The following is a 922,746-nucleotide window of genomic DNA, read 5'->3' on the forward strand; positions in this document are numbered from 1 at the left end:
CCAGGTGATCGCGGGCCTGGCGCTGTTCCTGTCGCTGTTCGTGATGGCGCCGGTGCTCGGCCACATCAACGACGACGCGCTGCAGCCCTACCTCGCCGGCCACCTGGACTTCGACCAGGCCGTCGAGATCGGCACCAAGCCCCTGCGGACGTTCATGCTGCACCAGACCCGCGACGAGGATGTCGCCCTGATCACCCGCGCCGCCGGCCTGGACAACCCGAAGTCGATGGCGGACGTGCCGATGACGACGGTCATCCCGGCGTTCATCATCTCGGAGCTCCGCAGCGCCTTCATCATCGGGTTCGTCATCTTCATCCCGTTCCTGGTGATCGACCTCGTCGTCTCGGCGGCGCTCATGTCGATGGGCATGATGATGCTCCCGCCGGTCATGATCTCGCTGCCCTTCAAGATCCTGCTCTTCGTCCTGGTCGACGGCTGGGGCCTCATCATCACGTCGCTCATCGAGAGCTACCACGTTGTCTAGGGGTCGCGCATGAACCAGCAGGCGGTCATCGACCTGGTCCTCCAGGCACTCCTCGTGTCGGCGAAGCTCGCGGCGCCGGTGCTCATCACGTCGCTCGTCGTCGGCTTCGCGATCTCGCTGTTCCAGTCCGTGACCCAGATCCAGGAGGTCACGCTCTCGTTCGTGCCGAAGGCCGTCGCGGTCGCGATCGCCCTGGTGATCTGCGGCAACTGGATGATCTCGGAGATGGTGGCGTTCACCCACGTCGCCTTCGACATGATCCCGAAGCTGCTCGGGAGCGGTTGATGGAGCTCAGCGTCGACGCCGACCGTCTGGAGGCGACCATGCTCGCGGGCGTCCGGCTCGTCGCGTTCTTCGTCATCGCGCCGCCGTTCTCGTACCGGGCGTTCCCCGGCACCGTGAAGGTGATCCTCGGGCTCGGCCTGGCGATCGGGGTCGCCCCGCGCGTCGCCGTCGGGTACGAATCACTCGCCACCGGGCCGTTCCTGCTCGCGCTGCTCACCCAGCTCGTCGTCGGGTTGTCGCTCGGCTTCCTCGTGTTCCTGGTGTTCGCCGCGGTGCAGTCCGCCGGTGCGCTCATCGACCTGTTCGGCGGGTTCACGCTGGCACAGGCGTTCGACCCGCAGTCGCAGGTCAACGGGGCCCAGTTCACCCGGCTGTTCCAGATGGCGGCGCTCGCGCTCCTGTTCACCTCGGGCGGGTACCAGCTCATCGTCGGTGGGCTCGTGCGGTCCTTCGACGCCGTGCCGCTGACCGGAGCGTTCGCCGTCGACGGTCTGGCGCACGCCCTCGTGGCGGCGATGTCGCAGATGTTCCTCGCGACGTTGCAGATCGCCGGGCCCCTGGTGGTCGTGCTGTTCCTGGCGGACGTCGGCCTCGGTCTGCTCACCCGCGTCGCGCCGGCCCTCAACGCGTTCCAAATGGGCTTCCCGATCAAGATCGGGCTGACCGTCCTGTTCGCCGGCGCGCTCTTCATGGCCCTGCCCTCGGTGGTGTCGTCGTTGACCGGTGACGCCGTCCAGGCGATCACGGGACGGGGGTGAGGCGCCGTGTCCGACAGTGGTGAGAAGTCAGAGAAGGCCACCCAGAAGCGCATGCAGGAGGTCCACCGGAAGGGCCAGCTCGGCCGGTCCCAGGACCTCGGCGCGTGGATCGGCATCGCCGTCGTCGCGCTCATGGTGCCGTCGATGATCGGCAACGCTGCAGCCGCAGGCACCGCGCAGCTCGTCGCCGTGCAGTCCGTCATCGCGAACCCGACCATCGGCACCATGAACCACGTGTTCGGCGAGGCGATGGCGAGCGTCGGGGCGACCCTCGGACCGATGCTCGCGGTGGTCCTCGTCGCGGTCACCGCGGCCGCCGTCGCGCAGGGCGGGGTGCACATCCGCAAGCTCGCACCGGAGGCGTCGCACTTCGACCCCATCGCGGGCCTGAAGCGCGTGTTCGGCGTCCAGGCGCTCTGGAACGGGGCGAAGGCCCTGCTGAAGACCGCCGTCGTCGGGCTCGTGCTCTGGTTCGCCGTGCAGGGCCTGATGCCCGTGCTCATGACGAGCGGCTCGCTGCCGTTGTCCGCCGTGCTCGAGGCGGCAGCGGACGGCGCCGGCACCCTGCTCCGCGCCGCGATCGCCGCCGGGCTCGTCCTCGCGGCGATCGACGTGCTCGTCGTCATCCGCCGCAACCGCAAGCGCACCATGATGACCAAGCGCGAGGTCAAGGACGAGCACAAGAAGAGCGACGGTGACCCGCTCGTCAAGGGCCAGCGCCGCTCCCGTCAGCTCGCGATGAGCCGCAACCGGATGATCGCGTCCGTGGGCACCGCGGACGTCGTCATGACGAACCCGACCCACTACGCCGTCGCGCTCAAGTACGAGCCGGGCAAGGCGGCACCGCGGGTGGTCGCGAAGGGCGCCGGCCCGGTCGCCGACGTCATCCGTGCCCGTGCCGAGGAGGAACGCGTGCCGATCGTCCGCGACGTCCCGCTCACCCGTGCGCTGCACGCCGCGTGCGAGCTCGGGCACGAGATCCCCGTCGACCTGTACACGCCGGTGGCCCGGGTGCTGTCGTTCGTGATGGCGCTCAAGGCCCGCGGTGCAGCGGCCGGCACCCACGCACCACCGCGGCCGACCACGCCCGACGAGGTCGCGAGCGTCATCGACCCGGCGACGCTCACCGGCGACCTCCGCCCCCGCAGGCTCCGCACACCGCGCACCGCAGCGAACCAGACCGAAGGACTCCCCGCATGAACCGCAAGGACCTGCCGAAGCTCGTCGTCCCGGTGTTCATCGTCGGCATCATCCTGCTGCTGATCCTGCCGGTGCCGTCGTTCCTGCTCGACTTCCTGATCATCTGCAACATCCTGCTGGCGCTGGTGATCCTGCTCACGACGCTGTTCGTGAAGAAGCCGCTCGACTTCTCGGTGTTCCCGTCGCTGCTGCTCGTCGCGACGCTGTTCCGCCTCGGCCTGAACGTCGCGTCCACCCGCCTCGTGCTCGGCGAGGGCTTCGCCGGCGACGTCATCCAGGCGTTCGGCCACGTCGCCGTGTCCGGGTCGATCATCATCGGCGCGGTGATCTTCCTGATCCTCATCGTCATCCAGTTCGTCGTCGTCACGAAGGGCGCCGAGCGCGTCGCCGAGGTCGGCGCACGGTTCACCCTCGACGCCATGCCCGGCAAGCAGATGGCGATCGACGCCGACCTGAACGCCGGGCTCATCACCGACCAACAGGCGAAGGACCGCCGGGCCGCGGTCTCCGCCGAGGCCGACTTCTACGGCGCGATGGACGGCGCCTCGAAGTTCGTCAAGGGCGACGCGATCGCCGGCATCCTCATCATCATCATCAACCTGGTCGGCGGCATCGCGATCGGCATGCTGCAGAACGGGCTCTCCGCCACCGACGCCCTGTCGAAGTACGGCATCCTGACCATCGGCGACGGCCTCGTCACGCAGATCCCGGCGCTGCTCATGGCGGTGTCCACCGGCATGATCGTCACCCGCTCCGGCGCGGAGTCCGAGATGGGCGCCTCGGCCGCGACGCAGCTGTCGCAGTCACGCAACGCGCTGATGATCGCCGGTGTCGCCGCCATCGCGATGGGGTTCATCCCCGGCATGCCGATCCTGCCGTTCCTGCTCGTCGGCGCGACGCTGCTCTTCACGGCCTGGCGGATCGGCCGGAACGCCGCGAACGCCGAGTCGGCCGCCGCCGAGCAGCAGGCCCTCGAGGCCGCAGCGCCCACCGGCGACACCCCCGAGGACCTCATCGAGCAGATGCGCGTGCACGCCCTCGAGATCCTCCTCGCGCCCGACCTGGTCGACATGGTGTCCGGCGCCTCCGACGACCTGCTCGGCCGCGTCCGTGCGCTCCGCCGGAAGATCGCCGTCGACATGGGCATCGTCGTGCCACCGGTCCGCACCCGCGACAGCATCGACCTGCCACCGTCCACCTACGCCATCCGGATCGCCGGCGTCGAGGCCGGCCGCGGCACCGCCCCGGCCCGCAGCGTGCTCGCGCTCGGCGACCACCTGGACGGACTGCCGGGCGCCTCGACGGTCGAGCCGGTGTTCGGTCTGACCGGCAAGTGGGTACCCGCCGAACTCCGGCACGCCGCCGAGATGACCGGCGCCACCGTGATCGACCGCGTGTCCGTCCTCGTGACGCACCTGCAGGCCGTCATCGGCGACAACGCCGCCCGCCTGCTCACCCGCGAGGACGTCAAGGTCCTGACCGAGGGCGTCAAGCAGGTCAACCCCGCCGCGGTCGAAGAACTCGTGCCGGGCATGCTCTCGATGGCCGAACTCCAGCGCGTGCTGCAGGGCCTGCTCGCCGAGCGGGTGCCGATCAACGACCTCGGCCGGATCTGCGAGGCCCTCACCCTGCGGGCCAAGGCGTCCACCGACCCCGAGGGGCTCGTCGAGGCCGCACGCGCCGCGCTCGGTCCCGCCCTCGCCGCCCGCTACACCGACCAGGGCACGCTCCGCGTCATCATGATCGACCCGCTGCTCGAGCAGTCGATGCTCGAGGGCCTGCGCCCGTCCGAGCAGGGCAGCCAGATCGTCCTCGACGCCCACCGCATCGAGCAGGTCCTCGGGTCCGTCCGCGACGCCGTGCGCAGCGTCGAGGACCAGGGCCTGTCCGCCGTCCTGGTCTGCGCCCCGCAGCTCCGACCGGCCGTGCACCGCATGGTCGCCGCGCAGTCGAACGGGCTCCCGGTGCTGTCGTACCAGGAGGCCACCGCCGCGGGTTCCACCATCGAGACCGTGGGAGTGGTCCGTGCCGCCGACCCGATTGCAGCGTAGCGGCGCCACGCTCGACGAGGTCCGCGACGCCGTCCGGACCGAGTTCGGCGCGGGCGCACGGATCGTCGCCGCCGAGCGGGTCACCACGCCGGGCATCGGCGGGCTGTTCCGCAAGGCGCACGTCGAGGCCACCGTCGAGGTGCCGGAACCGGGGGAGACCCCGACCGCACGCGTGGTCATCGCCGACTCGCCCGTCCAGCGGATCGGGATCGCGGCCCTGCTCGCCGACGCCGAGGAGGCCGAGGCCCGCATCGCGGGTGGTGACGGCACCGCGACCACGCGCGCCGACTCGTTCGCGTCGGTGCTCGACGGATTCGTGGCGGACGGCATCACGGGGAGCGCCCCGCGCCCGACGCGCGTCCTGCCGGAGCCGGACGGGCCTGCGGACGTCGACCCGCGCCTCCAGGCCGTCACCGACACCCTGCCAGGAGGCCCGGCCACCGTCCCCGACGCCGCGCCCGCCGTGCGCGTGGCCCGGCCCACGGCCCCTGCCGCGCGATCTGCTGTCCCTGCCGCGCGATCTGCTGTCCCGGCAGTGCGGTCCGCTGTTCCGGCAGTGCGGTCCGCCGACGGCGACCTGGTGCTGTTGGTCGGACGACCGAACGACGTCGACGCCGCCGCCGGCCTGTTCGCCGTCCGGCACGCACTGCGCCCGACCGACGCCGCCGACCGGCGGTCCGCGATCCTCGCCCGTGCCGACGGCGTGCGCGACGGCCACGCCGTGCTCGCCGTGGCGGCCTGGGACGACCGCGCCACGGGCGACCGGATCGAGGCGGACCAGGTCTGGGTCGTGGTCGACGTCGGCCGGAAGCCGGAGGACTCGGCGGCCATGGTCTCCGCGGTGGCCGCACGGTTGCCGGTGGCCGGCGTCGTCGCGATCGGTGCCGGGGAGACCGCCACGCCGGAGTCCGTCGACCTGCTGGGCGTCCCCGTCCTGTCGCTAGGCTGAGCGGGTGCTGGTACTCACGCGGAAGGTCGGCGAGCGGATCCTCGTCGGTGACGACATCGTCATCACGGTCCTCGACGCCCGGGGGGACGGCGTGCGGATCGGCATCGACGCACCACGCGGGGTGAAGATCCAGCGCGAAGAGGTCGTGCGCGCGGTCGCCGAGGCGAACGCCGAGGCCGCTGCGGCTGCCGGGGCGTCCGGTGCCTCCGGAGACGACGCCGAGGCGCGGCTGCGCGCGGCCCTCGGTGGGTCCGTCCGGCCGACGGACCCGACCGACTAGTCGCTAGCGCCGGGGCTTCTTCTCCTGTTCGGGGAGCCGTCCGGCCGCCGCCTCGGCGGTGAACCACGCACGGGCCTCGTCCTGGCGCGCCTGCTCCTCGCCGAGCGCGATCGGCGCCCGCACGTGGCCGGGCTCGTAGCCGAAGGTCTCGAGGAGCTGCGGCACCACCGGACGGAGCCGAGCGACGAGCCGGTCGATCGACGCCGAGACCGCACGGGCTCGCTGTGCGCTCAGGCGGCCGTGCACCAGGTGCCAGTCGAGGTGCTGCTCGAGCAGTCCGAGCGCGAAGAGGTCGCGCAGCCACACGAGCACCCGGCGGGTGTCGCCCTCGGGGACCGCGTCGAGCGCCTCGGTGAAGGCGTCCCACTGCATGAGCTCGGCGTGGGCGCGCGCGGCCTCGATGAGCTCGTGCTGCGACCGGTTCAGGAGCACGGCCTGACGGGCGCGGTCCTTGCCGGCGGTGTTCAGCCGGAGCCCGATCTCGGTGACCATGGTGTCCACGCGGCCGGCGAGCAGCGCCCGCTGGGTGGCGGGGTCGTGCAGGTCGGTGACGCTCGCCGCGAGTGACCCGCGGTCGGCGACCGTCTGCCCGAGGCGGCGGATCCCCGAGGCGTCCGCGAGCTTCACGCCGACCTGGGCGGCGACGAACTTCGCGGTCGATGCGGCATCGCGCGGCGCCCGCTTCCGGAAGTCGGTGAGCAGCCGCTTGCCGACGAGCTGCAGCAGGACGGTGTTGTCGCCCTCGAACGTGACGTAGACGTCCAGGTCGGCACGCAGGCTCGTCAGGCGGTTCTCGGCGAGGAAGCCCGCGCCGCCGCAGGCCTCGCGGCACTCCTGCAGGGTGTCGAGGGCGGACCACGTCGACAGCGACTTGAACGCGGCGGCCTGGGTCTCCAGGTCTTCGCGGCGCTCCGGGGTGTCGGCACGCCCGCTGAACACGTCGTCGAAGGTGCGGAGCAGCTGTTCGTGCGCGAAGGACTGCGCGAACACCGTCGCCAGGCGGGGGATGAGCCGGCGCTGGTGCCGCCCGTAGTCGAGCAGGACGCCCTCGACACCGCCGGCCGTCGGGAACTGCCGACGCTGCATGCCGTAGGTGAGCGCGATCTGCAGCCCGATCTTCTGCGCGACGACCGCGGCGCCGTCGAGCGACACGCGGCCCTGCACCAGGGTGCCGAGCATCGTGAAGAAGCGGCGGCCGGGGGAGTCGATCGGCGAGCTGTAGGTGCCGTCCTCGGCGACGTCGCCGTACCGGTTCAGCAGGTTCGTGCGGGGGATCCGGACGTGGTCGAAGTGCAGCCGGCCGTTGTCGATGCCGTTCAGACCGCCCTTGACGCCGTCGTCCTCGCCGCCGACGCCGGGCAGGAACGCGCCGTCGTCGTCGCGGAGCGGCACGTAGAACGCGTGGACGCCGTGGTCGACGCCCTGGGTGACGAGCTTCGCGAAGACGACGGCCGCCTTGCCGTGCAGGGCCGCGTTGCCGATGTAGTCCTTCCACGCCCCACGGAACGGGGTGTGGACGACGAACTCCTGCGTCGCCGGGTCGTAGGTGGCCGACGTGGCGATGTTCTGCACGTCCGAACCGTGGCCGGTCTCGGTCATCGCGAAGCAGCCGGGCACGTCGAAGCCGATGATGCCGGGCAGGAACTCCTCGTGGTTCCGCGCGGTGCCGAGGTGGTGCACCGCGGAGCCGAACAGGCCCCACTGCACGCCGGCCTTGATCTGCAGCGACGGGTCGGCGGTGGTGATCTCCTCGAACGCCGCCAGGTTGCCGCCGTGGTTGTCCTGGCCGCCGAGCTCGCGCGGGTACGGGCGCTGGATCGCACCGGCGTCCACCAGGATCTGCAGCTGCTCGAACGCGCGGGCGCGGTGCTCGATGGTGCCGAGGCCCTCGGTCTTGTGCAGCGCGGGGTCGAGCACGAGGCGGCGCGAGATGCGGCGGTCCTCGGCCCAGCGGCCGAGCAGGAGGGTCTCGACCATGTCGACGTCGATGCGGACGTCGGTGGCGGTGTTCGCGCTCGTGCCCGGGCTGGTGTTCGTGCTCGTGCGCGCGCCGGCGTCCTGCTTCGCCTTCTGGGTGCCGGTGTGCTGCGCGGATGCGGTGTCGACCATGGTCGGAGTCCTCCTGAACTGCGGTGTCCGGTGTTGCACGACCCACGCTAGACACCGCGCCCGACAGCCGGCGGAACGCGGTGCGGGGCGTACAACCCTGGTCCGCGCGGACCAGTCGCGTTGGTGGGAACCCTCCAAGCGCCCCGACCGCCGGATTTGTTGAGCGCCCATCGACGATTGGGCGTGCCACCGGCCCGCGGGGCAGACTGGCCGGCATGTCAGGCTCCACCACGGGACACGATCCCAAGCCCCAACGCACCTTCTTCGGACAGCCGTTCGAGCTGTCGACCCCGTTCGCGGTGGAGCTCTGGGAGCGGTTCTCGTTCTACGGGATGCAGGGCATCGTCCTCATCTACATGTACTACACCGTCACGCAGGGCGGCCTCGGGATCGACAAGGGTGTCGCGAGCGGGATCATGGGCGCCTACGGCGGCGCCGTCTACCTGTTCACCATCATCGGCGCGTGGATCGCGGACCGGCTGCTCGGTGCCGACCGCACGCTGTTCGGCAGCGCGGTCGTCGTCATGCTCGGGCACATCGCCCTGGCGCTCATCCCCGGGGTCGCGGGCGTCGGCGTCGGGCTCGTGCTCATCGCGCTCGGGTCCGGCGGGCTCAAGGCGACCGCCACGACGATCGTCGGTGGGCTCTACAGCCGCGACGACCCCCGTCGTGACGCCGGCTTCTCGCTGTACTACCTGGGCGTCAACCTCGGAGCGTTCTTCGGGCCGCTCCTGACCGGCCTGCTGCAGAGCTCGCTCGGGTTCCACTACGGCTTCGGGCTCGCCGCCGTCGGCATGGCCGCGGGGCTGGTGCAGTACGCGATCCGGCGGAAGAACCTGCCCGACACCGTCCGCCACGTCACGAACCCGGTCGACCGCCGTCGCCTGCCGCTGATCGGTGTCGGCGTCGTCGTCGCCCTCGGTGTGGTCGTGGTCGCCGTGCTCACCGGGCTGCTGAACGTCGGCAACCTGCCCACCGTGGTCGTCGCGATCGTGATCCTCGCCACGATCGGCTACTTCGTCGTCATCCTGACGAGCGGCATCACCGCGCAGGAGCGCTCGCGGGTGTTCGCGTTCATCCCGCTCTTCATCGGCAGCGCGGTGTTCTGGTCGCTCTACCAGCAGCAGTTCACCGTCGTCACCGTCTACTCCGACGAGCGACTGGACCGCTCGCTGTTCGGGTGGGAGATGCCGGTGTCGTGGGTGCAGTCGATCAACCCGGTCTTCATCATCGTGTTGTCCGGGGTCTTCGCGGCGCTCTGGACCAAGCTCGGCGACCGCCAGCCGTCCACGCCGACGAAGTTCGCCCTCGGCACCGGGATCATGGGTGTCGCGTTCCTGCTGTTCCTGCCCTTCGTGAACTCGGGCCAGAACGGCACACCCCTGCTCGCCCTGGTCGCGATCCTGCTGGTCTTCACGCTGGCCGAGCTGCTGCTGTCACCCGTCGGGCAGTCCGTCGCCACGAAGCTCGCGCCGCCGAAGTTCCAGACGCAGATGGTCGCGCTCTTCTTCCTGTCGGTGTCGCTCGGCACCGCCGTCACCGGGGTGCTGTCGCGCTACTACGACCCGGCGGACGAGGCCCCGTACTTCACGATCCTCGGTCTCGTCGCCGTCGCGGTCGGTGTGGTCCTGCTCGTCCTGGCGAAGCCGGTGCTGCGGCTCATGCGCGGCATCCGGTAACCTGAGCGGAGCCACACGCCGAAGCAACCAAGGAGTCACCACCCATGCTCGAACTCATCGCAGGGATCATCATCGGCGTCGGCGTCCTCGGTGGCGTCGGGAGCTGCATGGCCGTCGCAGCCATGATGAAGAGCGGCTCCGAGGAGTACTGAGCCCGCTGGGCTACTCGCCGCTGCCGGTCGTGATCGGCACCAACTGACGACTCAGGACGGTCGCGCGCTCGAAGGGGCCGCGGCCGTCCTTCGTGTACACGGGCTCCTCGAACGCGACCGTCCACGACAGCGGCTCGCCGACGCCGGGGTAACCGACGATCTGGTTGCCGCCGGGAGCGACGATGACGCCGATCGGCTCGTCGGCCCACCGCTCACCGCCCTGCACGGAGTCGATGACCTGCACGAGCGCGCCGATGCCGAGGCCGGGGGCGTCGTCGGGGCGGGGCTTGGGGGAGCGTCGTCCGAACACGCCATCACCGTAGCGTGCTCGCCACTCAGTGAGCCCGGTTCGGTGCGCTCGGTTCTGTGCGCCCCGTTCTGTGCGCCGAGTTCTGCGCGCCCCGTTCTGCGCGCCCCGTTCTGCGCGCCGAGGTTCCACAACATGCCGCGTGCGGTCCGCCGAGGTTCCACGGATGCCCGCACTGGCACCCGAGATGCCAAGATTTCGGAACCTGGCGAGTCGGACTGGGCGGGGACGGCAGCGACCGCGGGGAGGCGCCGAGGTGCCACGACATGCCGCGTGCCGTTCGCCGAGGTTCCACGGACGCCGGTGCGGGCGCCCGAGATGCCAAGATTTCGGAACCTCGGGGACGGCACCTCCCGCCGCGCCGCGCCCGCGCCGCCCGGGTCAGGCGTCGGCGGGGACCCGCGCGATCTCGGTGATGGACGAGTGGCCCGTCTCGGGGTGCTTGCGCATCGAGAGCAGCCGCTCCATCGAGGGTTCGAGCGCCGTGACCTTGTCGAGCGGCGCACTCACGACCAGCTGGAACCCGAGCCGGAGCCACGCGGTGACCGCACGCCCGGCGAACTCCGAGTCCGCCTTGATGAACGCCTCGTCGAGGAACACCGGGGCGAACCGGGGCCGGGGACGGGTCTCGTCCCCGAGCTGGTAGCGGAGCGCCGCACCGACGATGAACGCCACGAGCTCCTGCGTCTCACCACCGGACTTGTCGCCGAGCGACGAGTACACCCCGAGGTCGACGCCCGACGTGTCGTAGCGCACGGCCGTGATCTCCATGTGCCGTCGGACGTCGAGCACGGCGTCGCGCTGCGTGGTGCGACCACGAGCGGCGTCGGGGTCGGGGCGGATGACGGCCATGAAGCGCCGGAGCCGGCGGAACCGGGTCTCGAGCACGTCGTCGGTCAGCTCGGAGTCGACCGAGGCGGACAGGGCGCGGAGCTCGCGGCGGAACGCGGTGACGTCCTCGCGCGTCACCCGGCGGATCTGGATCTTCAGGCGGTCGCGGTTCGCGCCGAACGGCAGGTCCCGCAGGATCTCGTTGACCGGCTCGAGACGCTCCTCGATCTCGACGACGGCACGGTCGAAGGCGCCCGCGAGCGGGACGAGGTCCTCACCGCTCCACTGCGACAGCCGCCGACGCCACTCGGTGCGGCGTGCGTGCAGTCCGGTCGCGACGATCTGGTCGAGGATGGCGTGGTAGTCCGGGTAGGACGCGACGCCGGTGCCGAGGTTCGGGTCCGGCCAGGCGTCTTGGTACCGCTGGAACGTGAGCGTCAGCGACGTCGAGGCCGCTGCGGCACCGTCGAGCGCCTGCGACAGCCGTTCCTCCAGCCGGCGTCGGAGCCGTCGTGTGGCGTCGTCGAAGCCGTCCACGCCGTCCGGGGCGCCGACCTCAGCGAACGTCTCGGCGAGCAGTCGCGACTGCTCGTCGTCGGGCAACGATTCGGGGGTGTCGTCGAAACGCGACAGGATCTCGGCTGCGGCGTCCTGACCGTCGACGAGCACGGCGTGCCGCTCCTCGAGCCGCTGCACGGAGAGCCGTGCTGCGGAGCGTCGGTCAGCGGTCTCGTCGAGCGACTTCCGTAGGCGGGCGACCGAGGCGCGCAGCGTCCGCAGGCCATCGTCGGCGGCGAGCAGCGCCTGGCGTTCCTCGTCGAGTCGAGCCAACGAGGTCTCGACCCCCTCGACGTCGATGGCGTCCCAGGTCACGTCGACGACGTGCTGGTGGGCGGCGCGCAGGACGTCGAGCGCGGTGAGGTCCTGTGCGACGTCGGTGCGACGGGCCTCGAGCGTGGCGAGGTCCTGCGCGATCGACGCGAGCTCCTGCTCGACGGCGGCGACGCGGGCCTCGTTCGTGAAGCCGATGACGTTGGCCTGGCGACGGTCGCCGTGCGCACCACGACGGCCGTCGCGGAGCTGGCCGGACTCGGTGACGCGCCGGCCACCGCCGCCGAGCTCGGAGGCGTCGGTCACGCAGCGGGCGTCGGTGCGCTCGGACTCGATCCGCTCGCGCACCCAGGTGCTGAACGGCGAGTGCTTGATCGCGAGCTTGCCGGACACCATCGCGGGGTCGCCGTCGAGGTCCAGGTGCGGACCGGTCGGCACGCCCTCGAACTGCACGCGGACGGGCAGGCGGAGCGCGTCGATCGCCTCGCTGAACGCGCCCAGCCGGTCCTGGTCGACCAGCAGGGTGCGGGCGACGGGAGCCAGCACGGACTCGATCGCCGTGCGCCAGCGCTCCTCGCCGGGCTGCACGTCGAGCAGTTCCGCGACGAAGGGCAGGTCTGCGGGGTCGATGCCGGCCGCCCGGGCCATCGCGAGCCGGGCCTCGTGCATCGGCAGCGGCATCGCGCCCTGGCGGTGCTCGAGCGACTGCCGCTCCTGCCGCAGTGAGCGCTCCCGGTCGAGGAGCGGGTACTCCTCGCGCGTCAGGGCGTCGCGGCGGTCGTCCAGGTCCGAGCGCGAAGCAGCGTACCCACCGAGGAACTCGTGCGCGGCGCGCTGGATCCCGGTGAAGTCCTGCTCGGAGGACACCGAGACCCCGAGGACGGCGGTCCGCTCGTCGAACGTCGCCCGGGTGCGGACGACGGCGTCGCGTTCGCGCGTGCGGCGGTCGATGCGGTCCTCGAGCTGGGCGAGCGCGTTGCCGCCCTGGTCGCGCAGCCGCGCCTCGGCGTCGCGCAGCTCGATCTCCACGGCGGCGTGCCGGGCCTCGGCAGCGGCGACCTCGGCGCGCGATGCCGTGCGCTCCCGTGCGTTCCGCGAGACCTCGGCGTCGAGCAGATCGCGCTTCCGCGAGGCCGTCCAGTGCGCGAACGGGGAGACCTCGGCACCGGTGGCGATGCCGTCCAGCGCCGCGGCCGCGGCCTTCGAGCGTTCGATCTCGTCGTGCAGGTCGGTGATGGGGGAGAGGATGCGGACCTTGCGTTCCTCGGTGTCCATCGCCTCGTACGCCTCGTCGAGCGCGGAGAAGTGCGCGAGGGCACGGTCGGCCGCCTCGTAGGTACCGGGGGTCTCGAGCACGAGCGACTTGTACAGCGCGTCGACCGTCGGCAGGTGCTGCCCGGCCTGGATGCGCGCGAGCAGGCGCATCGCCCGGTTGCCGCCACCGGAGTCGCCGATGCCGAGGCGCGTCTGCAGCGTGTACGCGAGCTCCTGGTAGGTGTCGCGGATGACGAGGCCGGGAACACGACCGGTCAGTTCGAGGTGGTGGAACCGCGTCGGCACGAACTCCTCGAGGCGACGCAGGTCGAAGGTGTCGTCGACCGTCGCCATGGTCATCTGGATGTCGCCGACGCCCCGCGCGCGCTTCGGCACGATGTACGCCCGCAACACCGTGAAGCGGCGCTCGTCGTCGTTCCGGAACGTGACCGCGGCCGCACCCCAGGTGGTCTGGTCGTCGCCGCGCAGGTTCACGTCGCGCAGGGCGCCGGACTCGGGGTCGCGGCGGGTGTCGACCTTGCCGCGCAGGTACGTGAGCAGGTTGCGCTGGTCGGCGCTGCGGGCACGCCCGGTCGTGGCGTCGTTCGAGGCGCCGTTGAACGGCACGTCGGACGGCATCATCACGGCCAGGTACGCGTCCATGAGCGTGGACTTGCCGGTGCCGGACGCGCCGGAGATGAGCGTCGCGGTGCCGGACAGCTCGACCTGGCGGTGACCGTGGAACCCGCCCCAGTTGACGACCTGCATCGACTCGGCGCGCCACTGCGCGACCGTGTCGAAGAGCGCCGGGATCTCGAACGTGTCGGTCACGCTTCCGTCTCGCCTTCGTCGTCGGTGTCGGTGTCGTCAGTCGGGAGGCCCGGGTCGGCTCCGTCGGTCGGCTCGCCGCCCGGGGCGGTCGCCACTTCCTGCGCGGTGGTGGTCCGCAACCAGGTGTCCAGTTCCAGCAGGCGCTCCAGGGGGAGCAGCACCTCGACGACGCTCGCCACCCGGAAGCGGTCCGGGTCGGACGTGCGGATGAGGATGCGCGCCGTGACGAGGCGCTCGACGGCCTTCGCCACACGGCCCTCGTCACGGGTGCGGTCGGTCGCGGTGGCCGGTCGGAACCCGGCGACGTGCCCGAGGATCTCAGAGCGGTCGACGACGACCTGGTCCGGACCCGGCCGGGCATCGGCGCGCAGGCGCATCCGCAGGTACACGAGGACGATCGTCTCCTCGCGGGTGTACGGCAGGTCGCGGAGCAGGGTCGGGAACGAGCGGCGCTGGCTCTCCGAGCGGGCCTGGCGCTTCCAGGCGACCTCGCGGTCGCGGTCGACGTGCAGCTCGAGGAACAGGTCGTTCAGGCGCGACCGCAGTTGGTACTCGCCGTCGAGCACCGCACGCCACTCGTCGGGGTGCGTGCGGGAACTGACGTACGAGTGGCGGAGCAGCGCCACCAGGGCGCGGCGCTGGTGCTCGTCGAGCCGACCCTCGTCGCCCTCGAAGAGGGCGAAGCTGGACTCGTCGCGTTCGTCGTCCTGCAGGACCGTCGCGGGGTCGTCGTAGGGGACCGTCTCGTCGACCGGTGCCGGCGTCGTGTCGCTCACCGTGCCTCCTGTGCGTTCTGTGTGTCGTCGTGGGGTTCGCCGGCCGGCGTGCGCTCCGCAGCGAGCGCCGCGGTGGGCATGTGGAAGGTGACCGGGCTGCCGTCCGGGCGCACCGTGCGGTGTTCGGCGAGGTGCGCGGCGGACTCGAAGTCGTCGCGCCCCGTCAGCAGGTGGGCGAGGCCGAACAACTCGACCGGTCGGCGCTGCTCGGGCGGCAGCCCGTGGAAGGCGTCGACGCTCGAATCGGCCTCGGCGAACCGGAGTGCGGCGCGCAGCTCGGTCAGGAGCGGACCGCCGTGCTTGCGGAGCATCTCGACGTCGAGGTCCTCGAAGACGGCGTCGTCGGGTTCCTCGATGGGCGGCGGCACCGACTCGGCGTCCGGGTCGTAGAAGCGTTCGCGCAGGGTGCCGACCTCGGCCGATGCCGGCAGCAGCGGGAGCGGGATGCGGTCGCGCGCGCCGCCCTGGTCCATCAGCGTCGCCAGGCCGCGGTTGATCGAACGGATGACGGCGTCGAGCTCGCGGTCGCGGACCACGTCGTGGGCGACGATCTGGTCGCGGAGCGTGGCGGTGAGCTGGCGGCGCTGGGCGAGGACGTCCTCGATGCCCTGGCGGAGGATCGTCACCGTGTTGCGGAATGCGCGACGCTCACCGGCGCCGAGGCCCTCGGCGAAGGGATGGGACAGGATCGTCGCGATGTCGTCCCGTAGGCGGAGCAGCAGCGCGTCGTCGCGCAGGAGCTCGAAGGCGCCCTCGAACGCGCGGCCCTCCGGTGTGGCCTGCATCAGGTTGTCGGTGCGTGCGAGGTAGTCGTCGAGGATCTCGCCGATCGGACGGACCTCTTGCCGGAAGTCCTCGACGATCGAGCGGTGCATCGTCGCGACGGCCTCTTCCACGCGCTTGAAGTCGCTCGGGAGCTGCCGGATGAGGTCCGAGATGTTCGTGTAGCCGTCGCGCATCCGGTCGTCCTCGACGGTGACGACGTCGTCGCCGTGCTCGAGGCGTTCGCGCTCGGCCTGCAGCTCGGCGATCTGGGCGTCGATGCGGCGGATCTGCACGTCGGGGTCCGGCTCGGCGCGGGCGGCCCAGCGGTGCACGGCGTCCACGATCATCGCCAGGCGGCTCTCGCTGATCAGGGCACGGTCGGCGGACAGGGCGTCGACGAGGCTCAGGGCCTCGAGCGCGTGGCTCGTCAGGGAGTACTGCTCGTCGCCGTCCGGGGAGTTGGAGCGCACGAGCCACTGGGCCGCCACCCACTCACGGCAGAGGGCGCGGCCGTTCGGTCGGGGGTCCTGCTCGGCCTGCTCGTGCTGGTCGCTCGCGGGCACGCGCGCGCCCGAGGCCTGCAGGCGGGCGACGTGCTCCTCGACCTGCAGGTGCATGCGGTCGGCGGGGACGTACTGGACGTCGCGGTCGAAGACCGTGCGGAACACGGCGAGGACCGTCGCGCTCGTCGGGCGGGACATGAGCCGCAGGGTCGGACGGTCGAGGACCGCTCGGACCCGGGCGAACTCGAGGTCGACGTCGGTCATGCGCCCCTTCGTCCGATCGTGCTGATGGTGCGTCCCGCGTGCTGCGGGCCGGTGAGATGACAAGAGCCCGACGCTGCTGCGTCGGGCTCTGTCTCAAGGGTGGGCGATACCAGACTCGAACTGATGACCTCTTCGGTGTGAACGAAGCGCGCTACCAACTGCGCCAATCGCCCCCTGCACTGTTCGTGCGAGTCGATAGTAGCGGATGTCTCGCGGTGCTCCGAACACGACGCGCTGCCCGGGTGTGGCGCGCTGCGCGTGTGCAGCGGCGGACCGTGCGGCGTTGGGGCGCGCTCGCACCGTGCGGCGGTGGGGCGCGTTCGCACGGTGCGGCCTTGGCGCCTCGGTGCGAGCTTGACCGCATGGTGCGGGGCTGAGAGCAGGCACGGAGCACACAACCGCGCACCACATGGCAAAGACTGCGCCGTGCGAGGGTGCTCGAACCGGCCGGATCCGCATGAACTCGGGGGACACGCCCGGTGAACGGGAAGGATTTTGGTGGAAGCGCCCGGGTTCGTATAGAGTTTACGTCGTCGCCGCGACAGCGGAAAGACAAGTGCGGATGTGGCGCAGTGGTAGCGCATCACCTTGCCAAGGTGAGGGTCGCGAGTTCGAATCTCGTCATCCGCTCGAGTGTGGGGCTTCTCGAAGCCCTTCGACTCACCAGAGGGTATCCCACCGTTCGGGTACTCACGGAGACGTGAACCTCGATGGTGGGGTGGCCGAGAGGCTAGGCAGCGGCCTGCAAAGCCGTCCACGCGGGTTCGAATCCCGTCCCCACCTCCAGCAACACCCTCCAGATCCTGTGCGAACCCCGGTTCAGACAGGGAATCTGGGCGATTGGCGCAGCGGTAGCGCGCTTCCCTGACACGGAAGAGGTCACTGGTTCGATCCCAGTATCGCCCACCACGACGAAGCCCCCGGCAGACCACCAGGTCCGGCCGGGGGCTTTCTGTATTCCGGGCGATCGCCGCGTCCCGCTGGCACGATGGCGAGGTGGATTCGATGCGTGGGTGGCCGCTGTGGGCCGTGATGATCGTCCTCGCGGTCGCGTTCGGCGGGTTCTGGTACCTGTCGACGTTCGTCACCATGCCCGCCGACGTCCCCGTCGGGATCCGAGTCGCCGCGAGTGTGGTCACGGGCGCCGCGTTCGGCGTGGTCTTCGGGCTCTGGTTCGGTCGGCAGCGCCGGAGCGTCGGCCCGGCAGCGCGTGATCGTGCACTCGGTCGAGCGGTGCGGCGCGGCGAACTGCCCGCTGATGCGGACCCGGCGCAGTGGCGCCAGGCGCTCACGCACTACCAGCAGCAGTACCGCCGGCAGCGGTGGTTCGGGCCCGTCGTGTTCGTGGTGCTGATGGCGCTCGAGGTGTCCCTCGCCGTCACCGGGCGTCCGGTCTTCTGGTTCGCGGCGGCGATGTTCCTCGTGTTCCTCGTCGTCACCCTCGTGCAGACACCGAAGGTGCTGCGGAACACCGTCGCGATGCTCGTCGAGCTCGACCGTCGTGAGGCAACCGAACCGCACCGAGCGACCTGACGCGGTGGACCGCCGGGCGGTACCTCGTCGAAGCCGACGCCCGCGTCGACGCCGAGGCGGCCGACGCCGGCGACGACTCAAGCGGAGACGGAGGCAGCCCGTCGCCGTCGGTCGATCGCGCAGATGGCGAGCGCCATCGCCGCCCCCAGCACCGCTCCGACGCTGTTCATGAACCAGTCGTTCGTGTCGCAGCGCCGGCCGAGCACCGGGGCGAGCGCCTGGACGACCTCGATGACAGCGGAGAGGGCGACCGCGCCGGCGAGGACGGAGAGCGGTCGGTTCGTCGCCGTGCCGAGGAAGAGTGCGAGCGGTAGCAGCATCGCGACGTTGGCGAGCGTGTCGAGGCCCTGGAACGGCACGGAGAACTGCACGGTGCACGCGACGCCGTCGGGCCGAGCGCCGTCGGGCAGCAGCGTGAGCACGACCACCGCGATGAACGACAACCCGGACAGGCCGAGCATCACACCACGGAGCCGCAGGCGGTGGAGCGCCCAGGCCAGGCCCGCGGCGACGGTGACGCCGACCCAGAAGGCGACGCGGACCAGGGGCGCGTGCTCGACGAGGAAGGTGGAGATCATCGGGATCCTCCGTGGCCGCGATCGTTCCGCGGATCGAGTCGGTCGAGCCACACTCGCATGAGTGCGGCTTCCTCGGGCAGCAGCGCGCTCGAGCCGCCGGCGTCGAGCTGCGCGCGGAGCTGCGCGCGGAGCTGCCGGAGGGGTGCTGCGTCGAGGTCGTCGTGACCCGGGCCGGGCGGCACCACCAGGACCGCGCTCAGGACTGCGTCGCGGAGCGCGTCGGCGGCGATGCCGGATTCGTGCCGCGCGGGTGTGCTCATCCGGTCGAGGGCGAGTCCGACGTTGGCAGCGAGCAACATCGTCGCCGCGACGGGTACGTCGACGCGGAGCAGGCCGGCGGCGGCACAGCGCGTCAGTGTCCTCTCGAGCAGGACGGTCAGTCCGTCGCGGGCAGCGCTGTTCGCCCACGGACGTGGAGCGAACATCAGCCGGTAGAGGGCGGCGTGCTCCCGAGCGAACGCGAGGTGGTCGTCCCACCCACGGCGCAGGTCCGCCGCCGGGTCGTCGGACACCTCGAGTTCGGCCTTCCGCTGCGTGTACCGCTGCAGACCCGTCTCGGCGAGGGCGTCCAGGAGACCGCGCTTGTCGCCGAAGATCCGGTAGAGCACGGGTTGGGTCACGCCGGCCGCTTCGCAGACCGCTCGGGTGGCGACGTCCCCGTCGGGGGCCGTGACCAGCTGGTCCTCCGCTGCGCGGAGCAGGGCGCTGCGGAGCGCTTCGTCAGATCGGGCCATGCACCGATCGTAGCGCAGGTCATACCGCTGCTCGTAACTGTGCTACGTTCTGCCGTAGCGCCGAAATGCTCAGCGCGTATCACTGAAAGGAAACCCTATGAGCACCACTCCTCGCCGCGTCGCCCTGGTCACCGGCGGCTCTCGCGGCATCGGCCGCGCCGTCTCGAGCCGGCTCGCCAAGGACGGCTTCACGGTCGTCGTCAACCACGCCAGCGGGACGGCCGCCGCCGACTACACCGTCGCGGAGATCGAGCGGACAGGCGGCCGTGCCGTCGCCGTGCAGGCCGACGTCGCCGACGAGCACGCTGTCGCCGCGATGTTCGACCGGGTCGAGGCCGAACACGGCGGCGTCGACGTCGTCGTGCACTCCGCCGGGCGCCTCGCACTGTCGACGATCGCCGACCAGGACCTGGAGGTCCTCGACGCGCTGCACCGGACGAACATCCGCGGCACCTTCGTCGTCGCGCAGCAGGCGGCTCGTCGCCTCCGCTCCGGTGGCGCGTTCGTCGGCATGTCGACCTCGGTGGTCGGGACGCAGTTCCCGACCTACGGTGCCTACGTCGCGAGCAAGAGCGCGGTCGAGGGCATGACGCTGATCCTCGCGAAGGAACTCCGCGGCCGGGACGTCACCGCGAACGTGGTGGCCCCGGGGCCGACGGCGACCGAGCTGTTCCTGGACGGCAAGACGCAGGAGCAGATCGACACCCTGGCGAAGGTCCCGCCCCTCGAACGGCTCGGCACGCCGGAGGACATCGCCGGTGTCGTCGCGTTCCTCGCCGGGCCCGACGGGCACTGGGTCAACGGCCAGACCATCCGCGCCAACGGCGGGATGGTCTGATGCCGACGCCGCGGGTCGTCCTCGTCACGGGCGCGTCGAGCGGCTTCGGCCGGCTGACGGCGGAGTCGCTCGCGCGGGCGGGGCACATCGTCGTCGCGGGGATGCGAGCGGTCGACGGCCGGAACGCGACCGCTCGCCGGGCGCTCGAGGACCTCGCTGACCGTGAGGCGCTGCAGCTCGGCGCCGTCGAGCTCGACGTCCAGTCGCTGCAGTCCGTCGAGGACGCGGTCGATACCGTCGTCCGTGCACACGGGCGCATCGACGTCCTCGTGCAGAACGCCGGACACATGGCCTACGGCCCGGCCGAGGCGTTCACGCCAGAGCAGTTCGCGGCGCTGTACGACGTCAACGTCGTCGGTGCCCAGCGCGTCGCCCGTGCCGTCCTGCCCCACATGCGTGACCGCCGGTCCGGACTGGTCGTCTGGGTGGGCAGTTCGTCGACCCGCGGCGGGCACCCGCCGTTCCTCGCGCCGTACTTCGCGGCGAAGGCCGGGTTGGACGCCCTGGCCGAGAGCTATGCCGCAGAACTCGTCCGCTTCGGCATCGACACCACCATCGTGGTCCCGGGCGCCTTCACCTCGGGCACGAACCACTTCACCAACGCCGCGGTGCCGGCGGACGCCGACCGCGTCGCTGCACACGACGAGGAGTACGGAGCGCTCCGGCGGGACCTGACCGGCCGCCTCGCCGAGACCGTGCCGACGGGCGCCGACGTGCAGGACGTTGCCGACGAGATCGTACGGGTCGTGGACCTGCCCGGCGGTGGTCGTCCGTACCGCGTCCACATCGATCCCTCGCACGACGGCAGCGAGGTCGTCTCGGCCGTCGCGGACCGCATCCGAGCCGAGTTCTACCGCCGCGTCGGCATCGAGGACCTCCTGTCCCCGAACGCCGCACCCTGACCCCCGGAACGTCCGGACCCCCACTGAGAGGAACACCATGCCCTTCGCCAACATCAAGGTCCCTGCTGACACCCTGACCCCCGAGTCCAAGAAGAAGCTGCAGGACGCCGTCACCGATGCCATCGTCGACGTCTACGGCGAGCGAGCCCGACCCACGACGCTCGTCATCCTCGACGAGGTCGCCGACGGTGGCTGGATGCTCGGCGGCACCATCCTCAACGAAGCGATGCTCGGCCGCGTCTGACCGTCCGCGCGCGGCGGGGGGCCGGCAACACGGTTCCCCGCCGCCTTCTCGGCGACGACGACTCCGACACCGCGCTCGTCACGACGTCCGGACTGAATCCCGGCGACTCGCTGACCGCGGCCGCCACGCGTCGATCAGGGGCCGGACTGGCTCGTCGAGACGTCGGAGGGCCGGCCGAGCTGCTGCTCGATCTGTGGGAGGAGCATCCGCACCGCCGCGACGACGACCTCGTCCACACGCTCCGGCGGGATCCGCCCGGCCGCCGCCAGTGCGCTGATGCCCTCGGTGGTCGCTGCGAGCAGGAACGGGACCGGACCCATCGATGCCGGGTCGCGCTCGCCGAGCAGTTCCGCACCCAGGGCGAAGAACCGTTCCGCCGAGGACCACGACCCGTGGTCGCGCTCGGGTTCCGGGCCGTCGTCGGTCGACGTGAACATCAGTTGGACGAGCGGGCCGTTCTCCTGGGCGAAGCGGACGTGCGCTCGGACGTACTCGGTGAGACGGGGCCCGAGGTCCCCGGGGCCGCGCGCGGCCTCCAGGTGGCCACGGAGTTCGTCGAAGCCGTCCGCGGCGATCGCGTCGAGGACGGCCTCCCGGTCGCGGAAGTGTCGTAGGGGTGCGCCGTGACTGACGCCGACGCGGCGCGCGAGCTCCCGCACGGTCACCGCCTGCTGCCCCTCCTCGACCAGGAGCGCACGGCCCTCCCGCACGAGCTCCTGCCGCAGTGAGCCGTGGTGGTACGGACGAGCTTGCGCACTCATGACGCCAGTGTAGACGTTGACAACAAAGTAGTCACTGTCTACATTGACGGCATGGACGACATCAGGACCGGTCGAGCTCCGACCGACGAGACCGTGATCATCACCGGCGGCACGAGCGGCATCGGCCGTGCGACGGCCGTCGCACTGGCGGGATCGGGAGCGCGGATCATCCTCGCGGTCCGCAACGAGGAGAAGGGCCGGGCGGTCGTCTCCGCCCTCCCCGGCATTCCGGGGACCCACCGTGTGCGCCGTCTCGACCTCGCCCGGCTCGACACGGTCGAGGCGTTCGCCGACGGCATCGACGAGCCGATCGCGATCCTGGTGAACAACGCCGGCGTCGAGTCGAAGGACCTGGAGCGGACGGCGGAGGGGCACGAACTCCAGTTCGGGACGAACCACCTCGGACACTTCCTGCTGGCGACGCTGCTCCTGCCGCACATCACCGACCGCGTCGTCACCGTCGCCTCCCAGGCGGAACGCATGGCCCGACTCGACCTCACCGACCTCGACTGGTACCGGCGCACCTACAACGCCGGCCGTGCGTACGCCGACTCCAAGCTCGCCAACCTGCTGTTCACGTCCGAACTCGACCGGCGCCTGCTGGCGTCGGGGTCCCGGGTGCGCGCGCTGGCAGCCCACCCGGGCCTGGTGAAGACGGCGATCTACGAGCGACCGGCCGGGCAGCGCCCCAACCTGTGGGACCGTCTCGTCCCGGTCCTCGGGCAGGAGCCAGAGGACGGTGCGCTGCCGTCCCTCATGGCCGCGAGCGCCGACCTGCCCGGTGGGACCTTCGTCGGACCGCGGCGCATGATGCACATGCGCGGTGGAGCCGAAGTCATCGGCCGGTCGAAGCAGGCACAGGACCCGGAGATCGCTGCTCGGCTGTGGTCGATCTCCGAGGAGCTGACTGCGGTGGACGCCCGCTCGTGAGCGTCGTCCTCGACGCGACCCGTGCCCTCCTGCTCAGTACCCGGGGATGGCACCGGCCGCTCGTGGCGTTCGCTGCGCTGATGGGCGTCTGGGCGGTGGTGTGCGTCGTCGGGTTGTTGGTCGATCCGCGCACGCTCGCAGCCGACCCGATCTGGGCGAAGCCGCTCAAGTTCTCCGTGTCGCTCGCGCTCTACGCCGTGACGCTGGCGTGGATGCTCTCCCTGGTGCAGCGGCCCGTCCTGCGACGGATCGGCTGGTGGGCCGGGACCGTCGGCGCGGCCGCATCGCTGCTCGAGATCGTCGTGATCTCGATCCAGGTCGTGCGCGGCGTGGGGAGCCACTTCAACGTGTCGACCCCGACGAACCAGTTGTTCTACCAGCTCATGGCCGGTGGGGTCACCCTGATGTACTGCGCCACGCTGCTCGTCGGCGCCGCAGTCGCGGTCTTCTCGAACCTGGACGACCGGGCGTCGGCCTGGGCGCTCCGGATCGGGCTCGTCGTCGCCCTGGCCGGCCTCTCCGTGGGGTTCCTCATGGTCATCCCCACTGCGGCGCAGCTGGCCGATCCGGGCTCGGGGACGTACGGCTCGCACTCCGTCGGGGGCGACGACCCTTCCGGCGGGATCCCCCTGCTCGGCTGGAACAGCCTCCACGGTGACCTCCGCGTGTCCCACTTCATCGGGATGCACGCCCTGCAGGTGCTGCCCCTCCTCGCGCTCGCCCTGCCGGCGACGATGCGGGAGCGGTCGCGCGTGCGCGTCGTGGTCGTCGCAGGGGCGGCGTACGCCGCGGCCACCTCGATCGCGCTGTGGCAGGCCCTGCGGGGCCAGTCGGTCCTCCGCCCGGACCTGCTGACGATCGGAGCGGTGGGAATCGTCGCCGTGCTCGTCGTGACCAGCGTCGTGGTCGTTTCCCCACCGGGGCGAGCCGTCCGAGCGTTCGTGGTTCGCAGAGGGAATCGAGGAGGCGGCGGATGAACGCGTCGGGCCGTGACCGGGACATCGGACCTCGGCGATCTCCACGGGCCCACGGTGACGGGCTCCTGCGCCGGCCCTCGAGGTGCACAGCAGTCGGCGTCGCGGGAGACAGGGCGGCGGTGGTCGTGACCACCGCCGTGGGCGCGGCGCGGGGCGGACGCACGCCGCGCCTCCCGGCCGGGTGCGTGTACGCAGGGCGGTACCTCGTCGACGCGGTGCACGGCGTCGGCCCCCTCAGGAAGGCGCCCACACCATGACCTCACCCTTCGACCTGACCGGCAGGACCGCCCTCGTCACCGGGGGCAACCAGGGACTCGGACGGGCGTTCGCGTTCGGCCTCGCCGAGGCCGGTGCCCGCGTCGCGATCGTCGGGCGGTCGGCCGAACGCAACGCCCGGGTCGCCGCCGAGGCCGCGGACGCCGGCCACGACTTCGTCACCATCACGGCGGACATCACCGACGGCGCGCAGGTGACGCGCATGACCGAGGAGGCGATGACGGCCCTCGGTCGGATCGACGTGCTCGTGAACAACGCCGGCACGTGCCACCACCGGGACGCGTTCGACGTCCCCGACAGTGAGTGGGACGACGTGTTCGACCTGAACGTCCGTGCGCTCTGGAAGACGTCGACCGCCGTCGGCGCGCACATGCGCGACGCCGGGTCGGGCTCGATCGTGAACATCGGCAGCATGTCGGGCCTCATCGTGAACCGGCCCCAGTGGCAGCCGGCGTACAACGCGTCGAAGGCCGCCGTGCACCACCTGACGAAGTCGCTCGCGGTCGAGTGGGCGCAGTACGGGATCCGCGTGAACGCCGTCGCCCCGGGGTACGTGAAGACCGAGATGGCCCCGGTGGACTCCCCGGAGTTCCGGCGGTACTGGATCGAGGACGCACCGCAGCAGCGATTCGCCCTGCCCGAGGAGATCGCGCCGAGCGTCGTGTTCCTGGCGAGCGACGCCGCGTCGTTCATCACCGGGTCGGTCCTCGTCGCGGACGGCGGCTACAGCGCCGTCTGAGCCGGTTCGGCCACCGGCGTGCCCGCGCGGGTCGTCGCGCGTGCCATGCCGAAGCCGACCAGCAGGGCGGCGACGACCGTCAGGACGGCGCCCGCGACGGTGATGCCGCCCTCGAAGGCGGCCAGCCGGGCCGGCGTCCACGACGTCGACGCGATGCTGCCGGGCACGAGCAGCGCCAGGACCGTGCCGGTCGCCGTGATGCCCACCGCGGTCGCGAGCTCGCTCGAGGTGTCGACGAGCGCCGCCCCGACCGACGTCCGGTTCGACGGCAGGCCCTGGAGCACGTTGTTGCCCGCGACGACCCCGACGACCCGCATCCCCGCGGCGACCAGGACGAGTGCCGCGGCGACCCAGCCGTACCCGGCGCGCCCGCCGACGGTGAAGAGCGCGAGTCCGGCCGCCACGGCACCGGCGCTCAGCCAGGCCGCGCGGCCGAGGCCCACCCGCTGCACGAAGGGGCCGACGAACCGTCCGGAGGCCAGGAGCACCACCACCTGCGGCAGCGTCGCCGCCGCGGCCAGTGCCGGCGACCAGCCCCAGGCGAACTGCAGCTGCAGCGTCACCAGGTACGACAGCCCGGATACCGCGAGTCCGGAGGCCGCCTTGTACGCCAGACCGCTCGCGACGAGCGGACGGGCGAGCAGGCGCAGGTCGAGCAGCGGCTGTGCCGCGGTGCGCTCCCGCTGCACGAAGGCCGCCACCGCAGCGACCGTCACGACGACCCCGGTCCACCCCGGCCAGGAGGCGCTGCCCGCCTCCGCGAAGAGGGTGGGCGTCCCGAGTGCACCGACCAGGGCCGTGGTGCCGAACAGCGCGCCGGTCACGTCGATCCGGTCGGGGTGCAGGTCCTCCGGTCGGTCAGCGGGGACGCCGGTCCGGATGCCGATGAACGCGAGCGCCGCGATCGGGACGTTCACGAGGAGCAGGGCCTGCCACGGCGCCACCGCGAGGGCGAAGCCGCCCGCCGTCGGTCCGACGGCGAGCCCGACGAGGCCCGCGGTGGAGATGACCGTCAAGGCGCGGACGCGCAACGCATCGGTGTCGAAGAGCCGGAAGGCCAGGGCCATCGACCCGGGCGTCGTCATGGCCGCGGCGAGCCCCATGAGCGCGCGGACCGCGACGAGTTCGCCGGTCGTGGTGACCAGGGTGGTCGCCAGGGCGGAGAGCGCGAGCAGCACCAGACCGACGAGCATGACCCGACGTCGGCCGAACCGGTCGGCGACCGCGCCGAACAGGAGCATGAGGGCGCCGAAGACGACCGAGTAGGCACCGGTGACCCACTGCAGGCCGGTCGTCGCCGCGTGGAGTTCGCGGCCGATGGTGGGCAGCGCGACGTTCAGCACCGAGTTGTCGAGCATCTCGAACAGGAAGACGGCGGACAGGCCGGTGAGGGCGATCCCGGCGTCGCGGAGCCGGGCGGGGGAACGGGTGGACACGGGCACTCCTTCGATGAAGAAGTGGCGACTCGTCCGAGACCGCGTGTGGGTGCCAGGCCGCCGGGGCGACGAGGCGTTTTGCCCTCTGCGAAGACCATACGTCCCGCCGGACGTCCGGTGCAAGCGCGCCGGAGGCTAGCCGGTGACGTCGTAGCGCTCCTGGTGCGCGGCCACCTCGTCGCGGTGGGCTTCCGACCAGCGCTTGAGCTGCCGCACGGTCCCGTGCAGCGAGAGCCCCAGATCCGTGAGTTCGTACGTCACCGTCACGGGCACCGTCGCCGTCGCCGTGCGGACGACGAGGCCGTCGCGTTCGAGCGACTTCAGCGTCTGCGACAGCATCTTCGGACTCACGCCCGCCAGGACGCGACCGAGTTCGGAGTACCGCATCGGCCTCGAGTCGCCGTCGCAGTCCGGGCCGCTCCCGAGTGCCGACAGCACGAGCGTCACCCACTTGCCGGAGACCCGTGCGAGCAGCTGCTGGCTCGGGCAGGCTGCCAGGTAGGCGTTGTACTGCGCCTTGGCGTCAGCTCGTTGCTCGGCGGCGGTCGTGGTCGGCACAGGGCTCCTCGGGTAGCAACGCACTTCTGGGTAACTCCTTCCGAACGGGAAGCAGTTCGTCAAGAGTGGAACACGAGCAACCGCTCCACAAGTCCTCGAAGGAGATCCGATGACCACCACCACCCCTCGCCTGCCGGGCGGCACCTGGACCCTCGGCGACCGGCCGGTGGCACGCTTCGGCTACGGCGCGATGCAGCTCAGCGGTCCGTGGGTCGTCGGGCCGCCGAAGGACCACGACGAGGCCGTCGCCGTGCTCCGGGACGCCGTCGCCGGCGGCATCACGCACATCGACACCGCCGAGACGTACGGCCCCCGTGTCGTCAACGAGCTGCTGCACGAGGCGCTGCACCCGTACGCCGACGGCCTCGTCATCGCGACCAAGGTCGGCGCGCGGCGGGACGCCCGAGGCGGTTGGCCGACTGCTCGGGAACCCGACCAACTGCGTGCGCAGGTCGACGACAACCTCGAGACGCTCGGCGTCGACGTGCTGGACCTCGTCAACCTGCGGCTGGGCGACGCGAACGGTCCGGTCGCGGGGCCGATCTCCTCGGCCTTCGAGACGCTGGTCGACCTGCAGCAGCAGGGCATCATCCGGCACTTCGGCGTGAGCAACGCCACGACGGACCAAGTGGCGGAAGCGCAGGGGATCGCACCGATCGTGTCGGTGCAGAACATGTACAACCTGGCCAACCGGCAGGACGATCCACTCATCGACCGTCTCGCCGACGAGGGAGTCGCCTACGTGCCGTTCTTCCCGCTCGGTGGCTTCTCTCCGCTGCAGTCCGAGGTGCTCTCGACTGTGGCGGCACGGCTCGGGTCGACGCCGATGTCCGTCGCTCTGGCATGGCTGCTGCGCCGGTCCCCGAACATCCTGCTGATCCCGGGCACGTCGTCGCGGGCGCACCTGCGCGAGAACATCGAGGGTGCCGCCGTCGTGCTGAGCGACGACGACCTGCTCGACCTCGAGGGCATCGGCGGCTGAGCCCGACCCGGACCCCGCCGCGTCCGCTACGGTGCTCGTGAGCGGCACCGGCGCCGCCCGGGAGGCAGGACCGATGACGGACCACGCGGCCACAGCGACCCAGGAGTTCCTCCGCACGCACGACGAACGGCTCCGCGCCCTGGTCGACCGGGTGGTGCCGGCGGACGAGTTCCCGTCGGCCTCCGAGGCCGGCGCGCTCGCCTTCCTGGCCGGGATCCTGGTCGACCGGCCGGACTGGCTGGACCGCCTCCGGGTCGTCCTCGAGCACGCGGACGACCACGACGGCGCCGACGAGCAGGATCCGGACTGGACCTGGTTCGCCGAGCTCGTCGCCGCGGGCTACTACGCCGACGCAGGCAACGGCGGCAACGCGGGGGAGCGGTCCTGGGAGATGGTGGGGTGGCAGCCGGGTCCGCCGGACGGCTGGAGCGTGCCGGTACCGGTGTCGACCGCCGTCCCCTCGGTCGTGCACCCGTCGCAGCTGGCCGAGAGGTACGACGCGGTCGTCGTCGGGTCGGGCGCCGGCGGGGGCGTCGCCGCGTGCGGGCTCGCCGAGTCCGGGCGGCGCGTGCTCGTGGTCGAGGCCGGTGGGTGGCCCGGCACCGCGGACCTCAGCCGAGACCACATCCGGAACCCGCGGTCGAGCTGGGGCGTGGCACCGCTGTCCGGGCCGCCGGACGTCGGGAACCCGCGCACGGTGGCGGACGGGCGGGAGCTGCTGGTGCTCCGGCCGTCGTCGCCGGGGTGGCACAACAACGCGGCCACGGCCGGGGGTGGCACCCGGGTCTACGGCGCACAGGCATGGCGGTTCGGACCGCGGGACTTCACGATGGCGTCGTCGTACGGGGTGCCGGGCGGCAGCAGCCTGGCGGACTGGCCGTTCGGCTACGACGAACTCGAGCCCTGGTACGAGCGCGCCGAGTGGGAGGTCGGGGTCAGCGGGGGCGACGTCGACGGTCCGTGGTCCGGGGAGCGCTCGCGCGCGCGACCGATGCCACCGCTGCCGTCCGGCGCCGCTCGGGCCCGGCTCGCCGGCGCCGCGAACGCGCTCGGCATCTCGACGGTGCACGTCCCGCTCCTCGTCAACTCGACGCCGTACCTGGGTCGCCGGGCCTGCGAGCAGTGCGGCATGTGCGTGGGGTTCGCGTGCCCCGTCGACGCCAAGAACGGCAGCCAGAACACGATGCTGAGCCGCGCGTTCACCACCGGGAACGCGTCGATCGTGCTCGAGGCCCGGGTCGCCCGGCTGCGGACGGACGGCGCGGGTCGTGTGGTCGGCGTCACGATCGTCGGCACGGTCGACGGCCACGACTGGCGGACCGACGTGGACGCGGCCGAGGTCGTGGTCGCGGCCGGGGCGGTGGAGTCGGCACGACTCCTGCTGAACAGCCGGAGCGACCACGAACCCGACGGCATCGGCAACGGCACGGACCAGGTCGGTCGGCATCTGCAGGGTCACGTCTACGGCGGCGCGATGGGGGTCTTCGACGACGTGGTGGACGACGGCCTCGGACCGGGACCGTCGATCGCCACCACCGACTACCGGCACGGCGTGCCCGGGCAGATCGGTGGCGGGATCCTGGCGAACGAGTTCATCGCGACGCCGTCGAACACCTACCAGTACCTCGTCGGTACGGGGCTCGTCCCACGCACCGGGCTCGACGGCAAGCACGCGATGCGGGACCTGGCGCGGCGCAGCATGCGGATCATGGGGCCGATCCAGGAGGTCACCACGGCCGACGCCCGCGTCCGGGTGGACCCGGCCGTGACGGACCGGTACGGCATCCCGGTGGCGTCGTTCAGCGGTGGTGTCCACCCCGAGGACGTCCGCGCACGCGACCACACCAGCGCCCGCAGCGGCGACTGGCTGCGAGCCGCCGGCGCCACCCGCGTCGCCGAGCTGCACGGCCCGGTCCACGGCACGAGCGGCGGACAGCACCAGGCCGGCACGCTCCGGATGGGGGCGGACCCGGCGACGTCGGTGGTCGATCCGTCCGGCCGGGTGTGGGGGCACGACAACCTGCGCGTCGCCGACGGCTCGGTGCACGTCACGAACGGCGGCGTCAACCCGGTCCTGACCATCCTGGCGACCGCGATGCGGACGGTCGACGCGATGGTCGCGGACCGTCCGTGACCACACGACCGTGCCCCCACCGATACGGTGGCGTCCGTGACCGACGACCCTGAAGCCGCCATCGCCCAGCACGTCCACGATGCCTGGGACGGTTCCCTGCGGCTCGTGCACATCACGATCTCCGACGAGGACGGCGACGCCTACCCCGGGCAGGACGTCGACCGGTGGGTGATCGACGTCCGGGTGCCGATCACCGACGACGAGGCCGAGGCGGTGTCGGTCGCCGAGGTCACCGCCTACACGAGCCGGTCGCCGGAGTCGGTCGAGGCGCTGGTGCTCGGCTACCAGGTGTCCGACGTCGACGGGGACTTCGCCGCCGCGATCGTCGTGCCCGACGCCACCGGCGAGACCTTCCTGTCGCTGCAGACGCACGCAGCCGAGATGCTCGGGAAGCCGGACCTGCTCGCGCTGGACCGGGTCACCGTGCGTCCGGCCTACCGCGCGCTGCCCGGGCTCGTCCCCGCCCTGGTCGACGCCGTGCGGCGTGGTCCCGCCGGTCGCTCGGCATCGTGGGTGCTCGCGGACCCCTCGGTCTGGAACGTGCCGTTCGGTGACCAGGACCGTGCGGCCGGCGAGTTCGTCCAGTGGGCGGACACGACCGTGCTCGCATCGATGAACGCGGACCACGAGGACCTGGAGCGATTGGCCGCCGTGCCCCCGGCCGGCGCCGTCGTCATGGGTTCCCGATCGGACGAGGTGCACCTCGGCGACGCGCTGGACGAGGCGTTGGCGCGCCCGGCGATCGCGGTGGCGTTCGACCTGCCGCCGAAGCTGCCGGCGAGCATCTGGGCAGCCGCCCCCGAGGACGTGCACGGCGTGCACCCCGACGAGACCACGGGCTCCATCACCGTCGAGACCCACGACGAGCAGCTCGAGGTCGTCGGCTCGCCGGGCACGGCGCCGCAGCTGGTCGGGACCTCCGCCTCGGCCGACGCCGCGACGCAGGACTGGCTCCGCGCCGTGCACCAGCGGTGGTGGCAGTACGAGCCCGGACTGCACGACCGCATCCACGAGGTCGTCGACGAGTACCTGACGTCCGGCGAGATCGAGTCCGTCACCGACGAACGCGCCCCACACCTGCACGCACCGGACCTGCCGGTGTTCCGCACCGAGTGGCCCGGCATCGGTGAGGTGCGCCTGGAGCCCCTCGGCGAGGACACCGAGCCCGTCGTGTACGACGCCGTGCTCGAGGTCGGCGACAGCCACGACCACATCGGCGCCGTCATCGTGCACGAGTCCGGACACGTCCGTGCGTCCCTGCACGACGAGTGGAACCCCGGCCTGACGGACGTGGGTGGCGCGCTCACCCACCTGATCAGCCTCGGGGCGGGGGAGTTCTTCGCGGACGCGCTGCACGACGAACTGTCGGCCGGCGCCGAGCACGCGATCCTGACGGGTGACGTGCGCGGACACTGACGTCAGCGGGTCTCGACGCCGCGCAGGTGATCCGCTCGTCGCCGCGCGTCGCTCAGACGGGCCGGTAGATCGCGATCGGCGGAGCCTGGTCGTCCCCGTCGTCGTGCGCGCCCCCGGTGGCGAGCCAGGTCCGCCCCTCGTGCTCGATCGTGGTCGGCAGGTCGCCGTGCACCAGGATGCGGATGGCGGGGGCGTCGCCGTCGATCAGGTCGACGCCGTGGGCTTCGGTCCCGCCCGGGTTGTCGTGCACGTAGCTCATGCACCGATCGAACTCCTCCCCGCCTGATGGCCGCCCTCGCCACCCAGCACGGCGCCTCGTGACGACCGGACACGCCCGGATCTGGCGAAGAACACGTCCCGGTGGCCGGGATCGGGTACAGTCGACTCCGCACGGCCGACACGGCGTGCGAATGCGGATGTGGCGCAGTGGTAGCGCATCACCTTGCCAAGGTGAGGGTCGCGAGTTCGAATCTCGTCATCCGCTCGGACAGGACACGACCCCCGGGGTTGCTCAACGGAGCAGCACCGGGGGTTTCGTCGTCGCCGGGTACCGCACGAGGTGCTTCCGGGGGCGCAGGCTTCGGGTACCCGCGCCCACCGGACGCAGAGGCCGCACTGCCCCGAGTGGAGACGCCGGGTGGGTGGCCCAGCGATGTCCCGAAGAGTGATCCGGAGCATCGCCGTCCACGGATTGGCCCCAGTTCGAGTCGTGCGGAAAGCCGCAAGAACTCCGCAGGACAGGCCGCTCCGGGTTGCCCTAGCCGAGTCGCTCGGGTAGAGAAGCCGCCGCGGCCCGGGTGCCCGGCAGCCCGACCCACCGGGTCGCCCCGGCATCGATGACCGTCACGAGCACGGTGTCGCAGTCGCGACAGCGGGCGACGGAGCCCATCGCCGTGCGGTGGACCGCGGTGCGCGCGACCGAGCCGAGCGAGCCGCAGCCCGCGCAGCAGAGCACCGTCACGGTCGGCTCCGGACCGAGCACCTCGGACAGGACACCCGCGAGCGCGTTGCCGTCGACGACCGTCATCAGCTCCCCCCGAAGCGTTCGGCACGGACGTCGGTGGTGTCGTGCCCGAGATCGGCGAGCCAGCGGAGCACCTGCTCGACGAAGGGCGTCGACCCGCACACGTAGACGAGGGCCCCGACGTCCGGCGGGAAGACCGCGGCGGCGAGGGCGTCGCGGGTCAGCCGCCCCGCGGGCACGTCGGACCCGGGGGGAGCGGTCCGGCTGTACACGGTGGTGACCTCGAGCGGGGCGTCGGAGCCGACGGCCCGGTCGAGTTCCGCACGGAAGAAGACGTCGTCGGGAGTCCGGACGGCGACGAGCAAGCGGAACGGGGCGGGGTCCCCGGCCTCGGCGTGCGCGGTGACCATGGCGACGAGCGGCACGATGCCCGATCCGCCGGCGATCAGCTGCACCGGTCGGGTGGACCCGCCGGGACGCCACACGAACCACCCGCCGAGGGGACCGTGCACCTCGAGCGCGTCGCCCACCTCGACCGCGTCGACCAGGAACGGGGACACCTCGCCGCCCTCGACGCGGTCGACGGCGAGGACGACGTCGGTGCCGTCGCCAGCCGAGGCGATCGAGTAGGACCGGGAGGCCTGGTAGCCGTCCTCCGCCGTGAGTCTGAGATCCAGGTGCTGGCCGGGGTCGTTCCCCGGCCACGTCGGCACGTCGAGGACGACCCGACGTGCGTTCGGGGTCTCACGCTCGACCGACGCGACCGTCGCGGGGTGCCAGGCCGGCCGCCTGCGCACCGCAGGGCGGACGGCGGGGCCGGGCCGGGCCTCCAGGTCGGTGTCGGGAACCGTCACCAGTACCGCTCTTCCTTCCACGGGTCGCCGTGCAGGTTGTACCCCGCGTTCTCCCAGAAGCCCGGCTCGTCGTCCGCCTGCATGACGATCCCGCTCACCCACTTCGCGCTCTTCCAGAAGTACAGGTGCGGCACGAGCAGGCGCGCCGGTCCGCCGTGTTCGGGTTCGAGCGGTTCGCCGTCGGCCCCGAACGCGATCCACGCCTTGCCGTCCAGCAGCTCGTCGAGCGGGACGTTGGTCGTGTACCCGCCGGTGCTGTGCACCATGCAGAAGTCCAGCGAGGTCTCGACGCCCTCGAACAGGCGGTCGAGGGGGACGCCGCGCCAGGGCATGTCGAGCTTGGTCCAGTGGGTGACGCAGTGGATGTCGACGGTGACGTCCTCGACACCGAGCGCGTGCACCTCGTCCCACGTCCAGGTGTGCAGCCCGTTCTCGGTGCGGATCGAGAAGGTCCACGACTCGGGCTCGATCTCGGGTGTGGCTCCGGCCGACAGCACCGGCCAGTCGCGCACCAGGGTCTGGCCGGGCGGGATGCGGGTGTCGTCGCGGTCGGCCCGGCGGCCACCGAACCCCCTGGTGAACGTCGCCATGATCCTCCTCGGACTGGATGCTCCGATCATGCACCGCACCGAGGGCGTCCGTGTAACGACTTCGTAAACACTCGGGCCGACGAGGGCCAGGACTTGGGGGATCGCCGGTCTCCCTCTATCGTTCACCGGAACGATTACAGGAGGGGTCACCCCGAATGCAGCCCATCGTCCCCGAACCCCGGAACGCCCGCGGCCCGAGCCGTCGAGCGCTCCTCACCGGTGCCGCCGGTCTCGCCGGCCTCGGCCTGCTCACGCTCACCGGGTGCAGCTCCGGAGCGAACACCGGCACCCCCACGATCCCCGAAGCGGCGGCCACCGGTGCGGCCCGACGCGGCGGTCGTCTGCGCATCGCGCGCCCGGCCGCCTCGGCCGCCGAGACCCTCGACTCCGCCAGCTCGCTGTCGGCCTACGAGTACCTCGGCGCGCTGTACAACCGGCTCGTCAAGCTCGACGAACAAGGCACCACGGTGCCCGACCTCGCCGAGGAGTGGTCCGCGAACGCCGACGGCACCGAGTGGACGTTCTCGCTCCGTCGCGGCGTGACCTTCCACGACGGCTCGCGCTTCACCGCGGACGACGCGATCGCGAGCATCCGGCACATCCTCGACGAGAAGACCGGCAGCCCGCAGGCCGGTGTCCTCGGCGAGGTGATGGACGCCGACTCGATGCGCGCGACCGACCCGCACACGCTGCGGTTCTCGCTGACCAAGCCGAACGCCGAGTTCCCGTCGCTGCTGACCGCCTACCAGTGCTACATCGTGCCGGCCGCCGCGATCACCGACATCGGCCGGACCGGGATCGGCACCGGGCCCTTCAGGCTCTCGTCGTTCACGCCCGCCGGTGCCGGCAGCGTCGAAGCGTTCGACGACCACTTCGCGGGCCGCCCCGCGCTGGACGGCATCGACTTCTACTCGATCCAGGACACCACGGCCCGGGTGAACGCGCTGCTCGCCGGGCAGATCGACCTGATCTCGCAGACGAACCTGGACTTCGCGACCGCGCGGGTGGTCTCGGCCTCCGACCGCGCCACCGTCGCCCGGTCGAAGAACGCCCAGTGGTACACGATCCCGATGCTCGCCACGAGCGACGAGTTCAGCGACCCGCGGGTGCGTCAGGCGATGAAACTCGCCTACGACCCGCAGCAGATCGTCGACACCGCCCTGCAGGGCACCGGCTCGCCCGGGTGGGACAACCCGGTGCCGCCGCAGCTCGCCGCCTTCGTCGACGACCACCGCGAGTACGACCCGGACAAGGCGAAGGCGCTGCTCAAGCAGGCCGGCCACGAGGGGTTCCGGACGTCGATCTACACATCCAGCTACGAGTCGGTGTTCACGCCGATGGCGGTCGCCTACCGCGACGCCGTCGCCGACGCGGGCATCCACCTGACGGTCCGCAACGCGAGCTCGGACTCGTACTACACGCAGATCTGGATGCAGAAGCCGCTCATGGTGAGCTACTGGTTCACCGGCCGGCCGATCGACCAGCTGCTCAACCAGATCTTCCGCACCGGGTCGTCCTACAACGAGAGCGCGTGGTCGAACGAGACCTTCGACGGGCTGCTCGACGACGCCCGCGCCGAGATGGACGACGCCAAGCGCCTCAGCCTCTACCAGGACGCCCAACGGCTCGTCGTCGAGGACGGGGCCGACATGACGACGATGTTCGGCGACCGGCTCGTGGGGCTCTCCCGCGACGTCGTGAACTACTCGGAGTACGGCTTCGAGTTCGACTACCTCCGGATCGGACTGCGCCGATGACGACCACGAACACGCCGTCGGACGTCCTCGTCCCCGTCCTCCGCCGGGTCGGCATCGCCGTGCTGACGGTGGTGCTCGCCTCGCTCTTCGTGTTCCTGGCAGTGCAGGCCCTGCCCGGCGACGTCGCGCAGCAGCTGCTCGGGCAGAACGCCACGCCGGACGCCGTCAAGCAGCTGCGCGAGACCCTCGGCCTCGACCAGAACGTGTGGCTCCGCTACCTGCAGTGGCTCGGTGGTGCGGCGCACGGTGACTTCGGCACCTCGCTCGTCAGCGGCGAGGCCGTCGCGCCGACGCTGTTCACGGCCTTCCGCAACAGCATGCTCATCGCCGTGCCCGCCATGCTCGTCGGCGTCACCGTGTCCCTCACGCTCGGCGTCATCGCCGGGGTCCGTCGCGGTCGCCCGTCCGACAAGGTCATCTCGATCGTCAGCCTCGTCGTGATGAGCGTTCCCGAGTTCATGGTCGCGACCGTGCTCGTGCTCCTCTTCGCGATCGGCCTGCCGGTCTTCCCCGCCGTCGTGCTGCGGGGGAGCGACGCCACCGTCGGCGAGCTGCTGCCGACGATCTGGTTGCCGATCATCGTGCTCACCCTCGCGATGGCCGCCTACATCGTCCGCACAGCGCGGTCCTCGACCATCGACGTGATGGCATCCGAGTTCGTCACCACGGCCGAGCTCAAGGGCCTGACGATGCGCCGCGTGGTCTGGAAGCACGCGGTGCCGAGCGCGCTGCTGCCGACGCTGAACGTCGTCGCGCTCAACGTCGCCTGGTTGCTCGGCGGGGTCGTCGTCGTCGAGAACGTCTTCAACTACCCGGGCATGGGCAAGCTCATGCTCGAGTCGGTCTTCAACCGCGACCTGCCGACGATCGAGGCGATCGCGCTCCTCAGCGCCGTCATCTACGTCGTCTGCAACCTCGCCGCCGACCTCGTCGCGCTCGCGCTCGACCCGAAGCTGCGGACCCGCCAGCGGCGACCCCGCACGCGCACCCGTCCGACGCGCAGCACCAGGAAGGCCGCCGCATGACCACCATCGCCCCTCGCCGCCCCGGACGCGCCGTCCTCGCCGGCGCGCTCGCGCCCCTGCGCGGCTCGACCGCGCTGAGCATCGGTCTCGGCCTCATCGCCCTGCACGTCGTGCTCGCACTCCTCGCCCCGGTCATCGCCGGGCACGACCCGGTGGCCACGAACGCCGGCGACGTCCTCGCCGGACCGACCTGGACGCACTGGCTCGGCACCGACCAGTACGGCCGTGACGTCCTGTCGCGGACGCTCAACGGCGGCCGGTACGCCCTGCTCGTCACGTTCCTGGCCACGACGATCGCCGTCGCCGTCGGCACCGTGCTCGGCTGCATCACGGCGTACGCGGACAACTGGTTCGACGAGGCCGTCATGCGCGTCGTCGACGCCCTGCTCAGCGTGCCGTCGATCCTCGCCCTGCTCGTCGTCGTCACCGTCTTCGACGCCGGGCTCTGGGTCATCGTCCTCGCCGTCACCGTCGTCTACGCGCCCGCCGTGACCCGCGTCGTCCGCGGTGCCGCCCGCACCGTCATCACGCAGGACTACGTGACGGCCGCCCGGGCCCGTGGTGAACGCGCGCTGTCGATCGTGTTCCGCGAGATCCTGCCGAACGTCCTCGACGTGGTGCTCGTCGAGTACGCCATGCGGGCCTCGTGGATCGTCCTGCTCGTCGCGTCGCTGTCCTTCCTCGGCTTCGGCGCGAACCCGCCGACCCCGGACTGGGGCCTGATGGTGCAGGAGAACCGCACCGCCCTGACCGTCGTCCCGCTCGGGACGCTCGCGCCGATCGTCGCCCTGGCGACCCTCGTGATCGGGCTCAACCTCGCCGCCGACGGCCTGAGCAAGTCGCTCGGCGTCGACCGCGCCAAGCAGGGAGTGAGCGCATGACCGTCACCGACACCAGCGCCGCGTCGGCCACGACGGCGACCGCACCGGACCCGATCGTCCGCGTCGACGACCTCGCGATCTCCTACGCGGCCGGCAAGCGCCTGGTCCCCGTGGTCCGGGGCGTGTCCTTCGCGATCGCCGCCGGCCGCACCCTGGGCCTGGTCGGGGAGTCCGGCAGCGGCAAGTCCACCGTCGCCCGGACGCTGCTGGCACACCTCCGTGCCGGCTCCACGATCGTCAGCGGCTCGGTCCGCGTCGGCGGTGACGACGTCTTCGCGCTGTCCCCGTCCGGCCGGCGCGAGCTCCGCGGCGGCGTCGCGTCCGTGGTGGCGCAGAACGCGGGCCAGGCCCTCACCCCGTCGATGCGCGTCGGCGAGCAGATCCGCGAGGCCCTCCGCGCGCACGGTGAGCCCGACGGCCCGGAACGGGTCCTCGAACTCGTCCGGTTGGTCCGGCTGCCCGACCCGGAGACGATCGTCCGCCGCTACCCGCACCAGCTCTCCGGCGGCCAGCAGCAGCGCATCGCGATCGCGATGGCCGTCGCCGCCCGCCCCCGGGTGCTCGTCCTCGACGAACCCACGACGGCGCTCGACGTCGTCACCCAGGCAGCCGTCCTCGACCTGATCGCGGACCTCGGCCGGCAGCTCGGCATGGCGGTCCTGCTCGTCAGCCACGACCTCGGGGTCGTGTCCGCGATGGCCGACGAGATCGCCGTCATGCGCGACGGCGAGATCGTCGAGCACGCCGCCACGGCGGCGCTCTTCGCCGCCCCGCAGCACGAGTACACGCGCGCCCTGCTGGCCGCGGTGCCGGACGGGCGGCGACCGGGAGGGACGGGGCGCGTGCCCGAGACGGCGACCGTCTCGTCGACGGTCGGCTCCACGGCCACCGGCACCGTGCCTCCCGACCGCTCCGCCCGTCTCGTGGTGACCGCGGACGACCTGGTGATCCGCTACGGCCGCGGCCTGCCGGCCGCCGTCGACGGTGTCTCGTTCACGATCGCCGAGCGCGAGACGCTCGCCGTCGTCGGCGAGTCCGGCAGCGGCAAGTCGACGCTCGCGACGGCGCTGGCCGGGCTGGTGCCCGCCGAGTCCGGCACCTTCACCTACGACGACGGCACCACGAGCGGCGACCTGCGCGAGCCGATCGCCGGACGGACGGCGGCACTGCGGCGCGCGGTGCAGCTCGTGTTCCAGAACGCCGACACCTCGCTCAACCCGCGGCGCACCGTGGGGGCGGCCATCGGGCGTCCGCTCAAGCTGTTCACGGGCGCCTCCTCACGACAGCGCGTCGGCGAGCTGCTCACCCAGGTCGGCCTCGGACCGGAGTTCGCCGACCGGCTGCCAGCGCAGCTGTCCGGTGGGCAGCGGCAGCGCGTCGGGATCGCGCGCGCCCTCGCCGCCGGGCCCTCGCTCGTGATCGCCGACGAGATCACCACCGCGCTCGACGTGCAGGTGCAGGCCGGGATCCTCGCGCTCCTCGCCGACCTGCAGCGCGAACGCGGGCTGAGCTGCCTGTTCATCAGCCACGACCTGGCCGTCGTCCGGGGCGTCGCCGACCGGGTCGCGGTGATGACCGGCGGCCGGATCGTCGAGATCGGACCGACCGAGCGGGTCTTCACCGGCCCGAACCACCCGTACACGTCGACGCTGCTCGCCGCGACGCTCGAACCGGGCAGCACCGTGCTGCCCGACGTCGGCGACGGTGTGCCGCGCTGGAAGCACGCCGAGGGCTGGACCGACCACGGCGACGGACACCGCACCCGCAACTGGGAGGACGCATGACCGACGGGGCCGCTCCCGCCACCTTCACCGCCATCGGCGACGCGGGTTCACTGCCCGAGGGCGTGACCGTCCGCGACGAGTGGATCCCGATGCCCGACGGCGTCCGGCTGCACACCCGGATCTGGTCGCCGGCGTCGCCCGACGGCCCGGTGCCCGTCCTGCTCGAGTACCTGCCGTACCGGCTCGACGACTGGACCGCGCCCCGCGACTCCGAGCGGCACCCCTGGTACGCCCAGCACGGGTACGCGTCGGTCCGGGTCGACATCCGGGGCAGCGGTTCGTCGGACGGGTTCTTCGACGACGAGTACAGCGAGCAGGAGCTCCGTGACGGCGAGGCCGTGATCGCCTGGCTCGCCGCGCAGGAGTGGTCGACGGGCGCCGTCGGCATGTTCGGCATCTCGTGGGGCGGGTTCAACGCCCTGCAGTTGGCAGCGCGGGCACCGGCATCCCTCAAGGCGATCGTCACGGTGTGCTCGACCGACGACCGGTACGACAACGACGTGCACTACGTCGGCGGTGCGGTGCTCGGCATCGACATGGCCGCGTGGGGCGCGACGATGTTCGCGTTCAACTCGCGACCACCGCGGCCCGAGGTCGTCGGCAGTGGCTGGGTCGACCGGTGGCGCGAGCGCCTCGAGGCGAACCGGCCGATGACGCCGGTGTGGTTGTCCCACCAGGAGCGCGACGACTACTGGCGGCACGGGAGCGCCGCCGAGGAGTACGGGAACATCGGCGCAGCCGTCCTGGCCGTCGGCGGCTGGGCGGACCCGTACCGCGACGCCGTGCTCCGACTGGTGTCGAACGTGCAGTCCCCGGTCAAGGGCATCGTGGGGCCGTGGTCGCACCAGTACCCGGACCGCGGTCTCGCACCCGGCCCGTCGATCGGGTTCCTGCAGGAGACGCTGCGCTGGTGGGACCGCTGGCTGCGGGACGAGGACACCGGGGTCGAGCAGGACCCCGCACTGCGGGCCTGGATCAACGACGGCGAAGCACCGGCGACGTACTACGAGTCCCGACGGGGTCGGTGGGTCGGCGCCGAGGCGTGGCCCTCCGCAGCGACCCACCGGCGCGTGCTGCCCCTCGCGACGCTGCGCGGCGGTGGCGACGGCCCGGTCGTCGTCCGCTCACCGCAGCACACCGGTGCCGACGCCGGCCGGTTCTTCCCGTTCGGCAACGCGACCGACCTGCCACCCGACCAGCGTGCCGAGGACGGCCGATCCGTCTGCTTCGACCTGCCCGTCGGCAAGGCGTTCGACCTGCTGGGCAACGTCGTCGTCACGCTGTCGGTCACGAGCGACGAGCCCCGCGCCACCCTGACCGTGCGGTTGTGCGACGTCGCGCCGGACGGCTCCTCGACGCTCGTCACCCGCGGGGTGCTCAACGCGGCGAAGCGGGACGGGATGGACCGCAACGATCCGCTCGTCCCGGGAGCGACCGCGTCGCTGCCGGTGCAGCTGGTCGCGACCGGTCACCGGTTCGCCGCCGGGCACCGCCTGCGGATCGCGGTCTCGTCGTCGTACTGGCCCTGGGTCTGGCCGCACGGCACCGAGGCCACCCTCACGGTCGACCCGGCGACGTCCGAGGTGTGCCTGCCGGTCTGGACGCGCGACACCGACGACGAGGTGCGGTTCGACGAGCCAGAGCGGTCGACGCCGCTGGCGATCGACCGCGTGGCACCGACCGAGCGGCTGCCGCAACGCACGGTCACGCACGACGTCGAGTCGGGGGAGTGGACCCTCGACGTCGACCCCGGCTACGGCGGCGGACGGGTGTACCCGGACGGACTCGTGTTCAGCGAGGACGCCCGCGAGACCTACCGCATCCGGTCGGACGACCCGAACTCGGCCGTGGCTGCGTCGCGTTGGTCGATCGGCCTGGCGAAGCCGGAGTGGACGGCACGGCTCGAGACGTCGTCCGAGGTCACCGCCGACGCCGACGCCTTCCACGTCGTGAACACCGTCCGTGCCTGGGCTCGCGACGGCGGCCCCGACGTGGACGAGGTCCTGGTCACCGAGCAGACGTTCGTCGACGACGTCCCGCGGACCTCGGCATGACCGGCGCGGCCGCGGAGGCGGCGGGCGCGGAGGCGGCCGGCGCGGCACCGCGGGTCCGGCAGCGTCCCGCTGTCCGGCGCGCCATGATCGTCGAGGCCGCCCGCGCCGTCATCGTCCGCAACGGCGTCGGGGCGACGGGCCTGCGGGACATCGCCGCCGAGGCCGGGGTATCCGTCGGTACCGTGACCTACCACTTCGGCAGCGTGGCGGAGATCCTCAACGAGGTCGTCGTGCTCGAGACCGAGCGCTTCTACAGTGCGATCGTCATCGCCGTGGACGCCGAACCCGACCCCGTCGAGGCGCTGCGGATGCTCGTCGCCCCGTTGTTCGGCGACACCGAGCAGGTCCGGCAGCACTGGCGGATCTGGTCCGACTACTGGACAGCGGTCGTCCGCCGGCCCGAGGTGGCCGCCGAGTACGCCGAACGGATCCGCGTCTGGGAGGCCTGCCTGGTCCGGGTGATCGGCCGCGGCGCCGATGCCGGGGTGTTCCGGGGTGGCGCCGAGCCCATCGACCCGGACACCGTCGCCCTGAAGCTCGCGGCGTACAGCGACGGCGTCGCGACCCAGATCGCCCAGGGCGTCCCGGGGCTCACGAACACCGTCGCGCTGTCGTGGATGTGGACGTTCCTGGCGCACGAACTCGGTGTGCCGGCTGTGGACATCGCCGGAACCGGCCAGCAGCCCTTGTGATGAGGTAAGGCTTGCCTTACCGTTGCAGCATGGCACGGACCCGGCGACAGCCCACCGAACGCATCCTCATCGCCGGCGGCGTCGAGGACCTGTCGGAGATCCGCCGCCAGCTCGAGGACCTGCCGGAGAACGCGTACGGCCAGGTCTTCGTCGAGGTTGCCCTCGACGAGCAGGTCCGCATCCTTCCCGCTCCGCCCCGCGTGACCGTGACGTGGCTGGTCCGCAGCGCCCGCACCTCCGCCGTGTCGCCGCTCGTGTTCGCCGACCACGGTGAGGCACTCGCGCACGCCTTGACGGGGTGGGCCGCCGAGTGGTGCGTCGCCGACTGCGAACCGCGCACGAGTGTCTGGATCGGGTGCACCGACAGCCCCTGGGTCGAGCGCGCGCGGTCCGTCGTGCAGATCGAGCTCAGCGACGCCGGTTTCGACACCCTCGTCGGCTGACCGCCGCCGGTAAGGGCAGCCTCTACTTCCTTGCGGCATACAAGGGAAGGGGGCATGGTTGTGACCATCGGCAGCACCGAACTGGTCAGGACAGGCCCAGCGATCCGGTGTGACCACGACGCAGGAGGTTCAGACATGACCACGACCACCACCAGCACCACGACCACCACGTCCCCGTTCTCGACGACGCCGGAGCTCGCCGCCGGAGTGGCACAGTTCCTCGCCCCCGTCGTGATCGACCTCGAGGCACTCGTCGTCAACGGCAAGCAGGCACACTGGCACGTCCGCGGCCGCAACTTCGTCGGCGTGCACGAGCTCCTCGACGACATCGTCGAGCACGCCCAGGCCTACGCCGACACCGCCGCGGAGCGCATCGTCGCCCTCGGCCTGCCGGTCGACTCGCGCATCGCGACCGTCGCCGCGAACACGACGCTGCCGCCGCTGTCGCAGGGCTTCCAGAACTCCGACGTCACGATCACCGAGGTCATCGCCCAGATCGACGCGGCCCTGCTCCAGGTCCGCCGCGCGGTCGAGGGCCTCGACGAGGTCGACCTCAACAGCCAGGACGTCGTCATCGAGATCGAGCGCGGTCTGACGAAGGACCGTTGGTTCCTGCAGGCGCACCTCGCCGCCTGAGTCGCGACCACCCACGGACGGGAGGCCCGGTGCCAGCTGGCACCGGGCCTCCCGTCCGTCTGCGGCCCCGTCTGCCCACCGCGACCCGCGTCGACCCGGTGCGACACCGACGAGCGCGCGACACGCCGCTGGCGCGACGCCGAGGTTCCACGGACCGACGTTTCGGCGCGCGAGATGTGCAGATTTCGGAACCTCGGGGGACGTGAGCGGCGAGGGGGACGGGGGCGGGGCCGGGGGACGTGAGCGGCGCGTCAGGCGGAGGGGCGGACCAGGCCGGCCTCGTACGCCAGCACCACGGCGTGCACCCGGTCGCGCAACTGCAACTTCGCCAGCACCCGCCCCACGTGGGTCTTGACGGTCTGCTCCGCGATGAACAGGTCGCCCGCGATCTCGCCGTTCGACCGCCCGCGCGCCATGAGCAGGAACACGTCGCGCTCCCGGTCGGTCAGGACGTCGAGCACCTCGGTGCGCGGAGCGGCGGTGACCGGTCCGGCGACGAACGCCTCGACCAGGTGCCGGGTCACGCGCGGAGCGAGCAGCGCCTCGCCCGCGGCCACCGTGCGCACCGCCGCGACGAGCTCGTCGGCGCTCGCGTCCTTGAGCAGGAAGCCGCTCGCCCCGGCCCGCAGGGCGTCGAACACGTAGTCGTCGATGTCGAACGTCGTCAGCATGACCACGCGGACCGGTCGGTCCGTCGGCGCCGCCGTGATCCGTCGCGTCGCCTCGATCCCGTCGAGTTCGGGCATCCGGACGTCCATCAGGATCACGTCCGGCTGCAGCCGGATCGCCGCGGCCACCGCTTCGGCACCGTTCGCAGCCTCGCCCACGACCTCGACGTCGTCCTGGGCCTGGAGGATCGCCCGCAGTCCCATGCGGAACATCTGCTGGTCGTCCACCACCATCACCCGCGTCATCGGCTTCCCCCGTCGGCTGCCGGCACACGGACGGGCAGGGTCACCACGACCGTGAAGCCGCCGTCCGCCACGGGGCCGTGGTCGAGCGTGCCGTCGAGCGCGGTCACCCGCTCGCGCATCCCGGCGAGGCCGAAGCCACCGTCGTCGGGTGGTGCGGCCGGCACGGTGCCAGCTGGTGGAGCGGTGTTGGCGACCTCGACCCGGAGACGCGTGTCGAGCCTCCTGACCGTCACGACGGTCGACGCGCCGGGCGCGTGCCGGGCGACGTTGCCGAGCGCCTCCTGCACGACCCGGTAGACCGTGAGCTGTGCGAGCCGGTCGACGTCGTCGGCGACGTCGATGTCGAGCTCCACCGGGATGCCCGCGGCGCGCGTGGCCTGCACGAGCGCGGGCAGGTCGGTGAGGTCCGGCTGCGGCGCGCGCTCGGCGGCGGTGTCCCCGCGCAGGGTGCCGAGCAGCTGGCGCATCTCGCGCAGTGCCGTGCGCGAGGTCTCGGCGATCGCGGCGAACTCGGCGCGGGCCTCCTGCGGCAGGTCGGCCACCCGGTACGGGGCCGACTCCGCCTGCATGTGCACGACGGACATGCTGTGCGCGACGACGTCGTGCAGCTCGCGGGCGATCCGGGAGCGCTCCTCGACCGTGCGGCGCCGGGCCTGCTCGAGCTCGGCGTCGCGGCGGGCGGCGACGAGCTCCTGGCGGATGCTGCGGCGCTGCCCGATGACGACGGCGGCTGCGGCGACCAGGAGCGTGTCGCCGGCCGACACGACGAAGCTCGTCGCCCAGACGGCCGGCTGATCCCAGCGGCCCGGCGTCACGGCGACGAGCAGCAGGGGGAGCACGGCGGCGACGGCCCACACGATCGCGGTCAGCCGCCAGGTCGAGCGGACCCCGAGCACGACGAGCAGGACGCTCAGGCCGATGATGCCGGTGACCGGGATCGGCCACGGGCTCGTCTCGACCGGGGCAGTGAGCAGGCCGAGCGCGACGAGTCCGACCAGGTGGACCGCGGCGGCGGTGCGGGGCACGAACGGGGCGATGCCGATGCTGACCGCGAGCACCGCCGACACGAGCAGGGAGAGCGGGACGGCGACGGCGTAGGAGACCGAGGTCACCGGGGCGGCGACGCTGAACAGGGACACCACCGAGACCACGAGTGCGATCCGGGTCGCCAGCGGCAGCCAGGTCGGTCGCGGGCGGAGCAGGGCGGTGGTCACGGTCGGACGATCTCTCCGGTGGGGACGATGCGGGGTGTGGCGGACGGGGCGTGCGCGACGGGTGCGGTGCTCGTGGTGGACACGTCGGACGCGGGCACCCCGGTCGTGGGCACGCCGGTCGTGGGGACGATCGCGGCGGACGATCGGGCGGCACGGGCGTCGCGCCTGCGGCTGATGCTACCGATGACCCGGTCGACCGCGATGCCGAGGCCGCCCGCGACCACCATCGACACCAGGGCAGCGACGAGCGGTTCGTGCAGCACCTGCGACGCGGCCAGGGCGATCCCGACCGAGGTCGCAGACCACGCCGTCCCGGCGATCGCACTGATGGCGAGGAAGCGACGGTAGGGCAGCCGGGTCGCCCCGGCGGTCGTGTTCACCGCGACCCGGCCGACGGGGATGTAGCGGCCGACCAGGATCAGGCTCGCGGACCGGCGCTGCATCTGCCGCTCGGCGAACGCGAACGCCGCAGCGATCCTCGGCCGCCGGGACTGCGCCAGGCGGTCGAGTCCGATCCGGCGGCCGATCCAGTACGCCACCGAGTCACCCGCGATCGCCCCCACCGCGGCGGCCACCAGGACCCCGGCCAGGACGGGCTGGCCGGACGTGGCGGCGATGGCGGCGACGGCGACCAGGGCCGACTCGCTCGGGACCGGCGGGAAGAAGCCGTCGACGAAGCACAGGGCGACGAGCACGACGTAGACGAGCGGACTCGCGGCCAACTCGACGACGAACGGGGTGATCTGGTCGAACACGGCGATGCTCCCTCCGCCGACGGACCTCGTCGACGGGTTCGACGCTACGGAGCGCCGCGGGCGTAGCCATCCCGCCGTGGTCTCGACGACCCCCTACTGCGGTATGACCTTTCCGTCGGTGGTCCCCTCGGGGTCGGTCGCGGCTGAGGGCGCGGGCGCGGTCGCGGTGGTCGCGGCGGCCGGCACCGCGGACCCGGCCGACGCCGCCGCGGCTTCGCGGATGCGTCGGACCACGGCCGTCGTGGAGTGCTCGGGGACGTAGTCGACCATGACGACCTCGCCGCCGTACCCGCGGACGACCGACGTCTCGCGGAGCATCTCCGGCGAGTAGTCCCCGCCCTTGACGTAGACCTCGGGTCGCAGCCGTTCGATGAGCGGGATCGGGGTGTCCGTCGCGAAGACCGTGACCAGGTCGACGCAGGCGAGGGCGGCGAGCACCCCGGCACGGTCCTCGGCCGGGTTGATCGGTCGCTCCGGGCCCTTCAGCCGGCGCACCGAGTCGTCGTCGTTCAGCGCCACGACGAGCAGGTCGCCGAGGTCACGGGCCTGGCGCAGGTACGTCGTGTGTCCACGGTGCACGACGTCGAAGCAGCCGTTCGTGAACACCACCCGGCGCCCGTCCTGGCGCGCTCGTTCGACCGCGACCGCGAGCTCGTCGTGGTCGACGACGGTGGCTGCCGGGGCCGTCACCGAGGCGAGCAGGGCGGCGGCGCTGCACACCGACGTGCCGGCTTCACGGACGACGACGTCGGCTGCGGCCTGCGCCACCGACACCGCGTCGCGGACGGACGCGTCGACGGCGAGTGCCACCGACGCGGCGGCGCAGAACGTGTCGCCGGCTCCGGAGGCCTGCTGTTCCGAGGCCGGGACCGCACGGGTGCGGTAGCCCTCGTCCGAGTCGCGTTCGAGCAGCACGGTACCGTCGCGGTCGAGCGTGACGACGGCTGCGCGGGCACCGGTGCGGGCGAGGACGTCGGCCCGGGCGTCCACGACCGCGGCCACCCGGTCGGCACCGGTCCCGAGGTCACGGCCGAGCAGCGCTGCGGCCTCACCGGCGTTGGGCGTGACGAGGTCGGGTCGCAACGACGCCCAGCGGGGGAGGTCGTGCGCGTCGACGACGATCGCGCCGGGGCGGTCGCGGTCCAGCACCGGCACGACGTCCTCGGCGCGGACGCCGAGCCCGTAGTCGCAGACGACCGCGGCGTCGGCGCACCGGATCGCGCGGGCGACGGCGCGCGCCAACCGTTCGTTGTGCTCTGCGGTCGGGGTGCCGGCCAGGTCGTCGACCCGGACCACGACCCGGTCGCCACCGACCACGCGGGACTTCGTGGTGGTGCGCGCCCCGGTGATCTCGACCAGGAACGAGGTGTCGACACCGGCGGTCTCGAGCCGTTCGCGCAGGACGTCGCCGGCCTCGTCGTCGCCGATGAGTCCGACCATCCGGACACGGGCACCGAGGGCGCGGGCGTTCACCGCGGTGTTCGCGGCGCCACCGGGCACCGCGATGGTCTCGGTGACCCGGACGACGGGTGCCGGTGCCTCGCGCGAGACCCGCTCGGCCTCGCCGACGGTCCACCGGTCGAGGATGCAGTCGCCGATCACGACGACGAGCGGTTCGCGGTCGTCGATCGTGGCGACCAGGTCGCGGACGAGCCGGACGTCGACGCTCACTTCGTGCCGCCGGTGGTGCGTGCGGGTGCCGGTTCGAGATGGACGACCGTGGTGGTGGTCAGCTCGTCGAGCAGGTGCGGGCCGTACCCGAAGCCCGCTCCGGACGCGCCGCGCGGCTGGGCGCTGCCGCCCGGTGCGCCGCCGAACACCGCGTTGACCTTCACGGTGCCGACCGGCAGCTCGGCTGCGGCGCGGAGGGCGTGGCCGGTGTCGTTCGTCAGGACGGTCGCGGCGAGGCCGTAGCGGTCGGCGGCGGCGAGCCGGAGTCCCTCGTCGAAGTCGTCGACGACGCGGACCGGCGCGATCGGGCCGAAGGTCTCCTCGGTCATCACGAGCATGTCGTCGGTGCACCCGGTGAGCACGGTCGCCGGGTAGAACGTCCCGACACCGTCCGGGGTGACCCCGCCGGTCCGAGCCGTCGCGCCGCGCTGCACGGCGTCGTCGACGTGGGACTGCACGGTGCTGCGGAGCCGCTCGTCGACGAGCGGACCGTAGGTGTCCGCGGGTGCGGCCGTGCGACGCTCCGCCTCGGCCACCAGCGCGGCGACGAAGGGCTCGGCGACGTCGCGGTGCACGTACACGCGCTCGACGCTGGTGCAGATCTGGCCGGTGTTCGCGAACGTGCCGAGCGCCACCTGGGCGGCGGCCCACTCCGGGTCGACGTCGGCGTCGACGACGACCGCGTCGTTCCCGCCGTTCTCGCGGACCACGTGGGCACGGGTCGCGACGGCGACCTCGGACAGTCGGTCCCCGGTCGCGGTGGACCCGACGTGCGCGTAGACGTCGATGCCGTCCTGGGCGAGCAGCAGTTCGCCCGTGGACCCGTCCCCGTCGACACCGACGAGCACGCCGTCGGGCAGGACCTCGGCGAGCAGGGCGTTCAGGCGGGCGATGGTCGCGGGGGAGCGCTCGCTGCCCTTGTGCACCACGGTGTTGCCCGTGACGATCGCTGCGCCCAGGATGCCGCAGGCCACGGCGACGGGGTCGTTCCACGGCGTCAGGGCGAGCACCACGCCTCGGGGGTGCGGGACTGCCCAGTCGGCGGCACCGAACTGGCCGCGCAGGGCCTCGCCGCGGTGCACCGGTCCGAGTTCGGCGTACTGCACCAGGGTGCCGACGCCCGCCTCGACCCCGCCGAGTGCGTCACCCGGCACCTTGCCGGTCTCGCGGGTGTTCAGGTCGGCGAGCTCCTGCGCGTGCGCACGCACGTGCTCGGCCGCCGCGCGCAGGAGCGCGCCGCGCTCGGCCGGTGCGGTGCGCGCCCACGGGCCGGCCGCGGCCCGGGCACGGGCGACGGCGTCGCGGACCTCCGGTTCGGAGGCACGGGGCACGGTCGACGCGACCGTCCCGTCGACGGGGTCGGTCACCACCAGATCCGTGGTGGCGTCGGCAGCAGCGGGTGCGATCGTCATGGTGTCCTTCCGGAGGGCGGGCGGGAGTCAGACGCTGCTCGGACTCCTCTGTGTGCGGTCTCGGCATCGCGCTTCGTGTCCATCGACGGCCCTCCGCAGCCCGGTGCTGGACGTGCCACCGGCGTCCGACCGGTAGACGGGAGTCGTGCAGCAGATCGGTGTGGGCGGAGAACGGTTCGACGGCGTGACGGAGATCGCGGTGCTCCGTGGTGGGGGTCTCGGTGACCTGATGTTCGCCGTGCCCGCACTCGAGGCACTCGCGGCGGCCTACCCGGACGCGCGCGTCACCCTGCTCGGCACACCCGCCGCTGAAACGGTCCTCCGTGGGCGGACCGACGCCGTCCACGCCTACGAGGAACTCCCGATCGCGCCGGGCGTCCGCGACTCCGGCGACAGGGCGCCCGACGCCGAGGACTTCGTCGCGCGCCTGCACGGCCGGTTCGACCTCGCGGTGCAGCTGCACGGTGGCGGCCGCAACTCGAACCCGTTCCTGCTCCGACTCGGGGCCCGGCACACCGTCGGCACCGCGACCGAGGACGCCGAGGTCCTCGAGCGCTGGGTCCGCTACGTCTACTACCAGCACGAGGTGCTCCGTGCCCTCGAGGTCGTGTCCCTCGCCGGGGCGGTCCCCGTGACGCTCGACCCCCGGGTGCGCGTCGCCGACGACGAGCGGGCAGCGGTCCGCGAGCGGTTGGGCGTCACCGGGGACGGCGCGCGACTCGTCGCGATCCACCCCGGGGCGACCGATCCACGTCGACGCTGGAGCCCGGATCGGTTCGCCGCCGTCGCCCGCGCCCGTCTCGAGGCCGGCGACGACGTCGTGCTCGTCGGCGACGCGTCCGACGTGCCGGCGGCGACGGCCATCGTCGACGCGCTGCCCGCTCACCTCACCGACCGGGTGCACGACCTGACCGGTACCGTGCCGCTCGGCGGGCTGCCGGCCGTGCTCGCCGCCGCCGACGTCATGGTCGGCGACGACTCGGGGCCGCGGCACCTGGCGGTCGCCGTCGGGACGCCCACCGTCGGCGTGTTCTGGTTCGGGAACGTCGTCAACGCCGGACCCTTCGACCGCGGGCGCCACCGCGTGCACCTGTCGTACGTCACCCGCTGCCCGGTCTGCGGGGTCGACGTCACGCAGGTGGGCTGGACCGCCGAGCGCTGCGCGCACGATCCGTCCTACGTCGACGAAGTCGACCCGCAGCTGGTCCTCGACGACGTGGCCGACCTGCTCCGCACCGTCTGATCGCACCGTGCGCACGTCGCCACCCGGTGCGCGGTTGGCCGCACCGTGCGGCGCTGCAGGCGCGCACCACGCCGTCGAGCCGGCACCAGACGGCGCAAGCCGCACCGTGCAGGCGACGTGACGGAACGGACGGCCGGGAGGCACAGCGTGGGACCGGCACCGCGCCTCCCGACCGCACCGTGCGGCGCCGCAAACGCGCACCACGCCGTCAACCCGGCACCAGACGGCGCAAGCCGCACCGTGCAAGCGACGTGACACAACGGACGGACGGGAGGCGCGGCGCACGACCGGCACCGCGCCTCCCGTCCGCGAAAGCGACAGATCCCTGCGAACGTTCCGCAGGGATCTGTCGCTTTCACGAGGTGGACGGGGCCGCCGGCCCTACGGCCAGCTGGGCTCCGTCGCGGGCATGATCGACAGCTCGCGGATCTCGCAGCCGGCCGGCTGCGACAACGCGAAGATGATCGAGTTCGCGACGTACTCCGGCTCGATCAGCTGCGCGTCCGGCCCCGGCTTGTACTGCTCGGTGCGGTCGGCGAAGAAGTTCGTCCGCATGCCGGCCGGGATCACGTTCGTGACGCCGATGCGGCCGGCGGTCTCGGCTGCCAGGGCCTGCGAGAACCCGCGGACGCCGAACTTCGACGCCGAGTACGCGGTGCCGTCGCCGACGCCGCGCAGGGCCAGCGACGACGAGATCGTCACGACCCGACCGTGGGTCGCCTCGAGCGCGGGGAGCGCTGCCCGGACCACCGAGGCGGTGCCGATCAGGTTGACGGCGACGATCTTCTCCCAGTTGCCCGACGAGATCGCGTCGATCGGTGCGGGCGTGTCGATCCCCGCGGCGGTGACGACGGCGTCGAGTCCGTCGTGGCGCTCGGCCGCCTGACGGACCGCCTGCTCGACCGCGTCGGTGTCCGACACGTCGACGGCCACGGCGTCGATGCCCTCGGGCACCGCGTCGACGCGCAGGTCGAGGACGATCGGGGTGCCGCCGGCCTCGGTGACCGCGGCGACGACCGCCGCTCCGAGACCGGAGGCACCGCCGGTGACGAGGACGCGGCCGATGGGGGTGGTGGGGACGGGCATGGACTTCCTTCCGTAGGGGCGTGGACCGTGTCGGCCTCAGCCGACGTGTTCGAGGGCCGCGGCGAGCCGGGTCGTCGAGCGGCCGGGGTGGAACGGGACGGTGACGACGCGTCCGCCCCACTCGGCGAGCGTCTCGGCCTCGGGCAGTTCGCTCGCGGTGTAGTCGCCGCCCTTCGCCCAGACGTCCGGCCGGAAGCGGCGCAGGGCTTCGTCGGGGGTGTGCTCGTCGAACACGACGACGGCGTCGACGCAGTCCAGAGCGAGCAGCAGTTCGACCCGGTCGTCCTGCGTCATGATCGGCCGGTCCGGACCCTTGAGCGCCCGGACGGAACTGTCCGAGTTGAGGCACACGACCAGGCAGTCGCCGAGCGCCCGAGCCGCGGACAACGTGCGGGCGTGGCCGGCGTGCAGCAGGTCGAAGCAGCCACCCGTCGCGACGACGGTGCCACCGGCACTGCGCACGTCGTGCACGGTGCGCAGGGCGTCGCGGTCGGCGCCGGGCACCGGGAGCGGAGCCGCGCCGACGTCGGCGAAGAGCGCCGCGACGCCGCCGGCCGCGAGGTACTCGGACGCGGCGACCACACCGGCGGAGACGGCATCGGGCACGTCCGCGCCACCGGCCAGCGCGACGGCGACCCCGGCGGCGAGTCGGTCGCCGGCACCGCAGGGGTCGCCGGCGCTGACGGAGGGCGCCGGGACGAATCGGCTGTCGCCCCCGGCATCGGCGAGGAGTGCCCCGCGGTCGCCCATCGTCACCGCGACCGCGCCGACCTGCCACTGCTCGACGAGCCGGGCTGCAGCGACCGTGGCGAAGGGCACGCCGTGCCCCTCGACGTCGGTGAAGCGTCGTGCCTCGGCGGCGTTCGGGGTGGCCACGGTGATCCCGGGGACCGGTGCGGCGCCCTTCGGGTGCGGGTCCCACACCACGGGAATGCGCTCGGCGACCCGTGCCAGGGCGTCCCGGAGGGCCGGGACGGCGGCGACCCCGCGGCCGTAGTCGGCGACGACGACCGCGTCGACGTCGTCGAGGGCGGCGGTCATGGCGTCGGTCGCCTCGGGGACGGGCGGGGTCGCGCAGCCCTCGTCGATCCGGACCAGGGCGTGGTCGACGACGCGCACCCGGGTCTTCACCGGTGTCGGTGCGCCGGACGGGCCGGCGACGACGGTGACGTCGGGAAGCAGGTCGCGGATCTCCTGCGCGCGGGCGTCGTCGCTCAGGACGGTGACCAGGGTGACGTCGTGCCCGTCGCGCGCGAGCATCGTGGCGACGAGCCCGGCACCACCCGCTCGGCGGTCGTCGGTGGTGACGTCGACGACGGGTACGGGCGCGTCCGGGCTGAGCCGTTCGCTCGTACCGGCCACGTCGACGTCGAGCAGCGTGTCGCCCACGACGGCGATCCGCAGGCGACGACCGGCGGTGCGGTGGGGTGCCGACGACTGCGGCTGCGGCTGTGTCGTCATCGTCGTCCTCCACGGTGCAGCGCGGGCTCCATCGCCCGGCAGAGGGCGTGCACGAGGACGAGCTGCGCCTCCTGCACGTTGGCGGACGGGCCCTCGATGCAGATCGCGTCGTCCACCGCGTCGGCCAGCGGGTTCGGTCGCGGTCCGGTCAGTGCGATCGCACGTGCACCGACGGCGCGGGCGGCCTCGGCGGCGCGGAGCAGGTTCGGGCTCTTGCCGCTGGTCGACAGCAGCACGACGACGTCGCCGACCCGTGCGTGCGCCGACACCTGGCGGGCGAACACCTGGTCGAATCCGTAGTCGTTGCCGATGGCCGTGACCGCCGAGGTCTCCGCGTGCAGCGAGATCGCCGAGTAGGCGGGGCGGTCGCCGTCGAACCGACCGGTGAGCTCCGAGGTCAGGTGCTGCGCCTCGGCGGCGGATCCGCCGTTGCCGGCGGCGAGCAGCCGTCGGCCCGCGACGAGCCGGCCGGCGATGTCGTCGGCCCAGGCGGCGATGTGGTCGTGGTGGTCGACGAGCGACGCGATCACGGGGACCGAGGCGGCGACGTGGTCGAGCACGATGCGTGCACTCGCGGTCGTGTGCTCGTCGATCCCGGGCTGCTGGTCGATGGTCATCGGGCGGTCCTCTCGGTCGGCTGTGCGGCACGGGTGACCCGTCCGGCGTGTGTGGCGGCGCGCTGCGGTGCGCCCGCGGGTGCGGCCGGTGCGGCCACGGCGACCGCACCGGCCAGGAGCCGCTCGTAGACACGCTCGCTGTCCGCGGCGACCTTCTGCCACGTGTACCGGGACTCGGCGCGTGCGCGGCCGGCCCGGCCGAGTGCCTCGCGGCGGTCGGGGTCGTCGAGCAGGGCGCCGACGGCGGCAGCGACCTCGGCCTCGTCGCGCGGCGGGACGTGCAGCCCCGTGCCGTCCTCGACGACGGTGTCGATGAGCCCGCCGACGCTCGACGCGACGACGGGTCGTCCGCAGGCCATCGCCTCGAGTGGCACGATGCCGAAGGGCTCGTACCAGGGTGCGCAGACCACGACGTCGGCACTCCGGTAGACGGCGGGCATCTCGTGCTGCCCCAGCTGTCCGCGGAAGGTCACGTGGTCACGGACCCCGAGCGTCCGGGCCAGGGCGTCGAGCCGCTGGTACTCGGGGTCGTCCACCAGGTCGGCCCCGGCGACGCCGGCACCGCCGACGACGACGAGTTCGACGTCGCGGCCCTGGGTGACCAGGGCGGCGAGCGCAGCGATCGTCGTGCCGACGCCCTTGCGCCGCACCAGGCGCGACGCGGTGAGGACCCGCTGTGCACGGCCGCGCTCCTCGACGGGTCCGTGCGGGCGGAACAGCGACACGTCGACGCCGCACGGCACGACGGAGATGCGCTGCAGGGGGACTCCGAGCGCCTTGAGTTCGAAGGCCTCGTCGGAGCACGTCGCGACCACCTGGTCGGCACTCCGCCCGACGGCCGGTTCGAGCCACTCGCGCTCCGCGGGACTCGTGTCGGCCGACCCCTGGTGTCGACGCTTCACGACGCCGAGCGCGTGGAACGTCTGCGCGACGGGGATGCGGGTGCCACCGGTGCGCGCCTGCACCTGCGCGACGGCGTCGAGCGCCGCGTGCCCGGACATCCAGAAGTGGGCGTGCACGACGTCGGGCCGGTCGACGAACCACTCCGCGGCGAGCACCGACGCGAACGTCCCCATGAACGGGAACAGCTCGTCCTTCGACACGTGCCGCGCGGGCCCGGCGTCGACGTGCACGACCTCGACACCGGGGCGCAGCGGGACCCGGACGGGCTGCGCCGCGTCGTCCCGCCGCGTGTAGACGGTCACCTGGTGCCCGCGGTCGGCGAGCGCTCCGGACAGTTCGGCCACGTGGACGTTCTGTCCACCGGCGTCGACACCGCCGAGCACGGCGAGTGGACTCGCGTGCTCGGACACCATCGCGATCTTCATCGGGGGCTCCCCTCGAGGGCGGCCGCGGCCACCCGGTTGCGTCCGGTACCACGGGTCACGGCGTCGTCGAGCAGCTCGTCCCAGTCGGCGGTGAAGCGGCCGAGCGCGTGTCGTGCGAGTACGGCCTCGCGGGCCACGGCGCCCCGTCGGCGTGCCTCGTCGGGGTCTTCGATGAGGATCCGGGAGGCGCGCACCAGCTCCTCGACGTCCGTCGCGATCGCACCGGCCTCGCCCGGCACCGTGCGGGGCGCGTCGGTCGAGGCCAGCACCAGGACGGGCATGGCCAGGTGCATCGCCTCGAGGAGCGAGAGCCCGAGCGAGGTCCACCGGTTCGGGTGGACGTAGGCCCGTCGTTCGGCGAGTGCGGCGTGCATCGGGTCGGCCTGGACGTCGCCCTGCGCGACCACGCGGTCGCCGAAGCCGAGTTCCGGCAGTCGTTCGGTGCCCATGCCCCAGACGTCGACGGGCGCCACGGCCGCGAACCGGGGGAGCAGGTCGGTGCCGACGACGCGGTTCCGGCGGACGGGCTCGTTGATGACGACGCCGAGGCGTTCGAGTGAGCCGGTGTACAGGGGCCCGGGGTCGACGACCCCGTGCTCGACGACGGTGGTGCGCGTGGTCCCGCAGTCCCACATCAGCGCGTTCCAGTGCGTGACGTGCGCGATGGTCAGGTCGTCGCAGTCGCGGAACGGGTGCAGGCTGTTCGGCACGTCCACCCGGGGGGCGTTGTGCTCGACGAAGACGATCGGCACGTCGCGACCGCCGAGCAGGCGCTTGGCCGCGTCGAGTTCCTCGGTGCGCTGCAGGACGACGACGTCCACGTCGGCGTCGGCGACGTCGGCGGGGTCGATCTCGATCGCGGACGCCGGCCAGGCCCGGCCACCGCGGCCGAGGCCCCAGGCGTCGCGCGCCGGCGTGGTCGGGATCAGGTACTCGTGCGGGCCGCGGACGAACGCGTCCATCCAGCCACCGTGCACGTGCCACACGAGGATGCGCATGCGGAGCCTTTCGGGTGGGTCGGGCAGGAGGAGAAGGAGAAGCAGTGGCGGACGCTACGCAGCGCCTTCTGGGGCGCTCCGCAGACTTCTCGGTTCCATCCGCGAAGCGCGGTCGAGCAGCCGTCCGTGGGCTGCGAGGACGTCCTCGGTGCGCACCGTGGACAGGCACGGGTGCCCGGCGACGGGGCACTCCCGCGCCCGGCTGAGACGGCACGGTGCGGCCTGGTCCCCGAGGAGTTCGACCAGCGGTGCGTACGGCGCCCACTTGACCGCGGGGACGACCGGCGAGAACAGGCTGACGATCGGAGCCCCGACCGCAGCGGCGAGGTGCGCCGGGCCGGTGTTGCCGACGACGACGACCTCGGCGCCGGCCAGGACGGCGGCGAGCTCGGCCGGCGTGGTCCGGCCGCCGAGGTCGACGGCGGTGTCGCCGGCGACGGCGGCGGTGAGGTCGCGTTCGCCGGGGGAGCCGGTCACGACGACGGGCACGCCGCGCTCGGCGTAGGCGGCGACGAGCTCCCGGTGGTGCGACTCCGGCCACGACCGGGCCGGCACGCTCGCACCGGGGTGGACGACCACGTACCGCTCCAGCCCGGCCACGGACGGTGGTGCGACGGCGTCGTGGCGGACCACGAGCCTCCCGTCGTCCTCCGGCGGCAGCCGGAACCCGGCCGCCGCGGCGATCCGCAGCGCACGCTCCGGCTCGGGGAGGTCCTCGGGCAGGTCCTCGCCGGGCCGGAGCCGCACGTCGAGCAGTGCGCCGGGGTGGTCGACCGACGCTCCGGACACCCGGGGGACGCCGGCGAGACGCAGGAGCAGCGCCAGCGGCAACGGCGACTGGTGGAACGAGGTGAGGACGACCGCTTCGTCGGGGCGTTCCTCGGCGACGAGCGCACGGAACTCGTCGAGCACGGTGTCGTCGATCGGCCGCGCGGTCTCGGTGACCCACGGCGCGGCCCACACCCGGACCCGGTCGACGCCGGGCAGCAGGTCGGCCGCCGGCGCGCCCTGCGGCCCGCACAACATCGTGACGTGCGACGCCCCGGCGGCGACGGCGCGGACGGCGGGGCCGGCGACCAGGACGTCGCCGAAGGAGTCGAGGCGCGCCACCAGGACGCGGGGGCGGCTCACGCCCGGTCCGTCTCGACGAGTGACGGCTCGGCCGCCGCGATCACGAGGTCGACGGCCTCGGCGAGGGTCCGCGCGACCGTGTCGGCGGCGTCGACCTCCTCGGGTCGCGTGCGCGGCGTCGGCACGAGCACGCCCTGCGCCCCGGCGGCCCGGGCGGCCAGGACGTCGGCGCCGATGTCGCCGACCACCACGAGCGCCTCCGGGGGGACGCCGAGTCGCTCGGCCGCGTCGAGCACCATGCCCGGGCGCGGCTTCCGGCAGGCGCAGTCGTCTGCGGCGTCGTGCGGGCAGACGCACCAGACGTCGAACGGTCCGACGAGCTCGTCGACCCGGTCGTTCGTCGCGTCCACCTGCGCACGCGTCGCGAGGCCCTTCGCGATCGCGGACTGGTTCGTGACCACGCCGAGCAGCAGCCCCGCCGCACGGGCCCGCTCCACGGCACGACGAGCGCCGGGGACGGGGACCACCAGGTGCGGGTCGGCGTTGTAGGGGACGTCCACGACGAGGGTGTCGTCGCGGTCGAAGAGCAGGCCGCGGATCACGCGGTCCGGTGCGAGGGACATGCACCCGGAGTACCGGGGAGCCGCCGGGCGCCGCCCCAGGAACAGCCGGGGAACGCGTTCGCTGCCGACGCGACCAGCGCACAGCGCCTACCGTCGCGGTCGTGACCGCCCTCGAGACACTCCCCGACGCCGACGGACGCCCCGAACTCGTCGTCCTCCGCGCCATCAAGCTCGGCGACCTCCTCGTCGCCGTCCCCGCGCTCCGTGCCCTGCGACGGGCCTTCCCCGACCACCGGATCACCCTCGCCACGACCGCGTGGCTGGCTCCGGTCGTCGAGCTCGTCCCGGCGGTGGACGTCCACCTGGCGCAGCACGGCCTCGACCACCCGATCGCCGTCCCCGCCGGCACGGTCGACATCGCGGTGAACCTGCACGGCGCCGGTCCGGAGTCGTCCGACCTGATCGCCGCCCTCCAGCCCCGCCGGGTCATCGGGCACGCGGACCCCACCCACGGCTACGAGGGCCCGGAGTGGCGGTCCGACGTGCACGAGCGCGACCGCTGGGCGGACCTGCTCACCTGGCACGGCGTGCCCGCCGACGCCGACGACGTGTCCCTCGCCCGTCCGGCGGCCCCACCCGTCGTCGCCGACGCCGCCGTCGTGCACGTGGGCGCCTTCCACGGGGCGCGGCACTGGCCGACGGACCGCTTCGCCGACGTGGTGCGTGGGCTGCGGGACCGCGGTGCCGACGCGGTCCTGACGGGAGGCACGGACGACGTCGTCCGGGCCCGTGCCGTCGCGGACGCGGCCGGCCTGGCGCCGGGGGCGGTGCTGGCCGGCTCGCTGGAGCTGCAGGACTTCGCGGGGGTGGTCGCCGCGGCACGCGTCGTCGTGACCGTCGACACCGGCGCCGCGCACCTCGCGACCGCCTACGGCGTGCCGTCCGTGGTGCTCTTCGGTCCGGCGCCGCCGGAGGCATGGGGACCCCCGGCATCGGGCCCGCACATCGTCCTCACGGACGCCTCGGTCCGGCGTGGCGACGTCTTCGCCGAGGACCCCGACCCAGCCATCCTCGCGGTCGGGGCGGACGACGTGCTCGCCGCGGTGGACCGACTCGGCGTCCTCGCGGTGACCGCACAGGCGACCGACCGGTAGCGTCGACCGAGAGCCACCCGGACCCACCGGGCACTCGGAAGGAGACCTTCGTGTTCGAAGCCGCCAACATCCGTGACTGGATCGGCCTGCCGGTCGTCGACGAGGCCGAGGACAAGGTCGGGACGCTCGAGAGCATCTACTACGACACCGCCACGTCCGAACCGACGTTCGGTGCGCTCACGACCGGGCTCGTCGGCTTCCACAAGCTCGTGTTCGTCCCGCTCGTCGGGGCGACCGTCGCGCCGAAGCACCTGCGCGTCGCCTTCCCGAAGAAGCTCGTGAAGGACGCACCCTCCATCGCGACCGACGGCGAGCTCGACGCCGCGACCGAGCCCGAGCTCTACCAGCACTACGGCATCGAGTACCGCACGGGCAGCGGCGGCGAGCGCCGCCTCGGACGCCGCTGAGGCCGCACCTGCTCCGCATCGTCCGCCGACCACTGCGCGCCGCCCTGGCGGTGGTCGGCGCCGCCTGTCTCGTGGCGGCGGGCCTCGGCGGGTCCGTCGGTGTGCCGTCGGCGTCGGCGGCGCCGATGTGGCCGGTGCCGGCGCCGTACCCCGTCACCGGCGACCCCGCCGAGTCGCTCGACGCGATCCCACCGGGCAGCGAGTACGTCGCGCTCGGCGACTCCTACTCGGCCGGGTACGGCCTGCGGGACCGCACCGGACTGCCCACAAGCGCCTGCGTGCAGTCGGCGCGCGACTACCCGCACCGGCTCGCGGCGCAGTTCGGGCTCGCCCTGACCGACGTCACCTGCGCCGGCGCCACGAGCGACGACGTCACCACGGGCCACCAGTTCAACGGGGTCCCACCCCAGATCGAGGCGCTGTCCGACCGCACCCGGCTGGTGACCCTGACGATCGGCGGCAACGACGCGGACCTGTTCGGCACGGCCGCGTCCTGCCTGGCGATCTCCGCGGACGGCCCGGTGTTCTCGGGCCGCGACGCCCCCTCGTGCGAGAGCACCCTGGTGCGGGACGGCGTCGACCAGCTCGCCGTGAAGATCCAGTCGCGGGTGGCGCTCGGCATCGCGGACACCCTGGGCGCGGTGCAGCGGGCCGCCCCGAACGCCGTCGTCGTGTTCCTCGGGTACCCGGCGATCTTCCCCGACGCGGAGGACACCCCCGCGAAGGGCTGCTTCCGATCCGCGCTCGACCTCGGCACCCTGGCGGGCTCGTTCCCCTCGGACACCTACCCGTTCACGGACACCGACGTCGAGTACCTGCACGGCGTCCAGGACGAGCTCAACGAGGTCTCCCGGTCGGCTGCCGACGCCGCCGGGGTGCGGTTCGTCGACGTCTTCGCGAGCACCCAGGACCACTCACCGTGCGCGCCCTCGAAGCGCTACGTCGCCGGGGTCACCCTGACCGGCTCCGGTGACCTGCGGAAGATCGACCTGAAGGCGGGCGCCCTGCACCCGAACGAGCGCGGCGTCACCTACCTGACCGCGCGGATGGCCGCCGCGATCCGTGCCCTCGCCGACTGAGCGCACCATCGGCCGCGTCCACCGACGCGGCCTGCGCGTCGGGGTGCGCCGCCGGTGGCACGACACAGACGGGGGCGGCCGTCTCGCGCACCACGTCGTGGAGCAACGAGCCCGACAGCGCACGCACGTGGCCGCGGCCCAGCACCACCAGCGACGCCCGGCGGGTGTGCGAGGCGATCGCGTGGCCCGGGTGCCCCTCGACCAGCAACGGGCGGAGGCGGAGTGACGGGTACCGCGCCGTCAGGACGGACGTCACCTGCTGCAACAGCTCGGCGTTGCGCGTCCGCCACCGGAGCGGGTCCTCGGCGAAGTCGGTGAGCCCCGTCCGGGTGAGCACGGGCATCTCCCACGCACGCAGCAGCGTCAGCCGGCGGTTCCGCCGGACGGCCTCGTCGACGGCGATGGACACCGCCCGCTCGTCGATCGGGTCCTCGACCGCCAGCACGACGTCGCCGTCGATCGGGTGCGGACCCTCCGGCACGACCACGGTGGGGACCGCCGCACGCTCGGCGACCCGCGCCGGGTCCCCGCCGGCCGTCGACCCGCGCCGGTGGCGGAAGCTCCCGATCACGAGCAGGTCGCCGCCGTCCGACTCCTCGACGAGCGCGGCCGCGAACGGGCCGGCGTGCCGGTGCACCTCGACCGCCACGCCGGGCAGCGCGGTCCGCGCCGCCTCGGCGAGCTGGTCGGCGACCGGGGTCCGGCCCTCCAGCGCGTGGTCGGCGCCGATGATCCTGAGCCGCTCGATGCCCGTGCCGACCCGTGCGGCGATCCACCGCAGGGCCTCGTCGTGGGGCATCGCCGCGTCGGCGGCCAACGTCACCGTCGTCCATCGCTCGTCCATCCCGATCGGCCTCCTTCGTCGCAGGTCCTCCGGGGGCGTCACCTGGCGCTCCGTGCGCCACACGGTACTCCGGTCGGGGGCCGTGGAACCGGCCGTGCGCGCTGGTGACCGGCGTGACGGACGCGGGCCGGGCCTCCCGTCCGACGCCGCGTAGTGTCGCAGGCGTGGTGGTGAGCGCCGGACTGTTGCTGCACCGGACCGGTCCGACCGGGCCGGAGGTGTTCGTCACGCACATGGGCGGGCCGTTCTGGCGGAACCGACCGCGAGCCTGGTCGATCCCGAAGGGGCTCGTCGAGCCAGGGGAGGACCCGCTCGCGACGGCGCTGCGCGAGTTCGGCGAGGAGATCGGCGTCCCCGCGCCGGTGACCGCCGACGCGGTCGCGGACCTGGGCGAGTTCCGGCAGGCGTCCGGCAAGCGCGTGCGGGTGTTCTCGGCCTCGGCGCCGGGGTTCGACGTCGCCGCGGTGCGGAGCAACACCGTCCGGCTCGAGCTGCCGCGCGGCTCGGGGCGGTTCGTCGACGTGCCGGAGGTGGACGACGGGCGGTGGGTGCCGGTCGACGAGGCACGGGAACTGCTCGTCGCGGGCCAGGTCGCCGCACTGGACGCGCTGCTCGTGCTGCTCGACCGACGAGCCTGAATCACGATGTGGTGTCGGTGTGGGCCGGGTCCTCGCCGTCTGGATAGCCTGCACGGACGTCGGGGCACGCCGACGTCATCACCAGGGGAGTACACATGCGGCGCTGGCGCGCGGTCACGGCGGGGCTCACCGCCCTCGCACTCGGAGCAGGACTCGCGATCGGCGGTGCGACGAGCGCCTCAGCGGAACCGGCGGGCAACTGGGGCACGTTCACGCTGAGCGGCGCGTCGAGGGCGTACACCGGCACGATGACGTTGCCCGGGTTCCCCGCCACGACGTTCACCTCGAACTCGCGGCAGTCGACCGTCATCAGCGGCGCGTCCACGTGGCAGTCGGCAGGGACGCCGTCGGGCGCGGTCTACGGCACGAGTCGGGCGCAGACGTACATGAACCAGCGGCCGTTCGCCGACTCGCCCACCACGTCCGGCGCGTCGACCACCACCTACACCTTCGACGGCGCGACGCCCGGCGCGCAGAGCTGGTCGTTCGTCCTGGGCGACATCGACGCCGACCAGGCCACGATCTCGGCCACGGTGGCCGGTGGTGGCGCGGCGACCGCGGAGCAGCTCGGCTACGAGGGGTCCTACAACTCGTGCTCGGCGGCACCGGCGCCGGGCGGCTGGTCCTGCACGCCCGACCCCGACGGCACGACCGGTCAGGACGAGCCGACCTGGGACGAAGCGACCCGCACCCTCACCGGCAACGCCGCCGCGTCGGACACCGCGGGTGCCTCCGCCTGGTTCACCCCGACCGTCTCGCTGACCAGCCTGACGATCACGTACCAGCAGCGCAGCGGGTTCCCCGTCTACCAGACCTGGTTCGCCAACCGCACGGCGGCGATCAGCGGCACCGCGACGCTCGACGGCGCGGCGATCCCCGGCGCCACCGTCACCGTGACCGCACCGCGCGGCACCGTCTACACGACGACCACCGATGCTGACGGCAACTACGTGTTCCCACAGTTGCCGGTGATCGCGAACTACCGGGTCGAGGTCACCCCGCCGGCGGGTGCGGATGGTCCCGAGCAGCCGCAGCGGGTGTCGCTCGCCGTCGCCGGCACCCCGGGCGGTGTGGACGGTACCGCCGACTTCGCGTTCACGTCGCCGCCGGAGACCGTCGCGGTCATCGGGACGGTGACCGACGAGGACGACCACCCCGCGGCCAACGTGCCCGTCGTCATCGACGTCCCCGGGGGCGACCCGATCGAGACCACGACGAACAGCGACGGTGTGTACACCGTGTCCGACCTGCCCGCGGACACCGCTGTGGAGGTCTCGGTGGCCGGCGAACCACCCGTGTCGATCACCACCGGTGACGCCGGTGCCGCACCGGCCGAGCCCGAGCCCGAGCCGATCGTCGCCCCGCCCGCCGTGATCGCCACCGTGACCGGCGTCGTGTCGCTCGACGGGACGCCCGTCCCGGCCGGCGTCGTCGTGGAACTCCTCGACGAGGACGGTGCCGTGGTCGGCTCGGACACCACCGACGCCGACGGCCGCTACGTCTTCGCCACGGTGACCGGCACCTACACGGTCCGCACGGTGGTCCCCGCCGCGGGTGCGACCGGCGACACCGCGAACACCGGCATCGAGGCGCTGGCCGGCACCAGCGTGACGTCGGACCTGCCGTTCACGTCGGCCGCCGAGCCCGAGGTCGTCACGACCGACCAGCCCGGCACCGTGGTCGACACGAACGGTGATCCGATCGCCGACGTCGAGGTCGTCGCCACCCCGACCGAGGACGACGCCGGCGACCCCGTCACCGTCTCGACCGACGAGGACGGCGCCTTCGACCTGATCGGCCTGCAGCCGACGACCGAGTACGTGATCACCGTCGACGTCGACGGCGCCACCCCGGCGACCGTCGTCACGCCCGAGGACGGTGCTGCGACGCCGCTCGCCTTCGTGGTCGAGGCCGCGGTCACCCCGGTGCCGTCGCCGTCGCCCAGTGCTCCGAGCACTTCGCCGACGGCGGTCCCGACCGTGCCCGCTGCCGGGGGCTCGGGCAACGCGCCGGCCGCTGGTTCGGGTGACGTCGGCGACGGTGGGCCCCTCGCCTACACGGGCGCCGACCTGAAGCCGGGGCTCATCGCGGCCGGCGTGCTCGTGCTGCTCGGTGCGGCGCTGTTGACCTACCGCGCGGTGCGCAACCGTCGCCGGAGCCACCTGCAGGACTGATCTGCGAAGGACGAAGGGCGGGTCCGGCGCGATGCCGGGCCCGCCCTTCATCGTCGGTGCGCGCCCCGAGGTTCCGAAATCTGCCCATCTCGGCGTCCCGAACGGCCGTTCGTGGAACCTCAACGCAACGCGAACGGCAGTTCGTGGAACCTCATCGCCGCGCGCACGGCATGTCGCCGCGGCCCCTCGCCACACGCCGCCGCCCTCCGCCGCGACGACGACACGCCCGGGCCTGGCCGCCGAGGTTCCACGACATGCCGCCGCCCCACCGCCGAGGTTCCACGGATCGCCGCCAAGGACCGTCGAGATGCCGAGATTTCGGAACCTCGGCGCCGCACGGGCACGGGCACGCTCCCGACGACGCCCCCGCGCCCGGGCTACTGCGTGCGGTGCGTGCGGTGCGACCCCGTGACCGTCGCCACCGAACCCGTCAGGGTCTGGATCGCCCGGCCGACGACGGGCACCGACGTGGTGACCACCGCGAGCGAGGACGTGATCGCCTCGATCGACGACGTCGACAGGTGCTCCTGCCCGACCGAGTGCACCGGGAAGCCCCGACGCGCCAGGACGACGACCCCGAGCGACCCGAGCAGCACGGCACCCCCGGCGAACGGCAGGTACTGCAGCCCGACGATCCCGAGCGCCTGCCCGCCGATGGCCGCGCCGCCGGCGATGCCGATGTTCGACGCACCGTTGATGAGCGCGCCGGCGATGTCGGGGGAGACGCCCCCGGAGCGGATCGCCGCCGCCATGAAGAGCGTGCCGGTCGTGCCGTTGGCGGCCATCCACACGCCGGCGACGACCATCGTGCCGATCAGGGAGCCGTGCACGAACGGCATCGCGGCGAACGCGGCGGCCATCACGGCGACGGCGGCGATGAGGGTCTGCCGGGGAGCCCGGTCGACGAACATGCCCGCGAGCCAGAGGCCGATCACCCCGGTGCCGCCGAGGACGAGCAGCGCACCACTCACCATCGAGGCGTCGAGTCCGGCGTCGATCGCGTACGGCCCGACGTAGGTGTAGACGACGTAGTGCCCGGCGAACAGGAGCAGGTCGGCGATCACGACGGACAGCAGGCCGGTGCGCGCCCAGGCCTTCGGGGACCCGATGTGCGGCGACGACGCACCGCTGACGGCGGGCAGGAACAGCAGTGCCACGGCGGCGAGCACGGCGGCGGCGACACCGATCGAGAACACGGCGGGACGCCAGCCGATGTGCTGCGCGACCCAGGTGGCGACGGGCACGCCGAGCACGAAGCCGAGCGAGCTGCCCGAGTACACGAACGCGATCGCCCGACCGGCCAGGCGCGGCGGCACGATCCGGGTGGCGTACGCCGAGGCGACCGAGAAGAACAACGCGTGCGCGACGCCGCCGACCACGCGGCCCGCGCAGACGACGGCGAACGACGGTGCGAACGCGATCATCAGGTTCGAGACCGTGTAGCCGACGAGCGTCGACACGAGCACGGCCTTGCGGGGGAGCTTCGCGGTGAAGGCGGTGAGCGGTAGCGCCAGGAGCGCCACGGCCCCCGCGTACACGGTGACGACGATGCCCATGGTGGCCTCGGAGACGCCGAGGTCGGCGCTCATCGTGCCGAGCAACCCGACGGGCATGAGCTCGGTGGTGATGGCGAAGAACGTCGCCAGCCCGAGCACGGCGATGCCGACGATCGACTGGGTGGTGACGGTGATCGGCCGCGTGTTCGTCGACACGGCCGAGGTGGTGGTGTTGGTGGACACGCTGCTGACCTCCTCCGGGGCACGGGCGAGCGCGCGACGGTGCCGTTCGGGGGAACGACGGTGACCGGGGGGTCTGCGGGGCGCGCTCGCTGTGGATGTGGGTGATGTGGGTACGACTCCACGGCGAGTGCGCTCATCCAGTGTTGCACGATGGACCGCAGCCCGCGAGGGGGTCGGACGAGATTCTCGGAGCGCTCCAACACTCGGACCGACGAGAAGCGGCGCCCGCTCAGTTCTCGTTCGTCACCCGCCCCTGCACCCCGCCGCCGCGCAGCGCGATCGTCAGCGTCCCGCTCATCGACTGCGCCGACATCGACACCGAGCCGTGCAGCGCCGCCTCGCGTGGGAAGCACGCCGTCGACGACTCGATCCGGTTCGCCGTCGCGACGAGGCAGATCGTCGACCGGTCGGTGCCGATCCCGGCCCACACGGCCCACGGCGTGTCGAACGAGCTGCCGTCGAGCGCCCGGTTCGTGAACACGAGCCGCGTGGAGTGCAGGCTCACCGGCGCCTCCACCGGCCCCGGCAGCTGGTCGGCGTAGGTCTGCGGCACGTCGAGCAGCTGCTCGAGCGTGACCGTGCCCGCCGTGGGCGTGACGCTCGGTGCCGCCGCCACGTCGCCACGCACGGGCCCGACGACGGTGCCGGCAGCGAACGCGACCCCGACCGCCGCCGCCGCGCCGAGCGCGATCCAGACGCGCGGTCGTTCCGTCCAGAGCAGCGTGCGCCACCCGGACCGTCGGGTCGGTTCGACCGGGAGGCCCGACTCGCCCCCGCCGTCACCTCTCGCGTCGTCGACACGCTCGGGTTCCCGGGCTTCGGTCGCCGCCCACGGTCCGGCCGACGTCCGCAGGGACGACTCCGGCTCGGCAGCAGCCGTCGGGCGCTCCGGAGCCGACCGCTCCGGCGAGGGCACGGGCGGTGCAGCCGACCGTTCGGGGGACGCGACCTGCGCGCTGGCGGGGGCCGTGCCTCCCGACCGCTCGCCCGACCCCGAGGCGGCGGCGACACCCGTGACCGCCCGCCGACCACCGGACCGCCGCCCGCTCGCCAGGTCCTGCAGCGCGATCCGGGCGCGCGCCGCGTCGGCGGGGCTCGCTCCCGCTCCCCAGGCGACGGCCTCGAGCCGTACCCGTTCCGCTGCCACGTCGTCGTGGGCCATGCGCACTCCCGATCTGCCGGTCGCGTGGACTCCCTTCATCGTGGCACTGCGCGGACGGCGGCGCGCACCCAGAACGAGGGGAGTAGGCGTGACCCATGAGCACCGAACCCGAACCGCGGCACGACGCCGACCCGGAGACCCTCGAGCCGCTGAGCCACGACACCCAGTCGGGCGAGGCCGACTACGTCGCGACGAGCCCCGGCGGGACCGGCACGGAGCGCCACGTACCGACCGCCGACGAGGAGCAGGGCCGCGGTACCGAGTACGACCCGGTCGACCAGGGACCGCAGCAGGAGGGCCAGGGCGGCTGACCGGATCCCGACCGCGCTACCGGATCACCCGGCGCAACACCGCGCGCTCGCCTGCCGTCCACGCGGCGCTCGTCACGACGTACAGCGCGGCGGCGAGCGGCGCGATCGCGGCGAACACGACCGTGATGAACGGTGCGAACCGCCCGATCGCCGCGGTGGCGGTGGCACCGGGCACCTGCGCGCCGGGCTCCGGCGTGGGCAGCGGGTTCCAGCGCAGGTTCGCCCGACGGCTGAGCTCCACCACGAGGGCGAGCACGGCGAGCAACAGCACCACGACCCAGGCGTGCACCCAGAGCGGCGACGTCAGCGTGACGACGAGCGAGTGCCCGAGCGGGATGCCGACCAGGGTGGCCTCGAGCAGGGCGTTGGCCGTGCCGCCGATCGACGCGTGCGTGAACAGGGCGTAGACGAGGGACAGCACCGGAGCCTGCGCGAGGACGGGCAGGCAGCCGGCGAGGGGTGAGACCTTCTCGTTCGTGTAGAGCTGCTGGACGGCGCGCTGCAGCTGCTCGGCGTTCTTCCCGTGGCGCTTCCGCAGCGCGGCGAGCTGCGGCGCGAGCCGACGCCGGTCGCGCTCCGCTCGCACCTGCAGGACGGACAACGGGACGAGCACGGCTCGGACGGCGAGGGTGAGCAGGACGACGGCGATCGCCGCGGCGAACGAGCCGGCGACGGGGGAGAGCGCCGCGGTCAGGGCGGCGACGAGGTCCGCGCCGCCGTGCAGCAGCGGGCCGACGAGGGGCAGGGTGGACAGGTCCATGACGGTTCCGATCGGTGGTGGTGCAGAGCAGGGGTCGCGACGGGCCCGGCCACCGATGGGTGGTCAGGCCGGGGCGACGACTCCCGGAGCACGCGATCGGACGTGCCCGTCGGCATCGGGGTGGCTCCACGCGATGCGCGTCACCAGGTCGGGGACCGCGTCGCGCTCGACGACCGTCGTGCCGAGTCCGAGCACCGCGGCGAGCACCGTGGCGAGCACCTGTGCGACGAGCACCGCCACGGCGACGGCCGTCAGACCGAGCGCGGCGACCGCCAGGAGCGGCAGGACACCGCCCGCGGGGTCGCCGACTGCCGGCGCACCGAGCACGAGCGCGGCGGCGGCGCGGAGGATCAGCAGGGCGACGGTCATGGTCGGTTCAGCGTAACGCCCGCGTGCCGCCACGGACAGGACGGGAGCACGGGAGAGGATCGGCGCATGACCGCAGGTTCGCCGAGCACCCCAGCGACCGTCGCGCTCGACCGAGCCGGGGTGTCGTACACGCCGCACGTGTACGACCACCACGAGAGCGCCACGAACTTCGGCGAGGAGGCCGCCGCCGCCCTGGGACTCCGCGAGGAGCAGGTCTTCAAGACCCTGGTGGTGTCGGTCGACGGCGCACTGGCGGTGGCGATCGTGCCGGTGGCGAACCGGCTCGACCTCAAGGCCATCGCCGCGGCCGTCGGCGGGAAGAAGGCGACGCTGGCCGACCCGGCCCTCGCCGAGAAGCGCACCGGGTACGTCGTCGGCGGGATCAGCCCGGTCGGTCAGAAGTCCCGGATCCGGACCGTCCTCGACGAGTCGGCGCTGGCGTACGACAGCATCTTCGTCTCCGGCGGTCGTCGCGGGTTCGACATCGAGGTCGCACCGGCCGACCTCGCGCGGGTCACCGACGCGGTCTCCGCTGCGATCGCGCGGACCTGAGTCGGGTCGCCGCAAGTTTCTCCCCTGACCGGGAATGACCCTGGTCCTCCTGCGTTGCATTGAGTCGAAGGCACTCAAGTTCCCAGGAGGTCCCTTTGCCAGAGACGTTCGGCCCGACCAGCGGCAGTGACTCGTTCGACGAGTTCCTCGCCCGACTCCTCGCGGCGCAGAACACCGGCGACCCGCAGCGCGTCCGTGCGTTCGGCCGACCGGTGGACATCACGCGGCTCCTCAGCCGCCGTACCCACGAGCTGCTCCAGCACACCGCCGAGTACGCGGTGTCGCAGGGACAGCGCGAGGTCGACGCACTGCACCTGCTGCACGTGCTCGTCCGCACCGAACCGTTCGACGCCGTCGTCCGTTCCGCCGGGGTCGACCCCGAGCGCCTCGCCGCCGAGATCGAGCAGCGCCTGCCGATGGCGCGCGAACCGCAGGCCGAGCAGACCGGCCGCCCGGCCCTCACCGGCACGGCGCAGCGCATCCTCGTCGAGGCCACCCAGGCCGCGCGGGGCTTCGGCAGTACCTACACCGATCCCGAGCACGTCTTCTTCGCGCTCGTGACCGACCAGGAGACCGTCACCGGGCAGCTGCTCGCCAGCGCCGGTGTCACCCCGCAGGCCATGCAGGACTACGCCCAGCAGGCCGCGGCAGCAGCACGAGAGGGGCGCCCCATGCCCGGAACCGACACAGCACCCGGCACGACCGGGACCGACAGCGACACCCCGACCCTCGACCAGTTCGGCACCGACCTCACCGCGCGGGCCCGTGACGGCCGCATCGACCCGGTGATCGGTCGTGCCGACGAGATCGAACAGGCGGTCGAGATCCTGCTCCGCCGCACCAAGAACAACCCCGTCCTGATCGGCGAGCCCGGCGTCGGCAAGACCGCCATCGTCGAGGGACTCGCGCAGCGCATCGTCGACGGCGACGTCCCGTCCCTGCTGCAGGGCAAGCGGGTCGTCGCACTCGACCTGCCCGGCATGCTCGCCGGCACCCGGTACCGCGGCGACTTCGAGGAGCGCCTGACGAAGGCCATGGACGAGATCGCGGCGCACGCCGACGAGCTCATCGTCTTCGTCGACGAGCTCCACACCGTCGTCGGCGCCGGCGGAGGCGGTGAGGGCGGCTCGATGGACGCCGGCAACATCCTCAAGCCCCGGCTCGCCCGCGGCGACCTGCACCTGGTCGGCGCGACCACCCTGAACGAGTACCGCCGGATCGAGAAGGACGCCGCACTCGAGCGTCGCTTCCAGCCGGTCACGGTCGGGGAGCCGAGTGTCGAGGACGCCGTCGCGATCCTGACCGGCCTCGCGCCCCGGTACGAGGAGCACCACGGCGTCGTCTACACGCCGGAGTCACTCCGCGCCGCCGTCGAGCTCTCACACCGCTACGTCACGGACCGGCACCTGCCGGACAAGGCCATCGACCTCATCGACCAGGCCGGCGCACGTCGCCGGCTCGCCCGCTCGGGTGACGTCGACGTCGAGGCCCTGCGCGACCAGGTCGCCGAGCTGCTCGCCGAGAAGGACCGCGCGGTCGCCGAGGAACGGTACGAAGAGGCGTCGCGCCTGCGCGACGAGACGGTCGGACTGGAGGCCCGGATCGCCGCCGCCACGTCGGCGGACGCTGGGCGAGCCTCCCGTCCGGAATCCGTGGGCACCTCGATCACGGAACGCGACATCGCGGGCGTGGTGTCGCGTGCCACCGGCATCCCGGCGACGCGTCTGACCCAGGGCGACCGTTCACGGCTCGCCGTGCTCGAGCAGGAGCTGCACGAGCGCGTCGTCGGCCAGGACGACGCCGTCGCGGCGATCGCGAAGGCCGTCCGGCGCAGCCGCACCGGCATGGGCGACCAGCGCCGACCGGTCGGCAGCTTCCTGTTCCTCGGCCCGACCGGCGTCGGCAAGACCGAGCTGGCGAAGGCCCTCGCATCGTCGCTGTTCGGTGACGAGTCCGCCATGCTCCGCTTCGACATGAGCGAATTCGGCGAACGCCACACGGTCTCGCGCCTGGTCGGTGCGCCTCCCGGGTACGTCGGGTACGACGAGGCCGGGCAGCTCACCGAGCGTGTGCGCCGCAACCCGTACTCGGTCATCCTGCTCGACGAGGTCGAGAAGGCCCACCCCGACGTGTTCAACCTGCTGCTGCAGGTGCTGGACGACGGTCGACTGACCGACGGCCAGGGACGCACGGTGGACTTCCGCAACACCGTCGTCATCATGACGTCGAACATCGGCTCGGAGTTCCTGGCCTCGCGGTCGGGCGCCCTCGGGTTCGCGCCGGTCGGCACGACCGACGGCTACGCCGAGGACGACCTCCGTGCCCGCGTGATGGGCAAGCTGCGCGAGGCGATGCGGCCGGAGTTCATCAACCGCATCGACGAGATCGTGCTCTTCCGCAAGCTCGACCGGTCGCAGATCGCGTCGATCGTGTCGCTGCTGCTGCAGGACACGGCGCTGCGGCTCGTCGCGCAGGACATGGTGCTCTCCGTGTCGGACGCCGCGGTCGACTGGCTCGCCGAGCACGGGTACGAACCCGAGTACGGCGCCCGTCCGCTCCGCCGGCTCATCCAGCGCGAGGTCGACGACCGCATCGCGACGCTCGTGGTCGACGGTGGCGCGACCGCAGGGGACACCGTGCGGATCGACGTCGTGGACGACGTGCTGACGGCGGCCGTGGTGGAACCCGCGACGCTGTAGCAGCCGTCCGACCACGAGGGCCCGGTACCGGTTCGGTACCGGGCCTTCGTCGCGCCCGGATGCGGCGCGGGTGCGGCGCGGGTGCGGCGCGGGTGCGGCGCCCTGCGCACGGTGCGTGCTCCACCACCCGGTGCGAGGTCGACCGCACCGGGCGCGCTTGCTGCCCCGCACCGAGCACGCAGACTGCCACCGGTCCGCCGACGTCGCACGGTGCAGCCTGGAGGCCCGGCGCCGGTGCACGACGGGAACTCCGCACGCAGCCGTCGAGTCGACACGAGACCACGAACCTCGCACCGTGCCGAACCTGTTCGGGAATGCAATTCCGGAGAAATCGAGAAAAGGGGTTGCGCTGCGAATTGCGGTGCCGATAGTGTTCACTCGTCGCGAACCGCTGCACGGCAGTGGCGGACGACTCCGACAGCTCGAGACCGAAAGGGGGCCGACCATGATGATCACCGCAACCACTCCGTTCCGCGGAATCCGTGGACGCGTCGGCACCCCGTTCCGCGTCCGCTGACCCGGAGCGTTCCGCCTTCCTCCGACATCTGTGTCCTTCGAAGGGCTCGTCACGTGACGAGCACTTCGCCTGACACCTCCCGCTGAGCCGATCAGGCTCGCGGCGAACCGGCTCCGATGATCGCCGATCGGTCCCGATCCGCGTGTTCCGTGCACGCGGTCGGACCGTCCCGATCGTCGCCGGAGAACGTCGGCGGTCGGTGTGACGCTCCCGGAATCGGAAGGCATTCCGCAACTCGTCGTCGGACATTCCTCCGGCGACTGCGGAATGCATTCTCGCGCATTCATTCCTCCTGTCCGTGTGCCGGGCAGTCCACTCCTGCCCGCGTGCCGGGCAATTCCGTCATGCCCTGAAAGGGATCACCGTGTCATCGAAGACCGCCACCCGTCCTCCCGATACCCGCGCGCCGCGCCGCGGGGTCTCCTTCACCGACCGCGTCGCGCTGCGCATCGGCATGTCGCTCATCATCTGGAGCCGCCGCACCCGCCGGGTCCGTCCGGTGATCGACCACGGAACGCTGCTGCGGCTCGAACGCGAGCGGCAGCAGCGCGAGAACGACCTGCTCCTGCAGGCCGCACTCATGCGTGCCTGGCGCTGAGCCGGCCGCCCGCTGCACGAACCGTGCGGGGTTCCGTACTCGGTGACCGCCCCTCCGGCAGACACCGAGTACGGAACCTCGCACCACCCCGGACATCCCTCGCACCGTGCGGGGCGTCCGGACGCACCCCGGGCCTCCCGTACCGTTGGTGGGTGACCGAAACCGCAGCTGCACTCGTCGAACGCCTGACCGCCGTCGTCCCGGACTTCCCGAAGCCGGGGGTGCTGTTCCGTGACGTGACGCCGGTGTTCTCGGATTCCGTGGCGTTCGGCCGCGTGTGCGAGGCACTCGCCGCGCCGTTCGCGGTCGGCGCCGGGTTCGACGCCGTCGCCGGCATCGAGGCCCGTGGCTTCGCCCTGGCCGGTGGCATCGCCGCCCAGCACCAGGTGGGCGTGCTCACCGTGCGCAAGGCCGGCAAGCTGCCGGGCGAGGTCCTCAGCGAGCAGTACGCGCTCGAGTACGGCGAGGCCGAGCTCGAGCTGCGCCCGGGCCAGCTGCCCGCGGGCACCCGGGTCCTCGTCGTCGACGACGTCCTGGCCACCGGCGGGACCGGAGCAGCGACCATCACGCTGCTCGAGCGTGCCGGGTACGAGGCCATCGGGTTCGCCGCGCTGCTCGAGCTCGACGGGCTGAACGGACGCGAGCGGCTCGAGCCCCGACTGCCCGTCACCACGCTCGGCGCCGTGCCCGCCTGACCGCCGCGCGCGCACTAGTCTTGACGCACCATTTCGATCGAGGAGTCCCATCATCGTGACCGAGTCAGTCGCACCCGCGCCCGCAGAGCTTCCCCAGGCACCCGAGCCCCGGACCGCGACGACCACCACGACGGGCACCGAGCTCTTCGACGGTGAGCGCGGCGTCGTCGCGATCCGTGTCGACGGTGTCCTGAAGGACCTCGCTGCCGACGTCCAGGCCGGCGAGACCGCCGAGGCCGTCACCCTGCAGGAGCAGGACGGACTCGACATCCTCCGTCACTCGGCCGCGCACGTGCTGGCGCAGGCCGTCCAGCAGATCAACCCCGACGCCAAGCTCGGCATCGGTCCGCCCGTCACCGACGGCTTCTACTACGACTTCGACGTCGCCGAGCCCTTCACCCCCGAGGACCTCAAGGCCATCGAGAAGGGCATGGACCGCATCGTCAAGCAGGCCCAGCGCTTCCGCCGCGTGGTCGTCACCGACGAGCAGGCGCGCGAACTGATGGCGGGGGAGCCGTACAAGCAGGAGCTCATCGTGCTCAAGGGCGCGGCGACGGACGGCGACTCCGGCGAGAGCGTCGAGGTCGGTGCCGGCGAGCTCACCGTGTACGAGAACGTCGACCCGAAGTCGGGCGAGGTCGTCTGGCAGGACCTCTGCCGCGGTCCGCACGTGCCGCACACCCGGTGGATCGGCAACGCCGCGAAGCTCATGCGCGTTGCCGCCGCGTACTGGCGCGGCTCGGAGAAGAACCCGCAGCTGCAGCGCATCTACGGCACCGCGTGGCCCGACAAGGACCAGCTCAAGGCGTACCTCGTCCGCCTCGAGGAAGCCGCGAAGCGCGACCACCGCAAGCTCGGTGCCGAGCTCGACCTGTTCTCGTTCCCCGACGAGATCGGTTCCGGCCTGGCGATCTTCCACCCCAAGGGCGGCATCATCCGCCGCGAGATGGAGGACTACTCGCGTCGCCGGCACGAGGAAAACGGCTACTCGTTCGTCTACACGCCGCACATCACCAAGGGCGACCTGTTCGAGACCTCCGGGCACCTCGGCTGGTACAAGGACGGCATGTTCCCGGCCATGCACATGGACGAGGCCAAGGACGAGGACGGCAACGTCACGCGGCAGGGTGCCGACTACTACCTCAAGCCGATGAACTGCCCGATGCACATCCTGGCGTACCGGTCGCAGCCGCGCTCCTACCGCGACCTGCCGCTGCGCATGTTCGAGTTCGGCACGGTCTACCGCAACGAGAAGTCCGGCGTCATCCACGGCCTCACCCGCGTGCGCGGCATGACCCAGGACGACGCCCACATCTTCACCACGCAGGAGAAGATGAAGGAGGAGCTGACCACGACCCTCGAGTTCGTGCTCTCGCTGCTGCGCGACTACGGCCTCGACGACTTCTACCTCGAGCTCTCGACGAAGGACCCGGAGAAGTACGTCGGCGACGACGAGGTCTGGGACGTCGCCACGAACACCCTGCGCGAGGTCGCCGAGGAATCCGGCCTGGAACTCGTGCCCGACCCCGCCGGCGCCGCGTTCTACGGCCCGAAGATCTCGGTGCAGGCGCGTGACGCCATCGGCCGCACGTGGCAGATGTCGACCGTGCAGCTGGACTTCAACCTGCCCGAGCGCTTCGGCATCGACTACACGGCGGCCGACGGCTCCCGTCAGCGCCCGGTGATGATCCACCGAGCGCTGTTCGGCTCGATCGAGCGGTTCTTCGGCGTGCTGACCGAGCACTACGCGGGCGCGTTCCCGGCCTGGCTGTCCCCGGTGCAGGTCGTCGGCATCCCCGTCGCGGCCGAGTACGGCGACTACCTCGACGAGGTCGTGGCGAAGCTCCGGTCGCACGGCGTCCGTGCCGAGGTCGACCACTCGGACGACCGCATGCAGAAGAAGATCCGCACGCACACCAAGGCGAAGGTGCCGTTCCAGCTCATCGCGGGCGGCGACGACCGCGACGCCGGCGCGGTGTCGTTCCGCTTCCGCGACGGACGGCAGGACAACGCCGTGCCCGTGGACGAGGCGGTCGACCGCATCCTGACGGCGATCCGCGAGCGCGCGCAGGTCTGATGACGGACGAGCAGGACCCGCTGGTCATCCGGGACGCCGCCACCGGAGCGGCCGTCGCGGATGCCTTCCAGCGCCTGTGGAACCCGCACCGGATGGCGTACATCGATGCCGGGCGCGAGGGCACGGGTCGCGGGCACGCCGACGACTGCCCGTTCTGCGAGGCACCGCGGAAGTCGGACGAGGACGCCCTCATCGTCGCGCGGGGCGAGCACGCCTACGTGCTGCTCAACCTGTTCCCCTACAACAACGGACACCTGCTCGTCTGCCCGTACCGCCACGTGCCGCTCTACGACGAGGCGACACCGGACGAGCTCCGCGAGATGGGCGAACTCACCCAGACCGCGATGCGGGTCCTGCGTGCCGTGTCGCACTGCGACGGCTTCAACATCGGCATGAACCAGGGCGAGGTCGCGGGGGCCGGCATCGCCGCGCACCTGCACCAGCACATCGTGCCGCGGTGGCAGTCCGACGCGAACTTCTTCCCGATCATCGCGCGGACGAAGTCGATGTCCCAGATGCTCGGGGACACCCGCCGGCTGGTCGCCGAGGGCTGGCCGGCAGCGGACTAGACTGATCGGCATCATGAGCGACAGCACCAGCACCTCCGGCACCCCTGGCACCTCGATCACCGGCTCCGACCGCGTCAAGCGCGGCCTCGCCGAGATGCTCAAGGGCGGCGTCATCATGGACGTCGTCGACGCCGAGCAGGCCCGCATCGCGGAAGAAGCCGGCGCGACCGCGGTCATGGCCCTCGAGCGCGTCCCCGCCGACATCCGCGCACAGGGCGGCGTCGCCCGCATGTCCGACCCGTCGATGATCGAGGAGATCATCGCCGCCGTGTCGATCCCCGTCATGGCGAAGGCCCGCATCGGCCACTTCGTCGAGGCGCAGGTGCTGCAGGAGCTCGGCGTCGACTACATCGACGAGTCCGAGGTGCTCTCGCCCGCCGACTACGTCAACCACATCGACAAGTGGAACTTCACCACGCCGTTCGTCTGCGGCGCCACCGAGCTGGGCGAGGCGCTCCGTCGCATCACCGAGGGCGCTGCGATGATCCGTTCCAAGGGCGAGGCCGGCACGGGTGACGTGTCCGAGGCCACGAAGCACATCCGCACGATCAACAAGGAGATCGCGGCACTGCGCCACCTGAAGGAGGACGAGCTCTACGTCGCCGCCAAGGAACTGCAGGCGCCGTTCGAGATCGTGCGCGAGGTCGCCCGCACCGGCAAGCTCCCCGTGGTGCTCTTCACCGCCGGTGGCGTCGCCACCCCGGCCGACGCCGCGATGATGATGCAGCTCGGCGCGGACGGCGTGTTCGTCGGCTCCGGCATCTTCAAGTCCGGCGACCCGGCGAAGCGTGCCGCGGCGATCGTCAAGGCCGTGACGTTCCACGACGACCCCAAGGTCATCGCCGAGGTCTCGCGTGGCCTGGGCGAGGCGATGGTCGGCATCAACGTCGCCGACGTCCCCGCACCGCACCGCCTCGCCGAGCGTGGCTGGTAGCACGACGGGCGGCGCTCGGCCCCGCATCGGGGTCCTGGCACTGCAGGGTGACTTCCGCGAACACATCGCCTCGTTGACGGAGCTCGGCGCCGACGTCGTGCCGCTCCGTCGACCGGAGGAGATCGCGGCCCTCGACGGCGTCGTGATCCCCGGCGGCGAATCGAGCGTGATGGACAAGCTGTCCCGGGCGTTCGGCGTCGCCGAGCCCCTCGCCGAGGCGATCCGAGGGGGCCTGCCGACGTACGGGACCTGCGCCGGCATGATCATGCTGTCGTCGCGGATCACCGACGGCATCAGCGGGCAGCAGACCCTCGACGTGCTCGACACCACGGTGCGACGGAACGCGTTCGGCAGCCAGAACGACTCGTTCGAGGTCGACGTCCCGATGCCCGAGCTCGGCGACGCCCCGGTGCACGCGGTCTTCATCCGTGCCCCCGTCGTCGAGCAGCACGGACCCGGCGTCCAGGTCCTCGGCGCGTTGGCGGACGGGCAGGTCGTCGCGGTGCAGCAGGGCAACGTGCTCGCGAGTGCGTTCCACCCCGAGGTCGCCGGCGAGGACCGCTTCCACCGCCGCTTCCTCGCCATGGTGCGCAGCGCCTGACGCGAGCCGCGCGCCCTGGACCCGGCCGCCTGCGCGCCCGCACCGGCGGGGCGGGGCGGCGCCGGGCCTCCCGGCTGGGTAAACTGACCCCGACTTTCCGCAAGACGCAAGGAGAACCGTGTCCGGGCATTCCAAGTGGGCGACGACCAAGCACAAGAAGGCCGTCATCGACGGCCGCCGTGCCAAGTCGTTCGCCAAGCTCATCAAGAACATCGAGGTCGCCGCGAAGATGGGTGGGGCCGACCTGTCGGGCAACCCGACGCTGGTCGACGCGATCCAGAAGGCCAAGAAGACCTCGGTCCCGAACGACAACATCGACCGTGCCGTCAAGCGCGGTGCCGGCCTGACCGGTGAGTCGATCGAGTACACGACGATCATGTACGAGGGCTACGCCCCGAACGGCGTCGCGATGCTGATCGAGTGCCTCACCGACAACAAGAACCGCGCAGCGGCCGAGGTCCGGACGGCGATGTCCCGCAACGGTGGCACCATGGCCGACCCGGGCAGCGTCGCCTACAACTTCTCGCGCAAGGGCGTCATCTCGGTCACGAAGGTCGACGGCCTCGACGAGGACACCGTCATGACCGCCGTGCTCGACGCCGGTGTCGAGGACGTCATCGACCAGGGTGGCGGCTTCGAGATCATCACCGAGGCGAGCGACCTCGTCGCGGCCCGCACCGCGCTGCAGGACGCCGGCATCGACTACGACTCGGCCGACGCCGAGTTCGTGCCCGGCCTCAAGGTGCCGGTCGACGCCGAGACCGCCCGCAAGGTCTTCCGCCTGATCGACGCGCTCGAGGACAGCGACGACGTGCAGAACGTCTACGCGAACTTCGAGGTGCCGGCGGACGTCCAGGCCGAGCTCGACGAGGACGAGGGCGAGTAACCGTGCTCCGTGTGCTCGGGGTGGACCCCGGGCTCACCCGGTGCGGCGTCGGCGTCGTCGAGGTCGCACCGAACCGGCGCGCACGGCTCGTCCACGTGACGGTCGTGCGCACCCCGGCGGACATGCCGCTCGAACAGCGGCTGCTCCGCATCGCCGACGGCATCGCCGCCGAGATCGACGAGCACCACCCGGATGCGGTCGCCGTGGAGCGCGTGTTCGCCCAGGCGAACGTCCGCACCGTGATGGGGACCGCCCAGGCGGCCGGTCTGGCCCTGCACGCCGCCGCGGCGCGCGGGCTGCCGGTCGGCCTGCACACGCCGTCCGAGGTCAAGGCGGCCGTCACCGGCTACGGCAACGCCGACAAGCGCCAGGTGCAGACCATGATCGCGCGCGTGCTCGGTCTGGACGAGGCCCCGAAGCCGGCCGACGCCGCCGACGCGCTCGCCCTTGCCGTGTGCCATGCCTGGAGGCTCGGATCACCTGACGTCGCCGGCGAGCGTGCCACGAACCTCACCCCGGCACAGCGCGCCTGGCGCGATGCACAGGGCGGCACCGTCGACTCCCCGCTCGCCCGTGCGGCCGCTGCCGCGGCACGACCGCGTGGCTCGTCGGCCGCGTCGGTGGGCAGCCGTAGGCTCGGGGCATGATCGCGAGTCTCCGGGGTACCTGCATCGACATCGCCGGTTCCGCCGTGGTGATCGAGGCCGGGGGAGTCGGGTACGCCGTCACCGTGACACCGGCCCACGCGCTGACGATGCGCCACGGGGCCGAGGTGTTCGTCCGCACGGCGATGATCGTGCGCGAGGACGAGCACCTGCTCTTCGGCTTCGAGTCGACCGACGCCCTCCAGGTCTTCGACCTGCTGCGCAGCGTCACGGGCGTCGGGCCGAAGTCCGCGATGGGCGTCCTCGCCCACATGGACCCGTCGCAGGTCGCCAACGCCGTCGCGAAGGATGACGACGGCGCCTTCCGCAAGGTCTCAGGCATCGGACCGAAGACCGCGAAGCTCATCATCCTCGCGCTCACCGGCAAGCTCGCCGCGTTCGAGCAGGCCGCCGTCGTCACCGCTGGTCGGGGCACCGCCGCGCACCCGGCAGCCACCGACGTCGTCTCCGCACTGATCGGCCTCGGCTGGCGCGAGGACGCCGCCCAGACCGCCGTCGACGAGACCGTCGCGAACGAGCCCGGGGCCGCGGCCATGGGCACGCAGGCACTGCTCCGCGCCGCGCTCGGTGCGCTCCGGCCCGCCGGTGCCGGTCGATGAGCGGCATCACGTCAGCCGGAGCCGAGTCGCAGGAGGAACTCGCCTTCGAGGGTGCCCTCCGTCCGCGGTCGCTCGACGAGTTCGTCGGGCAGCGCAAGGTGCGCGGGCAGCTCGACCTGCTGCTCAAGGCCGCCGGCATGCAGGACCGCACCCCGGACCACATCCTGATGGCGGGTCCTCCCGGCCTCGGCAAGACCACACTCGCGATGATCGTCGCGCACGAGACCGGTCGTCCCCTGCGGATGTCGAGCGGGCCCGCGATCCAGCACGCCGGCGACCTCGCGGCCGTGCTGTCCTCGCTCGTGCCGGGCGAGGTCCTGTTCATCGACGAGATCCACCGGATGGCGCGCTCGGCAGAGGAGATGCTCTACCTGGCGATGGAGGACTTCCGGATCGACGTCATGGTCGGCAAGGGCGCCGGCGCGACGAGCATCCCGCTCGACCTCGCACCGTTCACCCTGGTCGGAGCCACCACCCGCGCCGGCCTGCTGCCGAACCCGCTCCGTGACCGCTTCGGCTTCACGGCACACCTCGAGTTCTACGAGAAGGACGAGCTCGAGCAGGTCCTGATCCGCGCCGCCCACCTGCTCGAACTCGACATCGACCGGTCCGCGCTGCGCGAGATCGCCGGGCGCTCCCGCGGCACCCCGCGCATCGCGAACCGGCTGCTCCGCCGGGTCCGTGACTACGCCCTCGTGCACCGCACCACGGACGGCATGGCCGCCGTCCAGGGCGCGCTCGACCTCTACGACGTCGACGAGCTCGGACTCGACCGCCTCGACCGCGCCGTGGTCGAGATCATGCTGACCCGCTTCGACGGCGGACCGGTGGGACTGAACACCCTCGCGGTGTCGGTCGGCGAAGAGTCCGAGACCATCGAGTCGGTCGTCGAACCCTTCCTCGTCCGGGTCGGTCTGGTCACGCGCACCCCGCGCGGCCGCATCGCGACACCGGTCGCGTGGCGGCACCTCGGCCTCACCCCAGGGCAGGGCGTCGGACCGCTCCCGGGCCTGTTCGACGACACAGAGACCACCGACTAGCGGCCGATCGGTCGGGTGACATGCCACGCACAGTGGCGTGCCCTAGACTGCTACGGCCCGAAACCGAGCAACCAGAGAAGGCAACTGCATCATGGGTCAAGAAGTCATCCTCATCGTCATCGTCGTGGCGTTCGCGGCCTTCATGTTCTACAACAGCCGCAAGCGCAAGAAGCAGCAGGGCGAACTCGCCACCAAGATGGTGCCGGGTGCTCGCGTGATGCTGTCCTTCGGCCTGTACGGCACGCTCCTCTCGGTCGACGACGAGAAGGTCACCGCCGACGTCGAGATCGCACCGGGCACGGTCGTCACGGTGCACCGTCAGACCCTGTCGCGCGTCGTCGACGACAGCGCCTCGGACATCGAGACCACCGCGACGCCGGAGGACGAGGCCAAGCCCGTCGTCGAACTCAACGGGGAGCCGGTCTACGGCGAGCGGGTCGACAACGACCGCCTCGACGAGACCGACGCCACGAAGCGCAAGTCCGACGACTGACGCCCTCGGCCGCCGGGTCGTCTGACCCGGCGGCTTCCCTCTGCCGTCGCGCCTGAGTGCCGATGGTCCTGAACAGAAAGACGAGACGACCGGTGGCACGATCGACACCCGTCAAGAAGGCGCTGCGCTCGCTCACCTGGTTGGTGATCCTGATGGCGATCCTCGCCGGCCTGAACACCGCCGCGTCGATCCTCGCCGGCAGCTCGAAGGACGACACGGACAAGTGGTACCAGGGCGCGAGCTGGGTCCCCGAGCTCGCACTGGACCTGCAGGGCGGCACGCAGCTGACCCTGGCGGCGCAGAACACCGAGGGCGACTCGGTCACCTCGCAGCAGCTGCAGCAGGCGGTGGAGATCATCCGCCAGCGCATCAACGCCACCGGCGTCTCCGAGACCGAGATCAACACGCAGGGTGCGAACAACATCGTCGTGTCGATCCCCGGTCGGCCCGACAAGGCCACGATCGACCGCATCGAGGCAGCGGCGAAGCTGACGTTCCGCCCGGTGCTCTTCACCGAGGCCGCGACGAACTCCGCCGTCGGTGACGACGGGAAGTCCACCGCCTCGCCGACGCCGTACTCGCCGCCCGCCTCGCTCGCGGCGACGCCGAGCGCGAAGCCGACGAACGGCAGCGACGTCAACTGGGTGACCCCGGCGCTGCAGGACCTGTACACCAACTACAACTGCGCCGCCCCGGACGACGTCACCTCCGCTCCGGACGACGAACCCCTCGTCACCTGTGACGCCGACGGTGCCGCGAAGTACATCCTCGGACCGGTCGAGGTCTCCGGTGCGAACATCAGCAACGCCACCTCGGGTCTGGCCACCGACTCGCAGGGCACCTCGACGGGCCAGTGGGCCGTCAACCTGACCTTTGACGGACAGGGCACGAAGGACTTCCGCACCGTCACGAACCGTCTCGTCTCGCTGCAGGCACCGCAGAACCAGTTCGCGATCGTGCTGGACGGCTCGGTCATCACCGCCCCGTCCACGAACTCCGCCATCACCAACGGCAAGGCGCAGATCACCGGTTCGTTCACGGCCGAGTCGTCGAAGACCCTCGCCGACCAGCTCAAGTACGGTGCGCTACCGATCAACTTCCAGGTGCAGTCGAACGAGAACATCTCGGCGACGCTCGGCACCGCGCAGCTCATCGGTGGTCTCGTCGCGGGCCTGATCGGGCTCGTCCTGGTGATCATCTACTCCGTCATCCAGTACCGGGCGCTCGCGTTCGTCACGGTGCTGTCGCTCGGGGTCGCCGCGGTGCTGACCTACCTGGTCATCGCGATCATGTCCTGGCGCGTCGACTACCGCCTGTCGTTGGCGGGTGTGGCGGGTCTGATCGTCGCGATCGGCATCACCGCGGACTCGTTCATCGTGTACTTCGAGCGCATCCGTGACGAACTCCGCGACGGCCGTGCCCTCGAGAGCGCGGTCGAGTCCGGCTGGAAGCGCGCACTCCGCACGATCCTGGCGTCCGACGCGGTGAACTTCCTCGCAGCCGTCACCCTGTACGTGCTCGCCGTCGCCGACGTGAAGGGCTTCGCGTTCACGCTGCTCCTCACGACGCTGATCGACATCGTGGTGGTCGCGCTCTTCACCCACCCGATGATGCAGCTCATCTCCCGCAGCCGGTTCTTCGGCGAGGGGCACAGGTTCAGCGGGCTCGACCCGGCGGCGCTCGGTGCGGTCTACAAGGGGCGCGCGCAGTTCCGCGCTCCCGTGGTGGACGGCAAGCGCCAGCGCAGCGCCGGTGAGGCGCAGCGCCGACAGACGATCGCGGAACGGAAGGCCCAGCAGGCCTCCGGCGACAACGGCTCGACGCCGGACGGGAAGGACGACTGATGGCCAGCTTCAGCCAGTTCGGCAGCGACCTCTACACGGGCAAGCGGTCGTACGACATCATCGGACGACGCAAGACCTGGTACCTCATCGCGCTCATCATGATCGTGATCTCGCTCGCCACCCCGTGGCTGCGCGGCGGGTACCAGCTCGGCATCGAGTTCACCGGCGGCTCCGAGTTCACCCTGTCGGACGTCAAGAACACCGACCAGAGCATCGCGACCGACACCGTCGAGCGGGTCGTCTCGGACGAGATCCCGCGCGTCTCCCAGCTCGGGACGCACGGCATCCGCGTGCAGACCGGCCAGCTCACCGACCGCCAGACGACCGAGGTGCAGGACGCCCTGGCCGAGGCGTACGACGTGCCGGAGAGCCAGGTCGCCGCGACCTTCATCGGTGCCACGTGGGGTGCCGACGTGCTGGCCCAGGCCATCCGCGGTCTGGTGATCTTCCTCGCCCTGGCTGCCGTGTTCATGACGCTGTACTTCCGTACCTGGAAGATGTCGCTGTCCGCGATGGCGGCCCTGCTGCACGACCTGCTGATCACGGCGGGCGTCTACGGCATCGTCGGGCTCGAGGTCACACCCGCGGCCGTGATCGGATTCCTGACGATCCTCGGCTACTCGCTCTACGACACCGTGGTGGTGTTCGACAAGGTGCGCGAGAACACCGCGCAGGAGTCGATCCGGACCTTCAAGCAGTCGGTGAACCTCGCGGTGAACCAGACGCTCGTCCGCTCGATCAACACCTCGGTCGTGGCACTGCTGCCCGTCGCGGCGATCCTGTTCATCGGGTCGTACGTGCTCGGCGCGGGGACCCTCCGCGACATATCGCTCGCACTGTTCATCGGCATCATCGTCGGGACCTACTCGACGATCTTCATCGCGTCGCCGATGTACGCCCACCTGCGCGAGAACGAGCCGAAGATCAAGCAGGCCGACGCGAAGAAGACCGAAGCGGCGGCCAAGCGCCAGCGCGAGGTCGACGCCGCGGCCACGGCGGACGTCTGATGCCGATCGAGATCACCGAGGTCGACGTCGCCGAGGCGCGACGTCGACTGGAGTCCGGCGCACGACTGTTCGACGTCCGCGAGCAGGGGGAGTGGGACGAGGTCCACGCGCCGGAGGCCACGCTCGTGCCGATGTCCGAGCTGGTGAACCGGTGGCAGGAGATCGACGGCGGCGACGAGCCGGCGATCATCGTCTGCCACTCGGGCGCCCGTTCGTCACGCGTGGTCGCAGCCCTCGAGCAGTCCGGCGTCTCCGCGGTCAACCTGACCGGCGGCATGGTCGCCTGGGAGCAGTCCGGCGCCCCGGTGGTCCGCGACGCCCAGGGCGAACCGGGTCACGAGCACTGACCGGACGCGCGTAGTGTTGTCGGATCGAGCTCGGATCGAGCTCTCGGACCGAGTCCTGGGAGGCGCATCATGACGGACACCCGCGAAGAGCCGTCTGCGCCGAGTCGCCCCGGCTCCGCACAGCGCCCGACCAGCCCCCTCGGCCCGAACACGACGGGCAACCTCGGTTCCCTCCGCTCGCTGCTCCCGCGCCTGTTCTCGCGCGCCCAGCCGGCAGGTGCCGTGGACACCCTGATCCGCACCGTGCGGTCGCACCACCCGAAGGCCGACGTCACCCTCATCGAGCGCGCCTACTCGGTCGCCGAGCGCGCGCACGACGGTCAGAAGCGCAAGTCCGGCGAGCCGTACATCACGCACCCGGTCGCCGTCGCCCAGATCCTCGCCGACCTCGGCATCGGGCCGATCACGATCGCTGCGGCGCTGCTGCACGACACCGTCGAGGACACCGACTACCAGCTCGACCAGCTGCAGGTCGACTTCGGCGACGAGATCGCCATGCTCGTCGACGGCGTCACGAAGCTCGACAAGGTCAAGTACGGCGACAGCGCCCAGGCCGAGACCGTCCGCAAGATGGTCATCGCGATGTCGAAGGACATCCGCGTGCTCGTCATCAAGCTCGCCGACCGACTGCACAACGCCCGCACCTGGGGCTTCGTCGAGTCCACCTCCGCCACCCGCAAGGCGAAGGAGACGCTCGAGATCTACGCGCCCCTCGCGCACCGGCTCGGCATCCAGATGATCAAGCTCGAGCTCGAGGACCTGTCGTTCGCGGTCCTGCACCCGAAGCTCTACGTCGAGATCGACAGCCTGGTCAAGGAACGGCAGCCGAAGCGCGAGCAGTTCGTCCAGAACGTCATCGGCACCCTCAAGAAGGACCTGAAGGCCGCGAAGGTCCGCGGCGAGGTCATGGGGCGGCCGAAGCAGTACTACTCGATCTACCAGAAGATGATCGTGCGGGGTCGCGAGTTCGACGAGATCTACGACCTCGTCGGCATCCGGGTGCTCGTGCCGACGGTGCGCGACTGCTACGCGATGCTCGGGTCGGTCCACGCCCGGTGGACGCCACTGCCCGGCCGGTTCAAGGACTACATCGCGACGCCGAAGTTCAACCTGTATCAGTCGCTGCACACCAGCGTGCTCGGGCCGCAGGGGCGCCCCGTCGAGATCCAGATCCGCACGCACGAGATGCACCAGCGTGCCGAGTTCGGTGTCGCCGCGCACTGGAAGTACAAGCAGCGCGCTGCCGGTCGCGACGTCGGCACCTCGTCGACCACCGACGACCAGGACATGGCGTGGCTCGCCCACATCACCGACTGGCAGGCGGAGACGAGCGACCCGGGGGAGTTCCTCGACTCCCTCCGCTACGAGATCGGCGCGAAGGAGACCTACGTCTTCACGCCGCAGGGCAAGGTCATCGGACTCCCCGCCGGCGCCACCCCGGTCGACTTCGCGTACGCGGTCCACACCGAGGTCGGGCACCGCACCATGGGCGCCAAGGTCAACGGTCGACTGGTGCCGCTCGAGAGTTCGCTGTCGAGCGGTGACGTCGTCGAGATCTTCACGTCGAAGAACCCCGACTCCGGCCCGTCGCAGGACTGGCTGAAGTTCGTCAAGAGCCCGCGGGCCCGCAACAAGATCAAGCAGTGGTTCACGAAGGAGCGTCGCGAAGAGGCGGTCGAGCAGGGGCGCGACGCCATCGCCCGCGCCGTGCGCAAGCAGAACCTGCCGCTCCAGCGGATCATGAGCCAGGACACCATCGCCGAGGTCGCCTCGTCGATGCGGTACGACGACGTCTCGGCCCTGTACGCCGCGGTCGGCGAAGGGCACGTGTCGACCCAGTCCGTCATCGAGAAGGTCCTGGGCAGCGTCCAGAGCGACACCGAGACCGACGAGCCGGAGCTCACGTTCCCCCGCCAGGGCACGAGCCGCCAGCTCCGCACGAGTGACAGCGGTGTGCTGGTGCGCGGTGCGCCGGACATCCTGGTGAAGCTCGCGAAGTGCTGCACCCCGGTGCCGGGCGACCAGATCGTCGGGTTCATCACCCGCGGCCAGGGAGTCTCGGTCCACCAGTCGTCGTGCACGAACGTCAAGTCCCTGATGAACGAGCCGGACCGGATGATCGAGGTCGAGTGGGCGCCGTCGTCGAAGTCGGTGTTCCTCGTCCAGATCCAGATCGAGGCCCTCGATCGGTCGGGGCTGTTGAGTGACGTCACCCGGGTGCTGACCGACCACCACGTCAACATCCTGTCCGCGACGGTCTCGACCTCGTCCGACCGGCTCGCGCTCAGTCGCTTCGTGTTCGAGATGGGCGACACCATCCACCTCGACCGGGTGTTGAACGCCGTCCGGCGGATCGACGCGGTCTACGACGTCTACCGCGTCAGCGCCGGCTGACCGGACGGGCAGGCCCGTCAGCGCTGGCTGAGCGGACGGGCAGACCCGTCACCGCGGGCTGACCGGGCGGGCAAACCCGTCACCGCCGGCTGAGCCGACAGTCCGACCGGTCACCGCTCGCTGAGCAGCGTGCGCAGACGACGTTCGGCCTGGCGCACCATCGGGATGGTCCCGAGGGCGCTCAGGCGCTCCCGCAACTCGTCGCCTGTCACCGCTCCGATCGCGAGCAACCCGGCGACGGCGTCGATGCGCGACGGGTTCGTCGGTCCGGGCGTGCGCAACAGGTCGACCGCGGCCCGCGCCGGTGTCGTCACCGTGGTCCGCGCCGATCCCAGCCGGACCACGTCGACGGGCTCGAGCGCCACCTCGCGCAGGTGCAGGGCCGGCCCGGCGGCGATGCGCAGCTGCGGCGGGACGCACGCCTCGAACGGGTCCGGCGGACGGGACGTCGCGCCCCAGATCCACGCGGCGGTGCGGCCGGCGGCGACCAGCCGGGCATCGCCGAGGACCCAGGCGGCTGCGGTCGCTCGGAGCGCCGGGTCCTGCGGGGTCGCGGGTGAGGCCCAGCACGGTCCGACGGGGACCAGCTCGCCGGCCAGCACCGCTGCGCGCAGTTCCGCCTCGGGCCAGTCGTCCGTGGTCAGGAGACGGGAACCGGGCACCTCGTCATCCTGCCGGACACCGGCGCCCCGCCGACACCCCCTGTGGACAGCCCGGACAGCCCGGACGCCCCGCACGCCCAGCGCCCGGACGACCCGCACGCCCAGCGCCCAGCGCCCGGACGCCCGGACGCCCCAGACGCCTCAGACGCCCCAGACGCCCCAGACGCCCCGGCGTCAGCGTCAGCGCAGGACGTCGGCGCGGTGCACCAGCGCGGCGGCCCCGATGAGCGGGCCGTCCTGCGACAGCGCCGTCGGCACGATGCGCACCTTCGTCACGAACCCGAACTCGACGCGCTCCGCCACCGCTTCGCGTGCGTACTCGAACAGGTCCGGCGTGACGTGCGAGAACCCGCCGCCGATCGCCACGACCTCGAGGTCCACGAGGCTCGTCGCCGCGGCGATCGCCTGGCCGAGGGCCCGGCCGCTGCGCTTGACCGCCGCGACCGCGATCTCGTCGCCGGCTGCGTACGCCGCCGACAGCTCTTCGCCCGTGGACCCGGCGAACCCCTGCCGCTGCGCCCAGGCGACGGTCTTCGGGCCGCTGGCGATCGCTTCGAGGCAGCCGGTCCCCCCGCAGGCGCACGGGTCGTCGTAGCCGCCGCACTCCACGTGGCCGATGTGCCCGGCGTTGCCGGTCGGGCCGCTGACGGTGCGGCCGTGCAGGATGAGGCCGCCGCCGACGCCCGTCGAGACGATCATGCCCATGACGTGGTCGTACCCCTGGGCCGCCCCGACCCAGTGCTCGGCCAGCGTGATCGCCAGGCCGTCCATGCGCAACGTGACCGGCACGCCCTCGGGCACGAGTGCCGCGATGCGGTCCCGCAGCGGGTGGCCGCGCCACACCGGCATGTTGAGGGGGGAGACCAGGCCGTGCTCCTCGTCGACGGGGCCGGCCGAGCCGACGCCGACGCCGACCAGGGTCGCGTCCGCGGGGACCGTGCCGAGCGCGCTCGTCACGACCTCGTCGACGGCCGCCTGCAGCTCGTCGGACGTGCGCTGCGGCCCGGTGGGGCTGCGGAACCGCGTGCCCGGCAGGACGACGCCCTGGTCGGTGACGAGAGCGGCTTCGACCTTGGTGCCGCCGAGGTCGACGGCGAGGGCGAGGGCGGGGGACTGGGGTGCGGTGCTGGACATGCGCGCTCCGATGCGGCGGTCTGGAGGCCCGGCGCGGCTCCCGAACGCGTCGTCGCGTCCGGTGGGCCCCGGCCTGGCAGGTTGGTGGGTCGGTCGGGTCAGGTCGTCGTGCGGTGGATCAGGTCGTGTCGCAGTGGATCAGTAGGAGCTGGTGTCGTCGCCCTGCGACGACGCGACGCCGGTCTCGACGCGGTGCGCGACCTCGTCGAGGATGCGCGCGGAGGCGCTCGTGCCGATGCGGTTCGCTCCCGCGTCCACCATCTCGAGCAGGGTGTCGAGCCCACGGACGCCGCCCGAGGCCTTGACCCCGGTGTCGGCACCGACGGTGCGGCGCATCAGGGCGATGTGCTCGGCCGTCGCTCCGCCGCCGGCGAACCCGGTGGAGGTCTTCACGAACGCGGCACCCGCCGACTGCGCGGCACGCGACGCCGCGACGATCTCGTCGTCGGTCAGGAACGCGGTCTCGAGGATCACCTTGACGACGGTGGACCCGGCGGCGTCGACCACCGCGCGGACGTCCTGCTCGACCCGCTCCCAGTCGCCGGACTTCGCGGCACCGATGTTCTGCACCATGTCGAGCTCGAAGGCGCCGTCGGCCAACGCCTGCAGCGACTCGGCGACCTTGGCCGCGGTGGACGTGGTGCCGTGCGGGAAGCCGATGACCGTGCCGACGCCGACGCCGGTGCCCTGCAGGCGCTCGACGGCGTACGCCACGTCGCTCGGTCGGACGCACACGCTGAAGACCCGGTACGCGGCGGCCTCGTCGAGCTGGGCGTCGACGTCCGAGCGGGTGAGCTCGGGCTTCAGGATCGCGTGGTCGATGAGGCCGCGGACGGCATCGGCGGTGACGGGGAAGGCTGCGTTGTCCACCCGGCAAGCCTACCCGTCAGGCGTGCCGCGTAGCGTTCGGGGCATGCAGGTCCTCGTCACCGGCGCCACCGGGTACATCGGCGGTCGTCTCGTCCCCCGTCTCCTCGAAGCCGGACACTCCGTGCGCGTGTTCGTGCGCAACCCCCGCAAGCTCCAGGACGTCCCGTGGAGCAGCGACGTCGACATCGCCGAAGGGGACCTGCAGGACGCCGACGCGGTCCGTGCCGCGGTCGACGGCGTCGAGGCCGTGTACTACCTCGCCCACGCGATGGGCGCCGACGGCGACTTCGAGTCCGCCGAACGCCAGGCCGCCGAGACGATGGCGCACGAGGCGAAGCGCGCCGGTGTCAGCCGGTTCGTCTACCTGGGCGGGCTGCACCCCGACGGCGACTTGTCGAAGCACCTGCGCAGCCGCAAGGAGGTGGGGGAGATCCTGCTCGGATCGGGCGTGCCGACCGTCGCCTACCAGGCGGGTGTCGTCATCGGCTCCGGCAGCACCTCGTTCGAGATGATCCGGCACCTGACCGACGTCCTGCCCTGGATGCCGGCACCGCGGTGGGTGCGCAACCGCATCCAGCCGATCGCCGTGCGCGACGTCCTCTACTACCTGGTCGCGGCGCTCGACGTCCCCGCGGACGTCAACCGCACCTTCGACATCGGCGGTCCGGACGTGCTCCGCTACGGCCAGATGCTCAACGGCTACGCGGTCGAGGCGAAGCTCCGGCAGCGCCCCATCACGGTCCTGCCGGTGCTCACCCCGCGACTCGCGGCGCACTGGTTCAACGCCGTCACCCCGATCCCGCGCAAGCTCGCGACCCCGATCATCGAGTCGCTGCAGTTCGAGTGCGTCCAGCGCGAGCACGACATCGACGACGTCGTGCCGCAGCCCGAGGGCGGGCTCACCTCGTACCGCCGAGCCGTCCGCCTCGCCCTGAACAAGATGCGCTCGGGCCAGGTCGAGACGAGCTGGCGGAGCGCCACGCTGTCGAGTGCCTCGGCCGACCCGATGCCGAACGACCCGGACTGGGCCGGGCACACCGTCTACGTCGACGACCGGAAGCGGCACTCGAGCGCCTCGGCCGAGGACGTCTGGCGCGTCGTCGAGTCGATCGGCGGCGAGAACGGCTGGTACTCGTTCCCGCTGGCCTGGGTCGCGCGCGGCTGGATGGACAAGGTCGCCGGCGGTGTCGGGCTCAGCCGTGGGCGCCGTGACCAGGACCGGCTCGAGCAGGGCGACGCGCTCGACTGGTGGCGCGTCGAACGACTCGAACGCGGCCGGTACCTGCGGCTCCGCGCAGAGTTCAAGTCCCCGGGACGCGCCTGGCTCGAGATGACCGTCACCCCGAACCCCGAGGGCGGCAGCGACTACCACCAGCGGGCGATCTACTTCCCGCAGGGCCTCCCCGGACGCCTGTACTGGTACGGGATCCTGCCCTTCCACGGGATCATCTTCCCCGGCATGGTCGAACGCATCACCGCGGCCGCCGAGCGCGAGTCGGACAACACCGAGTCGACGCAGCGCAACCGGACCCAGCACAATGGGAGTCCGGAACCGGCGAACGAGGAGGCAGCATGACCGAGGAACGCAGTCCCGTCCTGTTCCTGGGCGACAGCATCACGGCCCAGGGGTCGTGGGACACCTGGCTCCCCGACGAGCACACGCTGAACCAGGGCGTCAGCGGCGACACGACCGACGGCGTGCTCGCGCGCCTCGAGGCCGTCGTCGCCGAACAGCCCGAGGTGATCGTGTTGCTCATCGGCACGAACGACTTCGGCAACCACCGGGCGAGCGCCGAACACGTCGTCCGCAACGTCGAGACCATCCTCGTCACCCTCCGGCGCGAGCTGCCGGGCGTGCGCCTGCTGCTCGTCTCCGTCCTGCCGCGCCAGGCCGAGTACACGACGAAGATCGAGGAGGCGAACCGGCACCTGCGCCAGTTCGTCGCGACCTGCCACGCGCAGTACCTCGACGCCTGGCCCGCGCTGGCCGACGGCGACCACCTCGACGACCGCTTCACCGACGACGGACTGCACCTCACCGACGAGGGCTACCGGGCGTACCTCGGCGAGCTGGTCCCCGCGCTCGAGCGTGTGCGGGGTCTCCCGCCCATGTCACGGTCCTTCACGGCCATCGACCTCGACGAGGCCCCCGCCTGATGGCTGCCCGCAAGGGGCGACCCCCGGTGGGGTCGTCGCAGCACGGCGTGCCCGCGGCCCCGGTCCGTCCGGCCGCGGGCGCGACGAGCACCCGTGCGACCCCCGGGTTCACCCGGCCGGCGCTCGCACCGTCGCTCATCGCCGCGATCGTCCTGCTCGCGTGCGTGGCGATCATCGACTCGTCCGGATTCGTCTTCGCCCGGTGGGGCGTCACGGTCCTGGCGCTCATCGTGCTGGTCTTCGCCGTCCGCGGCAAGACGTGGTGGGCTGCGCTGCTCATGGCCGCCGTGGCCGTCTGCTGGAACCCCCTGGTCACGGTGCCGATCCCCGGTCAGGTGTGGGCGGCCCTGCAGATCCTGGTCGCCGCGCTGTTCATCGTCGTGGGCATCGCCGTCAAGGTGCCGCGCGAGGCGGACGCTCCCCGGGCCTCCTGAACGGCTCGGGTGGCCGCCTGCGGAACCGAGCGGGCGGGCGGACGGTAGGATCGCAGGGTCGGGTACAGGACCCGGCAGCGCGATCCGAAGGGCATGGATGAACGACGAGACCGAGCCGGTGACCGAGAGTCCTCTGCTGAACCCTCGACCGTCCTCCGGCGGTCTCGACCGGCCCGACGTCGTCGTCCGCAAGGGGCGCCTGACGCTGCTCAACGGCCACCTGACGCCGCAGCAGTCGATGATCGAGGACCTGCTGTTCCTCGACGACGCGCTCACCGAGGCCGACGTCGACCACCTGCTCATCCGCGGCAACGACGAGCGTCCGGTCATCGCGATCGACGAGCGCGACCGGCAACGTGCGGAGAGCGCCGTGATGGCCGCCGCCGTCAACGAGCCCTTCTACGCGAAGCCGCCGGGTCAGCCTGCCGTCCTCGTGCAGGACGACGGGCTCGGACCCGTCGACGAACCGGTGCTGCGTGTGTTCCGTCCGCGCCTCGAGCCGCTCGGCCGTCTGCGCTACGGCGCCGAGACGAGCGTCCAACTCGAGTTCTGGCGACTCACCGACACCGAGGTGCTCGCACCCGTCGAGAACGCCCTGATGCGCCGCAGCCTGCCGGTCGAGGAGTTCGTGCTCGTCGACATCGAGCGCTACGGCCGCACCTGGCGCACCGTCGAGCACATGTTCGACGACCACGTCTCCGACATCCGGTTCCCGATCGACATCGTCTTCTCGTGGGTCGACGGCAACGCCATCGAGTACCAGCGCGCCCGCCAGGCAGCGCAGGCCACGGCCGTCCTGGGCGAGGGCGATGACGCCCCCGCCCGGTTCCGGCAGATCGACGAGCTGAAGTACGCGCTGCGTTCCGTGCACACGTTCGCACCGTGGATCCGTCAGATCTACATCGCCACCGACTCGCCCGCGCCGCACTGGCTCGCCGACCACCCCAAGGTCCGCATCGTGCGCAGCGAGGAGTTCTTCGCCGACCCGTCCGTGCTGCCGACGCACAACTCCCAGGCGGTCGAGTCGCAGCTGCACCACATCCCGGGCATCAGCGAGCACTTCATCTACTCGAACGACGACATGTTCTTCGGCCGCACCGTCGACCCGTCGGTGTTCTTCAGCCCGGGGTCGGTGACGAAGTTCATCCTCGCCACCACCCGCATTGGGCTCGGCGTGAACAACGCCGCGCGCAGCGGGTTCGAGAACTCGGCGCGCGTGAACCGCCGGTTGCTGCAGCAGCGGTTCGGTGCGGTCACCACGCGGCACCTCGAGCACGCGCCCACCCCGCTCCGAGCATCGATCATGACGGAGATGGAGCACGAGTTCGCCGACGAGTTCCGCGCCACGGCGGCGTCACGCTTCCGCGCTGCCGAGAACATCTCGGTGACGAACTCGCTGTACCACTACTACTCGTTGCTCACCGGCCGGGCGATCGTCCAGGAGAACGCGGACGTCCGCTACATCGACACCACGATGCAGTCCGGGCTGCGGTCCCTCGACGAGCTGCTGAAGAAGCGGAACGCGGACTTCTTCTGCCTGAACGACGGCAGCTTCCCCGAGGTCAGCGACGAGGAGCGCACGCAGCGCGTCACGGACTTCCTCGAGCGCTACTTCCCCTTCCCCGCGCCGTGGGAGCGCCCCGGCGATTAGGACGCGCCAGCGTCCTGCCGGGGCGCTCCGGGCGAGCCTGCGAGCCCGGCGCCGAGACTCGGCCACGCGCTCCGGGCGAGCCTGCGAGCCCGGCGCCGAGACCCGGCCACGCGCTCCGGGCGAGCACGCCGCCGCCCCTCGCCACGTGCCGTGGTCGCGACCACAGCCGGACGGGAGGCCCGGGTCGGCCCCGCCACGCGCCTCCCGTCCGCCTCGGGCGCACGCCTCTCGCACATGGTGAGCAGGAATGGTCGGGTACCCAGACGGGTACCCGACCATTCCTGTTCACGAAGTGTGGCGGCCTACCGGTGGACGGGGGAGACCGGCACCGAGTCGAGCGTGAAGACGGGGATGCTCGAGGTGACCGGAGCCGGTTCGACCGCGGGCGGGATCGTGACGCCGTGCGCTGCGAGGCGGGCCTCGGTCTCGACCGCCGACACGGGTTCACCGACCGTGGAGTAGTGCCCGATCGGGACGACCGAGTGCACGACGTTGCGACCGTAGACGTGCACCAGGTTGAACGACTGTGCGCCGTCGCGGCCGCGGGTGCCGCCCTGGAACTCGGTGAGGTCCTGCGTGTAGCAGGTGGCGCTGGCGACCGACACGGGGATGCCGGCGAAGACCGCACTCGTCGAGTAGTGCAGGTGCCCGGCGATGATGGCCAGGACGTCACTGCCCTCGACGACCTCGGCCAGGGCCTGCTGGTCGCGGAGCTCGACGAGGACGGTCAGGTCCTGCACGCTCGGGACGGGCGGGTGGTGCATCGCCAGGATGGTGCCGTGCGGCGCCGCCTCGGAGAGGACCTCGGCGAGCCAGTCGAGCTGCTCGGGGGAGACCTCGCCGTGGTGGCGGCCCGGGACACTCGTGTCGAGGGTGATGACCCGGAGACCGTTGACGTCGTAGACGAAGTCGACCGGGCGGTCGGTGGGCTGGAGGCCGAAGAGTTCCTGGCGGAAGGCGCCGCGCTCGTCGTGGTTGCCCATCGCCCAGATGACCTGCGCGCCGATCCGGCGGGCGGCCGGCTCGACGATCTCGCGGACGCGGGCGTAGGCGCCCGGTTCGCCCTTGTCGGCCACGTCGCCCGTGACGACGATCGCCTCGGGCCGGGTTCCGGATGCTTCGATGTCCGCGACGATCTCGGTGAGCCGTGCGGCGGAGTCGACTCCGCCGTACAGATCACCGTCGCCGGAGACGAGGTGGGTGTCGCTGAGGTGGAGGAGGAAGTGGTTCGGCCTGGGGTGTTCGGCCGTCCGGCTGTCCATCGGGGTCTCATTCCGTTGGCGGATGCGTGGTGCAACACGTTGCCACACCGTCCTGGACGAGTCCAGCACGTGTCGGTGAACCAGCCGTGAACTGGGGGCGGCGTGTTGCCCCACACACGAGGAAACCCCCGCCACATCGTGACGGGGGTTTCCTCGTGTGCCTCGGATCAGTGATCCCCGGGGCCGACCTGCGGAGCCTGGTGGCCTCCCGCGAGGTCCGGGCCGTGGTGGGCGGCGTGCGCTGCCTCGAGCTCGGCCTTCGACACCGGCTCGATGCGGTCCTCGAAGAAGAAGCGGGAGATGCTCGCACGGGCCTTCTGGACCACGGTGATCTGCCCCTTGGCGTTCGGGCGGATCATGAGCGGCTTGTACTCGTTGAACTGCAGGAGCTTCCAGCGCTCGTACTCGTCGAGCTGCTCGTGCACCTCGATGTACTCACCGTGGGGGAGTCGGACGATGCGACCGGACTCGTAGCCGTGCAGGACGATCTCGCGGTCCTTCTTCTGGAGGGCGAGGCACACGCGCTTCGTGATCCAGAAGGCGACGAACGGGCCGAGGACCGTCGTGGCCTGGATCACGTGGATCACGTGTTCGATCGACACCAGGAAGTGGGTCGCGATGATGTCCGACGACGCCGCAGCCCAGAGGCTGGCGTAGAGCGTGATGCCGGCGGCACCGATCGCCGTGCGGGTCGGGGCGTTGCGCGGGCGGTCCAGGATGTGGTGCTCGCGCTTGTCGCCGGTGATCCACGACTCGAGGAACGGGTACAGCAGGATCGCGAGGATGAGCAGCACCAGGACCGCGATCGGCGCCAGGATGTTGAACGACACCGTGTAGCCGAACCACACGACCTCCCAGTGCGGCGGCACCAGACGCAGTGCGCCGTCGGCGAAGCCGATGTACCAGTCGGGCTGGGTACCGGCGGAGACCGGCGAGGGGTCGTACGGACCGTAGTTCCAGATCGGGTTGATCGTGAACATCGAGGCGATGAGGGCGATGATGCCCGCGACGATGAAGAAGAACCCACCGGCCTTGGCTGCGAACGCCGGGAGGATCGGGACACCGACGACGTTGTCGTTGGTCTTGCCCGGGCCGGCGAACTGGGTGTGCTTGTTGATGACGACGAGCACGAGGTGGACACCGAGCACCGCGACGAGGATCGCCGGCAGCAGCAGGATGTGCAGCGTGTAGAGGCGGCCGACGATGTCGGTCCCCGGGAACTCGCCACCGAAGAGCAGGTAGGCGATCCAGACGCCGATCACCGGGACACCCTCGATCATGCCGACGATGATCCGCAGACCGTTGCCGGAGAGCAGGTCGTCGGGGAGCGAGTAGCCGGTGAAGCCCTCACCCATGGCGAGGACCCACAGCAGGAAGCCGAAGACCCAGTTGAGCTCACGCGGCTTGCGGAAGGCACCGGTGAAGAACACGCGGGCCATGTGCAGCATGATCGACGCCACGAACAGCAGGGCTGCCCAGTGGTGGACCTGGCGGACGAACAGCCCGCCGCGGATGTCGAACGAGATGTCCAGCGTGGACTGCAGGGCCGTCGACATCTCGACGCCCTTGAGCGGGACGTACGAGCCGTTGTAGACGACCTCGGCCATGGAGGCCTGGAAGAAGAACGTCAGGAACGTGCCGGAGAGCAGGACGACGACGAAGCTGTACAGCGCCACCTCGCCGAGCATGAAGCTCCAGTGGTCCGGGAAGATCTTCCGGCCGACTTCCTTGACGAGCCCCGAGATGCTGGTGCGCTCGTCGATGTAGTTGGCGACCCCGCCGATGATGCGGGATCCGCGCTCCGGAGCCGGCTTGTTCGCCGTGCTGCTCGGTGCCGTGGTGGTGGGGGTGCTGGTCATCAGCGTTCACGCTCCCAGAAGGACGGTCCGACCGGCTCGTGGAAGTCGCTCTGGGCAACCAGGTAGCCGTCGTCGTCGATCGCGATCGGAAGTTGGGGGAGGGGGCGTGCGGCCGGACCGAAGATGACCTCGCAGTTGTTCGAGACATCGAAGGTGGACTGGTGGCACGGGCACAGCAGGTGGTGCGTCTGCTGCTCGTAGAGCGCGACCGGGCATCCGACGTGGGTGCAGATCTTGGAGTACGCGACGATGCCGTCGTAGCCCCAGTTCTCGTGGCCCTTGGCGGGGTTGAGGTCCTTCGGGTCGAGACGCATGAGGAGGACGGAGGCCTTGGCCTTCTCTTCCAGCATGTGCTCGGAGTCGAGCATGCCGTCCGGGATGACGTGGAACACCGAACCGATGGTCACGTCGGAGGCCTTGATCGGCAGACCCGTCGGGTCCTTCGTCAGGCGCAGGCCCTGCTTCCAGAAGGTGTGGCGCAGGAGCTCGTTCGGGTCCTCGGCCGGAGCGAGGTCGCGGACCAGCACGATGCCCGGCAGCGGGAACGCGGCCAGCGCGCCGATCATCGAGTTGCGGATCAGCTTGCGTCGGCTGAAGCCGGACTCCTTGTCGGCCAGCTGGAAGGCCTCGACGGCCTTTGCGCGGGTCGCGTCGGTGCCGCGGGTGCCGTGGCGGAGCTCGGTGATCTCGCGGTCGACGACGAGCGACTTCGACCAGTAGACCGCACCGAGGCCCAGCGCGATGAGTGCGAGGGCGATCGACAGGCCGAGGAAGAGGTTCGCGGTGCGGACCGTCCCGAAGTCGTTCGAGTCGATCGGGAAGGCGACGTAGGCCGCGATCGAGAGGACGCTGCCGACGATCGAGAGGTAGAAGAAGGTCGCGACCTGGCGCTCGGCCAGACGCTGCTTCTTCGGGTCGACGTCGGTGCGGCGCGCGCGGTGCGGCGGCTCACCCGGGTTCTCGAACGGGTCGGTGGGCAGCACCGCGATCCCGGGGGAGGTGGTCGTGCCGTGCTTCTCGACAGCCGAGGACGAGTTCAGCGTCTCGTCGTCGTGCTCTGCCATGGTGTTCCCTTCAGTGTCGTTCGACACGGACGATCAGTTGGACTTCGCGGTCAGCCAGACGGTCATCGCAACGACCGCGCCGAGTCCGAAGATCCAGATGAACAGACCCTCGGCCACCGGGCCCAGGGAGCCGAGTGCGAACCCGCCGGGCGACTTGTTGTCCTGCACGTACTTGAGGTACGTGATGATGTCGGCCTTCTGCTCCGGCGTGAGGTTCAGGTCGTTGAAGACCGGCATGTTCTGCGGGCCGGTCTGCATGGCCTCGTAGATGTGCTTGCCGGAGACCGTCGACAGGTTCGGGGCGTACTTGCCCTCGGTCAGAGCACCACCGGCGCCGGCCACGTTGTGGCACATGGCGCAGTTGATGCGGAAGAGCTCTGCACCTTCGGCCGCGTCGCCGTCCTCACCGTTGGTGAGCTCGTTCGACGGGACGGCCGGGCCGGGGCCCAGCGAGGCGACGTACTCGGCGAGGGCGTCGACCTGCTCGTCCGTGAACTGCGCGGGCTTCTCTTCGGCCTGCGGGCCCTGTGCGGCCATCGGCATGCGGCCGGTGCCGACCTGGAAGTCGACCGAGGCGGCGCCGACACCGATGAGGGACGGACCCTCGCTCGTGCCCTGGGCGGAGAGGCCGTGGCAGGTCGCGCAGTTCGAGGCGAAGAGCTTCTGGCCCTCGTTCACCTTCGACTGGCTGGTCGCTGCGACGGTGGTCGTGCTGTCGTCCGCGTTCGCCGTGGAGCTGAACAGTGCGTACGCACCGCCGGTGGTCATGAGACCCACGACGATGAGCGAGACGGTCGCCATCGGAGAGCGGCGGCCCTTCTTGGACTTGGTTCTGTTGAACATGTGCTGGGGGGTGTCCAGTTCCTACTTGAGAAGGTAGATGACGGCGAAGAGGAAGATCCACACGACGTCGACGAAGTGCCAGTAGTACGACACGACGATGGCGGTGGTCGCTTCCTTGTGACCGAAGTTCTTCGCGGCGAAGCCGCGGCCGAGCGTCAGCAGGAAGGCGATGAGGCCACCCGTGACGTGGAGGCCGTGGAACCCGGTCGTCATGTAGAAGGCCGAGCCGTAGGCGCTCGAGGAGAGCGTGACGCCCTCGTGCCAGAGGTTGGCGTACTCGAAGATCTGGCCGCAGACGAAGATCGCGCCCATCGCGTAGGTGACGAAGAACCACTCCGTCATGCCCCAGTGGCGCGGGTTCCAGCTCGTGCGGTGCACCTGGAAGCGCTCCGCTGCGAACACCGCGAACTGGCACGCGAAGCTGGACAGCACCAGGATGATCGTGTTCACCGAGGCGAACGGCACCTCGAGCTTGGAGGTTTCGGCCGCCCAGAGCTCGGGGGACGTGCTGCGCAGCGTGAAGTAGATCGCGAACAGGCCGGCGAAGAACATGACCTCGCTGCCCAGCCACACGATCGTCCCCACGGCAACGGCGTTCGGCCTGTTCAGGGCCGGACCGCTGGCGGATCGGGAGAGAGAGGTGCTAGTCACGTCCTCCATTATGGCCGAAACCCCCGACAGTGTTTTCGCAGGAGACTGGCGGGTCTCTCGAATTCACTACGATCGAGCCATGCCTGACGCACTCTCTTGGCCCGCAGTGATCAGCGCGCTCATGGCGCGCGAGGACCTGACGATCAGGCAATCCACATGGGCCATGGAGGAGATCGTGCACGGGCGCGCCACCCAGGCGCAGATCGCTGCGTTCGCCGTGACCCTCCGAGCGAAGGGCGAGACCGTCGACGAGGTCGTCGGGTTCCGCGACGCGATCCTCGACGCCGCGGTTCCGCTGGACGTCGACCCGATGGCCCTCGACATCGTCGGCACCGGCGGTGACGTCGTCGGAACCGTGAACGTCTCGACGATGGCCGCGATCGTCATCGCCGCCGCCGGGGTGCCGGTCGTCAAGCACGGCAACAAGGCCAGCTCCTCGAAGTCCGGGTCGAGCGACGTGCTCGCCGCACTCGGCCTCGATCTCACGATGGACGCCGCGCGTGTCGCGGACACCTTCCGGCGTGTCGGACTGACCTTCGCGTTCGCCAACGCGTTCCACCCCGGCTTCGCCCACGCCGGGCCGGTCCGGCGCGAGATCGGCGTGCCGACGGTCTTCAACTTCCTCGGGCCGCTCGTCAACCCCGCACGGTGCGAGGCCAACGCCGTCGGAGTGGCCCAGCTCGAGCTCGTGCCGATCATCACGGGCGTGTTCCAGACCCGCGGCGCGACCGCCCTGGTGTTCCGCGGTGACGACGGTCTCGACGAGCTCACGACCACCGGGCACAGCCACATCTGGGAGGTCACCGGCGGGCGCATCACCGAGCACGACCTCGACCCGCGTGACCTCGGCATCGCCCGTGCCCGCACGGAAGACCTGCTCGGTGGCGACCCGGAGCACAACGCCGGCGTCGTGCACCGCGTCCTGGCGGGGGAGACCGGCCCGGTCCGCGACATCGTGCTCCTGAACGCCGCCGCCGGCCTGGTGTCCTTCCGGCTCGCGCAGGACCCGGCACAGTCCGACCGCCCGATCCTGCAGCGGTTCCGGGAGCAGCTCGCGGTGGCCGCCGAGGCGATCGACTCCGGCGCCGGCGCCCGCAAGCTGGCTGATTGGGTCGGCGAAGCTCCCGCCGCGTAGTCCACGCCGCCCCGGGCACCGTGCGCGGTGCGTCACCCGGTGCGAGCCCGGCGGCTCGGTGCAGCGCCACGAGCGCGCACCCAGCGGTCACCGCCGCACCCGGCGAACAAACCCGCACCGTGCCGTGCCAGCAACCCCGTGCCGGACGGGAGGCCCGCGGCGGGCCCGACCAGCGCCTCCAGTCCGCACCGTGCGCGGTCTGCGATCCCGTGCCGCTTCCGCGCGAGCCGCACCGTGCGCGATGCGTCACCCGGTGCGAGCTCGGCGGCTCGGTGCTGCGCCACGAGCGCGCACCCGGCGGTCACCGCCGCACCCGGCGAACAAACCCGCACCGTGCCGTGCCAGCAACCCCGTACCGGACTGGAGGCCCGCGGCGGGCCCGCCCCGCGCCTCCAGTCCGCACCGTGCGCGGTCCGCGATCCCGTGCCGCTTCCGCGCGAGCCGCACCGTGCGCGGTGCGTCACCCGGTGCGAGCCTGGCGGCTCGGTGCAGCGCCACGAACGCGCACCCGGCGGTCACCGCTGCACCCGGCGAACAAACCCGCACCGTGCCGTGCCGGCCACAACCGCACCACCCCAGCACCGCGACGGACGCGCAGGAGACACAACGCGACGGGAGGCCCGGTGCCGGTTCGAGGAACCGGCACCGGGCCTCCCGTCGGTGCGTTCAGTGCACGCGGTCAGCGTGCGCCCGCGTCGTTACTGGACGTCCTCGTCGACCCAGTCGAAGGTCTTCGTGACGGCCTTCTTCCAGAGGCGGAGCGTGCGCTCGCGCTCCGCGGCGTCGAGCTGCGGCTCCCAGCGCTTGTCCTCCTGCCAGTTGGCACGGAGCTCGTCGAGGTTGGCCCAGAAGCCGACCGCGAGACCGGCCGCGTAGGCCGCGCCGAGCGCCGTCGTCTCGGCGACGACCGGACGTACCACCGGCACGTTGAGGATGTCGGCCTGGAACTGCATGAGCTCGTTGTTGGCGGTCATGCCGCCGTCCACCTTGAGCTCCGTCAGGTCCACGCCCGAGTCGGCGTTGACGGCGTCGAGGACCTCGCGGGTCTGCAGCGCCGTCGCCTCGAGGGCCGCACGTGCGATGTGCCCCTTGTTGACGAACCGGGTGAGCCCGACGATGGCACCGCGGGCATCCGGACGCCAGTACGGCGCGAACAGCCCGGAGAAGGCCGGCACGAAGTACACGCCGCCGTTGTCCTCGACGGTCTTGGCCAGCGCCTCGACCTCCGGGGCACTGCCGATGAGACCGAGGTTGTCACGGAGCCACTGGATGAGGGAGCCGGTGACCGCGATCGAGCCCTCGAGTGCGTAGTGCGTCTCCTGGTCGCCGAGCTTGTAGCCGACGGTGGTGAGCAGGCCGTTCTCGGAACGGACGATCTCGGTACCGGTGTTGAAGATGAGGAAGTTGCCGGTGCCGTAGGTGTTCTTCGACTCGCCCTGGTCGAACGCCGCCTGGCCGAAGGTCGCGGCCTGCTGGTCGCCGAGGATGCCCGCGATCGGGACCTCGCGGAGCAGGTTCGACGACTCGACGTGGCCGTAGACCTCGGAGGAGCTGACGATCTCCGGGAGCATCGACTTCGGGACACCGAAGTCGGCGAGGATGTCGTCGCGCCACTGGAGCGTCTCGAGGTCCATGAACAGCGTGCGGGACGCGTTCGTGACGTCGGTCTTGTGGACGCCGCCGTCGACGCCACCGGTCAGGTTCCAGAGGACCCAGGTGTCGGTGGTGCCGAAGAGCAGGTCCCCGGCCTCGGCCTTCTCGCGCGCACCCTCGACGTTCTCGAGGATCCACATGATCTTGGTGCCGGCGAAGTACGTCGCGAGCGGGAGGCCGACGATCGCCTTGTAGCGGTCGGTGTCCCCGTCGGCGAGCTTGTCGACGATCGACTGCGTGCGGGTGTCCTGCCAGACGATCGCGTTGTAGATCGGCTTGCCGGTGGTCTTGTCCCAGACGACGGCGGTCTCGCGCTGGTTCGTGATGCCCACGGCGGCGACGTCGTGACGCGTGATGTCGGCACGCGACAGTGCCTGACCGATCACCTCGCGGGTGTTGTCCCAGATCTCGGCGGGGTCGTGCTCGACCCATCCGGCGCGCGGGAAGATCTGCTCGTGTTCCTTCTGCCCGGTCGAGATGATCGAGCCGGAGTGATCGAAGACGATCGCTCGGGTGGAGGTCGTGCCCTGGTCGATGGCGACGATGTAGTCGGCCATTGGTGCTCCTTACGGGTGTTCGGTGCGGTGAGCGGCCCGTGCGGACGGGCCGCTCACCCCGGGGTTGGGTTGGTTCAGCTGACGACGGGCAGCAGCGCGTAGGACAGGCCGGCGGCGATGGCGCCACCGAGCAGCGGTCCGACGACGGGCACCCAGGCGTAGGCCCAGTCGCTCGAGCCCTTGCCCTTGATGGGAAGGAGGGCGTGCGCGATGCGCGGGCCGAGGTCACGGGCGGGGTTGATGGCGTAGCCGGTCGGGCCACCGAGGCTGACACCGATCGCGATCACGAGGAAGGCGACGGGGATCGCGCCGAGCTGCGACGGGGTCTGGCCGTTGGTGAAGGCGATGACGACGAACACCAGCACGAAGGTGCCGATGATCTCGGTCACGAGGTTCCAGCCGTACGACCGGATCGCGGGGCCGGTGGAGAAGACGCCGAGCTTGGCGGCCGCGTCGGGCTCCTCGTCGAAGTGCTGCTTGTAGGCGAGCCAGACGATCACGGCACCGATGACCGCACCGATGAGCTGGGCGAGCCAGAACAGCAGCATCGCGCCGACGGTGATGTTGCCGAGGATGGCCTGGGCGAGGCTGACGGCCGGGTTGAGCTGTCCGCCCGACTTGTAGGACACGGTGACGCCCGCGAAGACCGCGAAGCCCCAGCCGATCGTGACCATGAGGAAGCCGGCCCCGAAGCCCTTCGACTTCGTGAGGGAGACGGCGGCGACGACACCGCCACCCAGGATGATGAGCATCGCCGTGCCGACGAGCTCGGACAGGAACTTGACGCCGATGTCGTCCATCGGTGACCTCCAGTGCGTGAGGTGGGGGTCCGGTGGTGCTGCGCCGCACTCCCCGTTGAGTGATTGAGGCCGAGCATAGTGACGCGGAGAACGACGGAGCGATGAATTCTCGAGGGAAGTCCGCGATCGTGCACGAACGTGCAAGCGCCGTGCGCTGCGGGGGATCGCGAGCCGGTGACGCGTCCCCGTCGCACTGCACGAACGTGCAGACCGGACGAACGAGCGCCCGGGCGTCGGATGTAGATTGGGCGCACTCCGGTCGACGACGGCGGTGTGCAGTTCGCCTCGGTTCGGCCCCGTACCCGTGGAGGCACGCGCATGAAGAAGCTCATCAACGACCCGCAGGCCGTGGTCGACGAGACCGTCCGGGGCTTCGCCCGGGCACACGCCGGGCACGTGGTCCTGGTCGAGGACCCGATCCACCTGCACCGCGCCGACGCTCCCGTCGCCGGCAAGGTCGGCATCGTCAGCGGCGGCGGCAGCGGACACGAGCCGCTGCACGCCGGCTTCGTCGGGTACGGCATGCTCGACGCCGCCGTCCCGGGCCCGGTGTTCACGAGTCCGACCCCGGACCCGATCGTCGCGGCCACCAAGGCCGTCGACGGCGGCGCGGGCGTCCTGCACATCGTGAAGAACTACACCGGCGACGTCCTGAACTTCGAGACCGCCGCCGAGCTCGCCGAGATGGACGACATCCGCGTCGAGGCGGTCGTGGTCGACGACGACGTCGCCGTGCAGGACTCGCTCTACACCGCCGGTCGCCGCGGCGTCGCCGGCACCGTCGTCGTGGAGAAGTGCGCCGGTGCCGCGGCCGAGCGCGGTGACGACCTCGACGCCGTCGCCGCGGTCGCCCGCCACGTCAACGACGTCACGCGGTCGATGGGCCTGGCCCTGGCGTCCGGCACCGTGCCGCACGCGGGGGAGCCGTCCTTCACGCTCGCCGACGACGAGGTCGAGCTCGGCATCGGCATCCACGGCGAGCCAGGTCGCGAGCGCATCCCGATGGCGCCGGCCGATCAGCTCGTCGACCGCGTGCTCGAACCGATCCTCACCGACCTCGACGCCCCGGCCGGCTCGAAGCTGCTCCTGCTCGTGAACGGCATGGGCGGCACCCCGCTCTCCGAGCTGTACATCGCCTACCGACGCGCCGCCGAGGTGCTGACGGACCGCGGGTACGACGTCACGCGTAGTTTGGTGGGCGACTACGTCACATCCCTCGAGATGCAGGGGTTCTCGCTCACCGTCACGGTGCTCGACGACGAACTCACCGCGCTCTGGGACGCACCGGTGGAGAGCCCGGCACTGCGCTGGGGACGCTGAGCGGCCGGATCCGACCGCTCGACCACCGACCACGACACCGAGCCCACCGGGCCGGACACACGAAGGGAACCGCATTGGCGCTCGACACCGCATGGGCCATCGACTGGGTCCGTCGCACCGCCGCGACGATCGACGAACACCGGGCCGAGCTCGTCACGCTCGACCGGGAGATCGGTGACGGCGACCACGGCGAGAACCTCGACCGCGGCTTCCGCGCCGTGCTCGAGGCCGTCGACGGCGGCTCGTTCGACACGCCCGGCGCCGTGCTGAAGACGGTCGCGACCAAGCTCATCTCGACCGTCGGCGGCGCCGCCGGTCCGCTGTTCGGCACCGCGTACCTGAAGGCAGCCCAGGCGGCCGGCGACGCGTCCGAGCTCGACGCCGACACGCTCGTCGTCGTGCTCGCCGCGGCCCGTGACGGCGTGGTCTCACGCGGCAAGGCCGCGGTCGGCGACAAGACGATGGTGGACGCATGGGGCCCGGCGGTCGACGCCGCCACCGCCGCAGCGGCAGCCGGTGCCGACCCGGCAGCCGTGCTCGCCGCCGCGGCCGACGCCGCCGCCTCGGGCGCCGAGGCCACCGAACCGCTCGTCGCCCACAAGGGTCGTGCGAGCTACCTCGGCGAACGCGCCGTCGGGCACCGTGATCCGGGTGCGCAGTCGACGGCGTACATCCTGCGTGCCGCGGTGGAGGCGACGACGGGCGCCGCCGCGTGACCGTCGGCATCCTGATCGTGTCGCACAGCGCCGCGATCGCCACCGGCACGGTCGAGCTCGCCCGCCAGATGGCGGCGGACGTACCGCTCGTCGCTGCCGGCGGGACCGACGACGGCGGCATCGGGACCTCGTTCGAGGCGATCACCGCCGGCATCGAGGAGCTCTCCGACGCCGACGCCGTCGTGGTCCTGTGCGACCTCGGTTCTGCCTACCTGACCACCGACACGGCGCTCGACTTCCTCGACGACGACGTCCGCGCACGCGTGCACGTCTCCCAGGCTCCCCTCGTCGAGGGCGCGGTCGCCGCGGCCGTCGCGGCCCAGACGGGTGGTGACGCCGAGGCGGTGCTCGCTGCTGCGGCATCCGCCGCAGGGTCCGCGGACGACGCGAGCAGCGCCTCCCGTCCGTCCGGTGACCAGCCGGGAGGCACGGGGCCGGGTGACGGGGCCGGCAGCGTCGACGACGTGGCCGCGTCCGAGAGCGTCGAACTGGTCAACGAGACCGGCCTGCACGCCCGCCCCGCGGCGGAGTTCGTCAAGACGGCGGCCAGGTACGACGCAGCGGTGCGCGTGAACGGCGTGGACGCGAAGAGCCTGCTGGCGATCATGGCGCTCGCGCTGCCGAAGGGTGCGACCGTGTCGATCGAGGCGACCGGTGCTGACGCGCAGGCCGCGGTGGACGCGCTCGCGGAACTGGTGCGGAGCGGCTTCGGCGAGTAGGCGTCGCCGCTCGTCTTCCCGCGTTCAGCGGATGGACACCGTCCCTGCGAGGTCGAGGTCCGAGGGCCCGCCGGTGACGCCCGCGTCGGCGAGGAGCGTGGCGCCGAAGACCGCGCTCCAGAACGTCCGGGCATCGCGGCCGACGCCGCTCGGACTCGTCCAGCCGTGCTCGGCGACGACGCGCTCGAGGTAGCGCTCCGACTGACGGAACAGGACCGCGAGCAGGAGACGCACGCGCTCGCGCTGGGCGTCGTCGTCTCCAGCGGCGGCCAGCGCGCGCACGACGAGCGGCGTCGACGGCATCGCGAGCGCCGTGCGCGCGAGCACCTGGCGGAACGCGTCGGCGGACCCGGCGCGCCGACCGGCGGCCTGCAGGCGTGTGGTGTCGCGGAGGAAGAGTGCGAAGGCGGCGTCGAGGACGAGGCGGTCCTTCGAGCCGTAGTGGTGCGTGATCTGGTTCGGGTAGACCCCGGCCGCACGGGCGATCTCGCTGACGGTGACGGCGTGGCGTGCGGTGCTCCCTCCGCCCGCGTCACCGGCTGCCCCTGCACTGAGGAGTCCGGCGGTCGCTGCGAGGATCCTCGCCCGGGTCGCTGCGCCGCGGGTCGTCCCGGCGCCGTCGGTGGTTGCCATCTCTGGATTGTACGTGGTACAACTCAACTTGTTCAACATACAAGAAGGAGCACTCGTGGACATCTCCATCACCGGCTACGGCGCGGTCACCCCGTTCGGCCACGGCGTCGCGCCGCTGTGGGACGCCCTGGTCGCCGGGCGCTCCGGTGTGCACGAGCTGCACCGCGACGGACAGTTCTGGGATCGGGTGCCGATCATGGTCGGTGCCGACGCGGCGCTCGACGCCGAGGCCGTACTCGGTCGCGTCCGGGCGAACCGACTCGACCGCAGTCAGCAGCTCGCCCTCGTCGCCGCCGCCGAGGCCTGGGCCGACGCCGGCGCTCCCGCCGTCGCGGGCGACCGCCTGGCCGTCGTCGTCGGGACCGGCATCGGGGGAGTGGAGACGCTGCTCGACGCGCACGACGTGCTCGGTGCCTCGGGTGCCCGCCGGGTGTCGCCCCGGACCGTCCCGATGCTCATGGCCAACGGGGCCGCGGCGCAGATCAGCATCGAGTACGGCGCCCGTGCCGGCGCCTACACGACCGTCTCGGCGTGCGCGTCCGGCGCCGAGGCGATCGCGATCGCAGCGCGCCTCGTCGTCACGGGGGAGGCCGACGTCGTCATCGCCGGCGGCACCGAAGCTGCGGTCACCCCGGTGACCTTGGCCTCGTTCGCGCAGTCCCAGGCCCTCGCGAAGCCCGACGGCGGCGACCCCGCCACGCTGTCACGACCGTTCGACGCCGACCGCCGCGGGTTCGTGCTCGGCGAGGGCGCCGGGTTCGTCGTCCTCGAGCGGGCCTCGCACGCCGCCGCCCGCGCACAGCGGTCGCACGGCACGCTCGCCGGGTGGGGAATCACGTCGGACGCCTTCCACATCACCGCCCCGCTCGGGGACGGCAGCGAGCAGGAGCGCGCGATGACGGCGGCGATCCGGATGGCCGGGCTCACCGGGACGGACATCGACCACGTCAACGCGCACGCCACCGGGACCCCGGTCGGCGACGTCGGTGAGGCTGCGGCCATCGCTCGTGCAGTGGGCAGCGGCGCGATCGTGACGGCGCCGAAGAGCGCGATCGGGCACATGTTCGGTGCGGCAGGAGCGGTCGAGGCGATCCTGACGATCCGGGCGCTCGAGACCGGGATCGTGCCGCCGACGCTGAACCTGGAACACCAGGACCCGGCGATCGACCTGGACGTGGTGGCGGGGGCAGCCCGGACGGCGACCGTGCGGGCCGCGCTGAACAACTCGTTCGGGTTCGGTGGACAGAACGCGTCGTTGGTGTTCACCGCGGTCTGAGGGGGCACGGGGACCGACGTATCCTGACTGCCATGAGCATGGAAGGCGTGGCCTGGAGCTCGCTGTACAAGATCTCCACCGCCAAGGACGGCAAGCACGGCATCTCACGCGAGTCCGTGCGGCGGATCATGACGTTCGCCGTGCCCTACCGGGCCAAGCTGGTGGTCTTCATCGCGCTCTCCGTCGTGGGCGCGGTCCTCGCGGTCGCGACACCGGTCCTCGCCGGCCGGGTGGTCGACGTCATCGTCGCTCGGGGCGCGCTCAGCACGATCGTCTGGCTCGCGGTCGTCATCGCCCTGGTCGCCGTGGGCGACGCGGCCGTGTCACTCGCGACGCGCTGGTTCTCGGCACGGATCGGCGAGGGCGTCATCCTCGACCTCCGCACCGCCGTCTTCAACCACGTGCAGAAGATGCCGATCGCCTTCTTCACGCGCACGCGGACCGGCGCACTCGTCAGCCGCCTCAACAACGACGTGATCGGCGCGCAGCAGGCCTTCAGCGGCACGCTGTCCGGCGTGGTCACGAACCTCGTGGCGCTGATCCTCACCCTGACCGTCATGCTCAGCACGTCCTGGCTCGTGACGGTCCTGGCGATCGTGATGCTCCCGGTCTTCCTCGTCCCCGCGCGCCGCATGGGCAGCCGCCTCGCCGCGCTGCGTCGCGAAGCCGCCGACCACAACGCTGCGATGAGCACGCAGATGACCGAGCGCTTCTCCGCGCCCGGCGCCACACTCGTGAAGCTGTTCGGCCGCCCCGAGGAGGAGGCCGAGGAGTTCCGGGTGCGCGCCGCCCGCGTCCGCGACATCGGGGTGCGGAGTGCCCTGCTGCAGTTCGTCTTCGTCACCGCCCTCACCCTGGTCTCCGCCCTCGCCCTCGCGCTCGTCTACGGGGTCGGCGGTGCCCTCGCACTCGGTGGCCAGCTGAACACCGGCGACGTGGTGACGCTGGCCCTCCTGCTCACCCGCCTGTACGCGCCGCTGACCAGCCTCGCGAACGCCCGGGTGGAGATCATGAGCGCCGTGGTCAGCTTCGAGCGCGTCTTCGAGGTCCTCGACCTCGAGCCGCTCATCCAGGAGAAGCCCGACGCCGCCACCGTCCCCGACGGCCCGGTGGCGGTCGAGTTCGACGACGTCCGCTTCGCCTACCCGTCCGCCGACAAGGTGTCCCTGGCTTCGCTCGAGGAGGTCTCCACACTGGACACCCGCGGTGGTGACGAGGTGCTGCACGGTGTCTCCTTCCGGATCGAGCCAGGGCAGACCGTCGCGCTCGTCGGGACCTCCGGTGCCGGCAAGTCCACGATCGCGCAGCTCCTCTCCCGTCTGTACGACGTCGACAGCGGCGCCGTCCGCCTGGCCGGGGCGGACGTCCGAGACGTCACGTTCGCGTCGATGCGGCACACCATGGGCATGGTCACCCAGGACGGCCACCTGTTCCACGAGACCATCCGGTCCAACCTGCGGCTCGCGCGGCCCGAAGCGACCGAGGACGAGGTCTGGGACGCCGTCCGCCGTGCGCGGCTCGAACCGCTCATCCGGTCCCTGCCGGACCAGCTGGACACCATGGTCGGGGAGCGTGGCTACCGGCTGTCCGGGGGCGAGCGTCAGCGGATGACCATCGCGAGACTGCTGCTCGCCCAGCCGCGCGTCGTCATCCTCGACGAGGCCACCGCGGCGCTGGACTCGACGTCCGAAGCCGCCGTGCAGGCAGCGCTCAGCGAGGCGCTCGAGGGGCGGACGGCGATGGTGATCGCGCACCGGCTCTCCACCATCCGGAGCGCGGACCTCATCCTCGTGGTCGAGGACGGCTCGATCGTGGAGCGCGGCACGCACGAGGAGCTGCTGGCCGTGGGCGGGCGGTACGAGGAGCTGCACCGGACCCAGTTCGCCGTGCAGAAGGACGTCGCGGCGGACGAGGAAGCGCTGAGCGGGAGCTAGTCCGCCGTCTGCGGTGCCGCCACCCGCAGCACGGGGCTCACGGGGCCCCTGGCCGATCGGCACGTTCCGTCATCCGAGGCCGAGGCAGAACGACATGACGGCCTGCTGCACCGGGAGGAGCGCGGCCTTGAAGTCGTGTCCGACGAACGCGGGGTGTTCCACCGCGTCGACGCTCACCTCACGGCCGCGCACGAACGGCGGACACGGGGCGAAGCGAGCTCCCGCGGGGGCGAGGTCGAGCAGCGCCGCCGTGATCCGGTACGGCTCGAGGGCCCCGGCGTGCGGACCGGGTCCGTCCGTGAGGATCACGTCCGCCGACCGTACAGCGGCCTCGAGGTCGTCGGTCCACCCGGCTCCCGGGGTCGCGAGTTCGGGCGGGCAGCACTGGACCAGGTCGAGCTGCAGGACGCGAGCGGCTTCCTGCCATGCCCTGGCGATGTTGCCGTCAGCCCCCACGAAGAGGAAGCGGAGCGACGTGATGTCCCCCCGCTGCTGCTGCAGGGCGTACAGGTCGGACAGCACCTCGCACGGGTGGTTGTCGTCCGTCATCGCGTTCACGACGGGTACCGCACGAGCCGCCGCCAGCGCCGCGACCACGGCGAGGTCCTGATGGCGCACCACCACGATGTCGACCCAGTTGTCGAGGTACCGGGCGACGTCTGCCAGCGCTTCCGGCTTGTCGAGCGTCGTGTCCGGGAACACGATCGGTTCGAGCCCCATCGACGAAGCGCCCCGCTCGAAGGTCACCCTGGTGCGCAGACTCGTCGGCGGGAAGAACATCGCCGCGGCCCCCTCCGTGGTGGGACCTCGACCCGCGACGAACGCGTCAGCCAGGTCGAAGACCGCACGGACGTCGGACGGGGACCAGTCATCGAGTTGCACGAGCGAACGCATCCCACCACCGTAGGGACTGTGCGGACCAGGGTCCGTCACCGGACGGTGGAGTAGGTCGGACCTCACACCTCCCAGTCCGATGTGAAGGTCCGGCCGCGGAGCAGACCGGCCAGCTCCGCGTGGACGTCGATGGTCTTGCCCAGTCGGGCGGCGCGATCGGCGTTGAGCGCCGTGCCCTGCCAGTCCCGCTCGGAGACGTAGGCCGTGTACGGGTTGACGACGCACTTGAAGTCGAGCATGAGCGACTGCGCCAGGGCGCCCGTCGCCATGTAGCTGTGGGGGAGGCCCGCAGCGCACACGAAGGTGACGACCTTGTCGAACCACGCTGCGCGACGGCCCTCACCGGTCGCACCGGTGGCTTCGACGAGCGACTTGACGGCGGACGACGGAGCCCAGTTGTAGACCGGGAACGCCAGCACCACGCCGTCCGACTCCTGGATCTCGCGGTGCAGCACCTCGAACGCTCCGCTGCTGAACACCTGGTCGTTGTCGAACGGCGGCAGTGCCACGTGGGCGAGGTCGATGACCGTCGATGCGTGCCCGCCGTCGGTGAGGAGCTGCGCTGACTGCTCGGCGAGGCGGCGGCTCGCACTGGTCGGATCGAGACTGCACGAGATGACCGGGAGGTTCAGCGGGACCATCCGAGAACCGTACCGATCGGCACCTGGGGCGACGAGGCGACCGGAGTCCGTTCCGTGCTCACGGTGCCGGCGTGAACTGCTGGAGGCCGGTGACGCGCAGCAGGTCGAGCTTGGCGGCGTCCTCGGTGCCGGGGACCGCGGTGTAGACGACGATCCGCAGGTCGCCGCCCGGCACGGTCAGCACGTCGCAGTCGATCTCGATCGGCCCGACGGGCGTGTGCACCTGCTTGCGGCTCGCCCGGTGCTCGGCGATGCGACCGGTGTCCCAGCGAAGTTCGAACTCGGGTGACTCCCGGCGGAGCCGCGCGACGAGCTCAGCCAGGTCGCGGTCGGCGGGGTAGCGGCCGGACGCCTGCCGGAGGTCCGCTGCGAGGTCGCTCGAGAACTCCTCCTGGTGCTCGTCGTCCCACTCGACGCCGTCGTGTGCGTGCATGAAGTGCCGCCACACCAGGTTCCGTTCCATCCCGACGTACCGCGAGGGGTCACCGTTCAACGCCGCCCACAGGTCGTTCCACAACACGATGTCATGCGTCGCCGTGAAGACCGCGATCGGGACGTCGCCGAGCCGGTCGACGAGCCGCTGCACTCCGGGTGTGATGTGCCGGGGGACGACCTGCCGCGACGGGGGAGCGACGCCGGCGACCCGGCACAGGTGGTCGCGCTCGGCCGCGGTGAGCCGGAGCGCCGTGGCGAGGGCGCCGAGCAGCTGGGGTGAGGGGTTCAGCGCGCGGCCCTGCTCGAGGCGGACGACGTAGTCGACGCTCACCCCCGCGAGCGCCGCGAGCTCCTCGCGTCGGAGACCCGGGGTCCGCCGGCCGGGCCCGGCTGGCAGGCCGACCTCTTCGGGACGGACCCGGTCGCGCCAGGAACGCAACACACTCGCGAACTCGCTCATGTCCACCATCCTCGCCCCGCGCCTCCTGTCCTTCCTGGTACTGGTGGTCCCACCGTCGCACGGTGCCTGGGGGAGTCAGCCGCAGGGGCGGAGAGTGGGGGCATGACAACGACACTCATCACCGGCGCCAACCGCAGCCTCGGGCTCGAGACCGTCCGCCGCCTGGTCGACGCGGGCCACACCGTGTACGCCGGCATGCGCGACCCCGCCTCGGGCGACGAAGCGCGGTCGCTCGGCGCCCACGTCGTCCAGTTCGACGTGACCGACCAGGACAGCATCGACGCCGCGATCGCCACCATCCCCGCCCTCGACGTGCTCGTGAACAACGCCGGCATCCTCGGGACGTCGTTCGGCGTCGACGACCTCGACGCCGCGGCCATGTCGGCGGTGCTCGACACCAACGTCACCGGCATCGTCCGGGTCACGCAGGCGGCGCTCCCGCTGCTGCGGGCATCTGACAACCCGGTGATCGTGAACGTCGCCTCGGGCGTCGGGTTCGCCCGGTGGCTGTCGACCCCCGGCCACGACGAGTACCCGGTGCCAGCTGTGCCCTACGCCGCGTCGAAGGCCGCGGTGATCGCGTTGACCGTGCAGTACGCGAAGAACCTGCCGGAGTTCCGGATCAACGTCAGCGACCCCGGGTACACCGCCACCGAGTTCAACGGCTTCGGCGGGCACCAGACGATCACCGAGGGCACCGACGCGACCGTCGCGCTCGCCACGGTCGGGCCGGACGGGCCCACGGGGGAGTTCCACAACCGGGACGGCCGCATCGAGTACTGACGCTCGCTGGGCGCGGACGGTCGCGGTGTCCGCTTCAGTCGTGCACATCGGCACCGAACCCCGGCCCGGGGCGCATCATCCAGCCCTCCGGGTCGGGGAGCGGACGGAACCCGAACCGTTCGTACAGGCCGTGGGCGTCGGCGGTGAAGAGCGCGAACCGCTTGAGGCCGAGCGGCTCGATCGCCTCGGTCACGCCCTGCACGAGGGCGACGCCGACACCGCGGCCACGAGCGTCGGGATCGACGAACACGTCGGCCAGCCAGCCGAACGTCACCCCGTCGGTGATCACCCGGGCGTACCCGAGCTGCGCACCCGTGGCGGTGTCGTACACGCCGAAGTTGCGGGACCCGGCGATGATCGCGTCCTGGGTGGCTCGACTGCGACCCCGTGCCCAGTAGGACTCCTCGCTGAGCCAGCGGTGCACGCGGTCGACGTCGAGGTCGGCGGGGTCGGCGGAGAAGTGCAGTGCGGTCGGTTCGTCCATCGCACCAGTGAACCGGCGGTCGCCCGCGGCGGGCAACGGCCAATCCGTCGTCTGTGGACAACACGACAGCACCGTCTGGGACGATGGCGGGATGCGCGCAGTCCAGTACGACCACTTCGGATCCGCCCCGTCGATCGTCGACCTGCCCGATCCCGTGGCGCCGGACCACGGGGTCGTCGTCCGGGTCGCCGCCACCGGGGTGTGCCGCAGTGACTGGCACGCCTGGAAGGGGCACGACGACTCCGTCTCGCTGCCGCACGTCCCCGGGCACGAGTTCGCCGGTGTCGTCACGGCCGTCGGGTCGTCGGTGACCCGCGTCTCGGTCGGTGACCGTGTGACCGCACCCTTCGTGTTCGCCTGCGGGACGTGCCCAGAGTGCGCCGACGGCGCCACCCAGGTGTGCACGCGTCAGCAGCAACCGGGGTTCACCCTGCCCGGGTCCTACGCCGAGTCGGTCGTCATCCCGCACGCGGACGTCAACGTGGTCGCACTGCCCGACGCCGTGGGGTTCGCGGAGGCCGCGGCACTCGGTTGCCGGTTCGGCACGGCGTACCACGCCCTGCACGCCCGAGGTCGGGTCACGGCAGGGGAGTGGGTGGTCGTGTTCGGCTGCGGAGGCGTCGGCCTGTCGACGATCATCGTCGCGGTCGCTGCGGGCGCCCGGGTGATCGCGGTGGACGTCTCACCGGCGGCGCTCGAACGTGCCGCGGCACTCGGCGCAGTCCCGCTGCCGATGGACGCGGAGGCCGTCGCAGCGATCCGCGCCCGGACCGACGGCGGAGCACACGTCTCGGTGGACGCGTTCGGCAGCCGCGCGACGTCCGTCGCAGCGGTGGCGTCCCTGCGCCCGCGGGGCCGTCACGTGCAGGTCGGCCTGCTGCTCGACGACGAAGCCGAACCGGCCATCCCGATGGGGCGTGTGATCGCCGACGAGCTCGAACTGCTCGGCAGCCACGGGATCTCGGTCGGGGAGTACGCCGCCATGCTCGCCGAGGTCGTCACGGGCACGCTGCGTCCGGACGAATCGATCGGCCGGACCATCGGCTTCGACGACCTGCCGGACGCCATCGTGGCGATGGACCGTCCAGCCACGTCGGCAGGGATGACGGTGGCGGTCTTCTGATCGACGTCGCACTCGTTCGACGTCACACCCGACGTGCGGAGAGCGTATGGAGGTCACTTCGCGACACCTGAGTTGACATAATATGCATTATCGGCGCGTACCGAACAAGCGGAGCGAGGACTCGTGAGCAGAAAAGGTCGGGTCCCCGTTCGGGATCCGACCTCTTCTGCTCACGGAACGACATCGTCCGGAGACGACCTCAGTCCGCCGACTCGTGCGGGACGTCGTCCTTGTCGATCTCGAGCGCGGCCGACTCGTCGCCCTGTTCGTGCAGGTCGGCCTGGTCGGTGTCCGGCTGCTCCGGCGTCTCGCTCTGGGTGGTCTCTTCGGCTGGGTCGGGCTGGCTGTAGCTCATGCGCCGGACGGTACGCCGACCGCGCTGAGGGCGCACGCGGAGACACGCGGATCACCCGTGGACAGACGGGAGGCGCGTGGCGATGCCGCCACGCGCCTCCCGTCCGCAGTCGACTGTGCTCAGTTCGTCACTGCCGGCACGACGATGGCCAGCGCGATGATGATGAAGACGATCGAGAGCACGAGGCCGATCACGCTCAGGATGATCGCGGCGAGCACCATGCCGCGGGTACCGACACCGCGACGACGCGCGACGATGCCGAGGATGAGGCCGATGATGCTGGCGATGAGGCCGATCCACACGAAGAGGAACGAGAAGACGACCCCGACGATGCCGAGGACGAGCGCGCCGATGGCGAGGCCGTTGCCACCGCTCGTGGCGGGCGCCGAACCGTTCTGAGCGGGCGGGTATCCGTTCGTGGACATTGGGGCTCCTTCTGGTCAGGACGCCGATCCAGGCCGGGCAGCCGATCGTGAGCGTCGATCAGACGCTATCCGAACGGCACCGGCAACGTTCAGGTTCCGTCGGCGAACCTGTCCCCTGCCTCAGGCACCGACGTAGGCGGCGAGGTGCTGTCCGGTCAGGGTCGAGCGGGCTGCGACGAGCTCGGCGGGTGTCCCCTCGAACACGATCCGACCGCCGTCGTGCCCCGCGCCGGGTCCGAGGTCGATGATCCAGTCCGCATGGGCCATCACCGCCTGGTGGTGCTCGATCACCACGACGGTCTTGCCCGAGTCGACGAGGCGGTCGAGCAGACCGAGGAGCTGGGCGACATCCGCCAGGTGCAGTCCGGTCGTCGGTTCGTCGAGGACCACGATGCCGCCCGGTTCACCGAGGTGCGTCGCGAGCTTGAGCCGCTGACGCTCCCCGCCGGACAGCGTCGTCAGCGGCTGCCCGATCGTCAGGTACCCGAGACCGACGTCGGCCAGACGCGACAGGATCGTGTGCGCCGCTGGGAGCTTCGCGGGGCCGTCGGAGAAGAACGCCACGGCATCGGTGACGGACATGCCCAGCACCTGGCTGATGTCCTTGCCGCCGAGGTGGTAGCCGAGCACCGACTGGTCGAACCGCTTGCCGTCGCACTCCATGCACGGGGTGGCGATGCCCGCCATCATCCCCAGGTCGGTGTAGACGACGCCGGCGCCGTTGCACGCGGGGCACGCGCCCTCGGAGTTCGCACTGAACAGCGCGGGCTTGACGCCGTTGGCCTTCGCGAACGCCTTGCGGATGGGCTCGAGCAGCCCGGTGTACGTGGCCGGGTTGCTGCGCCGGGATCCGCGGATGCCGCTCTGGTCGATGGCGACGACACCGTCGCGCTGCGCGAGCGACCCGTGGATGAGCGTGCTCTTGCCGGACCCGGCGACGCCCGTCACGACGGTGAGCACCCCGGTGGGGACGTCCACGTCGACGTCGTCCAGGTTGTGGGCCGAGGCACCGCGGATCGCGATCGCCCCGTCGGACCGGCGGACGTCGGCCTTCACCGAGACGCGGTCGTCGAGGTGCCGACCGGTGATGGTCCCGCTCCCCCGCAACCCGTCGACGGGTCCCTGGTAGCAGAGCGTCCCCCCGCCGGAGCCAGCGCCCGGGCCGAGGTCGACGACGTGGTCGGCGATCGCGATCACCTCGGGCTTGTGCTCGACCACCAGCACGGTGTTGCCCTTGTCGCGCAGCCGCAGCAGCAGGCCGTTCATCCGCTCGATGTCGTGCGGGTGCAGGCCGGTGCTCGGTTCGTCGAAGACGTAGGTCACGTCGCTGAGCGACGACCCGAGGTGCTTCACCATCTTGACCCGCTGCCCCTCTCCCCCGGACAGCGTGCCGGTGGGACGGTCGAGCGAGAGGTAGCCGAGACCGATCTCGACGAACGACTCGAGCAGGTCGCGGAGGCCGTCGAGCAGCGGCGCGACACCCGGATCGTCGATCGCCCGCAGCCACGGGACGACGTCGGTGATCTGCATCGAGCAGACGTCGGCGATGCTCTTGCCACCGATCTTCGAGGAGCGAGCGACGTCGTTCAGCCGGGTGCCTCCGCACGCCGGGCACGTCGTGAACGTCACCGCGCGGTCCACGAAGGCGCGGATGTGCGGCTGCATCGCCTCGCGGTCCTTCTGCAGGAACGAGCGCCGCACCCGGGGCACGAGCCCCTCGTACGTCATGTTGATGCCGGCGATCTTCTGCTTGGTGGGCTCGCGGTACAGGAAGTCGGCGCGCTCCTGCTCGGTGAAGTCGCGGATCGGGGTGTCCTTGTCGAAGTACCCGGACTCGGCGTACATGCGGACGTTCCACCCGTCGGTGCCGTAGCCGGGGATCGTGATCGCCCCGTCGCCGAGCGCCTTCGCGTCGTCGAACAGCTGCGTCAGGTCGATGTCGTCCACGAGCCCGCGGCCCTCGCAGTCGGCGCACATGCCGCCGAGTCGGGTGAACGAGACCTTCTCGGCCTTGGCGTCCTTGCCCTTCTGCACCGTGATCGCTCCCCCGGCGGTGACCGTCGCCAGGTTGAACGAGAACGCGTTCGGACCGCCGACGTGCGGGTCGCCCAGACGGCTGAACAGGACCCGCAACATCGCGTTCGCGTCGGTGGCGGTACCGACGGTCGACCGCGGATCGGCGCCGATGCGTTCCTGGTCGACGACGATCGCGGTGGTCAGGCCGTCGAGCAGGTCGACGTCCGGGCGCGCGAGCGACGGCATGAAGCCCTGCACGAAGGCGCTGTACGTCTCGTTGATCATCCGCTGCGACTCGGCGGCGACGGTGCCGAACACGAGCGAGCTCTTGCCGGAGCCGGACACCCCGGTGAACACCGTCAGCCGACGCTTGGGCAGGTCGACGTCGATGCCCCGCAGGTTGTTCGCCCGGGCGCCGCGCACGCGGATGCGGTCGTGGCCGTCGGCGGCGTGCACGCTCAGGCTGGGGACGGCGCCGTCACCGGAACTGATGTGCATGTCGATCAGCGTACCGACGGGTACCGACACCGACAAGGCGCCCCGGCACCCACCAGCAGACCCAGCACCGTGCGCACTTCCTCACCCCGTGCGCGGTTGCGCGCACCGTGCAGCGCCACAAGCGCGCACCGCGCCACCATCCCTGCACCGACCGACGGACGCGGCACCGTGCGGTGGACGCGGCCCACCACCGGACGGGAGGCACGGGTCGGGGCCACACCGCGCCTCCCGTCAGCACCGTGCGCACTTTCTCACCCCGTGCGCACTTTCTCACCCCGTGCACGGTTGCGCGCACCGTGCGGCGCCACAAGCGCGCACCACGCCACCAACCCTGCACCGACCGGCGGACGCGGCACCGTGCACCGCACGCGACCGGACACGGCAGCGGTGAACGGGTCAGGCGGAGGCGAAGCGGCGGACCAGGTCCGGCAGCTCGGCCGGTTCGAAGACCTCGTCGGTGGCGTCGAGCTCGTCGGCCGTCCACCACCGTGACGCCAGGATGTCGACCCGTTCGTCGTCCGTCCACTCGGCGTCCGACAGCTCGAAGCCCGGCGTACGCACGACGTAGAACTCGCTGTGGCCACGGTCGTGGTCGGCGAGGTCCCACTCGACGGTGAAGTCCCACGACCACACCGGCTCACCCGGGTCGTCGATGACGATGCCGGTCTCCTCGCGCAGCTCGCGGATCGCGGCGTCGCGGTGGTCCTCGCCGGGGTCGACCCCGCCACCCGGTGTGATCCACCGGTGCGCGCCGTCCGAGGACGGCGAGTTCGTGTCCATCAGGAACACGCGACCCTCGGGGTCGAGCAGGATGATGCGGGAGGTTCGGCGCAGGCCGGGCTTGGCGGTCACCCGCCCGACGCTAGCCGACGAAGCCGCTGACGTCGCCGACGAGCTTGGTGTGGTCCGCGGGGATCGGCTCGATCGCGGCGAGGGCGATCTCGGCGGCGAACTCCGACACGCTGTAGAGCTTGCCGACCTCTTGCCGGCGGCCCTCGATCGCGCCCGGGTTCAGGCGGTTCAGCAGGGTCGCGGTGATCGTGCCCTCGATCATGTCGCCCGAGACGACGACGAACTCGATGCCGGCGGCCTCGAGCTGCGGGATGAGCTCACGGAGGGCGAGTTCGCCGGCGCGCTTGCTCTTCGCGACGGGGACGTACTCGTCCATCGTCTCGGCGGTCTCGACGAAGTGGGCCTGATGGCTCGTGACGAACACGACGCGGGAGCCGGCGGGCATGTGCGGCACGGCGGTCTGGAGCATGTCGACCTGGGCGTCGCGGTTCAGGCGGAGCGCGTAGTCCTCGCCGAGGCCGGACTCCATGCCGCCCGAGGCGTTCAGGACCAGCAGGTCGATGCCGCCCCACTCCTGCACGACGGTGTCGACGAGTGCCTGCACGGACTCGTGGTCGGTCAGGTCCGCGCCGACGGCCAGGGCGGAGCCGCCGGCCGCGACGACCTTCTCGGCGATCTGCTCGGCGCGCTTGGCCTTGTTGCGGTAGTTCACGACGACCTTGGCGCCGGCCTCGGCCAGGTACCCGACGGTGTCGGCGCCGATGCCGCGCGACGAGCCGGTCACGACGGCGCGCGTGTCGGTGAGGGATCCGGGGGCGAGGGGGTTGCTCACAGTCGTGTGTTCTCCAGGTCGGGTTCCGGCCGGTCGGCCGCACCGAGCCTACCAATCGCCTGCACGGCCGTCAGACCCTCCTGATATGTTGAACGGAGTTGTACCGGCCGTCGCGACGCTGCGAGCCACGGCGCGCGACCGAGGGAGGGAGATCGCGTGAACGGAATCGATTGGATCCAGACCATCGTCTGGATCGGACTGGTGTTGCTGCTGGGAGTGGTCGAGATCTTCACCCTCGACTTCATCTTCATCATGCTCGCGGCCGGAGCCGCCGGCGGGTTGATCGCCGCACTGCTCGGCGCCCCGTGGTGGCTGTCGGCCATCATCTCGGCCGTGCTCGCGCTCGTGCTGCTCTCGCTCGTCCGACCGCGTCTGCTGCTGATGCTCGGCCGCGGCGCCGACCCGCACCGCACGAACATCGAGGGGCTCATCGGGCTCCCCGGCACCGTCGCCGTCGCGTTCACATCTTCTGCTCCCGGCCAGGTCCGCCTGGCCAACGGCGAGACCTGGAGCGCACGGTTCGCCGTGGGCGCCATCGACCGCACACCGCCACTCGGCACCCCCGTGGTCGTCGAGTCGATCGAGGGGTCGACCGCGGTCGTGCGCCTCGCAGAAAGGGCCACCTCGTGACCATCACACCCGGGACGATCGCACTGCTCGTCCTGATCCTCGTCGTCGTCATCTTCGTGATCGTCGTCCTGGCGAAGGCGATCCGCATCGTCCCGCAGGCCACCGCCGGCATCGTCGAACGCCTCGGCAAGTACCACAAGACGCTCTCGCCGGGCCTGAACCTGCTCGTGCCGTTCATCGACCGTCTGCGTCCCCTGCTCGACATGCGCGAGCAGGTCGTGTCCTTCCCGCCGCAGCCGGTGATCACCGAGGACAACCTCGTGGTCTCCATCGACACCGTGGTCTACTTCCAGGTCACCGACGCCCGTGCGGCGACCTACGAGATCGCGAACTACCTGGGCGCGGTCGAACAGCTCACCACCACCACGCTCCGCAACGTCGTCGGTGGCCTCAACCTCGAAGAGGCCCTGACCAGCCGCGACAACATCAACGGTCAGCTCCGTGTCGTCCTCGACGAGGCGACCGGCAAGTGGGGCATCCGCGTCGGCCGTGTCGAGCTCAAGGCGATCGAGCCGCCCGTGTCCATCCAGGACGCCATGGAGCAGCAGCTCCGTGCCGAGCGGAGCCGTCGTGCCGCGATCCTCCAGGCCGAGGGCACCAAGCAGTCCCAGATCCTCGAGGCCGAGGGGCAGCGGCAGGCCGCCATCCTCGCCGCAGAGGGTGACGCGAAGGCCCAGGTCCTCCGCGCCGAGGGTGAGGCGTCCGCGATCGCCACGGTGTTCGAGGCCATCCACACCGGCGACCCGGACGACAAGCTGCTGTCGTACCAGTACCTGCAGATGCTGCCCAAGATCGCCGAGGGCACCGCGAACAAGCTCTGGATGATCCCGAGCGAGTTCACCGAGGCACTGTCCGGCATCGCGAAGGGCTTCTCGGGCGGACGGAACGGCAGCGCTCCGGTCGCCGGCGCCGGCACGGGTGGGGACTTCCTCTCCCGCATCTCCAAGCTCGCGAACGAGAGCCTGGCGAACACCGCCGCCGCCGACTCGGCCGGCGCATCGATGCCGCGCGCTGACGCCACCGCGGCGGACATCGTCCCCGAGTCCGACCTCGACGCCCGGCTGGCCGAGTCGAACCGGAGCGTCGACGCGCACCTCGCAGCCGCCGACGACGCGACCGCACAGCAGGTCGACGATGCACCGGCGCCGGTCGTCGACACCGCGCAGCACCCGAATGACGAAGCGTCGGGGCACCGCACCAGCGACGGCTCCGGACGGCGCTGACCGGCGCCACGACGAACGACGATGCCCGCCCCGGGGAACCGGGGCGGGCATCGTCGTTCGTCAGGTGGTGGGGTCAGGCACCGCGTCGTGCACGGAGGACCTGCAGGCGCTCCTCGAGGAGCTCCTCGAGTTCCTCGCGCGAGCGACGCTCGAGCAGCATGTCCCAGTGGGTTCGGGGCGCCTTGACGTCCTCTGCTGCGACCTCGACGGGGATGCCGTCGTCACCGAGCAGCCGTCCTTCGCGGCCGGAGCGTGGCTCCGACCAGGTCTGGGGCACGTCTGCGTCAGCGGAGAAGACGATGTCGAAGGTCTCCCCCGAATCGGTCTGGTAGACCGCGCGCTTGCGGTCCGAGAGCTCGACGCCCTCTTCGCTCTGGAGGCTCTGACTCCCGAGCCGCATGCCGCGGAGACTCCGATCAGCCATGTGTGTGCTCCTCTCGCTCGTCTGCCCTCCACAACACTGTCCCACGCGCCGTCGTTCCCGACTGGGCGCATTCACAGTCCGTTCCCAGTGCGTGCCCCTGCTGCACCGGATCACGGCGTCGGGAACACCGGGACCCGGCCGCGGTTCAGGAGCGGTTCCGGCGTCCCCACGGCGCGCAGGCCAGCAGCACGAGGAGCCCACCGAGCGAGAGCACGAGGACGATCGATCCCGACGCCAGCGACGCCGGCGTGGTCGAGGTGCCGAGCGGCACGTCGGTCACCATCGAGGTCGCGGTGTACTCCGGGACCCGGTCGATCGTGCGGCCGGACGGGTCGATGACCTGGGAAGCGCCGACGGTCGAGATGTTGACGAGGGACCGGCCCGTCTCGATCGCCCGCATCCGTGCGATCTCGAGCTGCTGCAGGTTCTCGTCGGTGCCGGAGAAGTCCGCGTTGTTCGTCTGCGCGAGGATCACCTGCGCTCCCCCACGGACCATGTCGCGGGTCAGCCCGTCGTCGACGATGTCGAAGCAGATCGCGATGCCCGCCCGGATCCCCGCCACCGGCAGGACGTTCGGCTTCGTCCCCGGCGTGTAGTCGCGCTGCAGCAGGCCGATCAGCGACGGCGCGAGCTTCGAGAAGAACCAGCGGTCCGGCACGTACTCGCCGAAGGGCACCGGTCGCTTCTTGTCGTAGGACGACTGCCAGCCATCGGCCGTCCACACGAACGAGGTGTTGTGCAGCACCCCGGACGGGGTCTGCGTGATGGCTCCGGCGACCAGCGGCGCACCGACCGAGTCGACGACGGCGTCGAGGGACGAAGCGATCACGGGCTGCTGGCGCGGGTCGAACTCCGCCGAGGCCTCGGGCCAGACGACGAGGTCGACGTCCTTCGCGTCGACGTCCGTCGCCGCGACCTGTGCCGCCAGGACCTCACCCGGCGCAGCACGGTCGAAGTACCCGGCCGGCCCGTTGCCCTGCACGGACTCGACCCGGATGTTGCCGGAGGTCGCGGTCGGCCAGGCCGGCACCGCGAGCACCGCGGCGACGAGCAGACCGGCGGTCGCGACCCGGACCGGCAGCCGCAGGGTCGCGCCCGGTGCCCGCGGGGACACGAGGGCGAGCGACACGACGACCGCCACGCAGTAGACGACCACGAACGTCACGCCGAGCACACCCACGTACGCGGCGAGGTGCGTGAACGGCCCCTGCGACTGCGACAGGCCGACGCGCCCCCAGGCGAAGCCACCGTACGGCCAGCTCCCCGAGAACCACTCGCGTCCGGTCCACAGTGCGGCGACCACGGCCGGGAGGCCCCACACGCGTCCGGCAGTCGAGGGCACCACGCGCGCCACCCACCGGTACGCGAGGGCGATCGCGACGCTGCCGAGGGCGAAGAACGCCGCCTCCAACAACGCCAGTGCGAACCACGGGACGGGGCCCAGGTAGCGCCCGGCCCACGAGATGGCGGGGATCCAGAACGCGGCACCGGCCACGTACCCCACCCACGCGGCCCTGCGGGCGCGCTGGCCCATCACCGCGAGGAGCATGCACGCCAGCGCCGGGAACGCCAGGAACCACCACCCGGGCGACGGGAACGCGAGCGCGAACAGCACCCCGCCGACGACGGCAAGGGGCAGCGCGGTGCCCAGCGGGAGCGCCGCGAACGGGCCGTCCGCGACCGCACCGCGGCCCACGCGCGCGGGCACCCCACGCACACCGGTCTCCGGAACCCGCACCGTGCCTCCCGTCAGACCGCTGCGTAGGCGACGATGCCGCGGCGGACCGCGTCCGTCGCACGTCGGGCGGTCTGGGCGAGGTCGTCGTCGCCAGCGTTCCGGATCTGGTCGAGCAGGTCGATGACCTGCTTCGACCAGCGGACGAAGTCACCGGCGGGCAGGTCGAGCGTGCGGAGGACGTCGTCGAGTGCCGAGCCGGACGCCCAACGGAACATGCCGACCGCCATCGCCGGGGTGGGCGGCAGCGAACCGGCCAGGCGGGCGTCGCGCTCGATGTCGTCGAGGCGCGACCAGATCGTCAGGGTCTCGTCGAGGGCCGGGCGGAACGCACCGCGGGGCAGTGCGTGCTCGGTCCCGGGGGCGTCGTCGCGACGGGGCTGGTAGATGATCGTGGCGGCCATCGCAGCGAGCTGCGCCGGGGTGAGGTCCTTCCAGACCCCCGCCTCGAGACACTCGGCGACGAGCAGGTCGCGGTCGCCGTAGATGCGCTGCAGGCGACGACCCCCGGCGGCCACGGTGGCCTCGCCGTTGCCGGCATCGACCAGGTACCCGAGCTGCAGGAGCACGTCGGTGACCCGGTCGAACGTGGTCGCCACGGCACCGGTGCGGGACCGGATCTGCTGGACCAGCTTGTCGTTGACGCGCTTGAGCTTCCACCAGCGCTCCGCCCAGCGAGCGTGCGCCTCGCGATCGGGGCAGGCGTGGCAGGGGTGACGCTGCATCTGGCGACGGACCGCCGTGATCGCGGCCTGCCGTTCCTGCCGTGCGCCGTGCGAAGCCTCGCGTCCACCGGGCACGTTCGTGCGCTCCAGGTCGGAGAGCTCCCGGCGGAGCGCCGCGTACTCGGTGAAGTCGCCGAGGTGGCACTGCATCGCCTCGCGGTACCCCTCGAGCGATTCCTGCTGCGAGCGGACCTTGCGGGCCAGGTCGACCACGGACCGGTCGGCCTGGAACTGCGCGAACGACGTCTCGAGGACCTCGCGCGTGCGCTGCCGGCCGAACTGGTCGATCAGGTTGACGGCCATGTTGTACGTCGGCTTGAACGACGAGTTCAGCGGGTACGTGCGACGGCTGGCGAGTGAGGCGACGGCCTGCGGGTCGAGCCCGTCGGTCCACTGGATGACCGAGTGTCCCTCGACGTCGATGCCACGGCGCCCGGCTCGACCGGTGAGCTGGGTGTACTCCCCCGGGGTGATCGGGACACGGGCCTCGCCGTTGAACTTCTCGAGCTTCTCGAGCACCACCGTGCGGGCCGGCATGTTCACGCCGAGCGCCAGGGTCTCGGTGGCGAACACGACCTTGAGCAGCTTGCGCTGGAAGAGGTTCTCCACCACTTCCTTGAACGCGGGCAGCATGCCCGCGTGGTGCGCGGCGACCCCGCGCTCGAGCCCCTCGAGGAACTCCCAGTAGCCGAGGACGGCGAGGTCCTCGTCCGGCAGGGTGCGGCAGTGGTACTCCGCGGTCTCGCGGATCTCGTTGCGCTCCGGCACCGTGGTGAGCGACAGTCCGGAGCGCAGGACGTTCCGGACGCCCTGGTCGCACCCGGCGCGGCTGAACACGAAGAAGATCGCGGGCAGCAGCATCCGCTCGTCGAGCATGTGCGCGATGCGCTCGCGGTGCAGCTTCTCGGTGCGCGGCCCACGGCGGTCGTGGTACCCGCCGCGTCCGCGTCCGCCGCGGTGTCCGCCGCCGTGCCGTTCGCTGCGCGATGCACCGCCGACCATGCGGAGCAGCTCCGGGTTGACGCGGTTCGTCGCCGCCGCACCGCTGGAGTCGAACAGGTCGACCATCTTCGACCCGACCAGGACGTGCTGCTCGAGCGGGACCGGGCGGTCCTCGGACACGATGACGTCCGTGTCGCCGCGGACGGTCTGCAGCCAGTCGCCGAACTCCTCGGCGTTGGACACCGTGGCGCTCAGCGAGACGAGCCGGACCTCGGTCGGGAGGTGCAGGATCACTTCTTCCCACACGGCCCCGCGGAAGCGGTCGGCCAGGTAGTGGACCTCGTCGAGGACCACCCAGGCCAGGTCGTCGAGCAGGTCGGAGTCCGCGTAGATCATGTTCCGCAGGACCTCGGTCGTCATCACGACGACGCGGGCCCGCGGGTTCACGTTCGTGTCACCGGTGAGCAGGCCCACCTCGGACTCGCCGTAGACCTCGACCAGCTCGGCGTACTTCTGGTTGCTCAGCGCCTTCATCGGCGTCGTGTAGAACACCTTCGCCGTCGGCTGTCGCATCGCCAGCCAGATCGCGAACTCGGCGACGATCGTCTTGCCGGCACCGGTCGGCGCGGCGACGAGGACGCTGCGGCCCTGGTCGAGCGCGTCACAGGCGGCGAACTGGAACGGGTCGAGGTCGAAGCGCAGGTCGGAGCGGAACAGCTCCAGGTTGCGGGAGCGGTTCCGGACCTTGGCGGCGGCGAAGCGCTCGGCCGCGCTGAGGTCCGCGGTCACAGGCCGTACTCTTCGTCGAGCTTGGCCTGCTTCTTCGCCACCCTGCGGTCGTGCAGCCACGCGACGAAGCACGCTGCGATGTAGAGCACGACCATCGGGACCGCCAGCAGGAACATCGAGATGACGTCGGCGCTCGGGGTGACGATCGCGCAGAAGACCAGGATGCACAGGATCGCGATGCGCCACGACTTGATGATCGCCGACGCCGACAGGACCCCCACGAAGTTCAGCAGGACGATGAACACCGGCAGCACGAAGGCGATGCCGACCGCGACGATGAGCTTGATGACGAAGTCGTAGTAGGCCTTCGCGTCGACGATCGAGGTGTCCTGGCTCGACACGAAGCTGCCGAGGATGCCGACCACGTGGGGCAGGATGTACCACCCGAAGTAGCAGCCGGCGAAGAACAGCGGGATCGCGGTGCCGAGGAAGCCCCACACGTACTGCTTCTCGCGCCGCACCAGGGCGGGCACGATGAACGCCCAGATCTGGTAGAGCCAGACCGGGCTCGAGATGACGATGCCGATCGTGATCGCGATCTGCAGCTTGAGGTCGAACGCCCCCGTGATCATCGGGAAGTTCAGCTCGGCCGTGTGCCCGCCGACCTTGGCGAGCTCGGCCACCGGTTGCCGGAGCGAGTCGAGCACGAACGGGGTGAGGAACCATCCACCGACCGCGGCGATGACCACGGCGAGCACTGCGCGGAACAGGCGGTTGCGCAGCTCGATGAGGTGCTGCCCGAGCGACATGCGGCCTTCGGCGTCGTTGTCCTGGCGCCCTTGCCGCCTCGCTCGCCCGCGCGCGGTCGTCGAAGCCATGGGTCGATCCTACGGGGTGGGAACCGACAGTTCGGCGCGCTCCGTGCGAACGCACATGCAGGAGCGGTCAGACCGGACGGAGAGCCGCCCGGTCCGAGCCAGCGGCGGCGTCAGCCCGCGGCGAGGGCGGCGGCCTCAGCCCGCGGCGAGGGCGGCGGCTGCGAAGTCGCGCACCGCGTCCCGCGCCGCTGGCGGGTCGAGCACCACGGCACGGCCGGGCAGCCCGGCGACGAGCCGGACCACGCCGTCGAAACCGTTCGACGCCGCGAGCCGGATGCGCACGCGCGCCTCGGCGTCGGGGGCGTCGGCGGTGTCGGCGAGGAAGTCGGCCACGAGCGGCAGCGACGACGAGTCGAGCTCCACGGTGACGATGACGTCCTCTGCGGACTGCTGGAACAGCGTGTCCGGGATCACCACCTGGTCGGCCGACTTCTCCACCGCACGGTCGTCGACGCGTGCGCCGGACATCCGGTCGAGGCGGAAGGTCCGGAGCGCCTGCCGGTCGAGGTCCCAGGCGCGCAGGTACCAGTCCGTGTCGATCGACTCGACGCGCAGCGGGTCGACCCGGCGGGTGCCACCCTGGGTGCGCGGGCCGGCGTACTCGAACGACAGCCCACGACCGTCGGCCATCGCGCGACGGATCGTGGCGAGGGCGACGTCGTGCAGGTCCTGTCCGACGGCGACCGTCGAGGCGGCACCGCCGGCACCGCGCGACAGCTTCGCCATGAGCGCGCGGATGGCGTCGCGGTCGGCAGCCTCGGGCAGCGCGGAGAGGTACTGCAACCCCGCGATGAGCGCCGAGGCCTCACGCGCGGACAGCCGGGGCGAGTCGTCGATGGCGACGAGGTTCGTCAGGACGATCATCTCGTTCTGATCGAAGTCGTCCCAGGCGATGTCGAACAGGTCGCCGTGCTGGTACTGCATCGTCTCGCCGGGGACCCCCGACACCGCGATGAGTTCCACGGCGCGACGGATGCGGGCCTCGGGGACGCCGAAGTGGCGTGCGGCCTCGGCCACCGAGACGCGCTCGCGGTCGATCAGGTACGGCACCAGGGCGAGCAGGAACGCGAGTTTGTCCTGCGCCTGCAGGGGCTGGGCGTCAGCCACGGGCGGGCTCCTCTCCGTCGCTGTGGTCCCGCACGAGCGCCCGGAGCCGCTCGACGACCCGCAGCCGCAGGTCCTCCGGCTCGAGCACCCGGACCTCGGGTCCGAACGCGGCGAGCTCCTCGGCCAGGATCTGCGGGTCGACGTGGTGCAGCACGAGTGCGCCGTCGGCGTCGGTCTCGGTGTCTCGGCGCCGGGTGAGCCGTCGCTCGGCGTCCGAACCCGGGGTCACCGCGATGCGCGCCGTGCGGGCGGACCAGATCCGCTCGAGCTCGGCGAGCGTGCGCTCCCCCGCGCCCACCGGTGCGGTGTGCTGCCCGACCTCGTACTGCGTGACGGTCCCGACGATGCGGGACAGCAGGTAGTTCTTGTCCGAGTCCGTGGCGAACTCGTGGGCCGCGAGCATCCAGCGGCCGCCGTGCTGCACGAGGGCGAGCGGGGCGACCTCGCGACGACGGGCCTCGTGCTGCCCGGGGGTGATGTAGTCGAACCGGACGGCGGCACCGCGGTCGAGGGCGGAGCGGAGCGGCTCGAACGCCGCGTCACGTGCCCGGAGCCGCGGGGCGTACGCGTCGACGCCGAGCTGGAGTGCGCCGTCGTCGTCTTCCGAGCCCGCGGACCGGACCTTGAGCAGCCCTCGGCGCGAGTCGGCCGACAGGGCTCCTTCGCGCCAGGCCATGGCGGCCAGCGACAGCAGCGCCGATTCGTCCGGGGTGAAGCGGACGTCGACGGGGAGGTCGTACTCGCCCTTCGGGATCCGGTAGCGCAGCGTCTGGTTGTTGCCGGCGGCGCCAGGTGTCTCGATGGTCTCGAGCGGGATGCCGAGCTCGCGGACGTCGTCCTTGTCACGCTCGAACTGCCGCTCGAGCGAGGCGTTGTCCCCGCCCGGCGTGAACCGCTGACGGTAGCCCTGCACGTTGGTCAGGATCTCCGCCTTGGTCAGTCCGGACTCCGTCGAGAGCAGCGCGAGCACGAGGCTGAACAGCCGCTCCTCTGCGGGCACACGGGGCACACGGGTCGCTGGCACGAGCCGATCCTACGGCAGCGCGGGTGCACCGGAGTGCACCCGCGCCGCGGTCGGTGGACGGTGTGTGCGCGTCAGCTCGACATCGCTCCGAGCACGTCGATGACGTACGCGTATGCGGTGCCCTGCTGGTTCACGACGGCCAGGACCTGGTCGCCGACACGGTGCCCGACGATGGCGGTGCGGACGCCCTCGTCGACCTGGCCCTTGGCGAGCGGCACGGTCTGCGCACCCGAGCCGTCGGTCCAGCTGGAACCGGCCACGGACGGGTCCGCGCCCCACGTCACGGCGGTGTACTTGATGACCGCGGTGTCCTTCGCGGTGAGCACGCGACCGGACCCCTTGCGCAGCAGGTGCGTCTGGTTCGACTTCGGCGCGTTCCACGACGGGATCGTGATGCCGGGGGCGCCGGACGGTGCGAGCACGACGGCGGGCATCTTGTCGCCGGCGAGCTGCGGCGTGCCGGTCGCACGGGCGTCGAAGGCGCGCTTGACGTCGACGACGGCGATGACGGCGTCCTCGGTCTTCGTCGACGAGCCGCTGTCGGTGGTGGCGCTGGCGTCGGAGCTGCTGAGGGCGCTCTTCGGCAGCGCGACGGCCAGGCGGTCGCCGACCTGCGCGCACTCGAGCGATTCGCCGAGGGCACCGTAGTTGCTCGCGCCGGCGGTGATCGGGGCCGTCTGCCCGGAGTAGCCGCTCGTCTGCGCGACCTCGCCGGTGGCGCCGTCGACGAGCGTGTACTCGATCAGGACGGGGGTGCCGTCCTCGATGGTGCGGCCGTCGCCCTGCTTCAGGACGGAGACCTGCGTGCCCTTCGTCGTGAGCCCGCTCGGGATCGACACCTTCGGCTCCTTGCCGAACGCGCCGGTCGCGGTCACCGCCTCGGACGCCTTGCCGGGTGCGGCACAGCTCGAGGGGGTGGTGCCGGCGCCGTTCGAGGCGCACGCCGTGAGCGACGCCACGAGACCGATGGTGACCAGGAGTGCGGGGATGGTGCGCACGGACCCTCTTTCCGTTCGATGCAGGACGGGCACGACCGTCAGCCTACCGGTCGCCGTCGGCCGGCTCGGACGCGTCGCCGACGGGGTCGGACGGTGCCCCGGACCCCTCGGCGACGGCGGCTGCGGACCCGGCCTCGGCAGCGGCGACCTTGCGGGCCTGCGCCGCCGACTGCCGTGCGACCTTGCGCAGCTTCTTGTCGCTCGTCGCCCGTTCGCCGACGGCGCCCGGGGTCCAGGCCTCGATGTCCTCGTCGGAGAACTCGACCTTGCCCGCTCGGCGCTTCAGGTTCGGCAGGACCGTGCCGTCGGCCAGTCGACGGGCCGTGACGAGGAACCCGGTGTGCCCGACCATGCGGTGGTCCGGGCGGACGGCGAGGCCCTCGACGTGCCAGGTGCGCACCAGCGTCTCGCTCGGCATCGGGTCGGTGAAGCGGCCGGTGTCGCGCAGGGCCTCGGCCGTGCGGGACAGCTGGGTGACGGTGGCGACGTAGCAGACGATGAGCCCGCCGGGGACGAGGGCGTCGGCTGCGGCGTCGACGCACTCCCAGGGTGCGAGCATGTCGAGGACGACGCGATCGACGCTCTGCTCCTGGACGGCGCCGGGCAGCTCCTCGACCAGGTCTCCGACGGTCACGGACCAGTTGTCCGGGACGGCGCCGAGGAACGTGCCGACGTTGCCCTGCGCGATCGCGGCGAACTCCTCGCGACGTTCGAAGGACTGCAGCTGCCCGGTCGGGCCGATCGCCCGCAGCAGGAACAGCGAGAGGGCGCCGGAACCGACGCCGGCCTCGACCACCCGGGCGCCCGGGAAGACGTCCGCGAACGCCACGATCTGGGCGGCGTCCTTCGGGTAGACGATCGCGGCACCGCGCGGCATCGACATCACGTAGTCGTTGAGCAGCGGACGGAGCGCCAGGTACTCGTCACCCGTGCTGGCGCGGATCACCGAGCCGTCCGGCTGACCGATGACGTCGTCGTGCCGGAGTACCCCGCGGTGCGTGTGGTACTCGCCGGCGGTCTCGAGGGACAGCGTCGTGAGCTTGCCCTTCGGACCGGTCAGCTGCACGCGGTCGCCGGCCCGGAACGGGCCGCGCGGCGGCGTGTGCGGTGCGCCACCGGCGGTGTGCGGGAGCGCTGCGGTCGGGTCGTCGGTGTGGTTCATCGGGTGACCCCCTCGGTGTCCGCCGCGTGTGCCGGGTCCGGCACCGCGCCTCCCGTGTCGAGCGCGCGCGCAGCCAGTGCCGGCGTCGTCAACTCGACCAGGCGGTCGACGTCGACACCCGACAGGGTGGTCAGGTGCACGTCGCCGCCGGCGATCTCGGACAGCGGGACGATGTGCTCGACGGCGATCGTGACGGCGCCGGAGGCGACGGCCGACGCGACGCCGGTGGCGGAGTCCTCGATCGCGACGCACGCGGTGGGCTCGACGCCGAGCTGGGCGGCGGCGGACAGGTACGCGTCCGGGAACGGCTTCGGACGGTCGACGTCGTCACCGGCCACGACGACGCGGAACCCGCGCTCACCCAGTGCCTCGGCGGCGACGAGCGCCATCTTGCGGCGGGACATCGTGACCAGGGCGGTGGGGATGCCGCGGACGTGGAGCTCCTCGATGAGTTCGCGCGCACCCGGACGCCACGGCAGCTCGCCGGCGCGCAGGTGCTCCATCACGTAGTCGGTCATCCACTGGATGATCTCCTCGACCTCCATGTCGACGCCCTTGGCGCGCAGGAGCTCGCCGGAGCGCTCGAGACCGGAGCCGACCAGGGACAGGCCGTCCTCGTGGGTCCACTCGGCGCCGTAGCGGTTCGTCAGGTCGACCTGGGAGCGCTGCCAGATCGGCTCGGTGTCGATGATCGTGCCGTCCATGTCCCACAGCACGGCTGCGGGCGGGACGAGGGCAGGAGGATGCGCGGTCACGGGCGACGAGTCTACCGGGGGCGTTCCGCTGGGCGCGGACGCGCACGTGCGGGAGCGCTGCCGGGGCCTACAGTGGATGCCTGAATCGTGTCCGGCCGGGCGCCTCGTCGCACCCGCCCCGCTCCGCTCCACCACCAGGAGGTCCGCTCCGTGCCACAGCACTCCCCCTTCAGCGACGGCCGGTTGCTCGTCGTCGCCTTCGAGGGCTGGAACGACGCCGGCGAAGCCGCGAGCGGACTCGCCCGACGCATCGTCGAGTCGCTCGGGCTCGACGAGCTGCGTGAGCTCGACGGGGAGCGGTACGTCGACTACCAGTTCAACCGTCCGACCATGGGGTCCGACGAGACCGGCGCCCGCGGGGTGCAGTGGCCCCGCATCGTGCTGCACGGCCCCGGCGCCGAGGGCCGGCCCGTCATCGGCGCCACCGGCTCCCCGACCGACCGCGACGTGTTCGTGCTCGTCGGGCCGGAGCCCTCGCGCACCTGGCGCGGCTTCTGCGCGGAGATCATCGACCTCGCCGACGTGTACTCGATCGACGCCGTCGTCTTCGTGGGTGCGATGCTCGCCGACGTCCCGCACACCCGACCGATCTCGGTCTTCGTGTCGAGCGAGAACGCCGGCGTCCGCACCGCGTTCGACGTCGACAAGTCGTCGTACGAGGGTCCGACGGGCATCCTCGGCGTCCTGGCCGACGCGATGGACAAGGCCGGGCTGACCACGCTGTCGCTCTGGGCTTCGGTCCCGCACTACGTGCACAACTCGCCGTCGCCCAAGGCCACGCTCTCGCTGCTCGACAAGATCGAGGAGCTCACCGACGTCACCGTGCCCCGCGGCACGCTGCTCGACGACGCGACCGAGTGGGAGGACGGCATCGACGCCCTCGCCGCCGACGACGAGGACATGGCGTCCTACATCGGGCAGCTCGAGCAGGCCCGCGACACCGTCGACTCCCCCGAGGCCTCGGGCGACGCGATCGCGCAGGAGTTCGAGCAGTACCTGCGACGCCGCGAGCACAAGGACGGCAAGGACGGCGGCACGGCCGGTGGCGAGGGGCCCTGGCGTCCCCCGCAGCCGCCCCAGCAGTAGGGCGCGGGCGGGGCGGGCGGGGCGGGCGGGGCGGGCAGCCCCGGCGCGCCCGGACCCGTTCGCCGAGGTTCCGAAATCTCGGCATGTCGCCGCCGCACGCTGCCGTCTGTGGAACCTGCGCGCAACGCCCATGGCGTGTCGCGCGGCTCGCGCGCGTCGAGCGGTCGTCATCTGCCGGCCGCAGGCACCGACCCCGTCACGACCGGTCGGCGGACGGGAGGCACGGTGCCCGCCCGCCACGGGCCTCCCGTCCCCCGACGGTCGCGTCCAACGCGCCCGGCCGCGATCGCCGAGGTTCCGAGATCTCGGCATTTCGCGGCCGCACACGGCCGTTCGTGGAACCTCGGCGGCACGCGCGCGGCATGTCGTGGAACCTTGGCGAACCGAACCGAACCGAACCGAACCGAACCGAACCGGCCCGGGCGCGGCGACCGGGCGACCGGGGCCTGCGTCAGCCCAGGCGGATGCCGAGCAGGGCGTCGATCAGGTCGGCGAGCTCCGGCGTGCACGCCGTGCCGCCCGCGATGGCCGTGTCGACCGCGGCGACCGCACCCGGCGTGTCGAGGTCGTCGGACACCCGCGCCCGGATCCGCGACGCGACGTCAGCCGCGTCGTCGGCGTGCCCTGCAGATGCACCCGACGCCCATGCGTCCCAGGTCGCGAGCCGCGTCGTGGCACTCGTGAGCTCGGCGTCGAACCACTCCCAGTCGTCGGAGTACTTGTGCGACAGCAGTGCGAGCCGGATCGCACGGGGGTCTGCGCCGTCGTCGAGCAGCCCACGCACCGTGACGAGGTTGCCGAGCGACTTCGAGATCTTCGTGCCCTGGTAGGCGATCATCCCGGTGTGCACGAACGCGTGTGCCAGGGGCTGGTGCGCCAGCGCGGCTGCGTGTCCCGCGCTCATCTCGTGGTGCGGGAAGACGAGGTCACTGCCGCCGCCCTGCACGCTGATCGGCAGGCCGAGGCGGTCGCCGGCGATGACGCTGCACTCGATGTGCCAGCCGGGTCGGCCGGGGCCGATCTCGGAGTCCCAGCTCGGCTCACCGTCGCGGGCGGCACGCCAGAGCAGCGGGTCGAGGGGGTCGCGCTTGCCGGGGCGCTCCGGGTCGCCGCCACGCTCGGCGGCGAGCGTGAGCATGGTCTCGCGGTCCAGGCCGCTCTCGTCGCCGAGCGACCACGCGTCGGTGGGGTGGTTCACGTCGAAGTAGAGGTCGTCGCCCTCGGCGTCCGGGGTGGGGACCTCGTAGGCGGAGCCGGTCTCCTGCAGGAACGCGACGGCCTCGGCAACGCGGTCGACCTCGTCCGTGACGGCCACGAAGTCGTCGGGCGGAAGGATCCGGAGCGACTCCATGTCGCGGCGGAACAGGTCGATCTGCGAGGCGGCGAGCTCGCGCCAGTCGACGCCGTCGCGGGTGGCGCGCTCGAGCAGGGGGTCGTCGACGTCGGTGACGTTCTGCGCGTACTCGACGTCGAGGCCGGCGTCGCGCCAGGCGCGGCCCAGCGTGTCGAACGCCAGGTACGTCGCCGCGTGGCCGAGGTGCGTGGCGTCGTACGGGGTGATCCCGCACACGTACAGCGCGGCGCGCTCGTCGCCGTGCGTCGGGTCGACCGGCTTCCCGGTGGCGGTGTCGTGCACGACGGGCCGCGGCGCTGCGCCGGGGACGTCGGGGACGGGCGGGGCCTGCCAGGCCCTCACGGCTGGATCACTCCGAGCGACAACAACACGATGAGAACGATACCGAGTGCGATGCGGTAGACGACGAACGGCATGAAACTGCGCTTGCTGATGTAGTTCATGAACGCCGCGATCACCACGAACCCGACGATGAACGCCACCACCGTCGCGATGAGCGTGTCGGCGAGTCCGAACGGCGCCCCGTGGTCGCCGAGGCTCGTCGCGGCCTCGTACAGACCGGAGAGGAACACGGCCGGCACCGCCAGCAGGAACGCGAACCGCGCGGCAGCCGGTCGCGTGTAGCCGAGCGCGAGCCCCATCGACACGGTCGCGCCGGAGCGGGACACCCCGGGGACGAGCGCGAGCACCTGGGCGAGCCCGATCAGGATGCCGCCGCCGAAGGTCATGTGCTCGATCCGACGCTCCTTGCGGCCGACGACGTCGAGCACGCCGAGCACGATGCCGAAGACGATGAGCACGATCGCGACGATCCACAGCGAGCGGAACGTGGTCTCGATGGAGTCCTTCAACAGGAGCCCCGCGATGCCGATCGGGATCGTCCCGAGGATCACGAGCCACCCGAGCCGCACGTCGGGGTCGCCCTTCGGGACGTCGCGCCGGAACACCGAACGGAACCACCGTCCGATGATCCGGGTGATGTCCTTCCAGAAGTAGATGAGCACCGCGGTCTCGGTGCCGAGCTGCGTCACCGCGGTGAAGGCCGCGCCCGGGTCCTTCGCGTCGGGCAGGAACAGCCCGACGATGCGCAGGTGCGCGCTGGAGGACACCGGCAGGAACTCGGTGAGCCCCTGGACGAAGCCGAGGAAGATCGCCTCGAGGATGTGCACGCACGGGCCTTTCGGGGGAGGTCGGTCAGGACACCGCCACGGAGGCGACCATGAACAATATCAGTACGTGGCCAGGAGGTCCCCGAGGACGCGCCGACCGAAGGCCAGTGAGTCGAGCGGCACCCGCTCGTCCACGCCGTGGAACATCGCCGGGAAGTCCACCCCTGCGGGCAGCTGGAGCGGCACGAAGCCGTACCCCGCGATCCCGAGCGTCGACAGCGCCTTGTTGTCGGTGCCGCCGGACAGCAGGTAGGGCAGCACCGGGGCGCCCGGGTCGTGGCGACCGAGGACGTCGCGGACGGCGTCGACGAGCGGTCCGCCGAAGTCCTGCTCGAGACCGATGTCGCGGAAGGACATCACGACCTCGACCTCGTCGCCGGCGAGCTCCCGCACGCGAGCGAGGACCGACTCCTCGTCACCGGGCAGGCAACGGATGTCGACGAGCGCCTCGGCCGTGTCCGGGATCACGTTGTGCTTGTAGCCCGCGGTCAGGACCGTCGGGTTCGTCGTGGTGTGCAGGGCGGCGTGGATGAACCGCGAGGCCGACCCCGTCGCCAGCGCGACCTCGTCCGGGCCGGTCACCGTCGGGTCGACGCCGAGGAACCGAGCGACTTCGGCGACCATCGCGTCCGTCGTGGCCGACAGGCGCACCGGCCACTCCTCGCTGCCGATCCGGGCGACCGCCGCGGCGAGCTTCGTCACGGCGTTGTCGCGGATGACGTGGGAACCGTGTGCCGCCGTACCGCGCGCGACGAGCTTGATCCACATCAGCGCCTTCTCACCCGTCTGCAGCAGGTAGGCGCGGCGGTCGCCGAGGGTGATCGAGTACCCGCCCACCTCGCTGATGGCGGCGCTGGCCCCGGCGAAGACCTCGGGGTGGTGCTCGACGACGTGGTGCGAACCGAGGACTCCCCCGGCTTCCTCGTCGGCGAAGTACGCGATCACGAGATCGCGCTCGGGAGCCCCGTGCTGCTCGATGACGTCAGCCAGCGACGTGAGCATCATCGCGTCCATGTTCTTCATGTCGACGGCGCCCCGTCCCCACAGCGAACCGTCCTTGACCACGCCGCCGAACGGGTCGACCGACCAGTTCGCCGGGTCGGCCGGCACGACGTCCAGGTGTCCGTGCACCACCAGCGCCGGCTTGTCCCGGTTCCGACCAGGGACGCGTGCCACGACGCTCACGCGGTCCGGCTCGGACTCGAACAGCTGCGGCTCGAGGCCCAACCCGCGCAGCTTGTCCTCGACGTAGTGCGCCGCTTCGGTCTCACCGCGCGACTTCCCCTCGCCCCAGTTCGTCGTGTCGATGCGGATGAGGTCACGCGCGATCGCCGCGGTGGCCTCGAGCTCGGTCGCGGTCGACTCCGGGTTCGTCATGCCACCACGGTATCGGTCCGTACCGACGCGGCTCGGCCCGGAGACACCGCAGGCTGGACGCGCCCGGGATGCGCGGCCGTGTTCATCGGGCGTTCAGACCCGTGCTAGTGTTTTCTCTCGGCAGGGACGCCGGGGAAACCCGGGGAAATCGCCACACATCCAGTCCGGATGGCGGAATTGGTAGACGCGCTAGCTTGAGGTGCTAGTGCCCGTATTAGGGCGTGGGGGTTCAAGTCCCCCTTCGGACACAGAACATGCAATGCCCCCTGACCTTTCGGTCCGGGGGCATTTTCTGTTGTGCCTCCCGGCGAGTGCCGCCATCGCTGCGCTCAGGGCGTCACCGCCTCGGGGATGGCCAGTTCGCTGTGCTCACGGCCGCCGCGCGGCCAGGGCCAGTTCGCTGCGCTCGCGGCCGCCGCACGACGTCGATGGTGTCGTTCCGGGTCGGGCCGGAGCGCGGGTTGCAGCGCGCGCACAGACGGACGGGAGGCGCGGTGCCAGCTGGCACCGCGCCTCCCGTCCGTCAGGTGGTTGCGTCGAGGACTTCGACGCCTCGACGAAATTGCGGTCTGATGCCGCGTTCCGTCTCCTAGCTCTTCGACGCCTCGACGAAGTTGCGACGCGGGTCCGTCTCCTTGATGAGCGAGGTCGCGTCGCGGCCCGAGACGGCGCCGGTGACCCAGCCGATGACGATGCGCGCCTTGCGGTTCAGCGTCGGCATCGCGTACACGTGGTACGCACGGTGGGCGAGCCAGGCCAGCAGGTTCGTCATCTTGATGCCCTTGATGTTCGCGGCACCCTTGGCGACACCGTACGAGGCGACCGTGCCGATCGAGGGGTGGCGGTACTCCTCGAGGGGCTTGCCGGTGATCGTCGCGACGACGTTGTCCGCCGCCACGACGGCCTGGCGCACGGCGTTCTGCGCGTTCGGCGGGTAGAACGCCGGCTGCTTGTCGGCCGTCAGGTCGGGCACCTGTGCGACGTCGCCGAGGCCCCAGACGCCGGGGACGACCTCGTGCGTGTCCTCTGCCTCGACCTGGAGCTTCGCGTTGGCGGCGAGGTGCCCCTTCGGTCCGCGGGGCAGGTCGGAGGCGTCGAGCAGCGGGTTCGGCTTGACGCCGGCGGTCCACACGAGCAGCCCGGTCGGGATCTCGTCGCCGTCGGAGAGCTTGACGATGCCGTCCTCGGCGCTCGGCATGGTGGTCTTCAGACGCACGTCGATGCCACGGGCGCGGAGCGACTCGAGCGTCCACTTGGACAGCTCCGGGCCGACCTCGGGCGCGACACGGTCGAGTGCGTCGATGAGGATCCAGCGGGGCTGCTCCCCCGCGAGCGACGGGTACGTCTTGATGGCGGCCTGCGAGACGTCGAAGAGCTCGCCGATCGCCTCGACACCGGTGTAGCCACCGCCGACGAAGACGCTGGTGAGCAGGCGACGACGTTCGTCCTCGTCACGCGTGGCAGCGGCCTTCGCGATGTTGTCGAGGAGCTTGGCGCGCACGTAGGCGGCCTCTTCCACGCTCTTGAAGCCGACGCCGTACTCCTCGAGCCCGGGGGTCGGGAAGGTGCGGGTGACCGAGCCGAGCGCGACGACGAGCTGGTCGTAGCCGAGCGTGCGGTCGTCGCCACCGGCGGTCGCGATCGAGACGGTCTTGTCCGCCGACGAGATCCCGGTGACCTTGCCCTGGATGACGCGGGTCTTGCGCAGCGCACGGCGCAGTTCGACGGTGACGTCCTTCGGGGCGATGTGGCCGCCGGCGACCTCGGGCAGGAACGGCAGGTACGTGTAGTAGGTGTTCTGGTCCACGAGCGTGATGCGCATGGGCACGGTCGCTGCGTGCTTCTGCAGCTGCTTGACGGTGCTGTAGCCAGCGGAGCCGCCGCCGAGGACGAGGACGTGAGGGATCGAGTCTGCCATTCCTCCGGTCTACCGGACTTTGGCTTGGCGCGTCATGAGCTGCGCGGCCTGTCGCGCAGCCGCCACCAGGCCGTCTCTGCCAGGTCGACACCCGTGTAGACGCCGTGCGGGGTCCGTCGGGACTCGGTCAGCGAGAACCGTCGCAGCCGGTAGCCGCCCCCGAACCGGTCGATGATCGCCTCGGGAGAGGACTCTGCGTCGCGTTTGACGTACCAGGTGCGGTCGTCGACGGACTCGATCACGGGCGGACCGCCCGGACCGCACCCGTCACCGGCGCCCGCCGATGCGGGAGCGCAGGACGTCGATGCGCTTCTGGATCTGCTCGATGCTCGCCTGGGCCACCGCCGGACCACCGCTGATCCGCCGGAGTTCGGCGTGGATGGCGCCGTGCGGCTCGTTCGAGTGCCGCGACCAGATCGACACGAGCCGGGCGAGCTCGGTGCGCTGCTCCTTGATCGTCATGTACATCGGACGGTTCTCGGGCTCGGCGGCCTTCGGCAGGCCGTCCTTCACGGTGCGGCCCTTGGAGCGCTTCGCCTGGGTCGCCTGGCGCGCCCGGAGCAGGTCGCGCACCTGGTCGGGTTCGAGCAGCCCGGGGATGCCGATGAAGTCGAGTTCCTCGAGCGACCCGACCTCGCCGCCGGTGCCGAACTCGCCGCCGTCGTACAGGACGCGGTCGAACGACGCCTGCGAGTCGAGCGCCTCGAACGGCTGAACCTCGAGCAGGCTCTCGGACGCCCGGTCTTCCTTGTTGGCCTCGGCGACCATCGCGTCTTCGGGGTTGTACATGCCGTCGTCGGCGTCCTTGGGACGGTCGAGGGCGTGGTCGCGTTCGAGCTCGAGGGTCGCGGCCAGCGCCATCAGGCCGGGCACGCTGGGCAGGAACACCGATGCGGTCTCCCCGCGGCGGCGGGCACGCACGAAGCGGCCGATCACCTGGGCGAAGAACAGCGGGGTGCTGGCGCTCGTGGCGTAGACCCCGACGCAGAGCCGCGGGACGTCGACCCCCTCGGACACCATGCGGACGGCGACCATCCACCGCGAGGTGTCGTCGGCGAACGCACTGATCCGGCTGGACCCGGCGGCCTCGTCGGACAGGACGACGGTCGGCCGCTCCCCGGTGATCTGCTGCAGGATCCGGGCGTACGCGCGGGCCGTGGTGGTGTCCGTCGCGATCACCAGACCGCCGGCGTCGGGCACACCACGGCGCACCTCGGTGAGGCGCTTGTCGGCTGCGGACAGCACGGCCGGCATCCACTCGCCCTCGGGAGACAACGCGGTGCGCCACGCCTGCGCGGTGATGTCCTTCGTGACCTGTTCGCCGAGGGAGGCCGACATCTCGTCGCCCATCCGGGTCTTCCAGCGCATCTGGCCGGCGTAGGCCATGAACAGCACGGGTCGGACGACGCCGTCCTTCAGCGCACGGCCGTAGCCGTAGTTGTAGTCGGAGATCGAGGTGCGGATGCCCTGCTCGTCGGGTGCGTACTGGACGAACGGGATCGGCGCGGTGTCGGAGCGGAACGGCGTGCCGGACAACGAGAGTCGTCGGGTGGCGCCGGAGAACGCTTCTCTGATGCCGTCGCCCCAGGTGAGTGCGTCGCCGCCGTGGTGGACCTCGTCGAGGACGACCAGGGTGCGCCCGCCCTCGGTGATCTTCTTGTGCACCTCGGGGTTCATGCCGACCTGGGCGTACGTGATCGCGACGCCCTGGTAGTGCCGGCCGAACATGCCGTCGCCGTTCTTGAACATCGGGTCGATCCGGATGCCCACGCGATCGGCGGAGTCAGCCCACTGCCGCTTGAGGTGCTCGGTGGGGGCGACGACCACGATGCGGTCGACGGTGCCGCGCGCGAGCAGCTCGGTGGCCAGACGCAGCGCGAACGTCGTCTTGCCGGCGCCGGGCGTCGCTGCCGTGAGGAAGTCGCGCGGCTCGGATTCGAAGTACTTCGTGAGGGCTTCGACCTGCCAGGCGCGGAGCTTCGACGCGGTCCCCCACGCAGCGCGGTCCGGGAACGCCGGCGACAGGTGTTGGACGGCCGAGTTGCCGGCTGCCTCGGCCAGGGCGGCCGCGTCGGCTTCGTCGCGCGCCACCGCGTCGGCGTGCGCGGAGGACGATGCGCCCGACGACGTGTCGGTCGACCCCGCGGCGCCGTCTCCGGCCCGGTCGTCCCCCGACTCGGCCCACAGCGTGGCGGGCTGCTGCTGTTCGTACTCCGCTGCGCTCACTGGACCTGATTCTACCGCCACCGTCAGTCCTGCCTGGCGTGCGGGACGTGGCCGTCGGGGGTCCGGCGGACCAGGGATGCCGGTCGCAGCACGCCTGCGCCGAACCGCGCGGCGACCGCGTCCACCGTCGTCTCGGTCTCGCGCCACGGCGCGTCGTCGTCCCAGAGCGCGTTGCTCGCCGCGGCCGGCACGAGGTTCTCGCCGCGGACCCCGATGAGCCGGATCCGGTTGCCCGGCCGGTGCAGCACGTCGTACAGCTCGACGGCTTCACGGTGCAGCCGCTTGGCGACGTCGGTGGGCTCGGCGAGGGTCCGCGAGCGGGTCAGGGTGGTGAAGTCGGTGTAGCGGACCTTGAGTGCGACGGTGCGGGCCTGCACGTCCGCGTGGCGCAGGCGGACGGCGACCTTGTCGGCGAGGCGCAGGAGTTCACGCGCGACGTCGTCCCGTTCGGTCAGGTCGTGGCCGAACGTGACCTCGTGCCCGATGGACTTCTCGCCGACGCCGGTGTCGACGACGCGGGGATCGCGCCCCCACGACAGGTCGTGCAGGCGCTGGCCACCAGCGGGCCCGAGGGCGGACACGAGCGACCCGAGCGGCGTGTTCGCCAGGTCGCCGACGGTCCGGATGCCACGGCGCTCGAGGGTCTCCTGCGTCTTGCCGCCGACGCCCCAGAGCGCCGAGACCGGCTGCGGGTGCAGGAACGCGATGGTGTCGGCTCCGGGGACGACGAGCAGCCCGTCCGGCTTGGACCGGCTCGACGCGAGCTTCGCCACGAACTTGGTCGATGCGGCGCCGACCGAACAGTGCAGGCCCGTCTCGGCCTGGACCGTGCGTCGGATGGCCCGACCGATCTCCCACGGCGTGCCGTACAGCCGGAGCGCACCGGCGACGTCGAGGAACGCCTCGTCGATGCCGAGCCGCTCGACCCGCGGGGTGAACCGGTCGAAGATCGCCATCACCGCGGCGGACTTGTCGCGGTACTTCTCGAAGTGCGGCTCGACGATGATCGCGTTCGGGCAGCGGCGCTTCGCGATCGCCATCGGCATCGCGGAGTTCACCCCGTACTTGCGGGCCTCGTACGTCGCCGCGGTGACCACGGACCGGTCGGAGTCGTGGCCGACGATGACCGGCAGCCCCACCAGATCGGGCCGGTCGAGCAGTTCGACGGACGCGAAGAAGGCGTCCATGTCGACGTGCAGCACCGTCGCCGAGACGTCGTCCACCGGGGCGTCGGAGACGAGCCGGTTGCTACCGTCCTGCTTGCTCACACCGAGATGATGCCAGGCACCACCGACATCGCCGCCCGGCTCGGCGTGCGGAGGTCGCTATGTGCCGAGAGCACCGTGCGACCTTCGTCGATCCGTGCCGGGTTGATCGCTCGGTGCGGCGCTACAAGGCCGCACGGAGCGGGCAACCTCGCACCAGCCCACAAGTCCCGCACCGTGCTCGCGCGCCCGACGCCCGGCGCCCGGCGGGTGCCGCGTCAGGCGGGCGGGCCGAGCAACGACGTCGCGAGGGTGCGCGCCGCCGAGTCCCGCGACGACGGGTGGTACTGGCCGGCCCGCACGTCGCGCGCCAGGCGGGCGAGCTCGCTCGACGACCGGAACGCCGAGCCCCCGACGACCCGCATCGCCTCGTCCACCACGTGCTGTGCCGTGTCCACCGCCCGCGCCTTCGTGCCGACGAGCAGCGGGAACCACCGGGCGCCGAGCTCGTCGCGTTCGTCCACCGAGCGGGCGAGGGCGTCGACCTGCAGGGTGATCGCGTCGACGGCACCGCGCAGGTCCGCGAGGGCACGACGGACGTCGGGGTCGTGCGACCGGGGCGAGCCGTCGACCGCCACGCGTCGCCCGACGGCGTCGACCGCCAGCGCGATGGCCCGCTCGGCGACGCCGGCGTACACCGACGCGATGAGCAGCTCGAACGCCGCGAAGACCCCGAACACGAGCGGGTCCTGGTTCGGTCCGACGGGCAGCGACCGGACGATGCGGTCGGCGGGCACGTGCACGCCGTGCAGCTTCGTCGTGCGGCTCTGCGTCGCCCGCATGCCGAGGGTGTCCCAGTCGTCCAGGTGCTCGACGTCGCCGTCGGACCGGAGCACGAAGCCGTGCACGAGCCGCGGTTCCGGCCCCGTCTCGTCCTTGCCGAACACGCTCAGCACGTCCCACGCCGGCGCGAGGGACGTGAACACCTTGGTGCCGGTGAAGCGGTACCCGCCGTCGCCGTCCGGCTCCGCCGTCGTCGACGAGTCGAACAGGACGGCGTCGTTGCCGGGTTCGCTCACCCCGAACGCGAGGAGCTGGTCGTCCGCGGCGTGGTCGGTGACGGCCTGGAGGAACGACTCGCCTCGCGCACGCACGGCGCGCGCCGCCTGCACCCACACCTGGTGCATGCCGAGGCCGAGTGCCGTCGCCGGCGCGGCCTGGGCGAGGGTCCGCTGGACGGCGGCCGTGGCGCGGAGGCCGAGTCCGGAACCGCCCTGGGCAACCGGGACCCCGATGCGCAGGTAGCCGGCGGAGCGGAGCTCGTCGAGGTCCTCGGCGCAGAAGGCGTTCGCGGCGTCGTACCCGGGGGCACGGTCGGCGATGCGGGCGAGCAGGTCGTCCGGCACGGTCCAGGGTGCCGCGTCCGTGCCTGCGTCCGTGCCTGCGTCCGTGTTGGCCTTCGTCATGGCACGAGACTAGGGTCCGGAGCGTGTCAGATCGTCATCCTTGGTCCAGGTACGTCGCGATCGGTGACTCGTTCACCGAGGGGATCGGCGACCCCGACCCCACGGTCCCCGGGGGCAACCGCGGGTGGGCGGACCGTGTCGCCGAGGTGCTCGCGCACGGGTCCGACGACTTCGCGTACGCCAACCTGGCGGTCCGCGGGCGGCTGCTGCAGCAGATCATCGACGAGCAGGTCGAACCGGCGCTCGCGCTCCGCCCGGACCTGGTCACGGTGTCCGCCGGTGGCAACGACATCATCCGGCCGGGCTCCGATCCCGACGAACTCGCCGAACGGGTGGACGCCATGGTGTCGCGACTGCGGAGCGACGGCGCCACAGTGGTGCTCTTCACCGGCCCTGACGTCGGCATGACGCCGGTGCTCGGCATGGTGCGCGGCAAGACGGCGATCTACAACGAGAACCTGCACGCCATCGCCCTGAAGCACGGCGCGCTGGTGGCGAACATGTGGGCGCTCCGGGTGCTCCGCGACCCGCGCATGTGGGCGCCGGACCGGCTGCACCACTCCCCGATGGGCCACTCGACGATCGCCGCGGCGGTGCTCGACGCCCTCGGGGTGCCGCACGGGCTGGAGCCGTTCAACCCGGATCCGCTCGAGGCGCGGCCCTGGCGCGAAGCCCGTGCCGAGGACCTCGGCTGGGCGAAGGAGTACCTGGTGCCGTGGGTCGTCCGGCGCATCAAGCACACGTCGTCGGGCGACGGCGTCTCGGCCAAGCGCCCCGAGCTGCAGGACGTCGTCGAGCACCGGTCCGACACCCCGTAGCGGTCAGTCCGCCGGGCGCCGCAGCGTGAGCGGGCCGTCGTGCAGCGGCTCGGTCTCCCACGCGGTGGTGGCGGTGCCGGTCTGCCGGTCGATCCGGACGTGCGCCAGGTGCGGGGTCTCGACGAACCGCACGTCGACGAGCACGGTCCGGCCGTCGGCGGCGACGGCGCCGCTCGCCGCGAGCGGTCCCTCGACGAGCCACTCCCCCTCGCCGACCGGCACGGACAGCGTCCCCCCGTCGACGTCGAGCGTGAGCCGCCACCCCGCGTCGTCGTGGGCCAACGGGCCGACGTCGACGAGGCCCTGGAGCGAGCCGCCGCGCACCGCGGGCAGCGCCAGGGAGGCGAGTCGGGCCTCCAGGGCGGTGTCCGCGGCGGCGTCGGACGGACGGTCGACGGCGGGCAGCAGGTGCTGCCAGGCCGCATCGAGGACCGCCTGCATGTCGAGGCTCTGTCCCGTGATCGCGAGGACGACGTCCCGCTCGGGCAGGACGACGCAGAACTGGCCGTAGGCGCCGTCGCCGCGGAAGCCGTGGCGGGCCATCCAGAACTGGAAGCCGTAGCCCTGGGACCAGTCCGGGTTCTCCTCGCCCGGGTTCTCGACCTGGGTCGTCGTGGCAGCGGCGACCCAGTCCTCGTCGAGGATCCGCTCGCCGTCCCACACCCCGCGCTGCAGGTAGAGCTGGCCGAGCGCGGCGATCGCCGAGGTCGGGGCGTAGCACCCGCTGAACCCGAGTTCGGCGCCCGTCTCGTCGCGTCGCCAGGCGAGGTCGTCGATGCCGAGCGGGTCGAGCAGCCGCGGCCGCAGGTACTCGACGAGCGATCCGCCGCTGACCCGTCGCACGATGCTCGCGAGCGTGTACGTGCAGGGCTGGTTGTAGGCGAAGACGGAGCCGGGCTCCTCGTCCGGCGGGGTGAGCAGGAAACCCCGGACGGTGTTCGTCGGGTCGGCGGCGCGAGCGCGGTCGAGGGTCTCCTCGCGGTGGCCGCTCGCCATCGCGAGCAGGTGCCGGACCCGGATGCGGCGGCTGCGTTCGTCCGTGATCTCGGCGTCGAGCTCCGGGAAGTACGACAGGGCGGTGGCGTCGAGGTCGATGAGGCCCTCACGGACCGCGATGCCGACGGCCGCCGCGGTGAAGCTCTTGCTCAGCGAGTAGAGCAGGTGCACCCGGTCGGCCGCGTACGGCTGCCACCACCCCTGGGCGACGACCTGGCCGTGGCGGAGCAGCATCAGGCTGTGCGGCTCGACACCGGGGGTCGATTCGAGGGCGTCGACGAACGCGAGCACCCCGCGGGCGTCGATGTCGCGGGCGGAGGGGGTGGTCCGGGAGAACGTCGTCGTCGTCACCCGACCGACACTACGGACTCCGGACGGCGGGCGTCAGGGGACGGGGCCCGTCAGCCCTGGAACGGGTTCGTCCAGCGCCACCAGACGCCGGGGTCGTCGATCGTCCGCTCGAGCACGAGCGGCACCGTCACCGGGTCGTGGTCCGTGACCGTGAAGCGGACCGTCCCGACCCGCTCGCCCTTCGTCCCGAGGGTGACCTCGTCGAGGTGCGCCTTCGCCCGCACCTTCGTCTTCCCCCAGACCAGGACCTCGGCCGCCTTCGCGGTGACCGCGTCGGCCTCGTCCTGCCAGGGGGTGGAGAACGTGCCGAAGGTCTGCCCGGCGTGGGTGAGGGGCACGACCTGGAAGTTGTCGGCGACCGACCGGAGCAGCCGTTGCACGTCGACGTCGAGCGAGTCGTGGTCGACCCCGCCGAGCATCACGCCGATGACGGTGACGTCGCGTCCGCCGCGCTCGTAGGTCGCCGCGAACAGCAGGCAGGCGCCCGCTTCGTCGAGGGTGCCGGTCTTGATGCCCTCGATGCCGTCCAGACCGAGGAGCTTGTTCGAGTTCTCGATCTCACCGACCGTCGGGATCGTGACGTCCTTCGTGCCGACGATCTCCTTGACGACCGGATCCGCGAGCGCGAGCTGGCCGAGGTCGACCAGGTCGGTGGCGGTCGAGGTGTTCTGCGGGTCGAGACCGGTCGGCTCGTGGATCGTGGTGTCGTCGAGGTCGTACTCCTCGAGCCACTTCGTCGCCGCCTGCTCGTACTCGGCGATCGAGCCGAACGCCCAGATGGCGAGGGCGCCGGCGTAGTTGTTCGCAGACTTCATGAGCATCACCTGGAACGCCTGGTGCTCGGTGAGCTTCAGGCCCGCCGGCATCGGCGCGACCTCGCCGTTCATCGCCGCGTACTTGGCGTACAGCGACTCCATCTTCGGTGTGAAGGTGATCGCGGGACCGGACTCCCCCGCAGCCATCGGCTTCTCGTCGAGCACCACGAGCGCCGTGACGATCTTGGTGATGCTCGCGATCGAGCGGGGCTTCGCGTCGCCGCTGGTGCGCAGGCTCTCCGGGAAGTCGGTGGCCTCGACCGCGGTGGCGCCGTAGCCGGGGAAGCTCAGGGCCGGCACGCTCGACGTCGGGGCGGAGTACGTCGTGGTCGAGGCGCTCGCCGGGCCGAACGGCACGACGGCCGCGGCCACGAGGTACCCGGCGACGAGCACGAGGACCGCGATGGCGGAGATCGTCACGGGCCTCCGGACGGCGGAGCGGGGGCGGCGGACGACTCGTGACACGGGAACCGAGCGTACCGGTCGGTCCCTAGACCCGGGCTGCGACCGGCTGCTCGGCGGCGGGCGTGTCCGTCGTCGCCCCGGTCGTGGCGGGCCGCGCGAACGTCAGCCGTCGGGACAGGTACGCGAACACCGGGCCGAGCGCGTTCATCACGACGACCGAGACCCATGCCGCCCAGGCGTTGCCCGGATCGAAGCCGAAGCCGCCGAAGCACGTCGCGAAGAACGAGGCGAACCCGAGGAACATGCCGGGGACGAGCCCGAACAGCCGCGTCCGACCCGTGTACATCAGGGCGCAGTTGACGACCAGGATGAGCAGCGCGAGCACCGTGTTCCGCGCGGCCTGCCCCTCGCCGAGCACCGTGCCGAAGCGCTGGTCGAGCAGCACGATCACGAGGCCGAAGGCGGACCCGATCGGCATCGCCGCCCAGAGCCGGGTGGCGTTCCGGAGCGTCGGCTTCGCCCCGAGCAGGAACATCCCCGCCCAGCTGATGAAGATCGCCCAGGTGGGCAGGTGCAGCGCGTTGCCGCCGATGAACGCCGTGGTGCCGGCGAGGACCGAGGCGACGATCTCGTGCGGGATCCGTTCACGCATGGGTGAGCTCCTTCGATCGAGTGGTGGACCCGGTGGTGAGTCGGGTGGTCCTGGTGGTCTCCGCGACGACGCGGCCGCGCTTGAACACGAGGTTCCGGTCGGGGCGGTCGAGCAGGACCCCCTCCGGGTCGGTCGTTGACAGGACGACCAGGTCGGCGGCGGCTCCCGGCCGGATGCCGTGGGTGTCGGCGACGCCCACGACGCGGGCTGCGGACGACGTGGCCATCTCGAGCACGCGCCCGAGGTCGTCGGGGCCGGACAGGTGCCCCACCTGCGCGAGCAGCAACCCGATGTCGAGCAGGTCCGCGTTGCCGAACGGCGTGAACGCGTTGCGGACGTTGTTCGACGAGTAGGCGCTCGTGACGCCGGCGTCCCAGAGTTCGCGCACCGGGACGACCCCGCGGCGGACGTCCCGGTCGTCCGAGCGACCGCCGAGGTGCAGGTCCGTGGCGGGCAACGGCACCACCGCGACACCGGCCGCGGCGAGCTTCGCGAGCACGGCGCTGCGCGGGGCCGGCGGCAGGCTGGCGAGCGAGGTCACGTGTCCGAGGGCGACCCGGTCCTGCAGCCCGCGAGCGGCGACGCGGTCGGCGATGTGCCCGGCGAGGGCGAACCGCGGGTCGGACGTGTCGTCGGCGAAGTCGGCGTGCAGGTCGGCCGGCACGTCGAACTCCTCGGCGAGGTCGAGGACGGTCTCGACGTGCTCGTGGCACGCGGCCAGGGTCGCCTCGTTGTAGGTGCAGCCGCCGATCACGTCGGCGCCGGCGGCGAGCGCCCGGCGGAGCAGGGCGAGCGTGCCCGGCGCCTTCGCGATGCCCTCCTGCGGGAACGCGACGATCTGCAGGTCCAGGGCGTCGCGGTACTCGTCGCGCAGGGCGAGGAGCACCTCGACGCCGGTCAGTCCGACGACGGGGTCGACGTCGGGGTGTGCCCGGACGAGTGTCGTGCCGTTGCTGATCGCCTGGTCGAGCAGGGTCCGGGCGCGGTCACGGACGGTGTCGTGGGTGAAGCCGCGCTTGAGCTCCCCCGTCACCGCGATCGCGCCGGCGAGGGTGCCGTCGGGGTTCGGTCGTTCGCGGTCGAGCAGTGCCTTGTCGACGTGCAGGTGGGCCTCGATGAGCCCGGGGATCACGACGCGACCGGCACAGTCCACGACGTGCGCCGCGCCGGTCGACTCGTCCTCCGTGCCCGCCTCGGCGACCCGGACGATGGTGCCGTCGGCGACGTGGACGTCGACCAGGCGGCCGTCGGTCAGGCGGGCGGTGCGCAGGATCAGGTCCATGGTGGTTCTTCCTCGCATCGGGATGGATCGGACGTGACCCACCCTTCGCCCGCCGTGTTTCCGGCTCCGACCCGACGTGTGACGAGCGTGTAAACGTTGGTCGTACCAATGAACCAATCGGACCAACGGACCGTAGGCTCCTGCCCATGCAGAGAGGCCGCACACTGAGCGCCGCGACCGCCGCGCACCTGGCCCGCCTGGTGCTCGAGGACCTGGCACCCGGCGACAAGCTCCCGCCGGAGCGGACCCTGGCCGAGGACCTCGCCGTGTCACGCACCACGGTGCGTGAGGCCATGCAGGAGCTCGAGCGCCGTCGGCTCGTCTCCCGGACACCCGGCCGTGGCACCGTCGTGCTGCCGCGCTCCGAGGAGGCGACCGCCCTGCTCGAGCAGCAGACGGGCGCGGCCCACGGTGACGACCTGGCGCGACGAGCCGAGCACGTCGCCGAGTTCCGCACGGTGGTCGAGCCGAAGGTCGCCGGCCTCGCCGCGGTCCGTGCCGGCGAAGCGGACCTGCTCGCCCTCGAACGCGTCCTCGCCGCCACGCACGCGGGGCTCACCCCCGAGGAGTCACTGGCCCAGGACGTCGCCTTCCACGTGCAGGTCGCACGTGCCTCCGGCAACCCGCTGCTGGTGTCCCTGTGCGAGCTCAGCAGCGGGTGGGTGCAGGACGTCCGTGCCCGGTCGCACAGCACCAGCGAGGGTCGCCGCTCGTCGTTCGTCTGGCACGAACGGATCCTCGACTGCATCCGACGTCACGACGAGGACGGCGCCCGTGACGCGATGACCGACCACCTCGCCGACGTCGCCCACCTCGTCGAACGGAAGGCCGACCGATGACCACGATGACGACTCCCGCGATCCCGACCCTGCAGCCCGGTGCGGGCCCCGTCCGCTCGGCGCGCTACCTGCCCGTCGACCCCGACACGGTCCTCTGGGGTCGACTGCCGAACGGCGACGACCGGCCCGCGATCACGATCGCGCCCGGCGACGACGTGACGATCGACACCGTCAGCCACGAGGGCATCCTGCCCGACCAGGGCAGCGACCCGCGCACGTACTTCGGGTCGCACGGGGTCGCCCCCGAGCACGTGCTGGACGACGCCGTCGCGATCGCCAGGAGCGGCCACCGGGACCCAGCCACCGACGGCCCGCACGTGGTCTCCGGCCCGATCGCCGTCGAGGGTGCCGAACCGGGCGACGTCCTGACCATGACGGTGCTCGAGACGCTGCCGCGCGTGCACTACGGCGTCGTCTCGAACCGGCACGGCCGTGGTGCCCTGCACGGCGAGTACCCGGTCGACTGCACCACGGTCAGCGTCTTCGCCGACGTGGTCGACACGGCCGAGGGCCGGCGGGGCCGCATCCCCCTGACCGGGGCCCGCGACCGCTTCGCGCACTTCCCGCTGGCCCCCTTCCTCGGCATCATGGGCGTCGCGACGCCCGGCGAGCGGTTGCACTCGGTGCCACCGGGCCGGCACGGCGGCAACGTCGACGTGAACCTGCTGCAGGTCGGCGCGCAGCTGCACCTGCCGGTCCTGGTGCCCGGGGCGCTCGCCTACGTCGGCGACCCGCACTTCGCGCAGGGCGACGGTGAGGTCGCCCTGACCGCGATGGAGGCATCGCTCCGTGCGACCGTCCGGTTCGACGTCACGCCCGCCGCCGAGGCCGCGCAGCAGTTCGGTGACCTGGTCTGGCCGCTCGTCGAGACCCACGAGTTCCTCGTGCCGACCGGCATGGACCCGGACCTCGACGAGGCCGTCCGCGCCTGCGTCCGGCACGCCGTCGCGATCCTCGGTGCCCGCTGGGGCATGGAGCCGCACCTGGCGTACGCGTACCTGTCGGCGGCGACGGACTTCAACATCTCGCAGGTGGTCGACCTGGTCACCGGCGTACACGCCCGCATCCGCAAGGCCGACTTCGAGGAGCCCGCCCGATGACCACAGGAGCGCCGGAGGGCCTGCTCGACGCCCTCGACGCGTACGAGGCCGCCCTCGCCGCGAACGACCTCGACGCCCTCGACGCCGCGTTCGTCGACGCGCCCGGCACGATGCGCGGGGACGACCGCGGCCTGCTCGTCGGGCACGACGCGATCAGCGCGTTCCGCGGGGCACGGGGTGGGGTCCAGACCCGCTCGCTGACGCGCGTCGAGGTCCGCTCCCTGGCCGACGGACTCGCCCTGGTCGTGTCGGTGTCCGAGTTCGCGGCGGGTGGGCACGGCCTCCAGACCCAGCTGTGGCGCCGCGACGGCGACACGGGCACCCACACGGGGTCCGGCACCGGCACCCCACCGCGCTGGCGCATCGAGGCCGCGCACGTCACCGGCCGCCCCAAGGCGTTCGACACCACGCTCTGGCGGGCCGTCGGGGACCCACTCGTCGCCCCGACCGCGTCCGGACCGCTCGACGGACGCACCGTCGCGGTGAAGGACCTCTACGCCGTCCCCGGCCAGCCCGTCGGCGCCGGCAACCCCACGTACCTGCGCGAGTCCCCCGTCCAGGCCGCGCCGGCCGCCGCCGTCGCCGCGCTCCTCGACGCCGGCGCGTCGATCCGCGGCATCGCGCGCACCGACGAGTTCGCGTACAACCTGACGGGTCGCAACGAACACCACGGCACCCCGCCCAACGGGGCGGTCCCGACCCGACTGCCGGGAGGCTCGTCCAGCGGATCCGCATCGGCCGTCCGTCTCGGGATGGCCGAGATCGGGATCGGCACGGACACCGCGGGATCGGTGCGGGTCCCCGCCTCGTACCAGGGGCTGTGGGGCCTCCGGACGACCCACGGCGCGGTCTCCCGACAGGGCCTGCTCCCGCTGGCGCCGTCCTTCGACACGGTGGGGTGGCTCACCCGGAGCGCCGACGTCCTGCTCGCGGCGCTCGACGCCAGCATGCCGTCAGTGTCGGCGACCGCGTCGGACGAGCCGACCGAGCTGCTCGTGCCCGCTGAGCTGGTGGACCTCGTCGAGCCCGCCGTCGCTCAGGCCTTCGCCGCGTTCGTCGCCGGACAGGACGCACCGATCGGTCCTGTGCGGCTCGCCGACCTCGGGGTCCCGCCGCTCGAGGACCTGCGCGAACTCCTGCGCCTCGTGCAGGCCGCCGAGGCCGTCGCCGCCCACGGTGCCTGGATCGACGCCCACCCCGGCGCCCTGAGCGCCGTCGTCGGCGACCGGTTCGCCGCCGCTCGGGCGAACGACCGCGCCGCCACCGCCGACGCCGTCGCGCGACTCGACGACGTCCGGGCCACGATCCGCACGGCGCTCGCCGACCGGACCCTGCTCTTCCCGACCGTCCCGGGGCCCGCACCGCTCATCGCCGCCGACACCACGGCGCTCGAACGCACCCGGACCGCGACGACGGCGATGACGAGCCTCGCGAGCGTCGGCGGCCTGCCTGCGGTCAGCGCTCCCGCCCTCACCGTGGACGGCGCTCCTGTCGGCGTCTGCCTGGTCGGCGGACCGGGCACCGACCGTGCCCTGGTGATCCGCGCCGGACGGATGCTGCAGCACTGACGCGAGCCGCGCCTCCCGGTCCGCTCGTCGCGGCGCTAGGAGGCGAGCCGCTGGGCCTGGGTGACCGCCCACAGTCCGACGGCGCTCGCCGCGGCGATGTTGAGCGAGTCGACGCCGTGCGCCATCGGGATCCGCACCGTCGTGTCGGCCGACGCGATCGCCGCGGGCGTCAGCCCCTGCCCCTCGGTGCCCATGACGAGCGCCACCTTGCCGGGGACGTCACGGGCGAACTCGGCCAGGTCGACGGACTCGTCGGTGAGCGCCATCGCGGCGAGGTGGAAGCCCTGCGCGCGCAGTTCCTCGCCCGCCGCCGGCCACTCGCCGATCCGGGTCCACGGGATCTGCAGGACCGTGCCCATGCTCACCCGGACGCTCCGGCGGTACAGCGGGTCGGCGCAGCGCGGGCTGACCAGGACCGCGTCGGCGCCCAGACCGGCGACGCTGCGGAACACGGCTCCGACGTTCGTGTGGTCGACGATGTCCTCGAGCACGACGACGAGCTTCGCGTCCCGCACCACCTCGGCGACCGTCGGCAGCTCGGGGCGCTGCACCGCGGCGATCGCGCCACGGTGCATGCGGAAGCCGGTGAGTTCCTCGAGCAGGGCGTCGGGACCGACGAAGACCGGACCGTCGTGGTCGGCGACCAGCGGCAGGACGCTGTCGAGCCACTTCTCCTGCACCAGGATGCTCCGGGGGACGTGCCCGGCACGGACCGCGCGCTCGATGACCGTGTTCGACTCGGCGATGTACAGGCCGCCCTCCGGTTCGCTCACCCGGCGGAGCGCCACGTCGGTCAGACGGGCGAAGTCGTCGAGGCGGGTGTCGTCGAGGGAGTCGATGCGGACGGGGTGCACGGGGCTCGTTTCGGTGTGGTGCAGGTGGTGGGCCGGCCGGTGACGCGCTGGTGTGGCGGCTGGCGTCGCGGCCGGTGTGGCGGCTGGTGTCGCGGTTGCCGTCGCGGCTGGCGTGCCGGTCGGGAAGCGACCGGGACGGTCGGCTGTTGAGGGTACCGTGAACAGGGTGCTGGATGATGCTGCGTCGACGACCGGACCGCCCACCGGGGCGCCGACCGGTCCGCCGACCGCGGACGACCTCGACCGCGTGGTCGAGGTGCTCGCGGGCAAACGTTTCGCCGTGCTCTCCGGCGCCGGCCTGAGCACCGACTCCGGCATCCCCGACTACCGCGGCGCCGGACGCGTCGTGCGCAAGCCGATGACGTTCCAGGAGTTCCGATCGGACGCCGCCAAGCGGCAGCGGTACTGGGCCGGCTCGCACCTCGGCTGGCGGAGCTTCGCCGCAGCCCGGCCGAACGAGGGACACCGGGCACTCGCCGCGCTCGAGCAGGCGGGTGTCGTCACCGGGGTCATCACCCAGAACGTCGACGGTCTGCACCTCCGTGCCGGATCGCGCCGCGTCGTCGAGATCCACGGGTCGATGGACCGCGCCCTCTGCCTGACGTGCGGGCAGGTGTTCTCGCGCGCCGACCTCGCCACGACGATCGACCGCGCCAACCCGTGGATCGACGAGCCCGGCTCGGTGCAGCTGCAGCCCGACGGCGATGTCGAGATCACCGACGTCGAACGCTTCGTGGTGCCCGACTGCTCCGTGTGCGGCGGGATGCTCAAACCGGACGTCGTGTTCTTCGGCGAGTTCGTGCCGACCGAGAAGTTCCACGAGGCCGTGTCGATCGTCGCCGACGCCGAAGCGCTGCTCGTGGTGGGGTCATCGCTGACCGTGAACTCCGGCGTGCGGCTCGTCGACCACGCTGCCCGCCGCAAGAACCCCGTGGTCATCGTGAACCGCGGTGCCACCCGCAGCGACCGCCGCGCAGCCGTGAAGCTCGACGGTGGGACGACCGAGACGCTGGTGCACCTGGCCGAGCGGCTGGGGGCGGCGGGGTCCGCGCCCGCGGGGTCCGCTCAGCCGTCTGGGATGATCGACGGGTGACGACGCTCCTGTACCTGGTCCGGCACGGTGAGACCGACTGGAACGCGCAGCGCCGCATCCAGGGTTCCACCGACATCCCGCTCAACGACACCGGACGGCGACAGGCCGCCGACGCCGCCGAGCTCCTCGCCCGACGGCGGTTCGACGCCGTCGTCGCCTCACCGCTCTCCCGCGCCGCCGAGACCGGGGCGATCATCGCCGACCGCCTCGGACTGGCAGCGCCCACCACGTACCCCGGGTTGGCGGAACGCTCCTACGGCGAGGCCGAGGGACTCACCGACACCGAGGTCACGGCCCGGTACCCCCACGACGACATCCCCGGGCGCGAGTCCCGGTCGGCGCTGCTCGCCCGCATCACCGAGACGCTCGGCGAGATCGCGGTGCGCTTGGACGGCGGGGTCGTGGTCGTCGCCACCCACGGCGCGGTGATCCGGAGCGTGGTGAACGAGGCGGCGCCCGGCACCGCCGATCGGCACGCCACCCCGATCCGCAACGGCTCGATCCACTCGTTCCGCTGGGACCCCGAGCGCTTCCACGCGGAGCTCGTCCGGTTCGACGACCCGATCGACGACGTCTCGGACGGGCCCGGGCGGTACGCGTTCGACTACCAGAACCCGCTGGAACGCCGGGGCTGAGCGGACGGCAGGGCCGTCCTGCGACTAGGCTCCGACGCACCCGAACCAGGGGGCGACATGGTGACCGACGGAACCGACACGGGTGGCTGGCAAGCCGCCGACCGGCAGGACGACGACCTCGACCGTGCCTTCGGTCCCGAGACCGCCAGCGTGCAGACCCGCACGATGGGACAACGGGCCCGCACCTGGCTCGTCATCGGCGGCAGCACCGTCCTCGTCGCCGGGGTGATCGCCCTCGTGCTCGGCACCATCATCGGCAGCGTGCAGAACGGCATCGGCGGCGTGTTCCCCCGACCGGACATGGCCCTCGACCGGCTCGACGACCGGCTCGCCGACGTGCCGGGCGTCACCGAGGTCCGTCACCACCGGGCCGAGAAGACCGGCTTCGCGAGCTACGACGCCACCGCGACGATCACGGCCGACCCGTCGCTGGACGCCGCCGCCCGGACCGACCTCGTCGACGCGCTGAGCCGTGCGACCGACTCGGCTGGCGGCAACGGCGTCCGGGTCGTCGCGATCGCCGACCTCGGCACCCTCGAGGTGGGTGTCTCCGACTCCCGTGCGGTCACGGCGAAGCGCCTGGTGCTGGCGGACACGCTCGACCACATCGGCGGGGTCACGGCCGTCCGCTGCTCGTGGGAACGCGGTGGCACCCCGTCGGACCGCGCCGCCGACCAGGCGATCACCGTCGAGACCCCGGGACGAGGGGCTGCCGTCCCGCCGATCGTGGCGCGGGTGACCGAGGAGACGCACAAGGTGTTCCCCGGGGCGAGCGTCGAGGTGGTCGCGGCGAAGTAGCGGTCATCGTTCGTGTGGCCGACGCGGAACGACGGAACCGATGTCGTACGACGTCGACCATGTCGCATCGCGTCGCGCGTCCCCGCCCCGCCCCCGCCTACCGCGCGCGCCGGTCGGCCACGGCCCGCTCGACCGCCCGCACCACCTGCTCCGCCGAGTCCTGCCACCGGAACCGCGCCGCCCGCTCGACCGACTGCGCCGAGGCCTCGTCCCACCGTTCCTCGACCCGCCGCACCGCAGCAGCGACTGCCGACGGCGAGGCCGGGTCGAAGTACTCGGCCGCACCGCCGCCGATCTCGCGGAAGATCGGGATGTCGCTCACCACGACCGGGGTACCGACGCCCATCGCCTCGACGAGCGGGATGCCGAAGCCCTCGTCGAACGACGCGGTCGCCAGGGCGGTCGCCGACCGGAGCACGGACAGGTACTCCTCGTCGGTCGCACCGTCGTGGAACACGATCGCCCCGGCCGGCGCGAGCGCCTCGAGCCGTGCGCGGTCGGCGTCCGAGACCCGTGACATGCAGTGCAGGGTCCAGTCCGCCCCGAGCAGCGGCAGCGCGGCCGCCAGTGTCTCGACGTTCTTGTAGGGCATGAACGAACCCATGTAGACGAGCGAGCGGTCGCGCGGCGCGCCGCCCACTCGCGGTGTCGCCGGGTCGGCGGCGTTGTACGCCACCGTCACGGGACGCTTCGTCAGCCGGTGCTCGGCGATGAGCCCGGCGGTCGTCTCCGACACGGTGACGACCCCGTCGGCGCCGTTCAGCAGGAACCGCTGCGGCGCCCACGACAGGTGGAACGCGCGCCACCCGAGCCGGAGCGGCCACGAGAACTCCCGCGGCGGCGTGCGGTTCCGGTAGTAGATCAGGTCGTGCAGCGTCAGCACGAGCGTGTAGTCGCGCCCCCGCGAGCCCATCGTCTGCATCGGCGAGAACACCGCGTCGAGGCCGAGCCGGTTCACCCGTCGCGCGACGAGCGGCTCCCCCGCGTCGGTCGGTGCTGGCAGCAGCTCCCACGGCAGGTCGCGCGGCAGGGATTCGAGCTGGCGCTCGTCGTGGACGAGCAGCACGAAGTCGTGCCGGTCGGGCAGGTTCCAGGCGACCCCGGCGGTGAACCGGCTGATGCCGTCGTGGCGGCCGATGCGGACGTAGCGGCAGTCGATGCCGATGCGCAGGCGCGTCACGCGTCGGTCTCCTCGGTCGCGCTGGCCGTCGTCGCGGTCGCCCTGGAGGCCCGTCCCGCGCCCGCCGGTCGGCCCGCCTTGGCGGCGCGGCCGCGTCCAGGGCGCGCGGGTGTGTCCGCCATCCGGCGCAGCACGGCGGCGGCGGCCGGTGCCGGTGTCTCGTAGTGGACCAGGTGGCCGACCCCGGGGATGACCACGAGCTCGGCATCGTGCAGGCGTGCGGCCAGGGCGCGCTGCTCCGGCACCGCCGTGATGTCGTCGTGCTCGGCGGCGATCATCAGGACCGGCACGTCGATGCGGTCCGCGTACTCGGACACGTCGTGGGTGACCGAGGTGCGGAACGCCTCGAGCACGCTCGTGCGGTTCGCGAAGGCCGAGAAGTAGCGGTCGTGCTGGTCGTGCACCCAGCGGCGCATCCCGCGGTCGTGGGACTTGAGCATCGCGATGCTCATCACCCGCACGATGGCGGCGTTCCGCAGGATGCCGAGCCCGATCGGCTTCGGCAGCACCGCGCCGGCCCGGTAGTAGCCGATCGCGATCCCGGTGCCGACCGCCCGGGGTCCCTGCAGCGCGGGGGCGGCGATCGGGTTCACGAGGACGAGCAGCCGGGTGTCGAGCCCCGCTGCGACGGTGGCGGACACCACGATCGAGCCGAACGAGTGCCCGAGCACGACGGCGTCGCGCCCGAGTCCGAGCGCGGCGTGGAACGCGGTCAACCAGGCGACGTACGACTCGATGTCGGACACCGGCAGCGGGTCGGACACGCCGAAGCCGGGCAGGTCGGGCACGATCACGCGCACGCCCGCCAGGTGCGCGGCGATGGTCTCGAGGCCGTGGTGGTCGCCACGGAAGCCGTGCACCGCCAGGACGGTCTGCGTCGCGTCGGACGGCCCGTACTCCCAGTAGTGCGTGGTGCGGCCGTCGACCTGCACGGACCGGTGGACCACCGGCGTGGCGGCCATGAGCGACTGGTACGGGGAGAGCACGGGCGGTTGCATCGGCGCCAGTCTACGAAGACATCCGCACGAAACCCCGGACACCCGCAGCATCGCGCGCCTATCGTGTCCGGGGCGGGCTCTCGACGAGGCCCGTGGACCTTCGACGAGGAGCACGGTGACCTTCACAGCCCCGATCCAGCTGCCCGGCCTGACGCTCGACCCGCAGTGGTACAAGCGCTCGGTCTTCTACGAGTGCATGATCCGCTCGTTCGTCGATTCGAACGGCGACGGCATCGGTGACCTGCAGGGCGTGATCGGCAAGCTCGACTACCTGCAGTGGCTCGGCGTCGACGCGCTCTGGCTGCCGCCGTTCTTCCAGTCCCCGATGCGCGACGGCGGCTACGACATCGCCGACTACAAGGCGATCCTGCCGGAGTTCGGCACCCTCGACGACTTCCGCGAGCTCGTCACGAAGTCGCACGAGCGCAACATGCGCATCGTGATCGACATGGTGATCAACCACACGAGCGACCAGCACGAGTGGTTCCAGCAGTCGCGCGAAGACCCCGACGGCCCGTTCGGCGACTTCTACGTCTGGCGGGACACCGACGAGGAGTACCCGAACATCCGGATCATCTTCGTCGACACCGAGGAGTCGAACTGGACGTTCGACCCGGTCCGCCGTCAGTTCTTCTTCCACCGGTTCTTCTCGCACCAGCCCGACCTGAACTTCGAGAACCCCGCGGTCGTGGAGGCCGTGTACGACGTCGTCCGGCATTGGCTCGACCTGGGCGTCGACGGGCTGCGGCTCGACGCGATCCCGTACCTGTTCGAGTCCGAGGACGGCAACGGCGAGGGCGAGCCGGAGACCCACGAGTTCATCAAGAAGATGCGCGCGATGGTGGACGACGAGTACCCCGGCCGCGTCCTGCTCGCCGAGGCGAACCAGTGGCCGCGCGAGACCGCCGCCTTCTTCGGCACCGACGAGGAGCCCGAGTGCCACATGGCGTTCGACTTCCCGGTCATGCCACGCATCTTCTACTCGCTCCGGGCGCAGCACGCGAAGGAGCTCGCCGCGATCCTGTCCGAGACCCTCGACGTGCCCTCCGCGGCCGCCTGGGGCGTGTTCCTGCGCAACCACGACGAGCTCACGCTCGAGATGGTCAGCGAGGAGTACCGGCAGGCGATGTACGGGTGGTACGGCTACGACCCCCGGATGCGGTCCAACATCGGCATCCGGCGCCGCCTCGCTCCCCTGCTCGACAACTCGCGCGCCGAGCTCGAGCTCATCCACGCGCTGCTGTTCTCGCTGCCGGGGTCGCCCTTCCTGTACTACGGCGACGAGATCGGCATGGGCGACAACATCTGGCTGCCCGACCGCGACTCGTCCCGCACGCCGATGCAGTGGACCCCCGACCGCAACGCCGGGTTCTCGACCGCGGACCCGGGCAAGCTCTACCTGCCCGTCGTGCAGTCCCTCGTCTACAACTACGCGCAGGTCAACGTCGAGGCGCAGCTCGCGCAGTCGCGTTCCCTCCTGCACTGGGTCCGCAACGTCATCCACGTGCGGAAGGCCCATCCGGTGTTCGGACTGGGCACACTGCACGTGCAGGAGACCTCGAACGAATCGGTGCTCGCGTTCGTGCGCTCGTGGGAGGGCTCCGGGCAGCAGTTCGGACCGTCGGCGGAGGACGTCCTGTGCGTGTTCTCGTTCGCCACGAACCCGACGTCCGTCACGGTGTCGGCCCCGGAGTTCGCCGGTCGCCCGCTCTACGACCTGTTCGGCGGTGGCTCGTTCCCCGCGTTCGACGAGGACGGCACCGTCACCCTGACCCTCGGGACGCAGTCGTTCTACTGGCTGCACGTCGGCGCGCCGGTCGGGTAGCGCGGGTGGTGTCGGTGCGTCCCGTTAGCCTGACCGCGTGACGTTCCCCACAGCACAGCTCGAAACGCCCGCCCCGGCGCAGGACCTCTCCGGACGCCCCTGGTGGCACGCCCTCGGCGTCTTCGACCTCGAGACCACCGGTGTCGACGTCGAGACGGCGCGGATCGTCACGGCGCACGTCGGCCTCATCGACATGACCGGAGCCTCCATCGCCGAGGGCGCGTGGATCGCCGACCCGGGCATCGCGATCCCCGAGGGCGCCGCGGCCGTGCACGGCTACACGACGGAGCGCGCCCAGGCCGAGGGGCGTCCCGCCGCCGAGGTCGTCGCCGAGATCATCGCTGCGATCGAGGCCGTGTTCGCCCGCGGGATCCCGCTGGTGATCTACAACGCGCCGTACGACCTGACGGTCCTCGACCGCGAGGCAAAGCGGCACGGCTTCGCCTCCCCCGTCATCGGCAACGTCGTCGACCCGCTCGTCATCGACAAGGCCCTCGACACGTTCCGCAAGGGCAAGCGCACGCTCGAGGCGGCGTCCGAGCTGTACGGCGTCACCCTCGACGACGCGCACGACGCGGGTGCGGACGCGATCGCGGCGGGTCGGGTCGCCCAGGCCATCGCCGGCAAGTACCAGGACGAACTCGGAATCTCGGCCGAAGAGCTCCACCGCAAGCAGGTCGGGTGGTGCGCCGAGCAGGCCACCTCGTTCCAGGAGTACATGCGCAAGAAGCGCGATCCGTCCTTCACCGCCGACGGCCGGTGGCCGCACCGCAACGGCTGACGCAACGCGGAACGGGCGGCCCTCCCGAAGGAGGACCGCCCGTTCCGACGTGCTGTAGAGCTGCTTACTTGGAGAAGCCCTTGAAGCGCTGGTTGAACTTCTCGACGCGACCGGCCGAGTCGAGGATGCGCTGCTTGCCCGTGTAGAACGGGTGCGAAGCGGACGAGATCTCGACGTCGATCACCGGGTAGGTGGCACCGTCGAGCTCGATCGTCTTGTCGCTGTTCGCGGTCGAACGCGTCAGGAAGGTCTCACCGGAGGCCAGGTCACGGAAGACGATGGCGCGGTACTCGGGGTGGGTGTCGGTCTTCATGGAGTTTCCTCGATAGCGGTAGCGGTGGTGGGATTGCGCGAGATGCGCGGGAAGTCATCGGCTTGCGCCAGCCGTCAACGTTACCAGACGGACGGCACGATCGCAGCGCTACGACGCGCGCGCCGTGTAGCGGCCGGCGTCCTTCGTGACGGACAGCGCGATGCCGAACGCCTCGGTCAGGGTCGCGTCCGTCAACACCTCGTCGATCGGTCCGGCGGCCTGCACGTGGCCGTCGGCGAGCACCAGGGCGTGGGTGAACCCGGCGGGGATCTCCTCGACGTGGTGGGTGACGATCACGATGGCCGGTGAGTCGGCGCTCTGGGCGTAGCCGCCGAGGGTGCGGACGAGGCTCTCGCGGGCGCCGAGGTCGAGCGAGGCGGCCGGCTCGTCCAGGAACAGGATCTCGGGGTCGGTCATGACGGCGCGGGCGATCTGGACACGCTTCTGCTCGCCGTCGCTCAGCTCGCCGAAGGTGCGGTCGGTGAAGGAGCCCAGGCCCCACTCCTCGAGCACGCGCTGGGCACGACGGACGTCGAGTTCCTCGTACTCCTCGTTCCAGCGACCCGTGACCGAGTACGCGGCCGTCAGCACGACGTCGATGACCTTCTCGGTCACCGGGATGCGACGGGCCAGCGCGGTCGACGCGAAGCCGATGCGCGGGCGGAGCTCGAACAGGTCGGCGCCGCCCAGCTCGGTGCCGAGCACCTCGACGTCACCGGAGGTCGGGAACGTCTGCGCGCCGGCGACCTGCAGCAGCGTGGTCTTGCCGGCACCGTTCGCGCCGAGCACGACCCAGCGTTCGTCGTCCTGCACCTCCCACGAGATCGAGTCGAGGATGGTGGCCCCGTTGCGGACCACGGAGACGTCTGACAAGCGCACGACCGAGGGCATGCGACCAGCCTACGGGTTCCGGCCGAGCACCTCGTCGTAGACCTGCCGTGTCCTGGTGGCGATCGCGTCCCAGGTGAACTCCGACTCGACGCGCAGGCGTCCGGCGCGGCCCATGAGCTTCGCGAGCCCCTCGTCGGCCAGCACCTCGTTGAGGGTCGCCGCCAGGTCCGCCACGTACTTGTCGGGGTCGGTCGGGGTGCCCGTGCCGTCCTGCGCCTGGTCGATCGGGACGATGCGGCCGGTGAACCCGTCCGCGACGACCTCGGGGATGCCCCCGGTGCCGGTGCCCACGACGGGGATCCCGCAGGCCATGGCCTCGAGGTTCACGATGCCGAGCGGCTCGTAGATCGACGGGCACACGAACACGGTGCCCGAGGACAGCACGTTGACGATCTCCTCGTGCGCGAGCATCCGGTCGATCCAGACGACGCCCTCGCGCTGCTCACGGAGGCCCTCGACCAGCCCGGTGACCTCGGCGAGGATCTCGGGGGTGTCCGGCGCGCCGGCGCAGAGCACGATCTGGACGCCCTCGGGGAGCGCGGCCACGGCGCGGAGCAGGTAGGGCAGCCCCTTCTGACGGGTGATCCGGCCGACGAACACCACGCTGGGACGCGACGGGTCGATCCCGAGGGCGCGGACGGCGTCCTCGTCGACCTGCGGCTTCCAGGCGTCGATGTCGATGCCGTTGTAGACGACGTGCACCTTCGACGGGTCGATCGACGGGTACGAGCGCAGGATGTCGGCGCGCATGGCCTTCGACACCGCGATGACACCGTCGGCGTTCTCGAACGCCTCGCGTTCCATCCAGCTCGACAGGCGGTAGCCACCACCGAGCTGCTCGGCCTTCCACGGACGGAGCGGCTCGAGGCTGTGCGCGGTGACGACGTGGGGGATGCCGTACGTCAACTGCGCGATCCGGCCCGCCGAGTTCGCGTACCAGGTGTGCGAGTGCACGAGGTCGGCACCCTCGACGTCGGCAGCGATGGCCACGTCGGTGCCGAGCGCCTGCAGCGCGCCGTTCGCCTGCTCGAGCCCGGCCGGCGTCCGGTACCCCCAGACGTCGGCTTCGTCGCGGAAGGCCCCGAACGCCCGGACACGGACGTCGGTGTCCGTCCCCGACCGCAGCGCAGCGGTGAGTTCGGACACGTGGACACCCGCACCGCCGTAGACCTCCGGCGGATACTCCCTGGTCAGCAGATCGACTCGCACTGGATCAACGTAACCGGTTCCCAGTGCTGACGCCTACTGTGAGCGGCATGGCTCCAAAGAAGGTCTTCGGCATCGTGCTCGCTGGCGGCGAGGGGAAACGGCTCATGCCGCTCACGGCCGACCGGGCGAAGCCCGCAGTCCCGTTCGGCGGGAACTTCCGTCTCATCGACTTCGCGCTCTCGAACCTGGTGAACTCCGGTCTGCAGAAGATCGTCGTCCTGACCCAGTACAAGTCGCACAGTCTCGACCGGCACGTCGCCGAGACCTGGCGCATGGAGGGCCTGCTCGGGTCCTACGTGGCATCGGTCCCCGCGCAGCAGCGGCTCGGCAAGCGCTGGTTCGCCGGGTCGGCCGATGCGATCCTGCAGTCGCTCAACCTGCTCCGCGACGAGCGCCCCGACATCGTCGTGGTGGTCGGCGCCGACCACGTGTACCGGATGGACTTCCACCAGATGGTCGAGGCGCACATCGCCTCGGGCCGCAGCGCCACCGTCGCGGCGATCCGGCAGCCCATCGAATTGGCCGACCAGTTCGGCGTCATCCAGGTGGATCCCGACGACCCGACGAAGATCGACGCCTTCCTCGAGAAGCCGAAGGACCCGGTCGGACTCGCCGACTCCCTCGGCGAGGTCCTCGCGTCGATGGGCAACTACGTGTTCAACGCGGACGCCCTCGTCGACGCGGTCCTGCGCGACGGCCAGCTCGAGACCTCGGCGCACGACATGGGCGGCGACATCGTCCCCGACTTCGTGAACCGCGGCGACGCCGGCGTCTACGACCTGCAGCGGAACGAGGTCCCCGGTTCCACCGACCGTGACAAGTACTACTGGCGCGACGTGGGGACGATCGACTCGTTCTTCGACGCCCACATGGACCTCATCGCCCCGGTGCCGGTCTTCAACCTGTACAACCAGGACTGGCCGATCTTCAACCAGCAGACGAACCTGCCGCCGGCGAAGTTCGTGCGGGACGCGAACGGCAACACCGGCTCCACGGTCGACTCGCTCGTGTCGCTCGGCTGCCTCGTGTCGGGCGCGCAGGTCGAGCGCAGCATGATCGGCCCGTGGTGCGGGATCGACTCCGGTGCGAAGGTCCTCGACTCGATCGTGTTCGAGCGGGCGACGATCGGTGCGGGGTCGGTCGTGAACCGGGCGATCCTGGACAAGGACGTCGTCATCGCACCGGGCGCGCAGGTCGGCGTCGACCGTGAGGCCGACGAGGCCCGCGGCTTCACGGTGACCGAGTCGGGTATCACGGTGGTCGGCAAGGGCGTCCGCGTCGACGCGTAGCGTCGGCCGGTCACGTCCACACCGACGAACGGACGGTCAGGAGGCACGGCTCGCGTCACGGACGCGGGCCGTGCCTCCTCCTGTCGGTACCGTTGGTGCGTGCCCCGCTTCCTCGTCGTCCTCGATGCCGATTCCACCCTCCTCGAGGACGAGGTGATCGAACTCCTGGCGGACACCGCCGGGACCCGGCCACAGGTCGCGGCGATCACGGAGCGCGCCATGCGCGGGGAGATCGACTTCGCCGAGAGCCTCCGGGAGCGTGTCGCGACCCTGACGGGCCTCCCGGTCGACGTCTTCCGACGCGCACAGCAGGCGGTCCGCGTGACGCGGGGAGCCGACCAGCTCGTCCGCGGCGTGCACGCCGCCGGCGGGACCGTCGGTGTCGTGTCGGGCGGGTTCCACGAGGTCCTGGACCCGTTCGCCGAGCAGCTCGGTCTCGACCACTGCCGGGCGAACCGGCTCGAGGTGACCGACGGCGTGCTGACCGGACGCGTCCTCGGCGACGTCGTGGACGCGCACGCGAAGGCCGTCGCCCTGCGCGAGTGGGCGACCGCGGACGGCGTCGACGCGTCCCGCACCGTCGCGGTCGGCGACGGGGCGAACGACCTCGAGATGATGCGCGTCGCCGCCCTGGCGGTGGCGTTCGACGCGAAGCCGCGCGTGCGGGAGCAGGCGGACGTCGCGGTCGTCGACCGCGACCTGTCCGCCGTGCTCGCGACGCTCGGCCTGCGCGGCTGACCCGTCCGGGCGGCTAGTGGCCCATCCCGAGGCCGCCGTCGACCGGGATGATCGCACCGGAGACGTACCCGGCCCCGTCGCTCGCCAGGAACAGCGTGGCGTCGGCGACGTCGTCGACCGTGCCGTAGCGGGCGGCCGGGATCGCCTTCTTGAACTCGGCCTGCAGCTCGTCCGACAGCGCGGCCGTCATGTCGGTCTGGATGAACCCGGGTGCGACGACGTTGGCGGTGATGCCGCGCGAGCCGAGCTCGCGGGTGATCGAGCGGGCCATGCCGACCAGGGCGGCCTTCGACGACGCGTAGTTGACCTGGCCGATCTGGCCGTAGGCGCCGACGACGCTCGACATGAGCACGATGCGGCCGAACTTCGCCTTCATCATGCCCTTGGTGGCGCGCTTGACGACGCGGAACGTGCCGGTCAGGTTGGTGTCGACGACGCTCGTGAAGTCGTCCTCGGACATGCGGAGCAGCAGCTGGTCGTTCGTGATGCCGGCATTCGCGACGAGCACCTCGATCGGGCCGAGCTCGGCCTCGACCTGCGTGAAGGCGGCGTCCACCGACGCCGTGTCGGTGATGTCGGCCTGCACGGTGAGGGCACCCTCGGGTCCGCCCTGTCCGCTCCGCGACGTGACCGCGACGCGGTGCCCTGCGGCGACGAAGCGCTCGGCGAGGGCGTGGCCGATGCCGCGGTTGCCGCCGGTGATCAGGACGGTACGGGGGGTGCTCATGGTCGCTCCGTTCGGTGGTGGTGTGCGGTCGTGTCGTGCCGACGGGTCGGCGGACACGCCCGGACGAGCGTACCGGAGCCACCACGACAGCCCGTTCGCGCGCGGCGCACCCACGATCGGTCCCGGAGGCTTAGGCTTGACCACGGGTAGACGGAGACCATCTGTATGAAGAGCACGCACACCAGCATCACCACGCTCCCGGACTCGCCGGAGCTGGACCGGGCGCACCGCCTGTCCCGCTACGTGTGGCAGATGGCGATCCGCGTCGTCCTGTTCGTCGTGGCCGTGCTCGTCTACTCCATCTGGCACTCCTGGATCGCCGTCGTGCCGATCGTCCTCGCCGCCGTGATCCCCTGGGTCGCCGTCATCGTCGCGAACGCGGGCAGCCGCACCGAGAGCGACATGATCTCCCCCGCCGGTGCGATGCAGCTCTACGACGCGGTCGACCCCGGCCTCCGGGAGCAGCAGGAAGAGGACCGCGCCCAGGCCTACCGCGACGAGCAGGACCGCCTCCGGCAGCAGGCGCAGCACGCGCAGGACGAGTGGCAGCGCAACGGCGACCGCTCGAAGATGTGGGGGCACCGCTGATGGGGGCCACCTTCGACCTGCACACCGAGCCGGGCTCGACCCCCGTGTGCTCGCGCGCCGGCTGCTCGAACACCGCTGCGTGGCGGGTCAACTGGCGCAATCCCCGGATCCACTCCGCCGACCGCGTGAAGATCTGGGCGGCGTGCGAGGAGCACCGCGACTTCCTCGCCGACTACCTGCGGTCCCGTACCTTCCCGGTGCGCGTCACCGGCATGCACGAGGACGTCGACCGGCTCGACGACGAACGCGACCCGGCATCGTCGCCGAAGAACGACGTCGGGGTGCGCTCCACCGGCACCGGTCGATGACCGACGACTTCGACCCGCACTCCCGGTACGGCCGGAAGCACGCAGCCAAGCTGCAGCGCGCCGCCGACCACGCCCGTCGGTCCGTGCCGGCCGACGACCGTCCCGCCCAGGACCCGGACGAGCCCTTCGTCGGCTGGCACTTCGTCCGCAGTCGCCGCTGGCTCGGGTACTTCGCGATCGCCGTGGCGTTCGCGATCGTCTGCACGCTGTTCGGCATGTGGCAGTGGGACCGCCGGAACGAGGCCGTCCGCCAGAACGAGCAGGTCGCCCAGAACTACGACCACACCCCTGTGCCCCTCGACCAGGCGCTGCCGACGGCCTCGAGCTGGCAGGACGAGCAGGAGTGGCTCCGGGTCGCCGTGACCGGCCGGTACGACGTCGACGCGCAGCTGCTCGTCCGCAACCGCGTGCACAACGGCCAACCCGGCTTCGAGGTCCTCACCCCGCTGGTCACCGACGACGGCCGGGCGTTCATCGTGGACCGCGGCTGGGTCCCCACCGGCAACGCGCAGGACGCCCCCGACCACGTGCCCGCTCCCCCGTCGGGTGAGGTGACGGCGATCGTCCGCCTGCAGCAGAGCGAGCCCCGGATCCCCGGCCGCACCGACCCCGCGAACACCGACCAGGTGCAGTCGGTCACCCTGGCGGACGTCGCGAAGAAGGTCGACACCCCGATCTGGACCGGCGCGTACGGCGAACTCGCGTCCGAGTCCCCCGCCCCGACCGAGGCCCGCCCGCTCGGCTGGGAACGCCCCACCGCCGACACCGGCCTGCACCTGAGCTACTTCATCCAGTGGTTCCTGTTCGCGGCCGGCGGCTTCGGGTTCCTGGCGTACGTGATGGTGCAGGAGTACCGGAACCTCAACCAGGACGACCCCGAGGAACGCGAGCGCGCCCAGGAGCGGCAGCGCCGCAAGGACGCCAAGCCGAAGACCGACGCTGAGATCGAGGACGACCTGATCGCCTCCCGTCGCTGACGGCCGGCGCGCGTGTGCGTGTGCGTGTGCGTGCGCTGCCGCACCGTGCGCACCTCGCGACCCCGTGCGGGCTTCCGCGCACCGTGCCCCGCTACGTGCGCGCACCCAGCACGCAACGCCGCACCGGACTGCGGACCCGGCGCCGTGCGGACGGGAGGCGCGGTGCACGACCGGCACCGCGCCTCCAGGCCGCACCGTGCGCACCTCGCAACCCCGTGCGGGCTTCCGCGCACCGTGCCCCGCTACGAGCGCGCACCCAGCACGCAACGCCGCACCGGACCGCGAACCCGGCACGGTGCGGACGGGCTCCGCCCGCCCGGCTGGCCGGCGTCAGGCGAGCTCGATGAGCTCCGCGTAGTCCTTGTTCCAGTGGTCCTCGGTGCCGTCCGGCAGCAGCAGGACGCGCTCCGGGTTGAGCGCCTCGACCGCGCCGGCGTCGTGGGACACCAGGACGACCGCGCCCTCGAAGCCGGCCAACGCGTTCAGGATCTCCTCGCGCGAGGCCGGGTCCAGGTTGTTCGTCGGTTCGTCGAGCAGCAGGACGTTGGCCCCGGAGACGACGATCATCGCGAGCGACAGACGCGTCTTCTCACCGCCGGACAGGACCCCGGCCTTCTTGTAGCCGTCGTCGCCGGTGAACAGGAACGACCCGAGCACCCGACGGGCCTCGGTCTCGTTGAGGTCGGTCGACGCCGACACCATGTTCTCGATCACCGTGCGGTTGATGTCGATGTTCTCGTGCTCCTGCGCGTAGTAGCCGATGCGCAGACCGTGGCCGGGCTGGATCTCGCCCGTGTCGGGCAGGTCGGCACCCGCGAGGATCCGGAGCAGCGTCGTCTTGCCGGCACCGTTGAACCCGAGGATCACGACGCGCGAACCGCGGTCGATCGCGAGGTCGACGCCCGCGAAGATCTCCAGCGAGCCGTAGGACTTCGACAGCCCCTCCGCCATGAGCGGGGTGCGGCCGCACGGAGCCGGCGTGGGGAAGCGGATCTTGGCGACCCGGTCGGCGACGCGCTCGTCCTCGAGTCCGGCGAGCAGCTTGTCCGCCCGCGCGACCATCTGGTGCGCAGCCGCGGCCTTCGAGGCCTTCGCACCGAAGCGAGCGGCCTGGTCCTTGAGCGTCGCGGCCTTCTTCTCGGCGCCCGCGCGCTCCTTGCGGCGACGCTCCTCGTCGGCGACGCGCTGGCGCTGGTACAGCTTCCAGCCCATGTTGTAGATGTCGATGGTCTGGCGGTTCGCGTCGAGGTAGAACACGCGGTTGACGACCTCGTCGACGAGCTCCACGTCGTGGGAGATGATGATGACGCCGCCGGGGTAGGTCTTCAGGTGCTCGCGCAGCCACACGACGGAGTCGGCGTCGAGGTGGTTCGTGGGCTCGTCGAGGATCATCGTCTCGGCGTCCGAGAACAGGATCCGGGCGAGCTCGATGCGACGCCGCTGTCCACCGGACAGGGTCTTCAGCTGCTGGTCGAGGATGCGGTCCGGCAGCTTGAGGTTCGACGCGATCGAAGCGGCCTCGGCCTCGGCCGCGTAGCCGCCGAGCGCGTTGAACTGGTCGTCGAGCCGGCTGTACCGGCGCATCGCCTTCTCGGCGACGGCCTGGTCGTCACTCGCCATGTCGAGCGTGGCGAGGCGGATGCCCTCCACCAGCTCGCCGAGCCCGCGGGCGTCGAGGATGCGCTTCCGCGCTGTCTCCTCCGGGTCGCCCGAGCGTGGGTCCTGCGGCAGGTAGCCGATCTCCCCACCGCGGTCGATCTTGCCGCCGGTGGGCTGCGTCTCGCCCGCGAGGGCCTTGGTCATCGTCGTCTTCCCCGCGCCGTTGCGGCCGACGAGTCCGATCTTGTCACCCTTCTCGACACGGAAGGACACGTCCTCCATGAGGAGACGAGCTCCGACGCGGATCTCGAGTTCGTGCACGGCAAGCACAGTGGACGTCCAATCAGTTGGTGGGTTTGCACAACGACGTGTGCGTGAGGTGCACCGCTACGCTGACGGGACCGATGGTTCCGAACGGGACCAGCAGTCCATTCTAGGAGAATCCATGACGAACGCCACCGGGTTCGCTCCCCGCGCAGTCCTCGCCGACCGTCTGCGGACGCACGGGCTGGCCACGAACGCCGCCCTCGTCGCCGGCGGAGCCCTGTTCACCGCTGCGATGGCACAGCTCGAGGTCCCGATGTGGCCGGTCCCGATCACGGGTCAGACGCTCGCCGTCGTGCTCGTCGGCGCGACCTTGGGTGCCCGCCGCGGCATGCTCGCGCTGCTCGCCTACGCCGTCGCCGGCCTGGCGGGCGCACCGTTCTTCGCCGACATGACCGGTGGTCTGCAGGCCCTCGCCGTGCCGAGCTTCGGGTACGTCATCGGGTTCATCCCCGCCGCGGGTGTCGTCGGCTGGCTCGCGCGCCGCAACTGGGACCGTCACGTCGGACGCGCCGCGGTGGCGATGCTGCTCGCGAGCGCCATCCCGTTCGTGACCGGCCTGCCCTACCTGGCGATCGTGCTCGGTCAGCTCGGCGCCCCGAACGACCTGCAGTCGGTGCTCGCCGCCGGCCTGTACCCGTTCATCGTCGGCGGGATCGCGAAGGCGCTCATCGCCGCGGGCATCCTGCCGCTCGCGTGGAAGGTCGTCGGCCGCCGCTGACGCGCACCCTTCGGCTGCGGTCGACACGCCCGGCTCCTGCGGCCGGGGTTCCGAGATCTCGGAACCCCGGCCGCTTCTGCGTCCGTTCGTGGAACCTCGGCGAACGTGAGCGGCGTGTCGCGCCCCGCGCGCGGCGCGACCACAGACGGACGGGAGGCCCGGTGCCAGCTGGCACCGGGCCTCCCGTCCGTCAGGGGGTCGCGACTAGATCGCGAACCCGAGCGCGCGCATCATCTCGCGTCCGTCGTCGGTGATCCGTTCCGGACCCCACGGCGGCATCCAGACCCAGTTGATGCGGAAGGCGTCCACGATGCCGTCGAGGGCGTTCGCGGTGTCGCCCTCGATGACGTCGGTGAGCGGGCAGCCGGCGCTGGTCAGCGTCATGCTGATCACGAGCGCCGAGGCCTCGTCGTCCCAGGCGAGGTCGTAGATCAGGCCGAGGTCGACGATGTTGACGCCGAGCTCCGGGTCCTGGACCTCCTTCAGGCCCTCGACGACCTCGTCGAACTTGTCCGGGGCGAGTGCCGCGATCATCAGGCCTGCGCCTCGGCAGCAGACGCCGCGGCGGCCTGCACGTAGCGGTCGTAGCCCTCGTTCTCGAGGCGGTCGGCGAGCTCCGGGCCGCCCTGCTCGGCGACCTTGCCGGCGACGAACACGTGCACGAAGTCCGGCTTGATGTAGCGGAGGATGCGCGTGTAGTGCGTGATGAGGAGCACACCGAGACCGGTCGCGGCCTTGGCGCGGTTCACGCCCTCGGACACGATCTTCAGCGCGTCGACGTCGAGGCCGGAGTCGGTCTCGTCGAGGACTGCGAAGCGGGGCTTGAGGAGCTCGAGCTGCATGATCTCGTGGCGCTTCTTCTCGCCACCGGAGAAGCCCTCGTTGACGTTGCGCTCGGCGAACGACGAGTCCATCTTGAGGTCGGCCATCGACTGGCGGAGCTCCTTGATCCAGCCGCGCAGGGCCGGGGCCTCGCCGTCGATCGCCGTCTTGGCGGTGCGGAGGAAGTTCGACACCGTCACGCCGGGGATCTCGACCGGGTACTGCATCGCCAGGAACATGCCGGCACGGGCGCGCTCGTCGACGCTCATCGCGAGGACGTCCTCGCCGTCGAGGGTGATGGACCCGCCGACGACGTTGTACCGGGGGTGCCCGGCGATCGTGTACGCCAGCGTGGACTTGCCGGAGCCGTTCGGCCCCATGATCGCGTGGATCTCGCCCTCGTTGATCGTGAGGTCGACACCCTTGAGGATCTCCTTGGTGCCCTGATCGGTGTCGATCGAGACCTGGAGGTCGCGGATTTCCAGAGTGGACATTGCGTGGGTTCCTTCGGTTTTCTGTCGTGTCGCGGACGGGCCGCGGAAAGTGTGGGGGCCGGGAGGCGGTGTCAGTCGACCGGGACGGGATCGTGCACGTCGACGTAGACGTCGCCCTCGCGCACCTCGACCCGGAACACCGGGACGGGCTCGTACGCCGGGAAGTTCTGCGGCTTCCCCGTGGCGAGTGAGAAGCGGGAGCCGTGCGCCCAGCACTCGAGCGTGTCGCCCTCGATGAACCCCTCGGCCAGCGAGATGTCCCCGTGGGTGCAGGTGTCGCCGATGGCGTGCACGGTGCCGGACGAGTCCTTCACGATGGCCACCGCGGTGCCGTCGACGACGGCACGCATCGGGCTGTCGACCGCGATCTCGGACTCCGCGCAGACCTTCGTGGGCATCAGGCGTCGGCCTCCGCCGGGGCGACGATCGCCGAGCGACCCTCGGCGAGCTCCTGCTCGACCGCGGCGATGAGTCGTTCCTCGAGCTCGGGCGCACCGATCTTCTGGATGACCTCGACCAGGAAGCCGAGCACGACGAGACGACGCGCTTCCTCTTCGGGGATGCCGCGGGCCTGCAGGTAGAACAGCTGCTCGTCGTCGAAGCGACCGGTCGCACTCGCGTGGCCGGCACCCTCGATGTTGCCCGTCTCGATCTCGAGGTTCGGGATGCTGTCCGCGCGGGTGCCGTCGGTCAGCACGAGGTTGCGGTTCTGCTCGTACGAGTCGGTGCCGTCACCCGCGCGGCCGATGAGCACGTCACCGATCCACACGGTGTGCGCACCCTTGCCCTGCAGCGCACCCTTGTAGTTGACCCGACCGCGCGTGTTCGGCGCGTCGTGGTTCACGTAGACCTGCTGCTCGATGTACTGGCCGGCGTCGGCGAAGTACACGCCGTACATCTCGGTGTCGGCGCCCTGCGCACCGAGGTGCGTCGAGGGGTTGACCCGGATGACGTCGCCGCCGAGCGAGACCACGACGTGCTTCAGGAAGGCGTCGCGGCCGACCTCGGCGAAGTGCGTCGAGACGTGCACCGCGTCGTCGTCCCAGTCCTGCAGGCTGACGACCGTCAAGCGTGCGCCGTCCTGCACGACGATCTCGATGTTCTCGCTGAGCAGTGCGCTGCCACGGTTGTCGAGCACGACGATGCCTTGGGCGTGCGGCTCAGCGGTGATGACCGTGTGCGCCGCGCGGGGCTGCGTCCCGAAGTCGGAGCGCGTGATGGTGATGAACTCGTGCGCCTCGGTCGCCTTCACGGTGACGGCGAGGACCGCGTCACGCGCGGTCCAGGCCGCGGCTGCCGCGCGGTCCTCCGGCAGACCGGCGGTGCCGACGCGGGGGTCGTCGCTGCGACCCCACTCGACGTCGGCGCCGTCGGACTGCCGGGCGAGGAACCGGTAGGCGGATCCGTCGAGATCGCCGTCGAGCAGCGGCTGGAGCTTCGCCAGGGGCGCGAACTTCCAGTTCACCTCGCGCCCGGTGACGGTCGGGAACGCCCCGAGGTCGCCGGATTGGAACCGCTCGGAGCGGGTCTGGACCGGGATCTTCTTGTCGGGGGCGTCCCAGCCGCCGTCGGAGTGGGCTCCGGCGCCGTGCTGGTCGGCACCCTGGGCGGCTGCCGCGGGCTCGATCGGCTGGTCGATGTGGGGAGGGGTGGTGCTGGACATCTAGCCGACGGATCCTTCCATGCTCATCTCGATGAGCTTGTTGAGTTCGAGCGCGTACTCCATCGGGAGCTCGCGGGCGATCGGCTCGATGAAGCCACGGACGATCATCGCCATCGCTTCGTCCTCGGCCATGCCGCGGGACATCAGGTAGAAGAGCTGCTCCTCGCTCACGCGCGAGACCGTGGCCTCGTGCCCGAGCTGGACGTCGTCGACGCGGATGTCGATCGCCGGGTACGTGTCACTCCGGCTGATCGTGTCGACGAGCAACGCGTCGCAGCGGACGGTGTTGGCCGCGTGGTGCGCGGCCGGGTCGACCCGGACCTCGCCGCGGTAGCCCGCACGACCGCCACCGCGGGCGATCGACTTCGAGACGATCGACGACGTCGTGTACGGCGCCATGTGGATCATCTTCGCGCCGGCGTCCTGGTGCTGGCCGGGGCCCGCGAAGGCGACGGACAGCGTCTCGCCCTTGGCGTGCTCACCGGCGAGGTAGATCGACGGGTACTTCATCGTCACCTTGGAGCCGATGTTGCCGTCGATCCACTCCATCGTGGCGCCCTCGTGCGCGATCGCACGCTTGGTGACGAGGTTGTAGACGTTGTTCGACCAGTTCTGGATCGTCGTGTAGCGCACGCGGGCGTTCTTCTTCACGATGATCTCGACGACGGCCGAATGCAGCGAGTCCGACTTGTAGATCGGGGCGGTGCAGCCCTCGATGTAGTGGACGTAGGAGTCCTCGTCCGCGATGATCAGCGTCCGCTCGAACTGGCCCATGTTCTCGGTGTTGATCCGGAAGTAGGCCTGCAGCGGGATCTCGACGTGGACGCCCTTGGGGACGTAGACGAAGGAGCCGCCGGACCAGACGGCCGTGTTCAACGCGGCGAACTTGTTGTCGCCGGCCGGGATCACGGTGCCGAAGTACTCCTGGAAGAGCTCGGGGTGCTCGCGGAGCGCCGTGTCGGTGTCCATGAAGATGACGCCCTGCTGCTCCAGGTCCTCGCGGATCTGGTGGTACACGACCTCGGACTCGTACTGCGCGGCGACACCGGCGACGAGGCGCTGGCGCTCTGCCTCGGGGATGCCGAGCTTCTCGTAGGTCGCGCGGATGTCCTCGGGGAGGTCCTCCCACGACTGCGCCTGCTTCTCGGTGGAGCGCACGAAGTACTTGATGTTGTCGAAGTCGATGCCCGTCAGGTCGGCACCCCACGTCGGCATCGGCTTGCGGCCGAAGAGCTGCAGGCCCTTGAGCCGGTTCTTGAGCATCCACTCGGGCTCGTGCTTGAGGTTCGAGATGTCGGTGACGACCTCGTCCGAGACCCCACGGCGGGCCGAGGCCCCGGCCGAGTCGGAGTCGGACCAGCCGAACTCGTATTGCCCGAGCCCTTCGAGCTCGGGACGGTCGATGAGCACGTCGGACATGGTCTCCTCGTTTCCTTCTCGCGGGACAGCGTCTTCAGGTGTGAACCCGTGGCGTCTGGACGCCATTCCACCGCAGACCGCTGACAAGCGGTCACGGTGCTGCTCCCTCGCAACGACAATGGTTCCACGCAGTCCGTGGAGTGATCGGCGATCTCGGCCCATTCGGAGCCGGCGCCTGCCTAGACTTGACTGCTGCTGAACCCTCGAATCCTACAGGTTCGCTGCACGGAACAACAGGAAGGCACCACCCTCGTGACTCGCGTCGGACCCCCCGTCGACCAGGATCTCCGGACCGCACGGTGGTGGTCGCTCCCCCGGGTCGTCGACCGTCGGGTCATCGCGCTGGCGTGGGCCTCGTTCCTGGTCGAGGTCGTGTTGATCGGCACCGGCGGCCTCGTCCGGCTGACCGCGTCGGGCCTCGGATGCCCCACCTGGCCCAAGTGCACGGCGGATTCGCTCGTGTCGACGCCCGAGATGGGCGTGCACGGGATCATCGAGTTCGGCAACCGACTGCTCACCTTCGTGCTCGTCATCGTGGCGATCGCGATGTTCCTGGCGGTCGTCCGGATGCTCCGCACGCGCCCAGAACTGTTCTGGCTCGCGTTCGCTCAGGGCGTCGCGATCCCGGTGCAGGCCGTCATCGGCGGGCTCAGCGTGCTCACGAACCTCAACCCCTTCGTCGTCGGGCTGCACTTCGTCGTGTCCGCCGCCCTGACCTCGGTCACCGCGGCCCTGGTCTACCGGACGATGCACGGCCCCCGCACCAGCCGTCGCCTCGTGCCCGGCTGGTACACCGGTGTCGTCCGCGGCACGGTCGCCGCGGTCGTGGTCACCGTCCTGGTCGGCATCCTCACCACCGGCAGCGGCCCGCACGCCGGCGCCGACGAGGCCGTGGACGGCGGCATGCTGCACCGAACGGGCTTCGACCCCGCGGTCATGGAACACCTGCACGCCTGGCCCGCCTACACGCTGTTCGCGCTGACGCTCGTCCTCGTGGTCGGCGCCGTCCGCCTCCGGATCTCGAGCAGGTGGGCGCTCCTGCTGCTCGTCGTCGAGTTCCTGCAGATCGCCGTCGGCCTGACGCAGGCGCGCACCGGGTTGCCGGTCGGGCTGGTCGGCACGCACATGGTGCTCGCCGGGCTGCTCGTCGGTGCCACGACGGCGGTCGTGCTCTCGACCCGGGCCAGCGCCGGTCGCGCGGCCGTGCGCGAACCACTCGACGCCTGACGCCCGGGCGCGTCGCGCGCTCGGCGCCGGTCCGACACCCGGCCTGCGACACCCCACGAGTCGATCGACTCGTGGGGTGTCGTCCGTTGCACACGCGTCGGATGCGGGCGCATGGTCCGACAGTCCACGCGACGATCGACCGGTGGATCGTCGCAGAATGGCGTGCGCCCCGCGCCCACGGACGCACAGGGCGGCCGGGAGGCCCGTGGCGGCGCCGCCACGGGCCTCCCGGCCGCCTGGTGGGCACGTCCACAGCCGCGCCCGGTCGCGCGCCGACCCGGAACGACGTCCTCGACGTCGTGCGACGTCGTGAACGTCGCATCCCCGCGCGCGCAACCGTCGCGCACGCCCACCGACGACGAAGGCGACGTCGTACGACGTCGAGTTCGTCGTACGACGCCGCCCAGTGGCGGCGCGCAGCGCCTAGAAGGTGAAGACCTGCGGCAGCAGCGGGTCGATGCCCACGGCGATGAAGAGCAGCGTCAGGTACGTGATCGAGCTGTGGAAGACGCGCATCGGCTGCACGTGCTCGACGTGCTGGATCGCCCGCGAGTACAGCCGGTGCGACTCGACGACGAACCAGATTCCACCGGCCAGTGCGACCACGGTGTAGAGCGGCCCCATGTGCGCAACGGGGATGAGGAGGAGCGAGCAGACCAGGGTGGCCCACGCGTACAGCACGACCTGCAGGCCGACGACGGTGCGACCGCGGACCACGGCGAGCATCGGGACGTCGGCGGCGTCGTAGTCGTCGCGGTACTTCATCGACAGCGGCCAGTAGTGCGGCGGTGTCCAGAGGAAGATGACCATGAACAGGATGACCGGCGCCCAGGTGAGCGACCCGGTGACGCCCGCCCAGCCGATGAGCACGGGCATGCAGCCGGCCGAGCCGCCCCACACGATGTTCTGCGGGGTGCGGCGCTTGAGCCAGAGCGTGTAGACGAACACGTAGATGAGGATGGCGATGACGCTCAGGGCGGCCGCGAGCCAGTTCACCAGGAACCCGAGGACCGCCGTCGACAGGACGCCCAGGATCCACGAGAACACCAGGGCCTCGCGGTCGGAGAGTTCGCCGGTCACCAGCGGGCGCGTGCTCGTCCGCTTCATCAGGCGGTCGATGTCGCGGTCGATGTAGCAGTTGAACGCCGATGCCGAACCGGCGGACATCGCGCCGCCCAGCATCGTCCAGAAGACGAGCCACAGGTCCGGCACGCCGCGCTCGGCCAGGAACATGGTCGGCGCCGTGGTCACGAGCAGCAGCTCCATGACCCGCGGCTTGGTCAACGAGACGTACGCACGGACCTTGCGGGACAGCGGCGATCGGGGTCGATCGGTGTCGGGCCTGGTCACGGTGGCAGTCGGCAAGGGAACCTCAGTCTGTTCGCATCAGCTCGCACACTCGGTGGACGACTGCGGCGGCGTCCGGGCATGCGCTGACCCGGAATGTCCACGGGTCGCGATCAGTTTACGGGATGGAAGCGCCGCGACGACGCCCCGCTCGCCCATCCCGCGCGGAACGACGGGCCACGGAGCACGACACGCCCGGTAGACGGGGCCTCGACGACTCGAGTCATGAACATCGGGCGTCACCTGAACCCCTTCTGAGTGGCTGGTCACTATGCTGGAACTGCCCTCCCGCAGTGCGCGCCCCGATGACGTCGGCCGCGATGAGCCGGTCGGCCGCCGCTAGACGGCGACACGACTCGGCCCCGGGATGGCCACATGTCCGTGCGATGGCACGAGCCCTCGCACATGTCGCATCAAGAAGGGTCAACATCCAAGTGGCTGAATTCACCTGGGACGCCATCGACCGGAAGGCCGTCGACACGGCCCGCGTTCTCGCCGCCGACTCGGTCGAGGCCGCCGGCAACGGTCACCCCGGCACCGCGATGAGCCTCGCGCCGCTCGCACACCTGCTCTTCCAGAAGGTGATGCGTCGCGACCCGAGCGACTCCACCTGGATCGGCCGCGACCGCTTCATCCTGTCCGCCGGTCACGCCTCGATCCTGCAGTACGTGCAGTTCTACCTGCACGGCTACGGCCTCGAGCTCGAAGACCTCCAGCACCTGCGCAAGTGGGGCTCGAAGACCCCGGGTCACCCGGAGTACGGCCACACCGACGGTGTCGAGATCACCACCGGCCCGCTCGGCCAGGGCCTCGCGTCCTCGGTCGGCTTCGCCTACGCCCAGCGCTTCGAGCGCGGCCTGTTCGACCCGGAGACCCCGGCCGGCCAGTCGCCCTTCGACCACTTCACCTACGTGATCGCCGGTGACGGCGACATGCAGGAGGGCGTGACGAACGAGGCGGGCTCGCTCGCCGGTCGTCAGCAGCTCGGCAACTTGATCGCGTTCTACGACTCGAACCAGATCTCGATCGAGGACAACACCGACATCGCCTTCTCGGAGAGCGTCCCCGAGCGCTACGAGGCACTCGGCTGGCACGTCCAGATCGTCGACTGGAAGAAGACCGGCGAGTACTCCGAGGACGCCGTGGAGCTCCACGCCGCGATCGAGGCCGCCCAGCAGGTCACCGACAAGCCGTCGCTCATCGTCCTCAAGACGATCATCGGCTGGCCGTCGCCGACCAAGCAGAACTCCGGCAAGATCCACGGTTCGGCGCTCGGCGCCGACGAGATCAAGGGCCTCAAGGAGGTCCTCGGCTTCGACACCGCGAAGACCTTCGAGGTCGCCCCCGAGGTCCTCGAGTACACCCGCGGCGCCGTCGCCAAGGGCCAGGCGCAGCACGCCGAGTGGCAGAAGACCTTCGACGCGTGGGCCGCCGCCAACGCCGACAAGAAGGCGCTGTTCGACCGCGTCAACGCCAAGGAGCTCCCCGAGGGCCTCGAGGCAGCACTGCCGGTCTTCCCGACCGACAAGGCCGTCTCGACCCGTGCCGCCTCCGGCAAGGTCATCAACGCCATCGCGCCGCTGATGCCCGAGTTCTGGGGTGGTTCGGCCGACCTCGCCGAGTCGAACCTCACCACGATCGAGGGCGCCAAGTCCTTCGGTCCGGCCGAGGCCTCGACGTCGACGTGGAGCACCGACCCGTACGGCCGCGTGCTGCACTTCGGCATCCGCGAGCACGCGATGGGCTCGATCCTCAACGGCATCGTCCTGCACGGGAACACCCGCCCCTTCGGTGGCACGTTCCTGATCTTCAGCGACTACATGCGTCCGGCGGTCCGTCTCGCCGCGCTCATGGGCGCACCGGCGATCTACGTCTGGACCCACGACTCCATCGCCCTCGGCGAGGACGGCCCGACGCACCAGCCGATCGAGCAGGTCTCGTCGCTCCGTGCGATCCCGGGTCTCGACGTGGTCCGCCCCGCCGACGCCAACGAGGTCGCGTACGCGTGGCTCGAGATGCTCAAGCACACCGACCGTCCGGCCGGCATCGCACTGAGCCGTCAGAACCTGCCGGTCTTCGAGCGTGGCGAGGGCGACGCCTCGGGTGAGGTCTTCGCCTCGGCGAAGAACGTCGCCAAGGGCGCGTACATCCTGGCCGAGGCGCCGAACGGCACCCCGGACGTGATCCTCATCGCGACCGGTTCCGAGGTCCAGATCGCCGTCGAGGCCCGCGAGCAGCTCAAGGGCGAGGGCATCAACGCCCGCGTCGTGAGCGCCCCGTCCATCGAGTGGTTCCGCGCCCAGTCCGAGAACTACCAGGACCAGGTGCTCCCGAAGGACGTCACCGCTCGCGTGTCGGTCGAGGCCGGCATCGCCATGAGCTGGCGCGACATCGTCGGCGACAAGGGCCGCAGCGTCTCGATCGAGCACTTCGGTGCCTCGGCCGACTACCAGACGCTCTTCAAGGAGTTCGGCTTCACGACGGAGCACGTCGTGGCCGCCGCGAAGGAATCGATCGCGGCTTCCTGACCCGCAGGGGCCGGGTCCGGTTCGCCGGATCCGGCCCTTCTGCCGGGAGGCGCGGTTCGGCCCCGCCACGCGCCCCCGGTCCCCCAGACCCCGGCCACCAGGCCGATGAAGGAAAGAAGAGAAACACATGGCTGAGAACACCCCCACTGCCGCCCTCTCCGCGGTCGGCGTGAGCATCTGGCTCGACGACCTGTCCCGCGAGCTCCTCGAGACGGGCAAGCTCACCGAGCTCATCGAGCAGAAGAACGTCGTCGGCGTGACCACGAACCCGACCATCTTCGCCTCGGCCCTCGCCAAGGGCGAGCGCTACGACGCCCAGGTCAAGGAGCTGGCCGCTGCCGGCACCGAGCTCACCGACGCGATCTTCGAGATCACCACGCAGGACGTCGCCAACGCGTCCGACCTGTTCAAGCCGATCTACGACTCGACCAAGGGCTTCGACGGTCGCGTGTCGATCGAGGTCGAGCCGGGCCTGGCGCACGAGACCGCCAAGACCATCGAGCAGGCCAAGTTCCTGTTCGAGAAGGTCGGTCGCGAGAACGTCCTCATCAAGATCCCGGCGACGGTCGAGGGCCTCGAGGCCATCACCGAGGTCATCGGCGCCGGCATCTCGGTGAACGTCACCCTGATCTTCTCGCTCGAGCGCTACCGCGCCGTCATCGACGCCTACCTCGGTGGGCTCGAGAAGGCCAAGGCCGCCGGGCACGACCTGTCGAAGATCCACTCGGTCGCCTCGTTCTTCGTGTCGCGCGTCGACTCCGAGATCGACAAGCGCCTGGACGCCGTCGGCACCGACGAGGCCAAGGCCCTGAAGTCGAAGGCCGGCATCGCCAACGCGCAGCTCGCCTACCAGGTCTGGACCGAGGCGTTCGCCTCCGAGCGCGCCCTCGGCCTGCTCGAGGCCGGCGCGAACACGCAGCGTCCGCTCTGGGCCTCGACCGGCGTCAAGGACCCGTCGCTGCCGGACACGCTCTACGTGACCGAGCTCGCCGCCCCGAACACCGTCAACACGATGCCGGGCAAGACGCTCGACGCCACGTTCGACCACGGTGAGATAAACGGCGACGCGATCGCCGGCACCTTCGACGCCGCGCAGCAGGTCCTCGACCAGCTCGCAGCGCAGGGCATCGACTACGACGACGTCGTGGCGCTGCTCGAGAAGGAGGGCGTGGACAAGTTCAACGTCTCGTGGGGCGAGCTCGTCGACACCGTGAAGACCGCGCTCGAGGGCGCCAAGTAGTGACGGTTTCCATCGCTGCCAGCGGCGATGCCGCGCGGGCCATCGACTCGGTGGTCCCGCGGCTCGTCGCTGACCTGGTGGCCTCGGGCATCACCGCCCAGGACCCCGAGCTGTGGGGACCGGACGCCGAGGCCGAGGCGTCGAAGCGCCTCGGCTGGGTGGAGGCCGTCTCGGTCTCCCGCCCGCTCGTCGCCGAGATCACCGCGCTGCGCGAGTCGCTCCGTGCCGAAGGGGTCGACCACGTCGTCCTCGCCGGCATGGGCGGCTCGTCGCTCGCGCCGGAGGTCATCACGCGCACCGCCGGTGTGCCGCTGACGGTCCTCGACTCGACCGACCCCGCGCAGGTCCGCGCCGCCGTGTCGACCGACCTCGAGCGCACCGTGCTCGTCGTCTCGTCGAAGTCCGGTTCCACGCTCGAGACCGACTCACAGCGTCGGGTCTACGAGCAGGCGTTCCGCGACGCCGGCATCGACCCCGCCCGCCGCATCGTCGTGGTCACCGACCCGGGCTCCGCGCTCGAGGCCGCCGCGACCGACGCCGGCTACCGTGTCTTCACCGCCGACCCGACCGTCGGCGGCCGCTACTCGGCCCTCACCGCGTTCGGGCTCGTCCCCTCCGGTCTCGCCGGGGCGGACATCGCCGAACTGCTGGACGAGGCCGACGCCATCTCCGCGCTGCTGTCGGTCGACCTCGACGAGAACCCCGGGCTCGTGCTCGGCGCGGTGCTCGCGGGGACCGACCCGTTGCGCGACAAGATCGCGATCGTCCCGGACGGCACCCACATCGTCGGGTTCGGCGACTGGGTGGAGCAGCTGATCGCGGAGTCGACCGGCAAGAGCGGACGTGGCCTGCTGCCCGTCGTGCTGCACGCCGACTCCCCCGAGGTCTCCGCCGCGCTGCCCGACGTCCAGGTCATCCGCCTGGTCGGTTCGCGCGAGGACGAGCGCCACGTCGCCGAGGGCGAGGTCGAGATCACCGGGACGCTCGGTGGCCAGATCCTCGTCTGGGAGTACGCCGTCGCGGTCGCCGGGCGCCTGCTCGGCATCGACCCGTTCGACCAGCCCGACGTCGAGGCCGCCAAGGTCGCGACCCGTGCGCTGCTCGACGACCGTCCCACGGCTGCCGAGCCCGCGTTCACCGAGGACGGCATCGCCGTCTCCGCGACGCCGGGACTGCCGGTCGGGACGACGCTCGCAGAAGCCGTGACGGGCCTCCTGTCCGAACTGGGCGCCACCGGCTACGTGGCGGTGCAGGCGTACGTCGACCGCACCACGAACCGTGACCTCGAGACGCTCCGCGACGCCCTTGCGGCGCGCACGCGCCGTCCGGTCACCTTCGGGTACGGCCCGCGGTTCCTGCACTCGACCGGGCAGTACCACAAGGGCGGCCCCGCCACCGGAGTGTTCCTCCAGATCGTGGCCGACGAACCGGACGACCTGGCGATCCCGGGCCGGCCGTTCACGTTCGGGCAGCTCCTCCGGGCCCAGGCAGCCGGTGACGCGAGTGTCCTCGCGCAGCACGGCCGCCCGGTCCTCACCCTCACGACGTCGGACGTGCGCGCCGCCACAGCGGCCATCGCCTCCGCCGTCTCCCACTGACTCGTAAGGAGTTCACCGACTCATGTCACCGGTGGCAATCACCCCGGAGCACAACCCGCTCCGGCTGCCGACGGATCGTCGACTGAACCGGATCGCGGGACCGAGCACGCTCATCATCTTCGGTGTGACGGGCGACCTGTCACGCAAGAAGCTGATGCCGGCGGTCTACGACCTGGCCAACCGGGGGCTGCTGCCCCCGGGGTTCGCGCTCGTCGGCTTCGCCCGGCGCGACTGGGAGGACCAAGACTTCTCCCAGCTCGTGCACGACGCCGTCAAGGAACACTCCCGCACCCCGTTCGACGAGGACGTCTGGCGTCAGCTCGAACAGGGCATCCGCTTCGTCCAGGGCTCGTTCGACGACCCCGAGGCGTTCCTGCAGCTCAAGCAGACCGTCGACGAGCTGGACGCCGAGCGCGGGACGCTCGGCAACCACGCGTTCTACCTGTCCATCCCGCCGAAGATGTTCCCGGTGGTGACCGAGCAGCTCAAGCTGTCCGGGCTCACCGAGAAGCGCGAGGGCTCGTGGAGCCGCGTGGTCGTCGAGAAGCCGTTCGGTTCCGACCTCCGCACGGCACGCGAGCTGAACGCGATCGTCGAGAGCGTCTTCGCGCCCGACGACGTGTTCCGCATCGACCACTACCTCGGCAAGGAGACCGTCCAGAACCTGCTGACGCTCCGGTTCGCGAACCAGATGTACGAACCCATCTGGAACTCGAACTACGTCGACCACGTGCAGATCACGATGGCCGAGGACATCGGCGTCGCCGGACGTGCCGCGTACTACGACGGCATCGGCGCGGCGCGCGACGTCATCCAGAACCACCTGCTGCAGCTCCTCGCGCTCACCGCGATGGAGGAACCCGTCTCGTTCAAGGCCGCCGACCTGCGTGCCGAGAAGGAGAAGGTGCTCTCCGCCGTGCGCCTGCCCGAGGACCTGTCGACCGCCACCGCGCGCGGACAGTACGCCGGCGGCTGGCAGGGCGGCGAGAAGGTGCTCGGGTTCCTCGACGAGGCCGGGATGAACCCCGAGTCCGGCACCGAGACGTACGCGGCGATCAAGCTCGACATCGCGACCCGTCGCTGGCAGGGCGTCCCGTTCTACCTGCGTGCCGGCAAGCGGCTCGGCCGTCGCGTCACCGAGATCGCGATCGTCTTCAAGCGTGTCCCCGAGGACGTCTACGGCAACTCGCAGTCGCCCCTCGGCCAGAACGCGCTCGTCATCCGTGTGCAGCCGGACGAGGGCGTCACGCTCCGGTTCGGCTCGAAGGTCCCCGGCGTCGGCACCCAGGTGCGCGACGTGACGATGGACTTCGGCTACGGCCACGCCTTCACCGAGGCGTCCCCCGAGGCGTACGAGCGACTCATCCTCGACGTGCTCCTCGGTGACCCGCCGCTGTTCCCGCGGCACCAGGAGGTCGAGCTGTCCTGGAAGATCCTCGACCCGATCGAGGAGTTCTGGGCCACGCAGGGCCAGCCCGAGCAGTACCGTCCCGGCACGTGGGGTCCGGCGTCCGCCGATGCCCTGCTCGCCCGCGACGGCCGGACCTGGAGGCGTCCATGAAGATCGACATGCCGAACACCACGGTCTCGAAGATCCAGAAGAAGCTCGTCCACATCCGAGAAGAGGGCGGCGCCGTCGCCCTCGGACGCGTCCTGACGCTGATCATCTCGACGGCCCTCGGCCACGAGGAAGAAGCGATCGAGGCGGCGAACGAGGCGTCCCGCGAGCACCCGATGCGCGTGATCATCGTGTCGAAGAACGACGGTGACACGAAGTCGCCGGGTCGTCTCGACGCGCAGATCCGCGTGGGCAGCGACGCGGGCGCCAGCGAGGTCATCGTGCTCCGCGCCTACGGCGAGACCGCGACCGACGAGGAGAGCCTGGTCACGGGCCTCCTCCTGCCGGACGCCCCCGTCGTGGCCTGGTGGCCGCAGACCGCGCCGTCGCAGCCGTCGGCCTCGGCACTGGGCCGCATCGCCCAGCGCCGGATCACCGACGCCGCCGCGCAGAAGGACCCGAACGGCGCGATCGAGGCCCTCGGTGCCTCGTACGTTCCGGGTGACACCGACTTCGCGTGGACGCGCCTGACCCTGTGGCGGAACCAGCTCGCCGCGGCACTCGACCAGCCGCCGTACGAGCCCATCACCAGCGTCGAGGTGACGGGCGCGTCGGACAGCCCGTCGACGATCCTGCTCGCCGCCTGGCTGCAGCTCCAGCTCGAGGTGCCGGTCACGGTCACCACGTCGCCGCGTGCGACCGGGTCGAGCGGCATCCACGGCGTCAAGCTCGTGCGCGAGTCGGGCACCATCGACCTCGAGCGTTCCCTGGTGGACGTCGCGACCCTCTCGATGCCCGGTCAGCCCACGCACGACCTGTCGCTGCCACGCCGCAACCTGCGTGACTGCCTGGCCGAGGAACTCCGTAGACTCGACCCGGACGTCCTCTTCGGAGACGTCGTCAAGCACGGGGTACCCCAGCTGCGCGAGACCATCGCCCGCTGAGCACCCCACAACGGTCGGGCCGCCTGTCTGGTGCAGGCGGCCCGACCGGACCGAAGGCGGTCGTACGACCGGTCGGCCGCCACGAACACGGGAGTCACGTGACCAACGAACGGCGGGTGCTCGTGCACCCGGACAAGCAGGCCCTCGGCGCTTCGGTCGCCGCACGCTTCATCACGAAGATCATCGACGTGCTCGACGAGCAGGAGCGTGCCGACATCGCGATCAGCGGTGGCTCGGTGTCGTCCCTCGTCCTCGCCGCGATCGGCCAGTCCCCGGCGCGCGAGAGCGTCGACTGGTCGAAGGTCCACGTCTGGTGGGTCGACGAGCGTTGGGTGCCGGCCGGTGACGCCGACCGCAACACCACGGGGACGCAGACCGACTTCTTCGACCACGTCGACATCCCGGAGTCGAACATCCACCCGATGCCCGCATCCGACGCCGGCATCGACATCGAGGAAGCCGCGCTGCAGTACGAGCGCGAGCTGCAGGACGCCGCGTACGAAGGCGCCGTCGCTCCCCGCTTCGACATCACGCTGCTCGGTGTCGGCCCCGACGGGCACACTGCTTCGCTCTTCCCGGAGTTCCCGCAGCTCACGGTCACCGACCGCGCCGTCGTGTCGGTCGACGACTCCCCCAAGCCGCCGCCGCAGCGTCTGACGGTCACCTACCCGGTGATCAACGCCTCGCAGCGCGTGTGGGTCATCCTGTCGGGTGCGGAGAAGGCGTCGGTCCTCGGGCTCGCCCTGGCCGGCGCCTCCGTCGAGGACGTCCCGGTCGGTGGCGTGCAGGGCCGCAAGCGCACCGTGTTCTTCGTGGACCAGGACGCCGCGCGCGACGTCCCCGAGAACCTCATCGCGTCGACGTACTAGACGCGCGTCCTGACGGGAGGCCCGGTGCCGGTTGGTACCGGGCCTCCCGTCTGTCCTCCCCCTCGCCCACCGCCCCGCCCCGCCCCGCCCCGCCCCAGGTTCCGAGATCTCGGCATCTGGGCGCGCGCGTCGGCCGACCGTGGAACCTCGGCGAACCGCACGCGGCGTGTCGTGTAACCTCGGCGAACCGCACGTGGCGTGTCGAGGAACCTCGGCGGGACGCACGTCCTCCGCGACACACGAAGGCCCCCACACCATCTCGGTGCGGGGGCCTTCGTCAGCGTGCGTGCGTCACGCCTTCTTGGCGGCGGTTCCGCGACGCTCGCGAAGCTGCTGGAGCGCGTCCTCGAGGAGCTGCGCTGCCTCTTCCTCGGTGCGACGTTCCTTCACGTACGCGAGGTGCGTCTTGTAGGGCTCCGTCTTGGAGACCACGGGCGGGTTCTCCTTGTCGCGCCCGGCGGGGAGACCGCTCGACGGCGAATCGACCGTCTCGGGGATCTCTTCGTCCGGGAGGTTCGCGGCGAAGTACCGCACGACCTCGTTGCCGAGGGCGTCCCAGTAGGAGATCGCCACACGCTCGGCCTGGACCCCACGGTCCTGTTCGCCCATCGGTCCCGCGCCGACGCGAGACCCTCGGATTGCACTGCCTCCGCTAGCCATGGATCAGACCCCCGCCGTGAACTTGTTGATGAGACCGAGCACGATGATGGAGACGATCCAGACCAGACCGAGGATCACCGTGATGCGGTTGAGGTTGCGCTCGGCGACGCCGGACGCCCCGAGGTTGCTCGTCACGCCGCCACCGAACATGTCGGAGAGGCCGCCACCGCGGCCCTTGTGCAGGAGGATGAGGAGCGTGAGCAGGAGGCTCGTGATTGCGAGCAGGACCTGCAGCACGACGGAGAGTATCGCCACGACGTACCTTTCGTGTCAGTCAGCCGTACCAGTGTACCGGCCGCGCGGAGCACGGCCGGTACCTGGACGGGAGTGGTGCGGACGAGAGCCCGCGTCGACGGCAGTCTGTGACGACTACAGCCCGACGTGCTGGCGGAACCGGGCGATCGCCGCGAACTCCTGCACGTCGAGGGATGCGCCGCCCACGAGGGCGCCGTCGATGTCGGGCTCGCGGAGGAACCCGGCGATGTTGCCGGACTTGACCGAGCCGCCGTACAGGACACGGGTGTCGGCAGCGGCCTGGTCGCCCCAGGCTGCGGCGATGCCACGTCGGATGGCCGCGCACTCGTCCTGTGCCTGCTCGGCGGTGGCTGCCTGGCCGGAGCCGATGGCCCAGACGGGCTCGTACGCCACGACGATGTCGGCGGGCTTGACCGCGTCGAGCACGACGCGGAGCTGCTCGACCGGCACGACGCCGGCACCGCGCTCCTCGCGCTGCTCCCCGGTCTCGCCGACGCAGACCACGGGAACGAGACCGTGCTTGACGGCCGCTGCGGTCTTCGCGGCGACGACCTCGTCGGTCTCACCGTGCAGCGTGCGCCGCTCGGAGTGGCCGACGATGACGTACTGCGCGTCGAGCGCGGACAAGAACGCGCCGGAGACGTCGCCGGTGTAGGCACCGGAGTCGTACTGCGACAGGTCCTGCGCGCCGAAGTGGATCGGCAGCTTGTCGGCCGAGATGAGCGTCTGCACGCTCCGCAGGTCGGTGAAGGGCGGGAACACCGCGACCTCGACGTCGTCGAAGTCGTGGCGGGCGTCCTTCAGGGTCCACGCGAGCTTCTGCACGGTGGCGATGGCCTGGAGATGATCGAGATTCATCTTCCAGTTGCCGGCGATCAACGGCGTGCGGGTCATGCGGACCACCCCAGTGCTTCGAGACCGGGGAGCGACTTGCCCTCGAGGAACTCGAGGCTCGCACCACCGCCGGTCGAGATGTGCCCGAACTGGTCGTCCGAGAACCCGAGCGACCGGACCGCAGCGGCGGAGTCGCCACCGCCGACCACACCGAGGCCGTCGACCTCGGTCAGGGCCTTCGCAACGGTCTTCGTGCCGGCGGCGAACGCCGGGAACTCGAACACGCCCATCGGACCGTTCCAGAACACCGTCTTCGAGCCGGACACCGCCGACGCGAACCGCGCAGCCGTCTCCGGGCCGATGTCGAGGCCGATGCCGTCCGTGCCGAACGACGACGACTCGATCGCGTCGGCCGCGACCGTCTCGTGCGCAGCGTCGGCGGAGAACCCGGAGGCCACCACGACGTCGGTCGGCAGGTCGATCGTCACGCCGAGCTCCTTCGCCCGCGAGAGGTACTCGCGGACGACGTCGAGCTGGTCGGCTTCGAGCAGGGACTTCGCGACCCCGTGGCCCTGGGCCGCGAGGAACGTGAAGAGCATGCCGCCACCGATGCAGAGGGTGTCGACCTTCGGCAGGATGTGGTCGATGACGCCGAGCTTGTCGCTGACCTTGGAACCACCGAGCACGACCGTGTACGGCCGTTCCGGTGAGGTGGTCAGACGCTCGAGCACACGCAGCTCGGTCTCGATCAGCGAACCGGCTGCACTGGGCAGCGCGGACGCGAGTTCGTAGACCGAGGCCTGCTTGCGGTGCACGACACCGAAGCCGTCGGAGACGAAGGCGTCGCCGAGTGCCGCGATGCGGTCCGCGAACGCGCTGCGCGAGGCGGCGTCCTTCGAGGTCTCCTCCGGGTTGAACCGGAGGTTCTCGAGCAGCAGGACGTCGCCGTCCTCGAGGGCCTCAGCGGCTGCGGTCGCCTCGTCGCCGACGGTCTCGCCGACGAACGTGACCTCCTTGCCGAGCAGCTCGGAGAGCCGCTGGCCGACCGGCGCGAGCGAGAACTCCGGCTTGGGTTCCCCGTCGGGGCGGCCCAGGTGGGAGATCACGATGACGCGCGCGCCGGCGGTGATGAGGGTGTTCAGGGTCGTCAGCGACGCCCGCACGCGGCCGTCGTCCGTGATCGTGCCGTCCTTGAGCGGGACGTTCAGGTCACAACGGACGATGACGCGCTTGCCGGCGAGGTCGCCGAGGTCCTCGAGGGTGCGGAGAGCCATGTGCTACAGACGCTCGCCGACGTACTCGGTCAGGTCGACCAGACGGTTCGAGTAGCCCCACTCGTTGTCGTACCACGAGGTGATCTTCACGAGACCGCCGATGACCTTGGTCAGGCCGGAGTCGTAGATCGAGGAGTGCGGGTCCGTCGTGATGTCGGTCGACACCAGCGGGTCCTCGCTGTAGAGCAGGATGCCCTTGAGCGGGCCCTCTGCGGCCTCCTTGTACGCGGCGTTGATCTCGTCGACGGTGACCTCGGACTTGGTCTCGAGGGTGAGGTCGGTGATCGAGCCGGTCGGGACCGGGACGCGGAGCGCGAAGCCGTCGAGCTTGCCGGCGAGCTCCGGCATGACCTGGCCGATGGCCTTGGCTGCACCGGTCGAGGTCGGGACGATGTTCAGCGCGGCCGCGCGGGCACGACGGGGGTCCTTGTGCGGGCCGTCCTGCAGGTTCTGGTCGGCGGTGTAGGCGTGGACCGTTGTCATGAGGCCACGCTCGATGCCGAACTTGTCGTGGAAGACCTTGGCGAGCGGCGCGAGGCTGTTCGTGGTGCACGACGCGTTCGAGATGATGTTGTGGTTCGCCGGGTCGTACTGGTCCTCGTTCACGCCGAGCACGATGGTGACGTCGTCGCCGGTGGCCGGGGCGGAGATGATGACCTTCTTGGCGCCCGCGTCGATGTGCTTCTGCGCGTCGGCGGCCTTGGTGAAGAACCCGGTCGACTCGATGACGATGTCGACGCCCAGCTCGCCCCAGGGGAGGTTGGCGGGGTCGCGCTCCGCCAGGACCTTGATCGCCTTGCCGTCGACGACGATGTTGTCACCGTCGAGCTCGACGGAGACGCCGAGGCGACCCGTGATGGAGTCGAACTTCAGCAGGTTCGCCAGTGCGGCGTTGTCGGTGAGGTCGTTCACCGCCACGATCTCGAGGTCCGAGCCCTTCGCGAGGGCGGCCCGGAAGAAGTTGCGGCCGATACGGCCGAAGCCGTTGATACCGATCTTGACGGTCAATGGATCTCCTGGTGAGTGTGGAGCGCCCAGGGGGCGCTGCTTTCGGGAGTCGCGCACCCTGGCGGGCCCGCGTGTGGTGGACGATACGCCCCGTAACGTCGCCGTAACGACCCTAGCAGTCGGACACTGCCAGACCGCGCGGGATGACGGTCCGTCCGGACGGTCACCGACCAGGCCGGGGACGGGTCCGAGAACGGGTCCGGAAACGGACGGGAGGCGCAGTGCCAGCTGGCACCGCGCCTCCCGTCAGGCAGGTCGGACGACCCGTCTCAGACGCCCTCGAGCTCCTCGGGGACACTCGCTTCCGTCCCGGGGATCCCGAGGTCCGACGCCCGCTTGTCGGCCATCGCGAGCAGCCGGCGGATGCGACCGGCGATGGCGTCCTTCGTCATGGGCGGGTCCGCGTGCTGGCCGAGCTCGTCGAGGGACGCGTCGCGGTGCTGCAGGCGCAGCGCGCCGGCGTACTGCAGGTGGTCGGGGACCTCGTCACCGAGGATCTCGAGCGCGCGCTCGACGCGGGCGCAGGCGGCGACGGCGGCCTGCGCCGAACGGCGGAGGTTGGCGTCGTCGAAGTTGACGAGGCGGTTCGCGGTCGCACGGACCTCGCGACGCTGCCGCATCTCCTCCCAGTCGGCGGTGGTGCGGGCGGCACCCATCACCGTGAGCATCTGGCCGATGGCCTCGCCGTCGCGGATGACGACGCGGTGCACGCCACGGACCTCGCGGCCCTTCGCGGCGACACCGAGGCGGGACGCGGCACCGACGAGCGCCATGGCGGCCTCGTTGCCGGGGCAGGTGACCTCGAGCGCGGCGGCCCGGCCCGGGTCGGTCAGGGTGCCGGAGGCGAGGAACGCACCGCGCCAGATCGCGGCGAGGTCCTCGCGGTTGCCCGTGGTGAGCCGGTTCGGCAGGCCGCGGACGGGGCGACGACGGGCGTCCATCAGACCGGTCTGGCGTGCGAGGGTCTCCCCCGCCTCGAGCACGCGGACCAGGTACCGGGTGCCACGACGGGACGACGCGGACGACCCCACCGACGCCTCGCTGCGGACGCCGTACAGCTCGGCGAGGTCCTTGCGGACCCGGTGCACGATGATCCGGGTGTCGAGCTCCACCTCGACCGCGATGCGGCCCGAGATGACGTGCAGGCCACCAGCGAACCGGAGGATCGTGGCCAGTTCGGCGGCGCGGACCGTGTTGCGGTTCACGGCGACCCTGGCCAGTTCGTCCTTGACCTCGGCAGTCAACGGCACAGCATCATTCCTAACGTTCATCTGGTGGTCCCGCGATTCCGGCGGCACGTGCGTGGGGAGCGGCCGGAGGGACGGTCACTCCCGGCCGAGATCTCGGTTCTTCACACGCACGGCGACGCCAGGCATCCCGCGGAGGAGGTTCGCCAACTCGGCGACGATGGCGACCGAGCGGTGCTTCCCGCCGGTACAGCCGATGGCGATCGTAGCGTGTCTTTTGTTCTCGCGCTGGTACCCCTCGAGCACCGGCTCCAGCACGGAGACGTACCGGTCGACGAACGGACGGGCTCCGGCCTGGGCCAGGACGTAGTCCGAGACGGGCTGGTCGAGGCCCGTGTGGGCCCGGAGTTCCGGGACCCAGTAGGGGTTCGGGAGGAACCGGACGTCGGCGACCATGTCGGCGTCGGCGGGCAGTCCGTACTTGAACCCGAAGCTCATGAGCGTCACCTGAACACCCACGAAGTGATCGTCGGCGAACTGTTCGGTGACGGTGTTGGCGAGCTGGTGGATGTTGAGGTCCGAGGTGTCGATGACCATGTCGGACGCCTCGCGCAGTCCGGCCAGCCGCGTCCGCTCGCGCGCGATGCCGTCGAGCAGGGTGTCCTCGCCCTGCAGCGGGTGGGGTCGGCGGACCTGCTCGAAGCGCCGGACCAGGACGGCGTCGGTGGCCTCGAGGAACAGCACCCGGACCCGCGCGGACGTGGTCGACCGCACCTGTTCGACCGCGTGCTCCGGGTCGGTGAAGAACCGTCCGCCGCGGACGTCGACGACCGTGGCGATCTTCGGGATCTTCTCGCCGGCGCGGTCGGCCAGCTCGGTGAGCGGGGCCAGCATCTGCGTCGGCAGGTTGTCGACGACGTACCAGCCGAGGTCCTCGAGGGCCTTGCCGACCGTCGAGCGCCCGGCCCCGGACATGCCGGTGACGATGAGGATGTCGTGCTGCGACCCGTGCGGGGTCGCCGTGGCGCTGTCGGTCATCTGGGAGTGGGCTCCGTCGTGGCGGCCCGGGCGCGTCGCCCGGGGAGGTCTCGGCTGCGGGTCCAGGGTATCGCCCGACACGTGTCGGGAGGCACGGGATGCGTCACGACGGCAGCTGCGGACCGTCGTGGGTCACTTCCGGGACCCGCACCGGGCCGCCTGGGACCGGCTCGGCGTCCGCAGCGTCCGTCTCGGCGTCCGGCGCGCTGGACGGGGTCTGCTGGAGCTTCGTGACGACCGCCGCAGCGGTCGCCGGCCCGACGCCGTTGACCTCGCTGATCTCCTCGGCGGTGGCCTCACGCAGACGCGCGACGGAACCGAAGTGCTTCAGCAGCGCGTTCACACGGCTCGGCCCGAGCCCGGGGATCTCGGACAGCCGGGACCGCACGTCGCGCTTGCGCCGCGTGCGCTGGTGCGTGATCGCGAAGCGGTGTGCCTCGTCGCGGATCCGCTGGATCAGGAAGAGCGCCTCGGAGTTGCGCGGCATGATCACCGGGAAGTCGTCGTCGGGCAGCCAGAGCTCCTCGAGCCGCTTCGCGATGCCGACCAACGCGATGTCCCGCACGCCGGCTTCGTCCAACGCGCGCTTCGCCGCCTGCACCTGCGGCTGTCCACCGTCGACGATGAGCAGCTGCGGGCGGTACGCGAACCGCTTCGAGGGTTTCGAGCCCTCGACCACCTCGTCGCTCGTGACGTCGGGGACGTCCGGCAGGTCGGCGTCCTCGTCGAGACGCGCCAGACGCCGGGTGAGGACCTGGTACATGCTGTCGGTGTCGTCCGTGGTCTCGGCGATCGTGTAGCGGCGGTACTGGTCCTTGCGGGGCAGACCGTCCTCGAACACCACCATCGACGCCACGACGTTCGTGCCCTGCAGGTGCGAGATGTCGTAGCACTCCATGCGGAGCGGGGCCTCGGTCATGCCGAGGGCGTCCTGGATGTCGGCGAGGGCTGCCGAGCGCGTCGTGTAGTCGGCGGAGCGCTTCGTCTTGTAGAGCATCAGCGCCTGGGCCGCGTTCTGCGCCGCCGTCCGGGCCAGACCGGCCCGGTCGCCGCGCTGCGCGGTGCTGAGCTTCGTGCCGCGGCCACCCCGCCGCTCGCTGAGCCACTGCTGCAGCGCCTCGGCGTCCTCGGGCAGGGTCGGCACGACGACCTCGCGCGGGGGCTCCTCGGCGACGGCGGCCGGGGTGAGCTCGTTGTCGGCGTACACGCCCTGCACGATCTGCTCGACCAGGTCACCCGTCGAGATGTCGAGCTCCTTGTCGACCACCCACCCGCGGACACCGCGGATGCGTCCGCCACGCACCGAGAACAGCTGCACGGCGGCGGCGAGCTCGTCCTCGGCGATGCCGAACAGGTCGAGGTCCACCGAGTCGCGGAGCACCACGGCGGACTTCTCGAGCACGGCCTCGAGCGCCTCGACCTGGTCGCGGAACTTCGCGGCCTGCTCGTACTGCATGGCGTCGGCCGAGGCCCCCATGCGCTGGCGCAGCTCGGTGATCACCCGGCGGTCGTAGCTGTTCATGAACCGCACGAACTCCTCGACGAGCGCCCGGTGCTCCTCGATGGTGACGCGCTGCGAGCACGGCCCGCCGCACTTCCCGATCTGCCCGGGGAAGCAGGGCTTGCCCGTCTGCATCGCGCGTTTGTACGACGAGTCCGAACAGGTGCGGATCGGGAACACCTTGATCATCAGGTCGATGGTGTCGTGCACGGCCCAGATCTTCGGGTACGGCCCGAAGTACTTCGCGCCCTTGATCTTCCGGTTCCGCGTGACCATCACCCGAGGCGCTTCGTCGGCCATGGTGATCGCCATGTACGGGTACGACTTGTCGTCGCGGAACTTGACGTTGAACGGCGGGTCGAACTCCTTGATCCAGGTGTACTCGAGCTGCAGTGCCTCGATCTCGGAGCCGACCGTCGTCCACTCGACGCTGCGGGCCGTCAGCACCATCCGTCGGGTGCGTTCGTGCAGCGTCGGCAGCGGCGCGAAGTAGTTGCTCAGCCGGGCGCGGAGGTTCTTCGCCTTGCCGACGTAGAGCACCCGCCCGGATTCGTCACGCCATCGGTAGACGCCCGGGTCGGTCGGGATCTCCCCCGCCTTCGGACGCCACGGAACGGTGTCCGCCACCTACCGTGCACCCGCCTTCTGCTTGGTCGACTTCTTCGGCTGGCTCGCCGTGCGGGCCTCCACCGCCTGCTGCTTGCCGACGCGGGCGTCCTGGGCGTCGAAGATCTCGCGCAGGAAGACACCGGTGTGGCTCTCCGGGACGTCGGCGACGTGCTCCGGGGTGCCGGTGGCGAGGACCGTCCCGCCGCCGGCGCCGCCCTCTGGCCCCATGTCGATGACCCAGTCGGCCGACTTGATCACGTCGAGGTTGTGCTCGATCGTGATGACGGTGTTGCCCTTGTCGACCAGGCTCTGCAGCACCAGGAGCAGCTTGCGGACGTCCTCGAAGTGCAGACCCGTCGTCGGCTCGTCGAGCACGTACACGGTCCGGCCGTTCGAGCGTCGCTGCAGCTCGGTCGCGAGCTTGACGCGCTGCGCTTCGCCGCCGGAGAGCGTGGTCGCGCTCTGGCCGAGACGGACGTAGCCGAGGCCCACGTCGACGAGCGTCGCCATGTAGCGGTGGATCGCGGAGATCGGCTCGAAGAACTCGGCCGCCTCGCTGATCGGCATGTCCAGGACCTCGGAGATGCTCTTGCCCTTGTAGTGGACCTGCAGGGTCTCGCGGTTGTATCGCGCACCGCCGCAGACCTCGCACGCGACGTAGACGTCGGGCAGGAAGTTCATCTCGATCTTGATCGTGCCGTCGCCGGAGCAGTTCTCGCACCGACCGCCCTTGACGTTGAAGCTGAACCGACCGGGCTGGTAGCCGCGGGTCTTCGCCTCGGGCGTCTCGGCGAACAGCTGACGGATCCGGTCGAACACGCCCGTGTAGGTCGCCGGGTTGGACCGCGGCGTGCGGCCGATCGGCGCCTGGTCGACGTGCACGACCTTGTCCAGCTGGTCGAGGCCCTTGACGCGCGTGTGCTTGCCGGCGATGTGCCGGGCACCGTTGAGCTGGTTGGCGAGCACCTTGTACAGGATGTCGTTGACCAGGGTCGACTTGCCCGACCCGCTCACGCCCGTGACCGCGGTGAACACCCCGAGCGGGAAGTCGGCGTCGATCGTCTTGAGGTTGTTCGCCCGAGCGCCCTGCACGGTGATGGCGCGCTTCAGGTTCACCTTGCGTCGCTCGGCGGGGACCTCGATCGCACGACGGCCGGCGAGGTAGTCCCCCGTCACCGACTCGCGGTTCGCGATGATGCCCTCGTACGAACCCGAGTGCACGACGTTGCCGCCGTTCACGCCGGCTCCGGGGCCGATGTCGACGACCCAGTCGGCGGTGCGGATGGTGTCCTCGTCGTGCTCCACGACGATCAGCGTGTTGCCGAGGTCCTTGAGCTTGACCAGGGTGTCGATGAGGCGGCGGTTGTCCCGCTGGTGCAGACCGATGCTCGGCTCGTCCAGCACGTACAGCACGCCGGTCAGGCCGGAGCCGATCTGGGTCGCCAGACGGATGCGCTGTGCCTCGCCGCCGGAGAGCCCGCCGGCACCGCGCGCGAGCGTGAGGTAGTTCAGGCCGACCTCGAGCAGGAACTCGAGGCGCGCCCGGATCTCACGCAGGACCGCTGCGGCGATGTGCGCTTCGCGGTCGGTGAGCGTCAGGGTGTCCATGAACGAGTACGCGTTGTCGAGCGACATGTCGGTGACGTCGGCGATGCTGCGGCCGTCGACGGTGACCGCCAGGACCTCGGGCTTGAGGCGCGTGCCCTCGCACACCGGGCACGGGACCTCGCGCAGGTAGCCCTGGAACCGCTGGCGCTGCGAGTCCGACTCGGCCTCGGCGAACTTCCGCTCGATGTACGGCATGACGCCCTCGAACCCGCTGGTGTAGCGCATCTCGCGGCCGAACCGGTTGCGCCAGGACACCGACACCTGGAAGTCCTTGCCCGTCAGGATCGCGGCCTGCACCGAGGCGTCGAGCTGGCTCCACGGGGTGTCGAGCGTGAACCCCAGGTCCTTGCCGAGTCCGGCGAGGAGCTTCTCGAAGTACGAGTACAGTCCGCTCGCTCCGGTCCAGGGCAGCAGGACGCCGTCGCGCAGCGAGGCATCGGGGTCGCCGAGCACGAGGTCCGGGTCGACCGACATGCGCGTGCCGAGCCCGGAGCACTCCGGGCAGGCGCCGAACGGTGCGTTGAACGAGAACGTGCGGGGCTCGATCTCGGTCAGCGCCAGCGGGTGGTTGTTCGGGCACGACAGGTTCTCGGAGTAGGTGCGGACGGCGCCGGGGCCGTCGTGGTCGACCAGGTCGATGCCGACGGTGCCACCGGTCAGGCGCAGCGCCGTCTCGAGCGAGTCGGTGAGTCGACCGAGGATGTCGTCGTTCGACACCAGACGGTCGACGATCACCGAGATGTCGTGCTTGACCTGCTTCTTGAGCTTCGGCGGGTCGCTGAGCTGGATCCGCTCCCCGTCGACGATCGCGCGGGCGTAGCCGGACGCCGCGAGTTCCTGGAAGAGGTCGACGAACTCGCCCTTCTTCTTGGAGATGACGGGGGCGAGCACCTGGAAGCGCGTGCCGGACTCGAACTCCATGAGCTGGTCGGCGATCTGCTGCACGGTCTGCTTGCTGATGACCTCGCCGCACGTCGGGCAGTGCGGCACCCCGATGCGCGCCCAGAGCAGACGCATGTAGTCGTAGACCTCGGTGATCGTGCCCACCGTCGACCGCGGGTTGCGGTTGGTCGACTTCTGGTCGATCGACACCGCGGGCGACAGCCCCTCGATGAAGTCGACGTCGGGGCGGTCGACCTGGCCGAGGAACTGTCGCGCGTACGCGGAGAGGGACTCGACGTAGCGTCGTTGCCCCTCGGCGAAGATCGTGTCGAAGGCCAGCGACGACTTGCCGGATCCGGACAGGCCGGTGAACACCACGAGGGAGTCACGGGGGATCTCGAGGTCGACGTTCCGGAGGTTGTGCACCCTGGCCCCGCGGACGCTGAGCGTCGAGGAGCCGGTCGGGACGGTCACGCCGGGGAGGTTGGGGTCGGTCGGCTCGCCGAAGGCGTTCCGGCCCGAGGTCGCGGTGCCGCGGTCAGAGGTGATTGTCATCGCCGTCGATTGTACGAAAGGGGTCCGACATCCGCCCGCGAGTCGGTGGTCAGACGAGTGCGTCGAGAGCGAACGCGACCCCGGAACGACGCTCGCTGGCCGTCCAGAGCCGCGCTGCAGCGGTCCGGTCGTGCGCGCGCGGCTCGGCACGGACCACGGCTGCGGATCCGCGCAGCTGCATCCACCCGGCCGGGCCCCAGTACTCCCCCGAGCGCACGCCCGCGGCGACCGCGGCGTGCACGAGGGGCTCGGCGCCGGAGTCCTTCCCCTGCGCGTACAGCCGCTGTGCCGGCCGGGTCCACGCGGGTTCCGGACGGGACGGCGCGATGTCCGGTCGCTCCGGTGAGAGCGCGTCGAGCGACAGCCCGGGGTGTGCCACGACGCTGGCGACGGACGAGCCGGCGTCCGCCAGCCGCTGGGCGAGTTCGAAGCCGAACAGCATCACGGCGAGCTTGCTGCGGCCGTACTGCCGGTAGCTGGAGTACCAGCCGACGCGGAACGGGTCGGCCGGGTCGAGCCGGGCCCACCGGTGCGCGATGGACCCGAGGTGCACGACGCGGCCGGCACGCCGTTCGAGCAGCGGCATCGTCAGCGCCGTCCAGGCGAAGTGCCCGAGGTGGTTCGTGCCGATCTGCAGCTCGGTGCCCTGTGCGGTCGTGCTCGCGGTCGAGGCACCCACGACCCCGGCGTTGTTCACGACCGCGTCGACGCCGTCCGGTTCGAGGGCCGCGAGCTCGGCGGCGGCGACACGGACGGAGTCGAGGTCGGCGAGGTCGAGGTGCACGTGCGCCAACGACGCACCGTCCACGTGGCGGCGGATGCTCTGCTCCGCCGCTGCCGCCCGAGCACGGTCGCGGGTGGCGAGCACGACCCGGTGCCCGGACGCGGCGAGCTGCTCGGCCGCGTGGTACCCGAGGCCCGCGCTCGCGCCCGTGACGACGACCGTGCGGCGACCGTCAGCTGACATGCCCGGCCGACTCCATCTGCCGCAGCGCCTTCTTGAGGTCCTGCACCTCGTCACGGAGGCGCGCGGCGAGCTCGAACTTCAGCTCGGCCGCGGCCTGCAGCATCTGGTCGTTGAGGTCGCCGATCGTCGCCTCGAGCTGGGTCGCGCCCTCGCCCGCGATGCCGCCGCGCTTCAGGTTCGGCGTGGGCGAACGGCGACCGTCGGCACCGGGACGGCCCTGCAGCAGCGCCTTGGTGTCGTCGTTCTCGCGCTGCAGCACCTCGGTGATGTCGGCGATCTTCTTGCGGAGCGGCTGCGGGTCGATACCGCGCTCCAGGTTGTACGCGACCTGCTTCTCGCGACGACGATCGGTCTCCTCGATCGCGGTCTTCATCGAGTCGGTCATCTTGTCGGCGTACATGAGGACCTGGCCCGACACGTTGCGGGCCGCGCGGCCGATCGTCTGGATGAGCGACGTCGAGGACCGCAGGAAGCCCTCCTTGTCGGCGTCGAGGATGGCCACGAGGGACACCTCGGGCAGGTCGAGGCCCTCTCGCAGCAGGTTGATGCCGACGAGCACGTCGTAGACGCCCTGTCGCAGTTCGGTCAGCAGCTCGACGCGCTTCAGGGTGTCGACGTCGGAGTGCAGGTAGCGCACCCGTACGCCGGCGTTGCCGAGGAAGTCGGTCAGCTCTTCCGCCATGCGCTTCGTCAGGGTGGTGACGAGCACACGCTCGTCCTTGTCGACGCGCTGCTTGATCTCCTCGAGCAGGTCGTCGATCTGGCCGTCACTCGGCTTCACCACGATCTCGGGGTCGACCAGGCCGGTCGGCCGGATGATCTGCTCGACGACGCTGTCCGTGATGCCGAGCTCGTACCGACCGGGCGTCGCCGACAGGAAGACCTTCTGCCCGACGCGGTCGAGGAACTCCTCCCACCGCAACGGACGGTTGTCGAGCGCGCTCGGCAGCCGGAACCCGTGGTCGACCAGGGTGCGCTTGCGCGAGGCGTCGCCTTCGTACATCGCGCCGATCTGCGGCACGGTGACGTGCGACTCGTCGATGACGATCAGGAAGTCGTCGGGGAAGTAGTCGATGAGGCAGTGCGGGGCCTCGCCCGCGACGCGGCCGTCCATGTGGCGCGAGTAGTTCTCGATGCCCGAGCAGAAGCCGATCTGCTCCATCATCTCGATGTCGAACGTGGTGCGCATGCGGAGCCGCTGGGCCTCGAGCAGCTTGCCCTGTCCCTCGAGCTCGGCCAGGCGCTCGGCGAGTTCGACCTTGATGTCGGCGATCGCGCGGTGCATGACGTCGGTGTCCGCGACGTAGTGCGACGCCGGGAAGATCGACACGGCCGGCAGGTCGTCGATCACGTTGCCGGTCAGGGGGTGCAGCGAGGAGAGCGCTTCGATCTCGTCGCCGAACATCTCGATCCGGATGGCGTGCTCTTCGTACATCGGGATGATCTCGATGGTGTCGCCGCGCACGCGGAAGGTACCGCGGGCGAAGTCGACGTCGTTGCGCTGGTACTGCATCGAGACGAACTTGCGCACGAGCTGGTCGCGCGAGATCGTCTGCCCCACGTGCAGCGCCACCGAGGCGTTCATGTACTGCTCGGGCGTGCCGAGGCCGTAGATGCAGGACACGGTCGACACCACGACGACGTCGCGCCGGCTGAGCAGCGAGTTGGTCGTCGAGTGCCGGAGCCGCTCCACCTCGGCGTTGACCGAGGAGTCCTTCTCGATGAAGGTGTCCGTCTGCGGGACGTACGCCTCGGGCTGGTAGTAGTCGTAGTACGACACGAAGTACTCGACCGCGTTGTTCGGCATCAGACTGCGGAACTCGTTCGCCAACTGCGCGGCGAGGGTCTTGTTGTGCGCGAGCACGAGCGTCGGCCGCTGCACCTGCTCGATGAGCCACGCGGTCGTCGCCGACTTGCCCGTACCGGTCGCACCGAGCAGCACGACGTCGGTCTCACCGGCGTTGATCCGCCCGGCGAGTTCCGCGATGGCCGCGGGCTGGTCGCCACTCGGCGTGTACTCGCTGATGACCTCGAACGGACGTACCGCTCGGGTCGGTTCGATCGCAACACCCATGTCGTCAACGGTAGTCGGCACCCCTGACACCGGCGCCCCTGCTCGCCCTCGGCGTATCGTCCTCGCCAAGCAGCCTCCAAGTCCGCTGATAACCAGCGGGCATAGCGTCCGGTCCGTTCAGCAACCCGATCGCTCCGCACGTCCCCGACGAGCCAGCACGAGCCACACCCGAAGAGGCCCCATGACGACGGCGACCCCCGCCGCACCGACGAAGGGCACCCCGTTCCGCGGTCGCATCCGCGGACGAGTGCTCATCCTGCTCTGCTGCATGTACGCGATCTCGTACATCGACCGCACGAACATCTCGACCGCGCTGCCGCACATCACCGAGGAGTTCGGCTTCAACGAGGCCACCGCCGGCCTGATCGTGTCCGCGTTCTCGCTGCCCTACGCCCTGTTGCAGGTCTTCGGCGGCACGATCAGCGAGAAGTTCGGGCCGCGCAAGGCCCTCTTCGTCATCACCGTGGTCTGGGGCGTCGCGACGCTGTGGACCGGCTTCGCCGTCGGCTTCTGGACGCTGTTCGCCGCCCGTGCGCTCCTCGGGCTCAGCGAGGCCGCGGCGTTCCCGACCGCGACGCAGGCCATGACCCGCTGGATCCCCCGCGACCGCAACGGCTTCGCACAGGGCGTCGTGCACTCCGCGGCCCGGCTCGGCAACGCACTGGCTCCGTTGCTCGTCGCCTGGGTCATCGGCTCGACGGGCAGCTGGCGGTGGGCGTTCTTCGCCACGGCGGTCCTGTCCTTCGCCTGGGGCATCGTCTGGTTCTTCTGGTTCCGCGACCGGCCCGAGTCGACGAAGGGCATCACGCAGGTCGAGATCGACGAGCTCCCGCCCGTCGAGACCCGTGCCACCCGCCCGCCGGTGCCGTGGCGCCAGATGGCGCGGCAGATCCTGCCGGTGACGTTCGTCGACTTCGGCTACGGCTGGACCCTCTGGGTGTTCCTCACCTGGCTGCCGACCTTCCTCAGCTCGACGTACGGGCTCGAGATCGGCGACTTCGCACTGTTCACCACCCTCATCCTGCTCGCCGGCGTGGTCGGGGACACGGTCGGCGGCATGCTGAGCGACCGGATCATCCACCGTGGCGGCAACACCCGGAACGCCCGCCGGACCGTCCTGGTGATCGGACTCGGCGGCTCGCTGGTCTGCCTCATCCCCCTCGTGATCGGGCAGGGCCTGCTCGTCGCGACGATCTCGCTGGCGCTGTCGTTCTTCTTCCTGGAGCTCTGCAACGCGAACCTCTGGGCGATCCCGATGGACGTCGCCCCCCAGTGGTCCGGCACCGCGTCCGGCTTCATGAACACCGGCTTCGGCATCGCCGGCGTGGTCTCCCCGATCGTCTTCGGCCTGCTCATCGACGCGTCGGGGTGGCAGCTGCCCTTCGCCCTGTCCTGCGTGCTGCTCGGCGCCGCGGCGGTCGTCGCGTGGTGCATGAAGCCGCAGCGGCTCACCTCCACGAACGGCGTCCTCGAGGTCGGCACCCCCGCCGCGGAGCAGCGCGCCGCCTGACGCACGCGGTCCGGACCCACCGGACGCGCGCGGTCCGGACCCCCGACGCGCGCGGGGCCCCGGTGGTCCCCACCCACCGGACGGGAGGCCCGGGTCCAGCCCGCCCCGCGCCTCCCGTCCGCCGCGCCACGCGTCCACCGCAGCGCACCGCAAGCAGGAACGGGCGTACCTGGTCGGAAGCAGCGACCAGGTACGCCCGGAACGCACGGGTCAGCGCTGCGGGCTGCGCGCCTGACGTCTCGCGCGCGACGCGAGCGACGGCCGGCCCGTGAGCGGCACGCTCAGCGGGGTCCACCGGAAGGCCTCGGTCACCGCCACGGACAGCACCACCACGAGCAGGTACGTCACGAGCGTCAGCCACGGCCGCGGCACCACGGCCTCGAGCCAGCTGTCGCCGTACAGCAGGATCCAGATCAGGAGCGGGTGGCTCAGGAAGATCCCGAACGACCGGTCCGAGGCGTAGTCGACGAACCGTGCGACCGGGCTGCCGGGTCGCCGTCGGTCGGCCCAGCGCGCACCGACCGCCAGGAAGCCGACGAACACCGCGGTGCTCCACACGGCCTCGATCGGCTGCAGCGGCGTCCCCGCGGCGTAGAGCGACTGGCCGAGGGCGACCTGCAGCGCCCAGACGCCGAGCGTGAGCCCGCCGACACCGGCGAAGGCCCAGAGCACGGCGCGGCGGTGCACGCGGATGAACCGGAGGAACGCGTCGGCGTGGTCGGCGGCGATCGCCCCGGAGACGATGAAGAACACGTACGAGAAGAAGAACTGCTTCTGGTAGCCGTGCAACCAGGCGTCGCTCGCCGGGAAGTACTTGTACCCGGCGAACACCACGAGCTGCACCACCAGCGCCACGACGAGCGTCGTCACGTGGTGCCCACGGGTCTTCCGGACGAGCCACACGATGACGGGCAGCAGCAGGTACACCTGCATGGTCACGAGCAGGAAGTACAGGTGGTACCAGGACGTGCCGGTGACGATGCCCTCCGCGAGGGTGCGCACCAGGTCGGGCACGTCACCCCGACGGGTACTGCTGAGGAGCCAGCTGGACCCGACGTACACGAACGACCACGCCAGGTACGGCACCCCGACGAGCAGGAACCGCTTGGGCCAGAACTGCGCCATCGGCCGCGGACGCACCGTGTAGCTGTAGACGAGCACGAAGGCGGTCAACGAGAAGAAGACGAGCCGGGTGAAGTGCAGCAGGGCGAGGAGCGCGTTCAGGCCGACGTCGTCGGACGCGGCCGTGTGGCTCGTGGTGTGCACGCCGATGACGCAGGCGAAGGTCAGGATGCGGAGGACGTCGACCTCGTACAGGTGGCGCGGCTTGCCAGCAGCCGTGCGGGTCGGGGTCTGGGCCTGCGGCTGCGGCTGCGTGGGTGCCTGCGGCTGCGGCAGCGCGGGTGCCTGCGCCTGCGCCTGCGCGGGTGCGGGTGCGGGTGTCTGTGGGTCCGTCACGACGGCTGCGCCATCGTCCGGACCTTCGCCCGCTGCACCTTGCCGGTGGGAGCCCGCGGCAGGTCGGGGACGACGATGATCTCGACGGGTCGGCGGAAGCGGGTCAGGTGGGCCTCGGCGCGCGCGGCGAGGTCAGCGACGAGCGCGGCGGCGTCGACCGGCGCTGCTGCGTCCTGCTGCAGGATCACGTACGCCACCGGGACGGCCCCGAGCACGTCGTCCGGCCGCCCCACGACCACGGCTTCGAGCACCCGGGGGTCACCGAGCAGGACGTCCTCGACCTCGGCGGGGTAGACCTTCTCGCCGCCCCGGTTGATGACGTCGTCGGAGCGTCCGGCGAGCGAGACCCACCCGTCCGCCGCGACGGACCCCACGTCGCCGGTGCTGAGCCACCCGTCGGCGTCGAAGCGGTCCGCCGCACGCCCGAACAGGTAGCGCCCGACGATCCCCGGCCCGCGCACCCACAGCGCACCGATCTCGTCGGCGGGCAACGGGGTGCCGTCCTCGTCGCGCACCTGCACCTCGGACCCGACCGGCACGCCGACCGTCCCGGGGCGGGCAGGCGCGTCCAACGGCGTCGCGGTGATCTGGGACGCCCCCTCGGTCATCCCCCAGCTCACGACGAGTGGGACGTCCCCGAGCGCCGCGCGTACCGGGTCCGGCAGCGGCGCCGAGGCGCTCCGGACGAACCGGAGGCCCTCCGGGAAGTCCGGTGGGCCGGTCTTCGCGAGCACGGCCAGGATCGCCGGCACGGCGTTCAGCCAGGTGATGCGCCGTTCGGCGAGCAGATCCCAGAACCCGGTCCGCCGGAAGCGCGGGTCGAGCACGAGCGTCGCCCCGGCGACGAGCGTCGCCAGCAGGCCGACGACCTCGGCGTTGACGTGGAACAGCGGCAGTGAGTTGAAGCCGCGGTCGCGGTCGGTCAACCCGTTGTGCCGTGCGACGGCACGCGCGACGAACAGCAGCTGCGACTCCGGCAGTTCGACGCCCTTCGGCGCGCCGGTCGACCCGGACGTGAACAGCACCACGGATCCCTCGCCCGGTGCGTCCGGGCTCTGCGTGGGCACGTCACCGTCGCGGACGGCGGCCGGGAGGAACGTGGCCGCGTCGATCCCGCTCGCGGGCGCCCTGGGGACGGCCCGGTCCACTGCACGGTCCGACACCACGATCGACGCCCCGCCGATCAGGTCCGCGAGCCGGGCCGGCTCGGTCGCCGGCTGACCGGTGTCCACCGGGACCGCCCGCCGCCCGGTCGCCACGGCGGTCAGGTGCACCACGGCGAAGCAGAGGGGGTCGCCCACGTCGACGAGGACGGCTCCGGAAGCCGGGACGCCGATCGCGTCGAACGTTGCGGACCAGGCGGTCACCGCGTCCTCGAGGGCGCGGTAGCTCAGGACGCGCGCGGAGCGGGCGTCCTCCAGGTACGGGCGCTCGGGGCTCTCCGCCGCACGATCGCGGATGAGTGAGCGCAGGTCGGGTTCTCCGTCGACGGGCTGCACCAGCAGAGGCTATTGCGGGAGCCTATGAGCCGTCAGAGGGGAACCGGTGCAGCATCCACTGCCAGAGCGCGGTCATCCGGGGTTCCCCGTCCGGTCCGAGCGGCGTGGAGTCCTTGATGATGAACGAGTGCGCCTTCCCCCGGCCCCGGACGTCGGTCAGGATCGCGTGCGGGTCCGCGCCGGCGAGCGGCGGATCGGTGTCCGTCCGGGAGGGGCCGTCGACACCGTCGAGCCCGAGCACCCGCCACGACCCGGTGATCCGCGGCCCGAAGGCGTCGCGGACGTCGTCGACGGCGTACATCCGGGCGACGGGGGTCTTGCCGGGGCGGTCCATCCACGCCGCGTGCGACGGCCCCCGCGACTCGACCGGCGACGAGAACATCAGCGCCCCTCGGACGGACCGGATGTGCGCGATGTACGCCGCTTCGCCGCCGCCCTGGGAGTGTCCGGCCACGACGATGTCCTGCCAGGCGATGTCGTCGTCGCCCTGCACGAAGCGGCCCCATCCGCCGTCGGGGTCGTGGTCGTCGAGGTACGCGACGGCGTCGCGGAAGCGCGACACGATCGACCCGGCGGGCGTCACGGAGCTGAACTCGGACGGACGGGTGCCGTCGAACCGGTTGCGCTGCACCATGCCGTAGCAGCGGGCGTCGGCCTCGCAGGTACCGGACAGTGTGCGACCGAGGTTCCAGTAGTCGAGCCCGAGCACGTGGTAGCCGTCCGCGAGAGCTTGTCCGAGGAACCGCTGGTACTCGGCCGGGCGGGACCGCGTCGCGGGCAGGAACAGCAGCAGGGGGCCGTCGACCGAGGTGCGGGCGGCGAAGTCGTCGCGGTTGGGGGTGAGCCGCTCGCCGTTCACGGTGCCGAGTCGGAACCGGTGGAACTCCCCCTCGGGGCCGCGTTGGTCGCCCGACGGGGCCTCGTCGGCGTGCGGACGGTCGATCGTCGGTGCCCGCCCCTCGTCCTCGATGCGCTGCGCACCGAGCAGGTTGGCCGCGACCAGTGCGACGCCGCTGATCGCGACGAGAGCGATCGCGGCGAGGACGAGCAGCAGACGGTGCTTCACGAGGTGATCCGCGACCACACCTCGTCGGCCGATCGAACGGTCTGGTCGAGCGAACCCGTCGCGTCGACGACGTGGTCGGCGAGGGCCAGCCGGTCGGCGTCGCTCGCCTGTGCGGCCACGCGGCGCTCGGCTTCGTCCCGGGGCATGTTCCGGTGGGCCACGAGCCGCTCGATGCGCTGTGCGGCCGGGGCGTCGACCACCACGACGGCGTCGAACCGGAGCGGGCGGGATCCGCGGGCCTCGGCGAGGAGCGGCACGTCGTACACGACGACAGCGTCCGGATCGGCGGCCTCGGCCGCGTCGAAGGCACGCTGGGCGAGCCGCCAGACCTCGGGGTGGGTGATCGCCTCGAGGTCCTTCCGCGCCACCGGGTCCGAGAACACGATCGCCCCGAGCGCCGGACGGTCGAGCGAACCGTCCGCTGCGATCACCGTCGGGCCGAACCGCTCGGCGACCTGCGCGAGACCGGGACTGCCCGGCGCGACGGCGTCCCGCGCGAGCCGGTCGGCGTCGACGACGATCCCGCCGTGTTCCGCCCAACGCCTGGAGACCGTCGACTTGCCCGCGGCGATGCCGCCCGTGAGACCGATGATGCGCACGCGGACAGGCTAACGACCCGCGGCGTGGAAACGCCGGAAGCCCGGCACCCCCTGGGGGATGCCGGGCTTCCGGTCAGTGCGACTCGCTCGATCAGTTGGTCGAGCTGAGCTTCTCGCGGAGCGCCGCCAGCGAAGCGTCGTCGGCGAGGGGGCTCGCGCCACCGGTCTCGCTCGAGAACGACGACGAAGAGGAAGCGGACGACGACGATGCGCCGGCCGGGAGGTCGAAGCCGCCCTTTTCCTCGTCGGCGATGGTCTTCGCGACCTGCGCCTTGTGGGCTTCCCAACGACCCTGGGCGGCCGCGTACTGGCCCTCCCACTCGGTGCGCTGGGTGTCGTAGCCCTCGAGCCACTCGTTCGTCTCCGGGTCGAAGCCGTCCGGGTACTTGTAGTCACCCTTGTCGTCGTACTCGGTCGGCATGCCGTAGAGCGCCGGGTCGAACTCGGTGCCCTCGGGGTCCACGCCCTCGTTCGCCTGCTTGAGGCTGAGCGAGATGCGGCGACGGTCGAGGTCGATGTCGATGATCTTGACGAAGACCTCGTCGTTGACCGAGACGACCTGCTCGGCGAGCTCGACGTGCTTGTTCGAGAGCTCCGAGATGTGCACCAGGCCCTCGATGCCGTCGGCAACGCGGACGAAGGCACCGAACGGGACGAGCTTCGTGACCTTGCCCGGTGCGATCTGGCCGATCGCGTGGGTGCGGGCGAAGACCTGCCACGGGTCCTCCTGCGTCGCCTTGAGCGAGAGCGACACGCGCTCGCGGTCCAGGTCGACCTCGAGGATCTCGACGGTGACTTCCTGACCGACCTCGACGACCTCGCTGGCGTGCTCGATGTGCTTCCAGCTGAGTTCGGAGACGTGGACGAGACCGTCGACGCCACCGAGGTCCACGAACGCACCGAAGTTGACGATCGAGGAGACGATGCCCTTGCGGACCTGGCCCTTGTGCAGGTTGTTGAGGAACGTGGTCCGGGACTCGGACTGCGTCTGCTCGAGGAGCGCACGGCGCGACAGGACCACGTTGTTGCGGTTCTTGTCGAGCTCGAGGATCTTCGCCTCGATCTCCTGGCCGAGGTACGGCGTGAGGTCGCGGACGCGACGGAGCTCGATGAGCGACGCGGGGAGGAAGCCACGGAGACCGATGTCGACGATCAGGCCGCCCTTGACGACCTCGATGACCGTGCCGGTCACGACGCCGTCGGACTCCTTGATCTTCTCGACGTCGCCCCATGCGCGCTCGTACTGCGCACGCTTCTTCGACAGGATGAGGCGGCCTTCCTTGTCCTCCTTCTGGAGAACCAGGGCCTCGACCTCGTCGCCGACCTTGACGACCTCGTTGGGGTCGACGTCGTGCTTGATCGAGAGCTCGCGCGAGGGGATGACGCCCTCGGTCTTGTAACCGACGTCGAGGAGGACCTCGTCGCGGTCGATCTTCACGACGGTGCCGGAGATGAGATCACCGTCGTTGAAGAACTTCAGGGTCTTCTCGACCTCGGCCAGGAAGTCATCAGCCGAACCGATGTCGTTGATGGCGACCTGCTTAGGAGCCTTGGTCGTAGTGGTTGTCATGTAGAGATTGCTCCGAACGGACATGAGTCGGGCCGTGGCGTGCGGGGAGTCGAGACCCCCGTGGTGCTCCGCCGTGGCGATTGATTGAGTGGCGCGGATTGCGCCGCACAAGTCTAACCGCACCGGCCGAGCCCCCACAACCGGGCGTGTCGGCGGCGCGTCAGCGGAGCAGGGCGCTGCGCAGGGTGTCGAGACCGATGCTGCCGAGCGCGAGCGCACGACGGTGGAACGCCTTCAGGTCGAAGTCGGCGCCTTCGCGGGCGGCGACCTCGTCGCGGATCGACTCCCACACGCGCTGGCCCACCTTGTAGGACGGCGCCTGGCCGGGCCACCCGAAGTACCGCGCGACCTCGAACTGCACGAACGCGTCGTCCATGTTCACGTTCTCGCGCATGAAGTCGAGGGCGTACTCCCACGTCCAGCCGCCGCCGTCCGGGTTGGTCTTCTGCAGGTGCACACCGATGTCGAGCACCACGCGGGCGGCACGCATGCGCTGCCCGTCGAGCATGCCGAGCCGGTCGCCGTCGTCGTCGAGGAACCCGAGCTGCTCCATCAGGCGCTCGGCGTAGAGCGCCCAGCCCTCGACGTGGCCCGACGAGCCGGACAGCTGGCGGCGCCACGTGTTGAGCTCGCCGCGGTTGTAGACGCCCTGGCTGATCTGCAGGTGGTGACCGGGGACGCCCTCGTGGTACACCGTCGTCTTCTCACGCCAGGTGCCGAACTCGGTGACGCCCTCGGGCACCGACCACCACATCCGGCCGGCGCGCGAGAAGTCGTCCGACGGACCGCTGTAGTAGATCCCGCCCTCCTGCGTGGGGGCGATCCGGCACTCGAGGCGGCGGATCGGTTCCGGGATGTCGAAGTAGGTGCCGGCCATCGCCGCGATCGAAGCGTCGCTCGTCTCCTGCATCCACCGCTGCAGGGCGTCCGTGCCGTGCAGGATCCGGGAGGGATCGGTGTCCAGCACCTCGATCGCCCGGGCCACGCTCGCGCCCGACTCGATCCGGTCGGCAATGCGTTCCTGCTCGTCGCGCATGCGGGCGAGTTCCTCGAGGCCCCACTCGTACGTCTCGTCGAGGTCGACGACGGCGCCGAGGAACCGGCGGGAGTGCAGCTCGTACGCCTCGCGTCCGACGGCGTCGACCGGAGTGGCGAGCGGCAGCAGTTCGTGCTCGAGGAACTGCCCGAGGCTCCGGTACGCGGCCGACGCGACCTCGGCGCCGCGGGTCAGCTCGGCGCGGAGCGAGTCCGGCACGGCGGAGCCGTCGTCGAACGCCGCGCCCTCGGCCAGGCGGCGGAAGAAGCCGTCCTCCGCGCCGTTGCGGGCGGCCTGCTCCGCCACCAGGGCGACCTGCCGCTTCGCCGGGGTGACGTCCTCGCGCGTGCCCTCGAGCAGGGTCTCGCGGATGCCCTCGAGCGCGTCCGGCAGCGCGTGCAGCCGGCTGGCGACGTCCTGCCAGTCCGCCTCCGTCGCCGTCGGCATCAGGTCGATGATCTCGCGGACGGACTGCGCCGGGCTCGCGATCACGTTGAGGTCGCGCAGGTGGAGCTTCCGCTCGTACGACTCCTGCACGAGGTCGAGTTCGGCGCCGAGGTCGGCCTTCGTGACCTCGTCGACCGGGTCGACCGCCGCGGCGGCGTCGAGGGCACGCTTCGTCGCCCGCGCCGCGTCGGCCAGGGCGGCTGCTCCGGCGGGCGAGGTGTCGCCGTACTCCCCCGTCCGACCCGGCACACCGATGTACGTCGCCGTCGTCGGGTCGAGGTCGACGAGGGTGGCGACCCATCCCTCGGCCACGTGGTCGACGGCGGTCTGCTGACGGACGGGACGCGCTTCGCTCATGCTCCGACCCTATCCACCAGCGCCGTCCGGCACGCGGTCAGTGCGCCGCGCTCTCCCAGTTCGCGCCGACACCGACCGAGACGTCGAGCGGCACGGTGAGCTCGGCGGCGTTGCCCATCCGGGTGCGCAGGATCTGCTCGACGCGCTCCTGCTCGCCGGGCGCGACCTCGAGGATGAGCTCGTCGTGCACCTGCAGCAGCAGGTGCGACTCGAGGCCGCCGTCGCGCAGGTCCTCGTCGACGCCGAGCATCGCGATCTTCATGATGTCGGCAGCCGAGCCCTGGATCGGCGCGTTCAGCGCCGCGCGCTCGGCGTTCTCGCGCAGGACGCGGTTCGGGCTCTTCAGGTCCGGGAACGGGCGGCGACGGCCGAAGATCGTCTCGGTGTAGCCGTCCTCGCGCGCCTGCTCGACGACGTTGCGCAGGTAGTCGCGCACCGCGCCGAACCGGGCGAAGTACTCGGTCATGAGCGTCCGGGCCTCGGACTGCTCGATCCGCAGCTGCTTCGACAACCCGAACGCGCTCAGCCCGTAGGCCAGGCCGTACGACATCGCCTTGACCTTGGTGCGCATCTCGGCGGACACCTCGGCCGGCTCGACGCCGAACACCCGGGCGCCGACGAACCGGTGCAGGTCCTCACCCTCGTTGAACGCCTGGATGAGCCCGGGGTCGCCCGACAGGTGCGCCATGATGCGCATCTCGATCTGCGAGTAGTCGGCCGTGATGAGCGTCGTGTAGGGCTCGGCGACGGCGAACGCCGACCGGACCCGGCGCCCCACGGCGGTCTTCACCGGGATGTTCTGCAGGTTCGGGTCGGTCGACGAGATGCGGCCGGTGCTGCTGCCCGTCTGCTCGTACCGGGTGTGGATGCGCCCGTCGACGATCGCCGCGTCGAGCGTGTCGACGATCTGGCGGAGCTTGGTGGCGTCGCGGTGCTGCAGCAGCAACCCGAGGAACGGGTGCGGGTGCTGCTCCTGCAGGTCCGCCAGGCTGGCGGCGTCGGTCGAGAACCCGGTCTTCGTCTTGCGGGTCTTCGGCATCGCGAGCTCGGTGAACAGGACTTCCTGCAGCTGCTTCGGGGAACCGAGGTTCACCTCGTGTCCGATCTCGGCGAACGCCTGCTGCGCCAGTTCGGCAGCACGCTCCCCCAGTTCCTTCGACAGCCCCGTGAGCACCGGACGGTCGATCCCGACGCCGATGGTCTCCATGCTCGCGAGCACCGACACCAGCGGGAGCTCGATGTCGTCGAGGACCGTGAGCGACGACTCGTCGAGCCGGGCACGGAGCGCCGTGGTGACCCGCAGGACGAACCACGCGTGCACCCCGACGTTCACCGGGTCGGTCTCCGGCACGAGCTGGTTCGGGTCGGCGGTGGGGAGCTCTTCGCCGAGCTCCTGGTAGACGAGGTCGGCCAGCGGCTGCCCCTGCTTGCCGGGCTGGGCGAGCCACCCCGTGATGCGAGCGTCACCGGCGACGCCGTTCACCACGAAGCCGGCGGTCCCGAGCGCCTTGATCGCCGCCTTGGCGTCGTGGAAGTGCTTCGGGGCGTCGGAGGCGAACCACGCCGACAGCTGCTCGTAGTCCTTCGCGCCGCTGCCGCCCGGGACCTGGACGGCGTCGTCGTGGGTCGCGATGCCGATGGTGCTGAGCCGGCCGTCGATGACCTCGACGGCGACGCCGTAGCCGTTCGCCGCCTCGGACGCGTTGCGCCGCTCGAGCCAGTAGCCGAGTTCCTCGTCGATCAGGGTCTTGACCGACGGCGGGGTCGCGGCCCCGTCCGTCACCCCGCCCTCGGCCGGCTGCTCGGACGGCTCGCCCGAGCCGGCGACCTTGAAGACACGGTCGAGCAGCGTGCGGAACTGCAGCTTGGCGAACAGCTCACGCACGGCGGTCTCGTCGAGGGGCCGGAGCGCGACGTCGGCCGGGCCCACCGGCAGTTCGACGTCCGTGACCAGACGGTTCAGCCGGCGGTTCCGGACGGCCCGGTCCTGCTGCTCGCGCAGGTTGTTGCCGACGACGCCCTTGATCTCGTCGGCGTGCTCGAGGACGCCCTCGAGCGAGCCGTACTGGGTGACCCACTTGACCGCGGTCTTCTCGCCGACCTTGTCGATGCCGATCAGGTTGTCGCTGGTCTCGCCCACGAGGGCCGCGATGTCCGGGTACTGGTGCGGCTCGATGCCGTAGCGCTCGTACACCTTGTCGCGGTCGTACCGGGTCAGTTCGGACACGCCGCGGACCGACGGGTAGAGCAGCGTGACGTCGTCGTTGACGAGCTGGATCGCGTCGCGGTCGCCGGAGACCACGTAGACCTGGTACCCCTGCGCAGCACCCTGGGACGAGAGGGTCGCGAGGATGTCGTCGGCCTCGTAGTCCTCCTTCGTCACCGTGGTGATGCCCATCGCCTCGAGCGCCTGCTGCAGCAGCGGGATCTGGCCCTTGAACTCGGCCGGGGTCTCGGAACGGGTGCCCTTGTACGCCTCGTACTCACGGGTGCGGAACGAGAACCGGGAGATGTCGAACGCGACCGCCAGGTGGGTCGGCTTCTCGCGCTGCAGGAGCATGAGCAGCATCGAGATGAAGCCGTGGATGGCGTTCGTGTGCTGCCCGTCGCGGTTCACGAAACTGTCGACCGGCAGTGCGTAGAAGGCCCGGAAGGCGAGCGAGTGGCCGTCGATGACCATGAGGGTAGGCTTTGCGGAGTCCGACACCCGGACAGCCTACCGACGCCATCCGACACGGGAGTTCGAGCGCGTGACCGACGAAGCCACCATCACCGGGAACGTCGACGAGCGCCTCGCGGCCCGCGGGATGGGTGAGCTCGCCGACAAGATGGGCATGGTCATCACCGAGATGACGGCTGACCGTGCCGTCGGCAGCATCCCGGTCGAGGGCAACCGCCAGCCGGTCGGCCTGCTGCACGGGGGCGCCTACGTCGTCCTCGCCGAGAGCCTCGGTTCGATGGCCGCGAACGTGCACGCCGGCGAGGGCCGCTACGCCGTCGGCATCGAGCTGAACGCTTCGCACACCCGCAGCGCCACGTCCGGCACCGTCACCGGCGTCTGCACCGCGATCCACCTCGGCAGCACGCTCACCACGCACGAGATCGTCATCACGGACGACCAGGGGCGGCGCTGCTCCACCGTCCGCATCACCAACCTCATCCGCGAAGCACGCTGAACCGTCGTCAGTCCTCGGGCGGACGCTGCAGCAACAGGCGCGCATCGCCGAAGCCGAGCCGCCGGTAGAGCCGCTCGCCGTCGACGCTCGAGTGCACCGAGGTCCGCTCCACACCGAGGTCGTCGGCGATGTCGAGCAGTGCCGTGACGAGTCGTCCGGCGACGCCGAGCCCGCGCAGGTCGGGGTGCACGTAGACGGTCTGCACGTCGGCGGTCAGGCGTCGCCCCGGCCGGTCCGGGGTCGGCGGCCGGGCGACGAGTCCGAGCCACGCCATGCCGAGCACCGCGCCGTCGCGCTCCGCGACCACGCACCGGTGCGTGTCCGGGTGTTCCAGGGCGAAGGCCGCCATCGCCGCGCGGTAGTCGTCCGGCGTCGCGGCCGGCTCGGCGCCGCCTTCGCCGACACTCCACCGCCACCGCAGGTCGGCCACCGCCGGCATGTCGTCAGGCCGGGAGGCCCGGATCACCACGTCGTCCACAGCTCCAGCCTGCCAGGTGGTCGCCTCCACCGCCTCACGCTTCGTCCTCACGAGCGCATGCGTCCGCACACTCCGACAGAACACGCGTCGATCAACCGGAGGCTTGTCGGAACATGCACACGCAGACGATGCGTCCGCATACTCCGACAGAACACGCGTCGATCGACCGGTGTCGTGTCGGAACGTGCACACGCACCGCGTGCCGCACTCGCCGGGGAACGCAGCAGCGCCGCCGGACCGGGGTCCGGCGGCGCTGGTGTGAGCGACGGGTGGTGCTACTTCTTGGCGCTGAGCTGCTCGATGATCGCCTTGGCGACGTCGTGCATGGTCAGGCGGCGGTCCATCGAGGCCTTCTGTATCCAGCGGAACGCCTCGGGCTCGGTGAGGCCCATCTTCTCGTTGAGCAGGCCCTTGGCGCGGTCGACGAGCTTGCGCGTCTCGAAGCGCTCGACCAGGTCGGCGACCTCGGCCTCGAGCGTGATGATCTGCTGGTGCCGCGAGAGGGCGATCTCGATCGCGGGGAGCAGGTCGTTCGGCGTGAACGGCTTGACCACGTAGGCCAGCGCGCCGGCCTCGGTGGCACGCTCGACGAGGTCCTTCTGGCTGAACGCCGTGAGGAGGACCACCGGAGCGATGTGGTTCTTGGACAGCTTCTCGGCTGCGGAGATGCCGTCGAGCTGGGGCATCTTGACGTCCATCACGACGAGGTCGGGACGGAGGTCGGTGGCGAGCTGCACGGCGGTCTCGCCGTCGCCGGCCTCACCGACCACGTCGAACCCGTTGTCGCGGAGGATCTCGACGATGTCGAGGCGGATGAGCGACTCGTCCTCGGCGACGACGACGCGACGGGGTGCTGTTGCAGTTGCTTCTGTGTCACTCACAGCCGCAAGCCTACTAGACGCCGGATGTTGCGTTGTACGAGTGGCGGGACGCGGTACCGGAACAGCCCCGCACGCCGTGAGCCTGCGTTGTACGAGTGGCGGGACTTGAACCCGCACGCCGTGAGGCAGAGCATTTTGAGTGCCCCGTGTCTGCCGATTCCACCACACTCGCGAGGCCTCCAGGCTAGCAGGACCCCCGCCCCTCGACCGCCGCCGGCAGCCGCAGCTCGAACACCGCACCGCCGAGCAGGCCGACCTCGTGGCCTTCGCCGTCCTCGGCGTGCTGCAGGGACCCGCCGTGCGCCTCGGCGATGCCCCGTGCGATCGGCAGTCCCAGTCCAGCTCCGCCGGAACGGGCGTCGCGAGCGGCCTCGAGCCGGACGAGTCGGTCGAAGACCCGCACGCGGTCCTGCACCGGGATGCCCGGACCGTCGTCCTCCACCCGGACCACGGGGCCCGCTCCCCGGTCGTCGAGCGAGACGACGATCCTGCCCGCGGGTCCGGCAGCGCGGGCGGCGTTGTCGACGAGGTTGGCGACGACCTGGGCGAGCCGCTCGGCGTCGACGTCGGCGCACACGGGCCGCTCCGGCACCACGACCTCGAGCGCGACGGACGGCAGCCGCAACCGCAGCCGGTCGCCCTCCGCCACGAGGAAGGCGCCGAGGTCCACCGTTCGTCGGTCGAGTTCGATCCCCCGATCGAGCCGGGCCATCGTGAGCATGTCCTCGACGAGCCGCGCGGCGCGGTCTGCCTGGCGGACGACGTGCACGGCGAGCACCTCGCGCGTGGCGACGTCGCCGCCGCCGCGCACGAGCGTGTCGGCCGCCGCACGGACCCCGGCGACCGGCGTGCGCAGCTCGTGCGCGGCGTCGGAGAGGAACGAGCGGACCCGTGCCTCCGCGGCGACGGCCTCGCGCTCCGCGCCCTCGACGGCGTCGAGCATCTCGTCCATGGCGACGGCGACGCGACCGATCTCGGTGTCCTGCCGCGAGGGTCGGAGTCGCCGGCCGCGGTCGCCGCCCGCGATCGACCGCGCGGTCGTCGCCATCTCGTCGAGCGGCCGCAGGGACCGACGGACGACGAGCACCACACCGAGGACGGCGACCCCGAGGAACGCCGCGGAGGCACCGCCCATCACCCAGCCGAGCTGCACCAGGGTGTCCTGCACGTCGCGGGTGCCGACGGTCAGCGTGATGCGGGTGCCGTCGTCGAGCCGGCTCACGAGGGTGAGCACCCCGTCGCCCTCGCGCACGGTCGACGACGAGATCGTGGCGCCGTCCGCGGTGGTCGTCGGCGTGGCCGCGGCCGTGGGCGCGGTCCCACCGACGAGTCCGCTGCCGCGCGGTACGGTCGCCGGCAGGCCGCCTGGATCCGGCGGGGCCCGTCCGCAGCTGGTCCGGCGTCGGACCGGCCTCGACGGCCCCGCCGTCCGGCCCGACGATGCGCACCGACAGCCCCTGCGCGGAGAGCCGGTCGGCGAGGTCCTCGGCGTCGACGGTCCCGACGAGTGCGGCGGCGGCCGATGCCCGGTCGCGGAGCCGGTCCTCGGCCTGGGCGCGCAGCCGGATGCCGAGCAGCACCTCGACGGCGACCGCCAGTCCGGCCAGCAGGACCGCGAGCAGGACCACGATCGCGACGACCGTGCGCAGCCGCAACGAGGTCGTCCGGAGCGGGCCGCTCTCGCCCGTCACGCCGCCGTCCGCTCGTCGCTCAGCCGGTACCCGATGCCGCGGACGGTGTGCACGAGCCGCGGCCCGTGCGCCTCCATCTTCCGTCGGAGGGCGCTGAGGTGGACCTCGACGACGTTCGCCGCGACGTCGTCGTAGCCCCACACCTGCGTCGTGATCTGCCCCTTCGACACGGTGCGACCCCGGCTCTCGGCGAGGAACCGCAGCAGTCGGAACTCCGTCGCGGTGAGGTCGAGCAGGACCCCGGCACGCCGAGCGGTGGCGGCGTCCGGGTCGAGGACGAGGTCGCCGACCTCGACGACCGACGGGATCCGCCCGCGCCGCCGGAGCACCGCCGTCACCCGCGCCACCAGCTCGGCCATCGCGAACGGCTTCACCACGTAGTCGTCGGCGCCCTCGGCGAAGCCGCGCAACCGCTCGTCGAGCTCGTCCCGCGCGGTCATCATCACGACGGCGGCGTCCGAGGTGGAGCGCACCCGCCCGGCGAGCACGATGCCGCTCGGCCCGGGCAGCATCCAGTCCAGCAGGACGAGGTCGGGTGCGGCGCGGCGGAGGTCCTCGACGAGGTCGCGTCCGTCGGACGCCTCGGCGACGGTGAAGCCCTCGGCACGCAGGGTCGTCGCGACGGAGGTCCGGATGGAGTCGTCGTCGTCGACGACCAGGATTCGAGCGGGAACAGGCACGGCGGACACCGTAGGGCGCTCCGGCAGCCACCGAGCATGGAGGACGCTGGAGAACCCCTGTGCTTCAGGCATGCTTCAGATTCGGACTCGAGCGTCGTCTCCAGCGGCGGATCACCCGGATCTGCCCGGTCACGGAACGGAACCACCATGTTCGACGAACGAGACGACTCGACCACCACCACCCCGCGACGCCGCGCACTCCTGCGACGGGTCGGGATCGGCACGGCCGCGGCCGCGGTGCTGGTGCTCGGCGGGTTCGGCATCGCCACGGCGAACGCCGCGACGCCCGCCCCGGCGCCGAGCGCCCCGACTGGTGCGCCGACCAGCGCGACCACACCGGCCCCGGTTCCGTCGGACGGCGACACCGCGACGGTGCCCGCACCGCCCGCGGGCGGCCCCGCGACGGCGCCCGGCTGCACGGCACCGCCGACGGCCGGCGAGCACGCGACCGTGCCGGCGCCGCCGAAGGGCCACGCGGGGAAGGCCCCGACCCCGCCGGAGGACGGTGCGAAGGCCACGGCGCCCACCCCGCCGCAGGACGGTGCGAAGGGCACGGGCACGATGCCCACCCCACCGGCTCCCGACGCGACCAGCGCGCCGGCGCCGACCTCCGGTTCCTGATCACCAGGCCGGGAGGCGCGCGCCGTCGGCGATCTCGACCGCGCGGGGCGCGCCTCCAGGCCGGGTCGTCGCGACCGACTCAGGGACCCTCGAGCGCCTCGATCGCCGCCACGAGACCGGCCCGTCGCGGCGACCGCCGCGGCAGGACCGCGAGCAGCGCGCGGAGCACGCGGCCGTCCGCTGCGCCGTCGGGCGTCCGTGCCCACGCGAGCAGCGCCTCGACACTGCCGTCCGCGACGACCGACTCGCGGAACCGACCGCGCACCAGGTCGCGCACGGCGTCCACCCCCGGCGCAGCCGACCCCGGCAGGACCGGCCCGGTGTACCGGTCGACGGCCTGGAGGCGCGCCCCGCGGTCGAGCGCGGACAGCACGGTGTCGACGTCGGTCGCCATCCCGGTCACCCGGTACGGACGCGACGTCACGGTCACGCCCGACGCGTGCTCCGCGAGGACCCGACGGAGCCGCACCACCTCGGCGCGCAGTGTCACGACGGCACCGGCGTCGCCGTACACCGCGTGCGCGAGGTCGGCTGCCGCCAACCCGTCGGGGTGGGCGGCGAGGACGACGAGGAGCTCGGAGTGCCGCGCGGACAGCTGCACACGGCGGTCGCGGATGCGCAGGACGGCGGTGTCGGTGCCGAGGACCGTCAGCTCCGCGCCGGGCGCGGCCGGCGTCGACACGGCGGGTCCGGGGAACCGGCTCGCGGCGAGGGCGAGCCGTGCCTCGGCGGCGGCGACCGTGGCCGCGAGGAGCGAGAGGGTGTGCCGTTCGACCGCCCGGTCGTCGCCCGTCAGGTCGAGCACACCGACGGTGGACCCGTGGGCGTCGTGCACGGGGACGGCGGTGCACGACCACGGCTTCACGGCGTTGGCGTAGTGCTCGTCGGAGCGGATCTGCACCGGCCGGTCGAGACGCAGGGCGGTGCCGGGTGCGCTCGTGCCGACGCGGTCCTCGGCCCAGTCGGCCCCGGGGACGAAGCCCATGTCCTCTGCCGCTCGTCGGGCCGTCCGCGCTCCGTCGACCCACACGAGCCGGCCGGAGGCGTCACCGACCGCCAGGACGCACCCGGCGGAGCGGGTGTCGTCGAGCAGGAGGTGCCGGACGACGGGCAGCAGGGTGGCCAGCGGGCCGTCACGGCGGGCGGCGTCGAGCTCGTCGTCGCCGAGGGCGAGTGCGGGGACCGCGTCCGGGTCGACCGCCGCGGACCGCCGCCAGGACGCGGCGACGAGTGGGCGGAGCCGGTCGGGTGCGCGCATGCGTCCTCCGATCGACCCCACCCGCCGCACCGTCGCGACGAGTACGGCCAGCCTACGTCCGGCGTGCGACCGGGACCAGGCCGAGATCCGCCAGCTCGGCGTCGTCGAGCATCCGCGACCGGGTCAGGAACCGCTTGCCCTCGGGGCTCTCCACCGAGAACCCGCCGCCGCGCCCGTCGACGACGTCGATGGTGAGGTGCGTGTACTTCCAGTACTCGAACTGCGACACCGACATGTAGACCTCGACGGGGTCGATGTCGTCCACCTGGAGCGCCCCCAACAACACGTCGCCGGAACCGGTCCGGAACATGCCGACCGGGTAGCACATCGGGCTCGATCCGTCGCAGCAGCCGCCCGACTGGTGGAACATCAGGGGGCCGTGCCGGGCGGCGAGGGTGCGCAGCAGCTCCCCCGCCGCCGGCGTGACCGCCACGCGTGCGGTGTCGGGCATCAGAAGAAGCCCATCGGACCGTCCGCGTAGGACACGAGCAGGTTCTTCGTCTGCTGGTAGTGGTCGAGCATCATCTTGTGGTTCTCCCGCCCGATGCCGGACTGCTTGTACCCGCCGAACGCCGCACCCGCGGGGTACTGGTGGTACGTGTTCGACCACACCCGTCCGGCCTGGATGTCCCGACCGGCGCGGTACAGGGTCGTCGCCTCGCGGCTCCACACCCCGGCGCCGAGTCCGTACAGGGTGTCGTTGGCCGTGGCGATCGCGTCGTCGTAGCCGCTGAAGGAGGTCAGCGCGAGGACCGGACCGAAGATCTCCTCCTGGAAGATCCGCATCGAGTTGACCCCCTCGAACACCGTCGGCGTGACGTAGTACCCGCCGGACAGCTCGCCACCGAGGTCCGCGCGTTCCCCGCCGGTGAGCAGCTTCGCGCCCTCCTGCTTGCCGATGTCGATGTAGCTGAGGATCTTCTCGAGCTGGTCGTTCGACGCCTGCGCGCCGATCATCGTGGAGAGGTCGAGCGGGTGCCCCTGCTTGACGGCGCGCACCCGGTCGAGGCCGTCGGCGACGAACCCGTCGTAGATCTCCTTCGCGACGAGCGCCCGGGACGGGCAGGTGCAGACCTCGCCCTGGTTGAGGTTGAAGAAGGTGAAGCCCTCGAGCGCCTTGTCGTAGAACGAGTCCTTCTCGGCCGCGACGTCGGGGAAGAACACGTTCGGGCTCTTGCCGCCGAGCTCGAGCGTCACCGGGATGAGGCTCTGCGAGGCGTACTGCATGATCAACCGGCCGGTGGTGGTCTCGCCGGTGAACGCGATCTTCCGGATGTCCGGGTGCTGGGCGAGCGGCGCACCGACCTCGATGCCGAACCCGTTGACGACGTTGAGGACGCCGGCGGGCAGCAGATCGTGGATGAGCTCGACGAGGACGTGGATCGAGGCCGGAGTCTGCTCGGCGGGCTTCAGCACGACGCAGTTGCCCGCGGCCAGGGCGGGTGCGAGCTTCCACACGGCCATCAGGATCGGGAAGTTCCAGGGGATGATCTGCCCGACCACGCCGAGGGGTTCGTGGAAGTGGTACGCCACGGTGTCGTGGTCGATCTCGCCGGCCGAGCCCTCCTGCGCCCGGATCGCTCCAGCGAAGTAGCGGAAGTGGTCGATCGCGAGCGGGATGTCGGCACCGAGGGTCTCGCGGATCGGCTTGCCGTTCTCCCACGTCTCGGCGACGGCGAGCATCTCGAGGTGCTCCTCCATCCGGTCGGCGATCTTGTTGAGGACGACCGCGCGCTCGGCGGCGCTCGTCCTCCCCCAGCTCGGGAACGCCTTCCAGCCCGCTGCCACCGCACGGTCCACGTCGGTGGAGTCCCCGCGGGCGACCTCGGTGAAGACCTTGCCGGTGACGGGGGTCGGGTTCTCGAAGTACTGCCCACTCGCCGAGGGGACGTACTCGCCGCCGATGAAGTGGTCGTACCGCGACCGGTACTGGACGAGGGAGCCCGGTTCACCGGGTGCCGCGTAGGTGGTGGGCGATGGTGCGATGGTCATGGTGGTGGCCTTTCGACGACGCTGTCGGGGCACGTTCGGATCGCGTGCCTGCTCGCACGGTACGTCGGCGGGGGTTGCATCCGGTTGCACCGGCTCGCCGACGGCCGGGTAGCGTTCGGGACTCCAGCGGTCCGATCAGGAGGAGTGTCCGTGGATTCTCGTGCCGTCCGCACGTTCCGGGTGTTCGTCGTCGTCACCGCGGTCGTCGCGATCGCCCTGGGGATCGTCGCCATCGCGTGGCCGCGGCCGTCGCTCGTCGTCGTCGCACTGCTGTTCGGCGTCTACCTCGTCGTCGCCGGCGCCCTGCGGGTCGTGGCGTCGGTGCGGGGACACGGGACGCCGACGGTCTGGCGGTGGACGTCCGGCGTGGTGGGTGCGCTCGTCGCGGTCGCCGGTCTGGTGGCGCTGCTCGATCCGGCGATCCCCCTGGTCGTCTACGCCGTGCTCGCCGGGGTCGGCTTCGTCGTCGAGGGCATCGTCTCGATCGTCGGCGGCTTCGTCGGCCACCCGGGTTCGTCCCGCGTGCCGACCCTGGTGAGCGGAGTGCTCTCGATCCTCGGCGGCGTCGTCGTGCTCGTCGCGCCGGGCCTCGCGCTCACCGTGTTCATGGTCTTCGCGGGCATCGCGCTCATCGTCGTCGGCGCCGCGGCCCTGCTGCTGCTGCCACCACGCGCCGCCCTCCGCCGCTGACGGGCGCCGCCTCGACCGCCGAGGACTCCTCCGGCACGGATCGGCCACCGAACAACTGCGCGAGCTCCGCGCGCTGGTGGCTGTTCATGAACGGCCGCTCCACCGTCACCGCGAACAGGACGCAGACCGCGACAGCAGCTGGTGCGACGACGAGGAGCATCACCGCGAACTGCACCGGTGTCGGCAGGTCGAGCGGCAGGAGGAGCAGGTTCCCGAGTGCCAGGAGCGGACTGTGCACGAGGAACACGCTGTACGACATGAGTCCGAACTGCACGAGACGACGTGCGCCGAGGATCCTGCGGACCCGGTGCGTCCCTGCCTGCCCGGTGCGCTGACCGTCGGCGAGCACCATGAGCAGCAGTGTCGTCCCGACTCCGGCGACGACCCCGGTCACCTCGGCCGGCAGCTTCCCGGGCACGACGGCCACCGATCCGAATGCGGCCGCGAGCGCGACGAGTGCGAGCGCCAGGACGGACCGGTGGTGACGCATCGCCACGGCGACGAGCCGAGGCCGACGTCGAGCCAACTCGTCCGACGGCCCGACCACGAGGTACGCCCCGTACATCCCGATGCCGAAGACCGCCAGGAAGTGGGGCGCCGACCACGCTCCGACTCCGGTGGCGATCGACGCCACGGCCAGCGCGCACGAGAGCGCGATGACCACGACGGGGTGGGTGCGGCGCCACAGGAACAGGAGGACCGGCATGAGGAGCATCAGCTGCAGCTCGATCGGCAGGCTCCAGAGCGTGCCGTTGATCGTCGTGATCCAGTCGGGCGAGGCGTTGTGGACGAGGAACACGTGGGCGACGATGCTCTGCAGGGTGACCGGGATCTTGTCGTCCCACACCGTCCCCTGCGGCTCGTTCATCGCCGGGATGAACGCGATGAGTGCGAGCGCCAGGACCAGCGCTGCGAGGTACGGCGGAACGAGGCGGCGGACACGACGCTTCGCGTACTCGCCGTACCGGCTCCCGAGCCGGAGGTCACGGCGCTGGGAGACGGCGATCATCAGCGTGAACCCCGAGATCGCGACGAAGGCCGGCACGCGGAGGTCGCCGGCGTTGAGCAGCCGCCAGACGACCGGCATCGATGCCTGCAGCGCGCCGGTCTCGCCGGTGTAGCGCGACATGTGCGCCAGGACCACGAAGGCAGCGAGGATCCCGCGCATCCCGTCGATGTGGGCGAGGTCGAGACGGGGTGAGCGAGCAAGCGACATCACAACAGCATGTCACATTTCGGATATGAACACCAGGTCAGGCTGCACCCGTGCCGAACAGCAGTCCGAGCGCGTAGGTCACCACCGCGGCAGCGAACCCGATCGCGAGCTGCCGGAACGCCCGCTTGCCCGGCGACGCCCCGCTGAGGACGCCGACGACCGCTCCCGTGCCGAGCAGCGCGAGCCCGACGAGCGTGCCGGCCACCGCGATGGCCGCCCACCCCTGCATGCCGAACAGGAACGGCAGCACCGGGATGATCGCGCCCGAGGCGAAGAACAGGAAGCTCGACACCGCGGCGCTCAGGCCGTTCCCGACCGCCTCGTGGTGGTCGGCGACGGGCACCGGGCCGGTCGCCGGACGACGCTCGCCGATGCCGGACAGCACGTGGGCGGCGTGCTCGGTCGCCTCGGCCTCGGTCATGCCGCGGGCCCGGTACACCAGGGCCAGCTCGTTCGCGTCGACGTCGAGGTCCGCCACGGCACGTCCGGCCTCGGGGTGCGGTGCGGACGCCTCGAGCAGTTCACGCTGCGACCGGACCGAGACGTACTCCCCCGCGCCCATCGAGAGGGCGCCGGCGAGCAGGCCGGCGATGCCGCTCAGCAGGACGAAGTGCCGGTCCGCGCCCGAGGCGCTGATGCCGATGATGAGCGCCAGGTTCGACACGAGTCCGTCGTTGGCGCCGAAGACCGCCGCGCGGAACGTGCCGGACAGCCGCATGCGGCCGCGGTTCGCCAGCCCGCGGACGACCTCGCCGTGGATGCGCTCGTCGGCCGCCATGCTCGCGGTCGCGTCGTCGTCGTCGGCGTACGGCGAGCGGTCCTCGGCGCGCTGCATCAACGCGAGGACGAAGACCGATCCGAACCGCTTGGCCAGCGTCGCGAGGACGCGGGTGCGCAGGCTGCCGCGCTGCGGACGTCCGACGTCGTCGCCGAGCAGGTCGAGCCAGTGCTGCTCGTGCCGTCCCTCGGCCTCGGCCAGCGCCGCGAGGATCTCGCGTTCCTCGCCGGACCGCCGCGCGGCGAGGTTGCGGTAGACCGCCGCCTCCGCACGCTCGTCGGCCAGGTAGCGGCGCCAGCGGCGGACGTCGGCGCGCGGCGCCGTGGATGCGGACGGGAGGCTCACAGCAGCCATCCTGCCGCCTCCGGCCGACAGGCGGTCACCACCACGGCCCGGGGAACGCGGCAGGGCGCGGACCGGAGGCGACGCGTGTTCGTGCGCCGGGCCTCCCGTCCGCGCCCTGTCGGCGTCGGGATCCTTCGGATCAGTCCCGCACGTAGGCCGGAGCGGCCTCGGCGTGGGCGTCGCCCACCCGGTGCACGCGCAGGTCGTTCGTCGAGCCCTCGATCCCGGGAGGGGAACCGGCCGTCACGATGACGCGGTCGCCCGGGGCGGCCAGGCCGTTCTCGAGCAGGACGTCGTCCACCTGCGAGAAGAGCTCATCGGTGTGGGTCTTGCGCTCGACGAGGAACGACCGGACACCCCAGGTGAGCGCCATGCGGCGACGTGTGGCCTCGTTCGGGGTGAAGGCGATGATCGGCAGGCCGTGGCGCAGACGCGACATGCGTCGCGCGGAGTCGCCGGACTCGGTGAACACGCAGAGGTACGAGGCCTCGGTGAACTCCGCGATCTCGACCGCGGCGAGCGTGATCGCACCGCCGAGGGTGCGCGGCTTGGTGCCGAGCGGCGCGATGCGCTCGAGGCCGTGGTCCTCGGTCGACTCGACGATACGGGCCATCGTGCGGACCGTCTGCACCGGGTACTCACCGACGCTCGTCTCGCCCGAGAGCATGACGGCGTCCGCGCCGTCGAGCACGGCGTTCGCGACGTCGGAGGTCTCCGCACGCGTCGGGATCGGCGACGAGATCATCGACTCGAGCATCTGCGTCGCGACGATGACCGGCTTCGCCATGCGGCGGGACAGCTCCACGGCGCGCTTCTGCACGATCGGGACGGCCTCGAGCGGCAGCTCGACGCCGAGGTCACCGCGGGCGACCATGATGCTGTCGAAGGCGTCGATGATCTCCTCGAGCGCGTCGACGGCCTGCGGCTTCTCGACCTTGGCGATGACGGGCAGGCGCTTGCCCTCCTCGTCCATGATCTCGTGGGCACGGTCGACGTCGGCGGCGTTGCGCACGAACGACAGCGCGATGAGGTCGGCGCCCTGACGGATCGCCCACCGGAGGTCGGCCTCGTCCTTCTCGCTCAGTGCGGGGACGTTGACGGCGACGCCGGGCAGGTTGATGCCCTTGTTGTTCGACACCGTGCCGCCGACGACGACCTCGGTGCGGACGCGGACGCCGTCGGTGTCGAGCACGCGCAGGCGGACGCGACCGTCGTCGATGAGCAGCGGGTCGCCGGGCTTGACGTCCTGGGGCAGGCCCTTGAACGTCGTGCCGCAGATCTCCTTGGAGCCGGGGACGTCCTCCGTCGTGATGGTGAACACGTCGCCGACCGCGAGGTCGTGCGGGCCGTCGGCGAACTTGGCCAGACGGATCTTCGGACCCTGCAGGTCGACGAGGATCGCGACGGGCTTGCCGAGTTCCTCGGCCGCGCGACGGACGTTCACGTAGTTGGCCTCGTGGACGCTGTAGTCACCGTGGCTGAGGTTGAGTCGGGCGACGTCGACGCCCGCTTCGATGATCTCCTTGACGGTCTCGTAGTCCGACGTTGCCGGTCCGAGCGTCGAAACGATCTTTGCGCGTCTCAATGGATTCCTTCGTGGTGGTGGATGGTGCTTGGGTTTCCGCGCTGTGGGGCCGCGCGGAACGAAGCGAGGCCACCAGCACCTTATCGAGTGCGGGTGGCCCCTCGGTCACGAGATCGAGATCGCGCGGTCCGTCGCCTTCACCGGCGCGGGCAGGATCGTCGAGCCCTCGAGGTACTCGTCCACCTTCGCCGCCGCGGCTCGCCCCTCGGCGATCGCCCAGACGATCAGGGACTGCCCGCGGCCGGCGTCGCCGGCGACGAACACGCCCGCCTCGTTCGTCGTGTAGTCGGCGCGGCGGTCGAGCGCACCGGACACCGTGGTCGGCAGCCCGAGCTGCGGTTCGATCGTGTCCGCCTCGGGACCGGTGAAGCCCATCGCGACGAGGACGAGGTCTGCGGGGATCTCGCGCTCGGAGCCGGCCTTCGGCACGCGACGGCCGTCGAGGTACTCGGTCTCGGCGACACGGAGAGCACGGACCTCGCCGGCCTCGTTCGCCAGGAACTCGACCGTCGAGGCGAGGAAGTGCCGCTCGCCGCCCTCCTCGTGGGCGCTCGTGACCTCGAACACGGTCGGGAACATCGGCCACGGCTGCTCGGACGGACGCTCCAGCGGCGGCTGCTTGCCGATCGCCAGGTTCGTCACGCTCAGCGCGCCCTGCCGGTGTGCGGTGCCGATGCAGTCCGCCCCGGTGTCGCCGCCGCCGATGACGACGACGTGCTTGCCCTCGGCGGTCAGCTGGTTGTCGACCCGGGTGCCGGCGTTCGCCTTGTTCTGCTGGACGAGGTAGTCCATCGCGAAGTGCACGCCCTCGAGGTCGCGCCCCGGGATCGGCAGGTCACGCGGCACCGTGGCGCCGGTGGCGACCACCACCGCGTCGTAACGCGACTTCAGGTCGTCCCAGGTGATGTCGCGGCCGATCTCGACGCCCGCACGGAAGCGGGTGCCCTCGGCCTGCATCTGGGAGAGGCGCGCGTCGATCTGGCGCTTCTCCATCTTGAAGTCGGGGATCCCGTAGCGGAGCAGCCCGCCGATGCGGTCGTCGCGCTCGTAGACGGCGACGGTGTGCCCGGCGCGCGTGAGCTGCTGCGCGGCGGCGAGCCCGGCGGGGCCGGACCCCACGACGGCGACGGTCTTGCCCGTCAGACGCTCCGGCGGGTGGGGGGTGACCCAACCGTTCTGGAACGCGTCGTCGATGATCGAGACCTCGACTTGCTTGATCGTCACCGGCGGCTGGTTGATGCCGAGCACGCACGAGGACTCGCACGGGGCGGGGCACAGCCGGCCCGTGAACTCCGGGAAGTTGTTCGTCGCGTGCAGCCGCTCGATGGCCTGCCGGCCCTCACCGCGCCAGGTGAGGTCGTTCCACTCCGGGATCAGGTTGCCGAGGGGGCAGCCCTGGTGGCAGAACGGCACGCCGCAGTCCATGCAGCGGCCGGCCTGGCGCTTGAGGGCGCCGGACTCCTGCTGCTCGTAGACCTCTTTCCAGTCCATGAGCCGGACGGGCACGGGTCGCCGTGCCGGGAGCTCGCGTTCCTGGACCTTGAGGAATCCCTTGGGGTCAGCCACCGGTCACCTCCATGATTCTGTTCCACACGATGTCGCCGTCGGGGTCGAGCCCCTCGTCGACGGCGCGTTGGCGGGTCTCGAGCACCGCTGCGTAGTCCCGCGGCAGCACCTTGACGAAGTCGCTCAGGTCGCCGGACGCGAGCAGGTCGGATGCCAGCGTCGAACCGGTCTCCTCGGCGTGCCGGGTGAGCAGGTCGGTGACGATCTCGACGTCGGCGCTGTCCAGTGCCTCGAGTCGCAGCTCCCCGGTCGCGAGCGCGTCGGTGTTGACGTGCTCCTCGCGCAGACCGCGGACGTACGCGGTGCCGCCGGACATGCCGGCGCCGAGGTTGCGGCCGGTCTCGCCCAGGATGAGCGCGAGGCCACCGGTCATGTACTCGAGCGCGTGGTCGCCGACGCCCTCGACCACCGCGGTCGCACCCGAGTTGCGCACCAGGAACCGCTCGCCCACGATGCCGCGGATGAACATGCTCCCCTGGGTCGCGCCGTAGCCGATCACGTTGCCGGCGATGACGTTCTGCGCCGGGTCGAAGCCGGAGCCGGCGTCGGGGCGCACGATGATCTCGCCGCCGGACAGGCCCTTGCCGACGTAGTCGTTGCTGTCACCGATGAGTCGCAGCGTGATGCCGGCCGGCACGAACGCGCCGAGCGACTGTCCGGCCGAACCACGCAGCGTGACGTCGATCGAGCCGCTGGGCAGCCCGTGCTCGCCGTACCGCTTCGTGACCTCGTGGCCGAGCATCGTGCCGACCGCGCGTTCGGTGTTGCGGATGGGCAGGTCGAGGGCGATCGAGCCGCCGTGGTCGAGCACGTCGGCGGTCTGCTGGATCAGGCCCACGTCGAAGTGGTGCTCGAGCTCGTGGTCCTGCTCCCGCTGGTGGCGACGCGGCTCGGCGGCCTCGAAGTGCGGGCCCGCGAGCACCGGGGCGAGGTCCAGCCCTGACGCCTTCCAGTGCTCGAGGGCACGGTCGACGTCGAGCGCGTCGGACTGGCCGATCGCCTCGTCGAGCGTACGGAACCCGAGCTCGGCGAGGAGCTCCCGCACTTCCTGCGCGATGAACTCGAAGAAGTTCACGACGAACTCGGGCTTGCCGGAGAAACGCTTGCGGAGCTCGGGGTTCTGCGTCGCGACGCCCACCGGGCAGGTGTCGAGGTGGCACACCCGCATCAGGATGCAGCCCTCGACGACGAGCGGGGCCGTGGCGAAGCCGTACTCCTCGGCGCCGAGGAGCGCCGCCACGACGACGTCGCGCCCGGTCTTCATCTGACCGTCGACCTGCACGACGACGCGGTCGCGCATGCCGTTGAGCATGAGCGTCTGCTGCGTCTCGGCGAGACCGATCTCCCACGGGGTACCGGCGTGCTTGAGCGAGTTGAGCGGGGACGCGCCCGTGCCACCGTCGTGGCCGGACACGAGCACGACGTCGGCCAGCGCCTTCGTCACGCCGGCCGCGACCGCACCGATGCCGGACTGGCTTACGAGCTTGACGTGCACGCGAGCGTCCGGGTTGGCGCGCTTCACGTCGAAGATCAGCTGCTTGAGGTCCTCGATCGAGTAGATGTCGTGGTGCGGCGGCGGCGAGATGAGGCCGACGCCGGCCGTGGCGTGCCGGGTGCGGGCGACCCACGGGTACACCTTCTGCGGGGGCAGCTGGCCGCCCTCGCCCGGCTTCGCACCCTGCGCCATCTTCAGCTGGATGTCGGTGGCGTGGGTGAGGTACATGCTCGTCACGCCGAAGCGTCCGGAGGCGACCTGCTTGATCGCGCTGCGGCGCTCGGGGTCGAGCAGCCGGTCGACGTCCTCGCCGCCCTCGCCCGTGTTCGAGCGACCACCGAGACGGTTCATCGCGATGGCGAGGGTCTCGTGGGCTTCCTTCGAGATGGAACCGTACGACATCGCGCCGGTGTTGAAGCGCTTGACGATGGACTCGATCGACTCGACCTCGTCGAGCGCGACGGGCTTGCGGAGACCGTGCTTGAACCGGAACAGCCCACGGAGCGTCATGAGCTCCTCGGACTGGTCGTCCACGGCGCTCGAGTACTCGCGGAAGATGTCGTAGCGGCGCGCACGGGTGGCGTGCTGCAGCCGGAAGACGGTGTCCGGGTTGAACAGGTGCGGGGGTCCCTCGCGACGCCACTGGTACTCGCCACCGGTCTGCAGCCGCTCGTGCGAGAGCACCGCGCCGTCCTGCGGGTACGCCTGGGCGTGCCGCTCGGCGTTCTCCTTCGCGATGACGTCGATGTCGACGCCGCCGAGGATCGACGACGTGCCGGTGAAGTACTTGTCGACGAACTCCTGGCTGAGCCCGACTGCTTCGAACGCCTGCGCACCGGCGTAGCTCGAGACGGTCGAGATGCCCATCTTCGACATGATCTTGAGGACGCCCTTGCCGAGCGCCTTGATCACGTTCTTGACGGCCTGCTCCGGGGTGATCCCCGTGATCATGCCGGCCCGGACCAGGTTCTCGCAGGTCTCCATCGCGAGGTACGGGTTGATCGCCGAGGCGCCGTACCCGATGAGCGTGGCCACGTGGTGGACCTCGCGCACGTCGCCGGCCTCGACGATCAGACCGACCTTCATGCGCTGCTCGGTGCGGATCAGGTGGTGGTGGACGGCCGCGAGGAGCAACAGGCTCGGCACGGGTGCCTGCTCGGCGTTGCCGTCGCGGTCGGACAGCACGATGAACTGCTTGCCCGACTCGATCGCGGCGTCGACCTCGTCGCACACCGCGGCGATGCGCTTCTGCATCGCCTTCTTGCCGGCGTCGACGCGGTACAGGCCCTTGATCGTGACGGTCAGGTGCCGACCCGACTCGGTCTCGAAGTGCTGCACCTTCGCGAGCTGGTCGTTGTCGATCACCGGGAAGTCGAGCGTGATCTGCTTCGCGTGCTCTGGCCCGGCCGACAGGAGGTTTCGCTCCGGACCCAGGCCCATGCCCATCGAGGTGATGACCTGCTCGCGGATCGAGTCGAGCGGCGGGTTCGTCACCTGCGCGAACTGCTGCGTGAAGTAGTCGAACAGCAGCCGCGGCCGCTGGGAGAGCACGGCGATCGGGGTGTCGGAGCCCATCGCGCCGAGCGGTTCCGCGCCGACCTGCGCCATCGGGCGGAGCAGGATGCGGACCTCTTCTTCGGTGTACCCGAACGCACGCTGCCGACGGGTGACCGATGCCGGGGTGTGCACGATGTGCTCACGGTCGGGCAGGTCGTTCAGGTTGATGCGGCCCTGGTCGAGCCACTCGCCCCACGGTCCGGACGACGCCAGACCCTGCTTGACCTCGTCGTCCTCGATGATGCGGCCGGCCTCGGTGTCCACGAGGAACATCCGGCCGGGGCGCAGACGCCCCTTGCGGACGACCTTCGCAGCGGGCACGTCGATGACACCGGTCTCGGACCCCATGACGATGAGGCCGTCGTCGGTGACGAGGAAGCGTCCGGGGCGCAGCCCGTTGCGGTCGAGCGTCGCGCCGACGAGCGAACCGTCGGTGAACGTGATGGCGGCCGGACCGTCCCACGGCTCCATGAGCATCGAGTGGTACTCGTAGAACGCTCGGAGCTGCGGGTCCATCCCGACCTGGTTCTCCCAGGCCTCCGGCACCATCATCGACACCGCGTGCGGCAACGTCCGGCCGGTCAGGGTGAGGAGCTCGAGGACCTCGTCGAACGACGCCGAGTCGCTCGCACCGGGGCTCACGATCGGCAGCAGCGGAGCCATGTCGCCGAGCAGTTCGCTCTCGAGCTGGGACTGCCGTGCGCGCATCCAGTTGCGGTTCCCGCGCACCGTGTTGATCTCGCCGTTGTGCGCGATCGTCCGGAACGGCTGGGCGAGCGGCCACGACGGGAAGGTGTTGGTGGAGTAGCGCGAGTGCACGATCGCGAGCTTCGACGCGAAGCGCTCGTCACTGAGGTCCGGGTAGAACGGCTCGAGCTGCAGCGTCGTGACCATGCCCTTGTAGACCATGGTGCGGCTCGACAGCGACATGAAGTACAGGTCGTTCGCGTGCTCGGCGCGCTTGCGGAGACGGAAGGTCTGGCGGTCCAGGGCGATGCCGCTCCACGACGCGCCGTGCACGTCGTGCCGCACCGAGGCGACGAACAGCTGCTCGAACGCGGGCATTGCCGCACGGGCCAGGGTGCCGAGCACGTCGGGGCGCACCGGGACCTCGCGCCAGCCGAGGACCTTCAGGCCCTCTTCGCGGGCGAGCCGCTCGACGGCGCCCTTCGCCGCGTGCCGGTCGCCCTCGTCCTTCGGCAGGTAGGCGGTGCCGACCGCGTACTCCCCCGCCGCCGGCAGGTCGAACGGCACCACGGCGCGCAGGAACTCGTCCGGCACCTGGCACAGGATGCCCGCGCCGTCGCCGGTGCCCGCGTCCGAACCGACGGCCCCGCGGTGCTCGAGGTTGCGGAGGGCGCCGAGCGCGGCGTCGACGATGTCGTGGCCGGGCGTCCCGCGCAGTGTCGCGACCATCGCGAGACCGCAGGCGTCCTTCTCGTTCGCCGGGTCGTACATGCCGGTGGCGTCGGGGATCGCCGAGAACCGACGGTGCGCCGGCACGAGGTTCTTCGGTGCCGAGGGCTGGAGTGGCTGGAGCGCCATGGGGGAACCGTCCTCACGAGGAAGTGGAACAGGGACAGCGGTGGCCCGGTGGTGCGTTCCGCCCGGACGGGGCGGGACTGGTGCCCGTGCCCCGCTTGTGGCGGGGAGGGTGCTCCTAGGCGCGATCAGTGGGAGTCGTGACCGCTCCGGAGCCCTGGACCACGAGGTCGTCGTCGTCGCCCTCGTGCTCCGAGAAGGTGTCGTCGGAGTCTACATCGGACTTCGGACGCGGCTCGCGACCGGGCAGGTACGGGCTCGGCTCCTTGCCGGTGTGCCGACGGGTCTGCACGATGAAGATGACGATGCCGAGCAGGATGGCGGCGAACGACATCCAGACGTTCGTGCGGATGCCCGCGAACGTCTCGCTGGTGTCGACGCGGATCGACTCGAGGAACGACCGGCCGACCCCGTACCAGATCAGGTACAGGGCGAGGACCTTGCCCCACTGCAGCGTGAACTTGCGGTCGAGCAGCAGGATGACGACGACGCCCAGGACGTTCCAGATGATCTCGTACAGGAACGTCGGGTGGAACAGCGTGCCCTCGGGCAGGCCCTTCGGGAACGCGGCGTTCGTCGACTCGATCTGCAGGCCCCAGGGCAGGCTGGTCGGCATGCCGAAGAGCTCGTGGTTGAAGTAGTTGCCGAGCCGGCCGAACGCCTGCGCCAGCAGCACCCCGGGCACGACCGCGTCGATGAAGGACGTGAACCGCAGACCGACCTGTCGGCAGCCGATCCACGCACCGACGGAACCGAGGATCAGGGCACCGAAGATGGCGAGCCCGCCCTCCCAGATGTACAGGAAGGACAGCGGGTCGATGCCGGGGCCGAAGTAGTCGGACACGTGCGTGAACACGTGGAAGAGCCGTCCGCCGATGATCCCGGCGGGCACCGCCCAGATCGCGATGTCGATGATGATCCAGCGCTCCACCCCGCGTGCGTTGAGGCGGCGGTTGGCGAGCAGCACCGCGGCGACGATCCCGAGCAGGATGCAGATCGCGTAGGCGTGGATGCGGAAGTCGAGCGGCAGCGACCAACCGAACGCGTCGCGCAGCCAGGCGGTCAGGTCGAAGTACTGCCAGGCGGTGCTCGGGCTCGGGATGCTCAGGAGGGGCATGGAGGAACGGTCGCCTTTCGGAACTGACGGGGCGCGGTGTCGACGTGTCGTCGGCCCCGCTCACTGTAGCGCGGGTCGTGGGCCCGCCAGGAACTGGACTAGGAGCGGCGGGCGCCGGTGGTGAGGTCGGCGGCGCGGTCGGCGACCCCCTGCACGCCGAGGTCGGCCAGGGCCCGGACGAACGCCGAGCCGACGATCGCACCGTCCGCGTACTCGAGCACCTCGGCGACCTGCTCGGCGGTCGAGATGCCGAGCCCGACGCAGGTGCGTGCGACGCCGGCGTCGCGGAGCCGGGAGACCACGGTGCGCGCAGCGATGTCGACGCCGGCACGCGCTCCGGTGACGCCCATCGTCGACACGGCGTAGACGAAGCCGCGGCTCGCGGCCACCGCCTGCTGCATCCGCGCGTCGGAGGAGGACGGTGCCGCGAGGAACACACGGTCGAGTCCGGTCCGCTCCGACGACGACATCCACTCGGTGGCTTCGTCGGGGATCAGGTCGGGCGTGATGAGGCCGGCGGCACCCGCGGCGACGAGGTCGTCGGCGAACCGGTCCACGCCGTAGCGGAGCACCGGGTTCCAGTACGTCATCACGAGCACCGGCACGTCCGCGCGCTCGGTGATCTGGTGCACGGCGTCGAAGACCTGCGCGACCCGGAAGCCGTTCGCCAGGCTCTCCTCCGCCGCACGCTGGATGACGGGGCCATCCATGACGGGGTCGGAGTACGGCAGGCCGAGCTCGATGACGTCCACGCCGTTCTCGGCGAGGGCGACGGCGGCGTCGACACTGGTCTGCACGTCGGGGTAGCCGGCGGGCAGGTAGCCGACGACGGCACCGGCACGCTCGGCGTTGGCGGTGTCGATCGTCGTGGCGACGGTCTGGTTCGTGGTCACAGCTGCACCGCGTTCTCGTCGAGGATGCCGAAGTAGCGGCTGGCGGACGCGACGTCCTTGTCACCTCGGCCGGACAGGTTCACGAGCACGACGCCCTCGGGGCCGAGCTCCTTGCCGAGCTTGATCGCACCCGCCAGGGCGTGCGACGACTCGATCGCGGGGATGATGCCCTCGGTCTGGCTGAGCAGACGGAACGCCTCCATGGCCTCGGTGTCGGTGATCGGCGCGTACTTGGCACGACCGATCGACGCCAGGTAGGCGTGCTCCGGCCCGACGCTCGGGTAGTCGAGCCCGGCGGAGATGCTGTGGCTCTCGATGGTCTGGCCGTCCTCGTCCTGCATGAGGTACGACTTCGCACCCTGCAGGACGCCTTCGCGTCCGAGGGTGATGCTCGCGGCGTGCCGACCGGTCTCGACGCCGTCGCCGCCGGCCTCGAAGCCGTGCAGCGCGACGGACTCGTCGTCGAGGAACGCCTCGAAGATGCCCATCGCGTTCGAGCCGCCACCGACGCACGCGGCGACGGCGTCCGGCAGACGGCCGACGCGGTCGAGGACCTGCTGGCGCGCCTCTTCGCCGATCACCTTGTGGAACTCGCGCACCATCTCCGGGAACGGGTGCGGGCCGGCGACCGTGCCGAGCAGGTAGTGGGTCGAGTCGACGTTCGCCACCCAGTCGCGGAGTGCCTCGTTGATGGCGTCCTTCAGGGTGCGCGATCCGGTCTCGACCGGGATCACCTCGGCACCGAGCAACCGCATCCTGGCGACGTTGAGCGCCTGGCGCTCGGTGTCCACGGCGCCCATGTACACGACGCAGTCCATGCCGAACAGCGCCGCGGCGGTCGCGGTGGCCACGCCGTGCTGGCCGGCACCGGTCTCCGCGATGAGGCGGGTCTTGCCGAGCCGTCGGGCCACGAGCGCCTGGCCGAGCACGTTGTTGATCTTGTGCGAACCGGTGTGGTTGAGGTCCTCGCGCTTGAGGATCACCCGGGCACCGCCGGCGTGCTTCGCGAACCGCGGCACCTCGGTGATGATCGACGGACGCCCGGTGTAGTCGCGCTGGAGCTCGTCGAGTTCCGCACGGAACGCCGGGTCGGCCCAGGCCGTGCGGAAGGCTGCCTCGAGCTCGTCGAGCGCGAGGACGAGCGACTCGGGGACGAAGCGTCCCCCGAAGTCACCGAAGTAGGGGCCGTGCAGGTCGCGGAGTGAGGTCACGATGGGTCTTCCCGGGACGAGTCCGATGCACCGGGGTGGGCCGGCGGTCGGACGGGTGGAACGTTCAGCCGCGGTCGGCGGCCTCGATGAACGACGCGAGGGTGGTGGCGGGGTCGGCACCGGTGACGAGCGCTTCCCCGACCAGGACGACGTCGGCACCCGCGGCGCGGTAGTGGGCGACGTCGTCGGGACCCGCCACGGCGGACTCCGCGACGCGCACGACCCCGTCGGGGATGCGGTCGGCGAGGGACCCGAACAGGTCGCGGTCGAGCGAGAAGTCGGTGAGGTCGCGCGCGTTGACGCCGAGGATCCGCGCGCCGGCGTCGAGGCCACGGGAGACCTCGTCGGCGGAGTGCGCCTCGACGAGCACACGCATGCCGAGCTCTTCGGCCAGCGTGTGAAGCTCGACCAGCTGCTGCTGCTCGAGTGCTGCCACGATGAGCAGCACAACGTCGGCGCCGGCAGCCCGTGCCTCGACGACCTGGTACGGGTCGGCGATGAAGTCCTTGCGCAGGACGGGGACGCCGACACGGGCCTTGACGGCTTCGAGGTCGGCGAGGCTGCCGAGGAACTTGCGCCCCTCGGTCAGGACGCTGATGGTCGACGCGCCGCCGCGCTCGTAGTCGGCAGCGAGTGCGGCCGGGTCCTCGATGGGGGCCATCGAGCCGCGCGACGGACTGGCGCGTTTGACCTCCGCGAGGATCTTCACCCGGTCGCCCGGGGCGAGGAACGCGAGGGCGTCGAGCGGCGACGCCACCCGGTCGAGGTCGCGTTCGACGTCCGAGTAGGGACGGTCGACACGACGGGCGGCGGCGTCCTCGAGCGCGCCCGCGACGAGGGTCTCGAGCACGTTCGGCATGCGAGTCCTACTCGGCGTGGTGCTTGGCGACGTACTTCGGACCGTTGACGCCGTAGCCCGCCTTCGCCATGACCGCGCCGATGACCAGCCCGATGACGACGACCGCAGCAGAGGCCCAGACGCCCCACGCCTGGTCGAACCAGAAGAACAGCGTGCCTGCCGCGAATCCGATCAGCATGATCACGACGGCGGTCCAGGCGGCCGGCGAGTGGCCTTCGCCGAGTTCTGCGGGCTCAGTGTTGCTCACGGTGCTCCTCGTTCTGCTCCGGCGCCGTCGGTCGACCGACGCCCATCCGATCCTACCGTGCCGTCGGTCGGGTCGACCCCAGCACTGAGGTCGTCCCAGTCCACGACGGCGTCACGCTCGACCGGTGCCTTCGCGCGGGCGTCGGCCGCAGCGCCGGCCGTGGCCGCGCCGTACTTCCGGCTCGGGCCGGGCCAGGCACGCTGCACCACGATGACGACGATGCCGAGCAGCACGGCGAGCACGCCACCCACGATCCCGACGGCCGGCCAGAGCGACACGTCCACTCCGGACACGACACGGCGCACGGCGGCCAGGTCGCTGACCCCGGCCACCTCGCCGACCGCACCCTTCGCGGCGGCGATCGGGTCGCCGAGGGCGGTGACGCCGCTGACCACCACGCCGACGCCGAGCAGGATCTCGACGCACGCGAGCACGACGCGCAGGACCCGGCCCGCGATCGTCATCGCGAGGAACAGCGCCAGGCTCGCGATCGCCAGGGCGGTGTACTGCGGCACCACCGCGGCTCCGTCGGCGTCGACCGTCGAGGTGACCGCAGCACCTGCGTGCAGGTCCACCGTGAACCAGGTCTGCGTCCACGAGAGCATGATGACGCCGGCGACGAGCAGCCCGGCGACGACGACGATCGGGCGCGAGCGCTTCACGAGCGCACCTCGCGCATCCGGTTCGCCGTGGCCACGGCCCGCAGCGGTGCGGCCGCCTTGTTGATGGTCTCCTCGTGCTCGGTCGCGGGGTCGGAGTCGGCCACCAGGCCGGCGCCCGCCTGCACGCGGGCCACGCCGTCCTTGATGAGGGCGGTCCGGATCGCGATCGCGATGTCCGCGTCGCCGGCGAAGTCGAAGTACCCGACGACCCCGGCGTAGGCACCGCGCTTCGCCGGTTCGAGCTCGTCGATGATCTCCAGCGCGCGGGGCTTCGGCGCGCCCGACAGCGTGCCCGCCGGGAACGTCGCCCGGAACACGTCGATGGCGGACATCCCCGGGCGCACCGCACCCTCGACGCTCGACACCAGGTGCATGATGTGGCTGAACCGCTCGACCGTCATGAACTCGGTGACCGCGACGCTGCCGGGCTCGCAGACCTTCTGCAGGTCGTTGCGGGCCAGGTCGACGAGCATCAGGTGCTCGGCGCGCTCCTTCGGGTCGTCGAGCAGGTCGTCGCCGAACCGGACGTCCTCTTCCGGGGTCGCACCGCGCGGGCGCGACCCGGCGATCGGGTGCGTGATGGCGCGGCCGGACTGCACCTTCACCAGCGCCTCGGGCGAGGCGCCGACGATCCAGTAGCGCTCGTCGGCGGTGTCCGCCAGGGCGAGGAAGTACATGTAGGGACTCGGGTTCAGGGTCCGGAGCACGCGGTACACGTCGAGCGGGTCGGCCGTCACCTCGTGGTCGAACCGTTGCGAGACGACGACCTGGAACACGTCGCCGTCGCGGATGAACTCCTTGGAGCGCTCGACCGCGGCCATGTACTCGTCCGGCGTGGAGCGGTGCGTCGGCGTCGGCTCGGCGATCTCGAAGGCCTCTGCGACGGTCGCGACGCTCGGCTGCACCAGGTCGGCCTGCAGGCGGTCGAGGCGGCGCTGCGCATCGGCCCACAGGGTGTCGGCGTCGTCGGTGCCGTCGTTGAGCACGCTCGCGACGAGCAGGACGAGCCCCGTGCGGTGGTCGAGCGCGACGAGCTCTGAGACGAACGACAGCGCCTGTCCGGGCACGTCGAAGTCGGCCGGCGGCACGTTCGGCAGGTGCTCCAGCTGGCGGACGGCCTCCCAGCCGATGAACCCGACGGTCCCGCCGACGAGCGGCGGCGAGCCGGGCACCCGCGGAGTGGCCCAGCGCTCGTGCAGGCGCGCGAGGACCTCGAGCGGTTCGCCGTCGAGCGATCCGACGGCGCGCTCGGCGTCGATGCCGGTGTCGATCCAGGCGGCGCGGTCGCCGTCCTGCGTCAGGACACCGAAGCTCCGCACGCCGACGAACGACCAGCGCGACCAGAGGCCGCCCTGGCCGGCGGACTCGAGCAGGAACGACCCGGGACGGCCGTCGGCGAGCTTGCGGTAGACGCCGACCGGCGTCTCGCTGTCGGCGTACAGCGCGCGCACCACCGGGACGACACGGTGGTCGCCCAGCAGGGCCTCGAACTCCGGCCGGGAGGTCGTGTGCGGCGCGTCGGAGATCGTCGCGGTCGTCATCGGGTCGCCTCCACTGCCGTCTCGGCCGGGGCAGACGCGGTCACGTCCGTCGGCGCAGATGCGGTCACGGGCGTCAGCGGGTCGACGTCGAAGCACCGGTGCGCACCGGTGTGGCACGCCGCCCCGACCTGCTGCACCGTGACGAGGAGCGTGTCGTCGTCGCAGTCCAGCGCGGCACCGCGCACGAACTGGGCGTGCCCCGAGGTGTCGCCCTTCCGCCAGTACTCGTTCCGCGACCGCGACCAGAAGGTCACGCGCCCCTCGGTGAGGGTGCGGCGGAGCGCTTCCCGGTCCATGTACCCGAGCATGAGGACGTCCTTCGACGACTCCTCTTGCACGATGGCGGGGAGCAGCCCGTCCGCACCGAAACGTGCGCGGTCGAGGACCGCCTCGGTGTCGGTGCTGGTGCTGTCGGTCATGAGACTCCTAGCCTACGGCGGCGGATCGGCGGAAGGCGGCGGTTCGGCGCTTCAGCGGACGGCGTGGCCGGTCGCGCGCAGCGCGGCCTTGACGTCGCCCACCGTCATCTCGCCACGGTGGAAGACGGACGCGGCGAGGAGGGCATCCGCACCCGCGTCGACGGCGGGGGCGAAGTGCTCGACCCGACCCGCGCCTCCCGAGGCGATCACCGGCACGCGCGCGACCGAGCGCACCGCGGTCACGAGTTCGAGGTCGAACCCGTTCTTCGTGCCGTCCGCGTCGATGGAGTTGACGAGCAGCTCCCCCGCGCCGCGCTCGACGGCGTCACGCGCCCAGGCGATCGCGTCGATGTCCGTCTCGGTGCGGCCGCCGTGCGTGGTGACCACGAAGCCGGACGCGGTCCGGTCGGAGCGCTTGACGTCGAGCGACAGCACGACGGCCTGCGCGCCGAAGCGGTCGGCGATCTCGCCGACCAGGTCGGGCCGGGCGATCGCGGCACTGTTCACGCCGATCTTGTCCGCGCCGCACTGCTGCAGGCGGGAGACGTCGTCGACGGAGCGGACGCCGCCGCCCACCGTGAGCGGGATGAAGACCTGCTCGGCGGTGCGGGTGACCGTGTCGTACATCGTGGCGCGGTTCTCGACCGTGGCGCCCACGTCGAGGAAGGTCAGCTCGTCGGCACCCTGCTCGTAGTAGCGGGCGGCGAGCTCGACCGGGTCACCGGCGTCTTGCAGGTCGAGGAAGTTGACGCCCTTCACGACCCGGCCGCCCTTGACGTCGAGGCACGGGATGACCCGGACGGCCACGCCGCCGAGCGCCGTGGCTGCCGCGGTCACAGTCGGGCCGCGTGGATCGGGCTGACGAGGATCGCACGGGCGCCGAGGTCGTACAGGGCGTCCATGATCAGGTTCGCGTCGTCGCGCGGGATCATCACGCGCACCGCGGACCAGTCGCGGCCGTGCAGCGGCGACACCGTCGGCGACTCGATGCCGGAGGCGACCGCCGTCGCCTGCTCGAGCAGGGCGGTCGGGATGTCGTAGTCGAGCATGACGTAGCCGCGGGCGACGAGCACGCCCTGCAGCCGACGACGGAGCACGTCGATGCCCGGGATCGTCTCGTCGGTCGACACCAGCAGTGCCGTCGACTCGAGGATGACCGGGCCGAAGATCTCGAGGCCGGCCTGTCGCAGCGTGCTGCCCGTCGACACGACGTCGGCCACGGCGTCGGCGACCCCGAGGCGCACGGCGCTCTCGACCGCGCCGTCGAGCTTGACGAGCGTGGCGGTCACGCCGTGGCGGGTGAGGAAGTCCCCCACCAGGCCCGGGTAGCTCGTCGCGACGCGGACCCCGTCGAGGTCCTGCAGGGTGCTGAAGCGGCCCGGCGTGCCGGCGAACCGGAAGGTGGAGTCCGCGAAGCCGAGCGCGTCGACCTCGTGCGCCTCGGATCCGGAGTCGAGCAGCAGGTCGCGCCCGGTGATGCCGACGTCGAGCGCGCCGGAACCGACGTAGGTCGCGATGTCGCGCGGGCGGAGGAAGAAGAACTCGACACCGTTGCGCTCGTCGAGCAGGTGCAGTGCCTTCGGGTCACGCCGACCGGCGTACCCGGCTTCGCGCAGCATGTCGGACGCGGTCTCGGACAGGGAACCCTTGTTGGGCACGGCGATGCGGAGCATCAGGAGGTCTGCTTTCTGGGAGGGGTGTCGGCGGCTGATCAGCGGATCAGAGATGTCGCCAGACGTCCGCCGGGGTGAGCCCCTTGGCGACCATGAGCACCTGGAGGTGGTAGATCAGCTGGGAGATCTCCTCCGAGGTGCGCTCGTCGCCCTCGTACTCGGCCGCCATCCAGACCTCGGCGGCCTCTTCCACGATCTTCTTACCGATCTGGTGCACACCGGCATCCAGTTCGGCGACGGTGCCGGAGCCGTCCGGGCGCGTGCGCGCCTTCTCGGTCAGCTCCTGGAACAGGTCGTCGAACGTCTTCACGCGGTCCAGGCTACCGGTCTCCGCTGACGCTTCCGACGTACCGTCCGGACGGGGCGCGCTCATGCCCGCGCCCGGGCGGCCGCTTCGCGCAGGTCGGTGATGCGCTGGGCGGGTTCACCGCCGTAGACGGCTGACCCGGCGACGAGCGTGTCGGCGCCGCTGCGCACGGCCTCGGGCACGGTGTCCACCGAGATGCCGCCGTCGACCTCGAGCCACACGTCGAGCCCGGAGGCGTCGACGGCCGCGCGGGCATCGGCGAGCTTCGGCATGACGGACGGCATGAACGACTGGCCGCCGAACCCGGGCTCGACGGTCATGAGCAGGATCATGTCGTAGGCGTCGAGGTGGTGCAGCACCTGCGTGATCGGGGTGCCGGGCTTCACGGCGACGGCCGCGCGGGCGCCGTTCGACCGGATCGCGGCGGCGGTCGCCACCGGGTCGTCGGCTGCCTCGAAGTGGAACGTGACGCTCGACGCACCGGTCTCGGCGTACTTCGGCGCGTTGACGTCGGCGTCGGTCACCATGAGGTGCACGTCGAGCGGCACCGGGGACACCTGCTGCAGGCGCTCGACGATCGGCAGGCCGAGCGTGAGGTTCGGTACGAAGTGGTTGTCCATCACGTCGACGTGCACCAGGTCGGCGGTCTCGATGCGGTGGAGTTCACGCTCGAGGTTCGCGAAGTCGGCGGACAGGATGCTCGGCGAGATGCGGATCGTCACCCGACGATCCTACCGGCGCGTGGCCGACACCCGGCCCGACGCGACGCTCAGCCCACGCGGCGGAACAAGGCGATGAACATCGCGTCCGTCCCGACCCGGTGCGGCCAGAGCTGCGCCGTGTTCCCGTCCGCGATCTCCGGGTCGCGAGCGGCGACCCCGCGGACGATCGACGCGGTCTCGAGCTGCTCGAGCACGTCCCCGTGCCGTCCCATCAGCGCGTCGACCTGCCCGCGCGTCTCGGCCAGGTGCGGCGAGCACGTCACGTACGCGAGCGTCCCACCCGGTGCGAGCACTCGGACCGCGGCGTCGAGCAGCTCGGTCTGCAGCGCCGCGAGCTCCTGGACGTCCTCGGGGGTCTTCCGCCAGCGCGCCTCCGGCCGACGACGCAGGGCGCCGAGGCCCGTGCACGGCGCGTCGAGCAGGATGCGGTCGAACGTCATGCCGGTGCCGTCACGGCCGTAGCGCCTCGCGTCGCCCTCGACGACGCGGACGTGGTCGCCGAACACGCCGAGCGCGTTCCGCACGAGTCCGGCGCGCGCCGGCACGAGCTCGTTCGCGACGAGGGTCGCGCCGCCCTGCTGCGCCTCGGCGGCGAGCAGCGCGGCCTTGCCGCCGGGGCCGGCGCACATGTCGAGCCAGCGCTCGCCCGCGCGGACTTCGGACGACCGGCTCAGCGCGAGGGCGGCGAGCTGCGAACCCTCGTCCTGCACGCGCAGGCGACCGGCGGCGACGCCCGGCACGCGCGCGGGGTCACCGGAGATGCCCCGGATCCCGACGGGCGAGACCGGCAGGGCGTCGGCGTCCGGCACGGGGTCGGCGGTCCGGACGGGAGGCACGGTGCCGGTCGCGCCGTCGGCCTCCGGTTCGTCGTCGGCCGGCACCAGGGCCGCGGGGACGTCGTCCGTACCGGTCGCGTCGACGAACGCGGCATCGGCGTCATCGTCTGCGTCGGGCACCGTGCGCGCGGTCGCGGTGGCGATGTCCTCGTCGGTGGCGAGCCCGGGCAGCGCGGCGAGCTGCACCCGGGGCGCGGCGTTGTCGGCGGCGAGCAGGGCGGCGAGCTCGTCGCGGGAGCGTTCGGCGGCCAGGGCGTCGCGCAGTGCCGAGACGACCCAGACCGGGTGCGACCACCGGGTGGCGAGCAGCGCGTCGCCGCCACGGCCCGCGGTGATCTGCGCGTCCCACTCCGCGTCGGTGCGCGCCGCGATCTTGCGCATCACGGCGTTCACGAAGCCGGTTGCGCGGCGGGCACCGACCTCGCGCGCGAGCTCGACCGTGGCGTCGACCGCGGCGTGCGTCGGGGTGCGCATCGCGAGCAGCTGGTGGGCGCCGAGCCGCATGACGTCGAGGACGTCGGCCTCGATGTTCTCGGGCCGACGACCGGAGGCCAGCGCGATGATGACGTCGTAACGGCCGAGCATCCGGATCGAGCCGTAGGTGAGCTCGGTCGCGAACGCGGCGTCGCGGGCGGTGAGGCCGGCACGGCGGATGCGGGTCGGCAGCAGCAGGTTCGCGTAGGCGTCGTCGACCTGGACGGCACGGAGCACGTCGAACGCGACACGTCGGGCGTTCGCGGGGCGCGGGCCGCGGCGGGCGCCGCGGGTGTTCGTCGGCTGGCTCATGCGAGGACCTTCCCGTCCAGTTCACCCAGGCCGCGGGCCCAGGCTGCGGCGTCCATCGCCTTCTTGCCGGCCGGCTGCACCTCGAGCAGCGCCAGCGGGGTGTCGGCGGTCCCGACCAGCAGCCGGCCGCCGTGGAGTGCCAGCGCGCCGGGCGCGAGCTGCGGGGCGGGGTCCCCCGTGCCTCCCGTCAGCCGGTTGCTGCGGAGCAGCTTCACCCGGGTCTCGCCGAGGTGGGCGTACGCGCCGGGCTCGGGGGTGACCCCGCGCAGACGGGCGTGCACGACGGTCGCCGGAGCACCGAAGTCGATGCGCCCGTCGTCGATCGTGAGCTTCGGCGCGAGCGTCGGCGCACCGACCTGCTCGGTCGCGACGGCCGCGCCGGCGGCGATGTCGTCGACCACCCGGGCGACGGTCTCGGCGCCGGACTCGGCCATGGCGGCGAGGACCTCGCCGGAGGTCGCCTCCGGGTCGATGTCGAACGGGTCGGCGGCGTACACCGGACCGGCGTCGAGCGCCTCGACCAGCTGGAAGACGGACGCGGCGGTGCGGGTGTCCCCCGCCATCACGGCCCGCTGGACCGGCGCGGCGCCGCGGTACGCCGGCAGGTCGGAGAAGTGCAGGTTGACCCAGCCGAGGCGCGGGGCGTCGAGCGCGGGGCGTCGGAGCAACGCGCCGTACGCGACGATGACGCCGAGGTCGACGTCGAGGTCGGCGATGCGCGCGGTCACCGCGTCGTCGACGCGGCTGGCCTCGATGACGGGCAGTCCGAGCTCCGCGGCGACCTGCGCGACCGGTGTCGGCGTGAGCACGCGCTTCCGACCCTGCGGTGTCGGCGGACGCGTGAGGACCGCGGCGATCTCGTGGTCGGACGCCGCCAGGCGACGGAGGGTGGGGACGGCCGCAGCGGGGCTGCCGGCGACGACGAGACGCATGGGTTCGATCCTCCCACGAGCGCGCTCGCCGGACTGACCCGAACCGGGCCTCGGCCGGGTGGGTACGGTCTGCGGCACAGAACGAGAGGGGTTCCCATGTCCGACGTCACCACGTCCACCAACCGCTTCGCAGGGTCCAGCATCCAGAAGGTCGCGCTGCTCGTCGGCGTCGTGTTCCTGCTCGTCGGGATCGCCGGCTTCGTGCCGGGGCTGACCACGGGCGACCTCGGGGGTGCCGGCCACGGCTCGATGGCGATGCTGCTCGGGCTCTTCCAGGTGTCGGTGCTGCACAACATCGTGCACCTGCTGTTCGGGGTCGTCGGCGTGCTCGCCGCCGGGTACGCCACCGGTTCGAGGATGTACCTGGTGCTCGGCGGGGTCGTCTACTTCGTGCTCTGGGTCTACGGGCTCTTCACGGCCGGGCACTCCTCTGGCGCGAACTTCGTGCCGCTGAACTGGGCGGACAACTGGCTGCACCTCGTGCTCGCGGTCGGCATGGTCGCGCTCGGCGTGGTGTTCCCGCGCGAGCGTCGTCGCCCGGTCGGCGCCTGACCCGGGGTCGGGTCAGACCTCGCTGAACGGTTCGGCGTCGTCGAGCCGGACCCGCAGCGTCGGTGCCGCCCGACGCCGGTTGCCGCCCTTGAGCACCCGGCGGGTCGACGAGCGCCGGATCACCTCGGCCTTCAGGGTCGCCGCGACCTCTGCGCCGTGGGCGTACGGGAACCGCACGATCGCCCGGACCGTGCCGGGCAGGGCGTCGTCCTCCACCGGGACCGGACCGAGGACCGGACCGGCGGTCGCCCCCTCGAGGGCCTCGACCGCGGCGGTCACGGCCTCGTCGGTGCCGGTCATCGTCGCGACGCGGACCGCCGGCGGGAAGTGCAGCTCGCGGCGGTCGGTGAGTTCGTCGTGCGCCGGGCCGTCGAGCCGCCACAGGGCCATCGCGGTCGCGAGCTTGCCGCCGATGCCGACCAGGTAGGCCTCGGCCCCGGGAGCGCCCTTCGCGGCGGCGTTGGTCCAGAACCGGAGCACGTCCTCCTGTACGCGGAGCCCTTCGCGCGCGAGCATCTTCTCGCCGTCGAGCAGCAGTACGCACGCGTACCCACCGGGCACGCTCGGCTCGGCACCACGGGTCGCGACGACGACGGACGGTCTCGCGGGGACCTCGTCGAGCGGGCGTGAGCCGTCGGCCACCACGATCCGGGTACCGGGGAACGCCCGCCCGAGTTCGTCCGCGGTGCGTTGGGCGCCCTGCCCCACGGGCTTCACGGTGCCGTTGCCGCACGTCGGGCAGCGGAAGCCGACCGCGAGTGCACCGCAGAAGCGGCACTGCGGGGTGGCACCGCGGTGCGGACTGCCGAGCGGGCCGCCGCAGATCCGGCAGTGCGCCCGTTCGCCGCACTCGGCGCAGACGAGTCCGGTGCCGAACCCGGGGCTCGCGACCTGCACGAGCACCGGGCCGTGCAGGCTGGCCTCGCGCGCCGCACGCCACGCGGAGCTCGGGATGCGTGCCTGTGCGGCGTACCCCTCTGCCGAGGTCTGCTGCACGGTCGGGATGACCTTCGGGGTCTTCACCCGGAACGGCGTGACGTCCTGCAGCCAGTGGAGTTCGACGAGCCGCTGCACGTCGGTGCTGCGGGCGTGCGAGACGAACAGCAGGGCGGCACCGGACTGCGCAGCACGCACCAGCGCGACGTCGCGCGTGTGCACGTACGGCGCACGCTGCTCGATGAACGAGGCGTCGCCGTCGTCCCACATCGCGATGAGCCCGAGGTCGGTGGCCGGCGCGTACACCGCCGTGCGGTTGCCGATGGCGACGACGGGGTGCGTGCGCGCCTGCAGCAGCGCCTTCGCCCGTTGCCCGTTCGTCTGCTTGGCGTCGAAGCGCACGACGCGTTCCGGTGGCAGCACCGCGAGCAGGGCACGCTCGAGGTCGATGACGTCGCGGAAGTCCGGGACGGCGATGACGGCGGACTGCTCGGCCGCGAGGGTGTGGGCGGCCGCCTGGGCGAGCGTCGCGGCCCACCCGGGGACCCACACGGGCGCCGCGTCGGCGTCGTCCGGCGACCCGGCCAGCGCCACCGGGTGCGGCACGGCGGCCACCGCAGCGCGGTCGTGCTCCGCGATCACCCCTTCGAGCATGCCCTCGGCGTAGCCGGTCACCGGCGGGGCGATCACCGGCGGCGGCGACCACGACGGGTCGCGCGCGAGCCAGGCCTTCTCGGCCCGGACCTGCCGCGTCGGCACGGCCAGGCGGAGGACGTCGGACGCCACACCGGCGGCGCGGTCGGCCACGGCGCGGGCGAGCTTCCAGATCTCCGGCGCGAGGACCGGGACGGGTGACACCAGGGTCTCGATCGCGCTGAGCTCGCCCGGGTAGTCGCCCTCGTCGACGATCTCGACGACGTATCCGTCGGACATCCGGGCCCCGGTCCGGAGCGGGACCTTCACGCGGACCCCCGGCACGCAGTCGTCCTCGAGCTCGGCCGGCACCCGGTAGTCGAACAGACGGTCCAACTGCGGGAGCGGCGAGTCGAGGACGACGCGCGCGACGGTGGTCACGCGGTGCCTCAGACGGCGGCGGTCAGGAGCCCTGCGGCGGCGCGGAGCTCCTCGACGCGGTCGAGCTGCTCCCAGGTGAACCCGGGCAGTTCGCGGCCGAAGTGCCCGTAGGTCGCGGTCTGCGCGTAGATCGGACGGAGCAGGTCGAGGTCGCGGATGATCGCGGCCGGACGCAGGTCGAAGACCTGGCGGATCGCGGCTTCGATCGTGGCGTCGTCGACGTGCCCGGTGCCGAACGTCTCGACGTAGAGCCCGACGGGCTTGGCGCGGCCGATCGCGTAGGCGACCTGCACCTCGAGCCGGTCGGCGAGCCCCGCGGCGACCGCGTTCTTCGCGACCCAGCGGAGGGCGTACGCCGCAGAACGGTCGACCTTCGACGGGTCCTTGCCGCTGAACGCGCCGCCGCCGTGACGGGATGCCCCGCCGTAGGTGTCGACGATGACCTTGCGGCCGGTGAGTCCGGCATCGCCCTGCGGGCCGCCGATCTCGAAGCGACCGGTCGGGTTCACGATGACGTCGACGTGCGACGAGTCGAGGTCGACGAGGTCGAGCACCGGACGGATCACGTGCTCGGTGATCGCCGCTGTGAGCTCGTCGAGCGTGACGCTCGGCGAGTGCTGCGTGGAGAGCACGACGGTCTCGACGGTCTTCGGCACGACGCCGTCGTAGCCGACGGTGACCTGCGTCTTGCCGTCCGGGCGCAGGAACGACAGCTCGCCGGACTTGCGGACGGCGGCCAGCCGCTCGGCCAGGCGGTGTGCCAGCCAGATCGCGACCGGCATGTACTCGGGGGTCTCGTTCGTCGCGAAGCCGAACATGATGCCCTGGTCCCCGGCACCCTGACGGTCGAGCGGGTCGACGGCGCCGGTGCGGGAGTCGAGCGACTCGTCGACGCCCTGCGCGATGTCCGGCGACTGCGCGCCGATCGACACCTCGACGCCGCACGTGGCACCGTCGAAGGAGACGTCCGACGAGTTGTAGCCGATGCCCGTGATGACGTCACGGACGAGCTTGGGGATCTCGACGTAGCCTGAGGTCGTGACCTCGCCCGCGACGTGCACGAGGCCGGTCGTCACCATCGTCTCGACGGCGACCCGAGCGTTCGGGTCCACCGTGAGCAGCGCGTCGAGGATGCTGTCCGAGATCTGGTCGCAGATCTTGTCGGGGTGCCCCTCGGTCACCGACTCGGACGTGAAGAGGCGCAGAGCAGCTGCAGTCACCGGGATCAGTCGGAGGGCTGCTGCTGCTTGGTGACGGTGAGCTTGTCCTCGTTGATCTCGTGCAGAGCCACGGACAGCGGCTTGTCGTCGATCGTCGAGTCGACGAGCGGGCCGACGTTGTCGAAGAGCGAGCCCTCGTGCAGGTCGGCGTAGTAGTCGTTGATCTGGCGCGCGCGCTTGGAAGCGAAGATGACGAGCGCGTACTTCGACTCGACCTTGCTGAGCAGGTCGTCGATGGGCGGGTCGATGATGCCCTGGGGGTTGGCCATGGAGTCTCCTCGTCGTCGGTGCACCCGTCAGGGCGCAGAGAACAAGTCTACGACCTGTCGTGCCGCGGTGCCGACATCGGAGTTCACGATGCGGACGTCGAACTCGTCCTGGGCGGCCAGTTCGACCTTCGCGGTGTCGAGTCGACGCGCCTGTTCCTCGGGCGACTCGGTACCGCGGCCGATCAGCCGGCGCACCAGTTCTTCCCACGTCGGGGGCAGCAGGAACACGAGGACGGCCTCGGGCATGGCGTCACGGACCTGACGAGCACCCTGCAGGTCGATCTCGAGCATGACCCGCTCGCCGGCGTCGAGCGCGCGGTCGATCGGCGGCCGCGGGGTGCCGTACCGGTACGAGTTGTGCACCGTGGCCCACTCGAGCAGCTCGCGTTCGCGGATCATCCGGTCGAACTCGGCGTCGTCGACGAAGTAGTAGTGCACGCCGTCGACCTCGCCCGGACGGGGCTTGCGGGTCGTGGCGGAGACACTGAGGTTGACGTCGGGGTACTGCTCGCGGATGTACGCGCTCACCGTGCCCTTGCCGACGGCCGTCGGTCCGGCGAGCACCACGAGCTTCGACGCACCGCGCTTGCGACCGCGGGCGGCGAGCCAGTCGGCCAGGGCCGTGCGCTGCCTGCTGCCGAGTCCCCCGAGACGCTTCGAGGGCGCGATGCGCAGCGTGCCCATGATCGACTCGGCGCGTGCCGGGCCGATGCCGGGCAGGCTGACGAGCAGGTCGCGGACCCGGAGCGAGCGTTCCGCCGAGGTCGTCTCGACCAGGGCGTCGTCCCACGCCGAGCGTGCGACCTCGAGCGCCGACCGCTCCTCCGACGCGATCGCGGCCTTCACAGCGGCTCGGGCGCGTCGCGCGGCGACCGCGGCCTGGGCGGCCGCGACACGGTCGACCTCCGGTGGGGTGCGGTGGGCCGGCTGGTGGTCGCCACGGTCCGCGCCGTCAGCGGTCATGCCGCTGCTCCGAGTGCGGCGACGATGCGGTCGGCGCGGTCGGCGACGAGCGCTGCGACCCCGTCCGGACCGTCGGTCAGCAGCCCCCGCGACTCGCTCACGAGCACCTGCTCGGCTCGCGAGCCGTACAGCGCGCGGAGGTCCTCGATCCGGGCCCCCTGGGCACCGAATCCCGGGGCGAGCACCGGCGCGGTACCGATCGCGTCCGCGTCGATGCCGAAGTCGTCGAGGTGAAGGGTCGCGCCGAGCACGAGCCCGACGTCGCCCAGGGCCTGGTCGCCCACGGACCGGTTGTCGTCTGCCACGTCCAAGACGATACCGGCCGCGACCGTCCGGCCGGTACGCGGTCCCTCCGCCAGCACCGCGGTCTGCAGCACCCGGGCCTCGGGGTTGCTCGTCGCGGCGAGCACGAAGACCCCGGCACCGTTCCGGCGCGCGACGTCGATCGTGCCCCGGAGCGAGCCGTACCCCAGGTACGGCGAGACCGTCATGGCGTCGGCCGCGAACGGCCCGTCACGGTCCAGCCACGCCAGCGCGTAGTCGTCACCGGTGGTCCCGATGTCGCCCCGCTTCACGTCGGCGACGACCAGGAGGCCCGCATCGCGTGCCCGACGGATCGTCGCGTCGAGCGCACGGTAGCCCGCCACCCCGGCCGCCTCGAAGAAGGCGATCTGCGGCTTCACGATCGCCGCGCGGCCGGCGGCCGCGTCGACCAGGGCCGCGCCGAAGGCGGTCAGCCCCTGCTCGTCGCGGCCGAGCCCCCACGCCGCCAGGGTGGTGGCGTGGGGGTCGATGCCGACGCAGAGCGGTGAACGCTCGCCCATGGCGGACGCGAGCCGATCGCCGAAGGAGGCCGGGCCTCCCGACCGTCCGTCGCTCACCAGGTCGCGCGCTCCCGCGCGTAGTCCTGCAGACTGCGGACGTTGAGCGGCGTGCCGATCGTCTCGATCGCCGCCACCGCCGCACCGATCTGCGCGATCGTCGTGAACAGCGGCTTGTCCGCGGCGACCGTGGCCGCGCGGATCTCGTACCCGTCCGCACGACCGGCGGCACCCGACGGCGTGTTGATGACGATGTCGACCTCGTTGCGCGTCAGCAGGTCGACGACGCTCTCGCCGCCCTGGCTGTACTTGCCGACGATGCCGACCTCGATGCCGTTGCGACGGAGGATCTCCGCCGTGCCCTCGGTCGCGATGATCGTGAAGCCGAGCTGCTGCAGACGGTGCACCGGCAGCACGATGGCGCGCTTGTCGGTGTCCGCGACGCTCACGAAGACCGTGCCGCTGGTCGGCAGCCCGCCGTACGCGGCGTCCTGCGACTTGAGGAACGCCCGCGGGAAGTCACGGTCGATGCCCATGACCTCGCCGGTGGAGCGCATCTCGGGGCTGAGCACCGAGTCGACGACCTGCCCCTCGCGGGTGCGGAAGCGGCGGAAGGGCAGCACGGCCTCCTTCACAGCGACCGGGGCCTCCATCGGGACGAACGCCCCGTCGCGGGCCGGCAGCATGCCCTCGGCGACGAGCTCGTCGACGCTGGTGCCGGTCATGATGCGGGACGCGGCCTTCGCCAGCGGGATGCCGAGCGCCTTCGAGACGAACGGGACCGTGCGGCTGGCGCGCGGGTTCGCCTCGAGGACGTAGAGCACACCGGCACCGATGGCGAACTGGACGTTGAGCAGCCCCTGCACGCCGATGCCGCGGGCGATCTTCTCGGTCGCGTCGACGACGCCCTGGATCTCGGCGCGGCCGAGGCCGACCGGGGGCAGGGTGCACGCGGAGTCGCCGGAGTGGATGCCCGCTTCTTCCAGGTGCTCCATGATGCCGCCGATGTAGAGCCGCTCGCCGTCGAAGAGCGCGTCGACGTCGATCTCCACCGCGTCGTCCAGGAACCGGTCGACGAGGAGCGGGAGCTCCGGGCCGATGATCGCCTGGTCTGCCATGCGGTCGAAGTAGTCGGCGAGCGACGGGGAGTCGTACAGGATCTCCATGCCGCGGCCGCCGAGCACGAAGGACGGGCGGACGAGGACCGGGTAGCCGATCTCCTCGGCCACCGCGGTTGCGCTCGCCAGGTCGTGGGCGGTGCCGTTGCGCGGTGCGAGCAGCCCCGCGGCGTCGAGGATGGCGGAGAACTGCCCGCGCTCCTCGGCCGAGTCGATCGCCGTCGGGCTGGTCCCGAGGATCGGGATCCCCGCGGCCTCGAGCGGCTTCGCCAGGCCCAGGGCGGTCTGGCCGCCGAGCTGCACGACGACGCCGACCAGCTCACCCGATGCTGCCTCGGCCTCGATGACCTCGAGGACGTCCTCGGCCGTGAGCGGCTCGAAGTACAGGCGGTCCGAGGTGTCGTAGTCGGTGGAGACCGTCTCGGGGTTGCAGTTGATCATGATCGTCTCGAACCCGGCGTCGCTCAGTGCGAAGGACGCGTGCACGCACGAGTAGTCGAACTCGACGCCCTGGCCGATGCGGTTCGGGCCGGACCCCAGGATGACGACCTTCTTGCGGTTGCTCGCGGCCACCTCGGTCTCGGCGTCGTACGACGAGTAGTGGTACGGCGTCAGGGCCGGGAACTCGCCGGCACAGGTGTCGACGGTCTTGAAGACGGGGCGGATGCCGAGGGCGTGCCGCTCGTCGCGGACCTGCTGCTCGCTGACGGGGTGCTCGGGGGTGCTGCGGAGCGCCGCGATCTGGGTGTCGCTGAAACCGTGCTCCTTGGCCCAGCGGACGGTGTCCGCGTCGAGCTCCTCGGCGGCAGCGACCTCGGCCGCGACCTCGTTGATGAGCACGATCTGGTCGATGAACCACGGGTCGATCTTCGTGGCCTCGAAGACCTCGTCCGCGGTGGCGCCGGCGACCAGGGCCTGCTGCACCGTGACGATCCGGCCGTCGGTGGGGACGGAGGACTTCGCGAGCAGGGCGTCCTTGTCGAGTTCCGCCGCCGGGGTGTCCCAGTGGAAGCTCGACCCGCGCTTCTCGAGCGAGCGCAGCGACTTCTGCAGTGCCGTCGCGTAGTTGCGGCCGATGGCCATCGCCTCGCCGACGCTCTTCATCGTCGTGGTGAGCGTGGCGTCCGCCGCGGGGAACTTCTCGAACGCGAAGCGCGGGGTCTTCACGACGACGTAGTCGAGCGTCGGCTCGAAGCTGGCCGGCGTGACCTTCGTGATGTCGTTCTGGATCTCGTCCAGGCGATACCCGATGGCGAGCTTCGCGGCGATCTTCGCGATCGGGAAGCCCGTGGCCTTCGACGCCAGGGCCGACGAGCGGGAGACACGCGGGTTCATCTCGATGACGATCAGGCGGCCGTTCGACGGGTCGACGGCGAACTGGATGTTGCAGCCACCGGTGTCGACGCCGACGCGACGGATGATGTCGATGCCGATGTTGCGCATGTTCTGGTACTCGCGGTCGGTGAGCGTGAGCGCCGGGGCGACGGTGATCGAGTCGCCGGTGTGGACCCCGACCGGGTCGACGTTCTCGATCGAGCAGATGACGACGGTGTTGTCGTAGTTGTCGCGCATCAGCTCGAGCTCGTACTCCTTCCAGCCGAGGATCGACTCCTCGAGCAGGACCTCGGTCGTCGGGCTGGACTGCAGCCCGTCACCGACGAAGCGGACGAGTTCGGCCTCGTCGTACGCGAAGCCCGAACCGAGACCGCCCATGGTGAACGAGGGGCGGACGACCAGCGGGTAGCCGAGTTCCTTCGCGAACTCCTTCGCCTCTTCCAGCGTGTGGGCGATGTGGCTGCGGGCCACGTCGGCGCCGGACTCGAGCACGAGCTCCTTGAAGAGCTGGCGGTCCTCACCGCGCTGGATCGCCTCGACCTTGGCGCCGATGAGCTCGACGCCGTGCTTCGCGAGGATGCCGGCCTCGTCGAGCGCGATCGCCGCGTTCAGGGCGGTCTGCCCGCCCAGCGTCGGCAGGACGGCATCCGGCTTCTCGATGCGGATGATCTCCTCGAGGCACGCGTTCGTGATCGGCTCGATGTAGGTCGCGTCGGCGAAGTCGGGGTCGGTCATGATCGTCGCCGGGTTCGGGTTGACGAGGATGACCCGGACGCCCTCGGCACGGAGGACGCGGCACGCTTGGGTGCCGGAGTAGTCGAACTCGGCGGCCTGACCGATGACGATCGGGCCGGACCCGATGACGAGGACGGAGTTGATGTCTGCGCGCTTGGGCATCAGTTCGCTTCCTTGGTGATGTCTGCTGCGGGAGTGGTCGCGTCGGCGGTGGCCGCGTCGAGCGGCTCCCCGTCACGTCGCGCGCGCACCAGGTCCGCGAACCGGTCGAAGAGGTACATGCTGTCGTGCGGACCAGCGGCGGCCTCGGGGTGGTACTGCACGCTGAACGCGGGGACGTCGAGCGCACGCAGGCCCTCGACCACGTCGTCGTTCAGCGAGTAGTGCGAGACCTCGACGCGGCCGAACCCGGCCGGCGACTCGAGGACCTGCCCCAGGGGCGCGTCGACCGCGAAGCCGTGGTTCTGGCTCGTGATCTCGACCTTGCCCGTGGTGGTGTCGAGCACCGGCTGGTTGATGCCGCGGTGACCGAAGGGCAGCTTGTAGGTGCCGAAGCCGAGCGCGCGGCCGAGCAGCTGGTTGCCGAAGCAGATGCCGAAGAACGGGCGCCCGGTCCGCAGGCTCTCCTGCAGCAGTTCGACCTGGGCGTCCGACGCGGCCGGGTCCCCTGGGCCGTTCGAGTAGAAGAGCGCGTCCGGAGCCAGGGCTTCCAGGTCGGCGGCGCTGATGTCCTGCGGCACCACGTGCACCTCGAACCCGCGCTGGGCGAGGTAGCGGGTGGTCGACGCCTTCACGCCCAGGTCGAGCACGGCCAGCCGGCCGATCTGCTCACCCTCGGCCGGCACCACGTACGTCTCGGGGGTGGACACGATCGCCGAGAAGCTCGCACCCGCCATCGTGGCCTGCGACCGGACGGCGTCCACCTGCTCCGACTCCGGCAGCGCCGCGTCGGCACCGCTGAAGACGCCGCCCTTCATGGCCCCGGCGTCGCGGATCCGGCGCGTCAGGGCGCGGGTGTCGATCCCGGAGATGCCGACGATGCCGTCGCGCACCAGGTGGTCGTCGAGCGACGCGTTCGCGCGGTGGTTCGACACCACGCGGCTGGGGTCGCGCACCACGTACCCGGCGACCCAGATGCGACGGGACTCGGGGTCCTCGTCGTTCACACCGGTGTTGCCGATGTGCGGCGCGGTCTGCACCACGATCTGGCCGGCGTAGGAGGGGTCGGTCAGCGTCTCCTGGTACCCGGTCATGCCGGTCGCGAAGACCACCTCGCCGAGCGTGCGCCCACGGGCGCCGTATGCCCAGCCGTCGTACCGGGTGCCGTCTTCGAGGACCAGGACGGCCCGTTCGCGTGTCATGCTTTCTTCCCTTCGCCCGCGGTTCGCGGGGCATCGGCCGCAGTCGCCTGCGGCCCGGTCTCGGTCAGTCCCTGCAGGGCGAGCAGCGCGGCTGCGTCGCCCTCCGGGAACCGGAAGTACGTGTCGAGGTCCGTCGCACCTGCGGCGCCGGTCGCCGTCCATCGCAGACGGACCAGTCCCCCGGGCTCGACGACCCGGTCGATCGCCCACGTCGAGCGGTCGGCACCGCGGACCGCAGCACGTGCGATCCACCGGTCGTCCGCCCCGGCGAGGCGCAGGACCACACCGGTCTCGTGGACGGTCACGCCACCGCGGCCCCGGAACCCGAGTCCGCCGGCGGTGATGCGTTCCAGCGGCTGGTCGGCGCGGGTCGTCGCGACGGAGAAGCCGTCCCAGGACCCGGCCGCCGGTCCGACCGTGGTCGGGACGGGGACGGGAGGCACGGCTTCCGCCTGCTTCCTGGTCCGCGTCCGCCAGGTGCGCGCCATGGCGACGAACAGCGCGGCGACCGCGAGCAGGATCACCCCGCCGAGCAGCCAGCGCGCGGCGTCGCCGCTCATGCGCGCGCCCCCGTCCGGAGCGCCGCGGCGTGCGCGGCCACGGTGTCGGCGTCCACCAGGCGGCCGTCGAGCACCGTCGGCGCGCCCAGGTGGAACGTCGCGACGACCCGGCCGGGCAGGGTCATGCCGAGGTACGGCGAGTTCTGCGACTGTCCGGCGAGGTCGGCGACCGCGAACTCGCGGCTGGCCGACGGGTCGTAGAGCGTGACCTCGGCGGGTGCGCCCTCGGCGAGTCGCTGGCCGTGGCCCTCCACCTGGCCGATGCGGGCGGGCGCCTCGGACAGGACCCGTGCGACGTCGGCCCAGTCGAGCTGGCCCGACGCGACGACCGCGGACTGCACGACGCTGAGCGCCGACTCGAGGCCGACCATGCCGTTCGCCGCCGCCGGCCACTCGCAGCACTTCGCCTCGGCGGTGTGCGGTGCGTGGTCGGTCGCGACGATGTCGATGGTGCCGTCGGCCAGGGCCGCGCGCAGGGCGTCGACGTCCTCGCGTGCCCGGAGCGGCGGGTTCACCTTGTAGCGGGCGTCGTACCCGGGGGCGCCGTCGTGCCCGGCGATGAGGTCCTCGGTGAGCACGAGGTGGTGCGGCGTGACCTCGGCGGTGACGTCGATGCCGCGGGACTTGGCCCAGCGGATCACCTCGACGCTGCCGGCGGTCGACACGTGGCAGACGTGCAGTCGTGCGCCCACGTGGTCGGCGAGCAGGACGTCACGGGCGATGATCGCCTCCTCCGCCACGGCCGGCCAGCCCGCGAGCCCGAGCTCCGACGACAGCCGGCCCTCGTTCATCTGCGCGCCGATGGTCAGGCGGGGTTCCTGCGCGTGCTGCGCGAGCACACCGCCGAAGCCCTTGATGTACTCGAGCGCGCGACGCATGAGCAGCGGGTCGGCGACGCAGGAACCGTCGTCCGAGAACACCCGGACCTTCGCCCGCGAGGTCGCCATCGCACCGATCTCGGACAGGTGCGTGCCCTGCAGCCCCTGCGACACCGCGCCGATCGGGCGGACGGTGACGTAGCCGGCGTCGTCGCCGAGCGCCTGGACCTGCTCGACGACACCGGCGGTGTCGGCGACCGGGCTCGAGTTCGCCATCGCGTTCACGGCGGTGAAGCCACCGGCCGCGGCGGCGCGCGAACCCGTCAGGACCGTCTCGGACTCCTCGTGCCCGGGCTCGCGCAGGTGGGTGTGCAGGTCGACGAGGCCGGGCAGGGCGATGAGCCCGTCGGCGTCGACCACCGTCGCGCCGCCCGCGTCCACACCGGACCCGACCGCCGTGATGCGGCCGTCCTGCAGACGGATGTCGGCGCGCGAGCCGTCGACCAGCTGCGCGCCGCGGATCAGGTGAGCGGTCATGCGGCTGACTCCTTCGCTTCGGTGGTGGTCGCGTCACTGCCGGTCAGGGCCAGGTAGAGGACCGCCATGCGGACCGAGACGCCGTTCTCGACCTGCTCGACCACCGTCGAGCGCGGGTCGTCGGCCGCGATGCCCGCGATCTCCAGTCCGCGGTTCATCGGACCGGGGTGCATGATCAGCGTGCGCTCCGACAGTCGCGCGAACCGCGCAGCCGTCAGGCCCCAGTGCCGCGTGTACTCGCGCGGGTTCGGGAAGAACGCGTCGTTCATCCGCTCCTGCTGGATGCGGAGCGTCATCACGACGTCCGGGTCCTCGGCCAGTGCGGCGTCGAGGTCGTGGTGCACGGCCGCCCCGAACGGCGTCGTCGTCGCGGGCAGCAGCGTCGGCGGCGCAGCGAAGGTCACGCTCGCACCGAGGGTCCGCAGCAGCCACGCGTTCGACCGGGCGACGCGGCTGTGCAGCACGTCGCCGACGATCAGGACCCGGACGCCGTCGAGGCCCTGTCCGCGCGACCCCGCACCGTGCAGGCGGCGGCGCATGGTGAAGGCGTCGAGCAGCGCCTGCGTCGGGTGCTCGTGCGTCCCGTCGCCGGCGTTCACCACGGGGACGTCGATCCAGTCGGCGTCGGCGAGCACGCGCGGGGCACCGGACGAGCCGTGCCGCATCACGATCCCGTCGATGCCCATGGCGCCGAGGGTCTGCACGGTGTCCTTCAGGGACTCGCCCTTGGAGACGCTCGAGCCCTTGGCCGCGAAGTTGATCACGTCGGCCGACAGGCGCTTCGCCGCGGCCTCGAACGAGATGCGCGTGCGCGTCGAGTCCTCGAAGAACAGGTTCACGACGGTCTTGCCGCGCAGCGCCGGGAGCTTCCGGACCTCGCGCGTGTTGACCTCGGCCATCTCCTCGGCGACGTCGAGGATGTGCACGGCCTGGTCGCGCGACAGGTCGGCGGTGGAGAGCAGGTGCCGCATCACGCCACCCCCTGCTCGATGAACACGGTGTCGTCGCCGTCGGTCTCGGACAGGTGCAGGGTGACCCGCTCGTCGGACGCGGTCGGCAGGTTCTTGCCGACGTGGTCGGCGCGGATCGGCAGCTCGCGGTGGCCACGGTCGACGAGCACGGCGAGCCGGACGGCGCGCGGGCGGCCGATCCCCTGCAGGGCGTCGAGCGCTGCCCGGACCGTGCGGCCCGAGTACAGGACGTCGTCGACGAGCACGACGACCTTGCCGTCGATGCCGCCGGCGGGGATGACGGTGCGGTGCGGTGCGCGGCCGATGCCGTGGCCGAGGTCGTCGCGGTGCATCGTGACGTCGAGCGTGCCGACACGCTCGGTCCAGATGCCGCCGGCGGCCGAGGCCCACTCCGGCTCGATGTCGGCCAGGATCCGGCCGAGCCGTTCCGCCAGGACCGCGCCGCGGGTCGGGATCCCCAGGAGCACGAGGTCCGAGCCGCCGTGGTTGGCCTCGAGGATCTCGTGTGCGATGCGCGTCAGAGCGCGCGTGATGTCGGGTTGCTGCAGGACCGTTCTGGTACCCACGTCGACCCCCTTCCCCGCCTCACTGGACGGCATTAAAGGATGCTGACGGGGACAAGCCTAGCGGGACTCCTGGTCCCCTGCGACCGTCCGACCGGACGGTGCACGGCCCCCGGCGACTGCTCCGAGGACACCGTTCACGAAGCCCGCGGAGTCCTCGGTCGAGAGCGACTGGGCGAGCTCGACGGCCTCGGCGATCGCGACCGCGTCGGGCACCTCCGGGTTGAACCGGAGCTCCCAGACGGCCATCCGCAGGATGCAGCGGTCGAGGACCGGCATCCGGGCGATCGACCACCCCTGGGCGTGGTCGACGATGACGGAGTCGATCTCGTGACGGGCGTCGTCGACGCCCGTCACGATCTGCCGCGCGTAGTCCCAGCTCGAGGCGCGCTCGGGCTGGTCCAGGTGGCGGACCGTCTCGGTGGCCAGCACGTCCGCGATCGGGAGCTCACGCACCTCGGCCACGTACAGCATGTCGAGGGCGCGCTTGCGGGCCTTCGAACGAGCACTCATACGGACGTCGCCTAGGAGTTGACGCGGCCGAGGAAGCTGCCGTCGCGCGTGTCGATCTTCACCGTGGTACCGCTCTCGAGGTAGAGCGGAACCTGGATGCGGTGGCCGGTCGCGATGATGGTCGCGTCCTTGGTGCCACCGGAGGAACGGTCGCCCTGCAGGCCCGGCTCGGTCTCGACCTCGGTCACGATCGACGTCGGGAGCTCGACGTAGAGCGGGTTCCCCTCGTTCATCGCGATGGTGACCATCGCGGACTCGAGCAGGTAGTTCTTCGCGTCGCCGACGACCGTCGCCGAGACCGGGATCTGGTCGTAGGTGTCGGTGTCCATGAACACGTACGAGTCGCCGTCCTCGTAGAGGAACTGGTAGTCACGGCGGTCGACCACGGCAGTGTCGATCTTCGCGCCGGCGTTGAAGGTGCGGTCGACGACCTTGCCGGAGACGACGTTCTTCAGCTTGGTGCGGACGAACGCGCCACCCTTGCCGGGCTTGACGTGCTGGAACTCCACGACCGACCACAGCTGGCCGTCGATGATGAGAACGGCGCCGTTCTTGATGTCAGTGGTACTGGCCATGAGTCTTCGGTGTCCCGTTCGGTCGTGTTGTGAAAGGTCTTCGGGCCGCGCTCGGCCCCGGACGAGTGTAGCGGACGCCCGCCCGTCGCCATCAGCGTCGCCGTCGGGCGCGCCAGGCGTCGATCGCCGCCCAGCCGAGCAGCACCACGGCCGCTCCCCCGAGCAGGGCTCCGGCGACCCCGGTCGAGATCGCCGCGTCGGGTCGGGCGGGCAGCGCCAGGTACACGATCGCCAGGATGCCGGCACCGGCTCCGAGCAGCACGAGCAGGATGCGCCGGACCATGCCGGACACGAGCTCCCGGTCGCGGCGGTCCGCGAACAGCCGGATGTTCACGGTGAACTTGCCGGTCTCGATCGCCTCGCCGATCCGGTCGACCCGGCGCGGCAGCCGTCGTGCCGCGGAGACGACACCGATGAGTTCCTTGGCTGCCAGGCCGCGGAGCTTGCCGGGGCGCAACTGGTCGGTGATCTGCTCACGGGCGAGCCCGCGGGACTCCTCGAGCAGGTCGAACGACGGTGCGAGCGTCCGGAGGGTGCCCTCGAAGATCGCCAGTGCCCGCGCGGCGGCGACGAAGTCCGGCGGCGGCTTGAGCCGGTAGCGCCCGAAGACCTCGACCGCGTCGTCCACGGTCTCGACCCCGATGCGGGCGCCCGGTCCGAGCTCGTCGGCGACGAAGCGCGCGATGTCCCGACGGAAGTCGGGCTCGTCGTGCGCGTCGCGCACCGGTGCCATCCGCAGGACCGCATCGGCGATCCGCGACGTGTCGTCCTGCAGGTAGGCGACCAGCAGGTCCTGGACCGTGTCCCTGAGGGTCGGGTCGAGCCTCCCGACCGATCCGAAGTCGATCAACGCGGGCCGCCCGTCGGGCAGCACCAGGACGTTCCCCGGGTGCAGGTCGGCGTGGTACAGGCCGTCGAAGACGACCTGGCGCAGGAACGCGCGCAGGATCGCGCGCATCGGGCCGTCCAGGTCGCGGTCCGCGCGCTCGGCGCGGATCGCGCTGAGCGTGTCGCCCTCCAGGAACTCCATCACGAGCACGCGGCGTCCGGACAGCTCGGGGTACGGGTCCGGGAACCGGACCTCGTCGGGACGGGCGCTGCGTGCCTGCGCCGCACGCAGCGCGGTGAGGTTCCGCAGCTCGGAGACGAAGTCGACCTGGCGGACCAGGTCGTCGGCGTACTGCGCGGCCACGTCCTGCACGCCGACCTGCCGGGCCTCGGTCGACCACCGCGCCAGGAAGCGGACGACGCGGAGCGCGATGTCGACGTCACGGCGCACCGCGGCGTCGATCCCGGGCCGCTGCACCTTGACCGCGACCGCGGTGCCGTCGGGCAGGCGGGCGCGGTGGACCTGGGCGATCGAGGCCGCCGCGACGGGCACCGGGTCGAAGGAGGCGAACACCTGGTCGACCGGGGCGCCGAGCTCCCGTTCGAGCAGGGCGAGCACCTGGTCGGCGGGAGCGGCGGTGACGTTGCGCTGCAGGTGCGCGAGTCCCTCGGTCCACTCCTCGGGGAGCAGGTCGTCGCGCGTGGACAGCAGTTGGCCCATCTTCACGAACCCGCCGCCGGCCTCCTCGAGCGCACGCCGCAGGTGCTCGGCCTGGCTGCGGCGCAGGTCGGAGGTGGCGGGGTCGTGCGAGAAGTCGAGGCGGCGGAACGGCACGAGGCGGTGGCGCCGGGCGATCGACAGGAGTTCGGTGAACCGGCGGCCGCGGGACCGGAGGGTGCCGGTGTCGGCCTCCTGCGAGCCGGACAGGTCGCTCAGGCGGGGTGGGTTGGGCACGTCGTCAGTCTGCTCCCCGCTGCTGGGTCCGCCGGGTGGACGCGTCCTCCTGCACAGGCCGGGAGGCGCGGTCCGGCATCCACAGATCGGCTCGCGTGTCGCGTCGGGTCGCGCCCACTGCCGCAGGCTCTCCCCGTGGAGACAGCACTGGTCGCGGCGTGCATCGCCGCCGGCGCGGCGATCGTGGCGGCGGTCGTCAGCTGGTTCGGGGCGTTCCAGAGCCGACGGACGACCGATCGAGAGCATGCCTGGAAGCGGTTCACGTGGTCGATCGCCCAGCCACGAGGGGGCTGTGCATACGACATTTCGAGGACTGTGCTCCGGGAACTCGAAACCGTACGGTGGTGGTCGAAGGCGGACCGACGGCTCGCCGCTCGTGCACGCCGGAGGCGAACCGTCGCCGATCACGTCCCCCCTGAGGAAGAGGAGCCCACCCGATGCCGATCTTGCGACCCTTGCCGGATGCGCCCGACTTGGACGCCGACGACGACGTGCTCTTCGCGTGGGACAACGGTGCCACGATCGCGGAGTTCCGGGAATGGCAGCGGACCGGCGTCCTCACCGTGTCGATGCAGGTCAAGTGGTGGTGGCGACGGACGCGGCGGGTGTTGCGCTGACGCCGGGCGGTTGGGTGGTCACGACCAGCACGCGCCGCTGCCCGACGTGGGCGTGCGCGTCGCGGAGCCAGTCAGGGACGCCGATGCACATCCCGGCCGAGGTCGAGGACTTCACCCAGCAGATCGCGCCGGAGCTGCAGCGCCGTGGGCTGCACCGGACCGACCACACCGGGCAGCACCTGCTCGACCACCTGGGGGTGCGGAAGTGCTAGACGCCGACCTCTTGGTACGCGGTGAAGAGCAGGTGGTCCTCCGGCCCCTCGAGGACCACCGGCTTGCCGACCCCGTCGAGGATGATGAACCGCAGCATGCCGGCACGGGCCTTCTTGTCGCGGCGCATCGCGGCGAGGAGGCCCTGCCACCGGCCGATCCCGTACGACGTCGGCAGGTCCAGGGAGTCCAGGATCGCCCGGTGCCGGTCCACGGTCGCGTCGTCGAGGTGCCCCGTCAGACGTGCGAGCTCCGCGGCGAAGACCATGCCGACCGACACCGCAGCACCGTGGCGCCACTGGTACCGCTCCGCGTGCTCGATGGCGTGTCCGAGCGTGTGGCCGTAGTTCAGGATCTCGCGACGACCCTGCTCGGTGAAGTCGTCCGACACGACCTCGGCCTTCAGGGCGATGGCGAGTTCGACCACCCGGCGGAACTCCGGCGTCGTCGGGTCCGTGACGCGGTCGACGTCCGCCTCGACGATGTCGAGGATCTCCGGCACGGCGATGAACCCGGCCTTCACGATCTCGGCGAAACCGGTCAGGATCTCGTTGCGCGGCAGGGTCCGGACGAGGTCGAGGTCGGCCACGACCGCGCGGGGGGCGGAGAAGGCGCCGACCAGGTTCTTGCCCTCGTTCGTGTTGATGCCGGTCTTCCCGCCCACACTGGCGTCCACCATGCCGAGCACGCTCGTCGGCACCGCCACGTACGGCACGCCGCGCAGCCAGGTCGCGGCGACGAAGCCGGCCAGGTCGGTCACGGCGCCGCCGCCGAGGCCGATGACCGCGTCGGTGCGGGTGAAGTCGGACTGGCCCATGATCTGCCAGCAGAACGACGCGACCTCGATGCGCTTGGCGCCCTCGGCGTCGGGGACCTCGGCGATGAGGGCTTCGAGGCCGGCGTCGACGAGCAGGTCGCGCAGGTCGTTCGCCCGCGCACCGAGGGTCGGGGCGTGCACGATCAAGACCTTGGCGACGCGAGGGCCGAGGATCGCGGGGAGCGAGCCGAGCAGGCCCGAGCCGACCGCCACCACGTAGCCGTCGTCACCGCCGACGCGGATCTCGGTGGTCCCTGCAGGCAGGATCGGGTCGGTCACGGTGCTCCTTCGGTGGTGGTGCTGGTGTCGTCGCTGCTGTCGCTGCTGTGGCTGCGCAGCCAGGTGACGACCTCGTCGACGACCCGGGACATCGGACGACGCGAGGTGTCGACCACGACGTGCGCGAGTTCGGCGTAGGTCGCCGCGCGCTCGTCCATGATCGTCTGCCAGGCGTCGATCCCGCCGCTGGCGAGCAGCGGCCGGTCCGAGCCGGCGATCCGCTCGGCGACGGCCTCGGGCGAGACGGTGAGCAGGACGATGCGGGCACCGGACAGTGCCTCGCGGGTGGCGGCGTGCGTCACGGCGCCCCCGCCGACGGCGATGACGCCCCCGGTGCCGAGTGCGGTGCGGACCGCATCGGCCTCGAGGGCGCGGAAGGCGGGTTCACCGCGGTCCGCGAAGATGCCGGGGATGGGCCCGTGCTCGCGGACGATCACCCGGTCGGTGTCGGTGAACGGCACCCCCAGCGCCTTGGCGACGCGCTTGCCGACGCTGGACTTGCCGGCTCCCATCGGGCCGATCACGACGACGGGCGCAGCTGGACCCCGCGCCGCGCCGCCGGTTGCAGCGTCGCGGGGTGCTGGGCCGCCGGTCGCAGCACCGCCGCCGCGCGCGGTCACGACGCGTCGGCCGGTGCCGACGGCTCCGTCCGACGGGTGCGGAGCGTCTCCGGGATCGACGCGAGGTAGGCGTCGAGGTTGCGCTTGGTCTCGACGACGTTGTCGCCGCCGAACTTCTCGAGCACGGCATCGGCGAGCACGAGGGCCACCATCGCCTCGGCCACGACGCCGGCGGCCGGGACCGCGCAGACGTCGGAACGCTGGTGGTGCGCCGAGGCGTCTTCGCCCGACACGACGTCGACGGTGTGCAGCGCGTGCGGCACGGTCGCGATCGGCTTCATGCCGGCACGGACCCGCAGGACGGTCCCCGTGGACATGCCGCCCTCGGTGCCACCGGCCCGGTCACTCGTGCGGTAGATCTCGCCGTCTTCACGGTAGAGCTCGTCGTGGGCGGCGGAGCCGCGACGACCGGCGGTCGCGAAGCCGTCACCGACCTCGACGCCCTTGATCGCCTGGATGCCCATGATGGCGGCGGCCAGACGCGCGTCGAGCCGTCGGTCCCACTGCACGTGCGAGCCGAGCCCGGGCGGGACGCCGTAGAACAGCACCTCGACGACGCCACCCAGGGTGTCGCCGTCCTTCTTCGCGGCCTCGACCTCGGTCACCATGCGGGCCGAGGTGTCCGCGTCGAAGCACCGCAACTGGTCGTCGTCGAGACGGTCGACGTCGTCGGGCAGCGGCAGGTCGGTGCCGTCGGGCACGCGGACCGTGCCGACCTGCAGGGTGTGCGCCACCGACCGCATGCCGAGTTCGGCGAGGAAGGACTTGGCGACCGCCCCGAGTGCGACGCGGGCCGCGGTCTCACGGGCGCTCGCGCGCTCGAGGATCGGGCGGGCTTCGTCGAAGCCGTACTTCTGCATGCCGACCAGGTCCGCGTGGCCCGGGCGGGGGCGCGTCAGCGGGGCGCTGCGGCCGCGCGACATCTCGGTGGACTCGACCGGCTCGGGGTTCATGACCTCGACCCACTTCGGCCACTCGGTGTTGCCGATCCGGATCGCGATCGGGCTGCCGAGCGAGTACCCGTGCCGGACTCCGCCGGACACGTGCAGCTCGTCCTGTTCGAACTTCATGCGCGAGCCACGTCCGTAGCCGAGCTTGCGGCGCGCGAGATCGGTACGGATGGACTCGAACGACACCGGGACACCCGCGGGCAGGCCCTCGAGCATCGCGATCAGTTCGGGTCCGTGGGACTCACCAGCAGTCAACCAACGAAGCATGCTGCAATCCTCCCACAGCGCACCGGCGTGCGACGTCGCCGGTCTACTGGTAGTCGGGGTGCGCCCGGAGCCACGCCTGGAACTGGTCCACGGCGACGAGGTGCTGGTCGTAGGTGTCCGAGAACACCGTCTCACCGGTCTCCAGGTTCACCGTCACGAAGTAGAGCCACTTGCCCGGCGCCTCGTTCGTGACGGCCTTGATCGCGATGTCACCGGGGTTCGAGATCGGTGCCGGCGGCAGTCCCTCGTGCACGTAGGTGTTGTACGGGTTCGACTCGTCGGCGCGCTCGGCGTCCGTCGTCGTCACGGTGTGCGTGTTGCCCGTGCCGTAGGCGACCGTGGCGTCGGACTGCAGGCGCATGCCCTGGTCGAGCCGGTTCTGGAACACCCGTGCCACCTTCGGGTAGTCGGCGGCGAGGCCGGCTTCCTTCTGCACGAGCGACGCGAACACGATGACGCGCTCCTGGTCGGCCTCCTTGACGCCGGCGGCCGCCAGGTGCTCCTTCATGGTGTCGACCATCGACCCGAAGTACTGCTCCGCGCTCCAGCCCGGGTTGATCGGGTACGTCGCGGGGAACAGCCAGCCCTCGAGCGTCGTCACGCCGGACGGCAGGTCGTACGCGGACAGGTCCTTCGCGGCCTTCGCGACCTCGGTCTTCGTCAGGCCGGCCTTCGAGACCATGCCGGCCTCGATGTCCGCCAGCGCGGTGCCCTCGGGGATCACGATCGAGGCCTGCACGCGGTTGTCCTCGTCCTGCAGCGCCGCCAGCGCCGACTTCGAACTCATCTGCTTCTTCAGCGAGTACGAGCCCGGCTGGAACTGGACGTCGGGTGAGGCCAGCAGCAGCTTGTAGAAGACCTTCGAGTCCTTCACGACGCCGCTGCGCTGCAGCGTCGCGGCGACGTTCTCGCCGATGTCGCCCTGCTTGATCGTGATGGTGACCTTCGCCTTGCCGGTCCCGGTGTAGTCGTCCGGTTCGCTCGACCCGCTGACCGCGGCGACGATCTGCTGGATCTTCGGCGCGGCGAACGCGTACGCGCTCACCCCGCCGGCCACGACCACCGCGACGATCACGATGCCGGCGATGAGCGGCCCGCGTCGGCGCTTCGGGCGCGGTTCGCGCGGCGGCCTGGAGGCTCCACCGCGTCCGCCACGTCCGCCCCGGCCGCCGCCTCCCGCGGCTCCACCGCCGCCGGTGCGCCCGGCGTCGTCGGTACGGTCGGGCCCGTCGGACCCGGCTCCGCCGGCCGTGGCCGCTGACGGCACCTCGCCGGTCAGGAGCGCGGCGACCTCAGGATGGAGTCCGGGGGCCGCCTGCTGCGGTGACGCGGGCTCCGGTGACGCGGGCTCCGGCGCCGGCTGCTCGACCCCCGCGGCGACGGCGTCGCGACGAGCACGTTCCGCCTCGAGTGCACGGGCCTCGCGGCGGGACTTCGGACGGTCCGGCTGCGGGGCCACCCGCACGGAGTCGTCACGGTCATCGGTACCTGCTGCGCGGTCGGAAGTCGTCTTCCGCCGCTCGGCTTCGTTGCCGGGCGCGATGATCGCGTTCCAGTCCAGATCGTCTGCCAACGGTTCTCGGTCTCTCGGTCGGGAACTCCGCCTGGGCACCGTCGTCCTCGGGTGACGGAAGGGCAGCCGGGTCGCGGCGGGTCGCCCTGTCAGGGAAGCGTGGTGCCCGGAGGGGCACCGGCACTGCGTTCGTGGTCGAGCGCGTGTTGCAGAATGATAACAGCGGCCGCTTGGTCGATCACGGAGCGCGACTTCTTCGTGTTCTTGCCAGCCTGGTGCAGACCACGCTGGGCGGTCACGGTGGACAACCGTTCGTCGACCAGCCGGACCGGACGGTGCTCGGCGATCCGGGCCGCGAACGCCCGAGCGTCGTCCGTGGACGGGGTGTCGCCGCCGGACATCGACAAGGGCAGTCCGACGACGAGCTCGAGGGCGTCGTACTCGTCGGCGATCTCGAGGATCCGCCGCAGGTCGGACGAGTCGTCACGACGCACGGTCTCGACCGGCGTCGCCAGCAACCCGTCGCGGTCGCACACGGCGATCCCGATCCGGGCGCGGCCGACGTCCACGCCGAGCCGCCGCCCGGACCGGATCGCCACGCTCAGCCCGCGATCCGGGCGGTCACGGCACGGAGCGCGGCCGGGAGCGCGGCCGGGTCGGTCCCGCCACCCTGCGCCAGGTCCGGCTTGCCGCCGCCGCCACCACCGAGCACGCCGGCGGCCTCCTTGGCGAGCGGACCCGCCTGGACACCGGCGGAGCGCGCCGCGTCGTTGGTCGCCACGATGACGATCGGCTTCCCGCTCACCACGGCGCCGAGCACGACGACGGCAGCGCCGTCACCGAGCTGCGCGCGCACACCGGTCGCCAGGGAGCGCAGGTCGTCGCCGGACTGCAGGCCGTCGACGGTCTCGGCCACGACCGTGGTCGACCCGACGGTCGTCGCGGTGCGCGCGATCGACGGGACCCGCTGCTGCAGGTTCGCCGACTCGTACTCGGCGATCTTCTTCTGCGCGGTCCGGAGGTCCTCCATGAGCGACTGCACGCGCGTGGGCAGGTCGGCACGGGGCGCCTTCAACGCGCTGGAGAGCTGCGACACGATGGTCCGCTCGACCGCGAGGTCGCGGAAGCCCTCGAGCCCGACGAGCGCCTCGACACGGCGGTTGGTCGAGCCGACGCTCGACTCCCCCACCAGGTTGACGAGCCCGATCTGGGCGCTCGACGCGACGTGCGTGCCACCGCAGAGCTCGCGGGACCACGGTCCGCCGATGTCGACCATGCGGACCTCGGCGCCGTACTTCTCGCCGAAGAGCGCCTGTGCGCCGAGTGCCTTCGCCTCGTCGATCGGCATGATGCGGGTCGAGACCTCGAGGTCGGTGCGGATCGCGGTGTTGACGACCTCCTCGATCTCCGAACGGGTCGCGAGCGAGATCGGCTGCGACCACGAGAAGTCGAGGCGCATGTACCCGGACTTGTTGTACGACCCCGCCTGCAGAGCCTCGGGGCCGAGGATGTCGCGGAGCGCGGCGTTCACCAGGTGCGTCGCGGAGTGCGCCTGCGTGGCGCCACGGCGGTACTCGGCGTCGACGACGGTGCTCGCCGCGTCGCCCACGCCGACCTCACCGGAGCGCACCTGGACGGTGTGGCTCCAGAGGCCGGCGACGGGACGCTGGACGTCGAGGACCTCGAGGTCGAAGCCGTTGCCGACGATCGATCCCTGGTCGGCGTCCTGCCCGCCGGACTCGGCGTACAGCGACGTCTCGCCGAGGATGACCTCGGCGATGTCGCCCGCCACGGCACGGTCCACGCTGACGCCCCCGACGATGATCCCGAGCACGTTCGTCTCGGCCTCGAGCGCGTCGTAGCCGAGGAAGACCGTCTCGCCCTTCGCCCGGAACGCGCTGTACACGCTCAGGTCGGCGATCGCGGTCTTCTTGCTCTTCGCGTCGGCCTTCGCCCGGGCACGCTGCTCGGACATCAGGGTCTCGAACGCGGTCCGGTCGACGTGGACCCCGGCCTCCTCGGCCATCTCCATCGTCAGGTCGATCGGGAACCCGAAGGTGTCGTGCAGCAGGAACGCGGTGTCCCCGCCGATGGACGGTGCACCGTCCTGCTTCGCGCGCTCGACGGCGACGTCGAGGATCGTGGTGCCCTGCGCGAGCGTGCGGAGGAACGTCTCCTCTTCCGCGTAGGCGATCCGCGCGATGCGGTCGAAGTCGGAGGCGACCTCGGGGTAGGCGTCGCGCATCGCGTCGCGGGACGCCGGGAACAGCTCCGGGAAGGTCGCGGTCTCGACGCCGAGCAGGCGCATCGCACGGACCGTGCGGCGCAGCAGGCGACGCAGGATGTACCCGCGGCCCTCGTTCGACGGGCTCACGCCGTCGGCGATGAGCATGAGCGCGGACCGCACGTGGTCCGCGATGACACGCATGCGGACGTCGTCCTCGTGCACGGCGCCGTAGCGGCGGCCGGAGATCTCGGACGCGCGGTCGAGGACCGGGCGGACCTGGTCGATCTCGTACATGTTGTCGACGCCCTGCTTGATGAAGGCGACGCGCTCGAGCCCCATCCCGGTGTCGATGTTCTTGTTCGGCAGCTCGCCGGTGATCTCGAAGTCGTACTTCGAGCGGACGTCCGCGATCTGGTACTGCATGAACACGAGGTTCCAGATCTCGACGTACCGGTCGTCGTCGGTGGCCGGGCCGCCGTCGATGCCGTACTCGGGCCCGCGGTCGAAGAAGATCTCCGAGCAGGGTCCGGCGGGTCCGGGCTGGCCGGTGGACCAGTAGTTCGTGTCCTTGCCGAGGCGCTGGATGCGCTCTTCGGGCAGGGAGGAGTGCTGCTTCCAGAAGGCGATCGCCTCGTCGTCGTCCTCGTAGACCGTGACCCAGAGGTCGTCGGGCGAGAAGCCGAGTCCGCCGTCGGACTCGGGGTTCGTCAGGAACTCCCAGGCGAACTGGATCGCCTGCTCCTTGAAGTAGTCGCCGAACGAGAAGTTGCCGTTCATCTGGAAGAACGTGCCGTGGCGAGGCGTCTTGCCGACCTCTTCGATGTCGTTCGTGCGGATGCACTTCTGGACGCTCGTGGCACGGGGGTACGGCGCGGGGACGAGCCCGGTCAGGTACGGGATGAACGGCACCATACCGGCGACCGTGAAGAGGAGCGACGGGTCGTCGGAGACGAGGGACGCGGACGGGACGACGGTGTGGCCGCGGTCACCGAAGTACTGGAGCCAACGGCGGCGGATCTCTGCGGTCTGCATGGTGCTTCCTGGGTTCAGCTCGGAGGTGGGAGGTGGAGGCGGGACGACGGTGCGGCCGGACCGCGGTGGAGCTCGACGACTCAGACGTCGGTGCGGAGCTCGGCCCCGCGGGACCGGTACCCGTCGGCGACCGCGCCCGTGAAGGCCCTCGTGCTCGCGTCGACGACGGCGAAGAGCCGTGCGCCTCCGGGGGTCCTGGCGACCTGGTGCGCCACGGCGAACCCGATGACGACGCCGACCGCGACGAAGAACAGCTGCTTCACGGTGCCTCTCCCTCTGTGCACCCTGGCGGTGCATGCCCGGACAAGCTTAGTCGCCGGGCACTTCGGGGCCGGAACGCCGAACGGCGGGCCGTCCTCGAGAGGACGACCCGCCGTTCGGGTGTGATCAGTGGATCAGCGAGCTGCGTAGTACTCGACGACGAGCTGCACTTCACAGGTCACGGGGACCTCGGCGCGCTTCGGGCGACGCACGAGGCGGGCCTGGAGCTTGTCGATCTCGACCTCGAGGTAACCCGGGACCTTCGGCAGGACTTCCTGGTGGCCACCGGCAGCGGCGACCTGGAAGGGCTCCATCGACTCGGACTTCGGCTTGACGTGGATCAGCTGGCCCTCCTTGACGCGGAAGGAGGGGCGGTCCACGAGCTTGCCGTCGACCAGCAGGTGACGGTGCACGATCAGCTGACGGGCCTGCGCGGTGGTGCGGGCGAAGCCGGCACGGACCACGAGGGCGTCGAGGCGCTGCTCGAGGAGCTCGACCAGGTTCTCACCGGTCAGGCCCTTCGTCTTGCGGGCCTCTTCGAAGACGATGCGGAGCTGCTTCTCGCGGATGCCGTACTGGGCGCGCAGACGCTGCTTCTCTCGGAGGCGGACGGCGTAGTCGCTGTCCGCACGACGGCGCGTACGGCCGTGCTCACCGGGGCCGTAGGGGCGCTTCTCGAGGTAACGGGCCGCCTTCGGCGTCAGCGGGATGCCGAGTGCGCGCGAGAGGCGGGTCTTGCTGCGGGTACGTGACTTGGTAGACACAGGGTCCTTTTCTCTGTTCGAACTGAATACTCACCGGAGGCCGGGCACGCGAGTGCTGGTGGCCCCGACGACGGGATCCAGAGGGATGAGCCTGTGGGATCGGACGGCTACAGTCCGAACCTCTGCCCCCGTACCACCGGAGTGGCACTCTGTCCTCGACGCAGCCGTGCTCGAGGACCAGGACGTAGGCCTGGCAATGCTAGCAGGAACTCGACGTTGCTCCTACTGACCGCGTGTGATCTTCCGGAGTCGTTCGAGCCGCGGACCGACCTCGCGTTCGTACCCGTTCGTGGTCGGGGTGTAGTACTCGGTGCCCTCGAGCGCATCGGGCAGGTACTGCTGCTCGGCGACCCCGTGCTCGGCGTCGTGCGAGTAGACGTACCCCTTGCCGTGGCCGAGTCGCTTGGCCCCGGCGTAGTGCGCGTCGCGCAGGTGCATCGGCACGGTGCCCATCCGGCCGGCCTTGACGTCCGCCATCGCTGCGTTCACGCCGTTGTAGGCGGCGTTCGACTTCGGCGCGGTCGCCAGGTACACCACTGCCTCGGCCAGGGGGATGCGCCCCTCGGGCATGCCGATGAGCTGCACGGCCTGCGCCGCCGCGACGGCGATGGGGAGCGCCTGCGGGTCGGCCATGCCGATGTCCTCGGACGCCGAGATGATGATCCGGCGCGCGATGAACCGCGAGTCCTCGCCCGCCTCGATCATCCGCGCGAGGTAGTGCAGTGCGGCGTCGACGTCGCTCCCCCGCACCGACTTGATGAAGGCACTGATGACGTCGTAGTGCTCGTCGCCCTGTCGGTCGTACCGCAGCAGCGCACGGTCGACAGCCGCGGCGACGGTGTCCGCGTCGACGACCGGCACGGTGTCGTCCTCGTCGTCCTGGGCCGCGGTGGCCGACGCCGCAGCGGCCTCGAGCGCGGTCAGGGCGCGTCGGGCGTCACCGGAGGCCAACCGGACGATGGCCCCGCGTGCTTCGTCACCGAGGACGACCGCACCACCGAGACCGCGTGGGTCCTCCACCGCACGGTCGACGAGCATGCCGAGGTCGGCGTCGGTGAGCGGTTTGAGCGTCAGGAGCAGGGACCGGGACAGGAGCGGGGAGATGACCGAGAACGACGGGTTCTCGGTGGTGGCCGCGATGAGGATCACCCACCCGTTCTCGACACCGGGCAGCAGGGCGTCCTGCTGGGCCTTGCTGAACCGGTGGATCTCGTCGAGGAACAGCACCGTCGTGGAGCCGTAGAGGTCGCGGTGGGTGAGGGCCTTCTCCATGACCTCGCGCACGTCCTTGACGCCGGCGGTCACCGCGGAGAGCTCGACGAACTCGCGCCCCGACTGGCGGGCGATGGCCTGCGCCAACGTCGTCTTGCCGGTGCCGGGAGGACCCCAGAGGATGACCGAGACGCCACCCGGGTTGTCGCGGGTGCCGGTGGCGAGCTGCACGAGCGGTGAACCGCGACCGAGCAGGTGCTGCTGGCCCGCGACCTCGTCGAGACTGGTGGGGCGCATCCGGACCGCGAGCGGGACGGAACCCTGCGCGAGCCCGGCGCGACCGCCCGTCGTGGGCGCACGCATGCTCGAACGGTCCGCTGCCATGCAGCAATCGTAGGCCGACCCGCTGACAGCCCCGCGCCTCCCGGGCCGTTGACGGTGACGACTCGGATACGCTCGTCGCACACTGCGACGAGAGGGCAGAACAGCACCGTGGCACCGAAGAACCCAGCGCGCGACAACCGCGAGGCGCGCGAGCGCCTCCGCCTCTACCAGGCCCGCCGAGGACTCCACGACCGGCAGCGCCGCCGGCGGGTGCGCGACAACCTGGTCGGCGCCGGTGCGCTCGTGCTGGTCGCCGCGCTGGCCACCGGGTCGCAGCTCGCCTTCGCGGGCTCGCAGGGGAACGGGTCCGCTGACGCCAGTGCGAGCGCCACGGCCACACCGACGCCCTCGGCGAGTGCCACGGCGGCGAACACGGGCGACGTGCCGAGCAAGGCGATCGCGAAGGGCGCGACCTGGACGGGGTCGCTGACGCTGAACGGGTCGATCGACCTCGGCATCGAGCTCGACGGCGCGAAGGCCCCGCAGGCGGCGAGCGTCGAGATCTCGTTGATCAAGGAGCAGTTCTACAACGGCACCACCTGCCACCGGCTCGCCGACAGTGACGGACTGAAGTTCCTGCAGTGCGGTTCGGCGAACGGTGACGGCACGGGCGACGCCGGGTTCGAGTACGGCCCGCTCGAGAACGTGCCGGAGGACGGCGTCTACGACGAGGGGACCATCGCGATCGCGCGGTCGAGCTCGCCGTACTCACAGTCGACGCAGTTCTTCATCGTCTACGGCGACACCACGCTCGACGGCTCCACCGGCGGCTACACGGTCGTCGGGAAGGTCACGAGCGGCCTGTCCGAACTCGAGTCGAAGATCGCGGACAAGGGCATCGCGTCGCCCGGTGACGACGGCACCGGCGAGCCGAAGGTGGCGACGAAGATCACCGACGCGACCATCGCGCAGGAGAAGTAGTCCACAAGCCGACCCGCACAGCGGGCCGCGGAGCCCGTCCGTGCAATAGGCTGACGACCTGACCGTGCCGACGGTGACGTCGGCGATGCACGACCACGATCGAGGCGAGACCTGTGGGATCTGACGAAGCAACGACCTGGGGGCGGGTCGACGAGAACGGGACCGTGTACGTCCGGTACGAAGAGACCGAACGTGCTGTCGGTGAGTACCCGGACGCCACCCCCGAAGAAGCCCTCGCCTACTTCGCGCGGAAGTACGCCGACCTCGAGGGGCAGGTGAAGATCGCCGAGCAGCGCGTCCAGCGCGGTGCGTCGGCGAACGACGTCGCCCGGACGGTCGAGCACCTGACGACCCTGGTCGCCGAAGCCCGCGTGGTCGGCGACATCAAGTCGCTCGAGACCCGTGTCGGCGCGCTCACCGAGCAGCTCGGCTCGCTCACGAAGGAGCAGGCGGAGCAGGCGCAGCAGGCGTTGAACGACGCCCTGGCACACCGCGCCGCCCTGGTCGAAGAGGCCGAGGCGCTCGCGGCGGTCGACCCCGCCCGCGCGCAGTGGAAGCAGATCACGGCGCAGCTCGACGACGTGTTCGCCCGGTGGCAGCAGCACCAGCACGACGGCCCGCGCATCCCCAAGAACGAGGCGAACGAACTCTGGAAGCGGTTCCGCGCAGCGCGGTCCACCGTCGACCAGCACCGCCGCGCGTTCTACTCCGAGCTCGACGCGCAGCACCGCGACGCCCGCACCCGCAAGCAGGAACTCGTGTCGCAGGCCGAGGCACTCGCGTCACGCGGGTCCGACGCGATCCCGGACTACCGTCAGCTCCTCGACGACTGGAAGAACGCCGGGCGCGCCGGCAAGCGCCACGACGACGCCCTCTGGGCGCGGTTCAAGGCCGCCGGCGACGTGCTGTTCGAGCAGCGCCACGCCGAGAGCGCAGCCGAGGACGAAGAGTTCTCCGGCAACCTCGAGGCGAAGCAGGCCCTGCTCACCGAGGCCGAGCCGCTGCTCACGGCGACCGACCGCGTCGCCGCCCGCAAGACCCTGACCGGCATCCAGCGGCGCTGGGACGAGATCGGCAAGGTCCCCCGCGGGGACGTCCGCCGCATCGAGGACCGCCTGCGGGCGATCGAGGACCACGTGCGTGGGCTCGAGGACGCGCACTGGAAGGAGTCCAACCCGGAGCGCAAGGCCCGGCAGACCGGACTCGCGAGCCAGCTCGAGGACGCCATCGGCAAGCTCGAGTCCGAGCTCGCCGACGCGCAGGCCTCCGGTGACGCGCGCAAGATCAAGGACGCGCAGGAAGCACTCGACGCCCGCAAGATCTGGCTCGACGCCCTCGGCAGCTGATCGACGGACGACGACGCCCCCGTGACCGATCGGTCACGGGGGCGTCGTCGCGTGGCGGCGCGAGGTGTGGAGTCGCGGCGCGTGGCGTCGCAGGTCAGACCGGCGTGGGCAGGCCCAGCAGCAACCGGATGTCGAGGTCGTCCTGGCGCATCTGCGTGGCGAGCTCGTCCATCGAGTCGAACTTCACCATGCCGCGCACGTAGGACACGAACAGCACGGAGATGCGGTCCCCGTACAGGTCGAGGTCGACGTCGAGCAGGTGCGCCTCGATCTGCTTGGCCGGCACGCCCTCGAACGTCGGGTTGTTGCCGACCGAGACGGCCGCCGGGTACACCGTGCCGTCGTGCAGCACCCGGGCGGCGTAGACGCCGTCGGCCGGCGCGAAGCCCTCGAAGGCCGGGTCGAGGTTCGCCGTCGGGTACCCCATCGCCCGCCCCCGCTGGTTGCCGTGCACCACGGTGCTGCGGACCGCGTGCTCACGACCGAGCAGCCGAGCGGCCTCGGCCACCCGCCCGTCGCCGAGGAGCTCGCGGATCCACGTCGACGAGACGCGTCGCTCGCCGTCGGGTCGGACGTCGTCCACCAGGTCGACGTCGTCGATGAGCTCGACCGTGAAGCCGTGCTGCTCCCCCAGGGCGCGCAACAGGGTGACGTCGCCGGCGCCCTTGGCCCCGAAGCGGAAGTCGCTGCCGACGAAGACGAGCCGGGCGTGCAGGGTGTCGACGAGGATCTCGGACACGAACGCCTCGGGCGACTTCGACTGCAGTTGCTCGTCGAAGCGGAGCAGCAGGGTGGCGTCGACACCGGCGTCGTCGAGGAGCTCGCGCCGCTGCGCCGTGCTCGTGAGCGCCGGCGGGACGTGCTGCGGGTCGATGACGTTGAGCGGGTGCCGGTCGAACGTCACCACGGTGGCGACCAGGCCCTGCTCGTGGGCGGCGCGCTCGAGGTGCGCGATCACCGCGCGGTGCCCGACGTGCACACCGTCGAACTTGCCGATCGTGACGGCGCTCGGGCCGAAGCCCTCTGCCACGTCGGCGATGTCGTCGTAGAACTGCACGGCTGCTCCTACTCGCCCACGGGGGCGGTGGTCGATGCGCCCACCGGCTCGGCCGACGCGGTGCGGTGGTGCTTGCGGAGCCACCAGAGACCGGCGATCGGCAGTACCAGCGGCGCGAAGGCGTAGCCCATGCCGTAGTACGACCAGATCGTGTCGTCGGGGAAGAGCTGCCGGTCGAACAGCGAGAGCGTGCCGATGACGAGCACACCGGTCATCTCGAACACGATCGTGACGCACGCGACGCGGTACCAGAAGCGTCCGGGCACGATCAGGGCGATCATCGCCACGATGTACACGACGGCGGCGATGGCGCTCACCGTGTACGCGAACGGTGCGAACGAGAACTTCTCGATGATCTGGACGACGCTCCGGCCCGTCGCCGCCAGGGCGAGGATGCCGTACACGGCGATGAGGACGCGGCCGATGCCGGTCGCGAGTGAGGATCTGGTCGCCATTGCACCGATTCTACCGACGTGCGGGGACCACCATGACGCTCGGGGTCAGTTCAGGGCGAACCAGATCTGGTACATCCGGTAGACCATGACCGCGACGGTGAACGCACCGGCGCCGAGGACGACGGTGCTCCACTTCGTGCGGTCCACGAGCGCCCAGACGATGGCAGCCGGCGGCACCAGGAGCACCGACACCGCGTACACCCCGAACTCGAGGGCGTTGCCGTCCGGCGGGCTGCCCGTCGCGGGGAGCACGATCGAGATGACCCCCTGCGCCAGGAGCAGGACCTCGATGAGCGCGAGGGACCCGACGGTGTAGTCATTGGGCTTCCAGCCGATGAACCCGACCACGACGGCGAACAGCCCGGCCAGGACGGCGACGACGAGCTGGACCCACATGAACCACTCGATCACGCGTGCGCCCCGTTCTGCGGTGCCGGCGCGGGAGCGGCAGCCGGCGCCGGGAAGTTCGTGATGACCCGGAGCAGTCCGCGCCGGACCGAGACCAGTCCGACGAGGCGGTCGTCGGCGGCGGCCACCGCGGCCACCGGATCGTCCGAGTCCGGGTGGTCGGCCGCGACGCGCTTGCCGTCGGTCAGGTCCTTCGCCGCGGCCGCGTCGAGCGACACCGAGGAGAACAGGCGACGCGCCACGTCGGCCGGACGCGCGAGCGCAGCGCGGACGTCGACCGCGTCGTCCTCGAGGTCGATCGCGTCGGCCACGTCGAACGGACCGACCTGGGTGCGGCGGAGCGCCGTGAGGTGGGCACCGGTGCCGAGGGTCGCGCCGACGTCGCGCGCGAGGGCCCGGACGTACGTGCCGGACGAGCAGGTCACGACGACGTCGAGGTCGACGACCGGCACCTCGGCGCCGTCGACCGTGACGGTGCGGTCGTTCCGGCCGGTGACGTCGAACCGCGAGACGGTCACCGTGCGGGACTGCAGCTCGACGGTCTCCCCCTTCCGCGCGAGGTCGTACGCACGGCGCCCGTCGACCTTGATCGCGCTGACGGTGGAGGGGACCTGGTCGATCTGGCCGCGCTGCTGGGCGACGGCACGTTCGACGGCTTCGTCCGTGACGTCCGCGGTCGCGACGCCGGTCGCGGCGGTCGGGGTGCCGTCGGCATCGTCGGAGTCCGTGGACACGCCGAGCCGGATGGTGGCGGTGTAGGTCTTGCCGAGGCCGACCAGGTGCGTGAGCAGCCGCGTGGAGTGCCCGATGCCCAGGAGCAGCAGCCCGGTCGCCATCGGGTCGAGGGTCCCCGCGTGCCCGACCTTCTTCAGACCGAGGCGGCGACGGGCGATCGACACGACGCGGTGGCTGGAGATCCCCTGCGGTTTGTCGACGAGGAGGATGCCGTCCGGCACGGTTTCGAGCACCAGAGGAGATTACCAGCGCCGGTCAGCAGGCGTCGTTCCACTCGCGACGGGGGTGCTCGGGATCGGTGATGTCGAGGACGGCGGAGGCGGCGATCTTGACGTCCGCCCGGCGTTCCAGCCGACCCGCTTCCTGCTCGACCCACAGCGACCAGCGCCAGAGCCCGCGGACACCGGGAGCCAACAGGCCGTGCCCGTGCACGACCAGCACGCCGTCCCCGGCACCGGTGGTGCGGAACGGGGTGACCACTTCGGCGCGCAGCGTGTCGGGGTCGGTGGACGGCGCGGCGGCGGCCATCGCGGACACCCCGTGCTGCTGGAAACCGGCCACCAGCGCGGCGGCGACGTGTTCGAGATCGGTGCCGTCCTGACCGTCGACGCCGATCACGGTTCGGTTCGTGCCGACCTGCCCGATCGCCTCAGCAGCGATCGCGGCCATCGTGTCGGTCTCTTCGGGTGCCCAGCGTGCCATGCGTCCACCGTAGGCTGTCGTGGTGAACGCGAGTCGGGCTTCCAGACAGAATGTGGACAACCCGGCGACGCGAGACGGCCTGCGGGACCGACCCGACATCGCGACCCCGTTGATCAGCTGGTTCCGACAGGAGGCCCGCGACCTGCCGTGGCGTCGCCCTGGCTTCCCCGCCTGGGGCACCCTGGTCAGCGAGATCATGCTGCAGCAGACGCAGGTGGCGCGCGTCGTCCCCCGACTGGAGGCGTGGCTCACCCGGTGGCCGACGCCTGCGGACCTCGCGGCGTCACCCCCGGCGGATGCGGTGCGCGCCTGGGACCGGCTCGGCTACCCGAGACGCGCGCTCGCGCTGCACGCCGCCGCGACCGTGATCGCGAACGAGCACGACAACGTCGTGCCGCGGGACGTCGATGCGCTGCTCGCACTCCCCGGCATCGGCGACTACACGGCACGGGCCGTGGCGGTGTTCGCGTACGGCGACCGGCACCCGGTCGTGGACGTCAACGTGCGGCGGGTGCTCAAGCGCGCGCTCCTCGGCCAGGGCGAACCCGGGCCGGCGAAGGCGAAGGACGACCTGCCGCTGATGGAGTCCGTGCTGCCCGCCGACCGCGACGACGCCGCTGCGACGAACGCTGCGGTGATGGAACTCGGTGCGCTCGTGTGCGTCTCCCGCTCCCCCGCGTGTGACTCCTGCCCGATCGCCGACCGCTGCGCCTGGCGAGCCGCCGGCTACCCCGACCACGACGGGCCGCGTGCGCCGAAGCAGGCGAAGTTCGCCGGCAGCGACCGGCAGGTGCGCGGCCTCGTCATGGCCGAGCTGCGGGCGAGCGACGTGCCGGTCGCCCGGTCCGAGATCGAACTGGTCTGGCCGGACGCCGAGCAGCGGGACCGGGCGCTCGCGTCGCTGCTGCGCGACGGGCTGGCGGTCGGCGACGACACGACCGGGTACCGGCTGCCGGACGCCTGACGCACGACCGCCCGGGGCGCGACCGCCGGACGCACGAACGCCCCGCTGCACACGCTGCAGCGGGGCGTTCGGACACACACCGACTAGGCCCGCTCGGCGTCCTGCTCGTCGCCGGACTCGTCGTCGTCCTCGTCGCGCTTGTACGGGTCGGCGTCGCCGGCGTACGTCGCGCCGACCGAGGCGGCACGCACCTGCTCGTCACGCACCTGGGCCTGCACGAGCAGGTCCTCCATGTGCGCGGAGGTCTCCGGCAGCGCATCGGCGATGAACTCGAGCGACGGGGTGAGCCGCGCCGTGATGTTCTTGCCGACCTCGGAGCGGAGCATGCCGGTCGCCGCCTTGAGCGCGGCAGCGGAGTCGGCGCGTTCCTCGTCGGTGCCGTACACGGTGTAGAAGACCGATGCGTGCTGCAGGTCTCCGGTCACGCGGACGTCGGTGATCGTCACGAACCCGAGACGCGGGTCGCGCAGACCCTTGTCGAGACGGCGTGCGACGACTTCCTTGATGCGGTCCGCCATCTTGCGTGCGCGCTGCGGATCGGCCATGGGTGCCTCCTGAGGCAGTGGCGGGACGGTTCCCGCCGGTGGTTCTGCGTGGAAAGGGGTCGGGCCCCGACCTCCCGGAACGGGAGGCCGGGGCCCATCTGGACCCGCACCTCCCGCACGGGGAGGCCGGGGCCCAGGGTGGTCACACGATCAGTCGCGCGGCTTCTCGACGAGCTCGGTGGTCTCGATCTCGTCACCGATCTGGATGTCGTTGAACTTGCCCAGACCGATACCGGCCTCGAAGTCCGTGCGGACCTCGGTGACGTCGTCCTTGAAGCGACGGAGCGACTCGATCGCCAGTCCGTCGGCCAGGACCACACCGTCACGGATGACGCGCGCCTTGGCGTTGCGCGTGATCGTGCCGGAGCGGACGATGACACCCGCGATGTTGCCGAACTTCGAGGAGCGGAAGACCTCTCGGATCTCGGCGACACCGGACTGGACCTCTTCGTACTCGGGCTTGAGCATGCCCTTGAGGGACTGCTCGATGTCGTCGAGTGCGTTGTAGATGACCGAGTAGAAGCGCACGTCGATGCCTTCGCGCGCCGCACGCTCACGGGCCTTGACGTCCGGACGGACGTTGAAGCCGACCACGATGGCGTTGTCGATCGTGGCGAGGTCGATGTCCGACTCCGTGATCGCACCGACACCGCGGTGGAGGATGCGGAGCTGGACGCTGTCGTCGACCTCGATGTCCAGGAGCGACTGCTCGAGTGCCTCGACGGCACCGGAGACGTCACCCTTGATGATGAGGTTGAGCGAGTCGACCTTGCCCTCTTCGAGTGCACGGGTGAAGTCCTCGAGCGAGATGCGCTTGCGGGCCTTGGCCAGCTGGGCGTTGCGCTCGGCGGCCTCACGCTTCTCGGCGATCTGACGTGCCGTGCGGTCCTCTTCGGTGACCAGGAACGTGTCACCGGCGCGGGGCACCGAGGACAGACCCTGCACCTGGACCGGGCGGCTCGGCGTGGCGGCCTTGACCGCGACACCGTTCTCGTCGGTCATCGCACGGACGCGGCCGTACGCCGTGCCCGCCACGATGGCGTCGCCGACGTGCAGCGTTCCGGACTGGATGAGGACGGTCGCCACCGCACCGCGGCCCTTGTCGAGCCGTGCTTCGATCGCGACGCCGCGGGCGTCCTTGTCGGGGTTCGCACGCAGGTCGAGCCCGGCGTCAGCGGTGAGCAGCACGGCGTCCAGGAGCTCCTGGATGCCGATGTTCTGCCGAGCCGAGACGTCGACGAACATGACGTCTCCGCCGTACTCCTCGGCCACCAGGTTGTACTCGGTGAGCTGCTGGCGGACCTTGGCCGGGTTCGCGCCTTCCTTGTCGATCTTGTTCACCGCGACCACGATCGGCACGTTGGCCGACTGCGCGTGGTTCAGCGCCTCGATCGTCTGGGGCATGATGCCGTCGTCCGCCGCGACCACGAGGATCGCGATGTCGGTGACCTGCGCACCACGAGCACGCATGGCCGTGAAGGCCTCGTGACCCGGGGTGTCGATGAACGTGATCGGACGCTCGATGCCCTCGTGCTCGGTGACGATCTGGTACGCACCGATGTGCTGGGTGATGCCACCGGCTTCACCCTCGACGACCTTCGAGTTCCGGATCGCGTCGAGCAGTCGCGTCTTACCGTGGTCGACGTGACCCATGACGGTCACGACGGGGGGACGGACCTGCAGGACGGAGTCGTCCTCGTCGGCGTACTCGGCATCGATGTCGATGTCGAAGCCCTCGAGGAGCTCCTTGTCCTCGTCCTCGGGCGAGACGATCTGGATCTTGTAGCCCAGCTCGTCACCGAGGACCTCGAACGTGGCCTCGTCGAGCGACTCGGTCGCGGTCGCCATCTCACCGAGGTGGAACAGCACCGTGACCAGGTTGCCGGGCATGGCGTCGATCTTGTCCGCGAAGTCCGAGATGCTCGCACCGCGACGGAGTCGGACGACCGTGTTGCCGTCACCACGAGGGACCTGCACACCGCCGAGCGACGGGGCCTGACGCATCTCGTACTCGGCGCGCTTCGTCCGCTTCGACTTGCGGGCACGGCTCTTGCCGCCTCCGCGACCGAACGCACCAGCGGTACCGCCACCGGGGCCACGACCACGGCCACCGCCACCGGTGGGACGCGGGCCGCTGAAGGCCGGACGCGGGAAGCCGCCACCGGCACCGCCGCCGGCACCCGGACGGGCGCCACCGGGGCCGCCGCGACCGCCACCCTGGCCCGGGCGCTGCCCGAAGCCGTTGGGACGGTTCGCCTGACCGGGTCCACCCGGACGCGGTGCACCCGGACGCGGGACGCCGGGACGCGGGGGCTGCGGACGCGGGATGCCCGCTCCGCCGGCACCAGCGGCGGGGCGCTGGCCCATGCCCTGGTTCGAGGCGAACGGGTTGTTGCCGGGGCGCGGCGGGCGCGAGCCCATGCCCTGGTTCGACGCGTAGGGGTTGTTGCCCGGACGTGCTCCGGGCTTGGGGCCACCGGGCTTCGGACCGGCAGCGGCGGGCTTGGCACTCGAGCCGGGCTTCACCGCGTCGGTCTTCGGCTCGTCACCGGCGGACTCGGCCGGCTGCGTGGCGGCCTGCTGCTCGGCGGCGGCCTTCTCGGCACGGGCCTTCTGTGCGGCCTCGGCCTCTGCCTGTCGCTGGGCGACGGACTTCGGTGCTGCCGGGGTCGGGACGTCCTCGGCAGCAGGTGCTGCCTGGACCTCGGGCTCGGGAGCAGGTGCCGGACGGACCGGGCCGGGGCGCGGGCCACCGGGCTTCGGCGCGCCGGACTTGGGCGTGCTGCTCTTCGCCGGCGTGCTCGGCGCGGGGGCCGAGGCTGCGGGCTTGGACGCCGGGACGCCGTCCGCCTGCAGGGCGGCACGGAGCTTCCGGGCGACGGGGGGCTCGATGCTCGAGCTGGCACCCCTGACGAACTCTCCGAGCTCCTTGAGCTTCTCGAGTGCGGTCTTGCTGTCGACGCCGAGTTCGCTTGCGATCTCGTGTACGCGTGGTTTAGCCACTGTTCTCCTTCACGGGTCCCACCCCGTAAAGGGCAGGACTCAATGGATGACGGGTCTCATTTCGAGCCGCTCATCAGTTGTCCATAAGCCGTTCAGCCTGTTCTGTCATGTCCGGGCGCTCGGTCGACTCCTGTGGGAGACCGACGATGTGGTCGAGCACCGCGGACGTGTCGGGATCGCGATCCAACCGGAGCGCACGGCGGAAAGCCCTGCGCTTGACGGCCAGATCGTAGGCATCGACGGTCGGTGTGAGCCATGCTCCCCGGCCCGGCATGACTGCCTTCGGATCCGCCACGACGCGGCCATCGCTCAGGGCGACGACTCGGAGGAGTGAGGATCGGGAAGCGCGACGACGACTGCCGATGCACGTTCTGACGGGAACCACTCTACTCCTTGCCTCGGACGTGCGCGATCCGGCGCGCCCTTCTGGACACGCCGGCGGCGAAATCGCCCTAGTCGTCGCCGTCCAGGATGGAGTCCGGCTGGATGTCGATCCGGGCCCCGGTGAGCTTGGCGGCGAGGCGGGCGTTCTGCCCTTCCTTGCCGATCGCGAGCGACAGCTGGTAGTCGGGCACGAGCGCGCGGACGGCCTTGGTCGATGCATCGAGCACGAAGGCGCTCGTCACCTTGGCCGGCGACAGGGCACTCGCGACGAACGCCGACAGGTCCGGGGACCAGTCCACGATGTCGACCTTCTCGGCGCCGAGCTCGTTCGTGACGGCGCGGACGCGCGCGCCGAGCTCGCCGATGCAGGCGCCCTTCGCGTTCACGCCGGGTTCGTTCGCCTTGACCGCGATCTTCGTGCGGTGACCGGCTTCACGCGCGAGCGACGTGATCTCCACGACGCCCGAGGCGATCTCCGGGACCTCGAGGGCGAAGAGCTTCCGGACCAGGCCCGGGTGCGTGCGCGACACCGTGATCTGCGGACCCTTGTTGCCACGGGCGACGCTCGTCACGTACACGCGGATGCGGGAACCGTGTGCGTAGGACTCCCCGGGGACCTGTTCCTCCGGCGGCAGGATCGCCTCAACCGTGCCGAGGTCGACCATCACCATGCGCGGGTTCGGTCCCTGCTGGACCACACCGGCGACGATGTCGCCTTCCTTGCCGCGGAACTCGCCGAGGATCTTGTCGTCGCCGATGTCGCGCAGGCGCTGGTTGATGACCTGCTTCGCCGCGAACGCCGCGATGCGGCCGAAGTCGCTGGGCTGGTCGACGGCTTCACCGATGACGGTGCCCTCGTCGTCGAGCTCGGGGACGTAGACGCTGACCTCGCCGGACTTGCGGTCGAGCTCGACACGCGACTGCGCGTGGGCCGGCTCGCCGTTCTCCTCGGCGTGCTTCTGGTAGGCGGTCAGGATGGCAGATTCGATGATCTGGACCAGTTCGTCGAACGGGATCTCCCGCTCGCGCTCCATGAGTCGCAGGACTGCGAGATCGATCTTCACCGAGGTGCCTCCGTATTCAGATGAGTCGCTCCTGCGGATGGAACCGTCGCAGAAGTCGGCCACAAGCGTACCGCACTGCGGCTCGCGGACCCGAGCACGGATGCACGGGAGGCCCGTGGCGGCGTCGCCACGGGCCTCCCGTCCGTCAGGTGCGCACGTCCAGGACGCGACCCGCTAGATCGCGCGGACCGCGTCGAGCAGCTCGGCGACCGGCACGTCGCGGCGTTCGCCGCTGGCCCGGTTCCACAGCTCGACGACGCCGTCGGCGGCGCCGCGGCCGGCGACGACCACGATCGGCATGCCGAGCAGCTCCGCGTCGCGCAGCTTCACGCCCGGCGACACCTTCGGACGGTCGTCGTAGAGCACGTCGAACCGCTCGCCCTCGAGCTCGGCGACGATCGACGTCGCCAGGTCGTAGGCGACCTGGTCACGGCCGGTCGCGACGATGTGCACGTCGAACGGCGCGACGTTCTTCGGCCAGGCCAGGCCCTTCTCGTCGTTGTGGGCCTCGGCCAGGATCGCCAGGATGCGCGTCACGCCGATGCCGTACGAGCCCATCGTGACCGTCGCGAGCTTGCCGTTCTCGTCCTGCACCTTGAGCCCGAGGGCCTCGGCGTACTTGCGGCCGAGCTGGAAGACGTGCCCGATCTCCATGCCGCGGGCGGTCTCGAGCGGACCGGAGCCGTCGGGCGACGGGTCCCCTGCACGGACGTCGGAGACCTCGGCGACACCGTCGGCCACGAAGTCACGGCCGGCGACGAGGCCGGAGACGTGCACGCCGCGCTCGTTGGCGCCGGTGACCCAGGCGGTGCCGTCGACCACGCGCGGGTCGACGAAGTACCGGATGCCCGTGGCGCTGTCGGCACCGAGGACCTGCGGACCGATGTACCCCTTGACCAGGCCCTTGTGCTTCTTGAAGTCGTCGTCGCCTGCGGCCTCGACCTCGGCCGGGGCGAACGCGACCTCGGCACGCTTCAGGTCGACGTCGCGGTCACCGGGCAGCCCGACGACCACGACCTCGCGCGTGCCGTCCAGGTGGGTGAGCGCGAGGACGACGTTCTTGAGCGTGTCCGCCGCGGTCCACGGCGCGCCGTCACGCGGCGCGACCTCGTTCGCGTGGGCGACGAGCGTGTCGATCGTCGGGGTGTCGGACGCGGGCAGGAGCACCGCCTCGGGCTGGCCCTCGATCGGCAGCGACGCGGGCACGGGCGTGACGTAGGCCTCGACGTTCGCCGCGTAGCCGTTCGCGCTGCGGACGAAGGTGTCCTCGCCGACGGCGATCGGGTGCAGGAACTCCTCCGACTTGGAGCCGCCCATCGCGCCGGCGTCCGCCTTGACGATGACGTACTCGAGGCCGAGGCGCGCGAAGATCTTCTCGTACGCGTCGCGCATCACCTGGTAGCTGCGCTCGAGGCCCTCGTCGGTGAGGTCGAACGAGTACGCGTCCTTCATGGTGAACTCGCGACCGCGCAGCAGGCCGGCGCGGGGCCGGGCCTCGTCGCGGTACTTGTCCTGGATCTGGAACAGCGTGACGGGCAGGTCCTTGTACGACGAGTACAGGTCCTTCACCAGCAGCGCGAACATCTCTTCGTGCGTCGGGGCGAGCAGGTAGTCGGAACCCTTGCGGTCCTGCAGGCGGAACATGCCGTCGCCGTACTCGGTCCAGCGGTTCGTCGCCTCGTACGGCTCGCGCGGCAGCAGCGCCGGCAGCAGGACCTCCTGCGCACCGGCGGCGACCATCTCGTCGCGGATGATCCCCTCGATCTTGGCGCGCACCCGGAGACCGAGCGGCAGCCAGGCGAAGATCCCCGGGGACTGGCGACGGACGTACCCGGCGCGGACGAGCAGCTTGTGGCTCGTCACCTCGGCGTCGGAGGGGTCGTCGCGGAGCGTACGGAGGAACAGATGCGAAAGCCGTGTGACCACGGGGCCAGCCTAGCGGCGTGCGCGCGCCGTGCGGGGCGGGCGGACGCGCACCGTGCGAGGTTCGCCGCACGGCGCGAGGCACGGGCGGGCACGCACCGTGCGAGGTTCGCCGCACGGTGCGGCGCCTGCCGCATCGTGCGGGGTCACAAGCGCGCACCGGACTGCTGACCCGTCACGGGTTCGCGAAGTCCGCACGGTGCGGACGGGGCGCCCGGTGCCACGCCGCCACGGGCCTCCCGTCCGGGACGCCCGTCCGGGACGCCCGCAACGCTCGTCGCGGCCGGACGCGCACCGTGCGAGGTTCACCGACCAGTGCGGCCTCAGCCGCACCGTGCCGCCCTCTGACGCCGCACCGAGCCGTCAACCCGGCACACGGTGGCGGAATCCGCACCGTGCCGGAGCGCGCTACGGGGTGGTGATGACCTCAGGGCTGCCGAGCGCGGCCTCGGGGCCCATCTCGTCGGCGATGCGGTTCGCCTCGGCGATGAGCGTCTGCACGATCTCGTGCTCCGGCACCGTCTTGACGACCTTGCCCTTGACGAAGATCTGGCCCTTGCCGTTGCCCGACGCCACGCCGAGGTCGGCCTCGCGGGCTTCGCCCGGGCCGTTCACGACGCAGCCCATGACGGCGACGCGCAGGGGGACGGACATGCCCTCGAGCCCCTTGGTGACGTCGTTCGCCAGCTGGTAGACGTCGACCTGGGCCCGGCCGCAGCTCGGGCAGGAGACGATCTCGAGCTTGCGCTCGCGCAGGTTGAGGGACTGCAGGATCTGCAGCCCGACCTTGACCTCTTGCGCGGGCGGCGCGGACAGGGACACGCGGATGGTGTCGCCGATGCCCTCGGCCAGCAGGATGCCGAACGCGGTGGCGCTCTTGATGGTGCCCTGGAACTCCGGGCCGGCCTCGGTCACGCCGAGGTGCAGCGGCCAGTCACCGGCGGCGGCGAGCTGTCGGTAGGCCTTGACCATGACGATCGGGTCGTTGTGCTTGACCGAGATCTTGAAGTCGTGGAAGTCGTGCTCCTCGAACAGGCTGGCTTCCCACACGGCGGACTCGACGAGTGCCTCGGGCGTGGCCTTGCCGTACTTCTGCAGCAGGCTCGGCTCGAGCGACCCGGCGTTGACGCCGATGCGCAGGCTCACCCCGGCGGCCTTCGCTGCGGCGGCGATCGCGCCGACCTGGTCGTCGAACTTGCGGATGTTGCCCGGGTTCACGCGGACCGCGGCGCAGCCGGCGTCGATCGCCTGGAACACGTACTTCGGCTGGAAGTGGATGTCTGCGATGACGGGGATCTGCGACTTCTTCGCGATGATCGGCAGCGCGTCGGCGTCTTCCTGCGTCGGCACGGCGACCCGGACGATGTCGCAGCCGGAGGCCGTGAGCTCGGCGATCTGCTGCAGCGTCGCGTTGATGTTCGTCGTCGGGGTCGTGGTCATCGACTGGACGGACACCGGAGCGTCGCCGCCCACGAGCACCTTGCCGACCCGGATCTGGCGCGACTTGCGTCGGGGGGCGAGGGTTTCGGGCGACTTGGGCATACCGAGGTTCACAGCGGGCACGTGAGCACTCTACGCGCTCGCTCTGATCGACCCGGCCCGGTCACACCGGACGTTCAGAGCCGCGCGGCGCTGTCCACCACGGTGATGAGCGGCGCGTACAGCCGCATTGCGTCGAGGGCGCGCTCGTGGTCCGCGTCGCTCGCCCCGGCGCAGGCGTCCGCCACGACCGTCACGGTCGCTCCGGCGTCCGCCGCCGCCAGGGCTGTGGACAGGACGCAGCAGTCGGTCGACACGCCCGTGAGCACCAGGTGCGGGTGGTCGCCGACGACGGCCTGGAGGCCCGTCCCCCACTTGCCGAACGTCGGCTCGGTCACGACGGGGTCGTTCCGGTCCCCTGCCGCACTCGCGAAGGGCTCGGTCAGCGCGTACAGCGGATCGGCGTCCGGCACGAGGGCGAAGGGCCACTCGCGGTAGTACGGCACCCAGGCGCCCTGCGGGCGCTGGGGCGCGACGAACCGGGTGAACACCGTACGTCCGGTGAACCGGGGCAGCAGGCGTTCGATGCCTACCCCGGCGTGGTCGTACCGCGGCGCCGCCCACGGGGACTCCCCCGTGAAGACCTGCTGCATGTCGATGACGACGAGCCAGGCGTCGTCGGGGACGCTCGTGCTCCCCGACGTGCTCACCGCTCCGCTCACCGCTGTGCTTCCTGGCGCCGGACGGAGCCCCGGGCGAACAGCAGGGTGCCGAGGAACCCGACGACCAGGGCGACCAGCACACCGAGGTTCGCGTAGGCCCAGGCGCCCTTCCGTCCGCCGAGGCCGAGCGGCTCGAGCAGGTACCCCTGCCACGACAACCAGGCCGGCGACGCCAGCGTGACGAGGCCCCACCCGAGCGCCGTGCCGACCGCGACCAGGGCGATCGCACCCCACCGGACGTCGCCGTACCGGCCGCGTCGGTCGTCGAGCTCGCCCTCTGCGTACGCCGCGCGACGCAGCAGGACGTCGGCGACGAAGATGCCGGCCCACACTGCGATCGGCACGCCGAGGGTGATGAGGAACGCCTGGAACGGACCGACGAAGTCCTTCGCGAAGAACGCGATGTAGATCGCACCCGCCACCATGAACACACCGTCGACCCCGGCGGCCACCGGCCGCGGGATCTTCACGCCGACGCTCAGCAGCGCGAGGCCCGACGAGTAGATGTCGAGCACCGCGCCGCCGACGAGCCCGAGGATCGCGACGAGGGCGAAGGGGATCAGGAACCACACCGGCAGGATCGTGGTGAGCGCGCCGATCGGGTCGGCACCGATCGCCACGTTCAGGTCCGGCGAGGACCCGGCGAGCAGGACACCGAAGACCACGAGGATCGCCGGTGCGAGGGCACCGCCGAAGGTCGTCCACCCGACGACTCCCCCGGTGGACGACGACCGAGGCAGGTACCGCGAGTAGTCGGCCGCGGCGTTCACCCAGCCCAGCCCGAAGCCGGTCATCACGAGCACGAGCGCACCGATGAACTGCTGGCTGCTGCCCGTCGGCATCGCGGCGACCGCGGCGAAGTCGATGGACGGCACGGCGAGCACGACGTAGACGACGGTGAGCACCCCCGTGATGACCGTGATCCAGGTCTGCAGGCGCATGATCACGTCGAAGCCCGCGACGCCGGCCCCGACCACGAGCGCGGCGACCACGACGAGGGCGACGACCTTCGTCAGCACCCCGCCGTCCCAGCCGAGCTCGGTGAAGACCGTCGAGGTCGCGAGGACCGCCAGTGCGGCCAGCGAAGTCTCCCACCCGACGGTGAGGATCCAGCTGAGGAACGAGGGCACCCGGTTGCCGCGGACCCCGAAGGCCGCGCGGCTCAGCACCATCGTCGGCGCCGACCCCCGCTTGCCGGCGATCGCGACGATGCCGCACAGCAGGAACGAGAACACCACCCCGATGACCGAGACGACGGTGGCCTGCCAGAACGAGATGCCGAAGCTGACGACGAAGGACCCGTAGGCGATGCCGAGGACGGAGATGTTCGCCGCGAACCACGGCCAGAACAGTCCCCGCGGGGTGCCCTTGCGGTCGGACTCGGCGATGACGTCGAGACCCTGCCGTTCGACGGTGCGGACCTCGGGCGCGGCGGTGGTGGGCCCGGAGTTCGTGGGCGCTGTGCTCATCCGCTGAGCGTAGCGCCGCAGCGACTACCCGAACAGGTTCACGGGCCGCACGATGTCGGCGTAGATCAGCAGCGCGCTCATCCCCGCCAGCAGCACCACGACGACCATCGTGAGCGGCATCGTCTTCGCCAGGTCGATGGGGCCCGGGTCCGACTTGCCGACGAGCGCGAAGGACCGTCGCTTGATCGCCTCCCACAGGGCGCCGGCGATGTGCCCGCCGTCGAGCGGCAGCAGCGGCACCATGTTCAGCACGAACAGGCCGATGTTCAACGAGGCCAGCAGCCCGAGGATCGTGTACGCCTTGTCGACCACCGGCACGCCGCTCATCGATGAGACCTCGCCGATCGCGCGGCCGACACCGACGACCGACACGGGGCTGTCCTGCGACCGCTCCTGTGCGCCGAACGCCGCGTTCCAGACGGCCACCAGACGCTGTGGCAGGTCGATGATGAGGTGCGCCGACGCGGCGATCTGCGCACCCGTCGCGGGCAGGACCTCGGCCGGCGACTGCCGCACGAGCGACTGCCCGATGCTGACGCCGACGACACCGACCTGCTGGGTCTTCGTGGTGCCGTCGTCGTTCGTGACGACCTTGCCCTCGGCGTCGTAGACGTCACGGGTGGCGGTTGTCGGGGTGATCTCGAGCGTCTTTCGAGCACCGTCGCGCTCGACGACGACCGTGACCTGCTCGCCGGCCGACTCCTGGAAGACCTCGGAGACGCGCGCGATGGTCGGGTCCTGCTCACCGTTCACCGAGAGCACGACGTCGCCGGACGCGATGCCGGCCTGTTTCGCGGGCGACTCCGCGTCGCCCGAGGTGCACTCGGTCGCCTGGCTGGTCGGCAGGACGCAGTCGACGCTCGACGTGAAGGTCGTGGTCGGTGATCCGAAGCCGCACAGCAGCACGCCGAACAGCACGATGCCGATCACCAGGTTCATCGCGGGGCCCGCGACCATCACGATGATGCGCTTCCAGGGGGTCAGTCGGTAGAAGGCGCGGGAGTCGTCGCCGCCCGAGTCCGCGATCTGCTCGGCGCTTGCCTGGCGGGCGTCCTGCACGAACGCCCCGTACATGCCGGTGTTCGTGATCGCGCTCGGACGGCCGGAGGCACGCGGCTTGAGCATGCCGACCATCGAGATGTACCCGCCGAGCAGGATCGGGCGGATGCCGTACTCGGTCTCACCCCGCTTGAACGACCACATGGCCTTGCCGAACCCCAGCGAGTACTGCGTCACCTTGACGTTGAACAGCTTCGCGAAGGACAGGTGCCCCAGCTCGTGGAGTCCGATCGAGACCAGCAGGCCGATGATGAAGACGACCACGCCGAGGACGAAGAGCAGGACGGATTCGACGGTCACCGGGAAAGGGTACGGGACGGTTGCCATGACGGAGCCGAGCGCCGTCTGAGAGGTGGGACGGGCCTCTCCCCATCGGCACGGCCGTCCCGCCGCTGGCGCGTCGCGCCGGGACCGGCGGTGTGGGCCCAGTCCGTCACGTGGTGACCAGGCGACCGACGGGAGGCGCGGATCGCGTCAGCGGGTCAGCGCGCGGTCCGCCGCGGCGCGGGCCCAGTGCTCGGCAGCCAGCACGCCGTCGAGTGACGGCTCCCCCACCACGTGCTCGTCGACGACGCGCTCGACGGTGTCGACGATGTCGAGGAACCCGATGGCGCCCGCGTGGAACGCGGCCACTGCCTGCTCGTTCGCCGCGTTGAACACGGCGGGGAAGGTCCCGCCGAGTTCGCCGACGCGCTTCGCGAGGGCGACGGCACCGAACGCGTCGGTGTCGAGCGGCTCGAAGGTCCAGGTGCTCGCCGTGGTCCAGTCGAGCGGCACGCCGACGCCGGGCACCCGGTCCGGCCAGGCGAGACCGAGCGCGATGGGCAGGCGCATGTCCGGCGGCGAGGCCTGGGCGATGGTGGAACCGTCGACGAACTCGACCATCGAGTGCACGATCGACTGCGCGTGCACCGTGACGTCGATGCGGTCGTACGGCACACCGAAGAGCAGGTGCGCCTCGATGACCTCGAGCCCCTTGTTGACGAGCGTGGCGGAGTTCGTCGTGACGACGAGGCCCATGTCCCACGTCGGGTGCGCCAGCGCCTGCGCGGGCGTGACGTCGCGGAGGTCCGCACGCGTGCGACCACGGAACGGTCCGCCGCTCGCGGTCAGGACGAGGCGCTGCACCTCGGTGTCGGCACCGGAGCGGAGCGCTTGCGCGATCGCCGAGTGCTCGCTGTCCACGGGGACGATCTGGCCCGGCGCTGCAGCCTGCTGCACCAGGGAACCGCCCACGATGAGGCTCTCCTTGTTCGCGAGCGCCAGCGTCGCGCCGGTCTCGAGTGCCGCGAGCGTCGGCCCGAGGCCGACCGACCCCGTGATGCCGTTCAGGACGACGTCGGCCGCGACGCTGCGGACGAGCTGCTCGGAGTCGTGCGCCCCGAACGCCGTGTCGCGCACGCCGAACCGTCCGGCCTGCTCGGCGACCAGGTCGCGGTTGCTGCCGGCGGTCAGGCCGACGACCTCGAACCGCTCGGGGTTGCGGGCGACGACGTCGAGCGCCTGCGTGCCGATCGAGCCGGTGCTGCCGAGGACGACGATGCGGCGCCGCGCCACGGTCAGCCCTTCGCGAGGATGTCGACCACGAAGACCAGGGTGGCGTTCTTCGGGATGCCCGAGCCCTCCTGCGGGTTCGCACCGTAGGCGTCCTCCGGCGTGGCGACGATCAGCACCTGGGAACCGACCTTCTGGCCGACGAGCCCGGTGACGAAGCCCTTGATGAGCGCGCTCTCGGAGACCGTGAAGGTCGTCGGGGCACCCTTCGACCACGAGGAGTCGAACTCCTTGCCGGTGCTGTAGACGACGCCCTTGTACTGCACGAGGGCGGTGTCGCCGTCGGCGATGGACGCGCCGTCGCCCTGCTTGAGGACCTCGACGGTCGTCTTGGTCGGGGCCTTCACGCCGTCGGGGATCGTGATCTCCGGCTCGCCGGACGCCTTGTCCTTCACCGTCGGCAGGCCGGGATCCTGGTCCTGCGGGGTGCCGTTCGCCTTGGTGGGGGTCTGTGCGACGACGTCCGCGACCACGACGATCTCGCCGCCGGTGTTGAACCCGAGCGCCGACGACTGGCCGACCGCGGCGACGCGGTCGCCGACCTTCGAGCAGGCGAGCAGGGCTCCGAAGCCCGAGCCGCCGACGGACAGGACCTGCGGGTTGCCCTCGTCGAAGCCGACGGTGCCGAGCTTCTTGGCGTCGGACGCCTCGTAGACCGTGTACGACACCTGGGCGTAGTCGCCCTCGTCGAGCGACGCGCCCTTGCCCGTCACGAGCTTGGTGGCCTGCGGGGTCTTCGCCGACAGGCCGGCCTCGAACTTGACCGTCGGGGCCTTCGCGCCGCCGAACGAGCCGGTCGCACGGATCGCGTCGGACGACTTGCCCGGGTCCGGGCAGGACGTGATCGCCGAGGCGGTGGCACTGGCGGTCGGGGTCGGTGACGCCGTGGACCCGTCCGAACCGGAGCCGGAGCATGCGGCGAGTCCCAGCACGACGGCGGGGACGAGGGCGATCGGGAGCAGGCGCAGACGCTTCACGGGACCCTAGTCTGCCCCACGTGCCGAAGAGTCCCCTGCCAATGTCGCGGCACGGACGACCGTCTCGGCCTCGTGGTGCACCGGGAAGGCGACGGAACGCGCGATGAAGCAGAGCTGGTTGGCGGTGGCGTGCGCGGCTTCGGCATCGGCGACGCGGTCGGCCTCGAGGATCGTCACGACCGGGTGCAGGGTCGCCCCGGTGAGCTCGCCCGAGCCGTCGCGGTTCAGGTTCAGCGACGCCGTGGCCGTGTCACGGTAGTCGACGACGGTGAAGCCCTGGGTGACCGCGACGTGCAGGTAGCTGAGCATGTGGCACTGGGCCAACGCCGCGACGACGAGTTCCTCCGGGTTCCAGCGGTCGCGGTCACCGCGGAACGTGGGGTCGGCGGAGCCGGGCACGTCGGGCTTGCCGACTGCCGACACGACGTGGTCGCGGCCGTAGTCGCGGTAGCCGGAGGTACCGGTGCCCCGGTCCCCCGTCCAGCTGACGGAGACCTCGTAGGTGTGGTCCTGCACGCGGGTGCCCCTTCGTCGGCGTCGCTGGCGGTCGTCCGCCCTGGCTAGCATGGCGGCATGACGGTGAGCCACGAAGTCCGCACTGATCGCCATCCTCTCACCGCCGACGGGTCGGTCGAACTCGCGGTCCTCGACCGGTCCGGGTTCGACGAGAGCCGGCACATCGGCGCCGGGGTCGTGGTCGACTCCGCGGGAGCCGTGGTCGACTCGGTCGGCGACGCCACCGCCAGCATCTACCCGCGCTCGACGATGAAGCCGTTCCAGGCCCTCGCCGTCCGCCGCGCCGGTGCCCTGTTCTCCGACGAGGAACTCGTCCTCACCACCGCGAGCCATGCCGGCACCGCCGCGCACCAAGCCCTCGCCCTGCACATGCTCGAGTCGTTCGACCACGTCGAGGCTGACCTCGGGTGCCCGCCGGACATGCCCTTCGACCGCGCGACCGGCCGGACGATGGACGGTCCCCGACGCCTGGCGATGAACTGCTCGGGCAAGCACGCGGGCATGCTCGCCGCCTGCCGCGTCAACGGCTGGGACGAGGCGACGTACCTGGACATCGAGCACCCCGTGCAGCAGCGTGTCCGCTCGGTGGTCGAGGAGTACACGCACGAGACGGTGGACCTGGTGGGCACCGACGGCTGCGGCGCCCCCGTGTTCCCGCTCACGCTGACCGGACTCGCACGCGGCTTCGCCGGTGTCGTCGCCCGTGCCGACGACGACTCCGCGGCGCTGACCGACGCCGTCCTGGCGCACCCGTGGGCGATCGACGGCGTCGGGCGGGCGAACACCGTCACGATCGAGCGACTGCAGGTCCTGGCGAAGCTCGGTGCCGAGGGCGTCATGGTCATGGGGCTCCCCGGCGGTGCCGCGGTCGCGGTGAAGGTGCTGGACGGATCGCAGCGCGCGGGCACCCTCGCAGCACTGACCCTGCTGCAGCGGAACGGGTTGGTGGGTGCCGACGGCGTGGCCGAGGTGCTCGCGGCGACCGGAGAGCAGGTGCTCGGCGGTGGTGTGCCGGTCGGCGCGGTCCGGGTCGGCTCCGGCCTGCGCTGAGGCCGTCACCCGACGAGCTCCGGCAGTGGCGGGAGCACCGAGAGCACCGGGAGCACCGGGAGCACCGGTGTGAGCGTGACTCCGCGTCGGTCGGGTGGGCGACGGACGGTGCAGCCGTAGCGGGTGACCTCGACCGCGGCGTCCCAGAGCCGTGGCATCGTGCCGAGGCCCGGCACGAGCACGACCGTGCCGCTCGGACGTCCGGACCGGTCGAGCCGCGCGAGCACCGCCGTGCCGTCGGGTACCGCCGCGCCGGCGGGCAGCGCCGCGGTCTCGCCAGCGGGGGTTTCGAGTCGGCCGGCCGTGCGGAGGTCGTCGCACGGGTCGGCGGTGGCACGGAGCTGTTTGGCGATCGCCTGGAACACCGCGGCGGCCAGCGCGCCCGCACCGACGACCACGACGTGACCGGTCGTGTCGGTCTCCCACGGGACACCGTCCGGGCCGTGGCCGAGCAGGAGCCGTCCGGGTGCGCTCGGACAGAGGGGCTCGACCGTCGCTGCGGAGTCGTCGCCGGACAGCGACCCCGGTTCGTGGTGTCCGTCCGCACTGTACCGGTCCAGCAGGACGTCCAGCACCGCGCAGCACCCGGCGGCTGCGAACACCACCGGACGGGAGGCGCCGTCGAGCGGCGCGAACACCCCGGCGAGCACGAGCACGATGGCGGTCCCGACCAGGACGCACCGAGCAGCGAACGGGGTCATGCCTCCATCGCACCAGAAGCGCGACGGTGCCGGGGCGGCCTCGACCGATCTGTGGAGAAGGTCGGGACCGCTACTGCACGAGGAAGAACTGCTCGCCGATGTCCACGCGTGCACCGCGCTCCACGCGGTAGCGGCGCCCCGGCTCGCACCGGCGGATCGAGCCGTCGATGTGCCGGACGACGGTGCCGTTGCCGGAGAACCGATCGGACACCCACAGGTCGTCGCCGTCACGCCCGAGTTCGAGGTGGGTCTTGGAGACCGACTTGCCCGGGTCGTGGACGGTCAGCAGGTCGTCGTAGCGCTCCCCCGGCTGGGGACGCGGCAGCCGGCCGAGCAGTCCGGTGCCGTGCACGCCGAAGCGCTCGCCCGTGCTGAAGTGCAGCAGGAACGGCGCACGCGTCGGGGTCTTCGAGACGATGCGGGTCTCGTCGACGTCCTCGTCGAGTTCGTCGTCGTCAGCACGGGCCTCGGGACGCTCCGACGGCGGGAGCGGGACCTCGGGCGACATCGCCCCGGGGACCGGTGGCAGCGGCGCGGCGAGCGGGGTCTGCGCCGTCGGAGCCCAGGACCGTTCGGCGCCCTGCGACTCGCCGGACTCTGCCGCACCACCGGGCTCGGACGGCTCGGTGACCGGTGCCGCGTGTGCGCCGCGGGGACGCCCACCCGGCCGGGATGCCTCGCTGTCCGGCAGGGCCGACTCGTCGTCGGCAGCGCCGTCGTCGGAGGCGCCGTCGTCGGAGGCGCCGTCGTCGGTCGCGGCCTCGTCGAGCGTCATCTCGTCGGCAGCGGTCTCGCCGGCAGCGGTCTCGTCGACCGGGATCTCGTCGTCCGGCACGGCGGCCGACGACGATCCGCCCGCTCCGGCCGACTCCTCGCCGGAGTGCTCGGTCGCCCAGTCCGGACGCGCCATGGGCAGCGGCACGACCGGCCCGGTGAAGGCGGCGGTCACGGCAGGCCGGACGGCACCGCACTCGCCGCAGAAGATGTCGTCCGGCTCGAGGCGGTTGCCGCAGACGTGGCAGATGGTCGTGGCGTGCATGCCCGGCGTCACGAGGGGTGCGGGCCGCGGCGGTCGGCGGTCGATCAGCGGCTCGACCACGGCGGTGTCCCCCGGCTGTGGCGGGGACACGACGGGCACAGCGGCGGACTGTTCGCCGGCGCCGTCCGGTCCGGGCGCATCCGCGTCGGACCCCGCGGGGGCAGACGCGTCCTGCGTGGCCTCAGCCGAGGAGGTGTCGGTGTCGCGACCAGACGTGGTCGGGATCGGCGGCACGACGGGTACGTCGGGTTCCGACGGCGCCCCCGGTTCCGCTGCAGCGTCCGACTCGACTGCGGCGCCTCGGCCGACCCACCACGAGGGGCCGCTCGGAGCGACGGTCGGGGCGGGAGCGACGGGCGGCGCCCACACCGGGGCCGGGGCCTCGTCGGCGGGCGCCGGGGATGCGGGGCGCTCGTCGACGGGGGCCAAGCGCGTGCGCTCGGGGTCGTCGGCCAGGGCGTCGGCGGGCTCGGACCGGTAGGCGTCCGGGTCGAGCGGCTGTTCGTCCTGAGCAGGTGCGGCGCCGGGCTGCGCGGCCGCGTTCGACCAGTCGCCGAGGCCCGAACCCGAACCGTGCACGTGCGACGGGGCCTCGCGCGGAGCGAGGTCGTCAGGGCGCTGGACCGGCACGGCAGCAGGGGGCTCGGTGTCGCGGCGGTCGGCACCGGTCAGCCAGGCGCGGGTGGCGGGGTCGAGGGTCGACTCGGGCAACCACGCGTCGGCGGCCGGATCGGAGCGACGTCCGTGGGCGTCGGGCTGCTGCAGGGGCGGTGGCGGGGCCTGCTCGACGGGGGTCGGAGCGACCGGCCGGCGGCTCGCCCCGGCGGTCACCGCGCGTCCGCACTCACCGCAGAAGATCGCCCCGTCCGGGAGCATCGATCCACAGTGTTCGCATCTGATCACGGTCTGCCTCTGTCCTCACTCGGCCGTCCACGACGCTCGTCAGGCCTCCGGCCATCGTAGTCACCGCGTCTCGCCGAGCCCTGACCGGTCGTCCCGCGCGGTCGATCGGGTCCGCGCAGGGACCGGAGCGACACGGCAGTGCGGAACCGCTCACGCCGCGTCCGACCGGCACGCAGGGTCCCGACGGCATCGTCCGTCGCCGACCACATCCGGTCGGCAGCGACCTGGTCGACGTCGCTCGGTCCGAACACCGCCCGGTCCGCGAGCGCGGCCAGTCCGGTCCCGCCCTCACCCGGGGCGCCGGCGACGGTCTCGCGCCGGGTGGCCGATCCGGCGACGTCGTGCCCGCGGTCGAGGAGCGCGTCGCGGTACTCGTCCCACGCGCCGACGATGCGGCCGCGTGGCGTCGGTGCGCGACGACGCCGACGACGACGGATCCGCTTCAGCAGGACGATTACGCCGAACGGCAGGAGGACGAGCGCGATCAACCCGAGCGCACCGAGCACCCAGGGCAGTGCCGCGAGCAGGATCTGCAGCCACAGCGGCTGCACGGGCGGCGTGTTCCGGTCGCTCTGCGGCGGCGCCTGCTGGTCCTGGTCCTGCTGGTCGACCGGGGGTGGCGGCACGACGGTCTCGGGGCGGGTCACCGGCTGCGGCGTCTGCTGCTGCTCGTTCGGGATCTCGCGGACGCTCGGGTTCGGGTTGAGCATCACCCATCCCCACTGCGCGGTGTCGACCTCGATACGGGCGGTGACGTCCGAGCCGAGGAACGTGGTGGTGCCCCCACTCGCCGACGCCCCGGCGGACCCGGAGTCGCCGCCGGCGGTGAAGCCCATGACGACCCGGGCCGGGAACCCGAGCTCGTCGGCCATCAGCGCTGCGGCGGCCGCGTACTGCTCCTGGTCGCCGATCATCAGCGGCGACGTCAAGAGCTCCTGGATGCGGTCGGCACCGTGCCCGGAACGGCTCATCCGGTCGTCACCGACGCCGTGGCTGACGTAGCCGTTGCGCTTGAGGGCCTGGATCACCGCGACCAGCTTCGCGCCCGACGACGCGTCGGCGTCGGTCGTGGCCTCGACCGTCTCGCGGACGGCGTCCGGCACGTCGCGCACCGTCGGGACCGCTGTGCTCCCGGGGCGGGCCGCCGCGAGCTGCTCGTCGGTCGGCTGGTCCGGCACCACGGCGGTGAGGTCGTACGAAGTGCCGTCACGGACACCGCCGACCACGGCGCCGGTCTGCGTCGAGCCGTTGTAGAAGAAGGACCCGCGCTCGTCACCGGCGTCGGCTCCGGTGAACTCGACGCGCTCCAGGTCGCCCACCGTCGGCAGCCAGACCCCGCTGTAGCCGTCGACGGTCACCCCGACGCGCACCCTCGTGCCGTCCACGCCGCGGACGTCGACCGACGTCGGCACGCGCTCGAACGTGCCCGACGCCGAGGAGCCGTCCGACCCGCCGACGCGGTAGACCACGCCGTCGTAGGTGTCGAGCGTCGCGATGCGCACGAACCCGTTCTCCGGCAGTCCGGTGACCCGGAGCTGTGCCGTGTCCGCGGCGCTCCGCTCCTCGTACGCCCGGAACCCGCTCAGCGGGCTGACGTAGTCGCGCGGGTCGAAGGGCTTGACGACGTCGGTCCGGGCGACGGTGCGCTCGTTCCCGGGCGGCGCGACCAAACCGAGCCCGGTGGCGACGACGGCCGCCGCCACGATCGTGCCCGTGCCGACGAGCGCAGGGCGCACGACGGACCGTGCGATCGGCACCGCCGACCCGATCGTGGTCGCGACGGCGACCGCGCGACGCGCGTGCCGCACCGTCAGCGCCCAGACGAGCGCGACGGCGACGAGCACGACGGCCGTCACGATCGACGTGTCCAGCCGACTCGGCCCGACGACCACCCCGACCGCGAACAGCACCAGTGCCGGGATGCTCGCGAGTTCCTGCCTGGAGGCCCGGGTCGCCACGCTCACGGCCGTCACCGTGGAGACGAGGAGCGTCACGAAGTACGGCACGAGGAGCGCCTCGTACGACCCGACCGGCAGGCTGATGGTCACCAGCTGCTTCCACCCGAGCGCGACGCCGGCGAACAGCGCGAGCAAGCCCGGCCCCGTGGGCAGGACCCCGTTGGCCTGCCCGGGCACGGCCGCGGGCACACCGGCGAGCGTGAACGCGGCCACCGTCGCGATCGCCACGACGACGAATGGCAGACGCAGGACCGCGCCGACGAGGGCGACGAGCGTGCCGAAGACGATCGCGGTCACCGCCGCGACGATCATCGAGTCGTCGCGGTAGACCGGCCACCAGGACACGCTCGCGACCGCGAGCAGGAGCCACACGACGAGGGTCCCGCCGGCGAGACGGAACGGCGCGAGCCGTCGGGCATCGCGGCGATGGGAACGGCGGGTCGACCGGCGAGCACGCTCTGCCGGCGGCGTCGGAGTGGTCACCGGAGCGGCGCTCACGCGGCGGCCGATCGGTGGAGGGCGTGCCGGAGGTCGTCCAGGTACCCGATGGTCATCACGGTCAGCCCTGCGACGCGCAGGAACCGCGGCTGCGCTTCGGGCTCGCAGATCACCGCGACGACCTCGACCCCGACCGGGAAGCGCGTCGCCGCGAGCCGGAGTGCCGGCAACCCGATCGTCGAACCGACGACCAGGAACGCCACCGAGATGCCCTCGGTGTCGCTGCCGACGATCCGCGAGACCTCGGCGATGGGCAGGCAGGCATCGGCGAGTCCGACCGAGGCGAAGTCGTCGAGGAGGCGTGTGGGGGTGACGGTCGGCAGGGTCCGCACCGCGTAGACCGCGCGCTTCGCGAACTCCGGGGTGCGTTCGGACACGACGACCGAGACCTCCCGGCCGTCACGGATCGCACGAGCGCCGAGCGAGGCCGCCGCGCTCACCGCGAGCTCGAACTCCTCGTCGTCCCCGAACTCCGACCGGGCGATGCCGAGCGCCACGACCAGGTGCGAGCGGCGCGTGTCCTCGAACTGGCGTACCATCAGGGCGCCCGACTTCGCCGTCGACTTCCAGTGGATGGTCCGGGGGTCGTCACCGGGCATGTACTCGCGGATGGCGTGGAAGGCGATGTCGGCCGGCGACAGGTCGGTGGTCGCCTGCCCCTCGAGGTCGCGCACCAGCCCCGTGCTCGTCGACGGGATCGCGATCGTGCGCGGGTGCACGATGACCTGTTCGCGCGCGGTCCACACGACCTCGCGACGGACGAGACCGACCGGGTCGGCACGGACACCGGTGACCGGCCCCACGTCGAGCACGCCGCGGCGCACGGTCGGCACCGGCACCAGCTGCTCGAACGTGCCGTGCGCGCCGATCGCCGGGATCGCGACGTCGACCAGACCCGGACCGACCGGCACCTCGACCGTCGTCGGCACCGAGGGCAGGCGCGTCGGGTTCTCCGCCGTCACCACCACACCGGCCTCGTCGCCGACCGCCACCCGGTGCTGCGGCAGGCGCATCCGGATCACCAGACGAGTCCGGCCGATGAGCGCGATCGCCGCCACGACGACCAGCACCGCCCCCGCGAACCCGACGACGACGATCTCGCGCAGGCCGAACCGGTAGCCGGCGACGAACGCGACGAGCGTGAGCGCGGCGACCGTCCAACCGAGCCCGGTGACGACGGACGAGACCTCGCCCCAGGAACGCTTGACGAGCCTCCAGGCCGTCGCCCAGATCCGGACGATCCCGACGACCGCATCCGCGGCGACGCCTTCGCGGTCACCGACGATCCGCGAGCGGACGTTGGTCAGGCCGGCGACCGTCCCCGTGCGCTCGTACGCCGTCGTCCCGCGACGCGACCGCGTCGAGGACGGACGGCGCGAGCGCGTGGAGACGGGCCGGCGGTCCGTCACGTCGTGACTCGGTCGGCCGGCGGCGGCGTCTCCACCAGCAGCTGCGCGATGACGCTCGGCGCGCTGACACCGTCGAACTCCGCTTCGGCGTCGAGCACCAGGCGGTGCGCCAGCACCGGTACGGCGAGGGCCTTGACGTCGTCCGGGGTGACGTAGTGGCGGCCGCTCAGCGCAGCGAGCACACGTGCCGACCGGATGAGGCCCATGGCGCCACGGACGCTGACGCCGAGGCGGACCTCGCTGGCCGAACGCGTCGCGTCGACCAGCCGTGCGACGTAGTCGGCGATGACGGCGTCGACGTGCACCGTGCGCGCCAGCGCGGCCATCTCGGTGATCGTCGCCGCGGGCACGACGCTCGCGAGCGGCACCGACGCCGAGGGCGCCGACGAGGTCTCGAGGATCTTCACCGTGGCGGCGTGGTCCGGGTAGCCGATCGAGGTCTTCATGAGGAAGCGGTCGAGCTGCGCCTCAGGCAGGCGGTACGTGCCGGCCTGCTCGATCGGGTTCTGCGTCGCGATGACCATGAACGGGGCCGCCAGGCGGTGGTTCACGCCGTCGACGGTGATCGCCGACTCCTCCATCGCCTCGAGCAGGGCCGACTGCGTCTTCGGGCTCGCACGGTTGATCTCGTCGGCGAGGACGATGTTGGCGAAGACCGGGCCGCGGTGGAAGTCGAACTCCTGGGTGCGCTGGTCGTAGACGCTGATGCCGGTGATGTCGCCGGGCAGCAGGTCGGGGGTGAACTGGATGCGGTTCGTGGTCCCCTGCACGCTCTGCGCCATCGCACGCGCCAGGCTCGTCTTGCCCGTGCCGGGGACGTCCTCGAGCAGCAGGTGCCCCTCGCTGAGCATCGCCGTCACCGCGAGGCGGATCACGAACGTCTTCCCGAGGAGCACCTGCTCGACGTTGGTCACGATGCGGCCTGCGACGTCGGCGAACCAGGTGGCCTGCTCCGGGGTCATGCTCATGCGTGGTCGTTCCTCGTTCTCGGGGATGGCGGTGTGTGCAGCGTACGGTCAGCGAGCCGCGGAACCGGGTCAGCCGGGCGCGGGTTCCGGATCGGGCTCACCCGGAACGGGCTGCGACGGCTCCGGGTCGGGTGCCGGCGCCGCTGCGATCGGGAACGCATCGGTCGTGGCGTCGGACCTCTCCGAGCTCGAACCGTCGGTCGCGGTGACGGTCGCACGGACCTTGACGGAGCTCGCGCCGAGCGGCGGGGTCGGCGCGGTCTCCCCGGCGTCCCAGCTGTCGGTCCCGCGGAAGACGTTGCCGCTCTCGTCGAAGTACCAGTAGGCCGTGTAACGAACCGAGATTCCGGACCCGGTCGGCCCCGTCACCGCGATCGGCTGCCCCTGCTGTGCAGCGGTCACCGAGAGGTTCGAGTCGAGGGCCGTGGCGTTACCCGTCCACGACTGGCCGTCGGTCGTGCAGAACGTGCTGCCCGGTCCGCCGCAGGCACGCAGCAGCATCTGTGCGGACACGTTGCGCGCCCCGGACCCCGGGACACCCGTCCACGTCTGGCCAGGCTGCAGCGTGATCGGCTGCCCGCCGGTCTCGAGCTGGTAGTGGTGCGCGCTCCGCGAGGGAGCCGTGACGCTGACGTTCCAGAGGTTCGTCCCGACCTGCACGACGTCGACGGACGGTCGTGCGGTCCCCGTCGGACGTTCGTACGTCATCGCGTCCGTGTACTCGACGTTGCAGAAGTAGCCGTTCGACACCGTCACGGCGTACCGCGTCGAGCCGCCGCCGACACCGTCGTCGCGCGTCGGGCTCGACGAACCGATCGACCCGGACGGGTTCGCAGAGCAGTCGACGCTGCCCGAACGGAACACGCCGTACCGCAGGCCGGAGCCACCCGCGGCGTCGGGAGCGCCCCAGGTCACCGTCACGGTCGACCTGCCCGACGAGTCCGCCTGGTCACCGGCGACGGCGCGGACGTCCGTCGGCTTGCCGGGCGTGCCGACGGCCGTCCCCGTGGCCGACCCCGAGTTCCACTGCACGACGGTGCCGTTGCGGTCGGCGTCGTTCCGGGCCGAGATCGTCACCTTGTACTGCGCGGCGCTCTGGGCTCCGGTGAACGAGGTGCTCGTCGCCGTGCCGGTGTGCCGGGTGCCGGACAGACCCGGCCCCTCGATGGTCACGATGTAGTCGTCGACCGCGCTCCCCCGGTTCGGAGCAGCCACGGCGTTCCACTTGACGTCGAGCTGGTTCGGCGTCGACTTGCTCGGCGTGACGGTGATGCCCTTCGGCGGTGCCGGCACGAAGTCCGCGCTGATCGGGGCGGAGCGGCCCGACGGCTTCGAGTCGCCGATGGCGTTGGTGGCGATGACCTGGAACCGGTAGGACGCCTTCGGGTCGAGCCCGGTCAGGGTGCAGACCGTCGCGGTACCGCAGTTCTTCGACACGCCGTTGGTGCCGGTGACGCGGTACCCGGTGATCGGCGAGTTGTTGCCCTGCGGGGTGGACCAGGTCAGCGTGGCCTGCCCGCCGTCGTAGGTCCCGGTTCGGGTCGGTGTCCCAGGAGCGTCGGGTACGTCCTGCACCGAGATCGTCACGTCGCCCCACACGTAGCGGTCCGGGTCGTTCGTCGCGTCAGCGACCTGGTACTGCAGGTGGGCGTCGACGGGCTTGGCACCGTCGGACACGCGGACCTGCAGTCGGGTGCGGTCGGCGCTCGGCGTGACGGAGACGCCGCTCGGCAGCCCGCCGGACAGACCGCGGATGTTCACGACGCGCAGCCGCTGCCCGGGGAACGGGTTCGTCGGCTGGTCGTTGGTCAGGACGTCGATGGTGGTCGTCGCGCCGCGCTTGGTGATCGAGCGGTCGGCGCCGGGTTGCACGAGCGGCCGTGTCGAGGCCACCACCCCGACGGTGACGGTGCCGGCGCGACCGGCGTTCGCGTCGTCCTGCACGCCGATGCCGATCGACGCCGTGGTGTTCTTCTTCGCGGTGTCGGCGACCGTGATGGTCAGCTGCTGCTTGGAGATCGTCGCGGTGGTGCCGGCCGTGGGACGACCGACGACGGAGTAGCGCAGCTCCGGCAGGTCCTTCGGGTACGGGTAGTCGGTGAGCTTCGTCAGGTCGACGGTGCGGGTCTCGCCCGGCTGCATCTCGACCGCCGAGCCGGTGAACGCCGGCGGCTGGTTCGACCGTGGCGTCACGGTGACCGGCAGCACGAGGGTCGCCACGCGGCCCTTCCCGCCGTTGGCGGCGGACCCGTCCGTGACCTCGAACGAGATGGACGCGTTGCCGTAGTAGAGCTTCGACGACGTGAACTGCAGCGTCGACGAGTCCACGACCAGGCTCTGGCCGTTCGCGTGCGTCGCCTTCACCGTGCCGCGGTCCGTGATCGTCGCCGTCTCGCCGTTCGCGGTGACGACGTAGTCCTCGAGCGGGATCCGGACGGTGGCTTCGCTCTTCACGGTGACGGCGCCGGCCGAGCGGTTGATCTGCGGCAGGGCGTCGTCGAACCCGGGCACGTTGATGAAGCCGTAGGACACGATGTCGGGGTGGTCGACCCGTGCGACCGAGAACGGGATCACCTGGGACTCGTCGGTGAGCCGGACCGTGATCCGTCCGTCGTCCGTGAGCCGTGCGGTGTCGCCGTAGCCGTCGACGACCCCGACCTGCAGATCGGCGGCGGTGCCCTCGGCGAAGAAGACGTTGTCGAGCACGTCGACGGTCACGCTCTCACGCCGCAGGATGTCCTGCAGGTCCAGGGTGGTGTCGTCCACCTCGGGACGGAGGGGCTGCGCGTCCGGGTCGACGGTGACGGTGAGGAACGCGGTGCTCGACCCCCCGCTGGCGTTCGCGACCGTGTAAAGCACGGCGTAGTCGCCCGACCTCGCGGCCTTCGGGGGAGTCACCCGGATCTGCTGCTTCCGCAGGATCTTCGCCGACACGTCGTCGGCGGTGGGCTCGGCCGCCGACACGGTGAGCTGGCCGCCCTCGGGGTCGGAGTCGTTCTGCAGCACCCGCACGGTCACTGAGCCGCCGGGTCGGATCGTCACGTGGTCGGCCTCGGCGACGGGGTTCGACGCCTGCTCGGCCCGTGGCGCGATGCCCACGCGAACGGTGCCGGTGGCGCGTGCGCCGAGGGCGTCGACCACCGTGTAGGTGAACTCGTCGGTGCCGGCCGAGTAGTCGCCCGCCTCGTAGGTCAGCGCGTCGGAGGCCACGTCGGTGACCGAGCCCTTGTCGGGGTTGGATCCGACGCCGACGAGCTGCACGGAGTCGCCGTCCGGGTCGATCCCGTTCAGCGGCACCGTGATCCGCACCGACGAGCCGGCCACGACCCGGGCGGTGACCGTCTGCGGCACCGGCGGGTTGTTCGTCGCTGCGTCCCGCTCGCGCACCGAGATCGAGACGGCCGCGTCGGCGTACTGGCCGTCCGGACCCGCGACGCGGTAGACGGCCGTGTAGTTGCCGGGGGTCTTCGGCGCGAGGTAGCGCAGGTGGTCGCCCGAGGCGAACAGCAGACCGCCGTCGCCGGGCACGTTCTGCACGAGTTCGGGCTCGAGGGTCAGGGGTTCGCCCTCGGGCTGGGTGTCGTTGTCCAGCACGTCGATGTTCGCGACGTCACCGACCCGGACGGTGGCGCTGTCGGGCTGGGCCACGGGCGGCTGGATCCGGTCGGGCTTGGGGATCTCGACGACGGTGATCGTGCCGGTGGACGACGCCAGGCCGTTCGTCTCGGTGTAGCCGAACGACACCGGCCCGTCGAGCGGTGCGGTCAGCGTGACGCGCACGGTGTGCTGGTCGAGGATGCTCGCCTGCACGCCGCTCCCCCGGACGGGCCCGTCGAGGGCGGTGACGAGCAGCACGCCGCCCGCGGGGTCGATGTCGGTCGCGGTGACGTCGGTGTCCTTGGTCGACAGCGTGTTGACGAAGACCGTCTTCGGGGTCGTGATGGGGGCGGTCGAGGCGTCCGGGGGCGCGAGCACCGTGACGCGGACGATGCCGCTCGACGTCTTCACGCCGTCGGTCACGGTGTACTCGAGCTGGTGGTCGCCGGCACTCGCGCCCTGCACCCGGAAGGTGCCCGCGTCGTAGCTCGGGGTGACCGTCAGGCCCGACGACGACGACACGCTCGTCAGGGTCACGGTGCCGTTGCCGCCGCGGACGTGGTCGAGCGGTTCCACGGTGAAGGCCTTGCCGGCGTACCCCTGCACCGGGAACGGGTCGGCACGCAGCGGCACGCTGCCCTGCTTCGCGACGTGGACGGTCACCGAGCCGCGGCCGTCGGCACGTCCGTCGCTCACGACGAGCTGCACGGCGCGGTCGCCGGTCCGTCCGCTGTCCGCCCGGAAGTCCAGCAGGCCGTCCGGTGTGGTGGACACCCGGTCGCCGTCGGAGGCGGTCGCGGACTTCAGGTACACCGGGTCGCCGTCGGGGTCGACCCAGTCGCCGAGCACGCTGCTGACGACGTGTCCGTTCTGCACCACGTCCGCCGAGGTGTCGCGCACCTGCCGCGGGGCTTCGTTCTGCGACTCCGGCCGGACGCTCACCCGGACGGTCGCGGTGTCCGATCCGCCGTTGCCGTCGGTGATCGTGTACGGGAAGGTCACCGTGCCGCTCGCCCGCGACGACAGCGTGACCTGCAGCCGTTGGCCGTCCCCGACGATCGCCACGCGGCCCGCGGACTCCGGGAAGGACCCGACCTCGCTCACGATGATCGGGTCGCCGTTCGGGTCGTAGTCGTTCAGCAGGACCGGGAGGCTCGTGGTGCGTCCCGGACGAGCGCCCAGGTCGTCGTCGACCGCCACCGGCGGCTTCTGGTCCTTGTCGACCTCGGGGTCGTCGTCGGAGACCTGCTCCTGCTGCTGCTCGTCGTCCTGCTTGATGAGGTCGGCCCAGTTGTCGATGAGCTGGCCGCTGCGGTCGATCGCCCAGGACCGGCCGCTCGCGGGGTCGTTCGCGACGATCGTCTGCCCGTTGTGCAGGATCTGCAGCGTGCTGGTCCCGCCGGTGCTCGCGAGCCGCTGGAGCGCGTTGCCGTCGCAGGTGTCGATCGCCTGACCACCGGCCCACGCCGCGTAGGTGCAGCTCCCGTCGACGTACGGTCGCGCCGCGCGGCCGGACACCTGGAGGGCCGTGGCGTCGACGGAACCCGAGGCGCTCACGCGCACGAGCCCGGCGGTCCCGGCGACGGTGACGTCGGACGAGGTGTCGGACGATCGCTGGAGCGCGGGCGACGCCCCCACCCGGTCGCCGAGCTCGACCGTGCGGCCGTCGATCGACAGGGCACCGCTGGTGCGGTCGAGCACGGCCAGGTGCCCGTCGAAGGTCGCCACCTGGAAGTCGTGGGTGCGGTCCATGTCGACCTTCCACCGCTGGTCGACGGACAGCGTCGACCCGACGTCGACGAGCGACGCCGTGCCGGTCTTCGCCGAGTACACGGCGACGTGTCCGTCCGAGGCGTCGAACACGGTGTCCGCCCCGAGCGTCAGGTCGGCCTTGGTCGAGGCGTCGAACTCGGTCAGGTCCGCCGCGGGCGTCGCCCAGAGCTCGCCGGTGTCCTGGTTGCCGATCACCGCCGTGTCGCCCGCGAAGAAGACCTGGGGTGTCCCGGCGGGCAGCGTCACGGCATCGCCGACGGTGGCGTCGGCGACGTCGACCTTCGCGACGGTCCCCTTGGTCTGGTCGACGCTGTAGACCATGGACCCGCGCTGCAGCACGGACAGGTCGTCGCTCGCGGTCTCGACGGCGGTGTTCAGCTGGAGGACCCCGGTGTTGGCCCGGCCGACCGCTCCGTACTCCGCAGAGGGCACCCAGACGGTGCCGTCCCCGAGGTCGACGCGCTGCGTGTGGTACCCGGTCGAGACGATCGCCGTGGTCGCGACGACCGCGGCGACCAGGACGGAGACCCCGGTGGTGACGGCGGCGGAACGGTGCTTCGCGACGAGCGCGCGGATCACCCGGCGCTCCCGACGGTCGCGCACTTCTGCGCGCTCGCGGCGCCGGTCTTGCCGTCACGGTTCACCGCGACCGCGATGCACTCCTCGTCACCGCGTTGGCCGGAGACGACGAACGTGGTGCCGGTCTGCTGGCTGGACGACCCGTTCGACGAGATGACGTACGTGTCGCCGCTCCGCAGCCCGGGGTCCGCCCACGAGAAGGACACCGACTCCGGCGAGGTCTGCGCGCGGACGTCGGCGACCACGGGGATGGCCCCGGCGCCGAGCCGCCCGACGACGACCACGGTGGCGATGGCCAGGGCCGCGACCACGACGACGGTCAGGGACGTCGCCCAGACGAGCGTCGAACGGGTGCGGCGACGCGCACGCGTGACCGACCCGGTGCGGTGGACCGTCCCGACGCTCTGCGAGCCGCCGGCGACCACCCCGCCCTGGACCGCACGACGCGTTCGGCGCCGGGCACCGACCCGTGACGGCGGCTGGAGCTCGCGGATCATGGTCCGGTCGCCCTCCGGCGCCGGGGTCGCGATGGCCCAGGCCTCGACCGCGACGTCGGCGGCGGTCTGCGGGATCCCGAGCTCGGCCTCGACCTGCTGGAACCCGCGCACGAGTTCGAGCACGGTCGTCGGCCGCGACGGCACCTTGCGGGACAGTGCCGTGGCGAGCAGTCGTTCGAGCGACGGCGGCACGTCGGTGCGACCGGTCGGCTTGACACCGCCCTTGTCGATCCGGGCCATCAGGTCGCTCGCACCGTTCTTGCCGCCGCGGACCTCGAAGGGGCTGCGGCCGGCGAGCAGCGAGTACACGGTGGCGGCGAGGGAGTAGACCTCGGACTGGATCGTGCCGCGGGACTCGTCGATCAGCACCTCGGGCGCCGACCACGGGATCGACATGCCGACGGGCTCGTCCGGGTCGGTCCCGCCGATGGTGGCCGCGATCCCGAAGTCGGACAGGACGGGGTTGCCGTACGCCGTGAGCAGGATGTTCGACGGTTTGATGTCGCGGTGGAGCACGCCTTCGCGGTGCGCGGTCTCGAGGGCGGACCCGATCCGGACACCGATCGAGAGCACCTCGGACACCGGGATCGGCTCACGCCGGTAGCGCTCGCTGAGCGACGAGGAGCAGAGTTCCATCACCAGGTACGGACGACCGTCCGCCGCGACGCTCGCCTGGAACACGGTCAGGATCGACGGGTGGGTGCTGAGCCGGGCCATCAGGTTGGCCTCGGCCTGGAACATCTGCCGGACGCGGTCGTCGACGACCTCGTCGAGCAGGACCTTCACCGCGACCTGACGGCGAGGCATGTCCTGCTCGTACAGGAAGACGTCGGCGAAGCCACCGGAGCCGAGGACGTGCACGGGGCTGAACCCGCCGATCACCGGCGGGTTGGACGGCAGGCGTCGAGCCAACGTCGTCTCCTCCCCGGCCGAGCGGCCAACTCTCTCGTCGTGGCACAGTCATTGTACGAAGCGCCGGTGACCGTCGATCCGCCCACCGACCACCTGTGCACGGGTGCACTCCCCCAGTTCGGGGGGTCCTGACATCGGTCAGTGCCGCGGGAGCGTGTCCTCGAGGTCACCGTCGTCGGGCGCGGCATCGACCTGGAGCACGACGACGGTGACGTTGTCCCGACCGCCGGCGACGACCGCGTCACCGACCAGGCGTTCGGCGAGCTCCTGCGCGCCGGCTTCCCGCGCGGCGATGCGTGCGATGCCGGCGTCGCCGAGTTCCTTCGTCAGTCCGTCGGAGCAGACGATGTAGCGGTCACCCGCGCGGAGCGGCAGCGTCCACCAGTCCGGTGCCGGTGGCTCGCCGAACCCGACCGCGCGGGTGATGACGTTGCTGTCCGGGTGCTGCTCGGCGTCCTCGGCGCGCAGCAGGCCGGCGTCCACCATCTCCTGCACCACGGAGTGGTCCACGGTGACGCGTCGCAGGACACCGTCCTCGATGCGGTAGGTCCGGGAGTCGCCGACGTTGAAGACGAGTGCGGCCGGCTGGCCGAGCGACGCGACCAGTGCGATGCCGGTGACGGTCGTCCCGGCGCCGATCGCGTTGCCACCGGCTGCGCGTTCGATGTCGGCGGTCGCGAGCAGCAGCGCCCGCTGGATGCCCTGCCGCGAGGTGAACGACTCCTGCGTCACCTGCTCGAGCCGACGCACGACGGCGTCGCTCGCGCGGTCACCGGCGAGGTGACCGCCCATGCCGTCGGCGACGACGAAGAAGGGCGCCCCGACGATGTAGCTGTCCTCGTTGTGGTCACGCCGACGACCGACGTCGGTCGCGGCTCCCCACGAGAGCGTCAGGGTGGCACCGTCGGCACCGGGGACGTCGATGGCGTGCGCAGTCGCTGCTCGGCCGAGTTCGGTCACGTTTCAGGATCGCTCTCTGGGGGGTCGGGGCGTGCCGGGTGCTGTCTGGTCGGTGGGCCACGGGGGAACCGGTGTGGACCCGTCCGCCGTCGGTGCGACCCGGAGGTACGGCGACAGGACCTCGATGGCGTTGCCGTCACCGACCTCGACTACCGTACCCGTCAGTGCGACGATCGACGCACCCGATGCCATGCGGTACACCGGCGCGCCGGCCGGCCGGATGACGGTGCCGTTCGTGGACCGCAGGTCCTGCACGACCACGGCTTCGCCCTCGGCGTGGATGCGGACGTGCGACGACGACACCTGGCCGTTGACGGACCGCACCGTCACGAGTTCCGGTTCCGGGCCGCTGGTGATCCGCGGCAGCGACGGGCGCCGGCCGATGATCACCGGGTGGTCCAGTCGGAAGGTGCGGTCGCCGATGCGGACGGACGGCACACGCGCCGCGGGCGCGGCAGGGACGGACGGGAGGCCCGGCACGGCTCCGACGGGCTCGCTCGGTCCGGCGGTGCTCCGGACACGGGCGCGAACGATCGTGTCCTCCGGGTCGGCTCCGTCGACGGCCGGCTCGCCGTCGGGCGCCGACGGCTCCGTGCGCGGTCGGATGACGGTGTCGCCGAACAGGTCGTCGACACGGTCGCCGCCGCCCGTACCGTGGGGTCGACGGATGACGGTGTCCTCGATGTCGTCGTCGCGCAACCGGAGCCCTTCGGATGTGGTCCCACCAACCGTAGACGATCCGGTCGACCCGTCACACCGTGTCGTCCGTCGTGCGGGTGACCGGGGCCTGGGCCGGTCACGATCGGCGCCGGTCGCGATCGGCGCCGGTCACGGGGCGGTCACTCCACGTCGGGGAACTACCGGCCAGCACGGAGCGCAGGACCAGGCCGGCGAGCGGGTCGTCTGCGCGGGTCTCGAGGGCGTAACGCGCCCGGGTCTCCGCTCGGGCCGACGACCCGAGCGCCCACGCGCACCAGGCTCCGAGCGCGAGCGCACCGGCGGCCCCGACCGCGCTGTCCCCCAGCCGGTCCTCGGCGCGCCAGACCCGCCACGCCTCGGCACACCGGTCGCCAGCCGTCCGCACACGGTCGCGGTCGGGTTCGGGCCCGAGGCCCAGCAGCGCTGGCGGCACGGGGCCGTCGGACGGGTCGAACCCGCGGACCGACCGTGGATCCGGCAGATCGCGTGCCACCAGGAACGGCACGAGGGCCAGACGTGTCGCGAGGGCACCACACGCCGTGACGATCGCGATCGCCCCGGTCCTGGTGCAGGTGCCAGCGCCGGGCGCGACCAGTGATGCCGCGGCCGCGGGCAGTGTGACCGCCGCCGCGATCTCGCGAGGGAAACGGACTGCGGTCTGGTCGGGGGAACGTGCCGTCGAGGGGATCATGCACGCCATCGAAGCGTGATCCGGGCCTCCCGGCAGGCACGAGCCGACCACCTGTGGACAGCACCGCCCCGGCCCGACCTGTGGAGGACGGACCGGGGCGATGGTCAGACAGTGACGGGTTCGAGGCTCTCGGCGACCAGGTCCCACCCGGAGTCGCTGCGCTCGACGACGACACCGTTGGCCGCGGCCCAGTCGACCAGCTCGTCCATGGTCGCGACGACCGCTCCGGTACGCGCGAGCAGCGCGACCAACCGCCCCTTCGCGGTCTTGTTCCAGTGGTTCAACGCTCGCCGTCGACCGGAGCCGTCGACGCTCACGACGCGCGGGGCGACGGAGCCCGGGACGGGACCGAGCTGGCGGTAGCCCTCCGACCGGAGGTCGAGGACCAGGCCGTCTGCCCGCTCGTCCAGGACCCGGGACGAGACCGACGGCCAGTGTGACGCGAGCCGGAGGTTCCCGAGCCGGGAGTCGTGCGACAGCCGGTACGCCGGGATCGGGTCGCCCGCGCCGATCGGACCGAACATCGCCGACTGCACGACCACGTGGCCGAACCACCACGACCGCGTCGAGTCGTCGGCCGTCTGCGCACCGAGCGGGTCGTAGAGCACCCCCGTGTAGCGCTCGATCGCGGGCATCGTGCCCGACGTGTCGAGCTCGAGGTTCCGGAACCGTTCGGCGATCGACTTCGGTCCGAGCTTGAGAGCCGTCCTGGCCGAGGACTCCTCGGAACTGACAGAGCGGGCCGCGGTGATCACCGCGGCCCGCTCATCGGCCAGTTCCGGGAACGAGAGTGCACGCAGATCGAGCGTGCGGCTCGTGTCCCCACCCTCCCGCTTCGTCTCCGAAGGCGGGAGGAGGACGGTCAGTCCGGTCAGGACGCCAGCGCGGCCTGCCGCGCGACGATCGTCACCGTGTCGTGCTCCACCGACAGGAAGCCGTCTTCGGCGTCGACCGCGACGGTCGACCCGTCGGCCCGCGTGATGCGGACCTGACCCTGCGCAAGGATCGCGAGCATCGGCTCGTGCCCCGCGAGGATGCCGATCTGGCCCTCTGTCGTGCGTGCCACGACCATGGTGGTGTCGCCCGACCAGACCTCACGGTCGGCCGAGACGACGCTCACGCTGAGACCCGCCATGTCAGCGGTTCTCCTTCTGGATCTGTGCCCACTTCTCTTCCACGTCGTTGATGCCACCGACGTTGAAGAACGCCTGCGTCGCAACGTGGTCGAACTCGCCGTCGGCGATGGCGCGGAAGGACTCGATGGTGTCCTTGAGCGGCACCGTGGAGCCCTCGACGCCCGTGAACTTCTTCGCCATGTAGGTGTTCTGCGAGAGGAACTGCTGGATACGACGAGCGCGCTCGACCGTGATCTTGTCCTCTTCGGAGAGCTCGTCGACACCGAGGATGGCGATGATCTCCTGCAGTTCCTTGTTCTTCTGGAGGATCTGCTTGACGCGCGTGGCCGTCTCGTAGTGGTCGGCGCCCAGGTACCGCGGGTCCATGATCCGCGACGTCGAGGTCAGCGGGTCGATCGCGGGGTACAGACCCTGCGACGCGATCTCACGCGAGAGCTCGGTGGTCGCGTCGAGGTGCGCGAACGTGGTGGCCGGAGCCGGGTCGGTGTAGTCGTCAGCCGGCACGTAGATCGCCTGCAGCGAGGTGATCGAGTGACCACGCGTCGAGGTGATGCGCTCCTGGAGCACACCCATCTCGTCGGCGAGGTTGGGCTGGTAGCCCACGGCGGACGGCATGCGACCGAGCAGCGTCGAGACCTCGGAGCCGGCCTGCGTGAAGCGGAAGATGTTGTCGATGAAGAGGAGCACGTCCTGCTTCTGGACATCGCGGAAGTACTCCGCCATCGTCAGCGCCGACAGGGCCACGCGAAGACGCGTTCCCGGCGGCTCGTCCATCTGGCCGAACACGAGAGCCGTCTTGTCGAAGACCCCCGCCTCTTCCATCTCACCGATGAGGTCGTTGCCCTCACGGGTGCGCTCACCGACACCGGCGAACACCGACACACCGCCGTGGTCCTGCGCGACGCGCTGGATCATCTCCTGGATGAGGACGGTCTTGCCGACGCCCGCACCACCGAAGAGGCCGATCTTGCCACCCTGCACGTACGGGGTGAGGAGGTCGATGGACTTGATGCCGGTCTCGAACATCGAGGTCTTCGACTCGAGCTGGTCGAAGGCCGGGGCCTTGCGGTGGATCGGCCAGCGCTCGGTGATCTCGAGCTTCTCGTCCGTGTTGAGCACGTTCCCGAGGACGTCGAACACCTTGCCCTTGGTGACGTCGCCGACGGGGACCGAGATCGGAGCGCCCGAGTCACGGACCTCCTGGCCACGGACCAGGCCGTCGGTCGGCTTCAGGGAGATGGCACGGACCAGGTCGTCGCCCAGGTGCTGGGCGACCTCGAGGCCGATCTCCTGCGACGAGTCACCGATGGTGATGGTCGTGAACAGGAGGTTGTACATCTCCGGGATTGCGTCGTGGGGGAACTCGATGTCGACGACGGGACCCGTGACACGGGCGATCCGGCCGACACCGGGCGCCGACGACGTCTCGACCGCGGTGGTTGCGGTGTCGGTCATGGCTGGTGCCTTCCTGAGGGTGGGTATCTGTCCGCGAACGACGCGGACTACTTCTTCTTCGACGAGAGGGCGTCGGCGCCGCCGACGATCTCGGAGATCTGCTGGGTGATCTCCGCCTGACGCGCGTTGTTCGCGAGTCGGGTGAAGTCACGGATCAGCGAGTCCGCGTTGTCGCTGGCCGCCTTCATCGCCTTCTGACGGGCGGCGTGCTCGGAAGCAGCCGACTGCAGCATGGCGTTGAAGATGCGGCTCTCGATGTAGACCGGGAGCAGCGAGTCGAGCACCGCATCGGCGTCCGGCTCGAACTCGTAGAGCGGCAGGGGCTCGTTGCCCTCGGGCTCCTCGACCCCTTCGACGACCTCGAGGGGCAGCAGGCGAACGACCTGCGGCTCCTGCGTCGCCAGGCTGAGGAACCGGTTGAACACGATGTGGATCTCGTCCACGCCGCCCTCTGCGGTGTCCTGGAGGAACTTCGCCACGACGGCGTCGCCGATCTCCTTGGCCGTCGAGAACTCCGGCTGGTCGGTGTTGCCGACCCACTGCTGCTCCGACGCGCGCTCACGGAACGCGAAGTACCCGACGGACTTGCGACCGACCAGGTAGTAGACGACGTCCTTGCCCTCGCTGCGGAGCAGGGAGGCGAGCTCCTCGCCCTGCTTGAGGACGTTCGTGCTGAACGCACCGTTCAGGCCGCGGTCCGAGGTGAAGAGCACCACGGCCGCACGGGTCGAGGACTCCGGCTCGGTGGTCAGCACGTGGTCGACGTTCGAGAACGTCGCCACGGCCGACACCGCACGCGTCACGGCTCGCGAGTACGGGCCGGACGCAGCCATGCGGGCCTGCGCCTTCTGGATCCGCGACGCCGAGATCAGTTCCATCGCGCGAGTGACCTTCTTCGTGGTCTTCGCGGACTTGATTCGCTGTCGGTAGACCCGGACCTGCGCTGCCATCTAGCGACGACCCTTGACGATCTGCTCCTGGTCGACGTCCTCGGCGTCTGCCGCGTCGAACTGCTCGGAGCCGAGGGTCTTGCCGTCGCTCGTCTGGAAGCTCTTCGAGAACTCGTCGATCTGCTTCGACATCTCGGCGACGGTCTCGTCGCTGAGCTGGTTCGTCTCGCGCAGGGTCGTGAGGACCTCGGAGTTGCGACGCAGGTGGTCGAGCAGTTCGGACTCGAAGCGCAGCACGTCCGGCACCGGAACGGTGTCGAGCTTGCCGTTGGTGCCGGCCCAGATGGACACGACCTGCTCCTCGACCGGGTACGGCGAGTACTGCGGCTGCTTGAGGAGCTCGGTCAGGCGGGCACCACGATCCAGCTGACGACGCGACGCCTGGTCGAGGTCGGACGCGAACATCGCGAACGCCTCGAGGGAGCGGTACTGCGCCAGCTCGAGCTTCAGCGTGCCGGAGACCTTCTTGATCGACTTCACCTGGGCGTCACCTCCGACGCGGGACACCGAGATGCCCACGTCGACGGCCGGACGCTGGTTCGCGTTGAAGAGGTCCGACTGCAGGAAGATCTGGCCGTCGGTGATCGAGATGACGTTGGTCGGGATGTACGCCGAGACGTCGTTCGCCTTGGTCTCGATGATCGGGAGACCCGTCATCGAACCGGCGCCGAGCTCGTCGGACAGCTTCGCACAACGCTCCAGCAGACGGGAGTGCAGGTAGAAGACGTCACCCGGGTACGCCTCGCGCCCCGGCGGACGACGCAGGAGGAGCGACACGGCACGGTAGGCCTCGGCCTGCTTCGACAGGTCGTCGAAGATGATGAGGACGTGCTTGCCGGAGTACATCCAGTGCTGGCCGATGGCCGAACCGGTGTACGGAGCGAGGTACTTGAAGCCGGCCGGGTCGGACGCGGGAGCGGCGACGATGGTGGTGTACTCCATCGCACCGGCGTCCTCGAGCGCGCCCTTGACGGAGGCGATCGTGGAGCCCTTCTGACCGATGGCGACGTAGATGCAGCGGACCTGCTTGTCCTCGTCGCCGGACTCCCAGTTGGCCTTCTGGTTGATGATCGTGTCGATCGCGATGGCCGTCTTGCCGGTCTGGCGGTCGCCGATGATCAGCTGACGCTGACCACGGCCGACGGGGATCATCGCGTCGATGGCCTTGATGCCGGTCTGCAGCGGCTCGTGCACCGACTTGCGGGACATGACGCCGGGAGCCTGGAGCTCGAGGGCACGACGCCCTTCGGCTGCGATCTCGCCGAGGCCGTCGATCGGAGCGCCGAGGGGGTCGACGACGCGGCCGAGGAAGCCGTCACCGACGGGGGCCGAGAGGACCTCACCGGTACGCGTGACTTCCATGCCTTCTTCGATGCCGGCGAACTCGCCGAGCACGATCGCGCCGATCTCGTCTTCGTCGAGGTTCTGGGCCAGGCCGAGCGTGCCGTCCGCGAAGCGGATGAGCTCGTTGGCCATGACGCCGGGGAGGCCCTCGACGTGCGCGATGCCGTCACCGGCGTCGGTGACGTGCCCGACCTCGGCCGTGGAGGCCTTCGTCGGCTCGTAGTTCGAGACGAAGTCCTTCAGGGCATCACGGATCTCATCGGGGCTGATGGTGATGTCTGCCATGGGATTTTCCTTGTGGTTTTCCGGGGCCCTTCGGCTCCGAGAGGGTGACGCTGCCGGACTCGGCAGTTCCCGTTGTGGACTTGGGAGGAGCGGCTTCGACCGTACGCCTAGCCGGCGAGCTGGAGCCGGAGCTCCGAGAGCCGCGTGGACACGGTGCCGTCGATGACGTCGCCGCCGATCTGCACCCGGACCCCGCCGACGACCGTGGGGTCGACGACCTGGTTGATGCTGATGTCCTTGCCGTAGCGCTCGGCCAGACCGCGTGCAACGCGTGCCGACTGGGCGGTCGTGAGTGCCGTGGCGGTGACCACGGTCGCGACGAGCTTGCCGTCCTGCTCGGCCACGATGCGCGAGGCATCGCGGACGAGTTCACCGATGCGGCGGCCGCGAGGCTGCTGCACGAGCGCGGAGACGATGGTCACGGTCTGCTGCGACGCCTTCGGGCCGAGGAGCCGCTCGACGAGCGCGCCCTTCTGTGCCGGGCTACCGAGCTTCGTGCCGAGTGCCAGCTCGAGGCCGGCGTCCGAACGGACGGCGGTCTCGAAGGCGAACAACTCGGACTCGATCGGCGAGCCCGGACCCGCGGTGGCGGCGACGGCGCGGATGCCCGCGTCCTCGATGCCTGCGAGCAGGTCCTGCTGCGAGGACCAGCGCGAGCCGGCCACCGCGGTCAGGACCGCACGAGTCGCGTTCGACTGGCCGGCGAAGACGCGGTCGATGAGGACCTTCTTGCCGGCCGGGTCGGCCGTCGGGTCGGACAGCAGCCCGAGCAGCTGCGGCGCACCGGCGATCGCACGCCCGGAGGCGAGGATCTCGGCACCCGCGGCCAGGTCGGCGCTCGAACCGAGGTCCGAGAGCACCGCCCTGGTGGACGCGAGTGCTTCTCTGGTAGCGCTGCGCATGCTCAGTGCTCCCCCGTCTTCGTGGCCTGCGAGGCCTCGAGGTCGGCGAGGAAGCGGTCGACGACTGCCGACGACTTGGCGTCGTCCTTGAGCGATTCGCCGATCACGCCGGACGCGAGGTCGAGGGCAAGGGTGCCCACCTCGGACCGGAGGGACTGGACGGCGCTCTGGCGCTCGGCTTCGATCTGCGCCTGGGCGTTGGCCGTGATGCGTGCTGCATCGGCCGCTGCCTGCTCGCGGACCTCGTTGCCGATCGCCGTGGCGTCTGCGCGGGCCTGCTCGCGGATGCGGGACGCCTCGGAGCGGGCGTCGGCGAGCTGCTTGTTGTACTCGTCGAGCGCAGCAGCGGCCTGCTCCTGAGCAGCCTCTGCCTTCTTGATGCCACCCTCGATGGCCTCGGTGCGCTCATCGAGCATCTTCGTGATGCGCGGCGTGACGACACGCCACATCACCAAGAAGATGATGACGAAGGCAACCAACGACCACACGATGTCGTACACCGGCGGAATGAGGGGGTTGTGCGTCTCCTCCGCCGCGATGATGAGTGCGTTGTGCATCGAGGAACCTTAGTTGGTGAAGATGAAGTACGTGGCGATGCCGATGAAGGCCAGGGCCTCGGTGAAGGCGATACCGATGTACATGAGGGTCGTCAGGCGGCCCTGGAGCTCGGGCTGGCGGGCGACGGACTCGATCGTCTTGCCGACGACGATGCCGACACCGATGGCCGGGCCGATCGCAGCGAGGCCGTAGCCAACCGTCGCGATGTTGCCGTTGATCTCCGCGAGAACGGTCGTTGCGTCCACGTGTTTTCCTTTCGAGGTGCGGGTCCGACGGTTGCCGGTCCCGTAGGGGGTCAGTGAGGAATCAGTGCTCGTCAGCCAGCGCCAGCTGGATGTAGACGGCGGTGAGGAGCATGAAGACGTAGGCCTGCAGCAGCGCGACGAGGATCTCGAAGAAGCTGAACGCGATGCCGAACGCGAGCGTCCCGACGCCGAAGGCCTTGAAGCCGAGCGAAGCGTCGAAAAAGAAGAACTGCGTGGCCGAGAAGAACAGGACGAGCAGCAGGTGCCCGACGACCATGTTCATCAGGAGTCGCAGCGTCAGCGTGACCGGACGGAGCACGAACGTCGAGACGAGCTCGATCGGCGTCACGATGATGTAGAGGAACCACGGCACCCCGGGCGGGAAGAGCGAGTTCCGGAGGAACGTGCCCGGGTGCTTGCGGAGACCCGCGTAGATGAACGCGACGTAGGCGACGATCGCGAGGATCATCGGCATCGCGATGCGACTGGTGCCGGCGAGGTTCATGCCGGGGATCAGACCGGTCAGGTTCATGAACAGCACGCCGAAGAAGATCGTCGCCAGGAGCGGCAGGAATCGCTTGCCGTCCTTCTCTCCGAGGTTGTCGAAGGTGTTGCGACGAACGACGTCGAACGCGTACTCGATGAACGCCTGACCGCGGTTCGGGACGAGCTTCAGCGCGCGGGTTCCCACGAAGGCGAACACCAGGAGCACGGCGACGGCGAAGAAGCGGATGAGGACGACCCGATCGATCTCGAACGGCGTCCCGGCGAAGAAGATCGCATCCGGGAAGAACTCGTTGATCGACGGACCATGGAACTCGGCGGCCTTGCTGCTCCCCGCCGCAACGGTGTCAACCGCAGCAGAGAGGGACAGGGGAAGAGCGTGGGATAGCAGCGCTGTCTCCTGTGTCGGCGCGCGCACATCATGGCACGCGATGGTGGACGTTGTGGAGGCTTGCCCGCTCCGAGCGAAAGGCTCCGGTGGCGGACTCCGAGAAGCCTATCAGGTGCGAGAGGCTTCCCGGCTTCTCAGTTGCGGGGGGTCGGGTTCTCAGCGTCCGCGGAGCCATCGGCCCCGTCGCCGGGCAGCTGCACGCCGATCGGGATGCGGGCCTTCGCCACCGCGACGACGTCGATGACCAGGGACCCGACGACACCCGCGATGATCACGATCGCGAGCACCGGGAAGTCCACCCAGGTGCGGTCCTTCAGCGCCACGAGCAGCACGATGAAGACGATGAACTTGAGCAGCCAGGTGCCCATCACGATGCCGAAGAAGGCACCCGAGATCATCTGTCCCTTGGAGACGCGCAGCGCGACGAGGACACTGACGGCGGTCAGCCCGAGGAACACGACGCTGAGCACGGCACCGAGCAGGCCGCCGACGAGCCCGGGAGTGTCGGCGACGAGCAGTCCCACGACTCCCCCGACGATCGCCAGGGCGACGGCGAGGACCGCTCCCCAGGTGATGATGCGGCGGAACACCGGCCGGACGTGGTCGAGCGCGTTCGGTGCGGTCACGTGATGTCTCCTGGGATGGTGCGGTCGTTGGCGGCCCGGTCGAGCGGGTCGAGGCTGGCGTCCACCACGGCGGCGGAGCGGTTGGCGGTCTGGGCGGCGATCTCGGTCCGCTTCCGGCCGAGCGGCGCGAACGTGGCAACCGCGCACACGGTGAAGCCGACCGCGACGAAGGTGACCACCCAGTACCAGTCGACGAACAGGAACAGCAGGCACCCGACCGCGACGGTGGCGGTCCACGCGTAGAAGATCAGCACGGCGTGGAAGTGCGAGTGCCCCATGTCGAGCAGGCGGTGGTGCAGGTGCTTGCGGTCGGCCGAGAACGGGGACTTCCCGGCACTGAGCCGCCTGGTGACCGCCAGGCCGAAGTCGAGGATCGGCACGATCAGGATCGCGAAGGGCAGCAGGATCGGGATGAAGGCCGGCAGCAGTGCCTGGCGTGTCTGCACCGCTGCCGGATCGATGTTGCCCGTGACCGACACCGCGCTCGTGGCCATCAGGAAGCCGACGAGCAGGGCTCCGGCGTCACCCATGAAGAGCTTCGCGGGGTGCCAGTTGAGGATGAGGAACCCGAAGCAGGACCCGACGAGCACCGCCGTCAGCAGGGACGGCAGGTTGAAGAAGAACTCGGTCTGCACGACCACGCGGTTGATGAAGAACGTGTAGAGGAAGAACACCCCGCCGGCGATGATCGCGACCCCCGCGACCAAGCCGTCGAGTCCGTCGATGAAGTTCACCGCGTTCATCACGAGCACCACCGCCAGCACCGTGAAGATCAGGCTCATGTACGACGAGCCGACCCCCAGGGTGTTCCCGATCGGCAGCGACACGATGGCCACGCCCTGCCAGGCGAGGATGCCCGCGGCGATGATCTGCCCCGCGAGCTTCGTCATCCAGTCGAGGTCCCAGATGTCGTCCGCGACACCGAGGACCACGATGATCGTCGCTCCCCCGAGCACGGCCAACACGCGGCCCGGCTCGGAGAACACCAGCCGGAAGTAGTCGGTCCCCGCGATCGAGGGGAACAGGAACCACGCCGCCAGCAGCGACACGATGACGCCGATGTACATCGCGATCCCGCCGAGGCGCGGCGTGGGCGTGCGGTGCACGTCCCGCTCGCGGACCTGGGGGTACCACTTGTACTTCAGCCCGAGCTTCCAGACGAGCACGCTGACCAGGAAGCTCACGACCGCGGCGATCGCCCCCGCCAGCAGGTAGTACTTCATCCGACGAGGTCGGCTCCGACGACCCGGGTGATCTCGTCGTCGGAGATCACCCCGTGCCGGACGATGCGGAGCTTCCCGCCGTCCGACAGCCCCGTCGCGTCGACGATCGTCGACCCGGTCGAGGCCTCGAAGCCCTCGTGCGCGCCGATGGCGCCACCGTCCAGGTACACGGCGACGCTGTCCCCGAGCATCCGCTCGGCGGCATCGACGTCCATCGCGGCCGGGTCCCCGGTCGAGTTCGCTGACGAGACCGCGAGCGGACCCACCTCTTGCAGGAGCTCGAGCGCGATCCGCGAGTCCGGCATCCGCAGGGCGACCGTGCCCCGCGTCTCGCCGAGGTCCCAGTCGAGCGACGGCTGTGCCCGCAGGATCACGGTCAGCCCGCCGGGCCAGAACTCGGCGACGAGGTCGCGCACCTGCTGCGGCACGTCGCTCGCGAGCGCGTCGAGCGTCGGCGGGCCGGGGATGAGCACCGGCGGCGGCGACTGCCGCGTCCGGCCCTTCGCGTCGAGCAGCCGCTGGACGGCGGCCGCGTTGAAGGCGTCCGCGGCGAGGCCGTAGACGGTGTCGGTGGGGACGACGACGAGGTCTCCGCGCCCGAGGGCGGCACGTGCGAGCCGCATCCCGGTCAGGAGCCCGTCGGAGTCGGTGCAGTCGTATCGGGATGCCATGACTCGACGATGATAGTGCGACACAATGGAGGACATCGTGAACGAGACCCCTGCGCCCCACCTCCTGTTCCTCTTCGACATGGACGACGTCCTGGTCCGGTACGACTGGCAGGTGCGGATGGCCGCACTCTCCGAGTTCACCGGACACGAGTTCGCGGAGCTCCGCCGGCGCTGGTGGGACTGCGGCCACGAGATGCGTGCCGAGGCCGGTGGCTTCGCCGACGGTGACGAGTACCTCGCCGCGTTCGAGCGGGCCATGGAGTGCGACGTCCCCGAGTCCGAGTGGGCGCGGATCCGCGGTGCTGCCATGACCGAGCTGCCCGAGCGCATCGAGGCCGTCCGCATCGCGAGCGAGCACGGGCGTGTCGGCCTGCTCACGAACAACGGGCCGCTCGCCGGTCGGTGGATCCACCGGTGGGCACCCTCGCTGCCCGGGCTGTTCGGCGAGCACCTGGACACGTCGAGCAACTTCGGCGCCCGCAAGCCCGAGCCCGAGGTCTTCCTCCGCGCGGTCGAGCACCACGGCGTGCCCGCCGAGCGCACGTTCTTCGCCGACGACATGCCCGAGAACATCGCGGGCGCCCGGAGCGTCGGCATCCACGCCGTCCTGGTCGAGCGCGACACCGACCTGCGCGAGCACGTCCGCGCCTTCGTCGCGCAGCAGCGCGAGGCCTCCGCCGTCGCCTGACCGACACACCGACCGGGAGGCCCGTGGTGCGTCCGGCTACCGCGTCGCGGTGGTCGTGCGGTCGCGTCCCGTCAGGTCGACGTGCGTCTCCGGGGTCCGGAACCCCCGGCGCGCGAGCACGTCGCGGACGCCGGCGCCCTGCGGCTCGGCGTGCTCGATGACGAGCACCCCGCCGGGAACGAGCAGCCGCCACGCCGTCTCGGCCAGGGCACGCACGGCGTCGAGGCCGTCCGGTCCGCCGTACAGCGCCATCGCGGGGTCGTGGTCGCGCACCTCGGGATCGATCGGGACCGCGTCGTCCGGCACGTACGGCGGGTTCGACACCACGACGGACACCGTGCCGTCCAGTTCGGGCAGCGCGTCGGCCAGGTCACCCTCGACGAGTCGCACCGTGCCGCCGTGGGCGTCGACGTTCCGACGGGTCCAGGGCAGTGCCTCGGGCGAGGCCTCGACCGCGTAGACCACGGCGTTCGGCACCTCGGTGTCCATCGCGATGGCGATCGCACCACTGCCCGAACCGAGGTCGACTGCGATCGGCGCCGGCACCGCGACCGTCCGGAGCGCGTCGATGCCGAACTGCACGACGCCCTCGGTCTCGGGCCGCGGCACGAAGACCCCGGGCCCGACCGCCAGGGTCAGCGCGCGGAAGTACGCCTGCCCGGTGATGTGCTGCAGGGGTTCGCGGGTGCTCCGACGCGCGATCGCGTGCCGGAAGCGCTCGACGTGGTCCGCCGCGATGGCGCCACCGGTCATCGCCCGGGCCTGCACGGCGCCGCGCGACGTGTCGGTCGCCCACGCGAGCAGCAGCTCCGCGTCGACCTGGGGTGTCGGGACGCCGGACGCGACGAGCGCCGCGGCCGCCTGCTCGAGCAGGCGATCCGCGGCGTACGTGACGGGCGTGTCGGCGGTGATCGGTGCCTCCAGGGCTACGCGTCCTGGTCGCCGATGGCGGCCAGACGTGCCTCTTCGTCCGCCTGGATGGCGGACTGGACGACGGGCTCGAGCGCACCGTTCATGACGCGGTCGAGGTCGTACGCCTTGTAGCCGGTGCGGTGGTCCGCGATCCGGTTCTCCGGGAAGTTGTACGTCCGGATGCGCTCCGAACGGTCCATCCCGCGGATCTGCGACTTGCGCGCGTCCGAGGCGATCGCGTCGAGCTCCTCCTGCTGCCGCGCGAGGATGCGTGCACGGAGCACGCGCATGCCGGCCTCACGGTTCTGCAGCTGCGACTTCTCGTTCTGCATCGCCACCGTGATGCCCGTGGGCAGGTGGGTGATGCGGACCGCGGAGTCCGTCGTGTTGACGGACTGGCCGCCGGGACCGGACGACCGGTAGACGTCGATCTTGAGGTCGTTCTGGTTGATCGCGACCTCCTCCGGCTCGTCGACCTCGGGGAACACCAGCACGCCGGTCGTCGAGGTGTGGATGCGCCCCTGCGACTCGGTCTGCGGCACGCGCTGCACGCGGTGCACGCCGCCCTCGTACTTCAGGTGCGCCCAGACGCCCTGCGACGGGTCGGTGGTGTTCGACTTGATCGCGACCTGGACGTCCTTGTAGCCGCCCAGGTCGGACTCGGTGCGCTCGAGGAGCTCGACCTTCCAGCCCTTGGTCTCGGCGTAGTGCGAGTACATGCGCAGGAGGTCGGCCGCGAACAGCGCCGACTCCTCGCCGCCCTCGCCGCCCTTGATCTCCATGATCACGTCGCGTCCGTCGTCGGGGTCGCGCGGGATGAGCAGCCGGCGGAGACGCTCCTGACGCTCCGCCAACTGCTCCTCGAGCCCGGGGACCTCGTCCGCGAACGCCGAGTCCTCACGCGCGAGTTCCTGGGCGGCGGCGAGGTCGTCCCCCGCCGCCTGCCAGGACTCGTACGCGGACTTGATCTGGTTGAGCTCGGCGTAGCGCCGGTTCACCTTCTTCGCCCGGGCCGCATCGGCGTGGAGCGCGGGGTCCGACAGCTGCTGCGTCAGGTCCTCGTGTTCCGCCAGCAGCCCTGCCACCGACTCGAACACGCGTTACTCCTGGTGACCGTTGTGGTGGGCGCCGCCGGTCGTCGGGACCGACTTCTGCACCTGCACCAGGAACTCGACGTTCGACTGCGTCTCCTTGAGATTCCGCAGCACGATCTCGAGGGCCTGCTGCGGGTCGAGCCCGGCGAGGGCCCGACGCAGACGCCAGGTGATCTTGACCTCGTCGGCGGAGAGCAGCTGCTCCTCGCGACGGGTGCCGGAGGCGTTGACGTCGACGGCCGGGAAGATCCGCTTGTCCGCCAGGTGACGGTTGAGGCGGAGCTCCATGTTGCCGGTGCCCTTGAACTCCTCGAAGATGACCTCGTCCATCTTGGAACCGGTCTCGACGAGCGCGGTGGCGAGGATGGTCAGCGAGCCGCCGTCCTCGATGTTGCGCGCCGCACCGAAGAAGCGCTTCGGCGGGTAGAGCGCCGCCGAGTCGACGCCGCCGGAGAGCACGCGGCCCGACGCCGGGGTCGACAGGTTGTACGCACGGCCCAGACGGGTGATCGAGTCGAGCAGGAGCACGACGTCGTGGCCGAGCTCCACCAGGCGCTTCGCGCGCTCGATGGCGAGCTCGGCGACCGTGGTGTGGTCCTCGGCCGGACGGTCGAAGGTCGAGGCGATGACCTCGCCCTTCACCGTGCGCTGCATGTCGGTGACCTCTTCGGGCCGCTCGTCGACCAGGACGACCATGAGGTGCGCCTCGGGGTTGTTCTTCGCGACCGCGTTGGCGATGGCCTGCAGCACGACGGTCTTGCCGGCCTTGGGCGGCGAGACGATCAGGCCGCGCTGGCCCTTGCCGATCGGCGACACGAGGTCGATGATGCGGGTGCTCAGCTTGCCGGGCTCCGTCTCGAGGCGCAGGCGCTCGTTCGGGTACAGCGGGGTGAGGTCGGAGAAGTCGACGCGGGCCGCTGCCTCTTCGGCGGTCTGGCCGTTGACCGAGTCGACGGTCACGAGCGCGTTGTACTTCTGACGGCTCTGCTGCTCGTTGTCACGGGGCTGCTTGATCGAGCCGACGACGGCGTCGCCCTTGCGCAGGTGGTACTTCTTCACCTGGCCGAGCGAGACGTAGACGTCGTTCGGTCCGGGCAGGTAGCCCGTGGTGCGGACGAACGCGTAGTTGTCGAGGACGTCGAGGATGCCCGCGATCGGGATCAGGACGTCGTCCTCGGTGACCTCGGGCTCGAAGTCGTCGTTCTGGCCGCCACGGCCGCGCTTGCGGTCCCGCTGGCGACGGCTGCGGCCGCCCTCGGAGTCGTCGGCGTTCTGCTGGGCCTGCTGGCCCTGCTTCTGCTGACCGTTCTGCTTCTGCTGGTTGGCCGCCTGCTGCTTCTGCTCGGCGCGGTCGTCCTGCTTCTGGTCGCGCTGCTTGGCGTCGTTCTGCTTGGCGTCGGCCTGCTTGGCGTCGCCCTGCTTCTGCTGGTCGCCGCCGTTCTGCTTCTGCTGGCCGCCCTGCTGGTGCTGCTGGCCGTCCTGCTGCGGCTGGTCACCGTTCTGCTCGCCGTTCTCGGCGTTCTGCCCACGGCCACGACCACGACCACGGCTGCGACGGCCGCGACGCGAACCGCCCTCGCCCTGCTGGTCGTTCTGGTCGTTCTGCTCGCCGGAGTCGGCGGCACCGGACTGCTCCTGCGACGCACCCTCGGTGCTCTGCTGGTCGTTCCGGGCCTGCTGGTCGTCCTGCGCAGGTGCCGAGGTCGGCGTCTGCTGGTCGGCCGACTCGTTCGGCTGCTGGGCCTGCTGGTCGGAACCGCGCTGGCCGCGGCCGCGACGCTGTCCACCGGTCTGCGTCTGGGCGGCTTCCTGGGCGTCCTTCTCGGCACGCACCTGGTCGAGGCCCGCGAGCAGGTCCTCGGTGCCGGTGTGGCCGGCATTGGTGTGCTCGGCGGCCGAGGTCGGGCCGGCGTTCACGGTGCCACCGGACGACGCACGACGCGAACGGCGGGCACGCGACGGCGCGGCCGGCTCGGACTCGACGGCGGGGGCCTCGGGGTCGGCGACCGGAGCGGTCGGTGCCTCGGCTGCCGGCTCCGGCAGCGTCGGCTGCTCGGTCACCGGGGCCGTGACGGGGGTCGCGGCGGGCGCTGCCGCGGCGGGGGCGTCGTCCGTCACGGGGCGCTTGTCCTCGATCGAGGCGATGAGGTCGCCCTTGCGGAGCTTGGAGAGCCCGGTGATGCCGAGCGACGAGGCGATGCGCTGGAGTTCCGGCAGTCGGAGGGCGCGCAGGTCGCTGGGGATCTCCACCTGGGCGGAGTTGTTGTCGGTCAAGGTCGGTGTTTCCTTTCGAACCGCAGAACGCGGAGAGTTTCCACCGTCCCGGATGCACGGGTATGCATCGACCGCCGTTCAGACGACGGACCGGGATTCGGTGATCAGAAAGAGAGTGCCCCCGCGCACCGGACCCTGCGCTGCGTCGGAGCTGGCCACGGGATGGACCCCATGGCACGAGCAGTCCGAGCGACTACGCGGGTTCGGCTTCGAGCGCCGAGTGCGCCACCACTGTAGCACCACCGAGATCGACGGCCAGCATGAGCGCCCGCCAGTCGGATTCCCCGTGCCGGGCGACGAGATCCGCGGCGGTGAGCCGTTGCGCCGGGTCGCTGCCGAGCACGAGCAGGCTCGGTCCCGCCCCGGACACGACGGCCGCGAGCCCGTGCTGACGGAGCAGTCCGATCAGTGCGTCGGTCTCCGGCATCGCGCTGGCCCGGTAGGCCTGGTGCAGACGGTCCTCGGTCGCGGCGAGCAGGAGCTCGGGGCTCTGGATGAGCGCGGCGACGAGCAGTGCCGAGCGGGAGACGTTGAACGCGGCGTCGGCGTGCGGGACGTTCTCGGGCTGCAGGGAGCGGGCCAGTTTCGTCGACAGCGTGGACGTCGGCACGAACACGACCGGTGCGACACCGCGGTGCACCAGGAGCCGCTTGTAGGCGGGTCCTTCGGCCGTCATCCACGCGATGGTGAGCCCACCGAACAGTGCGGGGGCGACGTTGTCCGGGTGCCCCTCCATCTCCGTGGCCAGGCTGAGCAGCGTCGAGGCGTCCAGGTCGACGACGCCCTCGAGCAGCCCGCGGGCCGCCATCAGGCCGGCGACGATCGCGGCCGCCGAGGAACCGAGCCCACGGCCGTGCGGGATCGCGTTCGTGGCGTGCAGTTCGAGGCCGGGCTGGTCGACGCCGGCGTGCTCGAGGCCGCGGCGGACGGCGCGAACGACCAGGTTCGTGTCGTCGGTGGCGACCTCGCCTGCGCCGACGCCCTGCACCGTGACGGTGGCGCCGGGTTCCGGGCGGACCCGGACGACGACCTCGTCGTACAGCGAGAGCGCGAGGCCGAGCGAGTCGAACCCCGGGCCGAGGTTCGCGGACGTCGCCGGCACGCGGACGCGCACGGCCCGTCCGGCGGGCACAGCGTGGACCGCCCGTCCGGCCGGTACAGCACTGTGGGCGGTGACGCCCTCCCCCGGTCCGGACGAGCGGTCGAGGCTCACTGCGCCGAGACCAGTCCGAGCACGTCCGCGATCGACTTGGTGTCGACCGGCACGCTCGTCGGGGTGACCTCGCTGCCGTCCTCGGTGCGCAGGGCCCACTGCGGGTCCTTCAGGCCGTGGCCGGTGACGGTGATGACGACCTTCGCGCCCTTCGGCACGATGCCGGCGTCGGCGCGCTCGAGCAGTCCGGCGACGCCGATCGCCGACGCGGGCTCGACGAAGACGCCGACCTCGGCCGACAGGATGTGGTGCGCGGCGAGGATGGCTTCGTCCGAGATGGCCCCGAAGTAGCCGTCGGTCTCGTCGCGGGCCTCGAGGGCGAACTGCCACGAGGCCGGGTTGCCGATGCGGATCGCCGACGCGATGGTGTCCGGGTTCTTGACGACCTCGCCGCGGACGATCGGCGCGGAGCCGGCCGCCTGGAAGCCGAACATGCGCGGGAGCTTCGTCGTGCGGCCGGCGGCCACGTCCTCGCGGTAGCCGCGCGAGTACGCGGTGTAGTTGCCCGCGTTGCCGACCGGCAGGAAGTGGAAGTCCGGGGCGTCACCGAGCACGTCGACGACCTCGAACGCGGCGGTCTTCTGCCCCTCGATGCGGTCGTTGTTGACCGAGTTGACGAGGTGCACCGGGTAGTTCGCGGCCAGGTCGCGGGCGATGTCGAGGCAGTCGTCGAAGTTGCCCTGGACCTGCAGCAGCTGCGCGTCGTGCGCGACGGCCTGGCTGAGCTTGCCCATGGCGATCTTGCCCTCGGGCACGAGCACCGCAGCGGTGATGCCGGCGTGCGTGGCGTACGCGGCGGCCGAGGCGCTGGTGTTGCCGGTCGAGGCGCAGATGACGGCCTTCGCACCGTGCTCGACGGCCTTCGAGATCGCCATCGTCATGCCGCGGTCCTTGAAGGACCCGGTCGGGTTCATGCCCTCGAACTTGACGTAGACCTCGGCGCCGGTGCGCTCGGAGAGCCGACGAGCCGGGATGAGGGGCGTGCCGCCCTCACCGAGCGTGACGATCGGCGTCGCCTCGGTCACGTCGAGTCGGTCGGCGTACTCGCGCAGGACTCCCTGCCACTGGTGGGCCATCAGGCTTCTCTCTCTGTCCGGTGGGTCGGTCTGGTTTTCGGTTCGGGGTCGGCCTGGAGGCCCGTGGTGCGTCAGGCGCCGACGAAGCGCAGGACGCTGGTCACGTCCAGGACCACGTCCTCGCCGCGGAGCGTGCGGACGGTGTCCGCCAGGTCGGCTTCGCGCGCCAGGTGCGTGCCGATGACGAGCGCGGCCGTCCCCTCGGAGGCACCCGCGGTGGTCTGCTCGACGGTCTCGACGCTCACGCCGTGCTTCGCGAGCACGCCGGCGACCGTCGACAGCACGCCGGGGGCGTCCGTGACGTGCAAGGTGATCTGGTAGCGCGTGCGGACGGTGCCGATCGGGAAGACGGGCAGGTCCGACTGGGTCGACTCCGCGACGCCCGGGCCGCCGATGACGTGCCGACGTGCGGCGGACACCAGGTCGCCGAGGACGGCGGACGCGGTCTCGACGCCACCGGCGCCGGCACCGTAGAACATGAGGTCGCCGGCTGCTTCGGCCTCGACGAACACCGCGTTCTTCGCACCGTGCACGCTCGCCAGGGGGTGCGACTCCGGAACGAGGGCCGGGTAGACGCGGGCGCTGACGCCCTCGCGGCCGTCCTCGTCGGTCAGTCGCTCGGCGGTCGCCAGGATCTTCACGACGTAGCCGGCCTTGCGCGCGGCGCGGACCTGCTCAATGGTGACCGACGTGATGCCCTCGCGGTGCACGGCAGCCAGTGGCACCGAGGTGTGGAACGCCAGCGAGGCCAGGATCGCGGCCTTCTGCGCGGCGTCGTAGCCCTCGATGTCGGCGGTCGGGTCGGCCTCGGCGTACCCGAGCTCGGTCGCCGTGGCCAGGGCGTCCTCGAACGTGCTCCCCTGCCGGTCCATCAGGTCGAGGATGAAGTTCGTGGTGCCGTTGACGATGCCCATGATCCGCTCGATGCGGTCACCGGCGAGCGAGTCGTGCAGCGGTCGGATGATCGGGATCGCACCGGCGACGGCGGCCTCGTAGTACAGCTGCGCGCCGACCTGCTCGGCCACCGCGAAGAGCTCCGGACCGTGGGTGGCCAGGAGCGCCTTGTTGCCCGTGACGACGTCCGCGCCGGACTGCAACGCCTGCAGCACGAGCGTGCGCGCGGGCTCGATGCCGCCGATCAGCTCGACGACGATGTCGGCACCGAGGATGAGCGACTCCGCGTCGGTCGTGTAGAGGTCCTTCGGCAGGTCGACGTCGCGCGGGGCGTCGACGTCGCGCACGGCGATCCCGACGAGTTCGAGGCCGGCACCCGCGCGGGAGGCGAGTTCGTCGGCGTGCTCGAGCAGGAGCCGAGCGACCTGGGACCCGACCGAGCCGGCCCCGAGCAGCGCGACGCGGACGTTGCGGTATTCGATCATCTGGTGTGGTTCCTGTCGGTGGGGGTGAGCCCTGTTCATCGGGTCAGCGGCCGGTGCCGGCGTGGGGTACGGGCACGACCCCGGTGTCGCGGGCGAGGAGGTCGTCGATCGACTCGCCCCGCACGAGGATACGGGCTGCGCCGTCCGCCACGGCGACGACCGGCGGGCGGCCCACGTGGTTGTAGTTGCTCGACAGCGCCCAGCAGTACGCGCCGGTGGCCGCGACGGCGAGCAGGTCACCGCGCTGGACGTCTCCGGGCAGGTACTCGTCGTTCACCACGATGTCCCCGCTCTCGCAGTGCTTCCCGACGACGCGGGTGAGCACGGCCGGCGACTCGGACGTCCGGGCGAGCCGAGCGGTGTAGTCCGCGCCGTACAGGGCCGGGCGGGCGTTGTCGCTCATGCCGCCGTCGACGGACACGTACGTGCGCGTCGCGTGGCCCGCGTCGTCGCCGGTCTCGAGGGTGACGGGCTTGATCGTCCCGACGCGGTAGAGCGTGATGCCCGCCGGGCCGACGATGTAGCGACCGGGCTCGACCGCGACCTCGGGCACGGGGATGTCCCGCTCGGCGCAGGCCTCGGCGATGATCGCGGCGAGGGCGTCGGCGACGTCCTCGGGCGCGAAGGCGGAGTCGGCCTCGGTGTAGTCGATGCCCCAGCCGCCGCCGAGGTTCAGTTCGGGTACCGGACCGGTCTCGACGAGGGTCGCGTGCACGTCCATCAGGCGTCGAGCGGCCTCACGGAACCCGGACTCGTCGAAGATCTGCGAACCGATGTGCGAGTGCAGTCCGACGAACACCAGCGATGACTCGGCGCGCACCGCCTCGGCCGCGGCCACGGCCTCGGTGAGCGGGATGCCGAACTTCTGGTCCTCGCGCGCGGTGGCCAGGTACTCGTGGGTGGACGCGTGCACGCCGCTGTTGATCCGGATGCGCACGCGCTGCACGACCCCGGCGTCCGCGGCGGCACGGGCGACACGGTGGACCTCTTCGTGGCTGTCGAGCACGATCGTGCCCACGCCGACCTCGACCGCGCGGGCGATCTCGGCGTCGGACTTGTCGTTGCCGTGGAAGCCGAGCATCGCCGGGTCGATGCCGGCGGCCAGGGCGACCGCGAGCTCCCCGCCGGTGCAGACGTCGACGCGCAGGTCGGCCTCGGCCATCCACGCCACGACCTGGGTCGTCAGGAACGCCTTGCCGGCGTAGTAGACGTGGGCGCGGGTGCCGATGCCCTCGAACGCCTCGGTGAACGCGTTGCGCACCCGGACCGCACGGGACTGCACGTCGCGCTCGTCGACGACGTAGAGCGGGGTGCCGTACTGCCGGACCAGGTCCGTCGCGGTGACACCGCCGATGGCCAGGTCGCCGTCGTCGGTCCGCGTCGCGGACGCGGGCCAGATCCGGTCCACCAACTCGGAGGCGTCCGTCGGGAACCGCAGTCGCGGCGGTGCAAGGGGGTTCTCGCTCACGGGACCCGATCCTACCGACGCTGGACGGGCCTCCCGGCCGCGTTACGCAACCACGGGATCAGCCGCAGCTGCCGACCGTCTGCAGACCCTCCTCGTTGAGCGGCAGCGCGTCCGCGGTGACGCGGACCGTCGCGTCGGCCTTCGAGACGTCGAGCGAGCGCACGCGGAGCGATTCGGGCAGGAACTGCGCCGTGCAGACCTGCACCGGCACGTTCGTGACGCCGGGGATCGAGTCCACCTTGAGGCCGAGGTCCGAGTTGGTGATCCGCACGCTCTTCGGGGTGATCGTGATGCCGCGGCCGTCGTCCTGCGCGACCACGTCGCCCTTCGCCGCGTAGGTGATGTCGTAGCCGAGCACCGCGGTGGAGCCGGACAGCTCGACGCCGCCGTCCACCAGGGAGAGCCGGTCGAACAGCGGGCTGTACTTCGACAGGTCCTTCACGCTCGACGACGCGAGCGTGACGGTACCGTCGACGTCGCGCACGTCGCCCTTGCCGTCCACCGGGACGTCCCGCGCGGTGACGTCGGCGGCGAGCGGGATGCCGTCGACGGTGAGCTTCGACGAGGAGATCTCGACCCGGTCGAGCGTGCCGCCGATGAGCTGCGGGATGACGATCCCGTCGGCGTGCGCCTCGACCTGGCCCGTGGTGCCGTCGGGCAGCGACTGCTCGACCTGCTGCGCGATGATGCGGTCGACGACCCCGCGGAGCACGAACTCGGCGATCACGACGAGGGCGGCGAGCACGACGACGACCACGATCAGGATGACGGGCCAGCGGCGGCGCTTGCGGGGGCGTTCGGTGGCGGCGGACATGCCTCCCACCCTGCCAGGTGGTCCCGTCAGCCTGCTTGGAGGCGCGGTGCCGCGGGGTGCGGGGCGGGCCCGCTCGATCGCGCCCCGCCACGGTCATCGCGCCCCCGCACACCGGGGCGCGATGACCGTCAGGGGGCGCGTCACGACAACGGCTCGGCCGTCTGCTCGTGACGGGCGCTCCGCTACATGCGGGACGGAGCGCTCACACCGAGCAGGCCGAGGCCGTTGCGGACGACCTGGCCGGTGGCGTCGTTCAGCCACAGGCGCGTGCGGTGCAGGTCGGTGACGGGCTCGTCGCCGAGCGGGGTCACGCGGCAGGCGTCGTACCAGCGGTGGTACAGGCCCGCGAGCTGCTCGATGTACCGGGCGATGCGGTGCGGCTCACGGAGCTCCGCGGCGTGGCGCACCACGCGCGGGTACTCGGCCAGGGCACCGAGCAGGGCGCCCTCGGAGTCGTGCGTCAACAGCGAGGCGTCGAACGCGGACCGGTCGACTCCGGCCGCCTCGGCGTTGCGGGCCACCGACTGGGTGCGCGCGTGGGCGTACTGCACGTAGAAGACGGGGTTGTCGTTCGTCCGCTTCGTGAGCAGGTCGAGGTCGATGTCGATCGCGGTGTCGCTGGCGAACCGGACGAGCGAGTACCGGCCGGCGTCGACCCCCACGGCGTCGACGAGGTCCTCCATCGTGACGATGGTGCCGTTGCGCTTCGACATGCGCATCGGCTCGCCGTCCTTGAGCAGGTTGACCATCTGCCCGATCAGGATCTCGAGGTTCGTGCCGGGCTCGTCACCGAACGCGGCGCACATCGCCATCATCCGACCGACGTAGCCGTGGTGGTCCGCGCCGAGCATGATCAGGTTGCGCTCGAACCCGCGCTCGCGCTTGTCGAGGTAGTACGCCAGGTCGCCGGCGATGTACGCGGGTTCACCGTCGGACTTGATGACCACGCGGTCGCGGTCGTCGCCGAAGTCGGTCGTGCGGAGCCACTCGGCGCCCTCGGCCTCGTACATCACGCCGGCCGAACGCAGACGGGCGATGGCGCGCTCGACGGCCTTCGACTCGTGCAGGGCGTTCTCGTGGAAGTAGACGTCGAAGTCCACACCGAAGTCGTGCAGCGACGACTTGATGTCCGCGAACATGAAGTCCACGCCCTCACGCCGGAAGACCTCCTGCGCCTCGTCGCGCGGCAGGTCCTTGACGTCGGTCGACGGGTCGAGCGTCGCGATCACACGCGCCGCGATCTCGGAGATGTACGCGCCGCCGTAGCCGTCCTCCGGCGTGGGCTCACCGAGCGCCGACGCGACGAGCGAGCGGGCGAAGCGGTCGATCTGCGCACCGTGGTCGTTGAAGTAGTACTCACGGGTGACCAGGCCGCCCTGCGCCTGGAACACGCGGGCCAGGCTGTCGCCCACCGCCGCCCAGCGCACGCCGCCCATGTGGATCGGGCCGGTCGGGTTCGCCGACACGAACTCCAGGTTGATCCGGACGCCGTCGTACAGGTCGCCGCGCCCGAAGGACTCGCCGCCCTCGACGATCGTGCGGGCGATCTCACCGGCCGCCGCCGCCTCGAGCGTGATGTTGATGAACCCCGGGCCGGCGACGTCGACCGAGGCCACGCCGTCGAGCTCGGTCAGCTCACCGGCGATCTCCGTCGCGAGCTCACGCGGGTTCGTGCCGATGCGCTTCGCGAGCTGCATGGCGGCGTTCGAGGCCCAGTCGCCGTGCGCGCGGTTCTTCGGCCGCTCGAGCACCACGTGGGAGTCCCCGATCGTCACGGTCTCGGACGCGCCTCGTCGCTCGACGATCCCGGTCAGGATCGACAGGTACGCGGCGGAGAGTTCGGCAGGAGTCACGGCGGACGAGTCTACCGGGACACCCAGGTGCACGCCGGACGATGGGCCATCATGTCGGCATGACCACCCGAAGCCGTGCCCGGGCGTGCTCCGTCGCCGTCGTCACCGCCGCAGCAGCACTCGCCCTGTCGGCCTGCTCGAGCGGCGGCGACAGCGACCCGACGCCCAGTGCGACCCCGGTCGGCACGGCGGTGGCCCAGACGTGCGCCGAGCTCCTGCCGACCGAGGCCCTGTCGGTGTACGGCACGACCTTCGCACTCGACGACTCCTTCACCCCGGCGAAGGGCTCCCCCGCCGCCACCATCGCGAAGCAGCGGGGCCGCGTCTGCCAGTTCGTCGCCACCGACGACGACACCGAGACGATCACCCTCGCCGTCGCCGACCTGCCTGAGAAGTCGCTCACCAACCTGAAGGACGCCCTGTACGACCGGGGCGGCTCGGTCCCCACCTACCGCGTCGAGGGCTACTTCGCGCTGAACGACGACGTCGGCCGCGCGGACGCCTTCGCGGACCCGTACTGGATCACCACGCAGTCGACGCTGTTCACCGAGCCCGGCGGTGCACAGCCCGTCGTCGACGCGGTCCGCGCCGCGCTGCAGCCGACGGCGTCGGCGACGCCGGCGGGCTGACGCGGCCGCGGGCTGACGCGACCACGCACGGCGCCGGGTCCGCCATCCGGTGCGAAGTTGCACGCGTGGTGCGCGTCTACAGCGCCGCACGGAACACGGAACCTCGCACGGGCCCGCAACGCGCGCACCGTGCAGACGGGAGGCCCGAGGCGCGCCCGCACCGCGCCTCCCGTGCAGCGACGACCGCGCACGGTGCCGGGTCCGCCATCCGGTGCGAAGTTGCACGCACGGTGCGCGTCTACAGCGCCGCACGGAACACGGAACCTCGCACGGGCCCCGCGACGTGCGCACCGTGCGGACGGGAGGCCCGTGGCGGGCCCGCACCGCGCCTCCCGTCCGCCCTGCAGTCGCGTCCCCTGCGCGACACGCGCTGTCCGGGACCGCGCGCCGGACCTGCTACGGTTGTTCCACCCCTTGGCCCCCATAGCTCAGGGGATAGAGCACTGCCCTCCGGAGGCAGGGGCGGAGGTTCGAATCCTCCTGGGGGCACCAGAACAACACCGCAGGGCCGCGCGGGTCGGATCCGGGGCGCCACGCCGCGCGACGACTGTCGGGTCCGCCCGGTAGCGTGCCGGCATGACGATGACGTTCCCCGAGCCCGAGGTCCACGCACTCCGAGGCGGGCCGGCGCTCGGGTGGGGCGTGATCGGCCCCGGGGAGATCGCGAACGACTTCACCGCCACGATGCACGCGAACTCCGACCAGCGCGTCGTCGCCGTGGGGTCCCGCTCCCCCGAGCGTGCCGCCGCCTTCGCCGCCCGCCACGGCGTCCCCGGGGTGCACGGCTCGTACGAGGCCCTCGTCGCGGACCCCACCGTCGACGTCGTCTACGTCGCCTCCCCGCACCCGCAGCACCTCGGGCACGCGCTGCTCGCGATCGCCGCGGGCAAGCACGTCCTCGTCGAGAAGCCGATGACGACCTCGGCCGCGGACACCCGCACCCTCGCCGACGCCGCACGGGCCGAGGGCGTCCTGGCGATGGAGGCCATGTGGACCCGGTACCTGCCCGGCTCCACGGTGATCGCCCGTCTGCTCGCGGACGGCGCCCTCGGCGACGTCCGGCTCGCGACCGTGGACGTCGGGTGGCCGCACGACCCGGACCCGGCCGACCGCATGTTCGACCCCGCCGCCGGCGGCGGCGCACTCCTCGATGCCGGTGTCTACGGGCACTGGTTCGCACGGTTCGCCACCGGCGCCCCGGTGACCAGCAGCACGACGGGAGCGGTCTCGGATCGCGGGGTCGACCTCCAGTCCGTCACCGTGTCGACGGCGGACGGTGGCGCACAGGCCGTGGTGGCCACGTCGATGACGGCGTGGACGCCGGGGCTGGCGGCCATCGCGGGCAGCCGGGCCACCGTGCGGTACACCGACCACTTCGTGTTCCCGGCGTCGTTCGCGGTGCACCACCGGGGTGGGGAGGACCGCTGGTCGGAGCCGACCGGGCTGCGGGGTCGGCAGGGGCTCGTCTGGCAGGCGGCGGCGCTCGCCCGGTACGTGGCGGACGGCCGGACGGAGTCGCCGGTGCACTCGCTCGACGACTCGATCGGGATCGCGCGGGCGCTCGACGCGGCGCGTGCGGACCTCGGCACCGGGGCCGGGGCGTCTGTTTCCGAGCGCGACACCTCGACCCCCTAGGATCACGGGCCGGTCGTCCTGCACGCGGCCGGGAAGAGGGAACCGATGACCACCGGCACCGGGAACGCGCAGCTCGAACTCGCCCGCGGCGGGGACGCCCCCGCGCCACGGACGCTGTTCGACGTCCTCGCGGCGACCGCGGCCACCCACCCGACCGCCACCGCGCTCGAGGACCCCGCCGGCACCGTCGACTACGCCGCCCTGCTCGACCTGGTGCGCGCACAGGCCGACGACCTCGCCCGGCGCGGTGTCCGACGGGGCGACCGGGTCGGCGTGCGGATCCCCTCCGGCGGACGCGACCTGTACCTGTCGATCCTCGCCGTCCTCGCCGCCGGAGCCGCGTACGTGCCCGTCGACGCCGACGACCCCGAGGAACGCGCGACCCTGGTGTTCGGCGAGGCCGGCGTCGTGGGCGTCATCGGAGCCGGCGGCGTCCTGCGCGACCGCGTTGGCGGCGAACTGCCCGTGACGGACCCTGCGGCGAGCGCCGCACTCCCCCACGAGGACGACGATGCGTGGATCATCTTCACGTCCGGGTCCACGGGCGTGCCGAAGGGCGTGGCGGTCACCCACCGCAGTGCTGCGGCGTTCGTGGACGCCGAGGCGCGGATGTTCCTGCAGTCGGCGCCGATCGGTCCGGGCGACCGGGTACTGGCGGGGCTGAGTGTGGCGTTCGACGCGTCGTGCGAGGAGATGTGGTTGGCGTGGGGGCACGGTGCCGCGTTGGTGCCGGCGCCGCGGTCGTTGGTGCGGACGGGGGTGGACCTGGGGCCGTGGCTCATCGCGCACACGATCACGGTGGTGTCGACGGTGCCGACGCTCGCGGCGCTGTGGCCGGACGACGCGTTGGAGCAGGTGCGGCTGGTGGTCTTCGGTGGTGAGGCGTGCCCGCCGGAGCTGGCGGCGCGCATCGCGAGTCGTGACCGTGAGGTGTGGAACACGTACGGGCCGACCGAGGCGACGGTGGTGGCGTGCGGGTCCCTGCTCGACGGGAGCCAACCGATCCGGATCGGGCTGCCGCTGGACGGGTGGGACCTGGCGGTGGTGGACGCTGCCGGGCAGCGGGTGGAGCCGGGTGGGGTCGGGGAGCTCGTGATCGGTGGTGTCGGGTTGGGTCGGTACCTGGACCCGGCGAAGGACGCTGAGAAGTACGCGCCGTTCCCGGAGCTCGGGTGGGCGCGGGCGTACCGGAGCGGCGACCTGGTGCGGTACGACCCCGAGGGACTCGTGTTCCAGGGACGCGCGGACGATCAGGTGAAGCTCGGGGGCCGGCGGATCGAGCTCGGTGAGATCGACGCGGCCCTGCAGGCGCTCGACGACGTGGCGGGTGGTGCGGCGGTGGTGCAGCGGACCCCTGCGGGGAACCAGGTGCTGGTCGGGTACGTGGCTCCGGTCGCGGGTGCCACGGTCGACGTCGCGCTCGCGAACGCCCGGTTGCGGCAGGAGCTGCCCGCTGCCCTCGTGCCGCTCGTCGCGGTGGTGGACTCGTTGCCGACGCGGACGTCGGGCAAGGTCGACCGTGCCGCCCTGCCGTGGCCGTTGCCCGGAGCGACCGACGCCGCGATGCTGCCGGACACCGTCGCCTGGATCGCGGAGCGGTGGGCGGCGATCCTCGGGGTGCCGGTGTCGAGCGTCGACGACGACTTCTTCGCGCACGGCGGCGGTTCGTTGACGGCGGCGCAGCTCGTCTCGGCGATCCGCGAGCGGTTCCCGACGACGACGGTGGCGGACGTGTACGACCACCCGCGCATCGGTGCGCTGGCGGCCGCGCTGGACGAGTCCGGTCCGGTCGCGGCGGCGTCGCGCGACGTGGCCCCGGTCCCGCCGGCGACGGGGCTCGCGATGACGGTGCTCGGGCTGCCGGTGCAGGTGTTGCGGGGGCTGCGGGTCCTGACGTGGACGGCGTTGGTCGCGGCGGTGCTGCACGCGACCACGCTGCCGTTCCTGCCGGTGCTCCCCTGGCCGGCACTCGTGGTCGCGCTGCTGGTGTTCGTGACGCCGATCGGCAAGATGGCGGTGACGGTCGTGCTCGCCCGGCTGCTGCTCGTCGGGGTGCGGCCGGGCGACCACCCCCGTGGCGGTTCGGTGCACCTGCGGGTCTGGCTGGCGGAGCGGATCGCCGAGGCGGTCGACGGCCCCTCGACCGCCGGGGCGCCGTGGATCAGCTACTACGCCCGTGCGCTGGGGGCGCGGATCGGCACCGACGTCGACCTGCACACGCTCCCGCCGGTGACCGGGATGCTCACGATCGGCAAGCGTGCGTCGATCGAGCCGGAGGTCGACCTCGCGGGGCACTGGGTGGACGGCGACGTGTTCCGACTGGGTCGGGTCCGCGTCGAGGACGACGCGGTCGTGCACAGCCGCACCACGCTGCTGCCCGGTGCGCACGTGGGCGCGGGCGCCGAGGTCGAGGCCGGTTCGGCCGTCGCCGGCCGGGTGCCCGCCGGGGAACGCTGGGCGGGTTCGCCCGCCGAACGCGTCGGCTCGGCCAGGCACGGCCGGGAGGCCCGTCCCCCGTCGCGTCGACGCTGGCTGCTGGCGTACGGGGCCGGCTCCGTGGCCGTGGCCGGGTTGCCGGTGATCGGTGTCGCGGTCGGGCTGCTGGTCGCCGCCGCCCTGGTCGGGCGCGCGCCGACGCTCGGTGACGCCGTCCTGCGCGCCCTCGCGACGGTGCCGCTCGCGACCGTGGTCGCCGGGGCCGTGTACGCCCTGCTCGTGGTGGGGTCGGTGCGGCTGCTCGGCATCGGGTTGCACGAGGGACGCCACCCCGTGCGCTCGCGCATCGGCTGGCAGGCGTGGTCGACGGAGCGGGTGCTCGACGCGGCCCGGACGCTGCTGTTCCCGCTGTACGCCTCGCTCGTGACGCCGGTGTGGCTGCGGCTGCTCGGAGCGAAGGTCGGCCGGGACACGGAGATCTCCACGGTCCTGCTCATCCCCGCGCTGACGCAGATCGCGTCCGGGGCGTTCCTGGCCGACGACACCATGGTCGCGACGTACGAGCTCGGCGGGGGCCGGGTGCGGATCGGCCGGTCGAAGGTGGGCCGGCGGGCCTTCCTCGGCAACAGCGGGATGACGGGCGCCGGACGCTCGGTACCGCGCGAAGCCCTGGTGGCGGTCCTGTCCGCCGTGCCGAAGAAGGCCAAGCGCGGGTCGTCGTGGCTCGGCTCGCCCCCGGTGCGGCTCCGCCGTGCGGCGACGCAGTTCGACGAGGAGCGCACCTTCCGTCCGCCGGTGCGACTCAAGGTCGCCCGCGGCTGCTGGGAGCTGCTGCGGCTCGTGGCGCCGATGGTGTCCGCGGGCGTCGCCCTCGGCGTGGCCGGCACGCTGCTCGCCCTGTGGTCCGCGGTCGGTGTCGGGTGGACGGTGCTGCTCGCCGGGCCGGTGCTGATCGTCGCCGGCGCCGTCGCCGCGGTGGTGTCGACGATCGCGAAGTGGGTCTTCGTCGGCCGGATCACCGCCCGCGAGCACCCGCTGTGGTCGTCGTTCGTGTGGCGCAACGAGGTGCAGGACACCTTCGTCGAGACGGTCGCCCGGCCGTGGTTCGCCGAGCAGGCCACCGGCACCCCGGCCCTGGCGGCGTGGCTGCGGAGCCTCGGTGCGACGATCGGCCGCGGCACCTGGCTCGAGACCTACTGGCTCCCCGAGGCCGACCTCGTGACGATCGGCGCCGGCGCCTCGGTGGCGCGCGGGACCGTCGTGCAGACCCACCTGTTCCACGACCGCGTGATGCAGCTCGACACGGTCCGGCTCGACGCCGGGGCGACCCTCGGCCCGCACAGCGTCGTCCTGCCCGCCGCGGGCATCGGCACGGGCGCGACGGTGGGTCCGGCCTCGCTCGTGATGCGCGGCGAGCAGGTGCCGACCGGGTCGCGGTGGTCCGGCAACCCCATCGCTCCGTGGACAGCCGAGCCGGGCACCGTGGCGGACTGACCGGCGCCATGGGGTTGACTGAGACCGTGCCGAACACCTCCGCTGCCGACCCGTACACCCCGCACAGCGGCGACCGACGCTGGAGCGCCGAGCACTACGACCTCCGCCTCGACTACCGCGTCGCCACGAACCGCCTCGACGGCACCGCGACGATCACCGCGCGCGCCCTCGAGCCGCTCGACAGGATCGTGGTCGACCTGCACGGCCTGAGCGTCGAGCGCGCCGACGTCGACGGTGCCCGCGCGAAGAAGGTGTCGAACGCCGTGCACAAGGTCACCGTCACCCCGGCTTCCCCGATCGCGGCCGACACGACGTTCACCGTGCACCTGAAGTACCGCGGCAACCCGCGCCCGGTGCGCAGCGCCTGGGGTCAGGTCGGGTGGGAGGAGCTCACCGACGGCGTCATCGTCGCGGCCCAGCCGACCGGGGCACCCTCGTGGTTCCCGTGCAACGACCGACCGGACGACAAGGCGACCTACCGGTTCGAGATCGCCGCCGAGGCCGCGTACGACGTCCTGGCGAACGGCGACCTGCTCGGCAAGGAACGCGACCGGATCGGCACCCGCTGGACCTACGCCACCACCGAGCCGATGGCGACGTACCTGGCGACGGTGCAGATCGGCCGGTACCGCACGACGAGGCTCCGCGGCGCCGTCGTCCCCGTCACCCTGCACCACCCCGCCGACCTGGCGACCGCCGCGAAGACCGACTTCGGTCAGGTGCCGGAGATGCTCGCGCTGTTCTCCGACCGCTTCGGCCCGTACCCGTTCGCGGCGTACGGCGTCGTGGTCACCGACGACGAGCTCGAGATCCCGCTCGAAGCCCACGGGCTGGCGGTGTTCGGCCGCAACCACGTCGACGGCGAGCACGGCACCGACCGGCTCATCGCGCACGAGCTCGCACACCAGTGGTTCGGCAACTCGGTGACGGTCGCGCGCTGGCAGGACATCTGGCTGCACGAGGGGTTCGCCTGCTACGCCGAGTGGCTCTGGTCCGAGGAACGCGGTGGCGACACCGCCGACACGCTCGCGGCGGAGTACCGGCAAGGCCTGCTCGACCAGCCCGAGGACCTCGTCGTCGGGGACCCCGGCGCGAAGGACATGTTCGACGACCGCGTCTACAAGCGCGGCGCCCTCGCCCTGCACGCCGTCCGCCGCACGTTCGGCGACGACGCCTTCTTCGCCGGGCTCCGGAGCATCACCGAACGGCACCGGCACGGTTCGGTGACGGTGCCCGACGTGCTCGGCGCGTTCGCGGACGCCGCCGGCCGTCCCGTCGCGGACGTCCGTGCGGTCACCGGCCGGTGGATCGACCAGGCGTCGGTTCCGGCGCTGCCCGCGCCGCACGTCGACTAGCGGGCTCCGCCGACCGGTTGACCAGCGGGCTCCGCTGCCCGGTCGGCTAGCCCGCCAGTTCGCCGTCGGCCGGGTCGCAGCTGACCTCGGACCACACGGCGTCGAGCGACAGTCCGACCACGCCGGCGACGGATGCGATGGTCGAGAACGCCGGCGTCGCGATGCGCCCGGTCTCGATCTTGCGGAGCGTCTCGGGCGAGATCCCGGCAGTGACGGCGGTGTCGACGATCGACCGTGGACCACGGGCACGACGGAGCAGCGCACCGAGGCGGCGGCCGCGCGCGACCTCGTCGGGGCTGAGCGGGAGACGGACCATTCCCACATAGTAATACCGGTATGATCATCCGCGTGATCGAGATCCTGACGCCCACCGAGGTCGACAAGGCCCGCGCCACCGGTGCCCTCGTGGGCACCATCCTGCAGACCCTGCGCGAACGGACCCGCGTCGGCACGAACCTGCTCGAGATCGACCGGTGGGCGAAGCAGATGATCGAGGACGCCGGTGCCGACTCCTGCTACGTCGACTACGCACCCTCGTTCGGCCGCGGTCCGTTCGGCCACCACATCTGCACCGCCGTGAACGACGCCGTGCTGCACGGGCTGCCGCACGACCGGGCCCTCGCCGACGGCGACCTGCTGACCCTCGACCTCGCGGTGTCCCTGGACGGCATCGCCGCCGACGCCGCGGTGAGCTTCGTCGTCGGCACCCCGCGCGACGAGGACCTCGCCCTCATCGACGCCACCGAGCGCGCCCTCGCCGCCGGGATCGCCGCTGCCGGACCCGGTGCGCGCACCGGCGACCTGTCGCACGCCATCGGCACCGTGCTCGAGGCCGCGGGCTACCCCGTCAACGTCGAGTTCGGCGGCCACGGCATCGGTTCGACCATGCACCAGGACCCGCACGTGTCGAACACCGGCCGCGCGGGTCGCGGCTACACGCTCCGGCCGGGGCTCCTGCTCGCGCTCGAGCCGTGGGTGATGGCCGACACCGACGTGCTCGTCACCGACCCCGACGGCTGGACGCTCCGCAGCGCCACAGGAGCCCGGACGGCCCACACCGAGCACACCATCGCGATCACCGAGGACGGCGCAGCGGTGCTCACGCTCCCCCGCTGACCGTCCCCGCGACCACGACGGGCAGTCCGCCGGCCGCGACGACGAGCACCAGGTCGGCTGCCGGTCGGAGGACCGTGACGGCGTGGTCGACCCCCTCGAAGCGCGCGGACCCGGCCGCGACGTCGACGTCCACCGCCATCGGGTCGACGCGCAGGCCCCGGCCGTCGCGTTTCAGCACGGCCTCCTTCGCCGCCCAGCAGGCCGCGAGCAGGCCGACGTCACCCGCCGAACGACCGCGTTCACCGGACGTGAAGGCGTCGAGCGGCGCTGCGGCGACGCGGGACACGCGCTCGACGTCGACGCCGACCATGCCGGGAGCGACGGCGATGGCGAGTGCTCCGGTCGTGCGCGACAAGCTGACGCCGTAGCCGGTGCCGTTCACCGTGGCCCACGGACGACCGTGGTCGGTCCCGCGGCAGTGCGGGCAGACGCGCCCCGCGCGCACCTCGGCCGTCTCGGAACCGGACGCCGACGCGACGGCGGCGACTAGGGCCTCCCGGTCGGCAGCGCGGTCCGAGCCGGGCGCGCACAGCGTCACGACGACGGTCTGGAGGCCCGACTCACCCACGCACGCAGCCTACGGTGCGCGGATGGCCGGTCCAGAGCCGTGTCGCTACGCGTGCGTGAGCGCGATGAGTGCGACGTTCATGGTGCTGTAGAGACCCTCGGATCGGGTCGCCTGCCGGACGCGTCCGCGCAGCACCTCGTAGCGGCCGTCGTGCTCGCGCACGAAGCCGATCACGCCGGTCGCCGGCGTCGACACGCGGTGGTAGCCGTCCTCGAGCGGGACGACCTCGGTACTCGTGGTTCGCTCCATTGCTGTTCCCTTCCGTTCGTCGTCGAACAGTGCCGTCAGCATACCCCGGCTCGGGGGACAAGACTCCCATGGATCGGCTTGTCCACAGGGTTCACCGGGAGTCTGTCCGTGCGCTCCGGGGCGTCGATAGACTCCGGGCGACGGCGCACACAGGGCGCGGTTCGGTGCGGTGTCGACGGCGCCGACCGGTGACGGACGGAGGACGGATGCGAACGGTCCAGCACGGATCGGGCACAGGCGGGTCGAGCACGGAACGGGGGACAGCGCGGCTCTGGGGTCGCGTCACGGCAGCGGTCGTGGCGATGCTGATCGTCCTGGCTCCGGCAGCGACCGCGCAGGCCACGGCACCCGTCGACCTGGGTGGGGCGTACGTCCTAGACGAAGCCGACGCCCTCAGTTCGTCGCAGCAGGCGCAGGTCGAACAGGCGGTGCAGGACCTGTACGCCGAGACCCAGACGCAGCTGTACGTGGTGTTCGTGCCGACGTTCACCGATCCGACGGACCACACCGCATGGGGCTCCGCGGTCATGGACCGGAACCAGATCGACACGGACGGCATCCTGCTGTCCGTCGCGGTCGACGAGCGCAACTACGACGTCCAGCAGACCAACGAGACCGCCATCTCCGAGTCCGACGTGCAGAGCGCCGTGAACGACGCACTGCTCCCCGAGCTCAAGCAGGGCGACTGGTCCGGCGCGGCCGTGGCGTTCGCCAACGGCCTGACCGACACCCAGGCGCCGCCGGACCTGACCTGGCTCTGGGTCCTGCTGCTCATCATCGTCGTCGGCCTGGTGGTCGTCGTGCTCGTCATCCGCACCCGCAACAAACGCAGGACCGCAGCCGCCACCAAGGCGCAGCAGGAGTCCCTGGCCGACCTCGAACGCACCGCGGGCGGAGCGCTCGTCACCATCGACGACGAACTCCGCACCGCCGAGCAAGAGGTCGGGTTCGCCACGGCGCAGTTCGGTCCCGACGCCGCGAAGCCCTTCGCCGACGCCGTCGCCGCCGCGCAGCAGGCCGTGCGCAAGGCCTTCACGTTCCGGCAGCAGCTCGACGACGAGATCCCCGACTCCCCCCAGCAGCGTGCCGACTGGGCGAACCAGATCATCGCGATCTGCCAGCAGGCGCACGCCTCGATCGAGGAGCAGACCGAGGCCTTCGACCAACTCCGGTCGCTCGAGGACGGCGTCGACGACGCTGCGGTCGCACTGGCCCAGGCGGTGGCGGCCGCCCCGGCCTCGGTCGGCGCGGCAGCAGCAGCCCTCGACCGCGTCCGGTCGAGGTACACCGGGCGCACCCTCGCCACCGTGTCCGACAACGTCGACCAGGCCCACCAGGTCCTCGCCTACGCCACCGAGCGCTCGAACGCGGCCACCGCGGCGATCGCCGCGGGCGACAAGGGCGAGGCCGTGGTCGCCGTGCGTGACGCCCAGCACGCACTGGCGCAGGTGCAACAACTCACGAACAGCGCCATCGCCGCCGAGGGGTCGTTCGCCGAGGCCACGGCGCGCGCCGAGGCGATGCGCATCGACATCGAGGGCGACGTCGCGGCGGCCCGGACGCTCACCGTCGGCGGTCCCGACCTCGCCGCCGCCGTCACACGGGCGCAGACCGTTCTCCGACAGGGCCTCGACCCGAAGGACCCGGTCGCCGCGGTCGACGCCCTCACCAAGGCGAACACCGAGATCGACCAGGCCATCGCCGCAGCCCGCGGTGCCGAGGAGCAGCAGCGCCGGGCGTCCCGAGCGCTCGACGACGCCCTGCGCGACGCCCGGAACCGGATCAGCCAGGCGCGGGAGTACATCTCGCTGCACCGCGGCGGCATCGGACCGACCGCCCGCACCCGGTTGTCCGAGGCCGAGCGCGCCCTCGACGACGCCGTGCAGCTCGCCACGACCGATCCCGGACAGGCCCTGCAGGCCGCACGCGCCGCAGAGCAGTACGCGGCCGCCGCGATGGACGCCGCGAACGGCGACATGGGCGGCTGGGGCGGCGGCGGCGGCGGCTTCGGCGGTGGCGGCGGCAACGGGGCACAGCTCGGCGGCCTCGTCACCGGCATCGTGCTCGGCGGCCTGCTCGGCGGCCGCGGCGGCAGCTTCGGCGGCGGTTCCTTCGGGGGCGGCGGCGGGGGCTTCGGCGGGGGCGGCGGCTTCGGTGGTGGGGGCGGCGGAGGCGGCGGAGGCGGGTTCTCCGGCGGCGGCCGCTTCTGACCCCGCCCCAGCCGACGAGCAGACCACACACCCGACAGACCAGACACACCACGTCAGACCTTCCAGGAAAGGGAACAGCAATGGCAAAGCAGACGATCTTCGGCCGCATCTCCACCCTCGTGCGGGCGAACATCAACCAGCTCATCGACGACGCCGAGGACCCGCAGAAGATGCTGGACCAGCTCGTGCGCGACTACACGAACAACATCGCCGACGCGAAGACGGCGATCGCGCAGACCATCGGCAACGTGCGCCTGCTCGAGCAGGACCACGAAGAGGACAAGCGCGCCTCGACCGAGTGGGGCCAGAAGGCGGCCAACGCGTCCTCCGCCGCGGACAAGTACCGCGCCGAGGGCAAGACGGCCGAGGCGGACAAGTTCGACAACCTCGCCAAGATCGCGATCGGCAAGCAGATCGCCGCCGAGCAGGAGGTCAAGGACGCCGAGCCGAACCTCGCCTCGCAGAACGAAGCGGTGGAGAAGCTCAAGACCGGGCTCGCCGGCATGGAGCAGAAGCTCGAGGAACTCCGGGCGAAGCGCGACAACCTCGTCGCCCGCTCCAAGACGGCCGAAGCGCAGTCCAAGGTCAACGACGCGCTCGGCAACATCGACGTGCTCGACCCGACGAGCGACCTCGGTCGCTTCGAGGAGAAGGTCCGTCGTGAAGAAGCGAAGGTCCTCGGGCAGCAGGAGCTGCAGTCGTCGAGCCTCGACGCCCAGTTCGAGAGCCTCGAGGACGTGGGCAAGGACGCCGAGGTCGAAGCACGACTCGCCGCGCTGAAGTCCGGCGGCTCGTCGAGCCTCTGACCTTCCCGGACGACGCCGGACCCCACCTGACAGACTGAGACGATGCAGTTCCTCGTGGTCGGTCAGTGGCAGGGTTCGGCGTCGTCGCGCGCGATGCGCCTCGGGGACGGAGCGACCGCGATCGCGGCCGACCTCCCCCGAGCGTCCACCACCGTGGTCGACGTCCCCACCGGAGCCGGCGACCGCCTCGAGACGGCCGTCGCCCGCTACACCTCCGTGCTCGCTGTTGCCGACCGCGTGGCAGCGGAGACCGGCGTCGCCAGCGAACCGGTCCTCGTCGTCGGCGGGGACGGCGCGAGCGTCCTCGGCGCGACCGTGGGCCTCGGCCCCGACACCGCGTTCGTGCGGATCGCCGGGTCCAGCGGGTACCGCCCGCTCAACCGCGCGCAACCCGTCGCCGCCGAGACCGCAGCCCTGCGGATCCTCGTCGACCGCGTCGACGAGCTGTTCCCCGCACTGCCCGTGCTCCCCGCCTCGTCGGTCGTGGTCGCGGGGGTCCGGGGCCTCGACGACGCCGAGGAAGCGGCGCTGGACCGAGCCGGGATCACCCGGCTCGACGTCGACGCCGCCACCCCGGACGCTCTCGCCGCCGCCGTCGACGCCACCGGAGCCACGTCCGTGTTCGTGCACGTCGACCTCGACGTCCTCGACCCGTCCGAGGTCGACGGCCTGCTCGAGCCAGTGCCGTTCGGACTCGACGGCGCCGGTCTGGTCGAGCGGATCCAGGCCGCGACCCGCGGCCGCCGCCTGGCCGGCGCCGCGCTCACCGGATTCGCTCCCGTCGACCCGGACCGTGCAGTGGACGACCTCGGCGTGATCCTGCGCGTCGTCGGGGCGTTGACCAGCGCCTCCCGGGTGGCCTGAGAACCGACCCGGCGCGCCGGGCGCGCCCCATGCCGGTCCGCGTACGCTCGGCCCCATGACGGACTACGACCTCATCGTGATCGGCGCCGGCGCAGTCGGCGAGAACGTGGCGGACTACGCCCACAAGCGCGGCCTGGCGGTCGCGATCGTGGAGTCCGAACTGGTCGGCGGCGAGTGCTCCTACTGGGCGTGCATGCCGTCGAAGGCACTGTTGCGCAGCGGCCACGCCCTGGCCGCGGCGAAGCGCCTGGACGGTGCAAAGCAGGCCGTCACCGGCGAACTCGACGCGGCCCACGTGCTCGCGCGCCGCAACTCGTTCACCTCGGACTGGAAGGACGACGGCCAGGTGTCCTGGCTCGAGTCCGCCGACATCGCCCTGATCCGCGGCCACGCCCGCATCACCGGCGAGAAGACGATCGAGGTCGGCGGCGAGACGCACACGGCCCGCGCCGCCGTCGCGGTCGTGACCGGGTCGCTGCACGCGCTCCCGGACGTGCCGGGACTCGCCGACGCGAAGCCGTGGGGCACGCGCGAGGGCACCAGCGCCCAGCAGGTGCCGGAGAGCCTGCTCGTGATCGGCGGCGGCGTCGCCGGCTCGGAGCTCGCCACCGCGTGGGCATCGCTCGGTGCGAAGGTCACCCTCGTCGCCCGCCACGGGCTGCTCGGCGGAATGGAGCCGTTCGCCGGCGAGCTCGTCACCGAAGCGCTCCGCGAACTCGGCGTCGACGTCCGCACCGGTGTGAGCCCCGTGCGGGTCGACCGCGACGAGCACGGGCTCGTCACCACCACACTCGACGACGACACCACCGTCATCACGAGCGAGGTCCTGGCCGCCACCGGCCGCACCCCGCACACCGCCGACCTGGGGCTCGAGTCCGTCGGGCTCACCGCCGGTGACTGGCTCGAGGTCGACGACACCATGCTCGTGCACGGCACCGACTGGCTGTACGCCGTCGGCGACGCCAACCACCGAGCACTCCTCACCCACCAGGGCAAGTACCAGGCCCGGGCAGCCGGCGAGGCCATCGCGGCCCGGTACCAGGGTACGCCGCTGCACACCGAGCCGTGGGGCGCCCACGTCGCGACGGCAGACCACGCCGCGGTCCCCCAGGTCACCTTCACCGACCCCGAGGTCGCGAGCGTCGGCCTGACCGAGCAGGCCGCCCGCGAGCAGGGGCTGAACGTCCGTGCCGTGGAGTACGACCTCGGCGGGGTCGCGGGGTCCGCACTGCAGGCCGACGGGTACACCGGGCGGGCCAAGATGGTCGTCGACGAGGACCGAGGGGTCGTCGTCGGGGTCACCTTCGTCGGCCAGGACGTCGCCGAGATGCTGCACGCGGCGACGATCGCGGTCGTCGGCGAGGTCCCGATCGACCGCCTCTGGCACGCGGTGCCGGCCTACCCGACGATGAACGAGATCTGGCTCCGCCTGCTCGAGACCTACGGTCGCCCGGAGTAGGGGTGCGCAACCCGCTCCTGGACTCCCCGGTGTCCCACGCGGGCTGGCTGTTCGCGACCGCGGTCGGCCTCGCGGTGGGCCTGCCGCTGTCGACCGGGCCCGTCCGGGTCGTCGACGGGTTGATCGTCTGCACGGGGCTGCCGCGGTGGGTGTTCCGCCGCGGTGGCACCTGCGTGGGCTCGGTCTACCTGACCCGTGACAACGACGGGCTGAGGGTGCTCCGGCACGAGCGGGTGCACGTCGCGCAGTGGCGGCGGTACGGCATGCTCATGCCCGTGCTGTACGCCGCCGCCGGCCGTGATCCGCTCAGCAACCGCTTCGAGGTCGAGGCCGGCCTGGAGGACGGCGGCTACCGCTGAGCCCCTGCGTCGGCGAGGACGATGGCTCCCCCGCCGCCGAGGTTCCACGACATGCCGCGTGCGTCCCGCCGAGGTTCCACGGGCGGCCCGTGGGCGCGGTGAGATGCCGAGATTTCGGAACCTCGGGAACCGGCCCGGGCGCGGCGGGACCGGCCGCGGCGGGGCGGGGCGTCGTCAGGCTGCGGCGGGGCGACGCGGGACGATGAGGGGCGTGCCGCTCTCGGGGTCGGGGACGACCACGCACGGCAGACCGAAGACGTCCTCCACCAGGTCGGCGGTGAGCACGGACGACGGCGGCCCCGCGGCCACGATCGACCCCTGGCGCATCGCGATGACGTGGGTGGCGTAGCGCGCCGCCTGGTTCAGGTCGTGCAGCACCGCGACGACCGTCCGCCCCGCGGCGTGCAGCGCGGAGGCCAGTTCGAGCACGTCGTACTGGTGGGCGATGTCGAGGAACGTCGTGGGCTCGTCGAGCAGCACGATGTCGGTCTCCTGCGCCAGGACCATCGCGATCCACACTCGTTGCCGCTGCCCGCCGGAGAGCTCGTCGACGCTGCGGTCGGCCAGGTCGAGGGTCTCGGTCTGCTCGAGGGCGGCCTGCACGGCCCGCCGGTCGGACCCGGAGGACGGGTGCAGCAGGTCCTGGTGCGGGAAGCGCCCGCGGGACACCAGGTCGCGGACGGTGATGCCGTCGGGGGCGATCGGCGTCTGCGGGAGCATGCCGACCCGTCGGGCCACGGCCTTCGGACGGTACGAGTCGATCGGCGCCCCGTCGAGGTACACGGTGCCGGCGCGCGGTTTCAGCGTCCGCGCGAACGACTTCAGCAGCGTCGACTTGCCGCACGCGTTCGGGCCGACGATGACGGTCAGTTCGCCGTCGGGGACGTCCACGTCGAGCGCGTCCACCACGATGCGGTCGTCGTACGCGAGCGTCAGCCCACGCACGCCCAACGCGGTCGTGGGGAGCCCGGCTGCGGCGTTCAGTTCTCGGCCTTGCCGTGCCGCCAGTACCCCATGAACGCGACCTGCTTCCGGTCGATCCCGACGCCGCGCACCAGGTGGCGGCGGAGCTCCTTGACGCAGCCGGCCTCCCCCGCGATCCACGCGTACACCGGACGCTCGTCCACCGGCGCGGGGACTTCCCACAGGACCTGCTCGTCGACGTCGACGTCGGTGAGTTCCGCGGTCTCACCGCAGGCGGACCCGACGGCCACCGTCGACGCCCAGGCGTGCACCTGGTCGGTCATGCGGACGCCGTGGGTCGCACCGTTCCGGGCGATCCAGCGGACCTCGACCCCGGCGGGCGCGGTCACGGGCAGCCGGTCGGCGTCGGTCGGCACCTCGATGAAGACGTGGCCGACGGTCGAGACGTCGAGCGCCTCGAGGATGGCGCAGATCGCCGGGGCGGCGGTCTCGTCCCCGGCGAGCAGGATGCGGTTCGCGTGCCCGGGTGCGAACTCGGCGGCACCGGTCGGCAGGTCCTCGGGCGATTCCGGCACGCGGGGTCCGACGATCCGGAGTTCGTCGCCGACGCGGCAGGACGACACCCACCGCGATGCGGGTCCGGCGTCGCCGTGCGCGACGAAGTCGATGTCGAGCTCACGGGCGTCGGGCCGGAACGAGCGGACCGTGTACGTGCGCAGCGGGTTCCGTTCCGCGTCCGGCAGGGCACGCCAGGCGGCGTACCAGTCCTCGTCCTCGGGCAGTTCGGAGAAGCCCACGCCGTCCAGCGGCAGGACGACCTTGATCCGTTGGTCGAGCCCGACCGAGGAGAAGTCCGCCAGGGCATCGCCCGTCAGCGTCACCCGGACGAAGTGCGGGGTGAGGGACGTGACCGCTGCCACACGGACGGAGAAGACGCGGTACCGGGTTGCCACGGATCCGAGTATGGCATGCCTTACCTAACGTCTCCAGACCCCGCCGACGGTGCGAAGATCGCTTCCGTGCCCGATGCCCCCGACGACGAATTCGCAGACCTGGCCGCCCTCGCCCGCGCGAGCGGCGTGACGGAGCCGCTCCGCGCCTCCAGGCAGGTGGTCCGCACCCACGACGGACAGGAGACGTCCGCCATCCGGTGGGGAGACCGGGAGGCCCGGATCACCTACCTGCACGGCCTCGGCATCGACGCCCACAGCTTCGACCAGACCGCGCTCGCCGTCGGCGAGCCGGCGGTCGCCCTCGACCTGCCCGGACACGGCCGGTCGTCGTGGCGGGACGACGCGGACTACGGGGCGTCCGTGACGGCGCCGACCGTGCTCGCGGCGCTCGACGCCATGGACGTGCCGCCGGGGATCGTCGTCGGGCACTCCCTCGGTGCGATCCTGTCGGCACGGCTCGCGGCCACGGCACCGGAGCGGGTCACCGGGCTCGTGCTCGTCGACATGTCGCCGGACTTCGCGCAGCGGGCGGTCGACCGGATCGCCCGGGCACTCGAGGCCGAGGAGCCCTTCGCGACGCTGGACCAGGTCGTCGACCGGGCGATCGAGGCACGCGTCGGCGACGACCGGCACGTGCTGCTGCGCGAGGCGCGCCACACCACGCGGCTCGGCGACGACGGCGCGCTCGTCCGGCGGCACCACTTCCCGCACCTGCCCGCCGGTCGCACGTCGTCGGTGGGGCGCTTCGCCGACGCCTGGCCCGACCTCGAGGCCCTGCGGGTGCCGATCCTGCTCGTCCGCGGCGACCGCGGGTACGTCTCACCGAAGCTGCACGCCGCGTTCGCCGAGCGGCTGCCGGACGCCGAGATCGTGACGGTCACCGCACGGCACGCGGTGCAGAACCAGGCGCCCCTCGAACTCGCTGCGGCGATCCGGGCATGGGCGGGACGTCACGGTTTGTTGCACCGGATCGATGAACCGTCGCGGGACCGTACCGGCCCCCGGTAACCTCGTGCGAGCGCGAGCTGTGACCATCGCCTCGCGTCCGGAAGGAACCCACACCCCATGAGTCCGCTCCACCGCCGTACCGCCCGGGCTGCACGCACCACGCGCATCGGACGTGCCGCCCTCGCCGCCACCGCGGTCGCCGTCGTCTCCGCCCTCGCGCTGACCGGCTGCTCCGGCTCGTCGAACGAGAACGGCGGCGCCGACGCCACCGTGCGCGTCGGCCTGGTGCTCGAACCGACCAGCCTCGACATCCGCACGCAGTCCGGTGCAGCGCTCGACCAGGTGCTCATCGACAACGTGTACCAGGGGCTCGTCGGCCGGACCGCCGACGGCGACATCCGCGACGTGCTGGCCTCCGAGCACGAGGTCTCCGACGACGGGCTGACGTACACGTTCACGCTGCGCGACGGCATCACCTTCCAGGACGGCAAGGACGTCACCGCGGCCGACGTCGTCTGGTCGCTCGAGCAGGTCAAGTCGAACGAGACCTACGTCGACTCCGCCAAGCTCGCCGGCGTCACCTCGATCACGTCCCCGTCGACCGGTGTGGTCGAGCTCAAGCTGGCGAAGCCCGACTCGGACCTGCTCTGGAACCTGACCGGCCGCTCCGGCCTGGTGCTCGAGAAGGCCGCGACGAACGACCTGTCGGACACCGCGAACGGCACCGGACCGTACGAGGTCGCGAGCTGGAAGCAGGGCGACTCGCTCACCTTCGACCGCAACGACGACTACTGGGGCACGAAGGCGAAGGTCGCGAAGATCGTCTTCCGGTACATCACCGACCCGTCGACGGCCGTCAACGCGATGGCCAACGGGGACCTCGACGTCCTCAACCCGGTCGACGGCACGCTGAAGAGCCAGCTCCAGGGGAACGCCGACATCGCGCTGCACAGCGGCAAGACGACGGACAAGTACACGCTGGCGTTCAACGACCGCAAGGAACCGTTCACCGACAAGCGGGTGCGCCAGGCGATCCGGCAGGCGATCGACCCGAAGGCGCTCATCAAGGCCATCGGCGGCACGGGTGTCGAGCAGGGCGGTCCGATCCCGGAGCTCGACCCCGGGTACGAGGACCTGACCGACATCGACGCGTACGACCCCGACAACGCGAAGCGGCTCCTCGCCGCCGCCGGACAACGGGACCTGAAGCTCACGCTGACGTACGCGAACGTCTACCCGGCGACCATCGGCGACGTGCTGAAGTCACAGCTCGCCGACGTCGGGATCACCCTGACCGTCAAGCGCGTCGACTTCGCCACCTGGCTGTCCTCGGTGTTCCAGGCACCGAAGTCGGGCGAGCGTGACTTCGACCTGTCGATGGTCGACCACGTCGAGGCCCGCGACTTCGGCAACTGGGCGAACCCCGACTACTACTTCGGCTACGACAACGCCGAGGTGCAGTCGCTCTACGCCGAGTCGATCGCGGCGACCGACGAGGCCACCAAGACCGAGGCCCTGCGCAAGGCCGCGAAGATCGTGAGCGAGGACGCCGCCGGCGAGTGGCTCTACACGGCCACCGAGATCACCGCGGTGCGGACCGGCGTCACGGGCTTCCCCGTCGACGGCGGCAACTCGAGGCTCGACCTGTCGAAGCTCGCCGTCAAGTGAGCCGAACCGCTGCCGGAGCTCCGAGCACGTGACCCGGTTCCTGGTCGGCAGGCTGCTGCTGCTCGTCGTCGGGCTGCTCGTCGCGAGCGTCATCATCTTCGCGACCCTGCGGGTGCTGCCCGGCGACGTCGCACAGGTCGTCGCCGGCACCCAGTCGACCCCGGCGCAGGTCGAGCAGCTCCGGCAGCAGCTCGGCCTCGACCGGCCCGTCGTGGTGCAGTACCTCGACTGGATCGGCGGGGTGTTCCGCGGCGACCTCGGTCGGTCCCTCGTGACGAACGGGCAGGTCGCGCCGGAGATCGCGCAGAAACTGGCGATCACCCTGCCGCTCGCGGGCATGTCGCTCGCGACCGCGCTCGTGATCGGCGTCCCCCTCGGGGTCGTCGCCGCGGTGCTCCGCCGTCGGCCGGGCGGCGCCGTCATCGGGTTCGTCGCGCAGGCCGTCGCCGCCGTCCCGGTCGTCTGGGCCGGCATGCTGCTCGTCGCACTGTTCGCCGTCACGCTGCACTGGCTGCCGACGCAGGGCTTCCCGCTCGACGGCTGGTCCGAGCCGGGCCGGGCGTTCGCCTCGCTCGTGCTCCCCGCCCTGACCATCGGTGCGGTCGAGGGTGCCGTCATCCTGCGCTTCACCCGGTCGGCGACCCTGTCGGTGCTCGACGCGGACCACGTCCGCACCGCGGCCGCGATCGGCCTCACCCGCACGCAGGCACTGCTCCGGCACGGGCTGCCGTCGGTCGCCCTCACGGTGCTCGCCGTGCTCGGGGTGCAGATCGCCGGGCTGCTGGTCGGGGCCGTCGTCGTCGAGCAGCTGTTCTCGCTGCCCGGGGTCGGGCGCATGCTCGTGACCGACGTCGGCCGCCGCGACATCACCAAGGTGCAGTCCGAGCTCCTCGTGCTCACCGGACTGGTGCTGCTGGTCGGGTTCGCCGTCGACGTCGTGCACCGCACCCTCGACCCGCGCCAACGCGAGGTGTCCGGGTGATCCGCCGCCTGCTGTCCCGCCCCACCGGGGTCTTCGCCGTCGTCGTGCTCGGTCTGCTCGTGGTCCTCGCTGCGGTGTCGCTCGTGTGGACGCCGCAGGACCCGTTCCGCGCCGACCCGTTCCGCCAGTGGGAGGGTCCGAGCGCCGCGCACTGGTTCGGCACCGACGCCGCCGGCCGCGACATCGCGAGCTACCTGCTCGCCGGCACCCGCACCACCGTCCTCGTCGCCGTCGGGGCCGGGGTGATCGCCAGCGTCGTCGGCATCGTCCTGACCGCGATCGGCTCGCTCACCGCCCGCTGGGTGCGCGAGGGCACGGCCGTCCTGCTCGACATCCTGGTGGCGTTCCCGACCCTGCTGACCGCGATGCTCCTGACCGCGGTGTTCGGCGGCTCGCTCGGGGTCGTCATCGTGAGCGTCGGACTGTCCTTCGGGGTCACGATCGCCCGGGTCGCCCGCGGCGAGATCCGGCGCATCGCCCGCAGCGACTACGTCACCGCCGCCCGGGCCTCTGGCGTCGGTGGTGTCGGAGTGCTGTTCCGCCACCTGGTGCCGAACGCCGCGCCGCTGTTCACCGTGCAGCTCTCGCTCGCGATGGCCACCGCGGTCCTCGCCGAGGCCGGTCTGTCGTACCTGGGCTACGGCGCCGGTTCGGACACGGCGTCGTGGGGCAACCTGCTCTCCGACCTCCAGACCTACATCGGCGTGCACCCGTGGAGCGCCACCTGGCCCGGAGCCGCGATCGCGCTGGTCGTCGCCGCGCTCTCACTGCTCGGTGACGCGATCCGCGACGCCACCGATCCGCGTCTGACGACGAACGACCGCGCAGCGGGCGGCGACCGCCGCCCGGACGCGGCCACGACCACCCCCGGGGTGACCGCATGACCGACCGCAGCCACAGCCGCAGCGACACCGGCACCGGCGGGCTCGAGGTGGTGGGGCTCTCCGTCCGCATCACGGGGCGGACGATCCTGGACGACGTGACGTTCACCGTGCCTCCCGGCGAACGCGTGGGCGTGATCGGCGCGTCCGGATCCGGCAAGTCGATGACCTCGCTCGCCCTGATGGGGCTGGAGCCCACCGGGGCGACCGTCACCGGCAGCATCCGCCTGGACGGCACCGAACTCGTCGGCCTGCCCGACCGACAGCGCGCACGGCACCGCGGGTCCGGCATCGGCATGGTCTTCCAGGAGCCCGGCACCGCCCTCGACCCGCTGCGCCGCGTCGGCGCGCAGATCGCCGAGCCCCTGCGGCTGCACCGGGGACTCGACCGGCGGGCGGCGCGTGCCGCGGCGACCGCGCTGGCGGCGGACGTCGGGCTGCCGGACCCGGAGTCGCTGCTGCGCCAGTACCCGCACCAGCTGTCCGGCGGGCAGCGCCAGCGGATCTGCATCGCGATGGCGATGGCAGGGCAGCCCGCGTACCTGGTCGCCGACGAGCCGACGACGGCGCTCGACGTCACGACCGAGGCGCGGATCCTCGACCTCTTCGAAGGGCTGTCGGCCGGCATGGTCTTCGTCACGCACGACCTGGCGGTGCTCGCCCGGATCGCCGACACCGCCGTCGTGCTCGACGCCGGCCGGGTCGTCGAGCAGGGCTCGGTCGCGTCGCTGCTCGCCGCGCCGCAGCACCCCGCGACCGTCGCGCTCGTCGATGCCGCGCGCGCCACCGCCCGTCGTACCCGTCCGTCCGGAGGCTCCGCATGACCGCCGTCCTCGACGGAGTCGGGCTGCACCGCACCTACCGACTCCCCCGCCGCGGGCCCTTCGAGCCCGGTCCGGTGCGCACCGCCGTCGACGGCGTCGACCTGACGGTCGCCCCCGGCCAGCGGCTCGGGATCGTCGGCGAGTCGGGATCCGGCAAGTCGACCCTGGTGCGGCTGCTCGCCGGCCTGGAGGCACCTTCCGCGGGTGCCGTGACCGCCTCCGGTCGTCCGGTGGTGGCGTCCGGGTCCGCGGGTGCGATGCGCTGGTTCCGTCGCGAGACCGGGGTGGTGTTCCAGGACCCGTACGCGTCGCTCGACCCGCGGATGCGCGTCGGCGCGATCATCCGCGAACCGTTGCGGGCGCTCCGGGTGGAGGGTTCGCACGCCGCGCTCGTCCGGGACGTCCTCGAACGGGTCGACCTGCCGGCGGACGCCGTCGACCGCTACCCGCACGAGTTCTCCGGCGGCCAGCGGCAGCGCATCGCCATCGCCCGGGCGGTGGTGCACGGTCCGCGGATCCTGTTCGGGGACGAACCGATGAGCGCGCTCGACGTGGTCGTGCGGGCACGGGTGATCGACCTGTTCCGCTCGCTCGCCGACGACCTCGGGCTGACGCTGGTGCTGGTGTCGCACGACATCGGCGTGGTGCAGCGGCTGTGCGACACCGTCGCGGTGATGTCGGCGGGGCGCATCGTGGAGCACGGGCCGGTCGGGCTGCTCGACGCGCCGGTGCACCCGGTGACGCGGGCGCTGGTCGAGGCCGCGCCGACCCTGCCGTAGCGCGGGCGGGCTCTGACTCGGAACGACAACATCGACGTCGTACGACATCGGGAGTGTCGTTCCAGGTCGCCGCGCGAGTTGCACCCGCGTCAGGCGGTCCAGGCCGCCGGGTGCCGCCGCTGCCACCGCAGCCGACGCTCGAGCTGGGCCCCGATCGCGAGCAGGACCCGCTCGCCCCCCGGACGCCCGATCAACTGGACGCCCATCGGCAGGCCGCCACCGTCCGGGTGGTCGTCGGCGGTGACCCCGACGGGCAGGGTGATCGCCGGCAGCCCCGCCACGTTCGCCATCGAGGTCCACGGCGAGTAGGCGCACTGGCGGCGGAAGTCCTCGTCCGGGTCGTCGCCGTACCAGCCGAGCGGCCTCGGGGTCAGCGCGAGCGTCGGTGACAGCACGGCGTCGAACCGGTCGAACGCGCCGATCAGCGTCGCCGAGAACGTGTCGAGCGTGGTCATCGCGTCGAGCACCTGGGTGCCGGTGAGCCGCCGTCCCCGGTCCACGAGCCACGCCACCAGGGGCGTCAGCGCGGTCAGGTCGATGCCCGGGACCGTCGGCAGCCGCGCCGCGGAGCTCTCCCAGGCCACCCGGAACGCGTCGGCGTACGGCGCCCGGGGCATCTGCACGTCCTCCACGCCGTGCCCCACCTCGCCGAGCACCCGCACCGCGGTCTCGACGGCAGCGCGCGCCGCGGGGTCGACCACCACGTCGACGGTGTCGTCCCAGGGTGAGCCGTCGAGCAGTCCGACGACGAAGCGCCCCTCGCCGCGGACGGCCGCGGCGGTGAACGGGCCGTCACCCACGTCCGGAGTGACCAGGGCGTACGGTGCCGGCTCCCCCAGCCCGGTGGGCGCCACGAGCGCGTCGAGCAGCATCCCGGCGTCCGCGACCGATCGGGTCAGCGGCCCGGCGACGGACAGTCCGCCGACACCGGATCGACCGGGCATCGACGGCACCCGCCCACGGCTCGGCTTGAGGCCGACGAGTCCGGTCGCGGCGGCCGGGATCCGGACCGATCCCCCACCGTCGGACCCGACGGCCGCCGGCAGCAGTCCGGCCGCGACGGCGACCGCCGCGCCGCTCGACGACCCGCCGGGCGCACGGCTCGTCTCGTACGGGTTCCGCGTCACCCCGAAGCGCGTCTCCGACGACGAGGACATCCCGAACTCGGGCGACGTCGTCTTGCCGAGGCTCACCGTGCCGGCCGCGTCGAGCGCGGCGACCAGCGGGTGGTCGGCCCCGGCCGGGCGCTCCGGCAGGCTCGCGGTGCCGCTGCGCGTGGGGACCCCGGCGCGGTCGTACAGGTCCTTGTCGGCGGACGGGAGGCCCCACAACGGTCTGGACGTCGGCACCAGGTGGCCGAGACGGTCGGCTCTCGTGCGCGCTGCGTCCGCCGTGACCGTCACGAACGCGCCGAGGGCGGGGTCGAGGCGCTCGATGCGGGCGAGGTAGTGCTCGGTCACCTCGAGCGCGGTCGCCTCCCCCCGGCGGATCCAGTCCCAGAGTTCCTGCGCGGCGAGGTGGTGGAGTTCGAACACGGTTCCCGAGCCTAGGCGGCGCCGGTGTTGGTCGTCCGTCAGTGCTGGTCGTACCGGTAGAAGCCGCGCCCGGTCTTCACGCCCAGGTCGCCGGCCTCGACGTACTGACGGAGCAGCTGCCGCGGGCCCTCGGGCAGGTGCGGGTCCTCCGCCGCGTAGTGCTCCTCGATGTCCAGGACGACGTCGAGCCCCACCTGGTCCATCATCCGGAACGGACCGGCGGGCGACCCGGTGTTCACCGCGAACATGGCGTCGACGTCCTCGGGCGTGGAGACCCCGTCGGCGACGACGGCCAGCGACTCGCGTTTGACGGCCGCCCAGATGCGGTTGAAGATGAACCCGGTCGACTCCCTGCGTGCGACGAACGGGCGGACGCCGTAGGTCGGCAGGACCTCGAGCAGCAGGTCGACGACCGCGGGGTCGGTCTCGCCGTCGCTCATCAGGTCGACGGCGTTCTGCGCCGGCGGCATGTAGAAGTGCATGTTCAGCACACGCTCCGGGTGCTCGACCTCGTCGATCATCAGTCGGCTCGCGTACGACGACGAGTTGCTCGCCAGGATCGTGTCCGCCCCGACGGCGCGGTCGAGCTGGCCGAACACCGTGGTCTTGAGGTCGATGCGCTCCGGGATCGCCTCGACGACGAGCCACGCACCGGCGACGGCCTCGTCTAGGTCGTCGAACGCGCGGACGGTGCCGACCGCGCCGCCGTCCCGCGCAGCGGCGAGCGCCGGGAGCTCGCGTTCGACGTACTCGACGGCGGCCGTCCGGACCGGTTCGGCGAGGTCGTACACGTGGGACTCGCCGCCGGCACTGGCGAACATGAGCGCGATGCGCCGGCCGAGGGTCCCACCGCCGATCACGGTGACGGGTCGGTTGCGGATGTCGGTCGGCAGGGGGAAGCCCATGGTGTCCTTCGTTCTCGGGTGTACGTTCGATACACAACGTACTCAGTACGGATCGTATCGCAATCGACAAGGAGCTCCCATGCAGGCCTCGGACGTCCTCCGCCACGCCACCACGCCCCTCACCGCGCCGGTGTACCCGCTGCGACCGACGCGCTTCACCGACCGCGAGTACTTCAACGTCGTGTACCGGACCGACCCCGACGCCCTCCGCGCCGTCGTGCCGGAGCCGCTGCGGGTCGACGCCCCGCTGGTCCGGTTCGAGGTCATGAAGATGGGCGACGTCGACGGGTACGGCCCGTACGTCGAGTCCGGTCAGGCGATCCAGGTCACCCTCGACGGCGAGGTCGGCGAGTACCTGCACGCCATGTACCTCGACAACTCCGCCGCGACGCTCGCCGGTCGCGAACTGAGCGCCTACCCGAAGGTGCTCGGGACGCCGGGCTTGCGGGTCGACCAGGGCGCCCTCGTGGGCACGCTCGACCGCGGTGCCGAACGGGTGGCGACGGCGACCATGGCGTACCAGTGGGAGCCGATGGACCCGGTCGAGGCCGCGGCGCAGATCACGGTGCCGACCTGGATGGTGAAGCTCGTCCCCGACGTGACGACGCTGGGGCTGCGGGCCGCCGACCTCGTGCGGACCGAGATCACCGACATCGTCGTGAAGGGGGCCTGGACCGGGCCCGCCCGACTGCAGCTGTTCGAGCACGCCCTCGCGCCGATGGCGGACCTGCCGGTGCTCGAGGTCGTCAGCGCCTCACACGTCCTGACCGACCTGACGCTCGCGCCGGTACGGTCCGTGCACGACTACCTGGCGGACCCGCGCCGGTCGGACGACGCCTCCTAGGATGAACCGGTGTCCCCACGAGTGAGCGACGACCCCGCCGCACGCGCCCGACCCGTCCGGCGACGCAGCAGCACCCGTGCGGAGCTCGTCCGCGCCGCCGAGGCGCTGTTCGACGAGACCGGCTCGGCCTCGGCCAGCGTCGAGGCGATCGTCGCGCGTGCGGGCTTCACGCGCGGGGCCTTCTACTCGAACTTCGCGACGACCGACGAGCTCTTCTTCGCGGTGTACGAAGCGCAGGAGGCCGTGGTCGTCGAGCGGCTCGAGGACGGCTTCCGGGCCGCGCTCGGCACGACCGACCAGCAGTCCGTCGACGCGATCGTGTCCGGGGTCCTCGGCGGCCTGCCCCCCGAGGGCAAGTGGTACGCGATCCGCTCGGTCCTGCTCTCCCGGGCGCGACACGAACCCGAGCTCCGGGCACTGCTCCGAGCGCACACCGACGCCTTCCACGCGGCACTCGAACCGCTGCTCGTCGAGTCGGTCACGGCACAGGGCCGGCGCCTCACCGTCGCACCGGACGTCTTCACCCGTGCGGTCGTCGCCGCGCACGTCGGCGCGGTCAGCCAGACGGTGCTCTACGACGACGCGGCGACCATCCGCGTCGCCGCGGTGCGGGGCGCGCTCCTCGGGCTCAGCGAGACGGTGCAGTGAACCCGGGCACGAGTCCGACCGGCAGCCGACCCGCGCGACGCGGGGCGGGCCTCCCGGTCGGACACTGACGGCGGACGGTCAGACGCCCAGGTGAGCGGCGAGCACGTCGCGGACGCTCGTCCACCCGTGCGGACCGTAGCGGTCGTCGTCGACGTGGTGCAGTTCGGCCTCGCCGCTGAACATGCTCACGAAGTACTGCATGCCCTGCCATGCCGGGAACGGTTCGGCGTCGTCCTTCGACAGCCGCCGGCCGACCCGGGCCATCGCCGACAGCGTGCCGGTCGTACCCGCCCACTGCAGCCGGAACGGCGTGCCGGTCAGCCGTGACATCGTGTCGGCGATCGACCGTGCCGTGACGCGGTCCCCCGCGACCTCGACCACACGGGGTGCGTCCGCGTCGAGTGCGACGAGCGCCGTCACGCGCGCGACGTCGTCCTTCGTGGTGAAGTCGAGGACCTGGTCGGCCGACGACCAGTAGAGGACCCGCCGGCGGTCGAACAGGATCATCGGCGCCTGACCGGTGAGCATGTCCGTGAACGCCCCGTTCAGCACGGACGTCGCACGGATCGGCGCGGCGTCGAGGGCGGCGGCGAACTCGCGGCGGAGCTCGAAGTTGCGGTTCGAGCCGGGGGTTATCGACCGGTAGTCGGCTGCGTAGTCCGAGGGGATGAACCGCGGGACGCCGGCCTCGACCGCGGCGTCGAGCAGGGCGCGCTGCGCGTCGACGATCACGGCGCGGGTGCCGCTGACCGCGGAGACGACCACGTCGACCCCGGCGAGTGCGGCCACCAGGGCCGGTCGGTCCGTGTAGGCGGCGGTGACCACGTCGATGCGGTCGTCGTCGGCGAAACGGCGCTGTGCTGCGTCGCTGCTCGGGCGGGTCAGGACGCGGACGCGGGTGTCGTGCTGCAGGAGCTCGTGCACGATGCGTCCGCCGAGGTCCCCGGTGGCGCCGGCGACGAGGACGGTGGTGGTCATGGCGGCCACGCTACGGGTGCGCGGGTGGGGCGGGCACAAGTGCGCCGGCGGCGGGCGCGCTCGCCCTATCCTGCGGAGGTGGACACGACTCTCCCCTCCGGCACGACGAAGCGCCGGATCGAGCTCCGGCTCGCGCGCCCCCTGCTCACCTGGTTCGCCCGCCCCACCGTCACGATCGACGGGGTCGGGCACCCGGCGCAGTGGGGCACCGGCACGTGGGCGGTCGCGGACGACGGCCGCACCGTGATCGGCGTGTACCTGTTCAACCGGGCGTGGCGCTTCGGTGGAGCGACGCTGTCCGTCGGCGACGCGGCCGTACTCGAGTACCACGCCGGCCCGTTCCCGCTCGGCGCGGGCAGGCTGACGCCGGTGCCGAGCCGAGACCCGCGCTGAGCGACACTCCTCGCGGTCCGGGACCCGATTACTGTCGCTGAGCCCGAGACCCGGGCCTGGCCGTCGGTGCTACTCGTGCTCGATGTCGGAGAACAGGCCGGTGAACGTGGCGCCCGTCCCGCCGAGCCGCTCGAAGAACGCGCCGGCCTCGGCGGTCGCCACCGCGTCGGACGCGTCCCCGTACGAGGCGAAGTACAGGTCGAGGGTGCGGTGGGCCGGGGTCGGGGTGCCGTCCTCCTTCGGCCAGACCTTCGCCGCCTCGAGGCGCTGCAGGCCCGGCAGCTTCGCGGCGAGGGACTCGAGCTCCACGTAGGACTGCTCGAACGCGGACGGGTCGGCCGGGTTGTCGATGATCAGGGTGATCTTCGTGGTCATGGTGTGCTCCTGATGGTGAGTCGGTGGGACGGCGAGACGGTGCAGCGCCCACTCCACTCCGTTGCGCACCCCACTGCCCGGAGTCGCCTACTCGAACATCTCGGCGAGGAGCGCGTGCGGGTCGCCGTCGACGACGTGCGCCGATGGCGGCTCCGGCCAGTGCGTCGTGCCGTCGTCCGGCCAGCACGGCACGACGTGGAAGTGCAGGTGCCGTACGCTCTGCCCGGCGTCGCTACCGGAAGCCTGCAACACCACGGTCCCGGTGGCGTCGAGCGCACCCCGCATCGCCCGTGCGACCCGCTGCACGAGCGCGGTGGTCGCAGCCAGCGCGACCGGTGCGGCGCCGAGCAGGTCGTCGGCGTGCTCGACCGGCGCGACCAGGGTGTGCCCGGGTGCGAGCGCGGACCCGGGCAGCGGCGCGAACGCCACGGCGTGCTCCTCGCGCTCGACCCAGACGGCCGGTTCGTCGCCGGCGATGATCGCGCAGAAGACGCAGGGTTCCATCCGACCAGTGTGCTGCACCCGGAGCCCCGGGCACTCTGAGCACGGTGCCGTGCGGACGCCGCCACGTGGGACGATTGGCGCATGACCGCCACGCTCGTCGCCAAGGGCCTGTCCGGCGGGTACGCCGCACGCACGCTGTTCGACTCCCTCGACCTCACGGTGGCGCCGGGCGACGTGATCGGTGTCGTCGGCGTGAACGGCGCCGGCAAGTCCACACTGCTCCGGCTGCTGGCCGGCGTCGACGAGCCCCTGGCCGGCACGGTGTCGCTCGCACCCACCGACGCGTTCGTCGGCTGGCTCCCCCAGGAGCACGAGCGGATCGCCGGTGAGACCGTCGCCGGGTACATCGCCCGCCGGACCGGCTCGGCCGAGGCGACCGAGGCCATGGACGCCGCGGCGGCCGCGCTCGGCGACCCGGACGCCGGTGACGCCGCCGCGGACCGCTACTCGACGGCGCTCGACCGCTGGCTCGCCGCGGGCGCCGCGGACCTGGAGGACCGCATCCCCGCCGTCCTGGCCGACCTCGGGCTCGAGACCGGCGCCGACGACGACGGTGTCGGACCGGACTCGCTCATGACCGCGCTGTCCGGTGGGCAGGTCGCCCGGGTCGGACTGGCGGCGCTGCTGCTGTCGCGCTTCGACATCGTCCTGCTCGACGAGCCAACGAACGACCTCGACCTCGACGGGCTGGACCGGCTCGAGGGGTTCGTGCGGGGCCTGCGCGGCGGTGTCGTGCTCGTCAGCCACGACCGGGAGTTCCTGGCGCGCTCGGTGACGAGCGTGCTCGAACTCGACCTGGCGCAGTCGTCCAACCGGCTGTTCGGCGGCGGGTACGACTCGTTCCTCGAAGAGCGCGAGATCGCCCGGCAGCACAAGCGCGACGCCTACGAGGACTACGCCGCGACCAAGGCCGACCTGGTCTCCCGTGCCCGGACGCAGCGCGAGTGGTCGAGCCAGGGCGTGCGCAACGCGATGAAGAAGGCCCCGGACAACGACAAGATCCGCCGCAGGGCCGCCTCGGAGTCGAGCGAGAAGCAGGCGCAGAAGGTGCGGCAGATGGAGTCCCGCATCGCGCGGCTCGACGAGGTCGAGGAACCACGCAAGGAGTGGCAGCTCGAGTTCACGATCGGCAGCGCACCGCGGTCGTCCGCGGTCGTGGCAACGCTGTCCGACGCGACCTTCACGCAGGGCGACTTCACCCTCGGTCCGGTGTCGCTGCAGGTCGACGGCGGCGACCGCATCGGGATCACCGGACCGAACGGCGCCGGCAAGTCCACGCTGCTGCGTGCGCTGCTCGGCAAGCAGGTGCCGACGACCGGCACGGCCTCGCTCGGATCGAGCGTCGCCGTCGGCGAGGTCGACCAGGCCCGCGCGGCCTTCACCGGCGACCAGTCCCTCGCCGCCGCGTTCGAGGCGATCGTCCCCGAGTACACGACCGCCGACGTCCGGACGCTGCTGGCGAAGTTCGGGTTGAAGGCGGAGCACGTCGGGCGTCCCGCGTCGGCGCTCTCCCCCGGCGAACGGACCCGCGCCGGACTCGCGCTGCTCCAGGCCCGCGGGGTGAACGTGCTCGTGCTGGACGAGCCGACCAACCACCTCGACCTGGTGGCGATCGAGCAGCTCGAGCAGGCGCTGGAGTCCTACGACGGCACCCTGCTGCTCGTCACGCACGACCGGCGCATGCTGGAGACCGTCCGCCTCGACCGGCAGTGGCACGTCGACGCCGGCCGGGTCACCGAACGCTGACCGACACCAGGAGCACAGGGGGATGCCGATGCGACGCAGGAGCTGGATCGCCGTGGCCGCGGGCGCCGCTGCGGTCGCCGTCGCGGCCGTCGTCGTCGTCGGGGTGACCGCCGACCGGCCGGACGCCGACCCGAGCCGCGCCGCACGGTCCGCGCCGACCGCGACGCCGACGCCGACGCCCACCCCGACGCTCGCGGCCGTCCCCCGAGCGCCGTCGGCCGCCACCCTCGCCGCCCTGCCGTTGGCGTTCCACGACGGCGTCGTCCCCGAACTCCTCGACGGCGGGGACGTCCGCCCCGCGGACACCTGGCAGATCGCCACCCCGCGGCACGACCTCGTGGCCCTGTACGCCAGCCCGTCGAGCCGCGCGCGTCCGGTGGCGACGCTCTCGCACCGGGTCTCGACGATCGACCTGCCCGCCGCCACCGCCGTCTGGGGCCGGTCTCCGGGTGTCGACGGCGGCATGCTCCTCGTCTCGACCCCCGCCCGGAACCGCACCCCGGGCGACGGCGGCACCCCGGACGCGCCGAGTGCCACGTTCGCCTGGGCGCGGGCCGCCGACTTCACCATCGCCGACACCGACTGGATGATCCGCGTCGACGTCGCCCGGAGCACGGTCTCGGTCGTCACCCGGAGCGGCGACGTCACCGCGACCGAGGCGGCCCGGCTCGGCACCCCCGAGGACCCCACGCCGACCGACACCGCCACCTACGTCGAAGCGGCGTACGTCGACACCCGCGTGACCTACACGCAGGGCAACCCGATCATCCTGACCGGGGCGCACTCGTCACGGATCCCGTCGTACGGCGGCAACGCGGCCCTGACGGCGCTGCACTACTACCCCGACCCGACCGGCAGCTCGCACGGGTGCGTGCGGATCTCAGCGGAGATGACCCGCACCCTCGCCGCACTGCCGGTCGGCACCCCGATCCGGTTCAGCTAGCGGCCGCCGCCGAGCCCGAGCCGCTCGACGACCTCGGCGCTCTCCTCCTCCGGAGTGCGGTCGGCGGCGATCGTCAGGTGCGCCTCGTCGTCCTGCGGCGGCTCGAGCGTCGCGAGCTGGGACTGCAGCAGCGACGTCGGCATGAAGTGGCCGGACCGCTGCGACATGCGCTGTTCGATCAACGCGCCGTCACCGGCCACGTGCACGAACACCACGCCGGGCGCCCGCAGCACGTCGCGGTACGACCGCTTCAGCGCCGAGCACGTGACGACACCGTGCGTCCCGGCGTCGAGGTGCCCGCGGATCCAGCCGGCGACGACGTCGAGCCACGGCCAGCGGTCCTCGTCGGTGAGCGGTGTGCCGGCGTGCATCTTGTCGACGTTCGCCTGCGGGTGCATCGCATCGCCCTCGGCGAAGTCCCACCCGAGTTGCTCGGCGACCATCGCCGCGACCGTCGACTTGCCGGAACCGGAGACCCCCATGACGACCAGGACGCGCGCATCCAGAGCGGAGTCGCGGCTCATCGGATGAACACCCCGGCCAGCAGCACCCCGAGCAGACCGAGCACCGAGATGAGGCACTCGAGCACCGTCCACGTCTTGAAGGTCTGCCCCACGGTGGTGTTGAGGTAGCCCTTGACGAGCCAGAACCCGGCGTCGTTCACGTGCGACAGGAACACCGACCCGGCACCGATCGCCAGCACGAGCAGCGAGGTCATCGGCGAGGACAGGTCGGCCGCGATCGGCGCCATGATGCCCGCCGCGGTGACGGTGGCGACCGTGGCCGACCCGGTCGCGACGCGCACCAGGGCCGACACGACCCAGGCGACGAGGAGCACCGAGATGCCGGAGTCCTTCACGGCGTCCGCGATCACCCCGCCGATGCCCGTGTCGATGAGCACCTGCTTGAAGCCACCGCCGGCACCGACGATGAGCAGCACCCCGGCGACCGGTGGCAGCGCGCTCTCGAGCGACTTCGCCACGGCGGACCGGTCCATGCCGCCGCCGATCGCGAAGAAGACCATCGCGTAGATCGCGGCGATGCCGATCGCGATCATCGGCGACCCGAGGAAGTCGAGCAGGCTCACCCACGAGCCGGCGGCGTCGGGCATGGTGGCCTCGCGGATGGCCTGGGCGAGCATGAGGACGACGGGCAGCAGGATGCCGACGAGCGCGACGGTGAAGGACGGGCTGCGCGGCTCGCTGATGACGCGCGTGAAGTCGCTCTTGCCGTTGGGCAGGGACGCGGTGTCCTGCGTGGCGGGGCCGCGCCGAGCCTCCCGTCCGCCCGAAGCGGGGTCCTGCGGACCGGACGCCGTCCCGGAGTCCGAGCCACGCGACCCGAACAGGTCGGGGGCCGGGATGTCGACCCAGCGTGCCGCGAACTGCGCGAAGACCGGACCGGCGAGCACGATCACCGGGATCGCCAGCACGATGCCGAAGGCGAGCGTGGTGCCGAGGTTCGCGCCGACGGTCGAGATGGCGACGAGCGGGCCGGGGTGCGGCGGGACGAACGCGTGCATCGTCGACAGGCCGACCAGGGCGGGCACGGCGATCTTCATGATCGGCACGGAACTGCGCTTCGCGACCAGCACGATGATCGGGATGAGGAGCACGAGGCCGACCTCGAAGAACATCGGCAGGCCGATCAGCGCACCGATCAGGGCCATCGTCCACGGCAGCGCGGCCTTCGACGACCTGCGGACGAGGGTGTCGACGACGCGGTCGGCAGCACCGGAGTCGACGAGCATCTTGCCGAACATCGACCCGAGGCCGACCAGGATGCCGACGCTCGTCATCGTCGCGCCGAAGCCGTTGCCGAAGCTCGTGACCGCCTTGTCGGGCGCGAGCCCCGCGCCGATGCCGACGCCCAGGGCACCGATCACGAGCGCGATGAACGGGTGCACCTTGAGCCAGGTGATGAGCGCGATGATCACGACGATGCCGACGAGGGCCGCGATGATCAGCTGCGGGATCGGACCGGACGGGTCGACCGTCTCGGTGCCGCCACCCTCGGCGGCGAGGACCGCGCCGACGGGGTGCGCGAGCGCGTGGACTGGAGGGTGAGGCATCGGTGCCCCTTCCTGGAGCCGCTGCCGCGCGGCTCCGTCGCCTTCGTGTCGAGGGCGGCTGGCGCTGCACGAGCCGACCCTCAATAATCTGATTAATCAGACTATACGACGATCCGCCGCGCGCCATCCGCCCTCGGACGCAGTCTGCCGTTTCGATGGGACCGACGTCACGCCGACCGCGCGACACGTACTGCATGGAGGAACGATGCCCCCCGCACGCGGACTGCACGCCCACGTGCTCGACACCCTCGGGCAGCGCATCGTCGACGGCGCGCTCGAGCCCGGCACGGTGGTCCGCCCCGAACTCGTGGCGGACGAGTTCGGCGTGTCCCGGTCGGTCGTCCGCGAGGCGCTCCGCGTCCTGCAGTCGCTCGGCCTCGTCGAACCCCGGCAGCGCGTCGGCACGCAGGTGCTCGGCATCGGTTCGTGGGAACTGCTCGCTCCGACGGTCATCCGGTGGCGCGGCGCCTCGCCGGCCTACTTCGCGCAGCAGCGGGAACTGCTCGAGCTGCGGCTGGGCGTCGAACCCGTCGCGGCGTCGCTCACCGCCGGCGGCTCCGGGTCGTCCGCCGTCCTCGACGCCGCGCAGGACATGCTCGCCGCCTGCGCGCGCGAGGACAGCCGCGCGTACCTCGAGGCCGACGTCCGCTTCCACCGCGCCCTGCTCACCGGATCCGGCAACGCCGTCTTCGCGCACTTCGCCGGCACCGTCGAGGCACTGCTGCGCACCCGCACCTCGGAGTCGCGCGACACCATCACGCGCTGGACGCGCGAGGCCGCCCTCCGGCACGAGGCCGTCGGACACGCGCTCGTCGCGGGCGACGGTGCCGCTGCCGCAGCCGCGACGACGGCGCTCGTCGGTGTCACGCGCGACGAGTTCATCGCCGAGGCCCCGCGGCCCTGACGGGTGTGCGAGGTCGGGCGAGGGGCGGCACGAGGCGGCACGCCGTGCGCTGGTCGCCGAGGTTCCACAACACGCCGTGCGCTGGTCGTCGAGGTTCCACAACACACGCAATCGCACGCCGAGATGCGCAGATCTCGGAACCTCGGCGCGGCCCGAGACGCGACCGGACGACGGACGACGGACGACGACGGCCCGACTACTACCTGCGCGCGAAGAGGCGCGGGCCGCGCAACCGCAGGCGCATGGTCACCGTGCCGAGCCATCGGTCGTACTTGTAGCCGACCTTGCCCATCCGACCGACCTCCTCGAAGCCGAGCCGCTCGTGCAGGCGGATCGAGGCCTCGGCCTGCCGGTCGGCGATCACCGCGACGACCTCGCGGACCCCGGCGGACCGGCACTCGTCGAGCAGCGCCTCCATGAGTGCACGCCCGAGTCCCTTGCCGCCGGACGCCGCTCCGAGGTAGATCGAGTCCTCGACCACGCGGTTCGACCGGTCGCGCGGGTTCCAAGCGTCGACCAGCGCGTAGCCGAGGATCTGCCCGGCGGGGTTCTCCGCGACCAGGAACGGGAGCTTGCGCTTCCGGATGTCGTCGTAGCGCTGCTTCCAGCGGGCGAAGGTGAACGCCGACGGGTCGAAGGTCACCGACGAGTTGCGGACGTAGTGCGTGTGGATCTCACGCACGTCGGGCAGGTCGCTCACCTCGGCGGCACGGATCCGGTACTCGAACGCGGTCTCGCTCGCCGGACGGGCACGCAGGTGTCGCGGCAGGACCCGCCGTCGCTGGTATTCCTCCTCGAGCACGGACCCGAGCCTAGTGAGCGCGGCGCGCCGGCGCTCGGGGCGAGCGCGGCGCGTCAGCGTCCGGGGAGCGACCAGTCGACCGGCGTCGCGCCCTGCTCCTCGAGCAGCGCGTTGACCTGCGAGAACGGACGGCTGCCGAAGAAGCCCCGCGAGGCGCTCAACGGGCTCGGGTGGGCCGACGCGACCACCGGGGTGTCACCGAGCAGCGGCCGGACGGACGCGGCCTGCGCACCCCAGAGCACGGCGACGAGCGGGGTCCCCCGGCCGACCAGTGCGCGGACGGCCTGGTCGGTGACGGCCTCCCAGCCCTTGCCGCGGTGGCTGCCGGCATCGCCCGCGCGGACCGTGAGCACTCGGTTGAGCAACAGGACGCCCTGGTCCGACCACGCGCGCAGGTCACCGTGCGCGGGTGGGGTCACGCCGACGTCGGCGCTGAGCTCCTTGTAGATGTTCGCCAGACTGCGCGGCACCGGGCGGACCGCGGGGTCGACGGCGAACGACAGTCCGATCGGGTGGCCGGGCGTCGGGTAGGGGTCCTGCCCCACCACGAGCACCTTCACGGCGTCGAACGGCGTGGTGAAGGCTCGGAGCACGTCGGCGCCGGCCGGCAGGTAGGTACGACCAGCCGCTGTTTCGTCGCGGAGCCACGCACCCATGCGGTGCACGTCGTCCTCGACCGGAGCGAGCGCCGACGCCCAGCCGGGATCGACCAGGTCGGCGAGCGGTCGTGGTTCCACGACGGCTACGCGCCCATCGTGGCGACGGCCACGGACTCCTCGCCGGCCATGACGCGCCAGACGCTGCCGGTGCCCCGGACCTCGAGCGCGCCCTCGCCGACGACGAGTGCGGTGTCCTCGTCGATCGCCAGGCCGGCGGTGACGAACTCGGCTTCGGCGCTGGCGATGAGGCGGGCGAGCGTGCCGGCCTGCACCGCGTGGACGTCGATGGTCAGGTCGACCAGGCCGAGGCCCTCGCGGAGCTCGACCTCGTCGAGGCCCTCGGAGGCTTCCTCGGGGCAGATCTCGACGCCGCCGATGCGCCAGCCGCCGACGAGCGCGCGGTCGGCGGCGATCATCGCGCCGGCGGAGTAGCCCAGGTAGGGCAGACCGTCGGCGACGAGCAACCGGAGCTGGTCGACGAGCGGGGCGATCGCGCCGAGGTAATCGGGCGTGACGCCGCCACCGACGACGAGCGCGTCGACGTCGCTCAGCACGGTCGTGTCGAACACCTGGCCGGCCGCGACCTCGGTCACGACGACCTCGGCCACGCGGGCACCTCCGAGCACCTCGGCGATGTCGGCGGTCGACGACGGGCTGCCGCCGTCGGGGCCGGCGACGGAGAGCAGGGCGATGCGCGGGACCGTCCGGCCGACGGCAGCCGACCGTGCGGTGGCCTCGGCGAGGAAGGGCGCTGCTGCGTCCGAGGCGGCGAAGCGTCCGCCGCCGACGAGGTGGATGCTCACGACTCGGCCGTCACCGGTGCGAGGGCGCTCCACGGGAACGTGATCCAGCCGTCGACCCGGCGCCAGACGTGGTCGGGCTCGAGGACGGTGCCGGGCTTCGAGTACAGGCACGCGCTGCGGACGTCGGCACCGGCGTTCCGGATGATGTCGACCACCAGGCGCAGGGTCCGACCGGAGTCCGACACGTCGTCGACGACGAGCACGCGCTTGCCGGCCAGGCTCGGGGCGTCGAGCGCGGGTGCGAGCACGACGGGCTCGTCCAGGCGCTGCTCGACGTCGGTGTAGAACTCGACGTTGATCGAGCCGCACTCCTTGGTGCCGAGCGCGTACGCCACGGCACCGGCGATGATCAGCCCGCCACGGGCGACGGCGACGACGACCTCGGGCTCGAAGCCGGAGGACAGCACGTCCTTCGCGAGCAGGCGTGCGGCGTCACCGAACTCCAGCCATCCGAGCACCTCGGGCCCGCTCGTCACGGTCACGGTCGACTGAGCCGGCGCCGTGGGCTCGGGTTCGCTGCTGATCGGCATCCGACCACGGTACCGGCAGGGACCCCGCGCCCGCGACCCGTGGTCGCCGCCCGGGCGCTGCGCAGCGGATCAGCGTGGGCGCTGCGCAGGGGATCAGCGCGGCGGCTCAGCGCGGCGTGAGCGTTCCGCGCGCGAGCTTGTGCTGCGCCGACTGCGCGACCGGCCGGATCGTGACCAGGTCGAGGTTCACGTGCGCCGGCAGCTCCACCGCGTGCACGATCGCCTCGGCGACGTCGTCGGCCACGAGCGGGCCCGGCACGTCGTCGTAGACCGCTGCGGCCTTCTGCTCGTCGCCGCGGAACCGGGTGAGCGCGAACTCGTCGGTCTTCACCAGTCCGGGGGCGATCTCGACGACGCGGATCGGTTCGCCGTTCAGCTCGAGCCGGAGCGCGCCGACCAGGGCGTGCTCGGCGAACTTCGCGGCGTTGTAGCCGCCACCGTTCTCGTACGCCACGAACCCGGCCGTGCTCGTCACCGTGACGATGTCGGCTCCACCGGTCGCACGGGCACGGTCCCGCAGGTGCGGCAGCAGCGCGGCGACGACACGCTTCGTGCCGATCACGTTGACCTCGAACATGGCACGCCAGTCGTCGACGTCCGACTCCTCGACGCTGGCCGAGCCGAACGCGCCACCGGCGTTGTTCACCAGGACGTCGGCGCCGCCGAGCTCGGCGACGCGGGCGGCGAGCGCCTCGACGTCGGCAGCGCTCGTGATGTCCGCCACCAGGACCTCGGCACCGGTCTCCGCGGCGAGCGCCTCGAGCTTCGCCGCTCGGCGGGCGACGGCCAGCACGTCCCAGCCCCGCGACCGGAACAGCCGGACGGTGGCCGCCCCGATGCCCGAGCTCGCTCCGGTGACGACTGCGCGCCGTGCTGCCATGTGATCTGCCTCCTGGGTCGGTGACCGGGCGACTGATCGCCCCGGTTCCTGGACGACTGCTCGCCCAGGACCCCCACCGTACCGACCCTCCCAGGTCACGATCCGGTAACGTGACCGACGATGACGACGGATGCCGCCCCTCCCGCACCCTCGGCCCCGGCGACGCAGCTCGAACCCGGCCGGGCACCGCGCCGTATCCCCATGTGGGACACCGCGCGGTTCGTCGCCGTGACGCTCGTGGTGATCGGTCACGCGATCCAGCGCCAGACAACGGCGAGCGAGCACGCCCTGGCGCTCTACACGTTCATCTACGCGTTCCACATGCCCGCGTTCGGTGTGATCAGCGGGTACTTCTCGTCGGCGGACACCCCGACGGCGAAGCGCATGCGCCGCACGATCACCGACATCGTCGTGCCGTACATCATCATGCAGACGATCTGGACCGTGGTGCAGGGCATCGTCGAGGGCGGCAAGGACTTCAACCCGACCCAGCCGACCTGGACCCTCTGGTTCCTGCTGGCCCTCGGCATCTTCAAGCTGATCCTGCCGTACCTCGCACAGTTGCGGTGGCCGTTGTTCTGGGCCGTCGTGTTCAGCATCGGCGTCGGCTACTTCGACAACGTGGACTCGACGCTCTCGCTGTCCCGCGCCATCAGCCTGCTGCCGTTCTTCCTGCTCGGGTGGCAGGTCAAGCAGTGGGGGCTCTTCGACCGCTGGTACGAGGCCTCGCGTCGCGTGGTGGTCCGGGTCCGCGTCGCCGCCGCCGTGGTGTTCGCCGCCTGGGCGGTGTCGTGTGCGGTGTGGATCCCGCAGTTCAAGGAGTTCGACCTGCACCACTGGTTCTTCTACGACGACTCGTACTCGGGTCTCGGCGAGGACGCCTGGTGGGCCGGAGCCGTCCGTTTCGGCCTGATGCTGCTCGCGTCGCTGCTGACCGCGTCGTTCCTGGTGCTCATCCCCCGCCGGAACATCTGGCTCACGCAGTTCGGCGCGGCGACCATGTACGTCTACCTGCTGCACACCTTCGTGCTCTACCCGATCCGCGAGTCCGGTGTGCTCGCCGGCCCGCACTCCGCGTGGCCGTTCGTGCTGCTGATGGTCGCGATCGCCTGCGCGGTCAGTCTCTTCCTCGCCCAGCCCTTCGTGCGGCGCGGGATGCGCTGGCTGCTGGAACCGAACGTCGGCTGGCTGTTCCGCCGCGATCGGTGACGTCCCCGCTCGGTCGCCGTCGTCAGACGAGCGCGCAGGCTCGGACGGGAGGCCCGTGGCGCGCCGGGCGTGCGCGTTACGTCCCGAGGCGGGTGCGCTGGTACCAGCGCGACCACCTGCGTACCGTGAGTGCCGACGCGAAGCAGCGCCGCGCCTCCAGGCCGAGCGCAAGGCGACCCGACGACCAGCCGCACCGGACAGGAGCACCAAGATGACCGAGCACGACGCCGCGCAGTGGCGGTTCGAGACCACCCAGGTCCACGCCGGCGCACAGCCGGACCCGACCACGGGCGCCCGCGCCACCCCGATCTACAAGACGACCTCGTACGTCTTCGCGAACTCGGACGAGGCTCGCGACCTGTTCGCCCTCGCCAAGCCGGGCAACATCTACTCCCGGATCATGAACCCGACGAACGACGTCGTGGAGCAGCGCATCGCGGCACTCGAGGGCGGCAGCGGCGCACTCCTCGTGGCGTCCGGTCAGGCGGCGGAGACGTACGCCGTGCTGAACATCGCGGGGGCGGGCGACCACATCGTGTCGTCGTCGTCGATCTACGGCGGCACGTACAACCTGTTCAAGTACACGCTGGCGAAGCTCGGCATCGAGACCACGTTCGTCGAGGACCAGGACGACCTCGAGGAGTGGCGCCGCGCCGTCCGCCCGAACACGAAGCTGTTCTTCGCCGAGACCATCGGCAATCCGAAGATCAACGTCCTCGACATCACCGGCGTCAGCGACGTCGCACACGAGTCCGGCGTCCCGCTGATCGTCGACAACACGATCGCGACGCCGTACCTGATCCGTCCGTTCGAGCACGGGGCCGACATCGTCGTGCACTCGGCCACGAAGTTCCTCGGTGGCCACGGCACCGTCATCGGCGGCATCATCGTCGACGGCGGGAAGTTCGCCTGGTCGCAGCACCCGGACAAGTTCCCGGAGTTCAACACGCCCGACCCGTCGTACCACGGTGCGGTCTTCGCGGAGGCGGTCGGCAACGAGCTCGCCTACATCGTGAAGGCGCGCGTGCAGCTGCTGCGCGACCTCGGGGCGTCGAACTCGGCGGACACGGCGTTCGCGCTGCTGCAGGGCATCGAGACCCTGTCGCTCCGCATCGAGCGCCACGTGTCGAACGCGCAGGAGATCGCCGAGTGGCTCGACCGCCACCCGGACGTCGCCACCGTCGCCTACGCCGGCCTGCCGACGTCGCCCTGGTACGCCGCGGCGAACCGGTACGCGCCGAAGGGCGTCGGCGCCGTGCTGTCGTTCGAGCTCAAGGGCGGCGTGCCGGCGGGCAAGGCGTTCGTCGACAACCTGCAGCTGTTCTCGCACCTGGCGAACATCGGCGACGTGCGCTCGCTCGTGATCCACCCGGCGTCGACCACCCACTCGCAGCTCACGCCCGAGCAGCAGCTCACCACCGGGGTCACGCCGGGCCTGGTGCGGCTGTCCGTCGGCATCGAGAACATCGAGGACCTGAAGGCCGACCTCGAGGCCGGACTCGCCGCGGCCCGTGCGGTCTCGCAGGAGGGGCAGCGCGCGTAGCGTTCGCCGCCCCGGGGCACCGAGGCACGGCGCGCTCGATGCGTGTGCATGTTGCGACGTCCCACGAGTCGATCGACTCGTGGGACGTCGCTGGTTGTGCACGCATCCGGTGCGTGTGCATGGTGCGACGATCCACGAGTCGAACAACGCGCACGATGTCGGAACATGCGCACGCACGCGAACGGCGAGCGCGGCCGGAGACCCGGCCACGGGGCGGACGTGACGTAACACGGCGGCGGCGAGCCGCGCCTCCCGGCAGACTGGACCCACCATGGACTGGCAGACGACCCCCGAGGACTCCGTGCCGTCCACCCTGGTGCCCGGCGCCGAACTCGGCACCCTCGGCAAGCCGCCCGTCACGGGCGCATGGCGCCCCGGCGACCACCCGGGTGCGCGGCACTTCGTGTCCCTCGGCGAGCAGTGGGTGCGCGGCGGGCGCCTGCCGGCCGTGCGCGTCGCCTACGAGACGTGGGGCACGCTCAACGCGGCACGCGACAACGCCGTCCTGCTCTTCCACGCCCTGACCGGCGACTCCCACGTCGCCGGCGCTCCCGGTCCGGGACACCGCACCGCCGGCTGGTGGAGCGACGTCGTCGGTCCCGGCTTGGCGATCGACACCGACGAGTGGTTCGTGATCGCTCCGAACATGCTCGGTGGCTGCCAGGGCACGACCGGGCCGTCGTCGGTGTCCCCCACCGGGGTCGAGTGGGGCTCGCGGTTCCCGTTCGTCACCGTCCGCGACCAGGTCGAGGTGCAGCGCCAGCTCGCAGACCGGCTCGGCATCGACGTGTTCGCGGCCGTCGTCGGCGGGTCGATGGGCGGGATGCACGCCCTCGAGTTCGCGGTGTCGCACCCCGCGCGCGTCCAGCGGTTGGCGGTGCTGGCGTCGACGGCGCAGACCACGGCGGACCAGATCGCGGCGAACTCGCTACAGCGCTCGGCGATCCAGATGGACCCGGCGTTCGCCGGCGGCGACTACTACGAGGCCCACGCCGGCGAGGGACCGCACCGCGGGCTGGCGCTCGCGCGGCGGATGGCGCTGATGACCTACCGGGCGTCCGACGAGCTGAACGGCCGGTTCGCCCGGTCCTGGCAGAGCGACGTCTCACCGCTCGGCGACGACGGGCGGTTCTCGGTGGAGAGCTACCTCGACTTCCACGGCAACAAGTTCACCCGGCGTTTCGACGCATCGTCGTACATCACGCTCACGCACGCGATGGACTCGCACGACGTCGGCGCGGGGCGGGGCGGTGTCGCGGCGGCGCTCGAACTCGTGACGGCGCGCACGCTCGTCGTGGGGATCTCGAGCGACCGGCTGTTCCCGATCGAGGACCAGCACCGGATCGCCGCCGGGGTCCCGGACACGGTCGACGGGGACACGGCCGCCGTGATCGAGAGCGAGTTCGGGCACGACGGGTTCCTCATCGAGCACGAGCAGGTCGGCGCGCACCTGCGGCGATTGCTCGACGACTGAGCGCGGCGCGCGCGGTACGCACCACGGCATGCCCGGCACGCGCGGCACGCGCGGCACGGCGCGCCGAACACCCCCCAACGGGTGTCGCCCGTGGTTGGATGGCTGCGAGCCCGGACTGAACGAGGCTCGGTTTCCCCGCACGACCCGTCACACCAGCTCGTCACCAACCAGGACATCGATGGACTTCATCGCACAGGAACGCGACCGCTTGCTGCGGGCGACGACCCGTGTCGTGGGCATCGTCTGCGCGCTCGTCAGCGTCGTCGGCGTGGTCTCCGCCGCCGCGGTCCCCGCTCTGCCGCTCGTGGGCGCCCTGCTCTGCATCGCCGCGATGGTGACGTCGTTCGTGTTCTTCGGGCGCAGCGGCACCGTGTGGTGGACCGCCGCGATCCTCGTGACGGGGCTCGCGTCCCTCGCGATCCTGTTCTCCGGGGCGGACGAGTCGGTCCGCCCGCTCGTCGCCAGTGCCGTCATGACGCTCGCCGGCGGTTCGCTGTCCGCACCGTTGATGGCGCAGCGCGGGCAGCCGGTCGGCCTCGGGCTCACGATCGCCGCCGGTGGTGTCGTCGTGGTCGTGATGGTCTGGGCGACCGGCGGGTTCCTGTCGACGCCCGTCAGCGGCGCCCTGCTCGGCTGGGTGCTCATCGCGGTGGTGGCCGTCTGGATCTCGCGCAGCATCCCCCGCGTCGCGCGACGGATCTACAGCATCGGCACCGCGCACCGCGCCGAACGCCAGGCGAGCGAGACCGAGGCACAGCGGCGGCAGGGCGCTCGGCTGCTGCACGACACGGTCCTCGCGACGCTCACGCTCCTCGCCCACTCGGGCGTCGGGGTCTCCGAGCAGGCGATGCGCGAGCAGGCCGCCGAGGACGCCCGACTCCTGCGCCACCTGCGTCTCGGCGCGACCCCGCAGCCGTCGCAGTCGGGCGACTACTCACTCACCCGCGAAGAGGAGTCGCCGCTCGGCCAGACCCTCGAGTCGGTGAAGCAGCGCTTCGGCCGGATGGGCCTCGAGGTCAGTTGGCACGGCACCGGCCAGGTGCTGCTGCCGTCGCACGTGCTCGACGCCTTCCTGCTGGCCCTCGGCGAGTGCCTCGAGAACGTCCGCCGGCACGCCGGTGTCGGCGAGGCGCACGTCACGATCGTCCACGACAACGACATGGTGCGTGCCATGGTCACGGACTCCGGTGTCGGGTTCGACCTGACCACCGTCAGCGCCGAACGACTCGGCTTCAAGGAGAGCGTCGTGAGCCGTCTGCGCGAGGTCGGCGGCGACGCCAAGCTCTTCTCCGCGCCGGGTTCCGGCACCACCGTCGTCCTGGAGGCACCGCGATGACCCGGGTCCCCGAGGACACCATCAGCCGCGGCCTGCCCGGTGAGTCCAGCGGCCAGCAGCCGCCCCGCACCCGCCGCGAGGCGCGCGAGCGCTACCGCACCAGCGAACGCCGGCAGGCCCGCGGACTCCCCTCGACCTCGACGGGCGCACGGTCGCTCCGCCAAGCCGCCAAGCCCGGCGCCTCGCTCGGTGCCGGCTACCTCGGCCTCGGCGCCGCGGTGCTCACCGCGATCGAGGCCGTGTCCGGCATCGTGTACTTCCTGGTCCGCTGGTCCGACTTCTCCGACCCGTGGTTGCCCGCCGCGGCGTGGGCGCTCTACCTCGTCGCCGCGGTCGGTGTCGGCCTGAGCGTGCTGACCTACGGCGAGCGGTTGACCGGACTGGCGTTCGTGCTGATCTGCGTCGTGCTCGCGTGCGTGGTGACCCTCGACTTCATCGGGATCTGGCCCGAGCACGACATCGCGCACACGGCGTCGGCGTCGATCGCCGCGGGCTTCGCGCTGCTGCCGATCGCCACGCTCCGGCCCGCCCGTGAAGTCGCCGCCGCCATCGCGGTGCTCGGCCTGGCGTTCATCGGCATGAGCATCGCATCGACCCCGATCACGAACGACACGCTGCCCGGCATCGTGTCCCTGCTCGCCCTGGTCGTCGTGCCGCCGTCGATCGCCCTGTACGTCGTGCAGCGGTTCCGGCAGCTCGTGCAGCGAGAGCTCGACCGCGTGCTCGTGCAGAGCAACGTGCAGGCGCCGCAGTTCGCCGTCGGCATGCTCGCCTCGGACGAGCTCGCACGACTCGACCTGGCCGCCGAGAAGCTGCTCGACGCCGTCGCGAACGGCACCGATCCCCTGCCGCTGTCGGACGCCTCGAGTTCCGTCGCGGCCTCGCTCGCGACCGAGCTCCGCCTGCACCTCATCGAGGGCCGACGCGAGACCTGGCTCTACCACGCGATCACGGAGTCCGACCACCTCGGGCGTTCGGTGAGCGTCGCCGATCCGGGCGCCCTCGCCGGACACCTCACCCCCGCCCAGCGCGACGGACTGCTGCAGGCCCTGTGGCAGATGGTCGGCGACGGCCGCACCGCCACCCCCGGCCTGCCGGTCGTCTCGGTCACGCTCGGCCCGGTCGGGTCTGACGGCCACCCCGTCACCGACGAGCGGATGGACGTGCCGGTCGTGATCGAGTCCCGCGGCGTCCAGCGCCGCAGGCTCGGCCCGACCGCGTGGAGCGCCCTGCAGCGCATCGGCCCGTACACCGAGACGGTCCGCGACGGCGCACTCCACATCGTCGCGCACTGTGTCGTGGACCGACATCCGTCGATGTAGCTGCCGGACACCCGGACAGCCTGCCCGAGCCACGTGCCCCGCCCTCCTAGGATCGGGCACGACCTGCCCCCGAGAAAGGACGCCCGCATGGCGACTCCAGAGGAACCCATCCGACTCGCACTCGTCGACGACCACAGGATGCTCCTCGGCGCGCTCACGGAGTGGATCCGGAACGCCGCCGACGACATCACCCTGGTCGCCGCGGTCACGACCTGGCCCGAGCTCCTGACGAGCCCGGCGTTCCCGGTGGACGTGGTGCTGCTCGACCTGGACCTCAAGGACTCCATCCCGGTGTCGCTGAAGATCTCGACGCTCAAGACCGCCGGGGTGAAGACGGTCGTGATGAGCACGTACTCGGAGCCGAACGTCGTGCGCGAGGCCCTGGGGGCCGGAGCCCTCGGCTACCTGGTGAAGAGCGAGGACGCCGACATGATCGTCGAGGCGATCCGCTCCGCCCAGCGCGGCGAGCAGTACGTCTCCGCCGAGCTCGACCTGGCCATCAACAGCGGTGACGTCGGCGGCGTGCCGAAGCTCAGCGCCCAGGAGCGTCGCGTCATGGCGCTGTACGGCGGTGGCGAGCCCGTCAAGAGCGTCGCGTACCAGCTCGGCATCTCCGAGGAGACCGCGAAGAGCTACCTCAAGCGGATCCGCGAGAAGTACCGCGTCGCCGGGTTCGACGTCGGCACGAAGGTCGCGCTCCGGAAGCGCGCGATCACCGACGGCATCATCGTGCAGGACGGCGGCCCGCTGGGCCTGTAGCGCGCGGCGCACGTGCGGCGGTCTGCCGCACCCCACATCGGACGGGAGGCCCGTGGCGGCGTCGCCACGGGCCTCCCGTCCGATGGGCGGGCACGCCCACCGCGCGTGTCCGGCGGTCGGCGCCGACCTGCGGTCTGTCCCGCCACAGCGACACTGTGCCGCCGATGTCGGCGGTCCGTTCCGCGAAAGCGACAGTCTGCCGTGAACAGTTCGCGGCAGACTGTCGCTTTCGCGAACCGCCCTGGCGTCGCCCGCGTGCGGTCAGTGGATCGGAACGGGCGCCGTGATCGGACCGGTGCTCGGCGACGACGAACGGAGTGCAGCACGGCGCGTGGTGCGACGCTCGACCGAGTAGCTGACCATCGTGACGAGGACGCCGAGCAGCGCGAGGACGATGCCGAGCCAGCCCGGTGCGACGAACCCGAAGCCGGCCGCGATGACCGCGCCGCCGAGTGCCGCGCCGAGCGAGTTGCCGATGTTGAACGCCGAGTGGTTGAGCGCCGCGGCGATCGTCCGGGCGTCGCCAGCGACGTCCATCAACCGGGACTGCACCGCCGGCGGGATCGCCGACGAGGTCGCCCCGAGCAGGAAGGCGCCGAGGAGCATGCCCCAGAGCCACTGCGCGGTCAGCACCGTGAGCAGGAGGGCGCCGATGAGCGAGAACATGCCGAAGTAGATCGTGCGCTTCACGCTGTGGTCGGCGAGGTGTCCGCCCAGCACACCACCGACGACCATGCCGATGCCGACGACCACCAGGACGATCGGCACGAACGACTCCGGCATGCCGGTGACGTGCTGCACGAGCGGCGAGATGTACGAGTAGACGGCGAAGAACCCACCGAACCCGACGGCGCCGAGGCCCATCACGATCCAGACCTGCGGCACACGGAAGGCGCGGAGCTCCCGGCCGATCGTCGCGTGCTCGTCACGGGCGCTCTTCGGCACGAACGCCGCGACGGCGAGGAAGGTCAGCGCGAAGAGCGCGGCGACCACGCCGTACGCGATCCGCCAGCCGGCGAGCTGGCCGACCCAGGTCATCGCGGGGACACCGACGACGTTCGCGACCGACAGGCCGAGCAGCACCATCGCGATGCCCTTGCCGCGCTTGCCCGGGCCCATCATGTCGCCGGCGACGATCGATGCGATGCCGAAGTAGGCGCCGTGCGGCAGGCCGGCCACGAAGCGGGCGACGAGCACCAGGCCGAACGACGGCAGCAGTGCGCTCGCGATCGTCGCGAGGACGAACCCGACGAGCAGCACGAGGATCAGACCCTTGCGCGGGAACTTCGCGGACATCGCCGCGATGGTGGGAGCACCGACCACGACGCCGAGAGCGTAAGCGCTGACGAGCCAGCCCGCGTGCGCGATGCCGGCGTCCGGGTCGACGCCGTACTGCTGCGGCAGCAGCGCCTGCGCAATGTTCGGCAGCAGGCCCATCGCGACGAACTCGGTCGACCCGATGGCGAAGCCGCCGAGGGCGAGCGAGATGAGCGCGGCGGTGCGACGCGCAGGCGTGAGCTGTGACATGGGGCCTGTTCTCGGACGACGTCCTGCACGGGCGGCATCGGATCGGGGTGTCGGCTGGACGGGGTCGGCGGGGGCGATCCGCGATCGTCGCGGTCCACGTGCTGATCGACAGCGCGGCCACGCCCGAACGGGGTGCCGGTCCGGGTTCAGCAGCGAACGGGACGGTCCGGGTGGCGACGACCATCCGGTCCGAGCAGTGTAGACCGCTCCAAAGGCCGAACGGAAGTCGCCGTGCGCGGACCGCCGAGGTGGCTCAGGCCGCCTGACGCTCCGTGTGGGCGGGACGCGTCGACGCGGGAGCGAGTTCGGGCAGCTCGTCGCGGTGCGTCCAGCCGACGCCGCACTCGACGCACGTTGCCCAGGCGTTCTCGCCCTGTTCGTCCGTGTCGATGACGACCGTTTGCAGGTCGCAGTCAGGGCACCAGCCGTCGTGGGTCATCACGCGCTCCTCGTCGTCTCGGGGCCACCGGATGTGGCTCGACACGGGCAATGAGACACCCGACCACCGACATCCCCGGGAGGGCGACGGCGTGTCGCGCGGGCCCTCGTTGTTCAATGAGCACATGTCCCTCGCCGCCACCGTGCTCGCCTCGTGCCCCGCCGGCGCGCCCGTGAACTGCGAGGACGCCACCGATCCGATGGGCATGGTGATCGTGCTCATCGCCGTGCTCGCCGGGATCGCGCTGCTCACCGTGCTCGTGGTGCTCGGGCCGGACCCCCGCCGACGGACCCGGGCACGGCGGCGCGACAAGCGCTGAGCGCGAGCGCCGAGCAAGAGCGAGGGCGCTACTCGCCGAGCGCCGCTTCGAGCCGCTCGAGCTTGCCGTCGATCTCCCCGGTGTGCCCCGGTCGGATGTCGGCCTTGAGCACGAGCGACACCCGCGAGCCGTAGGCGCCCACGGCCTCGGTGGCGCGCTTGACGACGTCCATGACCTCGTCCCACTCCCCCTCGAGCTCCGTGAACATCGACGACGTCCGGTTCGGCAGGCCGCTCTCGCGGACCACTCGCACGGCCGCGGCGACGGCATCGTGCACGGAGCCGTCCGCCTGTTCGGAGGGACCACCGGACGGAGCAACGGAGAAGGCGACGATCATGCGTCCATCCTGCCCGCGCCCCGGCCCATCCGCACCAGCTCGACCACGGTCCACGCCAGGATCGCCACCTCGAGCACGTTCCGCAGCGTCAGGACCACGAGCATCCACGGCTGCAGCGTGAGCACCTGGTCGTAGTAGGCCGGGTAGATCAGCTGGGTCAGCACGGCGGTGGGCAGCGCGGCGATCGCGATCGGCACGAACCGGCGCACACTCGGCGTCCCGGCGGCCAGTCCCCACACGATCGGCACGGCGAGCCAGCCGATGTACTGCGGCGATCCAACTTTGTTGGTGGCGATGAGCGCGGCGACGAACAGCAGCGCGAGGACCGGCGCGAGCTCGGCCCGACGGGCTCCGCGGCGTGCGGCCCACAGCGCGAGGACGACACCGGCGACGACCACGAGGGCCATCAGCGGCGTCGAGACCGCGGCCGCCGCGTGCGTGCCGGCACCGGAGACCTCGAACGTCAGGATCTGCTGGTCGTAGAACACGGCCGCACCAGGAGCCCCGAACGCCGCCGCCCACATGAACGGCGTCGCGAGGGGCGACTCGATCTGCAGCGCACGCCCGGTCTGCTCACCGATGAACGACAGGAGGTACGGCGCGCCGCCCCAGAGCACGTCGACGAGCACGATGAGCGCGCTGAGCACGAGCGCCCCCGACAGCACGCCGCGGCGGTGTCCCCTCCGCAGGAGCAGCAGCACGCCGACGAGGGCGGCCGGCCAGACCTTCGTCCAGGCACCGGCGGCGAAGAGCGCCGAGGCGACCGCCGGCCGCGAGGCGACGAACGCCACCCCGACCAGTGCGAACACGGTCGCCACGGTGTCGATGCGCCCGAGGGCGATCGGACCGAGCGCGAGCAGGAAGACGAGCCACCACCACACGACGCGCACACCGCCCGCCGACGAGCCGCCCGCACGCACCGACGAACCGAGCGCGGCCCGCGCCCGGAACCGCCACAGGAACGCGCACGCCACGGCATCGAGCAGGACCATCAGCAGCAGCCACCCGGAGCCGATCGACGCGATGCCGCCGAGCGCCGCGGCGGCCATCGGCACGATCGCCAGGATCGGGTAGACCCACTCGCCGTCGATGCCGACCCAGAAGTCCGCGCTCCGCCCGGTCTCGATCCACCGGCTGTACGTGATGGTGACGTCGCCGAGCGGCAGGTTCGCCGAGACGGCCGTCAGCCACCACAGCGCCGCGTGCACGGCGGCGAACGCCAACACGAACCCGACGCGTTCGGTCCACGGGTTCCCGGTCCTCAGCACCGGACGAGCGTACCGGCAGCGGGCGTACCGGCAGCGAGCACACGGACAGCGAGCACACCGCAACCTGCTGAGAATCCCAGGCTCCCCCAACCATGACGTGTCACCGTCTTGCTCGTGACCACCGAACCCCCGCGCAAGCGCCGCAAGGCCGTCATCTGGATCTCCGTCATCGCCGCCGTCGTCGTGCTCGGCGTCATCGGGGCGATCGTCGCGACGAACGTCTACACGAGCAACGAGAACGCGAAGGCGTCCGCGGCACCGTCCGTGGCCGCCAGCCGCGAGGCCTCCACCCTCGACGACTCCGATCTGTCCGGCGACTGGACGGTCGGCGGCGACTCCGAGGCCGGCTACCGCCTGCACGAGGTCCTGAACGGCTCCGACGTCACCGTCACGGGCCGCACCGACAGCGTCTCCGGCAGCGCCACCGTCGACGGCACGAGCATCACGAAGGCGACGATCACCGTGCAGGTCGCCGACATCGCCACCGACTCCGACCAGCGCGACTCGTACTTCCGCGACTCCGCGATGGACACCTCCGCCTTCCCCGAGGCCACGTTCGAACTCACCGAGCCGATCGCCGACGCGGTTCCCAGCGGCTCGGACACGACGACGGTCACCGCGACCGGCAAGCTCACGCTGCACGGCGTCACGAAGGACGTCACCGCCGACCTGCAGGTCGGCCTGAACGGCGACGGCGTCGACATCTCCGGCTCGATCCCGGTCACGTTCTCGGACTACGACGTGCAGGCACCGAGCCTCGGCTTCGTGAAGGTCGACGACTCCGGCACGGTCGAGTTCCTGGTGCACGCGACACCCGCGAGCTGACGTCCGCGACGCGCGTCACGCCCGTGACGTGCGCGATGGGCGGACGGGAGGCCCGGTGCCAGCTGGCACCGGGCCTCCCGTCCGTCCCCGCTCGCGTCTCGGGCCGCGCCCCCTCGCGCATGCGTGCGCACGTTGCGACCTTCCACCCGTCGATCCGGTGGTGTTTCGTCGCAACATGCGCACGAACCCGTTGCGTGCGCATCTTTCGACGGAACACGCGTCGATCACCTCGTGCATCGTCGGAAGGTGCGCCCGCACCGACCGCTACCCGCGCGCGTCGCCGCCCCCGACCAGGTCCCGCACGACCCCCGGCAGCTCGGCGATGAGCGCCGTCATCGGGAACGGGCCGCCGCCGGACGCCCGCCGCGCCGCCAACCCGTGCACGACCGCAGCCGACGCGGCCAGGTGCGCGAGGTCCGACGGCGTCAGCGACGACCCCGCAGCCTCGACGGAACCCTGCCGCGCGGCGACGAGCGCCCCGAGCACCCCGCCGAGCACGTCCCCGGCACCGGCCGCCGCGAGCCACGGCGTCGCCGACGACGCCACGAGCCGCACCGACCCGTCCGGGGTGACCACGTGCGTGCGCTCGCCCTTGAGCAGCACGATGCTGCCGGTCTGCTCGGCGGCACGGAGGGCAGCGGCCGCCGGGCCCTGCTCGACCGAATCGCGAGAGACGCCGAGCAACGACGCGAGCTCCCCCGCGTGCGGGGTGAGGACGGCGAGCGGGCCGAGGTCGACGAGCGGGATCGCGCCCGCGTCGACGACGACCGGCACGCCGTCGTCGGAAGCGTGCCGGAAGCCTGAGGCGGTCCTGTCGTCCAGGTCACCGAGCGACGACGCCGAGATGCCCGAGCCGACGAGCCAGGCCTGCACGCGTCCCACGCCGGACACGGCCTCGGGGCGGCGGGTGAGCACGTGGTCGGTGGCGCGCGACGGTCCGACGTAGCGGACCATGCCGACGCCGGTGTGCACCGCGGCGTCGACGCCCAGCACCGCGGCGCCCGGGTACTGGTCGGACCCGGTCGCGATGCCGAGCACCCCGCGGCGGTACTTGGTGGACTCCCCCGTCGGCGCGGTGACCCACGCGGCGGCATCGGACGGCTGGACGGGCACGAAGTCGTTCACCGGCCCCACGTTACGGTGGAGCGCATGAGCCTGTTCCTGCCTGGTCGCGTGGTGGTCTTCGACTACGGCGAGGTGATCAGTCGGACGCCGCACGCGTCCCGTGACGCACTCGTCGAGCTGACGGGGGTGCCGGCCGACGAACTGTTCCCCGTCTACCAGGAGCTCCGCCACGACCTGGACCGTGGGGACCTCTCCGTCGTGGCGTACTGGCGGGCGATCGGCGAGCGCGTCGGACGCAGCTGGAGCATCACTGACATCCACCGGTTCTGGGCCGTCGACTTCACCGGGTGGTTCGAGGTCGAACCGGAGACCCTGGCGATCGTCGAGGAGCTGCACGACGCCGGCACCCGGGTGGCGCTGCTGTCGAACGCCGGCTTCGACTTCGGTGACCCGTACCGACGCTCCCCGATGGGCTCGCTGTTCGAGACCGTCGTCGTGAGCGCCGAGGAGCACGTCCTGAAGCCCGCCGCATCCATCTACCGCGACACCTGCGCGCGTCTGGGAATCGAGCCGCAGCAGATGGTGTTCGTGGACAACAGGGCCGAGAACGCCACCGGCGCGGAAGCGATCGGGGCGGTCGGCCACCACTACACGTCGTCGGCGTCACTGCGGTCGTTCCTGACGGAACTCGCGGCCGAGCCGGCGCCCGTCCCCTGAGGAGTCCCGCGTGACGCACGCCCTGTTCGAGCCGATCACCATCCGTGACCTGACGGTCCGCAACCGCATCTGGGTCTCCCCGATGTGCCAGTACTCGGCCGAGGAGCAGGACGGCATGCCGACCCCGTGGCACCTCGTCCACCTGGGCGGCTTCGCCAAGGGCGGGGCCGGCGCGGTCGTCGTCGAGGCCACCGGCGTGGTGCCGGAGGGGCGGATCAGCCCGCAGGACCTCGGGCTCTGGAACGACCAGCAGCGCGACGCCTTCAAGCCGATCGTCGACTTCCTGCACGCGCAGGGTGCCGCCGCCGGTGTCCAGCTCGCACACGCCGGCCGCAAGGCGTCGACGTTCCGCCCGTGGGAGTCCGAGCACGGCTCGGTCCCCGCAGACCAGGGCGGCTGGTCGACCGTCGGCCCGTCCGCCGTGGCCTTCGACGGGTACGCCGTGCCGCGCGAGCTGGAGACCGAGGACATCCGGGTCGTCGCCCTGGCGTTCGCGCAGTCCGCTCGCCGTGCCGTCGAGGCCGGGTTCGACCTGGTCGAGATCCACGCGGCCCACGGGTACCTGCTGCACCAGTTCCTCTCGCCGCTCAGCAACCACCGCACCGACCAGTACGGCGGATCGCTCGAGAACCGTGCCCGGGCGCTGCTCGAGGTCGTCGACGCCGTCCGTGCCGAGGTCGGCGAGGGCTTCCCGATCGTCGTCCGGTTCTCGGCGACCGACTGGGTGGACGGTGGGGTCACGCTCGACGAGACCACGCAGGTCGCCCGGTGGGCTGCGGAGCACGGCGCGGACCTGGCCGACGTCTCGACCGGCGGCAACGTCGCGAGCGCACCGATCCCGGTCGGCCCCGGCTACCAGGTGCCGCACGCCGCGGCGATCAAGCGCGACGCCGGCATCGGCACCATCGCGGTCGGCATGATCTCCGAGGGCTTCCAGGCCGAGCAGATCGTCGCGACCGGGCAGGCCGACGTCGTGATGGTCGGCCGCGAGTTCCTGCGCGACCCGGGCTTCCCGCTGCGTGTGGCCGTCGAACTCGGCGTGACCGTCGACTACGAGCCGCAGCAGTACCACCGCGCCCGCGTCACGGCGTAGGGACCGGCGGTTCTGTACGGATTCACGGCTCCGGGCCCCGGCAGGCAGTACGATTGGCAGCACTGTGGACGATCCCCCGAATAGTTCTTCGCCTCACTCATCCGCCGCTCACTCGGTGAGCTGCACGTCATCCCCGTGCGCGGACGGGGGTGAATCATGAGTCCGATCGACATCGTCATGCTCGTCGGCGGCATCCTGCTGACGCTCGGCACCGGCGTCTTCGTCGCGTCCGAGTTCGCGCTCGTCAACCTCGACCGCGCCGACGTCGAAGCGCGTCGCGACCGCGGTGAGCCGGGCCTGGCACCCGTCATCGGGGCGTTGAAGGTCACCTCGACGCACCTGTCCAGTGCGCAGCTCGGCATCACGCTGACCACGCTGCTCACCGGTTACCTGCTCGAGCCGTCGATCGCGAAGCTGCTCGAGGCGCCGTTCCTGGCGATGAACCTGCCGGAGGGCATCGTCGAGACGGTCGGCTCGATCATCGCGCTCGTCATCGCGACGCTGTTGTCGATGATCCTCGGTGAGCTCGTGCCGAAGAACTTCGCCCTCGCGCTGCCGCTGCAGACCGCGAAGCTCGTCGTGCCCCTGCAGATCGCCTTCACGACCGTGTTCAAGCCGGCGGTCGCGGTGCTCAACGGCACCGCGAACGCCGTGCTCCGGTCGATCGGCATCGAGCCCCAAGAGGAACTGTCCGGCGCTCGCAGCGCCGAGGAGCTCACCTCGCTGCTCCGCCGGTCGGCGTCCGAGGGGTCGCTCGAGCAGGACACCGCGACCCTGCTCGAACGGACGATCTCGTTCTCCGAGCTGAGCGCCAGCGACGTGATGACCCCGCGCCCGCGGCTCTCCACCATCCGCGTGTCCGAGTCCGCGCAGGACGTCATCGCCCTCGCCCGCAAGACCGGCTTCAGCCGCTTCCCCGTGATCGAGGAGGACGCGGACGACGTCGTCGGCATCGTGCACGTCAAGCAGGCCGTCGCCGTCCCGCGCGAGAAGCGCGCGGAGGTCCCCGTCGGGGCCCTCATGACCGACGCCGAACGCGTGCCCGAGACGATGCCCGGCGACACCCTGCTCGCCGAGGTCCGCGGCCGCGGCTACCAGATGGTCATCGTGGTCGACGAGTACGGCGGCACCGCCGGGGTCGTCACGCTCGAGGACCTGATCGAGGAGATCGTCGGCGAGGTCTCCGACGAGCACGACCGCGCGCGCATCGACGTGGTCCGCTCCCGCGACTGGTTGACCTTCCCCGGTCTCCTGCGCCCCGACGAACTCGAGGACCGCGCGGGCGTCAAGGTGCCGGAGGACGGCCCGTACGAGACCGTCGGCGGCTTCCTCATGTCGACGCTCGGCCGCCTGCCCGTCGTCGGTGACGAGGTCCCGCTCGACGGCGGTGTGTTCCGCGTCGAACGCCTCGACGGCCGCCGGATCGACCGCATCCGTTGGACCCCGACACCCCCGCCGACGGACACCGCGGCGACCGCCATCATCATCCCGGCCACGAAGACCGCCACGAAGGGCAGCACCCGATGAGCTCCGACTGGTGGGGGATCTTCTGGCTCTTCGTGCTGCTGCTCGGCAACGCGTACTTCGTCGCCGCCGAGTTCGCCGTCATCTCCGCCCGCCGCTCGCAGATCGAACCGCGTGCGGAGGAGGGCTCGAAGGCCGCGCAGATGACCCTGTGGGCGATGGAGCACGCCACCCGCATGCTCGCGACCACGCAGCTCGGCATCACGGTCTGCTCGCTGCTCATCCTGAACGTCTCCGAGCCGGCGATCCACCACCTGCTCGAGGTCCCGCTGCACCTGACCGGCTGGAGTGTCGAGGTCATCGGCACCGTGGCGTTCGTGATCACGCTGCTGCTCGTCTCGTTCCTGCACGTGGTGTTCGGCGAGATGGTCCCGAAGAACATCTCGTTCTCGATGCCGGACCGCGCCGCCCTGCTGCTCGTGCCGACGCTCTGGTACATCGGCCACGGCCTGCACTGGGTGATCGTCGGCCTGAACGAGGTCGCGAACGCCGTGCTGCGGCTGTTCCGCGTCGAGCCCAAGGACGAAGCGGTCAGCGCGTTCACGGTCGAAGAGGTGCAGACCATCGTGGAGCAGTCCCGCCGCGAGGGCACCCTGACCGACGACGGCAAGCTCGCGCTGGCGTTCGAGTTCACCGAGAAGAAGGTCCGCGACGTCGCCGTGCCGATGGCCGAGCTCGTCACCCTGCCCGAGGACGCCACCCCGGCGGACGTCGAGCGTGCGGTGGCGCAGCGCGGGTTCTCGCGGTACGTGCTCGTCGGCGAGGACGGATCCCCCACGGGCTACGTGCACGTGAAGGACGTCATCGACCTACGGCCGGACGAGTTCGACGACCCGGTGCCGCCGAAGCGCATCCGGCAGCTCATCTCGCTCTACACGGAGATGGACCTCGAGGACGCCCTGGCCACCATGCGAGCTGCTGGCCGCCACGTGGCTCGCGCGTTCGACGCCGACGGCCGGACCCTCGGCGTGCTCTTCCTCGAGGACATCCTCGAGGAGCTCGTCGGCGAGGTCGAGGACGCGACCCGACGCCGGTAGACGCGGGAACAGACGGACGGGAGGCACGGTGCCAGCTGGCACCGTGCCTCCCGTCGATCGTGTGGCCACGTTCACCGCCGCGAAAGCGACAGATCCCTGCGAACGTTCCACAGGGATCTGTCGCTTTCGTGGTGCTGGCGGCCAGCCGCTACCAGCTGACGGGGAGCGGCTTGCCCTCCTCGTACCCGGCGGCGGACTGGATGCCGACCAGGGCGCGCTCCGAGAACTCGGCGAGCGACGCGGCACCGGCGTAGGTGGCGGAGCTGCGGACGCCCGTCGTGATCATGTCGAGCAGGTCCTCGACGCTCGGGCGCTCCGGGTCGAGGTAGATCGTCGACGACGAGATCCCCTCGGCGAACAGCTCCTTGCGGGCTCGCTCGTACGGGTCGAGCCGCTCGAAGCGCTCGCGGACGGCCTTGGCGGATGCCATCCCCCAGCTCTCCTTGTAGGCCTTGCCGGCGGCGTCGCGGCGGAGCACGCCCGGCGCCTCGAGCGTGCCGGCGAACCACGAGCCGATCATCACGGCCGATGCACCGGCCGCGAGGGCGAGGGCGACGTCGCGCGGGTACCGCACCCCGCCGTCGGCCCAGACGTGGGCGCCGAGTGACCGGGCAGCCGCCGCGGTCTCGAGGACGGCGGAGAACTGCGGCCGACCGACGGCGGTCATCATGCGCGTGGTGCACATGGCGCCGGGTCCGACACCGACCTTGATGATGTCCGCGCCCGCGTCGACGAGGTGGGCAACGGCGTCGGCGGTGACGACGTTGCCGGCGACGAGCGGGATCCCGAGCCGCAGTGCGGCGACGGTGCGGAGCGCGCGGAGCATGCCCTCCTGGTGTCCGTGGGCCGTGTCGAGGACCAGCACGTCGACCCCGGCGGCGGCGAGGGCCTGCGCCTTGGATGCGACGTCGCCGTTGATGCCGATCGCGGCTGCGACGCGCAGGCGGCCGGAGGCGTCGACGGCGGGGGTGTAGATGTCGGAGCGGATGGCGCTCGTCCGGCTCGTGGTGCCGACCACCTTGCCGTGCCGCACGACGGGCGCGAAGTCGACCTCGGCGCCGCTCAGCACGTCGTACACGTGGCGGGGTGTGCCGGCGTCCTCGGCGTCGATCGCAGTCGACGCGCCGTGCAGCAGGTCGCCGAGCGTCGCGTCCGGGCCGGCGTCGCCGAGCCGGCTCGCGGGGACGCATCCGAGGTACTCCCCGGCTGTGTCACGGACCACCACGCCACGACCGGCGACGGGCAGCAGCTGCTCCAGGGCCTCGGCGACGGTGGTGGACGCGCCCATGTCGTAGGCGGTGTCGTAGTCGACCGGCTGGTCCTTCACCCAGCGGATCGCGGCGTCGAGGTCCTGCAGGTGCATGTCCTGCGGCAGGACGCCGAGGCCACCGCGCCGGGCCAGGGTCGCGGCGAGGCGCGGACCCGTGACCGAGTTCATGTTGGCGCTCACGATCGGGATCGTCGCACCGCTGCCGTCGTTGGACGCCAGGTCGACGTCGAAGCGGCTCGTCACACCGGAACGGCTCGGGACGAGGAAGACGTCGGAGTAGGTCAGGTCGTGCGTCGGCCGCGTCTCGTAGAACCTCATGGGCCCCACTGTACGGCTCCGCCGGAAGGCCGGACCGGGCCCGACTCGCGCCGAGGCTGACACGGAACGGACATGTGCGAGCGGCTAGGCTTGGCACCTGTGCGGGGCAGGGTTGCGCCGCACGACACACACGAGCATCTATCGACGGAGAGTGGGCGATCGGCTGTGTCGAGCCATCTGACCGGAACGGACGAGACCGCGGGCGAATTCGGGGCGAACGAGTGGCTCGTCGACGAGCTCTACGAGCAGTTCGTCGCGGACAAGGAGTCGGTCGACAAGTCCTGGTGGCCGGTCCTCGAGAGCTACCACCGCACGCAGGTCGGCGGCGCTCCGGCAGCTGACACCGCTCCCGCCGCTCCCGCCGCGGCCGAGACCACCACCACGGAGCCGGCCGCCGCGGCGCCCGCTCCGGCCGGTGGTCCGATCCAGGCGAAGACGACGTCGCGCCAGCCGGCCCCGCAGCCGATCCCGGCCGAGGCGAACGACGCCGCCGACGACCACGAGGAGACCCACGAGGACGTGGCGACCCCGCTCCGGGGAATGGCGAAGACCCTGGCGTCGAACATGGACGCCTCGCTCACCGTCCCCACCGCGACGAGCGTCCGGACGATCCCGGCGAAGCTGATGATCGACAACCGGATCGTCATCAACAACCACCTGCGCCGTGCCCGCGGCGGCAAGATCTCCTTCACGCACCTGATCGGGTGGGCGATGGTGCAGGCGCTCAAGGACTTCCCGAGCCAGAACGTGTTCTACGAGGAGCGCGACGGCAAGCCGTTCGTCGTCGCCCCGGCGCACGTGAACCTCGGCATCGCGATCGACGTCCCGAAGAAGGACGGAACCCGCTCGCTCCTCGTCCCGAGCATCAAGCGCGCGGAGACCCTGACCTTCGGCCAGTTCCTGTCGGCGTACGAGGACCTGGTGAAGCGGGCCCGCGACAACAAGCTGACGCCGGCCGACTTCCAGGGCACGACGATCTCGCTCACGAACCCGGGCGGCATCGGCACCGTGCACTCGGTCCCCCGCCTGACCAAGGGGCAGGGCGCCATCATCGGTGCCGGCGCCCTCGAGTACCCGGCCCAGTTCCAGGGATCGGCGTCGAAGACCCTGGTCGAGCTCGGCATCGGCAAGACCATCACCCTGACGAGCACCTACGACCACCGGGTCATCCAGGGCGCCGGGTCGGGCGAGTACCTCAAGCACGTGCACGAGCGCCTCATCGGCGAGCACGGCTTCTACGACGGCATCTTCGCGGCGCTCCGGATCCCGTACAAGCCGATCCAGTGGGCGAACGACATCAACGTCGACCTGGCGCACCGCGTCAACAAGACCGCTCGCGTGCAGGAGCTCATCAACAGCTACCGCGTCCGCGGGCACCTGATGGCCGACATCGACCCGCTCGAGTACCGCCAGCGCACACACCCCGACCTCGAGATCGAGAGCCACGGGCTGACCTTCTGGGACCTCGACCGCGAGTTCGTCACCGGCGGGCTGGCCGGAACGACGAGCGCTCCGCTGCGCGACGTGCTCGGGATCCTGCGCGACGCGTACTGCCGCACGGTCGGCATCGAGTACATGCACATCCAGGACCCGGAGCAGCGCCGCTGGGTGCAGGAACGGATCGAGGTCCCGTACTCCAAGCCGTCGAAGGACGAGCAGCTCCGTGTCCTCGGCAAGCTCAACGAGGCCGAGGCGTTCGAGACCTTCCTGCAGACGAAGTACGTCGGGCAGAAGCGCTTCTCGCTCGAGGGCGGCGAGTCCACCATCGCGTTCCTCGACACCCTCATCCAGCACGCCGCTGCCGTGGGCCTCGCCGAGGTCGCGATCGGCATGGCCCACCGCGGCCGCCTGAACGTGTTGACGAACATCGCCGGCAAGACGTACGGCCAGATCTTCCGTGAGTTCGAGGGGTCGTCCCTGCCGGGATCGGTGTCCGGTCAGGGCTCCGGCGACGTGAAGTACCACGTGGGTACCGAGGGGCTCTTCCGCACCTCGGACGGCTCGAGCATCCCCGTGACGATCGCGGCGAACCCGTCCCACCTCGAGGCCGTCGACGGCGTGCTCGAGGGCATCGTCCGCGCCAAGCAGGACAAGCAGGGCCCCGGTTCGACGAACGTCCTGCCGGTCCTCGTCCACGGCGACGCGGCGATGGCCGGTCAGGGTGTGGTGGTCGAGACGCTGCAGATGTCGCAGCTGCGCGGCTACCGCACCGGCGGCACCGTGCACCTGGTCATCAACAACCAGGTCGGGTTCACCACCCCGCCGGAGTCGGCACGCAGCTCGGTGTACTCCACCGACGTCGCCAAGACGATCCAGGCGCCGATCTTCCACGTCAACGGTGACGACCCCGAAGCCGTCGCACGCGTCGCCGACCTGGCGTTCGAGTACCGCGAGGCGTTCCACCGCGACGTCGTCATCGACCTCATCTGCTACCGCCGCCGCGGGCACAACGAGGGCGACGACCCCTCGATGACCCAGCCGCTCATGTACAACCTCATCGAGGCGAAGCGCTCCGTCCGCACCCTGTACACCGAGGCCCTCGTCGGCCGCGGTGACATCACGCAGGAGGAGTACGACGAGGCGCACCGCGACTTCCAGGACCGCCTGGAGCGTGCCTTCGCCGAGACGCACGAGGCGCAGACCGGCACCATCCCGGTGATCCAGGTCGACGACGACGGCGCCGTGCAGGGGCTCGAACGCCCGGCGGCGCAGCAGGACGACTCCGAGGTCGAGGTCCGCGACACCGCGGTCTCCGAAGAACTCGTCCGCTCCATCGGGGACGCCCACAGCAACCCGCCCGCTGGCTTCTCGATCCACCCGAAGCTGCAGCAGCTGCTGTCGAAGCGCACCGAGATGACCCGCAACGGCGGCGTCGACTGGGCGATGGCCGAGCTCATGGCGATCGGCTCGCTGCTGGTCGAGGGCAAGCCCGTCCGGTTCGCCGGCCAGGACGCCCGGCGCGGCACCTTCGTCCAGCGCCAGGCGGTGTTCCACGACCGGTCGAACGGCCAGGAGTGGTTGCCGCTGTCGAACCTCTCCGAGGGTCAGGCCCGCTTCACCATCTACGACTCGCTCCTCAGCGAGTACGCGGCGATGGCGTTCGAGTACGGGTACTCGGTGGAGCGCCCCGAGGCACTCGTGCTGTGGGAAGCGCAGTTCGGTGACTTCGCGAACGGCGCCCAGACCGTCATCGACGAGTTCATCTCGTCCGCCGAGCAGAAGTGGGGGCAGCGCTCCGGCCTGGTCCTGCTCCTGCCGCACGGGTACGAGGGTCAGGGACCGGACCACTCCTCCGCCCGAATCGAGCGCTACCTGCAGCTGTGCGCCGAGGACAACATGGTCGTCGCCCGTCCCTCCACCCCGGCGTCCTACTTCCACCTGCTGCGTCGTCAGGCGTGGGCGCGTCCGCAGAAGCCGCTGATCGTCTTCTCGCCGAAGGCCATGCTCCGGCTGCGTCAGGCGACGAGTGCGGTCGAGGCCTTCACCGGCGGTACCTTCGAAGAGGTCATCGACGACGACCGGGTGACCGACAAGGCCGCGGTGCGTCGCGTGGTGCTGCACTCCGGCAAGGTGCACCACGACCTGCGCGCCGAGGTCGACAAGCGCGGCGTCACCGACGTCGCCCTCGTCCGGCTGGAGCAGCTCGCGCCGCTCCCCCTCGAGCGCATCCTCGAGGTGCTCGCGGGCTACCCGGACGCCGACGTCGTGTGGGCGCAGGAGGAGCCGGAGAACCAGGGCGCCTGGCCCTTCGTCTGCATGAACCTGTCACCGCACCTCGACGGTCGACCGCTGTCGGTCGCCGCCCGTGCCGCGAGTGCCGCGCCGGCCACCGGTTCGTCGAAGCGCTCCGCGCAGGAGGCCACCGAGGTCCTCGAGAAGGCACTCGGCTAGACCCCACGCCGGGGTGCGCTACGCGATCTTCGTGTAGCGCACCCCGGCGTCGTGGTACCCGCGCTTCTGGTAGAACCGGTGCGCGCTGTCCGTCGCGGCCGCACTGACGGCGCTCAGCCGACGCGCGCCCTGCTCCACCGCCCATGCTTCGAAGGTGCCGATCAGCGCCGAACCGGTGCCGAGCCTCCTGGCCGCGTCGTCGACCACCAGCAGCAAGAGCTGTGCCGTCGGCTCGTCGCTCGCGTACGCCCAGGTGACCTGCGCGCCGGCGACCGCCACCGGGCGGCCGTCCTCGCCACGCACCACCCAGGTGCGGTGTCCGGCCTCGGGCGTGAGCCGTTCGAGGCGTGCGCGCATCGCTGCGTCGTCGACCTCGTGGCCGAGCAAACGGACGAGGGCGGCGACGTCGGAGACGTCCGTGCCGGACCAGGTGGTGATCGACTCGACGAGGAGGGTCATGCTGGCGACCCTACCCGGGCGCCGCGCTGTGTTGCGACGGGTTGTCATCGCAACTGATATTCATATATGCTGCTGTCATATCACCCGCCGGGTGGTTCCGAACGACAGGACAGCCATGCACATCACCTCACGCCACGGCCGCACCGCCGCCTGGATCGCCTTCCCCCTCGCCGTCGTCGCCAGCGGCGCGCTCATCGCCACGGCCTCGTACGCCGCGTTCTCCGACACGACCGACAACGCCGGCAACGCCTGGCGCACGGGCGCCGTGTCGCTCACCGACGACGACAAGGACACCGCACTCTTCGACACCGACACCCTCGTCCCCGGCGAGGGCGGTTCGAACTGCATCACCGTCACCGCGAACACCACCGATGCCTCGACCGTGAAGCTCTACACGGCCGACCAGTCCGACGAGGACACCCTCGCCCGCCACCTGAACACGAAGGTGGAGCGAGGCACCCTCGGGACGGCCGGCGACTGCAGCACCTTCACCGCTGCCTCGACCGTGCACGACGGCACGCTCGCAGGTCTGATGGCGCTCGACTCCTTCGGCACGGGCGTCGACGGCTGGCAGCCGGCGATCGGCACGGCGAGCACCACGTACCGGTTCACCTACGACCTCGACTCGGACACCCCGAACACCGCACAGCAGTCCGAAGCCGGCACCACGTTCGTCTGGGAAGCCCAGACCGACTGACCCTACCGCCCCGCCCAACGACCGCCACCGACCACGAGGAGCAGCCCATGTCGACCACCGTCACCCGACGACCCGTCCGGTGCGCCGGCGACCTCCCCCGGCTGCTCCTCGCGGTCTCGGCACGCACCGCACTCTGGTCGGCGCTCCTGCTCGCGGTCTGGGCGTCGCTGCCGGCGATGCTCGGGTGGTACGTCACGACCGTCGTCTCGGACTCGATGGCGCCGGGGATCCGCACCGGCGACGTCGTCGCTGCGATGCCCGTCGACGCCGAGTCCGTCACGCCCGGACGGGTCCTGCTGGTCGACGACCCCGACCACGACGACCGGCTCCGACTCCACCGCCTCGAGCGGATCGAGCAGGACGGCGACCTCCGGCTCCGCGGTGACGCCAACGCGGAGGCAGACCGGACCCCGGTTCCCCCGTCGGCCGTCCACGGTGTCGGCGTCCTCCGCTTCCCGGGCATCGGCCTGCCGACCGTGTGGGTCCGCTCCGGGTCCTGGACCCCGCTCGCGCTCGCTGCCGCCGTCGCCGCGGTCCTCGCGGTACTGGCTCGCGTCGACCGGGACATCGTGGCCGGTCAGCCGTGCCGACGGTGCGGGACGCCACGGCGGGACCTCCACGCGCCAGCACCGACCCCGTCCGGTGCGATGCGTCCGACGCAGACCTCGTTGCCGGTCGTCGCAGCGCTGGCTGCCGCGACGATCACCCTCAGCACGATGGCGGCAGCGGGGTTCAGCGGCACCACGGGCTCCGCCTCGTCGCTCCGCAGTCAGACGTTCGCGTGCTTCCACGATCCGGCGCCCGGGGCGGTGCTCGCATGGGACTTCGCCGACAAGGGCACCCGGCTCGTCACCGACTCGAGCGGGAACGGCGCCGACGGGCAGTTCGTGGGCGACGGCACCCGGACGGTCGGCAGCTGTGCGGACAACCCGCACGCGACCTTCGGGACGACCGGGAGCTCGGAGACCTGGGCCGTCACCGACGCCGCCGTGAGCGCCCCGAACGCGTTCACGATCGAGGTCTGGTTCCGGACCACGGACACGGACGGCGGTCGGCTCTTCGGCTTCGGCTCCGACCGGAACGCCGCGTCCACGCACCGTGACCGCCACCTCTACCTCGACTCGGGCGGCCAGCTACGGTTCGGCGTCGAGGGATCGGGCAGCCAGTTCAAGTTCGCCCTGGGATCGTCGGACGCCGGGGACGACGGCGAGTGGCACCACGCGGTCGCCACGTTCCAGCCGCGATCGATGGCCCTCTGGCTCGACGGGGTGCAGCAGGGCACCCGGAGCGACGCGGTGACGCTGCGACAGTACGACGGATACTGGCGAGCGGGCCGCCAGACGTTGGCCGGGTGGCCGGGCGCCAGCGGCTACGCGTTCACCGGCGACGTCGACACGGTCCGCGTGTACGCCGACGTGCTCGACGCCCCGACGATCGCTGCGCACCACGCCGCGGGACGCTGAAGCCGCAGCGCGCCCATGCGCCCGCTAATGCGTCGACTGCTCCAGCCGGATGCGCGCCAGGATCTCGCCGCGCAGTTCCTCCGGAGCGGTCTCCTTGCACGCGCGGCGCACGGTCTCAATCAGGACGACGCCGACGCGGTGTTCGGTCGTGCAGTCCTCGCAGTCGTCCATGTGCTCGCGGATGTCCGCCGCGTCCTCGCGGCAGAGCTCCCCGTGCAGGAACTCCTCGAGCTCGGCCTTCGCCTTGGAGCAGTCGCAGCCGCTCATCGTGCTTCCTTCCCATCGACGCGACCCTCGGTCGCGGCAGTCTTCCGGCCTCGTCCGCGCATCGTCGCCGTCGACGCTGCGTCCGGGACGATGCCGGTCTCACGGGCGTGGTCCGCCAGGAGCCCCCGGAGGAGCCGACGACCACGGTGCAGACGGCTCATGACCGTCCCCACGGGGGTCTTCATGATGTCGGCGATCTCCTGGTAGGAGAAGCCCTCGACATCGGCGAAGTACACGGCCATCCGGAAGTCCTCCGGGATGGCCTGCAGGGCGTCCTTCACAGCGGAGGACGGCAGGTGGTCGATCGCGTCGGCCTCGGCCGAACGTGCGGAGATCGACTGGGTGACGCTCTCCGCGCCGCCCAGCTGCCAGTCCTCGAGCTCGTCGATGGTGCCCTGGTACGGGTTCCGCTGGTTCTTGCGGTACGTGTTGATGAACGTGTTCGTCAGGATCCGATACAGCCAGGCCTTCAGGTTCGTGCCCTGCTTGAACTGACGGAACGCGGCGAACGCCTTGACGAACGTCTCCTGCACGAGGTCCGAGGCGTCGGCCGGGTTGCGGGTCATCCGCATCGCCGCGCCGTACAGCTGGTCCATGAAGGGCAGCGCCTGGGTCTCGAAGAGGGCGCGGAGCTCGTCGGCCGGCACCGTCTTGGCGTCGACGAACGACGCCTCGTCTTCCGCCTCGACCGCGTCGAGCTGCTCCTCGGTCTCCTCGACCAGGTCGTGCGGTGCTGCCTGCGGCTCGTCGGTCGTCATCGCGGGCCAGTCTAGAGCGAGCGACGTGGACACGCCGGGCAGGCGCGTCCGCGATGGTGCGAGTGCTGTCGCCAAGGGTCCTCCCGATCGTTTCAGTAGTCTTGTGAACCGATGGCAGACACGACGCATTCCCGGAGCGGTGCACAGCCCGCAGCGGACCCGGCCCCCTGGATCGCCCCGCTCGCGCGCGGCCCCCTGCGCGGCGACGTCGCGCTGCCCGGCTCGAAGTCGCTGACGAACCGCGAGCTCGTGCTCGCCGCCCTCGCGGACGACCCCTCCGTCATCCGCCTGCCGCTGCACTCCCGCGACTCGGCGCTCATGGTCGCGGGGCTCCGGCAGCTCGGCGTCGGGATCGACGAGGTCGAACCGGCACCGGGCGAGCAGCCGAACCCCTACGGCCCGGACCTCCGGATCACCCCGGCGCCGATGCACGGCGACGTGCGCGTCGACTGCGGGCTCGCCGGCACCGTGATGCGGTTCCTGCCGCCCCTCGCCGCCCTGGCCGTCGGCCCCGTGGTCATCGACGGCGACCCCTACGCCCGCAAGCGTCCGATGCACGCGATCATCCGGGCGCTCGTCGACCTCGGCGTCGACGTCACCGACGACGGCGACGGCTCGATGCCGTTCGCGTTCACCGGCACCGGCTCGGTCCGGGGTGGCGCCCTGTCGATCGATGCGTCGGCGTCGTCGCAGTTCGTCTCGGGCCTGCTGCTCTCCGCGCCGCGCTTCGACGAGGGCCTGCACCTCACCCACGTGGGCGAACGGCTGCCGAGCCTGCCGCACATCGAGATGACCGTCGCCGCGCTCCGTGCCCGCGGCGTGACCGTCGAGGAACCCGCGATCGGCGAGTGGGTCGTCCAACCCGGGCCGATCGCCGCGCGCGACGTCACGATCGAGCCGGACCTGTCGAACGCCGCACCGTTCGCGGTCGCCGCGCTCGTCGCGGGCGGCACCGTCCGCATCCGCACCTGGCCGCGCGCGACCACGCAGGTCGGCGCCGACCTCGAGACGCTCCTGCCCCTGTGGGGCGCGACCGTGGCCCGAGACGGTGACGACCTGGTCGTCGACGGCGGCGTCGGGATCCGGGGTGGGGCCTCCTTGCCGGGTCTCGACCTGGACCTCAGCCGCGGCGGCGAGCTCGCACCGGCGCTCGTCGCGCTGGCGGCGCTGGCCGGCGGGCCGACCGAGATCACCGGGATCGGCCACCTGCGTGGGCACGAGACGGATCGCCTCGCCGCGCTCGCGGCGGACGTGAACCGGTCGGGAGGCGCGGTGCACGAACTCGAGGACGGCCTGCGGATCGAGCCTGCCGCGCTCCACGGCGGCGACTGGGCCGCGTACGACGACCACCGGATGGCGACGGCCGGCGCCATCGTGGGTCTCGTCGTCGACGGCGTCGCCGTCGACGACATCGGGTCGACGGCGAAGACGCTGCCGCAGTTCCCCGAGCTGTGGGCGGCGATGGTCGCCTCCTCCGGCTCGCTCGACTCGGTTCCGGGAGTCTGAGCGCATGAGCTGGTGGGACGACGTCGACGGTGACGACTCCGACGCGGACGAGCCGTACGGACAGTACGACGAGTCGAGCGTGCGGGTGCGTCCGAACCCGAAGGGCAACCGACCCCGCACGAAGACGCGGCCGACCTACGACGACGCACCCATCGGCTGGGTGACGAACGTCGACCGCGGGCGGTTCGGCGTGCTGGTGGGGACGGGGGCCGATTCCGGCGACGAGCACGTCATCACGGCGACGAAGGCCCGCGAACTCGGCAAGAAGTCCGTCGTCACCGGCGACCACGTGTCGCTCGTCGGCGACGTCTCCGGCGACCCCGGGTCGCTGGCGCGCATCGTGAAGGTCGCTGAGCGCACGACCCTGCTCCGCCGCAGTGCCGACGACTCCGACGAGGTCGAGCGCGTCATCGTGGCGAACGCCGACCAGATGCTCATCGTCGTCGCGGCCGCCGACCCGGAGCCACGTACCCGGCTCATCGACCGGTACCTGGTCGCCGCGTTCGACGCCGGGCTCGACCCGATCCTGTGCATCACGAAGACCGACCTCGCGGACCCGGCCCCGTTCCTGGCGCACTTCGCGTGCCTGGACCTGCGGATCGTGACGAGCCGGTCCGACGACGTGCCGTTCGAGGCGCTGCACGACCTCCTCGACGACAAGGTCACCGTGACCGTCGGGCACTCCGGCGTCGGCAAATCCACGCTCGTGAACGCCCTGACCGGGTCGACGCGGGCGATCGGTGTCGTGAACTCGGTGACTGGTCGCGGGCGGCACACCTCGTCGTCGTCGATCGCGCTGCGTGTCCGGGACGGCGGCTGGATCATCGACACCCCCGGCGTGCGGTCGTTCGGCCTCGGGCACGTCGACCCGGCGAACGTCTTCCGCGCGTTCGCCTCGCACGCGATCCCGGTGCGGCCCGCGCGGGACGGCATCCCGTTGGCGCAGGCGCACGACTGGGAGATCGTCGACCGGGTGCAGGACGGCGAGCTCGGGCCCACGGGTGTCGAGCGGCTCGACTCGTTCCGCGCGCTGCTCACCGGCATGGGCGCTTCCGACCCCGGCATGGAGTAGCCCGGCGCGCCGTCGCGTCCGTCCCGTCGCGTCGTGCGCCGCCGCGCCTGTCCCGCCGCGTCGTGCCCCGTCGAGGTTCCGAAATCTGCACATCTCGGCGGCGGCACGGGCCGTTCGTGGAACCTCGGCGAACAGCGCGCGGCGTGTTGTGGTACCTCGGCGGAGTGAGCTCGGGCGTGTCGCCACGCATCACCGCGCCCCGCCCCACCACGCTCGGCCCCACCGTGCCCCGCACCGCTGCTCGTCCGACCCGGCGTCGACACGTGTGCAGCAGTGTTGTACAGTGGACCCTCGTGTCTGAAGTTGCAAAGTACAACTTTGCGCCGACCCCCGCCGTCGACGCCCCGTCCTCGAGCACGACAACGACGTCGCACGCGCACCACTCCCCCACGCACAAGTCCCCCAGGGCCGCGAAGCCGCAGCGCACCGACAGCGTCCTGCGCCCCGCCGGCCTCGGACGGGTGCTCCTGACCTTCGCCACGCACATCCTCGTGCCGCTCTTCCTGGCCGCCGGCATGGGACTCGCCTACCTCGGCGCCTTCCACGCACCTACGCCGAAGGAGCTGCCGGTCGGCATCGTCGGGCAGTCCGCCGCGACCCAGGTGTTCGCCCAGACCGTCACCGACGAGTCCGACGGGGCGCTCGTCGCCCACGTCGTCGCCTCGACCAAGGACGCCGAACGGCAGATCCGCGACCGCGACCTCGCCGCCGTGTACGCCCCGACCACCACGGGCGCGACGCTCTACGTCTCGACGGCTGCGTCGGAGACGACCGCGAGCGCCGCGCAGAAGGTCTTCCTGCCGATCGCGTACGAGCAGCACGTGCCGTTCCGGGTCGTCGACGTCGTCCCGACCGGCGAGCAGGACAGCACCGGACAGGGGCTGTTCTTCCTGCTCGTCGCGCTGAGCGTCGGCGGCTACGCATCTGCCATCGCCGTGGCGTCCGTCGCGACGAAGCTCCGCGCGGTGTGGACCGCGGTGGTCGGGCTCGCCACCGCCGGGGTCGTCGCTGGCATCGGAATCATCGTCGCCGGACCGATCTACGGCGTCATCACCACGCACCACTGGCAGGTGTTCCTGTTCGCCTGGCTCTACGACGCGATCATCGTCGCGATCGGGGTCGGCCTGCACCCGGTGCTCGGGCGGTGGACCACACCGGTGCTCACGATGCTGTTCGTGATGCTCAACTTCACGTCGTCCGGCGGGATCTTCCAGGCGTCGTTCGTGCCCGGGTTCTTCTCCGCGCTCCACTCCTTCTGGAGCGGCGCCGCATGGCTGCAGGCAGCGCAGGACCTGCAGTACTTCCCGGACGCCTCCCTCGGCCGGTCGTCCCTGGTCCTCGCACTCTGGCTCGCCGCGGCGGTCCTGCTGTGCGTGGTCGTGCACGGGCTCGTCGCCCGCCGCACGCGCATCGCCCGCGAGCGCGAGGTCACCCGACTCGAGGAGGAAGAGGTCGTCGCCGCGTAGCCCCGCTACGCTCGACCCGTGGACCTCAGCGCCGACCTGGACTTCGCCCGCTCGCTCGCCGACATCGCCGACACGATCAGCCTCGAGCGGTTCCGCGCCGCCGACCTGCACGTGTCGAAGAAGGCCGACAGCACGCACGTCACCGATGCCGACCAGGCCGTCGAGCACGCCCTGCGCGAGCGGATCGCGACGGAACGGCCCGACGACGCGTTCCTCGGCGAGGAGACGACGGCGGACACCGGTGCCGAGGCGACGAGCGAGGGCCACCGCCAGTGGGTCGTCGACCCGATCGACGGCACCGCGAACTACCTGCGCGGCGTGCCGGTGTGGGCGACGCTCATCGCCCTGGCGGTCGACGGTCGCCCCGTGCTCGGCGTGGTGAGCGCCCCCGCGCTCGGCAAGCGCTGGTGGGCGGCGGAGGGGCTCGGCGCACACTCGTTCGACGGCGCGCTCCGCGTGTCCGGCGTCGCGGACCTGTCCGACGCGAGCCTGAGCTACAACAGCATCCAGCAGTGGGACGACGACGACCGGCTCGACGCGCTCGTCGACCTGTCGCGCAGGGTCTGGCGCACGCGCGCCTACGGCGACATGTGGTCGTACATGCTGGTCGCCGAGGGCGTCATCGACATCGCGGGCGAACCCGACCTGAAGCCGTGGGACATCGCCGCCCTCGTCCCCATCGTGGAAGAGGCGGGCGGACGTTTCACCTCGCTCGACGGCGACCCCGGAGCCTGGCACGGCAGCGCGCTCGCGACGAACGGCCTGGTGCACGACGCCGTCGTCGAGGTCATCCGCCGCTAGCGCGACGCAGAACGACACCGTCGACGTCGGACGACGTCGGACGACGTCGGACGACGTCGACGGTGTCGTTCCGAGTCGATCAGGCCGCCGCGGCCTCGCGCCGAGCCGCACGCCGCCGCACCACAAGGTCCCCCACGGCCAGCACGAGTGCGAGCGCCATCAGCGACACCGTGAACGTCGTGCCGCTCCGGAACGCGTCGTGGTACGCGTCGAGCCGACTCCCCCCGGACCCGCCTGCCGCCTCACCCCGCACGATCCCGTAGAAGATGCTCGTCGCCACCGCGGTGCCGATCGCCGTGCCGACGCGCTGCCCGAGCTGCTGCATGGACCCGGCGACGCCGGACTGCTCGACGGGGATCTCGGCCAGGGTGAGCGTCTGGTTCGGCGACACCACGAACCCGCCGCCGAGCCCGCCGACCAGGAACGCGCCGGCCATCGCCCACGGCGTGACCTCCGGCGGGGTCAGGACCGCGGCGAGCATGAGCAGCACGAAGCCGACCACGACCATGAACAGCCCGAAGACCACCAGGGCCCGCCCGACCCGGTCGACGATCCGACCGCCGATGTACGACCCGACGGCACTCGTGGCCGCGAACGGGATGCTCACCATGCCGGCGAACAGCGGGGAGAGTCCGAGGCCTTCCTGCAGGAAGAGCGTCACCATCAGGAAGGACGCCGGGATCGCCGCGAAGTAGACGGCGACGATCGACAGCCCGTTGCGGTACGAGGACAGCCGGAACAGCTCGAAGTGGACCACCGGCGACTTGCCCTGCCGCTTGTACCGGACCTCCCAGAGGACGAACAGTCCGAGGAACACCACGAACCCGAGGAGCCACAGCCACCGCGCGCCGGAGTCCCCGGCACCCGTGGTGAGCACGAACGGCAGCATCAGCGTGATGATCGCGGCGCCGAGCAGCAGGATGCCGACGATGTCCAGCTCGCGGTCCTTCGCCTGTCCCTGCGCTCCCTTGGGCAGGAGCTTCACCGCGAAGAACAGGGCGACGATCCCGAGCGGCACGTTCATCCAGAACAGCAGGCGCCACCCGTTCTCCTCGCCGCCGATCGCGATGAGCCCACCGCCGATGGTCGGGCCGAGCGCGGTGGAGATGCCGATCATGGCGCCGAACAGTCCGAAGGCCCGTCCGCGTTCCGGCCCACGGAACAGCTGCTGCACGAGCCCGATCACCTGCGGCATCTGCGTTCCCGCGGCGAAGCCCTGCAGGATCCGCGTGACCATGAGCACCTCGATGGTCGGTGCCACGGCACAGAGCAGGCTCGACACGGTGAACGCGACGAGCCCGACGATGAACAGGGCGCGGCGGCTCTTCAGGTCGCCGAGCCGACCGGCAGGCACGAGGGCGAGACCGAACGCCAGGGCGTACCCCGCCACGATGAGCTGGAGCGACGAGCTGGTGGCGTGGAGGGACTGCTCGATCGACGGCAGTCCGACGTTGACCTTCGACAGGTCGAGGATGGTCAGGGCCGCCACGGCGACGCACACGGCGAAGGCCCTCCAACGCGTGCGGTCGTCGAGGCGGGCGTCGGTCGGGTCAGCGCTGGACATCACCATCGTTCGTACACCGACCACCCCCGGGCGGGTGACACCCCCTCGTCGTGGCCCCCCGTACTGGGGGCACCGTTGCCGGATACGGCGTGCGCGGAGCGGCTCGGATGGCCAGTACCTGAGTTATCGTGCTCATGCGGAAGGTCACGCGCTGACCCGGATTCCCTAGATCCGAGTACCTGAGCGCAGACCGACCGTGTTCGTCCGAAGACCCTAACCCGAGGGGTGATACAGACGATGACATCATCGTTCCCGAGCGGAACCGAGTGCACCCTCACTCGTCGACCGCATCCAATCCACGACAGCTCCGGCGCGCGCGCAGTCGCCGCCTCCCGTCCGCACTCCGACACGGCCACCCACCGTGCAGCAGTCCGGTCCGCCTCACGGCGCCCCGTCGCAGCGAACGCAGCGTTCGCCGACGACCTCTCCGCAGGATCCGCTTCCGGGCCCGGAGGCCGGTGAGTCATGGCACTCACCGGTCGACGTCTCGAGGTCGACCGGATCGCGACCCTCGCTGTACTCCCTCGGGAGTCCGCGATGGTCGTGGTCGGCGACCCTGGTTCCGGACGCAGCAGCGTCCTCGACGCGGTTTCGAACCGCGTTTCCCTCCCCGTCGTGCGGGTCGGTGTCAACGGGAGTGAATCCCGTTGGCCCCTGGCCGGCGTGACCTCACTGTTCACCGCGCTCGACGACCCCCGTGCGACGGCCCACATCGCCCATCTGCTGCAGACAGGCGAGACGGCGGTCCCCGTGACCGCCGGACTGGCGGCGGCGCACGACTTCCTCGACGCCGTGCACGCGCTCACCCTGCCGCCGACGCTCGTGCTGATCGACGACCTCGACCGCATGGACGTCGAGAGCCAGGAGCTCATCGCGTTCCTCGCCGGCCGACTCGCGGGCACCGCCCTGCGCGTCGTGGCGACGGTCCGTTCGGTGCCGTCGGACGGTCCGCTCGCGGCCCTGCCGGCGCTCCGCATCGAGCCGCTGCCGTCCGACGAGGCACTGATCCTCGCCCGGTCGATGGCACCGGAAGAGGCGAACGACGGCGTCCTCGCCGTCCTCGCCGCGGAGACCGGTGGCAACCCCGGCGCACTCCGCGAACAGCTCGCGGTGCTCAGCCGCGAGCAGCTCACCGGCGCGGAGCCGATCGTGCTCCCGCTCCGCCCCACTCCGACGACCGAGGCCCTCGCGGCGCTCGCACTCGGGTCCGCCGCGGGACGAGATCTGGACGTCCTCGCGAAGCTCGCCCTGGTGCCGGTCGCGAAGACCACGGCCTGGGACCGCGACGAGCTGGACGACCTGGTCGGAGCAGGCCTCGCCACCGTGCGGGGTCAGAGCGTGACGGTCCGCGACCCCCTGGTCCGGTCCGCGCTGTACTGGCGGATGCCCGCCCGTGACCGCCGCGCGGCGCACGCCGCGCTGGCCACGGCGAGCACCGAGTCCGACCCGCGGGCCGCCGCGTGGCACCGGAGCTTCGTCGACGACGTCCCCGACGTGGTCGCGCTGCTCAGGGCCGCACGGTCCTACGTGGTGGACGGCAACGTGCACGCCGCGATCGCCCTCACCGAGCGTGCCCTGCACGTCGGTGGCGGCACCGAGGACGAGCTCGTCGCGCTGCTCGGGGTCGCCGAGGCCCTGCTCGGCAACCGGATGCTCGGCTACGCCGCGCGCTACCTCGCCGCGCTCCGTCCGTTCCGGACGACGGCGCACGAGGTCCGCCGGCTGCGCCTGCAGTACTCGGCGCAGTACCTCAGTGGCGATGCCGTGCACGCGGACGAGCTCCTCGTGTCGGTGGACGCGACCGAGCCGGCCGACGTGGACGCGATCGCCGGGCTGATGGCCATGGTGGCGTGCTTCCGTGCCGAGGCCTGGGAGCTCGACCAGGCGAGGGACCTCCTGCACCGTGTGGAGCCCCTCGAAGCGTCAGCGTCTCCGCACACGCTGGAGATCACGACGACCGCGCGGGAGCTCATCGCCGCGATCGACGGCACCCTGCCGGCGGACACCGACCTGCACGACGGACTCGCGACGTCGGTGCTGCTGGCGATGTCCGACCCCGCCCTGCTGCTCCTCGCCCACGCGCTGAGCATCGCCGAGCGGTACCGGAGCGCGCGTCGGGTGTTCGCACTCGTGCTCGCCCGGGGTCCGGAGACGGCACCGGTGTGGACCGAGGCAGCTCGCTACCTGACCGCCGAGAACGAGGTGCGCTCCGGGAACTTCCGGCAGGCGCTCCGCGCGATCGACGTGTGGGAGGCCGGTTCCTCGGTGGTCGAGCGGCTCCGTGAGCCGTCGCGGGCCATCGCGATCGCCTGGCGGCACTTCGCCGAGGGGCGTTCCGCCGAAGCCCTGGCGGTCGTGGACCGGTGCCTCGAGCACCGTTCGACGAGTCGCCTGTGGGGTGCGACGGCGAAGCTGCACGCGCTCCGCGGTCGGATCCTGCTGCTCGACGGCCGGCTGGAGGAGGCAGCCGCCGCACTCGAAGCGGCGGACGCCATCGGCCGGTCCCTGCGGAACCCCGCGGTGCTCCGGCACCTCGGCGACCTGGTCGAGGCGTACGCACGCCTCGGACGGATCGACGACGCCCGCACCATCACGGCGCGACTCGCTGCGGACCACCACGCCCGACCGAGTCGTTGGGGTGCGCTCGTGTTGGCGAGGAGCCTCGCGCTCGTCGCCGACGACACCACCCGGGACACGGCCCGTCGCCGCGCGCTGGAGCTGTTCCAGCCGCACGACTCGCAGTTCGAGCGGGCGCGGACGTTCGCGGCCCTCGCGACGGTCGGCAACCCCGCCGAGCGTCCACGTCTCGGCGCTGCCGCGGCCGCGGCGTACGAGGCGGCCGGCATGCGCCGTCCCCTCGTCACTCCCGCACCGGCAGCGGCCATGCCGCCGTTCGGCACGGGGTCGTCGCTCCGGTCCGCACCGGTGCTGTCCGCGTCGGTGCCGGGGACGCCCCGGAGCGCTCCGGACGCGTCCGCGGTGCTCACCTCGCTCACGGCCGAGGAACGCGCCGTGGTGCAGAAGGTGACGGAGGGCTACCGCAACCGCGAGATCGCGTCGTCGCTGTTCATGTCGCAGCGCACGGTGGAGCTGCGGCTCACGCAGATCTACCGCAAGGTGGGCGCGCGGTCGCGCTCCCACCTGGTCGCGCTGCTCACGTAGTCGACGCGACCGCACGGCGGACGGGAGGCCCGGTACCAGCTGGTACCGGGCCTCCCGTCCGCCTTTTCCCGGTCCAGGACGCGGCGCGCGTTGCGGGAGTCCGCACGCGACCGCACCGCGGCGTCCCCCGCACGCGGGGAACCGCAAGAGCAGTCGACGACTGTTGCCGTGGCGGCGTCGCCGGGTGAGGCTTCTCATGCACCGACCGCCGTGCCCCTCCCCAGGGGCCAGACCGCGGTACCCCGTCCGGTACCCGAACCTCGTGGCCCACCCACTCCGTCGTCCGTCCTCGCCTGATCCGAGGACGGGCGCCGGTCAGGACCGCGAGGACCCGGACGCGCGGCAGACCCGACGGCGGTCGGTGCCGAACCCCGCTCCACTCCCCCACCCCGTTCCCCCGAAGGGACAGCCGATGTGCGGCATCATCGCGGCCCGCGTGTCTGACGACGCGACGCCCTACCTGCTCGACGGACTCGAGCGACTCGAGTACCGCGGCTACGACTCCGCCGGCATCGCCGTCCGGACCGCCACCGGGACCACCGAGACGATCCGTTCGGTGTCCCGCGTCGGCGACCTGCGCACGCTCGTCGCCGCCCGGTCCGGCGACGCGCTGACCGGTGTCGGCATCGGCCACACCCGCTGGGCGACGCACGGCGCCGTGCGCGAGGCGAACGCCCACCCGCACGCCGACTGCTCGCGCCGCATCAGCATCGTGCACAACGGCATCATCGAGAACGCCGACCGCCTGCGCGACATGCTCACGGCGCAGGGGCACCGGTTCCGTTCCGAGGTCGACTCCGAGGTCATCGCGCACCTCGTCGAGCGCGCCCTGGCCGTCGACCCGGACCTGATGCTCGCCGTGCAGATCGCGACCGCGCAGCTCGAGGGATCGTGGGCGATCGTCGTCCTCGACGCCCGCGACGGCCGGATGGTCGTGGCGGCGGACCGCTCCCCGCTCGTCGTCGCCCGGTCCGCCCGCGGCGACTTCGTGGCGAGCGACATCGGTGCGATCGCCGAGTGGTGCGAGACCTTCGTGGCACTCCGCGACGGTGACGTCGTCGAGCTCGGCGAGGCCTGGACCTGGTCGTCGAACGGGATCACGGTGCCCGTGCCGTTCCCCACCCCGTCGCCGTTCGCCGCGACCGCGCTGGACCTCGGCGACCACCCGGACCACATGGCGAAGGAGATCGGCGAGCAGGCCGACGTCGTCAGCACGATCCTGGACCGCATCGCCCGGCGCACCGCCGACGGCAGCATGTGGGTCGGCCTCGGGCTGCCCGCCTTCGAACGCCTGGCGATCGTCGCGTGCGGTACCTCGCTCAACGCCGGCCAGGTGATCGCCACCGCCCTGCGCGGCATCGGCGGCGTCCCGACCGACATCGTCGTCGCCAGCGAGGCCGACCAGGCGGTCCTCGGCCCGGACACCCTGGTCGTCGCGATCAGCCAGTCCGGCGAGACCGCCGACGTCCTCCGTGCGCTCGACCGGTTCGAGGACCGCCACCCGGTGCTCGCGTTGACGAACAACATGCACTCCTCGCTGGCCCGTCGCGCCGACGCCGTGCTCGACTGCCACGCCGGCCCGGAGATCGGCGTCGCCGCGACGAAGACGTTCACGGCGCAGGTCGTCGTCGGCGTCGCCGCGGTGATCTCCGCGCTCGTCGCGTCCGGCCGCATCGAGGTCGCACGCGCCCACGCGCTCGTCGACGAGCTCCTCGACCTGCCGGCACGCATCGAGCACGCCACCCAGGTGTCCGCCGACCGGATGCCGCTCCTGGTGTCGAGCGTGAAGGAGGCCACCGGCTTCCTGTTCCTCGGCCGCGGTGCCGGCCTGCCGTACGCCGCCGAGGGCGCGCTCAAGCTCAAGGAGCTCAGCTACCGCTGGGCCGAGGCGTACCCCGCCGGGGAACTGAAGCACGGGCCGCTCGCACTCGTCGACGACGGCACGCCCGTCGTCGTGGTCGACCACGGCGAGCCGAAGATCCAGTCCGCGATCGCCGAGGTCCGTGCCCGCGGCGGCTTCGTCATCACCATCGGCGGCGAGGGGTCGGACATCCCGGCGCTCGGCAACCGCGGCACCGGCGGACTCGCCTGGGGCGCCATGGCGGCGCCGTGGGGCCCGCTCGAGGCCGTCGTGCCGTTGCAGATGCTCGCCCGCGAACTCGCGCTGCAGCTCGGCTGCGACGTCGACAAGCCGCGCAACCTGGCGAAGTCGGTGACGGTCGAGTGATGCGCGGTCGGATGAACCACCTGACGACGTTCCTGGTCGTGCTCACCGCGTTCGCGATCGCCATGACGACGGTGCTCGTCGTCGTGGTGGCGGGGCCGACCGTCCTGGGCTGACCCCGGCGTGCGCGGGCCGGGCGCGGGCCGGGCGCCGACTCGGATCGACGTTCTCGATGTCGTACGACGTCGAGGACGTCGTTCCACATCGTCCTCGCCGCCGGGTCTCGGGCAGTTCGCGGGACACGGCTGCGATGCTGGTCCCTTGACCACCGCAGCCCCGCCCCTCGTGTTCGTCGCGCTCGTCGTCGGCGCGCTCCTGCCGTTCCTGCCGCTCGTCGGACGCGTCGCCCGGATCGCCGCGACCATCGCCCACGAGGTCGGGCACTGCATCGTCGTCGTCCCGTTCGGTGGCCGCATCCAACGCATCGACCTGCACCCGGACGGCTCCGGCGAGGCCTGGGTCCAGCTCGGCCGGGTGCCCGGCGGCATCCGCTGGCTCGTCCGGATCCTCAACCTCTACGCCGGGTACAGCGCGCCGCTCTGGGCCGGGGTGCTCCTGGTGACCGGGGTGCTGCACGGCTCGCGGTGGCTGCCCGTCGCGGTGCTCGGTGTGATCGGGCTCGTGGCGCTGGTGTTCGTGCGGAACTGGTTCGGGCTGCTCGTCGTGCTCGGGTTCGACGCCCTGGCGCTGTGGGTGGCACTGCGTCCGTCCGAGACCACAGTGCTCGTGGTCGCCGCCGTCGGGGCGTTCTTCGTCGTCGACGGACTGCGGTCCGTCGTGCAGGTCGCACGGTGGCTGCTCACCGGTGCCCGCGTGCAGACGGACTTCCACATCGCCGCAGCCGAGATGCGGGTGCCGGCCGGCGTCTGGTTCGTGCTGTTCGTGCTGGTGAACGGCCTGGCGGTGTGGCTCGCACGGGTCCCGCTGCTCGAGGTCTGGGACACCGTGGCGGCGGGCGTGCGCGCACTCTTCTGACGGGGGCGCCGGTCGACCCGGAACGACGTCCCCGATGTCGGACGACGTCGACCTCGTCGTTCCGCATCGGGACCGGCACTGCGTCCCCGTCCCGCGTAACGGAACGCCGCAATCGCCTGTCCGCACGGCGAAGGCTGCGAGGCTACCGCCAGACGACTCCCGGAGGTGTCCCATGGCGAACGACGATCACGGTTTCTCGACCGAACAGGTGCACGGCGGCTTCGTGCCCGATGCCGGGCACGGCGCACGGATCCCCGCCATCCACATGTCCTCCGGCTTCCTCTTCGACGACTTCGACCAGGCGCGCGACCGCTTCGCCGGCACCGAGGACGGCTACACCTACACCCGCCTCGGCAACCCGACGAACGCCGACGTCGAGCGCCGCGTCGCCCTGCTCGAGCGCGGCGTCGAGGCGATCCTGGTCGGCAGCGGACAGGCTGCAGCCACCATCGCGTTCCTCGGGCTCCTGCAGGCCGGCGACCACGTCCTCGCCGCCCGCAGCATCTACGAGGGCACCAAGGGGCTCCTCGTGCAGAACCTCGGCCGCCTCGGCATCGAGGTCGACTTCGTCGCCGACCAGCGCGACCTCGACGAGTGGGCGCGCCTGGTCCGCCCGAACACCAAGGCGTTCTTCGCCGAGACGATCCCGAACCCGAAGAACGACGTCCTCGACATCACCGGCGTCGCCGACACCGCCCACCGTGCCGGGGTCCCCCTGATCGTCGACAACACCCTGGCGACGCCGTACCTGGTCCGGCCGGTCGAGCACGGCGCCGACATCGTCATCCACTCGGCGTCGAAGTTCCTGTCCGGTCACGGCGCCGGACTGGGCGGCGTGGTCGTCGACGGCGGCACGTTCGACTGGTCCGCCTCCCCCGGGCGCTGGCAGCACCTCACCAGCCCGGAGCGGTCGCTCGGCGGCGAGAGCTACGTCGAGCGCTACGGCAACCGCGCGTTCGTCGTCTTCGCGCGCGACGTCGTCGCCTCGCGCATCGGCCCCACCCCGTCGCCGTTCAACGCGTTCCTGATCCGCCAGGGCATCGAGACGCTGAGCCTGCGCGTGGAACGCCACAGCGCGAACGCGCTGACGGTGGCGCAGTGGTTGGAAGCACAGCCGGAGGTGACGAGCGTCGACCACGCGGGTCTGGCCTCCAGTCCGTTCCACGACCTCGCCCAGCGCTACCTGCCGCGCGGAGCCGGCTCCGTCTTCGCCTTCACGCTGGCGGGCGGCGAAGCCGCCGCGCACACCTTCATCGACAGCGTCCAGCTCTTCAGCCGGATGACCCACCTGGGTGACGTCCGCTCGCTGATCCTGCACCCCGCGACGACGACCCACGCCGGCAAGACCGCCGCGGAGCGCGCCGACCAGGGCATCGACGACGGCCTGATCCGACTGTCGGTCGGCATCGAGGACGTCGCGGACCTGCTCCGCGACCTGGGACGCGGGTTCGCCGCGTTGCGTTCCGGGATCGACGAGGAAAGCCTGGAGGCCCGTGGCGCGTCCGACGCGGAGCGCGCGTCCCTGGAACACTCGGTCCCGGGCACGCACGTGATCTCCGAGGAGCTCTAGACGATGGCACGACCGCAGCACTTCGGCTACTTCTTCTCGCGCGGGTTCGGCCCGCAGGCGTGGGGGCGCTCGGATTGGGACTGGGGGCACGACTGGACCAAGCCCGACCTGTACCAGCAGTCCGTCCGCACGCTCGAGCAGGCCGGCATGGACCTGGTCATCGCCGAGGACGCGATCTCGCTCGGCAACCCGTCGACGCTCGACCTGCGCATCCGCCAGGCCTACGGCGGCCCGAAGCACGACCCGCTGCTGCTCGCGCCGTACCTGTTCGCCGCGACCTCGCACATCGGCATCGCGCCGACCGTGAACGCCGGGTTCACACCGCCGTACCTGGCCGCGCGACAGTTCGCCACGTTGGCGCACCTGTCGTCGGAACGCCTCGGCATCAACGTCGTGACCGACGTCGGCAGTGCCCGGCACGCGGGTCTGCCGCCGCTGCCGCACGATCAGGCGTACGACCGTGCCGAGGAGTGGCTCACCCTGCTCCGCCGGCTCTGGCACTCGTGGGGGGCGTCCGGGTACGTCGGGGATCCGTCGGACTGGCACTTCGCCGACGGCGACGAACTCGACGCGTTCCATCACGAAGGCGCGTACTTCACCGCCGACGGCCCGCTCAACGCGCTGCCGCTCGACTCCGACCCGGTGGTCGTCTCCCCCGGCGGCTCCGGTCGCGGCCTCGCGTTCGCCGGCACCCATTCCGACGTGCAGCTCGCGCTCGCACCGCTGTCCGCCGCCGCGGTGTCGGACTACCGCGATCGCGTGATCAGCGCAGCGCAGGCCGCCGGACGCACCGCCGCCGACCTGCGGATCCTGTTCGTCCTCAAGCCCGAGATCGTCTCGTCGCCCGACGAGGCCGACCGGATCGTCGACGCGTCCCGACACCCGTCCGACGACGACCTCCGGACCGCGGCGATCGCGTGGTCGAGCGACTCCGAGACCGACCTGCTCGCGCTCGACCTCGACGCGCCCGTGCCGGACCGTACCTTCGGCGACCACGTGTCCGCCGGCACGATCCGCGGACTGCTCGGCGACACCCCCGACGCTCCCCTGCGAACGCTCCTGGAGCGCAAGGCCCGGAAGGGGCGGGTGTCCTCGCGCGAGGGCTTCGTGGGCACCGCCGACGAGTTCGCGGACTTCATCGAGGAGCTCGGGTCGGACGCCGACAACGACGGCATCATCTTCTCGGGCGATCTGCACCCGGCGCAGATCCACCGGATGTTCGGCGACCTGGTGCCGGTGCTCCGGCGCCGTGGGCTCCTGCGGCGGGAGTACGGCGCCGGGGGCATCCGGGCGAACCTCTTCGACTTCTAGTGGTGGACCGGCTCGACTAGTGGTGGACCGGCTCGACCACGCCTGATTCCTCGACGTCACGGACGTCGTCGGCCGTGCGGAGGATCTCCGCACGGTCCGACGCGGAGTTGATCGCCCAGTAGTAGATCACCAGCGAGAACACCGCGACGACGACGATGTCGATCCACAGCGGGAACACCGGGTGCGTCAGCGGACCGAAGTCACTGAGGAACACGATGAGCCCCATGCCGATCAGGTAGGGCAGCAGCCACTGTGCCGCCTTCCAGTCCCATCGCGGCCGGACGCTCGACCGGCCACGGAACACGTTGTTCAGGACGATCACCACCGCACCGATGAGGATCGCGACGCCGAGCTTCCAGTCGGTGTCCCACCCGGTCCACAGGATGATGAGGTTCGCGACGATGAAGGCGATCGGCGACAGCACCGCAGCGGCGGGCATCCGGTAGGGGCGCTCGATCTCCGGGATCCGCTTCCGGAACGCACCGAGCGCCAACGGGGCACCGGCGTACATCAGGACCGACGCGCTCGTGATGAGGCTCACCAACCCCTGCCACGACCGGAACGGTGCGAAGCACGCGCAGCCGACGACGAACGCCGTGACGAGCCCCACCCACGGCACGCCCTGCTTCGTCGTCCACTCGAACGCCTTCGGGAAGTACCCGTTGCGACTGAGTCCGTAGGAGATGCGGCTCGTCGCCGTCACGTAGATCAGCCCGGTCCCCGCGGGCGAGATGATCGCGTCGATGAAGATGACCACCGCCAGCCAGGTGATGCCCGCGGCCATCGCGATGTCTGCGAACGGCCCCGTGTACTTCGTGAAGTCGGCGGTGGCCCAGGACCCCTGGATCGCATCCGACCGGAGCACCCCGAGGAACACGACCTGCAGCAGCAGGTAGATCACCAGCCCGATGAGCACCGAGCCGATGACGGCGCGCGGGATGTCCCGTCGCGGGTTCTTCGCTTCACCCGCGAGCTGGTCTGCCTGCTCGAAGCCCAGGAAGGCGAAGATGATGCCGGAGGTGGACACGGCCGCCAGGACCCCCTTGGCGCCCTCGGGCATGAAGCCGTCGGCCGCCGTGAAGTTCGAGCCGTGGAACCCGCTGAACGCCAGCACGATGATGACCAGCAGCGGGATGGCGACCTTCCACCACGTGGCCGCCGAGTTCGTGTTCGCGAGGATCCGGACGCTGAGCAGGTTGATCACGGTGACCACCGCCATGAGGACGACGGCGACCGCGATGCCCGCGCCGGTGAGCAGCTGCTGCGTCTCCCCGTCCACCGTCGTGGTGTGCAGCCACGGGTGCGCGAACTGCCAGTGCTGCGCGTACTTGATCATCGCCTCGACCTCGATCGGGGCGACGGTCACGGACTGCAACCAGGAGAACCAGCCGAACGACGCACCGGCGATGCCCCCGAACGCGATGTGCGGGAACCGCGCCGTTCCGCCCGCGATCGGGAACATGCCGCCGAGTTCGGCGTGCACGAGGGCGAGGACGAGGATCGCCACACCACCGATGAGCCACGAGATGATCGCAGCCGGGCCGGCGGTCTTCAGGGCCTCCTGCGACCCGAAGAGCCAACCGGAACCGATGATCGACCCCGTCGAGGCCCAGATGAGCCCGATGAAGCCCACGTTTCGCTTGAGGCCGGAGTCCGGCAACGCCGGCGTCGTCGTTGTAGCCACTGCTGCTCCCATCGAGTGAGCGGGCCCCACGAACGGGGGTCGCGCTCATCGACCCTGGCACCGGGACAGCGGGTCGGTTGAATTTCTTAACCTGTCGGAAACAATTGTGCTGTATAAGCACTCAGGCTGCTACTTCTTGGACTTCTTCTTCTTGTCGGACTTCTTCTTGTCGGACTTCTTCTTCTTGCCGTCGTCCTGCTTCTTGGACGGCTTCTTCTCGTCCTTCTTGAGCTTCTTGCCGTCGCCCGCGTGCTGCTTCTGCTTCGTCTGCGCTTCCCCGGAGGGCAGCGGCAGGGCCGGGGCCAGTTCCGGCGACTCGACCCCGTCAATCGGCTCGACGACCACGGCGGAGCCCGTGTCGAGCTCGACGTCGACCGCGTGTTCCTCGAGCACCGGCGCGAGCGCGTCGGTCACCCGCTCCACGGTGAGCACCGCGTCGTCCTCGGCGAGCCGCAGCAGCGCCTGCGCCGTACGGACCCGGGTGGTCGTCTTCCGGGCGAGCACGTCCGCCCGAGCCCCTTCGAGGAACGTGCGGAGGGCGCGCTCGACCACCGACCGGCCGCGCGGTGCAGCGCGGTCCAGGCGGTCCAGCTCACCGGCCACTCCGGCGACGTCGTCGGCCACGTGCTCGTGCCGCACCGACTCGATCAGGGCCGCGATCGCCGCGGCACCCCGCTCGACGGCGGCCGAACGCTGGTCGAGCACGACGAGCATCTCGACGACCGACCCGTACGTCACGGTCTCGAGGCGGACCGGTTCGGCACCCCGGCCACGGACGACCAGGCGGGCGTCGGGCGTGGGCAGCCAGGCGGCGAGGGCCGCGACCGTGGCGACGGCCCCGACGATCCGCTCGTAGTCGGCGAGCACCACTCGCTCCTGCTCGCGCAGACGGACTCGGATCGCGATCTCCTGCACCACGTGGGGGCCTTCCGTTCGGGGTCGACGCGGGCGTGTCCCTGCGCCTGCACCGGATCGTAGTCCCGCGAGGTGGCCGAACAGCGAACGCCCCGGCATCGTCCGGGGACGGTGACGGGGCGTTCGGTCAACGGTGACAGCGGCTCGACGACCGGCGAATGGTGGAGATGGGGGGAATCGAACCCCCGTCCATCGCTGCAATTCGACGTCTTCTACGGGCGTATCCGGATAGTTCGTTCTGCTCGGCCCCGTCCTTTGCTACCGGCTTCTAGGACGACGGGCCCAGTCTCAGTGCAAGTCCCGCACGGCCCTGAGGCGCAACCGTGCAGCAAGTCCTCTGGATGACGCCGGGATCAGGTTAGGGGACAGTCACCTGGCCGACGGACTTCATGTGCTGGGCTGCTTACGCAGCGAGAGCGAAGTCAGTGCGCTTGGAATTGGCACTTGTTGTTTTCCACGGATCGTTCACGAGATAACCGTGGGTCCTCGGCCCGCTTCCCGTCGGCACACAGGCAATGTCGAAACCGATCATCCCCATGCGGGCCGGACGTGCGAGCCGCTGTCACGCTGTTGAGTTGTGTTGCCACTGCTCCGATCGGAGCAGTCCCTCAGTCTAGCTGACCAAGGTGCGAGGCCGCTACTCGCCGACCCGGTTCTTCGTGCGCATGGCCCGCTCGGCCTCGCGCTTGTCGGTCTTCTCACGCAGGGCCTGACGCTTGTCGAACTCGCGCTTGCCCTTCGCGACGGCGATCTCGATCTTCGCTCGGCCATCGTGGAAGTAGATCTGCAACGGCACCAGCGTGTAGCCACCCTGGGCGGTCTTGTGCGAGATCTTCACGATCTGCTGCTTGTGGAGGAGCAGCTTGCGCTTGCGCCGAGGTGCGTGGTTGTTCCAGGTGCCCTCGGTGTACTCGGGGATGTGCACGGCATCGATCCAGGCTTCCCCGCGGTCGATGTAGGCGTAGCCGTCGACCAACGAGGCACGACCCATGCGCAGGGACTTCACCTCGGTGCCGGACAGGACCATGCCGGCCTCGTACGTGTCCTCGATGAGGTAGTCGTGTCGGGCGCGACGGTTCGTCGCGACGATCTTCTCACCGCGTTCCTTCGCCATGACGACTCCTCTCGTACCGGGCACTGCACTGCGCAGCCCTACAGACTACCCAACAGCAGAAGCCCTCCGCACCTTCCCGGCGCGCCGGGTCAGACCTTGAGGTAGCGGCGGATGGCGATCGACGCCGACACCGCGGCGAGCAGCACCCCGATGACGATCACCGCCGGCACCACGATCGCTGCGTCACCCATGCCGATGAACGCCGTGCCGGTGAAGCGCTCGGCCAGGAAGTTCCGGACGAAGAACCACACCACTGCGGTGATGGCACCACCAGCCAGGACGGCTCCGATGGCGGCGGCGATCACGCCCTCGAGCACGAACGGCGTCTGGATGAACCGGTTCGACGCACCGACCAGTCGCATGATGCCGAGCTCTCGCCTGCGACTGAACGCGGACAACCGGATCGTCGTCGCGATGAGGAGCACGGCGGCGACGAGCATGAGCGCCGCGATGCCGATCGCCGTGTACGACGACGCGTTCAGCAGGTTGAAGATCGGTTGCAGGTACCCCCGCTGATCGACGACGCTCTGCACACCGGCGACCTTCGACAGGCTCTCGACGAGGACATCGGCCTGCGACGGGTTCTTCAGGTTCACCCAGAAGGTCTCGTTGAGGTACTCGGGCTTGACGAACTCGGTCGCCGCGGAGTCCTTGAACTGCTCCTTGAAGCGGGTGAACGCCTGGTCCTGGTCCTCGTAGTACGTCTTCTCGATGTACGGCTTGAGGGTCGACGAGTCGAGCTGGGCCTGGACCTGCTTCCGCTGGTCCTCGGTCGCCTTCGCGCCCGTGCAGTTGCCGGTGGTGTCGGTGTCGGTGCACAGGTAGACGGCGACCTGGGCCCGGTCGTACCAGTACCCCTTCATCTGGTTGATCTGCATCTGCAGCAGGATCGCCGTGCCCACGAAGGTGAGCGAGATGAAGGTCACGAGGACGACGGAGACGACCATCGACGCGTTGCGCCGCAGGCCCGAGCCGACCTCGGACATGACGAGTCCGAGCCTCATCGGATGAGCCCCGGGATGGTCTGGATGCCGGTGGTGTTCGACACGGTGCCGCGCTGGATCGGGACCGCCTGGGTCTGGTAGCCGCCGGACTGCTCGTCGCGCAGGACGGTGCCGTTCGACAGCTCGATGACCCGACGCTGCATCTGGTTCACGATGCTGGCGTCGTGCGTCGCCATGAGCACGGTGGTGCCTCCCTGGTTGATGCGTTCGAGGAGCGCCATGATGCCGGCGGACGTGGTGGGGTCCAGGTTGCCGGTGGGCTCGTCCGCCAGCAGGATCGCCGGCTTGTTGACGACGGCGCGGGCGATCGCGACGCGCTGCTGCTCACCACCGGAGAGCTCGTGCGGCATGCGGGTCGCCTTGCCGGCGAGACCGACGAGCTTCAGCACGTCGGTCACGGCCTCGCTGATGAAGCCCTTGCTCTTGCCGATCACCTGCAGCGAGAACGCGACGTTGTCGAACACGTTCTTGTTCGGCAGGAGTCGGAAGTCCTGGAAGACGACGCCGAGGTTCCGTCGGAAGTACGGGACCTTCCGCGACGCCAGCGAGCCGAGGCGCTGCCCGAGCACGTGGATCTGGCCGCGGGAGGGCTTCTCCTCCTTGAGCACGAGGCGCAGGAAGCTGGACTTGCCGGAACCCGAGGCGCCCACGAGGAACACGAACTCGCCCTTGAGGATCTCGAGGGTGAGGTTGTCGAGCGCCGGACTCGGGTTGCCCGAGTAGACCTTGGTGACCTGGTCGAATTTGATCATGACCGGATCAGGGTAGGTCGCCCCGCTCGGAAAACAAGCCAGGCGCGCGGCTCACGACCCCCTACGCGTCGACGGATTGCTTGCGCCAGCGGATGCCGGCGTTGATGAAGCCGTCCAGATCGCCGTCGAACACGGCTGAGGGGTTGTTCACCTCGTGCTCGCTCCGCAGGTCCTTGACCATCTGGTACGGCGCCAGCACGTAGGACCGGATCTGGTCGCCCCAGCTCGCCGTGATGTTGCCGGCGAGCTCCTTCTTCTTCGCGTTCTCCTCTTCCTTCTTCAGGAGGAGCAGGCGCGACTGCAGCACGCGCATGGCGGCCGCACGGTTCTGGATCTGCGACTTCTCGTTCTGCATCGAGACGACGGTGCCGGTCGGGATGTGCGTCAGGCGCACCGCGGAGTCGGTCGTGTTGACGGACTGCCCACCGGGGCCCGACGAGCGGAAGACGTCGACACGGATGTCGTTCTCGGGGATGTCGATGACCATCGTCTCCGGCATGAGCGGGATGACCTCGACCGCGGCGAACGAGGTCTGCCGCTTGCCCGCCGCACCGAACGGCGACATGCGGACGAGTCGGTGCGTGCCGGCCTCGATCGACAGGGTGCCGAACGCGTGGGGCGCGTCGACCTCGAAGGTGGCGGACTTGATGCCCGCTTCCTCGGCGTAGGAGGTCTCCATGACGGTGGTCTTGAAGCCGTGCTGTTCGGCGTACCGCAGGTACATGCGCATGAGCATCTCGGCGAAGTCCGCGGCGTCGACGCCGCCGGCCCCGGCACGGATGGTGATCACTGCGGGACGGTCGTCGTACTCACCGTCGAGGAGCGTCTGCACCTCGAGGTCGCCCATCGTCTTCTGGATCGCCTTGAGTTCCGCGACGGCTTCGTCGGCGGAGTCCTGGTCGTCGCCCTCGTTCGCCATCTCGACGAGCACCTCGAGGTCGTCGATGCGTCGCTCGGTGTCGGTGATCTTCTTCAGCTCCGACTGGCGGTGCGAGAGCGCGCTCGTCACCTGCTGCGCGTGCTCGACGTCGTCCCAGAGGTCCTGGGCACCCGCCTGCTCGCTGAGGTCGGCGATCTCGCGCTGCAGGCGGTCGACGTCGACCACCGAGCGGATGTTGCCGAAGGTCTCGCGGAGGGCGGAGAGCTGCTCGGTGAAGTCCAGTTCGACCATGGTCACCGATCCTACCGGCGCGAGGCCGCCTCGTCGGACCGACCAGCGGCCCGCCTCACCCTCCCTGGGTGAGGCCGGTAATGAGGTTGATGGCGACCGCGACCACGAAGGTGCCGAAGAAGTAGGACAGCAGCGCGTGGCCCAGGGCGATGCGGCGCGAGGGCGTGGACGACTGGGTGATGTTGCTCGCGCTGTACGCCATCCCGATCAAGAACGCCGTGTAGGCGAAGTCGCTGTAGGACGGGTCCTCGTCCTGGTCGAAGTCGAAGCGGTGGCTGTCGTCGAGGTAGTACATGCGCGCGTACTTGAAGGCGAAGACGGTGTTCATGACGGCCCACGCCGCCACGACGCCGACCACCGCGAGGATCGCCGCAGCGGACCCGACGGGGTCCTTCTGCTGGCTGCGGACGAGCGCGAAGATCACCAGCACCAGGCTGAGGAACGTCGCGGCGATGACCAGCACGTCGACGAGCTTCCGCGATCGGTCCTCGTGGCGAGCGAGGGAACGGGTGCGCTCGGGACCGGCCTGCCAGGCCTCGGACCACGCCCAGACGAGGAACACCCCGGAGGCGATCGCCCAGCCCAGCAGGGGCGACAGATCGGGGACACCGAGGAGCGCGGCGATCACCGCGGCTGCTCCGCCGACGATCGCGGCGACACCGGCCTTCACGGACAAGTGGGACATGACGGTTCCTCTCTCGACGACGGTCTGCTCGTGCTGTCGTGCAGGTGCTCGGGTACCGCTCCGCGGTGCTCACCCGGGCCGGGCTCGCGCGAGGGGGACGTAGAGCCCGGCCCGCTCGGCGCGGACCGCGGCGAGCGTGCGCGACGTGGCGTCGAGCTTGACCAGGATGTGCTCCAGGTGCGCAGCCACCGTGCGGGGCGCGATGGCGAGCGCTCGAGCGATCTCGAGGTTGGAGCACCCCTCGATCACGTGGCCCAGCACCTCGAGCTCCCGCGGCGTGAGACCCCGCAGGTGGGTGGCGGGTGCGAGCACGACGACCCCGCAGGCCAGCGCCTCGAGATCGCGTTCGCAGGCGAGCACCGTCACCCGGACGTAGCCCTCCGGCGACTGCCGTCGTCCGCGCGGCCACAGGAACGAGGCGTAGTCCTGCCCGTCGCCGATGGCGTCCCTGGCCGCGGCGACGAGCGCCGAACCCGTGGTGAGGAGTTCGTCGTCGGACAGGCCGGGGATGCTGGTGACCCCGTGGCCCGGGAGGAGCACGACGCCCGATCTGACCCCGTTGACGAAGGCTGCCGACGCAGCGACCGACCGGACCGGGTCGATACCCGACGCGAGCTCCGGCACGAGTCGGGCGAGTCGCCGGCGGAGGGTCTGCGACGGCGGGGCGGGACTCCGGAACAGGACCGTCATGAAGCCCACGTGCCGGCCCCCGTCCTCGAACAACGCGACCGACAGCGCCTCGCGGAACCCCGCGGGGAGCAGGCACTCCGCCCACGACCGCAGGTCCGCCGACGCGTAGGGCAGGTCCGACAAGCTGGTGGGCGGCCGTTCGCGGTCGGCACCGGTCATCTCGATGTCGTGCGCCATCTGGGGACCGCTCAGGTAGCGGACACTCGCCGCGTCGAGGTCGGTGCTCGCGACGGCGCTGTACCCCGTGCCCCCGCGATCGGCCAGCGCCATCCACGCGCCGTCGAAGGGGACGTGGTGGTGCAGTTCGTCCAGCAGTGCCTGGGCACGGTCGTGGACGGGTCCGGGGCGCGCCGCGATCTCGGCGAACAGGTGTGCAGCAGTGCGTGTCACGGAACTCGACCACCTCAGGACCATGGGCAGCGGGAATCGAAGGACTGTCCGAAAACCGTCGGTTCCCGGTGTAGCACGCCGAGCGGGGTACGGCGCTCAGATCGCTGCAGGCCGCGTGGGCATGTCTGCCGATGGCCTTCCCGTGCTGCGGGGCGTGACATGAGGGTGTCGCGTGGTCAACCGGCCCACGACGCGTTCCAGGGCACGTCACGCACGTGAGGAGACGAACATGAAAGCCGTTGTCTACGAGGGGCCGCGCAGCGTCACGGTGCAGGACGTACCGGATGCGCGCATCGAACGCCCCACCGACGTGCTGGTGCGCGTCACGACGACCAACATCTGCGGGTCGGACCTCCACATGTACGAAGGACGCACCAGCTTCGAGACCGGACGGTGGTTCGGTCACGAGAACATGGGCGAGGTGATCGAGGTCGGCGACGGCGTCGACAAGGTCTCGGTCGGGGATCACGTCGTCCTCCCCTTCAACGTGGCGTGCGGGCACTGCAAGAACTGCGAGCGGGGTCTGACCAACTACTGCCTGACCGCGCAGCCCGTCCCGGAGTGGGCCGGTGCGGCGTACGGGTTCGCGGACATGGGTCCGTGGGCCGGCGGCCAGGCCGAACTGCTGCGGGTGCCGTGGGGTGACTTCAACTGTCTCCGACTGGGAGAGGACGCAGAGGAGCGGTCCGCCGACTACGTGATGCTGGCCGACATCTTCCCGACGGGCTACCACGCGACCGAGATGGCTGGGGTGCAGCCGGGCGACCAGACCGTCGTCTACGGCGCCGGACCGGTCGGCCTGATGGCCGCCCTGTCGGCCACCATCCGGGGTGCGAGCAAGGTCATGGTCGTCGATCGGCATCCGGACCGGCTCCGGCTGGCGGAGTCGATCGGCGCGATCGCCATCGACGACTCGAAGGTCGACCCGGTGCAGGCCGTCCTCGAGGAGACCATGGGGCTCGGCGCCGACAACGGGTGCGAGTGCGTCGGCTACCAGGCGCACGACCCCGGTGGGGACGAGCAACCGAACCTCACGCTCAACCGTCTGGTGCAGTCGGTGCGGTTCACGGGTCGGATCGGCACGGTCGGCGTGTTCGTGCCGCAGGACCCGGGCGCCGGCGACGAACTGGCGAAGCAGGGGCAGATCGCGTTCGACATGGGACTGCACTGGTTCAAGGGCCAGACCATGGGCACCGGACAGGCCCCCGTCAAGAAGTACAACCGACGGCTCCGCGACCTGATCGCCGCTGGCAAGGCGACGCCGTCGTTCATCGTCAGTCACGAGTTGCCGCTCGACCAGGCACCAGATGCCTACGAGCACTTCGACAACCGCGACGACGGGTGGACCAAGGTCGTCCTCAAGCCCGGAACGGCGGCGTGATCATGGCGGGCAGAGCGGCCGCAGCAGTCGGCGTCGGCGTCGCGGGGATCGCGGCGGGCCTCGTCGCCCGCTCCCTGGTGAAGAAGGAACGGGGTTCGGACGGCGACGGTGCACACCCGGACGGGTGGAAGGCGGTCACGATCCTGGGAGCGGCCGAGGACTTCGAGCGCGGCGGGTACCCCGAGCCGTTGGAGCGTCTGTCCGAGTCGCTCGAGATCCGGATCGATCCGGCACCCGGGGACAAGGGGTTCGAGGTGCACGCTCGGGTCCGGGCGGGGGCGGACACCGGGGTGGACGGCGATCCGGACACGGCGTTGCGGGCAGCGCTGCGCGACGCCAAGCAGGTCTTCGAGACCGGCGAGGTGCTGCGCGCGACCCCGAGACCGCACGGAGACCGTCCGCGCACACTGCTCGGCGGCGCGGTCGACGAAGCAGAAGACGACGCGAAGGGCGAGGGTGTGCTGTGAAGGCGCTGTGCTGGACCGGAGTGAACGAACTCTCCGTGGAGAACGTCGACGATCCCGAGATCCTCAACGCCCATGACGCCATCGTCAAGGTGACGCTGAGCACGACCTGCGGATCCGACCTGCACCTGCTCGGTGGCTACGTCCCGACCATGCGAGCAGGAGACGTGCTGGGACACGAGTTCATCGGCGAGGTCGTCGAGGTCGGGTCGGCCGTCACCGAGCACACGGTCGGGGACCGCGTCGTGGTCTGCTCGTTCATCAGCTGCGGGAAGTGCTGGTACTGCCGAAACGAGCTCTTCTCGCTCTGTGACAACGGGAACCCCAACGCGGGCATCCCCGAGATGCTCTGGGGTCAAGCCCCCGGCGGCTGTTACGGGTACTCGCACGCACTGGGCGGCTGGGCCGGGAGCCATGCCGAGTACATCCGGGTGCCGTACGCAGACCAGGGCGCCTTCACGGTTCCCGACGGGGTCAGTGACGAGCGGGCGCTCTTCGCTTCCGACGCCGCTCCGACGGGGTGGATGGGAGCCGACCTCGGGGGCGTCCGGCCCGGCGACACCGTCGCGGTCTGGGGCGCCGGCGGCGTCGGACAGATGGCGGCGCGCGCGTCGCTGCTGCTCGGCGCCGAACGCGTCATCGTGATCGACCGCTTCGAGGAGCGACTGACGCAGGTCGAACAGGTCATCGGCGCCGAGACCATGAACTACGAGACCAGCGAGGTGACGGCCGAGCTCCGCGAACTGACCGGAGGGCGTGGCCCGGACGTCTGCATCGAGGCGGTCGGCATGGAGGCACACCGCGACGGTCCTGACTTCGCCTACGACCAGCTCAAGCAGCAGCTGCGGCTGCAGACGGACCGACCGACGGCCGTCCGCGAGGCGATCTTCGCCGCACGCAAGGGCGGCAGCCTCTTCGTGCTCGGAGTCTTCGGGGGCTTCGTCGACAAGTTCCCGCTCGGTGCGGTGATGAACAAGGGCCTCACGCTCCGATCCGCTCAGCAGCACGGGCAGCGGTACATCCCGATGCTCCTCGAACGGATGGCGCGGGACGAGATCGTCACGGAGCACCTGGCCACGCACGTCATGCCGCTCGCGGACGGTCCCGCCGGTTACGCCATGTTCAAGGAGAAGACCGACGGGTGCGTGCGGGCGGTCTTCCGACCCTGACCGCCGAGGACCTACCGCCCGAGCAGGGGCTCCCGCGACGCCATGCCCGCCGCCCCTGCTCGGGCGACCGCGTCCGGCAGCGCCGCCAGGAACGCGTCGACGTCGGCATCGGTCGAGGTGTGCCCGAGCGTGATCCGGAGCGCGCCGCGGGCGTCCTGCTCCGACAGGCCCATCGCGAGCAGCACGTGCGACGCCTCGGGCACGCCGGCCTGGCACGCGGATCCGGTCGAGACGGCGACCCCGGCCGCGTCGAGCAGGAACAGCAGCGAGTCGCCCTCGCAGCCCGGGAAGGTGAAGTGCGCGTTGCCGGGCAGCCGGTCGTCGGGGTCCCCCATCAGCACGGCGGACGGCACGGCCGCTCGGACACCGGCGACGAGCCGGTCGCGCAGGGCGACGAGCGACGGGTGCGGCATCGGCTCGGCGGCGACCATCGTGGCAGCGACCCCGAACGCTGCGGCAGCGGGGGCGTCCTGCGTGCCGCTCCGGACCTGCCGCTGCTGCCCGCCGCCGTGGATGAGGGGCTCGACGGTGGCCTTCCGCCCGAGCACCAGCGCACCGATGCCGACCGGTCCGCCGACCTTGTGCGCGGAGACGCTCAGGGCGTCGAGGCCGGACGCGGCGAACGACACCGGCACCTGGCCGTAGGCGGCGACGGCGTCGCTGTGCACGGGCACCCCGGCGGCGTGCGCGAGGTCCACGATCCGGGACACGGGCTGGATGGTGCCCACCTCGTTGTTCGCCCACAGGAACGTGACCAGGGCGACCTCGTCGGCGGAGGCGAGTCGTGCCTCCAGTCCGGCGAGGTCGACGCGACCCTGCGCGTCCAACGGGACCACGTCGATGACGGCGCCCTCGTGCGCCTCCAACCAGGTCAGCGTGTCGACGGTGGCGTGGTGCTCGCCACCGGGGACCACGATGCGGGGCCGGGCGCGGTCGCGCTGGCGCGCCCAGAAGAGGCCCTTCACGGCGAGGTTGATGCTCTCGGTGCCGCCGGAGGTGAACACGACCTCGACGGTGTCCGCATCGAGCGACCGGGCGACGGCGGCGCGACCGTCCTCGAGCAGCATCTTCGCGCGCTGCCCGGCGCTGTGGATCGAGGACGGGTTGCCGACGGTTCCGAGCGCGTCGGTGAACGCGGCGAGCGCCTCCGGCAGGATCGGCGTCGTCGCGGCGTGGTCGAGGTAGACCGGCATGTGCACCCCCTGGAACGAGCGATGTCCAGGATACGCGCCGGTCCTCGTACCCTTGTCGGGTGCACGAGACAGCGATCGACCACACCCCGGGGTTCGACCTCGGGGCCGACGTCCCGCGGTTCTCCCTGCGGTCCGCCACCGCCACGGCCGTCGTCGTGGTCGTCGAGCGAGCGGACGGGCAGTCGACCCGGTACCCGCTCGAGCGGCTGCCGGCGACCGACGTGTGGGCGGCCGAGACGCCCGGCGTCGTCCCCGGTGACCGGTACCACCTGCTCGTCGACGGCCCCGTCGGCCCGCGGAACGAGTTCGACCCGACACGGCCCCTGCTCGATCCGTACGCCCGCGGCATCGCCCCGACCGGCGCGCACGAGAGCGGACCCGACGCCGGGGCCGGGCCCGGACCCGTCACCGGGACCAGCACGTCCCGCTGGACGAGTGTCGTCGTCGACGACGCCTTCGACTGGGGCGGCGTCGTCAAGCCGTTGGTCCCGCTCGACCGTGCCGTCGTCTACGAGGCGAACGTCCGCACCCTGACCGCTGCGAACCCCCACCTGCCGGAGCACCTGCGCGGCACGTACGCCGGGGTGGCGCACGAGAGCACCATCGCGCACCTGCACCGGATCGGTGTCACGACGCTCGAGCTCCTGCCGGTGCAGGCCTTCGACACCGAGAACTGGCTGCGGGACGCCGGCCGCGAGAACGCCTGGGGCTACAACACGCTCGGGTTCTTCGCGCCGCACGCCGCCCACGCCTCGACACCGGCCCGGGCCGAGGGCGCGTCCGCGGTCCTGCGCGAGTTCAAGGGCATGGTCCGGCTGCTGCACGAGGCGGGCATCCAGGTGGTGCTCGACGTCGTCTACAACCACACGGCGGAGGAAGGGCTCGGCGGACCCACCACGAGCCTGCGCGGCATCGACGGCGCGAACCGGTACCGGTGGACCCAGGCGCAGCCCCCGTTCCGGGACACCTACTACGACACGACGGGCTGCGGGAACACGCTCGACACGTCGGTGGAGGCCACCGCCGACCTGATCGTCGACAGCCTGGTGTACTGGGCCCGCGAGGTGCAGGTCGACGGCTTCCGCTTCGACCTCATGGCGGCTCTTGCCCGCGACGCCCACCACGTGTTCGACCCGCAGCACCCACTGCTCGAACGGATCCGGAACCACCCCGACCTGCAGGACACCCTGGTCATCGCCGAACCGTGGGACGTCGGCCCCGACGGATGGAAGACCGGCTCGTTCGGCGCGGCGGGCGCCCGGACCAGCGAGTGGAACGACGGGTTCCGGAACACCGTGCGGCAGTTCTGGCTCACCGACATCGCCGAGGAACGCCGCAACGGCATGCCCCACACGGGCATCGGTGCGCTCGCCGGCGCCCTGACCGGGTCGCGTCACGTCTTCGGTGCCGAGCGCGGCCCGCTGGCGAGCGTCAACTTCGTGACGGCCCACGACGGGTTCACCCTGCTCGACCTGGTGTCCTACGACGGCAAGCACAACGAGGCGAACGGCGAGGACAACCGCGACGGCTCGAACGACAACCGCTCGTTCAACCACGGCATCGAGGGCGACACCGCCGACCGCGGTGTCCGGGCGGCCCGCGGCCGGTCGATGCGGAACCTGGCGGCGACCCTGATGCTCTCCGCCGGGGTGCCGATGCTCACCGCGGGCGACGAACGGAGCCGGACGCAGCACGGCAACAACAACGCGTACGTGGTGTCCGACGACCTCACCCCCGTGGACTGGTCCGACGACGAGGACGCCGAGACGATGACCGAGGCCGTCGCCGCCCTCGCACGGTTCCGCGCAGCGCACCCGGCGCTGCGGCCGACACGGTTCGGCGTCGAGGAGCAGGAGACCCCGGGCGCCTCGCGGATGTCCTGGTACGGGCCGGACGGGCACCCGATGACCGTCGAGGGCTGGGACCAGCCGGTGCACCGCGTCCTGCAGTACTTCGCCGAGTCGACGCCCGAACACGAGCCGTACGACCGCGTCCTGGTCGTCGTGCACGGCAGCGGGCGCACGCGCGACCTGACGCTGCCGGTCCGCGAGGACGTGCTCGGCTACCGGCTCGCGTGGTCGAGCGAGAAGCACCGCGACCACGAGCGGCTCCGCCCCGCCGGTCAGGTGTTCACCGCGTACGGCCCCGGCATCCACCTGTTCGAGGTGGCGTAGCGCCGGGCGCTCGCGCGCTCGCGCGCTGCGCCCCGTCCACGTCATCGCGCCCCGGAGAGTCGGGGCGCGATGACCACGGCGGGGCGCAGCGTGGTCCCGATCGACGGTCGGACGGGAGGCCCGTGGCGGCCCCGTCCCGCGCCTCCCGTCCGTCCCCCCACCGGCACGAGCGACCGACGAGCTGTCCACACGACACGCGTTCCGGGGAACGTCCGGGCGGCTTCCGGGTAGCGTCGCCTCCGTGGCCATCGCAGACCGACCCCGCCGACCGAAGATCGGGCGCATCCCGATCACCGAACTCGCTCCGAGGACGCCGAACGGGTTCCCCGGCAAGGCGTTCGACGGCGAGGTGATCACGTTCGGTGCGACCGTCTTCCGAGAAGGACACGGCATCATCGGCGCCGACCTCGTGCTCGAACGCCCGGACGGGGGCACCAGGACCGTCCCACTGGCCCTCGGCGCGACCGGGACCGACCGCTACGAGGCGACCGTCCAGGTCGACCACGTCGGTGTCTGGACCTGGCACGTCGAGTCGTACTCCGACGACTGGGCGACGTGGCTGCACGCCGCACGGCTGAAGATCGCCGCCGGTGTGGACACCGAGGCGACGCTGCTCGACGGCGCCCTGCTGCTCGACCGGCTGGCCGACGAGACCGACTCCCCCGCCGCCACCCGCGCAGCCGCGACGGTGCGCGACACCGACCTCGACCCGGCCGAGCGCCTGGCCGCCGTCGACGACCCGCGCATCGTGGCCGAGGTCGAGGAGGCCCCGCTCACCTCGCTCCGCACGCACTCCCCGACGCAGCTGCTCGACGTCGAGCGCACCCGCGCGGGCGTCGGCGCCTGGTACGAGTTCTTCCCCCGCAGCGAAGGCGCGAAGAAGAACCCGGACGGCTCCTGGAAGAGCGGCGACTTCCGCACCGCCGCCCGCCGTCTGCCCGCCGTCGCCCGGATGGGCTTCGACGTGGTGTACCTGCCGCCGATCCACCCGATCGGCACGACCGCGCGCAAGGGCCCGAACAACACGCTCACCCCCGGCCCGAACGACCCCGGCAGCCCCTGGGCGATCGGCTCCCCGGAGGGCGGGCACGACGCGATCCACCCCGACCTCGGCACCGAGGACGACTTCCGCGACTTCGTCGAGACCGCGAAGAACACCGGCATGGAGGTCGCGCTCGACTTCGCGCTCCAGTGCTCCCCCGACCACCCCTGGGTCACCGAGCACCCGGACTGGTTCACGCAGCGCGCCGACGGCTCGATCGCCACGGCGGAGAACCCGCCGAAGCGCTACCAGGACATCTACCCGATCCAGTTCGACTCCGACCCCGAGGGCCTGGTCACCGAGGTCCTGCGCGTGCTCCGGCACTGGATCGACTTCGGCATCCGGATCTTCCGCGTCGACAACCCGCACACGAAGCCGCTCTGGTTCTGGGAGCGCGTCATCCGCGAGGTCCGCGACGAGCACCCCGACACCGTGTTCCTGGCCGAGGCGTTCACCCGCCCGGCGATGATGCGGGCGCTCGCCGAGGTGGGGTTCCAGCAGTCGTACTCGTACTTCACGTGGCGGAACACGAAGGAGGAGATCGAGTCCTACTTCGAGGAGCTGTCGCACGAGACGAGCGACTACCTGCGCCCGAACCTGTTCGTGAACACGCCGGACATCCTCACGGAGTACCTGCAGTTCGGCGGCCGCGCCGGCTACAAGGTGCGTGCAGCGCTCGCCGCGACCGGTGCCCCGACGTGGGGCATGTACTCCGGGTACGAGCTGTTCGAGGACGTCGCCCGACCGGGCTCGGAAGAGAACATCGACAACGAGAAGTACGAGTACAAGCCGCGTGACTTCGCGCTCGCCGAGGCCGAGGGCGCGTCCCTCGCCCCGTACGTGACGATGCTCAACCGGCTCCGTGCCGCGCACCCCGCGCTCCGCCAGCTGCGGAACCTGCACGTCCACGCCGCGGACGACCCCGCGACCGTCGTGTACTCCAAGCACCTGCCCGGCGAGTTCATCCGCTCCGGGCACGCCGACACCGTGATCGTCGTCGCGAACGTCGACCCGCACTCGGCGCGCGAGACCACCGTGCACCTGGACCTCGCTGCGCTCGGCCTGCCGGCCGACAGCCGGTTCGACGTCCGCGACGTCGTGACCGGGCAGCGCTGGGTCTGGGGCTCGTCGAACTACGTCCGCCTGGACGCGTTCCAGGAACCCGTGCACCTGCTCGTCGTGGAAGGACTGCACCGATGACGAACGACCCGACCGCACCCCAGCCGCCGCCCCGCCGGGGCCCCGCCGTCCCGCCGGTACCGCCCCCGCCGCCACCCGTGCCGGCGCGGACACCGTCCGACGCGTCGCCGGAGCCGCGCTACGAGCCGCGGGTCTCCGCCCCCGACGAGGACCTGCCCGGCGCGCCCGCCGCGCCGCGCGAGGCACCCGACCGCGGGGTCGACGAGTCCGCCACCCTGGCGGGACACCCCGCCGACGCCACGCACCCGCGGGTGCCGTCCGTCGACGCCGCCCCGCAGCCGGGAGGCCCGTCCACCGTCGCCCCGTCGGGCGCCCTGCCGTCGCCGCCGGCCGCGGAGCCCGCCCCGGCCGACGGGACCGGCCCCCGTCCGGCACCGCTCGAACAGTGGCTCCGCCAGCAGGTCGCCGAGGGTCGCTGGTCCCAGCCGCACGACGTCCTCGGCCCACACGCCGTCGACGGCGGCACGAGCGTCCGCGTGGTGCGCCACCTGGCGCAGGCGGTCCGACTCGTCCGACTCGACGGCGACGACGTCGAACTGACGCACGAGGGCGACGGTCTCTGGGCCGGTGCCACCGCCGAGGAGCTCGGCCGCTACCGCGTCGAGGCCGACTACGACTTCGACGAGTCCTCCGAGGACGACGACGCCACCTGGACCACGGACGACGCGTACCGGTTCGCCCCGACGCTCGGCGAGCTCGACCTGCACCTGTTCGGCGAGGGCCGCGACGAGCAGCTCTGGCACCACCTCGGCGCGCACGTCCGCACCATCGACGGGGTCGACGGCGTCGCGTTCGCCGTGTGGGCGCCCCGCGCCACCGCCGTCCGCGTGATCGGCGACTTCGAGGGCTGGGAGGGCCGCACCACCGCGATGCGCCGCCTGAGCGACCTCGGCGTCTGGGAGCTGTTCTGGCCCGGCGCGGTCGCCGGGCAGCGGTACAAGTTCCAGATCCTCACCGACTCCGGCTGGGTCGAGCGCGCGGACCCGTTCGCCCGCGAGGCCGAGATCGCGCCGGCGACGGCCTCGGTCATCACCGAGTCGAGCTACACGTGGTCCGACGGCGACCGCGCCTGGATGGAGCGGCGCGCGGAGACGACCACGCACGACCAGCCGATGAGCGTCTACGAGGTGCACCTCGGCTCGTGGCGCCCCGGGTTGTCGTACCGCGAGGTCGCCGACCAGCTCATCGGGCACGTGCAGTACACGGGCTTCACGCACGTGGAGTTCCTGCCGCTCGCCGAGCACCCGTTCGGCGGCTCGTGGGGCTACCAGGTCACCGGCTACTACGCCCCGACCGCGCGCTACGGCTCCCCCGACGACCTGCGGTACCTGATCGACCGCCTGCACTCCGCCGGCATCGGCGTGATCATGGACTGGGTCCCCGGGCACTTCCCGAAGGACGAGTGGGCCCTCGGACGCTTCGACGGCCACGCGCTGTTCGAGCACCCGGACCCCCGTCGCGGCGAGCAGCTCGACTGGGGCACCTACGTGTTCGACTTCGGGCAGCCGCAGGTCCGGAACTTCCTGGTCGCGAACGCCCTGTACTGGCTCGAGGAGTTCCACATCGACGGCCTGCGCGTCGACGCCGTGGCCTCGATCCTGTACCTCGACTACTCCCGCACCGACTGGCTGCCGAACATCCACGGCGGGCGGGAGAACCTCGACGCCGTCGCGTTCCTGCAGGAGACGAACGCCACCGCGTACAAGCGCTACCCCGGCATCGTCATGATCGCCGAGGAGAGCACCTCGTGGCCCGGCGTGACCCAGCCGACCAGCGCCGGGGGGCTCGGGTTCGGCCAGAAGTGGAACATGGGCTGGATGCACGACTCGCTCGAGTACGTGCAACGTGACCCGGCGTACCGCAGCTACCACCACGACGAGATCACGTTCTCGCTCGTGTACGCCTTCAGCGAGCAGTTCACCCTGCCGATCAGCCACGACGAGGTCGTGCACGGCAAGGGCTCCCTGTACGGCAAGATGCCCGGCGACGAGTGGCAGAAGCTCGCGAACGTCCGCGCGTACCTGGCGTTCATGTGGGCACACCCCGGCAAGCAGCTGCTGTTCATGGGCCAGGAGTTCGCCCAGCCCGCGGAGTGGTCCGAGGCGAAGGGGCTCGACTGGTGGCTCCTCGACCAGCCGGGGCACCGCGGCGTGCAGGACCTCGTCGCCGAGCTGAACCGGGTCTACAAGGACACGCCCGCGCTCTGGACGCACGACAGCACCGCCGACGGCTTCGAGTGGATCGAGGGTGGCGACGCACCGCACTCGACGCTCGGGTTCCTGCGCAAGGACGGCGACGACCGGCTGGCGGTGTTCGTGAACTTCTCGGGCGTGCCCGTCGAACGCCGCTTCGGGCTGCCGCAGGCCGGTGCGTGGCACGAGGTGCTCAACACCGACGCCGCCGAGTACGGCGGCTCCGGTGTCGGCAACCTCGGGGTCGTCACGGCCGAGGACACCCCGTGGGCCGGCCGCCCCGCCTCGGCGCACCTGGTGGTGCCGCCGCTCGGCGCGGTCTGGCTGCAGCTCGCCCGCTAGCTGCGGCCCGCGTCCTGGACGCGACCGACAGACGGACGGGAGGCCCGGTGCCAGCTGGCACCGGGCCTCCCGTCCGTCTCGTGCCGGGTCTAGTACAGGGCGCTCGCCAGGCGACGGCGCGCCGCGACCACGCGCGGGTCGTCGGTCCCGATGAGCTCGAAGTACTCGACGAGCCGGACGCGCAGTGCCTCACGGTCCTCGCCGAACACCGTCGGCACGAGGTCGAGCAGCCGCCCGAAGGCGTCCTCGACGTGCCCACCGGAGATGTCGAGGTCGGCGACCGCGAGTTGCGCCTGGACGTCCTGCGGACCCGCACCGGCAGCAGCACGGATGTCGTCGGCCGTGTGGCCGTTCAGTCGATCCAGGAGCGACACCTGTGCGAGCCCCGCGACGGCCATCTGGTCGTGCGGGTCCTGCAGGATCGCGGTCTTGTACTCGGCGATCGCCGTGGCGTAGTCGCCCTGCTCGATCGCGTCGTAGGCCGCCTGGTGGTGCGGCGGGAGCGCTTCCGGCTCCGGCTCACCCTGCTCGGCGGTGTCCTCGGGCGCGCCGGCACCGTCCACGGTGACGCGACCGGAGACGCCGTTCTGCTCGGCTGCCTGGAGGACCTGCTCGTAGACGTCGCGGACCTGCGCCTCGGGCAGCGCCCCGACGAAGAGCCCGAGCGGGCGCCCGCCGATCAGCGCGGCCACGGTCGGGATCGACTGTGCCTGGAACGCCTGCACGAGCTGCGGGTTCGTGTCGGCGTCGACCTTGGCGAGCAGCACGCGCCCGCCGTACTCGGCGGTCAGCTGCTCGAGGATCGGTGAGAGCTGCTTGCACGGCCCGCACCACTCCGCCCAGATGTCGACGATCACCGGCACCACGGACGACAGCTGCAGGACGTCCTGGAACGTGTCGTCGGTGACGTCGAACACGAGCGACGGGACCGTCAAGTCCGCGCCGGTCTCGGTGCCCGGTGCTGCTGCGCCGGTCGGGCTGCCCACTTGCGCCGGAGCACCGGCAGGCGGCTGGGGCGGCCGCTGTGCGCGGTCGACGAGGGACGACAGGTCCACGGCTCCGCGGAGCCCGGACGGGGTCGGGGGGATGTTGCTCATTGCACCTCACTCGCTGCGGTCAGGCCCTGCGTGAACCCGAGCAGGACCACTTTGTCATCCGAGGCGACCGGCGGCACGTAGAAGAGCAGCTGGACGCCGTACGTGGCGCTGATGCCCTTCTTGCTCGTGTCCACCCCGGACAGCGCCTTGACGGCGCCCTCGGTGTTGACCTCGGCGCCGGAGGCGGTCGGGGTCACCTTCTCGATCTCGTTGAGGTCGGCGGAGACGAGCGCGCCGGCGTCGTCGGTCGCGATCGCGACGGCGGAGTCCGCCGGGGCCTCGGACGAGTACTCGATCTTCGCCGTGTCCGGCAGGGACTTCGCCTTCTTGTCCTTGTACGCCTTGCCGATGGTGGTACGGAGACCGTCCCCCTCGGTGGCGAACAGGTCGGCGTACTCGCTCTTCGAGTCCTTGGACAGGATGTCGCCGTAGGCGGTCGCGACCTGGTCCGGGGCGATCGCGAGCAGCTTCGACTGCGGGGCCAGCAGCGCGGCGCCGATGGACGTCGGGGCGAGGCTCGGGATCTTCGCGTCGGCTTCGAGCGAGACGTCGTACGCGACCTTGTACGGGTCGCGCGCGGTGTCCTGCACGAGTGTCAGGGCCTGCGGTGCCGACTTGGCGTCGCAGTCCTCGGCGACGATCGCGAAGACCGTGCGCGGCCAGGTGTCGGTCTGCTGCGGCAACGCGACGCAGACCTGACCTGCCGAGATCGCCGGCGGCGCCTTGGCCTCGGAGTCCTTGCCGCGGATCGAGTAGTTCGCCAGGCGCAGGTCGAGCGCCGCCCCGGTGAAGCGGGTCTTCGCCAGGTCGCGGTCGCGGGCACCGTCGGACTGCTTCGCCACCTCGGCGATCCGCTCGACGACCCGGGTGATCTGCTGCTTGGTCGCTGCCGTCGGCTCGGTCGTCTCAGCCGCGCCGGTCGCGCTGGCCGTCGGGGTCGGGGTCGCGAGCGAGGGGTCTCCGCCCTGCGGCCAGTAGTCGGACGAGCAGCCGGCCAGGGCGAGCGTGCCGACGAGCACCACGGGGACCGCGATGAACGCACGTGACCCGCGGCGACCCCGGGTCGGGACCTGGGCGCCGGCGGCCGCGGCGCGGCGCGAGGCCCGGACGCGCGGCGGCCGGGTGCCGCCACTGCGACGACGGGGTCCACGACCGCGACGCTGGTGCAGGAACGCGAGGACCAGCAGGACGATGCCGCCGAGCGCGAAGACGCCACCGGCGACGAGCAGCGGCCCGACGGACGGGGTCGCGGTGTCCTGCGGCCAGGTCACCGAGACGTCACTCGGCGCGGCGGCGGTGCCGTCGCTGACGATGAGCACGGAGACGTCCTGCGGCAGGCGGACGGTGAACTGCCCGGAGCCGTCGTACTCCTGGTACCAGAGGTCGCTGCCCTTCGGCGACGGGACGGACGCCTCGGAGCCGGTGGTCTTGCCGACGAGCTTCGCGCTCTCGGCGTCGAACCGGAGCGTGGTGTGCTCGGCGTCACCGACCCACGCGTCGACGTCGGCCGTCTTGCCGTACGCCGCGAAGACCTTGCCGGATCCGGAGACGTTGATGCGCTGGTAGCCGGGGTTCGCGTTGAGCGTCGACCCGGGGATCACCGTGACCGGAGCGGAGCTGGTGGTCGAGCTGTCCGCGACGAGCGAGGACGGCGGAGCGAACACGGTCCGCTGTCCCACCGCCAGCGCGACGAGCAGCAGGCCGATGACGAAACTGACGATCGCCAGGACGAATCGCACGAACACTCTCCCTACCGCGCCGGGGTGGGGATGTCGGCGCGCGAATCAGCGACTCAGGATAGCGAGCATGGCTGAGCAGCGCATCCACCCGGGCTGTCGCGGGACTCAGACGGCCCTGTCGGGCCACCACTACAATCGACCGCGGGCCGGATCGGGCCCTCCGCCGAGCACCCAGGAGCGACACGTGGCGAACGACGAGGCCGAGTTCGGGACCGAGCTGCGCGGGTACCGCCGCGACGACGTCGACCGTGCACTGAACGACCTGCGCCGCGAGCTCATCAAGTCGAACACCGACCGCGCCGACGCGGCGAAGGAGATCCGCCTCCTGCAGTCCCGCGTCTCGGAGCTCCAGGGCGAGCTCGACGAGGCCGGTACCCCCACCTACAGCGGGCTGGGCACGCGGCTCGAGTCCACCCTGCGCGTGGCAGAGGAGCAGTCCACCCGACTGATCAGCCAGGCGGACATCGACGCACAGCGCCTGCGCGCGTCGAGCCGTGCCGAGGCCGACCGCACCGTGCGCGAGGCGCAGGAGGAAGCCCGCGACACCCTCGAGGACGCCCGCACCCGCTCCACCAACGAACTCACCCGTGCGCGTGCCGAGGCCGCCGACACCGTCGAGCGTGCCCGCGCCGAGGCCGGCCTGCTCACCCAGGACGCCCGCAACGAGGCCGCTGCCATCCGCGGCGCCGCCGTGACCGAGGCCGCAGAGGTCCGCTCCGTCGCCATCCGCGAGACGAACGCCCTGCGCGCCCAGGTCGAGCACGAGGTCGCCGAGCTGCGCGAGATCGCCCAGCGCGAGTCGGCCGACTCCCGGACGGCAGCGGCCGACCTCGACCGCGAGACCGAGCACCGCCGCTCGGTGTTCGAGGCCGACCACGCCCGCCGCGTCGCGGACCTCGACCACGAAGAGGCCACCCGCCGCGAGGCACTCGAGCGCGAGGTCACCGAGGGGCGCGCCGCGTGGCACCGCGAGCGCGACGAGCAGCAGCAGGCGCACGCCCTGGCGATCGAGACCGGTCGCGCCGAGCTGCAGGCGGAGGTCGACCGCCGCCGCGCCGAGATCGACGGCGAGTTCGAAGACCGCCGCCGCGTCGTGGACGAGGAACTCGCGGCCGCCCGCGCCGAGTGGGACCGGGAGCTCGCCTCGGCGCGCACCGCCCTCGCGCAGGAAGCCGAGGCGGTGCGAGCGCAGTTGCGTGTCGACGAGGAGCAGACGCGCATCGAGAACGAGCGGCTCGTGCAGGAGACCGCCGACCGGATCGCCCGCGAGCTCGAGGAGCACGACACCCGCATCGCCCGGGAGCGTGCCGAGGCCGAGGGCGCCGCCGAGCGCGCGGACCGCGAGCACGAGAACGCCCTGGCCGCCCGCCGCGAACGCGAGCACGCCGAGGTCGACACCGAGATCGCCGACCGTCGCTCCGCCGAACTCGACGCGCTCGAGGCGGAGCGCACCGCCCTCCGTCAGGAGATCGACACGGCCCGCGCCGACCTGGCGAAGGAACGCGACGAGGCCCGCGCCGAGGTCGCCCGCGAGCGCGACGAGGCCCGCACGACCCTCGAGTCCGAGCTCGCCTCGCGCCGGGACGACGCCGAGCAGGACTACCTGCAGAAGCACCACGAGACCGTCACGGAGACGCAGAAGTACCTCGACGAGGCGAACCTGCAGCTCGCCGAGGCCACCCGCCGTGCCACCGAGGCCCGGGAGCGCGCCGAGCGGCTCCAGCAGGAAGCAGACGACCTCGAACGCACCAGCACCGCCGAGGCGCAGGAGCACGCCCGCACCATCGTCGCCGACGCCCAGGACCGCGTGCACCGGATGGTCTCGGACGCCGAGGAGCGCACCGCCGCCATCACCGCCGAGGCCGAGGACCGCCTGTCGGCGATCCGCACCGAGCGCGAAGCGGTGGCGGGGTACCTCGAGAACCTGCGCGGCGTGCTGACGCACGCGACCGGGCTGCTGGGGACCGCTCCGGGCGGCGCGTCCGAGACGACCGACGACGAGGACGCCGCCGGCCGCTGACCCCTCAGACGGGCCAGTGCGTCGGCAACGGCGCGCTGCCCGGGACGACGAGGTCGGCGATCGCGTCCAGCACGATCCGGACGTACCGCTCCCCCACCCACAGGTGCTTCGCGCCCTCGACCGGGACGACCCGGACGTTCGGGGCGACGGCGAACCGGGCGATCGCCTGGTCGGGCTGCAGGAAGTCGTCGTGCTCGGGTACCAGGGCCACCACCGGGACGTCCACGGCCGCCCATCGTGCGAGCTCGTCGTCCGTGGTGCGGTGCAGCGGCGGGGAGAGCAGCACGACACCTGCGACCGTTCCGGCCTCGACGTGTTCCAGCGCGTGCTTGAGGATCACCTCGGTGCCGAACGACCACCCCACCAGCCACGGTGTCGGCAGGCCGCGGCCGACGACCTCGGCGACGGCGGCGCGCAGGTCGAACCCCTCGGAGACACCCTCGCCGAACACGCCCTCGGACGTGCCTCGTGGCGAGGTCACCGACCGGAAGTTGAAACGCAGGACCGCGATGTCGGCCAGGGCCGGCAGGCGTGCCGCGGCCTTCTTGAGCACGTGCGAGTCCATGAAGCCGTGCGCGGTCGGCAGCGGGTGCAGCGTCACGATGGTGCCCCGTGCCGGTCGGGTCTCGGGTTCGGCGAGCTCACCGACCAGCGTGAGGTGGTCGTCGGTGACGAGTTCGACGTCGGTACGCCTGGCCGGCAGCTGCGTGGCGGAACGGATTTCGCCGTCGTCGTCGGTCATGCGATGCTCCAGCAGTGGTTGTGCCAGTGTCGACGTGATGCCAGGTCGGCGGCGTCCCCGAGCACCCCGTCGGAGCGCCAGACCACCACGTGCGCGGTGCCGGGCAGCACGGTGCCGCCGCACCCGGGGCAGACGTACTCCTTCTGCGCCGACGCCGCGGAGACCGGCTGGACGAGGTACTCGCGCCCGCGACGCACCTCGGTGCGCTTCCACGCACTCATCAGCCGGTCGAGGCCGGTGTCCTCGTCAGGCTCGACGTCGCGACCGCGGGGACGCCGCGGCCGGTTGCTGCGCGGCACCCCAGTTGCCGATCAGTACCAGTTGTTCGCCTGGCTGTGGCCCCAGGCGCCGCACGGGGTGCCGTAGACCCCGGAGATGTAGTTGAGACCCCACGTGATCTGCGTCGCGGGGTTCGTCTGCCAGTCGGCGCCGGCGGTGGCCATCTTGCTGCCCGGGAGCGCCTGCGGGATGCCGTACGCACCGCTGGGGTTGTAGGCGTTCACCCGCCAGCCGGACTCCTTGTTCCACAGCGAGACGAGGCAGTTGTACTGGTCGGTCCCCCAGCCGCGGGCGGTGACCAGCTGCAGGGCGATGGCCTGCGCGCTGCCCGCGTCGGGCGTCGCGGCCACGGCTGCGAGGGTGTTCGCAGCGGAGACGCTCTCGGTCTCGGTCGCCGCGGCGTCGGTCGTCTCGTCGGTGGTGGTGGCGTCGTCGGCTTCTTCCTCGACGACGGGCTTGACGACCTTTGGGGCCGGGACGGTAACGCCGTAGCCGTCGCGGTCTGCGGCGGCTTCGCCGTAGGTGCCGTGCGCGGTGTACTGCTGCGGGGCCTGCGGCGTCTTCACGAGCACCGGGGTGTCGACCGCGGCCTGTGCGACGTCGGCCTGGAGCGGGTTGAACAGCGACGCCCCCACGAAGAGGAAGACCCCGACGAACGAGAAGGCCGGCACGGACGAACGCTTCCGTGCGAAGGCGTTCACCGCGGCGGCAGCGCCCTGGGTCGACTGCTGCGCGGTCGCGGTCCGCTGCTTCGCGGCGCGCGGGTCGACGCGGGCAGCGGGTGCCTCGTGCGCGAACGCGGCGATGCGTTCGTCGGACACGCGGTTCGCTGCGACCGACTTCGGCGTCGCGACCGGGCCGGTCTCCGGCAGGACCTGCGGGTTCGCCTGGAGCACCGAGGTGTCCGCCGTACGGGTTCGGTTCAGTGCCGCGCGGCGCTCACCCGAAGCCTTGAGGCTCAGGTGCTCGCGGAGATCGCGGTCGGAGCTGTGGTCTGCCGTGTGCCTGCCCATGAGTAGGACCAGGGTAACGGAACGATCACGGAAAGCGAAGCACCTGGGGACAGCGCGTCGTCAGCGGACGGCGAGCATGACCTCGACGACGGCGTCGAGCAGCGCGTCGACCTGGGCCTCGCGGTAGCCGCCGTGCTTCGGACGGAACACGATGGACCGCACCTCGGTGAGACTCAGCGGCTTGCCCTCGCGGAAGTACCCGCCGAGTCGGGCGGCGAACGCGTCGACGTCCTTCGGGTGGTAGCCGGTGCCGAGGATGCTCACCCGGTTGAACCGCTGCCCGTCCGGACGCTCGAGGCGGGCCACGACGTCGGAGGCCTTCGTGCGGGCCTCGGCGTACCAGGCCTTCTGGCCGGCGTCGCCGATCTCCCGCTCGCGTTCACGTGCGGCGAAAGCGTCCTCGAGCCGCTCCAGTGCTGCGTCGACGTGCGAGGTGGAGTACCCGCCCTTCCGCATCGAGAACGCGGTGGCGCGGATCTTCGCGGCCTCGATGCCGGGGGCGCTGTCGTCGGCGGAGTACGCGCGACGGGCGTCCTCGAGGAAACGCTCGACTTCATCGACGTCGTATCCGAGGGCGGAGCGGGCTGCGGTCGGGAAGGTGGTGGCCACGGCGTCATTCTGCCAGTCCCGACCCGTTGCACAACCTGGACGCGCTGAGGGCGGCGCTCAGGCTGGCCGACGGGGTCGATCGATGTCGGTCAGTGGTTGACGATCAGGTACAGCACGTACGCGACCGCAGCCGACGGCAGGATGCTGTCGATGCGGTCGAGGAGTCCGCCGTGCCCGGGCAGGAAGGACGAGATGTCCTTGATGCCGAGGTCGCGCTTGATCATCGACTCGGTGAGGTCGCCCAACGTGGCCGACCCGGAGATGAGGACCCCGAGCACGACGCCGGTCCACCACGGCAGTCCGAGCATGAGCCAGGCGACCAGGATGCCGACGACGATGCTCGCCGCGACCGACCCCGCGAAGCCCTCCCAGGTCTTCTTCGGGCTGATCCGTGGCGCCATCGGGTGCTTGCCGAGGTTGAGCCCGGTCGCGTAGGCGCCGGTGTCGACGGCCACGACGACCAGGATGAAGCCGATCACCCAGAGGTTGCCCTGCGGCTGTGCGGAGAGCAGCACCACGCAGGCGCCGAGCAGCGAGATGTACGCCTGCACGAACAGCCCGTTGGTGAGGTCGCGGAACACGTTGCCGGCCGACGGCTTCTGCCGCGACACCGCGACCTCGACCAACCGCCACAGGCTGATCAGGACGATGCCGCCGAGCAGCGTGAAGAGTGCCGCGATCTGGCCGAGCAGGAACGCCGCCGGCACGATCGCGATCGCGACGGCGACGCTCGGGATCCGCGGGACGTCACGGCCCGCGAAGCGCATGGCGCTCGTGAGCTCGTAGACACCCACGCCGAGCAGGAACGCCGCCACGACCATGAACGACGGCGTCCAGATGAGGAGCGTGCCGAGCATGACGACGGCGAACGCGAGTGCGATGCCGATCGCCGCCGGCAGGTTGCGCCCGGTCCGTGCGGTCAGGGCCTCGTTGCGCGCGCCGAAATCCGCCTTGCGCTGCCGGAGCTGCGCCTCGAAGTCGGTGCGGGCCGCTCGGGCACGCGCATCGAAGTCCTGGCGGAGCCCCTTCTTCACGGGCCCGGTCTGCTCGGGTCCGTGCTCTGCTGTGGGGCGTTCACCGCCCTGTTCCGGGCGGCGCATCAGACCTCGAGGAGTTCGGCTTCCTTCTTCTTCAGCGAGTCGTCGATCTGGTCGACGTGCTTCTTCGTCAGGACCTCGAGGTCCTTGTCGCCGCGCGAGATCTCGTCGTCGGAGATCTCGCCCTTGAGTGCGTCGAGGTCGTCCTTGGCCTTGCGGCGGATGTTGCGGATGACGACCTTGTGGTCCTCACCCTTCGTCCGCACGAGCTTCACGAACTCCTTGCGGCGGTCCTTGGTGAGCTCCGGGATCGTCACGCGGACGATGTCACCGTCGTTCGTCGGGCTGGCGCCCAGGTTCGGGAACGTCGCGATGGCACGCTCGATCTCCTTGAGCGCCGTCTTGTCGTACGGCGTCACGATGAGCGTGCGCGCCTCGGGCGTCTGCAGCGACGCGAGCTGCGCGAGCGGCGTCGGCGTGCCGTAGTACTCGACCGGGATCTTCTGGAAGAGCGCCGCGTTGATGCGGCCGGTGCGGACGGTCGAGAAGTCGTCCTTGGCGACCTCGACAGCCTTCGCCATCTTCTCGGTGGCTTCGGTCAGGACATCACTGATCACGGTGTTACTCCTTCGGTACTGGCGTCGAGTCTAGTCAGCGGTGCAGGTCAGTTGCTGACCACGGTGCCGATGCGCTCCCCGCGGATGGCGGCCTGGACGTTGCCGTCGCCCTCCATGCCGAAGACGTGCATGGGCATGCCGTTGTCCATGCAGAGGGAGAACGCGGTGGCGTCGACCACCTTGAGGCCCTTCAGGAGCGCGTCCTGGTACGTCACGTGGTGCAGCTTCTCGGCGGTGGCGTCCTTCTTCGGGTCCGCCGTGTAGACGCCGTCGACACCGTTCTTGGCGACGAGGACCTCGTCGGCCTTGATCTCGAGTGCCCGCTGCGCCGCGACCGTGTCGGTCGAGAAGTAGGGCAGGCCCGCCCCGGCGCCGAAGATGACGACACGGCCCTTCTCGAGGTGCCGCTCGGCGCGCCGCGGGATGTACGGCTCGGCGACCTGGGTCATCGCGATGGCGGACTGCACGCGCGTCGCGGCACCGGCCTGCTCGAGGAAGTCCTGCAGCGCGAGCGCGTTCATCACGGTGCCGAGCATGCCCATGTAGTCGGCACGGCCGCGGTCCATCCCGCGCTGCGAGAGCTCGGCGCCGCGGAAGAAGTTGCCTCCACCGACGACGATCGCGATCTCGACCTCGCGCGCGGCGACGGCGATCTCCTTGGCGATGGTCCCGATCACGTCGGGGTTCACGCCGAGCGATCCGGCACCGAAGGCCTCTCCTGACAGCTTCAGCAGTACGCGGCGTCGTCCGGTCTTCTCGTCGGTCATCTGGTCGCACCCTTCGTCGTGGTCTCGTGGAAATGTACTCGCGGATGTGTCGCGGGTGTGTCGCGCCCGGAGGCGCGAAAAACGGGGCCAGGAACCTGGTTGGTTCCTGACCCCGTCACGGGTTCGTTACGCGCCGACCTTGACGCGGGCGAAGCCCTGGATCGTGATGCCGGCGTTCTCGGCGGCCTTCGCGACGGAGATCTTGTTGTCCTTCGCGTAGTCCTGGTCGAGGAGCGACACCTGCTTGATGTAGGCGTTCACCCGGCCCTCGACGATCTTCGGGAGCGCAGCCTCGGGCTTGCCCTCCTCGCGCGTGATCGCCTCGACGGTTGCACGCTCCTTGGCGATCTCGTCGGCCGGGACCTCGTCGCGGGTCAGGTACGTCGGGTTCGCGAACGCGACGTGCTGGGCGATCGAGCGGGCCTCGGCAGCGTTGTCGCCCTCGTACGCGATGACGACGGCGATCTGCGGCGGCAGGTCCTGGCTGGTCTTGTGCAGGTAGATCTCGAAGGCCGAGCCCTCGACACGGCGGACCGTGCGGACCTCGAGCTTCTCCCCCAGCGCGGCGGCCGACTCGTTGACGACCTCGAGGACGGTCTTGCCGTCCAGCGGGGCGGCGTTCGCGGCGGCGACGTCGGCTGCACCAGCAGCCGCGACGGCGCCGAGCACCTTGTCGGCGAGGGTCGTGAACTTCTCGTTCTTCGCGACGAAGTCGGTCTCGCTCGCGAGCTCGACGACCGTGGCGGCGCCGTTCTCGGAGGTCGCGACGACGACGCCCTCGGAGGTGGCACGGTCGTCGCGCTTGGCGACGGCCTTCGCACCCTTGATGCGGAGCAGCTCGACGGCCTTGTCGTAGTCGCCGTCGGCCTCGACGAGCGCGTTCTTCGCGTCCATCATGCCGGCGCCGAGGTCCTCGCGGAGCTTCTTCACGTCAGCAGCGGTGAAGTTTGCCATTGACTGAGTCCTTTCTGGACTGTACGTGTGTGGAGAGTGGTGACGCAGGCGCCGGACCCGATCGGGCCCGGCGCCTGCGACAGGTCACTCGGCGGGGGTGGTCTCCGCGGCTGCCTCGGCCTCGGCCGTCGGCTCCGCGTTCTTCGCGTCGTCGGCGATCGGCTCGCCGATCTCCTTCGCGGCGACCTGCGCGTCGGCGTTGTTCTCCTCGACGGTCGCACCCTCGGGAGCGGCGTCGGCGGACGGCGTCGCGGCGTCGCCACCGAGGAGCTCCTGCTCCCACTCGGCGAGGGGCTCTGCGGCCTCTTCGTCGTCGCCACCGTTGTGGCGGGTCTTCAGGCCCTCGGCCGCGGCGTCGGCGACGATGCGGGTGAGGAGACCGACGGAGCGGATCGCGTCGTCGTTGCCCGGGATCGGGTACGTGATCTCGTCGGGGTCGCAGTTGGTGTCGAGGATGCCGATGATCGGGATCCCGAGCTTCTGCGCCTCGTCGACGGCGAGGTGCTCCTTCTTGGTGTCGACGATCCAGAGCGCGCTCGGGGTCCGCGTGAGGTTGCGGATACCACCGAGGGTCTTGTGGAGCTTGTCCAGCTCGCGCTTCTTGATGAGGAGCTCCTTCTTGGTGAAGCCCTTCGTCGTGTCGTCGAAGTCGATCTCCTCGAGCTCCTTCATGCGCGCGAGGCGCTTGGAGACCGTCTGGAAGTTCGTGAGCAGACCGCCGAGCCAACGCTGGTTGACGTACGGCTGGCCGACGCGGGTCGCCTGCTCGGCGATGGAGCCCTGCGCCTGCTTCTTGGTGCCCACGAAGAGGATCGTGCCACCGTGCGCGACCGTCTCCTTGACGAAGTCGTACGCGCGGTCGATGAAGGCCAGCGACTGCTGCAGGTCGATGATGTGGATGCCCGAGCGCTCGGCGAGGATGAAGCGCTTCACCTTCGGGTTCCACCGACGGGTCTGGTGTCCGAAGTGGACGCCGCTGTCGAGCAGCTGGCGGATGGTGACGACGGCCATGTGCCGTCCTCCTTCTGTGTTCTCGGCGCACAGCTTCGCTGTGCCCCTGTTGCGGTTGTGTCGAGCACGACCGGAGGTCGTGATCCCTGGTGTCCTGGCACGCGACCGCCCGCTCGTGAGAGCGGGACCGGTGGTCGGGTGCCGGTCGAGTACGGCGAACCGTTGTCGACCCTGTGGACACGCGAAGTCAGCGCGCATCAGCGCACTGCTGGAGAAATGCTAGCAGACAGGAGGCCCGGATCACGCGCGCCGACCGGCTGACGTGATCCGGGCCTCCTGTCCGGTGTTCTGGGTGTGTCAGACGCGACTCATCACGCCTTCGCGTTCACCGTGTCGCCCTCTGCGGAGATGCCCATCTCCTCGAGCGAGCGGCCCTTGGTCTCGGGGATCTTCGCGATGACGAAGAAGAACGAGATCAGCGCGAACAGCGCGTAGATGCCGTACGTGACCGTCAGGTTGAAGCCGGACAGCACCGGGAACGTGATGGTGACGATGAAGTTCGCGACCCAGTTGGCGGCCGAACCTATGCCGAGCGCCGTGGCGCGGATGCGGTTCGGGAACATCTCGCCGAGCAGCACCCACATGAGCGGACCCCACGTCGCACCGAACGACACGACGAACAGGTTCGCGAAGACGAGGGCGATGACGCCCCACGAGCCGGGCAGGCTCGGGTTGCCGTCGACGATCGTGGACTGCGAGAACGCGATCGCGACCATCGCCAGCGAGATGAACATGCCCGCGGAACCGGTCACCAGGAGGGGCTTCCGCCCGACCTTGTCGACCAGGAAGATCGCGATGAAGGTCACGGCGACGTTGACCACCGAGGTGATCGTCGAGATGAGGAACGAGTCGCTCTCCTTGAACCCGACGGCCTGCCAGAGCGTCGTCGAGTAGTAGAAGATCACGTTGATGCCGACGAACTGCTGCAGCACGGCCAGGATGATGCCGACCCAGACGATGGGCTGCAGGCCGAAGCGGTTGCCCCGGATGGAGCCCTTCTTCTCGTTCGCTTCCTTCTTGATGCCGTCCTGGATCTCCTCCAGGCTCGTGTTGACGGTCTCGCGCGGGACGATCTTGGTCATGACCTCCCGTGCGTCCTCGGTCCTGCCCTTGGCGAGCAGGTACCGCGGCGACTCCGGCAGCGTGATCGCCAAGATGCCGTACACGACCGACGGGATCACGCCGACCAGGAACATCCAGCGCCAGGCCGGCAACCCGAGGACGACCTCGGAGGCGCCACCGGCGGTGACGGCGAAGAACTGGTCGGACAGCAGCGCGGCGAAGATACCGAGCGTGATCGCGAGCTGCTGGAACGAGGCCAGACGCCCGCGGATCGCCTTCGGCGACACCTCGGAGATGTACGCCGGCGCGATCACCGAGGCGGTCCCGATGCCGAGGCCGCCGACGAGGCGCCACAGGACGAAGTCCCACGTGGCGAACGCGAAGCCGGAGCCGATCGAGCTCACCAGGAACAGGACAGCGGCCCAGAACATCACCCGGGTGCGGCCCCAGCGGTCCGCGAGGCGACCGGCGAAGTAGGCGCCGAACGCACAGCCGATGAGGGCGGACGCGACCGCGAAGCCGCTCGCCGCCTCGGACAGGCCGAACTCGCCCTTGATGGCCTCGACGGCGCCGTTGATGACCGACGAGTCGAAACCGAAGAGGAAACCGCCCACCGCTGCTGCGATGGCGAACGCGGTGACCTTCCCCTTGAACGCACGGTCCTCGCCGTGCCCGGTGGCTGTGTTGGACACGATGCTCCTGGGTTCTGCCGGCCGTGCTGCTGTGGGCACGGTGCCCCGGCGGTCGGCTCGTTCGCCGTCCGTGCGGCGTTGCGTGGTCCGGAGCGGCCCCGACTGTACTCCTCGTGGGGGATGTGGTCATAACCGGGTGCGGGTGTGCGGGTGCGGGCTTGGTGCCGGCTCGACTCGGAACGACACCCTCGACGTCGTGCGACATCGAGGACGTCGTCCGTTGCGGTCGCGCTGTCCCTCCACAGGCCGGGAGGCCCGCCCCACCATCCACGGGCAGGCCCACCTCGGCCGTGTGGCCGGTCTGGGCCGGACAGAGTGGCGGCATGCTCCTGTTCCCCGGCTCCGGTGCTCCGCTGCCCGCGGTCGCGGGCGTCGTGGCGAAGGCGCTCGGTCTGCTCGGGCTGCTCGGTCTGCTCGGGGCGCTCGGCCTGGTCGGGGTGCTCACCGCCTCGTCGGCCACACCGACGCCGGTGCCGGATGGCCTGCTCGACCAGCGGGACTGTACGGCGGCGACTCGCGCTGCGGAACCGTGGGTCTGGCCGACCGGCACACGGGTGGTCGAGCGCGGGTGGGAGCCCCCGTCCGACGACTACGCCGCCGGTCACCGCGGGATCGACGTCCCTGCGCCGATCGGCACGCTGGCGGATGCGGTCGACGGCGGCACGGTGGCGTTCGCCGGACCTGTCGGCGGCCGAAGCGTCGTGACCATCGACCACGGCGGAGGGCTCGTCAGCACCCTCGACTCGGTGCAGCCGCTCGTCGCCGCAGGGGACGACGTCCGACAGGGCGATCCGGTCGGGCGGGTGTCCGTCGGGCACTGCCCGGCCACGGCGCCGTGCCTGCACCTCGGCGCGCGGGTGGACGGCCGGTACGTGAACCCGATGCCGTACCTGCCGCCGGCGGAGTGGCCCGTCCTGCTGCCGGAGTCCGCCTGGCCCGGGTGAGCGTCGGCGAAGCGCTGGTCGATGTGACTCGGACGGGGCGGGTACGACGGGCGGCGTAGTGCCCCGATCGGGCGGGCACGCCGCTTGCGCCGGCCCCGTTCCTGCAGGCGTGGCGATCGCGCCAGTCGCGCCGGTCGCGCCGGTCGCGTTCCCGCGAGCGCGGCGCTCGCGTGTCAGGCGCACCGGTCGCGTGTCAGGCGCGCGGGTGGGCCGTCCGGTAGACCTCGCGCAGCCGCGCCGAGGACACGTGCGTGTAGATCTGCGTCGTCCCGAGGCTCGCGTGCCCGAGCAGTTCCTGCACCGCACGCAGGTCCGCTCCCCCGTCGAGTAGGTGCGTCGCCGCGGTGTGCCGGAAGGTGTGTGGTCCGCTCGGCCCCTCACCGGGCAGGTCGCCGAGCAGTCGAGCGACCACGCGGTACGCGCTGCGCACCCCGAGCCGACCGCCCTGGTCGCCGAGGAACAGAGCGGTGCTCGGAACACCGGCCCGCTCTGCGAGGGTCGAACGCCCTCGCGACGTCCACGCCTCGAGCGCGTCGCGAGCCGGGACGCCGAACGGGACGACCCGCTCCTTCCCGCCCTTCCCGAGCACCCGGACCGTGAGGCGCCCGCGATCGACGTCCGCGACGTCGATGCCGACGAGTTCGCTCACCCGGATCGCCGCGGCGTACAGCAACTCCACGAGTGCCAGGTCCCGCAGCGCCCCCGGATCGTCGGTCGCCGCACGGACCGCGAGGCCGTCGAGCATCCCGCGGACCTGGTCGGCCGACACCACCCGTGGCAGGTGCGAACCACCCTTCGGCGCACGGAGCCGCACACCGGCGTCCGTCGCTGTCACCCCGGTCTCGCTCGCCCACCGGGTGAACGCCCGCACCGACGACGACCGGCGGGCGATCGTCGACCGGGCAAGCCCCCGCTGGTCGGCTTCCCACAACCAGTCACGGAGGAGTTCGAGGTCGACACCGTCGATGCCGACGACACCACGCCGCGCGGCGAACTCGATGAACTGCTCGAGGTCGTTCGCGTACGCGCGCAGCGTCTGTTCGCTGAGGCCCCTGGCGTGTCGAGCGTGCCCGAGGAACGTGTCGACCGCTGCCACGAGTCGCCCGTCCGTCTGCTCCGCTCGGTCCACCACGTCGTCAGCGTACGGCTGGCCGACGTCATGCGCGGCCCCACCCGCCGCTGCTGTGCGCCACGAGCCCCTGCAGCTGCGCGAGCGCGAGCGCATCCGCCACCTCGGCTCCGGACAGCCCGGACCGACGAGCGATCTCGACCTCTGGCAGGGCGCGACGGCCGAGCGCGTCGAGGACGCGGACGACCTCCGGATCACGCTGGACCGACACGAGGGGCTGGTCCGGCACCGCGGATGCACCGGACGCGGTTACCGGGCGCAGCGCGGCGATCGGGTCCCCCGGGTGCACGACGAGTTGTGCCCGGCCCTGCGCCACGAGCCGGTGGCACCCGACCGACGCCGAGGACGCGAACGCCCCCGGCACGGCGAACACCGGGCGGCCGAGTTGGCCGGCGTGGTGCGCGGTGTTGAGCGCGCCGGATCGCGCGCCGGCCTCCACGACGACCGTGGCGTCCGCGAGGGCGGCGATCAACCGGTTCCGTGCCAGGAAGCGCCACCGGGTCGGCCGTGTCCCCGGCGCCGACTCGGCCAGCAGCGCCCCCTGCCGAGCGACGTTGCGGAGCAGCTGGACGTTGCCGGCGGGGTAGAGCTGGTCGATGCCCCCGGCGAGGACCGCAACCGTCGGCGCGCCGGCGGCGATCGCGACGCGGTGTGCGACGGCGTCGATGCCGTAGGCGCCACCGCTGGTGATCGTGCAACCGGCGTCCGCTGCCGTCGAGGTGATCTCGGCGGCGGCCTCGGCCCCGGCGACGGTGTTCGCCCGCGATCCGACCACGGCCAGTGCGGGTGCACCGTCAGCGACGCTCGCTGTGGCGCTGCGCGTCCAGAGCACGAGCGGGGCGTGCGGGCCGAGATCGTCGAGCGCCGTCGGCCATCCAGGAGCACCGGGAACGAGCAGTCGGGCACCGACGCTCTCGGCCGCGGCGACGACGTCGGCCACGTCGGACCGGGCAAGCCGCGGTCGCCACCGGTCGATCGCCGTGCGCAGGACACCGTCGAAGGCGTCGGCGTCCTCTGCCCCGGGCACGCCGGCCTCGACGCAGTCGGCGAGCAGCTCGTCGAACGCACCATCCGCCGCCGACAGGACCGAGCCCAGGGCGCGCTGCGGACCGAAGGCAGCCATCAGCTCGCCCGCGACGGAGTCCCCCGGTTCCACGATCACGGACCACGCGACCCGGGCTGCGGTCTCCACCGGATCCGACGTGTCGTCGGCTCCGAGGATCCGCCGGATCGCGACGAGGAGTTCGCCGCCTCGTCCGGACCCCACGCCGTTCACAGTGCGCTCCGCAGGGCGAGGGCGCCCCGGACGTGGGTCCTGGTCGGACGGTCGACCGCATCGAGGTCGGCGAGCGTCCAGGCGAGCCGCATCACCCGGTCCCAGCCCCGCATGGTCAGGGTGCCGAGGTCGAGCGCCCGGTCGAGCTCGGTGGTCGAACCCGGTTCGATCCGACCGTCCGCCCGCAGCCACGCTCCGGTCACCTCGGCGTTCTTCGTCCATCCGGTCCCTCGGAGGCGTGCAGCCATCCGTGCCCGGGCAGCCGCGACCCCGGCGCGGGCCTCGGCCGTCGTCGGAGCGCTCCCGTCCGCACCGCGCATCTTCCCCGTCGTCACCCGGGGGACGAGCACCCGGATGTCCATCCGGTCGAGCAGCGGTCCGGACATGCGTCCGAGGTAGCGCCGGACCGCACTCGGCGGGCACTCGCACGGCTGTCCGTGCGCGCCACCGGCGTTCCCGCACGGGCAGGGGTTCGCGGCGAGCACGACCTGGCACCGCGCCGGGAACTCGGCGGCCCCCGCTGCGCGGTGGATCGTGATCCGCCCCGACTCGAGCGGCTGCCGGAGCGCATCGAGCACCGCCCGGGGGAACTCCGGCGCTTCGTCGAGGAACAGGATGCCGCCGGTCGCCCGCGACACCGCTCCCGGTCGCAGCACACCGGACCCTCCCCCGATCAGCGAGATCGCCGATGCCGAGTGGTGCGGGGCCTCCCACGGGGGCTTCGTGCTCCACGATGCCGAACCGAGTCCGGCGACGGACCGGACGGCCGCGACCTCCAGCGCGGTCGCGTCGTCGAGGTCGGGCAGGAGTCCGGGGAGCCGCTCGGCGAGCATCGTCTTGCCGGCACCGGGCGGACCGAGCAGGAGGGCGTGGTGTCCGCCGGCCGCGGCGGCGATGACGGCGCGCACCCCGATCGGGTTGCCGACGACGTCCGACAACTCGGCCACCGGGCGTTCGACCGTCGGCACCGGCACCGGCAGCACCGCTTCGACCTCGACCGGCGGCAACAGCGCTCCGGCGTCGATCGCGGCCGCCCGGAGCGAGTCGACTCCGGTGGTGCGCACGCCGTCGACCACGCGCGCTTCGGGCAGGTTGCCGATCGGCAGCACGACCCGGTCGGCCCCGGCGTCTCGCGCGGCCAGCAGCATCGGGATGACCCCGGCGACCGGTCGGACCCGGCCGTCCAGGCCGAGCTCACCGATGTAGACGATGCGCTCGCTGACGTCAGGGGCGAGCCCGGCCGCGGCGAGCACCGCCATGGCGATCGCCAGGTCGAACCCGGAACCGCGCTTCGGGATCGCCGCGGGCGTCAGGTTCACCGTGATCCGGCGTGCCGGCAGTGGACACCCGGCGTTCGCAGCAGCGGCTCGGACCCGCTCGCGCGCCTCGCCGAGCGAGGTGTCGGGCAGTCCGATGATGCTGAACGCGGGCAGTTGGCTGGTCAGGTGGGCCTCGACCTCGATCCGGCGGCCGGTCACCCCGAGCAGGGCGACGGCCGCAGCACGACCGATGGCCGTCACAGCACACCCGCCAGGTGTTCCACGGCGGTCCGGGGCCCGTCGACGTGCACCGCGACGACGTCGATACGGACGGCGCGTGCATGCACTTCGGGATGAGCGTCGAACCACTCGGGGACGAGTCGTCGCATCCGGGCGCGCTTCGTCACCGTGATCGCCTCGAACGGATGTCCCGTCGCCGTCCCGGATCGGGTCTTCACCTCGATGAACGCGAGCGTGCAGGAATCCCACGCGACGATGTCGATCTCGCCACGGGCACACCGCCAGTTCCGTTCGAGGACCCGGAATCCCCGGCTTTGCAACCATGCCACGGCCCGGTCTTCACCGAACCGCCCCAAGCGACCGTTGCGGAGTGTTCGTCCGGGCGGATCCTGCACCTTCTGTTCCATGTCGTTGCCTCCGCGACAACGATCGCGCGGCCGGCCGCGGCGGACAGCGCAGACGGTATATCTGTGGAATCAGATGCGGACGACCCGCTTTGGGGAGGAATGACGAAGGACCCGGGTGATCGCGATCACCCGGGTCCTTCGTCAGCAGCGGATCAGTGTGCGGCTGCGTACGCTTCCTGCACCTGGGTCGAGATACGACCACGGGTCGAGACCTCGTAGCCGTTCTCCTTCGCCCATTCGCGGATCTTGCCGAGCTCTTCCGAGTTCCCGCGCTTCGGGGCCGACTTCGGAGCCGTGCCACCGGTACGACGACCGGAGACCTTGCGCGCTGCTGCGATGTAGTCGGAGATCGCTTCACGGAACTTGTCGACGTTGTCGTTCGTCAGGTCGATCTCGTACGACGATCCGTCGAAACCGAATTCGACCGTGCGTCCTTCACCGGTGGTGATGGGGGAATCGTCGAGGTCGTCGACGAGCTGGACGGTGACCTTCTGTGCCATGCGCGGCTCCTGTTCATTGGACGGGAAATCCCGATCAGAATACCGCGTGGAATTGCCGAACGTCACCGATCACCGGCGATTCATCGAATGTACCGGAAATGAAGATCACTCGTCGAGTGCGAGTTCCTTCGGGAGTTCGAGTTCTCGCGACGTCAGTTCTTCGACATTCACGTCCTTGAACGTGAGGACGCGCACGCCCTTCACGAACCGGTCGGAACGGTAGACGTCCCACACCCAGACGTCGTTCATCGTCAGTTCGAAGTAGAAATCGTGCTCGGTGTCCCGGCGCACGAGTTCGACCTCGTTCGCCAGGTAGAAACGTCGCTCCGTCTCGACCACGTAGCGGAACTGCGACACGACGTCGCGGTACTCGCGGTACAGGGCCAGCTCGACCTCGCGGTCGTAGTCGTCGAATTCGTCCTCATCCATTGCGCCCACAGTCTACGGCGACAGCAGCAGCAGCGCGCGACCTCGACACGTGCCCCCACCTGAGCTCATCGAGGTTCCACAACACGCCGCCTGCGTTCCACCGAGGTTCCACGACCGCGCGGGAGGTGCGCCGAGATGCCGAGATTTCGGAACCTCACGGGTGCGGGACAGGAGGGAGCAGCCGTCAGCCGACGAGCGCGTCGAAGCCGTCCAGCGAGACGCTCGAGGCCTGGTGCAACCACGACTTCCGGTGCAGGGCGTGCGCCCCGACCGTGCGGATGGCGTCGTAGTGCGCGGTCGAGCCGTAGCCCTTGTTCGACGCCCAGGCGTAGTGGGGCGCCTCGTCGTGGGCAGCGATCATCAGGGCGTCCCGCGCGACCTTCGCCACGATCGACGCCGCGGCGACCGATGCGCAGTCGCGGTCGGCCTTGACCTGCACGACGACCTCGAGCGGGTCCGTGGGTGGCCGGAGGGACGCCGGGACGGCTCGGGTGAGCCAGTCGAAGGACCCGTCCAGCACGACCACGGCGCCGTCGAGCGACAGGCCTCCGGCGACGAGCGACTCGAGCGCCTGCGCTCCCGCGGCACCGAGCGCCGGGACGATCCCCTGCCGGTCGACGTACTCGGCGGACGCCATGCCGACGGCGGTGCGCGCCCACCGTGTGACGACCGGGACCAGGTCCGTCCGGCGGGCAGCCGACAGGAGCTTCGAGTCGGCCAGGCCCTGCGGGACCCGTCCGACGTCGATCGTCACGGCCGCGACGCCCACGCCCACAGGGCCGGCGATCGCGCCGCGTCCGACCTCGTCCATCCCGATGACCGTGACACGGCCGGCGCCGAGCAGGCGCTTCTCGACACGCAGGGACGGGCGGACGGCGGTCACTGGTCGCGCTCCTCCACCCCGGCGAACACCTCGGGGTGGTCGTCGAGCCACGTCCAGCGGCTCGTCGGCCAGGAGATCACGAAGGCGCGGCCGGTCACGTCGGACAGCGGCACGAACCCCTTCGACGGGGTGTCCCCGTTGTAGCGGGAGTCCTTGGAGTCGTTGCGGTTGTCGCCCATCACCCAGATGGTGCCCTTCGGCACGGTGACGGAGAAGTCGGTCGCCGATGCGGGAGCGCCGGCCGGCAGTTTGAGGTACGGCTCCTTGATGGGGACGCCGTTCACGGACATCTGCCCGAGGTCGTTGCAGCAGGAGACCTTGTCACCCGGCAGGCCGATCACGCGCTTGATGAGATGGTCGTCGCTGTCACCGGTCCCGAGACCGATCTGCGTCAGCACCCAGTCGATGGCCTTGGCGGGCTGGGTGTCGGGCGTCACGCTCGGCACCTCGGACCCGGCGAGCCATCCGCCCGGGTCCTTGAACACGACGACGTCGCCGCGCTTGAGCGCCACGGCACCCGGGACGAGTTCGTTGACGATCACGCGGTCGTTGATCTGCAGCGTGTTCTCCATCGACGCCGACGGGATGTAGAACGAACGGATCAGGAACGTCTTGACCAGGAACGACACGAGCAGTGCCGCGATGAAGATGATGACGAGGTCGCGGAGGAATGTGAGGATCCCGTTGCGCTGTTTCTCGGGCCGGGGCCTGCGCCCGGATTCCTCTGTCGTGTCCGTCATTTCCGCTCTCGTTCACACCGCGTCCGCCCGGGTTCAGCGGGCGCAAAGGGAAAGCCCCCCGTCGATGCACAACCGTACATCGGCGAGGGGCCAGCAGCGGCGTCCGGCTCGCGGACGCTCACTGTGAAGGCGATCAGGCGTCGCGCTTCTCCTTGATCTTGCGGCGGGCCGCCTTGCCGCGGAGCTCGCGCAGGTAGTAGAGCTTCGCGCGACGGACGTCACCCTTGGTGACGATCTCGATGTGGTCGATGATCGGCGAGTGCACCGGGAACCAGCGCTCGACGCCGACCTGGAAGCTCACCTTGCGGACCTTGAAGGTCTCGCCGACGCCGTGGCCCTGACGGCCGATGACGACACCCTGGAAGACCTGGATACGCGAGCGCGTGCCTTCGACGATGTTCACGTGCACCTTGATGGTGTCTCCGGCGCGGAAGTCCGGGACGTCGGTCCGCAGCGATGCTGCGTCGACGTTGTCGAGGAGCTGACTCATGGCTGTTCTACTCTCTGCGGACGCACACGGGTCGCCGCGGATCGATGTCTGATGAAGTGGTGGTGCGTGCCCGGTGTCGGCGACTCCCCCGTGGCAGAGTCCAGCCAGGGCACAGCGATCCATACTGCCACACGGAACGCCGGGGGCAAAACAGCGAGGATGGACCCATGATCGAACTGCGCACCCCCACCGAACTCGACGGCCTGCGTGTCGCCGGTCGGTTCGTGGCCGACGTCCTCGACGAGCTGCACGACACCGTCGACGTCGGCGTGAACCTGCTCGAGCTCGACCGCGTCGCCGCGCGGATGATCGCCGAGCGGGGCGCCGAGAGCTGCTACGTCGACTACCACCCGTCGTTCGGCAAGTCGCCGTTCGGCAAGAACCTCTGCACCTCGGTGAACGACGCCGCGCTGCACGGTCTGCCCTTCGACCACGTGCTGCAGGACGGTGACCTCGTCAGCCTCGACTTCGCCGCGAGCGTCGACGGCTGGGTGGCGGACTCCGCCGTCTCGGTGCAGGTCGGGACGCCCCGCGACGAGGACCAGGCACTCATCGCCACCGTCGAGCGCGCACTCGCCGCCGGCATCGCGCAGGCGGCGCCGGGCAACAAGCTCGGCGACGTGTCGCACGCGATCGGACACGTCGCGAAGCAGGCCGGCTACGGCGTCAACCTGCAGTTCGGCGGCCACGGCGTCGGTCGCACCATGCACGGCGACCCGCACGTGCCGAACGACGGACGTCCGGGCCGCGGCCTGAAGCTCCGGCCGGGCCTGGTGGTCGCAGTCGAACCGTGGCTCATGCAGGGCACCGACGAGCTGTACCAGGACGACGACGGTTGGACGCTCCGGAGCGTCGACGGCTCACGTGCAGCGCACGTCGAGCACACCGTCGCCGTCACCGAGGCCGGACCCGAGGTCCTGACCCTGCGCCGCGCCCAGCGCGCCGACCCGACCGCCTGACGGACGGGAGGACGGTGCAGGCCCGCCCCGCGCCTCCAGTCCGTCACGGGTCGCGACCAGTGCCCCGAAGCGACAGATCTCGGCTGCGCCCGCCGTCATGTGCGCGACGGCGACAGTTGCCCGCGGATGTCCCACGGCAGACTGTCGCTTTCGCGAAAGCGACAACCGGCAGCCGACAACCGGCAGCCGGCAGCCGGCAGCCGGCAGCCGGGGCAGGAACGCGCTACGCGTCGGGCAGCAGGTCGGGCCGGACGCGACGCGTCCGCTCCACCTGCTGCTCGTGCCGCCAGGCGCCGACCCGCGCGTGGTGCCCGCTGAGCAGCACGTCGGGGACGTCGAAGCCGCGCCACGAGGCGGGCTTCGTGTACGAGGGGTACTCGAGCAGACCGTCCTCGTGGGACTCCTCGACCAGGGACTCGGGGTTGCCGACGACGCCGGGGACGAGTCGGCCGACGGCTTCGATCATGGCCATCGCCGCGACCTCGCCGCCGTTGAGCACGTAGTCGCCGAGCGAGAGCTCGACGACCGAGCAGCGTGACGCCGCCCACTCGAAGACGCGGGCGTCGATGCCCTCGTAGCGCCCGCAGGCGAACACGAGGTGGTCGGACGTCGACGCGAGCGAGCGCGCGATGGACTGCGTGAAGGGCGTGCCGGCGGGGGTCGGGACCACCAGGGTCGACGAGCCGTCCGGCCGGAGCAGCGCGTCCAGTGCCTGCGCCCACGGCTCGGGCTTCATCACCATGCCGGCGCCGCCGCCGTACGGGGTGTCGTCGACGGTGCGGTGCCGGTCGGTCGTCCACGAGCGCAGGTCGTGCACGTGCAGGTCGAGGATGTTCTGTTGCCGGGCCTTGCCGAGCAGGGACACGTCCAGCACGGAGAAGAACTCCGGGAAGATCGTGACGATGTCGATCCGCACGGCAGCTAGTCCGTGACCGTCTCGGGCCGGGAGGTGTCCTCGGGGTCCTCGAACAGGCCCTGCGGCGGTGTGACCGTGACGGTGCCCGCCGCGATGTCGACCGCCGGCACGATGGCCGCGACGAACGGCACGAGGACCTCGCCGCGGGACGGGGTGTCGATCGCGAGCAGGTCCTGCGCCGGCATGTGGTCCACGCGGGCGACGGTGCCGACCTCGACGCCGTCGCGCAGGACCTTCAGCCCGACGAGCTGGTGGTCGTACCAGGCGTCGTCCTCACCGGTCTCGGCGTCGGCGTCCTGCTCGACCCAGAGGATGATGCGCGCCAGGGACTCGGCCGCGGTGCGGTCGTCGATCCCGGCGAAGAACGCGACGGGGTGACCGTTGTACCAGCGGAGTTCGTCCAGCTCGAGGGTCTTGCCCGACCACGGTGAGTCATCGGGGACCTGGAGCGTGAACGTGGCACCGGGGGTGAACCGACGATCCGGGTCGTCGGTGTAGAGCTCGAGCTTGATGCCGCCCTTGAGCCCGTGTGCCTTCGTGATGCGACCCACCCGGAGCTGGGTCGTCTCCCTAGGAATCGGTGTCGACCACGTCGACCCGCACCCGCTTGCCGTCGGCCAGGGCCGAGACGAGGGTGCGGAGTGCCTTGGCGGTCCGCCCGGCACGTCCGATCACGCGGCCGAGGTCCTCGGGGTGCACGCGCACCTCGAGGACCTCGCCCCGCGGGGAGGTGGAGCTGGCGACGCGCACGTCGTCAGGGTGATCGACGATCCCCTTGACGAGGTGCGTCAGCGCGGATTCGAGCAAGGACTACGCCTCGGTCGTCTCGTCGGCGGTCTCGGCGTCGTCGGCCTTGGCGGCGGGAGCCGTCTTCTCCGACTTCGGCTTGAGGACGGCCTTCTTCGAGGAGTCGACCTGGAAGGCCGGCTTCGGCTCGGCGACCTTGACCTTGGACGCGGTGTCCTTCTCGCCCTTGAACTTGGCCCAGTCGCCGGTCAGCTTGAGGAGGGCCGCGACCTGCTCGGTCGGCTGCGCGCCGACGCCGAGCCAGTACAGCGCACGCTCGGACTCGATCTTGATGACCGAGGGCTCCTCGGTCGGGTGGTACTGACCGATCTCCTCGAGGACACGACCATCGCGCTTGGTGCGCGAGTCGGCGACGACGATGCGGTAGTAGGGCGCACGGATCTTACCGAGACGCTTCAGACGGATCTTGACAGCCACAATTGCTCCTGTTTGCTTACGTTGTGGTTGAACCGGAACCGCGGGCGTGGGGGCACACACGGTGAAAGCTCGAGAGAGATCGCTCACAGCTGGATAGAGGGTCGAGCTGCGGCGATTCGACCGTTCATTCTTACAGATTCCCGGCCGCGATGCGAGCCGACGCGCTACGGCGCGAGTCGCCGGACCGCTTCGAGGGCCTCGGACGTCGCGCGGACCGCGTCCACGCTCCGTGCGTCGCGAGCGCCGCCGACGACGGCGAACGGCACACCGGCGGCCTGGAGGCCCGACACGAGTCCGCCGGGCACGTCGCCATCGGCGTCGGTCGCGCGTTCCTGCCCGGCGCAGACCACGACGCTGTCCGCGGGGATCGCGCGCTCCTCGCCGTGCTCGTCGCGGATCCAGAGGGCGCCGGGCTCGATGCGCAGGTACTCCTGCACGCCGCCGACCATGCGCACCCCGGCGTCACGGAGGCGACCGATGGCGACCCAGCGCGAGGTGATCCCGACGCCCTGGCCGAACTTGCCCGAGCGGCGGAGCACGGTGACGTCGGAGCCCGGCCGGATCGTGCGTGACGCTGCGGGCAGTCGCTGGGGCACGTCGCCGACGAGTGCACCGGAGACGTCGAGGTCCCAGCGGGCCGCGAACTCGGTGGCCCGGACGGCCTCGTCGGGCGACTCGGTCAGGAACGCCGCGGTGTCGACGCCGATGCCACCGCCGCCGATGATCGCGACGGTGCCGGCCGGCACGCCCTCGCGGAGTGCCCGCTCGTACGACAGGACGTGCGGCAGGTCGCTGCCGGGGACGTCGACGTCCCGCGGGACCACCCCGGCGGCGAGGACGACGGCGTCGCTGCCGGCGAGGTCGGCGGCCGTCGCCGGGCGTCCGAGGTGCACGGTTGCACCGCGCTCGTCGAGCTCGGCGCGGGCGGCCCGGACCGTCGCGGCGTAGTCCTCCTTGCCGGGGACGAGGGCGGCGAGGCCGAACTGGCCGCCGAGCCGGTCGGCGGCCTCCCACACGGTGACGCGGTGGCCGCGTCGGGCGGCGTCGACGGCGGCGGCGAGGCCGGCCGGTCCTCCGCCGACGACGTCGACGCGCTTCGGGTCGGTGGTCGGACGCGCCGGGAACGCGACCTCGCGGGCGGCGCGCGGGTTGACCAGGCAGGAGACCGGCGCGCCGATGATCGAGCGGTCGAGGCACGCCTGGTTGCAGCCGATGCACGTGTTCACCAGGGCGAACCGGCCCGCGAGCGAGCGGTTCACGAGCGCCGGGTCGGCGAGGAACGGCCGGGCCAGGGCGACGGCGTCGATGGTCCCGTCGGCGAGGACGGTCTCGCCGTCGCGCAGGTCGGTCATCCGGTTCGAGGCGATCACGCGGACGTCGGGGTACGACGACGCGCGCACGACCCCGGCGATGCGCGTGGCGTAGTCGAGCCAGGCACCGTGCGGCACCGCGGCCTGCACGGTCGGGGTGCGGGACTCGTGCCAGCCGATCCCCACCGAGATGCCGTCGATCCCGAGCGGCAGCAGGTCGTGCACGAGGGCGTCGACGTCGTCATCGGTCGAGGACCCGGGCATCAGGTCGGCGCCGGAGAGCCGGATCGTCACGGCGAGCCCGGGCACCGCGGTGCGCACCGCGCGGACCACCTCGATCGTGAAGCGCCGGCGACGGACGGCGTCACCGCCCCACTCGTCGTCGCGCAGGTTCGTCAGCGGCGACTGGAACTGGTTGATGAGGTAGCCCTCGGACGCCATGATCTCGACGCCGTCGAACCCGATGTCGCGTGCGGACCGGGCCGCGGCGGCGAAGTCCTCGATGGTGCGCTCGACCTCGGCAGCGGTCAGTGCCGTCGGCACCACGCCGCGGGCGGCCGCCCACGGCAGGGCCGTCGGTGCCACCACCCGCTGGGGTTCGCCGTGCCGGTCGACCATCCCCGCGGCGAGCGCGTAGCGACCGGCGTGGAAGAGCTGGGCGAGGATCGTGGAGCCCTCCTCGTGCACGGCGTCGACCGCCGTACGGAACCGCTCGTCCGCTCCCCCGACGCCGAACACGGCGAAGTCGGGGCCGCCCCGGGCCTCGTCGTTCACCGCGATGCCGCCCGTGATGATGCACGCCGCGCCGCCGGCCGCCCGTTCGCGGTAGAACGCCGCCATGCCGGCCCCGCCGTCGTCGTGCACCTCGAGGCCGGTGTGCATCGACCCCATCACCACCCGGTTGGCCAGGTGCAGGGGGCCGAGGGTCCAGGGTGACGCGACGGTCCGGAGGGAGTCCGGCACGACGGGGGCGGAAGCGACGCTGCTCATGCGCCTATTCTGCGGTGTCCGCGCCCGCGGCGTCGGCCGGCAGCACCGCGTCGCGGAGCGGCGACGTCGTGTCCGCCCAGAACGGCGGCGCGATCACGGTCAGCCCGCCGTCGACCGACAGCACCTGCCCGGTGATGTACCCGGCCTTGTCCGACAGCAGGAAGTCCACCGCGTCGGCCATGTCGTCGGCGGTGCCGGGGCGCTGCAGCGGGAGCTTCTCGAACACGGAGTCGATCGGCGCCTGCCCGGGGACCTTCGTGTAGAAGTACTCGAGCGAGTCGGTGTCGATGAGGCCGCCGTTCACCGCGTTGACGGTGATCTGACGCGGCCCGAACTCGACCGCCATGTACTTCATGTACGACTCGCTCATCGCCTTGGCGGCACCGAGTGCGGCGTAGGTCGGGAAGGCGCGGAGCGATCCGTACGAGGTCACGACGACGATGCGGCCACCGTGGTCCATCAGCTCGGCAGCGCGTTGCGCCCCGAGCACGAACGAGCGGGCGTTGGTGGCGTAGCTGCGGTCCAGGTGGTGCAGCTTGAGCTCCTTGACCGGCTTGAACGCGCTGGCGGCAGCGTTCGCGACGAAGTAGTCGAGGCGGCCGTAGGTGTCGCGCACCAGGTCGAACAGGGCGTCGATCGACTCCGGCTGCTCGATGTCGACCTGCGCGGTGATGCCGTCGCCGCCGGCGGCCTTGACGTCGGCCAGCGACTCCTCGGCCAGGTCGGCGTTGCCCTTGTACGTCACCACGACGGTGACGCCGCGCTGGCCGAGCTTCTGCGCGAGCAGGCGGCCGATGCCGCGCGAAGCGCCCGTGATCAGTGCGATGGGTGCGTTGGTGGTGTCGGTCACTGCGGTCCTCTACGTGCGTGGGGAAGGACGGGAGGCGCGGGGCGGTCCCGCCACGGGCCTCCCGTCCGGTGGGTGGTGGTGGTCTAGAACCCAGCCGTGCCGGTGACGACGGCGCGGCCGACGACCAGCTTCTGGATCTCGTTGGTGCCCTCTTCGAAGCGCTGCGCGCGCGCGTCGCGGTAGACGCGCTCGATCGCGTTGCGCTTCCAGTAGCCCTGGCCGCCGTGCACCTGCAGGGCCTTGTCGGTGACGCGGGCGAGCATGTCGACGGCGACCATCTTCGAGGCGCTGGACAGCGTGCCGGCGTCGGGACGGTCCTCTTCGTAGGCGCGGGCGGCCTCGAGCACCAGGGCGCGGGCGGCGGCGATGTCGGCGTAGTTCTCGGCCAGGTAGAACTGGATCGCCTGGCGGCTGGAGAGCTGCTTGCCGAAGGTCTCGCGCTTGTTGGCGTACTCGACGGCGAGCTCGTTCGCCCGCTCGGCGAGTCCGACGGCGCTCATCGCGACGGACACACGACTCGGCAGCAGGAAGCCGCCGAGCGCGACCTCGAGCCCCTGGCCCTCGGCGCCGAGCAGCGCACTGGCCGGCACGGGCACGTCGCTGAAGCGCAGGATCGCGTGGTCGGTGCCGCGGATGCCCATGGTGTCGGAGTCGTCGATCACCTCGGCACCCGGCAGCCCGCTGTTCGGCATGAGGAACGCGACCGTGCCGTCCTGACCGGTGGTGCCCTCCAGGCGGGCGGCGATGAGCCAGTAGTCGGCCTTGACGCCGAACGTGATGAGGTGCTTCTCGCCGTTCATCACGTAGGTGTCGCCCTCGCGGCGGACGGTGGTCCGGATGTCCGCGCCGGTGCCCGCGGTGGCCTCGGTCAGGGTGAACGCGACGAGCGTGTCGCCGGCGACGGACGGCTTGACGACCTGCTCGATCTGCTCCGGCGTCGCGTAGGGGGCCATCGCGCGCCACGTCCCGTTGATGACGTGCACGAGCATGCGGATCGACGCGTGCGAACGCGACACGATCTCCATGATCTCCAGGTAGCGCGAGAACGGGATGGCCCGTCCGCCGAGCTCGGTCGGCGCCGCGAGCGACAGCCACCCCTTGTCCTTGAGCTCCTGGAAGAGCTCGGGGGCGACCTGGCCGGTGCGCTCGATCTCCTCGGCCCACTCCTCACCACGGCCGCGGACCCACTCGGTGACCTCGGCCTTGAGCTGCTGGAAGGCGGCTTCGTCGAAGCCGGTGCTCGTCTGCTCGACGATCGTCATCGTGTCTCGTTCTCCTTCGTCGCGACGAGCGCGGCTGCCTGCTCGCGCAGGGTGTTCTTCTGGACCTTGCCGACCGCGTTGCGCGGCAGTTCGTCGATGTACTCGAGCCGCTCCGGCCAGTAGTACTTGCTCACGCCCGCCTTGTCGAGTGCCTGCTGCATCGACGGGAAGTCGAGCTGCTCGGCGCCGGCGGCCGGCACGACGAACGCGCAGGCACGCTCACCGAGTCGGGCGTCCGGCATGGCGACGATCGCCACGTCGGTGACCAGCGGGTGCTGGTAGAGCAGGTTCTCGATCTCGACGACCGGGATCTTCTCGCCACCGCGGTTGATGACGTCCTTGACGCGACCGGTGATCGACAGGAAGCCGTTCGCGTCGACCTTCGCCAGGTCGCCGGTCCGGTACCAGCCGTCCTCGGTGAAGACGTCGTCGGTCAGGTCCTGGCGGTCGAGGTACCCGTCGAACATGGTCGGCGAGTGCAGCTCGAAGTTGCCCTCGGTGTCGGCGGGGAGCTCGTGGCCCTCGTCGTCGACGATCCGGATCCGGATGCCCGGCAACGCACGGCCGTCGTTCCCGTACGCGGCAGCCGGGTCGTCGCTCGGACTGGACAGGGCGCCGAGGCACGTCTCGCTCGTGCCGAACGCGCCGAGGATCGCCGTGCCGAGCACCGTCGCGGCCCGCTGGGCAAGCGCCCGCGGCACGGCGGCACCGGTCGGCACGAAGATCCGCAGCGACTCGGGCTGGGCGGCACCGGCTTCGACCAGGTCGACGAGGTCGGTCAGGAACGGGGTCGCGCACTGCACGAACGACGCCTTCGCGACGCCGAACGCCTGCTCGAGCGCGACCGTGCCGTCCCACACGGGCTGGATGACCTGCGGCGCACCGAGCCGGAACGCCAGCAGCATGCCGTACAGGAACCCGGTCTGGTGTGCGAGCGGCGACGGGATGTAGATCCGGTCCGCGCTCGTCAGGCCGGACTGCGCGACGTGCATCGCCGTGGCCAGACCGAGGGTGCGGTGCGGGTGTTGCACGCCCTTCGGCTCCCCCGTCGTGCCCGAGGTGAAGAGCAGCTGGCACACGTCGTCGGGGCCCGGCGCACGCGACGTGATCTCGTCGACGTCGACGTGCACCGCGTCGAGCGCGTTGTCGAAGTACCGCCAGTGCCAGTCGCTCGCCGCCACCCGGTCCAGGGCGTCGGCGGGCAGCGGCGGCTGGTTCGTCGGGGCGTCGACCTGCCCGCGCGCCTCGGACCGGAGCACGATGACGTGCTCGACCGACAGCCGGCGCTGCTGGGCCTTCGCCTCGTCGATGACGTCGAGGAGCTCGAGCGCCGGACGGCGCTTGCGGAAGACGTTCGGCAGGAACACCACCCGCGCACGCGACCGGGCGAGCGTCATCGTCGTCTCGCGCGGGCCGAACACCGGCATGATCGGCGTCGCGACGGCGCCGATCTGGATCGCCCCGAGCGTGATGGACACGAACTCGCGCCAGTTCGGCAGCTGCATGGCGACCGACTCGCCCGTGCGGACCCCGAGTTCGAGCAGGAGCGCGGAGACCTTGTCGGCCTCGTCCTGCAGCTCGCGCCACGTGGTGTTCACGGGGGCTGCTCCCCCGACCTCGATGACGGCGAGGCCGTCGGGGTCACTGGTGGCGAGCGCTCGAACCTTCTCGCTCAGCACCAGGGGGTCGGCGTCGATGCCGGCGAGCTCGGGCGGTTCCGTGCTCGTGGGCTGGACCGCCTGCTGCTCGCCGAGGTCGGTGCGCTCGCCGTCGGCGCGCTCGCCATCGGTGCGCTCGCCGAGGTCGGTGCGTGCATCGGCCATCTCGGCGGCCTCGGCCGCGTCGGCCCGGTCGTCACGGGCGATCTGCGCGGCGAGGGCGTCGCCGACCTCCATGTCGAGGCCGACGGAGTTCATCGCCTCGAGGAACGTCGGGTAGGAGATCCGGTAGGCCCGCGGGTAGGTCAGCCCCGAGGTGCCGCGCGCCTTCGAGGCCGCGACGGCCAGCGACATGAGCACGCGGTGGTCGTTGAACGACGACATCTGCGCGCCGTGCAGTCCCTCGGCGCCGACACCGGTGACGCGGAGCTCGTCCGCGCCCTGCTCGGCCCGACCACCCATGCGGTTGAGCTGCAGCATGGCCGCGACGCGGTCGGACTCCTTCAACCGGATGTGCGCGACGTTCCAGAGCCGGGTGGTGCCCTCGGCGAAGGTGGCCATCGTCGACAGGACCGGCAGCAGGTCGGGGATCGGCTGGCAGTCGATGTCGAGCGGTCGGAGCGGGGAGCCGTCGTGCTCGATGCGCACGAACCCGGTCTCCTCGTCGATCCGCATCGGGACGCCCATCGCCGTCGCGAGGTCGAGGAACTCGCTCTCCGGGTGGTCGGTCTCGGCGGTGGTGAAGGCCGTCATGCCGCGCAGGAGCAGGTTCGACTCGCGGATGCCCGCAGCGGCGATGCCGAACGCGGCAGAACCGATGTCCGGCGGGATGACGTAGTCGTGCGGGGTGGCCTGCTGGTTCGCCGGGATCCGGTACTCGAGCCAGTCGTCGGAGACCTCGACGGTCAGTCCGAACTGCCGCATCATGCGCACGGTGAGCTCGACGTAGGGCTGCTCGTTCAGCCGGCCGCCGGTGATGTGGATCCGGGTCTCCTGCTCGGCGAACGGGGCCACCAGCAGCAGGCCGGAGACCCACTGCGACAGGGTGCCGGCGATCGTGACGTCGCCGCCGCGGGGGCGCTTCGGCTGCACGGTGACGGGCGGGCAGTCGTTCGTCGCCTCGAGCTCGACGCCCATCTGGGTCAGCGACGTCAGCAGCGCCTTGATGGGCCGCCGCTGGAAGTACTTCATGCCCGCGAGCGTCATCGGCTTGTCGGCGAGTGACGCCAGACCCGTCATGAAGTAGAGCGTGGTGCCGGACGACCCCATGTTCAGGATGCCGTCGGCACCGCGGGACCCGTGGTCGACGACGTCGGTGGCCGCGTACCGGCCGCCCAGCCCGGTGACGTGGTACTCGTTCCCGCGACGCTTGACGTCGACGCCGAGGGCACGGAGCGTCCCGACGGTCCACTCGACCTGGCGGGTGGCGCTGATGCCGGAGACGATGCTCGTGCCCTTCGCCAGCGACGCGAGCACCAGGGCGCGGTGCGCGTGGTACTTCGAGACGGGGACGTCGAGCTCCCCGACGAGTGGTGCGGACGTGCCGCGCACGACCAACTGCATGTGTACCTCTTCCTGGGTGATCCCTTCCAAAGTACGCCCGGTGTGGAACTACTGTGAATCGGATCCGCACGACCCGAACGGTGCTTCGTTGTGCGTGTCCGACAACCTTCCGGGCAGGATGTACAGCATGGACATCCGCTTCACCGAGTCCCCTCCGTCGACCATCGGCGTCGAGTGGGAACTCCCGCTGGTCGACCTGTCGACCGGCGACCTCACGCCCCGTGCCCCTGCCGTCATCGCGGCCGTGCACGAACGGATCGGCGACCGCGAGCGGGTGACCGAGGAACTCCTGACGAACACCGTCGAGGTCGTCTCCAGCGTGCACTCCCGGGTCGGCGACGCCACGAGCGAGCTGTCGGGCATCATCGGCGAGGTCATCGACGCAGCCGAGCCGCTCGACGCCCAGGTCATGTGCTCCGGGACGCATCCGTTCGCGGTGTGGGACCAGCAGGAGATCACCCCGGACAGCGAGCACTACACGACCCTGATCGACCGGACGCGCTGGTGGGGGCGGCAGATGCTCATCTGGGGCGTCCACGTGCACGTCGGCATCGACGACCGCGACAAGGCCCTGCCGATCCTCGGCGCGATGCTCGCGTACGTCCCGCACCTGCAGGCCTTCACGGCGTCCAGCCCGTTCTGGGCCGGCATCGACACCGGCTACGCCTCGAACCGCGCGCTGATGTTCCAGCAACTCCCCACCGGTGGACTGCCGCCGGCGCTCGGGGCCTGGGCGAACTTCGAAGAGGTGGTGAGCGACCTCACCCACACCGGCGTCATCGACAGCGTGAAGGACCTGCGCTGGGACATCCGCCCGTCGCCGAAGTGGGGCACGCTCGAGAACCGGGTGTCGGACGGCATCTCGACCCTGCACGAGGTCGGTGCCGTGACGGCACTCGTGCAGTGCCTGGTCACCACGATGTCCGACCGGCTCGACGCCGGTGAGACCCTGCCGACGATGCAGCCCTGGTTCATCCGCGAGAACAAGTGGCGCGCCGCCCGCTACGGCATGGAGGCCGAGATCATCACGAACGCCGCCGGCGACGAGCGGCTCGTGACCGACGAGGTGCACGACCTGGTGCAGCGGCTCGACCCGGTGGCCGAACGGCTCGGTTGCCAGCAGGAGTTGCACCACCTCGACACGATGATCGCGAACGGGGCGTCGTACCAGCGGCAGCTCCGGGTCGCGCAGGAGCACGGCGGGGACCTGCGCGAGGTCGTCCGCCACCTGGTGACGGAGTTCCGCGAGTCACTGTGACCCCGGGCCGTTCCGCGTAGCTGGTCGAATCGGGCGTACCTGGTCGTTTCTTCCGACCCGGTACGCCCGATTCCGCCTGCCATCGCGCCCGTTCTGGGAAGGAACGTCGCGACGTGCGCGCAGACGGACGGGAGGCCCGGTGCCAGCTGGCACCGGGCCTCCCGTCCGTCAGCGGTCGCGACTAGCGCCCCAGGAACTTCTGCAGACTCGCGAGCTCTTCCTCGGTCGGCACCTTGCCGCCCTTGGCGGCCCCGCCGAGGCCGAGGCCGGAGCCCTTCGGCGCCTGCTGCGGCGCAGCGGCCGCACCGGCGGCGATCGCTGCGCGCTTGGCCGGGTTGCCGACCTTCGACTTCTTCTTACCGCCCTGCTGCTGCTTCTTGCCGCCGTGCATGCCCGGGATCGGACCCATGCCCGGCATCTGCGGCACACCACCGCGGGCGACGGTCTTCATCATCTTGGCGGCCTGCTCGAAGCGGTTCACGAGGGCGTTGACCTCGGTGACCGTGGAGCCGGCACCCTTGGCGATCCGCAGACGACGCGAGCCGTTCAGGAGCTTCGGCAGTTCGCGCTCCTTCGGCGTCATCGACTGGATGATCGCCTCGGTACGGACGATCTCGCGCTCGTCGAAGTTGTCGAGCGCCTCGCGCATGCCCTTGGCGCCGGGGAGCATGCCGAGCATGCCCTTGATCGAGCCGGCCTTGCGGAGCTGCTGCATCTGCTGCAGGAAGTCGTTCAACGTGAACGAGTCGGACGCGATCTTCTCGGCGACCGCGCGGGCTTCTTCTTCGTCGAACGCCGACTGGGCCTGCTCGATGAGCGACATGATGTCGCCGAGGTCGAGGATGCGGCTCGCCATGCGGTCCGGGTGGAACGGCTCGAAGTCGTCGAGGCCTTCGCCGGTGGACGCGAACATGATCGGGCGGCCCGTGACGCTGGCCACCGAGAGTGCCGCACCACCGCGGGCGTCACCGTCGAGCTTCGACAGCACGACACCGGTGAAGTCGACGCCTTCCTGGAACGCGCGAGCCGTGACGACGGCGTCCTGACCGATCATCGCGTCGATGACGAACAGGACCTCGTCGGGGTCGACGGCCTTGCGGATGTTCGCGGCCTGCTTCATCAGCTCGGCATCGACACCGAGACGACCGGCGGTGTCCACGATGACGGTGTCGTACTGCTGGTCGACCGCGGCCTTGATGGCGTTCTTGGCGACCTTGACCGGGTCACCGACGCCGTTGCCGGGCTCCGGCGCGAAGACGTGGACGCCGGCCTGTTCGCCGACGACCTGCAGCTGCTGCACGGCGTTCGGACGCTGGAGGTCCGCCGCGACGAGCATGGGGGTGTGGCCGTCCTTCTTGAGCCACTTGCCGAGCTTGCCGGCGAGGGTGGTCTTACCGGCACCCTGCAGACCCGCGAGCATGATGACCGTCGGCGGCTTCTTCGCGAACTCGAGGCGACGCTGCTGCCCGCCCAGGATGCCGACGAGTTCCTCGTTGACGATCTGGACGACCTGCTGCGCCGGGTTCAGCGCGCGGTTGACCTCGTCGGAGAGGGCACGCTCGCGCACGGAAGCGGTGAACGCCTTGACGACCTCGAGCGCGACGTCGGCGTCGAGGAGCGCCCGCCGGATCTCGCGGACGGTGCCGTCGACGTCGGACGGAGTCAGCCGACCCTTGCTCCGCAGATTGCGGAAGGTCTCGGTCAGCCGATCGGAGAGTGAACCGAATTGCGCCATGATCCGTCGATTCTACAAGGCTCGGGGCGCGGTTCCCGGTCGGTCAGCGCAGCAGCACGCCGGGCGTGAGCTCGACCGGGGTGTCCAGCCCGACGTCGAGGACCACCGGGGCGGTCGACGGCAGGCGGTCAGCGGTCGGGAACCAGCGCCGCTCCGGCGACACCAGGATGACGAGGCCGTCGACGTCACCGACCGCGGCGAAGCCCTCGCCTGCTGGGTTCGCGTAGGGCTCGAGTCCGGCGCGGCGCAGTGTCTCGACGGCACCGAGGACGTCGGGCACGGCGATGCCGACCTCGCTGACCGAGACGAGCGGAACGGCGGACGCGGGCGTGGACGCGGCGAGGTCCCGCCGCTCGATCAGCTCGAGCAGCTGCTGGTCCGGACCCTCGAAGTACACCGATCGCGAGTTCCAGTTCGGCGGTCCGTCGAACTCGTCACGGCCGTCGGCGTCGACCAGCACCGTCGCGATCCCGGCGATCCACGCGGCAGCCACGTCGAACGTGCCCGCCGGGATCGTGATCGCGAGGTGCAGCGCACCGGTCATCTCCGGCAGTTCCCGGAACAGGAGCCGCGTCGACCCCACCACGACCTCGACGACTCCGTCGGTGCGGTCGACCGGGCAACCGAGCCGCTCCCAGAACCGGGCGGTGCCGTCGAGCGAGCGGGTGGCGAGCTGTGCCTGGCGGATCTCCATGTCCGCCATCCGAAGCCCTCAACCACGGTTCAGGTCAAGGTCGAGCGCGTTGTTGTACTCCGTCCAGAAACCGTCGTAGGCTCCCTCGCATGCCGGAACTCGAGATCGTGCGGCCCGCCGGGCTGCTCGACTACGCCGAAGGCCTCGCGCTGCAGCGGGACCTCCACGCCGACGTCGTCGCCGGCCGCTCCCCCGGGGCCCTCGTGCTGTGCGAGCACCCGTCCGTGTACACCGCCGGCCGGCGCACCGAGCCGTCCGACCTGCCGACGAACGGTGCCCCGGTGGTCGACGTCGACCGCGGCGGACGCATCACCTGGCACGGCCCCGGGCAGCTCGTGGCCTACCCGATCGTCCGACTGGCCGCACCGATCGACGTCGTGGCGTGGGTGCGCGACCTCGAGCAGGTCATCGTCGACGCTGCGGCCTCCCTGGGGGTGCACGCCGAGCGGGTCGACGGCCGGAGCGGCGCCTGGGTCCGCGGAGCGGACGGCACTCCACCCGCCAAGGTCGGCGCCATCGGCCTGCACGTCGCCGAGGGCGTGACGACCCACGGCATCGCGATCAACTGCACGAACACCCTCGACGCCTACGCCGCGATCATCCCGTGTGGCATCGCCGACGCCGGCGTCACCACCCTGAGCGCCGCCGCGGGCAGACCGGTCACCGTCGACGAACTCGCCCCCGTGGTCGCACGCCGCATCCAGGACGCCGTCGACGGCATGCGCCGCGGCGAGCGCATCGCTCGACAGGAGACCCTCGTATGACCCTCGCCCCCGAAGGCCGCCGGATGCTCCGCGTCGAGGCCCGCAACGCCGAGACCCCGATCGAGACGAAGCCCGGGTGGATCAAGACCCGCGCCACCCAGGGCCCGGAGTTCCGCGAGCTGTCCGCCCTGGTCAAGGACAAGCAGCTGCACACCGTCTGCCAGGAGGCCGGCTGCCCGAACATCTTCGAGTGCTGGGAGGACCGTGAAGCCACCTTCCTGATCGGCGGCTCGCAGTGCACCCGCCGGTGCGACTTCTGCCAGATCGACACCGGCAAGCCCGAGCCGCTCGACCGCGACGAGCCCCGACGGGTCGCCGACTCGGTCGTGTCGATGGGCCTGAAGTACGCCACCGTGACCGGCGTCGCTCGCGACGACCTGCCCGACGGGGGTGCCTGGCTCTACGCCGAGACCATCCGCCAGATCCACGAGCACTCCCCCGGCACCGGCGTCGAGATCCTCGTGCCGGACTTCAACGGTCGCCCGGACCAGCTCGGCCAGGTGTTCGACGCCCGCCCCGAGGTCTTCGCGCACAACGTCGAGACCGTCCCGCGGATCTTCAAGCGGATCCGGCCGGCGTTCACGTTCGAACGCTCCCTCGACGTCATCACGCAGGGCCGCGACGCCGGGCTGGTCACGAAGTCGAACCTCATCCTCGGCATGGGCGAGGAGCGCCTCGAGATCGAGGACGCGCTGCAGCGCCTGTTCGACGCCGGCACGGACATCATCACGCTCACCCAGTACCTCCGCCCGTCGCCGAGGCACCTGCCGGTGGCGCGCTGGGTGCAACCGGAGGAGTTCGTCGCCCTGCGTGAGGTCGCCGAGGAGATGGGCTTCGCCGGAGTGCTCGCCGGCCCGCTCGTCCGGTCCTCGTACCGCGCCGGACGCCTGTGGGCGCGGGCCACGGTCGCGCGCGGCGGCTCGGTTCCCGAGCACCTGTCGCACCTGCTGGATGCGGCGCCCGGTCGCCAGGCGGTCTGAAGCCGCTGCCCCCATCGCGAAAGCGGCAGATCTCCGCCGACAGTTGCCGGAGATCTGTCGCGTTCGCGGCACTGGTCGCGACCACGGACAGACGGGAGGCACGGTGCCAGCTGGCACCGTGCCTCCCGTTCGTTCATCCGCCCGTTCAGGGCGTCCGGTGCGCTATGCGCGCCCGCGGATGCTCCTGAGGAGCCAGCCGATGACGGCCAGGAGGATGAGGACGATCCCGACCCACAACAGGAACTTCAGCGCACCGACGAAGATGCCGCTGAAGAGCAGGACGAGGCCGACGATGATCGCGATGATCAGGAGTGCTGGCATTGAGGGGCTCCTTCCGGTGTACCTGGACGATCCCTGTACTGCGGAGACGGTACCCGGAATCAGCCGACGAGGTTCTGCACGAACACGTGCGGGGTGAAACCGGTCAGGTCGTTGATGCCCTCGCCCTGCCCGATGAGCTTGATCGGGATGCCCGTCTTCTCCTGCACGCTGAGGACGAACCCGGCCTTCGCGGAGCCGTCGAGCTTGGTGATGACGAGGCCCGTGACCCCGGCGCCCTCGATGAACGCCTGCGCCTGGGCCAGGCCGTTCTGCCCGGTCGTGGCGTCGAGGACGAGCAGCACCTCGCTGATCTCGGTCTGCTTCTCGACGACGCGCTTGATCTTCGTGAGCTCGTCCATCAGGCCCGCCTTCGTGTGCAGGCGGCCGGCGGTGTCGATGACCACGATCTCGGTGTTGTCGCGGATCGCCTTCTCGACGGTCTGGTACGCCACCGAGGCCGGGTCCTGCCCGGGCTGCGAGGGGCGGACGACGTCGACGCCGGCACGCTCGGCCCAGGTCGCGACCTGCTCGACCGCTGCGGCGCGGAAGGTGTCGGCCGCACCGACGAGGACCGTGCGGTCGTAGGTCTTCAGGAACTTGGCGAACTTTCCGATCGTCGTGGTCTTGCCGACGCCGTTCACGCCGACGACGAGCACGACGGCCGGTCGGGCGCTGAGCTTGAGCGTGGTGTCGAGCTTCGACAGCCGTTCCTCGAGCACCTCGCGCAGCATGCGCTGCAGGTCGGCCGGGTCGGTCGTGCCGTAGCGGTCGACGCGCGCGTGCAGGTCCTCGATGATCGCCTCGGAGATGTCCGGGCCGAAGTCGGCGCCGATGAGCGCGGTCTCGAGGTCCTCCCACGTGGTCTCGTCGATCGTCTTGCGCTGGAAGAGGCCGCGCAGCCGTGTGGACAGTGACCAGGAACTCGCCATGCTCCCAGCTTAGAGCGCGGCGCATGTCCGCTGTGCCCGGTATGCTCGTTCTCACGAAGGGGAGTATTCCCTCTCGGTGACCCCGTCAGTACGGCCCGGAACGATCCGGACCCGGGGCGCCGGTCGTGCAGCACCGGTTCCGGTGCCGTGCGGCGGAAGAGACCTTCAGGCCTCGGCGTACCCGTACATCAGCGGCACGCCCTACCTGAAGGAAACCGTGGACGTCCCACTCTTCGTCTGGCTCCTCACCATCGCAGGCATCCTCGCCCTGCTGGTGTTCGACTTCTACTCGCACGTGCGCACCCCGCACGTGCCGCACATCCGCGAATCCGCGTTCTGGTCCGTGTTCTACATCGGGCTCGCGATCCTGTTCGGGTTCGGCATCCTGGTCTTCGGCGGCGGACAGGCCGGCGGTGAGTACTTCGCCGGGTGGCTGACCGAGAAGGCGCTGTCGGTCGACAACCTGTTCGTCTTCCTCATCATCATGACGAGCTTCGCGGTGCCGAAGGAGTTCCAGCAGAAGGTCCTGCTGGTCGGTGTCGCGATCGCCCTCGTCGCGCGCGGCATCTTCATCGCCCTCGGCGTCACGATCATCGAGAACTTCTCGTGGGTGTTCTACCTGTTCGGCGCGCTGCTGTTCTGGCTCGCCTGGTCGCAGGCCCGCAGCGGCAACGACCACGGCGGCGACGAGGGCGACTCGCGCCTGATCCGCATCCTCAAGCGCATCATCCCGACCTCGGACCACTACGACGGCGACCGCCTGACCACCAAGGTCGACGGCAAGCGCCTGTTCACCCCGATGCTGCTCGTCATGGTCGCGATCGGTCTGACCGACGTGCTGTTCGCGCTCGACTCGATCCCCGCGATCTTCGGGCTCACCCAGGACGCCTTCATCGTGTTCACCGCGAACGCGTTCTCGCTGCTCGGGCTGCGCCAGCTGTACTTCCTGATCGCCGGCCTGCTGGAGCGCCTGATCTACCTGGGCCAGGGCCTCGCGGTCATCCTCGGCTTCATCGGTGTGAAGCTCGTCTTCCACGCCATGCACGTCAACGAGCTGCCGTTCATCAACGGCGGCGAGCACATCGAGTGGGCGCCCGAGATCCCGATCTGGTTCTCGCTGGGCTTCATCATGCTGACCATCGCGGTCGCGACGACGGCCTCGCTGGTCGTCTCGAAGAAGCGCCAGGAGCGCGGGCTCACCCCGACGGGCGAGCCGAAGGAGTCGGTCGCGGCCGACGCGGAGTAAGCGTCACCACCTGACGGACGGGAGGCCCGGTGCCAGCTGGCACCGGGCCTCCCGTCCGTCCGTGGTCGCGACTGGAGCCGCGAAAGCGACAGACTGCCGCGAACTGTTAGCGGAGATCTGTCGCTTTCGCGGCGCGGACCGCAACCAGCCAGCCTGCTACGCGACCGCGTCGGCGGGCTCGCGCTTCTGCACCCGCTGGCCGACGACGGCGGACACGCCGTCCTGCCGCATCGACACCCCGTACAGGGCATCGGCGATCTCCATCGTGCGCTTCTGGTGCGTGATGACGATGAGCTGCGACGACTCGCGGAGCCGCTCGAACACCGTCAGCAGCCGACCGAGGTTCGCGTCGTCGAGGGCGGCCTCGACCTCGTCCATGATGTAGAACGGCGACGGCCGCGCGGTGAAGATCGCGACGAGCAGCGCCACCGCTGCCAGGGACCGCTCGCCGCCGGACAGCAGTGTCAGGCGGTCGATCTTCTTGCCGGCGGGCTTCACCTGCACGTCGATCCCGGTGCCGAGCAGATCGGTCGGGTCGGTGAGGTTGATCGAGCCCGAGCCGCCCGGGAACAGGATCGGGAAGATGACGTCGAAGGCGTCCTTCGTGTCGTTGAAGGCCGACTCGAAGATCGTCTGCATCTTCGTGTCGAGCTCGTCGATGATCGTCATCAGGTCGGTGCGGGTCTTCTGCAGGTCCTCGAGCTGCTCGGCGAGGAAGGCGTGCCGCTGCTCGAGGGCCTGGAACTCCTCGAGGGCGAGCGGGTTCACCTTGCCGAGCCGACCGAGGTCGCGCTCGGCGGCCTGCAGGCGGCGCTCCTGCTCGGCGCGGACGTAGGGCACGGTCTCGACGTCGTCGGGGTCGACCTCGTCGGTGACGTCGAACTCGGGCAGGGCGGGGCCGCCGGGCAGGGTGGACGCAAGCTCGACGAGCGCGACGGTGTCGTCCCCGGGGCTGGTGTCGAGGTCGGCGTCGGCATCGACGTCGACTTCCTCTCCGGCTGCGTCGAGGGGCTGCTCGGACGCTTCCGCAGCTGCTGCGCGCTCGGCGTCGCGGTGCTTCCGCGCGAGGACCCGCGGGTCCACCAGCACGTCGACCGGCACCGGCACGGTCGGCCCGTACTCGGCGACGAGTACGGCCTCGGTCAGCCCGAGGTCGCTCAGGGCGCGGTCGAGGACACCCGACACGTGCAGCTTCTTCTCGTAGATCTCCATCTCGAGCGAGTGCACGCCGTCGGTGATGGTCTGCAACCGGTCGCGGAGTTCGCGCTCCTCGTTCCGGATCGCCTGCAGCTCGGTGTTGCGCTTGGACCGCTCGGACTCCTCGGTCGCGAGCTGCACGCGCGCCTCGGCCAGGGAACGGTCGACGGCACCGAGCACACCCGGCAGGTCGGCGAGCACGGCTTCGGCGGTCTCGATCTGCCCGCGACGGATGACCGCACGACGGGCTGCCTCCTCCGCCGCCGCACGCTCGGCCTCGAGCTGGCGTTCGAGCTGGTCGGCACGGTGTCGTTCGGCGCGGACGCGCTCGCGCACGGTCTGCACCTGGATGCGCTGCTCGACCTCGGCGGCACGTGCGGCCTCGAGCGCGTCCTGCAGCCCCGGACGCTCGGAGGCGTCGACGACGGGCCGCTCCTGCTCGGTGAACGCCCGGTGCGCCGCCTCGGCCTCCGCCAGGGCGGCGTCGACGGCCTCGACGGCACCGTCGGTCTCGGCGAGGGCGGCACGCAGGCGCTCCACCTCGGCCGCCGCGTTCTCGGCCTTCGCCCGCGTCGAGGCGCTGGCCCGGTCGTACTCGGCCGTCGCCTTGGCGTGCGCGCGGGACGCCGCGTCGGCCTCGTCCGCGCGGCGGCGTGCGTCCTCGACGGCGGTGCGTGCGGCCTGGAGGCCCGTGGCTGCGTCCTCGGCGTCCGTCGCGATGGCGTCGCGTCGCATCACGGCGTCGTCGCGCTCCGCGACGAGCTCGATCCGCGAGGTCACACGCTCCCCGCCCCCGGTCAGGCGGACGGCGCGGACGAGGTCACCGGACCGGGTGACGACCGTCGCCTGCGGGGCGGCGGCGAGCACGGCCTCCAGGTCGACCGTGTCCGCGTGCTCGTCGCGGTCCTCGTCGGCGCGCTCGGCGGTGTCCGCGATCAGGGTGTTCCGCAGGATCGCGGCGAGGGCGGGCGGGCCCTGCACCACGTCGACCGCTCGACGGACGCCCGCGGGCAACCGCGCCGGCAGGTCGGAGGGACCGTCCTGCGCGTCCGCGACGACGACGTCGATGCGGCCGATGTCTGCGGACCTGGCGTGCGCGACCGCGTCGAGCGCGACGGTCCGGTCGTCGGCGAGGACGGCGTCGGCGAGGCCGTCGAGGGCGATCGCGACGGCGCCCTCGAACCCGGGCGTCACCGTCAGCGCATCCGCGAGACGACCGACGATGCCCGCGCGTCCGGCGTCGATGAGCGCCTGGGAACCGTCCCGGACGTCGATCGACATGCCGAGCGCCGCGACCCGAGCGTCGAGGGCGTCCCGCTCCCGCTCGAGGGCGTGCAGGCGGTCGCGCTGCTCGTCGCGGGCTGCCTGCGCGGCCTCCAGTTGCTCACGAGCCGCCTGGAGCGTGGTGGCGAGGGCTTCGTCGTCGACGCCCTCGGACGGATCGGTGCCGAGCTCGGCGAGGGCTGCGGTCGCCCGCTCGGCGCGTTCGCCGGCCTCGGCGAGGGCTCGCTGTCGACGCTCGCGGTCCGCCACCGTGGACCCGCGCTTCGACCGGGCGACGTCGACGGCGTTCGCGAGTCGCTGCGCCTCGAGGTCGTGCTGCGACACACGTGCGGCCTGCGCGGCGATGCGTTCGTCGAGGGCGTCGAGCGCGTCACGGGCGTCCTGCACCGCGCGGGCGGTCTCGGCGGAGCCGCCCTGCATCTGGTCGGCGCGGGCAGCGAGCCGGTCGGCCTCGGCGCGGACGCCCGCCACCCGCTCCGGGGTGATCGAGGGTCCCTGCTGCGGGGCGTCGGCCTGCTGCGCCAGGAACATCAGCCGCTGGTTCGCCAGGCTGGACAGCCCGCGCAGCCGCTCCTGCACGCTCTCCAGGCGGTGCACCACCGTCCGGGCGCGGTCGACGTCGTCGCCGACCATGCTCTGCTCGACGTGCTGCTGGCGGACCCGGGTCTGGTCGAGCCGTTCGGTCAGGACGATGCGCTCGGACTTGCGCCCCGCCTCGACCTCCTGGTGGTCGTGCAGTTCGCGGCGCAGCCGGACCACGTCGTCGGCGAGGATGCGGGCCTTGGCGTCCCGCGCGACGGCGGCGACGGACTGCGCCTTGCGGGCGACCTCGGCCTGGCGTCCCAGCGGCTTCAGCTGGCGGCGGATCTCACCGGCGAGGTCGGACAGGCGGGTCAGGTTGGTCTGCATCGCGTCGAGCTTGCGGAGGGTCTTCTCCTTGCGGCGACGGTGCTTCAGGATGCCGGCGGCTTCCTCGATGAAGCCCCGGCGGTCCTCCGGGGTGGCGTGCAGGACCTTGTCGAGCTGCCCCTGCCCGACGATCACGTGCATCTCGCGGCCGAGGCCCGTGTCGCTCAGCAGCTCCTGCACGTCGAGCAGTCGGCAGTTCTCGCCGTTGATGGCGTACTCACTGCCGCCGTTGCGGAACAGCGTGCGGGCGATCGTCACCTCGGAGTACTCGATCGGCAGCAGGCCGTCGCTGTTGTCGATCGTCAGCAGCACCTGGGCGCGACCGAGCGGACCACGGGTCGAGGTCCCCGCGAAGATGACGTCCTCCATCTTGCCGCCGCGCAGGGTCTTCGCCCCCTGCTCCCCCATCACCCAGGCCAGGGCGTCGACCACGTTGGACTTGCCGGAGCCGTTCGGGCCGACGATGCACGTGACGCCCGGCTCGAACGCGAACGTCGTCGGCTGCGCGAAGGACTTGAACCCCTTGATGGTCAGGCTCTTCAAGTACATGCGGTCTCCGGGTGTGCTCACGCGTGCTGCGGCGGGGCCGCTGCTGGGCTGTGCTGCTGGGCGTCAGGCTAACGCGTCCGGGCGCGGGGGCGCGGTTGGCACACGGGGCAGATGTGGCTCGACCGGTTCATGAAGGCCTCGCGCACGATCGTCGTGCCGCAGCGCGGGCAGGGCTTCCCCTGCTGGCCGTACACGTTCAGCCGCTGCGAGAAGTACCCGGACTGCCCGTTGACGTTGACGTACTGGGCGTCGAAGCTCGTCCCGCCGTCCTCGAGCGCGCGCCGGAGGACACTGCGCACCTCGTGCAGCAGGCGTGCGAGGTCGGCACGGGTCAACCGCTCCGCCGACCGGTCGTAGTGCAGCTTCGCGGCCCAGAGGGACTCGTCGGCGTAGATGTTCCCGATGCCGCTCACGACGCCCTGGTCGAGCAGGACCCGCTTGATGCCGCTCGAGCGCTTCCGGGCGATGGCGGTGAAGCGGTCGTCGTCGAACGCGGGGTCGAGCGGGTCGCGGGCGATGTGCGACACCTGCTGCGGCACGCTCCGACGCCACACCGCATCGGGGTCCGACGCGTCGACGTGTCCGGCGAACCCGGCCGGGGCGCCGTCCACCGTCGGCACCATCGCGTCGATCGCCATCGAGCCGAAGGTGCGCTGGTCGACGAACTCGAGCTCCACCGCGGGTTCGGCGGTGCCGTCGCGGTCGGTGCCGACGGGTTGCACGTCGATGCGGATCCGTCGGTGCTTCGCCGCCGGTCGACCGCGGCCGAGCAGGATCTGGCCGCTCATGCCGAGGTGGGCGACGAGTGCCTCCGGCCGGTCGCCCTCGTGCTCCGGCTGCAACGGCATCCAGAGGAACTTGCCCCGACGGACCGCGGCGGCGATGGTGCGGCCGGTCAGGCGGTCGGCGAAGTCCTCGGCCGGGCCGTCGTGGCGGGTGAGTGCCCGCTCGTCGACGACGTCGACGTGCAGCACCCGCGCGCCACTGACCGCGGGTTCGAGGCCGGCGCGGACGACCTCGACCTCGGGGAGTTCGGGCACGTCGTCAGGCCGCTCGGCCGGACAGCCGGGTCCAGGCGTCGAGCGCCGCGGACATCTCGGCGGCCTTCTTGCTCGAGCCGGTCCCGACGGCGACGTCCTCGCCCTGCAGGACGACGGTCGCGCTGAAGGTCTTGTCGTGGTCCGGGCCGGTCTCGGTGACGCGGTACGCCGGGTTGCCGAGCGACAGGCTCGACGCGAGCTCCTGCAGGCTCGTCTTCGGGTCCATGGCGGCGCCGAAGCGGTCCGGGTCGATCATCAGCGGTTCGACCAGGCGGAGCACCAGGTCGGTCGCCGGGTCGGGGCCCGCGGACAGGTAGGTGGCGCCGATGACGGCCTCGACGGTGTCGGCGAGGATCGACGACTTGTCGCGGCCGCCGGTCTGCTCCTCGCCCTTGCCGAGGCGCAGGTACTGGCCGAGCCCGATCATGCGGGCGATCTCGGCCAGCGCGACCGTCGACACGAGGCTGGCGCGACGCTTCGCGAGGTCACCCTCGTCGAGGTCGGGGAAGGACCGGTAGAGCTTCACGGTCACGGCCTGGCCGAGGATCGAGTCGCCGAGGAACTCGAGGCGCTCGTTGTGCTTGATGCCCCCGTGCTCGTAGGCGTACGAGCGGTGGGTCAGGGCGAGCTGGAGCAGCTCGAGGTCGATGTCGACCCCGAGCTGGCCCTGCAGACGAACGACGTCCGGCCCCACGGGGCGGGACCCCGTGGCGCCGGACGTCGTCGTCATGCGTTCGGTCCGATCAGACGTCGGCGACCTTGCGGCCCTTGTACTCCATGTACAGGGGGGTGCCGGCCGAGTCCTCGACGACCTTCGCGCGGTGCGGGAGGCTGTAGGTGACCTGACCGTTCTCGATCGTCTTGACGAGCTGGATCGGCGTGGCCTTCCACTGCGAACGACGGGCGTGCGTGTTCGCACGGGACTGCTTGCGCTTGGGAACGGCCATGGTGAATCTCTTTCGGTTGGTCGGTGGTCGGAACGGGGGCTGGCGGTGTCGGGGCCTACTCGGCCTCGGCCCGCTCCTCGCCCTCGGTGGTCTTCGTGTCGGTGGTGTCGCCGTGGGCGGCACGCTCGGCGGCTTCGAGCTGGATTCCGGTCAGGGCTGCCCAGCGCGGGTCCAGGGTCTCGTGAACGGGCTGCTCATCGAGGTCGGCCAGTCGCTCGCCCGTCACCGGGTCGAGGCCTGGGCAGTCCGGTCGGCAGACCGGCTGGAACGGCAGCGCCAGCACCACCGCATCTCGAACGACCTGTTCGCAGTCCACGTGGTCATCACGAACGAAGAAGTCGAAATCCTCCGAGGCATCATACGCGAACAGCTCGGCGAAATCGACCTCGACGGGCTCGCTGATGTCGATGAGGCAGCGCGAGCACTCCCCCGTCGCGTCGGCCGAAGCGTGACCGGACACGAGGACACCCTCGTGCAGGCCCTCGAGCCGCAGGTCGATGTGCAGCGGAGCACCTTCGCGCACCGCGATGACACCGGCACCCAGCGCGTCCGGCACCGCGATGTCGAGCGAGTGCTCGCGCATCTCGCCCGGACGGTGCGCCAGGTCGCGCACGCGCAGGGCGTAGGGGCTGTTCACGTGGGAAGACACGATCGTCAACCCTAGCGTGAACGGGGCCGAGAGTCGAGGCGGGCGGGGGTGTGTCCGCGCGTCGGACGACCGGGCATCCGGCTCGGCGCGCAGCTCCGGCGGTTCCGGCTCGGCTCAGCGAGCGGCGAGGGCCGTGGCCACGGCCTTCGGGACGTAGGGGGTGACGTCGCCGCCGAGCGACGAGACCTGGCGGATGAGCGAGCTCGACACGTGGGAGCGCGAGGCGTCGGGCAGCAGGAACACGGTCTCGACGTCGGCGAGGTGCCGGTTCATGATGGCCATCGGGGTCTCGTACGCGACGTCCTCGCCGGACCGCACGCCCTTGACGAGCACCTTCGCCCCGACCTGCCGGCAGTAGTCGACGAGGAGCCCGGAGGTCCACTCCCCGACACGGACGGTACCCGGCGTGCCGACCTCGACCAGGGACTCCTCGATGAGGCGGACGCGGTCGACCGCCTCGAACATCGCGGGCTTCTTGTCCGGGTTGTGCACCACGAGCACGTGCACCTCGTCGAACAGCCCGGCAGCGCGGCCGATGACGTCGAGGTGCCCGAGCGTGACGGGGTCGAAGGAGCCGGGGACCACCGCGATCTGTGCCATGGCAGCGACGATACCGGTCCGGGCCGGGGCGTCCGGGCCCGGGTCAGTTCTTGCCGAGGAACGCCGCGTCGGACTCGTCGAGACGCCGCGCCAGGGCCTCGCGCAGGGCCGGGGACCCCTCGAGCTCGGGATCGGGCTCGAGGACCCGTTCGGCTTCGCCCCGGGCGTCCACGATGAGGTCGGCGTGCTCGACCACCCGGAGCAGGTTGAGCGAGGACCGCCCACCGGACTGTCGCTCGCCGAGCACGTCGCCCTCGCGCCGCAGCTCGAGGTCGACCCGTGCCAGCTCGAAGCCGTCGTCGGACGCGGACACCGCGTCGACGCGCTCGCGGGAGGTCGTCTCGAGCTCGGCGGTGGTGACGAGCAGGCAGACGCCCGCCCACTGCCCACGGCCGATGCGGCCGCGCAGCTGGTGCAGCTGGGAGACGCCGAAGCGATCGGCGTCGAGCACGGCCATCATCGCGGCGTTCGGCACGTCGACACCGACCTCGATGACGGTCGTCGCGACGAGGACGTCCAGGTCGCCGGCAGCGAAGGACGTCATCACGCGGTCCTTCTCCTCCGCCGTCATCCGGCCGTGCAGCACCGCGATCCGCCGGCCGTCGAGCACGGGCATCGTGCGCATCCGCTCGGCGGTGGCGAGCACGGTCGCCGGTGCGCGCTTCGGGGCGTCGTCCTCGGACTCGGCGGGCGCGGGCTCGCCGTCGTCCTCGGCGTGGGCGTCGTCGATGGCGGGGCAGACCACGAAGGCCTGGCGCCCCTTGTCGAGTTCCTCGGCCATCCGCGACCAGATGCGGGACTCCCACCCGGGGTGCTCCGCGAGCGGGACCGTGAAGGTCTCGACGCCGGCCCGGCCGGAGGGCAGCCCCGTGATCGTCGAGACGTCGAGGTCGCCGAACACCGTCATCGCGACGGTGCGTGGGATCGGGGTGGCGGTGAGCACCAGGACGTGCGGCGGGGTGGCGCCCTTGGTCCGGAGCGCCTCACGCTGCTCGACGCCGAAGCGGTGCTGCTCGTCGACCACCACGAGCCCGAGCTCCGCGAAGTCGACGCGGTCGCCGAGCAACGCGTGGGTGCCGACCACGAGCCGCGAACTGCCCGATGCGGCGGCGAGCAGGGCCCGCCGGCGTTCGTCGGTGGACTGTGACCCGGTCAGGATCACCGGACGGAGTTCGGCCGCGAGGTCCGGTCCGAGGAACTTCACGATGGACCGGAGGTGCTGCGCGGCAAGGACCTCGGTCGGGGCGATGAGGGCGGACTGCCCACCGGACTCGGCCACCGTGAGCATCGCGCGGATGGCCACGAGGGTCTTGCCGGAACCGACCTCGCCCTGCACCAGGCGGTGCATCGGCCACGTGCGGGCGATGTCGGTGTCGATCTCGGCACCGACGGCGCGCTGGTCGTCGGTCAGGGTGAACGGCAGGGTGGCGTCGAAGCGCTCGAGGATGCCGCCGGGGGCCGCCACCCGCGGGGTCGCCGCGGTGCGTCGGGCGCGGATCCGGCGCTGCACCAGGGCGGTCTGCAGCACGAACGCCTCGCGGTAGCGCAGGGCGTCCTGCGCGCGCTTGAAGTCGGCGACCTTCTCGGGGCGGTGGAGCAGTTCGAGCGCCCGGCGGAACGGGACGAGGTCGAGCCGGCTGCGCGCCGAGGCCGGCACCGGGTCGGGCAGGTCCGGCAGGGTGTCGAGGACGATGCCCATCGACTTCGCGATCTGCCACGAGGTGAGGGACGCCGTCGCCGGGTAGATCGGGATCGGCTGGCGCGACCACCGGATCGCCTCGTCCGAGCCGGGGTCGGCCGTGGCGCGGGGGTCGTCGGGGTCGAAGAGCTCGTAGTCCGGGTGGGCGAGCTGGCGGGCACCGCGGTAGTCGCTGACCTTGCCGGAGAAGATGCCGCGGGCGCCGGGCACGAGGTCCTTCGTGCGCCAGCCCTGGTTGAAGAACGTCAGGGTGAGCAGCCCCTTGCCGTCCCCGATCTTGGCTTCGAGGATCGATCCGCGCCGGGCACGCATCGTGCGTTCGCGGACGTCGACCACCTCGGCGACGATCGTGACCGGCTCGCCGATCGCCAGCGAGTCGAGCGCCGTCAGGGCCCCGCGCTCGGCGTAGCGACGGGGTGCGTGCTCGAGGAACTCACCCACCGTGCGGTGGCCGAAGGCCTTCTCGATCGCGGACGCGGTCCGACCACCGAGCACGTTCGCGAGCCGCGCGTCGAGGGGCGCCGGACCGAGGTCGGGCGCGGCCGGCGCAGCGGGGGTTCCGGTGGTGACCACGGACACCACGGTACCGGGCACGACCGACGTGCCACGTGCCTCCTGTCCGGCCTGTGGACAGCGCCACCGGCCGATACGGTGGCTGCATGACCCGCATCATCGCCGGCGCCGCCGGCAACACGACGCTCCGGGTGCCGAAGTCCGGCACCCGGCCGACGAGCGACCGGGTGCGCGAGGCACTGTTCTCGTCGCTCGAGGCCCGTGGGCTCGTCGACGACACGTCCGTCGCGGACCTCTACGCCGGCACCGGTGCCCTCGGGCTCGAAGCGGCGTCGCGCGGTGCGGTCGAGGTCGTGCTGGTCGACCGCGCGTCGGCGGCGGCGCAGGCGTGCCGGGCGAACGCGAAGGCCGTGCAGCAACGGATCCCCGGGGTGCGGATCGACGTGCAGCCGCAGCCCGTGCTCGGGTACCTGCGCGGGACGGTGCGCACGTTCGACCTGGTGTTCATCGACCCGCCGTACGACGTGACCGAGCAGGAGATCGCCGAGGTGCTCGAGACCCTGGTGCCGCGGTTGACCGCCGGTGCGGTGGTGGTCGTCGAGCGGAGCAAGCGCTCCCCCGAGCCGACGTGGCCCGCGGGGCTCGAGCCCTTCAGCAAGCGCAGCTACGGCGAGACCGTGGCGTGGGAGGCAGTGACCCCAGCGTCCTGAGCCGCGCCGGCGTGGGTGGGTGGGCGCGTTTCGCGACGATCCACGAGTCGATCGACGGGTGCCGTGTCGCAAGGTGCGCATGCATCGGATGCGTGCACATCTTCCGACAGGACACCAGGTGATCGACGCGCGTTCCGTCGACAGATGCGCGCGTACTGACCGGGAGGCCCGGCTCGGCTCCGCCACGTCGCGTCCGTCCGACGCCTGGCCGGGCGGGTCAGCCGGCGGCGCCGTCCCAGTCGGCGTAGGGGTCCCATCCGGTCGTCGGCACCGAGGCCCCGGCGCGGAGCAGGTCGGCGTCGCCGCGCTCCAGCACGACACCGACGCGGCGGAAGCCACCCGGCAGCGCAGCGTCGGCGGGGAAGGTCGCGAGCAGGCCGTGGTCCTCGCCGCCGTGCAGTGCGACCTCGTCGAGGTCGACCTCGAGCGACAGGGTCACCCTGCTCGCGCGGGCGAGTCGTCCGGCGTCGATCGCCAGGCCGTCGGACAGGTCGAGCATCGCGGTCGCCCCGGCCACAGCGGCACGGGGTCCGTCCGCGATCGGCGGCACCGGACGGCGCTGACGGTCGACGTCGGGATCGGCGTCCGCACCACTCGTCACCGTCGCGGCACGGTCCGGCTCACCCTTCGGATCGACGCCGTCGCGGAAGAGCCGTGCGAGACCGCGAGCGGCGCGGCCGAGCTCACCGGACACCGCCACGACGTCGCCCGCACGGGCACCCGACCGGAGCACCGGAGCGCGTCCGCCGAGGTCGCCGAACGCCGTCACCGCCACCGTGAACGTCGCCGAGGTGGACAGGTCGCCGCCGACCACGCCGCAGCCGGGTGCGAGGGCGTCGACGGCGAGGCGGAAGCCGTCCGCGATGCCCTCGAGCACCGCCACCGGGGTCTCCTGGGGCGCCGCGAGGGCGATCACGAGACCGCTCGGCGCCGCACCCATCGCCGCGACGTCCGACAGGTTCGTCGCGGCTGCCTTCCAGCCGACGTCCTCGGGCGAGGACCACGCCCACCGGAAGTCCGGGCCGTGCACCATCATGTCCGTCGTCACGACGAACCGGCCGTCCGGAGCAGCCACGACCGCGCAGTCGTCGCCGGGCCCCAGGATCGGCGACCCGGTCGGCAGGCGGCTCGTGATGCGGTCGAGGACGGCCAGTTCACCGAGCTCCCCCACGGTCGGTCCGGCCCAGGCGTCGTACGTCGCGTCCACACGAGAACGGTAGCCTGGACCGCGATGGACACCGCGCGCCGCACCCCTCGCACCCTCGCGATCGCGGGGGTCGTGATCGCCCTCGCCGCCGGGCTGACCGGGTGCACGAACGCCGTCGGCATGCGCGCGGCACCGTCAGCGAACGCAGCAGCCTGCGCGGCGGCGCAGGTGCGGTTGCCGGCGACCGTCGACTCCACCTACGACCTGCGGAACACCAACGCGCAGTCCACCGCGGCCTGGGGCGACCCCGAGGCCGCGCTGTACCACTGCGGCGTGGCCGTCCCGACGGTGTCCGACCTGCCCTGCTTCACGCTCGGCTCGGTCGACTGGATCCGCGACGACCGCGGGAAGCAGATCGTCTACACGACGTTCGGCCGGTCCCCCGCCGTGCAGGTGGTCGTCGACACGTCGAAGACCGGCAGCGCGGTGCTGCAGGACATCGCCACGGCGGTGTCGACGCTGCCGAGGGACGGCCACAAGTGCCTGGACCCGTCCGACGTGCAGGGCTGAGCCGAAGGCCGGCGCAGCGCCGACCAACCCGGTGCCTGGACCCGTCCGACGTGCAGGGCTGAGCCGAAGGCCGGCGCAGCGCCGACCAACCCGGTGCCTGGACCCGTCCGACGTGCAGGGCTGAGCCGAAGGCCGGCGCAGCGCCGACCAACCCGGTGCCTGGACCCGTCCGACGTGCAGGGCTGACGCGGGCCGACCCCGTCGGAGGTCAGCGGACCGCGGCGCGCCCCAGTTCGATGAGCTCGGTGACCAGCTCGCCGTAGGACACACCCGACGCCGCCCAGCAGCGCGGGTACATCGACAGCGGGGTGAACCCGGGCATGGTGTTGACCTCGTTGACGACGAAGTCGTCGTCGGTCAGGAAGCAGTCGACGCGGGCGAGCCCGGATCCGCCGATGGCCTCGAACGCGCGGGCACCGATCGACCGGATCTCGTCGGTCTGCGCCTCGGTGAGCGGCGCCGGGCACAGCAGCGACTCGTCGCCACCGAGGTACTTCGACGCGAAGTCGTAGAAGCCGTCCTCGGCCACGACGATCTCGCCCGGCAGGCTCGTGCGCGGCACGCCGTCGCGGCCCTCGAGCACGGCGACCTCGACCTCGCGACCGACGACGCGGGGTTCGATGATCACCTTGGAGTCGTGCTCGAACGCCAGGTCCATCGCGGCACCGAGCGCCTCGGGACCGTCGACGCGCGAGACGCCCATGCTCGAACCGGCGCGGGCGGGCTTCACGAACAGCGGCCAGCCGTGCGCCGCGACCGCCTCGGCGACGTCGACGGGGTCGGCCGCCCACTCACGCCGGAGCACGGTGGTCCACGGGGCCACCCGCAGACCGGCGTGCTCGAGGACGGCCTTCGCGACGTGCTTGTCCATCGCCAGGGCGCTCGCGAGCACGCCGTCACCGACGTACGGCAGACCGGCGATCTCGAGCAGGCCCTGGATCGTGCCGTCCTCGCCGAACGGGCCGTGCAGGATCGGGAACACCACGTCGACGGCGACGGTCGTGACCGAGCCGTCCGGGTGCGAGACGACGAGTTCGTTCGTCGCCGGCGAGGTCGGGAACGCCACGCGCGTGCCGTTGTCGGGCACGGTCGGCAGCGCGCCGTCGCGGATCGCCCACTGCGAGGGGTCGTCGGACTGCAGCGTGAACGCGCCGTCCTTCGTGATGCCGATCGGGACGATCTCGTACTCGGTGCGGTCGACGACGTCCATGATGCCTCCGGCGGTCACGCAGCTGATCTCGTGCTCGCTCGAGCGTCCGCCGAACAGGACGGCGACGGTGGTCGTGGGAACGTCGGTTCCCTCGGGGATCGTGGGCACGGGAGTCCCTTCGTGACTCGGTGCGGGACCGGTCACTCGCCCTGGGGCTCGTCGGTCTCGGTGAGGTGCGGCGCGATGTTGCGCGGATCGAGCCTACCGGCGAGGACCTCGCCGACCTGGCTGACGATGGGCATGTCGACGCCGTTCGCGGCGGCGAGCTCGAGGATCGGCGCGACGGACGCCAGGCCCTCGGCGGTCTGGTTCATCTGCCGGACGACCTCGTCGAAGCGGTACCCCTGCCCGAGCAGGCGCCCGGCGGTGTTGTTCCGGGACAGCGGCGACTGGCAGGTGGCGATGAGGTCGCCGAGGCCCGCGAGGCCGGACAGGGTCGACGGCTGCGCGCCGAGCGACACCGCGAACTCGGTCATCTCGGCGAGCCCGCGCGTGATGATCGACGCCTTGGTGTTCTCGCCGTACCCGACACCGTCGACGATGCCGATCGCCACGGCGATGAGGTTCTTCAGCACGCCGCCGAACTCGGTGCCGATGACGTCGGTGTTGATGAACGACCGGAAGTACGGGTTGGTCGCGACGGCGGCGACCGCGGTCGCGGTCTCCACGCTCGACGACGACACCACGGCGGCGGTCGGCTGCCGACGGGCGATCTCGAGCGCCAGGTTCGGCCCGCTCGCCACGGCGATGCGGTCCTGGTCGATGCCGAGCCCCTGGAGCAGGACCTCGCTCATCCGCAGGCCGGTGCTCTTCTCGACACCCTTCATCAGGCTGACCACGGGCACACCGGCCGGCAGGAGCTCGCGGATCGCGTCGAGGTTCGAGCGCAGGGTCTGCGACGGCACCGACACGTACACCTGGGTGGCGCCGTCGAGGACCTGCTCGAGCGACGTCGACGCGGTCAGGGTGCGGGGCAGGTTGATGCCGGGCAGGTAGTCGGAGTTCCGCTTCGTCTCGGTGATCTCGCGGGCGACCTCGGGCCGACGGGCCCACACCACGGTGGAGGCACCGCCCTCGGCGAGCACCTTCGCGAACGTGGTGCCCCAGCTGCCGGCGCCGATGACGGCGACACGGGGCTTGTCGGTCGACTGCATCACCACCCGGATCGCGGCGGTGTCGAAGGCCCCCGGCGCTGCTGCGACGGGGTCGGGACGATCGTCGTGCGGGCGGAGGTCACTCAAACCGGCCGGTCTCCTTCTGGTTGTTCGCCGCCGGGTCCCAGCGGGTGGTCGGGGCCTGCTCGCCGCGCAGCTGCTCGAGCAGGGCGGTGATGTGCTGCATGAGCACCTCGGTGGCCTCGACGAGCATCTGCTGGTCGATCGGCCGGCCGCGGTAGGCGGACAGGTCGACGGGGTCGCCGACGATGACGTCCACGCGCGAACGCGGGAACAGGCGGAGCTTGTTCGAGTACCGCGCCATGATGCCCTGCGTGCCCCAGTGGGCCATCGGGATCAGCGGCACGTCGTTCTCGAGCGCGATGCGGACGGCACCGGTCTTGCCCCGCATCGGCCACAGGTCGGGGTCGCGGGTGAGCGTGCCTTCGGGGTAGACGATGATCGCCCCGCCCTGTTCGATGAGCGAGCGACCGCCGCCGAGCGGATCGCTCAGCCGGGTGCGGCCGGAGCGCTCGACCGGGATCTGCCCCATGCCGGACATCAGCTTGCCGAACACGGGCACCTTGAACAACGACGCCTTCGCCAGGAACCGCGGCGCACGCCGGCTCAGGTACACGGCGGTGCCGACGACCAGCGGGTCGATGTTCGTGAAGTGGTTCGGCGCGAGCACGAACGCACCGTCCGCCGGCAGACGGTTGGGGCCGTACCAGTGGTAGTTCGACGAGAACCGGAACGTCGGGATCACGATCGAGGCCACGATGCGGAACGCGGGGTTGAGCTCCCCGCGCTTCCACCGCCGTCCACGCACCGGCAAGCCGGTCGCGACCTGCGTACCGGACGCACCCCGGGCCTCCAGGCCGTCGGCCGGACGCGACGGGCCGTCACCCGGACGCGACGGGCCGTCACCCGGACGCGACGGACCGTCACCCGGCTGCGGAACCGACACCGCGACTAACCCGCGAAGTCGAAGTCGGCGCCCAGCTTCCGCAGCTTCGGGATGAAGTGCTCGTAGCCGCGGCTGATGATGCCGACGTTCGTGATGTGGGACTCGCCGTCGGCGGTCAGCGCCGCGATGAGGTGGCTGAAGCCACCGCGCAGGTCGGGGACCCGGACGTTCGCCGCGTGCAGCGTGGTGGGGCCGGTGATGACGGCGGCCTGCTCGAACGGGCGACGGGCGACACGGCGGTCGTGCCCGGGCAGCCCCTCCTTGTGGACGACGATGTCGGCGCCCATCTCGTTGAGCGCGTCGGTGAAGCCGAAGCGGTTCTCGTACACGGTCTCGTGCACGATGCTCTGCCCCTCGGCCTGGGTCAGTGCCACGACGAGCGGCTGCTGCCAGTCGGTCATGAAGCCGGGGTGCACGTCGGTCTCGATGACGACGGGCTTGAGGGTGTCGCGCTCCCGGTAGAACCGGATGCCGTCCTCCTGCACGTCGAAGCCGCCGCCGACCTTGCGGAAGACGTTGAGGAACGTCATGAGCTCCTGCTGGTTCGCCCCCTCCACGAAGATGTCGCCGTCGGTGGCGAGCGCGGCGGAGGCCCAGCTGGCGGCCTCGTTGCGGTCGTTGATCGCACGGTGCGTGTACCCGCGGAGCGACTCGACGCCCTCGATGAAGATCACGCGGTTCGGCTCGACGGACACGATCGCGCCCATCTTCTGCAGGATCGCGATGAGGTCCATGATCTCGGGCTCGATCGCCGCGTTCCGCAGTTCCGTGACGCCGGTCGCCAGGACGGACGACAGCAGGACCTGCTCGGTCGCGCCGACACTCGGGTACGGCAGCTCGATGGACGCGCCCTTCAGCCCGTCCGGGGCCGTCAGGTGGATGCCGTTGACCTGCTTGTCGACGACCGCACCCATGGCGCGCAGCGCGTCGAGGTGGAAGTCGATCGGGCGGTCGCCGATGCGGCAGCCACCGAGGTCGGGGATGAACGCCTCGCCGAGCTTGTGCAGCAGCGGGCCGCAGAACAGGATCGGGATGCGGCTCGAGCCGGCGTGGGCGTCGATCTCGGCGAAGTGCGCCGACTCGACGTTGGACGGGTCGAGGATGAGTTCGCCTCGTGCAGGATCGGTGATGCGCACGCCGTGCACCTCGAGCAGGCCGCGCACGACCTTGACGTCGGAGATGTCCGGGACGTCCTTGAGGATCGACGGGGTGTCACCGAGCAGCGACGCCACCATGGCCTTGGTCGCGAGGTTCTTCGCCCCACGGACCTCGATGCGCCCCACGAGCGGCTTGCCCCCGCGGATGACGATCTCGTCCGACTTGAGGCCCACGCGCGCCCCTGCGGCTGCTGCGTCCTGTACGAGAGAGTTCACTACTTCACCGGCAATGTCTTCGGCCGCCAACTGGAGCGGCGGGATTCGAACTCCGTGATCGAGGTCTCGTCACGGAGGGTGAGCCCGATGTCGTCGAGCCCTTCCATCAACCGCCAACGAGTGTAAGCGTCGATCTCGAAGGGGACGTCCACATCCCCGAGCGACACGCGCTGCGCCACCAGGTCGACCGTCGCCTCGATCCCCGGGTTCGCCTCGATGGCGGCCCACAGGCGCTCGACTTCCGATTCGGTCACGATCGCGGTGACCAGGCCCTGCTTGCCCGCGTTGCCCTTGAAGATGTCCGCGAAGCGGGGTGAGACGACGACCGCGAAGCCGAAGTCGCGGAGCGCCCAGACCGCGTGCTCGCGCGACGAACCGGTGCCGAAGTCCGGGCCCGCCACGAGCACCTTCGCGCCCTGGTACTCGGGCTGGTTCAGCACGAACGCCGGGTCCTGCCGCCAGCCGGAGAACAGCGCGTCCTCGAAGCCGGTCTTCGTGACGCGCTTGAGGTAGACCGCGGGGATGATCTGGTCGGTGTCGACGTTGGACCGCTTGAGCGGGGCGGCGATGCCGGTGACGGTGGTGATCTTGTCCATCAGAAGGTCCCCTCGGTGGTCGTGCTGGTCGCGGCGGCGCTCGTCGCGTCGGCGATCTCGTCGTCCGTCGCCAGGTCCCACGGGCTGGACAGCGTGCCACGGATCGCGGTGGCGGCGGCGACGAGCGGCGACACCAGGTGGGTGCGGCCGCCCTTGCCCTGGCGCCCCTCGAAGTTGCGGTTCGAGGTGCTGGCGCAGCGCTCCCCCGGCGCGAGCTGGTCGGGGTTCATGCCGAGGCACATCGAGCACCCGGCGAACCGCCACTCGGCCCCGAACTCCTTGATCACGACGTCGAGCCCCTCGGCCTCGGCCTCGAGCCGCACGCGTGCGGACCCCGGCACGACCATGACGCGGACACCGGGGGCCTTCTCGCGCCCCTGGATGATCGACGCGAAGGCCCGCAGGTCCTCGATCCGCGAGTTCGTGCACGAGCCCATGAACACCGCGTCGACGGCGATGTCCTTCATCGGGGTGCCAGCGGCGATGTCCATGTACTCCAGCGCCCGCTGCGCCGCGGCCTGGTCGTTCGGGTCGCTGTAGCTCGCGGGGTCCGGCACGCGCTCGGACAGCGAGACGCCCTGACCGGGGTTGGTGCCCCAGGTGACGAAGGGCTCGAGCTCGTCGGCGTCGATGAAGACCTCGGCGTCGAAGACGGCGTCGTCGTCGGTCGCCAGGGTGTCCCAGTACGCGACGGCGTCGTCCCAGTCCTGACCGGTCGGCGCGTGGTCGCGGCCCTGCACGTAGTCGTAGGTGGTCTGGTCGGGGGCGACCATGCCGGCGCGGGCACCGGCCTCGATCGACATGTTGCAGATGGTCATCCGGCCCTCCATCGAGAGCGCGCGGATCGCGGAGCCGCGGTACTCGAGCACGTAGCCCTGTCCGCCGCCGGTCCCGATCTTCGCGATGACCGCCAGGATGATGTCCTTCGCGGTGACGCCCGGGCGCAGCGTTCCCTCGACCGTGATCGCCATCGTCTTGAAGGGCTTCAGCGGCAGGGTCTGCGTGGCCAGGACGTGCTCGACCTCGGAGGTGCCGATGCCGAACGCCATCGCCCCGAACGCGCCGTGGGTGCTCGTGTGCGAGTCGCCGCAGACGACCGTGATGCCGGGCATCGTCAGGCCGAGCTGCGGACCGACGACGTGCACGATGCCCTGCTCCTTGTCACCGAGCGAGTGCAGGCGGACGCCGAACTCCGCGCAGTTGCGGCGCAGGGTCTCGATCTGGGTGCGGCTCGTCGGGTCCGCGATCGGGCGGTCGATGGCGAGCGTCGGGGTGTTGTGGTCCTCGGTCGCGATCGTCAGGTCGAGGCGGCGCACGGGGCGACCGGCCTGGCGCAGACCGTCGAACGCCTGCGGACTCGTGACCTCGTGCACGAGGTGGAGGTCGATGTAGAGGAGGTCCGGCTTGCCGTCCTCGCCCTTGACCACGACGTGGTCGTCCCACACCTTCTCGGCGAGCGTCCTACCCATGAGCTCGACTCCCTCGTTCTCGTCGTCCGGCGCCGCTGGTGCGGCGCTGCGGTCACCGCTGACGCGGCGCGATCCGCCGACTCTACCAGGTTGGTATACCAACGCGGGCCGCGGTCGTCACGTGGTGCGGCGGTCGACCGGGAGGCCCGTGGCGACTCCCCGACACCCGTCGCGGTGGGAAGATGGTCGGGACATGACGACACCTGCGCACTCGACCCGGACGATCAACCTCGAGGGCGCAGCACGCGCAGCGATCGCAGGTGGCGCCCCCTTGGCACTGCTCATCGCCCTCGGGATGCCGGGCTACGCCGCGTTCGCGATGTTCGCCGGTTTCACCGCGATCTTCGGGGCGACCGAGCCGTACCGGCAACGGGCCGTGACCACCGGCGTGGCGGGAGCCCTGCAGACGCTGTGCATGTTCGCCGGCATCGGCGTCGCCCTGGTCGGCTCCCCGCTCTGGTTGCAGGCGACGGGGCTCGTCGTGGTGATCGTCGTCGCGGTCTGCACCCTGTCGACGCTCCGGACGATCCCCGCGCAGCCGATCTTCCCGGTGTTCGCGTTCGTGGTCTCCGCACTCGTGCCGTTGCGCCCTGCCGACGTCCCCCTCGTGGCCACCATCATCGTCTGCTCGGTCGTCTGGGCGTGGCTCGTCGCGATGTCCGGTTCCGTCCTGCGGCGGGTCCTGCACCCGCGCGCCCCGCACCGGTTCCGACCGCTCGCGCCCCGCAAGGAGCGCAGCCTCGGCGTCCTCCGCACGGCTGCGCTGTGGGAGACCGTGGCGCTCAACGTCGTGGGGTCGCTCGTCGCCGGAGCGGTGGCGTCGACCATCCCGTGGCTCGGGCACCCGTACTGGGCCGTCATCGCGGTGGTGTCGACCCTGCCTGCGCTCCGCCAGCGGCACACCGTGGTCCGGGCGTTCCAGCGCTTCATCGGCACGATCGGCGGCACCGTCATCGCCGTCGGGGTCCTGCTGCTCGAGCCGTCGGCGTGGTGGATCGTCGTCATCGCCGTCGTGGGGCAGTTCTTCGCGGAGATCTTCGTCGCCCGGAACTACGCCGTCTGCCTGCTGTTCCTGACCCCGCTCGCCCTCGCCGTGTCGTGGCTCAGCCTGCCCGAGGCGCCGGAGCTCCTCGCGCTCGACCGCGTCGCGCAGACCACCCTCGGCGCGCTCGTCAGCGTCGGGCTGCTGGTCGTGGGGCGCGCGATCGAGCGGCGGCGCGGCCGAGCCCTCGGCGCGACGAGCGCGATCCGGACCGTCTGACGCCTGGAGGCCCGAGGCGTGCGGGCGCCGCGCGCGGTCTGGTGCGAGCTTCCGTACTGGGTGTGGGGTCGCGTGGGTCGCACCGAGTGCGCAACCTCGCACGGTGCGAGGGGCGCCTCGCACGGTGCGAGGGGGCGTGCGGTCAGTCGCGGGGCTGGATGTTCCAGGCGTCGATGACCGGGCGGCCGTGCTCGTAGCCGAGGACGCTGACCGATGCGGTCCCGAGCTTCAGCACGGCACCATCCTGTGGCGCGAGCCGGATCCACGCTGCGCCGAGAGCCCGCAGCACGTGGCCGTGGGCGATGAAGACGGCGTCCTGCCCCTCGGCGAGCACCGGACGAGCGCGGTTCAGGATGCGCTCGACGCGGACCCGGACCTCGGCGGCGTTCTCGCCGGGCGTGTCACCGGCGGGTACTCCGTCGGTCCAGAGGTCCCACGGCCCGTGGCGCAGCACCTTGATCTGCGGGGTGGTGAGTCCCTCGTAGGCGCCGTAGTCCCACTCGTACAGGTCCTCGTCGAGCTCTGGGTCGACGCCGATCAGGTGCGCGGTGTCACGCGCACGCTGCAGCGGGCTCGACAGGGCCAGCGCGAACGAACGGTCGGCGAGGTACCGGCCCGCGCGCTTCGCCTGCTCGACACCGTGCTCCGTCAGCGGGATGTCGGTGCGGCCGGTGTGCTGCCCGCTCTTCGACCACTCCGTCTCTCCGTGACGGACGAGGACGAGTTCGCCGGGGCGTTCCGAGGTCATGAGTTCCTTCCGATCCAGAGGCCGAGCGCGGCTGCGCCGACCGAGACGACGAGCATCCCGAGGCCGTGCAGGACGGCGAGCCGGGGCTTGCCGGATCGGAGGAGCTGGACGGTCTCGACGCTCGCCGTCGAGAACGTCGTGTACCCACCCATCATGCCCGTCCCGAGCACCGCGACCGCCGGGAGCGGGATCGTCCCGGCCTGCCCGAGGCCGGTGAGCAGGCCCAGGACGAGAGAGCCGGTGACGTTGATCAGGACGGTCCCGAGCGGGAACCCGGCAGTCCGCGAGCGGGACGTGCGGGTCTTGACGAGTCCGTCGAACAGGAAGCGGAGCGCGGCACCGGCTCCCCCGCCGACGGCGACGAGCAGCAGGTCGAGCGGGTTCACGAGGCGCCTCCGTCGGGACCGGTCGACCGTGGTCGGAACCGCGCCGCGACCCACATGCCGAGCGCGACGGCGGCGAGCCCGAGGACGACCGACAGCAGCGCGTACCCGCTGCCCGCACCCCACCGACCGACGTCGAGCAGCTGCGCCGTGTCGTCGGCGAGGGTGCTGTACGTCGTGAACCCGCCGAGGACGCCCGTGCCGACGAAGAGCCGGAGCGAGCGGCGGCGTCCGACGTCGGGGCCGCGGTGCGCGAGGGCGTCGAGCAGGAACCCGAGGCAGCAGGCACCGACGACGTTGATCACGAGGATCACCCAGCTGATGCCGTCGTGCGCGGGGAACGCGTCGGCCAGCACGGCCCGGACGGCGGTGCCGATCGCCCCACCGAGCGCGACGAGGCCGAGGAAGCCCCAGCGGAGGTGCGGTGGTCGTTCGTCGGTCATGGTGCTCCTATCGCCGAGCACGCCGGATCGTCTCCGCGCGTGCGGTGTTCTCGGGATAGGGACCGTTGGCGGCTGGTGCGCGGTTGGGTCCGGCAGGCCCCACTGCCGGGTCTGACGACCCGATCAGCGTACCGCGTCAGTCGGCGACGGCGGCGATCGCTTCGACCTCGACGAGCTGGTCGTCGTAGCCGAGGACGGTCACGCCGAGCAGTGTGCTCGGCACGTCGTGGTCCCCCATCGCGGCGCGGACGACGTCCCAGGCAGCGACGAGGTCCTGCTGCTCGGTCGTCGCGACGAGCACCCGCGTCTTCACGAGGTCGTCGATCCCCGCGCCGGCGGCCGCGAGCGCGGTCCGCAGGTTCGCGACGCACTGCGCGGCCTGCCCGGCGACGTCCCCGACGGCGACCGTCCCGCCGTCCTCGTCGAGTGGACACGCCCCCGCCAGGAACACCAACCGTGTACCGGCGGGGACGGTTGCGGCGTAGGCGTACTCCGCGACGTCACTGAGGGCTGCGGACCGGATGAGCTGGACGGCGCTGGACACGGCCTCAGCCTGGCACACGACGACGAAACCCCCGGCGAGCCGGAGCTCGTCGGGGGTTTCGTGTGCTGGTGACCCCAGCGGGATTCGAACCCGCGTTACCGCCGTGAGAGGGCAGCGTACTAGGCCGCTATACGATGGGGCCGCGGCTGTTGTCGGACTCGGAGCATGTCACCTGTGGTGACCCCAGCGGGATTCGAACCCGCGTTACCGCCGTGAGAGGGCAGCGTACTAGGCCGCTATACGATGGGGCCGTTCCGACAACTCGACAAGTATTGCACAAGCCGCGCATCGCACCAAAACGAGGCGTGTCGCCCGGGTGTGCCGCCATGCCGCGCCCGGCATACGGCGCGCGGTGCACGTGCAGATTCCGACGGAACACCCGTCGATCGACGCGTGTCCTGTCGCAACATGCACATGCATCCGTTGCATGCGCATCGTCCGACGAAACACCCGTCGAACGACGAGCGTGCTGTCGCAACGTGCGCACGCATACGGCGCGCGGCCGTGGACGCGATCGCCCATCCGACGGGAGGCGCGGGGCGGGCCCGCCACGGGCCTCCCGTCCGACCGCGCGCACGTCCGGGGCCGCACGCCGTGCGCAGGAATCGTCGCGTCCGGCGCGGTCAGATGGTGAGCGACTCCCCCGGCCGCAGGATCTCGAGCGAACCGTGCGGGGCGAGCGCCTCGCGCAGCCGCCCGGTGTGCATGCCGTAGCCGATGTCGGAGAGCGTGGCCTCGTGGATCGGGTAGGCGCGGGCCGGGGCGAGCGCGGCGACGTAGTCCATCATCTCGGCGACCTTGAGCCACGGGGCGCCGACCGGCGCCGCGAGGATCTCGACCGGGACGCCCGGGTCGGTGTACGAGTCGCCGGGGTGGAAGAGCCTGCCGTTCACGAGCACGCCGGTGTTGTCGACGATCGGCACCGAGGAGTGGATGAGCTGGTGCCGCGTGCCGTGGAAGTCGAGCGCGAACGGGCCGACGGTGCGGTGGTCCCCGTCGGTCACGACCTCGACGGTGATGCCGGAGTCGGCGAGCGCTGCGCGGACACCCTCGGGGCCGAACACGACGGCGTCGGGGTTCCGGTCGAGGATCCGGTGCAGCTGCTCGGGCGTGACGTGGTCGGGGTGCTCGTGGGTGACGACGACCGCGACGACCCCGGTCGCGTCGACGGGGCGGGTGAAGTCGCCCGGGTCGAGCACCAGGCGGGCGTCGCCGTCCGACAGGATTTGGCAGGCGTGTTCGAGCTTTGTGACCTCCATGCGGGCGACGCTACCCGCGGCTGGCCGGGCGGGCTCGGGCCAGGGCCGACTCGGAACGACGTTCCCGTTGTCGTGCGACATCGGGGTCGTCGTTCCGAGTCGATCCCGCCCACGCCGCGCCACGCGTCACCCCGGCGGCGGCCCCGTCGTCGCCCGCACCACCAGGTGCGCCGGCGCCGCCGCGATCCCTCCGGCAGCGCCGCCCTCGACCTCGGCGAGCACGGCCCGCGCCGCTGCCCGTCCCTGCGCCTCCGGGTCCTGCGCCACGGTCGTCAGCCCAACGGTCGCGCCGTACTCGTGGCCGTCGATCCCGATCACGGAGACGTCGGCCGGCACCGACAGCCCGGCCTGCGCCGCAGCGAGGAGCACCCCGAGCGCCATCTCGTCCGAGGCGCACACCACGGCAGTCGGGCGATCGGACCCGGCACCGGCTGCAGCGTGCCCGCCGAACAGCGCGTTCCCCGCCGCCAGCCCACCGGCGAACGAGAACCGTCCGTCGAGCAGCCACCGGTCCGGCACCGCGTGTCCGGCCGCCCGCATCGCGTCGACGAACCCGTCCCGCCGCAGGTGCGGCACCGCGACGTTCATGCCGGCCTCGTCCTGCCCACCGACGTACGCGACCCGGCGGTGTCCGAGTCCGCACAGGTGGTCGACCGCAATCCGGGTGACGGCTCGGTCGTCGACCCCGATGTTGCGCAGGCCCGGTGCGGGTCCGCCGATGACGATCATCGGGTGCCGGGTGAGTTCGAGCTCGGCACGCTCGGTCGCGTCGAGCACCAGGGACAGCAGGACGAGGGCGTCGACGCGGTGCCGAAGCATCGACCGTCGGAACGCCCGGTCGCGGTCGCCGCCCGGCCCGCCCAGGTTGTAGAGCACGAGGTCGTACCCGGCCCGCCGGAGTTCGGCGTCGACGCCGCCGAGCGCCTTGACGTAGAACCACCGGTCGATCACCGGGACGACGACGCCGACGGCGCGCTGCCGCCCGGTGGCGAGGCCGGCCGCCGCCGAGCTCGGGACGTACCCGAGCTCTTCGGCGACCCGCCGGACCTCGTCGATCGTGGTCTCCGCCACGTTCTCCATCCCGCGCAGCGCCCGCGACACCGTGGACTTCGACAGTCCCGTGACGGTCGCGATCTCCTGGATCCCCATCGATGCGACCCGGGAGGCCCGTCAGCCGTCCGTACGGTGCGTCACGCCCGCCGGACGGTCGGCTGCAGTGCCGGGGATGCGGTGCGCGTCGGCTGCTGCGGTCCGGCGCGCCCGGTGCGGTGCACGACGACCGGCTGGTGCGAGCTCGTCCCACCCGCTGTGCTGGTGCACCGGCCCGTCCGCCGAGGGCCCTGGCCGACGACGGGTGTCGTCGCCGCGCGCAGCTCGGACCGGGGCGATGGCGGGCGTGGCACCGACACCGTCGACCTGGGCGTGCCGGCGGAGCACCCGCACCCGCCACCGGTCGAGCGCCACGACCCCGAGCACGCACACCAGCAGGGTGAGCGCCCACCCGAGTGCCGGACGACCGGTGACCTCGCAGAACACCGTCGCTCCGAGGAACAGGATGCCGAACATGCCGACGAAGCCGATCGCCTCTTCGATCCGGGCCGTGGGCCGGGTGGGTCCGCGCTGCGCCACGGTCGTCAGCCCTTCACGCCGCCGGCGGTGAGGCCGGCCACGATGCGTCGTTGGAAGATGAGCACGAGGACCACGAGCGGGATCGTGACGATCGTGCCCGCGGCCATGACCGCCGTGTACGGCTCCTGGTGCGGCTGCGACCCGGCGAACGAGGCGATCGCCACGGTCACGGGCTGCGTCGCGTCGCTCGAGAGCTGCGAGGAGATCAGGTACTCGTTCCAGCTCGAGATGAACGCCAGGATCGCCGTCGTGAACACCGCGGGGGCGGCGAGGGGCAGGATGATCCGCCGGAACGCCTGCACGCGGGTGCACCCGTCGATGCGCGCTGCTTCCTCGAGGTCCCACGGCATCTCGCGGAAGAAGCTCGCGAGCGTGTAGACCGTCAGCGGCAGCACGAACGAGATGCTCGGCAGGATGAGCGCCTGGTAGGTGCCCATCCACCCGATGTCCGTGAAGAGCTGGAACAGCGGGGAGATGAGCGCGACGCCCGGGAACATCGACGCCGCCAGGATCGCGCCGGCGATGAGGGACTTGCCGCCGAACTCGAGGCGGGCGAGGGCGTACGCCGCCGTGGTGCCGACGAGCAGGGCGATGATCGTCACGACGCCGCCGATGAGCAGGCTGTTGGCGAGCGCCCGCCCGAGGTGGTTGCCGAGCGACGTGGAGAACGCCGTCGCGTAGTTGTCGAGCGTGACGTGTGTCGGCCACGGGGTGGCGTCGAACGTGAACCCGACGTCGCGGAAGCTCGTCACCACCATCCAGTAGAACGGCAGGAGGCACCACACGGCGATGACGATCGCCTGCACGGCCGTGCGGATGCGGGGGCCGGTGTCGCGGCGGACCCGGACGTCGGCGCGGTCGACGGCGCGGTCGCGTGCTGCTGCGGTGGACCGGGGGCGGTCTGCTGCGAGGGTCACTTGAGTTCACCCTTCTGCTGGGCGGCCTGCGTCTGCACGACGTTGGCGCCGAGGAACCGGACGAAGACGAACGCCACGATGAAGATCACCAGGAAGGTGATGGTCGACAGTGCCGACGCGGAGTTGAAGCCCTGCCGGATCTGTTCGACGACGAGGATCGACAGGGTCGTGGTGGCGTTGCCGGAACCACCGCCGCCGCCGGTGAGGATCGCGGGCAGGTCGTACATGCGCAGCGCGTCGAGCACGCGGAACAGGATCGCGACCATCAGCGCGGGCTTGATCAGCGGGAGCGTGATGAGCACGAAGCGCTGGAAGGTCGACGCGCCGTCCATCTTGCCGGCCTCGTAGACCTCCTCCGGGATCAGCTGCAGCCCGGCAAGGATGAGCAGTGCCATGAACGGCGTGGTCTTCCACGTGTCGGCGATGATGACCGCCCACCGGGACGCCCACTCGCCGCTCGTCCACAGGATCTGCTGCCCGAGCACGTGGTTCAGGACACCGTTCGCGTCGAAGATGAAGTACCAGAGCTTCGCGGTGACGGCGGTGGGGATCGCCCACGGCACCAGGATCGCGGCACGGACGAGCGCGCGGCCCTTGAAGTTGCGGTTCATGATGATCGCCATCCACACGCCGATGGCCGTCTCGAACGCCACGGTGACGACCGTGAAGAAGAACGTGTTGCCCATCGACACCCAGAACTGGGAGCCGAGGCTGCCGGGCGGGCAGGTGACGTTGCCGCACTGCTGGCCGAGCCAGTGCGCGTAGTTCGTGATGCCGGCGAAACCGCCTTCCACGAACAGCTGCGTGGTCTTGTCGAGGCCCTGGTCGAGCTGGAACGACTGGATGATCGCGCTGACGACCGGGTAGCCGATGACGATCGCGAGGAGCAGGATCGTCGGGCCGATGAGGTACACGGCCCACCGGCCGTGCTCGGCGTTGAGTCCGCCCTTGCGCCGTTGGCGCTTCGGTTCCGTGCCCGTCGGGCCCGGGATGGCTGCGGGGATCTCGGTTGCTGCTGACACGTGTCGGCCTCCTTGCCGGGGGTGTCGGAACGCAAGTAGGGGCGGACTGGAGGCACGTGCCGGGATGGCACCGTGCCTCCAGTCCGATGCGGCGTACGCCGCGTGTCGCTAGCTGCTGGTCGCCGACGTGAGGGCGTCCTGCATGTCCTTCAGGGCTTCGTCGACCGACTTCGATCCCTTGAGCGCCGCGTAGGTGTTGTCCTGGATCGCCTTCGTCACCGCCGGGTAGAACGGCGTGACCGGACGCGGCTCCGCCGACTCGATCGACTTGAGCAGCGTCGGCAGGTACGGCAGCTTCGCCGTCAGCTCGGAGTCGGTGTAGAGGTCACCGACGACCGGGGCGAGCGACCCCTGCGTCGCGAAGAACTTCTGCGTGTCGTTCGAGATGAGGAACTCGAGGAAGTCGTGCGCCGTCGCCTTGTGCTTCGAGTACACGCTGATCGCCGCGTTGTGCCCGCCGAGCGTCGAGGCACCGACGCCGTCCGCACCCGGGATGGGGGCGACGCCGAAGGTGTCCTTGACCTTGCTCGAACCGTCGGTCTTCGCCAGGTTGTAGACGTACGGCCAGTTGCGCAGGAACAGCAGCTTGCCGGCTTCGAACGCGGTGCGGCCCTGCTCCTCCTGGTACGTGATCGCCTCGGCCGGGATGTTCCCGTCCTTGAACGCGTCGACCAGGTTCTGCAGGCCGGCCTTGGCGTCGGCGGTGTCGACGTCCGGGTCCCCGCTCTTGCCGAGCACCGAACCGCCGGAGCCGTTGATGGCCTCGGAGGCGTTCACCGTCAGGCCCTCGTACTTCGCGAACTGCCCGGCGTAGCAGCCGATGCCCTTGTCCTTCGCGATCTGGCAGTCGTCCATCATGTCGCTCCACGTCGTCGGGGGCGTCTTGACGAGGTCCTTGCGGTAGTAGAGCAGCGCGCCGTCCGAGGTCTGCGGGGCGGCGTAGAGGGTGTCGTTGTAGGTCGCGGTCTTCACCGTGGCCGGCAGGAGCTTCGAGGTGTCGATCTCCATGTCACCGGTCAGCGGCGTCAGCCAGCTCTTCGCGGCGAACTCGGCGGTCCAGACGACGTCCACGTCGACGACGTCGTAGTTCGCGTCCTTGGCCTGGAAGTGCTGCACGAGGTCGTCGTGCTGCTGGTCGGCCTGGTCGGACTGCTCCTTGAAGGTGACCTTCTCGTCGGGGTGGGCCTTGTTCCACTTCGCGATCAGCGGGCGGACCACGTTCGAGTTGTCCTTGCCCTGCACGTACGTGATGGGTCCGCGGCTGTCCTGGCCGCTCTTGGCGTCGTCCGAACCGGCGCCGGAGCTCCCGCTCGAGCAGCCGGTGAGCACGAGGCCGATGACGGCGACCCCGGCAACGGATGCGAACCGCACCCTGGAGCGTGTTGTCTTCACAGCGTTGTCTCCTCATTGAGATCACCAGGGGGCATCGATCGGGTTCGACGACACTGCCCTGGAGCAGGCGCCGCTGCCTGCTGGTGGAGGAAGCTACGCCCGCCCTCGGGGTTCCGCAACCGGTTGCATCGGTTCCGTGACCTGAGCGTGACCTTGGAAGTCCCGGAGACTTCCTGGGTGAGCGCTCACCCTCGTTCGAGGGGCCCCTGCACGCCACTGCGGAACTCCGCATGAACCCCGCCACTGGGGACCCGCGCCGTTGTCCGTGCCGACGGCTCCACGTAGCGTCCACGACATGGCCACCCTCCACACCGCCGACACCGTGCCCGCACCGCGCCGTGTCATCGGCGTCGACCTCGACGCCCCGCTCCCCCGCCTCGTCGCCGACGAGACCGGCGAGTCCGCCATGGTGATCGGCTACCGCGGCGGCCACCCCACCGGCACCCTCGACGTCCGGCTCACCGACGACCCGGCCGACGCGGCCCGCGCCCTCGAGGCGTTGCAGGAGACCGTCCTGGCCGACGTCCCCGCGGTGTCGGACGACGACCTGCCGACCATCTCGGTCGTCGTCTCCACCGTCGTCGACCGCGTCGAGGACCTCGGCAAGCTGCTCGACGTCCTCGAGCACCTCGACTACCCGCGGCACGAGGTCATCCTCGTCGACAACCGCGTCCGCGTCCCCGCCGGCGACGCCCTGCCCGCGATGCTCGCCGGGCGGAACGTCCGCCTGGTCGAGGAGCGCCGCCCCGGCCTGTCCGCCGGCCGGAACGCCGGCGTCGCCGCCGCGACCGGCGACGTCATCGCCTTCACCGACGACGACGTCCGCGTCGACCCGCAGTGGCTCCGCGCCATCGGGTCCCGGTTCGTCAGCGAGCCCGGCCTCGACGCCGTCACCGGCGTGATCCTGCCGAGCGAGCTCACCACCCCGGCGCAGATCTGGTACGAGGCGTACTACGGCGGGTTCAGCGCCGAGCGCACCTTCTCGCCCGTCACGATCGTCCCCGACGACGTCCAGGGCACCATGCGGCACGCCCGCGTCACCGCAGTCACCCCGTCCGGCGAGGTCCTCAAGCACTTCGCCGTCTACGGCATCGGCGCGTACGGCGCCGGCGCGAACATGGCCTACCGCCGCACCCTGATCGAGGCCGTCGGCGGCTTCGACCACACCCTCGGCGCCGGCTCCCCGGCCCGCGGCGGCGAGGACCTGGCGATGTTCATCGAGACGCTGTGGCGCGGCGGGAAGATCGGCTTCGAGCCGCGCGCGGTCGTGCACCACCGGCACCGCCAGACCATCGAGGACCTGCACAAGCAGCTGCACGGCAACGGCGTCGGGTTCACCGCGCTGATGTTCGCGCTCGCCGCGAAGGACAAGCGGCACGTCGCCGTCCTGGCCCGCCTGATGCCGCTCGCCGCGAAGGTCAAGTCGAAGCAGATGCTGTCCCGCCTGGCCGGGCGCCGCGATGCCGCGACCGAGGTCACCAACGACGCCTCGACCACGCGCATCCCGAAGACCCTGGCGTACCACGAGCTGCGCGGGTTCCCCGCCGGCCCGGCCGCCTGGTTCCGCAGCCGACGCCGCTGGCGCGACGTCGAGGCCGGCCGCTTCCGGCCGTAGACGCACCACCCGACGGACGGGAGGCCCGTGGCAGCGTCGCCACGGGCCTCCCGTCCGTCCGTTGTCGGGTCCGACCGACGCGGTACGACACGCGCGTTGTCGTACGACGTCGAGGATGTCGCCGCCATGCGCCCGCAACCGTTGCGCACGCAACGAGCGACAAGACACGTGTCGTACGACGACCGTCTTGTCGCAAACCGGGTGCAGCGCCCCGCCCGCCGCGCCCAGCGCGCCCGCCCGCACCTCAGCGCGCGGTCAGCCGCCCGGCCACGTACCGCCACGGCCCGCCCAGCGCGGCCGTCAGCTCGGCGCGCTTGAGCCCGCGCGTCGCCTCGGTGAACTCGGCGTCGACGGGCCAGCCGCCGCTCGCGTCGACGGGGCGCTCGTCGGCACCCTGCCCGAGCGCGCCGAGCCGCCGGAGCGCCCCGACCGCACGCCGCAGCACCGCGAAGGCGGTCGACGGACGCAGCACGAGCTTCGTGACCCAGGCGCCGAGCCCGGTGCCGTAGCCGATCGCCTGCGAGCGCAACGCGGCACGGTCCTTGCGGTGCTCGTGCCAGACGACGGCCGAGGGCTCGACGGCGAGCGCCCCGCCGGCGAGCAGCACGCGGGTGAACAGGTCCGGGTCCTCACCGGCGCGGGCACGGGTGCCGGGGCCGAGTGCGACGTCGAAGCCACCGAACTGCCGGACGGCGTCGCGCCGCACGGACATGTTCGCGCCGGTGCCGAACGCACCGACCGTGAACGGGAACAGGGGCTCGTCGACGGGCGGTGCTGCGGTGCGGTACACCCGGCGTTCGAGGTTCCGCGCCCAGGTCACCCGCTCGTCGAAGAAGCGCTGCGTGGGGGTCCGCAGCTCGCCGCTCGGGACGAGTCCGGTGACGCACCAGACGTCGGCGTCGCGCTCGTAGGCGGCGGCGATGGCGGCCATCCAGTGGCGGTCGACGACGACGTCGTCGTCGATGAAGGCGACGATGCCGCCGGTGGCGAGGGCGAGTCCGGCGTTGCGGGCCCGGGAGACGCCGGCGCGTGCTTCGAGGACGTAGTGGACGCGCGGGTCGTCGATCGCCGCGACGACGTCGCGCGTGCCGCTGGTGACGGGCGCGTTGTCGACGACGAACAGCTCGAAGTCGTCGTACGCGGAGTCGAGGACGGAGCGCACGGCGCGGGCGAGCGCCACGGGGCGCTCGCGGGTCCCGATGACGACGGAGACGCGTGCGCCGTCCGCGGGGGCGTCGACCGGGAGGCCCGGTGCGGGCAACCGACGCAGGGCCGGTCCCAGCTCGGCCGGGTCCACTACCCCGCGTTCGTCGACGCGCACGTCGACGAACCCGGCGACGTCGCGGCCGTCGCGCACCATGAGGCGGGCGCGGCGGAAGCCGTCGGCGCCGGCGAGGCGCACGGTGCCGGCGGCGAGCGCCGCGGACCGGTCGACGGCGCCGACCCATGCAGCTCCGGCCCAGGTGGGGGCGTCGGGCGAGGGCATCGCCGGGTCGAGTGTGAGGGCTCGTTCCGCGGTGGTGGTCTGGTCGGTCATGGTCGTCCCGTCGGGCCGGTCTGGTCGGGTGGACGTGGCAATGGTCCGCGCGCGTCGACAGGGGGTCAACCGCGATGCTCGGAGGATGCGGGGAGGCTGCGGTTTGCCGCCACTAGACTCGCGGGAGACGCCGGTCGACCCGCCGGTGCGACCCCGGTCCCCGCCGGACACGAGGAGGACGCATGCCGCTGGCCCGCACGATGGACCGGCTCGGCCTGACCAGGCGTCCACGCCCGACGCTGCGACTGGTGCCGGACCCCGACGCGTCCGATCTCGTGGTGGTGCACCTCGACGCCGACGACGCCGCGTGCGGCACCTGCGGGCACGCCCAGGCGGCGCACGAGCACTACCGTCCGGGCACGGACTGCGCGCTCTGCGACTGCCCGAAGTTCCGCCGCGCCCGCTGACCCGATCCCCCTCGATCGGGGGGCTCCTGCGGGAAACCGCCGTTCCCCCGCAGGTGGTCCCGACCGCCCTTGTCGGTGTTCGTGGGCCCGCTTAGCGTCGCGGACATGGCCATCACTCCCACGCCGCTCGCGTGCATCGTCCTCGCCCACGAGGACCCGACGCACGTCCGTCGGCTCGTGGCGGCGCTCGACCCGTTCCCGGTGTTCCTGCACTGCGACGCGAGCACCGACGACGACGCGTTCGAGGCGATGACCGCCGGCCTGCCCGAACGGGTGCACGTGCTGCCGCGGATGCGCACCGGATGGGCGAAGTGGGAGAACGTCGCGGCCGAGGTCGCCGGCTACCGCGCCGCCCTGTCCGGGACCGACGCCACGCACGTGGCCCTGCTGACGGGCAGCGACTACCCGTTGGCCGACGCCGAGGAGATCTCGGCGCTCCTGGCGGCGAACCCCGGCCGGTCGTTCGTCGAGGCGAAGCCGCTGCCGCACCCCGCGTGGGGTCGGGACGGCGGTCGGTCGCGCGTGCGGTTCCGGCACTGGGCGTGGCGGAAGCACATGCTGCGCCTGCCGATCCCCCGACGCGTCCCGCGTGACGTCGTGTTCGGCGGCGGCTCGCAGCTCAAGGTCCTGGCCCGCCACCACGCGCAGGGCGTCGTCGACGTGTTCGACCAGCGCCCCGACCTGGTGGCGTTCTGGGAGCGCGTGTGGATCGGCGACGAGACCTTCGTGCCGTCGGTCCTGCTGACCCCGGAGTTCACCCCGGACTTCGCGGACGCCCACGCAGCGCAGCCGCTCTGGTGGATCGGGTGGGACGGCACGAAGCAGAAGAGCCCGCCGTGGCTCGGCATCGAGGACGCCGGCAGGTTGTTGGAGCGTCGCACGTCGGCCGACCAGTCGACCCCGTACGTGTTCGCCCGCAAGTTCTCGACGTCGCGCAGCACCGACCTGCTCGACGTGGTCGACGCGACGTTCGGGCTCCGCACGTCCGCCGACGACCAGCCGGTGGTGGTGGCGCAGTGACCGTCCCCCAGACCCGACGCGAGGCCCGTGCGGCCGAGGCGGCTGCGCTCGCGGCACAACCCGACGACGACGAGCTCGAGGCGTCCGTGCAGCCGGCGGCCCCCGGCGCGCTGTCCACCGACACGGACTCGATCGCCGTCGCACGCGGCTCGTCCGTCCTGTTCGGCCGTGGCCTGCTCTACGTGGTCGTCTGGTCGATGCAGCTCGTCGTGAGCTCGCTGATCTCCCCCGTGCTCGCACACCTGATGCCGCCGGCCGAGTTCGGCGTGCTGGCCTCGGCGATCGCGCTGTACCAGGCCCTGGTGGTCGTGGCCGTGTGCGGCATCGACCAGGCATCGGTGCTGCAGCGCGCCGAGGACGGCGACGACCGGCGTGCCCGCGGCCTGGTGTTCGTCGGCATGGTCACCGCGGTCACCGTCACCGTGTTCGCCCTCGTGTCGATCCCGCTCTGGGGCGACGCCGCGGGCTTCGTCGACCAGCACCCGCTGCTGCTGGTCGCCGTGCTCTGGACCGGACCCGCCGCGATCGTGCAGCTGTCCCTCGCGCTGCTCGTCGCCCAGGACCGCATCCGCGTGTTCGCCGTGACGAGCCTGCTGTCGTCCGTCGGCGGGTCGATCATCGGCCTCGGGCTGCTCGCCGCCGTGCACGCAGACGCCACCACGTACGCGTGGGGCGGGGTCGTGGCGCAGGGCGCCGCGATGGTGATCGGCATCGTCGCCACGAAGCCGCGGTTCCGCGGTCTGTTCGACCACCGCACCACGGTCCGGGCGTTCAAGCTCGGTGTCCCGATCGCGCTCGGCAGCCTGTCGTACTTCGTCCTGAACGCCGGTGACCGGCTCGTCGTGCAGCGCCTCCTCGGTGCAGACGAAGTCGCCCGCTACCAGATCGCCTACGTCGTCGGCTCCGCGGTCATCCTGCTGCTGACCTTCACGAACCAGGCCTGGGCGCCGCACTTCGCCGCCCTCCGCGACGCCGTGGCCCGCCGCCGGCTCGCGATGCACGCCCGCGACGAGCTCTACATGCTGCTCGCGCCCGTGCTCGTCGCGGTCACCCTCGTGTCGCCGGTGGCGCTGCCGATCCTGGCGCCGGCGTCGTACCGCGTCGAGTCCCTCACCGTCGTCGTCTTCGTGGTCGCGTTGACCGCGTTCCCGGTGGTCGCGAGCGGTGCGACCGGCCGGCTCCTGCTGGTCGAGCGCCGCGGGGTGACGGTCGGCGTGATCGGTGCCGTCGCCGGCGTCGTGAACATCGCGGCGAACCTGGTGCTGGTGCCCCTGACCGGCATCGTCGGCGCGGGCATCGCCACGGTCATCGCCTACGCCGTCCTCGCCGCGCTGCAGCAGGCCGCCCTGCCGGACCGCCGCGAGTGGCGCGGTCCCCGACGCCGGGTGCTGCTGGCCATCGCGATCGCGATCGTCGTCGCCGCGGCCTCGCTCCTCCCGCCGCAGGACCTGGCCTGGAACATCGTCCGCGTCGTCGGCGTCGCCGCGTGCCTGCCCTGGTTCTTCCGTCGCCTGAAACTCGCTCGCGGAGGATCCGCATGACCCGTCCCACCTCCCGTCCGCTGCGTGTCGTCGTCGCCACCAACGGACTCGCCATCACCGGCGGCGTCGAACGGTGCGTCGTCGAGGACGTCGGCGAGCTCGTCGCGGCCGGCCACGACGTCGAGGTGTGGCACCGAGCCGGCGCGGACGGCGACCCGGACGCGGGCCGCGCGGTGTTCGACCAGCTCGGTGTCCGACTGCGTCACGCCCGCGACTACCGCTTCGGCATCCGCTCCGCCACGACGGACGTGCTGCGCTTCGTCCGCGAGGGCCTGCGCCTCCGCCGGTCGCGTCCTGACGTCCTGTGGCTGAACCGTCCGGAGTTCCTGCCGTGGGGCCGCGTCGTGTCGTTCGTGTCCGGCGTCCCCCTGGCCGTGCACCTGCACCACGCCCCGAACTACCGTCGGCTCGGCCCGTTCGCGGGGGGCCGGACCCGGTACCTCGCGGTCTCCGCGGCGATGGCACGTGCCTGGACCGCCGTCGGTGCTCCGCCGGACCGGGTCGACGTGGTCCCGAACGGCGTCGACACCACGGCGTTCCCCGCCGCCACCGCTGCGAGCACGCGAAGCGCGCGCACGGTGCTCGGCCTCGACCAGGACCGCCCCGTGGTGCTGTACTACGGTCGGCTCACGCGGTCGAAGGGCGTGCTGGCCCTCCTGGAGGCATGGGGTCGCGTCCACGCGTCGGCCCGCGTCCTCGTCGGGCCCGGCACACCGCCCGCCCCGGCTCCGGTGCTCGTCCTGGCCGGTGCCCTGTACCCGGAGGACGCCCCCGCCGTGCACCGCGCGATCGCCGCGCTGCCCGACGGTGCCGTCGTCGTGGTGCCCGAGCGGGACGACGTCGTCCCGCTGCTGCACGCCGCGGACGTCGTGGTGGCACCCTCCATCGAGCCCGAGGGGTTCGGCCGCGTGGTCGTCGAGGCGATGTCCACCGGACGCCCCGTCGTCGCGGCGGCGTCCGGCGGCACGGCCGAGATCCTGAGTGGCGAGTGGGCACGCTTCACCGTCGATCCGACCGAGACCGCAGCGCTGGCCGACACGGTCATCGAGGCGTTGCACGCCGCCGAGGCCGAACCGGGGCTGGCGGACCGGTGCCGTGCCTGGGTGCGGGACCGGTACGGCCGGGAGCGACACGTCGCGGCGCTGCTCCGGGCGCTCGAGGCGCACGCGAAGCACTGAAGAACGACGACGACGACCCGAGCGGTGCCGACGACCACGTCGGCACCGCTCGGTCGTTCGGCACCGCTCAGTCGTTCGGGACCGTCGTCTCGGTGTCGTCCGGCAGCGACGCGCTCGGCTCGGCACCGTCCGCCGGCACGTCGATCGTCATCCAGTCGATGAGGAGCGACCCGGCGGCGTCCGCCGGCGGGTTCCCGGCGTTCGACCCGGCCTGCACCACCAGGTGCATCCGAGCCGTCGGGATGTTCTCCGTCGTGGTGCCGACGACCTCGTCGTCGACCAGGAACGACATCCGGTCGGCGGTCCACTCGATCGTGTAGGTGTGCCAGTCCTTGAGCGACGCATCGGTCTGCTGGTGGATGCACTTCTCGGCGGGGTCCGCCAGGCAGTGCACGTTGAGCCACGCGGGTGCGCCGAGCGCTCCCTCGGGGAAGTCGATCTCGCCGTCGGACCACAGGTTCTCGTCGCTCCAGAGCAGCACCGCGACGCCGTAGCCGTCGACCTCGTCGCTCCGCATCCGGATGCTGTACCGGCCGGCGGTCTGCCCGCCCCACTGGCCGTCGACGAGCGGCACGACACCGCCCGCCAGCGGCACCCCGGCGCGGGTGGTGCGCAGCCGCACGTCGAGTACGCCGTCGTGCGTCGACAGGGTGGACGCCTGGTAGCGTCCCGTCCCGGCGGTGTCGGCGAACCCGTGGTAGGCGACGAACCGGTCCGAGTACCGGGACTCGAAGGTCCGGTTCGTGGCGGCGTCGGCGAAGTCCTCGCCGAACACCCGGGTCCACCCCTCCGGCTCGGAGCTCGGCATCGAGACGCCGCTCGGGTCGTCGAGGGTCACGTCGTCACCGTTCGCCGTGGTGGTCGCGGTCGTGGTACCGGCGACGATGCCGGCAGCCACGAGCAGGGCGCCGGCCGCGAACGCGGTCCGGCGGGTGCCGGCGCGCCGCGACGGCCGGTGCCGGGACAGGCCACGACCGTGTGCCGGTGGGGCGCCGTGGGCCGACGCCGCGTCGTCGGCGACGTGTTCCGACCACGTGGGGCGGGCCTCCTGGCCGTCGCCCTGCTCGTCGGTCACCCGGTCGTCCACGCGCGGACCTCGGAGAGTCCGACGTTGCCCGTGCTGTCCGAGACGCCCGTCACCGTGAACCGCACCCAGGTGACGTCACGCGGGGTGAAGTCGACCGTCAGGGCGTCGCCGCCGTTCGGCAGGGTGCCGACCGCGACCTGGCTGCCGTCCGAGAACGTCAGGGTGCCGCCGGTGACCTGGTCGGCGCTGTTCGGGCGGTCGTGGAGCACGATCCGGCCGAGCCGCTGCGAGGCGGCCCAGTCGAGCTGGATCCAGACCCCGGTCCGGCCCCACGGGGCGACCCACTCGGCCGTCGTGTTGTCGGGGTAGCCCGACACCACACCGTCCACCGCCTTGGCGACGGTCTGCCCGGTGGACTGGTCGTCCCACGCGGCGGTCGGGGTGGCCGACCCGGTGACGTCCGACAGCGTCGGCGTCGGCGCCGGGGTGGGCGTCGGCGTCGGGGTGGGCGTCGGCGTCGGCGTGGGCGTCGGCGTCGGCGTGGGCGTCGTGTCCGCCGGCCGGAAGGCCCGGATCTCGGCGAGGCCGACGTTCCGGGTCGTGCCGCTGACCGAACCGACCGTGAAGCGCACCCAGCTGACCTGCCGGGCGCTGAACGTGACGCGTTGCACGGCGCCGCCGTTGTCGAGCGACGGGACCGCGACGCTCGAACCGTCGGAGAACGTCAGCGTGCCGCCGGTGACCTGGTCGTCGCCGTTCGGACGGTCGGCGAGGTCGATCTCGTGCAGGGTCGTGCCGGCTGCCCAGCCCAGCTGGATCCAGGTGCCGACGCCGCCCCACGGAGCCGCCCACTCGGCGGTCGGGGCGTCGGGGTACCCGCTCACCACACCGTCGACGGCCTTGACGGCCGTCTGGCCGTCCGCCGGGTTCTCGGCGCTCGCGGTGACGGTCGCACCGGCGGTGACGTCGGTGCCCTGCGCGGGCAGCGGTTCGGTCGGGTCGGTGGGGTCGGTCGGGGGCTCGGCCGACGAGCCGACGGCGTACTGCCGGCTCAGCCAGGAGCCCTCCGGGCGCGATGCGCAGGCGGACGTGGAACCGCAGGTCTCACCGTCGTACGCGGCGTAGGCGAAGAACGCGGCCGCCTTCGCGGCGGTCTGCGCGGCGCTGAGGTTCGCGGGGCGGTTCGCGATCGGGTACCCGAGGTACCCGGTGAAGGTGTGGGCCGCGGTGTACGTCGCCTGGGCCTCGTCGGCGAGGTAGGCGACGGTGTGGTGGTCGCTGTGGTCGCCGTCGCCGTACGTGCCGCCGTGGTCGAGGGTGTGGATCTCGGTGGGCGCGTACCCGGTGACGAGCCCGGCGAAGGTCGCGCGCAGGGACGTCAGCGAGTACGACGTCGGCTGCGACGCCCCGTCCACGGTGTGCATCGTCGGGATGTGACCCTCGTAGAGCTTCTCGAGGCTCTCGTCGTCGGTGGCCGCGAAGCCCGACCCGTCGATGTTCCCGTCCGGCAGCTCGAGGAACACGAGGCTGAGCTCGGGATGCGTCGCCAGTGTCTCCGTGCGCAGGGTCTTCCCGGCCACGACGACCTGACCGGTGGTCCAGTCCGCGTCGACGCCGGCGATCTCGGCGTACGAGGCCATCAGGCCGTCCTCACGGGCCTGCCAGTACCAGGCGGGCTTGCCGGCGTCGCCCGCCGTCACGACGACGGAGCGGACGCACTTGCCCGCGTCGACGTCGGCGCGCAGTTCGGTGCCCGAGAAGAGCAGGTCGTCGTCGGCGTGCGCCACCATCGTGAGCACCCGGCCGGCGCTGCAGTCCGCACCGGCGGCGGCCCCCGACGCCGACGACTGTCCGGTCGTGGTGTCGGCGAGCGCCGCTCCACCGGTCGCGGTGAGCGTCGGGACGACGAACGCCACGAGGCCGAGCACCGCCGCGGCGGACGCGGCGCCGATGCGCCGCGTCCGCCGGGAGGTCCGGACCGTGTCGTGCTCAGTTCGTGGCATGTGCCAGCCCTTCCGGGGTCAGTTCGTAGACGGCGGTGGTGCCGGAGCCGAAGACGCGCTTCCAGTAGGGCGAGTCGGCCATCGCGGCCGCGAGCTCCTGGTAGTCGGCGTCGGTCTGGTAGCCGTAGCGCTCGTCGTAGGCGCCGAACGGCTCGGCGACCAGGGCGTAGTACTTCGTCGCCGGCCAGTCGAGGACGAACTGGCGGGTCATCGTGGACACGTCGGCTTCGGCGTCGTAGCCCTGCGGCTCCGGGTACGCCCCGAGGACCTCGCGGGACAGTGCCCCGACGTCGAAGTAGCGGGCGCCGGTGTTGCTCGGGACGGCGTTGGCCGACCCGGTGAGCAGCATCATCGAACCCTTCGGCGCGGTGGAGTCGTAGAACTGCGTCGCCGCCGACTGGCTGCGCGTCGGGACGCGGTTCCAGTCCAGGGCGGTCTGGCCGAAGGCGCCGACCCCGACCATCGCGGCCACCGCAGCTGCGGCGACGACGACCTGGACGGCCGTGGGTCGCATCGTGCGGGTGAGGAGGCGACCGACGGGAGCCAACCGGCCGCTGGGCATCGGGAGCCCCGCAGCCAGGATCGCGATCCACGGTGTGGCGAACAGCACGACGCGGAAGATGCCCTCCTGGCCGTAGTTCGTCGCGACGAGCAGCGAGATCGGGCTCGCGGCCGTGGCCAGCAGCCCCCAGTGCACGCGGTCCCGGCGCATCAGCACCGTTATCACGGCGACGAGGCCGAGCACCACGAGCGCTGCTGCGGGGATGTCGAACGCGAGCCGGGTGACGAGCGGCTTCGGCAGGACGGTCATGTCGTGCGACGGCGGCTGCACGTTGTCGAGCACCTTGCCGACAGCCCCGAGGGACAGGAACTTCCCCAGGATGTCGTCGTTCAGCAGGGCGAAGCCGACGGCCGGCACGAGCACCACGATCGGGAGCCACCAGGGTCGGAGCAGCCGGAACACGATGAGCGTCACGAGTGCGGCGACCGTCAGGTACGGCGAGATCTGGTGGGTGACGACCAGCACGATCCCGATCAGGGTGATGGCGATGATCCGGGACAGGCCCACGCGGCGTGCCCGCAGCACGGTCGAGCGGACGCCGTCGGCAGCGGTCGCGGCGGTGCGTCGCAGCGGGCCGACGGCCAGCACGAGGATCACCAGGGACATCAGGATGCCCACCGACTGCGGCGAGAAGTACGTCGTGTTGAGCGAGCCGGTCATCGCGGTCAGGAACGCCGCGATCCAGGGGCGACGGTTGCCCGGCAGCCAGTTGGCGGCGAGGACCCCGACGGCGATCGTCGTGCTGAAGGCCAGCAGGACGGGGACCCACGCGGCGATGGTCATCGCGTTGTCGATCCCGCCGACGTCCGCGACCCAGGCGCCGCCGGCGAACAGCCCGGACCACGTCTGGAAGATGTCGGCGGCCGGGTTCGTCGAGCCCCAGCGTCGGATGTACTCGAGCACGCCGATGTGGCGGGCGGCCGCCATGACGGTGGGCATGCCGTAGGTGATGGCCTGCGCGAGCTGGATCGACCCACCGAGCACGACGACCGGGATCGCGAGTCCGCGGCCGCGCACCAGGGCGACGACGGCAGCGGCGACGACGATCGCCAGTCCGACGACCAGGCCGGGGCCGAGCGAGCCGAACAGCCCGTCCGGCACCGGGTCGCCGATGTGCGTGAGCGCAGCGACGACGATGACGAGCAGCCCGACGACCGAGCCGGCCGTGACGGTGTGGGTGGTGGTCCAGCGGCGAGCGGTGGCCCCCTCGGCGACCGGCGCGAGGCGTGCCCGCTGCAGTTCGGCGACGTCCCGCGGCACGGCGACGGCGAGGGCGACCGCGGTGAGCACGACGACACCGACGAACGGTGCGGTGGGGTTCCAGAGCTGGAAGGTCGCCATCGTGTAGCCGATGCCGACCGTCCCGACGAGCGACGCCGTGACCGCGAAGACGCTGAACCGGGCCAACGGCATCGGGCGGACGAGCAGCAGCGGGGCGACGCCGAGCAGCGCGAAGAGGTACACGCCGATCGCACTCCCCCGCAGGACCGGGAGTCCGGCGAGCGCCGCGACCCCGGCGACGAGGAGCGTCAGGACGACGATCGCCGCTGCGGTGAGCCGCGCGACCGGGCTCATGGCGTCCACCGCGACCGGGCGGGCCGGACCGGCCGAGGCCAGGCCGTGCCGGAGCTCGTGACGGCCGCGGGCGTTCCGGTCGATGGTGCCGCCGCCGCGCAGCCGTTCGGTGAGTGCGAGGAACGGCGCCGCCAGGACCGAGCGACGCTCGACCCCGCGCAGTCGCCGCCGGGTGGCTGCGAACTCGGTGTCGACCGCGTCCGGGACGCGGTCCTCGCCGGTGCCGGGCTGGTCGCCGGCGATGTCCGTCACGCGGTCGCCCTGCTCGAGGCCGAGTCGCGCGAAGGCGCTGAGCGCCTCTGGCGCTGCGTCCACCGATGCGGTGAGCGACTCGCGGTCGATGGCGTTCTTGGTCATCCAGGCTCCGAGTCCGTGGCCGTGCGCGGCAGCGGCAGCGCGGAGCGACGCGACGTCGTCCGCCGATCGCTGCCACGCGATGGCGGCCGGTTCGACGGCGATCGCGGATCCGGCGAACAACAGTCGTGTGAAGAGGTCGAGGTCGTCGCCGGCGCCGACGCGGGTCCCCGGTCCGAAGGCGGTGTCGAAGCCGCCGATCCGGAGCGCGGTCGCACGGTGCACGGCGAGGTTGTCACCGGTGCCGTAGGCAGCGGCGGCGAAGGGGTGGTGCGGGGGTGCGTCGTCGGTGTCGTCGAGGCGGAACACCCGACGGCGGACGGTCCGGCCGGCCGCGGTGCGGTCGTCGTGCCAGCGCTGCGCGGGGGTGCGCAGTTCGGCGCTCGGGACGAGTCCGGTGACGCAGGCGACGTCGGGGTCCGCGGCGAACGCTCCGGCGAGCGCGGCGACCCAGTCGCCGTCCACGACGGCACCCTCGGCGACGAACGCGACGACGTCGCCGCTCGCTGCGAGGAGTCCGGCGTTGCGGGCGGCGGCGAGGCCACCGGCCGGCGCGGCGATCGTGGTGACGCGGCGTCCGCCGATCGCGACCGTCGCGGCGCCGCTGTCGTCGGCGCCGTGCGAGACGACGACGACGTCGAAGTCGGGGTACTCGTTGGCGAGCACCGACCGCATGGTGGTGCCGGCGGCACCGTCCGTGCAGAGCACCACGGTGACGGACGGCAGCACCAGACCTGCTGCCGGCCGACGCTCGGGCACCGGCATCGGCCGGATCGCGCGCTGGAGGGTCCGGACGTCGATGGTCCCGCCGATGCGGCGACGTTCGGTGATGTCCGCCTCGACGAAGCCGAGGGGTTCGCCGTGGTCGCGGACGAGCAGTCGAGCGCGCCGGTAGCCCGCGGCGCCCTCGAGTGCGACCACGTCACGGTGGCTGGACGCGTGCACGTCGGCTCGGTCGACCTCGCCGACCCACAGGGCGCCGTCCCACGTCGGGGACAGCGGGCCGGTCACGATCGGCGAGATGACCATCGCCAGGGTCGCGCGGGTCACCTCGTGCCCACCGGCTGTGCGACCGGCACGGTGGCCGGGGTGCGGACGACGACGCCGCCGAGGACACGGCCGACGGCGTAGCCGGTGACGGTCGACGCGACGGAGAGCACGATCGCGAAGGCGCGCAGGGCGCCGCCGCGGCCGATGTGCCGCAGTTCGCGCAGCACCGCTCCGGGGATGACCTTGGTCAGGTACGTCGACTCGCTGGCGAGCGAGTCACCCGTGCCGACGCGGCGGCTCAGGACGGCCTTCGAGATGCCCTCGTAGTAGCTGCGGCGACGCAGGTACCGCATCGTCACGCGGTCCGGGGACACCCGGTGCGAGACGTTCGACCGGGGTTCGTGGCGGATGCGCGCACCCGGACGGGCCTGGGCGATGCGGATGCAGAGTTCGGTCTCCTCGCAGCCGAGCGGCTGGTTGCCGACGCGGCCGATGCCGGAGCGGAAGCCGCCGGCGAGCATGATCGCGTCACGGCGGAAGGCCATGCTCGACCCGATGACGTTGCGCACGTCGCCGGGGGTCTCCGGCAGGCCCCGGTACGAGCAGCCGACGATCCAGAGGAGCTCGTCCGCGTAGGGGCCGGCACCGGTGGCGGTGGGCCAGGACGGGGTGGCCCGACCGCCGACGCCGACGACGTCGGGGTCCTCGAGTGCGGTGAGCATGTGGCCGAGCCAGTCCGGGTCGGCCGTGGCGTCGTCGTCCAGGAACGCGACGACGTCGGCGTCGGTGAGGGCGACGCCGGTGTTGCGGGCGCCGGACAGGCCGCGGTCCTCGGTGTTCGGGACGACGCGGAGCTCGGGCCAGCGTGCAGCGGCGCGGGCGAGGAGCTCGGGCTCGTGGTCGATCACGACGACGACCTCGGGGGCCTCGGGCTGGCGCTTGGCGGACTCGACGCTGTCCTGCAGGTCACCCCAGCGCTGCTGGGTGTACGCGCAGATGACGACCGCGACGGTCGTCACGCGACTTCCTCCTCGAGGCTGGCGACGGCGGCGACGGGTGCGCCGACCGGGGCGTGCCCGGCCGCGTGGACCGTCGCGTGCGCTGCAGCCGGGGCTGCGTGCGGCGCCGCGGCGTGCGGCGCGGCGGCCAGCTGCTCGGCCGGCGGCACGACGCTCATGGCGGCACGGCGGACCTCGGAGCGGCCGATCGCGGCGCGGCGACGCTCGTGCATGATCGACTTCAGCACACGGATGCCGTCGGTCACGGCGTTGAGGTTGCTGGAGCCGTGCACGCGGAGCTTCTCGTGGCTGGGGACCTCGGTGATCGCGAGCTCGGCGGCCGACCAGCGGCAGGTGAGCACGGTCTCGATCTCGAACCCGTCGCCCCACAGCATCGAGCCGTCGGTCGGCTTCGGCAGCTCGGAGGACAGCAAGCCGATCTCCGGCAGGACGTCCGCCCAGAAGGCGTTGTAGCCGTAGCAGAGGTCGCTGTAGCGGGTGCCGAGGATGATGTTGCAGAGCATGTTCAGACCGCGGTTGCCGAGGTTGCGGACGATCGTGATGTCGTCGCTGCCGCCACCGAGCGAGTAGCGGGTGCCCTTCGCGACGTCGGCGCCCTCGACGAGTGCCTGCACGAAGCGCGGGATCTCGTCGGGGTCGGCGGAGCAGTCGGCGTCGAACATGACGACGACGTCGCCGGTGACGGCCTCGAACCCGCAGGCGAGGGCGTTGCCCTTGCCCTTGCGGGTCTGGTGGACGACGCGGATGTCGGGCATCACGCGCTGCGCGGCGGCGATGGTGTCGTCGACGGAGTTGCCGTCGACCAGGATCACCTCGTACACCGGCGGGAGCTTCGGCAGGATGATCTCGAGGTTTCGGGCCTCGTTCCGCGCCGGGATGACGACGGAGACCCTCGGGTCTGCAGGGCGAACGGTACGTGCGGGCATGGGCGCGGTCCTGTCGGGTCAGGGTTGCTGTCGGGTTGTGGCTCGTGTGACGAGCGGCGCGTCCTCGGATGACGCATCGACGACGGTGACCGTCGTCGGTCGAGCAGCGGGACGCGGGTACGACGCCGCCGGCTTCGCAGGTGAGTGGGTACTCTCCCCCGCGTGTCCAACCATCGTCGCGGGGTGGCAGGCGGTCAATGCACGGTGCGGTCCATTGCGGACACTCGGCTGCGGATACGGAAACCCGCAACACCGCGCGGCCACGTGCCGTGGACGCACGGACAGACGGACGGAAGGCCCGGTGCCAGCTGGCACCGGGCCTCCCGTCCGTCGACCGGCTCAGTTCCGGGCCGCGCCCTCCGTCGCGAACGCCGCACGCAGCGCCGTCGCGAGGTCGGCCACGTGCGGTTCCCGCAGCAACGAGCTGTGCTCGGCGGCGATCCGCACGGTCTCGGTCCGGCCGCGCAGCAGCGCGGACCAGCCGGCGGCGTCCGGGTTCGCGTCGGCGAGCACGTACGTCGCCCGTCCGTGGAACGGCGTCGGGTGGTGCCGCCGGGTGACGAGCTCGGCCTGGTCGAAGAAGGCGTCGAAGTCCTTCTGGCCGCCGTGCCGCAGCACACCCGCGCTGTAGGCGCGCATCCGCTTCGCGACGTGGTCGCCCCACGACATGCCCGTGGGCATGACCCGCCGGACGGCCCCGGCGAGGCGCTGGCCGGCGGCGCGGACCGCGGGGTTCCGGTGCTCGCGCGGCTCGAGGCGGCCGAACTGCTGCCGGACCCCCTCGGCGCCCGTCCGCGGCAGGTAGGTGTCCAGCAGCGCGACGTGCTCGACCTGCTCGCCGCTCTCGGTGAGCAGTCGGGCGATCTCGAGCGCGATGAGCCCGCCGAGCGAGTGGCCGACCAGCAGGTACGGTCCGCGTGGCTGCACGATGCGCATCAGGGCGACGTACCGGCGGGCGCTGGCCTGGATGCTCCAGTCCGGCATCCCCCGACGCTCGAGGCCGTGCTGCTGGAACGCGTACACGTCGTGCTCGGGCAGGTAGCGGGACAACGGCAGGAACGTCAGCGCGAGCGCTCCGCCGCCGGCGAAGCAGAACACGGGGGGACGGCCGGACTCGCGCGCGCCGGAAACCTTGACCACGTCGGGGTGGCTCGGCAGCGCCGTCGTGCCGCTGCGCACCCGTCGGGCGAACGCCCGGAGCGTGGGGTGCTGCAGGACGTCCGAGGACCGCAGGTCGATGCCGAGCCGACTCTGCACGAGGGCGAGCATCTCCTCGGCGGAGAGCGAGTCGCCGCCGAGCGCGGAGAAGTCCTCGTCGAGGTGCACACCCCGGAGCCCCAGCACCTCGGCCCAGATCTGCCCGACCACGAGCTCCCACTGGTCGTACTCGCCCTCGACCATCTCGGTCTCGATGCTCGGCGCACCCGGCAGCTCGGCACGGTCGACCTTGCCGCGCTCGTTCCGCGGCAGCTCCGTCATCGGCACGATCGACGCCGGCACCATGTACTCCGGCAGGCGGTCGCGCAGCGCCAGCCGCAGGGCCGCGGGGGCGGGGGTCCGCTGGCCCGGACGGCCGACGACGTACGCGACCAGGCGGGTGACGGCGGGTGGGTCGACCTGCGCCGTGACGACGGCGTCGTGCACCTCGGGGATCGCGCGGAGCGCCGCCTCGACCTCGCTCGGTTCGACGAGGTACCCGCGGACCTTCACGGCGTCGTCGGACCGTCCGAGCAGCACGAGCCGACCGTCCGGCTCGATCCGGGCGAGGTCGCCCTGGCGCCAGGTCGGCGTGCCGTCGTCGGTGCGTCCGGCCCGTTCTGCGGTCTTCTCCGGGGCGCCCCAGTACCCGGCGGTCAGGCCCTCGGAGACGATGACGAGCTCGCCGGTCTCCCCCGGTTCGGCGCGGCTGCCGTCCTCGCGCAGCACGAGCACCTGCTTGCCGGGCAACGGCCACCCGGCGGGGACGACGCCCTCGGGCACCGGCGACCCGGGCTCGACGGGGCAGTACGCCACGCAGCCGGTCTCGCTCGACCCGAACGCGTTGAGGAGCAGCGTCGTCGGGTCGAGGTGCGGGCGGGCGGCGGCGATGTCCGCCCCGGTCACCGCCTCGCCCGTGGTCATCAGGAAGCGCAGGCCGCCGAGCGCGGGCGCCGCGCCGGACGCCTGCGCCCCGGGTGCCGTCTGCGAACCGACGATCGAGCGCAGCAGGTGCGGGGTGCAGACGAGGACGTTCACGCCGTCGTCGGTGAACCGTGCGAGCAGGCGCTCGACCCCGAGTTCGCGGGGTTCGAGGAGCACGACGCTGCCGCCGTTCAGCAGCGTGTCGAACGAGAACAGCAGCCCGGCCGCGAACGACAGCGGCAAGACCACGCCGAGCCGGTCTTCGGGACCGGTGCCGAGGGCGACGGCGTCCTGCTCGGCGTTCGCGAGCTGCTGCCGGTGCGTCAGGACGACGCCCTTCGGCATGCCCGTCGAGCCGGAGGTGAAGACGATCGCGAACGGGTCGCGGCCGCCGGGGCGCGTGCCGGGTCGGGTGTCGGCGGCGCGAAGGCCGGCGGCGCGGGTGCCGGCGGGCGCGTCGGCTGCCGTGTCCGCTGCCGTGTCGGCCGTCGTCACGTCGGTCGCCCGCTCGTCGCTCGCCGACTCGCCGTGTCGTTCGAGCAGGTCGGCGAGTGCGTGCACGCGTCCGTCGCGCTCGGCGACGACGGTGGCCGCGAGGTCGGCGCGCGCGGGATCCGCCACGATCTCGTCGACGCCGGCGAGCCGGGCGACGTGTCCGAGCCGGACCACGGGCAGGTGCTCGTCGAGCACCACCACGGTGCGCCCCGCGCGGACGAGCGCCAGGATCGCGACGACGGCCTCGGTGGTCTGGCCGGCCATGACGCCGACCGGCTTCGACGCTCCGCCGGCGACAGCGCCCACTCCCGCGCCGCTGCGGTCGTCGGGTCGGAGCTCGGCGCCGAGCACCGAAGCGAGGGAGCGCGACGCTCCGTCCGCCTGCCGGAACGTGTACGGGCGGCCGTCCCCGGCGAGTGCCGCTGCGTCGCCGTGGAGCGCGACCACGCGGTCCCAGCGGTCCAGGACGGAGTGGTCGCCGGCCAGCGGGATCGCGGCGCGGTGGGTCCAGTGGTCGGCTGTCGTCAGCGGGTCGGCGGAGGTCACGATGACACCTCGGATGATCGTCGGCGGGCCGCCGCGTGTCCCGCGTCGGTCCTGCGACCGTACGTGCGGCACGGTGCCGCCCACGAGCCGCGTCACGCGCGGTGCGGGGTCCCGCAACCCGGCCAGGAGGCACGGCTCGCCACCGCCGGCGCGCTCGGCCCGCGAACAGGAACGGTCCAGGGCCCGGAGCGGGCCGCGCGGACACGACGCATCGTGCGGTTCCGCGCAACCTCGGAACGCGCTGTCCGGAGCCTTCGGATCTCCGGTGAAACGAGAACAGCCCCCGGGACCTCCCGGGGGCTGTTCTTCGAGTGCTGGGGTACCTGGACTCGAACCAAGAACGACGGTACCAGAAACCGCTGTGTTGCCAATTACACCATACCCCAAAAGGCCTGCTGGCCTTCCGGCCCCGTTGTCCGGGGCACGATCAACTACTGTACAGCATCCCGGAGGTCCGCAAGACCACCCACGAGGTCACGGTGTACCGCAGCGGCCGTCGCGGCTCCGTGCCCGGCCGCCACGATGAGCTGCTCCGGCCCGGGAGGGGTCACGTCCCCCACGGCGTACAGCCCGGGGACCGTCGTCCGGCCGACCCGGTCGACGACGAGGAGCCCCTGCGCATCGCGCTCGAGGGCGGTCAGCGCGCCGGGCGTGTCGGTGTCCGGGCCGGTACCGGTGCCGGCGGTCGTGTGCAGCCAGTCGAGGTCGGCGTGCCACGTCGGTCGGACGAAACCGCCCGTGCGCGGCTCCACGTGGCCGTCGACGAGCCGGACTCCGGTCATCCCGGTCCGGTCCCCCTCGAGGTCCTCGATCACCCGCTCGTCGATCACGACACCGGCACGAGCCAAGCGCGCACGCCCGGCGTCGTCGAGCGGCGCCACGCCGTTCGTGTAGACGATCAGGTCGTCCGTCCACGCCGCGATGAGCAGCGCACGGTCCACGACGTCGTCGGTCTCGCAGATGAACGCGAGGGGCTGCCCCGCCTTGTCGTACGCATCGCACTCGACGCAGCTGTGCACCGCGGTGCCGTAGAACGCGCGGAGCATCGGCAGCGCCGGGAACTCCTCGCGCAGCCCCGTGGCGACGACGACGGTCCTCGCCCGCGCATCCACCTCGGTGCCGCGCCAGGTCCCGTGCAGCCGCCAGCCGTCGGCGTCGGGCGTCACGAGGTCGACCACGGCCTGCACGACCGTCGCCTCCGGGTACGCCTCGACCTCGACACGGCCGAGCTTCCGGAGCTCGAGCGGCGAGACCCCGTCACGCGTCAGGAAGCCGTGCGAGCGCAGGGTCGCGGCGTTGCGCGGCCGGTTGGCGTCCACGAGGAGCACCGTCCGCTTCGCCCGTACCAGGTTGAGCGCAGCGCTCAACCCGGCGGGTCCGGCACCGATGACCGCGACGTCGTGGACGACCGGCGTGCTCGGCTCGTCCGGGCTCCCTGCAGCGCTTCCCGCGGTGCTCATCGTGCCCCGCTCAGCGGGCCGCGAGGGCGCGGAGCCGCGTCAGGGTGGACTCCTTGCCGAGGATCTCCATCGACTCGAAGAGCGGCGGGCTGATCCGGCGACCGGACACCCCCACGCGCAGCGGGCCGAAGGCGACACGGGGCTTCAGTCCGAGGTCGTCGATGAGCGCGGTGCGGAGCGCGGCCTCGATCGCCTCGGTGCGCCAGTCGTCGAGCTGCTCGAGCGCAGCGATGCCGGCCGTGAGCACCGCGGCGGTGTCGCCCTTGAGCGATGCCAGCGCGTCGTCCTCGACCACCAGGTCGGCGTCGTCGGTGAACAGGAACCCGAGCATCGCCGGCGCCTCGCCGAGCAGCTGCATGCGCTCCTGGACGAGCGGAGCCGCCTTCGTCAGGACCTCGAGCTGCTCCGCGGTGGGCGGATCGGCGACGAGGTCGGTCAGGTAGGGCAGCAGACGGGACCGGAAGTCCGCGGCGTCGAGCAGTCGGATGTGGTCGCCGTTGATCGCCTCGGCCTTCTTGTGGTCGAAGCGTGCGGGGTTCGGGTTGACGTCGGTGACCTCGAACGCCGCCACCATCTCGTCGATCGAGAAGACGTCGCGGTCGGCACCGATCGACCAACCGAGCAGCGCCAGGTAGTTGACGAGCCCCTCGGGGATCATGCCGGCGTCCCGGTGGTGGAACAGGTTCGCCTCGGGGTCACGCTTGGAGAGCTTCTTGTTGCCCTCGCCCATCACGTACGGCAGGTGACCGAACACCGGGATCGACGGAGCGAGCCCGATCTCGTACAGCGCCTCGTACAGGGCGATCTGCCGCGGGGTGGAGGACAGCAGGTCCTCGCCGCGCAGCACGTGCGTGATGCCCATCAGGGCGTCGTCCACCGGGTTCGTGAACGTGTACAGCGGCTTGCCGTTCGGCCGGACGACCACGAAGTCGGGGAACGTCCCCTGCTTGAAGGTGATCTCGCCACGCACCAGGTCGTCGAAGCTCAGGTCACGGTCCGGCACCCGGAGCCGGAGCGCCGGCTCGCGGCCCTGGTCGCGGAACGCCTGGCGCTCGGCCTCGGTGAGGTCCCGCTCGTGGTTGTCGTACCCCTGCTTGGGATCGCGTCCGGCGGCCTTGTTGCGGGCCTCCATCTCCTCGGGGGTGACGAAGGACTCGTAGACGTGCCCGGACGCCTTCAGCTTCGCGATGACGTCGTCGTAGATCGCCGTGCGCTCCGACTGTCGGTACGGACCGTGCTCCCCGCCGGCGTCGACGCCCTCGTCCCAGTCGAGCCGGAGCCAGCGCAGCGCGTCGAGGATCTGCGCGTACGACTCCTCGCTGTCACGGGCGGCGTCGGTGTCCTCGATGCGGAACACGAGCTTGCCGCCGGTGTGGCGCGCGTACGCCCAGTTGAAGAGCGCCGTGCGGATGAGCCCCACGTGCGGGGTCCCCGTCGGGCTCGGGCAGAAACGGACACGGATCTCGGACCCGGAAGCAGTGGTGAATGGCGCAGTCATGACCCGCCAATGCTACCGTCACGCCCCGCTCCGGAGCGGTCGTGAACGCAGAAAACCCCTGACCAGTGCTGGTCAGGGGTTCCCTGGTGTTACCACGTTAAGTCCGGCGGCGTCCTACTCTCCCACAAGGTCCCCCTTGCAGTACCATCGGCGCTGAGAGGCTTAGCTTCCGGGTTCGGAATGTGACCGGGCGTTTCCCTCTCGCTATGACCACCGGAACACTGTCGACCATGATCTGGTCTCAAACATGTCCCAGCTGTAGCTGAGTTATTCAGTTTGATTCCCGATCGTCTGTCGGGAACCACAAAGTGGACGCGAGCCCGTGCAACACGTGCACGGAAATCAGTGTGTTATCAAGTCTTCGGCTTATTAGTACCGGTCAGCTCCACGGGTCGTTAGTCCCCGCTTCCACATCCGGCCTATCAACCCAGTAGTCTGCTGGGAGCCTCTCACACTCAAGGTGCATGGAAATCTCATCTCGAAGACGGCTTCCCGCTTAGATGCTTTCAGCGGTTATCCGGTCCGAACGTAGCTAATCAGCGGTGCCCTTGGCAGAACAACTGACACACCAGAGGTTCGTCCATCCCGGTCCTCTCGTACTAGGGATAGATCTTCTCAAATTTCCAACGCGCGCAGCGGATAGGGACCGAACTGTCTCACGACGTTCTAAACCCAGCTCGCGTACCGCTTTAATGGGCGAACAGCCCAACCCTTGGGACCTACTCCAGCCCCAGGATGCGACGAGCCGACATCGAGGTGCCAAACCATGCCGTCGATATGGACTCTTGGGCAAGATCAGCCTGTTATCCCCGAGGTACCTTTTATCCGTTGAGCGACAGCGCTTCCACAAGCCACTGCCGGATCACTAGTCCCGACTTTCGTCCCTGCTCGACCTGTCAGTCTCACAGTCAAGCTCCCTTGTGCACTTACACTCGCCACCTGATTGCCAACCAGGTTGAGGGAACCTTTGGGCGCCTCCGTTACTCTTTGGGAGGCAACCGCCCCAGTTAAACTACCCATCAGGCACTGTCCATGAACCCGATCAGGGTCCTACGTTAGACATCCAGAGTGACCAGAGTGGTATTTCAACAATGACTCCACGAACACTAGCGTGCCCGCTTCACAGTCTCCCACCTATCCTACACAAGCCACACCGAACACCAATACCAAACTGTAGTAAAGGTCACGGGGTCTTTCCGTCCTGCTGCGCGTAACGAGCATCTTTACTCGTAGTGCAATTTCGCCGAGTTCGCGGTTGAGACAGCTGGGAAGTCGTTACGCCATTCGTGCAGGTCGGAACTTACCCGACAAGGAATTTCGCTACCTTAGGATGGTTATAGTTACCACCGCCGTTTACTGGGGCTTAAATTCAGAGCTTCGCCCAAAGGCTAACCCTTCCTCTTAACCTTCCAGCACCGGGCAGGCGTCAGTCCGTATACATCGTCTTGCGACTTCGCACGGACCTGTGTTTTTAGTAAACAGTCGCTTCCCACTGGTCTCTGCGGCCTTCAACGCTCACGGAGTAAATCCGGTCACGTGTCCGGCCCCCCTTCTCCCGAAGTTACGGGGGCATTTTGCCGAGTTCCTTAACCACGATTCTCTCGATCTCCTTGGTATTCTCTACCTGACCACCTGAGTCGGTTTCGGGTACGGGCGGCTGCAACCTCGCGTCGATGCTTTTCTCGGCAGCATAGGATCACTGATTTCCCCTTACGGGTACGCGTCGGATCTCAGGCACACAGACGACGGATTTGCCTATCGTCAGCCCTACATCCTTACACCAGGTTCACCTTACGGATACCATCGCCTGGCTCAGCTACCTTCCTGCGTCACACCTGTTCATACGCTAACCGCACCAGCATGGGGTCGAGCGTTAGACCGGCCACCATCACCCCGAAGGGATCCGGTTGTACCGGGTTAGGACTCTTAGCACCACTGGATTAGCTTGGGCGGTTGTTCGCCGGTACGGGAATATCAACCCGTTGTCCATCGACTACGCCTGTCGGCCTCGCCTTAGGTCCCGACTTACCCAGGGCGGATTAACCTGGCCCTGGAACCCTTGGTCTTTCGGAGGACGGGTTTCTCACCCGTCTTTCGCTACTCATGCCTGCATTCTCACTCGTGTAGCGTCCACGGCTGGATCACTCCGCCGCTTCACTCGCCACACGACGCTCTCCTACCACTCCGCACGACTGAACCACGAAGGCTTGTCAATGTGCGAAATCTACAACTTCGGTGGTGTGCTTGAGCCCCGTTACATTGTCGGCGCGGAATCACTTGACCAGTGAGCTATTACGCACTCTTTCAAGGGTGGCTGCTTCTAAGCCAACCTCCTGGTTGTCTATGCAACTCCACATCCTTTCCCACTTAGCACACGCTTAGGGACCTTAGTTGGTAGTCTGGGTTGTTTCCCTCTCGACGATGAAGCTTATCCCCCACCGTCTCACTGCTGCGCTCTCACTCACCGGCATTCGGAGTTTGGCTGACGTCAGTAACCTGTTGAGGCCCATCGGCCATCCAGTAGCTCTACCTCCGGCGAGAAACACGCAACGCTGCACCTAAATGCATTTCGGAGAGAACCAGCTATCACGAAGTTTGATTGGCCTTTCACCCCTATCCACAGCTCATCCCCTCCATTTTCAACTGAAGTGGGTTCGGTCCTCCACGACGTCTTACCGTCGCTTCAACCTGGCCATGGATAGATCACTTCGCTTCGGGTCTAGAACATGCGACTCAAACGCCCTATTCAGACTCGCTTTCGCTACGGCTGCCCCACACGGGTTAACCTCGCCACATATCACTAACTCGCAGGCTCATTCTTCAAAAGGCACGCCGTCACCCCTACTAAGGAGGCTCCGACGGTTTGTAAGCAAACGGTTTCAGGTACTATTTCACTCCCCTCCCGGGGTACTTTTCACCTTTCCCTCACGGTACTTGTCCGCTATCGGTCATCTGGGAGTATTTAGGCTTATCAGGTGGTCCTGACAGATTCACACGGGATTTCTCGGGCCCCGTGCTACTTGGGATACACATCCGGCCATAACACCATTTCGTCTACGGGGCTGGCACCCACTACGGCCCGGCTTTCAAACCGGTTCGACTATGATGCGCTGTAACCGCCCCAGTCCGGCAGAACTGAGTGACGTGTCCCACAACCCCGACCATGCAACGCCCGCCGGCTATCACACATGATCGGTTTAGCCTCATCCGCTTTCGCTCGCCACTACTCACGGAATCACATGTTGTTTTCTCTTCCTGTGGGTACTGAGATGTTTCACTTCCCCACGTTCCCTCTACCCGCCCTATATATTCAGGCGGGAGTCACCAGGTCACAAAAGCGCCCAGCGGGGTTTCCCCATTCGGAAATCCTCGGATCAGGGCTCGATTATCAGCTCCCCGAGGCTTATCGCAGATTTCTACGTCCTTCTTCGGCTCCAGATGCCAAGGCATCCACCGTTTGCTCTTAGAAACTTGACCACAAAGATTAAAATTGCGATCCGTCATCACCCACAACCATCAGCCCGAAGACCTCAGATCGATTGGATGACGCGAATCAAAGATGCTCGCGTCCACTGTGTAGTTCTCAACATACGATCGGCACCACACTCCCCACCGTCCAGTGACAGTGCTTCATGCGGCCCAACGAAGGACACACCACGGATCACTCCATGCGGCCCAACCCCCAACCCGCCTCACAGCAGATCAGGAAGCCTGGTCCCTCAGGACCCAACAACGTGCACCAGCCAGCCCGTGCGACACCAACCCGTTCCAACCCCGCAAGCGGAGCGTACTGAGGCCAGCACCATCGGTACCAGCTGCACTGTCAATGTTCCACCCATGAGCTACCCGTCGGACACGTTCGGTCCGAATCAGGCGCCTGGACCATGCGTGCCCCAATGAAGGGACACCACGAGGCCAGATGCTCCTTAGAAAGGAGGTGATCCAGCCGCACCTTCCGGTACGGCTACCTTGTTACGACTTAGTCCTAATCACCGATCCCACCTTCGACGGCTCCTTCCACAAGGGTTAGGCCACCGGCTTCGGGTGTTACCGACTTTCATGACTTGACGGGCGGTGTGTACAAGGCCCGGGAACGTATTCACCGCAGCGTTGCTGATCTGCGATTACTAGCGACTCCGACTTCATGAGGTCGAGTTGCAGACCTCAATCCGAACTGAGACCGGCTTTTTGGGATTCGCTCCACCTTACGGTATCGCAGCCCTTTGTACCGGCCATTGTAGCATGCGTGAAGCCCAAGACATAAGGGGCATGATGATTTGACGTCATCCCCACCTTCCTCCGAGTTGACCCCGGCAGTCTCCTATGAGTCCCCGGCATAACCCGCTGGCAACATAGAACGAGGGTTGCGCTCGTTGCGGGACTTAACCCAACATCTCACGACACGAGCTGACGACAACCATGCACCACCTGTACACCGACCACAAGGGGGCGACCATCTCTGGCCGTTTCCGGTGTATGTCAAGCCTTGGTAAGGTTCTTCGCGTTGCATCGAATTAATCCGCATGCTCCGCCGCTTGTGCGGGCCCCCGTCAATTCCTTTGAGTTTTAGCCTTGCGGCCGTACTCCCCAGGCGGGGCGCTTAATGCGTTAGCTACGACACAGAAACCGTGGAAAGGTCCCTACATCTAGCGCCCAACGTTTACGGCATGGACTACCAGGGTATCTAATCCTGTTCGCTCCCCATGCTTTCGCTCCTCAGCGTCAGTTACGGCCCAGAGATCTGCCTTCGCCATCGGTGTTCCTCCTGATATCTGCGCATTCCACCGCTACACCAGGAATTCCAATCTCCCCTACCGCACTCTAGTCTGCCCGTACCCACTGCAAGCCCGAGGTTGAGCCTCGGGATTTCACAGCAGACGCGACAAACCGCCTACGAGCTCTTTACGCCCAATAATTCCGGACAACGCTTGCACCCTACGTATTACCGCGGCTGCTGGCACGTAGTTAGCCGGTGCTTTTTCTGCAGGTACCGTCACTTTCGCTTCTTCCCTACTAAAAGAGGTTTACAACCCGAAGGCCGTCATCCCTCACGCGGCGTTGCTGCATCAGGCTTTCGCCCATTGTGCAATATTCCCCACTGCTGCCTCCCGTAGGAGTCTGGGCCGTGTCTCAGTCCCAGTGTGGCCGGTCACCCTCTCAGGCCGGCTACCCGTCGTCGCCTTGGTGAGCCATTACCTCACCAACAAGCTGATAGGCCGCGAGTCCATCCCCAACCAAAAAATCTTTCCACCACCAGACCATGCGGCCAGTGATCATATCCAGTATTAGACGTCGTTTCCAACGCTTATCCCAGAGTCAGGGGCAGGTTACTCACGTGTTACTCACCCGTTCGCCACTAATCCACCCAGCAAGCTGGGCATCATCGTTCGACTTGCATGTGTTAAGCACGCCGCCAGCGTTCGTCCTGAGCCAGGATCAAACTCTCCGTAAAAAAATACAGACCCAACACTCGAAAGTGTCAGACCGAGTTGATTCTGACTGTTGACTGTCTACTGACAATCTTCAATCCAAAAGGAATTGTCTCAAACCCAACCAACCCGAAGGAAGGCCAGGCACGAGGTCAATCAATAAATTGGCATTGACAATGTGCACGCTGTTGAGTTCTCAAGGACCAGACGCACTCCCCACTCGACACCCGAAGATGCTCCGCCAGAGAGGCTGTGAAATCCGCTACCCGGGGAAGAACCGTGGCGGACAAGGTCTCCGGGTGAACCCAGGGACCGTCTCAGCCGTTCCGTTCTCCGCCGCCGTGGCAACGAGTGATTACTTTACGCAGGGGCGGACGGCTGCGCCAAGCCAGGCGGCATCCCGGGCGTGTCGCCCCGATCGGCCCGCGGACGCGGAACGGCCCGCTCCCCCGAGGGGAACGGGCCGTTGCCGTGACGAGCCGTGTCAGTGGCGGGCGATCACGGGGTTCTTGAGTGTGCCGATACCGGAGATCGTCACCTCGACGACCTCGCCGTCGCGGATCTGACCGACGCCCGCCGGGGTACCGGTCAGGATCACGTCTCCGGGCAGCAGGGTCCAGATCGACGACACGAACTCGACGAGCGACGGGATGTCGTGGACCATCTCGTTCGTCGAGCCCGCCTGACGCAGGTCGCCGTCCACCCGGGTCTCGATGCGGATGTCCGACGGGTCGATCTCGGTCTCGATGACCGGGCCGAGCGGGCAGAACGTGTCGAACCCCTTCGACCGCGTCCACTGCCCGTCGCGGGCCTGTAGGTCGCGGGCCGTCACGTCGTTCGCGATCGTGTACCCGAGGACGACGCTCGCGAAGTCCTCGCGCCGGACGTTCTTGGCGAGCGAACCGATCACGATGGCGAGTTCGCCCTCGTGGTCGACGCGACCGATGTCGGCCGGCAGGCGGATGGGCTCGTCCGGCCCGATCACCGAGGTGTTCGGCTTGAGGAACACCACCGGGTCGTCGCCGGCACGCTCGTCCATCTCCGAAGCGTGCTCGAGGTAGTTGAGCCCCACCCCGATGACCTTCGACCGCGGGATGACGGGGGCGAGGAGCTTGGCGTCGGCGAGTGCGACGCGCTCCCCCGTGGTCTCGAACCCCTGGTACATGGGGTCTCCCGCGAGCACCACCAGGTGCCGTTCGTCGAGGATGCCGTACCGGGGGTCTTCACCCTTGCTGCTGAACCGTGCGATCTTCACCGTTCGACCCTACCCACGCCCGAGCGTCGATCAGGACGCGTCGGTCAGCTTCGTCATCCACCCGTGCGGGTCGGGACGACGGCCGTACTGGATGTCGGTGAGCTCGTCGCGCAGGGACATGGTGAGTTCCCCGGCGCCCTGGGTCGGCGAGCCGATCGTGAAGCCCTCGCCGCGGAGTTCCGCGATCGGGGTCACGACGGCGGCCGTCCCGCACGCGAACGCTTCGGTGATGGAGCCGTCGGCCACACCGTCGCGCCATTCGTCGAGGGTCACGCGGCGCTTCTCGACCGTGAGGCCGCGGTCCTCCGCCAACTGCAGGATCGAGTCGCGCGTGATGCCCTCGAGGATCGAGTCGGAGTCGGGCGTGACGAGCGTTCCGTCGGACCGCACGAGCACGACGTTCATGCCGCCCAGCTCTTCGAGGTACTTGCCCTCGACCGAGTCGAGGAACATGACCTGCTGGCACCCGTGCTCGTACGCCTCTTGCTGGGGCAGCAACGACGACGCGTAGTTGCCGCCCGTCTTGGCGGCACCGGTCCCGCCCTTGCCCGCGCGGGCGTACTGGGTGGACAGCCAGATCGAGACCGGCTTCGGGCCGGAGGTGAAGTACGCCCCTGCCGGGCTGGCGATGCAGTGGTAGGCCACCGCCTGGGCCGCCCGCACCCCCAGGAACGACTCGGTCGCGATCATGAAGGGCCGCAGGTACAGGCTCGTCTCTGGCGCGGACGGCACCCAGTCGACGTCGGCCTGCACGATCTGTCGGATCGACTCGACGAACGCCTCGACCGGCAGTTCCGGCAGCGCCAGCCGGCGGGCAGACCGCTGGAACCGGCGAGCGTTGGCGTCCGGGCGGAACGACCACACCGAGCCGTCCGCGTGCCGGTACGCCTTGAGCCCCTCGAAGATCTCCTGCGCGTAGTGCAGCACGCTGGCGCTCGGGTCGAGCGTGAGCGGCCCGTACGGGTGGATCGAGGCACTGTGCCAGCCGTCGTCGAGCGTCCACTCGACGGTGGCCATGTGGTCCGTGAAGTGCTTGCCGAAGCCCGGGTCGGCGAGGATCTCCTCGCGCTCGGCTGCGGCGCGACGGTCCGCGGACGGGGTGGTGGCGAACTCGAGTCCGAAGGCGGTGTCGGTGCTCATGGGGAGGGCTCCTTCTCAGGCGGTGGTGGTGCGTGCCGTGGCCGCGGCGGCGATGGCGTCGCCGATCTCGGCCGTGCGACGCTGCGTGGTGCCCCGGTCTGCCAGGTCCGCCTCGACGGCCCGCGTCACCGCCGTCGCGAGGTCACTGCGGCCGATGTGGTCGAGCAGCAGGGCGACGGAGAGGATGGCGGCCGTCGGATCGGCCTTCTGCTGACCCGCGATGTCCGGCGCGGAGCCGTGGACCGGCTCGAACATGCTGGGGAAGGTGCCGTCCGGGTTGATGTTGCCCGAGGCCGCCAGACCGATGCCGCCGCTGATCGCGCCGGCCAGGTCGGTGATGATGTCGCCGAAGAGGTTGTCGGTGACGATGACGTCGAACCTAGCAGGTTCCCTCACCATGTGGATCGTCACCGCGTCGACGTGCTGGTAGTCCACCGTGACGTCCGGGAACTCCGCCCCGACGGCCGCGACCGTGCGCTGCCACAGGGCGCCGGCGTGCACCAGGACGTTGCTCTTGTGCACGAGCGTCAGGTGCTTCCGTGCCCGACGGTCCGCCAGGTCGAAGGCGTACCGCACGACCCGCTCGACACCGAACGCGGTGTTCAGCGAGACCTCGGTCGCGATCTCCTGCGGGGTCCCCGACCGGATCGCACCGCCGTTGCCGACGTACGGCCCCTCGGTGCCCTCGCGCACGACGACGAAGTCGACCGCGCCCGGTGCGGCGAGCGGCGTCGCGACGGCGTCGTACACCTTGGTCGGCCGCAGGTTGACGTAGTGGTCGAACGCGAAGCGCAGCTTCAGCAGGAGTCCACGCTCGATGATCCCGCCGGCCAGCCGGGGGTCGCGCGGGTCCCCACCGACCGCGCCGAGCAGGATCGCGTCGTGCGATGCGATGGCGGACATGTCGTCCTCGGTGAGGATGTCACCGGTCTCGAGGTACCGCGTCGCGCCGAGGGAGAACGGGGTCTCCTCGATGACGAGGTCGTCCGGGGTCACGGCGTGCAGGACCTTGAGCGCCTCGTCGACGACCTCTGGTCCGATGCCGTCCCCGCGGATCACCGCGAGCTTGAGCGTCCGGACGTCCATCAGAGCGTGATGTCGATCTCGCGGAGCGAGGAGGCGTCGATGGCCCGGCCGACGTGCTCGAGGATCTCGGCGGGCACCGGGGAGTCGACGGTCAGGACGCTGAGCGCCTGTCCGCCGGCGGCTTCGCGCGAGATCTGCATCGCCGCGATGTTGATGCCGGCCTCGCCGAACTCCTTGCCGTAGACCGCGACGATGCCGGGGCGGTCGACGTACTCCATGACGACGTGGTGCCGGTCGAGCGGGACCTCGACGTCGTGGCCGTTGATCTCGACGAGCTTCTCGACCTGCTTCGGGCCCGTGAGCGTGCCGGAGACGCTGATCGCCGGGCCGTCGGACTGGGCGCCGCGGATCGTGAGCACGTTGCGGTACTCGGGGCTGTCGGTCTCGGTGATGAGCCGCACGGTGACGCCGCGCTGCTCCGCGATGAGCGGGGCGTTGACGTACGACACCTGGTCGCTGACGACGTCGGTGAAGACGCCCTTGAGCGCTGCGAGCTTGAGCACGCTGACGTCGTACTCGGCGAGCTCGCCGTGGACCTCGACGTCGATGCTCGTCACGGGCGAGGTGGCGAGGGCCGTGAAGACCTGACCGAGCTTCTCGACCAGCGGGATGCCCGGACGGACGTACGGGTCGATGACGCCACCGGCGACGTTGACCGCGTCCGGCACGAGCTCGCCGCCGAGCGCGAGGCGCACCGACTTCGCGACCGAGACGCCGGCCTTCTCCTGCGCTTCGTCGGTCGAGGCACCGAGGTGCGGCGTGACGACGACGTTGGGCAGCGAGACGAGCGGGGAGTCCTTCGGCGGCTCCGACACGAAGACGTCGAGGCCGGCGCCCGCGATGGTGTTCGCGGTCAGTGCGCGGTGCAGGGCGTCCTCGTCGATCAGACCGCCGCGGGCGACGTTCACGACGAACGCCGTCGGCTTCATGAGCGCGAACTGGTCGTCCGAGATCATGCCGAGGGTCTCGGGGGTGCGCGGCATGTGGATCGTGACGAAGTCGGCACGCCGCAGCAGGTCGTCGAGGGAGACGAGCTCGACCCCGAGCTGCTGGGCGCGAGCCGTCGTGACGTAGGGGTCGTAGGCGATGACCTGGACGCCGAAGGCCTGCAGGCGCTGCGTGATGAGCGCGCCGATGCGGCCGAGACCGATGATCCCGACGGTCTTCTCGTAGAGCTCGACGCCCGTGTAGGACGAGCGCTTCCAGGCGCCGGCGGCCAGCGACGCGTGCGCGGCCGGGATGTGGCGGGCGAGCGACAGGATGTGCCCGACGGTGAGCTCGGCGGCGGAGATGATGTTCGACGTCGGAGCGTTCACCACCATCACACCGGCGGTGGTCGCCGCCTTGATGTCGACGTTGTCCAGGCCGACACCGGCACGGGCGACGACCTTGAGGTTCGGGGCCGCGGCGATCGCCTCGGCATCGACCTTGGTGGCGGAACGCACCAGCACGGCATCCGCGTCGGCGAGGGCCGACAGGAGCGCGGGCCGGTCGGTGCCGTCCACGTTTCGGATCTCGAAGTCGGGCCCGAGGGCGTCGACCGTGGCGGGCGAGAGTTCTTCGGCGATCAGGACGACCGGCTTCGACACAGCTGCTGTTTCCTCACGAGAGACGGTTGGTATCCCACCATGCTATCGACGTGCGCGGTCCGTTACGACCGCGCTCGTCTAGAACTGCAGCAGGCTCGGCACGAACAGCTGCAGGTCGAGCCACAGCGCGCCGGCTGCCGCGAAGGCGAGGACGAACACGGCGACGGTCACGGTCAGCCGCGCACGACGCGTGATCACCAGGGCGGCCACGAACGCGACGGGGGCGATCAGGATGTCCAGGACCAGCCACAGCCAGGGCGTGCTCGCCTGCAGCGATTCCCCGCCCGAGGTCGTCGCGAGGAAGGCGTTGAACTCGTCCACCCGCTGCGAGATCTGCGTGAGGTTCCCCACCGCCTGCACCGTCATGTAGGCGAACAGCACCGCGAACACGACCCAGACGGCGACGCGGCCGACGACCGGGCCGGGCGACCGGCGTGCGGCCGGCGTCGCGGCGGTCACCCGAAGCTCCTCGTCAGCAGGAACGGCCACGGGAACAGCACGACGGCACCGAGCAGCATCCAGAGCAGTCGCGTCCGGGTCCGGCTGCCCCGGGCGGCCCACAGCACGACCGTGAACCACAGCGCCGGCGCGAGGATGGCGAGGAACCGCAGGACCTCGACGAAGACCGTCAGGACGGTGTCGACACCCGAGACGTACGACGTGGACGCCGTCAGCAGCCAGGCGACGGTGTAGAGCAGGTAGAGCCCGCCGAACACGCCGAACCCGACGAGTGCGCCGGAGGTCTCCGGTGCCTCGGGGTCGCGGTCGCCACGGTCCTTGACGGCGACCGGGTTGTGCGCGGCGTCGACGTGGGTGGCGTCGTCGGCGTCACCCCAGCTGAGCGCCTCGTCGTCGTGGTCGACGGCGTTCGTCACGTCCGGGTCGACCGACCCGTCGGGTGGGGATGCTGCCGTGTTCATGCCTCGATCCTACGAGGGACCGGCGCACGGGGAGACCACGGGTTCCCGGTGGGACGACCGCTCAGGCGTCGGCGGGCTGCGTCTGGAGCACCTCGGCGACGACCTCGCGCACGGCGGGGAACAGCGGGTGGCTCTCCATCAGTCCGGTGAGGATCTCGGTGAGCGCGTGCGCCGTCGCGCCGGAGCGGAGCAGCGCGTGCAGCTCGATCGACTCCGGGTCGTTCTCGTCGTCGAACGCGAGCGCGACGCGGACGGCCCCGAGCAGGTGACCGACGGGCAGGCCCCGTTCGGCGAGCTGTGCGGCCGGCCCGACGAACCGCTCGCGCCGGCCGAGCTTGCGGAGCGGGTTCCGTCCGACGCGCACGGTGGTGTCGGGCAGGTGCGGGTTCGCGATGCGCGACAGGTTCGCCGCGACGTAGCGCGCGTGCTCCTCCGGGTCGAAGCCGTGCTTCGCCACGAGCAGTGCGGTGGTCTCGGCGAGGACACCGTCGACCTCGGCACGGACGGCATCGTCCTCGAGGGCTTCGCGGATCAGCCGGATGCCGCGGACGTAGCCGTGGTAGGCGGCCGTCGCGTGCGCGGTGTTGACCGTGTAGAGCTTGCGCTCGACGAAGGGCTGCAGGTCGTCGACCCACGTGACGCCCTCGATCGTCGGGGGTTCGGCGTCGGAGCCGAGGAACGGCGTGCGCTCGATGACCCACTCGTAGAAGGGCTCGAGGACGACGTCGAGGCCACCGGACTGGCCGAGCACGCCGGACTGGTCGGGGACGATGCGGTCGATCGCGCAGTTCGCGAACACGGCGGCGATGTCGCGGTCCTCGAGCACCGGCGCACGACGGATGCTCGCGTGCAGGGAGTCGGTGGCGTTGAACGCGTTCTCGCACGCCACGACCGTCACGTCGCCACGCTCGAGCGGCCGGGCCGCGAGCCCCTCGGCGATGAGCGGCGCGACGAGCGGGAGTGTGCGAGCGCCGACGGCGGTCGTCACGACGTCCGCCTCGGCGATGGCCTGGACCACGCGGTCGCGGTCGGTCTTGCTGCTGAGCGCCCGGAAGCCGTAGACGAGGTGCTCGACCGGCATCTCGCCGACCTCGTGCACCACGAAGCGTCCGGCTTCGTTCAACGCGGACACCACACGGTCGTCGACGTCGACGAAGGTGAGCTCGTAGCCGCTCGCCACGAGGAACTGGCCCACGAACCCGCGCCCGATCTTGCCGGCGCCGATGTGGACCGCTCGTTTCGTCACCGCCATCCGATGATCATCCCATGCTGGTCGGTCCGCCCCTGACCGCACGTGCGGATCACGGCCGACGGCTGTCGCGCATCGTCCGGGCGCACGCCGAAGGGACGCCGGTCCACGGCGTCGGGGCTGGAGAAGAGCTGCTGCATAACGTTCGGGTCACGTCGCGAGGCGGCGGTGCAAGGGCTGCACCGCCGCCTCGTCATCGAGTGTTCCTCGGAAGACTACCGCGCTGCGGAGCCGTCCACGTAGTCGCCGTCGTTCTGCTTCCACGCGAAGAGCGCGCGCAGCTCGCGGCCGGTCGCCTCGATCGGGTGGCCCTCGCCCTTGGCGCGGAGCGCCTTGAACTCGGGGGCGCCGGCGTCCTGGTCGTCGATGAAGCGCTTCGCGAAGGCACCGTTCTGGATGTCCGCGAGCACCGCCTTCATGTTCTCCTTGACGTCGGGCGAGATCACGCGCGGGCCGGAGACGTAGTCACCGAACTCGGCGGTGTCCGAGATCGACCAGCGCTGCTTGGTGAGGCCGCCCTCCCAGATCAGGTCGACGATCAGCTTGAGCTCGTGCAGGACCTCGAAGTAGGCGATCTGCGGCTGGTAGCCCGCCTCGACGAGGGTCTCGAAGCCGTACTGGATGAGCTGCGAGGTGCCACCGCACAGGACGGCCTGCTCGCCGAACAGGTCGGTCTCGGTCTCCTCGGTGAAGGTCGTCTTGATGCCGCCGGAGCGCAGACCACCGATGGCCTTGGAGTACGACCACGCGAGGTCCCAGGCGGAACCCGACGCGTCGACCTCGACGGCGACGATGACGGGGACGCCGCGGCCGGCCTCGTACTCGCGTCGGACGGTGTGACCCGGGCCCTTCGGGGCGACGAGCGACACGTCGACGCCCTCGGGCGCCTCGATGTAACCGAAGCGGATGTTGAAGCCGTGGCCGAAGACGAGCGTCGCGCCCGGCTTGAGGTTCGGGCGGATGTCCTCGGCGTAGACGATGCGCTGGACCTGGTCCGGCGCGAGGATGACGACGACGTCGGCCCAGGCGGTGACGTCGGCCGGGGTGAGGACCTCGAAACCGGCCTCTTCGGCCTTCTGGCGGCTCTTCGAGCCCTCCTTGAGGCCGATCTTGACCTCGACACCCGAGTCACGGAGGTTGAGGGCGTGGGCGTGGCCCTGCGAGCCGTAGCCGATGACGGCGACCTTCTTGCCCTGGATGAGCGTCAGGTCGGCGTCGGCGTCGTACACGATGTCAGTCACGAGGGTGTGTCTCCTTGGTTCTGGTGGTCTGTGGGGGTGGCGGACCGCTGGTCAGCGCACCCGGTCGGTGATGCTCTTCGGTCCGCGTCCCATGCCGAGCAGGCCCGCACGGGCCAGCTCCTTGATGCCGTAGGGCTCGAGGACGCGGAGGATCGCCTGGATCTTGCCGGGGTCTCCGGTCACCTCGACGATGAGCGAGTCGTTCGCGACGTCGACGACCTGTGCGCGGAACAGGTTCACTGCCTCGAGCACGGCCGACCGCGTCTGGTTGTCGACGCGGACCTTGACGAGCATGTGCTCGCGCTGGACGGACTGCGAGAAGTCCAGTTCGACGATCTTGATGACGTTGACGAGCTTGTTGAGCTGCTTCGTCACCTGCTCGAGCGGGAGGTCCTCGACGTCGACGACGACGGTGATCCGGCTGAGGCCGTCGACCTCGGTGTTGCCGACGGCGAGCGACTCGATGTTGAACCCGCGGCGGGCGAACAGGCCGGCGACGCGGGTCAGCAGACCGGGCTTGTCCTCGACGAGGAGGGACAGGACGTGGCTCATGCGGTTTCCCCCGTCATGTCGGCGTCCTCGTCGTCCCAGGTGGGTGCGAGGGCCTGGGCGTACTCGATGGACGAGTTGCTGACTCCCTGCGGGACCATCGGCCACACCATCGAGTCACGGCTCACGACGAAGTCGATCACCACGGGGCGGTCGTTCGTCTCGAGCGCGAGCTGGATGGCCGCGTCGACCTCGTCCGCCTTCTCGACGCGGATGCCGAGGGCGCCGTACGCGTCGGCCAGCTTCACGAAGTCGGGCACGCGGCGCGAGTCGTGGCCGGTCTCGAGGTCGGTGAACGAGTGGCGGCCGTCGTAGAACAGCGTCTGCCACTGCCGCACCATGCCGAGCGACGAGTTGTTGATGATCGCGACCTTGATCGGGATGTCGTTGATGACGCAGGTCGCGAGTTCCTGGTTCGTCATCTGGAAGCAGCCGTCGCCGTCGATCGCCCAGACCACACGGTCCGGCTCGGCGACCTTCGCACCCATCGCCGCGGGGACGGAGTAGCCCATCGTGCCCGCGCCGCCGGAGTTCAGCCACGCGTTCGGGCGCTCGTACTTGATGAACTGCGCCGACCACATCTGGTGCTGCCCGACACCGGAGGCGTAGACCGCCTCGGGACCGGAGAGCTCGCCGATGCGCTTGATGATGGCCTGCGGGGCGAGCAGACCGTCGGTCGGCTCCGCGTACCCGAGCGGGAAGTCGACCTTGAGCTGGTGGAGCTTCGCCCACCAGTCGGCCGTCGAGGCGCGGTCGTCGACGGCGATGCCGCCCCAGGCGTCGAGCAGGTCGACCAGGACCTCCTTCGCGTCGCCCACGATCGGGACGTCGGCGAAGCGGATCTTCGAGATCTCGGCGGGGTCGATGTCGACGTGGACGACCTTGGCGTTCGGCGCGAACTCGTCGGCCTTGCCGGTCACGCGGTCGTCGAACCGGGCGCCGAGCGCGATGATGAGGTCGCTGTCCTGCAGCCCGAGCACCGCCGGGACGGTGCCGTGCATGCCGGGCATGCCGAGGTGCTGCGGGTGCGAGTCGGGGAAGGCCCCTCGTGCCATCAGCGTCGTCACGACGGGCGCACCCGTCGCCTCGGCGAAGCGGAGGAGCTCGGCGGTCGCGCGGGAGCGGATGACGCCACCACCGACGTAGAGCACCGGGCGCTCGGCCTCGGCCAGGAGCTGCGCGGCCGCGGTGATCTGCTTGCCGTGCGCCTTGGTGACCGGCCGGTAGCCCGGCAGGTCGATCTTGGGCGGCCAGACGTAGGGCGCCGACTTCTGCTGGGCGTCCTTCGTGATGTCCACCAGCACGGGGCCGGGACGACCGGTCGTCGCGATGAGGTGCGCCGCGGCCAGGGTCGCGGGCACGTCGGCCGGGTCGGTGACCAGGAACGAGTGCTTCGTGATCGGCATCGTGATGCCGACGATGTCGGCTTCCTGGAACGCGTCGGTCCCCATCAGCGTCGAGAACACCTGGCCGGTGATCGCGATGAACGGCACCGAGTCCATGTAGGCGTCGGCGATCGCCGTGACGAGGTTCGTCGCGCCGGGGCCCGACGTCGCGATGGCGACGCCGACCTTGCCGGACGCCGAGGCGTAGCCCTCGGCGGCGTGTCCGGCGCCCTGCTCGTGGCGGACGAGGATGTGGCGGATCGTCTTCGACGCCATGAGCTCGTCGTAGAACGGGATGATCGCACCGCCGGGCAGGCCGAAGACGTCGGTGATCCCGAGGTGCTCGAGCGTCCGGAGGACGGCTCCCGAGCCGGTCAGGATCTCCGGCGACCGGCGTGCACCGGCGGCCGCGGACAGCGGAGTTGCTTCCGTGGGCATGAGGTGGTCCTTGCCTGGAGAGGTGGCGATGGTGCGTGTGTCGAACGCTAGCCCGTGACCGCGCCCTGGGCGGCGGACTTGACGAGCTTGGCGTACTTCGCGAGGACTCCGCGGGTGTAGCGCGGGGGCAGCGGGGCCCAGCCGTCACGGCGGGCCTCCAGCTCGGTCGGGTCGACCAGTAGGTCGAGCGAGCGAGCCGCGATGTCGACACGGATGCGGTCGCCATCGCGCACGAAGGCAACTGGACCTGCGTCCACTGCCTCGGGTGCGATGTGGCCGATGCACAGGCCGGTTGTGCCGCCTGAGAATCGTCCGTCGGTCAAGAGTAGTACATCCTTGCCGAGGCCCGCGCCCTTGATGGCCGCGGTGATGGCGAGCATCTCGCGCATGCCCGGGCCGCCCTTGGGGCCCTCGTATCGGATGACGACGACGTCGCCCTTCTGGATCTTCCCCTCGGTGAGGGCGTCCATCGCGGCGCGCTCGCGGTCGAACACCCGTGCGGGGCCCTCGAACACCTCGGCGTCGAAGCCCGCGGTCTTCACCACGGCACCCTCGGGGGCGAAGGTCCCCTGCAGGACCGTCAGGCCGCCAGTCTCGTGGATCGGGTTGTCGAGCGTGCGGAAGACCTCGCCGTCGAGCGCCGGCGGGTCGATCTCGGCCAGGTTCTCGGCGACGGTCTTGCCCGTCACGGTCAGGCAGTCGCCGTGCAGCAGGCCGGCGTCGAGCAGCGCCTTCATGATCACCGGGATGCCGCCGTTGCGGTCCACGTCGACCATGACGTACTTGCCGAAGGGCTTCATGTCGGCCAGGTGCGGGACCTTCGAGCCGATGCGGTTGAAGTCGTCCAGCGAGAGCTCGACCTCGGCCTCGTAGGCGATGGCGAGCAGGTGCAGGATGACGTTCGTCGAACCACCGAGCGCCATCGCGACGGCGATCGCGTTCTCGAAGGCGTCCTTCGTGAGGATCTGGCGAGCGGTGATGCCGTGCTCGAGCATGTTGACGACGGCCTCGCCGGAGCGGTGCGCGTAGTAGTCACGGCGACGGTCGGCGCTCGGCGGGGCGGCGGAGCCCGGCAGCGACATGCCGAGGGCCTCGGCCACGCTCGCCATGGTGTTGGCCGTGTACATGCCACCGCAGGCGCCCTCGCCCGGGACGATGGCGCACTCGATCTTCTTCAGCTCCTCCTCGGACATGGTGCCGGCCTTGCAGGCACCGACGCCCTCGAAGGAGTCGATGATCGTGACTTCCTTCATCGTGCCGTCGGCCTGCTTCACGTAGCCCGGCATGACCGAGCCCGCGTAGAGGAACACGCTCGCGAGGTCGAGGCGCGCGGCGGCCATGAGCATGCCCGGCAGGGACTTGTCGCAGCCGGCGAGCAGGACGGTGCCGTCCAGGCGCTCGGCGTTGACGACGGTCTCGACGCTGTCGGCGATGACCTCACGCGAGACGAGCGAGAAGTGCATGCCCTCGTGGCCCATCGAGATGCCGTCCGAGACCGAGATGGTGCCGAACTGCAGCGGGTAGCCACCACCGGAGTGGACGCCTTCCTTGGCGCCCTGCGCGAGGCGGTCGAGCGAGAGGTTGCAGGGCGTGATCTCGTTCCACGAGGACGCGATGCCGATCTGCGGCTTGCTCCAGTCCTCGTCTCCCATACCGACGGCCCGCAGCATGCCACGCGAGGTGGTTGCTTCGATCCCGTCGGTGACGACCCGGCTGCGCGGCTTGACGTCGATATCAGGCATGGAGCGAGTCTAGGACGCTTTGGGATACCAGTTGGACATCAACATGCGTTCGCATGTTCTGGACCCCGACCGGGAGGCCCGGATCACCCTGGTCAGCGCGTCGCATCACGCAACCTCGGTCGCAGGCTCCCTCGGCGCGCGTCGCGAACCGCTGGCGCGGTTCACTGAGCGAACCGCGCGCGAGCGAGCTGCTTCAGGACGCCGGTCAGGGCCGCCGGGTCCGCGATGCGGTAGCCGGCACGCGTCTCCCCCGGACCCACCTTCACGCCGACGTCGCCGTCGCCGAGCACGCGGAAGCCGTCCTCGTCGGTGACGTCGTCACCGGCGAAGAACACCGCGTCGGCACCGTGGAGCTCGCGCAACCGCGCGATGGCGTCGCCCTTGGTGACGTGCCGGACGGCGAACTCGACGATGTCCTTGCCGCCGCGTTCGAGCACGTCGGGGTCGGCCTCGTGCGCCGCTCGGCTCGCATCCGCGTTCGCCTGCGCGGCGACCTCGGCGCTCACCCGACGGGTGTGCACACCGTGGCCGGCCGGCTTGTGCTCGATGACCACGCCCGGGTAGCGGGCGCCGACCTCGTCGAGCGCCGCACCGATCCGTGCGACCCGTGCGACCTCGTCGTCGGTGAGGGCCGCCTCGTCGTGGCCGTCCACGCGCCACTCGACGCCGTGCGACCCGACGAGCGCCATGTCCTGCGGCGCGTGCGACACGGCCGCGAGGCTGCCGAGCGGACGGCCCGAGACGAGCACCACCTCGGTGTCCTTCGCGCGGTGCAGCGTGAGGACCGCCGCCCAGGACCCCGGCAGGGCGCCGACCTGCGACGGCTCGTCGGCGAAGGGCGCGAGCGTGCCGTCGAAGTCGAGGGCGACGATCACGCGCCCGGCGCGGGCCAGCGCGTCCAGCGCGGCGTCGAGCCCTGGAGCCGCCGTCTCGTCGACGTGTGTGGTCTGCTCAGTCATCACGTGCCTCCCGGGTGTCCTCGGCAGCCCTGGCGGACTGTGCGTCCTGGTCGAAGATCGACATGTTGTCGGTCTGCGCCTCACGGTGTCGGTCCGCCGGGTCGACGGCGGACGGGTCGAGCTGGGCGTTCCGCGGGGCGTGGCGGTCGAGCGCCTCGAGGAACGAGCGCGACCAGCGCGCGACGTCGTTGTCCCGGACCCGCTTGCGGAGCGCACGCATCCGCGTGGAGCGCTCGCGGCGCGGCATCTCGATCGCGCGCTCGATGCTGTCCTTCAACGCGCCGATGTCGTGCGGGTTGACGATGACGGCCTGCTTCAGTTCGTCGGCGGCGCCGGCGAACTCGGACAGGATGAGCACCCCGTCGCTGTCGAACCGCGCTGCGACGTACTCCTTGGCGACGAGGTTCATGCCGTCCCGCAGCGCGGTGACGAGCATGATGTCGGCCGCCAGGTAGAGCGCGACCATCTCCTCGCGCGGGTAGCCGTGGTGCAGGTACGAGATCGGCTGGTGGCCGATGACCCCGAGGTCGCCGTTGATGCGGCCGACGCTCAGCTCGATCTCGTCGCGGAGCGTGGCGTAGGTGTCGACGCGCTCGCGGCTCGGGCTGGCGACCTGGATGAGTGCGGCGTCCTCGACCTTGATGCGGCCGTCCTCGACGAGTTCGCCGAAGGCCTTGATGCGGTGCCGGATGCCCTTGGTGTAGTCGAGGCGGTCGACCCCGAGCAGGACCGTCTTCGGGTTGCCGAGGCTCTCGCGGATCTCGCGGGCACGCTCCTGCACCTCGGGTCGGCGGGCGATCGCCTCGAAGCTCTCGGCGTCGATCGAGATCGGGAAGTGGCGGGCCTCGACGTGGCGGACCGTGATGCCCTTGCGGCTGCGCGGGGCGTCCGGGTCGTCGACGGGCACGTCGATCGTCTGCCCCTTCGTCGTGTAGCCCTTGATGTGGCGGACCGCGCGGAGGAAGTCGCTCGCGTCGTCGTGGCGCTGGAAGCCGATGACGTCGGCGCCGAGCAGGCCGTCGAGGATCTGCGCGCGCCAGGGCAGCTGGGCGTAGATGCCGACGGGCGGGAACGGGATGTGGTTGAAGAACCCGATCGTCAGGTCGGGACGCTTGGCACGGAGCAACGCCGGAACGAGCTGTAGCTGGTAGTCCTGCACCCAGACGATGCCGTCCTGCTCGGTGATCTCGGCGATCTGGGTGGCGAAGCGCTCGTTGACCCGCTTGTACGCGTTCCACCAGTCGCGGTGGTAGCTCGGGTGCTCGATGACGTCGTGGTAGAGCGGCCACAGCGTGTCGTTGCTGAAGCCCTCGTAGTACTCCTCGACGTCCTCATCGGACAGCGGGACCGGCACGATGTGGATGCCCTCGTTGTCGAACGGCTCGACCTCGACCTCGGGCTGGCCGACCCAGCCGACCCAGGCGCCGTCGTTCGCGCGCATCACGGGTTCGAGTGCGGTGACGAGGCCACCCGGCGAGTGCCGCCATCCCTCGTTGCCGTCCTGGTCGACGACCCGGTCCACCGGGAGGCGGTTCGAGGCGACGACGAAGGCGTACTTGGTGGACGAAGGAGAAGGTGCAGACACGGGTCGGAATCTACCAGCGCCCGGACAGCGGATTCACGGCGGATCGGCGGTTCCGGTACGCTACGGGTGCGTGTCGGGGGGACACGGGTGCTGGCGTGCGGCATCGGCCTCCCGGTCGGAGAGGACCCACCAGCCATGAGCGAGAACCCACCGAACCCGCCCGTTCCGCCCCTCCCGCCGGGACAGCCGGCCCAGGCCGCGCCGGGCGCCCCGGTCGCCCCGCAGTCGTCCGATGCCTTCGGCCGTCTGCTGCGGTCGGTGACCGGCCGTGACTGGCTGGCGTCCGTGCTCGCCGCCGTCGGCGGCTGGGTCGCCGCCTACGTCGTGGCCGCGATCTCGTTGCTCCTCACCGTCGCCGTGCTCGCAGCCGGCGGATCGGGATCCGCCTCCGTCGGATCGGGATCGACCGGCAGCACGCCCGACATCGGCTCCGGGAGCACGCCCGACGTCCAGTCGCTGCTCTCCGGGGTCAGCGTCCTGCTCGGCACGCCCGCCCAGCTGGTCGCCCTCGCCGACCTGGGCCGTCTGCACCTGTCCGGCTCGATCGGCTTCCTCGGGTCGGGGTCCGGCGCGCTCGCCGTCGTCCCGGTGCTCGTGCTCGCGGCGCAGGTCGTGCTGGCCGTCGTCCTCACCCGCCGGATCCGCACCCGCGACCTCGGGCGCACCCCGATCGTGCTGACCGCCGTCCTGTCCGGGCTGGTGACCACGGTGCTGACCAACGCCGCCGCGGGCATCCTGGCCATCCGGTTCCCCGCCGTCCCGGGCGCCGCCATCGACCCCGTGCACGCGGTCGGCCTCGGCAGCATCCTCGGCGCCTTCGTGATCGGCGCACTCGCCGCCGTGCTCGCACGTCCCTCGGCGCTCCTCGGCCGGAACGTGTTCGCCGGTCGTGTCCTCGGCACCCTGCGCGTCGCGGCGTCCCAGCTCACGGTGCTCGTCGTGCTGGTGACCGTCGTCGTCATCGTCGTCGCCCTGATCGGGCAGCCCTCGTGGGGTGCGGCGCTGCCGGTGCTCGTCGGGAACGTCGCGGTCGCGCTCACCGCCCTCGGGTTCCTCGGCGGCGTCGGGCTGTCCGGCTTCGGCTCGGCCGGGAGCACGGCGTCGGTCTTCGGCGGCGCCGGCGGCTGGACCTGGCTCGTCGTCCTGCTCGTCGTCGTGACCTCGGTCGTCGCGGGCCTCGCGCTCGCCGTCCGCCGCAACGACCGGTTCCGCACCACGCTGGACTGGGTCGTGACCCCGGTCGTCTGGTTCGCCCTTGGGCTGCTGCTCTTCGTGCTCGGCACCGGTCTGGTGTCGTACCAGGCGACGGGCGTCAGCGCGGTCAGCGGCAGTGGTTCGGTCGGGATCGCCCCGTGGACGCCGCTGGTGTTCGCGCTCTGGGGCGGGGCGATCGAGGCCGTGGCACGGTACCTCGCACCCGTGCTGCTCCCCCGCCTCGGCGGTGGCGTCGTGCTGCGGACGTCGCGCCTCGTCGGTGCCGACCCGCGTCCGGCGGCCGCGCCGGTGTTCCCGGCAGCGGGATCGCCGGCCCCCGGCACGTCACCGGTGGCGGGATCGTCCGCGCCCGGCACCTACCCGCCCGCCGGTTCGGCTGCGCCGGGGGCGTTCCCGCCCGCCGGTTCGGCTGCGCCGGGGGCGTTCCCGGCCCCGACCGCGGACCCGACCGGCGCCGCGTGGTCGGCGACTCCCGGTGTCGACCACCCCGGTCAGCCCGCGCAGCCGTTCGTCGGCGGTGGCGCGCCCGCACCCGCCCCGATGTCGCCGCGCGCCAAGAAGATCCTGGTCCGCTCGCTCATCGCCGGCGGCGCCGTGGTCGTCGTCGTCATCGCGGGTGCCGTCACCACCGGGGTGCTCCGCGCCAACGTGTGGGGTCCGGCCCCGACCGTGAAGTCGTACGTGCAGGCCATCGCGAGCGGTGACGCGGACACCGCCGCGCGACTCAGCGAGGTGCCGTCCGACGCCGCCATGCTCGACACCGCGGTGCTGAAGAGCGCGAAGGACCGCCCGTCGGACATCCGCGTCGGCCGCGTGTCGACGAGCGGTGACAGTGCTCTCGCCACCGTCAGCTACACCCAGGACGGGAAGAACCGCTCCGGCCAGGTCAGCCTGCGGCGCACCGGCACCTCGTTCCTGGTGAAGGACGAGTGGCGCGTCACCGAGCCGCTCGCCCAGACCGTCACCCTGACCGCGTCCGAGGTGCTCGAGGGCGCCCCGGTGACGGTCGGCGGCAAGGAGATCGGCGAGATCAGCGACGGCCGGTTCACCTCCCTCGCTTACCCCGGCACGTACGAGGTCGAGGTCGGCGGGACCAAGTACTTCACCGGTGGCACCGAGCAGGTGTCGGTCGGCGCGACGTCCTCCGGGTACGTCGACTTCTCGCCGACCGCGACGAAGGCGCTGCAGCAGGACGCCGAGCAGTACGTGGCCGACCTGATCGACGACTGCGCCACGAAGACCGACCTCAGCGCGCTGAGCGGGTGCCCCTGGTACGGCCCGTACGACGCCGACGGTGCCGTCCGCTACGACGTCACGACGATGCCGGAGGTCGAGGTCGAGGCCTCCGCTTCGGGCACGGTCATGGTGCAGAGCACGAAGGACGGCGTCGTCGAGTACGACTACACCTCGTACTTCGGGGACAAGGAGCACGGCGAGGACAGCTTCGACGTGAACCAGTACCTGAAGGTGGAGGACGGGAAGCTCGTCTCCGCGTACTGACGGACGCACCCCGACGGCCGGCCTGGGATCCCCGGGCCGGCCGTCTCACTAGGCTGACGCGCATGGTCAGGACACGGGCGTGGCGGGGCGGCGACGCGACGGAGCAGGACTTCCCGGTCGACCGGATCTCGGACGTCATCGCCGACTCGGGCATCGTCTGGGTCGACTACACCGACCCCACGCACGCCGATCTGGAGCAGGTCGAAGCGGAACTCGGCATCCACGCCCTGGCCGTCGAGGACGCCGTCGAGCACGGCCAGCGCGCCAAGCTCGACCGCTACCGGGACAGCTTGTTCCTGGTCGTCTACGACGTCGGCGGGCTCGGCGACGACGGCGAACTCGTCACGCACGAGGTCAAGGCGTTCGTCACCGAGCACGCCCTCGTCACCATCCACGGCGCCGACGTGGACACCTCGGCGATGGAGCACCGGCTCACGGCGAACGCCGACATCGCCGGCCACGGGGTCCCGTGGCTCGTGTGGGCACTGCTCGACGCCGTCGTCGACCACGCCACCGACGCCGTCGAGGACATCGAACGGCGCATCGACGACCTCGAGGACGACCTGTTCGAACGGGGCAACGCCCGCGAGCGGCAGATCCAACGCAGGTCGTTCCGTCTGCGCAAGGCCCTCGGCGTGCTCCGGCGCCTCGTCGTCCCGACCCGCGACAGCGTCGCCTCGCTGCTGCACGGCGACGCGGAGACGATCGCGGACGGCATCCGACCGTACTTCCGTGACGTGGAGGACCACCTGGTGTCGATCTCTGACTCCGTCGAGCAGCTGCGCGACGCCGTCTCGAGCGTCCTGGACACGAACCTCAACCTGTCGTCGAACCGGCAGAACACCGTGATGAAGAAGGTGACGAGCTGGGCCGCGATCATCGCGATCCCCACCGCGATCACCGGCTTCTTCGGGCAGAACGTGACGTTCCCGGGCGAGGGTGCCTGGAGCGGGTTGTACGTCTCGCTCGCGCTCATCGTCGCGTCGTCGCTCGTGCTCTACCGCGTCTTCAAGGCCCGCGACTGGCTCTGACCGCCCGCGGCCGTCGCACGGTGCGAGGTTGTTCGGCCGGTGCGAGTTCGGTCTGTTGACCGCTGCGGATGGGAAGGAACGGCACCGTGCAGGCTTCGCTGCGCCGTGCACGACTGACTGCACCGTGCGCCACCACGAGCTCGCACCAGGCAGCCCGCACCGCACCGAACGACCGAACACGCACCATGCGATCGGGACGCACGGTGCGATCGGTGACCGGCGACCCCGCCTCAGATCGCCAGTGCGAGCACCCCGGCGACCACGGTGAGCGGCGCCGCGACGCACCCGAGCGCCATGTACTTCCCCCACGACAGGTGCACGCCCTCGGCCGACAGCCGTGCGTGCCACAGCAGGGTCGCGAGCGACGCCCACGGTGTCACGAGGCACCCGGCGTTCACACCGATGAGGAGCGCGGCGTACCGCACGGCCTCGTGCCCGGCGGCGGGCTCGAGCACCAGGTACGCGGGCAGGTTGTCGATCGCGTTCGCCGCCACCGCTCCCCCGCCGCCCAGCAGCAGGAGGGGCCCGGTCCCGGTGCCGTTGCCGAGCGCCTGCACGAGCGGGTCGGTGAGCCCGGTGCTGTGCAGGGTCTCGACGACCACGAACAGCCCGGCGGCGAAGAGCAGCGTCGACCACGGCACGCGCGACGGCCGGAGTTCGGCCGGCGACCGGAAGGCCGCGACGACGACCAGCACGAGGGCACCGGCGACGGCCGCGATCCACACCGTCAGGCCGGCGGTCAGCGCCACGACGAGCGCGACGAGCACGGCGGACGCCGCCCAGAACGACACCGGGTCGGACGGACGGCGCACCGAGACCGGCGTGTAGCGCCCGAAGAGCTTGCCGCGGAACACCACGAGCAGGACGACGCACGGCACGACGACACCGGCGACCGCCGGCCAGGCCATCAGCCCGGCGAAGGGCAGCGGGCCGCCCAGACCCATCCGGTCGACGGCGAGCAGGTTCGTCAGGTTCGACACCGGCAGCAGCAGGGACGCGGTGTTCGCGAGCCAGACGGTGGTCAGCGCGAACGGCATCGGCGGCAGACCCACCCGCCGCGCCAGCGAGATCACGATCGGGGTGAGCAGCACCGCGGTGGTGTCGATGGACAGGAACACGGTGCAGAGCACGGCGAGGACGACGACCGCGCCCCACAGCCCGATGGTGCGTCCGCCGCCGACCCGCGCGGCGACGTCGGCGAGTCGGTCGAACACGCCGGCGTCCGCGGCGAGCTCGGCGACGATCGTCAGCCCGAGGACGAACCCGAGGACGGGCAGGACCCGCTCGGCCAGGACCCCGAGGTCGTCGAGCGGCAGCAGCCCGAGGGCGACGCAGACCGCGCCGATGACGAGCAGCACTGCTCCGATGACGGCCTGACGCACGGGCGCTCCTCCACGAGTGCGCCGGGCAGGGTGTCCGGCGGCGCTCCAATGTACTGACCGGTAGCGTTGGGAGCACGACGACAGGAGGCCTCTGTGCGCAAGTTCATGTTCAACGGTGCGGTGTGGAGTTCGCTCATCAGCGGCTACAGCGTGCTCCAGACCACCCGCCAGGGACCCCGCGACTGGCGGCTCGCCCTGACGTGGGTCGCGTGGGTCGCGACCACGATCGTGGCGATCGGCACGGTGGTCGAGGACGACCGCGCCGTCAAGGCGCGCCAGCCCTAGGTCCAGGCCGCGACCCCATGACGGACGGGAGGCCCGTGGCGGATCCGCCACGGGCCTCCCGTCCGTCGTCAGCCCCGTCCACGGAACCTGGTTCCGCAGCGCCGGTGGCGCCCGTCAGCGCTCCGACGGCGGGATGTCGGACGTCTGGATCGGGCCGGTGAAGAGCGCCGCGCGGTCCTCCTGGCCCGGCGCGAACAGCGCCGAGTCGGCAGCGGTCGACGCCGAGCGCCGCCGCGGCGCCGTCTCGTCGACCATGAGCACGCGTTGGACCGGCAGGGCGTCGGGGTGGGTGCGCTGGATCCACTCGACGAGCTCCTCGCGGATGTAGCAGCGCAGGTCGAACAGCGACGGCGCGTCGTGCGACGTCGCGAGGACCCGCACCCGCACGTACCCCTGCACGGCGTCGGTCACCTGCAGCACCTTGACGCGGCGGTCCCACAGTTCGGTGCGGTCGAGGATGCGGTCGAGCTCCTCGCGCATCTCCCCCGGCCGGACCCGCCAGTCCAGGTCCATCTCGACGGCGCCGAGCAGTTCGCTGTTCGTGCGCGTCCAGTTCTCGAACGGCGTGCTCGTGAAGTACGTCGACGGCAGCACGAAGCGCCGGTCGTCCCACAGGTGCACGACCACGTAGGTGAGGGTGATCTCCTCGATCCGCCCCCACTGCTGCTCGACCACGACGACGTCGTCGACGCGGATCGACCCGGAGAACGCGAGCTGCATGCCCGCGAAGACGTTGCCGAGTGTCGACTGCGCTGCCAGACCGGCGACGACCGAGATGAGTCCTGCGCTCGCGAGCACGCTCGCGCCCGCCGCCTCGACGCCGTCGAAGGTGAGCAGGATCGCGCCGACGGCGATGATGACGAGGACGGCGACGGTCAGCCGTCGGATGATCAGGACCTGCGTGCGGATGCGGCGAGCCTGCCGGTTGTCGGGGACGTCGATGCGGAACCGGTGCAGACCGAGGTCCTCGAGGAAGATCGCGATCTGGCACGCCAGCCAGCAGCCCACGGCGATCGTGACGATCAGGAAGCCGTGCACGACCTCGTCGCGCCACGGGTACGCGTCGGCGTCGCGCGGGACGCTCGAGGTGAACGCGATCCAGAGCAGGACCACGAGCAGGGTGGTGCGGAACGGGTGCTTCGCCCGCCGCGAGAGCACGCCGGCCCACCGTTCCCGGCGCGCGATCGTCCGGAGCACCAGGTGCAGGACGACCGCGGCGGCGGCGGTGATGAGGAGGGCGAACCCGATCGCGACGAGGAGTCGGAGGAGGATGTCCATCCCTCCATCGAAGCAACGCACGACAGCCGTCGTTCAGGAACCCGGCCACGCACGCGACGAGGCCCGGTGCGCACGACGCGCACCGGGCCTCCTGTCCGACCTGCTGGCTACTCGCCGGACGTGAGCGAATCCACGAAGTCCTGGTGCTCGGAAGCCCACTTCTCCGTGATCGCGGGGTACTCACTGGCCTTCGCGCCGCTGTTCACGAGCGCGTTCTCGAGCGAGTAGAGGGTGTCGGAGTCCATCGCGAAGTCCTCCATCCACTTCGACGCCTGCGGGAACTCGTCGGCGAAGTCCTTCTTGGCGATCGTGTGGATCTCCTCGTTCTTGCCGAGCGCACCCTTCGGGTCCTCCAGGTCCTTGATCGGGAAGGCGTCGTACGCCCAGTGCGGGCGCCACAGCGTCACGACGACGTCCTCCTTCTTCGCGATCGAGGCCTTGAGGTCGGCGAGCATCGCCGGCGTCGAGCTCGTGATGAAGTCCATGCCGTCCAGCCCGTACTGCGGGATGACCTGCTCGGACACGACCTTCGTCTCACCGGCGGCGGGCTCGATGCCGATGATCTTGTTGCCGAAGTCGGACGCGTGCGCCTTGAGTTCGTCGATCGAGTCGATGTCCGAGTACTCCGGCACGGCGAGTTCCAGGGACGCCTGTTCGTTCCAGGCGCCGAGGTCCGTCAGGTCCTTGCCGTACGTGTCCATGTACTCCTTGTGCGTGTTGGGCAGCCAGGTGTCGAAGACGACGTCGTAGTCGCCGGATGCCAGGCCCGTGTAGGCCGGCGCGACGTCGGAGTTCGTCAGCTGGACGTCGTAGCCCTTCTGCTCGAGCACGTACTTCCAGAGGTAGCTGGCGGCGGTGTCCTCGTCCCAGCCGTTGAAGACGACGACGTGCATCGACTTCTGGTCGCCGTTGTCGACGGTGCCGGAGGCCCCGTAGTACCCGGGCGGCATACAGGCCGACAGGCCGACGGCGGTGGCGACGGCGAGGACGGCCGCCGCGAGGGTGCGCTTGGTTCGCTTCATGATCTGTTCCTTCCTCACGCGTCGACGGTCTGGCGGTCGCTGACCGCTTCGGTGGTGGCGGCGGTCTGCGCGGTCGCCGCGTTCGGCGTCGCGGTCACGGTGGGCTTCCGCTTGCGCTTCCAGGGCCGGGAGGCACCACTCGCGTCACCGCCGAGCGCTGCGGTCAGACGGTCCAGCAGGATCGCCAGGACCACGACCGACAGACCGGCCTCCGCCCCGAGACCGACGTCGATGCGGTTCAGCGAGGCGACGATCTGCTCGCCGAGCCCGCCGGCGCCGACCATGCCGGCGATGACGACCATCGAGAGCGACAGCATGATGACCTGGTTGACGCCGGCCATGATGCTGGCCTTCGCCAACGGCAGCTGGATCTGGCGCAGGATGCGCCACGGGCTCGACCCGAAGGCGGCACCGGCCTCGACGACCTCGCTCGGGACGCCGCGGATGCCGAGCTCGGTGAGCCGGACGCCGGGGGCCATCGCGAACACGATCGTCGCGACGATGCCGGGGACGACGCCGACGCGGAACAGCAGCAGTGCCGGGATCAGGTAGACGAACGCCGGGGTCGTCTGCATGAAGTCGAGCACCGGGCGGATGATCCGGCTCGCGGCGTCGGACCGGGCGGCCCACACCCCGAGCGGGATGCTGAGGACGACGGCCAGGCCGGCTGCGACGACGACGAGCGCGAGGGTGTTCATCGCGTTCGTCCACTGCCCGACACTGACGATGAACAGCAGACCGATCGCGGCGCCGAGCGCGAGCTTCCAGCCCTTCGCCAGGAACGCCAGCACGACGAGCACCGCGACGACGACCCAGAACGGCGGGGTGGACAGGAAGTACTCCATCCACGCGTCCATCCACGTGAACACGTAGCGGACGACGTCGAAGAAGCCGGACAGGTAGGTGGTGATCCAGTCGACGATCGCGGCGACCCAGGTGCCGAGGGGCAGGTGGAAGTCGCCGAAGGAGTTGGTACCGGGGGTGATCATGCGTGGTCTCCTTCGGCGAGGGTCGAGTCCATGTCGGAGTCGGAGATGCGGGTGACCGGCTCGAGCACCGGGATCGGCATGGTCGACGTCGGCACGTTGCCGAGCGCGGCCAGCAGTGTGACGCGCGGCACGACGCCGAGCAGACGCCCCTCGTCGTCGACGACGGCGATCGGCAGGGGCGACTCGACAGCGAGCTCGAACAGGTCGGTCAGCGCGGTGTCGGGAGCGACCCGGGCGTACTCGGTGTTCACGATCGCGTCGAGGTTCGTGTCACCGGCCTTGACCTGGCGCATCACGTGGCGGTCCCGGACCCAGCCCTCGAGCTTCCTGCCCCGTCCGGTGACGAAGAGCGCGGCGGTCTGCAGGTCCCGCATGGTGCGCAGCGCGCCACGGGGACCGACGGTGAGCGGGACGGTGGCGCGGGCGGGCTCCATGACGCTGGCGGCGGTGAGCACCCGGGCGCGGTCGACGTCCTGCACGAACTGGGCGACGTAGTCGTTCGCCGGGTCGGTCAGGATGTCCTCCGGCGTCCCGATCTGCACGATCCGGCCGTCGCGCATCACGGCGATCCGGTCACCGAGGAACATCGCCTCGTTCAGGTCGTGCGTGATGAAGACGATGGTCTTGCCGAGCCGCTGCTGCAGGTCGACGAGCTGCTCCTGCATCTCGCGGCGGATCAGCGGGTCGAGTGCGCTGAACGCCTCGTCCATGAGCAGGACGTCGGTCTCGGCGGCGAGGGCGCGGGCGATGCCGACGCGCTGCTGCATGCCGCCGGACAGTTCGTCGGGCTTCGCGTCGGCCCAGACGTCCAGGCCGACCAGGTCGATGACCTCGCGGGCCTTCGCGAGCCGGGTGGCCTTGTCGACGCCGTTCACCTCGAGCCCGAACGCGACGTTCTCGAGCACGGTGCGGTGCGGCAGCAGGGCGAAGTGCTGGAACACCATCGACACGCTGGACCGGCGGATGTCACGGATCCCCTTCGGCGTCGCGCCGGTGACCGTCCGGCCGCCGATCTCGACGCTGCCGGCGGTGGGCTCGAGCAGGCCGTTGAGCATCCGGATGAGGGTCGACTTGCCGGAGCCGGACAGCCCCATGACGACGAAGATCTCGCCGGGTCGGACGTCGAAGGACGCGTCGATGACCGCGGCCGATCCCTGCTCGCGGACCTCGTCGCGGGTGGCGCCGGCGGCGAGGCGTCGGACGGCCTCGGCGGGTCGGCGGCCGAACACCTTGTAGACGTCGCGGACGCTGACCGCCGGCGACGCGGTGGCGTCCGGAGACGTGCTGGTGGGGTCCGGCGACGGGGTGTGCCGGCTCTCGGGTGGTGCGATGGACAACTGATCTCCTCGCGTCGCCACGGCGGACGGAGCGCGCGTGCGGCGACGGTGTGGTTGCGAACGGGTCGCCCGGGACGGTGCGCGCGGCCACGTCGAGCCCCGCGCAACGGCGCAGAGCGAGCGATCACGCACGCGGGGACCACGCTCGGGGCGGTCCCGGTCCGGCCGACCGTACGGCCCCGGCGCTGCTGGCCGTGGACGCGTCCTGGTCGTCGTGTCCCCGGCCAACGGCCTGTGGGGACGTTCAAACCTACCGGTGTCTTGTCCCCCGATCACAATCGGCGTCCGCCGGAATCCGGGCACCGCTGTACCCCGGTGGCGGCGTGTCGCCCACGCACACGGGGATCGGGATCGTGACCGTCTCGTTACAGATCAGCTCGTTCGGAGGTTTGTGTGCCGCCCCGGTTCCGCGCGCATGTAGGTTGTCGCGCATGACAGCGCAGAACGACACGGGCGTGAACCGAGCCCCGGCGAACGACTTCTCGCACGAGCAAGAGGGCTACCAGCACGGCCTGAAGCCCCGGCAGTTGCAGATGATCGCGATCGGTGGGGCCATCGGCACCGGACTCTTCCTCGGTGCGGGTGGACGACTCCACACCGCGGGCCCTGCGCTCGCGCTGACCTACCTGGTCTGCGGCATCTTCGCGTTCTTCATCCTCCGCGCCCTCGGCGAGCTCGTGCTGCACCGCCCGTCGTCGGGGTCGTTCATCTCGTACGCCCGTGAGTTCTACGGCGAGAAGTTCGCGTACGCGGCCGGCTGGATGTACTTCCTCAACTGGGCGATGACCTCGATCGTCGACACCACCGCCGTCGCGATCTACCTGCAGTACTGGTCCGCGTTCACCGCCGCACCCCAGTGGCTCCTCGCGTTGATCGCCCTGATCGTCGTGCTCGCCGCCAACATGGTCGCGGTCAAGGTGTTCGGCGAACTCGAGTTCTGGTTCGCCCTCATCAAGGTCGCCGCGCTCGTCGCGTTCCTCGTCGTCGCGATCATCTGGCTCGTCTTCGCGTTCCCGGTCGAGGCCGGTGGCGAAGCCGTCCGGACGGGCTTCTCGATCTGGGGTGACAACGGCGGGCTGTTCCCGAACGGGCTGCTCCCCGCGGTCATCGTGATCCAGGGTGTCGTCTTCGCGTACGCGGCGATCGAGCTCGTCGGCACGGCCTCCGGTGAGACGCAGAACACCGAGAAGGTCATCCCCCGCGCCATCAACTCGGTCGTGTTCCGCATCGCGGTCTTCTACGTCGGGTCGATCATCCTGCTGTCCCTGCTCCTGCCGTACACCGCGTACAAGGAGGGCGAGAGCCCGTTCGTGACGTTCTTCTCGTCGCTCGGCAACCCGCAGGTCGGGTCGATCGTCGGCGGCATCATGAACTTCGTCGTGCTCACGGCGGCCCTGTCCTCGCTCAACGCCGGCCTGTACTCGACCGGTCGTGCGCTGCACTCGATGGGCATGAACGGCTCGGCGCCGAAGTGGACCACCAAGATGTCGAAGGGCGGTGTGCCGTACGCCGGCATCCTGCTCACGGCCGGCTTCACCGTCGCCGGCGTCGTCCTGAACTACTTCGTCCCGAGCCAGGCGTTCGAGATCGCGCTGAACATCGCGAGCCTCGGCATCATCACGGCGTGGGGCACGATCATCCTCTGCCAGATGCGGCTCCGGTCGTGGGCAAAGCAGGGGCTGGCGAAGGAGCCGTCCTTCAAGCTGCCCGGTGCCCCGGTGACCGCGTGGCTCACCCTGGCGTTCCTGGCGTCCGTGATCGTCCTGATGGCCATCGACTACCCGGTGGGCACCTACACGATCGCGTCCTTGGTGATCGTGATCCCGCTGCTCGTCGTCGGCTGGTTCCTGCAGCGCGACCGCATCCTGCGCATCGCGTCCCTCCGACAGGGCGTCACGGGTCCGTACCCGATCGGGGTGCGCGACCCGGCGAACCAGGTCCGTCGTGACGGGGACGACCAGAGCGGGTCGAACGGCACCGCCTGATCTGTCCCGGGAGCGCAGCACGCCGCGCGCGGAATGCAGTGGGTCCGGCACCCGTCGGTACGATCGGCGGGTGCCGGACCGCTCTGTCTCCCCTGCGTCTGTTCCACCCACCCTCGATCTCCAGCTGAGCTGGCGAGGCGCGTACGGACGCCTGCGGGTGTTCCCCGACCGCCTCGAGGCCGAGACCGACTACCAGCGGGCGGCGCGGGTCTCCGTGCCGATGGACGCGGTGACGGGGTGGCGCCTCGGGCCGTGTGACGAGGACGCCGTGTGCGTCGAGTTCGTCACCGGACCGGAGACGTTCCGCGTGCTGCTCGACACCTCGGACGAGCAGCTCGCCGCGCTGGCGGTTCGGAAGGTGCTCGGGCCACCGCTGGCCGACTGACGGTCGGGTCAGTCGTCGGTGTCGACCTGGTCGGTGACGACGTCACCCGAACCGGCGTCGATCCGGACGCTGTGCTTCGTCCCGGACCCGTCGACGACGTCACCCTCCCAGACCACCTTGCCCAGGTGGTCGTCGAGGCCGAGCTCGGTGATCGCACCGGCGTGCAGGTCCTCGAAGGCGCTGACGGCCTTGCTGACGTCGAGGTCGGCAGCGGCGACGAACCGCTCGTGCTCGGCCCGGTCGTCGGCGTCCGCGGTCTCCGTCTGCGGGGTGCCCGTCACACCGGTGCCGTCCGCATCGGTGTGCACCTCGTGCTCGGTGCCGTCCTTCGTCACGACGAGGACCTCGTGGGCGCTGCCGCGCTGCTCCTGCTCGACCGAGATCACGGTGCCGGACCCGACGCTCTTCCGCGCGGTCGCGACGGCGGCCAGCAGGGCGTCGTTCGACGCGGCGGAGGCCGCGGTCGTGGAACCCCCGCCGGTGGCGCCGGTGGTCGACGACCCGTTCGATGACGAGGCGGCGGAGTCGGACGAGCCGTCGGCCGTGTCGTCGGAGGAGCAGCCGGTGAGGGCGAGTGCAGCCACGACCGGCAGGGCGGCGAGGGCGGCGACGCGGCGGGCGGCGGGCTTCTGGAGCTGGGTGCGGAAGGTCATGGGACGAGCATGTCGTCGGGGTGCTGAAGCAGACCTGAAGCCGCCTGTTCAGCCGCCGAGTGCGATGCGGACCACGAAGCGCGCCCCGCCGAGCGAGGAGTCCGTCACCGTCGCCTCGCCGCCGTGCGCCCGCACGGCGTCCCGCACGATCGCCAGACCGAGTCCGGCACCACCGGCGTCACGGCTGCGGGCTTCGTCGAGCCGGACGAACCGCTCGAACACCCGGTCGCGCTCGCCCGCGGGGACCCCGGCACCGTCGTCGTCGACCGTCAGCACCGCAGCGCCGTCCTGTTCGACGAGCGCCACCGTGACGCGTGACACGGCGTGCCGGACGGCGTTGTCGACGAGGTTGCGGACCACCCCCGTCAGCAGCCGTTCGTCGCCGAGCACGCGCGCGGCGGAGATCCCCGAACCGTCGACCCGGATCGTGCTGTCGCCGGTGGCGCCGGCCGGCACCCGTGCGCGCGCCCGCGCGACGGCGTCGAGCGCGAGGTCGTCGAGGTCCACGGCGCGTCGTGTGCCGGTGCCGCCCTCGTCGAGCCGCGACAGCTCGAGCAGCCCGGTCACCAGGTCCTGCAGCCGCACGGCCTCGGACCGCACGACGTCGGAGAACTCGCCGACGTCGGTCCGGTCCGGGTGTGCGGCGGCGACCTCGGCGTGCTGGCAGATGGACGCGATGGGCGACCGCAGTTCGTGCGACGCGTCGGAGACGAACCGCCGCTGCCCGGCAGCCGACCGGTCGAGACGGTCGAGCATGGCGTTCATGGTGGTCGCGAGCCGGGCGACCTCGTCTCCGGTGTCCGGCACGACGACGCGGGCGTCCGGCTGGGCAGCGCGGATCGTCTCGACCTCGGTCCGCATCCGTTCCACCGGACGCAACGACCGCCCGGTCACGGACCAGGTCACCACCCCGAGCACGAGGACGAGGACCGGCACCCCGACGGCGAGGAGCACGACGGCGGTCCGGATCGCGGTGTCGGTCTGCTCCAGGAAGACGCCGTACACCAGGGTCGCCTCACCCCCACCGGGCAGGTCGACGTCGTCGGAGACGAGCAGCCAGCGTTCACCGTCGTGCGACCACCGGGACTCGTCGGCCGTGGACAGCGCCGGGGCGTCGGCGTCCTCGCCGTGCGCGAGGACCGAGCCGCCGTCACCGATCACCTGCACCAGGACGTCCTCGTAGTCGGTCACCGCCCCGGCGCCGTCGGACTCGACCCGTGACGACACCTGTTCGAGGCCGGCCTCGGCAGCGGTCCGCACGCCGTCGAGCAGCACCAGGCGGAGGACGACGACGAAGCCCACGGCACCGACGACGAGCGCTGCGAGCACCACGACGCCCGCGCCGAGCGTCGTCCGTGCGCGGACGGAGCGGAACCGCCGGGGACGGGTGCGACCGCGGTCAGCCACCGTCGGCTCCCAGCCGGTAGCCCGCACCGTGGACGGTCTCCAGCGACGTCCGGCCGAACGGCCGGTCGAGCTTGCGGCGGAGGTGCCCGACGTACACCTCGACGATGTTCGGGTCGCCCTCGAAGTCGACGTCCCAGACGTTCTCGATCACCTCGCGCTTCGAGCACACCTGCCCGGCGCGTCGGGCGAGGTACTCGAACACCGCGAACTCCCGGCTGGTCAGGTCGACGACGGTCCCCGCACGCGTCACCGACCGCGCGGCGGGATCGACGACGAGGTCACCAACCGTCAGCACCGTCGGACGCTCCCGCGCACCACGGCGGACGAGCGCACGCAGGCGCGCGACGAGGACCGGGTGCGAGAAGGGCTTCGTGACGTAGTCGTCGGCACCGGCGTCGAGGGCGTCGACCTGGTCCCACTCGCCGTCCTTGGCGGTGAGCATGAGCACCGGCGTCCAGTCCTGGTCGGCCCGGAGCTGCGCGCACACTGCCCATCCGCTCATCCCCGGCATCATCAGGTCGAGGACGATCGCGTCGTACCGGAACTCGCGGGCGTGCCAGAGACCGTCGACCCCGTCGTGGGCGACGTCCACGGCCCACCCCTCGGCCTCGAGGCCGCGACGGACGCCGTCGGCGAGCCGTACCTCGTCATCGACCACCAGCACGCGCATGGCGACGATCCTGCCGTGCGCCGCTGAAGCAGCGCTGAAGCGACGCCCGACGGCGGACGGCGGACGGCGGACGGCTCAGACGAGCAGCAGGATGCCGGCGACGACCGCGGCCACGGCGATCGCGAGCGCGATGAGCAGCAGCACGAGGTGCACCGTGTAGAACGTCGTCGGCTTGCCCGCGGCGTCACGTGCGCGGGTGTCCTTCGCGACGCGCTGGAAGAAGCGCGGCCAGGTGACGACGTTGAAGACGGCACCGATGAACAGGACGACTGCGGCGAAGACGAGCACCGTCCGAGTCTAGACAACGAGTGTCGGTGGTGCTCGGCCGCCCCCAACGCGGCCGAGACCCACCCGACGGGCCACAGAATCTGTAGCACTTGCTACAAACCCTACACGGGCGTCCGCGGACCGTCGAGCCACCCGTTCGGGCTACGCGGCGTCGAGTGCCGCCTCGGCCTCGGCGAGTGCGGCTCGCTCGGCATCGGTCAACGACGCACGCGACCGCCGGAGCCCGTCGTTGACCTCGACGATCGCGCGGCTCAACCGCGTGGCGGGGTCGTCCGTCGACGGGTAGGCGTTGTCCGCGCCGATCCGCTCGTGCAGCGGTGCGAGACGGCGCAGCGCCGCGGCGACCCGCCGGGTGCGGCGACGTCGTGAGACCCGGTGGCCGATCACCAGCAGCAGCATCCCCGTCGAGACGCAGATCACGGCGCCCGGCGTGGTGACGTCGTACGGCAGCGCGAGGGACCGCATCCGGTCCAGGTCACCCAGGACGTGCGCCAGGTCCATGACCACGACGACCACCATCCGGACGACGCCGAGCACGCCGCCGAGCACCAGCACCCACAGCCCGACCAGGTCCGTCGTCGTCCGTGCCTCGCGCAACCGGAGGACGCAGATGAACCCCGTCGCGCCGAGCGCCACCCCGAGGTACAGGGTCTGTGCGATCGAGTAGACCGTCGCGGCCGGGTGCGATCCGGCGTCGAGCATGAACGTCGTCGTGGTGGCGGGCTTGTCCAGCACCGTGAAGGCGACGACGACCACGACGACGACCGCGGCGAACGACACCACGATCGCGTTCCGGAGCCACGGCCGGGCCGCTCCCACCGCCTTGGCCACGCCCCACAGCAGCGTGCTCGTGCCGGCGACCATCAGGCAGTCGCTGACCACCGTCACGACGTTGAACCCACCGAGCAGCGGGTCGAGCCCGCGGTACAGCGGATCGACGTTCGTGACGATGGTGGCGGCGAACAACAGGAACGTCACCGCCAGGGTGCGGTCCTGCCCGCGTTGCAGGACGAAGAGCGCGATCGTCCCGGCGATGAGCAGCACCGCCTGGACGACGGCGACGATCACCCGAAGACCCCGCGGAAGGCGCTCGGACGACCCCGGTGTCGTCGGATGAGCGTCGCGAGCTCGTCGGCGAAGACCTCGGCCTCGTGCTCGTACGTGTTCGAGAACATCCCCCGCGCCAGGGCCCGCTCGACCTTGTACTCGGGCAGGTCCGGGATGACGTCGCGGATGTACGCCGACTGCGGTGCGTGCTCCTGGTGCCGGTGCAGGACGTGGCCGAGCTCGTGCCCGATGACGAACGCCCGGAAGGTGGGCGACGCGGTCGGCGAGATCATGATCAGGTGCGCGTGCTCGAGCGTCGCGACGAAGCCGCAGACGGGTTCCGTCGCGAGGAACGCCTCTTCGCGGACGACGATCGGCTTGTCGACGACGACGGCAGCGGCCGCGACGGCCTGGTCGACGTCGGACCACTCCTCGGCCGCACCGCGCGCCCAGAAGGACTCGAGCAGCGGGTCGGTCATGCGATGCTCCCGCGCTGTGATTCCTCCTCGAGCACCTCGGCGATGCGCCGCAGCGCCTCGGGTGAGAGCTCGCCGGGGAAGGTGCGTGCGGCGAACCCGCTCACGCGGGCGGAGCGCAGCGAGCGGACGAGGGCGAGCTGCGCACCGATGCGCTCGGGGACGTCGCTGTCCTCGAGCAGGAAGCGCTCGTCGACCTCGAAGAACCCGGCGAGGAGCCGCAGGAGCTCGGTGTCGCGGTTCCGTCGGCCGTCACCGGAGAGCATGTAGGTCCACTTCGCCCGCGAGAGCGAACCACCCCGGGTGGCGACGTACTCCTCGATCGAGGCGAACGGCACCGGAGCCCCGCGCTGGGACTCCTCGAAGTCGAGCAGCAGGTTGATGCGCCGTGCGAGTTCGGCGGCGTCCAGGACCCCACCCCTCGGATCACCGGTCTCCATGTCGGACTCCTCCCCAACCGTGCGTGCACGACATCGTAGCGCGGCGGACACGGTGCACGCCGTTAGCCTCGGGGCATGGCCCGCAGCTTCCCGTCGACGATCGCCGAACCGGTCGAGCACGAGATCGTCATCACGAAGTCGCGGTTCGTCACCACGGTCGCTCCCGTGTCGGACGTGGCGGACGCCGAGCGCGTCATCGCCGAGGTGAAGCGCCGGTACTGGGACGCCCGGCACAACTGCACCGCGATGGTCACCGGCACGCTCGGCGACCAGGCACGGTCGTCGGACGACGGCGAACCCTCCGGCACGGCGGGCGTGCCGATGCTCGAGGTGCTCCGGCGCCGCGACCTCACCGACGTCGTGGCGGTCGTCACCCGGTACTTCGGCGGCGTGAAGCTCGGCGCCGGCGGACTCGTCCGCGCCTACTCGAGCTCGGTCTCCGAGGCCCTGGACACCGCCGCGCTCGTCCGACGCGAGGCGCTCACCCAGGTGCACTTCGACGTCCCACACGCCGAGGCCGGCCGGCTCGACAACGTCCTGCGCGACTGGGTCCGGCACCACCACGCGTCCCTCGGTGCGACGGTGTACGGACCTGCGGCGACGTTCGAGGTCTGGGTGACCGCCGACGCGCTGCCGACCCTGACCGCGGACCTCGCAGCAGCCTCGGCCGGTGCGGTCGACCTCGTCGTGGGCGAGGAACGGATCGTCGACGTGGCCGCCGACTGAATCCGACCGCCGGATGCACCTCGGGCGTGTCCCGCTCGGAACCCGTCCACACCCCGGGAACGCACGAAGGCCCCGACTCGATGAGTCGGGGCCTTCGTGGTTGCGGTGCACCCCCTCGGACTTGAACCGAGAACCCACTGATTAAGAGTCAGTTGCTCTGCCAATTGAGCTAGAGGTGCATGTTCCGGCTTCCGTGCCGCAACGGGAATCAACAATAGCATGGGTTCTGCGTGCTCACGACCACTCGTGGGCACGGAGCGAACAGGAGCACCATGACCGACCGTCTCGCCGCCGGCGACACCGCCCCCGAATTCACGCTGCCGGACCAGGACGGTGTCGAGCACTCGCTCGCCGCACTGCGCGGCAAGAAGGTCATCGTGTACTTCTACCCGGCGGCGTCCACCCCCGGGTGCACCACCGAGGCCTGCGACTTCCGCGACAACATGTCGTCGCTGCAGGCGGCCGGCTACGAGGTGCTCGGCGTCTCGAAGGACGAGCAGGCGAAGCTCAAGACCTTCCAGCACGAGCAGGCACTCACGTTCCCGCTGCTGAGCGACCCGGACCTCGCGGTGCACAAGGCGTACGCCGCGTGGGGCGAGAAGAACAACTACGGCAAGATCGTGACCGGCACGATCCGCTCCACGATCGTCGTCGACGAGGACGGCACCGTGCAGCTGCCGCTGTACAACGTCAAGGCGACCGGACACGTGGCGAGCCTGCGGAAGAAGCTCGGCCTGGTCTGAGGACCGGACCGCAGCGAGTCGGGAGGCGCGGTGCCAGCTGGCACCGCGCCTCCCGTCCGTCGTTCCGGCCGCGTCTACTCCACGGGACGCGCGAGCGCGGCCGTCACCGACCGCGACAGCACGAACGTGATGCCGAGCAGTGCGGGGATCAGCAGGACCCAACCGACCGCCGGTTCACGGAAGACGCCCTGGAACGCGCCGATCGCGATCGCACCCTGCAGCACCTGCCAGACGATGATCCCCGAGCGCACCCACGCGCGCCGCTTCCACAGGCCGTTCAGCAGCGCACCGAGCCAGAGCGCCGCGACGGCCGACAGGATCGTCAGGGCGATCCCGGAGGCCAGGCTCGACGCCGGTGCGACGATCAGCTCGACGACGAGCACGACGGTGACCACGACGAGCGCCGCGAACTCGAGGCCGACCACCACCAGCAGGCCGATCAAGGCGCGTGAACGTGGCTCAGGACGGTCGACCGCGGTCGGGTCGTCATCGTGCACAGTGATCCTCCAGCATCGGAACCCTTGATTTGCCCCTACCAGTATGGAACGATATTCGAGGTCGTTTGGACGGCACGATGTGGTGTGCGTCTCCCGTGGTTCGTCGCTCCTCCCCCGAGCGTCACGCGGGCGTCAGACTCGCTTCCAGCGGACTCCTCCCCACAGTTGTCCCCTCATGCCTCATGCATGGTCAGCGTTCCGATCCCCCGAACCCCGGCCCCGGCCTGCCGTTCGAGCATCGACATCAAGGAGCACCACACATGGACTGGCGTGACAAGGCAGCTTGCCTCACCGCGGACCCCGAGCTCTTCTTCCCCGTCGGGAACACCGGGCCCGCCGTCGATCAGATCGAGAAGGCCAAGTCGGTCTGTGCGCGCTGCACGGTCACCGAGATGTGCCTGCAGTACGCACTCGAGAACAACCAGGACTCCGGTGTCTGGGGTGGCCTCAGCGAGGACGAGCGTCGTGCGCTGAAGCGTCGCGCCGCCCGCGCTCGCCGCGCTTCCTGACCCGGTACCGCCTGACGCACTGACGCCCGTCGTCCCCTCGGGGACGGCGGGCGTCGTCGTGCGCGGCGCGGGAGGAGGGCGCGGGGCGGCGCGGCACGCCGTGCGCTGGTCCTCGGGGTTCCACAACACGCCGTGCGTTGACCGTCGAGGTTCCGCAACACGCGCGATCGCACGCCGAGATGCGCAGATCTCGGAACCTCGGCGCGGGCGCGAACCCGACGCGCAACTCCCGCGGGCGCGCCCCCGGGGCTAGGCCGGGGCGGTCAGCCAGCGGAACGGGATGGTGATCGTCACCTCGGTGCCGCTGCCGGTCAGGGTGTGCCAGTCGATCGTGCCACCGAGCTCGCCCTGGATGAGCGTGCGGACGATCTGGGTGCCGAGGCCCGAACCGACCTTCCCCTCGGGAAGCCCGACACCGTTGTCGCGGACCTCGATCTCCAGGTGGTCGTCGAAGCGGCGGGCGACGATCTCGACCTCGCCGTCGCGGCCGTCCAGCCCGTGCTCGACGGCGTTCGTGACCAGCTCGGTGAGCCCGAGCGCGAGCGGCGTGGCGGCCTCGGACGGCAGCACGCCGAACTCGCCGGTCTTCTTCGGGTGCACGGTCGTGTTGTGCGACGCGGCGACCTCGGTGACGAGCTTGAGCACCGAGTCGAAGACGTCGTCGAAGTCGACCGTCTGGCTCAGGCCGCTCGACAGCGTGTCGTGCACGACCGCGATGGCGGCCACCCGGCGCATGGCGTTCTGCAGCGAGGTCCGCGCCTCGTCGGAGTGCGTGCGACGGGCCTGGATCCGCAACAGGGACGCCACCGTCTGCAGGTTGTTCTTGACGCGGTGGTGGATCTCGCGGATGGTCGCGTCCTTGGTGATGAGCTCGCGCTCCTGGTGCCGGAGCTCGGACACGTCGCGGCAGAGCACGATCGCACCGATGCGGTCGCCGTGGTCGCGGAGCGGGATGGACCGCAGCGACACCGTCACGCCCTTCGACTCGATGTCGGCCCGCCACGGAGCACGACCGGTGACGACGAGGGGCAGGGACTCGTCGACGTCGAGCTGCGCGCCGATGAGTTCGGTGGTGACCTCGGCGAGGGACTTCCGCTCCAGCTCGCCCTCGAAGCCCATGCGGTTGAAGGCGCTCAGGCCGTTCGGGCTGGCGAAGGTGACGATGCCGGCGGTGTCGAGACGCAGCAGACCGTCACTGGCCCTGGGAGCACCACGGCGCGGGCCGGCCGGTGCACCGAGGTCCGGGAAGTCACCCGTCGCGATCATGCCGAACAGGTCGTTCGCGCTCGCGGTGAAGTTGAGTTCCTGGCGGCTCGGCGTCCGCATCTCGTCCTGGTTGGAGTGCCGGGTGACGACGGCGATCGGCCGATCGGTGGTCTGCGCGCTCTTCGCGCTGAGGCGCCGCAGCACCGGGATCGCGCGGACCCGGGTGGGGGTGTCCTCGTACCAGTCGGGCTCGGCGGAGTCGACGACGCGGGACCCGGCGAAGCTCTCGGTCACCTGGCCGCGCCACTCCTCGCGGATCTCCTGCCCGACGATGTCGCGGTAGAACAGCGTCGCCGCGGAGCTCGGGCGGGCGTGCGCGACGGCGACGAACGAGCCGTCCTCGGCGGTCGGCACCCACAGGACCATGTCGGCGAAGGACAGGTCGGCGAGGAGCTGCCAGTCCCCCACGAGCAGGTGGAGCCACTCCACGTCGGCTTCGGAGGAACGGCCTTGCGCGAGGACGAGGTCACTGAGGGTCGACACCCCGCCAGTCTAGGTGCGCCGACTTGTGGAGAAGGTCGCGCTCTCCACAGGCCCGGAGCGCTCGTATTTCGTATGTTGCACGCCCCATACGCTCGCTCCAGCAACGGAAGGGGCAGGGGTGGCAGAGCAGGCACGCCGGATCGACCAGACGACGACGGCGCACGCGCCGCCACTCACGATCGTCGGGCCACCACCGGCCGAGGAGCCGGTGAGCGGCCCGCCGGACCCCGCCGAGACCGCCCGCGCACTGGGCTTGTGCGTCGCGGAGGTGCTGACCGGGTCGCGCGAGGTCGACAGCATCGCCCGGTGGATCACCGACGACGTCCACCGTCACCTGCAGCAGCGCGCAGCGGTGGCCGCGCACGCGCGCTCGGTGCACCGTCGGTCGCGGGCGCGCCCCGTGCTGCGGGTGGGCAGCGTGCTCGTCTGCCGACCGGCCGACGGGGTCGCCGAGGCCACCGTCGTCGTGCACACGCGCAGTCACGCACGCGCGGTGGCGATGCGGTTGGAGACGCGGCACGGCAAGTGGCGGGCGACCGCCATCGGGGTCCTGTAGCGGGACCGGGACGGACAGGAGGCACGGTGCCAGCTGGCACCGTGCCTCCGGTCCGTCTCGCGCGGACGCTAGTTCTTCTTCGACGCCTGACGACGCTCGGCACGGTTGCCGGCCGCGGCGGCCTGGCCGGATGCCGTGGCCGCGTTGCCGAAGGCGGAGCCCTGCTCGGGCTCGGCAGCAGCCTCGGCCTCGGCCTGGGCCTGCTGCGCGCGCGCCGTGGCGGCCTGCTCGAGGCGACCCTTCTCGTCGCGGACCTCGACCTCGCCGTCGATCGACGGCGCCGAGTACTCGAGGCCGGAGACCTCGTCCTCACCGAGACCCTTGGCCTCGATCACGGCGTTCTCGCCGTCGGACTGCACCTGGACCTCGAGGTTGAACAGGTAGCCGACCGACTCTTCGCGGATCTGCCCCATCATCGTCTGGAACAGGGCGTAGCCCTCGCGCTGGTACTCGACGAGCGGGTCGCGCTGCGCCATCGCGCGGAGTCCGATGCCGTCCTTGAGGTAGTCCATCTCGTACAGGTGGTCGCGCCAGCGGCGGTCGATCACCGACAGGACCACGCGGCGCTCGAGCTCGCGCATGGCCTCGTCGCCGAGGAGTTCCTCACGCTGCTGGTACGCGAGCTTGGCGTCGGACAGGATCTCGCGGCCGAGGAAGTCACGCGACGCCTTGCCCTTCGAGCCGGCCTCGGTGATGACCTCGTCGATGGAGATCGAGATCGGGTAGAGCGTCCCGAGCTCGGTCCACATGGCGTCGAGGTCCCAGTCGTCCGGCGAGCCCTCACCGGTGTGGGTGTCGATCACGTCGTCGATGACGGCCTTGAGGAACGACTGCGCACGGTCGTGCAGGTCGTCGCCCTCGAGGATGTGACGACGGTCGCTGTAGATCGCCTCGCGCTGGCGGTTCAGGACGTCGTCGTACTTCAGGACGTTCTTGCGGATCTCGGCGTTCCGGCCCTCGACCTGCGCCTGGGCGGAACGGATCGCGCGGCCGACGAGCTTGTTCTCGATCGCCAGGTCGTCCGGCACGTTCGAGCGGCCCATCAGGCTCTCGGCGGCACCGGAGTTGAACAGGCGCATCAAGTCGTCGGTCAGCGACAGGTAGAAACGGCTCTCGCCCGGGTCGCCCTGACGGCCGGAACGACCGCGCAGCTGGTTGTCGATGCGGCGGGACTCGTGACGCTCGGTGCCGAGGACGTAGAGCCCACCGGCCTCGCGGACCTTGTCGCCCTCGACCTCGACCTCGGCCTTGACGCGCGCGAAGACCTCGTCCCACGCGGCCTCGTACTCGTCGGGGGTCTCGGTCGGCGACAGGCCCTTGGCGTGCATCTCCTGCACGGCGAGGAACTCGGAGTTGCCGCCGAGCATGATGTCGGTGCCACGACCGGCCATGTTCGTCGCGACGGTCACGGCGCCGAGGCGACCGGCCTGGGCGACGATCGCCGCTTCACGCGCGTGGTTCTTCGCGTTGAGGACCTCGTGCTTCACGCCCTTCTTGGCGAGGAGCTTCGACAGGTACTCGGACTTCTCGACGCTCGTGGTGCCGACGAGGACGGGCTGGCCCTGCTCGTGGCGCTCGGCGATGTCCTCGGCGACCTGTTCGAACTTCGACTTCTCGTTCTTGTAGACCAGGTCGGTCTGGTCGATGCGCTGCATCGGCTTGTTCGTCGGGATCGGGACCACGCCGAGCTTGTAGGTCGACATGAACTCGGCCGCTTCGGTCTCGGCGGTACCGGTCATGCCGGAGAGCTTCTGGTAGAGCCGGAAGTAGTTCTGCAGCGTGACGGTGGCGAGGGTCTGGTTCTCCGCCTTGACCTCGACGCCCTCCTTCGCCTCGATCGCCTGGTGGATGCCCTCGTTGTAGCGACGGCCCATCAGGATGCGGCCGGTGTGCTCGTCGACGATGAGCACCTCGCCGTTCATCACGACGTAGTCCTTGTCGCGCTTGAACAGGGCGACGGCCTTGATGGAGTTGTTCAGGAACGAGATGAGCGGGGTGTTCGCCGACTCGTACAGGTTGTCGATGCCGAGGTAGTCCTCGACCTTCTCGATGCCGGGCTCGAGCACACCGACGGTGCGCTTCTTCTCGTCGACCTCGTAGTCCTCGCCCGGGGTCAGGCGCTTCGCGATCGAGGCGAACTCGGTGAACCACCGGTTGGCCTCGCCCGAGGACGGGCCGGAGATGATGAGCGGGGTGCGGGCCTCGTCGATGAGGATCGAGTCGACCTCGTCCACGACGGCGAAGAAGTGGCCACGCTGCACCATGTCGGAGGCCTGCCACGCCATGTTGTCGCGCAGGTAGTCGAAGCCGAACTCGTTGTTCGTGCCGTAGGTGATGTCCGCGGCGTACTGCTCGCGGCGCTCGGCCGGCGTCTGGTTGGCGATGATGCAGCCGGTCGTCATGCCGAGGGCGCGGAAGACGCGGCCCATGATCTCGGACTGGTACGACGCCAGGTAGTCGTTGACCGTGATGACGTGCACGCCGCGCGACGGGATCGCGTTGAGGTAGGCGGCCGTGGTCGCGACGAGGGTCTTGCCCTCACCGGTCTTCATCTCGGCGATGTTCCCGAGGTGCAGGGCTGCGCCGCCCATGAGCTGCACGTCGAAGTGCCGCATGCCGAGGGTGCGCTTCGCTGCTTCCCGCACGGCGGCGAACGCCTCGGGCAGCAGGTCGTCGAGGGTCTCGCCGTTGGCGTACCGCTCGCGCAGCTCCTTCGTCTCGTCCTGGAGTTCCTCGTCGGTGAGGCTCGAGAAGTCGTCCTCGAGGTCGTTGATCGCCGAGGCGTACGCCTTCAGCCGGCGGACGGTGCGTCCTTCGCCGATGCGGAGGACCTTCTCCAGCACGTTTGCCACGTGAGCTCCTTACGGGGTCGTCGTGCGCGACCTGCGCGCCCGATCGACCAGTCATGCTAGCAACCCACCGGTGCCGTGCGCTGTGAGGGACGTCGGTGTGGGAACAGCGGTGTGCGCGGCCCGCGAACGGGCCGCGCACACCGGGTCGGACGAGGTCCGCGGCGATCGCGTCAGGCGAGCGCGGCGGCGGGCTCGGCGTCCGCCGACGCCGTGGCGCCGGTCTGGTCGTCGATGCCGATCACGCCGTAGTCCCAGCCCTTGCGCCGGTAGACGACGCTCGGGCGGTGGGTCTCGGCATCGACGAACAGGTAGAAGTCGTGCCCGACGAGCTCCATGAAGTACAGGGCGTCGTCGACCGTCATCGGGGCTGCCTCGAACACCTTGTGCCGGATCACCACGGGGCTGTAGACCTCGGTGTCGTCCTCCTCCGTCGTCTGCTCGTCGACGACGGGGACCGCGCCGGTGGCGACGTCCTCGATGAGTCGGCCGTCGGCGGGGACCACCCCCATGCCGTCGAAGGCGCTGCCGGCGGCCTCGGCCACCGAGGTCGGACGGTGACGACCGCGGTGCACCTTGCGCCGGTCGCGGGCACGGCGCAGGCGTTCCATGATGCGGGCGAAGGCGAGGTCGAAGGCGGCGTACTTGTCGGACGCCGCGGACTCCGCCCGCACGAGGGGCCCGGGACCGATGAGCGTGAGCTCGATGCGGTCCTCGCCCTGGCTGCCGCCGGACTTCTCGTGGTGGCGGCTGATGCGCACCTCGAAGGCGAGCGCACGGTCAGCGAGCACGTCGATCTTCTCGGACTTCTGTTCGACGTAGGTGCGGAATCGGTCGGTGACCCCGACGTTCCGGCCTGTGATCGTCACGTCCATGTCGCGGCTCCCATCGAGCTTCGGCGCGTCGCCTCCATCCGGCGAACCCGAACGCCTTGCCGCGAGGCTAGACCCGCGGCTGGTCCGGCGTCACGGTGCGGCGGCGAGTCCGCCGGACACTCACCGGACGCACAGTGGTCACCCGGTGTTCACCGAGGCGTCAGTCCTCGACGCTCGCGACGGCGACGCACCGGACGACCCGACCGCCCGCAGCCCGCACCGCGCGGACGCCCTCGGCCATCGTGACACCGGTCGTCACGACGTCGTCCACCAGCACGACGTCCCGCCCCTCGACCCCGTTGGCACGCAGCGTGCCGACGGTCGCCGCGACCCGCTCGATCGCCGTCCGTTCCTTCTGGCCCGGGCCACCGTCCGCAGGTCCGCCCCGTCCCCGCACCCGCCGGAGTCGCCCGGTGCCGCGGACGCCGCCGCGGGCGAGCAGCAGCACCACGGGGTCGAACCCGCGCCGCCGTGCCCCGGCCCGCGACGGCGGCACCCGCAGCACCACCGTGCCGGCAGGGGCCTCGGCGAGCGCCGCGCGGACGAGCGTGCCGAACCGACCGCCGAGTGGACGTGCCACGTCGACCCGGCTCCGGAGCTTCAGCTCGAGGAGCAGCGTGCGGACGAGCCCCTCGTACTCGAACGCGGCGTCGAGCCGGACCCCCGCGACGAGGCGCACCCGACGCGGGCGCGCGGCCAGGTCGGCGCGGCAGGCCCGGCAGAGCGCACGGTCCGGGCGTCCGCAGCCCAGGCACTCCACGGGCAGGAACAGACCGAGCACGGCGAACGCGGCGTCCCGCCACGGCGTGGGCGAGCTCGGGGCGGTCGCCTCCGCGGTGCTCGTCCCGGCGGTGGGCTGGTCCTCGGTGCGCATGCGACGAGTGTGGTGGCGACCGGACGGCGGGCACGGGCCGGCGGTGTGGACGGTGGACGGGCCTCCTGGCCGGGGTGGGTGTGGAGGGGAGACCGCGTCATCAGCGCTGGACGCCGAGCACGTCGGCGGTGACGCCGGTCGTGTCCCAGCCACCGCCGGTGGACTGCAGCACCGACCCGCTCGACATCCGGAGGAGCAGTGCACCGCCGCTCCCACCGCTGATCGACGTCGCGCGACCGTCCGGCTTCGGCAGGGTGCTCGACTGGCCGCCGATGGTGGTCCGCACCACGTTCGGCCCGGCCGTGGTCTGCCCGACCGAGGCCACGTCGGTGTCGTTCACCCACGTCGCCCCCACCGCGTCGCCGGTGGCCGCCTGCACGCGGACGGCTGCACCGAACGACGTCGGCGACCGGTCGGACCCGCGGATGACCGCCATGACGTACAGGCCGGGGCCGTCCGCGGTCTCGATCAGGGCGAGTGCCCGGGTGGAGTCGCGGGACACCTGGAACGACACGAGCTCGCCGCGCGGCAACGACGTCGCGACCTGGTGCGGGTCGCCGCCGAGGCCGTACGCGGTGATCCGGCGGGTGTCCGACGACTGGCCGACCCAGACGAACCCGAGGTCGTCGATCGAGGGGGCGACCAGGTCCTCGCGCGCGTCGACGCGCAGGTGGTCGTCGCCGCGCACGACGACGACGCCGTCGCGGTTGCCGACGGCGGCCGTGGTGCCGGAGGCGGACAACGCGATCGACGTCGGGTCGAGGTCGGCCACGGTGTCGCCGACGCCGCCGCCGAGCTTCGCGACCTTGCCGGTGCCCGTGGCCGCGTAGCCGACGACGCCGTCATCGTCGACGAGGGGTCGGGGGTCGACGTCCGGGTTCTGCTGCGCGTTCGCCCCGCCCGAGTCGGGCACGGACACGCTCGCTCCCTCGATGGTCATCGACACCGACGAGATCGTGGCGACCGAGGCGAGCGACTTGCTCAGCTGCTCGCGCATCCGGACGCGGTCGACGGTGCTGGCGCCCAGGGCATCGCTGGAGAGGTCGACGAGCGCGGTGCCGCTGTCGATGGTGACGGCGTTCAGGGAGAGCTGGGTGCCCTCCGGGAACGACGAGACCACGGCGCCCTTCAGCCAGTCGGCGGGGCCGGCGAGCAGGGCGCTGGCGATGCGCGTGCTCGTGGACGAGCGGGCGAGGAACCAGCGCTCGTCGGGCACGAGGAACCGGAACGTCGGGTCGTAGAAGTACAGGGCGTGCTGCTGGAAGACCGAGTCGAAGCTGACCGGGGACAGGATGATGCCGTCCGGGGCGTAGGCGATGCGCCACTCGCCGTCCTCGCGGGTGAACTGGAACGTCAGCGTGGACGAGGTCGGGCGGACCGCCTGCGTGTACTCCCCCTCGGAGTCGACGGTGGCGCTCGCGGTGAGCGTGTACGTCAGCTCGCGGTCGTCGGCGCGCTCGACGGTGCCGCTGCCGTCGCGGATCGTGACGCCCTGGCGCGGGTTCCACTGCTGCGAGAAGTCCGAGGCCAGGAACTGCCGGGCGATCGCGTAGTTGTCCTGCGCGCCGGTGGCCGCCGCGATGAACCCGCGCAGGATCGCCGTCTGGTCGGAGCCGGTGATCGGCTTGTCCGGCCGGAAGTCGACGCCGGAGAGCGACTCGTCCTTGATCGTCTGGCCGGTGCGGACGGCGCCGTCGACGGGGATGGCGGCGCAGGCGGTGAGCGCCAGCACACTGACGGCGGCCAGTGCCGCGGCGACGACGTGCCGGAGACGGGGGCGCATCAGGACTCCTCTCGTACGGCGCGGGGGCCGTCGTACGACTCGTCGAGCTCGGGCAGCGGGATCGCCGACGTCGCGGCGGTGCCCTGTTCGTTGCGGGGCAGGGTGAGCACGAACGTCGACCCGTGACCTGGGCGGGACCACACGTCGATCCGACCACCGTGCAGCTTCGCGTCGCCCAGGCTGATCGCGAGACCGAGACCGGTGCCGCCGATGGTGCGCTTGCGGCTCGGGTCGGCCCGCCAGAACCGGTCGAACACCCGGGCGGCGTCCTCCGGCGGCATGCCGACGCCCTGGTCGCGCACGGCGATGGCGACCGTGCGGGCGTCGCTGTCGACGACGACCTGGACGGGCTTGGCATCACCGTGCTCGATCGCGTTGCCGACCAGGTTGCGCAGGATGCGGCGGACCCGCTTGGCGTCGAGCCGCATCGTGGTGTGGCCGCCCGGGGTGGCGAGCTGCAGGTCGATGCCGGCCCGTTCGGCGAGGGGGCGGAACTCCTCGACGATGTCCGCGGCGAGCGCCGCGGGCACCGACGGCTCGGTGTCGAGCTGGACGGCCTGGGCGTCGTAGCGGGAGATCTCGAGCAGGTCGGCGAGCAGCAACTCGAACCGTTCCACCTGCGCGTGCAGGAGCTCGGCCGAGCGACCGACCGACGGCTCGAACGCGTGCCGCGAGTCGAAGAGCATGTCGCCGGCGAGCCGGATCGTGGTGAGCGGGGTGCGCAGCTCGTGGGACACGTCGGACACGAAGCGCTGCTGCACGCGGGAGAGCTCGGCGAGCTGCGTGATCTGTCGGCTGACCGCCTCGGCCATGCCGTTGAAGCTGCGCGCGAGGGTCGCCAGGTCGTCCTGGCCGCGCACCGGGATGCGTTCGTCCAGACGGCCGGCGGCGATCTTGCGGCTCGTCTCCGCTGCCTCGCGGATCGGGACCACGACCAGCCGGACGACGAGCGAGGTCACCAGGGCGATGAGCACCATGAGCGCGACGCCGCCGATCGAGAGCGTCTGCGACACGAAGTCCAGGGTCTGCTGCGCGTCGGACAGGTCGTAGACCAGGTACAGCTCGTACTGGCCGGCGCTCGGGATCTGCAGGGTGGAGCCGACGGCCAGCCCGGGGACGCGGCGGCCGTCGTCGTCGAGCTGCACGGGCTGCAGGCTGAGCTTGCCGGTGTTCGCGCCGACCTCCTTGCGCAGGGCGTCGGTGATCACGGCGTCCGGGAAGTCCTGGCTCGCGATGGTCTGCAGCGTCTGCGGGGTGGACTGGTCCGGGCTCCGCTCGATCGCGATGCTCGTGCCGCCGGGGCTGGTCGTGTTCGACAGGATCGCCTGCTGCGCCTCGTTCTGCAGCGTCTCGAGCTCGGACTGGTTGTTGTCCTCGGCGGCGGTGGCGGCGTCGAAGATCCCCTGCGCCACGATGGTCGCCCGGGCCGACTCCGACTCGATCTGGTCGCGGCGCTGCGAGTAGACGTTCGTCGAGATGCTCACCATGACGGCGGTGCCGATGATCGCGACGGCCAGTCCGGTCGTCATCACGGTGATGGCGACCGAGCGGAACATCAGGGACCGTCGCCACACGTACGCGACGGGCCGCCAGCCGCGCCGGACCCAGCGCCGCATCCGTCGCCGACCGCGGCCGACCACGCCGATCGACACGGTGGCCGCGCCGGGGGCGGCACCGGATGCCGTGCCGGGACCGGTGCCGGCGGGCGGGGCGGGCGGCACGGTGGTCAGGCTCCTCCGGCGCGGTACCCGACGCCGCGGACCGTGGTGACGGTCTTCGGGTTGTCGGGGTCGTGCTCGATCTTCGCGCGCAGGCGCTGCACGTGCACGTTCACCAGGCGGGTGTCGGCCTTGTAGTGGTAGCCCCAGACCTGCTCGAGGAGCATCTCGCGGGTGAAGACCTGGTTCGGCTTCTCGGCGAGCGCGCGGAGCAGGTCGAACTCGAGCGGGGTGAGCGCGATGACCGTGTCGCCGCGGCGCACCTCGTGCCCGGCGACGTCCACGGTCACGTCGCCGACGTGCAGCACCGTGGCGTCGGTGGCGCTCGGTCGGAGCCGGGTGCGGATGCGGGCGACGAGCTCCTTGGGGTTGAACGGCTTGACGACGTAGTCGTCGGCACCGTTCTCGAGGCCGAGGACGACGTCGGCGGTGTCGCTCTTGGCGGTGAGCATGATGATCGGCGTGCCGCTCTCGGCGCGGATGCGCTTGCAGACCTCGATGCCGTCGATGCCCGGGAGCATCACGTCGAGCAGGACGAGGTCCGGCTTCGTGCTGTGGAACGCGTCGACGGCGTCGTTGCCGTCGGCGCTGAACTCCGGTTCGTAGCCCTCCGAGCGGAGGACGATGCCGATCATCTCGGCGAGGGCCTGGTCGTCGTCGACGACGAGGATGCGCGGTGTCATGTGATGTGGACTCCGTGTGGCGTGCGGGTGGTGCCGGGTCGGCACGTGTCCCCACACGATAGCCGAGGCCCCGTCACGCGGCGTTTTCCGCCAGGATGGACGTGGACCGCGCGTCGCAGCGCGGACCGACACGACGAAGGGGGCCGAGGTCATGTCCGATTGGCAGACGCCGGGCGGTGGACGGCAGGGTGCAGGACAGCAGGGTCCGTGGCAGGGGCACGAGCAGCCGGGAGGCCCGCCCCGCTCCTCCGCGCCGCGACCGCCCGCCCCGGGGCCGGGTCGACCGCCCGGCGACCGACAGCCGTCGGGCTCGCGTCCGGTGATCCCCCTCCGCCCGCTCGGGCTGGGTGACGTCCTCAGCGGCGCGTTCACGGTCTTCCGCAGGAACGCCCGCGTCCTGCTGCTCTGGAGCGTGCTGCTCAGCGGCGTGCTCGGGCTGCTCTCCACCCTCGTCAGCACCTTCGGCCAGCAGGCGCTGCAGTCGCGGATGATGACCGCGTTCGACGGCAACGGCGGTGGCGACACGATCGTCGCGGGCTCGGTGACGCTGTGGATCCTGCTGACGATCGGCCTGCCGTTCCTGGCGTACCTCGGGCGCGGGTTCCTCGTCGCGCCCGTCGCCGCGGACACCGGGCAGCGCGTGCTCGGCCGCCGTGCGACGTTCCGGGGCCTCTGGGCGTTGCTCGCCGGGCGGCGGTGGCCGGTCGTCGGGTGGATGTTCGTGCAGATCGGCGCGGGTCTCGTCGTCGGCATCGTCGTCGTGGTGGTCTTCGTCGCGTTCTTCGCGGCGCTCGGCGCCGGGGACGCCAGCGCCGGGTGGTTCGTGCTCGCCGTCTTCCTGATGGTCCTCGGCCTCGGCGTGGTCCTGACCTGGCTCGGCATCCGCTTCGCCTTCACGGTGCCGACCATCGCGCTCGAGGGCCGACCGGTGTTCGCCGCCGCCGCGCAGTCGTGGCGGCTGACCCGCGGTGCGTTCTGGCGGACCTTCGGCATCCTCCTGCTCGTGCAGGTGGTGTTCGGCGTCGCGGCGTCGATCGCCTCGGCGCCGCTCACCATCGGGGCCGTGCTCGTCGGCGGGGTGTTCGACCCGCTCGGGCAGACCGACGCCTCATCGGGGATCGGTGGCGGCGCCCTCGTCCTGATCGTCATCGGCAGCCTGCTCGCGATCGCCGTGCAGTGCATCACCGACGTGCTGAGCGCGGCGGTCGTCACCTTCCTGACCATCGACCGGAGGATCCGGACCGAGGCCCTCGACCAGCGCATCGCGTCGCACCTGGACACCGGGCAGCCGGCCGACCCGTTCGCCCCGTCGGCACCGGTCGCCCGACCGCCGTGGCCGCAGCAGCAGTGGGCCGGGCAGCAGCAGCCCTGGGCCCAGCAGCAGCCGTGGGCCCAGCAGCAGCCGCAGCAGTGGCCCGGACAACCCCCGCAGGCATGGCCCGGACAACAGCAGGCGCAGCAGCCCTGGCCCGGGCAGCAGCAACCGTGGCCGCACCACCCGCCGCAGCAGGGACAGCACCGTCCGCCGGACGGGACCGCATGACCGCGGTCGACCCCGACGAGGCCCGCCGCCTGCTCGAACGCGAACTCGATCGGCCCGCCTACGACGGCGCCCACGTGACCTGGTGGGACCGCGCGTCACGGACGTTCCTGGACTGGCTCGGGTCGCTCCGCGCCGACGGACTCGACTCCCCCGTCGCAGCCCGCACGGCCCTGGTGATCGCGATCGTGGTGCTCGTCGCCGTCGTGGTGCTCGTGGTCGTCGCCCGCGGGCTCCCCCGACGTCGCGCACGCAGCGGCACGGACGACACCGGCGGGGTGTTCGACGACGACGACCTCCGGTCCGCTCGGGAACTGCTCGACGCCGCCCGGTCCGCGATCCGCCGGGGCGACTGGTCGGCCGCGGTCCTCGACGGCTTCCGTGCGACCGTTCGCGGCCTCGGCGAGCGCGATCTCGTCCCCGACGTCCCCGGTGCCACCGCCCGGACCATCGCCGCCCGCGCAGCCGTCCCGTTCCCCGCCGAAGCCGCCGCCCTCGACGGCGCCGCCACGGCCTTCGACGCCGTCCGCTACCTCGGGCTCGACGCCGACGAGGCCACCGCCCGGCGGGTCCTCGACACCGAGCACGCCGTGCGCCAGGCCCGTCCGGCCAGGTCCGCGGGGCCGGTGGTGCCGGCATGAGCACCAGCACCGCCACCGCCACCGCGACGCCGCGCTCGGGCGCACCGGCACCGGAGCAGCCCGAGGGTCGCCGGTTCCGGTTCGGCTTCTGGGCCGCGATCGTGGTCGTCGGACTCGTGCTCGCCGTGCTCACCGCCGTGGTGCAGGGCGCCGAGGGCCCGGACCGCCGGCCGCTCGACCCGACGTCCACCACGGCGAGCGGATCGGCTGCGCTGGTCCGTGTCCTGGAGCAGCGGGGCACCTCCGTCCGGGTCACCGACCGTGCAGACGGGATCGATGGCGGCACGGTGTTCGTCGACGACTCCGACGGGGTCCTCGACCCCGCGGTCGCCGAGCGCATCGCCCGGACCGCGGAGCACGTGGTCCTGGTGGGTGGCGACTCCACGCCGTTCACGTCCTTCGGGCTCGACGTCACCACGGCGACGGCGCCCGGGGGCGGCGACACCGTGTCGACCGCGTCCTGTGCGATCCCGGCCGCGGCCTCGGCAGCGCGGGTGTCCACCGACGGGTACGGCTACACGGTGGACGACCCCGACGCGGACCGGTGTGCGCCGTCCGGCAGCGGCGACGACCGGGCCTGGGGACTCGCCCGCGCGGCGACGCCCGGCGGTGACGTCACCCTGGTCGGCACCACGTCGGCCCTCCGCAACGACACGATCACGACCGCCGGGAACGCCGCGCTCGCCCTCGGGCTGCTCGGCGCTGACGACCGCCTCACCTGGTACACGCCGACCGTCGGCGCGCCCGACGCGGCCCCGACGCTCGGCGAGCTCGCGCCGCCGTGGGTGCCGAGCGGCATCGCGCTGCTCGCGCTGGTCGCCGTCGCCGCCGCGGTCTGGCGCGGCCGCCGCCTCGGGCCGCTCGTCGTCGAACGGATGCCCGTCGTGGTCCGCGCCGCCGAGACCACCGAGGGCCGGGCCCGGATGTACGCCCGCACCCACGACCGTACCCACGCCCTGGACACCCTCCGCGTCGCCGCGGTGCGCCGGATCGGTCGGCTGCTCGGACTCCCCCGCTCCGCGCACGTCGACGACGTCGTCCGCGCCGCAGCCCGCGCGACCGGCATCCCCCACGACCGCGTCGGCGCCGTCCTCGTCGGCGGTCCGACCACCGACGACCGCGCCCTCGTCGAGGGTACGAGGGCACTCGACGACCTCGAACGGGCCGTCCGACGATCCGCCTCGGGCGACCGTCCCAGCACCGACCACGACCGACCAGGAGCACGACCGTGACCGACCTGCCAGCAGCCCCCGACCAGCACGACCGACCCCGGCAGGACCCCGTCCCGGGCGACGCCGGCCTGCGCGACGCCTTCGGGCGCGTCCGGGCCGAGGTCGCCAAGGCCGTCGTCGGCCAGGAGGGCGCGGTGTCCGGCATGATCGTCGGACTCCTGGCGCAGGGGCACGTGCTGCTCGAGGGCGTCCCCGGCGTCGCCAAGACCCTGCTCGTCCGCAGCCTGGCCGCCGCGATGTCGCTCGACACCAAGCGGATCCAGTTCACGCCGGACCTGATGCCCGGCGACGTCACCGGGTCGCTCGTGTACGACGCCTCCACCGGGACGTTCCCGTTCCGCGAGGGACCGGTCTTCACCAACGTGCTGCTCGCCGACGAGGTGAACCGCACGCCCCCGAAGACCCAGTCCGCCCTGCTCGAGGCCATGGAGGAGCGGCAGGTCAGCGTGGACGGCGACGCCCGGCTGCTGCCCGACCCGTTCTTCGTGGCCGCGACGATGAACCCGATCGAGTTCGAGGGCACGTACACGCTCCCCGAAGCGCAGCTCGACCGCTTCCTGATGAAGCTGACGCTCGACATCCCTCCGCGCGACGTGGAGTGGCAGGTCCTCCGCCGGCACGCCGACGGCTTCGTGCCGCGAGACGTCCGGTCGGCCGGCATCACCCCCGTGGTCGGCGTCGACGAGGTCCTCGCCGCGCAGCGCGCCGTCCGTGCCGTCGGTGCCCGCGACGACGTGCTGGCGTACATCGTCGACCTCGCCCGCGCCACCCGCCAGGCACCGTCCGTCCGGGTCGGGGTCAGCCCGCGCGGTGCGACGGCCCTGCTCGCCGCGGCGAAGGCCTGGGCGTGGCTCACCGGCTACGACGCCATCACGCCCGACCACGTGCAGGCGATGACCCTGCCGGTCTGGCGGCACCGGCTCCGGGTGGCCGCCGACGCCGAGCTCGAGGGCGTCGGCGCCGACGGGGTGCTCCAGCAGGTGCTCGAGCAGGTGCGGGTGCCGATCTAGTGGCGGTCTCCGGCCGGTTCGTCGCGCTGCTCGCCGTCGCGATCGTGCCCACCGTGCTGCTCGCCAGCGGGTGGGCCGGTCTGGCGTGGGTCGTGGTCGTGCTGCTCGCCGCCGCCCTCGACGTCGTGCTCGCCGCCGACCTGACACGCGTGCGCGTCGAACGGCGCATGCCACGACTGGCCCGGCGCGACAGCACCGCCGACGGCACGCTCGTGCTCGCGAACGACGGCGGGCGCGTGCTCCGGGGCATCGTCCGCGACATGTGGGAACCCTCCGCCGGACACCGGCCGCGCCGGATCCGGATGACGGTCCCCGCGGGTGAGCGACGGACGGCACGGATGCGGTTCACCCCGTTCCGCCGCGGCCGCCGACGCACCGCCGGCGTCGCGGTCCGGGCCTTCGGTCCGCTCGGTCTCGCCGCTCGACAGCGGGTGGTGGCGGCTCCGGGTGAACTGGTCGTGACCCCGCCGTTCCGCTCGCGACGGCACCTGCCGTCGCGGCTGGCCCGGTTGCGCGAGCTCGACGGCGAGACCACCCTGCAGCTCCGCGGCCACGGCACCGAGTTCGACTCACTGCGCGACTACGTCCGGGGCGACGACGTCCGCTCGATCGACTGGCGGGCGACCGCCCGACGGCAGGACCTCGTGGTCCGCACCTGGCGTCCCGAGCGCGACCGCCGGGTCGTGGTCGTCGTCGACGCCGGACGTGCCGGAGCCGGCAGGGTCGCGGACGAACCACGCCTCGACACCTTCATCGAGTCCGCACTGCTCCTCGGCGCCCTGGCCGCAGCCGCCGGAGACCGGGTCGACCTGGCGGTCCTCGACGACAGCGTCCACGACCGCGTGCACGGCGCCACGCGCACCGACGTCGTCCAGCGGTTCGGCGAGGCCCTCGCGATGGCGGAACCCGGACTCGCCGCGACCGACTGGTCCGCGGTGCCGGCGCTCGTCGACTCGATCACGACGTCCCGAGCGCTCGTCGTCCTGGCGTCGAGCCTCGACTCGGTCGGTGCCTCCGGTGACCTGCTGGCGGTGCTGCCCCGGCTCACCCGGCGGCACGCCGTCGTGGTGACGAGCATCGAGGACCCGGCGGTGCAGCGGACCGCGCGCGGCGGGGTGGACCCGGCCACGACGGTCCGCACGGCGCGGGGCGGACGCGTGCCGGGCCTCCCAACCGGCGCGGAGCGCGACGTGTACCGACGGGCCGCCGCCGAACGCACGCTGCTCGATGCCGACGGCGTCGCCGACGTCGCACGACGCGCCGGCGCCGAGGTGGTCCGCGGCGGACCGGAGGACGTCCCGCCGCTCGTGGCGGACGCCTACCTGCGCGCGAAGGCCACGGGCCGGCTCTGAACCGACCCGCCGCTACCCGGCGACCAGCGCGGACGTGCCCCGCTCGAACTCGTCGAGGTCGCCGCGCTCCCCGGCGCGGTACGCACGGCCGCCGAGCACCCACTGGTACGCGAGGACCGCTGCGAGCGCGACCGTCCCGATGCCGATCTTGACCGGCCACGGCCAGTCCTGGCGGGTGACGACGCCCTCGACCAGGCCGGAGAGCAGCAGGGTCAGCGTCAGGCCGACCGCGATCGTGATCAGCGCTCGGCCGTCCTCGGCGAGGGCCTGCGCGCGGGTGCGGTGCGGACCCGGCGCCACCCAGGACCAGAAGATCATCAGGCCCGCCCCGCCGGCGAGGAACACCGAGTACAGCTCGAGCTGACCGTGCGGGGCGATGTAGAGGAAGAAGTCGGCCAGGCGACCCTGCGAGTGCATGATCGCGGCGGACACCCCGAGCCCGACGGCGTTCTGCATGATCGAGAACGGCACGAAGACGCCCGTGATCCCGAACGCGACCATGGTCGCCGCGATGTACGCGTTGTTCGTCCACACCTGCGCCGTGAACGCGCCGAGGCCGTGGTCGGAGTAGTAGCCGACGAAGTCCTGCGTGGCGTACTGGTGGAGCGCCTCCGGGGTGCCGAAGGTCGCCGTCGCCCCCGGCGTCGTCGTGATCCACACGGCCACGATCGCGGCGATCGCCGCCGTCGCCAGCGCCACCCAGATCGTCACCCAGCGGATCCGGTACAGCGCAGCGGGCAGTTGCCGCGTGAAGAACAGGGCGACCGCGGTGAGCGGGTCGACCGGGGTGCCGGTGAAGCGCAGACGGGCGCGGTACAGCGTGAGGGACAACCGGTCACCGGTCGCCGTCCGGGGCGCCGCACCGCGGATGCGGGCCAGGTCCGTCGCGGCGGCCTGGTAGCCGGAGACGAGCTCGTCGACGTCGGCACCGGTGGTGTGCCGGGCGCGCGCGAGGCGGTCGAGTTCCTGCCACCGGTCGCGGTGCACCTCGGCGTAGGCGTCCAGGTCCACGTGTTCCCCCTCGTGTCGGCCGACTTCCGACAGAATGATCCCATGTCGAAGCCCCGCACGCCGCGCGACCTCGCCGATGCCCGGTTCTCGCTCGCCCTCGACGAGACCGCCGACGAGCTCGTGGTCGGTGAGGCGGTCGCGCTCGACGTGCAGCCCGCCGGACTCGTGCTGCGGTTGGCGTCGGCCCTCCTCGACGGGGTGTGCCTGCTCGTCCTGTACCTGCTCCTGGTGTTCGGGGTGTCCCGGCTCTGGCCGAGCGGCGTCGACGACGCGTGGGGCGCCGCGCTGAGCATCACCCTGTTCGTCGCCGTGCTCGTGCTCGTGCCGGCCGCCGTCGAGACGGTGACCCGGGGCCGCAGCGTCGGGCGGTACGCGGTCGGCACCCGGGTCGTCCGCGTCGACGGCGGTGCCATCGGGTTCCGGCACGCGTTCACCCGCGCACTCGTCGGACTGTTCGAACTGTGGATGACGTTCGGGTCGGTGGCGCTGCTCGTCGCACTGTTCGGCAGCCGTCCACGGCGACTCGGGGACCTGCTCGCCGGCACCGTCGTGCAGCACGAGCGGCTGCCGAAGCAGCGTGACCCCCAGGTCGTGCTGCCGCCGGAGCTCGCGGCCTGGGCGACGGTCGCGGACGTCTCGGCGCTGCCGCAGCGGCTCGAGAACCGGCTCGGCGCGTTCTTCCGCGGGGCCGCCGTGATGCGCCCCGAGCTCCGGGAGTCCGCCGCCCGCGCGCTGGCCGCGGACGTCGCGGCCTTCGCCCACCCGGTGCCCCCGGTCCCCGCCGAGGTGTTCCTCGCCGGTGTCGTCGTGCTGCGGCGCGGGCGGGACGTGCAGGCGCTGCGCTCCCGCGTCGCGGTGCTCACCGCGGCGGGGGCGTCGGCATCGGCGCGGCCGCCGGGCTTCCCACGCTGAGGCGCTGAGGCGCTGGCGCGACCGCTCAGTAGCGGTAGTGCTCCGGCTTGAACGGTCCCTCGACCGGGACGCCGATGTACGCCGCCTGCTCGGGACGCAGCTCCGTCAGCTCCACCCCGAGGGCGCCCAGGTGCAGGCGCGCGACCTTCTCGTCCAGGTGCTTCGGCAGCACGTAGACTCCGGTCGGGTACTCGTCACGACGGGTGTGCAGCTCGATCTGCGCCAGGACCTGGTTCGTGAACGAGTTGCTCATCACGAACGACGGGTGCCCGGTGGCGTTGCCGAGGTTCATGAGCCGCCCTTCGGACAGCACCAGGATCGACCGACCGGTCGGCAGGCGCCACTCGTGCACCTGCGGCTTGATCTCGACCTTCTCCACACCGGGCAGCGACTCGAGGCCGGCCATGTCGATCTCGTTGTCGAAGTGCCCGACGTTGGCGACGATGGCCAGGTGCTTCAGCCCGAGCATCTCGTCGACGCCCACGACGCCGAGGTTGCCCGTGCAGGTGATGACCATGTCGACGGTGTCGACGACGTCGGCCAGTCGCGCCACCTGGTAGCCGTCCATCGCGGCCTGCAGCGCGCAGATCGGGTCGACCTCGCTGACGATGACGCGGGCGCCCTGGCCGCGCAGTGCCTCGGCCGCCCCCTTGCCGACGTCGCCGTAGCCGACGACGAACGCGACCTTGCCGCCCATCAGGACGTCGGTCGCCCGGTTCAGGCCGTCGGGCAGCGAGTGGCGGATGCCGTACTTGTTGTCGAACTTCGACTTCGTGACGGAGTCGTTGACGTTGATCGCCGGGAACCGCAGCTGCCCGCTCCGCGACAGCTCGTACAGGCGGTGCACGCCCGTGGTGGTCTCCTCGGTGACGCCCTCGATGTCCGCGGCGATGCGGGTCCAGCGGTCCGACGACGTCTCGAGCGACGCGGCGACGGTGTCGAGGACGATCTTCCACTCGGCGCTCGCGTCGGCGCCGGCGTCGGGAGCAGCACCAGCCGCTTCGGCGTCGGCACCGGTGTGCACGAGCATGGTGGCGTCACCGCCGTCGTCCAGGATCAGGTTCGGACCGGCCCAGTCGGCTCCGGCGGCGGCGGCCTCGGCGGTCCAGTCGAAGATGCGGCTGGTGCACCACCAGTACTCCTCGAGCGTCTCGCCCTTCCACGCGAACACGGGGACGCCTGCTGGTGCGTCTGGCGTGCCGGTCGGCCCGACCGCGACGGCCGCGGCGGCTTCGTCCTGCGTGGAGAAGATGTTGCAGCTCGCCCAGCGCACCTGCGCGCCGAGGGCGACGAGCGTCTCGATCAGGACGGCGGTCTGCACCGTCATGTGCAGCGATCCGGCGATGCGCGCGCCGGCCAGCGGCTGCGACGCACCGAACTCCTCGCGCAGGGCCATCAGGCCCGGCATCTCGTTCTCGGCGAGGCGGATCTGGTGGCGGCCCGCCTCGGCGAGCGAGAGGTCGGCGACGCGGTACGGTGCTGCGGTCTGGGCTTCGGTGGGCATGCCCATCAGTCTTCCATGCCGGGAGGCGCGGGTCCCCAGCCGACGTCGGTCACCTCCCACGGGCTTCCCCTCCCACCACCGCTGGTGCGTCGCGCAGGGCGAGCCGTCAGTCGGCCTCGCGCTGCAGCGGCTCGCGCCGCACCACCTGCCAGCCGCGCGGGACGCGCAGACCGGCGGCGTGCCGGGCGCAGAGGTCGTAGCCGTGCGGTTCGACCCGCGTGGAGAGCGGCCCGACCACGACCATGGAGTCGCCGTAGTCGTACGTCAGGGTCGCCGAAGCGCTCGCGGCGCACGCGACCTTGCTGCAGATCCTCACGTCCATGTCGTCAGGGAGCCTAGCGGAGCGCGCACGGGCGACCGGAGCGACCGGGAGCGACGGCGGCACGCGTACGATGTGGGGATGCGTCGCAAGCCCCGCCTCGTCACCCCGGTCGACCGCGGTCGAGGACGGTCCCGGCACGGACGCGGCGGGCGGTCGAGCGTGACCGGTCCCGAGCTCGCGCCGATCACCACCCGCGCCGAGGCGTTCGACCGCATCGTCGGCGACAGCGCCCACTACCTGATCGGCCTGTGGCCGGACGAACTTGCGGGCGTGGTGTTCCAGGTGGCCGACATGCCGACCGACACGACGCTGCCCGATGCGATGCCCCGGTGGCGCATCGACCGCGACACCCGCAGGGTCACCGTGTTCCGGATCCCCGTCGAGCGCGTGAACCGCAGCCCCGAGAAGGACGACGCCGACCGGCGGATCATCGTCGAGACGGCCGTGTTCCGTGCCGTCGGTGAGCTGATCGGCAAGGACCCGTGGGACCTGGCGCCGGACCGCTACCGCCACTGGTGACGACGCCGGACCGTCGTCACCGTCAGGGGTAGACGCGCACCGGCGTGGAGACCTGGGTGGACGGACGGACCGGGAACCCGGCGATGCCGTCGTCCCCACGGTAGGTGACGCCGGCCACGACGCCCTCGGCTCCGGAGATCGAGAGCTGCTTCGCGGTCTGCACCGGCATGGTCGCCGTCGCGCCCGACAGCACCTGGATGGTGCGCTTCTCGTCGCCGGAGCGGATCGTGATCGCACGGTCCTCGCGCGTGGGGTTCACGAAGTTCATGCGGACGCCCTCCCCCGGTGCCACCGCGGTGATGACCTCGTCACCCAGGGGCTCGGCCGAGGCGAACCATCCGAGGTCGCTGTTGCCGTCGGCCGTCGGTGAGGTCGTGCGGGCACCGGCGACGACGGGCTGCGTCGACGTGACGGTGAACGAGTACCGGCCGTCCGGGAAGTCGTCGAGCGCGACGTCGGTCACCACCCCGGGCTCGGCGGTGGCGTTCACGGTCGTACCGCCGCCGTCCGCCGTGGTGATGCCGAGCGTGACGCGTGCCGACTCCGTGCCCGGGACGAACAGCCGGACCACGGGGGCGGCGTCCGCGGTGTCGTCGCCGCGCTGTGCCTCCTCCGCACCGGCGAGCACGACGCCGGGGATGACCTGCGAGCGTGACGGCGCGGCGCCGCCGGAGACGATGTCGTAGCCGCCGGGGGTGAGCGTGCGGACGACGGTCTCCTGCATGTGGGCGACGATCTGCCCGCCGGAGGACGACACGTGCACGACGGTGGATCCCTGGTCGGACACGAAGCCGGACAGCGGGACGACCTTCTGGGTGTTCGGGGCGACGACGATGCCGGTCGTGCCGGGGGCGCTGACCGTGCCGGTGCCGTCGTAGATCGCCAGGTCGACGGTCGCGTTCACGTCGGTGGGGTTCGACAGCGTGACGAGGCTGGTGCGCCCGGTCTCGGTCGAGCCGCCGACGAGCCAGGTCGACTGCGTGGGGTCGTCGCACGACGCCGCCCCGGCACCGACCAGGTCGCCGCTGGAGACGCTCTGGTAGCTGCTGCCCGCGACCTGCGGTGTGGAGTCGCCCGCGGGGGCCGTGAGCAACCGCGGGTCGCTGCCGCCGGTGGACGACGGGTCGAGCGAGGACCGCTCGACGGTCGAGCCGGTCGTCGCCGTGGCGACGGTGGCGGACCCGACCGTGCTCGCCTGGGTGGCGTCGTTGCCGGAGTCGTCGGACAGTCGCAGGGCACTGCCGGCACAGACGCGCTCGGCGTCGGCGGGGACCGGCGTGACGGTCCGGCCGGCCGGGCGACCCGGTTCGGCCGCGGTGCCGTAGGCGTGCGCAGCGGTGACCGCGCCGGCGGCGACGACCACCGCGATCGCGGTCGCGGTGCCGCGGACGACCCAACGTCGGACGGAGCCGGTGGTGGTGCTCATTCGTCGCGCTCCTCGTCGAAGGTGGTCGCGGGTTCCTCGGCCTCGATGACGTTCGAGGTGGCCCGGCGGCGGCGCGGGGCCGTCGGCACGGCGAGCAGGGCGGCGGCGCCGAACACGACGCCGAGCACGACCAGGTACAGCACGTGCGTGGCGCGGGCGGCGGCGGACCCGGTGGTGGTCCGGTCGACGTCGCCCTCGTAGTGGAACAGCTGCCCGTTCGTGGTCTCGCCGATGCTCGTGAAGAGCGCGTTCTGCCCGATCGCACCCGCGGCCCGGTCGTGCACGCTCTGCGCCTCGGGGTCGTCGCCGGCGTCGTCGAGCAGGACGAAGCTGATGCCGAGTTCCTGCAGCGCCGGCCGGGGGTCGTAACCGCTGCGGCTCGCCAGGTTGCCGGCGAGCGTCGCGAGGCGGGCGCCGGACTCGCTCAGTCGGAGTGCGGTGGCGTCGAGGGTCGACTGGTCGTCGAGGGTGGCACCCTGACCGCGCTCGAGTGCGACGGCGAGCGACCCGTCGTCCTGCGGCACCACGACGAGCGTGCCGACGTCGGGGTTCGCCTGCGCCTCGGCGTTCACGTAGGCGCTGAGCACCCGGCCGGTGGTCGGCTGGATCGCGGCGTTGCCGAGGTAGAACGCGGCGAAGGCCGGGGCCACCGCGACGCCGGCGAGCACCGTCGCGACGAGTCCCGTCACCGGTGCGGCCTTCGGCAGCACGTCGATGCCGATGCAGGCCGCGACGACGATCGCGAGCCAGTACACCGACAGCCCGCTGCCGGGCCACACGATGGTGGTGGTCGACCCGACGCCGGTGACGGTCACGTGGGTGGCGGCGAAGGCGGTGCCGAAGCCGAGCAGTGCGACGACGAGCGCCGAGCCGGCGACGGCCCAGCGGTGTCCGAGCATCGCGCCGATCGCGGCGGCGGCGATCGGCACGGCCAGGACGGCCATCACGATCGGCAGCCACGTGCCGACGGCGGCGAGCCCGGACGTGGCGGGCAGCCATCCACTCCAGTCCGGCAGCGGCTGACCGATCGCCAGCTGCAGCGCGGACGGCGCACGGGTGGCCGACGGCACGCCGGGGTCGGCGAAGACCGCGAGGACGTTGCCGCGCGCGACCTGCGCGAGGACGAGCGGCAGGAAGAGCACCGCGGTCGGCACCGGGATGAAGGCCCGACGGTGCGCTCGGCGCCACCCGACGACGAGCGCGACCAGCCAGCCGATCAGCAGGACCGGCAGCAGGGACGGCGCCGAGGCCGCCACGACCGCGAACAGCAGCGAGGCGCCGGACGCCCATGCCCACGAGCGGTGCGCCTCGAGCACGGCGACGAACAACCACGGCAGTACCAGGTGGGCGATGACGGCACCGAGGTGTCCGGTGGTGACCGCGCCGACGAGGGCCGGGGCGATGGCGTAGAGCGCGGCGCCGATGACCGGCACCCACTTGCGCGTCGTCACCTTGCGGACCGCGAACCAGGCACCGAGGGCGGACAGCGGGAACGCGACGAGCATCACGAGCACGACCGACGTGGACGGTGACCAGAACACGATCGAACCGAGCACCGCCAGCACGGCGGCGAAGGGGTCCGACGGACCGGTGAAGCCGGTGCCGAGCGAGTGCCAGCCGTAGCCGACGTTCTGCCAGAGCTGGCCGACGGTCGTGCTGAGGGGCAGCAGGCCGCCGCCGGTGAGCGCCGGCGAGCCGAGCAGGGGGTAGAGCGTCACGACGCTCAGGACCGCCGCGGCCAGCACGACCCAGATCCCGCCGTCGCCGAGGAACGACGCCCGCGCGATCGGGGCGTCCTCGACGCGGGCGAGTTCGACGTCGCGCGAGGTGGTCCGGTGCTCGTGCACCCGACGCCAGCTGACCCGGAGCGGTTCGACGGCGGCCCAGCCGAGCTTCTTCGTGCGGGCGAGGTTCCTGCGCGCCCGACCGGTGCCGCCGCCGAACGCCACCGCGAACGCCGCGGCGAGCTCCGGGACGACCGCCGCAGGGTGCTTGGCGACGAGGTGGCCGATCGCCCGGCCGACCGCGAACGGGACGAGGGTGAGCCAGTGCAGCCAGAGCAGCCCGCCCGGCGCGTAGGTCATCCGACGGTGGAGCTGTGCCTGCCGGTGCATGCGGACGCGGCGGGCCTCGGAGACGCGCTTGCGACCGAACTCCTCGATCGGACCGGCGGTGGTGACCTTCGCGCCGGGGACGACGGCGACGCGGTGCCCGGCCAGGCGGACGCGGACGCAGAAGTCGAGGGCGGCGTCGACGTCCGGCAGCGCCGGGTCGAAGCCGGACAGCTCGGTCCACACCGAACGGCGCACGAGCATGCCGCCGGCGGCGACCGCGAGCACGTCCGTGTGCCGGTCGTGCTGGCCCTGATCGAGCTCGTCCTGCACGAGACCGATCGAGCGGCCGAAGCGCGTCATGCTCTCGCCGAACGCGCGGATCAGCGAGGGGTCGTCGTCGGACACGAGCTTCGGACCCGCCACGACGACGGACGGCGCGATCTCGACGGCGGAGAGCAGGTCCGCGAGCGCGGTCGGGGACGGTGCGTTGTCGTGCCCGAGCAGCCACAGCCACTCGTCGACGGGTTCGTCGACGACGGCGGGCGGCGCCTCGCGTTCGCCGCGCGCGACGGCCTCGCCGAAGGGGCGTCCGGCCGGCAGACGCAGCAGCTCGGCGGACCCGCCGAAGGAGAGCCCGGCAGTGGAGCCGTCGGTCGACCCGACGTCGACGACCACCAGGTTCTCGGGGTGGCGGGTCTGGGCCGCGAGTGCGTCCAGGGTCCGGTCGAGGTGGGCCGCTCCGTTGGCGGCGACGAGGATCGCGGTGACTCTGGGCTGCATGACGGGCGTCACTCTACGGTCTGGAGGCACGGCGTCCGCTGCGGACGGCGGCGCGCCGTGAAGCTGTGGGAACGTCAGGGCTGCGCGGAGGACGACTCGACGTGGCCGGCTTCCGGCGCCTTCGTCGCAGGCTCCTCAGGGGCGCAATCGCACGGCGCTGGCGCGCCGTGACCGCGATTACGCCCGCTTGCGCAGCTTGCGACGCTCGCGCTCGGACAGACCGCCCCAGATGCCGAAGCGCTCGTCGTTCTCGAGCGCGTACTCGAGGCACTGCGCCCGGACCTCGCACGACGTGCAGATCTTCTTCGCTTCGCGCGTGGAGCCGCCCTTCTCGGGGAAGAACGCCTCCGGGTCGGTCTGTGCGCACAGCGAGTCGACCTGCCACGCGAGCGGGTTCTCCTCGTCGTCCGTCTCCGGCCGTCGAACACCCGGGACGCCGAGCGCCACGGGGTCGACGTGCCAGTCCTCTGGAACTCCGGCGTGGAAGTCGGAACCGTTCACCCTGATCACCCCTGACGTCTCGATAACGGGACCACAACGATTGAAGTCGTTGCCTGTAATTACAGCGGTGTCATTCGCCTGAGTCAAGTCGCGGATCATAGAAGGCAGTGACCGCTTCGGCGTGTCATGTCCCCCGTCTGGGCGTGTCGCGCCCGTTCTGTCGGGGTTCCGGGGGACAACTGACACGTCCTCAGCCGCTACGAGGCGCTGCGGCGGGCCTCCCACGCGCTCGTGACCATCTCGTCCAGGGTGTGTCGCATCGCCCAGTCCAGGTCCCGCGTCGCGGCCTCGCCGGTCGCCACGATGCGCGCCGGGTCGCCGGGGCGGCGCGGCGCGATCTCCGGCTCGAAGGCGATCCCGGTGCCCTTCGCCATGGCGTCCATGATCTGCCGGACGCTCACACCGTCGCCGCTGCCGAGGTTGTAGGCCTGCTCGAGCGGCTCCCCCGCCTCGAGCTTCTGCGCCGCGACGGCGTGCGAGTGTGCGAGGTCCGCGACGTGGATGTAGTCGCGGACGCAGGTGCCGTCCGGGGTCGCGTAGTCGTCGCCGTTGATCCGTGGGGTGCGACCGGCCAGCAGCGCGTCGAACACGAGCGGGAACAGGTTGTGCGGGCTGGCGTCGTACAGGTCGGGCTCGCCGGACCCGACGACGTTGAAGTACCGGAGCGAGGTCGTGGTGAAGCCGGCGGCGACCTCCATGTCGCGCAGCAGCCACTCGCCGATGAGCTTCGACTCGCCGTACGGGGACTCCGGCGCCTTCGGGGTGGACTCGACGACGACGTCGACGTCCGGGGTGCCGTACACCGCGGCGCTCGACGAGAAGACGGCCTTCGTGACGCCGTTCTCGGCCATCGCGCGGAGCAGCGTCGCCATGCCGGTGACGTTCTGCTCGTAGGTGTGCAGCGGGCGCTCGACCGAGACGCCGGCGTACTTGAAGCCCGCGACGTGCACCACACCGGTGACGTGGTGCTCCCGCAGGGTGCGGGCGACGAGGTCGCCGTGCAGGATCGTGCCCTCGACGAACGGCACGTCGTCCGGCACGAACGCGCGGAAGCCGCTCGAGAGGTCGTCGAACGCGACCGTGTCGATGCCGGCCGAGCGCAGTGCTCGGACGACGTGGGACCCGATGTACCCGGCACCGCCGGTGACCAGCCAACTCATGGTCGCCACGCTAGCGGACGAACGAGACGCCCCGGGGCCGGTGTGCGGGACCGCGCCAGGGCGTGCGGCTCCACGCCGGGCCCCGGCCCGTGCCCCTAGTGGCCGGTCGCGATGAACACCGTCGACGTGACGCCGTTCGACGAGTCGGCCTCCACCGTGACGTCGCCCTCGTCCGGCGTGATGAAGCACGACTCGCCCTTGCGGAGCAGCGTCGCGGACGTCGCGCCGACGAGCGTCACGACGCCCTCGGTGCAGATGGCGATCGACGGGCCGGACAGCGGAGCGACCCCGCCGGTGCTCAGCCCGACCGGTCGCCCGTCCCCGTCGACGCGCAGGAGCGCGAAGCCGACACCCTCGGGTGCGAAGCGGTCCACGCCGGGGGCCAGTCGCTCGGGCTCGAGGACCGGTGCCGGGTACGCCGTGAAGTCGAGCACGTGCAGGAGCTCGGGCACGTCGACGTGCTTCGGCGTCAGCCCGCCGCGCAGCACGTTGTCGGACGGTGCCATCAGCTCGATGCCGAGTCCGTCGAGGTAGGCGTGGATGTTGCCGGCGGGCAGGTACATGGCCTGCCCCGCGGTGAGGGTCACCCGGTGCATGAGCAGGGAGACGACGATGCCGGGGTCGCCGGGCCAGCTGGTCGCCAGGTCGCGGACCGTGGCCGTGTTCGGGGTGAGGAGGTCGTCGTCGAGGGCGACGGCGAGGTCGCTCGCCGCCTGCACCACGGCGAGCGCGGAGTCGTCGGCGGTCTCGAGCCAGCGGACGGTGTCCTCCAGCCCGTGCACCAGGTGCACCTCGAGCGGACCGAGCCGACCGCTGCCGGCGTCGAGCACGCGGACCTCGGCCAGGGTCTCCTCGACCGGACGGAAGCCGCTCAGTGCCTCGAACCGCTCGCTCAGGGCGACGACGAGCTCGGGCTTCGGGAACGGGTCCTTGTAGTTGCGCGCCGGGTCGTCGATCGCGATGCCCTCGCGTTCCTCACGCGCGAAGCCGGCCTCGGCCTGCTCCGGGGTCGGGTGCGCCTGCAACGACAGGGGCGCGGCCGCTGCGAGCACCTTCAGCAGGAACGGCAGACCGGTGCGGTCGCCGCCCAGGGCGTCCTGCGGCTCGGCGGCGATCCAGTCGAGCAGGGTGTCGGCACCGCCGACCATCGCCGGGTTGACGACCACGCTCGGGCTGCCCGGGTGCGCACCGAGCCAGAGCTCTGCCTGCGGGGCGCCGGTGACGGTGCGACCGAGGAGCTCGGGGATCGCGGTGACCGAGCCCCAGGCGTAGTCGCGGGGGGTGTTCGTGATGCCGAGGAACATGGGCGAGAGCCTACCGGCGGGATCCGGGGACTTCGTGGCCGCCCGCCGCCGGTAGCCTGACGTCGTGACGAACACCTGGCCGCTGGCACGCGGGACCGTACCCGAGCGCGAGGCGTTCGCCTTCGGTGCGACCACGATCTTCGTGCTCTTCGCCGGCGACGCGGTCCCGAACACCCTCACTTGGGTCGGCGCTGGCATCCTGTGGGCGCTCGTGGCCGCCTGGGGCATCACGATCCTGGTCCGGGCGAAGCCGCCGCTCGTGCGCTCCCCCTGGCCGCTCTGGGCCTTCCTGGCGTGGTGCCTGCTGTCGGTCGTCTGGTCGCACTGGCGCTTCGCGACGATCTCGAGCCTGACCGTGCAGGTGATCTGCGCCGCCGTGGCCTTCACGATCGCCTCCACCCTGACCTGGCGCCGCATCCTCGACGCGCTCAGCCTCGCGCTCCGCTGGGTGCTGCTGCTCTCGATCCTGTTCGAGGCCGTCGTCGCCGTGTTCGTGCGGCACCCCATCGCGCCGATCTGGACCGACTACGGCGACGCCGACATCCCGGACGCGTTCTACTTCTCGCGCGCCGAGCTGTTCACCGGCGGCCGCATCCAGGGGCTGCCGGGCAACGCGAACCTGCTGGCGATGGTCGCGCTGCTCGTCGCGATCGTCGTCGTGCTGCAGCTCGCCGAGGGCCGGATGCGTCGGCAGCGGGCCACCGGCTGGCTCGTGGTCGCCGCTCTCGGGTTCGTGCTCACCCGCTCGTCCACGGTCATCGCGGCCGCGCTGGTCGTCGCCGTCGTCGCCCTGGTCGCCGTGTGGATGCGCCGGGTCCCGACGGAGCGACGCACCCCGCGGTACCTGCTGCTCGCGGTCGGCGCGGTCGTCGTCGCCGTCGCGGCGTTCGTGCTCCGGGGGCCGGTCTCCGAACTGCTCGGCAAGGGGTCCGACGCGACCGGACGCGGTGAGATCTGGGCGAAGGTCCTCGGCCTCATCGACCAGCACGCGGTCGTCGGCTGGGGGTGGATCGGCTACTGGTGGCCCGGCATCCCGACCCTGGCCGACCTGGCCCACCGCAAGGGCGTCACGTACCTGCAGGCACACGACGCCTACCTGGACGTCTGGATGCAGACCGGCATCATCGGGCTCGTCCTGTTCCTGCTGTACGTCGTCACGACGCTGTCGCGCTCGTGGGCGTGCGCGACCCGGATCGGCTACGACGCCGCGCTCCGTCCGCGCACGTTCGACCCGGTGTCGCTCCTGCCGCTGCTCGTCGTCGTCGCACTGCTCGTGCAGTCCGTCGCCGAGTCCCGGCTGCTCTACCAGGGGAACTGGGTGCTCTTCGCGCTCATCGCGATCAAGACCCGGATCGTCCTGACCGGCGAGGAACCGACCTCGACCGGCGACGGCCCGCGCACCCCGCCGGCGAAGCGCGAGTTCCGCTGGGCCACCACGCGCTGAGCAGCGAACGGCCGGCGGTCAGCGGTCCGGTGTCAGCGGAACAGCCAGGCGCACGCGACCGGTGACGACCACGGGTTCGACCGCACCCGCACGACCTCGAGCGTCGGGTCGGCGCGACACGCCTCGGCGGCGGCGGGCAGCTGCTCCGCCCACACCGGCCCGTCACTGCGCCGGGTGTCCGCCGGCGCGACGTGCAGGACGGCGGCCGTGACGACGGCGGCGACCACGCACCAGGCGGCCAGCGCCCCGACGAGGCGACCCGTGCCTCCCGTCCGCTGCGCGACACGCGACCACCGGTCGGCGTCCACCAGCGCGGCGGCGGCGACCACCGCGGCACTGACGAGCAGCAGGCCGGCGGCGGCCGCGTAGCGCTGCGGCGGGATCGCCGCCACGGCGGGGGTGGGGTCTGCCCACGGCTGCCCGGCACCGTCGTTCGCGAGCAGGGCCGCCCACCACACGGCACCGGACGCCAGCGTCAGCGCGACGACCATCCACCGGCTGCGGGCCGGACCGACGACGACGCCCGCGACCAGGACCAGCACCAGTGCGCCGGCCGGCACCAGGACGGGCGCCCAGCCGTGCTCCACGACCGTGCCGACCACCTCGCCGAGGTGCGGGTCCCACGCGCCGGCGACGGGCCGGAGCAGGAACCCGGCGAGCACGTCGCGGAACGCCGGAGCACCGGGTGTCAGGTCGCGCGGGTGGGTGAGGGTCGTGACGACCTGGACGACGGCCGCGGCGAGCGCCACGACCGTGACGGGCAGCGGCAGCAGGCGCGCGTGGCGGACCCCTCCCGACGCAGCGCGCCGCCGGGGCCACGCGAGCAGGAGCAGCGGCGTGAACAGGATCGCCTGCGGCTCGGTGAGCACCGCGAGTCCGGCCACCACGGCGAGCGCGGCTGCACCCCACCAGGTCCGGCTGCGGTGGGCGAACACCCACGGCACCAGCACGAGCAGGTACCAGTGCAGGTTCGCGGCGTTCCCGCTGATCTCGTAGGGCGCGAGCGGCAGCACGACGGGTACGCCGGCGAGCACCAGGCGGAACGGCCACGGTCGGACCACGTCGCGGGACAGGACGAAGACCAGCGCGCACACGGCGCCGACGACCAGGCAGGACGACAGCGAGACGACCTGGGCGTACCGGGCGGTCGGCAGCGCGTAGCCGAGGTCGACCACCATCCGGGGCAGCAGGTGGACGTACCCGGCGTACGGGTGCAGCAGGGTGTCCACCGGGCCGAGGGCGATGCGTTCCCGCAGGAAGACCCCGCCGTCCTCGGCCCAGACGGTGTTGCGTGGTACGGGACCGAGCCGGTACCAGGCGAGCGCGGCGGTGGCGAAGCCGATGACGACCGCGACCAGCGGCAGGCCGGCGGCCCTCCGCAGGGGGTCCATTGCAGTGAAGCTAGGTGAGCATCGCGCATCGTCGATGACGCCACACCGCGGATCGTCGATACCGCGTTTCCGCGATGCGGGCGGCTCGTCACAAGGTCGTACGCCAAGATGGACGCGTGACGGACGGCCGGGTGAGCAGACACGTGCTCGGGCGCCGGTACCTCTCCGCCTGGATCGGCTTCTCGGCCGGTGGACGGTTCAGCCAGGCGCTCGCGACGGTCATCGTGCTGTTCGGGTTCGGGCAGCCGACCGTGCAGGCACTGGTCGGCCGGTCCGGCACGTGGGCCGTGCTCGTCACGCTGTTCGTGCTCGCCGGGCTGAGCCTGCTCGGGCAGCGGTACCGGATCGAGTGGCACGGCGTGCTCCCCCTCTCGCTGCTGGCGTTCGTCGGGTACTGCGCGTTGAGCGTGCTCTGGAGCGAGTACTCGTGGGTCGCCCTGCGCGGACTCGTGCAGACCGTCTGCTTCATCGGGCTCGGGCTGTACCTGGCCCTCGGGCGGGACCTGGTGCAGGTGATCCGGGCGTCCGGTGACGCGTTCCGGATCCTGCTCGTCGTCGCCCTCGGGCTCGAGGTGCTGTCCGGACTGGTGCTCGACGTCCCGCTGCCGGCCTTCGGGATCCGCGGCGACATCGCGTACGGCGGCCCGATCCAGGGCATCGGCGGGACGCGCAACTTCATGGGCTTCATCGCCGCGATGGCCCTGGTCACCTTCGTCGTCGAGTTCCTCACCCGCTCCGTGACCATGTGGCGCGCGATCGGCTCGACCGCCCTCGCCGTCATCGCCCTCATGCTCGTGCAGTCCCCCATCACGGGCCTCGCGATGATCGCCCTCGCCGTCACCGCCCTGGCCCTCTGGTCGCTCCGGCACGCGCGGCCCGCCACCAGACCGGTGGTCAACGGCGTCCTCGGCTCCGCGGTCCTGCTCACGCTGGTGGTGGCGGTGTTCGCCCGGCACCGCCTGCTCGCCGAGATCGGCGCGGCCGGGGGCACCGCGACGCGCATCGACCTGTGGTCGCAGATCCGGGTCCTGACCGAGCGGTACCCGATCCAGGGCTGGGGGTGGGTCGGGACGTGGCCGACCGAGCCCGTCGTGCCCTACGTCACGCTCATCGACCCGGCCGGTGCACGGTTCACCTCGGGCCTCAACGCGTTCGTCGACGCCTGGCTGCAGCTCGGGGTGGCGGGCACGATCATCCTCGGCATCGCCGCGCTGCTGGCCTTCGCGCGGGCGTGGGTGACGGCGACGACGTTCCCCGGTGTCGCCTACGTGTGGCCGGCAGCGGTGCTGGTGCTCCTCGCGGTGACGAGCGCGGCGGAGAGCTACCTGCTGCACGGAGCGGGCCTGATGTTCTTCGTGACGGTGCTCGTGATCGCGGCGCGGCGGCGCTCGTGGCGCCGGCACCTGCCGCGGGCGTAGGTGCCGCGGGGTTCCGGGACACGCCACCCGCGTGCCGCCGAGGTTCCAGAACACGCCGCCCGTGTGTCACCGAGGTTCCACGGAACGCCGATGGGAGCGCCGAGGCTCCAGGATTTCGGAACCTCGGGGCCGCACGCGGGGTACACGGCCGCGAGCGCGGGCGGGCGAGGGCGGGGGCGCGAGCGCGCGCGCTACGGGCGAGTGGGGCGACCCAGGCGGCGCTGCAGCCCCCACTGCGTGACGCGGAGCATGGCCTCGACGACGATGGAGCGGCTCATCTTCGAGACCCCGTGCACGCGGTCACGGAACCGGATCGGCACCTCGACGATGCGGCCGCCCAGGGCGTCCACGCGCAGCGTCATGTCGACCTGGAAGCAGTACCCCTTCGAGTCGATCGACCCGAGGTCCATCCGCGCGATCGCGTCGGAGCGGTAGACGCGGTACCCGGCGGTGATGTCCCGCACGTGGATCCCGAGCACCAGCCGCGCGTACGTGTTCGCACCGCGGCTCAGGGCCTGACGGCGGAGCGGCCAGTCGACGACCGATCCCCCGGGCACCCAGCGCGACCCGATCGCGAGCAGGACGTCGTCCGAGGCGGTGACCGCGTCGATGAGCGCGGGCAACCGGTCGGCCGGGTGCGAGCCGTCCGCGTCCATCTCGACGAGCAACGGGTAGCCGCGCTCGAGCCCCCACCGGAACCCGGCGACGTAGGCCGTGCCGAGTCCGAGCTTGCCGGCGCGCTGCAGCAGGTGCACCCGGTCGTCGGCGGCCGCCAGGGACCGCACGATGTCGCCGGTGCCGTCCGGGCTGCCGTCGTCGACGACCAGCAGGTGGACACCGGGCGACGCCGTCAGGATCGCGTCGGCGATGGCGCGGATGTTCTCGGCCTCGTCGTACGTCGGGACGACGACGAGGGCCGTCGTCTCGGCTGGGTTCACCGGTTGCCGAGGCGTCGCTTGATCTTCCCCGCGACGCTGCGCGGGCCCTCGGTGCGGAAGTAGTGCACCGCGCGGCCGACGTCGTAGCGGACGCCGGAGAGCTTCTTGCGGTCCGGCACACGCACGCGCATCGTGTGGGGCGCGAGCTTCGTGCTGGTGTCGCGCACCGACTTGTCCGCCGCGCGGATCGGGTTGCGGCAGAACTCGACGAGCGGCGCCAGGACGTTCTCCCACGTGAACTGCTCGCGCACACGGTCGACGTTGGCGATGAACCGGGCCCGGGCCTTCTTGTCGAAGAGCGCCGTCTCGAGCGCCGTGGCCAGGCCGTCGACGTCCTGCTCGTGCACCGCGACGCCGAGCTGCTCCTCGGCGACCAGGTCGCCGAAGGAGTCGCCGGCCGTCGTGACGATCGGCAGGCGCGCCCACAGGTAGTCGAGGATGCGGGTGCGGAACGAGAACGTGGTCTCGAGGTGCTCGTAGTGCGTCGAGACGCCGGCGTCGGCCTCGAGCAGGTACGCGCCGCGCTCCTCGTACGGGATCCACGAGTCGTTGAAGAACACGTGCTTGCCGGTCAGACCGAGGGCATCGGCCTCGGCACGGACCTTCGCGACGATGTCCATCTCGGGCACGTCGGGGTTCGGGTGCTGCACGCCCATGAAGAAGAGCTTCACGGACGGTCGGCGTGCGGCGAGCTGCGCGATCGAACGGACCAGGGTGATCGGGTCGAACCAGTCGTAGATGCCACCGCCCCAGACGACGAGCTTGTCGTTCTTGCCGATGCCCGGCACGACGCCCTTGACCCGCGGCTGGTCGTGCACCGGCGGGGTGGAGGACAGCCCGAACGGCACGACGCCGATGAGCGAGCGGAGGTCGGCGTCGCGCGAGTACGTCCGCGCGTTCACCCGGCCGGAGCCGGCGAGCTGACCGAGCCAGAACATGCGCTGGCGCTCCGACGCGCAGATGAAGTAGTCGCCGAGCTCGAGCTGGTGGTTGAGCGTGTCCGAGGCGTCCAGGATCTGGCGGTTCCACTGGTCGACGTCGTCGCTGCGGCCCTGCTCGAGCTGCTCGAGGTGCAGCGGGTCGTACACGTCGACGACCAGGATCTTGCTCGTCGACTCGAGCACCGGGAACAGCCGGAGCGCGTGGCCCTGCACGATGATGACGTCGGCCCAGCCCTCGTGCTCGACCATCTGGCGCGGGTGGCGGTGCGGCACGGTGACGACCTCGTACGACGGGTCGATCTGCGACGAGCGGGTCAGGCTGACCACGCGCACGTCGTGCTCGGACGCGAGCTGCTTCGCCATCTGGGTGGCGCGGATCGCGGGACCGGCCATCTTCGCGCCGATCGAGTCGCCCGTGATGATGAGGATGCGACGACGGGTGCCGACCTCGAGCACGCCGAGCGAGTGCACGATCTTGTCGTAGCCGGCCAGGTAGTTCTCGATCGGGTACGCGGGCTCGTCGCGGTTGCCGAACAGGCGCAGGAGCTCGCGGTCGCTGCGGACCCGCGTGGCCTGGATCGCGCGGCGCGACTCGGTCATCGACGGCAGCTGCTCGACGAACTGGTCGACGCCGTAGATGCCGGCCATGCTCGTCTTCGGCACCGGGATGGTGGGGACGCTGTCGTCACCGGGGTTCCGCAGGTCGAGTTCGGTGGAGTCGAGCTCCCCGCGACCCACGGCACGGCGGACGGCGAGCGCCAGGGAGCCGGGCAGGGCGGCGGCGAGCTGCTCGTCACCGAGGTTCTTGTACAGCGTGAAGAGGGCGTTCCGCTCGAGCAGGTAGGTCTCACGGAAGTCGCCGAACTTGTTCATGGACGCGTGGTGCTTGTGGAACGCGACCGACTTCGGCTGGTACCGGAAGCGCCAGCCGAGCAGGTTGAGCCGCCAGCCCAGGTCGACGTCCTCGTAGAACATGAAGTAGCGGTCGTCGAAGCCGTCGAGCTGCTCGAAGAGCTCGGCGCGGATGAACATCGCGGCGCCGGTGCCGAACAGGACGTCGGTCTCGCTCTCCCAGCGGCCGGTGTCCGGCGACCCGGCGAACGGCTTGTAGCCCATGCCGTACCAGGTCATCGCGGCCTCGGTGAAGTCGATGTTGACGCCCTCCCAGTCGAGGACCTTCGACGCCACGGCACCGATGTCGGCGCCGGACGCGAACGTGGCCATCGCCTCGCGCACCCAGCCGGTGTCGGGACGGGCGTCGTTGTTGAGGAACGCGACGACCTCGCCGGAGGACTTCTCGACGCCGAGGTTGCAGCCGCCGGTGAAGCCGAGGTTGGCGCCGGCGTCGACCAGGGTGAAGTCGAGGTCGGACGCCTGCAGGCGACCCAGGTGCTCCGGACCGGAGCCGTTCTCGACGACGATCACCTCGAGCTTGTCCTGCGGCCAGTCCTGCTTGCGGAGTTCCGCGATGCTCGTCAGGGTGTCGTCCGTGCCCTTGTAGTTCACGAGGATGACGGACACGACTCCCGGCTTGCGCTCTGTCACGCGAGTTCCTCCAGCAGCTGCCGCGCACGGGCGCGGATCGGTGGCTCGGCCCACGGGGTGCCGCGAGCCGATGACACCCTACAAGGCGCGCCCCGCCACTCCCCTGTGGCCGCCGCCGATTCGTGCAGAATGGGCCGCGTGACTGCCGCAGTGATCCCGAACACTCCCCTGTCCTCGCCCCTTGCGCAGGAGTACGCGGCCATCGCGGCCGGTGCGCACGCCGAGGGGCCGCGCGGCACCGTCCGGTTCGCGGTCTCGACGGCCGACCCGACCGAGGGCAAGGGCGACCTGTTCGTCGCTCTCGGGCTCGCGCGGGCGCTCCGTGCCGAGGGCTGGGGCGTCGCGATGTGGCCGCTCGAGCGCTGGGGTGAGGCGGTGCCCGCCGACACCGCCGTCGTGGTCAGCATGATCGAGTCGTTCGTCCCCGGGTACGTCCCCGCCGGCACCGCGCTGGTCGCGTGGGTGCGCAACTGGACGGCGAAGTGGGCGGCGCTGCCCTACCTCGACGAGTTCGACGCGGTGTGGACGTCGTCCGGCATCGCCCGCGACGCCGTCGCCGCGCAGTACGACGGCCCCGTCGAGGTGGTCCCGATCGGCGTCGACCTGGACCTGTTCACCGACGAGCGTCCGCACCAGGCCGGCACGACCGCGGCGTCGACCGCGCCCGAGCGCACCGACCGTGCCGTCACGACCGTCAACTTCTGGGGTGTCCGTCGCCGCGTGCAGGACGTGCTCGCCGAGGTCGCGCCGCCCGAGCCCATCGTGTGGTTCGCCACGAACGTCGACCACGTCGAGGCCACGGCCGGCGTCGAGCTGCGTCCCGCGGTGTCCTACTTCGCGCTGCCCGAGGTGTACCGCGCCGCCGGCTTCGTCGTCGACGACGTGATCGCTCCGGCCGCCGAGTACGGCACCCTGAACTCCCGCCTGTACGAAGCGCTCGCGTCCGGGGCGCTCCCCGTGACGGACTGTGCGCTCGGCCTCGACGAGCTCGGCCTGTCCGACGTGCCGGTCTTCGACGACGCCACGTCGCTCGAGCGGGTGCTCGCGATGCCCCGCGACGAGCGCACGGCCCTGACGGCACGGCTCCGTGCGGTGGTCGTGGAGCGGCACTCGTTCCGGGCGCGCGCCGAGCAGGTCGGTCCGGTCCTCGACGCGGCCGTCGCGGTCGCGTCGGGTCGGTCCGGCGAGCGGAACGCGTTCCTGCGCTGGGCGACCGCGCAGCGTGAGGTCCTGCGGCAGGCCGAGCACGACCGCGACGTGCACCTGGCCGGGGTGCAGGACATCAACCGGCGACTGGTCGCGTCGGAGCAGCAGGTCGGCGCGTACGACACGGCCCGCCGTCAGGCCGAGGCGGAGCGCGACCAGATCGCGGCCCGGTTCGCGGGCCTCACCCGGTCCCCCGAGTACCGGCTGCTGCACGGCGTGGGCCTGATGGCCCGGCGCGTGCGTCGCTGACGTCCAGCCAGCACTGACGTCGCGACCACGGAACGGACGGGAGGCCCGTGGCGGATCCGCCACGGGCCTCCCGTCCGTCACGGGTGACCGTCTACTGCACGGTCACCGTCTTCGTGCCGAAGCTCTTGTACGTCCCGCTCGGCAGGTCCTGGTAGTAGACGCGCACGGTGTGCGTGCCGGGCTTCAGCCCGGTGAGCACGCGCGACAGCCCGACGTCCGAACCCCAGTTCGGGTAGTTCTTCTGCACGTCCGTCCGGGTCGCGTTCGCCGTGCCCGGTGCGATCGCGACGCCGTCCAGGTGCATCTTGTACTTGACCGGGTCCCAGACGTCGGGGTCGATCGCCCAGCCCCGGACGGTGATGGTCCCCTTGCCGCCGGTGACGGAGTCGAACGAACCCTTCACCACGCCGCCGTTGCCGGTCGTGCCCGTCGCGGGCGGGTCGATGACCGTGAAGGACTTCGTGCCGAAGCTCTTGTACGTGCCGCTCGGCAGGTCCTGGAAGTACACGCGGACGGTGTGCGTGCCCGCGCTCAGGCCGGTGAGCTGCACGGACAGCCCGACGTCGGATCCCCATCCCGGGTGGACCGCCTCGACGTCGGTGCGCTTGGCGTTGACCGTGCCGGGGGCGATCGCGACGCCGTCCAGGTGCATCTTGTACTTGACCGGGTCCCACACGTCGGGGTCGATCGCCCAGCCCTTGACCGTCGCGCTGTAGACGCCGCCGGTGACCGACTCGTACGAGCCCGTCACCGAGCCGGTCTTGCCGGTCTTGCCGGTGGTGCCGGACGACGGGGCCGTGGCCGACGTCACCTTCACGGTCTTCGTACCGAAGCTCTTGTAGGTGCCGCTCGGCAGGTCCTGGAAGTAGACCCGCACGGTGTGGTTGCCGGCGCTCAGCCCGGTCAGGCGGAGTGCCAGGCCGACGTCCGAACCCCAGGACGGGTGCTTCGCCTCGACGTCGGTGCGGGTGGCGTTCGCGGTACCGCTGTCCGTGCTGACGCCGTCGACGTGGACCTTGTACTTCACCGGGTCCCAGACGTCCGGGTCGATCGCCCACCCGCGCACCGTGGCCGTGCCCGCGCCGCCGGTGACGGACTCGTACGAGCCGCGGAGCGCTCCGGTCTTGCCGGTCTTGCCGGTGGTGGGGGCGCTGACGGTGACGGACTTCGACGCGACCTTCACGTAGTCGGTGCCGGGCTTGTCCTGCGTGTAGAGCACCACGCTGCGGGTGCCCGGCGTGATGCCGCCGATCGTCTTCGAGAACCCGAGGGTGCTGCCGACGCCCTTGTAGACCTTGGCGACGTCGGTGCGGGTGCGGTCGGCCGTGCCGGTCGCCTTGCTGACGCCGTCGACCAGGATCTTCCACGGGGCGGGCTTCGCCGAGTCGGGGTCGAGGACCCAGCCGCTCGCGGTGATCGTGCCGGCGCTGCCGGTGACGGTGTCGAGTGCGCCCTTCGGGGCTGCGCTCACGACGGTGCGGGTGTAGCAGCCGAGCAACGTGTTGCTGCCCTTGCCCTGGTTGATGGCGTAGGTGCACACCGAGTGCTTGCCGACGCTCAGCCCGGTCAGCTCGGTCGAGAAGCCGTGCTTGAGGTTGTTCGCGCCGAGGGTGGCGGACAGGTCGGGCCGGTTCACGTTCGCGGTGACGGTCTTCGCCCCCGCGCCGTCGACGTAGAACGCGACGCGGAGCGCGTTCGTGGTGTCCGGGTCCACGGCCCAGCCACTGACGGTGATCGACGAGGTCGAGCTCGGGGTGACGGCGTCGACGTTGCCGTACGGGTTGCCGCCGCCGGTCGCCGAGCCGAACCAGTCGGTGTACATCCGCCAGAAGTTGCGGTTGCCGTACGCCGAGCAGCTGTCGCCGGTGCCGTACAGGTTCGACATCGCGGCGGTGTTCGGCGTGTACGGGGTGTAGATGTACAGCCCCGCGGTCGCCTGGTTCTGGATGTAGACGGACTTCCGACCGCAGGCCGCGTTCGGGTTGAGGAGGATCGAGTTGGTGCGACCCGCCTGGTACGCCCACGAGGTCGGCGACGCCTGGTAGCGCTTGAACTGCAGGGCGGCGGCGTAGACCTGCTGGCCGAAGCCGAAGTACGCCGGGTCGCAGGGCGCGGTGTCCGGGCACGCGAAGCCGGTGGCGTGCAGGTACATGTAGGACGTCGGCGAGGACGTCGTGACGATGCCCTGCTCCTTCTGCAGGAGCACGAGGAGCACCTTCTGGCTGATGCCGCACGCGGCACCGACCTGGGCGATCATCGTCGCGGCCGACTTGGTGCCGCCGGCGATGGCGCTGCACCGGCCGGAGACGGCGCCGATCGCGCTCATCTTCTGCGAGAAGTCCTTCAGGCAGGCGGGGCCGCCGGAGGCCTTCTTGCAGTTCGGGGCGACGCTCGTCAGGAACGACTGCACGGCCGCGGCGTTCATCGCCGAGCCGTTGTAGAAGTTGGCGTCGCTGATGATGTTGCCCGGGTCGAAGTCGCCGGCGACGGCGGCCGAGGCGGACTCGGTCGTGGTCTGCTCGGACAGGATCGTGCCGAAGGTCAGCCCGCTGACGGCGACGGCGAGCGCCGCGACGAGCGCGAGGGACGTCCGGAAGGGTCGGCGACGGCGTCCGTCCGACTCGGTCTGGATGGAACGCATCACGGCACCTCCGCCGGCATCGGGTCGGACGTCGTCGACGCGGAGCCGACGGCGTAGGTCAGGGTGACGGACCAGGTGCCGCTGGGGACCTGGGCCGCGGGGAACGCGACCTGCGCGCAGTTGACCGAGGACGCGCTGGCCTGCGCCGCGCTCGTGGCGGTGCGCGTGACGCTCCCCTTCTTCGCGGTGAACGTGCAGGTCCCGCTGGTGTCGGTGGTGCCCGAGACGAGTCCGCCGGCCTGCAGCGTCTTCGAGGCCGTGTCCCAGCCGCTGTACGTGACGACGGCGGTGGCCGGGAAGTCCGACGGGTCGGTGTCCGGCTCGTTGGTCGAGCCACTCCCCGGGAAGGCACCGGGGGTGTCGTCGTCCGAGGCGGTGGGGTCGTCGGTGGCCTCGGACGCGGGCGACGACGCGGTGCCGGTGGGCTCCGCGGTCGCCGGGTCGTCGGCGGTCGGGGTCGGACTCGCGGTGCGGGTCGGCGATGCGGACGGCGTCGGGATGGCGTCGTCGCCACCACCGGAACAACCGGCCAAGAGAACACTGAGGGCACCGACCACCGCGAACGCAGCGATCGGCCTGGATGCGAGGAGCATGCTGACGGGCCGTCCTGTGGATGTTGACAAGGGTCCGGGTTGCGACAACGGTAACCCGAAAGTGAAGGTTGAGGGTTGGATCGGCCCGGAATCACCCCCGCTCGGGGTGCACGACGGCCGTCGCCCATCCCTGCCGCGCGGGCCCGGTGAGTATGCTGTTCCGGTCCTGCCCCCACGAACGAAGAGACGTATGGTCGATCAAGCCCGCATGACGGCGCTCGCGAAGGAACCCCTCGTCGTGATCGGCGCTCCGACGAGCGCCTTCCGCGGAACCTGGCGGGAGCTGCGCGACGTCTTCCGGCAGCGCGAGATGCTCGGGATGCTCGTCCGACGCGACCTGAAGGCGCGGTACAAGGACTCGGCGCTCGGGTTCGTGTGGACGCTCGTGCGCCCGCTGACCCAGCTGCTCATCTACTACTTCGTCATCGGCAAGGTCCTCGGCGCCGCCAACGGCATCGACAACTTCGCGATCTACGTCTTCACCGGCCTGACCGCCTACACGCTCTTCAGCGAGATCGTCGCCGGGTCGACCGGCTCGATCGTCGGCAACTCCGGACTGATCAAGAAGGTCTACGTCCCCCGCGAGGTCTTCCCGCTCGCCAGCGTGGGCGCGGCCCTGGTGAACTTCACGATCCAGTTCGCGATCCTGCTCGCCGCGACGGTCGTCATCGGCGTCTTCCCGTTCCACGAGGGGCTGGTCTACCTGATCCCCTCGCTCGCCGTGATCCTCGTCTACGGCGCGGCCATCGGTCTGGTGCTGTCCGCGCTCAACGTCTACCTGCGCGACGTCCAGTTCGTCATCGACGTCGGCCTGATGGTCCTGCTCTGGGCCTCGCCGATCGTGTACTCGTACTCGCGGGTGGTCGCCACCGTGAACACCGACTGGCTCATCACGGCCTACACGAACAACCCGCTGACGCTGGCCGTGCTCGGCATGCAGAACGCGATCTGGCTGCACGACCCGGCCGACGTCACGTACCCGGACCACCTGATGCTGCGCCTCGGCATCGCGTTCGTCATCGGTGTCCTCTGCCTCCTCGGCGCGCAGCGGGTGTTCTCCCGTCTGCAGGGCAACTTCGCGCAGGAGCTGTAGACCATGGCCATCAGCACCCCCGTCGCACCGACGCCCACCGAGGGCACCGCCGAGCGCCCGGACGTGATCGTCATCGACCACGTCCGCAAGCGCTTCACGGTCCGCAAGGACAACACCCTGCGCGAGCGCATCGTCACGCTCGGTCGTGCCGGCCGGAAGCACCGCCAGGACTTCTGGGCCCTCGACGACGTCACCGTGTCGATCCAGGCCGGCTCCACCGTCGGGCTGATCGGCCAGAACGGCTCCGGCAAGTCGACCCTGCTCAAGGCGATCGGCGGCATCATCCAGCCGACCTCCGGCACGGTGTCCCGCCGCGGTCGCCTCGCCGCGCTGCTCGAGCTCGGCGCCGGCTTCCACCCCGACCTGTCCGGGCGCGAGAACGTCTACCTCAACGCGTCGCTGCTCGGCCTGAGCCGCAAGCAGACCGACGAGAAGTTCGACGACATCCTGGCGTTCTCGGGGATCGGCGACTTCATCGACACCCAGGTGAAGTTCTACTCATCGGGCATGTACGTGCGACTCGCGTTCGCCGTCGCCGTGCACACCGACCCCGACGTCCTGCTCGTCGACGAGGTGCTGGCCGTCGGCGACGAGGCGTTCCAGCGCAAGTGCCTCGACCGCATCCGGACCTTCCAAGAGGCGGGCAAGACGATCATCATCGTCACGCACTCGCTCAGCCAGGTGCAGGAGATGTGCGACCGGGTGGTGCTGCTCAACAAGGGCAAGGTGCTGCACGACGGCGATCCCGTCCAGGCCGTGAGCATGTTCCGCGAGGTCCTCGAGGAACGCCGCCAGGGCGAGCTCAGCACCGACGTCGCCGTCGGCCGGGGCAAGGTGATCGGCGCGAGCGTGCACGTCGACGGCAAGGAGCCCCGCGCCGAGGTCGTGCCCGGCGACGACCTCGTCGTGGACATGGAGTTCGAGCACCTGGACGGCATCGCCGACTGGGAGGCCGCGGTCCAGATCAACAACGCCGGCGGCCAGGTCGTCTACGGCACCACCACCGGCATCATGGGCCTCGAACTGCAGCCGCTGCACGGTCGCCGGAAGCTCCGCCTGCGGATCGCCGACACCGCGTTCGGCACCGGCAAGTACTTCATCAACGTGTCGATGATGGACTCGGCCGGCCGCCACCTGCACGACATGCCGGAGTGCGACTCGTTCGAGGTGCCCGCCTTCGACAACGCCGTCGGCACCGTCTACGCGCAGCCCTCGATCGAGGAGCTGGACTGAGCCCCACCGACGGCACGCTCCGCACCGCGGTCGTCGTCGTCAACTGGGAACGCGCCGACCTGACGACCGCGGCCGTCCGCGCCGTGCTCGCCGATGGTGCGGCCGACCAGGTGGTCGTCGTCGACAACGGCTCGTCGGACGACTCCGTCGCCGTGCTGCGCCGGGACCTGCCCGACGTCACCGTCGTCGCGCGGGAGCACAACGACGGGTTCGCGGCCGGCGCGAACACCGGCATCCGGCACGCGGACGCCGACGTCGTCGTGCTGCTCAACAACGACGCGGTCCCCGCGCCGGGCTTCGTCGCGGCGCTCCGCGACCACCTGGCGCAGGCGGGGCCCGAGGTCGCGGCCGTGACGGGCCGCATCGTGCTCGCCGGACGCTGGACGGGCCTCCCGGTCGGTACGACGCCCGCACCCGGCCAGCGCGTGCTGCGCGACCACGACGGCCGCCTGTGGACGCCGTCGGCCGACGGCGAGGTGCGCCTCAACTCGACCGGCGTCCGAGTCGACCGCGACGGCAACGGCATGGACCGCGACTGGTTCGCACCTGTCGACCGGGTCGCCGACGTCGACGTCTTCGGCTTCTCCGGCGGCGCCGCCGCGCTCCGGCGGAGCGCCCTCGACGACGTCGGCCTGCTCGACGAGTCGCTCTTCATGTACTACGAGGACACCGAGCTCGCGTGGCGGCTCCGGCGACGCGGCTGGCGCGTGGAACACGCCGCCGACGCCGTCGTCGAGCACGACCACTCGGCGTCGTCGGGCGTCCAGAGCGACCTGTTCCGCTTCCGCAACGCCCGCAACCGGATGGTCGTCGCGCTCTGGCACGCTCCGTGGCCGACCGTCCTGCGGGCGAGCGCCCGCACCCTCTTCCGCGGCCTGCGCGGGATGCTGTCCGGCACCACCCGACGGGAGGCCCGGCTCGTCCTGGCAGCGTTCGCGGACGTCGTCGGGACGCTCCCGTCGCACCTCGCCCGGCGGCTCCGCGAGTCGCGGCGCGCGTCCGTCCCCCGCCGCAGCGTGGACCCGGGCGCATGAGCGCGGAGGGCTATCCTGGTCACTCCCCTGCTCGCTCCCCCGCCGACGGTCCCGACCGTCGCGCCCCCGTTCGGAAGGACCCACGCGTGCCGCAGCTCACCGTCCTCGTCGACGGGACCGCGGTACCGCGTGAACTCGGCGGTGTGGGTCGCTACGTCGAGGGGGTCGTGTCGCACCTGACCGACCCGGCGCTCGACGTCCACCTGGTGGTCCGCCCCGTGCACGCTCCGCACTTCGCCGCCGTCGCGCCGCACGCGACCGTGCACACCGCGCCGGGCTGGACCGACTCCGTGCCGCTCCGGTTCCTGTGGGAGCAGACGGGGCTGCCGGCACTCGGCCTCCGCCTCGGCGCACGGGTCCTGCACTCCCCGCACTACACGTTCCCGTTCGGCTGGCGCGGCGGATCCGTCGTCACGCTGCACGACGCCACCTTCTTCTCGAACCCCGAGTGGCACTCCCGCCTGAAGCGCACGTTCTTCACGTGGTGGAGCCGTCGGTCTCTGCGTTCCCGCCCGGTGGTCATCGTGCCGAGCGCGGCCACCGCGACCGAGGCCGCCCGGGTCGTGACCGGCATCCGCGCCGACGTCCGGGTCGCACCCCTCGGTGTCGACCGTGCCGTGTTCCACGAGCCGTCCAGCGCCGAGGTCGAGGACGCCCGGATCGCCGCGACCCTGCCCGAGGGGGCGCCCTGGATCGCGTTCCTCGGCACCATCGAACCGCGGAAGAACGTCACCGCGCTGCTCGACGCCTACGCCGCGGTGCGGACGTCGCGTGCGGCCGCCGGTTCGGACACGCCGTGGCTGGTGCTCTCCGGTGCACGCGGGTGGGACGAGTCCGCGATCGCTCGCCTCGACGCCCTGCAGCCCGACGAGCACGTGATCGAGGCCGGCTACCTGCCCCTCGAGGACCTGGCCGGCTACCTCGGCGGAGCGGAGTTCGTGGTGTACCCGTCACTCGGCGAGGGCTTCGGCCTGCCGGTGGTCGAGGCGATGGCCTCCGGCGCGTGCGTCCTGACGACCCGGCGATTGTCGCTGCCCGAGGTCGGCGGCGATGCAGCCGTGTACACCGAGCCGTCCGCCGACGCGCTGGCGTCCGCGATGACGAGGCTGCTCGACGACCCGTCGATCGTCGCATCCCACCGGGCGGCCGCGCTGGCCCGGGCCGCTTCGTTCACGTGGGAGGCCACGGCAGCCGTGCACGTCGGTGCCTACGAGTCCGTCGCCGGGGGCGCACGGTGATCCGCGTCGCGGTGCTGACGGTCACCTACAACACCGGCGAGACCATCCGGCCGTTCCTGGCGAGCGTCGCCGACGCCTCGTCGGAGCCGGTCGCCGTCGTGATCGCCGACAACGGCTCGACCGACATCGACGCACTCCGGGCGATCGGTGAGTCCTACGGCGCCGTCGTGGTGTCCTCCGGCGGCAACCGCGGCTACGGCGGGGGCATCGACGCCGCGCTGAGCGCCCTCGACGACGTGCTGCCCGACGTCCGGCCCGAGTTCCTGCTCGTCACGAACCCCGACGTCGTGCTCGCGCCCGGGTCGATCGACGAACTCGTGCGTGCCGCCGACCGGCTGCCGTCCGGCGGCTCGTTCGGACCGCGGATCCTCGACGAGCAGGGCGACACGTACCCGTCCGCACGCCAGCTGCCGTCGCTCCGGACCGGCCTCGGGCACGCGGCGTTCTCGCGGTTCTGGCCGGCGAACCCGTGGAGCCAGCGGTACTGGTCCACCACGCAGGTCGTCGAGCGCGAGGCCGGCTGGCTGTCCGGAGCGTGCTTCCTCATCCGGACGTCGTTGTTCCGCGAACTCGGCGGCTTCGACGAGTCGTACTTCATGTACTTCGAGGACGTCGACCTGGGCCAGCGCGTCGGTCGCTCGGGTCGGGCGAACGTGTACGTGCCGACGGCCGTGGTCACCCACACCGGGGCACACTCGACGTCGTCGAACCGGCGCCGGATGGAGATCGAGCACCACCGCAGCGCGTACCGGTTCCTGTCGCGGAAGTACCGGGCGTGGTGGCTCTGGCCGCTGCGCGTGGTGCTGCACGCGGGCCTGTCCGTCCGCGCCCGCTGGGTCACACGCAAGTAGCCCGGTCGGGGGCCTGCGGGGCGGTGTGCGACCCCGCTAGGCTCGGCGCCGTGCACCGCGACCCCGAACCCTGGCTCGGGTGCGGCCCGATCGACGCCGCCCGTCGCTACTGGACAGGGGCGTTCACGTTCCGCCGCGCCCGCGCGAGCCGGGCCGAGTTCTGGTGGGCACGCGCCGTCGACCTCCTCGTGGTCTGGCTCGTCGTGACGTTCGTGCCGATGGCCACCGGGATCCCGGACGCCGACGACTCGATGTCGACCTTCCAGAACACCCCCGGGTTCCTCGGGATCGGCCAGGCCGTCCTGAGCCTCAACGGCAGCCCCGACGGCTGGCACGTCGTCGCCCAGGGGCCGCCGTCGCAGTGGGTGCTGTTCGTGTGGTGGGTGTTGACGGCCATCCCGAACCTGGCGCTCGGCGCGCGACGACTCCGTGACATCGGGTCGCCGGCGTGGTTCGCGCTGTTCGGCGGTTTCCCGATCATGGACCTGTTCCTGCTGCTCGGTGCCCTGCGCCGCAGTCGGCGCCCGACGCTCCAGTCGGACCCGGACCCGGAGGCTTCCGACGCCGAAGTCCCCGTCGCCCACCGCGCCGCCTGACCCGCTCGCCCGATCCGGATCGACGCCGGGCGCGCCCCGGCACGGTCATCGCGCCCCGCCTCTTCGGGGCGCGATGACCACGGCAGGGCGCAGCTCGGGACGGGACTCGTCGACGCGGAGCGACGGGTCAGGCGCGGAGGCGGGCGCGCTCGGTACGGGCCGCCTCGAGCAGCACGGCGGCTCGGGCGTCGAAGGAGTGCTCGGCAGCGATGTACTCCGCCACGACGGCCCGTTCGGCGGCAGATGGCCACGGGCGCGCGGGGTCGAGCAGCACGGCCAGGTCATCCTGCGACGAGGCCACGGCGAGCGTCGGGACGTCGAGCACCTCGGGCAGCCCGGCGACCTCGTCCGTCACGACGACTCCCCCGGCCGCCAGTACGTCGAACACCCGGTTCGACACGAAGCCACCCGCCGCCATGTCCGGCCAGTGGTCGTTGAGCACCACGCGCGCCGAGGCGTAGGCCGTCGCGACCTCGGCTCGGGTCAGGGATGCTTCCCCGAGTGACTCCGCGGGGACGAGTGCTCCCCAGCCGGGCCCGTGCACGCGCAGGTCCGCCCGAAGCGCCACCGCGTCGGAGACCACCGGGCGCGCGGCGCCGCGGGTCGAGCCGACGAACACCACGCGGTCGGCGTCCGGACTCGTCGCCGAACGGGCTCCGGGGCGGAAGACCGTCGGGTCGGTCGCCTGCAGGAGCGTGCGCACCGGCACGCCCGACCGCGCAGCAGCCGTCGCACCCCAGACCGGACCGGCAGCGAACGCCGCGTCGAACGACCGGAGCTCGGTGTCCGACACGTCGTCGGGGTGGCTGATCACCCAGAGCAGGTTGACGGACGCCGGGTTCGGCGGCACCCGGTCGAGCCCGCGGATCACGAGCGTCACGTCGTCCGCGGCGTCATCGTCGCGCACGTGGGCGTCACGCCGGTCGATCCGGACGCGCTGCCCGAGCCGCTCGAGTGCCCCGGCCAGCTCCGCCGCGAAGTGCACGTCGCCCCAGCCGTCGCCCTCGGGCCCGGCCGGCGCGGCGATCTTCAGCGACCAGGCGAGCGGGTCGGTGGCGCGACGAGGCGTCCGACGTGCCGGAGTCACCGGGCGCGCGCCCCACGGTGGCAACGGCGACCCGGCCACGACGTCACTCGTCGCTGTCCGACGGTCCCGCCAAGCGGTGAACGCGTCGACGGTCGCGGCGTCGATCGTGCGGCCGGCCTCGGCCGAGCGGGTCGCCTCGCCGACGACGAGCACCGGTCCGCCGTGGGTGTCGGCGACCGCGCGGGTCCAGGCCGTCAGGGTCATGCGTTCGTCCGGGAGGCACGGTGCCGGCACCAGCGCCGCCCCCGGCACCGAGAGCACCGGTTGGTCCGCCGCGAACACGGGGTCGACATCGGCCGCGGCGGCTCCCGTCACGGCGTCGTCGGACCAGGGCAGCGCCCCGGGACGGAGGAGTCGGGCGCCGGAACGGAGTGCACCGTCCGGCAGGCGGACCCGTGCCTGTGCCACCGCATCGGCTGCGGCGAGCGCCCGGAGGCCGGCAGCGTCGATCGTCATCGAGGTGTCGACGAGCACGAGGACCCGTCCGACCCCGGCGGCGATGCCGGCGTTGATCGCCGAGCCGAGGCCGTCGACCGGCACGGTCCGCACCCACGGCAGCCGACGACCGAACGGTTCGCGCGGCGAGGCGTCGGCGACGTAGCTCACGGCGCGGACGTCAGCGGCGCGGCCGAAGGCCTCGCGGGCGACGGCGACCAGGCGCGCGACCTCGGCGTGCCGGTCCGAGCGGGTCGTGACGAGGACCGTGACGTCCTGGTCCAGGTGCGGCAGGGGACGGTCGAAGCCGGCCACGCGGACGACGTCAGCCGTCGTCGCGGACGCGGGACGGGCCTCCCGGTCGGGGTGGCCGGTCGCCGTCGTGTCGCGACGACGCCGACCGAACCACCCAGAACCGGACGCCACGGGCGGTGCTAGGCGCCGAGGAGCCGCTGGAGGTAGACGCCGTACCCGCCCTTCACGAGCGGCGCGGCGAGCTCGGCGAGCTGCGCGTCGTCGATCCAGCCGTTGCGCCAGGCGATCTCCTCGATGCAGCCGATCTTGAAGCCCTGACGGTCCTCGATGACCTTCACGTACTCGGACGCCTGCATCATCGACTCGAACGTGCCGGTGTCGAGCCAGGCCGTGCCACGGTCGAGGACCTGGACGCCGAGCTCGCCGGCCTCGAGGTAGCGCTCGTTGACCGTCGAGATCTCGAGCTCGCCGCGTGCGCTCGGCTCGATCGTCTTCGCGATCTCGATGACCTTGTTGTCGTAGAAGTACAGGCCGGGGACGGCGTAGTTCGACTTCGGCTCGGTCGGCTTCTCCTCGATGGAGACGGCGGTGAAGTCGTCGTCGAACTCCACGACGCCGTAGGCCTTCGGGTCGGCCACGTGGTACGCGAAGATCGTCGCGCCGTCGACCTCGGTGTTCTTCCGCAGGTTCGTGCCGAGGCCGGTGCCGTGGAAGATGTTGTCGCCGAGCACGAGTGCGACGCTGTCGTCGCCGATGAAGTCCTCGCCGATGACGAAGGCCTGCGCGAGTCCGTCCGGGGACGGCTGCACGGCGTACTCGATCTCCATGCCGAACGCGGAGCCGTCGCCGAGCAGGGCCTTGAACTGCTCGTTGTACTCCGGCGTCGTGATGACGAGCACCTGTCGGATGCCAGCCATCATCAGGGTCGACAGGGGGTAGTAGACCATCGGCTTGTCGTAGATCGGCATGAGCTGCTTGCTGATGCCCTTGGTGATCGGCCAGAGGCGCGTGCCGGAACCGCCGGCGAGGATGATGCCCTTCATACGGTGACCCGTTCCCTACTTCTTCGTCCGGAGCGATTCGGTGTACGCGACGCACTCCTCGTACGTCGGCAGCAGACCGGCGGCCGCGGCCTCCTCGAGCGTCGGCGCGCTCGTGTCCTTCTCGGAGAGCACCGGCTCACCGATGCCGTCCGGCAGTTCCAGCCCGACGGTCGGGTCGAGGATCGTGATCCCCTTCTCGCGCTCCGGGTTGTAGTGCGCGCTGACCAGGTAGTTCACGGTGGACTGGTCCTCGAGCGCGACGATCGCGTGGCCGAGGCCCTCGGAGAGGTACACGGCCTTGCGGTCGACGTCGTCGATGCGGACCGAGTCCCACTGCCCGAAGGTCGGCGAACCGACGCGGATGTCGACGATGTAGTCGATGAAGGCGCCACGGACGGCGGTGACGTACTTCGCCTGGCTCGGGGCGACGAGGGCGTAGTGGATGCCCCGCGCGACGCCGGCCGACGAGATCGACATGTTCACCTGGCGGAGGTCCAGCGGGTGACCGACCGTCTCCTCGAGGACGTCGGCCCGGTACGCCTCGAGGAATGCTCCTCGTGCGTCGCCGTGCTGGACGGGCGTGAACTCCCACGCGCCGGGGATCTTCAGTTCGCGGATCTGCACCGGGGAAGCCTAGCAAGGTGGCGCATCGCATAGGCTGTCCTGGTTCTGTGCCCCGCGCCCCGCGCGCTGCGACTCCCGAAACGAGACCAAGCGAGCCCGTGAAGCTATTCGTCCAGATCCCCTGCCTCAACGAGGAGAACACCCTCGCCAGCGTCATCGACTCGATCCCGCGTGAGATCGACGGCATCGACGAGATCGAGATCCTGGTCATCAACGACGGCAGCACCGACCGCACCGTCGAGGTCGCCAAGGAACACGGCGTCAAGCACTTCGTGCACCACACCACCAACATGGGCCTCGCCCGGTCGTTCCGCGACGGCGTCGACTACGCCCTCCTGCACGGTGCCGACATCGTCGTCAACACCGACGGCGACAACCAGTACCCGCAGGCGCAGATCGCCGAGCTCGTCCAACCGATCCTGCGCAAGGAGGCCGAGATCGTCATCGGCGACCGGCAGACCCGCACGATCGAGCACTTCTCCGGCTTCAAGAAGCTCATGCAGCGCTTCGGGTCGTGGGTCGCCAGCCGCGCCGCCGGACTCGACCTGCCCGACGCCGCGAGCGGCTTCCGCGCCTACTCGAAGTACTCGCTGATCCGCCTGAACATCGTGACGCGCTTCAGCTACTGCATGGAGACCATCGTGCAGGCCGGCTACAAGCGCCTGGCGATCGCGTCGGTGCCGATCACGACGAACCCGAAGACGCGCGAGTCCCGGCTGTTCAGCAACATCTTCCAGCACATGTTCGAGTCCGGTTCGGCGATCGCCCGCGTCTACCTGATGTACCGGCCGATGGCGCTGTTCGCCTGGGTCAGCGTGATCCTGGGCGGGCTCGGGCTGTGGCCGCTCGTCCGCTACCTGGTGCTGCTCGCGATGCAGACTCCCGGCAACCACCTGCAGTCGATCATCCTCGGTGTGGTGCTGCTCATCACGGCGCTGCTCTCCATCGTGATCGGCGTCGTCGCCGACCTCACCCGCCTCAACCGCACGCTGGCCGAGGAGCAGCTCGACCTGCAGAAACTGCAGCGGTATGGCGACTGACACGGCCCCGGCCGTGTCGGGCACCGTCGCCCGACCGCGGGTCGGCCGTGCCGAGCGCGTCGTCGTCATCGCCCTGACGATCGCGTTCGCCGCCGTCCTGGGGGTGTGGGCGATCGTGACGACCACCTACAAGGCGCCGGACGAGCCGACCCACGTCGACGCCGTCCTGCACCTGGCGATCGGTGACGCCTGGCCGGAACCGGGCGCGATGCACTACCTCAACGCCACGCACGACACCCAGATCAGCAACCTGCGCCAGCCGGCTGCCGACAACGCGACGTGGGGCGAGCTGCTGCGCGAGTTCCCGGGCGTGCACCCCACGAGCATCGACCAGATGTCGCAGCACCCGCCGACGTACTACGCGCTGGCCGCCGGGGTGCTCCACCTGGTGCACTTCGAGGACCTGCGGTGGGACCACGCCGTGATGGCCCTGCGGCTGTTCGACGCCCTGCTCGTGTTGCCCCTACCGTTCCTGGCGTGGGCCACCGTGCGTCGGTTGACCGGCTCGCCCCGGGCGGCGCTGGTCGGAGGGGCCGCGATCCTGGCGGTCCCCGAGGTCGCGTCGATCGGGACATCGGTCACGAACGACGCCCTCATGCTGCCCCTCGCGGGCGCCCTGGTGTACTTCGTCGTCCGGCTGCTCACCGGCGACCAGCGGGTGCGGACCACGGTGTGGATCGGCCTGCTGCTCGGCGCGATGCTGCTGACGAAGGGCACCGCGCTGCCCGCCGTCCCGTTCGTCGGCATCGCCGTGATGGCGGCGGGCTGTACCCGAGCGACCGTGTGGCGCAACGTGCTCCGGACGCTCTGGACGCTGGGCATCGCCGGCGTCGTCGGTGGGTGGTGGTGGCTGCGGAACATCCTCGTGTACCACGCGATCCAGCCCGACGGCATGGCGTACGCCCGTCCGTCGATGCCGTTCCCGGACGACACCGCCGCCAGCCCGGAGGTCTTCCTGCGCGACTACTGGAACGGCGTGACCCGCACGTTCTGGGGCAGCGTCGGCGGCCTCACGCAGTTCCAGTTCGCCCAGTTCCTGATCGACGGCCTGACCATCGTCTCGGTCGCCGGCATCGTCATCTGGGCGTTCCGCCGCGGCCCGTCGCTGCGACCCGCGATCGTGCTGGCGTCGTACCCCGTCATCCTGATCGCCCTGCACATGCAGAGCGGGTGGGGCGGCTACGTGCGGAACACCATCGTCGCCGGCACCCAGGGCCGGTACTACTACCCCACGCTCATCGCCCTCATCGCCCTGAGCGCCCTGGCCTGGCGCCGCGTGACCGTCACGGCGGCCGGCGCCACACGGCTGGCCGTCGGCATGTCCGTCGCGGCGACCGCCATCGCCCTGTACGGGGTCGTCTACGCGCTCCGGGCGTTCGGCCGCGACGCCGCGTTCTGGATCGACGAGTTCTCGATCGTCAAGTTCGACCAGTACGGCATGCTCGCCGCCGGCGGGAACTTCACGCTCGCCGCGGTGGCCGCGGTGGCGCTGATCGCCACGGCGGTCCTGCTCGTGCGGTTCGTGCGCCGGCCGGAGGTGACGGCGTGACCGCCCGCCGCGAGTGGATCGTCCTCGGGACGACAACCGTCGCGTGGCTGGGCCTGCTGCTCAGCTTCGCCCTGCTGACCCCCGCGTTCGGCGCCCCCGACGAGCCCGCCCACGTCGACGCCGCGTTCCGGCTGGCACTCGGCCTCGGATGGCCGCACGGCGGGGAGATGCACTACCTCGCAGCGGTCCGGCAGATCGTGGAGCACCCGGTGCCCGCCGTCGACCGCCCAACGGTCGACGCGCTCCTGGCGGCGGTGCCCGGCGACTCCCCCGCGATCGACCCGATGTCGCAGAACCCGCCGACGTACTGGCTCGTCGCCGCTGGCATCCTGCGCCTGATCCGGTTCGGCGCGCACGACTGGGCCACCTCGGTGCTCGTCCTGCGCCTGTTCGACGTCGCGCTCGTGACCGCGCTGCCCGTCCTCGTGTGGGCGACCGTCCGCCGGGTGACCCGGTCGCAGCGGACCGCCCTGGTCGCGCCGCTGCTGCTCTTCGCGGTGCCGCAGCTCGCACAGGTCGCCGCCGGCGTGACGTCGTGGGCGCCGATGATCCTGCTCGGTGCCGTGCTCGTGTGGCTGAGCGTGCGCGTGCTCACCGGCGACCGGTCGTGGTGGACGACGGCCGGTCTGGCCGTGGCGGTGACCGGGCTGGCGGCGATCAGCGCCCTCGGCCTGCTGGCGGTGCCGTTCGTCGTGCTCGTGTTCGTGCTGGCCCGCGACCAGCACGCCGCGAGCGACCAGCACGCCGCGACTGACCAGCACGACCAGCGCCCGTGGCGCCGCCCCGCCCTGCACGCCGGTGTCGTCGTCGTCGCTGCCGCCGCGGTGTCCGGCTGGTGGTGGGTCCGCACCCTGCTCGTCAGTGGGACCCTGCTGCCCGACGCCCTGCGCGGCGTGACCACGGTGCAGCCGTACCCGTCGGGCGGTGCGAACCCGGGCGCGTTCGCCGGTCGGCAGTGGGACGGCCTGACCGCCTCGTTCTTCGGGGACTTCGGCGCGAACCAGTGGCCGCTGCCGCCCATGGTCGTCGACGCCCTGGCGATCGTCGGACTCGTCGCCCTCGGCTGGTCGTACGCCCGCCGCGGTGCCGGACGCCGGGTGATGACGATCGCCCTGGTCTGGCCGGCGCTCGTCGTCGTCGCGACCCTGGCCTACAACTGGCGCAACTACCTCGGCACGCACCAGGGCAACGGCCTGCAGGGCCGGTTCCTGTTCGTGGCCGTCGTCGCGCTCGTGCTGTCGCAGGCCGTGGCGTGGCGGGCCCTGGTCGTGCGCCCGGAGCTGCGCCGTCGGCTCGCCCGGATCGCCGCCGTCGGCTCGTTCGCGATTGCGCTGTACGGCATCGGCATCGCGTACCGCGGCGCGTGGGAGAACGTCCAGTTCCGGGTGACCCCCGGCGGACTCTCGGCGATGGCCGGCGGCTCGCTCGCCGGACCGGTCCCGATCGCGGTGGCCGGCACCCTGTTCCTCGTCGCGGGCGTCGCGAGCGTCGCACTCGTCTGGCGCGCGACCGCCGTGCCGAGCACCGCAACCGACGTCCCCAGCACAACGACCGACGTGCCGAGCACCACGACCACCCCCGTCACCGGCCTCCCGCTAGAATCGCCGCCGACCCACGAACCGACCGTCAGGAAAGAGAACTCGTGAAGATCCTCGTCACCGGAGGGGCCGGCTTCATCGGCTCGAACTTCGTCCGCCGCACCCTGGAGGACGCGTACCCCGGCCTCGAGGGCGCCGAGGTCGTCGTCTACGACGCGCTGACCTACTCCGGCAACGAAGCGAACCTCGCCCCGGTCGCCGACTCCCCCCGCTACACCTTCGTGCACGGCGACATCCGCGACGCCGCGAAGCTCGACGAGGTCGTCCCGACGGTCGACGCGATCGTGCACTTCGCCGCCGAGTCCCACGTCGACCGGTCGGTCCGCGACTCCGGCATCTTCGTCGAGACGAACGTCGTCGGCACCCAGCGCCTGCTCGACGCCGCGCTCCGCCACGGCACCGAGCGCTTCGTGCACGTCTCCACCGACGAGGTCTACGGCTCCATCAGCGAGGGCTCCTGGGACGAGGAGCGCCCGCTCGAGCCGAACTCGCCGTACTCGGCGTCGAAGGCCGGCAGCGACCTGCTCGCCCGCAGCTACCACCGCACCCACGGGCTGAACCTCTCGATCACGCGCTGCTCGAACAACTACGGGCCGTACCACTTCCCCGAGAAGGTCATCCCGCTGTTCGTCACGAACCTGATCGACGACGTGCACGTCCCGCTGTACGGCGAGGGCAACAACATCCGCGACTGGCTGCACGTGGACGACCACACCCGCGGCATCGCGATGGTCCTGACCCGCGGTCGCGCCGGCGAGATCTACAACATCGGCGGCGGCACCGAGCTCACCAACAAGGAACTCACGCAGCTGCTCCTCGACGCCACCGGCAAGGACTGGTCGTACGTCGACCGGGTCGCCGACCGGCTGGGACACGACCTGCGCTACTCGGTCGACATCTCGAAGATCCGGGCCGAGCTCGGCTACGAGCCGCAGGTCCCGTTCGAGCAGGGCCTGGCCGACGTCGTGCAGTGGTACCGCGACAACCGCGCCTGGTGGGAGCCGCTCAAGCAGCGCGCGGCCCTGAGCTGAGCGGTCGACCGTGACCAAGTACCTCATCACCGGCGCCGCCGGCATGCTCGGCCGTGACCTGCAGGCCGCGCTCGCCGGCCGCGACGTGACGGCGCTGTCCCGCGCCGAGCTCGACATCACCGACCCGGCCGCGGTGGACGCCGCCGTCGCCGGGCACGACGTCGTGGTCAACTCCGCCGCGTACACGAAGGTCGACGAGGCAGAGGAGCACGAGGACGACGCCCACGCCGTCAACGCGACGGGCCCGAAGCTCCTGGCCGAGGCCGCGGTCCGCCACGGCGCGAAGCTCGTCACGGTGTCGACGGACTACGTCTTCGACGGCAACGGCACCGCTCCGTACGCCGAGGACGCCCCGACCGACCCGATCAACGCCTACGGCCGAACCAAGGCTGCGGGCGAGGCGTTCGTGCGCGAGATCGCCCCGGACACCTCGTACGTCGTCCGCACCGCGTGGATCTACGGCGCGCACGGGCCGAACTTCGCCGCGACGATGCTCCGACTGGCCGGCTCGCACGACACCGTGAGCGTCGTCACCGACCAGGTCGGTCAGCCGACGTGGACCGGCGACCTCGCCGCGCGGATCGTCGAGCTCGTCGACGGCGACGCCCCCGCGGGCGTCTACCACGGCACGAACGCCGGGCAGGGGTCGTGGTTCGACTTCACGCGTGCCATCTACTTCGAGCTCGGCCTCGACCCCGAGCGCGTCCTGCCGACGGACAGCGCCGCGTTCGTCCGTCCGGCGCCGCGTCCGGCGTACAGCGTGCTCGGGCACGACGGCTGGTCGCGCGCCGGCCTCGCGCCGATGCGCGACTGGCGCGAGGCGCTGCACGCCGCGGTGGCCGCAGGGGCGTTGACGACGCAGGCACGGTAGTCGACCGGGAGGCCCGGATCACGTCCGCCGCGTCGCGGACGTGATCCGGGCCTCCCGTCTCGGTCCCCTGCCGAGCCCCGCCAGCGGCGCTCAGGGGGCAGCCCACCGGCCCTGGTAGGGTCGGGCAGCCGGGCGCCGGGCCGGTCCTCGGCCCCATCACCACGACGAGGAGACCAGCACCATGACCACCCTCCACGTCCTCGTCGACCAGGTCGTCGCGCCCGTCCCGGGTGGCATCGGGCGGTACGCCGAAGAGCTCGCCCGTCACCTCGTCGCGAACGCGCCGAGCGGGTGCGACGTCGCCGGGGTCGTGTCGGCGGTCAGCTCCGACGAGATGGCCCACCTGCGCACGTTGCTGCCCGGCCTGTCCGACCTGCAGCGCCTCCCGCTGGCCCGTCGCGAGCTGTCGCTGGCGTGGCAGGGCGGGTTCGTCGGTGGCATCGCGAAGGGCATGGTGCACGCACCGAGCGTCCTCGCGCCCCTGGTCAAGCACGACCGGTTCCAGGACCCGGGTCGGCAGACCGTCGTCACCGTGCACGACACCGTGCCGTGGACGAACCCCGAGACCCTGACGCCCCGCGGTGTCCACTTCCACAAGGCGATGGTGAAGCGGGCATGGAAGCACGCCGACGCCGTCGTGGTGCCCACCCACGCGGTGGCGAGTGCCCTGAACGAGATCCACCGCTTCGACGACCGGCTGCGCGTCATCGGCGGCGCCCCCAGCGGTCGGCTGCGGCTGCCCGTCGACGCCGACCTGCGCGCCGAGCGCCTCGGCCTGCCGGACCGCTACGTGCTGGCCGTCGGCACGCTCGAACCGCGCAAGGCGCTCGGGTCCCTCATCGAAGCACTCGCGCACCCCGACGCACCGGCGGACATCCCGCTCGTGATCTCCGGCCCGGACGGTTGGGGCGACGTCGACGTGTACGGCACGGCCGAGCGCGCCGGCCTCGCCCGCGACCGCGTGAAGGTGCTCGGCCGGATCGACGACGCCGACCTCGCCGTGGTGTACGACCGGGCCACCGTGTTCGTGTTCCCGAGCTTCGCCGAGGGGTTCGGCCTGCCCGTGATCGAGGCGATGAGCTTCGGCACCCCCGTCATCCACTCCGACGACCCTGCCGTGGCCGAGGTCGCGTCGGACGCCGGGGTCACCGTCGCCCGGAACCCGCGAGAGTCCTACCCGGAGCGGATCGCACAGGCGGTCTACCAGGTGGTCAACGACCCGTTGCTCGCCGGACAGCTCGCCGTCGCCGGGCCGGACCGCGCCCGCATGTACGACTGGAGCGACTCCGCCGCCGAGACCTGGCAGCTGCACGCCGACCTCTGAGCCGGCGGCACGTCACTTCTTGTACGTGTAGGTGCTGACCCAGTCGATGTACAGGTGGCCGGTGGCGCCCCAGTTGCCCACCTGGAACATGTACCGGTGCGCGGTCTTCGGCACGTGCTTCGTGATCGTCTTGATCACCTTGCCGTCGAGGCGGTAGCGCACGGACTTCCCGGGGATCCACTCGATCGAGTACGTGTGCCATGCGCGCCACGAGACGCCGGTGCTCAGGCTCGTCGCGTTGACCTCCTGGCCGGGGGTCATCGAGTGGTGGTGCAGCATCGGCTGCTGGTCGAAGTTCGCCTCGGGGTAGTCGATCTCACCGTCCGACCACTTGTCGGACGAGGGCCACAGCATGAACGCGGCACCGTTCCCGTCACCGCCGGTCGCCTTGGCGCGGACGATGAACTTGCCGCCCTTGTGCCCCCACGCGCCCGACGGGGTGCCGAACGTGCCGGCGGCGCCGTGCTTGCCGTCGAGCTTGACGTCCATGTACCCGTTGTGCGAGCTGATCTGGGCGCCCGAGTAGTACATGCCGCCGGTGCCGTCCGGGTAGGGCTGCCACGACTTCGCGTAGGTCTTGGCGAACTTCCCCTTGGCCGCCGCCGCCGTGCTGAAGTTCTCGCGGAAGGTCTGCTTGAAGTTCCCGACGTTCCCGATCGGTGCCGAACTGGCGGACGCTGCGGTTCCTGTTCCGAGCGGTCCTGCGACGAGTGCGGCACTGAGGAGCACGACGGTGAGTGCGGCCCGCTTGGTTGCGCGTTTCTGCATGAGCTGTCACTCCCTGACGTGACGGTTCGCACCCGTTCCCGTGGGTGCCGGGAGGCCGGATCTCGACCACCCGCCGTTCACCGTAGTTGCGAAATGCAGCCCGCGCGCGGGGTTGACAGATCCGGTTCATCCCCAGTACGCGGGGGTTGCAGAACGTTCCGTCTACGCCGAGAAGTGCTGGTCAGCGGCGGTTTGTGACCCCCGTTCTGGGGCTGAGGGCGGCTCGGCGCGTGGGGCAGGCGGAGGAGCTCAGGCGCGCGTGCGACGGCGGCGCGACGTCAGCACGGCGGTGACGACCGCGGCCAGGACGGCGACGACGACGACCACCGCGGCGACCTCGGCCACGTGCAGCGCCAGGAGCCACGACTCGAACTGCGACTTCGTGGCGACGACGTGCTCGTCCGCACCGCGGAACCACCGGGCCGCCGGGTTGACCGGGCCGGCACGCCGTGCGGCGACGGCGCACACGAGGGCTGCGATGACCGCGACAGCGATCAGGACGAGGGTCGCGGCGTGGCGACGGAGACGAGCGGACACGGCGGTGCTCAGAGGGAGTCGCGCAGGCGCGCGGCCTTCTCCTCGACCAGCTTCTCGAGGCCGTCGGCGTACTCCGTCAGGCGGGCGGCGACGGCCGGTTCCGACGACCCGATGATCCGCGCGGCGAGGAGTCCGGCGTTCGCGGCGCCGTTGATCGCCATCGTGGCCACCGGGATGCCGGCCGGCATCTGCACGATCGACAGCAGCGAGTCGAGGCCGTCGAGGCGTGCGAGCTGCACGGGCACGCCGATCACGGGCAGCGTCGTCATCGACGCCACCATGCCCGGCAGGTGCGCGGCGCCGCCGGCACCGGCGATCACGACGCGGATGCCACGCTCGGCGGCGCCGCGGGCGAACCGGGTCATCTTGTCGGGCGTGCGGTGCGCCGACACGACGTCCGCCTCGAACGGGATGCCGAGCTCGGCCAGGATGTCGGCTGCAGCGCGCATCGTCGGCCAGTCGGAGTCCGACCCCATGATGATCGAGACGAGCGGCTGGACGGGTGCGTCGGTGTCGGTCACGCGACGAGCCTAGCCGAGCAGCACGCGGCGCCAGACGTCGTCGTCACGGCCGATCGTGCGCTCCCCCGTGACCCACCGGACGGCCCGTTCGTCGGCCGTCCCGCGCTCGACGGCGGCGCGAACCGCATCGCGCCACGCCACCACGTCGTCGGGCACCGCGACCGCACCGTGCGTTCGCGCCACGGCGTACGAGGGCCGGTCCGAGACCACCGCGGGCATCCCGAGCGCGGTGTACTCCAGGAACTTCAGGTCGCTCTTCGCCCGGTTGAACTCCTCGTCGCGCAGGGGTGCGACACCGGCGCGCCAGCGCTCCCGGTGCGCCACGAGCCAGCGGGAGAACGCCGGGTAGTGACCGTCCGGCACCTCGATGCGGCGGAACCAGTCGGCGCCGCCCTCGTCGGTCACGCCGATGACCTCGAGCCGGATCGGCGTGCCGTCGATGGTCGTCAGGTCGGTGAAGACGTCGCGGAGCAGTTCGAGGTCGGCCGCGTGGGTGAGCGTGCCCATGTAGAGCACCCGGTGTTCGCCCTCGGGGCGGTCGTCGTCGTCCTCGGTCGCACCGGGTGTCCAGAGCCCGGGATCGAGGGCGTTCGGAACGACCGTGACGTTGCGGGCGACCGGGCGCACGACGTCGGCGAGCTCCGGCGTGCTCACGACGACGGTGTCGGCGCCGCGGACCAGCGCGTCGATCGACGCGAGACGGTCCGGGTCGTACTCGGCGCGGGCGAGGCGCTGGCGCCCGGACTCGGTGAAGAAGTCGTCGTCGACCTCGCCGACGACGCGGACCCCGCGGGCGGCAGCGGCGGCGAGGAAGGGCTGCACGGCGTCGCGCGGCAGGATGTCGCGCTGCACCAGGACCGCGGCGTACGGGGTCGTGTCGGTCCCGTCGACGAACGCGACCGGGTCGACCTGGCGGACCTCGGCCGTGCCGCTCGCCGCCAGGTGCTCGGTGCGCCGGACGACCCGCACGTGGGCGGACGCCGGGTGCGCTCCGTCGGCGCCCGCGACGACGTAGCCCAGGATCGGCAGCGGAGCGGGCGCGGGAGGCGTCCCGACGACGACGCGACGGAGTCGACGAGCGGCTCGGCGGACGAGATCACGCGGCATGCGCCCATCCTCTCGCACTGGGCGACCGGGCTCGCACCGAGTGAGCAGTGCCGCACCGTGCGCAGCGAGGAGAACAGGCGCGCACCGTACGGAGTTCGTCGCCGGGGAGACCGTTGACCGCTCCGTGCGAGCTTGCACGGCCGCACCGAGCGATCAACCTCGCACCGAGTGAGCAGTGCAGCACCGTGCGCAGCGAGGAGAACAGGCGTGCACCGTGCGGAGTTCGTCGCCGGGGAGACCGTTGACCGCTCCGTGCGAGCCTGCACGGCCGCACCGAGCGATCAACCTCGCACCGAGTGAGCAGTGCCGCACCGTGCGACCGCAGCACCCACAACCCGCACGGCGCGGGGTCGCCGCTCGCCCGAACGGTCAGCGCCGCGTCACCGTCACCGTCCGGCAGGGGCTCGCCTTCCGGTCCTTCCCGGTGCCGACGTTCCGCGCGACCGCGCAGACGGTCCGCTTGCCGGCCTTGAGGGCGACGGTGCCGGCGAAGCCGTGCTCCGCGCCGGAACCCCACGTCCGATCGACGTCGGCGCGCGCGCGTCCCGCCGACAGCGACGTCACCCGCCTGCCGTCGACCGTGATCGCGACGGTGCTGGCGGACGTCACGGCGTCGCCGTCGAAGGCCCAGCCGCGCACGCTGATGCCGCCCCGCTTGCCCGTCACGGACTCGAGCGCGACGTAGGGGTCGTGCCGGAAGGCGCGGACGGTGGCGCACCCGAGCGTGGTGTCCGACCCGGCGCCGATGTTGACGGCGATCACGCAGACCCGGCGAGCGCCGGCGGACGCGGGCACCACGGCCTCGAAGCCGTGCGTCACCCCGACACCCGCAACGGCGTCCACGTCGGTCCGGCGGAGTCCGGCGGTCACGGCTCCCGCGGCGACACCGTCGACGGTGGCGCGGACCCGGACGGGCTGCGTGGGGTCGTCCTCGTCGAAGGCCCATCCCCGGACCCGGACGCCACCGCCGGTGCCGGCGACGACCTCGAGCGAGCCCTGTGGCGCGAGGTCGGCTGCCGGGACCCCGAGCCGGGCGTTCGCGACGAGGGCCTGGGCGTAGGACGACCACCACTTGCCCGCGGCCGGGGCGCCGTTGCAGGTGCCGTCGCTCGCGCCGGGGGTCTTCACCCACAGCAGGGCGTCGAGCGCGGTGCCGTCGGCGACGACCCGCGGCGAGGTGCCGAGCCCGGCGCCGGGGCCGTTGCACCAGGTCCCGCGCCAGCCCTGCCCGTTCCGCGAGGTGTCGATCACGTAGTGGGAGCCGCCGGTTGAGGCAGAGACCTTCTGCGCGTAGGCCTGTTCCTGCGCGGTCGGGTAGTAGTTCGCGACGTTCGTGAAGAACCCGCGGGCCCGCTGCACGCCGGCGCTGTTCAGCCGTGCGGCCATCGTCGCGGGCGGCACCCAGTTCGAGTTGCCGGCGTCGAGGTAGGCGGGGACCCCGGCGGCGGTGAGTCCGGCGACCGTGCGGGACAGGATCCGGTAGCGCTGGTCGTCGAGCGTGGTGCTGCACTTCGCGTTGCTGAGCATCGCGAGCGAGTCCGGCTCGACGATGACGGCGGCACGGTGTCCGGCGAGTGCGGCGGTGACCTGGTCGACCCACGCGTCGTAGGAGTCTTCGGAGAACCCGCCGGCGGAGTACCCGCCGCAGTCCCGGTCCGGGATCGCGTACAGCACGAACACCGGGGTGGTGCCGGACTGCTCGGCGCCCGCGACCGCCGTGCTGATCGTCCTGGTCAGCTGGGTCCCCTGCGTCCACTCGCCGAGCCAGGTCGCCACGGGGTAGCGGGCGATGGTCGACGCCGCGGTGGCACCGGCGGGATCCGAGGCGGCGAGCGCGGTGGCCGCCTTCGCTGCCTCGCTGGTCGGCGACCGGTACGGCCCGGCCCCGTAGAGCGAGGCGGCGGACGCGGACCGGATGGTCGTCGCGGACGTCGCTGCGGTGGCGCTCGACGCGAACGAGACGGGCAGCACCCCGCCGACGAGAGCGGTGAGTGCGACGGCGGCGGCGCAGAAGACAGCACGGCGCGGACGGCGGCGCATGGACACACTCCTCGGACGGTCGACCCCTGACCGGTCCATGGGAACACGGGCCTCCGCGCGCCACCACCCGCCAGTGCGGGTGCCACCCGAGCGGGTGTCGGCAGTCCTGGGGACGTGTCGGCCGCCCTGGACGCGACCCACGAACGGACGGGAGGCCCGTGGCGGCGTCGCCACGGGCCTCCCGTCCGCCCTTCCGTCGCGTCGAAGGGCCCGTCGTCAGTCGTCGAAGTGCGCCGCGGCCGCCCGTGCGCGGTAGACGACGTCGTCGACGTCGTCACCGATCACGGTGACGTGCCCGATCTTCCGACCGGGGCGGGGGGCCTTGCCGTAGAAGTGGTACTTCGCCTCGGGGAACGCCTCGAGCGCGGCCGGGTACCGGGCCGCGAGGTCGCCGTCCGCCGGCCCGCCGAGCACGTTGATCATCACGGCAGCCGGGGCGAAGGACCCGGTTCCGCCGAGCGGCAGGTCGAGCACGGCACGCAGGTGCTGCTCGAACTGACTCGTCGTCGCACCGTCGATGGTCCAGTGCCCGGTGTTGTGCGGTCGCATCGCGAGTTCGTTGATGAGGATGCGCTCGTCGGCGGTCTGGAACAGCTCGACGGCCAGGACCCCGGTGACCCCGAGCTCCTCGGCGATGCGGACCGCGATCGACTCCGTCACGTCGGCGATGCGGCCGGCGCTGTCAGGCGCGGGAGCGATGACCTCGGCGCAGACGCCGTCGCGCTGCACGGTCTCGACCAGCGGCCACGCGACCACCTGGCCGGACGGGCGGCGGGCGACGGACTGCGCGAGTTCGCGGGTGAACGGGACGAGCTCCTCGGCGAGCAGGGCCTGCCCGCCGCCGGCCTCGGCGACGGCGATGAACCAGTCGTCGACGTCCGAGGGGTCCGACACGACCCGCACGCCCTTGCCGTCGTAGCCACCGCGGGGCGTCTTGACCACCGCGCGGCCACCGTGGTCGTCGAGGAAGGCGCGGAGCTCGTCCGGGTCGTGCACCGCGGCCCAGTCGGGCACCGGCAGGCCGAGCTCGGTGAGCTTCGTCCGCATGGTGATCTTGTCCTGCGCGACGGCGAGCGGGCCGGGTCCGGGGCGGACGGCCACCCCGGCGTCGACCAGGGCGCGCAGGACGTCCTGCGGCACGTGCTCGTGGTCGAACGTGATGACGTCGACGTCGCGGGCGAACGCCAGGACCGTCGCGGCGTCGTGGTAGTCGCCCTCGGCCGTCGCGGCGATGGCGGCCGACATGCCCGGCCCCTCGGCGAGGACCCGGATGTCGATCCCCAGCTCGACGGCCGCCGGCACCATCATCCGTGCCAGCTGTCCCCCACCGATGACCCCGACGCGCAACGCCATGCTGTGTGATCCTTCCGGCGTTCACACCGCCCGGGGTGAACGCGTTGTCTACAATCGCTGTTCGGGTCGCGTTGTGCACGGCCCGCGACAACTCTACGGATCCTGGAGGGCACGTGCGGCGCCTCATTGCCCAGCTGGCACGCTTCGGCGTGGTCGGCGCCGTCGGCTTCGTCGTGGACACCACGGTGTTCAACGTGTTGCGCATCACCGTCCTCGACCCGACCGAGGTCCACTCCGGGCCGTTCTGGGCGAAGGTGATCTCCACGGTCGTGGCGATCTTCGTCAACTGGATGGGCAACCGGTACTGGACGTTCCGCGAGCAGCGCCGTGCGGTCGCCACCCGCGAGGGCATCGAGTTCGTCGTCGTCTCGCTCGGCGGCATGGTCATCGCCCTCGCCTGCCTCGGGGTGTCCCACTACGTGATGGGGCTGACCTCGGTCCTCGCCGACAACGTCGCGAACATCGTCGGTCTGGTGCTCGGCACGGTGTTCCGCTTCTGGCTCTACAAGGTGTGGGTGTACCACCCCGAGCGGACCGGTTCCGAGCCCGTCGCCACCGACGTCGCACACGAGGGGCGCGCCCTAGACTCGACCGGGTGACGGCCCACGAGACCACCACCAGCACCACCGCACCACCCCGCACCGCCCGCTGGGAGCGTGTGGCGATCGCCGTCGTCACGGCGACCTTCGGCCTGTGGCTCGTCGCCTGGGCGCTGATCGTCCCGGTCTTCGAGGCCCCGGACGAGACGGCGCACGTCGACGCCGCCGTGCACGTCGCGCTCGGCGACGCGTGGGCCGCCCCCGGCGAGCTGTTCGTCACCAACGCCGTGCAGGCAGCGAAGGTCGAGCAGGCCACGAAGCCGTCGAGCGAGTGGTCGACCGTCAGCGAGCTGCTGCAGAACGCCCCCGGGGTGTCCTCGACCGTCAACCAGATGACGCAGCACCCGCCGACCGCCTACCTCGCCGGTGCCGCCGTGCTCCGTGCCGTGGACTTCGGCGACCTGCGGTGGGACCGGGCGTTCACCGCGCTGCGGCTCGCCGACGTCCTCGCCGTCACTGCCCTGCCGCTGCTGGCGTGGGCGTCCGTCCGCCGGGTGACCCGGTCACCGCGGGCCGCGCTCGTCGGTGGACTCGCGGTGTTCGCGACGCCCGAGCTCGCGTCCATCGGCTCCTCGTTCTCGAACGACGCCCCCGTGCTGCTCGTCGCCGGGATCGTCGTGTGGCTCGCCACCCGGCTGCTCACCGGGGACACCCGGTGGCGCACCACCATCGCGCTCGCGGTGGTGCTCGGTGCCCTGGTCTGGATCAAGGGCACCGGCCTGCCCGCGGTGCCGTTCGTGGCGGTCGTCGTGCTCTTCGCCGGGGCCGGGGTGCTGTCGCTGCGGCAACGGGTGGTCCGCACCGTGGTGACGATGGCGGTGTCCGGTGGCATCGGCGCGTGGTGGTGGCTCCACAACTGGTTCGCCTACGGCCGGATCCAGCCGAACGGGTACACGGCGATGCGCCCACCGAAGGACTTCCCACCCGGCGAGCACCCGACGCTCGGGCACTTCCTCGACGTCAGCTGGGGAACGCTCGCCCGCACGTTCTGGGGCAGCTTCGGCGGTCGGGCACAGGTCAGCATGGGCGACCTGCTCACCGCCGTCCTGACGGTCATCGCGCTCGTCGTGCTCGTCGGCTGGGCGTTCCGGCGCGGCCCCGACCTGCGGGTGGCGCTGTGCCTGGCGGTGTTCCCGGCGCTGCTCATCGGCATCCAGAACCGGACGAGCGCGCACTCGTACCTGACCACCACCGAGGTCGCCGCGACCCAGGGTCGCTACTACTTCCCCGCCATCGTCTGCCTGATCGTGCTGAGCGCCATCGCATGGCGTCGCCTGGTGCCCGCCGGGCGCGCACGTTCCTGGGTCGCCGTGGCGCTGGCCGTGCTGCTCCCCGCGGTGGGCGTGTACGGGTTCGCGGTGGCGTCGGCGTGGTTCTGGAACGCGGCGCTGTTCCCGGTGACGGGCCGCGGGCTGCTGCGCTACTCCGAGATCGGTCCGGTGCCGCCCGCGGTGCTCGTGGTCGTCGTGGCGTTGGTCGCGGTGGGGCTCGTCGCGTCCGTCGTGCAGGTCGCCCGTGCCGACCGTCGGGTGGTCGCCCCGGCGTCGTGACCTCCCGTCGTGCGCACTCGCGGCGTGCGTGCTCGCGTCGTGCGTGCTCGCGTCGTGCGTGCTCGCGTCGTGCGCGTCAGGCGGCGGGGGCGCTGCCCTCGACCGCGGAGGGGTCGTCGGTCGGGCGACCACGACGGAACCACGTCGGGGCTGCGGCGCAGAGCAGGAAGAGTCCGTCGACCGCGAGGCTCCAGATGCGGGTGACGACGACCACCACGAGGGCGACCGGCACCGGCATCACCAGCGCGAGCAGGAGGGCCTGGACGCCCTCGCGGACACCGAGCCCGCCGGGGGCGAAGACCGCCAACATGCTGATCGCCGAGGCCATGCTCGCGGCACCGATGACGAACGCCGCGTCGGAGAGCTTCAGCGACGGGTACACCGCCAGCGTGATGAAGTAGTACGCGGTACCCGACAGCACCGCGCCGGCGACGTACAGTCCGGCCCCGCCGAGCACCGTGCCGAGGTTCGGGCGCACGTCGGCCTCGAGCGGCTTGCGGCGCAGGATCTTCAGCGCGATGCCGATCAGGAACACGAACACCCGCGGGATCAGGCAGACGACGCAGCCGACGAACGCCGCGATCATCAGGGCGATGAGCCACGGATCGAGGTCGTGCGTGCGCGGGTCGATGAGCAGCAGCACGAGCGCCAGGGCCAGCGTGGCGGCGATCTGCAGGGCGCCCTCGAGCAGGCCGCTCACGCCGAGCCGGGCCTTCGAGACGCCGTGCTTCGAGGCGAAGTAGACCTTGCCGATGATCCAGGTGGCTGCCCCGGGGATGTAGCGGCCCATCCAGGACTTCGCGTACACGTAGGTCAGGGTGACGCCGCTGCCCTTGAGCCCGGTCGCTCCGAGCCGTCGCAGCAGGTAGAACCAGATGCCGACACCCCAGTAGCGGAACCCGAGGCTGATCAGCGTCGCGACGACCACCCACCCCCACTGCCAGTCGGCCTCGGCGAGCTGTCCCCAGTCGACGCCGCGCAGGTACAGCACGAGGAACACCGCGAGCAGGACGTAGAAGACGATCGGGATCGCCTTGCCGAGGAACCGCCGCCACTTCGGCGGACGCTTCCCCTCGGGTGCGGGGGTGTCGCTGGTGGTTCCTGACAAACGTGGTCTCCTGCCGGGCTTCGGGACCAGGTCATCGTAGACGCTGGGGTGGCGCGCTCCCTGGAGCGGCGACTACTTCGCGAACTTGACAATCTGGATGCGACAGGGGATCTCGGGATCGGTCGACCGGTCGGCGCTGCACGAGATCGTCGCGTTGTACGTCCCGACGAGCTTCCCGGCCATCGAGTAGTCGCGTGCTGGTGCGGTGGCGGGGTCGAACTGCACGAAGTACTGCACACCCTGGTCGATGAACAGCTTGCGCATTGCGTCCGAGTGGTACGTGTAGCCCTGACCTGAGCGACCGTACACACGCGTGTCGGTCAGGAACGCGAGCGACGACAGCGAGCGGTAGTTCGATCCGATGACGGTCGCGTCCTCCGGCAGGGCACCGCTCGCCCGGATCTGGTCGGCGAGCCGGACGATCTCGGGCACGTCGGTCGGTCCGGTGACGCGCAGCGCCTCGGTGCGGTTCACCGACGGGTAGAAGGGCGCCGGCGACCCGATCCAGTTCTGCGTGAACGACGCCACGGGGACGACGGCGATCGCGACGCACGCGACGATCGTCCGGACCACGCCGCGTCGGCGGACCAGCCGCCAGACGGCCGGCAGCATGAGCGCGCCGATCATCGCCGTCAGGTAGAACAGCGGCCAGTAGTACCGCGCGTTCCCGCCGCCGCTCGACGACGACGTGATCATCCCGTAGCCGACGAAGTACACCAGGGTCGTCGCCGCCACGATGCAGGTGAAGGCGTACCGGCGGAACCGGACCACGCCGATCACCAGGGCCGCGGCGAAGAGCAGGGCGATCGGTGCGGCGAACGGCGCGAACGTGCTGATCTTCTGCAGGTAGTAGGGCAGCGCGAGCATCCGCTCGTGCAGGTAGTAGCCGGCGCGGGCCGCGATGCCGGAGTCCTTCGTGACCTTCGGCGCGGTGTCCTCGGTGGTGGCGGCGTCGTCGGTCGGCGGCACCACGGCGGGGTCCGGGTTGTCCATCGGGCCCTGCTTGTAGACCGACGGGGTGAAGTCCTCGTTCGGCGAGAACGCGTGCGAGTTCGGCGGCACGGGCAGGAACGGCCAGTCGGTCGCGCGCCCGCCGTCGTCGAACTTCGAGCCGATGTTCACCGAGAGCGACGAGCCCAGGGTCGGCGAACCGTACTTCATGGTGAGTGCGCCCACCCACGGCGCGATGACGACGGCGAAGACCACGATCGTGGCCACGGGCGACGTCCACCAGTGCCGCACCGGCTCACGGCGACGTCGAGCGGACCACACCCGCAGCAGCAGCCACAGGATCACCGCGCCGACCGCCACCGGCAGCAGGAACAGCTTGACGAAGTACCCGATGGCCGCGACGAGGCCGAGCACGCCGCCGGAGACCAGCCGTGCCCGCGTCGACCCGTGCAGCGCCTGGTCCGCCCACCGGAGTGCCCAGAGGTAGCCGACGACCCACGCGACGACGAGCAGGTCGGGGGTCTGCACCGACACCGCGCTCATCAGCGCCGGGATCGCGGTGACCATGAAGAGGACCGCCGGGACGATGCGGTGGTTCTGCGACCAGACCAGCCAGCCGCCGATGCCGAGCACGACGGCGACCGCGAAGCAGTTCACGACCGCGAACGCCGTCTGCATGCCGAGACCGGCCGCGATGAACGGCGCCATCATCCAGGACACCATCGGCGACCAGTATGCGTTGATGGCGTCGGGCAGCCAGCCGTTCGCGTACTCGCGGGCGATGCCCATGTAGGAGATGCCGTCGACGTTCGTCACGCCGAGGCGGTTGTGGTACGCGACGGCGGCGCTGAGCGCGACCCCCACGACGACGAGGAGTGCCAGGACGAGCGGTGCGACGACGCGCGCGAACCGACGCGGAGCGGCCCCCGAACGCCGACGATCCGGCTCGTGGGTGATCTGCGTTGCGGCTGCGCTCGTCGAGGTCACGTGCTTCATCATGACATCCGAACCGAAACACCAGGCACAGGGCGCAGCATCGCGACACCCGCTCGGCGTGTGGGAGACTGCCTGCGACCCCGCTCCGACCACACCGAGGACGATCGTTGGCCACCGAGACCCGCGCAGCAGAATCCGCAGCCGATCCCGTTGCCGCCGCGCCCCGCGCCGGCGGCCGGCTCGAGTTCCCCTACCTGGACGGGCTCCGCGGCCTCGCCGCACTCGCGGTGGTCTTCTACCACGCGTACCTCTTCACCGGGACGACCGGCACCGGCCCGACCGAGCTGCCCTGGCTGCGCCCGATCATCGGCTGGGGCTACCTCGGCGTCCCGCTCTTCATCGTGCTGTCCGGCTACGTGCTCATGCTGCCGGTGCTGACCCGGTTCGACCGGTACCGCCTGCCCGGCGGCTTCTGGAAGTTCGTCTGGCGTCGCGCCCGACGGATCATCCCGCCCTACTGGGCGTCGCTCGTGCTGTTCGCGCTCCTCATCCTGTTCGTCCCCGTGCTCGGTCAGCCCGGTGGCACGCAGTGGGACACGAAGCTGCCGATGGGCTGGGGCACGTTCCTGACGCACTTCTTCCTGGTGCACGACTTCTTCCCGCAGTACATCGGCAAGATCAACGGCCCGATGTGGACGGTCGCGGTCGAGTGGCAGATCTACTTCCTGATGCCGCTCCTGATCCTGCCGCTGTGGCGGGTGTTCGGCGGTTGGGCAACGGCCTCGAGCCTGGTGCTGATCGGCATGTGGATGGGCGCCGAGAGCCGCTACTCGTTCATGCACCCGTGGTTCGTCGGCCTGTTCGCGGTGGGGATGCTCGCCGCCGAGCTGACCGTGAAGGCCCGCGACGAGCACCTGTCCGGCGTGGTCCGCGAACGCTCGAAGCTCGGCGGGCCGCGGTGGGCGAGCGGCGCCTTCGTCGGCGCGATGGTGCTCGGGACGCTGCTGGTGTTCTTCCGCAACCGCGACTACTGGCAGCACCAGACCTGGCCGTCCGAGGTCGTCACCGGCATCCTGGCCGGCATCCTGCTCACCTGGATGGGGCGCCAGGCGGTCACCGGCAACCACACGTGGCTCGCCCGCTTCTTCGCCTGGAAGCCCTTCGTGCTCGCCGGTCTGGTGTCGTACTCGATCTACCTGTTCCACAGCCCGCTGCTGGGCCTCGGCAACCTGCTCCTGCTGCCCCTCGGCCTGTACCCGAAGTACCAGTTCCTGATGATGGTCTTCGTCGTGATCCCGGTCGTGATCGGCATCTGCATCGGCTTCTGGTGGCTCGTCGAGCGCAACTTCATGAACCGCCGACAGAAGCACGCGACGGCCGAGGTGTCGCACCGCGGACGCCTGCCCGAGGTCGAGACCGACAGCGCCTCCCCCGACGCGGGCAGCCGCAGCGCGCGCTGACGACCGCACCACGTCGCTCGCGGCCGCGGACACCGCCGTGCTGCGCGTCGCGGACAGCACGGGCGGGCGGCAGGTAGCATCGCTCGGACCGCGGCGTGGGTGATCAGGCCCACGGCATCTCGACAGGGAAGACGAGACGAGACCACATGCGCGCACCGATCACCAGGATCCTCGGACTCGGCACCGCTGCCGCCGTCGCCGGGGCCATCACCTTCGGCAGCGGGACGGCGGTCGCCGAGACCGCCCCGACCACGCCGGCTCCGACGGCCACCGCGGCGGCGACCCCCGCCCCCGCGGCCGAGCAGCTCTCCATCGCCGAGATGGACCGCACCGGGAACCACACCATGGGCGCCGGCATCGCCGCCCACGCCGGCGAGTCGCACGTCACGGTCACCGCGCCGGACAGCGCTGCCGGCGGCGTGAGCGCCCAGTCGCTGAGCACCTCCTCCGCCGCCACCGCCTCCGGCCCGCCCCCGGGACGCATCCAGGGCTTCGACATCAGCGCCTGGCAGCCGAGCGTCAACTTCCTGCAGGCGTACCGCAACGGCGCCCGGTTCGCCTACGTCAAGGCGACCGAGGGCACGTCGTACGTCAGCTCGACCTACAAGCAGCAGTACGCCACCGCCAAGCAACGGAACCTGTACCGCGGTGGCTACGTGTACGCGCAGCCGAGCCAGGCGAGCGGCGCCGCGACGGCGAACTACTTCTTCGCGCACGGCGGGCAGTGGAGCAAGGACGGCAAGACCCTGCCACCCCTGCTCGACATCGAGTACGGCAGCGCGGCACAGGGCACCTGCTACGGCAAGACCTGGGGCCAGATGCGCAGCTGGATCAAGGACTTCTCGAACACCGTCTACAAGAAGATCCACCGCTACCCGGCGATCTACACGACGACGGACTGGTGGAAGCGTTGCACGAACAACAGCAACCAGTTCTCGAAGAACCCGCTGTTCGTCGCGATCTACCCCGTGAAGAACTTCACCACGCCGGGCACCCTCGGACGCAGCTGGTCGAAGTGGACCTTCTGGCAGTGGGCGTCCAGCGGGGTACTCCCCGGCGACCAGGACGTCTACCGCAACAACATCACGTACCTGAAGCGCTTCGCGGCCAAGACCGAGTGACACGCGTCACGCCCTGAGCCGGTGCGGAGGCGGACGGGAGGCCCGTGGCGTTGTCGCCACGGGCCTCCCGTCCGCCGCACGGTGCGAACTCCGACACCCGGTGCGCCGTTGCACGCCCCGTGCCGACAAGCAACCGCGCAACAAGCGGGCAAGCCCGCACCTGACCACGACGCACGCACGGTGCGCAGCCCACGCACCACGCGCCTCCCGTCCGCCGCACGGTGCGGACTCCGACACCCGGTGCGGCGTTGCGCGCCCCGTGCCGACACACAACCGCGCACCAAGCGGGCAAGCCCGCACCGGACGACGACGCACGCACGGTGCGCAGCCCACGCACCACGCGCCTCCCGTCCGCCGCACGGTGCGGACTCCGACACTCGGTGCGCCGTTGCACGCCCCGTGCCGACACACAACCGCGCACCAAGCGGGCAAGCCCGCACCGGACGACGAGGCACGCACGGTGCGCAGCCCACGCACCACGCGCCGGCGAGCTTCGCCCGGACGGACGGGAGGCCCGTGGCGGTGTCGCCACGGGCCTCCCGTCCGCCATCGGCTCACGATCGCGAGCCGCTGGTGTCAGCGGACGTCGCGGGTCGCCTCGGCGAAGTCGGCGTCGAGCGCGGTCGCCATCCGGGCCACGCCCTCGGCGAGCTGCGCGCGGACCGCGTCGCGGTCCGCGTCGAGCCGCTCGAGCTGCGCCGTCACGTCGTCGACGAAGCTCGGCTCGAGCGCCGCCTCGATCGGCTTCGAGAACTCCTGCTGACCCATCTGCTCGAAGAACAGCCGGCCCTTGTCGACGTAGTAGAGCACCGCGGCGGGGACGCCGGCGATGGTCGCGACGATCGCGGAGTGCAGGCGGCTCGCCAGGAACAGCCGGCTGCGCGACATCAGCCCCGCGTACTCGGACGGCGAGAACTCGTCGGCCTCGACGACGTGGGTGCGGTCGGCGTGCCGCATGAGGGCGATGACCTCGCGGGCGAAGGCGGCGTCGCCCTCGGAGGCCTCCATGTGCATCGGGTAGAACACGACGTCGGCATCCCAGCGGTCGATGACGCGGTCGGCCAGGTCCGCGACGGCCTGGCGGTACGTGACGAGCTTGTCGCTGTCGACGCCGGTCTGCCGGAAGCGCTTCGGCAGGAAGCGGAACGGGATCCAGCCGCTGCGCTTGTAGTGGAACCAGCGGCGGACCCCGAAGCCGATCGAGCCCTCGAGGCGCTCGGCGGTCAGGCCGGTGGTGCGTTCGAGCCGCTCGAGGACGTCGGCGTCGGGCGCGGTGACGGTCCCGACGACGGCCGGGTCGAACGACGACACGATCGGTGTGCGGACGCCCCACGCCAGGAGCTTCTCGCGGGACTCGTCGTCGCGCACGGCGAACGAGCGGCACAGGTCGACGGTGGCGCGGATCAGGCGCTTGCTCACGCCGGCGGTCGTCGGGCCGATGCCCTGGAAGGCTCCGACCAGGTTCTTGTTGACCGCACGGACCAGCAGCATCTTGCCGAACCAGTACACGAGGCCGAGCTTGTTCGTGTAGTCCTTGAGGATCTCCCCGCCACCCCACAGGACGACGTCGGCACTGCGTGCGGCACGCAGGAGGGCGAACAGGTCGCCGATGCCGGTGCTGTACGGCGAGACCGGCAGGAACCGGATCCCGAACCACGCGGCGTCCCGCTCGGGGTACTGCGACAGGGAGACGATCTCGGCGTCGGGCCACCGCCGGCGGACCAGCTCGACGTTGCCGGCGAGGATCGCCCGGTCCCCGCGGTTGTGGGGCGAATCGCTATTGTGGATCAGAACGCGCACGGGTGGAGAGCCTACCGGACCGTCCCCCGCGACCCCCGGAAAGGCACGATGTCCCGCCCCACCTCCTCCGCCCGTCCCCGCCTGCTCGTCCTCGGCTCGACGTTCCCGGCCCGTCCGGATGACGGCGTGCCGGCGTTCGTGCTCGACCTCGCCCACCAGGAGGCCCTCGAGTTCGACACGATGGTGCTCACCCCGCGCGTGCCCGGCGGTGCCACCACCGAACGCATCGGCGACGTCGGCGTCCGGCGCTTCCCGTACTTCCCGAAGGCGTTCGAGGACCTGGCCGACGGCGCGATCCTCGACAACCTCAAGGAGCGCCGGTCACGCATCGTGCAGGTGCCGGCGCTGGTGCTCGCGCAGTGGTTCGCGGTCCGCCGTGTGGTCCGCTCCGCGAAGCCCGACGTCATCCACGCGCACTGGGCCATCCCGCAGGCCCTGGTCGCGACGCTGGCAGCCCCGGGCGTGCCCGTCGTCGTCACGACGCACGGCGGCGACGTCTACGCGCTCCGTGCCGCTCCCCTGGTCCGCCTGAAGCGCTGGGTGTTCGGCCGTTCGGCGCACGTCACGACCGTGAACTCCGAGATGCGGGAACGGTTGACCGAGTGGGGCGTGCCCGAGGCCCGGTCCACCGTGATCCCGATGGGCGTCGACCTGGGCCCGGCCCGCGACACCCGCGCCCGCGTCCCCGCCCAGGAGCACCACGTGGTGGCGGTCGGCCGGCTGGTCGAGAAGAAGGGCTTCGGCAACCTGATCGAGGCCCTCCGCGGGCTCGGCGACGACGTGCCGTGGCGGCTCACCGTGGTCGGTGACGGCCCCTACCGGGCCCAGCTCGAGCAGCAGGCCGCGGGACTGCCCGTGACGTTCCTCGGTCAGCGCGGACGCACCGAGGTGCTCGAGACCCTCGCATCGGCCACCGTCGTGGCGGTGCCGTCGATCCCGGCGGCGAACGGCGATCAAGAGGGACTGCCGGTCACCCTGCTCGAGGCTGCTGCCGTCGGTGCCGCGATCGTCGCGAGTGACCTGCCCGGCATCCGCGACGTCGTGCGGGACGACGTGTCCGGCGTCCTCGTGCCCCCCGGCGACGTCCCTGCGCTCCGGGCAGCCCTGCAGCGCGTGCTCACCGACGATGCCGCACGGGCGCGCTACCAGGAGCAGGCCGTCGTCTCGGCGGCGGAGTTCTCCACCGAGCGGATCGGCGAGCGCTACCGGGCGGTGCTGCGCGCGGCCATCGCGTAGGTCACCAGCATCGCGGCGGCGCAGACGACCGCCGCCGCGAACGCGAGCACGACGACGGTGCCGGAGTGCTCGACGAGGTCCGAGCCCTCGAACCGCAGGAGCGACCACGTCGGCACGAACGCGAGGGCGCCCCAGACCAGCACGAGCACGGTTGCCGCGCGACGCCAGGCGAGGAAGCCGGCGGCCATCGCGAACACGATCGGCAGCAGCACCGTGAGCGTGTACCGGTTGAGCGGTGCGCCGCCCCCGGCGGTGTAGCGGATCTCGACGACGACGAACAGCAGCGTGACGACGACGAGCATCGCGACCACGAGGCGGCGCGGCCAGCGGTCGTCGTCGGCGGGCGCCCAGGGTCGCAGGCGCCGGAGCACGAGCGCCGCGACGAACAGCAGCACCGGGACGAGCAGGAGCACCCACGGCAGCGGGCTCGCGATCGGCAAGGACCCGCGGTACAGCGCGAAGAGCTGCCGCCAGAACCCGAGCATCGAGACGACCTCGGCCTCGGAGTAGTGCGGTCGCGGCGTGTACCCGGGCCAGGCCGTCGGTCGGCCGCTGAACGACCCGGTCAGTGCCTCGTTCCGCAGCCAGAACCACCCGGAGGCGGCTGCGGCAGCGAGCACCGGGAGCGCCGTGACGGCGACGCGGGCCCAGGCACCGCGGAGCCGCCCGAACCGGACCGTGCGGGCCAGCGCGAACGCGACGACGATCGCCACGAGCCAGAGGGCGAACGACAGGCGGGTCGTCGCCCCGGCCGCGGCCACGAAGGCGCCACCGACGGCGAGCCCCGGGCCGACGCCGGACCGGAGCGCTGCGCCCGCGACGCCGCACGCCAGCGCGCAGGTCAACGCTGCGAGCGAGTCGTTGTACACGACGCCGCCCTGCACCACGAGGACGCTCGTCGACGCGGTGACGACGGCCACGGTGGCCGGCAGCCGGACGACCCCGGGGAAGCAGCGGCCAGCGGCCCACGCGGCGACCGGCACGATCGCCGCCACGAACACGGCGTTCACCAGACGACCGAGCACAACGGCCTGCACCGGGTGCCCGGCGTCGACGAGCGGCCCCACCACCGGTGCGAGCAGCAGGTAGAAGAACGGCGGGTGCTGCGCGACCCACTGCACGGGCGGGGTCCCGCCGAACCCCGGACGGAACCGGATGCCGTCGGACAGGACGGGCAGCTGCCCGTGCCAGACCCGCAGCACGTAGTCGACGTGCGCCGACTCGTCCACGCTCGCGAGCGGCATCGACGAGAACGTCCGCGCCACCGACGCCGTCAGGGCGAGCAGCGTCGCCGCGAGCACGACCGGTGTCGCCCAGTCCCGGCCGCAGAACCCCGCGGTGAGCAGGGCGCGGATGCGGTCGGAGCGCCGGGTGTGCTGCTGCACGTCAGGCGACGTCAGCGCCCCATGCCGCGGTACGTGAAGCCGGCGGCGGTCCACGCGTCGCGGTCGAGGCAGTTGCGGCCGTCGATGACGACCGGGCTCGACACCAGGGACGCCGCCGTGGTCGCGTCGAGCTCGCGGAACTCCGTCCACTCGGTCAGCACGAGGACCAGGTCGGCACCGGACAACGCGTCCGCCGCGGTCTCGACGAAGTCGAGCTCCGGGTGCACCCGACGGGCGGTGACGACGGCCTCGGGGTCGTAGGCGGACACCGAGGCGCCGAGCTCGTGCAGGCGTGCGGCGATGTCGAGGGCCGGCGAGTCACGGACGTCGTCCGAGTTCGGCTTGAAGGCCAGACCGAGCACCGCGACGCGCTTGCCGGTGACGACCCCGCCGAGCAGCTCCTGCGCGAGCTCGACGACGTGCGCACGACGACGCAGGTTCGTGGCGTCGACGTCGGCCAGGAACGCGAGGGACTCCCCGACGCCGAGCTCGTTCGCCCGGGCCTGGAACGCGCGGATGTCCTTCGGCAGGCAGCCGCCACCGAAGCCGAGGCCGGCGTTCAGGAACTTGCGGCCGATGCGGGCGTCGTGGCCGATGGCGTCGGCGAGCGCGGTGACGTCGGCACCGGCGACCTCGGCGATCTCGGCCATCGAGTTGATGAACGAGATCTTCGTGGCGAGGAACGCGTTCGCGCTGATCTTGACGAGCTCGGCGGTGGGCAGGTTGACGACGAGTCGGGGCGTGCCGGTGGAGAGCGCCTCGGCGTAGACCTCGTCGAGGGCGTCGACGGCGGCCTGTCCGGCGTCACCGTCCGGGACGCCGTAGACGAAGCGGTCCGGGCTGATGGTGTCCTGCACGGCGAAGCCCTCGCGGAGGAACTCGGGGTTCCAGACGAGCGTCGCCCCGGGCACGGCCTCGGACACCTCGGCGGCGAGGCGCGCAGCGGTGCCGACCGGGACGGTCGACTTGCCGACGACGAACTCGCCGGCGGACAGGTACGGGGTGAGCGCGGCGACAGCGGCGTCGACGTACGTCAGGTCCGCGGCACCCGTCGGGCTCTGCGGCGTCCCGACGGCGAGGAAGTGCACGCGGGAACCGGCGACCTCGGCCATGTCGGTGGTGAAGCGGATCCGGCCGGAGGCGAGCGCCTCGGTCAGGATCTCCGGGAGTCCGGGCTCGAAGAACGGGGCCTCGCCGGCGGCGAGCCGCTCGATCTTCGTCGGGTCGACGTCGACGGCGACGACCTCGTGTCCGAGCTTGGCCATTGAGGCGGCGTGCACGGCACCGAGGTACCCGCAGCCGATGACAGAGATACGCACGACGAAGACGGTACCGGTTTCTCGTGGGAGGTCCAGCACCGCAGCTGCCCAGGGTGTCGCGGCGGCGTCAGGCTCGGACGTCGCCCCACGGCGGTCGGTCCGGGCCGCCGACGATCTCGTCCCAGTCCGGCTCGCGGTGGCGTCGCCGGGCCTCGTGGGCCTCGACCAGGTCGTGCAGGACGGCCACCACCAGGTCGGCGTGCGGCACGTCGGCGAGCACCACGGCGGGGTCGTCGCCCGGGAACACCAGGACGTCACCGGAGCGGAACACCCCCTGGAGCCCGCGCCGGCGCACCGTCACGTCGTACCCGCGGGAGTGCAGGAGCTCGCGCCGGGTCCGTGTACCGAGCCCGTGCACGACCACGAGCCGCCGGGTCGTCACGACGTACCGCTCGGACATCCACCGGAACAGCGGCACGGCACCGCCGAACACCACGAGCACCACGACGAGTGCGGCGACGACGGCGTTCAGCCACGCCAGCTGCGCCTGGAACACGCCGAACCCGAACCCGCCGGCGACCATGACCAGCACGACGAACACCGCAGGGCGCACGAGTCGACGAGCGTGTGGTCGCAGGCGAGCGACGACGCGTTCGGGCGGCGGCTCGGCGGTCATGCCGTCATGCATACCGCAGGTGGGTGATGTCCCCCACGGCGACGCCCCTGGAGGCGCCCGCTCGATCCCGGATCGTGATGCGGCCCTCGTCGTCGATGCCGGTGGCGTCCGCTTCCTCGACGGTGCCGTCGGGCAGCTCGAGGCGGATGCGGCGACCGATCGTGCCGCACGCGGCACGGACGTGGGACCGGACCGTCTCGGCGGCGGGACCACCCGTGACCAGGGCGGCCACGGCCTCCAGGACGGCGGCACGGAAGGCGGACAGGACCGCGTCGGCCAGGACGGGAGCGTCGTCGACCGCGCCGGCGACGCGCAGCGACGTCGACGTCGGGGTCGGCAGACGGTCGGCGGGGATCGTGAGGTTCACGCCGGCGCCCACCACGACGCTGCCGTCGGACGCGACCTGGCAGAGGATGCCGCACACCTTGTCGCCGGCGACCTGCACGTCGTTCGGCCACTTGACGGCGACGTCGGCGCCGGCGGGCAGCACCCGGGCGATCGCGTCGCGCATGGCGGCGCCGGCGACCAGGGGCAGCCAGCCGCGGTCGTGGTCCGCGAGGTCGGCGCGCACGAGCAGGCTCGCGGCCAACGCTTCGCCGGCCGGGGCACTCCAGGTGCGGTCCAGACGCCCACGACCCGAGGTCTGGTGGAGCGTCGCGACCACGCTGCCGTGCTGCTGCGCGGGTGCCACGGCGAGCAGGTCGGCGTTCGTGGAGCCGGTCTCGTCGGGGACGGTGAGGGTCGCGCCCGCCGACCGGACCGCCTCGCTGGTGACGGGGAACGACGGCGACGGGGATGTGGACATGCACGCAAATGTACGGGCAGGAACCGTGGGGGTCCTCCAACCGGCCCCGACCCCGCCGCCGGTAGGGTGAGCGGGTGACTTCAGGAGACACCCCCGATCTCTCGACGACGGCCGGCCGGCTGGCCGACCTCCGTGAGCGGTACCACGAGGCCGTGACCGCCGCGGGCGAGTCCGCGATCGCCAAGCAGCACGCCAAGGGCAAGGGCACCGCGCGCGAACGCATCGAGCAGCTGCTCGACGAGAACTCCTTCGTGGAGTTCGACGAGTTCGTCCGCCACCGCACCACCTCGTTCGGCATGGACGCCAAGCGCCCCTACGGCGACGCGGTCGTCACCGGCGTCGGCACGATCCACGGCCGAAACGTCGCCGTGTACGCCCAGGACTTCACCGTCTTCGGTGGGTCGCTCGGCGAGGTCGCCGGCGAGAAGATCATCAAGGTCATGCAGCACGCGCTGAAGACCGGCGTTCCGATCATCGGCATCCTCGACTCCGGCGGCGCCCGGATCCAGGAGGGCGTGGTCGCGCTCGGCAAGTACGGCGAGATCTTCCGCCTGAACACCCAGGCGTCGGGTGTCATCCCGCAGCTGTCCATCGTGATGGGCCCGGCGGCCGGCGGTGCGGTGTACTCCCCCGCCCTCACCGACTTCGTGATCATGGTCGACAAGACCAGCCACATGTTCGTCACCGGCCCCGACGTCATCAAGACCGTCACGGGCGAGGACGTCGGCTTCGAGGAGCTCGGTGGCGCCCAGACCCACAACGCGGTCTCCGGCGTCGCCCACTACCTGGCCGAGGACGAGACCGACGCGCTCGACTACGCGCGCTCGCTCATCGGGTTCCTGCCGGACAACAACCTGTCCGACGCCCCCGCCTACGACGTCGCCCCGGAGCTCGAGACCACCGACGCCGACCACGAGCTCGACGTCGTCATCCCCGACTCGACGAACCAGCCGTACGACGTCACGACGATCATCGAGCACATCGTCGACGACGGCGAGTTCCTCGAGGTCCAGCCGCTGTTCGCGCCGAACATCCTGATCGGCTTCGGCCGGGTCGAGGGCCGGACCGTCGGCATCATCGCGAACCAGCCGCAGGCCATGGCCGGCACGCTGAACATCGACGCCGGCGAGAAGGCGGCCCGCTTCGTGCGGTTCTGCGACGCGTTCGGCATCCCGATCCTGACCCTGGTCGACGTCCCCGGCTACCTGCCGGGCACCGACCAGGAGTGGACCGGGGTCATCCGCCGCGGCGCGAAGCTCCTGTACGCCTACGCCGAGGCCACCGTGCCGCTCGTCACCGTGATCACGCGCAAGGCCTACGGCGGCGCGTACATCGTGATGGGGTCGAAGCAGCTCGGCGCCGACATCAACCTGGCCTGGCCGACCGCCGAGATCGCCGTCATGGGCGGACAGGGCGCCGTCAACATCCTGTACCGCGCCGAGATCAAGCGCGCCGAGGAGTCCGGCGAGGACGTCGCAGCGGTCCGCACGAAGCTCGCGAACGAGTACACCTACAACGTCGCGTCGCCGTACCTGGCGGCCGAGCGCGGTGAGCTCGACGGGATCATCCAGCCGCACGCCACCCGCGTCTCGGTCATCAAGGCCCTGCGCGCACTGCGTGGCAAGCGCGCCACGCTGCCGCCCAAGAAGCACGGGAACATCCCGCTCTGATGGGCCGTCACGCAGCTCCGGTCCCCACGGACGAGCCGGCATCGGTCGCCGACGTCCGGGTGGTCTCCGGCGAACCCACCCCCGAGGAGCTCGCAGCGGTCGTGGCCGTGCTGCAGCGCCAGGCCGACGAGGCCGCTGCAGCCGGCCGGGCCGAGGTCGTCGACGAGCCGCGGGCCGGGTGGCAGGCGTCGGCCCGCGGTCTGCGTCGTCCGCTCGACCACGGTCCCGGTGCCTGGAGCCGATCGCTCCGCTGACCTCCGCTGACCTCGCTGTACCCCTGGTGTCCCCGTGTCGGTAGCCGTTGCAGGCTGCACTTCCCGGTCGGTATCCCCTCGCACGGGGGACACGAATCGCTCAAGGGGACCGGAAATGCCGATTTTGTCCCCCATAATGACGACTGACACAAGGGTTGTGGGTTGGCATAGTTACTGGTGTTCGGTGTCCTTCAACGAAGAACATCGCAGGTCGGTGGCCGACTAGGGTACGACGCCACCGCCCGCTGCGAGGCAGGGCGACATTCGGGTTGTCGCTCAGCCTCGGGTCGTGAACGGGCCGGTCGGATACGACCGGCCCGTTCCCCGTTTCCGGGGCGTTCGCGTCGGTCTGGTCGTCGGTCGTCGATGCGGAACGACATCCTCGACGTCGTACGACGTCCGTGTTGTCGCGTCAGCCGTCGGCGCCAGCCCGGCGCGACCAAAGTGCGGCCGGGAGGCCCGTGGCGGCGCCGCCACGGGCCTCCCGGCCGCCGCGCCCCGCGCCCACTGCCGCGCGCGCCACTTTCGCGACGTTCCACGCGTCGATCGCCTCGCGGTTTGTCGGATGATGCGCACGCACCGCATGCGTGCGCATGTTCCGACATTGCGCGCGTCGATCGCCTCGTGGTTCGTCGGACGATGCGCACGCACCGGGCGCGAGCTCGAGCAGGCGCGACGCGCCTCAGGCGGGCTCGTGCCGCGGGATCTCGAGCCAGAGGGCCACGGAGTCGTCCTCGTCGCCGTCGTCGTCCTCCATGCCGGCTCCGAGGGCGGCGGACTCGCTCGCCGCTGTGTCGAGCTTGAGCCCGACGACGGTCACCGCGGAGTCGGACCCCTCGCTGACGGTGCGGACGATGACGTTGTCGGCTTCGCGGGCCTGTCGGAGGGCCTCGGCGATGCGGGCGTGGATGCGGCGCACGTCGTCGACTTCGAGCTCGTCGAGGCCGCCGTCGTCGTGCAGCTGCACCGTCGCACCCCGACGGCGCAGGCGCATGACCTCGTCGCGGACGTCCTCGGACAGCAGGGAACGGCCGCGGATCTCGTCACGGATGGCCTGCTCGAGGTGCAGGCACTCGGCCCGGTCGGCGTCGTCCAGGTCGCCGCACGAGTCGATGATCCGCTGCAGCATCGGCAGGGCCATCCGCGTGGTCTGGCTCAGGCGGAACTGCCGCTCGAAGACGTGGGCGTCCTGCGCCGCCTGCCAGTCGGCGGTCTCCTGCTCCGCACGGACGAGCTCGCGGGTGTTCCGGATGGCCCGGTTCATCGCCACGGCGAACACCGTGGCGATCGCGACCCAGGCCACGCTGCCGAGCACACCGAGCGCTCCGAGCGCGTCGAGACCGGCCCACGCCACGGTGTACACCGCCAGGAAGAGCACCCCGGCCCACGCGAACGGGCCACGGCCGCGGACGACCAGGACGACCATCAGCGTGCCGACGGCGGCGATCCACCACGTGGCGTTCCCCGGACCGTTCGCCAGGTCGACGACCGGGGCCGCGACAAGGGGCATCACGACCGCGGTGGCGAGGGAGAAGCACGCCGTCCAGACCGGCAGGACCTTGCCGGGCACGAAGAGCGCGGCGCCGGTGGCCGCCGCGTAGAGGACCATGCAGGCGATGACGGGTCCGACGTCGTGCACGCGCTGCAGTGACGCGACGGCGAGGACCAGGTGGTACACGGAGAACAGCGACGCCAGGCCGATCGCGATGCTCGCGGGGAGGGAGACCTTCATGCGGCGGCTCCGCTCGTCGAGGGCGCGGACGGCGTGGGAGGCGACCAGGTCAGCTCGATGCGCGTGCCCTCGCCCGGGGCGGTGTGCACCTCGGCGCGGCCGTCGACGGCCGCGACCCGCTCGATGATCGAACGCCGCACCCCGAGTCGTTCGGACGGGATCGTCGCGACGTCGAACCCGCGGCCGTCGTCACCGACCTCGACGTGCACGCCGTCGTCGTGCTGCTCGACGCGCACCCACCGGGTGACCTCGGGTCCACCGGCGTGCTGGACGCTGTTCACGGCGGCCTGCAGCGCCGCCGAGGCCAGGGCGTCGGCGACCGAGGCCGGTAGCCGGACCGGGCCGGTCGGGGCGGGCACGAGCCGGACGGGCGCCGCGAGGGCACCGATCGCCTCGCCGATGCGGGCGCGGAGGTCGGCGAGCGGGACCGGGGTGTCGTCGTCCGGGCCGTCGGCCGCCGCGGCCTCGAGGTGGTCGATGGCGTTCCGCGCCATGCGCGCGGCGAGGGTCTTCGCCTCGAGCGTGTCGGCCCGGGCAGCGGAGAGCAGCGTCGTCAGCACGCTGTCGTGCACGATCGCGTCGACCTGCACGCGTTCGACCTCGACCGCGTGGTCACGGATGGCGAGCGAGTAGCGGCGGACCGCGGCGGACTGCGCCGTGTCGACGGACGAGGCGGCCCGGCGCAGGACCACCGCGATGACGAGCACCGCACCGCTGAGCAGCGCGGTGTACACGCCGTCGAGCAGTGCGCGGACGAGCCCGGCGTCACCGCCGACCGGGGTGAGCCGGAGGACCACGTAGACCGCCGGCACGAGTGCGGTGTAGATCGTGGCACGCCACGTGGCGAAGCCCATCGCCGCAGCGGTCGAGCCGACGGTGCAGAACCACCACGGCCACGGCTGCTGCGTGGACGGGATCGACTCCTGCACCGTGAGCGGCCACGTCGTCAGCGCGACCAGGAAGAGGAGCGCGCACAGGATCTGCGCGAGCTGGGCGATCCGCGGCACGAACGCCGACACCCCGACCAGGACGAACGACGCCCCGAGTGCGATCGCGACGAGCGGACCCCAGAACGGGTCGAGGTACGGCAACTGGGCGAGGACCGCCGGGGTGTCGACGATGCCGAGGCCGACGGCGGCCATCGCCAGCAGGATCGCGAAGGCACGCTCCACCGAAGCCTGCGTGATCGACGCGCGGACGCTGCGCGACGGGTCGGCGCCGAAGGGCGCTCCGTCCCCGACGCCGACCGGGTCGCCACCGGCCTGGCTCGACGCCGCACCGGCGCCGCCCGACCCGCGGCCGGAGCGCCTGCCGGTCCCCCGGCGCGACGCCGGCTCAGCCGCGCTCACCATCGGGTTCAGCGACCGTCGCCGTCGGGGTCGATGCCCGAGTCGAGGCCGGGGAGGATGCCGTCCTCGACCGCCCGTCGCAGCAGGTCGACCTTCGTCGGGGCCGGGCGACCGACCTCGACGTACTTCACGCGGATGCGGTCGAGGTACTCGCGCGCCGTGGAGTACCCGATGCCGAGCTGCTGCGCCGCCAGCTTGAGCGGCAGGCCCGAGGCGTACAGGTGCAGGATCTCGCGCTCGCGCCGGCCCAGCTGGGCCTTCGCGAAGTCCCGGTCGGCGTCGATGGCGCTCGCCCACTCGAGATTGTTCAGCACGTCCCCGCGGGCGACGGTGGCGACCGCGGCCATCACCGTCTTCGTGGCGGACGACTTCGGGATGACACCGGCAGCCCCTGCTGCGAGTGCCTCGCGGACGTTGGCGACGCGGTCCGCGATGGAGTGCACGAGGACGGCGGAACCGGTCCCCTGCACACCCTTGACGTTCTCGGTCACGGTCGAACCGTCACCGAGGGACAGGTCGAGGACGACGACGTCGACCTCGCGCCCGTCGAGGTTCTGGACGTACTCGGGCACGCTCGCGGCGGTGAGCACCACCTCGAAGCCCTCGTTCTGGCACGCCGCCTGGATCCCGAGTCGCACGGACTCGTGGTCGTCCACGATCGCGACCCGGACCGGCCTGGTGGCCGCGCCCGTCGTCTCGGCTGCGGTTGTCGTTCCTGCTCCCACTGTGGCCTCTCGTTCCGATGCGCGTCCCCGGCCCCTGAAACCGGTTCGCCATCAGCGCCCAGGATACCCAGGCTGGACTCAGGTCCGGGGAAACGAGGCGCGCCACGCGGACGAAACCCCGTGGATCCCCGTCAGCGCGCGGGCGTCAGGCGCGCCACGGCCTCCAGGTGGTGCGTGTGGGGGAACAGGTCGAACGCCCGCAGCGCCTCGAGCTTGTACCCCAGGTCGGCGAACGTGGCGACGTCCCGGGCGAGCGCGACGGGGTCGCAGGCGACGTACACGACCTGCGACGGCTGCAGGGCTGCGATCTGCTCGACGACCTGCCGACCGGCTCCGGCGCGCGGCGGGTCGAGGACGATCGTGCCGGCGGCGAACCGGTCCTTCTCGGCGCGCGAGGCGTTCGCCACCGTGTTCGCGAGCCAGCGGTCCACCCGCCCGGTCTCGGCACGGGCACCGAGCCACTCGGCGAGGTTCTCCTGCGCGTGCTCGGTCGCGCGCGCGGCGCTCTCGACGCTCGTGATGCGCGCCTTCGGTCCGACGAGGTCGCCGAGGGCGGCGGCCAGCAGGCCGACGCCGCCGTACAGGTCCAGGTGGGTGCCCTCGGGGTCGAGCCGGTCGCGGTCGACCAGGTCCTGCACGGCCTCGGTGAGCACCGACGCCGCGGCACGGTGCACCTGCCAGAAGCCGTTGTCGTCGACCTCGAAGGTGCGCTCCCCCACGACCTCGGTCACCACGGTGGGCTTCTGCTCGTCGATGACGAGCCGGGCGCCCTCGGAACCGCTCGGCGCGAGCACGTCGACGACCGACGAACCGGGCATCACCCCACGACCGAGCGGTGCGCTCTGCTGCACCGCGGCGTTCGCGAGCGGCAGGCTGGTGACGGGGATGACGGAGTGCGAACGGGCCGCGAACGGTCCGGCGGTACCGTGCTCGTCGACGTGCAGCCGGACCCGGGTGCGCCACCCGAGGCCGTTCGCCGCGTCGTCCCCGGGCGCGGCCTCGACGACGACGTCCGAGCCGAGCACCGACGCCAGGTCCGTGTGCGCGAACCGCGAGAACGAGTCGACGAGCACGTCGTGCTTCAGCGTGCGCTGGTGGGCGAGGGCGATGTGGCCGAACTCGGCACCACCCGGGCGCGTCTCGGGGTCGCGGTCGAGTGCGGCTTCGGCCCAGACGTGGTCGACGCGGTGCTCGCTCGGCGTGACGACGCTGACCGTGTCGGCGCGCCAGAACGACTTCTTCCGGTCCTCGGTCACCCGGGCGACGACGCGCTCCCCGGGGATCGCGTCCGAGACGAAGACCACCCGACCTTCGTGCCGTGCCACCGAGATGCCGCCGTGGGCGATCCCGGTGACGTCGAGTTCGAGCAGCGTTCCGACGGATTCACCCATGGTGAGATGGTCCCATGCGTCTGTACCTCGCGAGTACATCCCCCGCCCGCCGAGCACTCCTCGCCCAGTCCGGGATCGAGCCCGTGCTCGTGTCCCCCGGGGTCGACGAGGACGCCGCAGCAGCGGCAGCGGCCGCCGCGCTCGGCCGCGACCTGACCGGTCCGGAACTCGTGTCGCTGCTCGCCGTCGCCAAGGCGTCGGCGGTCGCGGACGCCGACGTCGCCGGCTCGCCGGTCGACGGCTTCGTGTTCGGCGGCGACTCCGCCTTCGAGGTCGACGGGCGCCTGTACGGCAAGCCGCACGACCCGGCCGTGGCCCGGGAGCGCTGGCGGCAGATGCTCGCCGCCGGCGGCGGGACGCTGTGGAGTGGGCACTGCGTCGTCGACCGGCGCCGCGACCTGGACCCGGCAACGGGGCGGACGGGAGGCCCGGATGCGGCCCGCCCCGTGCCTCCCGTCCGCAGCCTGGTGACGTCTCCTGCCGGCGTGCCGGAGCTGGGGGACGTCGCGCCCGGCGGGTCGGCCCTGGCCGCCGGCGGGGACCGCGTGGTCGCCGTGGACAGCGCGGTGCTGACGTTCGCCGACGACGTGTCCGCCGACGAGATCGACGCGTACGTGGCGACGGGCGAGCCGCTCGAGGTCGCGGGGGCGTTCACCATCGACGGGCGGGCGGCGGCGTACATCACGCGGATCGACGGGGCGCCGTCCGCGGTGATCGGGATGTCCTTGCCGGTGCTGCGCTCGATGCTGCTCCGGGGCTTCGGGATCGCCTGGCACGACCTCTGGTCACTGTAGACATCCGCACCTCTTCGGGGTGGTTCTTTGTGGGTGCCAGTCAATTCGTCCCCCCGTCGCACGAATACGCTGATGTCTCATGCCCCGTATCAGCAAGGTCCTCATCGCGAACCGCGGCGAGATCGCCGTCCGCATCATCCGCGCGGCCCGCGACGCAGGCAAGGCATCGGTCGCGGTCTACGCCGACCAGGACCGTGACGCCCTCCACGCACGCCTCGCCGACGAGGCCTACGCGCTGAACGGCACCACGAGCGCCGACACCTACCTCGTCATCGACAAGATCATCTCGGTGGCCCGCCGCTCCGGTGCGGACGCCGTGCACCCGGGCTACGGGTTCCTGGCCGAGAACGCCGACTTCGCCCGCGCCGTCATCGACGCCGGGCTGACCTGGATCGGCCCGTCGCCGGAGTCGATCGAGCGCCTCGGCGACAAGGTCTCCGCGCGCCACGTCGCCGAGAAGGTCGGGGCGCCGCTCGCCCCCGGCACCATCGAGCCCGTCAAGGACGCCTCCGAGGTCATCGCGTTCGCGGACGAGGTCGGCCTGCCGGTCGCCATCAAGGCGGCCTTCGGTGGCGGTGGACGCGGCCTGAAGGTCGCACGGACGCGCGAGGAGGTCGCCTCGCAGTTCGAGTCGGCGACGCGTGAAGCCATCGCGGCGTTCGGTCGGGGCGAGTGCTTCGTCGAGAAGTACCTCGACAAGCCGCGTCACGTCGAGACCCAGTGCCTCGCCGACGAGCACGGCAACGTGGTCGTCGTCTCCACCCGCGACTGCTCGCTGCAGCGTCGACACCAGAAGCTCGTCGAGGAAGCACCCGCGCCGTACCTGACCCCCGCGCAGGAAGAGCGGCTGTACGAATCGTCGAAGGCGATCCTGCGCGAGGTCGGCTACGTCGGCGCCGGCACCTGCGAGTTCCTCATCGGGGCCGACGGCACCGTGTCGTTCCTCGAGGTCAACACCCGTCTGCAGGTCGAGCACTGCGTCTCCGAAGAGGTCACCGGCATCGACCTCGTGCGTGAGCAGTTCCGCATCGCCGAGGGCGGCGTGCTCGACTACTCCGACCCCGTCGCGCGCGGCCACTCGTTCGAGTTCCGCATCAACGGCGAGGACCCGGGCCGCAACTTCTTCCCCGCGCCCGGCCCCGTGCACGCGTTCAACGCGCCGTCCGGCCCCGGTGTCCGTGTCGATTCGGGCGTCGTGAGCGGCGACGTCGTCTCCGGTTCGTTCGACTCGATGCTCGCGAAGCTCATCGTCACCGGCGCCACCCGTGCCGAGGCGCTCGAGCGTTCCCGGCGAGCACTCGCCGAGTTCGAGGTGACCGGCCTGCCGACCGTGCTCCCCTTCCACCGTGCGGTCGTGTCGGACCCGGCGTTCGCGACGGATGACTCCTCGCCGTTCTCCGTGTACACGCAGTGGATCGAGACCGACTTCGTCAACGAGATCCCGGCGTGGAGCGGCTCCCCCGAGGAACTGCCGGCACCGGCGTCGCGCGACTCCGTCGTGGTCGAGGTGCAGGGCAAGCGCATCGAGGTCACCATGCCGTCGATCGTCGGTGGCGGTTCCGCCGCCGGTGTCGCCGGTCGTCGTCCGGCCGGCCCCTCCGCTCCCCCGAAGCGCCGCTCGTCGGCGGTCAAGGGCGGCATCGCGAAGTCCGGTGGGTCCGTCGCGTCGCCGATGCAGGCCACCGTCGTGAAGCTCGCGGTCGCCGAGGGTGACACCGTGGTGAAGGGCGACCTGCTCGTCGTGCTCGAGGCCATGAAGATGGAGCAGCCCGTGCAGGCCCACAAGGACGGTGTCGTCACCGGCTTGAACGCCCCGGTCGGTCAGACGGTCTCGTCCGGCCACGTGCTGCTCGAGCTGGCGTAGCCCGGCGTTCTACCTCTCCCCCCGGAACCAGGTTCCGGACACAGCACCGTGCAATTGCGCGGTGCTGTGTCCGTTCCACGGTGTGTCACCAGGACGGCGTCGTTCGGATCGCCAGCGAGACCGGGAGCCCGGATCTCCGGAGCGTGGACGGAGCGTCCCCGCCGGGAAGGACTTCCCGCCAGGTGAGCCTCGCAAGACCCCGGACACCCGGCACCGAACGCACCGCGTCTTCTCGGAACTTCTCCGCGACGACCACCTCTTCTGCGGTCCGCGTGCCCCGCACATCGCCGACGCGGTACTTGACGAGTCCGTCGAACTCGACGACCACCCCGTGCTCTGGGAACCAGAAGTCGACCCGCGCGGTGCGTCGTCCGTCCAGGGAGAACTCGTGTTGCAGCTCCGGCCGCGGCAGCCCGAGGTCGTGCATCACCAACTGCGCGAGGCTCTCACCGACGGACTCGATCCGACCGTCCGCGAGCCCGAGGAGCGCACGGACCCGCTGGACGCCTCGGCGGGTCGGTCGTGACTCGAGTTCTGTGAGCAGCTCGTGACGATCGACCCCTCGTCCGAGCACTGCGTCGAGGACGACCAGGGCGTGGCCACGGTCAGATCGGAGCGCGACGTCGACGGCCGTCGTCACAAGGTCCGTCGTCTCGACCCCGTCGATCAGCACGGTCGCCACGTCCCGACCACGCGCTGGCACCTTGTCGCTGAACCGCAACCGCTGCGCACGGTCGCGAGTCGGATCGGTGAGCACGACACGATCCGGGAGCGGCCCGAACCAGGGCAGCCCGTGCATGACGACTGCTGACGCGTGGGAGACGATCAGCCCCGGCCTGGAAGCTGCGAGGACGGCGTCGATCCGGGCCCGGTGACGAACCGCTTCCGACGCATCGCGGAACGCCTGGGCGGATGTCGACACCCCGTGGCCGATCCGGAGGAGCTCGCCCCGCTCGGTTCTGCGCCGCACGCTCCGAGCCGCCGTACTGTCCAGCGGTGTCGTCATCAGCGTGAGTCGTTCCATCGGGCCAGCGTGTCGTCCGGGCCGCGCCTCGTGCCACGATGCCCCGGTCGCTGTGGAGAACCAGCCGATCCGTTGCCGTTGTGGAGCGGTACCGGGCTTACGCGACACTGCGGAACGGACACAGCACCGCGAAGATGCGCGGTGCTGTGTCCGGAACCTGGTTCGGGCGGACCGACTCCCTAGGACACCAAGGGGCGGACCGAGCTCGCCAGGGCGTCGACGAGCCGCTGCGCCTCGGCGGGGGTCTCCGCGACCGTGTCGATGTAGACCTTCACCTTGGGCTCGGTCCCGCTCGGCCGGACGATCACCCGTGCGTCGCCGGTCAGGTCGTAGCGCAGGATGTCCGACGGCGGGAAGCCCTCCACCCCGTCGACGTAGTCCGTCACGGTGAGGACCTCCAGCCCGCCGAGCGACGTCGGCGGCGTGGATCGGAGCGACGCCATGATCTCCCCGATGCGCGACAGGTCGTCCACTCGGGTCGCGACCTGCCCCGACGCGAACGCCCCGAACTCGGCGGCGAAGGCGTCGAGCTGCCCGGCGATGGACGATCCGGCAGCGGCGAGGTCCGACGCCAGCGACAGCAGCGACAGCGCCGCGGAGATGCCGTCCTTGTCGCGCACGACCTCGGGGTCCACCAGGTAGCCGAGCGCTTCCTCGTACCCGAAGAGCAGCCCGGGGACGCGCGAGACCCACTTGAAGCCGGTCAGGGTGTCCCGGTACTCCAGGCCGTGGCGGGCGGCGACACGGGCCAGCGCCGGCGACGAGACGATCGACGCAGCGAGTGTGCCGGTCGTCCCCGCCTCGGACGCCCGAGCGGCAGCCCGCCACCCGAGCAACCAACCGACCTCGTTGCCCGAGAGCCTCCGGAAGGAGCCGGACCCGTCCGGGATCGCGAGCGCGAGCCGGTCGGCATCGGGGTCGTTCGCGATGACGAGGTCGGCGCCGACGGCGACACCGCGCGCGGTCGCCAGGTCCATCGCGCCCGGCTCTTCGGGATTCGGGAACGACACGGTCGGGAACGCCCCGTCCGGCTCGATCTGCTCCGGCACGACGGCCGGCTCCGCGAACCCGGCGGCGGCGAACACCGCACGCGCGGTCTCCCACCCGACACCGTGCATCGCCGTGTAGACGACCTTCGGCTGCGCTTCGGGTCCGAGTGCCGGCGGGGCGACGGTCGCGGCCGTGGCGGCCACGTAGGCGTCGAGCAGAGCCGACGAGGCGACGGTGTAGTCGGTGCCCCGGGGCAGGTCCGTGATCGACCGTGCCGCGACGGCGTCGATGGCGTCCGCGATCTCGCCGTCGACGGGCGGCACGATCTGCGACCCGTCGTCGTCCTGCCCGAGGTACACCTTGTAGCCGTTGTCGCGGGGCGGGTTGTGGCTCGCGGTGACCATCACCCCGGCGCCGACGTCGAGGTGCCGGACGGCGAACGCGAGCACCGGTGTGGGGAGGGCACCCGGCAGCAGCGTGACCTCGAGCCCGAGACCGCGCATCACCTCGGCCGAGTCGCGGGCGAAGACGTCGGAGTTCACGCGGCCGTCGTAGCCGATGACGACACTGCGCGACCGGCCGGTGTCGATCAGGAAGCGCGCGAGCCCTGCGGCCGCCTGGGTCACGACGACCCGGTTCATGCGGAGGGGACCGTAGCCGAGCTCGGCACGGAGTCCGGCGGTGCCGAACTGCAGCCGTCCCCCGAACCGTGCAGCGAGGGCCTGCACGGCCGGACCGGAACCGTCGGCGGCGGCGTCGATCGCGGCCGCGAGCTCGTCGCGGGTCTCCGGATCGGGGTCCTGCGCGAGCCAGGACCGTGCGGTCCCGAGCACGTGGTCGAGGTCGATCTTCACGAGGCCGGCTGCCCGAGAGCGGTCACCACACGGGCGAGGAGGTCCGCGATCACCGGCTCGGCCTGCTTGCCGGCCTCGAGCACCTCGGTGTGCGACAGCGGCGTCTTCTGGATGCCGGCCGCCAGGTTCGTGATGAGCGAGAACCCGAGGACCTCCATGCCGGCCTGACGGGCGGCGATGGCCTCGAGCGCGGTGGACATGCCGACGATGTGCCCGCCGATGGTCTTCGCCATCTGCACCTCGGCCGGCGTCTCGTAGTGCGGCCCGCGGAACTGCGTGTAGACGCCCTCGTCCAGGGACGGGTCGACCGACCGCGCCACGTCCCGCAGACGGGCCGAGTACAGGTCGGTCAGGTCGATGAACGTCGCACCCTCGAGCGGGCTGTCGGCGGTGAGGTTGATGTGGTCGCTGATGAGCACGGGGGTGCCGGGCGTCCAGTGCTCCTTGATGCCACCGGCACCGTTCGTCAGCACCATGATCGAAGCACCCGTCGCCGCAGCGGTGCGGACGCTGTGCACGACCCGACGGACCCCGTGGCCCTCGTAGTAGTGCGTGCGGGCCCCGATGACCAGCGCGTGGCGGCCGTCCGCGAGGCGGATCGACCGGATCGTGCCGGAGTGTCCGGGCACGGCCGAGGCGCTGAAGCCGGGGACCTGGTCCGCCGGGATCTCGGACACGGTCTCACCGATGATGTCGGCGGCCCTGCCCCAGCCCGAGCCGAGGGTCAGGGCGATGTCGTGCCGCTCGATGCCGGACTTCGCGGCGATGACGGCAGCGGCGTCGCTCGCGACCTCGAACGGGTCGGCAGCGGGGTCGTTCAGCGGGTTCTCGGTGCTCATGCCCCAACTCTAAAGGGCCGACGGCCGCCGCAGCGCCCGCCGCAGCGCCGCCGCAGCGGCCGCCGCAGCGGCCGTGGCCGCACCCGCCTCAGTGCTCGCCGAGCGCCCGGTCCACCGCCGCCGTGATCTCGCCCTGGTCGAAGTGGTTCCGGATGACGATGACCTCGGCGTAGGTGTCACCGATCGCCTCGACGAACTCCTGACTGGTGAGGATCACGTTGGCGTCGTCGGACACGTCCCGTACCGAGGCCACGTCGGCCGCGACGACCGATGCCTGCAGGCCGAGTGCGGACAGCGCTTTCTCGGCGTTCACCTTGAGGATGCCGCTCGAACCGATGCCGGCACCGCAGATGGTCACGATCTTCACGCGGACACCCCCATGATCGTGCGGACCTCGTCCGCCGTCGTCGCGTCGGCGATCCGCCCCGTGACGGCCTGGTCGTTGAACAGGTTCGCGATCTCGCCGATGGACTCGAGGTGCGTCCCCACCCCGGCGACCGCGAGCCCCAGGACCACGCGGACGGGGTCGTTGTGCGGGTGACCGAACGCCACCGGCGACGCCAGGGTCACCACGGCGAGCCCGTCGCGCAGGACCGCGCCACCCGGCCGGGCGTGGGCGAACGCCAGTCCCGGGGAGATCACGATGTACGGCCCGTGTTCCTCGACCATGCCGACCATGGCGTCGGTGTACTCGTCGGTCGCGGCTCCGGACGCGACGAGCGCGCCGCCGGCCAGGCGCATCGCGTCACGCCAGGTGGGCGCGGTGGCCCCGAGGAGCACGGCGGCGTCCGGCAGCGGCGGCAGTCCCATGCGTCAGGCCTCCGAGTACCCGGAGGTGATGGTGGCGATGATCTCCTCGCGGTCCTCGAGCGGCAGGAACGAGCCCAGTGCGGCGTTGATCTGGAACGCTGCCAGGTCGTCGAGGTCGTAGCCGAACGTGCCCGCGAGCAGTGCCAGCTCCTTCGACAGCGACGTCCCGCTCATCAGGCGGTTGTCGGTGTTCACCGTGACCCGGAACCCGAGCTGGTAGAGCACGTCGAAGGGGTGGTCGGCGAGGTCGTCACCCCAGGCGGCGATCGCACCCGTCTGCAGGTTGGAGGACGGCGACACCTCGAGCGGGATCTCGCGGTCGCGGACCCACGATGCGACCTCGCCGAGGGAGGCCAGCGTCGAGCCGTCACCGGCGTCGGAGAGCGTGACGTCCTCGAAGATCCGGACACCGTGCCCGAGGCGCAGCGCGCGGCCGTCGACGAGCGCGGACCGGATGGAGGCGAGCCCGTCGGCCTCGCCCGCGTGCACGGTGACGGGGAAGAGCTCGGACGCGAGGTGGTCGAACGCGGCGCGGTGGTTCGAGGCGGGGAACCCGGCCTCGGCACCGGCGATGTCGAAGCCGACGACACCGGCGTCGCGGTGCCGCACGGCGAGTTCGGCGATCTCGAGCGAGCGGTCGGCGTGCCGCATCGCGGTGACGAGCTGGCCGACTCGGATGCGGCCACCAGCGGCGTCGACCGCGTCCTCGATGCCGGCCTGCACGGCCTCGACCGTCTCGTCGAGCGTCAGCCCGCCCTGCAGGTGCTGTTCCGGGGCCCACCGGACCTCGCCGTACACGACGCCGTCGGCGACCAGGTCCTCGACGAACTCGCGGGCGATGCGCGTCAGCTGCGGCGCGGTCTGCATCACCGACGTGGTGACGTCGAACGTCTTGAGGTACTCGACGAGCGAGCCGGAGTTGGACTGGTCCGCGAACCACTGACCGAGTGCCTCGGGGTCGGTGGTCGGCAGCGTGACGCCCGCGGCACCGGCAAGCTCGACGATCGTCGCGGGGCGCAGACCGCCGTCCAGGTGGTCGTGCAGCGAGACCTTCGGCAGGTCGTTGATGACCGCTCCGGCGTCGGGCAGGCGGTAGGTCGGGGCATCGGCGCTCATGCGACCAGGCTATCGGTGGTCACCGACCGCGCGCAGGCACCTGTGCACAACACACACCGGAACGGACTGGAGGCTCCCCACAGCGGCGCAGGGAGCCTGACGGTTCGACAGGTGGCCGGGTTCAGGACCCGATGCGCTCCCGCACGATCGGCCCGCGGGTAGCGACCGCAGCGTCGGACGAGCCGATCGACCACGCACCCTCGAGCGACTCGAGCGCCCGCGGGATCCGTGACGCGTCGTCGGTGTGCAGCGTCCAGAGCGGCTGTCCCTCGGACACGGTGTCACCGGGCTTGACGTGCAGCTCGATGCCCGCACCCGCCTGCACCGGGTCCTGTGCTCGGGCGCGGCCGGCACCGAGGCGCCAGGCCGAGACACCGAACGGCAGGGCGTCCTGCTGCGCGAGCACACCGGACGACGGCGCGGTCACGACGTGCTGCTCCCGGGCGACCGGCAACGCGGCGGAGGGGTCCCCGCCCTGCGCCCGGATCATCCGGCGCCAGGTGTCCATCGCGCGGCCGTCGGCCAGCGCCGCGGCCGGGTCGGCGTCCGGCAGTCCGGCGAGCGTCAGCATCTCGGTCGCGAGCGCGACCGTCAGCTCCACCACGTCGGCCGGACCGCCGCCCGCCAGGACCTCGACCGACTCCCGCACCTCGAGCGCGTTGCCGATGGTCAGTCCGAGCGGGACCTCCATGTCGGTCAGCAGCGCCGAGGTCTTCACCCCGGCGTCGTTGCCCAGGTCCACCATCGTCTGCGCGAGCTCGCGGGATGCCTCGTACGTGGGCATGAACGCCCCGGACCCGAACTTCACGTCGAGCACGAGCGCACCGGTGCCCTCGGCGATCTTCTTCGACATGATGCTCGACGCGATGAGCGGGATGCACTCGACGGTGCCGGTGGTGTCGCGGAGCGCGTAGAGCTTCTTGTCGGCGGGTGCCAGGCCCGAGCCAGCGGCGCAGATGACCGCGCCGACGTCGGACAGGATCTCCATCATCCGGTCGTTCGACAGCGCGGCCTGCCACCCGGGGATCGACTCGAGCTTGTCGAGCGTCCCGCCGGTGTGCCCGAGGCCACGACCGGACAGCTGCGGCACTGCGACACCGAACGACGCCACCAGCGGCGCGAGCGGCAGCGTGATCTTGTCGCCGACGCCGCCGGTGGAGTGCTTGTCGACGGTCGTCTTGCCGAGCGAACCGAACGACATCCGCTCCCCCGACGCGATCATCGCGAGCGTGAGGTCCTTGATCTCGCGCCGCTCCATCCCGTTCAGGAAGACGGCCATCGCCATCGCCGCCATCTGCGGGTCCTCGACGTAGCCGCGCGTGTAGGCGTCCACGAGCCAGTCCACCTCGGCGGTGCTCAGGGCGCCACCGGATCGCTTCGTGCGGATGAGGTCGACGGTGTCGAACGGCTCGACGGCCATGTGGATCAGTGCTCCTGCTGGTAGGTGGCGAGGGTGCGCGGCCCGAACGCGTCGGGCAGGACCTCGTCGATGGTGCGGATGCCCGAGACCGTCTCGAGGAGCATGCCCTCGGTCGAGTGCTCGAACAGCAGCTGGCGGCAGCGGCCGCACGGCATCAGGGTGGCGCCGTCGCCGTCGACGCACGTGAACGCGACGAGCTTGCCGCCACCGGTCATGTGCAGCTGCGACACGAGCGAGCACTCGGCGCAGAGCGTCACCCCGTACGACGCGTTCTCGACGTTGCAGCCGGAGACGATCCGTCCGTCGTCGGTGAGCGCCGCGGCGCCCACCGGGAACGACGAGTACGGCGCGTAGGCGCGCCGCATCGCGGCGGTCGCTGCCGTCCGCAGGGCGGTCCAGTCCACGTCGTCGACCGGGAGGCCCGTGGCTGCGTCCGCAGGGGCGGTGGCGGTGACCGCCTGGTCACCTGGTTCGTGCGTGTCGGTCATGTGCCGTGCCTCCAGGCCGTCAGCTCTTGATGTAGGGCTTGCCGGACGCGGCGGGGCCGCGTGACTGGCCGACCAGGCCGGCCACGGCGAAGATCGTCACCACGTACGGCAGCATGAGCAGGAACTCGCTCGGCACGGGCGAGTCGATCGCCCCGAGCGTGTTCTGCAGGTTCGACGCGAAGCCGAACAGCAGGGCGGCGAGCGTGGCCTTGATCGGGTCCCAGCGGCCGAAGATGACGGCGGCCAGGGCGATGTAGCCGGCGCCCGCGGTCATGTCCTTCGTGAACGGCCCGACCGCGTCGAGCGTGAAGTACGCGCCACCGAGGCCCGCGATCGCGCCGGCGAGCGACACGTTCCAGAACCGGGTGCTCGTGACGTTGATGCCCACCGTGTCGGCCGCCTGCGGGTGCTCGCCGACCGCGCGGAGGCGCAGGCCCCAGCGGGTCTTGAACAGGCCGAAGGTGACCACCGCGACGGCGACGTAGGCCAGGTAGACGATGACGCTCTGCTCGAAGAACACCGGGCCGATGACCGGGATCTGGTGGAGCAGCGGGATCTCGAACTTCGGGAACCGGATGCCGGTGTTCAGCGTGGTCTCGTTCGGCGACAGCACCTGCGAGTACAGGAACCCGGTCAGCCCGGAGATGAGGGCGTTGATGACGACACCGACGATCACCTGGTCGACGAGGTACTTGATGCTGAACGCGGCGAGGATGAACGACACGAGCACACCGGCGACGAGCGCACCGACGAGTCCGACCCACGCGGAGCCGGTGATCGACGCGATGAGCGCCGAGGTGAACGCACCGGCGAGGAACTGGCCCTCGATGGCGATGTTGACCACGCCGACCCGCTCGGAGATGACGCCGCCGAGGGCACCGAACACGAGCGGGACACTCAGTCCGAGCGCACCGACCAGCAGGCCGGGCAGCGGGATCGTGGCGCCGGCAGCTGCCCACGTCAGGAAGCCGACGACGAAGACGATCGCGAAGACCGACGTGACCCAGAGCGGGACGTGCCGGTACGCGCGGACCTCGACCACGGCGTAGACCGTGGCGATCGCCAGGAGCACGACGACCACGTAGCCGGTCGGTGCCGCGGACAGCGGCACGTTGGGCAGGGCGATGAAGTCCCCGGCGTTCGCGAGCCGGAAGGTCGTCGTGCCGGTGCGGCTGAGCAGGACGAAGAACACGACCGCGAGCAGCGTGAACACGCCGTACCCGATCGGGAGCTTCCAGCTGCGGGTCGTCTCGACCGGACGGTCGGACAGGGGCGACGCGGGCGCCGCGGTGGGGCTGAGGGTGCTCACGCGGCGACCGCCTTCTTGCTGTTCTTGCTCGTCTTCGTGCGCTGGCGGGCTCCCGGCTGCGGGATCCGGAAGATCGCGCGGACGAGCGGCGGCGCCGCGATGAACAGGACGATGAGGGCCTGGATGACGCCGACGATGTCGATCGGGATGCCGTTGGCGGCCTGCATCGCGTAGCCACCGTTCTTCAGCACGCCGAACAGGATCGCGGCCCAGAACACGCCCCACGGCTTCGAGCGGCCGAGCAGCGCGACGGTGATCGCGTCGAAGCCGATGCCGGCGTCGATGCCCGAGGTGAAGCCCGTCGTGACGGCGCCCTGCACCTGGTAGGCACCGGCGATGCCGACCAGGGCACCGGAGATGACCATCACCCAGATCGTCAGCGCCGGAACGCTCATGCCGGCGACGCGGGCGGCACGGGGGTTCTCACCGATGGTGCGGAACCGGAAGCCGAGCGAGGACTTGTTGACGAGCCACCAGACCACGACGACCGCGAGGATCGCGACGATGAACCCGGCGTCCACCCCGTACCGCACACCGAAGAGCTGGGGCAGCAGGGCGCTGTCCTTCGTGGCGGGCGAGATCGGGTTGCTGCTGCCCGGGGCCTGCAGCAGGCCCGGGGTGCGGAGCAGGTAGCTGACCAGGTAGAGCGCGACGTAGTTGAGCATGATCGTGACGACCACCTCGTTCGCGCCCGTGCGGGCCTTGAGGACACCGACGATCCCGCCCCAGACCGCACCGCCGACGATGCCGGCGACGATGGTGAGGGGGATGTGGATCGCGGCGGGCATGTCGAACGAGAAGCCGACCCACCCGGCCGCCGCGGCACCCATCAGGATCTGACCCTGGCCGCCGATGTTGAACAGCCCGGCGCGGAACGACAGCGCGATCCCGAGCCCGGCGACGACGAGCGGCACCGCGTAGTCGATCGAGCGGGTGAGCGGCCCGATGGCCTGCTGGAAGCTGTCGGCGCCGAAGTTGAACACCGAACCCTGGAACAGCGAGGCGTAGGCGCCGCCGACCGCGGTGCCGATGGCCTGGAGCATGTCGGCCGGGCGGGCGAAGAAGTAGCCCGCGGTGGCGCGGACGTTCTCGTCCGTCAGCGCGATGAGGATGCCGCAGGCCACCAGCGCGAGCACGACGGCGAGGACCGTGACGAGCACGGACCCGTTGAGGATGCTCTGCAGGGCGGCGTGCCAGCGGTCGGTGCCGGGGGCGCCGTTGCGGCGCTCGGTGTCGTCGGCCGAGTCCGTCATCAGGTGCGGGGTCTCCGGCGCCTCCTGCAGGCGGTCGTCGGTGAGCGGGGCATCGGCCTCGGTGCCGGCGGTGGGCTGCGTGTTGTCTGGGTCCTGCGCGGTCACGCTGCCAGCTCCGTTCCGGTCGTGGATGTGGCTTGGATCTCGCCGGCCGAACCGGTCATGCGGCCAGCTCCGTTCCTTCTGGGATCTCGCCGGCCATCATGAGGCCGAGGACGTCTCGCGGGGTGGTCGCCGGCACGATGCCGACGATGCCGCCGCGGTACATGACGGCGATGCGGTCGGCCAGTGCCACGACCTCGTCGAGCTCGGTGGAGACGACGATGACGGGCACACCGGTGTCGCGGGTGGCGACGATGCGCTTGTGCACGAACTCGATCGACCCGACGTCGATACCGCGCGTGGGCTGCGCGGCGACGAAGAGCCGGAGTTCGCGGCTGAGCTCGCGGGCGAGGACGATCTTCTGCTGGTTGCCACCGGACAGCCGGCCGGCAGCGGTCGCGCGGCCCGGCGTGCGGATGTCGAACTCGGCGATCTTCTCGTCGGCGAAGGCGTCGCGCTCGGCGGCGCGGATGGTGCCGGCACGGACGAACGCGTCGTGGTCGGACCGGTCGAGCATGAGGTTCTCCGCGATGGTGAACTCGCCGACCAGGCCGTCCTCCTTGCGGTCCTCGGGGACGAAGCCGACGCCGGCGTCGAGCACCTGCTTGACGCTGCGGCCGGTCAGCTCCTTGCCGTCCAGCGTGATGCGGCCGGCGTGGACGGGCTCGAGGCCGAGGATCGCCTCGGTGAGCTCGGTCTGGCCGTTGCCCTGCACCCCGGCGATCGCCAACACCTCGCCGCGACGGACCGAGAACGACACGTCGTCGACGAGCACGATGCCCGACGGGTCGGTGACGGTGAGGCCCTCGACGACGAGGGCGTCCTCGCCACCGGTCGACGGCGTCTTGTCGACGACGAGCGAGACGGCGCGCCCGACCATCAGGGCGGCGAGCTCGTTGTTCGTCGCGGTGGGCGATGCCTCACCGACGACCTTGCCGAGCCGGATCACCGTGATGCGGTCGGCGACCTCGCGGACCTCGCGGAGCTTGTGGGTGATGAAGACGATCGCGGTGCCGGCCTCGCGGAGCTGGCGCATGATGCCCATCAGCTCGTCGGTCTCCTGCGGGGTGAGCACGGCCGTCGGCTCGTCGAACACCAGCACGGAGGCGTCACGGGACAGTGCCTTGATGATCTCGACGCGCTGCTGCACGCCGACGGGCAGGTCCTCGATCTTGGCGTCGGGGTCGACGTCGAACCCGAACCGGTCCGAGATCTCCTTGACGCGCTTGCGGGCACCGGCCAGGTCGAGTCGGCCGCCGAAGGTGGTCTGCTCCTGCCCGAGCATGACGTTCTCGGCGACGGTGAACACGGGCACGAGCATGAAGTGCTGGTGCACCATGCCGATCCCGGCGCGCATGGCGTCGCCCGGGCCGTCGAAGTCCTGGACCACGTCGTCGAGCAGGATCTCGCCCTCGTCGGCGTCGTACAGGCCGTAGAGCACGTTCATCAGGGTGGACTTGCCGGCGCCGTTCTCACCCAGGAGGCAGTGGACCTCACCCGGCTCGACGGTGAGCGAGATGTGGTCGTTGGCGACCAGGGCGCCGAACCGCTTGGTGATGCCGCGGAGTTCGAGCTTCATGTTCGGGAGTCTATTTCTGTCTCGAGTGCGCCACGCGGGCGCACGGTCTCGCGTGCACCACTCGGGCGCACGAGAACGCGGGCGAGGGAAGCCCCTCGCCCGCGTCCGTCGGGTCAGGACTGGGTCTTGACCTTGATCGAGCCGTCGATGATGCCGGCCTTCACGTCGTCGAGCTCGCCCTGCAGGCTCTTGTCGACCTTCGACTCGAAGTCGTGGAACGGCGCGATGCCGACGCCCTCGTTCTTCAGCGTCCCCACGTACGGGGTCTTGGAGAACTTGTCGTCCGCCGCCTGCTCGACGACGTCCTTCACGGCCGGGCGCATGCCCTTCTCGACCGAGGTGAAGGCGATGTCCTTGTAGCGCGGGTCGGCCTCGTAGAGGTCGCTGTCCGCACCGATCAGGACGGAGCCGTTGTCGGCGTCCTTGATGGCCTCGGCAGCCGACTGGTAGATCGGGCCGCCGACGGGCAGGATCACGTCGGCGTCCTGGTCGAGGAGCGTCTGCGCGACCGACTTGGCCTGCGTGCCGGCCTCGAAGCCACCGGTGAAGGAACCCTTGCCGGTGTCGACGTTCCAGCCGACGACCTTGACGTCCTTGTCCTTCTGCTCGTTGTAGTACTTCACGCCGTCCGCGAAGCCGTCCATGAAGATGGTGACGGTCGGGATCTGCATGCCACCGAAGGTGCCGACGACGCCGGTCTTCGAGTACGACGCCGCGGCGTAGCCGGCGAGGAACGCGGCCTGCGAGGTGTCGAACGTGATCGGCTTGACGTTCTCCGCGTCGATCGAGCTGTCGTCGATGATGGCGAAGTCGGTGTCGGGGTTCGCGGCGGCCTGCTTCTTCGTGGCGTCGGCGAGGTTGAAGCCGACGGTCACGACGAGGTTGCAGTTCTGGCCAATGAGCTGCTCGATGTTCGAGTCGTAGACGGTGGCGTCCTTCGACTCGGCCTCCTTGTAGGTGGCACCGAGTTCCTTGGCGGCGTCCTTCATGCCCTCGTAGCCGAGCTGGTTGAACGACTTGTCGTCGAAGCCACCGGCGTCGGAGACCATGCAGGGGCGGAAGTCGGTCTTCTTGGCGGTCGTCGTGTCGGACGGCGCCGAGGCACAACCGGCGAGGACGGCGGCGGTGCCGAGGAGCGCGAAGCCGCTGAGGACGACGCGTCGGGTACGAGATGTCACGGGTGGGTTCCTCCGGGGAGCGTGCCCGGACCACGTGCGTTCCGGGCGATCGTGGCGACAGTACACGACCGCCCGGCCGGTACAGGACCCGTTGCCCCGGTCCGGAGGATCGGTTACGGGATCGCGACCGCGCCGAAACGCGCCCGTAACGCGGGGTCACCCGCTGACCCCCAGTTCGAGGGGTTTGTCGGTGGAGCGCTACAGGACGTCGCCGCGGCCGCTGATCTTGAGCGCGTCCACCACGCCCTTGACCCGCTGGGCGTTCGCACTGGTCGTGACGAGCAGCGCGTCGGGGGTGTCCACGACGACGATGTCCTCGACCCCGATGAGCGAGATGAGCCGCTGGCTGTGCGAGATCACGATGCCGCTCGACGAGTCGGCGAGGATGCGCGCGCCGTCGCCGAGGACGGCGAGGTTGTTCGGTCGACCACCCGACTGCAGCTTGGCGAGCGAGGCGAAGTCGCCGACGTCGTCCCAGTCGAAGTCGCCGGGGACGACGGCCATGCGTCCGGCAGCGGCGGCGGGCTCGGCGACGGTGTAGTCGATCGCGATCTTCTCGAGCGTGGGCCACACCGCGTCGACGACCGCGCCGCGGGCCGAGGTGTCCCAGGCGTCCGCGAGTTCGTTGATGCCGGCGAGCAGCGTCGGGTTGTTCCGGCCGATCTCCTCGAGCAGCACGTCGGCGCGGGCGATGAACATGCCCGCGTTCCACAGGTACGTGCCCTGTTCGACGTAGGAGCGTGCGGTGTCCAGGTCGGGCTTCTCGACGAACGACCGGACGGCGTGCGCGGTCGGTGCGCCCTCGATGTCCAGGGTGTCGCCGTGCGCGTGGATGTAGCCGAAGCCGATGGCGGGCTCGGTCGGCGTGATGCCGATGGTCGTGATGTAGCCCGCGCGGGCCACCGCGACGGCCTCGCGCACGGAACGGCGGAAGCCGCGGGCGTCACCGATCACGTGGTCGGCGGCGAAGGACCCGATGACGACGTCGGGTTCGCGGCGGACGAGGATCGCCGCGGCGAGGCCGATGGCCGCCGTGGAGTCCTTCGGCTCGCTCTCGAGCACCACGTTGTGGTCCTCGACCCCGGGCAGCTGCGACTCGACGGCGACGCGGTGCGCCCGTCCGGTCACGACCATGATCCGCTGCTCGCCCGCCAGCGGGGCGAGCCGGTCCCAGGTCTGCCGGAGCAGCGAGGCACCGGACCCCGTCAGGTCGTGCAGGAACTTGGGTGCGTCCGCGCGCGACAGCGGCCACAGGCGCGATCCGATGCCCCCTGCGGGGATGATCGCGTAGAAGTCTTCGAGAGCGTCAGCCACGCGCTCACCGTACCGGTCCCACGGCGTGGATCCTGGGTGGTCTCCGCACGATTCCCGCATGCGGGCTCCCGCAGGGCAGTGTCGAGCGTGCGCGCGGCGACGGCGTCGCGTTGTTCACCCGTCGCCTCCGCCCCGTTCACGTCGTCGGCCCCGCGGGGTCACGTGGCGCCCGGAGCATGGGCAGCACCATGAGCGCACGCAGCGTGGAGCGCGGCACGTCCCCCCGGACCGTCGCCGTCGTGACCGAGAGCTTCCTGCCCACCCTCAACGGCGTGACCACCAGCGTCCTCGCGGTCCTCGACCACCTGGAGCGCCGTGGCCACCGCGCGGTCGTGATCGCACCGGACACCCCGGGACTCGCACAGTTCCGTTCGCGCACCAGCGTCGAGCGCTACCGCTCCTTCGACGTCCACCGGGTCCCCGCCGTCGCGTACCGGCAGTTCCCGGTCGCACTCCCCCACCCGGTGCTCGACACGATCCTCGCCGCCTCCGGCGCCGACGTGCTCCACGCCGCGAGTCCGTTCCTGCTGGGCGGGCGCGCGATCACGGCAGCCGGGAGGCTCGGCATCCCCTCCGTCGCCGTCTTCCAGACCGACGTGGCCGGGTTCGCCCGCCGCAACGGCTTGACCGCGACCGTCCCGTTGGTGCGGAGGATCCTCGGACGCATCCACGCCGGCGCCTCGCTGACGCTCGCGCCGTCGAGCGCGACCGCCGCGATGCTCGCCGAGGACGGCGTGCCCCGCGTCGCCCGCTGGGGTCGCGGCGTCGACACCGAGCTCTTCCACCCGGCCCGGCGGGAGTCCGCCCACGTGCGAGCGCTCCGACGCCGGATCGCGCCGGACGGCGAGACGATCGTCGGCTACGTCGGGCGGCTGGCCCCGGAGAAGGAGGTCGAACGGCTCGCCGAGCTCGGCGGGATCCCCGGCATCCGCGTCGTCGTGGCCGGCGGTGGGCCGTCCCGGACGCTGCTCGAGCGACGACTGCGGCACCTCGACGTCACCTTCACCGGACCGTTGCGCGGCGACGCCCTCGCCGACGCGTACGCCTCGCTCGACCTGTTCGTGCACACGGGTCCGGCCGAGACCTTCGGGCAGACCCTCCAGGAAGCGCACGCCTCGGGGCTGCCCGTGATCGCGCCGGCGTCGGGCGGTCCGCTCGACCTCGTCGCCCCCGGACTCGACGGCGAGCTCTACGATCCCGACGCACCGCAGGCCCTGCGGCAGGCGGTCCTGCGGCTGCACCACGACCGCGCACTCGCGGATCGGATGGGTTCCGCGGGCCGTCTCCGGGTCGAGGGCACCACGTGGGAGGCCGTCGGCGACCAGCTCCTCGGGCACCACGACACGGCTCGCACCATCGGCGCGCCGCCCGTCGGTCGGGGCCTGCGGGCCGGTCGGGACGAGAAGGTCAGCGCCCGAGCATAGGATGGGTCGTGTTCCACACGAACGCGAACGGCAAGGGCTCGCCGATCGGGCGAGCCCGTCCTACGGAAGGACGAGCTCATGGCTGAGCCCACCGGCGGCGGTACGGCGACCGCCGTCCCCGACGTCACGATCGAGGCGCCTCGCGCCTCTCGGAAGCTCGAGGGCACGCTGTACCGCGGATCGACCGGCATGTGGTCGTGGGTCCTGCACCGGATCACCGGTGTCGCGATCTACTTCTTCCTGCTCGTGCACATCCTCGACACGGCGCTGGTGCGGCTCTCCCCCGAGGCGTACAACGCGGTCATCGGCACGTACAAGACGCCGATCATGAACCTCGGCGAGATCGCCCTGGTGATGGCCATCGTGTTCCACGCGTTCAACGGGCTCCGGATCATCCTCGTCGACTTCTGGTCCAAGGGGCCGAAGTACCAGCGGGCCATGTTCTGGATCGTCATCGTCCTGTGGGCGATCGCGATCGCGGGCTTCCTGCCCCGCCAGCTCATGAACCTCTTCGCGGACTTCAACTAGAGGGGCACCTGATGACCACGCAGATCGTCGAACCTCCCCGTTCCGCCTCGGCCGCCCGCCGCTCCACCAACTGGGAGAAGTGGGGCTGGATCTACATGCGCGGCTCGGGCGTCCTGCTCGTCGTGCTGATCTTCGGCCACCTCTTCGTCAACATGGTGGCGGGCGAGGGCGTCAAGCAGATCGACTTCGCCTTCGTCGCCGGCAAGTGGGCCAACCCGTTCTGGCAGGTGTGGGACTCCCTCATGCTCGTCCTGGCGCTCATCCACGGCTCGAACGGCATGCGCACGATCGTCAACGACTACGTGTCGAAGCCGGGCATCCGGAAGACGCTCCTCGCCGCGATCCTCATCGCGTGCGTGGTGCTGATCGTCCTCGGCTTGCTCGTCTGCTGGACGTTCGACCCGTGCCCCGCCGGCGCCGCCGCCGCGGACCTGCCCTCCTTCTGCCCGGCGCAGTAGCACCATCCCCGCTGCCGACCGCCTTCCCACCGTCTACGGAAAGACCCCTGTGACCGAGACCACCGTGCACCACCACCAGTTCGACATCGTCATCATCGGCGCAGGAGGCGCGGGCATGCGTGCCGCGATCGAGGCCGGCCCGAAGGCGAAGACGGCCGTCATCTCGAAGCTCTACCCGACCCGCTCGCACACCGGTGCGGCGCAGGGCGGGATGGCCGCGGCCCTCGCGAACGTCGAAGAGGACTCGTGGGAGTGGCACACCTTCGACACGATCAAGGGCGGTGACTACCTGGTCGACCAGGACGCCGCCGAGATCCTCGCGAAGGAGGCGATCGACGCAGTCATCGACCTCGAGAACATGGGCCTGCCGTTCAACCGCACGCCCGAGGGCAAGATCGACCAGCGCCGGTTCGGCGGTCACACCCGCGACCACGGCAAGTCACCCGTCCGCCGGGCGTGCTACGCGGCCGACCGCACGGGCCACATGATCCTGCAGACGCTGTTCCAGAACTGCGTCAAGCTCGGCGTCGAGTTCTACAACGAGTTCTACGCGCTCGACCTCATCATGGTCGACGTCGTGGGCGAGGACGGCGTCACGCGCAAGCAGCCGGCCGGGGTCGTCGCGTTCGAACTCGCCACGGGTGAGCTGCACGTCTTCCACGCCAAGGCGATGATCTTCGCCACCGGCGGTTTCGGCAAGATGTACAAGACGACCTCGAACGCACACACCCTGACCGGCGACGGCGTCGGCATCGTGTGGCGCACGGGTCTGCCGCTCGAGGACATGGAGTTCTTCCAGTTCCACCCGACCGGGCTCGCGGGCCTCGGCATCCTGTTGACCGAGGGCGCTCGTGGTGAGGGCGCGATCCTCCGCAACGCCTCGGGTGAACGCTTCATGGAGCGCTACGCCCCCACCATCAAGGACCTCGCGCCCCGCGACATCGTCGCCCGGTGCATGGTGCAGGAGGTCGCCGAGGGCCGTGGCGCCGGTCCGAACAAGGACTACGTCCTGCTCGACTGCACACACCTCGGCGCCGAGGTCCTCGAGACCAAGCTCCCGGACATCACGGAGTTCGCCCGCACCTACCTCGGCGTCGACCCCGTCGTCGAGCCGGTGCCGGTGATGCCCACCGCGCACTACGCGATGGGCGGCATCCCGACGAACACCGACGCGCAGGTGCTCTACGACAACACCACCGTCGTCCCCGGGCTCTACGCGGCCGGTGAGTGCGCCTGCGTGTCCGTGCACGGCTCGAACCGCCTCGGCACGAACTCGCTCCTCGACATCAACGTCTTCGGCAAGCGCTCGGGCAACAACGCCGCCGAGTGGGTCAAGACCGCCGAGTTCCTCCCGCTCCCGGAGGACCCCGCAGCCGGTGTCCGAGCCATGCTCGACCAGCTGCGCGCGTCGACCGGCACCGAGCGCATCGCCGTCCTGCGCAAGGAACTGCAGGACGAGATGGACAAGAACGCCCAGGTGTTCCGCACCGACGAGTCCCTCGCCCGGGTCACCGAGACGATCCACACGCTCCGGAACCGCTTCATGCAGGTCTCCGTGCAGGACAAGGGCAAGCGGTTCAACACCGACCTGCTCGAAGCCGTCGAACTCGGCTTCCTGCTGGACCTGGCCGAGGTGGTCGTCTACTCGGCCCGCAACCGCAAGGAGAGCCGCGGCGGCCACATGCGCGACGACTACCCGAAGCGCGACGACGAGAACTACATGCAGCACACGATGGCGTACCTGACGGGCGACCCGCACTCGTCACTCGCCGACGACCACATCACGCTGGACTGGAAGCCGGTCGTCGTGACGCGGTACCAGCCGATGGAGAGGAAGTACTGAGATGACCGACACCCTGGTCTCCGACGCACCCCGGACCGACACCACCGCGGCGCCTCCCGGGTCCTTCTCCGTCACGCTCATCATCCGGCGCTTCGACCCGGACGTCGACGACGAGCCGCGGTGGCAGGACTTCGACGTCATGATGCTGCCGACCGACCGCATCCTCGACGCCCTGCACAAGATCAAGTGGGACCAGGACGGCTCCCTGACCTTCCGTCGGTCCTGCGCACACGGCGTCTGCGGCTCGGATGCGATGCGCATCAACGGCCGGAACCGTCTGGCGTGCAAGACCCTGATCAAGGATCTCGACGTCTCGAAGCCGATCTACGTCGAGGCGATCAAGGGCCTGCCGCTCGAGAAGGACCTCGTCGTCGACATGGAGCCCTTCTTCAAGTCCTTCCGCGAGGTCCAGCCGTTCCTGCAGCCCGCGACCGCTCCCACCCCGGGCAAGGAGCGCATCCAGTCGGTGGCCGACCGTGCTCGGTTCGACGACACCACGAAGTGCATCCTGTGCGCCGCGTGCACCTCGTCCTGCCCGGTGTTCTGGACCGACGGGCAGTACTTCGGGCCGGCCGCGATCGTGAACGCGCACCGGTTCATCTTCGACTCCCGTGACGACGCCGCGAACGTCCGCCTCGACATCCTCAACGACAAGGAAGGTGTCTGGCGCTGCCGCACGACCTTCAACTGCACCGACGCGTGCCCCCGTGGCATCCAGGTGACGAAGGCGATCTCCGAGGTCAAGCAGGCCGTCATGCGGGGCCGCGCCTGACACTCGGGGTCGTCCAAGACTCGACATCGACTCCACCGATAGGCTCCGCTCCATGACGTTCGCGGCCACCCGCCCCATCCTCGACCAGCTCGGCTACACGATCCGGTACGTGCAGCTCCCCGGAGAGACCCTGCACGAGCCGCCGGTCGAGGGCGCGCTCCGCGTGGTCCCGGCCGAGGCGTCCGACGACTTCGCGCTCGAGGTCGTCGACTACGGCACGGCCCGTCGCCTCGCCACCGCGCGGGGCGAGGAAGACGCGGTCGAGATGCTCCGTCGGTTCCTGAACCGACCGTTCCCGGCTCCGCGCGACATCGCCCGGCACGAGCTCGACGGACTCCGCGACCGTGCGGCGTCGACGTACCCGCAGCTCGCGCAGCAGGTGTCGCAGGCCGGCGAGCAGGGTCTGACCATCCAGATCCCCGCCGGCGTCCCCGTCGACCGCATCGGTGGTCCGGACGGCTACCTGCTGCACCCCCTCGACACCCCGCTGCCGAGCCGGTCGCTCCCGCCGCACGTGGCCGGGGTGCCGGAGACCCACCGCTACCTCGTCGAGCGCCCGTTCATGGTGACCGTCCGCTTCGTGCAGCCGTGGTTCGAGCAGCCGGGTGGCGCACTCCGCTTCCAGATCGCCGACCCCACGGTCACCGTGCGCGACCTCGTCGTCGACGGTGCACTGGCTCGACTCCGCGTCGTCTGACACCTTGCACGACGCAGATCGGCCCGCACCGCGCATCCGCGCAGTACGGGCCGATTGCCGTTGAGCGGCGTTACGCCTGGTCGGGACGGTCGTACTGCGCGCCGGCCGGGTTCGGCGGCAGGCAGCCGAACACGATCCCGGCGACGCCGACGAACATCGCGATGAGCCAGAACGGCCCCGCGAGGTTCGCGTCGTGCACGCGGCGCCATCCCAGTGCGATGTTCGGGACGAGGGTCGCCAGGGTCCAGAGGCCGAACAGCACGAGCAGGATGAAGATCCACGCCGGGGGTGCGCCCTCGGTCTGGGTGTAGCCGTACTCGTCGGTGGTCGAGGCCGAGACGCTCCAGGCGATCAGACCGGCGATGAAACCGCCGTAGAGGACGATCGTGACGATCGCGTTCGCGAGGATCCAGTACCAGAACTCGCTGCGGCTGGCACGGCCGTCGAACCGGGCGTACTTCTTGAAGAACCGCGTGAAGGCGTCGAGGAACCCGGCACCGTAGAAAGGTGCCCACATCGGCGGGGCGCCGTCGGGCCCGACCGGGATCGGCGGACCGGCCTGCGGGTACGGGTCGGCGTACTGCTGCCCGTACCCGGGCTGCTGCCCGTACGGACCGGGCTGCTGGCCGTACGGCCCAGGCTGCTGCCCGTACCCCGGCTGCTGTTGTCCGTGGTCAGGCTGCCCCGACGGCTGGTCGCCACCGGGCTGGCCCCACTGCGGTGTGTCGTTGCTCATCGAGCGCCGGTGGGTCGGTCGTAGCGCTCGCCCTGCGGGTTCGAGGGCAGCAGGCCGAACACGATGCCGACGATGCCGACGAAGATCGCGATGATCCACAGGGCACCGGGGAGGTTCGCGTCGTGCAGGCGGCGCCAGCCGAGGGCGAGCGTCGGGATGATGATCGCGAGACCCCAGAGCAGCGCGAGGATGCCGGCGATCACGAAGAGCGCTGACGGGCTGGTCACGGTCGACTGCACGCTCGTCGAGGTCGCGGTGGACATCGACACCGTCGAGCGCTCAGACGTGGCGATGCCGATGCCGTACAGGACGCCGAGGACGATGCCGACGATCGCGTTCGCCAGGTACCACCACCAGAACTCGCTGCGGCTCGCGCGGCCGCTGAACGTCGCGTACTTCTTGAAGAACCGTCCGACGGCCTTGCCGAAGGAGATCCCGTACCAGGGGGCCCAGATCGGCGGTTCGCCGTTCGGGCCGGTCGCCGGCTGCTGGCCGTACTGCGGCGTTCCGTTGTACGGGTTCGGCTGACCGCCCGGCTGCTGGCCGGACGGGTTCTGCGGGTACTGGTCACTCACGGTGTCCCCCTCGATCGTTGGCTGGTAGTCGGGTCCGAGTCAACCAGAAGCGTCGCGGGGCCGTCGCTCGCTACCCGCGGTGGGGCTCGTCGTACCGCTGCCCCTGCGGGTTCGACCCCATCAGACCGACGATCAGCGAGAACAGGACGCCGAGCGGCGGGATGAGGAAGAAGAAGGCGAAGTACCCGCTCAGGTTCACGTCGTGCAGTCGGCGCACCGTCAGGGCGATGAAGCCGAGCGCGCAAGCGAGGGACCACAGGCCGCTCAGCCCGTTCGACGCGTCGTCGACGAACGGCAGCACGTCGAAGAACCCGCCGACGATGCCGGTGGCCGCCGACCCGATGACGTACCAGAGGGCCCAGAACCAGAACTCCGACTGGCTGGCACGGCCGTCGAACCGGACGTACTTCTTCCAGAACCGCGGGAAGGCCTGCACGAACGGGATCCCGTACCAGGGAGCCCACAGCGGCGGCTGGCGCGGACCGGTCGGCTGCTGGCTGTACGGTCCGGGCTGCTGGCCGTACGGTCCGGGCTGCTGCCCGTACGGTCCGGGCTGCTGGCCGTACGGGTTCTGCGGCGGGTACTGGTCACTCACTGGTTCGTTCCTTCCGGTGGCCGGACATCGACCACGACCGAGTCTGGCAGCGGCAGCGGCCGGACGCGTCCCCCCAGCGGAGGACAGCGGAGGACAGCGGCGGACAGCGAAGCGACAGCCCACCGACAGCGCACCGACCGGCTCAGGGCAGCAGGGCCAGCTTGCCCCCGGGGTGTCCGGACTCCAGCAGCTCCGCGGCGGCCTTCGCCTCGGCGAGTGGGAACGTGCGCGCCACCGGGACCTCGAGCTCGCCGGCCGCAGCCAGGTCGATCAGTCGCTGGCGCACCGAGTCACGGAACGCCTTGCTCTCGGGCTGGGCTCCGCCGACCGCCGCGAACCCCGCCTCGGCGGCGCGCGCCGGCGCGGCGATCGTGACGATGCGGTCGCGGTCGGCGACCAGCGCGAGCGAGACGTCGACGGCCTCGTCGGTTCCGACGCAGTCCAGTGCCACGTCGATGCCGGAGGGCGCGATCGACCGGACCCGCGCCTCCAGGCCGTCACCGTACGCGACCCACTCGCCGCCGAAGCGTCCGACGACGTCCGCACCACGCTCGGAGGTCGTGCCGATCACCCGCGCGCCGAGCAGGCGGAGCTGCTGCAGCAGGCTCACGCCCACCGCCCCCGAGGCGCCGTGCACGAGCACGGTGTCGCGCCCGGCGGCGCGGGTGACGCGCAGCATGTCGGCGGCGGTCGTGCCCGCGAGGAGCAGGTTCGCCGCCTCGGGGAACCCGAGCGCTGCGGGCTTGGCGAACACGTCGGCCGCTGGCACCGTCAGTTCCGAGGCCCACCCACCGGCGACACGGAACGCCAGGACCTCGTCGCCGACCGCTCCCCCACCCGACGCGATGGTCGTGTCGGGTCCGACGGCGGTGAGCACCCCGGCGACCTCGTAGCCGACGGGGATCGGCAGGTCGGCCGGGTCGCCCTGCCGCGTGTGCTTGGTGTCGGCGGGGTTCATGCCAGCGGCTCGGACGGCGATGGTGACCTCGCCGGGCCCGGGTGCGGCGACCTCGGTGTCCACGAACTCGAGGACCTCGCTGCCGCCGAACCGCGGTGCCACCCAGTGCTTCGTCATGCGGCCGACGCTACGCCCGAGCCGCCGGCACCGTCAGTGCCGGGACGGCCGACGGCGCCGGCTCGGTCACCCGTCAGTGGTCCTCGGACAGGATCCGGCGTCGAGCACGGAGCGTCCGTCCACGGAGCACCATCACGGCGATGCCGGCGAGCAGCATCGCGCCCGCCACGGTGAGCGGGATCGTCGGGTCGCTCCCCGTGAAGGCGAGCTCGGTGGCGCCGCCACCACCACTGCCGTTCCCACCCACGACCGGCACGGCGGGAGCGGTCGAGGCGGGTGTGGTGGGAACCGGTGCCGTAGCGGTCGGTGTCGGTGTCGGTGTCGGCGTCGCGGTGGGCGCGGGCGCGCGGACGGTCACGACGTAGGTCTCGGTGTCCGGCGGTGCGGTGCCGTTGTCGACCGTGATCGTCACCGTGGTGGTACCGGGCGTGGTCGGCGTGCCGGAGATGACGCCCGTGTCCGGGTTGATCGTGAGTCCCGGCGGCAGGGTCCCACCGTCGGAGTAGGTGGGTGCCGGGTTGCCCGTCGCGGTGACGGGGAACGAGTACGGCGTGCCCGCGGTGGCGTCGGTCGGCGTGCCCGAGGTGATCGTCGGTGCGACGCTCTCGGACGGCGTTCCGGCAGCCGGGCAGTTCACCGGCCGGGTGATGGTGTTGTTGTCGAGCGTCACCGATGCGTTCCGGGCGAGCAGTCGGCCCACGACGGTCGCACCCGTCGTGGCGGTCACGGACTGGTCGGCGAGGACCGTGCCCTGGAACTGGGCGGCGGTGCCGATGGTCGCGGAACTGCCGACCTGCCAGAACACGTTGCACGAGCTCGCGCCGCCGGTGATGACGATCCTCGTGCCGGACCCGATGGTCAGGGTCGATGCGGCCTGGAACACCCAGACGGAGTCCGCGCTGCCGGCGAGCGTCAGTTGGCCGTTGTTCGCCAGCTGCAACGTGCTGCCGTTGTAGACGCCCGGGGTCAGGCTCAGCCCGTTGAGTTCCTCGAGTCCGCCGCGCGTGGGGGTCAACGACGCCGCGACGCCGTACGCGGTCGTGGTGTCGGCCTGCGCCTGAGCCGCGGCGGCGTCGGTCTGGTGGACGGTGCCGTTCACGATCCCGTTGCCGGGACCGCCGAAGCCGGTGATCGACGTGCCGGGCGAGACACCGAGGTCGCCGTTGACCACGCTCGGCCCGGTGTTGGTGACGCTCTGGGCGCCGAGGACGCCGTAGCTCGCCGCGGTGCCGAGACCGACGGGTCCGTCGATGATGGTGGCGGCGGACGCGGCCGAGGAACCACCGAGGGCCAGCGCCGCGGCCAACCCGATCCCGGTGCTGACGACGATGAGCGGACGGAGGATGAGGGTTCTGGCCACGACGGCCCCTGCCTGTGATGGCGAAGTGCGGAAAGAGCGTCGGAGACGCCCGGCGTTCACCGTGTCCCGAGTGTGTCCGCATCGCATGTGTTCCGCGGCCCTGAATCCCAGGTTCACCCGGATCAGCCGATACCGGACAGAACCCGCCCGTTCTGATCGACGACGGCTGTTCGGTATCGTCCTCTCATGCCGCGCGCCGCGATCGTCGTCAACCCCGTCAAGGTCGACCTGCGGGTCCTCCGCAACACCGTGGCCGCCGAACAGCAGCGGAACGGCTGGGCGCCCACGACCTGGTTCGAGACGGCGGCGTCCGACGACGGCCTCGCCGCCGCACGCGAGGCGCTGGCCACCGCGCCGGACGTCGTCCTGGTCGTCGGTGGCGACGGCACGCTGCGCGTCGCAGCCGAGGCACTGCACGGATCCGGCGTGCCGCTCGCCCTGCTCCCCGTCGGGACCGGGAACCTGTACGCCCGGAACCTGCGCATCCCGCTGAACGACGTCGCCGGCTCGGTCCGAGCCGCCTTCAGCGGGACCGATCGGCCGGTCGACCTCGCGTTCGCCGACCTCACCGACACCCAGGGCACGACGACACGCCACGCGTTCCTGGTGATGGCCGGCATCGGACTCGACGCGAACATGGCGGCCAACACCAACGCACGCCTGAAGAAACGCTTCGGGTGGCTCGCCTACTCCGACCCGATCATGCGGTCCGTCATCGGCAACCGGCAGATCGACCTGCGGTACGCACTCGACGACGGCGACACCCGGACGATGCGGGCGCACACGGTCATCGTCGGGAACTGTGGCACGCTGACCGCCGGCGTCCTCCTGCTGCCCGAGGCGGAACCGGACGACGGGGTCCTCGACGCGGTCGCGTTCCGACCGGGTCGGACGGTCGGGTGGGCCGGGGTCGGCTACGGGCTGTCCCTGAACCGGTTCTTCCACCGGACCGGGTTCGGGCGCTTCCTGTCGTGGCTCATCCCGGCCACGCGGACGTTGCGGTACACGAGCGCGCGGGTCCTCGACCTCGCGCTCGATCACCCCGAGCAGATCCAGCTCGACGGTGACCCGTTCGGCACCGTGGTCGCGGTGCGGCTGACGGTCGACCACGGCGGGCTCTTGATCCGGGTGGGGCCGTCGCGGTGACCACGTGAAGACGGGAGGCCCGGTGCCAGCTGGCACCGGGCCTCCCGTCGTCATCGGGCCACGTCGAGAGCGTCAGCCGCGCGCGACACGCACCCGGTCCGCGAACGCCGCGTGCAGCGGGTGCTCCGCGGCCAGGCCGGTGATCTGCGTCACCACGTCGGCATCGGACGTGTCCGAGGCCAGGAGTGCCTGCAGCTCGACGCTCTGCTCGTCGTCCGCGACGTCGAAGCGGAGCGCCGCGCCCATCGCGTCGAGCAGCGCGGTCGGCTCGGTGCCGTCCTCGGCCAGCGACGCGGCCGGCGAGACGAACCGCTCGTCGCGTGACAGCTTGCGGAGCGGCTGACGGCCGACGCGCGTCACCGTGTCCGGCAGGTGCGGGTTCTCGAACCGCGCGATGATCGCCTGGACGTAGGCACGGTGCACCTCGGGGTCGAGTTCGTGACGCCGCACGAGCAGGTCGCTCGTCTCGGCGAGCACGGACTCGAGCTCGGAGCGCACGGCCGGGATCGCGACGGCGTCGGAGATCTTGTCCGCACCGGCGACGAAGCCGTGGTACGCGACGGTGGCGTGCCCGGTGTTGACCGTGAAGAGCTTGCGCTCGATCGAGGCGGCGAGGCCGTCGACGTAGTGCGCACCGGGGATCTCCGGCTCGTTCCCGCCGAACGGCGTGCGGTCGATGGCCCACTCGAAGTAGGTCTCGACGGTGACGTCCAGGCCGGCACCCTCGGGCTGGGCCGGCACGATGCGGTCGACGGCGGTGTTCGCGAAGACGGCCTTCGCCAGCGCCGCGTCGCGGCCCTCGGCCGGGAGCGCGTCGACGATGAACTCGCGCAGGCGGTCCGTGGCGTTCAGCGCGTTCTCGCACGCCATCACGGCGATCGGAGCGGCGGAGGCGTCGCGGGCGACGAGCGCACGCGCGATGACCGGGGCGATGAACTTCAGGACGTTCGGGCCCACCGCGCAGGTGACGACGGCGGCGGCGGCGATCTCGGCGACGACACCGTCCTCGTCCTGCGCGCTGTTCAGCGCACGGAAGTTCGTGACCTCGTGGTCCTGCGCGCCGGCGCCGACCTCGTGGACGGTGTACGAGTCGGCGGCGGCCAGGGCGTCGATCAGCGGCGCGGCGACGTCGGCGAAGACGACCTCGTAGCCCGCTTCGTGCAGGAGCAGCCCGACGAAGCCGCGGCCGATGTTGCCGGCACCGAAGTGGACGGCGGTGCCCCGGTCGGTGGTGCTCACTCGTTGACCTCGCCGAGGATCGACAGGATCGCGCTGGTGTCGGCCGCGTCGGTGAGCTTCTGGACCTCGTCCTCGTCGGAGAACACGATCGCGATCTTGGACAGGATGTCGAGGTGCTCGTTGTTCACGCCGGCGATGCCGACGACGAAGCGCACCGGGTTGCCGTCCCAGTCGATCGGGCTGGCGTAGCGGATGAACGACAGGGCGGACGACTTGATGGCGTCCTTCGCGTCGTTGGTGCCGTGCGGGATCGCGAGGAAGTTGCCCATGTAGGTCGACACGCTCTTCTCGCGCTCGAGCATCGCCGGGTAGTAGTCCGAGGTGACCGCGCCCGCAGCCTCGAGGATCTCGGCCGCCTCCTTCATCGCCTCCGACTTGGTCGGCGCGGTGTCCTCGGTGTGGATCCGGATCTGGCTCTCCTGCAGGACGGGCATCGTGGTTCTCCTTGGTGTTCGAGGGCGTGTCGGAGGGGACGGGTCATCCCCGTCCCCTCCGATACTGCACTTCGTTACTGGTTGTGGCGTTACTGGTTCTTGAGCTGCTCGACGACCTGGTCGTACTGCGGCGCGTTCATGAAGTTGCCGACCGACACGTGCTGCGCGTTCGGGTTCTTCTGCTTGGCGCGGTCCGTCAGTTCCTCCTGCGTGATGATCAGGTCCTCGTCACCGGACAGGTTCGCGATCGCCTTGTTGGAGACCGTGACCCCTTCGATGCCCGCCTTCTTGATCTTGTTGCGCAGGACGCTGGCGCCCATGGCGCTCGAGCCCATGCCCGCATCGCAGGCGAAGACCAGGTTCTGGACCTTCGTCGCGGTGGCGGTGGTGCCCGACGCGGCGGCCTCTTCGGAGTTCGCCGGAGCGTTGTTGCCGAGCAGACCCGCCGTCGCCGAGTTGACGTCACGGCCCTTGTTCGCCTGGAGCTTCGCCATCGCGGCACTCATGTCGCCGCCGCCGTTGGCCAGGTCGCGCTTGCGGCTGGCGAGCAGGAAGAACGACGAGACCGCGAAGGACACCGCGGCGGACAGGACGACCGACAGGATGACACCGAGGAAGCTGTTGCGCTCCGTGGCACCGAGGACGGCGAAGATCGACCCGGGCGATGCCGGAGCGACGAGGCCGGACTGGAACGCGACGTTCGTCGCGACGCCCGTGGCACCACCGAGGATGACGGCGATGAACAGGACCGGCTTCTGCAGCACGTACGGGAAGTAGATCTCGTGGATGCCACCGAAGAACTGGATGATGATCGCGCCGGGAGCGGTCGAGCGGGCGATGCCGACACCGAAGAAGGTGAAGGCGAGGAGCAGACCGAGGCCGGGGCCGGGGTTCGCCTCGAGCAGGAACAGGATCGACTTGCCCGACTCCTGGACCTGCTGCGCGCCGAGCTGGTCGAGCACACCGTGGTTGATCGCGTTGTTCAGGAAGAACACCTTGGCCGGCTCGATGATGACGCTGGCGAGCGGCAGCAGCGAGTGCTGGACGAGGAAGTTCACCGCGTCGCCGAGGCCCTCGGCGATGAGCTTGAACAGCGGGGCGAGCCAGAAGAACCCGGCCATCGCCAGACCGAAGCCGAGGATGCCTGCCGCGTAGTTGTTGACGAGCATCTCGAAGCCCGGCTTGATCTTGCCGTCCCAGATCTTGTCGATCTGCTTGATGAGGTACGCACCGAGCGGTCCGCAGATCATCGCGCCGAGGATCATCGTGGTGCCGTTCGCACCGATGATGACGCCCATGGTCATGATCGACCCGACGACGGCGCCGCGGGTCTCGTAGACCATCCGGCCGCCCTGGATCGCGATCGCGAGCGGGATGAGGTACGTCAGGATCGGCCCGACGAGGCCGACGTTGGCGACGCCGCCCGTCTCACCGAAGCCGCCGAGGATGCCCACGGGCGTCCAGCCGGTCTCGATGAAGAAGGCGGTGATGATGCCCCACGCGATGAAGATCGCGATGTTGGGCATGACCATGCCGGAGAGGAACGTGCCGAACTTCTGAACGGCGACGCGTGCGCCGCCCCGCGACTTCGCGGGTGCGTCGGGCGCTGCAACGGACGACGTTGTCATGTGCGGTGACTTTCTGTGTGGTGGAGCTGCTGCGTGGTGCGGGGAGGGGTGGTGCCGGTGGTGCGTGCTCAGGCGGCGTGCGCTGCGGCCGCGGCGGACTTCGCGGCCGCCGCCGTGCTCGCGGCGAGTGCCGCCTGGGCCATCTCACGGGCCTGCTCGAGCGTGTGCTGACCGAGTTCGGCGCGCACGTCGGCCAGGGCCGCGGGAGTCATGGAGAGGGTGGTGGCGCCGAGGCCGACGAGCACGACGGCGAGCAGCGGGTCGGCCGCGGCCTCACCGCAGATGCCGACGGCCTTGCCCGCGTCGGCGCCGGCCGCACCGAGCTGCGCGACGAGGCGCAGGACGGCGGGGTGCCACGGGTCCTGGTACGACGCGACGGTGCCGAGCATGCGGTCGGCGGCCATCGTGTACTGGGTCAGGTCGTTCGTACCGATCGACACGAAGTCCGCGTTCTGGAAGACCTGTTCGGCCATGAGCGCGAGCGACGGCACCTCGGCCATCACGCCGGCGGTGCGGATGCCGAGCTCGCGGGCCAGGGTGACGAAGTACTCGGTCTCCTCGGCGTCGGCGACCATCGGGGCCATGACCCAGAGGTCCGCCTCGGTCGCGGCGTCGGCCTGGGCCAGGGCGACGAGCTGGTCGCGCAGGACCTCGGGGTGGTTCCGCAGCGCACGGAGACCACGGCGGCCGAGCGCCGGGTTCTCCTCGTCCTTGTCGGTGAGGAACGGCAGCGGCTTGTCGGCACCGGCGTCGAGCGCGCGGACGACGACCTTCTTGCCCGGGAACGCGGCGAGGAGCTGACGGTACGACTCGGTCTGCTCGTCGACGGTCGGCGCCTTCGGCGAGTCGAGGAAGAGGAACTCGGTGCGGAAGAGCCCCACGCCCTCCGCACCGAGAGCAACGGCACCCGCGGCGTCGGCGGGGCTGCCGAGGTTCGCGAGCAGGGGCACGACGTGACCGTCGGCGAGGGCACCGGCGGTGAGCGGTGCGGCGGCTGCGGCGAGCCGGTCGGCGATGCGCTGCTCGACCTCGGACACGAGCGACTCGGACGGCTCGGTGACGACCGTGCCGGCGACGGCGTCGACCACGATCGACTGACCGTCGACCAGGTCGTCGGCGCCGGTGACGCCGACGATCGCGGTGATGCCCTTGGCGCGGGCGAGGATCGCGGTGTGCGAGGTCGGACCGCCGTCGCGGGTGACCAGCGCGAGGACCTTGTCGAGGTCCAGCAGCGCGGTGTCGGCCGGGGCGAGGTCACGGGCGACGAGGACGAAGGGGGTGTCCGACTCGGGGACCCCGGGGGCGTGCACGCCGCGGAGCTTCGCGATGATGCGCTGGGCGACGTCGTCGAGGTCGGCTGCGCGCTCCCCCATGTAGCCGCCCATGCCGACGAGCAGGTCGCGGAACTGGGCGAACGCCTCGTACACGGCGCGCTCGGCGTTGGTGCCGCCGTCGATGCGCGTGTGCACGTCGTCGAGGAGCGTCGGGTCCTGCGCCATGAGCGCCTGCGCCTCGAGCACGGCCTGGGCGTCGCCGCCGGCGAGCTGTCCGCGCTTGTTGAGGTCCTCGGCCACGGCGGCCAGTGCGTCGTGCACGGCCTGCTTCGCGTCGTCCGCCGAACCGGTCAGGGCGTCCTTCGACGGTTCGCCGAGCGGGTCCGCCATGCGGAGCACGGGGCCGTGGGCGACGCCACGGCCGACGCCGGTGCCGAGCAGTTCGGACATTCGAGACTCCTTCATCTCACACGCGCTTGCGGTGGGGTGTTCGTTCGGTGCGCGCACGGCTGAGACGGGACCTCGCCGGTGCGGCTGAGCAGCACACTACCCCGATCCGCGTTGACAAACAAACACATCCGGGGATAAAAATGCAGAAACAGATGCCCGTTTGCGTCTGGCGGCCAGCCGCTCCGGTTCGGTTCCGTCAGGTTCGTGCCCGGACATGTCCGTTCCGTTCCGACCAGGAGACGACGAGGTCCGATGTACGCACCAGAACGCCACCAGCGCATCGTCGAGCAGGCGCGCGCGCAGGGGCGGGTCGACGTCAAGGACCTCGCCGAACTGCTCGAGGTCACGCCGGAGACCATCCGTCGCGACCTCACCTCGCTGGAGCGACGGGGACTGGTCCGACGTGCCCACGGCGGGGCGATCCCGGTCGAACGCATCACGATCCACCCCGGCGTCGGTGACCGCGGCGGCATCAACCAGGCCGAGAAGATGGTCATCGCCGAGGCCGCGCTCGAGGAGCTGCCGGAGAACGGCTCGGTCATGATCGACGCCGGCACGTCCACCATCTGCCTGGCCGAGATGCTGCCGACCGACCGCGGGCTCACCGTCGTCACGCACTCGCTCCCCGTCGCGATGGCCGTCGCGAACCGTCCGGGCATCGACCTCCACCTGCTCGGCGGCAACATCCGCAGCGACTCCCTGGCCGGCGTCGGCACGTGGACGCACCAGCTCATCGGCATGGTCAGCGTCGACGTCGCCTTCGTGAGCATCAACGGCATCACCCCGGAGCGCGGCCTGACGACCCACAACATGGCCGAGGCGGCGGTGAAGTCGGCGATGATCAAGTCCGCCCGACGGAGCATCCTGCTCGCCGACCACACCAAGTTCGGTCGCGAGGAGTTCGGCCGCGTCGCACCCCTCGCCGCGATCGACACGATCATCACCGACCCCGCCGTCAACCTCGACCTGGTCCGCGAGGTCGAGGCCGCCGGCACCGAGGTGTTCTGGCCCGGTCGACCCTGACCGCTCGCCCGACCCGCCCATCCGGCGCTCGCTAGCATGAGCGCACCACCCATCGACAGGAGTACATCGATGTCCGAAGCCACCCGCACCGTGACCGTCGCCAGCGCGTCCGGACTGCACGCGCGCCCCGCGTCCCTCTTCGTCCAGACCGTGACGGCCTCCGGCCACCAGGTCACGATCGCCAAGGGCGACAAGTCCGGCAACGCCGGCAGCATCCTCGCCCTGCTCGGCCTGGGCATCGAGAACGGCGACGAGGTCGCCCTCACCGTGACCGGCGACGACGCCGAGACGACCGCCGACAGCCTGGTCGAGTTCCTGCAGACGGACCACGACGCGGCCTGATCGCGCAGCGACGGACGGGAGGCACGGTGCCGGCTGGCACCGTGCCTCCCGTCCGTCCGTGCTCGCCCCCACCGCCCCGCCCCGGGGTTCCGACCGCCGTCCCGCCCGCAGCCCCGCTCCCGGGGTTCCGAAATCTCGTCATCTCGGCGTCGCCCGCGTCGGTCTGTGGAACCTCGGCGAACGGCGCGCGGCGAGTCGTGGAACCTCGAACTGGTGCGGTCCGAGGCTGTCGGCACCCGCCGATAAGGTGGTCTGCATGACACGCCTGCGCCTCGCATCCGTCAACGTGAACGGCGTCCGCGCCGCCTTCCGCAAGGGCATGGGCGACTGGCTCGCCACCCGCGACGTCGACGTGCTGGCCCTGCAGGAGGTCCGTGCCTCGAGCGAGGACCTCGAAGGTCTGCTCGGCGACGGGTGGGACATCGTGCACGACCCGGCCACCGCGAAGGGCCGGGCGGGGGTCGCGATCGCCTCGCGGCACTCCGCGCACATCCACCGCGTCGCGCTCGGACCCGACGACTTCGACTCCGCCGGCCGGTGGCTCGAGGCCGACTACGAGATCGGCGGCACCACGGTCACGGTCGTGTCCACCTACGTCCACTCGGGCGAGGTCGACACCCCCAAGCAGGACGAGAAGTGGAAGTTCCTCGACGCCATGACCGAGCGGCTGCCCGCACTCCGCGCGCACAACCCGCTCGCCGTGGTCGTCGGTGACCTGAACGTCGGGCATGACCAGCGCGACATCAAGAACTGGAAGGGCAACGTCAAGCGTGCGGGCTTCCTGCCGCGCGAGCGTGCCTACTTCTCGCGCTTCTTCGGCGCCGACGGCGAACCGGTCGAGGGCGCGGACGGCTCGACGGGGCCCGGCCTCGGTTGGGTGGACGTCGGGCGCGCGCAGGCCGGCGACGTCGAGGGGCCCTACACGTGGTGGTCCTGGCGCGGACAGGCGTTCGACAACGACACCGGCTGGCGCATCGACTACCAGATGGCCACGCCCGACCTCGCGGCGAAGGTCACGGAGTACACGGTCGACCGGGCTACGGCGTACGACCAGCGATGGTCCGACCACGCCCCCGTGGTCGTCGACTACGAACTCTGACCCCTCTGCTTGCGCTCCACCTGACCCACAGGAACACCACCATGACCAAGACCCGCATCTTCTCGGGCATCCAGCCGTCCGCCGGCTCGCTGCACCTCGGCAACTACGTCGGGGCGCTCATGCAGTGGCGCGACCTGCAGGACGACTTCGACGCCATCTACTGCGTCGTCGACATGCACGCGATCACCTCGCCGCAGGACCCGGCAGAGCTCCGCGCGAGCACCCGGGCGACGGCAGCGCAGTACATCGCGTCGGGCATCGACCCGACGAAGTCGACGCTGTTCGTGCAGTCCCACGTGCCCGCCCACGCCGAGCTCGCCTGGGTGCTCAACACCCTCACCGGGTTCGGTGAGGCGAGCCGCATGACCCAGTTCAAGGACAAGTCGGCGCGGCAGGGTTCCGAGGCGGCCTCGGTCGGGCTCTTCACCTACCCGGTCCTGATGGCGGCCGACATCCTGCTGTACGACACCAAGGTCGTGCCGGTCGGCGACGACCAGCGTCAGCACGTCGAGCTGACCCGCGACCTGGCCGGACGCTTCAACTCGCGGTTCGGCGACACGTTCGTCGTGCCCGAGGCCCGGATCGGCACCGAGACGGCGCGCATCTACGACCTGCAGGACCCGACGAGCAAGATGAGCAAGTCGGCGGCGTCCGACAGCGGCCTGATCCGTCTGCTCGACGACCCGAAGCGCACCGCGAAGAAGATCAAGTCGGCCGTCACCGACGACGAGCGCGAGATCCGCTCCGACCGCCAGGCCAAGCCCGGCGTGACGAACCTGCTCGCGATCCTGTCGGCGTTCAGCCGGACCCCCGTCGCCGAGCTCGAGGCCTCGTTCGCGGGCAAGGGCTACGGGGACCTCAAGGGCGCGGTGGCCGAGGCCGTCGTCGCCGAGCTCGAACCGGTGCGCGCCCGCACGCTCGAGCTGCTCGACGACCCGGCGGAGCTCGACCGTCTGCTGGCCGTCGGCGCGGACCGTGCCGAGTCCATCGCGCAGGAGACCCTGGCGCGCGTGTACGACCGGATCGGGTTCGTCCCGCGCTTGCGCGGCTGACCGTGCTGCCGGTCACGCTGGAGTCCACCCGGGTCCGACTCGACGTCCCGACCCGGGCGGACACCGCGGCCATCACCGATGCCTGCCAGGACCCGGACATCGTCCGCTGGACGACGATCCCGACGCCGTACCGCGAGCAGGACGCACGGACGTTCGTCGACGCACTCGTCGGTCCGGGGTGGGCATCGGACCGCGAGTACACCTGGGCGATCCGTCGCCGCGGATCGACCTGGCTCGAGGGGATCATCGGCTACCGCACGGCGGGCCGCGACCTCGGATTCTGGCTGGCGCCCTCGGCCCGCGGTGCCGGCCTGATGCACGACGCGGTCGAGCTCGTCGTCGAGTGGGCGTTCGCCGACGGGGCCCCGGACGTCTACTGGGAGTGCTACGAGGGCAACACGGCGTCGGCCGCGGTCGCCCGGAGCGCCGGGTTCTCGTTCACCGGAACCGGGCCCGCACGGATCCCCGGACGCGACGGTGGACCGACGACCGCCTGGACCGCTGTGCGTCGTGCCGACGGTGTGCCGGCGTCCGAACTCGCGTGGCCCGACGCTCCGTGACGCTCCGTTCCCCGTGGTGACGCGTCACCGATCTTCCCGCCGGTAGGCTCGATCCGTGAGCGACACGGCACGACCCACCGAGGTCCGGGCGATGCGCCGCGGACTCGAACTCGCGGCCCTGGGCCCCGTCGTGGGCGACCACGCACGGGTCGGCGCGGTGATCCTCTCCCCCGACGGCGACGTCCTCGCCGAGGGGTGGCACAAGGGTGCCGGCACCCCGCACGCCGAGGTCGACGCGATGGCGAAGGTCGACCCGGCACAGCTGCGCGGCGCCACGGCCGTCGTCACCCTCGAACCCTGCAACCACACCGGACGGACCGGCCCCTGCGCGGTCGCCCTGATCGAGGCCGGGGTCGCCCGCGTCGTGTACGCGATCGACGACCCGGGCGCGGACGTGCACGGCGGTGCCGATCGGCTCCGGGCCGCCGGGGTCGACGTCGTGTCCGGCGTGCTCGCGGACGAGGCCGAGGCGTTCCTCGAACGGTGGCTCCTGTCGGTCCGCCTCGGCCGCCCCTGGGTCACCGTGAAGTGGGCCTCGAGCCTGGACGGCCGCGCCGCCGCTGCCGACGGCACGAGCAAGTGGATCACCGGCGCCGCCGCCCGGCAGCACGTCCACGAGCAGCGTGCCGCGCACGATGCCATCCTCGTCGGCACCGGCACCGTGCTGGCCGACGACCCGAGCCTCACCGCTCGGGGCGACGCCGGCGAACTGCTCGCCGACCAGCCGCTCGCGGTCGTGCTCGGCGACCGCGCCGTGCCCGACGACGCCGCGGTCCGACGACACCCGCGCGGGCTCGTGACCCTGCCGGGGCACGACCTCGCGGCGTCGCTCGCCGCCCTGCGCGGGCACGGCGTGCACTCGGTGTTCGTGGAGGGCGGCCCCACCGTCGCGTCCGCACTCATCGCCGCCGGACTCGTCGACGAGTACCTCGTGTACGTCGCCCCCGTCCTGCTCGGCGGACCCCGCGTCGCCCTCGACGACCTCGGAGTGGGAAGCATGTCCGAGCGTCGGCGGTTGGACGTACTATCGACCACCAGCCTCGGCCCCGATCTGCTGGTCCGAGCCCGACCGCAGCGCACCGACACGACGCAGCCGCAGACACAGCAGCAGCAAAACGACGCAGCACCCGGGTTCGGAGACGACGGGCCCACGAACGACCGGAGCACCCCATGACCGACGCGCTGACCTCCTCCACCCCGGGCAGCCCCGTCCAGTTCGAGGTGTCGACGAACGTCCCGACCACCCACGGCACGTTCCAGATGCGCGCCTACCGCGACCTCGTCACCGGTGCGGAGCACGTCGCGATCATCGGTGCGCTGCCCGACGGGTCCGCACCGTCGGACGGCGCCCTGGTCCGTGTGCACTCCGAGTGCCTGACCGGCGAGGCGTTCGGGTCGTTGAAGTGCGAGTGCGGTCCCCAGCTCGACGCCGCCCTCGACACCATCGCCGCCGAGGGCGGGGTGGTGGTCTACCTGCGCGGGCAGGAAGGGCGCGGCATCGGACTGATCAACAAGCTCAAGGCGTACCGCCTGCAAGAAGACGGCCTCGACACGCTCGACGCCAACCTGGCGCTCGGGCTGCCGGCCGACTCGCGCGCGTACGGCGGGGCCGCGGGCATCCTCGCCGACCTCGGCATCACCCGGGTGCGACTGCTCTCGAACAACCCCGAGAAGCGTCGGCAGCTCGAGGAGCACGGCATCACCGTCGAGTCGCTCGTGCCCCTGGTCGTCGGTGTCTCCACGCAGAACGCCGGGTACCTCGACACCAAGCGCGACCGGATGGGGCACCAGCTGCCTGCGCACCTCGAAGCGGGCGCGGCCAGCTGACTCTGGGCTGATTCGCAGGCAGACGACATCTGTCGTATGATCGGGCTTCCGTCACAAGCGGTCCCCCACCAACCGAACGCACCCGATCGGTGCCCGCGCCACCCCGCGCGAACCGATCGGTGTCCGCCGCTTCGGGTACCCGTGCTCCCTGCCAGGAGCGCGCACCACGGAAGACCACACGACACCCATGACCGCCGCACCGGCACCAGCAACCCCGACCTCAGCTCCGGCACCAGCAGGCAACCCGCGCTCGCGCGTGGTCATCGCCAGCCTCGTCGGCACCTCGATCGAGTTCTACGACTTCTACGTCTACGCGACGGCAGCGGTCCTCGTCTTCCCGACGCTGTTCTTCCCGAACGAGGACCCCACGGCGTCGCAGCTGTCGTCGTTCGTGACGTTCGCCCTCGCCTTCTTCGCGCGGCCGATCGGGTCGATCATCTTCGGGCACTTCGGTGACCGCGTCGGCCGCAAGACCACCCTCGTGGCCTCGCTCCTCGTCATGGGCACCGCGACGTTCCTGATCGGGTGCCTGCCGACGTTCAGCAGCATCGGCGTCTGGGCTCCGGTCCTGCTCGCCGTGATGCGATTCGCCCAGGGTGTCGGCCTCGGTGGGGAGTGGTCCGGCGCGGCCCTGCTCGCGACCGAGAACGCCCCGAAGGGCAAGCGCGGCGTCTTCGGTTCGATGCCGCAGCTCGGCGCGCCGATCGGCTTCCTGCTCGCGAACGGCCTGTTCATCGCGATCAACGCCGCGATGCCCGCCGGCGCCGACGGCACGCCGAACGCCGACTTCCAGGCGTGGGGCTGGCGCATCCCGTTCCTGCTCTCGGCGGTGCTGGTCATCGTCGGGCTCTACGTGCGCTTCAAGCTCGTCGAGTCGCCGGTGTTCCGCGGCGTCCAGGAGTCCGGCACGGTCGCGAAGATCCCGCTGGGCCGGGTGTTCCGCACCTCGTGGAAGGCGCTCATCGTCGGCACGCTCGGCATGGTCGCGACCTACGTCCTCTTCTACTTCATGACGACGTTCACGCTGTCCTACGGCACCACCGGCGCCGAGGCCAGCCCGCTCGTGCCGAAGGTCGGCCTCGGCTACAGCCGTGGCGAGTTCCTGACGCTGCTCATGATCGGCGTCGTCTTCTTCGGCATCTTCACCCCGATCGCCGGCATGCTGGCCGACCGGTTCGGTCGCCGGAAGACCCTCATCCCGACCACGATCGGCATCGCGCTGTTCGGTCTGACGTTCCAGTTCTGGTTCGCGGCGTCGCAGGGTCCGATCACGGTCGTGACGTTCCTGATCGTCGGGCTGTCCCTGATGGGTCTGACCTTCGGGCCGATGGGCGCACTCCTGCCGGAGCTGTTCCCGACGAACGTCCGGTACACCGGCTCAGCCATCGCGTACAACGTCGCGTCGATCCTCGGCGCTTCGCTCGCCCCGACCATCGCCCTGGCGCTCTGGCAGCCCGACGGCAACATCTTCCTGGTCGGGCTGTACCTGACGATCGCCGCCGTCGTGACGCTCGTCGCGCTGCTCTTCGTCCGTGAGACGAAGAGCAAGGAATTCGCCGACGCCTGAGACGTCACCGCGGAAGGACGGGAGGCCCGGTGCCAGCTGGCACCGGGCCTCCCGTCCTTCCGTCGTCGCGTCCACCGCACGGCGCGACCCTGTCCGTCAACTCAGGTTGACGCGTGTCGGTGCGTCAATGTAGGTTGACACCCATGGACCGACCGACCATCACGAGCCTCGCGGCCGGCGCCTCCGGGGACGACCCGTTCTCCGCCCTCGCCAGCGTGCGCGAGCTCCGCCGTGAACTCGACCGGACCGAGGAACTCGCTGCCCGCGCCGCCCGCAACGCCGGGGCGTCGTGGCAGGAGATCGCGACCCTGCTCGGTGTCAGCCGACAGGCAGTGCACAAGAAGTACGGCAGAAACTAGGAACACGATGAGCCTCCCCTTCGCGCGCCCCAAGAAGACCGACGGCCCCCGCGCCACCTTCGGCCGCCTGCTGTCCTACCTGTTCGAGAACAAGCCGGCGATGGTCGTCATCATCGTCCTCAGCATCCTCGGCGCCGGAGCGTCCCTCGCGCAGCCGCTGCTCGTCAACCAGGTCGTCACGGCGGTGCAGCAGGGCAACACGCTCAGCACGCTCGTGTGGCTGCTCGTCGGGCTCGTCCTGGTCGCCGGCATCCTGAACGGTGTGCAGCACTTCCTGCTCCAGCGTGCGGGCGAGGGCGTCGTGCTCTCCACGCGCCGCAAGCTCATCGCGCGCATCCTCAACCTGCCGATCTCGGAGTTCGACACCCGTCGCACCGGCGACCTGGTGTCCCGCGTCGGCAGCGACACCACGCTCCTGCGCGCCGTCCTGACCCAGGGCCTGATCGAATCGATCGGCGGCGCCCTCACCTTCATCGGCGCGATCATCGCGATGGCGGTCATCGACCCGCTGCTCCTCGTGATCGTGGTCGTCATCGTCCTGGTCGCGATCGTCGTCGTCGGCGGGCTGAGCCGTCGCATCCGGGTCGCGTCGAAGCGCGCGCAGGAGAAGGTCGGTGACCTGACCGCGGCCGTCGAGCGCGGCATCGGTGCCGTCCGCACCATCCGCGCCGCGGGAGCGACCGAGCGCGAGGAGCACGAGGTCGACGGGCACGCGACCGAGGCCTACCAGCGCGGCCTCGACATCGCGAAGATGTCCGCGTTCGTCGTGCCGGTCGCGAGCATCGTCATGCAGGTGGCGTTCATCGCCGTGCTCGGCGTCGGCGGCGCGCAGGTCGCTGCGGGCACCATCACCATCGCCACGCTCATCACGTTCATCCTGCTGCTCTTCATGATGATCATGCCGCTCGGTCAGGCGATGGGCGCCGCGGTCGCGGTCGCCCAGGCGCTCGGTGCGCTCGGCCGCATCGAGGAGATCCTGCACCTGCCGACCGAGGCGCAGGACGACGCGGCTGCGCGCCCCGCCGCCGCGGTCGCTTCCGACGACGCCATCACGTTCGAGCACGTCACCTTCCGCTACGCCGCCGCCGCGGATGCATCGGGTGCCGACGGCGCGGTCGCGTCCGACCCCGCGGACCGTCCAGGAGGCCCGGATCGCCTCGCCGACGAACGTCCGGCCGACGACGTGGTGCTCCACGACGTGTCGTTCCGCGTTCCCCGCGGCTCGCGTGTGGCACTCGTGGGTCCGTCGGGTGCCGGCAAGTCGACGACCCTGGCCCTGATCGAGCGGTTCTACGACCCCACCGAGGGCGTCATCCGGCTCGGTGGCATCGACGTCCGGGGCATGGACCGCCAGGAGCTCCGTGCCCAGATCGGCTACGTCGAGCAGGACGCCCCGGTGCTCGCCGGCACCATCCGCGCCAACCTGCTGCTCGGGTCGCCCGGCGCCACCGAGGACGACTGCGTCCGGGTGCTCGAGGCGGTCAACCTCGGCGAGGTGCTGCACCGCGATCCGCGCGGGCTGGACGCCCAGGTCGGCGAGGACGGTGTGATGCTCTCCGGCGGGGAACGGCAGCGCCTCGCGATCGCCCGCGCGCTGCTCGCCGCTCCCCCGATCCTGCTGCTCGACGAGTCGACGTCGTCGCTCGACGGCGTGAACGAGCAGAAGATGCGTCTGGCGATCGACGCCGTCGCCGAGGACCGCACCCTGCTCGTCATCGCGCACCGGCTGTCCACCGTCGTGGACTCCGACGTCATCGTCGTGCTCGAGCACGGCCGGGTCGTCGGTGCCGGCACGCACTCCGAGCTCGTCGAGTCGACGCCGCTCTACCGCGACCTGGCGAAGCACCAGCTGCTGGTCTGAGACCCGCCGCCGGGCGCGTTCAGGCGGCGAACGGGTCCGGGGTGAGCACGTACACGGTCTCGAGGTACTCCTCGATGCCCTCGTGCGAGCCCTCACGGCCGAGGCCGGACGACTTCACCCCGCCGAAGGGGAACGCCGCGTTCGACACCACGCCCGTGTTCAGCCCGAGCATCCCGGTCTCCAGGCGCTCGGCGAGCCGCTGCCCGCGCGGGAAGTCCGTCGTGAAGGCGTAGGCGATGAGTCCGAACTCGGTGTCGTTGGCGAGCCGGATGCCCTCGTCCTCGGTCGCGAAGCGGGTGATCGACACGACCGGTCCGAAGATCTCGGTCGTCAGGATCTCCGACCCCGGCCGCACCTCGTCGAGCACGGTCGGCGCGAAGTAGGTGCCGGGTCGCTCGACGCGGTGTCCACCGGTGACGAGCCGGGCGCCGCGGGCGACGGCGTCGTCGACGAGTCCGGCGGCCTTGTCGACCGCGCGGTCGTCGATGAGTGGACCCATCGTCGTACCGTCTTCGGTGCCACGGCCGATGCGAAGCGCGTCGACCTTCGCGGTGAGTGCGGCGACGAACGCGTCGGCGATGCCCTCCTGCACGAAGAACCGGTTCGCGGCGGTGCAGGCTTCGCCGACGTTCCGGAACTTCGCGAGCATCGCGGCGTCCACCGCGGCGTCGAGGTCGGCGTCGTCGAAGACCAACAGGGGTGCGTTGCCGCCGAGCTCCATGCTCGTCTTCAGCACGTTGTCCGCCGCCTGCTTGAGGAGCGCGGACCCCACCGGCGTCGACCCGGTGAACGTGAGCTTGCGGAGTCGACGGTCCGCGATGATCGGCTCGGACAGCCCCTTGGCGTCGAGGGACGGCACCACGTTGAGGACGCCGTCCGGCAGCCCGGCACGGCGGAACAGCTCGACCAGGAACAGCGTGGTCAGGGGTGTGAGCTCGGCGGGCTTCACGACGACCGTGCAGCCGGCCGCCAGCGCGGGACCGATCTTCCGGGTGGCCATCGCGAGCGGGAAGTTCCACGGGGTGATCGCGTACACCGGACCGACCGGACGCTTCAGGACGATGGCACGTCCGGTGCCCTCGGGGTTGGTGCGGTAGTCGCCGCCGATGCGGACGGCCTCCTCCGAGAACCAGCGGAGGAACTCGCCGCCGTAGACGACCTCGCCGCGGGCTTCGGCCAGCGGCTTGCCCATCTCGAGCGTCATCAGGGCGGCCAGGTCGTCCTCGTGCGCGCGGACCAGGTCGAACGCGCGGCGCAGCACGTCGGAGCGCTGCCTCGGTGCGGTGGCGGCCCACTCCTGCTGCGCGGCGACCGCGGCGTCGAGAGCGGCGATCCCGTCCTCGGGGGTGGCGTCGGCGACCTCGGCCAGGACGTCGCCGGTCGAGGGGTCGCGGACGGCGAACGTGGCGCCGCTCGTCGACGACCGCCACGCCCCGCCGATGAACAGGCCGGTCGGGACGCCCCGCACGGTGACGTGGTCGTCGCCCACGGTCGTGACGAGGTCGCCGGTCGTGGTGTCGGTGCTCGTGGTGTCGGTCACAGCTGTGCTCCTCCGGGGTTCGCGAGCCCCTCGTCCATGTCGCTGCGGTCGACGTGCCCGCCGGCCGCTCGGATCTCGTCGAGCGCACGGTCGCTGCGCTCGGGGTCGACGCCGGCCACCAGGTCCTCGTAGACGGCGACGTCGATGCCGGCGGCGCGCGCGTCGAGGGCCGAGGCCCGGACGCAGTGGTCGGTGGCGATGCCGACGATGTCGACGGAGTGCACCCGGTGGTCCGTCAGGATCTCCGGCAACGGCACGCCGTCTTCGGTCCTCGCCTGGAACGCCGAGTAGTCCGGCGTGCCCTGGCCCTTGAAGACGTCGACGTCGATCGGATCGGTGTCGAGCTGCGGGTGGTACTCGGCGCCCGGCGTGCCGGCGACGCAGTGCACGGGCCACGTGTCGACGAAGTCGGGGCCCTCCGGTCCGGCGAAGTGTCCGCCGTTGTCGTCGTCGCCGTGGTGCCAGTCGCGGGAGCCGACGATCAGGTCGTACTCCTCGGCGTGCCGGCCGAGGAACGCACTGATCCGTTCCGCGAGGGCCGCACCCCCGGCCACCCCGAGCGCACCGCCCTCGGTGAAGTCGTTCTGGACGTCGACGATGAGGAGTGCCCGTGCCATGGGCCCATCCAACACCCGGTGACTCAGGAGTCGGTGAGCTTGCTCCCGCAGGAGTACGTCGCCGCGGTCACCGCGTCGAGCGCCGGCAGCGCGGCCGCTCGCGACGACCCGATGGCGTAGAACGCGAAGGTCAGGCGTGATCCGTCCGCGGCGTCGATGTACCCGCCGAGTGTGTTCGCGCTGTCGATCCACCCGGTCTTCGCGTGCACCTTGCCGCGCGCGACGGCGTTCGCGCCGGTGAAGCGGCTGGCGAGGGTGCCGGACTGGCCCGACACGGGCAGGGCGTTCGCGAGGGTCCCGAGGCCCTTCGCGCCGGCGGCGACCTGCACCATGAGGTGGGCGACGAAGTTCGGCGACACCGCGTTCGCAGCGCTCTCGCCCGACCCGTCCTTGATGACGATGCCGGCCGGGTCGACGCCGTAGGAGCCGAGCGCCGACTGGTACACCGAGGTGAGCGACGCCGCCGAGCCGTTCGAGCCGGACTCCTTCGACGACACCCGGGCGAGCATCTCGGCGAGGGTGTTGTCCGAGTTCGGGATCATCTGCCCGACGAGCGTCGACACCGGCTGCGACGACACCGTCGCGATGGTGTTCGTGCTGGTCGTGGCACGCTTGACGATCTGCGCGTTCGCGGCGCCCGCCACCCCGGCGTTCGCCAGTGCCGTCCGGAACGCCGCGCCGGCCCGACCGACCGGGTCCTCGGACCGGGGCGAGGTCGCCGCGGCCGGGTTCGCCCGGTCACCGTCGACCATCAACGCGGTGACCTTCGGCTGGTACCCGATCGTGCGCTCGGACACCGGCCACGTGGGGTCCCACGCGTCGGCGTCGCTCCAGTACGTGTCGTCGGTCACGATCGTGGTGACGGCGGCGTCGCCGACCTTCGCCTTCACCTGCTGGGCGAGCTGCGCGAGCGTCGGGGCACCCGGGTAGACGGTGCCGTTGCCCGCCGACAGGGTCGCGTCGCCGTGTCCGACCAGTGCGATGGTCCCGCCGGACTCCTGCGTGACCGTGGTCGGGATGCGGTGGTCGCCCCCGAGCACCGCGAGTGCCGTCGCCGTCGTCAGGGTCTTCATGACGCTGCCGGTCTGGGCTGGCGTGTCCCCGTTCTTCGAGAACAGGACCTCGCCCGTCTTCGCGTCCATGACGTAGCCCTCGAACGCGCCGAGACCGCTCGCCGACGCCGCGCCCGCGATCGAGCAGGTGCGCAGCGCGGACGGGCCGGCCGGGTCCTTCGGCACCGCGCGGGCGTCCGGGGTCGGTGTGGGCGTGCTCGTCGGTCGCTTCGTCGCAGCGGTCGAGCGACTCGGCGTCGACGTCGCGCTCGAGGTCGTCGGGGGTACGGCGGACGTGCGGGTGTCCGGTGTCATCGCCGCGGCGACCGCGACGGCCCCGCCCGAACCGACCACGAGCAAGGCGGCGAGTCCACCGGCGATCCAGGGCACCGGACGTCGCACGGCGGAGGCGCGCGCTGCTGCGACGGCGGCGCGGAGACGCTCCGGTACGGAAGGCGGGGTGGGCTGCTGCTCGGACATCGCGACCGATCCTACGGAACTGCGGCAGGAGCCTCCAGGCCGGATCGTCGCCGCGGGACGACGCGACCCGGATCAGGGTGCTGTGGGGGCGTCGTCCGCGGGGTAGCGCACGCCGACCTGTCGGCGGGCCTCGTCCATGACGGCCATGATCGCGACCGACTGCTCGGCGTCCATCGGACCGCCTTCGTGCACACCCGACCTGATCATCGCCTCGAACGCACGGGCCTCGTGCCCGTACCCAGCGAGTTCCTCACGTGCGTCGAACTCCTCGACCACGACACCGTCGCGGTCCCGGATCCGCCAGGTCGTCGGCGTGTACCAGGTCGAGTCGAGGTCGATGCGCCCCGATTCGCCGATGACCGACGCGGTGTTCGGACTGCGCAGGTCCATCCCGAAGTGGATCATCGACTGCGCCCCGCCGTCGTGCGTGAGGACGACGCCCATCTGCGTGTCGACGCCCTGCTCGCTCAGTGTTCCGGCCGCGACGAGCGAGGTGGGCACCCCCAGCACGTCGACGGCGAAGGACACCGGGTACACGCCCAGGTCCAGCAGGGCCCCACCTCCGAGGGCGGGGTCGCGCAGCCGGTGCGATGGATCGGTGGGCAGGGCCTGGTGGTGCGTCGCCTCGACGAGCACCGGCCGACCGATGCGTCCCTCGGCCAGGACCTCGCGGATCATCGCCATCTGCGGCAGGAAGCGGGTCCACATCGCCTCGGTCACCGCGACGCCGGCTCGACGGGCAGCGTCGACCACCGTGCGTGCCTCGGCCGCGGTCATCGTGAAGGCCTTCTCGACGAGGACGTGCTTGCCTGCGCGGATCGCGAGCAGGGCGTCCTCGGCGTGCCGAACGTGCGGGGTCGCGACGTACACGGCGTCGACCGCGTCGTCGGCGACGAGGTCGTCGTAGGAGCCGTGCGCCCGTGCGATGCCGAACTCCGCCGCGAACGACTCCGCGCCCTCGCGGGTGCGGCTGCCGACCGCCGTGAACTCGATGCCCGCGGCGACGCAGTCGCCCACGAAGGACCGGGCGATGCCGCCCGTGCCGATGACTCCCCAGCGAACCGTCATGCGGCCATGTCTACCAGGACGGGCTGCAGCACTTTGGTATGGACTCCACGGGTGATTGCCAGCTAACGTGCTGCGAGATCCCCCATCCGGGGGTCAATCCTCCCCGAGTCGAAGGTGTGCAGGTCCTCCATGCGCCGTTCCGTCCTCACCGTCGTCGCCACCAGCGCGGCGATCGTCCTCACGTCCACCCTCGTCGGCGGTCCGGCCAGCGCACACGGGTGGGGAGAACCAGGACACGGACCAGGGCACTCACCAGGGCACTCCGCCGACGCCGGCCTGACGCCGCGGACGCACTTCACGATGGCCGCCGACGGCACGTCCGGTGCGACGCAGGGCGGCGAGGGCATCCCGAACATCGACTCCGTCAAGAAGACCATCGCCACGTACTACGGCGACCCCGGCACGGGCCTGGCGAACCGGACCGACTCCCCCTACATCCGCGAGATGCGGTCCATCGTCGCCCGCCAGGGTGCGTCCCTGCAGCGCATCCACGACCGAGCCGTCCGCCACGGCGAGAAGCCCGCGATCGTCCTCGACGCCGACGACACCACCCTGTGGACGTACGACATGGAGGTCGCGGACATGCACTTCGTGTTCGACCCCGCGCGGCAGGACGAATGGGTGCAGGACGAACGCTTCGCCGCCACCCCGTCCATGGTCGGCTTCGTCAACCGCGCCGCCGCGATGGGCTTCACCGTGTTCGGACTGACCGGCCGGAACGACGACCAGAAGACCGCGACCGTGCAGAACCTGTCGAAGGTCGGGTACACGGCCTTCGCCGAGGACCGCTTCTTCACGAAGTGGACCGGCACGGGCGCCTCGCAGCAGCCGTCGTACATCACCTGCGCCACGGCGAAGTGCACCACCGTCGAGTACAAGGCCCTCACCCGCAAGCACATCGAACAGGACCTCGGCTACGACATCACGCTGAACATCGGCGACCAGTGGAGCGACCTGCAGGGCGGGTACGCCGACCGGTCCCTCAAGCTGCCGAACCCCACCTACTCCCTGCCCTCGGCCGACCTGCCCGGCGTATCCGAACCCCGGCTGTCCCCACGGACGCAGTTCACGATGGCGGCCGACGGCTCCTCCGGCGCGACGCAGGGCGGCGAGGGCATCCCGAACATCGACTCCGTCAAGAAGACCATCGCCACGTACTACGGCGACCCCGGCACGGGACTCGCGAACCGCACCGACTCGCCCTACATCCGCGAGATGCGGTCCATCGTGCAGCGACAGGCCCCCGTCGTCGCCGCCCAGTGCGCCGTCGGCCGGAAGCTGCACCGCAACCCCGCGATCGTGCTCGACGCCGATGACACCACCCTGTGGACGTACGACATGGAGGTCGCGGACATGCACTTCGTGTTCGACCCCGCGCTGCAGGACGAATGGGTGCAGGACGAACGGTTCCCCGCGACCCCGTCGATGACCTCGCTCGTGTCCATCGCCCAGCGTTCCGGCTGCACGATCATCGGGCTGACCGGCCGGAACGCCGATCAGGAAACCGCCACCATCGACAACCTGCAGCGCGTCGGCTACCCGCAGTTCTCGGCCACGAAGCACGGCACCGAGACGTACTACACGAAGTGGACCGGGGTCGGGGCGTCGCAGCAGCCGTCGTACATCACCTGCGCCACGGCGAAGTGCACCACCGTCGAGTACAAGTCGCAGACCCGGGCGCACATCGAGTCACGAGCGGGTGGCAGGTACGACGTGGTCGCGAACTTCGGTGACCAGTACAGCGACCTGCTCGGGGGCTCGGCGGACCGAAGCGTCAAGCTGCCGAACCCGACGTACTACCTGCCCTGAGCGGCCGCGCCGGCGCGCTCGCGTCGGCGCGTGCGCGTCGGCGCGTGCGCGTCGGCGCGTGCGCTCAGCGTCGGTGCTTGCCGAGTGCGGCGTCGGGGGCGGCCATCGGGTGCGTGCGGAACCAGCGCAGCAGCGCTCGCGCCTTGCTGGTGTCCGCGCTCCGGTCGCCGTCGGTCAGGAACGTGTCGAAGCCGTCGGGGAGCGCGGCCTCCTGCCCGCGGTCGAACGCCATCGTCCACTCCCCGAACCGCGGGGTGTGGATCCGCTCCTCGACGAGCAGGCCGACGTCGGTGTGCCGGGGGTCCTCGATGATGCGCTGGTACGTCTCGAGGACGGCGGCCTCCGGGCCCTCGAGCAGCTGCATGAACCGGCCGTCCTTGTACACGAGCAGACCGGACAGGCCGGATGCGGCGTTCCGGGCCCTGGCGTGCTCGAGCAGCGCATCGAGGCGATCCTGGTCGAACGGTTCGTCGGCGGCGCTCATGTAGACGAGTGACAGGAGCATGACGACCTTTCGAACGGAGAACGCGGCTTCGGTTCGATCGTCGCGCACGGCGGCGCTTCCGCGCAGCCCCAGAACGGGGAGCGCGTCGGCGTCACTGCGCGTCGTACGTGCGGACCCAGTCGATCTGCAGGTGACCGGCCTTGCCCCAGTTGCCGACCTGCACCATGTAGCGGTGCGGGGTCGTCGGGACGTTCCGCGCGACCGTGAAGACGAGCTTGCCGTCGAGGTAGTAGTGGATCGCCCGCCCGGGGATCCACTCCGTCGTGTAGGTGTGCCAGTCGCGCCAGGACACCCGGGTGTTGTAGTTGTCCGACGCCTTCTCGAGCCCGGGCAGCATCGAGTGGTGGAACACCCGCGGCGAACCGTCGAAGTTCCCCTCGGGGTAGTTGAGCTCCCCGTCAGCCCAGTCGTTCGACGTCGGCCAGAGCATGATCGCGGCGCCGTTCTTGTCGCCGCCCGTCGCCCGGGCACGGATGCTGAACGACCCGCCGACGTGCGACCAGGCGTCCTCCGGGGTACCGAAGGTGCCGGCCGACCCGTGCTCCCCGTCGAGGGTGATGTCCATGTACCCGTCGTGCGCACTGACCATCTTGCTCGAGTAGTACTTGCCGCCGGTGCCGTCCGGGTACGGCTGCCACGACTGCGCGTACGTCGCCGCGAAGGGTCCGTCCGCCGCTGCCGGGGTGTCGAAGTCGACCGAGAAGGTCGGCGTGCGCCCGATGGTCGGGTCGGTCGCAGCGGTGGTCGGTTGCGGGGTCGCGCTCGCGCCGCTGCTCGATCCCCCGGCCGCGGTCGCCGAGGACGTCGCCCGCGACTGCGGCACCGCGGCGGCGGTGATGGCCAGCGCAGCCGCTGCAGCAGCCACCAGGACGACGGTCGTCGCGCGCTTGAACACGGTGCCTCCGTCGGTCGGCCGCCGAGGGGTGCGGGGCGGTGCGGGTGGTGGTCGCGGGGATCCCTGCAACGCCGAAAGGCTATCCCGCGCCGTACCCCGCTGTCTGGTCCGGAGCCAAGGGGTGCGGTTTCCCGCAGACGCAGAAATCCCCGGTCAGGACCTGATGCAGATCCGTGACCGGGGACGTGTTCCGAGCCGCCTGTCGGAATCGAACCGACGACCTATTCATTACGAGTGAATCGCTCTACCGACTGAGCTAAGGCGGCGCGCTCGCTCCGATTCCGGAGCGGCACGAGCAATGACTATACAGGTTCAGACGAGTGAACGCGAAACGAGCACGCCGAGCTCGGCGAAGGACCGGCGGAGCTCGTCGACCAGGTGCGAACCGCCCTCGGACCCGGACCACTCCCACCACGCGTGCCGCAGTGCGCCGAGGGCGACGATCGACGCCAGGCGCGCCCGCCGACGGAGCGCATCGGGGTCTGCAGCGAGCTCGGGGTCCTCGCGTTCGAGCCGCCGGGTGACCGCCGCCTGGATCTCGGCCTGGAACTCCTTCATCGACTCCATGCGACGGCTGAAGAGCTCGGGGTTCGCTCGGAGCACCTGCTGTCGCTCCTCGATCAGTCCACGCTCCTCGATGAGCTCCTGCGTCGAGTGGACGAGCAGCGCGCCGAGGTCCGACAGCAGGTCGCCGCCGGGCCCGCCGTCGACGAACTCCTGCAGCGCGGCGTCGTCGGGCAGTTCCGGGTCGTCCCCGAGGATCGCCTGTTCCTTGCTCGGGAAGTAGTTGAAGAACGTGCGGGGTGAGACGTCGGCCCGACGCGAGATCTCGTCCACGGTGACCGCGCCGAGGCCGTCCTCGATCGCGATGCGGAGCGCGGCGGCCTGGATGGCGCGGCGGGTGGCGCGGCGTTTCCGTTCGCGCAGGCCGGGTTCAGCGTCGGGCATGCCGTGATTGTCCCACGCCTCGGTCGGTGCGGGGAGCGTCGGTGCGGGGAGCGTCGGCGGCGGTCAGTGCCGGGCGCGGGCGATCGTGACGAGCAGCGCTTCGAGCGCGAGCAACGCTGCCACGTTCGCGGCGATCCGCTGCCGGGCGAGGGCGATCGCGTCGAGCACCTCGAGCGCCGCGGCCGGCGTGACCGACTGCAGGGCGTGGTCGAGGTGGTCGCGCATCGCCAGGTTGACCGGCTCGGCCGGCGCACCGAGACCGAGCAGGAGCAGGTCGCGGTAGAGCGAGGACACGTCGACCAGGATGCGGTCGAGGCCGTCGCGCAGGCTGCGGGTCGCGCGGCGCTTCTGGTCCTCTTCCAGCAGGCGGAGCTGTGAGCGGAGCGCCGGCGGGATCGTCCCGCCGGGTTCGATGCCGAGCGACCGCAGGGCGGCGTCGCGCTCTTCGGAGTCGCGCTGCTGCGTGATGGCCTTGGCGTCCTCGTCCGCGACGGCGAGCAGGTCGGCAGCGGCCATCACCGCGTCGCCGACGCTCCGGACGCCGAGCACGGTCGTCAGGGTGCGGCGACGACGGTCGCGGGCGTCCTCGCTCGTCGCCAGACGCTGCGCCATACCGATGTGGCTCTGCGCCTGCCGCGCTGCGTCCATCGCGAGGGCACGGTCGATGCCGGTGCGCGCGACGAGCAGGTCGGCGACGGACTCGATGCCGGGGACCCGGAGTCGCACGGAGCGCACGCGCGATCGGATCGTGGGCAGCAGGTCCGCTTCGCTCGGGGCGCAGAGGATCCACACCGTGCGCTCCGGTGGTTCCTCGAGCGCCTTGAGCAGCAGGTTCGAGGTGCGTTCCGTCATGCGGTCCGCGTCCTCGATGATCACGATGCGGTACCGCCCGACCGACGGCGAGTAGTACGACGACGTGACGAGCTGCCGGATCTCGTCGATGGTGATGATCACGCGTTGCGTCGTGAGCACCGACACGTCGGGGTGCGTCTTGGCGGTGATCTGCTGCAGGGTGTGGTCGTCGTCGGGACCGTCGCCCACGAGGGCCGCCGCGAACGCCGTCGCCACGTTCGACCGGCCGGATCCGGGAGGGCCCGTGATCAGCCACGAGTGCGTCATGCCGCCGGTGCCGTCGGTCGACTCCGCTGCGTTCCGGAGGGAGGCGACTGCCTCTTCCTGCCCGGTCAGGCCGTCCCACACGCTCACGGGACCATCCTGTCAGCGACCACCGTCAGGCGGCCGACCATCGTGGTCTGGGTGGCCACGGTCACGCCGGGTCGATCGCGACGAGCGGGGCGACCGCGGCGCGGATGGCGCGCTGCACGTCCTCGGTGGAGCCGCCGGCGTCGACCACCAGGAACCGGTCGGGCTCGGCCGCCGCCATGTCGAGGAACGCCTGCCGTACCGACTCGTGGAACGCCTCGGCCTCGGACTCCAGTCGGTCGAACGTGTCCCCGCGGGCCGCGGCGACCCGCGCGCGGCCGACCGTCACGTCGAGGTCGAGCAGGATCGTCAGGTCCGGCACCAGGCCGTCCGCCGCCCACGCCGAAACGGAGCGGATGTGCTCGGCCCCCAGACCGCGCGCGACCCCCTGGTAGGCGACCGACGAGTCGATGTACCGGTCCTGCAGCACGACCTCGTCGCGCGCGATCGCCGGACGGACGACCGTCTCGACGTGGTGGGCACGGTCCGCCGCGTACAACAGCGCCTCGGCTCGGGGCGACACGTGCCCGCGCTCGTGCAGGACGATCTCGCGGATCCGCAGGCCCAGCTCGGTCCCACCGGGCTCGCGGGTCCGCAGGACGGTGCGACCGTGCTCGACCAGCCACGCCGAGAGCAGCTCGGCCTGGGTCGTCTTGCCCGCGCCGTCGCCGCCCTCGAGCGTGATGAACCGTCCGGTCACTTCTTCTTGGCCGGCGCCCGTCGGGCCGGCGTCTTCTTCTTGACCGGGCCCTTGGCGCGCTTGTCCGCGATGAGCTGGACGGCACGGGCGTGGTCGACCGCCTCGACGTCCTCGCCCTTCGGGATCGTCGCGTTCGTCTCACCGTCGGTGACGTAGGGGCCGAAGCGGCCGTCCTTCATCTTGATCGGCTTGCCGGACACGGGGTCCGCCTCGAACTCCTTCAGCGCGGAGCTCGCCGCACGGTTGCCGCCGTACTTCGGCTGCGAGAAGATCTCGAGCGCGCCGGCCAGGTCGATGTCGAAGATCGCGTCCTCGCCGGGCAGGGTCCGGGTGTCCGTCCCCTTCTTCAGGTACGGGCCGTAGCGACCGTTCTGCGCGGTGATGTCGTTGCCGGTCTCCGGGTCCTGGCCGACGACGCGGGGCAGGTCCAGGAGCTTCAGCGCGGTCTCGAGGTCGACGGTCGCCGGGTCCATCGACTTGAACAGCGAGGCCGTTCGTTCCTTGGGCGCCGCGGCCTTCTTCGTCGTCTTCTTCGCCGGGGCCTTCTTCGCCGGTGCCTTCTTGCCGGTCGTGGTCTCGGCGGGGGCCTCGGCCGCTGCGGGCTCGGGCACAGCCGCGGCCTCGACGACCTCACCGGTCTTCGGGTCGACGGTGGGCTCGGGCTCCGGGGTGCGCTCCGTGACGTAGGGACCGAAGCGGCCGTCCTTCGCCAGGACCTCCTTGCCCGTGTCCGGGTTGATGCCCACGACGCGGTCGCCGATGACGGGGGCGTCGACGAGTTCCTTCGCCTTCTCGACGGTCAGCTCGTCGGGGGCCAGGTCCTCGGGGACGTTGACGCGACGCGGCTTCTCCGGGTCGTCGCTCGGCACCTCGATGTAGGGACCGTAGCGACCGATCCGCAGGGTGAGGCCGGGTGCGAGCTCGACCGAGTTGATCTCACGCGCGTCGATCTCACCGAGGTTGTCGATGACGGTCCGCAGGCCGCGCTGGTCGTCGTCGCCCCCACCGAAGTAGAAGCCCTTGAGCCAGTCGACCCGGTCGGCGTCGCCCCTGGCGATCCGGTCGAGGTCCTCTTCCATCTCGGCGGTGAAGTCGTACTCGACCAGTTCGCCGAAGTACTCCTCCAGCAGCCGGACCACGCTGAACGCGATCCAGTTCGGCACGAGCTGGGTGCCGCGCAGCGACACGTAGCCGCGGTCGATGATCGTCGGGCTGATCGTCGGGTACGTCGAGGGACGCCCGATCCCCAGCTCTTCGAGCGTCTTGATGAGGCTGGCCTCGGTGAAGCGCGGCGGCGGGGTGGTGTCGTGGCCCTTCGCCAGCACGTCGTGCACCTCGAGGTGCTCGCCCTGCTTGACGTCGGGCAGGGCGACGTCCTGCCCGGCACGCTCGCTCGACTCGTGACGGTCTTCGTCGCGGCCCTCTTCGTAGGCGCTGAGGAAGCCGCGGAAGGTGATGACGGTGCCGGACGCGGTGAACTCGGCGTCGGTGCCGTTCGCGGTCGACGTGATGCCCTCGACGGACTCGGTCGACGCGATGCCGAGCACGATCGACGCGGTCGAACCCTTGGCGTCCGCCATCTGGGACGCGATGGTGCGCTTCCAGATGAGGTCGTAGAGCCGCCACTCGACGCCGGTCAGCGTGCCCTGGAGCTCCTGCGGGGTGCGGAAGGAGTCACCGGACGGACGGATCGCCTCGTGCGCCTCCTGCGCGTTCTTGCTCTTGCTCGCGTACAGGCGGGGCTTGTCCGGCACGGTCGCGGCGCCGTAGAGGTCGGCCGCCTGCTTGCGTGCGGCGTCGATCGCCTGCTTCGAGAGCGAGACCGAGTCGGTACGGATGTAGGTGATGTAACCGTTCTCGTACAGGGTCTGGGCCGCACGCGCCGTCTGCCGCGGCGACAGGCGCAGCTTGCGCGCTGCCTCCTGCTGCAGGGTCGACGTGGTGAACGGTGCCGCCGGACGGCGGGTGTACGGCTTCGAGTCGACGCTGCGGACGGTGGCGTCCCCGGCGCGCTCGAGCACGGTGGTCAGCGAGGCGGCTGCGGCCTCGTCGAGGCGCACGACGTCGCCGCTGAGCGCACCGCGGTCGTCGAAGTCGCGTCCCGAGGCGACGCGGGTGCCCTGGATCCGGGCGAGTCGCGCGGAGAAGGAGGACTCCCCCGTCTTCTCGAAGCGCGCGGAGAGGTCCCAGTAGTTCGCGGAGACGAAGGCGAGCCGCTCGCGCTCACGGTCGACCACGAGCCGGGTCGCGGCGGACTGCACACGTCCGGCGGAGAGGCCGGGAGCGACCTTGCGCCACAGGACCGGCGAGACCTCGTACCCGTAGAGACGGTCGAGGATGCGGCGGGTCTCCTGCGCGTCGACGAGAGCGGTGTCGAGCTCACGGGTGGCCTCCTGCGCCCGCTGGATCGCCTCCTTCGTGATCTCGTGGAAGACCATCCGCTTGACGGGGACCTTCGGCTTGAGGACCTGGAGCAGGTGCCAGGCGATCGCTTCACCCTCGCGGTCTTCATCTGTTGCGAGGTAGAGCTCGTCGGCGTCCTTGAGCGCACGCTTGAGCTCGGCGACCGTCTTCTTCTTGGCGTCGGACACGACGTAGTACGGCTCGAAGCCGTTGTCGACGTCCACCGAGAACTTGCCGAGGGAGCCCTTCTTGAGCTCGGCCGGCAGGTTCTTCGGCTCGACGAGGTCGCGGATGTGTCCGACCGAGGCCTGGACTTCGTATCCGTCACCGAGGTATTGCGCGATCGTCTTCGCCTTCGCAGGGCTCTCGACGATCACGAGCTTCTTCGTGCCTGGCACGTGTCTCCTTGATCCGTGGTGCTGGTCGGCCCTGGACACGAACGTGTCCGGGTCGCCCGGGACATCGGTGACCGGTGGCCGACAGGCACACCATACACACAGTGCTCGGGCTGGCCGTCCGCCGGACCGGCGACCGCGGATGCGCCGACGGCGAACGGTCCGGAGCCGACGACCACGCGCACCCGGGCCGTCGTGGCGGCGAGGTCGCAGCTCGCGAGCGCCGAGCCGTTCGCCCGCGCGACCCGCTCGGCGACGTCGCACGGCTGCCCGGAGAGGAGCCCGATCGACGTCGCGGCGGCCGAGGTCGCGGCGGCGTCGGCGGCGTCCCCGGCCCGGACCGCCTGTATGCGGTGTCCGGCCGCGGCGAGCGCCGCCGACGCGACGAGCACCCCGACGCCGAGGACGGCGGCGACGAGCACGGTCACCGATCCGCGCTCGGGGTCAGCGTCCTCGTGCCGCGGCACAGGCCGTCGCCCGGAGCGGCAGCACTGCGAACGGACCGGTGCCGCCGCGCGTGGCGTCGACGCACACCAGGTCGGCCGCGCGCCGGACGGTGACGGAGGATCCCGGCGCGATCTGCTCGGCGGCGGCGAGTCCGACGGCGTCGTCCCCCCGTCCGACACCCCGCGCGGCCACCGCCGCGGCCGACTGCAGGCGTCCCTGTCCGTCGACGACGAGGACGGCCACGACGAGCAGTGTGAGGACGAGTGCGACGACGGGCAGCACGACCGCGAACTCGACCGTGACCGAGCCCCGGTCACCGGATCCGGAACGGTCACAGCGCGAGGGCACCGCGGACGAGCTCGGTGAGGATGGTCTGGACCTCGCCCGAGCGCATGACGGCGACGAGCACGCCGGCGAACGCCACGGCGGCGAGGATGACGACCGCGTACTCGGCGGTCGCGGACCCCTGGTCGTCCTGGGCGGCGGCGTGGAGCCGGTCGACGACGCGGTGGGTGCGACGGATGCGGTTCGGAGTGGTGCTCATGGGTTTCGTCCCTTCTGTTGCGTGGCTCCCAGCGTGGCCCGCGGTCACCGCCCGGCCGGGACCTCGATCGGCATCTGTGGAGAGGTCACCGCGCACCGACGACGGTGGAGGAGAGGACGCCGACCACGACGGGCACCACCCCGACGAGCACGAACGCGGGCAGGACGCAGGTGCCGAGCGGCAGCACCAGGCGGACCGCCAGGCGCTCGGCCGCGGCGAGTCCGGCGGCAGCGGCGTCGTCACGGACGTCCTCCGCGGCACGACGCAGCAGTCCCGCGGCGGGGACGCCCGCGCGCTGGGCCAGGTCGAGCACCTCGCGCAGCCGGACCGCGTCTGCGGCCGGAGGGACGTTCCCGCTGGTGGCACGACGGACCGCTTCCCCGGCCGCGATCCACGAACCACCACCGGACACGGCGACCGCCCAGGCGTCGAGGACGACCCCGGGCACGCGCCCGTCCGGCGTCGCCGACCGCACGAGCCGCGCGGTCCACGCCCGCCCGAGCAGCACGAGCAGCGCCGCGACCACCGAGCACCCCCAGCCGAGCGGCGATCCGGTGAGGACCTGCACGGCTCCGGATCCCCACGAAGCCCCGAGCCCGAGCCCGAAGAGCGGCAGTGCCAGGACCACGCGGGCGCTGGTGCGCGGGCCGGCGAGAGCGACCCGGATCGCCCGGTCCGATGCCGCCGATCGACGGAGCGCGCCGGCGAGGGCGCCGAGCGTCTCCGCGACGGGGGCACCGGTCCGTTCCGCGACCCGGAGGACGACGGCGATGTCCGCGGACGCCGGGGCGTTCCCGGCCGGGAGCCTGCCGACGAGCTCCCAGGCCCGCGCCGGAGGGACCCCGGCCGCGACGAGCGTCGCCACCCGGTCCAGGGTGCCGGCCACGCGCGCCGGGTCGAACGGCGCCGGACGCCGATCGCGACGCCCTCGGCGGAGCGGCCACGTGCTCACGGTGCGCCGTCCACCGGGCGGACCCCGAGCCTCCCGTCCGACCCGACGTGGAACGCGCCGACCGCGGCGAGCCGTCGTCCGCCTGCCCGGCGCTCGACGTGGAGCACCAGGTCGAACGCACTGACAGCCTGTCGGGCCAGTGCCTCGACCCCGAGCCCGGCGAGGGCACCGAGCGCCTCGAGCCGAGCGGCGACGTCTGCGACACCGTTCGCGTGCACCGTGCCGGCACCGCCGTCGTGGCCGGTGTTCAGCGCGGACATGAGCTCGCGGACCTCGGCACCCCGGCACTCCCCCACGACGATCCGGTCGGGTCGCATCCGCAGCGCCTCGCGCACGAGGCGGTCCAGACCGAGCGCTCCGACGCCCTCGGCGTTCGCCTGTCGCGCCTCGAGCGCGACCACGTGCGGGTGGGCGATCCCGATTTATCAGTACTAAACGTGGTCAGAGCCCCGCGGTTCGGGCGATCGATCGGGCGGAACGACTGGAACGACTGGAAACACGACTCATTGGGGCCTGGAGAGGGCCAGCCCCGGCGGGCGGCGTCTGGCAGGACGCGGAGCTTCTCGAGCCGCGGGTGGCGGCCCGGACTCACCCCGGAGCAAAGCAGGTCGTCTGTGATTCGACCAGAACTGGTCAAATCGCGTCACACTTTCTCAACGACGTGCCCCATCCGAGCATCAAGATGTCCCACGCGTCGCGTAGATTGCTCCAGGTGGAGTACTTCGATGTCGTGCAGTCGATCGCGCGTACCGCGCTCGGGGGTGGCCGCGCTGCGGTGACGCAGCAAATCGAACGGCTGGCCGGGCGCTTGGCCGAGGACGGCAGTCGGCGTGAGGCGAACTCCTTGCTAGGTATCGTGTCGCGGGCCAACCGGACTCAGGCCGTCGAGCCCCTGGACCTCGTACCCGCGTCAGGCAATAACAGCCCCGCGCTTGCTCGTTTGACGACTCGAACGCCGCTCCCAGTGGATCGGGAGTCCAGCGCCCCCCTCTGCGAGGTGGTCTTTCCGGGAAGTCCAGTGGCCGCACCCGTCCTTTCTGAAGCAGCTGAGTCTGCATGGAGTTCGCTAGTCGACGAATGGCGCCACGAAGAGCGACTTCGAGCGGCCGATCTGTCCGTAAGTCGATCGCTGTTGTTGTACGGGCCGCCCGGAACAGGGAAGACCTCCCTTGCGCTACTGCTGGCATCTCGACTACAGCGTCCGGCGGTTGTCGCCAGGCTGGATGGATTGATCTCGTCTCTCCTGGGTAATACAGCTCGCAACCTTGGTGGCCTGTTCGAGTTCTGCAACCGCTTCGACGTGGTCCTGGTCCTCGACGAGTTCGATGCCGTCGCGAAGGTACGCGACGATCCGAACGAGGTCGGCGAGATTAAACGCGTGGTCAACGCCTTGCTACAGAACCTGGATAGGCGCCGCGACCACGGGCTGACGATCGCCATCACGAACCACGAGCAACTTCTCGATCGTGCCGTGTGGCGTCGTTTCGAACACCAGATTCAGTTGGCACTTCCGAATTCGGAGATCCGCGGCGAGATTGCATCCCGGCATCTCCTTCATGCGGGGTCGCCTCCCGCGCTGACGAAGGCGATTGCCTGGCTCACAGACGGCCTCTCGGGGTCGGATGTTCGAGCACTTTCATTGGCGACTATGAAAGCTTGGATTTTGTCCGATCAACCATCCCCTGACATGAGTCACTTGATCGCAGCGGCTGCCTCGACAGGGGCACGCCTTCGACCGGCGGCCCAGGAGGCGGTGGTGTCGGCATCGGCACGTTTGGCGGTAACGCTTCATTCGGAGGCAAACATGTCGATAGTCGAACTTGCACAGCTACTGGGACGCGACCGCAAGACTGTCGGCCGGTGGCTACAGACGTGAGCCGCAGCTAGGTATCGAAGGGGGACCTCGTGGCAGATGGACCAGTTCAGCTCGTTCTGAATTCGAATCAGTTTCAGCAAGTGCCTCGGGCGCGAGGCGGAGGGCAGCTTCGCGACTTCTACAAGGGGAGGGACGAAGCGTTCGTCGAGCATCGAGAGTCGATGTGCGCCGATCTTGACGGTATTATTGACGGCGTTGAACCCGAAATGCTGCTGCATGTACGCGTCATGATGCGCACTGACGCATTGGCAAAGTCTCATCGACCGTTTGATCTCCTCTTCCGCCCTTCGCGTGCAACTCACGTAGGAACTAACCGATTCGGGGAGTTGATCTTTGCCATCTCCGCCGCGGGCCTATCGGACGTGCGGACTCTCATTGCCACTGCGGAGGAGGTCGTGGAGTATAAAACAGACGCTGCAGGTGAGTCCAAGTACTCGCCTTCGCCCGCACGAGCCGAGGCGAGCGCTATTGCTTCGATCGATCTCTGGTCGTCGGAACGAGCGCGCACTTTCACGCTTGAGGATGGGCGAGATTGGCTTGCAGAGTCGGTGACGCCTACACTCCGAGTCTCTACCTTCGCCCTCCCGCGTCTCCCATGGTTACGTCCAGCAGCGATCGAAGCACACCGTTCTCTGCGATCAACGATGGCAACGTTCGGAACTAGCGTCAGATTTGCGTCCGAATTGGATGCCTCGCCGGCTTCGGGCGCAAGCGGGTTGCCCTCAATAGGCGAATCGCAATCCGGCACTGCCCGGGCAGCAGGCCGAATCGAGGAGAATACAAACGCCCAGTCGCTCATTCGGGAGCGTTTCCTCGACGCCCTTGCGCAGCTGGAAACGAATACGGTCGTCCGACGCGTTGATCTCGACGAGGAACCAGAAGAGACAGAAGAGGACGACTGGGAAGGCGGACCGGTACTGCCGGAGGCGCCTGCCAAGCCACAATTAGAGGGCAACGGCGACGCGCGCCTGCCCGTGGTCGGAGTGATCGACGGAGGCGTCGCCGGCGAATACACGACGAAGCACGTCGTTGGTGCTGCCGGCATCATCGCGCCCGCTGACAGGGACGTACACGGCGCCAAGCACGGCACTGAAATCGCCTCCGTGATCGCGCAGGGACACCTGTACAACGCTCACTTCCTCTCTGAAACCGAGCGCTGTGATGTCTATGACTTGGACCTCATCACCCCTAGGCGTACCTGGGCCCTGTACTACGCGTCGACAGACGACTTCTTCGCGACCTTGCAGGATGAGGTGCGGCGGGCGAAGGAGACCCTTGGCGTGCGTGTTTTCAACATGTCGTACAGCCTCCGCCAACCGCCGGGCAGACGTAGCTATAGCATCGCGGCTCGACATCTCGACCGCATCGCGCTCCAAGAAGACGTGATTTTTGTCCTCCCGATCAGCAATTTGGCGACCTCGGAGATTCGCGACGCCTGGCCGGCATCGAAACACGATCACGCCGCGTACCTTCCTGCAGATACCTCACCAACTGGCGTACCGGCGCCCGCGGACAGCATCACCAATCTGACCGTCGCTGCCGTCAACCCGCCTGAGTTAGTGTACGAATTCCCGTACGCCCCGACGCGGTACACGCGCCGAGGCGCACCAGTCCCTTCGACGATTAAGCCTGACATCGCAGCCATCGGTGGCGCCTATCCGACAGCGGAAGGAACAGGTCTCGTCGCGATGAACCCTTGGGGCAACCTTGGTGAAGTGCACGGCACGAGCTACGCCGCGCCAATCGCTGCACGGACCTTGGCTGCACTGGACCAAGCAATCGTTGGCGGAGTTTCACGGGAGACACTCATCGGACTGATGGTTCACTTCGCTGCCCGGCCGCCACGTGTCTTCGATTCGCGAGAAGCTTCTGCTGCCGCGCAGCGCTATGTCGGTCACGGAGTTCACAGCTCCGCTGGCGAGATGCTCGATGGGGCGGCATCTGCGCTCTCATTCGTGATTTCCGACACGATACGTCCTCGGCAAAGGATCGAGTTCCCGGTCACATGGCCGGCCGCACTCACCAATGCTCACGGAGCCAGCGCCGGCAAGATCACCCTCACGCTGGTGTACCGACCCGTCATCGACACACGCCACGGGGACGAGCAAGTCCGGGTGAACCTCGAAGCCGCGTTCCAGCAGGCTAGCCCTGACGGCAGGTTCAAGAAGCATACCGATGCAACACACTCGTTCTTCACGGGCGTAGAACGTCCTGCCGAGCACGAACGGATCACCGAGTACGGCAAGTGGCACCCGCTGAAGACGTACGAGCGGCTCATCCCGAACGGTGTTGGCGGCTCTCCGGACTGGCGCGTAACCGTCGAAGCGCAGGCGCGAGCCGGCGAGAGCATCCCCGAGGAAGGCGTCCCGTTTGCCCTGATCATCACGATCGCTGATCAGCACGGGGAGGGCGCAGTTTTCAACGAGATGCGCGCCGACCTAACTGCCATCGGAGCCCAACTCAGCGATCTACGTACCGCCGTGCGAGTCAGCGTTCGATAGCGGTCCGACCTTCGGAGAAGGTTCCCGGCGCCGGCGACTCAAACCTGGGTCGCGACTACTTCTGCCTTGTGCCGCCATGATTCGACCAACGTCTCGGCATGGCGGGTCGCTTCACGCACCATGGGCTGAGGCTGCCGCGTGCTTGCCGGTCGCGTTCTCCTTCATCGGCGCAGCAGCCTCGCGTGGCGCGCCGATCGCAACTACGATAGGTGCCATAGTGCCATTATCGGCGACGAAGGAGTACTACGTGGATGAGTCATCTCAAGGCGCGCACGAAGACTCGGTCACTCGACTGACCAAAGGACTCACCGCGCTCGGGCTTCCGCCAGAGGAGACGCTGAATGAACTCGCCAGTTTGCTGATGCTCTATGCCCACCCCCAGTCGGTGGACGAGGTGACGGCGCAGCTGCGGCTCGAATGGCTCGGCGCGCGAGACCGACCCTTGGTCGACACGGATCGCCTCAGCCATCGCGACCTCCTTACCGTCATCGCACGCTCCGCCGTTTTCGACGCCGCTACCTCACGCGATGCCGATGGGGTCGCGGCTCTAACGGGTTGGACTCGTGACCACGTGGTTCGGCGGAGAAACAGAGGCCAATTGTGGAGCTACAACGCAGGTGAGGGTGAACGGTTCCCCGCCTGGCAGTTCGTTCGCGAGAATCCTTCATGGAAGGTTCGACCGCTCCCCGGACTTGCCCCGTTGATCGATGTGATCCCGCCCGATGCCCCACCGCTACTCGTGCGGAAGGTCATGACGACGGAAGATGCTGCCCTTCTAGTTAAGGGGAGCAAGCCCTTGAGCCCAGTGAACTGGCTAGCAACGAACCACTCACCGTGGCCTGTCGTTCAGGTCGCGTATCGCTACTTCCATGGAGCCACGGACCTGATGCAGGGACTGCTTCTCCAGTACGAGCACGAGGGCGCCTCACGCCCTACCTCAACTCGTCGCAAAGGTGTTCAACCGAGCGAACCTGGACGCTCGACTCCATCACAAGGCAAGGACGGTCACTCCTCAGCGAGGGCTTCGTCATCCAGGTGAGCGACAAGATCTGGGAACGGCATCTCTACAGCCGCCGCCAGCGCATACCAGCTCGCAACGGTTCCGACCGTCTCGCCGGTTGAAAGCCGCCAGACGTCGCGCCGCCCGACACCGCTCAGCTCGGCGAGGCGATCGTAGGTGAGGCCGAGTTCCGCCTTGCGCAGGACAAACGCAGCGCGCATGGCAGCGAAGTTGGGCTGCTGTGGGGGGACCGTGGCCATCGACTCAACACTGTCGACTCCTACAGAACCTCTCAACGCCGATAATGGCAACGAGGCCTTCGCGTCTCGACCGCCACTGCCGGTGACGTCCCGGGTTGCCACCGTGACCTCGTCGAGGATTACCCCGCCGAGTCTGGGCGAGAGCCAGGCATCCTGCCCGCACTCATCGGGCTCACCGGGTCTGCCGATAACGTCATTACCCTCGCTGACTTCGACGGCTCGAATGAACATGGCGTGCACTTCAGCAGCGGATTCGCCGACGGCCACGGCTTCCACTCGCTTCTCACCATCGGAGACCTCATCGAAGATGGGCGTTTCTGGCTCCCCATCGACAAAACCTTCCCGCGCGCACAAATCGCAGAAGCGCACCGCGTCAGCGAAACCGGCCGTCTTCGCGGCCGCCTCGTCGTCATCGTGGACTGATCGCACCACGAACGAGCACCCCGCGCCTCGTCCCGGAGGTGCTCGTTCGGCGATCTACCTTGATGCTTGCCTGAGCGGTCCGATGCGATCCGTGTGCGGCGAGGGCAACAGCAACCACGTTGCATGTCCGTGCCGTGGAGCACACTAGTTCACTGCGAACGCAGTACCCATCGGGAGCAGCCGAGCCGTGGAATAGAGGGATACAGAGCTGAGCAGCCCGCGATGTGAGGAGAAACCATGCGCACCGTCGTCGTCACCGGCCCCGGATCCGTCGAGATCCGCGACGAGCCCGTCCCCGAGGTCGGCCCCGCCGACGTCCTGATCGCGGTCAAGGCGTGCGGGGTCTGCGGCTCCGACGCCTTCTACGCGGCGCGGGGCGGTATCCCACCCCGGGAGGGCCACACGCCTCTCGGCCACGAGGTCGCCGGCGAGGTCACCGTCGTCGGTGCTTCGGTAGAGGGCATCGCCGTCGGCGACCACGTGGTGGTGAACCCGATGGGCGACCCACGCGGGATCATCGGCAACGGCGGCCCCACCGGGGGCCTCTCCGAGTTCCTGCTCGTCGAGCAGGCCGTGCTCGGCACCAGCGTCGCGATCGTCCCGAAGGACCTGCCCTGGCAGGTGGCCGCTCTCAACGAGCCGATGGCGGTCGCCCTGCACGCTGTGAACCGGACCGCGCCGCAGCCGGGCGCCACGGTCGTCGTATTCGGTGCCGGTCCGATCGGGCTGGGTGCCGTGATCAGCTACAAGGCGCTCGGTGTCGGGCACGTGGTCGTCGTCGACGTGATCGCGTCACGACTCGAGAAGGCCCTGCTGGTCGGTGCCGATGCGGTCGTGAACTCTGCTGAGGAGCCGCTCGACGAGCGTCTGATCGCCCTGCACGGCGCGGCACGGGACGGCGTCGGACACGGCGGGAAGTCCGGCACGGACGTCTGGCTCGACGCCGCCGGGGTGCCGGCCACCGTGCAGACGGCGCTGCGCCTGGCGAAGCACCGCGCGACGATCGGCGTCGTGGCGGTGCACAAACGGCCCGTCGAGGTCGACTTCGGGGACCTGCTGGCCGTCGAGCCGACGATCGTGACCGCGATGGGGTACCCGACCGAGATCTTCGACGTCACCAAGCACATCATCGCGAACCCCGAGGCCTACGCGCGAATCGTCAGCGACGTCTTCCCAGCGAACGGCGTGCTCGAGGCTCTCCGGGTGGCGGCGACCCCCGGTGCGGCCGACAAGGTCGTCGTCACATTCGACTGATGGCCCTGCGCAGGCAGGCGGCCGTCCGGTACGCGGTCACGGTGTGGCGGGACCGGACACGCCGCGGGCTCATGCTCGCGGTGCTGTCGGTGCCCGGCAGTCTCGTGATGGCGGGGTGGAAGGTCGTCCTGTTCTGCGCCGCTCCCTCGTTGTTCCTCGCCGCGACCGTGGTCTTCACGCTCGGCGCCGCGGCCGCGAAGGTCTGGGCCGTCCGGCGACACCGGCTGTCGTTCGCGTTCGACGCGGCGAACGGTGACCGGATGCGGTTCCGGCAGGCCGGCCACCGGTGGATCGGGGGTGCGGTGACCGCGATGTCGGTCGTGTTCGTCGGGTGCAGCGTGCCGATGCTCGCCGGGCGAGCACACCCGGTGTACCACGACAAGTGGGTGGCGATCGTCATCGCTGCCGCAACGTTTGCGGAGCTGGGGATCGGGGTCTGGGGTGCGGTGACCGCACGCAAGGACGGGGAACCACTCGTCGAGGCGACGAAGCTCGTGAACGTGGCCGCCGCGGTGGTCCTGCTCGTGCTGACCCAGTCGGCACTGCTCTCGTTCGCGGGCAGCGCCGAGGACGCTGCTGCGTCCACGGGTGCGAGCGGGGTGTTCCTCGGCGGTTTGGCCGCGGTGATCGGACTCGCGATGGCGCTGCGGCGGTGGCCGGTGGTGCCAGGGGCATCAGTACCAGCGTCAGCGTCAGTCGACCAGGCCGGCCTGGAAGGCGAACGCGACGAGTTGGGCGCGGTCTCGGGCATCGACCTTCGCCATGGCCCGGTTCACGTGGGTCTTGACCGTGAGTGGTGAGAGGAACAGCTCGGCGCTGATGGCGTCGATGCCCTGACCTCGGCTGACCATCGCGACAACGTCGCGCTCACGAGCGGTGAGGGCCTTGAACCGCCGGGTCATCTCCGGGTCGACGGAGGACGCCGGAGTGCGGGCGACCTGTCCGATGAGCGCCGCTGCGGCCGCCGTAGACAGCGCCCCTCCGCCGGCAGCCACCTCCTCGATCGCTGCGACGAGCTCTGCGGGCCCTGCGGCCTTGCTGAGGAAGCCGTTCGCTCCGGCACGCAGCGCCGCGAAGACGAGTTCGTCCTGGTCGAAAGTCGTCAGCATGACGATGCGCACCTGGTCGGCGGTGCGTTCGGCGCGGATCCGTCGAGTCGCCTCGACCCCGTCGATGCCTGGCATCCGGATGTCCATCATGATGACGTCCGCCGGGACCGACAGTGCCGTCTGCACCGCGGCGAGCCCGTCCGCAGCCTCCCCGACGACGTCGATGCCCTCCTGCCGGTCGAGGATCGCACGGAGCCCCAGGCGGATCATGTCCTGGTCGTCGACCAGGATCACTCGTGTGGTCATCGTGTTCCCTTCGCGGCCGGGAGGTGGACGCGGACGACGAACAGCACGCCGTCCGCGGCGGCCTGAACGGACCCCCCGACGGCGGCGACGCGTTCGCGCATGCCGACCAGGCCGAGCCCACCGGTCCGGCCCGCGACGGCGTCGCTCGCCGGGGTCCGCCGGCGGCGGTTGCGAACCTCGAGGACCAGGTCGTCACCGGCGTGGGCGAGGGTGACGGTTGTCCGGCCCTCGCCGTGCCGATGGGCGTTGGTTAGCGACTCCTGCAACGCCCGGTAGACCGTCACACCGATCGGCACGGAGACCGGGCCGACGTCGTCCAGTCGGGCATCGACGTCGAGGCCGATCCGTTCGTACGACGCGATCAGTCCGGGGAGCTGTTCGATGCCGGGGGCAGGCGCCGTCGGGTCGTCGAGGTCGCCGCCGCTGCCCGATGCCGAACGGAGCACCGTCAGGACGTGCTGCGTCTCCGTGAGGACGTTCCGCACACCATCCCGAGCGGCATCCAGCGCACGCCGGGCATCGTCCGCGCCCGCGGGCAAGGTGACCTCGGCGACCCCGAGCTGCATGCTGACAACCGCGATCTCGTGCCCGATGACGTCGTGCAGGTCACGTGCGATCCGGACGCGTTCCTCAGCCACCCGGCGTTCAGCTTCGAGCTCCCGCGTGGCCACGGCATCGGCGGCGCGCTGTTCCAATGAAGCCCGGTACTGGTGCTGAACCCGGAGCCCTGAGCCGATGGCCGCCGCGGCGACGACGGAGATGAGGGCGCCGAGAGCGGTCGGCACCGCACCGCCCTCCCCCGGCGCGAGGAGCGTGCCGATGACCACGCCGGGAGCGACGATCGCCGCGGCGCGGACCGGGTGCCCTTCCCGCGAGGACACCGCGAACAGCAGCAGCACCGCGCAGCTCCAGGTCACGATCGGCGACCACCCGGACAGGCCACCGAGCACCGGCGCGACCGTGGCGAGGCCGAGCGCCGTCCACGGTGTCCACGGCGCCGCGACGACGGCGAGCACGGTCGCGGCGACCGCGACGCCGGGCCCCGGGCCGGCATCGGCCGCGATCACCCGGCCCGACTCGATCGCGCACGCGAGCAGGACGACGGCGGCCGTGCCGCGGAACACCCAGCGGTCGTCCGGACGCCACGAACCCCAGATCGCTCGCAGTCGCCGCATGCACTCATCCTGTCGTGCGGGTCAGCGGTCCGGCTACTGCGAACGCAGTAGTCGGGGGTACCACCGATCGGGGACCTGCCCGCGGCCCGTCCCCGGGACGATCGACACCAGGCCGGAACGATCCGGCACCGACCGGAGGACCCACAATGACGCTGACGAACACCGCCGCTCCCGCTGCCACCACGTACGACTACTGCACGGTCGACGTCCCGCGCGGCAAGGACGCCCTGTACGCGGACACCTACCGCAACTTCGGCTGGACGCCCGACGGCTCGGACCGGACGGGCGCACTGAACCGCCGGCGCACCCTCGGCCTCCGCCGCGACCGTGCCGTCCGCTCCGTCGAACTGACCGAGCTCCAGCAGAACGCCGAGACCGCCCTGGCCACGATCGACGCCCTCGAACGCTCCCGCACGACCGCGGCGTCGGTGGTCGCGTACGCCCTCGGCGCGATCGGCAGCGTCCTGCTGGCCGCCTCGGTGTTCGCCATGCAGGACACCGTGGCGGTCCCCGACCTGCTCGGCGGGCTCGACCCGGCCACGGTGTTCCTCGTCGGGGCCGGTGGGCTGGTCAACTGGGCGATCGCTCCCGTGGCCTTCCAGCTCGTCCGCGCGGCGCGCACCAAGCGGATCCGTCCGGCCGTCGACCGCCAGTTCGACGTCGTCTACGGCGCGTGCGAGGCGGCCAGTCGCCGCCGGACCGCCTGAGCGCGGGCCGAACCCGATGACGAACACCATCGCCCGGGAAGACGCTGTCCTGCACGCGCCGGTCCCCCGCCACCTGGAGACCCGGGCGCTGTACGCGCCGACCGCGTTCGTGCCGCTCCACCGGCACACCCTGGAGCAGTTCGGCTGGACGGTGACCGTGCAGGGCGGACGGCTCGGCACGACGTCCCTGCTGCTCCAGCGGCTGCGCACCCGGCCCGACCCGGCACGACCGCTCCTCGAGCGTCGTGCCGAGCGGGCGCTGGCCCGGATCGCCGCCCTCGAGCAGCAGCCGGCCCGGTTGGCTGGTGTGGTCGCTACCGCGGGTTCCGCGGTCGCCGTGCTGGCGGTCGCGCTCGGCGGTCTGCTCGCCCTCGGCGGGGACCCGACGCTCGTGCCGGTCCTCGTCGGTGCCGGCGTGTGGATCGCCGCCGTGGCCGCAGCGCCCGGCATCCGGTCGTGGCGCACCGAGCGGAACCAAGCTCCACTCGGCCGGGAGTACGCCGCGATTGAGGCGTGCACCCACCCGACCACACGTCCATGATGAAACTGGTCCCGGCGCAGAATGAGTCCGCTGCGAACGCAGTATGCAAGGTCTTCCTTCGCACGCCATGGTGGACGGATGATGCCCCTGCTATCGGAACACACCGCCCTGCTCGTCATTGATCTCCAGACCGGCACTGCGCAGTACCAGCGCACGCACCCTGTGGAGACGATTGTCGACAACATCACTATCCTCGCCGAGGCCGTCAGGGACGCCGGTGGACGCGTGGTGATGGTCCGTCATGACCCGGCGACGACTCCTTCAGGTATGACTCAGTACGGCGGCGGTCCTCGCCCGGCCCCCGCAGAGTACGGCCGGCTACTTGTCCCGCGAGTGCCCGAAGACTGGGAAATCACGCGCGGTGGTTGGAGCGCGTTCGCGGGGACCGGCCTCGACCAGTCGCTCCGTACGGCGAAGATCACCCAGCTGGTTGTCGTCGGACAGGCGACCACGTTTGGGGTGGAATCAACCGCCAGGGCAGCGTACGACCATGGGTATCACGTCGTCCTCGTCGAAGACGCCACGAACGATCCGAACGCCGTCGCTCATGCGGAGCGATTTCGGTCCGTATTCCCGTCGCTGGGAATCACCACCTCCACCCGCATGCTGGCCGCGTCTGCACCGTCTGACCGACGCCAGAGCGACTGATTCGAGATGGTGGCGGGCACGGGACCGCTCGGCCGGGCGGCCCGGGAAGCCACCCCCGACCCACGTCGCGCAACATAGACGGCGTGCGCGACCGGCCCGATTCAGGCAGTCGTGATAGTACCGACCGGCGTGATCTCAGCGCCGTACGGCGGAATCTGCGCACCGTCGACCTCGACAGTTGATGCAGTGTGGTTGAGGACGACGTCCACTGGTCCACGTCGGAGGCGTTCAACACCCAAAGGAAGTCGATCGGGCACCGTGATGCCGCTGCTGGCGAGGACCGCGTCGATGATGGCGCCGAGGTTCTCCGGTGCGGTGGCGAAGTACCAAGCGGCGCCGGCGGAGGTGGTGCGGCGCGTCACGGCCGGCTGCCCGTCGAGGAACCCTCCGACGAACCAGCTCAGCACTTGGGCGTCGTGCACGCGGACCACCTCGCCCCATTCCGTTGCCGAGCCCGCTCCGAGACCATCGATGTCGTAGGACGGGGTCGTTCCGCCCACCGGCGCGGCGGGTGGAGCGAACTCCTCGACGTGCAGGCCGAGGACGTGCTGGAGTGTTCCGAGGTACCCGTCGAGGATCACGTGCAGGTTGTCGTCGAGGATCCCGGTCTGGTACGCGACAATGAGTTCGCCGTGTTCGACCACCGTGGCGGAACGCCGTACATCGACAGCGGAGATCGTTCGCGAGGGTCGAGCCTCAGTAAGTTGTTGGGTCCTGGCGAGATCTCACTCGCCGGCTTGTGCGCGAATTTCTTCAAGTGCCGGGTGCTCACCGATGCCGGTGATCTTCCACGGTTCGGGGATCACGCGGGTTTCCGGGGAGGTGTGCTTGCTGCTGTAGACGCGGAAGGGTGTGCCATCCATCGGTTCGATTACGACGTGCATCCCTTCGGCGGTGCCGGAGTCGAGGCGCTGACGTACTTCCTCAGCGTCTGCGATATGCATGCGTGGGTGCCAGATACACATGCCGGCGACGGGGACCTCGGTGTCGAGGATCCGGACACCGCTGTCCCCGTCGTTGCCGGCGGTGGTTGCATTGAGGATCTGAGCGCCATCGGAAAGGAGCTGTTCCATCGCTTCGTCGCGTGTGCCGTTCAGGGTGGCGTTCATTGATTTGTAGTTGTGAATGAGTGCACATCGACCCTCGAGGAGCATTCGGGTGATGCGAGTCCAGATGCGTTCGTTGAGGTCGGGCATCGCGGCGGGGAACGGCAGGCTGACGTCGGCGAGGCGTTCGATCGTGCCGAGGTCGTCCGCGTACTCGTGGAGCTCGTCATCGATGAGTGGGGATCGTGACGCATCAACTTGCGCAATGATCGGGTGCCCTTCGACCTCGAGGCGGAGTTTGTCGAGGTGCTTGAAGTGTCGCAGGAAGCGCGTGGCGCGTGCGACCGCTGCGGATGGCTGCCCAACTGCATCGAGTGTGATGTCGGTGGAGCCGTTGCGCGAGTTTCGGGGGAATCGCCAGAGCGTCGTGAGGCTGCTTTCGAACAGCACCTCGACGAAGCCACCGACGTCTCCGGCGTTGGAGTTGATTGTTCGACCGCTCAGTGCGCCGAGTAGCGCGCCGTCTCGGTCGTATGCCTCGATGCGGGCCGGTCGAGATTCAGCGGTGTCGAACATCGGCGTGAACGACAGGGCGACGTTGTGCTCGACGCCTGCGAACCATTCAGCCGGCCCGTCGAGCACCAGTGACTGCACGACATGCTCGGGAAGGTCCAGTTGCTTGCCACGTCCGTAGCCGAAGACGTCGTCGGTGAGCTTGCGAAGTTCGGCGTCGTCAGCGCCGAACGCGGTATTCATCGTGATGCGCAACGGTTCCATGACCGGGGCATCGTCCCGCTTGGTGTAAAACTCCCACACGATGCCCCCATCGCGGAAGATCGGCTTCCGGCCCCAGTACAGGCTGAACGTGTCCTGCTGCGCGAGGTAGCGGCTCAGGCCTTCCGCGGCGTCCGAGGTTTTGGTCGGCTGCACGTCTCTCCGACCGACCCGATCGAGTGCGTTGTTGACGGCGTCGCGCACCGCCCAGTCGTGCACGTCGGTGTGTTGCGTGAGCAGTTTGTTGAGTTCGACAGTTCCCATGACATGCGCCGTGGTGGAGGTGTCGTGGGCGAGGTTCGTGACGAATTTTTGCTCGGCCGCGGTGTACTGCTCGGGCACCACGAGCGTCCAATCGTCCGGCTCGTGCTGCAGCGCGCTACGCAACGACTTGCGGATTTGTTTGCGCCGGCTCTGCGCCCAGCCCGATGAGAAGCCTTCGGGGAAGTGCTTTAACTGGTAGATGTGCACGATCCGACCGCTCACGGGATCCCGAAGCTCAATGTCGATGCCGGCATCGCCACCACGGCCGTCGGGGGCGATCGATATGAATCCGCGTGCGTCTCCGTCGCGGGTGATCAGCACGTTGACGATTCGCTCGAACTCGCTGCGGTCGAGCCGAGCCCAGTCAACATGCGTAGCCATGCCCGGATAGTAGCCGCCGCGACGGACACCGATGCGGCGACTTCGTTCGCGCCGTTCGGCAGTGGATCAGCTACCGCACGCCTCGGCGCCGGATCCGGCGCCCGCGGAACTGTGAGCGGCGTCGCTCTGTGTCGTGCGTTTGGCCGGCGCACTGCGTGGCGGGGCGGCAATGTGCGGAACCGGCAGACGCTGGGGCGCAGCCGGTTCCGGCGTGCCCCAGCGTCGTGGATTGCGGGCGGATCAGCGTCCGGGGAGGGTGGTGAGTGACTGCGAACGCTGCTCGAGCATTGCGGCGTAGTTGCCGTCGCGCTCGGCCCATCGCAGTGCCTGTGCACGCTCGACGACGATCTCGTTCGGGGTCGGGGTCTGGGTCAGCAGGCCGAGGACCTCGTCGAGGAACGCATCCAGCGGCAACGCGTTCGGGTTCACCTTCTCCTGCCCCGCGGTGGCGACCGCCGGCGGCACCAGCTCCTGACCGCACTCGAGATCCCGGCGTTCATCGAAGGCCGCTACTTCGACGTCCTCGCATCGAACGAGATCGCGAGAATCTTCTCTCCCCGTCTGGCACCGGGCCAGAACCGGCTCCGGTCGCTACTGCTCGATGCCGAAGAGCGCGAGTTCCAGGACGACTGGGAGAACGCGGTCGTCGACGCGATCGCGTCGTTCCGGCACCTGATCGGCGATGACATCACCGACACCCGTGCGGTGGAGATCGTTGGGGAACTCTCGATGGCCAGTGCCCGGTTCCGATCAATCTGGGCACGCCAGGACGTACGGCAACTCGCCGGGAACTCCGCCGTCATCCATCACCCGACCGTGGGAACGATGCAGATGCACCGGGAGAAGTTCCCCGTTGGCGGGCTGCTGCTGGTCGTCTACTACCCGGACGCGGACAGCGACAGCGCCGACAAGATCCGCCTCCTCGCGTCCCTCCCCGCCGACCGCAGCAGCGAACCCGCGCGCTGAAACCGCTTGACCACGGTCCCGGCTGCTACCGGAACGCCGACTCCCGCGGCGTCTCGGTCTGTCCGCAACCCCCGCTGTGCGCGCGAGCCGCGCGCTTCGGGGCACGCGGAGTTACGCTTCCGGTCAATAGCGCTGGCGTCATCGCCGCAGGCTCTCACGCCGTGAACGCCTGCGGGCGTCTCATGGGTACGGGGCTGCGTTGACGGACTGGACAGGACTGGTGACAGAACATGACAACGACGCATGTGATCAAGCCCCTCACGCCGGAGACCTTTCCCGCGTGGAAGGCCCTCGCCGCGAAGCACAACGGGGTCTGGGGTGGGTGCTACTGCTCCTACTTCCACGGCGACACCGATGCCACGGTCAAGAGCGAGCACGACCGGGTCACCTTCAAGGAGCGGCTCGTCGGCGAAGGGGTCGCGCACGCCGCGCTGGTATTCGACGGCGACGACGCGATCGCGTGGTGCCAGTTCGGCAGCCCGGCGGAGCTGCCGAACATCTACCACCGCAAGCAGTACGACGCCGGCGAACCCGCGCCACCGCCGTGGCGGATCACCTGCTTCTTCGTCGACCGTGACCACCGCCGGTCCGGTGTCGCCCGCGAAGCGCTGGACGGTGCACTCGCACTGATCGCCGAGGCCGGCGGCGGTGAGGTCGTCTCGTTCCCGAACGAGCTCACGCCCGGCAAACGCACGTCGTCGTCGTTCCTGCACAACGGCACCAGGGCCATGTTCGAGCAGGCCGGGTTCACGTTCGAGCGCCACATCGGCAAGAGCAAGACTGTGATGCGGAAGACCATCTGGCCGGTCGCCCCTTAATCCCCTAGGACGGCGGCGCCCGGTTACCTATTGCAGGTTCGTGTGTCGAAGCTGCATGTCGTCGTATGCAGCTGCCCGGTCGTCGGCGCGAAGGTCGAGCACCACCGCGTCAAGCAGGGCCAGCGCCGCTTGTTCGAACGCGCTCCCGGCGAATTGCGCCGACTCACCGGTCCCGAGGATGACGGCGACATCCGCAATCGTCGCAAGCGCGCTTGCTGCGTCCTTTGTGATGACTGTGACCGAGGCACCTTCCCGGTGGGCTATCCGCGCGAACTCAACACTGACCGGAGTTGCTCCAGAGCCCGACACGACGACGAGCACATCGCCCGCGCGGACTGGCGGTGACGTTGCCTCACCGACGAAGTGTGCTCGCAGGCCGAGGTGCATGAACCGCATAGCGGCCATCTGTGCGACGAGCCCGCTGCGCCCTTGGCCGCTGACAAGCACGTTCGCGGAAGCGTTCCGAAGCATCTCGACGAGCGGCTCCCACTGTTCGCGGGATATTGCGGCGAGGCGGGTAGTGAGTTCCTCGGCGACCGTTTGGAGAGCGGCAACGGACCGTTCGTCCCATTGCGCTTCCGGAGCCGGCGTCGCAGGCTGGCGTCCGCTTTGGGGCATCCCCGAGTCGGGCATGTCGTGTCTGCTCTTTCGTTTCACGCGTGGGACGAACAGGTGTTCATCCCACGCTAAGTGCAACTTGTGAGGCGTGCTGCGACTTCAGTTCACCGTGACGAGCACCTTGACCTGTTCGGGGTCGTCGGAGGTGTGGAAGGCTTCGCTTGCCTGCTCGAGCGGGAAAGTGGATGTCACGATCTCGTCGATGGGGAACGGCTTCCTTCGCAGGAGGGCGATAGCGTGTTCAACGTCTTCCCGGACGTACATGAGGTTTCCGGTGATGCTCAGTTCGCGGTCCTGAACTAGGTCAAGGTCGATGGTGGTCGGCCCGGCGGGCACGCCGATGGTCATGAGCGCACCGCCCTTGTCGAGGACTTCGATGGCCAAGTGCACGGTGGATTCGCGGGAGACGCAGTCGAAAACGACGTGCGCGCGGCCCTGCAGCTCGTCGACGGCGCGCCCGGCGGCGTCGTCGGCGGTTGGGTCGAACGAGCCGTGGGCTCCGAGTCGTTCAGCTCTGGAACGTTTGCTGTCCAGCAGGTCGGCAACGACGACGCGTTCCGCGCCAGCTTCGAGCGCAGCGATGGTGACGAACAGCCCGATCGGGCCAGCGCCGATGACGACGACGCGTTTGCCGGTGAGGTCGCCTGCGCGGCGGACGGCGTGTACCGGGGTGGCGAGCGGTTCGATGAGCGCAGCCCAGGTGTCGTCGAGGTCGTCCGGGAGCGGGATGACGCGATCCTCGGCGATGGTGAATCGGTCGGTGAGTCCGCCGGGTGTCTGGCAGCCGAAGACGTCGAGTTTGGCGCAGATGTTGTATCGGCCCGCTTTGCACTGGTCGCAGACTCCGCAGGCGAGGTTCGGTTCGATGACGACTCGACGGCCGACGATGTGGTCGTCAACGCCGGCTCCGACCCGTTCTGCGACTCCGACGACTTCATGGCCGGGCCAGAACGGCAGCGACATGAACGGGTGCCGTCCGTGAGCGGCGTGAATGTCGGAGCCGCAGATGCCGACGATGGTGCTGCGGACGAGGATCTCGCCAGCGGCAGGTTCGGGCGCGGGTACGGTTTCGACGGCGATGTCGTCGAACGAGCGGACGACGATACGGCGGATGTCAGTCATGGTGTTTCCTTCCCGGCCGTTAAACGGCGGTGTACCCACCGTCAGCGACCAGCACTGATCCGGTGATGAACGATGCGGCATCGCTGGCGAGGAACACGACGCTCGGCGCGATCTCCTCGGGCAGCGCGAACCGCTGCTGCGGTGCGTCTTCGATCCAGTACCGCTTGAAGTCTTCGCGGTCGACCGGGGCCATCTCGGTCTTTACGTACCCGGGTGCGACGGCGTTCACGCGGATCCCGTACTTCGCCCACTCGACCGCGAGCGACTTCGTCAGGTGGTGCACGGCCGCCTTCGACGCGTTGTACGCCGGCTGCCACTGCGGCCGGTTCACGATGAGGCCCGACATGCTGCCGATGTTCACGATCGAGCCCGAACCGGCATCACGCATGTGCGCGCCGACTGCCGTCGTCGCCTTCCACAGTGCGCGGACGTTGAGGTTGAAGACGTCGTTCCATTCGTCGTCGGTGACCGCGAACGCCTCGTTGTGGTAGCAGGTGCCAGCATTGTTGACGAGGACATCGATGGTGCCGAGCGCGGTGACGGCTTCTTCGGTCATGCGGGTGACCTGCGCGTCGTCGGTGATGTCGGCGGTGATGGTCACGAACTCATGCCCCGCCGCCGCAGCCTCTGCAGCGACCTGCTCGTTGCGTGCCGCGGAGCGACCAACGATCGCGACCCGGGCGCCAGCTTCGGCGAGACCAAACGCGAACGCTTTGCCTAGGCCCTGGTTACCGCCGGTGACGATAGCGGTGCGGCCCTGGAGGCTGAAGGGGGAAGTCATGTGGTGCCTTTCGTGGACGGTCCGTGCAGTGTGCCGCGGAACCTCAGGGGTTGGAGGATGGTTACTTGGTCGGGTAGACGATGGACTTGAGGCTGTCCGGGTCGAGATCGCTTTCCAGCGCTTCCGCGACGTGGTCGAGGTCGAAACGACCGGTGACGAGCGAATCAAGATCGATCTGCCCCGTCGCGACGAGATGGATGCCGGCCGGCCATGTGTCCGTATACCGGAAGATGCCGGTGACGATGATTTCTAGGTTCTGGATGTGTTCCACGGGAAGCGTCATCTCGGGGTTGCCGAGGCCGACGAGCACCGCACGACCGGCCGGTCCGACCGCTTTGATGCCGGCGAAGACTGCCCGGGGCGCGCCGCTGGCATCGATGAAGGCGTCGACGGACAGGCCAGCGGTCGCAACATCGGTTGCTGCCGGATCGATGACGCTCGTTGCCCCGTAGGTGAGCGCTCGTTCGCGGCGTTCCGGGACGAGGTCGCTGACGATAATTTCAGCGGCGCCGAACGCGCGTGCCGTCTGGGCGCAGATGATGCCGATGGGGCCTGCGCCTGCGATGAGGACGCGAGATCCGGGGACGATGCCCGCCTTCCGCATTGTGGTGATGGCAACGGAAAGCGGTTCGAGGAGCGCGGCGGCCTCGTCGGAAATCGTGTCCGGGACGGGGTGGGCGAACTCAGCCTGGATAGTGACGTAGCCGGTGAACGCGCCGTCGATCGGCGGTGTTGCGTAGAACTCCATGTTGGGGCAGAGGTTGTAGCGGCCAGCGAGGCACTGCCGGCAACGGTGGCACGGACGTTGCGGTTCGATCGCCACCCGTTCGCCCACTCGGGCGCTGTCAATGCTTCCGCCGACAGCCACGATCCGTCCGGAGAGTTCGTGGCCAAGGACGAGCGGGCCGTCGACGACGAAGTCACCGATTCGGCCGTGACGGTAGTAGTGAACGTCGGAGCCACAGACACCGACTGCTGCGACCTGGATGAGGACTTCGTCGTCCGCTGGCTGGGGGACGGGGCGGTCCTCGATGGTGAGTTCCTTCGCTCCGGTGAGGACGCTTGTCCGGGAGTGTGCAGGCAAGGTGGTGCTCATGGGACGGACTCCAGTTCTGGTTGTGTGGGGTGTGCTGTCGATGGTGCTGCTTAGGAGCGCTCGACCGGAAACGACCACGGTGGCACCGGCACTGACGCAGCGTTGTGCGAGCTCGGATGTGATCCCGCCATCGGCACCGACCGGCAAGCTTTGCGCAAGCTCCTTGATTACCTGGAGCCGGTCTCCGGCGGCACGATCGACGGTACCGGGGCGAATGAACATCACCAGAACGCCGTCCACGTGATCAGGAACAGTGGTCTGGTCGGATCCGGGAACGATTTCCGCCCAGATCTCTGCCCCGGATTCGCGGACCGCCTGCCAAGCAAGGGGTTCGATATCGAGAAGAGCAGGGCTTGCGGAGACCCGCTCAACTCCGATGCTCGTAGCTGCCTTCAGCGTTGACTGCAGTGCCCGGTGAACGCGGATGGTGTTGCTCGACCGTTCGGGATGCCCGTCGGAGCGCTCGAGGATGATGAGGTGCACGTCGACACGCGCGTCGGGTGCGGCGCCACGAACAGCGACGAGGTCTTCGAGCGTGACCCCGACGTGATCGCCGTCCGGGTCGACGATGACGTCAAGGTGGATGGCAACTCCGGCGTCGTCGAGGAGTTGTGCTGCACGGATGCGCAACGACGGATTGACGGCGTAGAGGCTACCGGCGAGGGCGTTCGGCACGTTCACATACCACGGGGCGAGGCTGACCGTGTCGGTCGGCACCGACGCGATCTGACTATCGGCCGTCATCCTCGGTCCAATGCGGTGAGGGCCGCGAGAGCTGCGTAGTCGCGTTCCGGGTCTCGTTCCACCTGACGAGCCTCCGCCGCTATGCGCGTTCTCGGCGTCCAGATGGTCCGGACGTCGGCGACCGAGGCGGACGCAGCGACGGCTGCTGCTTGCACCGCGGCGCCACGGGCTGTGGCCTCATTCACGTCTGCAGTGCGAACAGGTCGTTGCAGGGCGTCGGCGAGCAGCTGCGTGTATGCCGCGGATCGGGCGCCGCCGCCGACTGCGAGGATCACTCCGTCCGACGCCACCTGCATGCGTTCCAGCTGGCGTTGGCCGTGGACAAGGCCCAGGATCACCCCTTCGAAAGCGGACCTAGCCACTTCTTCGCGTGTCGTTGATGTGGTGATTCCGGTGATCGTTCCGGTGGCCGCAGGGCGATCGGGCGTTCGCTCACCGTCGAGGAACGCCGCCATCACCGGACCGGACCTGTCGACCGGTGCAGCGAGCGCAAGCCTGGCAAGTTCGTTGTGGTCTGCTCCCAGGATCCGCGCGAAGGTGTCGGTGACCTTCGCAGCATTGAGAGTGGAGCACAGGGGCATGAAGCCATCGGTCATGTCGGCAACCCCATCGACAGCGCCGTCGTAATCGCGCACAGGTGTGCGGCTGAGCGCCGACACGACCCCGGATGTGCCGAACGAGTACACGACATCGCCGGCGGTGATGCCAAGTCCCAGTGCTGCAGCGTGCTGATCGCCGCCGCCAGCGCCGACCAGAACGTCGCCACGAAGTCCGAGTTCGTCGAGTGCTTCCGATCGCACGGTCCCCGCGCTGTCGTTCGGGCCGAGCACAGCTGGGAGTTGCCGTGACCAATCGCGTGAGTCGTCGATCGCGTCTAGGAACTCCGGAATGTACGCGTTCTTGCCGGCATCGAAGTACCCAGTGCCAGACGCCTCCGAGCGATCCGTCACCTTGTTGCCGGTGAGGCGGAATGTCAGGTAGTCGTGTGGCAGGAGAAACATACGGGCGTCAGCGAAGGTCGCAGGTTCGTGTTGCGCAACCCACGCGAGCTTGCTGATCGTGAACGCGGCAGTCGGAAGTGTCCCGACGGCCTCCACAATCCGCCGATCACCGAGTGTGGCGCGCAGCTGGAGTAGTTCCGGAGTCGATGTGGTGTCGTTCCAGAGCTTCGCGGGGCGCATAACCCTGTCAGATCCGTCGAGGACGACCAGGCCGTGGCATTGCGCAGCAACGGAGATCGCTCGGATGGCGTTCGCGGGTGCACCGCTTCGCTCCATCGCTTGCCGGAACGCGGCGATGAACGCTGACCACCACGTGGCTGGATCCTGTTCACTGACGGGAGGGGCGACTGGAGGATGCGGGGCGGAGCCGCTACTGACCAAGGCACCGGTTTCGGCGTCACGGAGTTCGACTTTGCATGACTGCGTTGATGAGTCAACGCCGGCGACAAGCGCTGCGGTCATCGGTCGGCTCCGTTCGAGGTGGTGGACAAGCGAGTCTGCTGGGCGGTCATTCGATGCCTTGTTATTTGCGAGGATGCGGTGGGGGCCGGGACGGAGTGCGTTTGACGTCCCGGCCCTCCGGGGCTACTTCTTCTGCCCGGGCAGACCTTCGTAGGCGATGTCTCCGGTCTCGAGGTTGCCGTCGATGAGCTTCGTCAGCCCCTTCAGGAACGCCGGGCGTTCTGTGACGACGTGCTCGATCGCGTCGTCGACGTTGTCCTCCGTGATCGCCGGCATTGTGTAGACCGGGTTTTTCGCTTCGTCGGTCTTCGCTTCGCCGCGAGCAACCTGTGCTGCGACCGCAAGTCCCGTAGCGAGCTCCACGGTGCCGTTCTGCAGTGACGTTCCGATGAAGGATCCGTTCTTGACGGCCTGCAGACCGTCCTCGATACCGTCGATGCCGACGATCGGCTTGGACATGTTCGCTTCCTTCAGCGCTTGGAGCGCGCCGAGGCCCATGTCATCGTTCTGGGAGATGACACCGTCGATGTCGTCTCCGAACGCGGAGATCCAGTTCTTGGTCTTGTTGACCGCTTCGGAGCGGTTCCAGTTGGCGGTGTCCTTGGCGAGGACCTTCACGTCGGGGTACTTCTTCAGGACCTGGTCGATGCCTTTGCCGCGGTTGATCTCACCCGATCCGCCAAGCGGGCCCTGCAGGATCACGACGTTGCCCTTGCCGTTGAGCTTGTCCATCATCATCTGCGCCTCTTGCGCCCCGGCGGCCACGTCATCCGGCTGGACACTGGCGCTGACACTCTTGTTGTTCAGCGTCGCGTTAACGTCCAGGATCGGGATGTTCGCCGCTTTCGCTTCCGCGACTTGCGGCTGGAGCGTCTCTGCCTGCACGGGGACGACGATGATGGCGTCCACGCCAGCGTTGACGTACTGGTCCACCTGGTCCGCCTGGGTGCTGACGTCGTTGTTGGCGGAGTTCCACTTCACGGTGATGTCGTTCTCGGCCGCATACTTATCGATGCCCTCCTTTCCTTCGGTGATGAAGGAAGACATGTCGTAGACACTGATGCCGACGGTGATCGGCTTCTTACCGCTGCTGCTGTCAGTGTTGGCGCTCGGGTCGCCTGCACCGCAACCGGCGAGTGTGCCGACTGCGATGAGTGCGATGCCGATGCTGGCGATGCGCGTGAAACCCTTGGTGATCTTCATTGATGCTCTCCGTGTACGGGTGATGGAGCCACTGGTGCGGCGGGGGGGGGTGGTGCGAGGTGTCAGGCGCGCCGTTTGGCTGCCCAGACGTCGACGGCGACCGCCGCGACGATGAGGATCCCCTTGATGACGTCCTGCCAGTAGGCCGGAACGGTGAGGATGTCGAGTCCGTTATTGAGGGTCTGGATGAGTAGCAGGCCCAGGGCGGTTCCCCAGATCGTTCCGCGGCCGCCGAGGAGGCTTGCCCCGCCGATGACTACTGCCGCGATGGCGTCGAGTTCGTACCCCTGCCCAAGCGTCGGCGAGCCGGTAATGACTCGGGAGGCGAGCATGAGGCCGGAGAGCCCGGCTAGGGCGCCGCTGATCGCGTAGACGCTGAAGAACACGCGGCCGGTCTTGATGCCTGCGATCTGTGCGGCAAGGGGGTTCCCGCCGACGGCGTAGATGCGCAGCCCAAATGCAGTACGACGCATGACGATGCCGAGTCCCACGATGCCGACGATCATGAGGATCACCGGGATGGTGAGACCGAGGAACCGGGTGTTCGCGATGGCACCGAAGCTGGCGGGCAGACCGTTGATGGGAGCACCGCCACCGACGACGTAGGCGGCACCGGAAGCGAGCGTCAACATGCCGAGTGTGGCGATGAACGGTGGCACTTTCATTACCGACACGACGAAACCGTTGATCGATCCGGCCGCTAAGCCGACAAGGACAGACACGATAACGGCGACCCAGATCTGATCAGGGAAGGTCTTCGCTGCGAGAGCGCCGGTCATCGAGCTCAGCGCGATGACACTTCCGACAGAGAGGTCGATGCCGCCGGTGAGGATGACGAGTGTCTGCCCGATGGCGATGAGAGCGAACGGCGCCGCGGCGATGAGGATCGTGATGCCGTTATCGAGCGTCGCGAACCGTGCGCTGCGATATGCGAAGAAGCACATCACGAGCAGCAACACGATCACCATCGCGTAGCGGATGGCAATGTGCCGGACGAGCTTCGCGTCGATCCTTCGCCGGCCAGATGGAGTGAGGGCTTCGGTCGTCATCGTGCGTCGTCCTTCGTGGTGAGGGTGGAGATGCTGCTCGTCGGGGTAGCGCTCAGCCCACTGGCTAAGCGGAAGATGCGGTCCTGGACGTCAGGGGCCGCCAGATCTGGAGCGTCGAGGACCCCGGAGATACGGCCTTCGCGGAGAACAAGCGCCCGATGGGACAGGCTCAGGATCTCCGGCATGTCGCTGGACGCCATGACCACCGCCATGCCTTTCGCTGCGAGGTCTGTGATGATTCGGTAGATCTCACTCCGAGCGCCGACATCGACACCGCGCGTCGGTTCGTCGAGCAGGAGCACGTCGACAGTGCCGGTGAGCCAGCGCGCGAACACAACTTTCTGCTGGTTGCCGCCCGAGAGGGTCTCCATGCTCTGGCCGAGCCCGCGGCTTCGCAGGCGGACGGACCCCGTCGCCTTCTGGACAGCCGCGCGGCGGGCACCCTGGCGAAGCCAGCCTGCCGTCGTGAACGACTTCAGACGCGGGAGACTGCCGTTGTCGAGGATGTCCATCGAAAGGACCCCGCCGGCACGCTTACGGTCTTCGGGCACCAAAGCGACGTTCGCGCCGATAGCGGCGTACGGGTCGTTGCGCTTCAACGACTTTCCGTTGACAACGATGGTGCCCCCGGTGGTGCGGCGTACACCGAAGATTCCCTCGATCAATTCTGTCCGACCCGCGCCCACAAGGCCGGCAAGTCCGACGATCTCACCGCGTCGAACCGTGATGCTGATGGGTTCCGGCGCGCCTTCGACGTGGAGGTCGGTGACTTCAAGAACGACTTCTGATGCGTGTTCGGGTCGCTCGGGGAACAGGTCCTCGAGTTCGCGCCCGATCATCGCAGTGACGATGTCGTCGTCCGAGACGGCGCTCATCGCGTCATCAAGGACAAGGCCCCCATCCCGGAGAACGACGACGTGGTCGGCGACCGCGCGCATTTCCTCCATCTTGTGGGTCGTGAACAGCAGTGCGACACCCTTGTCGCGTAGAGCGCGCATCACGTCAAGGAGTTGCTGCACTTCTCGTTCGGCGATGGCGCTGGACGGTTCGTCGAGGAGGATCGCGCGAGCCCCGGTGTTCGTGGCCTTGATGATCTCGACGATCTGGCGGATACCGACGGGGAGCGTCCCCATCTTCCTGGTCGGTTCGAAGTCGAGTCCGAACTGCTGGAGGTCCTTCCGGGCTTCCTCGATCATCGCCTTCCGGCGAAGCCCGAAGGGCCCGACGATCTCCCGACCGATGAAGATGTTCTCGTAGACGGTGAGCTCAAGCAGGGACGCAAGTTCCTGCGGCACGATCGCAACGCCGAGGCGGTTTGCGGACTGCGTGCTACCCGACTGCAGTAGCTCACCGCGAACGCGCACCTCGCCGGAATCGGCGCGATACTGACCGGATGCGATCTTCATGAGGGTCGACTTGCCGGCACCATTCTCACCGGCAAGCGCAGTGATCGTGCCGGGCTGCAGCTGCAACGACACGCCTTTGAGGACGGGGATACCGGAGAACGCTTTCTCGATCCCGGAGCACGCGAGGACTACCGGCTGCGCCTCAGTGGACACAGTCTCCGGCGCCGAACTTGCCGGCTGCCCGTCGATGATGCGTTCGCTCATCACTTCACTCGCTTCCTGCGAGGAGCAACGGCGCTTCCTCGCGCACCGGCACCTCTCAGCGACGGTGGAGCGAAGGTAACAGCCCCGATCATATGTGCGCTAGTGGCGCTCATATGAGCGCAGCCGTAGGATGGGAACGGCCGCGATGCGAAGGAGCTCCACGTGGGACCAGATGAAGTCGTTCGGCTGAGCCTTGCTGCAAGCCGGTACTACCGCGAAGGTAAGAGCCGCGTCGAGATCGCCAATGAGCTTGGCGTGTCCCGCTTCAAGGTGGCTCGCATGCTCGAGAAGGCTCAGGAGGTCGGCATCGTCCGCATCGAGATCGACACTCCGGTCGCGGTCGATTTCGAACTCTCTGCCGCGATTCGCTCACGCTTCGGGCTCAACCGGGCCTTCGCGGTCGAGGCGCCAAGTGAAGACCCTGAGGTCGTACGTGATTCACTCGGTCGCGTCACTGCGGATCTCCTTCGGGAGATCGTCACCTCAGACGACGTCCTGGGCCTCACCGCTGGCCGCACTCTCGAGGCGATGACCCGCCATCTCACGAAGTTGCCGTACTGCGACGTCGTGGCGCTCGGCGGCGTGGCCGGCCCTGTAGCCGAACACGGAGTGGAGATCATTCGACGTGTCGGACAGGCGTCAGGCGGAAGGACGTTCCCGATTTTCGCGCCCCTCTTCGTGCCCAGCGCCGAAACAGCGCGGTCACTCCGCGGCGATCGGGGCATCGCTGACGCGTACGCCCGCTTCCCTCGCGTCACAATCGGCGTGGTCGCTGTCGGAAGCTGGGCCCCCCCAGAATCACAGCTGTATGACGCTGCGGCTGAGGAAGGCATCGCCGACGCTCTCATTCGGGAAGGGGTCGTCGGAGAGGTCGGTGCGACACTCTTCGACCGGCACGGGCAGGTGATCCCTTCCATCGACGACCGCTCGATGGCCATCACCGCGACGCAGCTTCGGGCCGTCCCCGAGGTGATCGCCGTCGCCGGCGGTGCTACGAAGGTCGATGCGGTCGCCGCGGCGATCGCGACCGGCATGGTGAAGTCCCTCGTGACTGATGTCGGCACGGCGAGGCGGCTTCTGGAACGCGGAAAGGCCGCGCCGTGAGGTCAGCCAGGTACGTCACAATCTGAACCGCTTTGCTGCATCACCGACGTCCAGGCTGCACCGAAACTCACATCCGGCAGCTGACCAAGCACATCGCTGTTGGGTTGCACCTCTGCCGCGTTCAGCACACAGCGCTCCATCCCGGAGGTCGACGATGCTGACGCCGCATGCCGCTGCGCTCCGGGGTTGATCCCGGAGCGCGACGATCTCCCGCTTGGTGATATCTCCAATAACGTGGACAGCACAAACGTCACCAAGCATCCGGGTTGGGCGCCCTACCAACGCCGCATCCGCGGCTCCAGCATGCGAGTGCGGACTAGTGGATGATCACGAGCTTGCCTTGGACACGATTAGTTTCACCAAGTCGATGGGCTGCAGCGAGTTCAGCGAGCGGGAAGGTTTGCTGTACCTCGACGGTGAGGGCTCCAAGCTCAACCAGACCGGTGAGGGCAAGAAGGCCGGCGTAGTCCGGTTCAACAAGGATCTCGGGTGTGACCTCGATCCCCTGTTGACCGGCTGCTTCGAGGAGCCCGTCTGTGCCGCCGGGCGCCACCCGGACGAGCGTACCGCCGGGCTTGAGAACGTTGATCGAGCGCCGAGCAATGTCGTTCTGGGGGAAACCGCCCACTAGGTCCACGACCACGTCGAGGTTCTGGACTTCGTCCTCGAACAACTGGGTGTGGTGGTCAATGAGTTCGTCGGCGCCCAGGGAGCGCAGCCACTCGTGTCTTGCTGCGCTTGCGGTGCCGATGACGTACGCACCGAAGTGCTTCGCGATTTGGACGGCAAGGTGGCCCACTCCGCCGCCGGCCGCGTGGATGAGCACGCGCTGCCCCGGCTCGATGGTGATCATGTCAGTGAGAGCCTGCCAAGCAGTCAGCCCTGCGAGCGGGAGTGCGGCAGCTTCCACGTGGTTCATCGACGCAGGCTTCCGGACAAAGTGCCGCGACGGTGCACAGACGAAGTCGCTATCCGCGCCAGCGGGACGTGGGAAAAGCGGCAAGCCGAGTACTTCATCGCCTGGGGTGAAGAGATGCACACCTGGGCCAACTTGCTCGACAACGCCGGACACGTCCCAGCCCAGTACATGGAAACCATCCCCTTGCGCGGCGGCGGCTGGCGTTGGCGCACCCGCCCGAGTGCGCCAGTCGACGGGGTTCAGTCCAGATGCGGTAACTCGCACGAGGATCTCGGTGGGAAGAGGTGTAGGTCGGGGGACAGTTCCAGGGCGGAGAACGTCCGGGCCACCTGGTGAGTCGTAGCCCATTGCGTTCATCAGTGGGGTATCGGCGACAGGCCGCATTTCGTTCTCGTCTTTCTGGTGGGGATCGGTGGTGGGTGCGTCTTCGTGACTTGAGTCACATTCGTTTCGGATCGAACTCAGAAGGTGGGCCTTGCTGCCAACTGCAGTGCTCCGGCGAGCTCAGCACGGCACCCGTGTTGAGCTGCAACGATGCTGAGTCCCTGCGCGGTGGCGGGCTGCGCAAACTGGTCGAGTCCGAGCTTGATGCCAGTGAGGAGCGCCTGGTTTGCAGTTCCGAGTTTCCCGCCGACGACGAGCAGGCTTGGGTTGATCAGGTTGCACAATGTGGAGAGGGCTTGTCCGACTGTTCGGCCTGCGTCGCTGAAGATGCGTTCGGTGACCTCGTCGTCGAACGGTAGGTCGGCGATGTCGGGGATCTCGACGCCTTCGTGGCTATGGGCGAGTTGCGCGAGAACGCTGTCGACGGAGATGACGGCTTCGAGGCAGCCGCGGCTACCGCAGCGGCAGAGTTCGTTGTTGTTCTCGAGTCGGTTGTGCCCGATTTCGCCGGCGAGTCCGGCCGAGCCTTTGTAGACCCGGCCGTCGAGGATCATCGCCGCGCCGATACCGTCGGAGAGCTTGACGTAGAGGACGTCGTCGTGCCCGGAGGCAGCACCGACTCGGTACTCGCCGATGGCGCCGAGGACGGCGTCGTTCTCGACGGTGACGGATTGGCCGAGTCGCTGCTCGAGCTCGGCGGCTGGGTCCAGTCCGACCCAGCCGGACAAGATTGTCGGTGATCGGACCACCCCTCGTTGCGAGTCGATGGGTCCCGGCACGCCCGCGACGATGGCGTCGAGCGTTTCGACGCCGTTCTTCTGGCACAGCGTGGTCAGGATCGAGCAGGCGGTGTCCATCGCACCTTGCGCGTTCAGGTCGACGTTCTGCAGGGTGTTTTCGCTGGCGATCTCGTTCCCGAGAGCATCCGCCAGCGCCACGTAGATGTGTTTGTGCCCGAAATCGATGCCGGCGATCCATCCAGCTGCTGGCGCGGGGAAGAGCCGCACCGCAGGGCGGCCGCTGCCGGAACCTCTGCCCTGGCCATCGGACTGCTTCTCGATGACCCGACCTTCACGCAGCAACCGCTGGACGAGGTAAGCGACGCCGCTCCGCGACATGGACGAAGCGGCTGCGATCTCCGACCGGGACACTCCTTCGGGAGCTAGGCGGATTCGGTCGTAGACATCCTCCAGCGCGCGGTCGCGTGGGGACACAGTTTTGACGGCAGCCACACGATCATCCTAGTGATGCCGCATCGAATTGACTGTTTTTGAGTGGTCGCAGTCAAAAACATTGCTTGAGTCTGCGCTGTTTTTCGCGTTGACGAGCAGAAAGAGTGCGGTTACGTTGAGCTAGCTCCACCGCCTATGAGTCGCCTTCGAAGACGAATCGCGCCGGCGGTGGGCAGTGACGACCTCGCATCGAAGCTGACGCAAGGTCGACACGATCTCATCCTGAAGTGTTGTCAGAGAGGACAACCGTGTATCACTCAATGAACCAGGGTCGAGGTGGCAAGCGGGTCTCGAGGACCGCTTTGGCCGCATGCGCGGGAGGTGTCGGCCTCGCCATCGTGCTGGGCACGACGACCGGCCCGTCCGCGATCGCCGCCACGCCAGCCGACCCACCCGCGAGCAGCTTCGGTGTCTCGCCGGCAACGGCGCAGGACGCCCCCTACACCAAGACCGTCTCCTATCTCCTGTCCCAGATGACGCCAGCGGAAGAGGTTGCCGTCATCGCCCAAGGCACTGACCCGGACAACCACGGAGAAGCCGGATACCTCGCCGGTGTTCCCCGTCTCGGGGTCCCCGCCGTCCGGCATGCTGACGCACTCGGCATCAACGTCTACGCAGACGGTACGGCCTTCCCGACGCGACTCGGCCTGGCATCATCGTTCGACCGTGACGCCTACAACCTGCTCGGTGAGGAAGTAGGCAAACAGGGCAAAGCGCTTGGCGTGGATCTCGTCTATGGCCCTCAGGTCGACATGGCCCGATACCCGTCATGGTCCAGGAACCTGACGACCAACGGCGAGGACGCCTACGTATCGTCCCAGTTCTCTGCGGCCGAGATCAACGGCATCCAGAGCACCGGGCTGCTGTCCCAGGTGAAGCACGTCTCCTTCTACAACGGACAGAACCAGGCGACGCCGTCGCTCATCAGCTCGCAGGCCGCGCACGAGGTCTACCTTGCACCGGCGCAGTCCGCGATCGAAGAAGGCGGCGTCAGCTCGTTGATGTGCTCCTACGCGATCTTCCAGATCGTCGGCGAGCAGAACGCTCCGCAGTACGCCTGCTCGAACTCGAACCTCTTGAACAACATCGTCAAGAATCAGTTCAACCTCAAGGGCTTCATCACCTCCGACTACAACGCCAGCAAGGCGACGTCGGACATCCTCGCCGGCATGGACAACGAGTTCGCAACGACCAACCTCTCCGCGCCGAAGCTCGTCCCGCTCATCGACTTGACCTCATCGTCGTTCGAACCGGCCTACGCAAGCGCCACTGCCAACGCGGTCGCCCGCATGCTCTACGAATACGAACGGTTCGGCCTGCTCGACAACAGCAAGATCCCCGATTCGGTGGAATCGGACGTCGAGCAGCACGGTGACGTCTCCTCGACGTACAACGGCACCACCGTAGACAAGGCCAGCGGTGACAAGGTGGCGCTTTCACTCGCTGAGGAGAGCGGCGTACTTCTGAAGAACGAGGACGACGCGCTTCCGCTGTCGACGAGCAAGTCCGTCGCAGTCGTCGGCCCCACCTCGACCCTGCTCCCGGCAAGCCCCGGCGGTGAACGCTCCCGCGGCTTCGGCGACCAGGTGAACTACACGCCACTGAAGGCCATCAAGGCGCAGGTCGGCTCCGAGAACGTCACGTCCGCACCCGGCGTCGACTGGATCGGTGACACCGTCCCCACCGCGAACCTGCAGACGACCAACGATGGCTCAGCCGTGCCGGGTCTGACCCGCACGAACACCGATGGCTCCACCACGGTCGACACCACCATCGACGGCAAGCAGACCACCCTCGCCAAGGGTGGCCAGTACACCTGGAGCGGCTACCTCAACGTGACCACTGCAGACACGTACCGGCTGCTGCTGCAGCGTCCCTACGGAGTCGACACGGGTAACGCATCGGCATACAACGGTGGCGTACAACAGGAACCCGGACGCAACGGCCCGCCCGAGCCACTCAGCCTGAGCGTCGACGGCGCAGCCCAGACGATCGTGAACCCCGGCGGCAACATCCTGCAGAACGCCTTCCCCGACGGTCAGCGCGCCTCTAACGGGCAGTACCTAGGCAAGCAAAACCTCGGCGTAAGCCTCGACCTGTCGGTCGGACTGCACAAGGTGAGCTTCACCTACAAGCCCACCGCGTCCACTGCGACCACTCCGACCATCCGGTTTGCGTGGGCACCGCTGGCGCAGAACACTGCCAAGGCCGTCCAGGCTGCGAAGACGAGTGACGAAACGGTCATCTTCGTCGACGACTCCACGCCGGGAACCACTGAGGGTGCCGGCCCGAACTCGTCCACCACCGCGTCACTGCGCAACCTCAACGCGACCCAGGTGAACCTCATCAACACCGTCAGCGCCGCAGCACACGCCGCCGGCAACAAAGCCGTCGTCGTGCTGAACTCCGGCACCGCCGTCGCGATGCCCTGGGTAGACAACGTCGATGCGGTGCTCGAGATGTGGTACCCGGGTGAAAAGGGAGGGCAAGCAACCTCCAACCTGCTGTACGGCGTGGTGAACCCGTCAGGCAAGCTTCCGATGACGTTCCCAAAGGACGACGACTCCACCCCGTTCTCCGGCAACCTCGAGCGCACCACCGGAACGCAGACCGGATCGGAGACCACACCGTCGATCAAGTGGACCGACGGCGTCAACGTTGGTTACCGCTGGTACACCGACCCTGAGGCCAACCCGAATGGCTACAAGCCGCGGTTCCCCTTCGGGTACGGACTCTCATACACGTCGTTCAAGTACTCCGACCTGAGCGTCAAGAACGCGAAGGACGGCGGACTCGACGTCACCTTCTCCGTCACAAACACCGGCAAGAAGGACGGCGCGGACGCACCCCAGGTGTACCTCGGCGCTTCTCCCGACCTGGCAACGCCGACGTTCGACGCGAACGGCATCGTGACCGCTGGCTTCCAACAGTCCACGCAGAAGCTGGTGCAGTTCGATCGCGTCGAGCTCGCCGCTGGCAAGTCAGCGACGAAGACGCTGCATGTGGACCTGCAGCAGGTTTCCGCCTGGGACACCGTTGGACAAAAGTGGGTCATCGGTTCGGGTAAGCGGACTATCAGCCTCGGCGCGTCGTCCGAGAACCTGGTCGCCTCGGTCACCCGCGACGTCCCCGCAACCGTCGTCGCTCCGTCTGTCACGACGAACCCAGTCGCGAAGAAGACGGTGAACGAAGGCGCAACGGTGACGCTCTCCGCAGCCGCCACCGGGTCGCCGGCACCGACTGTTCAGTGGCAGGTCAGCACGGACAAGGGCACGACATGGAACGACGTCGTCGGTGCCACCTCCGCGACCTACACGTTCAAGTCGAAGCTCTCCGACAACAGTTCGCAGTACCGCGCCGTCTTCACCAACGACCTCGGTTCCGTCCCAACGACGGCCACGGTCCTCACGGTGAAGGGTGTGGCGCTGACGGCGCCGGGTCATGTCAAGGCGACCCCCTCCGTGCGAGTCGGATCGACGACGACCTTCGTGAAGTCCAAGGTCACCCTGTCCTGGTCAGCGTCGACACCGGCAACATCGGTGAAGGCCTACCAGGTTCGAGACGGCGGAAAGGTCGTCAAGACCGTCGCGCCGTCCGTGCTGTCGACGCCGCTCACGCTCGCAGCAGGGAAGCACTCCATCTCAGTTGTCGCTGTCGCGACAAGCACGTCCGTCCCAGGTGGCAATGAAGCCTCGGCAGCCCTCGCCGTGACCGTCGACAAGACGGCACCCGTCGCTTCCGTGACGCGTCCCGCACATCAGGAACGTGCATCATCCTGGGCGCACGTGAGCGGCACCGTAAAGGACACCGGCTCCGGCGTCGCCGGGGTGACGGTGAAGGTCACGGAGAAGCGCGGCTCGAGCTACTACTACTTCACGGGCAGCAAGTTCGTGAAGGCGAAAAGTTCAACTTCGGCACTGGCGAACGCCACCGCGGTGGCCACGTCCGTGAAGTCCGGCAAGTGGTCGGTCGCAGTTCCAGGCGTGCGTGCCGGGACGCTGGCAGTTCACCTGTCCGCGACCGACAAGCTCGGCAACACCGGCTCGTCAAAGGGGGTGACCGCAACAGTCAGGTAGCACCACACACCAAGGGAAGGGTGGGGAGAGGGGCGGTCCTAGTGACCGCCCCTCTTCTTGTGCGCGCCCATCGGGCGCCCTGCGCGCCATGCCCTCCAACGCATCAGCAGCAGCACTACGGTAGATATCTCGCGTGCGAGAGAGATAGTATGACGGGATGATCGCCATGGACGCAGCTCCCGAGACGGGCCCCAAATTTCGCTCCAAGCCCCTTGTGTTGGCCAGCGCGAGCCTCGGCACCTTCCTCGTGATCCTTCTGACGTCGGGGCTCAACATCATGTCCCCGTCGATTCGGGCCGAGCTGCACGCGACCGAGGGTGCGCTGTCTTGGGTTCTCTCGGGATACACGCTTGCCTTCGCAATGCTCTCGTTAACCGGCGGGGCCCTGTCCGATCGCTTCGGCGCGCACCGCGTATTCATGACGGGCCTCGTCGTGTTCGCCGTCTTCTCCACCGTCGCTGCGGCTGCCCCCAGTGTCGGCTTCGTCATCGTCGGCACATTCGGTGAGGGGGCCGGGGCTGCTTTGGTGTTGCCCGCCGCACTCGCGTTAATCCAATTCGTTTTTGGTGACAACACGAAGAAGCTAGGAGTTGCCATCGGTGTGTGGGCAGGAGCGAACGCACTCGGTGCCGCAGTTGGGCCAGTTGTGTGCGGAGCACTGGTCTCGTCCTCGTCATGGCGGGTTGCGTTCGTCGTCGTCGCAGTCCTGGCCGTCGTGTTCGCTGCAGTTGGACTGCCAGTTTTCCCGCGCATCCCGACCTCGGACCGACCAATCGACCTGCCCGGGCTGATGGTGATGGTGGTACTCCTCGGCGTGGTCGTTTTCATCGCCCACGATGCAACCGCCATGCCCCCGCTGATGATCGTCGCTGGCGTCTTCATCACGGTGCTGCTCATTTGGGCCTTCGGTGCTATCGAACGCCGCGCGTCCGCACCGATGCTTCCCCTCGAACAGCTCCGAGACATCGCATTCAGCGGCAACGCACTCGTCACCATCGTGGGCACGGCTGCGTTCTTCGGTCCGCTGTATATCGTCAGCATGGGGCTACAAGACCAGCTCGGTATGAGTGCGTTCGCATCCGGCGTAGCACTGCTACCGCTCGCTGGAGGCAACGTCATCGCCGCCCTCGCCGCTGGCCGTCTGCAAGAACGAGTTGGAATTCGCGGCACCATGCTCATCGGATCCGCGCTGATCGTGATCAGTTTGATTCCAATCCCGTTCCTGTTCGAGCGCTATGCCGCCATCATTCCCGCACTGATCGTCCTCGGAGTTGGTTGGGGCCTCCTGGTGCCGAGCACCTCCGCCGCCGGGCTTGTCCGGGCTCAGCCGGGCAAAGAGGGTGTCGCGTCAGGCGTCACCGCCGGCGGCCGCGAACTCGGAGCAGCTCTGGCTGCTGCCGTACTCCTGCCAATGGGCATTACCGGGGGGCTCCTCGTCTCGGCGGTCGTTGGTGTCGGCGCGATCGTCATCGTGCTCCTCACCGTTCGAAGGCTGAGCGCTCCCATCGCTGGGCCCGCCATCGAGGAGGATGGTGATCGTGACTGACGCAATCGACCGAGCCAACAATGAGTGGGCCGAAGCGCTCCCCGACCTGGATATAAGTGCTGGAAGTGTGCTTGCTCGCGTTGAGCGATTGGCTCACCTCATCGAGCAACGACAGAACGATCGGCTCCGGCGACGTCCCGGAATGCTTGTCTCCAACCGCGGCGATTTCGACGTCCTCCGTGCACTCCGACGCGTCGGGCCGCCCTTCCGCATGGCACCTGGTGACATCGCGCAGCGAGTGCTCGTCTCGTCCGCAGGTATGTCCGGGCGCCTCAAACGACTCGCGCAGGAGGGATGGATTGTCCGCGTCCCTGCTCCCGAAGACGGCCGATCCATGATGGTCGAACTCACCCCGGAAGGTGTCGCAGACCTCGATGCTGATCTGCCTCAGCACTACGCATTTGAATCGTCCCTGCTCGACGCCCTCGCACCTGAGCGTCAAGCCGACGTTGCAGCCGCTCTGCGACTCCTCCTCCTCACGCTCGAACAGGATTCGTCAAGCCGCTGAAGGCAGCAGCCTCCTCCGTACCCGTCACCGTGAATAGAAAGCTCACCATGCTCCCCACCACGTACTACCCCGTCCCGACGCAAGACCTCTACGAGTTCAATCGCGATCGCATCGCCGGCAAACCCTATGCGAAGTACTTCAACGGCGACCTGTGGCTGCACGACGACATTCTCCCCGCCCTGCACCGTCCCACACCCACCTCACAGATGCTGTCGTCGTCACCGGCGGACCTTGACTCACTCCTGAACCCCGGCTACCACGACGTCGAAACGGGATGGGGTGTGAGCGAAGCGGGCACGCCCTACGTGGCCAGTTTGACCCGTTTCCCTGGCTGCACCGCAGAGATGTTCACCTGGTGGTTTTGGTGGCACTCGGTTGAGCCGGAGCGGTACTCGCTTTGGTATCCGTACAACCACTTGCAGGCAACGCCCCGAAACCGTGCTGTTCTCGAGCAGCCGGGTCTCACCGACGCGGAGCGTTATATCGGTAACACTCACGATGTCGTCGAGTACCTCGGGCCCGTACGGGCGGAGCTCGAGATCCACTTTGTGGAGCCTGAAGCGCTGGGCTTCGATCGGGTTCGCTTTGACGGCGTCTACTCAGCCCACGCATGTGCGGAAATTGAGGGCGGTGTAATGCTGCATCTCGTCCGGAATACCGACAATGGGTTTGAGCTTCGTAGCCGCTACATTTTCGACCGCGGTCTCTCCGGATCGGCGATCCCTGCACCGAACGCGGATGTAGCGCGTGAGCAGGCAAGGTCGTTCGCATACGAGCTCATGATCCACGACCAAACAGAGTTCACCCACCTGTCCACTTTTCTCGCTGACATCCACCACGAGTTTGCAAACTGAAGTAGAAGGATGACCTCAAGCGACTTAGACGACCGCTACGGCCGGACTCTCCGTAACACACGGCTCACTCGGTGGAGCGCAATCCTGCTCGGCGCGTGCGTGGTTCTCGCATCGGTCATGTGGGTTGTTTGGGCCGGCATCGGTAGTGAAAAGTCTGGACCCGAGGCGCTCGACGTCGGCTACACGGTCGTCTCCGAACACGAGACGGTGATCGTTACCCAAGTTGCAATGGATCCCGGGCGAGAGGCGCGATGCGCGCTGAAGGTCCTCGACAGCACCAGCGACATCGTGGGCTGGCGAGAGATCGAAGTGCCCGCTACCGACCGTACGTCGCAGACTTTGAACACCCACGTGAAGACCACTGTCCGTGGCGTGACCGGCGTCGTGAACGACTGCTGGTACGACGAGTAGACGGGGGACCACACCCTGGGCGGAAAAGTTCACGATTCCTTCCCCTTTGGCTTCCCCGGCCGACTCCGACGTTCTTTTGGCAGGCGCGGATCGAGTTGACGGTCTGCGAGTCGCCACTAGGTCCGGTCATCCGGTCGGAGGCCCTTGCAAAGTCGGACACGACCTGCGATCGCTGAAATTGGCAAGTTGTCAGGCTCGAACCGGGGCCTACTAGTCGTCCAGGTGTTCGGTCAGAGTGACCGCATGAGTAACTTCGCTGCCGACGCCCTACGTGTTCTCCCGCGAGGGTGCGGCTACGGGATGCTGATCGCGCTGCTCACGGTCATTGCGAGCTCGATCCTTGGAGCGTTACTCGACGACGGTTGGTCTGCGCTCCCGAAGGCGATACTGAGCGCAGCCGCCGTGTTGTTCTATACGGGCCCGCCAGCGCTCGTTCTCGGCTTCAGTACTGGGTTCGTGGCCACCTTGTTCGCGTTCTTCGTGTTCGCGGTCCTGCGTCGTACTGGGTGTTCGCGGTCCTGCGTCGTACTGGCGCTGCCATGACCCCGAGCCGCTGGACAGCGGCCATCCTCGCGGCGATCGGGACGCTCGGGCCAGGAATGAGCTTGCGGACGAGCCCGTGGTTTGCGCCTGATGCGAAAGCGGCCGAGGGCCACCGGCTTGCGGCTGCCGTCAGGAGCCGACATGGGGCTTGCGAGGCTCGGCCAAGGCGTGCAATGATCATCGTCCGCACCACCCCGATGATCGGATTCCAAATCTTCCTTCTGTGATAAGAGCTCGCCATTTCTGGCGTGCTCGCACAAGAAGGAGATGCACATGGAACCACTGCTGGGGCTCATCGCTTCTGCCGGCTTCATCGCCGGGCTCAGCACCCTGCTTCTCGCGGTCCCGCGGGCTCTCGTTAGCCAGTTGGTGGTCCATCTTTGGGCCGCGCAGCTGCGGCGAAACGGCGTCAGCGATGCCGACATCGCGGCTTACGCTCTCGCCTCGGCGATGCGTGGCGTGACCCGCGCGAAGGAGCGGAAGCAGTGATCGCGGATGGCGCGACCAGCTCGGCGGGCCATCACTGGGGCGGTACGACTACCGCCGTGGCGATGACCTTCTGAGCGAACTCTGCCGGGCAGGGTGCGAGGTAACCAATTCCCACTCCGGAGGCACTCCGCGTAGCGCTCCATCACCGACCGCACTCGACCGCACTCGACTGCCTGCATCTCATGCACTCGCTCGAGCATGACCCTTGTGTGCTCCGCGGCAGCTCATGCGGTCGGGGTGAGGACTCTGCTGGCGTGTGCTGTCTGCGTGTCGTTGAGGGCCGAGACCTCGCCTGCACACGCACTGCACTAGGTGCCGGCTGCCGAGAGCAGGACAAAGGGAGCACATGTGCCCCGGTCCTTGCGGGGGCCATCACCCTCCGGCCGGAGTTGAAGCCGACTGGCATCACAACGGATCGGCAAGGTCTTCCACCCACCCAATGTGGAGGTCGTCGATCGATAGGAGGCCCATGTGGTGCCCACCTTTTTCGCCAATCGCGTTCAGGCAGTGCACGGCACTGTCCCCGACCGAAGTTGAGCCCGCAACGTGCATGTGTCCGAAGAGCGCCAGCTGCGGCTTCACCGCTTCGAAGAGCCTTGTCACTCGCTCACGCGAGATGGACGAGGCAGCGCGACGGTCCGGCGTCCACCTGCCAGCATGGCCGATTTGGCGCTCAACCTCGGTGATCCCAACGTTCAGTGCTTCATGCGTAAGTAGTACGTCCGCGGGACCGCCTGCGATTGCCTCGTCGATCTCAACTTCAGACGGTACTTCAAAGGGGCCGCGGTCGACCTCGAGAGACGCGGCCCCTCCCATGCAGAGATAGCTTCGGCCGCCGAGGGTGAACCGCATGCCACGTGGGGCCAGCCATATCCGGTGCGCGACGCGGAAGAAGCGACGCGGGTTGTCCGCGAACTCCTGGTGGAGCCGATCCCACCACTCATGGTTCCCGGGCACGACGATGAGTCGGTCGATACCAGATTCTGCCAGCGCGCGGTCAAGCCGCGGGATGAACCCGGTCGCTTCGTGAACCTTGCGGCCGGCGCTGGAACGTGGAGCGGCCCATCGGACGTCGCCGGTGTGCAGGATCGTGCGCACATCGGGGGCCACCCGATGGAGACGCCGGAGGTGCGGAAACACACGCGCCTCCTCAGATTCCCAGTCTCCAGCAATTGCCACCCGCACCTCCCCCGGCAAGCGAATCTCCTCCGCTGGCCGCCCATCGAAGGTTGGCCACACGCGGCGAGCTGCCGCGTCCAGGCCATCCCACAAGGCGATTGCTCGCGCCCGACGTGTGCGTCTCTCCCCTTGTTCAAGCGCACGATCGTTGTGCATCGCTTCCTACCTCCAGAACCGGGCCGACGGGCGACACCGATGAGACTACGACGGCGATGCAACAATTCCTGCGCTTTGCGGGGGTCTCGAGGGAAAGCGCGACATGAATACGCACAATGATCGACTCGCTGCTGTGAGAGCGTCCGAAATGGGTGCGAGGAAAGTACGCGTTGACTGGCGCGAGTAAAATACGCATTAGTCGGAAATCGCTGTGAAAGCTGGCCCGCATCGGTTCCGACGAGTTAGATTCGCCACATGTTTGATGAAGCTCGACATCGCATTCTCTCGACGGTGGCAAGCCAGCGCGGCCTCATCACGCGTGCACAGATCGAGCGGCTACCTGACGCACGTAGGGGCATGCAGGTCCTCGCAGAGATGGAGATCTCCGGCGACCTGGAGATGATGGTGGACGACGTTTGGGCACACTCCGCTGTCCGCTCGGTCTCCGAGCCCATAGGCGAGGCCGAAGCGCTCTGGCTCCTCACCGGATCGGAGCGCACGCTGACGGAGCGACGTGAGGAGTTCATCCGTAATGGAGCATCCCCGCCGGTGATCGGCGGCCTCCCGGCGCTTGCTCACTGGGGGTTCGGCTACGCGCCCGTCGAGACCGTCGTAACCGTGCCCCCCAACGCGCTCATACCAGTTGCTGTATCCGACCTCGTCTCAGTACGCACGAATCTCGGCACCGCCGCACACGACATCGACTGGCAGCACGAGAACTTCCCGTACCGGGGAGCCGAAGCCACCCTCGTCGACCTACTCCGAGAAGGCATCGGCCTGGACGTCGTGGCTGGCCTCCTCAGCACGGCGATGTGGACACTTCATCCAATGCGACCAGACCTGCTCCTCTGGCATCTCACCCACCTCGCTGCTGAAGAAGGCCTTTCTGTGGAACACGGCCGACGGACCTACGCCGATCTGGTCTCGCTTGCGGGCGGATGGCCAGAGAAGCCCGGGGCGCGATATGGCGAGACGTGGGTGAAGAACCGTCCTGCCGTAGATGCTCTGCTCTCGACGGAAGCCGCGGATGCCGAGGCAGACCCCGTCACCGCGGCGGCGAGACGCGCGGACCGCATGGACCAGCTCCGCGAGATCGAAGCGGCGCGGCACGCAGGCGGGGTAGACGTCGCCGTCGCGATCAAGCTGGTCGTAGAACGCACGCACGACGACCTGGACGCGTCGTCCATCCCGAGCGCCGCGGCGGCGAAGGCACTGGGGATCACCACGGATGACGTACTGGCGCGGGCGCGCCGTGACGATCTGCATTCCTACGAGACGCCAAGCGGACGGCTCTTCCCGGACTGGCAGTTCGGATCGGCCGGAGTGGTTCCCCACGTCGCGGAGGTGCTGGACGCCGTAGCTGAGTTCGTGCACCCAGCTTCCCTGCAAGGATTCATGACCACGGCGCAGAGCGGGCTCATCCGAGCTGGTAGATCGGTCTCGCCTCGCCATTGGCTGCTGGACGGCGGAGATCCCGCGGTTATCGTCAATCGTCTCGCCGTTATGCGTTAGCGAAGCCAGTCGCATGTCGACGCTTTCGAGACCAGCGTCGAAACCATGCTTAGCGAGCCTGTGCCCGACGGCAACGCCTAGGCGGCGCACTCCTTTCGGCACCCGCAACATCTAGGCAAGATTGCGCGCGACCGCGTCTAACTGCTGCCCTACCCGACCCGAGGACGCGCGGACGACCCGTTCGGGCTTTCGTGAGTGCGGGTGGTTGCGGACCGACGCTCAGCTCAAGGTGGTGGGACATGTAGAAGGACGAGCGAAGAGGCGGTGTCGCCTACCCGCAGTGCCTCGAGCGAGTCGCTTCTGCAACTTCCAGTCTGCGTCGTCTCGATGAGTGAACCCTCGCAGTTTTCGCCGAGGAGATACGGGGGCGGCGCCTCGTCCACGAAGATTTCGAATCGCATTGGGTATTCTGCTAGGGTCTCGCGGAGCAAATGCGCCGACAGCCGGAGACAGCCCTTGAGAATGAAAGCGTCGCGTAAGTGGCCAGCTGTTTCAGTCTCAGCTTCGTCTGTCCGCACAGGCGGTTCCGCCCTCCCGATTGTCTAATGCATAGTCGGCGGCGTCCTACACCGTTCGCACGCTCGCGGAGCTGGCCCGCCGCGTAGCCGATAGCCTGTGCTCGTGTCTGAGAGCGACGCTATCTACCGCGCACTGGAACCGGTCTTCCCTCCTGCCAGCGATCCGGGGCTCATGCGGTGGCGCGCGTCGCTAAGAGAACTCCCGCCGTCGAAAATCAGAGTGCGGCAAGCAACCGAAGATCCAGCCGACGCCCGCCGCTTGAAGGACTTGCAGTTGGCTTGTGAGCCGATCACGGTTCAATCGGTACGGGACAACGCGACGACCATCACCGACCACCTGGTGCTCCTTGCCGAGATCAGCGGCGTGCACGTTGGCTTCAGCGTCGCATCGATCGGGCAAAATGATGCGGATCCGACCTTCGTTCAGGTCGTCGCAGTGGCGCCTTCGACACAGCGACGAGGGGTCGGGCTGACGCTGCTTTCCTCAGTCGCGGAGCGAGCACCGCAGCAGGACATCGCCTTCGCCACACGCGATGAAAACGACGCAGCTCTCGCGCTCACGAAGCGATTCACAGAACTCATCGGTGCAACAATGCGGGCAGTGCCGAAGGGCACCTACCGGCACCGCGACCTCGGCACAGCGCGCGGCATGGGCTACCGTCCCTGGGTTATCCAGCGGGCTCGATCTCAGCACGGCCGCTGACTTGACCCGTACGGCCGCAGTCTCGAAGCGATCGTTGCCGCGGTTCTGCATTCTCGGACTCAGACACAATCTTCTGGGCTCGCTTGCGGCCTCGGTAGCCTGCGGACCCTGGTAACAAGGTGGTGGGTTACGGTTCGACGGTGAATCCTGATCGTGTAGAGCTGCTGCGCGCTGACCTCGGCCCGCGGACGCTCGCGTACTTGCTCGGCGCAGACCCCGCCGACGTTGTCGCGGATGGCATCCGAGTCGAGATAGATGACCTGACACCGTCGCAGTTGGCCGTGCTCGACCAACTCGATCTCGTTCGGGCTGTGCGTATTGAGTCGGTGGGAAGTGATCCGCGGGCCACCTGGCCTCGACTGTTCGTCGACCCTGCAAACGTCGACGATGCTGCGCTTGGCACCCTTTGGCGCTCGATGGCCGGAGGTGCCGTTCATGTTGTCGATCCGGCTGTTCCTCCCCTGATGACTCTCCTGACTCGCATCGCTGTCGACGCGTATCCAAGCTTGCTGTTCCACGACAGGCACCCGTTCGACGGGCTCGGCCTGTCGCTGGTGTCCCTGAGAAACCATCCTCTCCACGGGCGTTTCGAGGCGGCCGTTATGTCCGACGAGGTGCTCGGGGCGCTCTACAAGAGCGGGGCTGAGACGGGAAAGGACCTGCTCTACCGCAGCGTTGGGCAAGGACTCACCTTTCACCCGTCGTTGTTCGTCGACCAGCTCGTGACAGCGGCATGGATAGCGGCGCAGTTGCAATCGCTGGTCCCGACGCCCGCCGATCTCGCCGCGGAAGTCGGACGCCAGCTCGAGCGTGCACGCGAGGCGCTTCGGAGCGTTGTCCAGATTCCCGTTCGAATCGGCTTCACGGGTGCGCTGCTCCCCGCCGGCATCCGCAGAATCGACCTTGGTTGGGGTGTACTCCGCCCCGTTGACGAACGAGATCGTTTCTTCTCGGACCTCGCTCGCATCTCCGGCGGAACAAGCGCGACCGACGAGGACGGCGCCACGACCACCATTGCTTACAGCGGCGACCTCGTCTTGGAGATCTGGGCGCCCTACACAGCATCGGTCACCCATTTGCCAGCGGACGAGCCCTGGATCCCACCACTTCGGCAGACAACTGCGGCGATCGAGGAGGCCGCGGAGACCCTTCGCTTGGCGCTGCTACTCAGCACTGGTAAGCCAGCGTCATCTATCTACCCCACATGGCGCGCTGCCGTCGAGCCCTTCAGCTACGGCCGGACGGTCAACTGGAACGAGCCAGCACATGTCACCGGCCTGGTACCTGTTCGGCTTACGATCCCCGAAGCAGAATCGTGGTGCCTGTGGGCCGACCGCGTCCGGAAGCACCGCACCCACGTCGGAGTTGCAGTTCGGCGGATGCTGCAGGCGATCAACGACCGCAAACGCGCGGAAGACATCCTCGTCGATGCGGTCATCGTCTGGGAAAACCTTTTCGGGATCACGCCCGGCACGACCAAGGGCGTTACTGGCGCACTCGATCACCTGTTGGACCGAAAAGGCCAAGATCGGGACGCCCACAAACAGCACCTTCGAGATATCTACGACGCTCGGAGCCGCGTCGTACATGGCGACAGCACGCTGGACGACGGGACCCTTCGACAAGTGGCTTCCGAGGCCGTGGCCACCGCGGTCGCAGCACTGCAACGCCTTTTCGATACACGGACCGATTTACTCGATCTTCCCTCCGCCGGACAGCGCAACCGCGCTGTCCGGCGGCAGCAGGCAATGTGACGTTTGGCCGCTACTCACGAAGTTCGAAAACGGCCGCGCGTAAGAAACCGCTCACAAATTCCGCTTCGTCCGCATACGAACGTTCCCAAAGTCCTTATTTCGAGTTGTGTAGCCGCGCACATTTCCCCGACCGCGCCGGCAAGCCCAATGATCTCCGCCAACCGCCGCTTCTCGACTCCCGCGATGCTTCCTTTCATCTCCCATAGGTTATGCCGATCCGAGCTGCTGCCATTCCTGAGACCTCGGGCTGCGAGTGCTTCGTGGTCGTCGCGCGCCAATAGATTGCGCGCGCGTCGGACGTCGGACGAATCACGGCTCACGACTCACGACTGCGCTAGCCAACGACGCACTGCGTCGGCGTGTCGCACCAAGGTACCCAGAGTCTTTTTCAGCCCGCGCCGTCCCAAGTATGGGAGCAAGACCTATCTGTAACCGCAATCGCTACGTTGCATCGGCTTGAACAGCAGCGAGCTGCACATCGCTACCATAGGGCGGCGGGGTACACGGCAGGTCGTCACCACGCGAGTTCGGGAGTTCCGCACGGCTTCGTTCCCGCCACGCAACGACTGTATTTCCGGAGACGCCAAGTATCTCGCAGCGTCTCGCATCCTGACCACCGACTGCGTTGTAAGCCGTGTGAGCGGACGTCGGAGCCGTAGGGCCTGCTCCGCGATCTCGTCTGAGCACTGCAGGGCGGCCCGTAGCCGGTCGGTGTCTTGAGGGTCCGCCGTGAGGAGCGCAGTCAGCCGCTGCAAGGGCTCCGAAACGCCTCGACTGCTGGCACCGCGTCAACAAGCCGGGGCGCAACGCCGGTCGAGCGACGCTGCAGACGGGACCCGGGACTGATTTTCTTGCCGAGAGGTCGCGGTCAGAACCGCTGATCTTTTGAGGGCCGCTCCTTGTAAATCTAATCGCGTTCTTCACCGGTTGACCGCCATGGAAGGGCTGAACGGTTCACGTCTCGAGTTGAGATCTGTGAGGGATGCACTTGTAGGCCTCCGCGTGCGGCGATACTTTGGCCGCCTCACAAGAACAGAAAGAGAGGAGGCAGCGGGGCGCAGGTCGACGGCGCGACGTGTCACCATGCAAACCCCAGCCCCTGCGGCCGGGGTTCCGCGATAACTCGTGAGCATGGAGTCTGCGGTGCAACTTCATGCGGACGAATCGCTAGGTGCAATCGATGCGGTGTTACGCGCGAATAAACAACCGATTGGCGCGGACAGCACGAGCAGAGTAACGATCAATCCGAAGTACGTCCGTGGGGTAGTGACGACCGGCTAGTGGCTCCCATCGTCTACTCAAAGATTTCCTGACACCTGGTGCCACGCGAGAACGCCACCGAGAACCACCAGGCGTGCACCTGGCGCCCGCCCAAACGTCACTCCCGCGAACCGAGCCGCAAGCCCTACCCAATCCGAGCGGCCGAGCGGCGAGAGTCGATCCGGGCAGCCTCACCCCATGTGCAGCCGACTCCGACAGGTGGGGTGTCCTGAGGAATACCGGGTGACGGCGGTTAGTGGGCACGCATCCACCTGGCTGCGAGAATCAAGCCCATTCAGCCGGACTGGGTGGCTGCGGTCAAAAGTGGCGCTGCACGCACCGTTTACGGAGCTCAGGCTCGCTGGCGCAAAAGCCACGACACAATTTCTCTACCCAATCGGAACTGCGAAGCACCACGAGAGCACGGCCGAGACCGACTCGGGAGTCGGCAGCGCTCCAGAGTTCAGAAACGGTGACCCATGACCATCCAACCCAACCACACAACAGCCCCTCGAGCCCCCAGGTGGCGTGTCGAGCGGGCTGACATGCCCGCCGGTCACGTGCTCTGGTTTGTAGTCGACACGACGACGGTTGAACCGCACTCAGCGAGCCGCGGTTTCTCGATGCATCTCTGGCATCGGGGTCGTGCCACTAACACGATTCGTTCTTACTCAACCGCCTTATGCGGATTCTTGAACTGGAATGACCAGCGAGGCACAGACTGGCGGGACATTGGAGTTGAGAGCTTGGGGCGTTACATGGTGCACCTCCGAGATACCCCCTACTCGATGGGGAGATACCGACGTGCTGCGTCCATTAATCACAGCATCACAGCATTGGTCGAATTCTGCAGGTACCTAGAAGGCATCGGCCTTATCCCCGACCAGCGAAGCAACGGTCTCGTGACCATGTCCCGCTATCCGGCCCTCGCTCTGGACAGGGACCCCGGCGAATGGGGCGCGAATGGAAGCATCGTCAAGAAGACGTTGAAGCTGAAGGAACCTCTTCGGCGGATGCACATCCTTGGCGAGACGCAACTCAAAGCGATTATCGAAGGATGCAGGGACGCCCGGGAGCGCTTTCTCGTCACGCTACTCTGGGCAACCGGCTTGCGTATCGGCGAAGCCCTTGGACTCCGACACAGCGACTTGCACTTCCTCGCAGACTCCTCGGCGCTCAGCTGCCGGATCGCTGGGCCTCATCTGCACGTTCTACGCCGTTACGACAACGTCAACGGCGCCTTCGCCAAGTCCCCTGTTGGTCGCCATGTTCCCATCAGAGACGACGTCATCGAGGCCTGGCTCGGATATCAGACCCTCCTCACCAAACGGCAAACCCCAATGTCGGACTACGTTTTTGTGAATCTCAGGCGGGACTCGGCGGGGCAACCGATGACTCCCGAAGGAGCCCGCAAGCTCGTCGCGAGGCTTGCGCGAGATGCGAAAGTGCCCCACACGGCTCATTCCTACCGACACACCGCCGCATCCACGTGGATGCGGAAAGGCGCCAGCCTCAGCGAAGTTCAGGCCCTACTCGGTCACGTGAGCCCGTACTCCACCTCGGTCTACCTGCACAGCACAGACGAAGAACTGCGCCGAGCCATCGAACAAGCACGTCTCACTGAAGACGGAGAAGAAAATGACTGAGATTGCCCCCGCTGCTCACCAGGTGCCCCGACTGGATGGAGGGGGCCGGCAAAAATGGTCCGCGTTCCTGGCCGGAGAACTCACCGCCCTATGGAGGCCCGACGAGTGGGTCGGCGAAGTGTGGAGGTTTGTTGGGGATCCAACCAACCCGCGGACCGCCCTCTGGCAGTGTTCCGAGGCCAGCTGCACGCAGCTCTCATACGCCAAGAAGGGGATGTGTCAGGCCTGCAACAAGGTCTGGCAGACGACACACGACATCGAACAAGTCAGGCAGCGAGCTGCACAACGCACCGCCCCAGATCGGGTCGGCATCGGGACTGTCCGAAACCAATGCAAAGTAGAACGCGATGGTGAGCGTTGCCAACGGTCCTCTACAAGCTTCGGGTACTGCGCGGCTCACACATCACAGTGGTCCGGTACTTACAAGCCGAAAGGCGTAAGTCGACACGAGTTCTTTAGCCGCGCGACCGCAAAACCGCTCCCTCCGAAGCCTGACTGCCGCGTAGTAGGCTGCGATCGCGCGAGCCAATGGAGCGAAGGACAATTGTGTGAGCCGCATAAAAGTGCGTACCGAAAATCTGCCGCGCCGTCTATTGAAAAATACCTCCGGCACGCTGCTCCGGTTCCCATGACCGGCACGTTCTCGCTTATGCCGCTGCCAGAGACCCTGCGCTGGGAACTTCTCTACGCACTCCAGCAGGACGACGCCCGAGGGCAGCGCCTCGACCCGCAGGTCATCGTCACACTCATCACGCGGCTTAACGGAACTCGATCCTTTTTACAGCCGGGTGTCGAGCAGCGCCTCGTTAAGACCAATCGGCAGGCAGGCCTTGGTGCCATTGCGGTACGGTTCGTCAGCTATGTCCGCGGAGCCGACGCCCGCTTCCGCGGGAAAAATCCCCTCGAAGAGGACGTCTGGGACACGTTCGCCGCTGGTATCCCCACCGAGGCCGACCATAGCGGCCGCAGGCAACAGAAGACCGGCGCGTATATGTCCAAACGGAAGCTCGCGGACTTCCGTAGCATCCGGCAACCATGGCTCCGAGAACTCGTGAAGACATGGGCTCGAGAAACACCGGTACACACCACCGCCCTACTACAAGCGATCACCGCGTTCACCTACGTCAGCACAGCTCTAAGTATTCGAGCAGACAGCGACGACCCGTCGACCGCCGGCCGTGAAGACATCAACAACGCGTTCCGTAACATCCGCTACGCGAAGACGAGAAGCGGAGAGCTCTACAGTTCGAACACCCGCAGCTCCATGCTCAGCATAGTGCGAACGGTCCTGCTGTACCTGCGGACCTCGGGACACATGGACGCCGTTCCTACCCGTTTCGCCCTCAACGGGAAGCACACGATCCCGAAGACTGATCAGGCGCTACCCGAACACCGCTACATCCCCAAATCAGTAATAAAGCAAATTAGCCGTGCGATCAGTTCGTGGTCTCCAGGTCAGCCCGGCGCTGGCGGTCTCCTTCCCCCTAAGCTCGATAAGCTTGCAAAGCAGACGGCATTGACGATCATGGTCGACACGGGCCGCCGACGCAGCGAGATAGTGAATCTCCGAATCGGATGTGTGACGTCGCGCCCGGCTTCAGGAACCCCCGAGTACACTCTGCGCTACGACAACATCAAAGGTAAGCGCCCCGGCCGAACCATCCCCATTCTGACGGAGACTGCTCACGCCATTCTCGAATGGGAGCAGGAACTCAAGAATCTCGATCTTGGCGACGACTACGGCAATTGGCTTTTCCCTGCCCCCTACAGCTCGGGGGCTGGAGCTGCGCACCTCTCCCCCGCCTCACTTGGGAGGTACGCGGTTCAACTTGTAGAGCACGCCCGCCCGCTTTATAGCAGCGAGCCCGACTTCGTGAACGGCGGCTACAAGACGTTCGACTCTCGAATCGTCACTCACGATTTCCGGCACGCCTACGCCCAACGGCTTGCCGACAGCGGCGTCGCTACCGACGTGCTCCGGAAGTTGATGGACCATAAGTCGATGTCCACTACGCAACGCTATTACGTCGTTTCGGAGAAGCGCAGACGAGAAGCTGTTAACGCAGTATCGCCGCTCATCCGCAACAACCACGGAGATACCATTGGGACACCAGATGCCCAACAGTATGCTCTGAGCACCGTCGCAGTTCCCTTCGGTGGTTGTGCCGAACCGCAGAACGTGCGCGCTGGCCGCTCGCAGTGTCCGATCCGCTTTCAGTGCACGGGATGCAGTTTCTACCGCGTGGACCCCTCGTATCTGCCCGCGCTCGAAGATTTCCTTGCAGAAGCGCGATCTGATCTAGAGATGATGAAGATTGTAGACTTTGGACCGGGCTTTGCCGACCAGAAGGCCGCTGAGGTCAAGCAAGTGGAGGAGATCGTTGTCCGAATCCGTAGGGACCTAGAAGAATTGACGCTGGATAAGCGCGCAGAAGTCGAAGAGGCGTCCGTCACACTAAGAAGGCTCCGTGCGCAACGCCCAATGATTCCTCTCGCCGTCAAATGAACAGCGACATTCCACCGGCGCTCCGGCTGGCCGCGTCGAAACGATCAACCGACGCGCAAGCACGCGTGCTCGCAGCCCTCGATCGCTTCGTGCGCGAATCACTCCCGATTACCGAATCTGCGGTTGCTCGGGAAGCCGGCGTTAGTGGACGCACCATCCGAAATCATCCTTCCCTTCGATCAGCCCTGCTTCTAGCTAAGGAGCGGGCCAGTGCAGGTGAGCAGTCTGCTGGGCGCAGACGGAACCCGGCAACCATTCCGTCCCTCCGCGCTCAGTTGGCGAACAAGGACGAGCGAATTCGAGCGATGACTACCGAACTGAAGCACTTGCGTGCTGTCGTCCGTCGCCAGCTGGGCTCCAACGTGGATGATCAGGAACAGCGCGACCTACGAGAGAACATCGAGCGCCTTGAACAATCCCAAACCCGACTCAGCGACGAAGTCACTCAGGCGCGCCTGACGCTAAGTGACCGCGATGCCACGATCGCCGACCTCGAGGCTTCGAACGCCGGGCTCAAGGACCGCATCCGACAGATGATGAACTTCCACGGAGCCTCGAACTTGTAGCCCCGCCCCCAGCAACGTGCGTCCGTCCCGGCACGAACGCGCGACGCGCACTCAAGGTTCGAGCTAGTGTTCGACCGACGACGCGCCGAAGCAAGTGTTTCCGGCACTCAAGGAAGTACGGATAAGCGCAGCTCGGCGACGTCCTCGACCGTGACGATCCGCTCGTCGGCCGGGACGGCGCCGAGCAGCGCGGCGAGCAGGGTGGTCTTGCCGCTGCCGGTCGCACCGGTGACCAGGACGTTGCGGCGCGTGGCGACGGCGTCCTCGACGACGGAGCGTGGCACCTGCTCGAAGGTGCCGGCGCGTTCGAGCGTGGCGAGGGTCGGGCGCTCGGGGTGCGGAAGTCGGATCGAGACCGCGGTGCCGCCCACCGAGACCGGGGCGAGTACGACGTGCACCCGGATGCCGTCGCCGTGCCGGACGTCGGCGCACGGCGTGGTCTCGTCGACGTGGCGTCCGCCGAGCGCCACCAGGCGCGTGGCGAGTTCGCGGGTGCGCGCCTCGGTCAGGCGCGGCGCGGCGGCTTCGAGTCCGCCGCCACGGTCGGTCCAGGTGCCGACGCCGCCGACGACCAGGACGTCGGTGACCCCGGCATCGGAGACGAGTCCGGCGAGTTCCTCGAACTCGACGACACCGTGCGTTCGGCGTCGACGGGCGGAGGCGGTCCCGGGAAGCGGAGGCCCGGCTCCGGGAAGGAAGGGCCCGGCCCCGGGCAGGAAGGGCGCGGCGCGGTGACGGTGCATGACGCCAGAGCGTACGAGGCGAGCCGCTTTCGGCATCTGGTGCCACAAGCAGCCTGTGGAGCGGTAGGGACGCGAGCGAGCAACGGACCGGTTTGTCCCCCGAAACAGAAAGTCGTACCCCACTCCACGGCGTGACGGTCGGCGGGCCTCGCCACCGCTGATCGCCACAGGACCTCGGACGCAGGGCTGCCGAACGGGAGTAGCAATTGCTACGACGGAGCTGCGCGCTTCATGCGTGAGCATGTACCGGTCTGTCCACTCGACCGGCATGCCTGCGCGGATCGCCGCCGATCGCCGGTGGCCGACGAGCGTGGATCGCTCGAGCCGGACTCCGGGCAAAAGAAGAGGCGGCACCGGTTGGGGGGAACTGGTGCCGCCTGGACATCGAAGGATTGGGGGGAATCCGATTCGATGCCGCCGGAAACGAGTCCAGCAGGAACTACTGTACCCCACGATCCGCCCCTCGGGGCAACCCCCGACACGACCGCCGGGCGTGCCGCCACGACCAGGACACACCCGGACCCGCCCCGCGCCCCGCCCAAGCCACCGCTCGTCACGGAACCGCGCAGCGCACGGGCCGAGGGGTAGTCTCCGTGGCGCACCCTGAGGACGCAACGACGCGAAAGGACATCGATGTCCACTCCGACCCAGACCGACCACCGCGAGGACGACGGCGCCACCTTCCCGCCGACACCCGAGTTCGTCGCCGACGCCGTCGCGCACGAGGACCTGCACGAGGCCGCCGCCGCCGACCGCGAGGCCTTCTGGGCCGAGCAGTCCCGCAGCCTGCTCGACTGGCGCACGCCGTTCACGCAGACCCTCGACTGGTCCGGCGCCCCGTTCGCGAAGTGGTTCGCCGACGGCACGCTCAACGTGGCCGAGAACTGCCTCGACCGGCACGTCCGCGCGGGCAACGGGGACCGGGTGGCGATCCACTTCGAGGGCGCACCCGGCGACACCCGCCGGATCACCTACGCCGAACTGACCGCCGACGTGCAGCGCGCCGCGAACATGCTCACCGACCTCGGCGTCGGGCAGGGCGACCGTGTCGTCGTCTACCTGCCGCTCATCCCCGAGGCCGTCGTGACGATGCTCGCCGTCGCCCGCATCGGTGCCGTGCACTCCGTCGTCTTCGGCGGGTTCAGCGCCGAGAGCCTCCGCGCCCGCATCGAGGACGCCGGCGCGAAGCTCGTCGTCACGGCGGACGGCGGCTGGCGCCGTGGCGCGGTGTCAGCGCTCAAGCCTGCGGTCGACGAGGCGCTCGAGGGCGAGGGCACCGACAGCGTCGAGCACGTCCTGGTCGTCAAGCGCGGCGGCAACGAGATCGCCTGGAACGACCGCGACCTGTGGTGGCACGACGAGGTCGCGAAGGCCGCCCCGGAGCACACGCCCGAGGCCTTCCCCGCCGAGACCCCGCTGTTCATCCTGTACACCTCGGGCACGACCGGGAAGCCGAAGGGCATCGTGCACACGTCCGGCGGGTACCTGACCCAGGCCGCGTACACGCACAAGAACGTGTTCGACATGCACCCCGACAGGGACGTCTACTGGTGCACCGCCGACATCGGCTGGATCACCGGGCACTCGTACGTCGTGTACGGCCCCCTGGCGAACGGCGTGACACAGGTGCTCTACGAGGGCACGCCCGACGAGCCGAAGCCCGGCCGCTGGTGGGACATCGTCGACTCCTACGGCGTCACCGTCCTGTACACCGCGCCGACCGCCGTGCGTGCGGCGATGAAGGCCGGCCGCGAGATCCCCGAGGCGCGCAGCCTCGAGACCCTCCGTCTGCTCGGCAGCGTCGGCGAACCCATCAACCCCGAGGCGTGGAACTGGTACCGCCAGGTGATCGGCCACGACCGCACGCCGATCGTCGACACGTGGTGGCAGACCGAGACCGGCGCGATCATGATCTCCGCTCTGCCCGGCGTCACGAAGCTCAAGCCCGGCGCCGCGCAGACGCCGCTGCCCGGCATCGTCGCGGAGATCGTCGACGACGACGGCAACCGTGCCGACCCCGGCGAGAGCGGCTACCTCACCATCACCGAACCGTGGCCGTCGATGGCGCGCGGGATCTGGGGCGATCCGGACCGCTTCGTCGAGACGTACTGGTCGCGGTTCCCCGGGCGGTACTTCGCCGGCGACGGCGCACGGCTCGACGGTCAGGGCGACATCTGGATCCAGGGCCGCGTCGACGACGTCATGAACGTCTCCGGGCACCGCCTGTCGACGGCCGAGATCGAGTCCGCCCTGGTCGGGCACGAGGGCGTCGCCGAGGCTGCCGTCGTCGGAGCCGCCGACGAGACCACCGGACAGGCGGTCGTCGCGTACGTCATCCTGACGGCGGAGGCAGCGGCGGACGTCGACCGCGAATCCGCATCGACCGAACTCCGCAACTGGGTGGGCAAGCGCATCGGTGCGATCGCGAAGCCCCGCCAGGTGGTCATCGTCCCCGAACTGCCCAAGACGCGCTCCGGCAAGATCATGCGGCGCCTGCTGCGCGACGCGGCCGAGGGCCGCCGCATCGGCGACACGACGACGCTGGCCGACCCGACGATCATGGCGACCATCGCGGAACTCATGTAGTCCCGGGGACGTGAGCAGGGCCTCCAGTCAGATCCGGACTGGAGGCCCTGCTCACGTTCGTTCCGTCGGTCGCCGCCGTCAGGCGGTGAGCTCCACGACCAGCTCGACCTCCACGGGAGCGTCCAGCGGGAGCACCGCGACGCCCACCGCGCTGCGCGCGTGGACGCCGACGTCGCCGAAGACCTCGCCGACCAGGGTGGAGGCGCCGTTCGCGACCCCGGGCTGGCCCGTGAAGGACGGCTCCGACGCGACGAACACGGTGACCTTGACGACCCGGGCGACGCGGTCGAGCGAGCCGGCGACCGACTCGACGGCGGCCAGGGCGTTGAGCGCGGCCACGCGGGCCTGCGCGGTGGCGGTCTCGGCGTCGACCGACGCCCCGACCTTGCCGGTGACGGGCAGTGCGCCGTCGACGAACGGCAGCTGGCCGGCCGTGTAGACGTACTGGCCGGTGACGACCGCGGGGACGTAGGCGGCGACGGGTGCGGCGACCGGCGGGAGCGTCAGCCCCAGCTCGGCGAGGCGGTCCGCGACGCTCATGCGTCGGCCTTCGGGCGCTTGAGGTACGCGACGAGCCCACCCTCGGGGCCGGTGACGATCTGGACCAGCTCCCAGCCCTCGTCCCCGTAGTTGTTGAGGATGGCGGTGGTGTTGTGGATCATCAGGGGCGTGGTGAAGTACTCCCAGCGAGTCATGCGGTTCCTTGCCAGCCTTTCAGTCGTGGGTGTCGTTTAGGCTGCATCCTATGTCTGCCCAGAAGACGTCTGCCTCGCGGACCAAGCCCGTCTCAGCAGTCGGCGCCTTCATCGGATTCGTCGGGTTCAGTGCCCTCGCCGGCCTGCTCGTCACGATCGGGGTCACCCCGGCCATCGCGGTCGCCGGTGTCACGACGACGTCGACGATCGGTGTGTTCGAGTCGCTGCCGGAGTACATCGAGATCGGTGACCTGCCGCAGCGCAACGAGCTGTACGCGTACTCGGGCGGCAAGTCGGTGCACTTCGCGACGCTGTACGACCAGAACCGGCAGGAACTGAAGTACGACCAGATCAGCGACCAGCTGAAGAACGCCGCCATCGACGGCGAGGACAAGCGCTTCTACAGCCACGGCGGCGTCGACATGACCTCGCTCATCCGTGCCGGCGTGGGCAGCATCGCTGGCGGGCTCGGCGACTCGGGCGGTGGGTCGACGTTGACCATGCAGCTCGTCCGCAACATCAAGATGAACGAGGCCCTCAACCTGCCGACCAAGAAGGAGCAGGAGAAGGCCTACAACGAGGCCGTCGAGCAGACCATCCCCCGCAAGCTCGAGGAGATGAAGCTCGCGATCGGGCTGGCGAAGAAGTACTCCAAGAAGGAGATCCTCACCGCCTACCTGAACATCGCCTACTTCGGCGACCAGACCTACGGCGTGCAGGCCGCGGCGCAGCACTACTACAACAAGAGCGCGACGAAGCTGACGCCAGCCGAGGCCGCGTCGCTGATGGCCATCGTGCAGTACCCCGAGGCGCGCAACCTGTCGACCCCGAAGAAGTACGACGCCAACGTCGCCCGGCGCAACGTCATCCTGCGCTCGATGTACGACCAGAAGAACCTGACCGAGGCCGAGTACCGCACGGCCCGCCTGTCGAAGCCGGCGGACTACGTGCACCTGACGCAGCCCTCGCAGGGCTGCCGGGCATCGGTCGGCGACGGCTCGCAGTTCTTCTGCGACTACGCCAAGAAGGTCGTGCTCGAGATGTCGCAGCTCGGCTCGTCGCAGAAGGCGCGCGACACCGCGTGGCGGAACGGCGGCTACAAGATCCAGACGACGCTGAACATCGACCTCAACGCCGAGCAGAAGCAGCTGCTCAACACGTACGACAACAAGGCCGAGACGAGCCTGGCCCTGGGTGCGACGCTCAACTCGATCGAGGCCGGTTCCGGCCGCATCATCACCATGGCGCAGAACAAGGACTTCGACGAGTCACTGAAGTCGGCACCGACCTCGACCTCGTTGAACTACAGCGTCGACTACAAGTACGGCAACTCCGGCGGGTTCCAGACCGGCTCGACGTACAAGCTCTTCACGCTGCTGGACTGGATCAAGACCGGCCACGGGCTCAACGAGACCGTCAGTGGTGCTGAACGTGTGGTCACGCCGTGGACCATCTGCGGTCAGACCGACTACACGAAGTTCGACGTCTCGAACGACGCTCCGGGCGAGGGCGGGAACTGGAGCGTGCTCGGGGCCACCGCTGGGTCGATCAACGGCGCGTTCGCGTCGATGGCCCAGAAGCTCGACCTCTGCGACATCCGGGACATCGCCCAGTCGCTCGGCGTGCACCGCGCTGACGGTGGCGAGCTGCAGTACCAGAACCCGTCGGCGATCCTCGGCACCAACGAGATCGCCCCGATGACGATGGCCGCCGCCTACGCCGCTGTTGCGAACAACGGCATCTACTGCAAGCCGATCGCGATCGACCAGATCACCTCGCCGTCCGGCAAGCAGCTCGGCGGCCAGACGAAGGACTGCCAGCAGGCTGTCGACCCCGCCTTCGCACAGGCAGCGATCTACGCCATGAAGGGCACGATCACCAGCGGTACGGCGCGCGGTGCTCAGACGCCGGACGGCACCCAGCTGTTCGCCAAGACGGGCACCACCGACGAGGCTGACCAGATCTGGCTCGTCGGCGCGAGCTCACGCGTCGCCACCGCCTACTGGCAGGGCAACACCGACGGCAAGAAGAACAACCTCCGGCACTACAGCAACGGCGTGGGCGGGACGTACGCCGGCTCGCGTGCCGACGTCTGGCGTCAGGCGATGACCGCGGTCAACGCCACCTACCCCGCCGGTGCCTTCACGGACCCGCAGCAGTCGGCGATCCGGGGCAACGCCAAGGCGCTGCCGAACCTGCAGGGGAAGACCACTGACGAAGCCCGCGCAGCGATCTCCGGCGCCGGCTTCAACTACGTCGACGGTGGCGCCCGCCCCGGCACCGGCAACCCCGGTTCGGTGTCGTCGACCTCGCCGTCCGCCGGTGCACTTCTATCTTCCGGCTCGAGCGTGACGGTCTACACCTCGGACGGGTCGCAGGCCAACGTGCCCGAGATCGGCGGGGACTCGCTCGGTGAAGCCCGCTCGGCACTGAACGACGCCGGCTTCGGCAACGTCAGCGTGTCGGACGACTTCGCGAAGGGCGGCGGCAACAAGACCTGCAAGGTCGCGGCCGTTGACCCGGCGATCAGTTCGGCAGCGGACAAGAACGCCGGTGTGACGATCCAGCTGTACGGCGACAAGAACGGCAAGGCGCCCAAGGACTGCAAGTGACCCGCGGTCGCGCCGCGCTCGGGGTCCTCGCAGCCGGCGCGGCCGTGGGCGCCGCTTCGTTCGCCTGGGGTTCCCTGGTCGAGCGTCGACGCTTCGGCATCCGGTGGGAGACCGTCCCGGTCCTCCCGCCGGGGTCCCGTGACGTCACCGTCCTGCACCTGTCCGACATCCACATGGCTCCGTGGCAGGCCGACAAGCAGCAGTGGCTGCGCGACCTGTCCCTGGTCGAGCCGGACTTCATCGTCAACACCGGCGACAACCTCGGGCACCCCACGGCGAACGCCGCCGTGGAGTACGCACTGGAGCCGTTCCGGGGGGTCCCCGGCGTGTTCGCGTACGGGTCGAACGACTTCTTCGGGCCGTCGCCGCGCAACCCGCTGAAGTACTTCTCCGGCCCGAGCCGCATGCACAGCGACGCGAAGCCCGTCGAGCTCGACATCGACCGGCAGACGGCGTTCTTCGAGTCCCTCGGGTGGCTCGACCTGAACGACCACGCCCACGCCATCGAGCTCCGCGGCTCCCGGTTCGAGCTGTTCGGCACCTCGGACGCGCACCGCGACTGGGACCGGCTCGACCTGCTCCCCACCAACGTCGACGAGATGCGCGGCGAGGTCCCCTGGTCCGAGGACGAGGACGGCCCCGCCCCCGTCGCGATCGGCGTGACGCACGCGCCCTACCGCCGCGTGCTCGATGCCTTCGTCACCCAGGGAGCCGACGTCATCTTCGCCGGGCACACCCACGGCGGTCAGGTGCAGGTGCCCGGAGTCGGTGCGCTCGTCACGAACAGCGACCTGCCCCGCCGGTACGTCAGCGGACTGCACAAGTGGGAGCACCGGAACCACTGGTCGTGGCTCGAGGTCTCGGCCGGTCTCGGCACCTCGATCTACGCCCCGGTGCGGTTCGCGTGCCGCCCCGAAGCGGTCGTCGTGACCCTCACCGCCCGCACCCCCTGACGACGCGCCCGGGAGTTCGCCGGATGGTCGTGAGCACCCCCGATCATCGGATAGACTTGTCGGGTTGCTCCGGTACGGAGTGATCACACCGCGGGGTGTGGCGCAGCTTGGTAGCGCGCCTCGTTCGGGACGAGGAGGTCGCAGGTTCAAATCCTGTCACCCCGACACTGTGTTGAGACAGTACGAAGAAGGCCCTGGTTCTCCGGAACCGGGGCCTTCTTCTTTTCGACGGATAGCCTCGACGACGATGGAACACTCGAGGTCCCGGCGCCCAGCAGCCATCGGTGCGATCGCTGTCGCGACCATGCTGATCGCCACCGCGTGCAGCAGTACGGCCAAGGTCACGCCAGCGATGGACGACTCCGTCCGCTCGGTGCGCGATCGTCTCGAGACCGTGGCTCGCGCGAGCCGGAGCGCAGCGGACCTCGAACGCCGGATCGTCGACGGGGAGAGCTACACGCTGCTCCTGCTCGACGCGACGCCGCAGGAGATCCGGACGACGAAGCCGTTCCCGTCGACCGTGATCACCGCCGTTCGACGTGACGGCGAGCGCGTCGACGTCGAGATGTACACGACCGGGCAGGGCTCGTCCGGCGCCGGCTGGTTCGGGGACGAGTCCGTGAACGCAGTCGGGTGCGCCCGCCTGACCGCCCGACCTGGTCGCAACGTCACCGCGACGGGTGTGCGGTGCGGCGACACCGTACGAGCAGTCTTCGTGGCTCCCTGGGTCGAGGTCCGACTCCGGCCCTGATCGGGGCAGACGTCGTGTCCCGATGTGTCCAGTGACCCATCGTGCGGCGTGCGGCGCCATCGCGCTGCGACACGGGCGATACGATCGCGACCGTCATGGACATCCCCGATCGACTCGCAGCCGTCTTCGCACAGATCGCCGCACAGTTCCCCGAGCTCGCCGAGGACCCGGTCCTGACGCAGAACCTCGTCGACAACGTGACGTCGATGATCGCCGAGGCACACGCGCGCTACGCCGCCGGCGCCGCGGACAGCGTCGTGAGCAACACCTACCTCGATCCGGAGCACCTGGCCACCGGCTCCCTGCACGCCGAACACGCGCAGCACCCTGCCGGCGCGATGCTCGCGGCGGAGATGCTCTTCGACGCCTACCTGCCGCTCTTCGTGCACGAGGTCGGCGCGGAGTCCACCGCCGACGTCCTGCGTGCCACGAGAGCCCTGCACGCGGGCATCTGGAGCCGGTTCCCCGCCGGGGCCGTCGCCTACACCGAGGCGCTGCGCCAACGCGTCACGACGGCGCACCTGGACTCCCGCACGCAGATCGCGCGAGACCTGCACGACCGCGTGGCGCACGGCATCCTCGCAGGGCTCCAGCGGCTCGACCTGGTGCTGCTGACCGATCCCCCGTCCGCTGAGCGGGTGGCGCAGCTCGACGACGCCGCACGGCTGCTGCGCGGAGCACTCGGCGACGTGCAGGACCTGGCGGTGAGCCTGCACGCCCGCGTCGGCGACGCCATGCTCGACGATGCGCTGGCCCGGCACGCCCGGGACCTCTTCCCCGACGACGACCGCTTGTCGTTCCGTGCCACGGGCACGCCCGAGCAGCTGCCGAACTGGCAGGCCGAGGAAGCACTGACGATCCTGCTCGAGGCGCTCACCAACCGGCGGAAGCACGCTCCGGACTCCACCGCCGAGGTGCACTTCGCGTGGACGCCGGCCGCCCTCGTCGTGTCGGTCGCCGACGACGGTCCGGGTTTCGACCCCGATGTCGACGCGGACGGACGCCTCGGGCAGCAGACGATGCGCGAGCGGGCCGCGGTCATCGGCGCGCGACTCGACGTCGAGAGCGTCGAGAGCGTCGAGAGCGGGCCTGGTCCCAAGACCGCCAGCGGCACCACCGTGCGCCTGACGATCCCGCGAGGCACGCTGTGACCGTCACGCACGTCGCCATCGTCGACGACCACCAGCTGTTCCGCGAAGGACTGGCCACGATCCTCGCCGCCGTCCCCACGATCCGGGTGGTCGCACACGGCGAGCGTCCGTCCGACGTGCTCGACTCCCCCGAGGCGGCCGCCATCGACGTCCTGCTCCTCGACGTCGAGCTCGACGGTCCGCCGGCGCGCACCACGATCGCCACGGTCCGCCGCACCCGTCCGGACATCCGCGTGGTGGTGCTCACGATGCACCGCGACGCCGTCCTGCGTCGAACGCTGCTCGACGCCGGCGCGGTCGACTTCGTGACGAAGGACACCCCGAGCCGCGAACTCGTCGACCGCATCGCCCGGGCCGCGCACGCCGATGCCGCGCCCGTGACCTTCCCGGTGGACCTGGTCACCGAGGCCCGCGCGGGGTCACCGCTCAGCGACCGCGAGCTCGAGGTCCTGCGGCTCCTCGCGGCCGCGCGCACCAACGCCGAGATCGCGGCGGACCTGCAGCTCGCGATCGGCACGGTGAAGCGGCACGTCTACAACGTGTTCCGGAAGCTCGACGTCGGTTCGCGGGTCGGCGCCGTGGCTGCGGCGACGCGCCTCGGCCTGCTCAGCTGAGGCTCCGCCCAACTTGGTGAGCAGAAATGGTCGGGTGCCCCAGGGCGACCCGACCATTCCTGCTCACGAAGCGAACGAACGAGCGAACGAACGAGCGAACGAACGAGAACGCGCTAGACCGACGCGGACGCCGCCGCGCCCGCGGGCACGAGCCGCCCCGCGGCGTGCAGCCCCGCCACGACGTCGAGCGCCTGGTGCCGGTACCGCGCCTGCGCAGCACCCGGAGCGACGATCACGCCGTTCGCCCCGGTGGACGCCACGAGCGCGTTGATCTTCTCCGCCACCTGGTCGGCGGTGCCGTACGCCTGGCGCTCGGTGCGGGCGGCGATGAACCGACGCTCGAGGTCGGTGAACTCGTACGCACGGGCCTCGTCCATCGAGACCGGCTCGGGCTTCGCCCCCTGCCGCATCCGGATGAACGAGATCATCCCGGGAGCACTCTGCTCGTCGACGACGGCCGGGTCCTCGTCGGTGACGACCTGCACGCCGATGAGGGCGTTCGGCGTCTGGCGGAACCGGGAGGGCCGGAACGAGTCCCGGTACAGGGCGAGCGCCGCCTCGGTGTTGTCCGACGCGAAGTGGTGGGCGAAGGCGAACGAGACGCCGAGCGCCCCGGCGACCTGCGCGCTGTAGCCGGAGGACCCGAGCAGCCAGAACTCCGGCACGTCGCCGTACCCGGGGACCGCACGGATGCGGGACAGCGGATTCGACTCGTCCATGCCGGTGAAGAACCCGATCAGGTCGGCGAGACGGTCCGGGAAGTCGTCGACGTCGAGCCGGTCGGTACGGCGCAGCGCCATCGCGGTCGCCCCGTCGGTGCCCGGCGCACGGCCGAGCCCGAGGTCGACGCGGTCGCCGTACAGCGCACGGAGCGTGCCGAACTGCTCGGCGATCACGAGTGGCGCGTGGTTCGGCAGCATGACGCCACCGGACCCGATGCGGATGGTCGAGGTGGCCGCGCCGACGGCACTGAGCAGGACGGCCGGGGCCGACGAGGTGATGCCGGGCATGCCGTGGTGCTCGGCGACCCAGAACCGCTCGTAGCCGAGCTTCTCGGCGTGGACCGCCATGTCGATCGAGCCCTGCAGGGCCTCGGTGTTGGACTGGCCGTACTCGCGCGTCGCCAGGTCCAGGACGGACAGGTGCAGGGTGTCGTCGCTCATGTGGTTGCCAACGCGCGCCGCGTCGCACGCATTCCGCGTGCCCTGGACGCATCTGACGGACGGACGGGAGGCCCGTGGCGGGGCCGTCCCGCGCCTCCCGGCCGTCCTCCGCTCACCTGCAGGACGCGAGCCGGCAGGACCTGTCAGGCGCCGTCGAGGCGGCCGCCGGACTCCGTCAGGTAGCAGTTGGCGCAGAGCGACTCGTACGCGACGTCGACGCCGTCGATGGCCACCTGCGAGCCGTCGAACACGAACCGGCCGTCGACGGTGCGGGCGTTGAAGACGGCCTTGCGACCGCAGCGGCAGATCGTCTTGAGTTCTTCGAGCGAGTGCGCGACCTCGAGCAGGCGCGCACTGCCGGGGAACGCCTCGGTGCGGAAGTCGGTGCGGATGCCGTAGGTGATCACCGGGATCTCGTCGAGGACCGCGATGCGCAGCAGGTCGTCGACCTGCTGCGGGGTGAGGAACTGCGCCTCGTCGACCAGGACGCAGCTGACCGCGCGGACCATGCCATCGAGGCGGGCCGACTCCGGGTCGACCGCTCCGGCGGCGGCGACCGCGGACCGGACGTCGGCGTCGGGTGCGAAGACCAGGTCGACGGTCCGGGTCACGCCGAGGCGGGACACGATCTCACGGTCGCCCTTGGTGTCCACCGCGGGCTTGGCGAGCAGGACCCGGTGCCCGCGCTCCTCGTAGTTGTAGGCAGCCTGCAGGAGCCCCGTGCTCTTGCCGCTGTTCATCGCGCCGTAGCGGAAGTAGAGCTTCGCCACTACGCGAGGAACCCGTCCTCGGCCGCCCGCCGGATCAGGTCGGACTTCTTCGAGGCGGGACGGCCGACCTTGCTGTACTTCTCGCGCACCCGGCGCAGGTAGGTCTTCGCCGTCTCGTACTGCACGTTCATCTGCCCGGCGACCTCGTTGGTCGAGTAGCCGGACACGTACAACCGCAACGCCTCTTCCTCGCCGGCACTGAGCTTCGGACGCTGGTGCGCGGCCGCCCCGGTGGGCAGCGGACGCCATTCGCGTGGCTGCGGGGTCTCCCGTGCGACGCCCATGATCTCGCGGGCGACGTCCATGACCTCGCGCATCGGCAGGGACTTCGACAGGAACGCCGCGGCACCTGCTGCCAGGGCACGGTCGCGAGACTCGCGGCTGTCGACGCTGGAGAGCACGATGACCTTCGCGCCGGCGGCACGGCAGGTGCGGACACGTGCCTCGATCGATACGGGTTCCTTGAGCTGGAAGTCGAGGAACACCAGGTCGGTCGGGAAGCTGTCGCTGTGGACCATCTCGAGCCAGGTGTGCGCGGTCAGGGCCAGGTCGAAGTCGAACGCGTTCACCGCGATCCAGCTCGACAGGCTGTCCAGCAGCACCTCGTGGTCGTCGAGGATGGCCAACCGCACACGTCGTGCCCCCGGGTTCGGGAGGGACGGGGACCCCTCCGAGAGCCTGTTCGGGTCAGTGCTGGTCATAGGAGAACCTTAGTGCGAGGGCGGACGGACGAACCGCGACGTCGAGGTCGGGGAACGTCACACGGAGGACGGCGAAGTAGGGGTCGAAGGTGCGGTGGATCCCGATGTCGGAGTCGGCCACGGCGAGGTCGAGTTCGAGCAGCACGCGGCCAGCTCCGGTGCGGGCGTGATCGGCGCGGGTGGTCGCGTCGTCCTGCTCGTCCGCGCGCCGGACCGTCGCACGGAACCCAGCGGGGTCGACGGTCGACGCACGGAACGCCGCCCGCAGGAACGTCCGCACCACCGAGCGCTGGTCGGCGTCGAGCACGGCGGCGAGGCCGTCCGGGTCGTCGACCACCGGAGCGTCCCCACCCTCGATCCGCACGGCCTGCTCGAACCACGTGCGGTCCGCATCGGCGACCATCGCCCGGCGGATGCCGTCGGCGATCAGTCGGGCCCGTGCGCGGTCCGCGTCGGTGATGACCTCGCGCGTGCGGAGCTCGGCGAAGAACGGCGCGACGTCGCGGGCGAGGATCGTCGACCGGTCCTGCTGCACGCTCGCCGCGATGCCGTCCCGCTCCGCACGCTCGACGGAGTAGGAACCGGCCCGGATCTGCACCCGCTCGGCCAGGCCGGCGAACGTCCACGCGAACACCGCCGACGCCGCGGTCAGCACCAGGGTCGGGGCCGCCGCCAGGAAGGCCGCGACGGCGACGGGGATCTCGTGGGGGAACGTCGCTGCACCCACGCCCCAGGTGACGGCGTTCACCACGGCGAGCAGGGCTCCGCCGATGGTCAGGTCCGTCCACGGCCGGTAGGGCGCGACCATCACGATGCCGGTCGCCGTGATGAGCGACATGAAGTCGTTCAGGGCACTGCGGTCGGGGCCCCACTGCGCGGCGACGCTCGTGACCGACGCCAGGCCGAGCAGCCCGACGTGTGCGACGAACGCCCACCGCGGGAACGGTGCGCGGAACGGACTCGAGGCGGTGAACACGACCGCTGCCGACGCCGCGACCAGGATGACGGTGAGCGCGCTGAGGGTGGGGCTGCCCACGACGTCGCGGTCGAACACGGACACCAGGAGCGCCCAGACGATGCTGAAGGCACCGAGGCCGATCGCGAGCGGACGTGATCCCATCGCGCCGAGCGGGTCGTACTGCTGCGCGGTCCGGCGGGCTCCGGTCGTGGCGCTCACCGGTCGGTCCCCCGCCCGCCGACCTCACCGGGGACCACGGCGTCGACGTGGCCGGGGGCGACGGTGTCGACCGTGTCGGTGACCGGCCCGAACGGCACCGTCATCATCACGCTCGTGCCCGAGCCGGGCGACGACCAGATCTGCACGTCCCCGCCCACCCGGGCGATGCGGTCGCGCACGGAGCCGCGCAGCCCCATGCGGTCGGCGCCCGTGGTGTCCTCGTCGAAGCCACGACCGTCGTCGACCACCATCACGGTGCACGACGTGCCGTCGTCGAAGACGCTGACCTCGGCCGCGTCGGTGCCGGCGTGCTTGCGGACGTTGGCCAGGCACTGCCCCACGGCCCGGACGAGCGCGGTGACCGCACGCTGGTCGAGCCGGTCGAGGGCGGCCGGATCGCCGGACACCGTGACGTCGAGACCGGCCGCGCGGTGCTCGTCGACCATGACGGCGAACGCGTCGACCGCGGCGCCGGGCCGTTGCCGCGCGGCCGGTGCGAGCCAGCCCTTGCCGGTCAGGACGGCGACGTCGGCCTCGACGGTCCGGGCCAGGTGGGGGTCCACCGGACCGTCGGGTGCCAGGGCGATCGCGTTGAGGTGGTTCAGGACGGTGTCGTGCAGGATCGCAGCCGCCTCGGCCTCGACGCCGGCACGGTACGCGGAGACGTGCTCCTCGCGCGCCGACCGCAGCAGCTCCGGCTGCACCCGCTCGGAGCGACCCGTGCTGCGGCTCGTGAACAGGACCAGCACGACCACGAAGCCGAGCGTCACCCAGGCGAGCACGAGCGGACGCGGTGGGCTGTCGGCCTGGACGATCGCGATCCACGTCGCGACCCGACCGGTCAGGAACCCGAGGAAGGACCACAGCACGACGCGGCTCGGCACCGCACCGGCGCCACCGACCAGGATGAGCGGGATGACCGCCAGCGACAGCAGGTACGAGGTGACCCAGCCCAACGGCACCTGCTGCTGCACGACGGTCGCGAACCACCATGCGCAGACACCGCCGACCATCAGGAACGCGACCGCGGAGCGCCAGGTGCCGAACTGCACGTGCACACCGATCATGCCGAGCATCGGGACGAGTGCCAGGACCGCGCCGATCACCTGGACGTCGGGCTCGGACAGCCGGTACAGCAGCAACGCGATCGCAGCCGCCACCAGCGATCCGATCGCACCGGCGTGGAACGCCCGCACCGTCGACCACGCGTTCACTCGCGGTGCGAGGTGCGTGGGGATGCCGAGCACGAGGTGGGTCCTTCCGGGTGGCGGGATAGCCGCCCACGATCCAACACCGCGGCGCTGACCGTGTACCCCGAAACCTGGGCAGTTCGGCGACCCGGTCGATGATACCGGCCCCCGCCGAGTACCACTGTCCCCCGAACGCGGAGCGCCTGGTGCTCAGAACAACGTCTGCGTCGCGACCGGTCGGAGCAGTCGTCGGTCGAACCCCGGATCCGCGCGCTTGAGCGGCGACGTCGTGGGGATCGACTGCTCCTGCGGCACCGTTGAAGGATCCGAGAAGCCCATCGACCCCGTCGCCGGGTCCACCCGCCCGAGGCCGACGCCGTGCGCCGCCAGGATCGGCCGGATGCGCTCCGACAGCCAGCGGCGGTAGTCCTTCGGCGCGTAGGTGTTGTCGAGGTACATCGCCCGGTAGCGCGCGACCAGGTCGGGCCGTTCCCGTCCGAGCCACTCGAACCACCACGGCTTCACGCCCGGCCGCAGGTGCAGCGCGGAGTACATGACGCTCGTGGCCCCGGCAGCCGCAGCCCGGCCGACGGCGCCGTCGAGCTGTGCACGGGTGTCGGTGATGTACGGCAGCACGGGCATGAGGAACACCGCACAGTCGAGGCCCGCGTCACGGATCGCCCGGACGGTGGCGAGCCGCGCCGCCGTCGTGGGCGTACCGGGCTCCACCGACTGCTGCAGGTCGTCGTCGTACACGGCGATCGACATCGCCAGGTCGACCGGCACCACCTTGGCGGCCTCGGCCAGCAGCGGCAGGTCGCGCCGGAGCAGTGTGCCCTTCGTCAGGATGCTGAACGGCGTCCGGCTGTCCGCCAGCGCCTGGATCACCCCGGGCATCAGGCGGTAGCGGCCCTCGGCACGCTGGTACGGGTCGGTGTTCGTCCCGAGCGCGATCGGGTGGCGGTCCCACGTCGGCTTGCCGAGCTCACGCCGCAGGACGTCGGCGACGTTCGTCTTCACGACGATCTGCTGGTCGAAGTCGGCTCCGCCGTCGAACTCGAGGTAGGTGTGCGTCGGCCGCGCGAAGCAGTACACGCACGCGTGGCTGCACCCGCGGTACGGGTTGATGGTCCAGCCGTAGGTGCCGGAGCCGTCGGCGCTCGGCACGCGGTTCAGCGCGCTCTTCGCCAGGACCTCGTGGAACGTGACGCCCGCGAACTCCGGCGTGGTCACACTCCGGACGAAGCCGCTGTTCGACTCCATGCCCGGCAGCGCATCGCTCTGCTCGGCATCGATCGCCTGTCCACTCCACCGCATGCTGTCATTCGAACACATGTTCGAACGCGTCGCAAGCGGCGTGGCGGTCAGTGGTGCAGGCCGAGCACCTTCGCCGTGCGCTCGAGGGTGGCGTCCGCCAGGGCGGCGTCGTCACCGAGGTCCTGCCCGTAGGTCGGGACCATCTCGTGGACCGCGTCCTGCCAGCCGTCCCAACGATCGGGGAAGCACTTCCGGAGCAGGCCGAGCATGATCGGCACCGCGGTCGACGCGCCCGGCGAGGCGCCGAGGAGCCCGGCGATCGAACCGTCGGCAGCGGTGATGACCTCGGTGCCGAACTGCAGCACCCCGCCCTTGTCCTTGTCCGGCTTGATGACCTGCACCCGCTGGCCGGCGATGATCTTGTGCCAGTTCTCGGGCTCGGCGTTCGGCATGAAGTCGCGCAGGGCGTTGAATTTGGTCTGCTTCGAGGCGAGCAGCTGGCCGATCAGGTAGCGCACCAGGTCGAAGTTCGAGAACGCGACGCTCAGCATCGGGCGCAGGTTGTGCGGCCGGATCGACTTGAAGAGGTCGAGCAGCGATCCCTGCTTCAGGAACTTCGGGCTGAAACCGGCGTACGGGCCGAACATGAGCGATGCACTGCCGTCGACGATGCGGGTGTCCAGGTGCGGCACCGACATCGGCGGCGCTCCGACGCTCGCCTTGCCGTAGACCTTGGCCGCATGCTTCTGCACGACCTCGGGATCGTCGGTGCGCAGGAACTCACCGGAGACCGGGAACCCGCCGTAGCCGCGGATCTCCGGGATGCCCGACTTCTGCAGCAGCTGCAGGGCCCCGCCACCGGCACCGACGAATACGAACTTCGCGGCGATCTTCTGGGTCGACCGACCGACCTCGTTCAGGACGTCGAGCGCCCAGCCGTCGAAGTCCTTGCCCCGCGTGATGTTCTTGACCTGGTGGTTCGGTTCGAACTCGAGCCCGTCGAGCTCGAGCTGGTCGAACAGCTGCCGGGTGAGCGATCCGAAGTCGACGTCGGAGCCGGCCGCCGAGTAGGTCGCCGCGATCGGCTGGTCCTTCTTGCGGCCGGGGATGAGTGCCGGCGCCCACTTGCGGATCTGCGCGGGGTCGTCGGAGAACTCGATCCCGGCGAACAGCGGGTGCCCCTGCATCGCCTCGTACCGCTTGCGCATGTACTCGACGTTGTCGGCGCCCCACACGAACGAGATGTGCGGGGTCGGGTTGATGAAGCTGGACGGATCGGGCAGCGTGCCGGTCTCGACCAGGTGCGACCAGAACTGCCGCGAGACCTGGAACTGTTCGTTGACCGTGACGGCCTTCGCGATGTCGACGCGACCATCGGCGAGCTCGGGCGTGTAGTTCAGCTCGCAGAGCGCGGAGTGCCCGGTGCCGGCGTTGTTCCACGGGTTCGAGGACTCCTGCGCGACGGTGCCGAGGCGCTCGTACACCCGGATCTTCCACGACGGCTCGAGCCGGTGGATGATGGCGCCGAGGGTGGCGCTCATGATGCCTCCCCCGACGAGGACGACATCGATCGGATCCACCTGCTTCACTGCCACCCGTCGATCCTACCGGCGTCCGCCGACAGGCCGGTCAGCCGCGCACGGCGTCCGTTCGGCTACGCGGCGACGGTGCGGCGCGCGACGATCGCCTCGGCGATCTGCACGGCGTTCAGCGCGGCACCCTTGCGCAGGTTGTCGTTGCTGACGAACAGCGCGAGCCCGCGACCCTCCGGCGCGGACTGGTCGGCACGGATGCGGCCGACGAACGCGGGGTCCTGGCCGGCGGCCTGCAGCGGCGTCGGCACGTCGGAGAGCTCGACCCCGGGTGCGCTCGACAGGATCTCGGTCGCACGCTCGGGCGACAGCGGACGCTCGAACTCGGCGTGCACCGAGATGGAGTGACCGGTGAACACCGGCACCCGCACGCAGGTACCGGCGACGAGCAGGTCGGGCAGCTCGAGGATCTTGCGGCTCTCGTTGCGGAGCTTCTTCTCCTCGTCGGTCTCGCCGAGGCCGTCCTCGACGATGCTGCCGGCGAGCGGCACGACGTCGAAGGCGATCGGGCGGACGTACTTGACCGGCTCGGGAAACGTCACGGCGGAACCGTCGTGGGTGAGCGCGGCGGTGTCCTGTTCGAGGGCGGCTCGCGCCTGACCGAGCAGCTCCTCGACGCCGGCGAGCCCGGAGCCGGAGACGGCCTGGTAGGTCGTGGCGACCAGGCGGCGGAGCCCGGACTCGGTGTCCAGCACCTTGAGCACCGGCATGATCGCCATGGTGGTGCAGTTCGGGTTCGCGATGATGCCCTTCGGGGCCTGGTCGATCGCGTGCGGGTTGACCTCGCTCACGACGAGCGGGACCTCGGGGTCCATGCGCCAGGCGCTCGAGTTGTCGACGACGAGCGCTCCGGCGGCGGCGAACTTCGGCGCGAGGGCCCGCGAGGCCGTGGCACCGGCGGAGAACAGGGCGATGTCGATGCCCGACGGGTCGGCCAGCTCCGAGTCCTCGACCACGATCTGCTCGCCACGGAACGGCAGCGTCGTGCCGGCGGACCGGGCGCTCGCGAAGAACCGGACCTGGTCGGCCGGGAACGCGCGCTCCTCGAGCAGACGACGCATCACGGCGCCGACCTGTCCGGTGGCGCCGACGACGGCGACGGTGAGGGTGCTCATGCGGTGCTCCTGGTGTTCAGCGGGTCAGCGTGGTTCAGCGGCCGGTGCCGGCGTAGACGACGGCTTCGGCGTCGGCGTCGAGGTCGAACGCGCTGTGCACGACCCGCATCGCCTCGTTGAGGGTGTCGGCGCGGGTGACGACCGAGATGCGGATCTCCGAGGTGGAGATCATCTCGATGTTGATCGACGCGTCGTGCAGCGCGCGGAAGAGCTTCGCCGAGACGCCGGCGTTGGTGCGCATGCCGGCACCGACCAGGGCGAGCTTGCCGATCTGGTCGTCGTACTGGATGCTCTCGTAGCCGATGTCGGACTTCGCGACCTCGAGCGCCGTCAGCACGGTCTGGCCCTGGTCCTTCGGCAGCGTGAACGAGATGTCCGTCCGCCCGGTCGACGCGGCCGACACGTTCTGGACGATCATGTCGATGTTCGCTCCGGCGCGCGCGACGTTGGTGAAGATCTCGGCGGCCTTGCCCGGCTGGTCCGGGACGCCCACGACGGTGATCTTCCCCTCGGAGAGGTCTCCGGCGATCCCGGTGATGATCGGTTCTTCCACGGTTTCCCCCTCGGCAGGGTTGTAGACGATGGTGCCCTCGGTGTTGTTGAACGAGGACCGGACGTGCAGGGTGACGCCGTGCCGGCGGGCGTACTCGACGGCACGGATGTACAGGACCTTGGCGCCGGACGCGGCGAGCTCGAGCATCTCCTCGCTGGTGATGCGGTCGACCTTGCGCGCCTTCGGGACGACACGGGGGTCGGCGGTGAAGATGCCGTCGACGTCGGTGTAGATCTCGCAGACGTCGGCGTCGAGGGCAGCGGCGAGGGCGACTGCGGTGGTGTCCGAACCGCCGCGGCCGAGCGTCGTGATCTCACCGGTCGTGCGGTTGAACCCCTGGAACCCCGCGACGATGGCGACGTGACCGGAGTCGAGCGCTTCGCGGACACGCTTCGGGGTGACGTCGACGATGCGCGCCTTGCCGTGCTGGGCGTCGGTGAGCATGCCGGCCTGGCTGCCGGTGTACGACGAGGCTTCGACGCCGAGGCTCTTGATCGCCATCGCGAGCAGCGCCATCGAGATGCGCTCCCCCGCGGTGAGGAGCATGTCGAGCTCACGGCCGGCGGGGATCGGGGTGACCGAGTGCGCCAGGTCGACGAGTTCGTCGGTGGTGTCGCCCATGGCCGAGACCGCCACGACGACGTCGTTGCCGGCCTTCTTCGTCTCGACGATCCGCTTCGCCACGCGCTTGATGCTCTCGGCGTCCGCGACGGAGGATCCACCGAACTTCTGCACGATCAAGGCCACTGGCTGGTACTCCCGGAGACGGCGACACCGCGAGGTCACGCGGTCTCACAATGGTAGTCGGTGTTTCGAGGATGTTGCGTGTGGGCCGCCCCACACGCAACGATCCTGCGTGGGGCTCAGCCGCCGACGACGCGACGGCCCTCGAACGCACGGCCGAGCGTGACCTCGTCGGCGTACTCGAGGTCGCCGCCGACCGGCAGGCCCGAGGCCAGCCGGGTCGTCCGGATGCCCATCGGGACGAGCAGCCGGCTCAGGTAGGTCGCCGTCGCCTCGCCCTCGAGGTTGGGGTCGGTCGCGATGATGACCTCTTCGACCGTGCCGTCGGCCAGACGGGTCATGAGCTGCTGGATCCGCAGGTCGTCCGGACCGATGCCGTCGATCGGGCTGATCGCGCCGCCGAGCACGTGGTACAGCCCGCGGAACTCACGGGTGCGCTCGATCGCCGCGACGTCCTTGGCCTCTTCCACCACGCAGATCGTGGCCGGCGACCGACGCGGGTCGCGGCAGATGCTGCAATGGACGTTCTCGGTGACGTTGCCGCAGATCTCGCAGAAGCGCACGCGCTCCTTGACGTCCGCCAGCAGCTCGGACAGCCGCGACGGGTCGAACGACTCGGTCTGCAGGATGTGGAAGGCGATGCGCTGCGCCGACTTCGGGCCGATGCCCGGAAGGCGACCGAACTCGTCGATGAGGTCCTGGACGATCCCGTCGTACATCAGGCACCGTCCTGGTTGAGCGCGGTCTCCTCGATGAACTGGGCGTTGAGGATCTCACGCACGACGGCCTCGCCGTAGCGACCGGCCACCGGTGCGCGGCGGGCCGGCGGCGCGGTGCGCGCTGCTGCCTGCTGCGGTGCCGCGGGCTGCGGTGCCGCCTGCTGGCGCGGGGCGGTCGGTGCCTGCGCGGGGGCCGCGGCCGATCGGCCGTGGCCGGGGTCCGGGAACGGCGCGCCGTCGTCGTACGGTTCGTCGTCCAGCGGGTAGTCGTCGACCGGCACGGCGGGACCGCCCGGCGCGACGGGTCCTCCGGGAGGCGCGGCGACCGTCGTCGACGCCGCCTGCGGTCCCCCGTCGGTCGGCTGCACCCCGTGCGGTGCGGTGGCACCGGCGGGTTGCGCGGGTGCCCCGGAACCGGACTGCTGCGGGTCGACGGACTCGGCCGGGGCGACGGGCGCAGCGGCCGGCGCGGTGCCGAACGGGGCGGCCCAGCCGGGTTCGACGGACTCGGGCACGGCGTCGGCGGTCGGGTCGCTGGCGGGGATCGTCGCGACCGCCCAGTCGGTCACGGGAGCACCGGACGGTTCCGGCGCTGCCGGCTGCGCGCGTGCGGGTTCCTGGGCGGGAACCCGTGTCTGATCGGCGGCGGGTGCCTCTGTGCGTGCCTGTGTGGGAGCGGGTGCCGACGCCGGGGCTGGTGCCTGCGCCGGGGCAGGTGCCCGCGCAGGACGCGGCTCGGGCTCGGCCACGGCGACCGGACCGGACCCCGTGGCCGCAGCAGCCTCGGCGGTCGGGGCCGACGCGGGAGCGGCCGCGGCGGACTGCGGTGCCGACGACGGCTGCGGCTGCGATGCGGGCTGGTTCGCCGACGCCGGACGCCCGGCAGGGGCGGACGGCTGCTGCGTGGGAGCCGGCGGACGCTGCTGTCCGGGGCCACCGGGGCCGCGGGCGACGAACTTCACGCGGAGCCCGATGACGTCCATGATCGCGGCGCGGAGCAGTTCGCTCACACTCGCCGAGGGGTCGGACATCTCCTTGAACGAGGCGACGTCCTGCTGGCTCGGGAAGGTCAGCGTCAGCACGTCGTCGCGCAGTGCGGTCACCTGCGCGGTGACGACGACCGACCAGGCCGACCGCTTGGCGTGCTGCACGTGCTCGACGATCTGGGGCCATGCGTCGCGCATCTGCTGGAAGCCCACGGCGCCGACCGTCCGGACCGCCGGCTCGTCGCCGATCGTCGTACCCTGCCCCGTCGAGGAAGCACTGACCGGGTCAGGGGTCGTGGGAGCCGCCGGAGCAGCGGGCTCGGGAGCGCTCGGGACGGCCGCGGCCCACGACGCTGCAGCGTCACGTGCAGCGCTGCCGGCGTCGGACTGCGCCGCCGGAGCCGGGCTCGAGGACGACGCGGCGGGGGTCTGCTGCGCGGCTGGGGCTTGCTGCGCCGCCGGCGCCTGCTGCGCGACGGGCTCCTGACGACGCGGTGCCGGAGCCTGCGACGGGGCCGGTGCGGCCGCCGCGGTGGTCTGGATCGACGCCGGTGCGGCGGACGCGCCGGACGATGCCTGGTGTCCCCCGGCGTCCCCGACCCCGACGCGACGCTCGAGCCGCTCCACCCGGGCCAGGGCACCGCGCTGGGTGTCGTCCGCCTCGGGCACGAGCATGCGCGCCGTCATGAGCTCGAGGTGCAACCGGGGTGAGGTCGCTCCGGTCATGTCGGTCAGCGCCTTGTTCGCGATGTCCGCGCCGCGGGACAGCCCGGTGGCACCGAAGACCCCGGCCTGCCGCGTCATCGTGTCGAGCTCGTCCGGCGAGACACCGCGCAGGACCGCGGCGGCGCTCTCGTTCGTCGCGGCGACGACGATCAGGTCGCGCAACCGCTCGAGCAGGTCCTCGACGAACCGACGCGGGTCCTGACCGGTCTGCACGACACGGTCGATCGCGGCGAAGGCGGATGCCGGGTCGGCCACGGCGAGGGCGTCGACGACGTCGTCGAGCAGCGCAGCGTCGGTGTACCCGAGCAGGGCGACCGCCCGCTCGTAGGCGATCGCGCCGTCCTCGCTGCCCGCGATGAGCTGGTCGAGCAGGGACAGGGTGTCGCGGACGGAGCCGCCGCCGGCGCGCACGACCAGGGGCAGGACGCCGGGTGCGACCGTCACCGATTCCTGCGTGCAGAGTTGCTCGATGTACTCGAGCATGACCGCGGGCGGCACGAGCCGGAACGGGTAGTGGTGGGTGCGCGACCGGATGGTGCCGATGACCTTCTCCGGCTCGGTCGTCGCGAAGATGAACTTGACGTGCTCCGGGGGCTCCTCGACCAGCTTGAGCAGCGCGTTGAACCCCTGCGGGGTGACCATGTGCGCTTCGTCGAGGATGAAGATCTTGTAGCGGTCGCGTGCGGGGGCGAACACCGCGCGGTCGCGGAGGTCACGCGCGTCGTCGACGCCGTTGTGGCTGGCGGCGTCGATCTCGATGACGTCGAGCGAACCGCTGCCGTCACGCGCGAGCTCGACACAGCTCGGGCAGACGCCGCACGGGGTGTCGGTCGGTCCCTCGGCGCAGTTGAGGCACCGCGCGAGGATGCGGGCCGAGGTCGTCTTGCCGCAGCCGCGCGGGCCGCTGAACAGGTAGGCGTGGTTGACGCGGTTGGTGCGGAGCGCCGTGCGGAGCGGGTCGGTGACCTGCGACTGCCCGATCAGCTCGGCGAAGTTCTCGGGCCGGTAACGGCGATACAGGGCGGTGACCACGCGACCAGGGTAGCCGGGACGACCGACACCCGCGTGCCCCTCCACAGGTGCACGGGCACTGGACCGGACCACCCGCGCAGGCGGGCCGAGCGTCCGGACCGCACCGCGCCTCCCGGTCGACACGAGGTCGGACGGGAGGCGCGGTGCGGGACGCGGTCCGGGGTCAGCCGCGGCTGCGGCGGCGAGCACCCCTGGCGAGGCGGGACAGGCCCAGCAGCAGGAAGCCGAGGACCACGAGTCCGGCTGCCGTCCCGGCGACCGGGGCGACCTCCGCGCCGGTCCACGCGAGGCCGCCGGAGCCGGTGCCCGCACCGGTTCCGGTGCCCGGGGTGCCGGGCGTACCCGGCATGCCCGGCAGGCCGGGCGTCCCGGGGGTTCCGGGGGTTCCCGGGGTTCCCGGGGTTCCCGGGGTCCCGGGCGTACGCGGCGTGCCGGGCGTCCCGGGCGTCCCGGGGTCACCAGGTCCGCCGGTCTCACCGGGCGCCACCGTGGCGGCGTTGACCACCACGCTGATCGTCTGGACGGCCGAGGTCGCGCCCGCAACCGTCTGGGTGATCCGGAGGCGGTGCGGACCGACCGCGAGCCGGACCGTCACCGACCAGGCGCCGGTCTCGTCCGCCGTGGTGGTGACCGGCGTGCCGTCGTCGGCGACGACCGTGACGGTCGCTCCCGGCTCGGCGGTGCCGGAGACCAGCCAGTCCACGTACCCGGCGGCCGAGGCCGTCCGGTGCGCGCCCGGCGTGGGCGAGGTGACCGCGAGCGGCTCGACGGCGTCGACGACGATCGGCACCTCGGGGGCCGCGGTCGTCGTGCCGTTCACGGACTGGGTCGCACGGATCGTCCACGCGCCCTCGGGCACGCGGTCGAACGTGACGCTCCAGTCCCCGTCGGCGTCGGCGGTCGTGGTGCGCACCTGGCCGTTCGACAGGGTCACCGTCACCGTCGCACCCGGCGTCGCGTGCCCGGTCACCGCGAACGAACCGGTGTCGCCGGGACCGTTCGCGGGGATGAGCTGCCCCGGGGTCGGGCTGGTGATCGTGATGTCGGTCGCCTGGGCGGCCACGACGGTGACGTCGCTGGTCACCGGGTCGGAGGTCCGCCCGCCGACCGTCTGCGTCACCGACACCGTGTGCTCGCCCGCCGGGACACCGCCGACCGTGACCGTCCACGACCCGTCGTCGCCGGCGGTCGTCGTCGCGGTCCGTCCGTCGATGTCGACCGAGATGGTCGCTCCGGGCTCGGCCGTGCCGCTCACCGGGATCGACGCCGTCGTACCGGTCGTCGGGACCACCTGGCCGTCGGTCGGGGTCGTCACGGTGACCGGGGTCGCCGCGGTCACCCGGAAGCCGACCTCCGGTGCGTCCGTCGTGTCGCCGTCGACCGTCTGGCTGGCGGCGATCGTGTGCGGACCGGTGCCGACGCCCGGAACGGTGACCGCCCAGTCGCCGTCGTCGTCCGCGGTCGTCGCGACCGCGGTGCCGCCGTCGATGCGCACCGAGACCGCGGCGTTCGGCGCCGCGGTGCCGACCACGCGGACGTCCGTCCGTCCGCCGAGCACGCGGTACGAGGTGCCGTCGGCCGGAGCCGTGACGACGATCGCGTCCGCCTCGGCGACCAGGACGGTGACGTCGCGCTCGACCGGGGACGACGTGGTCCCGTTCACGACCTGGGTGACCGAGACGGTGTGGTCGCCCGCCGGCACGTCGGCCAGGTCCGTCGACCAGCGGCCGTCGGACCCGACGCGCACCGTGACCGGTTCGCCGTCGTCCAGCACGACCTCGACGACGGCACCGGGCTGGCCCTGTCCGCTGACCGGGACGGTCGCGGTCGGATCGGAGTCCGGCACGGTGAAGGTCGCGTCGTCGGTCGGGGCGGTCACCGTCAGGCGGGCACCGGGTGCCACCGTGAATGTGCTCCGGACCTGCTCGGACGTCGAACCGTCGACCGTCTGCGTCGCACGGACCGTGTGCTCACCGACGTCCAGGCCGGGCAGCGTGACGGTCCAGGTGCCCGCGCCGGTCGCGGTCACGGTCGTCGGGTCGCCCCCGTCGATCGTGACGCGGACCTCCGCGCCGGGCTCGGCGGCGCCACCGGCGGTGACGGTGACGACCGAGTCCTGCTGGGCGACCCGTACCGTCGACCCGTCCGCCGGGGTGGCGATCGTGATCGGGTCGGCGACGAGGACGCGGATGCGGACCGTCACCGGGGTCGACTCCGTGTCGCCCACGCGCTGGGTGACGCTCACGGTCCGGTTGCCGGCGGGCACCCCGGGGACGGTCACGCTCCACGCGCCGTCCTCGTCCGCGGTGGTCGACTCGCTGCGGCCGCCGCCGAGGTCGACCACGACGGTCGCTCCGGGCTGCGCGGTGCCGCTGACGTCGACCGCGGTGGTCGCGTCCTCGCCGGCGACCGTGTACTCCTGACCGACGGTCGGTTCGGCGATCACGACGGGGGCGCCCGGCACGATCTCGAACGTGGTCGAGGCCGGGGTGGTCGAGGTGGAGCCGTCGACGGTCTGGGTCACGGCGACGGTGTGCGCACCGACACCGAGGTCGGGGACGTCGACGGTCCACGAGCCGTCGTCACCCACGGCGACCCGGACGGGGTCGCGGTCGTCGACCGTGACGGACACGGTGGAGCCCGGCTCGGCGTCGCCGGCGACCGTCACGGTCGTCGTGGCGTCGTCGTCGGCGACCGTGATCGGGTCGTCCCCGGGCTGCCGGATCGTGAGCGCGGCGGCGGCCACGACCGAGACCGGTCGTTGGACCGCGGCGCTCTTGGTGCCGTTGACGGACTGCGTGACCGAGGCCGTGTACGACCCGGTCGGCACGGCGTCGACCGTGGTCGACCACCGTCCCTGCTGGTCGACCCGCGCCGTCGCGCTGCCGCCGGCGCCCAGGTCGACCGTGACGGTCGCGCCCGGCTGCCCGGTGCCGGCGAAGTCGACGTCGGTGGTGGCGTCGCCGTCGGCGACCGTGACGGTGGTGGCACCGGCGGGCGTCGAGACGGCGAGCGGGGCACCGGCGCGGACCGACACCGCCGACGACACCGGCGCCGACGGCTGACCGCCGACGACCTGGGTCGCGGTGACGCGGTGGTCACCGACGGGCACGTCCGCGAACGTCGCCTGCCAGTCACCGTCCTCGTCGGCCGTGACCGTCCGGGTCTCGCCGGTGGAGAGCCGCACCGTCACCTCGGCGTCGGCCTGCGCGCGGCCGCTCGCCGCGACGTCGGCGGTGCCCGCCGCGTCCGCGACCGTCATGACGTCACCGTCCTCCGGGGTCGCGATGGTCAGGGCCGTCCCCGCCCGCACCGTGACGGTCTGGGCCGGACTGGAGGCAGTGGTCCCGCCCACGGTCTGGGTCGCGGTGAGCGACGGGGTACCGACACCGACCCCGCCGAACGTGACCGTCCAGTCACCGTCGCCGTTCGCGGTGGTGGTCTGCGTGCTGCCGCCGAGCCGCACCGTGACCGGCGCGTCCGGCTCCGCCGTCCCCGAGACGACGACGTCGCGCGTCGCGTCCGGGTCCGGCACGAGCAGGACGTCCTCGGCGTCGGGTGCCGTGACCGACACCGCGTCGGCGGCCTCGATCGTGACCGTGCGCCGAACCGGTGCCGAGGTGCGCGGGTCGGACACGGTACCCGGGAGCGTCTGGACCACCGACACGGGGTGCGGTCCGACGCCGAGGTCCGGGAACGTCACCGACCACGTGCCGTCGGCGTCGATCGTGACCGCCTGGTCGTCCGCGTCGTCGGTCGTCGCGGTGACCCGTGCTCCGGGTTGGCCGGTGCCGGTGACCGTGACGTCGCGCCGGACGCCGGGGCCGGCCACGGTGATCGGGTCGGTGCTCGGAGCCGTGATGGTCAGGGCGTTCGCGGCGACGACCTGGAACGTCGTGGGGATGGCGCTCGTGACGACGTCCTCGATCTCCTGGCTCGCCGTCACCGTGTACACGCCCGTCGGGGCGAGGCCGGTGGCGTCGACGGCCCACTCGCCGTCGGCGTCGGCGGTGGTGGTGAACCGCGTGCCCGGCCCGACCGAGACGGAGACGGCGGCGCGTGGTTCGGCCGAGCCCGTGATCCGGACCGTCGCGGTGGCGTCGTCGTCGACCACGACGAGACGGGTGCCGCTCGCCGGGGTGTCGATCACGATCGCGTTGCCCGGCACGACGGTGAAGTCCCGGGTGACGACGGGCCCGTCGGTGCCGTTCACGGTCTGCACGGCGGTGACGGTGTGGTCGCCGATGCCGAGCTGGGTGCTCGGGAGCGTCCAGTTGCCGGCGGTGTCGGCGACGACCTCGACGGCGTCCGCGTCGTCGATGGTGACGGCGACGGTCGCCCCCGGCTCGGCGGTCCCGCGGACGACGACGTTCGCCTGTCCGCCGGTACCGGCCGGGATCTCCTGCGCGTCGCCCGGAGCCTCGACGACCAGTGGGTCGCCGGCCTCGACCGTGAAGTCGCGGTCGACGGGTGCCGAGGTCGCTCCGCCGACGGTCTGCGTGACGGAGGCCGTGTGGTCGCCCGTGCCGACGTCCGACAGGGTCACCGACCAGACGCCCTGGGCGTTCGCCGTCGTGGCGACGGCGTCGCCGTCGTCCAGGACGACCGCGACGTCGGCGTCCGGCTGGGCGGTCCCGCGCACCGTGACGTCCACCACCGAGTCGTCGGTGGCGACCGTGACGGTCGCGTCCTGCGCCGGGGCGGTCACCGCGAGCGGCGCGCCCGCCTGCACGGTGACGACCTGACGGACGGCGGGCGAGGTGGTGCGGTCCACCGTCTGCGTCGCCGCGATCGTGTACCGACCGACCGGGACGTCGGTGACGGTGACGGCCCACGAGCCGTCGTCCTCGGCCGTGGTCGTCGCGGTCAGCCCGGAACCGAGCGAGACCCTGACCTCGGCGCCGACCTCGGCCGTACCGGTCAGCTCGAGGTCGGTGGTGGTGTCCGCGTCGAGGACCGTGACCACGTCGCCGTCGTCGGGCGAGGTGATCGTGACGGGGTCGCCGGCGGCGATGGTGAACGTCGTGGTCACCGGCGCCGAGGTCGTGCCGTCGACGGTCTGTCGTGCCGTGACCGTCCGGTCGCCCGTCGGGACGCCCACGAAGGTCGCCGTCCAGTCGCCGTCGTCGTCGGCGTCCACCGTGGTGGTGAACGAACCGCCGATGCCGACCGCGACCCGTGCGTTCGGTGCAGCGGAGCCGGAGACCGTCACCGGGGTGGTCGACGTGGTGTCGGCGACGGTGATCGTGCTGCCGTCGGTCGGTGCGTCGATGGTCAGCTCCGGAGCCGCCGTCACCGTGAAGTCGCGCTCGACGGGGGCGCTCGTGGTGCCGCCGACCGTCTGGGTCACCTGGGCCGTGCGGTCGCCCGCGGGCACTTTCGCGACGCTCGTCGACCACGTCCCGCCGGCGTTGGCCGTGGTGGTCGCGGTCAGGCCGTCACCGAGGTCGACGTCGACGCGGGCCCCTGGCTGCGCGCTGCCCGAGAACGGGACGGACCGGGTGTCGCCCACGAGCGGGAAGTCCTGGTCCGCGGTCGGGCGGTCGACGGTCAGGCCGGCTGCCGCCACCACGCGGAACGCCCGGGTGACGGGGGCAGAGGTCGTGTCGCCGACCGTCTGGGTCGCGCTCGCGGTCTGGTCGCCCACGGGGACTCCGGGGACGGTGACGCTCCACGCGCCGCTGCCGTTCGCCGTGGTGGTCGCCGTGCGTCCGCCACCGAGGTCGACGTCGATCCGCGCGTCGGCGGTCGCCGTGCCCGTCAGGGTGACCGATGCGGTCGTCCCCGTGGTCGTGAAGGTCTGGCCGGCCGTCGGGGTCGTGATCGTCAGCGCCTGTTGTGCGACCACCGAGAAGGTCTGGGTCGCCGAACCGGCCGCGGTCCCGTTGACCGTTTGGTTCGCGGTGGCGGTGTACTCGCCGGTCGGGACGTTCGGCATCGACGTCGTCCACGTGCCGTTCGCCGCCACGGTGGCCGTGCCGGTGCGTCCGCCGCCGAGGCTCACGGCGATGGTCGCGCCGGGCTCACCGGCGCCGCTGACGGTGATGCTCCGGGTGGACGAGGCCGAGGGGACACTGAACTGCTGGTTCGCCGTCGGAGCCGTGATGGTCGGCGGAGCGATGGCCGTCGCGCGGACGGTCGAGGTGGCGAGGTCGACGGTGGCGACGTCCGCGCCGGGCAGCACCGAGAGCCGCAGCGCGTGCACGCTGCGCGATCCGGGGTCGTACCCCCGCGCATCGCGGAAGCCGGTGGTCGTGTCCTGCGCGTTGACGGTCAGGTCCACCACCTGCCGGAGCAGCAGCACGACGGGGCGCAGCAGCGTGGACACCGCCGTGGTCGTCGCGGTGAGCGTGGTGCCGAGGGTCGTCAGGGCCGTGCCGGTGACGAGCGGTCGCACGATGGTCTGCAGCGCGGGGACCACGACGGCGTTCACGGCGGGGGCGAGCAGGGCGCCGAGGGCGTTCAGGCCGAGCGGACCACCGGTCGCCGTGACCGTGGCGTTCGCCGGAGCGGCACCGGCCAGGGCGCCGAGCGTGGTGTCCGCCCGGAGCGCCAGGGATGTCAGCGGGACACCGGCCAGGTTGACGTCGGCGGTGACGTTGACGGCCACGGCGGTCGAGTTGATCGTGTTGACGACCGCGGTCTGCAGCGCGGTCGGGAGCTGGGTGCCGAGGATCGTCGTGATGCTCTGGTTGATCGAGCTGACGGCTGCTGCGGTCAGCACCGGCGTGTTCGCGGGCTGGTTGTTCAGCGTCGTCAGCTTGTCGAGGTCGACCGTGACGGCGCCCGTCGCGGGGGTGATCGTGACGGCGCCGTCCGTCAGCGGCTGTGCGAGCACCTGCTCGAGCGTCCCGTCGAGGTTCAGGTTCACCGAGGCGGTGACGGTCGTGCCGTTGACGTTCACGAGCCCGAGGGCCGTCGTGCGGAGCAGCCGCTGGAGCTCGGCGGTCAGCGCCGTCGTCGTGCCGGAGAGGGCGCCGTTCGCCCCGACCGTGGTGTTCACGGAGTTCGAGAACGTGCGCAGGTCGGTGCGCAGGGACGTCGTGAGACCGGCGACCGCGGGGCTCGTGAGGTTCAGGTTCGCGCCGGCGATCCGGTAGTCCGTCGTGGTGCCGACCGTGGCGCCTCGCGTGGACTGGATGCGGGACGCCAGAGCCCCGATCTGCAGCTGCGCGTTCGACAGCACCGTGGTGTCCGCACCCACCCGCGAGAACAGCGGGTTCAGGTTCAGCGTGCTGGCCCCGGTGCCGAGCCCCGTGCCGACGCCGATGCCGCCGTCGTTGGTCAGCAGCCCGGAGGACGCCGTCGCCCCGGATGCCGAGGTGGTGGCGTACTGCCCGTCGACGCCGAGCGTGAGGATGCCGTTCGTGCCGAGCAGGTCGATGTCGTTGCCGAGGTCCACGCCGACCGCGTTCAGCGCGGTGAGGTTCAGCGGCTGGTTCGTCGTGCCGCCGCCCGTGGTCGTACCGCGTGCCGAGTACGCACCGCCGAGCTGGGCGATGTCGTCGACGTCGACGATCCCGGAACCGCTGAGCAGGACGCCCTCGCCCTCGGCGACGTCGGTCTGGGCAGCCGCCGCGGGTTGGATCGCCACGGTGGCGGCGACGAGCGCCGTCACCGTGGCGATGACACTGCTGCGCAGGAGGAGACGCCGATCGTCCGATGCTCGTCGTCGAGCTCGGTCGCCAGCACCGATGATCCGTCGTGTCCAGCTGTTCGCTGCGGTCGGTACCCGGGTACCGCGCTGCGACGCGTGCCTGCGCATGCGTGTCTCTCATCCTGGCGGGCGCACCCGCCACCTGATCCTCGGATCTCCCCCGCTGGTGAGGCGGTGGAGGCAGGAATCCTGGTTGGGGATTCCTGAGCAGATCTTTACACACGATCAGGTTGCTGTCCGCAACCGTTCACGAAACAGACACACTGCGCGGTCACGGAGACGGTGCGGAGACGCAAAAGACTCCTCACGCACCCGCCAGAGCCCGGCTACCCTTGCTGCGTTTCCGCCCTGGGGGAGTTCACCTGGATGGCGTCACGTGAGGAGCCGCCGACAACTCTACCGGATGCGACCGGGCAGGATTGACACATGAAGATCGCCATCGCCGGAGGACACGGCCAGATCGCACTGCTCCTCGCCCGCCAGATCACCGACGCCGGACACGACGCCGTCGCGATCGTCCGCAACCCCGCCCACGTCGCCGACGTGGAGCAGCAGGGTGCCACGGCGATCGTCGCCGACCTCGAACAGCTCGGGGACGACGACCTGGCACTGCGCCTGCGCGGCGTCGATGCCGTGGTGTTCGCCGCGGGTGCCGGCCCGAACAGCGGTGCGGAGCGCAAGCTCACCGTCGACCGGGACGGCGCGATCCTGCTCGCCGACGCCGCGGAGCGCGCGGGCATCGACCGGTACGTGATGGTGTCGGCGATGGCGGCGGACACCTACGACCCGGAGGCCGCTGTCGTCCCCGCGAAGGACGACGCCGCCGTGTTCCAGGTCTACCTCCGCGCGAAGGCCGAGGCCGACGCCAACCTGCGCGCCCGTCGACTGCGCTGGACGATCGTGCGTCCTGGCGCCCTGCTCGACACCCCGCCGCAGGGCACGGTCGACGTCGGGCGCACGGTGCCGCGCGGGTCGATCCCCCGGGCCGACGTCGCCACGGTGGTGCTGCACGCGCTGCTCGACGATGCGGCCGTCGGGGTCCAGTTCGAGGTCACGAGCGGCAACACGCCGATCCCCGCGGCCCTCGACGCCCTGTCCTGACGCGCGCCCGTCCGCACCGTGCGCGCCTCGTCACCCCGTGCGAGCTTCCACGCTCGGTGCCGCACTGCAAGCGCGCACCCGGCGACCAACCCCGCACCAGCCGACGAAAGCCGCACCGTGCTGACAGCGTGCAGCCGCCCGTCAGAGCGCGACCGCAGCCGACTGCCGGGCGATCTCCAGTTCCTCGTTCGTCGGGATCACGAGCACCGCGACACGTGACGTGTCCGTGGAGATGACCCGCGCCTCCCGGGATCCCAGCTCGTTGCGGTCCGCGTCGATCTCGATGCCGAGGTGCTCGAGCCCGGCGAGCACGCGCCGGCGCAGCAGCGCGTTGTTCTCGCCGACGCCCGCGGTGAACACGACCGCGTCGAGCCCGCCGAGCTGTGCCGTGTAGGCACCCACGTAGCGGCGGATGCGGTGCCGGTACACGGCGAGCGCCGCCTCGGCCACCTCGTCGCCGTTCAGGGCGGCGTCCTGGACGTCGCGCATGTCGCCGTTGCCGGTCAGGCCGAGCAGCCCGGACTGCTTGTTGAGCATGGTGTCGAGCTCGTCGAAGGACAGCCCGGCCTCGCGGTGCAGGTGCAGCAGGACGGCGGGGTCGAGGTCGCCGGAGCGGGTGCCCATGACGAGGCCCTCGAGCGGCGTGAGCCCCATCGACGTCTCGATCGACTTCCCGCCGTCGATCGCCGCGGCCGACGCGCCGTTGCCCAGGTGCAGCACGATGGTCTTCAGCTCGGACAGCGGGCGGTCGAGGAAGACCGCGGCCTGCTCGGAGACGTACTTGTGGCTCGTGCCGTGCATGCCGTAGCGGCGGATGGCGTACTTCGCCGCCAGGTCGGCCGGGATCGCGTAGGTGTACGCGTGCGGCGGCATCGTCTGGTGGAAGGCGGTGTCGAACACGGCGACGTGCGGGACGTCGGAGAAGACCTGCTTCGCGGCCCGGATCCCCTCGAGGTTCGCCGGGTTGTGCAGCGGCGCGAGGCTGTTCAGTGCCTCGATCTGCCGTTCGACGTCGTCGGTGACCACGGTGGCGTGGTCGAAGGTGGTGCCGCCGTGCACGACCCGGTGCCCGACGACGGCCGGCGGGTGTTCGTCGAACGAGGGGCCGACCTTGGCGAACGCGTCGATCATCGCCTGGAACCCGGCGGCGTGGTCGGGCACGGACGCGGCGTCGTTCGACGACGACTCGCCCGTCAGCGCGTTGGTGTGCTTCCACGCGCCGGCCGACTCGCCGATGCGCTCGACGAGGCCGGAGGCGAGGGTGCGCTCCCCCTCGAGTTCGATGAGCTGGTACTTGAACGAACTCGATCCGGAGTTCACGACGAGGGCTGCGGTCACGGGATGGGTCACTTTCTCTGTCGGACGGGAGGCACGGCGCGGGTCGCGCAGGTCAGGCCGCGTCGGACGCGGTGCCGGCCTGGATCGCGGTGATCGCGACGGTGTTCACGATGTCGCTGACGAGGGCGCCGCGGGAGAGGTCGTTGATCGGCTTGCGCAGTCCCTGCAGGACCGGCCCGATCGCGACCGCGCCGGCGGAGCGCTGCACGGCCTTGTACGTGTTGTTGCCGGTGTTCAGGTCCGGGAAGATGAACACGGTCGCCTTGCCGGCCACCGGGGAGTCCGGCATCTTCGTGCTCGCGACCGTCGGGTCCGCTGCGGCGTCGTACTGGATCGGGCCCTCGACGAGCAGGTCCGGCCGGCGTTCGCGGACGAAGGCGGTCCCGGCGCGGACCTTGTCGACGTCGGCCCCGGAGCCGCTGTCGCCGGTCGAGTAGCTGAGCATCGCGACGCGGGGGTCGATGCCGAACTGGGTCGCGGTCTCGGCGGACGAGATCGCGATGTCCGCGAGCTGCTCGCTCGTCGGGTCCGGGATCACCGCGCAGTCGCCGTAGACCAGGACACGGTCGGCGAGCGCCATCAGGAAGACGCTCGACACGATCGAGGTGTCGGGACGGGTCTTGATGATCTCGAAGGACGGCCGGATGGTGTGCGCCGTCGTGTGCTTCGCGCCGGAGACCATGCCGTCGGCGAGACCGAGCTGCACCATCATCGTGCCGAAGTACGAGACGTCGGTCACGGTGTCGCGCGCCAGTTCGATCGACATGCCCTTGTGCGCCCGGAGACGGGTGTACTCCTCGGCGAAGCGTTCACGCAGCTCGGGGTCGAACGGCGACACGAGCTGCGCGGCCTCGAGGTCGAGCCCGAGCTCGGTCGCGCGGGTGCGGATCGCGGCGGGGTCGCCGAGGATGGTCAGCTCGCAGACCTGCCGGGCGAGCAGCGTCGAGGCCGCGCGGAGGATGCGGTCGTCCTCGCCTTCGGGGAGCACGATGTGCTTGCCGTAGCCGCGCGCCCGGTCGAGCAGGCCGTGCTCGAACATGAGCGGCGTGACGACGCCGGACGGCGTGAGCTGCAGACGGTCGCGCAGGGACTCGGCGTCGACGTGCTGCTCGAACAGGGCGAGTGCGAGGTCGGCCTTGCGCGGCGAGTCCGCTGCCAGGCGCCCGCGGGTCTGGGTGATGCGGAGCGCGGTGTCGTAGGTGCCGAGGTCGTTCTGGGCGATCGGCAGTGAGCTCGACAGCCCCTCGAGCAGCCGGGAGATCTGCGGGGCGGTCTCGAACCCGCCGTTGAGGATGACGCCGGCCAGGCTCGGGAACGTGTCCGACTGGTTCGCCAGCAGGGTCGCGATGAGCACGTCGCTGCGGTCACCCGGGACCACGACGATGCCGCCCTCGATCAGGCGGGGCAGGACGTTCTCCATGCTCATCCCGGCGACGACGGTGCCGAGCGCCTCGCGGTCGAGCAGGGCGTCGTCGCCGCGCACCAGGGTCGCGTCGGTCGCCTGCAGCAGCGCGCGGACGGTCGGGGCGACGAGGACGCGGTCCTCGGGGATCGCCCACACCGGCACGTCCGGGTGGTCGTCGTGCACGGCCCGCTCGACGCTCGCCACGATCGCGGCGAGGGCGTCCGGGTCGGCGCGGTTCACGACGACGCCGAACAGCTGCGCGTGCGCGGTCCGCAGTTCGCTCGTCGTGACGTCCGCGACCTGCGCCATCCCCTCGGGCGTGCGGGCGCCACGCTCGGCGGCGTCGCGACCACCGAGCACGAGCAGCACCGGCGCGCCGAGGTTCGCGGCCACCTTCGCGTTGAAGGAGAGCTCGGTGGGGCTGCCGACGTCGGTGTAGTCGGACCCGAGCACGACGACGGCGTCGCACTGCCGCTCCACCTGGGCGAAGCGGTTCACGATCGTGCCGAGGGCGGCGTCGGGATCGGCGTGGACGTCGTCGTAGGTGACCCCGACGGCGTCGTCGTACGAGATGCCGACCGCGGTGTGCTGCAGCAACAGCTCGAGCACGTAGTCGGGCTCGGCGACCGAGCGGGCGACGGGGCGGAACACGCCGACGCGGCCGACGGAGCGCGCGAGGGTCTCGAGGACACCGAGGGCGACGGTGCTCTTGCCCGTGTGCCCTTCTGCTGACGTGATGTAGATGCGGGTCGACACGCGCCCCAGGGTAGTCGCCGGACATGTCACGACAACTGGGAGCACCGCCCTCGACGACACACGGTCGTGAGCACCCCGCAGAACCTGTACCATTGGGTGTCGCCGTCGCGAGACAGCGCAAGGAGAATTCGCCTAGTGGCCTATGGCGCACGCTTGGAAAGCGTGTTGGGTGCAAGCCCTCGGGGGTTCGAATCCCCCATTCTCCGCAGCAAGGCCCCGCACTCCGGTGCGGGGCCTTCTTCGTTCGCGGCGTTCCTCGTCGCCGGTCCCCCACGCGGCGGACCCACCTGTCCCCTGTCCGCCAAGGACTGGCCGTCAAACGCCGATCCGGGGTGGAACGGGCTGTCCCCGGTCCCCGTCGTTCACCTATGCTTGCCGGAGCGGACGACTCCGGGACGAGTCGACCGCGGTGCATCGAGCGGCAGGGGCGTCGCTCGCAGGGCGGCCGATTCGGCGTGCCCGTGAGGCCCGAGGGTTCAGGAGACGCGCATGGGGGACATGACGGTGCCAGCGACGCCACACCTGCGCGCCAGCGTGTACGACGTCGTCCTCCGTCCCCGCCGGTCCCTGGTCCGCTCGACCGCGCTGAGCATCGTGTTCTCGGCAGTGCCGCTCGCCGTCGCCCTGGTCTGGGTGTCGTTCCCGTTCCGGACGTGGGCGATGGTCGCGAGCGTGGTCGTGGCGCTCGCGGTCCTCGTCGGCATCGTGTTCGTCCGACTCGGCACCGCGTACATCGGCATCGACCCCGACGGTCTGACGATCCGGGGCGTGGTCACCGCGCACCGTCGGATCCCCCGCGACCGCGTGCACAGTCTGGTGCTCGCCACCACCTACGGCAGCTCGGTCGACCGCACCATGCGCGAGCTCGTGGCCTTCGACGCGACGGGCGCGCACCTGTTCCGCATCCGGGCCGACGTGTGGGGCGACGACGGGCTCGCCCAGGTCGTCGACGTCCTGGGCGTCCAGGTGACGGAAGAGGCGCGTCCGGTCTCGGCCCGGGTCTTCGCGAAGCGCTACCCGTCGAGCCGCGCCTGGTACGAACAGCGGCCGGCCTACCTGCTCGTCGGCGGCGTGGCGGCACTCGTCGTCGTGGGTCTGCTCGTCGTCGAGTTCACGGGGCTGCTCGGTCGCTGACGCGCGGCCGTTGGACGTCATCGACGCCGGCGCAGCGTCGAGAAGATCCCCCGCACGACCTCCTTCGCGATCGTGCCGCCGAGCCGTGACCCGAGCAGGTCCGACAGCGGGTCGTCCGCCTTCCGTGAGGTCGTCGTCCGCGTGCTCCGCCCCGGCCGGCCCGAACGCCGCGACGCCGCAGCACGCTCGGCCTTCTCGAACTCGCGCTGCGTCCGCTCGTACTCCTTCTGCGCGTCGACCGCGGCGGCCTCGGCAGCTGCTGCCTCCATGCGGCGCGCCAGCATCTCGTGTGCCGAGTCCGGGTCGACCCGGGTGCCGTACGTCGCGAGCAACGGCGATGCCTGCACCCGCGACTGCATCTCGGCGGCGGGCATCGGGTCCATCGAGCCCTGCGGCGCGCGCAACCGGGTCCACGCGACCGGCGTCGGCGCACCCTTCTCGTTCATGACGGTGACGATCGCCTCGCCGGTCGCCAGCGAGGTCAGCACCTCGCCCAGGTCGTAGTCGCTCGACGGGTAGGTCGACACCGTCGCCCGGAGCGCCTTCGCATCGTCGGGGGTGTGCGCCCGCAGCTGGTGCTGGATGCGCGATCCGAGCTGCGCCAGCACGTCGTTCGGCACGTCCTTCGGGGTCTGGGTCACGAAGAAGATCCCGACGCCCTTCGACCGGATCAGCCGCACGGTCCGCACGATCTGGTCCGTGAAGTCCTTCGACGCCCCGCTGAACAGCAGGTGCGCCTCGTCGAAGAAGAACACGAGCTTCGGCTTGTCCTGGTCGCCGACCTCCGGCAGTTCGTTGAACAGGTCGGCCAGCAGCCACATCAGGAACGTCGAGAAGACCTCGGGCTGGTCCTGCACGCCCGGGACCTCGAGCAGGCTCACGATCCCCCGCCCGTCCGCCGCCGTGCGCAGGAACACCTGCGTGTCGATCTCGGGCTCGCCGAAGAACTGGTCGGCACCCTTGTCGGCGAACGTGATGAGCTCACGCAGGATCACACCGGCGGTCTGCTTCGACAGACCACCGAGCTCGGCGAGTTCGCCCTTGCCCTCGTCGCCCACCAGGAACGTCAGCACGCTCCGCAGGTCGGCCAGGTCGACGAGCGGCAACCCGGCCTGCGCGGCGTAGTGGAAGACGAGCCCGAGCGAGGACTCCTGCGTGTCGTTCAGTCCGAGCACCTTCGACAGCAGCAACGGCCCGAACCCGGACACGGTCGCACGGATCGGCACACCGGTGCCCTGCCCGCCGAGCGAGAAGAGCTCCGCCTGGCTCGCGACGCCCTGCCACTGCTGGCCGATGCCCTCGGTGCGCGCGAGCAGCTTCTCGTTCCCCTGCCCGACCACCGCGAGGCCGGACAGGTCGCCCTTGATGTCGGCCGCGAACACCGGCACGCCGTTCGCCGCGATCTGCTCGGCCAGGACCTGCAACGTGCGGGTCTTGCCGGTGCCGGTCGCGCCGGCGACCAGCCCGTGCCGGTTCAGCATGCCGAGCGGGATGCGGACCTGGACATCCGGCTGCGCCTCGCCGTTCACCAAGGCGCCGAGTTCGAGCGCCAGCCCCTCGACGGTGTAGCCGGCGCGGATCGCGTCGACGGCGTCCGGTCCCAGCGGGCCCGCTCCGCCGATGCCGGGAGACACGGTGCCGGCAGCCGGGGCCGGCTCTGGAGACGACGAGACGGCGGAGGCGGGCTCCGCGTCGGGGGCGAGCCGGGCCTCCTGTCCGGATGGTGCCGGGGACCCGGCGGCCGCCGGTTCGGCGTCCGGCGTGAGTACCGGTGCTCGTCCCGCGAGCGCGGCCGCGAGCTCCTCGGCCCGCTGCACGGCTTCGTCGGCCAGCCGACGTGCCTCGTCCGCTGCCCGCTCGGCGGCCTCGGCCGCTGCCCGTGCCTGCTCCACCGCGTCGCTCATGGGCACAGCCTATGGACGCGCGGGGGCCGCTGTCCGGCCGGTCCCGCAAGCTCGATGCCGAACGACGAGACCGCTGTCGCACGACGTCGATGTCGTCGTTCCGAGTCGAGCGCGACCCGTCAGTGCGTGAGCTCCGGGACCGTCCGGGGCCGCACCACGAACCACAGGATCAGGATGGCCATCACCGAGGTCGAAGCCATCACCATCGCCATCGGGGTCGCGGTCGTGATGCCGAGCCAGCCCACGATCGGCGAGATCAGGCCCGCGACGCCGAAGTTCAGGGCGCCGAGCAGCGACGCTGCGGTGCCGGCTTCCTTGCCGTGAGCGGCGAGCCCGATGACCTGGACCAGCGGGAACGAGAACCCGCAGGCCGCGATGAAGAACCACAGGGGCACGAGCACGCCCACGAGGCCCGCGCCGACCTGGTCGAGCACGATGATCGCGATCGACGCCAGGAACAGGGTCGCCGTCGAGCACGCCAGGATCCACTGCGGACCGACGCGCTGCGCCAACCGCGCGGAGATCTGCACACCGAGCACGACGCCCACCGAGTTCACGGCGAAGAGCAGGCCGTACTGCTGGGCGTCGAGTCCGTAGACACCCTGGAACAGGAACGGCGACGAGCTGAGGTACGAGAACAGCCCGCTGAACACCATCGCCCCGATGAGCGCGACGCCGACGAAGATCCGGTCGGAGAACAGCGCCTTGTACCGCTGGCCGATCGTGGAGTGCCCGGCTTCGCGGCGACGGGCCGGTGGCAGGGTCTCGACGATGAGCAGGATCGACGCGATCACCACGGCCAAGCCGTAGCAGGCGAGGAACACGAAGATGCCGCGCCAGCTGGTGAACTGGAGCATCTGCGAGCCGATGAGCGGTGCGAGGATCGGCGCCAGCCCGTTCACCATCGCCAGTCGGGACAGCATCCGGACCAGCGGCTTGCCGCCGAACAGGTCGCGGACGGTGGCCATCGCGACGACACCACCGGCCGCCGCGCCCATGCCCTGCAGCACGCGGAACACCGCGAGGAGTTCGATGTCGGGGGCGGTCGCCGCACCGATCGACGCGGCGATGTGCACGGTCGTCGCGATGATGAGCGGCAGTCGGCGCCCGACCTTGTCGCTCCACGGACCGACGAGCAGCTGCCCGAACGCGAACCCGAGCGTCGTCGCGGTGAGCGTGAGCTGCACGGCGCCGTCGGTGACGCCGAACTGCTCCTTGATGGCCGGGAACGCCGGCAGGTACAGGTCGATCGTGAACGGCCCGAGCGCTGTCAGGGCGCCCAGGACGAAGACGTAGACGAGTCGCTGCCCGCGGGAGAGCGAGTCTCCGGGGTGCAGGACGACCCGGAGCGAACCGGTGGTGGCGGGCGCGGTCACGAGCAGGAGTCCTTCGGCGGTGAGGGGTGAGGAGGTGATCGCGGCGTCGATCGAATCGATTCGTCCGCGGAACCATCCTACGGGCCGAACGAACGCTCCCGACGCGCTCGGCACGGAATTGCCCGCGTGTTGCCGTCCCTCGTCCGCGGACCGATCCCGCCCCATGCGGTACCGTCGGACTGCTCGGGGGCCTCCGGGTGAACCGGATCAGAAGGGGGTGGGCGTCATGGTGGATGCCCGGATCCTGCACACGACCGCCGCCCTGCGCGAAGCGATCCTGCGGCTGGCGGCGGACCGCCCCGTCTCCGAGATCACCGTCGCCGACGTCACGCGTGCCGCCGGCATCAACCGCGCGACGTTCTACTCGCACGCGGTCTCCCCCGGATCGCTGCTCGCCGACGTGCTGACGCCGGAACTCGACCGCATCCGTCAGGACGACGCCGACGACCGCCGGGCAGCCGCCGCGCGCGGTGCCGACGCGGCCGAACTCGCCGCCATCACGCGGCGGGGCATCAACGCGGTCGTCGAGCACGTGACCACGCACCGCGACATCTACGCCAAGGCGCTGCCGGACCCGAACGACGCGTCACTGCACCGGCTGCTCGTCGGCCACTTCACCGAGTCGAGTGCCCTGCACATCCGCGAGCTCGACGCGGAACGCCGGCCGGAACTGCTCGACGACGTGGCCGCCGGGTACGTCGCGCAGGGCTTCGTCGGCGCGATCGAGGCCTGGCTCGCCGGGCCGCGACGTTCGAGGAAGGCGCTGGTCGAGACGATCACGTTGTCGTTCCCGGCGTGGTGGAGCTGAACTGAGCCGCCTGGAGGCACCTCGCTGACCGGTCTTGTGTCGCCGCGCTGAGCGGCTCCGGTCACTCGGCGTCGGTCGTGTCGCCGTCGCTCGGCTCGGTCTCCGGCTTCTCGCCGCGCTGCAACGACCGCACCACCTCGACGGCGGTGGCCGACAGGTCCGCGTCGTCGGCACCTGCTGGCACTCGGTAGTCGGCGGACACGCCGTCGCCCCCCGTGCCGCTCGCCGGCAGCGGGTCGCCGAGCGACACCACCACGACGCCGGCGTCGTGCGCCGTCTGGATCACCCCGGTCAGCGCCGACGGCCGAGCCGCGTGCACGAGCAGTGCCTTGGCACCCTTGCGGACGAGCTGGGCGACCGCGGTCCGCTGGGACGCCGCCGCACCCGACGCGGGAGCGACCCGGACGTCGGGACGGAAGCCGGCGTCGGACAGGCCGGTGCGCAGGTCGTCGCCCAGGGCCGCGTCGTCGTGGACCAGCACGACGCCGATCACGGCCTGCTTGTCGAACCCGCCGTCGGAGCTCGTGAGGTCCGTGCTCTGCACCGGCGTGGGCGCAGCGGAGGTCGTGCCCTGGCAGCCGGCCAGCGCGAGGGCGGCCGTCAGGACGACGGCTGCAGCGACGATGCGCACCACGGGGGTCTCCTCTTCGGTCCGGTCTGCCACGCTACCCGGCTGCGCGGTCCGCCGACGCCGACGACACCGGCGCGGGGACGGGTCCGAGCCGCCGGACCGCGGCGACCGCCAGTGCGGCGAAGCAGATCATCGCCGCGAAGACGAGCGGGAACGACACCGTGCCGTCGGCGCCGCCGGTCGCGGTGAAGAGCAGTCCGGTGACCGCCAGGCCGATGACGCTGCCCGCGGCGTCGGCGATGGTGAGCGCCGAGCTCGCGAACCCGTCGTCGCCCTCGCCCGAGAACCGCAGGGTGAGCATCGACGTGCGCGGGTAGATCGCGCCCATGCCCGCGCCGCCGACGAACCACCCGGCGACGAGCACCCACCACGACAGGTCGAGCGTCGCCACCGCGAGCGCTGCCAGCAGGCTCACGAGCACCAGCGCGAGTCCGACGCCGAAGGTCCGGCGTGCGGTCAGTCGCTGCTCCCCCAGCCGGCCGTGCACCCAGCTCGAGGCCGCCCAGCTCAGCGCCGCGACCGTCAGCGCGAGCCCCGCGGCCGATGCGGACAGGCCGTGCTGCGCCTGCAGCAGGAACGGCACGTACGCCTCGCTGCCGAAGAACGACGCCGCCACGAGCCCGCGCAGCAGCACCACCGAGGGCAGCCCGGCGGCGGCGCGGAAGGTGCCCGCCGGCAGCAGCGGCCGCAGGGCGAACCACGTGCCGACCAAGCCGACCAGGACCGCGGCCACCATCCCCCACGGGGTCAGGTCCGGCGCCACGTTGAGCAGCAGGATCGACACGGCCGCGGCCACTGACCACCCGATCCGCACCCGCTGCCACGGCGGTCGCAGCTCGACCGCCGGTGCCTGCAGCCGTCCGAGTGTCGGCACGAGCACGGTGAACGCGCCGACGGCGATCACGAGCGCCCCCGCGAAGACCCAGTGCCAGTTCCACGTGTCGGTGACGATGCCGGCGATCGCCGGGCCGATGAGCGCGGGCACCACCCAGGCGGCGGCGAACCCGGCGAACACCGGTCCGTGCAGTTCGGCGGGGAAGATCCGGGCGACGAGCACGTAGAGCACGACGTCGATCGCGCCGGCGCCGAAGCCCTCGACCAGGCGCCCGACGAGGAAGACCTCCATCGTCGGCGCGAGCATGACCACCGCGGTCCCCACGGCGAAGAGCAGGGCGGAGACCCAGGCGACGACCCGGCCGCCGGCGCGGTCGGTCCAGTTGCCGGCGAGCACCATGCCGGGCACCCCGGCGGCGAGCGGCGCGGCGAACGCCAGGGCGTAGAGCGCCTCGCCGTCCAGGTCGCGACTGATCACCGGCATGATCGTCGTCATCGCGAGGTTCTGGAACGCCGCGACGCCCACGATGGCGACCATCCCGACCGTCGCGAGGGCGTAGCGCCCGCTCAGCAGGCCCGTCCTCGTCGCCGTGGTGCTCACCCGCTCATCGTAGGGGCGAGCGGCGACACCACGGACCGGCGGGAAGCGCGCCGCGGGCCGCAGTCCCGCAAGCCCGCCGGGAGCGCGATGCGCGTCAGCGCGTCAGCGCCTGCTGCAGGTCCGCGACCAGGTCGCCGGCGTCCTCGATGCCGACGGACAACCGCACCACGTTCTCCGGCACCGCGAGCTCCGTGCCCTTCACCGAGGCGTGCGTCATCTCGCTCGGGTACCCGATGAGCGACTCCACACCCCCGAGGGACTCGGCCAGTGCGAACAGCTCCGTGGACTCCGCGAAGCGCCGGGCCGCGTCCGGTCCGCCGGACAGGGCGACGGAGAGCATGCCGCCGAACCCACGCATCTGGCGAGCGGCGACGTCGTGCCCCGGGTGGTCGGTGAGTCCCGGGTAGTAGACACGCTCGACGCCCGGCGCGGCGACGAGCGCCTCGGCGACGGCCTGCGCGTTCGCGGAGTGCCGCTCCATCCGGACCGCGAGGGTCTTGATGCCACGGGTGGTCAGGAAGGCGTCGAACGGCGACGAGATCGCACCGGCGCCGAACTGCAGGAACTGCACCTTCGCCGCGAGCTCCTGGTCGGCGAGCACCACGGCGCCGCCGACGACGTCGGAGTGGCCGCCCAGGTACTTCGTCGTCGAGTACACGACGACGTCGGCGCCGAGCGACAGCGGCTGCTGCAGGTACGGCGAGGCGAAGGTGTTGTCCACGACGACGAGCGCACCCGCCTCGTGCCCGAGGGTGGCGAGTCCGGCGATGTCGGCGATCTTCATGAGCGGGTTGGTCGGCGTCTCGACCCAGAGCACCGTCTCCTCCGGCGCACCCTGCAGCGCGGCACGGACCTGATCCAGGTCGCTCATGTCGACGACGACGAGCTCGACGCCCCACGGCACGTGCAGCCGGCTGACCAGGCGGTGGGTCCCGCCGTAGACGTCGTTCCCCATCACCACGCGGGCGCCGGGGCGGAGTGCGGCCCGGAGCAGGGCGTCCTCGGCGGCGAGGCCGGAGGCGAACGAGTACGCGGCCACGCCCCCGTCGAGGTCGGCGAGCAGCGTCTGCAGGGAGTCCCGCGTCGGGTTGCCGGCGCGGGAGTACTCGTAGCCGTTCCGCATGCCGCCGATGCCGTCCTGCACGTAGGTGGACGTCAGGTGGATCGGCGGGATGACCGCGCCGGTGGGGCCGTCGGGCTCCTGGCCGGCGTGGATGGCGCGGGTGCTGAACTCGGTCATGCTGGCTGCGTTCCTTACTCGGAGAGGTAGGTCAGGAGGTCGTGGCGGGTCAGGACCGTGACCGGCTTGCCGTCCTCGACGACGAGCAGGGCGTCCACCGTCTCGAGGGCCCGGCGCGCTGCGGACACGGACTCGCCCACACCGATCAGCGGGAGCGGCTCGCCCACGAAGCCGGTCAGGGCGTCCGCCATCTTCGCGGCGCCGGTGAAGACCTGTTCGAGCAGGTCCTTCTCGGCGACGGCCCCGATGACCTCGCCGATGACGACCGGCGGCTCCGCGCTGAGCACGGGCATCTGGGACACCCCGTACTTGGTCATGATGTCGACGACGTCGCGCACGGTGTCCGCCGGGTGCGCGTGCACCAGGTCGGGCAGGCGGCCGTCCTTCCCGGCGATGAGCGAGCCGACGGTCCGCGCCTCGTCGGTCTCGGCGAAGCCGTACGAGCGCATCCACCGGTCGTTGAAGATCTTGCCGAGGTAGCCGCGGCCACCGTCGGGCAGCAGCACCACGACGACGTCGTCCTCGGTCAGGTCACGGGCGGCCCGCAACGCCGCGACGACCGCCATGCCGCTGGACCCGCCCACGAGCAGGCCCTCTTCCCGTGCCAGGCGTCGGGTCATCGCGAACGAGTCGGCGTCCGACACCGCGATGATCTCGTCCGGCACCTCGGGGTCGTACGCGGTCGGCCAGAAGTCCTCGCCGACGCCCTCGACCAGGTACGGACGGCCGGTGCCGCCGGAGTAGACCGAGCCCTCGGGGTCGGCCCCGACGATGCGGACACGGCCGTCGGACGCTTCCTTGAGGAAGCGCCCGGTACCCGAGATCGTGCCACCCGTCCCGACGCCCGCGACGAAGTGGGTGATCTGTTGCTCGGTGTCGCGCCAGATCTCCGGACCGGTGGTCTCGTAGTGGCTGCGGGGCCCGTTCGGGTTCGCGTACTGGTTCGGCTTGTAGGCGCCCGGGATCTCGCGGACGAGCCGGTCGGACACCGAGTAGTACGACTCCGGGTGCTCCGGCGGAACCGCCGTCGGCGTGACGACGATCTCGGCGCCGTACGCCGTCAGGACGTTGCGCTTGTCCTCGCCGACCTTGTCCGGCAGCACGAACACGCACCGGTAGCCGCGCTGCTGGGCGACGAGCGCCAGTCCGACCCCGGTGTTGCCCGAGGTGGGTTCGACGATCGTGCCGCCGGGTCGCAGATCGCCGGAGGCCTCGGCCGCGTCGATGATCCGCGTCGCGATGCGGTCCTTCGACGATCCGCCGGGGTTCAGGTACTCGACCTTCACCAGGACGGTCGCGCGCACCCCCTCGGTGACGCGGTTGAGCTTGACGAGCGGGGTGTCGCCGACGAGGTCGACCACGGAGTTCGCGTAACGCACGGGGCCGAGTCTAGGACGCGGACACCGCGTTCTGCTGGGTCGTGACGCGCGCCTCGCCCTGGTCGTGCGCCGCACCGGACGGGAGGCCCGTGGCGGGGCCGCCACGGGCCTCCCGTCCGGTCTGGGGGTGCGTGTCCGATCGGCGCACCCGCTTGTGCGTCGGTGGCCGTGATCGGTGGGGTCAGCGGCCGACGGCGTCGGCCGGCGTGTTCTGCTGCCGGTGCAGGAGCGCGTAGGTGCCGTCGAGCGCGAGGAGTTCGTCGTGCGTGCCCTGCTCGACGATCCGACCGTGGTCGAGCACGAAGATGACGTCGGCGTCGCGGATCGTCGACAGTCGGTGCGCGATCGAGATCGTGGTGCGCCCGGCAGCAGCGGTGTCGAGTGCGGTCTGCACGACCCGTTCCGAGATCGAGTCCAGCGCGCTCGTCGCCTCGTCGAGCACCAGCACCGGCGGGTCCTTGAGGAGCACCCGGGCGATGGCGATCCGCTGCTTCTCACCGCCGGACAGGCGGTACCCGCGCTCCCCCACGACGGTGTCGTACCCGTCCGGGAACGAGGCGATCGTGTCGTGGATGTTCGCCGCCCGCGCCGCCCGTTCGACCTCGTCGTCGGTGGCGTCCGGTTTGGCGTACCGCAGGTTGTCGCCGATCGTCGCGTGGAACAGGTAGGTCTCCTGGCTGACGATCCCCACGTGGCGCATGAGGTCCTCGTGCACGAGGTCGCGGACGTCCTGTCCGGCGAACCGCACGGAGCCCTCGGTCGCCTCGTACAACCGCGGCACCAGGTACGACACGGTGGTCTTGCCCGCGCCCGACGGACCGACGAAGGCGGCGAACTGGCCGGGCCGGAGCGCGAACGAGACCCCGCGGAGCGTCGGCTTGTCGGGCTCGCCGTCCGGGTACGTGAACGTCACGTCGTCGAAGGCGACGTGACCGACCATGGTGTCGTCGACGGGCTTCGCCGTGGGCGAGTCCGTGATCGCGGGCTGCAGGTCGAAGTACTCGAAGATGCGGGCGAACAGCGCTCCGGAGGTCTGCAGGTCGAGCACCACCCGGAGCAGTCCGACCGTCGGGAACAGCAGGCGCGACTGCACCGTCGTGAACGCGACGATGGTGCCGGCGGTGATCGGGACGTCGCCGATGATCAGCCAGGCTGCGACGAGGTAGATGATCGCCGGGATGATCGACAGGAAGATCTGCACGATCGCGAAGAACCACTGTCCGGACATCTGCTGGCGGACCTGCAACTGGATCTGGTTGCGGTTCTCGTCACCGTAGCGGCGGGTCTCACTGCGCTGCTGGTTGAAGCTCTTGGCCAGCAGGATGCCGGAGACGCTCAGTGCCTCTTGCGTGATCGCCGTCATGTCGGACAGCGACTCCTGCGTCTGCCCGGCGATGCGCGCACGGACCTGGCCGACCCGACGCTGCGCGATGACGAGCAACGGGAGCAGCACGACCGCGACCAGGGTCATCTGCCAGCTCAGCAGCAGCATCGCGACGATGGCGGCGATGACCGTGACGGTGTTGCCGAGCACCGACGAGATCGTGTTGTTCAGGACGCTCGCGACGCCGCCGACGTCGTTCTGCAGGCGGGACTGGATCACGCCGGTCTTCGTGCGGGTGAAGAACGCGAGCTCCATCCGCTGCAGGTGCCCGAACAGACGCATCCGCATGGCGCCCATCACCTTGTTGCCGACCGTCGCCGTCAGGTAGGTCTGCCAGACGCCCACCCCGGCGCTCGCGATCCAGAGGAGCACCATCGCCGACACGAGTTCGACCAGCACCGGGACGTCGGGTCTGCCGGACGGCGGGAAGAGGCCTCGGTCGAACGCCTGCTGCGTCAACAGCGGCGGGATCACCGAGATGGCGGCGCCGATCAGGACCAGGACGACCGTCAGGATGATCGCCCTGCGGTGCGGGACGAACAGCCCCGCGATCCGTTTCACCAGGTGCGGGATCTTCGGCGCCTCGGCGTTGGCGGCCTTCTGCGCGCGGAAGTCACCGCTCGAGATCCGGCCACCGCCGCGCGGCCCACCGCCGCCGCGCATCCCGCCGCCCATGCTCATGGAGCAACCGTATCCCCGCGGTCGGACATCGGCGCGCGCTCGTCGGCCACTGATCCGCCGTGCGGTCCGGCGGGTGTGTTTGACCCCGTTCAGGGGGCGTGCGAGCATGTGCCGTCCCCGCCCCCGCACCACCGAGGTCCCATGCCATCCGCGCCGTCCCGTCCCACGTCCCTCCGCCAGCAGCTCGCCCGCCGCAAGCCGATCGAGCAGCTGCAGTCCGAGGCGGCCGTCGGCGTCAACGGTGAACCGCTCCGCCGGTCCCTCGGCGTCTGGCACCTGACGATGATCAGCGTCGGCGCCACCCTCGGCACCGGCATCCTGGTCGTGCTCGGCACGGCCGTGCCGCTCGCGGGGCCGGCCGTGTGGATCTCCTTCGTGGTCGCCGGGATCGCCGCCCTGCTCTCGGCGCTGTCCTACGCCGAGATGGCCGGAGCAGTCCCGACCTCGGGGTCGAGCTACTCGTACACCTACGCCACCATGGGCGAGGGCATCGCCTGGGTGTGCGGGTGGTGCCTCGTCCTCGAGTACGCCGTGTCGGTGGCAGCGGTCGCGGTCGGCGCGAGCGAGTACGTCGACGAGACCCTGCGCGTGTTCGGGCTGCACCTGCCGACGGCACTGTCCGCGCCCCCGGTGGACGGCGGCGTCGTGAACCTTCCGGCGGCCGTCCTGGTCCTGCTCGCCACGGTGGTCCTGATCCCCGGAGCCCGCGAGAGCGCCTGGGTGAACACCGTCATGGTCGTCGTGAAGATCGCACTGCTCGTGTTCTTCGTGGTCGTCGCCTTCACGGCCTTCCAGGCGCAGAACTTCGAACCGCTCGCACCGATGGGTGCCGCCGGGGTCACCGCCGCGGCGTCCCGCCTCTTCTTCTCGTACATCGGCTTCGATGCCGCGTCCACCGCAGGCGAGGAGGCGAAGAACCCCCGTCGCGACCTCCCCCGGGCGATCATCGGTTCGATCGCGCTCATCACGGCGCTGTACATCCTCGTCGCCATCGCCGCGATCGGTGCCCGTTCGTGGACGCAGTTCTCGTCGTCCGAGGCCTCGCTCGTCCGCATCGTGGTCGACGTCACGGGCCAGCCCCTCGTCGCGCTGGTCTTCTCGATCGGTGCGGTCGTCGCGATCGCGAGCGTCGTGCTGACCGTGCTCTACGGCCAGACCCGGATCCTGCTCACCATGGCCCGCGACGGCCTCGTCCCGAAGGTCTTCGGTCGGGTCTCGCGCCGCACCGGCACCCCGATCGCGAACACGCTGATCATCGGCATCGCGGTGACGATCGTCGCCGCCCTCGTGCCGCTGGGCGAGCTCGCCGACGCGACGAGCATCGGCACCCTGGTGGCGTTCGCGCTCGTCAACGTGTCGGTCATCGTGCTCCGCCGCTCGCAGCCCGACCTCGAGCGCTCGTACCGCGTCCCGCTGTTCCCCGTCGTACCGGTCCTCGGTGCCCTCAGCTGCGTGCTCCTCGCGGTGTTCCTCGGCGCCACGACGTGGATCGCGTTCGGCATCTGGATGGTCGTCGGCGCCGTGCTCTACCTGGCCTACGGCCGCCGCCACAGCACCCTGCGCTGACCTGCCCTCCGGCCCGCCCCGCGACTCGGCCGACCACGCCATACCCCTGAGCCACATCCGCCAAAGCGACAAGGTTCCGCCAACTGTTTGCTGACATCTGTCGCTTTGACGGGAGGCTCGGCCTGGCTCCGGCAAGAAGTGTCGCCCTGGCAGCACGGATGGTCCCACCATCAGCGGCACGGCACGCCGTGCTGTCGGAACAGCGACCGAAGTCGTTCCGGTGCCACGAGGTGTTCCCAGTAGACGCGGACGAAGCCGTTCACCTCTGATCGACCCCGGACGCGGTCCTCACGCTGCTTCTCGGCCCACACAGCCTCGGCGCCGGTCCTCCCTCCCAGCATCCCGGGGTCCTCGTACTTCTGTCGACCGTCGAACTCCACGACGATTCCCTGGCGTGGAAGCCAGAAGTCGACGCGGTCGACACTGCCGTCCGGTGCGCGGAACTCGTGCTGCGGTTCCCAGTCCGGACAGTGCAGCTCGGCGGCGCGGGCCGCCAGGAACGACTCCCCGACCGACTCGTGGCGCTCGTCGCAGATCATCAGGGCCTGCTCGAGCCGTGCCGATCCCCACGGGCCAGCGGCGGCACACAGACGCTGGAGTTCCCCGCGGCCGACACCGCTCCGCAACGCGTGATCGAGCCCGACGACCGCATCGGCGAGGGTGCCACGCCGGGCGTTCTCCACGGTGGTCTGGGCCAGCGCGGTGAACGGGGCACCGTGGAACAGCTTCCCGGACGGCTCGGGCGCACCGGCGTGGACGGTCAGTCCCACACGGTGCCGATCGTGCGCGATCCCGGCGTCCACGGCGTGGACACGCTCGGGCCACGGATCGAGTCGTGGCACACCGAACACCGCGGCGGCCGAGTCGAGCGCGAAGACCGTGCCGGACCGGAGCAACGGGATGACGGCCCGCATCCGGACGAGGTGTCGACCGCGGCCGTCCAGTCCCTCCCACGGCGCTCGTTCGACGTAGACGCCGTGCCGGACGCGCACGAGCTCATCGGTCCGCTGCCGTCGCTGGAGATGGCGCGCGCCAGCCCGGTCGAGGTCGTTCGTGCGGAAGATCTCGATCGCGTTGGCAGGGTGCATGACAGCACACTGTCGCTCGAAACGACCGGTCTCAGGGTCCGGAGCCGATCTGTGGACAACCGCCCCGCCTCCCCGGCGTCAACAGTGTCCTGCCACAGCGACAGATCTCAGCGATGAGCGGCTGAATCTGTTGCCATCGCGACAGAATCCCGCGAACAGTTGGCGGCACTCTGTCGCTTTGGCGGAAGCGCCCCTCGGGCACCGCACACACGCCCCCGGCAACGACGAAGGCCGCCACCCCGAGGGGCAGCGGCCTTCGTGAACCGAACGGTCGAGACTACGCGAGCTCGATCGTGGCGCCAGCGGCCTCGAGGGTCGCCTTCGCCTTGTCGGCGGTCTCCTTGTTCGCACCCTCGAGGATCTTGGCGTCGGCGGTCTCGACGAGCGCCTTGGCCTCACCGAGGCCGAGCGACGTCAGGCCACGGACCTCCTTGATGACCTGGATCTTCTTGTCACCAGCGGACTTGAGGATGACGTCGAACTCGGTCTTCTCCTCAGCGGCCTCGGCCGGGGCAGCGGCGGCCGGAGCGGCAGCAGCGGCCGGGGCAGCAGCGGTGACCTCGAAGACCTCTTCGAACTTCTTCACGAAGTCCGAGAGCTCGATGAGCGTGAGCTCCTTGAAGGCCTCGATGAGCTCGTCCTGCGAAAGCTTCGCCATGATTTTCTCCTACTACTAGCTAATACGTGTGGTTGTGGAACGCGAGCCTGATCAGGCCGCGGACTCCTGCTTCTCGCGAAGGGCGTCCACGGTGCGGACGGCCTGCGAGAGCGGGGCCTGGAACAGGTACGCAGCACCGAACAGCGAGGCCTTGAAGGCGCCGGCGAGCTTGCCGAGCAGAACTTCACGGGACTCGAGGTCGGCGAGCTTGTCCACCTCGGTCGCGGAGAGCGGGTTACCGTCGAAGTAACCACCCTTCACCACGAGCTCGGGGTTCGCCTTGGCGAATGCACGCAGCGACTTCGCGACGGCGACGGTGTCACCGTGGACGAAGGCGAGAGCGGACGGACCGGCGAGTTCCTCGTCGAACGAGGAGATGCCGGCGTTGTTCGCCGCGATCTTGGTCAGCGTGTTCTTCACCACGGCGTACGTGGCGTGCTCACGGATCGAGTTGCGGAGCTCCTTGAGCTGCGCGACCGTGAGACCGCGGTACTCGGTGAGCAGAACGGCGTTCGAGCTACGGAAGGACTCCGTGAGCTCGGCGACCGCAGCTTCCTTGTTCGCCATGGTTCTCCTTGGGGTTTCTTGCCGGCTAGCCCCAGGTCTCCACACATGAAAAAAGCTCCGGCGCAGAGGCTCGGAGCTGCTCTCACCTGACGGTGGGAGTGGTTCGGAACACCTGCGCGGGATGCCTCATGAGTGAGGACCTTCGGTCATGATGTTCACAAACACTTTGCAAGCAGCACGACATCCGGCGGTCTTTGGCTTCGAGAACAGTACCAGATGCGGTGGACGAGACCAAACGGCGATCGGGAGGCGCGGTGCGGGCCCGCACCGCGCCTCCCGGTCGTCAGTGGGTCGCGTCCACCGCAGCGGGCGTCCCCGACCAGTCAGCAGACGCGTCCGACGCGGACGCAGCCGCCGCGGCGGCGGGATCCACCGGCAGGTGGACCGTGAACACCGTGTCACCGGGCACGCTCGCCACCTCGACGCTGCCGCCGTGCGCCTGCACGACCGCGTCCACGATCGCGAGGCCGAGCCCCGTCGACCCCACGGTGCGCGACCGGGAGCTGTCGGCGCGGGCGAACCGCTCGAACAGCTTCGGCAGGAACTCCGGGTCGATGCCCTGCCCGGTGTCCCGCACGGTCAGGTCGACACCGGGGCCCGATGGTGACGGCGCGAGGCCCACGGTGATGCGCGTGCCCTCGGGGGTGTGGGTCCTGGCGTTGGTGACGAGGTTGACGATGACCTGGTGCAGGCGTGCGGCGTCCCCCACGACCACGACGGGCGACGACGGCACGTCGATCTCGATGACGTGCTCCGGCGAGGCGGCGTGCGCGTCGTTCACGGCGTCGAGCACGAGCCCGGTCAGGTCGACCTCGTCGAACTGGATCTCGCGACCCTCGTCGAGGCGGGCGAGGAGCAGCAGGTCCTCGACCATGGACGTCATCCGGATGGACTCGGACTCGATGCGGCTCATCGCGTAGACGACGTCCTTCGGCAGGTCGCCGCCCATCCGCCGGGTGAGTTCGGCGTACCCGCGGACCGACGCGAGCGGGGTGCGGAGCTCGTGCGAGGCGTCCGCGACGAACTGCCGGACCTTCTGTTCGGACCGCTCTCGCGCCTGCATGGCGCCTGCGATGTGCCCGAGCATCCGGTTGAAGGCGCTGCCGACCCGACCCACCTCGGTGCGCGGGTCGGTGTCCGGCACACGGACGCCGTCCAGGGCGTCGCTGCGGTCGAGCGGCATCCGGGCAACGGTCGACGCGGTCTCGGCGACACGTTCGAGTGGCCGCAGCGAACGCCGGACCACGAACGCCGCGACGACCGACCCGGCGACCAGCGCGGCGGCCACGACGGAGATGACGACCCAGAAGAGCTTCCAGACGCTGTCGTAGACGGGTGCCATCGGCAGCCCCACGACCAGGACGGCCGGGCCGACGTTGACGGCGGCGAGCCGGTAGCGCCCGGTCCCCCCGCCGAGGTCGACGGTCTCCGGGTCGGCGTCGACGTGCACGGTCCCCAGCGCCTCGGCGCTCGACTGCGCGATGCCGCTCGGGCGTCCGTAGTCGTCGAGCACGTTCGCGATCACGACCTGCCCGTCGACGAAGTACGCCGTCAGGGTGCCGGCGGCCTGCCCGGACGGTCGCGACAGGTCGATGCTCGGCTGCCCCGACTGGTTCTGCTGCAGGTACCGCTGTGCACGGTGGGTGGCGCCCGTGATCTGCTGGTCGATCGCACCCGTCTGGATCGAGGCGAGCGCGATGATGCTCGCCGCCCCGATCACCGCGCTGACGGCGACGACGAGCGCGACGATGCTCAGGACGAGCCGACGCCGGAGGGTCACGAGGTGGGCTTGATGACGTACCCGACGCCGCGGACCGTGTGGATCATCGGGGTCTCGCCGGCGTCGATCTTCTTGCGCAGGTAGGAGATGTAGATCTCGACGACCGACGACTTGCCGCCGAAGTCGTACGACCACACGCGGTCCAGGATCTGCGCCTTCGACAGCACGCGACGGGGGTTGCGCATCAGGAAGCGGAGGAGCTCGAACTCGGTGGCGGTCAGCTCGATCGGCCGGCCGGCACGGTGCACCTCGTACGATTCCTCGTCGAGCACCAGGTCGCCGACGACGATGCGGGAGTCGCCCGCCTCGGAGATCGAGATCTGCGAGCGGCGGATGAGGCCACGCAGCCGCGCGACGACCTCCTCGAGGGAGAACGGCTTCGTGACGTAGTCGTCGCCGCCGGCCGTCAGCCCGGTCACGCGGTCCTCGACGGAGTCCTTCGCGGTGAGGAACAGCACCGGGGTGTCGTCGTTGTTCTGCCGCAGTCGGCTGAGCACCTGCAGACCGTCGAGGTCCGGCATCATGACGTCGAGGACCATCGCGTCGGGCTTGAACTCCCGCGCCGTCGTCAGGGCGTCCTGCCCGCCGTTCGCGCTCTTGACGTCCCAGCCCTCGTAGCGGAGCGCCATGGACAACAGGTCGGTCAGGCTGGCTTCGTCGTCGACGACCAGGATGCGCAACGGGGTTCCGTCGGCACGCGTGAGGCGCGGGGCTGCTGCAGGCTGGGAGATGGTCACGTCTTCGAGTATCGAGGAATTCCTATGAGTGGTCTGTGGGCCGCCCCTCCGCGCTCTGTGGATCGCTCCGAGAGCACTCGGCCGTTCCTTCGTAGGTTGGAGGGATGCTGCGATCCTCCGCTTGGCCACCGTCCGCCAGGCACGTCGACACAACGGCGATCGAGGAGACGGCCGGGAGGCCCGACTCGAGCCCGGCAGATCGTCTGACCGTCGCCCGCGCGCTCGCGTCCACCACCCCGCTGCTGTCCGCAGGGACCGCCGGCGGGTTCCTCGCCACGCTCGCCGCCGTCGCCGCGGGCGACGTCGCGACCGCCCGCACCGTCGAACCGCACCTCGACGCGCTCGGCATCCTCGACCAGGCCGGGACCCCCGCCCCAGCCGGTTCGACCTGGGGCGTCTTCGCCGCCGAGGGCCCCGGCCTCCGTCTCGACGCCACGGTGCAGGACGACGGGACGGTACTCCTGACCGGCACGAAGCCGTGGTGCTCCCTCGCCTCGACGCTGTCGCACGCCCTGGTCACCGCACACGCCGGGGACGACCGCGTCCTCGTCGCCGTCGACCTGCGGCAGGACGGCGTCACGGCACACGACGAGGCCTGGGTGGCCCGGGGCATGCCCGACGTACCGAGCGGCCCGGTCGACTTCGACGGCGTCACGGCACAGCTCGTCGGCGCACCCGGCTGGTACCTGCGACGACCCGGTTTCGCGTGGGGCGGCATCGGCGTCGCGGCGTGCTGGTGGGGCGGCGCGGTCGGACTCGGACGGGTCCTGCGCTCGCTGGCCGCAGCCCACCCGGAGTCCGAGCTGCTGCAGGCCGCACTCGGCGCGACGGTGATCGACCTCGCCGATGCCGAGGACGCCCTCGCCGACGCCGCGGCCCGGATCGACCGGTCCGACGACCCCGACGCCCCGGACGTCGACTGGCCACTGCTCGCCCAGACGGTGCGCTCCCGGGTCCGTCGGACGGTGGACTCCGTGCGGGAGCGGGTCGTCGCCACCGTCGGCCCGGCGCCCCTGACCTCGGACCCCGCCGTCGCGGCACGCGTCGCCGACCTCGAGCTCTACGTGCTGCAGGACCACGGCGCGCGGGACCTCGCCCGGATCGGCCGGATCGTCACGGAACGCGGCGGTGTCGCATGGTGACCTTCGACCACCGCGAGCCGGGCATCGCACCCGCGGCGTGGACCACGTTCCTCGACGCGGTGCCGACCACACCGGTGGACCTGGACGGCATCCGCTCGGTGGTCGTCCTCGCGCCGCACCCCGACGACGAGACCCTGGGTGCCGGCGGGCTCATCGCGACCGCAGCCGATGCGGGACTCCCCACCCACGTGGTGCTCCTCACCCGCGGCGAGCGCTCCCACCCGGACTCCCCCACCACGACCGCGCCGGAGCTCGCCGCCGTCCGCGACGCCGAGTTCACCCGCGCCCTGGCCACGCTGCACGCCGGTGCGACGTCGTCGTCGATCGGCATCCCGGACGGCGGCACCCGCGAACACCGGGACGAGGTCGTCGACGCCCTGCAGCGAGCGCTCGACGACGCGGAGCAACCGACGCTCGTCGTGGCGCCGTGGCGCGGTGACGGCCACCGCGACCACCGCATCGCGGGCGAGGTCGCCGAGGAGGTCACCGCCGGAGCGGCCGGGGTGTCGCTGCTGACCTACCCGATCTGGGCATGGCACTGGGACGACCCGTCCGCGTCCGCGCAGCCGTGGGCCCGAGCCCGGTCCCTGCAGCTCCCCGACGCCGTCGGTGCACGGAAACGCGCCGCCCTGGACGCCTATGCCTCGCAGATCCGCCCGCTGTCCCCGGCGGCCGGGGACGAGGCGATCGTCGACGACCGGCACGCCGCGCACCACCTGCGGTCGACCGAGTGGTTCTTCGCGCCCGAGCCGGCGGCCTCCCGCTCGCGGGAGTCCTTCGACGCGCACTACGAGCGGAAGCCCGAGGGGTGGGACTTCGAGGGCTCCTGGTACGAACGCCGCAAGCGAGCGGTGACGCTGGGTGCCCTCCCCCGCGAGCGGTACCGGTCGGCGCTTGAGCTCGGGTGCGCCACCGGCGTCCTCACCGCCGCGCTCGCCGAACGGGCCGACGCCGTCCTCGGCACCGACATCTCGGCCGCTCCCCTGGCCCAGGCCGCGGTCCGCGCGCCGAGGGCCCGGTTCCTGCAGGCCTCGTTGCCCGTCGAGTGGCCGTCGGGTCGGTGGGATCTCGTGGTGATGTCCGAGGTGGGCTACTACCTCTCCCCCGCCGACCTCGACGAGACCATCGACCGGGTACTGGCGTCGCTCGACGACGACGGCGTGCTGGTCGCCTGCCACTGGCGGCACCCCGACGACGAGGCGGTGTCGAGCGGTGACGCGGTGGACGCCCGACTCGCGGAACGGTGGCCACGGCCGGCCCTCGTCCGCCACGTCGAACCGGACTTCGTGCTGAGCGTGCTGCCCGGGCCCGGCGTCGTGTCGGTCGCACGGGCCGAAGGGCTCGTCCGGTGACCGCGTCCCCCGGAGTCGTCCGCATCGACGTCGTGCTGCCCGCGCACGACGAGGAGGACCGCATCGCCGCCTGCCTCGACGCCCTGCTCGCCGCACGTGCCCGGCTCGCCGAGGAGCACCCCGCGGTGGAGGTCTCGGTGACCGTCGTGCTCGACGGGTGCACCGACGACACGGCCACGGTCGCGGGGCGCTTCCCCGTCGACGTCGTCGCGACCGCGCACGTCGGGGTCGGACGGGCACGCACGATCGGTGCCACGCACGCGCTCCGTCGGCACCCCGGTGACCCGGCGACCCGCTGGCTCGCCCACACCGACGCGGACTCGCGAGTGCCGGAGGGGTGGCTCGTCCAGCAGGCCGAAGCGCTCTGGTCCGGGGCACACGTGCTCGTCGGCGCCGTCGTCCCCGACCCGGACGACCTGGACCCCGTCGTGCTCGCCCGGTGGACGCAAGCGCACCCGCCCGGCGCGGCGCTCGGGCACGTGCACGGCGCGAACCTCGGCGTGCTGGCGGCCGCGTACCTGGCGCTCGGCGGGTTCGACCCCGTGCCCGAGCACGAGGACGTCCGGCTCGTCGAGCGGGCGCACGCGATGGGGTTCCGCGTGGACGCGACCGTCGAGCTCCCGGTGGTGACGAGCGGGCGGTTCGCGGGTCGAACGCCCGGCGGCTACGCGGAGCACCTGCGCCAGGCGTACGGCGACGCGAGCTGACGGCATCGCGCTCGGTCAGGTCGACGTCGGGGTCTTGCCGGCGTAGCGCTCGAGCCACCCGACGAGCGTGCCGAGCCGGATCGCCGCGGCCCGTCGGTGCGGACGCCCGAGTGGTGCTCGGAGGAGTGCCCAGCCGGTGGCGAGCACGTGCCGGACGACGTCGCGCGGCACCCACCGTGCACCGCGGTCGCGGTGCTTGTCCACGAGCACGTGGTCCCATCGGGCGTAGTGCCGGTTGTTCCGGAACAGCTCCATCGTGCCTCGTCGGAGGCGGTACTGCACGCCAGCGGTCGGCTCGAACCGAGTGGGGTAGCCAGCAGCGGTCGCTCGCCACCCGAGGTCGATGTCCTCCGCAGCACCGAGCGCGACATCGAAACCCCCGGTCGCCTCGAGCACGCTGCGCCGCATGCCCAGGTTCGCCGCGGACAGGTGCGGCAGGTACCCGAACCGCACGACGGGCCAGGCTTGTTCCGGGGCTTCCCACATCCACGGTTCGTTCAGTGCGTCGTGGCGGAGGGGTCCGGTGCAGACGCCCGCGTGCTCGAGCCCGCGGAGCATCCCGTCGATCCAGGTCTCCGACACGACGTCGTCGGCGTCGCAGAACAGGACGACGTCGGTGTCGAGTGCCCGCCACCCGGCGTTGCGGGCGGCACTCGCTCCGCGCACGGCCGAGGAGTCGATCGCCACCGCGGTCCAGCCCTCGGGCCAGTCGACGGCGTCGATCAGGGCCTCGACCAGGTGCACCGGTTCGCCGTTGCAGCTGACCACCAACGACACCGGCCCCTGCCGGGTCTGTCGAGTGAGCGCCTCGAACTGCGGGCCGAGTTCGACCGTGGTGCGCTGCCCGACCGGGATCACGACGCCCACGGTCACCGCGGATCCGCCCGCGCTCATCGTCCGGCTCCGTGCGACTCGGAGGCCGTCTGCCCGACGAGTCCGGCGGCCATGGCGACACCCGCCGCCGGGGTCGTCCCGGCGGGTCGGACGTCACCGACGAGGACCCCGCCCGCGAGGCCGGCGGCGCGACCGCACTCGAGGTCGGAGCCCCGGTCGCCGACGATCCAGGACCCGGCGAGCCGGATGCCGAACCGTTCGGCTGCGGCCAGGAGCATGCCCGGTCCGGGCTTCCGCCACGGATCGTGGTCACCCGGCATCCGCGCACTCGCGATCACGACGTCGAGATCAGCGCCGAGCGCCTGCATGGCACTGCGGATGTGCTCGTTGACGGCGTCGAAGCCCGACCAGTCGTACCAGCCGCGGGCGATGCCGCTCTGGTTGGTCACGACGGCGATCGGAGTGCCGGATCGCCAGGCCGTCGCCGCCGCATCGAGCGCGTCCGACAACAACGTGGTGCGGTCGAGCGAGCCGACGTGCCCGTGGTCGACGATCAGGACCCCGTCGCGGTCGAGGAACAGGACGTCCGCGCCGAGGAGCGGTCGGTCGGTGAACCGCTGGACCGACCGGTGGCGGTCACGCGACGCGGACACGGGTGCCCTGCTCGGAGAACGCGAACGGGACGACCCGGTCGGCTCCGATGTCGCGGACGAAGAGCGCTCGGCGCTCCGGCGGGACGACGAAGAGCATGTGCCCACCGCCCCCGGCGCCGAGGAGCTTCCCGCCCGTTGCGCCGAGTGTCCGGCCGTGCTCGTACAGGTCGACCACCGCACTGGCGGTCGTTCCGAGGACCTGCGCCTTGAGCGTCCAGGCCTCGTGCAGCGCTGCGCCGAAGGAATCGGTCCTGCCGGCGGCGAGCTCGTCGCCCATCTCGCGGGCCATCTCGACCATCCGCGTCACGCGGGTCCGGGACCCACCGGGTCGCACCATCGTGCGGGACTGCCGGGCGAGCTGCGACCCGGCGTCGCGGCCGATCAGCGTGTCCACGAGGACGAGCGATGCCTCGAGGTCTGCACGGGCCGTGGCCGGCATGCAGATCGCCGTGGTGGTCGTCGATCCGTCGGTGCCGAAGTCGTACCGGCGGAGCCCGCCGTGCGCCGAGGCCGTCTGGTCCTGCAGGCCGACTGCGCGACCGCAGCGGACCATCTCGATCTCACTGGCGGTCGCCGCCAGCTCGGCGGGGTCGAGTTCTGCGCCGCGGAGTGCGGCGAGCGCCGCGACCAGGCTGGTGACGACCGCTCCCGACGTACCGAGACCAGTGCCTGAACTGCGGACGTCCGAGTGGATCGACACGTCGAGTGGCACGCCGGGGTCGTCGTTGAGCAGCGCCTCGCGCACGAAGTCGTGCTCGATCGCCGCCGGGCTGTCCGCTGTCTGGACGCCGTCCGTGACGACCCGGACGCCCCCGCGGGCACGGGGGCGGAGCACGGTCTCGATCGCGAGGTCGATCGTGGTGCTGACGACGCACCCCGGCTGCTCGGAGAAGTACGCGGGCAGGTCGCTCCCGCCGCCGAAGAAGGACACCCGGAGCGGGGACCTGGCGATGATCACGAGCGGGCGTCCTGCACGCCGGCGACGAACGCGCGGGTGAGGGCGTGGTGGTACGCGACGTGGAAGTCCTCGATCACGTCGATGTCGCACGAGGGCACGACGGCGGCGACCTCGACCAGGTCGAGGATCGGCGGCAGGCCGTGCATGGCACCGGTGAAGCCGAGGGTGACCGCGTTCCGGTCGCGGGCGAACTCGAGCGCGCGGAGCACGTTCGGCGAGGCGCCCGACGCGCTGAGGCCGAGGACCACGTCACCGGTGCGCAGGAGCACGCGGAGCTGCTCGAGGAAGACGTCGTCGTGGTCGAAGTCGTTGCCGACCGCGGTCATCATCGCGGCGTTGTCGGTGAGGGCGAGGATCCGGAGCCGGTCGAGCACGGGGGCCAGCGGGTCGGCCTGCCGCGTCGGAGCGAGGCTCTTCGCGAGATCGGCGGCCATGTGGCTGGCGAGCGCGGCGCAGGCACCGTTGCCGAAGACGAAGACCGTCCGACCGTCGCGGTGCGCCTCGACGAGGACGGCCGCGATGCGCGCGATGTCCTCGACCGGGAACCGGCGCGCGAAGCGGTCGATCTCGGCCGAGTACGCCTCGATGATCGCCGAGGTTCGGATGTCGGGGGCGGTGGTCGTGGTCATGGCAGTCCTTCGTTCGGGAGTACGTCCAGCATACCTATTGCACATGCTGCATATCAATACGGGATCGGACGGCAGCGGCGAACGCACCGGCGTACCCGTCAGGCGAACCGGTCTCGTGCCACTCGCCGCCGATCTCGGCTGCCTGCACTCCTCCGACGCGAGCGACCTCGGCCAGGGCGGCGCTGAGGTAGAGCTCGCCGTCGGCCGCCGGCGCCGTCGATCGCAGGGCGTCGAGGACCTCGGTCGTCACGACGTACCCCCCGACCGAAGCCAGCCCGTCGGCCGGCGGGTCGGTGGGCTTCTCGACGAGGTCGCGCACGGAACCGTCGGCTGCCACCCGCGCCACACCGCACCGACGGAGCGCTCCCCGTGCGGCTCGGACGACCGCGATCGTGGGTCGCCCGGTGTCCCGGTAGCGGTCGAGCACACCGCGCGTCCGGTTCGCCCCGAACACGACCTCGTCACCCCACAGGACGACGAAGGGCTCACCGACGAGTCGCGCAGCCGCCGACAGGATCGCACCACCGTTGCCCGGGCCCGCGTCCTGTGGGCACAGTTCCAGCACGACACCACGGTGGGCGAGTTCCGCCTGCAGGACGGTCGTCACGTAGTCGTTCAGCGCCGTCTTGTCGGGCCGGGTGACGATCACGATCCGGTCGATCCCGGCATCGACGAGTTCGTCGAGCACGATGTCGAGCGTCGGCCGGTCACCGAGCGGCAGGAGCTCCTTCGGGACCGCGCGGGTCAGGCGGCCGAGCCGCGTCCCCCGTCCGGCTGCGGGGAGCACCGCGGTACGGACGGGAGGAACGGTCGACGGGCGGTCAGACGCTGGCGTCATGGGTGGAGCCTTCCTGGACGGAGGGGCGGGCGGGGTGCCGGCGCAGGCGATGCCGGACGGCCGGGAACGCGCACGCCACGAGCACCGCGGTCGCCATCCCGGTCACGCCCGGCACGACGACGGACCAGACGAGCGTCGTCGGGAGAGCGGTCCGGACGACCTCGGCGGCGATGACGGCGGCGGCGGAGCCGACGACGGCGGGTACGACGGGGACCACCAGGTCGCGGAGGCGCAGCGTCGATCCCCGCGACGCGACGAGGAAGGCGGGCCCGACCAGACCGAGGCAGGCGGCGGCGAAGGCGGCGGCCATCCCGCGCACGCCCCACGTCGCACCCACGACGAGGGCGGTGATCACGACCGGTTGCGACACGAGCGCCCACCGGACCTGCGTTCGAGCGCGGCCGCTCGCCACGAAGAGCCAGACCGCGACGAAGCCGAGCGCCTGAGCAGCGCCGGCGACGGCGAGGAGGGGCAACAGCTCGGCGGATCCGAGCCAGTCCGGCCCGAACAGCAGCAACACGACCGGCTCAGCCAACAGCCCGAGCAGCGCGAGCAGCGGCCACGCGAGCAGGGTCACCGTCCCGACGAGCTGCCGGTACCGACGTCGCAGATCGACCTCGGTAGCCGACGCCAGCGCCGGGATGGCCACCCGCTGCACCGCCGCCCCGATCTGGTCGAGTGGGAGCGTCATCAGCTGCACCGCCTGGACGTAGAGACCGGAGGCGGCCGGACCGAACAGGACCGCGACGAGCACACGGTCACCCGCACGTGCGACGAGGGAGACGAGCTGCACGAGCGAGACGTCCCGCGCGAGCCCGGCCATGGACCGGACCTCGGCCCATTGCGCGGCGGTGCCCCGCGGCACGGCGCGGACCACGACCACGCCGACCGCGACGGCGACCCACAGGACCACGACCTGGGCGACCATGGCGATCGGTCCGGCACCGGCGGACGCGAGGACGATCGACACGACGGCACCGAGGACGACCGCGACCGACTCGATCGCCACGACCCTGGCCATCTCGTGCCGACGCGCCATGCCGGCGACCGGGACCGCCACGAACCCGGCGAGCGGGAAGGCCGACGCCACGACGAGCAGCAGCGTGCCGTACGGCGACCACGGCAGGACCACGAGGACCGCGAGACCGGCGCTCCCGACGACGGCCGCGAGCAGCCCGCTGACCAGGGTGCTCGCCCGGTGCAGTGCGACCGTGACGGCGGCCGACTGGTCCCCCGACCGCAGCACGACGGCGGCGAACCCGCTGTTGCGGACGAGTTCGAGGACGATCGCCAGCGACAGCACCGCGGCAGCCGTGCCGTACGCATCGGGGCCGAGCAGTCGTGCGACGACGACGTTCGCCGCGATCTGCACCGCGGCCCGCGCGGCCGTGCCGGCCAGGCTGAACAGTCCGCTCCGCACGATCGTCACGTATTCCACATATCACACGACAGGGGAACGACCGATGGCTTAGACGGCTCACAGGCTGCCGATGGGGCGGCCACTGACCGGCTGCCTACGTTCTCCTCCGTCGGCCCCGCCGTGCGCTCTGCACGGCCGGTGACCCCAGCCGGCCACCACCGAGGAGAACCATGTTCCTGACGTACCTCAGGCGCGAGCTCACGAACCGCAAGAAGCAGACCGTCATCATCGCGATCGGCATGGCGTTGGCCATCGCCCTCGTGGTCATCGTGTCCTCGATCGCCGGCGGCGTGAAGGCCGCGCAGTCGAGCGTGCTGCAGTCCGTGTACGGCGTCGGCACCGACATCACCGTCACGAAGACGACGACCCCGAGCGCGTCGGGCTCCGGTCGGCCGAGCTTCGACTTCGGCAGCCAGAGCGGCGGCGACAGCGACAGCAGCGGTTCGACCGACCTGTCGCAGTCGCGGCTCGCCGTCGCGCGCGGCACGAGCACACTCAGCGCCGCCAACCTCACGACCGTGACGGGCACCGACGGCGTCGAGGCCGCGACCGGTGTGCTGACCCTCGAGAACAGCACGTTCTCCGGTCAGGTCCAGCAGTCCACCGACGGCAGCAGCACGGACAGCAGCAGCTCTGACGGCAGCAGCACGGACAGCAGCAGCTCTGACGGCAGCAGCGCGGACAGCTCCACCCAGCAGGGCCCGCCGAGCGGCGGCGGCTTCGGCGGCGGCTCGTTCGACGTCGACTCGTTCACCGTGACCGGCATCCCGGTCTCCGGCGACGCCGTCGGCCCCCTGACCAGCACCGAGCTCACGAAGGGCCGGACCTTCACGGCGAAGGACGCCGGCAAGGACGTCGTCGTGCTGGACGCGTCCTACGCGAAGAGCGAGTCGAAGGCCGTCGGCGACACCGTCGACATCGGCGGCACCGACTTCGAGGTCATCGGCATCGTCACCTCGACGGGCTCGTCGTCCACGACCGGCTCGAACACCTACATCCCCCTCGACACCGCACAGGCGCTGGCGGACCTCGACGGCAAGGTCACCTCGATCTACGTGTCCGCCGAGTCCTCGTCGGACGTCAGCGCGATCAAGTCCGCCCTGCAGCAGAAGCTCACGACCGCCACGGTCTCGACCGAGTCCGACCTGGCGTCGAGCGTCTCCGGTTCGCTGAGCACCGCGTCGAGCCTCGTCTCGAACCTCGGCACCTGGCTGTCCATCGTCGTGCTGGCGGCGGCGTTCCTCATCGCGATCCTCTTCACGATCTCCGGCGTCACCCGACGTACCCGCGAGTTCGGCACCCTCAAGGCCATCGGCTGGTCGAACGGCCGCATCACCCGGCAGGTCGCCGGAGAGTCGCTCGTGCAGGGCCTCATCGGCGGTGTCCTCGGCGCAGCAGCCGGCCTGATCGGCATCCTCGTGGTGAACGTCATCAGCCCGACCATCTCGGCGAGCGCCTCGACCACGACGGGCGGTGGCGGCGCAGGTGGCGGCGGCATGCCCGGTGGCGCGGCGACCGCGGCCGCGGGCAGCGGCACCACGGGCGGCGCTCCGGCCGGCGGCTTCGGCGGCGGCGCGAGCACCGCGTCGACGACCGACGTGGTCCTGCACGCCCCGGTGACGGTCGAGGTCATCCTGCTGGCGATCGGACTGGCGATCCTCGGTGGCCTCATCGCCGGCGCCCTCGGCGGTTGGCGCGCGAGCAGGCTCCGTCCGGCCGAGGCCCTGCGGAGCGTGGCCTGATGCCCGGGCCCGCCACCGACACGACACCGACCACCGGCCCGCACGCCGGGCCCGCACCGATCCCGAGCACGCGACCAGAAGGAGCGACCGTGACCAGCACCGACACCGCAGCCGGCCAGGCGGAGGCGAGCCGCGCCTCCAGTCCGATGTACCGGCTGACGAACGTCAGCAAGACGTACGAGCAGAAGAACCGGACCGTCACCGCCCTGACGAACGTGGACCTGACGATCCCGCAGGGACAGCTCGTGGCGATCCAGGGTCCGACCGGCGGCGGCAAGTCGACGCTGCTGCAGATGCTCGGGGCGCTCGACCGGCCGACGGCCGGGTCGATCCACCTCGGTGGCGACCGCGACGTGGCGAAGCTCGGTGACGGTGCGCTGACCGACCTGCGGGCGACCGAGATCGGCTTCGTGTTCCAGAGCTTCAACCTCATCCCCACGCTGACGGCGCTCGAGAACGTCGAGACGGCGTTCGCAGGCTCGCTGGCGAACCGTGCACGCTCCGAGATCCGCGAGCGGGCCACGGCTGCGCTCCGGGAGGTCGGGCTCGGCGAGCGGATGGAGCACCTGCCGGCCGAGCTCTCCGGTGGGCAGCAGCAGCGCGTCGCGATCGCCCGCGCCCTGGTGAAGAACCCCAGCGTGCTGCTGGCGGACGAGCCGACCGGCGCGCTCGACGAAGGCACCCGCGACGAGATCATGGGGCTCATCGAGAAGCAGTGGAAGGAACGCGGGCTGACGGTCGTCATCGTCACGCACGACTCGTGGGTGGCGAAGCGGGCCGAGCGTCGCCTGCACCTCAAGCAGGGGCAGGTGCGCGAGGTCTGAGGTGACCCGGGTCTCGCGGTGGGGACGGTCCTCGTGGCCACGAGCCCGAGGACTGTCGCTCAGACCGAGTCTCGTCCCACCGGGTAGTCGCAGTACGCGAACCACCGCGAGTCCGGCGACCACGGCGGGACGTTGACGGTGCCCTGACCGCCGTCGAGCACGACGAGGGTCTCCGGCACCGGCATCATCCGGGCTTCGCGGACGAGCACCCCGGGCAGCAGCCGAAGTTCCACGCGGTGGTCGGCCGGGTGGCCCTGCACGCCCGGCTCGTACGACAGGTAGAGCAGGCGTTCGCCGTCCGGCGAGACGTGCGGGAACCAGTTCACCCGGTCGTCGTTCGTCAGCCGCACCGGATCGATCGACCCCGGCCGAAGGGAGACGAGCTGTGCGGTGCCGGGCGTGAAGCGCTCCGAGTTCCACACGAGCACGTCGCCCGCGAACGACACCCCGTCGTCGGCGTGTTCGTCCCTCGTCAGGAACGTCGGCTCGCCGGTCGCCGGGTCGACGAGTGCGACGTCGGTCGTCCAGACGCCGTCCGTGGTCCGCTCCCCGACGATCGCCGCGAGGGTCTCCCCGTCGGCTGCAATGCCGTGCAGGTAGAACTTCCGGAGGGTCGGCAGGGCGGTGGTCACGTCGGTGAGCGTCGCCGCCGCTCCCCCGGCGGGCACCGGGACCCGGTAGAGGTCCCCGTCGCGCCCGCTCACCACGACCGAGGTGCCCGACGGGTCGAGCACGTGGTCGTTGTTGATCTCGGGGACGCCGGGCATCGACACCCGGACCAGGGCGGTCTCGTCGAGCACGGTGTCGGTGTCGGGAGCGGGCAGCGGCAGCAGCCAGAGGTCGCCGTCACCGTTGAGCACGAGCGTGTCGGCGTCGAGGACGTTCGGCGCCTCGACGAGCACCGTCCTCGACTCGAACACCAGCCGCGATGTCCGCGACGCCATGTCGTACACGTGCACCCGGCTGGTCTGTCCCGGCAGCAGTTGCCGCCCGCGCGCTTCGCTCATGGGTCCCATCCTGCCGGGCCGCCTCGGACTGGTCCGCGAAAGCGACAGATCCCCGCCGAACATCGGCGGGGATCTGTCGCTTTGGCAGAGCTGCAGCTGGAGCTGGAGCTGGAGCTGCAGGTGGAGCGGCTACTTCACCGCGCCGGCGGTCAGGCCGGCCACGAACTGCCGCTGCACGATGAGGAACGCAGCCACCACCGGGATGCTCACGACGAGGCTCGCCGCCATCACCTGGTTCCAGTAGACGTTCGTCTGCGTCGAGTACTGCTGCAGACCGACCGCCAGGGTCGAACCGAGGCCGTTCGTCATGACCGAGGCGAAGAGGACCTCACCCCAGGCCGTCATGAACGAGTAGATCCCGACCGCCACCAGACCCGGGCGGGCCGAGGGCAGGATGACCCGGAACAGGGCGCCCATCGGGCCGGAGCCGTCGACCATCGCGGCCTCGTCCAGCTCGCGCGGGATGGTCTCGAAGTACCCCGCGAGCATCCAGATCGAGAACGGGAGCGTGAACGTCAGGTAGGTGATGATCAGGCCGAGCCACGATCCGACGAGCTGGATGCCGAGCGTGTTCCCGAGGTTCGTGAAGATGAGGAACAGCGGGAGCAGGAACAGCACGCCGGGGAACATCTGGGTGGAGAGCACCGCGGTGGTGAAGGTGCTCTTGCCCTTGAAGTTCCAGCGCGAGACACCGTAGGCGGCGAACGTCGCGATGATCAGCGAGAACACCGTGGCGACCGTGCACACCACGAGCGAGTTGATGAAGTACCGGCCGAGCGGCACCGTCGACCACATGTCGATGAACGGCTGGAAGGTGATCGTCGTCGGGATCCACGTGAAGTTGTCCTGCACGTCACCGAGGGGCTTGATCGCCGTGGTGATCATCACGTAGAGCGGCACGACCGTGAAGAGGGTCAGGACGATCAGGGTGATGATCTTGAAGGACTTGGCGCCAGTTGTCTCACGCACGGACGGACCTCCGGTTGGTCACGGCGAGGTAGATGCCGGTGACGACGAGCAGGAAGAGGAGGAGCAGGACGCTCATCGCGGCACCGGAACCGAAGTTCCAGGTGATGAACGACGCGTTGTAGATGTGGAAGCTCAGCAGGTCCGCGGCCGGGGGCTGCGCGGTCGAGCCGAACAGCACGAACGGCGTGTTGAAGTCGTTGAAGGTCCAGAGGAACATCACGAGCACGAGCGTCACGTTGACCGGGCGGACCATCGGCAGCGTGATCGAGCGCCACTGGCGGAACGGCTTCGCGCCGTCCACCGATGCAGCCTCGTAGACGTCGTTCGGGACGGACTGCAGGCCGGCCATCAGCATCAGGAACGCGAAGGGCCAGGTCTTCCAGATCGCCACGACCACGACCGCGACGAAGGCGTTGTTGCCGATGAGCCAGAACGGGGCGTTCCCGCCGAACAGTCCGAGTTGGTCGACCAACAGGTGGTTGAGCGCTCCGGAGTCACGCTGGAACATGAACTTCCAGGTGATCACGCCGGCGTACATCGGCAGCGCGTAGGGCACCAGGAACAGGGTGCGGAAGAGCCCGCGACCCGCGAACGGCTTCTGCAGCGCGACGGCCGCGGCCATGCCGAAGGTCCAGGAGAGCCCGACGACCAGGACCGTGAAGGCACAGGTGATGAGGAACGAGTTGAGGACCCCGCGGCCGATCGCCTGGTCGAAGTCGATGGCGACCTGGTAGTTCTTGAACCCCGCGAAGGGGGCGGCGCCCCAGTTGGCGATGAAGTACTTGGTGAGCTGGATGAACGAGATCCAGATGCCGGTGAGCATCGGGACGATGTGGATGAGCAGCTCGAACAGGATGGCCGGCGCGACGAGCGCGTAGGGCAGCCAGTTGCGCTTGCGCTTGCGACCTGGCGGACGGCCCGACAGCGTCGAGCCCTTCGTGTGCGTCAGGTCGATGCGCTCCGCATCGGGCAGGACCGTCGTGGACATGGGCGGGGGCCTTTCGGCAGGAGGAGGGTCGGGTGCTTCGCACCCCGGTCCGTGGCAGCGGACGGGAGGCGCGGTGTGCGTGAGACGTGAGGCTCACTGCCGGCGGTTGGCCGGCCCTGGGGCTGGGGTGGAGGCCCGGGGCACGTCCAGCAGACGTGCCCCGGGCCTCCGGATCGGGTCAACCGACCGACTGGGACACCTGGTCCTGGGCGGTCTGCAGGGCCGACTTGATGTCGGCCTCGGAGACCTTGGAGCCGGTCGCGATCTGGGCGAACATGTCGTTCATCGCCTTGCCGACCGTGGACTCGAACTGGTCCTCGGCGGGCACGAGCGGGAGCGGCTTCGCCTTGTTGTTGTAGATGTCGAGGAACGTCTTCGTCTGCTCGTCCGTGACGGAGTCAGCAGCCTCGGCGAGCACCGGCAGAGCCGAGTACGGCTTGTCCAGCGTCGTCTGCGTGTCCATGTCCGTCATGTACTTGACGAACTTGAGCGCGCCGTCCTTGTTCTTCGTGTTCTTGAAGATCGACAGGTTGATGCCGGCCGGGAACGAGGCGATCTGCTCGCCACCGGTCGGTGCGGGCAGGGCGACGACGCCGTACTCCGACGACTTCATGCCGAGCGACTCGATGGTCGCGTTCGCGTTGTTCTGGTTGAGGATGAACGCGGCCTTCTTCTTGGCGAAGTCCGTGGTGGACTGCGTCGCGTTGTCGTACTGCGCGTTCGACGGGTTCGCGACCTTGGCATCCTGCATGAGGTCGAGGTAGCGCTTGATGCCATCGACGTTCGCCTTCGACGTGAAGGTCGGCTTGCCGTCCTTGTCGAACCACTCGCCACCGTTCTGCGCCGAGTTGATGAAGGCGAAGTGCGAGTTCTCGGTGTACGAGCCGCCCGCGAGGCTGAAGCCGTAGGTGTCGCCCTTGGTCAGCTTCTTCGCGTCGGCGACCATGTCCTCCCACGTGGTGGGCGGGGTGATCCCGGCGTCCGCGAGCATCTTCTTGTTGTAGTACAGGCCGTACGCGAGGCCGTAGAGCGGCACGCTCGTGACGGTCTCGCCCGGGGCGCCACCGGTGGAGAGCGCGACCTTGCCGAACTTGTCGGCGCCGCCGATCGCCTTCATCTCGGCGTCGCCGTACTCCTGGAACGCACCGGTCGCCTGGAGCGAGGTGGCCCAGGTGTTGCCGATGTTGACGACGTCCGGGCCCTGGCCCGAGGTGACGGCGGTCTGGATCTTCGTCTGCAGGTCGTTCCAGCCGATGACCTGGAGGTTGACCTTGATCCCGGTCTCCTTCGTGAACTTCTTGAGGACGGGGGTCAGCACCTCCTTGTCGTTCTGGAGCGACGTGCCCTGGTTGGACGCCCAGTAGGTGAGCGTCTTGGAGTCGCCGGAGGAACCGGACGATCCGGAGGAGCAGGCTGCGAGGCCGGTCACGGTGAGTGCGGCGGCCGCGGTGATGGCCAGTGCGCGGATGGCAGTGCGCATGACTCTCTACTTTCTCGTCGTTGAGATGGTGCAGGGATGGAGCAGGGGTGCTGCGAGGTGGATCTGTCGGGTGCTGCTGTGGTGTGCGGGACGGACCCGGGCCGGTCAGGCCAGGGTCTGCTCCGCGGGGTCCCAACCCTCGGGGAGGGTCTGGGAGGGCGACACGGTGCTCTCGACGAGCACCGCCTCGCCACGTTCTGCCGCCTCGGCGATGGAGACCATCACGTCGAGGACGTGGAAGGCGAGCGCACCGGGGACCCGGTTCTCGTCGCCGGCGCGGAGCGAGCGGGCGAGGTCGACCACGCCGGTGCCGCGCGAGTACGTGGAGCCGACCGCGGGGATCGTCTCGGGCTCCTCGGCGCCGAGCGCGTACAGCTCGGTGTCGCCGTCGAAGTTGTTCGGGTCCGGGAACACGACGGTGCCGGTCTCGCCGGCGATCTCGACGACGCCCGTGCGACCGCGGTCCGACTCGAACGAGAAGACGCTCTGCGCGCTCCCGCCGTCCTCGAACTCGATCAGCGCGGAGTGGTTCGTCGGGACGTCGACGGGGAACTCGGTGCCCGCCTTCGGGCCGGAGCCGATCGTGCGCGTGGCGCGGGACTTCGACGCCGTCGCCGTGACCTTCTTCACCGGACCGAACGTCTGCACCAGGGTGGTGATGTAGTACGGGCCGATGTCGAACAGCGGGCCCGCGCCGTAGGCGAAGAGGAACTCGGGACTCGGGTGCCACGACTCCGGGCCGGGGCTCTGGAAGAGCGTCAGGCCGTTGAGCGGCTTGCCGATGCGGCCGTCGCGGATGGTGCGGAGCGCGGTCTGCAGGCCGGCACCGAGGAAGGTGTCCGGCGCGACGCTGACGGTCTTGCCGGCGGCACGGGCGGCGTCGCGCAGCTCGGCAGCGCTCGAACGGTCGAGGGCGTAGGGCTTCTCGCCCCACACGTGCTTGCCGGCGGCGAGGGCCTGCAGCGCGACCTCGACGTGGGCGGCGGGGATCGTCAGGTTGACGACGATCTCGATGTCGTCGTCGGCCAGGAGCTCCTCGACGGTGCCCGATCCGGGGACGCCCCACTTCTCGGCCTGGGCGGCTGCGCGCGGCAGGTCGATGTCGGCGATGAAGCGGACCTCGACGTCGGGGAAGACGGTGAGGTTCGACAGGTACTGGTCGGAGATGACCCCGGCACCGATGACGCCCACGCCGACGCGGCCGGTGCGGGTGCTGCTGTCGACCGCTGCGGTCGTGGTGGTGTCGGTCATGCGCGTGCCCCCTCGAGGAACGTGTAGGAGTCGGCGACGGCCTGGAACACGTCGCCCTCGTGGCCGTCGAGCTCGACGACGTGCAGCGCATCGGGCGCTGCGGCGAGGATCTCGCGGATCGGCATGATGCCGTTGCCGACGGCGACCTGCTTGTCGTCGTCGTGCGATCCGTCGCCGTCCTTGACGTGCAGGAACTCGATCTTGTCGCCGTACTTGCCGATGATCGCCACCGGGTCGTCGCCGCCGACCGTGACCCAGTAGGTGTCGAGCTCGAGCACGACGTCGTCGGACAGTGCGTCGGCGAAGACCTCGTAGGCGCTGACGCCGTCGATGCGGTTCGAGAACTCGAACGCGTGGTTGTGGTAGCCGAGGACGAGGCCGTGGTCGGCCGCACGCGGGGCGAGGGCGCTCAGTTCGCGGGCGATCGCCTCGACGTCCTCGCGGGTGGTCCAGCGGGCCTCGTCGATGTGCGGGTCGATCAGGGTGCCGAGCCCGGCGGTGACGCTCGCGTGGAAGATGCGCTCGAGGTCCTGCTCGCCGGCGTCCAGCAGCCGTGCGTGTCCGCTCGGTGCGGCGAGGCCGGCGTCGCGCAGCGCGGCGGCGAGTTCGTCGGCGTTGTCGACGAAGCCGAAGGCCTCGACGTTCGTGTAGCCGATGTCGGCGATGCGCTGGAGCGTGCCGGGCAGGTCGGCCGAGAGGGCGTCGCGGACGGTGTAGAGCTGAACCGAGATCGGTTGGGTCACCTGGGGGTTCTCCTCGTCGAGATGGTGCGGTCGTCACTGACCGAGCGTCACACTATGGCCACTTCTGTCGGCGGTCAAGCAGAAGTTCGAGGAACGTCGACGAACTTCGTTGCGTGGCGCGTTCGATGTGTGCTTCACTCCCCACATGGTCGACTTGACTCGGACGGCAGCGTCGCCTCCGGTCGGGACGAGCGAGCTCTTCCAGATCCTCCGCGACGGCGTGCCGCGGACCCGGGCCGAGCTCGCCGCACTGACGGGACTCGCACGCTCCACCATCGGCGTGCGCCTGGACTCCCTCATCGAGGTCGGTCTCGTCGGCCCCGTCGACACCGCCGTCTCCACCGGCGGACGGCCGCCGGCGCAGGTGGCGCTGAAGCCCCGCGCCCGGCTCGTCATCGCCGCCGACCTCGGAGCCTCGCACGGCCGTGTCGCCGTCACCGACCTGGTCGCCGCCCCGCTCGCCACCCGCGAAGCGCGCATCGACATCGCCGCCGGCCCCGTGGAGACCCTGTCGTGGCTGGTCGCGACCATCGACGAGCTGCTCGACGAGGTCGGCCGCGCCCGACAGGACGTCATCGCCATCGGCATCGGCGTGCCCGGTCCGGTCGAGTTCTCCACCGGACGACCGGCGAACCCGCCGATCATGCCCGGGTGGGACGGCTTCGACGTGCCGTCGTGGCTCCGTCAGCACATCGCCGCACACGTCCTGCTCGACAACGACGTGAACATCGCGGCCCTCGGTGAACGGGAGCACGGATGGCCCGACGTCGACCACCTGCTGTTCGTCAAGGTCGCCACCGGCATCGGGTCCGGCATCGTGTCGGACGGCGCGCTGCGACGGGGTGCCCAGGGCACCGCGGGCGACATCGGCCACGTCCGGGTCTCCCGCGCCGGCGACGTCCCCTGCCACTGCGGCAACACCGGGTGCCTCGAGGCGGTGGCCTCCGGTCCGGCGATCGCCCGCGCCCTGCGCGCGAAGGGGCACGACGCCCACACCGGCGCCGACGTCCTGGACCTGGTGAACCGGTCCGACCTCGACGCGATCTACGCCGTGCGCCAGGCCGGCCGCGACATCGGCGAGGTCCTCGCCACGTGCGTCTCGCTCATGAACCCGTCGGTGATCGTCCTGGGCGGCTCGATCACGCAGGCCGGGGAGCACCTGCTCGCCGGCGTCCGCGAGGTCGTCTACTCACGCTCGATGCCACTCGCCACCGAACACCTCGTCATCGCCCAGTCGCGTGCGGGCTCGCTCGCCGCGCTGCAGGGAGCAGCGGCGCTGGCGATCGGCTACGCGCTCTCCCCCGCCGGGGTCGACGAGCTGGTCGCCTTCGCCGAAGGGCGCGAGCTCGTCTCCTGACGTGCGCGCCGCGGCCCGTGAGCGCGTCGGATTCGGTCCTGCCGGTGGTCGGGGGGAGAATCATCGGGTGACGATCGTGCAGCCCACCCTGTGGGGCGACCTGGACCCCGGTCTGGAGGACGTGCCTGCCTCCGCCACGCCGGTCGCGGTTCCGGGGCGGGACGCGTTCACCGCCCTGCGCAGCCACACCGAGCGCATCGTCGCGCACTCGTCGGACCGCTTCGCATGGCTCCGCGCCCGCGCCGCGGGCATCACCGCGACCGACGTCGCACGACTCGCATCGCTCCGCGCGGTCGAGGCCGTCGTCGCCGAGAAACGCTACGGCTCACGGTTCTCCGGCAACGCGTTCACCGAGCACGGTAAAGACCGCGAGCCGCACATCGCCGCCTGGGTCGCGGCCACCCACGGCATCCAGCCGTCGGCACACCTGTTCCACGCGGCAGCGAACCGGGCGCACCTCGCCACCCCAGACGGCGTCGGTGTCCAGGGCTCACGCGTCGTGCTCGCCGAGATCAAGACGACCGCGAAGGGCTGGCGGAGCATCCCCCGGCACTACCTGCGGCAGATCTGGTGGCAGCAGTACGTGCTCGGCGCCGACCGCACCCTGTTCGTCTGGGAGCGCCACGACGGCTTCGTCCCCGTCGCCGACGAACCCGAGTGCCGGTGGGTCGACCGCGACGACGACCAGATCCGCGGGCTCGTCCAGCTCGCCGACCTGGTGCTCGACAAGCTGCGCGACTTCCGCTCGTAGCCCGTCCGCTCAGACCTTGACCAGGCGGAGCCGGCTCATCCCGACGACCAGCACGCCGAGCAACCCGATCGAGACGCCGACGCCGACGCAGTAGATCGCCACGACGCCGTAGCCCTGCGCCGGGTCGAGGAACGGGTACGGTACCCAGCCGTCGGTCGCGCCGCGGATCAGGATGACGATCGTCCACACCGCCGGGTAGACCAAGAACCACCACACGTGGCGGAGGAGCAGCTTCGACCGGTCCGAGAACAACAACCAGTCGAGCACCGCGTACGCGGGGATGACCTTGTGCAGCACGTCGTTCGACCACTGGACGTTCGCCGACACGTCGACGTTCGTGAGCAGGGTGTTGTAGACGATGCCCGTCGTCGCGATGTACACCGTCCCCGCGCCCCGCAGCAGGCTCACCCGCAGGTCACCGCGCTTCCGCCGAGCCGACGCGACGAGGGTCACCGCAAGGGCCACGGCGATGATGCCGTTCGACTGGATGGTGAAGTACCCGAAGAAGTTCCACGGGTTGTAGTCGGCCGTCTCGGAGCTGACGAGCCACTGGGCGACGATCGCCACGACCACGGCGATGACGGCGATCAACCGGAGCGAGTTGACGAGGGTGCGCACGCCACCACGCTACCGGGGTGCCGGTCCCGCAGATGCGGAAAGGCCCGCACCGTTTCCGGTGCGGGCCTTCCTGCGGGTCAGGGACCCGGAGTCAGTGGACTCAGATGCTGTTGACGTCCAGCGGGATGCCGGGGCCGAAGGTCGTCGAGACGGCGCCCTTCATGACGTAGCGGCCCTTCGAGGAGCTCGGCTTGAGGCGGTTGATCTCCTCGAGCGCGGTCGAGATGTTCTCGTCGAGCTGCTCCGGCGTGAACGAGGCCTTGCCGACGACGAAGTGCACGTTGGCGTGCTTGTCGACGCGGAACTCGATCTTGCCGCCCTTGATGTCGTTGACGGCCTGCGCCACGTTCGGGGTCACGGTGCCGGTCTTCGGGTTGGGCATGAGGCCACGCGGGCCGAGCACCTTGCCGAGACGACCGACCTTGCCCATGAGCTCGGGCGTCGCGACGGCGGAGTCGAAGGCGGTGTAGCCCTCGGCGACCTTCGCGATGAGCTCGTCTCCACCGACCTCGTCGGCGCCGGCTGCGATGGCGGCCTCGGCCGCTGCACCCGTCGCGAACACGATGACGCGAGCGGTCTTGCCCGTGCCGTGCGGCAGGATGACCGTGCCACGGACCATCTGGTCCGCCTTGCGCGGGTCGACGCCGAGCTTCAGTGCGACCTCGACCGTGGAGTCGGTCTTCGCAGAGCCGGTCTCCTTGGCCAGGGCGACTGCCTCGGTCGGGGTGTAGAACTTGTCGGCCTCGATCTTCGCGGCCGCGGCTTCGTAGGCCTTGGACTTCTTCGCCATGGTGGTCTCCTTGCGAGATACGTGGTTGACGAGCCGGCGCGGCTCTCCCACGGAAAGGTGTCTGGGTGTGGGCCGGAGCCCGATCGGTGCTTAGGCCTCGACCGTGATGCCCATCGAGCGTGCGGTGCCGGCGATGATCTTCGCGGCCTGCTCGATGTCGTTGGCGTTCAGGTCGGCCTGCTTGGTCTCGGCGATCTGACGGACCTGGTCCATCGAGATCTTCGCGACCTTGACCGTGTGCGGGGTCGCGGACCCCTTCTGCACACCAGCAGCCTTCTTGATGAGCTCAGCGGCCGGCGGGGTCTTGAGGACGAACGTGAACGAACGGTCCTCGTAGACGGTGATCTCGACCGGCACGACGTTGCCACGCTGCGACTCGGTCGCCGCGTTGTACGCCTTGCAGAACTCCATGATGTTGACGCCGTGCTGACCGAGTGCCGGACCGATCGGCGGGGCCGGGTTGGCGGCTCCCGCGTTGATCTGCAGCTTGATCAGGCCCGTGACCTTCTTCTTCGGTGCCATGACTTGTCTTCCTCCTGGAATCGAACGCACGGGGATCCGTGCACTCTCCCGCTGGTCCGGCCGTTCCGGACCGCGGTGAAGGCCCACACGCACGAGGCGTGCGGGCCCAAACTCGATGAGTCTACCCGAACGGGCAGACCTGGACTAGAGCTTCGTGACCTGGTCGAAGCTGAGCTCGACCGGGGTCTCGCGCTCGAACAGCGAGACGAGGACGGTGAGCTTGCCGCTCTCCGGCTTGATCTCGGAGATCGAACCGGGGAGGCCCGCGAACGAGCCCTCCTTGATGGTGATCGTCTCGCCGACCTCGAAGTCGACCTCGGCCGCGGGCTGCGCCTGCAGGGAACCGCCGGACTTCGAGCCACCCTTGGACGGGGCGGCCTCGGCGACCTGCACGAGGGACTTGAGCATGCCGAACGCCTCGTCGAAACGGAGCGGCGTCGGGTTGTGCGCGTTGCCGACGAAGCCGGTGACGCCGGGAGTGTGCCGGACGACCGACCACGAGTCTTCGTTGAGGTCCATGCGGACGAGCACGTACGAGGGGATCCGGACGCGGGTGACCAGCTTGCGCTGCCCGTTCTTGATCTCGACGACGTCCTCCATCGGGACCTCGACCTGGTAGATCGAGTCCTCCATCGACATCGACACCATGCGGTTCTCGATGTTCGACTTCACGCGGCGCTCGAAACCCGCGTAGGAGTGGATGACGTACCACTTGCCCGGCTTCATCCGCAGCTCGACCTTGAAGGCCTCGTACGGGTCGACCTCGGCCTCTTCGGCGTCGTCGTCCTCGGCGTCGATGGCTTCGTCGGCGGCGAGGGTCTCGTTCGCCTCTTCGGCGGTCTCGGACTCGAGTTCGATCTCTTCCTCGTCCTCGACGGCCTCCACCGCGGCCTCGGCCTCGTCGGCGGAGTCGATCTCGAGGGCGTCCTCGACGACGGCGTCGGCCTCGGGGTCCTCGGACTCCTGCAGCGCGGTCAGCTCCTCGTCGATGCCGAGGGACTCGTCGTCCTCGGACTCGACGGAGATCGCGCGCTCCTCGGCGGACTCGGCGGAGCGCTCCTCGCCGGTCTCGACGTCGCCTTCCTGGTTCTCCTCGACTTCGGAGGACTGCTCGGCAGCCGTCGCGAGGTCGATGTCGTCGCGGGAGTAGTCAGACACAGTCGATTCTTTCCGTTCGGTGGTGCGGGTCGGGATGGCGGACGGTCCTGGTCACGATCGGCTCCGTCTCGGGCGACCGTACTCCACGGGACTGCCGCACAGGGCAGTCGACGTCCGGGTCAGGCCGTGGGCCCGTTGCCGAAGACGTACCCGACGCCGAGACCGAACACGAAGTCGAGGATCGACACCAGGATCATCATCACGACGACGAAGACGAGCACGACCAGCGTGTAGCTGAAGAGCTCCTTGCGGGTCGGCGTCACGACCTTGCGCAGCTCGCCGATCACCTGACGGATGAAGAGCACGATGGCAGCGATCGGACCCCGGCGCTCGGCCCGGTCCTGCTTCGCCTTGGCGACGACGTCGTCCGCCGTCGTCTCCATGTCTTTGCTCGCCAACTTCTACCCTTCCAGAGTTGCAGGGCGGACAGGACTCGAACCTGCAACCTGCGGTTTTGGAGACCGCTGCTCTACCAATTGAGCCACCGCCCTTCAGAGCACGTCCGTCACCGATCGTGTTCCGGTGGTCGAGTGTACGGGAGTCCGTCACACGGTGTCCACTTGGCCCCCTCCACGGCGTGCCGCGCCGATAGGCTGGGACCCGTGAGCACCGCAGCCCCTGGCCCCGAGTCCACCGCAACCCCCGCCGCCGCGCCGACCGATCGACCGCGCATCGCGTCCCGCATCGCGGCGATCGCCGAGTCAGCGACGCTCAAGGTCGACGCGAAGGCCAAGGCCCTGAAGGCCGCGGGTCGCCCCGTCATCTCCTTCGCCGCCGGCGAGCCCGACTTCGCGACGCCCGACCACGTGGTCGTCGCCGCGGTCGAGGCCGCACAGGACCCGAAGAACCACCGCTACACGCCCGCGACCGGCCTGCCGGAGCTGAAGCAGGCCATCGCCGACAAGACCGCACGCGAGTCCGGCATCACCGTCGAGCCGGCGCAGGTGATCGTCACCAACGGCGGCAAGCAGGCCGTCTACCAGGCGTTCCAGACGATCGTCGACGCCGGGGACGAGGTCCTGCTCCCCGCCCCGTACTGGACCACCTACCCCGAGGCCATCCGCCTGGCCGGTGGCGAGCCGGTCGAGGTCTTCGCCGGCAGCGACCAGGGGTACCTCGTGACCGTCGAGCAGCTCGAGGCCGCGCGCACCCCGAAGACGAAGGCGCTGCTGTTCTGCTCCCCGTCGAACCCGACCGGTGCCGTGTACACCGCCGAGCAGACCGCGGCGATCGGCGAGTGGGCGCTCGAGCACGGCATCTGGGTCATCAGCGACGAGATCTACCAGGACCTCGTCTACGACGGGCTGCGCTTCACCGGCATCCTCGACGCCGTGCCGGCCCTCGCCGACACCACGATCCTCGTCAACGGCGTCGCCAAGACCTACGCGATGACCGGCTGGCGCGTCGGCTGGTTCATCGGCCCGGCCGACGCCGTCAAGGCTGCGTCGAACCTGCAGTCGCACCTGTCGTCGAACGTGTCGAACGTGTCCCAGCGCGCCGCGATCGCCGCCCTCACCGGGCCACAGGAGCCGGTGGCGGCCATGCGCGAGGCCTTCGACCGCCGTCGCCAGGCCATCGTCGCCGGGCTCAACGCGATCCCGGGCTTCGTCACGCCGACCCCGCAGGGCGCCTTCTACGTCTACCCGGACGTCACCGCACTGCTCGGTCGCGAATGGGCGGGCTCGACCCCGACGACGACCCTCGAGCTGGCGGACCTGATCCTCGAGCACGCCGAGGTCGCGGTCGTCCCGGGCGAGGCCTTCGGACCCTCGGGGTACCTGCGGCTGTCGTACGCGCTCGGCGACGACGACATCGCCGAGGGTGTGGCCCGCCTGGCGCGGTTCTTCGCGTAGACCCCACGCACCACGGAACGGGCCACCTCGTCGAGGTGGCCCGTTCGCACGTCCGGGAGGCCCGTGGGGCGTCGCGTGGGCGTCCTCAGTCGAGCAGGTCGCCCACCACGACGGGCTCCGGCACGAGCGAGACCCCGAAGCGGTTCAGGACGGTCACCTGCACGTACCGTGCGAGCTCCGCCACCTGGGCGGCCGTCGCTCCGCCGCGGTTCGTCAGCGCGAGGGTGTGCTTCGACGAGATCGCCGCTCGCGACCCCGGTACGGCGTAGCCGCGGTGCACCCCGGCGTGCTCGATGAGCCAGGCGGCGCTGAGCTTGACGTCGTCACCAGCCGGCCACCGTGGCGCACCGGCGGGCAGCGTCTCGGCGAAGGCCGCGGACACGATCGGGTTCGTGAAGAAGGACCCGGCGCTCCAGGTGTCCCGGTCGTCGGCGTCGAGCACCATGCCCTTCGAGGCGCGGAGCCGCAGGACCTCGTCGCGGACCGTGGTCGGCTCCACGAGGGCACCGAGGTCGACCCCGAGCGAACCGGCGAGCTGGGCGTACCGCACCGGCACGCCGTGCTCGCCCGCCGTGCCGAGCCGGAACTCGACCGTCAGCACGACACCGCGACGTCCGTGCTTGAGGGTCGACGTGCGGTAGCCGAGCGCCAGCTCGGCCGCGGGGACCCACGTGCGCTCCCCCGTGGCCGCATCGAGGAACTCGACCCGGGTGAGCACGTCGGAGAGCTCGACCCCGTAGGCGCCGACGTTCTGCACGGGGGCGGCGCCGACGGTGCCCGGGATGCCACTGAGGGCCTCCAGACCGGTCCAGCCGTTCGCGACGGTGGTGGCGACGAACGCGTCCCAGGGTTCACCGGCCGCGACGCGGACGGTGACGCCGTCGGCGTCGGTGTCGGCCTCCACGCCCGAGGTGCGGACCAGGACGACGGTGCCGTCGAAGCCCGAGTCGGCGACCAGCAGGTTGCTGCCTCCGCCGAGGACGAGCCACTCGTGGTCGTCCCACGCCGCGCGCGTGTGGGCGACGAGCTCGTCGGTCGTCGTGGCCGTCAGCAGCCGCGTGGCCGGACCGCCGACGCCGAGCGTCGTGAGGTCGGCGAGCACCGGCTCGTGCACGGTCAGCGGAACGCCACCGTGACCTGCGCCTTGCCGAGCACGGTCTGCCCGCCGGCGGTCACGGTGAGGTCGATGCGCTTCGGCCGGCCGTCGTCGTCGACGGTTCCGACCTTGGCGACGATGCCGATGGTCGCGCCCTGCTCGGGGTCCACGACGACGGGGCGGGTGAAGCGGACGCCGTAGCCCGCGACCCATCCGCTGTCGCCGAGCCACTCGGACACCGGCTGCACCGCGAGGCCCATCGTGAGCATGCCGTGCGCGAGCACGCCGGGCAGCCCGACCGAGGCGGCGACGTCGTCGCGGTAGTGGATCGGGTTGAAGTCACCGGAGGCGCCGGCGTAGCGGACGAGCGAGTCGCGGGTGACGTGCACCTCGCGCTCGGCGACCACCGTGCCGACCTCGATCGCGGCGGCGGGTGCGGCGGTCATGCGTCGTCTCCTCGGACCACGAGGGTCGACGTCGCCGTGACGACGTGCTCCCCCGCGGCGTCGTTCATGGTGCTCTGGGCCGTGACCATCGCGTTGCCGCCGAGCGTCTTCACGCTCGTGACGGTCAGGGTCGCGGTGAGTTCGTCGCCGGCCACGATGGGCCGGTCGTAGGTGAAGGACTGCTCGCCGTGGACGACGCGGGAGAAGTCGATGCCGGCGTCCGGCTCGGCCAGGAGCTGCGCGAGCGTGGCTTCCTGCACGACGACCGCGAAGGTCGGCGGGGCGACGACGTCGGCGTACCCGGCGGCACGGGCGGCGTCGGGTTCGTGGTGGACGGGGTTGGTCGCGAACACCGCGCGCGAGAACTCGCGCACCTTCTCGCGACCGACCAGGTAGGGCTGGGCCGGCGGGAACGTCCTGCCGACGAGCTCGGGGTTCACTGACACGTGGGCAGTCTACCGACGCCCGTCCTGGGGCCTGTCGATGCTGAGGATGCATCGGCTAGGCTTGCCGCGTCGGTTCGGGGGAACCGGCGGTCCGGTGTCGACACCGGATCAGTGAACGGGGGGAGCAACGATGGACAGCAGGACCGAGTTCGCCGTGCACACGGGCGACCGCTGCACCGCGATGGAGGTCGCCGGCGCGGCGCTCCGCACCACGGGACACCACGTCGAGTCGACCGGTGGGACCCTCACCGCGACGACCGGCAACCGGCTGCTGACGATCCTGCTCGGCGCGCTCGTGCACCCGTCCCGCGAGTTCCGGCGCTACGAGCTGTCGACGACCGTCACGGGGGCGTCCACCACGATCACGCTCCGGCACAGCGGACACGGCACGGCCGTCTCCGGCGGCAGCATCGGCGCGAGCCGGCGACGAGCGGCTTGGCACGAGGTGAGCGCGTCGGTCGAGCGTGCGCTGCGGTCCGCCGGGGTGTTGCAGGCGCGGACCGGCACCGGGTCGCACTCCACGCTGTAGGCGCGGCCACGGGGTCGCGCCGTGACCGGCGCACAACGCAAGTGCATCTGCACCACGCGAACACACGGCGCGGACGCACTGTGATTGTGCGGCGCGACGAACGCACTGGACCGGCCCCACACCGGACAGGAGGCACGGAGCACGCCCGCCACTCGCCTCCCGACCGGAACACCGACGTGCCCGGGAACGACGAAAGCCCGGCGAACAGATCGCCGGGCTTGCTGTAGCGAGGGCGGGACTTGAACCCGCGACCCCACGATTATGAGTCGTGTGCTCTAACCAACTGAGCTACCCCGCCAGAGATCCGGAGCGACACGCGCACCGGGTCGGAGCCCCGAGTCAGGATTGAACTGACGACCCCCTCCTTACCATGGAGGTGCTCTACCACTGAGCTATCGGGGCGATGTGCCGCGAACGGCACCACACGAGGATAGCAGACCTCCGACGCTGCTCCGGAACCGGGCGAGACGCCCGGGCGTGCCGCGCCGGCGACCGCTAGTTCGCGTTGGTCTGGAGCCACGCCAGCGGGTCCACGGGGACGCCGTCGACGTGCACCTCGAGGTGCAGGTGCGGGCCCGTGGAGTTGCCCGTGCTGCCCACGAGGCCGAGCTCGTCACCGACCTCGATCTGCTGGCCGGTGACCACCTTGAAGGAGTTGTCCTCCATGTGGCCGTACACGCTGACGAACTGCTTGCCGTCGACGTCGTGCTCGACCCAGACGTCGTTGCCGAAACCGCCGTCGTTCGCCTGCACCTTGATGACGGTGCCGGCGGCGATGACACGGATCGGGGTGCCTTCGCCGGGGGCGAAGTCGACGCCCATGTGGTTCGTCGAGCAGAACGAGCAGCCGGCGACCTGGCGACCGCCGAAGCCCGACGTGATCGGGACCCCGGTGAGGAACGGCCACTGGATCGTGCCGGTCGGGTCGTTGGTGAAGCTCGAGGCGTCGACGTTCTTGTACTGCGTGGCGTCGGACACCGTGTACTGGTCGCGGGTCGTCGAACCGTCGGCTGCTGCGCTGACGCTCATCGACTGGGTCGCACCGTTCGCCGTCGACCGGACCGCGGTGGAGCCGGTCTCCGGCACGTAGAGCGCCTGGGCGGGCAACGACGTCGAGACGACGAGCCCGGCGACGAAGAGGAGCGCACCGACGGCCGTCACGCGCGACGCGGCACGGCGGAACGAGGCGCCCTGCTTGCGAGCGGTGGGGGTCGGCGCGGTGGTGCGGCTCGTGTTGATGTGCCGGGTGGCCCGGTCGACCTGCACGGCGGACGCCGCACGGCCGGTGCGCCGACGGGACGCCGGGACCTGGCCGATGACCCGACGGGGCTGCGGCGCAGCGGAGGACGGAGCGGCAGCGGGCACGGTGCGCGGTGCGGTGCCGTGGACGTCCGGCGACGTGGGCGCAGGCGGCGTCCTGATGCGCGAGGCCGGTCGGACCGCCGACTCCGGCAGCGCGGGCGACGCCGGTGCGAGGTCGATCGGGGACACGGGGGCAGCGGCGGACGACGGCGTGGTCAACCCGACGACCTCGTCGAACGACGGGCGCGCGGCGCTGTCGGGTGCGACGTCCTGCGTGTGGTCCTGCGTGACGGGAGCACCCTTCGCAGCCGCTCGCTCCGCCTCGATCCGTGCTCGTCGGGTCAGGTGGACGACCGGGGTGGCGGCGTCGACGGGACCGGTGGGGACGGACGTCAGTGGAGAGTGGGGCATGCGTGCGGTGGCGATCCTGATCGGGGAAGGAGGGTGCTCGTTGGTAACGAGCAGATAACGGGACCTGAGCACGGTAGCAAACGTCGTCGCACGTCGCCAGTCGTGGTCATGTCCACCGGGGACCCCCAGACCGAGGGACCGTCCGGGGCTCAGGCGTCGAGTGCCTCCGCTTCCAGTCCGCGCAGCAGGGCCTCGAGGTCATCGGCGACCGCGGGGCTCGCGAACAGGAAGGAACGGGTGCCACCCGCTTCCCAGATGCGGACCGACGCCCCGGCCTCGTGCGCGACGACGGAGCCGCCGGCCATGTCCCACGGGTTGATCCCGCGCTCGTAGTAGGCGTCGACGACCCCGGCACCGACCGCGCAGCAGTCGAGCGACGCCGCTCCCCCGCGCCGGATGTCCCGCACCTCGCCGATGAGCCCGGCGAGCACGGACACCTGCTCCCGGCGGCGATCCACCGTGTACCCGAAGCCCGTCGCCACGAGCGTCTCGGCGAGCGAGGCGGGAGCGCTGACGGACAGGGGGACGCCGTCACGAGTGGCGCCCTGTCCGGCCGCGGCGCGGAACACGACCCCGGTGGCCGGAGCGACCACGACACCCGCGACGGGCTCCCACGTCGTCGGGTCGGCGGAGCCGCGCACGACGCCGATGCTCACGCCGTACTCGGCGCTGCCGTACAGGTAGTTGACGGTGCCGTCGATCGGGTCGACGACCCACGTGATGCCCGACTCCCCCGACGCCGAGCCCGACTCCTCACCGTGGAACGCGTCCTCCGGCCGGGCCTCGGCGATCCGGGTGCGGATGAGCGCCTCGACCTCGCGATCCGCCGCGGTGACCACGTCGACGATGCTCGACTTGCGGTCGGCGACCTCGACCCCCTCGGCACGTCGTCGTGCGGCGAGCGTGGCCGCTTCGCGTGCGATCGTCTCGGCGAGGTCGGCGAACTGGGACGGTGTGGGGTCGGATGCCATGCACCGATCCTGCCAGTGACGACGGAAGCCCCGTCCGGGTCGGACGGGGCTTCCAGGTGGTGGCAAGTGAGGGATTCGAACCCCCGAAGGCTACGCCGGCTGATTTACAGTCAGATCCCTTTGGCCGCTTGGGTAACTTGCCATGCGCACCCAGCCGGTGTGATCACCAACCGAAGGCGCGCACAAAAGCATAGCGGATCCGGAACGGTGGTCGTGACCACCGTGAGCCGATCCGCGCGACCGGAACCGAGCCTCCTGTCCGCCGTTAGGCTGTCCGGCATGGCAGACAGTTCCTTCGACGTGGTCAGCAAGGTCGACAAGATGGAGGCGGAGAACGCCCTCAACCAGGCGGCCAAGGAGATCGAGCAGCGGTACGACTTCAAGGGTGCGGACGCGTCGGTCGCCTTCAGCGGTGACGACGTCCTCATCAAGGCGAACTCGGAAGAGCGCGCCAAGGCCGTCCTCGACGTCCTGCAGAGCAAGGCGATCAAGCGCAACATCAGCCTGAAGAGCCTCGATGCCGGCGACCCGTACCCCTCGGGCAAGGAGTACCGCATCGAGGTGAAGTTCAAGAACGGCATCGAGCAGGACGTCGCCAAGAAGATCGGCGCGTTCCTCCGGGCGAACGCCCCGAAGACCGTGAAGAGCCAGATCCAGGGCGACGAACTGCGGGTCTCCTCGAAGAGCCGTGACGACCTGCAGAACACCATCCAGCTCCTCAAGGGTGAAGAGTTCGACGTCCCGTTGCAGTACATCAACTTCCGCTGACGCGCAGCGCCGAACGACACCCGAACCCGACACCGGCACCCCGTGGAGCACTGGCTCACCGTCGCGATCACCGTCCTGGCCGTCCTGCTGGACCTTGCGATCCGCGCCTTCTCGATCATCTACGTCCCGATCAACCGGAAGCCGCAGACCGCGACGGCCTGGTTGCTGGCGATCTTCCTCATCCCCTACATCGGCTTCATCGTCTTCCTGGTCATCGGGTCGACGAAGCTGCCGCGTGCCCGGCGTGAGAAGCAGACCGAGATCAACGCGTACATCCTCGAGCAGACCGAGGGCATCGAACGCGTGCGCCGTGACCACCCGTGGCCGCTCTGGCTCGAGAGCATCACGACGCTGAACCGCGAACTCGGTGCCATGCCGCTGGTCGGCGGCAACTCGGCCGAGCTCTACCCCGACTCGGAGGAGTCGATCGCCGAGATGACCCGGGCGATCGACCAGTCGCGTCGGTTCGTGCACGTCGAGTTCTACATCGCGACACTCGACGACACGACCCGGCCGTTCTTCGACGCGCTCGCCCGCGCGCAGGCCCGCGGCGTCACCGTCCGCTTCCTGCTCGACCACTGGGCGAGCCGCGGGTACCCCGGCTACAAGGACACACTGGCGTTCATGGACCGCGCCGGCATCGAGTGGCACCTCATGCTTCCGCTGCTGCCACTGCAGGGGAAGTTCCAGCGCCCCGACCTGCGCAACCACCGGAAGATCATGGTCATCGACGGCTCGGTCGCGTTCACCGGGTCGCAGAACCTGATCGACGCGTCGTACGACATCAAGTCCCACATCGAGAAGGGCATGGTCTACAAGGACCTGTTCGCCCGGTTCGAGGGACCGGTCGTCGCGGGGTTGAACGCCCTGTTCGTCACCGACTGGTACAGCGAGACCGACGAACTGCTGCTGCGCGAGAGCGACCCCGTGCAACGAGCCGACCGCGGTGACGCCCTCGACTGCCAGGTGGTGCCGTCCGGGCCGGGGTTCGACGGTGAGAACAACCTGCGCCTGTTCAACGCGCTGCTCTACTCGGCGCAGAAGAAGGTGTCGATCACCTCGCCGTACTTCGTCCCGGACGACTCGATGCTGTACGCCATCACGACGACCGCCCAGCGCGGCGTCGAGGTCGAGCTCTTCGTCGGTGAGATGGGCGACCACGCGATGACGTGGCACGCCCAACGCTCGTACTACGAGGGACTGCTCCGCGCCGGCGTCAAGATCTGGCTGTACCGGGCACCCGTGATCCTGCACGCCAAGCACTTCACCATCGACGACGAGGTGTCGGTGATCGGGTCGAGCAACATGGACATGCGCTCGTTCAGCCTGAACCTCGAGGTCTCCGTGATGGTGCGCGGCCACCGCTTCGTCGACGCGTTGCGCGCCGTGCAGGACGCCTACAAGGAGCACAGCTTCGAGCTCACGCTCGACGAGTGGGTCGACCGTCCGCGCCGGTCCAAGGTGCTCGACAACGTCGCGCGGCTCACGGCAGCGCTGCAGTAGCGGACGCTGTCGCGCTGTCGCGCTGGCGCGCTGTCGCACGGTGCGTCGTCCTCCATTCGGGGCGACCCTGGCTGCACGGTGCGGACGGGAGGCGCGGCTCGCCACCACCACGCACGGTGCGTCGCCCTCCACCCGGTGCGACCTTGGCCGCACGGTGCGTCGTCCTCCACCCGGTGCGACCCTGGCTGCACGGTGCGTCGCGACAGCGAGGCACCCAGCGAGCAAGCCCGCGGCGAGTGGACAACCCTGCACCGTGCAGCAGCGCTCCGCGGCCGGGTCGCCCCGGCAGGTGCGCTCAGCGCATCGGGACGAGGGATGCCAAGGCCGCGACGGCCCGCTCGAGCGGGCCACGGCCGAGGAACCGGCGCCAGACCATCGCGAACACGACCGAGCCGAGGGCGAACCAGCCCCACGCCTCGGCCGACTCGGGGTAGGTCGGCAGCATCGCGATCACCACGAGGTGTCCCGAGTAGACCGTGAGCGGCATCGACCCGACGGCGGCGAGTGGGAACGCGACCCGCTCGGCGACCCGGCCTCGCCCGTCGAACACCAGGATGCACAGCGCGATGACCGCCACCGCCACCCCGGCTGTGCCCACCACGTCGACGACCGACGACGAGTGGTCGCGCGGTGACAGGAAGAGCTGGGCGAGGGCCTGGCCCGGAGTGGTGCCGTCGGCGGCGTACGGGACGCCCGGGAACGCGAACGCAGCCCCTGGCGGCAGCGGCGCGAGGACGGTGCCGACGATGTACGCGGTGGCGGCGACCAGCACGCCGGACGCGAGGAGCACGACCTGCCGGCCACGATCCTCCAGACCGGCCCGGGCGACCGCGAGACCGACCAGGACGTACGCCAGGAAGGTGACCACGGGGTAGACCAGGCCGAGCTGCACGCCGACCATGCCCGCGTCCGCGTAGGCCGGCGCGATCGCGACCGCGGCGATCGGCGACAGGACGGCGCAGGCACCCGCGAGGGCGAGGAGCCACGCCGGGCGGACCCGGAGCACCGGGATCACCAGCAGGAAGAGCACGCCGTACGTCGGCAGGATGACGTAGACGGGGGTGTCCAACGCGATGAGCACGAACCCGACGGCGACGACGGCCACGGCGCGGATCGCCAGGCGTGCCCGGACCCGGCCGATCGTCGGTGGTCCCGGCGGACTCGTCCGACCGCTCGTCAGCCCGATCGACACCCCGGCGAGGACGGCGAACAGCGTGGACGGGCGCCCGTGCGCCACGGCGGACCACGTCGAGGGGTCGGACCAGTCGAGCTGGTCCGCGATGCCGCCGATGTGCGCGGCCATCATGCCGAGCAGCGCGAGCGCCCGTGCGACGTCGACGCCCTGCAGCCGTGCGCCGGAAGCAGACGCGCCCCGCACCGCCGTGGGCGGGACGGGGCGCGTGTCGGTCATCGCCGTCAGCTCGTGGGCGCGTCGGCGCGACCGAGCGACACGTCGATCATCTCGTCACGGGGCACGACCTTGATGCGCTCACGCCCCTCGGCAGCACCGAGCGCGAGCTCGTGGGTGTCCAGGTTGTGCCAGCCGTCGAGGTCGGTGTACTGGACACCCCGCTCGCGGAGCAGGGCCGGGATCGCGCCCTCGGACGGGTCCTCCGGCGTCCACCAGCTCGCCTGGTCGTTCACGATGTGCTGCACGGTCTCCATCGCGTCGGACTTCGTGTGGCCGATCAGGCCGACCGGGCCGCGCTTGATCCAGCCGGTGGCGTAGACACCCGGGATCTGCTGGTTGTCGTCGTCGAGGACCTGGCCCTCGTGGTTGGGGATGACGCCGTGACGCTCGTCGAACGGCAGGCCGGGCAACGGGGAACCGAAGTAGCCCACCGCACGGTACGCCGCCTGGACCGGGATCTCGCGGATCTCGCCCGTGCCCTCGACGCCGCCCTCGCCGTTCGGCCGGGTGCGCTCGTACCGGATCGCGGTGAGGTTGCCGTGCTCGTCGCCGACGAACTCGGTCGGCTTCGCGTAGAAGTGCAGGTGCAGCCGCCGGCTCGCCTGGCCGGTCTCGCGCGTGCGCCACTGCTCGAGCACCCGGTTGATGACCATGACCTGCTTGTTCGTGGCGATCGCGGTCTTCGAGGCCTCGTCGTGGTCGAAGTCCTCGTCGTAGACGATCATGTCGACGTCGCGGACCTCGCCGAGTTCGCGGAGCTCGAGCGGCGTGAACTTCACCTGGGCGGGACCACGGCGGCCGAAGACGTGGACGTCCGTGACGGGTGACGCCTTCAGACCCTCGTACACGTTGGCCGGGATCTCGGTCGGCAGCAGGTCGTCGGCGTGCTTCGCCAGGATGCGGGAGACGTCGAGGGCCACGTTGCCGACCCCGATCACCGCGACGCTCTCGGCGGTCAGCGGCCAGGTGCGCGGCACGTCGGGGTGGCCGTCGAACCAGCTGACGAACTCGGCGGCGCCGTAGGAGCCCTCGAGGTCGACACCGGGGACGTCGAGGTCGGCGTCCTTGATCGCGCCCGTCGAGAAGACGACGGCGTTGTAGTGCTTCTTCAGGTCCTCGAGGGTGATGTCCTCGCCGAAGCGGACGTTGCCGAACAGCCGGACGACACCGCGGTCGAGCACGTCGCGCAGCGCGTTGACGATGCCCTTGATGCGCGGGTGGTCGGGGGCGACGCCGTAGCGGACCAACCCGTACGGCGCGGGGAGCTGCTCGAACAGGTCGATCGACACGTCGTGTCCGTGGGCCTCGCGCAGCAGGATGTCCGCGGCGTAGATGCCGGCGGGTCCGGCGCCGACGATGGCGATTCGGAGGGTGGGCACTGATCGTCTCCAGTTCGTTCGGGTGGGGTGCTCCCGGTGGTGCGTCCCGCGCGGCGGCCGTGGGGCCGTCCGGTCGCGGGCGGTGTTCAGCGGCTGCGGTCGACGACGGAGTCCGCGAAGCGGGTGAGTGCCCGCTTCACGGTGCCGTCGGGCAGCGGGGCGAGGGCGTCCACGGCTTCGCGGGCCCAGCGGACCGCGACCGTGCGCGTCGACGCCGTCGCCTCGTGTTCACGCAGGGCGGCGACGGCCGACTGGTACGGCACGGAGCCGACCGCGTCGTCCGGGGCGCCGTTCACGTCGCGCTCGATGCGCTGGACGAGGTCCTGCGCCGCCGGGTCGGTCGCCGCGTGCCGCCGCAGGTGCAGCATCGGCAGCGTGTCGACGCCGGCGCGGAGGTCGTTGCCGGCGATCTTGCCGGTCTTGTCCGTCGCGGGCGCCAGGTCGATGACGTCGTCGACGAGCTGGAAGGCGACGCCCACCTTCTCGCCGAAGGTCCCGACGGCGTCGAGGTACGTCCGGTCGGCGCCCGAGAACATGACGCCGGCGCGGGCGGCGGTCGCGATGAGCGAACCGGTCTTGTCGCTGAGGACCTGGATGTAGTGCTCGACCGGGTCGTCGTCGGGCTGCGGGCCCGTGGTCTCGTGCAGCTGCCCCATGCAGAGCCGCTGGAAGGTCTCGGCCTGCATCCGGATGCCCTCGGTGCCGAGGTCGGCGGTGATGAGGCTGGCACGGGCGAAGAGCAGGTCGCCGGTCAGGATCGCCACGTTGTTGCCGTAGGTGATCTGCGCTGCGGGGACCCCACGGCGGACGGGTGCTTCGTCCATGACGTCGTCGTGGTAGAGCGACGCCAGGTGGGTCGTCTCGATGCTCACGGCCGCCTTGACCACGGCGTCGGTCACCCCGTCGCCGAGCTGCGCGATGAGCAGCGTGAGCGTCGGACGGATCCGCTTGCCACCCGCGGAGAGCAGGTAGCGGCTCGTGGTGTCGGCCAGGGTGTCCGTGGAACGCATGGCGTCCTCGAGACCCTGCTCGACGAGCTCGAGCCCGTCGTCGACGGCGGTGATGAAGCGACGGTCGGCGGGCGTGGCGAACAGCCGCTCGCCGATGCCCAGCGAGGCGCGGAGGCTCGGCGCGCGACGTGCGACCGGGACGCTCGGATTCAAGTGCTGCTCCGTCTTCGGGGGATGGTGACCGGTCAGTCGTCGGCCGGGTCGACGCGCGGCTGCTCGCCGGTCGCCTGGTGGTCGCGGCGTGCCTTCGCACGACGGGCCGCGGACTCCCGCACCGTGTCGGCGACGGGCTTGCGGCCACGGTGCAGTGCGACGATACCGGCCGTGAGGTTGCGGTAGGCGACCACGGAGAACCCGACGCCGCGCAGCCACTGGGTCAGGACCTGCTGGTCCGGCCACGCGTCGATCGACTCGGCGAGGTAGCGGTAGGCGGCGGGGTTGCTGCTGGAGAGCTTCGCGATGCCCGGGAGCACGCGCTTCAGGTAGGTGCCGTAGCCGAGGCGCAGCAGCGCACGGGGCGGGGTCGAGAACTCGCAGATGACGACGCGGCCGCCGGGCTTCAGCACCCGCAGCATCTCGGCGAGCGCCTGCTTCGGGTCGTTCACGTTGCGCAGCCCGAACGAGATCGTGACCGCGTCGAACGTGTCGTCGTCGAAGGGCAGGTGTTCGGCGTCACCCTCGACGAAGGTGATCTCGGGGTGCCGCTCGCGGCCGACGGCGATCATGCCGGCGGAGAGGTCGAGCGCGCTGACATCCGCACCCTTCTTCGCGAAGGCCGCGGCGCTCGTGCCGGTGCCGGCGGCGATGTCGAGGACCTTCTCGCCGGGCTGCGGGTCGACCGCCCGCACCGTGGCGACACGCCACAGCGGTGCGTTGCCCGCCGACAGGATGTCGTTCGTGAGGTCGTACTTGGCCGCGACGTCGTCGAACATCGCCGCCACCTCGTCCGGCCGCTTGTTCAGGTCCGCTCTGCTCACCCGACCAATCCTAGAGGTCTCGACCGTACGTTCACCGGACTCGCAGCGACGGCTCGCGCGACCGGCGGACGGCCGGGCGTCCGACCGACCGCGCGTAGCATCGGAGCCGTGACCCGAACCACCACGGCGGCGCCTCCTCTGACGGTCTCCACCCGGATCCTCGACGACCCGGGCACCGTCCTCCGCCACACCCTCCGCGACCGTCCCCTGGCCTTCGTCCGGAACGGCGACGGCATCGTCGGCATCGGGGAAGCGCTGCGGTTCACGTTCACCGGGCCCGACCGGATGCGCGACGCGGCCGCCGTGTGGCGTTCCGTCGTGGAAGCCGCCACCGTCGACGACCCGGTGCAGCTGCGCGGGTCGGGTCTGGTGGCGTTCGGCTCCTTCGCCTTCGCCGACGACTCCGCCGACGCGAGCGTGCTGATCGTCCCGCGCGTGGTCATCGGTCGTCGGCGCGGGAAGGCCTGGCTCACGGCGATCGACACGACCGTCGGCGCCGAGCCGCTCGCCTTCACACGGACCTCGGTGCCGGTCCCCCACGTCGGACCGCACGTCTCCGTCACGCTGCGCCCGGGCCGGATCGACGAGGCCGCCTACGCCGCGAACGTCGCCGAGGCCGTGCGGCGGATCGTCGCCGGGGGCGCGCAGAAGGTCGTCCTCGCCCGCGACCTCGTCGGCACGCTGCCGCCGGGAGCCGATCGACGCGCCGTGCTGCTCGACCTCGCCGCCGCCTACCCGCAGTGCGTCACGTTCGCGGTCGACGGCCTGGTCGGTGCGACCCCGGAGACGCTCGCCCGCACGGACGGCACGCGGCTGACGGCACGGGTGCTGGCCGGCAGCGCCGCACGCGGGACCGACGAGGTGTCCGACCGTGCAGCCGCCGAGGCCCTCGCCGCCAGCGCGAAGGACGTCGAGGAGCACGCGTTCGCGATCGACAGCCTGCTCGCCTCGCTCCGCCCGCTCGTCACCGAGCTGCGTGCCGACCCCGAGCCGTTCCGACTGCAGCTGCCGAACCTGTGGCACCTGGCGACCGACGTGCAGGCGACGCTGCCGCCGGACACCACCTCGCTCGACGTCGCCGACGCCCTGCACCCGACCGCCGCGGTCGCGGGGACTCCCACCGACGTGGCCGTCCGGCTCGTCGCCGAGCTCGAGGGCGTCGACCGCGGACGCTACGCCGGTCCGGTGGGCTGGATGGGTGCCACGGGCGACGGCGAGTGGATGCTCGCGCTGCGGAGCGCCCGGATCGACGACGACGGCACCGTCCGGGCCTGGGCGGGCGCCGGTGTCGTCGCGGGGTCGGAGCCGGCGCGCGAGGTCGCCGAGACCGCACTGAAGTTCCGACCGGTCACCGACGCGCTGGCCTGAGCGGCGCGGCGCCACGCGGCCCCGCGGTCGCGCTGCATCGCCCCCGCCGCGTCAGTCCGCCAGCGGGACCTCGATGACGACCCGCTCGGCCGGGTCGGTGAGCACGCGTTCGAGGTCGCCCCACGTCTCGGCGCGGCGGTACTCCCAGCCGAGGCCGGTGACGACCTGTTCGACGTCGACGTGCTGCGGGGTCGACATCATCCGCCGCATGTCCTCCGGTGGGGTGGTGCGTGCCACCTCGAGCCCGCGGAAGATCGCGCCGCCGTGGTCGTTGCCGACGACGACCTGCACCCGGTGCGTGCGTTCCTCGGTGCCGGTGACGAACGCCCCGAGGTCGTGCAGCAGGGTCAGGTCGCCGAGCAGCACGCGCGTGGTGCCGACCGACGCCGACGACTGCTCGAGCGCCGCGGCGATGCCCAACGCGGTCGACACGGTGCCGTCGATGCCAGCGAGCCCGCGGTTCGCGTGCACCCGGATCTTCTTGCCGAGCACCCGTCCGTCGGCGACGCGGATGATCTGCGAGGCCCCGAAGACGAGCCGGTCGTGCGGCCACGTCACGCCCCACACGGCGTCGGCGAGCATCGCGCGGTCGACTGGTCGGCGGCGGAGCGCGACCTCGTCGCGCAGGAACTTGTTGCGTTCGGCGCGGTCCGGGGACCGCTTGGCGCCGAGGTCGGGTCCGGCGTCGCCGTCGCCGAGCAGCTGACGGCTCGCGCCGACCCAGCGACCGACCCACGCACGGTGCTCCGGCCGGGTGCGGCCGGTCACGCGGACGTCGGACACGAAGGTGGTCGCGGCGTCGGCTCGGGAGGCGCGGGCCGGGTCGAAGGGATCGGCCGCGGGTCCGCGGACCACGATCGTCTCGACCCCCTGCCGCTGCAGCAGCGCCGGGACCTCCCGGCTGAGGGTCGGGTGGCCGAGCACGACGGCGCGGCGGACCGCCCCGCCGAAGTCCGGGTCGCGCAGGAGGTCGCGGTAGGCGACGACGAGGTTCCGGCCGAACCGTGCGCCGCTGGAGACCTCGGCGAGCAGGGGCGCCCCGAGTTCCCAGGCGATGCGCTCGGCGTCCGCACCGGCGTCGTGCCCGGCGATGACGACCGTGCCCGGCTCGTCGTCCGGCGCCAGCTCCGCCACGGGCAGGCCCCCGTGCCGGCGACGGGTGGCGAACGCGGTGTCGACCTCGTCGTCGGGGACGCCCTGCACGTCCTCGGCGTCGAGGCCGGCGGAGAGGGGTTCGCGGAACGCGATGTTGAGCTGCGCCGGTCCGGGCTGTCCGGTGTGCCCGGCGGCCGCGGCGACGGCCTGGCGGGCGAGGTCGCGCAGCGCGGCACGCACCGACGCGTCGGCCCCATGTGCCGACGGCGCCTCGACGTCGCGGACGAAGGCGACCGCGTCGCCGAACATGCCCGGCTGGACCGTGGTCTGGTTGCTGCCGATGCCGCGGAGTTCGTCCGGCCGGTCGGCGCTCAGGACGATCATCGGGACGCCGGAGTGGTGCGCTTCGAGGACCGCGGGGTGCAGGTTGGCGACGGCGGTGCCCGAGGTCGTCACGACCGCGGCCGGCCGGCCGGACTCCACCGCGAGCCCGAGGGCGAAGAACCCGGCGGTGCGCTCGTCGAGTCGGACGTGCACGGTCAGTCCGCCGGCACGCTCGAGCGCGACGGCCGCGAGCGCGAGGGCCTGCGACCGCGAGCCGGGGCTGACGACGACGTCGGTGACGCCGGCGCGCACGAGTTCTTGCAGCAGGGTCAGGGCCGCGTCCGTCGCCGGGCTGCCCGATCCCGCGGGGCCGTCAGCGATCGGTGCGGCCGTCGTCGTCTCGGTCGTGGAACTGGTCTTCGAGGTCTCGGAGGGTCGCGTCGTCCTGGTCCTTGTCCGTGAGGGTGTCCCCCGGCGCGGGCGTGGTGCCGAGGAAGTCCGGGTCGTCTTCGGGTCCACGGTACCGGGCGGTCGCGCCCGGGGACGCCGGCGACCGGCCGAGCAGGAACCAGAGCACCCCGCCGAGGACGGGGAGGACGATCACCAGGAGGATCCAGACACCGCGCCTGAGGGATCGGACACGTTCGCGGGGCATCGTCGCGCAGTCGATGGCCGCGTACACCGTGAAGGCGACAGCGGCGACGACGACGATCAACCACAAGCGGACCATGCCAGGAGTGTAGGTCGCGAGCCTGTGACGACCCTGCCGGTCGGCCGTCCGTAGACTCGCAGGGTGAAAGCGTGGCTCCTCTACACCCTCGCCCGGCTCGGCATCTTCGCGGCGGCGCTCCTGCTCCTCCGGCTCCTGACGCCGATGCCCTGGTACTGGGCGACCATCGTCGCTGCCCTCGTCGGGCTCCTGGTGTCCTACATCGCGCTCGCGAAGCTCCGCACCACGGTCGCCCTGAGCCTCGCCAACCGCCGCGGGGGCCCGGAGCGCGACGCGGACACCGACTTCGAGGACGACTTCGTCGACGCTGCGGACACCGACGCAGCGGACACCCCGACCGTGCGCCCGGTGTCGGACGCCGACCGGCACGCCGCGCGCCGGGACACCGACGCGGAGTAGTCCTACGGCTGGACGGCGAGCGTGATGCCGAGCACCACGCCGAACACCAGCGACGCGAACGACGACAGCTGCAACGCCGTGATGAGCTCACGCGGCTTGCGCGACGACACCCCGATCGCGAGCGCCGGCAGGGCCAGCAGCAGCGAGAAGTACGTGAAGCCGGTGCGGAAGTAGAGCAGGACGAACCAGAGCAGCACGACGTACGGCAGCATCAGGAACAGGCCGTACAGCACCCGTGCCACCGGTCGGCCGACGACGACCGCGAGGGTGCGCTTGCCGGCCAGACGGTCCTCGTCGATGTCGCGGATGTTGTTGACCATCAAGACCGCACAGGCGAAGAACCCGGCGGCGACCGCGGCGGCCCACCCGCTCGCGGTGGCCTGGCCGATGAGCACGTACTGGGTGCCGAGCACGGCGACGAGGCCGAAGAACACGAAGACGAAGACCTCACCGAGCGCGTTGTAGCCGTACGGCTTCTTGCCGCCGGTGTAGAACCACGCGGCGACGATGGCGGCGGCGCCCACGAGCAGCAGCCACCACAGCTGGGTGAGCACCACGATGACGATCCCCGCGACCGCTGCCAGCCCGAAGAACGTCAGCGCGACGGTCAGCACCGTCCGGGGCTTCGCGAGGCCGGCACCCGTCAGTCGAGCCGGGCCGACGCGGTACTCGTCGGTGCCGCGGACGCCGTCGGAGTAGTCGTTGCTGTAGTTCACGCCGATCTGCAGGAACAGGGCCACCGCGAGGGCGAGCAGCGCGATGGCGAGGTGCGCGTCCTGCGCCAGGAACGCACCGAAGTCACCCGTGGTGCGACTGTCGACGAAGCCCACGGTGGTGCCGAGCACCACGGGGACGACGCCCAGCGTCAGGGTGCGGAGCCGTGCCCCACCGATCCAGTCCCGCGCGGTCGCCCGGCGCTTCGAGCGGACCGGGGCCGCGGCCTTCGCCGGGTTGCCCGAGCGGCCCTGCTTGTGCGTCGTGTTCTTCGTTCGTGCCACGACCACCGATCCTATCCGCGACGCGTCGTGGTGCCGTCGCGCGGACCTACGAGGACGCCAAGTCCTGGATCGCCCGCCGGTCGGGCTTGCCGGACGGGAGCATCGGCAGCCGGTCGACGACCACCACCGCGGCCGGACGTGCCGCACGGCCGAGTGCGTCGCCCACGTGGGACCGGACGGTGTCGAGGTCGAGCGGCTGCTCGGTGACGACGACCGGCACCTCGCCCCACTCCCCCGAGGCCCGTCGGGTGACGACCGCCCCGTGTTGGTCGGGCAGGTCGCGCACGAGCCGCTCCACCGCGCCGAGCCGGACCTTCTCACCGCCGGAGACCACCACGTCGTCGAGACGTCCGAGCACCCGGACCACCCCGTCGGACACCGTGGCGGCGTCGCCCGTGCGGTACCAGCGCAGACCGTCGCGGTCGACGAACGTCGTGGCCGTCCGGTCGTCGTCTCCGAGGTACCCCTCGGCGAGCATCGGACCCGACAGCTGCAGCTCGCCGTCCACGACCTCGGTGCGGACGGTGCCGAACGGGACGCCGTCGTACACGCAGCCACCGCTCGTCTCGCTGGCGCCGTAGGTCGTCACGATCCGCACGCCCGCCGCGACCGCTCGATCGCGCAGTGCCGCCGGGGTCGCCTGGCCGCCGACGAGGACGGCGTCGAACCGGGCCAGCGCAACGGTCGCACGGCCGTCGTCGAGCACGCGGGCGAGCTGCACGGGGACCAGGGACGTGTAGCGCCGTGGGGCGGCAGGGCCGGTGACGAGCCGGTCTGCGGCGTCCGCGAACGCCGCCGCGTCGAAGTGGCCCGGTGCCACGACGACCGGCGTCGTCCCCGCGGCGATCGAGCGGGTCAGGACGTTGAGGCCAGCGATGTAGTGCGTGGGCAGCGCGAGGACCCAGCCACCGGGGCCTCCGAGTGCGGCGTCGGCGGCTGCCGCCCCCGCGAGCAGTGCCTCGGACGAGAGCGCCACGCGCTTGCCGGTACCGGTGGACCCGCTCGTCTCGACCACCAGGGCGACCCGTTGCCGGACGTCGGCCGGTGGCGGGGTCGGCAGGGCAGGCGCTCCCTCGGCGACGGGGAGCAGCGCGGGGCCGCCGGCGAGCGCTGCCTCCAGGCCGCGGAGCACGGCCAGCGGGTCCGACGTGCCGAGCGCGACCAGCGGACGGCTCATGCCACGCCCACCGGGCGCGTGCGGACCACCTGACGCACGCGGAGCACCGGGCTCAGTAGTGCCACGGGAACGACGTCCACTCGGGGGCGCGCTTCTCGAGGAACGAGTCGCGGCCCTCGACGGCCTCGTCGGTGCCGTAGGCGAGCCGCGTCGCCTCGCCCGCGAAGACCTGCTGGCCGACCATGCCGTCGTCGACGGCGTTGAACGCGTACTTCAGCATCCGGATCGCGGTCGGGGACTTGCCGAGGACGATCTCACCCCAGCGGATCGCCTCGCGCTCGAGGTCCTCGTGCGGGACGACGGCGTTCACGGCACCCATCTCGTACGCGCGCTGCGCCGAGTACTCCTGCGCCAGGAAGAAGACCTCGCGCGCGAACTTCTGGCCGATCTGCTTGGCGTAGTAGGCACTGCCGTAGCCGCCGTCGAACGACCCGACGTCGGCGTCGGTCTGCTTGAACCGGCCGTGCTCGGCGCTCGCGATGGTCAGGTCGCAGATCGCGTGCAGCGAGTGCCCGCCGCCGGCCGCCCACCCGGGGACCACGGCGATGACGACCTTGGGCATCATGCGGATCAGGCGCTGCACCTCGAGGATGTGCAGCCGCCCCATCGAGGCCTGCGCGGCGGCCGGGTCGACCCCCTCGGGCGGGGCTCCCTCGTCGCCGACGTACTGGTAGCCGCTGCGCCCGCGGATGCGCTGGTCGCCGCCGGAGCAGAACGCCCAGCCGCCGTCCTTCGGGCTCGGGCCGTTGCCGGTCAGCAGGACGACGCCGACGCGGGGGTCCTGGCGGGCGTCGTCGAGTGCGCGGTACAGCTCGTCGACCGTGCGCGGACGGAACGCGTTCCGCACCTCGGGCCGGTCGAAGGCGACCCGGACGATGCCCTTCGAGACGTGCTTGTGGTAGGTGATGTCCGCGAACTGCTCCGCGATCGGAGCCGCGGTCCAGACGTCGGGGTCGAACAGGTCGGAGACGGGAGCAGCCATGCTCCCAACGTACCGCTGCGGTCAGGCGCCCATGCCGGTCAGGACCTCGGGTGCGACGAACACCAGGATCACGATGAGGATGACGGGGTTGGCGAAGAACGCCACCACGACACCGATCGCGCCGTACCACCGGCCGAGGCCACCGACCGCGGCGACGAAGCCGAGCACGGCGGCGATGAGGGTCAGGAAGACCACGACGAAGCAGATCCCGAACGCGAACTCGGAATCGCCGCCCATGAAGACCGCGAAGGCGCTGGCGTCGACCGCTGCGGACACCACCGCGAGGCCGAGGGCGATCTTGCCGACGATCGGGCTGCGGCGCTTCCGAGCCGTCGTCTGCCGCACATCGACGGTGCCCTGCTGCATGAGCCGGGCGAACTCGTCGGTGTCGCGACCGGGGCGCTGCGACGCGTGCTGCTGCGGTTCCCGCGCCACCGCGCCTCCCTCGTTCCGGACGCTTCGATCCGGGTCGTGACCTGTGCCGACCGGGGCCGACCGATGCATGCTAATGCCCTGCCCTGGCGGTCCCCTCCGAGGAACCGGCAGGTGCCCTGGGTGCGGTGGGAGGATGGCGGACGTGCTCCCCGATCTCGCCGAACTCACCGCCGACGCGCACGTGGTCGCCCTGCCCATGCGGGTGCGGTTCCGCGGCATCACCACGCGCGAGGCGGTCGTCCTCCGGGGCCCCTCGGGGTGGACGGAGTTCTCGCCCTTCGTCGAGTACGACGACGCCGAGGCCGCCGCGTGGCTCCGCGGCGCGATCGACTTCGGGTGGACGGAGCACGAGCCCGCCGCCGACTCGGTGCCCGTGAACGCCACGGTGCCGGCGATCTCGCCCGATGCGGTCGCCGCACTGCTCGCGCGCTACCCCGGGTGCACCACCGCCAAGGTCAAGGTCGCCGAACCCGGCACCACCGTCGACGACGACGTCGCCCGGGTCGCCGAGGTCCGCCGTGTGATGGGCCCCTCGGCGGCCGTCCGGGTGGACGCCAACGGTCTCTGGAGCGTCGACCAGGCTGCCGAGGCCCTCGAACGCCTCGCCCCCTTCGACCTGCAGTACGCCGAGCAGCCCTGCCGGACCGTGCCCGAACTGGCGGCACTGCGGTCGCGGACCGCCGGCCTCGGCATCCGGATCGCCGCGGACGAGAGCGTCCGCAAGGCAGCGGATCCGCTCGCCGTCGCACGGGCCGGGGCGGCCGACGTCCTCGTCGTCAAGGCCCAACCGCTCGGCGGCGTCACAGCGGCACGCGCCGTCGTCGCCGAGGCCGGGTTGCCGTGCGTGGTCTCCAGCGCGCTCGACACCTCGGTGGGGCTCGGCATGGGCGCGTTCCTCGCCGCGGCCGCGATGTCCCCGGGGTACGCCGCGGGGCTCGGGACGGCCGCGATGTTCGCGTCGGACGTCACCGCGGACCCCCTGCTGCCCGTCGGGGGCCGGGTGCCGGTGCGCCGGGCCACGGTGTCGTCGGACCTGCTGGACCGGAACGCCGCGTCGCCGGAGCGCACGGCGTGGTGGCTCGCCCGGCTCGAACGCGTGCACACCCTGCTCGCCGCCGCGTAGATCGCGTCGCACGACAGGAGGCGCGGTGCCAGCTGGCACCGCGCCTCCTGTCCGATCACGGTCGCGACCAGAGCCGCGTCAGCGACGCACGTCGCTCACAGACCCGAGTAGCTGTGCAGGCCCTTGAAGAACACGTTCACGACCGAGAAGTTGAACATCACGGCGGCGAAGCCGATGAGCGCCAACCACGACGACCGCGCACCGCGCCAGCCGCGCGTCGCACGGGCGTGGATGTACCCGGCGTAGACGACCCAGATGATGAAGGTCCAGACCTCCTTGGTGTCCCAACCCCAGTACCGGCCCCAGGCGCGCTCCGCCCAGACCGCACCGGCGATCAGGGTGAAGGTCCAGAGGACGAAACCGACGAGCAGGACGCGGTAGGTGAGGACCTCGAGGCGGTCGGCGTCCGGCAGGGTCGCCATGAAGCGGAGCTTGCCCGACGCGGTGCGGCCCTGGCGGTACGTCTGCACGAGCTGCGCCACCGCGAGCCCCGCGCCGAGCGCGAAGAACCCGGTGCCGGCGATCGCCACGAAGACGTGGATGACCAGCCAGTAGGACTGCAGGGCGGGCTGCAGCGGGACGACGGGCACCCAGTAGTTCACCGTGGCGATGCCGAGCAGGATGATCGTCAGGCCGGTGATGAAGACACCGAGGAACTTCAGGTTCTGCCAGAACTGCACCAGCAGGAAGATGAGCGTGATCAACGCCGTGCCGGTGAGCGAGAACTCGAACATGTTGCCCCACGGCACACGGTCGGCCGCGATGCCGCGGAGGACCACCGATGCGACGTGCAGGACGAGCGCGAGGATCGTCATGGCCATGCCGACGCGTTCGAACTTCGTGCCGCGCCCAGCAGAGCCGCTGGCGTTCGCCGGGGGCGCGGCGACCGGTTCGAGCACGACGGTGCCACCGCGGACGGTGGCGACGGTCTTCGCCGAACGGGCCGCACCCACCGAGGCGGTCGCGGCTGCGTCGTCCGAGTCCGCGCCCGTGTTCTTCGCCGCTGCCGTCACCTCGCCGGAGCGTTTTGCCATGTCCAGCGCGAACGAGATGAACGCGATGACGTAGACCGCCATCGCGGAGTACGTCAGCACGACCGAGTAGGTCGCGAGGTTCGTGGTCATGTCGTTCACTGGGGCATCCTAACTCCGAGGTCCGACGTGTGGCGGTGTGCGATGTCCCCGACGGCCCGTTCGAGGTTGGGGTCCTCGCCGCGGGCGAGACCGGCGTACTCCAGGTCGTACTCGCCGTGCTCAGCACCCTTGCGGGGGACGACCTTCACCCACACGCGTCGGCGCGGGACGAAGAGCGACGTCAGCAGCCCGAGCGTGGAGAGCAGCGCGAACCCGGCGACCCACGCCTGCGAGGGGTCGTGGTGCACGTCGAGCGACACGTAGCGCTTGACGCCGTCGAACGTGATCGACCCGGCGCCGTCCGGCAGCTGCTTGGTCTGACCCGGCTCGAGCGCGATGCTCGCCGTGTCGGACTGACGGCCGGCGATCTGCTGCAGACCCTTGGTGTCGAGCGTGTAGACGCTCTGCGGCACACCGCTGTCGAGCCCGAGGTCGCCGGTGTAGACCTGCAGCGTCAGCAGCGGGTTCTGCGTGTCCGGGTAGGCGCTCGTGTACGCACCGGAGGCGAGCTTCGACGCCGTCGGGTAGAAGAACCCGACCATGCCGAGCTGGTCCGGCAGCGCGTCGGGCACCTTGATGACGCCGGTGGACGTGTAGTTGGCGTCCTCGGGCAGGAACGGCACGACGTCCTGGAACGCCACGTTGCCCTCGCCGTCGCGCACCGTGACGTTCATCGCGTAGCCGTTGCCGAGCAGGTAGACGTTGGTGCCACCGACGTGCAGCGGGTCGTTCACGCCGAGGCGGCTGGTCTTCGACTCGCCGCCCTTCTCCTTGCTCGTGACGGTCGCCGAGTAGTCGAGCGCCTGGCCGAGGGCGTCGAGGTTGCGCTCCTCGTACTTCGTGACGAACTTGTCGAGCGTCAGGTTGTAGCCCTTGAGGTCGGCCTGCTGGAACCAGCGACCGGGGTTGAACGAGTCGTAGGAGCCGAGGACGTTCGAGAACGTCTGCCCCTCGACCAGCAGCCGCTGCCCGGTGAACCCGAACCCGCCGCCGACGCCGACGGCCAGCAGGACGCCGACGAGCGCCGCGTGGAACACCAGGTTGCCGGTCTCGCGCAGGTAGCCGCGCTCCGCGCTCACCGAGTCGCCGAAGCGCTCGACGCGGTACCCGGAGCGCTTCAGGATCGCCATCGCGCGCGTCACGGCGTGCTCGGTGGACGGGAGGCCCGTGGTCGCGTCGATCCCGGTGGTGCCGTCGATCATCGCGTCGGGCTGCACCGCCACGGTGCGGAAGCCCGCCAGTCGCGTCAGGCGCGCGGGGGTCCGGGGCGGACGGGTCCGCAGCGCCTGCCAGTGGTGCTTCGTGCGCGGCACGATGCAGCCGATCAGCGAGACGAACAGCAGGAGGTAGATCGCCGAGAACCACACCGAGGTGTAGGTGTCGAAGACCTGCAGCTTGTCGAGGATCGGGTAGAGCGTCGCGTGGTCGGCCTTGTACTGGACGACGCCGTTCGGGTCGGCGGTGCGCTGCGGCACGAGCGAGCCCGGGATCGCCGCGAGGGCGAGCAGCATGAGCAGGAACAGCGCGGTGCGCATGCTCGTGAGCTGCCGCCAGAAGAACCGGAGGGTGCCGATGAACCCGAGCTTCGGCTGGTTGATGCCGGGGTCGCCGGGGCCGGAGCCGTCGACGTGGTCGGACGGTCGCTGCGGGTCCGACGCGGTGTCGGCCCCCGTCGTTTCGGTCTCGGGGTCAGATCGCGGGGACAAAGCTCTGGATCACCGCCCCGACACTCGACATGACGGCCGACCAGATTCCGGTGACCATGAGCAGACCGATGACGATCAGGATCGCTCCTCCGATGATGTTGACGGTGCGCATGTGGCGCTTCACGGCGCGGATCGCACCGGTAGCCCAGCCGGCCCCGACGGCGACCAGGACGAACGGGACGCCCAGACCCAGGCAGTACGCGACACCGAGCCACATGCCCTGCCAGGCGCTCCCCGACTGCACGCTGAGCAGGTTGATGGCGGCGAGGGTCGGCCCGAGGCACGGGGTCCACCCGAGGCCGAACACGATGCCGAGCAGCGGGGCGCCGACGAGTCCGGTCGCGGGCGTCCAGCTCGGCTTGATGGTGCGCTGCATGAACGTGAACCGCCCGACGAAGACCAGGCCCATCGCGATGACGACGACACCGAGGACCTGCGTGATGAGGTCCCGCCAGCGCACGAGCCAGAACCCGAGCGCCCCGAACACCGTCGTGTACGCGACGAAGACCGCGGTGAACCCCAGGATGAACAGGAGCACCCCGAGCACGACCCGACCCCGGCGCTGCCCGCCCTCGGCGATCCCGCCGACGTACCCGAGGTAGCCGGGCACGAGCGGGAGCACGCACGGCGACAGGAACGAGACGAGCCCCGCGAGCGCCGCCACGGGCAGCGCAACGGCCATCTGGCCGCTCAGGATCGCGTCGGCGAAGGGGTTGGAGGCCACGGGTCAGGAGGCCTTGCCGGCGTCGAGTTCGTCGCTGATCAGGGTCTTCAGGATGCTCGTGCCGTCGACGGCACCGAGCACCCGGGCAGCCACGCGGCCCTTGGTGTCGAGGACGATCGTCGCCGGCACGGCGTTCGGAGCGATCTGACCGGACAGCGCGAGCTGCATCGTGCCGGTCTTCTGGTCGAGCACGGTCGGGTAGTCGACCCCGAAGGTGCGCTCGAAGGCAGCCGCGGTCGCTGCCTCGTCGCGCACGTTGACGCCGATGAACGCGACGTCGTCGGCACCGGCGTAGGACGCGTGCACCTCGTTGAGGTACTTCGCCTCGGCGCGGCACGGCGGGCAGCTCGCGTACCAGAAGTTCAGGACGACGACCTTGCCCTTGAGGTCCTTCGACGAGACGGTGTCACCGTCGGAGTCCTTCGCCTCGAAGTCGACGGCGTCGGACCGCTTGTCGGCGCTGACCTCGGTCACCGCGCCGTCGCCGGAGATGTAGTTCTGGGTGGTGCCGTTGCCGTACTGCTTCGCCAGGCCGCCGTTGTCCGACGAGCACCCCGACAGGACGAGTGCCGCGGCGACCGCCGTCGCTGCGAGGACCGCGAACCGCTTGCTGATGACGCTCACACTGCTCCTTCGTCGATGGCGGTCGCGCGCAGCTCCTGCGCGGGATCCGTGTACCCGACCTCGGTGAACCGACCGGTCGACGAGGCGGGCACCCGCTCGACGGTGGTGATGCTCGACAGGTCGCAGCGGCGCTTGCGCGGGTCGTGCCAGAGCGACTCCCCCGCGAGCTTCCGGTGGACCATCCAGATCGGCAGCTGGTGGCTGACGAGGACGACGTCGCCGCCGTCGACGCTCTCCCATGCCGTGGTCATCGCCGCGAGCATGCGGTTGGCGATCGACTCGTACGCCTCGCCCCAGCTCGGTCGGAACGGGTTCGCGATCCAGGGCCACTCCGCCGGGCGGCCGAGCGAACGCTTCGTGAAGCCCGGGGGCTGCCCCTCGTACCGGTTCGTCGGCTCGATGAGCCGCTCGTCCAGCGTGACGTCGAGCCCGTACGCGGCCGACCACGGCGCCGCGGACTCCTGCGTGCGCTGCAGCGGCGAGGCGACGATCCGGCGCACGTCGACACCGGCGTCCTTCCACGCGGTCGCCGAGGCGAGGGCCATCTGCTTGCCGAGGTCGCTCAGTCCGAAGCCCGGGAGCCGGCCGTACAGGACGCGGTCGGGGTTGTGCACCTCACCGTGCCGGACGAGGTGGAGTCGGGTGGCGGGCATGGGTTCCAGTGTAGGTCGCCCGTCGGTGCTCACCGGCCCCACAGCCGATTCACCGGATGCGGAAGCGCTCAGCCGAGTTCGCCCGACAGTCGCCCGTGGATGGCCACCGAACCGGTGTTGAGTCCCACGACCTCGACCGTGGACCCGTGCTTGGCGAACCGTTGCTCGACGCCGTCCAGCGCCGCGACCGTCGAGGCGTCGAAGACGTGCGCATCGGACATGTCGATGACCACGTGCTCCGGGTCCTCGGCGTAGGAGAACCGGGTGACGAGGTCGTTCGACGACGCGAAGAACAACGCGCCGCGGACCCGGTAGCGCACGGTGCGCTCGTCGACCGGCTCGCGCACGACCGTCACGACGTGGGCCGCCCGGCGCGCGAAGACGAGCGCCGCGACGACGACCCCGACGAGCACCCCGGTCGCGAGGTTCTCGGTCACCACGACCACCACGACCGTGATCAGCATGACCGCGGTCTCACCGAGCGGCATCCGTCGCAGGGTGCGCGGGCGGATGCTGTGCCAGTCGAAGGTCGCCACGCACACCATGAGCATCACGGCGGTGAGGGCGGCCATCGGGATCTGCGCGACGAGGTCGTGCAGCACGATCGTCAGCACGAGCACGGACGCACCCGCGACGAAGGTCGAGATCCGGGTCCGCGCGCCCGCGGTCTTCACGTTGATGACCGTCTGGCCGATCATCGCGCAGCCACCCGTGCCACCGAAGAACGCCGATGCGATGTTCGCGACGCCCTGCCCCCAGGACTCCCGCCACTTGCTCGAGCCGGTCTCGGTGATCGCGTCGACGAGCTGCGCGGTCAGCAGGGTCTCGATGAGGCCGACGATCGCGACGCCGAACGCGTACGGCGCGACGATCTGCAGCGTCTCGAACGAGAACGGCGTCACGATGCCGTTGAACCCCGGCAGTGCGGTGGGCAGTTCACCCTCGTCACCGACCGTGGGGACGACGACGCTGAAGAGCATGGTGATGCCGGTGATCACGACGACCGCGACGAGCGGCGCCGGGACCGCCTTGGTCAGGAACGGGAAGCCGACGATGATCGCGATGCCGAGGGCGGTCAGCGGCCAGACGACGAACGGGACGTCGTCGCCGAGCAGGTTGGGCAGCTGCGCGGTGAAGATGAGGATCGCCAGCGCGTTCACGAAGGCCACGTTGACGCTGCGCGGGATGAAGCGCATCAGTCGCGCGACCCCGAGGAACCCGAGGACGAGCTGGAACACGCCGCCGAGCACGATCGCGGGCACGAGGTACTCGATGCCGTGTTCGCGGACGAGCGGCGCGATGACCAGCGCCACCGACCCGGCTGCGGCGGACACCATCGCCGGGCGCCCGCCCACGATCGAGATCACGATCGCGATGATCACGCTCGAGAAGAGACCGACCGCTGGGTCGACACCGGCGACGACCGAGAACGAGATCGCCTCGGGGATGAGGGCGAGCGCGGTGACGATCCCGGCCAGGACCTCCCGGGTCAGCGTGCGGGGTGAGCGGAGGGCGGTGAGGACGCTCGGGGCAGCCGGCGCGTGTGTGATCACGGACATCGACGGGAACTCTACCCTCACGTGAGGGTAGAGTTGTGCGCCGTGAGCACCACCGACGCCCCGGACACGATGCACATCGGCGAGCTGGCGGACCGCGCCGGCATGTCCCTGCGGACGATCCGCCACTACGACGAGGTCGGTCTGCTCGTGCCGAGTGGCCGCACGACCGGCGGATTCCGCGTCTACACCGCGCAGGACCTGGACCGGCTGCTCGTGATCCGCCGCATGAAGCCGCTCGGGTTCACGCTCGACGAGATGGCGGACCTGCTGCGGGTCGTCGACGCGCTGGCGGCGAAGGACCCCGACGACGAGCCCGCGCTGGCGGCACGCCTCGACGAGTACCTCGACGACGCTCGCGCCCGCCACGCCAAGCTCGTCGAGCGGGCGGGCATGGCAGAGGAGTTCATCGGGACCCTTGGGTCACTCCGCGCTTCGCTCCCCTGACCGTGGAGCCCCCACCGCCGCATCGGGCCCCGATCGCGCGCGCTCAGCGCGGAGTCGTGCACGTTCGTGATGGGCTGCGTCCCATTCGCGCAAGCGACGCCGGATCTCGTCGTGCTCCCAGATGACACGGCGCGCCTTCCTCGGTCTGAACCGGTACTTCCGCCTGATGCGTTCTCGCCACTCGGCCTCTCGACACTCCAAGAGCTCGACCACCGGATCACGCTCCGTCACTCCGTGTTCGTCCACGTTGCCTCTCTTCCCGTGATGAGTTCCAACACGATGTTGCCCACCGCCTCGTCGTCGTCGCGAAGAATCTGCATTTCGTACATCGCTTTCGCGCTGGCGCGACCGAGCTCGGCGCGCCCGATGTCGTCGGCGCACGTCTGGTCAACGGTCCAGACGAAGCGCGACCACGCCCGGTCCCGCTGCTCGCGCGCGACGTCCCGCCGCCACCGGATGACCGCCCACAGCCCACCGACGAACGCCGCGAGCAGCGTGAACGCCGCCGTGCACAGCGCCGCTGCCACGACCGCGACCGCCGCAGGCGGCCAGGTCGCGAGCTCCCCCGTCCCCGTCCCCACCCGGTCCCCTCTCGTCCCGCGACCCGGCCACGTCGAGAACGCTACGGACCCGCTCGGCGCCCCACGGGCCTCCCGGTCAGACCTGTGGACGACGCCGGAAGCAGGCCGCCCTGTGGAGGGGAGCACCCTGCGGACCGACGCCGCCGGACGCAGACGGTTAGACTCGACCACCGTGATCGAACGCACCCGCATCGCCGACCTCGCTGCCCTCCCCGACGGCCCCGTCTCCGTGGCCGGATGGGTCGAGACCGTCCGAGACCAGAAGAAGGTGCAGTTCGTCGTCCTCCGCGACGAGTCCGGCGCCGTCCAGCTCGTGAACCCCGCCACGCGCGAGGCCGAGGACGGTGACGACGCAGCCCAGGCCGCGCTCGCCACCACCAACGAGATCTCGGGCCTCGCCCACGGCACCTTCATCCACGCCACCGGCGCCCTGAAGCACGACGAGCGCGTCAAGCTCGGCGGCCTCGAGGTCAAGGTCGGCACGCTCGAGGTGGTGAGCGCAGCGATCCCGGAGACCCCGATCGCCGACGACTCGTCGCTCGACAAGCGGCTCGACTGGCGCTTCCTCGACCTGCGCAACCGCAAGCAGAACCTGATCTTCCGCATCCAGACGACGCTGGAGCACGCGTTCCGCACCTACTGGGTGGACCGCGACTACATCGAGATCCACACCCCGAAGCTGATGGCGTCGGCGTCCGAGTCGCGCGCCGAGCTGTTCCAGCTCGAGTACTTCGAGACGACCGCCTACCTGGCGCAGTCGCCGCAGAACTTCAAGCAGATGGCGCAGCCCGCCGGCTTCGGCGCCGTGTTCGAGATCGCCGACGCGTTCCGCGCCGACCCCTCCTTCACGAGCCGGCACGCGACGGAGTTCACCAGCGTCGACGCCGAGTTCTCGTGGATCGAGTCCCACGAGGACGTCATGGCGATGCACGAAGAGGTCCTGGTCGCCGGCATCACCGCGGTCAAGGAGAAGTACGGCAAGGACATCGAGGAGGTCTTCGGCTTCGAGCTGCAGGTCCCCGCGACGCCGTTCCCCCGTGTGACCCTGGCCGAGGCCCGGAAGATCGTCGCGGACAGCGGACACGACGTCGTCCGTGCCGACGGCGACCTGGACCCCGAGGGCGAGCGCCGCGTCGCCGCCTGGGCGAAGGAGCACCACGGGTCGGAGTTCGTCTTCGTCACCGAGTACGACGCCTCGATCCGGCCGTACTACCACATGCGGAAGCCGGGCGACCCGACGCTCACGAACAGCTACGACCTCATCTTCAACGGTGCGGAGATCTCCACGGGCGCCCAGCGCGAGCACCGCGTCGACGTGCTCGAGGCGCAGGCCGTCGAGAAGGGCCTCGACCCCGAGGAGCTCGGCTGGTACCTCGACTTCTTCCGCTACGGCGTGCCGCCGCACGGCGGGTTCGGCATGGGCCTCGCGCGCGTGCTCATGCTCATGCTGGGCGAGCCGTCCATCCGCGAGGTCACGTACCTCTTCCGTGGCCCGACGCGCCTGACTCCGTAGTCACCGTCGAACGTGCAGAAGACGCCGCCTCCGAGTTCGGGAGGCGGCGTCTTCTGCACGGCGGGCGCGAGCGCCGGGGGCGGGACGGGAGGCCCGGCTCAGCGCTCCCAGTCGATGGCGGCCCGCCCCGTGACCAGTCCACGGATCTCGGCTGCGGCGGCCTGGTGGTCCGGGTGCACCTGGTACTCGTCGAGCCCCGCGAGGTCGTCGAACGACGCGACGACGGCGACGTCGCTGTTCTTGTCCGGGTAGGCGACGTTCTCGACGACCTCGAGCGAGCGGATCGACCCGATGGTGCCGGTCAGGCCGGTCAGGAGTTCGCGGATCCGGGCGATGGACGCGGCGCGGTCGAGGTCCTCGCGCAGGGTCCAGGCGACGACGTGGGAGATCATGCGGAGGCACCGGCCTTCTCGAGGGCACGTGCGAGCCGATCGGCGTCGACGTGCCAGTTGCTGTGGACGCGCCCGTCGACCAGCACGACGGGGATGTCCTCCGCGTACTCCTGGCGGAGGGCGTCGTCGTCGAGGATGGAGCGTTCCTGCAGGGTCACGCCGGGGTGTTCGGCGACGACGCGCTCGACCACGGGTCGGGCGTCGTCGCAGAGGTGGCATCCGGGCTTCGTCAGGAACGTCACTGCGGGCATGGCTCCAGCGTAGTCCGCGGCCCGCGTCCCCTGGGGAATGCGAAAGCCCCGGCGAACCGGGGCTTGACGCTGCAGGCTCGGGGCCTACTTCTTGTTGCGACGCTGGTGGCGCGTCTTGCGAAGCAGCTTGCGGTGCTTCTTCTTCGCCATGCGCTTGCGACGCTTCTTGATGACAGAACCCATGTGGACCTCGCTCGGACTGTGCTGATGTATCGGACACCGGGCCGTCGAGACCGCGGAAAATCAACCCGGCCGAGTCTACCGGAGGGCTGACGCGATGTCGAACGCGCCCGGAACGGACGTGCGTGCGCTCAGCCGACGTCTGCGATGCCACCGCGCAGCACGTCGGCGACGGCTGACTCGGGGACACGGAAGGACCGGCCGAAACGGATGGCGGGGAGCTCACCGGCGTGGACCATGCGGTACACGGTCATCTTCGAGACACGCATCATCTCGGCGACCTCAGCGACGGTGAGGAAACGCACGTCGTCGAAACTGCCGGTCATGATCCGCCTTCGGTGGCTCGCACGCGATCCGCGCACGGGTTTGGTGTGACCTGTGTGGTCACTGGCAACTGTAGAGGCGCGTGCGACCCAGTGTCCAGGCTCAGTCTTCGTCCCCACGGCGGGTGAAGCGCTTGCGGCTGCGGTCGACGACGCGCTCCCAGCCCTGCTGCGCGCCGGAGATCGCCGCGGTGGCCCGGTAGGACGCCTCGGCCATGACACGCCCGAGCTCGGTGCCGACCTCGACGGTGGCCTTGCCGGCCGCACCGTTCCGGCGCACCGACACGGGTTGACCATCGGGGGTCCACGCCGTGGTCGCGGGCATGCCGTCGGCGTCGACCGCGCCGGTGAACGGCAGGACCCAGTCCTCCAGGGACACGAGCGGTTCCGGGTCGAGCCGGTAGAAGCGGTGCTGCCCTTCCTCGCGGCTGGTGACGAGGCCGATGTCGCGCAGGACGCGGAGGTGCTTCGACACCGTCGGCTGGCTGACGCCCAGTCGTTCGACGAGCTGCCCGACGCTGAGTTCCCCGCCGGTGACGTCCGATCCGTACGCGGCGAGGAGGGTCCCGAGCAGCTCACGCCTCGTGGGGTCCGCCACGACGGAGAAGATGTCGGCCATGCGGGCAAGGCTAGCCGGGGCACCTCGGATGTACCATGACGAACCGTCCCGGCCCATGTCCTCGGAGGCATACGATGCTCGACCGTACCGAGCCGCTCCCGCGGCACGTGACCGTCACCCGACGACGGGGCGGACGGATCGCGACGGTCCTGCGATCGTCGCCGTCGCGACTGGCGATCGTGGTGTTCATCGCCCTCATCTTCGTGTTCACGGCGCTGTTCATGACCCCGTGGGCCGCCGCGGACCGGACCGGCACGCACTTCTCGGACGCGCTGTTCACGGCGGCCTCGGTGGTGTGCGTCACCGGCCTCGCGACCGTCGACATGGCGACCCACTGGTCGGTGTTCGGCAAGGTCCTCGTGGTGATCGGCACGCAGATCGGCGCGGTGGGCGTGCTGACCTTCGCGTCGATCCTCGGGCTGTTCGTGACCCGCAAGCTCGGGCTCCGCGCGAAGCTGATGGCCGCGGGTGACTCGAACCCGCTCCGCACCCACCACGGCGCCGTGCCCGAGGGGCAGGCCGTCCGCCTCGGTGAGGTCGGCACCCTGCTCGCCACGGTGGCCGTGAGCACCCTGTCGATCGAGATCGTGCTCGGCCTGCTGCTCCTGCCGTCGGTGCTGATCGCGGGCATCCCGTTCTGGACCGCGGTCGGCGACTCCTTCTACTACGCGGCGATGGCGTTCACGAACACCGGCTTCTCGCCCAACGCGGACGGCCTCGACCCGTTCGCCCACGACTACTGGTTCCTGACGCTCCTGATGATCGGCGTCGTGGCGGGATCGATCGGGTTCCCCGTCATCCGTGCCCTGACGAAGCAGCTCCGCACGCCGCGCCGCTGGCCGATCCACGTCAAGCTGACCCTGGCCACGAGCGCGGTCCTGCTCGTCGGCGGTGCGATCGTCTACACCGCGCTCGAGGCCTCGAACCCGACGACCTTCGGCGAGGAGGGTGCCGGGCGGACGGCGTTCCAGGCGCTCTTCCTGTCGACGATGACCCGCTCCGGCGGGTTCTCGCTCGTCGACTTCGACCAGCTGAACGGATCGAGCCTGCTCGTCACCGACATGCTCATGTTCATCGGTGGCGGCTCCGCGTCGACCGCCGGCGGCATCAAGGTCACGACCCTCGCGGTGCTGTTCCTCGCCGCGGTGGCCGAGGCCCGCGGCCGGCAGAGCATGGAGGCGTTCGGGCGCCGCATCCCCAGTGACGTGCTGCGGGTCGCGGTCGCCATCGTGCTCTGGGGAGCGACGATCGTGGCGGTCGCGACCGTGGTGCTCCTGCAGATCACGGACGACTCGCTCGACCGCGTGCTGTTCGAGGTGATCTCGGCGTTCTCGACCAGTGGTCTGTCCTCCGGCGTGTCCGCGGACCTGCCCGAGTCCGGCAAGTACGTCCTGGCCGCCACCATGTTCCTCGGCCGGGTCGGTACAGTGACCATCGCCGCAGCCCTGGCCGCGAGTCAGAGCCGGCAGTTGTTCCGCCGTCCCGAGGAGAGGCCGATCGTTGGCTGACCGAACCCGTCCCCCGCACCCGATGGGTGCGATCAGTCACGACGCACCCGTGCTCGTCATCGGCCTCGGCCGCTTCGGCGCCGCCACCGCCGGTCAGCTCGAGCGGCAGGACCGCGAGGTCCTCGTCGTCGACACCGACGCCGGCCTGGTGCAGAAGTGGTCCGACCGGGTCACGCACGCCGTGCAGGCCGACGCGACCGACATCGACGCGCTGCGGCAGATCGGTGCCCAGGACTTCGCGATCGCGGTCGTCGGGACGGGCAGCGACCTCGAGTCGAGCGTGCTGATCACGGCGAACCTCGTCGACCTCGGCATCCCGCAGATCTGGGCGAAGGCCATCAGCCGCTCGCACGGCACGATCCTGTCCCGCATCGGTGCGAACCACGTCGTCTACCCGGAGCGTGAAGCCGGGGAGCGCACCGCACACCTGGTGTCCGGGCGCATGCTCGACTTCATCGAGTTCGACGACGACTTCGCCGTGGTCAAGATGTTCCCGCCACGGGCCGTGCGCGGGAAGGACCTCGCCACCACGGTGATCCGCACCCGGTTCGGTCTGACGGTGCTCGGCATCAAACCGCCCGGGAGCCCGTTCGTGCCGGCGACGCCGGAGAGCATCATCGGCGAGGACGACGTGATCATCGTCTCGGGTTCCGAGACCGACCTGGAGCGCTTCGCGGCGTTCGAGTAGGTCCGCCCGCGCCCCTACGACGCGGCGATCTCCTCCGCGCGCGCGACCGCGGCGCGCGACGCGCGCAGAAAGGTGTCGGCCAGGTCGGCATCCTGCAGCACCGCGACGGCCCGCTCGGTGGTGCCCTTCGGGCTCGTGACGGCACGCCGCAGGTCGGCGGGCTCGCGATCCGACCGGTCGAGCAGCTCCACGGAGCCGCGCAGCGTGCCCTGCACCATCGTGGCCGCCTGGTCCGGGGTGAAGCCGAGCGCCTCGGCGGCGCGCTGCCACTCCTCGACCAGCAGGAAGACGTAGGCCGGACCCGAACCGGACACCGCGGACAGGGCGTCGAGCTGCGTCTCGGGCACCTCGATCACCTGTCCCGAGGCGGTGAACACCGACGACGCGAGCGCGACGGCGTCGGAGTCCGCGGACGCACCGGCGCTGACCCCGGTGACGCCGTGGCCGACGCCGATGGGCGTGTTCGGGAGCGCACGGACGACACGCACACCGGCCGGCACCCGCGACTCCATGCTCGCGGTGGTGGTGCCGACCGCCACGCTGACCAGCACCGCACCGGGCTCCAGGTCCGCGGCGACCTCGTCGAGCAGGTCCGCGATCATGTACGGCTTCACGCCGACGACGACGAGCGCCGCGCCACGGACAGCACGGCGGTTCGCATCGGGGTCGGTGTCGCTCGCGGTGGCGTCGAGCCCGCGCTCCCGGTGGGCGGCGGCCGACCCCTCGGACTTCGTCGTGAGGGTCACCGTCGCCGGGTCGAGCCCGGCGGCGAGCAGGCCGTCGAGGACCGAGCCGGACATGGAGCCGACGCCGAGCAGGGCGGTACGGGGCAGGTCGATCGTCATGCTCCCGACCCTACCGACCGGCCTCGCCTAGGATCGTCTTCCAGATCGGGAGAAGGGGACAGCTGTGAGCGCTTCTGGAGGCACGAAGGCGATCCTCGCCGCACTCGGTGCGAACGTCGGCATCGCGATCGTGAAGTTCATCGCGGCCGCGATCAGCGGGTCCGCGTCGATGCTGGCCGAGGGCGTGCACTCCCTGGCCGACTCCGCGAACCAGCTCCTCCTGCTGCTCGGCGGACGCCGTGCCCGTCGCGCCGCCGACGAGGAGCACCCCTTCGGCTACGGGCGCGAACGCTACGTGTACGCCTTCGTCGTCTCGATCATCCTGTTCTCCGTCGGCGGGGTCTTCTCGCTCTACGAGGGCATCGAGAAGCTCGCCCACCCGCACCCGCTCGAGAACTGGTGGCTGCCGCTCGTCGTGCTCGTCATCGCGATCGGGCTCGAGGGCTTCTCGCTCCGCACGGCGCTGAAGGAAGCCCGGCCGCAGAAGGGCACGCAGAGCTGGGTGCAGTTCGTCCGTCGCGCCAAGGCCCCGGAACTCCCCGTCGTGATGCTCGAGGACACCGCTGCCCTGCTCGGTCTGGTCTTCGCCCTGTTCGGCGTCGGGCTGACCGCGATCACCGGCAACGGGGTCTTCGACGCGATCGGCACCATGCTCATCGCCGCCCTGCTCATCGCCGTCGCGGTCGTCCTGGGCATCGAGACGAAGAGCCTGCTCGTCGGCGAGGGTGCCACGGCCGCCGACGTCGAGCGGATCAAGCACGCGGTGCTCGACGGCCCGGAGGTCGACGCGATCATCCACATCAAGACGCTGTACCTGGGCCCGGACGAGCTCATGGTCGGCGTGAAGGTCGCGGTCGACGGCGACCGCCGCCTGGGGGACGTCGCCGCCGGCATCGACACCGTCGAACACCGCGTGCGCACCGCGGTGCCGATCGCCCGGGTCATCTACGTCGAACCCGATGTGCTCCGCACCGGTCCGCGTCCGCCGACCGAGGCGATCGTCATCCTCGCCGCTGACTGAAGAAGGCGTCGAGCAGCGCGGCGCACTCGCGCTCGAGCACGCCGCCGACGACCTCGGAGCGGTGCGGCAGCCGGCGGTCCCTGGCGATGTCGTAGACGCTGCCGGTCGCGCCCGCCTTGGGGTCCCAGGCACCGAACACGACCCGCGGCACGCGCGCTGCGAGGATCGCCCCGGCGCACATCGGGCACGGCTCGAGCGTCACGACGAGCGTGTGCCCGTCGAGGTGCCAGTCCCCCGTCACCGCGGCCGCCGCACGGAGCGCGAGCACCTCGGCGTGCGCGGTCGGGTCCTGCAGTGCCTCGCGCTCGTTCCGGCCGACGGCGACGACCACGCCGTCGCGGTCGAGCACCACCGCGCCCACGGGGACGTCCCCGGTCGCCAGGCACGCGCGGGCCTCGTCGAGCGCGCGTTCCATCGCCGGGACGAACGGACGGGCAGCGGGCGCTTCCACGGGACCTCCTGGCGGTCGGCAGCACGGTAGGCTCGACCCTATGCGAGTCCACGTCGCCGACCACCCGCTCATCACCCACAAGCTCTCGGTGCTCCGCGACCGGACCACACCCTCCCCCACGTTCCGCGCCCTGACCGAAGAGCTCGTCACGCTCCTCGCGTACGAGGCCACGCGCAACGTCCGGGTCACCGCGACACCCATCGACACCCCCGTGGCGCACACCATGGGCGTCTCGATCGCCAAGCCGCGTCCGCTCGTCGTCCCGATCCTGCGTGCCGGTCTCGGCATGCTCGAGGGCATGGTCAAGCTCGTGCCGACGGCCGAGGTCGGGTTCCTCGGCATGGCCCGCAACGAGGAGACCCTCGAGCCGCAGACCTACGCCGAGCGCCTGCCCGACGACCTGTCCGGCCGGCAGTGCTTCGTGCTCGACCCGATGCTGGCCACCGGTGGCACCCTCGCCGCCGCCATCGACTTCCTGTTCGCCCGCGGCGCCGAAGAGGTCACGTGCGTGTGCATCCTCGGCGCGCCCGAGGGACTCGCGATGGTCGAGCAGGCCGTCGGCGACCGCAACGTCTCGATCGTGCTCGGGGCCCTCGACGAGAAGCTCGACGAGAACGGGTACATCGTCCCCGGTCTCGGCGACGCCGGCGACCGCCTCTACGGACTGGCCGAGTAGGCAGTCGACGTCACCCACGATCGACGGGAGGCCCGTGGCGACACCGCCACGGGCCTCCCGTCGTCCGTCAGCCCGGTCCACCGCCGCCGGTGCGCGGAACGCACCGTCCGCTCGGACGGTTGACACCGCCTTGGTATACCGCCGATACTCGTCCCATGACTGCAACCGTGTCCACCCGCGTCCTCTCCGAGGCCCAGGGGACTGCCGGCATGATGATGCCGGTCGCCGTCATGCGTTGTCGAATGTGTGCCTGATCGGCACCCGTTCCAGCCGGATCCCCCGCGACACCACCCCGGTCGCGAGCGTGTGATCCCCGGGTGACGGACACCGTCGACGACGCGCACCACGTCACGAGGTCTGTCTCCCGTTCCCCCGGGTCCGCCCCGGTCCACAGCAGGACCGCAGGGCACGACGGCACCCAGCCGTACCCGGGTCGACGCATTCGACACCGCCGCACGCGCCACACGCGCACCGGCCACATCGCCCGGAGAACCACCATGTCGCTCACCATCGCCCAGCCCCGCACCGCGCTCCGCACCGCCGCTCCGGCGCCGACCGACCTCGGGACCGTCACCCCGATCCGGCCCCGTCCCGCGAAGCCGGCCACGACCGGCCAGACCGCCGTGCCGACCAGCCCGGTCGTCGCACCGCAGCGGAACCGCTCCCTGCCGGAGGGCACCGAGGCCCGTGGCTTCGCGCTGTACGTCGGGATCGACGAGGCGAAGGCGGCAGCAGCCGGCACCACGCTCGCGGCCGTCGTCGAGCAGCTGAAGGCGCTGACCGCGCAGCTCGTCCCGAACTCGGAGACGTACGCGGCCGTCGCCGTCGCCGCGGAGCAGTCCGGCGGCCGCGACGTCGACGTCGTCCGGCTGGCGTTGCAGGACCGCTCCGCCGTCGCCGCGCGCAAGCAGGCCGAGAAGCCCGAGCCGGAGGAGACCGGGGTCGTCATCGACATCTCCCGGAAGCGCGTCACCCTCGACGGTGAAGCAGCACCCCTGACGTACAAGGAGTTCGAACTCCTGCAGTTCCTGGTGCTCCGCGAGGGGCAGACGGTGGACCGCTCGGCGATCATCGACGGTCTGTGGTCGGACGGCGAGGACGAGACCCCGAACGAGCGCACCATCGACGTGCACGTGCGCCGTCTGCGCTCCAAGCTCGGCGCGTTCGAGGAGATCGTCCGCACCGTGCGCGGCGTCGGGTACCGGTTCGACCGGCACGCCGACGTGGCCGTCCGCTACGCCTCGACGCCGTCGCCCGACCTCTTCTGATCCTGATCGGTCGCTCTTGGTGAACTCGCAGCGAACGACCCACGGAGAGGCTAGCGCGCCGTTACCGCTTCGTTATACAGTCGGATGCGCAGACGGTGTTTGCTGTGGCACCGGCTGCGGAATGTGATTGCAGGAAACTCTTGGTGCAAGGGAGAGGGCCGGTCGCTCGGAAGAGCGGCCGGCCCTCGTGCACGTCGGGCTGGTGCATGTCGACCCTCGTGCATGTCGAACCCGCCCCTGTCGGGGGCCGTCGGTAGTGTGGACGGACCGTCCGACCAGAGGGGAGCGCGATCGTGAGCGACTCACGCCGCAGCGAGAAGGCGACCGCCGTCGCTGCCTGGGAATCACTGTTCCGCGCCCAGGTCACCGTGATGCGGAGCCTCAACGCGGACTTCCCCGGCGGCGAGATCTCCTTCAACGAGTACGACGTCTGCTTCAACCTGTCGACACAACCCGGCCGGCGCTGCCGCATGCGTGACCTCACCGGTCACCTGCTCCTCACCCAGCCGAGCGTGAGCCGCCTGGTCGATCGCCTGCTCGCCCGCGGGATCGTCGAGAAGCAGCCGGACCCGTCCGACGCCCGCGGCGTGATCGTGGCGCTCACCCCGCACGGGTTCGACGTCTACCGCCAGGTGGCCGTGCAGCACGCGGCGAGCATCGCGCAGCAGGTCGGCGCCGGGCTCTCCGACGCCGAACTCCGCACCCTCACCGAGCTGTGCACGAAGCTGCGGCTCGCGGTCGGCACCGCCCCGGGCCGACGACCCGTCGCGCGGACGGTCTCCGAGTCGGATCCGGCACCGGTGTGACCGGCGCACTGGTCTGGCTCCGCGACGACCTGCGACTGGCCGACAACCCCGCGCTGCGCGCTGCGATCGACCACGGCGGCGACGTCACGGTGGTCTACGTCCTCGACGACGAGTCCCCCGGCATCCGTCCCGCCGGCGCCGCCAGCCGCTGGTGGCTCCACCACTCGCTCACCGCCCTCGACGGCGAACTGCGCGACCGTGACTCGCGGCTGGTGCTGCGACGGGGCGCGGCCGCCGCGGAGATCGACGCCCTCGTCGCCGAGTCCGGAGCGGACGCCGTGTTCTGGAACCGTCGGTACGGTCCCGCCGAACGCGAGGTCGACGCCGGCATCAAGAACACGCTGCACGACCGCGGCATCGAAGCGCACAGCTTCGCGGCGAACCTGCTCTGGGAGCCGTGGACCGTGCTCACGGGTCAGGGCGAACCGTACAAGGTGTTCACCCCGTTCTGGCGCGCCGCCCAGGCGATGCCCGAACCGCGGCACCCGCTCCCGAAGCCCCGGGACCTGCCCGCACCCGCCCGGGTCACGAGCGACGACCTGGACCAGTGGGACCTGCTGCCGACCCGTCCCGACTGGGCCGGCGGACTCCGAGACGCCTGGGAACCCGGCGAGCACGGCGCCCACCAGCGGCTCGAGCACTTCGTCACCCACGCGCTCGAGGACTACGACCAGCGGGACGAACCCGCCATGGCAGCCACGAGCGACCTGTCCCCGCACCTGCGCTGGGGCGAGGTCAGCCCGTACCAGGTGTGGCACCGGTTGCACGGAGCGCTCGAGCCGGAGCAGCGCAAGAACGCCTCGGCCTTCCTGCGGCAGCTGGCGTGGCGCGAGTTCAACTGGAACGAGCACTTCCACTGCGAAGACATCACGACGGTGAACGTGCGTCGGGAGTTCGACGCGTTCCCGTGGCGGGACGCCCCGGCGGCCGAGGTCGACCGGTGGCGCACCGGCACGACCGGGTTCGACCTCGTCGACGCCGGCATGCGGGAGCTGTGGCACTCCGGCGCCATGCACAACCGCGTCCGGCTGGCGACCGCGAGCTTCCTCGTCAAGAACCTGCTCGTCGACTGGCGCGTGGGCGAGCAGTGGTTCTGGGACACCCTCGTCGACGCCGACTCGGCCAACAACGCCGGGAACTGGCAGTGGGTCGCCGGGTCGGGCTTCGACGCGGCGCCGTACTTCCGCGTGTTCAACCCCGACCGGCAGCTCGAGCGGTTCGACCCGCACCGTGAGTACGTGCACCGATGGGTCCCCTCGGACGAGCTCCGGCCCGAGCCGATGGTCGACCTCAAGGCGACGCGGCAACGCGCGCTCGACGCCTACGCAGAGATGCGTCGGTCGTGACCCCGTGGGACGCCGCCGTCGCGCAGGTCGACGCGCTCTTCCGTGACCGTGTCGACCGCGGCGTCGCTCCGAGCAGCGCGTGGGGTGTGTTCGACCGGGCGGGTCTCGTCGCCTCCGGGGGCCACGGCGACCGTGGCGACGGGCAGCGACCCGATGCCGACAGCGTCTACCGGATCGCGTCGTGCACCAAGAGCGTCACCGCGGCGACACTGCTGACGCTGGTCTCCGACGGCCACCTGGACCTCGACGCACCGGTCACGGCGTTCGTGCCGGCGTTCGGTGCCGTGCACCTGCCCACACCGGACTCCCCCGTGCCGACCGTACGGATGCTGTTGACCATGTCGGCCGGGTTCCCCACCGACGACCCCTGGGCGGACCGGCAGGAGTCAATCAGCGACGCCGAGCTCGACGACGTCCTGCACGGCGGGCTGTTGTTCGACTCCGTGCCCGGCACCCGGTTCGCGTACTCGAACCTCGGCTACGCCCTGCTCGGTCGGGTCGTCGCCGTCGTCTCCGGCCGCCCGTTCACCGAGGCTGCACGCGACACGGTGCTCCGGCCGCTCGGTCTCGACCACACGGTGTTCAGCGCGGCCGAGTCACCGGGGCCGGTCGTCACCGGGTTCCGTCCGCACGACGGCGACTGGGACCCCCTGCCGATGACCGGCCCGGGGGCGTTCTCGTCCATCGGTGGCCTGTTCTCCACCGTCCGCGACCTCGCACGCTGGGCGACGCACCTGGCATCGGCGTCGTCCGACACCCCGGAGCCCGGACCGGTCTCCCCCGCCGATCGCCGGCTCATGCAGCAGGCGATGCGGGTCGTGCCGTCGTCCGTGGTCCCCGGCTCGTCGCGCGCCACGGCGTACGGCTTCGGGCTGTTCGTCGAGCAGGACGACCGGTTCGGCGAACTCGTCTCGCACTCCGGCGGCTACCCCGGGTTCTCGGCGCACATGCGGTGGTCCGCGCAGACCGGCCTCGGTGTCGTCGCGTTCGAGAACGCCACGCAGGCGAAGGTCTCGGCCGCGGCGCAGCAGGCACACGACCTGCTCCTGGAGACCGCGCGGTCGACGGCGTCCCCGGCACTCGCCGGTGCGGGCACCGGACCCGCGCGCCGCCCCGGCACCGACCCGACCATCCGGGCGACGCGAGCCGCGCAGACCGCCGTGACGGGCCTCCTGGCCGACTGGCGCGACGACGTGGCGGACGCGATCTGCACGCCGAACGTGGCGATGGACGTCCCCTACGATCGCCGCCGACGCGCGATCGCAGCCGCCGTCGCCGAGGTGGGGGCGGACCTGGCCGCTGCTCCCGTCGCCGAGCAGTCGTCGACGCCGTCGCACCTGCGCTGGTGGCTGCCCGGCACCTGCGGACGCCTGCGCGTCGAGATCCGGCTCGCCCCGTCGTCGACCGGTCGCGTCCAGACCCTCACCGTCGTGGCGGAGCCAGCAGAGGGCTGACCGGGCGGAACGTGCCGGTCGTGACCGCGGCCGGCTCGAGCACCGGCCCCGGCCGTCACACCGGCGGTCGGCCGCCGACGAACCCGAGCGCCCGGGCGGCGACCCGGGTGCCCTCGCGCGCCGCCGCTCCGACCCGCACGGGATCGGTCGCCCACGCCCGCACGAACCCCGCGGCGAACGCGTCGCCGGCCCCGACCGTGTCGACGACCGTCGCCGGTGTCGCGGCGACGCGGTGCACGCTCCGACCACGCCGCCCCACCAGCACACCGTCGGCGCCCACCGTGACCACCACCAGCGGGACGTGCTCGGTCAGTCGCCGCACCGCGTCGTCGAGGTCGGTCGACCCTGTCAGTTCGAGGGCCTCCTGCCGGCCGGGGAAGAGGACGTCGACACCGGCGAGGGCGTCGAGGAAGGCGGGAGCACCGACCGACCGGACGATGGCCGCCGAGGACGGATCGAGCGACACCCGGGCCGGTCCTGTCCGGGCGCGGGCGACCAGGGCGGCGATGCGGTCGGCGCCGCCCCCGAGCATCGCGTGCCCGGTCAGGTGCACGATGTCCGCACGTCGGGCCACGGCGTCGGGGACGTCGGCGGCAGTGAGCTTCCCGCTCGCGGCCGGGTCGGACATCGCCGTGCGGCCGCTGTCGTTGCGCACCGACACCACGACCCCGGTGGAGGTCATCGCGTCGTAGCGTAGGTGCGGTCGGACGCCGGCGTCCTCCAGCGACCGCTCGTGCCGGTAGACGTCGTCGACGCCGACCCGGGCGACGAGGTCCACCTCGGCGCCGAGCCAACCGAGCCAGGCAGCGGTGTTGCCGGCGGCGCCGGTCGGGCGGTGGCGGATCACGGCTGCGGGATCGTGGACCCCGATGGTGTGCGCGGTGGTCTGCACGAGCACGCCGTCCAGGACGTCGCCGATCACCAGGAAGCGTTTTCCGGCACCCCGACGGCGCCCCGCGACCACCCGTCCGGCACGGGTCCCCTCGGGCTGCGACACGGGCACGGAGGCCTCTTGCGGCGTGGACATCTGCCTCAGTCTACGCGGAACCGAGTATTGCTCCGTTTTCGCGCCCCAGCAGCCGGTCCGCGCGGTGACCGTCGGACCGAGCGACCGGTAACATACTCCATGACACCGGCGGTCGATCGCGTGACCGCCGCCGCCGATCCGACGGAGATGCCATGCCCCGGAAGCCCGACCCGACGCTCAAGCCGGCGATCCTCGAGAAGGTCACCCTGCACCTGCTCGACACCAAGCTCGAGGACGTCTCGGTGCGCAGCCTCGGTCGCGTCCTGGGCACGAGCGCCTACCCGATCGTCTACCACTTCGGCTCACGCGACGCGCTCATCGACTCGGTCGTCGAGCACCTGGCCGACACGGTCTGCCACGCCGCACTCGATCCCGGCGCGGACCGCGCTGCGCTCGGCGACTACCTCGTGGCCACCTTCGGCGGGCTCGGCGATCCGCACCGCGCCCTCGCCGCGCGGCTCACCTTCGAGCTCGGGTCGGTCGAGGCGCTGGACGGCCGCACCCGACACCGCGGTCTGCACCGAGACCGCGTCGCCGCGGTCACCGCGTGGTGCCTCGCGCACGGCTACGACGCCGCGGCAGCCGACCGCGCCGCACACGACGCCGTCATGGCCGCCCGCGGTGCGCAGTGGAGCACGATCGTCGACCGGGAGCGCACCGACGCCGACGCCGCACTCCGCGCGATCGCCGATCGGCTCGCCGCGGGCGCATCCGTTCCCGCGGCCTGATCCACGAACGGGAGGCACGGTGCCAGCTGGCACCGTGCCTCCCGTTCGTCCGTCGGTCGCGTCACGCGACCCGCGGTCGGTGGATCAGAGCGTCACGAACGACTGCGACTTCGCGTTGGCGAAGCGCGCCGCGACGTTCTCCCAGTCGACGATGTTCCAGACGGCTTTGACGTAGTCCGCCTTGACGTTGAGGTAGTCGAGGTAGAAGGCGTGCTCCCACATGTCGAGCAGGAAGATCGGCACGAGACCGAACGGCACGTTGGCCTGCTGGTCGAACAGCTGGAACGTGGTCAGCTTCTGGCCGACGGTGTCCCAGGCGAGGACGGCCCAGCCGGAGCCCTGGATGCCGTTCGCGACGGCGGCGAACTGCGCCTTGAAGGTGTCGAACGAGCCGAAGAACTCGTCGATCGCCGCGGCGAGCTCACCCTCGGGGACCTTGGTGTCCGGGCCGAGGTTGGTCCAGAAGATCGAGTGGTTGACGTGCCCACCGAGGTGGAACGCCAGGTCCTTCTCGAGCTTGTTGATCGCACCGAAGTTGCCCGACTCGCGCGCTTCACCGAGCTGCTGCAGTGCGGTGTTCGCTCCGGTGACGTAGGCCTGGTGGTGCTTGTCGTGGTGCAGCTGCATGATCTTGCCGCTGATGTGCGGCTCGAGTGCGGCGTAGTCGTACGGCAGCTCCGGCAGGGTGTACTCAGCCATGTGAGGTCCTTTCGATCAGTGGGTTGCGGATGGGATTCCGCGGCTCACGAGAGCCGGGAACGATCGGTGAGGGAGTGGAATTCCCGGTTGTGGTAGACCAGCGGCTCGCCGTGCTCGAGGCCGACGACGATGTCGAGGACCTCGGCCACGACGACGGTCGAACTGCCGATCGGGGTCGTGGAGAGCGGACGGCACCGGAGCGCGCTGGCGGCGCTGGGCAGGTAGCGGTCACCCGAGGGCAGCGTGCCCCAGATCGGGTCGTCCGCGGTCGGGCTGCCGGTGGAGGCGAAGCGTCGCGCGAGGGCGACGCTCAGCGAGTCGACCAGGTGGACGACGAAGACGGGTGCGCCGAGCACGACCCCGGCGGACCCGGAGTTCGTGGAGAGCGAGAACACGAGCACCGGCGGGTCGACCGCCACGCTCGCGACGCTCGAGGCGGTGAGTCCGGTCGGACCGTCGGGCCCCTCGGCGGTGATGACGGCGACGCCGGCCGGGTGCCCGCGGAACGCGGACTTGTACGCTTCGGCGATGTTCGCCGGGGCTTCGTCGGGCATGGTGTTCGTCGTCGTTCCTTCGCGCGGGGTGAGCCGTCACTGGGCGGCCATGTCCCAACGTATGACCTGAACCATGGTTGAGGTCAACGATTCACAGGTTCGACCGCTCCCGGGCGTGCCGGATGACGCCGCGTGACGCGTCGCGCGCCCCCGCGGAGGCTGCTTCGTGAGCAGAAATGGTCGAGTCGCTCGCGACGACCCGACCATTCCTGCTCACGAAGCGCGCGGCCCGCACTCAGCGGCGCTTGAGCATGACGACGGCACCCGCGGCGGCGATCACCATGAGCACCGCGGCGACGCCGGCAGTGATCGTCACGCCGGAGTCGAACGCGGCCCGCGCCGATTCGAGCAGCGCCTGACCGGTCGGTCCGCCGAGGGACGACGCGGCGGACACCGCGCCGCCGAGCGTTTCCTGCGCAGCGGTGTGCGCGGTCGAGCTCAGCCCGCCCGGCACCACGACGTGCGCCCGGTAGGTGGTCGCCAGGATCGTGCCGAGGACGGCCGTACCGAGCACCGCGCCGATCTCGTACGCCGTCTCGGACATCGCCGACGCTGCACCGGCCTTGTCCGCCGGAGCGGTCGAGATGATGAGGTCGTTCGTGACGGTCTCGGACGCGCCGATCCCGATGCCGAGCAGCACGAACGCGAACGCCAGAGCGGCGATCGACGCGTGGTGCCCGAGGACCGCCACGAGGGCGTACGCGGCCGCCGAGAAGAGCAGCGAGACCGACACGACCCAGCGCGGTGCGACGCGGGCGACGACCGGCACGACCACCAGTCCGGCGACGATGGTGAGCACCGATCCGGGGATGAGCACGACGCCCGAGGTGAACGGGTCCAGACCCGCGACGAGCTGCAGGTGCTGCGCGATGAAGAACAGGAAGCCGGTCAGCGAGAACATCGCCATCAGGTTCATGAGCACGCTGCCGGTGAACGCCGTGCTGCGGAACAGCCGCAGGTCGAGCATCGGCGTGCGGGAGCGCAGCTGCCGGCGGACGAACGCGATGCCGCACACGACCCCGACGGCGAGCATGGCGACGGCGAACCCGCGCTCCTCCGGGTGCACGACCGACTTGATCGCCCACGCGGTCGGCGCAAGCGCGCCGAGGGACAGGAACATGCTCGGCACGTCCACCGGACCGGGCATCGGGTCGCGCGACTCGGGCACGCAGAACGGGACGCCGACGAGCATGAGCACGAGGATCGGCACCGCGATCAGGAAGACGCTGCCCCAGCGGAAGTGCGCGAGCAGCGTGCCACCGACGAGCGGGCCGAGGGCGTTGCCGGCCGCGAACATCGTCGACCAGACGGCGAGCGCCATCCGCCGCTCCCCCGCGTCGACGAAGACGTTGCGGATGATCGACAGCGTCGCGGGCATGAGCATCGCGCCGAACACCCCCATCGCGATCCGGGCGGCGACGAGCATCCATGCGTCGGTCGCGAAGCCCGCGGCGACGGAGAACAGCGCGAAGCCGGTGGCCCCGACCACCAGGATCCGACGGCGGCCGATGCGGTCACCGATGCTGCCCATCACCACGAGCAGGCCGGCCAGGACGAGCGGGTACGCGTCGACGATCCAGAGCTGCGTGGTGGCGTCCGGGTTGAGCGCGCGGCTGATCGACGGCAGCGCGAAGCTCAGCACGGTGTTGTCCACCGAGATGAGCAGGACCGGCAGCATGAGCACGGCGAGCGCGAGGAACCGTCGGGCACGGCTCCCGGTGACACGGGTGGCGACGGGGCTGGTGAGCAGTGCGGACACGGCGGACTCCTGGGACTTCGAGCCGGACCTGGTCGACGGCGGGGCGGTGCGTGGGGCAGACGAGACGGGACGCGGGATGGACACGCGCCCCGTCAGGACTCCGCCAGTGTACCGTCTGGACGGTTATGGTTGCAAATGCAACCAACAGGCTGACGGGAGGCCCGTGGCGGGCCCGCCACGCGCCTCCAGTCCGGCGACTGGTCACGCCCACGGCGGGAGGCTGGAGCTGCGGGTCGACCCGCGTCCGGTGCCGGGGTCCCGGTGCCGGAGTTCCGGTGCCCGGGTACTGGTGCCGGGGTTCCGGTGCCGGGGTACCGATGCCGGGGTACTGGTGCCGGGGTACCGATGCCGGGGTACTGGTGCCGGGGTTCCGATGCCGGGGTACCGGTGCCGGGGTACTGGTGCCGGGGTTCCGGTGCCGGGGTTCCACCACACGCCGCGTGGTCTCTGCCCGGGTTCCGATGTCGGGCGGCCCGAGCACCGACATGCCGAGATTTCGGAACCTCGGGGGCAGGGCGCGGCCGCGGGGCAGGGCGGGGTGGGGTGGGGCGAGGCGGGCGGGGTGCGGCGGGGTGGGGTGGGGCTCGCGGCCGTCGTCAGGCCGAGTCGCGGACCAGCAGGCTGTGGCGCACGGTGCGCTGCACTCCGGGGCCGTGCCGTGGCAGCTCGCCGGCGAGCATGCCGAGGGCGAGGCCGAGCGCCTCGCGCGCGACGGCGTCGAGGTCGACCGCCAGGGTGGTGAGCGTCGGTGACACCAGCGCGCCGAGCGGCAGGCCGTCGACGCCGACGACCCGGACGTCACCCGGGACGTCGACGCCCGCACGCCGACACGCCTGCAGCACGCCGAGCGCCATCACGTCGTTGAACGCGAGGATCGCGTCGAGCCGGCGCTTCCGGGCGAGGATCCGCACGGTCTCCTCGGCACCGCACTCGGCCGTGGCGTGCGGCGCGTGCACGAGCTCCGGCAGGTAACCCCGGCGGCGGAGGGCGTCCAGCATGAGCCCGCCGCGTGCGCTCGTCTGGTCCGGCGACGAGTTGTCGAGCACGACCGGGTGCCGCACCCCGGTCGCCACCAGGTGGTCGGCGAGGGCCTCGATCGCGTCGGCGGGGTCGATCCACACGGCCGCCGTCGGCGGGTCGGAGGACGGGTCGAGCTCGACCATCGGCACGTTGCCGAGGACCTCGCTCCACCGGTGCCGACGCGAGCCGAGGTAGCCGATGACCACGTCGGTCTGCGCGCCGAGCGCCTGGACCATCCGGTCCGCGTCGCTCGCCAGGTCGACGTCGGCGAGCATGACGTTCCACCCCTGCTCGGCGGCGAGCCGGAACACGGCGGAGGCGAGCTGGGGCGTGTAGGGGTTCCGCAGGTCGTTCACGACGAGTCCGAGCTGGTGGTCGCCGCCGGTGACCAGCCCACGGCCGAACCGCGACGGCCGGTAGTCGAGCGCCGCCGCGACGGCGAGCACCCGTTCCTTCGTGGTCGCGCTGATGCCGGACATGCCGTTCATCGCACGCGTGACGGTCTGCCGGGACACCCCGGCAGCCGCGGCGACGTCGATGATCGTCGCGCGGCCGCCGGGGTGCGGTCCGTCCGGTGGCGACTGGGTCAGTCGCGGAGGTCCAGCCATGCCACCTGTTCCGGGGTGAGGTCGACGGAGAGGCCCGTCATGGACGATCGGGCTTCCGCGATCGTACGGGGTCCGAAGAGCGGGAACGTCGGGAACGGCTGGTTCAGCACGTACGCCAGGGCGATCGCCGTGGCGGGGACGCCGAACCGGTCGCCGAGCTCCCGGGCGCGACGGAGCCGCTCGAAGTTCTCGTCGCTGTAGTAGCAGCGGACGAGCTCGGCGTCGCTGGTGTCCTCGGGCGTCGCGCGGCCGGTGAAGAAGCCGCGGGCCTGCGACGACCACGGCAGCAGCGGGACCTGACGCTCCTCGAGCCACGCCTTCGACGCGGCGTCGGTCGCGTGCTCGCAGCCGTCCCACGGCACGTCGTACGCCTCGGCCAGGCCGAAGTGGTTGCTGAGGACCTCGAACTCGTGCTTCCCGTTCGCCCGGGCGTAGGCGTTGGCCTCGTCGAAGCGTGCCGGGGTCCAGTTCGACCCGCCGTACACGCGGATGCGGCCGGCGCGGCGGTGCTCGTCGAGGACGTCGACGAACTCCCCCACCGGGATGTCCGGGTTGTCGCGGTGCATCATGTAGATGTCCGCGTAGTCGGTGCCCTGGCGCTCCAGGCTCTCGAGCAGCTGCTTCGTCAGGGACTCCGGGTCGCAGAACGGCGTGTGCGCGCCCTTCGTGATGACCACCACGTCCTCACGGACACCACGGTTCTGGATCCACTTGCCGAGCCGGCCCTCGAGCACGCCGCCGCCGTAGATGTAGCCGGTGTCGAAGACGTTGCCGCCCTGCTCGACGAACAGGTCGAAGATCGCGCTGGCGTGCGCCAGGTCGGGCTGGTTGTCGACGCCCATGACCAGGCGGGACAGCCGCTTGCCGACGCCCGGGATCTCGCCGTACTTCATGGGGTTGCCGTCCTGGACCCGGAGCGGCCGACCGCTCACGGTGGGGATGTCCGCGGTCTCGGCCTCGAACGGGTACCGCAGGCCGATCGCGGCGCGCCACTTGTCGAGGGTGCGGGCGGTTGCGAGCGACTCGTCGATCGTCATCTGCGACGCCTCGACCGCACCGGCACGCAGCGCGTCGGTGGTGGCGTCTGCCTCGCGGGCGTAGGGGTGCTCGCCCGCGAACGACAGCGAGCGCGGGCCCTCGTCGACGGTGCGGATCTCGATGGTGGGGTCGTCGCCGAGGGTCCACGGGTCGGTGAGCACGATGCGACCGCGCGAGCCGTACACCGTCACGGCGTTGTCGTCCTGCACGAAGACGCCGGTGCGGACCGACGCCGTGATCCCGCCCTTGTAGGTGAGCTGCGCGACGGTCCACTCGTCGACGCCGGTCGGCCCGAGGGTCCCGGTGGCGGTCAGCTCCGTCGGCTCGGCGACGGCGACACCGGTCGCGGCCTGCACGATCGCGGCGGCCATCGTCACCGGGTACCCGCCGACGTCGAGGATCCCGCCGCCGGCGGTGTCGACGTCGAACAACCGGCCGGTCCGCTCGCCGGTGCGGAACGCGAACGAGGCGTCGATGTGCGTGACCTCGCCGACGACGCCGTCGCGCACGAGGTCGAGCAGTGCGGCGGTCTGCGGGTGGAAGCGGTACATGAACGCCTCGACCAGCGGCAGGCCGGCCTGGCGCGCGGCGTCGGCGAGCGCCATGGCGGTGCCGTGGTTCGGGGCGAGGGGCTTCTCGCACAGCACGGCCTTGCCGGCTTCGAGCGCGGCGAGGACGAGCCGGGCGTGACCGGTGTGCACGGTCGACACGTAGACGGCGTCGACGCGCGGGTCGGCGAGGATCTCGTCGTAGGTCGCGGCGGAGACGTCTGCGAACCCGAGCTGCGCGGCTTCGTCGGCGAAGGTCTGCGCCCGTTCGGTGGACGAGCTGCCGGCGGCGACCAGGGCACCACCGCTCGCGGGCAGCTGGGAGAGGAAGCGGCGGGCGATGCCCCCGGGGCCGAGGACGGCCCAGCCGGGGCGGTCGGCGACCGTCGGAGTCGTGGTGCTGGCGGTGTTCGCGGTCTGCGCTGACATGCGGATCCTTGTCGTCTCGTGAACCTTCACGGTCACGACGACGCTAGTGCCACACGCACGGTGGATCAATGCGTGCGTGCTCCACACGGCGTGTCCCACGGACCATGCTCCGGACCGCTTCGTGAGCGTTCACGGCCCGACGCTGACGAGTGGTGCCCGCTGCGCGCGCAACTCCTCCTAGACTCGTGCGCATGGCCAGTGCCCGCGACCGCGTCCTCGACAGCTTCGTCGCCATCGTGTGCGAGGACGGCGAACGTCCCGCGACGCTCGACGCCGTCGCCGCGCGCGCCGGTGTCTCCAAGGGCGGGTTGCTGTACCACTTCGGCTCCAAGGCGGCCCTGGTCGAGGGGCTGTGCGAGCGACTGTCCGACCTGTCCGCCATCGACGTCGAGCGCATGGCCGAGGCCGAGGACGGCGCCGCCCGCTACTTCGTCCGCAACTGCCTGTTCGTCGGCAGCGAGCTCGACCTCGCGCTCCTCGCCGCGAGCCGCCTGCAGCAGGCCGGCTACGAAGAAGCGGGTCGCACCCTCGACGACACCGAGAACGCCTGGCTCGCGACCCTCGTCGACGCGCTCCGCGACGAACCGACCGCCCAGGCCGTCAAGCTCCTCGGCGACGGCCTGTACCACCAGGCCTCACTGGGGGCGGCGAGCGACGGTCGCCCGAAGCGCAGCACCGTCGACATGGAGGCACTGCTCGCCGTCGTGGACCGTCTGATCGCGACGAAGCCCGGCGCGTGAACGACCATCCCCGTTCCTGGGGATAGACTTGGCGACGTTCCACTCGTCGACACCCGGAGGTATCCCGTGGGCCGCGTCATCGCCGCTGTTTTCTCGATCCTGCTGCTGCTGGTGTCGATGTACCTGTTCGGGTTCGCGTTCCAGGTCGACTCGGGTCAGGCGTTCGTCTTCATGGGCGGACTGATCCTGATGACCCTCTCCTTCTTCCTGCCGATCCACGTGTTCGGCAAGCGGTAACCACTCCGCTCACGTCGAACGGCCCCGCACCTCTCGAGGTGCGGGGCCGTTCTGCGTTCCGGCGCCGTGTGGGGAACCAGGTTCCGGACACAGCACCGCGGATCAGCGTGGTGTTGTGTCCGGAACCTGGTTTCGCGAGCGCTGCGCCGCTACGCGAGGACGCGCAGCGAGCGCAGCGTGACCGCGGTCGCGACCGCGGCGTGGACGGCCTCGGCGCCCTTGTCCTCCTTCGACCCGGGCAGCCCGGCCCGGTCGATGCCCTGCTGCTCGTCGTCCAGCGTCAGCACACCGAAGCCCACGGGCTTGCCGGTGTCGATCGCCACGCGGGTGAGCCCGCTCGTGGCGGCGTCGGACACGTACTCGAAGTGCGGGGTGCCACCCCGGATGATCACGCCGAGCGCGACCGCGGCGTCGAACCCGGCCTCGAGGGCGGTCTTCGCGACGACGGGCAGCTCGAAGCTCCCCGGGACCGGGAACACCGACGCGGTGGCGCCGAGTCGTTCGACCTCGCGCTGCGCCCCGGCGAGGAGACCCGCCGCGATCGTGTCGTGCCACTGCCCGGCGACGATGGCCACCCGGATCCCGGTGCCGTCGACGTGGTCGCGGTCCGCCGCGCCTGCTCCGCTCATCGTGCTGTCCCTTCCGTGGACGGGGCAGCTGCTGCCGCCGTCCGGTCTGCCGCGTCCAGCCACTCGACGAGCGCGGCGATGGTGATGACGGGCACGCCCTCGCGCGCCCCGAGTGCGACGAGCGCCGGCAGCCGCATCATGCCGCCGTCCTCGTCGACGATCTCGCAGATCGCCGCGGCGGGCCGCAGCCCGGCAGCCGTGACGAGCTCGATCGCTGCTTCGGTGTGCCCCGCACGTTCGCGGACCCCGCCCGGCCTCGCACGCAGGGGGACGACGTGACCGGGACGGTGCAGGTCGTCGCGCACGGACGTCGGGTCGGCGAGCACCCGCAGCGTGCGCGCACGGTCGTGGGCACTGATGCCGGTGGTGACCCCGACGGCGGCGTCGACGGTGACGGTGTACGCGGTGCCGCGGACGTCCTCGTTGTGCTGGACCATCGGCGGCAGGTCGAGGGCGTCGGCGATCCCGGTGCTGACGGGCGCGCAGATGAACCCGGACGAGTGCGCCACGGTCCAGGCGATCCACTCGGGCGTCGCGAGTTCGGCGGACAGGATGACGTCGCCCTCGTTCTCGCGGTCCTCGTCGTCGACCACGATGACCGGGCGACCGGCCGCCACCGACGCGATCGCGGCCTCGACGCTCGCCAGGCCGAGCGTCTGCGGCACGGACGCGACCATCACCGGGCCTCCGACCCGACGGTCTCGAGCGTGCCGACCGCGGCGTCGAGCCGCAGCATCCGGCGCACGTGCCGTGCCAGCACGTCGGTCTCGACGTTCACCCGGTCCCCCGGCACGCGCAGGCCGAGCGTCGTGGCCTCGAGCGTCTCGGGGATCAGGCTGACCTCGAACCAGGCGGCGTCGGGCGCGGTGTCCTCCGGCGAGACGGCACTGACGGTGAGCGAGACGCCGTCGAGTGCGATGGATCCCTTGTCGACGACGAGCGGGCTGAGCGCCGGCGCGAGCGAGAACCGCACCCGGCGCCAGCCGTCGCCGTCCGAGGTCTCCAGCACGGTGGCGGTGCCGTCGATGTGGCCCTGCACGATGTGGCCGCCGAGCCGGTCGCCGACCGACGCCGCACGTTCGAGGTTCAGGCGGTCGCCCACCCGCAGCGCTCCGTGCGCGCTCATGTCGAGGGTCTGCTTCATGACGAACGCGGTGAAGGAGTCGGGGGTCTGCTCGACGACGGTCAGGCACACGCCGCTGGTGGCGATGGAGTCGCCGTGGCTCGCGTCCGCGACCACGATCGGCCCGCGCACGGTGAGCGCGACGGAGTCGCCGTGCTGCTCGACGGCGGTGACGGTGCCGAGTTCCTCGATGATGCCGGTGAACACTGGTGTCCTCTCAACGGGACTCCGGGGGTGTTCGACGATCGTCGGCATCGACGGACGGGCCGCCCCACGCAGGGTGGGTCGTCTCGTCCGCCAGCGCGCCTCCCATCCGGACTCTCACCGTCGGTCCCGGAGTTTCACCGAGTCAACCTCTGGCGGGTTCGCACCCGTCATCAGTTCGTGGACTGTCACCACCGGTTCGGAATTGCACCGACCCCGGAGCGCTTGCGTAGTCGGAACGATACCCCAGACCGGTGACGGACGCGTCGAGCCGGGACGCACCGTGTAACGCGCGGTCAGCCGCGTCCGCGCGCGAGCGCGACCGCCTGCCGCAGCGACAGGTCCGGCAGGTACGCCCGGACGACCGCGAGTCCGATCGACGGCAGCGCGACCGGGTCGGGGTAGGCGAGGACGAGCGGGTGCAGGTCGGGTCCGAACTTCTGCTTGAACCGCAGCAGCGACCGGAAGCCGTAGACCGGTTCGAGGACTCCCCCGACGAGCTCGAGCAGGCTCTGCACCCCGTCGTTCGGGGCGGCGGCCTCGCCCGCCTGTGCGAGCGGCGCCGCCGACAGGCTGAGCCGTTCGACACCGTCGTCCCGCATCCGTTCGGCGGCGCTCGCGACGAGGAACTCCATCACGCCGTTCGGCGCGGCCTCGGTCCGGCGCATCACGTCGAGCGTCCACCCGACGACCCGGCCCTCGCGGTGACTCGGCAACCAGCTCGTCACGGCGAGCACCCGCCCGGTGGCGTCCTGCGCGACGAGCGTCCGGACGGCGGGGTCACGCATCTCGTCCACCCCGCCGAGTGTGAAGCCCATCTCGGGGAGCTCGCGCTCCGACACCCACTCCTCCGAGATCGCCTCGATCTGCCGCGCTGTCGACGGCGGCAGGTCCTGCCATGACGACCACGTGGCGGTGATGCCCTCGCGACGAGCCCGGTTCACGGCCGTGCGGACGTCCTGCTTGCGCTTGCCCGTGGTCGTCCAGGTGCGCGGGTCGAGGTCGGCGTCCTCGGCCACCGGCAGCGTCGACCACCCCAGCGTCGTCAGCAGCTCGGCGTTCCGGGCGTCGACGCCGTAGTAGACGGTCGTCCACCCGTTGTCGTCGCAGTACCGGGCGAAGTCCGTCATCGCGGCGTCGCGGGCGTCCGGGTAGCCGAACGGACCACCGACGGTGACGGCCACGCCACCGCTGCGTCGGAACGCCACCCCGGCGCGCCCGTCGGCGGCGAACCAGTACGCGTTGCCGCGCCAGGTCGTCATCCACCCGAACGTGTCGCCCCCGCCGGCGGTCACGAGCGCCCGGGCCCGCTCCCGGTCGCTGCGGGAGCCGTCCGCGTCGGTGTCCGGTTCCACCGCGCCGGTCGGTCGGACCGCGGCGAGCGCGACGACGAACCAGAGCACCGGTCCGGCGAGCCCGACCACGATGCGGAGCGCGGTGCCGAGCGACGGCAGTCGCTCCCAGGCGGCCGACGGCGACAGCGGGCCGAGCGCTGCCACGGCGAGCCGGAGCGGGTCCTCGACGCGCTGCGGTGCCGACGCCGCGAACACCGCGACCGTGCCGACCACGACGGCGACCGCCGCGACCACGGTCACCGCGAAGGCGACCACACGCCGACGCGAGGGCAGCACCGTGAACGACCGGCGCCGGAGCACGAGGACGGCCGCGGTCGCGAGCGGCACCACGATCGACGCACCGACCGACAGCGCCGTGACGAACTCGTCGGCGGTGCCCTGCAGCCCACCGGCCCGCGCGGGCAGCACCCCGTAGGTGACCGCGGCCGCCACCGCCGTCACCAGGTCGACCGCCACCACGAGCCAGACGGCGAACCGGCTGCCCCGGAAGAGCCCGAGGCCGCCGACGACCAGGACGAGCAGGGGCGCGACGGCGAGCAGCAGGGTCCACGGGTCCGTCGCCCGGTACGCCAGCAGCGCGCGGAGGCACTCCGCCGAGGCCCCCTCCGTGCCACAGCCGCTCACGGGCGTCACCGGACCGGTGCCGAGCACCGCGGCGATCGGGGCGAGCAGTCCGACCCGTGCGCGGGAGACGAGCGCCACCACGGGACCGATCGCCGAGACCAGCACGACCGTCCCGAGCAGCACCCGGGTCTCGCGGTGCGAGCTGCGCACCCACCCGCCACGCTTCGGGGTGCGGCGGAGCAGCTCGCCGAGCACCCATCCCGCCCCGGCGGCGAGCACCGCGTACAGGTCGGAGGCGTGTCCGGCGTAGAGCAGGAGCGCGGCCACGACGGCGAGCGCGTTCACCCGGATGCGCCGTCGCCAGAGCGGTCCGGCGAACGCGCTCGCGGTGACGATCGTGCCGACGATCGCGGTCCAGGGGTCGAAGGCCGTCGCCCGTCCGAGCAGCAGGCCGGCGAGGTCGCGACCGTCGGCGTCGACGAACGCGGTGAGCGCGCCGGCCGCGGTGCCGACGACGGTGGTGACGACGAACGCCAGGGCGGTCCGCCACGACCCCATCAGCCGTTCGGCGGCCCCGACGAGGACGACGACGCCGGCGATCGTGGTGAGCAACGCGACCGCGCCCGTGGACGCCGCGAAGATCCGGAAGGGCCCGTACGAGGCCGGGTCGGCGCCGTGCAGGACCCGGACGACGATGCCGAAGACCGCGGTCGCGACCACGAGGAACGTGATCGCGGCCGTCACCGGATGCCGGACGAGGGCGGAGCGCACCCCCTCATGGTGGTGCCGGCCGGCCGTTCGGACAACTCCGGGCACGGTGACGAGGGGCGTCGGCGGTGCGACGCCCCTCGGTCACCTGCTGTCAGCGCTGCACGTCGGTGCCGACTCGGGAGTGCCGACGACGGAGCACGAGCGTGCCGGCCCCGGCGAGCAGCAGCAGGAGCGCGGACCCGACGGGGACGACCGGCGAGGTCGCTCCCGTGTAGGCGAGCTCGGTCGCGCCGTCACCGGCGGCGACCGTGTCGGCCACCGTGCGTGCGACGGCCGGGAGCCCGGTGGTCGCGGCGACCGTGGTGGTCACCACACCCGCCGTGGAGGCCCGGGTCGGCCCGTCCGTGCCGGTGGCACCAGCCGGGGTGGTCACGGTTCCGGGCGCGGTGCCGTCGCCGACGTCCGTCCCGTCACCGGGGTCCGTGCCCGGGTCCGTCCCGTCACCGGGGTTCGTACCGGGGTCCGTGCCCGGGTCCGTACCGTCACCGGGGTTCGTACCGGGGTCCGTGCCCGGGTCCGTCCCGTCACCCGGCGTGGTGCCGGTGACGGGGGTGGTGGCGGTGCCGTCGCCGACGACACCGATGCCGTTCCCGCCGATCGTGATCGGCAGGCTGATCACCGGGACCACCTGGGTGCCGGAGAGCACGCCACCGTCACCGGAGGTCGTCGCCCCGGTCGACGGGGTCGTGCTGCCCGGGGTGGTGCCCGTCGGGGCCGTCGCGCCGGCGCTGGTGCCGTCGCCGACCACACCGATGCCGTTCCCCGACACCGTGATCGGGACCGTGACCACCGGGGACACCTGGGTGCCCGAGGCGGTGCCGTCGGAACCGTCCGTCGTGCCACCGGCAGCCGGAGCCGAACCGGCGGTCGTGCCGGTGCCGCCGGCGGGCGTCGTCCCCGTCGAGGTGCCGTCACCGAGGAGTCCGATGCCGTTGCCACCGATCGTGACCGGCACGTCGACCAGTCCGCCGACCTGGGTACCCGAGAGCAGCCCGTCGTCGCCCGACGTGCTCGGTGCGGTCGTGGCCGGAGCGGCGGGGGCCGGGGCCGTCGCCGGGCCGGACGCCGCAGCGGTGCCGTCCCCGAGGACGCCGATGCCGTTGCCGGACACCGTCACCGGGACCGACACGACCGGGGCGACCTGGGTCCCCGAACCCGTGCCGTCCTCGCCCGAGGTCACCGGTGCCGGAGCGGCGGGTTCGGCCGGGGTGGCCGGGGTGGGTGCAGCCGGGGCGGCCGGCGTCGTGGTCGACACCGCGTCACCGCCGACGGCGACCGCGTTGCCACCGACGGTGACGGGGACGGTCACGTCGCCGGCGACCTGCGTCCCCGAACCGGTGCCGTCGGAACCGGACGTGGTCGGAGCAGCGGCCGCAGCCGGAGCAGCCGGAGCAGCCGGGGCCGGGGCCGGGGCCGGGGCCGGGGCCGACACTGCGTCGCCCCCGACGGCGACCGCGTTGCCGCCGACGGAGACCGGCGCGGTCACGGCCGGCGCCGCCTGGGTGCCGGAGGCCGTGCCGTCGGCTCCCGAGGTCGTCGGCGCGGACGCCGGAGCAGGAGCCGGGGCTGCAGGAGCGGCAGCGGGAGAGGTCACCGACGACACCGCGTCGCCGAGCACCCCGAGGGCGTTGCCGGTGAGGGACACCGGAGCGTCCACCGAGGGAACCACCTGGGTTCCGGACACGGCGCCGTCCGCTCCGGAGGTCGTGGCCGCGTTCGCCGCAGCCGTCCCTCCGAGCGTGAGGCCGCCGACGAAGAGGGCGAACCAGAGCCCTCTCGAGACGTACTTGTTCATGGTCGTACTCCCTGATCGAGATCGTTGACCGACCGCGGTCGCGGTCGGTGTGTGTGCGTGCCTGCCGTGCCGGACAGGCGCACCGATCTCAGTCAGGGGCGACGTCGTGCTCGCCGACGACCGATGCGGGGACCGCGTCGTCGACGAGCGTGCCGCGAGACCCCGCGGCGAGGGAGACGATGTCGTCGGTCGAGCCGACGATGCCGACGGCTGCTGCGCCACCGGAGGTCGAGGTGGCACTGCCACCGAGGACACCCGCGCCGCGAGGGCCGTCGGACGGCGAGGAGTGGCCGTCGCCCGGCTCGGGCAGGACCAGGGCGGTGCCGCCGAGGGTCGCGTCCTGCACGCCGCCGACGGCGACGGGCACGACGAGCGGCCCGGTCACGAGCGCGGACGGCACGGCCGCACCGGGACGGCGCTCGGCGCTCGTTCCGGGAGCGGCGGGATCGTCGGTCGTCGGGACCGTGGTCATGGACGGAGTCGTCGCCGGCGCGGCGGCCTGCGGCGGACGCGCGGACGGGACCGCCGTACCGGGCGCGCCGGACGGGGTGGGGCCGGTGACGACCGGAGGTGCGGGGACGTCGACGACGGGATCCGTGCCTCCTGGCAGGACGGCACCGACCGACGGGACGACGCCCGCCCCGACGTCAGGGACCTGCCCGACGGTCGTCCCGACACCGCCGAGCGTGTCGTCCACCAGCCCGGTCACCGGCCCGGTGACCGTGCCGAGGGTGTCGTCACCGACGACCGCGCCGACGACCGGGACGCCGCCGACCACGTGGTCGACCGTGTCGACGACGGTGGTCACCGGCCGTGCTCCGGTGACCGTCTGCACGGTCCCGGTCACGGGACGCAGCGCCGTCGCGACGGTGTCGGTGACGGGCCGGGAGGCGGTGCCCACCTGCTCGACGACGCCCTGTACCGGGTGCGTGGCCGGCTCGGCCGCGGGGGCGGTCGTGGCCGGCACCGCGGGTGCGGGCGCGGTCGTCGGAGCGGCAGGGGTCGGGGTCACGGGGTTCGAGGCCGCGGGGGCCGGAGCAGCGGGCGCCGGAGCGGCGGCAGTGGGCACCGGGACCACCGGGGCGTGCGCCGGGGCGGCCGGGGCAGGGGCCGGTGCAGCAGGTACGGGCTTCGGCGCGGGCGCGGGCGCGACCGCCGTGCGGACGGGGTCCACGACGCCGCCGACGACCCGTCCGACACCGCCGGACACGTCGTGCACGGTCTCGCCGAGGCCGTCGACCACACCGGTGACGAGCCCGCGCTGCTGCGTCTGGGCGGGCTGCGCGGACGCCGCGTCGGCAGCCGAGGCGGGACGGGCTCCGAACGCCAGGGACAGCAGCACGAGGGCAGCGAGGGTCACGACGCCCAGCAGGGCGATCCGGAGCACCGTGAGCCAGGGAGCGCGCGATGTCGTGTCCATGCGCTCACCTCCTGAACTCGGCTGCGCACGTAGAGTGGTTGACCGGCAATGTACGCCGGTCCGATCCGGAACGCACCCTGTTCTGGAAGAAATTCTCAGGAAAGGCCGTCCGTGGTCTCGATCTTCAACGCTCCGACCCGCAACCTGGACATCGTCACGCTGCACGAGATCCTCCGGCTCCGGCAGGACGTCTTCGTCGTCGAGCAGGGGGCCGCCTACGGGGACATCGACGGGCGTGACCTCGAGCCCGGCACCGTGCAGTTCTGGGCGGGCCAGGGCTCGGTGGACGCCACACTCCGACTCCTGCGCGAACCCGACGGCACCGAGCGCATCGGCCGGGTCGTCACCGCGGCGCACGCCCGCGGGCAGGGACTCGCCGGACAGCTGATCGAGGCCGCGATCGCCGAGTCCCGCTCGCCGAGCATCGCCCTCGGCGCCCAGTCGCACCTCGAGCAGTGGTACGCCCGCTTCGGGTTCGTCCGCTCCGGGGACGAGTACCTCGAGGACCGGATCCCGCACGTCCCGATGACCCGGCAGCGCTGACGGAGCCCCTCAGGCGCACCGGCGGGGGAACTCGCGTCAGGCGCGCCAGCGTCGGAGCTCGTCGAACGAGCGACCCTGCGTGGACCGGTCGGCGACGAGCCGCTCGAACACGATGTTCGTCTGCGTCGTCGCCACGGAGGGGTCCCCGCTGAGCTCGTCGGCGACGAAGTCCCGGAGCTGCTCGGTCGACTCGCACGCGATGTGCACCAGGAAGTCCTTGTCACCGGCCAGGAACGAGACGTCCTGCACGACGGGCACGCGGAGCAGTCGCTTCGCGAAGTCGCGGAGTTCGTGGCGGGCCGCTGCGTGGACCCGGACCGAGACCATCGCCTCGATCGAGAACCCCAGGCGGGCGATGTCGACCTCGGCCCGGTAGCCGCGGATCACCCCGGCGTCCTCGAGCGCCCGGACCCGGGTCAGGCACGTCGACGGCGCGATGCCCACGGCGGCCGCGAGTCGGTTGTTCGGGATCCGGGCATCGCCGGCGAGCGTCCAGAGGATGCGCTCGTCGACCTCGTCGAGGCGCGGAGCGGGGTCGGGACGGCGAGCGGGTCGGTCGGACACGGCTCGACGCTACCGCGATGGTGCGAGCAGGGCGCGGAGCGCGTCGTCGAGCGCCCGGGCCACGAGGTCGTCGTCCGCCGACGCGAGCGGCTCCACCGCGGTGGAGCGCCGGAGCATCGTCATCCCGAGCACCACCGACAGCGCGATCTCGGCCCGGACGAGCATCTCCTCGGTGACCTCGCCGCCGACGGCCGTGGCGAGCCGCTCGGCGTACCGGCGCAGGGTCTCGCGGCGGATGGCGTCGGCGCCGTCGTCACCGGAGGACCGGAGCAGCAGCATGAGCTGGAGGGAGTCGTCGTCGGTCGGCGCGCGGACGACGTGCGACACCAGGCCGGCCAGCGCGCGCTCGAGGCCCCGCTCGACGGGCTGCTCGACCCCGAGGTCCTGCACCACCCGGTCGAGACAGGCACGGAACAGCCCCTCCTTCGACCCGAAGTAGCGGTTGATCAGCGCGACGTTGACCCCCGCGTCCGAGGCGATGTCCCGCACCGTCGTCGCCTTGTACCCGTCGAACGCGAACCGGTGTCGCGCCGCCCGCACGAGCAGCAGTCGGGTGGCGGCGGCGTCCTTGCTCATGGTCGAAGCGTAGCGGCCCGGACCGGGATGTAAGCAAGTGTTGACATCGTGCGAGAACTGCGTACCCTCATCAAGTCAGCAGTTGTTTACATCACCCAGACACGGAGCACGATGACCGACACCATGCAGAGCCCCCGCACGGGCTCGCACCCCACCACCGCCGGGCACCGGCCGAACAGCACGGCGATCATCGTCTACCTGTCCCTCGGCGGTCTGTCGTTCGCGGTCCTGCAGTCGCTCGTCGCCCCGGCGCTGTCGACCATCGGACGGGACCTCGGCGCCTCGACGAGCGCGACGAGCTGGGTGCTCACCGCCTACCTGCTGTCCGCCTCGGTGCTCACGCCGATCCTCGGTCGCCTCGGCGACATGATCGGCAAGCGCAAGGTCCTGATCGTCGTGCTCTCGATCCTGCTCGTCGGCGCCGTGCTCGCCGCGCTGGCACCGAACCTCGGCGTCCTCATCGTCGGCCGTGCACTGCAGGGCGCCGCCGGTGCGGTGATGCCGCTGTCGATCGGCATCGTCCGTGACGAGCTGCCCAAGGAGAAGGTCAGCGTCACGATCGGTCTGCTCTCCGCGATCTTCGGCATCGGCGCCGGTGTCGGCATCGTCGCCGCCGGACCGATCGTCGAGCACCTGTCGTGGCACTGGCTGTTCTGGCTGCCCGCCGTGCTCGTCGTCATCGCCCTGCTCGGCGCGGTCTTCGGCATGCCGGAGTCGCCGGTCCGCAAGCCCGGCCGCCTCGACATGGTCGGCACCTTCGTCCTCGCCGTCTCGCTCGTGTCGATCCTGCTGGCGGTCAGCGAGGGCGAGACCTGGGGCTGGGGCGACGGCAAGACCATCGGTCTGCTGGTCCTCGGCGCCGTCGCACTGGTGGTGTTCGTCCTGGTCGAGCTCCGCGTCGCCGAACCGCTCATCGACGTCCGCCTGTTCGCCGTCCGCGGCGTCTGGACGGCCCACGTCGTCGCGCTCGTCTTCGGCTTCGCGATGTTCGGCACTTTCGTCCTCGTGCCGACCCTGCTGCAGCTGCCGAGCGCGCTCGGCTACGGCTTCGGCAAGGACGTCACCCAGGCCGGGCTCTTCCTGCTGCCGACCGTCCTGATGATGATCGTCGCCGGACCGATCGCCGGCATCCTCGTCCGCAAGGTTGGCCCGAAGCCGCCCATGCTGCTGGGCGGGATCGCCATCGTCGCCGCGTTCCTGCTGCCCGCGATCGCGCACGGCGAGCTCTGGCAGGTCGTCGTCTCCGGCATCCTGACCGGGATCGGCATCGGCCTGGCCCTCGCCGCGTGCTCGAACGCCATCATCGAGAGCGTGCCCGCGAACCAGACCGGCGAGGCGATCAGCGCCAACACCGTCGTCCGCACGATCGGCTCGAGCGTCGGCACCGCCGTCATCGCGGCGCTCATCACCTCGCACAGCACCCCGCAGGGCCTGCCGACCGACGACGCCTTCACCATCGGGTTCTGGGCGTGCACCGGCGTCGCCGTCCTCGCCGTCCTCGCCGCGCTCGCGGCCCCGTCGATGCGCGCGCGCCGCGCAGCGGCGGCGGCACGTGGCATCGACGACCTCGAGGAGATCGCCGAGTAGGGCACTCGGCCCGACCACCCGGGAGGCCCGTCCTGCGTCGTCGACGCGGGGCGGGCCTCCCGGCGGTCGCGCCCACCGCCACCTGCGGCTCCACAAGCTGGGAAGCGACCGAGCACGCCGCCACGAACGTGACGATCATCGGACCGGACGCGTCACAGCAGGTGGACGCGATCACCGCGCCCGGACAGGAGACCCATGAGCACCACGGACCACGACGACACCACGGCCAGCAGCAAGCCGTCCTTCCGCGACACGGTCACCGCCGGCCTGGTGCAGAAGGCCCTGGAACCCGTGCTCCGCGCCGTCCGCGACGAGGTCGCCTCGGCTCGGCGCGAGATCAGCGAGCGGGCGAACGGGGCGAAGACCGGGCTGGTGCTCACGGGCGCCGCGGTGGCCTTCGCGCTGACCACCCTCGTGCTGCTGGCCGGCCTCGTGGTGGCGCTCCTCGCCCTGGCACTGCCGGTCTGGGCCGCGATCGGGACCACCTTCGTCGTGTTCGCCGTCGTCACCGCGATCCTGTTCGTGGTCGGGCTCCGTGGCATCCGACGGGGTGTGCCGCCGGTGCCGAAGGACACCATCCGCGCTGCGAAGGACCGCGTCACGCACACGGGCGACGCGACGACCACGGCCGGCTGAGCTCCGACGGCGCTACATCGCGAGGGTCATGCCGACGACGGCGACCGTCATCGCGAAGACCTCGCCGCTCCGGACCGCACGACGGTCCTCCTGCGCCCACTCGTGCCGCAGCAGCCACCCGCTGAAGGCGCAGTAGCCGATCACCCCGGCGCCGAGCACCGCGGACAGCGCGATGCCGTGGCCGGCGTGGCCGTCGGCGACACCGGTCGCATGGCCCATCAGGAGCATGCCGGCCATCACGACCGCGGACAGCGCACGGTGCACGTCCATCGGCTCGGCGCGGCGGCCGTCCGCGCGGCGGCGTCGCATCACGGGCAGGGGTGCGAGCAGCAGCAGGAGCGTCGCCGCGAACAGCGTCCACACCGCACCCGCGTGCACCACGGGCATGAGCATCGCGACGAGCATCACCGCGGCCGGCACGATCACGCCGGGGCGCGGGCGGTAGCGGTCACCGACGATGCAGCACACCGACGCGAACTGCGGCACGACGAGCATGGCGTCGGCGACGGTCTCGTGCACGTGCGGGTCCTCGGGTGCGGCGGCGTGGTGCCGGGCGGGTCAGTCCTCGGCGCGGGCAGCGGCCTTGGCGGCGCGCTCCTGCTTCACGCGGGCGTTCTCGGCGTGCACGGCGGCCTGCGTCTCGCGCTCGCGGACGAGCCACTCGGGCTTCTGCTCGAGCAGCGACTTGATCTCCGCCGTGGTGAGGGCGTCGTCGATCCCCGCACGGGTCAGCCCCGAGATGGAGATGCCGAGCTTCTGCGCCACGACGGGTCGCGGGTGCGGGCCGTCGCGACGGAGGTCCTCGAGCCACGTCGGGGGTTCGGTCCGGAGCTCGTCGAAGGCGGTCCGTGTGACGGGAGCGCCCTGGAAGGACTCCGGAGCGGCCGCCAGCAAGATGCCGAGCTTCTTCGCAGCCGTTTCGGGCTTCATGGTCTGTTCCTGCGCCATGCCCCCTAGAGTACGGCCCCTATGCTCGTCTGCATGACCGCGGCACTCACCATCGCATTCGTGCCCGGGGTCTCCCCGGCCAAGTGGGCCCGTGTCTGGCGGGATCGACACCCCTCGATCGAGCTGCGGCTGCGGCCGATCGGGTCCGACGACGTCGACGACACGCTCGCCGGCGAGGTCGACATGGTCTTCGCTCGCATGCCCGTCTCCGAGCAGCACAACGCCATCCCGCTCTGGACCGAGACGGCCGTGGTCGCGATGCCGAAGGACTCCCCCCTCGCCGACCTGGCCGAGGTGGACCTCACCGACGCCGAGGTGCACGTCGTCGACGCCGGCCCCGTCCCGGCCGACGTGGCCGCCGCGCTCGACCTGGTCGAGGCGAACGTCGGTGTCGTCGTGCTCCCCCAGTCGCTCTTCCGCGCGGCGAGCCGCAAGGACCTCGTCGCTCGCCCGCTCTTCGGCGCGCCCGGCACCCAGATCGCGCTGGTCTGGCGCGACGAGGACGCCACCGAGACCACCGAGGAGTTCATCGGCGTGGTGCGCGGACGGACCGCCAACAGTTCGCGGAACCAGCCGACCGGCACCGATCGCGACGTCGAGGAGGCGTTGCGTGCGGCGCGCGCCGACTCCAAGGCAGGTGGCGGGTCCGGCAAGGGCGCGGCGGGCAAGGGCGGAGCGGGCGCCGGCGGTGGCGGTGGCGGCAAGGCGAAGGCCAAGTCGCCCGGCAGCGGCAAGTCCGGCAGCGGCAAGAAGTCCAACACCGGCAAGGGGCCCACCCCCGGACGCGGGAAGATGCGCGGCAAGCCGAGCCGGGGTTCCAAGGGCAACCGATGACGGACACGCGCCTGCGGGTGATGCCGGCCACGCGCCTCCCGGCCTGGCTCGACCGGACCATGGCCGAGTACGTGGCATCGCGGATGCAGGCGGGCGAGACCCGCGAGCAGGCCGAGGCGAACAAGCAGAAGTCGCTCGACCAGTGGTTCCCGGACGGATCCCCCGCCGACGGCCACCTGGTGTGGGAAGTCCTCGACCAGGACGACACCGCGGTCGGGTACCTCTGGATCGGGCCGTTCGCGCCCGGCGGGACCGACTGGTGGGTGTTCGACGTCGAGATCGACGAACCGCACCGTCGCCGCGGACACGCCCGCCGTGCCCTCGAACTCGGCCACCGGGCTGCGGCGGAGCACGGCGCGACGAGCATCGGCCTCAACGTGTTCGGCTACAACACGGGGGCGCAGGAGCTGTACGCCGCGCTCGGGTACCAGGTCACCGCGACGCAGATGCAGAAGCCGCTGGTCTGAGCGCGCTGCCGCTTCGTCGCGGCGGGTGGGTCGTCACGGCAGCGGTGTCGTCACGACAGCTGTGTCGTCACAGCAGGACGGCGGCCGCTGCGCGGGTGACCCGGTCGCCGCGCGCTGCCTCGGCCGCAGCCCGTGCACGGGCGACCACGACGGCGTCGGCGCGTACCGCGGAGCCCGCGTCGAACGGCGGCTGCGGGTCGTACTCGATCTGCAGCTGGATCGCCTCGGCGGCCGGCTGCCCCGCGAGCTCGGCCGCCAGCCACAGCGCCATGTCGATGCCCGCGCTCACGCCGGCCGCGGTGACCACCGCGCCGTCGTCGACGATGCGGTCGTCGACCGGCTGCGCCCCGAACGCCTCCAGCATGGGCTTCGACGCCCAGTGCGTCGTCGCACGCTTGCCGGCGAGGAGCCCAGCGGCACCCAGCACGAACGCACCCGTGCACACCGAGGTCACCCAGGTGGCACGCTCCGCCTCGCGCCGGACGAACCCGATCACCTCGGGGTCGAGCATCGCGTCGAAGGCGCCGTCACCGCCCGGGACCACGAGGACGTCCGCCGGACCCGCGTCGGCGATGGTCGTCGTCGGGACCAGCGCGAACCCGCAGTCGGTCGGCACCGGGTCCAGCGTCGCCGCCACGTACTCGACGCGTGCACCGGGCACCCGGGAGAGCACCTGCGCCGGGCCGGTGAGGTCGAGCTGGGTCAGGTCCGGGAAGAGCAGGAAGGCGATCCGGACCTCGGCGGGGTCGTGGTCCGGCTCCGTCGCCGAGTCCCCGGCAGTGTCCGTGTCCGGGTCCGGCACGGGGGTGGGCACGTCGGCCGGCACGTCGACGACGTCGGCGTCGACCGGGTGGACAGGACGCACGCGCGGGTTCGGCTGGTCGGTGCTCATGCCGCGACCCTAGCCCGGTGCGGTCGCTGACGGTGGGGTCGGCGTCCTGGTCAGTTCCAGACGCCCGAGGTCCCGCGCCGGTGGCTGCCGAGCAGGTGCGTGTCGACGATGCCGAGCGCCTCCATCAGGGCGTGCATCGTGGTCGGACCGACGAACGCGAAGCCACGCTTCCGCAGTGCCTTCGACAGTGCGACGGACTCGTCGGAGGTCGTCGGGACCTGGGCGTACGACTCCGGCTCGGGCGTCGTCGCCGGGCGGAACGACCAGACGAAGTCGGACAGCCCGCCGTCCTGCCGCAGGGCGACCGTCGCGTTCGCGTTGGTGATGGTCGCGAGGATCTTCGCCCGGTTCCGGACGATGCCGGCGTCGGCCATCAGCCGAGCGACGTCGTCCTCGCCGAAGCCCGCGACGGTGTCGGGGTCGAAGTCCGCGAACGCCGCACGGAACGCCGGACGCTTCGCCAGGATCGTGCGCCAGGACAGGCCGGACTGGAACGCCTCGAGCGACAGCCGTTCGAACACCCCGCGCTCGTCCCGCACGGGCATGCCCCACTCGGTGTCGTAGTAGTCGCGGAGCAGCTCGTCCGTCGATGCCCACACCGGCCGGGCGAGGCCGTCGTCGCCGATCACCAGGTCGGAGTGGGGCGCTGCGGCGGGGTCGGAGCTCATGGCACCATCCTGGCGCGCGCCGCCGACACCGTCGTTGCCTGCCGTGTGGTCACTCGGCCGGCGGGCCGTCCTGGGCGGCCTGCGGGTCCATCCACACGTACTCCCACCGGTGGCCGTCCGGGTCGGTGAAGCTCCGCTGGAACATGAAGCCGAGGTCCATCGGCGCGCGGTCCTCGCTCGCGCCGGCCGCGACGGCGGCGTCGACGATGCGGTGCACTTCGTCCTTTGAGTCCGCGCTGAGCGAGTTGATGACCTCGATCGTGTCGGCGTCGGCGATGGTCTTCGTGGTGAACTCCGCGAACTTTGCGTGGGTGAGCACCATGACGGAGATCGTGTCGCTGATCACGATGCACGCAGCGGTGTCGTCGCTGAACACCGGGTTGATCGAGTAGCCGAGGGCCTCGTAGAACGCCTTCGAACGGGCGAGGTCGGTGACGGGCAGGTTGATGAAGACCATCGTGTCCACGGGGAGGTTCCTTTCGTCACGCTCAACCTGGCGCGCCCGAGGACGAAGCGCAACCGTTTCATCCGCGAAGCAACCGGTACGCAATATACTGGTTCGATGCAGACGGCGTACGTCGACGAGTCCGAGCCCGGCGGCGGACTCGATCACACGGTCTACGTGCTCGCTGCCGTCATCGTGGCGGATGCCGGAGCCGACGATGCGAGAGCCGCCGTGCGTCGGAGCACGCCCCGGCGCATGCGGAAGCTGCACTGGTACGAAGGCCTGCCCGCGCAACGCATCTCGTGGCTCGATCTCCTGCGGCACGCGGTCGAGGTGGTGGTCGTCCGCTACGACGGCGCGGTCGCACGAGCGGAACGGCGTCGCCGGCGGTGCCTGGAACGTCTGGTGTGGGAACTCGAGCAGCGCGGTGTCGGAACACTCGTGCTGGAGTCTCGCGGTCCGGCGAGGGATCGTGACGACCGCTCCATGTTCACGACACTCCGCGACCGAGGCGTCGGGCTCCGACTGCGCTGGGCACACGCGCGACCGTCGGACGAGCCGCTGCTCGCGCTCGCCGACATCGCCTGCGGGGCGCACGGTGACGGCGCGGGACGGATCCCGCCGCCGGTGATCGTGGCCTGATCACGGCGCGGAACCCCCGCGGCACGGGTCCGGACAGCGCAAATCCCCGGGCCCGCGCTGGCTGCAGGACATCCGGGGATCACTTCCGACCGAGAGCACCCGGTCGACATATCAATACTAGGACCAGCGCCGAACTGCCGTCAACAGGCACGGGGACGGACGGGAGTCGCGGTGCCAGCCGGCACCGCGCCTCCCGTCCGTCGATCAATTCAGCTGGTCACGCGAGGTCGCGGCCTTCGCCGGCCGCCTTCTGGTGCTCCTCGGCCTCGGCCTGGCCGATGATGTCCTCCGCCGGCACCGGGTTCAGCCGGTCCCAGAGGAAGAAGAGCAACCCGCCGACGAGCATCGACAGCCCGACCCACAGGTTGATGTGGATGCCACCGGTCTTCTCGGGGTCGGTGTTCCAGTGCACGATGCCGACGATGGTCACGATGACGCCGTACAGGACGAACAGGCCACCGAGGATGCGACGCAGGTCGAGTCGGCGGGTGGAGCGGACGAGGGCGGCCTTCTGCTCCTCGGTCATGGCGGTGTTGGTGTCGCTCATGGGAGATCTCCTTCGCGGGTCTTCGCGGGCCTAGAGGAACGGGAGGTACAGGACGACGCACAGGATCAGTGCGACGGTGCCGAGCAGGGCGGGCGAGCGGTACCAGGCGGTGTCGGTCGCCACGGAGTCGCTGTGCAGGTCGATCTTGCCGACGCCGTACACCAGCCCGCCGAGCTCCTTCTCGTCCTTCGGCTTCGTGACCATCGACACGACGAACCCAACGACGAGCACGGTGACGAACGAGATGATCGCGCCGTAGAGGGTCTCGGCGGTCGCGGTGGCGAACAGGTCCGGGTTCACGAGGTACGCGATCCACGTGATCGTCGGCGTGACGATGCCGAGGACGTAGCCCCAGAGCGCACCGGCGGTGGTCATCCGCTTCCAGAGCAGACCGAGGATGAAGACGGCGAACAGCGGCGCGTTGAAGAAGGAGAACAGCGTCTGCATGTAGGTCATGATGTTCGACGCCTGGGCCGCGATGAACGCCGTCGCGATGCCGACCAGGACACCGACGACGGTGACCCAGCGACCGGTCTTCAGGTAGTGGACGTCCGGCATGTTCGGCTTGATGTAGCGCTGCCAGATGTCGTACGTGAAGACGGTGTTGAACGACGAGACGTTGGCCGCCATGCCGGCCATGAACGACGCGAGCAGGCCGGTGACCGCGACGCCGAGCACACCGGTCGGCAGGTACATCTGGATGAGCTTCGGGATCGCGTCGTTGTAGGTGAGTGAGCCGTCGGCGAACTGGTTGCCGACAACGGCCGCGGCGATGAGACCGGGGATCACGACGATGGCCGGGATGAACAGCTTCGGGATCGCGGCGATGAGCGGGGTCCGGCGCGCTGCGGACATGTTCTTCGCCGAGAACGCGCGCTGCACCTCGGTGAAGTTGGTGGTCCAGTAGCCGAAGCCGAGCACGAAGCCCAGGCCGAGGACGATCGCGAGCCAGTTGGCGCCGATCGGGTTGGTCACGTCGCCGAAGCCGGTGCCGGCCCAGGCCTGCAGGTGCTGCACGCCCTGGGTCTCGGTGATCGCCTTGCTGAGGCCGTCCCAGCCGCCGACGCGGTGCAGACCGACGATCGTCAGCGGGATGAGCCCGGCGATGATCACGAAGAACTGCATGACCTCGTTGTAGATCGCGCTGGAGAGCCCACCGAGGGTGATGTAGACGAGCACGAAGCCGGCGGACACGACGATGGCCAGCCACTCCGGCCAGCCGAGCATCGCCTCGATGACGATGGCCATGGCGTAGAGGTTGATCCCCGCGATGAGCACGTTCGACACGGCGAACGCGATCGAGTTCACCAGGTGGGGGGCCTTGCCGAAGCGGCGGAGCATGAACTCCGGCACCGATCGGACCTTCGACCCGTAGTAGAAGGGCATCATCACGAGGCCGAGGAACACCATGGCCGGCACCGCGCCGACCAGGTAGTAGTGCAGGGTCGCCATGCCGATCTGGGCACCGTTGGCGGCCATCCCGAGGATCTCGGTGGCGCCGAGATTCGCGGACACGAAGGCCAGGCCCGTGATCCACGCCGGCATCGAGCGCCCGGACAGGAAGAAGTCCATGCTCGTCCGGACCTGTTTGCGGGCGGTGAACCCGATCCCGATGACGACCGCGAAGTACACGATGATCATCAGGTAGTCGACCCAGCCCAAGTCGAGCCGGATCCCTTCGTTCGCTGCAGCGAGAACCATTCAACATCTCCACGTCAGTGTGTTGCAGTCGACAACTCCGCCGACCCGGACGGAGACGTTACACCGACTTGTGACCGTTCACATAGCCGGGGCATGTGTCTACCGACAGCGCCCCGCGGTCCGCGATCGCTAGGCTCGCCCCATGACCGACCAGGCGCGCATCCTCGTCCTCAACGGACCGAACCTCGACATCCTCGGTCGGCGCGACCCGGAGCAGTACGGCACCGTGACGCTCGCCGAGCTCGAGGCGATCGTGCACACCGAAGCGGCAGTGCACGAGCTGGACGCCGACTTCCGCCAGACGAACCGCGAGGGCGAGCTCGTCGAGTGGCTGCACGAGGCGCTCGACGACTTCGCCGCCGTGGTGATCAACCCCGCGGCATACGCCCACACCTCGGTCGCGCTGCACGACGCGGTCGAGGCGCTCTCCGTCCCGGTCGTCGAGGTGCACCTGTCGAACACGTGGAAGCGTGAGCCCTTCCGCCACGTCGACCACGTCGCCACCGCCGCGACCGCGGTCATCGCCGGCGCGGGTGCGGACGGGTACCGCCTGGCGGTCGCGCACGTCGCGTCGCTGATCGCCTGACGCCCGCGGCGCGGCACGGCACCGGCGGTTCTCGACCCGCCGGGGTTCCGAGATCTCGGAACCTCGGCGCCGCTGCCGTCCCGGAGTGGAACCTCGGCGTCACGCGGACGGCAAGTCGTGGAACCTGGCGGTCGAGCGCCCCGGCTCAGAAGTCGGCGGGGCGCCGCACGTCGGTCAGGCCCGCCGTGGCGAAGCCGCCGCGGATGATCGGGATCGCCCGGCGCACGGCCTGGTCGATGCGGAGCTCGAGGTCGACGTTGCCGATGTCGTAGCCGCCCTCGCGCTTCGTGAAGTCGCGCTCGTTGCCGAACACCCCGATCGGCAGCGTCGTGGACTGGAAGAAGCCGAACAGCGGCCGCATCTGGTGCTCGACGAGCAGGGCGTGGCGGTCACTGCCACCCGTGGCGGTCAGCAGGACCGGGGTGTCGACGAGGTCGTACTGTCCGATCCAGTCGAAGAACAGCTTGAACGCGCCCGAGTAGGCGGCACGGAACGCCGGGCTGCCGACGACGAGCACGTCCGCGGCCTCGACGGTCTCGAGTGCCGCCCGGGTGCGGTCGGACATCGCCTCGCGCGACGACGCGGCACCGAGGTCGGCCAGCAGCGGGCCGATCTCGACGGTCTCGGTGCGGGCACCCTCGATCTCCTGCCCGAGCCGAGCCACCGTGGCGGCGACCAGGGTGGACGTCCGCGAAGGGTCCGATGGGCTACCGCTGACACCGACGACCAGTTCTCCACTCATGCGGTCGATGCTCACACGCCTGTCACCGGGGCGGTCGGCGTGTGACGACATGTGTCGGGTGCCAGAGCCCGCGGGTACCGTCCGCGGCATGCAGACGTTCTTGCCGTACGCCGACTTCCGGGCCTCTGCCGAGGTCCTCGACGACCGACGTCTCGGCAAGCAGCGCGTCGAGACCCTGCAGGTGATGCGGGCCCTCACGCTGCCGGGGTACGGCTGGCAGCACCACCCGGTCACCGCGATGTGGCGCGGGTACCGTCCAGCACTGATGGCGTACCAGGAAGCGACGTGCCGCGTCTGGCTCGAGCGCGGGCACGTGGACACGTGCCTGGAGAAGACGTTGCTGGACCTCGGGCGGGTGCCGGAGGACCTGGCGGCGTACGAGCGTGGCGAGGTGCCGATCCCGCCGTGGAACGACGACGAGGCCCTGCACGAGTCGCACCGCTCGAAGCTGGTGCAGAAGGCACCGGAGCACTACCGCGAGCTGTTCCCGGACGCACCCGACGACCTGGACTACGTCTGGCCGGGCACACCGGACAGCCCGGGCACATCGGACAGCACGGGCGCACCGGACGGCCCGAGAACTCCGGACGGCCCGGTCACACCGGGCAGCGCGGCGGGCGTCACGCCACCGGGATCCACCGCGCACCGTCGCGGCGCGTGACGACGTCGGACCGGATCTCGACGACGTCGCGGAGGCCGTGCACGGTCGCGTCGCGCACGACCGCGGCCGTGGCGTCGTCCTCGGACTCGAACCGGACGACCGCGCACGGCACGCCGCGCAGCAGGCGGACGTCCTGGGCCTCGACCACCGCGTGCTCGGCGACCAGCCGGGCCGCTGCGGGCAGGACGGCGTCGGGGGTGGTGCCGACGGCGAGCGCGCCGATCGCCAGGGTCACGCGGTACGAGGGCATGCCCCGACGGTAGCGGGAGCGGGAGACACCGGGAGCCCGCCGTGGGCTGCAGGGGAACTGACGTCGTTCAGGGGGGTCGACGTCGGCCCACGGCGGGTCGCGGTGTGCGGCGGGACGCGACGACAGGGGGAACGTCGCGCCCCGCTCCGGATGTCGATCAGGGGTATCGACATCCGGTCTGGGGCACCGTCCGGGTCACTGGAGGAGCCGGGCGGTGTCGGACCTCAAGGGTGTTCGGTGTCCTCTCGGTACCGGTCCGTCTCGATCGGTGCGGGCATCGATCGAGCGGCAGCGGGTCGGATCATGGGGAGCAGGGCACTCCCGACCGTCGCGAGGGCTCCGACGGCGGCGATCAGCCCGAGGGGGGCGGTGCCGAGGTCGTGCTGCGCGGCCAGGGCGAGCGCGACGAGGGTCGCCGGCGCGGGCAGGAGCTGCACCGCTCGGAAGCGGTCGTCCTGTCGCGTCCGGGTCATCGTCACGTTTGCCATGTGGACACTCTGGCGCAGATTCCGTGTCCGCATAAGGGGGGACACGTCCCCACTCATGGAGTAGAACGTCTAGTACACCCCGGGGCGACCCCTCAGCCGAGTGCGCGGACCGTCGCCACGGCGTCCGCGACCGCGCCGACGACGACCGGCACGTCCTCGACGCCGAGGGAACCGTCGAAGGTGAGTCGCAGCGCGGTCCGAGCGACCTCGTCCGGGATCCCGAGCGCGGTGAGCACGTGCGACGCCTCCGTGCTGCCGGCGGCGCAGGCGCTGCCGGACGACGACACGACGTCGCGCTGCTCCAGTTCGAGCAGCACCGTCTCGCCGTTGACCCCGGGGAAGCAGAACGACGCGTGCCCGGGCAGCCGGTGCTCGCGCGAGCCGGTCACGAACGCCCCGGGGACGGCGGCGAGCACCCCGTCGAGCACGGCGTCACGGACGGTCGTCGCGGTGGCGGAGGCAGCAGCACCACCAGAGGCAGCAGCAGCACCACCGGAGGACACCAGCCCGAGCGCCGTCGCGACCGCCACCGCCCCGGCGACGTCCTCGGTGCCGGAACGTCGGCCCCGCTCCTGTCCGCCGCCGTGCAGCAGGGGTTCGACGGGGACCCCCGAGCGGACCAGGAGCACCCCGGTCCCCTTCGGAGCCCCGAGCTTGTGCCCGGACAGTGACAGCGCGTCGACCCCGAGCACGTCGAGCCCGACCGGCAGCCACGGAGCTGACTGCACGGCGTCGGTGTGGAACCGGGCGCCGACCGTGTGGGCGACCGCGGCGAGCGCGGAGACGTCCTGCACGGTGCCGACCTCGTTGTCGGCGTGCGCGATCGACACGAGCGTCGTGTCCGGCCGGAGCGCCGCCCGCAGCACCGACGGGTCGACGAGGCCGTCCGGCGCGACCGGGAGGACCGTGACCTCGAAGTCGTGGAACCGCGCCAGGTACGCGCAGCTCTCGAGCACGGCCTCGTGCTCGATCGCACTCGTGACGACGTGGCGCCCGCGCGGGGCGGCGAGAGCGATCCCCTTGATCGCGGTGTTCGCGCCCTCCGTCCCGCCCGTGGTGAAGACGACCTCGGCCGGCCGGCAGCCGAGCACGCCCGCGACGGTCGCCCGTGCGGCCGCGAGCCCGCGCGCGGCGTCGTCCCCGACGCCGTGTGTCGACGACGGGTTGCCGAACACCCCGGTCAGGTACGGCCACATCGCCTCGAGCACCTCGCGGCGAACGGGGGTGGTGGCCGCCCGGTCCAGGTAGAACACGATCAGTCCCCGGCTGTCACCGCGATGTCGAGCCCGAGGTCGAGTGCTCGGGCCGAGTGCGTGAGCGCCCCGACCGAGATGACGTCGACCCCGGTCGCCGCGATGGCCGCGACGGTGTCGAGGGACACCCCGCCCGAGGCCTCGACGAGGGCACGACCCGCGACGATGCCGACACCCGTCTCGAGCTGGTCCGGCGTGAAGTTGTCGAGCATGATCGTGTCGACCCCCGCCGCGACGACGGGCTCGATCTGGTCGATGCGGTCCACCTCGACCTCGACGTGCACGGTGTGCCCGAGGCGCTGCCGCGCTGCGACGATCGCGTCGCCGATGCCGATCCCGCCGGCGAGCAGCACGGCCAGGTGGTTGTCCTTCGCGAGCACGGCGTCGGACAACGAGGTGCGGTGGTTGTGCCCGCCGCCGCAGCGCACGGCGTACCGCTCGAGCGCGCGGAGCCCCGGTGTGGTCTTCCGGGTGTCGACGATCCGCGCTGTGGTACCCGCGGCAGCGGCGACGTGCGCCGCCGTGACGGTGGCGATGCCGGACATGCGCTGCACGAGGTTGAGCGCGACCCGCTCGGCACGGAGGACGGCACGGGCCGATCCCGTCACGGTGGCGAGCGTGTCGCCCGCGGCGAACGCGGACCCCTCGGCGGCGTGCAGGGTCGCGCGGATCGACGGGTCGACCGCGTGCATGACCGCCACGAAGACCGTCCCGCCGCTCAGCACGCCGGGTTCGCGCGCGGCGAGCGTCGCCGTCGCGGTCGCCTCGGCCGGGATGAGGGTCTCGCTGGTGACGTCGCCCCAGGGCGCGTCCTCCTCGAGCGCGGTCTCGATGACACGGCGCAGGGCGTGCGGCGGGATGGTGCCGGGGTCGATGGTCATGCGGGGACCTCCTGGGGGACGGCGACGGGTTCGGCGACCCAGGCGTACGAGGCCGGGGCTGCGGGATCGGTGTCGGGGTGATCGGTACGGGCGTGGGCACCGCGGGACTCGGTGCGGGTCTCGGCGGCGAGCGCGACCAGCCGCGCCAGGTCGAGCAGGGCGCGGTCCTCGTGCTCGCGCACGCCGCCGGTGGCGGGCGCGGCGAGCGCGTCGAGGTCGCGCCGGGCGCTCGCCAGTCCGGTCGCGTCACGCAGCAGACCGACGCGCTCCGTCATGACGGTCTGGACCGCCTGCCGGACGGCACCGACGTCGTCGAGGTGGGTCGCGCCTCCAGGCAGGGTCGGACGGGAGGCGCGGATCGCGTCGGCCGCTCGGGGCACGCTGGTCACGTGGAGACCGGCGTCCCCGCGCAGGCGGAGCAGGCCGGGTCGCGGTGCGGCGACCGCGTCCGCTGCGCGGACCGCGAAGACGAGTCCCTCGAGCAGCGAGTTCGAGGCCAGTCGGTTCGCGCCGTGGACCCCGGTGCAGGCGGCCTCGCCGATCGCCAGGAGCCCCGGGAGGCTCGTGCGTCCCTCGGCGTCGGTGGCGATGCCGCCCATCGAGTAGTGGGCCGCCGGGGACACCGGGACGCCCTGTCGGGTCCAGTCGAAGCCGGCCGCGCGGGTGGCCCGGGTGAGGCCGGGGAAGCGTCCGGTCAGGAAGTCCGCGCCGAGTCCGGTGGCGTCGAGGAGCACGGGCGCGCCGCCCTGGTCGCGGACGGCGGCGGCGATGCCGCGGGCGACGACGTCCCGCGGGGCGAGCTCGGCGTCGGGGTGCACCGCCGTCATGAAGCGACGTCCGCGCGCGTCGCGGAGGACGGCCCCCTCGCCGCGGACGGCCTCGGAGACGAGCCCGCCGTCCGGCACCGCGAGCCGGGTCGGGTGGAACTGGACGAACTCCAGGTCCGCCACGACCGCCCCGGCACGCCACGCTGCGGCCACGCCGTCCCCCGTCGCGACCAGCGGGTTGGTCGTCTCGCGGTACAGGTGTCCCGCTCCCCCGGAGGCGATCACGACGGCGTCGGCGTCGATCCGTCGGGGTTCACCGAGCAGGTCGAGGACGTCGACCCCGACGACGGCGCCGTCCCGGACGACCAGGTCGGTGAGGCAGGTGCGCTCGAGGATCGTGACGTGTCGACGGTGCAGGGCGTCGATGAGGGTGCGCTCGATCGCCGCACCGGTCGCGTCACCGTCGGCGTGCACGACGCGCCAGCGGCCGTGCGCGGCCTCGCGCCCGCGGGCCAGGTCGTCGCCGTACCGGTCGAGGGACGACGGGTCGGTCGAGCGGTCGAACGGCACGCCGAGAGCGAGCAGGTCGCGGACCCTGGCGGGGCCGTCGGTGCAGAGCACCTCGACGGCGCGGGCATCGGCGCTGCCGGCGGCCGCGAGGTGGGTGTCGGCCTGGTGCAGTACCGCCGAGTCGTCGGCGCCGAGTGCCACCGCGACGCCGCCCTGGGCGTACGCGGTGGCGCTGTCGGCGAGCGCGCCCTTCGTCACCAGGGTGACGTCGTGGACGGCGCTGGCACGGATCGCTGCGGTCAGCCCGGCGATGCCGGAGCCGACGATGACGACGTGCACGGTGGTCTCCCTCGGTCGTTCGGGTTCAGGCTCGGGGCTCTCGGGTCTCTCGGGGCTCGGGGCTCAGCCGCGGGGCTTGGCCGCGAGCATGCGCTCGAGCGCGACCTTCGCGTCGGCCTGGACGTCGGCGGGCACGACGATCTCGTTGAGGACCTCGCCGCGGACCAGTGCCTCGAGGACCCAGGCGAGGTAGCCCGGGTGGATCCGGTACATCGTCGAGCACGGGCAGACGACCGGGTCGAGGCAGAAGATCGTGTGCTGCGGGTACTCGGCGGCGAGCCGGTTCACCATGTTGATCTCGGTACCGATCGCGAACGTGGTCGGCTCGGTGGCCGCGGCGACGGTCTTCCGGATCAGGTCCGTGCTGCCGGCGTGGTCGGCGGCGTCGACGACGGCCATCGGGCACTCCGGGTGCACGATGACCTGCACGCCGGGGTGCTCGCGTCGGGCCTGCTCGATCTGGTCCACCGTGAAGCGGCGGTGCACCGAGCAGAAGCCGTGCCAGAGGATGACCTTCGCCGCTTCGAGGTCGCTCGTCTCGTTGCCGCCGAGGGGCTTCCTGGGGTTCCACATCGGCATCAGGTCGGTGCTGATCCCCATGGCCTTGGCGGTGTTGCGGCCGAGGTGCTGGTCCGGGAAGAAGAGCACGCGCTGCCCGCGCTCGAACGCCCACTCGAGCACCGTCGCGGCGTTCGAGCTGGTGCAGACGATCCCGCCGTTGCGCCCGCAGAAGGCCTTGAGGTCGGCGGCGGAGTTCATGTAGGTGACGGGGATGACGGGGACCCGACCGTCGGCGTCGGGCTCCGTGCCGTAGACCGCGGTGAGCTCGGCCCAGGCGGCCTCGACACTGTCGATGTCGGCCATGTCCGCCATCGAGCAGCCCGCGGCGAGGTTCGGCAGGATGACGCGCTGGTCGTCGCGGGCCAGGATGTCGGCGGTCTCGGCCATGAAGTGCACGCCGCAGAACACGATGGCCTCGGCGTCGGGCTTCGTCAGCGCCGCGTTGGCGAGCTGGAACGAGTCGCCGAGGAAGTCCGCGTGCCGGACGACCTCGTCGCGCTGGTAGAAGTGCCCGAGGACGACGACACGGTCGCCGAGCGTGGCCTTCGCCCGCTCGATGCGCTCGTGCAGCTCGTCGGTCGGCGCGGTCTTGTACTCGTCCGGTAGCACGCCCTGCCGCGGTGCGCTCGTCGGGATGACGTCGGTCATCGACGAGCCGGGGCCGTACCCGGGCCGGGAGTCGAAGTCCCACGTGGGCACGGCGAGGTCGGGCGTGCAGGTGCTGCCGGCGGCCTTGCCGTTCGAGATCAGTTCGATGGTCGTCGCGATGGACACGGTGGTTCCTGTCGGTTCTGCGGTGGTGTGCCCTGCTGCAGCGGGCCGTTGTCCGCGTAGGCCAGGTCGGGGTTCGAGCGGTACAGCCGGGCCGGACGGTGCCGACCCCCGCTCGTGGTCTCGTCGGTCGGCAGGATCGCGTCGGTCTTCTCGACCTGCCGACGGAAGTTCGCGGGGTCGAGCGCGCGCCCGAGCACCGCCTCGTACACCCCGCGCAGCTCGGCGAGGGTGAACCGGTCGCCCAGGAAGGCCTGGGCGATGCGGGAGTACGACATCTTGGTACGGAGCCGCCAGAGCGCGTACTCCACGATGCGGTCGTGGTCGAAGGCGAGCGGCGGGTGCTCGTCGGCGAGGAACCAGCGGACGTTCCAGTCGTCCGGCACCACGTTCGCCTCGTCGGGGTGCACGAGCGCCCAGTACACGATCGACACGACCCGGCTCGGGGAGCGTCCGACGTCGCCGAACGCGTAGAGCTGTTCGAGGTACCGCGGCTGGACGTTCGTCGTCTCGCGCAGGCGGGCGGCGGCGGAGTCCTCGAGGCCCTCGTCGACGCCGACCCAGCCGCCGGGCAGCGCCCACGACCCCTCGAACGGCTCGGCGATCCGGCGCACCAGCGGCATCCACAGCGCCGGTGCCCCGGTGTCGGGGTGCGGGCGCAGCGCGACGATCACGGTCGAGACCGCGACGCGGATGCCTGCTTCGTCCATGGTGGACCTTCGTGTCATGTTGACCCGAAGTGTTCGGGTTGCGATGACACTATCACTGCCCGCGCCGTGTCGCACCCGGCGGGGGCCGCAGGTCGTCACGAGCCGGAAACAGATCGTCACGCGGCCGAAAACTCCGGGACGCCCCGCGTGGATACGGTGAGGCTCATGACGACGGTGACGAGGATGCATGCCGTGGTGTCGGGGACCGTCCAGGGGGTCGGCTTCCGGTACTGGACCGCACGGAAGGCCGACGGGCTCGACCTCGTCGGGTACGCCAGGAACCTGTGGGACGGCACCGTCGAGGTCGAGGCCGAGGGGCCGTCGGTCGCCGTGGAGACGCTGATGGAGTGCCTGCGGAGCGGACCGCCGTCGGCCACCGTGACCGACGTCGAGCTCCGGCCCGTCGTGCCGCACGGCGACGCCGACGGGTTCGCGATCCTGCACTGACCCGGTCGCGCCGATCGTCCACCTGCGGATGTCGGCGCGAAGCGGAATAATCGAATCCACTCAGGCGGTTGCCCTGTCTGCGCGTTCCGCGCCACCTCGTTCCACCAGTCGTGATCCACCAGGAGCTCCCGCATGACCCAGGCCGTCGATTCCGCCCCCCGCACGGGAAGCGTCTCGCAACCGACCGCTGCCGAGACCCGACTCGTGATCGGGCTGCTGCTCGTCTCCGCGTTCGTCGTCATCCTCAACGAGACGATCATGGGCGTGGCCCTGCCGCGGCTGATGGACGACCTCGGCATCAGTGCGGCGACGGGGCAGTGGCTGACCACCGGCTTCCTGCTCACGATGGCGGTCGTCATCCCGATCACCGGGTTCCTGCTGCAGCGGTTCAACACCCGGCCGGTGTTCGTCTGGGCGATGGGCCTGTTCTCGGCCGGCACCCTGATCGCCCTGCTCGCGCCCGGGTTCACGCTGCTGCTCGTCGGCCGCATCGTCCAGGCGAGCGGCACCGCGATCATGATGCCGCTCCTGATGACGACCGTGCTCACCCTCGTCGACCCGGCCCACCGTGGCCGCATCATGGGCAACATCTCGATCGTCATCTCGGTCGCGCCGGCCATCGGCCCGACGATCTCGGGGCTCATCCTCAACGCGTTCTCGTGGCGCTGGCTGTTCGGCTTCGTCCTGCCGATCGCGATCGCCGCGCTCGTCCTCGGCATGGTGAAGGTCCGCAACGTCTCGACGCCCCGCCGGGCACCGCTCGACGTGTTCTCGGTGATCCTGTCCGCGTTCGCCTTCGGTGGGATCGTCTACGGCCTGTCCAGCATCGGCGAGGCCGGCACCACCGGCCTGTTCGTCCCGGTCACCGCGCTCGTCGTCGGTGCCGTCGCGCTGGCGGTGTTCATCCTCCGCCAGACCCGCCTGCAGCGCACCGACAGCGCCCTGCTCGACCTGCGCACCTTCCAGACCCGCGGCTTCACCGTCCCGATCGTCGCGATGGCGCTGAGCTTCATGGCGATGTTCGGCACGCTCATCCTGCTGCCGATCTACCTGGAGCGCGTCCTCGGGCTCGAGGTCCTGAACGTCGGACTGCTGCTGCTCCCCGGCGGGCTGCTCATGGGGCTCCTCTCCCCCGTCGTCGGGCGCATCTACGACCGTCGCGGCCCGCGCGTGCTGCTCATCCCCGGCTCGATCATCGTCAGCGCGGTGCTCTGGGCGCTCTCCACGGTCGGCGTGGACACCAGCGTGTGGTTCGTCCTCGGGGCGCACGTCGTGCTGAGCATCGGCCTGGCGCTCACCTTCACCCCGCTGTTCACGGCGGCACTCGGTGGGCTCCCGCCGAAGCTCTACTCGCACGGCAGCGCCGTCCTCGGCACGGCGCAGCAGCTCGCCGGAGCCGCCGGCACCGCCCTGTTCGTCACCCTGCTCACGATCGGCGCCGCCACCGCAGCGACCGGTGCCGGGGCGGACGCCGTGGCCGTTGCGACCGCCTCGGGCGTGAAGACCGCGTTCCTGGTCGGCGCGGTGATCTCGTTGTTCGGCATCCTGGCGTCGGTCTTCGTCACCCGCCCGGCGGTGCCCGAGGGCGCGCCGACACCTCCGCCCGTGCACTGACCGCGGTGCCGCCCACGGGTCCTCGTGGCATCGTGGGCGGCATGCGGTCGACGGCGAGCGAACTGAACTGGTCCGGCACGGTCACCTACACGGCCGAGCGGGTCGTGCGTCCGGCCTCGATCGACGAGGCCGCCGAGGTCGTCGCCCGCTCCCCCCGGGTGCACGGACTCGGCACGCGGCACTCGTTCAACGACTCCGCCGACGCCCCGGGGGTCCTGCTCGACCTGACCGCCGTCCCGACCGACCTGGTCGTCGACCCCGACCGGCGGACCGCGACGCTCGGCGCCGGCACCCGCTACGGCGTCGTCGCCCCCGACCTCGACCGCGCCGGGTTCGCGCTGCACAACATGGGATCGCTCCCGCACATCTCCGTCGGCGGCGCGGTCGCCACCGGCACCCACGGCTCCGGCACCACCCTCGGCTCGCTCACCACCGCGGTCCGGTCCCTCGAACTGCTCGGCCCCGACGGTTCGCTGCGGACCGTCGACCGCTCGGACCCGGCGTTCCCCGGCACCGTCCTGCACCTCGGGCTGTTCGGCATCGTGACCCGCGTCACGCTCGACCTCGAGCCCGCGTACCGGATGCGACAGGACTCGTACGGGCCGTTCCCGTGGAGCACGTTCACCGACCACGTCGCCGAGGTCCACGCCGCCGGGTACTCGGTGTGCGCCTACACGGTGTTCGGCGACGAGGTCAGCGAGGCACTCGTGAAGTCCCGGGTGCCCGCCGGTGCCGACGACGTCCCCGTGCCGGACGACCTGTTCAGCGCACCCCGGCTGCCCGGCTCCCCCGGCGACGGCCACCACACGGCGCGTGACGGCTCGGTGGGACCGTGGTGGGACCGGCTGCCGCACTTCCCGATCGAGTCCGTGCCGAGCCACGGGTCCGAGGTGCAGAGCGAGCACTTCGTCCCGCTCCGGCACGCGGCGGCGGCACTCGACGCGCTGCGCGGACTGGCCGACCGCATCCAGCCGCACCTGCACGTGTGCGAGCTCCGGACGATGGCCGCCGACGAGCTCTGGTTGAGCCCGACCCAGGGCGAGGACGTGCTCTGCATCGCGTTCACCTGGCAGAAGCACCCGGAGGCGGTCGCCGCGCTGCTGCCCGACCTCGAGGCGCGGCTGGCGCCGTTCGACGGGCGACCGCACTGGGGGAAGATGAGCTCGCTCGACGGCGACGCGATCGCGGAGCTGTACCCACGGGTGACGGACGTCCGCGACCTGATCGCACGAGCCGACCCGGACCGGACGTTCGCATCCGCGTTCGGCGAGCGGGTCCTGCGGGCCTGACCCGGGCCTCCCGTCCGACGCCCCTGCGCCCGGCCGACCGGGAGGCACGGTGCCGGCCCGCCACGGCCCTCACCGCAGGCGGGTGACCACCTTCGCGTCCCCGTCCCAGTGGCGGAGACCGCCCACGGTGAGCACCGCGGGCAGGGGTGCGTCCGCGGCCAGGACGCGGAGCGCCGCGGGCAGGTCGACGTCGCGGATGCGCCGAGCGAGGGTGACGTGCGGCGCCCAGTGGCCGGGTCGCGACGAGTCGAGCGATCCCGGAGCGGCGGCGTCGAGCGCGTGGTGGAAGCGGGCGAGTGGCTCGTCGACGACCACACCGAGGCCGAGCACGTGTCGACCGGGGCCGGCGGGGAAGAGCAGGACGCCTGCGACACGCACGGTCTCGGGCACCGCGACGTCGAGGTCCGGCGGGACGGGCAGGGCCTCGCCGGCCACGAGCGTGACGTGCGGGTCGTTGGTGCCCGAGTGGCCGAGGCTCGGTAGCTCCGCGGCGACGAGGGTCTGCCAGAGCGCCCGGACCACTGCGTCCGAGGGGCCGTCGAGGACGAGTTCGATGCTGCGCACGTACCGAGTGAACCAACGGACCCCGTGACGGCGATGTAACACGGCGGAACGGAACTCGCACCGTGGACTCGCTCCCGTCACACTCGACTCCACGCCGCGTACCCGACGCGGCTCCCCCGCACAGCACGGCCCACGAGGAGCACCAGCATGTCCGCAGCCCCCGCACTGCCCGAGAAGCCGAAGGGCAAGCGCCCGATCGGCTGGATCATCGCCGCCGTCATCGTCGTCGTGGCGATCGTCGTCGCCGTCATCGTCGGAGTCGTGCGCTCCGGTGGCGACAGCGGTGGCGCTGCCGCCGGTGACGCTGCGCCGAAGACCGTCACCATCGGTGTCTCGGACAAGTCGCTGCCCTACTGGAACACGTACGTGAAGGCCGCCAAGGAGCAGCTCAACGTCACCGTGAAGCTCCAGAACTTCTCGGACTACTCGCTGCCGAACCCTGCGCTCAAGGACGAGCAGATCGACATCAACCAGTTCCAGCACATCCAGTACCTGGCGAACTACAACGTCACCTCGGACGACGACCTGCAGCCGATCGGCGCGACGGCCGTCTACCCGCTGCCGCTGTACTCGACGAAGGTCTCCGACGTCGCCGACTTCGAGGACGGCGCGAAGGTCGCGATCCCGAACGACGCCATCAACGAGGCGCGTGCACTCCTGGTGCTGCAGGCCGCTGACCTGCTCGAGCTCAAGGACGGCGGCAACGCCTTCTCGACGACGGCCGACATCACCTCGCACAAGGTCGACGTGCAGACGCTCGACGCCTCGCAGACCGCCAACGCCCTGCAGCAGGGTTCCGTCGAGGGTGCGATCGTCAACGTGAACTACGCCACCTCGGCCGGGCTCGACACGAAGGACGCGATCTTCCAGGACGACCCCAAGAGCGCCTCGGCCGCTCCGTACGTGAACGTCTTCGCCGTCCGCGACGCCGACAAGGACAACAAGACGTACCTCGACCTGGCGAAGCTGTTCCAGGACGACGCCGTGCAGAAGGTCTTCGCGAAGGACTACCCGGACGCCGTCCCGAGCGACGAGAGCGCTGCCTCGCTGCAGAAGGAGCTCGCGACGGTCGAGTCGGACGCGAAGGCGGCAGCGGAGTAGTGCCGGTCCTCGTCGAACTCCGCGGCGTCTCGAAGCACTACCGCCGCGCCGACACCGGCGAGACCGTGGTGGCCGTCGAGGACGTCTCCCTGGACGTGCACCAGGGAGAGGTCCTCGGCGTCATCGGGTACTCCGGTGCCGGCAAGTCCACCCTGGTCCGG

826 protein-coding genes, 19 tRNA genes, 3 rRNA genes, 2 other RNA genes, 4 pseudogenes and 1 riboswitch (2 of these 855 running past the window's edge) are annotated in these 922,746 nt (G+C 71.0%); of the genes and pseudogenes, 307 read left to right on the top strand and 547 right to left on the bottom strand.

Annotation, left to right across the window (positions count from 1 at the left end):
- The 7 genes in view from fliP to csrA are tightly spaced (at most 9 nt apart) and all read left to right on the top strand, a layout consistent with a single transcriptional unit that may run on beyond the window.
- Positions 1-484, top strand: the 3' portion of a protein-coding gene (fliP, locus tag ACXKZB_RS09735; protein ID WP_123313118.1) for a flagellar type III secretion system pore protein FliP. It extends 353 nt beyond the left edge of the window; the window shows 484 of its 837 coding nt (coding positions 354-837); the start codon falls outside the window, past its left edge; the stop codon is at positions 482-484.
- A 9-nt stretch (positions 485-493) separates the two neighbouring features.
- Positions 494-769, top strand: a complete 276-nt coding sequence (gene fliQ, locus ACXKZB_RS09740) for a flagellar biosynthesis protein FliQ (RefSeq protein WP_123312689.1) — start codon at positions 494-496, stop codon at positions 767-769.
- Positions 769-1,527, top strand: coding sequence for a flagellar biosynthetic protein FliR (locus tag ACXKZB_RS09745; RefSeq protein WP_123312688.1), 759 nt, complete (start codon positions 769-771; stop codon positions 1,525-1,527). The genes fliQ and ACXKZB_RS09745 overlap by 1 nt, the downstream gene beginning before the upstream one ends.
- Positions 1,528-1,533: 6 nt before the next feature.
- Entirely contained in the window at positions 1,534-2,727 is a 1,194-nt protein-coding gene (locus ACXKZB_RS09750; RefSeq protein ID WP_123312687.1) for an EscU/YscU/HrcU family type III secretion system export apparatus switch protein, read from the top strand.
- Positions 2,724-4,778, top strand: coding sequence for a flagellar biosynthesis protein FlhA (locus tag ACXKZB_RS09755; protein ID WP_222661097.1), 2,055 nt, complete (start codon positions 2,724-2,726; stop codon positions 4,776-4,778). Before ACXKZB_RS09750 ends, ACXKZB_RS09755 begins: the two co-directional genes overlap by 4 nt.
- Entirely contained in the window at positions 4,753-5,727 is a 975-nt protein-coding gene (locus tag ACXKZB_RS09760) for a hypothetical protein (protein ID WP_488822910.1), read from the top strand. Before ACXKZB_RS09755 ends, ACXKZB_RS09760 begins: the two co-directional genes overlap by 26 nt.
- A 4-nt stretch (positions 5,728-5,731) precedes the next feature.
- Complete coding sequence (gene csrA, locus ACXKZB_RS09765; protein WP_488822912.1) at positions 5,732-6,007, top strand: carbon storage regulator CsrA; 276 nt, start codon at positions 5,732-5,734, stop codon at positions 6,005-6,007.
- Positions 6,008-6,010: 3 nt separating this feature from the next.
- Here the strand turns inward: csrA and ACXKZB_RS09770 are convergent, their stop codons facing one another.
- Complete coding sequence (locus tag ACXKZB_RS09770; protein ID WP_488822914.1) at positions 6,011-8,116, bottom strand: acyl-CoA dehydrogenase family protein; 2,106 nt, start codon at positions 8,114-8,116, stop codon at positions 6,011-6,013.
- Positions 8,117-8,331: 215 nt separating this feature from the next.
- On the opposite strand from ACXKZB_RS09770, the gene ACXKZB_RS09775 reads away from it, so the two are divergent.
- Positions 8,332-9,795: a peptide MFS transporter gene (locus tag ACXKZB_RS09775; RefSeq protein WP_488822916.1), complete on the top strand. Its 1,464-nt coding sequence runs from the start codon at positions 8,332-8,334 to the stop codon at positions 9,793-9,795.
- Between the two features lie 162 nt (positions 9,796-9,957).
- Here the strand turns inward: ACXKZB_RS09775 and ACXKZB_RS09780 are convergent, their stop codons facing one another.
- The 5 genes from ACXKZB_RS09780 to ACXKZB_RS09800 all read right to left on the bottom strand — a co-directional run bounded on the left by ACXKZB_RS09780 (position 9,958) and on the right by ACXKZB_RS09800 (position 16,482).
- Entirely contained in the window at positions 9,958-10,257 is a 300-nt protein-coding gene (locus ACXKZB_RS09780) for a hypothetical protein (RefSeq protein ID WP_222657602.1), read from the bottom strand.
- Between the two features lie 378 nt (positions 10,258-10,635).
- Positions 10,636-14,001 (bottom strand): ATP-binding protein, encoded by a 3,366-nt coding sequence (locus tag ACXKZB_RS09785; protein ID WP_488822918.1) that lies wholly within the window; start codon positions 13,999-14,001, stop codon positions 10,636-10,638.
- Positions 13,998-14,777, bottom strand: a complete 780-nt coding sequence (locus ACXKZB_RS09790; protein ID WP_488822920.1) for a DUF4194 domain-containing protein — start codon at positions 14,775-14,777, stop codon at positions 13,998-14,000. Before ACXKZB_RS09790 ends, ACXKZB_RS09785 begins: the two co-directional genes overlap by 4 nt.
- Positions 14,774-16,309 carry a DUF3375 family protein gene (locus ACXKZB_RS09795; protein ID WP_488822922.1) on the bottom strand — a complete coding sequence of 512 codons (1,536 nt, stop codon included), beginning with the start codon at positions 16,307-16,309 and terminating at the stop codon, positions 14,774-14,776. Before ACXKZB_RS09795 ends, ACXKZB_RS09790 begins: the two co-directional genes overlap by 4 nt.
- Before the next feature lie 100 nt (positions 16,310-16,409).
- Positions 16,410-16,482 (bottom strand) — tRNA-Val (locus ACXKZB_RS09800).
- Between the two features lie 385 nt (positions 16,483-16,867).
- Here ACXKZB_RS09800 and ACXKZB_RS09805 point away from each other — a divergent pair.
- The 4 genes from ACXKZB_RS09805 (at position 16,868) to ACXKZB_RS09820 (ending at position 17,842) form a co-directional block, all read left to right on the top strand.
- Positions 16,868-16,939 (top strand) — tRNA-Gly (locus tag ACXKZB_RS09805).
- Positions 16,940-17,021: 82 nt separating this feature from the next.
- Positions 17,022-17,095: transfer RNA gene (locus ACXKZB_RS09810), tRNA-Cys, on the top strand.
- 48 nt (positions 17,096-17,143) lie between these two features.
- Positions 17,144-17,218, top strand: a tRNA-Val gene (locus tag ACXKZB_RS09815).
- Between the two features lie 87 nt (positions 17,219-17,305).
- Positions 17,306-17,842, top strand: coding sequence for a hypothetical protein (locus ACXKZB_RS09820; protein WP_488822924.1), 537 nt, complete (start codon positions 17,306-17,308; stop codon positions 17,840-17,842).
- A gap of 77 nt (positions 17,843-17,919) precedes the next feature.
- On the opposite strand, the gene ACXKZB_RS09825 is transcribed toward ACXKZB_RS09820, so the two are convergent.
- Complete coding sequence (locus ACXKZB_RS09825) at positions 17,920-18,420, bottom strand: VanZ family protein (protein WP_340196125.1); 501 nt, start codon at positions 18,418-18,420, stop codon at positions 17,920-17,922.
- Complete coding sequence (locus ACXKZB_RS09830; protein ID WP_488822926.1) at positions 18,417-19,154, bottom strand: TetR/AcrR family transcriptional regulator; 738 nt, start codon at positions 19,152-19,154, stop codon at positions 18,417-18,419. The genes ACXKZB_RS09825 and ACXKZB_RS09830 overlap by 4 nt, the downstream gene beginning before the upstream one ends.
- A gap of 97 nt (positions 19,155-19,251) precedes the next feature.
- Between ACXKZB_RS09830 and ACXKZB_RS09835 the strand changes: the two genes are divergently transcribed.
- Genes ACXKZB_RS09835 through ACXKZB_RS09845 form a run of 3 tightly spaced genes read left to right on the top strand, consistent with a single transcriptional unit; the run spans position 19,252 to position 21,138 of the window.
- Positions 19,252-19,992, top strand: a complete 741-nt coding sequence (locus ACXKZB_RS09835) for an SDR family oxidoreductase (RefSeq protein ID WP_488822928.1) — start codon at positions 19,252-19,254, stop codon at positions 19,990-19,992.
- Entirely contained in the window at positions 19,992-20,894 is a 903-nt protein-coding gene (locus ACXKZB_RS09840; protein ID WP_488822930.1) for an SDR family oxidoreductase, read from the top strand. Before ACXKZB_RS09835 ends, ACXKZB_RS09840 begins: the two co-directional genes overlap by 1 nt.
- A gap of 37 nt (positions 20,895-20,931) precedes the next feature.
- Positions 20,932-21,138, top strand: a complete 207-nt coding sequence (locus ACXKZB_RS09845; protein WP_066656327.1) for a tautomerase family protein — start codon at positions 20,932-20,934, stop codon at positions 21,136-21,138.
- 134 nt (positions 21,139-21,272) lie between these two features.
- Here the strand turns inward: ACXKZB_RS09845 and ACXKZB_RS09850 are convergent, their stop codons facing one another.
- Entirely contained in the window at positions 21,273-21,899 is a 627-nt protein-coding gene (locus tag ACXKZB_RS09850; protein ID WP_396288332.1) for a TetR/AcrR family transcriptional regulator, read from the bottom strand.
- A 51-nt stretch (positions 21,900-21,950) separates the two neighbouring features.
- Here ACXKZB_RS09850 and ACXKZB_RS09855 point away from each other — a divergent pair, with 51 nt between their 5' ends.
- From ACXKZB_RS09855 to ACXKZB_RS09865, 3 genes are all read left to right on the top strand, one after another.
- A complete protein-coding gene (locus ACXKZB_RS09855; RefSeq protein ID WP_488822933.1) occupies positions 21,951-22,829 on the top strand; it encodes an SDR family NAD(P)-dependent oxidoreductase in 879 nt (292 codons plus the stop codon).
- Complete coding sequence (locus ACXKZB_RS09860; RefSeq protein WP_488822935.1) at positions 22,826-23,806, top strand: hypothetical protein; 981 nt, start codon at positions 22,826-22,828, stop codon at positions 23,804-23,806. Before ACXKZB_RS09855 ends, ACXKZB_RS09860 begins: the two co-directional genes overlap by 4 nt.
- Positions 23,807-24,059: 253 nt before the next feature.
- Positions 24,060-24,821 (top strand): SDR family NAD(P)-dependent oxidoreductase, encoded by a 762-nt coding sequence (locus ACXKZB_RS09865; protein WP_123312676.1) that lies wholly within the window; start codon positions 24,060-24,062, stop codon positions 24,819-24,821.
- Here the strand turns inward: ACXKZB_RS09865 and ACXKZB_RS09870 are convergent.
- Together ACXKZB_RS09870 and ACXKZB_RS09875 are read right to left on the bottom strand one after the other, a co-directional pair.
- On the bottom strand, positions 24,806-26,257 hold the full coding sequence (locus tag ACXKZB_RS09870) for an MFS transporter (protein WP_488822937.1): 1,452 nt from the start codon (positions 26,255-26,257) through the stop codon (positions 24,806-24,808). The two genes, ACXKZB_RS09865 and ACXKZB_RS09870, sit on opposite strands and share 16 nt — an antisense overlap.
- A 135-nt stretch (positions 26,258-26,392) precedes the next feature.
- The gene (locus ACXKZB_RS09875) at positions 26,393-26,815 is read right to left on the bottom strand and encodes a winged helix-turn-helix transcriptional regulator (protein ID WP_488822939.1); all 423 of its coding nucleotides are present in this window, start codon (positions 26,813-26,815) and stop codon (positions 26,393-26,395) included.
- Positions 26,816-26,924: 109 nt separating this feature from the next.
- On the opposite strand from ACXKZB_RS09875, the gene ACXKZB_RS09880 reads away from it, so the two are divergent.
- The 3 genes from ACXKZB_RS09880 (at position 26,925) to ACXKZB_RS09890 (ending at position 31,347) form a co-directional block, all read left to right on the top strand.
- A complete protein-coding gene (locus ACXKZB_RS09880; RefSeq protein ID WP_488822941.1) occupies positions 26,925-27,797 on the top strand; it encodes an oxidoreductase in 873 nt (290 codons plus the stop codon).
- Between the two features lie 73 nt (positions 27,798-27,870).
- On the top strand, positions 27,871-29,931 hold the full coding sequence (locus ACXKZB_RS09885; RefSeq protein WP_488822943.1) for a GMC oxidoreductase: 2,061 nt from the start codon (positions 27,871-27,873) through the stop codon (positions 29,929-29,931).
- Positions 29,932-29,967: 36 nt separating this feature from the next.
- Positions 29,968-31,347 carry a hypothetical protein gene (locus ACXKZB_RS09890; protein ID WP_488822945.1) on the top strand — a complete coding sequence of 460 codons (1,380 nt, stop codon included), beginning with the start codon at positions 29,968-29,970 and terminating at the stop codon, positions 31,345-31,347.
- Between the two features lie 52 nt (positions 31,348-31,399).
- Here the strand turns inward: ACXKZB_RS09890 and ACXKZB_RS09895 are convergent, their stop codons facing one another.
- Complete coding sequence (locus tag ACXKZB_RS09895; protein WP_123312674.1) at positions 31,400-31,606, bottom strand: hypothetical protein; 207 nt, start codon at positions 31,604-31,606, stop codon at positions 31,400-31,402.
- 153 nt (positions 31,607-31,759) lie between these two features.
- On the opposite strand from ACXKZB_RS09895, the gene ACXKZB_RS09900 reads away from it, so the two are divergent.
- Positions 31,760-31,831 (top strand) — tRNA-Gly (locus ACXKZB_RS09900).
- Positions 31,832-32,104: 273 nt separating this feature from the next.
- Here the strand turns inward: ACXKZB_RS09900 and ACXKZB_RS09905 are convergent.
- From ACXKZB_RS09905 to ACXKZB_RS09915, 3 genes are read right to left on the bottom strand one after another with little or no spacing between them, the layout of a single operon-like run.
- Entirely contained in the window at positions 32,105-32,374 is a 270-nt protein-coding gene (locus ACXKZB_RS09905) for a DUF6510 family protein (RefSeq protein WP_488822947.1), read from the bottom strand.
- Positions 32,374-33,165 carry a ferredoxin reductase gene (locus tag ACXKZB_RS09910; protein ID WP_488822949.1) on the bottom strand — a complete coding sequence of 264 codons (792 nt, stop codon included), beginning with the start codon at positions 33,163-33,165 and terminating at the stop codon, positions 32,374-32,376. Before ACXKZB_RS09910 ends, ACXKZB_RS09905 begins: the two co-directional genes overlap by 1 nt.
- A complete protein-coding gene (locus tag ACXKZB_RS09915) occupies positions 33,162-33,755 on the bottom strand; it encodes a molybdopterin-dependent oxidoreductase (RefSeq protein WP_488822951.1) in 594 nt (197 codons plus the stop codon). The genes ACXKZB_RS09910 and ACXKZB_RS09915 overlap by 4 nt, the downstream gene beginning before the upstream one ends.
- A 155-nt stretch (positions 33,756-33,910) precedes the next feature.
- Between ACXKZB_RS09915 and ACXKZB_RS09920 the strand changes: the two genes are divergently transcribed.
- The 8 genes from ACXKZB_RS09920 to ACXKZB_RS09955 all read left to right on the top strand — a co-directional run bounded on the left by ACXKZB_RS09920 (position 33,911) and on the right by ACXKZB_RS09955 (position 43,027).
- The gene (locus ACXKZB_RS09920) at positions 33,911-35,512 is read left to right on the top strand and encodes an ABC transporter substrate-binding protein (protein ID WP_488822953.1); all 1,602 of its coding nucleotides are present in this window, start codon (positions 33,911-33,913) and stop codon (positions 35,510-35,512) included.
- Positions 35,509-36,537, top strand: coding sequence for an ABC transporter permease (locus ACXKZB_RS09925; protein WP_488822955.1), 1,029 nt, complete (start codon positions 35,509-35,511; stop codon positions 36,535-36,537). Before ACXKZB_RS09920 ends, ACXKZB_RS09925 begins: the two co-directional genes overlap by 4 nt.
- Positions 36,534-37,418, top strand: a complete 885-nt coding sequence (locus ACXKZB_RS09930; RefSeq protein WP_488822957.1) for an ABC transporter permease — start codon at positions 36,534-36,536, stop codon at positions 37,416-37,418. Before ACXKZB_RS09925 ends, ACXKZB_RS09930 begins: the two co-directional genes overlap by 4 nt.
- Positions 37,415-39,202 carry a dipeptide ABC transporter ATP-binding protein gene (locus ACXKZB_RS09935; RefSeq protein WP_488822959.1) on the top strand — a complete coding sequence of 596 codons (1,788 nt, stop codon included), beginning with the start codon at positions 37,415-37,417 and terminating at the stop codon, positions 39,200-39,202. Before ACXKZB_RS09930 ends, ACXKZB_RS09935 begins: the two co-directional genes overlap by 4 nt.
- Complete coding sequence (locus ACXKZB_RS09940; RefSeq protein WP_488822961.1) at positions 39,199-41,256, top strand: CocE/NonD family hydrolase; 2,058 nt, start codon at positions 39,199-39,201, stop codon at positions 41,254-41,256. Before ACXKZB_RS09935 ends, ACXKZB_RS09940 begins: the two co-directional genes overlap by 4 nt.
- On the top strand, positions 41,253-41,948 hold the full coding sequence (locus ACXKZB_RS09945) for a TetR/AcrR family transcriptional regulator (protein WP_488822963.1): 696 nt from the start codon (positions 41,253-41,255) through the stop codon (positions 41,946-41,948). The genes ACXKZB_RS09940 and ACXKZB_RS09945 overlap by 4 nt, the downstream gene beginning before the upstream one ends.
- A 29-nt stretch (positions 41,949-41,977) precedes the next feature.
- Positions 41,978-42,391, top strand: coding sequence for an SIP domain-containing protein (locus tag ACXKZB_RS09950; protein WP_488822965.1), 414 nt, complete (start codon positions 41,978-41,980; stop codon positions 42,389-42,391).
- 135 nt (positions 42,392-42,526) lie between these two features.
- Complete coding sequence (locus tag ACXKZB_RS09955) at positions 42,527-43,027, top strand: Dps family protein (protein ID WP_111084072.1); 501 nt, start codon at positions 42,527-42,529, stop codon at positions 43,025-43,027.
- Positions 43,028-43,278: 251 nt separating this feature from the next.
- On the opposite strand, the gene ACXKZB_RS09960 is transcribed toward ACXKZB_RS09955, so the two are convergent.
- From ACXKZB_RS09960 to ACXKZB_RS09980, 5 genes are all read right to left on the bottom strand, one after another.
- The gene (locus ACXKZB_RS09960) at positions 43,279-43,941 is read right to left on the bottom strand and encodes a response regulator (RefSeq protein ID WP_488822968.1); all 663 of its coding nucleotides are present in this window, start codon (positions 43,939-43,941) and stop codon (positions 43,279-43,281) included.
- Positions 43,938-45,155 (bottom strand): sensor histidine kinase, encoded by a 1,218-nt coding sequence (locus ACXKZB_RS09965; RefSeq protein ID WP_488822970.1) that lies wholly within the window; start codon positions 45,153-45,155, stop codon positions 43,938-43,940. Before ACXKZB_RS09965 ends, ACXKZB_RS09960 begins: the two co-directional genes overlap by 4 nt.
- Positions 45,152-45,910 carry a DedA family protein gene (locus ACXKZB_RS09970; RefSeq protein WP_488822972.1) on the bottom strand — a complete coding sequence of 253 codons (759 nt, stop codon included), beginning with the start codon at positions 45,908-45,910 and terminating at the stop codon, positions 45,152-45,154. The genes ACXKZB_RS09965 and ACXKZB_RS09970 overlap by 4 nt, the downstream gene beginning before the upstream one ends.
- 93 nt (positions 45,911-46,003) lie before the next feature.
- On the bottom strand, positions 46,004-47,581 hold the full coding sequence (rfaE2, locus tag ACXKZB_RS09975; RefSeq protein WP_488822974.1) for a D-glycero-beta-D-manno-heptose 1-phosphate adenylyltransferase: 1,578 nt from the start codon (positions 47,579-47,581) through the stop codon (positions 46,004-46,006).
- On the bottom strand, positions 47,578-48,993 hold the full coding sequence (locus tag ACXKZB_RS09980) for an aldehyde dehydrogenase family protein (RefSeq protein WP_488822976.1): 1,416 nt from the start codon (positions 48,991-48,993) through the stop codon (positions 47,578-47,580). The genes rfaE2 and ACXKZB_RS09980 overlap by 4 nt, the downstream gene beginning before the upstream one ends.
- A gap of 145 nt (positions 48,994-49,138) precedes the next feature.
- Between ACXKZB_RS09980 and ACXKZB_RS09985 the strand changes: the two genes are divergently transcribed.
- Positions 49,139-50,236, top strand: coding sequence for a glycosyltransferase family 9 protein (locus ACXKZB_RS09985; protein WP_488822978.1), 1,098 nt, complete (start codon positions 49,139-49,141; stop codon positions 50,234-50,236).
- Between the two features lie 381 nt (positions 50,237-50,617).
- Here the strand turns inward: ACXKZB_RS09985 and ACXKZB_RS09990 are convergent, their stop codons facing one another.
- Genes ACXKZB_RS09990 through ACXKZB_RS10020 form a run of 7 tightly spaced genes read right to left on the bottom strand, consistent with a single transcriptional unit; the run spans position 50,618 to position 57,420 of the window.
- Entirely contained in the window at positions 50,618-51,322 is a 705-nt protein-coding gene (locus ACXKZB_RS09990; protein ID WP_123312658.1) for an SDR family oxidoreductase, read from the bottom strand.
- 36 nt (positions 51,323-51,358) lie between these two features.
- Positions 51,359-52,726 (bottom strand): PfkB family carbohydrate kinase, encoded by a 1,368-nt coding sequence (locus tag ACXKZB_RS09995; protein WP_488825880.1) that lies wholly within the window; start codon positions 52,724-52,726, stop codon positions 51,359-51,361.
- Between the two features lie 53 nt (positions 52,727-52,779).
- Positions 52,780-53,400, bottom strand: coding sequence for a D-sedoheptulose-7-phosphate isomerase (locus ACXKZB_RS10000; RefSeq protein ID WP_123312657.1), 621 nt, complete (start codon positions 53,398-53,400; stop codon positions 52,780-52,782).
- Complete coding sequence (locus ACXKZB_RS10005) at positions 53,397-54,728, bottom strand: glycosyltransferase (RefSeq protein ID WP_488822981.1); 1,332 nt, start codon at positions 54,726-54,728, stop codon at positions 53,397-53,399. Before ACXKZB_RS10005 ends, ACXKZB_RS10000 begins: the two co-directional genes overlap by 4 nt.
- Complete coding sequence (locus ACXKZB_RS10010; protein ID WP_488822983.1) at positions 54,725-55,726, bottom strand: glycosyltransferase; 1,002 nt, start codon at positions 55,724-55,726, stop codon at positions 54,725-54,727. The genes ACXKZB_RS10005 and ACXKZB_RS10010 overlap by 4 nt, the downstream gene beginning before the upstream one ends.
- Positions 55,727-55,780: 54 nt before the next feature.
- Positions 55,781-56,857 carry a glycosyltransferase family 9 protein gene (locus tag ACXKZB_RS10015; protein WP_488822985.1) on the bottom strand — a complete coding sequence of 359 codons (1,077 nt, stop codon included), beginning with the start codon at positions 56,855-56,857 and terminating at the stop codon, positions 55,781-55,783.
- Positions 56,854-57,420, bottom strand: a complete 567-nt coding sequence (locus tag ACXKZB_RS10020) for a D-glycero-alpha-D-manno-heptose-1,7-bisphosphate 7-phosphatase (RefSeq protein WP_488822987.1) — start codon at positions 57,418-57,420, stop codon at positions 56,854-56,856. The genes ACXKZB_RS10015 and ACXKZB_RS10020 overlap by 4 nt, the downstream gene beginning before the upstream one ends.
- Before the next feature lie 101 nt (positions 57,421-57,521).
- Between ACXKZB_RS10020 and ACXKZB_RS10025 the strand changes: the two genes are divergently transcribed.
- The 3 genes from ACXKZB_RS10025 (at position 57,522) to ACXKZB_RS10035 (ending at position 60,000) form a co-directional block, all read left to right on the top strand.
- Positions 57,522-58,514: a glycosyltransferase family 9 protein gene (locus ACXKZB_RS10025; protein WP_488822989.1), complete on the top strand. Its 993-nt coding sequence runs from the start codon at positions 57,522-57,524 to the stop codon at positions 58,512-58,514.
- 50 nt (positions 58,515-58,564) lie between these two features.
- Complete coding sequence (locus ACXKZB_RS10030) at positions 58,565-58,921, top strand: PRC-barrel domain-containing protein (RefSeq protein ID WP_123312652.1); 357 nt, start codon at positions 58,565-58,567, stop codon at positions 58,919-58,921.
- A 71-nt stretch (positions 58,922-58,992) separates the two neighbouring features.
- On the top strand, positions 58,993-60,000 hold the full coding sequence (locus ACXKZB_RS10035) for an SGNH/GDSL hydrolase family protein (RefSeq protein ID WP_488822991.1): 1,008 nt from the start codon (positions 58,993-58,995) through the stop codon (positions 59,998-60,000).
- Here the strand turns inward: ACXKZB_RS10035 and ACXKZB_RS10040 are convergent.
- Positions 59,948-60,844, bottom strand: a complete 897-nt coding sequence (locus ACXKZB_RS10040) for a universal stress protein (RefSeq protein ID WP_488822993.1) — start codon at positions 60,842-60,844, stop codon at positions 59,948-59,950. The two genes, ACXKZB_RS10035 and ACXKZB_RS10040, sit on opposite strands and share 53 nt — an antisense overlap.
- Before the next feature lie 170 nt (positions 60,845-61,014).
- Between ACXKZB_RS10040 and ACXKZB_RS10045 the strand changes: the two genes are divergently transcribed.
- On the top strand, positions 61,015-61,482 hold the full coding sequence (locus tag ACXKZB_RS10045) for an NUDIX hydrolase (protein ID WP_488822995.1): 468 nt from the start codon (positions 61,015-61,017) through the stop codon (positions 61,480-61,482).
- A 95-nt stretch (positions 61,483-61,577) separates the two neighbouring features.
- On the top strand, positions 61,578-63,656 hold the full coding sequence (locus ACXKZB_RS10050; protein WP_488822997.1) for an MSCRAMM family protein: 2,079 nt from the start codon (positions 61,578-61,580) through the stop codon (positions 63,654-63,656).
- Positions 63,657-64,033: 377 nt separating this feature from the next.
- Here the strand turns inward: ACXKZB_RS10050 and ACXKZB_RS10055 are convergent, their stop codons facing one another.
- Together ACXKZB_RS10055 and ACXKZB_RS10060 are read right to left on the bottom strand one after the other, a co-directional pair.
- A complete protein-coding gene (locus tag ACXKZB_RS10055; protein ID WP_488822999.1) occupies positions 64,034-65,395 on the bottom strand; it encodes an MFS transporter in 1,362 nt (453 codons plus the stop codon).
- A gap of 229 nt (positions 65,396-65,624) precedes the next feature.
- Complete coding sequence (locus tag ACXKZB_RS10060) at positions 65,625-66,557, bottom strand: hypothetical protein (RefSeq protein WP_488823001.1); 933 nt, start codon at positions 66,555-66,557, stop codon at positions 65,625-65,627.
- A 95-nt stretch (positions 66,558-66,652) separates the two neighbouring features.
- Between ACXKZB_RS10060 and ACXKZB_RS10065 the strand changes: the two genes are divergently transcribed.
- Positions 66,653-66,868 carry a hypothetical protein gene (locus ACXKZB_RS10065; RefSeq protein WP_111084054.1) on the top strand — a complete coding sequence of 72 codons (216 nt, stop codon included), beginning with the start codon at positions 66,653-66,655 and terminating at the stop codon, positions 66,866-66,868.
- 16 nt (positions 66,869-66,884) lie between these two features.
- On the opposite strand, the gene ACXKZB_RS10070 is transcribed toward ACXKZB_RS10065, so the two are convergent.
- Positions 66,885-67,628, bottom strand: a complete 744-nt coding sequence (locus ACXKZB_RS10070; RefSeq protein WP_488823004.1) for a YidC/Oxa1 family membrane protein insertase — start codon at positions 67,626-67,628, stop codon at positions 66,885-66,887.
- Between the two features lie 63 nt (positions 67,629-67,691).
- Positions 67,692-67,997 (bottom strand): DUF6412 domain-containing protein, encoded by a 306-nt coding sequence (locus ACXKZB_RS10075; protein WP_456795510.1) that lies wholly within the window; start codon positions 67,995-67,997, stop codon positions 67,692-67,694.
- 66 nt (positions 67,998-68,063) lie between these two features.
- On the opposite strand from ACXKZB_RS10075, the gene ybaK reads away from it, so the two are divergent.
- The 17 genes from ybaK (at position 68,064) to ACXKZB_RS10160 (ending at position 86,514) form a co-directional block, all read left to right on the top strand.
- Positions 68,064-68,549 carry a Cys-tRNA(Pro) deacylase gene (ybaK, locus tag ACXKZB_RS10080; RefSeq protein ID WP_123312643.1) on the top strand — a complete coding sequence of 162 codons (486 nt, stop codon included), beginning with the start codon at positions 68,064-68,066 and terminating at the stop codon, positions 68,547-68,549.
- 95 nt (positions 68,550-68,644) lie between these two features.
- Positions 68,645-71,248, top strand: a complete 2,604-nt coding sequence (locus tag ACXKZB_RS10085) for an ATP-dependent Clp protease ATP-binding subunit (RefSeq protein ID WP_488823007.1) — start codon at positions 68,645-68,647, stop codon at positions 71,246-71,248.
- Positions 71,249-72,129: 881 nt separating this feature from the next.
- Complete coding sequence (locus tag ACXKZB_RS10090) at positions 72,130-72,363, top strand: hypothetical protein (RefSeq protein WP_488823009.1); 234 nt, start codon at positions 72,130-72,132, stop codon at positions 72,361-72,363.
- Positions 72,364-72,515: 152 nt separating this feature from the next.
- Positions 72,516-73,058: an adenine phosphoribosyltransferase gene (locus ACXKZB_RS10095; RefSeq protein WP_488823011.1), complete on the top strand. Its 543-nt coding sequence runs from the start codon at positions 72,516-72,518 to the stop codon at positions 73,056-73,058.
- A 55-nt stretch (positions 73,059-73,113) separates the two neighbouring features.
- Positions 73,114-75,135 (top strand): threonine--tRNA ligase, encoded by a 2,022-nt coding sequence (gene thrS, locus ACXKZB_RS10100; protein WP_488823012.1) that lies wholly within the window; start codon positions 73,114-73,116, stop codon positions 75,133-75,135.
- Positions 75,135-75,704 carry an HIT family protein gene (locus ACXKZB_RS10105; RefSeq protein WP_488823014.1) on the top strand — a complete coding sequence of 190 codons (570 nt, stop codon included), beginning with the start codon at positions 75,135-75,137 and terminating at the stop codon, positions 75,702-75,704. Before thrS ends, ACXKZB_RS10105 begins: the two co-directional genes overlap by 1 nt.
- Before the next feature lie 13 nt (positions 75,705-75,717).
- Positions 75,718-76,638, top strand: coding sequence for a pyridoxal 5'-phosphate synthase lyase subunit PdxS (gene pdxS, locus ACXKZB_RS10110; RefSeq protein WP_111084046.1), 921 nt, complete (start codon positions 75,718-75,720; stop codon positions 76,636-76,638).
- Positions 76,628-77,239 (top strand): pyridoxal 5'-phosphate synthase glutaminase subunit PdxT, encoded by a 612-nt coding sequence (gene pdxT / locus ACXKZB_RS10115; protein ID WP_123312637.1) that lies wholly within the window; start codon positions 76,628-76,630, stop codon positions 77,237-77,239. The genes pdxS and pdxT overlap by 11 nt, the downstream gene beginning before the upstream one ends.
- A 118-nt stretch (positions 77,240-77,357) precedes the next feature.
- Positions 77,358-78,125: a YebC/PmpR family DNA-binding transcriptional regulator gene (locus tag ACXKZB_RS10120; protein ID WP_123312636.1), complete on the top strand. Its 768-nt coding sequence runs from the start codon at positions 77,358-77,360 to the stop codon at positions 78,123-78,125.
- A 2-nt stretch (positions 78,126-78,127) separates the two neighbouring features.
- A complete protein-coding gene (gene ruvC / locus ACXKZB_RS10125; protein WP_123312635.1) occupies positions 78,128-78,772 on the top strand; it encodes a crossover junction endodeoxyribonuclease RuvC in 645 nt (214 codons plus the stop codon).
- Entirely contained in the window at positions 78,769-79,389 is a 621-nt protein-coding gene (gene ruvA, locus ACXKZB_RS10130; RefSeq protein ID WP_222657701.1) for a Holliday junction branch migration protein RuvA, read from the top strand. The genes ruvC and ruvA overlap by 4 nt, the downstream gene beginning before the upstream one ends.
- Positions 79,386-80,429 (top strand): Holliday junction branch migration DNA helicase RuvB, encoded by a 1,044-nt coding sequence (gene ruvB, locus ACXKZB_RS10135; RefSeq protein ID WP_194673015.1) that lies wholly within the window; start codon positions 79,386-79,388, stop codon positions 80,427-80,429. The genes ruvA and ruvB overlap by 4 nt, the downstream gene beginning before the upstream one ends.
- A gap of 91 nt (positions 80,430-80,520) precedes the next feature.
- Positions 80,521-80,922 carry a preprotein translocase subunit YajC gene (locus tag ACXKZB_RS10140; RefSeq protein ID WP_488823019.1) on the top strand — a complete coding sequence of 134 codons (402 nt, stop codon included), beginning with the start codon at positions 80,521-80,523 and terminating at the stop codon, positions 80,920-80,922.
- 92 nt (positions 80,923-81,014) lie between these two features.
- Positions 81,015-82,766, top strand: a complete 1,752-nt coding sequence (gene secD, locus ACXKZB_RS10145; protein WP_396288408.1) for a protein translocase subunit SecD — start codon at positions 81,015-81,017, stop codon at positions 82,764-82,766.
- Positions 82,766-83,773: a protein translocase subunit SecF gene (secF, locus tag ACXKZB_RS10150; protein WP_222657705.1), complete on the top strand. Its 1,008-nt coding sequence runs from the start codon at positions 82,766-82,768 to the stop codon at positions 83,771-83,773. The genes secD and secF overlap by 1 nt, the downstream gene beginning before the upstream one ends.
- Complete coding sequence (locus ACXKZB_RS10155) at positions 83,773-84,120, top strand: rhodanese-like domain-containing protein (protein ID WP_123312629.1); 348 nt, start codon at positions 83,773-83,775, stop codon at positions 84,118-84,120. The genes secF and ACXKZB_RS10155 overlap by 1 nt, the downstream gene beginning before the upstream one ends.
- Positions 84,121-84,189: 69 nt before the next feature.
- Complete coding sequence (locus tag ACXKZB_RS10160; protein ID WP_488823022.1) at positions 84,190-86,514, top strand: RelA/SpoT family protein; 2,325 nt, start codon at positions 84,190-84,192, stop codon at positions 86,512-86,514.
- A 110-nt stretch (positions 86,515-86,624) separates the two neighbouring features.
- On the opposite strand, the gene ACXKZB_RS10165 is transcribed toward ACXKZB_RS10160, so the two are convergent.
- The 3 genes from ACXKZB_RS10165 to deoC all read right to left on the bottom strand — a co-directional run bounded on the left by ACXKZB_RS10165 (position 86,625) and on the right by deoC (position 89,180).
- On the bottom strand, positions 86,625-87,176 hold the full coding sequence (locus ACXKZB_RS10165) for a type IV toxin-antitoxin system AbiEi family antitoxin (protein WP_488823024.1): 552 nt from the start codon (positions 87,174-87,176) through the stop codon (positions 86,625-86,627).
- Positions 87,177-87,356: 180 nt separating this feature from the next.
- On the bottom strand, positions 87,357-88,310 hold the full coding sequence (locus ACXKZB_RS10170; protein WP_123312627.1) for an ROK family protein: 954 nt from the start codon (positions 88,308-88,310) through the stop codon (positions 87,357-87,359).
- Between the two features lie 138 nt (positions 88,311-88,448).
- Positions 88,449-89,180, bottom strand: a complete 732-nt coding sequence (gene deoC, locus ACXKZB_RS10175; protein ID WP_222657709.1) for a deoxyribose-phosphate aldolase — start codon at positions 89,178-89,180, stop codon at positions 88,449-88,451.
- A 43-nt stretch (positions 89,181-89,223) separates the two neighbouring features.
- On the opposite strand from deoC, the gene ACXKZB_RS10180 reads away from it, so the two are divergent.
- From ACXKZB_RS10180 to ACXKZB_RS10195, 4 genes are all read left to right on the top strand, one after another.
- Positions 89,224-90,756, top strand: a complete 1,533-nt coding sequence (locus tag ACXKZB_RS10180; RefSeq protein ID WP_123312625.1) for an SDR family oxidoreductase — start codon at positions 89,224-89,226, stop codon at positions 90,754-90,756.
- A complete protein-coding gene (locus tag ACXKZB_RS10185; RefSeq protein ID WP_123312624.1) occupies positions 90,753-91,337 on the top strand; it encodes a GDSL-type esterase/lipase family protein in 585 nt (194 codons plus the stop codon). The genes ACXKZB_RS10180 and ACXKZB_RS10185 overlap by 4 nt, the downstream gene beginning before the upstream one ends.
- A complete protein-coding gene (locus ACXKZB_RS10190) occupies positions 91,337-91,771 on the top strand; it encodes a DUF6804 family protein (RefSeq protein WP_340196075.1) in 435 nt (144 codons plus the stop codon). Before ACXKZB_RS10185 ends, ACXKZB_RS10190 begins: the two co-directional genes overlap by 1 nt.
- 97 nt (positions 91,772-91,868) lie before the next feature.
- Positions 91,869-93,422 carry a stealth conserved region 3 domain-containing protein gene (locus tag ACXKZB_RS10195; protein WP_488823028.1) on the top strand — a complete coding sequence of 518 codons (1,554 nt, stop codon included), beginning with the start codon at positions 91,869-91,871 and terminating at the stop codon, positions 93,420-93,422.
- Between the two features lie 302 nt (positions 93,423-93,724).
- On the opposite strand, the gene ACXKZB_RS10200 is transcribed toward ACXKZB_RS10195, so the two are convergent.
- The 5 genes from ACXKZB_RS10200 to ctaE all read right to left on the bottom strand — a co-directional run bounded on the left by ACXKZB_RS10200 (position 93,725) and on the right by ctaE (position 99,110).
- Positions 93,725-94,684 carry a phosphodiesterase gene (locus tag ACXKZB_RS10200; protein WP_488823030.1) on the bottom strand — a complete coding sequence of 320 codons (960 nt, stop codon included), beginning with the start codon at positions 94,682-94,684 and terminating at the stop codon, positions 93,725-93,727.
- A gap of 167 nt (positions 94,685-94,851) precedes the next feature.
- Positions 94,852-96,543, bottom strand: a complete 1,692-nt coding sequence (gene qcrB / locus ACXKZB_RS10205; RefSeq protein WP_123312620.1) for a cytochrome bc1 complex cytochrome b subunit — start codon at positions 96,541-96,543, stop codon at positions 94,852-94,854.
- Positions 96,543-97,607 carry a cytochrome bc1 complex Rieske iron-sulfur subunit gene (qcrA, locus tag ACXKZB_RS10210; RefSeq protein WP_123312619.1) on the bottom strand — a complete coding sequence of 355 codons (1,065 nt, stop codon included), beginning with the start codon at positions 97,605-97,607 and terminating at the stop codon, positions 96,543-96,545. The genes qcrB and qcrA overlap by 1 nt, the downstream gene beginning before the upstream one ends.
- Before the next feature lie 33 nt (positions 97,608-97,640).
- Positions 97,641-98,450, bottom strand: a complete 810-nt coding sequence (gene qcrC / locus ACXKZB_RS10215) for a cytochrome bc1 complex diheme cytochrome c subunit (RefSeq protein WP_488823032.1) — start codon at positions 98,448-98,450, stop codon at positions 97,641-97,643.
- A 21-nt stretch (positions 98,451-98,471) separates the two neighbouring features.
- Complete coding sequence (gene ctaE / locus ACXKZB_RS10220) at positions 98,472-99,110, bottom strand: aa3-type cytochrome oxidase subunit III (RefSeq protein ID WP_123312617.1); 639 nt, start codon at positions 99,108-99,110, stop codon at positions 98,472-98,474.
- A gap of 70 nt (positions 99,111-99,180) precedes the next feature.
- Here ctaE and trpD point away from each other — a divergent pair, with 70 nt between their 5' ends.
- A complete protein-coding gene (gene trpD / locus ACXKZB_RS10225) occupies positions 99,181-100,236 on the top strand; it encodes an anthranilate phosphoribosyltransferase (protein WP_123312616.1) in 1,056 nt (351 codons plus the stop codon).
- Positions 100,237-100,934: 698 nt separating this feature from the next.
- On the opposite strand, the gene glpK is transcribed toward trpD, so the two are convergent.
- Entirely contained in the window at positions 100,935-102,446 is a 1,512-nt protein-coding gene (gene glpK, locus ACXKZB_RS10230) for a glycerol kinase GlpK (RefSeq protein WP_488823035.1), read from the bottom strand.
- A gap of 74 nt (positions 102,447-102,520) precedes the next feature.
- Positions 102,521-103,246, bottom strand: coding sequence for an MIP/aquaporin family protein (locus ACXKZB_RS10235; RefSeq protein WP_488823037.1), 726 nt, complete (start codon positions 103,244-103,246; stop codon positions 102,521-102,523).
- A gap of 318 nt (positions 103,247-103,564) precedes the next feature.
- Here ACXKZB_RS10235 and dhaK point away from each other — a divergent pair, with 318 nt between their 5' ends.
- The 3 genes from dhaK (at position 103,565) to dhaM (ending at position 106,001) form a co-directional block, all read left to right on the top strand.
- Positions 103,565-104,566: a dihydroxyacetone kinase subunit DhaK gene (gene dhaK / locus ACXKZB_RS10240; RefSeq protein ID WP_488823039.1), complete on the top strand. Its 1,002-nt coding sequence runs from the start codon at positions 103,565-103,567 to the stop codon at positions 104,564-104,566.
- A 74-nt stretch (positions 104,567-104,640) separates the two neighbouring features.
- Positions 104,641-105,282, top strand: a complete 642-nt coding sequence (gene dhaL / locus ACXKZB_RS10245) for a dihydroxyacetone kinase subunit DhaL (RefSeq protein ID WP_488823041.1) — start codon at positions 104,641-104,643, stop codon at positions 105,280-105,282.
- Positions 105,279-106,001, top strand: coding sequence for a dihydroxyacetone kinase phosphoryl donor subunit DhaM (dhaM, locus tag ACXKZB_RS10250; RefSeq protein WP_488823043.1), 723 nt, complete (start codon positions 105,279-105,281; stop codon positions 105,999-106,001). The genes dhaL and dhaM overlap by 4 nt, the downstream gene beginning before the upstream one ends.
- A 24-nt stretch (positions 106,002-106,025) precedes the next feature.
- Here the strand turns inward: dhaM and ACXKZB_RS10255 are convergent, their stop codons facing one another.
- The gene (locus ACXKZB_RS10255) at positions 106,026-106,634 is read right to left on the bottom strand and encodes a TetR/AcrR family transcriptional regulator (protein WP_488823045.1); all 609 of its coding nucleotides are present in this window, start codon (positions 106,632-106,634) and stop codon (positions 106,026-106,028) included.
- Positions 106,635-106,689: 55 nt separating this feature from the next.
- On the opposite strand from ACXKZB_RS10255, the gene ACXKZB_RS10260 reads away from it, so the two are divergent.
- Both ACXKZB_RS10260 and ACXKZB_RS10265 read left to right on the top strand, forming a co-directional pair.
- A complete protein-coding gene (locus tag ACXKZB_RS10260; protein ID WP_488823047.1) occupies positions 106,690-107,910 on the top strand; it encodes a beta-ketoacyl-[acyl-carrier-protein] synthase family protein in 1,221 nt (406 codons plus the stop codon).
- Between the two features lie 32 nt (positions 107,911-107,942).
- The gene (locus ACXKZB_RS10265) at positions 107,943-109,844 is read left to right on the top strand and encodes an ABC transporter ATP-binding protein (protein ID WP_488823049.1); all 1,902 of its coding nucleotides are present in this window, start codon (positions 107,943-107,945) and stop codon (positions 109,842-109,844) included.
- Positions 109,845-109,913: 69 nt separating this feature from the next.
- Here the strand turns inward: ACXKZB_RS10265 and ACXKZB_RS10270 are convergent, their stop codons facing one another.
- From ACXKZB_RS10270 to ACXKZB_RS10280, 3 genes are all read right to left on the bottom strand, one after another.
- Positions 109,914-110,738: an ornithine carbamoyltransferase gene (locus ACXKZB_RS10270; RefSeq protein WP_488823051.1), complete on the bottom strand. Its 825-nt coding sequence runs from the start codon at positions 110,736-110,738 to the stop codon at positions 109,914-109,916.
- Positions 110,739-110,800: 62 nt separating this feature from the next.
- Positions 110,801-111,379, bottom strand: coding sequence for an NADPH-dependent FMN reductase (locus ACXKZB_RS10275; protein ID WP_488823053.1), 579 nt, complete (start codon positions 111,377-111,379; stop codon positions 110,801-110,803).
- 58 nt (positions 111,380-111,437) lie between these two features.
- On the bottom strand, positions 111,438-112,274 hold the full coding sequence (locus tag ACXKZB_RS10280) for a helix-turn-helix domain-containing protein (protein WP_488823055.1): 837 nt from the start codon (positions 112,272-112,274) through the stop codon (positions 111,438-111,440).
- 102 nt (positions 112,275-112,376) lie between these two features.
- Between ACXKZB_RS10280 and ACXKZB_RS10285 the strand changes: the two genes are divergently transcribed.
- Positions 112,377-113,057: an SDR family NAD(P)-dependent oxidoreductase gene (locus ACXKZB_RS10285; RefSeq protein ID WP_488823057.1), complete on the top strand. Its 681-nt coding sequence runs from the start codon at positions 112,377-112,379 to the stop codon at positions 113,055-113,057.
- 34 nt (positions 113,058-113,091) lie between these two features.
- Here the strand turns inward: ACXKZB_RS10285 and ACXKZB_RS10290 are convergent, their stop codons facing one another.
- On the bottom strand, positions 113,092-113,541 hold the full coding sequence (locus ACXKZB_RS10290; protein WP_194647780.1) for a GNAT family N-acetyltransferase: 450 nt from the start codon (positions 113,539-113,541) through the stop codon (positions 113,092-113,094).
- A 91-nt stretch (positions 113,542-113,632) separates the two neighbouring features.
- Between ACXKZB_RS10290 and ACXKZB_RS10295 the strand changes: the two genes are divergently transcribed.
- Positions 113,633-114,664, top strand: a complete 1,032-nt coding sequence (locus ACXKZB_RS10295) for an alcohol dehydrogenase catalytic domain-containing protein (RefSeq protein WP_488823059.1) — start codon at positions 113,633-113,635, stop codon at positions 114,662-114,664.
- Between the two features lie 199 nt (positions 114,665-114,863).
- On the opposite strand, the gene ACXKZB_RS10300 is transcribed toward ACXKZB_RS10295, so the two are convergent.
- The 5 genes from ACXKZB_RS10300 to ACXKZB_RS10320 all read right to left on the bottom strand — a co-directional run bounded on the left by ACXKZB_RS10300 (position 114,864) and on the right by ACXKZB_RS10320 (position 119,582).
- Complete coding sequence (locus ACXKZB_RS10300) at positions 114,864-115,019, bottom strand: hypothetical protein (protein WP_185021347.1); 156 nt, start codon at positions 115,017-115,019, stop codon at positions 114,864-114,866.
- Positions 115,020-115,138: 119 nt separating this feature from the next.
- Positions 115,139-115,444 (bottom strand): hypothetical protein, encoded by a 306-nt coding sequence (locus ACXKZB_RS10305; RefSeq protein WP_222657729.1) that lies wholly within the window; start codon positions 115,442-115,444, stop codon positions 115,139-115,141.
- A 120-nt stretch (positions 115,445-115,564) separates the two neighbouring features.
- A complete protein-coding gene (locus tag ACXKZB_RS10310; protein WP_488823062.1) occupies positions 115,565-117,958 on the bottom strand; it encodes an ATP-binding cassette domain-containing protein in 2,394 nt (797 codons plus the stop codon).
- 396 nt (positions 117,959-118,354) lie between these two features.
- Positions 118,355-118,810, bottom strand: a complete 456-nt coding sequence (locus ACXKZB_RS10315; protein WP_488823064.1) for an NUDIX hydrolase — start codon at positions 118,808-118,810, stop codon at positions 118,355-118,357.
- Positions 118,811-118,820: 10 nt separating this feature from the next.
- A complete protein-coding gene (locus ACXKZB_RS10320; protein ID WP_123312601.1) occupies positions 118,821-119,582 on the bottom strand; it encodes an SDR family oxidoreductase in 762 nt (253 codons plus the stop codon).
- 156 nt (positions 119,583-119,738) lie between these two features.
- Here ACXKZB_RS10320 and ACXKZB_RS10325 point away from each other — a divergent pair, with 156 nt between their 5' ends.
- Positions 119,739-120,212, top strand: coding sequence for an NfeD family protein (locus ACXKZB_RS10325; RefSeq protein ID WP_235035827.1), 474 nt, complete (start codon positions 119,739-119,741; stop codon positions 120,210-120,212).
- Complete coding sequence (locus ACXKZB_RS10330; protein WP_488823067.1) at positions 120,209-121,435, top strand: SPFH domain-containing protein; 1,227 nt, start codon at positions 120,209-120,211, stop codon at positions 121,433-121,435. The genes ACXKZB_RS10325 and ACXKZB_RS10330 overlap by 4 nt, the downstream gene beginning before the upstream one ends.
- A 73-nt stretch (positions 121,436-121,508) precedes the next feature.
- Here ACXKZB_RS10330 and ACXKZB_RS10335 read toward each other — a convergent pair whose 3' ends face one another.
- The 9 genes from ACXKZB_RS10335 to ACXKZB_RS10375 form a co-directional block, all read right to left on the bottom strand.
- Positions 121,509-121,859, bottom strand: a complete 351-nt coding sequence (locus tag ACXKZB_RS10335; protein WP_111084006.1) for an RNA polymerase-binding protein RbpA — start codon at positions 121,857-121,859, stop codon at positions 121,509-121,511.
- A gap of 145 nt (positions 121,860-122,004) precedes the next feature.
- Entirely contained in the window at positions 122,005-123,567 is a 1,563-nt protein-coding gene (gene lnt / locus ACXKZB_RS10340; RefSeq protein WP_488823070.1) for an apolipoprotein N-acyltransferase, read from the bottom strand.
- 41 nt (positions 123,568-123,608) lie between these two features.
- Positions 123,609-126,050, bottom strand: a complete 2,442-nt coding sequence (locus tag ACXKZB_RS10345; RefSeq protein ID WP_396288457.1) for a DEAD/DEAH box helicase — start codon at positions 126,048-126,050, stop codon at positions 123,609-123,611.
- Entirely contained in the window at positions 126,047-126,799 is a 753-nt protein-coding gene (gene tatC / locus ACXKZB_RS10350) for a twin-arginine translocase subunit TatC (protein ID WP_123312597.1), read from the bottom strand. Before tatC ends, ACXKZB_RS10345 begins: the two co-directional genes overlap by 4 nt.
- A 204-nt stretch (positions 126,800-127,003) precedes the next feature.
- Entirely contained in the window at positions 127,004-127,975 is a 972-nt protein-coding gene (locus ACXKZB_RS10355) for a helix-turn-helix transcriptional regulator (protein ID WP_111084002.1), read from the bottom strand.
- Positions 127,968-128,999, bottom strand: coding sequence for a helix-turn-helix transcriptional regulator (locus tag ACXKZB_RS10360; protein WP_222657734.1), 1,032 nt, complete (start codon positions 128,997-128,999; stop codon positions 127,968-127,970). Before ACXKZB_RS10360 ends, ACXKZB_RS10355 begins: the two co-directional genes overlap by 8 nt.
- 71 nt (positions 129,000-129,070) lie before the next feature.
- On the bottom strand, positions 129,071-129,997 hold the full coding sequence (locus tag ACXKZB_RS10365) for an FKBP-type peptidyl-prolyl cis-trans isomerase (RefSeq protein ID WP_123312594.1): 927 nt from the start codon (positions 129,995-129,997) through the stop codon (positions 129,071-129,073).
- Positions 129,998-130,040: 43 nt separating this feature from the next.
- A complete protein-coding gene (locus ACXKZB_RS10370; protein ID WP_488823073.1) occupies positions 130,041-131,159 on the bottom strand; it encodes a tRNA (adenine-N1)-methyltransferase in 1,119 nt (372 codons plus the stop codon).
- Entirely contained in the window at positions 131,156-131,914 is a 759-nt protein-coding gene (locus ACXKZB_RS10375; RefSeq protein WP_488823075.1) for an HAD family hydrolase, read from the bottom strand. Before ACXKZB_RS10375 ends, ACXKZB_RS10370 begins: the two co-directional genes overlap by 4 nt.
- 150 nt (positions 131,915-132,064) lie before the next feature.
- Here ACXKZB_RS10375 and ACXKZB_RS10380 point away from each other — a divergent pair, with 150 nt between their 5' ends.
- The gene (locus ACXKZB_RS10380) at positions 132,065-133,000 is read left to right on the top strand and encodes a proteasome assembly chaperone family protein (protein ID WP_123312593.1); all 936 of its coding nucleotides are present in this window, start codon (positions 132,065-132,067) and stop codon (positions 132,998-133,000) included.
- Between the two features lie 451 nt (positions 133,001-133,451).
- On the opposite strand, the gene mshC is transcribed toward ACXKZB_RS10380, so the two are convergent.
- From mshC to ACXKZB_RS10395, 3 genes are read right to left on the bottom strand one after another with little or no spacing between them, the layout of a single operon-like run.
- Entirely contained in the window at positions 133,452-134,696 is a 1,245-nt protein-coding gene (mshC, locus tag ACXKZB_RS10385; RefSeq protein ID WP_488823077.1) for a cysteine--1-D-myo-inosityl 2-amino-2-deoxy-alpha-D-glucopyranoside ligase, read from the bottom strand.
- The gene (locus ACXKZB_RS10390; protein WP_396288465.1) at positions 134,693-135,523 is read right to left on the bottom strand and encodes an undecaprenyl-diphosphate phosphatase; all 831 of its coding nucleotides are present in this window, start codon (positions 135,521-135,523) and stop codon (positions 134,693-134,695) included. Before ACXKZB_RS10390 ends, mshC begins: the two co-directional genes overlap by 4 nt.
- A 60-nt stretch (positions 135,524-135,583) precedes the next feature.
- Positions 135,584-136,900 carry a M20/M25/M40 family metallo-hydrolase gene (locus tag ACXKZB_RS10395; RefSeq protein ID WP_488823079.1) on the bottom strand — a complete coding sequence of 439 codons (1,317 nt, stop codon included), beginning with the start codon at positions 136,898-136,900 and terminating at the stop codon, positions 135,584-135,586.
- Positions 136,901-137,062: 162 nt separating this feature from the next.
- Here ACXKZB_RS10395 and ACXKZB_RS10400 point away from each other — a divergent pair.
- Positions 137,063-137,148 (top strand) — tRNA-Leu (locus ACXKZB_RS10400).
- A 341-nt stretch (positions 137,149-137,489) separates the two neighbouring features.
- Here the strand turns inward: ACXKZB_RS10400 and ACXKZB_RS10405 are convergent.
- From ACXKZB_RS10405 to ACXKZB_RS10425, 5 genes are all read right to left on the bottom strand, one after another.
- The gene (locus ACXKZB_RS10405) at positions 137,490-138,818 is read right to left on the bottom strand and encodes an NAD(P)/FAD-dependent oxidoreductase (RefSeq protein WP_222657740.1); all 1,329 of its coding nucleotides are present in this window, start codon (positions 138,816-138,818) and stop codon (positions 137,490-137,492) included.
- Positions 138,819-138,850: 32 nt separating this feature from the next.
- The gene (locus ACXKZB_RS10410; protein WP_222657741.1) at positions 138,851-139,060 is read right to left on the bottom strand and encodes a hypothetical protein; all 210 of its coding nucleotides are present in this window, start codon (positions 139,058-139,060) and stop codon (positions 138,851-138,853) included.
- A gap of 25 nt (positions 139,061-139,085) precedes the next feature.
- Positions 139,086-140,879, bottom strand: a complete 1,794-nt coding sequence (locus ACXKZB_RS10415) for a DEAD/DEAH box helicase (protein ID WP_123313104.1) — start codon at positions 140,877-140,879, stop codon at positions 139,086-139,088.
- A gap of 188 nt (positions 140,880-141,067) precedes the next feature.
- On the bottom strand, positions 141,068-142,312 hold the full coding sequence (gene dinB, locus ACXKZB_RS10420; protein WP_488823082.1) for a DNA polymerase IV: 1,245 nt from the start codon (positions 142,310-142,312) through the stop codon (positions 141,068-141,070).
- Between the two features lie 215 nt (positions 142,313-142,527).
- Positions 142,528-143,715: an acyl-CoA dehydrogenase family protein gene (locus tag ACXKZB_RS10425; RefSeq protein WP_488823084.1), complete on the bottom strand. Its 1,188-nt coding sequence runs from the start codon at positions 143,713-143,715 to the stop codon at positions 142,528-142,530.
- Positions 143,716-143,738: 23 nt separating this feature from the next.
- On the opposite strand from ACXKZB_RS10425, the gene ACXKZB_RS10430 reads away from it, so the two are divergent.
- Entirely contained in the window at positions 143,739-144,533 is a 795-nt protein-coding gene (locus ACXKZB_RS10430; protein WP_488823086.1) for an SGNH/GDSL hydrolase family protein, read from the top strand.
- A 3-nt stretch (positions 144,534-144,536) separates the two neighbouring features.
- On the opposite strand, the gene ACXKZB_RS10435 is transcribed toward ACXKZB_RS10430, so the two are convergent.
- From ACXKZB_RS10435 to ACXKZB_RS10450, 4 genes are read right to left on the bottom strand one after another with little or no spacing between them, the layout of a single operon-like run.
- On the bottom strand, positions 144,537-145,880 hold the full coding sequence (locus ACXKZB_RS10435; RefSeq protein ID WP_488823088.1) for a serine hydrolase domain-containing protein: 1,344 nt from the start codon (positions 145,878-145,880) through the stop codon (positions 144,537-144,539).
- A gap of 50 nt (positions 145,881-145,930) precedes the next feature.
- Positions 145,931-147,160: a D-alanyl-D-alanine carboxypeptidase family protein gene (locus tag ACXKZB_RS10440; RefSeq protein ID WP_488823090.1), complete on the bottom strand. Its 1,230-nt coding sequence runs from the start codon at positions 147,158-147,160 to the stop codon at positions 145,931-145,933.
- Positions 147,161-147,185: 25 nt separating this feature from the next.
- Positions 147,186-147,752 (bottom strand): DUF1097 domain-containing protein, encoded by a 567-nt coding sequence (locus ACXKZB_RS10445; protein ID WP_488823092.1) that lies wholly within the window; start codon positions 147,750-147,752, stop codon positions 147,186-147,188.
- On the bottom strand, positions 147,745-149,034 hold the full coding sequence (locus ACXKZB_RS10450; protein ID WP_488823094.1) for an amidohydrolase family protein: 1,290 nt from the start codon (positions 149,032-149,034) through the stop codon (positions 147,745-147,747). The genes ACXKZB_RS10445 and ACXKZB_RS10450 overlap by 8 nt, the downstream gene beginning before the upstream one ends.
- 146 nt (positions 149,035-149,180) lie before the next feature.
- Between ACXKZB_RS10450 and ACXKZB_RS10455 the strand changes: the two genes are divergently transcribed.
- The 3 genes from ACXKZB_RS10455 to ACXKZB_RS10465 are packed head-to-tail and all read left to right on the top strand — an operon-like array spanning position 149,181 to position 152,541.
- Positions 149,181-149,873 carry a FadR/GntR family transcriptional regulator gene (locus ACXKZB_RS10455; protein WP_488823096.1) on the top strand — a complete coding sequence of 231 codons (693 nt, stop codon included), beginning with the start codon at positions 149,181-149,183 and terminating at the stop codon, positions 149,871-149,873.
- Positions 149,870-150,973 carry an acetamidase/formamidase family protein gene (locus ACXKZB_RS10460; RefSeq protein ID WP_488823098.1) on the top strand — a complete coding sequence of 368 codons (1,104 nt, stop codon included), beginning with the start codon at positions 149,870-149,872 and terminating at the stop codon, positions 150,971-150,973. The genes ACXKZB_RS10455 and ACXKZB_RS10460 overlap by 4 nt, the downstream gene beginning before the upstream one ends.
- Entirely contained in the window at positions 150,970-152,541 is a 1,572-nt protein-coding gene (locus ACXKZB_RS10465) for an AtzH-like domain-containing protein (RefSeq protein WP_488823099.1), read from the top strand. The genes ACXKZB_RS10460 and ACXKZB_RS10465 overlap by 4 nt, the downstream gene beginning before the upstream one ends.
- 35 nt (positions 152,542-152,576) lie before the next feature.
- Here the strand turns inward: ACXKZB_RS10465 and ACXKZB_RS10470 are convergent, their stop codons facing one another.
- Positions 152,577-153,395, bottom strand: a complete 819-nt coding sequence (locus ACXKZB_RS10470; protein WP_488823100.1) for a TrmH family RNA methyltransferase — start codon at positions 153,393-153,395, stop codon at positions 152,577-152,579.
- Between the two features lie 166 nt (positions 153,396-153,561).
- On the opposite strand from ACXKZB_RS10470, the gene ACXKZB_RS10475 reads away from it, so the two are divergent.
- Genes ACXKZB_RS10475 through ACXKZB_RS10485 form a run of 3 tightly spaced genes read left to right on the top strand, consistent with a single transcriptional unit; the run spans position 153,562 to position 155,921 of the window.
- Complete coding sequence (locus ACXKZB_RS10475; RefSeq protein ID WP_488823101.1) at positions 153,562-154,488, top strand: Sir2 family NAD-dependent protein deacetylase; 927 nt, start codon at positions 153,562-153,564, stop codon at positions 154,486-154,488.
- The gene (locus ACXKZB_RS10480; RefSeq protein WP_488823102.1) at positions 154,485-155,123 is read left to right on the top strand and encodes a histidine phosphatase family protein; all 639 of its coding nucleotides are present in this window, start codon (positions 154,485-154,487) and stop codon (positions 155,121-155,123) included. Before ACXKZB_RS10475 ends, ACXKZB_RS10480 begins: the two co-directional genes overlap by 4 nt.
- Before the next feature lie 57 nt (positions 155,124-155,180).
- The gene (locus tag ACXKZB_RS10485; protein WP_488823103.1) at positions 155,181-155,921 is read left to right on the top strand and encodes a hypothetical protein; all 741 of its coding nucleotides are present in this window, start codon (positions 155,181-155,183) and stop codon (positions 155,919-155,921) included.
- A gap of 97 nt (positions 155,922-156,018) precedes the next feature.
- Here ACXKZB_RS10485 and ACXKZB_RS10490 read toward each other — a convergent pair whose 3' ends face one another.
- Positions 156,019-157,092, bottom strand: a complete 1,074-nt coding sequence (locus ACXKZB_RS10490) for a glycosyltransferase family 4 protein (protein WP_488825882.1) — start codon at positions 157,090-157,092, stop codon at positions 156,019-156,021.
- Positions 157,093-157,097: 5 nt separating this feature from the next.
- On the bottom strand, positions 157,098-158,099 hold the full coding sequence (locus ACXKZB_RS10495; protein WP_488823104.1) for an alpha/beta fold hydrolase: 1,002 nt from the start codon (positions 158,097-158,099) through the stop codon (positions 157,098-157,100).
- 115 nt (positions 158,100-158,214) lie between these two features.
- On the opposite strand from ACXKZB_RS10495, the gene treS reads away from it, so the two are divergent.
- Entirely contained in the window at positions 158,215-159,924 is a 1,710-nt protein-coding gene (gene treS / locus ACXKZB_RS10500) for a maltose alpha-D-glucosyltransferase (protein ID WP_123312572.1), read from the top strand.
- Positions 159,925-159,961: 37 nt separating this feature from the next.
- Positions 159,962-160,705 (top strand): 3'-5' exonuclease, encoded by a 744-nt coding sequence (locus tag ACXKZB_RS10505; protein ID WP_123312570.1) that lies wholly within the window; start codon positions 159,962-159,964, stop codon positions 160,703-160,705.
- Between the two features lie 64 nt (positions 160,706-160,769).
- On the opposite strand, the gene ACXKZB_RS10510 is transcribed toward ACXKZB_RS10505, so the two are convergent.
- The 3 genes from ACXKZB_RS10510 to glgA all read right to left on the bottom strand — a co-directional run bounded on the left by ACXKZB_RS10510 (position 160,770) and on the right by glgA (position 163,118).
- The gene (locus ACXKZB_RS10510) at positions 160,770-161,018 is read right to left on the bottom strand and encodes a type B 50S ribosomal protein L31 (protein ID WP_017887280.1); all 249 of its coding nucleotides are present in this window, start codon (positions 161,016-161,018) and stop codon (positions 160,770-160,772) included.
- A 108-nt stretch (positions 161,019-161,126) separates the two neighbouring features.
- Positions 161,127-161,909: an ABC transporter ATP-binding protein gene (locus ACXKZB_RS10515; RefSeq protein WP_488823105.1), complete on the bottom strand. Its 783-nt coding sequence runs from the start codon at positions 161,907-161,909 to the stop codon at positions 161,127-161,129.
- Between the two features lie 9 nt (positions 161,910-161,918).
- Positions 161,919-163,118: a glycogen synthase gene (gene glgA / locus ACXKZB_RS10520; RefSeq protein WP_488823106.1), complete on the bottom strand. Its 1,200-nt coding sequence runs from the start codon at positions 163,116-163,118 to the stop codon at positions 161,919-161,921.
- 47 nt (positions 163,119-163,165) lie between these two features.
- Between glgA and glgC the strand changes: the two genes are divergently transcribed.
- Together glgC and serB are read left to right on the top strand one after the other, a co-directional pair.
- Positions 163,166-164,407 (top strand): glucose-1-phosphate adenylyltransferase, encoded by a 1,242-nt coding sequence (gene glgC, locus ACXKZB_RS10525; RefSeq protein ID WP_488823107.1) that lies wholly within the window; start codon positions 163,166-163,168, stop codon positions 164,405-164,407.
- Positions 164,408-164,506: 99 nt separating this feature from the next.
- The gene (gene serB / locus ACXKZB_RS10530) at positions 164,507-165,145 is read left to right on the top strand and encodes a phosphoserine phosphatase SerB (protein ID WP_488823108.1); all 639 of its coding nucleotides are present in this window, start codon (positions 164,507-164,509) and stop codon (positions 165,143-165,145) included.
- A 13-nt stretch (positions 165,146-165,158) separates the two neighbouring features.
- Here the strand turns inward: serB and fabG are convergent, their stop codons facing one another.
- Entirely contained in the window at positions 165,159-165,872 is a 714-nt protein-coding gene (fabG, locus tag ACXKZB_RS10535; RefSeq protein WP_027465673.1) for a 3-oxoacyl-ACP reductase FabG, read from the bottom strand.
- Positions 165,873-166,037: 165 nt separating this feature from the next.
- Between fabG and ACXKZB_RS10540 the strand changes: the two genes are divergently transcribed.
- Genes ACXKZB_RS10540 through ACXKZB_RS10550 form a run of 3 tightly spaced genes read left to right on the top strand, consistent with a single transcriptional unit; the run spans position 166,038 to position 167,745 of the window.
- Positions 166,038-166,460, top strand: coding sequence for a DUF3099 domain-containing protein (locus ACXKZB_RS10540; RefSeq protein ID WP_123312561.1), 423 nt, complete (start codon positions 166,038-166,040; stop codon positions 166,458-166,460).
- Positions 166,460-166,768 (top strand): hypothetical protein, encoded by a 309-nt coding sequence (locus tag ACXKZB_RS10545; RefSeq protein WP_374114431.1) that lies wholly within the window; start codon positions 166,460-166,462, stop codon positions 166,766-166,768. The genes ACXKZB_RS10540 and ACXKZB_RS10545 overlap by 1 nt, the downstream gene beginning before the upstream one ends.
- Positions 166,765-167,745 (top strand): SURF1 family cytochrome oxidase biogenesis protein, encoded by a 981-nt coding sequence (locus ACXKZB_RS10550; protein ID WP_488823109.1) that lies wholly within the window; start codon positions 166,765-166,767, stop codon positions 167,743-167,745. The genes ACXKZB_RS10545 and ACXKZB_RS10550 overlap by 4 nt, the downstream gene beginning before the upstream one ends.
- Before the next feature lie 330 nt (positions 167,746-168,075).
- Here the strand turns inward: ACXKZB_RS10550 and ACXKZB_RS10555 are convergent, their stop codons facing one another.
- Positions 168,076-169,674, bottom strand: coding sequence for an ABC-F family ATP-binding cassette domain-containing protein (locus ACXKZB_RS10555; protein ID WP_123312558.1), 1,599 nt, complete (start codon positions 169,672-169,674; stop codon positions 168,076-168,078).
- Positions 169,675-169,789: 115 nt separating this feature from the next.
- On the opposite strand from ACXKZB_RS10555, the gene ACXKZB_RS10560 reads away from it, so the two are divergent.
- The gene (locus ACXKZB_RS10560; RefSeq protein WP_488823110.1) at positions 169,790-170,389 is read left to right on the top strand and encodes a biotin transporter BioY; all 600 of its coding nucleotides are present in this window, start codon (positions 169,790-169,792) and stop codon (positions 170,387-170,389) included.
- Positions 170,390-170,593: 204 nt separating this feature from the next.
- Here ACXKZB_RS10560 and ACXKZB_RS10565 read toward each other — a convergent pair whose 3' ends face one another.
- The 5 genes from ACXKZB_RS10565 to sufB all read right to left on the bottom strand — a co-directional run bounded on the left by ACXKZB_RS10565 (position 170,594) and on the right by sufB (position 174,787).
- On the bottom strand, positions 170,594-170,923 hold the full coding sequence (locus ACXKZB_RS10565) for a metal-sulfur cluster assembly factor (protein WP_123312556.1): 330 nt from the start codon (positions 170,921-170,923) through the stop codon (positions 170,594-170,596).
- Entirely contained in the window at positions 170,923-171,705 is a 783-nt protein-coding gene (gene sufC / locus ACXKZB_RS10570) for a Fe-S cluster assembly ATPase SufC (RefSeq protein WP_111083971.1), read from the bottom strand. Before sufC ends, ACXKZB_RS10565 begins: the two co-directional genes overlap by 1 nt.
- A 71-nt stretch (positions 171,706-171,776) precedes the next feature.
- Positions 171,777-172,103 carry a non-heme iron oxygenase ferredoxin subunit gene (locus tag ACXKZB_RS10575; protein WP_111083970.1) on the bottom strand — a complete coding sequence of 109 codons (327 nt, stop codon included), beginning with the start codon at positions 172,101-172,103 and terminating at the stop codon, positions 171,777-171,779.
- Positions 172,103-173,368 (bottom strand): Fe-S cluster assembly protein SufD, encoded by a 1,266-nt coding sequence (gene sufD, locus ACXKZB_RS10580; protein WP_488823111.1) that lies wholly within the window; start codon positions 173,366-173,368, stop codon positions 172,103-172,105. Before sufD ends, ACXKZB_RS10575 begins: the two co-directional genes overlap by 1 nt.
- Positions 173,369-174,787 (bottom strand): Fe-S cluster assembly protein SufB, encoded by a 1,419-nt coding sequence (gene sufB / locus ACXKZB_RS10585; protein WP_111083968.1) that lies wholly within the window; start codon positions 174,785-174,787, stop codon positions 173,369-173,371.
- Positions 174,788-175,039: 252 nt separating this feature from the next.
- Between sufB and ACXKZB_RS10590 the strand changes: the two genes are divergently transcribed.
- The gene (locus ACXKZB_RS10590; protein WP_488823112.1) at positions 175,040-176,014 is read left to right on the top strand and encodes a COX15/CtaA family protein; all 975 of its coding nucleotides are present in this window, start codon (positions 175,040-175,042) and stop codon (positions 176,012-176,014) included.
- Positions 176,015-176,437: 423 nt separating this feature from the next.
- On the opposite strand, the gene ACXKZB_RS10595 is transcribed toward ACXKZB_RS10590, so the two are convergent.
- Positions 176,438-177,364 (bottom strand): heme o synthase, encoded by a 927-nt coding sequence (locus tag ACXKZB_RS10595; protein WP_123312549.1) that lies wholly within the window; start codon positions 177,362-177,364, stop codon positions 176,438-176,440.
- 431 nt (positions 177,365-177,795) lie between these two features.
- Between ACXKZB_RS10595 and tkt the strand changes: the two genes are divergently transcribed.
- The 6 genes from tkt (at position 177,796) to pgl (ending at position 186,098) form a co-directional block, all read left to right on the top strand.
- Positions 177,796-179,889 carry a transketolase gene (gene tkt / locus ACXKZB_RS10600; protein WP_488823113.1) on the top strand — a complete coding sequence of 698 codons (2,094 nt, stop codon included), beginning with the start codon at positions 177,796-177,798 and terminating at the stop codon, positions 179,887-179,889.
- A gap of 127 nt (positions 179,890-180,016) precedes the next feature.
- Positions 180,017-181,129, top strand: a complete 1,113-nt coding sequence (tal, locus tag ACXKZB_RS10605; protein ID WP_488823114.1) for a transaldolase — start codon at positions 180,017-180,019, stop codon at positions 181,127-181,129.
- Positions 181,129-182,727: a glucose-6-phosphate isomerase gene (locus ACXKZB_RS10610; RefSeq protein ID WP_488823115.1), complete on the top strand. Its 1,599-nt coding sequence runs from the start codon at positions 181,129-181,131 to the stop codon at positions 182,725-182,727. The genes tal and ACXKZB_RS10610 overlap by 1 nt, the downstream gene beginning before the upstream one ends.
- 22 nt (positions 182,728-182,749) lie before the next feature.
- Positions 182,750-184,288 (top strand): glucose-6-phosphate dehydrogenase, encoded by a 1,539-nt coding sequence (gene zwf, locus ACXKZB_RS10615; protein ID WP_123312542.1) that lies wholly within the window; start codon positions 182,750-182,752, stop codon positions 184,286-184,288.
- Positions 184,285-185,229, top strand: a complete 945-nt coding sequence (locus ACXKZB_RS10620; protein WP_123312539.1) for a glucose-6-phosphate dehydrogenase assembly protein OpcA — start codon at positions 184,285-184,287, stop codon at positions 185,227-185,229. Before zwf ends, ACXKZB_RS10620 begins: the two co-directional genes overlap by 4 nt.
- A gap of 98 nt (positions 185,230-185,327) precedes the next feature.
- Positions 185,328-186,098, top strand: a complete 771-nt coding sequence (gene pgl / locus ACXKZB_RS10625; RefSeq protein ID WP_396288511.1) for a 6-phosphogluconolactonase — start codon at positions 185,328-185,330, stop codon at positions 186,096-186,098.
- A 291-nt stretch (positions 186,099-186,389) separates the two neighbouring features.
- Here the strand turns inward: pgl and ACXKZB_RS10630 are convergent, their stop codons facing one another.
- From ACXKZB_RS10630 to uvrB, 11 genes are all read right to left on the bottom strand, one after another.
- Entirely contained in the window at positions 186,390-186,758 is a 369-nt protein-coding gene (locus ACXKZB_RS10630) for an RNA polymerase-binding protein RbpA (RefSeq protein ID WP_027465686.1), read from the bottom strand.
- Between the two features lie 3 nt (positions 186,759-186,761).
- Positions 186,762-187,013: a preprotein translocase subunit SecG gene (gene secG, locus ACXKZB_RS10635; protein ID WP_017887256.1), complete on the bottom strand. Its 252-nt coding sequence runs from the start codon at positions 187,011-187,013 to the stop codon at positions 186,762-186,764.
- Between the two features lie 114 nt (positions 187,014-187,127).
- On the bottom strand, positions 187,128-187,907 hold the full coding sequence (gene tpiA / locus ACXKZB_RS10640; RefSeq protein WP_488823116.1) for a triose-phosphate isomerase: 780 nt from the start codon (positions 187,905-187,907) through the stop codon (positions 187,128-187,130).
- Positions 187,904-189,121 (bottom strand): phosphoglycerate kinase, encoded by a 1,218-nt coding sequence (locus ACXKZB_RS10645; RefSeq protein WP_488823117.1) that lies wholly within the window; start codon positions 189,119-189,121, stop codon positions 187,904-187,906. The genes tpiA and ACXKZB_RS10645 overlap by 4 nt, the downstream gene beginning before the upstream one ends.
- A gap of 3 nt (positions 189,122-189,124) precedes the next feature.
- Positions 189,125-190,129 (bottom strand): type I glyceraldehyde-3-phosphate dehydrogenase, encoded by a 1,005-nt coding sequence (gene gap / locus ACXKZB_RS10650; RefSeq protein WP_123312532.1) that lies wholly within the window; start codon positions 190,127-190,129, stop codon positions 189,125-189,127.
- 269 nt (positions 190,130-190,398) lie between these two features.
- A complete protein-coding gene (gene whiA / locus ACXKZB_RS10655) occupies positions 190,399-191,379 on the bottom strand; it encodes a DNA-binding protein WhiA (protein ID WP_111083957.1) in 981 nt (326 codons plus the stop codon).
- Positions 191,380-191,454: 75 nt separating this feature from the next.
- A complete protein-coding gene (rapZ, locus tag ACXKZB_RS10660; RefSeq protein WP_123312530.1) occupies positions 191,455-192,354 on the bottom strand; it encodes an RNase adapter RapZ in 900 nt (299 codons plus the stop codon).
- Between the two features lie 103 nt (positions 192,355-192,457).
- The gene (gene uvrC / locus ACXKZB_RS10665; protein WP_488823118.1) at positions 192,458-194,482 is read right to left on the bottom strand and encodes an excinuclease ABC subunit UvrC; all 2,025 of its coding nucleotides are present in this window, start codon (positions 194,480-194,482) and stop codon (positions 192,458-192,460) included.
- The gene (gene uvrA / locus ACXKZB_RS10670) at positions 194,483-197,509 is read right to left on the bottom strand and encodes an excinuclease ABC subunit UvrA (RefSeq protein WP_488823119.1); all 3,027 of its coding nucleotides are present in this window, start codon (positions 197,507-197,509) and stop codon (positions 194,483-194,485) included. It abuts the gene before it with no gap.
- Positions 197,510-197,558: 49 nt separating this feature from the next.
- Positions 197,559-198,476, bottom strand: coding sequence for an SDR family NAD(P)-dependent oxidoreductase (locus ACXKZB_RS10675; RefSeq protein ID WP_488823120.1), 918 nt, complete (start codon positions 198,474-198,476; stop codon positions 197,559-197,561).
- A complete protein-coding gene (gene uvrB / locus ACXKZB_RS10680; RefSeq protein WP_123313097.1) occupies positions 198,466-200,538 on the bottom strand; it encodes an excinuclease ABC subunit UvrB in 2,073 nt (690 codons plus the stop codon). The genes ACXKZB_RS10675 and uvrB overlap by 11 nt, the downstream gene beginning before the upstream one ends.
- Positions 200,539-200,731: 193 nt before the next feature.
- Between uvrB and ACXKZB_RS10685 the strand changes: the two genes are divergently transcribed.
- Positions 200,732-202,060, top strand: a complete 1,329-nt coding sequence (locus tag ACXKZB_RS10685) for an MFS transporter (protein ID WP_488823121.1) — start codon at positions 200,732-200,734, stop codon at positions 202,058-202,060.
- A 210-nt stretch (positions 202,061-202,270) separates the two neighbouring features.
- Here ACXKZB_RS10685 and ACXKZB_RS10690 read toward each other — a convergent pair whose 3' ends face one another.
- The 7 genes from ACXKZB_RS10690 to polA all read right to left on the bottom strand — a co-directional run bounded on the left by ACXKZB_RS10690 (position 202,271) and on the right by polA (position 212,799).
- Positions 202,271-203,518 carry an acyltransferase gene (locus tag ACXKZB_RS10690; protein WP_488823122.1) on the bottom strand — a complete coding sequence of 416 codons (1,248 nt, stop codon included), beginning with the start codon at positions 203,516-203,518 and terminating at the stop codon, positions 202,271-202,273.
- Positions 203,515-205,017: a class I adenylate-forming enzyme family protein gene (locus ACXKZB_RS10695; protein WP_488823123.1), complete on the bottom strand. Its 1,503-nt coding sequence runs from the start codon at positions 205,015-205,017 to the stop codon at positions 203,515-203,517. Before ACXKZB_RS10695 ends, ACXKZB_RS10690 begins: the two co-directional genes overlap by 4 nt.
- Positions 205,018-205,039: 22 nt before the next feature.
- On the bottom strand, positions 205,040-206,083 hold the full coding sequence (locus ACXKZB_RS10700) for a BPSS1187 family protein (protein WP_488823124.1): 1,044 nt from the start codon (positions 206,081-206,083) through the stop codon (positions 205,040-205,042).
- A complete protein-coding gene (gene coaE, locus ACXKZB_RS10705) occupies positions 206,080-206,682 on the bottom strand; it encodes a dephospho-CoA kinase (protein ID WP_488823125.1) in 603 nt (200 codons plus the stop codon). The genes ACXKZB_RS10700 and coaE overlap by 4 nt, the downstream gene beginning before the upstream one ends.
- 91 nt (positions 206,683-206,773) lie before the next feature.
- Complete coding sequence (rpsA, locus tag ACXKZB_RS10710) at positions 206,774-208,252, bottom strand: 30S ribosomal protein S1 (RefSeq protein ID WP_123312516.1); 1,479 nt, start codon at positions 208,250-208,252, stop codon at positions 206,774-206,776.
- Between the two features lie 160 nt (positions 208,253-208,412).
- Positions 208,413-210,092, bottom strand: coding sequence for a DUF885 domain-containing protein (locus ACXKZB_RS10715; RefSeq protein WP_488823126.1), 1,680 nt, complete (start codon positions 210,090-210,092; stop codon positions 208,413-208,415).
- Positions 210,093-210,129: 37 nt separating this feature from the next.
- On the bottom strand, positions 210,130-212,799 hold the full coding sequence (gene polA / locus ACXKZB_RS10720; RefSeq protein WP_488823127.1) for a DNA polymerase I: 2,670 nt from the start codon (positions 212,797-212,799) through the stop codon (positions 210,130-210,132).
- Between the two features lie 100 nt (positions 212,800-212,899).
- Here polA and ACXKZB_RS10725 point away from each other — a divergent pair, with 100 nt between their 5' ends.
- The gene (locus ACXKZB_RS10725; protein ID WP_340197692.1) at positions 212,900-213,268 is read left to right on the top strand and encodes a PaaI family thioesterase; all 369 of its coding nucleotides are present in this window, start codon (positions 212,900-212,902) and stop codon (positions 213,266-213,268) included.
- A gap of 7 nt (positions 213,269-213,275) precedes the next feature.
- Here the strand turns inward: ACXKZB_RS10725 and ACXKZB_RS10730 are convergent, their stop codons facing one another.
- From ACXKZB_RS10730 to ACXKZB_RS10750, 5 genes are all read right to left on the bottom strand, one after another.
- On the bottom strand, positions 213,276-213,746 hold the full coding sequence (locus tag ACXKZB_RS10730; RefSeq protein ID WP_488823128.1) for a GNAT family N-acetyltransferase: 471 nt from the start codon (positions 213,744-213,746) through the stop codon (positions 213,276-213,278).
- Positions 213,747-214,021: 275 nt separating this feature from the next.
- The gene (locus tag ACXKZB_RS10735; protein ID WP_022905562.1) at positions 214,022-214,627 is read right to left on the bottom strand and encodes an ANTAR domain-containing response regulator; all 606 of its coding nucleotides are present in this window, start codon (positions 214,625-214,627) and stop codon (positions 214,022-214,024) included.
- A 90-nt stretch (positions 214,628-214,717) separates the two neighbouring features.
- A tRNA-Leu gene (locus ACXKZB_RS10740) sits at positions 214,718-214,799 on the bottom strand.
- Between the two features lie 12 nt (positions 214,800-214,811).
- Positions 214,812-215,879 (bottom strand): HAMP domain-containing sensor histidine kinase, encoded by a 1,068-nt coding sequence (locus tag ACXKZB_RS10745; RefSeq protein WP_488823129.1) that lies wholly within the window; start codon positions 215,877-215,879, stop codon positions 214,812-214,814.
- A 435-nt stretch (positions 215,880-216,314) separates the two neighbouring features.
- Positions 216,315-216,998: a response regulator gene (locus ACXKZB_RS10750; RefSeq protein ID WP_340197646.1), complete on the bottom strand. Its 684-nt coding sequence runs from the start codon at positions 216,996-216,998 to the stop codon at positions 216,315-216,317.
- A 147-nt stretch (positions 216,999-217,145) separates the two neighbouring features.
- Here ACXKZB_RS10750 and ACXKZB_RS10755 point away from each other — a divergent pair, with 147 nt between their 5' ends.
- Positions 217,146-217,619, top strand: coding sequence for a hypothetical protein (locus ACXKZB_RS10755; RefSeq protein WP_488823130.1), 474 nt, complete (start codon positions 217,146-217,148; stop codon positions 217,617-217,619).
- A 79-nt stretch (positions 217,620-217,698) separates the two neighbouring features.
- Here the strand turns inward: ACXKZB_RS10755 and ACXKZB_RS10760 are convergent, their stop codons facing one another.
- Genes ACXKZB_RS10760 through exaC form a run of 3 tightly spaced genes read right to left on the bottom strand, consistent with a single transcriptional unit; the run spans position 217,699 to position 220,869 of the window.
- Entirely contained in the window at positions 217,699-218,877 is a 1,179-nt protein-coding gene (locus tag ACXKZB_RS10760; protein ID WP_488823131.1) for a GAF domain-containing protein, read from the bottom strand.
- Between the two features lie 52 nt (positions 218,878-218,929).
- Positions 218,930-219,328, bottom strand: coding sequence for a DUF779 domain-containing protein (locus ACXKZB_RS10765; RefSeq protein WP_488823132.1), 399 nt, complete (start codon positions 219,326-219,328; stop codon positions 218,930-218,932).
- Positions 219,328-220,869 (bottom strand): acetaldehyde dehydrogenase ExaC, encoded by a 1,542-nt coding sequence (exaC, locus tag ACXKZB_RS10770; protein WP_488823133.1) that lies wholly within the window; start codon positions 220,867-220,869, stop codon positions 219,328-219,330. The genes ACXKZB_RS10765 and exaC overlap by 1 nt, the downstream gene beginning before the upstream one ends.
- Positions 220,870-221,019: 150 nt before the next feature.
- Between exaC and ACXKZB_RS10775 the strand changes: the two genes are divergently transcribed.
- Positions 221,020-221,559 (top strand): HdeD family acid-resistance protein, encoded by a 540-nt coding sequence (locus tag ACXKZB_RS10775; protein ID WP_185021342.1) that lies wholly within the window; start codon positions 221,020-221,022, stop codon positions 221,557-221,559.
- On the opposite strand, the gene ACXKZB_RS10780 is transcribed toward ACXKZB_RS10775, so the two are convergent.
- The 19 genes from ACXKZB_RS10780 to ACXKZB_RS10870 form a co-directional block, all read right to left on the bottom strand.
- The gene (locus tag ACXKZB_RS10780) at positions 221,498-222,775 is read right to left on the bottom strand and encodes an acyltransferase family protein (protein WP_488823134.1); all 1,278 of its coding nucleotides are present in this window, start codon (positions 222,773-222,775) and stop codon (positions 221,498-221,500) included. The genes ACXKZB_RS10775 and ACXKZB_RS10780 overlap by 62 nt on opposite strands.
- A gap of 37 nt (positions 222,776-222,812) precedes the next feature.
- The gene (locus tag ACXKZB_RS10785; RefSeq protein WP_488823135.1) at positions 222,813-223,907 is read right to left on the bottom strand and encodes a VIT1/CCC1 transporter family protein; all 1,095 of its coding nucleotides are present in this window, start codon (positions 223,905-223,907) and stop codon (positions 222,813-222,815) included.
- A 130-nt stretch (positions 223,908-224,037) separates the two neighbouring features.
- Complete coding sequence (gene pyk / locus ACXKZB_RS10790) at positions 224,038-225,483, bottom strand: pyruvate kinase (RefSeq protein WP_111083936.1); 1,446 nt, start codon at positions 225,481-225,483, stop codon at positions 224,038-224,040.
- A 105-nt stretch (positions 225,484-225,588) separates the two neighbouring features.
- Positions 225,589-227,049 carry a glutamate synthase subunit beta gene (locus ACXKZB_RS10795; RefSeq protein ID WP_123312479.1) on the bottom strand — a complete coding sequence of 487 codons (1,461 nt, stop codon included), beginning with the start codon at positions 227,047-227,049 and terminating at the stop codon, positions 225,589-225,591.
- Positions 227,042-231,559: a glutamate synthase large subunit gene (gene gltB, locus ACXKZB_RS10800; protein WP_488825883.1), complete on the bottom strand. Its 4,518-nt coding sequence runs from the start codon at positions 231,557-231,559 to the stop codon at positions 227,042-227,044. Before gltB ends, ACXKZB_RS10795 begins: the two co-directional genes overlap by 8 nt.
- 202 nt (positions 231,560-231,761) lie before the next feature.
- Positions 231,762-232,760, bottom strand: coding sequence for a prolipoprotein diacylglyceryl transferase (gene lgt / locus ACXKZB_RS10805; protein WP_456795578.1), 999 nt, complete (start codon positions 232,758-232,760; stop codon positions 231,762-231,764).
- Between the two features lie 98 nt (positions 232,761-232,858).
- Positions 232,859-233,653, bottom strand: coding sequence for a tryptophan synthase subunit alpha (gene trpA / locus ACXKZB_RS10810; RefSeq protein WP_488823136.1), 795 nt, complete (start codon positions 233,651-233,653; stop codon positions 232,859-232,861).
- Positions 233,650-234,864 (bottom strand): tryptophan synthase subunit beta, encoded by a 1,215-nt coding sequence (trpB, locus tag ACXKZB_RS10815; RefSeq protein WP_123312475.1) that lies wholly within the window; start codon positions 234,862-234,864, stop codon positions 233,650-233,652. Before trpB ends, trpA begins: the two co-directional genes overlap by 4 nt.
- Before the next feature lie 64 nt (positions 234,865-234,928).
- Positions 234,929-235,714 carry an indole-3-glycerol phosphate synthase TrpC gene (gene trpC / locus ACXKZB_RS10820; protein ID WP_123313093.1) on the bottom strand — a complete coding sequence of 262 codons (786 nt, stop codon included), beginning with the start codon at positions 235,712-235,714 and terminating at the stop codon, positions 234,929-234,931.
- A 16-nt stretch (positions 235,715-235,730) separates the two neighbouring features.
- Entirely contained in the window at positions 235,731-235,970 is a 240-nt protein-coding gene (locus tag ACXKZB_RS10825) for an HGxxPAAW family protein (protein WP_185021341.1), read from the bottom strand.
- Entirely contained in the window at positions 235,967-236,632 is a 666-nt protein-coding gene (locus ACXKZB_RS10830; protein WP_488823137.1) for a Trp biosynthesis-associated membrane protein, read from the bottom strand. The genes ACXKZB_RS10825 and ACXKZB_RS10830 overlap by 4 nt, the downstream gene beginning before the upstream one ends.
- Positions 236,629-238,173, bottom strand: a complete 1,545-nt coding sequence (locus ACXKZB_RS10835) for an anthranilate synthase component I (RefSeq protein WP_488823138.1) — start codon at positions 238,171-238,173, stop codon at positions 236,629-236,631. Before ACXKZB_RS10835 ends, ACXKZB_RS10830 begins: the two co-directional genes overlap by 4 nt.
- Entirely contained in the window at positions 238,170-238,592 is a 423-nt protein-coding gene (hisI, locus tag ACXKZB_RS10840) for a phosphoribosyl-AMP cyclohydrolase (RefSeq protein WP_488823139.1), read from the bottom strand. Before hisI ends, ACXKZB_RS10835 begins: the two co-directional genes overlap by 4 nt.
- A gap of 51 nt (positions 238,593-238,643) precedes the next feature.
- Positions 238,644-239,429 (bottom strand): imidazole glycerol phosphate synthase subunit HisF, encoded by a 786-nt coding sequence (gene hisF / locus ACXKZB_RS10845; RefSeq protein WP_260233020.1) that lies wholly within the window; start codon positions 239,427-239,429, stop codon positions 238,644-238,646.
- On the bottom strand, positions 239,426-240,265 hold the full coding sequence (gene hisG / locus ACXKZB_RS10850) for an ATP phosphoribosyltransferase (protein WP_123312468.1): 840 nt from the start codon (positions 240,263-240,265) through the stop codon (positions 239,426-239,428). Before hisG ends, hisF begins: the two co-directional genes overlap by 4 nt.
- Positions 240,266-240,311: 46 nt before the next feature.
- Positions 240,312-240,575 carry a phosphoribosyl-ATP diphosphatase gene (locus ACXKZB_RS10855; protein WP_128780142.1) on the bottom strand — a complete coding sequence of 88 codons (264 nt, stop codon included), beginning with the start codon at positions 240,573-240,575 and terminating at the stop codon, positions 240,312-240,314.
- Positions 240,576-240,634: 59 nt separating this feature from the next.
- On the bottom strand, positions 240,635-241,294 hold the full coding sequence (gene rpe / locus ACXKZB_RS10860; RefSeq protein WP_123312466.1) for a ribulose-phosphate 3-epimerase: 660 nt from the start codon (positions 241,292-241,294) through the stop codon (positions 240,635-240,637).
- A gap of 47 nt (positions 241,295-241,341) precedes the next feature.
- The gene (locus ACXKZB_RS10865; RefSeq protein WP_488823140.1) at positions 241,342-242,916 is read right to left on the bottom strand and encodes an RsmB/NOP family class I SAM-dependent RNA methyltransferase; all 1,575 of its coding nucleotides are present in this window, start codon (positions 242,914-242,916) and stop codon (positions 241,342-241,344) included.
- Positions 242,913-243,848 carry a methionyl-tRNA formyltransferase gene (locus tag ACXKZB_RS10870; protein WP_488823141.1) on the bottom strand — a complete coding sequence of 312 codons (936 nt, stop codon included), beginning with the start codon at positions 243,846-243,848 and terminating at the stop codon, positions 242,913-242,915. The genes ACXKZB_RS10865 and ACXKZB_RS10870 overlap by 4 nt, the downstream gene beginning before the upstream one ends.
- A 96-nt stretch (positions 243,849-243,944) precedes the next feature.
- Here ACXKZB_RS10870 and ACXKZB_RS10875 point away from each other — a divergent pair, with 96 nt between their 5' ends.
- Positions 243,945-244,400, top strand: coding sequence for a DUF4383 domain-containing protein (locus ACXKZB_RS10875; RefSeq protein ID WP_488823142.1), 456 nt, complete (start codon positions 243,945-243,947; stop codon positions 244,398-244,400).
- A 12-nt stretch (positions 244,401-244,412) separates the two neighbouring features.
- Here the strand turns inward: ACXKZB_RS10875 and ACXKZB_RS10880 are convergent, their stop codons facing one another.
- The 14 genes from ACXKZB_RS10880 to ACXKZB_RS10945 all read right to left on the bottom strand — a co-directional run bounded on the left by ACXKZB_RS10880 (position 244,413) and on the right by ACXKZB_RS10945 (position 260,552).
- On the bottom strand, positions 244,413-246,410 hold the full coding sequence (locus tag ACXKZB_RS10880; RefSeq protein ID WP_488823143.1) for a primosomal protein N' family DNA-binding protein: 1,998 nt from the start codon (positions 246,408-246,410) through the stop codon (positions 244,413-244,415).
- Positions 246,411-246,418: 8 nt separating this feature from the next.
- Positions 246,419-247,630 (bottom strand): methionine adenosyltransferase, encoded by a 1,212-nt coding sequence (metK, locus tag ACXKZB_RS10885; protein WP_340197629.1) that lies wholly within the window; start codon positions 247,628-247,630, stop codon positions 246,419-246,421.
- 5 nt (positions 247,631-247,635) lie between these two features.
- Complete coding sequence (gene rpoZ, locus ACXKZB_RS10890; protein WP_114849971.1) at positions 247,636-247,899, bottom strand: DNA-directed RNA polymerase subunit omega; 264 nt, start codon at positions 247,897-247,899, stop codon at positions 247,636-247,638.
- A 27-nt stretch (positions 247,900-247,926) separates the two neighbouring features.
- Positions 247,927-248,862: a guanylate kinase gene (gmk, locus tag ACXKZB_RS10895; protein WP_488823144.1), complete on the bottom strand. Its 936-nt coding sequence runs from the start codon at positions 248,860-248,862 to the stop codon at positions 247,927-247,929.
- Complete coding sequence (gene pyrF, locus ACXKZB_RS10900; protein WP_260233019.1) at positions 248,859-249,743, bottom strand: orotidine-5'-phosphate decarboxylase; 885 nt, start codon at positions 249,741-249,743, stop codon at positions 248,859-248,861. The genes gmk and pyrF overlap by 4 nt, the downstream gene beginning before the upstream one ends.
- The gene (carB, locus tag ACXKZB_RS10905) at positions 249,740-253,033 is read right to left on the bottom strand and encodes a carbamoyl-phosphate synthase large subunit (protein ID WP_488823145.1); all 3,294 of its coding nucleotides are present in this window, start codon (positions 253,031-253,033) and stop codon (positions 249,740-249,742) included. The genes pyrF and carB overlap by 4 nt, the downstream gene beginning before the upstream one ends.
- On the bottom strand, positions 253,033-254,232 hold the full coding sequence (gene carA / locus ACXKZB_RS10910) for a glutamine-hydrolyzing carbamoyl-phosphate synthase small subunit (RefSeq protein ID WP_488823146.1): 1,200 nt from the start codon (positions 254,230-254,232) through the stop codon (positions 253,033-253,035). The genes carB and carA overlap by 1 nt, the downstream gene beginning before the upstream one ends.
- On the bottom strand, positions 254,229-254,792 hold the full coding sequence (locus ACXKZB_RS10915) for a PH-like domain-containing protein (protein WP_123312447.1): 564 nt from the start codon (positions 254,790-254,792) through the stop codon (positions 254,229-254,231). The genes carA and ACXKZB_RS10915 overlap by 4 nt, the downstream gene beginning before the upstream one ends.
- Positions 254,789-256,147 carry a dihydroorotase gene (locus ACXKZB_RS10920; protein WP_123312445.1) on the bottom strand — a complete coding sequence of 453 codons (1,359 nt, stop codon included), beginning with the start codon at positions 256,145-256,147 and terminating at the stop codon, positions 254,789-254,791. Before ACXKZB_RS10920 ends, ACXKZB_RS10915 begins: the two co-directional genes overlap by 4 nt.
- On the bottom strand, positions 256,144-257,118 hold the full coding sequence (locus tag ACXKZB_RS10925; protein WP_222657812.1) for an aspartate carbamoyltransferase catalytic subunit: 975 nt from the start codon (positions 257,116-257,118) through the stop codon (positions 256,144-256,146). Before ACXKZB_RS10925 ends, ACXKZB_RS10920 begins: the two co-directional genes overlap by 4 nt.
- On the bottom strand, positions 257,118-257,717 hold the full coding sequence (gene pyrR / locus ACXKZB_RS10930; protein ID WP_488823147.1) for a bifunctional pyr operon transcriptional regulator/uracil phosphoribosyltransferase PyrR: 600 nt from the start codon (positions 257,715-257,717) through the stop codon (positions 257,118-257,120). Before pyrR ends, ACXKZB_RS10925 begins: the two co-directional genes overlap by 1 nt.
- Before the next feature lie 24 nt (positions 257,718-257,741).
- Complete coding sequence (gene nusB / locus ACXKZB_RS10935; protein ID WP_027465744.1) at positions 257,742-258,194, bottom strand: transcription antitermination factor NusB; 453 nt, start codon at positions 258,192-258,194, stop codon at positions 257,742-257,744.
- An 11-nt stretch (positions 258,195-258,205) separates the two neighbouring features.
- Positions 258,206-258,769 (bottom strand): elongation factor P, encoded by a 564-nt coding sequence (efp, locus tag ACXKZB_RS10940; RefSeq protein WP_111083909.1) that lies wholly within the window; start codon positions 258,767-258,769, stop codon positions 258,206-258,208.
- A gap of 91 nt (positions 258,770-258,860) precedes the next feature.
- Complete coding sequence (locus ACXKZB_RS10945) at positions 258,861-260,552, bottom strand: ABC1 kinase family protein (protein WP_488823148.1); 1,692 nt, start codon at positions 260,550-260,552, stop codon at positions 258,861-258,863.
- Positions 260,553-260,989: 437 nt separating this feature from the next.
- Between ACXKZB_RS10945 and ACXKZB_RS10950 the strand changes: the two genes are divergently transcribed.
- Both ACXKZB_RS10950 and ACXKZB_RS10955 read left to right on the top strand, forming a co-directional pair.
- Positions 260,990-261,169: a hypothetical protein gene (locus ACXKZB_RS10950; protein WP_488823149.1), complete on the top strand. Its 180-nt coding sequence runs from the start codon at positions 260,990-260,992 to the stop codon at positions 261,167-261,169.
- Positions 261,170-261,252: 83 nt separating this feature from the next.
- Entirely contained in the window at positions 261,253-261,381 is a 129-nt protein-coding gene (locus ACXKZB_RS10955; RefSeq protein ID WP_488823150.1) for a hypothetical protein, read from the top strand.
- On the opposite strand, the gene aroB is transcribed toward ACXKZB_RS10955, so the two are convergent.
- The 9 genes from aroB to ACXKZB_RS11000 form a co-directional block, all read right to left on the bottom strand.
- On the bottom strand, positions 261,378-262,475 hold the full coding sequence (gene aroB, locus ACXKZB_RS10960; protein ID WP_185021339.1) for a 3-dehydroquinate synthase: 1,098 nt from the start codon (positions 262,473-262,475) through the stop codon (positions 261,378-261,380). The genes ACXKZB_RS10955 and aroB overlap by 4 nt on opposite strands.
- Positions 262,472-262,999 carry a shikimate kinase gene (locus ACXKZB_RS10965; protein WP_488823151.1) on the bottom strand — a complete coding sequence of 176 codons (528 nt, stop codon included), beginning with the start codon at positions 262,997-262,999 and terminating at the stop codon, positions 262,472-262,474. Before ACXKZB_RS10965 ends, aroB begins: the two co-directional genes overlap by 4 nt.
- Positions 263,000-263,091: 92 nt before the next feature.
- Entirely contained in the window at positions 263,092-264,312 is a 1,221-nt protein-coding gene (gene aroC, locus ACXKZB_RS10970; RefSeq protein WP_222657816.1) for a chorismate synthase, read from the bottom strand.
- Positions 264,313-264,355: 43 nt separating this feature from the next.
- On the bottom strand, positions 264,356-265,885 hold the full coding sequence (gene mltG, locus ACXKZB_RS10975; protein ID WP_488823152.1) for an endolytic transglycosylase MltG: 1,530 nt from the start codon (positions 265,883-265,885) through the stop codon (positions 264,356-264,358).
- Between the two features lie 89 nt (positions 265,886-265,974).
- Positions 265,975-266,418 (bottom strand): Holliday junction resolvase RuvX, encoded by a 444-nt coding sequence (ruvX, locus tag ACXKZB_RS10980; RefSeq protein ID WP_185021395.1) that lies wholly within the window; start codon positions 266,416-266,418, stop codon positions 265,975-265,977.
- An 8-nt stretch (positions 266,419-266,426) separates the two neighbouring features.
- Positions 266,427-269,084 (bottom strand): alanine--tRNA ligase, encoded by a 2,658-nt coding sequence (alaS, locus tag ACXKZB_RS10985; RefSeq protein ID WP_488823153.1) that lies wholly within the window; start codon positions 269,082-269,084, stop codon positions 266,427-266,429.
- Between the two features lie 80 nt (positions 269,085-269,164).
- Entirely contained in the window at positions 269,165-269,347 is a 183-nt protein-coding gene (locus tag ACXKZB_RS10990; RefSeq protein WP_488823154.1) for a hypothetical protein, read from the bottom strand.
- Between the two features lie 132 nt (positions 269,348-269,479).
- Positions 269,480-270,109: a 30S ribosomal protein S4 gene (gene rpsD, locus ACXKZB_RS10995; RefSeq protein WP_111083900.1), complete on the bottom strand. Its 630-nt coding sequence runs from the start codon at positions 270,107-270,109 to the stop codon at positions 269,480-269,482.
- A 222-nt stretch (positions 270,110-270,331) separates the two neighbouring features.
- The gene (locus tag ACXKZB_RS11000; protein ID WP_410003999.1) at positions 270,332-271,705 is read right to left on the bottom strand and encodes a replication-associated recombination protein A; all 1,374 of its coding nucleotides are present in this window, start codon (positions 271,703-271,705) and stop codon (positions 270,332-270,334) included.
- A 108-nt stretch (positions 271,706-271,813) separates the two neighbouring features.
- On the opposite strand from ACXKZB_RS11000, the gene ACXKZB_RS11005 reads away from it, so the two are divergent.
- Together ACXKZB_RS11005 and ACXKZB_RS11010 are read left to right on the top strand one after the other, a co-directional pair.
- A complete protein-coding gene (locus tag ACXKZB_RS11005) occupies positions 271,814-272,626 on the top strand; it encodes a peptidylprolyl isomerase (RefSeq protein WP_488823155.1) in 813 nt (270 codons plus the stop codon).
- A gap of 113 nt (positions 272,627-272,739) precedes the next feature.
- Positions 272,740-273,972 (top strand): DUF349 domain-containing protein, encoded by a 1,233-nt coding sequence (locus tag ACXKZB_RS11010; RefSeq protein WP_222657819.1) that lies wholly within the window; start codon positions 272,740-272,742, stop codon positions 273,970-273,972.
- A 94-nt stretch (positions 273,973-274,066) separates the two neighbouring features.
- Here ACXKZB_RS11010 and ACXKZB_RS11015 read toward each other — a convergent pair whose 3' ends face one another.
- Genes ACXKZB_RS11015 through ACXKZB_RS11035 form a run of 5 tightly spaced genes read right to left on the bottom strand, consistent with a single transcriptional unit; the run spans position 274,067 to position 277,329 of the window.
- A complete protein-coding gene (locus ACXKZB_RS11015; protein ID WP_123312426.1) occupies positions 274,067-275,029 on the bottom strand; it encodes a bifunctional riboflavin kinase/FAD synthetase in 963 nt (320 codons plus the stop codon).
- An 8-nt stretch (positions 275,030-275,037) separates the two neighbouring features.
- Positions 275,038-275,484, bottom strand: a complete 447-nt coding sequence (locus ACXKZB_RS11020) for a hypothetical protein (protein ID WP_488823156.1) — start codon at positions 275,482-275,484, stop codon at positions 275,038-275,040.
- Between the two features lie 45 nt (positions 275,485-275,529).
- Positions 275,530-275,895, bottom strand: a complete 366-nt coding sequence (locus tag ACXKZB_RS11025) for a hypothetical protein (protein WP_123312424.1) — start codon at positions 275,893-275,895, stop codon at positions 275,530-275,532.
- Positions 275,892-276,860 (bottom strand): tRNA pseudouridine(55) synthase TruB, encoded by a 969-nt coding sequence (truB, locus tag ACXKZB_RS11030; RefSeq protein ID WP_396288588.1) that lies wholly within the window; start codon positions 276,858-276,860, stop codon positions 275,892-275,894. Before truB ends, ACXKZB_RS11025 begins: the two co-directional genes overlap by 4 nt.
- 22 nt (positions 276,861-276,882) lie before the next feature.
- A complete protein-coding gene (locus ACXKZB_RS11035; protein WP_488823157.1) occupies positions 276,883-277,329 on the bottom strand; it encodes a hypothetical protein in 447 nt (148 codons plus the stop codon).
- Positions 277,330-277,381: 52 nt separating this feature from the next.
- On the opposite strand from ACXKZB_RS11035, the gene ACXKZB_RS11040 reads away from it, so the two are divergent.
- Complete coding sequence (locus tag ACXKZB_RS11040) at positions 277,382-278,293, top strand: HhH-GPD family protein (RefSeq protein WP_488823158.1); 912 nt, start codon at positions 277,382-277,384, stop codon at positions 278,291-278,293.
- Between the two features lie 83 nt (positions 278,294-278,376).
- Here the strand turns inward: ACXKZB_RS11040 and rbfA are convergent, their stop codons facing one another.
- From rbfA to ACXKZB_RS11100, 12 genes are all read right to left on the bottom strand, one after another.
- The gene (gene rbfA, locus ACXKZB_RS11045) at positions 278,377-278,838 is read right to left on the bottom strand and encodes a 30S ribosome-binding factor RbfA (protein ID WP_488823159.1); all 462 of its coding nucleotides are present in this window, start codon (positions 278,836-278,838) and stop codon (positions 278,377-278,379) included.
- Between the two features lie 150 nt (positions 278,839-278,988).
- On the bottom strand, positions 278,989-281,841 hold the full coding sequence (gene infB / locus ACXKZB_RS11050) for a translation initiation factor IF-2 (protein ID WP_488823160.1): 2,853 nt from the start codon (positions 281,839-281,841) through the stop codon (positions 278,989-278,991).
- 73 nt (positions 281,842-281,914) lie between these two features.
- Positions 281,915-282,226 (bottom strand): YlxR family protein, encoded by a 312-nt coding sequence (locus ACXKZB_RS11055; RefSeq protein ID WP_221180542.1) that lies wholly within the window; start codon positions 282,224-282,226, stop codon positions 281,915-281,917.
- A 67-nt stretch (positions 282,227-282,293) separates the two neighbouring features.
- Positions 282,294-283,289 carry a transcription termination factor NusA gene (nusA, locus tag ACXKZB_RS11060; RefSeq protein WP_111083890.1) on the bottom strand — a complete coding sequence of 332 codons (996 nt, stop codon included), beginning with the start codon at positions 283,287-283,289 and terminating at the stop codon, positions 282,294-282,296.
- 174 nt (positions 283,290-283,463) lie between these two features.
- Positions 283,464-285,215 (bottom strand): proline--tRNA ligase, encoded by a 1,752-nt coding sequence (locus ACXKZB_RS11065; RefSeq protein WP_340197610.1) that lies wholly within the window; start codon positions 285,213-285,215, stop codon positions 283,464-283,466.
- Between the two features lie 405 nt (positions 285,216-285,620).
- Entirely contained in the window at positions 285,621-286,754 is a 1,134-nt protein-coding gene (gene ispG / locus ACXKZB_RS11070; protein WP_111083888.1) for a flavodoxin-dependent (E)-4-hydroxy-3-methylbut-2-enyl-diphosphate synthase, read from the bottom strand.
- 74 nt (positions 286,755-286,828) lie between these two features.
- Positions 286,829-287,413: a cysteine hydrolase family protein gene (locus ACXKZB_RS11075; protein WP_263090594.1), complete on the bottom strand. Its 585-nt coding sequence runs from the start codon at positions 287,411-287,413 to the stop codon at positions 286,829-286,831.
- Positions 287,410-288,882: a purine-cytosine permease family protein gene (locus ACXKZB_RS11080; protein ID WP_488823161.1), complete on the bottom strand. Its 1,473-nt coding sequence runs from the start codon at positions 288,880-288,882 to the stop codon at positions 287,410-287,412. The genes ACXKZB_RS11075 and ACXKZB_RS11080 overlap by 4 nt, the downstream gene beginning before the upstream one ends.
- Before the next feature lie 24 nt (positions 288,883-288,906).
- Entirely contained in the window at positions 288,907-290,241 is a 1,335-nt protein-coding gene (locus ACXKZB_RS11085) for a M50 family metallopeptidase (protein WP_488823162.1), read from the bottom strand.
- Positions 290,242-290,415: 174 nt separating this feature from the next.
- A complete protein-coding gene (gene dxr, locus ACXKZB_RS11090; protein WP_488823163.1) occupies positions 290,416-291,498 on the bottom strand; it encodes a 1-deoxy-D-xylulose-5-phosphate reductoisomerase in 1,083 nt (360 codons plus the stop codon).
- Positions 291,499-291,500: 2 nt separating this feature from the next.
- Positions 291,501-292,472 carry an FKBP-type peptidyl-prolyl cis-trans isomerase gene (locus ACXKZB_RS11095; protein ID WP_222657829.1) on the bottom strand — a complete coding sequence of 324 codons (972 nt, stop codon included), beginning with the start codon at positions 292,470-292,472 and terminating at the stop codon, positions 291,501-291,503.
- A 6-nt stretch (positions 292,473-292,478) separates the two neighbouring features.
- A complete protein-coding gene (locus ACXKZB_RS11100; RefSeq protein WP_260233016.1) occupies positions 292,479-292,988 on the bottom strand; it encodes an OsmC family protein in 510 nt (169 codons plus the stop codon).
- 57 nt (positions 292,989-293,045) lie between these two features.
- On the opposite strand from ACXKZB_RS11100, the gene ACXKZB_RS11105 reads away from it, so the two are divergent.
- A complete protein-coding gene (locus ACXKZB_RS11105) occupies positions 293,046-294,038 on the top strand; it encodes an asparaginase (RefSeq protein ID WP_222657830.1) in 993 nt (330 codons plus the stop codon).
- A 5-nt stretch (positions 294,039-294,043) separates the two neighbouring features.
- On the opposite strand, the gene ACXKZB_RS11110 is transcribed toward ACXKZB_RS11105, so the two are convergent.
- From ACXKZB_RS11110 to ACXKZB_RS11215, 22 genes are all read right to left on the bottom strand, one after another.
- Entirely contained in the window at positions 294,044-294,739 is a 696-nt protein-coding gene (locus ACXKZB_RS11110) for a hypothetical protein (RefSeq protein WP_488823164.1), read from the bottom strand.
- 70 nt (positions 294,740-294,809) lie between these two features.
- Positions 294,810-296,681 (bottom strand): zinc-ribbon domain-containing protein, encoded by a 1,872-nt coding sequence (locus ACXKZB_RS11115; RefSeq protein ID WP_488823165.1) that lies wholly within the window; start codon positions 296,679-296,681, stop codon positions 294,810-294,812.
- Entirely contained in the window at positions 296,678-299,122 is a 2,445-nt protein-coding gene (locus tag ACXKZB_RS11120) for a transglutaminaseTgpA domain-containing protein (RefSeq protein ID WP_488823166.1), read from the bottom strand. Before ACXKZB_RS11120 ends, ACXKZB_RS11115 begins: the two co-directional genes overlap by 4 nt.
- A gap of 11 nt (positions 299,123-299,133) precedes the next feature.
- Positions 299,134-300,546, bottom strand: a complete 1,413-nt coding sequence (locus ACXKZB_RS11125; RefSeq protein ID WP_123312405.1) for a DUF58 domain-containing protein — start codon at positions 300,544-300,546, stop codon at positions 299,134-299,136.
- Entirely contained in the window at positions 300,543-301,514 is a 972-nt protein-coding gene (locus ACXKZB_RS11130; protein WP_123294288.1) for an AAA family ATPase, read from the bottom strand. Before ACXKZB_RS11130 ends, ACXKZB_RS11125 begins: the two co-directional genes overlap by 4 nt.
- Positions 301,515-301,583: 69 nt before the next feature.
- On the bottom strand, positions 301,584-307,463 hold the full coding sequence (locus tag ACXKZB_RS11135; protein ID WP_488823167.1) for an Ig-like domain-containing protein: 5,880 nt from the start codon (positions 307,461-307,463) through the stop codon (positions 301,584-301,586).
- Positions 307,460-308,872: a serine/threonine-protein kinase gene (locus tag ACXKZB_RS11140; RefSeq protein WP_488823168.1), complete on the bottom strand. Its 1,413-nt coding sequence runs from the start codon at positions 308,870-308,872 to the stop codon at positions 307,460-307,462. Before ACXKZB_RS11140 ends, ACXKZB_RS11135 begins: the two co-directional genes overlap by 4 nt.
- Before the next feature lie 138 nt (positions 308,873-309,010).
- Positions 309,011-309,832, bottom strand: a complete 822-nt coding sequence (locus ACXKZB_RS11145; RefSeq protein ID WP_123312402.1) for a PP2C family protein-serine/threonine phosphatase — start codon at positions 309,830-309,832, stop codon at positions 309,011-309,013.
- Between the two features lie 3 nt (positions 309,833-309,835).
- Positions 309,836-310,531, bottom strand: coding sequence for an FHA domain-containing protein (locus tag ACXKZB_RS11150; protein WP_488823169.1), 696 nt, complete (start codon positions 310,529-310,531; stop codon positions 309,836-309,838).
- Between the two features lie 97 nt (positions 310,532-310,628).
- The gene (locus tag ACXKZB_RS11155; protein WP_488823170.1) at positions 310,629-311,222 is read right to left on the bottom strand and encodes a hypothetical protein; all 594 of its coding nucleotides are present in this window, start codon (positions 311,220-311,222) and stop codon (positions 310,629-310,631) included.
- Positions 311,223-311,326: 104 nt separating this feature from the next.
- Entirely contained in the window at positions 311,327-312,097 is a 771-nt protein-coding gene (locus tag ACXKZB_RS11160) for a YaaA family protein (protein ID WP_488825885.1), read from the bottom strand.
- Positions 312,094-312,357 (bottom strand): F0F1 ATP synthase subunit epsilon, encoded by a 264-nt coding sequence (locus ACXKZB_RS11165; protein WP_027465776.1) that lies wholly within the window; start codon positions 312,355-312,357, stop codon positions 312,094-312,096. Before ACXKZB_RS11165 ends, ACXKZB_RS11160 begins: the two co-directional genes overlap by 4 nt.
- A gap of 1 nt (position 312,358) precedes the next feature.
- A complete protein-coding gene (gene atpD / locus ACXKZB_RS11170; protein WP_065959250.1) occupies positions 312,359-313,813 on the bottom strand; it encodes a F0F1 ATP synthase subunit beta in 1,455 nt (484 codons plus the stop codon).
- A 47-nt stretch (positions 313,814-313,860) separates the two neighbouring features.
- Positions 313,861-314,763, bottom strand: coding sequence for a F0F1 ATP synthase subunit gamma (locus ACXKZB_RS11175; RefSeq protein ID WP_123312398.1), 903 nt, complete (start codon positions 314,761-314,763; stop codon positions 313,861-313,863).
- The gene (atpA, locus tag ACXKZB_RS11180; RefSeq protein ID WP_123312397.1) at positions 314,764-316,392 is read right to left on the bottom strand and encodes a F0F1 ATP synthase subunit alpha; all 1,629 of its coding nucleotides are present in this window, start codon (positions 316,390-316,392) and stop codon (positions 314,764-314,766) included.
- 107 nt (positions 316,393-316,499) lie between these two features.
- Entirely contained in the window at positions 316,500-317,294 is a 795-nt protein-coding gene (locus ACXKZB_RS11185; RefSeq protein ID WP_222657839.1) for a F0F1 ATP synthase subunit delta, read from the bottom strand.
- 2 nt (positions 317,295-317,296) lie between these two features.
- A complete protein-coding gene (locus tag ACXKZB_RS11190; protein WP_222657840.1) occupies positions 317,297-317,851 on the bottom strand; it encodes a F0F1 ATP synthase subunit B in 555 nt (184 codons plus the stop codon).
- A gap of 9 nt (positions 317,852-317,860) precedes the next feature.
- Positions 317,861-318,097 carry an ATP synthase F0 subunit C gene (gene atpE / locus ACXKZB_RS11195; protein WP_027465781.1) on the bottom strand — a complete coding sequence of 79 codons (237 nt, stop codon included), beginning with the start codon at positions 318,095-318,097 and terminating at the stop codon, positions 317,861-317,863.
- Between the two features lie 61 nt (positions 318,098-318,158).
- Positions 318,159-319,019, bottom strand: a complete 861-nt coding sequence (gene atpB, locus ACXKZB_RS11200; RefSeq protein ID WP_333925860.1) for a F0F1 ATP synthase subunit A — start codon at positions 319,017-319,019, stop codon at positions 318,159-318,161.
- Between the two features lie 107 nt (positions 319,020-319,126).
- Positions 319,127-319,618: a Cg1360 family ATP-synthase-associated protein gene (locus ACXKZB_RS11205; protein ID WP_111083867.1), complete on the bottom strand. Its 492-nt coding sequence runs from the start codon at positions 319,616-319,618 to the stop codon at positions 319,127-319,129.
- Positions 319,615-320,841, bottom strand: a complete 1,227-nt coding sequence (locus ACXKZB_RS11210) for an MraY family glycosyltransferase (RefSeq protein ID WP_123312394.1) — start codon at positions 320,839-320,841, stop codon at positions 319,615-319,617. The genes ACXKZB_RS11205 and ACXKZB_RS11210 overlap by 4 nt, the downstream gene beginning before the upstream one ends.
- The gene (locus ACXKZB_RS11215; protein WP_222657842.1) at positions 320,838-321,512 is read right to left on the bottom strand and encodes an L-threonylcarbamoyladenylate synthase; all 675 of its coding nucleotides are present in this window, start codon (positions 321,510-321,512) and stop codon (positions 320,838-320,840) included. Before ACXKZB_RS11215 ends, ACXKZB_RS11210 begins: the two co-directional genes overlap by 4 nt.
- Positions 321,513-321,549: 37 nt before the next feature.
- Between ACXKZB_RS11215 and ACXKZB_RS11220 the strand changes: the two genes are divergently transcribed.
- Entirely contained in the window at positions 321,550-322,200 is a 651-nt protein-coding gene (locus ACXKZB_RS11220; RefSeq protein ID WP_488823171.1) for an HAD family hydrolase, read from the top strand.
- Positions 322,201-322,236: 36 nt separating this feature from the next.
- Here ACXKZB_RS11220 and prmC read toward each other — a convergent pair whose 3' ends face one another.
- The 9 genes from prmC to argS all read right to left on the bottom strand — a co-directional run bounded on the left by prmC (position 322,237) and on the right by argS (position 334,283).
- Complete coding sequence (gene prmC / locus ACXKZB_RS11225) at positions 322,237-323,112, bottom strand: peptide chain release factor N(5)-glutamine methyltransferase (RefSeq protein ID WP_488825886.1); 876 nt, start codon at positions 323,110-323,112, stop codon at positions 322,237-322,239.
- A gap of 14 nt (positions 323,113-323,126) precedes the next feature.
- Positions 323,127-324,209, bottom strand: a complete 1,083-nt coding sequence (gene prfA / locus ACXKZB_RS11230; RefSeq protein WP_111083862.1) for a peptide chain release factor 1 — start codon at positions 324,207-324,209, stop codon at positions 323,127-323,129.
- 3 nt (positions 324,210-324,212) lie between these two features.
- Positions 324,213-326,480 (bottom strand): transcription termination factor Rho, encoded by a 2,268-nt coding sequence (rho, locus tag ACXKZB_RS11235; RefSeq protein ID WP_488823172.1) that lies wholly within the window; start codon positions 326,478-326,480, stop codon positions 324,213-324,215.
- A gap of 193 nt (positions 326,481-326,673) precedes the next feature.
- A complete protein-coding gene (gene thrB / locus ACXKZB_RS11240; protein WP_111084152.1) occupies positions 326,674-327,612 on the bottom strand; it encodes a homoserine kinase in 939 nt (312 codons plus the stop codon).
- A 77-nt stretch (positions 327,613-327,689) separates the two neighbouring features.
- On the bottom strand, positions 327,690-328,769 hold the full coding sequence (gene thrC, locus ACXKZB_RS11245; protein ID WP_222657846.1) for a threonine synthase: 1,080 nt from the start codon (positions 328,767-328,769) through the stop codon (positions 327,690-327,692).
- A gap of 71 nt (positions 328,770-328,840) precedes the next feature.
- Positions 328,841-330,148: a homoserine dehydrogenase gene (locus ACXKZB_RS11250; protein WP_194651548.1), complete on the bottom strand. Its 1,308-nt coding sequence runs from the start codon at positions 330,146-330,148 to the stop codon at positions 328,841-328,843.
- Positions 330,149-330,191: 43 nt separating this feature from the next.
- Positions 330,192-331,616 (bottom strand): diaminopimelate decarboxylase, encoded by a 1,425-nt coding sequence (gene lysA / locus ACXKZB_RS11255; protein ID WP_488823173.1) that lies wholly within the window; start codon positions 331,614-331,616, stop codon positions 330,192-330,194.
- A 58-nt stretch (positions 331,617-331,674) separates the two neighbouring features.
- Positions 331,675-332,430, bottom strand: a complete 756-nt coding sequence (locus ACXKZB_RS11260; protein ID WP_488823174.1) for a hypothetical protein — start codon at positions 332,428-332,430, stop codon at positions 331,675-331,677.
- Positions 332,431-332,612: 182 nt separating this feature from the next.
- Positions 332,613-334,283 (bottom strand): arginine--tRNA ligase, encoded by a 1,671-nt coding sequence (argS, locus tag ACXKZB_RS11265; protein ID WP_340196393.1) that lies wholly within the window; start codon positions 334,281-334,283, stop codon positions 332,613-332,615.
- A 59-nt stretch (positions 334,284-334,342) separates the two neighbouring features.
- On the opposite strand from argS, the gene ACXKZB_RS11270 reads away from it, so the two are divergent.
- The 5 genes from ACXKZB_RS11270 to ACXKZB_RS11290 all read left to right on the top strand — a co-directional run bounded on the left by ACXKZB_RS11270 (position 334,343) and on the right by ACXKZB_RS11290 (position 341,832).
- On the top strand, positions 334,343-334,912 hold the full coding sequence (locus ACXKZB_RS11270) for a hypothetical protein (protein WP_488823175.1): 570 nt from the start codon (positions 334,343-334,345) through the stop codon (positions 334,910-334,912).
- A 417-nt stretch (positions 334,913-335,329) separates the two neighbouring features.
- Positions 335,330-335,404, top strand: a tRNA-Arg gene (locus tag ACXKZB_RS11275).
- A gap of 84 nt (positions 335,405-335,488) precedes the next feature.
- Positions 335,489-336,547, top strand: a complete 1,059-nt coding sequence (locus tag ACXKZB_RS11280) for a Gfo/Idh/MocA family protein (protein WP_488823176.1) — start codon at positions 335,489-335,491, stop codon at positions 336,545-336,547.
- A 45-nt stretch (positions 336,548-336,592) separates the two neighbouring features.
- Positions 336,593-340,477: a Pls/PosA family non-ribosomal peptide synthetase gene (locus ACXKZB_RS11285; RefSeq protein WP_488823177.1), complete on the top strand. Its 3,885-nt coding sequence runs from the start codon at positions 336,593-336,595 to the stop codon at positions 340,475-340,477.
- Between the two features lie 26 nt (positions 340,478-340,503).
- Positions 340,504-341,832 carry a M1 family metallopeptidase gene (locus tag ACXKZB_RS11290; protein ID WP_488823178.1) on the top strand — a complete coding sequence of 443 codons (1,329 nt, stop codon included), beginning with the start codon at positions 340,504-340,506 and terminating at the stop codon, positions 341,830-341,832.
- A 46-nt stretch (positions 341,833-341,878) separates the two neighbouring features.
- Here ACXKZB_RS11290 and ACXKZB_RS11295 read toward each other — a convergent pair whose 3' ends face one another.
- The gene (locus tag ACXKZB_RS11295; protein ID WP_488823179.1) at positions 341,879-342,148 is read right to left on the bottom strand and encodes a helix-turn-helix domain-containing protein; all 270 of its coding nucleotides are present in this window, start codon (positions 342,146-342,148) and stop codon (positions 341,879-341,881) included.
- A gap of 32 nt (positions 342,149-342,180) precedes the next feature.
- On the opposite strand from ACXKZB_RS11295, the gene map (ACXKZB_RS11300) reads away from it, so the two are divergent.
- Positions 342,181-342,948 carry a type I methionyl aminopeptidase gene (gene map, locus ACXKZB_RS11300; protein WP_488823180.1) on the top strand — a complete coding sequence of 256 codons (768 nt, stop codon included), beginning with the start codon at positions 342,181-342,183 and terminating at the stop codon, positions 342,946-342,948.
- Here the strand turns inward: map (ACXKZB_RS11300) and ACXKZB_RS11305 are convergent.
- The gene (locus ACXKZB_RS11305) at positions 342,932-343,516 is read right to left on the bottom strand and encodes a 4'-phosphopantetheinyl transferase family protein (protein WP_488823181.1); all 585 of its coding nucleotides are present in this window, start codon (positions 343,514-343,516) and stop codon (positions 342,932-342,934) included. The genes map (ACXKZB_RS11300) and ACXKZB_RS11305 overlap by 17 nt on opposite strands.
- Positions 343,517-343,561: 45 nt before the next feature.
- Positions 343,562-343,765, bottom strand: coding sequence for a hypothetical protein (locus ACXKZB_RS11310; RefSeq protein WP_071255966.1), 204 nt, complete (start codon positions 343,763-343,765; stop codon positions 343,562-343,564).
- Positions 343,766-344,067: 302 nt separating this feature from the next.
- Here ACXKZB_RS11310 and ACXKZB_RS11315 point away from each other — a divergent pair, with 302 nt between their 5' ends.
- The 5 genes from ACXKZB_RS11315 (at position 344,068) to ACXKZB_RS11335 (ending at position 349,463) form a co-directional block, all read left to right on the top strand.
- Entirely contained in the window at positions 344,068-345,975 is a 1,908-nt protein-coding gene (locus tag ACXKZB_RS11315; RefSeq protein ID WP_488825888.1) for a TPM domain-containing protein, read from the top strand.
- 80 nt (positions 345,976-346,055) lie between these two features.
- A complete protein-coding gene (locus ACXKZB_RS11320) occupies positions 346,056-346,781 on the top strand; it encodes a PspA/IM30 family protein (RefSeq protein ID WP_123312378.1) in 726 nt (241 codons plus the stop codon).
- A 42-nt stretch (positions 346,782-346,823) separates the two neighbouring features.
- The gene (locus ACXKZB_RS11325) at positions 346,824-347,645 is read left to right on the top strand and encodes an arginase family protein (RefSeq protein WP_488823182.1); all 822 of its coding nucleotides are present in this window, start codon (positions 346,824-346,826) and stop codon (positions 347,643-347,645) included.
- A gap of 55 nt (positions 347,646-347,700) precedes the next feature.
- Positions 347,701-349,104, top strand: coding sequence for a dihydrolipoyl dehydrogenase family protein (locus ACXKZB_RS11330; RefSeq protein WP_488823183.1), 1,404 nt, complete (start codon positions 347,701-347,703; stop codon positions 349,102-349,104).
- Between the two features lie 2 nt (positions 349,105-349,106).
- Positions 349,107-349,463, top strand: a complete 357-nt coding sequence (locus tag ACXKZB_RS11335; protein WP_488823184.1) for a Fe-S oxidoreductase — start codon at positions 349,107-349,109, stop codon at positions 349,461-349,463.
- A 174-nt stretch (positions 349,464-349,637) separates the two neighbouring features.
- Here ACXKZB_RS11335 and ACXKZB_RS11340 read toward each other — a convergent pair whose 3' ends face one another.
- Positions 349,638-350,414, bottom strand: coding sequence for an ABC transporter ATP-binding protein (locus tag ACXKZB_RS11340; RefSeq protein ID WP_488823185.1), 777 nt, complete (start codon positions 350,412-350,414; stop codon positions 349,638-349,640).
- Positions 350,415-350,443: 29 nt separating this feature from the next.
- The gene (locus ACXKZB_RS11345; protein ID WP_488823186.1) at positions 350,444-351,340 is read right to left on the bottom strand and encodes a siderophore-interacting protein; all 897 of its coding nucleotides are present in this window, start codon (positions 351,338-351,340) and stop codon (positions 350,444-350,446) included.
- A gap of 66 nt (positions 351,341-351,406) precedes the next feature.
- Between ACXKZB_RS11345 and ACXKZB_RS11350 the strand changes: the two genes are divergently transcribed.
- The 6 genes from ACXKZB_RS11350 to ACXKZB_RS11375 are packed head-to-tail and all read left to right on the top strand — an operon-like array spanning position 351,407 to position 357,422.
- Positions 351,407-352,348, top strand: a complete 942-nt coding sequence (locus ACXKZB_RS11350) for an alpha/beta fold hydrolase (protein WP_488823187.1) — start codon at positions 351,407-351,409, stop codon at positions 352,346-352,348.
- A gap of 57 nt (positions 352,349-352,405) precedes the next feature.
- The gene (locus ACXKZB_RS11355) at positions 352,406-353,956 is read left to right on the top strand and encodes an ABC transporter substrate-binding protein (protein WP_488823188.1); all 1,551 of its coding nucleotides are present in this window, start codon (positions 352,406-352,408) and stop codon (positions 353,954-353,956) included.
- 28 nt (positions 353,957-353,984) lie between these two features.
- A complete protein-coding gene (locus ACXKZB_RS11360; RefSeq protein ID WP_123312371.1) occupies positions 353,985-354,938 on the top strand; it encodes an ABC transporter permease in 954 nt (317 codons plus the stop codon).
- Positions 354,935-355,822, top strand: coding sequence for an ABC transporter permease (locus tag ACXKZB_RS11365; protein ID WP_488823189.1), 888 nt, complete (start codon positions 354,935-354,937; stop codon positions 355,820-355,822). Before ACXKZB_RS11360 ends, ACXKZB_RS11365 begins: the two co-directional genes overlap by 4 nt.
- Positions 355,819-356,643, top strand: a complete 825-nt coding sequence (locus ACXKZB_RS11370; RefSeq protein ID WP_488823190.1) for an ABC transporter ATP-binding protein — start codon at positions 355,819-355,821, stop codon at positions 356,641-356,643. The genes ACXKZB_RS11365 and ACXKZB_RS11370 overlap by 4 nt, the downstream gene beginning before the upstream one ends.
- A complete protein-coding gene (locus ACXKZB_RS11375) occupies positions 356,640-357,422 on the top strand; it encodes an ABC transporter ATP-binding protein (protein ID WP_222657866.1) in 783 nt (260 codons plus the stop codon). The genes ACXKZB_RS11370 and ACXKZB_RS11375 overlap by 4 nt, the downstream gene beginning before the upstream one ends.
- Positions 357,423-357,511: 89 nt before the next feature.
- On the opposite strand, the gene ACXKZB_RS11380 is transcribed toward ACXKZB_RS11375, so the two are convergent.
- Together ACXKZB_RS11380 and ACXKZB_RS11385 are read right to left on the bottom strand one after the other, a co-directional pair.
- Positions 357,512-358,957, bottom strand: coding sequence for an amidase (locus ACXKZB_RS11380; RefSeq protein ID WP_488823191.1), 1,446 nt, complete (start codon positions 358,955-358,957; stop codon positions 357,512-357,514).
- A gap of 38 nt (positions 358,958-358,995) precedes the next feature.
- Positions 358,996-359,862 (bottom strand): 3-hydroxyacyl-CoA dehydrogenase family protein, encoded by an 867-nt coding sequence (locus ACXKZB_RS11385; protein ID WP_488823192.1) that lies wholly within the window; start codon positions 359,860-359,862, stop codon positions 358,996-358,998.
- Positions 359,863-359,941: 79 nt separating this feature from the next.
- On the opposite strand from ACXKZB_RS11385, the gene ACXKZB_RS11390 reads away from it, so the two are divergent.
- The gene (locus ACXKZB_RS11390; RefSeq protein WP_488823193.1) at positions 359,942-360,706 is read left to right on the top strand and encodes an acetoacetate decarboxylase; all 765 of its coding nucleotides are present in this window, start codon (positions 359,942-359,944) and stop codon (positions 360,704-360,706) included.
- Between the two features lie 9 nt (positions 360,707-360,715).
- On the top strand, positions 360,716-361,354 hold the full coding sequence (locus ACXKZB_RS11395; RefSeq protein ID WP_488823194.1) for a TetR/AcrR family transcriptional regulator: 639 nt from the start codon (positions 360,716-360,718) through the stop codon (positions 361,352-361,354).
- Positions 361,355-361,432: 78 nt separating this feature from the next.
- Here ACXKZB_RS11395 and ACXKZB_RS11400 read toward each other — a convergent pair whose 3' ends face one another.
- Positions 361,433-362,332 carry an NmrA family NAD(P)-binding protein gene (locus tag ACXKZB_RS11400; protein WP_456795631.1) on the bottom strand — a complete coding sequence of 300 codons (900 nt, stop codon included), beginning with the start codon at positions 362,330-362,332 and terminating at the stop codon, positions 361,433-361,435.
- A gap of 78 nt (positions 362,333-362,410) precedes the next feature.
- On the opposite strand from ACXKZB_RS11400, the gene ACXKZB_RS11405 reads away from it, so the two are divergent.
- Complete coding sequence (locus ACXKZB_RS11405) at positions 362,411-362,725, top strand: hypothetical protein (RefSeq protein WP_488823195.1); 315 nt, start codon at positions 362,411-362,413, stop codon at positions 362,723-362,725.
- Positions 362,726-362,794: 69 nt separating this feature from the next.
- Here ACXKZB_RS11405 and ACXKZB_RS11410 read toward each other — a convergent pair whose 3' ends face one another.
- Positions 362,795-363,100 carry an EthD domain-containing protein gene (locus tag ACXKZB_RS11410; protein ID WP_123312361.1) on the bottom strand — a complete coding sequence of 102 codons (306 nt, stop codon included), beginning with the start codon at positions 363,098-363,100 and terminating at the stop codon, positions 362,795-362,797.
- Between the two features lie 87 nt (positions 363,101-363,187).
- On the bottom strand, positions 363,188-363,604 hold the full coding sequence (locus tag ACXKZB_RS11415) for an HIT family protein (RefSeq protein ID WP_488823196.1): 417 nt from the start codon (positions 363,602-363,604) through the stop codon (positions 363,188-363,190).
- An 81-nt stretch (positions 363,605-363,685) separates the two neighbouring features.
- Between ACXKZB_RS11415 and ACXKZB_RS11420 the strand changes: the two genes are divergently transcribed.
- Both ACXKZB_RS11420 and ACXKZB_RS11425 read left to right on the top strand, forming a co-directional pair.
- Positions 363,686-365,350 (top strand): ABC-F family ATP-binding cassette domain-containing protein, encoded by a 1,665-nt coding sequence (locus ACXKZB_RS11420; protein ID WP_488823197.1) that lies wholly within the window; start codon positions 363,686-363,688, stop codon positions 365,348-365,350.
- Positions 365,351-365,378: 28 nt separating this feature from the next.
- On the top strand, positions 365,379-366,293 hold the full coding sequence (locus ACXKZB_RS11425; RefSeq protein ID WP_488823198.1) for a L,D-transpeptidase: 915 nt from the start codon (positions 365,379-365,381) through the stop codon (positions 366,291-366,293).
- Here ACXKZB_RS11425 and ACXKZB_RS11430 read toward each other — a convergent pair.
- The gene (locus ACXKZB_RS11430) at positions 366,290-366,817 is read right to left on the bottom strand and encodes a gluconokinase (RefSeq protein ID WP_488823199.1); all 528 of its coding nucleotides are present in this window, start codon (positions 366,815-366,817) and stop codon (positions 366,290-366,292) included. The two genes, ACXKZB_RS11425 and ACXKZB_RS11430, sit on opposite strands and share 4 nt — an antisense overlap.
- Complete coding sequence (locus ACXKZB_RS11435) at positions 366,814-368,364, bottom strand: GntP family permease (protein ID WP_488823200.1); 1,551 nt, start codon at positions 368,362-368,364, stop codon at positions 366,814-366,816. Before ACXKZB_RS11435 ends, ACXKZB_RS11430 begins: the two co-directional genes overlap by 4 nt.
- A 205-nt stretch (positions 368,365-368,569) precedes the next feature.
- Between ACXKZB_RS11435 and ACXKZB_RS11440 the strand changes: the two genes are divergently transcribed.
- Positions 368,570-369,268 carry a FadR/GntR family transcriptional regulator gene (locus tag ACXKZB_RS11440; RefSeq protein WP_488823201.1) on the top strand — a complete coding sequence of 233 codons (699 nt, stop codon included), beginning with the start codon at positions 368,570-368,572 and terminating at the stop codon, positions 369,266-369,268.
- 199 nt (positions 369,269-369,467) lie between these two features.
- Here the strand turns inward: ACXKZB_RS11440 and ACXKZB_RS11445 are convergent, their stop codons facing one another.
- From ACXKZB_RS11445 to ACXKZB_RS11465, 5 genes are all read right to left on the bottom strand, one after another.
- The gene (locus ACXKZB_RS11445; RefSeq protein ID WP_488823202.1) at positions 369,468-370,070 is read right to left on the bottom strand and encodes a GNAT family N-acetyltransferase; all 603 of its coding nucleotides are present in this window, start codon (positions 370,068-370,070) and stop codon (positions 369,468-369,470) included.
- Between the two features lie 53 nt (positions 370,071-370,123).
- Positions 370,124-370,807 carry a uracil-DNA glycosylase gene (locus tag ACXKZB_RS11450; protein WP_222657881.1) on the bottom strand — a complete coding sequence of 228 codons (684 nt, stop codon included), beginning with the start codon at positions 370,805-370,807 and terminating at the stop codon, positions 370,124-370,126.
- Between the two features lie 5 nt (positions 370,808-370,812).
- Positions 370,813-371,532, bottom strand: a complete 720-nt coding sequence (locus ACXKZB_RS11455; RefSeq protein WP_488823203.1) for a Type 1 glutamine amidotransferase-like domain-containing protein — start codon at positions 371,530-371,532, stop codon at positions 370,813-370,815.
- Entirely contained in the window at positions 371,529-372,062 is a 534-nt protein-coding gene (locus ACXKZB_RS11460) for a phosphoribosyltransferase (protein ID WP_173168683.1), read from the bottom strand. The genes ACXKZB_RS11455 and ACXKZB_RS11460 overlap by 4 nt, the downstream gene beginning before the upstream one ends.
- 106 nt (positions 372,063-372,168) lie before the next feature.
- Positions 372,169-372,942 carry an SDR family oxidoreductase gene (locus tag ACXKZB_RS11465; RefSeq protein WP_340196335.1) on the bottom strand — a complete coding sequence of 258 codons (774 nt, stop codon included), beginning with the start codon at positions 372,940-372,942 and terminating at the stop codon, positions 372,169-372,171.
- 120 nt (positions 372,943-373,062) lie between these two features.
- Here ACXKZB_RS11465 and ACXKZB_RS11470 point away from each other — a divergent pair, with 120 nt between their 5' ends.
- The 6 genes from ACXKZB_RS11470 (at position 373,063) to ACXKZB_RS11495 (ending at position 380,585) form a co-directional block, all read left to right on the top strand.
- On the top strand, positions 373,063-374,151 hold the full coding sequence (locus tag ACXKZB_RS11470; protein ID WP_488823204.1) for an acyltransferase family protein: 1,089 nt from the start codon (positions 373,063-373,065) through the stop codon (positions 374,149-374,151).
- A gap of 211 nt (positions 374,152-374,362) precedes the next feature.
- Entirely contained in the window at positions 374,363-375,694 is a 1,332-nt protein-coding gene (locus tag ACXKZB_RS11475) for a bifunctional o-acetylhomoserine/o-acetylserine sulfhydrylase (protein WP_123312349.1), read from the top strand.
- A gap of 271 nt (positions 375,695-375,965) precedes the next feature.
- Positions 375,966-377,168 (top strand): homoserine O-acetyltransferase MetX, encoded by a 1,203-nt coding sequence (metX, locus tag ACXKZB_RS11480; protein WP_488823205.1) that lies wholly within the window; start codon positions 375,966-375,968, stop codon positions 377,166-377,168.
- 178 nt (positions 377,169-377,346) lie between these two features.
- Positions 377,347-378,504 (top strand): sensor histidine kinase, encoded by a 1,158-nt coding sequence (locus ACXKZB_RS11485; RefSeq protein ID WP_488823206.1) that lies wholly within the window; start codon positions 377,347-377,349, stop codon positions 378,502-378,504.
- Positions 378,501-379,826 carry a hypothetical protein gene (locus ACXKZB_RS11490; RefSeq protein WP_488823207.1) on the top strand — a complete coding sequence of 442 codons (1,326 nt, stop codon included), beginning with the start codon at positions 378,501-378,503 and terminating at the stop codon, positions 379,824-379,826. The genes ACXKZB_RS11485 and ACXKZB_RS11490 overlap by 4 nt, the downstream gene beginning before the upstream one ends.
- A gap of 87 nt (positions 379,827-379,913) precedes the next feature.
- Positions 379,914-380,585 (top strand): response regulator transcription factor, encoded by a 672-nt coding sequence (locus ACXKZB_RS11495; protein ID WP_123312345.1) that lies wholly within the window; start codon positions 379,914-379,916, stop codon positions 380,583-380,585.
- Positions 380,586-380,846: 261 nt separating this feature from the next.
- On the opposite strand, the gene ACXKZB_RS11500 is transcribed toward ACXKZB_RS11495, so the two are convergent.
- Together ACXKZB_RS11500 and ACXKZB_RS11505 are read right to left on the bottom strand one after the other, a co-directional pair.
- On the bottom strand, positions 380,847-382,112 hold the full coding sequence (locus ACXKZB_RS11500; protein ID WP_488823208.1) for an MFS transporter: 1,266 nt from the start codon (positions 382,110-382,112) through the stop codon (positions 380,847-380,849).
- Positions 382,113-382,365: 253 nt separating this feature from the next.
- Positions 382,366-382,551, bottom strand: coding sequence for a hypothetical protein (locus tag ACXKZB_RS11505; RefSeq protein WP_488823209.1), 186 nt, complete (start codon positions 382,549-382,551; stop codon positions 382,366-382,368).
- A gap of 124 nt (positions 382,552-382,675) precedes the next feature.
- Here ACXKZB_RS11505 and ACXKZB_RS11510 point away from each other — a divergent pair, with 124 nt between their 5' ends.
- Complete coding sequence (locus ACXKZB_RS11510; RefSeq protein WP_148061747.1) at positions 382,676-382,870, top strand: hypothetical protein; 195 nt, start codon at positions 382,676-382,678, stop codon at positions 382,868-382,870.
- A gap of 28 nt (positions 382,871-382,898) precedes the next feature.
- Here the strand turns inward: ACXKZB_RS11510 and ACXKZB_RS11515 are convergent, their stop codons facing one another.
- Positions 382,899-383,207, bottom strand: a complete 309-nt coding sequence (locus tag ACXKZB_RS11515) for a thiamine-binding protein (protein ID WP_488823210.1) — start codon at positions 383,205-383,207, stop codon at positions 382,899-382,901.
- Complete coding sequence (locus tag ACXKZB_RS11520; protein WP_488823211.1) at positions 383,204-384,475, bottom strand: glycosyltransferase 87 family protein; 1,272 nt, start codon at positions 384,473-384,475, stop codon at positions 383,204-383,206. The genes ACXKZB_RS11515 and ACXKZB_RS11520 overlap by 4 nt, the downstream gene beginning before the upstream one ends.
- 114 nt (positions 384,476-384,589) lie before the next feature.
- Here ACXKZB_RS11520 and ACXKZB_RS11525 point away from each other — a divergent pair, with 114 nt between their 5' ends.
- Positions 384,590-385,300: a YceI family protein gene (locus tag ACXKZB_RS11525; protein WP_488823212.1), complete on the top strand. Its 711-nt coding sequence runs from the start codon at positions 384,590-384,592 to the stop codon at positions 385,298-385,300.
- Positions 385,301-385,564: 264 nt separating this feature from the next.
- Here ACXKZB_RS11525 and ACXKZB_RS11530 read toward each other — a convergent pair whose 3' ends face one another.
- Entirely contained in the window at positions 385,565-386,425 is an 861-nt protein-coding gene (locus tag ACXKZB_RS11530; RefSeq protein ID WP_488823213.1) for an ADP-dependent NAD(P)H-hydrate dehydratase, read from the bottom strand.
- Positions 386,426-386,449: 24 nt separating this feature from the next.
- Here ACXKZB_RS11530 and ACXKZB_RS11535 point away from each other — a divergent pair, with 24 nt between their 5' ends.
- From ACXKZB_RS11535 to ACXKZB_RS11550, 4 genes are all read left to right on the top strand, one after another.
- Positions 386,450-387,082, top strand: coding sequence for an HAD family hydrolase (locus ACXKZB_RS11535; protein WP_340196345.1), 633 nt, complete (start codon positions 386,450-386,452; stop codon positions 387,080-387,082).
- Positions 387,083-387,092: 10 nt separating this feature from the next.
- Positions 387,093-388,175 (top strand): NADH:flavin oxidoreductase/NADH oxidase, encoded by a 1,083-nt coding sequence (locus ACXKZB_RS11540; protein WP_488823214.1) that lies wholly within the window; start codon positions 387,093-387,095, stop codon positions 388,173-388,175.
- A gap of 156 nt (positions 388,176-388,331) precedes the next feature.
- Positions 388,332-389,702, top strand: a complete 1,371-nt coding sequence (locus tag ACXKZB_RS11545; protein ID WP_488823215.1) for a hemolysin family protein — start codon at positions 388,332-388,334, stop codon at positions 389,700-389,702.
- Entirely contained in the window at positions 389,699-390,736 is a 1,038-nt protein-coding gene (locus ACXKZB_RS11550) for a hemolysin family protein (protein WP_111086420.1), read from the top strand. The genes ACXKZB_RS11545 and ACXKZB_RS11550 overlap by 4 nt, the downstream gene beginning before the upstream one ends.
- 148 nt (positions 390,737-390,884) lie before the next feature.
- On the opposite strand, the gene guaB1 is transcribed toward ACXKZB_RS11550, so the two are convergent.
- Entirely contained in the window at positions 390,885-392,324 is a 1,440-nt protein-coding gene (gene guaB1, locus ACXKZB_RS11555) for a GMP reductase (RefSeq protein ID WP_488823216.1), read from the bottom strand.
- A gap of 165 nt (positions 392,325-392,489) precedes the next feature.
- Between guaB1 and ACXKZB_RS11560 the strand changes: the two genes are divergently transcribed.
- Complete coding sequence (locus ACXKZB_RS11560) at positions 392,490-396,215, top strand: multifunctional oxoglutarate decarboxylase/oxoglutarate dehydrogenase thiamine pyrophosphate-binding subunit/dihydrolipoyllysine-residue succinyltransferase subunit (RefSeq protein ID WP_488823217.1); 3,726 nt, start codon at positions 392,490-392,492, stop codon at positions 396,213-396,215.
- 18 nt (positions 396,216-396,233) lie between these two features.
- Here the strand turns inward: ACXKZB_RS11560 and ACXKZB_RS11565 are convergent, their stop codons facing one another.
- Entirely contained in the window at positions 396,234-396,674 is a 441-nt protein-coding gene (locus tag ACXKZB_RS11565; protein WP_488823218.1) for a GNAT family N-acetyltransferase, read from the bottom strand.
- A 115-nt stretch (positions 396,675-396,789) separates the two neighbouring features.
- Here ACXKZB_RS11565 and ACXKZB_RS11570 point away from each other — a divergent pair, with 115 nt between their 5' ends.
- Both ACXKZB_RS11570 and ACXKZB_RS11575 read left to right on the top strand, forming a co-directional pair.
- Positions 396,790-397,371 carry a hypothetical protein gene (locus ACXKZB_RS11570; RefSeq protein WP_488823219.1) on the top strand — a complete coding sequence of 194 codons (582 nt, stop codon included), beginning with the start codon at positions 396,790-396,792 and terminating at the stop codon, positions 397,369-397,371.
- A gap of 47 nt (positions 397,372-397,418) precedes the next feature.
- Positions 397,419-398,834, top strand: coding sequence for a LamG-like jellyroll fold domain-containing protein (locus tag ACXKZB_RS11575; RefSeq protein ID WP_488823220.1), 1,416 nt, complete (start codon positions 397,419-397,421; stop codon positions 398,832-398,834).
- A gap of 24 nt (positions 398,835-398,858) precedes the next feature.
- Here the strand turns inward: ACXKZB_RS11575 and ACXKZB_RS11580 are convergent, their stop codons facing one another.
- Entirely contained in the window at positions 398,859-399,101 is a 243-nt protein-coding gene (locus tag ACXKZB_RS11580; protein ID WP_111086426.1) for a zf-HC2 domain-containing protein, read from the bottom strand.
- The gene (locus ACXKZB_RS11585; RefSeq protein WP_340196352.1) at positions 399,098-399,859 is read right to left on the bottom strand and encodes a sigma-70 family RNA polymerase sigma factor; all 762 of its coding nucleotides are present in this window, start codon (positions 399,857-399,859) and stop codon (positions 399,098-399,100) included. Before ACXKZB_RS11585 ends, ACXKZB_RS11580 begins: the two co-directional genes overlap by 4 nt.
- 111 nt (positions 399,860-399,970) lie before the next feature.
- Between ACXKZB_RS11585 and aroA (ACXKZB_RS11590) the strand changes: the two genes are divergently transcribed.
- From aroA (ACXKZB_RS11590) to hisN, 4 genes are all read left to right on the top strand, one after another.
- On the top strand, positions 399,971-401,365 hold the full coding sequence (aroA, locus tag ACXKZB_RS11590; RefSeq protein WP_488823221.1) for a 3-phosphoshikimate 1-carboxyvinyltransferase: 1,395 nt from the start codon (positions 399,971-399,973) through the stop codon (positions 401,363-401,365).
- 4 nt (positions 401,366-401,369) lie between these two features.
- The gene (gene rsgA / locus ACXKZB_RS11595; protein WP_488823222.1) at positions 401,370-402,437 is read left to right on the top strand and encodes a ribosome small subunit-dependent GTPase A; all 1,068 of its coding nucleotides are present in this window, start codon (positions 401,370-401,372) and stop codon (positions 402,435-402,437) included.
- Between the two features lie 293 nt (positions 402,438-402,730).
- Positions 402,731-403,903 carry an ABC transporter permease gene (locus ACXKZB_RS11600; protein ID WP_488823223.1) on the top strand — a complete coding sequence of 391 codons (1,173 nt, stop codon included), beginning with the start codon at positions 402,731-402,733 and terminating at the stop codon, positions 403,901-403,903.
- Positions 403,904-403,921: 18 nt separating this feature from the next.
- Positions 403,922-404,704 (top strand): histidinol-phosphatase, encoded by a 783-nt coding sequence (gene hisN / locus ACXKZB_RS11605; protein WP_123312329.1) that lies wholly within the window; start codon positions 403,922-403,924, stop codon positions 404,702-404,704.
- Between the two features lie 79 nt (positions 404,705-404,783).
- Here the strand turns inward: hisN and ACXKZB_RS11610 are convergent, their stop codons facing one another.
- Positions 404,784-406,268 (bottom strand): MFS transporter, encoded by a 1,485-nt coding sequence (locus tag ACXKZB_RS11610; protein ID WP_488823224.1) that lies wholly within the window; start codon positions 406,266-406,268, stop codon positions 404,784-404,786.
- 465 nt (positions 406,269-406,733) lie between these two features.
- Here ACXKZB_RS11610 and ACXKZB_RS11615 point away from each other — a divergent pair, with 465 nt between their 5' ends.
- The 6 genes from ACXKZB_RS11615 (at position 406,734) to ACXKZB_RS11640 (ending at position 415,510) form a co-directional block, all read left to right on the top strand.
- On the top strand, positions 406,734-409,430 hold the full coding sequence (locus ACXKZB_RS11615; RefSeq protein ID WP_488823225.1) for a helix-turn-helix transcriptional regulator: 2,697 nt from the start codon (positions 406,734-406,736) through the stop codon (positions 409,428-409,430).
- A 412-nt stretch (positions 409,431-409,842) separates the two neighbouring features.
- Positions 409,843-411,657 carry a glutamine--fructose-6-phosphate transaminase (isomerizing) gene (gene glmS / locus ACXKZB_RS11620; protein ID WP_488823226.1) on the top strand — a complete coding sequence of 605 codons (1,815 nt, stop codon included), beginning with the start codon at positions 409,843-409,845 and terminating at the stop codon, positions 411,655-411,657.
- The gene (locus ACXKZB_RS11625; RefSeq protein ID WP_240347339.1) at positions 411,657-411,770 is read left to right on the top strand and encodes a Rax2 family protein; all 114 of its coding nucleotides are present in this window, start codon (positions 411,657-411,659) and stop codon (positions 411,768-411,770) included. The genes glmS and ACXKZB_RS11625 overlap by 1 nt, the downstream gene beginning before the upstream one ends.
- A gap of 145 nt (positions 411,771-411,915) precedes the next feature.
- Positions 411,916-412,629 (top strand): M50 family metallopeptidase, encoded by a 714-nt coding sequence (locus ACXKZB_RS11630; protein ID WP_488823227.1) that lies wholly within the window; start codon positions 411,916-411,918, stop codon positions 412,627-412,629.
- 172 nt (positions 412,630-412,801) lie between these two features.
- A complete protein-coding gene (locus ACXKZB_RS11635) occupies positions 412,802-414,199 on the top strand; it encodes an O-acetylhomoserine aminocarboxypropyltransferase/cysteine synthase family protein (protein WP_488823228.1) in 1,398 nt (465 codons plus the stop codon).
- Between the two features lie 3 nt (positions 414,200-414,202).
- Positions 414,203-415,510, top strand: coding sequence for an LLM class flavin-dependent oxidoreductase (locus ACXKZB_RS11640; RefSeq protein ID WP_488823229.1), 1,308 nt, complete (start codon positions 414,203-414,205; stop codon positions 415,508-415,510).
- A 16-nt stretch (positions 415,511-415,526) separates the two neighbouring features.
- Here ACXKZB_RS11640 and ACXKZB_RS11645 read toward each other — a convergent pair whose 3' ends face one another.
- The 9 genes from ACXKZB_RS11645 to ACXKZB_RS11685 all read right to left on the bottom strand — a co-directional run bounded on the left by ACXKZB_RS11645 (position 415,527) and on the right by ACXKZB_RS11685 (position 423,915).
- The gene (locus ACXKZB_RS11645; RefSeq protein ID WP_488823230.1) at positions 415,527-417,194 is read right to left on the bottom strand and encodes an APC family permease; all 1,668 of its coding nucleotides are present in this window, start codon (positions 417,192-417,194) and stop codon (positions 415,527-415,529) included.
- A gap of 129 nt (positions 417,195-417,323) precedes the next feature.
- Positions 417,324-418,112, bottom strand: coding sequence for a hypothetical protein (locus tag ACXKZB_RS11650; RefSeq protein ID WP_488823231.1), 789 nt, complete (start codon positions 418,110-418,112; stop codon positions 417,324-417,326).
- Positions 418,113-418,268: 156 nt separating this feature from the next.
- Positions 418,269-418,645, bottom strand: a transfer-messenger RNA (tmRNA) gene (gene ssrA / locus ACXKZB_RS11655).
- A gap of 101 nt (positions 418,646-418,746) precedes the next feature.
- Positions 418,747-419,223: an SsrA-binding protein SmpB gene (gene smpB, locus ACXKZB_RS11660; protein ID WP_123312316.1), complete on the bottom strand. Its 477-nt coding sequence runs from the start codon at positions 419,221-419,223 to the stop codon at positions 418,747-418,749.
- A gap of 89 nt (positions 419,224-419,312) precedes the next feature.
- The gene (gene ftsX / locus ACXKZB_RS11665) at positions 419,313-420,227 is read right to left on the bottom strand and encodes a permease-like cell division protein FtsX (RefSeq protein WP_222657911.1); all 915 of its coding nucleotides are present in this window, start codon (positions 420,225-420,227) and stop codon (positions 419,313-419,315) included.
- Positions 420,224-420,979: a cell division ATP-binding protein FtsE gene (ftsE, locus tag ACXKZB_RS11670; RefSeq protein ID WP_111086441.1), complete on the bottom strand. Its 756-nt coding sequence runs from the start codon at positions 420,977-420,979 to the stop codon at positions 420,224-420,226. The genes ftsX and ftsE overlap by 4 nt, the downstream gene beginning before the upstream one ends.
- A gap of 61 nt (positions 420,980-421,040) precedes the next feature.
- Entirely contained in the window at positions 421,041-422,150 is a 1,110-nt protein-coding gene (prfB, locus tag ACXKZB_RS11675) for a peptide chain release factor 2 (protein ID WP_111086442.1), read from the bottom strand.
- Between the two features lie 55 nt (positions 422,151-422,205).
- Positions 422,206-422,835, bottom strand: coding sequence for a DUF1345 domain-containing protein (locus tag ACXKZB_RS11680; protein WP_263091537.1), 630 nt, complete (start codon positions 422,833-422,835; stop codon positions 422,206-422,208).
- Between the two features lie 69 nt (positions 422,836-422,904).
- Entirely contained in the window at positions 422,905-423,915 is a 1,011-nt protein-coding gene (locus ACXKZB_RS11685; RefSeq protein ID WP_488823232.1) for a response regulator transcription factor, read from the bottom strand.
- Between the two features lie 229 nt (positions 423,916-424,144).
- Between ACXKZB_RS11685 and ACXKZB_RS11690 the strand changes: the two genes are divergently transcribed.
- The 3 genes from ACXKZB_RS11690 to ACXKZB_RS11700 are packed head-to-tail and all read left to right on the top strand — an operon-like array spanning position 424,145 to position 426,929.
- Positions 424,145-425,296, top strand: a complete 1,152-nt coding sequence (locus ACXKZB_RS11690; RefSeq protein WP_488823233.1) for a glutathione-independent formaldehyde dehydrogenase — start codon at positions 424,145-424,147, stop codon at positions 425,294-425,296.
- Positions 425,297-425,298: 2 nt separating this feature from the next.
- Entirely contained in the window at positions 425,299-425,763 is a 465-nt protein-coding gene (locus ACXKZB_RS11695; RefSeq protein WP_488823234.1) for a hypothetical protein, read from the top strand.
- Between the two features lie 35 nt (positions 425,764-425,798).
- Positions 425,799-426,929: a zinc-dependent alcohol dehydrogenase gene (locus ACXKZB_RS11700; protein WP_488823235.1), complete on the top strand. Its 1,131-nt coding sequence runs from the start codon at positions 425,799-425,801 to the stop codon at positions 426,927-426,929.
- A gap of 11 nt (positions 426,930-426,940) precedes the next feature.
- On the opposite strand, the gene ACXKZB_RS11705 is transcribed toward ACXKZB_RS11700, so the two are convergent.
- Complete coding sequence (locus ACXKZB_RS11705) at positions 426,941-428,122, bottom strand: cysteine desulfurase family protein (protein ID WP_488823236.1); 1,182 nt, start codon at positions 428,120-428,122, stop codon at positions 426,941-426,943.
- Between the two features lie 59 nt (positions 428,123-428,181).
- Here ACXKZB_RS11705 and ACXKZB_RS11710 point away from each other — a divergent pair, with 59 nt between their 5' ends.
- The 3 genes from ACXKZB_RS11710 to glgB all read left to right on the top strand — a co-directional run bounded on the left by ACXKZB_RS11710 (position 428,182) and on the right by glgB (position 435,072).
- The gene (locus ACXKZB_RS11710) at positions 428,182-430,296 is read left to right on the top strand and encodes a glycogen debranching protein (protein WP_488823237.1); all 2,115 of its coding nucleotides are present in this window, start codon (positions 428,182-428,184) and stop codon (positions 430,294-430,296) included.
- A gap of 241 nt (positions 430,297-430,537) precedes the next feature.
- Positions 430,538-432,538, top strand: coding sequence for an alpha-1,4-glucan--maltose-1-phosphate maltosyltransferase (locus ACXKZB_RS11715; RefSeq protein WP_488823238.1), 2,001 nt, complete (start codon positions 430,538-430,540; stop codon positions 432,536-432,538).
- Positions 432,535-435,072 carry a 1,4-alpha-glucan branching protein GlgB gene (glgB, locus tag ACXKZB_RS11720; protein ID WP_488823239.1) on the top strand — a complete coding sequence of 846 codons (2,538 nt, stop codon included), beginning with the start codon at positions 432,535-432,537 and terminating at the stop codon, positions 435,070-435,072. The genes ACXKZB_RS11715 and glgB overlap by 4 nt, the downstream gene beginning before the upstream one ends.
- 89 nt (positions 435,073-435,161) lie before the next feature.
- On the opposite strand, the gene ACXKZB_RS11725 is transcribed toward glgB, so the two are convergent.
- Both ACXKZB_RS11725 and ACXKZB_RS11730 read right to left on the bottom strand, forming a co-directional pair.
- Positions 435,162-436,169, bottom strand: coding sequence for a tetratricopeptide repeat protein (locus ACXKZB_RS11725; RefSeq protein WP_488823240.1), 1,008 nt, complete (start codon positions 436,167-436,169; stop codon positions 435,162-435,164).
- Positions 436,166-437,908, bottom strand: coding sequence for a DUF8094 domain-containing protein (locus tag ACXKZB_RS11730; protein ID WP_222657917.1), 1,743 nt, complete (start codon positions 437,906-437,908; stop codon positions 436,166-436,168). Before ACXKZB_RS11730 ends, ACXKZB_RS11725 begins: the two co-directional genes overlap by 4 nt.
- A gap of 184 nt (positions 437,909-438,092) precedes the next feature.
- On the opposite strand from ACXKZB_RS11730, the gene ACXKZB_RS11735 reads away from it, so the two are divergent.
- Positions 438,093-439,928, top strand: coding sequence for a coiled-coil domain-containing protein (locus ACXKZB_RS11735; RefSeq protein ID WP_488823241.1), 1,836 nt, complete (start codon positions 438,093-438,095; stop codon positions 439,926-439,928).
- Between the two features lie 4 nt (positions 439,929-439,932).
- Here the strand turns inward: ACXKZB_RS11735 and ACXKZB_RS11740 are convergent, their stop codons facing one another.
- The 10 genes from ACXKZB_RS11740 to ACXKZB_RS11785 form a co-directional block, all read right to left on the bottom strand.
- Positions 439,933-440,670, bottom strand: a complete 738-nt coding sequence (locus tag ACXKZB_RS11740; RefSeq protein ID WP_488823242.1) for an alpha/beta hydrolase — start codon at positions 440,668-440,670, stop codon at positions 439,933-439,935.
- Positions 440,667-440,969, bottom strand: a complete 303-nt coding sequence (locus ACXKZB_RS11745) for a hypothetical protein (protein ID WP_260233004.1) — start codon at positions 440,967-440,969, stop codon at positions 440,667-440,669. Before ACXKZB_RS11745 ends, ACXKZB_RS11740 begins: the two co-directional genes overlap by 4 nt.
- A gap of 12 nt (positions 440,970-440,981) precedes the next feature.
- Positions 440,982-441,962: an aggregation-promoting factor C-terminal-like domain-containing protein gene (locus tag ACXKZB_RS11750; protein ID WP_488823243.1), complete on the bottom strand. Its 981-nt coding sequence runs from the start codon at positions 441,960-441,962 to the stop codon at positions 440,982-440,984.
- A 60-nt stretch (positions 441,963-442,022) separates the two neighbouring features.
- On the bottom strand, positions 442,023-442,571 hold the full coding sequence (locus ACXKZB_RS11755) for a DivIVA domain-containing protein (protein ID WP_123312303.1): 549 nt from the start codon (positions 442,569-442,571) through the stop codon (positions 442,023-442,025).
- A gap of 89 nt (positions 442,572-442,660) precedes the next feature.
- Entirely contained in the window at positions 442,661-443,605 is a 945-nt protein-coding gene (locus ACXKZB_RS11760; RefSeq protein WP_340196886.1) for a phosphatidate cytidylyltransferase, read from the bottom strand.
- Positions 443,606-443,670: 65 nt separating this feature from the next.
- Positions 443,671-444,225: a ribosome recycling factor gene (frr, locus tag ACXKZB_RS11765; protein WP_123312302.1), complete on the bottom strand. Its 555-nt coding sequence runs from the start codon at positions 444,223-444,225 to the stop codon at positions 443,671-443,673.
- Between the two features lie 47 nt (positions 444,226-444,272).
- Positions 444,273-444,992, bottom strand: coding sequence for a UMP kinase (gene pyrH / locus ACXKZB_RS11770; RefSeq protein ID WP_071406376.1), 720 nt, complete (start codon positions 444,990-444,992; stop codon positions 444,273-444,275).
- Between the two features lie 126 nt (positions 444,993-445,118).
- Positions 445,119-445,946: a translation elongation factor Ts gene (tsf, locus tag ACXKZB_RS11775; RefSeq protein ID WP_123312301.1), complete on the bottom strand. Its 828-nt coding sequence runs from the start codon at positions 445,944-445,946 to the stop codon at positions 445,119-445,121.
- Between the two features lie 84 nt (positions 445,947-446,030).
- The gene (gene rpsB / locus ACXKZB_RS11780) at positions 446,031-446,957 is read right to left on the bottom strand and encodes a 30S ribosomal protein S2 (protein ID WP_111086086.1); all 927 of its coding nucleotides are present in this window, start codon (positions 446,955-446,957) and stop codon (positions 446,031-446,033) included.
- A gap of 311 nt (positions 446,958-447,268) precedes the next feature.
- Positions 447,269-448,711 (bottom strand): sugar porter family MFS transporter, encoded by a 1,443-nt coding sequence (locus ACXKZB_RS11785; RefSeq protein WP_488823244.1) that lies wholly within the window; start codon positions 448,709-448,711, stop codon positions 447,269-447,271.
- A gap of 323 nt (positions 448,712-449,034) precedes the next feature.
- On the opposite strand from ACXKZB_RS11785, the gene ACXKZB_RS11790 reads away from it, so the two are divergent.
- Entirely contained in the window at positions 449,035-449,655 is a 621-nt protein-coding gene (locus ACXKZB_RS11790) for a M23 family metallopeptidase (protein ID WP_488823245.1), read from the top strand.
- Positions 449,656-449,848: 193 nt separating this feature from the next.
- Here ACXKZB_RS11790 and ACXKZB_RS11795 read toward each other — a convergent pair whose 3' ends face one another.
- The 9 genes from ACXKZB_RS11795 to rplS form a co-directional block, all read right to left on the bottom strand.
- Positions 449,849-450,787 (bottom strand): tyrosine recombinase XerC, encoded by a 939-nt coding sequence (locus ACXKZB_RS11795; RefSeq protein WP_488823246.1) that lies wholly within the window; start codon positions 450,785-450,787, stop codon positions 449,849-449,851.
- A gap of 25 nt (positions 450,788-450,812) precedes the next feature.
- The gene (dprA, locus tag ACXKZB_RS11800) at positions 450,813-452,051 is read right to left on the bottom strand and encodes a DNA-processing protein DprA (RefSeq protein WP_488823247.1); all 1,239 of its coding nucleotides are present in this window, start codon (positions 452,049-452,051) and stop codon (positions 450,813-450,815) included.
- Between the two features lie 5 nt (positions 452,052-452,056).
- Positions 452,057-453,580: a YifB family Mg chelatase-like AAA ATPase gene (locus ACXKZB_RS11805; RefSeq protein ID WP_488823248.1), complete on the bottom strand. Its 1,524-nt coding sequence runs from the start codon at positions 453,578-453,580 to the stop codon at positions 452,057-452,059.
- Complete coding sequence (locus ACXKZB_RS11810) at positions 453,577-453,966, bottom strand: YraN family protein (protein WP_456795681.1); 390 nt, start codon at positions 453,964-453,966, stop codon at positions 453,577-453,579. Before ACXKZB_RS11810 ends, ACXKZB_RS11805 begins: the two co-directional genes overlap by 4 nt.
- Before the next feature lie 152 nt (positions 453,967-454,118).
- A complete protein-coding gene (locus ACXKZB_RS11815; protein ID WP_123312293.1) occupies positions 454,119-454,466 on the bottom strand; it encodes a histone-like nucleoid-structuring protein Lsr2 in 348 nt (115 codons plus the stop codon).
- A 105-nt stretch (positions 454,467-454,571) separates the two neighbouring features.
- Positions 454,572-454,895: a DUF2469 family protein gene (locus ACXKZB_RS11820; RefSeq protein WP_111086072.1), complete on the bottom strand. Its 324-nt coding sequence runs from the start codon at positions 454,893-454,895 to the stop codon at positions 454,572-454,574.
- A 184-nt stretch (positions 454,896-455,079) separates the two neighbouring features.
- On the bottom strand, positions 455,080-455,778 hold the full coding sequence (rnhB, locus tag ACXKZB_RS11825; protein WP_123312292.1) for a ribonuclease HII: 699 nt from the start codon (positions 455,776-455,778) through the stop codon (positions 455,080-455,082).
- On the bottom strand, positions 455,775-456,518 hold the full coding sequence (gene lepB, locus ACXKZB_RS11830) for a signal peptidase I (RefSeq protein WP_123312291.1): 744 nt from the start codon (positions 456,516-456,518) through the stop codon (positions 455,775-455,777). Before lepB ends, rnhB begins: the two co-directional genes overlap by 4 nt.
- A 133-nt stretch (positions 456,519-456,651) precedes the next feature.
- Complete coding sequence (gene rplS / locus ACXKZB_RS11835; RefSeq protein ID WP_123312290.1) at positions 456,652-457,008, bottom strand: 50S ribosomal protein L19; 357 nt, start codon at positions 457,006-457,008, stop codon at positions 456,652-456,654.
- Between the two features lie 167 nt (positions 457,009-457,175).
- Here rplS and map (ACXKZB_RS11840) point away from each other — a divergent pair, with 167 nt between their 5' ends.
- Positions 457,176-457,967, top strand: a complete 792-nt coding sequence (gene map, locus ACXKZB_RS11840; RefSeq protein ID WP_488823249.1) for a type I methionyl aminopeptidase — start codon at positions 457,176-457,178, stop codon at positions 457,965-457,967.
- 223 nt (positions 457,968-458,190) lie between these two features.
- Here map (ACXKZB_RS11840) and trmD read toward each other — a convergent pair whose 3' ends face one another.
- The 8 genes from trmD to aroA (ACXKZB_RS11880) form a co-directional block, all read right to left on the bottom strand.
- Positions 458,191-458,883, bottom strand: coding sequence for a tRNA (guanosine(37)-N1)-methyltransferase TrmD (gene trmD / locus ACXKZB_RS11845; protein WP_123312288.1), 693 nt, complete (start codon positions 458,881-458,883; stop codon positions 458,191-458,193).
- A 5-nt stretch (positions 458,884-458,888) separates the two neighbouring features.
- Positions 458,889-459,434 carry a ribosome maturation factor RimM gene (gene rimM / locus ACXKZB_RS11850; protein WP_311316880.1) on the bottom strand — a complete coding sequence of 182 codons (546 nt, stop codon included), beginning with the start codon at positions 459,432-459,434 and terminating at the stop codon, positions 458,889-458,891.
- A 19-nt stretch (positions 459,435-459,453) separates the two neighbouring features.
- Positions 459,454-459,690 carry an RNA-binding protein gene (locus ACXKZB_RS11855; RefSeq protein ID WP_111086067.1) on the bottom strand — a complete coding sequence of 79 codons (237 nt, stop codon included), beginning with the start codon at positions 459,688-459,690 and terminating at the stop codon, positions 459,454-459,456.
- A 3-nt stretch (positions 459,691-459,693) separates the two neighbouring features.
- Positions 459,694-460,107 (bottom strand): 30S ribosomal protein S16, encoded by a 414-nt coding sequence (gene rpsP / locus ACXKZB_RS11860; protein ID WP_123312287.1) that lies wholly within the window; start codon positions 460,105-460,107, stop codon positions 459,694-459,696.
- A gap of 164 nt (positions 460,108-460,271) precedes the next feature.
- A complete protein-coding gene (locus ACXKZB_RS11865) occupies positions 460,272-462,407 on the bottom strand; it encodes an oxidoreductase (protein ID WP_488823250.1) in 2,136 nt (711 codons plus the stop codon).
- Positions 462,408-462,411: 4 nt separating this feature from the next.
- The gene (locus ACXKZB_RS11870; protein WP_488823251.1) at positions 462,412-463,257 is read right to left on the bottom strand and encodes an SDR family oxidoreductase; all 846 of its coding nucleotides are present in this window, start codon (positions 463,255-463,257) and stop codon (positions 462,412-462,414) included.
- Between the two features lie 83 nt (positions 463,258-463,340).
- A complete protein-coding gene (locus tag ACXKZB_RS11875) occupies positions 463,341-464,519 on the bottom strand; it encodes an acyl-CoA dehydrogenase family protein (protein WP_488823252.1) in 1,179 nt (392 codons plus the stop codon).
- Positions 464,516-467,740: a 3-phosphoshikimate 1-carboxyvinyltransferase gene (gene aroA / locus ACXKZB_RS11880; protein WP_488823253.1), complete on the bottom strand. Its 3,225-nt coding sequence runs from the start codon at positions 467,738-467,740 to the stop codon at positions 464,516-464,518. Before aroA (ACXKZB_RS11880) ends, ACXKZB_RS11875 begins: the two co-directional genes overlap by 4 nt.
- A gap of 118 nt (positions 467,741-467,858) precedes the next feature.
- On the opposite strand from aroA (ACXKZB_RS11880), the gene ACXKZB_RS11885 reads away from it, so the two are divergent.
- Positions 467,859-468,998: a glutamate--cysteine ligase gene (locus ACXKZB_RS11885; protein WP_185021391.1), complete on the top strand. Its 1,140-nt coding sequence runs from the start codon at positions 467,859-467,861 to the stop codon at positions 468,996-468,998.
- Between the two features lie 181 nt (positions 468,999-469,179).
- Here ACXKZB_RS11885 and ffh read toward each other — a convergent pair whose 3' ends face one another.
- Both ffh and ACXKZB_RS11895 read right to left on the bottom strand, forming a co-directional pair.
- On the bottom strand, positions 469,180-470,733 hold the full coding sequence (gene ffh / locus ACXKZB_RS11890; RefSeq protein WP_488823254.1) for a signal recognition particle protein: 1,554 nt from the start codon (positions 470,731-470,733) through the stop codon (positions 469,180-469,182).
- A 43-nt stretch (positions 470,734-470,776) separates the two neighbouring features.
- The gene (locus tag ACXKZB_RS11895; protein ID WP_488823255.1) at positions 470,777-471,427 is read right to left on the bottom strand and encodes a VOC family protein; all 651 of its coding nucleotides are present in this window, start codon (positions 471,425-471,427) and stop codon (positions 470,777-470,779) included.
- An 89-nt stretch (positions 471,428-471,516) separates the two neighbouring features.
- Here ACXKZB_RS11895 and lipB point away from each other — a divergent pair, with 89 nt between their 5' ends.
- A complete protein-coding gene (gene lipB, locus ACXKZB_RS11900) occupies positions 471,517-472,191 on the top strand; it encodes a lipoyl(octanoyl) transferase LipB (protein WP_488823256.1) in 675 nt (224 codons plus the stop codon).
- Positions 472,188-473,171, top strand: coding sequence for a lipoyl synthase (lipA, locus tag ACXKZB_RS11905; RefSeq protein ID WP_488823257.1), 984 nt, complete (start codon positions 472,188-472,190; stop codon positions 473,169-473,171). The genes lipB and lipA overlap by 4 nt, the downstream gene beginning before the upstream one ends.
- A gap of 162 nt (positions 473,172-473,333) precedes the next feature.
- Here lipA and ACXKZB_RS11910 read toward each other — a convergent pair whose 3' ends face one another.
- Together ACXKZB_RS11910 and ftsY are read right to left on the bottom strand one after the other, a co-directional pair.
- Complete coding sequence (locus ACXKZB_RS11910) at positions 473,334-473,492, bottom strand: DUF4175 domain-containing protein (RefSeq protein ID WP_137767577.1); 159 nt, start codon at positions 473,490-473,492, stop codon at positions 473,334-473,336.
- Between the two features lie 59 nt (positions 473,493-473,551).
- Positions 473,552-474,421 carry a signal recognition particle-docking protein FtsY gene (ftsY, locus tag ACXKZB_RS11915; protein WP_222657936.1) on the bottom strand — a complete coding sequence of 290 codons (870 nt, stop codon included), beginning with the start codon at positions 474,419-474,421 and terminating at the stop codon, positions 473,552-473,554.
- A 217-nt stretch (positions 474,422-474,638) separates the two neighbouring features.
- Between ftsY and ACXKZB_RS11920 the strand changes: the two genes are divergently transcribed.
- Positions 474,639-475,667 (top strand): TerC family protein, encoded by a 1,029-nt coding sequence (locus ACXKZB_RS11920; protein WP_123312276.1) that lies wholly within the window; start codon positions 474,639-474,641, stop codon positions 475,665-475,667.
- Positions 475,668-475,823: 156 nt separating this feature from the next.
- Here the strand turns inward: ACXKZB_RS11920 and ACXKZB_RS11925 are convergent, their stop codons facing one another.
- The 7 genes from ACXKZB_RS11925 to ACXKZB_RS11955 all read right to left on the bottom strand — a co-directional run bounded on the left by ACXKZB_RS11925 (position 475,824) and on the right by ACXKZB_RS11955 (position 485,114).
- The gene (locus ACXKZB_RS11925; RefSeq protein ID WP_488823258.1) at positions 475,824-479,606 is read right to left on the bottom strand and encodes an AAA family ATPase; all 3,783 of its coding nucleotides are present in this window, start codon (positions 479,604-479,606) and stop codon (positions 475,824-475,826) included.
- 68 nt (positions 479,607-479,674) lie between these two features.
- Positions 479,675-480,646 carry a bifunctional DNA-formamidopyrimidine glycosylase/DNA-(apurinic or apyrimidinic site) lyase gene (gene mutM, locus ACXKZB_RS11930; RefSeq protein WP_123312274.1) on the bottom strand — a complete coding sequence of 324 codons (972 nt, stop codon included), beginning with the start codon at positions 480,644-480,646 and terminating at the stop codon, positions 479,675-479,677.
- 4 nt (positions 480,647-480,650) lie between these two features.
- Positions 480,651-481,376 (bottom strand): ribonuclease III, encoded by a 726-nt coding sequence (gene rnc, locus ACXKZB_RS11935; protein WP_488823259.1) that lies wholly within the window; start codon positions 481,374-481,376, stop codon positions 480,651-480,653.
- Between the two features lie 13 nt (positions 481,377-481,389).
- The gene (rpmF, locus tag ACXKZB_RS11940; protein ID WP_017888273.1) at positions 481,390-481,593 is read right to left on the bottom strand and encodes a 50S ribosomal protein L32; all 204 of its coding nucleotides are present in this window, start codon (positions 481,591-481,593) and stop codon (positions 481,390-481,392) included.
- A gap of 55 nt (positions 481,594-481,648) precedes the next feature.
- Positions 481,649-482,230 carry a YceD family protein gene (locus tag ACXKZB_RS11945; RefSeq protein WP_222661379.1) on the bottom strand — a complete coding sequence of 194 codons (582 nt, stop codon included), beginning with the start codon at positions 482,228-482,230 and terminating at the stop codon, positions 481,649-481,651.
- A 126-nt stretch (positions 482,231-482,356) separates the two neighbouring features.
- Positions 482,357-482,842: a pantetheine-phosphate adenylyltransferase gene (gene coaD, locus ACXKZB_RS11950; protein ID WP_123312272.1), complete on the bottom strand. Its 486-nt coding sequence runs from the start codon at positions 482,840-482,842 to the stop codon at positions 482,357-482,359.
- A gap of 43 nt (positions 482,843-482,885) precedes the next feature.
- Positions 482,886-485,114, bottom strand: coding sequence for an ATP-dependent DNA helicase RecG (locus ACXKZB_RS11955; RefSeq protein WP_488823260.1), 2,229 nt, complete (start codon positions 485,112-485,114; stop codon positions 482,886-482,888).
- 86 nt (positions 485,115-485,200) lie between these two features.
- On the opposite strand from ACXKZB_RS11955, the gene ACXKZB_RS11960 reads away from it, so the two are divergent.
- Positions 485,201-485,764 carry an RsmD family RNA methyltransferase gene (locus tag ACXKZB_RS11960; protein WP_488823261.1) on the top strand — a complete coding sequence of 188 codons (564 nt, stop codon included), beginning with the start codon at positions 485,201-485,203 and terminating at the stop codon, positions 485,762-485,764.
- Positions 485,765-485,981: 217 nt separating this feature from the next.
- Here ACXKZB_RS11960 and thiL read toward each other — a convergent pair whose 3' ends face one another.
- Positions 485,982-486,971 (bottom strand): thiamine-phosphate kinase, encoded by a 990-nt coding sequence (thiL, locus tag ACXKZB_RS11965; RefSeq protein WP_488823262.1) that lies wholly within the window; start codon positions 486,969-486,971, stop codon positions 485,982-485,984.
- Between the two features lie 24 nt (positions 486,972-486,995).
- Here thiL and ACXKZB_RS11970 point away from each other — a divergent pair, with 24 nt between their 5' ends.
- Positions 486,996-487,481, top strand: a complete 486-nt coding sequence (locus tag ACXKZB_RS11970; protein WP_488823263.1) for a DUF3515 family protein — start codon at positions 486,996-486,998, stop codon at positions 487,479-487,481.
- Between the two features lie 208 nt (positions 487,482-487,689).
- On the opposite strand, the gene ACXKZB_RS11975 is transcribed toward ACXKZB_RS11970, so the two are convergent.
- The 6 genes from ACXKZB_RS11975 to leuC form a co-directional block, all read right to left on the bottom strand.
- Complete coding sequence (locus ACXKZB_RS11975; protein WP_488823264.1) at positions 487,690-488,799, bottom strand: D-alanine--D-alanine ligase family protein; 1,110 nt, start codon at positions 488,797-488,799, stop codon at positions 487,690-487,692.
- Positions 488,800-488,831: 32 nt separating this feature from the next.
- Positions 488,832-489,845 carry an NAD(P)H-dependent glycerol-3-phosphate dehydrogenase gene (locus ACXKZB_RS11980; protein ID WP_111086095.1) on the bottom strand — a complete coding sequence of 338 codons (1,014 nt, stop codon included), beginning with the start codon at positions 489,843-489,845 and terminating at the stop codon, positions 488,832-488,834.
- Positions 489,846-489,924: 79 nt separating this feature from the next.
- Complete coding sequence (locus ACXKZB_RS11985; protein ID WP_488823265.1) at positions 489,925-490,812, bottom strand: lysophospholipid acyltransferase family protein; 888 nt, start codon at positions 490,810-490,812, stop codon at positions 489,925-489,927.
- Positions 490,813-490,817: 5 nt separating this feature from the next.
- Entirely contained in the window at positions 490,818-492,185 is a 1,368-nt protein-coding gene (gene murA / locus ACXKZB_RS11990) for a UDP-N-acetylglucosamine 1-carboxyvinyltransferase (RefSeq protein ID WP_123312269.1), read from the bottom strand.
- Positions 492,185-492,781 carry a 3-isopropylmalate dehydratase small subunit gene (leuD, locus tag ACXKZB_RS11995; protein ID WP_488823266.1) on the bottom strand — a complete coding sequence of 199 codons (597 nt, stop codon included), beginning with the start codon at positions 492,779-492,781 and terminating at the stop codon, positions 492,185-492,187. Before leuD ends, murA begins: the two co-directional genes overlap by 1 nt.
- On the bottom strand, positions 492,781-494,250 hold the full coding sequence (gene leuC, locus ACXKZB_RS12000) for a 3-isopropylmalate dehydratase large subunit (RefSeq protein WP_488823267.1): 1,470 nt from the start codon (positions 494,248-494,250) through the stop codon (positions 492,781-492,783). The genes leuD and leuC overlap by 1 nt, the downstream gene beginning before the upstream one ends.
- Before the next feature lie 193 nt (positions 494,251-494,443).
- Here leuC and ACXKZB_RS12005 point away from each other — a divergent pair, with 193 nt between their 5' ends.
- Positions 494,444-495,511: an FUSC family protein gene (locus ACXKZB_RS12005; RefSeq protein WP_488823268.1), complete on the top strand. Its 1,068-nt coding sequence runs from the start codon at positions 494,444-494,446 to the stop codon at positions 495,509-495,511.
- A gap of 142 nt (positions 495,512-495,653) precedes the next feature.
- Here ACXKZB_RS12005 and ACXKZB_RS12010 read toward each other — a convergent pair whose 3' ends face one another.
- From ACXKZB_RS12010 to ACXKZB_RS12065, 12 genes are all read right to left on the bottom strand, one after another.
- Positions 495,654-496,259 (bottom strand): histidine phosphatase family protein, encoded by a 606-nt coding sequence (locus tag ACXKZB_RS12010; protein ID WP_488823269.1) that lies wholly within the window; start codon positions 496,257-496,259, stop codon positions 495,654-495,656.
- Positions 496,256-496,645, bottom strand: coding sequence for a fluoride efflux transporter CrcB (gene crcB, locus ACXKZB_RS12015; RefSeq protein WP_488823270.1), 390 nt, complete (start codon positions 496,643-496,645; stop codon positions 496,256-496,258). Before crcB ends, ACXKZB_RS12010 begins: the two co-directional genes overlap by 4 nt.
- Positions 496,642-497,085: a fluoride efflux transporter FluC gene (locus ACXKZB_RS12020; RefSeq protein ID WP_404561149.1), complete on the bottom strand. Its 444-nt coding sequence runs from the start codon at positions 497,083-497,085 to the stop codon at positions 496,642-496,644. The genes crcB and ACXKZB_RS12020 overlap by 4 nt, the downstream gene beginning before the upstream one ends.
- Before the next feature lie 136 nt (positions 497,086-497,221).
- Positions 497,222-497,629: a RidA family protein gene (locus ACXKZB_RS12025; RefSeq protein WP_488823271.1), complete on the bottom strand. Its 408-nt coding sequence runs from the start codon at positions 497,627-497,629 to the stop codon at positions 497,222-497,224.
- Positions 497,630-497,695: 66 nt separating this feature from the next.
- A tRNA-Glu gene (locus tag ACXKZB_RS12030) sits at positions 497,696-497,771 on the bottom strand.
- A gap of 33 nt (positions 497,772-497,804) precedes the next feature.
- Positions 497,805-497,880, bottom strand: a tRNA-Glu gene (locus tag ACXKZB_RS12035).
- 372 nt (positions 497,881-498,252) lie between these two features.
- Entirely contained in the window at positions 498,253-498,888 is a 636-nt protein-coding gene (locus tag ACXKZB_RS12040; protein WP_488823272.1) for an MBL fold metallo-hydrolase, read from the bottom strand.
- Between the two features lie 126 nt (positions 498,889-499,014).
- The gene (locus ACXKZB_RS12045) at positions 499,015-500,037 is read right to left on the bottom strand and encodes a LacI family DNA-binding transcriptional regulator (protein ID WP_488823273.1); all 1,023 of its coding nucleotides are present in this window, start codon (positions 500,035-500,037) and stop codon (positions 499,015-499,017) included.
- A gap of 21 nt (positions 500,038-500,058) precedes the next feature.
- Positions 500,059-500,517, bottom strand: a complete 459-nt coding sequence (locus ACXKZB_RS12050; RefSeq protein ID WP_488823274.1) for a hypothetical protein — start codon at positions 500,515-500,517, stop codon at positions 500,059-500,061.
- 5 nt (positions 500,518-500,522) lie between these two features.
- Positions 500,523-501,434: a carbohydrate ABC transporter permease gene (locus ACXKZB_RS12055; protein ID WP_488823275.1), complete on the bottom strand. Its 912-nt coding sequence runs from the start codon at positions 501,432-501,434 to the stop codon at positions 500,523-500,525.
- Entirely contained in the window at positions 501,431-502,456 is a 1,026-nt protein-coding gene (locus ACXKZB_RS12060; RefSeq protein WP_488823276.1) for a carbohydrate ABC transporter permease, read from the bottom strand. Before ACXKZB_RS12060 ends, ACXKZB_RS12055 begins: the two co-directional genes overlap by 4 nt.
- A gap of 108 nt (positions 502,457-502,564) precedes the next feature.
- Positions 502,565-503,848 carry an ABC transporter substrate-binding protein gene (locus tag ACXKZB_RS12065; protein ID WP_488823277.1) on the bottom strand — a complete coding sequence of 428 codons (1,284 nt, stop codon included), beginning with the start codon at positions 503,846-503,848 and terminating at the stop codon, positions 502,565-502,567.
- 295 nt (positions 503,849-504,143) lie between these two features.
- On the opposite strand from ACXKZB_RS12065, the gene ACXKZB_RS12070 reads away from it, so the two are divergent.
- On the top strand, positions 504,144-505,463 hold the full coding sequence (locus tag ACXKZB_RS12070; RefSeq protein WP_123312256.1) for a glycosyltransferase family 2 protein: 1,320 nt from the start codon (positions 504,144-504,146) through the stop codon (positions 505,461-505,463).
- Between the two features lie 244 nt (positions 505,464-505,707).
- On the opposite strand, the gene ACXKZB_RS12075 is transcribed toward ACXKZB_RS12070, so the two are convergent.
- The gene (locus ACXKZB_RS12075) at positions 505,708-507,000 is read right to left on the bottom strand and encodes a glycosyltransferase family 2 protein (protein WP_488823278.1); all 1,293 of its coding nucleotides are present in this window, start codon (positions 506,998-507,000) and stop codon (positions 505,708-505,710) included.
- A 182-nt stretch (positions 507,001-507,182) separates the two neighbouring features.
- Here ACXKZB_RS12075 and ACXKZB_RS12080 point away from each other — a divergent pair, with 182 nt between their 5' ends.
- From ACXKZB_RS12080 to ACXKZB_RS12095, 4 genes are all read left to right on the top strand, one after another.
- A complete protein-coding gene (locus ACXKZB_RS12080; protein ID WP_123312254.1) occupies positions 507,183-507,407 on the top strand; it encodes a hypothetical protein in 225 nt (74 codons plus the stop codon).
- A gap of 105 nt (positions 507,408-507,512) precedes the next feature.
- Positions 507,513-508,427 (top strand): beta-1,6-N-acetylglucosaminyltransferase, encoded by a 915-nt coding sequence (locus ACXKZB_RS12085; RefSeq protein ID WP_123312253.1) that lies wholly within the window; start codon positions 507,513-507,515, stop codon positions 508,425-508,427.
- The gene (locus ACXKZB_RS12090; RefSeq protein WP_488823279.1) at positions 508,424-509,968 is read left to right on the top strand and encodes a lipopolysaccharide biosynthesis protein; all 1,545 of its coding nucleotides are present in this window, start codon (positions 508,424-508,426) and stop codon (positions 509,966-509,968) included. The genes ACXKZB_RS12085 and ACXKZB_RS12090 overlap by 4 nt, the downstream gene beginning before the upstream one ends.
- The gene (locus tag ACXKZB_RS12095; RefSeq protein ID WP_488823280.1) at positions 509,965-511,146 is read left to right on the top strand and encodes a glycosyltransferase family 4 protein; all 1,182 of its coding nucleotides are present in this window, start codon (positions 509,965-509,967) and stop codon (positions 511,144-511,146) included. Before ACXKZB_RS12090 ends, ACXKZB_RS12095 begins: the two co-directional genes overlap by 4 nt.
- A gap of 67 nt (positions 511,147-511,213) precedes the next feature.
- Here ACXKZB_RS12095 and ACXKZB_RS12100 read toward each other — a convergent pair whose 3' ends face one another.
- The 25 genes from ACXKZB_RS12100 to otsA form a co-directional block, all read right to left on the bottom strand.
- Complete coding sequence (locus ACXKZB_RS12100) at positions 511,214-512,233, bottom strand: glycoside hydrolase family 16 protein (protein WP_488823281.1); 1,020 nt, start codon at positions 512,231-512,233, stop codon at positions 511,214-511,216.
- The gene (locus ACXKZB_RS12105) at positions 512,218-514,176 is read right to left on the bottom strand and encodes a DUF7402 domain-containing protein (protein WP_488823282.1); all 1,959 of its coding nucleotides are present in this window, start codon (positions 514,174-514,176) and stop codon (positions 512,218-512,220) included. Before ACXKZB_RS12105 ends, ACXKZB_RS12100 begins: the two co-directional genes overlap by 16 nt.
- On the bottom strand, positions 514,163-517,717 hold the full coding sequence (locus tag ACXKZB_RS12110; protein WP_488823283.1) for a glycosyltransferase: 3,555 nt from the start codon (positions 517,715-517,717) through the stop codon (positions 514,163-514,165). The genes ACXKZB_RS12105 and ACXKZB_RS12110 overlap by 14 nt, the downstream gene beginning before the upstream one ends.
- Positions 517,714-518,676: a glycosyltransferase family 2 protein gene (locus ACXKZB_RS12115; protein WP_123312247.1), complete on the bottom strand. Its 963-nt coding sequence runs from the start codon at positions 518,674-518,676 to the stop codon at positions 517,714-517,716. The genes ACXKZB_RS12110 and ACXKZB_RS12115 overlap by 4 nt, the downstream gene beginning before the upstream one ends.
- Complete coding sequence (locus ACXKZB_RS12120; RefSeq protein ID WP_222657962.1) at positions 518,673-519,602, bottom strand: glycosyltransferase family 2 protein; 930 nt, start codon at positions 519,600-519,602, stop codon at positions 518,673-518,675. The genes ACXKZB_RS12115 and ACXKZB_RS12120 overlap by 4 nt, the downstream gene beginning before the upstream one ends.
- Positions 519,603-519,941: 339 nt before the next feature.
- The gene (locus tag ACXKZB_RS12125; RefSeq protein ID WP_488823284.1) at positions 519,942-522,764 is read right to left on the bottom strand and encodes a non-ribosomal peptide synthetase; all 2,823 of its coding nucleotides are present in this window, start codon (positions 522,762-522,764) and stop codon (positions 519,942-519,944) included.
- Positions 522,765-523,078: 314 nt separating this feature from the next.
- A tRNA-Gln gene (locus tag ACXKZB_RS12130) sits at positions 523,079-523,150 on the bottom strand.
- Between the two features lie 45 nt (positions 523,151-523,195).
- Positions 523,196-524,224: an NAD(P)/FAD-dependent oxidoreductase gene (locus tag ACXKZB_RS12135; protein WP_488823285.1), complete on the bottom strand. Its 1,029-nt coding sequence runs from the start codon at positions 524,222-524,224 to the stop codon at positions 523,196-523,198.
- A 10-nt stretch (positions 524,225-524,234) separates the two neighbouring features.
- Positions 524,235-525,722, bottom strand: coding sequence for a glutamate--tRNA ligase (gene gltX / locus ACXKZB_RS12140; protein ID WP_488823286.1), 1,488 nt, complete (start codon positions 525,720-525,722; stop codon positions 524,235-524,237).
- A gap of 101 nt (positions 525,723-525,823) precedes the next feature.
- Positions 525,824-525,940, bottom strand: a 5S ribosomal RNA gene (rrf, locus tag ACXKZB_RS12145).
- A gap of 131 nt (positions 525,941-526,071) precedes the next feature.
- A 23S ribosomal RNA gene (locus ACXKZB_RS12150) occupies positions 526,072-529,199 on the bottom strand.
- 453 nt (positions 529,200-529,652) lie between these two features.
- Positions 529,653-531,174 (bottom strand): 16S ribosomal RNA (locus ACXKZB_RS12155).
- The 16S, 23S and 5S rRNA genes sit together here, the layout of an rRNA operon.
- A gap of 461 nt (positions 531,175-531,635) precedes the next feature.
- Positions 531,636-532,406: a fumarylacetoacetate hydrolase family protein gene (locus ACXKZB_RS12160; protein ID WP_111085932.1), complete on the bottom strand. Its 771-nt coding sequence runs from the start codon at positions 532,404-532,406 to the stop codon at positions 531,636-531,638.
- Positions 532,407-532,436: 30 nt separating this feature from the next.
- Positions 532,437-533,546: a branched-chain amino acid aminotransferase gene (locus ACXKZB_RS12165; RefSeq protein WP_488823287.1), complete on the bottom strand. Its 1,110-nt coding sequence runs from the start codon at positions 533,544-533,546 to the stop codon at positions 532,437-532,439.
- Between the two features lie 15 nt (positions 533,547-533,561).
- The gene (locus tag ACXKZB_RS12170; RefSeq protein ID WP_488823288.1) at positions 533,562-534,632 is read right to left on the bottom strand and encodes a 3-isopropylmalate dehydrogenase; all 1,071 of its coding nucleotides are present in this window, start codon (positions 534,630-534,632) and stop codon (positions 533,562-533,564) included.
- Positions 534,632-536,221 carry a phosphoglycerate dehydrogenase gene (gene serA / locus ACXKZB_RS12175; protein WP_123292272.1) on the bottom strand — a complete coding sequence of 530 codons (1,590 nt, stop codon included), beginning with the start codon at positions 536,219-536,221 and terminating at the stop codon, positions 534,632-534,634. The genes ACXKZB_RS12170 and serA overlap by 1 nt, the downstream gene beginning before the upstream one ends.
- A gap of 78 nt (positions 536,222-536,299) precedes the next feature.
- On the bottom strand, positions 536,300-536,680 hold the full coding sequence (locus ACXKZB_RS12180) for a hypothetical protein (RefSeq protein ID WP_222657970.1): 381 nt from the start codon (positions 536,678-536,680) through the stop codon (positions 536,300-536,302).
- Complete coding sequence (locus ACXKZB_RS12185; RefSeq protein ID WP_111085937.1) at positions 536,677-537,141, bottom strand: hypothetical protein; 465 nt, start codon at positions 537,139-537,141, stop codon at positions 536,677-536,679. The genes ACXKZB_RS12180 and ACXKZB_RS12185 overlap by 4 nt, the downstream gene beginning before the upstream one ends.
- Positions 537,142-537,202: 61 nt before the next feature.
- The gene (locus ACXKZB_RS12190; RefSeq protein ID WP_123313669.1) at positions 537,203-538,393 is read right to left on the bottom strand and encodes a mannitol-1-phosphate 5-dehydrogenase; all 1,191 of its coding nucleotides are present in this window, start codon (positions 538,391-538,393) and stop codon (positions 537,203-537,205) included.
- A gap of 212 nt (positions 538,394-538,605) precedes the next feature.
- The gene (gene ilvC, locus ACXKZB_RS12195) at positions 538,606-539,631 is read right to left on the bottom strand and encodes a ketol-acid reductoisomerase (RefSeq protein ID WP_123313670.1); all 1,026 of its coding nucleotides are present in this window, start codon (positions 539,629-539,631) and stop codon (positions 538,606-538,608) included.
- Between the two features lie 51 nt (positions 539,632-539,682).
- Entirely contained in the window at positions 539,683-540,183 is a 501-nt protein-coding gene (gene ilvN, locus ACXKZB_RS12200; RefSeq protein ID WP_022907763.1) for an acetolactate synthase small subunit, read from the bottom strand.
- Positions 540,180-542,003 carry an acetolactate synthase large subunit gene (locus ACXKZB_RS12205; protein ID WP_123313671.1) on the bottom strand — a complete coding sequence of 608 codons (1,824 nt, stop codon included), beginning with the start codon at positions 542,001-542,003 and terminating at the stop codon, positions 540,180-540,182. The genes ilvN and ACXKZB_RS12205 overlap by 4 nt, the downstream gene beginning before the upstream one ends.
- Before the next feature lie 47 nt (positions 542,004-542,050).
- On the bottom strand, positions 542,051-543,745 hold the full coding sequence (ilvD, locus tag ACXKZB_RS12210) for a dihydroxy-acid dehydratase (RefSeq protein ID WP_488823289.1): 1,695 nt from the start codon (positions 543,743-543,745) through the stop codon (positions 542,051-542,053).
- 161 nt (positions 543,746-543,906) lie between these two features.
- Positions 543,907-544,704: a trehalose-phosphatase gene (otsB, locus tag ACXKZB_RS12215; protein WP_488823290.1), complete on the bottom strand. Its 798-nt coding sequence runs from the start codon at positions 544,702-544,704 to the stop codon at positions 543,907-543,909.
- On the bottom strand, positions 544,697-546,289 hold the full coding sequence (gene otsA / locus ACXKZB_RS12220; protein ID WP_396288804.1) for an alpha,alpha-trehalose-phosphate synthase (UDP-forming): 1,593 nt from the start codon (positions 546,287-546,289) through the stop codon (positions 544,697-544,699). The genes otsB and otsA overlap by 8 nt, the downstream gene beginning before the upstream one ends.
- Before the next feature lie 135 nt (positions 546,290-546,424).
- On the opposite strand from otsA, the gene ACXKZB_RS12225 reads away from it, so the two are divergent.
- Complete coding sequence (locus tag ACXKZB_RS12225) at positions 546,425-549,004, top strand: hypothetical protein (RefSeq protein ID WP_488823291.1); 2,580 nt, start codon at positions 546,425-546,427, stop codon at positions 549,002-549,004.
- A 62-nt stretch (positions 549,005-549,066) separates the two neighbouring features.
- Complete coding sequence (locus ACXKZB_RS12230; protein ID WP_488823292.1) at positions 549,067-550,035, top strand: magnesium transporter CorA family protein; 969 nt, start codon at positions 549,067-549,069, stop codon at positions 550,033-550,035.
- Positions 550,036-550,265: 230 nt separating this feature from the next.
- On the opposite strand, the gene ACXKZB_RS12235 is transcribed toward ACXKZB_RS12230, so the two are convergent.
- Positions 550,266-551,417 (bottom strand): SLC13 family permease, encoded by a 1,152-nt coding sequence (locus ACXKZB_RS12235; RefSeq protein ID WP_488823293.1) that lies wholly within the window; start codon positions 551,415-551,417, stop codon positions 550,266-550,268.
- A 93-nt stretch (positions 551,418-551,510) separates the two neighbouring features.
- On the opposite strand from ACXKZB_RS12235, the gene ACXKZB_RS12240 reads away from it, so the two are divergent.
- Positions 551,511-551,702 (top strand): hypothetical protein, encoded by a 192-nt coding sequence (locus ACXKZB_RS12240; protein ID WP_488823294.1) that lies wholly within the window; start codon positions 551,511-551,513, stop codon positions 551,700-551,702.
- A gap of 114 nt (positions 551,703-551,816) precedes the next feature.
- Here ACXKZB_RS12240 and ACXKZB_RS12245 read toward each other — a convergent pair whose 3' ends face one another.
- From ACXKZB_RS12245 to ACXKZB_RS12260, 4 genes are all read right to left on the bottom strand, one after another.
- A complete protein-coding gene (locus tag ACXKZB_RS12245) occupies positions 551,817-552,980 on the bottom strand; it encodes a mechanosensitive ion channel family protein (RefSeq protein WP_488823295.1) in 1,164 nt (387 codons plus the stop codon).
- A 107-nt stretch (positions 552,981-553,087) separates the two neighbouring features.
- Positions 553,088-554,002, bottom strand: coding sequence for a glycine betaine ABC transporter substrate-binding protein (locus ACXKZB_RS12250; protein ID WP_123313678.1), 915 nt, complete (start codon positions 554,000-554,002; stop codon positions 553,088-553,090).
- Between the two features lie 14 nt (positions 554,003-554,016).
- Positions 554,017-554,991 carry an ABC transporter permease gene (locus tag ACXKZB_RS12255; RefSeq protein ID WP_222657978.1) on the bottom strand — a complete coding sequence of 325 codons (975 nt, stop codon included), beginning with the start codon at positions 554,989-554,991 and terminating at the stop codon, positions 554,017-554,019.
- Positions 554,988-556,328: a quaternary amine ABC transporter ATP-binding protein gene (locus tag ACXKZB_RS12260; RefSeq protein ID WP_456796512.1), complete on the bottom strand. Its 1,341-nt coding sequence runs from the start codon at positions 556,326-556,328 to the stop codon at positions 554,988-554,990. Before ACXKZB_RS12260 ends, ACXKZB_RS12255 begins: the two co-directional genes overlap by 4 nt.
- A 431-nt stretch (positions 556,329-556,759) precedes the next feature.
- On the opposite strand from ACXKZB_RS12260, the gene ACXKZB_RS12265 reads away from it, so the two are divergent.
- Both ACXKZB_RS12265 and ACXKZB_RS12270 read left to right on the top strand, forming a co-directional pair.
- Positions 556,760-558,313, top strand: a complete 1,554-nt coding sequence (locus ACXKZB_RS12265) for an amino acid permease (RefSeq protein ID WP_488823296.1) — start codon at positions 556,760-556,762, stop codon at positions 558,311-558,313.
- 70 nt (positions 558,314-558,383) lie between these two features.
- Positions 558,384-558,698 carry a hypothetical protein gene (locus tag ACXKZB_RS12270; protein ID WP_488823297.1) on the top strand — a complete coding sequence of 105 codons (315 nt, stop codon included), beginning with the start codon at positions 558,384-558,386 and terminating at the stop codon, positions 558,696-558,698.
- Between the two features lie 8 nt (positions 558,699-558,706).
- Here ACXKZB_RS12270 and ACXKZB_RS12275 read toward each other — a convergent pair whose 3' ends face one another.
- The 7 genes from ACXKZB_RS12275 to ACXKZB_RS12305 form a co-directional block, all read right to left on the bottom strand.
- Positions 558,707-559,351, bottom strand: a complete 645-nt coding sequence (locus ACXKZB_RS12275) for a PepSY domain-containing protein (RefSeq protein ID WP_488823298.1) — start codon at positions 559,349-559,351, stop codon at positions 558,707-558,709.
- A gap of 48 nt (positions 559,352-559,399) precedes the next feature.
- Positions 559,400-560,758 (bottom strand): sensor histidine kinase, encoded by a 1,359-nt coding sequence (locus ACXKZB_RS12280; RefSeq protein ID WP_488823299.1) that lies wholly within the window; start codon positions 560,756-560,758, stop codon positions 559,400-559,402.
- The gene (locus ACXKZB_RS12285) at positions 560,751-561,428 is read right to left on the bottom strand and encodes a response regulator transcription factor (protein WP_488823300.1); all 678 of its coding nucleotides are present in this window, start codon (positions 561,426-561,428) and stop codon (positions 560,751-560,753) included. The genes ACXKZB_RS12280 and ACXKZB_RS12285 overlap by 8 nt, the downstream gene beginning before the upstream one ends.
- Before the next feature lie 75 nt (positions 561,429-561,503).
- Positions 561,504-561,716, bottom strand: a complete 213-nt coding sequence (locus ACXKZB_RS12290; protein ID WP_111085956.1) for an SCO4848 family membrane protein — start codon at positions 561,714-561,716, stop codon at positions 561,504-561,506.
- 141 nt (positions 561,717-561,857) lie between these two features.
- On the bottom strand, positions 561,858-562,784 hold the full coding sequence (locus ACXKZB_RS12295) for a hypothetical protein (RefSeq protein WP_488823301.1): 927 nt from the start codon (positions 562,782-562,784) through the stop codon (positions 561,858-561,860).
- A complete protein-coding gene (locus ACXKZB_RS12300; protein WP_123313686.1) occupies positions 562,781-563,242 on the bottom strand; it encodes an ImmA/IrrE family metallo-endopeptidase in 462 nt (153 codons plus the stop codon). Before ACXKZB_RS12300 ends, ACXKZB_RS12295 begins: the two co-directional genes overlap by 4 nt.
- Positions 563,239-563,679, bottom strand: a complete 441-nt coding sequence (locus ACXKZB_RS12305; RefSeq protein ID WP_488823302.1) for a hypothetical protein — start codon at positions 563,677-563,679, stop codon at positions 563,239-563,241. Before ACXKZB_RS12305 ends, ACXKZB_RS12300 begins: the two co-directional genes overlap by 4 nt.
- Before the next feature lie 75 nt (positions 563,680-563,754).
- On the opposite strand from ACXKZB_RS12305, the gene ACXKZB_RS12310 reads away from it, so the two are divergent.
- Complete coding sequence (locus ACXKZB_RS12310) at positions 563,755-564,405, top strand: YigZ family protein (protein WP_488823303.1); 651 nt, start codon at positions 563,755-563,757, stop codon at positions 564,403-564,405.
- 106 nt (positions 564,406-564,511) lie between these two features.
- Here ACXKZB_RS12310 and ACXKZB_RS12315 read toward each other — a convergent pair.
- Positions 564,512-564,584: transfer RNA gene (locus tag ACXKZB_RS12315), tRNA-Lys, on the bottom strand.
- Between the two features lie 93 nt (positions 564,585-564,677).
- Here ACXKZB_RS12315 and bcp point away from each other — a divergent pair.
- Positions 564,678-565,148 (top strand): thioredoxin-dependent thiol peroxidase, encoded by a 471-nt coding sequence (gene bcp, locus ACXKZB_RS12320; protein WP_488823304.1) that lies wholly within the window; start codon positions 564,678-564,680, stop codon positions 565,146-565,148.
- 74 nt (positions 565,149-565,222) lie between these two features.
- Here bcp and ACXKZB_RS12325 read toward each other — a convergent pair whose 3' ends face one another.
- A complete protein-coding gene (locus tag ACXKZB_RS12325) occupies positions 565,223-565,645 on the bottom strand; it encodes a hypothetical protein (RefSeq protein WP_123313689.1) in 423 nt (140 codons plus the stop codon).
- A gap of 260 nt (positions 565,646-565,905) precedes the next feature.
- Between ACXKZB_RS12325 and ACXKZB_RS12330 the strand changes: the two genes are divergently transcribed.
- Complete coding sequence (locus tag ACXKZB_RS12330; RefSeq protein WP_017888820.1) at positions 565,906-566,154, top strand: WhiB family transcriptional regulator; 249 nt, start codon at positions 565,906-565,908, stop codon at positions 566,152-566,154.
- Positions 566,155-566,403: 249 nt separating this feature from the next.
- Here the strand turns inward: ACXKZB_RS12330 and ACXKZB_RS12335 are convergent, their stop codons facing one another.
- Positions 566,404-567,903 carry a sensor histidine kinase gene (locus tag ACXKZB_RS12335; RefSeq protein WP_488823305.1) on the bottom strand — a complete coding sequence of 500 codons (1,500 nt, stop codon included), beginning with the start codon at positions 567,901-567,903 and terminating at the stop codon, positions 566,404-566,406.
- Positions 567,904-568,021: 118 nt separating this feature from the next.
- Between ACXKZB_RS12335 and ACXKZB_RS12340 the strand changes: the two genes are divergently transcribed.
- On the top strand, positions 568,022-568,459 hold the full coding sequence (locus ACXKZB_RS12340; RefSeq protein WP_488823306.1) for an Rv3235 family protein: 438 nt from the start codon (positions 568,022-568,024) through the stop codon (positions 568,457-568,459).
- 68 nt (positions 568,460-568,527) lie between these two features.
- Here the strand turns inward: ACXKZB_RS12340 and secA are convergent, their stop codons facing one another.
- The 6 genes from secA to mtrA all read right to left on the bottom strand — a co-directional run bounded on the left by secA (position 568,528) and on the right by mtrA (position 577,241).
- On the bottom strand, positions 568,528-571,311 hold the full coding sequence (gene secA, locus ACXKZB_RS12345; protein ID WP_123313692.1) for a preprotein translocase subunit SecA: 2,784 nt from the start codon (positions 571,309-571,311) through the stop codon (positions 568,528-568,530).
- Between the two features lie 170 nt (positions 571,312-571,481).
- Entirely contained in the window at positions 571,482-572,183 is a 702-nt protein-coding gene (gene hpf / locus ACXKZB_RS12350) for a ribosome hibernation-promoting factor, HPF/YfiA family (RefSeq protein ID WP_123313693.1), read from the bottom strand.
- A gap of 160 nt (positions 572,184-572,343) precedes the next feature.
- Positions 572,344-573,057 carry a ComF family protein gene (locus ACXKZB_RS12355; protein ID WP_488823307.1) on the bottom strand — a complete coding sequence of 238 codons (714 nt, stop codon included), beginning with the start codon at positions 573,055-573,057 and terminating at the stop codon, positions 572,344-572,346.
- Positions 573,058-573,157: 100 nt separating this feature from the next.
- Positions 573,158-574,840 (bottom strand): LpqB family beta-propeller domain-containing protein, encoded by a 1,683-nt coding sequence (locus ACXKZB_RS12360; protein ID WP_488823308.1) that lies wholly within the window; start codon positions 574,838-574,840, stop codon positions 573,158-573,160.
- Positions 574,840-576,456 (bottom strand): MtrAB system histidine kinase MtrB, encoded by a 1,617-nt coding sequence (mtrB, locus tag ACXKZB_RS12365; RefSeq protein WP_488825890.1) that lies wholly within the window; start codon positions 576,454-576,456, stop codon positions 574,840-574,842. The genes ACXKZB_RS12360 and mtrB overlap by 1 nt, the downstream gene beginning before the upstream one ends.
- A 110-nt stretch (positions 576,457-576,566) precedes the next feature.
- Positions 576,567-577,241, bottom strand: coding sequence for an MtrAB system response regulator MtrA (gene mtrA / locus ACXKZB_RS12370; RefSeq protein WP_123292246.1), 675 nt, complete (start codon positions 577,239-577,241; stop codon positions 576,567-576,569).
- A 319-nt stretch (positions 577,242-577,560) separates the two neighbouring features.
- Here mtrA and ACXKZB_RS12375 point away from each other — a divergent pair, with 319 nt between their 5' ends.
- Genes ACXKZB_RS12375 through ACXKZB_RS12395 form a run of 5 tightly spaced genes read left to right on the top strand, consistent with a single transcriptional unit; the run spans position 577,561 to position 583,016 of the window.
- Positions 577,561-578,784: a glycerophosphoryl diester phosphodiesterase membrane domain-containing protein gene (locus ACXKZB_RS12375; RefSeq protein ID WP_488823309.1), complete on the top strand. Its 1,224-nt coding sequence runs from the start codon at positions 577,561-577,563 to the stop codon at positions 578,782-578,784.
- A complete protein-coding gene (locus tag ACXKZB_RS12380; protein WP_488823310.1) occupies positions 578,781-579,422 on the top strand; it encodes a DUF4129 domain-containing protein in 642 nt (213 codons plus the stop codon). Before ACXKZB_RS12375 ends, ACXKZB_RS12380 begins: the two co-directional genes overlap by 4 nt.
- Positions 579,419-580,654 (top strand): DUF4350 domain-containing protein, encoded by a 1,236-nt coding sequence (locus tag ACXKZB_RS12385; RefSeq protein ID WP_488823311.1) that lies wholly within the window; start codon positions 579,419-579,421, stop codon positions 580,652-580,654. The genes ACXKZB_RS12380 and ACXKZB_RS12385 overlap by 4 nt, the downstream gene beginning before the upstream one ends.
- A gap of 5 nt (positions 580,655-580,659) precedes the next feature.
- Positions 580,660-581,664 carry an AAA family ATPase gene (locus ACXKZB_RS12390; protein WP_410004035.1) on the top strand — a complete coding sequence of 335 codons (1,005 nt, stop codon included), beginning with the start codon at positions 580,660-580,662 and terminating at the stop codon, positions 581,662-581,664.
- On the top strand, positions 581,664-583,016 hold the full coding sequence (locus tag ACXKZB_RS12395; RefSeq protein ID WP_488823312.1) for a DUF58 domain-containing protein: 1,353 nt from the start codon (positions 581,664-581,666) through the stop codon (positions 583,014-583,016). Before ACXKZB_RS12390 ends, ACXKZB_RS12395 begins: the two co-directional genes overlap by 1 nt.
- A 12-nt stretch (positions 583,017-583,028) precedes the next feature.
- Here ACXKZB_RS12395 and ACXKZB_RS12400 read toward each other — a convergent pair whose 3' ends face one another.
- Positions 583,029-584,027, bottom strand: a complete 999-nt coding sequence (locus ACXKZB_RS12400) for a stage II sporulation protein M (RefSeq protein ID WP_488823313.1) — start codon at positions 584,025-584,027, stop codon at positions 583,029-583,031.
- Positions 584,028-584,069: 42 nt separating this feature from the next.
- Here ACXKZB_RS12400 and ACXKZB_RS12405 point away from each other — a divergent pair, with 42 nt between their 5' ends.
- Entirely contained in the window at positions 584,070-584,939 is an 870-nt protein-coding gene (locus ACXKZB_RS12405; RefSeq protein WP_340196400.1) for an RDD family protein, read from the top strand.
- A gap of 25 nt (positions 584,940-584,964) precedes the next feature.
- Here ACXKZB_RS12405 and ahcY read toward each other — a convergent pair whose 3' ends face one another.
- Together ahcY and ACXKZB_RS12415 are read right to left on the bottom strand one after the other, a co-directional pair.
- Complete coding sequence (gene ahcY, locus ACXKZB_RS12410; RefSeq protein ID WP_488823314.1) at positions 584,965-586,443, bottom strand: adenosylhomocysteinase; 1,479 nt, start codon at positions 586,441-586,443, stop codon at positions 584,965-584,967.
- A gap of 106 nt (positions 586,444-586,549) precedes the next feature.
- The gene (locus ACXKZB_RS12415) at positions 586,550-586,765 is read right to left on the bottom strand and encodes a DUF3499 family protein (RefSeq protein WP_123313702.1); all 216 of its coding nucleotides are present in this window, start codon (positions 586,763-586,765) and stop codon (positions 586,550-586,552) included.
- 78 nt (positions 586,766-586,843) lie between these two features.
- On the opposite strand from ACXKZB_RS12415, the gene ACXKZB_RS12420 reads away from it, so the two are divergent.
- Positions 586,844-587,284: a metallopeptidase family protein gene (locus ACXKZB_RS12420; protein ID WP_488823315.1), complete on the top strand. Its 441-nt coding sequence runs from the start codon at positions 586,844-586,846 to the stop codon at positions 587,282-587,284.
- Positions 587,285-587,306: 22 nt separating this feature from the next.
- On the opposite strand, the gene ACXKZB_RS12425 is transcribed toward ACXKZB_RS12420, so the two are convergent.
- The 5 genes from ACXKZB_RS12425 to manA form a co-directional block, all read right to left on the bottom strand.
- Entirely contained in the window at positions 587,307-588,710 is a 1,404-nt protein-coding gene (locus ACXKZB_RS12425) for a DUF5719 family protein (RefSeq protein ID WP_488823316.1), read from the bottom strand.
- Complete coding sequence (locus ACXKZB_RS12430) at positions 588,707-591,544, bottom strand: glycosyltransferase (RefSeq protein ID WP_340196398.1); 2,838 nt, start codon at positions 591,542-591,544, stop codon at positions 588,707-588,709. Before ACXKZB_RS12430 ends, ACXKZB_RS12425 begins: the two co-directional genes overlap by 4 nt.
- A 177-nt stretch (positions 591,545-591,721) precedes the next feature.
- Positions 591,722-592,054, bottom strand: coding sequence for a WhiB family transcriptional regulator (locus ACXKZB_RS12435; RefSeq protein WP_374114433.1), 333 nt, complete (start codon positions 592,052-592,054; stop codon positions 591,722-591,724).
- Between the two features lie 188 nt (positions 592,055-592,242).
- Positions 592,243-593,205 (bottom strand): UDP-glucose 4-epimerase GalE, encoded by a 963-nt coding sequence (galE, locus tag ACXKZB_RS12440; protein WP_488823317.1) that lies wholly within the window; start codon positions 593,203-593,205, stop codon positions 592,243-592,245.
- A gap of 95 nt (positions 593,206-593,300) precedes the next feature.
- Positions 593,301-594,509 carry a mannose-6-phosphate isomerase, class I gene (gene manA, locus ACXKZB_RS12445; protein ID WP_488823318.1) on the bottom strand — a complete coding sequence of 403 codons (1,209 nt, stop codon included), beginning with the start codon at positions 594,507-594,509 and terminating at the stop codon, positions 593,301-593,303.
- A gap of 64 nt (positions 594,510-594,573) precedes the next feature.
- On the opposite strand from manA, the gene ACXKZB_RS12450 reads away from it, so the two are divergent.
- A complete protein-coding gene (locus tag ACXKZB_RS12450; RefSeq protein WP_488823319.1) occupies positions 594,574-595,953 on the top strand; it encodes an O-antigen ligase family protein in 1,380 nt (459 codons plus the stop codon).
- Positions 595,954-595,985: 32 nt separating this feature from the next.
- Here the strand turns inward: ACXKZB_RS12450 and ACXKZB_RS12455 are convergent, their stop codons facing one another.
- Positions 595,986-597,344, bottom strand: coding sequence for a hypothetical protein (locus tag ACXKZB_RS12455; RefSeq protein WP_488823320.1), 1,359 nt, complete (start codon positions 597,342-597,344; stop codon positions 595,986-595,988).
- 131 nt (positions 597,345-597,475) lie between these two features.
- Here ACXKZB_RS12455 and ACXKZB_RS12460 point away from each other — a divergent pair, with 131 nt between their 5' ends.
- Positions 597,476-598,762 carry an O-antigen ligase family protein gene (locus ACXKZB_RS12460; protein ID WP_148061793.1) on the top strand — a complete coding sequence of 429 codons (1,287 nt, stop codon included), beginning with the start codon at positions 597,476-597,478 and terminating at the stop codon, positions 598,760-598,762.
- A gap of 191 nt (positions 598,763-598,953) precedes the next feature.
- Here the strand turns inward: ACXKZB_RS12460 and ACXKZB_RS12465 are convergent, their stop codons facing one another.
- Both ACXKZB_RS12465 and ACXKZB_RS12470 read right to left on the bottom strand, forming a co-directional pair.
- A complete protein-coding gene (locus ACXKZB_RS12465) occupies positions 598,954-599,700 on the bottom strand; it encodes a polyprenol monophosphomannose synthase (protein WP_488823321.1) in 747 nt (248 codons plus the stop codon).
- Positions 599,697-602,186 carry a glycosyltransferase gene (locus ACXKZB_RS12470; RefSeq protein WP_123313711.1) on the bottom strand — a complete coding sequence of 830 codons (2,490 nt, stop codon included), beginning with the start codon at positions 602,184-602,186 and terminating at the stop codon, positions 599,697-599,699. The genes ACXKZB_RS12465 and ACXKZB_RS12470 overlap by 4 nt, the downstream gene beginning before the upstream one ends.
- A gap of 138 nt (positions 602,187-602,324) precedes the next feature.
- On the opposite strand from ACXKZB_RS12470, the gene ACXKZB_RS12475 reads away from it, so the two are divergent.
- Entirely contained in the window at positions 602,325-603,641 is a 1,317-nt protein-coding gene (locus tag ACXKZB_RS12475) for a glycosyltransferase family protein (RefSeq protein WP_488823322.1), read from the top strand.
- A 91-nt stretch (positions 603,642-603,732) separates the two neighbouring features.
- Here ACXKZB_RS12475 and ACXKZB_RS12480 read toward each other — a convergent pair whose 3' ends face one another.
- Positions 603,733-606,282, bottom strand: coding sequence for a hypothetical protein (locus tag ACXKZB_RS12480; protein WP_488823323.1), 2,550 nt, complete (start codon positions 606,280-606,282; stop codon positions 603,733-603,735).
- Positions 606,282-606,875 (bottom strand): hypothetical protein, encoded by a 594-nt coding sequence (locus tag ACXKZB_RS12485; RefSeq protein ID WP_488823324.1) that lies wholly within the window; start codon positions 606,873-606,875, stop codon positions 606,282-606,284. Before ACXKZB_RS12485 ends, ACXKZB_RS12480 begins: the two co-directional genes overlap by 1 nt.
- Positions 606,876-607,065: 190 nt before the next feature.
- Between ACXKZB_RS12485 and ACXKZB_RS12490 the strand changes: the two genes are divergently transcribed.
- The 6 genes from ACXKZB_RS12490 to ACXKZB_RS12515 all read left to right on the top strand — a co-directional run bounded on the left by ACXKZB_RS12490 (position 607,066) and on the right by ACXKZB_RS12515 (position 612,920).
- Positions 607,066-607,968 carry an ABC transporter permease gene (locus ACXKZB_RS12490; RefSeq protein WP_340195901.1) on the top strand — a complete coding sequence of 301 codons (903 nt, stop codon included), beginning with the start codon at positions 607,066-607,068 and terminating at the stop codon, positions 607,966-607,968.
- A gap of 3 nt (positions 607,969-607,971) precedes the next feature.
- Positions 607,972-609,201 (top strand): ABC transporter ATP-binding protein, encoded by a 1,230-nt coding sequence (locus ACXKZB_RS12495; protein ID WP_222658009.1) that lies wholly within the window; start codon positions 607,972-607,974, stop codon positions 609,199-609,201.
- A complete protein-coding gene (locus ACXKZB_RS12500; protein WP_488823325.1) occupies positions 609,120-610,235 on the top strand; it encodes a glycosyltransferase in 1,116 nt (371 codons plus the stop codon). Before ACXKZB_RS12495 ends, ACXKZB_RS12500 begins: the two co-directional genes overlap by 82 nt.
- Before the next feature lie 86 nt (positions 610,236-610,321).
- On the top strand, positions 610,322-611,473 hold the full coding sequence (locus tag ACXKZB_RS12505; protein ID WP_488823326.1) for a glycosyltransferase family 4 protein: 1,152 nt from the start codon (positions 610,322-610,324) through the stop codon (positions 611,471-611,473).
- On the top strand, positions 611,470-612,324 hold the full coding sequence (locus tag ACXKZB_RS12510; RefSeq protein WP_488823327.1) for a glycosyltransferase family 2 protein: 855 nt from the start codon (positions 611,470-611,472) through the stop codon (positions 612,322-612,324). The genes ACXKZB_RS12505 and ACXKZB_RS12510 overlap by 4 nt, the downstream gene beginning before the upstream one ends.
- A gap of 50 nt (positions 612,325-612,374) precedes the next feature.
- On the top strand, positions 612,375-612,920 hold the full coding sequence (locus ACXKZB_RS12515; RefSeq protein ID WP_488823328.1) for a DUF805 domain-containing protein: 546 nt from the start codon (positions 612,375-612,377) through the stop codon (positions 612,918-612,920).
- Positions 612,921-613,047: 127 nt separating this feature from the next.
- Here ACXKZB_RS12515 and ACXKZB_RS12520 read toward each other — a convergent pair whose 3' ends face one another.
- From ACXKZB_RS12520 to ACXKZB_RS12530, 3 genes are read right to left on the bottom strand one after another with little or no spacing between them, the layout of a single operon-like run.
- Positions 613,048-614,868: a glycosyltransferase family protein gene (locus ACXKZB_RS12520; protein WP_488823329.1), complete on the bottom strand. Its 1,821-nt coding sequence runs from the start codon at positions 614,866-614,868 to the stop codon at positions 613,048-613,050.
- Positions 614,869-614,876: 8 nt separating this feature from the next.
- On the bottom strand, positions 614,877-615,740 hold the full coding sequence (gene rfbA, locus ACXKZB_RS12525; RefSeq protein ID WP_488823330.1) for a glucose-1-phosphate thymidylyltransferase RfbA: 864 nt from the start codon (positions 615,738-615,740) through the stop codon (positions 614,877-614,879).
- A gap of 15 nt (positions 615,741-615,755) precedes the next feature.
- Positions 615,756-616,364, bottom strand: a complete 609-nt coding sequence (locus ACXKZB_RS12530; protein ID WP_123313721.1) for a dTDP-4-dehydrorhamnose 3,5-epimerase family protein — start codon at positions 616,362-616,364, stop codon at positions 615,756-615,758.
- A gap of 98 nt (positions 616,365-616,462) precedes the next feature.
- Here ACXKZB_RS12530 and ACXKZB_RS12535 point away from each other — a divergent pair, with 98 nt between their 5' ends.
- From ACXKZB_RS12535 to ACXKZB_RS12560, 6 genes are all read left to right on the top strand, one after another.
- Positions 616,463-617,404 carry a glycosyltransferase family 2 protein gene (locus ACXKZB_RS12535; protein WP_111086000.1) on the top strand — a complete coding sequence of 314 codons (942 nt, stop codon included), beginning with the start codon at positions 616,463-616,465 and terminating at the stop codon, positions 617,402-617,404.
- A complete protein-coding gene (locus tag ACXKZB_RS12540) occupies positions 617,394-618,953 on the top strand; it encodes a glycosyltransferase family 39 protein (RefSeq protein WP_488823331.1) in 1,560 nt (519 codons plus the stop codon). Before ACXKZB_RS12535 ends, ACXKZB_RS12540 begins: the two co-directional genes overlap by 11 nt.
- Entirely contained in the window at positions 618,950-620,599 is a 1,650-nt protein-coding gene (locus ACXKZB_RS12545) for a glycosyltransferase family protein (protein ID WP_488823332.1), read from the top strand. The genes ACXKZB_RS12540 and ACXKZB_RS12545 overlap by 4 nt, the downstream gene beginning before the upstream one ends.
- Positions 620,596-621,582: a dTDP-glucose 4,6-dehydratase gene (rfbB, locus tag ACXKZB_RS12550; RefSeq protein WP_488823333.1), complete on the top strand. Its 987-nt coding sequence runs from the start codon at positions 620,596-620,598 to the stop codon at positions 621,580-621,582. The genes ACXKZB_RS12545 and rfbB overlap by 4 nt, the downstream gene beginning before the upstream one ends.
- 10 nt (positions 621,583-621,592) lie before the next feature.
- The gene (gene rfbD, locus ACXKZB_RS12555) at positions 621,593-622,453 is read left to right on the top strand and encodes a dTDP-4-dehydrorhamnose reductase (protein WP_488823334.1); all 861 of its coding nucleotides are present in this window, start codon (positions 621,593-621,595) and stop codon (positions 622,451-622,453) included.
- A 181-nt stretch (positions 622,454-622,634) separates the two neighbouring features.
- Positions 622,635-623,777, top strand: coding sequence for a glycosyltransferase family 4 protein (locus ACXKZB_RS12560; RefSeq protein ID WP_123313726.1), 1,143 nt, complete (start codon positions 622,635-622,637; stop codon positions 623,775-623,777).
- A 12-nt stretch (positions 623,778-623,789) separates the two neighbouring features.
- On the opposite strand, the gene ACXKZB_RS12565 is transcribed toward ACXKZB_RS12560, so the two are convergent.
- The 6 genes from ACXKZB_RS12565 to ACXKZB_RS12590 all read right to left on the bottom strand — a co-directional run bounded on the left by ACXKZB_RS12565 (position 623,790) and on the right by ACXKZB_RS12590 (position 630,103).
- On the bottom strand, positions 623,790-624,545 hold the full coding sequence (locus tag ACXKZB_RS12565; protein ID WP_123313727.1) for a glycoside hydrolase family 16 protein: 756 nt from the start codon (positions 624,543-624,545) through the stop codon (positions 623,790-623,792).
- A gap of 249 nt (positions 624,546-624,794) precedes the next feature.
- Positions 624,795-625,082: a hypothetical protein gene (locus tag ACXKZB_RS12570; RefSeq protein ID WP_488823335.1), complete on the bottom strand. Its 288-nt coding sequence runs from the start codon at positions 625,080-625,082 to the stop codon at positions 624,795-624,797.
- An 8-nt stretch (positions 625,083-625,090) separates the two neighbouring features.
- Positions 625,091-625,558, bottom strand: a complete 468-nt coding sequence (purE, locus tag ACXKZB_RS12575) for a 5-(carboxyamino)imidazole ribonucleotide mutase (RefSeq protein WP_185021477.1) — start codon at positions 625,556-625,558, stop codon at positions 625,091-625,093.
- A gap of 54 nt (positions 625,559-625,612) precedes the next feature.
- Positions 625,613-626,710: a glycosyltransferase family protein gene (locus ACXKZB_RS12580; RefSeq protein WP_488823336.1), complete on the bottom strand. Its 1,098-nt coding sequence runs from the start codon at positions 626,708-626,710 to the stop codon at positions 625,613-625,615.
- A gap of 369 nt (positions 626,711-627,079) precedes the next feature.
- Positions 627,080-628,750, bottom strand: a complete 1,671-nt coding sequence (locus tag ACXKZB_RS12585; RefSeq protein WP_488823337.1) for a glycoside hydrolase family 6 protein — start codon at positions 628,748-628,750, stop codon at positions 627,080-627,082.
- A 216-nt stretch (positions 628,751-628,966) separates the two neighbouring features.
- Positions 628,967-630,103, bottom strand: coding sequence for a 5-(carboxyamino)imidazole ribonucleotide synthase (locus ACXKZB_RS12590; RefSeq protein ID WP_396288849.1), 1,137 nt, complete (start codon positions 630,101-630,103; stop codon positions 628,967-628,969).
- Positions 630,104-630,216: 113 nt separating this feature from the next.
- Here ACXKZB_RS12590 and ACXKZB_RS12595 point away from each other — a divergent pair, with 113 nt between their 5' ends.
- Together ACXKZB_RS12595 and ACXKZB_RS12600 are read left to right on the top strand one after the other, a co-directional pair.
- Positions 630,217-630,702: a GtrA family protein gene (locus ACXKZB_RS12595; RefSeq protein WP_488823338.1), complete on the top strand. Its 486-nt coding sequence runs from the start codon at positions 630,217-630,219 to the stop codon at positions 630,700-630,702.
- Complete coding sequence (locus ACXKZB_RS12600) at positions 630,699-632,252, top strand: DUF2142 domain-containing protein (protein WP_488823339.1); 1,554 nt, start codon at positions 630,699-630,701, stop codon at positions 632,250-632,252. Before ACXKZB_RS12595 ends, ACXKZB_RS12600 begins: the two co-directional genes overlap by 4 nt.
- A 76-nt stretch (positions 632,253-632,328) precedes the next feature.
- Here ACXKZB_RS12600 and ACXKZB_RS12605 read toward each other — a convergent pair whose 3' ends face one another.
- Together ACXKZB_RS12605 and ACXKZB_RS12610 are read right to left on the bottom strand one after the other, a co-directional pair.
- On the bottom strand, positions 632,329-633,360 hold the full coding sequence (locus ACXKZB_RS12605) for a lysylphosphatidylglycerol synthase domain-containing protein (RefSeq protein WP_488823340.1): 1,032 nt from the start codon (positions 633,358-633,360) through the stop codon (positions 632,329-632,331).
- Positions 633,361-633,432: 72 nt separating this feature from the next.
- Positions 633,433-635,307 carry a hypothetical protein gene (locus ACXKZB_RS12610; protein WP_488823341.1) on the bottom strand — a complete coding sequence of 625 codons (1,875 nt, stop codon included), beginning with the start codon at positions 635,305-635,307 and terminating at the stop codon, positions 633,433-633,435.
- Between the two features lie 107 nt (positions 635,308-635,414).
- Here ACXKZB_RS12610 and ACXKZB_RS12615 point away from each other — a divergent pair, with 107 nt between their 5' ends.
- Positions 635,415-636,707, top strand: a complete 1,293-nt coding sequence (locus ACXKZB_RS12615; protein WP_185021442.1) for an acyltransferase family protein — start codon at positions 635,415-635,417, stop codon at positions 636,705-636,707.
- Positions 636,708-636,853: 146 nt separating this feature from the next.
- Positions 636,854-637,828: a GH25 family lysozyme gene (locus ACXKZB_RS12620; RefSeq protein WP_123313737.1), complete on the top strand. Its 975-nt coding sequence runs from the start codon at positions 636,854-636,856 to the stop codon at positions 637,826-637,828.
- A 576-nt stretch (positions 637,829-638,404) separates the two neighbouring features.
- Here the strand turns inward: ACXKZB_RS12620 and ACXKZB_RS12625 are convergent.
- Entirely contained in the window at positions 638,405-639,628 is a 1,224-nt protein-coding gene (locus ACXKZB_RS12625) for a polysaccharide pyruvyl transferase family protein (RefSeq protein ID WP_340195920.1), read from the bottom strand.
- A 48-nt stretch (positions 639,629-639,676) separates the two neighbouring features.
- Here ACXKZB_RS12625 and ACXKZB_RS12630 point away from each other — a divergent pair, with 48 nt between their 5' ends.
- A complete protein-coding gene (locus ACXKZB_RS12630; RefSeq protein WP_488823342.1) occupies positions 639,677-640,864 on the top strand; it encodes a glycosyltransferase in 1,188 nt (395 codons plus the stop codon).
- On the opposite strand, the gene ACXKZB_RS12635 is transcribed toward ACXKZB_RS12630, so the two are convergent.
- The 4 genes from ACXKZB_RS12635 to ACXKZB_RS12650 all read right to left on the bottom strand — a co-directional run bounded on the left by ACXKZB_RS12635 (position 640,831) and on the right by ACXKZB_RS12650 (position 644,989).
- Positions 640,831-642,249 carry a hypothetical protein gene (locus ACXKZB_RS12635; RefSeq protein WP_488823343.1) on the bottom strand — a complete coding sequence of 473 codons (1,419 nt, stop codon included), beginning with the start codon at positions 642,247-642,249 and terminating at the stop codon, positions 640,831-640,833. The two genes, ACXKZB_RS12630 and ACXKZB_RS12635, sit on opposite strands and share 34 nt — an antisense overlap.
- 11 nt (positions 642,250-642,260) lie before the next feature.
- Positions 642,261-643,568: a UDP-glucose dehydrogenase family protein gene (locus tag ACXKZB_RS12640; protein ID WP_488823344.1), complete on the bottom strand. Its 1,308-nt coding sequence runs from the start codon at positions 643,566-643,568 to the stop codon at positions 642,261-642,263.
- 67 nt (positions 643,569-643,635) lie between these two features.
- On the bottom strand, positions 643,636-644,184 hold the full coding sequence (locus tag ACXKZB_RS12645) for a PH domain-containing protein (protein ID WP_340195671.1): 549 nt from the start codon (positions 644,182-644,184) through the stop codon (positions 643,636-643,638).
- Between the two features lie 4 nt (positions 644,185-644,188).
- Positions 644,189-644,989 carry a biotin--[acetyl-CoA-carboxylase] ligase gene (locus ACXKZB_RS12650; protein WP_488823345.1) on the bottom strand — a complete coding sequence of 267 codons (801 nt, stop codon included), beginning with the start codon at positions 644,987-644,989 and terminating at the stop codon, positions 644,189-644,191.
- Between the two features lie 74 nt (positions 644,990-645,063).
- Between ACXKZB_RS12650 and ACXKZB_RS12655 the strand changes: the two genes are divergently transcribed.
- Positions 645,064-646,659 carry an acyl-CoA carboxylase subunit beta gene (locus ACXKZB_RS12655; protein WP_123313744.1) on the top strand — a complete coding sequence of 532 codons (1,596 nt, stop codon included), beginning with the start codon at positions 645,064-645,066 and terminating at the stop codon, positions 646,657-646,659.
- A complete protein-coding gene (locus tag ACXKZB_RS12660; protein WP_488823346.1) occupies positions 646,659-646,913 on the top strand; it encodes an acyl-CoA carboxylase subunit epsilon in 255 nt (84 codons plus the stop codon). Before ACXKZB_RS12655 ends, ACXKZB_RS12660 begins: the two co-directional genes overlap by 1 nt.
- Positions 646,914-647,595: 682 nt before the next feature.
- On the opposite strand, the gene ACXKZB_RS12665 is transcribed toward ACXKZB_RS12660, so the two are convergent.
- The 4 genes from ACXKZB_RS12665 to ACXKZB_RS12680 form a co-directional block, all read right to left on the bottom strand.
- On the bottom strand, positions 647,596-648,645 hold the full coding sequence (locus ACXKZB_RS12665; RefSeq protein ID WP_222658039.1) for a hypothetical protein: 1,050 nt from the start codon (positions 648,643-648,645) through the stop codon (positions 647,596-647,598).
- Positions 648,642-649,997, bottom strand: a complete 1,356-nt coding sequence (locus tag ACXKZB_RS12670; protein ID WP_488823347.1) for a sensor histidine kinase — start codon at positions 649,995-649,997, stop codon at positions 648,642-648,644. The genes ACXKZB_RS12665 and ACXKZB_RS12670 overlap by 4 nt, the downstream gene beginning before the upstream one ends.
- 5 nt (positions 649,998-650,002) lie before the next feature.
- Positions 650,003-650,719, bottom strand: a complete 717-nt coding sequence (locus ACXKZB_RS12675) for a response regulator transcription factor (RefSeq protein ID WP_123313748.1) — start codon at positions 650,717-650,719, stop codon at positions 650,003-650,005.
- Between the two features lie 131 nt (positions 650,720-650,850).
- Positions 650,851-652,110 carry a class I SAM-dependent RNA methyltransferase gene (locus tag ACXKZB_RS12680; RefSeq protein ID WP_488823348.1) on the bottom strand — a complete coding sequence of 420 codons (1,260 nt, stop codon included), beginning with the start codon at positions 652,108-652,110 and terminating at the stop codon, positions 650,851-650,853.
- Between the two features lie 14 nt (positions 652,111-652,124).
- Between ACXKZB_RS12680 and ACXKZB_RS12685 the strand changes: the two genes are divergently transcribed.
- Together ACXKZB_RS12685 and ACXKZB_RS12690 are read left to right on the top strand one after the other, a co-directional pair.
- Positions 652,125-652,904 carry a Maf family protein gene (locus ACXKZB_RS12685; protein ID WP_222658042.1) on the top strand — a complete coding sequence of 260 codons (780 nt, stop codon included), beginning with the start codon at positions 652,125-652,127 and terminating at the stop codon, positions 652,902-652,904.
- 79 nt (positions 652,905-652,983) lie between these two features.
- Positions 652,984-654,768 (top strand): acetyl/propionyl/methylcrotonyl-CoA carboxylase subunit alpha, encoded by a 1,785-nt coding sequence (locus tag ACXKZB_RS12690; RefSeq protein ID WP_488823349.1) that lies wholly within the window; start codon positions 652,984-652,986, stop codon positions 654,766-654,768.
- 85 nt (positions 654,769-654,853) lie between these two features.
- Here ACXKZB_RS12690 and ACXKZB_RS12695 read toward each other — a convergent pair whose 3' ends face one another.
- The 13 genes from ACXKZB_RS12695 to ACXKZB_RS12755 form a co-directional block, all read right to left on the bottom strand.
- Positions 654,854-655,525 carry a hypothetical protein gene (locus tag ACXKZB_RS12695; RefSeq protein ID WP_488823350.1) on the bottom strand — a complete coding sequence of 224 codons (672 nt, stop codon included), beginning with the start codon at positions 655,523-655,525 and terminating at the stop codon, positions 654,854-654,856.
- 446 nt (positions 655,526-655,971) lie between these two features.
- Positions 655,972-657,636: a phospho-sugar mutase gene (locus ACXKZB_RS12700; protein WP_488823351.1), complete on the bottom strand. Its 1,665-nt coding sequence runs from the start codon at positions 657,634-657,636 to the stop codon at positions 655,972-655,974.
- Entirely contained in the window at positions 657,633-658,475 is an 843-nt protein-coding gene (locus ACXKZB_RS12705) for a purine-nucleoside phosphorylase (protein ID WP_488823352.1), read from the bottom strand. Before ACXKZB_RS12705 ends, ACXKZB_RS12700 begins: the two co-directional genes overlap by 4 nt.
- A gap of 88 nt (positions 658,476-658,563) precedes the next feature.
- On the bottom strand, positions 658,564-658,842 hold the full coding sequence (locus ACXKZB_RS12710; protein WP_123292189.1) for a PTS sugar transporter subunit IIB: 279 nt from the start codon (positions 658,840-658,842) through the stop codon (positions 658,564-658,566).
- Positions 658,839-659,285: a PTS sugar transporter subunit IIA gene (locus ACXKZB_RS12715; RefSeq protein WP_222658048.1), complete on the bottom strand. Its 447-nt coding sequence runs from the start codon at positions 659,283-659,285 to the stop codon at positions 658,839-658,841. Before ACXKZB_RS12715 ends, ACXKZB_RS12710 begins: the two co-directional genes overlap by 4 nt.
- 3 nt (positions 659,286-659,288) lie before the next feature.
- Entirely contained in the window at positions 659,289-660,401 is a 1,113-nt protein-coding gene (locus ACXKZB_RS12720; RefSeq protein WP_488823353.1) for an adenosine deaminase, read from the bottom strand.
- 121 nt (positions 660,402-660,522) lie between these two features.
- Complete coding sequence (locus tag ACXKZB_RS12725; RefSeq protein ID WP_488823354.1) at positions 660,523-661,821, bottom strand: thymidine phosphorylase; 1,299 nt, start codon at positions 661,819-661,821, stop codon at positions 660,523-660,525.
- A 5-nt stretch (positions 661,822-661,826) separates the two neighbouring features.
- Positions 661,827-662,309, bottom strand: coding sequence for a cytidine deaminase (locus ACXKZB_RS12730; RefSeq protein ID WP_222658050.1), 483 nt, complete (start codon positions 662,307-662,309; stop codon positions 661,827-661,829).
- A 19-nt stretch (positions 662,310-662,328) separates the two neighbouring features.
- Positions 662,329-663,618: an ABC transporter permease gene (locus ACXKZB_RS12735; RefSeq protein WP_488823355.1), complete on the bottom strand. Its 1,290-nt coding sequence runs from the start codon at positions 663,616-663,618 to the stop codon at positions 662,329-662,331.
- Entirely contained in the window at positions 663,615-664,976 is a 1,362-nt protein-coding gene (locus ACXKZB_RS12740; protein ID WP_488823356.1) for an ABC transporter permease, read from the bottom strand. The genes ACXKZB_RS12735 and ACXKZB_RS12740 overlap by 4 nt, the downstream gene beginning before the upstream one ends.
- 55 nt (positions 664,977-665,031) lie before the next feature.
- Positions 665,032-666,552: an ABC transporter ATP-binding protein gene (locus ACXKZB_RS12745; RefSeq protein WP_123313759.1), complete on the bottom strand. Its 1,521-nt coding sequence runs from the start codon at positions 666,550-666,552 to the stop codon at positions 665,032-665,034.
- A 113-nt stretch (positions 666,553-666,665) separates the two neighbouring features.
- Complete coding sequence (locus ACXKZB_RS12750; protein ID WP_222658053.1) at positions 666,666-667,730, bottom strand: BMP family lipoprotein; 1,065 nt, start codon at positions 667,728-667,730, stop codon at positions 666,666-666,668.
- Positions 667,731-667,928: 198 nt separating this feature from the next.
- Positions 667,929-669,044, bottom strand: a complete 1,116-nt coding sequence (locus tag ACXKZB_RS12755; protein WP_396288870.1) for a mannose-1-phosphate guanylyltransferase — start codon at positions 669,042-669,044, stop codon at positions 667,929-667,931.
- A gap of 188 nt (positions 669,045-669,232) precedes the next feature.
- Here ACXKZB_RS12755 and ACXKZB_RS12760 point away from each other — a divergent pair, with 188 nt between their 5' ends.
- The 6 genes from ACXKZB_RS12760 to ACXKZB_RS12785 all read left to right on the top strand — a co-directional run bounded on the left by ACXKZB_RS12760 (position 669,233) and on the right by ACXKZB_RS12785 (position 674,766).
- Positions 669,233-670,468, top strand: coding sequence for a glycosyltransferase family 4 protein (locus tag ACXKZB_RS12760; RefSeq protein ID WP_261783900.1), 1,236 nt, complete (start codon positions 669,233-669,235; stop codon positions 670,466-670,468).
- A 78-nt stretch (positions 670,469-670,546) separates the two neighbouring features.
- Complete coding sequence (gene sdhC / locus ACXKZB_RS12765; RefSeq protein WP_222658055.1) at positions 670,547-670,996, top strand: succinate dehydrogenase, cytochrome b556 subunit; 450 nt, start codon at positions 670,547-670,549, stop codon at positions 670,994-670,996.
- 11 nt (positions 670,997-671,007) lie between these two features.
- The gene (gene sdhD, locus ACXKZB_RS12770; protein ID WP_111086628.1) at positions 671,008-671,454 is read left to right on the top strand and encodes a succinate dehydrogenase, hydrophobic membrane anchor protein; all 447 of its coding nucleotides are present in this window, start codon (positions 671,008-671,010) and stop codon (positions 671,452-671,454) included.
- 49 nt (positions 671,455-671,503) lie between these two features.
- A complete protein-coding gene (sdhA, locus tag ACXKZB_RS12775; protein WP_111086629.1) occupies positions 671,504-673,297 on the top strand; it encodes a succinate dehydrogenase flavoprotein subunit in 1,794 nt (597 codons plus the stop codon).
- A 1-nt stretch (position 673,298) separates the two neighbouring features.
- Positions 673,299-674,069, top strand: coding sequence for a succinate dehydrogenase iron-sulfur subunit (locus ACXKZB_RS12780; RefSeq protein ID WP_222658056.1), 771 nt, complete (start codon positions 673,299-673,301; stop codon positions 674,067-674,069).
- Positions 674,070-674,121: 52 nt separating this feature from the next.
- Positions 674,122-674,766 (top strand): TNT domain-containing protein, encoded by a 645-nt coding sequence (locus tag ACXKZB_RS12785; protein WP_488823357.1) that lies wholly within the window; start codon positions 674,122-674,124, stop codon positions 674,764-674,766.
- Between the two features lie 70 nt (positions 674,767-674,836).
- Here the strand turns inward: ACXKZB_RS12785 and ACXKZB_RS12790 are convergent, their stop codons facing one another.
- The 5 genes from ACXKZB_RS12790 to ACXKZB_RS12810 form a co-directional block, all read right to left on the bottom strand.
- On the bottom strand, positions 674,837-675,502 hold the full coding sequence (locus tag ACXKZB_RS12790) for a DUF805 domain-containing protein (protein ID WP_488823358.1): 666 nt from the start codon (positions 675,500-675,502) through the stop codon (positions 674,837-674,839).
- Entirely contained in the window at positions 675,499-676,077 is a 579-nt protein-coding gene (locus ACXKZB_RS12795; protein WP_488823359.1) for a DUF805 domain-containing protein, read from the bottom strand. Before ACXKZB_RS12795 ends, ACXKZB_RS12790 begins: the two co-directional genes overlap by 4 nt.
- 70 nt (positions 676,078-676,147) lie before the next feature.
- Positions 676,148-676,672: a DUF805 domain-containing protein gene (locus ACXKZB_RS12800; RefSeq protein ID WP_488823360.1), complete on the bottom strand. Its 525-nt coding sequence runs from the start codon at positions 676,670-676,672 to the stop codon at positions 676,148-676,150.
- 142 nt (positions 676,673-676,814) lie between these two features.
- A complete protein-coding gene (locus ACXKZB_RS12805) occupies positions 676,815-677,747 on the bottom strand; it encodes an NADP-dependent oxidoreductase (RefSeq protein ID WP_488823361.1) in 933 nt (310 codons plus the stop codon).
- A gap of 73 nt (positions 677,748-677,820) precedes the next feature.
- The gene (locus ACXKZB_RS12810) at positions 677,821-679,107 is read right to left on the bottom strand and encodes an ice-binding family protein (protein ID WP_488823362.1); all 1,287 of its coding nucleotides are present in this window, start codon (positions 679,105-679,107) and stop codon (positions 677,821-677,823) included.
- A gap of 186 nt (positions 679,108-679,293) precedes the next feature.
- On the opposite strand from ACXKZB_RS12810, the gene ACXKZB_RS12815 reads away from it, so the two are divergent.
- A complete protein-coding gene (locus ACXKZB_RS12815) occupies positions 679,294-680,253 on the top strand; it encodes a diacylglycerol/lipid kinase family protein (RefSeq protein WP_488823363.1) in 960 nt (319 codons plus the stop codon).
- 72 nt (positions 680,254-680,325) lie between these two features.
- Here ACXKZB_RS12815 and ACXKZB_RS12820 read toward each other — a convergent pair whose 3' ends face one another.
- From ACXKZB_RS12820 to ptsP, 4 genes are all read right to left on the bottom strand, one after another.
- Positions 680,326-681,492, bottom strand: coding sequence for a mannitol-1-phosphate 5-dehydrogenase (locus tag ACXKZB_RS12820; protein ID WP_222658064.1), 1,167 nt, complete (start codon positions 681,490-681,492; stop codon positions 680,326-680,328).
- A complete protein-coding gene (locus ACXKZB_RS12825) occupies positions 681,489-681,926 on the bottom strand; it encodes a PTS mannitol transporter subunit IIA (protein WP_123313772.1) in 438 nt (145 codons plus the stop codon). The genes ACXKZB_RS12820 and ACXKZB_RS12825 overlap by 4 nt, the downstream gene beginning before the upstream one ends.
- A gap of 89 nt (positions 681,927-682,015) precedes the next feature.
- Positions 682,016-683,554, bottom strand: coding sequence for a PTS mannitol transporter subunit IIBC (locus ACXKZB_RS12830; protein ID WP_488823364.1), 1,539 nt, complete (start codon positions 683,552-683,554; stop codon positions 682,016-682,018).
- A 68-nt stretch (positions 683,555-683,622) separates the two neighbouring features.
- On the bottom strand, positions 683,623-685,278 hold the full coding sequence (ptsP, locus tag ACXKZB_RS12835) for a phosphoenolpyruvate--protein phosphotransferase (protein ID WP_488823365.1): 1,656 nt from the start codon (positions 685,276-685,278) through the stop codon (positions 683,623-683,625).
- Positions 685,279-685,530: 252 nt separating this feature from the next.
- On the opposite strand from ptsP, the gene ACXKZB_RS12840 reads away from it, so the two are divergent.
- The 10 genes and pseudogenes from ACXKZB_RS12840 to ACXKZB_RS12885 all read left to right on the top strand — a co-directional run bounded on the left by ACXKZB_RS12840 (position 685,531) and on the right by ACXKZB_RS12885 (position 694,968).
- Positions 685,531-686,301: a DeoR/GlpR family DNA-binding transcription regulator gene (locus ACXKZB_RS12840; RefSeq protein WP_222658067.1), complete on the top strand. Its 771-nt coding sequence runs from the start codon at positions 685,531-685,533 to the stop codon at positions 686,299-686,301.
- Positions 686,302-686,370: 69 nt separating this feature from the next.
- Positions 686,371-686,643 carry an HPr family phosphocarrier protein gene (locus ACXKZB_RS12845; RefSeq protein ID WP_488823366.1) on the top strand — a complete coding sequence of 91 codons (273 nt, stop codon included), beginning with the start codon at positions 686,371-686,373 and terminating at the stop codon, positions 686,641-686,643.
- A 256-nt stretch (positions 686,644-686,899) separates the two neighbouring features.
- Positions 686,900-687,742 carry an exodeoxyribonuclease III gene (locus ACXKZB_RS12850; protein WP_488823367.1) on the top strand — a complete coding sequence of 281 codons (843 nt, stop codon included), beginning with the start codon at positions 686,900-686,902 and terminating at the stop codon, positions 687,740-687,742.
- A 41-nt stretch (positions 687,743-687,783) separates the two neighbouring features.
- Positions 687,784-688,794, top strand: coding sequence for a tryptophan--tRNA ligase (trpS, locus tag ACXKZB_RS12855; protein ID WP_488823368.1), 1,011 nt, complete (start codon positions 687,784-687,786; stop codon positions 688,792-688,794).
- A gap of 2 nt (positions 688,795-688,796) precedes the next feature.
- Positions 688,797-689,354 (top strand): GNAT family N-acetyltransferase, encoded by a 558-nt coding sequence (locus ACXKZB_RS12860; RefSeq protein WP_488823369.1) that lies wholly within the window; start codon positions 688,797-688,799, stop codon positions 689,352-689,354.
- Between the two features lie 91 nt (positions 689,355-689,445).
- Complete coding sequence (gene ribD / locus ACXKZB_RS12865) at positions 689,446-690,528, top strand: bifunctional diaminohydroxyphosphoribosylaminopyrimidine deaminase/5-amino-6-(5-phosphoribosylamino)uracil reductase RibD (RefSeq protein ID WP_488825892.1); 1,083 nt, start codon at positions 689,446-689,448, stop codon at positions 690,526-690,528.
- Between the two features lie 29 nt (positions 690,529-690,557).
- Positions 690,558-691,181, top strand: a pseudogene (gene ribA / locus ACXKZB_RS12870) (GTP cyclohydrolase II); the annotation flags it as partial.
- Between the two features lie 187 nt (positions 691,182-691,368).
- A complete protein-coding gene (locus ACXKZB_RS12875) occupies positions 691,369-692,748 on the top strand; it encodes an MFS transporter (protein ID WP_222658073.1) in 1,380 nt (459 codons plus the stop codon).
- Between the two features lie 143 nt (positions 692,749-692,891).
- The gene (locus tag ACXKZB_RS12880; protein WP_111084200.1) at positions 692,892-693,107 is read left to right on the top strand and encodes a hypothetical protein; all 216 of its coding nucleotides are present in this window, start codon (positions 692,892-692,894) and stop codon (positions 693,105-693,107) included.
- 7 nt (positions 693,108-693,114) lie between these two features.
- Positions 693,115-694,968, top strand: coding sequence for an ABC transporter ATP-binding protein (locus ACXKZB_RS12885; RefSeq protein ID WP_488823370.1), 1,854 nt, complete (start codon positions 693,115-693,117; stop codon positions 694,966-694,968).
- 19 nt (positions 694,969-694,987) lie between these two features.
- Here the strand turns inward: ACXKZB_RS12885 and ACXKZB_RS12890 are convergent, their stop codons facing one another.
- The 4 genes from ACXKZB_RS12890 to ACXKZB_RS12905 form a co-directional block, all read right to left on the bottom strand.
- Positions 694,988-696,457, bottom strand: a complete 1,470-nt coding sequence (locus ACXKZB_RS12890) for an NAD-dependent succinate-semialdehyde dehydrogenase (protein WP_488825893.1) — start codon at positions 696,455-696,457, stop codon at positions 694,988-694,990.
- Positions 696,458-696,504: 47 nt separating this feature from the next.
- Positions 696,505-697,125, bottom strand: coding sequence for an isochorismatase family protein (locus ACXKZB_RS12895; protein WP_488823371.1), 621 nt, complete (start codon positions 697,123-697,125; stop codon positions 696,505-696,507).
- A gap of 23 nt (positions 697,126-697,148) precedes the next feature.
- Complete coding sequence (dacB, locus tag ACXKZB_RS12900; RefSeq protein ID WP_488823372.1) at positions 697,149-698,657, bottom strand: D-alanyl-D-alanine carboxypeptidase/D-alanyl-D-alanine endopeptidase; 1,509 nt, start codon at positions 698,655-698,657, stop codon at positions 697,149-697,151.
- 72 nt (positions 698,658-698,729) lie between these two features.
- Complete coding sequence (locus ACXKZB_RS12905; RefSeq protein ID WP_488823373.1) at positions 698,730-699,725, bottom strand: Gfo/Idh/MocA family protein; 996 nt, start codon at positions 699,723-699,725, stop codon at positions 698,730-698,732.
- A 129-nt stretch (positions 699,726-699,854) separates the two neighbouring features.
- Here ACXKZB_RS12905 and ACXKZB_RS12910 point away from each other — a divergent pair, with 129 nt between their 5' ends.
- Positions 699,855-701,534: an HAD family acid phosphatase gene (locus ACXKZB_RS12910; RefSeq protein WP_488823374.1), complete on the top strand. Its 1,680-nt coding sequence runs from the start codon at positions 699,855-699,857 to the stop codon at positions 701,532-701,534.
- A 64-nt stretch (positions 701,535-701,598) separates the two neighbouring features.
- Here ACXKZB_RS12910 and ACXKZB_RS12915 read toward each other — a convergent pair whose 3' ends face one another.
- The 12 genes and pseudogenes from ACXKZB_RS12915 to ACXKZB_RS12970 all read right to left on the bottom strand — a co-directional run.
- A complete protein-coding gene (locus ACXKZB_RS12915; RefSeq protein WP_488823375.1) occupies positions 701,599-702,087 on the bottom strand; it encodes a BLUF domain-containing protein in 489 nt (162 codons plus the stop codon).
- A 43-nt stretch (positions 702,088-702,130) separates the two neighbouring features.
- Entirely contained in the window at positions 702,131-702,934 is an 804-nt protein-coding gene (locus tag ACXKZB_RS12920) for a glycoside hydrolase family 16 protein (protein WP_488823376.1), read from the bottom strand.
- Positions 702,935-703,127: 193 nt separating this feature from the next.
- A tRNA-Thr gene (locus tag ACXKZB_RS12925) sits at positions 703,128-703,200 on the bottom strand.
- A 46-nt stretch (positions 703,201-703,246) separates the two neighbouring features.
- Positions 703,247-703,882 (bottom strand): TetR/AcrR family transcriptional regulator, encoded by a 636-nt coding sequence (locus ACXKZB_RS12930; protein ID WP_222658081.1) that lies wholly within the window; start codon positions 703,880-703,882, stop codon positions 703,247-703,249.
- A 63-nt stretch (positions 703,883-703,945) separates the two neighbouring features.
- Positions 703,946-705,088, bottom strand: a complete 1,143-nt coding sequence (locus ACXKZB_RS12935; RefSeq protein ID WP_488823377.1) for a DNA polymerase III subunit delta' — start codon at positions 705,086-705,088, stop codon at positions 703,946-703,948.
- Between the two features lie 61 nt (positions 705,089-705,149).
- The gene (gene tmk / locus ACXKZB_RS12940) at positions 705,150-705,785 is read right to left on the bottom strand and encodes a dTMP kinase (RefSeq protein WP_456794658.1); all 636 of its coding nucleotides are present in this window, start codon (positions 705,783-705,785) and stop codon (positions 705,150-705,152) included.
- Positions 705,782-708,586 (bottom strand): type I DNA topoisomerase, encoded by a 2,805-nt coding sequence (gene topA, locus ACXKZB_RS12945; protein ID WP_123313792.1) that lies wholly within the window; start codon positions 708,584-708,586, stop codon positions 705,782-705,784. Before topA ends, tmk begins: the two co-directional genes overlap by 4 nt.
- Entirely contained in the window at positions 708,562-709,011 is a 450-nt protein-coding gene (locus ACXKZB_RS12950; protein ID WP_488823378.1) for a helicase, read from the bottom strand. The genes topA and ACXKZB_RS12950 overlap by 25 nt, the downstream gene beginning before the upstream one ends.
- Positions 709,012-709,027: 16 nt before the next feature.
- Positions 709,028-709,378, bottom strand: coding sequence for a TadE family type IV pilus minor pilin (locus tag ACXKZB_RS12955; protein ID WP_488823379.1), 351 nt, complete (start codon positions 709,376-709,378; stop codon positions 709,028-709,030).
- Positions 709,362-709,574 carry a DUF4244 domain-containing protein gene (locus ACXKZB_RS12960; RefSeq protein ID WP_340196299.1) on the bottom strand — a complete coding sequence of 71 codons (213 nt, stop codon included), beginning with the start codon at positions 709,572-709,574 and terminating at the stop codon, positions 709,362-709,364. Before ACXKZB_RS12960 ends, ACXKZB_RS12955 begins: the two co-directional genes overlap by 17 nt.
- A gap of 85 nt (positions 709,575-709,659) precedes the next feature.
- Complete coding sequence (locus ACXKZB_RS12965) at positions 709,660-710,460, bottom strand: type II secretion system F family protein (RefSeq protein ID WP_488823380.1); 801 nt, start codon at positions 710,458-710,460, stop codon at positions 709,660-709,662.
- A gap of 71 nt (positions 710,461-710,531) precedes the next feature.
- Positions 710,532-710,942: pseudogene (locus ACXKZB_RS12970) on the bottom strand (ATPase, T2SS/T4P/T4SS family); the annotation flags it as partial.
- A gap of 296 nt (positions 710,943-711,238) precedes the next feature.
- On the opposite strand from ACXKZB_RS12970, the gene ACXKZB_RS12975 reads away from it, so the two are divergent.
- Positions 711,239-712,402 (top strand): AAA family ATPase, encoded by a 1,164-nt coding sequence (locus tag ACXKZB_RS12975; protein WP_488823381.1) that lies wholly within the window; start codon positions 711,239-711,241, stop codon positions 712,400-712,402.
- Positions 712,403-712,431: 29 nt separating this feature from the next.
- On the top strand, positions 712,432-714,903 hold the full coding sequence (locus tag ACXKZB_RS12980; RefSeq protein WP_488823382.1) for a S8 family serine peptidase: 2,472 nt from the start codon (positions 712,432-712,434) through the stop codon (positions 714,901-714,903).
- A gap of 256 nt (positions 714,904-715,159) precedes the next feature.
- Here the strand turns inward: ACXKZB_RS12980 and ACXKZB_RS12985 are convergent, their stop codons facing one another.
- Both ACXKZB_RS12985 and ACXKZB_RS12990 read right to left on the bottom strand, forming a co-directional pair.
- Positions 715,160-715,372: a hypothetical protein gene (locus ACXKZB_RS12985; protein ID WP_488823383.1), complete on the bottom strand. Its 213-nt coding sequence runs from the start codon at positions 715,370-715,372 to the stop codon at positions 715,160-715,162.
- A 536-nt stretch (positions 715,373-715,908) separates the two neighbouring features.
- Complete coding sequence (locus ACXKZB_RS12990) at positions 715,909-716,595, bottom strand: hypothetical protein (RefSeq protein WP_488823384.1); 687 nt, start codon at positions 716,593-716,595, stop codon at positions 715,909-715,911.
- Positions 716,596-716,823: 228 nt separating this feature from the next.
- On the opposite strand from ACXKZB_RS12990, the gene ACXKZB_RS12995 reads away from it, so the two are divergent.
- Together ACXKZB_RS12995 and ACXKZB_RS13000 are read left to right on the top strand one after the other, a co-directional pair.
- Positions 716,824-717,840, top strand: a complete 1,017-nt coding sequence (locus tag ACXKZB_RS12995) for a zinc-dependent alcohol dehydrogenase (protein WP_488823385.1) — start codon at positions 716,824-716,826, stop codon at positions 717,838-717,840.
- Complete coding sequence (locus ACXKZB_RS13000; RefSeq protein WP_488823386.1) at positions 717,840-718,640, top strand: hypothetical protein; 801 nt, start codon at positions 717,840-717,842, stop codon at positions 718,638-718,640. The genes ACXKZB_RS12995 and ACXKZB_RS13000 overlap by 1 nt, the downstream gene beginning before the upstream one ends.
- On the opposite strand, the gene ACXKZB_RS13005 is transcribed toward ACXKZB_RS13000, so the two are convergent.
- Positions 718,533-719,195 carry a response regulator gene (locus ACXKZB_RS13005; protein ID WP_488823387.1) on the bottom strand — a complete coding sequence of 221 codons (663 nt, stop codon included), beginning with the start codon at positions 719,193-719,195 and terminating at the stop codon, positions 718,533-718,535. The two genes, ACXKZB_RS13000 and ACXKZB_RS13005, sit on opposite strands and share 108 nt — an antisense overlap.
- On the bottom strand, positions 719,192-720,370 hold the full coding sequence (locus tag ACXKZB_RS13010) for a sensor histidine kinase (protein ID WP_488823388.1): 1,179 nt from the start codon (positions 720,368-720,370) through the stop codon (positions 719,192-719,194). The genes ACXKZB_RS13005 and ACXKZB_RS13010 overlap by 4 nt, the downstream gene beginning before the upstream one ends.
- A 146-nt stretch (positions 720,371-720,516) precedes the next feature.
- Between ACXKZB_RS13010 and ACXKZB_RS13015 the strand changes: the two genes are divergently transcribed.
- From ACXKZB_RS13015 to ACXKZB_RS13025, 3 genes are all read left to right on the top strand, one after another.
- Positions 720,517-721,077, top strand: coding sequence for a hypothetical protein (locus ACXKZB_RS13015; RefSeq protein WP_488823389.1), 561 nt, complete (start codon positions 720,517-720,519; stop codon positions 721,075-721,077).
- Between the two features lie 16 nt (positions 721,078-721,093).
- On the top strand, positions 721,094-721,618 hold the full coding sequence (locus tag ACXKZB_RS13020) for a hypothetical protein (protein ID WP_488823390.1): 525 nt from the start codon (positions 721,094-721,096) through the stop codon (positions 721,616-721,618).
- Between the two features lie 78 nt (positions 721,619-721,696).
- Positions 721,697-722,266, top strand: a complete 570-nt coding sequence (locus ACXKZB_RS13025) for a cysteine hydrolase family protein (protein WP_488823391.1) — start codon at positions 721,697-721,699, stop codon at positions 722,264-722,266.
- A 101-nt stretch (positions 722,267-722,367) separates the two neighbouring features.
- On the opposite strand, the gene ACXKZB_RS13030 is transcribed toward ACXKZB_RS13025, so the two are convergent.
- From ACXKZB_RS13030 to ACXKZB_RS13040, 3 genes are all read right to left on the bottom strand, one after another.
- A complete protein-coding gene (locus ACXKZB_RS13030; protein WP_488823392.1) occupies positions 722,368-722,910 on the bottom strand; it encodes a beta-galactosidase trimerization domain-containing protein in 543 nt (180 codons plus the stop codon).
- Between the two features lie 81 nt (positions 722,911-722,991).
- Entirely contained in the window at positions 722,992-724,731 is a 1,740-nt protein-coding gene (locus ACXKZB_RS13035) for a hypothetical protein (RefSeq protein WP_488823393.1), read from the bottom strand.
- Positions 724,732-724,971: 240 nt separating this feature from the next.
- Positions 724,972-725,196 (bottom strand): hypothetical protein, encoded by a 225-nt coding sequence (locus ACXKZB_RS13040; RefSeq protein WP_488823394.1) that lies wholly within the window; start codon positions 725,194-725,196, stop codon positions 724,972-724,974.
- Positions 725,197-725,229: 33 nt separating this feature from the next.
- On the opposite strand from ACXKZB_RS13040, the gene ACXKZB_RS13045 reads away from it, so the two are divergent.
- The gene (locus tag ACXKZB_RS13045) at positions 725,230-725,697 is read left to right on the top strand and encodes an MmyB family transcriptional regulator (RefSeq protein WP_488825895.1); all 468 of its coding nucleotides are present in this window, start codon (positions 725,230-725,232) and stop codon (positions 725,695-725,697) included.
- 230 nt (positions 725,698-725,927) lie between these two features.
- Positions 725,928-726,515: a GNAT family N-acetyltransferase gene (locus tag ACXKZB_RS13050; RefSeq protein WP_488823395.1), complete on the top strand. Its 588-nt coding sequence runs from the start codon at positions 725,928-725,930 to the stop codon at positions 726,513-726,515.
- A gap of 27 nt (positions 726,516-726,542) precedes the next feature.
- Here the strand turns inward: ACXKZB_RS13050 and ACXKZB_RS13055 are convergent, their stop codons facing one another.
- The 8 genes from ACXKZB_RS13055 to ACXKZB_RS13090 form a co-directional block, all read right to left on the bottom strand.
- A complete protein-coding gene (locus tag ACXKZB_RS13055) occupies positions 726,543-727,148 on the bottom strand; it encodes an SIS domain-containing protein (protein WP_488823396.1) in 606 nt (201 codons plus the stop codon).
- Between the two features lie 84 nt (positions 727,149-727,232).
- The gene (locus ACXKZB_RS13060) at positions 727,233-728,255 is read right to left on the bottom strand and encodes a zinc-dependent alcohol dehydrogenase (protein ID WP_488823397.1); all 1,023 of its coding nucleotides are present in this window, start codon (positions 728,253-728,255) and stop codon (positions 727,233-727,235) included.
- 19 nt (positions 728,256-728,274) lie between these two features.
- Complete coding sequence (locus tag ACXKZB_RS13065) at positions 728,275-729,036, bottom strand: SDR family NAD(P)-dependent oxidoreductase (protein ID WP_488823398.1); 762 nt, start codon at positions 729,034-729,036, stop codon at positions 728,275-728,277.
- A gap of 61 nt (positions 729,037-729,097) precedes the next feature.
- Positions 729,098-730,132 carry an NAD(P)-dependent alcohol dehydrogenase gene (locus tag ACXKZB_RS13070; protein WP_488825897.1) on the bottom strand — a complete coding sequence of 345 codons (1,035 nt, stop codon included), beginning with the start codon at positions 730,130-730,132 and terminating at the stop codon, positions 729,098-729,100.
- A gap of 740 nt (positions 730,133-730,872) precedes the next feature.
- Positions 730,873-732,339: a xylulokinase gene (xylB, locus tag ACXKZB_RS13075; RefSeq protein ID WP_488823399.1), complete on the bottom strand. Its 1,467-nt coding sequence runs from the start codon at positions 732,337-732,339 to the stop codon at positions 730,873-730,875.
- 123 nt (positions 732,340-732,462) lie between these two features.
- Positions 732,463-733,542 carry a substrate-binding domain-containing protein gene (locus ACXKZB_RS13080; RefSeq protein ID WP_488823400.1) on the bottom strand — a complete coding sequence of 360 codons (1,080 nt, stop codon included), beginning with the start codon at positions 733,540-733,542 and terminating at the stop codon, positions 732,463-732,465.
- Between the two features lie 62 nt (positions 733,543-733,604).
- Positions 733,605-734,591, bottom strand: a complete 987-nt coding sequence (locus ACXKZB_RS13085; protein ID WP_488823401.1) for an ABC transporter permease — start codon at positions 734,589-734,591, stop codon at positions 733,605-733,607.
- Positions 734,588-736,201 (bottom strand): sugar ABC transporter ATP-binding protein, encoded by a 1,614-nt coding sequence (locus ACXKZB_RS13090; RefSeq protein WP_488823402.1) that lies wholly within the window; start codon positions 736,199-736,201, stop codon positions 734,588-734,590. Before ACXKZB_RS13090 ends, ACXKZB_RS13085 begins: the two co-directional genes overlap by 4 nt.
- A 162-nt stretch (positions 736,202-736,363) precedes the next feature.
- On the opposite strand from ACXKZB_RS13090, the gene ACXKZB_RS13095 reads away from it, so the two are divergent.
- Complete coding sequence (locus ACXKZB_RS13095; RefSeq protein ID WP_488823403.1) at positions 736,364-737,305, top strand: sugar-binding transcriptional regulator; 942 nt, start codon at positions 736,364-736,366, stop codon at positions 737,303-737,305.
- Between the two features lie 316 nt (positions 737,306-737,621).
- On the opposite strand, the gene ACXKZB_RS13100 is transcribed toward ACXKZB_RS13095, so the two are convergent.
- From ACXKZB_RS13100 to ACXKZB_RS13110, 3 genes and pseudogenes are all read right to left on the bottom strand, one after another.
- Positions 737,622-738,158: an NADP-dependent oxidoreductase gene (locus ACXKZB_RS13100; RefSeq protein ID WP_488825898.1), complete on the bottom strand. Its 537-nt coding sequence runs from the start codon at positions 738,156-738,158 to the stop codon at positions 737,622-737,624.
- Positions 738,159-738,323: 165 nt separating this feature from the next.
- Positions 738,324-738,608, bottom strand: a pseudogene (locus ACXKZB_RS13105) (alcohol dehydrogenase catalytic domain-containing protein); the annotation flags it as partial.
- Between the two features lie 77 nt (positions 738,609-738,685).
- Positions 738,686-739,840, bottom strand: a complete 1,155-nt coding sequence (locus tag ACXKZB_RS13110) for an ROK family protein (RefSeq protein ID WP_488823404.1) — start codon at positions 739,838-739,840, stop codon at positions 738,686-738,688.
- Between the two features lie 260 nt (positions 739,841-740,100).
- On the opposite strand from ACXKZB_RS13110, the gene ACXKZB_RS13115 reads away from it, so the two are divergent.
- The 7 genes from ACXKZB_RS13115 (at position 740,101) to ACXKZB_RS13145 (ending at position 748,267) form a co-directional block, all read left to right on the top strand.
- On the top strand, positions 740,101-743,916 hold the full coding sequence (locus tag ACXKZB_RS13115) for a glycoside hydrolase family 3 C-terminal domain-containing protein (RefSeq protein ID WP_488823405.1): 3,816 nt from the start codon (positions 740,101-740,103) through the stop codon (positions 743,914-743,916).
- A 157-nt stretch (positions 743,917-744,073) separates the two neighbouring features.
- Entirely contained in the window at positions 744,074-745,462 is a 1,389-nt protein-coding gene (locus tag ACXKZB_RS13120) for an MFS transporter (RefSeq protein WP_488823406.1), read from the top strand.
- Positions 745,455-745,970 carry a MarR family winged helix-turn-helix transcriptional regulator gene (locus ACXKZB_RS13125; RefSeq protein ID WP_488823407.1) on the top strand — a complete coding sequence of 172 codons (516 nt, stop codon included), beginning with the start codon at positions 745,455-745,457 and terminating at the stop codon, positions 745,968-745,970. Before ACXKZB_RS13120 ends, ACXKZB_RS13125 begins: the two co-directional genes overlap by 8 nt.
- Before the next feature lie 47 nt (positions 745,971-746,017).
- Entirely contained in the window at positions 746,018-746,824 is an 807-nt protein-coding gene (locus ACXKZB_RS13130; protein ID WP_488823408.1) for a DAPG hydrolase family protein, read from the top strand.
- Positions 746,825-746,833: 9 nt separating this feature from the next.
- Positions 746,834-747,235 carry a DUF4307 domain-containing protein gene (locus ACXKZB_RS13135; protein WP_488823409.1) on the top strand — a complete coding sequence of 134 codons (402 nt, stop codon included), beginning with the start codon at positions 746,834-746,836 and terminating at the stop codon, positions 747,233-747,235.
- Positions 747,236-747,535: 300 nt separating this feature from the next.
- Positions 747,536-747,778: a hypothetical protein gene (locus ACXKZB_RS13140; RefSeq protein ID WP_488823410.1), complete on the top strand. Its 243-nt coding sequence runs from the start codon at positions 747,536-747,538 to the stop codon at positions 747,776-747,778.
- A 273-nt stretch (positions 747,779-748,051) separates the two neighbouring features.
- Entirely contained in the window at positions 748,052-748,267 is a 216-nt protein-coding gene (locus ACXKZB_RS13145; protein WP_488823411.1) for a hypothetical protein, read from the top strand.
- Positions 748,268-748,672: 405 nt separating this feature from the next.
- On the opposite strand, the gene ACXKZB_RS13150 is transcribed toward ACXKZB_RS13145, so the two are convergent.
- The gene (locus ACXKZB_RS13150) at positions 748,673-749,602 is read right to left on the bottom strand and encodes a metallophosphoesterase (protein ID WP_488823412.1); all 930 of its coding nucleotides are present in this window, start codon (positions 749,600-749,602) and stop codon (positions 748,673-748,675) included.
- Between the two features lie 255 nt (positions 749,603-749,857).
- Here ACXKZB_RS13150 and ACXKZB_RS13155 point away from each other — a divergent pair, with 255 nt between their 5' ends.
- The 7 genes and pseudogenes from ACXKZB_RS13155 to ACXKZB_RS13185 all read left to right on the top strand — a co-directional run bounded on the left by ACXKZB_RS13155 (position 749,858) and on the right by ACXKZB_RS13185 (position 760,067).
- Positions 749,858-751,114 (top strand): hypothetical protein, encoded by a 1,257-nt coding sequence (locus ACXKZB_RS13155; protein WP_488823413.1) that lies wholly within the window; start codon positions 749,858-749,860, stop codon positions 751,112-751,114.
- A 621-nt stretch (positions 751,115-751,735) separates the two neighbouring features.
- Complete coding sequence (locus ACXKZB_RS13160) at positions 751,736-752,335, top strand: GNAT family N-acetyltransferase (RefSeq protein ID WP_488823414.1); 600 nt, start codon at positions 751,736-751,738, stop codon at positions 752,333-752,335.
- A 140-nt stretch (positions 752,336-752,475) separates the two neighbouring features.
- Entirely contained in the window at positions 752,476-754,089 is a 1,614-nt protein-coding gene (locus tag ACXKZB_RS13165) for a hypothetical protein (RefSeq protein ID WP_488823415.1), read from the top strand.
- Positions 754,090-755,972: 1,883 nt separating this feature from the next.
- A pseudogene (locus ACXKZB_RS13170) lies at positions 755,973-756,197 on the top strand (site-specific integrase); the annotation flags it as partial.
- A 60-nt stretch (positions 756,198-756,257) separates the two neighbouring features.
- The gene (locus ACXKZB_RS13175) at positions 756,258-756,995 is read left to right on the top strand and encodes a tyrosine-type recombinase/integrase (RefSeq protein ID WP_488825899.1); all 738 of its coding nucleotides are present in this window, start codon (positions 756,258-756,260) and stop codon (positions 756,993-756,995) included.
- A 628-nt stretch (positions 756,996-757,623) separates the two neighbouring features.
- On the top strand, positions 757,624-759,501 hold the full coding sequence (locus tag ACXKZB_RS13180; protein ID WP_488823416.1) for a tyrosine-type recombinase/integrase: 1,878 nt from the start codon (positions 757,624-757,626) through the stop codon (positions 759,499-759,501).
- Positions 759,498-760,067 carry a hypothetical protein gene (locus tag ACXKZB_RS13185; RefSeq protein ID WP_488823417.1) on the top strand — a complete coding sequence of 190 codons (570 nt, stop codon included), beginning with the start codon at positions 759,498-759,500 and terminating at the stop codon, positions 760,065-760,067. Before ACXKZB_RS13180 ends, ACXKZB_RS13185 begins: the two co-directional genes overlap by 4 nt.
- A gap of 107 nt (positions 760,068-760,174) precedes the next feature.
- On the opposite strand, the gene ACXKZB_RS13190 is transcribed toward ACXKZB_RS13185, so the two are convergent.
- A complete protein-coding gene (locus ACXKZB_RS13190; protein ID WP_488823418.1) occupies positions 760,175-760,810 on the bottom strand; it encodes an ATPase, T2SS/T4P/T4SS family in 636 nt (211 codons plus the stop codon).
- Positions 760,811-761,443: 633 nt separating this feature from the next.
- Here ACXKZB_RS13190 and acs point away from each other — a divergent pair.
- Entirely contained in the window at positions 761,444-763,396 is a 1,953-nt protein-coding gene (gene acs / locus ACXKZB_RS13195) for an acetate--CoA ligase (protein ID WP_488823419.1), read from the top strand.
- 78 nt (positions 763,397-763,474) lie between these two features.
- On the opposite strand, the gene ACXKZB_RS13200 is transcribed toward acs, so the two are convergent.
- A complete protein-coding gene (locus ACXKZB_RS13200; protein ID WP_488823420.1) occupies positions 763,475-763,936 on the bottom strand; it encodes a RidA family protein in 462 nt (153 codons plus the stop codon).
- Positions 763,933-764,091 carry a Sp36 family protein gene (gene sp36, locus ACXKZB_RS13205; RefSeq protein ID WP_017888699.1) on the bottom strand — a complete coding sequence of 53 codons (159 nt, stop codon included), beginning with the start codon at positions 764,089-764,091 and terminating at the stop codon, positions 763,933-763,935. The genes ACXKZB_RS13200 and sp36 overlap by 4 nt, the downstream gene beginning before the upstream one ends.
- Before the next feature lie 50 nt (positions 764,092-764,141).
- On the opposite strand from sp36, the gene ACXKZB_RS13210 reads away from it, so the two are divergent.
- The 6 genes from ACXKZB_RS13210 to ACXKZB_RS13235 all read left to right on the top strand — a co-directional run bounded on the left by ACXKZB_RS13210 (position 764,142) and on the right by ACXKZB_RS13235 (position 770,172).
- Positions 764,142-766,703, top strand: a complete 2,562-nt coding sequence (locus ACXKZB_RS13210) for a transglycosylase domain-containing protein (protein WP_488823421.1) — start codon at positions 764,142-764,144, stop codon at positions 766,701-766,703.
- A complete protein-coding gene (locus ACXKZB_RS13215; RefSeq protein WP_488823422.1) occupies positions 766,700-767,656 on the top strand; it encodes a metallophosphoesterase in 957 nt (318 codons plus the stop codon). The genes ACXKZB_RS13210 and ACXKZB_RS13215 overlap by 4 nt, the downstream gene beginning before the upstream one ends.
- A 91-nt stretch (positions 767,657-767,747) precedes the next feature.
- Positions 767,748-767,821: transfer RNA gene (locus ACXKZB_RS13220), tRNA-Pro, on the top strand.
- An 82-nt stretch (positions 767,822-767,903) separates the two neighbouring features.
- A complete protein-coding gene (locus tag ACXKZB_RS13225; protein ID WP_488823423.1) occupies positions 767,904-768,407 on the top strand; it encodes a hypothetical protein in 504 nt (167 codons plus the stop codon).
- A 95-nt stretch (positions 768,408-768,502) separates the two neighbouring features.
- A complete protein-coding gene (locus ACXKZB_RS13230; RefSeq protein WP_488823424.1) occupies positions 768,503-769,558 on the top strand; it encodes a sensor histidine kinase in 1,056 nt (351 codons plus the stop codon).
- On the top strand, positions 769,555-770,172 hold the full coding sequence (locus ACXKZB_RS13235) for a response regulator transcription factor (protein WP_340196467.1): 618 nt from the start codon (positions 769,555-769,557) through the stop codon (positions 770,170-770,172). The genes ACXKZB_RS13230 and ACXKZB_RS13235 overlap by 4 nt, the downstream gene beginning before the upstream one ends.
- Positions 770,173-770,285: 113 nt before the next feature.
- Here ACXKZB_RS13235 and ACXKZB_RS13240 read toward each other — a convergent pair whose 3' ends face one another.
- The 13 genes from ACXKZB_RS13240 to ffs all read right to left on the bottom strand — a co-directional run bounded on the left by ACXKZB_RS13240 (position 770,286) and on the right by ffs (position 791,943).
- The gene (locus tag ACXKZB_RS13240; protein WP_488823425.1) at positions 770,286-771,335 is read right to left on the bottom strand and encodes an LLM class flavin-dependent oxidoreductase; all 1,050 of its coding nucleotides are present in this window, start codon (positions 771,333-771,335) and stop codon (positions 770,286-770,288) included.
- Positions 771,336-771,478: 143 nt separating this feature from the next.
- A complete protein-coding gene (locus tag ACXKZB_RS13245) occupies positions 771,479-772,105 on the bottom strand; it encodes a thymidine kinase (protein ID WP_123313805.1) in 627 nt (208 codons plus the stop codon).
- Entirely contained in the window at positions 772,105-772,806 is a 702-nt protein-coding gene (locus ACXKZB_RS13250) for a response regulator transcription factor (protein ID WP_261783902.1), read from the bottom strand. The genes ACXKZB_RS13245 and ACXKZB_RS13250 overlap by 1 nt, the downstream gene beginning before the upstream one ends.
- Positions 772,793-773,983 (bottom strand): hypothetical protein, encoded by a 1,191-nt coding sequence (locus ACXKZB_RS13255; protein WP_488823426.1) that lies wholly within the window; start codon positions 773,981-773,983, stop codon positions 772,793-772,795. Before ACXKZB_RS13255 ends, ACXKZB_RS13250 begins: the two co-directional genes overlap by 14 nt.
- A complete protein-coding gene (locus ACXKZB_RS13260) occupies positions 773,980-775,230 on the bottom strand; it encodes a sensor histidine kinase (protein ID WP_488823427.1) in 1,251 nt (416 codons plus the stop codon). Before ACXKZB_RS13260 ends, ACXKZB_RS13255 begins: the two co-directional genes overlap by 4 nt.
- Positions 775,231-775,383: 153 nt before the next feature.
- Positions 775,384-776,490 carry an Rv2578c family radical SAM protein gene (locus ACXKZB_RS13265; RefSeq protein WP_488823428.1) on the bottom strand — a complete coding sequence of 369 codons (1,107 nt, stop codon included), beginning with the start codon at positions 776,488-776,490 and terminating at the stop codon, positions 775,384-775,386.
- Positions 776,491-776,537: 47 nt separating this feature from the next.
- The gene (locus tag ACXKZB_RS13270; protein WP_488823429.1) at positions 776,538-778,025 is read right to left on the bottom strand and encodes a malate:quinone oxidoreductase; all 1,488 of its coding nucleotides are present in this window, start codon (positions 778,023-778,025) and stop codon (positions 776,538-776,540) included.
- 59 nt (positions 778,026-778,084) lie between these two features.
- On the bottom strand, positions 778,085-779,137 hold the full coding sequence (locus ACXKZB_RS13275) for an aspartate-semialdehyde dehydrogenase (RefSeq protein ID WP_488823430.1): 1,053 nt from the start codon (positions 779,135-779,137) through the stop codon (positions 778,085-778,087).
- Positions 779,138-779,171: 34 nt separating this feature from the next.
- Positions 779,172-780,437, bottom strand: a complete 1,266-nt coding sequence (locus tag ACXKZB_RS13280; RefSeq protein ID WP_111084230.1) for an aspartate kinase — start codon at positions 780,435-780,437, stop codon at positions 779,172-779,174.
- A 116-nt stretch (positions 780,438-780,553) separates the two neighbouring features.
- A complete protein-coding gene (gene recR, locus ACXKZB_RS13285) occupies positions 780,554-781,153 on the bottom strand; it encodes a recombination mediator RecR (RefSeq protein ID WP_488823431.1) in 600 nt (199 codons plus the stop codon).
- A complete protein-coding gene (locus ACXKZB_RS13290) occupies positions 781,153-783,897 on the bottom strand; it encodes a DNA polymerase III subunit gamma and tau (protein ID WP_488823432.1) in 2,745 nt (914 codons plus the stop codon). The genes recR and ACXKZB_RS13290 overlap by 1 nt, the downstream gene beginning before the upstream one ends.
- 163 nt (positions 783,898-784,060) lie before the next feature.
- Positions 784,061-791,662, bottom strand: coding sequence for a choice-of-anchor G family protein (locus ACXKZB_RS13295; protein ID WP_488823433.1), 7,602 nt, complete (start codon positions 791,660-791,662; stop codon positions 784,061-784,063).
- Positions 791,663-791,846: 184 nt separating this feature from the next.
- Positions 791,847-791,943: signal recognition particle sRNA small type (ffs, locus tag ACXKZB_RS13300), an RNA gene on the bottom strand.
- 37 nt (positions 791,944-791,980) lie between these two features.
- On the opposite strand from ffs, the gene ACXKZB_RS13305 reads away from it, so the two are divergent.
- On the top strand, positions 791,981-792,655 hold the full coding sequence (locus tag ACXKZB_RS13305) for an SDR family oxidoreductase (RefSeq protein ID WP_123313811.1): 675 nt from the start codon (positions 791,981-791,983) through the stop codon (positions 792,653-792,655).
- 141 nt (positions 792,656-792,796) lie between these two features.
- Here the strand turns inward: ACXKZB_RS13305 and ACXKZB_RS13310 are convergent, their stop codons facing one another.
- Both ACXKZB_RS13310 and pta read right to left on the bottom strand, forming a co-directional pair.
- Entirely contained in the window at positions 792,797-793,993 is a 1,197-nt protein-coding gene (locus ACXKZB_RS13310) for an acetate/propionate family kinase (RefSeq protein ID WP_488823434.1), read from the bottom strand.
- 52 nt (positions 793,994-794,045) lie between these two features.
- Positions 794,046-796,154 (bottom strand): phosphate acetyltransferase, encoded by a 2,109-nt coding sequence (gene pta / locus ACXKZB_RS13315; RefSeq protein ID WP_488823435.1) that lies wholly within the window; start codon positions 796,152-796,154, stop codon positions 794,046-794,048.
- Between the two features lie 121 nt (positions 796,155-796,275).
- Between pta and ACXKZB_RS13320 the strand changes: the two genes are divergently transcribed.
- Together ACXKZB_RS13320 and ACXKZB_RS13325 are read left to right on the top strand one after the other, a co-directional pair.
- A tRNA-Ser gene (locus ACXKZB_RS13320) sits at positions 796,276-796,360 on the top strand.
- A gap of 283 nt (positions 796,361-796,643) precedes the next feature.
- The gene (locus tag ACXKZB_RS13325) at positions 796,644-797,288 is read left to right on the top strand and encodes a hypothetical protein (RefSeq protein ID WP_488823436.1); all 645 of its coding nucleotides are present in this window, start codon (positions 796,644-796,646) and stop codon (positions 797,286-797,288) included.
- A gap of 17 nt (positions 797,289-797,305) precedes the next feature.
- Here ACXKZB_RS13325 and ACXKZB_RS13330 read toward each other — a convergent pair whose 3' ends face one another.
- Both ACXKZB_RS13330 and ACXKZB_RS13335 read right to left on the bottom strand, forming a co-directional pair.
- Positions 797,306-799,192 (bottom strand): helicase HerA-like domain-containing protein, encoded by a 1,887-nt coding sequence (locus ACXKZB_RS13330; RefSeq protein ID WP_488823437.1) that lies wholly within the window; start codon positions 799,190-799,192, stop codon positions 797,306-797,308.
- A gap of 119 nt (positions 799,193-799,311) precedes the next feature.
- A complete protein-coding gene (locus ACXKZB_RS13335) occupies positions 799,312-800,568 on the bottom strand; it encodes a multidrug effflux MFS transporter (protein ID WP_123313816.1) in 1,257 nt (418 codons plus the stop codon).
- A gap of 226 nt (positions 800,569-800,794) precedes the next feature.
- Between ACXKZB_RS13335 and ACXKZB_RS13340 the strand changes: the two genes are divergently transcribed.
- A complete protein-coding gene (locus ACXKZB_RS13340) occupies positions 800,795-801,376 on the top strand; it encodes a TetR/AcrR family transcriptional regulator (protein ID WP_185021452.1) in 582 nt (193 codons plus the stop codon).
- A gap of 61 nt (positions 801,377-801,437) precedes the next feature.
- Here the strand turns inward: ACXKZB_RS13340 and ACXKZB_RS13345 are convergent, their stop codons facing one another.
- From ACXKZB_RS13345 to ACXKZB_RS13370, 6 genes are all read right to left on the bottom strand, one after another.
- Positions 801,438-802,040 carry a substrate-binding domain-containing protein gene (locus ACXKZB_RS13345; protein WP_488823438.1) on the bottom strand — a complete coding sequence of 201 codons (603 nt, stop codon included), beginning with the start codon at positions 802,038-802,040 and terminating at the stop codon, positions 801,438-801,440.
- 1 nt (position 802,041) lies between these two features.
- Positions 802,042-803,442, bottom strand: coding sequence for an MFS transporter (locus tag ACXKZB_RS13350; RefSeq protein WP_488823439.1), 1,401 nt, complete (start codon positions 803,440-803,442; stop codon positions 802,042-802,044).
- A gap of 94 nt (positions 803,443-803,536) precedes the next feature.
- Entirely contained in the window at positions 803,537-804,682 is a 1,146-nt protein-coding gene (locus ACXKZB_RS13355; RefSeq protein ID WP_488823440.1) for a cystathionine gamma-synthase, read from the bottom strand.
- A gap of 14 nt (positions 804,683-804,696) precedes the next feature.
- Entirely contained in the window at positions 804,697-806,061 is a 1,365-nt protein-coding gene (locus ACXKZB_RS13360) for a cystathionine beta-synthase (protein WP_123313821.1), read from the bottom strand.
- Between the two features lie 10 nt (positions 806,062-806,071).
- Positions 806,072-806,209 carry a hypothetical protein gene (locus ACXKZB_RS13365; RefSeq protein WP_488823441.1) on the bottom strand — a complete coding sequence of 46 codons (138 nt, stop codon included), beginning with the start codon at positions 806,207-806,209 and terminating at the stop codon, positions 806,072-806,074.
- A 33-nt stretch (positions 806,210-806,242) separates the two neighbouring features.
- The gene (locus tag ACXKZB_RS13370; protein ID WP_488823442.1) at positions 806,243-808,126 is read right to left on the bottom strand and encodes an ABC transporter ATP-binding protein; all 1,884 of its coding nucleotides are present in this window, start codon (positions 808,124-808,126) and stop codon (positions 806,243-806,245) included.
- A 141-nt stretch (positions 808,127-808,267) separates the two neighbouring features.
- On the opposite strand from ACXKZB_RS13370, the gene ACXKZB_RS13375 reads away from it, so the two are divergent.
- Positions 808,268-809,692 (top strand): amino acid permease, encoded by a 1,425-nt coding sequence (locus ACXKZB_RS13375; RefSeq protein WP_488823443.1) that lies wholly within the window; start codon positions 808,268-808,270, stop codon positions 809,690-809,692.
- Positions 809,693-809,862: 170 nt separating this feature from the next.
- Here the strand turns inward: ACXKZB_RS13375 and ACXKZB_RS13380 are convergent, their stop codons facing one another.
- From ACXKZB_RS13380 to ACXKZB_RS13400, 5 genes are all read right to left on the bottom strand, one after another.
- Positions 809,863-810,780 (bottom strand): hypothetical protein, encoded by a 918-nt coding sequence (locus tag ACXKZB_RS13380; RefSeq protein ID WP_488823444.1) that lies wholly within the window; start codon positions 810,778-810,780, stop codon positions 809,863-809,865.
- Between the two features lie 277 nt (positions 810,781-811,057).
- Positions 811,058-811,438 carry a 50S ribosomal protein L7/L12 gene (rplL, locus tag ACXKZB_RS13385; RefSeq protein ID WP_017888664.1) on the bottom strand — a complete coding sequence of 127 codons (381 nt, stop codon included), beginning with the start codon at positions 811,436-811,438 and terminating at the stop codon, positions 811,058-811,060.
- Between the two features lie 51 nt (positions 811,439-811,489).
- Positions 811,490-812,005, bottom strand: a complete 516-nt coding sequence (gene rplJ / locus ACXKZB_RS13390) for a 50S ribosomal protein L10 (protein ID WP_111084245.1) — start codon at positions 812,003-812,005, stop codon at positions 811,490-811,492.
- 283 nt (positions 812,006-812,288) lie between these two features.
- The gene (locus ACXKZB_RS13395; RefSeq protein ID WP_488823445.1) at positions 812,289-813,785 is read right to left on the bottom strand and encodes a sensor histidine kinase; all 1,497 of its coding nucleotides are present in this window, start codon (positions 813,783-813,785) and stop codon (positions 812,289-812,291) included.
- Positions 813,782-814,522, bottom strand: a complete 741-nt coding sequence (locus ACXKZB_RS13400; protein WP_017888661.1) for a response regulator transcription factor — start codon at positions 814,520-814,522, stop codon at positions 813,782-813,784. Before ACXKZB_RS13400 ends, ACXKZB_RS13395 begins: the two co-directional genes overlap by 4 nt.
- Before the next feature lie 104 nt (positions 814,523-814,626).
- Between ACXKZB_RS13400 and ACXKZB_RS13405 the strand changes: the two genes are divergently transcribed.
- Genes ACXKZB_RS13405 through ACXKZB_RS13415 form a run of 3 tightly spaced genes read left to right on the top strand, consistent with a single transcriptional unit; the run spans position 814,627 to position 817,723 of the window.
- Positions 814,627-815,664, top strand: coding sequence for an acyl-CoA dehydrogenase (locus tag ACXKZB_RS13405; RefSeq protein ID WP_488823446.1), 1,038 nt, complete (start codon positions 814,627-814,629; stop codon positions 815,662-815,664).
- A complete protein-coding gene (locus tag ACXKZB_RS13410; RefSeq protein ID WP_488823447.1) occupies positions 815,658-817,016 on the top strand; it encodes a PIG-L family deacetylase in 1,359 nt (452 codons plus the stop codon). Before ACXKZB_RS13405 ends, ACXKZB_RS13410 begins: the two co-directional genes overlap by 7 nt.
- Positions 817,013-817,723: a glycosyltransferase gene (locus tag ACXKZB_RS13415; RefSeq protein WP_488823448.1), complete on the top strand. Its 711-nt coding sequence runs from the start codon at positions 817,013-817,015 to the stop codon at positions 817,721-817,723. The genes ACXKZB_RS13410 and ACXKZB_RS13415 overlap by 4 nt, the downstream gene beginning before the upstream one ends.
- 15 nt (positions 817,724-817,738) lie before the next feature.
- Here ACXKZB_RS13415 and ACXKZB_RS13420 read toward each other — a convergent pair whose 3' ends face one another.
- From ACXKZB_RS13420 to ACXKZB_RS13445, 6 genes are read right to left on the bottom strand one after another with little or no spacing between them, the layout of a single operon-like run.
- On the bottom strand, positions 817,739-818,617 hold the full coding sequence (locus ACXKZB_RS13420) for a glycosyltransferase family 2 protein (RefSeq protein ID WP_488823449.1): 879 nt from the start codon (positions 818,615-818,617) through the stop codon (positions 817,739-817,741).
- A complete protein-coding gene (locus ACXKZB_RS13425) occupies positions 818,614-819,210 on the bottom strand; it encodes a D-glycero-alpha-D-manno-heptose-1,7-bisphosphate 7-phosphatase (RefSeq protein ID WP_488823450.1) in 597 nt (198 codons plus the stop codon). The genes ACXKZB_RS13420 and ACXKZB_RS13425 overlap by 4 nt, the downstream gene beginning before the upstream one ends.
- Positions 819,194-820,168 (bottom strand): GHMP family kinase ATP-binding protein, encoded by a 975-nt coding sequence (locus ACXKZB_RS13430; RefSeq protein WP_488823451.1) that lies wholly within the window; start codon positions 820,166-820,168, stop codon positions 819,194-819,196. The genes ACXKZB_RS13425 and ACXKZB_RS13430 overlap by 17 nt, the downstream gene beginning before the upstream one ends.
- Positions 820,165-820,797: a D-sedoheptulose-7-phosphate isomerase gene (locus tag ACXKZB_RS13435; protein WP_488823452.1), complete on the bottom strand. Its 633-nt coding sequence runs from the start codon at positions 820,795-820,797 to the stop codon at positions 820,165-820,167. The genes ACXKZB_RS13430 and ACXKZB_RS13435 overlap by 4 nt, the downstream gene beginning before the upstream one ends.
- A gap of 34 nt (positions 820,798-820,831) precedes the next feature.
- Entirely contained in the window at positions 820,832-821,635 is an 804-nt protein-coding gene (locus ACXKZB_RS13440) for a sugar phosphate nucleotidyltransferase (RefSeq protein WP_488823453.1), read from the bottom strand.
- Complete coding sequence (locus tag ACXKZB_RS13445) at positions 821,619-823,064, bottom strand: oligosaccharide flippase family protein (RefSeq protein WP_488823454.1); 1,446 nt, start codon at positions 823,062-823,064, stop codon at positions 821,619-821,621. The genes ACXKZB_RS13440 and ACXKZB_RS13445 overlap by 17 nt, the downstream gene beginning before the upstream one ends.
- A gap of 161 nt (positions 823,065-823,225) precedes the next feature.
- On the opposite strand from ACXKZB_RS13445, the gene ACXKZB_RS13450 reads away from it, so the two are divergent.
- Both ACXKZB_RS13450 and ACXKZB_RS13455 read left to right on the top strand, forming a co-directional pair.
- Positions 823,226-824,797 (top strand): ABC transporter permease, encoded by a 1,572-nt coding sequence (locus ACXKZB_RS13450; protein WP_488823455.1) that lies wholly within the window; start codon positions 823,226-823,228, stop codon positions 824,795-824,797.
- 146 nt (positions 824,798-824,943) lie between these two features.
- The gene (locus ACXKZB_RS13455) at positions 824,944-825,621 is read left to right on the top strand and encodes an ABC transporter ATP-binding protein (protein ID WP_488825900.1); all 678 of its coding nucleotides are present in this window, start codon (positions 824,944-824,946) and stop codon (positions 825,619-825,621) included.
- A 59-nt stretch (positions 825,622-825,680) separates the two neighbouring features.
- Here the strand turns inward: ACXKZB_RS13455 and ACXKZB_RS13460 are convergent, their stop codons facing one another.
- The 6 genes from ACXKZB_RS13460 to ACXKZB_RS13485 form a co-directional block, all read right to left on the bottom strand.
- Positions 825,681-826,628, bottom strand: coding sequence for a TolB family protein (locus tag ACXKZB_RS13460; protein WP_488823456.1), 948 nt, complete (start codon positions 826,626-826,628; stop codon positions 825,681-825,683).
- Between the two features lie 129 nt (positions 826,629-826,757).
- Entirely contained in the window at positions 826,758-827,597 is an 840-nt protein-coding gene (locus ACXKZB_RS13465) for a carbohydrate ABC transporter permease (protein WP_123313829.1), read from the bottom strand.
- On the bottom strand, positions 827,590-828,585 hold the full coding sequence (locus ACXKZB_RS13470) for a carbohydrate ABC transporter permease (protein ID WP_340195930.1): 996 nt from the start codon (positions 828,583-828,585) through the stop codon (positions 827,590-827,592). Before ACXKZB_RS13470 ends, ACXKZB_RS13465 begins: the two co-directional genes overlap by 8 nt.
- Before the next feature lie 178 nt (positions 828,586-828,763).
- Complete coding sequence (locus ACXKZB_RS13475; RefSeq protein ID WP_488823457.1) at positions 828,764-830,065, bottom strand: ABC transporter substrate-binding protein; 1,302 nt, start codon at positions 830,063-830,065, stop codon at positions 828,764-828,766.
- A gap of 105 nt (positions 830,066-830,170) precedes the next feature.
- Positions 830,171-831,316 (bottom strand): Gfo/Idh/MocA family protein, encoded by a 1,146-nt coding sequence (locus tag ACXKZB_RS13480; RefSeq protein WP_123313832.1) that lies wholly within the window; start codon positions 831,314-831,316, stop codon positions 830,171-830,173.
- Positions 831,313-832,059, bottom strand: a complete 747-nt coding sequence (locus ACXKZB_RS13485; protein WP_123313833.1) for a sugar phosphate isomerase/epimerase family protein — start codon at positions 832,057-832,059, stop codon at positions 831,313-831,315. Before ACXKZB_RS13485 ends, ACXKZB_RS13480 begins: the two co-directional genes overlap by 4 nt.
- Positions 832,060-832,204: 145 nt before the next feature.
- On the opposite strand from ACXKZB_RS13485, the gene ACXKZB_RS13490 reads away from it, so the two are divergent.
- On the top strand, positions 832,205-833,416 hold the full coding sequence (locus ACXKZB_RS13490) for an ROK family transcriptional regulator (protein ID WP_185021454.1): 1,212 nt from the start codon (positions 832,205-832,207) through the stop codon (positions 833,414-833,416).
- Positions 833,417-833,483: 67 nt separating this feature from the next.
- Positions 833,484-834,167 carry a YqaJ viral recombinase family protein gene (locus tag ACXKZB_RS13495; RefSeq protein ID WP_488823458.1) on the top strand — a complete coding sequence of 228 codons (684 nt, stop codon included), beginning with the start codon at positions 833,484-833,486 and terminating at the stop codon, positions 834,165-834,167.
- A gap of 9 nt (positions 834,168-834,176) precedes the next feature.
- Here the strand turns inward: ACXKZB_RS13495 and ACXKZB_RS13500 are convergent, their stop codons facing one another.
- The 6 genes from ACXKZB_RS13500 to ACXKZB_RS13525 form a co-directional block, all read right to left on the bottom strand.
- Entirely contained in the window at positions 834,177-834,785 is a 609-nt protein-coding gene (locus tag ACXKZB_RS13500; protein WP_488823459.1) for a Pr6Pr family membrane protein, read from the bottom strand.
- Between the two features lie 100 nt (positions 834,786-834,885).
- Positions 834,886-835,575, bottom strand: coding sequence for a 50S ribosomal protein L1 (gene rplA / locus ACXKZB_RS13505; RefSeq protein WP_111084260.1), 690 nt, complete (start codon positions 835,573-835,575; stop codon positions 834,886-834,888).
- A 90-nt stretch (positions 835,576-835,665) separates the two neighbouring features.
- On the bottom strand, positions 835,666-836,097 hold the full coding sequence (gene rplK, locus ACXKZB_RS13510) for a 50S ribosomal protein L11 (RefSeq protein ID WP_022906459.1): 432 nt from the start codon (positions 836,095-836,097) through the stop codon (positions 835,666-835,668).
- Positions 836,098-836,241: 144 nt separating this feature from the next.
- Complete coding sequence (gene nusG, locus ACXKZB_RS13515; protein WP_488823460.1) at positions 836,242-837,255, bottom strand: transcription termination/antitermination protein NusG; 1,014 nt, start codon at positions 837,253-837,255, stop codon at positions 836,242-836,244.
- A gap of 119 nt (positions 837,256-837,374) precedes the next feature.
- Entirely contained in the window at positions 837,375-837,638 is a 264-nt protein-coding gene (gene secE, locus ACXKZB_RS13520) for a preprotein translocase subunit SecE (protein WP_228504884.1), read from the bottom strand.
- A 35-nt stretch (positions 837,639-837,673) separates the two neighbouring features.
- A tRNA-Trp gene (locus ACXKZB_RS13525) sits at positions 837,674-837,746 on the bottom strand.
- A gap of 180 nt (positions 837,747-837,926) precedes the next feature.
- Here ACXKZB_RS13525 and ACXKZB_RS13530 point away from each other — a divergent pair.
- Complete coding sequence (locus ACXKZB_RS13530; protein ID WP_488825901.1) at positions 837,927-839,108, top strand: pyridoxal phosphate-dependent aminotransferase; 1,182 nt, start codon at positions 837,927-837,929, stop codon at positions 839,106-839,108.
- Between the two features lie 85 nt (positions 839,109-839,193).
- On the opposite strand, the gene ACXKZB_RS13535 is transcribed toward ACXKZB_RS13530, so the two are convergent.
- From ACXKZB_RS13535 to ACXKZB_RS13545, 3 genes are read right to left on the bottom strand one after another with little or no spacing between them, the layout of a single operon-like run.
- A complete protein-coding gene (locus tag ACXKZB_RS13535) occupies positions 839,194-840,210 on the bottom strand; it encodes a UDP-N-acetylmuramate dehydrogenase (protein ID WP_488823461.1) in 1,017 nt (338 codons plus the stop codon).
- A gap of 14 nt (positions 840,211-840,224) precedes the next feature.
- Complete coding sequence (locus ACXKZB_RS13540; RefSeq protein ID WP_488823462.1) at positions 840,225-840,650, bottom strand: MaoC/PaaZ C-terminal domain-containing protein; 426 nt, start codon at positions 840,648-840,650, stop codon at positions 840,225-840,227.
- On the bottom strand, positions 840,647-841,096 hold the full coding sequence (locus ACXKZB_RS13545) for an FAS1-like dehydratase domain-containing protein (RefSeq protein ID WP_111084265.1): 450 nt from the start codon (positions 841,094-841,096) through the stop codon (positions 840,647-840,649). The genes ACXKZB_RS13540 and ACXKZB_RS13545 overlap by 4 nt, the downstream gene beginning before the upstream one ends.
- A gap of 130 nt (positions 841,097-841,226) precedes the next feature.
- Between ACXKZB_RS13545 and ACXKZB_RS13550 the strand changes: the two genes are divergently transcribed.
- Positions 841,227-841,625 (top strand): hypothetical protein, encoded by a 399-nt coding sequence (locus ACXKZB_RS13550; protein ID WP_488823463.1) that lies wholly within the window; start codon positions 841,227-841,229, stop codon positions 841,623-841,625.
- 224 nt (positions 841,626-841,849) lie between these two features.
- Here the strand turns inward: ACXKZB_RS13550 and ACXKZB_RS13555 are convergent.
- The 5 genes from ACXKZB_RS13555 to ACXKZB_RS13575 form a co-directional block, all read right to left on the bottom strand.
- Positions 841,850-841,923: transfer RNA gene (locus ACXKZB_RS13555), tRNA-Met, on the bottom strand.
- A gap of 32 nt (positions 841,924-841,955) precedes the next feature.
- Positions 841,956-842,027, bottom strand: a tRNA-Thr gene (locus ACXKZB_RS13560).
- A gap of 93 nt (positions 842,028-842,120) precedes the next feature.
- Positions 842,121-843,338 (bottom strand): M23 family metallopeptidase, encoded by a 1,218-nt coding sequence (locus ACXKZB_RS13565; RefSeq protein WP_488823464.1) that lies wholly within the window; start codon positions 843,336-843,338, stop codon positions 842,121-842,123.
- Between the two features lie 149 nt (positions 843,339-843,487).
- Positions 843,488-844,309 carry an inositol monophosphatase family protein gene (locus ACXKZB_RS13570; RefSeq protein ID WP_488823465.1) on the bottom strand — a complete coding sequence of 274 codons (822 nt, stop codon included), beginning with the start codon at positions 844,307-844,309 and terminating at the stop codon, positions 843,488-843,490.
- 57 nt (positions 844,310-844,366) lie between these two features.
- Positions 844,367-844,451 (bottom strand) — tRNA-Tyr (locus tag ACXKZB_RS13575).
- Positions 844,452-844,588: 137 nt separating this feature from the next.
- On the opposite strand from ACXKZB_RS13575, the gene ACXKZB_RS13580 reads away from it, so the two are divergent.
- Both ACXKZB_RS13580 and cls read left to right on the top strand, forming a co-directional pair.
- Entirely contained in the window at positions 844,589-845,077 is a 489-nt protein-coding gene (locus ACXKZB_RS13580) for a YajQ family cyclic di-GMP-binding protein (RefSeq protein ID WP_123313841.1), read from the top strand.
- A gap of 42 nt (positions 845,078-845,119) precedes the next feature.
- The gene (cls, locus tag ACXKZB_RS13585; RefSeq protein WP_123313842.1) at positions 845,120-846,580 is read left to right on the top strand and encodes a cardiolipin synthase; all 1,461 of its coding nucleotides are present in this window, start codon (positions 845,120-845,122) and stop codon (positions 846,578-846,580) included.
- Between the two features lie 295 nt (positions 846,581-846,875).
- On the opposite strand, the gene ACXKZB_RS13590 is transcribed toward cls, so the two are convergent.
- The 4 genes from ACXKZB_RS13590 to ACXKZB_RS13605 form a co-directional block, all read right to left on the bottom strand.
- Complete coding sequence (locus ACXKZB_RS13590) at positions 846,876-847,991, bottom strand: heparan-alpha-glucosaminide N-acetyltransferase domain-containing protein (RefSeq protein WP_488823466.1); 1,116 nt, start codon at positions 847,989-847,991, stop codon at positions 846,876-846,878.
- A 5-nt stretch (positions 847,992-847,996) separates the two neighbouring features.
- On the bottom strand, positions 847,997-849,370 hold the full coding sequence (locus tag ACXKZB_RS13595) for an FAD-dependent oxidoreductase (RefSeq protein WP_488823467.1): 1,374 nt from the start codon (positions 849,368-849,370) through the stop codon (positions 847,997-847,999).
- 86 nt (positions 849,371-849,456) lie between these two features.
- Entirely contained in the window at positions 849,457-850,533 is a 1,077-nt protein-coding gene (locus ACXKZB_RS13600) for a polyprenyl synthetase family protein (RefSeq protein WP_123313845.1), read from the bottom strand.
- Positions 850,534-850,565: 32 nt separating this feature from the next.
- On the bottom strand, positions 850,566-851,357 hold the full coding sequence (locus ACXKZB_RS13605; protein WP_488823468.1) for a demethylmenaquinone methyltransferase: 792 nt from the start codon (positions 851,355-851,357) through the stop codon (positions 850,566-850,568).
- A gap of 108 nt (positions 851,358-851,465) precedes the next feature.
- On the opposite strand from ACXKZB_RS13605, the gene ACXKZB_RS13610 reads away from it, so the two are divergent.
- On the top strand, positions 851,466-852,725 hold the full coding sequence (locus ACXKZB_RS13610) for an isochorismate synthase (RefSeq protein ID WP_488823469.1): 1,260 nt from the start codon (positions 851,466-851,468) through the stop codon (positions 852,723-852,725).
- 51 nt (positions 852,726-852,776) lie between these two features.
- Here ACXKZB_RS13610 and menD read toward each other — a convergent pair whose 3' ends face one another.
- Positions 852,777-854,525, bottom strand: a complete 1,749-nt coding sequence (gene menD, locus ACXKZB_RS13615) for a 2-succinyl-5-enolpyruvyl-6-hydroxy-3-cyclohexene-1-carboxylic-acid synthase (protein WP_488825902.1) — start codon at positions 854,523-854,525, stop codon at positions 852,777-852,779.
- On the bottom strand, positions 854,518-854,874 hold the full coding sequence (locus tag ACXKZB_RS13620) for a PLD nuclease N-terminal domain-containing protein (protein WP_488823470.1): 357 nt from the start codon (positions 854,872-854,874) through the stop codon (positions 854,518-854,520). The genes menD and ACXKZB_RS13620 overlap by 8 nt, the downstream gene beginning before the upstream one ends.
- A 63-nt stretch (positions 854,875-854,937) precedes the next feature.
- Between ACXKZB_RS13620 and ACXKZB_RS13625 the strand changes: the two genes are divergently transcribed.
- The gene (locus ACXKZB_RS13625) at positions 854,938-855,273 is read left to right on the top strand and encodes a DUF4229 domain-containing protein (protein ID WP_488823471.1); all 336 of its coding nucleotides are present in this window, start codon (positions 854,938-854,940) and stop codon (positions 855,271-855,273) included.
- Positions 855,274-855,275: 2 nt separating this feature from the next.
- On the opposite strand, the gene ACXKZB_RS13630 is transcribed toward ACXKZB_RS13625, so the two are convergent.
- Genes ACXKZB_RS13630 through ACXKZB_RS13645 form a run of 4 tightly spaced genes read right to left on the bottom strand, consistent with a single transcriptional unit; the run spans position 855,276 to position 858,865 of the window.
- Positions 855,276-856,277 (bottom strand): 1,4-dihydroxy-2-naphthoate polyprenyltransferase, encoded by a 1,002-nt coding sequence (locus ACXKZB_RS13630; protein ID WP_340195940.1) that lies wholly within the window; start codon positions 856,275-856,277, stop codon positions 855,276-855,278.
- A 40-nt stretch (positions 856,278-856,317) separates the two neighbouring features.
- Positions 856,318-857,448, bottom strand: a complete 1,131-nt coding sequence (locus ACXKZB_RS13635) for an AMP-binding protein (protein ID WP_488823472.1) — start codon at positions 857,446-857,448, stop codon at positions 856,318-856,320.
- 52 nt (positions 857,449-857,500) lie between these two features.
- Complete coding sequence (locus ACXKZB_RS13640) at positions 857,501-858,430, bottom strand: 1,4-dihydroxy-2-naphthoyl-CoA synthase (protein WP_488823473.1); 930 nt, start codon at positions 858,428-858,430, stop codon at positions 857,501-857,503.
- 21 nt (positions 858,431-858,451) lie between these two features.
- Complete coding sequence (locus tag ACXKZB_RS13645; RefSeq protein ID WP_222658164.1) at positions 858,452-858,865, bottom strand: hypothetical protein; 414 nt, start codon at positions 858,863-858,865, stop codon at positions 858,452-858,454.
- A gap of 133 nt (positions 858,866-858,998) precedes the next feature.
- Here ACXKZB_RS13645 and ACXKZB_RS13650 point away from each other — a divergent pair, with 133 nt between their 5' ends.
- Positions 858,999-859,988, top strand: coding sequence for an o-succinylbenzoate synthase (locus tag ACXKZB_RS13650; protein ID WP_488823474.1), 990 nt, complete (start codon positions 858,999-859,001; stop codon positions 859,986-859,988).
- A gap of 95 nt (positions 859,989-860,083) precedes the next feature.
- Here ACXKZB_RS13650 and ccsB read toward each other — a convergent pair whose 3' ends face one another.
- The 6 genes from ccsB to ACXKZB_RS13680 form a co-directional block, all read right to left on the bottom strand.
- Positions 860,084-861,112: a c-type cytochrome biogenesis protein CcsB gene (gene ccsB, locus ACXKZB_RS13655; protein WP_456794900.1), complete on the bottom strand. Its 1,029-nt coding sequence runs from the start codon at positions 861,110-861,112 to the stop codon at positions 860,084-860,086.
- A 5-nt stretch (positions 861,113-861,117) separates the two neighbouring features.
- Positions 861,118-862,827 carry a cytochrome c biogenesis protein ResB gene (gene resB, locus ACXKZB_RS13660; protein ID WP_488823475.1) on the bottom strand — a complete coding sequence of 570 codons (1,710 nt, stop codon included), beginning with the start codon at positions 862,825-862,827 and terminating at the stop codon, positions 861,118-861,120.
- Positions 862,811-863,509: a cytochrome c biogenesis CcdA family protein gene (locus ACXKZB_RS13665; RefSeq protein WP_123314083.1), complete on the bottom strand. Its 699-nt coding sequence runs from the start codon at positions 863,507-863,509 to the stop codon at positions 862,811-862,813. The genes resB and ACXKZB_RS13665 overlap by 17 nt, the downstream gene beginning before the upstream one ends.
- Before the next feature lie 45 nt (positions 863,510-863,554).
- Positions 863,555-864,175, bottom strand: a complete 621-nt coding sequence (locus ACXKZB_RS13670) for a TlpA family protein disulfide reductase (RefSeq protein ID WP_488823476.1) — start codon at positions 864,173-864,175, stop codon at positions 863,555-863,557.
- Positions 864,172-864,828, bottom strand: a complete 657-nt coding sequence (locus ACXKZB_RS13675; protein WP_488823477.1) for a histidine phosphatase family protein — start codon at positions 864,826-864,828, stop codon at positions 864,172-864,174. Before ACXKZB_RS13675 ends, ACXKZB_RS13670 begins: the two co-directional genes overlap by 4 nt.
- A gap of 68 nt (positions 864,829-864,896) precedes the next feature.
- Positions 864,897-866,387, bottom strand: a complete 1,491-nt coding sequence (locus tag ACXKZB_RS13680) for a SulP family inorganic anion transporter (RefSeq protein WP_488823478.1) — start codon at positions 866,385-866,387, stop codon at positions 864,897-864,899.
- Positions 866,388-866,456: 69 nt separating this feature from the next.
- Here ACXKZB_RS13680 and ACXKZB_RS13685 point away from each other — a divergent pair, with 69 nt between their 5' ends.
- Positions 866,457-866,831, top strand: a complete 375-nt coding sequence (locus tag ACXKZB_RS13685) for a MerR family transcriptional regulator (RefSeq protein WP_111084475.1) — start codon at positions 866,457-866,459, stop codon at positions 866,829-866,831.
- Between the two features lie 227 nt (positions 866,832-867,058).
- Here ACXKZB_RS13685 and ACXKZB_RS13690 read toward each other — a convergent pair whose 3' ends face one another.
- Positions 867,059-867,358, bottom strand: coding sequence for a hypothetical protein (locus ACXKZB_RS13690; RefSeq protein ID WP_488823479.1), 300 nt, complete (start codon positions 867,356-867,358; stop codon positions 867,059-867,061).
- A gap of 226 nt (positions 867,359-867,584) precedes the next feature.
- On the opposite strand from ACXKZB_RS13690, the gene aspS reads away from it, so the two are divergent.
- A complete protein-coding gene (gene aspS / locus ACXKZB_RS13695; RefSeq protein ID WP_488823480.1) occupies positions 867,585-868,925 on the top strand; it encodes an aspartate--tRNA(Asn) ligase in 1,341 nt (446 codons plus the stop codon).
- 98 nt (positions 868,926-869,023) lie between these two features.
- Here the strand turns inward: aspS and ACXKZB_RS13700 are convergent, their stop codons facing one another.
- The 5 genes from ACXKZB_RS13700 to ACXKZB_RS13720 form a co-directional block, all read right to left on the bottom strand.
- On the bottom strand, positions 869,024-869,317 hold the full coding sequence (locus ACXKZB_RS13700) for a Dabb family protein (protein ID WP_123313860.1): 294 nt from the start codon (positions 869,315-869,317) through the stop codon (positions 869,024-869,026).
- Positions 869,314-869,568 carry a glutaredoxin family protein gene (locus ACXKZB_RS13705; protein WP_111084287.1) on the bottom strand — a complete coding sequence of 85 codons (255 nt, stop codon included), beginning with the start codon at positions 869,566-869,568 and terminating at the stop codon, positions 869,314-869,316. Before ACXKZB_RS13705 ends, ACXKZB_RS13700 begins: the two co-directional genes overlap by 4 nt.
- 84 nt (positions 869,569-869,652) lie before the next feature.
- On the bottom strand, positions 869,653-869,751 hold the full coding sequence (locus ACXKZB_RS13710; protein WP_003792170.1) for a 30S ribosomal protein bS22: 99 nt from the start codon (positions 869,749-869,751) through the stop codon (positions 869,653-869,655).
- A gap of 128 nt (positions 869,752-869,879) precedes the next feature.
- Positions 869,880-870,074 carry a helix-turn-helix domain-containing protein gene (locus tag ACXKZB_RS13715; protein WP_022902482.1) on the bottom strand — a complete coding sequence of 65 codons (195 nt, stop codon included), beginning with the start codon at positions 870,072-870,074 and terminating at the stop codon, positions 869,880-869,882.
- Positions 870,075-870,174: 100 nt separating this feature from the next.
- Positions 870,175-870,690 carry an ArsR/SmtB family transcription factor gene (locus ACXKZB_RS13720; RefSeq protein ID WP_123313861.1) on the bottom strand — a complete coding sequence of 172 codons (516 nt, stop codon included), beginning with the start codon at positions 870,688-870,690 and terminating at the stop codon, positions 870,175-870,177.
- A gap of 74 nt (positions 870,691-870,764) precedes the next feature.
- On the opposite strand from ACXKZB_RS13720, the gene ACXKZB_RS13725 reads away from it, so the two are divergent.
- Together ACXKZB_RS13725 and ACXKZB_RS13730 are read left to right on the top strand one after the other, a co-directional pair.
- Entirely contained in the window at positions 870,765-872,198 is a 1,434-nt protein-coding gene (locus ACXKZB_RS13725) for a TrkH family potassium uptake protein (RefSeq protein ID WP_340197443.1), read from the top strand.
- A 22-nt stretch (positions 872,199-872,220) separates the two neighbouring features.
- Positions 872,221-872,886 carry a potassium channel family protein gene (locus tag ACXKZB_RS13730; RefSeq protein ID WP_123313863.1) on the top strand — a complete coding sequence of 222 codons (666 nt, stop codon included), beginning with the start codon at positions 872,221-872,223 and terminating at the stop codon, positions 872,884-872,886.
- Between the two features lie 14 nt (positions 872,887-872,900).
- Here the strand turns inward: ACXKZB_RS13730 and proC are convergent, their stop codons facing one another.
- Positions 872,901-873,731 (bottom strand): pyrroline-5-carboxylate reductase, encoded by an 831-nt coding sequence (gene proC / locus ACXKZB_RS13735; protein WP_488823481.1) that lies wholly within the window; start codon positions 873,729-873,731, stop codon positions 872,901-872,903.
- Positions 873,732-873,795: 64 nt separating this feature from the next.
- Between proC and ACXKZB_RS13740 the strand changes: the two genes are divergently transcribed.
- Positions 873,796-874,752 (top strand): cation diffusion facilitator family transporter, encoded by a 957-nt coding sequence (locus ACXKZB_RS13740; protein ID WP_340197441.1) that lies wholly within the window; start codon positions 873,796-873,798, stop codon positions 874,750-874,752.
- On the opposite strand, the gene ACXKZB_RS13745 is transcribed toward ACXKZB_RS13740, so the two are convergent.
- Positions 874,733-875,167, bottom strand: coding sequence for a nucleoside deaminase (locus ACXKZB_RS13745; RefSeq protein ID WP_123314085.1), 435 nt, complete (start codon positions 875,165-875,167; stop codon positions 874,733-874,735). The genes ACXKZB_RS13740 and ACXKZB_RS13745 overlap by 20 nt on opposite strands.
- A 76-nt stretch (positions 875,168-875,243) precedes the next feature.
- On the opposite strand from ACXKZB_RS13745, the gene upp reads away from it, so the two are divergent.
- From upp to ACXKZB_RS13770, 5 genes are all read left to right on the top strand, one after another.
- Positions 875,244-875,879, top strand: a complete 636-nt coding sequence (gene upp / locus ACXKZB_RS13750) for a uracil phosphoribosyltransferase (RefSeq protein WP_071290729.1) — start codon at positions 875,244-875,246, stop codon at positions 875,877-875,879.
- A gap of 497 nt (positions 875,880-876,376) precedes the next feature.
- Positions 876,377-877,147: a winged helix-turn-helix domain-containing protein gene (locus ACXKZB_RS13755; protein ID WP_488823482.1), complete on the top strand. Its 771-nt coding sequence runs from the start codon at positions 876,377-876,379 to the stop codon at positions 877,145-877,147.
- Positions 877,148-877,440: 293 nt separating this feature from the next.
- The gene (locus ACXKZB_RS13760; RefSeq protein ID WP_123313867.1) at positions 877,441-877,953 is read left to right on the top strand and encodes a MarR family winged helix-turn-helix transcriptional regulator; all 513 of its coding nucleotides are present in this window, start codon (positions 877,441-877,443) and stop codon (positions 877,951-877,953) included.
- Positions 877,950-879,299 carry a cryptochrome/photolyase family protein gene (locus ACXKZB_RS13765; protein WP_488823483.1) on the top strand — a complete coding sequence of 450 codons (1,350 nt, stop codon included), beginning with the start codon at positions 877,950-877,952 and terminating at the stop codon, positions 879,297-879,299. The genes ACXKZB_RS13760 and ACXKZB_RS13765 overlap by 4 nt, the downstream gene beginning before the upstream one ends.
- Complete coding sequence (locus ACXKZB_RS13770; protein WP_488823484.1) at positions 879,296-880,753, top strand: serine hydrolase domain-containing protein; 1,458 nt, start codon at positions 879,296-879,298, stop codon at positions 880,751-880,753. The genes ACXKZB_RS13765 and ACXKZB_RS13770 overlap by 4 nt, the downstream gene beginning before the upstream one ends.
- 55 nt (positions 880,754-880,808) lie before the next feature.
- On the opposite strand, the gene ACXKZB_RS13775 is transcribed toward ACXKZB_RS13770, so the two are convergent.
- On the bottom strand, positions 880,809-881,780 hold the full coding sequence (locus tag ACXKZB_RS13775) for a carbohydrate kinase family protein (protein ID WP_488823485.1): 972 nt from the start codon (positions 881,778-881,780) through the stop codon (positions 880,809-880,811).
- Between the two features lie 152 nt (positions 881,781-881,932).
- Between ACXKZB_RS13775 and ACXKZB_RS13780 the strand changes: the two genes are divergently transcribed.
- Positions 881,933-882,508: a hypothetical protein gene (locus tag ACXKZB_RS13780; protein ID WP_488823486.1), complete on the top strand. Its 576-nt coding sequence runs from the start codon at positions 881,933-881,935 to the stop codon at positions 882,506-882,508.
- Between the two features lie 84 nt (positions 882,509-882,592).
- Here ACXKZB_RS13780 and ACXKZB_RS13785 read toward each other — a convergent pair whose 3' ends face one another.
- The 5 genes from ACXKZB_RS13785 to ACXKZB_RS13805 all read right to left on the bottom strand — a co-directional run bounded on the left by ACXKZB_RS13785 (position 882,593) and on the right by ACXKZB_RS13805 (position 889,163).
- Entirely contained in the window at positions 882,593-883,207 is a 615-nt protein-coding gene (locus ACXKZB_RS13785; protein ID WP_111084300.1) for a superoxide dismutase, read from the bottom strand.
- A gap of 44 nt (positions 883,208-883,251) precedes the next feature.
- Entirely contained in the window at positions 883,252-883,761 is a 510-nt protein-coding gene (locus tag ACXKZB_RS13790; protein WP_111084301.1) for a flavin reductase family protein, read from the bottom strand.
- A gap of 235 nt (positions 883,762-883,996) precedes the next feature.
- Complete coding sequence (locus ACXKZB_RS13795) at positions 883,997-885,520, bottom strand: MFS transporter (RefSeq protein WP_488823487.1); 1,524 nt, start codon at positions 885,518-885,520, stop codon at positions 883,997-883,999.
- Positions 885,521-886,116: 596 nt separating this feature from the next.
- On the bottom strand, positions 886,117-887,148 hold the full coding sequence (locus tag ACXKZB_RS13800; protein WP_488823488.1) for a LacI family DNA-binding transcriptional regulator: 1,032 nt from the start codon (positions 887,146-887,148) through the stop codon (positions 886,117-886,119).
- The gene (locus ACXKZB_RS13805; RefSeq protein WP_488823489.1) at positions 887,127-889,163 is read right to left on the bottom strand and encodes an aldo/keto reductase; all 2,037 of its coding nucleotides are present in this window, start codon (positions 889,161-889,163) and stop codon (positions 887,127-887,129) included. The genes ACXKZB_RS13800 and ACXKZB_RS13805 overlap by 22 nt, the downstream gene beginning before the upstream one ends.
- Positions 889,164-889,354: 191 nt before the next feature.
- Here ACXKZB_RS13805 and ACXKZB_RS13810 point away from each other — a divergent pair, with 191 nt between their 5' ends.
- Together ACXKZB_RS13810 and ACXKZB_RS13815 are read left to right on the top strand one after the other, a co-directional pair.
- Complete coding sequence (locus tag ACXKZB_RS13810) at positions 889,355-889,903, top strand: TetR/AcrR family transcriptional regulator (protein ID WP_488823490.1); 549 nt, start codon at positions 889,355-889,357, stop codon at positions 889,901-889,903.
- A 66-nt stretch (positions 889,904-889,969) separates the two neighbouring features.
- On the top strand, positions 889,970-890,140 hold the full coding sequence (locus ACXKZB_RS13815; RefSeq protein WP_185021456.1) for a hypothetical protein: 171 nt from the start codon (positions 889,970-889,972) through the stop codon (positions 890,138-890,140).
- 149 nt (positions 890,141-890,289) lie between these two features.
- Here ACXKZB_RS13815 and ribH read toward each other — a convergent pair whose 3' ends face one another.
- From ribH to ACXKZB_RS13845, 6 genes are all read right to left on the bottom strand, one after another.
- Positions 890,290-890,769, bottom strand: coding sequence for a 6,7-dimethyl-8-ribityllumazine synthase (gene ribH / locus ACXKZB_RS13820; protein ID WP_123292070.1), 480 nt, complete (start codon positions 890,767-890,769; stop codon positions 890,290-890,292).
- On the bottom strand, positions 890,766-891,434 hold the full coding sequence (gene ribB, locus ACXKZB_RS13825) for a 3,4-dihydroxy-2-butanone-4-phosphate synthase (RefSeq protein ID WP_340197588.1): 669 nt from the start codon (positions 891,432-891,434) through the stop codon (positions 890,766-890,768). Before ribB ends, ribH begins: the two co-directional genes overlap by 4 nt.
- A gap of 11 nt (positions 891,435-891,445) precedes the next feature.
- Positions 891,446-892,099, bottom strand: coding sequence for a riboflavin synthase (locus tag ACXKZB_RS13830; protein WP_488823491.1), 654 nt, complete (start codon positions 892,097-892,099; stop codon positions 891,446-891,448).
- Positions 892,100-892,189: 90 nt separating this feature from the next.
- Positions 892,190-892,324: riboswitch (FMN riboswitch) on the bottom strand.
- Between the two features lie 68 nt (positions 892,325-892,392).
- Complete coding sequence (locus ACXKZB_RS13835) at positions 892,393-894,786, bottom strand: bifunctional lysylphosphatidylglycerol flippase/synthetase MprF (protein WP_488823492.1); 2,394 nt, start codon at positions 894,784-894,786, stop codon at positions 892,393-892,395.
- Positions 894,787-894,877: 91 nt separating this feature from the next.
- Positions 894,878-896,581: an LAVTG motif-containing sortase-dependent surface protein gene (locus ACXKZB_RS13840; RefSeq protein WP_488823493.1), complete on the bottom strand. Its 1,704-nt coding sequence runs from the start codon at positions 896,579-896,581 to the stop codon at positions 894,878-894,880.
- A gap of 88 nt (positions 896,582-896,669) precedes the next feature.
- Positions 896,670-898,001, bottom strand: coding sequence for a hypothetical protein (locus ACXKZB_RS13845; RefSeq protein ID WP_488823494.1), 1,332 nt, complete (start codon positions 897,999-898,001; stop codon positions 896,670-896,672).
- A gap of 111 nt (positions 898,002-898,112) precedes the next feature.
- Here ACXKZB_RS13845 and ACXKZB_RS13850 point away from each other — a divergent pair, with 111 nt between their 5' ends.
- Complete coding sequence (locus ACXKZB_RS13850; RefSeq protein WP_340196515.1) at positions 898,113-898,544, top strand: GNAT family N-acetyltransferase; 432 nt, start codon at positions 898,113-898,115, stop codon at positions 898,542-898,544.
- A 36-nt stretch (positions 898,545-898,580) separates the two neighbouring features.
- On the opposite strand, the gene ACXKZB_RS13855 is transcribed toward ACXKZB_RS13850, so the two are convergent.
- Positions 898,581-899,108 carry an Lrp/AsnC family transcriptional regulator gene (locus ACXKZB_RS13855; RefSeq protein ID WP_123292064.1) on the bottom strand — a complete coding sequence of 176 codons (528 nt, stop codon included), beginning with the start codon at positions 899,106-899,108 and terminating at the stop codon, positions 898,581-898,583.
- A gap of 9 nt (positions 899,109-899,117) precedes the next feature.
- Positions 899,118-899,684, bottom strand: a complete 567-nt coding sequence (locus tag ACXKZB_RS13860; protein WP_123313882.1) for a TetR/AcrR family transcriptional regulator — start codon at positions 899,682-899,684, stop codon at positions 899,118-899,120.
- A gap of 111 nt (positions 899,685-899,795) precedes the next feature.
- On the opposite strand from ACXKZB_RS13860, the gene ACXKZB_RS13865 reads away from it, so the two are divergent.
- A complete protein-coding gene (locus ACXKZB_RS13865; protein ID WP_488823495.1) occupies positions 899,796-901,271 on the top strand; it encodes an MFS transporter in 1,476 nt (491 codons plus the stop codon).
- A gap of 195 nt (positions 901,272-901,466) precedes the next feature.
- On the top strand, positions 901,467-901,907 hold the full coding sequence (locus tag ACXKZB_RS13870; protein ID WP_488823496.1) for a phage holin family protein: 441 nt from the start codon (positions 901,467-901,469) through the stop codon (positions 901,905-901,907).
- Positions 901,908-901,919: 12 nt separating this feature from the next.
- Here the strand turns inward: ACXKZB_RS13870 and ACXKZB_RS13875 are convergent, their stop codons facing one another.
- Together ACXKZB_RS13875 and ACXKZB_RS13880 are read right to left on the bottom strand one after the other, a co-directional pair.
- Positions 901,920-902,426: a hypothetical protein gene (locus ACXKZB_RS13875; RefSeq protein WP_205462821.1), complete on the bottom strand. Its 507-nt coding sequence runs from the start codon at positions 902,424-902,426 to the stop codon at positions 901,920-901,922.
- Positions 902,427-902,465: 39 nt separating this feature from the next.
- Entirely contained in the window at positions 902,466-902,855 is a 390-nt protein-coding gene (locus tag ACXKZB_RS13880; protein ID WP_123313886.1) for a DUF5997 family protein, read from the bottom strand.
- A gap of 33 nt (positions 902,856-902,888) precedes the next feature.
- Here ACXKZB_RS13880 and ACXKZB_RS13885 point away from each other — a divergent pair, with 33 nt between their 5' ends.
- Both ACXKZB_RS13885 and ACXKZB_RS13890 read left to right on the top strand, forming a co-directional pair.
- The gene (locus tag ACXKZB_RS13885; protein WP_488823497.1) at positions 902,889-903,689 is read left to right on the top strand and encodes a LysR family transcriptional regulator substrate-binding protein; all 801 of its coding nucleotides are present in this window, start codon (positions 902,889-902,891) and stop codon (positions 903,687-903,689) included.
- Positions 903,686-904,156: a GNAT family N-acetyltransferase gene (locus tag ACXKZB_RS13890; protein ID WP_488823498.1), complete on the top strand. Its 471-nt coding sequence runs from the start codon at positions 903,686-903,688 to the stop codon at positions 904,154-904,156. The genes ACXKZB_RS13885 and ACXKZB_RS13890 overlap by 4 nt, the downstream gene beginning before the upstream one ends.
- Positions 904,157-904,223: 67 nt before the next feature.
- Here the strand turns inward: ACXKZB_RS13890 and ACXKZB_RS13895 are convergent, their stop codons facing one another.
- The 3 genes from ACXKZB_RS13895 to ACXKZB_RS13905 are packed head-to-tail and all read right to left on the bottom strand — an operon-like array spanning position 904,224 to position 906,173.
- Positions 904,224-905,048: a DJ-1/PfpI family protein gene (locus ACXKZB_RS13895; RefSeq protein ID WP_488823499.1), complete on the bottom strand. Its 825-nt coding sequence runs from the start codon at positions 905,046-905,048 to the stop codon at positions 904,224-904,226.
- Between the two features lie 50 nt (positions 905,049-905,098).
- Positions 905,099-905,716: a DNA-3-methyladenine glycosylase I gene (locus ACXKZB_RS13900; protein ID WP_488823500.1), complete on the bottom strand. Its 618-nt coding sequence runs from the start codon at positions 905,714-905,716 to the stop codon at positions 905,099-905,101.
- Positions 905,717-905,765: 49 nt separating this feature from the next.
- Entirely contained in the window at positions 905,766-906,173 is a 408-nt protein-coding gene (locus ACXKZB_RS13905) for a VOC family protein (protein ID WP_488825905.1), read from the bottom strand.
- A 105-nt stretch (positions 906,174-906,278) separates the two neighbouring features.
- Between ACXKZB_RS13905 and ACXKZB_RS13910 the strand changes: the two genes are divergently transcribed.
- Complete coding sequence (locus ACXKZB_RS13910) at positions 906,279-906,803, top strand: DUF3800 domain-containing protein (protein WP_488823501.1); 525 nt, start codon at positions 906,279-906,281, stop codon at positions 906,801-906,803.
- Positions 906,804-907,020: 217 nt separating this feature from the next.
- Here the strand turns inward: ACXKZB_RS13910 and ACXKZB_RS13915 are convergent, their stop codons facing one another.
- Positions 907,021-907,350 carry a hypothetical protein gene (locus ACXKZB_RS13915; protein ID WP_222658199.1) on the bottom strand — a complete coding sequence of 110 codons (330 nt, stop codon included), beginning with the start codon at positions 907,348-907,350 and terminating at the stop codon, positions 907,021-907,023.
- Positions 907,351-907,380: 30 nt separating this feature from the next.
- Positions 907,381-909,051 carry a sodium:solute symporter family protein gene (locus ACXKZB_RS13920; RefSeq protein WP_488823502.1) on the bottom strand — a complete coding sequence of 557 codons (1,671 nt, stop codon included), beginning with the start codon at positions 909,049-909,051 and terminating at the stop codon, positions 907,381-907,383.
- Positions 909,052-909,193: 142 nt separating this feature from the next.
- Here ACXKZB_RS13920 and aroQ point away from each other — a divergent pair, with 142 nt between their 5' ends.
- Entirely contained in the window at positions 909,194-909,637 is a 444-nt protein-coding gene (aroQ, locus tag ACXKZB_RS13925; RefSeq protein WP_123313893.1) for a type II 3-dehydroquinate dehydratase, read from the top strand.
- A gap of 145 nt (positions 909,638-909,782) precedes the next feature.
- Here the strand turns inward: aroQ and ACXKZB_RS13930 are convergent, their stop codons facing one another.
- Positions 909,783-910,379, bottom strand: a complete 597-nt coding sequence (locus ACXKZB_RS13930) for an NAD(P)H-dependent oxidoreductase (RefSeq protein ID WP_263091315.1) — start codon at positions 910,377-910,379, stop codon at positions 909,783-909,785.
- A gap of 88 nt (positions 910,380-910,467) precedes the next feature.
- Here ACXKZB_RS13930 and ACXKZB_RS13935 point away from each other — a divergent pair, with 88 nt between their 5' ends.
- A complete protein-coding gene (locus ACXKZB_RS13935; RefSeq protein WP_488823503.1) occupies positions 910,468-911,040 on the top strand; it encodes an MSMEG_6728 family protein in 573 nt (190 codons plus the stop codon).
- Here ACXKZB_RS13935 and ACXKZB_RS13940 read toward each other — a convergent pair.
- From ACXKZB_RS13940 to ACXKZB_RS13970, 7 genes are all read right to left on the bottom strand, one after another.
- Positions 911,000-911,290 carry a hypothetical protein gene (locus tag ACXKZB_RS13940; RefSeq protein WP_488823504.1) on the bottom strand — a complete coding sequence of 97 codons (291 nt, stop codon included), beginning with the start codon at positions 911,288-911,290 and terminating at the stop codon, positions 911,000-911,002. The two genes, ACXKZB_RS13935 and ACXKZB_RS13940, sit on opposite strands and share 41 nt — an antisense overlap.
- Before the next feature lie 224 nt (positions 911,291-911,514).
- Positions 911,515-911,778 carry a hypothetical protein gene (locus tag ACXKZB_RS13945; protein ID WP_222658202.1) on the bottom strand — a complete coding sequence of 88 codons (264 nt, stop codon included), beginning with the start codon at positions 911,776-911,778 and terminating at the stop codon, positions 911,515-911,517.
- 92 nt (positions 911,779-911,870) lie between these two features.
- On the bottom strand, positions 911,871-913,031 hold the full coding sequence (locus ACXKZB_RS13950; protein ID WP_488823505.1) for a cysteine desulfurase family protein: 1,161 nt from the start codon (positions 913,029-913,031) through the stop codon (positions 911,871-911,873).
- A 2-nt stretch (positions 913,032-913,033) separates the two neighbouring features.
- Positions 913,034-913,912 (bottom strand): carboxylating nicotinate-nucleotide diphosphorylase, encoded by an 879-nt coding sequence (nadC, locus tag ACXKZB_RS13955; protein WP_340196499.1) that lies wholly within the window; start codon positions 913,910-913,912, stop codon positions 913,034-913,036.
- Complete coding sequence (nadB, locus tag ACXKZB_RS13960) at positions 913,909-915,528, bottom strand: L-aspartate oxidase (RefSeq protein ID WP_488823506.1); 1,620 nt, start codon at positions 915,526-915,528, stop codon at positions 913,909-913,911. The genes nadC and nadB overlap by 4 nt, the downstream gene beginning before the upstream one ends.
- Positions 915,529-915,591: 63 nt before the next feature.
- Positions 915,592-916,863 carry a quinolinate synthase NadA gene (gene nadA / locus ACXKZB_RS13965; RefSeq protein ID WP_488823507.1) on the bottom strand — a complete coding sequence of 424 codons (1,272 nt, stop codon included), beginning with the start codon at positions 916,861-916,863 and terminating at the stop codon, positions 915,592-915,594.
- Complete coding sequence (locus tag ACXKZB_RS13970; protein WP_123313903.1) at positions 916,836-917,570, bottom strand: NUDIX hydrolase; 735 nt, start codon at positions 917,568-917,570, stop codon at positions 916,836-916,838. The genes nadA and ACXKZB_RS13970 overlap by 28 nt, the downstream gene beginning before the upstream one ends.
- Positions 917,571-917,735: 165 nt before the next feature.
- Between ACXKZB_RS13970 and ACXKZB_RS13975 the strand changes: the two genes are divergently transcribed.
- The 3 genes from ACXKZB_RS13975 (at position 917,736) to ACXKZB_RS13985 (ending at position 920,920) form a co-directional block, all read left to right on the top strand.
- Entirely contained in the window at positions 917,736-918,017 is a 282-nt protein-coding gene (locus tag ACXKZB_RS13975) for an acylphosphatase (RefSeq protein WP_228511574.1), read from the top strand.
- Positions 918,018-918,149: 132 nt separating this feature from the next.
- Positions 918,150-919,631 carry an MDR family MFS transporter gene (locus ACXKZB_RS13980; RefSeq protein WP_488823508.1) on the top strand — a complete coding sequence of 494 codons (1,482 nt, stop codon included), beginning with the start codon at positions 918,150-918,152 and terminating at the stop codon, positions 919,629-919,631.
- A 41-nt stretch (positions 919,632-919,672) separates the two neighbouring features.
- Positions 919,673-920,920 (top strand): FAD-binding protein, encoded by a 1,248-nt coding sequence (locus tag ACXKZB_RS13985; protein ID WP_488823509.1) that lies wholly within the window; start codon positions 919,673-919,675, stop codon positions 920,918-920,920.
- A gap of 69 nt (positions 920,921-920,989) precedes the next feature.
- On the opposite strand, the gene ACXKZB_RS13990 is transcribed toward ACXKZB_RS13985, so the two are convergent.
- Entirely contained in the window at positions 920,990-921,484 is a 495-nt protein-coding gene (locus tag ACXKZB_RS13990) for a 2'-5' RNA ligase family protein (protein WP_488823510.1), read from the bottom strand.
- 147 nt (positions 921,485-921,631) lie between these two features.
- Between ACXKZB_RS13990 and ACXKZB_RS13995 the strand changes: the two genes are divergently transcribed.
- Together ACXKZB_RS13995 and ACXKZB_RS14000 are read left to right on the top strand one after the other, a co-directional pair.
- Positions 921,632-922,585, top strand: a complete 954-nt coding sequence (locus ACXKZB_RS13995; RefSeq protein WP_488823511.1) for a MetQ/NlpA family ABC transporter substrate-binding protein — start codon at positions 921,632-921,634, stop codon at positions 922,583-922,585.
- Positions 922,585-922,746 carry the beginning of a methionine ABC transporter ATP-binding protein gene (locus tag ACXKZB_RS14000; protein ID WP_488823512.1) on the top strand. It continues 903 nt past the right edge of the window, so only the first 162 of its 1,065 coding nucleotides appear in the window; it begins with the start codon at positions 922,585-922,587; its stop codon lies off the right edge, out of view. Before ACXKZB_RS13995 ends, ACXKZB_RS14000 begins: the two co-directional genes overlap by 1 nt.

The organism is Curtobacterium sp. ABR8 (genome assembly GCF_057812125.1).

What these genes read in the sequence shown, in the direction of transcription:
- fliQ (WP_123312689.1), top strand. Translation starts at nt 494, where the DNA reads ATGAACCAGCAGGCGGTCATCGACCTGGTCCTCCAGGCACTCCTCGTG.
- ACXKZB_RS09745 (WP_123312688.1), top strand. Translation starts at nt 769, where the DNA reads ATGGAGCTCAGCGTCGACGCCGACCGTCTGGAGGCGACCATGCTCGCG.
- ACXKZB_RS09755 (WP_222661097.1), top strand. Translation starts at nt 2,724, where the DNA reads ATGAACCGCAAGGACCTGCCGAAGCTCGTCGTCCCGGTGTTCATCGTC.
- ACXKZB_RS09770 (WP_488822914.1), bottom strand. Translation starts at nt 8,116, where the DNA reads ATGGTCGACACCGCATCCGCGCAGCACACCGGCACCCAGAAGGCGAAG.
- ACXKZB_RS09775 (WP_488822916.1), top strand. Translation starts at nt 8,332, where the DNA reads ATGTCAGGCTCCACCACGGGACACGATCCCAAGCCCCAACGCACCTTC.
- ACXKZB_RS09795 (WP_488822922.1), bottom strand. Translation starts at nt 16,309, where the DNA reads ATGACCGACGTCGACCTCGAGTTCGCCCGGGTCCGAGCGGTCCTCGAC.
- ACXKZB_RS09825 (WP_340196125.1), bottom strand. Translation starts at nt 18,420, where the DNA reads ATGATCTCCACCTTCCTCGTCGAGCACGCGCCCCTGGTCCGCGTCGCC.
- ACXKZB_RS09830 (WP_488822926.1), bottom strand. Translation starts at nt 19,154, where the DNA reads ATGGCCCGATCTGACGAAGCGCTCCGCAGCGCCCTGCTCCGCGCAGCG.
- ACXKZB_RS09835 (WP_488822928.1), top strand. Translation starts at nt 19,252, where the DNA reads ATGAGCACCACTCCTCGCCGCGTCGCCCTGGTCACCGGCGGCTCTCGC.
- ACXKZB_RS09840 (WP_488822930.1), top strand. Translation starts at nt 19,992, where the DNA reads ATGCCGACGCCGCGGGTCGTCCTCGTCACGGGCGCGTCGAGCGGCTTC.
- ACXKZB_RS09845 (WP_066656327.1), top strand. Translation starts at nt 20,932, where the DNA reads ATGCCCTTCGCCAACATCAAGGTCCCTGCTGACACCCTGACCCCCGAG.
- ACXKZB_RS09850 (WP_396288332.1), bottom strand. Translation starts at nt 21,899, where the DNA reads ATGAGTGCGCAAGCTCGTCCGTACCACCACGGCTCACTGCGGCAGGAG.
- ACXKZB_RS09855 (WP_488822933.1), top strand. Translation starts at nt 21,951, where the DNA reads ATGGACGACATCAGGACCGGTCGAGCTCCGACCGACGAGACCGTGATC.
- ACXKZB_RS09865 (WP_123312676.1), top strand. Translation starts at nt 24,060, where the DNA reads ATGACCTCACCCTTCGACCTGACCGGCAGGACCGCCCTCGTCACCGGG.
- ACXKZB_RS09880 (WP_488822941.1), top strand. Translation starts at nt 26,925, where the DNA reads ATGACCACCACCACCCCTCGCCTGCCGGGCGGCACCTGGACCCTCGGC.
- ACXKZB_RS09885 (WP_488822943.1), top strand. Translation starts at nt 27,871, where the DNA reads ATGACGGACCACGCGGCCACAGCGACCCAGGAGTTCCTCCGCACGCAC.
- ACXKZB_RS09895 (WP_123312674.1), bottom strand. Translation starts at nt 31,606, where the DNA reads ATGAGCTACGTGCACGACAACCCGGGCGGGACCGAAGCCCACGGCGTC.
- ACXKZB_RS09905 (WP_488822947.1), bottom strand. Translation starts at nt 32,374, where the DNA reads ATGACGGTCGTCGACGGCAACGCGCTCGCGGGTGTCCTGTCCGAGGTG.
- ACXKZB_RS09915 (WP_488822951.1), bottom strand. Translation starts at nt 33,755, where the DNA reads ATGGCGACGTTCACCAGGGGGTTCGGTGGCCGCCGGGCCGACCGCGAC.
- ACXKZB_RS09920 (WP_488822953.1), top strand. Translation starts at nt 33,911, where the DNA reads ATGCAGCCCATCGTCCCCGAACCCCGGAACGCCCGCGGCCCGAGCCGT.
- ACXKZB_RS09925 (WP_488822955.1), top strand. Translation starts at nt 35,509, where the DNA reads ATGACGACCACGAACACGCCGTCGGACGTCCTCGTCCCCGTCCTCCGC.
- ACXKZB_RS09930 (WP_488822957.1), top strand. Translation starts at nt 36,534, where the DNA reads ATGACCACCATCGCCCCTCGCCGCCCCGGACGCGCCGTCCTCGCCGGC.
- ACXKZB_RS09935 (WP_488822959.1), top strand. Translation starts at nt 37,415, where the DNA reads ATGACCGTCACCGACACCAGCGCCGCGTCGGCCACGACGGCGACCGCA.
- ACXKZB_RS09940 (WP_488822961.1), top strand. Translation starts at nt 39,199, where the DNA reads ATGACCGACGGGGCCGCTCCCGCCACCTTCACCGCCATCGGCGACGCG.
- ACXKZB_RS09945 (WP_488822963.1), top strand. Translation starts at nt 41,253, where the DNA reads ATGACCGGCGCGGCCGCGGAGGCGGCGGGCGCGGAGGCGGCCGGCGCG.
- ACXKZB_RS09950 (WP_488822965.1), top strand. Translation starts at nt 41,978, where the DNA reads ATGGCACGGACCCGGCGACAGCCCACCGAACGCATCCTCATCGCCGGC.
- ACXKZB_RS09955 (WP_111084072.1), top strand. Translation starts at nt 42,527, where the DNA reads ATGACCACGACCACCACCAGCACCACGACCACCACGTCCCCGTTCTCG.
- ACXKZB_RS09960 (WP_488822968.1), bottom strand. Translation starts at nt 43,941, where the DNA reads ATGACGCGGGTGATGGTGGTGGACGACCAGCAGATGTTCCGCATGGGA.
- ACXKZB_RS09980 (WP_488822976.1), bottom strand. Translation starts at nt 48,993, where the DNA reads ATGACGATCGCACCCGCTGCTGCCGACGCCACCACGGATCTGGTGGTG.
- ACXKZB_RS09990 (WP_123312658.1), bottom strand. Translation starts at nt 51,322, where the DNA reads ATGCCCGTCCCCACCACCCCCATCGGCCGCGTCCTCGTCACCGGCGGT.
- ACXKZB_RS10000 (WP_123312657.1), bottom strand. Translation starts at nt 53,400, where the DNA reads ATGACCATCGACCAGCAGCCCGGGATCGACGAGCACACGACCGCGAGT.
- ACXKZB_RS10005 (WP_488822981.1), bottom strand. Translation starts at nt 54,728, where the DNA reads ATGAAGATCGCGATGGTGTCCGAGCACGCGAGTCCACTCGCCGTGCTC.
- ACXKZB_RS10010 (WP_488822983.1), bottom strand. Translation starts at nt 55,726, where the DNA reads ATGCGCATCCTCGTGTGGCACGTGCACGGTGGCTGGATGGACGCGTTC.
- ACXKZB_RS10020 (WP_488822987.1), bottom strand. Translation starts at nt 57,420, where the DNA reads ATGTCCCTCGCACCGGACCGCGTGATCCGCGGCCTGCTCTTCGACCGC.
- ACXKZB_RS10040 (WP_488822993.1), bottom strand. Translation starts at nt 60,844, where the DNA reads ATGGACGAGCGATGGACGACGGTGACGTTGGCCGCCGACGCGGCGATG.
- ACXKZB_RS10050 (WP_488822997.1), top strand. Translation starts at nt 61,578, where the DNA reads ATGCGGCGCTGGCGCGCGGTCACGGCGGGGCTCACCGCCCTCGCACTC.
- ACXKZB_RS10060 (WP_488823001.1), bottom strand. Translation starts at nt 66,557, where the DNA reads ATGGCCCACGACGACGTGGCAGCGGAACGGGTACGGCTCGAGGCCGTC.
- ACXKZB_RS10065 (WP_111084054.1), top strand. Translation starts at nt 66,653, where the DNA reads ATGAGCACCGAACCCGAACCGCGGCACGACGCCGACCCGGAGACCCTC.
- ACXKZB_RS10070 (WP_488823004.1), bottom strand. Translation starts at nt 67,628, where the DNA reads ATGGACCTGTCCACCCTGCCCCTCGTCGGCCCGCTGCTGCACGGCGGC.
- ACXKZB_RS10075 (WP_456795510.1), bottom strand. Translation starts at nt 67,997, where the DNA reads ATGACCGTCGCCCTGCTGATCCTCCGCGCCGCCGCCGCGCTCGTGCTC.
- ybaK (WP_123312643.1), top strand. Translation starts at nt 68,064, where the DNA reads ATGACCGCAGGTTCGCCGAGCACCCCAGCGACCGTCGCGCTCGACCGA.
- ACXKZB_RS10105 (WP_488823014.1), top strand. Translation starts at nt 75,135, where the DNA reads ATGACGGACGAGCAGGACCCGCTGGTCATCCGGGACGCCGCCACCGGA.
- pdxS (WP_111084046.1), top strand. Translation starts at nt 75,718, where the DNA reads ATGAGCGACAGCACCAGCACCTCCGGCACCCCTGGCACCTCGATCACC.
- ruvA (WP_222657701.1), top strand. Translation starts at nt 78,769, where the DNA reads ATGATCGCGAGTCTCCGGGGTACCTGCATCGACATCGCCGGTTCCGCC.
- ruvB (WP_194673015.1), top strand. Translation starts at nt 79,386, where the DNA reads ATGAGCGGCATCACGTCAGCCGGAGCCGAGTCGCAGGAGGAACTCGCC.
- ACXKZB_RS10140 (WP_488823019.1), top strand. Translation starts at nt 80,521, where the DNA reads ATGGGTCAAGAAGTCATCCTCATCGTCATCGTCGTGGCGTTCGCGGCC.
- secF (WP_222657705.1), top strand. Translation starts at nt 82,766, where the DNA reads ATGGCCAGCTTCAGCCAGTTCGGCAGCGACCTCTACACGGGCAAGCGG.
- ACXKZB_RS10155 (WP_123312629.1), top strand. Translation starts at nt 83,773, where the DNA reads ATGCCGATCGAGATCACCGAGGTCGACGTCGCCGAGGCGCGACGTCGA.
- ACXKZB_RS10160 (WP_488823022.1), top strand. Translation starts at nt 84,190, where the DNA reads ATGACGGACACCCGCGAAGAGCCGTCTGCGCCGAGTCGCCCCGGCTCC.
- ACXKZB_RS10170 (WP_123312627.1), bottom strand. Translation starts at nt 88,310, where the DNA reads ATGTCCAGCACCGCACCCCAGTCCCCCGCCCTCGCCCTCGCCGTCGAC.
- ACXKZB_RS10180 (WP_123312625.1), top strand. Translation starts at nt 89,224, where the DNA reads ATGCAGGTCCTCGTCACCGGCGCCACCGGGTACATCGGCGGTCGTCTC.
- ACXKZB_RS10185 (WP_123312624.1), top strand. Translation starts at nt 90,753, where the DNA reads ATGACCGAGGAACGCAGTCCCGTCCTGTTCCTGGGCGACAGCATCACG.
- ACXKZB_RS10190 (WP_340196075.1), top strand. Translation starts at nt 91,337, where the DNA reads ATGGCTGCCCGCAAGGGGCGACCCCCGGTGGGGTCGTCGCAGCACGGC.
- ACXKZB_RS10195 (WP_488823028.1), top strand. Translation starts at nt 91,869, where the DNA reads ATGAACGACGAGACCGAGCCGGTGACCGAGAGTCCTCTGCTGAACCCT.
- ACXKZB_RS10200 (WP_488823030.1), bottom strand. Translation starts at nt 94,684, where the DNA reads ATGGACAGCCGGACGGCCGAACACCCCAGGCCGAACCACTTCCTCCTC.
- qcrB (WP_123312620.1), bottom strand. Translation starts at nt 96,543, where the DNA reads ATGACCAGCACCCCCACCACCACGGCACCGAGCAGCACGGCGAACAAG.
- qcrA (WP_123312619.1), bottom strand. Translation starts at nt 97,607, where the DNA reads ATGGCAGAGCACGACGACGAGACGCTGAACTCGTCCTCGGCTGTCGAG.
- qcrC (WP_488823032.1), bottom strand. Translation starts at nt 98,450, where the DNA reads ATGTTCAACAGAACCAAGTCCAAGAAGGGCCGCCGCTCTCCGATGGCG.
- ctaE (WP_123312617.1), bottom strand. Translation starts at nt 99,110, where the DNA reads ATGGAGGACGTGACTAGCACCTCTCTCTCCCGATCCGCCAGCGGTCCG.
- trpD (WP_123312616.1), top strand. Translation starts at nt 99,181, where the DNA reads ATGCCTGACGCACTCTCTTGGCCCGCAGTGATCAGCGCGCTCATGGCG.
- glpK (WP_488823035.1), bottom strand. Translation starts at nt 102,446, where the DNA reads ATGGCCGACTACATCGTCGCCATCGACCAGGGCACGACCTCCACCCGA.
- ACXKZB_RS10235 (WP_488823037.1), bottom strand. Translation starts at nt 103,246, where the DNA reads ATGGACGACATCGGCGTCAAGTTCCTGTCCGAGCTCGTCGGCACGGCG.
- dhaK (WP_488823039.1), top strand. Translation starts at nt 103,565, where the DNA reads ATGAAGAAGCTCATCAACGACCCGCAGGCCGTGGTCGACGAGACCGTC.
- ACXKZB_RS10255 (WP_488823045.1), bottom strand. Translation starts at nt 106,634, where the DNA reads ATGGCAACCACCGACGGCGCCGGGACGACCCGCGGCGCAGCGACCCGG.
- ACXKZB_RS10265 (WP_488823049.1), top strand. Translation starts at nt 107,943, where the DNA reads ATGAGCATGGAAGGCGTGGCCTGGAGCTCGCTGTACAAGATCTCCACC.
- ACXKZB_RS10270 (WP_488823051.1), bottom strand. Translation starts at nt 110,738, where the DNA reads ATGCGTTCGCTCGTGCAACTCGATGACTGGTCCCCGTCCGACGTCCGT.
- ACXKZB_RS10275 (WP_488823053.1), bottom strand. Translation starts at nt 111,379, where the DNA reads ATGGTCCCGCTGAACCTCCCGGTCATCTCGTGCAGTCTCGATCCGACC.
- ACXKZB_RS10280 (WP_488823055.1), bottom strand. Translation starts at nt 112,274, where the DNA reads ATGAGCGAGTTCGCGAGTGTGTTGCGTTCCTGGCGCGACCGGGTCCGT.
- ACXKZB_RS10285 (WP_488823057.1), top strand. Translation starts at nt 112,377, where the DNA reads ATGACAACGACACTCATCACCGGCGCCAACCGCAGCCTCGGGCTCGAG.
- ACXKZB_RS10290 (WP_194647780.1), bottom strand. Translation starts at nt 113,541, where the DNA reads ATGGACGAACCGACCGCACTGCACTTCTCCGCCGACCCCGCCGACCTC.
- ACXKZB_RS10295 (WP_488823059.1), top strand. Translation starts at nt 113,633, where the DNA reads ATGCGCGCAGTCCAGTACGACCACTTCGGATCCGCCCCGTCGATCGTC.
- ACXKZB_RS10300 (WP_185021347.1), bottom strand. Translation starts at nt 115,019, where the DNA reads ATGAGCTACAGCCAGCCCGACCCAGCCGAAGAGACCACCCAGAGCGAG.
- ACXKZB_RS10305 (WP_222657729.1), bottom strand. Translation starts at nt 115,444, where the DNA reads ATGTCCACGAACGGATACCCGCCCGCTCAGAACGGTTCGGCGCCCGCC.
- ACXKZB_RS10310 (WP_488823062.1), bottom strand. Translation starts at nt 117,958, where the DNA reads ATGCACATCAGTTCCGGTGACGGCGCCGTCCCCAGCCTGAGCGTGCAC.
- ACXKZB_RS10335 (WP_111084006.1), bottom strand. Translation starts at nt 121,859, where the DNA reads ATGGCTGATCGGAGTCTCCGCGGCATGCGGCTCGGGAGTCAGAGCCTC.
- tatC (WP_123312597.1), bottom strand. Translation starts at nt 126,799, where the DNA reads ATGTCGCTCGGGCAGCACCTCATCGAGCTGCGCAACCGCCTGTTCCGC.
- ACXKZB_RS10370 (WP_488823073.1), bottom strand. Translation starts at nt 131,159, where the DNA reads ATGAACCACACCGACGACCCGACCGCAGCGCTCCCGCACACCGCCGGT.
- ACXKZB_RS10395 (WP_488823079.1), bottom strand. Translation starts at nt 136,900, where the DNA reads ATGACGAACCCGGAGTCGACCGCGACCGAGCTCGAGGCCACCGCGGCG.
- ACXKZB_RS10405 (WP_222657740.1), bottom strand. Translation starts at nt 138,818, where the DNA reads ATGGCAGACTCGATCCCTCACGTCCTCGTCCTCGGCGGCGGCTCCGCT.
- ACXKZB_RS10425 (WP_488823084.1), bottom strand. Translation starts at nt 143,715, where the DNA reads ATGACGAAGGCCAACACGGACGCAGGCACGGACGCAGGCACGGACGCG.
- ACXKZB_RS10445 (WP_488823092.1), bottom strand. Translation starts at nt 147,752, where the DNA reads ATGCGTGAACGGATCCCGCACGAGATCGTCGCCTCGGTCCTCGCCGGC.
- ACXKZB_RS10450 (WP_488823094.1), bottom strand. Translation starts at nt 149,034, where the DNA reads ATGGACCTGATCCTGCGCACCGCCCGCCTGACCGACGGCCGCCTGGTC.
- ACXKZB_RS10455 (WP_488823096.1), top strand. Translation starts at nt 149,181, where the DNA reads ATGCAGAGAGGCCGCACACTGAGCGCCGCGACCGCCGCGCACCTGGCC.
- ACXKZB_RS10460 (WP_488823098.1), top strand. Translation starts at nt 149,870, where the DNA reads ATGACCACGATGACGACTCCCGCGATCCCGACCCTGCAGCCCGGTGCG.
- ACXKZB_RS10465 (WP_488823099.1), top strand. Translation starts at nt 150,970, where the DNA reads ATGACCACAGGAGCGCCGGAGGGCCTGCTCGACGCCCTCGACGCGTAC.
- ACXKZB_RS10485 (WP_488823103.1), top strand. Translation starts at nt 155,181, where the DNA reads ATGGTGACCGACGGAACCGACACGGGTGGCTGGCAAGCCGCCGACCGG.
- ACXKZB_RS10495 (WP_488823104.1), bottom strand. Translation starts at nt 158,099, where the DNA reads ATGCAACCGCCCGTGCTCTCCCCGTACCAGTCGCTCATGGCCGCCACG.
- ACXKZB_RS10510 (WP_017887280.1), bottom strand. Translation starts at nt 161,018, where the DNA reads ATGAAGACCGACACCCACCCCGAGTACCGCGCCATCGTCTTCCGTGAC.
- ACXKZB_RS10515 (WP_488823105.1), bottom strand. Translation starts at nt 161,909, where the DNA reads ATGCCCTCGGTCGTGCGCTTGTCAGACGTCTCCGTGGTCCGCAACGGG.
- glgC (WP_488823107.1), top strand. Translation starts at nt 163,166, where the DNA reads ATGGCTCCAAAGAAGGTCTTCGGCATCGTGCTCGCTGGCGGCGAGGGG.
- fabG (WP_027465673.1), bottom strand. Translation starts at nt 165,872, where the DNA reads ATGAGCACCCCCCGTACCGTCCTGATCACCGGCGGCAACCGCGGCATC.
- ACXKZB_RS10540 (WP_123312561.1), top strand. Translation starts at nt 166,038, where the DNA reads ATGAAGAGCACGCACACCAGCATCACCACGCTCCCGGACTCGCCGGAG.
- ACXKZB_RS10545 (WP_374114431.1), top strand. Translation starts at nt 166,460, where the DNA reads ATGGGGGCCACCTTCGACCTGCACACCGAGCCGGGCTCGACCCCCGTG.
- ACXKZB_RS10550 (WP_488823109.1), top strand. Translation starts at nt 166,765, where the DNA reads ATGACCGACGACTTCGACCCGCACTCCCGGTACGGCCGGAAGCACGCA.
- ACXKZB_RS10560 (WP_488823110.1), top strand. Translation starts at nt 169,790, where the DNA reads ATGACGAACGCCACCGGGTTCGCTCCCCGCGCAGTCCTCGCCGACCGT.
- ACXKZB_RS10565 (WP_123312556.1), bottom strand. Translation starts at nt 170,923, where the DNA reads ATGATCGCGGCACTCGCCCCGGACAAGTTCGACGAGGTCGTCGAGGGC.
- sufC (WP_111083971.1), bottom strand. Translation starts at nt 171,705, where the DNA reads ATGTCCACTCTGGAAATCCGCGACCTCCAGGTCTCGATCGACACCGAT.
- ACXKZB_RS10575 (WP_111083970.1), bottom strand. Translation starts at nt 172,103, where the DNA reads ATGCCCACGAAGGTCTGCGCGGAGTCCGAGATCGCGGTCGACAGCCCG.
- sufD (WP_488823111.1), bottom strand. Translation starts at nt 173,368, where the DNA reads ATGTCCAGCACCACCCCTCCCCACATCGACCAGCCGATCGAGCCCGCG.
- sufB (WP_111083968.1), bottom strand. Translation starts at nt 174,787, where the DNA reads ATGTCCGACGTGCTCATCGACCGTCCCGAGCTCGAAGGGCTCGGGCAA.
- tal (WP_488823114.1), top strand. Translation starts at nt 180,017, where the DNA reads ATGGCTGAGAACACCCCCACTGCCGCCCTCTCCGCGGTCGGCGTGAGC.
- zwf (WP_123312542.1), top strand. Translation starts at nt 182,750, where the DNA reads ATGTCACCGGTGGCAATCACCCCGGAGCACAACCCGCTCCGGCTGCCG.
- ACXKZB_RS10620 (WP_123312539.1), top strand. Translation starts at nt 184,285, where the DNA reads ATGAAGATCGACATGCCGAACACCACGGTCTCGAAGATCCAGAAGAAG.
- ACXKZB_RS10630 (WP_027465686.1), bottom strand. Translation starts at nt 186,758, where the DNA reads ATGGCTAGCGGAGGCAGTGCAATCCGAGGGTCTCGCGTCGGCGCGGGA.
- tpiA (WP_488823116.1), bottom strand. Translation starts at nt 187,907, where the DNA reads ATGACCCGCACGCCGTTGATCGCCGGCAACTGGAAGATGAATCTCGAT.
- ACXKZB_RS10645 (WP_488823117.1), bottom strand. Translation starts at nt 189,121, where the DNA reads ATGGCTCTCCGCACCCTCGAGGACCTCGGCGACCTCGCCGGCAAGCGC.
- rapZ (WP_123312530.1), bottom strand. Translation starts at nt 192,354, where the DNA reads ATGACCGACAGCGCCACGGCGACCCCGCACGGGTCGCAGCACGACATC.
- uvrA (WP_488823119.1), bottom strand. Translation starts at nt 197,509, where the DNA reads ATGACAATCACCTCTGACCGCGGCACCGCGACCTCGGGCCGGAACGCC.
- ACXKZB_RS10675 (WP_488823120.1), bottom strand. Translation starts at nt 198,476, where the DNA reads ATGTCAGCTGACGGTCGCCGCACGGTCGTCGTCACGGGCGCGAGCGCG.
- ACXKZB_RS10685 (WP_488823121.1), top strand. Translation starts at nt 200,732, where the DNA reads ATGACGACGGCGACCCCCGCCGCACCGACGAAGGGCACCCCGTTCCGC.
- rpsA (WP_123312516.1), bottom strand. Translation starts at nt 208,252, where the DNA reads ATGACAACCACTACGACCAAGGCTCCTAAGCAGGTCGCCATCAACGAC.
- ACXKZB_RS10715 (WP_488823126.1), bottom strand. Translation starts at nt 210,092, where the DNA reads ATGAGCGAAGCGCGTCCCGTCCGTCAGCAGACCGCCGTCGACCACGTG.
- ACXKZB_RS10725 (WP_340197692.1), top strand. Translation starts at nt 212,900, where the DNA reads ATGGGTGAGCTCGCCGACAAGATGGGCATGGTCATCACCGAGATGACG.
- ACXKZB_RS10755 (WP_488823130.1), top strand. Translation starts at nt 217,146, where the DNA reads ATGTTCGACGAACGAGACGACTCGACCACCACCACCCCGCGACGCCGC.
- ACXKZB_RS10760 (WP_488823131.1), bottom strand. Translation starts at nt 218,877, where the DNA reads ATGCGCGCACCCGACCGGCTCCGCCCACTCGTCGCCGCGTCCTGGCGG.
- ACXKZB_RS10765 (WP_488823132.1), bottom strand. Translation starts at nt 219,328, where the DNA reads ATGCCCGACACCGCACGCGTGGCGGTCACGCCGGCGGCGGGGGAGCTG.
- exaC (WP_488823133.1), bottom strand. Translation starts at nt 220,869, where the DNA reads ATGACCATCGCACCATCGCCCACCACCTACGCGGCACCCGGTGAACCG.
- ACXKZB_RS10780 (WP_488823134.1), bottom strand. Translation starts at nt 222,775, where the DNA reads ATGTCGCTTGCTCGCTCACCCCGTCTCGACCTCGCCCACATCGACGGG.
- ACXKZB_RS10785 (WP_488823135.1), bottom strand. Translation starts at nt 223,907, where the DNA reads ATGGCTGCTGTGAGCCTCCCGTCCGCATCCACGGCGCCGCGCGCCGAC.
- gltB (WP_488825883.1), bottom strand. Translation starts at nt 231,559, where the DNA reads ATGTACGACCCGGCGAACGAGAAGGACGCCTGCGGTCTCGCGATGGTC.
- lgt (WP_456795578.1), bottom strand. Translation starts at nt 232,760, where the DNA reads ATGCCCCTCCTGAGCATCCCGAGCCCGAGCACCGCCTGGCAGTACTTC.
- ACXKZB_RS10835 (WP_488823138.1), bottom strand. Translation starts at nt 238,173, where the DNA reads ATGACGACCGCGACGATCTCCGACGCGCCGCACACGACCTCCCGGCCG.
- hisI (WP_488823139.1), bottom strand. Translation starts at nt 238,592, where the DNA reads ATGACCGACAGCACCAGCACCGACACCGAGGCGGTCCTCGACCGCGCA.
- hisG (WP_123312468.1), bottom strand. Translation starts at nt 240,265, where the DNA reads ATGCTCCGCATCGCCGTGCCCAACAAGGGTTCCCTGTCCGAGACCGCG.
- ACXKZB_RS10865 (WP_488823140.1), bottom strand. Translation starts at nt 242,916, where the DNA reads ATGAGCCAGCCGACGAACACCCGCGGCGCCCGCCGCGGCCCGCGCCCC.
- ACXKZB_RS10870 (WP_488823141.1), bottom strand. Translation starts at nt 243,848, where the DNA reads ATGCGTCTCGTCGTCGCCGGCAGCCCCGCTGCGGCCGTCCCCACCCTC.
- ACXKZB_RS10875 (WP_488823142.1), top strand. Translation starts at nt 243,945, where the DNA reads ATGTCCGACGTCACCACGTCCACCAACCGCTTCGCAGGGTCCAGCATC.
- rpoZ (WP_114849971.1), bottom strand. Translation starts at nt 247,899, where the DNA reads ATGGCCAACCCCCAGGGCATCATCGACCCGCCCATCGACGACCTGCTC.
- gmk (WP_488823144.1), bottom strand. Translation starts at nt 248,862, where the DNA reads ATGACCGCTGACGGCGCGGACCGTGGCGACCACCAGCCGGCCCACCGC.
- carB (WP_488823145.1), bottom strand. Translation starts at nt 253,033, where the DNA reads ATGCCCAAGCGCGCAGACATCAACTCCGTCCTCGTCATCGGGTCCGGC.
- carA (WP_488823146.1), bottom strand. Translation starts at nt 254,232, where the DNA reads ATGACACGCGAACGGGCCGTCCTGGTCCTCGAAGACGGCACCCGGTAC.
- ACXKZB_RS10915 (WP_123312447.1), bottom strand. Translation starts at nt 254,792, where the DNA reads ATGAGCGGCGACGCCGCGCGCTGGCTGCTCGGCGGGGTGATCCTGCTC.
- ACXKZB_RS10920 (WP_123312445.1), bottom strand. Translation starts at nt 256,147, where the DNA reads ATGACCGCTCACCTGATCCGCGGCGCGCAGCTGGTCGACGGCTCGCGC.
- ACXKZB_RS10925 (WP_222657812.1), bottom strand. Translation starts at nt 257,118, where the DNA reads ATGCGGCACCTGCTCTCCACCGCCGACCTGTCGCGCGACCAGGCCGTG.
- pyrR (WP_488823147.1), bottom strand. Translation starts at nt 257,717, where the DNA reads ATGCCGTCCAGTGAGGCGGGGAAGGGGGTCGACGTGGGTACCAGAACG.
- nusB (WP_027465744.1), bottom strand. Translation starts at nt 258,194, where the DNA reads ATGAGTGCTCGTTCGAAGGCCCGCAAGCGCGCCCTCGACATGCTGTAC.
- efp (WP_111083909.1), bottom strand. Translation starts at nt 258,769, where the DNA reads ATGGCCAGTACCACTGACATCAAGAACGGCGCCGTTCTCATCATCGAC.
- ACXKZB_RS10950 (WP_488823149.1), top strand. Translation starts at nt 260,990, where the DNA reads ATGCCGATCTTGCGACCCTTGCCGGATGCGCCCGACTTGGACGCCGAC.
- ACXKZB_RS10955 (WP_488823150.1), top strand. Translation starts at nt 261,253, where the DNA reads ATGCACATCCCGGCCGAGGTCGAGGACTTCACCCAGCAGATCGCGCCG.
- aroC (WP_222657816.1), bottom strand. Translation starts at nt 264,312, where the DNA reads ATGCTTCGTTGGTTGACTGCTGGTGAGTCCCACGGACCCGAACTGATC.
- alaS (WP_488823153.1), bottom strand. Translation starts at nt 269,084, where the DNA reads ATGCAGACCGCAGAGATCCGCCGCCGTTGGCTCCAGTACTTCGGTGAC.
- ACXKZB_RS11000 (WP_410003999.1), bottom strand. Translation starts at nt 271,705, where the DNA reads ATGGCAGCGGACCGTTCGAGCATGCGTGCGCCCACGACGGGCGGTCGC.
- ACXKZB_RS11020 (WP_488823156.1), bottom strand. Translation starts at nt 275,484, where the DNA reads ATGGCGACCAGATCCTCACTCGCGACCGGCATCGGCCGCGTCCTCATC.
- ACXKZB_RS11035 (WP_488823157.1), bottom strand. Translation starts at nt 277,329, where the DNA reads ATGGCACGCTGGGCACCCGAAGAGACCGACACGATGGCCGCGATCGCT.
- rbfA (WP_488823159.1), bottom strand. Translation starts at nt 278,838, where the DNA reads ATGGCCGATCCGCAGCGCGCACGCAAGATGGCGGACCGCATCAAGGAA.
- ispG (WP_111083888.1), bottom strand. Translation starts at nt 286,754, where the DNA reads ATGCCCAAGTCGCCCGAAACCCTCGCCCCCCGACGCAAGTCGCGCCAG.
- ACXKZB_RS11080 (WP_488823161.1), bottom strand. Translation starts at nt 288,882, where the DNA reads ATGAGCACAGCGCCCACGAACTCCGGGCCCACCACCGCCGCGCCCGAG.
- ACXKZB_RS11105 (WP_222657830.1), top strand. Translation starts at nt 293,046, where the DNA reads ATGACGGTGAGCCACGAAGTCCGCACTGATCGCCATCCTCTCACCGCC.
- ACXKZB_RS11110 (WP_488823164.1), bottom strand. Translation starts at nt 294,739, where the DNA reads ATGACCCCGTTCGCTGCTCGGTGCGTCCTGGTCGGGACCGCCATCGTG.
- ACXKZB_RS11130 (WP_123294288.1), bottom strand. Translation starts at nt 301,514, where the DNA reads ATGAGCATGACCCCGGAGCAGGCCACCTGGTTCGCCGACGTCGCAGGC.
- ACXKZB_RS11155 (WP_488823170.1), bottom strand. Translation starts at nt 311,222, where the DNA reads ATGATCCCCTCGACGGCACGTTCCCCCGACCAGACCGCAGTCCGTTTC.
- ACXKZB_RS11165 (WP_027465776.1), bottom strand. Translation starts at nt 312,357, where the DNA reads ATGGCGGGTCTCAGCGTGAGCGTCGTCTCGGCCGACCGTGAGGTCTGG.
- atpD (WP_065959250.1), bottom strand. Translation starts at nt 313,813, where the DNA reads ATGACCGACACCGCAACCACCGCGGTCGAGACGTCGTCGGCGCCCGGT.
- ACXKZB_RS11175 (WP_123312398.1), bottom strand. Translation starts at nt 314,763, where the DNA reads ATGGCAGCGCAGGTCCGGGTCTACCGACAGCGAATCAAGTCCGCGAAG.
- atpA (WP_123312397.1), bottom strand. Translation starts at nt 316,392, where the DNA reads ATGGCAGACATCACCATCAGCCCCGATGAGATCCGTGATGCCCTGAAG.
- ACXKZB_RS11185 (WP_222657839.1), bottom strand. Translation starts at nt 317,294, where the DNA reads ATGCGCAGCGCTACCAGAGAAGCACTCGCGTCCACCAGGGCGGTGCTC.
- ACXKZB_RS11190 (WP_222657840.1), bottom strand. Translation starts at nt 317,851, where the DNA reads ATGCACAACGCACTCATCATCGCGGCGGAGGAGACGCACAACCCCCTC.
- ACXKZB_RS11210 (WP_123312394.1), bottom strand. Translation starts at nt 320,841, where the DNA reads ATGAAGTACTACCTGCTGGCGGGGGCGATCGCCGCGGTCGTGAGCTTC.
- ACXKZB_RS11215 (WP_222657842.1), bottom strand. Translation starts at nt 321,512, where the DNA reads ATGGCATCCCGATACGACTGCACCGACTCCGACGGGCTCCTGACCGGG.
- thrC (WP_222657846.1), bottom strand. Translation starts at nt 328,769, where the DNA reads ATGGCCCACCAGTGGCAGGGAGTCCTGCGCGAGTACGCCGACCGACTC.
- ACXKZB_RS11250 (WP_194651548.1), bottom strand. Translation starts at nt 330,148, where the DNA reads ATGATCGAATACCGCAACGTCCGCGTCGCGCTGCTCGGGGCCGGCTCG.
- ACXKZB_RS11260 (WP_488823174.1), bottom strand. Translation starts at nt 332,430, where the DNA reads ATGTCCGCCGCCACCGAACGCCCCCGCAAGCGCCGCCGCTGGCCCGTC.
- ACXKZB_RS11270 (WP_488823175.1), top strand. Translation starts at nt 334,343, where the DNA reads ATGACCACCCGAAGCCGTGCCCGGGCGTGCTCCGTCGCCGTCGTCACC.
- ACXKZB_RS11280 (WP_488823176.1), top strand. Translation starts at nt 335,489, where the DNA reads ATGACGATGACGTTCCCCGAGCCCGAGGTCCACGCACTCCGAGGCGGG.
- ACXKZB_RS11285 (WP_488823177.1), top strand. Translation starts at nt 336,593, where the DNA reads ATGACCACCGGCACCGGGAACGCGCAGCTCGAACTCGCCCGCGGCGGG.
- ACXKZB_RS11295 (WP_488823179.1), bottom strand. Translation starts at nt 342,148, where the DNA reads ATGGTCCGTCTCCCGCTCAGCCCCGACGAGGTCGCGCGCGGCCGCCGC.
- ACXKZB_RS11310 (WP_071255966.1), bottom strand. Translation starts at nt 343,765, where the DNA reads ATGGAGCGAACCACGAGTACCGAGGTCGTCCCGCTCGAGGACGGCTAC.
- ACXKZB_RS11315 (WP_488825888.1), top strand. Translation starts at nt 344,068, where the DNA reads ATGCTGATCGTCCTGGCTCCGGCAGCGACCGCGCAGGCCACGGCACCC.
- ACXKZB_RS11320 (WP_123312378.1), top strand. Translation starts at nt 346,056, where the DNA reads ATGGCAAAGCAGACGATCTTCGGCCGCATCTCCACCCTCGTGCGGGCG.
- ACXKZB_RS11325 (WP_488823182.1), top strand. Translation starts at nt 346,824, where the DNA reads ATGCAGTTCCTCGTGGTCGGTCAGTGGCAGGGTTCGGCGTCGTCGCGC.
- ACXKZB_RS11330 (WP_488823183.1), top strand. Translation starts at nt 347,701, where the DNA reads ATGACGGACTACGACCTCATCGTGATCGGCGCCGGCGCAGTCGGCGAG.
- ACXKZB_RS11355 (WP_488823188.1), top strand. Translation starts at nt 352,406, where the DNA reads ATGAGTCCGCTCCACCGCCGTACCGCCCGGGCTGCACGCACCACGCGC.
- ACXKZB_RS11370 (WP_488823190.1), top strand. Translation starts at nt 355,819, where the DNA reads ATGACCGACCGCAGCCACAGCCGCAGCGACACCGGCACCGGCGGGCTC.
- ACXKZB_RS11375 (WP_222657866.1), top strand. Translation starts at nt 356,640, where the DNA reads ATGACCGCCGTCCTCGACGGAGTCGGGCTGCACCGCACCTACCGACTC.
- ACXKZB_RS11385 (WP_488823192.1), bottom strand. Translation starts at nt 359,862, where the DNA reads ATGGGCTTCCCCCTGCCGACCGACATCCGCAACCGACCCGTCACCGTG.
- ACXKZB_RS11390 (WP_488823193.1), top strand. Translation starts at nt 359,942, where the DNA reads ATGCAGGCCTCGGACGTCCTCCGCCACGCCACCACGCCCCTCACCGCG.
- ACXKZB_RS11400 (WP_456795631.1), bottom strand. Translation starts at nt 362,332, where the DNA reads ATGACCACCACCGTCCTCGTCGCCGGCGCCACCGGGGACCTCGGCGGA.
- ACXKZB_RS11410 (WP_123312361.1), bottom strand. Translation starts at nt 363,100, where the DNA reads ATGACCACGAAGATCACCCTGATCATCGACAACCCGGCCGACCCGTCC.
- ACXKZB_RS11415 (WP_488823196.1), bottom strand. Translation starts at nt 363,604, where the DNA reads ATGGAACCCTGCGTCTTCTGCGCGATCATCGCCGGCGACGAACCGGCC.
- ACXKZB_RS11420 (WP_488823197.1), top strand. Translation starts at nt 363,686, where the DNA reads ATGACCGCCACGCTCGTCGCCAAGGGCCTGTCCGGCGGGTACGCCGCA.
- ACXKZB_RS11425 (WP_488823198.1), top strand. Translation starts at nt 365,379, where the DNA reads ATGCGACGCAGGAGCTGGATCGCCGTGGCCGCGGGCGCCGCTGCGGTC.
- ACXKZB_RS11430 (WP_488823199.1), bottom strand. Translation starts at nt 366,817, where the DNA reads ATGAGCCGCGACTCCGCTCTGGATGCGCGCGTCCTGGTCGTCATGGGG.
- ACXKZB_RS11435 (WP_488823200.1), bottom strand. Translation starts at nt 368,364, where the DNA reads ATGCCTCACCCTCCAGTCCACGCGCTCGCGCACCCCGTCGGCGCGGTC.
- ACXKZB_RS11440 (WP_488823201.1), top strand. Translation starts at nt 368,570, where the DNA reads ATGCCCCCCGCACGCGGACTGCACGCCCACGTGCTCGACACCCTCGGG.
- ACXKZB_RS11460 (WP_173168683.1), bottom strand. Translation starts at nt 372,062, where the DNA reads ATGCCGATCAGCAGCGAACCCGAGCCCACGGCGCCGGCTCAGTCGACC.
- ACXKZB_RS11465 (WP_340196335.1), bottom strand. Translation starts at nt 372,942, where the DNA reads ATGGCAGCACGGCGCGCAGTCGTCACCGGAGCGAGCTCGGGCATCGGG.
- ACXKZB_RS11470 (WP_488823204.1), top strand. Translation starts at nt 373,063, where the DNA reads ATGACGACGGATGCCGCCCCTCCCGCACCCTCGGCCCCGGCGACGCAG.
- ACXKZB_RS11475 (WP_123312349.1), top strand. Translation starts at nt 374,363, where the DNA reads ATGACCGAGCACGACGCCGCGCAGTGGCGGTTCGAGACCACCCAGGTC.
- metX (WP_488823205.1), top strand. Translation starts at nt 375,966, where the DNA reads ATGGACTGGCAGACGACCCCCGAGGACTCCGTGCCGTCCACCCTGGTG.
- ACXKZB_RS11485 (WP_488823206.1), top strand. Translation starts at nt 377,347, where the DNA reads ATGGACTTCATCGCACAGGAACGCGACCGCTTGCTGCGGGCGACGACC.
- ACXKZB_RS11490 (WP_488823207.1), top strand. Translation starts at nt 378,501, where the DNA reads ATGACCCGGGTCCCCGAGGACACCATCAGCCGCGGCCTGCCCGGTGAG.
- ACXKZB_RS11495 (WP_123312345.1), top strand. Translation starts at nt 379,914, where the DNA reads ATGGCGACTCCAGAGGAACCCATCCGACTCGCACTCGTCGACGACCAC.
- ACXKZB_RS11500 (WP_488823208.1), bottom strand. Translation starts at nt 382,112, where the DNA reads ATGTCACAGCTCACGCCTGCGCGTCGCACCGCCGCGCTCATCTCGCTC.
- ACXKZB_RS11505 (WP_488823209.1), bottom strand. Translation starts at nt 382,551, where the DNA reads ATGACCCACGACGGCTGGTGCCCTGACTGCGACCTGCAAACGGTCGTC.
- ACXKZB_RS11510 (WP_148061747.1), top strand. Translation starts at nt 382,676, where the DNA reads ATGTCCCTCGCCGCCACCGTGCTCGCCTCGTGCCCCGCCGGCGCGCCC.
- ACXKZB_RS11515 (WP_488823210.1), bottom strand. Translation starts at nt 383,207, where the DNA reads ATGATCGTCGCCTTCTCCGTTGCTCCGTCCGGTGGTCCCTCCGAACAG.
- ACXKZB_RS11535 (WP_340196345.1), top strand. Translation starts at nt 386,450, where the DNA reads ATGAGCCTGTTCCTGCCTGGTCGCGTGGTGGTCTTCGACTACGGCGAG.
- ACXKZB_RS11545 (WP_488823215.1), top strand. Translation starts at nt 388,332, where the DNA reads ATGAGTCCGATCGACATCGTCATGCTCGTCGGCGGCATCCTGCTGACG.
- ACXKZB_RS11550 (WP_111086420.1), top strand. Translation starts at nt 389,699, where the DNA reads ATGAGCTCCGACTGGTGGGGGATCTTCTGGCTCTTCGTGCTGCTGCTC.
- guaB1 (WP_488823216.1), bottom strand. Translation starts at nt 392,324, where the DNA reads ATGAGGTTCTACGAGACGCGGCCGACGCACGACCTGACCTACTCCGAC.
- ACXKZB_RS11565 (WP_488823218.1), bottom strand. Translation starts at nt 396,674, where the DNA reads ATGACCCTCCTCGTCGAGTCGATCACCACCTGGTCCGGCACGGACGTC.
- ACXKZB_RS11570 (WP_488823219.1), top strand. Translation starts at nt 396,790, where the DNA reads ATGCACATCACCTCACGCCACGGCCGCACCGCCGCCTGGATCGCCTTC.
- ACXKZB_RS11575 (WP_488823220.1), top strand. Translation starts at nt 397,419, where the DNA reads ATGTCGACCACCGTCACCCGACGACCCGTCCGGTGCGCCGGCGACCTC.
- ACXKZB_RS11580 (WP_111086426.1), bottom strand. Translation starts at nt 399,101, where the DNA reads ATGAGCGGCTGCGACTGCTCCAAGGCGAAGGCCGAGCTCGAGGAGTTC.
- ACXKZB_RS11585 (WP_340196352.1), bottom strand. Translation starts at nt 399,859, where the DNA reads ATGACGACCGACGAGCCGCAGGCAGCACCGCACGACCTGGTCGAGGAG.
- aroA (WP_488823221.1), top strand. Translation starts at nt 399,971, where the DNA reads ATGGCAGACACGACGCATTCCCGGAGCGGTGCACAGCCCGCAGCGGAC.
- rsgA (WP_488823222.1), top strand. Translation starts at nt 401,370, where the DNA reads ATGAGCTGGTGGGACGACGTCGACGGTGACGACTCCGACGCGGACGAG.
- ACXKZB_RS11610 (WP_488823224.1), bottom strand. Translation starts at nt 406,268, where the DNA reads ATGTCCAGCGCTGACCCGACCGACGCCCGCCTCGACGACCGCACGCGT.
- ACXKZB_RS11615 (WP_488823225.1), top strand. Translation starts at nt 406,734, where the DNA reads ATGGCACTCACCGGTCGACGTCTCGAGGTCGACCGGATCGCGACCCTC.
- glmS (WP_488823226.1), top strand. Translation starts at nt 409,843, where the DNA reads ATGTGCGGCATCATCGCGGCCCGCGTGTCTGACGACGCGACGCCCTAC.
- ACXKZB_RS11625 (WP_240347339.1), top strand. Translation starts at nt 411,657, where the DNA reads ATGCGCGGTCGGATGAACCACCTGACGACGTTCCTGGTCGTGCTCACC.
- ACXKZB_RS11635 (WP_488823228.1), top strand. Translation starts at nt 412,802, where the DNA reads ATGGCGAACGACGATCACGGTTTCTCGACCGAACAGGTGCACGGCGGC.
- ACXKZB_RS11640 (WP_488823229.1), top strand. Translation starts at nt 414,203, where the DNA reads ATGGCACGACCGCAGCACTTCGGCTACTTCTTCTCGCGCGGGTTCGGC.
- smpB (WP_123312316.1), bottom strand. Translation starts at nt 419,223, where the DNA reads ATGGCGAAGGAACGCGGTGAGAAGATCGTCGCGACGAACCGTCGCGCC.
- ftsX (WP_222657911.1), bottom strand. Translation starts at nt 420,227, where the DNA reads ATGAGGCTCGGACTCGTCATGTCCGAGGTCGGCTCGGGCCTGCGGCGC.
- ftsE (WP_111086441.1), bottom strand. Translation starts at nt 420,979, where the DNA reads ATGATCAAATTCGACCAGGTCACCAAGGTCTACTCGGGCAACCCGAGT.
- prfB (WP_111086442.1), bottom strand. Translation starts at nt 422,150, where the DNA reads ATGGTCGAACTGGACTTCACCGAGCAGCTCTCCGCCCTCCGCGAGACC.
- ACXKZB_RS11680 (WP_263091537.1), bottom strand. Translation starts at nt 422,835, where the DNA reads ATGTCCCACTTGTCCGTGAAGGCCGGTGTCGCCGCGATCGTCGGCGGA.
- ACXKZB_RS11690 (WP_488823233.1), top strand. Translation starts at nt 424,145, where the DNA reads ATGAAAGCCGTTGTCTACGAGGGGCCGCGCAGCGTCACGGTGCAGGAC.
- ACXKZB_RS11695 (WP_488823234.1), top strand. Translation starts at nt 425,299, where the DNA reads ATGGCGGGCAGAGCGGCCGCAGCAGTCGGCGTCGGCGTCGCGGGGATC.
- ACXKZB_RS11705 (WP_488823236.1), bottom strand. Translation starts at nt 428,122, where the DNA reads ATGCCGGTCTACCTCGACCACGCCGCGACGACGCCGATCCTGCCGGAG.
- glgB (WP_488823239.1), top strand. Translation starts at nt 432,535, where the DNA reads ATGACGAACGACCCGACCGCACCCCAGCCGCCGCCCCGCCGGGGCCCC.
- ACXKZB_RS11725 (WP_488823240.1), bottom strand. Translation starts at nt 436,169, where the DNA reads ATGAGCAACATCCCCCCGACCCCGTCCGGGCTCCGCGGAGCCGTGGAC.
- ACXKZB_RS11740 (WP_488823242.1), bottom strand. Translation starts at nt 440,670, where the DNA reads ATGACCGACGACGACGGCGAAATCCGTTCCGCCACGCAGCTGCCGGCC.
- ACXKZB_RS11750 (WP_488823243.1), bottom strand. Translation starts at nt 441,962, where the DNA reads ATGGGCAGGCACACGGCAGACCACAGCTCCGACCGCGATCTCCGCGAG.
- pyrH (WP_071406376.1), bottom strand. Translation starts at nt 444,992, where the DNA reads ATGACCGACGAGAAGACCGGACGACGCCGCGTACTGCTGAAGCTGTCA.
- tsf (WP_123312301.1), bottom strand. Translation starts at nt 445,946, where the DNA reads ATGGCAAACTTCACCGCTGCTGACGTGAAGAAGCTCCGCGAGGACCTC.
- rpsB (WP_111086086.1), bottom strand. Translation starts at nt 446,957, where the DNA reads ATGGCCGTCGTCACCATCCGCCAGCTGCTCGACAGCGGCGTCCACTTC.
- ACXKZB_RS11790 (WP_488823245.1), top strand. Translation starts at nt 449,035, where the DNA reads ATGCTCCTGTTCCCCGGCTCCGGTGCTCCGCTGCCCGCGGTCGCGGGC.
- ACXKZB_RS11810 (WP_456795681.1), bottom strand. Translation starts at nt 453,966, where the DNA reads ATGGAACAGAAGGTGCAGGATCCGCCCGGACGAACACTCCGCAACGGT.
- ACXKZB_RS11815 (WP_123312293.1), bottom strand. Translation starts at nt 454,466, where the DNA reads ATGGCACAGAAGGTCACCGTCCAGCTCGTCGACGACCTCGACGATTCC.
- ACXKZB_RS11820 (WP_111086072.1), bottom strand. Translation starts at nt 454,895, where the DNA reads ATGGATGAGGACGAATTCGACGACTACGACCGCGAGGTCGAGCTGGCC.
- lepB (WP_123312291.1), bottom strand. Translation starts at nt 456,518, where the DNA reads ATGACGGACACGACAGAGGAATCCGGGCGCAGGCCCCGGCCCGAGAAA.
- rplS (WP_123312290.1), bottom strand. Translation starts at nt 457,008, where the DNA reads ATGAGTCAGCTCCTCGACAACGTCGACGCAGCATCGCTGCGGACCGAC.
- map (WP_488823249.1), top strand. Translation starts at nt 457,176, where the DNA reads ATGATCGAACTGCGCACCCCCACCGAACTCGACGGCCTGCGTGTCGCC.
- ACXKZB_RS11865 (WP_488823250.1), bottom strand. Translation starts at nt 462,407, where the DNA reads ATGAGCAGCGTCGCTTCCGCCCCCGTCGTGCCGGACTCCCTCCGGACC.
- ACXKZB_RS11875 (WP_488823252.1), bottom strand. Translation starts at nt 464,519, where the DNA reads ATGACGATCGTCGAGCAGACGAGCACCGGCTTCGACGAAGCCGCCTTC.
- aroA (WP_488823253.1), bottom strand. Translation starts at nt 467,740, where the DNA reads ATGCAGTTGGTCGTGCGCGGCACGTCCGCACCACTCGTCGGGGAGCTC.
- ACXKZB_RS11885 (WP_185021391.1), top strand. Translation starts at nt 467,859, where the DNA reads ATGTACAGCATGGACATCCGCTTCACCGAGTCCCCTCCGTCGACCATC.
- ffh (WP_488823254.1), bottom strand. Translation starts at nt 470,733, where the DNA reads ATGGCGCAATTCGGTTCACTCTCCGATCGGCTGACCGAGACCTTCCGC.
- ACXKZB_RS11895 (WP_488823255.1), bottom strand. Translation starts at nt 471,427, where the DNA reads ATGGAGATCCGCCAGGCACAGCTCGCCACCCGCTCGCTCGACGGCACC.
- lipB (WP_488823256.1), top strand. Translation starts at nt 471,517, where the DNA reads ATGCCGGAACTCGAGATCGTGCGGCCCGCCGGGCTGCTCGACTACGCC.
- lipA (WP_488823257.1), top strand. Translation starts at nt 472,188, where the DNA reads ATGACCCTCGCCCCCGAAGGCCGCCGGATGCTCCGCGTCGAGGCCCGC.
- ACXKZB_RS11910 (WP_137767577.1), bottom strand. Translation starts at nt 473,492, where the DNA reads ATGCCAGCACTCCTGATCATCGCGATCATCGTCGGCCTCGTCCTGCTC.
- ftsY (WP_222657936.1), bottom strand. Translation starts at nt 474,421, where the DNA reads ATGGCGAGTTCCTGGTCACTGTCCACACGGCTGCGCGGCCTCTTCCAG.
- ACXKZB_RS11925 (WP_488823258.1), bottom strand. Translation starts at nt 479,606, where the DNA reads ATGTACTTGAAGAGCCTGACCATCAAGGGGTTCAAGTCCTTCGCGCAG.
- rnc (WP_488823259.1), bottom strand. Translation starts at nt 481,376, where the DNA reads ATGACGACGACGTCCGGCGCCACGGGGTCCCGCCCCGTGGGGCCGGAC.
- rpmF (WP_017888273.1), bottom strand. Translation starts at nt 481,593, where the DNA reads ATGGCCGTTCCCAAGCGCAAGCAGTCCCGTGCGAACACGCACGCCCGT.
- coaD (WP_123312272.1), bottom strand. Translation starts at nt 482,842, where the DNA reads ATGGCACAGATCGCGGTGGTCCCCGGCTCCTTCGACCCCGTCACGCTC.
- ACXKZB_RS11960 (WP_488823261.1), top strand. Translation starts at nt 485,201, where the DNA reads ATGACCCGCATCATCGCCGGCGCCGCCGGCAACACGACGCTCCGGGTG.
- ACXKZB_RS11970 (WP_488823263.1), top strand. Translation starts at nt 486,996, where the DNA reads ATGGACACCGCGCGCCGCACCCCTCGCACCCTCGCGATCGCGGGGGTC.
- ACXKZB_RS11980 (WP_111086095.1), bottom strand. Translation starts at nt 489,845, where the DNA reads ATGCAGTCGACCGACAAGCCCCGTGTCGCCGTCATCGGCGCCGGCAGC.
- leuD (WP_488823266.1), bottom strand. Translation starts at nt 492,781, where the DNA reads ATGGACAAGATCACCACCGTCACCGGCATCGCCGCCCCGCTCAAGCGG.
- leuC (WP_488823267.1), bottom strand. Translation starts at nt 494,250, where the DNA reads ATGGGTAGGACGCTCGCCGAGAAGGTGTGGGACGACCACGTCGTGGTC.
- ACXKZB_RS12005 (WP_488823268.1), top strand. Translation starts at nt 494,444, where the DNA reads ATGACGACACCTGCGCACTCGACCCGGACGATCAACCTCGAGGGCGCA.
- ACXKZB_RS12010 (WP_488823269.1), bottom strand. Translation starts at nt 496,259, where the DNA reads ATGACCTCGGAACGCCCCGGCGAACTCGTCCTCGTCCGTCACGGAGAG.
- ACXKZB_RS12020 (WP_404561149.1), bottom strand. Translation starts at nt 497,085, where the DNA reads ATGACCGACGAACGACCACCGCACCTCCGCTGGGGCTTCCTCGGCCTC.
- ACXKZB_RS12040 (WP_488823272.1), bottom strand. Translation starts at nt 498,888, where the DNA reads ATGGAGGTCACAAAGCTCGAACACGCCTGCCAAATCCTGTCGGACGGC.
- ACXKZB_RS12045 (WP_488823273.1), bottom strand. Translation starts at nt 500,037, where the DNA reads ATGGGGATCCAGGAGATCGCGACCGTCACGGGACTGTCGAAGTCCACG.
- ACXKZB_RS12070 (WP_123312256.1), top strand. Translation starts at nt 504,144, where the DNA reads ATGGCCACCCTCCACACCGCCGACACCGTGCCCGCACCGCGCCGTGTC.
- ACXKZB_RS12075 (WP_488823278.1), bottom strand. Translation starts at nt 507,000, where the DNA reads ATGACCGACCAGACCACCACCGCGGAACGAGCCCTCACACTCGACCCG.
- ACXKZB_RS12080 (WP_123312254.1), top strand. Translation starts at nt 507,183, where the DNA reads ATGCCGCTGGCCCGCACGATGGACCGGCTCGGCCTGACCAGGCGTCCA.
- ACXKZB_RS12085 (WP_123312253.1), top strand. Translation starts at nt 507,513, where the DNA reads ATGGCCATCACTCCCACGCCGCTCGCGTGCATCGTCCTCGCCCACGAG.
- ACXKZB_RS12095 (WP_488823280.1), top strand. Translation starts at nt 509,965, where the DNA reads ATGACCCGTCCCACCTCCCGTCCGCTGCGTGTCGTCGTCGCCACCAAC.
- ACXKZB_RS12105 (WP_488823282.1), bottom strand. Translation starts at nt 514,176, where the DNA reads ATGCCACGAACTGAGCACGACACGGTCCGGACCTCCCGGCGGACGCGG.
- ACXKZB_RS12120 (WP_222657962.1), bottom strand. Translation starts at nt 519,602, where the DNA reads ATGCCCGCACGTACCGTTCGCCCTGCAGACCCGAGGGTCTCCGTCGTC.
- ACXKZB_RS12135 (WP_488823285.1), bottom strand. Translation starts at nt 524,224, where the DNA reads ATGAGCACCGCGGGAAGCGCTGCAGGGAGCCCGGACGAGCCGAGCACG.
- gltX (WP_488823286.1), bottom strand. Translation starts at nt 525,722, where the DNA reads ATGACTGCGCCATTCACCACTGCTTCCGGGTCCGAGATCCGTGTCCGT.
- ACXKZB_RS12165 (WP_488823287.1), bottom strand. Translation starts at nt 533,546, where the DNA reads ATGAGCACCGACACCGCCTTCGGACTCGAGTTCGCCACCACCCCGTCC.
- ACXKZB_RS12170 (WP_488823288.1), bottom strand. Translation starts at nt 534,632, where the DNA reads ATGGACGTCCGGACGCTCAAGCTCGCGGTGATCCGCGGGGACGGCATC.
- ACXKZB_RS12185 (WP_111085937.1), bottom strand. Translation starts at nt 537,141, where the DNA reads ATGAACACGGCAGCATCCCCACCCGACGGGTCGGTCGACCCGGACGTG.
- ACXKZB_RS12190 (WP_123313669.1), bottom strand. Translation starts at nt 538,393, where the DNA reads ATGGCGGTGACGAAACGAGCGGTCCACATCGGCGCCGGCAAGATCGGG.
- ilvN (WP_022907763.1), bottom strand. Translation starts at nt 540,183, where the DNA reads ATGAGCCACGTCCTGTCCCTCCTCGTCGAGGACAAGCCCGGTCTGCTG.
- ACXKZB_RS12205 (WP_123313671.1), bottom strand. Translation starts at nt 542,003, where the DNA reads ATGCCCACGGAAGCAACTCCGCTGTCCGCGGCCGCCGGTGCACGCCGG.
- ilvD (WP_488823289.1), bottom strand. Translation starts at nt 543,745, where the DNA reads ATGCCTGATATCGACGTCAAGCCGCGCAGCCGGGTCGTCACCGACGGG.
- otsB (WP_488823290.1), bottom strand. Translation starts at nt 544,704, where the DNA reads ATGACTGAGCAGACCACACACGTCGACGAGACGGCGGCTCCAGGGCTC.
- ACXKZB_RS12225 (WP_488823291.1), top strand. Translation starts at nt 546,425, where the DNA reads ATGAGCGAGAACCCACCGAACCCGCCCGTTCCGCCCCTCCCGCCGGGA.
- ACXKZB_RS12230 (WP_488823292.1), top strand. Translation starts at nt 549,067, where the DNA reads ATGGTCAGGACACGGGCGTGGCGGGGCGGCGACGCGACGGAGCAGGAC.
- ACXKZB_RS12245 (WP_488823295.1), bottom strand. Translation starts at nt 552,980, where the DNA reads ATGGACATCCTCCTCCGACTCCTCGTCGCGATCGGGTTCGCCCTCCTC.
- ACXKZB_RS12250 (WP_123313678.1), bottom strand. Translation starts at nt 554,002, where the DNA reads ATGAAGCGAACCAAGCGCACCCTCGCGGCGGCCGTCCTCGCCGTCGCC.
- ACXKZB_RS12255 (WP_222657978.1), bottom strand. Translation starts at nt 554,991, where the DNA reads ATGATCACCCCCGGTACCAACTCCTTCGGCGACTTCCACCTGCCCCTC.
- ACXKZB_RS12265 (WP_488823296.1), top strand. Translation starts at nt 556,760, where the DNA reads ATGACAGCGCAGAACGACACGGGCGTGAACCGAGCCCCGGCGAACGAC.
- ACXKZB_RS12275 (WP_488823298.1), bottom strand. Translation starts at nt 559,351, where the DNA reads ATGACCTTCCGCACCCAGCTCCAGAAGCCCGCCGCCCGCCGCGTCGCC.
- ACXKZB_RS12285 (WP_488823300.1), bottom strand. Translation starts at nt 561,428, where the DNA reads ATGCGCGTGCTGGTGGTCGATGACGAGGTACGGCTCGCCGACGGCGTC.
- ACXKZB_RS12300 (WP_123313686.1), bottom strand. Translation starts at nt 563,242, where the DNA reads ATGACCGACCCGCTGCTCGAGTCCTTCTGGGCGCGCGGTGCGGCCGAG.
- ACXKZB_RS12305 (WP_488823302.1), bottom strand. Translation starts at nt 563,679, where the DNA reads ATGGAGACCGGTGATCCGAGGGGTGGGGTCCTGGACGCCGCCGAACTC.
- ACXKZB_RS12310 (WP_488823303.1), top strand. Translation starts at nt 563,755, where the DNA reads ATGGCCCGCAGCTTCCCGTCGACGATCGCCGAACCGGTCGAGCACGAG.
- bcp (WP_488823304.1), top strand. Translation starts at nt 564,678, where the DNA reads ATGACCGACCGTCTCGCCGCCGGCGACACCGCCCCCGAATTCACGCTG.
- ACXKZB_RS12330 (WP_017888820.1), top strand. Translation starts at nt 565,906, where the DNA reads ATGGACTGGCGTGACAAGGCAGCTTGCCTCACCGCGGACCCCGAGCTC.
- hpf (WP_123313693.1), bottom strand. Translation starts at nt 572,183, where the DNA reads ATGGACGTGACGATCACAGGCCGGAACGTCGGGGTCACCGACCGATTC.
- ACXKZB_RS12355 (WP_488823307.1), bottom strand. Translation starts at nt 573,057, where the DNA reads ATGCGCACCGAGGACCAGCCCACCGCCGGGACGAGCACCGCGGAGGCG.
- ACXKZB_RS12360 (WP_488823308.1), bottom strand. Translation starts at nt 574,840, where the DNA reads ATGCGCCCCCGTCTCCGGCACGTCGTCGCCGCGGCACTGGCCGCCGTC.
- mtrB (WP_488825890.1), bottom strand. Translation starts at nt 576,456, where the DNA reads ATGCGGCGCTGGGTCCGGCGCGGCTGGCGGCCCGTCGCGTACGTGTGG.
- mtrA (WP_123292246.1), bottom strand. Translation starts at nt 577,241, where the DNA reads ATGACACCGCGCATCCTCGTCGTCGACGACGACCAGGCCCTCGCCGAG.
- ACXKZB_RS12380 (WP_488823310.1), top strand. Translation starts at nt 578,781, where the DNA reads ATGACCGCGGTCGACCCCGACGAGGCCCGCCGCCTGCTCGAACGCGAA.
- ACXKZB_RS12385 (WP_488823311.1), top strand. Translation starts at nt 579,419, where the DNA reads ATGAGCACCAGCACCGCCACCGCCACCGCGACGCCGCGCTCGGGCGCA.
- ACXKZB_RS12405 (WP_340196400.1), top strand. Translation starts at nt 584,070, where the DNA reads ATGTCGAAGCCCCGCACGCCGCGCGACCTCGCCGATGCCCGGTTCTCG.
- ahcY (WP_488823314.1), bottom strand. Translation starts at nt 586,443, where the DNA reads ATGCCCACCGAAGCCCAGACCGCAGCACCGTACCGCGTCGCCGACCTC.
- ACXKZB_RS12415 (WP_123313702.1), bottom strand. Translation starts at nt 586,765, where the DNA reads ATGGACGTGAGGATCTGCAGCAAGGTCGCGTGCGCCGCGAGCGCTTCG.
- ACXKZB_RS12420 (WP_488823315.1), top strand. Translation starts at nt 586,844, where the DNA reads ATGCGTCGCAAGCCCCGCCTCGTCACCCCGGTCGACCGCGGTCGAGGA.
- ACXKZB_RS12425 (WP_488823316.1), bottom strand. Translation starts at nt 588,710, where the DNA reads ATGAGCACCACCACCGGCTCCGTCCGACGTTGGGTCGTCCGCGGCACC.
- ACXKZB_RS12430 (WP_340196398.1), bottom strand. Translation starts at nt 591,544, where the DNA reads ATGCAGCCCAGAGTCACCGCGATCCTCGTCGCCGCCAACGGAGCGGCC.
- galE (WP_488823317.1), bottom strand. Translation starts at nt 593,205, where the DNA reads ATGAGTTGGCTGGTCACCGGCGGTGCCGGGTACATCGGGTCCCACGTC.
- manA (WP_488823318.1), bottom strand. Translation starts at nt 594,509, where the DNA reads ATGTTCCTCGGCATCACGAACACCCCCCGCGACTACGCCTGGGGCTCG.
- ACXKZB_RS12455 (WP_488823320.1), bottom strand. Translation starts at nt 597,344, where the DNA reads ATGGACCCCCTGCGGAGGGCCGCCGGCCTGCCGCTGGTCGCGGTCGTC.
- ACXKZB_RS12480 (WP_488823323.1), bottom strand. Translation starts at nt 606,282, where the DNA reads ATGCGTTCCATCCAGACCGAGTCGGACGGACGCCGTCGCCGACCCTTC.
- ACXKZB_RS12485 (WP_488823324.1), bottom strand. Translation starts at nt 606,875, where the DNA reads ATGCTCCTCGCATCCAGGCCGATCGCTGCGTTCGCGGTGGTCGGTGCC.
- ACXKZB_RS12490 (WP_340195901.1), top strand. Translation starts at nt 607,066, where the DNA reads ATGGTCGATCAAGCCCGCATGACGGCGCTCGCGAAGGAACCCCTCGTC.
- ACXKZB_RS12495 (WP_222658009.1), top strand. Translation starts at nt 607,972, where the DNA reads ATGGCCATCAGCACCCCCGTCGCACCGACGCCCACCGAGGGCACCGCC.
- rfbA (WP_488823330.1), bottom strand. Translation starts at nt 615,740, where the DNA reads ATGAAGGGCATCATCCTCGCCGGCGGTTCCGGCACGCGCCTCTGGCCG.
- ACXKZB_RS12540 (WP_488823331.1), top strand. Translation starts at nt 617,394, where the DNA reads ATGGCGACTGACACGGCCCCGGCCGTGTCGGGCACCGTCGCCCGACCG.
- ACXKZB_RS12560 (WP_123313726.1), top strand. Translation starts at nt 622,635, where the DNA reads ATGACCACCCTCCACGTCCTCGTCGACCAGGTCGTCGCGCCCGTCCCG.
- ACXKZB_RS12565 (WP_123313727.1), bottom strand. Translation starts at nt 624,545, where the DNA reads ATGCAGAAACGCGCAACCAAGCGGGCCGCACTCACCGTCGTGCTCCTC.
- purE (WP_185021477.1), bottom strand. Translation starts at nt 625,558, where the DNA reads ATGGGGTCGGACTCCGACTGGCCGACGATGCGCGCTGCAGCCGACATC.
- ACXKZB_RS12580 (WP_488823336.1), bottom strand. Translation starts at nt 626,710, where the DNA reads ATGCCGCGTGATCTCGTCCGCCGAGCCGCTCGTCGACTCCGTCGCGTC.
- ACXKZB_RS12585 (WP_488823337.1), bottom strand. Translation starts at nt 628,750, where the DNA reads ATGCGCCGCCGTCCGCGCCGTGCTGTCTTCTGCGCCGCCGCCGTCGCA.
- ACXKZB_RS12590 (WP_396288849.1), bottom strand. Translation starts at nt 630,103, where the DNA reads ATGGCGTTGCGCGTCGGGGTCATCGGTGGGGGACAGCTGGCACGGATG.
- ACXKZB_RS12610 (WP_488823341.1), bottom strand. Translation starts at nt 635,307, where the DNA reads ATGAAGCACGTGACCTCGACGAGCGCAGCCGCAACGCAGATCACCCAC.
- ACXKZB_RS12620 (WP_123313737.1), top strand. Translation starts at nt 636,854, where the DNA reads ATGCGCGCACCGATCACCAGGATCCTCGGACTCGGCACCGCTGCCGCC.
- ACXKZB_RS12630 (WP_488823342.1), top strand. Translation starts at nt 639,677, where the DNA reads ATGTCCCGCCCCACCTCCTCCGCCCGTCCCCGCCTGCTCGTCCTCGGC.
- ACXKZB_RS12645 (WP_340195671.1), bottom strand. Translation starts at nt 644,184, where the DNA reads ATGACCGCCGAGCCGCCGCCCGAACGCGTCGTCGCTCGCCTGCGACCA.
- ACXKZB_RS12650 (WP_488823345.1), bottom strand. Translation starts at nt 644,989, where the DNA reads ATGTCCACATCCCCGTCGCCGTCGTTCCCCGTCACCAGCGAGGCGGTC.
- ACXKZB_RS12660 (WP_488823346.1), top strand. Translation starts at nt 646,659, where the DNA reads ATGGGCCGTCACGCAGCTCCGGTCCCCACGGACGAGCCGGCATCGGTC.
- ACXKZB_RS12665 (WP_222658039.1), bottom strand. Translation starts at nt 648,645, where the DNA reads ATGAAGGTCTCCCTCCCCGCGAGCATCGCGATCGGCCTGGCGTCGCTG.
- ACXKZB_RS12670 (WP_488823347.1), bottom strand. Translation starts at nt 649,997, where the DNA reads ATGGTGAGCGCGGCTGAGCCGGCGTCGCGCCGGGGGACCGGCAGGCGC.
- ACXKZB_RS12680 (WP_488823348.1), bottom strand. Translation starts at nt 652,110, where the DNA reads ATGGGTGAATCCGTCGGAACGCTGCTCGAACTCGACGTCACCGGGATC.
- ACXKZB_RS12685 (WP_222658042.1), top strand. Translation starts at nt 652,125, where the DNA reads ATGCGTCTGTACCTCGCGAGTACATCCCCCGCCCGCCGAGCACTCCTC.
- ACXKZB_RS12690 (WP_488823349.1), top strand. Translation starts at nt 652,984, where the DNA reads ATGCCCCGTATCAGCAAGGTCCTCATCGCGAACCGCGGCGAGATCGCC.
- ACXKZB_RS12705 (WP_488823352.1), bottom strand. Translation starts at nt 658,475, where the DNA reads ATGAGCACCGAGAACCCGCTGAACGACCCCGCTGCCGACCCGTTCGAG.
- ACXKZB_RS12715 (WP_222658048.1), bottom strand. Translation starts at nt 659,285, where the DNA reads ATGGGACTGCCGCCGCTGCCGGACGCCGCCGTGCTCCTCGGGGCCACC.
- ACXKZB_RS12720 (WP_488823353.1), bottom strand. Translation starts at nt 660,401, where the DNA reads ATGAGCGCCGATGCCCCGACCTACCGCCTGCCCGACGCCGGAGCGGTC.
- ACXKZB_RS12725 (WP_488823354.1), bottom strand. Translation starts at nt 661,821, where the DNA reads ATGGCCGTCGAGCCGTTCGACACCGTCGACCTCATCCGCACGAAGCGA.
- ACXKZB_RS12730 (WP_222658050.1), bottom strand. Translation starts at nt 662,309, where the DNA reads ATGACCGACACGCACGAACCAGGTGACCAGGCGGTCACCGCCACCGCC.
- ACXKZB_RS12745 (WP_123313759.1), bottom strand. Translation starts at nt 666,552, where the DNA reads ATGAAGCTCGAACTCCGCGGCATCACCAAGCGGTTCGGCGCCCTGGTC.
- ACXKZB_RS12760 (WP_261783900.1), top strand. Translation starts at nt 669,233, where the DNA reads ATGAGCGCACGCAGCGTGGAGCGCGGCACGTCCCCCCGGACCGTCGCC.
- sdhC (WP_222658055.1), top strand. Translation starts at nt 670,547, where the DNA reads ATGGCTGAGCCCACCGGCGGCGGTACGGCGACCGCCGTCCCCGACGTC.
- sdhD (WP_111086628.1), top strand. Translation starts at nt 671,008, where the DNA reads ATGACCACGCAGATCGTCGAACCTCCCCGTTCCGCCTCGGCCGCCCGC.
- ACXKZB_RS12780 (WP_222658056.1), top strand. Translation starts at nt 673,299, where the DNA reads ATGACCGACACCCTGGTCTCCGACGCACCCCGGACCGACACCACCGCG.
- ACXKZB_RS12785 (WP_488823357.1), top strand. Translation starts at nt 674,122, where the DNA reads ATGACGTTCGCGGCCACCCGCCCCATCCTCGACCAGCTCGGCTACACG.
- ACXKZB_RS12790 (WP_488823358.1), bottom strand. Translation starts at nt 675,502, where the DNA reads ATGAGCAACGACACACCGCAGTGGGGCCAGCCCGGTGGCGACCAGCCG.
- ACXKZB_RS12805 (WP_488823361.1), bottom strand. Translation starts at nt 677,747, where the DNA reads ATGACGAAGCACTGGGTGGCACCGCGGTTCGGCGGCAGCGAGGTCCTC.
- ACXKZB_RS12815 (WP_488823363.1), top strand. Translation starts at nt 679,294, where the DNA reads ATGCCGCGCGCCGCGATCGTCGTCAACCCCGTCAAGGTCGACCTGCGG.
- ACXKZB_RS12825 (WP_123313772.1), bottom strand. Translation starts at nt 681,926, where the DNA reads ATGCCCGTCCTGCAGGAGAGCCAGATCCGGATCCACACCGAGGACACC.
- ACXKZB_RS12830 (WP_488823364.1), bottom strand. Translation starts at nt 683,554, where the DNA reads ATGACAACGTCGTCCGTTGCAGCGCCCGACGCACCCGCGAAGTCGCGG.
- ptsP (WP_488823365.1), bottom strand. Translation starts at nt 685,278, where the DNA reads ATGTCCGAACTGCTCGGCACCGGCGTCGGCCGTGGCGTCGCCCACGGC.
- ACXKZB_RS12840 (WP_222658067.1), top strand. Translation starts at nt 685,531, where the DNA reads ATGTACGCACCAGAACGCCACCAGCGCATCGTCGAGCAGGCGCGCGCG.
- ACXKZB_RS12845 (WP_488823366.1), top strand. Translation starts at nt 686,371, where the DNA reads ATGTCCGAAGCCACCCGCACCGTGACCGTCGCCAGCGCGTCCGGACTG.
- ACXKZB_RS12850 (WP_488823367.1), top strand. Translation starts at nt 686,900, where the DNA reads ATGACACGCCTGCGCCTCGCATCCGTCAACGTGAACGGCGTCCGCGCC.
- trpS (WP_488823368.1), top strand. Translation starts at nt 687,784, where the DNA reads ATGACCAAGACCCGCATCTTCTCGGGCATCCAGCCGTCCGCCGGCTCG.
- ribD (WP_488825892.1), top strand. Translation starts at nt 689,446, where the DNA reads ATGCGCCGCGGACTCGAACTCGCGGCCCTGGGCCCCGTCGTGGGCGAC.
- ACXKZB_RS12875 (WP_222658073.1), top strand. Translation starts at nt 691,369, where the DNA reads ATGACCGCCGCACCGGCACCAGCAACCCCGACCTCAGCTCCGGCACCA.
- ACXKZB_RS12880 (WP_111084200.1), top strand. Translation starts at nt 692,892, where the DNA reads ATGGACCGACCGACCATCACGAGCCTCGCGGCCGGCGCCTCCGGGGAC.
- ACXKZB_RS12885 (WP_488823370.1), top strand. Translation starts at nt 693,115, where the DNA reads ATGAGCCTCCCCTTCGCGCGCCCCAAGAAGACCGACGGCCCCCGCGCC.
- ACXKZB_RS12895 (WP_488823371.1), bottom strand. Translation starts at nt 697,125, where the DNA reads ATGGCACGGGCACTCCTCATCGTCGACGTCCAGAACGACTTCACCGAG.
- dacB (WP_488823372.1), bottom strand. Translation starts at nt 698,657, where the DNA reads ATGTCCGAGCAGCAGCCCACCCCGCCTTCCGTACCGGAGCGTCTCCGC.
- ACXKZB_RS12905 (WP_488823373.1), bottom strand. Translation starts at nt 699,725, where the DNA reads ATGACGGTTCGCTGGGGAGTCATCGGCACGGGCGGCATCGCCCGGTCC.
- ACXKZB_RS12910 (WP_488823374.1), top strand. Translation starts at nt 699,855, where the DNA reads ATGCGCCGTTCCGTCCTCACCGTCGTCGCCACCAGCGCGGCGATCGTC.
- ACXKZB_RS12930 (WP_222658081.1), bottom strand. Translation starts at nt 703,882, where the DNA reads ATGCCCGACGCTGAACCCGGCCTGCGCGAACGGAAACGCCGCGCCACC.
- ACXKZB_RS12960 (WP_340196299.1), bottom strand. Translation starts at nt 709,574, where the DNA reads ATGAGCACCACTCCGAACCGCATCCGTCGCACCCACCGCGTCGTCGAC.
- ACXKZB_RS12985 (WP_488823383.1), bottom strand. Translation starts at nt 715,372, where the DNA reads ATGGCTGAGGCGATCCGTGTCGACCAAGGGTCGGTCTCGCGCGCCGAG.
- ACXKZB_RS12995 (WP_488823385.1), top strand. Translation starts at nt 716,824, where the DNA reads ATGCGCACCGTCGTCGTCACCGGCCCCGGATCCGTCGAGATCCGCGAC.
- ACXKZB_RS13000 (WP_488823386.1), top strand. Translation starts at nt 717,840, where the DNA reads ATGGCCCTGCGCAGGCAGGCGGCCGTCCGGTACGCGGTCACGGTGTGG.
- ACXKZB_RS13005 (WP_488823387.1), bottom strand. Translation starts at nt 719,195, where the DNA reads ATGACCACACGAGTGATCCTGGTCGACGACCAGGACATGATCCGCCTG.
- ACXKZB_RS13010 (WP_488823388.1), bottom strand. Translation starts at nt 720,370, where the DNA reads ATGCGGCGACTGCGAGCGATCTGGGGTTCGTGGCGTCCGGACGACCGC.
- ACXKZB_RS13015 (WP_488823389.1), top strand. Translation starts at nt 720,517, where the DNA reads ATGACGCTGACGAACACCGCCGCTCCCGCTGCCACCACGTACGACTAC.
- ACXKZB_RS13020 (WP_488823390.1), top strand. Translation starts at nt 721,094, where the DNA reads ATGACGAACACCATCGCCCGGGAAGACGCTGTCCTGCACGCGCCGGTC.
- ACXKZB_RS13025 (WP_488823391.1), top strand. Translation starts at nt 721,697, where the DNA reads ATGATGCCCCTGCTATCGGAACACACCGCCCTGCTCGTCATTGATCTC.
- ACXKZB_RS13035 (WP_488823393.1), bottom strand. Translation starts at nt 724,731, where the DNA reads ATGGCTACGCATGTTGACTGGGCTCGGCTCGACCGCAGCGAGTTCGAG.
- ACXKZB_RS13050 (WP_488823395.1), top strand. Translation starts at nt 725,928, where the DNA reads ATGACAACGACGCATGTGATCAAGCCCCTCACGCCGGAGACCTTTCCC.
- ACXKZB_RS13055 (WP_488823396.1), bottom strand. Translation starts at nt 727,148, where the DNA reads ATGCCCGACTCGGGGATGCCCCAAAGCGGACGCCAGCCTGCGACGCCG.
- ACXKZB_RS13060 (WP_488823397.1), bottom strand. Translation starts at nt 728,255, where the DNA reads ATGACTGACATCCGCCGTATCGTCGTCCGCTCGTTCGACGACATCGCC.
- ACXKZB_RS13065 (WP_488823398.1), bottom strand. Translation starts at nt 729,036, where the DNA reads ATGACTTCCCCCTTCAGCCTCCAGGGCCGCACCGCTATCGTCACCGGC.
- ACXKZB_RS13070 (WP_488825897.1), bottom strand. Translation starts at nt 730,132, where the DNA reads ATGAGCACCACCTTGCCTGCACACTCCCGGACAAGCGTCCTCACCGGA.
- xylB (WP_488823399.1), bottom strand. Translation starts at nt 732,339, where the DNA reads ATGACCGCAGCGCTTGTCGCCGGCGTTGACTCATCAACGCAGTCATGC.
- ACXKZB_RS13080 (WP_488823400.1), bottom strand. Translation starts at nt 733,542, where the DNA reads ATGAAGATCACCAAGGGTTTCACGCGCATCGCCAGCATCGGCATCGCA.
- ACXKZB_RS13085 (WP_488823401.1), bottom strand. Translation starts at nt 734,591, where the DNA reads ATGACGACCGAAGCCCTCACTCCATCTGGCCGGCGAAGGATCGACGCG.
- ACXKZB_RS13090 (WP_488823402.1), bottom strand. Translation starts at nt 736,201, where the DNA reads ATGAGCGAACGCATCATCGACGGGCAGCCGGCAAGTTCGGCGCCGGAG.
- ACXKZB_RS13100 (WP_488825898.1), bottom strand. Translation starts at nt 738,158, where the DNA reads ATGATCACCATCGAGCCGGGGCAGCGCGTGCTCATCCACGCGGCCGGC.
- ACXKZB_RS13115 (WP_488823405.1), top strand. Translation starts at nt 740,101, where the DNA reads ATGAACCAGGGTCGAGGTGGCAAGCGGGTCTCGAGGACCGCTTTGGCC.
- ACXKZB_RS13120 (WP_488823406.1), top strand. Translation starts at nt 744,074, where the DNA reads ATGATCGCCATGGACGCAGCTCCCGAGACGGGCCCCAAATTTCGCTCC.
- ACXKZB_RS13130 (WP_488823408.1), top strand. Translation starts at nt 746,018, where the DNA reads ATGCTCCCCACCACGTACTACCCCGTCCCGACGCAAGACCTCTACGAG.
- ACXKZB_RS13135 (WP_488823409.1), top strand. Translation starts at nt 746,834, where the DNA reads ATGACCTCAAGCGACTTAGACGACCGCTACGGCCGGACTCTCCGTAAC.
- ACXKZB_RS13140 (WP_488823410.1), top strand. Translation starts at nt 747,536, where the DNA reads ATGCTGATCGCGCTGCTCACGGTCATTGCGAGCTCGATCCTTGGAGCG.
- ACXKZB_RS13145 (WP_488823411.1), top strand. Translation starts at nt 748,052, where the DNA reads ATGGAACCACTGCTGGGGCTCATCGCTTCTGCCGGCTTCATCGCCGGG.
- ACXKZB_RS13150 (WP_488823412.1), bottom strand. Translation starts at nt 749,602, where the DNA reads ATGCACAACGATCGTGCGCTTGAACAAGGGGAGAGACGCACACGTCGG.
- ACXKZB_RS13155 (WP_488823413.1), top strand. Translation starts at nt 749,858, where the DNA reads ATGTTTGATGAAGCTCGACATCGCATTCTCTCGACGGTGGCAAGCCAG.
- ACXKZB_RS13175 (WP_488825899.1), top strand. Translation starts at nt 756,258, where the DNA reads ATGTCCCGCTATCCGGCCCTCGCTCTGGACAGGGACCCCGGCGAATGG.
- ACXKZB_RS13180 (WP_488823416.1), top strand. Translation starts at nt 757,624, where the DNA reads ATGACCGGCACGTTCTCGCTTATGCCGCTGCCAGAGACCCTGCGCTGG.
- ACXKZB_RS13185 (WP_488823417.1), top strand. Translation starts at nt 759,498, where the DNA reads ATGAACAGCGACATTCCACCGGCGCTCCGGCTGGCCGCGTCGAAACGA.
- ACXKZB_RS13190 (WP_488823418.1), bottom strand. Translation starts at nt 760,810, where the DNA reads ATGCACCGTCACCGCGCCGCGCCCTTCCTGCCCGGGGCCGGGCCCTTC.
- acs (WP_488823419.1), top strand. Translation starts at nt 761,444, where the DNA reads ATGTCCACTCCGACCCAGACCGACCACCGCGAGGACGACGGCGCCACC.
- ACXKZB_RS13200 (WP_488823420.1), bottom strand. Translation starts at nt 763,936, where the DNA reads ATGAGCGTCGCGGACCGCCTCGCCGAGCTGGGGCTGACGCTCCCGCCG.
- sp36 (WP_017888699.1), bottom strand. Translation starts at nt 764,091, where the DNA reads ATGACTCGCTGGGAGTACTTCACCACGCCCCTGATGATCCACAACACC.
- ACXKZB_RS13210 (WP_488823421.1), top strand. Translation starts at nt 764,142, where the DNA reads ATGTCTGCCCAGAAGACGTCTGCCTCGCGGACCAAGCCCGTCTCAGCA.
- ACXKZB_RS13225 (WP_488823423.1), top strand. Translation starts at nt 767,904, where the DNA reads ATGGAACACTCGAGGTCCCGGCGCCCAGCAGCCATCGGTGCGATCGCT.
- ACXKZB_RS13230 (WP_488823424.1), top strand. Translation starts at nt 768,503, where the DNA reads ATGGACATCCCCGATCGACTCGCAGCCGTCTTCGCACAGATCGCCGCA.
- ACXKZB_RS13240 (WP_488823425.1), bottom strand. Translation starts at nt 771,335, where the DNA reads ATGAGCGACGACACCCTGCACCTGTCCGTCCTGGACCTGGCGACGCGC.
- ACXKZB_RS13250 (WP_261783902.1), bottom strand. Translation starts at nt 772,806, where the DNA reads ATGACCAGCACTGACCCGAACAGGCTCTCGGAGGGGTCCCCGTCCCTC.
- ACXKZB_RS13265 (WP_488823428.1), bottom strand. Translation starts at nt 776,490, where the DNA reads ATGCGGTGGAGTGGACAGGCGATCGATGCCGAGCAGAGCGATGCGCTG.
- ACXKZB_RS13275 (WP_488823430.1), bottom strand. Translation starts at nt 779,137, where the DNA reads ATGAGCACCCTCACCGTCGCCGTCGTCGGCGCCACCGGACAGGTCGGC.
- recR (WP_488823431.1), bottom strand. Translation starts at nt 781,153, where the DNA reads ATGTACGACGGGATCGTCCAGGACCTCATCGACGAGTTCGGTCGCCTT.
- ACXKZB_RS13295 (WP_488823433.1), bottom strand. Translation starts at nt 791,662, where the DNA reads ATGCGCAGGCACGCGTCGCAGCGCGGTACCCGGGTACCGACCGCAGCG.
- ACXKZB_RS13305 (WP_123313811.1), top strand. Translation starts at nt 791,981, where the DNA reads ATGAAGATCGCCATCGCCGGAGGACACGGCCAGATCGCACTGCTCCTC.
- ACXKZB_RS13325 (WP_488823436.1), top strand. Translation starts at nt 796,644, where the DNA reads ATGGGGGACATGACGGTGCCAGCGACGCCACACCTGCGCGCCAGCGTG.
- ACXKZB_RS13330 (WP_488823437.1), bottom strand. Translation starts at nt 799,192, where the DNA reads ATGAGCGACGCGGTGGAGCAGGCACGGGCAGCGGCCGAGGCCGCCGAG.
- ACXKZB_RS13340 (WP_185021452.1), top strand. Translation starts at nt 800,795, where the DNA reads ATGGTGGATGCCCGGATCCTGCACACGACCGCCGCCCTGCGCGAAGCG.
- ACXKZB_RS13355 (WP_488823440.1), bottom strand. Translation starts at nt 804,682, where the DNA reads ATGACCGAGTTCAGCACCCGCGCCATCCACGCCGGCCAGGAGCCCGAC.
- ACXKZB_RS13370 (WP_488823442.1), bottom strand. Translation starts at nt 808,126, where the DNA reads ATGAGCATGGGCGGCGGGATGCGCGGCGGCGGTGGGCCGCGCGGCGGT.
- ACXKZB_RS13375 (WP_488823443.1), top strand. Translation starts at nt 808,268, where the DNA reads ATGCCATCCGCGCCGTCCCGTCCCACGTCCCTCCGCCAGCAGCTCGCC.
- ACXKZB_RS13380 (WP_488823444.1), bottom strand. Translation starts at nt 810,780, where the DNA reads ATGCACCCTGCCAACGCGATCGAGATCTTCCGCACGAACGACCTCGAC.
- rplL (WP_017888664.1), bottom strand. Translation starts at nt 811,438, where the DNA reads ATGGCGAAGCTTTCGCAGGACGAGCTCATCGAGGCCTTCAAGGAGCTC.
- rplJ (WP_111084245.1), bottom strand. Translation starts at nt 812,005, where the DNA reads ATGGCGAACAAGGAAGCTGCGGTCGCCGAGCTCACGGAGTCCTTCCGT.
- ACXKZB_RS13405 (WP_488823446.1), top strand. Translation starts at nt 814,627, where the DNA reads ATGCTGCGATCCTCCGCTTGGCCACCGTCCGCCAGGCACGTCGACACA.
- ACXKZB_RS13410 (WP_488823447.1), top strand. Translation starts at nt 815,658, where the DNA reads ATGGTGACCTTCGACCACCGCGAGCCGGGCATCGCACCCGCGGCGTGG.
- ACXKZB_RS13420 (WP_488823449.1), bottom strand. Translation starts at nt 818,617, where the DNA reads ATGAGCGCGGGCGGATCCGCGGTGACCGTGGGCGTCGTGATCCCGGTC.
- ACXKZB_RS13435 (WP_488823452.1), bottom strand. Translation starts at nt 820,797, where the DNA reads ATGACCACGACCACCGCCCCCGACATCCGAACCTCGGCGATCATCGAG.
- ACXKZB_RS13440 (WP_488823453.1), bottom strand. Translation starts at nt 821,635, where the DNA reads ATGACGCCAGCGTCTGACCGCCCGTCGACCGTTCCTCCCGTCCGTACC.
- ACXKZB_RS13450 (WP_488823455.1), top strand. Translation starts at nt 823,226, where the DNA reads ATGTTCCTGACGTACCTCAGGCGCGAGCTCACGAACCGCAAGAAGCAG.
- ACXKZB_RS13455 (WP_488825900.1), top strand. Translation starts at nt 824,944, where the DNA reads ATGTACCGGCTGACGAACGTCAGCAAGACGTACGAGCAGAAGAACCGG.
- ACXKZB_RS13460 (WP_488823456.1), bottom strand. Translation starts at nt 826,628, where the DNA reads ATGAGCGAAGCGCGCGGGCGGCAACTGCTGCCGGGACAGACCAGCCGG.
- ACXKZB_RS13470 (WP_340195930.1), bottom strand. Translation starts at nt 828,585, where the DNA reads ATGTCCACGACGGTCCTGCCCGATGCGGAGCGCATCGACCTGACGCAC.
- ACXKZB_RS13475 (WP_488823457.1), bottom strand. Translation starts at nt 830,065, where the DNA reads ATGCGCACTGCCATCCGCGCACTGGCCATCACCGCGGCCGCCGCACTC.
- ACXKZB_RS13480 (WP_123313832.1), bottom strand. Translation starts at nt 831,316, where the DNA reads ATGACCGACACCACCACGACCGCAGCGGTCGACAGCAGCACCCGCACC.
- ACXKZB_RS13490 (WP_185021454.1), top strand. Translation starts at nt 832,205, where the DNA reads ATGGTCGACTTGACTCGGACGGCAGCGTCGCCTCCGGTCGGGACGAGC.
- rplA (WP_111084260.1), bottom strand. Translation starts at nt 835,575, where the DNA reads ATGGCGAAGAAGTCCAAGGCCTACGAAGCCGCGGCCGCGAAGATCGAG.
- rplK (WP_022906459.1), bottom strand. Translation starts at nt 836,097, where the DNA reads ATGGCACCGAAGAAGAAGGTCACGGGCCTGATCAAGCTGCAGATCAAC.
- secE (WP_228504884.1), bottom strand. Translation starts at nt 837,638, where the DNA reads ATGGAGACGACGGCGGACGACGTCGTCGCCAAGGCGAAGCAGGACCGG.
- ACXKZB_RS13540 (WP_488823462.1), bottom strand. Translation starts at nt 840,650, where the DNA reads ATGACCGCCGCACCCGCCGCCGCGATCGAGGTCGGCACGGTGGTCGCC.
- ACXKZB_RS13550 (WP_488823463.1), top strand. Translation starts at nt 841,227, where the DNA reads ATGGACAGCAGGACCGAGTTCGCCGTGCACACGGGCGACCGCTGCACC.
- ACXKZB_RS13565 (WP_488823464.1), bottom strand. Translation starts at nt 843,338, where the DNA reads ATGCCCCACTCTCCACTGACGTCCGTCCCCACCGGTCCCGTCGACGCC.
- ACXKZB_RS13570 (WP_488823465.1), bottom strand. Translation starts at nt 844,309, where the DNA reads ATGGCATCCGACCCCACACCGTCCCAGTTCGCCGACCTCGCCGAGACG.
- ACXKZB_RS13580 (WP_123313841.1), top strand. Translation starts at nt 844,589, where the DNA reads ATGGCAGACAGTTCCTTCGACGTGGTCAGCAAGGTCGACAAGATGGAG.
- ACXKZB_RS13590 (WP_488823466.1), bottom strand. Translation starts at nt 847,991, where the DNA reads ATGACCGACACGCGCCCCGTCCCGCCCACGGCGGTGCGGGGCGCGTCT.
- ACXKZB_RS13620 (WP_488823470.1), bottom strand. Translation starts at nt 854,874, where the DNA reads ATGGTCCGCTTGTGGTTGATCGTCGTCGTCGCCGCTGTCGCCTTCACG.
- ACXKZB_RS13635 (WP_488823472.1), bottom strand. Translation starts at nt 857,448, where the DNA reads ATGAGCCGTCCGCTGGTCGCGCTCGGCACGTCGGACCCGCTGGCCGTG.
- ACXKZB_RS13640 (WP_488823473.1), bottom strand. Translation starts at nt 858,430, where the DNA reads ATGGCTGCTCCCGTCTCCGACCTGTTCGACCCCGACGTCTGGACCGCG.
- ACXKZB_RS13650 (WP_488823474.1), top strand. Translation starts at nt 858,999, where the DNA reads ATGGCGGACGTGCTCCCCGATCTCGCCGAACTCACCGCCGACGCGCAC.
- ccsB (WP_456794900.1), bottom strand. Translation starts at nt 861,112, where the DNA reads ATGACCACGAACCTCGCGACCTACTCGGTCGTGCTGACGTACTCCGCG.
- ACXKZB_RS13665 (WP_123314083.1), bottom strand. Translation starts at nt 863,509, where the DNA reads ATGGCCGTTGCGCTGCCCGTGGCGGCGCTCGCGGGGCTCGTCTCGTTC.
- ACXKZB_RS13675 (WP_488823477.1), bottom strand. Translation starts at nt 864,828, where the DNA reads ATGCCCGCCACCCGACTCCACCTCGTCCGGCACGGTGAGGTGCACAAC.
- ACXKZB_RS13680 (WP_488823478.1), bottom strand. Translation starts at nt 866,387, where the DNA reads ATGTCCGTGATCACACACGCGCCGGCTGCCCCGAGCGTCCTCACCGCC.
- ACXKZB_RS13685 (WP_111084475.1), top strand. Translation starts at nt 866,457, where the DNA reads ATGCACATCGGCGAGCTGGCGGACCGCGCCGGCATGTCCCTGCGGACG.
- ACXKZB_RS13700 (WP_123313860.1), bottom strand. Translation starts at nt 869,317, where the DNA reads ATGATCTCCCACGTCGTCGCCTGGACCCTGCGCGAGGACCTCGACCGC.
- ACXKZB_RS13705 (WP_111084287.1), bottom strand. Translation starts at nt 869,568, where the DNA reads ATGCCCGCAGTGACGTTCCTGACGAAGCCCGGATGCCACCTCTGCGAC.
- ACXKZB_RS13710 (WP_003792170.1), bottom strand. Translation starts at nt 869,751, where the DNA reads ATGGGTTCTGTCATCAAGAAGCGTCGCAAGCGCATGGCGAAGAAGAAG.
- ACXKZB_RS13715 (WP_022902482.1), bottom strand. Translation starts at nt 870,074, where the DNA reads ATGACCGGCAGTTTCGACGACGTGCGTTTCCTCACCGTCGCTGAGGTC.
- ACXKZB_RS13720 (WP_123313861.1), bottom strand. Translation starts at nt 870,690, where the DNA reads ATGGCCGACATCTTCTCCGTCGTGGCGGACCCCACGAGGCGTGAGCTG.
- ACXKZB_RS13725 (WP_340197443.1), top strand. Translation starts at nt 870,765, where the DNA reads ATGCTCGACCGTACCGAGCCGCTCCCGCGGCACGTGACCGTCACCCGA.
- ACXKZB_RS13730 (WP_123313863.1), top strand. Translation starts at nt 872,221, where the DNA reads ATGGGTGCGATCAGTCACGACGCACCCGTGCTCGTCATCGGCCTCGGC.
- proC (WP_488823481.1), bottom strand. Translation starts at nt 873,731, where the DNA reads ATGACGATCGACCTGCCCCGTACCGCCCTGCTCGGCGTCGGCTCCATG.
- ACXKZB_RS13745 (WP_123314085.1), bottom strand. Translation starts at nt 875,167, where the DNA reads ATGGAACGCGCGCTCGACGAGGCCCGCGCGTGCCTGGCGACCGGGGAC.
- upp (WP_071290729.1), top strand. Translation starts at nt 875,244, where the DNA reads ATGCGAGTCCACGTCGCCGACCACCCGCTCATCACCCACAAGCTCTCG.
- ACXKZB_RS13755 (WP_488823482.1), top strand. Translation starts at nt 876,377, where the DNA reads ATGTCGCTCACCATCGCCCAGCCCCGCACCGCGCTCCGCACCGCCGCT.
- ACXKZB_RS13775 (WP_488823485.1), bottom strand. Translation starts at nt 881,780, where the DNA reads ATGTCCACGCCGCAAGAGGCCTCCGTGCCCGTGTCGCAGCCCGAGGGG.
- ACXKZB_RS13780 (WP_488823486.1), top strand. Translation starts at nt 881,933, where the DNA reads ATGCCCCGGAAGCCCGACCCGACGCTCAAGCCGGCGATCCTCGAGAAG.
- ACXKZB_RS13785 (WP_111084300.1), bottom strand. Translation starts at nt 883,207, where the DNA reads ATGGCTGAGTACACCCTGCCGGAGCTGCCGTACGACTACGCCGCACTC.
- ACXKZB_RS13790 (WP_111084301.1), bottom strand. Translation starts at nt 883,761, where the DNA reads ATGCCCGACGAAGCCCCGGCGAACATCGCCGAAGCGTACAAGTCCGCG.
- ACXKZB_RS13800 (WP_488823488.1), bottom strand. Translation starts at nt 887,148, where the DNA reads ATGGCTGGACCTCCGCGACTGACCCAGTCGCCACCGGACGGACCGCAC.
- ACXKZB_RS13805 (WP_488823489.1), bottom strand. Translation starts at nt 889,163, where the DNA reads ATGTCAGCGCAGACCGCGAACACCGCCAGCACCACGACTCCGACGGTC.
- ACXKZB_RS13810 (WP_488823490.1), top strand. Translation starts at nt 889,355, where the DNA reads ATGGCCAGTGCCCGCGACCGCGTCCTCGACAGCTTCGTCGCCATCGTG.
- ribH (WP_123292070.1), bottom strand. Translation starts at nt 890,769, where the DNA reads ATGAGCGGAGCAGGCGCGGCGGACCGCGACCACGTCGACGGCACCGGG.
- ACXKZB_RS13840 (WP_488823493.1), bottom strand. Translation starts at nt 896,581, where the DNA reads ATGAACAAGTACGTCTCGAGAGGGCTCTGGTTCGCCCTCTTCGTCGGC.
- ACXKZB_RS13845 (WP_488823494.1), bottom strand. Translation starts at nt 898,001, where the DNA reads ATGGACACGACATCGCGCGCTCCCTGGCTCACGGTGCTCCGGATCGCC.
- ACXKZB_RS13860 (WP_123313882.1), bottom strand. Translation starts at nt 899,684, where the DNA reads ATGAGCAAGGACGCCGCCGCCACCCGACTGCTGCTCGTGCGGGCGGCG.
- ACXKZB_RS13865 (WP_488823495.1), top strand. Translation starts at nt 899,796, where the DNA reads ATGACCGACACCATGCAGAGCCCCCGCACGGGCTCGCACCCCACCACC.
- ACXKZB_RS13870 (WP_488823496.1), top strand. Translation starts at nt 901,467, where the DNA reads ATGAGCACCACGGACCACGACGACACCACGGCCAGCAGCAAGCCGTCC.
- ACXKZB_RS13880 (WP_123313886.1), bottom strand. Translation starts at nt 902,855, where the DNA reads ATGGCGCAGGAACAGACCATGAAGCCCGAAACGGCTGCGAAGAAGCTC.
- ACXKZB_RS13885 (WP_488823497.1), top strand. Translation starts at nt 902,889, where the DNA reads ATGACCGCGGCACTCACCATCGCATTCGTGCCCGGGGTCTCCCCGGCC.
- ACXKZB_RS13890 (WP_488823498.1), top strand. Translation starts at nt 903,686, where the DNA reads ATGACGGACACGCGCCTGCGGGTGATGCCGGCCACGCGCCTCCCGGCC.
- ACXKZB_RS13895 (WP_488823499.1), bottom strand. Translation starts at nt 905,048, where the DNA reads ATGAGCACCGACCAGCCGAACCCGCGCGTGCGTCCTGTCCACCCGGTC.
- ACXKZB_RS13900 (WP_488823500.1), bottom strand. Translation starts at nt 905,716, where the DNA reads ATGAGCTCCGACCCCGCCGCAGCGCCCCACTCCGACCTGGTGATCGGC.
- ACXKZB_RS13905 (WP_488825905.1), bottom strand. Translation starts at nt 906,173, where the DNA reads ATGGTCTTCATCAACCTGCCCGTCACCGACCTCGCCCGTTCGAAGGCG.
- ACXKZB_RS13910 (WP_488823501.1), top strand. Translation starts at nt 906,279, where the DNA reads ATGCAGACGGCGTACGTCGACGAGTCCGAGCCCGGCGGCGGACTCGAT.
- ACXKZB_RS13915 (WP_222658199.1), bottom strand. Translation starts at nt 907,350, where the DNA reads ATGAGCGACACCAACACCGCCATGACCGAGGAGCAGAAGGCCGCCCTC.
- ACXKZB_RS13920 (WP_488823502.1), bottom strand. Translation starts at nt 909,051, where the DNA reads ATGGTTCTCGCTGCAGCGAACGAAGGGATCCGGCTCGACTTGGGCTGG.
- aroQ (WP_123313893.1), top strand. Translation starts at nt 909,194, where the DNA reads ATGACCGACCAGGCGCGCATCCTCGTCCTCAACGGACCGAACCTCGAC.
- ACXKZB_RS13930 (WP_263091315.1), bottom strand. Translation starts at nt 910,379, where the DNA reads ATGAGTGGAGAACTGGTCGTCGGTGTCAGCGGTAGCCCATCGGACCCT.
- ACXKZB_RS13935 (WP_488823503.1), top strand. Translation starts at nt 910,468, where the DNA reads ATGCAGACGTTCTTGCCGTACGCCGACTTCCGGGCCTCTGCCGAGGTC.
- ACXKZB_RS13940 (WP_488823504.1), bottom strand. Translation starts at nt 911,290, where the DNA reads ATGCCCTCGTACCGCGTGACCCTGGCGATCGGCGCGCTCGCCGTCGGC.
- ACXKZB_RS13945 (WP_222658202.1), bottom strand. Translation starts at nt 911,778, where the DNA reads ATGGCAAACGTGACGATGACCCGGACGCGACAGGACGACCGCTTCCGA.
- nadC (WP_340196499.1), bottom strand. Translation starts at nt 913,912, where the DNA reads ATGACCATCGACCCCGGCACCATCCCGCCGCACGCCCTGCGCCGTGTC.
- ACXKZB_RS13970 (WP_123313903.1), bottom strand. Translation starts at nt 917,570, where the DNA reads ATGGACGAAGCAGGCATCCGCGTCGCGGTCTCGACCGTGATCGTCGCG.
- ACXKZB_RS13975 (WP_228511574.1), top strand. Translation starts at nt 917,736, where the DNA reads ATGACGACGGTGACGAGGATGCATGCCGTGGTGTCGGGGACCGTCCAG.
- ACXKZB_RS13980 (WP_488823508.1), top strand. Translation starts at nt 918,150, where the DNA reads ATGACCCAGGCCGTCGATTCCGCCCCCCGCACGGGAAGCGTCTCGCAA.
- ACXKZB_RS13985 (WP_488823509.1), top strand. Translation starts at nt 919,673, where the DNA reads ATGCGGTCGACGGCGAGCGAACTGAACTGGTCCGGCACGGTCACCTAC.
- ACXKZB_RS13995 (WP_488823511.1), top strand. Translation starts at nt 921,632, where the DNA reads ATGTCCGCAGCCCCCGCACTGCCCGAGAAGCCGAAGGGCAAGCGCCCG.